Here is a 908,008-nt window from a genome sequence, read left to right as displayed (position 1 = left end):
TCGTGGTCTCGGTGATCGACCTGGATCGCTTCAAGCAACTCAACGACAACTACGGACACAGCACCGGCGACGACGCCCTGGTCTCGGTGTCCCGCGCGCTGCGCGACACCACCGACGACACCGCGGTAATCGGCCGCTCGGGCGGCGAGGAGTTCGTGATCGCCGACATCTGGCGCCCCGACGAAGTCGACCGGCGGGCGCAGCAACTCTGCGAGGAGATCGCCGCGCTACCGTTCGGCATCACCGCCAGCATCGGCACGGCCGGCATACACCCGGCGTATCGCACCGGCAGCCGCAGCGACCTACTCATCGAACTGATCGCGGCCGCGGACGCCGCGATGTATCGCGCCAAGCGTCGCGGCGGAAACCAAGCGGGACACCACGAATGGCCGCTGCCGCCGCCGCTGGCGAGCTTCGCCGAGGACGACTACCGCGACGGCGTCAGCGCCTGAACCTGACCGGCCTGTGCGTGCCGGTGCTGGCGCTCCATGGTGGCGAAGTAGAACGCGAACGCGAACGCGAAGCTGGTGAACAGGCTGGACACGAAGTACAGCCACGGCCGCTTCAGCCCACGGCGATAGCCGTCGGTAATCGTAAACAACGGCAGCAAAACAACATTGGCGATCGTGTAGTCCTGGCTCGCGGAACTGGCCGCCGGGTTGGTGAACATCAGCCGGATGTATTCCGCCCAGCTGCCGTGCTCACCCCAGAGCGGGTTCGTCGAGCCCTGCGAATACTCCTGCACGAAGCGGATGTTGAAGTACCAGCCCAGCCCGATCGAGGCGATACCGATCACGTAGTACAGCGCCTCCAGCGGGGAGAACAGCCCGCCGCCGGTGACGCCCGAGAAGACCTGCCGGTTCGAGGTGACGATCCAGGCGATCACCGCGAGGCCGAGGATTGCGTGGGTGAGAAGCGAGACCATCGCCGCAGTCTCACCCCGGCTCCGAAGTTTTGTCAATATTGACATAACAATTCTGGGGTAATTTACAACGATGATCCGGCCCGCGCAGACGGCGCGCAGCGAGCGCACCCGCGAGGCGCTGCGCCAGGCGGCGCTGGTGCGGTTTCTCGCGCAGGGCGTCGAGGACACCTCGGCCGAGCAGATCGCCGCGGACGCCGGCGTGACACTGCGAACCTTCTACCGACACTTCTCGTCCAAACACGACCTGCTGTTCGCCGACTACACCGGGCTGAACTGGTTTCGCGCCGCGCTGAACGACCGGCCGGCCGACGAACCGATCGTCGACTCGGTGCAGGCGGCGATCTTCGCGTTTCCGTATGACGTTGACGCCGTGGCGAAAATCGCCACCCTGCGTGATCACGAGATCGACCCGGGCCGCATCGTCCGGCACATCGCCGAAGTGCAGGCGGACTTCGCCGACGCGATCGCGGCGCAGTTGCAACGTCGAAGCTCGGCAGCCGATCCGACGCCCGACGAGAAGGTGCGCTGCACGGTGGTGGCGCGGTGCATCGCGGCCGGGGTGTTCGGTGCGATGGAGTCCTGGATGCTCGGGGGCGACCGGTCGCTCGGAGAGTTGGCCCGGGTCTGCCATCTGGCGCTGGAGACGCTGCGGGCCGGCATCACCGAGTCATGGTCGGGCCAAGTTTCGTCATAATTGACAAAACATCGCATCCCTGCCAGCCTGCTCAGATGAGCGACTACGACGCGATCGTGATCGGCGCCGGGCACAACGGCCTGGCCGCGGCGGTGCTCCTGCAGCAGGCCGGCCTGCGCACGCTCTGCCTGGAATCGAAGCTGTACGCCGGCGGAATGGCGTCGACGGTGGAGTTGTTCGATGGCTACCACTTCGAGATCGCCGGGTCGGTGCAGTTTCCCACCGCGCCGATCGTCCGCGAAAAGCTTGGGCTGGAAGCGATTCCGACCATCGACCTGGACGTGATGTCGGTCGCGCTGCGCGGAGTCGGCGACGACCCGATGGTCCAGTACAGCGACCCGATCAAGCTGTTCACTCATCTCAACGAGGTGCACGGGGCCGAGGCGGTCAACGGCATGGCCGGCCTGATGGCCTGGGCGATGGCGCCGACGCGGGCCCTGGGCCGATTCGAGGCCGGCGTGCCGCCGAAGACGCTCGACGAGATGTATGCCTGTGCCACCAACGAATTCGAGCGCTCGGCGATCGACGAGATGCTGTTCGGCTCGGTCACCGACATCCTGGATCGCTATCTGCCCGACCGCGAGAAGCATGCCGCGCTGCGCGGTTCGATGACCGTGCTCGCCGTCAACACGCTCTACCGCGGGCCGGCCACCCCGGGAAGCGCCGCCGCGCTCGCGTTCGGCTTGGGCGTGCCCGATGGCGACACCATGCAGATGAAGAAGCTGCGTGGCGGAATCGGCGCGCTCACCCGGCATTTGGTCGACACTCTCGAGCGCGACGGCGGTGAGGTCCGGTTGCGCACCAAGGTCACCGGGATCCTGGCCGACGACGGTCGTGTCGGCGGGGTGCGCACCGAGGCGGGTGACACCGTCACCGCGCCGATCGTCATCTCCGCACTGGCGCCCGACCTGACCGTCAACGACCTCCTCGATCCCGCGACTGTGCCGGCCGACATTCGCTCGCGCTATGCGCGAATCGACCACCGCGGCAGCTACATTCAGATGCATTTCGCCCTCGACGAGGCCCCGGAGTTCGTGGCGCCCTACGAGATGCTGAACGAGCCGAGCATGCAGGCCTCAATCGGCATCTTCTCGACGCCGGAAGAAGTGCAGCAGCAGTGGGAGGACTGCCGGCGCGGGATCGTCCCCGCCGACCCGACTGTCGTCTTCCAGGTGCCGTCGCAAAACGATCCCGACCTGGCGCCGCCGGGCAAGCACGCCGCATCGGCGTTCGCGCTGTGGTTCCCGGTAGAAGGCGACGTCGATTACGGCGCCGCGAAAGTCGAAATGGGGCAGCGGGTGATCGACAAGATCAATCGGCTGGCACCCAACTTCGAGCGCAGCATCGGCCGGCACACCACCTTCACGCCCAAGCACATGGGGGTGATGTTCGGGGCCCCCGGCGGCGACTACTGTCACGGCCTCTACCACGCCAACCAGATCGGGCCCAACCGGCCGGGCCCCAAAGGCTATATCGGACAACCGCTTCCGGTTGAAGGGCTCTATCTGGCAAGCACCGGCTGTCACGGTGGGCCGGGCATCACGTTCATCCCCGGCTACAACGCCGCGGTGCAGGCGCTGGCCGACGCGGGGCGGTAACGCCGTTACAGCCGCTGGCCGCGGTCGTCGAGTAGGCGGTCGAGCAGCGTGGTGAACGCATCTGCGTCGGTCGGCGTGAACGCCGGGCTGGGCCGGGTGCCCGGCACGTCCAGCGTGATCAGCGTCGACCGGAACGGCCGACCGATGTCCAGCGGCAGCCAGCGGCGCAGGTCCGAACTCCCCCAGATGCGGAACCGGTGCAGGACCAGGCCGAGCGACTCGCGCCTGTAGCCACGAACATGCTGCAGCGCAATGATCTTCGACGTGCCGGACGGAAAGTGGTAGCGCCGCAGGGTGATCGCCTCGCGGTCCAGCTGAACGAGGCCGTCATCGTATGAGTCGTAGGAGTCCGGGCTCATTGGCGTGCGCTCCGCAGTTGATGGCCGCGCGCCGTGAGGCAGCGCCCGTTCTCCAGGTTCCACTGCCAGCCGTGCAGGTTGCAGGTCAGCGTGCTGCCCTCGATGATGCCGAACTTCGACAGGTCCGCCTTCAGGTGCGGGCAGCGCCGCTGAATCTCCCAGCCGTCCATGGTGATCGACGCGGAATCGTCGTGGGTCTCGGCGAACCAGCCGTCGGCGTAGGCGATCCGCTCGGGGGTGAGGCACTTGAAGAACGTGTAGAGGTATTCGTTGTAGCCGCCGACCCGCCAGGCCCGGAACCGGGTGGACAGGAAGATGGTGTTGACCCAGTCCGGCTCGTCGTCGCGCAGCACCGTCCGCACCAGCTCCGCCGGGATGGCGAACCCATAACGGAACTTTTCGTCGGGAATCGGCTCGCGCACAGTGCGTTTCGGGAAGTCCAACGCGACCCGTTCGGCGCCCATCACCAGTTCGACCGGATAGCCGATGCCGTCGCAGATCTCGTCGGCGGCCAGCATGATCGGTTCGAACTTCGCGCGCAGAGCCTCGAGCATCGGATCGCCGGAGGCGGGCGCCCACTGCGCCTTCTCGGCGGCCAGCACCGGTTCCATCCGGGCGGCGTAGTCGGCGATGTAGTCCGCCTTGCCGGTGGTGAAAATCGCCTCGACCTGGCCGTCCGGTAGCGGATGCTGGAGCGAATCCAGTTGTGAACCAATAAAATTCGCCGACGACCCGGGCATCATCAGCAGGCCGTGGTCGTGACCGTTGCGGCGCAACTGGTCGAGGAACACGGCCTGATCGGGGAAGATGTTGGCCGGATCGCCGTGGTCGTCGTTGAGGTCACGCAACTCGGGATCCAGGAAGCACGGCGGGCCGGCCGACGGGATCACCCACGTCGCGCCGACCTGCGCGATGTACTGGCGCGAGCGGTCCATCTGGCGCTGCCGTTTCTGGATGCCGAATGTCTCCTTGGCCCGCGCCGGCATGTCGTAGACCATCGGGTACCAGATCGCCCCGGAGTACTGCAGCATGTGCACGTCGATGTGGCCGAATTCCGAGGCCAGCACGTCCAAGTCGACCGGGCGGGCGTCGTTCATGTTGAACGCCGTGGTGGCCCCGTCGCTGACCACCAGCCCGGAGTCGCCGATCGGGCCGTCGGCGGGCGCCCGCAGCGCGATGATCATGATGTCCAGCTCGCCCTTGGGGCCGCTGAGCCGGTGCTTCACCGAGTCGGTGGTTTCGAAGAACCGATGAAACCCGAGCAGCTGCAGCGCGTTCTTCAGGTCCGGCACGGGATAGTCCGGCAGCAGCACCACGGCGTCTTTGTTGACGTGCTCGGTGAGCAGCCTCGCGTCGAAGTGGTCCTTGTGCAGGTGCGAGACGTACAGATAATCGCAGTCGCCGAGGGCGTCCCAGTCCAGGCCGCTGTTGTCCGGGAACGGGAACCATGAGGCGAAGTACGCCGGGTTGACCCAGGGATCGCAGAGAATGCTGCCGGCCGGCGTATCGATCCGAAAGCCGGCGTGACCGACGCTTGTGACCTGCACTGACACCCTTTGGTTGCGATCCTCTACCGCCCCGAGTTTAGCGGGCGGCCAGGAATCAACCGACCCGCTAGAGGCGAGGAGGCGCGAACACTAGGCTTGAGCACCGTGGAACCGGTATACGGGACAGTGATCGCGCTGGTGCGTCTGACGTGGCGGGTGCAGGGGCTGAAGTTCACCGTCGTCGGTCAGGAGAACATTCCTGAGGGCGGCGCGGTCATCGCCATCAACCACACCAGCTACTTCGACTTCACCCTGGCCGGGCTGCCCGCCTTCAAGCAGCACCGCAAGCGCAAGGTCCGGTTCATGGCGAAGCAGGAAGTCTTCGACAACAAGATCACCGGGCCGATCATGCGGGGCTGCCGGCACATCCCGGTGGACCGGGCCAGCGGCGCCGCGTCTTACGAGGCCGCCGTCGACCGGCTCAAAGCCGGCGAGCTCGTCGCCGTCTACCCCGAGGCAACGATCAGCCGCAGCTTCGAGATCAAGGAATTCAAGTCCGGCGCAGCCCGCATGGCGATCGAGGCGGGCGTGCCGATCATTCCGCACATCGTCTGGGGCGCCCAGCGGATCTGGACCAAGGACCACCCGAAGAACATGTTCCGGCCCAAGGTGCCCATCGTGATGCTGGTCGGCGAGCCGATCCAGCCGACGTTGCCGGCGCCGGAGCTGACGGCGCTGTTGCACTCCCGCATGGAGCATCTGTTGCAGCAGGCGCAGGACCTGTACCCGGCTCATCCGGCCGGCGAATGGTGGGTGCCTCACCGGCTCGGCGGTGGCGCGCCCACCCTGGCGGAGGCCGCCCAACTGGACGCCGAGGAAGCCAGCCAGCGCGCAGCAGCGAGGGCCGCCCGCAAGGCGGATCACTCCGAGTAACCGCGATGGAGCCGGTTTACAGCGCGGTTGCCGTCACAGCCAAGGCCCTTGTCGCGGCCACCGGCACCAAGATCACCTACCAAGGCCTGGAACACATTCCGCGCGTCGGCGGCGCGGTCCTCGCGATCAACCACACCAGTTACGTCGACTGGGTGCCCGCCGGTCTGGCCGCGGTGGTCCGGGGGCGGCATGCCCGCTACATGCTCAAAGCCGAGTTGCAGCAGGTGAAGTTCGTCAACTTCCTGATCAAGCACTGCAAGCACATCCCGGTGGATCGGGGCGCCGGATCGAACTCCTACGCCGAAGCCGTGCGGCGACTGCGGGACGGCGACATCGTCGGCGTGATGCCGGAGGCGACCATCAGCCGCAGCTTCGAGCTCAAGGAGTTCAAGAACGGCGCGGCCAGGATGGCGCTGGAGGCCCAGGTACCGATAGTCCCGCTGATCGTCTGGGGCGCCCAGCGGATCTGGACCAAGGACCATCCCCGCGACATCGGTCGCCGCAAGATCCCGGTGACCGTCGCGGCCGGGCCGCCGCTACCGCCGTCGGGTGACGTCGAGCAACTCGACGCCGCGCTACGCGAGGGAATGACGTCACTGCTACATCGCGTTCAAGAGGATTATCCGCACCCCGAAGGCGCTTTCTGGGTTCCGCAGCGACTCGGCGGCGGCGCACCTACGGTAGCGGAGGCAAAAATTATTGAGGACACTGAAAAAGCCGAGCGCGCACGCAAGCGGGCGGAGCGCAGCCCCTGACGCGGCTGACAGCAAAGGGATAGAAGGAGCGACCGCCATGCCAGAGCCGTTCTACCGGTTCGGAGAGTGGGTCGTACCGCCGGTTGTCGCGATGAACGGGACGAAGTTCACCTTCCGCGGGTTGGAGAACATCCCCGAGCGCGGCGGAGCATTGCTCGCCCAGAACCACACCAGTTACCTCGACTGGCTGCCGCCGCTGTTCGCGGCCCGCGAGCGCAAGCGCCGGATGTACTTCATGATCAAGGCCGAGATGGCCGACGTGAAAGCGGTCAACTACGTCATCAAGCACGCCCGGCTGATCCCGGTGGACCGCCGCGACGGCCACGACGCGTTCGACACCGCGGTCGAGCGGTTGCGCGAGGGTGAGCTGATCGGCATGCACCCCGAGGCCACCATCAGCCGTAGCTTCGAGCTTCGCGAATTCAAGACCGGGGCGGCCCGGATGGCGCTGGCCGCGCAGGTGCCGATCATCCCGGTCATCGTCTGGGGCGCGCACCGGATCTGGCCCAAGGACCACGAAAAGAAGTTGTTCCGTAACAAGATTCCGATCACCGTCGCAGTCGGTCAACCGTTGCCGCCGCACGGGACGGCGGACGAACTCAACGTGACGCTACGCCGGGCGATGAACGAGTTGCTGTACCAGGTGCAGGAGGAGTATCCGCACCCCGAGGGCGAGTTCTGGGTGCCGCGTCGCCTCGGCGGCACCGCGCCGACGCGGGAGGATTCGCAGAAGATCCGCCTCAGCGAACTCAAGGGCCGCATGGAGAAGTTCGGCACCGACGGCGTCACCCGCCCGGGCCAGGGTCAGAGCGGTTCGCATTGACCCTGCCCGCTCTGGTTGCAAGCGATGTCGACGGCACCCTGATCAACGAGCACGAAGAGGTCACCCCCCGCACCCGGGATGCCGTGCGTGCCGCCGTTGACGCCAACGTGCTGTTCGTCCTGGCCACCGGTCGCCCGCCGCGGTGGATTCCACCGGTCGTCGACGGGCTCGGATTCGCGCCCATCGCGGTGTGCGCCAACGGCGGGGTGATCTACGACCCGGAGACCGACCGGGTGCTGTCCGCCAAGACGCTGCCCGTCGTGGCTTTGTGCGAGCTGGCCGAGATCGCCACCCGGGTCATTCCCGGCGCCGGATTGGCGGTCGAACGGGTGGGAGAGAGCGCCCACGACGCGGCAACCCCACAGTTCGTCAGCTCCCCGGGCTACGAGCATGCGTGGCTCAACCCCGACAACACCGAGGTGTCGATCGAGGACCTGCTCAGCGCGCCCGCGATCAAGCTGCTGGTACGCAAGGCCGGCGCGCGCAGCGCGGACATGGCCGCCGCGCTGCTCGCCCATGTCGGGGTGCAGGGCGACATCACCTACTCGACCAATAACGGGCTGATCGAGATCGTGCCGCTCGGGGTCAACAAGGCCAACGGCATCGCGGAAATCGCTGGACCGCTCGGCATTCCAGAGGCCGACTGGGTCACGTTCGGCGACATGCCCAACGACGTGCCGATGCTGCTGCGTGCGGGCCTCGGGGTGGCGATGGGTAACGCCCACCCGGACGCGCTGGCCGCAGCCGACGAGGTCACCACGACCAACGCCGACGACGGGGTGGCCCGGGTGCTCGAGCGCTGGTGGCTGTAAGCCGCCGGACGGCGTAACGCCACGGCGCATCTGACCGTGTCGCTGGTCCCCAACTAGACGGCCGGACCCACCGGCGAGAACCGCTCCACCTGCACGGGCGGTCCACTGGCGGTCGGGGGCGGAAGCTCCTCGACCACGCCGTCGGCCACGCGGGTGACGCGCCCGCTGACCCGGTTGAAGTTCAGCGTGCCGTGCTGGAAGTTCTGCTTGACCCATTGCGGCTCTTGGATTTCCGAGCTTGTGGGCAGTCCCAGGGCGCCGCGCTCGTAGCCGAGCGAAGCCCACGCGTCGTAGATGGCGCCGGTGACGGACTGCGGGCCGGTCTCTGGCGACCAGTACATCGCGCCGCGCTCGAAGGTGACGTAGCGGGACTCGCCATTGCCCGTCGCTTCGGGTGACGTCGGTGCGCCCAGCATGCTGCTAGCGCCGCCGATGGCCTGCCAGCGGTCGAAGATGGCACCGCCCTGCAGCGCCAGCGCGAGGTCCTCGGGCCGCGGCGGGCCGCTGAAATGCGCTGCGGTGTCGCGGATCTCGTCGAGCAGCCCGTAGGCGACGTTGCCCGGGCAGTCGGTGGCCCCGACGTCGCGGTGGGCGAAGACGGTCGGCAGGGTCGCGACGGCGGCGAAGGGGAAGTTGGTGTTCTCGCCGCCTTCCGACGCCAACGGGACCGTGCCCCGCGGGTCGACGTGGTCCATGCCGAGCCGCCAGCCGATCAGCCGACCGGTGGTGTGCAGCTGGATCGGCGTGGGTGCGATGTCGTCGAAGTTGCCGATCATCGCCACCCCCCACGCCTCCCGGTTGAACCCGCCGGTGTGGTCGCCCTGCACCGGCCCGAGCAGCGCGCCGGCCCGGCCCTCGAAGACCTGGCCGTACTTGTCCACCAGCGCGTTGTAGGCGATGTCGCACCAGCCCAGGATCTGGGTGTGATACGCCCAGATCGACTGCACGATCGCCGCCGAGTCCTGGGGCTGGTAGTCGTTGCTCTCGGCGGTGTGATGCACCACCGCGGCGCGGATGGGCTGGTCGAACGGCCGGTTGCCGCAATGCACCGCGGGGTCCGCGCCCCACTGCGGGCGGGCGATGATCGCCGGTGCCTGGCCGGGCGCGATGATCGCCGTCGGCGGGTTCCACTGCGTATCGGCGGGTGCCTGCGGCGGTGATATCAGGATGGCCGAAATGTTCTGCGCCAGTGGCTGTTCCGAGGTCGCCGGAATGTAGCCGAGATCGGGGGCCGGCGCGGTCTTCGGCGCCGACGTCGTCGGCGCGCCCGCTGGGCGGCTGACCGCGATCTGCACCGTGGTGGTGGCCCCGACGAACACCGGGTCGGTGCCCCGCGGCCGGGCCGCCGGGCCGTCGCCGCGGGCGGGCAGCGTCTCGGTCGCGTACCACTTGCCCCACGAGCCGTCGGCGCGGCGGGCGCGCACCCGGGCCGACGTCCCGGTCAGGTCGCCGCCGGTGAGCGCGACCATCGAAAACGTTGTGGCCTGGCTGATTTCGCGGACGGTGACGCCGCCGCCGAGCCCTACCAGCGGCTGCTGCGCGAGGTGAGTGTCCGCGACGCTCGCGGGATGGTCGTCGCGGTCGCCCGTCGAACCGACCGCCAACGGCAAGAGGACGACGGTCGCCGCGATCGCGGTGAACAACATCGTCGGCGCTGGGCGGCGGGACGGCACGACCCGATGTTACGTATGGGTCTAGTGGTGCAATTGGTTCGACACGCTACTTAAGTGAACAAAGTGATTAGCCCTGTGCGCCGAGATTGAACTGGCGGGGTACATCGCGGGTAACGGTGTCAGTACATGCACTCTCGCCACGCACGGCACGGCACCGCAGAGTTTGGGTTGCCCCGGCTGGGCCGGGGTCCCACTTCTACGGTGCCGTTTCGGGGGAAAATCCGAGGCCGTGCGTTCGATCAGGGAATCGGCGCCGCCGGCGGCGGAGGCACCGGGGCCGCCGCACCGTGTGCCGCGTTCTGCAACTGCGGCAGGATCATGCCCTTGAGCAGGTCGATCGCCTGACCGGCGCCCAGCTGGTTGGCCGCACCCATCATGTCGCTGACCAGGCCTCCGCTCGGGGCCGGCGCGGCGCCGAGAGACGGGTCACCCAGGATCGGGTAGGTACCGCTCGCCGGGTCCAGCCCGACCGGGTCGCTGATCGGCAACTCGCCCGGTGCGCCCAAGCCGCCGGCGCCCGTCGTCGGGTCGAAGGCGTTCGGGCTGGTCAACCCCGGAGTCAGACCGGGGCTGGTCAACCCGGGCGTGGTCAGGCCGGGGGTGGTGGCGGCACCGGGCGTGAGGCCCGGAGTCGTCAGGCCGGGAGTGGTCAACCCAGGTGACGTCAGGCCGGGGGTGGTCAACCCAGGTGACGTCAGGCCCGGCGAGGTGAGACCGGGCGAGGTCAGGCCGGGGCTGGTCAGAGCCGGTGAGCCCAGGCCGGGGCTCGCGAAGCCCGGCAGGGACGACGCGTCAGGACTGGTGGCACCCGTCAGGCTCGGAATCGGCGGCAGGCTGACCCCGAACTGGGACAGGCCCTGGGTCAGCGCGCCCATCAGCTCGCCGGGCAGGTCGGTCATGGACGCGGCCCGAACGAACTCGTGGTGCTGGGGTGCTGGCTTGGCGGTCAGGTCGCAAACAGCGATGTAAGCAAAAGGACTCGCGACCGCCAGAGCGGCGAACGCGCTCGTGGCTGTCGAGAGCCTGCGTCGACGTCGGTTCGGCACGGAAGTCTCCTCAATCTGGACTGCGGTTTCGTGATCGCCGGGGGCGCTCACGGTGTCTGACTAGTGCTTATTCGGACACAGGAGCGATGTTACTTACGTGGATGTTGTTACTGGAGTGACGAGATCAAACCGTGAACCAATCGCGACTTTCGTCACCAAAAATCGCCCAATCGTTACTCGCCACGCCGGTAATCGGGCTTGCGGTGCGCCTCGTCGCGGCCATGCCCACGCGCCAAACGGGCGACGGTCCCGCAGTCCGATACCCTAGGCAACCGATGACTGCCGCTTCTACACGCTTTGACCTCTTCGTCGTCGGCTCCGGCTTTTTCGGCCTGACGGTCGCCGAGCGCGTTGCCACCCAGCTCGGTAAGCGCGTCCTCGTCGTCGACCGGCGGCCGCACATCGGAGGGAACGCCTACTCCGAGGCCGAGCCGCAGACGGGCATCGAGGTGCACAAGTACGGTGCCCACCTCTTCCACACCTCCAACAAGCGGGTGTGGGACTACGTGCGCCAGTTCACCGAGTTCACCGGCTACCAGCACCGCGTCTTCGCCATGCACGACGGCCAGGCGTACCAGTTCCCGATGGGACTGGGCCTGGTGTCGCAGTTCTTCGGCCGCTACTTCAGCCCCGACGAGGCGCGTGCGCTGATCGCCGAACAGGCCACCGAGATCAAGACCGAGGACGCGCAGAACCTCGAGGAGAAGGCGATCTCACTGATCGGCCGTCCGCTGTACGAGGCGTTCGTCAAGCACTACACCGCCAAGCAGTGGCAGACCGATCCCAAGGAACTGCCGGCCGCCAACATCACCCGGTTGCCGGTCCGCTACACCTTCGACAACCGCTACTTCAACGACACCTACGAGGGCCTGCCGGTCGACGGCTACACCGCGTGGTTGCAAAACATGGCGGCCGACGACCGCATCGAGGTCCGGCTGGACACCGACTGGTTCGACGTGCGCGACGAGTTGCGTGCCGACAGCCCGGACGCCCCGGTCGTCTACACCGGCCCGCTGGATCGCTACTTCGACTATGCCGATGGCCACCTGGGTTGGCGCACACTGGATTTCGAGATGGACGTGCTGTCGACGGGCGATTTCCAAGGCACCCCGGTGATGAACTACAACGACGCGGACGTGCCGTACACCCGCATCCACGAGTTCCGGCACTTCCACCCCGAGCGGGACTACCCGGCAGACAAGACGGTGATCATGCGGGAGTACTCCCGTTTCGCCGAGCACGACGACGAGCCGTACTACCCGATCAACACCGAGGCTGACCGCGCGCTGCTCGCCGCCTACCGGACCCGGGCCGCCAACGAAACCGCCTCGGCCAAGGTGCTTTTCGGTGGCCGACTCGGCACCTACCAGTATCTCGACATGCACATGGCGATCGCCAGCGCACTGAACATGTACGACAACGTCCTGGCCCCGCACCTGCGCGACGGCGCGCCGCTGGACGAGAACAGCAGAGGAAGATGACCAAGCCAGCCGTCACCGACGTGAGCCCCGCCGCTTCCGACGAGCACAGCAAGGCGGTGAGCCTGCTGGCGCGTGTCATCCTGCCGCGCCCGGGCGAACCCCTCGACGTGCGCAAGCTCTATCTCGAAGAGTCGAAGACGAATTCGCGCCGCGCCCATGCCGGCGACCGCACCTCGCTGCAGATCGGCCCCGAGTCCCAGGTGTCGTTCGCGACCTACTTCAACGCGTTCCCGGCGAGCTACTGGCGGCGGTGGACCACCTGCACTTCGGTGGTGCTGCGTACCGAACTCACCGGCCAGGGCCGCGTCGACGTCTACCGCACCAAGGCCACCGGTGCCCGCATCTTCGTCGAGGGCAAGGACTTCGCCTCGACGGGCGGCGACCCGGCCGTGCTCGAATTCCAGGTCAGCCTGGCACCTTTCGAGGACGGCGGCTGGATCTGGTTCGACATCACCACCGGCTCAGAGGTGACGCTGCGCAGCGCCGGCTGGTACTCCGACCAGCCCGCGCCGGGCGTCGCTAACGTCGCGATCGGCATCCCGACCTTCAACCGGCCCAACGACTGCGTCAACGCCCTGCGCGAGCTCACCGCGGACCCGTTGGTGGACAAGGTGATCGGCGCGGTGATAGTGCCGGACCAGGGCACCTCCAAGGTCCGCGACCACCCCGACTTCGCCGCGGCCGCCGCGCCGCTGGGCGATCGGCTCGTCATCCACGACCAGCCCAACCTCGGCGGCTCCGGCGGATACAGCCGGGTGATGTACGAGGCGCTCAAAAACACTGACTGCCAACAGATCCTGTTCATGGACGACGATATCGAACTGCAGTCGGACACCGTGCTGCGAATCCTGGCGATGCACCGCTTCGCGAAGGCGCCGATGCTGGTCGGCGGGCAGATGCTCAACCTGCAGGAGCCGTCGCACCTGCACATCATGGGCGAGATCGTGGACCGGGCGAACTTCATGTGGACCGCGGCGCCGTACACCGAATACGACCACGACTTCGCCGAATTCCCGTTGAGCGACAACAACCCTCGCAGCCAGCTCCTGCACCGTCGCATCGACGTCGACTACAACGGCTGGTGGACCTGCATGATCCCGCGGCAGGTCGCGGAGGAACTCGGTCAGCCGTTGCCGCTGTTCATCAAGTGGGACGACGCCGACTACGGCCTGCGGGCGGCCGAGCACGGCTACCCGACCGCGACGCTGCCCGGCGCGGCGATCTGGCACATGGCCTGGAGCGACAAGGACGACGCCATCGACTGGCAGGCCTACTTCCACCTGCGCAACCGGCTGGTGGTGGCGGCCCTGCACTGGGACGGCGACGTCAAGGGTCTGGTCCGCAGCCACTTCAAGGCAACGCTGAAACACCTGTCCTGCCTTGAGTATTCGACGGTCGCCATCCAGAACAAGGCGATCGACGACTTCCTGTCCGGCCCGGAGCACATCTTCTCGATCCTCGAGTCCGGTCTGCCCGCGGTGCACAAGTTGCGCAAGGAATTCCCCGACGCCGTCGTCTTGCCGTCCTCGGACGCGCTGCCCGAGCCGTCGCAGCGCAACTACGAGATGAAGCCGCCGGTGCACCCGCTCTCGATCGGCTACCGGCTGATCCGCGGATCCCTGCACCAGCTGAAAAAGACTGCGCCGCAACATCATCAGCGCCCACAGCTGAACGTGCCGACCCAGGACGCGCGCTGGTTCCGGCTGGCCATGCTCGACGGCGCAACCGTGACGACGGCCGACGGCCGCGGCGCGGTCTACCGCCAGCGCGATCGGGACAAGATGTTCGCGCTGCTGTGGCAGTCGCTGCGGCGCCAGCGCAAGCTGTTGAGCCGCTTCGACGAGATGCGCCGCGTCTACCGCGCCGCGCTGCCGGAGCTCACCAGCAAGGAGAAGTGGGAGACGGTACTGCTGCCGACCCAGAGCAACGCGGCTGGCAATGGCCGACACCACGGCTGAGTCGGCGTCGCCGGGCGGCGAAGTGGCCGTCCTGGTCGCCGTTCAGTCGGCGCTGGCGGATCGCCCCGGCGCGCTGGCCATCGCGCGGGCCCTGTCCCACTTCGGCGAGCACAGCCTCGGCTGGTTGGCGGTCTCGGCGATCGGCGCCGCCGCGCAACCGGCCAACCGCCGCAACTGGATACGCGCCGGTGTCGGGGCGTTCGCCGCGCACGCCGCCGCCGTGGTGATCAAGCGGATCGTCCGGCGCCCGCGTCCGCACCACCCCGCCGTTGCCGTCAACGTCGGCACCCCGAGCAGCCTGAGCTTCCCGTCCGCGCACGCCACGTCGACCACCGCTGCCGCCATTCTGCTGGCCCGGGCCACCGGCCTGCCGCTGCCTGTCATGCTGGTCCCGCCGATGGCGCTCTCCCGGGTGCTGCTCGGCGTGCACTATCCCAGCGACGTGGCCACCGGTGTCGCAGTCGGGGCCGCCGTCGCGGCCGCCACGAGTTGGGCAGACGACAGGTGGAGCGCGAGATGAGCGAGAAGGTGGCCGGGCCCCCGGCCAACTTGGTCGTCGGCGTCATCAAGGCGATGCGCCCGCGGCAGTGGGTGAAGAACGTCCTAGTGCTGGCCGCGCCGCTGGCTGCGTGGGGCGCCGACGCCCACTACAACTACCGCGACGTGCTGCTCCAGATCACGGTGGCGTTCGTGGTGTTCAGCCTCGGCGCCTCGTCGATCTATCTCATCAACGACGTCCGCGACGTCGAGGCCGACCGGCAGCACCCGACCAAGCGCTTCCGGCCGATCGCCGCCGGCGTCGTGTCCCCGTGGCTGGCCTACACACTGGCGGTGGTGCTCGCCGTGTTGTCGCTGGGCATCGCGTACTGGCTCACCCCCAACCTGGCGCTGGTGATGGCCGTCTACATCGGCATGCAGCTGGGCTACTGCTTCGGCCTGAAGCACCAAGCGGTGATCGACATCAGCATCGTCTCGTCGGCGTATCTGATCCGCGCGATCGCCGGTGGCGCGGCCACCAATACCCATCTGTCGCAATGGTTCCTGTTGACCATGGCCTTCGGCTCGTTGTTCATGGCGGCCGGAAAGCGCTACGCGGAACTGCAGTTGGCCGAGCGCACCGGCGCGAGCATCCGCAAGTCGCTGGAGAGCTACACCAGCACGTACCTGCGATTCGTCTGGACGATGTCGGCGACCGCCGTGGTCGTCTGCTACGGGTTGTGGGCCTTCGAGCGTGACCACGGCAGGGCCGGTTGGTTCGCGGTGTCCATGGTGCCGTTCACGATCGCGATCCTGCGCTACGCGGTGGACGTCGACGGCGGTCTGGCGGGCGAACCCGAAGACATCGCGCTGCGCGACCGGGTGTTGCAGGTGCTGTTTCTCGCCTTGATCGGAACCGTTGGTGTCGCAGTCTTCTTCGGCTGAGGTCGCGCCCAGGGCCCGGATGCTGCGCTGGCCGGCGTGGTCGTCGGTCGGCCGAGTGGCATTCCCGTACGACATCACGGTCCGGGCCAGTCTGTGGGTAAGCGTCGGAGTGGTCGCGGTGCTCTTCGGCTGGGGTGCCTGGCAGCGTCGTTGGATCGCCGACGACGGCCTGATCGTGTTGCGCACCGTGCGAAACCTGTTGGCGGGCAACGGCCCGGTGTTCAATCAGGGCGAACGCGTCGAGGCCAACACATCGGTGGTGTGGACCTATTTGACCTATGCGGTCAGCGCGCTGACCAGGCCACTGCAGCTGGAGTACGTGGCGCTGGCGTTGGCGCTCGGACTGAGCCTGCTCGGGCTCGCGATGCTGATGCTGGGCACCGGGCGGCTGTTCGCGCCGAGCCTGGTGGGTCGCCGCGCGATCATGCTGCCGGCCGGTGCACTGGTCTACATCGCGGTGCCGCCGGCGCGTGACTTCGCCACCTCCGGCCTCGAAAGTGGTTTGGTGATGGCCTATCTCGGGCTGCTCTGGTGGATGATGGTCTGCTGGTCGCAGGCCAAGAAGGGCCGACTGCCGGGCCGGGTTGATTCATCCGGGCGGGTGTTCACGCTCGCGCTCGCGGTCGTCGGCGGCCTCAGCGTGCTGGTGCGCCCGGAATTGGCGCTGATCGGCGGCGGCGCGCTGATCATGATGCTGATCGCAACCCGCGACGGCCGGCGCCGGCTGGAGATCGTGGTGGCCGGCGGCCTGCTGCCGGTGGGCTACCAGATCTTCCGAATGGGCTACTACGGCTTGCTGTTTCCCGGCACCGCGCTGGCCAAGGACGCCGGTGGCGACAAGTGGTCGCAGGGCCTGGTCTACCTGACGAACTTCAACGGGCCCTACGCGCTGTGGGTGCCGCTGCTGCTGCTCGGCGCGTTGGGCCTGGTGTTGTGGGCGACCGCCCGCAGACGCTCCAGCAACAAAGCGGCCGTGCCCTCGACCCCGCCGCGGTCCCGCTCGGTGCAAAGTCCAACCGCGGTCGTGGTCTTCATCTTGGTCAGCGGATTACTGCAGGCGTTGTACTGGATCCGCCAGGGCGGCGACTTCATGCATGGCCGCGTGTTGTTGGCGCCGCTGTTCTGTCTGCTCGCACCCGTCGCGGTGGTGCCGGTGGTTTTCCCAGAAGGCACCCGGTTGACCCGCGAGGCCGGCTACTGGTTGGCCGGCGGGGTGAGCGCGTTGTGGATGTCGGTCGCGGGATGGGCGCTGTGGGCGGCCAATTCGCCGGGCCTGGGCGACGACGCCACCCGCGTCACCTACACCGGCATCGTCGACGAGCGCCGGTTCTACGCGCAGGCAACCGGTCACGCGCACCCGCTGACCGCCGCCGACTACCTCGACTACCCGCGGATGCGCGCAGTTCTGGTGGCGCTCAACAACACTCCCGAAGGCGCGCTGCTGCTGCCGTCCGGCAACTACGACCAGTGGGATCTGGTCCCGCCGATCCCGCCGAAGGACGCCCCGCTGCCGAAGGACGGCCCACACACGGTGTTCTTCACCAACCTCGGCATGGTCGGGATGAATGTCGCTCTCGATGTCCGCGTGATCGACCAGATCGGATTGGCGAATCCGCTTGCGGCACACACCGCCCGGTTGCAGCACGGCCGCATCGGCCACGACAAGAACCTGTTCCCGGACTGGGTGATCGCCGACGGGCCGTGGGTGAAGTGGTACCCGGGGGTGCCGGGCTACCTCGACCAGAAATTCGTCCAGCAGGCCGAGGCGGCGCTCAAATGCGAGGGCACCCAGCAGGTGCTGAACTCGGTGCGGGCCCCGATGGGCGTGCATCGCTTTCTGTCGAACCTGCTGCACTCGGTGCAGTTCACCCGCTACCGCATCGACCGCGTCCCGCGCTATGAACTGATCCGGTGCGGCCTGGCGGTGCCGGAGTCCGGCGCCCCGCCGTACACCGGGCTGCCCGCGACCGGTCCCTAGCCGAACGTCGAGTTGTCGGGACAATTCAGGCCGAATTCCCGCGCCAACTCCACGCTGGCCCGGAGCGGGTCGCCAGCAATCTCAGACACGCCGTCTCACCGGCGAATTAGCCCGCGCGGGCACAGGCGCCCCAGCGCGGTGGGCGGCCGGTGGGAACGGGTTCGGCGGCTACGCCGATGTCAGTCCGGGCCGCAAGTTGTGGTTGACTACGGGAGCACAGCTGCGCCGTCCGGCATCGATGCGGGTCCGAAGACTTGTTGGAAGCCGGACAACTAGGCCGGCGCGCTCAGCAACGATGCGAGCTAAAAAGCAGCTCGATAGGTGCTGCGCAATAGGGCATGCAGTCCGACCCACACCGTTGGGCCCGACAATGAATGAGGAAGCAAGAATGAGGCTTGTTGACAGGTTTCGCGGTGCGAAACAGTCGCTGACGGCACTGCCGCGTCGGCTCGCGCTAGGGGCCGCTGCCGCGGCGCTGCTGCCGGGCTTGATCGGCGCAGTGGGCCAGACCGCGGACGCCAACGCGTTCTCCCGGCCGGGTCTGCCCGTCGAGTACCTGCAGGTGCCGTCGGCCGCCATGGGCCGTGACATCAAGGTCCAGTTCCAGAGCGGTGGCGCCAACTCGCCCGCCGTCTACCTCCTCGACGGTCTGCGCGCGCAGGACGACTTCAACGGCTGGGACATCAACACCCAGGCCTTCGAGTGGTACCTGCAGTCCGGTCTGTCGCTGGTCATGCCGGTGGGTGGCCAGTCCAGCTGGTACACCGACTGGTACAAGCCGGCGTGCGGCAAGGCCGGTTGCCAGACCTACAAGTGGGAGACCTTCCTCACCAGCGAGCTCCCTGCCTTCCTCGCCTCGAAGGGTGTGAAGCAGAACGGCGGCGCGGCCGTCGGTCTGTCGATGGCCGGCGCCTCGGCGCTGAACCTGGCCAACTACCACCCCGCGCAGTTCATCGAGGTCGGTGCGTTCTCCGGTCTGATGGACCCCTCCCAGGGCATGGGGCCGACGCTGATCGGCTTCGCGATGGGTGACGCCGGCGGCTACAAGACCGCCGACATGTGGGGCCCGAAGGAAGACCCGGCGTGGGCCCGCAACGACCCGCTTCTGAACGTCGGCAAGACCGTCGCCAACAACACCCGCCTGTGGATGTACTGCGGTAACGGCAAGCCGTCCGACCTCGGTGGCGACAACATGCCGGCCAAGTTCCTCGAGGGCTTCGTGCGTACCAGCAACATCAAGTTCCAGGACGCCTACAAGGCCGCCGGCGGCAACAACGCGGTGTTCAACTTCGACGCCAACGGCACGCACGACTGGCCGTACTGGGGCGCGCAGCTGCACGCGATGCTGCCCGACCTGCAGTCGCACCTCGGTGCCACCCCGGGTGCGGGCCCGGCCGCTGGTGGGGCTCCGGCCGCCACCGCGACCGGTCAGCACACCTAAGAACAATCAGTACGGCCGACGGCGGCGATCCTGCGGGGTCGCCGCCGTTCGCCGTTTCCGGCGTCGGCGTCTGACGGGTGTGATTAGCTTTCTCCCGGAACCGGGGGCCGCTGCGCAGTTGCCCCTATCGGCGGTCGAGCGACAAGCGAGGTCTGGGATGAGAAGTCTGTCAGTGCTGTTCAGGCTGCTGTGTCTGCTGGGTGCCGCCGTATTGACGGGCGGAGGCCTCATCGGGACGCAGATGAGCGCGGCCCGCGCAGCCGGCTACGAGACGCTGATGGTCCCCTCCGGCGCGATGGGCCGCGACATCCCGGTGCAGTTCATGGCGGGCGGACCGCACGCCGTGTACCTGCTCGACGCGTTCAACGCCGCTCCCGACGTCAGCAACTGGGCGACCGCGGGCAACGCCTTCAACACGCTCGGCGGCAAGGGCATCTCGGTCGTCGCACCCGCCGGTGGCGCCTTCAGCATGTACACCAACTGGGAGCGCGACGGCAGCAAGCAGTGGGACACCTTCCTGTCCCAGGAGCTGCCGGACTGGCTGGCCGCGAACAAGGGCCTGGCGCCCGGCGGCCACGGCGTCGCCGGCGCCTCGCAGGGCGGTTACGCGGCGATGGCGCTCGCGTGCTTCCACCCCGAGCGGTTCGGCTTCGCCGGCTCGCTGTCCGGCTTCCTCTACCCGTCGAACACCACTTCCAACGGCGCGATCACCGCGGGAATGGCCCAGTTCGGTGGCGTCGACGCCAACGGCATGTGGGGTGCCCCGCAGCTGGGTCGATGGAAGTGGCACGACCCGAATGTGCACGCGATGCTGCTGGCGCAGAACAACTCCCGGATCTGGGTCTGGAGCCCGACCAACATGGGCGGGGACGCCGCGGCCATGATCGGCCAGGCCGGTGAGGCGATGGCCGGCGCCCGGTTCTTCTACCAGGAGTACCGCAACGTCGGCGGGCACAACGGCCACTTCGACTTCCCCGGCGGCGGCAGCAATGACTGGGGTTCGTGGAGCGGTCAGCTGGGCGCGATGTCCGGCGATATCGTCGGCGCGATCCGCTAGCGCACCCGCCTTTCGCGGCCGTGTCGCCGCGCCGCGACCCGGTACCGTGAATGAGGCGCGACGGCTGGAGAGTCTGTCGGCTGTGCACTCGACCGACTCTGCTAGCAGGAGATCATGGCTGTGAACTCACGGCGGAAACGCCGTCGTCGAATCCTGGCGCTGGTCGCCGCCGCCGCGGTGGGACTGGTCGTCGCGCTGGTCCTGACGGCGGTGTACGGGCTCTTCAAGTCGCGTGACAGCGTGCCCAGCGCGGTGCCGCCCAGCATCGTGCCGCCGACCAGCAGCGGCGCCGCCCGCCCGCACAAGCCCCGGCCGGCCTCGCAGGACTCCAGCTGTCCCGATGTGCAGCTGATCTCGATCCCCGGCACCTGGGAGTCGTCGCTGCAGGACGACCCGCTCAACCCGGTCCAGTTCCCAAAGGCGTTGCTACTGAACGTCACCCGTCCGATCCGCGAGCAGTTCAACTCGAGCCGGGTCGAGACGTTCACCGTCCCGTACACCGCCCAGTTCCACAATCCGCTGAGCGGCGACCCGCAGATCTCCTACAACGACAGCCGCGCCGAGGGCACCCGCGCCGCGGTCAAGGCGATGACGGACATGAACGTCAAATGCCCGCTGACCAGCTATGTCCTGGTGGGCTTCTCCCAGGGCGCGGTGATCGCCGGTGACATCGCCAGCGACGTCGGCAACGGCCGGGGACCGGTCGACGACGACCTGGTGCTCGGTGTGACGTTGATCGCCGACGGCCGCCGCCAGCAGGGGGTGGGCCAGGAGATCGGGCCGAACCCGCCGGGCGAGGGAGCGGAAATCATCCTGCACGAGGTGCCGGTGCTGTCCACCCTCGGTTTGACGATGACGGGCGCGCGGCCGGGCGGCTTCGGTGCGCTCAACGCCAAGACCAACGAGATCTGCGGCCCCGGCGATTTGATCTGCGCGGCCCCGCCGGAGGCGTTCAGCCTGGGGAATCTGCCCAGGACGCTGGACATCCTGGCCGGTGGCGCCGGCGCCCCGGTACACGCGCTGTACGGCACGACCCAGTTCTGGAGCCTCGACGGCCAGCCGTCGACGGTGTGGACGTTGAACTGGGCGCACGCGACGATCGAGAGCGCACCTCATCCAAAACACGGGTGAGTCGACGGGCGGCCCGGCGTCACAGGTCACAGTTGTGAAAAGCGGTACCTTCAGATTTGGTTGGCGGCCCACCGCCCACTAACATTAAGAAGAATTTAAGAGCAGCTGTGGTCGGCCCGTCGCTTCCCAGCGATGCGGAACGCCTGGCGCGCTTCGGTAGCCTCTGGGAGGTTTGCCGTTCGCGACACCCCGCAGGCCGAACCGAGCCCGATGACCCCCGTCGGTAAGGCTCATGCAGACCCGGCCCAGCGCCGGGTGATGAAGGAGAGATAGCGGTATGGCGTACCACAACCCGTTCGTGGTGAACGGCAGGATTACGTTCCCCGACAACGCCAACCTGGTCCGCCACGTCGAGAAGTGGGCCAAGGTACGCGGCGACAAGCTGGCCTACCGCTTCCTGGACTACGCCGTCGAGCGCGACGGCGTCACGCGTGACATCGCCTGGTCGGAATTCGCCGCGCGCAACCGCGCCGTCGGTGCCCGCCTGCAGCAGGTCACCAAGCCGGGTGACCGGATCGCCATCCTCTGCCCTCAGAATCTCGACTACGTCGTCGGCTTCTTCGGCATCCTCTACGCAGGCCGCATCGGCGTCCCGCTGTTCGACCCGGCGGAACCCGGCCACGTCGGCCGCCTGCACGCCGTTCTCGACGACTGCGAGCCGACCGCGATCCTGACCACCAGCGAATCCGCCGAGGGCGTCCGCAAGTTCTTCCGCAGCCGCCCGGCCAAGGAGCGTCCCCGCGTCATCGCCGTCGACGCGGTGCCCAAAGAGGTCGAGTCCACCTGGGACCCGGAGCAGGTCGACGCCAACGCGATCGCCTACCTGCAGTACACCTCCGGTTCCACCCGTACCCCGACCGGCGTCGAGGTGACCCAGGCCAACCTGGCCACCAACTGCGTCCAGGTGCTCGAGGCGCTCGAGGGCCGGGACGGCGACCGCGGTGTCACCTGGCTGCCGTTCTTCCACGACATGGGCCTGATCACGATCATGCTGGGCCCGATGCTGGGGCAGCACAACACGTTCATGACGCCGGCCGCGTTCGTGCGCCGGCCCAGCCGCTGGCTGCGCGCGCTGGCGGGGGTCGACGGCGACGACGGCCCCACCTATTCACTGGCCCCGAACTTCGCGTTCGAGCACGCCGCGCTGCGCGGCCTGCCCCGCGACGACGAGCCGCCACTGGACCTGTCCAACGTCAAGGCGCTGCTCAACGGCAGCGAGCCGATCTCGGTCGCGTCGATGCGCAAGTTCAACGACGCGTTCGAGAAGTACGGCATGAGCCGCGACGTCATCAAGCCCTGCTACGGCCTGGCCGAGGCGACGCTGTTCGTCTCGATCACCCCGATGACCGAGGGCCCGACCGTCGTGCACGTCGACCGGGACAAGCTGAATGGTCACACCTTCGTCGAGGTGGACGCCGACTCGCCGAGCGCGGTCACCCAGGTGTCGGCCGGCAAGGTCGGTGTCGACGAGTGGGCGGTCATCGTGGACGCCGAGACGGCGACCGAGCTGCCCGACGGCCAGATCGGCGAGATCTGGTTGCACGGCCCGAACATGGGCCAGGGTTACTGGCGCCGCGAGGCCGAGTCGACCGAGGTGTTCCGCAACATCCTCAAGTCGCGCATCGCCGAGTCGCACGCCGAGGGCGCCGCCGACGACGGCACCTGGGTCCAAACCGGTGACTACGGAACGTATTACGAGGGCAACCTCTACATCACCGGCCGTGTCAAGGACCTGGTGATCGTCGACGGTCGTAACCACTACCCGCAGGACCTGGAGTACTCCGCGCAGGAGGCCAGCCGCGCGTTGCGCACCGGTTACGTCGCCGCGTTCTCGGTGCCGTTGAACCAGTTGCCGTCGGTGGTGTTCGACAACCCGCATACCGGAGTGAAGTTCGACAAGGACGACACCTCCGAGCAGCTGGTGATCGTCGCCGAGCGGGCCCCGGGCGCGCACAAGCTGGACCAGCAACCGATCGTCGACGACATCCGGGCGGCCATCGCCGTCCGGCACGGTGTGACGGTCCGCGACGTCCTACTGGTCCAATCAGGTTCGGTGCCAAGGACTTCCAGCGGCAAGATCGGCCGCCGCGCCTGCCGCGCCGCGTACATCGACGGCAGCCTGCGCAGCGGCACCACCGGCCCGAACGCCTACCCCGACCAAGCCGACTGAGCGACAACATGACTGACGCAGACACCCAAGCCGGCACCGAGGCCCCCGCGGCCCGTACCGACATGTCCATCGCCGAGGTGCGGCAGTGGCTGCGCAGCTGGGTCGCCAAGGCCACCGGGCAGGCGCCCGAGTCGATCGACGAGGCCACCCCGATGGTGGAACTCGGCCTGTCGTCGCGCGACGCCGTGGCGATGGCCGCCGACATCGAGGACGCCACCGGCGTCACCGTCTCGATCGCGGCCGCGTTCGAGCACCCGACGATCGAGTCGTTGGCCACCTGGATCGTCGAGGGCGACCCGGAGCTCGAGTCTTCCGACGGTGACGAAATCGATTGGACCCGAGCCGGACCCGTAGAGCGCGTCGACATCGCCGTGGTGGGCCTGGCCACCCGCCTGCCCGGCGACATGAACACCCCGGACGAGACCTGGGCCGCGCTGCTGGAAGGCCGCGACGCGATCACCGACCTGCCCGAGGGCCGCTGGTCGGAGTTCATGGACGAGCCACGCTTGGCCGAGGCGATCGGTAAGGCCCGCACCCGCGGCGGATACCTCAGCGACATCAAGGGATTCGACTCCGAGTTCTTCGCGCTGTCCAAGACCGAGGCCGACAACATCGACCCCCAGCAGCGGCTGACGCTGGAACTCACCTGGGAGGCGCTCGAGCACGCCCGTATCCCGGCGTCCAGCCTGCGTGGCGAGTCCGTCGGCGTGTACGTCGGCACGTCGGTGAACGACTACAGCTTCCTGGCGATGTCCGACCCCACCGTCGCGCACCCGTATGCCATCACCGGTACCGCGAGTTCGATTGTGGCCAACCGAGTTTCGTACTTCTACGACTTCCACGGCCCGTCGGTCGCGGTGGACACGGCCTGCTCGAGTTCGCTGGTCGCCACGCACCAGGCGGTGCAGGCGCTGCGCAGCGGCGAGTGCGAGGTCGCCGTCGCCGGTGGTGTCAACGCGCTGATCACCCCCGCCGTGACCCTCGGTTTCGACGAGATCGGCCAGGTGCTCTCGCCGGACGGCCGGATCAAGTCGTTCTCGTCGGACGCCGACGGCTATACCCGCTCCGAGGGCGGGGCGATGCTGGTCCTCAAGCGGGTCGACGACGCGCGCCGCGACGGCGACCAGATCCTCGCGGTGATCGCCGGTAGCGCGGTCAACCACGACGGCCGGTCCAACGGCCTGATCGCGCCGAACCCGGACGCCCAGGCCGACGTGCTGCGCCGGGCCTACAAGGACGCCGGCATCAACCCGCGCACCATCGACTACGTCGAGGCGCACGGCACCGGAACGGTTCTCGGTGACCCGATCGAGGCGCAGGCGCTGGGCCGGGTGGTCGGCCGCGGCCGTCCCGCCGACAAGCCGCTGCTGCTTGGTGCGGTCAAAACCAATGTGGGACACATGGAGTCGGCCGCCGGTGCGGCCAGCCTGTCCAAGATGGTGCTCGCACTGCAGCACGACAAGCTGCCGCCGTCGATCAACTACGCCGGCCCCAACCCCTACATCGACTTCGATGCCTCGCACCTGAAAGTCCTTGACACCGCGAGCGACTGGCCGCGGTACGGCGGCTACGCCGTCGCCGGTGTGTCGAGCTTCGGTTTCGGTGGTGCCAACGCACACGTTGTGCTGCGCGAGGTACTGCCGCGCGACGTCGTCGAGCGGGAGCCCGAGACGGTCGTCGAGGTGACCGCGGCACCCAACGAAGAGTCCCACGTCGAGACGGTCGGCGGGATGCGCTTCGACGAGTACGGCGAGTTTATCGAGGACGATCCCAAGGCGTCCGACGATGAGTACGAGCTGCCCGGCATCACCGAGGAAGCCCTGCGTCTCAAAGAGATCGCGCTGGAAGAGCTTGCGGCCGAAGAGGTTCCGACCCCGGTTGTGCCGCTGGCCGTGTCGGCGTTCCTGACGTCACGCAAGCGGACCGCGGCCGCCGAGCTGGCCGACTGGATGGAATCGCCTGAGGGACAGGCGGCTTCGCTGGAGTCGATCGGCCGCGCGCTGTCGCGTCGCAACCACGGCCGATCCCGCGCTGTGGTGCTGGCCCACGATCACGAAGAGGCGATCAAGGGCCTATGGGCGATCGCCGAGGGCAAGCAAAAGCCCTACGTGTTCAGCACCGACGGCCCAGTCACCAACGGGCCGGTGTGGGCGATGGCCGGATTCGGCGCCCAGCACCGCAAGATGGGCAAGAACCTCTACCTGCGCAACGCGATCTTCGCCGAGTGGATCGAGAAGGTCGACGCGCTGATCCAGGACGAGCGGGGCTACTCGATTCTCGAGCTGATCCTCGACGACTCCGTCGACTACGGCATCGAGACCAGCAACGTCGTCATCTTCGCGATCCAGATCGGCCTGGGCGAGGTACTCAAGCACCACGGCGCCAAACCCGCTGCGGTGATCGGCCAGTCGCTGGGCGAGCCCGCGTCGGCGTACTTCTCCGGTGGGCTGTCGCTGGCCGACGCGACCCGGGTGATCTGTTCGCGCTCGCACCTGATGGGCGAGGGCGAGGCGATGCTGTTCGGCGAATACATCCGCTTCATGGCGCTCGTCGAATACTCAGCCGACGAGCTCAAGACGGTGTTCGCCGACTTCCCGGGCCTCGAGGTGTGCGTCTACGCCGCACCGAGTCAGACCGTCATCGGCGGCCCGCCCGAACAGATCGACGCGATCGTCGCCCGCGCCGAGACCGAGGGCCGCTTCGCCCGCAAGCTCCAGACCAAGGGCGCCGGCCACACTTCGCAGATGGACCCGCTGCTGGGCGAGTTCTCCGCTGAGCTGCAAGGGATCTCGCCGACGGCCCCGCACGTCGGGATCTTCTCTACGGTGAACGAGGGCACCTACGTCCGCCCCGGTGGCGAGCCGCTGCACGAGGTCCCCTACTGGATCAAGGGCATGCGGCACTCGGTGTACTTCACCCATGGTGTGCGCAACGCTGTCGACAACGGCTACACCACTTTCCTCGAACTCGCGCCGAACCCGGTCGCCCTGATGCAGATCGGCCTGACCACCGCGGCCGCGGGATTGCCTGACGCACAGCTGATTCCGACGCTTGCCCGCAAGCAGGACGACGTCGAGTCGATGGTCTCGGCGATGGCGCAGCTGTTCGTGTTCGGCCACGACCTCGACATCCGGACGCTGTTCAGTCGCGCGTCCGGTCCCGAAGGTTATGCGAACGTCCCGCCGACGCGCTTCAAGCGCAAGGAGCACTGGCTGGACGCGCACTTCTCCGGCGACGGTTCGGTGCTGATGCCGGGCACCCACGTCGCGATGCCCGACGGCCGACACGTCTGGGAGTACGCGCCGCGTGGCGAGACCGACCTCGCCGCACTAGTGAAAGCCGCTGCGACGCAGGTGCTTCCGGACGCGGTGTTGACGGCCTCCGAGCAACGTGCGGTCGCGGGTGAGAACGCCCGCCTGGTGACCACGCTGACCCGCCACCCCGGTGGCGCGTCGGTGCAGGTCCATGCCCGCATCGACGAGTCCTTCACGCTGGTCTACGACGCGCTGGTATCCCGTGCCGGCCAGGCGTCGGTGCTGCCGACCGCCGTCGGTGCGGGCGCGGCGATCGCGTCGACCGTCACCGCCGGCCCGGTTACCGAGCCCGCGGCCGAAGAGCCCGAAGCGGGCACCGTCACCGACAGCCTGACCGCCCGTCAGATCGGCGGCATGGCCCGCTGGTCGTCGGATTCCGGTGAGACCGTAGGGGATCGGCTGGCGTCGATCGTGTCGATGGCGATGGGCTACGAGCCCGAGGACCTGCCCTGGGAGGTCCCGCTTGTCGAACTCGGCCTGGACTCGATGATGGCCGTGCGGATCAAGAACCGCGTCGAGTACGACTTCGACATGCCGCCGATTCAGCTGCAGGCCGTCCGCGATGCGAACCTCTATCACATCGAAAAGCTGATCGAGTACGCCGTCGAGCACCGCGACGAGGTGCAGGCCATGCACGAGCACCAGAAGACGCAGACGCCCGAGGAGATCGCCGCCGAGCAGGCCGCGATGCTGTCCGGTGCGACGCCGGTTTCCGTGACCGCGCCCGCACCCGATCCGCAGGCCGAGCCGGAACCCCAACCCGAGCCGGCCGCACCGATCCCGCCGCCGCCGACGAACCCGGCCGGCCCGGCAGCCGCGCCCGAGGCCAACGTGAGCACCGCGACCGCCGCTGCCGCGGCCGCCAAGGTGCTCACCCAGGAAGCGGTGACCGAGGCGCTCGGCGCCGACGTGCCGCCGCGCGACGCCGCCGAGCGCGTCACGTTCGCCACCTGGGCGATCGTCACCGGCAAGTCGCCGGGCGGCATCTTCAACGCGCTGCCCAAGCTCGACGACGGCGTCGCCGCCAAGCTGGCGGAGCGACTGTCCGAGCGCGCCGAGGGCACCATCACCGTCGAGGACGTGACGTCGGCGACCACCATCGAGGGCCTGGCGAGTGTCGTCCGCGACCAGCTCGAAGAAGGTGTGGTCGACGGATTCGTCCGCACGCTGCGGGCGCCGGTCGAGGGTTCCACCAAGCCGCCGCTGTTCGTGTTCCACCCGGCGGGCGGGTCGACCGTGGTCTACGAGCCGCTGATGAAGCGGCTGCCCGCGGACATCCCGGTCTACGGCATCGAGCGGGTCGAGGGCTCGATCGAAGAGCGCGCCGCCGAGTACGTGCCCAAGCTGCTGGAGCTGCACAACGGCCCGTTCGTGCTGGCCGGCTGGTCGCTGGGCGGGGCGCTGGCCTACGCGTGCGCGATCGGCCTCAAGCGCGCCGGCGCCGACGTCCGCTTCGTCGGGCTGATCGACCTGGTGCTGCCCGGCGAGCCGATCGACCAGAGCCAGGCGGGCATGCGCGCCCGCTGGGACCGCTACGCGCGATTCGCCGAGCGCACCTTCAACGTCGAGGTTCCGGAGATCCCGTACGAGGAACTCGAGAAGCTTGACGACGAGGGTCAGGTCAGGTTCGTCCTCGACGTCGTCGCGCAGAGCGGCGTGCAGATCCCGGGCGGGATCATCGAGCACCAGCGCACGTCGTACCTGGACAACCGGGCGTTGGACACCATCGAGATCCAGCCCTACGACGGGCATGTCGCGCTGTACATGGCCGACCGTTACCACGACGACGCGATCGTGTTCGAGCCCGCGTATGCCACCCGCAAACCGGACGGCGGCTGGAGCGAGTACGTTGCCGACTTGGAGATCGTGCCGATCGGTGGCGAGCACATCCAGGCCATCGACGAGCCGATCATCGCCAAGGTCGGCGCGCATATGACCCAGGCGCTCAACAAGATTCACGCCCAACAGGCAAATTGACGAGCAGAAAGAGGGCTAAGTGACCACCAAGACCACCGCCGAGCTGCTGACCGAACTACGCGAGAAGCTGGAGCTGGCGAAGGACCCCGGTGATCCGAAGGCCATCGCGCGACGCGACAAGAAGAACATCCCGAGCGCCCGCGCCCGCATCCACGCGCTGCTCGACCCGGGCAGCTTCCTGGAGATCGGTGCGCTGGCGCGCACGCCCGGCGACCCCAACGCGCTCTACGGCGACGGCGTGGTCACCGGCCACGGCCGCATCAACGGCCGGCCCGTCGCGGTGTTCAGCCACGACCAGACGGTGTTTCAGGGCTCGGTCGGCGAGATGTTCGGCCGCAAGGTCGCCAAGCTGATGGACTGGGTGGCGATGGTCGGCTGCCCGATCATCGGCATCAACGACTCGGCCGGCGCCCGTATCCAGGACGCGGTGACGTCGCTGGCCTGGTACGCCGAGCTGGGCCGCCGACACGAGATGCTGCGCGGGCTGGTCCCCGAGATCTCCATCATCCTCGGCAAATGCGCTGGGGGAGCGGTGTATTCACCCATCCAGACCGACCTGCTGGTGGCGGTGCGCGACCAGGGCTACATGTTCATCACCGGTCCCGACGTGATCAAGGACGTCACCGGTGAGGACGTCACGTTCGACGAGCTGGGCGGCGCCGACGTGCAGGCCCAGCGCGGCAACATCCACAAGGTCGTCGAGGACGAGGCCGCGGCGTTCCAGTACGTGCGCGACTACCTGTCGTTCCTGCCGGACAACACCTTTGGCGACGGGCCGATCGTCAACCCGGGCCTCGAGCCGGAGATCACACCGCACGACCTCGAACTCGACACCATCGTCCCGGACGCGGACAACACCGCCTACGACATGCACGAGATCCTGCTGCGCATCTTCGACGACGGCGACGTCTTCGAGATCGCCGACCAGCGCGGGCCGGCCATCATCACCGCGTTCGCCCGCGTCGACGGTCGCTCGGTCGGCGTGATCGCCAACCAGCCGATGTTCATGTCCGGCGCGGTCGACAGCGAGGCATCGGACAAGGCGTCCGCCTTCATCCGCTTCTGCGACTCCTACAACCTGCCACTGGTTTTCGTGGTCGACACCCCGGGCGCCATGCCCGGTGTCGCCGAGGAGAAGAACGGGATCATCAAGCGTGGTGGCCGGTTCTTCAACGCGATCGTGGAAGCCGACGTGCCGAAGGTGACGATCATCGTCCGCAAGGCCTACGGCGGCGGCTACGCGGTGATGGGCTCGAAGCAGTTGTCGGCCGACCTGAACTTCGCCTGGCCCACCGCGCGCATCGCGGTGATCGGGGCGGACGGAGCGGCCCAGCTGCTGGTGAAGCGGTTCCCCGATCCGACCGCGCCTGAGGTGCAGCAGATCAAGAAGGATTTCATCGAGGGCTACAACCTCAACATGGCGATCCCGTGGATCGCCGCCGAGCGCGGGTACATCGACGGTGTGATCGAGCCGCACGAAACCCGACTGCTGCTGCGTAAATCGCTACACCTGTTGCGGGAGAAGCAGATTCACTGGCGGACCCAGCGCAAGCACGGCTTGACGCCGATTTAGACCTTCTTGATGAAGTCCGAGGTGTAGAACTCCTGCGGACTCTGCGAGTACGGGTTCGCCTGCCGGATGAAGACCCAGACGCCGGTGGTCCCGGAGTTCAGGCTGCCGCTGACGGTCGTGTTGGCGATGCCGGCACCGTCGGTGTTGAGCGAGCCGACCGCGACGCCCGGTCCGGGGCCGTCACACGGCGAGCTGGACGCCCGTGGCGCCTGGATCAATGCGACGTCGTAATGCGCGTTGGGCGCGCTCGGTTCCGCGAAGTGGACATCGGCCGTCACCGAACCGCCGTTCGAATGAATGACCGCCGAGGCCATCCCGCGGTCGGCCGACGCCCGGTCGGGAATCGGGGTGAAATCGCAGGCCCGCAGAATGCTGCGCATCGGAACGACGGTTCCGCTCTCGGCGCTCGCGGGGACGGCCGTACCGGCCAGTGCAACAACGACGGGCACCGCGCAACGGGCCAGAGTACTAAAAGACATGTGTCAAGTATCGGGGTTGATCGGTCAGACACACCACGCCAATCTGCGAGATATCGCTTACATACGAGGCGATGGTGTGATGCGGAACACGTTGAGCGGCAGTCTATTTCTGCGTGCCGGAGCCGTCTTCTTGCTTTTGCACCTTCGCGCCGGTCTCGGTGGTCTCGCGAAGCTCCTTTTTGGCCTTTGCGGCCTCCTCGGCCAGTTCGTCGACGGATTCGTCGCCTTCTTCAGCGCGCATGATGACCTCCTCGTGCAGAGGGCTACCCGGCATGGGTCGATGCGAACCACATGGGAATTTTCTACAAAAGTAGAAAAACGGCCCCGGGTCGATACCAGCACTGTTAGCGTCCGGCGAATGCGTCGCGGCGGAGCGTTGACCCTTGCTGTCCTGTTGTTCACGGTCCTGCTGGCCGGCGGGCACCCGGCCTCGGCGGACACCGGCGACGAACCGCGATACGCCGACTTCTATCTGCCGCCCGATCCGCTGCCGCCGGGCAACCCGGGTGACGTGATCCGCACGGAACCGTCGCGACTAGTGCTCGAGCCGTCCGGCCAGCTCGGCGCGATCATGGCCACCGGGACCCGAATCATGTACCGCAGCAAAGACACTCGCGGTAATCCGATAGCGGTCACCGGAACCTACTTCGAGCCGTACAACGAATGGCCGGGCAAGGGCCCGCGGCCGCTGATCAGCTACGCGCCCGGTACCCAGGGTCAGGGCAACCAGTGCGCCCCGTCGCGGCAGTTCAATCAGGGCATCCACTACTCGGGTGGCTGGGACATCATGTTCAACTACGAGGAATTGTTCGTGGCCACCATGGTGGCCCGCGGCTTCGCGATCGTGATGACCGATTACGAAGGCCTGGGCACGCCGTCCATGCACACCTATGTCGGGCGGGTCGCCGAGGGCCAGGCCGTGCTCGACGCGGCCCGCGCCGCGCAACGGCTACCCGGCACGACGCTGGATCCGCACGGGCCGGTCGCAATGTGGGGATATTCGCAGGGCGGTGGCGCCACCGCGTCGGCCGCCGAGTTGGCCTCGTCCTACGCCCCGGAACTGCATTTGGTTGGCACATATGCCGGAGCGCCGCCGGCCGACCTCAAGGAGCTCTTCCCATACGCGGACGGCAGCGTGCTCGTCGGGGTGGTCGGCTATGCGCTGAACAGCGTCATGGCGGCGTATCCGGAGGCCGCCGACGCCATCCGGTCGAAGATGACGCCGCGCGGACTGGCGATGCTCGAATCGGTCTCACGTCAGTGCGTCGGCCAGACGTTGATCGACTTCATGTTCCGGCACCTCCAGCCCTACTTCACCGAAGACATCTACCAACTGGTCGAGGAGGAGCCGTTCAAGACGCTGTTCGACGAGCAGCGGATCGGCCGCCACAAGCCCAACGCGCCCGTGCTGATCAACAGCAATCGCTACGACCCGTTGGTGCCCTGGACCGCCGCCAACCAACTCGGGCGGGATTGGTGCGCCAAGAACGCCGATGTGGAATTCCGCACCAACGAGGAACCGGCATTTCTGAACAAGCTCATCATCAACCACGCGCTCCCGATGCTGGTCGACGGCGAACCGGCGATGCAGTGGATCGCGGCCCGCTTCAATGGCGAGCCGACCGCACCCAACTGCGGCGTGTTCTGAGCCCGCACACCGTTTAATGGTGGCATCAGCACGCGCCGGAAATCGAACCCGCAACAGCGTCGCAATGACATCTGCGACGCCGCCGTCGACGTCTTGGGCAGTTTGGGTTCGCGGGGCCTGACGCACCTCGAAGTGGATCGCCGGGCCGGTCTGCCGACCGGCACCACGTCGGCCTACTACCGGACACGGGAGGCGCTGCTGCACGCAATCGCGGCGAGGATCACCGAGCTCGACCTGGCGGACCTGACCGCGATGAGCGACAAGGCCTGTGCCGACGCGGGTGCCGGCCCCGGCATCACCGAGCTGGCCAGGATCGTCATGATGGCCGCGCGCGAACCCTGGTTCACCCGCACGAAGGCTCGGTTCGAACTGGCGCTGCAGGCGAGCCGCGATCCGGTCCTCACCAAGACGCTGCAGCAGACGAGCTCATTGTTCGCCACGCTGGCCGGCCAGGCGGTCACCGGCTGGCAGGGTCCGGGCGCACCGCCCGGCGCGGCCATGATCGAGGGCCAGATCGTCGCGGTGCTGACCTTCGTGGACGGCGTCATGATGGGGTTCGTCCGCGGCGTCAACGCGTTCGACGATCACCACGAGTTGGCCCGCGTCCTGGGTGAGTTGGTCGAAGGCGTCGCCCGCCCGGCATAGTTCTGGGCGGCAAGAACCCGAAAGTCCTTGCCGCCCAGATCGTTTGCTTGGTTTAGCGCACCGACTTCTCGCGCGCCTCGGCAGCCTTCTCGGCGCCCCGCGCGGCGGCGGCCTCGGCTTCCTTCTTGGCCACGTCGCGCTGCGCGTCGGCCTTTTCCTGCTGCGCGCGGCCTGCCTTACGCAGGTCTTCGTTGTTCAGCACGATGCCGATGATTTCCTTGGCCTTGCCCACGACATCTTCGACGATGCCCCGGACGGCTGCTTCGGGTCCGCTGCTCACGACTGTTCCTCTCTGCTCGGAAATGGGGATGTCGTATCGATACCCGGGCACCGGCGGCGTCCCAACGTGATGTGACAACGCTCACCGAATAACTGTCGTGTCGTTACGGTTTGATCCGGATCTTGCCCGGCGACCACCAGCCGAAATGCGTTGCGGTGCCGAGATCCAACTCCGCCGGCGGAGCGTCGACCAGCGTGTCGAACTTGCGTAGCGAGCCCCAGTCGCGAGCCCAGTCATGCGACAGATAGGTGGCCATCACATGGGCGCGCAACAGCAGGTCGGTGATGCCGAGCAGTCCGCCGTTGACACCGTCTTCCCAGGTGTCGGTGTCCATCTTCTTCGCCGTGTAGTCCGGCGTGATGCGGAACTTCGGAATGTCGGTGACGCCGTTGGAATGCAGCATCGGCTGCTGGCACGGGAATGCCAGGCCGACTGCCCAGTCCAGCAGCACCGGCTGCGTCGACCCGACGTACTCCTGCACCGAGCGCAGTTCGGGCACCCGCGGCGGCGTGATCGCCAGGAAGTCCTCCGGCGTCAGCGACAGGTCCTCGGCGACCACCCGGACTGCGACGGCGTCGGAGGGGATCTCGGACCGCGGGTAGCGCAGGTTGCGCCACGCCTTCGGCTGCTCGCCGTAGAGGTCGTCGGGGATGAGACGACCGGCGGGCACCACATCGTCGCTGCCGTTCGGGCCGGCCTTGCCGTACTCCAGCACGACGGTCTGACCCTCGGTGTGGTGGTGCAACACGCTGTTGCCCTCGATCTTGCCCGCCGCGGTCACCACAACCAGCGGATGACCATCGTCGGCGGGCGGCAGCTGATACCACGCCGACGCCAACTTGCTCTGCTGCTGCGCCTCGGTGGTGTAGCTGCCGAGCACCGGAACCCGTTGCGGGTCAAGGCCATACGGCAGCGGCACAGTAGAGCCGTTGATGCCCGCCGCCTTCAGCTTGACCGGTGCGTCCCAGTCGTAGTCGGTGCCGGGCTGGTTCGGGTGCATCACCACGGCCTCGGCGACGGTGTGGTCCGGCACGCCATTGGGCGTGAAGCCGACCGGGTTGCTGCCACCCAACGGCCCGAGATCGCCGTAATCGCCGGGCCGGGCCTGCATGAAGCCGGCATTGCTGTCGGGCTCGACGAGCACGTCGTCGGCCAGTCCGCAGCCACCGGCGAACGCGCGGATGTTCGACGATCCGTTGGAGAAGGTCGGGTACTGCCGGACGATGCCGATCGACAGCGAGGCGACGAACACCAGAGCCATGAAGCCGGCCGCGATCGGCACCGGCGCCGCGGTCAATGCGCGGGCGACGCGGCCCTCGCCGTGGTCGCGGGACGCGAAATGCAGCCACGCGGCGTACAGCGCGACGACCACGAACAGGGCGAAGAACATTGTGCTGACACTGATTCCGGCGACCTTGGGCATCGCCGCGTTGAACGGCACCCCGTAGCTGGACACGTACCACCAGCCGTTCGTGGTGGCGAAACACAGCGCCAACACGAAGATCACGGCGGCCAGGAATGCCATCCGGTTACGCGACCAGCGCAGCACGGTCGGCGCCACCAGTGCCGTCGTCAATGCCGCCATCGCGGCGCCCACGGCGGCGAACAACCCGAAGTGGTGCACCCACTTGGTCGGGGTGAACATCAGGAAGAACATCGTGCCGAAGATGACGCCCATCAGGCGCCACGCCGGGCCGCGGGCGATGCCGCTGACCCGCTTGCGCCGCAACAGGATGAACACCGCCGTGAAGAGGCACAGCGCGGTCATCAGGAAGCCGAACCGGCGCGACAGCGAACCGTCCACGGTCGGGAGGAACAGGTAGTAGTAGCGCAGGTTCTCGGTGTACCAGGCCTGGCTGGGCCCGATCGCGGTGCGAATCCTGGTGGCTTCCAACACCGTTGACAGCGTCTGGTCGGCGAACACCACGGGCAGGATCACCGTGCCGGCCGCCAGCATCGGCGCCACCAGCGGCCAGGTGCCGACCACGCGGTGGCGTCGCACCAGGATTCGCAGGATCGGACGACCACCGGCGACCAGCGCGGCCACCGCGATCAACCCGGTCGGCTGCACACCGAGGGTGAACGCCGCGGTCACCACCGCCAGCGCGGCGGGCGTCATGCGGCTGTATCGCATCGACCGCTCGATCAGCACGTAGGTGATCAGCGAGCCGACGGCGATGATCGGCTCGGGCCGCAGGCCGTTGTCGAAGGGCATCCACGCCGTCAGCAGCACCAGGCCGGCCGCCCAGTTGGCGGCCTTGCTGCGGGTGACCGCCGGCCCCAACCGGGGCAGCACCTCACGCGACAGCAGCACCCAGCAGATCAGCCCGGCGACCAAGTCAGGCAACCGAATCCACAGGCTCGAGTCGCTGACGTGCGTCATCAGCGCCAGCAGGTTGTAGTACCAGCCGAACGGGTCCTCGGGGCTACCGAACCAGCGGAAGTAGTTCGACATGTAGCCGGCCCGGTCGGCGACCCGGGCCATGCCCAGGATGTAGCCGTCGTCCGAGGAGTTCGCGCCGATCACCCACCAGAGCACGAATCCGACGGTGATCGTTGCGTCGGCGAGAGTGAACTTTCGCCAGTTGGCCGGGATCCACCGGCGCATCCGGTGGCCGTCCAACTGGTCGAGGCGCCACAGTGCGATCAGCGCGACGATGGTTGCCAGGATCGCGCCGACCATCGCGGCGAGCTTCACAGTGGTTGGCGTGGTGGAGAATCGGGTGTCGATGGTCGCCGACATCGTCAGCCCGGGCGGCGCGGGCCCGGTCAGGTCGGTGAACACCCCGACGATCTGTGGCCGCAGGTTCGGGTCCGGGTAGCCGCTGCGCAGTTCCTTACCGCCCGCATCCTTGAGCCCGACGAAGGTGGCGTAGGTCCCTTTCAGCGTCGACGTGACGTCGATGTGCTGACAGTTCCCGGACTCCACCTGATCGCGCGGCACCGACAGGATCACCACGTTACGGTCGGTGACGTCCACCCGCTGCTTGTTGACGACCACGAACAGCGCTTGGAGGTTGGCGTCCTTGCCTTTTCGTGGCGCGGTGCCCAGCACCACGCCGCCCTCGGCCGGCAGGTCGCGCACGATCCCGCACGGCACTTCCGCGTGGAAGTCGACCGGCGTCAGCGAAATCAGCGGCGCCGTCACGCTTTTCAGCTGGCCATTCTGCGGCCAGTTCAGGTCGGCGGTGGTCTGCACGACCGGCAGCAGCGGCGTGGCCACCGACAGTAGGAAGCCGATCATGCCGGCGATGGTGGCGACCCAGCGTGTCGTCTTCACCGTGTCTGTCTGTCTGGTCATGGCAAAGCTCGAATCGGTCCTTGTCGGCTCCAGCCGTACACGGTGCTGGTGCCCTCGTCGACGGCGGCTAGTGGGGCAACGTCATCGGGGAGCCAGCGGTGGTACTGCTCGACCTGACCCCAGTCGCGGTACCAGTCGCCGCTCAGATAGGTCGGCACCGTCGACGTCCACATCAGCGCCTGGGTGAACAGGAACGGCCCACCGGACTTCGACGCCTGCCAGAGGTTCGAAGACGCCGAGGTCTGCTTGTGGTCGGGCTGAATGCGGTATTCCGGCAGCTCGGCGATGCCGAGGTGCTCCGAAAACGGCCGCTGGCAAGGGAAATTCGCGGCCGTGGCGATGTCCATCAGCACCGGCTGCTGCGACCCGATCAGCTGCTGCACGGGTTTGAGCACCGGCACCCGGGGCGGCGTGAACGCGAACCACTGGTCCTCGCTGAGGTTCGGATCGTAGGCGACGATCCGGGCGACGTTGGCCTCCGGCGGCGCCCAGCTCGTCGGGAAGCGCAGGTTGCGCCACGCCGGCTGTGGGCCGATGTCGATCGGGAACATCAGGCCGAGCGGTTGCACGCTGCCGTCGGGTTTGGTTGCGCCCCACTGCAATCGGAGCGACTGGCCGTACATGAAGTCGCCGTCCTCTTTGTAGGACCAGATGGCGCCCGAGGCGGCGACGACCACCAGCGGGCGGTCCGGTGTGCGGGGCGGCATCTGGTACCACGACGAGGTGGCGGTGGCGGCGCGGGTGTTCTCGCCGTAGCTGCCCATCACGGGGGTGCGGGCCGGGTCGAGCATGAACGGCAGCGCGGCTTCCGAGCCGTTGACGCCCTTGGGCCCCTTGCCGCCCGCGGTGCCGGCCGAGTCGGTGATCGAGGCGTTCGGCTTGTTCGGCGACGCGTCGGAGTTCACCACGCCCGGCTTGGTCACCACCGGGTCGGACTGCAGGTTGTCACCGACCCCCTGCGGCGTGAAGCCGACCGGGTTCTCGCCACCCACCGGCCCGTCGGGTCCGAACTTCTGACCCGGAACCGGTTGCAGCATACCCTCATTCGGGTCCGGCTCGGCCAGGACGTCGTCGGCCATCGCGCAGCTCGTCGACGACAGCCCCGAACGCAGAGCCGAGAAGTTGGCCTTGCCCGTCGTGTACATCGGGTAGCGCAGCACCGCGCCCTTGCCCAGCGACGCGACCTCGCCGAAGACCATGATCACCGCGACCACCAGCAGCGGCGTCGACGCCAGCACGCGGTTGCGCCGGGTGTCGGCGACCTCGGTGTGCCCGGCGTAGTCCATCCGGAAGTGCTGCCAGGCGGCGAGCAGGCCGGTCGCGATCGACAGTGCCAGGAACATCGACGTCACCGGGTGGCTCGCGATCACCGGCTGGATGTCGTACCACGGGACGCCGTAGTTGCCGACGTAGAACCAGCCGTTGATGCCCGAGGTCGCCCACGCCAGCATGAACAGCAGCGCGGTCACGTACAGCGTCAGGTTGCGGCGATTGTGCAACCCGATGCGGGACATCGCGAACGCCGTCACCGCACCCAAAGCGCCTGCGAGTCCGGCGAATTCGCCGAACTGGATCGCGTACTTCGTCGGCGTGAAGTGCAGCAGCAGCAGGCCGATCGCGGTCGTGCCGACAAGCCGCCAAGCCGGGCCATTGGCCACCCCGGGCACCTTGCCGCGGCGCAGCAGGATGATCAGCACGCCGAACAGGCACATCATCATGATCAACACGGCGAAGCGCCGCGTCATCGATCCCTCGGCGTTGCTCTCCACTGTGAGGAAGTAGTAGCGCAGGAATTCCTGGTACCAGGCGATGGTGGGGCCGACCTTGTACTTGATCCGCGCTGCCTCGGCGACGGTGGCCAGCGTCTGCGAGCGGAATATCACGACGACGATCAGCGACAGCGATGCGGCGAGCACCGCGAGTGGGGCCAACAGGCCGTCGGTTGCCTTGCGCCGCATGATGATCCGCGCAATCGGGCGGGCGGCGGCCAACAGCGCGGCCACGGCGATCAGGCCCTGCGGCGCCAGTGTCGCTGTCAGCATCGCCACGATGATCGCCACCGCCGCCGGCACCAACCGCCTTGTGGCGATGGCAGATTCGGCCAGCGCCCAGGTCGCGAGCACGCCGAGCGCGATCAGCGGCTCGGGCCGCAGGCCGTTGTTGAACGGCAGCCACGCGGCCAGGAAAACCGCGCCCGCGGTCCACACCGCGATCCGGTTGCCGCCCAGCCCGCCGCGGCCGGGGCCCAGCCGGCGCAGCATGAAACGGCTGATGATCAACCAGGTGCCGATCGCGGCAAGCGTGGCCGGCAGTCGCATCCAGACGCCGGCGGTGCTCACCGAGGCGAGGTGGCCGAGCACCGACTGGTACCAGTCGAAGGGTGCCTCGCCGGCGCCGAAGTAGCGGTAGTAGTTGGTCACGTAGCCGGCCTTGTCGGCGACGCGGGCCATGGTCAAGTTGTAGCCGTCGTCCGACGAGGTCGCGCCGATGACGTGCCAGAGCAGCAGCGTGCCGATCACCCCGGCGTCGGCCAGCCAGGTGGCGAGCCCGGCCCCGAACCACGCCTTGAGGTTGCGCGGTCTCCGCCGCGTCACCTGCCGGTCGAGCACGGTCAGCGCGACGATCGAGGCCAGCACCGAGAGCACGCCGAGGGCCATCACGCCGGTTTTCAGCAGCGTTGGCGCGACGATGAAGCGGGTGTCCACGTCGATGCGGGCCGACAGGCCGGGTTGTGGGGCGACAGTGAGGTCGGTGAACAGGCCGCCGACGGCAGGCTTCTTCTCCGGGGCCAGCGTGCCGGTCGCGCCGGGGATGCCGACGAAGTCCGCGTGAGCGCCGCCCGCGTCGGCCCAGATGTGCAGCGCGCTGCACCGTCCGTCGGCGACGGCGGAGCGGGCGGCGGCCGCGGCGACCGAGTCCCGGAACGCAACGGTGATGGTGTCCTTGTTGGCCCGGACGAACAGGCCGTTCTTGCCGGTCTCGAAGCCGGCGACGGGCAGCGTCGACACCACGAGGCCGCCGTCGGCGGGCAGCGTCGCGATCGCGGAGCACGGAATGGAGATGTCGAGGGCTCGCGGCGCCCCGGACACCAGCGGGGCGGTGATGTCGGTGACGTGGCCGTCCTTGAGGCCCTGCGGCCACAGGATCGTCGACGTCGTCTGCTTGACCGGGAGGAGCGGAACGACCGCGCACAGCAGGGCTCCGGCGATTCCCGCGACGACGGCGATCAACCGGGCGAGCCGATGCGTCGATCGCTCGTTTTCGTCGAGGGGCACGAGGGACGATGGTAGGCGACCCGCCTTGGCGACTCCGCGACCCGCGCCGCAGGCCCGTTCGCCGCGCATGGTTTGGTCGGCTCAAAGCAGGGGCATAGGAATATGTCCAGCTCGTTTCAAAAATCGTTCATAGGAAATCGGCACATGACGGTCCAGGTCAGTGCGTCGCGTCCAAAAAGCCCAGTTCGACAGACGCCATCGAACCCTCAGGGCTCGTTCGACTCCCCACCGAAAAGGTGGTTTAGTGAATCAGCGGTGGTCAATGTTACGGAGCAGAAACAGAACACCACCGGCCATTGGCGTGAGTTGTGGAGTTCCCCCTATTCGCGAACGACCGCGATGGTCGCCGGGGGCGTGGTGCTGTATTCCACCAACGAGTTCCTGACGATCAGCATGCTGCCGAGCACGATCAACGAAATCGGTGGCGAGCGGATCTATGCGTGGGTGACGACGCTGTACCTCGTCGGGTCGGTGGTTGCCGCGGCGACGGTCAACGCCTTGCTGCACCGCATCGGTGCAACGATTTCCTATGTTGGCGGCTTCGCCGTGCTGTCGGCGGGCAGCGTGGTCTGCGCCGGCGCTCCCAACATGGAAGTCCTGTTGGTGGGCCGCTTCTTCCAGGGTTTCGCGGGCGGCCTGCTGTGCGGCCTGAGCTTCGCGGTGATCAACGCCGTCTTACCCCGAAGACTCTGGAGCCGGGGTTCCGCCCTGGCCGCCTCGACGTGGGGCATCGGCGCGCTGATCGGCCCGGCGCTGGGCGGGCTGTTCGCGCAGCTCGGTATCTGGCGCTGGGCGTTCGGGCTGCTCGCGCTGCTGAGCGTGGGCATGGGTGTCCTGACCCCGGGTTTGCTGTCGACCGACGGTTCCGAGCAACCCGCCGATAGCGAGTCGGCCCGTATCCCGATTCCGTCCGTGGTACTGCTGGGCGCGGCGGCATTGGCGGTCAGCGTCGCGTCGGTGCCGCACAACACCCTGGCGACGGCCGGGCTACTGATCTTCGGCGCGTTGCTGCTCGGCGCGTTCCTCGTGGTCGACCGCCGGATGGACACCGCCGTGCTGCCGGCCAGCGTCTACGGCTTCGGCCCGCTGAAGTGGGTCTACCTGACACTCGGTCTGCTGGTCGCCGCCACCAAGGTCGACCTGTACGTACCGCTCTTCGGTCAACGGCTGGCGCACCTCGGGCCGATCGTCGCCGGGCTACTCGGCGCCGCGCTGTCGCTGGGCTGGACCATCAGCGGGCTGGGCAGTGGATCGCTGAACAAGACGCGCACCATCGTGGCGGTCGTGCTGGCCGCGCCGCTGGTGATGGCGGGCGGACTCGCGCTCGCCGGGATCACCCATGTGCAGGGCGCGACGGCGGGCATCGTCGTCATCTGCGCGTTCGCGCTGCTGGCCGTCGGGGTTGGCATCGGGGCGGCCTGGCCGCACCTGTCGGCGTGGGCGATGACCGATGTCGACGATCCCGCCGAGGGTGGCGCCGCGGCCACCGCGATCAACTCCGTGCAGCTGATTTTCGGCGCCTTCGGGGCCGGCCTGGCCGGCGTCGTGGTTAATGTCGTCGACGGCGGGGGAGCCACCGCCGCCCGGTGGGCGTTCGGCGTTTTCGCGGTCCTCGCGCTGACCGCCTGCATCACCGCCTACCGCGCCGGCCGCGGTCAGGTGGCCTACTGACTCAGCCGCGGCGCAGCGGGGCGGGACTCCACAGGCCGCTGCGGGTGGCCGAGCCGAGGTCGAGTTCCGCGGTACCGGCGTCCGGGTAGTACGGCGTCAACTGCTGCAGCGCGCCCCAGTCGCGGGACCAGTCGTCCTTCAGATACGTCGGCACCGTGCTCGCGCGCGCCAGCAGTTCCGTCACGCCCAGCGGCCCGCCGCCGTTCTTGTCCATCACCGGCGAGTTGGCCTCGGCGCCGAACCGGTCGGGCAGGATCCGCCACCTCGGCACCTCGTCCACGCCGTTCTGGTGGCCGAACGGCCGCTGGCACGGGAAGGCAAGGCCGACAAGCCAATCCAGCATCACCGGCTCCGATGAACCGACCACGTCCTGCAGCGTGCGCAGGCGTGGAATCCGCGGCGGGGTGACGGCGATCCAGTGCTGCGGCGCCAGGTCCTCGTCGCTGACCACGACACGCACCTGGGTGGCGTCGGCGGGCAGCGCCGACAGCGGCGCCCGCAGGTTGCGCCAGGCGGGCGCGGCGCCGACGTCGTCGAGGCCGGTCGAGCCGCCGGGCTTGTTGTCCGCGGCCTGCTGGTCGTTGGCCCACTGGATTTCGACTTCGCCGTAGTTGAAGCGGCCCGCGGCCGACACCACCAGCAGCGGCCCGGACTCGCTGCGGGGCGGCAGTTTGTACCAGGCCGATCGCAGTCGGGCAGGCATCTGGACGCCGGGGCGCCAGCTGCCCAGCACCGGGGTGCGGGCCGGGTCGAGGCCGTAGGGCAGCCGCGCGCGGGAGCCGTTGACGCCGGGCGCGGCGGTGGTACCGCCCTCGGTGCCGGCTTCGCTGTTGGTGACGTTGCCGTCGTCGCTGACAAAGCTGCGGTCGCCGGGGCGTTCCATCACCGGGTCGGCAGACACCGTCGACGGGATGCCGTTGCTGTCGAAGCCCTCCGCGAAACCACCTGACAGCGCGTCTTTTTCGGCACCCGATACCGGCTGCAGCAGACCGGCGTTGGGGTCCTGCTCGACGAGCACGTCGGTGGCCAGGCCGCACGTCTTCCCGGCCAGCGCCTGCAGGTTCGAGCGGCCGACCGACCACGCCGGGTACTGGTCGGTCATGCCCAACGTCAACGACAGCACCTGGAAGAAGACCAGCGCCCATGCGGCAATGGCCAACGGCGACCGGATGATTCGGCCGAACCGCGAGTCGCGCGGCGGATCCGCGTCGCTCCCGCTCTTGACGAAGTGCAGCCAGGCCGCCAGCAGCGCTGCCAGAACGCTCAGTCCCAGGAAGCCCGTCGTGAAGCCGAAGTGCCACTGCGGGAAGGCGTTTGACCACGGCACCCCGAAGTTCGAGACGTACCACCAGCCGTTCACGCTGGCGAACGACAGCGCGACCACGAAGAGCACCACGGCGGCGAACAGCGTGCGGTTGCGCCGAGACCGCATCGCCACGGCGGTCACCGCCACCGCAGCGAGTGCGCCCAGCGACCCGGCCAGCCCGGCGAACACCCCGAAGTGGTGCGTCCACTTGGTCGGCGTGAACATCATCGCGATGAACGAGATCACCGTGATGCCGATGATGCGGCGACTCGGACCGGCCGCGGTGCCCGGAATTCGTCCCTTGCGCAACGTCATTGCCACCGACACGGCGAGCGCGACCAGCAACACCAGCAGCGCGAACCGCCGCGCGACCGATCCGTCGGGGCTGGCCATGAACAGTCGCTCGTAGCGGATGTGCTCGTCGAACCAGCTCAGGCTCGGGCCCAACGCCCGCTTGAGCGACGTCGCCTGCATTTCGCCGGCCAGCGTCTGGTCGCGGAAGATCAGGATGGCGTTCACGCTCACCGCGGCGACGATCGGCGCCAGCAGCGGCAGCACCCCGAAGCGTCGCGAGCGGCGGTGAATGATGGTGCGCAGCGGCCCAATTGCCACCAGCAGGGCGCCGATCGAGGCAATCCCGGTCGGGCCGGAGAACAGCGTCAACGCGCCGATGATGCACGCCGCCGCGACCGGCAGCAGCCGACTGGTGGCCACCGCGCGTTCGACCGAGCACCAGGTCAGCAGGATGCCGACCGCGATGATCGGCTCGGGCCGCAGTCCGTTGTCCAGCGGCAGCCACACCGCCAGGAAGGTACCGGCCGCCGTCCATGCCGCCGCCCGGCTGATCTTGACCGAGTGACCCAGCCGCGGGATGACCTCCCGGCTGATCACCCACCAGCACGCCAGCGCCATCAACAGCGTCGGCAGCCGCATCCAGATGCTCGCGGTGCTGACGTGCGCCCACAGCGCCAGCAGGTCGTAGTACCAGCCGAACGGCGCCTCCGGCGTGCCCAGCCAGCGGTAGTAGTTGGCCATGTAGCCGGCGTGCTCGGAGACCCGGGCCATCGTCAGGATGTAGCCGTCGTCGGCGGTGTTGGCGCCGACGAAGTGCCACCACACCAGCACCGCCGTGACCAGGCCGTCCAGCCCGCTCAGCGACCACCACCTCGGCGGCAGGAAGCGCCGGTGCCGGGTGCCGTCGGCGGTGTCGAGGACGTGCAGGGCGATCAGCGCGGCCAGCGTCAGCGCGACGCCGAGCACCATCGCGGCCATCTTCAACGGCGTGGGCGAGCTGCTGTAGCGGGTGTCGATCGTCGCCGAGAACGTCAGCCCGGGCGGCGCGGGACCGCTGAGGTCGGTGTAGACGCCGACGATCTGCGGGCGGAAGTCGTAGCCGCTGCGCTCGCCGCGCAGCGCCGCGCCGGGGTGTTCGGCGTTGGGCCCCTGCGTGAGGCCGACGAATTCGCCGATCACCCGGTCGGCGTGCGCGGTGAAGACCAGCTTCTGGCAGTCGGGGCCCAATACCTGGCTCAGCGGCGCGACGACCAGGGGCACGTTGCGCACGACCAGCACCAGGTCGTCGTTGGCGCGCTCGATCAACAGGCCGCGGTCGACGGCCTTGGGCGCCTGCTTGGGGACCGTCGAGAGCAGCACGGTCTTGCCCTGGCCCGTGAGGCCGGCGGCGGTCTGGCAGGGGATGTTGATGGTCAGGTCGGTCGCGACGTAGCCGATCAGCGGGGCCTCGACGCTGCCGAGCGCGCCGTTCTGGGGCCAGTTCAGTTGCGCGGTGGTCTGTTTGACCGGGAGCAGCGGGGTGGCGATGGCCAGCAGGGTGCCGAGCAGTCCGGCGACGACGGCGACGAGGCGGGCAGTCCGGTAGCTCCTGGCGCCCGTGTCTGTCACAGAGCTAGATGCTAATTGCTCGGCATCCGCCGCCTCGGTAGCCATCAGGGTTTGCGGACGGCCAGCACGAAGGGGCCGATTTTCGTCACGGTGAACCGCGGGTCGTCGAAGATCTTGGCGTTGAGTTCGACGGTGTAGCGGCGCACGTTGGGCTGGTTGGGATACACGTCCTCGGCCAACCGCAGGGTGTAGGTGCTCGACGCGCCCGCCGAGCCGCCGTGCCGTAGCAGGAACACCGTCGGCGGCGCCCACGGCAGCGTGTCCAGGGCGCGCACGAACGGGTCGGCGGTCTTGAGCTTTTCCCAGTCCTTGATCGTGGCCGCGCGCCTGTCGAATTGCGCGAGCGGGTTGGCGTAGTGCGAGGTCAACCCCTGGAAGCCGTAGTAGGGGTAGTAGGACAGGAAGCTGTAGTCGGCGGTCAGCACGACGGTTTCGTCGCGCGGCCTACCGGTCGCCTTGGTGATCGCCTGGTCGATCTCGGCATAGAACTTCTCCGAGCTCGGCGGACGCCGGTCGCCGCGCTGACCGTGGCCGTCGGTGTCGGTGTAGGCGATGGTCAGGTCGGGCCGCAGCACGTCGGGGATGTCCTGGGCGAACGCGATCGCGGCTGCCAGCCCGATCGCCGCCGCGACGGGCAGCCAGGCGCGGTTGCGCGTCGTCAACGCCTTGGTCCCCTCGACGAAGCCGAACACGCCGGCCGCCGTCAGCAACACCGTCAGCGTCGGCTGTAGCCGGAACGAGAGCAGCGTGGTGCGGGCCAGCGTGGTCAGCATCGACAGCAGCGACCAGGCGTAGATGGCCAGCACGCCGATCGCCAGCCCACCGGCACGCACCGACGACCGCGCCCGCACGACCAGCCACAGCGTGCCGAGCAGGCACAGCGCGCCCAGCAGCGTGAACTTCAGCATCGGGAATGTCAGCTCGGCGCCGTCGGCCGGCAGGTAGTGGAAGGCGCTGCCGCTGTTGCTGACCGGCCCGCGCGCCGCGTGGAGCAGGAACGGCAGCCAGGTGATCGACGCGATGGTCGCCGCGATGCCACCGATCGCGGCCAGCCTGACGAGCGGGTCCAGTGCTTGTCGCAGGCCCTGCTTCCATCGGACCGCCGTCACCGCCAGCGCCATCAGCACCAGGGTGAACGCGCTCACGGCGGGCAGCAGCGTGTAGCAGGTGGCCGCGACCCCGAGGAACGCCCCGGTTCCGATCACCGCGGCCCAACCGCCGTCGCGGGTGCCGCCGCGCAGCCCGGACCAGGCCAGGACGAACACCGGCGGCAACAGCACGGTGATCATCGCCGAGTACGGCTCCGGTGAGCTGTAGGCCAGCGTCACCGCGGCCGTCGCGGTTGTGACGATCAGCGCGTACTCGAATCGAATCAGTCTCGCCCACAACACCAATGCGACCGCGATCGCGATGGTGATCGACGTGATCGCCCACGGCTTGAAGGTCTCCCAGCCCGTCGAACCGGTCAGCGCAGCCACCCGTCCGCCGACCCAGAACCAGCCCGGGGGATAGAACGGCGGCAGCCCCGCGTAGGTCATGTCGTGCAGCGTCGACGAGTCGGTCAACCGCGTCAGGTACTCGGTGCGGAACTGCTGGTCGACCGAGATGCCGAACAGGTAGAGCTTGGTGGCGCCGAGCGGCATGCCCAGCGTCACCACCGAGAAAGCCGACACGAACACCAGGGCCAGCAGCCGCGCCACGACCCGTCGGCCGCGTCGGGAAGCCCAACCGGCACAGAGCAATCCGAGAATGCAGCCGACCTGACCGACCGTGGTCAGCGCGTGCAGTTGATTCGACGACGGGAAGGCCGGCCACTGCACCCGGCCGATGGCGGCCAGCGAGATCACCGAGACCGCCGCGGCGATCACGACCGCGATCACCATGTGGCCGACGGTGGCCAGCGCGCTGCGCATCTAGAGGGGCAACTTGCGGAAGATCGGCCGCGGGATGTGCCGCAGCACGGTCATCAGGTAGCGCACCGGGCCCGGTGCCCAGACGAGTTCCTTGCCCTTGGCCGCCGAGTTCACCGCCAGCTCGGCGATGAACTCCTTGTCGACGGTGAACGGCGCCTCCTTGGCCCCGGTCGCCTTCCAGTGTTCGAGCGTGGTGGTGGTGCGAACCTGGCCCGGCCGGATCACCAAAACGCGAACTCCATACTCGCGCAGCGCTTCTCCGAGACCGAGGTAAAAGCCGTCAAGGCCTGCTTTGGTGGAGCCGTAGACGAAGTTGGACCGTCGCACCCGCTCGCCGGCGACCGAGCTCATCGCGATGATGCGGCCGAAGCCCTGCGCGCGCATCTTCTCGCCGAGCAGCACACCGACGGAAACCGCTGCCGTGTAATTGACTTGGGCGATCTGCACGGCCTTGTGCTGGTCCTGCCAGAGTTCCTCGGCGTTGCCGAGTAGACCGAACGCGACGATCGCGACGTCGATGTCGCCTTCGGCGAAAGCCGCGTCGATGACCGTCGGATGGCTCGCGGTGTCGACGCCGTCGAAGTCGATCCACTCGACCGACTTGGCCCCCGCCGCCTTCATCTGCGCGATGGCCTTAACCTTGCCCGGGTGATTGGGCAGGTCCGCCAACACGATTCGGGCGTGCGCGTTGCGCAGGTAGCGCTCGCAGATCGCCAGCCCGATCTCCGACGTGCCGCCGAGCAGCAGGATGGACTGGGGGTTACCAACGGCGTCAAGCACCATTTACAGCAGCTCCAAACGTCGGGCCATGTCCGAGACGAAAACCCCGGTGGGATCGACCTTGCGGCGCACCGCAATCCACTCGTCGATGCGGGGATACATGGCGTGGAAGTTGTCGGCGCTGACCCGCGAGTCTTTGGCCGTGTAGACCCGACCGCCGAATTCCATGACGCGGGTGTCGAGTTCGTTGAGGAATTCGTTGACGCCGGGACGGTTCGGGAAGTCCATCGCGACGTTCCAGCCGGCCATCGGGAAGCTCAGTGGCGCCTTGTTGCCCGGCCCGAAGAGCTTGAAGACGTTGAGCGCGGAGTAGTGGCCGCGGGTCTGGATCCAGCGGATGATCGCCTTGAACTCCTCCAACGCATCCGGTGGCACCAGGAACTGGTGCTGCGCGAAACCCGTTGGGCCGTAGGCGTTGTTCCATCCGCTGACCAGGTCGAGCATGTGGTAGAACTGCGACAAATTCTGGATCTTGCCGCTGTAGGTGCCGCCGAGCCGGTAGTACACCTCGCCGATCGCCATGAAGGACAGCTTGTTCATCGCGCTGATCGGAAATATATTCGGCACCGAAAGCAATTGCGGCGCATCAAATTTCAGCGGATTCTTGGCCAGCTTGGGCGGCAGCTGGTCCAGCTTGGCCAGGCTGCCGCGGCTGATCGAGGCGCGGCCGAGCTTGGGCGGCGGGCTGATCAGATCGAACCAGGCGCTGGAATAGGTGTAGTTGTCCTCGGTGCCGTCCAGGTGCACCGCGACCGTCTCGTCGAGGTCGTGGGTGGCGATGCCGTCGGCGACGAAGTAGGCGGTCTCGGTCGGCGTCATCGCGATGACCGCCCGCAGCACGATGCCGGTGAGCCCGTTGCCGCCGACGGTGGCCCAGAACAACTCGGACTCCTCACCATCCGGCTCGAGGTGGCGGATCTGCCCGTCGGCGGTCAACAGGTCCATCGACACGACGTGGTTGCCGAAGCTGCCCGCGCTGTGGTGGTTCTTGCCGTGGATGTCGCAGGCGATCGCGCCGCCGACCGTGACCTGCCGAGTGCCCGGCAGCACCGGCACCCACAGCCCGAACGGCAGCGCGGCCTTCATCAGCTGGTCGAGGCTGACGCCGGCGTCCACCTCGGCCAACCGAGTGTCGGAGTCGATCGAATGGATCTTGTTGAGCGGCGTCATGTCGATGACCAGACCGCCGCCGTTCTGGGCGTTGTCCCCGTAAGAACGGCCCAGTCCGCGCGCGATCACGCCGCGCCCGCCGGCGTCGGCGACCTGGCCGACCGCCTTGGCGATCAGCTCGGTGTCAGGGGTCGACAGCACTTCCGCTACCGACGGCGCGGTGCGGCCAAACCCCATCAGCGGGGTTTTCGTGGTGGGAATGTCGCTGCTCAACATCGTCAAAGAGGGTACCCGCTGCAGGCTGCGGCTCAGCGCAGGCAGAGCATCGGGCAGCTCTCAGCTCTCGATAGCGGCGCTGACGTCCATGACTTGACCTCCGCCGTCGAGATAGGCCGCGAGCTGAGGTGATGCAGGCTCGAGCCCTGCCTTGCGGCGCTCGACCGCCGTCGAGGCGGCCCATTCGTGAGCCCGGTCTGACTTGCCGAGCTCTCGCCGATGGGGGCGCGGGATCCGGTACCACCCTTTCCACGAATTGTGCGGGTCGGCGAGCGCATCGGGCTTGGCGAGCATCGCCTCTCGCAGGTCCTTGTCCTCGTCCGGGAGTCCTGCTGCGACGCGTGCCAGCGATGCGCGCGGGGAGGCCTCGACGAACGCCAGGCCGCATTCCTGAGCTCGGTCCATCATCCAGAGCAACGGAATGTCGCTCAATCCGTGCTGCGAATAGCCGCCGCCCACGTCCCGGTGGACCCCGGTGAACCAGACCTGCTCGACGCGCTGGTTCGCCGACGTCGTCGTCCACAACGTCGGGCAGAACGAGTTTCGTTTCTCGTCGATCGCCAGTGCGTGGAACGCGGCGTCCACCGTCGAACTCAAGCTGGTGTCGTGAAATCGAGTTCGCCTGTTGAGAACCGCGATCAGCGCCGAACCGGTGATGGGGATGCCCATCGCTCCGACGGTGTCCCAGACACCGATGAAGCGAATGCGCGGCTCGTAGGAGTACGCACTCCGAAAGAGGGTCGACTCCACACTCTTCGGGTGGTTGGTGCTGCTTCTGCTCCGGTACAGCGCGAAAGCACGATCGATCAGCCCCGCGTTCTCGCGGCGCAGAATGCCGCAGTTGCGGATGAAGCCCACCGTGCTGCGCGCGGTGAACGCGCCGCGGCTGAACCCGAAGAAGTAGAGCTGGTCGCCGGGTTCGTAATTCTCGACGAGGAAGCGGTAGGTGTCGCGGATTGCGCGCGAAACGCCGAAACCGAACCCGCCACCGCTGATTCGCTCGGGGCGACGGGTGCCGACTCCCAGGCGGTAGAACGTACGTTGCTCTCGCCCGTTGCGGTCCTCGCGGGCAACGCTCAGCGCAACCTTGGTGACGTTCGTCGGCGTGGGGCTGTGCCGGTCTCGCTCGTCCGGACTGTCCCACGTCCCGTCGCAGCACACCACCAGACGTTTCGGCATGCCTCAGCATGCACGGTCGGCCGCTACCGCAGCCGGAAAATGACCGACCGCTGGACGACGAAGTTGATCACCGTCGCGGTGCCCTGCGCGATCACGAACGCGGCCGGCACCCGCCACGACACGTTGGCGAACTGCAGATAGAAGACGTAGTTGATGCCGACCTGCACGCAGAAGGTCAGCGCGTAGAGCACGCAGACCGCGATGAAGCGGGCCCGGCTCGGCGGCGCCTGGAACGTCCAGCGGCGGTTGATCAGGTAGGCCGTCGTGGTGCCCGCGATGAAGCTCAGCGACTTGGCGATGTTGACCTGCAGGCCCAGATGTAGCAGCAGGCTGTACAGCCCGAAGTCGACGATCGCGGACAGTCCGCCGGTGACGATGAAGCGCCACGCCTGGGTTTTCAGCGGCAACGGGGTGCTCGCCGCGATCTCGGTCATCGGCGCAGAGTCTACGGCTCGCGAGACAGCCGCCAGGGCTGTGCCCAGCGGCGAATCGCGACCCTGGCTTCAGTTTCGCGAAAAAGCGCCAAGCGAACTAGACCCAGTAGGCAACCCGCGCGCGGTACTGCCGCATCGCGAACGCCGCCACCAGCCAGCCCAGCACGGTCAGCCCGATCACGACGTACCAGTGCCGCAGCTCTTGGTGCGCCCCGAGCAGCGGCGCCCGGACTAGATCCAGGTAGTGCAGCAGCGGATTGAGCTCCACGATCTTCGACCACTGCCCGGCGCCCTGCTGGCGCAACGTGTCGTCGTTCCAGATGATCGGCGTCATGAAGAACAGCAGCTGCACGACGGAGAACAGCAGCGGCCCGATATCGCGAAACCGCGTCGACAGGATGCCGAAGCACAGCGACACCCAGACGCAGTTCAGCACGATCAGCCCCAGCGCCGGGATCACCGCCAGGTCGGCCCACGACCATGGCTTGGGGTAGATCATCGCGATGATCACGTAGATGACGATGTTGTGCCCGAACAGGATCATCTGCCGCCACACCAGCCGGTAGACGTGCACGCTCAGCGGGGTCGGCAGCTGCTTGATCAGTCCCTCGTTCGCGACGAACACGTCTGCGCCCTCGAGGATCGAGGCGTTGATCAGGTTCCAGATGATCAGCCCGAGCGTGACATACGGCAGGTGTACCGAGAGCTGAAGATGGAACAGCTTCGAGTACAACCCGCCCATCGCGACGGCGGTGGTGCCGGTGGCGATGGTGATCCAGAACGGACCCAGCACCGAGCGGCGGTAGCGCTGCTTGATGTCCTGCCAGCCGAGGTGCAGCCACAGCTCGCGGCGGCGATAGCCGTCGACCAGGTCGCCCCAGGCGCGGGTCATCGTCTTCGACTGCGCCGCAACATCAACGATGGTCATAGGGTTGGCCTTTCGAACTGTTCCCGGCGGCCCAGCCGGCGCAGCCGCAGCCATTCCAGCAGACCTTTGGGGTCGCGACGAGAAATAAGGAAGAACCAGCCGAACCGAAGCCATTCCTGCACAAGGAGTTTCCGCAGACCCGGCTGCGCCATCAGGTAGCCGCGGTTCCGGTAGGTGAAGTAACGCTTTGTCTCGTCGTCGGGGTACTGCGTGTGCATCCGCCCGCCGAGGATCGGCTTGAACTCCGCGGACCCGCAGGGATGCAGGTAGGCCGTGTCCAGGCAGGTCCCGAACGCCAGTCCGGAGCGGACCAGCCGGCGGTGCATCTCCACCTCGTCGCCGCGGACGAACAGCCGCAGGTCAGGAACGCCGATCGCCTCGAAAGCCGACGCTCGGAACAGCGCGCCATTGAACAGCGATGCGATGCCCGGCAATAGGTCCTGGCCGGCCTCGGTGCGCAGTTCGCTGACCAGTCGACGCCAGACCAGGCCGCGCCGCAACGGGAAGGCCAGCTTCGTCGGCTCGTCGGCGTTGCACACCATCGGTGACACCTCGTCGAGGCGGTGCTTGTCGGCGCAGGCCAGCAGCGTCGCCAAAACCTCGCTGTCGCGTGGGTGCCCGTCGTCGTCGGCAAGCCAGACCCAGTCGGCGCCGAGCGACAGGGCGTGCAGGATTCCGAGCGCGAAACCGCCTGCGCCGCCGAGGTTTCGGCGTGACGGGAGGTATATCGTCGAAATCGGTTGGCCAGCAACCAGATCGCGGACCTGGTCGCCCGCTTCGCCGTGAAAATCATTGTCCACGACGATCAACTGGTCCACCGGCCGGCTCTGGCTGCTCAGCACGTCCAGCGACTTGGCGAGCAGATCTACCCGCCGATGAGTGACGACGACGGCCGCCACAGTCCCGCTCATACGCTGTCGCGTTCGGTCTCCGCCAGCACCTCGCGCACGTGCCGGGCGGCGTCCTCGCCCTCGTACGCCCGCACGACGTCTTCGATGCTGCCGGTCTGCCGGATGACCCCGTGGTCGATCCACATCGCGGTCTTGCACAGCCGAGCCAGGAATTCGTTGGAATGGCTTGCGAACACCAGGATTCCGGAGCGCTCGACCAGGCTCTGCAGCCGCGTCTGCGCCTTCTTCAGGAAGTCGGCGTCGACGGCGCCGATGCCCTCGTCGAGCAGCAGGATCTCGGGGTCGATGCTGGTGACCACGCCCATCGCCAACCGCACCCGCATACCGGTGGAGTAGGTACGCAGCGGCATCGACAGGTAGTCGCCGAGTTCGGTGAAGTCGGCGATCTCGTCGACCTTGGCCAGCATCTGCTTACGGGTCTGCCCCAGGAACAGCCCGCGGATCAGAATGTTCTCGTAGCCGGAGATCTCCGGGTCCATACCGACGCCGAGGTCGAACACCGGCGCCACCCGGCCGCGGACGATCGCCGATCCGCGGGTCGGCTCGTAAATGCCCGAAAGTAGCCGCAGCAGAGTCGATTTCCCGGCGCCGTTGTGGCCGACCAGCCCGACCCGATCGCCGAGTTTCAGCGACATGGTGATGTCGCGCAGCGCCTCGATCACGACGACGTTGGACGCGTTGCGCCCGATCGAACCGCCCAGGAATGTCTTCTTCAGCGATCGCGACTTGGCGTCGAAGATCGGAAACTCCACCCACGCGTCGTGGGTCTCGATGTACGGGCTCGTCACATGCACTCGTAGGTGGTCAAAGGTATTGCCCAGAGCCTGGACCGCCCGAGCCCCCGGGGCCGGCCGGCAGACCCCGCTGCTCGCGCATCTGCTCGAGTTGCGCGCGGGCCGCCATCTGCTGGGCGAACAATGCGGTCTGGATGCCGTGGAACAAGCCCTCCAGCCAACCGACCAGCTGGGCCTGCGCGATCCGCAGCTCGGCGTCCGACGGAACGCTGCCTTCGGTGAACGGCAGCGACAGCCGATTGAGCTCGTCGCGCAATTCCGGCGCCAGACCGTCTTCGAGCTCGCGGATGCTGGTGGCGTGGATTTCGCGCAGCCGGGTGCGGCTGGCGTCGTCGAGCGGAGCCGCGCGCACCTCTTCGAGAAGTTGCTTGATCATGGTGCCGATCCGCATCACCTTGGCGGGCTGCTCGACCAGGTCGGTGATCGAGCGGTCGTCGTCCGAATCGGAGTCCGGGGCCATCGCCAGCAGGCGGGGGTCGACGCCGCCGATGACCTCGATGTCGTCGTCGTTACTCAATGCTTGTCACCCTTAGGAGTTGTCGGAGGAGGTCCCTGCCATTCGTAAATCCAGGCGTCACCGCCGTCGTAGATCTTCCTCCACCACTTCGAATGGTCAATAAACAGTAGTCCGTCGGGCACCTTGAACCCTCGAACTGTCGGCGCGCTGGTCAGGACGTAGCGGATGTTGAGCGCCCGGATTGCGTCGGGCACCAGCGCGCGCTTGTCCTCGGGTACCCCGGGCAGCGCATCGGCATCGGCGTAGGCCCAGAAGATGTAGCGGTAGTAGCCCGGGCCAGTCTGCTGCGGGAAGTCGTAGTGCGTCCACAGCGGGTGCAGGTCGGCGACGGCGTACATCCACGCGGTGCCGTCGACGTTCGAGTCGCCGATCAGGGTGTCCTTCGCGCCGGGCAACGAAGCCAGGTGAGCCATCGCGTCGAGATCGTGCTGGTTGACGATCACCGAGTCGTACTTGTCGCCGAACAACACCAGATGCCGGTACAGATAATGGCGGGCGGTCACCACGGTCGTCAGCGCCAGCAGCGTGACGGCCGTCGAAACCCACACGGCGTCAGGGATTTTGACGGATGTCCGGGTCACGACCTTGCGGGCCAGCGCCACCCCGCCCACCACCAGCGCGAACACCGCGACCGCGGCCGCCGGCGTCACCAACATCGTCACCACCGCCGACAGTCGGCGGGGGTCGTTGTAGAAGAACTGGCTGAAGTGCTCGATCGCGGCGCCGAGCGGATTGTGGAACGGCGCCCCCGAGTAGATGGTCGCGACGGTCAGCATGAGCCAGACCACCGGCGGCCACCAGATCCTCTTGTACAGCAGGATCGCCATGCCGACGCCGCTGAGCACCACGATGACGTACTGGATTGGGAAGTCGTTGAGGTGGCGGGTGTGCAGCAGCAACGCGTCGATCACGCCCTGCTTGACGGTCTTGAAGCTGGGGAAGGCGTGTCCGGCGATGATGTCGGCCTGCTTGGCCACCCCGATGAACTGCGGCGCCAGGATTACCAGCGCCGGCACCCCCGATGCCGCGAGCGTTAAAGCGTCAGCAAGCCGCCCGCGCACCGGATGCCACAGGACGTCCATCAGCCACCACGCGGCGGCGAACAGAATAACGACGAAGCCGCCCGTCAGGTGCACCGAGAAGACGCCGACCAGGGCCAGCACCGCCGCCGGGATGCGGTCGCGATGCACCAGCGTCGACGCGACCAACACAAATGTCGGGATCGCGACGCCGTAGGCCGCCAGGTTCGGCATGGCCGCGGTGCCGAACTCGACGTACGGCACGGACGTGAACGACGCCGACAGTGCCGCCGCCGTCGCGGCCAGGCCTGCGGCGTACGGCGTGCGTGGGCGGGCCAGATGCCACGTCAGCATCGCGGCGCTGGACGGAAACAGCCAGATCGCGGCCGCCACCGCGTTGACCGTGTAGCCGGTCGTCGGCGCGGCGCCGGTCAGCTGGCAATAGACCGCGGCCAGCGCGTGGAACACCGACGGGTAGTACAGCGGCTGATGAGTTTCGACGTTGCGCAGTTCGCCCATGTGCGTCGAGGACGCCTGGCCGGTGTCGAGCATGAAGCGGACGGTGTTGGCGTGCCAGACCGCATCCCACGTGCTGGGGATCGACTGCCAGTGCGTGAGGCCGCGGTAGGCCGCCCACATGATCAGCAACCCGCCCAGCACCACCCCCGCCGCGACCGTCAGCGCCTGCCGGCGGTCGATCCCGCGCGCCTGTGCCTCGGCGTCGCGGTAGCCGGCGAGCAACGGCTGCAGGCAGATCATCACGACGCAGGCCGCCGCCAACGCGGCCAGCGCCGTCCAACCGTTCCACGGAATCCCGATGGCGCCGAACGGGATTATCGCCAGCGCGACCACCCCGTAGGTCAGGACCGGGCCGACGGCGATCGCGATCGGCCACGTTAGCTGGGTGATTCGTCCGACGATGGCCCCCGGCACGATCAGCAAAAACAATGCGATCAGCGTTCCGAAGCAGAGCCCCACGCGACTAGTATGGCTGGCCGGGTGACCTGGCTCAGGATGGTGGGCTGGTATCCGGGCCGCCCGCTACCGTCACGGTTCCTCTTATTGTGCATAGCTCTAAGGTGGCTGGTATGGCATACGACGTCGCCCGAGTGCGCGGGTTGCACCCGTCGCTCGGGGACGGATGGGTGCACCTCGACGCGCCGACCGGCATGCTGATCCCCGACTCGGTTGCCACCACGGTCTCGACGGCCTTCCGCGGCTCGTTCCCCAGCACCGTCGGCCCGCATCCCTCGGCCAAGCGCAGCGCAGCCGTGCTCGACGCGGCGCGCCAGGCGGCGGCCGACCTGGTCAACGCCGATCCCCGCGGCGTGGTGCTCGGCGCCGACCGCGCGGTGTTGCTGGCGTCGCTGGCCGACGCCTCCTCGACGCGCGCCGGCCTGGGCTACGAGATGGTCGTCACCCGGCTCGACGACGAGGCCAACATCGCGCCCTGGTTGCGCGCGGCGAACCGGTTCGGCGCCAAGGTCAAGTGGGCCGAGGTGGACATCGAGACCGGCGACCTGCCGTCGTGGCAGTGGGAAGGCCTGATCGGTCAGGCGACCCGGCTGGTCGCCGTGAGCTCGGCGTCAGGGACCCTCGGCACGCTCACCGATCTGCGGCCGGTGACGAAGTTGGTGCACGACGTAGGCGGGTTCGTCGTCGTCGACCACTCCGCCGCGGCGCCCTACCGGCTGATCGACATCGACGACATCGACGCCGACGTGGTGGCGATCAACGCCGTCAACTGGGGCGGCCCGCCGGTCGGCGCGTTGGTGTTCCGCGACCCGGCGATGATCAACACCTTCACCTCGGTGTCCACCAACCCCTACGCCACCGGGCCCGGCCGGCTCGAGGTCGGCGTACACCAGTTCGGCCTGCTCGGCGGCTTCGTCGCCAGCATCGAATACCTGGCCTCGCTCGACGAGTCGGCCCGCGGCACCCGGCGCGAAAGGCTGTCCACCTCACTGCAATCCGCGACGACCTACATGGACGGCATCTTCGAGTACCTGATGGGCTCGTTGCGCTCGCTGCCGCGGGTAGTGGTGATCGCGCGGCCCGATTCGCGCATCCCGGTGGTCAGCTTCGCAGTGCACGATGTGCCGGCCGAGCGGGTTGTGCAGCGGCTGGCCGACAATGGGATCCTGGCTATCTCGAACGCCAACTCGCGGGTGCTCGACGTGATCGGCGTCAACGACGTCGGCGGCGCGGTCACCGTCGGCCTCGCGCACTACTCGACGATGGCCGAGGTCGACCAACTCGTCCGCGCTCTCGCCTCGCTGGGCTGACTAGACGGTCAGTACGACCTTCCCCGTCACCTCGCCCGACTGCAGCAACCGGTGCGCCTCGCCGGCCTCCTGAATCGGCACCCGCTTGCCGATCACCGGCCGCACCCGCCCGTCGGCGATCATCGGCCACACCGACTCGGTTACGGCGGCGACGACCTCGCTCTTGCTGCCCGGTCCGTTAGTCGGACGTGCCCGCAGCGTGGTGCCGATGACGTGGGCGCGTTTGCCCATCAGCTTGCCGATGTTGAGTTCGCCTTTGACCCCGCCCTGCATGCCGATGATGACCAGGCGGCCGCCGGTGGCCAGCGCGTCGATGTTCCGGTCGAGATACGCGGCGCCCATGATGTCGAAGATGACGTCGGCACCCCTGCCGTCGGTCGCCGAGCGGATCCGCTCGACGAAGTCGTCTTCGCGGTAGTTGATCAGGATCTCGGCGCCGAGTTCGCGGCAGGACTCCAGCTTCTCCGGCGATCCCGCGGTGACGGCGACCCGGGCGCCCAACGCCGTGCCGATCTGGATCGCGTGGCTGCCGACACCGCTGGCGCCGCCGTGCATCAGCAGAGTCTGGCCCTCGCTCAGATGCGCCGTCATGACCAGGTTCGACCAGACCGTGCAGGCGACCTCGGGCACACCGGCGGAGTCCACGAGGTCGAGTCCGGCGGGGTGCGGCAGCAACTGGCCGACCGGCACCGCGACGTATTCGGCATAGCCGCCGCCTGCCAGCAGCGCGCAGACCTCCTGGCCTGGCGACCAATCCGCGACCTCGTCGCCGACCGCTTCGATGACGCCGGAGACCTCCATGCCCAGCAGTTCGCTGGCGCCCGGTGGCGGCGGATAGAGCCCGGCGGCCTGCAACAGGTCGGCCCGGTTGACTCCGGCAGCGGTGACCTTGATCAGCACCTCACCCGCGCCCACGCTGACGTCGGGGACCTGCTGCCAGACAAGTCGGTCGGCGGATTCGGCGACGATGCCATACATGCCCGCCACGCTACTAGCCCCTGTTCCAAAGGCGATGTGTCAAATAGCATGACGTGATGGCCGCCCTGATTGCCGGCCGGACAGCCAGTGAGATGCCCGGGCTGGATATCGCTGAGCAGAAATCGTGGCAGAACTTCCTGGATTCCACCCTGCGGCTGTATGCGACGCTGAACCGCCAACTCACTGAGGCGCATCAGCTGTCGCTGTTCGACGTCAGGGTTCTCGATCTGCTGGACCACGCTCCGACGGGCTGCGCCCGGATGGGCGATCTGGCCGAGGCGCTGGCGTCGTTGCCGAGCCGGCTGACGCGTCAGGTCCGCCGACTGGAGACGCAGGGATTGGTACGACGCGAGGCCAGTCAGGACGATCGGCGCGGCGTTGTCGCAGAGATCACCGACGAGGGCCGGACTGTCGCGCGGCACGCGATGACGACCTACGCCGACGCGATCCGGGTGCATTTCCTCGGCCCGCTGTCGCGCTCGCAGGTCGTCGCGGTGGGGGAGAACTGCCGCCGGATCAGCGCCGCGCTGAAGGGATCTCAGTAACCCCGGGGACGTCCAGCCCGCTACCCTTGTCGACGGTGGCGTGGCAGAGCGGCCTAATGCACTCGCCTTGAAAGCGAGAGACGGCCAAAACCGTCCGGGGGTTCAAATCCCTCCGCCACCGCTCTCACACGTGGCCGATGACCGAGTAGGCCAGATGCAGGCCAACCCCGGTCGAGACCGCGATGATCACCAGCGACGCAGCCGGCCAGAACCACATCGTCCATTTGCCGATAGCGGTGACGATGACGCCGATGACGCCGATCAGGACGGCCACCCCGACTCCGCCCCAGGTGGTCAGGTAGGCGGCCCCGAGCGCGTCGTAATCACATTTGCGCGAGCCACAAGAGTCGGTGGCCATGATGAAGAAGAACGAGAACGCCACGGCGCCGAGTGCGCCGGCGCCGGCAAGCACCGACAAGATGACGGTCAAGGTGATGTCGGTGACCGTGTGTCGCTTCGGCGGCGCGGGCGGCGGGTAGTACGGATACTGCGGTTGCACCGCTCAACTATGGCGCAGGATCCTCAAACGCGCGGGATCTCCGCGGCGATGCGGTCCATGAGCGCGGTGTACCGCTTGACCTCGGGGTCTCGGCCCGGCTTGCCGCTGCTGACCACGCCCGCTGCCAGCGCACGCTCCGGGTCATTCCAGATCGCGCAGTTGACCAGGCCCAAGTGGCCGAACGCGTGCGGCGCGCCGCGACCGAACGGGCCGAATCTCTTAGTGCCGAGCTGGAATCCGGTACCCCAGCGGGCCGGCAGCAGACCTGTCGCGACGTCCGGCCGCAGGCGCCGACACTGCTTCGCCGCGTCCTGCAGCGTCTCCGGACTCATCACCCGCACACCGTCGAGTTCGCCTCCGCGACGCCATATTTCGGCGAACCGCGACATCTCGGCGGCATTCGAGATGGTGTTCGACGACGGGACGATGGTTTTCAGGAACAGCGGCGTGTTGGTGATCGGGATGATCTCGTGGGTGGTGCCGCCGATCGCCTTACGGAAGGCCGCGGCGATCGGTGCGGGCAGCAATGGGTGCCCGGTGGGATGGCTGTGCGCGACCAGTGGAATGTCCTCTTCTGCCACTCCGAAATTCGTCCACCGGAAGTTCAGCGGGTCGAGGATGTCGGTTGCCAGAATCTCGCGAATTTCCTTACCCGTTGTGGCGTAGACGATTTCGCGCATCAGCGGACCCCAGGTCAGAGCGTGATAGATGTGCACCAGGCCCGGGCGGTAGAACGGCCGCAACTGGCCGAGCATCTCCTGCGCGTACTCGTGGTCGTCGGCCCGCTTGAGGTCCGGTTTCGGTCCGGTGGGGAACGGAACGCCGGCACTGTGCGTGAGCACATGCCGGATGGTGGTGCGGTCTTTGCCGTGGCTGGTGTACGTCGGGATGTACTCGCAGACCTTGTCGTCGAGCGAGAAGTGGCCGCGTTCGACAAGCATGTGCACGACGGTTGCGGTGATCGCCTTCGCCGAGGAGTAGACGCAGAACGGGGTGTCGGTCCGAACGGCGATCTGCTCGGCGTCGGGGGCGTCGGTGGGTGCGTTGCCCCAGCCATGCCCGATCGCCCGATTCAGCACGACTCGGCCGTTGTGCCGCAGGCAGACCTGGATCGCCGGATGCATGCCGGCCTGGTACCAGTGCTTGGCGGCGCCCCAGATTCGTTCGACGGCCCGCGGGTCGATACCGGAATGGTCTTCGTCGCCGATGTCGGTGACGGCGTCGAGGTCTGCCGGGACCCGGATTCTGCCCTGTGCGTCGTCCATGCCGCGAGGGTACGTGGAAGCCGCTTGGCCGAGTTATCCACAGTTGAACGGTTATCCACAGATGGGCGTTCAACAGGGGATTTCGTCACCGAGGCTCGTTATAATTCGAACATGCGTTCGAGTAGTCGTGATGAGGTTGTCGGGGTGCTCGACGCCCTGGAGGCCGGCTACAAAGCGGCCCTCGACCTGAGCTTCGACGCGTTGACCACTCCGGAGCGCCTCGCGGTGCTGGAACGCTTCGAGACGTTTCGGCGGATGCAGCCCGCGATCGAGCACGCACTGCTCACCGAGTTGGCCCGGGTGGAGCCTGCGGTGTTGGGCGGCAAACTCGCCCCGGTGTTGGCCGATCGGTTGCGGATCACCCGTGCCGAGGCGTCCCGCCGGATGCACGAAGCCGAGGATCTGGGCGAGCGGACCGCGCTGAACGGGGAGCCGCTACCGCCGGTATTGGAGGCCACCGCCGCCGCGCAGCGCAACGGGCACGTGGGTGCCGGTCATATCGCGGTGATCCGCTCGTTCTGGCAGCGGATCCCCGACTTCGTCGACGTCGAGACCCGCGGCATCGCCGAAGCCAAGCTGGCTGACCTGAGCCTGCAGCACTGGCCCGACGAGTTGGCCAAGCTCGCCGACAAGTTGATGGACTGTCTCAACCCCGACGGCGACTTCACCGACGTCGACCGCGCCAAACGGCGCGGCGTCACGATCGGTAAGCAAGACATCGACGGCATGAGCAAGGTGACCGGCTACCTGACGCCCGAGGCCCGGGCGACGTGGGACACGGTGTTCGCCAAGCTCGCCGCCCCCGGCATGTGCAACCCCGACGACGATGTGCCGTGCGTCAGCGGGACCCCGTCCGAAGCCCAGATCCAAGGCGACACCCGCGGCCCGGCGCAGCGCACCCACGACGCGCTCCTGGCCGCCGGCCGAGCACTGCTGGCCTCCGGCGATCTGGGTCAGCACAACGGGCTGCCCGCCAGCATCATCGTCACCACCACCCTGCAAGAACTCGAGAACGGCGCCGGCCGCGGCCTCACCAGCGGCGGCACCCTACTGCCGATGAGCGACGTGATCCGGCTCGGCTCCCACGCCCACCACTACCTGGCGATCTTCGACAACGGCAAAGCCCTGGCGCTGTATCACACCAAACGCCTGGCCACCCCGGCCCAGCGCCTCGTCCTCCACGCCAGGGATCGTGGCTGCACCTTCCCGGGCTGCCCTACGCCCGCCGACCGGTGCGAGGTCCACCACGACGACCCCTACCGAAACAACCCCGTCACCGACGTCAACACCCTCACCCTCGCCTGCCACCCCAACCATGAGATGACCGAAAAAGGCTGGAAGACCCGCAAGAACCACCGGTATGAAACCGAATGGATCCCACCACCCCACCTCGACCACGGTCAGTCGAGAATCAACACCTACCACCACCCCGAAAAACTGCTACGGGACAGCGACGACGACGAAGCGCCGTAATGCGTTGCGGCTCAGGCTCGGTCGCCTTCGGTGTCGTCGAAGAACCGCCAATTGCCGTCGGATTCGACTTCCATGCGCCAGCCGAGTTCGGAGTTGTCGGCCTTGGCGTCGACAAACCAGGCGTGCGCGTCGTCCGCGCTGGCGATCTCTTTGGAGTCGACGACGTCGCCGTGTGGATTCAGTACTCGATATTTAGCCATTCACGGCGGTTACCCGATGCTATTCGCCCTTGAACTTCGGCGGGCGCTTGGTGAAGGTCGCCTCGATGCCTTCGGACAGGTCCTTCGACGGCAGGAACGCCGCATTCCACGCCGCCACGTAGCGCAAACTCGCGGATACCTGCGAAATACGTTGCTGGTCAAGCACATCCTTGACCCCGCGCACGGTCAGCGGCGGGTTCTCGGCGATCTCCGCGGCGGTCGCGTGTGCGGCCTGCAGTGTCGCGTCGGCATCGGCGAACACGTCGTTGACCAAACCGATCTTCTCGGCGCGGGCCGCGTCGATGTCCTTGCCGGTCAACGCCAATTCGCGCAGATGCCCGTCGGACAGAATCAGCGGCAGCCGGGCCAGGCTGCCGACGTCAGCGACGATCGCGAGTTTGACCTCGCGGACGGAGAACTTCGCGTCGGCGCTGGCATAACGGATGTCGACGGCGGAGATCAGGTCGACGCCACCGCCGATGCACCAACCGTGGACTGCCGCGATCGTCGGCGTGCGGCAGTCCGCGACGGCGCTGATGGTGTTTTGCATGCGCAGCACTTCGCGGTGGAACTCGGTGCGCGGTCCGGCCATCGCGCCGTCGGCGAGTACCGGCGCCAGCGTCCCGCCCATCGCCGGCAGGTCGAGGCCGTAGCTGAAATTGCGGCCGGAACCGGTCAGCACGATGGCGCGAACATTCGGGTCGGCGTCTAGCGAGGCGAACAGCTCCGGCAGCTCCGACCAGAACGCGGGCCCCATCGCGTTGCCCTTGCCCGGCCCGATCAACGTCACCTGCGCGACGTGTTCCTTGGTCTCGACGAGGACGGATTCGTACAGCTGGCTCATCACCGGACCGTACCGTGGATCGCATGGCCTCCGATCTGCAACCCGGACCCGACTCACCACCGACCGATGAGCTGCGCGCCGCCGAGGCATCGCTGCGCGAGCTGCAGAAGATCGTCCACCCGCTCTCCCGCGACGACTCCTCGAAACCCACCGCGAGCGAGGACTTCAACGTCGACCAGTTGACCGAGCACCTCGTCGACACGATCGCCTCCGTCGGCGAAGCGCTCGGCGCCGACCTGCCGCCGCGCGACCCCGAGGAGAGCGTCGAGCGTCAACTCATCGCCGTCGGCCGGCCGACGTTGGATGCGTTCCACCTCCGACACGGGCTGGACGGGTCGGTTGCCTGGCGCGGCAACGAGACACCCGTGCGGACGTTGGCGGCCCTGCTGTCGTTCGGCCTACTCGTGCACGCATGGGACTACACCGCGGCCACCGGCACCCCGGCCGACGTTCCCGATTCGCTGGCGGCCTACGTCATGGGCATCGCGGAGAAGCTCATCACGCCAGAGCGCCGCGCCAACGGAGACTTCGGCGCGGCCGTCGAGCCGCCGGACCGGGCCAGCGCCTTCGACAAGCTGATCGCGTTCACCGGCCGCGATCCGGCCGCCGCGGGTTAGACGCGCTCGAGGAAGAAGTAGAAGTACCTACCGTTGTGGACGACGCCCTTGCCGTTCATGATGCCCATCACGGTGCGGTCGTCGACCTGCTTGAAGTGGTCGTGCACCGGCTGGCCGTCGTAGACCATCGTCGCGACGACCTCGCCGCGGAACTCCTCCAGCCACAGGCTGGCCTCGCCCTTGCCCATCTTGACGTTGGAGAAGCGGTTGCCATCGTCGTCGAGGCAGACCAGCGGCTGCACGTCGGTCACCGAGTTGAACGTCTTGCCGAACCACCGGGACTTCTCCAGCTGACCGTTCATCCGGTGGCCGGTGACGAACTCGCCACCCTTCCATTCGCCGAGCATGCCGTCGACGGTGGCCGGCTGCAGGCTTGCCCAGTAGTCGTCCAACTCGGCATCGGCAATCGAGTCCGTGCGGTCCTTGAACTCGTCGAACTTCTTGCGCGCCAACGTCTCACCCATCGCGATCTCCTTCAGATCCAGTTCTCCGCGAACTTCAACAGTGCGTCGTTCTCCTCCGGCGCGCCGATGCTCACCCGCACGCCGTCGCTCCCATACGGCCGCACCACGATGCGTGCGGCCGCGGCCTGCTCGACGAAGTCGGCCGTGCGCGGCCCCAGGGGCAGCCACACGAAATTCGTCTGCGACAACGGCAGCTCGAAGCCGGCCGCGCGCAGCGCGCCGCTCACCCGCGTTCGCTCGGCGACCACCGCGTCGGTACGAGCCAGCAACTCGTCGGCGGCATCCAGCGAAGCGATCGCCGCGACCTGCGACACGCTTGTCGCCGTGAACGGCACGTAGGCCTTGTCCAAAGCGGTGATCAGGTCCGGGTGCCCGGCCGCATAGCCGACGCGCAGGCCGGCCAGGCCGTAGGCCTTCGAAAACGTCCGCAGCACAATGACATTGGCATGGTCGCGGACCAAGGCGAGGCTGTCGGGCAGCAACCCGTCGCGGATGTACTCGACGTAGGCCTCGTCGATCGCGATGAGGATGTGCGACGGCACCGCCTCGACGAAGCGCGTCAGAGCGTCGGGATCCACCACCGTCGAGGTCGGGTTGTTGGGATTGCAGACGAAGATCAGCCGGGTCCGATCGGTGACCGCGGCCAGCATCGCGTCCAAGTCGAAGGTGTGGTCGGTCAACGGCACCTGGACCGCGGTGGCGCCGGCCAACCGCACCTGCAGCGGATAGATCTCGAAGCTGCGCCAGCCGAACAGCACCTCGTCGCCCGCGGTCGCGGTGATCTGGACCAGTTGCTGGCACAGGCTCACCGATCCGCAGCCGACCGCGATGTGTTCCGGCCCCCAGCCGCCGGCGCTGCCGACGCGGCCGGAGTTCAGATGCTTGGCCAACGCCGACTTGAGCTCGACGCAGCCGTTGTCCGGGTAGCGGTTGATGGCGTCGGTGGCGCGCTCGATCGCGGCACGGACACCGGGCAGCGGGCCGTGCACGGTTTCGTTGCTGGCCAGTTTGATCGCACCCGGAACCGTCTTGCCGGGCACGTACGCGGGCAGCTCGGCCATTTCGGGTCGAAGGCGAGCGGTCATTTCGACAGCATATGTCTGGCCCGTGTACGCTCTGCTCCGCGGCGGTTCCGGGAGTGTGGTTTGAGTCCGGTACCCTCAGACGGTCCAGGGAGGCGTGCCAGAGCGGCCGAATGGGACTCACTGCTAATGAGTTGTCCCCCTTACAGGGGACCGGAGGTTCAAATCCTCTCGCCTCCGCCAAGCTAGACAACTGAACACAGGCGCCCGTAGCTCAACGGATAGAGCATCTGACTACGGATCAGAAGGTTAGGGGTTCGAATCCCTTCGGGCGCACTCGAGCTCTACCGCGACTCAATGCGCGATCAGATCCGCGGCGAGGTCCGCCTCGTCATCCCGCAGACCGCCCTGCGACGTCGAGCGCAGTTCCCAGTGCGCGACGCCGCCGTCGGGTCCCGTCAGTCTGCCCCATCCCAGCGCCTCGCCGATCAGCCCGCGCACCCGCTCCTCGTTGTCCGGTTCGGTGGCGAAAACCACACGCAGTAAGACGGTTTCGCCCTCGGCGACATTGGTGACGAGGTGCGGTGCCAGCGGGCACGGCGGCTCGTGATCCCACCCGCCGCACAAGGCCGTAGCGATCGCGCCGCCGAGCGCGTTGGGACTATCTCCGTCGCGCATGACGACGACGGCGTCGTGAGCAAAGGCTTTGCGTGGCATGCGAATCAATCTATTGCGACACGGTCACGGGTTCATACCTATTGAAAACTCAGAGGTTTCAATCGCAACAATCGCCCCTATCGTCACATGAGCAACTGCGAAACGTCAAAGTGCACCACGGCGACGGCTCGCCCCCTGGAGAGGTGGGACATGTCGGCGACTCGTCGGATTGTTTCGGTACCCGTAGCCCTGGTGGCCGTTGTCGCACTCGTCGTGCCGATCGGCTACGCGCCGCCCGCCTTCGCGGTGCCCTGCAGCGCTCCCGAGGCCAATGTGCCGCCACCGGCGGGCATGCCGAGCATGCCGACGCCCGGCCCGGTCGCACCCCCGACCGGCCGCCGGCCCCGCGGCACCAACGACAATGCTCCGCTACCGAAGCTGGGCCCGCTGATTTCCGGCCTGCTCAAGGCGATTCCGCAACGACCGGCACAGCTACAGGCCGCTGTGACTCCCGTTCCGCCGGTCCCGGGCGCCGCGACCCCGCCGTCGCCGAGCGCGAATCAGGCTGTGCCCGAGGCGGTTCCGGTTCAACCGTCACCGCCCGCCAGCATCGCGGGCGCACCCACGGCGTTGGTGGAATACGTCACCGGGCCCAACAGCCCGAACCGCACGCTGGAGCGTTTCGGCATCTCGGGTACCGACCTCGGAATCCCCTGGGACAACGGTGATCCCGGCAACCGTCAGGTCTTGATGGCCTTCGGCGACACCTTCGGATACTGCGCCGTGCACGGTCAGCAGTGGCGCTACAACGTGCTGTTCCGCAGTAACGACCATGACCTGTCGCACGGCATCCACGTCGCCGACGGCGTGCCCAACAACCCGTATTCCGGCTCGCCGGTGTGGGCGCCGGGTCTGTCCAAGCAGGTGCTCAACAGCATTCACAAGGCCGGTCACGAGACCGGCATGATTCCGACGTCGGCGATGTCGATGGGCCGGACCCAATACATGAGCTTCATGTCGATCAAGAACTGGGGCCGCGACGGCGAATGGTCCACGAACTATTCGGGCATCGCGCGCTCGCTGGACAACGGGCAATCCTGGGGCGTCTACCCGAGCAGCATCCGGTTGGCCGCCGCCGATACCGTTCCCGGCGCGCGCTTCGTCCCCGGCAACGAGAACTTCCAGATGGCTGCGTTCATGCCCGGCAAGGACGGCTACCTCTACTCGTTCGGCACGCCCGCCGGCCGTAGCGGCGCGGCGTTCCTGTCCCGGGTCCAACCGGGCGCGCTGCCCGATGTCAGCAGGTACCAGTACTGGAACGGCGAGGGCCGCGGCTGGGTACCGGCCGACCCGGCGGCGGCGACACCGATCTTCCCGGGCCCGGTGGGCGAGATGTCGGCGCAGTACAACGACTATCTGAAGCAGTATCTGGTGCTTTACACCAACGGTGGCAGCAACGACGTCATCGCGCGCACCGCGCCGTCACCGCAGGGGCCGTGGAGCCCGGAGCAGCCGCTCGTCTCGTCGTTCCAGATGCCCGGTGGCATCTACGCGCCGATGATCCACCCGTGGTCGACCGGCAAGGACCTGTATTTCAACCTGTCGCTCTGGTCGGCGTACGACGTGATGTTGATGCACACCACGCTGCCGTAGTCAGCCGGCGAGGCCGAAGCTCATCACGACCGTCGTCCCCTTGGGCGTGCAGTCCATCTCGAGCCAGTCGCTGACCGCGCGAATCAGGAGCAGCCCGCGGCCGCGCACGCCCGGGTCGGTGGCGGCCGGCTTCCATTTGCCCTTGTCGCTGATCTTGAGATGCACTCGCGCGCCGTCGTTTTCGCCGTTGATCCGAACCTTGCCCGGCTTGCGGCCCAAGTAGCCGTGCTCGATGCTGTTGGCGACGGCCTCGTTGACCGCCAGCACGATGTCCGCGGTCCGCTCCTCGGGCACGCCGGCCCCGCGCAGCCAGTCCGCGAGCTGGTGCCGCAGATCGCCGAGCTGGTCGGCGTTGACCACCCGGTGGATCGCCAGCGGTGGGTACGGCCGGCGGTAGACGACGATTGCGATGTCGTCGTCGTAGCCGCCCGGCGGGGCCAGTTCGGTGAGCGCCGAGTCCGCGACGTCGTCGGCGGTCAGGGCCGCGCCCCGCGCCACGGTCGCACCGAGGTGGGCGATCCCGTCGTCGAGTGTCACGTCGCGCCGCTCGACCAGGCCGTCGGTGTAGAGCATCAGCGTCGAGCCGGCCGGCAGCTTGACCGTGGCCTGGGGCCGAGAAGCCTTGCGCTGCACGGCTAGTGGCACCGAGCGCGCGTCGGTGATCAGCGTGTGTTTGCCGGCCGGATTCGCCAGGATGGCGGGCAGGTGGCCGGCGCAGCTGTAGGTGAACTCCCCGGTCTCGGTGTCAAGGACGACAAGAAAGACGGTGGTGCAGAACGCATCCGGGATGAGCTCGGCCACCGCGTCGAGTTCCTCGAGCAGCCTGGCCGGTTCGGCGCCGGTGAGCAGCAACGCGCGCGCGGAGGCGCGCAATTGGCCCATCACCGCGGCGGCCGCCAGGCCGCGTCCCACGCAGTCGCCGACGATGATGCCAATTCTCTTGTCACCCAACGGCAGGACGTCGTACCAGTCGCCGCCGATCTCCAGCGGGGTCACCGCGGGCTCGTAGCGCACCGCGAAGCCCGGTGGCAGCTTGGTGGGTGCCAGCATGGCGTGCTGCAGGGTCAACGACGTCTCGCGGGCCGCCTCGAACTGACGGACGTGCTGAATCGCCAACCCGAGGTGACCGACCAGGACGGTCACGAGGAGACGGTCCTCACCGCTGATCCGTCGGGGCACCCGAAGTTCGAGCCACAACGCAACGCCGCCGCCCCCGGTGAGCACGGCGACGATGCCGCTGGATTGGCCTGGCGCATCAGGGCTTTCGATGGGCTGGACGGTGAGCGGCAACTGGCGACGGGCCTGCTCGAAGATGTCGCGCAGCGGCTGGTCGAGGTGCCGCCAGTGCGACGACAGTCGTTCGCCGGCGACCTGAATGGTGGGCTCGCCGCCGTCGGTCGGCCACACCGCGGCGACCACCCGGTGCACGTCGAGCGCGAGCCGGCACTCGTCGAGGGTGATCGTCAGAACCTCGGACATGCTCTTGGCAACGCTGACCGCCGTCGCCAACCGCAGGACCGCGCTCTCGCGGGCGGCGAATGCGCGTTCGGCGGTGATGTCGCGCAGTGTGCCGACGTAGACATCGTCGCCGGCAGACTCGCGGTTCACCCGGTTGACGTTGGCGGCCACCCACACCAGCCGGCCGTCGCGATGCCGGATCGGTGTCTCGTACTGAACCTGGGTTTCGCGTGCAAGTCTGGATTGCTGTGCCAGAGCGGCCTTTTCGTCGACCAGCCAGGGGTGGGGCCACCGGTATGGCAGGCCCTGGGCTGGGTACCCGGTCAGCTTGGCGAAGGCGTCGTTGACCTCGATCACCGAGCCGGCGCGATCGGAGACGAAGAAGCCCTCCTGCAGCGAGTTCACCACCGCGTTGCGGAACTCGTCGCGATCCTCCAGATCGTCGGCGCGGGCGCGCTGTTCCTCGGACCGACGCGTCGCGGCGTCGAGCGGGGCCAGCGTGTGCAGCAGGAAGGCCAGCGCCTCGGCGCCGTCGAAGTCCGGAATCTCCTGCACGAGTTCGCGGACGAGCCCGGAGTGCTGCTCGACGATCCGCAGCATGCTGATGTCGTTGTGCAGGGCCTGGCGCCCGAGCTCGTTGCCCACGCCGAGGCTTTGTTCACCGCTCGTCTTCACGTGAGCACGCAGCGCGGCCGCGTACTGGGTGAGGAAGTCGTCGGGTGTCATGCGATGAGCACCGGCGCGGCGATCACGAGCGCCGTCGTCATTGAACCTCCCGGTTCTCCGCGGCAGACATGAGTCTCGCGCTCAGACTAACCGAGCCTCGCGGCGCCGAACCGTGCAGTACTATTTCTGCGAATTTCCCGGTGGCTCGGGTCGGCACCGATCTGCCCGGGTCGTCACGACTTCACACGGAGGATGGCCGTTGTCAGCTGCGGATCCGATCACCACCTCGGTCGCGCTTCGGGACGGTGCCGCGGTGGTCAGCGTGGGTGGCGAAATCGATCTGAGCACCGCGCCCGTCTTCGAAGAGGCGATCGCCGAAGCCCTCGAGGAGAACCCGCCCGTCCTCGCCATCGAACTGTCCGCGGTGACGTTCATGGCCTCGGTCGGGTTGCGGATCCTCGCGGCCACCAACGAGAAGATCGGCAAGTCGACCCGCATCGCCGTGGTGGCGGACAACCCGGCGGCCAGCAGGCCGATCCAACTGACCGGCCTCGACAGCGTCGTCGCGCTGTACCCCACGCTCGACGCGGCGCTGGCCGCGGACGACTAGGGGCGCAGCACCTGCCGCGCGATCGCGTACTTGTGCACCTCGGTCGGGCCGTCGTACAGGCGGAAGGCCCGCATGTCGGAGAAGATCATGCCGACCGGCGTCTCGTCGGAAATGCCTATGCCGCCGAGGATTTGGACGCAGCGGTCGGCGACCTTGAACAACTCCTCGGACACATAGGCCTTGACCATCGAGCTTTCGTGCCGGCCGGTGCCGCGGTCGCCCATGTCCAGGGTCCAGCAGGCCCACCAGATCGCGAGTCTGCATTGCTGCAAGGCGATTTCGTTATCGGCGATCATGAAGCTGACGCCCTGGTGCTCGCCGAGCGTCTTGCCGAATGCCGTGCGCTCACGGGCGTGCTGAATAGCGATCGACTGCGCCCGCGACGCCGCTCCCAGCCACCGCATGCAATGCGTCAACCGGGCCGGTGCCAGCCGCAACTGCGCGTAGCGCAACGCCTGGCCGACCTCGCCCAGCACCGCGGACGCGGGTAGCCGCAGATCGTCGAACCGGACCACGCCATGGCCCTCGACGTAGTTGCGGTCCATCGTGTTCATCACGCGCTCGATCACAATGCCTTCGGGGCCCGAAGCGCCCGGGCCCTCGCACAGGAACAGCGTCGGGCCGTCCGGACCGTGGGGGTTCGGCGCGACGCGGGCCATGATGATCCAGGTCCCCGCGCCGTTGGCGCCGGTGATCAGCCACTTACGGCCGTTGATGACGTAGTGGCTGCCGTCGAACTCGGCCGACGTGTTCAGTTGGTTGGGATCCGAACCGGCGCCGCCGGGTTCGGTCATCGCGAACACCGAGCGCTGCCGCCCGTCAATCACCGGGACCAGGAACTGCTCGACCTGTTCGTCGTTGGCTACCTTCCCGAGCAGGAACATGTTGCCCTCGTCCGGCGCCGCACAATTCAGCGCGATCGGCCCCAGCGTCGACCACCCGGCCGCTTCGAACAACACCGCCTGCTCGCGGTGCGACGGCTCGCGGCCACCAAAACGCTTGGGCGCCTGGAACGTCAGCAGCCCGGCATCGCGGGCCAGCCCGACGAGTTCGGCGCGCAGATCGTCGTCGGGACCGTGCCGGGTGAGTCGGGAATCGGTCTCGAACGGCACGACCTTGTCGGTGACGAAGGCGCGGATCTGGTCGGCCAGCGCGGCGGTGTCGGCCGGTATGTCGAAATCGATCATCGGGTGTCCATCAGTGTCAGGGCCTGCTCGAACAATTGGACGGTGGCGCCGTGCAGCAGGTCGCCGATTTCCTTGGGGGCCTTGCCGGCGTAGGCCCGCGCGTGGGTGCCCTCCAGCACGATGCCGAGCTTGAAGCACGCGAGCACGGTGTACCAGTTGATCTGCGACAGGTCACGGGTGGTGTTGCGGGCGTACTGCTCGATGAGATCGTTGGGTGCGGCCAACCCGTCCATCGCGAAGATCGGCCCGCCGAACGCCGCGGACTGCCCCCAGGTGGCCAGCAGCCAGCCGAGATCGAGCAGGGGGTCGCCGATCGTGGACATCTCCCAGTCGACGATCGCGACCACCTCCGGGCCGGTGCGGGAGAACATCACGTTGGCGGCGTGGTAGTCGCCATGCATGATCCCCGGCGTCCAGTGCTCGGGTCGACCGTTGTCGAGCCACTTCGCGACATCGTCCACACCGGGGATGTCCGGGCCGGGATAGTTGTCGAACTCCCGATAGCCTTCCAGCTCCGAAAGCCAGCGTGGCACTTGACGTTCCAGGAAGCCGTCGGGCTTGCCGTAGTCGCTCAGCCCGACGGCGGTGTAGTCGACCGCGCCGAGCTTGGCCAGCGACTCGGCCATCGACAGGCCCATCCCGAAACGCACCGCCGGGTCGGCTCCATGCAGGTCCGGCAGCTCCTGGCCGGCGTTGAAGCCGTCGATCGGTTCCATCAGGTAGAAGACCGCGTCACCGAGCACCGTCGGGTCGGCGCAGCTGGCGATCAGCCGCGGGTGCGGCACATCGGTACCCGCCAGCGCGGCCAGCGCCTCGGTCTCGCGCATGATCACGACGTTGCTGCGCGGCCGCAGATGCTTCGGCCCGCGACGCAGCACGTACGGCCGGCCCGACCTGGTGAAGCGCAACATGATGTTCTGTGTGCCGCCGGTGATCGCCGAAACGTCGAGAAGTGGGCCGTCACCGAGCCCTTGGTCCGACATCCATTCCGCGAGGCCGTCCGGGGCGGTGAGCTCCTCCACGAACGTGAAGCTACCGCAGCCACCTCACAGCGGACACCGGTAGTGTCCGACGCTGGCTACTAGCGGGAGGAACGATGATGGCGCGCACCGACAACGATTCCTGGAAGATCACCGAGAGCGTCGGGTCGACCGCGCTCGGGGTGTGCGCCGCGCGAGCCGCCGAGACCGACAGCGAGAGCCCGCTGATCCGGGACCCGTTCGCGCGGGTCTTCCTGGACGCGGCCGGTCCGGGCATGTGGAGCCTGACGTCGGATCCGACCTTGTCGGCCGCGCTGTCCGAGCTGATTCCCGACGTGGCACTGCACCAGCGGGTGATGGTCGACTTCATGGCCGTCCGCACGAAGTGGTACGACGAGATCTTCCTCGAGGCGGTCTCCTCGGGCGTCCGCCAGGTGGTGATCCTGGCCTCCGGGCTGGACTCACGGTCGTGGCGCCTGCCGTGGCCGGACGGCACCACCATCTTCGAGCTCGACCAGGCGCAGGTGCTGGACTTCAAGAAGCAAACCCTCGAAAACCACGGCGCGCAGCCGGCGGCTCAGCTGGTGAGCGTTGCCGTGGACCTGCGTGAGGACTGGCCAACGGCCTTGCAGCGGGCCGGTTTTGACGTGTCCGCGCCGACGATGTGGTCCGCCGAAGGGCTGCTCCGCTATCTGCCCGCCGCGGCACAGGACCTGCTGTTCGAGCGCATCGACTCGCTGAGCGCCCCCGGCAGCTGGCTGGCGACCAACGGCCCGTCGGAGAACGCGGTGAACCCGGACCTGCTGGCGATTCAGCGCGAGCGGTCGACGCGTTTCCGGTCCGCTGCGGCGCAGGTGCTCGGCGCGGAGATCCCGAATGTGGAGGACCTCTGGTACCCCGAAGAGCGCACCGACATCGCCGGGTGGCTGACCGATCACGGCTGGCAGGCATCGGCGATCGGGATGGCCGATCTGCTCGCCAGGCACGGTCGCGACGTCCCGGGTGAGGACGCGCTGCCGCCCGTCGTGTACACCTCGGCCCGCCGCCCCTGATTTGCTGACGGCCTAGCTCCGGCCGCTGCGCGAGTCGGCTCGTTGTAGTACTCCGGTACCGGTTTTATCACGCCTTATCGGTAAAAGCGCTGCAAGAGCTCGTTTTCAGCAAAACCCCTGTGTGCCGGTATTTCAGATGCTGTGTCCGAAGGTTTGGACTTTCGGGGCCTTGGGTACCTTAGCTCTGCTCTACGGTTTTGCCCCAAGGACGGAGGACAGGATGCGTGGTGGAGGTTTGATCAGTTCGATCGTGGTGGTTTGGTTGGTGATCGGCGTTATAGCCGCATTCCAGCGGGACTATCTGAAAAACACCGATCAGAATTGCGCCACTTTGAGCACTATCGCGGTCACGGTATTGACGGGCCCCTTGAATTACGCCGGGGTCAACCCGAAGGTGACCGATTGTCATTTGCCGCAACCCAGCTCGATGCCCGCTCTGGACATCGACCAATGGATTGGAATCGAGGCGTCATGATCGGCTTGGGAATCATTTTGCTGATAGTGGGGTATTTCCTGAAAGTGGCTGTGCTGCAGACGATTGGCGTCGTTCTGCTGGTCATCGGTGCCGTGCTGTGGGTGCTCGGTTCCGTCGGCCGCCCGGTGGGCGGTAGGCGCTACTGGTACTGACGCCCGATAGCGCGGATTCTTCACTACTCGAAATGGAGTCATCATGATTGTGCTCGGAATTATTCTGCTCGTCGTTGGTTATTTGCTGCCGATGCCATTGGTGGCCAACATCGGTTGGTTGCTCGTCGTCATCGGTGTCGTCCTGTTCATTCTCGGGGCAGTCGGACGCCCGGTCGGCGGCCGAAAAGTCTGGTTTTAGCGGGTCCCCTCGAGGTTGGCTCACAGCTGGCGCACAGATGCGCCATAGCAACGCCTCATCGCGCTGCGCATACTGGTTAGTTGTGAGCCAACCCCAAGCCCCTGTCGAGCGCGTCGTCATGCGCCGCGCCGACGGGAACCCGATCAATGTGTTGGTGGTCGACGACGAAGCCGTCCTCGCCGAGATGGTCTCGATGGCCCTGCGCTACGAAGGCTGGAACATTGCGACCGCGGGGGACGGGGCGGCGGCCCTGGAGTCGGCCCGCTCGCAGCGGCCGGACGTCGTCGTTCTGGACGTGATGCTGCCGGACATGAGCGGCCTCGACGTTCTGCGCAAACTGCGCGAGGAAACCCCGCAACTGCCAGTGCTGTTGCTGACAGCCAAGGACGCGCTCGAGGACCGCATCGCGGGCCTCACCGCCGGCGGCGACGACTACGTCACCAAGCCATTCAGTTTGGAAGAAGTGGTGCTGCGGTTGCGCGCGCTGCTGCGACGAACCGGGGTGACGACCGAAGACAGCGGCGCCCAGCTGGTCGTCGGGGACCTGGTACTCAACGAGGACAGCCACGACGTGAGCCGCGCGGGTGAGCCGATTTCGTTGACGTCCACCGAATTCGAGCTGTTGCGCTTCATGATGCGCAACTCCAAGCGGGTGCTCAGCAAGGCGCAGATTCTGGACCGGGTGTGGAGTTACGACTTCGGAGGCCGGTCCAACATCGTCGAGCTGTACATCTCGTACCTGCGCAAGAAGATCGACAACGGGCACGAGCCCATGATTCATACGCTGCGCGGTGCCGGCTACGTCCTCAAGCCGGCTCGCTAACCATGGGCGGGGGCTCTTCCCTTCGCTTTCGGCTGCTCGCCGGACAGGTTCTGATCCTCGTCATCGTCTGCGTCGGTATCGGCGTGGCCACCGAACTGGCGTTGTACAAGTACCTTTTGGCGCAGCTCGACACTCAGTTGCACGACGCCTCGCAGCGGTCGGTGCGCATCTTCTCCGAGCCGCCGATGGCGCCGTGGCGGCATCACCCGCGCCCCTTCCCGCGGCCAGGCCCCGGGCCGATCTTCCTGGACGCCCCGGCTCAGCCGGTCGGCATGGTCGGTGCCGTGGTCCGCAAGGGCGGCGCGATCGAGGCCGGCTTCCTCACCGCGGCCGGCGGCCGGGCGGCCGTTACCGACACCGCCCGCACCGAACTCGGCGCGGTCCCCGCCGACCGGAACCCGGTGACCCGGGACATCGACGGGCTGGGCCGGTACCGGGTGGTCGCCGCGTACTCCCGGCGCAGTGGCGACATCGTCGTCACCGGGGTGTCGATGGCCGACGTCGACGCCACCAGGCTGCGGGTGCTGTTGATCTTCGGCGTCGTCACCGTGATCGCCATCGTCGCGGCCACCACCGCCGGCATCGTGATCATCCGGCGTGCGCTGGCGCCGCTGCGCCGCGTCGCGCAGACCGCCGGCGAGGTCGTCGACCTGCCGCTGGACCGCGGCGAGGTGACGCTGCCGGTGCGGGTGCTCGAGTCAGATGCCAACCCGCGCACCGAAGTCGGCCAACTCGGCTCCGCGCTGAATCAGATGCTCGACCACGTCGCGGCCGCACTGTCGGCCCGGCAGGCCAGCGAGACGCGGGTCCGGCAGTTCGTCGCCGACGCCAGTCACGAGTTGCGCACGCCGCTGGCCGCGATTCGCGGCTACGCCGAGTTGGCTCGGCGGCCGGCCAACGATCCAGATGCGGTGGCGCACGCGATGAGTCGCGTGCAGTCCGAAACCGAGCGGATGACCCATCTCGTCGAGGACCTACTGCTGCTGGCCCGCCTCGACTCCGGGCGCCCGTTGGAACGGGAGGCGGTGGACCTGTCGCGCGTCGCGGTCGACGCGGTCAGCGACGCGCACGTCGCCGGACCAGATCAGCAGTGGGAGCTGGACCTGCCGGAGGAGCCGGTGATGGTGTCCGGTGATGCCGCCCGGTTGCATCAGGTGATGACCAACCTGCTGGCCAATGCTCGTGTGCACACCCCGGCGGGCACCGTCGTCACCGCGCGGTTGGCGACGGACGATGCGCAGGCCGTATTGAGCGTCCGCGACAACGGCCCGGGCATTCCGGAGGAGTTGCAGTCGGAGGTGTTCGAGCGATTCGCCCGCGGCGACACGTCGCGCTCCCGCAAGGGCGGCAGCACGGGGCTGGGCCTGGCGATCGTCTCGGCGGTGGTCAAGGCGCACCACGGCACGATCACGCTGGAGAGCGCGCCAGGGCACACCGACTTCACGGTTCGATTGCCGTTGTCCGCTGAGTCGTGAAAGCCCTTGCCGGGCAGTAGAACTGGATTCCGCCGAACGGCAACGACGCCGGGTCGTCGTCGCCGTGTCGGCGTGCTCCGTCAGAAACGAACTACGGGCAGGTCACATCGATTTCGAAGGACTTCTCCACCGGCTGCATGGGGTTGGCCATGTCCACTCCGGTCGCGGTCCCGCTGATCTTGTACTTGTTGCCGTCCTTAGTCGCGTCGGCCTTGCCCGACGGGGTGCCCGGCGCGTAACCGAGCGAGACGCCGTTGACGTTGCCCAAGGCGACCGACTTCACCGACGGCGGTGCGGCGTCGGTCAGCACGGCGCCGATGCCGGAGGAGTTGCCACCGATGGCGATGTTGACGGTGCCGGCGGCGGTGGTGCAGGCGACGGTGCCTTCGATGTTCTGGTCCTTGCCGTCGATCGTCACCTTCGCGGTCGACGAGCCGCTCGAGACGGAGGCGCCACCACTGCTGGCCGACGTGCCGCCAGAACTGCTCGACTTCTTGTCGCTAGAACAGCCAGCCAGGCCGACGACGACAATCGCCGTCGCGGCGGCCGCGACCGTTACTGAACGCTTCACCCGGTTCTCCTTTGTTGTTGTGGCGGCCCGTCGTCCGATGACGCGCCGTTTCGGCAGTATGCAGCTTTGCTGAAACGCCGGATAGTGATTTCAGCAAAATTTGAGCTGCCTGTTGAGAGGGCATGAGGGCGCTTTACCGGACATTTGCCACGCGGTGTGCACAGGCACGTTCGGAGGCAGGTGTGCGATCTACGGCCCATCCGTGGAGCAGGGCTGAAATGATGACGCGATGGACGACTTCGCCGACGCCGACCGGGGTTTCATCGGCGCGCTGACTCCCTGTGTGGTCACGGCCGCCGACGGGCGCGTGGTGTGGGACAACGACGCCTACGCATTCATCGCCGGCGATGCGCCCCCGACGGTGCATCCGAGCCTGTGGCGACAATCGACGCTGACCGCCAAACAGGGCCTCTACGAAGTGGTCCCGGGCATCTATCAGGTTCGCGGCCTGGATCTGTCGAACATCAGCTTCGTCGAGGGCGACACCGGCCTGATCGTGATCGACCCGTTGGTCTCCACCGAGGTGGCCGCGGCGGCGCTGCAGTTGTACCGCACCCACCGGGGCGACCGGCCCGTCGTCGCGGTGATCTACACCCACAGCCATGTCGACCATTTCGGCGGCGTGCTCGGGGTGACCTCGCAAGCCGCTGTCGACGCCGGGACGGTGGCGGTGCTGGCGCCCGAGGGATTCACCGAACATGTGGTGCAGGAGAACGTGTATGCCGGTCCGGCGATGGCCCGGCGGGCCACCTACATGTACGGCACGCTGCTGGCCCGCGGTCCGGAGGGGCACGTCGGCTGCGGACTGGGTCAGGCCCCGTCGCAGGGCGAGATCGCGCTGATCGTCCCGACCGTCGACATCCGCAGCACCGGCGAAACGCACACTGTCGACGGCGTGCAGATCGAGTTCCAGATGGCGCCTGGTACCGAGGCGCCGGCCGAAATGCACTTCTACTTCCCGCAATTCCGTGCGCTGTGCATGGCCGAGAACGCAACGCACAACCTGCACAACCTGTTGACGCTGCGCGGAGCGTTGGTCCGCGACCCGCACGCGTGGGCGGGTTACCTCACCGAGGCGATCGACTCGTTCGCCGACCGCACCGACGTCGTCTTTGCGTCGCACCACTGGCCGACGTGGGGTCGCGAGGGAACAGTGGAATTCCTTGCGCTGCAGCGGGATCTGTACGCATATTTGCATGACCAGACGCTGCGGATGCTCAACCAAGGACACACCGGCGTCGAGATCGCCGAGGCCATGCAGATGCCGCCGGCGCTGGACAAGGCCTGGCACACGCACGGCTATTACGGCTCGGTCAGTCACAACGTCAAGGCGGTCTACCAGCGCTACATGGGTTGGTTCGACGGCAACCCGGCCCGGTTGTGGCCGCATCCCCCGGAGGCGCTGGGCCCGCGTTATGTCGACGCGATCGGCGGGATCGACCGGGTGGTGGAGCTCGCCCGGCGGGCGTTCGACGAGGGGGATTTACGTTGGGCGGCAACGCTGCTGGACCACGCCGTATTCACCGACAGCTCGCATGCCGGGGCCCGCGCCCTGCTGATCGAGACCTTCGAGCGGTTGGCCTTCGGCGCCGAGAATGCGACGTGGCGCAACTTCTTCCTGTCCGGGGCAACCGAGCTGCGCGACGGCAATTTCGGGACCGCGGCGCAGACGTCGTCACCGTCGCTGCTGGCCCAGTTGACCCCGGAGCAGATCTTCGACGGCCTGGCGATCAGCATCAACGGCCCGCGGGCGTGGGATCTCGACCTCGCCATCGACGTGACGCTGACCGACGTCGACGCGAACTATCGGCTGGCTCTGCGCAACGGCGTGCTGGTGCACCGGCGGATACCCGCAGATCCGGCGACCGCGGCCGCGACGCTGAAGCTGGACAACGCCTTTCGGCTGCTGATGCTGGGGATGGGTGACTTCGCTTCGCCGGGATTCGAGTTGTCCGGGGATCAGACGGCGCTGGAGCAGTTGGTCGGCGTGCTGGACCGGCCGGACCCGTCGTTCAACATCGTCACGCCGTGAAACTGAGCCCAGGGCTGTGGATCTGCTGATTTCACGACCCCAGCTTCAGTCTCGCGGGAAGTCAGGGAATCTCGACGACCACCTTGCCGATGGCCTTGCGGTCGGCCACCAAGCGGAGAGCCGCGGCCGTGTCGTCCAGTGGGAACCGCGCGCCGATGTACGGCCGGACCACGCCGGACGCGAACATCTCGGTCAGCTCGCGCATGTCGCGGGCGTTGTCGTCGGGGCGGTCGCTCATGAAGGTGCGAATCTCCATGCCCCGGACCGTGATTCCCTTGAGCAGCACCAGGTTCAGCGGTATCGACGGGATGGCACCCGCGGCGTAGCCCAGCGTGACGAACGTCCCGCCCCGGGCGAGAGCCCGCAGCGCGGGGTCGGCGTAAGCGCCGCCCACCGGGTCTAGCACCGAGCGAGCACCGTCGCCGGTGAGCTCGCGAATGCGGGTCTTGAGGTCTTCGCGGTCGTAGTCGACGGTCGCCTCGGCACCGCGCTGCCGGCACAGCTCGAGCTTCTCCGGGCTGGACGCGGCGGCCAGCACCCGCGCCTTCATCGCCACGGCGAGATCTACCGCGGCCAGGCCCACGCCGCCGGCCGCGCCGAGGACCACCACCCAATCACCTTCGCGCACTTCGGCGATGGACCGCAGTGCATGGTACGCGGTCCGGTACGTCACGCCGAACGCCGCGGCGGAGGCGAAGTCGACACCGTCGGGTATCTCGGTCAGCCCGGCGGCCGGGAGCAGCGCCTGCTCGGCGAAGCCGCCGACGAACGTCGTCGCCGAAACCCGTTGTCCCGGAGCCAAAGACACGCCCTCGCCGACCGCGATCACCTCACCGGCCAACTCGCTGCCGGGGGTGAACGGCGGCGGAATCTTGATCTGGTACTTGCCGTCGATCAGCAGCACGTCGGGAAAGTTGACCGCCGCCGCGCGCACCCGCACCACCACGTGGCCGGGGCTGGGCTCGAGGTCGGCGACCTCTGCGACGACCAGATCTTCCGGCGGCCCGTAGGACTCGCACAGCACGGCACGCATCAATCGACTCCCAATCCGCGAAGGCAGAACCGCACCAGGTGGTCGACGTCCGCGCGACGGGGCCGCTGGGCGGCATCCAGGTAACGACGCATGGCCGACACCGTACACAGGAAGACGGCATCTGCATCGCGCTGGACGCTCCTGCTGCCCGCCGCCGCAATCGGCTCGGTGAGCAGGTCGCGCATCGGGCGCATGATGGCATCGTCGGCGGCCCGCCAGTCGGTGGTCGCCGAAACCTGTCCTGCCGCAGCGCGACTCATGCTGATCAGGTGCGGGTCGGCGACCTGGGCGAGTGCGCCCTCGACCCAGCGCTTGATCTGCCCCGCCGGCGTGCGTTCCTTGGTCATCTGGTGCTGCAGGTAGGAGACGACGATCGCGACGCCACGCTCCATCACCGCGAGGATCACGTCGTCCTTACCCGCGAAATAGCGGTAGAACGCCTTATTCGACGATCCGGCTTCGGCGACGATGTCGCTGACCCGGGGCGGTTCGGGCGCAACGCGTTCCATCACCCGGACCGCGGCGGCCAGGATGCGCTCGACCTCTTCGGTGGCCTCGCGTTGTCGGGTGTCGAGGGCGCGCTCGACGGCGGCGGAGGCCCTAGTGGTCAACGAGACTGCCATACTTCGCGCGGACCGCCTCGCGGCGGACGTCGAGCATCTCGCTGGGCCACTCCGCGCTCTCGGCTTCGACGTTCTTGAGCAGCATGCGGGCCAGGTTGACCTTGTGTGCCTCGGTGGGCCCGTCGGCCAGGCCCAGCGCGATGCCACCCAACAGCACGTTGACCAGCGGCAGCTGGTCGGTCAAGCCGAGTGCGCCGTGCACCTGAATCGCCCGCAGCGCAATGGATTTCAGAACCTTCGAGGCCAGGATCTTGCACGTCGCGATCTCGGCTCGAGCACCGTGCTCGTCGCCGCTGTCGATCAGCCAGGCGGCGTGCAGAACGGTCAGCCGGAACGGCGTCAGCTCGGTGTAGGAGTCGGCGACGAACTCCTGTACCAGCTGCTTGTCGGCCAGCAATGTGCCCTGGGTGAAGCGGCTTTTCGCGCGTCGCGCCATCATCTCGACGGTGCGTTGGGCCATGCCGATCGAGCGCATCGCGTGATGCAACCGGCCGCCCGCCAGCCGCGTCTGCAGGATAAGGAAGCCCTGGCCGGGCTCACCGAGCAGCGCGGTCGACGGCACCCGGACGTCGTCGTAGTGCATCAGCGAATGGCCCGGCTCATGCGGGTCGGCGCCGACCAGATGGTGGTTGGCCTCGACCTTGAGGCCCGGGGTGTCGGCCGGAAGCAGGAACGTCGACGCGCCGTGGTGCACCGCCACGTCGGGGTTGGTGATCGCGACGACGATGAAGAAGGAGGCGACGGAAGCGTTGCTGGAGAAGTACTTTCGCCCGGTGATCACCCAGTCGTCACCGTCCTTGACGGCGCGCGTGGTGAAGACGCGCGGGTCGGCGCCGCCCTGCGGCTCGGTCATCGAGAAGCAGGAGAAGATCTCGCCGGACAGCAGGCCGGACAGGTAGCGGTCCTTCTGTTCCTGGGTGCCGAAGCGCGCGATGATCTCGGCGTTACCGGTGTCGGGCGCCTGCGTGCCGAACACGATGGGCGCCCACGGGCTGCGGCCGAGGATCTCGTTGATCAGGGTCAGCTTGACCGCGCCGAAGCCCTGTCCGCCGAGTTCCGGACCGAGGTGCGGCGCCCACAGACCCTGCTCGCGCACCCGCTGTTTGAGCGGGTCGACGATCCTGCGGCGCTCGTCGTTCAGCGGCAGGAATTCGCAGCCGGGGAACAACACCTCGAGCGGTTCGACCTCGTCGCGGACGAACTCGCGGATCCAGTCGAGCTTCTGGGCGAACTCCGGTTCGGTCGAAAAGTCCCACGCCATGCTGCCTCCTATTGCGTCTAGGGAATCCCACCGTCGGCCCGCAGGATCGAGCCGGTGGTGAAGCTGGATGCATCCGACGCCAAAAACAGTGCGGCGCCCACGATTTCGGCCGGATCGCCGGCGCGCTGCAACGACAGGCCGCCGAACGGGTTGTGCGATGCCTGTTCGATGTTCCACGACTTGCTGACGTCGGTGAGAAACGGGCCGGCCATCAAGGTGTTGACCCGGACCTTGGGTCCGAGCGCGCGAGCGAAGCCCTCGGTCATTGCGTTGAGGCCGGACTTCGACGAGGCGTACGGGATGATGTCGGGGGCCGGCCGCAGCGACCCGGAGGTGCTGACGTTGATGATCGACCCTCGCCCGGCCGCGACCATCCGCTCACCGACCAACGCGGACAACCGAAATGGGCCCTTGAGGTTCAGGTTCACCACGGCGTCGAACAACTTCTCGGTGACGTCGGTCAACTTGTCGTAGACCGGCGACATGCCGGCGTTGTTGATCAACGTGTCGACCTTGCCGAACCGGTCGTAGACCGCATCGACCAACCCGTCGAGTTGATCCCAGCGACCGACGTGCACCTGATACGGCATCGCGGTGCGGCCGGTTGCGCTCTCGATCTGCTCGGCGACCGACACGCAGTTCTCCATCTTGCGGCTGGCGATCACCACGTCGGCGCCGCAGCGGGCCACCCCAAACGCCATCTCGCGACCCAGCCCCCGGCTGCCGCCGGTGATCAGCACAACCTGCCCGGTGAGGTCGAAAAGCTTTTCAGCGTAACTCATTTCAGCGACCCAGCCATGCCGGCCGCGGTGGCGATCAACTGCGGGACCATCGCCCCGAACGCGTCCTGGATCTTCGGGTCGACCTTGCCGCTGCGCACCCCTGCAGCGTAGGTCTTTTCCAGCACGATGCCGAGCTTCCAGTTGGCCAGCACCAGGTAGTAGTCGATGTTCTCCGTGGACAACCCGCTGACCTGCTCGTAGCGCTCGAGCAGCTCGCTGCGCGTCGGCATCCCCTTCATGTCGAGGTAGAACCCGTCTTCCTTAGGGTTTTCACCGTCGTAGCCGAGCAGGCACCAGGCCAGGTCGAGCAGCGGATCGCCGACCGTTGTCATCTCCCAGTCCACGATCGCGGCCAGCCGGGCCGGCCCGCCGTGGGCGAACATGACGTTGGCGAACTGGTAGTCGCCGTGCATGATGCCCGGCTTGTAGTGCGCCGGCCGGTTGGCGCGCAACCACTCCGCGGCCGCGTCGAGGCCGGGCAATTCACGCACCTGGTAGCTGTCGAGGAAGGCCAGCCAGCGGTCGACCTGTCGCTCGTGAAAGCCGTCCGGCCGGCCGAAGCCGGCCAATCCCTGCGCCTGCCAGTCGACCCGGCCCAGCTTGGCGGCGCCCTCGACGAGTTCGAAGGCCAACAGGCGCCGGGCGTCGAGGTCGTCGTCGAACGGCGCCTCCCAGCCGCCGTCCATCGGACTCCAGCCGTCGATCGCCTGCATGACGTAGAACGGCTTGCCGAACAACTCGCCGGCTTCGTCGGCGGCGAGCAGCGCGGCGTGCGGCACGTCGGTGCTGCCCAGCGCGCGGACCAGCCGGATCTCGCGGAGCAGGCCGTCTTTGCGGGCCGCGTCGGCGCGGTCGCCGGGCATCCGCAGCACCATGCGCTCGTCGCCGCGGTGGATCAGGTACAGGTTGTTCTGCGAGCCGCCGGACAACTGCTCAATTCGCGGCCTTTCGCCGTCGCCCGGAGCATCGTTCGCGTCCAGCCAGCGTCCCAGGACTTCGTCGTCCAATATCGGCACACCCCAATCTCCACACGGAGAATAGCATTCTCCGCTGGTCGCGGGAATGGCCTCAGATAGGCCAATCCGGTTCGTGGGGGAAGTGGCCGTCGGTCAGCTGGCGCTTGACGATCTTGCCCGTCTCATTACGCGGGAGTTCGTTCACGAAGATGACGTCGCGCGGAATCGAGAACCGGCTCAGTCGATTTCGGATGTGATTCTTGACCGTCTCCTCGTCCAGCCAGCTCCGCTCGGCGCGGACGACGAATGCGGCGAGTCGCTCGCCGAACTCCCGGTCCGGCACGCCGACCACCGCGACCTCGACGACCTGCGGCAGCGCGGCGATGGCTTCCTCGACGGGCCGGGGAAACACGTTCTCACCGCCGGAGATGATCATCTCGTCGGCCCGCCCGGCGACGAAGAGGCGGCCGCTGGCATCGAAGTAGCCGAGGTCGCCGGTGTCCATCAGGCGGTCCTCGACGTCCGGCGATTCGGCGTCCGCGTAACCGTCGAACAGCATGTCGTTGCCCACGAAGATGCGGCCGACGCCGCCCGCGGGGACGGCATCGCCAGCCCGATCGAGCATGGCGATTCGGGTGCCCAGGGGCGGTCGGCCGGCGGTGGTCGGGGCGAGCCGCAGGTCGGTGGGATCGGCGACCGTCGCCCACGACACCTCGGTCGAGCCGTAGAAGTTGTACAGAATGTCGCCGAAGGTGTCCATGAACCTGCCGACCGAAGCGCCCGAGATCGGCGCTCCGCTGCTGGCAACCACCTTCAGCGACGACGTGTCGTACCGGGCGATCACGTCGTCCGGAAGTTCGAGAATGCGCTGCAGCATCACCGGAACCACCACCAGCACCGTGCAGCGCTGCCGCGCAATGGTTTTCAGGCATTCCTCGGCATCGAACCGTTCCATCAACACCACCGTCGCCAGCAGCGGCGTGCTCAGCTGCAGCGCGGCCAGGCCCCAGGCGTGGAACAGCGGCGCGGCCAGCAGCATCACCTCGTCACGCCGCAGCGGCATCCGCGACAGCATCGCGGCGATCGCGCCGAATCCGGAGGGAGTGGGCCGCAGCGCCGCCTTCGGGGTGCTGGTGGTGCCCGAGGTCAACACCACCAGTCGACCGGGGTGTTTGGGCGGTTGTATCTGCGTGCCGGCACCGGCGGCGACCAGATCTTCGATCGAGAGGCGTTGCGAGACGATCGAATTCGGATAGGTCGAGAGCCGCGCGACCTGTGCGGGCAGTTCGCGGGTCTGCGGCTCGAACTCGTCGTCGAGGAACACCGCGTCGACGCCGTTGCGGGCCACGAGTTCCCCGATCGGACGCGGCGCCAAGCCGGTGTTGAGCAGCACGAGTTCGGCGCCCAGCTTGCTCACGGCCAGCATGCACTCGACCATCGCCGAGTGGTTGCGGGCCAGCACCGCGAACTTGCTGTCCTTGTCGAAGCCCACCGCGCCGAGGCCGGAGGCGATCGCGGTGGTGCGCTCGGCCAGATCGGCGTAGCTCGACGACCCGTGCCGGTCGATCAGCGCCACCTGTTCCGGTGACCGCGCGGCCGCCGCACCCAGGCCACCCGCGAGCGTAAAGCCCCATTTGGCAAGGGAGTTGAGTTGCCGGATGCCACGATCCGGCCGGGACGCCCGCACCACGCCGCTGGCCATCAACGTCTTGAGAACGCTGAACTGCAGCGAGCGCCCGTCACCGGTGTTGACCAGTTGCGGCGCCGCCATGCCGTCTAGGTAATCCGCGAGTCGCTGCAGGCCGTCCCGAACCCAGTCGGTGACGCTGCCCTCGCTCACCTTCTCAAGATCGGGGTGCAGCAGGTTCACCCCGAAGATCCGCACCGTGATCCGGGTGCCGTCGCCGTTCGGCTGCAACCGGAGCGTCAGCAGGCACCCCTCGAGTTCCGTCGCGTCGAGCCGCATCGCCATGTCGGCCTGGCGGACCGAATGGCGCATCTCGTGGACGGCGAGGCCGCCGCGGGGCGTGGACAGGCGAACCTCGAAGTTCTGCGCGGTGCCCGACACCCGCTCGATGGCGCCGAGGCCGCTGAAGAAGCGGGGGTACCAACCGGGCCGCTGCAACAGGCCCCACACCTCGGGGCATGGGTGATCCACCGTCGTGTCGAAGGCGATCACGTCGCGTGCCACGGGGTCCTGCCACGTTCGGTCGTTATCGGACAGCCCACATTCTCATTCGGAGAGTCTCAACGCGGGCCAACTGTGTTACCGACAGTATTCGCTGGCGGCCGGGCGGTCGCAGTTCGGGCCGTGCAAGGCTGTGTGGATGCAGTTGCTACTGGTCCGGCACGCGTTGCCGCTCCGCAGCGGCCCGGCTCCCGAGGGTGGGGGCCAGGGCGCCGATCCCGACCTCTCCGACGAGGGTCGAGAGCAGATCGCCCGCCTGCCGGAGGCGCTGGCCCGCTTCCCGATCACCCGGCTGGTCAGCAGCCCGCAGCGGCGCGCGGTGCAGACCGCCGAACCTGTCGCGGCGGCCACCGGGCTGCCCATCGAGATCGACGACCGGTTCGCCGAGTACGACCGGGAACTGCCCTTCTACATCCCGATCGAGCAGATCCGCGCGGAAAACCCGCAGGAATGGGCGCGGATGGCGCAGGGGCACCTGCCGAGCACGGTCGACGAGGACGCGTTCCGGGCGCGGGTGCAGGCGGCCGTCGGCCATGTCGCCGCGACGACCGAGCACGAGGACACCGTCGTCGTCTTCAGCCACGGCGGGGTGATCAACGTCGTGTTGCACGAGATCCTGGGGACCAGGCGGATCCTGTCCTTCCCGATCGACTACGCGTCGGTGACCCGGCTGCTGTTCTCGCGGTCCGGTCAGGCCAGCGTGGTGACGGTCAACGGCACCGAACACGTATGGGACCTGCTGCCGCGCAACCGGCGGCCGGTCCCTGATAAACAAGTCCCGTGACGCTAGACGGGCTCGACCTCTCCGCGCTGGACGCCCACCTCCGATCGGCCGGCGTCGGTCGCGACGGTGAGCTGACGGCGCAGCTGATCTCCGGCGGCCGTTCCAACCTGACCTTCCTGGTCGCCGACGACTCGTCGAAGTGGGTGCTGCGACGCCCGCCCCTGCACGGCCTGACGCCCTCGGCGCACGACATGGCCCGCGAGTACACCGTGGTGGCAGGGCTCGCCGACACCGACGTCCCGGTGGCGCGTGCGGTGACGCAGTGCAACGACGACTCAGTGCTCGGGGCGCCGTTTCAGATGGTGGAATACGTTGCGGGACAGGTGGTTCGCAGTCGGACCGAGCTCGAGGCGATGGGCGATCAGCAGGTGATCGACGGCTGCGTCGACGGGCTGATCAAGGTGCTGGCCGACCTGCACGCGGTCGACCCGGCCGCGGTCGGGCTGGCCGACTTCGGCAAGCCCGGCGGATATCTGGAGCGGCAGGTCCGGCGCTGGGGGTCGCAGTGGGAGCACGTACACCTGCCCGACGACGACCGTGACGCCGACGTCGCACGCCTGCACCAGTCGCTGGCGGCCGCGGTTCCGCAGCAGACCAGGGCCTCGATCGTGCACGGCGACTACCGGATCGACAACACCATCCTCGACGCGGTCGACCCGACGCGGGTGCGCGCCGTCGTCGACTGGGAGCTCTCGACGCTGGGTGACCCGCTCAGTGACGCGGCGCTGATGTGCGTCTACCGCGACCCGACATTCGACGACGTGATCAACACTCAGGCCGCCTGGACGTCACCGCAGTTGCCGGACGCCGACGGCCTCGCGCACAAGTACTCCGAGGCCTCGGGGCAGGCCTTGTCGCACTGGAACTTCTACATGGGGCTGGCGTACTTCAAGCTGGCCATCATCGCCGCCGGTATCGACTTCCGCCGGCGGATGTCGGGTGGTGCCGACGGTGTCGACTCCTCCGACCGCGTCGGCCAGACGGTGGCGCCGTTGATCGCGGCGGGCCTCCGCGAATTGCAGAAGACCTAGCTACCGTCCCGCGGCCAGCAGGTTTTTCTTCGCAGCACGCCGCAACTGGTAGATGCGCGCGGTACCGGCGAGGAAAGTGATCAAACCGCCGCCGACGGCCGCCAGCAGAATGGCCACCCCCAGCGGGAGCGTCCAGTGCCAGCCGAGGAACGCGAAGTCTCCCGAGGCCGTGTTCTGGGTGATGAAGATCAGCAGCACGATGAGGATCAGAAATCCCATCGCCAGAAACGACCACAGACCGGCCGTGCGGGTGAATTTGACGGCCGACTCGGGCGGCGGCGCGTGGTTCGGACCCGGCGCGGGAGTGCCCAGTGGCGGTTCGGGAGATGACGTCGCATCGCTGCTCATGCAGTCATCATTACCCGTTGTCGGAGCAAAGGGAACCGAACGAGCCGGAATCGGGGGTTAGTGTCGGAGCCATGGTCTGGTGGCGGGGGGCGGTGGCGTGGTTGACGGCCGTTTGCCTGGCGGCGACGGGATGTGGCAGCGCCAATCCGCTCGGCGTCTCGTCGACCGACCCGAATTCGATCGTGGTCGGATCGGCCGGGTTTCCGGAGTCCAAGATCGTCGCAGAGATCTACGCACAGGCGTTGCAGGCCAACGGTTTCGACGTCGACCGGCAGATGGGCATCGGCAGCCGCGAGACGTATGTCCCCGCGTTGAAGGATCACTCGATCGACCTGGTGCCCGAATACGTCGGCAACCTGCTGCTCTACCTCGAGCCCAGCGCCACCGTCACGATGCTCGACGACGTCGAACGTGAACTGACGAAGCGGTTGCCGCCGGACCTGTCGATCCTGACGCCGTCACCCGCGTGCGACACCGACACCGTCACGGTCACCACTGATACCGCGACCAAGTGGAAGCTGACGACGATCGCCGATTTGGCCCCGCATTCGAGCGATGTCAAGTTCGCGGCGCCGTCGGACTTCCAGGTGCGTCCGTCCGGGCTGGCAGGCCTGCGACAGCGGTACGGGTTGAACGTCGCGCCCGGCAACTTCGTGGCAATCAGTGACGACGGCGGGGCGGTCACCGTGCGCACTTTGACCGAAGGGAAGGTCAACGCGGCCAACATCTTCAGCACCTCGCCGGCCCTCCTGGGAGGTAACCTGGTGGCGCTCGACGACCCGCTGCACAACTTCCTGGCCGGAAACATCGTCCCGTTGGTGAATTCGCGGAAGAAATCGGAGAAGTTGACCACGGTGCTGGATACGGTGTCGGCGAAGCTCACCAGTATCGAGGTCGCCCACCTCAACGCCTCGGTGGCGGGCAACGACGGCGTCGACCCCGATCAGGCGGCTCGGAAGTGGTTGCACGACAACAACTTCGACCACGCAATGGTAGCCGGCCGGTGATCCGGTTTCACGATGTCCACAAGGTCTACGACGACGGCACCGTCGCCATCGATCGGCTGGATCTCGATGTCCCGCCGGGGACGCTGACGGTGTTCGTCGGCCCCTCCGGGTGCGGCAAGACGACGTCGATGCGGATGATCAACCGGATGGCCGAGCCGTCGTCGGGGAAGGTCGTGGTCGACGGCGCCGACGTCGCCGGGGTCGATCCGGTGCGGTTGCGCCTCGGCATCGGCTACGTGATCCAGGGCGCGGGCCTGATGCCGCACCAGCGGGTGATCGACAACGTCGCCACCGTGCCGGTGCTCACTGGCCAGACCCGCCGCGCGGCGCGCAAGGCCGCCTATGCCGTCCTGGAGCGGGTCGGCCTGGACGCCAAGCTGGCCGACCGCTACCCGGCGCAGTTGTCCGGCGGCGAGCAGCAGCGCGTGGGCGTGGCGCGGGCACTGGCCGCCGATCCGCCAATCCTGTTGATGGACGAGCCCTTTTCGGCCGTCGACCCGATCGTGCGCCATGAGTTGCAGCGCGAGATCCTGCGCCTGCAGGCCGAGTTGCACAAGACCATCGTGTTCGTCACCCACGACATCGACGAGGCGATCCGGCTGGCCGACCGGGTCGCGGTGTTCGGCCGCGGTGGCGTGCTGCAGCAGTACGACGAGCCGGCCCAGCTGCTGTCCCGGCCGGCGAACGACTTCGTCGCCAGGATGATCGGGGCCGGCCGGGGCTATCGCTGGCTGCAGTTTCTGGACGCGACTGACCTTCCGCTGCACGATATCCCGACGATCACGGAGGTAGCCGGCGACGAGCAGTTGCGCGACGGCTGGGCGCTGGCGGTCAAGGCGGACGGCACGCCGTTGGGTTGGATCGACGCCGACGGGGTCCGCAAGCATCGCGGCGGCGCGGCGCTGCGCGACAGCGTGACCTCGGTCGGCGCGGTGTTCCGGCCGGGCGCCAACCTGAGTCAGGCGCTGGACGCCGCGCTGTCGTCGCCGGCGGCGATGGGAGTCGCGGTCGACGGCGCGGGCAAGGTCACCGGTGGGGTGCGGGCCGCAGACGTGTTGGCCGCCTTGGATTCCCACCGCCGGAATTAGCCGTGCACTACCTGCTGCACCATCTCCCCACGGCCTGGGCGTTGACCGTCATCCACCTGCGGCTCTCGCTGCTGCCGGTGCTGGCGGGTTTGGCGCTGGCCGTGCCATGGGGCGTGCTGACCTGGCGTCACCCGCTGCTGCGCAAATTCACCACGGTGACGGCGAGCGCGGTGTTCACCATCCCGTCGCTGGCGCTGTTCGTGGTGCTGCCGTTGATCATCCCGACCCGGATTCTCGACGAGGCGAATGTCCTTGTCGCACTGACGCTCTACACCTCGGCGCTGCTGGTGCGGGCGGTGTTCGAGGCGCTGGACGCGGTGCCCGATCAGGTGCGCGACGCCGCCAGCGCGATCGGCTACCGGCCGCTCACCCGACTACTCAAAGTCGAACTGCCGCTGTCGATTCCGGTTCTGGTGGCGGGCTTGCGAGTCGTCGTCGTGACCAACATCTCGATGGTCTCGGTCGGCGCGGTGATCGGCATCGGCGGCCTCGGCACCTGGTTCACCGAGGGCTATCAGGCCGACAAGAGCGACCAGATCGTCGCCGGCATCGTGGCGATCTTCGTGCTGGCGGTGGTGATCGACGTCGCGCTGATGCTCGCCGGGCGGCTGGCCACGCCATGGGACCGGGTGTCACGGCCGGGCCGTCGGCTGCTGACGGCACCGGTGGTGGGCGGTTCGCGATGAACTTTCTCAACCAGGCGCTGTCCTACCTGTTCACCGCCGACAATTGGTTCGGACCGGTCGGTCTGGCCCAGCGGACTCTCGAGCATCTCGAGTACACCGGCGCGGCGGTGGTGGTGTCGGCCCTGGTAGCGATCCCGATCGGGCTCGTCGTCGGACACACCCGGCGCGGCACGCTGGTGGTGGTCAGCCTGGTCAACGCGCTGCGGGCGCTGCCGACGCTCGGCGTGCTGCTGCTGGCCGTGCTGCTGTGGGGACTCGGCCCGGTTCCGCCGATCGTGGCGCTGATGCTGCTGGGCATTCCGCCGATGCTGGCCGGCACCTACGCCGGGGTGGCGGCGGTCGACCGCACGGTGGTCGACGCGGCGCGCTCAATGGGGATGAGCGAGTTGCGGGTGCTGTTCCGGGTCGAGGTGCCCAACGCGCTGCCGCTGATCCTGGGTGGGTTGCGGACCGCGACGCTGCAGGTGGTCGCCACCGCGACGGTCGCGGCGTACGCGAGCCTCGGCGGGCTCGGTCGCTACCTGATCGACGGCATCAAGGTGCGGCAATTCCACATCGCACTGGTGGGCGCGCTGATGGTCGCGGCGTTGGCGCTGGTTCTCGACGGCGTGCTCGCATTCGCGGTGTGGGCGTCGGTGCCCGGCACCGGGCGATTGCGCCGAAGGCCACACCACCGGTCGTCGATATCCGCCGAGCCGTCGCCTAACGTAGACGCGTGAGCCAAACACCGTCAGACCCGACAAGCAACGCGTGGTCGACGATGCTGACCTGGCGCTCACAGGATCACCGGCGGATGGAGTCGGTGCGGGTGCAGTTGTCCGGCAAGCGAATCAAGGCCAATGGCCGCATCGTCGCCGCGGAGACCGACCGCAATCCGGCGTTCGCCGCGTACTACGACCTGGTGACCGACGAGACCGGCGCGACCAAGCGCCTCGGCATGACCGTGACGCTGGCCGAACGGGAGCGGCAGATCGTCATCGCACGCGATGACGAGAACGTCTGGCTCATCACCGACCACCAGGGCGACTCGCGTGCGGCCTACGAGGGTGCCCTCGACGTCGACGTGGTGTACAGCCCGTTCTTCAACGCGCTGCCGATCCGGCGCATCGGCCTGCACGAACACCCCGATGCCGTCACCGTGCCCACCGTCTACGTGAGCCTGCCGGAGATGAGTGTCGCCGCGGCGACCGTCAGCTACAGCAACATCGCGGACGGCATGAAGGTGCACTCGCCGGTCTCCGACACCACGTTGAGCGTCGACGACGCGGGCTTCATCGTGGACTATCCAGGCTTGGCAGAGCGGATCTGATCACCCCGCCGGCTCGTCCGGCGGCCGCCAGTTCGCCGCGCCAGTTCTCGGCGCCGACGAACACCCCGACGATCTCCGGTCTCGAGAAGCTGTCGTAGCGCGCGCGGGCGGCATGTCCGCTTTCGACGAGTTCGGCCACGGAGTCGTTGTGCGCCAGTGACTTCCGAGCCCCGCTGAGCAGTTCGATCGCGCGGTCGACCCGGGGCAGCAGCTGCGCCGAGTTCGCCTCGCACATGGCCCGCACCAGGTCCGGTGCGCTACCGGCGACCCGGGTGCCGTCCCGAAAGGAACCGGCCGCCAGCGCGAAGGCCAGCGGCACCTCGGCGGCGGTGACGGCCAGCGCCTCGGCGAGCAGGTGCGGCAGATGCGAGATGGCCGCCGCGGCGGCGTCGTGCTCGTCGGACCGGGCTGGAACCACGACCGACCCGCAGTCCAGCGCCAGTTGCAGCACCGTCGTCCACACCACCGGGTCCACGTGGTCGTCGACGCTGATCACCCACGGCGCACCGGCGAACAAGCGCGGATTGCCGGCCTCCCAGCCGGAGTGCGCGGTGCCCGTCATCGGATGCCCGCCCACGAAGCGCTCCCGCAGGCCCGCGGCGGTGACCGCGTCGAGCACTGCACCCTTGACGCTGGTCACGTCGGTGAGTGGGCAATCGGGCGCGGTCTGGGCGATGTGGCCGAGCAGGATCGGCAGCGCCGGCATCGGCACGGCGAGCACGATCAGCGCGCCGACCTCAGCGGCGCTGCTGAGCACGGCGTTCAGGTCGGTGGACGCGTCGAACCCGTCGAAGCGGGCGGCCTGGGCGCCCTCGACCGACCGGTTGTAGCCGAACACGTCCCGCCCGGCCGCCTGGGCAGCGCGCAACAGCGAGCCGCCGATGAGTCCGAGCCCCAGCACGCACACCGGTGTCTTCGCACGGTTCTTCGAAATGGGGGGAGGAACCACGCATCAAGGGTGGCATATCGGGCCGCGGGCGCGACACCGGTTTGCTGCGCGCGTGCTGGTCAAGCGGCTTCGGCGCGACTAGCGTAGGCGCCCATGGGAGCACAGCGGGCGTCCGCGCAGGCCGACACACCGGACGGCTTCGGTGTGGCTGTCGTGCGCGAGGACGGCAAGTGGCGTTGCTCGGCGATGGGCCCCAAGGTGCTGACCAGTTTGTCCGCGGCCGAGACCGAGCTACGTGAGTTACGCAGTGCCGGTGCGGTTTTCGGCCTGATCGACATCGACGACGATTTTTTCGTGATCGTCCGGCCGGCGCCGTCCGGAACGCGTTTGCTGCTCTCGGATGCCACGGCGGCGTTGGACTACGACATCGCCGAAGAAGTGCTGGACAACCTGGACGCCGACATCGACGCCGATGATCTTGAAGACGCCGACCCCTTCGCTGAGGGCGATCTCGGGTTGCTGTCCGACATCGGCCTGCCCGAGCCGGTGCTCAGCGTCATTCTGGACGAGACCGACCTCTTCGCCGACGAACAGCTGGAGCGCATCGCCCGCGAGATGGGCTTCGCCGACGAGCTGTCGTCGGTGGTCGACAAGCTCAATCGGTGAGCTCTGACGACGACCTGATCCGCGCCGCGCTGGCGGTCGCCGCGACGGCGGACCCCCGCGACGTTCCGGTTGGCGCGGTCGTGGTCGCGGCCGACGGCACCGAGCTGGCCCGCGCGGTCAATGCCCGCGAAGCGCTCGGCGATCCGACCGCGCACGCGGAAGTGCTGGCGATCCGAGCGGCGGCCCGGGTGCACGGCGACGGCTGGCGGCTGGAGGGCGCGACGCTGGCGGTGACGCTCGAGCCATGCACGATGTGCGCCGGTGCACTGGTGATGGCGCGCGTCGGCCGGGTGGTGTTCGGCGCGTGGGAGCCCAAGACCGGTGCGGTGGGTTCGCTGTGGGACGTGGTGCGCGATCGCCGGCTCAACCACCGGCCGGACGTACGTGGCGGGGTGCTGGCGGGCGAGTGCGCCGCGGTGCTGGAGACGTTCTTCGCCCGCCAGCGATTGGGATAGCGACGCCGTCGTTGGGTAGTGTGTCCCGCGGTGGCGTGTCCGAGCGGCCTAAGGAGCACGCCTCGAAAGCGTGTGACGGGTAACCCCCGTCCGAGGGTTCAAATCCCTCCGCCACCGCCAAAGTGTTTCACCGACTGTGCCGTCGGCGCCTGGCTCTAGAGTCGATGCGGTGAAGGTCGGCGTCCAGATCCACCCGCAGAACTGCACCATGGCACAACTGAAGGCGGGCTGGCGCGGCGTCGACGCCCTCGGGGTCGACAGCCTCTGGACCTGGGACCACTTCTTCCCACCGCTCTACGGGCGGCCGGAAGAGACGCACTTCGAGGGCTGGCAGATCCTGGCCGCGATGGCCGTGACCACCTCGAATGTCACGCAGATCGGCATGCTCGTGACGGGCGGTGGCTATCGCAACCCCGACCTGCTCGCCGACATGGCCCGCACCCTCGACCACCTGTCGGGCGGGCGTGCGGTGCTGGGCATCGGCTCGGGCTGGATGGACAAGGACGAAGCCGAATACGGCTATGGCGTCCGCACACCGGGCGAGCGACTCGACGATCTCACCGAGGCGCTGCCGCGGATCAGGTCCCGGCTCAGTCTGTTGAATCCGCCGCCGCTGGGCCGGTTGCCGATCCTGATCGGCGGCCAGGGCGAACGTCGGACGCTACGTCTGGTGGCCCAGCACGCGGACATGTGGAACGGCTATGGCGACTCCGAAACGATCCGGCACAAGAACCGGGTGATCGATCAGTGGTGTGCCGAAATAGGAAGAGCGCCAACCGAAATCGAGCGCACGGTCTGGGTCGAGCGCGCCGACCCGGATCTTGTTCCGGCGTTGGTGGACGCCGGCGCGCAGCACTTGATTCTCGGCCTGCGCGCGCCGTACGACCTGAGCGAGGTGGAACGGCTGATCGAGCTAGCTGCCCGGGTGTAGGCCGTCGCTGATGCCTTGCAGGTCGCGGTTGATGCCCTGCAGATCGTTCTCGATCGTCTGCATGTTGGTCACCGACTTCTGGAAGGTCTGCTGCATCTGCGCATTGCTGGTCTGCTCGAACTGCGGGCAGTAGGTGACGACGGCGGCGGCGGTGAAGTCGGCGCTCTGCTGGTTGTCCCAGATCGTCGACCGCTGTACGAACTGGGTGGCGTCGGAGAAGCTGGGCTGCTTGCTGAGGAAGTCGCAGACCGCGTGCCCTTGTGCCGAGGCGTACTCGCGGCTGGGCACCGGCACACCCTCGTGCTGCAGGGCCTCGACCATCGCCTTCTCCGCAATGTCGGCCTGCGACGTTGCGGCGGGCGGCGGAACCAGCGGCGGCCCCGGAACGGGAGTCGACCGCTCGTCGGACACCTGCGTCGTCGAGGCCACCGGCTCGGTCGGGCGCTGATGCCGGTGCAGCATGAACATCACCGCCAGCACCGCGGCGATGGCGAGCACCGACATCGGGACCGCAGCACGCAACGCGAAACGCAACAGCCGGCCCCGGCGCCGTCGGCGCGGCCGATCGATCGACTCCTCGAACGGCGCCAGGATTTCGTCGAGAACCGCGGTATCGCACAACACCTCGACGGGATGTCCCAGGCGCTCGTCGAGCAGCGCGTCGACCTGTTGGCTGGACGGCCGTCCACCCCGCTCGCGGATCAAGCGGAGCTCGGATGCCACGCGGCGTAGTTCGGAGTCGATCGTCTCCCGATCGCGCATCCCAAGAGCTTAGGGCCAACCGGGGTTTCGGGTGCCGTTACCAGCCGATCTCAGCATCGGGAATTCCCGGCGAGTCAGCCGGCTTTGCGGCACAGTGGTCGCGATGAGGACCGCACGACATGTCGGCGCGCTGATCGGCGGCGCGCTCATGACCTTGCTGCTGTCCGCCGCCCTCGCGAACGCCGACACCGCCGACGCCGACCCGCTGATCGCATTGATGATGGGCGGCACCGGGATGCCGACGCCCAGTGAGTTCTGGCGCGACACGATCATCTCCGACTACATCAACCCGACAACCGGTCAGGACTACACCTCCGTTTTGGTGCCGACCCCGGAATCGGCTGCGAGCACGTCGATTCCGGTCGGTCTCGCGAATCTGCAAGCCATGATGGACGATCAGCCCGCCGACGTGCCCTACCTCGTCCAGGGTTATTCGCAGAGCGCCCAGATCGCCGTCCTGGAGAAGTTGCTCCTCATGCAGCAGGACCCTGACACGCGACCCGATGTCACCTTCCTGCTGCTCGGTTCCGGCAACCGGCCCGACGGCGGCTTTCTCGAGCGCTTCGCCGGCCTGGTCATCCCGGGCGCCCCGGGATTCGACTTCAACGGCGCCGAGCCGACCACCGCGGGCATCGACACCATCGACATCGCCAACCAATACGACGCCGTCGCCGATTTTCCGCGGTATCCGGTCAACCTGGTCGCCGACGCGAACGCGCTTTTGGGGTTCTTCTACTCCCACGCCGGCTACGGCAATGGCCCTCTGCCGTACGAGGTTCCGGCGATCTGGCCGCCGTCCGACCCGATCTCGGGCCCGTACGCCGACGAATATGTGCTGGGCTCCAGCGAGATCGTCAAGCAGATCGAGGGCGACACCACGTTCTACTTCATCCCGACGACCAACCTTCCGCTGCTCGAGCCGCTGCGCACACTGGGCGTGCCCGAACCGGTGCTGAAGATTTTCCAGCCGGCGCTGCAGGTGATCGTCGAGGCCGGCTACGACCGCTCCACCCCATTCGGCGATCCCACGCCGGCCGAGCTATTCCCGACCCTCGACCCGGTGACCTTCAGCCTCCAATTCGCCAACGGTGTAGTGCAGGGCGCCAACAACGGCTTCGCGCTCTTCGGGGCGGAGCTGCCCGGCTTCGACCAACTCGAGACGTTCTTCGCCGAAGCCGAGGCGTGGTCGGAGCAGACCATCGGGGTGCCGTACTACGACTTCGTCACCGATCTCAACGCCGACTTCAATCCCTTCACCGCGTTCATCGACATCGAGGGGCCGATCGGCGCGAGCATCCAGAACCTGTTGGATCTCAGCGGCATCCAACAGAATCTGCTCGATCCGGTTCTCGGACTGGTCGGATCGGTCGGCGGAATGTTCACCAGTTGAACTGATTCGCGTATTCGCTGGCCTCGATTGTCGGCAACGCCTTAGATGGGTTCATGGAACTGATGAGTCCGCTCGACTCGGTCTTTCTGTCGATCGAATCGCGTGAGCATCCGATGCACGTCGGCGGTCTACAACTGTTCGAGCCGCCGGAGGGCGCCGGCCCGGAGTTTGCCCGCGAGATTCGCGACACGCTGGTCGCCAACCGCGACTTCCAGCCCACCTTCCGCAAACACCCGGCGTGGACCTTCGGTGCGGTCCCCGCCGTCGCGTGGACCTACGACGACCCCGACGACGTCGACATCGACTATCACGTGCGGCGCTCGGCGTTGCCGACGCCGGGCCGGGTGCGCGAACTGCTTGAGTTGACCTCGCGGTGGCACAGCGGTCTGCTCGACCGGCATCGCCCGCTGTGGGAGGCGCACTTCGTCGAGGGGCTGAACGACGGCCGGTTCGCCGTCTACAGCAAGTTCCATCATTCGCTGATCGACGGCGTCTCGGCGCTGCGCCTGATGCAGCGGACCTTGTCGGCCGACCCCGACGACACTGACATGGTGGCGATCTGGGACCTGCCGCGTCGGCACCGCGACAATGCCGAGAAGCCGAGCCGGCGGGGTCTGACCGACATTGCGAAATCGGTTGCGGCATATGGCCCGTCGACGTGGTCACTGGCCAAGGCGGCGCTGGTGGAGCAGCAGCTGACGCTGCCGTTCGCGGCGCCGCGCACGATGTTCAACGTGCCGATCGGCGGGGCGCGCCGAGTCGCCGCACAGTCGTGGGCGATCGACCGGCTCAAGAGCATCAAGGTCGCCGCGGGGGTGACCTTCAACGACGTCATCCTCGGGATGTGTTCCGGCGCTTTGCGTTACTACCTGCAGGACGAGCACGCGCTGCCCGACACCCCGCTGATCGCCATGGTCCCGGTCAGCATGCGTTCGGAGGACGAGGCCGACGCCGGCGGCAACCAGGTCGGTGCGCTGCTGTGCAACCTGGCCACCGACGTCGACGACCCGGTGAAGCGGCTGGAGACCATCAGCGCGTCGATGCGCGGCAACAAGAAGGTGTTCGCGGAATTGCCCAAGCTGCAGGCGTATGCGCTGTCCGCGTCGCTCATCGGACCGCTGGGTCTGTCCGCGCTGCCCGGCTTCGTCCGGACGACGCCGCCGCCGTTCAACATCGTGATCTCCAATGTGCCGGGCCCGACCAAGCCGATGTACTGGGGCGGCGCCCGACTCGACGGCAACTACCCGCTGTCGATCGCGCTGGACGGCCAGGCCCTGAACATCACCATGGTCAACAACGCCGACAACATCGACTTCGGCCTGGTCGGCTGCCGCAAGAGTGTGCCACACCTGCAGCGGTTGCTCGGCCACCTGGAGACCTCGCTCAAGGATCTGGAACGCGCGGCGGGGGTCTGACGGCGGCGATGCCCAAGCTGAGCGCGGGGCTGCTGCTGTATCGAACAGGTTCTGGCCTTGAAGTCCTGATCGCCCACCCCGGCGGCCCGTTCTGGGCGCGCAAAGACGACGGCGCCTGGTCGATCCCGAAGGGCGAGTACGCCGACGGCGAAGACCCGTGGGCGGCTGCGCAGCGCGAGTTCGGCGAGGAGGTCGGGTTGCCGCTTCCGGTCGGCCCGCGGATTGATCTGGCACCGATCAAGCAGGCCGGCGGCAAGGTCGTCACCGCGTTCGCGGTGCGGGCCGACCTCGACCTCGCCGGCGCCCACAGCAACACCTTTGAACTCGAATGGCCAAGGGGCTCAGGGCAACTGAAGTCATTCCCGGAGGTCGACCGGATCGAGTGGTTCACTGTGGCGCAGGCCCGGGTCAAGCTGCTGAAGAGCCAGATCCCGCTGCTGGACCAGCTGGTGGCGTATCTTCACACTCATGCAGACACTGCGCACCCCTGACGACCGGTTCGCCGCGCTACCCGAATTTCCTTACGCTGCACACTATTCCGAGGTATCCGACGGCGAAGGCGGCGCCCTGCGGATGGCCTGGGTGGAGGACGGACCCGCCGACGCCGACCCGGTGCTGCTGCTGCACGGCGAGCCGTCGTGGTCGTATCTCTACCGCACGATGATCCCGGTGCTGGCCGCGGCCGGGCACCGCGTGGTCTGTCCCGACCTGGTCGGCTTCGGCCGGTCCGACAAGCCGACCCGCATCGAGGACCACAGCTACGCGCGTCACGTCGAATGGGTGCGCGAGTTGGTGTTCGACAAGCTGGACCTGCAGCGGGTGACGCTGGTAGGCCAGGACTGGGGTGGGCTGATCGGATTGCGTTTGGCCGCAGAGCATCCCGAGCGGTTCAGCCACCTGGTCGTCGCCAATACCGGCCTACCCACCGGCGATATCCCGATGCCGGAGATCTGGTGGCAGTTCCGCCAGGCGATCCAGACCGCGCCGTCGATCGACGTGGGCCGGTTCGTGCAGGGCGGTTGCCGACGGCCGATGAACGACGAGGTGCGCGCGGCCTACGACGCACCCTTCCCCGACGACTCCTACTGCGCGGGACCGCGGGCGATGCCGGGCCTGGTGCCGACGGCGCCCGACGATCCCGCTGCGTCGGCCAACCGGGCGGCGTGGGCGACGCTGTGCGCGAGTTCGACACCGATGCTCGTCGCGTTCAGCGACGGCGACCCGATCACCGGCGGGATGGCGCCGATCCTGCGGCGCGAGATGGCGGGCGCCCGGGGCATCGACCATCCGGTGGTGGCCAACGCGGGGCACTTCCTGCAGGAGGACGCCGGAGAGGAACTCGCGGGCTACGTCGTCGCCTTCTTGAAGGGCTGAGCCGCTAGCACGATACGTTGATCGTGAACGTTTCGGCTTTCAGCTTGGTCCGCTCGGCATTGTTGAAACCCAGTGCGGCACCGGTGATGTGGTACGTGGGGCCGGTCATCGTGACCGAGGCCTCGCCCTGCAGCGCGTGCTCGTAGGACCCGGTGAACCCGTCGACCGCGTCGAAGCGGACGAACTCGGCCTTCAGCTTGTCGGCTGTGGAGAGCATCGCGTGCACCTTCGACGAGTGCAGGTCGGTGTGGATCCGTGTCATCCAGTCGATCCGCTGGCAGCGCACCGCATAGCTGGTGCCCAGATCTTTACCGTCGATGGACAGCACCGCGGTGCCCGGCGGCAGCACTCCTCGCGGTGGCGTCGCAGCCTTACCGGAGCAGCCGCCGACCAGCAGCGCCGCCGCCGCGATGGCACACGCGCCCTTGTTCACAGCAGGAATCTAACCCGGCCGTAACGTGCATGCGTTGGGACTCTGGCGCGACCGTAGCTACCTGCAAGTTCTTTCGCACCTGCACAATGCAAATATGTCTGCCACGAGCGTCGCCGGCCCGCAGGAACTGTTGCTGCGACTGCTGGACCCGGCCAACCGGGCCAACCCCTACGCGGTCTACGAGCAGTTCCGCGCCGGCGGCCCGATGTACATGCCCGACGGTAGCCTGCACATCTTCTCGTCGTTCCGTGACTGCGACGACGCGCTGCGGCATTCGGCGTCGTCGGTCGATCGACAGAAATCGAAGATGGTCCAGCGCCTTGCCGAGGAAGGAACGAACACCCAACCGCAGGGCCCGCCGATGTTCCTGTTTCTCGATCCGCCGGATCACACCCGGCTGCGCAAATTGGTCAGCAAGGCGTTCGTGCCCAAGGTCGTCAACGAATTGACGCCGCACATCACCGATCTGGTCGACGGCATGCTGGACCGGGTCGCCGAGCGCGGGCGCTTCAATGCGGTCGACGACCTCGCTCATCCGCTGCCGGTCAACGTGATCTGCCGGCTACTCGGGGTGCCGGTCGAGGACGATGCCGAATTCAGCCATGCCTCGGCGTTGCTCGCGCAGGCGCTCGATCCGTTCTTCGCGGCGACCGGGGCACCGGCCGATGGGATGGACGAGCGGATCGCCGCCGGCCAGTGGCTCCGGGGCTATCTGCACGACCTGATCGATCGGCGGCGTGCGCGTCCGAGCGACGACCTGATGTCGAGGTTGATCGCAGTCAAGGAGTCCGGCGACCAGCTGGCCGAGGACGAGATCGTCTCGACCTGCATGCTGCTGCTGGTCGCCGGCCACGAGACGACGGTGAACCTGATCGCCAACGCGATGCTGGCCATGCTGCGGGAGCCCGCGCAATGGGCGGCGCTGGCCGCCGACCCGCAGCGCGCGTCGGCTGTTGTCGAAGAGACGCTGCGCTATGACCCGCCGGTACACCTGGTGGTCCGAATTGCCGCCGACGACATCACAATTGGCGACACCAGCGTGGACAAGGGCGACTCGATGTTGCTGCTGCTCGGTGCCGCGCAACATGATGCGGCCGAGTTCGACCGGCCGGCATCCTTTGATCCCGACCGAAAAGCGTTCCGGCACTTGTCCTTCGGGCGCGGCCTGCACTACTGCCTGGGCGCCCCGCTGGCCCGGCTGGAAGCCGCCGCGGCGCTGTCGGCGGTGACGGCTCGTTTCCCGGCGGCCCGGCTGGCCGCCGAACCGGTCTACAAGCCCAACGTCACGCTGCGCGGCCTGGCGTCGCTGGACGTCGCGATCTAGTCGCGCGGCCGCGAAGGACCGGTCGGGGCCAGTGCGACGACCGGAATGACCCGCGACGTCTTGGCCTCGTAATCGGCGAAGCCCGGGTAGCGCTCGGCCTGCAGCGCGTACTTCTCGTCGCGCTCTTTGCGGTCGAGTTCGGTGGCGTGCACGTCGACGATCTCGTCGCCGACCTCGATGCGGGTGTCGGGGTTGGCCTTCAGATTCCAGTACCAGGCGGGGTTCTTGTCGGCGCCGGCGGCCGAGGCGAAGACGAGATACCGTTCGCCGTCGGGCTGATACATCATGATGTTGGTCCGCGGCTCACCGCTTTTCGCGCCCACCGTGTGCAGGATGACGAGCGGGGCGCCCTCGAAGTTGCCGCCGACGCGGCCATGGTTTGCGCGGAACTCGGCGATGTTGCGTTCGTTGAAGTCGTCAGTCACCTGTGCCAGTGTCCCCGCCCGCGCCCAGCCCCGGAACGATATCGCCGAGGCTGAACGTCAAAGGGCTGTCGAGTTGCGCGTAGGTGCACGACGACGGCTCGCGATCCGGCCGCCACCGGTTGAATTGCGCGGTGTGGCGGAAGCGTTCACCCTCCATGTGGTCGTAGCGCACCTCGACGACGCGCTCGGGCCGCAGCGGCACGAACGACAGGTCCTTGCCGGCGTTCCAGCGAGAGAACTCGTTCTTGCGCGGCGTCCGCTCACCCGCCTCGTGCGCGGCCCAGTTCCAGGGATGGCCGTCGAAATCGGTGACCAGCGGCTGTAATTCGGTGAACAGCTCGCGGCGCTTGGCCATCGGGAACGCGCCGATCACGCCGACCGACGCCAGCGTGCCGTCGTCTTTGTAGAGCCCGAGCAGCAGCGAGCCGATCGCGTCGTCCCCCGACTTGTGCACCCGGTAACCCGCAACCACACAATCCGCGGTGCGCTCGTGCTTGATCTTGAACATGATGCGCTTGTCCGGCTGGTAGGTGATCGTCAACGGCTTGGCGATCACGCCGTCGAGGCCGGCGCCCTCGAACTCGTCGAACCAGCGCTGCGCGAGGTCGGCGTCCGTGGTCGCGGGCGTGACGTGAAACGACGGACCGACGCCGCTCAGTGCGTCGACCAAGGCGTCGCGTCGCTCGGAGAACGGCCGGCCGGTGTAATCCTCGTCGCCGAGAGCCAGCAGGTCGAAGGCGATGAATGACGCCGGCGTCTTCTCGGCCAGCATCCGCACCCGCGAGTCGGCCGGATGGATGCGTTGCTGCAGCGCTTCGAAATCCAGGCCGTGATCGGTGGCGATGACGATCTCGCCGTCGATCACGCAACGCTCGGGCAGCTCCGCGGTCGCCGCTTCGACCAGCTCGGGAAAGTAGCGTGTCATCGGTTTCTCGTTGCGGCTGCCGACCTCGACCTGGTCGCCGTCGCGGAAAAGGATCGACCGGAACCCGTCCCACTTGGGCTCGTACGACGCGTCCGGCGGCAACGTTTTCACCGCCTTCGACAGCATCGGCGAAACCGGCGGCATGACGGGCAAGTCCATAATCGGAGTATGGCTGCCCCCGCGGAGGAAATCGACGTCGACGGCATCGCGGTCCGGGTGACCAATCCCGACAAGGTCTACTTCCCGAAGTTGGGCTCCAAGGGCACCAAGGGCAAGCTCATCGACTACTACCGCGCCGTCGCCGCCGGGCCGATGCTCGCGTCCTTGAAGGACCGCCCGACGCATCTGCAGCGCTTCCCGGACGGTATCGACGGCGAGGAGATCTACCAGAAGCGCATCCCCAAGCACTACCCCGACTACCTCGAGACCTGCACCATCACCTTCCCGTCCGGGCGGACCGCCGACGCGCTTCGGGTGACCCACCCGGCGGCGATCGTGTGGGCCGCGCAGATGGGCACCGTGACGCTGCACCCGTGGCAGGTGCGCTGCCCGGACGCCGAGCATCCCGACGAGTTGCGGGTCGATCTGGACCCGCAGCCGGGCACCGGCTTCGACGAGGCCCGCAGCGTAGCCGTCGACGTGCTCAAGCCGCTGCTTGACGAACTCGGACTGGTCGGCTATCCCAAGACGTCGGGTGGCCGCGGCATCCACGTCTTCCTGCGCATCGCGCCCGACTGGGATTTCATCCAGGTGCGCCGCGCCGGCATCGCGCTGGCCCGCGAGGTCGAGCGCCGCGCCTCCGATTCGGTGACGACGTCGTGGTGGAAGGAAGAGCGCGGCGAGCGGATCTTCATCGACTTCAACCAGAACGCCCGCGACCGCACATTCGCATCCGCCTACTCGGTGCGGCGCACCCAGATCGCCACGGTGTCGATGCCGCTCAGCTGGGACGAACTGGCGACCGCCAACCCCGACGACTACACGATCGAGACCGCGGCCGACGTGGTCGCCAACCGCGACGATCCGTGGGCCGACATCGATTCCGAAGCCCAGTCGATCGAGCCGCTGCTGGAGATGGTCGCCGCCGACGAGGAGAACGGCCTCGGCGATCTGCCCTACCCGCCGAACTACCCGAAGATGCCCGGCGAGCCGAAACGCGTTCAGCCGAGCAAAGATACGGACCGCAAGAAATAGCTACTGCAGCCTGCCCGCTACGAACGTCGCGGCCTGGTTCGTCGCGTCGGGGACGTAACCGAGATGCGCGATGATGCTGCCGCCCTCGGCGCAGATGTTGTCGTTGGGCAGGCAGATGTCGATCGCCTTCGGGACGAAGCTCGGGTCGAGGGCCGGAATTTGGCTGTCCGACAGGCTCTTTGAGTAGCTGCTCTGTGGGTTGCCGAAAAGGGCAACGGCCGCAACGTGATTGGCGACCTGCGGGGAGAGCCGGTGGCTGGTCATGTCCGCGACACCGGCGCCCTGCGAGTAACCGCCGATCACGATCTTGGTGTTCGGGCAGGCCGCGGCGGTGGCCTGGACGTGGGCCACCTCGTCGTCGGCGCCGGCGTGCGCGCTGTTCACGTAGTCGGTGGTCGACGGGTAGTTCACCGGATACAGGTTGATCGTCTTGCCGGGCAGTTGTGCGGTCAGGGAGTCGTAGAACGCCTGGCCGGGTCCGCCGGGGCCGACGGGCTCACCGGTGCCGCGCGCGAACACCACTTCGGCGTTCGGGCAGTCGTCGGCCGCCGCCGTCGGGCCCACGGGCGGAGCGGTCTGGAAGGCGAGAACCATCAGGGGCGCACCGGCAACGATGCGAGCGATGCTGCGACGTGTCATGCGCTAGATGTTGCCATCCTCCAGCAGGCGCAGCGGGTGCAGCCCGTCGACGGCGCCGACGAACGGTGGGTGGATGCTGTAGCCGAGCATGCGGCGGATGTCGTCGGATACGTCCCGCGCGATGTCGCGGGAGATCGACAGGGTGTAGGCCTCCATCGGCCGCAGCCAGGGCTCGCAGTACTGCGCCGTGATGGCGAGCCGGTCGCTGTCGGTGGTGTTGGCCCCGCCGCCGTGCCACAGCGTGCCGACGAAGAACACGCACGAGCCGGCCGGCATCACGACCGGCACCGCCTCGTCGTCCGGCCCCGGCCGCCGCTTACCCCAGCGGTGGCTGCCGGGGTAGAGCACAGTCGCGCCGTTGTCCGCGGTGAAGTCGTCGATCGCCCAGATCGTCGCCGCCGCCAACGGTTCGCGGGGTCGGGGGATCGGGTAGAAGCCGTCGTCGTGGTGCGCCAGTTGCGCGGCCTCGCCGGGCTGGATGTTGATCGCTTGCAACGCCGACAGCAGATAGTTGGGCATCAGCAGCCGATCCAGCGCGGCCTGCACCCGGGGATGGTCGACCACCCCGTCGCAGATCCGGGTCCGGCTCAGCACGCTGTAGATGCGCTGGGTCTTTCGACCCTCGAAGGTGTTGCGCCCGGTGTGCCCCAGCCAGGGCGTCACCTCGTCGCGAATTCGATCGCACTGCTCGCGCGTCAGCAGGTTCTGCCAGATGACGTAGCCGTCGCGGTCGAGCGCCGCGGCGTCGGCGTCGGCCACGGCCGAGTCGACCGCGGTACCGCCGCTGGGCGTCCACTTGTAGCGCAGCGCCAGGTCGCCGCGTAGATCTTCCAGCGTTGTGGCGGACTCGTCATCGGGGGTCATCGGCACCAGTCCTCGGCTATGACGACACAGTAAGCCGACCCCGTGCCAACGTCACGCATTCAGCGGACCGTTCAGTTATTGGTTATAAAGATGGGCGTGGCCACTACCTTCGCGGACGTCATCAAAGCCAAATACCTGCTGCTGACCACCTTCACCAAGGACGGCCGGCCCAAGCCGACGCCCATCTGGGGAGTGCCGGAGAACGGCAAACTCCTGGTGATCACCGACGACGGGTCGTGGAAAACCAAGCGGATCAAAAACACCCCGCGGGTCACGATCGCCAAGAGCGGATCGCTGGGCAAGCCCAAGAGCGACGACGTCGAGGGTGTCGCGCGAATTCTGCCGAAATCGGAGACCCGCCGCGTCTACAACGCGGTGCTGAAGCGGTACTGGTATCACGCCCCGTGGTTCTACGTGCACTCGATCGTGCGGGGTGGCATCGACAAGGTTCACGTGGGCCTGGAGATCACGCCGCCCGTTGGTTAGTCAAGCTTTGCAGCCATTGCGCGCTGCCGTAATCGGAGCGTTATAGTGGCCGCATGCGTCTTTATCGACTGAGCCTCGCCGTCCGCGCCGGTCTCGCAGCGCTCGCGCTCGGCGCCGCCGTCTTCGCGGTGCCGACCGCGTTCCCCCGGCTTGCGTCGGCAGATCCCGGCGACCCCATTGGGCCGGGGTTCACGCCGTGCAACGGCTGCTCGCAGAACGACTCCACCGAGGACTTCCCGATTCCCCGGCGAATGATCTCGACGACCTGTGACGCCGAGCAGCTGATGGCCGCGGCCCGCGACTTCGCGCCGGTGTACTACCAGCGCTACATGATCGACTACAACAACCACCAGAACGTCGCCCAGGACGTCCAGAACAAGGTGCACTGGTTCTACTCGTTGTCGGCGGCGGACCGCAGGGCCTATTCCGCCAACTTCTACGCCCCCCAGATCAACCCGCTGAACTTGGCGTGGCCCAACCACATGAAGCTCTTCTTCAACAACAAGGGCGTCGTCGCCAAGGAGACCGAGAACTGCCAGAACTACCCCAAGGGCGACATGTCCTTGTGGCAGTGGTCCTAGCGGTCTTGGGAGCCGGCACCGGCCAGTAGGCCGACGCAGGTCGCCGTGATCAGCCGCGTCAGCGCGGCGGTGAAGTCGATCTTCCAATCGGGCGGTACGTCCGCGCGCTTGGCGTACTCGTCGGCAAGCCGCTTCGGCGGGTTCGCCATCTGCCACATCGGCGCCGCGAGCGAATACGACGCGAGCAGGACGTCGAACGCGCCCGCCCGCCCCAGCGGCGGCAGCGCCCTCTCGATCGCGTCGATCAGCGAGATCACCGCGGCATTACTGGTCTGCTTGAACTCCAGCACCCGGTGGATCTCGACCTCGTGTTCGAGGTGCAGATGCAGGTTGGCGAGCAGGTCGCAGAACAGCGGGTCGGCCGCCAGGCTGCCGGCCAGTGCCTCGGCGACCCGGGCCGGCGACATCGGGCCGGGCTCGGCCAGGCTTGCGGTGACGGTCTCCGCAAATCGCGCCCACCCCTCGACCGCCAGGTGCATGAGCACCTCTTTGTGCGAGGTGAAGTACCGGCGCACCCCGGAGTAGTGCACCCCGGCCCGGCTCGCCACGTCGGTCAGCGTCACCGACGCGACACCGGACTCCAGGGCCAGCGAACGCGCGGCCTCGACGAGCGCTGCGGCGCGCTGGCGCTTCTTGTCCTCGGTGCGGGCACGCTGGAACGTGAGCTGCGGCACCGCGCGAGGATAGCGCACCCGGACGCATTGCGGGCGGCTGTAGAACCCGGTACCGTCCGTTTACGCACATGACATGCGTTACATCTGAATAGCAGTTCCGCCGGGGTGCGGAGTCGACAACGCGGGGTGCGCGCGTGGTTTACTCGTCAGGGTCTGGCGGTGCCGCGAGGCTCACGCAAGCGCCCTGGGACGGCTCGCCGACCGGCGGGCGCACAGCTTCGAGGCGTTGAGATATTGCCGGCCGGAACGCGGCAGCGGGTGAAGGGGTTTTCGATTTTCAGGGTGCTGGAGCGGGCATGGATCCCGCTCGTCATCGCGTTTGTGGTCGGTCTCGGTGGCTTCACCGTGTTCCGGATCCACGGCATCTTCGGCTCTGAGAAGCGGCCGGCGTACTCCGACAGCGCAACCGACGACAGCAAGCCGTTCAACCCGAAGCGGATCCGCTACGAGGTGTACGGGCCGCCCGGAACAACCGCCGACATCAGCTACTTCGACACCAACGCCGACCCGCAGCATGTCGACGCCGCCAAGTTGCCCTGGAGCCTGAACTTGACCACCAAGGCCGCATCTGTCGTGGGAAACATTGTGGCGCAAGGTAACAGCAACACCCTGGGCTGCCGGATCATCGTCGACGATGTCGTCAAGGCCGAGCGGGTCTCCCATGAGGTGAACGCCTTTACTTTCTGCAATCTCAAGAGCGCATGATCAACGCCGAAGGTACGACGCCACCCCGGGGCCCGCGACTGATCCGCCGGTTCGCGGTGCCGATCATCTTGGCGTGGATCGGGCTCATCGTGCTGATGGCGGTGGCCGTCCCGCCGCTGGAGAAAGTCGCCGAAGAACGCCAGGTCTCCTTGAGTCCCAAGGACGCGCCGTCGGTGCAGGCGATGGAGGTCACCGGCAAGAAGTTCAAGGAGTCCGACTCCGACAACTTCGCGATGCTGGTCCTCGAGAGCGACGCGAAGCTCGGTGACGACGCGCACCGGTACTACGACAGCATCATCAAGCAACTGCGGGCCGACCCGGCGCACATCCAGCACGTCCAGGATTTCTGGGGCGACCCGCTCACCGCTCCCGGAGCTCAAAGCCCGGACGGCAAAGCGGTTTACGTCCAAATGAACCTGGCCGGCAACCAGGGCACGACGCTGGCCGAGCAGTCGATCGAGGCCGTCCGAAAGATCGTCGACCACACCCCTCCGCCCAAGGGCGTCGTCACGTACGTGACCGGACCGTCGGCGCTGGTGTCGGACATGCACCACAGCGGCGACAGCACGCTGGTGAAGATCACCATGGTGACGATGCTGGTCATCTTGACCATGCTGCTGTTGGTCTACCGCTCCGTCTGGACGGTCGTGCTCCTGCTGTTCACCGTCTTCATCGAATTGACCGCGGCCAGAGGCATTGTCGCGTTTCTCGGCTACCACCAGCTGATCGGACTCTCGACGTTCGCGGTGAACCTGTTGGTGTCGTTGGGAATTGCCGCGGGCACCGACTACGCGATCTTCTTCTTCGGCCGTTATCAAGAAGCCCGTCAGCACGGCGAGACCCGTGAGGAAGCGTTCTATACGACGTATCACGGGGTGGCCCACGTGGTGCTCGCGTCGGGTCTGACCATCGCCGGTGCGACGTTCTGCCTGAGCTTCTGCCGGATGCCGTACTTCCAAACCATCGGTGTCCCATGCGCTGTGGGCATGGTGGTCGCGGTCGCCGTCGCGCTGACGCTGGTGCCGGCGGTGATCGTGGTCGGCGGTCGATTCGGTCTGTTCGACCCCAAGCGGCGAATCTCGACACGTGGTTGGCGCCGGGTCGGCACGGCGATCGTGCGCTGGCCGGTGCCGATCCTGTCGGCGGCGATCGGGATCGCGCTGATCGGTCTGCTGACCCTGCCGGGATACCAGACCAGCTACAACGACCGGCTGTACATCCCGCACAACATCGCCGCCAACCAAGGCTACGACGCCGCGGAACGGCACTTCTCGCAGGCCCGGTTGATGCCCGAGGTGATGATGGTCGAGGCCGACCACGACCTGCGCGATCCGGCCGACTTCCTGGTGCTCGATCGCCTCGCCAAGCGCATCTTCGCGGTCCCCGGAGTGTCTCGCGTGCAATCGATTACGCGCCCCGAGGGCACGGCGATGGAGCACACGTCGATCCCGTTCCAGCTCAGCATGCAGAACGCCGGTCAGACGCAGACGATGAAGTTCCAGAAGGCCCGCATGGACGACATGCTCAAGCAGGCCGACGATCTCGAAGACACCATGAATCGGATGAGGCACATGTACGGCCTCATGCAGAAGCTCACCGGCATCACGCACAAGATGATCGGCGAGACACGCGAAATGCAGGCTGTCACCGAAGAATTGCGTGACGACGTCGCGAACTTCGAGGACACCTGGCGGCCGATCCGTAGCTACTTCTACTGGGAGAAGCACTGCTACGACATCCCGATCTGCTATTCGCTGCGGTCGATCTTCGACGCCGTCGACGGCATCGATGAAATCGACGACAAGTTCCAGATCCTGACCAGCGACTTCAGTCAGCTCGATGCGTTGATGCCGCAGCTGCTCACCGACTTCCCGCCGATGATCGAGACGATGGACAGCATGCGGACCATGATGCTGACGATGCACAGCACCATGTCCGGCATCTTCAACCAGATGGACGACATGAGCTCGAACGCGAACGCGATGGGTCACGCGTTCGACCAGGCGAAGAACGACGACTCGTTCTATCTGCCCCCAGAAGTGTTCCAGAACAAGGACTTCAAGCGCGCGCTGAACAACTTCTTCTCACCGGACGGCAAGGCGGTGCGGCTGATCATCTCGCACCGGGGCGACCCCGCGTCGCCCGAGGGGATCGCGCGAATCTCCTCGATCAAGGAGGCCGCCGAAGAGGCGCTCAAGGGCACGCCGCTGGAGAACGCGAAGATCTACCTCGCCGGCACCGCCGCGACGTTCAAGGACTGGAAAGACGGCTCCAAGTACGACTTGATGATCGCCGGAATCGGTTCGCTCTGCCTGATTTTCATCATCATGCTGATCATCACCCGGAGCCTGGTTGCCTCGATGGTGATCGTGGGCACGGTCGCGCTGTCGCTCGGCGCCTCGTTCGGCATGTCGGTGCTCGTCTGGCAGTACCTGCTCGGCATCAAACTGCACTGGATGGTGCTGGCGATGTCAGTGATTGTGCTGCTCGCCGTCGGGTCCGACTACAACCTGTTGCTGATATCCCGTCTGAAGGAAGAGATTCCGGCCGGCCTGAAGACCGGCATCATCCGGGCGATGGGCAGCACCGGCAAGGTAGTGACGAACGCCGGTCTGGTGTTCGCGTTCACGATGGCCTCGATGATCGTCAGCGACCTGCGCATCATCGGCCAGGTGGGTACCACCATCGGTCTCGGCCTGTTGTTCGACACGTTGGTGGTGCGCTCGTTCATGACGCCGTCGATCGCCGCGATCCTGGGTCGCTGGTTCTGGTGGCCGATCAAGGTGCGGCCGCGGCCGGCCAGCACGATGCTGCGGCCCAGCGGACCGCGCACCGCCGTGCGGTCGCTGCTCGGCACCAGCTTCAGCGAACCCAGCGACGACGCGCACACCGCTCCGCTGCCCAAATCGCCTGCATGACAACTATTTTCATCACTGGTGGGCACGCCGGCATCGGCCTGGAATGCTCCCGGCAGCTCGCCGCCCGTGGGTTCGACGTCGTTCTCGCGGGTCGCAGTCCGGCAACCATGCAGTCGGTGGCCGACGAGTTGCGGGCGGCGCACCGCGTCGAGGTGGCCGTCATCGAGCTCGACCTCTCGTCGTTGCGGTCGGTGCGCGAAGCGGCGGCCGACTACTCGGCACTGATCGAGCGTGGCGAGGCCGCGGCGCCGCAGGCATTGATCTGCAACGCGGGTGGTCGTTTCGACGGGCCGGTCAGCTACAGCCCGGAGGGATACGAGCTGACGTTCGCGACGAACTGCCTTGGCCACTTCCTGCTCGTCGATCGGCTTCTCCCGCTGGTGCCCGCCGACGGTCGTATTGTGTTCACCGCCAGCGGTACTCACGATCCCGACACCATGGACGGCAGGCTTGTCGGAAAGGCCGCCGAGCCGAACGCCGCGGCGTTGGCCAACGACGGCAAGGACGGCGCGAAGCCGCTGTCGGTGGGCAAGCGCTACTCGACGTCGAAACTCTGCACCATCATGTATGCCTACGAACTGGCGCGGCGACTCGAGCGCGCGGGCAGTTCCATCGCGTCGATCGCGTACGACCCCGGCTCCGTCCCCGAGACCGGTCTGTCGCGCGGATTGCCCAAAGTCGTTCAGGCCGTTGCAAAGTCGTCGTTCACGGACTGGGCGTCCAAGCGGATCGGCATCACCACGTCGACGCTCGCGTTCTCCGGCGCATCGCTCGCCGACGTGGCCGTCGACCCGCGCTACGCCGCCGGCTCGGGCAAGTACTTCCAGGCGCAGGAGGGTGCGCTGTCAGAGGTACGGTCGTCGATCGTCTCCTACGACGAGCAACGCGCACTCGCCCTGTGGGAGGACTCGAGGCGGCTCGTCGGCCTCGGCTGACGAGACCGCAAGCCGCGCAAGGCAACTAGACCTTCTGCACGACCCCGGCTTCGGTCTCGTCTTCGGGTTCGCGGTGGATCAGGTCACGCACCGCCGGACGCGATCCGTACGGCTGCAGCATCGTGCTGGCCGGGCGTGGGCGCACGTGCTGCGGCCACCAGAACCAGCGGCCGAGCAGGGTCGCCAGCGACGGTGTCATGAACGACCGCACGATCAGCGTGTCGAACAACAGGCCGAGCGCGATCGTCGTACCGACCTGAGCCATCACCTTGAGTGGGCTGAACGCGAACGTCGCCATCGTGGCGGCGAAGACCAGACCGGCGTTCGTCACCACGGAGCCCGAACCGGCCATCGCTCGAATCGTGCCCGTCTTGAGCCCGGCGTGGATCTCTTCTTTGAACCGGGATATCAGCAGCAGGTTGTAGTCCGAGCCGACCGCCAGCAGCAGGATGATCGCCATCGCCAACACCATCCAGTGCAGCTTCAGGCCGAGGATGTACTGCCAGAGCAGCACGGACAGCCCGAACGACGCACCGAGCGACAGCAGCACCGTCCCAACGATGACGACGGCCGCGACCACGCTTCGGGTGATCACCAGCATGATAACGAAAATCAAAGTGGCGGCGGCGATTCCGGCGATCAGCAGGTCGATGTTGGAGCCGTCGTGCATGTCCTTGTACGTCGCAGCCGTCCCACCGAGGTAGACCTTGGCGCCCTCCCATGGGGTGCCTTTGATCGCCTCGTGCACGGCCTGCTTGATCGGCGCGATGTGGCTGACACCCTCCGGGGTCGCGGGGTCGCCTTCGTGCGAGATGATCAACCGGACGGCGTGTCCGTTGGGTGAGATGAACTGCTTGAGGCCACGCGTGAAGTCCGGGCTCTTGAACGCTTCCGGCGGCAGGTAGAACGTGTCGTCGTTCTTCGACTTGTCGAATGCATCACCTTGGGCGGTTGCGTTGTCGGACTGCGCCTTTGCCTGCTCGTTCAGGCCGTTCGTCGTCGCGTAGTTCGACATGATCGTGTCCAGGTTGTGCTGCTGGCTCTCGATCTGCGGCGGAATCAGCGCCACCAGCTTCGGCTGAATCTGGTCGAGCTTGTCCAGGTTCGCGCTGAGGTTCTCGATGTTCTCGGTCACCTGGTCGAGGCCGTCCAGCGCGTTGAAGATCGACCGCAGCGACCAGCAGGCCGGAATGTCGTAGCAGTGCTTCTCCCAGTAGAAGAAGCTGCGGATCGGCCGGAAGAAGTCATCGAACACAGCGATGTCGTCGCGCAACTTCTGGGTGATCCCCACGGTCTCTTTGGTGAGCTTGGTGGTTTCGTGCGTGGTGTTGCTCAGATCCTGGGTCACCTGCATCTGCTCGTGCAGCGTCGCCATCGTCTTCTTCAGCTCGTCGGCCTGCTTCAGCAGGTTCTTCGCCTGCTCCTCCTGGTAGTGCTGGGTCTGGATGCGGCCCGCGGCTTGGGCGCCCATCTGGAAACCCAGGGTGCTGTGGTCCAGGGGCGTGCCCAGCGGCCGGGTGATGGTCTGGACGCGACCGATGCCGGGGATGTGGAAGACCGCCTTGGCGACCTTGTCCAGCACGATGAAGTCGGCCGGGTTACGCAGGTCGTGATCGGTCTCGATCATCAACAACTCGGGATTCAGCCGGGCCTGGTCGAAGTGCCGGTCGGCCGCGGCGTAGCCGACGTTGGCCGGAGTGTCCGGCGGCAGGAAGTGCCGGCTGTCGTAGTCCGTCTCGTAGCCGGGCAGGGCGAGCAGGCCGACCAGCGCGATCGCGATCGTCACCGCGAGAACCGGTGCGGGCCATCGGACAATGGCCGTGCCGATCCGCCGCCAGCCCTGGGTCTGCAGCTTGCGCTTCGGGTCCAACAGCTTGAAGAAGCTGGCGACCGTCAACACCGCCGGGCCCAACGTCAGCGCCGCGAGGACCGCGACCAACATGCCGACCGCGCAGGGCACACCCAGTGACTGGAAATACGGCAGGCGGCAGAAACTCAGGCAGTACATCGCGCCGGCGATGGTCAGGCCCGAGCCCAACACGACGTGTGCCGTGCTGTGGAACATGGTGTAGAACGCTTCTTCTCGCGTCTCGCCCAGACCGCGGGCCTCGTGATAACGGCCGACGATGAAGATCGCGTAGTCGGTTCCGGCGGCAATCGCCAACAGCACCAGCATGTTGTTCGCGAAGGTCGACAGCCCCATGATGTCGTAGTAGCCCATCGTCGCGACGACACCGCGGGCCGCGGCCAGCTCGACGAACACCATCGCCAGCATGATGAGAACGGTGCTGACCGATCGGTACACGAACAGCAGCATCACCAGGATCACCAGGATCGTGACCATGGTGACCTTCGCGACGCCCTTCTCACCCGCGTGCGACTGGTCGGCGATCAGCGGACCGGCGCCGGTGACGTAGGCCTTGATGCCCGGCGGCGCGGGCACCGAGTCCACGATCTTGCGGACGGCCTCGCTGGAGTCGGAGCCCAGACCACTGCCCATGTTGCCGGCGAGATACACCTGGACGTAGGCGGCCTTCTGGTCGTGGCTCTGCGAGCCCGCCGCGGTCAGCGGGTCGCTCCAGAAGTCCTGGATGTGCTGAACGTGCTTGGTGTCCTTCTCCAGGCGCCGGACGATCTCGTCGTAGTACTTGTGCGCATCCGCACCCAGCGGCTTGTCGCCCTCCAGCAGGACCATCGCCGAGTTGTCTGTGCTGAACTCGTCGAACGTTTTTCCGACGCGCATCTGCGACTGGAACGACACCGCGTCGCGGGGACTCTGCGACACCGAGTGGTTCTTCGAGACGACCTCGAGCTGCGGCGCGATCGTGTTGGTGACGAACACGATGGCCAGCCACACCAGCACGATCGGCACCGCAAGCCGATGGATCCATTTCGGCAGGAACGGCGGGATCAGCGGCTGGTCGACGCGCGCAGCCGTCTCGTTGGTTTCGCTCATGCGGACTTGTCCAGGCAGTAGACGAAGGCGTTGTTGGTTTCGGCGGCGTCCGAGCGATTCGGCGTCTTGATGACGTCACCGCTCCCGTCGTGCTTGTTCACCACGAACTGGCAGGCAATCCAGCTGCCGTCGCCTTGCGCGACCAGGTTGGCCGGGATGCCGGGTTTCGTCGAACTCAAAACTGTGCTCCAAGGCAAGGCGACGTTGAGGGCCTGCTGCGGATGGGAGTCCGCGTCGAGATAGTTGATCGTGGCCGTGCTGCCCGGCGGGCCCCAGACCTGAAGGGTGATCGTCTTGGCGTTGAACGAGTCGAGCACCTCGCCCGAAGTGCCGCCGCCGAAAGAACCCTTGTGGATGCCGAAGACGCCGTGCAGTCGGTGAACCATGAATCCTGACAGCGCGACGACGGCCGCGAGCGTGAGAATGAGCCAGTACCGAACAAGCAGGCCCGACAGACCTTTTCGCTCGCCATGGCCGGGCGAGATTTTCCTACCCCCGCCGCGGGCGGAGCCCTGGGTTTCCAAGGGCTCTGTCCTTGGCTCAGTCGTCGTCATGGGTGCTCAGATTCCTAACCATGGGCGAAGGCCACTTAATTAATTAGCCTGTGTGTAACCTTAGCTACTCTAATCTGAATAGGCGACCAGAAAGAAACTGGGCACGGCGGTTGTTGAACGACCGTAGCGCGAGCCCGGGACGGTGGCTCGGTGGGCCGAAGGGGAACAGAGACGATGAGCGCACGCAGACTCGACAAAGGTAGGATCCAGCCCATGAAGCTCACCGGTATTGCGGTCGCCACCATCGCCGCGGCGATCAGCCTGTCGGCCCCGGCCGTCGCCGACCCGGACACCGACTTCGACAACCAGCTCCAGCATTTCGGCATCTACGGACCGCACGACTACAACCCGTACATCGCCAAGATCGCCTGCCACCGGCTCGGTGTCGGCGTCGACAAGGACGCCGCCGCCTCCGCGCATTTCCTCTCCATCAACCTCCCCCGGGGCACCACCCAGGTTCAGGCCTATCAGTTCCTGGGCAGCGCGATCGCCCAGTACTGCCCCGACTTGCAGGGCAAGCTGCAGCACATTCCCGGTACCTGAGCCGCCTTACGTTTTGACGAAGCCGCGCGGCAACGTCAGCGGCAGGTCCGCGTACGTCGCGATGCCCGGTGCAGCGGCGACGACGGCGGGAATCGCGTTGATCGCAGGTACCGCGGTCATGATGTGGCCGAGGTCCATGAACTCCTCGATCGTGGTCGCCTCGAAATAGGGCGGTGGCAAGAACCCGACCTTCGTCGTGACGGTCGGCTGCCCGTCCACCTGGATGACCCAACCGTCGCCGTCGATCTTCCAATCCGGCTCCAGAGTCTGGCCTTTGCGCCACCGGACATTGAGGTCGATGACGGTCTTGCCGTCCAGGATGCCCTGCCAGCTGATGTAGACGCCCGCGACGTGTCCCGCCGGAATGGTCCAGGACGCCATCTCGAGATCGGCTGTGGTCTGGGCGAATTCGGCCTCGCAGCGGATGTCGTCGAGTTCGACGCCCAGCGAGTCGGCCACCAGCGCGACGGCCTCGCCGAAGATCGCGGTGCCCTTGGCAGCCATCGCCTGCAGGTCCGGGTGGTCGATGGGCTGGCCGAAGCCGACCGGCTTCTCGGTTTCCGGTGAGTCGTAGAACGTCGTGTCGGCGGCTTCGTTGACGGTGACCTTGTCCACCCGGTTGCACACCATCGCCGAGACGATGGCCAGCAACTCGGCGAAGCCGGGGCTGACGCCGGAGCCGAACATCGTCGAGCCGCCCTTTTCGCAGGCTTCGACCAGGCGGTCGCGTCCTTCGCCGAGATTCTTGCCGGTGACGAACGACGCGGTGGTCACGACGTTGACGCCGGCCGACAAGATGCGGACCAGCTCGTCGACGTTGATCCACATCGGGTTGTAGACCACGCAGTCCGGCTTGAGCTCGAGCAGCGCGTCGACGTCGTTGGTGGCCGCAATGCCCAGCGGCGCGATGCCGACCAGCTCGCCGGCATCCCGACCGGCCTTCTCGGGCGACCAGGCGAAGCAGCCGACCAGCTCGAGCAGCGGATTGTCCGCGATCGATTTGAGCGAGCTCTTGCCGACGTTTCCGGTGTTCCACTGGACTACGCGATAGGTGTTTGGCACTCGCTCAGCATAGGGAAGCGACGCGTGCGGGGAGCGGTGTTTTCTACAGTTCGCGAGCGGCGGCGCCGCGCAGCCCGAGATCGACCAGTGCCTCGGCCAGGTCGTCGGCGATCGGCTGGCCGGTGAGCAGCAGTCGACCGTGGATCGGTGCGATCAGCATCTCGAGCAGCAGCATCGGGTCGGCGTCAGCGCGCAGGTCGCCACGTTCGATCCCGCGCACCACGACCGGTGTCAGGGCGTTGATTCGTTGCGTCCAAAAGGCTTTGCGCGCATCGGAATACGCGTCATCCACCGCCAGCGCCGCGGACCGCAGGACGGCCGTACCGGCCGGCGACGCCACGTAGCCGAGGACCTCCCCGACGATGGCGAGTAGGTCGCCACGCGTCGAACCGGTGTCGGGCGCGGGAATGGCGTCGGCGCTGCGCTCCATCAGGGCGGCCATGAACAGGTTCTCTCGGGTCATCCAGCGCCGGTACACGGTCGTCTCGTGCACCCCGGAGCGCTTGGCGACTCCGGCGACCGTGGCCCCGTCGAAGCCGTTGGCCGCGATCTCATCGAACGCGGCGGCCAGCACCGCCTGGCGGACGTGCTCACCGCGTCGGTGCGTCACTTCGGAGGCCATGCGGCCCATGCTATCGCAAGTGGACTTGCAATAGCCGCGAACGAGGTGCATGCTATTGCAAGTCAACTTGCGATAGGAGCGATAATGGATGCCTCCGCCCCCCGGATGGACCTCACCACCGCGATCGGTTACCGAACGTTTCACGCCGACATCAGCATCAATTTCCAGTGCAATCGTGTAGTGCAGTGGATCGGACCGTCGGCCATCGCCGAGGTGGCCGGCTTGGCCGCGCACGCGGGGACCTATCCGGAGTTGATCGACGGCTTTCTCGCGCTGGCCGAGCGCGCGCGGGGCGAGGACCGAGAGATCGCCGGCGCCTATTACGACCGGGCGGCCGAGTTCTTCATGCCGGCGACCGATCCGCGTCGCCCGGCCGCGCGGCAACGGTTCCTGGGCGCGCTGCGAACCGGGTACGACGTGACGCCCGATCTGATCCCGTTCGGTTCCGGCTTCCTGCCGGCGTACGACCTGCGGCCCGACCGGCAGGCGGGCCCGACGATCGTGATGTTCGGCGGGTTCGACAGCTACGTCGAAGAGTTCTTGCCGATGATCGCCGCGATGGTCGACGCCGGGCGGCGCATCGTGGTGTTCGAGGGCCCGGGTCAGGGCAGCGCCCTCGAGGACTACGGCCTCACGCTGATCCCCGAATGGGAACGTCCGGTGGCTGCCGTTCTCGACCATTACGGCCTCGATGATGTTGCGGCGGTGGGGATTTCGCTGGGCGGCGGCCTCGCGATCCGTGCCGCCGCGTTCGAGCCGCGGATCACCCGTACGGTCGCCTTCGACATTCTCGACGACGAGTTCGAGGTGATCGCCCGGTCGATCGGCAAGGGTGTGCGGATTCCGTTGCGCGCGTTGCTAACTGGGCGAGCGCGCCGGTTGGTCAACGCGGTCGCCGCCTGGTCGGTCGCGCGGGAGCCGATCACCGAATGGGGACTGCAGCAGGGCATGCACATCACCGGCACCGAGACGCCGCATGACTTCCTGCGCTCGACTCTGGCGGTGAGCACGCGGAAGATCTCGCACCGCATTCGAGGCGACGTGCTGTTGCTTGCCGGGGCCGACGATCACTACGTCCCGCTCGCGCAACTGGGACGTCAGGCGGCCAACCTGACCAACGCACGGTCGGTCACCACGAGGGTGTTCACCGCCGCCGAACACGCGAGCAACCACTGCCAGATCGGCAACATCGGCGCGGTGGCCCGGTTCATCGCTGCGTGGTTGGACGGCTCACTCGTCGACCGCGACGTCGCGGCGCGAACGCCGGCGGCGGTGTGACACCTTGCCGGACGGCCGGCGATTGCGGAGTCCACCGGACTCCTCGGCCTCGGCTTCGGCCGTGTCGTCTGTGTCGTCGCTCGCTTCGGCGGCCTCGATGGTCGGCGCCTCCTCGGCCGTGGACTCGACGTCACCCGTCGTAGCTTCGGTTGCGGTCATCTCGGCCGCGTCATCGTCGGAAGCGTCCGCCTCGTCGTCTTCGGACGCTTCGGTCTCGTCGTCGGCTTCGTCGGTCGCGTCGTCGGCTTCTGCGTCGGCCTCGTCGTCCTGCTTGCCGCGCCGGCGGCGTTCGCGCCGTTCGCGACGCTCACTCTTGGGCTTGAGGGGCTTCGGTGGGGGCGGCGCCTGCTCTGCGACGAACGACAGATAGAACGCGGCAATGCCGAGCAAGGCGATCGCGGCCGCAGCGCCGTAGATGCCGAACAGCCACTGACCCACGCTGTCCAGGCTCAGCCAGATCTCGCTGATCGCCGTGCCGACGATCAGGACGCCCGCGGTGACGTGCGCGACCACCGACGCGGTGCGCAGATTCAGCGCCAGGGCAGGCGTGCCGAATTCCGGCTTGCGCAATTGCACCAGCGACAACACGACCGGCAGTCCGGCCAGGCCGATGAGCAGGCCCGCGGCGATGCGCGCCACCGTGCCCAGACTGTGTGAGGTGTCGCCCATCAGCTCCCACCACCGCGGCAGCACGAAGCAGAAGTAGAGGACGCCGGCGGCGAGCGAGAGTGCCGCGTGCCAGAACTTGGTGGCCCTGCGTCCCATGCCCCTCCTTGAGCCGGTAATCCGGAAGCGACCAGACCCTATCAATCAGGCCTGGTCACGTCCCGGACCAAGTGCGGAGGATGCGGGATTTGAACCCGCGAGGGCTATTAACCCAACCCGCGTTCCAGGCGAGCGCCATAGGCCACTAGGCGAATCCTCCGTCGGCAATGGTAGCGGGCGGGTGAATCGGACGGTCAAACCCAGGCCGGGGGAGAGGCGGGCCGCCACGCTCCGCACGGGTACTAGACTCTCGGTGGACCCCGCGCGGCGTCCATCCTGTGAACTCCCCCAGGGCCGGAAGGCAGCAAGGGTCAATGGGCTCTGGCGGGTGCGCGGGGTCCCCTTTATGCAGTCGAAGCGTCGGAAGGCGGATGGTGTCGTACGGCTCGTTCAGTTCCCTAGGCCGTGACGACCTCGAGGCAGTACACGCCCGCCATCAAGAGGATTACACCGAGCTGCAGGCCAAGAAGCTGGCGCTGGACCTCACCCGCGGCAAGCCCTGCAGCGAACAACTCGACCTGTCCAACGCGCTGCTGAGCCTGCCCGGCAGCGACTTCCGCGACGGCGACGGCACCGACACCCGCAACTACGGTGGTGGCCACGGCCTGCCCGAACTGCGGGCCATCTTCGGCGAACTGCTCGGCATCCCGGTGCAGAACCTGATCGCCGGCAACAACGCCAGCCTCGAGCTGATGCACGACGTGGTCGTCTTCTCGATGCTCCACGGCGGCGTCGACTCGCCGCGCCCCTGGGTGCAGGAGGACGGCATCAAGTTCCTGTGCCCGGTGCCCGGCTACGACCGGCACTTCGCGATCACCGAAACCCTCGGCATCGAGATGATCCCGGTCCCGATGCTCGAGGATGGCCCGGACGTCGACCTGATCGAGGAACTCGTCGCCGTCGACCCGGCCATCAAAGGGTTGTGGGCGGTGCCGGTGTTCGCCAACCCGACCGGGCTGAGCTACTCGTGGGAGACGGTTCGCCGCCTCGTCCAAATGCGTACGGCCGCAAACGATTTCCGGCTGTTCTGGGACAACGCCTACGCGGTCCACACTCTGACGCTGGACTTCCCGCAACCGATCGACGTGCTCGGTCTGGCCGCTGCGGCGGGCAACCCGAACCGGCCGTACGTCTTCGCGTCGACGTCGAAGATCACCTTCGCCGGCGCGGGCGTCAGCTTCTTCGGCAGCTCGCTGGGCAACATCGCCTGGTATCTGCAGTACGCGGGGAAGAAGTCGATCGGCCCGGACAAGGTCAACCAGCTTCGGCACCTGCGCTTCTTCGGCGACGCCGACGGTGTGCGGCTGCAGATGCTGCGCCACCAGCAGCTGCTGGCGCCGAAATTCGCTCTGGCACTGGAGATTCTGGACCAGCGACTGGGCGAGTCCAAGATCGCGTCGTGGAACGAGCCCGAGGGCGGCTACTTCATCAGCCTCGACGTGTTGCCCGGTACGGCCAAGCGCACGGTGGCGTTGGCCAAGGACGCGGGCATCGCGGTGACCGAGGCGGGGGCGTCGTTCCCGTACCGGAAAGACCCGGACGACAAGAACATCCGCATCGCACCGACGTTCCCGCCCGAGGCGGATCTGCGCGACGCGATCAACGGCCTGGCCACCTGCGCGTTGCTGTCGGCGACCGAGTCGCTGCTGAAGCAGGCCTAAGGTTCACTCTGCGGTCACGGCCCAACCCTCGCGGGTTCGCATCGTCGGTCGCGGTCGGTAGCCTCTGACCGTGGCTCTCTACCGCAAGTACCGTCCCGCGACCTTTGCCGAGGTGGTGGGCCAGGAACACGTCACCGAGCCGCTGTCGACCGCGCTGACCGCCGGCCGAATCAACCACGCCTATCTCTTCTCCGGACCGCGCGGCTGCGGCAAGACCTCGTCGGCGCGCATCCTGGCCCGCTCGCTGAACTGCGAGCAGGGACCGACCGCTACGCCCTGCGGGGTCTGCGACTCCTGCGTCGGCCTGGCGCCCAACGGCGCCGGCAGCATCGACGTCGTCGAACTCGACGCGGCCAGCCACGGTGGTGTCGATGACACCCGCGAACTGCGCGACCGGGCGTTCTACGCGCCGGCCCAGTCGCGGTATCGGGTGTTCATCGTCGACGAGGCGCACATGGTCACCACGGCAGGGTTCAACGCGTTGCTCAAGATCGTCGAGGAGCCGCCGGACCACCTGATCTTCGTGTTCGCCACCACTGAGCCGGAGAAGGTGCTGCCGACCATCCGCTCGCGCACCCATCACTACCCGTTCCGGCTGCTGGCGCCGCGGACCATGCGGGGGCTGGTCGAGAAGATCTGCGCCCAGGAGGACGTGGTCGTCGACGACGCGGTCTTCCCGCTGGTGATCCGCGCCGGTGGCGGTTCGCCGCGTGACACGTTGTCGGTGCTCGACCAGTTGCTGGCGGGCGCCGAAGGCAACCGGGTCAACTATCAGCGGGCGCTGGGTCTGCTGGGCGCCACCGACGTGGCCCTGATCGACGAGGCCGTCGACGCGCTGGGCGCCGCGGATGCTGCGGCGCTGTTCGGCGCGGTGGAGTCGGTGATCGACGCCGGTCACGACCCCCGCCGCTTCGCCACCGACCTGCTCGAGCGGTTCCGCGATCTGCTTGTGCTGCAAGCGGTTCCGGACGCGACGACGCGCGGCGTGGTCGACGCGCCCGAGGACGTGCTGGATCGGATGCGCGAACAGGCGGCCCGGCTGGGCCCGGCGACGCTGACCCGGTACGCCGAGGTGGTGCACGCCGGGCTGACGGAGATGCGCGGTGCGACGGCGCCGCGCCTACTGCTCGAGGTCATCTGCGCGCGGCTGCTGCTGCCGTCGGCCAGCGACACCGAGTCGGCGCTGCTACAACGCGTCGAGCGGATCGAGACGCGACTGGACATGTCGATCCCGCAGGCCGACCAGCCCGTGCAGCCGCAGCCCGCCTACGTGCGACCGTCGGCCGCGGCGAAGCAGCCGCCGCCCGCTGCCCCGGAACCCGCCGCCCCACCCGTCGCCGCCGAACCGGAGCCGGCGCCGGAGCCCGAGCCGATCCCCGTGGTCGAGGTCGCGGCCGAACCCGCGCCGGTCGCAGAGGTTCCCGTCGAAGCGGCCCCGCCCGCGGTGGGGTCGACCGAGCCCACCGCCGCCGCGGTCCGCACGCTGTGGCCGACCGTGCGCGACAAGGTCCGTCAGCGCAGCAGGACCACCGAGGTGATGCTGGCCGGCGCGACGGTCCGCGCGGTCGAGGGCAACACGTTGGTGCTCAGTCACGAATCGGCCCCGCTGGCCAAGCGGTTGAGTGAGCAGCGCAACGCCGACGTGATCGCCGAGGCGCTCAAGGACGCGCTAGGCGTCGACTGGCGTGTGCGCTGTGAGGTCGGCGGCCCCGGCGCCGCGGCGGTCCCGGAAGCACCGGCGGCCCCGCCACCTCCGCCGCCGATCGAACGGCCCCGCCGGATGGTCCCGCCGCCGCCCCCGCCGGTCGAGCACGCCGTCGACACCGAATCGGACCAGCGGGCCGAGGAGGAGAGCATGCTGGCCGAGGCCAACTCGGAGGACGAGTCGGCGCCGCGTCGTGATCCGGAGGAAGCGGCGCTCGAGTTGTTGCAAACCGAGCTGGGCGCGCGTCGCATCGACAACGTGTAGACCGTTCGTACGAAAATAAGGTGAGCTAGACCATAAGTAACCGCTGGTCTATTGAATCAGTCAAAAAGTATGTAATACTCCTGATATGACCATGATGGGTATGCGGGCTTCGGCAGCCTCGCTTGGCGCATCGGACAAGGCCGAGTCGCGTGACGGCGCGATCGTGGACACCTGCGACCTCCCGCACCCGCCCTACCGGGTGCCGTTCATCGGTGATGTCGTCGGCCTCAATCCCCGCACCCCGTTCCAGTCCTCGCTGCCGCAGACGAAGAAGTTGGGCCCGATCTCGGCGCGCAAGATGCTGGGCACCGAGATGGTCGCGGTCAGCGGCCTCGAGCTGGTCGCCGAGGTCCATGACGAGTCCCGCTTCGGCAAATACGTGGGCCACCACCTGGAGCCGCTGCGCTCGGTCATCGGTGACGCGCTGATCACCGTCGAGACCGAGAACCCGAATTGGAAGCTGGCGCACGACATCCTGAAGCCGGCGTTCAGCCGCGAGGCCATGCAGGGTTACCACGGGATCATGCTGCAGGCGATCCGCGAGATGCTCCGACACTGGGACGGCGCAGCCGAGGGCGGGCACCGGGTCGACGTCACCGCGGACACCACGCGGTTGGCCCTGGAATCCATCGGACGGGCCGGTTTCGGCTACCCGTTCGGCTCGTTCGACCGGCGTCGGCCGCACGCCTTCATCTCGGCGATGAACCGGATGCTGAAGTACGCCAGTTGGTCGACCTTTCCGTTGCTGACCCGTCTGCTCAAGCCCGCCATCCGGCGCAACGGCGAGGTGATGGGCGGCATCGTCGACGATGTGATCGCTGCCCGGTGCGACGGCATGAGCCCCGAGACTCCCGACCTGCTCGACCTGATGCTGAACTCCACCCATCCCGTGACCGGGCGTCAGCTGGACCCGGTCAACATTCGCCAGCAGGTCATCACGTTCATCGTCGCAGGGCACGAAACCACCTCGGGCGCTCTGTCTTTCGCGCTGTATTACCTGACGCAGAACCCCGACGTCCTGGCCAAGGCCAAGGCCGAGGTCGACGCGCTGTGGGGTGACTCGGACAACCCGGACCCCGCCTACGGCGATGTCGCCAAGCTTCGCTACGTGCGCGGTGTGCTCGACGAGGCGCTGCGGCTGTGGCCCACCGCGCCCGGCTATCTGCGCGTCGCGCGCAAGGACACCGTGCTGGGCGGGCGCTACCGGATCAAGGCGGGCCAGTGGGTGCTGGTTGTGCTGCCGCTCGTGCAGCGTGACCCGTCGGTCTGGCCCAACCCCGAGGAGTTCGACCCGGATCGCTTCGCGCCCGGTCGGATGCGCGGCCGCGCGCATGCCTACAAGCCGTTCGGGACCGGTCAGCGGGCGTGCATCGGCCGACAGTTCGCCATCCACGAGGCCGTGTTAACGCTCGCGCTGATTCTGCACCGCTACGACCTGGCCGCCGACAATGGCTACAAGTTGAAGATCGCGGAGTCAATCACGTTGAAGCCCAGCGGCTTTCGACTCGGGCTGCGCAGGCGCGCCGCGTCGTCGCGAGTGCGTCCGGCCGACGCGCAGTTCGGCCGACTCAGCGCCTAGGGCATCGGCGGGCACCTATACATTGGTTGGCATGGGAAACGTCAGTGCCGCCAGCACGATTCTGATCAACGCTGAGCCCGAGGCCGTGCTGACGGCCGTGAGTGACTACCGCGGAGTCCGGCCCAAGATCCTGTCGTCGCACTACCGCGACTATCAGGTGCTCGAGGGCGGTCAGGGTCAGGGGACCGTCGCCAGCTGGAAGTTGCAGGCCACCGAGTCGCGGGTGCGCGACGTCAAGGCCTCCGTCGACGTCGCCGGCCACGCCGTCATCGAAAAGGACGCCAACTCGACCCTGGTCACCAACTGGACGGTCGCCCCGGCCGGGCCGGGATCCAGCGTCACCGTCACCACCACATGGAAGGGCGCCGGGGGAGTGAAGGGCTTCTTCGAGAAGACGTTCGCGCCGCTCGGCCTGAAGAAGATTCAGGCCGAGGTGCTGGCCAACCTGAAGCGGGAAGTCGAAAGCTAGACCAGCTAGTGCGCGGCGGCCTGACTGCCCAGGAACGCTGCCACCCCGCGGGCCACCGCTTCGGCGTATTTCTGTCGGCCCTCGGGGCTTTCCATCAGCGCCGAGTCGGCCGCGTTCTTCATGTTTCCGCACTCGACCAGGACCGACGGGTACTGCGCCAGGTTCAGCCCGGCCAGGTCCGATCGCCCGTAGAGGCCGTCGGAGCCGATGTAGCTCGCCGGCGGGATTCCCGAGGCCTGCATCTGGTCGCGCATGACCCGGGCGAGTTGCACCGCGGGCCCGGCCTGCGCCTGATTCAGCGGCGGCGCGGAGTAGTTGACGTGGAACCCGCGGCCACCGGCAGGACCGCCGTCGGCGTGGATGCTGACGATCGCGTTCGGGTGCAGGGCATTGGCCATCGCGGCGCGCTGGTCGACGCAGGGGCCGACGGTGGAGTCGTCGCCGCGTGACATCGCGGTGCGTGCGCCCATGGCGTTGAGCGCGGCGCGCAGCCGCAGCGTGGTGTCCCAGGTGAAGGTGTGCTCGGGATAGCCGTCGTTGGTAGTGGTGCCGCTGGCCTGGCAATCCTTGGTACCGCCGCGGCCGGTGGGCACCTGCCGGCTGATCGAGCCGTCATTGGCGCCGTTGTGGCCGGGATCGAGGAAGACGATCATCCCGGCGATGCTCCCGGGGGCCGCGATTGCGGGTGGCGGTGTGACGACAGCGGCGACGGCCAGTGCCGCGGTGGCCCCGACACGCAGGCTATGAGGAATGCGCACGCCGCCACGTTAGCCCGGCGCCGTCTACGCTTGGAACTCTGAACCGCCCGCACCGCGCAGGCGAAACCAAGTCGAGACCAAGACGCAAGGGGACTGTCATGCAACCCGGAGGCCAGCCCGACATGTCGGCGTTGCTCGCCCAGGCTCAGCAAATGCAGCAACAGCTGATGGAGGCCCAGCAGCGGCTGATCGCCTCCGAGGTGATCGGCAAGGCCGGCGGCGGCCTGGTGGAGGTGACCGTCAAGGGCAGCGGCGAGGTGGTCGCGGTGAAGATCGACCCCAAGGTCGTCGACCCCGACGACGTCGAGACGCTGCAGGACCTGTTGGTCGGTGCGCTCGGTGACGCCGCCAAGCAGGTCGCGACGCTGGCGCAGGAGCAACTCGGTCCGCTGGCCGGTGGCATGGGCGGCGGCGCTCTGGGTGTTTGAGGGACCGGTCCAGGATCTGATCGACGAGCTCGGCAAGCTGCCGGGTATCGGGCCGAAGAGCGCCCAGCGCATTGCATTTCACCTGCTGTCGGTGGAGCCGCCGGACATCGACCGGCTCACCGCGGTGCTGGGCAAGGTTCGCAACGGCGTTCGGTTCTGCGCCGTGTGCGGCAATGTCTCCGACGACGAGCGCTGCCGGATCTGCGCCGACCCGCGCCGCGACGGCACCCAGGTCTGCGTCGTCGAGGAGCCCAAGGACGTGCAGGCCGTCGAGCGCACCCGCGAATTCCGCGGGCGCTACCACGTTCTGGGGGGCGCGCTGGACCCGCTGTCCGGCGTCGGACCGGACCAGTTGCGAATTCGCGAGCTGCTCAACAGGATTGGTGAGCAGGTCGACGGCGTCGACATCACCGAGGTGATCATCGCGACCGACCCGAACACCGAGGGCGAGGCGACCGCCACCTATCTGGTGCGCATGCTGCGTGACATTCCGGGCCTGACCGTCAGCCGCATCGCGTCCGGGCTGCCGATGGGTGGGGACCTGGAATTCGCCGACGAGCTGACGCTGGGTCGAGCGCTGACCGGTCGCCGGGCGATGGCCTAGTTCAGGCGCGCAGGCGTTCCCGTCGCAGCAACTCGACCTCGGGCAGATCCAACGACGCCAGCTCACCCACGACCTTGCCGAGCAGCAGGTCGGCGAACTCGGGATTGCGAGCCAGACACGGCCCGTGCATGTAGGTCGCGAACACGCTGCCCTGCACGGTGCCGTCGACCGCATCGCCCAGTCGGTTGCCCGCACCCTTCTTCACCCGACCGATCGGCGCCGCAGCGGGGCCGAGAACCGTTCCGCCGCGGTGGTTTTCGAAGCCGGTCAGCGGCGCGGTTAACCCCTCCACCAGCGGCGCGGTGACCAGCTCGCCGATCGTCCGCGTGGCCTGCGGCGAGGTGGTCAGGTCGAGCAGGCCCACGCCGTCGACCCGCTCACCCGCGGACGTTTCGTACCAATGCCCGAGCACCTGGATGGCCGCGCAGATCGCCAGCACCGGCGCGCCGCGGCCCGCGGCGCGCTGCAGGCCCGGGTAGCGGATCAGATGCTTGGTCGCCAATCGCTGCGCGTAGTCCTCGGCGCCGCCGAGGGTGTAGAGGTCCAGGCTGTCGGGCACCTCGTCGGCCAGCGTGATCTCGACGATCTCCGCGGCGATGCCCCGCAGCCGCAGCCGCTGACGCAGCACCGCCGCGTTGCCGCCGTCACCGTAGGTGCCCATCACGTCGGGCAGGACGAGGCCGATCCGCACCGCCGACTCAGTCATGGCGGGCCAATCGCCGCTGCAACTGCAGGAACGCCGTGTAGTTCGCGACGACCTCGACCGGTCCCGGCGGGCAGGACGCGATCGCGGCCAGGGTGTCGTGCACCAGCGTGTGCTCGACGTCGGCATAGCCCAACCGCACGGCCAGGTCGGTGCCCCGCTCTCCGGCAGCCACCACTGACGTTGTCTCGAAGTGCTCGAAGCGGACGTCCCAGAGCCAGGACAGGTCTTCGCCGTCGGGCACCTGCCCGTTGACCGCGATCACCACCCCGGCCGCGTCTTTGTTCACCATCGACAGCGCTTCCTGCCAGCCGGCGGGGTTCTTGGCCAACAACATTCGCACGCTGTGCGTGCCGACCTGGATGGTCCGATACCGCCCTGCGACCTCGTCGACGCCCGCGACTGCGGCGACCGCGGCCGCGGGGTCGGCGCCGAGAGCGACGGCGGCGGCCACGGCCTGCGCGGCATTGCCGCGGTTTACCGCACCGGGCAGCGCCAGCGTCATCGGCAACGCCAATCCATCTGGGCCGTAGAGCTTTTCGTCGTCGAACCACCACTGCGGGGTGGGCCGCTTGAAGTCTGCGCCGGTGGAGTGCCAGTGCCCCTGCTCGCGGACGATCACCTCGCCACTGCGTGGACAGCTCACCGAGTCGGCCGACCAGCTGCCGCCTGCCGCGACCCAGACCACGCGAGAGTGGTCGTAGGCGGCCGAGGTCATCAGTACGTCGTCGCAATTGGCCACCACGACGGCGTCGGGGTGCGCGGCCAGCCCAGCGCGCAGTTTGCGTTCGATCACGTTGATCTCGCCGACGCGGTCCAGCTGGTCGCGAGACAGGTTGAGCAGCACCAGAACACCGGGCTCGACGGCATCGGCGACGTGCGGCACGTGCATCTCGTCGACCTCGAGCACCGCGAGGCCGGCGGCACGGTCGGCGGCCAGCGCGGCGACCAGCCCGGCGTCCATGTTCGCGCCCTCGGCGTTGGTGGCCACCGCACCCAGTGTGCGCAGCGCCGCGGCGGTCATCCGGGTGGTGGTCGACTTGCCGTTGGTTCCGGTGATGACGACCGTCCGCCGCCCGGTGCCGAGCTGTCGCAGGATCGACTTGTCCAGCGTCATCGCGACCAGGCCGCCGATCATGGCCCCGGCGCCGCGCCCGGTCACCCGCGACGCCCAGCGCGCGCTGGCGCCGGCGGCCAGGGCGAGTCGTCCTCGGGCGGTGATCACCCGGGCATCTTAAGGGCGATCGCGAGTGCGGCGCTTTTCCGGGCGAAGCGGGTCGCCCGCGCGACCTAGGGTGATCGCGAGCTCGGCGCTTTTCCGAGCGCTGCGGGTCGCCCGCATCGAGATATGCCGCGCGACACGAGCGCCAGCGACCCGGCGATGTCGGCCCGGCGTGAAATCCTCGGGTCATGCGGGACAGTGCGACGGCTGCGACAGCAATGCCCTGGGGCCGGCCGGTCACCGAATCGGGCGCGGGCTGGGCCGTGGTCGATGTCGAGACCTCGGGCTTCAAGCCCGGCAGCGCCCGGGTGATCAGCCTCGCGGTACTCGCGCTCGACGCCGATGGCCGCGTCGAGCAGTCCGTGGTCAGCCTGCTCAACCCGGGCGTGGACCCCGGGCCCACCCACATTCACGGCCTGACCGCCGAGATGCTGGAAGACCAGCCGCAGTTCAGCGAGATCGTCGGCGACGTCGCGGAACTCGTCCGCGGCCGCACGCTGGTTGCCCACAACGTGGCCTTCGACTACGGCTTTCTCACCGCCGAGGCCGAGATGGCCGGTGTCGAGCTACCCATCGACAGTGTCATGTGCACGGTCGAGTTGGCCCGTCGCCTCGAACTCGGCACCGACAACCTGCGGCTGGAAACCCTGGCGGCGCACTGGGGTGTGACGCAGCGCCGCGCCCACGATGCGTTCGACGACGCGGTCGTGCTGACCGATGTGCTGGCCGCCTCGCTGCGCCGCGCCCGCGAACGCGACGCCTGGCTCCCGGTCCGGCCGGTCACCCGGCGGCGTTGGCCCAGCGGCAAGGTCACCCACGAGGAGCTGCGCCCGTTGAAGGTGCTGGCCTCCCGGATGGCCTGCCCGTACCGCAACCCGGGCCCGTACGTCCGCGGCGGGCCGCTGGTCCAAGGCATGCGGGTCGCGCTGTCCAGCGAGGTCCAGCGGACCCACGACGAACTCGTCGAGCGGATCCTGCATGCCGGGCTGGCCTACGCCGCCGATTTCGACCGGGACACCTCGCTGGTGATCTGCAACGAACGCCGGCCGGTGCACGGCAAGGGCTACCTGGCACACGAACTCGGGGTGCCGCTGCTGTCCGATGCGATGTTCATGGACTACGTCGGCGCGACGGTCGACGGTGCCGGCCCAGACGAAATCTTCGAGCCTTCCCACGCGGGTGAGCAATTCGCGCTGTTCTGACGGCGGGTGGGCGCCCGGCGTGACGGGCCGCCAAATAGGCTTGCCTTCTATGCGACTTTCAGGGGTGGGGTTGGTCGTGGCGGCCGCGGTTCTGGCGGTCGGCGGGTGTTCGCACGGCGACTCCTCGAAGTCGTCCGGCATGCACGTTCCCGAGAACTTCTGCAGCCTGCTCAGCGCGGCCGACATCAGCCGGGTGATGGGCAGCGCGTTCCCCGCGGCCGAGGGCAGCCAGTCGCCGAGCGAGGCGCAGTGCACGTCCATCCCGACGGCCGGCAACGACGTCAGCTTCAAGCTCTACTGGAACAACGAGTACTGCATCGACGGCAAGGCCGTCGACAAGAAGTGCCTCGACTCCCAGCAGAAGGGCTTCGCGGTCAACAAGCAGAGCGCCGGCAATGTGCAGAGCGTGCCGGGCCTCGGTGATCAGGCGTTCTGCTTCGTCGCGCCGCCCGCGACCGTGGACGTGCTCAAGGGCTGGGTCTACCTGATCGTGGGTGCCGACAGTTGTGTGCAGGCCCAGACCCTGGCCGGGATGCTGCTGGCCAAGGTCGGGACCTGACGCGTCAGTTTCCGGCGGCCCGGTTGACCGCCGACACCACGGCCCGCAGCGACGCGGTGGTGATGGACGGCGCGATGCCGACACCCCACACAGTTTTGCCGGCCACGGACGCCTCCACGTACGCCGCGGCCTGGGCGTCCTCGCCGCCGCTCATCGCGTGCTCGGAGTAGTCGAGCACCGCGACGTCGAAGCCGATGCCGGCCAGCGCGTCGACGAACGCGGCCAGCGGCCCATTGCCCGCCCCGTTGATCTCCTGCTCGACCCCGTCGACCTTCACCGTCGCGGAGATCCGCGTGACGCCGTGGTCTTCCTCGGAGGCGTCGACGCGCTGCTTCATCCGCTCCAGCGGCAGGATCGGCGCGATGTACTCCTGGTTGAAGGCGTCCCACATCTCCTTGGGAGTCACCTCGCCGCCTTCGCCGTCGGTGATCTTCTGGATCGCCTGCGAGAACTCGATCTGCAGCCGCCGGGGCAGGGCCAGCCCGTGGTCGGCCTTCATGATGTAGGCCACGCCGCCCTTGCCGGACTGCGAGTTGACCCGGATCACCGCCTCGTAGGTGCGGCCTACGTCACGCGGGTCGATCGGCAGGTACGGCACCTGCCACAGCATGTCGTCGACGTCCGAATCCGCCTCGTCCGCAGCGACTTTCATGCTGTCCAGGCCCTTGTTGATGGCGTCCTGGTGGCTACCCGAGAACGCGGTGTAGACCAGGTCGCCGCCGTACGGGTGCCGCTCGGGCACCGGCAACTGGTTGCAGTACTCAACCGTGCGCCGGATCTCGTCGATGTTGGAGAAGTCGATTTGCGGGTCGACGCCGCGGGAGAACTGGTTGAGCCCCAGCGTCACCAGGCAGACGTTGCCGGTGCGTTCACCGTTGCCGAACAGGCAGCCCTCGATCCGGTCGGCGCCGGCCTGGTAGCCCAATTCGGCTGCGGCGACGGCTGTTCCACGGTCGTTGTGCGGGTGCAGGCTCAGGATCACCGAGTCACGCCGCTTCAGGTTGCGGCTCATCCACTCGATCGAGTCGGCGTACACGTTCGGCGTGGCCATCTCGACGGTGGCCGGCAGGTTGATGATGATCGGGTTGTCCGGCGTCGGCGCGATGATGTCGGAGACCGCGTCGCAGACCTGCTTGGCGTACTCGAGTTCGGTGCCGGTGTAGGACTCCGGCGAGTATTCGAAACGCCACTGTGTACCAGGGTATTTGGCGGCTTCTTCGACGCACTTGCGCGCGCCGTCGGTGGCGATCGCCTGCACCGCGTCCCGGTCGGCCCGAAACACCACGCGGCGCTGCAGGATTGACGTCGAGTTGTAGAAGTGCACGATCGCCCGGTGCACACCCTCACAGGCCAGGAAGGTCCGCTCGATCAACTCGGGCCGGCACTGGGTCAGCACCTGGATCGTCACGTCCTCGGGAATGGCTCCGTCGGTGATGATTTCGCGCACGAAGTCGAAGTCGGTCTGGCTGGCCGACGGGAAGCCGACCTCGATCTCCTTGTAGCCCATGCGGACCAGCAGGTCGAACATGCGGCGCTTGCGGGCCGGGCTCATCGGATCGATCAGCGCCTGATTGCCGTCGCGCAGGTCCACCGCACACCACAGTGGCGCGGTGTCGATGACCTTGTCGGGCCAGGTGCGGTCGGCCAGCCGAATTGGCTCGACCTCGTCGGCGAACGGCCGGTACCGGTCGACCGGCATCGACGATCGGCGTTGGGTGTTCCAGGCGGGCTGGCCGGGATTGGGCGGGCCCGCGGGCTGAATGATGGTTCGTGCAGAAGTGAATGCGTCGGGGGAGTCGATCGACGGCTTGGAGAAGCTGGTCACGGTAGTTGCTCCGGATTTTGTGAAGGGCGCCCGTAAAGGGCTTAGACCGGCGCATCGCGAACACCCGCGACGGGAAGCCGGTCTGGATCAGACCCCGTCGCGGCGTCCGAGAAGGAGCACCCGCTGCACGCCTAGCACCTTACCGCGACCGGCGCGCTGGCCAAAGCTAGTTCGACGGCGGAACGATTCGGACCGGGATGTCGGTGTTCTCGTCGGTGTAGTAGCTCGCACACACCCGGTGGTAGCCGTCGGCGATCTGCATGGCCACGCCGCTGCCGAGGTCGCCGCGCACGGCGAGGATCGGCGAGAGGCGTTTGCCCTTCTTGATCTTCTTCAGGTCGCGCTGCACGTGCACGTTGGCCTTCGGCAGCAACGCCAGCTGGGACGCGCGCAGCAGATCCTTGGCCTTCTTGTGCACGACAGGCGCCAGTTTCAGCGCCGCCACGATTGCGGCGATCTGCTCCGCCGAGGCCAGCAGCGCGAGGTAGTCCGCCGCCGCCGGATAGTCGTGCTCGTCGGGTTCGTCGCCCCACAACACCGCTGGACCGCTAGCCATGGCTGTCACCCTCGCATATCCCCTGGCGCGAAACGGCGGGTGCAGGTCACAGTGTCGGTCCACGTATCCTGTTTTCCGACCAATTACTTGCCAGTACTCGAGAGACCTGAGAGAGCAACTGTGGCGCTCGTCGTGCAGAAATACGGCGGATCCTCGGTGTCGGACGCCGACCGGATTCGTCGCGTCGCCGAGCGCATCGTCGAGGCCAAGAAGCAGGGCAACGACGTCGTCGTGGTGGTCTCCGCGATGGGTGACACCACCGACAACCTGCTCGATCTCGCCCAGCAGGTGTGCCCGGCCCCGCCGGCGCGCGAGCTGGACATGCTGCTGACCGCCGGCGAGCGGATCTCCAACGCGCTGGTCGCGATGGCGATCGAGTCGCTCGGCGCGCAGGCCCGCTCGTTCACCGGGTCGCAGGCCGGCGTGATCACCACCGCCGTGCACGGCAAGGCCAAGATCATCGACGTCACGCCGACCCGCCTGCGGGCCGCGCTGGACGAGGGCCAGATCGTGTTGGTGGCGGGTTTTCAGGGCGTCAGCCAAGACACCCGCGACGTCACCACGCTGGGCCGCGGCGGCTCGGACACCACCGCGGTCGCGTTGGCCGCGGCGCTGCACGCCGACGTCTGCGAGATCTACACCGACGTGGACGGCATCTTCAGCGCCGACCCGCGGATCGTCCCCAACGCCCGCCGCCTGGACACGGTCACGTTCGAGGAGATGCTCGAAATGGCCGCCTGCGGAGCGAAGGTGCTGATGCTCCGCTGCGTCGAATACGCCCGCCGCTACAACATCCCGGTGCACGTGCGCTCGTCGTACTCCGACAAGCCCGGCACCATCGTCACCGGATCGATCGAGGACATACCCATGGAAGAGCCCATCCTGACCGGCGTCGCCCACGACCGCAGCGAGGCCAAGGTGACGGTCGTCGGCATTCCCGACTACCCCGGCTACGCCGCGAAGATCTTCCGCGCCGTCGCCGACGCCGACGTGAACATCGACATGGTGTTGCAGAACGTCTCCAAGATCGAGAACGGCAAGACCGACATCACCTTCACGTGCCCCCGCGACAACGGGCCGGCCGCGGTGGAGAAGCTGGACGCGCTCAAGGGCGAGATCGGCTTCAGCCAGGTGCTGTACGACGACCACATCGGCAAGGTGTCGCTGATCGGCGCCGGCATGCGTAGCCATCCCGGAGTCACCGCCACGTTCTGCGAGGCGCTGGCCCAGGTCGGCGTCAACATCGATCTGATCTCCACCTCGGAGATCCGTATCTCGGTGTTGTGCCGTGACACCGAACTAGACAAGGCCGTCGTCGCGTTACACGAAGCATTCGGCCTCGGCGGTGCCGAGGAAGCCACGGTGTATGCGGGGACAGGACGATAGATATGGGCGCCAATCGGCTCTCGATAGGGATAGTCGGCGCGACCGGCCAGGTCGGCCAGGTGATGCGCACGTTGCTCGACGAGCGCGACTTCCCGGCCACCGACGTGCGGTTCTTCGCGTCGGCCCGGTCGCAGGGCCGCAAGCTGCCGTTCCGCGGTCAGGAGATCGAGGTCGAGGACGCCGAGACGGCCGACCCGAGCGGCCTGGACATCGCGCTGTTCTCCGCCGGCGCGACGATGTCGCGGGTGCAGGCCCCGCGGTTCGCCGCCGCGGGTGCCACCGTGATCGACAACTCGTCCGCGTTCCGCAAGGACGACGACGTGCCGCTGGTGGTCTCCGAGGTCAATTTCGCGGACGCGGCGAACCGGCCCAAGGGCATCATCGCCAACCCGAACTGCACGACGATGGCCGCGATGCCGGTGCTCAAGGTGCTGCACGACGAGGCCCAGCTGGTTCGCCTGGTGGTGTCGAGCTACCAGGCGGTGTCCGGCAGCGGCCTGGCCGGGGTGTCGGAGCTGGCGGACCAGGCCCGCGCCGTCATCGACGACGCCGAGCAGTTGGTGCACGACGGGGGCGCGCTGCAGTTCCCGGCGCCCAAGACCTACGTTGCCCCGATCGCTTTCAACGTCGTGCCGCTGGCCGGCAAGCTGGTCGACGACGACTCCGGCGAGACCGACGAAGACCAGAAGCTGCGCTTCGAGAGCCGCAAGATCCTGGGCATTCCCGACCTGCTGGTCAGCGGGACGTGCGTGCGGGTTCCGGTGTTCACCGGCCACTCGCTGTCGATCAATGCCGAGTTCGCGCAACCACTTTCACCCGAGCGGGCGCGCGAGATCCTGAGCGCGGCGCCGGGTGTGAAGCTGGTCGACGTGCCCACGCCGCTGGCCGCCGCCGGCGTCGACGAGTCGCTCGTCGGCCGGATCCGTCGCGACCCGGGTGCGCCGGAAGGCCGCGGGTTGGCGCTCTTCGTCTCCGGTGACAATCTGCGTAAAGGCGCGGCGTTGAACACCATTCAGATCGCCGAGCTGCTCGCCGCGCAGCTGTGATCCGAGGGTGAGCCTGGCGCACCGCTCACTTCTGTTCGCGGGTCTGCTTGCCTGCCAAGGCTTTTCGACCGCTCGCGCCGACCCGCCCGCCCCGATGCCGCAGCCCGTGCTGCCCACCCTGGCGCCTGGCGAGGTGGTTCGCATCGGACCGGCCGCGGGCACCGGTACACCCACCCGCGACTACGGCATCGGCGCCACCGACCTGTGCGTGTTCATGGAATTCCCGACCCAGGTGGTCCAGGTCTGCGGTGACAGCTTCGCCGGCCAGGGCGTCGGATTCGGCGGCTACTACTCGCCGGTCGCGCTGCGGGTGGACACCTCGTCGGTGGACGACCCGGACGGGGTCAAATACACCGGGGTCACCGGCATCAACGAACCGCTGCTGGCCGATCCGACGCCGGTCGGGGCGTCGCAGTTGCCGGCCGGCGTCGTGCAGATCAACCGGGACAACTACGTGTTGATCACCACCACCAAGGACCTGGTACCGCAGAGCTCGCGGCTGGTGAAAGCCGAAGCTGCGCAAGGCCTTTGGCGGACCGTCCCGGGTACCGCGCGGGACGCCGACTATGCGGGCGGGCAGCAGTCGCAGATCAGCGGCTACTACGACCCGATCCCGACGCCCGAGTCGCAAACCGGCTGGGTGTACCTCGTCGCCGACAGCTTCGACCGCAGCCAGCCGCTCACGCTCTACCGCGTAGCGCCGGAGCACTTCGGCGATCGGTCGCGCTGGCAGGGCTGGGCGGGCGGTTGGGGTAAGCCACCAATCCCGTTGTGGGAAGACATGATCGGCGAGATCAGCATGACGCAGATCGACGGCAAGACGGTGCTGTCTTACTTCAACTCGAGCACCGGGAACATGGAGGTGCGGGTGGCCGACGACCCGGCCGCGCTGGCCACCTCGCCGGTCACCACGGTGGTCCAGCACGACGACTGGCCCGAGCCCGCCGAGAGCCTGCCCGATCCGCACGACAACCGACTGGCCCAGCCCTACGGCGGCTACATCTCGCCCGGATCGACGCTCGACGAGGTGCGGGTGTTCGTCAGCCAATGGCACAACACCGATGGCCGGGCGCGCTCGCCCTATCGGGTCATCCAGTTCGCGGTGAACCCGCTGAAACCCTGGTCGTAGCAACGCAAGTCAGTTGTTCGAGGGTGGTGGTTGGGGTTGGTAGGGGTCGTACCACCACCATTGGGCGCGTTCGCCGAGTGGTCCGGGGTATGGGGGGACGTCGGGTGGGGTGGTGGTGGGTGGTCGTGCGAGGGAGGTGTTGGTCAGTGGGTGGCCGTCGTCGTCGGTGATGGTGAGGTGGTCGGCGGGGCCGGTGATGGTGAGGTCGCCGTGGTGGTGTTGGCGGTGGTGATAGGGGCAGACCAGGATCAGGTTGGTCAGGTCGGTGGGGCCGCCGTTTTCCCAGTGGGTGAGGTGGTGGGCGTGGAGGCCGCGGGTGGCCCCGCAGCCGGGGACCACGCAGCAACGGTCGCGGTGTTCCAGGGCGCGGCGCAGCCGGCGGTTGATGGTGCGGGTGGTGCGCCCGGCGCCGATGGGGTGGCCGTCGCGCTGGAACCAGACTTCGCAGGTGGCGTCGCAGGTCAGGTAGGCGCGTTCGGCGTCGGTGAGCAGTGGGCCCAGATGCAGTGCGGCGGCGCGGGCTTCGACGTCGACGTGCACGACGACGGTGGTGTGCGCGCTGTGGGGGCGGCGGGCGGCTTCGCTGTCCCAGCCGGTCTCGACCAGGCGCAGGAACGCCTCGATGGTGCCCGGCATCGGCGGCGTAGCGGGCCCACCCTGGTCGTGGTCCTGTTTCCATTGGGCGTACAGCGCTTCCCGGTGCGCTGCCAGGGCCGCATCGAAGATGGCGGCCTCGTCGTGCGGGAGGGTGATGCGCCAGCTGGTGGACTGCTCGCTGGTGGTTTTGCGGATCGCGCGTGGCGGGGCAGGGCGTGGGTCGGGGTCGGGGCGCGGTTCCAGGCTGACCGCGGTGCGCAGCTGGGCGACGGTGGCCACCGCGGCCAGTTGGGCGTAGTGGGCATCGGAGCCGTCGCCGGCGCGGGCGGCGATGACGCCGACCTGATCCAGCGACAGCCGGCCCGCCCGCAGCGCGCCCACACAGCGGGGAAACTCCGGCAGCCGAGACGCCACCGTGGTGATGGTGTGGGCGGTGCCCGTAGAGCAGCCCATCTTCCAGGCCATCAGCGCCGCGACCGAGCGTGCCCCGGTGGCCCCCCACAACCCGTCGCGGTCGATCTCGGCGGCGATCTCCACCAGCCGCCCATCGATGGCGTTGCGCTGACCCGCCAACTCCGCCATCTCGTCGAACAACACCTCCAGACGCCCCGGCTCATTCACCAACTCCGGCAGCGACGCGGTCAACGACATGACCCCATCAAAGCAACCAGGTCCGACAACTTTCGGCCGCCGACGGTCTAATGCGCACCCGAGCCGCAGCTCATAGCGCTTTCATAAGTTGTACTCAGCGGAACCTATTCGCGGCTCCGCATCATTTCGACTATGAGCGAAACACCTGAATCCCCCACCAGGCCGACAACTGTCGCCACAGAGCCGGCGGCCGTGCCTGTCAAACCCTATTGGCTCTACCGATTCGCGGCCTGGGTCGTGATCGTCGCCGGCATCGTGTTCATCGTCTTGAGCATCTTCTTCACCGGCTTCAAGGTCGCCCACCTGGGACATCACAAGTGCCACCACCACGGCTGGCACCACCACCACCCGGGCGGCCCCGGCGGCCCCGAGGGCCCGCGGCACCACGAACAGGGCGCCGGTTTCCAGCACGGCTTCGTCGGTCCCGGACCGTCACATATGCCGGAATCGATCGCTCCGTCGTTAGCTCCGATGCACTCCTGATTCATATGTCCACGGCCCGGCGTCCCTCTAGGGGCGCCGGGCTCGTCTCTGCAGGTACCCCACCCAGGTAGCAGAGCCCTCGCGGACGCTTCTCGGCTGAGGCATTATGCGGGGTATGAGCAAGACTCCAGATCCGCCGACTCCGCCGCCACCGGCCGCGTCGGCGCCGATACTGGCGCCGTCGCCACATTCGGAGCGGCTCTACCAGGTCGCGGCCTGGGTGTCGATCGTCGCGGGAGTCACGCTGATCGCCGTGGTCCTTCTGAAATTCATCTGGGCCCTCGGCTATTAAGGCCCGTGGTTGATGGCCGGACCGCGCCTCGGCATGATCAAGGCATGACCCAAGCACCGGAACCCTCGATCCAGCCACCCCCGGGTCCGCCTGCGGCCGTTCCCGCGGGTGTGGTGTCCCCGTTGGCGGCCAGGCACGCCAGGCTCTACCAGGCCGCGGCGTGGGTGGTGATCGTGGCGGGCACCGTCTTCGTGCTGGCGGTCGTCTTCTTCGCCGGCGCCGAACTGACCGGGCATGGCCCGCAGGACGGCCGGCACCATCACGGGGTGTTCGCGCCCGATGCGCCGGCTGGACCGGACGGTCCGCCGCCGTGGGTGGTGTTCCCGGGCGGACCCTTCCCGCCGGGGTCGGGTCCCTGGGGTCCGTGGGGGCCGGGCATGGGTCCGGGTGGCCCCGGCGGTCACGGCGGCCACGGTGGTCCCGACGAGCCGCCGCCACCGCCGCCGACCTACACGCCGTAGCCCATCCGATGAGGCGGATCTGTACTGCCGCAACAACTTTCGGCTGCCTCGTGGTGATGTCCGTCCCGGTCGCATCGGCACGCCCGTCGGACCCCGGCGTGGTCAGCTACGCCGTCTTGGGCAAGGGTTCGGTGGGCAACATCGTCGGCGGACCGATGCGGGACGAGACGTTGTTCGCCCAGCCGTTTCAGGGTTTCGCCGTCGACAACCCGGTGTGCAACAACTGGGCCGACATCGGGCTGCCCGAGGTCTACGGCGACCCCGACCTCGCGTCATTCAACGGGGCCAGCACCCAAACCTCGCCGACCGACCAGACGCATTTCGTGAAGCAGGCGGTCGGGGTGTTTGCCACAGCCGCGGCGGCCGGGTCCGCTTTCCACCGGGTAGTCGACCGCACGATCGGTTGCTCGGGCCAGACCACGGCCATGCATCTGGACAACGGCACGACGCAGGTGTGGTCGTTCGACGGCGCTCCGGCGGGCGCCGCGGACGCGTCGTGGAGCAAGCAGGAGGCGGGAACCGACCGGCGATGTTTCACGCAGACCCGTCTGCGGGAAAACGTCCTGCTGCAAGCCAAAGTCTGTCAGTCCGGCAACGGTGGTCCGGCGGCGAACGTGCTGGCCGGAGCCATTCAGAACGCGCTCGGACAGTAGCCGCCAGAACTCTCGGGAATATGTCGGTGCCGTCTGGAGGATGAGTCTTGTGACTATCGTTGGATAGCCGCGCGCAACCAACGGACCCCGATCACTCGGGTCCGTTGGCCAGGGGGCCGAAGGGATTTCCGAACATGGCGTTTGCCGTCGCGTCGCAGGTTGATCCCGCGCGCCTGACCGATGGCGAGTTCGCCAGTGCCGCGGACGCGGCGCAATTCGTGTCCGACGCCTGCCTGGCCGACGGGCCGGTGGGCCGGGTCGGCCTGGAGATCGAGGCACACTGCTTCGACCCGGCCGAGCCGCGACGCCGGCCGACCTGGGACGAGATCACCCGCGTCCTGGAGGCATTGCCCGCGATGCCGGGCGAGAGTGTGGTCACCGTCGAACCGGGCGGCGCCGTCGAGTTGTCGGGCCCGCCCGCGCTGGGAGTGACGGACGCGATCGACGCGATCGCGAACGATCAGGCCGTGCTGCGCAAGGCGTTCGACGCCGCCGGACTCGGGCTGGTGCCGCTGGGGGCGGATCCGCTGCGGCCGGCCGAGCGCGTCAACCCGGGCGCACGCTACCGCGCGATGGAAGAGTTCTTCGTCGCGAGCCACACCGGCGAAGCGGGCGCGGCGATGATGACGTCGACCGCGTCGGTTCAGGTCAACCTCGATGCCGGGCCGCAGTCCGGCTGGACCGAGCGGGTCCGGCTGGCGCACGCGCTCGGACCGGTGATGGTCGCGATCTCCGCCAACTCGCCGCTGCTCAGCGGCAACTTTTCCGGTTGGCGCTCGACCCGGCAGCGGGTGTGGAGCCAGCTCGACTCGGCGCGCTGCGGGCCGATCCTGACCGCCAGCGACGAGGATCCCGGCACCGACTGGGCGCGCTACGCGCTCAAAGCGCCGGTGATGCTCGTGCACAGTCCGGAGCCGGTGCCCGTCACCCACTACCTGCCGTTCGCCGACTGGGCCGACGGACGCGAACTGCTCGGCGGCCGCCGTCCCACCCGCTATGACCTGGAGTATCACCTCACCACGCTGTTTCCGCCGGTCCGGCCGCGGCAGTGGCTGGAAATTCGCTACCTGGACAGCTTGCCCGCCGATCTCTGGCCGGCCGTGGTGTTCACCATGGTCACGCTGCTCGACGACCCGGTCGCGGCGGACCTGGCCGCCGAGGCGGTCGAACCGGTCGCCACGGCGTGGGACACCGCGGCGCGGATCGGTCTGACCGACCAGCGGATCTACACCGCCGCCAACCGCTGCGTGGCCGTCGCCGCCGACCGCGCGCCCGACAGCCTCCAGGCCGGGATGCAGCGGCTCGTCGCCGCGGTCGAGCAGGGGCGCTGTGCCGCAGACGATGTCGCCGACCGGGTGATCGAGACCGGCATCGCCGCCACCGTGACCGCTCTGGCGGTAGGGGAGCGGTGACGGCACGCGATGTGCTGGTCCGCGACATGCAGCGGGCCCGCGATAGAACCCTGCGCCTGGTCGATTTCGACGACGCCGAACTGCGGCGCCAGTACGACCCATTGATGAGCCCCCTGGTCTGGGACCTTGCGCACATCGGCCAGCAGGAAGAGCTGTGGCTGCTGCGTGGCGGGAACCCGGATCGCCCGGGCATCCTGTCCGGCGATGTCGAAGGGCTCTACGACGCGTTCGTGCATTCCCGCGCCAGCCGTGTCGACCTGCCGCTGCTCTCGCCCGAACAGGCCCGCAGCTACTGCCGGACCGTGCGGGCGGCCTCGCTCGACGCGCTCGACCGGTTGCCCGACGACCCCGAGCACAACTTCGTCTACGGCCTGGTCGTCAGCCACGAAAACCAGCACGACGAGACGATGCTGCAGGCTCTCAACCTGCGCATGGGACCGGCGCTGTTACAGGAGGCCCGCGCGTTGCCGCCCGGGCGACCCGGCCTCGCCGGAACCTCGGTGCTGGTCCCCGGCGGACCGTTCGTGCTCGGCGTCGACGGTGCCGACGAGCCGTTCTCGTTGGACAACGAGCGGCCGGCGCACGTCGTCGACGTGCCGGCATTTCGCATCGGCCGGGTCCCGGTGACCAACGGCGAATGGCAACGATTCGTCGCCGACGGCGGCTACGCGCAACCGCACTGGTGGTCGGCCCGCGGCTGGGAGCATCGTCAAGCCGCGGGACTGACCGCTCCGCAATTCTGGTGCGCCGACGGGCAGACCCGTACCCGGTTCGGTCACGTCGAGGACATTCCCGCCGACGAACCGGTGCAGCACGTCAGCTATTTCGAAGCGGAGGCCTACGCTGCGTGGGCCGGAGCGCGCCTGCCCACCGAACGCGAGTGGGAGAAGGCCTGCGCCTGGGACCCGCAACGCAACGCCCGACGCCGCTATCCCTGGGGCGCCGACGAGCCGTCGCCGGCCCGCGCGAACCTCGGTGGCGACGCCCTGCGACCGGCGCCCGTCGGCGCCTACCCGGACGGTGCGTCCGCGTACGGGGTCGAGCAGTTGCTGGGCGACGTGTGGGAGTGGACGAGTTCGGAGCTGGAACCGTGGCCGGGCTTCACACCGATGATCTACCAACGGTATTCAGCACCGTTCTTCGGCGGCGACTACCGGGTGCTGCGCGGCGGGGCATGGGCGGTCGCGGCCGGTATCGTGCGTCCCAGCTTCCGCAACTGGGACCACCCCTACCGCCGGCAGATCTTCTCCGGTGTCCGGCTGGCCTGGTCCATCGACGCCGATCCGGAGACGCGCTGATGTGCCGGCACCTCGGCTGGCTCGGGCGGGAAACCTCGGTGTCCTCGTTGATGCTGGACCCGCCGAACGGCCTTCGGGTGCAGTCGTATGCGCCGCGCCGGCAGAAGCACGGCTTGATGAACGCCGACGGTTGGGGCGTGGGCTTTTTCGACGGTCAGACGCCGCGTCGCTGGCGCAGCGCGGCACCGCTGTGGGGAGATGTTTCCTTCGATTCCATCGCGCCGGCACTTCGTAGTCACTGCGTAGTGGCTGCGGTGCGGTCGGCTACCGTGGGTATGCCGATCGAAGCCAGCGCGACCGCCCCGTTTACCGACGGGCAGTGGCTGCTGTCGCACAACGGCGTCGTCGACCGTGACGTGTTGCCTACCAGTGCCACGGCCGAATCCACCTGTGACAGTGCCGTTCTCGCCGCGTTGATCTTCACCCGCGGGCTCGGTGTGCTCGGGCAGACCATCGCCGAGGTTGGCGCCGCCGACCCGAACGCCCGGCTGAACATCATGGCCGCCAACGGTTCTCGGCTGCTGGCCACGACGTGGGGCGACACGTTGTCGATCCTGCGCCGCGACGACGGCCTGGTGCTGGCCAGCGAGCCGTACGACGACCAACCCGGCTGGGAAGACGTCCCGGACCGCCACCTTGTCGAGGTAACCGCCGAGCGGGTGACCGTGACCGCTTTGAACCCAACGAAGGGATAGTGATGACACTGACGTTGTCCAACCACCTCGCCGCGGACTCGGCATACGAGGCGCTGTGTCGCGACGTGCGTGCCGGCCTGCAGAGCACGCCGAAGTCGTTGCCGCCCAAGTGGTTCTATGACGCCGTGGGTAGCGACCTGTTCGACCAGATCACCCGGCTGCCGGAGTACTACCCGACCCGGGCGGAGGCGGAGATCCTGCGGGCCCGCGCTGCAGAGATCGCCGCCGCCAGCCGCGCCGACACGCTGGTCGAACTCGGCAGCGGAACCTCGGAGAAGACTCGCGTGCTGCTCGACGCGCTGCGCGACGCCGGCACCCTGCGCCGATTCGTCCCGTTCGACGTCGACGCCAGCATGCTGTCGATCGCCGCCAAGGCCATCCAAGAGGAATACCCTGGAGTCGAAATCGCCGCCGTGTGCGGTGATTTCGAGGAGCATCTGGCCAAAATCCCGACCGGAGGGAAGAGGCTTTTCGTGTTTCTCGGGTCGACCATCGGCAACCTGAAACCCGCTGCGCGCGAAGAGTTTCTGATCGGCCTTGCCGCGACCCTCCGACCCGGCGACAGCCTGTTGCTGGGCACCGACCTGGTCAAGGAGACCGGCCGGCTCGTCGCCGCCTATGACGATGCGGCCGGGGTCACGGCCCAGTTCAATCGCAACGTGCTGGCGGTGATCAACCGAGAACTCAACGCGGACTTCGATGTGGACGCATTCACCCACGTCGCCGCGTGGAATCCCGCCGAGGAGCGGATGGAGATGCGGCTGCGGTCCGAGCGGGCGCAGCGGGTGCGGATCGCGGCGCTGAACATGACCGTCGAATTCGACTCCGGCGAACAGGTTCTCACCGAGGTGTCGTGCAAGTTCCGCGCCGAGAAGGTCGCCGCGGAATTGGCCGACGCCGGACTGCGGCTCACCCAGTGGTGGACCGACGCCGCCGGCGATTTCGGGTTGTCGCTGTCGGTCAAGTGAGCGCAGGCCTGGCCGAGGCGTGGCGGGCCGCGCGCCCGCCGGTCGCCGGGCTACACCTGGACAGCGCCGCGTGCTCGCGGCAGAGCCTCGCTGCCCTCGAAGCGGCGGCGCGCCATGCCCGACACGAAGCGGAGGTCGGCGGCTACGTCGCGGCCGAGGCGGCGGCGCCCGTGCTCGACGCCGGCCGCAGCGCCGTGGCCGCGCTCACCGGGATCGCCGACGCGCAGGTCGTGTTCACCACGGGTTCGCAGCACGCGCTGGACCTGCTGTTGTCGAGTTGGCCGGCCGGCGGCCGGACGTTGGCCTGCCTGCCCGGCGAATACGGCCCCAATTTGGCGCTGATTGCCGTGCACGGCTTCGACCGCAGGACCCTGCCTGTCGACGCCGACGGCCGCGTTGCGCTGCATGAGGCGGCGATCGGCCTGGCTGCCGATCCGCCCGACCTGGTGCACCTGACCGTGGTCGCCAGCCACCGCGGCATCGTGCAGCCGCTGGCCGAAATAGCCCAGCTCTGTGGGGATTTGGGAATTCCCCTGATCGTGGACGCCGCCCAGGCGCTCGGGCACGTCGACTGCGCGGTGGGCGCCGACGCCGTCTACGCGTCGTCGCGCAAGTGGACTGCCGGCCCGCGGGGAGTCGGGGCGCTGGCCGTCCGGCCGACCCTGATGCAGCGACTGCACCCGCGGCTGCCGCCGAACGAATGGGTCGGGCCGCTGTCGAACGCCGAACGTCTCGAGCTCGGCGAGGCCAACATCGCCGCGCGCGTGGGGTTTTCGGTCGCACTCGGCGAGCACCTCGCGGCCGGGCCGGCAGCAGTCTGCGCTCGGCTCGCCGAGGTCGGCCGCGTCAGCCGGTCCGCGCTGGCCGGCGTCCCGGGTTGGCGGGTGGTCGAGCCCCTCGACGAGCCGAGCGCCATCACGACACTCGCACCGGTGGATGGAGCCGACCCGACGAAGGTGCGCGCCTGGCTGATTGCCGAGCGCCGGATCGTGACGACGGCCGTGGTGATCGAGCGCGCACCCTACGAGCTCCAGGCGCCGGTGCTGCGCATCTCCCCGCATGTTGACGCGAGCGCCGACGATCTGAACACCCTCGTCGCGGCGCTCGCAGACGCGACCGCCGCGGTATAAGCCCAGCTCAACCTCTGCGAAAATTCCCAAAGATAAGGGAAACCCCTGATGCGCGGCGACCCCTTTCGGGCGCAGGCTGACGAGATGAACATCACGCAACGACGGGTGCTCGGCGGAATCGCGGGAGGTTTGCTGGCCATCGCGATCTCGCCGCTGGCGGTATCCGCCGCCGACGATTACGCGTTCACCCCGGATGTCGCGACGCTGCTACCCAGCGAACCCGACGGACTGCCGCCGCTCTACAACGACCTCATCGGAACGGAGAGGTGGAGTCTTTTCGACGTGACGACGGGCAATCCGATGTTCCCCGATTCCCTCGGGGGCGTCGACCATGAACTGACGTTCGGAAACTTCACCAACGATGAATTCGTCTATACGGAGCCCGGGCTCAGCATCGGCTACCCAGGAGACCCCCACTTTCTCATCGAAACCACTTCGCAGTTCGACCTGATGAACTTCGGTGGTGGCTTCGAGAACGCCTGGATGGACATCATCGGCGGGCCGAACGCCGGCGCCTCGGACATGCTCATCACGCCGTTCGGTGATTTCGCGCTGTTCGGGAACGGATTCGCCGAGCTCACCGCGTCGCTGGCCGGCGGGCCGCTCTAGCCCTTGTGGGCGCTGAGTAGATAGGCGGGCAGTTTCTGCCGACCCTTCTCGTCGCGCTCGTGCTCGATCATCGGCACATCCGAATCTGCCGGTGCCGGTGGGATATTCGCGTGGATGAAGGCCGAGCGGATCTCGTCGACGTGCCAGTGCTCGCTGACCGCGTCGCGCAACTCGGCCTCGTCGACCTCGTTCGGCTTCTGCTCCCACTCGGCGGGAAACGCGCCCTTGGCGAACACCAGAACAAAGTAGCCCGCGCCGTCGGCGGCGGCTCGGTGCACCGCGCGCAGGTAGTCGTCGCGGCCCTCGATCGGCAGCGAGTGGAACAGCGTGCTGTCGACGACGGTGTTGAAGCGGCCGTCGTGTCCGCCGAAGGCGGTGATGTCGGCCTGTTCGAAGGTCGCGGTGCTCAGTCCGCGCTCCTGCGCGGCCTTGGTCGCGGCGGCGACGGCGGTGGGGGTGAGGTCGACGCCGTGCACCGTGTAGCCCTCGGCGGCCAGCGTCAGCGACAACTCGGCGTAACCGCAACCGGCGTCGAGTAGGTCGCTGCGGAACTTTCCGGCCGCGGCCAGCGCGGCCAGTTCCGGTTGCGGCTCACCGATGTTCCAGGGCGGCGGACCTTCGAAGCCCGCGTCGCGGTCCTGACGGTAGGCGCTATCCCAGTCCATCACATCATTTGCCATGTGCTCCAACCTACGCCGGGCACAACCGATCAGGGTTCGGCCCAGGTGTGGACCGGTTCGTTGCTGTGCATGTGCTCGCAGTACAGCCGCAACATCTCGGCCAGGGCGGCGGGCCGGTCGAGCCCGCGCTTCTCCAACGCGCGCACCGCCGACACCTGCCAGTCGGCCCCGTTGCGGCCCGCGCGGGCCCGGCCGTCGATCACACCGAGCAGTCGGCCGCGGATGTCGGGTGCAACGCCCCAACGATCGAGACCGGCGTGCGCCATCGGGAGCAGTTCGTCGAGCACCAACTCGCCGGCGCTGACCGAATCCCGACCCGGCCAATACAGCTGGGCGCCCATGCCACGGCGGCCAGCCTCGTAGAAATTGCGTTGCGCCGCAGCGAATTCCATTCGGGTCCAGACCTGACGGTCTTCCTCGGACAGCGTCCGCAGCATCCCGTAGTAGAAGGCCGCGTTGGCCAGCATGTCGATGACGGTCGGTCCGGCCGGCAGCACCCGGTTCTCCACCCGCAGGTGCGGGCGGCCGTCGACGACGTCGTACACCGGCCGATTCCACCGATACACCGTGCCGTTGTGCAGTCGCAGTTCGGCCAGGTGCGGCGTGCGTCCGGCGTCGAGTTCGGCGGCGGGGTCTTCGTCGGACACCTCGGGCAACAGCGACGGAAAGTAGCGGACGTTCTCCTCGAACAGGTCGAAGATCGACGTGATCCACCGTTCGCCGAACCACACCCGCGGGCGCACCCCCTGGGTTTTCAGCTCGTCGGGTCTGGTGTCGGTGGATTGTGCGAACAACTCGATGCGGGTCTCCGACCACAGTTGGTGGCCGAAGAAGAACGGCGAGTTCGCTCCCAGCGCCAGCTGCGGGCCGGCCAGCACCTGCGCCGCATTCCAGTTGGCGGCGAAGTCGTCCGGTGACACCTGTAGATGCAATTGCATGCTGGTGCAAGCGGATTCGGGTGCAATCGACGTCGAATTCATGCTCAGCGGTTCGGGCCCGTCGATGTCGATCTGGATGTCCTCGCCGCGGGCGTCGAAGATCGAGTCGTTGAGCGCCGCGTAGCGCATCGACTCACTCATCCATCCGCTGGCGAGGTGTTCGGGCATCAGTGTCGGAAGGATGCCGATCATCACGATGTGGGCGCCGCCCGCGCCGGCCTTTGTTTCGGCGGCGTTCAGGCTGGCCCGCACCTCGTCCTCGAGTTGCGTACCCGTGTCGCCACCCAGCGGGCGGGGTGGGACGTTGAATTCGATGTTGTATGCGCCCAATTCGGTCTGATAGGCCGGATCGGCGATGGCTGCCAGCACGTCGGAGTTCGTCATCGCAGGTTGGTAGGCGTCATCGACCAGGTTGCACTCGATCTCCATCCCGGTGAGCGGGTGGTCGAATTCGAAACTGGACTGCGCGAGCATCCGTTCGAACACGTCGAGGCACAGTTGCACCTTGCGCCGGTACTGCTGCCGGTCGACACGCGCATAGGTGGTCCGCTTGACGTCTTCGCCCACCTCGCCGATGCAACCGCTTTCCCGCCGGAGGCGCAACAGATCCGCCAAATGAACTGTCACGGCGGCGAATTGCCGACACGGGCCAACTGGGTAAATTCCGACGCAACGCTATTGACGCGTGCGTAGGTTACTTGCAACAATCTCAGCTCCGTCATACATGACTCACAGGAATGATTCGGAGGCGTCGATGGCCCGTAGGTTCCGCCGCATGTCGAGCGCTGCGATCGGCGCGCTGCTGGCGACGCCGGCCATCGCGTTGCTGGGCGCGGCGGCGGCGAGCGCCGACGCGAGCGATCTGGCCCATCTCGGGCCGATCGCCTTTGATGGCTTCACCGATACATTCACCTACGACACGAGCACAAATGCGTTCGACAACTTGCTGACTGGATCGTCCAACCTGGTCCCGTTCGAACTCGACACGTTCTATGGCGCTCCCGGATCTGGCGACTCCGGGGTGATCTTCACGATTCCCCTGCTGTACCAAGGCGGATTCGAGGAGATCGGTGGGAAGTTCACACCGATATTCACTGTGAATTCCGCCGATTTCGTCAACTTCGACCAAGGCGTGATCGAACTCGGCGGCACTCCGCCACCGGAGATCGAGACGATCAGTTTGTTCTCGGCCGGCGGATTCGACGACCTGTTCAGCGTCAACCTGACGACGTTCGCAACGGACAACTACCTCGAAGGCAGCTACAACGGGCTGACATTCGATCTCGACTTCTTCAGCGGGGCGGCGGGCCCGGACTCCTCGGAGTGGCTATTCACCATTCCGTCGGTGGTTCAGATCGGGTTCAGTGACATCGGCGGGGACATCACGCCGATCTTCCCGCTCACCGTCGCCGATTTCCTCAATCCAGACTTCGGCCTGAGTGCGATCGGCGGAGTCCCCGGACTCTGACCCGACCGCCTCCCGCGTAGTCCATGATGGACGTCGAGCGCGGGAGGAAGAGTAATTGGCCGAGTTCGTCGCCTCGATCGACCAGGGCACCACCAGTACGCGCTGCATCATCTTCGGCCACGACGGCGACGAGGTGGGGCGGCATCAGCTCGAGCACGACCAGATCCTGCCGCGCGCCGGGTGGGTCGAACACAACCCGATCGAGATCTGGGAACGCACCACGGCAGTGCTGATGTCGGCGCTCAACGCCACCGACCTATCGTCGAAAGACATTGTCGCGCTAGGCATCACCAACCAGCGTGAGACCACCCTGGTGTGGAACCGACGCACCGGCCGGCCCTATTACAACGCGATCGTCTGGCAGGACACCCGCACCGATCGCATCGCGTCGGCGCTCGACCGGGACGGCCACGGCGACGTCATCCGGCATAAGGCCGGCCTGCCGCCCGCGACGTATTTCTCCGGCGGCAAGCTGCAATGGATCCTGGAGAACGTCGACGGTGTGCGCGCGGCGGCCGAGCGCGGCGACGCGATCTTCGGCACGACCGACACCTGGCTGCTGTGGAACCTCACCGGCGGGCCGCGCGGCGGGTGCACATCACCGATGTCACCAACGCCAGCCGGACCATGCTGATGAATCTCGAGACCCTGGATTGGGACGACGAACTGTTGTCGCTCTTCGACATTCCGCGCGCGATGCTGCCGACTATCGCGGCGTCGTCACCGCGGGAGCCCTACGGCGTCACGAGCGTGGACGGCCCACTCGGCGGCGAGGTGCCGATCACCGGAATCCTCGGCGACCAACACGCGGCGATGGTCGGTCAGGTCTGCCTCGAACCCGGCGACGCCAAGAACACCTACGGCACCGGCAATTTCCTGCTGCTGAACACCGGCGAGAACATCGTCCGCTCGGACAACGGCCTGCTGACCACGGTGTGCTACCAATTCGGGGATGCGAAACCCGTTTACGCCCTTGAGGGCTCGATCGCGGTCACGGGCTCGGCGGTGCAATGGTTGCGCGATCAGTTGGGCATCATCAGCGGGGCGGCGCAGAGCGAGGCGCTGGCCCGACAGGTCGACGACAACGGCGGGGTGTACTTCGTGCCGGCGTTCTCGGGCCTGTTCGCCCCGTACTGGCGCTCGGATGCCCGCGGCGCGATCGTCGGCCTGTCGCGTTTCAACACCAACGCGCATCTGGCGCGCGCGACGCTGGAGTCGATCTGCTACCAGAGCCGCGATGTCGTCGACGCCATGCAGGCCGATTCCGGTGTGCGCCTTGGGGTTTTGAAGGTCGACGGCGGAATCACCGCGAACGACCTGTGCATGCAGATCCAGGCAGACGTGCTCGGTGTCGAGGTGGTACGTCCGGTGATCGCGGAGACGACGGCGCTGGGCGCAGCGTATGCGGCGGGCCTAGCGGTCGGCTTCTGGTCGGGCCCGGACGACTTGCGCGCCAACTGGCGCGAAGGCAGGCGCTGGGCGCCGCAGTGGGGCGAGCAGGAACGCTCGGCGGGATACGCGGGTTGGCGAAAAGCCGTGCAGCGCACGCTCGATTGGGTCGAAGTCACCTGACGTACGACGGTGGGAACCGGCGGTCGCCGGCCCCCACCGCGTGCGGAGCGATCAGTTGTCCTCGCCGAGAATCGTGTAGATCTCGCGGCGAGCGTTGTTGACGATGTCGAGGATGCGCTTCTGCTGCTCCTCGTTGGCGGCATGCGCGGATTGCGCTACGGCGCCGAACAACTGGCCGACGGCGGCGCGCAGGTTGAGATGAGCCGGGTCGATGCCGTCGGCGATCTCCTCCCACGGCGGGGTGGCGACCTTCTCGGCTGCCTCCTTGCCGGCGTCGGTCAATGCGAAGAGCTTCTTGCTGCCTTCGGATTCGGTGCTGACGATCAGCCCCTCGTCGACCAGTAGCTGCAGGGTCGGGTAGACCGAGCCGGGGCTCGGCTTCCACAGATCCTGGCTGCGCTCGGCGACCTCCTGGATGATCTCGTAGCCGTGCATCGGCCGCTCGGCGAGCAGGACCAGGATGGCGGCCCGGACATCGCCTCGACGACCGCGTCGGCCGTGACCGCCGCGGCGTCCGCCGCGAGGGCCGCCACCGAATCCGCCGCCGAAGCCGGGGCCGAAACCGCCGGGTCCGAATCCGCGGCCGAAGCCCCGTCCGAAACCGGGCCCGAACGGACCGTCCTGACCGGCGTCGTGGCCACGTAGGGCGTCGCGGAAATCGCGACGGGCCTGCTTGCGCTGTTCGTGCAGGGCGCGACGGTCCGGGGGTGCGAAGCCGAAGCCTGCTCCCCGTCCGGCGAACGGGCCGCCTGCTGCGGGCCCGCCGGCATCGAAGAATGGGTTGTTCATGAGTTGATCTCGTTTCTGGAAAGGCAGCGCCGGGTGCGCTACCGATACGACGACGATATATCGGAAACTATCGTTCGGCAAGGGCGGGTTTGGTGCGGCGGCGCCTCGCGCCGGTTTGCGGGCTGGAACCGCGGGGTAGCACCCACTGATGAGCAAGGACGTTGACGTGGACGATCAGCCGGACGTCGAGCACACGGCCCAAGCCAAGGCCGACCGTCGTGACGTGCGCCGCAGACTCTGGCTGAACTGGGCGCTCGCGCTGCTCACCGTGATCGGCGCCGGTGTCGCGATGGCAGTGGCACTGGGCGCGGTGATGAGCACGGCGGCCTGCAGTTACAAGGCGTGCCCGAACCTCGGCCCGCACGGAATCAGCTTCGACACGTTGTATTACGGCGCACCCGCGGTCGCGGTGCTGACGATCGTGTTGTCGATTTTCACCGCGCGGCGGCGATGGGGCTTCGTGGTGCCGGTGACCGCGCTGGCCTTGCTGGTCGCGGACATGGCCATTCTGGCCATCACCGTGGCGCAGTAGCTAGCGCGGCGGCCCGTACGCGACCGGTGGTCGTAGCCGCGCCAGTTCGCGGCGGTGCCGTTCGGCGAGCACGGCCGCCAGCACGAGTTGTGGCGGTGTCCCGGGCGGCGGCGGTGGCGCGACCCGCGAGAGCACCTCACCCGCGATCCGATATGCCATCTGATCACGCAGATGAGGGTCGAGTTGCATTGCCCGCGAGAGGAATTGGCGGGCCACATCGGCTTGCTCGGCACTCAGGCCGGATAGCTGCAGCGATGCCGCCCACCACGCTAGGTGCGGCGGCATGGCCGGTGGCGGTCCGAGTTTCGGCCCGCGCTCGCTGATCACGATCGTGCCGGCGAAGACGTCTCCGATTCGCTTGGCCCGCGGCGAGAGCATGCTGCAGATCACCGCGGGGCTGCCGAACAACATCCAGATCTCGACGACCGAGGCCAGCGCGCGAAACAGCGCCTGACGAAACCGTTCCGGGCCGCCGTCGTCGGAAACCACCCGCAGGCCCATCACCATCTTGCCGATCGTGCGGCCGCGCGACGCGGTCTCGAACACCAGCGGATAGCCGACGAACACCAGCACCGTGAAGATGATCATGATGGCGGCGACGACGGCGTCGTCGAACCGGCCGAGCGTGCCCGCCCACAGCGTCAGCGACATCAGGTAGCCGATGACGATCACGATGATGTCGATCAGGGCGCTAACGGCACGTACCGGCAGCTGGGCGACGCGAACATCGAGCACCACCGCATCCCCGGTCACCACCTCCGACATACTGCGCACGCTACCCAACATTTACGGCGACCCACGGCGGCTAGTCTCGGTGCGATGGACGTCGATGCGTTCGTGTACGCACATCGCGACAGCTGGGACCGGCTCGAGCACCTGATCCGCAACCGCAATCGGCTGGGTGGCGCGGAGATCGACGAGCTCGTCGAGCTCTATCAGCGGGCCTCGACGCACCTGTCGATGCTGCGGTCCGCGTCCTCCGATTCGGCGCTCGTCGGCCGGTTGTCGAGTCTGGTGGCGCGGGCCCGTGCCGCCGTCACGGGCGCACACGCGCCGCTGTCCAGCGAGTTCACCCGGTTCTGGACGGTCTCCTTCCCCGTCGTGGCCTACCGCGCCTGGCGCTGGTGGTTGGGCTCCGCGGTGGTGTTCTTCGCCGTCTCCGCGGCAATCGCGCTGTGGGTCATGGGCAGCCCGGAGGTGCAGTCGACGATCGGAACACCCAGCGAGATCGACGAATTGGTCAACCACGACTTCGCCTCCTATTACAGCGAGCATGCGGCGGCCGCGTTCGGTCTGCACGTCTGGGTGAACAACTCCTGGGTAGCGGCCAAGTGCATCGCGTTCTCGATCGTCCTTGGTGTGCCGATCCCGTTCGTGCTGTTCGCCAACGCCGCCAACCTCGGCGTGGTGGCCGGCCTGATGTTGCAGGCGGGCAAGGCCAATGTGCTGTTCGGATTGTTGTTGCCGCACAGCCTGTTAGAGCTGACGGCGGTGTTCCTGGCGGGGGCGGTCGGCATGCGATTGGGTTGGTCGGTGATCTCGCCGGGCGACCGGCCGCGCGGTCAGGTGCTGGCCGAGCAGGGTCGCGCGGTGATCTCGGCGGCGGTGGGTCTGGTTGTGGTACTTCTCGTTTCGGGTGTGATCGAGGCGTTCGTGACGCCGTCGCCGCTGCCGACGCCGCTGCGGATCGGGATCGGTGTGCTCGCCGAAGCGGGGTTCCTGGCCTACGTCGTGCATTACGGCCGACGCGCGGTGCGGGCCGGCGAGACGGGTGACATCGCCGACGCGCCGGACGTAGTCCCGACCCGGTGAGCTACAGCCGACCCGCTGCTTTCATCGCCAGATAGCGGTCGGCAAGCGCGGGCGCCAACTCGGTCGGCGGCGCGTCGATGACCTCGACACCGCTGTACCGCAGGCGGGTCGCGATCGCGGACCGCTCGCCGCGGCAGCGTTCGGCCGCCGCCGCGTCGTAGACCGCGGCCACATCGGAGCGCCCGGCCGCCAACTGGTCGACCCGCGGGTCACCGACCGCGGCGACGATCACCTGATGCTTGGTTGACAGCAGGGGCAGCACCGGCAGCAAGCCCTCGTCGAGGGCGCTCGCGTTGAGGTCGGTCATCAGCACCACCAGTGCGCGGCGCCGAGTTCGTTTGATGATCGCGGAAACCATTGCAGTGGAGTCGGATTCGATGAGCGCCGGCTTCAGCGGAGCCATCGCCTCGACGACGCGTGCCAGCAACTCGGTCCGCGAGGCGCCGAAGACGCCTGCCCTGCTGATCCGGTCGTGTGCGAGGAAGTCGACGGTGTCACCGGCCCGCGAAGCCAGCGCGGCCAACAGCAGCGCGGCATCCATCGACCAGTCCAGTCGCGGCCAGCCGCTGGGGTCGCCGGCGGTCGGGTCAACGCCTACGCGGCCAGCCGAGGTGCGTCCGGTGTCGAGCACGATCACGACGCGGCGATCGCGTTCCGGGCGCCAGGTGCGGACCACGACGTCGGCGCGACGGGCGGTCGCCCGCCAGTCGATGGAGCGGACGTCGTCGCCGACCACATACTCACGCAGCGAATCGAATTCAGTGCCCTGGCCGCGCGTCAGCGTCGGCAGCAGGCCGTCGATCTCCCGCAGTCTGGCCAGCCGCGACGGCAGGTGTTTACGCGACAGGAACGGCGGCAGCACCCGCACCTCGCTCGGCACCGGGCGCGAGCGTTGCCGGCCCGCCAACCCGAGGGGGCCGATCGAGCGTGCGGTGACCGCCGCCGACCGTTGGTCGCCGCGCCGGATCGGCCGCAGCAGGGTATCCAGCCGAACACCTTGTCCCGCAGCGATATCGACGGCGTGACTGACCGGCTCGGTCTGAGTGCTCGGCGGCCAGGCGTCGCGCACCCGGCCCCGGAGACGCCGCCGACCGGCGTTGTGGATCAGCAGCGCGATGGTCACCGTCTCGCCGAGTCGCACCGAGCCGCTCGGTAGCCGGGTGTATTGCAGCTGAAAAATATTGGCCGCCAATGCGATATCGGCTGCGACCGCGACCGCGAGCAGGCCGAGCAGCGCCGCGAAAGTCGCCTGCGGCCAGGGTGATGCCACGATCGGCACCACACTCAGCAGCGCGATCAGCCCGGTGCGCCCGGTCAGCACCACTAGCGCGGCACCGGGACCGAGGCCAGGATGCCGTCGAGCACGCCGTCGGTGTTGGCGCCCTCGAGTTCGGCCTCGGGCCGCAACATGACCCGGTGCCGCAACGTCGGCCGGGCCATCGCCTTCACGTCATCGGGGGTCACGTAGTTGCGCCCGGACAGCCACGCCCACGATCGGGCGGTGGTCAGCAAAGCGGTTGCGCCACGCGGAGATACGCCGAGCTGCAGCGCGGGCGAGTGCCGGGTCGAGCCGACGATGTCGACGATGTAGCCGAGCACCTCGTCGGCGACCAGCACCCGGCGCACCGCGTCCCGTCCGGCGGCCAGGTCTGCCGCACCGGCCACCGGCCGGATCGCCGACAGGTCGCGAGGGTCGAAGCCGCGGGCATGCCGGCCGAGGATGGCGATTTCGGCGTCCCGCGGCGGCAGTGGCACCTCGAGCTTCAGCAGGAACCGGTCGAGTTGCGCCTCCGGCAGCTGATAGGTGCCCTCGTATTCGATCGGATTCTGCGTTGCCGCAACGATGAACGGGTCGGGCAGCGCCCTGGGCTCGCCGTCCACGCTGACCTGACGCTCCTCCATCGCCTCCAGCAGCGCGGCCTGCGTTTTCGGCGGCGTCCGGTTGATCTCGTCGGCCAGCAGCAGGTTGGTGAACACCGGTCCGCTGCGGAAGGTGAACTCGGCGGTCCGGTTGTCGTAGACCAGCGATCCGGTGATGTCGCCGGGCATCAGGTCGGGGGTGAACTGGACGCGCTTGAAATCCAGCTGCAGGGCCGCGGCCAGGGATCGCACCAGCAGCGTCTTCGCCACGCCCGGAACACCTTCGAGCAGCACGTGGCCCCGGCACAGCAGCGCGATCACCAGGCCGGTGATCACCGCTTCCTGCCCGACCACGGCCTTGCCGATCTCGCCGCGCAACGCGAGCAGCGCGTTGCGCGCCGACTGATCCGGGGGTGGTTGAGTCATGACTGTGCAACCTGCCTTTCGATGTCATCGAGTGCATGGGTGAGCTGTACCAGGTCCGCGTCGGTGGCTGGCGGCGGCCCGAACAGGATGTGCCCCACCAGTTCTGGATCCGATCGAGTTCGCGCCGCGATGGCCTGCACGAGCGCCGGAGGTTGGGCTTCGGCAGCAAGGCCGAGCCGCGGCAGCACGCGCTGCAGTGTCGCGGTGCGCAAGGCCTGCGCCGCGCGGTCGCGGGCCCGGCGTGACCGGTACAGCCGGCCGCGGCCCTCGACGGTCTCCGATGCGCGCACCACCACCGGCAGTTCCTCCGCGACCAGCGGCCCGATCCGCCGGCCCTTCCACAACGCGACGAGCGCGACGGCCAGCCACAGCTGGACGACCATCCAGGACACGTTCGCCGGGATCAGGTCGAAGATCTTTCCCTTGGCCGCCGACCCGCCCTCGGCGTGCTGCGGGGCGAACCACACCAGCCGCGAATGCTGGCCGGCCAGGTTCATCGCCAGCGCGGCGTTGCCGGCGCGCAACAACCGGCCGTTCGTCATGAACTCGAGGCTGCCGACCACCGTCACGCTGCGGTCGTCGTCGCGGTAGCGCACCACCGCGCCGCCGTAGCAGCTGGTCACCGACCGGTCACCGACGGCCTCGAAGGTGTTCGCGGCGCCCAGGTCCGCTGACCCGGCCCGATTCGCTTCCCGCAGAGCGCAATCCGGTTGGTCCTTGGCCGCCGCGCCGCCGGCCGACCGGATGCCAGGTGACAGTGCGGCGCGTGCCCGCGACGTGGGCTCGACGAGCAGCAGGTCGCCGGGGGTGCCGGCGAGTCGTTTCAGCAGTGGCTCGGCGGTGATGCGCTGCGTCTGGCCGAACAGCAACAGCGACCCCGGGCGCGCCGCGGCGACCGCCTCGTCGACGGTGTTCGCGACGACGACAGTGACGCCTTGGTCCCGTAAGAGCGAAACCAGCGCATGTGCGCCGTCGGGTCCGGTCGCTTCGGGGTCCAACCGCCCGCCCGGCCGCGGGGCGGTCAGGTACGTGCCGATCGCGGCAACGGTCGAGACGGCGACCAGCGCGGCCAGCAGCCACCACCACGGCCGTCGACGCACCCGCGCGGGTGCCAGCGTCGCCGTCACCGCACCGGGGTCCACGCGTCGACTGTTCGTGGTTCGGCTGTGCCGAAGTCTCCGGCGGCAGAGCGGAGCCGGAGATGATCATCGAGGTCGACGATCATCTGGTAGGCGGCCTGGGTGCCGGGCCGCTCGCCGTAGGTGACGTCGTTGAAAGTGGTTGCCGAACGGGATAATTCGGCGGTCAGCGCGGGTAGGCGTTCGGCGGCATGGCTGGCCAGCTCGCTGGCGGTGCGGCCAGGCGCCGGGTCCAGGGTGCCGTTCTCCTCCAGGGCGCGGGCCACCGCGCGCAGCCGATGGCGAATCGCCGCGGTCCAGTTCTCCTCGGCCGCAAAGCGTTCCGCGATCGCGCGATGTTCGGCCGCGGTCAGCTGGCCGGCATCGAACAGCAGGTAGTCACCACCGGCACGGGTGCGGATCGTTCGGCGCCAGATGCGGACGGCAACCACCACTGCGGCCACCAGCAGCGCGACCAGCACGACGATGGTCAACCATCCGCCCGGCAGTGACGAGCCCTTCTCGACGAGCCGGTACAGCAGTTCGTGGATCCACTCCTGAACGCGGTCCGAGACCGAGCTCCTGGGATAGATCGGCTTGTCCAGTTCGCGCTGGGCGGCGTCGTGCGCGGCGTCGCGGTCGATGTCGATGGCGGGCATCCTCTATACGGGCCGGGTCAGCCAGAGGTCGTCGGTGCCCGCGGGGCCGCGGGCCGCGCCGGTCTGCAGTACGAGATCGAAGGCCTCACTGCGGATTCGGCGATCGGTGTAGAGCAGCACCACGACGCCGGCGTCGAACGGGGTGGTCACGATACGGCCGATCGCCGCGCCCACGGCACCGACCGTCGCGGCGACCAGCAGCGGCCCGGATCCGCCGGCCAGTTGGCCGAGAAAGTTGAACGGCACCGCGATGGCGCCCGCGATCAACGACACCACCAGCCAGGTCAGCATCCGGATGCCGAGAATCCGCCAGAAGTTGTTGCGCACCAACGCGAACGAGCGCGTCACCGCCGCTATGACCGGAAGGCGCTCGAGCACCACCAGGACCGGCGCGAAGGTCAATGCCACGTAGAGATAGATCAGCCCCGCGCCCGCGGTCAGCACCAGCGGGAAGCCGAGCATGACCGCGGCGGCCACGTTGCCCGCCGCGGCGGTGGCCCCGATTATCACGCCGACTCCACCGGCGAGCAGGACCAGCCCGCCCAGTTCCAGCGCGACCAGCCCGAGCAGGGTGGGCAGCCGCCCGCGGATCCGGGCCCACGCCTCGCCGGCCCCGATGCTGCCGCCGAACACCGCACGTCCGACTACGACCGTCAGCATGCCGGTCAGCAGGATGCCGCCGAGCCAACCGACCACACCGCTGAGGCCCGCCGACAGCGACCAGGCGCCGATGTCGCCGCCGGTGAGTTCGTCGGCCGGTTCGGTGCGCAGCTTGCTTGCCGCCGCCAACGGGCCGAGCGCCGCGGCCAACGAAATGAGCTGCGTGATCACGACGACGACCGCGGTCACGCCCAGCGTCGCCCTCGGATTGGCGCGGATGTAGACGGCCGCGCCGTTGAAGATGTCGCTGAGACTCAGCGGTCGCAGCGGGATGATGCCGGGCGCCCATACTGCGCGCGGTGGCTGGGCGTAGGTGGGTTGCGGAGTGTACGGCGGCTGCCAGCCAGAAATCGGCTGGTAGGACGGCGGCGGGTAAGCGGGCGGCGGTGGGTAGGGCTGGGCCGGATACGCAGCAGCGGGATAGCCCTGAGGTGAATACGCGGCAGGCGGATAACCCATCGGCGGATAGGACGGGTAGGGGGGAGGCCCGTAACCGCTCGGCGGGTAACCGCTGTAACGGTAGTCCGGGTAGCCCGGCGGCGGCGCGCTCACCAGGCAGTGCCGCGGACGAGGGTCATGGCTCCATATTGTCGAGCAGTCGGCTATTTCTCAACGTGCCGTGCGCCGGCGCGTAGCGTCTCCGCCATGGCCGAACTCAAGTCCCGACTGCGGACCGACCTCACCGACGCGATGAAGGCGAAGGACAAGCTGCGCACCGCGACGCTGCGAATGCTGCTGGCCGCGATCCAGACCGAAGAGGTCTCGGGCAAGGAGGCCCGCGAGCTCTCCGACGACGAGGTGCTCAAAGTGCTGGCCAAGGAGTCACGCAAGCGTGGCGAGGCGGCGGAGATCTACACCCAGAACGGCCGCGGTGAGCTCGCGGCCAACGAGCACGCCGAGGCGCGGGTCATCGACGAGTACCTGCCGACTCAGCTGACCGACGCCGAGGTGGCCGATGTCGCCGACACCGCGATCGCCCAGGTGGCCGAGGAGATCGGCGAGCGGCCGGGGATGAAGCAGATGGGACAGGTGATGAAGGCGGCCACCGCGCTCGCCGCCGGCAAGGCCGACGGTGCCCGGCTGTCCAAGGCGGTCAAAGACCGGCTGTGACGCCGTTTGCCTGAGTGAGGCTCGGGTACCCGAACTAAATGACTCGGTTCGGCTATACCCTCATGACAGAGCAGAACGGCCCCAAAGACCTTGTCCGAAATGCGATTTCGGCTGAACATCGAGGCTTCGACTTCGAAGTCGCCAGCGACCACTTCTCGCCCTGGCTGACATCGCAGGGACACGCGCCCAATGCGTGGGCCGTGTTAGGCGCGGTGGCGCAGGCCACCGAGCGAGTCGGCCTTGCCACCTACGTGACCTGCCCGACCATGCGCTATCACCCGGCGGTCGTCGCGCAGCAGGCGGCGACGGTGCAGATCCTCGCCGACGGGCGCTTCACCCTAGGCCTCGGTAGTGGCGAGAACCTCAACGAACACGTCGTCGGGAAGGGTTGGCCCGCGGTCGCGCAGCGGCAGGACATGCTGCGTGAGGCGGTCGACATCATCCGCAGCCTCTTCAGCGGCGAGCTGGTGGATTGGCGCGGGGACTACTACCAGGTGGACTCCGCCCGCCTGTGGGACCTGCCCGACGCTCAAGTCGAGATCGGCATCGCCATGGGCGGCACGAAAGCGATCGACAAGTTCGGCGTGCTGGCCGATCACCTGATTGCGACCGAGCCCAGCGGCGACCTCGTGCACGAGTGGCATACCGCTCGGCAGGCCAAGAATCTGGCCGGCGGCGGCCGGATCATCGGCCAGATTCCGATCTGCTGGGACCCAGATCGCAACGCGGCGATCGAGCGCGCGCACGATCAGTTTCGCTGGTTCGGCGGCGGTTGGAAAGTCAACGCGGACTTGCCCACCCCCGCGGGATTCGCCGGCGCGGCGCAGTTCGTCCGGCCAGAGGACGTCGCCGAGAGCATTCCCTGCGGCCCCGATCTGGACGCCATCGTCGACGCAGTGCGACCGTATTGGGAAGCCGGCTTCACCGACATCGCGCTGATTCAGATCGGCGGCGACACCCAACAGCAATTCCTGAAAGAGGCCGCCGAACCGTTGCTCGCAGCGCTCAGGTCGGCGGCATAGGGAGGCGGAGATGTCGAACACATTGCAGGGCAGGACGATAGCGATCCTGGCCGCCGATGGCGTCGAGAAGGTCGAACTGGAAACACCCCGCGCGCAGCTGGTGGAACTCGGCGCGGAGGTGCTGGTGGTGTCACTGAAAACCGGTGATATCCAAGCCCGTAACCACGATCTCGATCCGGCTGGAACGATCCGCGTCGACCGGGTCGTGTCGGATGCATCCGTGGACGACTACGACGCACTCGTATTGCCCGGCGGCACCGTCAACCCGGACAAGTTGCGACTCGACGACGCGGCGGTGGCATTCGTGCGCGACTTCGTCAACTCAGGCAAGCCGGTCGCAGCCATCTGTCACGGGCCGTGGACGCTGGTGGAGGCGGGGGTCGTCGAAGGACGCAGGCTCACCTCCTACCCGAGCATCCGCACCGATCTGCGTAACGCCGGTGCCACGGTGGTCGACGAGCAAGTCGTGGCGGACGGCAACGTGATCACCAGTCGATCACCCGACGACCTGCCGGCGTTCTGCACGACGCTCGTTGATCACATACAGGGTTCACCTGCGCGGACCTGAGTCCCGGGTTTCGAGAATGTTAATTGCGGGCATCAGTCTCGTCAGGCCGTAAGCAGCACGGCGACCAGAATTTTCGAAAGGCCGACGTGACCACTGCTTATGACACTGCCTCGGGTACCTTCGACACCGATGGCGTCTACCTTCCCCAGCACGACTCGTATCTGCTGATCGACAGCCTCAAGCGCACCCAATTAGCCCGTGGCCGCCGGGTTTTGGACCTCTGCACCGGTAGCGGCGTCGTCGCCATCGCCGCGGCGGAACTGGGTGCGGCGCGCGTGACGGCATTCGACATCTGCCCGAAAGCGGTTCGGTGTTCGCAGGGTAACGCCGTACACGCCGGAGTCGACGTCGACGTGTGCGAGGGATCATGGTCTGGCGCACTGGATTACGCGCCGTTCGACCTCATCGTCTCGAACCCGCCCTATGTACCGACCCCGCCCGCCGGCGATACCAATGTCATCCCGATCACGGCGGGTCCGGCACGGGCCTGGGACGCCGGTGTCGACGGCCGGATGGTGCTGGACCCACTCTGCGAGTCGGCTGCCGGGCTGCTGGACGCCGGGGGATCGCTGCTGATGGTGCATTCGGCGCTGTCGGGCGTGGACAAATCCCTGGACTCGCTGCGCGCAACCGGTCTCGACGCCGAAGTCGTTGCCTCGCAGACGATTCCTTTCGGTCCCGTGCTGTCGGCGCGGGTCGGTTGGCTGGAAGTCACCGGCCAGATCGAGCGAGGTTGCCGGACCGAGGAGTTGGTCGTGATCAGGGCGGACAAGCCGTGAGCGACGCCCCACGCGTGCGGGTGGTGCGCAACGGTCCGGTGCTGATTCCCGGTCCGGTGAGCATCGAGACCCCGAACGGCGAGGTCGTCGATTCGGACCGTTTTATGGTGGCCATTTGCACCTGTCGGCGAAGCAAAATCTATCCGATGTGCGACACCAGCCACCGACGTTGCCGGCCTGCGGCGCAGCAGGATTCAGTCCAGGGGTCGGCGTAGCGAGGTTTCGTCCGCTTTCCACGCCGCCATGATCACGTCGGCGAGCCGGTCTTCGACTGCGGCGTTCGCGCGGATGCCGAACACCACGTCTCGGTCCAGGTGCGGTTCGCGCGCCACCAGTTCGCCGACCACGTCACGTCTGACCACCTGCTCGTGTACCGCGTCCGCCTCGACGTGTTCGCTGTAGAACGTGACACACTGCGGCGGGGCGTCGAGTCGGCGCAGCGCACTGACCATCCGGCGCGATCCCGGCGACGAGGTGATCTCGGTCGCGGCGAAGTGACCGACCGCGGCGCCGCGGTGCTGCCGGTGTAATCCGAAGAGCGACATGAGGTTTACCACCGCGAGCGCCTCGGCCGGAACGTAGTCGAGGTAGGCCAGGTAGGTCGCGTCGAGTTCCGCCGCGGTCAGCAGGTCGGCGAAGAGCTGCTGGTGCACCCTCGCCCCGTGTCCCGCGCCGTACTCGTCGTACTCGACCGCCACGAAGGATGCTTTGGCCTGCCCGCCGAGGCGTGGAATCGCGAAGGCGTGCGGGTCACCCTCTTTGAGATGATAGAGCGAACGATGCACGAAGTACTCACGCATCTGCTGCCAGGTTCCGTTGTCCCGCAACCAATATGACGGCCCCGAGCCGTCGGCAGCCTCGATCGACAGCTCGTCCATCTCGGCTTCCGCGGTCCGGCCGGAATCGATGGGCCCGACATCGCGCCAGACCGCTGCGAGGAATGTGCGTTCCAATTGGGCTCGTAGATGGAGCAATCCGGGGTTCCACTCCCAGGTGGGGTCGACGCCGGCGAAACCCCGGTAGTGCAACTCGTAGCACATGTACAGGGCGAGTTGAAGATCCAGACCGAACGGTTCCGAGTCGCGTACCGACGCGGCGATGCGCGTCAGATGATCGCGGGGCGCCGGCTCGGTGAGGGTGCGTCGAACCGCCGCTGACAACGGCCCGTGTGCTGGCGGCAGCAGGGGTTCGACGATCGCTTCGGTCACGGGTGTGTGTACCCGCGACCGAGTCGCCGTCAAACGGTCCAGTCGCAGCCGGTCAGCTCGACGGACAGGTCCCAGAGACGACGCGCCATCGCGGTGTCACGCGCCTTGCCGCGCGGGGTGGCGACCTTCGGCCGGCCCCATTGGCTGAAGCGGGGCGCGAGGTACGTGCCGCTCGGCAGGTCGGTGGTGACCGCCTGAATGGTGGACCGGGCTCCGGTGGCGGCGCTGTGGGCGGGGAAGCCGCGAAAGGTGTGATCGCGGATCCACGGGACGATGCCGCTGGCGTCGCGGGTGATGTCGGTGTTCGTCGCGCCCGGATCCGTCATGTAGGTGCGCACGCCGCGACGGGTCAGCTCGTGGTTGAACAGCATGACCGCCAGCTTCGACTCGCCGTACGCCGACCAGGTGGAGTATTCGCGGTGGTTCCAGTTGAGGTCGTCGATGTGCAGGCGGCTCACTGCGTAAGACGAGCTGACCACTGAGATGACCCGGTCGGAGATCCGGTTGCCGAGCAGACAGGTCAAGGCGAAGTGGCCGAGGTAGTTGGTGCCCATGTGCGCCTCGAACCCGTCGGCGGTCCGGGTCAGCGGCAGGCCCAGCACCCCGGCGTTGTTGATCAGCACGTCGACGCCGTCGACCGAGTCGGCGAACTTCCGCACGCTGGCGAGGTCGGCCAGGTCCAGCTGGCCGACGGTCACGTCGCCGTCCATTGCGGCGGCGGCCCGTTCGGCTTTCGGGATGGTCCGGCAGGCGATGACAACGTTGTGCCCGGCGGCGGCGAGGCTGGCGGCGGTGGCGGCGCCGACACCACTGTTGCCGCCGGTGACGATGACTCTCACCCGGCGATCATGCAGTGTTTTCGGCAGTCGCGCAGTCGATTTGGGCGATGTATCTGATCTTGAAGGCGGTCGGTGTGCGACTGTTGCACACGGCGATACACTGCCTGAATCTCGACGATGCGCAGAGAGGGGCGTCATGAAGATCGTGGTGATAGGCGGCACGGGAAATCTCGGGGCGAAGGTCGTTCAGAGGCTGACGGATCATGGCCATGACGCGGTCGCGGCGTCGCCGCGGACCGGAGTCAACGCGCTCACCGGCGAGGGTCTGGCCGACGCCTTGGCCGGTGCCGGCGCGGTCGTCGACGTGACCAATGCGCCCAGCTTCGAAGACGATCCGGCGATGGAGTTCTTCACCACCTCGACGACGAATCTCCTTGCCGCGGCGCGCGACACCGGCGTCGAACATTACGTCGCGGTGTCGATCGTTGGATGCGATCAACTGCCCGAGAGTGGCTACATGCGGGCCAAGGTCGCCCAGGAGGCGCTCATCGAGTCGGCCGGCGTGCCTTACACGATCGTGCGCGCGACCCAGTTCGTGGAGTTCACTGACACCATCACCGCGTCGCTGATCGTCGGCGACGAGGTGCGCGTCCCGGACGCGCTGATTCAGCCGATCACCACCGCGGATCTTGCCGACACCGTCGCGCGGGTGGCCGAGGCGGCGCCGACCGACGGCATCGAGAACGTCGGTGGACCGGAGAAGATCACCTTCGAGCAGATGGCGCGCGACGTGCTCGCCAGGCAGGGCGATAGCAAAACGGTCGTCGTCGACCCGCAGGCCAGCTACTTCGGGGCGCCGCTGGCGACCGGCGCCCTCGTCGTGCCCTAGCCGCTCTTGGTGAGTTGCGCGCGGACGGTCGGTCCCGTGCAGGTGTGCGTCCAGACCAGGTGAGCGTCCACGGTATGGGTGCACGTCTCGCCGTCGAGTGACTGCGAAGTTCCCGCCCAGCCGTTGTCCTGCTGGTGCAGCTCGAATTCCCCACCCGTCGAGGCCACGTGCGCGCATCCCGCGCCGCAGCGGTTGAACTGCAGCGTCTCCGTGGCGTCAGTCGGCGTCGTCAGCCCAGACGAATCATCGATCACCGTGGCGGTGTACCGCCCGAGAGGCGGCTCCGCCGCCGCGTGAAATGCCAATCCGACGGCGACCGCGACAAACGCGGCCCCGGCGGCCAATCCCCGTGCTGCCCCCATGACCTGCTCCCCACCCAGAAAAATATGAACTGGCGATGACGATAGTGGCACCGTTATGCCGGTGATACCGGGGTTTCCCTCGTTTCGTCAGCTGAGAAAATGAGGGGGTCCGGAGCCCGTCGGCGGCCAGCAAACCACGGCCCGGCGGCAGCAAACCCGAGGCCGTCGTCGGCCGCCTGGATCGGCCTGTCGCCGAGGGTATTCGACGCCGCCGAGCGGGTGGCTGAGCAACGGGGCACGAGTACAGAAAAGGCCCCGATCCTCCGAATGGAATCAGGGCCTCGTCTGTGCTGATACGAGTCGGGGTGGCGGGATTCGAACCCACGACCTCTTCGTCCCGAACGAAGCACGCTACCAAGCTGCGCCACACCCCGTTTGAAGCTTCGACAGCGTATCGCACCGACCCGGCAGCCTCCTAAAGCGGACCGCGCCGTCGCCGGTGGTGAGCGATCTGCGCCACACACCGGCGTGGAATAAGTCGGAAGTGGGGATAGCTAAATAAACTGATCGCGCTCGCTGTGCAATGGAAGCAGGTAAATCATGACGGTCCTTGGCGCCGTGGTGTTCGGCGGAATCCTTGCCCTCGGGGTGCTGTGGTTGTTCGTTACCGCACCCGCCAGCGACGCCGACCAGCCGTGGGTCGAGTCCCCGCTGGCCGAGCACGACCTACTCGTCCCGGTGGCAGGGGACCGGCTAGCCCACTGAGTACGTGGGCTGCGACCGACCGAGGTCGTGCTGCGAATCCCGCCCACCGGTGGGAGCCGCGATCAGCGTCAGCAAGGTGGCTTCCGGCCGGCAGCAGAATCGCACCGGCGCGTAGGGCGAGGTCCCGATCCCGGCCGAGACGTGCAGCCGCATGTCGGCACCCCAGCGCGACGGCCCCTTGGCGCGCGACCGGTCCAGTCCCGAGTTGGTGACCAGCGCGCCGTAGAAGGGCAGGCATAGCTGGCCGCCGTGGGTGTGGCCCGCCATCACCAGCTGGTAGCCGTCGTTCGCGAAGCGATCCAGCACCCGAGGCTCGGGCGAATGTGTAAGTCCCAACCGCAGATTCGCGATCGGACTGGTCGGGCCCGCAATAGCGTCGTACCGGTCCCGGGCGATGTGGGGATCGTCGACGCCCGCCGCCGCAATGTGCAGTCCCGCCACCTCGAACTCGCGGCGGTTGTGCGTCAGATCGAGCCAGCCGCGCTCGGTGAATGCGGCTCGCAGATCTTGCCAGGGCAGCGGCTGGCCGTGCACCCGGTGGCCGGGGTCGGTCAGGTAATTCAAGGGGTTCTTCGGGCGAGGGCCGAAGTAGTCGTTGCTGCCGAACACGAACACGCCCGGAACAGACAACAGGTCGCCCAGGCTCTGCACGACCGCGGGCACCGCCCGCGGATGGGCCAGGTTGTCGCCGGTGTTCACCACCAGGTCCGGCTCCAAGCCGGCGAGCTCACGCAGCCAGGCCTGCTTGCGGCGCTGGCCGGGCCGCATGTGCAGGTCGCTGATATGCAGCACCCGCAGCGGCGTCGAGCCCGGGTCGAGTACCGGGATGGTCAGCTCGCGCAGCACGAAAGCATTGCGCTCGATGAGCGAGGCGTAGCCGATGCCGGCAACAGCCGATCCGAGCGCGAGCGCGCCGGAGGTTTTTAGAGCGGTGACGACCGAGGGCATGCAGGCCAGCGTACTGCCGGTTACGCGGTGGGGGCGGTCACACACCCGCCGAGCCGCTACGGAGGTGGCGGCGCGAGGATCGGAATCGTGATCGGCGGCAACCCAGGAATCTCGATCACCTGCGAGCCCACCGGCGCCGGCGGCGCGCCCTCCGGAGGCGGGGGCGGAGCCGGCGGAATGCCGTTGCTGGTTTGAATCGTGATGACCGCGCCCGGGATCGTCTGCCCGTTCGGCGTCGTCCCGACCACCTCGCCGTACTTCGCGCTGCTATTGACCGACGCCGGTTGCTCGGTGACCTGGAAGCCGGCTTCCTTGAGTCGCTGCTTGGCCAGATCGACATCCAGACCCGCGACACTCGGCACCCGCGAGCCCGGGCCGCCCTCGACGTACTCCCGGTCAGGCGGCGGCATCTTCACGTCGCCGAACAGGGTGGCGATCGGCTTCATTGCGGTGAACCAGGTGCGGGCGGGTTCGTTACCGCCGTAAAGATTCCCGTCACCGCAGCGCCTCAGCGGCGACGAGCACAGATCGGACGGCGACGTCGAGTCGTCGTAGATGTAGTTGGCCGCCGCGTACTGGTTGGTGAAGCCGACGAATGCGGACGACCGGTGCGCTTCGGTGGTTCCGGTCTTGCCCGACACCGGCAGGTTCCAACCGGCGGCCCCGGCTGAACCGGCGGCCGTCCCACCGCCGAGGGCGTCCTTGCTCATCGCATTGGCCAACGTGTTCGCCAGTCCCTCGGGCACCACTTGTTCGCACGCCTCGGTGGTGACGGCCACCTGGTTGCCGTTGCGGTCGATCAGCTTGTCGATCGGGCTGGGCGGGCACCAGGTGCCGCCGGATGCCAGCGTCGCCGCGACGTTGGACAGCTCCAGCGCATTGAGTTGGAACGGACCCAGGGTGAAGGAGCCGATGTTCTGGCGTTTGATGAAATCGGCCAGGCTTTCGTTGTTGTCCGGGTCGTAGGCGCGCGCACTGCCGGCCTCGGCGTAGGACCGCATGCCGAGCTTCACGGCCATGTCGACGGTCCGCTGCACGCCGATGAGCTGAATCAGCCGGGCGAAGGCGGTGTTGGGTGAGGTGGCCAGCGCGTCGGTGACGCTCATTGACCCGCGGTAGTTGCCGGCGTTGACCACGCACCAGTTTTCCTTGGGGCAGCCTTTGGCTCCGCCGTACCCCATCCCCTTGGTCTGGAACCGGCCCGGCACCTCGAGTTGGGTGTTGATGCCCATGCCCATCTGCATGGCCGCGGCGGTGGTGAAGATCTTGAATACGGACCCGGCCCCGTCGCCGACGAGCGAGAACGGTTCTGCGCTCATCGTTTCGCCGGCTTCACTGTTCAGGCCGTAGGTGCGGTTACCGGCCATCGCCACGACCTTGTGCGAGGTCTTCCCGGGCCGGATCACGCTCATCACGCTGGCGATGCCGTTGATTGTCGGGCTGGCGTAGGTATCGATCGCCTGCTTGACCGGCTCCTGAACGTCGGGGTCGAGGTTGGTGCGGATCAGGTAGCCGCCGCGCGCGAGCTGTTCCTTGTTGATGCCGGCTCGAGACAGGTAGGCCTGCACATAGTCGCAGAAGAAGGCGCGGTCGCCGGCGGCGATGCAGCCGCGCGGCAGCTCCTTGGGCTGCGGCAGGATGCCCAGCGGCTCCGCTTTGGCCGCGCGAATGGCGTCCGCCTCGTTCGGGACGTTCTGAATCATGGTGTCCAGCACCAGGTTTCGACGGGCCAGTGCGCCGTCCGGGTTCGTGTAGGGGTTGAGTGCGCTGGTCGACTGGACCATGCCGGCCAGCAACGCCGCCTGCTGCCAGTTCAGGTCCGCGGCGTTGATGCCGAAGTAGGTCTGCGCGGCGTCCTGCACGCCGAAGGCGTTGTTGCCGAACGACACCAGATTCAGGTAGCGGGTCAGAATCTCCGGCTTGGTGAAGGTCTTGTCCAGCGTGAGCGCCATCCGGATCTCGCGCAGCTTGCGCGCCGGCGTCGTCTCGATGGCCGCCCGCTTCTCGGCGTCGGTCTGCGCGATCACCAGCAGTTGGTAGTTCTTCACGTACTGCTGCTCGAGGGTCGAACCGCCGCGAGTGTCGGCGTCGCCCGAGGCGTAGCCGGCCAGTCCGGTGAGGGTGCCTTTCCAGTCCACGCCGTTGTGCTCGGCGAAACGCTTGTCCTCGATCGAGACGATCGCCAGCTTCATCGTGTTCGCGATCTTGTCGCTGGGCACCTCGAACCGGCGCTGAGAGTAGAGCCACGCGATGGTGTTGCCCTTCGCGTCTACCATCGTGGTCACCGCGGGCACGTCGCCCTCGAGGAGTTGCGCCGAGGCATTGCCGACGACCTCGGAGGCCCGGTTGGAGACCAGCCCGATTCCGCCGGCCACCGGGAACATCAGGGCGGCGAGAAGAACACTGGCGAGCAGGCAACAACCGGCGAGCTTGGCGATGGTGACCGCAGTCGCGGGTCGCTCCAACATGGCTACTACACTAACCGCGCCCCGAGAGAGCGCTTCGCGCGTGGTGTGTGAGAAATTTTTCCACCGGCCGTTATGACTCAGGCTTCTCTCAGTGGCAGCTCAGGACGTCGTTAGGCGTCCGATTCACCCGCTCCCGGCGCCGTTTCATGATCGGACTGCACGGTCGTCCCAAAAAAGCGTCTCCAGAATGTTGCGTAATTGGGACCTGACCACGTAGCTTATCCACACAATGAGATACAGGTAACACCGAGCACGACAGTGTGGCATAGGTCGCATCGGAGTTACCGGTGGCAAGAGCGAAGGGGAATCGCTGGTGTCAGCTATACGGACCGCGCCGCGGAAAGCAACGACCGCAGCACCGACTACTGCCGTTCTGTATGGGGCGGAGGCGGAGTCGAGAATCACTTGGGTTTCCAAGGCGTTGTGCCGGGCCGCTGATCCAGACGAGCTGTTTGTGCGGGGGGCCGCGCAACGCAAAGCTGCAGTCATCTGCCGGCACTGCCCGGTGATGCTGGAGTGCGGTGCCGACGCGTTGGACAACCGGGTGGAGTTCGGTGTCTGGGGTGGGATGACCGAGCGTCAGCGGCGTGCGCTGCTCAAGCAGCACCCCGAGGTGGTGTCCTGGGCGGAGTTCTTCAACACCCAGCGCAAGCACCGCAGCGTCGGCTAAGCCGACGTCAGCTGATCGGCGATAGCGCGTAACGCGTCCAAATCGGAAACGTCGAACGGTAGCGACGGAACCCCGACGATAGCGACGTCGGGGTTGGCACCGGTGAACCGTGACAGCAACCGGATCTCGCGCTTGGACGTCGCGGCCCGGTCGGCGTGGACCTGCAGGATCGCCTTGGTCAACACATGAGCCCCGTCGGTTTCGAGGCTCTCCGCGCCATCGATCGCCCGCTCCACCGGTAACGAGCACAGCATCGGGTGCGTCCGATTCAGGATGAGTCCGGCGAGCGGCATCTTCTCCTCGGACAACCGGTCGACGAAGAAGGACGCCTCGCGCAGCGCGTCCGGCGCCGCTGCCGAGACCACGACGAATTGTGTACCGCGCCGCTTCAGCAGCGAGTAGGTGCGGTCGGCCTTCTCGCGGAAGCCGCCGAACGTCGCGTCCAGCGACTGCACGAAGCTCGCCGCGTCGCCGAGCATTTGCGAACCGAGGACCGTCGACAGCGCCTTCATCGCCAGCCCGACCGCGCCGGTGACCAGTCGGCCGATGCCGCGCCCGGGGCCGAGTAGCAGCTTCCACAGCCGGCTGTCCATGAAGCTGCCGAGCCGCTTCGGCGCGTCCAGGAAGTCCAGCGCGTTGCGCGACGGCGGAGTGTCCACGACCACTAGGTCCCAGCGGTCCTCGGCCAGCAACTGGCCGAGCTTTTCCATCGCCATGTACTCCTGCGTACCGGCCAGCGACGTCGCGACGGTTTGGTAGAACTGGTTGTCCAAAATCGCTTGCGCGCGATCGGGGCCGGAGTACTGCACCACCATCTCGTCGAAGGTGCGGCGCATGTCGAGCATCATCGCGTAGAGCTCACCTGGCACCTCGGCGTCGAGCGGCACCCGTTGCGGAGTGTTGCCGAGATCGCTGATTCCCAGCGCCTGCGCCAGCCGCTTTGCCGGGTCGATCGTCAAGACAACGACGGTGCGTCCATACTCCGCGGCGCGCAGTGCCATCGAGGCGGCGGTGGTGGTCTTTCCGACGCCGCCGGCGCCGCAGCACACCACAACGCGGTTGGCGGTGTCGGACAGGATGCCGGCGATGTCCAGTGTCGGCGGTGTGGTGCTCATCGAACTCCCTGCTGCGCAAGCGATTCGGACAGCTCGTAGAGGCTGCCGAGGTCGACACCGTCGGCGATGGTCGGCAGTTCCAGCCGCGGCACCTTGAGCTCGTCGAGTTGCTCGGCGGTGGACGCCCGCGCGGTGATCCGGGTGGCGTGCTGGATGGTCTCGGTCAGCAGGCCGGCAAAGTCCTCGTCGCTGAGCTTGATACCGGCGGCGGCCAGGCCGGTGCGCACGGCTTCGGCGTCGACGTCGCCGTCGGCGGCCTTGGCGAGGTCACCGTTGCGCAGGTACGCCGGGATGTTGCGGTTGACGATCACCGAGCCGATCGGCAGGCCCAGTTCCTCCAACTCGTCGATGGCTTCCTTGGTCTCCTGCATCGGCAGCGCCTCGAGCAGCGTCACCAGATGGATGGCCGTCTGGTCGGAGTGCAGGATCTTCACGACGCCCTCGGCTTGGGAGTACACCGGGCCGCCCTTGGCGAGGTCCGAGACCGCGCGGGTGACGTCGAGGAAGCGGGCGATGCGGCCGGTCGGTGGGGCGTCGACGACGATCGCGTCGTAGACGGGTGCCTTGGCCTTGTCGACGCGGATCACGGCTTCCTTGATCTTGCCGGTGAGCAGCACGTCGCGTAGGCCCGGCGCTATGGTCGTCGCGAATTCGATCGCGCCGATCCGTCGCATCGCCTTACCGGCGATGCCGAGGTTGTAGAACATGTCCAGGTATTCCAGGAACGCGGCCTCGATGTCGATCGCCAGCGCGTTCACCTGACCGCCGCGCTCCGCGCTGGCGATCTTGAGCTCCTTGTAGGGCAGCGGCGGCACGTCGAAGAGTTGCGCAATGCCCTGTCGCCCTTCGACTTCGACGAGCAACACCTTGCGGCCACCGGCCGCCAGCGTCAGGGCCAGCGCCGCGGCGACGGTCGATTTGCCGGTCCCGCCCTTGCCGGTCACGAAGTGCAGACGGGCCTTCGACAATCGCGATGGCCAGCCGACGGTGCTCCCGCCGCTCGATGAGGTCGCCACCCTTGCATGCTAACCAGGTCGCCCGGCTCCTCCTCCCTTTGCTCCGCAAACCGCATCGTCGCCGGGGGCCAGCCACCGGAATCGCGCTGCCGATAAGCTCGGGATATGAGCCAACCCACAACCTGGGAGTACGCAACCGTCCCCCTGTTGACCCATGCCACCAAGCAGATCCTCGATCAGTGGGGAGCCGACGGATGGGAGCTGGTGTCTGTGCTCCCCGGCCCCACCGGCGAGCAGCACGTCGCGTATTTGAAGCGCCCGAAGTGACCGCCTCTGCCAAGCTCACCGAGCTCGGCATCGATTTGCCGGTCGTCGTCCAGCCGCTGGGCTCTTACGTGCCGGCGGTGCGCAGCGGCAACCTCGTCTACACCTCTGGACAGCTGCCGATGCGCGACGGGGTGTTGCTGCACGCTGGCAAGGTCGGCGTCGAGGTCTCGCCCGAGCGCGGCAAGCAATTGGCCCGGATCTGCGCGCTCAACGCACTGGCGGCCATCGACTCGCTGGTCGGCATCGACTCGGTGACCAAGGTGGTCAAGGTGGTCGGATTCGTCGCCTCCGCAGCGGGATTCAACGGTCAGCCCGGCGTCGTCAACGGCGCATCGGATCTACTCGCCGAGGTGTTCGGCGACGCCGGTGTGCACGCCCGGTCGGCGGTCGGCGTCGCGGAGTTGCCGTTGGACGCGCCGGTCGAGGTCGAGCTGGTGGTCGAGGTCGGCTAGCGGCCATGGCGGACGTCCTGCAGCATCCGGCCTACGGGCAGCTCCGCCCGGTGACCGAGACGGCGTCGGTGCTGTTGGCCAACAACCCGGGCAAGATGACGCTCGAGGGCACCAACACCTGGGTGCTGCGCGGCCCGGGCAGCGACGAGGTCGTGGTCGTCGACCCCGGACCCGACCACGACGAGCACATCGCGGCCGTCGCGGAAGTCGGGCGCATCGCGCTGGTGTTGATCAGCCATCGGCACGGCGACCACACCGACGCCATCGACAAGCTGGTCGATCGGACCGGTGCGCCCGTGCGGTCGGCGGGCAGCGGCTTCCTGCGCGGGCTGACCGCCGAGTTGACCGAGGGCGAGGTGATCGACGTTGCGGGACTGCGGATCACGGTCTGGGCGACGCCGGGGCACACCGCCGACTCGCTGTCCTTCGTGCTCGACGACGCGGTGCTGACCGCGGACACCGTGCTCGGCCGCGGGACCACGGTCATCGACAACGAGGACGGCAGCCTCGCCGACTACCTGGATTCACTGCAGCGGTTGCGCGGCCTTGGCGGGCGAACTGTGTTACCCGGCCACGGTCCCGATCTGCCGGCGATCGACGCGGTCGCCGAGGAGTACCTCGCGCATCGCGAGCAACGGCTCGACCAGATCCGATCGGCGCTACGCGAACTCGGCGACGATGCCACCACGCGTCAGGTCGTCGAGCACGTCTATGTCGACGTCGACAAGGAGCTGTGGGACGTCGCCGAATGGTCGGTGCAGGCGCAGCTGAACTACCTGCGGCGCTAGTTCGGGGCGCGAGACAGAAGCCAGGGTCGCGATCGACACCTTGGGCTCAGGGGGTCGTTGCAACACTTTGCGGTGAGGAGTGTTGATGGCCGGGCAGCCTCAGGTGTTGTCGGTGCAGCGTCGGTTTTGGGTGTTGATTGCTGATGGGTGGTCGTCGGAAGATGCCGGCGCTGCGGTCGGCGTGTCGGCGACGTGTGGCAGGAAGTGGTTCCGCAGATTTGGTGGTGTGAATCCACGAATGCACGAGCCGCAGGGCCGAATTCGGCCGCGGCTGTCACCAAGTGAGCGTGAGCAGATCATGATCGGTACCTCGCAGAGCGAGTCGATCCGCTCGATCGCTGGTCGGTTGGGGCGGGCGCCGTCGACGATCATGCGTGAGATCGCTATCAACGGTGCTGCGCGCAATCGCACAGGCCGCTATCGGGCCCTGCATCGGTTCGGCGCTTACCGTGGTGGCTGGGATGCTCAGTCGGGTTATTCGGCGCGGATCGCTCAGCGCCGCAGCGAAGAGCGGGCGCGTCGCCCCAAGGCTGGCAAGCTGGCCCGCTGCCCGGGGTTGCACGACAAGGTGCAAACGTTGTTGCTCAAGAAGTACAGCCCCGAACAGATCGCCGGCGAGCTAGCCACGATGTATCCCAACCGTCCGGAGATGCAGGTGTCCCACGAGACCATTTACAGGTCGCTGTACGTGCAAGGACGCGGTGAGCTGCGTCGCGAGCTGACCCAATGCCTACGCACCGGGCGTGGGCTGCGCAAACCCCGTAACAGAGTCCGCGCCGCTGACGGTCGTGGCCGTATTCCGGGCATGGTCAACATCTCTGAGCGCCCCGCTGAGGCCGCCGACCGGGCCGTGCCTGGGCATTGGGAGGGTGATCTGATCATCGGTAAAAACCAGGCCTCCCAGATCGGCACCCTTGTCGAACGCTCCACGGGCTATGTGCGCCTGCTACATCTGCCCGCCAGCCGCAGCGCTGAAATGGTCGCTGACGCCATGATCGCCGCGATCACCGAACTGCCGCCCACCCTGCGTCGCACCGTGACCTGGGACCAAGGTCACGAGATGGCCCAGCACGCCAGGATCAGCCTCGCCGCGGACATTGAGATCTATTTCTGCGACCCGCATTCACCCTGGCAGCGAGGCAGTAACGAAAACACCAATGGCCTGTTGCGGCAATACTTTCCAAAGGGAACCGACCTGTCGATCCACTCGGCTGAACACCTCAGCTTCGTCGCCGACGAACTCAACGGTCGCCCACGGAAACGATTCGGCTGGGACAACCCCACCAACCGCCTCAACGCACTACTGTCAGCCCCGACAGAAACCACTGTTGCAACCAAACCTTGAAACCGCCCACGAAACCACAGCCGTGGCTTCTGTTTCGCGACAGAGTTACCTCGCTCGGCGGGCCAGCCGCTCGGAGTCAGAAATCAGCACGCTCTTGCCCTCGAGCCGGATCCAGCCGCGGTGTGCGAAGTCGGCCAGCGCCTTGTTCACGGTCTCGCGGGAGGCCCCGACCAGCTGGGCGATCTCTTCCTGGGTCAGGTCGTGGGTCACTCGCATCGCGCCACCCTCTTGGGTGCCGAACCGCTGCGCTAGCTGCAGCAACTGCTTGGCGACGCGACCGGGCACGTCGGTGAAGATCAGGTCGGCGAGGTTGTTGTTGGTGCGCCGCAGCCGGCGGGCCAGCACGCGCAGCAACTGCTCGGCGATCTCGGGGCGGTCGGCGATCCAGGCCCGCAGCGCGTCGCGGTCCATCGACACCGCGCGTACCTCGGTGATCGTCGTTGCGCTCGACGTCCGCGGCCCGGGGTCGAAGATCGACAGCTCACCGAACATGTCGGACGGGCCCATGATGGTCAGCAGATTCTCCCGGCCGTCCGGTGATCGGCGACCGATCTTGACCTTGCCGGTGATGATGATGTACAGCCGATCGCCCGGCTCGCCCTCCGCGAAAACTGTGTGCCCGCGCGGGAAATCGACGGGTTGCAGCTGCTTGGTCAGCGCGGCGACGGCGCTCGGTTCCACCCCCTGGAAGATTCCGGCCCTCGCCAGGATCTCGTCCACGTTGCCCCTTTAGGTATTCAAATGGTTCCGATAGGCACGGTTGTGCGTGACGAGTCTAAAAGACGTGCCGTTGACTCGACGTGCCAACGCTACACACGATTGGCATGCCGACGAGGTGCAAATTGCCGATTCGCTCGCGAATGCTGGTGGCGTTGTCCGGATCTACGGGGCGGATTGGCGGCCGAGACAATGGCGGCCACGAGCAACTGGTCCGTCGGCGGATCGTCGTGACCGGGTAGGTGGGACGCCCCGTCGGTGCCGTTGCCGATCCGGCGGTGCATGCCATCCAACGCCTCGGGCATTCCCTCCCGGGCCAAAGTGCGCACATCAATAGGCTCGGCCTGCTTGAGAAATTCGGCGACATCAGTTGCCGAAACTGAGTCTTTTTCCAAGCCCGCTTCAAGCCTTTGCAGCCCGAACGTTGCCAGCATTAGCAACCCCGGGGTGAATGCAACTAGCAACCAGGACACGAGTAGTCAGTAAACACGGCTAAGGTCTCAGCGGGATCACGAATTAGTACTGAAGTCGGGGTGACAATGGGCAAACCTTCTCGGGCGGCGGCCAAGGGCGTCAAGGGCTCCGCCAAACCCGCTGCGGCCGTTGCCCGTCGCTTCGCGTCGGAGACCCGAACCGGCCTGGTTCGCCGGGCTCGACGGATGAATCGCACACTCGCAGAAGCCTTTCCGGGAGCCCACTGCGAGCTGGACTTCACCACGACGCTGGAGTTGGCGGTGGCCACCATCCTGTCGGCGCAGAGCACCGACAAGCGGGTAAACCTCACCACACCAGCGCTATTCGTCCGTTACCGGACCGCGGTGGACTATGCCCAAGCCGACCGCGAAGAACTCGAAGCGATCATTCGGCCGACGGGTTTTTTTCACAATAAAGCGACGTCGTTGATTGGCCTCGGCCAGGCATTGGTCGAGCGCTTTGACGGCGAACTACCCAGCACGATGGAACAACTCGTGACGCTGCCCGGGGTGGGCCGTAAGACGGCCAACGTGATCCTCGGGAACGCGTTCGACGTTCCGGGAATTACCGTCGACACCCATTTCGGCCGCCTGGTCCGGCGGTGGCAGTGGACCGCCGAGGAGGACCCGGTCAAGGTCGAGCACGCGATCGGCGAACTGATCGAACGCAAGGACTGGACGATGCTCAGCCATCGGGTGATCTTTCACGGCCGTCGGGTCTGCCACGCGCGCAAACCGGCATGCGGCGTGTGCGTGCTGGCCAAGGACTGCCCGTCGTTCGGAACCGGGCCCACCGAGCCGGAGATCGCCGCCGCGCTGGTGACGGGTCCCGAGACCGAGCACCTGCTGGCGATGGCCGGGCTCTAGCGACCCATGCTCACCACTCGGACCGCCCGCTGGACCCTTGTGGTCGTCGTGGCGGTCGTGGCGCTGATCGCGGCGTTGGTCGTCGCGCTGCGCGACCAGACGTCCTCGCCGACGTCCGCGCCGGACGGTTCGCCTCGCATGCATCGCGACGCCGACACCGCCGTGGCGCTGGCCGGACCGCGGCAACGGGCCGACCTGGCGCCGTGCCCGCGGCCGGGCGGGCGGCCGGGTTCCGCGGCGCTGCGCGGGGTGACGGTCGACTGCGCCGCCGACGGTTCGGCCGTCGATGTCGGGCCGGCCCTGGCCGGCCATCGCGTGCTGCTGAATCTCTGGGCGTACTGGTGTGGGCCGTGCGCGGCCGAACTCCCCGCGATGGCCGAGTACCAGCGCCGGGTCGGTGCGGACGTGACGGTGGTGACCGTGCACCAGGACGAGAACGAGACGGCGGCGCTGCTACGGCTGGCCGAACTCGGTGTCCACCTGCCGACCTTGCAGGACGGCGGCCGTCGGGTGGCGGCGGCCCTACACGCGCCCAACGTGATGCCCGCGACGATTGTGCTGGACTCGGACGGTAGCGTGGCGGAGACGCTGCCCCGCGCTTTCGCGACCGCGGACGAGATAACGGATGCGGTCGGGCGGCTGGATGCGCGAAGGGGGCGCCCGTGACCAGAGGCGGCGCTCCTCAACGCCTGGGCACGGATGCGCTGGCACCGGAATTCGCCCCGCCGTGGCTGCGGCCCCTCGTCGACAACGTCGCCGGGATCCCCGACTCGTACAAGCGGCGCCTGCCCGCCGACGTGCTGGCGATGGTGACGGCGTCGAAGGCGTTGTCCGGCAAGAAGGGTCGTGAGGCCGCGGTGCTGGCGCTGTTCTCTGGGCCGGCCGACGCCGAGTCCCTGCCCGGGGACGCCGACCTGCTACTAACCGTGCGGGCGTCCTCCCTGCGGAACCACGCCGGGCAGGCGGCGTTTCCCGGCGGCGCCGCCGATCCCGGTGACGACGGCCCAGTGGCCACCGCGCTGCGCGAGGCGCGCGAGGAAACCGGTATCGACACCACCAGGCTGCATCCACTGGCCGCCATGGAGCGAACGTTCATCCCGCCGTCCGGATTTCACGTCGTCCCCGTGCTGGCCTACTCACCGGATCCGGGGCCGGTGGCCGTGGTGGATCAGGCGGAAACCGCAATCGTGGCCCGGGTTCCGGTCCGGGCCTTCATCAATCCCGCCAACCGGCTGATGGTGTACCGCCGCACCCTCAGCCGCCGCTTCGCCGGGCCGGCATTTCTGCTCAACGAGATGCTGGTCTGGGGTTTCACCGGTCAGGTGATTTCCGCGATGTTGGATGTCGCAGGTTGGGCAAAGCCTTGGGACACCACCGACATTCGCGAACTCGACGAAGCAATGGCACGCGTCGGCGACGATGCGGGCTGTCCCGAGAAGGAGCGGCGCACATGATTCGGGTCGGCGACGAGGAAGGTGCCTGATGAGTCCCTCACAATGGTTGGACATCGCGGTGCTGGCGGTCGCGTTCATCGCGGCGGTCTCGGGTTGGCGCTCGGGTGCGCTGGGCTCGCTGCTGTCGTTCGTCGGCGTGCTGCTCGGCGCGATCGCCGGCGTGCTGCTGGCCCCGCATCTGGTCGCGCATGTCGCCGCGCCGCGGGCCAAGCTGTTCGCCGCGCTGTTCCTGATCCTGGCGCTGGTGGTGGTCGGCGAGGTCGCCGGCGTGGTGTTGGGCCGCGCGGTGCGCGGCGCGATCCAGAGCAACTCGGTTCGCTTCTTCGACTCCTTGGTCGGGGTGGCGGTCCAGCTGGTGGTGGTGCTGGTGGCCGCCTGGCTGTTGGCGACCCCATTGACGTCGTCGGCCGGCCAGCCGAGTTTGGCTGCGGCAGTGCGTGGTTCGCGGGTGCTCGGTGAAGTCAACGACTATGCGCCGGAGTGGCTCAAGACGGTGCCCAAGCGGTTGTCCGCGCTGCTCGACACTTCGGGCCTGCCGCAGGTGCTCGAGCCGTTCAGCCGCACCCCGGTCGTGGCGGTGGCGGCCCCGGATGCCGCCCTGTCCAAGAACCCCGTCGTCGCCAACACCGAGCCGAGCGTGGTGAAGATCCGGGCGATCGCTCCGACCTGCTCAAAGGTGTTGGAGGGCAGCGGATTTGTGCTCTCGCCCGATCGCGTGATGACCAACGCGCACGTGGTCGCGGGCTCAAACAGCGTCACCGTCGAGGCCAGCGGCAATCCGTACGAGGCCACCGTGGTGTCCTACGACCCGACCGTCGACATCGCGATCCTGTCGGTGCCGCACCTGCCGGTCGGGCCGCTGGCGTTCGCCAACGCCCCGGTCACCTCCGGCACCGAGGGCATCGTGATGGGCTATCCGGGCGGCGGCGGCTTCATGGCGACGCCGGCCCGCATCCGCGAGTTGATCGAGCTGAACGGACCGGACATCTACCGCAAGGCGACGATCAACCGCGAGGTCTATACCGTGAGAGCCAATGTGGAGCAAGGCAATTCGGGCGGGCCGCTGATCGACCTCGACGGGCAGGTGATCGGTGTGGTTTTCGGTGCTGCCGTCGACGACAACGACACCGGCTTCGTGCTGACGGCCAAAGAGGTGGCTGCGCAACTCGCGCATATCGGCGACACCGCGCCGGTGCCCACCGGCGAATGCGTCAGTTGAGCGGCGAGCGGTAGACCCGGTCGAGGAACCGTGACAGGTGGCCATTGACCTCGTCCGGCTGCTCCTCGTGGCTGAAATGCCCTGCGCCGGAGATTGATACGTAGCGCCCGTGGGGCGCGTAGCGCTGCGTGCGTTCGACCGGATCGGCCAGCACGTAGGGGTCTTGGTCGCCGTGGATGTGCAGCATCGGAATGCCGAACGGCCGGCTCATCGACCGCATGAAGCGGCGGCCCTCTTCGCGCAGCTGACTGCGGACCGCCCAGCGCTGATATTCGAGCGCGCAATGTGCGACCGAGCGGATCTGGATAGCCTGTCGCAGGTGGTCGATCGACTCGGAAAAGTCTTCGGAGGCAAGCCATTTGGCGCCCGCGCGGCTGCGGATCACCCGCTCGAGCCCGCTGCCGTGATGCCGGGTGAGGGCGCGCTCCGGCCAGATCGGGACCTGGTAGCGCAGCAGCGAGGGCAGCAGTGCGCGGCCCTGCTCGCGGCGGGTCAGCGCCGAACGCCGCAGCGCGGCCGGATGCGGCGAACTGACCACCGCGATCGCGCGCACCTGCCGCGAGTGCAGCACCGAGGTGGCCCAGCAGACCAGGCCGCCGTCGGCGTGACCGACCAGCGTCGCCGACGTATGACCCAGCGCGCGGATCAACCCGGCGGTGTCGCCGGCCAGCGTCCAGCCGTCGTAGCCGCGGGGCGGTTTGTCGCTGCCGCCGTAGCCGCGTAGATCCACCGCGACCGCACGGACACCGGTCAGGCCGCGCAACTGGTGGCGCCACGACCACCAGAACGAGCCGAACCCGTGCAGCATGACCACCAGCGGCAGCGACGTCGCCGGGGCGGCTTCAGCGCCGTCCGGCGTCGCTTCGACGACGTGAAACCGGATCCCGTTGGCGTGCACGTCGAGATGCCGCCATGGACCGTCGATGCGGGTGATCGACGGATCTGGTGGGGCCATCTACCAACCCGAGGGATCGGCGGGCGCAGGATTCAGCGCCGGCGCCGAGGGCTTGTCGTGGCCCGGGGTGAGCGCCGACCGCGTCTCCTTGACCGATTCGATGGTCTGCTGCGGGCCCCGGATCCGGCGGACCTTCAAGAAGCCGAACAGCGCCAGCGCGCCGGTGGTCAGCACCATGATCCCGAAGACGATCAGGAACGCCGCCCACCGCCAGATCCAGGTGTCGAGCAGTTCGGCCAGGAAGAAGAAGAGAAAGAACGTGGAGTAGAACAGCACCACCAGCGCGGCGATGAAGAAGACGCTTCCGGTCAGGCCCTTCTTGACGTCGCGGGTGATCTCGGCGCGGGCCAGCTCGACCTCGGCGCGCACCAGCGTCGACATTTGCGCGGTGGCATCCTTGACCAGCTCGCCGATCGACGGCTCGGCGGACAGCGCGTGCGGATCGGTCAGCGGGATGCTGGTCAGCGTGCCGGGAACGCCATCAGCGCGCTGGTTGCCGTTCTTACGGTCTGACTTGCTCACAGACGATCCTCCCGAGCCGGTTCTAATGGTCCCGTAGCCGCTCCTCCTCATCGCGCTTCGCGCTCTGCATCGTCGCCGGCTGGTGTCCCGGTTCATGTTGCCATGCAGTCAGACGCGATACGAGGCAAGGCGGTTTGAGGATCACCGCCGCTGGGCATTGTGAAAGCTAGACTGGCGCGGCCTTTGATGGCTCGCGCCCATTTTTGCCCGACGGGAGAAAACCGCCTTGCAGATCATCAGCCGTCGCCTACTCCACATCACGACGGCGGTGATCGTGGCCGGCGCTCTGGGTCTGCCCGCGGCTCCGGCCGACGATCGGATACCGATGGGCGGCGGCGCGGGCATTCTGGTCAACGGCGACGCATTGTGCACGCTGACCGCCATCGGCACCGATCCCAAGGGCAACCTGATGGGCTTCACCTCGGCGCACTGTGGCGGTCCCGGCGCGGTCGTGTCCGCCGAGGCGGCCAAGGATCGCGGCAACATCGGCACCATGGTCTCGGGCAACGATGGCCTCGACTATGCGGTCATCCAATTCGACAGGGCCAAGGTGTTACCGCAGGCCGACTTCGGTGGCTTCGCGATCAACGGCATCGGGCCGGATCCGGCGTCAGGTCAGATCGCCTGCAAGCAGGGCCGCACGACCGGCAACTCCTGCGGCGTCACCTGGGGCCCGGGGCAGGAGCCGGGCACGATCCTGATGCAGGTGTGCGGACAGCCCGGCGACTCCGGGGCTCCGGTGACGGTCAACGATCAACTCGTCGGCATGATCCACGGCGCCTTCAGCGACAACCTGCCGGTCTGCGTCACGAAGTACATTCCGCTGCACACTCCGGCCGTGGTGCAGTCGATCAACGCCGACCTGGCCGACCTGCAGGCGAAAAACCGTCCAGGCGCCGGCTTCACCCCGATTGCCTAGCTATCGAGCGGCGCGGATCGCGTCGAACACCCCAGGATCCAGCAGCGTCGAGGTGTCGCCGAGGTCGCGCTTCTCGGCGATGTCGCGCAGCAGGCGGCGCATGATCTTGCCGCTGCGGGTCTTCGGCAACTCCGGCACCACGTGCAGTTCCCGCGGCCGGGCGATCGGCGAGATCACCCGCGCCACCTCGGCGCGCAACTCGTCGATGATCTCCGCCCCGGTCGTCTCCGCATGCGAGGCCTGCAGCACGACGAACGCGCAGATCGCCTGGCCGGTGGTCTCATCGGTCGCGCCGACCACCGCGGCCTCGGCCACCCCGGAGTGCCCGACCAGCGCCGACTCCACCTCGGCCGTCGAAATGCGGTGCCCCGACACGTTCATCACGTCGTCGATGCGGCCCAGGATCCAGATCGCGCCGTCGGAGTCGTAGCGGGCACCGTCGCCGGCGAAGTACCAGCCCTGCTCGGCGAACTTCGACCAGTACGTCTCGCGGAAACGGTCGTCGTCGCCCCAGATGCCGCGCAGCATCGACGGCCACGGCTGGTCGAGCACCAGGTAGCCGCTGGTGTGCTCACCCTCGTCTGACGACGGCGGCTCCAACCGATTGCCCTCGTCGTCGACGATCCTCGCCGAAATGCCGGGCAGCGGGGTCATCGCCGACCCCGGCTTGGTCGCCGCGACGCCGGGCAGCGGCGAGATCATCGCCGAGCCGGTCTCGGTCTGCCACCAGGTGTCGACGATCGGAACGGCGTCGCGGCCGATCACCGTGCGGTACCAGCGCCACGCCTCGGGGTTGATCGGCTCGCCGACCGACCCGAGCAACCGCAGGCTGGACAGGTCATGGGCGTCCGGTATCTCGCGGCCCCACTTCATGAACGTTCGGATCATCGTCGGCGCCGTGTAATAGATTGTGGCCCCGTACTTTTCGATGATCTGGAAGTGCCGGTGCTGGTCCGGGGTGTCCGGCGTGCCCTCGAAGAGGATCTGCGTGACGCCGTTCGACAGCGGGCCGTAGACGCTGTACGTGTGACCGGTCACCCAGCCGATGTCCGCGGTGCACCAGAACACGTCGGACTCGGGCTTGATGTCGAAGATGTGGTGCTGGGTGTAGGACGCCTGGGTCAGGTAGCCGCCGCTGGTGTGCACGATCCCCTTGGGCCGTCCGGTGGTGCCCGAGGTGTACAGCAGGAACAGCGGATGCTCGGCGTCGAAGGCTGCCGGCCGGTGTTCCGGCGACGCGGAGTCGACGACGTCGTGCCACCAGACGTCCCGCCCCTCGGTCCATGGGATGTCGACGCCGGTCCGCTTGACCACCAGGACGTGCTCGATCGAGTCCGAATCGGCGACCGCCTGGTCGGCTGCGTCCTTCAGTGACGCGGGCTTGCCGCGGCGGAACTGCCCGTCGGCGGTGATCAGCAGCTTGGCCTTGGCGTCGTCGATCCGGGCGCCGAGCGCGGTCGCGGTAAACCCGGCGAACACCACGCTGTGCAGCACGCCGAGTCGCGCGCAGGCCAGCATCGCGACGATGGCCTCGGGGATCATCGGCAGATAGATCGCGGCGCGGTCGCCGGCCACCAGACCCAGATCGGTCAGTGCGTTGGCGGCCTTGCTCACCTCGGCCAGCAGATCGCTGTAGGTCAGCGTGCGGTCCTCGCCGATCCGCTCACCCTCCCAGTGGATCGCGACGCGGTCGCCGTTGCCGGCCTCGACGTGGCGGTCGACGCAGTTGTAAGTGACGTTCAGTTGGCCGCCGGTGAACCATTTGGCAAACGGGCGCTCGGACCAGTCCAGCACCTCCGAATACGGGGTCTCCCACGACAGCCGGTCGGCCTGTTCGGCCCAGAACGCCAGCCGGTCCCGCTCGGCCTGTTCGTACAGGTCATCGCGGGCATTGGCCTGCGCGACAAACTCTTTCGACGGCGGATACGACGACGGGGCCTGCGTGTGCGTCTCGGTCACCCGCCCGAGCCTAGTCCGGTGACGAAACGGCTGGGTGGACGTTGAGGAACCGAACGAATCGGGCCGGAGTCGGGTGGGATCAGTTTGTGAGCGGCTGTAGGCAATACAGTCGCGCGGGGTTCTTGTAGGAGATCTCCTTGGTTCCCAGCGGGCACGAGTCGCTGTCCTTGCTGTCGTCGATCCGGCTGGTGACCTTGAACCGCGGCGCCGCGCCGTCGCAGTCGGTCGCGGCGAACAACGGCGCCCTGGCCGACCCCGATGCGGTGTAGCAACGGCCCTGGACGAAGTTGAGCACGAAGCACAGCGTCGCGGACCCGTCGCGGAGAAAGGCATAGTCCGAGTCGTCGGTCTTACCGTCGGGGCATGTCGACGTCGCGCTGCCCTTGCTGACCACCTGGAAGATCGAGTCCGGTTTGGCGCAGTCCTGCGCGGCGGGGCTGCCGTCGTGCGCACGGAAGTTGTAGGCGCCGATGCAGTCGCCGACCTCCGGCGCCCTCGGCGCGCTGTGCTTCTGTTTGGCCAGATCGGCTGTGCCGTTGAGGATTACGAGCAGGCCGCCGCCGAACAACACCGATCCGACGACGATCATCACGATGCTGGATCGCGTCGGTCGCGGCGTGGGGGGCGGACTGGGGTAGTACTGAGGAGGCGGCGGAGTTCCCGGCTCGGTCGGATTCGGCGGCGGGCCGGACGGGGGCGGCCCGGGCGGGAAGTACCCCGGCGGCAAGCGCCGCGCGCGGGACTGGCGTCGAAAGCCGACGATCAGCAGGATCAGCCCCACGGCAGGCACGATCGACATCACGGCCAATTCACCGAGGTAATAGGCGAAGCTGACCTCGGCGAGTTCTCTGACAACCACGCCTGAAAGTCTATTGCTGAGCACAGGAGGACGGCTTGCAGCGTTTTCGCATCCTCGCGGCGACCGTGATGTTGGCTGCCGCCTCGTTGACCGGATGCGGCGTGGGCGTCGTGCGGACCGACGTGGTGATCGTCAACGCCGGTGAACCGCAGAATCCGCTCATCCCGACCAACACCAACGACACCAACGGCGGCCGGATCGTCGACCGGTTGTTCGCCGGGCTGATGTCGTACGACGCCAGCGGGGTGCCGACGCTGGAGGTTGCCGAGTCGATCGGGACGACCGACAACGTCAACTACCGCATCACCGTGAAGCCCGGGTGGACGTTCAGCGACGGGTCGCCGGTGACCGCGCACTCCTTCGTCGACGCCTGGAACTACGGCGCGTTGGCCACCAATGCTCAACTGCAGCAGAGCTTTTTCGCCCCGATCGCGGGCTTCGACGAGGTGGCCTCGGCGGCTCCGACCGCCGCCACGATGTCGGGACTGCGGGTCGTCAACGATCACGAGTTCACCGTGCGGCTCAAGGGTCCGACCATCGATTTCACACTGCGACTTGGCTTTTCGCCGTTCTACCCGCTGCCCGCGGCGGCATTTCGCGACATGGCGACGTTCGGCCAGCACCCGATCGGCAATGGGCCGTACCAACTGTCCGACCAGCCCCGCAACCCGGCCTGGCAGCACAACGTCAAGCTCGACCTCGTGACCAACCCCGGTTATCACGGCAACCGGATGCCGCAGAACAAGGGCCTGCGGTTCGTCTTCTACGCCAACCTCGACACCGCCTACGCCGACCTGCTGTCGAGCAATCTCGATGTGCTGGACACCATTCCGCCGAGCATGCTGCCGGTCTACCGGCGCGACCTCGGCGACCGAGCGGTCACCGCGCCCGCGGCGATAAACCTGACTCTGGACACCCCGCTGCGGCTGCCGCACTTCTCCGGTGAGGAGGGCCGGCTGCGACGGCTGGCGATCTCGGCTGCGATCAACCGCGATCAGGTCTGCCGCAAGATCTACTCCGGCGCCCGCACCCCGGCCCGCGACTTCACCGCCAGCTCGCTGCCCGGCTTCGACCCCCACATCGCCGGCAACGACGCGCTGAACTTCGACCCGGACCGGGCGCGGTCGTTGTGGGCGCAGGCCGATGCGATCTCGAAATGGTCAGGCCGGTATGCCATTTCGTACAACGCCGACGGGTCACACCAGGAGTGGGTCGACGCGGTGACCAACAGCATCAAGAACACCCTGGGCATCGACGCCGTCGGCGCCCCGCAGCCGACCTTCGCGGGGTTCCGAACCCAGATCACCAGCCACACGATCGGCACCGCGTTCCGGGCCGGGTGGCAGGGCGACTTCCCATCGCTGCTGGAGTTCCTCGAACCGCTCTTCGTCACCCATGCCGGCGCCAACGACGTTGGATATTCCAACGCGCGCTTCGACTCCGCGATCGCGGCCGCGGAGGCTGCGCCCGACCTGCCGCAGTCCTTCACACTCGCCAACGATGCGCAACGAATTCTATTGCAGGACATGGCCGTTATCCCACTGTGGTACACGGTCGCGGTGGCGGGGCGTTCGGCCGTGGTCAGCCACGTCGCGCTGACCTGGAACGGCCTGCCCGATTACGAACACATCGTGAAGGCCTGACATGGGCTGGTACATCCTCCGTCGCATCGCGGCCATGATCCCGGTGTTCCTGGGCGCCACGCTGCTGATCTACGGCATGGTGTTCCTGCTGCCGGGCGACCCGATAGCGGCGCTGGGCGGCGACCGGCCGCTGAGCCCGGCGGTGGCCGCACAACTGCGCGCCCAGTACCACCTCGACGACCCGTTCTGGCTGCAGTACCTGCATTACCTCGGCGGCATGCTGCGCGGTGACCTCGGCCGCGCCTATTCCGGCCTACCCGTCACCACCGTTCTGGCGCAGGCGTTTCCGGTCACATTCAAGTTGGCGATCGTCGCGCTGGCCGTGGAAGCCGTGTTCGGCATCGGGTTCGGGGTGATCGCCGGCCTGCGGCAGGGCGGGATCTTCGACGCCGGGGTGCTGATTGTCAGCCTGGTGATCATCGCCGTGCCCATCTTCGTGCTCGGCTTCCTCGCGCAGTTCGTCTTCGGGGTGCGACTGGGCCTGGCCGCGGTCACGGTCGGCGACCAGCCGACGTTCGCGCGATTGTTGTTGCCCGGCATCGTCCTTGGCGCGGTGTCTTTCGCCTACGTCGTGCGGTTGACCCGGTCTGCGGTCGCCGGGAACGCCCATGCCGACTATGTGCGGACCGCCACCGCGAAAGGTCTGTCCCGGCCGCGGGTGGTCGTCGTGCACATCCTGCGCAACTCGCTGATCCCGGTGGTGACGTTCCTCGGCGCCGACCTCGGCGCGCTGATGGGCGGCGCGATCGTCACCGAGGGTATCTTCAACATCCACGGCGTCGGCGGGGTGCTCTACCAGGCCGTCACGCGCCAGGAGGCGCCGACCGTGGTGTCGATCGTGACCGTGCTGGTGATCGTCTACCTGGTCACCAACCTGGCCGTGGATCTGCTGTACGCGGCGCTGGATCCCAGGATCCGTTATGGCTGAGGGCTTTTGGAGTGACACCTGGCGCATTCTGCGGCGACGGCCGCAGTTCGTCGCCGGCGCGGCGCTGATCGCGTTCATCCTCATGGTCGCGGTGTTCCCGTCGCTGTTCACCGCGCTCGATCCGAGCTACGCCAACCCCGACGAGAGCCTGCTCGACCCGTCGTCGGCACACTGGTTCGGCACCGACCTTCAGGGTCACGACATCTACGCCCGCACTATCTACGGGGCGCGCGCGTCGATCACCGTCGGATTGGGCGCCACCGCACTGGTGTTCGTCGTCGGCGGTGCGCTGGGCGCGTTGGCCGGCTTCTACGGCGGCTGGCTGGATGCGGTGGTGTCGCGCGTCGCCGACATCTTCTTCGCCATTCCGCTCCTGTTGGCCGCCATCGTGCTGATGCAGGTGATGCATCACCGCACGGTGTGGACGGTGATCGCGATCCTGGCGTTGTTCGGCTGGCCGCAGATCGCCCGGATCACCCGTGGCGCGGTGCTCGCGGTTCGGGGCAGTGACTATGTGCTGGCGGCGAAAGCTCTGGGACTGAACAGATTTGGCATTCTGGTGCGGCATGTGCTGCCCAATGCGATCGGCCCGGTGATCGCGGTCTCGACGATCGCGCTCGGCCTGTTCATCGTCACCGAGGCCACGCTGTCGTATCTCGGGGTGGGCCTACCGCCGTCGGTGGTGTCGTGGGGCGGCGACATCAATGTCGACCAGATTCGGCTGCGCGCCGGGTCGCCGATCCTGTTCTATCCCGCCGGCGCACTGGCAGTCACGGTGTTGGCCTTCATGGTCATGGGCGACGTGTTGCGTGACGCCCTCGATCCCTCGTCGCGGGCGTGGCGGCTGTGAGCGCCGATGACTAGTCCGCTGCTGACCGTCGCGGGCCTGGAGGTCCGCTTCGGCGACGATCCTGCGGTGCGCGACGTGGATTTCACGGTGCATGCGGGGCAGACGGTGGCGATCGTCGGTGAGTCGGGGTCGGGGAAGTCGACCACCGCCGCGGCGATACTCGGGCTGCTCCCGCCCGGTGGGCGAATCACGGCCGGGCGCATCGACTTCGACGGCGTCGACCTCACCGGTGCCGGACGGCGGCAGCTCCGCGCGATCCGCGGCAGCGGAATCGGTTACGTGCCCCAGGACCCGCTGACGAACCTGAACCCGGTTTGGCGGATCGGTTTTCAGGTTCGAGAAGCATTGCGCGCAAACAATGTCGGTCGCCAAGCCGCGCAGCTACTCGCGGACGCCGGGCTGCCCGATCCGGTGGCGAGCGCTCGCCATTACCCGCACCAATTGTCCGGCGGCATGTGCCAGCGCGCCCTGATCGCTATCGGGCTGGCCGGCCGGCCGCGGCTGCTGATCGCCGACGAGCCGACCTCGGCACTGGACGTCACCGTGCAGCGTCGCGTACTCGATCACCTCCAGCAACTCGCCGGCGACCTCGGCACCGCGGTGCTGCTGATCACCCATGATCTGGCGCTGGCCGCCGAACGCGCCGAGCAGCTCATCGTGATGAACCACGGCCAGGTGGTGGAAACCGGTGCGGCGCAGACACTCTTGCGTGACCCGCAACACCCCTACACGCAACGTCTGGTATCCGCCGCGCCGTCGCTGCGCAATCCACCCACCCCGAAGCGGGTGGCCGAGTCCGACGACGTGATCGTCGCGTCGGGGCTGACGAAGGTCTACTCGCGCGGCGCGCCGTGGCGCCGAACCGAGACGCGCGCCGTCGACGACGTGTCCTTTCGGCTGCGCCGCGGCACCACGATGGCGGTTGCGGGTGAGTCCGGGTCCGGCAAGTCGACGTTGGCGCACCTGGTCCTCGGATTGCTTGAACCCAGCTCGGGCACAGTGACTTTCGACGGCCAAGACATCGGCCGGCTGAGCCGGCAGGAGGCGCTGGCGTTCCGGCGGAAGATCCAGCCCGTCTTCCAGAATCCCTACGGCAGCCTGGATCCGATGTACTCGGTTGCGCGGATCATCGAGGAGCCGCTACGGATCCATCGGATCGGGGACCGCTGGGAACGCCGCGACGCGGTGCGCCGGCTGGCCGACCAGGTCGGGTTGCCGCCGTCGCTGCTCAACCGGCGCCCGCGCGAGCTGTCCGGGGGACAGCGCCAACGCGTCGCGATCGCGCGGGCCCTCGCGCTGAAGCCCGAAGTGGTGGTCTGCGATGAGGCCGTCTCCGCGCTCGACGTCGTGGTGCAGGCGCAGATCCTCGATCTACTGGCCGACCTGCAGGCCGAACTGGGCCTGACGTATCTGTTCATCAGCCACGATCTGGCGGTGATCCGGCAGATCGCCGACGAGGTGATGGTGATGCGGTCGGGCCGGGTGGTCGAGCACGCGGCCACCGAGGACGTCTTCGCCAACCCACAGCACGAGTACACCCGACAACTACTGGCCGCGATTCCGCGCGCCGGCGACGATGCAGAGCGCAGCGATGAGGAGGAGCGGCGCAGTTGACGCATGCCGGCGACGATGCAGAGCGCAGCGATGAGGAGGAGCGGCGCAGTTAACGCGCGCCGGCGACGATGCAGAGCGCAGCGATGAGGAGGAGCGGCGCAGTTGACGCATGCCGGCGACGATGCAGAGCGCAGCGATGAGGAGGAGCGGCGCAGTTGACGCGCGCCGGCGACGATGCAGAGCGCAGCGATGAGGAGGAGCGGCGCTGTTAAGGCATGCCGGCGACGGCTTATCCTGACAAGCCGTGACTGATCCGCTGGCTCCGCTGATCGAGCTGCCCGGCGTCGCCGCTGCGAGCGAGCAGGCCCGCGAGGCGCTCGGCCGGGCGCACCGGCACCGTGCCAACCTGCGGCGATGGCCGGTGACCGCCGCCGAGGCCGCGCTGCGGTCGGCACGCGCGTCGGCGGTGCTGGACGGCGGCGGCCACAAGCTCGAGGACGTCGAAGCCGTACCCGCCCTCAACGACCCGGTGTTCGCCGGGGCGCTGCGTGTCGCCCAGGCGCTGGAGGGCGGCGAGACCAACCTAGTCGCGGTCTGGCAGCGCGCGCCGTTGCAGGCGCTGGCCCGGCTGCACATGCTGGCCGCAGCCGACCGCGTCGAGGAGGGCCGCCTGGGCCGTCCGCGCACCGACCCGGACATCGGGCCCCGGTTGGAACTGCTCGCGCGGATCGTGTCGGGTGGCACCGCGGCGCCGGCACCGGTGATCGCTGCCGTCGCGCACGGCGAGCTCCTGACCCTCGCGCCGTTCGGCAGCGCGGACGGCGTGGTGGCGCGCGCTGTGTCGCGGTTGGTCACGATCGCGAGCGGACTCGACCCGCACGGGCTGGGCGTGCCGGAGGTGGCCTGGATGCGGCGGGCGGCCGACTACCGCGACGCGCTGGCCGGCTTCGGGGCCGGGACGGCCGAGGGCATGAGCAAGTGGTTGGTGCTGTCCTGTCGCGCGCTGCGTGACGGCGCGCAGGAGGCGCTGGCGATTGCTGAAACGCTCAGCGAGCAGGGCGGAAGCGGGCACTAGAACGAATAAAGCGGGCGACGCACCGAAGGACTTCGGCTCGCCGCCCGCTAGCACGGATCTCGGTTACCATGCGTGCACCTGTGGGTTGCGTGGGATGGCCTCGGCGTTCTTGCGATGCTTCCAGTTGCTGCCCCACCCAAAGGGCCGTCAATACCGGTCACTCTTCGCAATTACGCAGGCCCGCAACACTTCTGCCATTATCGCGGCTATGACTCCGCGTGGGTGCCGAGAACCGTGCTCGGACGCCGCGTTCGGGAGATCGGCCCTTCTCTTCCGGATCGACCTTGGCCTTACCGGGCTTCCGTGAGTCCTTTGTACTCCGTGACCCCGGTCACATCAAGAGCCAATTGCGACGAAAACATCAAACCGATGCGGGGCCGTGACAACAAAAGTTTGCTGAGAGCGGCTACAGCGACAGCCGGCGCAGCAGCGAGTAGGTCAAAGCGCCGGCGGCCAAGGCGCTGATCCCCACCGCCGCGGTGGTGGCCATCGCGGCCCCCGACGGCGCCGGAATGCGGTCGCGCAGCGACACCGGGCGGGAAAACTCCAGCACCGGCCAGTCGCGGGCGGTCGCCTCGCGGCGCAGCGCGCGATCGGGATTGACCACGCTCGGATGCCCGACGACCTCCAGCATCGGCATGTCGGTGATCGAGTCCGAGTATGCGTAGCAGTGCTCGAGCGGGTAGCCCTCGCGCGCGGCCAGCTCGCGAATCGCCTGCACTTTGCCCTCGCCGAAGCAGTAGAAACCGATATCGCCGGTGTACTTGCCGTCCTCGACGACCATCTTCGTGGCCATCGCGTGGGTGGCGCCGAGGGCGCGGGCGATCGGCGCGACCAGTTCCTCGCCGGAGGCCGACACCACCACCACGTCCCGGCCGCACAGCTTGTGGCTGGCGATCAGGTCGGCGGCCTCGGCGAACACCAGCGGGGTGACGATGTCGTGCAGCGTTTCGTTGACGATCGTCTTGATCTGCTCGACGTCCCAGCCGGTGCACATGTTGGTCAGATGGATTCGCATCCGGTCCATCTGGTCGTGATCGGCGCCCGACAGCAGAAAAAGAAACTGGGCGTAGCTCGATTTGAGGACGGCCCTGCGATTGATCAGCCCCTGCGCGAAAAAGGGTTTGCTGAACGCCAGCGTGCTGGACTTGGCGATGATCGTTTTGTCCAAATCGAAAAAAGCCGCTGTGCGCGGCGTAGGACCGGTAGGCGTCGGCGAAGTTTGCTGGTCAGCGGCCGAGTCGGAAACGGTCACCGCCACAGCATAGGGCGGCGCGGCGGCTGATCGCGATGGTGTCGGCAAAAGTGCCGGTCAAACGTGGTGCGGTTACGTGTGATACCAGCGATACGTTTGGTTCAGCTACTTAAAGGTCATACCTAATCTTCGCGGCCAACCCTTGCGCTGCCTCACACTCTCGTGTGTATAGTAAGTATCACTCGGCTTTGCCGAGGGTGTATCAGCCCGACCCCCCGGGGCTGATTCACGACGACCCTCGCCTCCTCCCCCCCTGGCGGGGGTCGTCCCTTTTGTCGGGCAATTCTTAGCTCGACCCTCTCGTTATCCACACGAACCCGGTGCCTGACTGGCGGCCAGTGCGGCGTCTCGGCACCGTGAGCCCATGCCGAACAGCGAGTCTCGCGGGATCCTGGCCGTGCTCGCCGACCCCGCCCTTCGTGACGACGTAGACAGGGTGGCGGCCGCAGTCGGAGTGCGCGTCGTGCACGCCGCGGATGCAGTGCCAGTGGGCAGAAAAGCATGGTCGGCAGCCGCGGCAGTGGTGCTCGACGCGGCGTCCGCCCGGGCCTGCGCGCTCACCGGCTTGCCCCGCCGCGCACACGTGATCGTGGCGACGGGCGGTGAGCCGCCGCCGGAAACGTGGGCCGCGGCGGTCGACGTCGGCGCCGGCCAGGTGCTGCAGCTGCCCGCCCAGGAACACGACTTGGTCCGTGACCTGGCCGAAGCCGCCGAAACGCTGCGCGACGACGAAGGTCGCGGCGCTGTGCTGGCGGTGATTGGCGGGTGCGGCGGCGCCGGCGCCTCGCTGCTCGCGGCGGCTCTGGCGGATGCGGCGAAGGACGCGATGCTGGTCGACCTGGACCCCTGGGCCGGCGGCATCGACCTGCTGGTCGGAGCGGAGACGACGCCCGGGGTGCGCTGGCCGGACCTCGCCCTCCAGGGCGGCCGGCTGACTTGGTCGGCGGTGCGCGATGCGCTGCCGCGGCATCGCGGCATCAGCCTGCTGTCGGGAACCCGCGCCGGACACGAATTGGGCAGCGGCGCAGTGCACGCCGTCCTCGACGCGGGCCGGCGCGGCGGAGCGACGGTGCTGTGCGACCTACCGCGTCGGATGACCGATGCCGTCGAAACCGCCTTGGAGACAGCCGATCTCGTCGTCATCGTGAGTCCCTGCAATGTGCGGGCGTGCGCGGCGACCGCGACGATCGCACCGGTGCTCGCCGCGGTCAACCCCAATGTCGGCCTGGTGGTGCGGGGTCCGTCACCGGGCGGGCTGGGCGCGGACGAATTCGCCCAGATTGCCGGGTTGCCGCTGCTGGCGTCGATGAAGTCGCAACCAAGGCTGGCGGAGCAGGTCGAACGCGGGGGTGTGCGCCTGGGTCGCCGCTCACCGCTCGTGGCGGCGGCCCGGGCCGTGCTCGCCGTCCTCCCGGGACATCCGGCCGAGGCCCGCGCGGCATGAGCGACCCGCTGATCGACCGGGTCCGAGAGCGGCTGGCCGCCGAGTCGATTCCCTTGCGACCCAACGTGGTGGCCGACGCGATCAGGGCCGAGTCCGGCGGAGTGCTCGGTGATACCGAATTGCTGAGCAACCTGCGGACGCTGCAGACCGAGTTGACCGGTGCCGGAATCCTGGAACCGCTGCTGCGCGCCGACGGTACGACGGATGTGCTCGTCACCGCGCCCGACGCGGTGTGGATCGACGATGGAAAAAGTCTGCGGCGCAGCGATATTCGCTTCCCTGACGAGGCCGCGGTACGACGACTGGCGCAGCGGCTGGCGTTGTCGGCGGGCCGTCGGCTCGACGACGCGCAACCCTGGGTGGACGGCCAGCTGACCGGACCCGGCGGTGTCTCGGTCCGGCTGCACGCCGTGCTGCCGCCGGTCGCGATCGGCGGGACCTGCCTGTCGCTGCGGGTGCTGCGGCCGGCCACCCAAAACCTCACCGCGTTGGTTGGTGCGGGCGCGATCGATTCTGCCGCAGCGGAATTGATCGATGCAACCATCGCGGCGCGGCTGGCGTTTCTGGTATCGGGCGGAACGGGTGCGGGCAAGACGACGCTGCTGTCGGCGATGCTCGCCGCGGTCGCACCCGACGAGCGAATCGTCTGTGTTGAGGACGCCGCCGAGTTGGCGCCGCCGCACCCGCATTTCGTGCGACTTGTAGCCCGGTGCGCCAACGTCGAAGGCATTGGTGAGGTCACCGTGCGCCAACTCGTTCGGCAGGCGTTGCGGATGCGGCCCGACCGGATCGTGGTCGGCGAAGTTCGCGGCGCCGAGGTGGTGGACCTGCTGGCAGCGCTCAACACCGGGCACGACGGGGGCGCCGGCACCGTGCATGCCAACAATCCCGCCGAGGTCCCGGCCCGGCTCGAGGCGCTCGGCGCGCTCGGTGGCCTGGATTGCGCTGCCCTGCACAGCCAACTGGCCGCCGCCATCCAGGTGCTCCTGCACGTCGCCCGCGACCGCGCGGGCCGGCGGCAGCTCGCCGAGATCGCGGTGCTGCGTCGCGTCGACCAACGCGTGCGCGCGATCACCGTGTGGCACGCCGGACGCGGTGTCACCGACGAGATCGCCGATTTCCGTCGGCTGCTGCACGACCGGAGGCCGGCATGACCGGGCTGGCCGTGATCTCGCTGGCGGGTGCCCTGCTGGTGGCCCCGTCCTCGCCGCGCGCCCGCCTCACCGATCCCCACCGGCGGGGGCTGCGCGTCCGCACCGTCGGATGGGCAGCGCTGGGTGTTCTCGGCGTGAGTTTTGTATTGCTGCCGTTGACAACGGTTTTCGCGGCTATTGTGCTCGCGGCGACGTTGGCTCTGCGCCACCGCCGCCGACGTCGCGGAAGCTGCGCTGCATCCGAAAGCCACCAACTGCACACCGCGATCGACGTGCTCGTGGGCGAACTGCGGGTGGGCGCCCACCCGGCGACTGCCTTCGGGGTCGCTGCACGCGAGTCGTCCGGACCGGTCGCCGAGGCCTGCCGTGCGGTGGCGGCCCGCGCCCGGCTGGGCGCCGATGTCGCGGCGGGCCTGCGCGGCGTCGGGGAAAGTACAGTGCTGCAGCCGCACTGGGATCGGCTCGCGGTGTGTTGGCGACTGGCGACCGACCATGGTCTGGCCATGTCCGCGCTGATGCACGCGGCGCAACGCGATATCGCTGAGCGTCAACGCTTCTCCGATCACGTGCGCTCCGCGATGGCGGGCGCACGCGCCACCGCGACCATCCTCGCCAGCTTGCCCGCACTCTCGGTGGTGATGGGTCAGCTGATCGGCGCGCGCCCGCTGGCGTTCCTGTTCGGCGGCCACCTCGGCGACTGGCTCCTGGTCATCGGGCTCACGTTGGTGTGCGGCGGGCTGCTGTGGGCCGACCACATCACCGAGCGGGCGTTGGCGTGACTATCGCCGCCGCAACACTTTTGGCGGCCGCACTGGTGGCCGGCGCCGGACCCACTGCCGTGCGGGCGCGGGCCGCGCCGCCGAACCCGAACGTGCTGGCGGCGATACGCAAACGCGACCGACCCGATCCGCTAGCCGTTGCATCGAGCCTGGACGTGCTGGCGGTGTGCCTGGCGGCCGGGATGGCGGTATCGAGCGCTGCGGCGGCCACGGCAGCCGCGGCGCCGCCGCGACTGGCGCAGATCCTCTGCCGGGCAGCCGATCTCCTGGCGCTGGGCGCGGACCCGGACGTGGCGTGGACGGCGGGATCCGATGTAGCCGACCCGCAGATCGTCGCCCTGCTGCGGCTGGCGCGGCGATCCTCGGCCTCGGGGGTCGCGATGGCGGAGGCGGTGGCCGGCCTCGCGGCGCAGTGCCGGCAGGACGCGGTCCACCAGGCCGCAGCGACGGCCGAACGTGCGGGCGTGTTGATCTCCGGCCCGCTAGGCCTGTGCTTCCTGCCGGCATTCGTCTGTCTCGGCATCGTCCCGGTGATCGCGGGATTGGCCGGCGACTTTCTGCAATCGGGATTGTTGTGATATCGGAAAACCAGGGAGAGCAACATGTTTCAGATGACAAAAGCCCGTCTGGCAGTTTTGGCGGCGGACGAGTCAGGCATGTCCACCGTCGAATACGCCATCGGGACGATCGCCGCCGCTGCCTTCGCGGCGGTGCTCTACAGCGTCGTCACCGGCGACTCGATCGTCTCGGCGCTGACGAACATCATCGCCCGAGCTCTCAACACCAAGGCCTAGCCGACGACGCCGGTGCGACCACCGTGGAGGCGGCGTTCGGCGTCGCTACCTTGGTCACGGTCCTCATGCTGTGTCTGGCCGGCCTTGCCGCGGTCTCGGCACAGGTCCGCTGCATCGACGCCGCGCGGGAGGCGGCCCGGCTGGCGGCGCGCGGCGACGAGCGCACGGCGAGCGTCGCCGCCCGCGGGGTCGCGCCTGCCGGAGCCGGTGTGCACGTGCGCCGCGACGGTGACTTCGTCGTTGCGACGGTCACCGCCGGGTCCACTCTGCTTCGGGCGCTGCACATCTCGGCGACCGCGGTGGCCGCGGTCGAGCCGCAGTGACGAGCGGGGCTCGGTCACCGTTGTCGCCGCGGCAATGGTGGCGGTGCTGCTGGCCGTCACCGTCGGTGGCGCTTACCTGGGCGCAGTCGTCGTGGCCCGGCACCGGGCTCAGTCCGCCGCCGACCTGGCCGCGTTGGCGGGCGCGACCCGTGTGCCGGCCGGTACACCGCAGGCGTGTGCACTGGCCGCCGACGTGGCGCGGGCGATGCGAGCCGGCACCGCCCGCTGCGTGGTCGAAGACCTGGATGTCGTGGTGACAATCGACGCAGGCGTGGGGACGTGGGGCACCGTGCACGCCGCCGCCCGCGCCGGGCCGGGCTAATCGGCCAGGCCCGCGGCGGCGATCTCGGCCCCGGTCGGCAGCCGCACCGACACCAGGCCGGCGAACGTATCATCGTCGAGTTCCACCCGGTTGACGGTCGCATGAATCGGCACCCACCCGCCTTCGTGGGCGGGCAGCCGCAGCACCGCGGAGGCGGCCCCGTCGGCGAACTGGGTGCGCATGGCCGCCCGCTTTGCCTCGTCGTCGGGATGGATCCGTGGACTGTCGGCGGCGATGCGGCGCCAGTCGTAGAACGGGCACGGCGCGTCGAGCCACTTCAGCAGCGTCCAGCTGTGCGGGTCGAACAGCGCCCGGTGCACGCCGGGCTCGGCCAGTCCACGCAGGATCTGCTGGGCGAGCCGATCCGACGGCGTCGGCCGGTCGGCGGGTTCCGCGCGCCAGTTCATGCCCCGGGCGACCAGGTGCTCGCGGCTGTCCGCGCCGTCCTCGACTCCGCTGCGCACCACGAAGCTCACCCGGATGGAATTGCCCTGCCAGTCCCGGCCGTCCCAGGTGTCGCACATCGTGTGACCCGGTTCGAATCCGACTGCCGCCGCCAGTGCCCGCCCCTCGTTGGGTTTGAGCTCTCCGGAGGGCCAGCACTCCGCGAATGCCCGCTCCTGCGGATCGTCCATCTCCACCTTGCGGCCCATGTTGGAAAGGGAGGCAGGAGTGTCGGTCGCGACCCCGAGGGTCATGTCCCACTTCAACGGGCCCGGGATCGGCCGCTCGGGTGGCTCCTGCTCCGGTGGGCCGCTCCAGACGTGCACGCCGTGGATACGGCCGTCCGACATCAGCACCGGTTCGGTCCGGATCACCCGGGCCTTCTTCGGCGTGATGCTGACCAGACCTTTGCTGGTCTGCACCGACTCGGCAATCGCGGACTGGATGGCGGCGCGGCCGGCGGTGCGCTTCAAAAATGTGGCCACCGGAATCAGATCCTGCAGCTGACGGCCTACCGCAACTACGGCCGGTTCCCTGCCCAGCGTCTCCACCAGCACCCAGTCGTCGGTCATAGGTCAGCAGTTTAGCGGCGAGACGGCGATATCCCCTTGCCTCACATCCGAATACGTGTGCGTTTCACTGTGACGAACCTGTGGGTAACCTGACGCGCCGGTGGTGGATTTGCACAGGTTGGCGAGCGAACGGTATTTTGCTGATGCGCCCACGTGCGGAACGCTTTCCGCGTATTTGTTTACCGCCGGGCGCCCGTTTCTTCAGCAGTGCGGAATGCGTTTCATCGCGGCCACTGCGAAGAAATAGCCATATGGGCGTCGACCGTTCGAGGGGTCGGTCGTCATCCGTATGACTGATGTCCACCCGCCAGCGCACCCAGTACCAGGCGCAACACCCCTATCGCTCCGGCCTTGTCCAGTGGATCGTTGCCGTTGCCACACTTGGGCGACTGCACACACGACGGGCATCCCGACGGGCACTCACACGCCTCGATGGCTTTGAGGGTGGCGGACAACCAGGTGTCGGCGCGACGGTAGCCCTGTTCGGCGAAACCGGCTCCACCCGGGTAGCCGTCGTAGACGAATACGGTTGGCAGACCATCGGATTCGGGCCCGATAGCAGTCGACAACCCGCCGATGTCACCGCGGTCGCAACTGGCCACCAGTGGCAGCAGACCGATCGCGGCATGTTCTGCGGCGTGCAGCGATCCGGGTATTTGCAGTGCCCCGATCCCGTTGTCGCCCAGCGCCTCTGGAGTGATGGTGTACATCACCGCCATGGTGTCCAGGGTGTGCGGTGGCAGCACCAACTCGACGAAGTCGATCACCTCGCCGTTGAGTCGCCGGCGGAGGTAGCCCACGATTTGGTTGGTCACGCTGACCGGAACCAGCCCGAATGTGACCGGGCCGAACGTCCGCCGTTCGCCGGGACCGTTGACCGTGATGTCGGTGAGTTCGCGTGCGAACGTGGCGTATCCGGGATCCTCGGCATGCACGAACGCCATACCCTCGTCGAAGTCCAGCGAATCGACGACGTAACTCTCGCCCTGATGTAGGTACACCGCCCCCGGGTGTACTGCAGCGGCCGCCTGGCCCGCGCTCGCGGTCCCGAGCAGTCGCCCGGTCTCACCTTCGACGATCACGATCTGGCCGCCCGTCGGCCCCCGAATGTCCACCGCCGGATGGGGATTCACTCCCAGCGCCGGATAGTACTTGCCCACCCGCCGTCGAAGCAGGCCGTCGTCGACCAGTTCGGCGGCGACGTCCTCGGCGCCCAGCATGCGCACCTCGGCATCGTCGAGCGGCAATTCAGTTGCGGCGCAGAGTAACTGAGGACCGAGGATATAGGGGTTACTCGGATCGATCACGACCCGCTCGATCGGCTTGTCCAGCAACGCCTCCGGGTTGTGCACCAGATAGGTGTCCAGCGGATCGTCGCGGGCGACCAGCACCACCAGCGCACCCTGCCCGCGCCGGCCGGATCGGCCGGCCTGTTGCCAAAACGACGTGACCGTGCCAGGAAAACCGGCCAGCACCACCGCATCCAGGCCAGCTATGTCGATGCCGAGTTCCAACGCATTGGTGGTGGCCAGGCCGCGCAGCTGTCCGTCCAGCAACGCCTGTTCGAGGGCATTGCGGTCCTCGGGCAGATAGCCGGCGCGATACGACGCCACGGTCTCGGCCAGTTGCGGCGCAATGTCTTCCAACCGCGCACGCGTTGCCAGAGCGGTCAATTCGGCACCGCGGCGCGAGCGGACGAACGTCAGCGTGCGCGCGCCCTCGGCGATCAGATCCGCCATCAGGCGCGCCGCTTCACTACCCGCGGATCGTCTAACCGGAGCGCCGTTTTCGCCCGTGAGGTCGGCACGCAGTGCGGGTTCCCACAACGCCACCGTCCGGGCACCCTGCGGTGAGCCGTCGTCGGTGACCTCCTCGACGGGTTGGCCGATGAGTTCGGCGGCGGTCGCACCCGGCGCCGACGTCGTCGCGCTGGCGAAGATCACCGTCGGCGTCAGTGCGGGGTCGGCGGAATAACGGGAGCACAACCGCAGCAGTCGGCGTAGCACCATCGCCACATTCGAGCCGAAAACCCCACGATAGTAATGGCATTCGTCGACCACCACGAAACGCAGATTGCGCAGGAACATCGCCCAGCGGGCGTGGTTGCGCAGCAGGGCCAGATGCACCATGTCGGGGTTGGAGAACACCCAGCGCGAACGCTCGCGGGCCAGGCGCCGTATCTCGGTGGGGCTGTCGCCGTCGTACGCGGTCGGCGCCACGTCGGCCAGTCGTGGGACGGCTGCGGTCAGCGAGTGGGCGGCCCGTAGTTGGTCGTGGCCAAGGGCTTTCGTCGGCGAGATGTACAGCGCGCGGGCGCGCGTATTCATTGCCAATTCATTGAGGATCGGTAACTGGTAGGCCAATGATTTCCCGGATGCGGTGCCAGTACTGATAACAACGTGATGCCCGGCGTGCGCCAGGTCGGCGGCGATGGCCTGATGCGCCCACGGCGAAACGATGCCGCGATCGGTGAACGCGCGCAGCACGTCGGGTTCGACCCATGTCGGCCAAGGCTGTTGGCGACCATGACGTGCCGGCAACTCGGCCACGTGGCGCAGCGGATGCTCGTCCGCGTCGGTGCCCGCGACCGCGGCGGCGAGCAACTCGCTGCCGAACGTCACCACGATTAAGCGCCTCCTGATCCGAACCGGTGAGCCGAAAGTGTGTCCAATAGCCCCTTTCCGACCGGGGGTTTCGGCGTCGCTCTTGAATTGTTTACCTCGTGGTAGCTCAAAAGCGATTCTGAGGCTGTTGCTGTGGCGATGAACATGGTTGACTGATTGCGGTCGCAGCTTCTGTGTTCGTGTCACACTTTCGCAGGATCGACGTTGCGCCCGCGGTTCCTGCGTTGTAGGTCGGGTGAAGTTCCGGCGACTCAGCAAGGTCTAGCGGTCGGAACGGGCCCGGAGCATCGAGGTGATGCTTCGCACCCGAGTAGTAAAGGAACAATCGAGAAATGCCACAGGGAACTGTGAAGTGGTTCAACGCGGAAAAGGGATTCGGCTTCATCGCCCCCGAAGACGGTTCGGCCGACGTGTTCGTCCACTACACGGAGATCCAGGGAAGCGGCTTCCGCACCCTCGAGGAGAACCAGCGAGTCGAGTTCGAGGTCGGCCAGAGCCCCAAGGGTCCCCAGGCCACCGGCGTCCGCGCCGTCTGAGCAACTGTTAACGACAACCCCCCGCACGATTCGGAATCACCGGACTCGGACGGGGGGTTTTCGCTGCTTGCTCCATCGCTTGCTTGTGCGGCGCCCCGCACGCGATGGCCTGTGTTGCCGTCCGGATCCGATGGACCGACTCCTCCTCACGCCGCGTCGCGGCGCGCATCGTCGTCGGTCGACCGCTTAATGTCGTTGTCGTGAGCCAGCTGTCGTTCTTCTCGGCCGAGTCGGTGCCCCCCGCGGTCACCGATCTCACCGGGGTGCTCGCGGCGGCCGGCCAGATCGTCACCGCCGGTAGCGGCGCGCGGCTGTCGGTGGTCGTCGACCAAGCCTGGCGCGCGGAAGCGCTCGGGCAGATGATCGACGACGCTGGGTTGACGGCCGAGATCACCCAGACCGACGAACACACGCCGCTGGTGCGCACCGAGGTGGACAGCCGGCTGCGGCCGATGGCCGGCGAATGGACCCGGGGGGCGGTCAAGACCGTTCCCCCGCTGTGGTTGCCCGGGCCGCGAGAATTGCGCGCCTGGATCCTTGCCGCCGGCAGCCCCGAAGCCGACCGCTACCTATTAGGACTCGACCCGCACGCGCCGGACACCCATTCGCCGCTGGCGTCGGCGCTGATGCGGGTCGGGATCGCGCCGACCCTGATCGGCACCCGCGGAGCCCGGCCCGCCCTGCGGATCAGCGGCCGTCGGCGGCTATCGCGCCTGGTAGAGAACGTTGGGGAACCGCCGGACGTCGCCGAGGCATTGCCTTTCTGGCCGCACGTCTAGCGTCAATTGGACGACCCGCACACGGGGGGTCGGTTTGCGTCGGCCCATCTCGGGTGCCACATTGTCAGGTGTCTGCAGGCCGCAAGGCACCGTAGATTGACGCTGGCTGATCGCGGAAATACCCATCCGCGGGGCCGGTGGGGGCCGAATAAGTAGTGAAAGCGAGCGTAAACAACGGTGGCAGATAGCGGCGGGAATGGCGCCACACGGCGACTCGTCATTGTCGAGTCGCCCACCAAAGCGCGCAAATTGGCCGGCTATCTGGGCGCGAACTACATCGTCGAGTCCTCCCGCGGTCACATTCGTGACCTGCCCCGGGCGGCGGCCGACGTGCCCGCGAAGTACAAGTCCGAGCCCTGGGCACGCCTCGGGGTCAACGTCGACGCCGACTTCGAGCCGCTCTACATCATCAGCCCAGACAAGAAGAGCACGGTCACCGAGCTCAAAGGCCTGCTCAAAGACGTCGACGAGCTCTACCTGGCCACGGATGGTGACCGCGAGGGCGAGGCGATCGCCTGGCACCTGCTCGAGACCCTCAAACCGCGCGTCCCGATCAAGCGGATGGTCTTCCACGAGATCACCGAGCAGGCGATCCTGGACGCCGCCGCAAATCCGCGTGACCTCGACATCGACCTCGTCGACGCCCAAGAGACCCGCCGCATCCTGGACCGGTTGTACGGCTACGAGGTCAGCCCGGTGTTGTGGAAGAAGGTGGCGCCCAAGCTGTCCGCGGGCCGGGTCCAGTCGGTGGCCACCCGCATCATCGTGCAGCGCGAACGTGACCGGATGGCGTTCCGCAGCGCGGCCTACTGGGACGTGGTTGCCGAGCTAGATGCCAGCGTCTCCGACCCGAAGGCGTCGCCGCCGCGCTTCAACGCCCGGCTGACCTCGGTCGACGGCCTGCGGGTCGCGACCGGCCGCGACTTCGACTCCCTCGGCGCGGTGCGCAAGCCCGACGAGGTGACCGTCCTCGACGAGGCCGGCGCCGTGTCGCTGGCCACCGGCCTGCGCGGGCAGCAGCTGACCGTCGGCTCGGTCGAGGAAAAGCCCTACACCCGTCGCCCGTATCCGCCGTTCATGACGTCGACGCTGCAGCAGGAGGCCGGCCGCAAGCTGCGGTTCTCCGCGGAGCGCACGATGAGCCTCGCCCAGCGGCTGTACGAGAACGGCTACATCACCTACATGCGCACCGACTCGACCACGCTGTCGCAGTCGGCGATCAACGCGGCCCGTACACAGGCCCGGCAGCTCTACGGCGAGGAGTACGTCCACCCGTCTGCTCGGCAGTACACCCGCAGGGTGAAGAACGCGCAGGAGGCCCACGAGGCCATCCGGCCGGCCGGTGAAACGTTCGCCACTCCCGACGGGTTGCGGCGCGAGCTGGACAACGACGAGTTCCGGCTCTACGAGCTGATCTGGCAGCGCACGGTCGCGTCGCAGATGGCCGACGCCCGCGGGACCACGCTGAGCCTGCGGATCAACGGCGAGTCGGGCGATCGTCAGGTGCAGTTCAGCGCCAGCGGCCGGACCATCACGTTCGCCGGATTCCTCAAGGCCTACGTCGAGACCGTCGACGAACTCGCCGGAGGCGAGGCCGACGACGCCGAGAGCCGGTTGCCGCAGCTGACCCAGGGGCAACGGGTCGACGCCAGCGAGCTGACCCCGGACGGCCACTCCACCAATCCGCCGGCCCGCTACACCGAGGCCTCCCTGATCAAGGCACTCGAAGAGCTCGGCATCGGCCGGCCGTCGACGTATTCGTCGATCATCAAGACCATCCAGGACCGCGGCTATGTCCACAAGAAGGGCAGCGCGCTGGTCCCGTCGTGGGTCGCGTTCGCCGTGATCGGTTTGCTGGAGCAGCATTTCGGCCGGCTCGTCGACTACGGCTTCACCGCCGCGATGGAAGACGAACTCGACGCGATCGCATCCGGCACCGAGCGACGCACCAACTGGCTCAACAACTTCTACTTCGGCGGCGAGCACGGTGTCGACGACTCGATCGCGCGATCGGGCGGGCTGAAGAAGCTGGTCGGCGTCAACCTCGAAGGCATTGACGCACGAGAAGTCAACTCCATCAAGCTTTTTGACGACGCCGAGGGCCGCACGGTCAACGTGCGCGTCGGACGCAACGGGCCCTATCTCGAGCGGATGGTGACGGGTGACGACGGCGAGCTCACGCCGCAGCGGGCCAATCTGCACGACTCGCTGACTCCCGACGAGCTCACGCTGGAGGTCGCCGAAGAGCTGTTCTCGACGCCGCAGGAAGGCCGCTCGCTGGGCGTCGACCCGGAGTCCGGGCACGAGATCGTCGCCAAGGACGGCCGCTACGGTCCCTACGTCACCGAGGTGCTGCCCAAGCCGGACGACGACGACGGCGCCGCGGGCCAGCCGGCGAAGAAGGGCAAGAAGCCGACCGGGCCCAAGCCGCGCACCGGGTCGCTGCTGCGCAGCATGGACCTGCAGACCGTGACGCTCGAGGACGCCCTCAAGCTGCTCTCGCTGCCGCGGGTGGTCGGCATCGACCCGGAGTCCAAGGAGGAGATCACCTCGCAGAACGGCCGCTACGGGCCGTATCTGAAGAAGGGCACCGACTCTCGGTCGCTGGCCACCGAAGATCAGATCTTCTCGGTGACGCTGGAAGAGGCGCTGAAGCTCTACGCCGAGCCGAAGCGGCGTGGCCGCCAGGGTGCGGCGGCACCGCCGCTGCGCGAACTCGGCACCGATGCTGCCTCGGGCAAGCCGATGGTGATCAAGGACGGCCGGTTCGGCCCCTACGTCACCGACGGCGAGACCAACGCGAGCCTGCGCAAGGGCGACGACGTGCTGTCGATCACCGACGCGCGGGCGTCCGAGTTGCTGGCCGATCGGCGCGCCCGTGGACCGGTGAAGAAGACCGCCAAGAAAGCCGCCGCCAAGAAGTCTCCGGCCAAGAAAGCCGCCAAGAAGACGACGGCGAAGAAGGCGGCAAAGCGCAGCTAGAGCGCATTTTCAGGTATCGATTCGATAACCTGGAAAAATAATGGGTGATTCTCAGCCAGTTCTCAGCTACAGTATCCCTACACACGTCGTGAAATCGTCAGACGTCCGCTAGGGAGAATCATGCGACCCGCCGTCCGGTATGGCATCACCGCTGGTGTTGCTATCGGTGGCATCAGCGTCCTGATCGCCGCCCCATCGTCGCCGCCGTTGCGCGATGTCGAGGTGCCGGCGATGCAACTCTCGAACAACTCCCACGACAACCCCGACGCCAATGGCCCATCGTTCGCTGACCTGCTGCAGACCATGGGCGGCGTCGAAACCCCGGTCGTCGTCCAGAACATCACCGAGTACGACGGAGTTCTGGAGGGCGGTCAGCCGGCCGACATCCCGGGCCTCAGCGACCTGCTCAACCTGGGCAACGACCCGGCCGGAGCCAACGACCCGCAGGGCAAGAATTTCATCGAGATCGGGCCGTTGCTGCCCAGCGATCTGACGCTCACTCCGCCTGCCGGACGCTAGCCGCTCAATTCGTTCGAAATCTCTTCCGCCGCCGCGAGATTCAGTGGTCGGGCCAGCTGTGTCGGCGCGGTGCGCCCGCGCAGGGCGACCACCTCGGCCACGTCCCAGCACAGCGCTTCGGCGTCCAGTGCGCCGCTGACCGCGACCGCCGAGGCCAGCACGTGGCCGTCCTCGAGCTTGGCCAACTCGGTCAGCCGCGCCGCCTCGTTGACCGGGTCGCCGATCACCGTGTACTCGAAGCGGGCCAGCGCGCCGATGTGCCCGGCGATTGCGCGGCCGGACGACACCCCGATGCCGAACTCGGCGGAGCCGATCACCGGCAGCAGTTCGTCGTGCAATTCGCGGGCCGCCGCGAGCGCCCCACCCGAGGCGTCCGGGTGCTCGATCGGCGCCCCGAAGATTGCCAGCGCCGCGTCGCCCTGGAACTTGTTGACGAAGCCGCCGTGCCGCCCGACGGTGTCGACCACCACCCGGAAGAACTCGTTGAGCATGCTGACCACCTCGGCGGGCGGCCTGGTCGACGCCAGCTTGGTCGAGCCGACCAGGTCGACGAACAGCACCGCGACGTCGCGCTCCTGGCCGCCGAGTTCGGTGCCGCGTTCCAGGGCCCGACGGGCCACATCCTCGCCGACGTAGCGGCCGAACAGGTCGCGCAACCGCTGCCGCTCGGACAGGTCGCGGACCATGTCGTTGAAGCCGGCCTGCAGCAGGCCGAGTTCGCTGGCGTCGTAGATCTGCATGTGCGCGTTGTAGTTACCCCGCTGCACTTCGCCGAGGGCCCAACGCAATTGGCGCAGCGGGTCGGCGATCGACATCGCCACCAGCAGCGTGCTGGCCAGGCCGATGCCCAGCGCGAGCAACGCCAGCAGCAGCACCGGGTTCAGCAGCTTCTCCGGCGGCCCGTGCAGAAACGCCGCTTTGTCACCGACGACGGCCAGCACGATCGCCAGCAGCGGCACCCCGGTGGACAGCGCCCAGGCCAGCATCTGGCGTCCGATCACCCCGGACGCCCGGATGTTCTCCGGCAGCCCGCCGCGCAGGGCGGCGACGGCGACCGGGCGCAGTACCCGCTCGGACTGCAGGTAGCCGATGATGGCGGTGGCGGTGGCGCCCAGGCCGGTGGCGACCGCCACTACCGGTGCGGCGTGGTGGGCTACCGGCCAACTGGCGACGATGAACACCACCCCACCGATCAGCCACGACGCCAGGTTGATGATCGTGCGGTGGAACGGCGTGCGCAGCGCGCGGCTGCGGGCCAGTTCGGTGGCCGCCGGGTCGGTGTCGGCCAGCAGCGAATCGCGGCGCTGCCAGCGAAACACGGGTATCAGGAGTCGGGCGCTGATCGCGGTGCCGATGGCGAACAGGACCACGATCGAGCCGACGAAGGTGGCAAGGTTCATGGCCGGGAGCTTCTGCAGCTCGATCCGGTCTTCCGGGGGTAGGCCGTAGCGCAGGAAGCCGAGCACCAACAACGCGCCGATGATGTCGGCCTGCAGCTGGCTCAGCGTGAACACCGGCCATGGCGTGCGCACGAACCACTGAACGAATCCCTGGATTCGTTCGGGAAGTGCCCCTGCCATCCTCACCCGCCCACCGTATCGGTCGGCGGGGACCAAGAAGTAGCCAAAACGGCAGCAAGCGCTGGCCGATCGTGTGAGCTGGTCGGCGGCGGCCACTAGTCTTGCCGGTGATGTCACGGGTATTTGCGCGGTTGGTCGGGCAGGAGTCAGTGGAGGCCGAGCTGGTGGCCGCGGCTGCCGCCGCCCGCGGTGATTCCACTCACAGCGCCGCGATGACGCACGCCTGGCTGATCACCGGCCCGCCCGGCTCAGGGCGCTCGGTGGCCGCGCTGTGTTTCGCGGCGGCCCTGCAGTGCACAACCGAGGGATTACCCGGTTGCGGCGAGTGCCGGTCCTGCACGACGACCATGGCCGGCACCCATGGCGACGTGCGCCGCGTCATCCCCGAGGGGCTGTCGATCGGCGTCGACGAGATGCGGTCGATCGTCCAGGTCGCCTCGCGCCGGCCCAGCACCGGGCGCTGGCAGATCGTGGTGGTCGAAGACGCCGACCGTCTCACCGAGGGGGCGGCGAACGCCCTGCTCAAGGTCGTCGAGGAGCCGCCGCCGTCCACGGTGTTCCTGCTGTGTGCGCCGTCGGTGGACCCCGAGGACATCGCGATCACGCTGCGGTCCCGCTGCCGGCACGTCGCGCTGGTGACGCCGCCGCCGGAGGCCATCGCGCAGGTGCTGATCGACAGCGACGGGCTGTCGGCCGAGACGGCGTCGTGGGCGGCGTCGGTCAGCGGCGGCCATGTCGGGCGGGCCCGGCGGCTGGCGACCGATCCGGACGCCCGCGAGCGCCGGCTGCGGGCGCTGGGGTTGGCTCGTGACGCGGCGACCCGCTCGAAGGCCTTCGCGGCGGCCGAGGCGCTGGTGTCGGCCGCAGAGTCGGAGGCGGCGGTGTTGACGGCCGATCGCGACGAGGCCGAGACCGAGGAGCTGCGGACCGCGCTGGGGGCGGGCGGCACCGGCAAGGGCGCAGCGGGCGCGTTGCGTGGATCCGCCGGTGCACTGAAAGACCTTGAGCGACGGCAGAAGTCGCGACAGACCCGGGCGTCTCGGGACGCGCTGGATCGGGCGCTGATGGACCTGGCGACCTACTTCCGCGACGCGCTGCTGATTGCCGCGAGTGCACCCGCGCCACGGGCCAACCACCCCGACATGGCCGAGCAGATCTCGTCGATGGCCGCCCACGTCCCGGCCGACAGGTTGCTGCGTTGCATCGAGTCGGTGCTGGAGTGCCGCGAGGCGTTGGCGATCAACGTCAAGCCGAAGTTCGCCGTCGACGCGATGGTCGCCACGATCGGTCAGGCGCTGCGCGACTAGCCGCGTCGGCCGTTTTGGGCGCGCAACTGGGCCTGCCGTAGACTCGTCCCGCCCGTCGGGGCACGCCACCTTAGCTCAGTCGGTAGAGCAGCTCACTCGTAATGAGCAGGTCAGGAGTTCGATTCTCCTAGGTGGCTCCACGATCGAAACCTCACTGCGGCAGCACATAGCCCACCGGCCCGGCCGCGATGCAGACGCTCAGCGCCGCCGTGTTGGCCCGCACCCGGACTGCGTTGCCCGCGCCGGGCAGTCGCACGAAAACCCGGTTGAGGCCGGGATGCACCGGGACCCGGGTGCTGACTCCGTCCGATAGCGTCATGGTCAGCGATCCGTCGCTGTTGGCCAGGTAGTTGACCTCGGCGGCCCAGTCGGTCGGCAGCAGCGGGCCGTCGAGGCCGATCTCGATCGGGTGGTCGGGCTGCACCAGGTAGCCGCACTGCGGCACGGGGCCCGGCCGCATCGCCCGCACCCAGGTGACCTGCGCGTCGACCAGCCGTCCGGCTCCGTCCAGCATGCGCAATTGCGTTGTCGTCGAGCCGAATTCGGGTCGATCTCGCACCAGCGCGAAAAGGTGGCTGGCCAGGTTGCTCGGCCAGGCGACGCGGCCGAGCACCAGCGGATCGACCTCCTGGTCCAGCAGCGGTGTGCTCGATGCGGCATGCGCGGCGGCCAGGTCGCGCCGGGCGTTCTGCACCCAGGGCTGCGCGGGGTTGTCGCGCCAGGACGTCAGGAACGTCGCCGTCGAGTACAGGCTGCTCGCCACGAACGCCACGGCGACCCCGGTCGTAATGACGTTGCGCGCCAACGAAATATCCAGCCAGCGCGATGACGGGCGATTGGGTGCGCACAACGCGACCGCCGTCAACAGCGCCAGAACCACCACGAGGTCGGGCAGGTAGCGCAGGGTCTGCGCCAACTCCAGCGCGGTGAACCGCGATGAACGCATCAGATAGATCGGCACCTGACAGGCGGCGACGTAGCCGATGGCGGTCAGCCACACCGGTCCGATCCGCTGCTTGCGAGCTATCGACACCGCCAGCACCGCGGCCAGCACCAGCCAACCGAGCACCATCGCCGACGCCGGCGGAGTCGCCCACGGTGAGGCCGGCGCCCACCGGCCCCACTCCCATGGACCACCGGCCAGTCCTGGGACGATGCCGTGGGTGATGCTGCGGCGCAACAGATCCCACGTCATCGTCAGATCCGAGCTCCAGCGGTGCTGGTTGACCACCGTCAGATAGACCCCGATCCACGCGGCGGTCAGGCCCAGCGACACCGTCCACAACCGCACGCCGCCGCGCCACGCCGTCGCGAGCGACGCGTGATCGCCCCGCACGTGGCAGAGCAACGCGACCACCGCGAACGCGACGAACGGAATCACCGCCGCTTTCTCGAAGAACAGCAGTCCACCCGCGTAGACGAGCGCTCCGGTGAGTGCATACCGGCGATTGCCGGTGCGAATCAACAGGATCGCGTCGGCGCACACCCAGGCCAGCGCGGCCAGCATCGGCAACGAGTTCAGCGCCGCCGCCCACCAGCCGAACCCCGGCACCCCCAGCGGAGTGAACAGCGCGAAAGTCAACGGCGGCAGCAGCACCGGCCGCCAGCCCAGGATCACCCGCAGCGCGCGCAGCAGCGCCAGCGAGGCCAGCAGTTGCAGCACCACCAGGCTGACGGCCGGCCCGATCCAGTTCAGCGGCGCCAGCCGCGTGATGGATCCGGAGATCAGAAATGCGGCGGGCATCACGTGGCCGTCGTGGTCATCGAACAGAAACTCTCGCGACAGCAGCCCATGGGTTCCCGCCCGGCTGACCAGAATGAAGTCGTCCCAGTAGAAGTAGCCGCGAAACGCGAGCACCCCCCGGACCACCAGCTGGACGGCGATGAGCGCCGCGGCCACCAGCGCCACCGTCGGGAGCCGGCCGGCCCGTCGGTATGGTGAGCCGGTGCGCGCACTGGTCACCGGGGCTGCCGGGTTCATCGGGTCGACGCTAGTCGACCGGTTGCTGAGCGACGGTCACACCGTCGCCGGCCTGGATAACTTCGCCTCCGGGCGGGCCACCAACATCGAGCACCTGGCCGACACGGCCGAGTTCAGCTTCGTCGAGGCCGACATCGTCACCGCCGACCTACGGGCTATCTTCGAGCAGCACCGCCCGGAGGTGGTGTTTCACCTCGCCGCGCAGATCGACGTGCGGCACTCGGTGGCCGACCCGCAGTTCGACTCCTCGGTGAACGTGATCGGCACCGTGCGGATCGCCGAAGCGGCGCGGCAGACCGGGGTGCGCAAGGTGGTTCACACGTCCTCGGGTGGCTCGATCTACGGGACGCCGCCGACGTACCCGACCAGCGAGGCCGTCCCGACCGACCCGGCGTCGCCGTACGCCGCGGGCAAGGTGGCCGGCGAGATCTACCTCAACACGTTCCGCCACCTGTACGGCCTGGAGTGTTCCCATATCGCGCCGGCGAATGTCTATGGGCCGCGCCAGGATCCGCACGGCGAGGCCGGCGTGGTGGCGATCTTCGCCCAGGCTTTGCTGTCCGGCAAGCCGACCAAGGTGTTCGGCGACGGCTCCAATACCCGCGATTACGTCTTCGTCGACGACGTGGTGGACGCGTTCGTCAAAGCCTCCGGCCCGGACGGTGGTGGGCAGCGCTTCAACGTCGGCACCGGCGTGGAAACCTCTGACCGCCAACTGCATTCGGCCGTGGCCAAGGCGGTCGGTGCACCCGACGAGCCGGAGTTCCACCCGCCGCGGCTCGGCGACCTCAAGCGATCCTGCCTCGATATCAGCTTGGCTGCAAGCGTTTTGGGTTGGCGCCCGCAGGTCGAGATCAACGACGGTGTGGCTCGTACGGTGGAGTACTTCCGGGACACCCACGGGGCATAGCTACGGCCGCGGTGTCGACAGCGTCGGGGCCGGGCCCCACTCCTCCGGTCCGCCGTGGTGCTTGTGCTTGTGACCGCCGACCGCGCTGATGATCACGACGAGGGCAATCAACGAGGCGACGACGGCCAGCGGTAGCCACAACCACCATTTGCGGCGGGCCGGTTGCGGCGGCGGCGGTGTCCACACGGGCGCGTTCGGGCCGCCGCCACCCTGGTAGGTGTTCCACCACACCGCGTAGTCGTGTGCCTGCTGCGCCTGTAGACGCAGATTCTTGCGGGCACTCGCGTTCTGCGACAGCGAGATTGGGTTCCACAGCAACGACCCGATGCTCCACCAGCCCACCAGTAGGCAGTACTGCTGAGCCGCGTTGATCGCGGCCTCGCACTGCGCGTAGGTGCCGGTGGTGGTGAAACGCTGATTCAGCCAGAAGATCAATGCCCCGGTGTGCTTGGTGGTGCGCACCTGAAAGATCGGCTCCGCCGGCGGCGGCGGATAGCTCGGCTGCTGCTGAGGCTGCGACAATTCTGCTCCCGAGGATTCAGTGTCGGAAAAGCCTAACTGCCGTGCCGCAGAGGGCCACGCACCAATTCTGACCGTCGATCACGGCCAGCGCTTGTAACAGCCGTCCTCGTCGCCGAGCACCCCACTGCGGAACGCGTTCACCCGCGCGAACACCGATGCCGCCGATTGACCGTTGACGTCGCCGGCGACCTGACCGTTGGTCAGGATGCCCGATACCGCCTCGTCGAGATCGCCGCCGCTCAACGCGATGCTGACGCCACTCGAAATCTTCACGGGCTTGGCGAGTTTCGTGGTGAACACCCCGGTCAGGCACGCCGTGCGCAGGCCGGTGTTGGTGTTGTCCAGTGGCAGCGTCCCGTGCTGCTTCTCCGCCGCGAGCAGGTATCGCGATGCCAGCACCGAGAACGCGCTGTAGTCACCGAACAGCGGACCCGCACCCTGGAACGGGCCGCCGCGGGCCAGACTCGTGCCCATCAGCGTCAGGGCGGGCATGTCGACGGTGATGGTGTTGGTGGCTGGGCAATACGACGCCGTCGGGTTGGGCCGGGCGTCGGGGCAGAAGGCCGGATCGAAGCTGAGCTGCGGTGGTGGGGCGAGCGGGAACAGCTTGCCCAACACCTCGACCATGGTCTTCGCCGAGTCCGGGCTGATCAGGAATTCGCCGGTCTCACCCTCTTGGACGAACTCCTTGGGCAGATTGCCGCGCCGTTGCTCGATCTCTTTCTCGTCGATCCCCGCGCATGCGGGCACCCCGCCGTCGAACCCGAACTGGAAGGCCGTCACGCGCTCGAAGGCCGAGCCGTGCACCTGCCGGCGCTTCTGTCGTTCCGAAATCGCCGATGTGACAAGCGAATCGCTGATGCCGATCATCACCGAAAGCAGTTTGGTCAGGCCGTCGCCGGTGCTCAGCGTGAAGCGCTTGGATTTGCCGTCGGCGACCCAGCGCATGTAGACCCCGGCGTAGCAATCGGCCTGCTGTTCACCCACCGTGGCGGACGCCTTGTCCTTGATGTCGAGGCCGGCCATCCGCTGGACCGCGTGCCCGTACTCGTGGGCCAGCACAACCACCACGCCCATGTCGCCGCCGGTGCGGCGCTGCTCGGGCAGCAGCACGCCGCGATCCCAGCCGATGGTGTTGTAGGAGTTGGTGCACTCACCCGGCGGGCTGGGCCGGTCGTCGGGGCAGTTGGTGCCCTTGATCGGGCAGTAGAACGCGTTCGGAACGCCATGGGTGTCGCTGGCGCAGAACATGCCGTTCTTGTAGCGGGAGTCGTAGGAGAACAGGTCGTTGACGGGAGCGAACTTGCCGTCCAACGGTTTTGCGTAGGCCCCGGTCCAGAACTGCTCGACGTCCGACACGGCCAGCGCCGCCAAGTTGTCGATCTCGCCGCCGTCTCCGTCGGTCACTGTCCGGGTCGGCGGCGGGGCGTCGGGCCGCAATCCGGAGAACCCGTTCTCGACGGGCTTGTCCGCCACCTTCGACGGGTTGGGCTGCGTCAGGGTCGGCGGGGCCACGTGCGGTGGCGGGAAAGGCTTCGAGCAAGCCAGCACCAGCGTCAGGACGCCGGCCATGACGACGGCGGTGCGTAGGACTCGGGTCACCGGGCTACCTCCACGGGGTTCGGGGAAACGGTCGCGCATCATTTCGACGGGGTGAGCCCGACCAGAATGGAGTCGGCGCTGGACAGGTGTTGCTCCGCGGTGCGCGAATGAGACCAGAAGTCGTTGAGTTTGGCGTCGTCGTCGGTGTTGAAATACTCCGTGCAGGACTCTGACGCGCTGTCGAAGTTGTCGATGGCCTGCTGAACCTCGGCCGTGAGGTTCGGGTTCGGCGTCGGCATCACTTCGCGCAGGGCCTCGTTGGCGTCATGCAGGCGGCCGCAACTCTGCTTCAGCTTGTCGTCGTCGATCCGGCCGCGGGCCGCGATGACGGCGTACGCGTCGCTTTCCGCCTTGTGGATCGCCTCGACGTGTGGCGCCGCCCGGGACAGCCAATCGGCGAGGTCGGTCTGGCTGCTCGCTGTCGCCACCGGGGCAGGGGCGAGCAGCGCCACGACTGTTGACCAAGCGGCGATCGAGAAACGTTGCATCGCAGTGCCTTTCGGGTATGAGCGGCTAGCGGGAGTCGGGTTTTTGGGCGTTGTCCAGCGCGATCGAGCGCGCCAGCCGGGTGTAGCGCACCTCGAGATCCTTGAACCGCAGATAGGTGCTCAGCGTGCTGAAACTGAACGCGACGATCAGTGCGTAGAGCATCAGGTCGGTGCCGCGGGCTACCCCCAGCCAGTGCGCCACCACCGTCGTGTCGTTGGGCCGCAGCACCGCATACACACCGGCCAGCACGAACAGCACGAAGCCGACCTTGACCCAGGCCTGCGACTGGACACTGCGTCGCGACCGCAGTAGGTAAACCAGCAACGCGATGATCGAGGCGATCAGCAGGCCCTGAATCCAGTTCATCGCGGCATCCTCCCTCGCAGAAACCCGTCGACGATGATGTTGACCCCGTTGAGCAGCGGTTGGCCTTTGGCCGAGGAGTACTCGGTGTAGAGCACCTCGACCGGTTGTTCGGCTACCCGCCAACGGTTTTCGTCGATCAGCATGACGAATTCGGTGGCGTGGCTCATGCCGTTGAGGGTGATGTCGAGCCGGTCGGCGACGGTCTTGTTGAACACCCGCAGCCCGTTGTTGGTGTCAGTCAGGCCCAGTCGGCGGCCGCGCGGGCTCAGCCGCGTGGCGGTTTGCAGCACAACGCGTTTCAGCAACGGAGGCCGGCTGACCCCGGGCCCGAAGCGGGTGCCTATGACGATGTCGGCGGACTCGGTCGCCAGCCTGTCGATCATCGCGAGCACGTCGCTGACGCGGTGCTGCCCGTCGGCGTCGAAGGTGGCGAAAATCCGCGCGTCGGGCTGACTGCGGGCGTACTCGACGCCGGTCTGGATGGCGGCACCCTGACCGAGGTTCACCGGGTGGCGCACCAGATGTGCCCCGGCCCGCAGCGCGAGGTCGCCGGTGTCGTCGGCGCTGCCGTCGTCCACGCACACCACGTTGCCGAACACCGACCGCAGTTCTGCGATCACGTCGCCGATGACGCCCGCTTCGTTGAAGGCGGGCACCACGATCCAGACGTCGCGCGTTTCTGCGGGCATATCAAGCCCACAAAATACACGCAGATCAGCGGCCCGCACGCGCAAGCGCGACGAGGTGGACTGCGATGCCGACCAGCGGACCGCACAGCAACGCGACCACCGTGCGGGTCGCCAGCGGCAGCGGTAGCAACAGCAGCAGCGCCGCCGCCACCGTCGCGCACACCCAACCGATCGCGTACGACCGGTGCAGGGCGGCCGCGACCGTGGCCGCCCCGGTGAGCGTCAGCATCGCGATGGTCAGCGCCCCAGCGGTCAGCCATGCCAGCAACGCGCCCCCCGCGTGATAGTCCGGGCCGAACCCGGCCCGCAGCAGCCACGGTCCGAGCAGGCCGGCGGCCAGCACGCCGATCGCGCCGACGACGGCGACGACGGCTGCGGGCGCCAGCAGCGCCCGCAGCCGCGCCGCGCGCTGGTCGACGAAGTGCGCGATCAAATTGCCCTGCATCGCGGTGAGCGGGACCAGTAGCGGAGCCCGGGTCAACGTCACCGCCAGGATGACCACGCCGCCCTGGGCGCCGAGTTGGCTGGATGTGACCTTCAGCAGCACCGGAAAACCCATCACCAGAATCGCGCCGGCCCCGGCCGCGGTGATGGAATGCGCGGCGCCGCGCAGGAAGGTCGTCACGCCGCCCGGGGTCACCAGGCCGGCCGCCGCCCGCGTCACCGGTGAGGCCACGATCATGATGAGCCAGGCCAGGGCGCCGGCGACGGTGGCCCAGAGGAACCCGACCAGGCCCCAGCCGATCAGCACCGTGGCCGTCGCGACCGCGACCCGGATGACGGCGTCGGTCACCATCAGCGACCCGTACTGCGTCCAGCGGTTGGTGCCGGCCAGCACGCCCAGCAGCGTGGCGTGCAGGCAGAACCCGGCCAGGCCGACGCTGAGCAACGCCACCGACAGCCAGTGCGACTGGGCAAACACCCGTCCGCTCCACAATGGCGAACTGCCCGCGATCGCGATGGCCGCGCCGATCCCGACCATCGCCGCCACCCGCAGCGGATGCGTGCGGGCGTCCGGCAGAATCTCGGCGTAGCCGGCGGAGCGGACCTCGCGGGTGGTCTCCTGCAGCAGCCCATTGGCGGCGCCGGTGACCAGCCCGAACGCACCCCAGAACACCGCGAAGACGGAGAAGCCGGCCGGCGCGAGGTCACGGGCGGCGAGATAGACCACCGCATAGCCGCAGACCGCGGTCACCGCGGTCGCGGTCGCCACCCGGGCCACGCTGCTACGGGCGATCGGGCTGGCGAAGGCTCCGACGCCAGGGCTGCCGCCCACTTCGGTCACCGTTCGAAAATACTCACAGCCGTCGGTGCCCTCCGCATGCTGCGGCTGCACCGACCTGACAGACTGCACGGCGGAGGGGAGTATTCCTCACACCGCAGAGTCGTCATCACGTCGCCCGTCATCGGGCGACCGGCTCGCGGGCCACCGCGACCGGCGGTGGTGGAAGAGACCTCCGGTTGTCAACGGCCGGAGGTATCCGCATGCACGTCCACCCGCTCGAGTGGGCCGTGACCCTGACGGTGACGATCGCAGTCCTGCTGTCGGACGTCGCGGTGATGGCTCGCCGGGCCGGTCAGGAGCCGACGATGCGCCGCTCCGCGGTGGGGCTGTCGATCTACATCGCGCTCGCCGGGGTCTTCGGCGTCTGGCTGTGGATCTTCCACGGCCACCAGTTCGCGATCCAGTTCTTCGCCGGGTGGCTCACCGAATACAGCCTCTCGGTGGACAACCTGTTCATCTTCGTCATCCTGATGGCCGGCTTCGGCGTGCCGCGGATCTATCAGCGCGAGGCCCTGTTCATCGGCATCGTGATAGCGCTGGTGTTCCGCGGCATCTTCATCGCGCTGGGCGCGGCGGCCATTCAGCGCTTCACCTGGGTGTTCTACGTGTTCGGCGCGTTCCTGGTCTACACCGCGGTGCGGCTGGCCCGCGGCGCCACGCACAACTCCGGTGGCGAGAACGCGTTGGTCAGATTTGCCCGAAACCACCTGCGCGTCACCGACGAGTGGCACGGACGCAAGTTGGTCGTGACCGGCTCCGACGCGAATGGCGTTGCGGGACGGTCGATCACGCCGATGGCGCTGGTCGTCCTCGCGCTCGGCGCCACCGACCTGGTTTTCGCGCTGGACTCGATCCCCGCGATCTACGGCCTCACCTCGGAGCCGTATCTGGTCATGGCCGCCAACGTCTTTGCGCTGATGGGGCTGCGGCAGCTGTACTTCATCGTCGAGGGTCTGCTGCAGCGCCTGGTCTACCTGTCCAAGGGACTCGCGGTCATCCTGGTGTTCATCGGCGCCAAGCTCATCCTGCACGCGATGCACGAGAACGATCTGCCATTCATCAACGGCGGCAAGCACTTCGACGTCCCGGAGATACCTACGCTGGTCAGCCTCGGCGTGATCGCGGCGACGCTGGTGGTGGCCGCGGTCGCGAGCATCGTCGCGACCCGCGGGGACGACCAGGCCTGAACGGTCTAGTGGCCCTCTGTTTTGAACCGCTCGATCGACCGCTGCACCTCGGCCTCGGCCTCCTCGCGGCCCACCCAGTCCGCGGCCTTGACGAACTTGCCCGGCTCGAGCGCCTTGTACTGGGTGAAGAAGTGCTTGATCTCGTCGAGCTCGTTCTGCGGCACGTCGTCGATGTCCTGGATGTGGTCCCAGCGATGATCCTTAGCGGGCACGCACAGCACCTTGTCGTCGCCGCCGGCCTCGTCGGTCATCCGGAACATCGCGACCGGACGCGCCTTCACCACCACGCCCGGGAACACCGACTGCGGCAGCAGCACCAGCGCGTCCAGCGGGTCGCCGTCCTCGCCGAGCGTGTCGTCGAAAAAGCCGTAGTCCGTCGGATACACCATGGACGTATAGAGGTAGCGGTCCAGGTGGACCCGGCCGGTCTCGTGGTCGACCTCGTATTTGTTGCGCTGACCCTTGGGGATCTCGACGGTCACGTCGAATTGCACCGGTCCGGCTCCTTCGCGAAGAGAATTGTTACCTGGCGTTGATCGTAGGGCTCCCGCGCGACGGTGGTCCGCCGGGGTTTCGGCACAATAGGCGCAAAGAAGGCAGGAGAGTCATGCGTCCCACTCAGTGGCGGACGTCTACCCACCTGATCGTGGGAGCGGGCGTGCTGGCGGTAGTCGCGGCCCTGGTGGCCGCCGCCGCGCTGCTCACCTCCAGCGGGAACGGCGCCAGCGCGCACGTCGCGCCCCCACCGCCGGCCGTCACCGTGAAACCCGGCGTCGTCCCGGTCGCGGCGAACGCCCCGGTCCCCAGCCATAGCGCGCTGGCCGCGGCGCTGGCTCTGGTGGCGGCGGATCCGAACCTGGGCAAGCTGGGCGCGCGGGTCACCGACGCGATGACCGGCGAGGAACTCTGGCAGCAGTCCGACGACGTGCTCCTGCAACCGGCGTCGACGAACAAGACGCTCACCAGCGCCGCAGCGCTGCTCGCGTTGGATCGCAACGCCCGGGTGACGACCCGCGTGGTGGCCGGCAGCGATTCGGGCACCGTCGTGCTGGTCGGCGGCGGCGACCCGACGCTGTCGGGCGCGGCACCCGGTCAGAGCACCTGGTACCACCACGCGCCGCGGCTCAGCGACCTCGCCGATCAGGTCCGGCGCAGCGGTGTGACGCCGACGGCCGTCGAGGTGAACACGTCGCTGTTCACCGGGCCGACGTTCGCCCCCGGCTGGGATCCGGCCGACATCGAGGGCGGCGACATCGCACCGATCGAGTCGGTGATGCTCGACGCCGGACGCATCCAGCCGGCCACCGACGAGTCGCGGCGATCCACCACACCCGCGTTGGACGCGGGCCACGCGTTGGCCGCCGCGCTGGGCGTGGACCCGCAGCGAGTGACGGTCACCAACCGGCCCGTCGACTCCAGTGCGCGCCAACTTGCCGCGGTCCAGTCGGCCCCGCTGATCGAGCGGCTCAACGAGATGATGAACGTCTCGGACAACGTGATGGCCGAGAGCATCGCCCGTGAGGTCGCCGCCGCGATGCAACGGCCGCTTAGCTTCACCGGCGCCGTGGCCGCCGTGACCAACCGGCTCGGCACCGCGCACATCGACACCGGCAGCGCGATACTGCGGGACTCCAGCGGCCTGTCCGTCGACGACCGGCTGACCGCGAAAACCCTCGACTCCGTGGTGCAGGCGGCCGCCGGCCCGGACGAGCCGACACTGCGCCCGCTGCTGGACCTGCTGCCGATCGCCGGTGGCAGCGGCACGCTGTCCGACCGCTTCATCGACGGCACCCCGGCGGGTTCCGGGCCGGCGGGCTGGCTGCGCGCCAAAACCGGTTCCCTGACTGCGATCAACGCGCTGGCCGGCGTGGTGACCGATCGCAGCGGACGGGTGCTCAGCTTCGCGCTGATCTCCAACGACGCCGGAATGTCCGGTCGCACAGCGATCGACGCGGTGGCGGCCACGTTGTGGTCGTGTGGATGCGTGACATGACCTCGGCGCCCGACCTCACCGTCGGCCGCGCGGTCGACTGGGGATTCGCGGCGACGGTCGGTCAGTGGCTGGCCCGGCCCGGACCACCGTCGACGGACTACACCCGCCGCCAGGTGATCGAAAACCTGTCCACCGCGGCGAAAGCCGCCGAACCGCCGGTGCGCGACGTGACCGGTCTGCGGGTCGACGGGGCCGTGCCCGAGGCGCGCATCGTCGACCGCCCGGGTTGGATCCAGGCCGCGTCCCAGTCGATGCGGGCGATGACCGGCGGAACCGACAAGCCGCGCGGCGCGATCAGTGGCCGCATCACCGGCGCGCAGACCGGCGCGGTGCTCGCCTTCGTCTCCACGGGGATCCTCGGCCAGTACGACCCCTTCAACGACGATGGCACGCTGCTGCTCGTATATCCGAATGTCATTGCGGTGGAACGGCAATTGCGCGTCGACCCGGCCGACTTCCGGCTCTGGGTCTGTCTGCACGAGGTCACCCACCGGGTGCAGTTCACCGCCAACCCGTGGCTGACGGGCTACATGTCGCAGGCGCTCGGCGTGCTCACCACCGACGGCAGTGAGGACCTGACCCAGGTGGTCGGCCGGCTGGTCGAAATCGTGCGCAGCAGAGGAGATTCGGGACAGGACCCGAATTCCGCCGGCATCCTCGGCTTGCTGCGCGCCGTGCAGTCCGAGCCGCAACGCGCGGCGCTCGACCAGTTGCTGGTGCTCGGTACCCTACTGGAGGGCCACGCCGACCATGTGATGGATGCCGTTGGGCCCGTTGTAGTTCCGTCGGTAGCGACCATCCGCGCCCGGTTCGACGAGCGGCGTAACCGCAAGCAGCCACCGCTGCAGCGACTGCTGCGTGCCCTGCTCGGTATCGACGCCAAGCTGAGCCAGTACACCCGGGGCAAGGCGTTCGTCGACCACGTGGTGGGCCGTGTCGGCATGGACCGGTTCAACGCCGTCTGGACGAGCCCGGACACCCTGCCCCGCCCGATCGAGATCGAATACCCGCAACGGTGGATCGACCGGGTGCTGTAGCCGAACTCCGCACGGCGGTGGCGGCGTTCGCAGCGGAACATGTCGACACCGCCGACCAGTGGTGCGTGGCGTTGTCCGGCGGCCCGGATTCGTTGGCGCTCACCGCCCTTGCCGCGTCGTTGCGGCCCACCACCGCGCTGATCGTCGACCACGGCCTGCAACCCGGCTCAGCCGAGGTCGCGGCCGCCGCGCAGCGGGCGGCCCGAGATCTGGGATGCGTTGCGGCTCAGGTGCTTTGCGTGCACGTCGGCGCTGACGGTGGTCCGGAGGCCGCGGCGCGCGCTGCCCGTTACGGGGCGCTGGACGAGGCCCGTGGCGACCGGTCGGTGCTGCTGGCCCACACGCTGGACGACCAGGCCGAGACGGTGCTGCTCGGGCTGGGCCGCGGGTCGGGTGCGCGGTCGATCGCCGGAATGCGTCCCTACGACCCGCCCTGGGGCCGGCCGCTGCTGGGCATCCGGCGCGCGACCACCCACGCCGCATGTGCGGAACTGGGCCTGAGCGCCTGGCACGACCCCCATAACGCCGATGCCAGGTTCACCCGCAGCCGACTGCGTCATGAAGTGCTGCCGCTGCTCGAAGACGTGCTCGGCGGGGGAGTGGCCGAGGCGCTCGCCCGCACCGCGACCGCCCTGCGCGGCGACACCGAGTTGATCGACTCGTTGATCGGCCAGGCGACGAGCACCGCGATGACTGCCGACGGCCCCGACGCCCGGGTGTTGGCCGCGCTCCCCGATCCGATCCGCCGCGGCGTCATCCGCAGCTGGCTGATCGACGGGGGCGCGATTGGATTGACCGACAAGCAGATTCGCGGGGTGGATGCATTGGTCACTGACTGGCGCGGCCAGGGTGGGGTGGCGGTCGGGTCCACGCTGCGCCGGCAGCGGTTGGTCGCGGGGCGCCGCGGCGGGATTTTGACGCTGCACCGGGAGCCCGTCTGGCCCTCGGCCGGGTGACGTGGCACGCTGTGGTCGTGGCAGCGGAGACACCGGAGCTGTATCCGGGGGACATCAAGTCGGTGTTGCTGCGTGAGGACCAGATCCAGACCCGCATCGCCGAACTAGGCGCCCAGATCGGCGACGAGTACCGCGACCGGGCGGGCGACGGCGGCCGCGACCTGCTGCTGGTCACCGTGCTCAAGGGCGCGGTCATGTTCGTCACCGATCTGGCGCGCGCGATTCCGCTGCCGACCCAGTTCGAGTTCATGGCGGTCAGCTCGTACGGTTCGTCAACGTCGTCGTCGGGTGTGGTGCGGATCCTCAAAGACCTCGACCGAGACATCAACGACCGCGACGTGCTGATCGTCGAGGACATCGTCGACTCCGGCCTGACGCTGTCCTGGCTGCTGCGCAACTTGGCCACCCGGCGCCCACACTCGCTGCGGGTGTGCACCCTGCTGCGCAAGCCAGACGCGTTGCGGGCCAACACCGACATCGCTTACGTGGGATTCGACATCCCCGACGAGTTCGTCGTCGGCTACGGCCTGGACTACGACGAGCGTTACCGCGACCTGCCCTATATCGGCACCCTGGACCCGCGGGTCTACCAGGACTAACGGTCGCTCAACCGAGGTTCCGAGTCCTCAGTGCTGTTTGACAACTGCTCGGGAGGCGGTCCGCCAGATCCGACTGCCGTCCGGCTGCCGGCTCGGCGGTTCCAGGAGCAGCACAGCGGCGCCGCGCAGCAGGACGGGACGCACCCAATCACCCAACTGAATCGTCTCGGCAGGGTGCGGGCGCCGATGCTCGCCGTCGCGGGCGTCGTCGATCGTCGTGCGATCGAGTAGCGCCTCGAAAGTTGTTGTGAGAGGTAGTGTCTCGATACCCGGCAGAGTGATGAACAGTCCGTCGTCACCGGAGATCTGCAAGCCGATCGCGGCGAGCGCGCCGATGACACCGCCGTCGGTGCCGCCGTGCCCGGACAGGTGTACGCCTGCCTCGGCGGCCAGGAGATGTGCCTGCTCGGCGTGGAGCACTTCGCACTTCGCACGGAGTCCGAACTGGATCACCGCATGCCGACACCGCCCCAGGTCCGTCGGAATCGCGACCGCCAGACCTGGGTCGGCGTCGGGTGGGCAGACGCGCTCGAGGAATCGTCCCGCGAGTTCAATCACGTCGTCTCGTACGGCCTCCGGGTCTCCGTTCGAGCTCTGCCAAGCGAGGCAGGCACTGGAATTGTGTGAGGTGTACGGAATTCGGTCATCGACCAGCAATTGGTGGCGCGTCGCCCCGGCCGGGGTCCCCAGGCCCGCCGTCGTCAGGTCGGCAAGCAGCGCGCGGGCGCGACGGCCGGTTCCGGGGCTCCTGTGGTCGTCGGTGTCGTCGATGCCGATGAATACGTCCGCCCGCCCCAACGCGGAAGGTCGCGTCATGGGTTCACGACCAGCGTCGAGACATCGCGTACCCACCGTTCGACGCCGAGATCGGTACCGGCGAGCTTCAGCGTCTGTCGCTTGGTGACGCACAGAATGAGCTTCTCGGTGAGCTCGGCCGCCGCGAGCGTTTGCGGGGTGTCGCGGCCCTCCACGCGGACGCTGTGTACTCGTTGGGCGCCCGCCGCTGCGAGGACCGTACGCACGGTGGGGCCGCGTTGGATCTTGGCGCCGCGCGATTGCGGAGTTGCGATGTCGGCCTGTGGAAGGTGTTGCAGCTGAACCAAAGTCAGCCGGGCGAGCTGGTGGCCATTCTGCTGCACGGCGACCTCGCCGGAGGCTGGGCCGTCCGCGGTGTGCGCCGTGTCGCAGGCGACGAGACCGATGCCGGCCGTCGCCGCGAACGATGCCACGAGCCGCCCGATGCCGGCGTGGCCGGTGCGAGCTCCTGTGGAACAGCCGATGTGCCCGCTCAGCAGGTGCCGCCGCCGGTACCGCTGCCGGGTCCGCCGGGTCCGCCTACGCCCGGGCCTCCGCCGCAGCCTCCTCCGCCGCCGGTACCTCCACCGCCGCCGGTACCTCCACCGCCGCCGGTACCTCCACCGCCGCCGCTGCCCGGCGTTGTTCCCTGAGCGCCGTTCGCACCCGACTCCCCGGAGATGCTCCCCGCGCCGCCCAGTCCGCCGGCGCCTCCCTGCCCGCCGGGACTGCCCGCGCCTCGAACTCCGGCGAATCCGCCGTTGCCGCCGTTGCCGCCGCGCCCGCCGTCGCCGGACTGGAGTGCCGCGCTGCCACCATTGCCGCCGCGCCCGCCGGCGCCACCGTGGGACGTCGCCACCCCGGCTGTCCCGTTACCTCCGGCACCCCCCGCGCCGCCGTCGCCGCCATTTCCGCCCAACTGCGCAGCACCATTGCCGCCCGCGCCGCCGTTGCCGCCCATGCCGCCGCTCGAGTTGTCAGTGCTCGCCGCTCCGGCGCCCCCGGCCCCGCCGTTGCCGCCGTTGCCGAACCACTCGCCTGCGTTTCCGCCCGCGCCGCCGGCCCCACCTGCGCCGCCGGCGAGAGTGGCCGATCCTCCCGCTCCGCCAACGCCACCGTCGCCGAACAGTGAACCTCCGGCACCACCCGCGCCGCCCGCCCCTCCGTCGACTCCCGCGCCGCCCATGCCGCCGTCGCCGAAGTAGCCCGCGTCGCCGCCGGCGAATCCGGCTCCGGCGTTGATGCCGGCCTCGCCGGGCGCCCCGGCTCCGCCGTCACCGAACAAGAAGCCGCCGTCGCCGAGATCGCCGAAAATGCCCGAGCCGCCGAACAGCGAGTCGTTGACGCCGGTGAAGTTGTCGACGCCGTTACCGATGAGCTCGCGCCCGAACAGTTCGACGTAGGGCGCATTGATCGCCTGCAACAGCGTCGCGTTGGCGGGGTCGTTGAGGAATGTCTCGCCGGCAGCGTGGATTTGGCTGAAGAAGTCCAGCATCGAGCTGAAGCCGGACTCGGCAATCGATGCGGTGGGCTCGGCTGCCGCAAGCGCCTCGGGCACAAAGCTTGAACTCACGGAACCGGCGGCCTCGGTCGCCGCCATCGAGTTGGTGAACGCGCTGTCGAGGAGCCCGTCCACGGGCAGGCTCGCGACAGCCTCGAGCGAGCCCGCCGCCGTCGCGACCGAGTCGGCCCAGGGATCGAACAACAGGTCGACGAAGTCCGCGCGCGACGTGGGCGCCATTGTCGTCGGCGCCATCCCCGACAGCAGGACCGCCGCGGACGCTGCGATCAGTGCTGGACGAAACTCGCGTCGGCATCTGCCAGCTGAACGGCCGTTGCGGCTACGCGCGCCGCGCAAGTTGTGGGGCATGTCAGGTCCTCCCAGGCGGCAGCGCCGGATTTCTCAGTTGAATTTAAGCAAACGATTACCGCAGATTCTGCTTTATGACACCCTTATCACAGGAATCTGCGGATTTCTGATGCTGATCAGTCCGAGTTTGAGGTTTGCTGTGAGCGCTGAGCCGATTATTGGTGGCGACGTCGCCGTACTGCCCAACTCGGGCGGCACGGCAGCGCGCCTAATTCGCGAGATCGGCGTGCCCGCGTTCGCGACGGTGATGGTTGTTGCCTCGGCGGATCTTCGTATTCCACTCGGACTTCCCGGTCATCGCGGGCTCGCTTGGCTGGCAGCGCTGGTGGCGACGATTCTCGCGGCGCGTCATCGGGGATCGGTAATCGTGGTCGGGGCGGCGTCGACCGTTGCGACGCAGGTGCTGCATGTCGCACCTGGCGTGCAGCCCAGCGCGCGCTACCTGGCGGCCGCGACCCTGTTGTACGCGGTCAGCTGTATTCCGCTGGTCGGACACCGTGGCTGGTTCGTCGCGTGTGCGGCGGCTCCGATTCATCTCGTCGCGCTGCTCGGCGTTGTCACCGGCGGCCTGCATCGCGGCCAGCTGAGCGCGGGACCAACGTCCGGGCTGAACGAAAAGGTGCTCTATCACCTGGCGTTCGGACTCGCCGCCGGACTACTCGGTTGGGGCGTGGCGTCGAGCGTCGACAGGTTCAGTTCTGTTGTAGCGCAACGTAATCGTCGATGGTCTGGCGGAAAGGAGTCACGATGGTGATGCGAGTTGTCCCAGAGGGGCTCGCGGCAACCAGCGCCGCGGTGGAAGCCATCGCTGCCGAGTTGGCGTCGGCGCAAGCCGCGGCTGGGTTGGTGATCGGGGCGCTCGCGCCACCGGCGGCGGACGCGGTGTCGCTGCAGGCCGCGGCGGTGTTCAGAGCCCAGGGGCAGCAACATGCAGTCGCGGTCGCGCGCGGCGTCGAAGTTCTCGGCCGTGCGGGCGCAGGCGTCGATCAAGCGGGTGGAGAATACGCCGCCGCCGACGCGGCGGCCGCGGCGACCTATCTGATGCCTGGGAGCTGAGGCTTGACCGCACCGGTGTGGATGGCGTCCCCTCCCGAGGTGCACTCGGGTTTGTTGAGCAGTGGTCCCGGAATCGGTCCACTCTTGGCCGCGGCCGGCGCGTGGTCCTCGCTGAGCGCGCAATATGACTCGGCTGCAACACAACTCAGAGCGGTATTGGCCGATGCGCAACACGTGTGGAGCGGCTCCGCGGCCGAGCAGTATCTGGCTGCGCACCAGCCCTACCTGGCCTGGCTGCAGCTGGCCGGCGTGGTCAGCGCGGAGGCCGCCACTCGGCACGAGATGGTCGCCGCCGCGTACACCACAGCGCTGGCCGCGATGCCCAGCCTGGCCGAACTCGCGACCAACCACGTCGTACACGGCGTATTAATGGCAACGAACTTTCTGGGGATCAACACGATCCCGATCACGCTGAACGAGGCCGACTATGCGCGAATGTGGTTACAAGCGGCGACCGTGATGAGCGCCTATCAGCTCACCGCCGAGGCCGCCGCCTCCGGAGGAGGCGGCGGTGGCGGGCAGGGCGCGGGCGGGGGCTCATTCCAGCTACCCACGCCGGCCGAGATCTGGCAGATGATCTTCGGCCCCGACGGCGAACAGTTCCCGAATCAGGGTCAACCCAACTGGACACCCGCGCAGTTCCTGCAAAACCTGTCGAACTTCGCCCAAGGCAATCAACAGGCAGTTCTTTGGCTGCAGCAGAACTGGCAGGGACTGACCGATCCCTCACAATTTCTGCAACTCTCCGGTTATTTCGTTGCGTGGCAGACATTTCGGGCAGTCAACTGGACCCTTCGGTCGTTGCGCTTTCTGGTCCAGGAGTTGCCGTTGCTGCTGCCGCTCGCGGTCAACATGGCTATCCCCAACCTGAGCTCGGTGGTGGGCCTGGCCGGCTTGTCGGGAATCGTCGGTGTCGCGGGATTGACGCAACCTGTGGCGATTCCCGCCGTGCCGCCAGTCGGCTCACCGGCGCCGCCGGCGATGCCAACGGCCGGTCATGTGCACGCAGCGAATCCCCTCGCCGCCCCGGTGACGAACCCCTCCCCGATGCCGACACCATCAACCATCTCGACGCCGGCCGCCGCACCCGCGCCACCCCCGCGCCCGGCAACCCTCCCCCGATCACCGACGCGCAGGGACTGGCCTACCTTGTGGGCAGGATCGCCGAAACGTCGGATGTGAACGCGCGGTCGCGCGCCACGGTGCCGCATCCGATCGTGAATGCCGACGGCGTCGTGGACCTCGCCGCCGCACCCGTCGGCCCTCCGAAGCCGCGGCGACGTGACCGGGTGGTCGCCATCGACCGCGGCTACCGCTACGAATACCTACCGGGTGACGACGACGCCGAGGATAAGTCGGACGGACTCCTCGAGCGGCCGGAGGTGACGACTGCAGGTGCGGGCCGCCTCGGGTTCACCGGGACCACCGCCGTATCCAACGCGTCAGGTCCCAAAGGCCTGATCACCATGACTACCAATGGGTTTGGTAACGGTCCGGCGATCCCGATGGCTCCAGGCAGCTGGCACAGCATCGGCTGAGCGTAGTGGGGCGATGCAGCGAAGCGTGTTCTGCCCGGTGCAGCCACCGCTAGCATTCGCTGGTGACCTCTATGCGGATCCGTGAGGCGGCCGAGTTGCTAGGCGTCAGCGACGACACTGTGCGGCGGTGGATCGACAACGGCACATTGGCGGCTAGTCAGGATCAAGCCGGCCGCAAAGTGGTGTCCGGGCGCGACCTGGCCGAGTTCTGGCGAAACAACGCGCCGCCGCTTCCGCCCGATCCGCTCGGTGTGAGTAGTTCGGCACGCAACCGCTTCGTCGGGCTGGTCACCGATGTGCTCAGCGACCGAGTGATGACCCGGGTCGAAATGCAATGTGGCCCATACACGGTGGTGTCGCTGATGAGCACCGAAGCCGCGCAGGAACTGCGGCTCGAACCCGGCAGTCTGGCTGTCGCCATCGTCAAGGCTACGACCGTCATCGTCGAAACACCCAACAAGCTCGGCGAGCCGACCGCAGAGTGAGGGGCGCTCAGCGCAGCTCCCAGACGGCGGTGACCGAGAAGCTCACCGTCTGCTGGCCCGGCTCGAGCGGCACCGCGGCCGGCATCATCCGGGGCGCGGGGGCAACCGTGGGGGTGGCGCTCCCGGACGTCTCCGAGATCGAGATGATCGCGCCGAGCCCGAGCCCGGACAGCTGGGCGTACTGGGCGGCGCGGTCCTTGGCGTCCTGAAATGCCCGCGCCCGGGCGTCTTTCACCAGTTGCGAGTCGTCGGCAATCGAGTAGCTGACCGAGTTGATCCGGGTCGCGTCACCGCCGGTGCCCACGATGACTGACAGCAGCTTCGACGCCGTCGCGGTGGGGTGGATCTTCACTCGGATCGAGTTGGCGGCGCGGTATCCGGTGATGACGGCGCCCGCGGGGTCGTACTGCGGTTGCAGGCTGACGTCGGTGGTGCTGATGTCCTTGCGGTCGACGCCGTTGGCGGCCAGGGCGTCGATCACCGCCGCCTGGCGGGTGTTGGTCTGATCCATCGCACCGGTGACGTCGCGGGCGACGAATTCGATGCCGACGTCGGCGGTGAGGGTATCGGGGACGCCCTGGACGTGGCCGGAGCCGACGACGGTCACCTGACGCGGGTGTTCGCCGACCTTTTCCGGTGCGGCGTGGTCGCAGGCTGACGCCGTCGCGGCGAGGCCGATGGCGAGCAAGATGCGGAACGGCAGTGCGGCGCGCATGCTTGGCACCCTAGTCGCAGTCGAGGTTGAGGGCGCTGTGCCGGCGGCCCCACGCCAGGTAGAACGCCAGCGCCACCGCAACCCAACCGCTGAAGGCGACCCAGGTGTACCAGTGCAAGCTGAACAGGATGTAGGCGCACGCCGCGATCGACAGGATCGGCGTCACCGGATACCCCGGCACCTTGAAGCCGCGCGGCAGGTCGGGTTCCTGGATCCGCAGCACGATCACCCCGGCTGACACCACGATGAACGCCGTCAGCGTGCCGATCGATACGATCTCGGCCAACCGATCGAGCGGGACCATCGCGGCCAGCACCGCCACCCCGAGTGCCACGATCACCGTGTTGCGCACCGGCGTCATGGTGCGGGGGTTCACCTTCGCGAAGGCCGTCGGCAACAGACCGTCACGGCCCATCGTGAACAGGATTCGGGTCTGCCCGTACAGCGTCACCAGGGTGACCGAGAAGATCGAAATCACCGCTCCCGCTGAGACAATGGTGCTACCCACGGTGTTGCCGGTGATGCGGTCCAGGATCACCGCCAGTACCGCCTCCTCGCCCTTGAAGTCCTGCCAGCGCTGCGCACCCAGGGCGGCGACCGATACGAGCACGTGGATCGCGGTGACGATCAGCAGCGCGGCGATGATCGCACGCGGCATGGTGCGCTGCGGGTCTTTCACCTCGTCACCGGCGGTCGACACCGCGTCGAGGCCGATGTAGGCGAAGAAGATCGTGCCCGATGCCAGGCTGACCCCGGACACTCCGAACGGGGTCAGGTCTTTGAAGTTGCCCGCGTGGAACGCGGTGAACGCGACCGCCGAGAACAGCACCAGGACACCGATTTTGATGATTACCATCACGGCGTTGGCCTTGGCGGAGGTGCTGGCGCCGCGGATGAGCAGCAGGGTGCACAGGGCCACCAGAGCGATTGCAGGCAGGTTGATCATGCCGTGCTCCGGATCCCAAGGTGCCGCCGAAATGGATTGTGGCAGCGCGAAGCCGAAGACGTTGTCGAGCAGCTTATTTAGGTATTGGCTCCAGCCAACCGCCACCGCGGCGGCCGACACCGCGTACTCGAGCAGCAGGCAGGCGGCCACGCCCATCGCCGCGAATTCGCCGAGAGTGGCGTAGGCATAGGAATACGCCGACCCCGACACCGGAACCGCGGAGGCCAGCTCCGCGTAACAGATCGCCGCCAGGCCCGCCGCGACACCGGCGATGATGAACGAGATGACCACGGCCGGGCCGGCCTGCGGCACCGACTGCGACAGCACGATGAAGATGCCCGACCCGACGGTCTCGCCGACCCCGAACATCGTCAAGAGGAAGACGCCGAGACTGCGTTGCAGCTCATCCGTGGCGCCCGCGGCGACCGGCGCGCCGCTGACGGGGCGGCGGCGCAGCATCTGCTGCGACAGGCTCTGCGCCGGCGCGGACATGGCGCCTCCTCGGTCGGCTCGGACCAAAGATATACCAGCTCACGACCGTATGCCCCGTGCGACATGGTCAGGCGAGAGTCAGGCGCGGAGCCGTCGGTTCTCACGCGGGGTTCCGATGTTAATCAGATAATTCAAATCATGTGCAGTGCAACATATTTGAGGTCAATAGAGTGAAAAGTATTGTGAGCCGTCTTATTTCGAGCTTCCGCCACGACTCGTGATCGGGAGACCTCCCGCGAGATATTGAACATAGCTAGCCTCAGCAAATCCTAACGGGTAATGTGGCCTCCATCGGAAAGTTCATATTGACTTCTAATCATACTGAACTCCAACAACTTTCAGGCCGATTTCCTATCTGTCAGCTCATGTCTCCAGCAAAATGAATAGTCACTGTCTCGACGGTGAACAGGCTTTACCGAGGGTGTTTTCAAGGCTCATTGCTCGCTTAACGTGTCGGATGATCCGCTTCGGTCGCGACGACGCTGACTGAAGCTGTTGAGCACAAGCACTTTTCGGAGGAACCATGTCGAACGTCATCGCGCAGCCCGAAGTACTGGCTGCGGCCGCGGGGAAATTGCAGACCATCAACGAGGCGCTCAAGGCCGGCAACGCCGCCGCCGCGGCGCCGACGGTCGGGGTGGTTCCCGCCGCGGGTGATCTGGTCTCGGCCCTGACGGCTGCCCAGTTCGCGTCGCACGCGCAGCTCTACCAAACGGTCAGCGCGCACGCCGCGGTCGTTCAGGAGTTCATGGCGACCATGCTCGGCGCCAGCTCCGGCTCGTACGCGGTCACCGAGGCCGCCAACGCCGCAGCGGTCGGATAGGTCACCGACAGTCATGTTTGATTTCGCAGCATTACCGCCCGAGGTCAACTCGGGTCTGATGTATTCGGGTCCCGGCTCGGCGCCCATGGTCGGCGCGGCCTCGGCGTGGGCGAGCCTCGCCGGCGAGCTACACACCGTGGGAGCCGCCTACGAGGCCGTGATCGCCGCGCTGACCGACGGGTCCTGGCTGGGACCCGCTGCGGCGTCGATGGCCGCGTCCTCGCAGGCGCAGGTGGAGTGGCTGAACAGCACCGCGGTGCAGGCCGAGCAGGTCGCGGCCCAGGCCTCGGCCGCCGTCAGCGCCTACGAGGCGGCCTTCATCGCGACAGTGCCGCCGCCGGAGATCGCCGCCAACCGCGCACTGTTGATGCAACTGATCGCCACCAACCTGCTGGGGCAGAACACCCCTGCGATCCTGGCCACCGAGGCGATGTATGCGGAGATGTGGGCGCAGGACGCGGCGGCCATGTACGGCTATGCGGGGGCGTCGGCCGCGGCATCGACGCTGGCGCCGTTCGCGCCCACCGCCGAGTCGGCCAACCCGGCCGGCCTCGGGGCCCAGGCGGCCGCTGTCTCCCAGGCGGTCGGATCCAGCGCCGGGACGGACGTGACCAATGCTTTGGCGGCCGCGGCCGCACCGGCGGCGCCGGGTGACCTCACTTTGGAACAGTTGCTGGCCCAGCTGGGTCTGACCGGTACCCTTCCCAACTCCAACGGCGACGGCCTCGTCCTCAATGGCGTCTGGGGCGACATCGTCGAGGGTCTGACCGGTTCGCAGACGGTGGATGGCAGTACACCCTTCGACACGTTCATCCGGTTGATCTCCCCCTTCCGACTGTCCACCACCGCTAGCAAGGACATCGAAGGGCTGGCCGAAGCGGCAACCAAATTTGGAGGTGCTGCGAAAGTATCGGCGGTCGAGGCGATCCCGGCGGCCCTTCCACCACCGAGTCTGCCGTCGGGCATTTCCGGTGCCGGGGCTCTCGGTGGCCTGGGCAAGGCGGAGCTGGTGGGCAAGTTGTCGGTGCCGCCGGCCTGGGGTGGGGTGAACCCGTCGGTGAGCCCCGCCGTCACCCCGGTCGGCAACCTCGGCACCCCGGTGTCGTCGCAACCGCTCACGCCCGTCGCCAACAGCATGGGCGCCCCGCCGGTGATGGCCGGTACCGGCGGCCGCGGCATGCAGTTCGCCGCTCCCCGTTACGGTTTCAAGCCGACCGTCGTCGCTCGTCCATTCGTCGGGGGCTAGGGAGTCACCAGGATCTTGCAGTGACGTTCGGGTTCGCCGAGATCGTCGAAGGCGGCCCCGACGTCCTCGAGACCGACGGTGCCGGTGATCATCGGGCTGACATCGATGTCGCCGTCGGCGATCGCGCGCAGTGAATGTCCGAATTCGTCTGGGCCGTAGGCGAGCACGAACTGGATGTTGAGTTCCTTGGCGATCGCGAAGAACGGGTAGACGGTGTCGGCCTGCATGCACACGCCGACCACGATCAGGCGGGTGCCGTGCCGCGCTCGGCGGATCACGTCGTCGATGATCCCCGGCACGCCGACCGCGTCGAACACCACCGAGGCCTTCGTGCCGTCGAACGGCGACCCTGCCGCGGGATCGACGGTCTGCTGAGCGGCCATCGTCGCGGCAAGCTCACGCCGCTTCGGTGAGAAATCGGCTGCCACAATGTTTTCCACACCGCGCAGGCGCAGCGCGGCGATCACCGCGATGCCGATCGGCCCGCAGCCCAGCACCAGCGCCGCCTCGCCGGGTTCGATGGCCGATTTGTTCACCGCGTGCAGGCCGACCGCCATCGGCTCCGCGAGCGAAGCATGCTGTGGGTCAAGGCCGTTGGGGATCGGCAGCAGTAGAGGCGCCGAGAGCAGCATCCGCTCGGCATAGCCGCCCACCGTGGTGTTGCTGTAGACGATCGCTTCGACGTCGGTGCCCGAGAGCAGCACCGGGATCGACGTGACCAGGCTTCCCGCCGGATGCGTGTCGGTGTCGGGACCGGGTTCGAGGATCTCGGCGCTGAATTCGTGGCCCATGAACACGTCCCGGTCCAGATCGACGCTCATTCCCCCAGCCCCGCTGGCCATCTCGCTACTCAGCGACAGCACCTCCGCGCCGTGCGAGGCGAAATGCAGGTCCGAGCCGCAGATCCCGCACGACCGCACCGCGACCAGCACCTGGCCGGGGCCGGGAACCGGTTCGGGAAGATCGTCGCGGTACACCATGCGGCCGTCCCGCAGCACCGATCCGCGCATCAGCCGCCCTCCCCGACGTGCTCGGTGATCGCCTTGACGACGGCTTGCCCTGCGCGACCGATCAATTCGTCGCGCTTGTCTTTGGCCCATTCGTGTGACGACCGGGCTGCCGCCAGTTGACCCTTGAAGTGCGGGATGACCTTGCGGGCCATCAACTCGTAGCAGTGATAGGTCGCCTCCGGGGAGGCCCAGTCGTGGCCGAGCATCAACAGCGTCCCGAATCCGCCGGAGCGGTCGAGCAGGTCTTCGATGTGGGCGATCGCGTCGTCCGGGCTGCCGATACAGCAATTGCCTTTGGCCGCATAGTCTTCGACGAACTCGTGCGGCGTCTGCGCTCCCTCGACAGAGTTGGCCAGCGGGACGAATCCGGCGGCGCCGAAGTAGTTGGCGAAATCCTGCAGGCCGTAGGTGCAGTCGTCGATGGCCTGGTCGCGGGTGTCGGCGACGTGCATGATCGACAACACCCGCCAGTCGGCGCGATCCGGTTGGACCCGGCCGGCTTTGGCGGCCTGCTCCTCGACCACGCCCCAGGTGTTCTCCAACGCCGCATAGCCGCCCGGGACCGACATCGACAGCGACAGCAGCGAGGTCCCCATCTTGCCCGCCAGGCGCGGGCCGGACGGGGAAAGCATTGCCGCCGTTGATATTTCCGGATATGGCCAGGTATAGGGGCGGATATGCAGTTGCGCTTCACGCAGGGTGAACCAGTCCGAGTGGCGACTGATCCGCTCGTCGGGATCGGCGCGGAACAGCGCCAGGATCGCCTCCAACGACTCGTCCATCATCCGGCGCTGCTCGATCGGATCGATGCCCATCATGTAGGCGTCCGACGGCAATGCGCCCGGCCCGGTGCCGAACATCACCCGCCCGCGGGTCAGATGATCCAGCAGCACCCAACGGTCGGCCACCATCAGCGGGTGGTGATACGGCAGCGACACCACGCCGGTGCCCAACCGGATGTGCTTGGTGCGTTCGGCGGCCGCGGCGATGAACACCTCTGGGCAGGCGATCAGCTCGTAGCCACCGGAGTGGTGCTCGCCGAACCAGGCCTCGTCGAAGTCGAGCCGGTCCAGCGCGACGACCCGGTCCATGTCGTATTCCAGTGCGACCGTGGGGGATTGGCCGGTCGGGTGGAACGGGGTGACGAAGACGCCGAAGTTCAGCGGGCGGTTCATGACCGCTGCGCGCCGATCGGGAGGCTCGACAGGAAGTCCAGCAGCAGCTCGTTGACCTGATCCGGCTTCTCCTGCTGCAGCCAGTGGCCCGCGCCGTCGATCAGCACCTCGCGATAGCGGCCCGTCACCACCTCTTGGGCTCGGTCGGGCCGCATGAAGCTCAGTACCGGGTCATCGGTTCCGCCGATGAACATGGCCGGCACGTCGATGGTGGCCGCCGGCGGGTCGGCCAGCAGTTCCCAGTTGCGGTCCAGGTTGCGATACCAATTCAGCCCGCCGGTGAACCCGGTGCGGGTGAACTCTTCGACGTAATGGTCGACTTCGTCCGCGGTGATCCAGTCCGGCAGGCCGTCGGCCTCCGGTAGCCGCTCGATGAAGCCCTCCGGTCCGGGCGCGATCATCCGCAGTGCCGCGGCCGGGTCGTCGGATCGTGTCAGCCCACCCAGCATGGCGGTGATCGTGCGGCGCGGGTTTCCGCCGAGTTCGGCGTCGGCCACCCCGGGCTCCTGGAAATAGAGCATGTAGAAGAAGTTGTCGCCGAAGATCGACCGGAACGCCGCGGTCGGCGGGACCTGTGACCGCGGTACCGGCGGCACGCTCATGCCGACGACGGCTTCGACCCGATCCGGGTGCAGTTGCGCCGAGCCCCACGCCACAGGCGCGCCCCAGTCGTGCCCGACGAACACTGCCGTGTCGGCGCCGACGTCGTCCAGCAGACCGATCAGGTCACCGGACAGGCTGGCGACGTTGTAGTCGGCGATGTCGTCGGGGCGGGTGGTTCGGCCATAGCCACGCTGGTCGGGCGCCAGCACGTGGTAGCCGGCGTCGGCCAAGGCCGGGATCTGGTGACGCCAGGAGTATGAGGTCTCGGGAAAGCCGTGGGCCAGCACCACTACCGGTGCGCCCGGCTCGCCGGCCTCGAGGGTGTGCAACCGCACGCCGTTGGTGTCGATGGTCCGTTCGGTGATGTGCGCAGACACCGCTTCACCAAAGCACACGCGCGGCCCGACTCGATAGGTGTCGGGAACTTCGATTCGTTGTTGAGACCGAGACGATTTATGGCTTCACCGCCGGTGCCCGGCTGCGCTCGGCCTGCGGCCGATCTGGCGATCACCGGAGCGAGGAACGTGGTGACCCGCTGCGCTCGGCCTGCGGCCGATCTGGCGATCACCGGAGCTAAGAACGTGGTGACCCGCTGCGCTCGGCCTGCGGCCGATCTGGCGATCACCATGGGGCGGTAACCTGGACTATTCCAGCTGCGTGTATCGGGAAGGACCTGGCCGACGACGGCCGATGATATGAACCGCAAAAACGTGATCCGCACGCTCACGGCCATTGCAGTCGTGCTGCTGCTTGGCTGGTCATTCTTCTATTTCAGCGACGACACCCGCGGCTTCAAGCCGGTCGACACATCGGTCGCCACGGCCCAGATCAAGACCGGGAACGTCAAGAGCGCCCAGATCGACGACCGTGAGCAGCAGGTCCGGCTCACGCTGAAGAGTGCCGCGCCCGGCACCGAGGGCTCCGACAAGGTCATCACACACTTCCCCACCGGCTACGCCGTCCCGCTGTTCGACCAGCTCAGCGGCAAGGACGCCCAGGTCAGCACCGTCGTGAACCAGGGCAGCATCATCGGGTCGATCGTCGTCTACGTGCTGCCGCTGCTGTTGCTGGTCGGCCTGTTCTTCATGTTCTCCCGCATGCAGGGCGGCGCCCGGATGGGCTTCGGCTTCGGCAAGTCGCGCGCCAAGATGCTCAACAAGGACATGCCCAAGACCACGTTCGCCGACGTGGCGGGCGCTGACGAGGCGGTCGAAGAGCTCTACGAAATCAAGGACTTCCTGCAGAACCCGACGCGCTACCAGGCACTCGGCGCCAAGATCCCCAAGGGCGTGCTGCTCTACGGTCCGCCGGGAACGGGCAAGACGCTGCTGGCCAGGGCCGTCGCGGGGGAGGCCGGTGTCCCGTTCTTCACGATCTCGGGTTCGGACTTCGTCGAGATGTTCGTCGGCGTCGGCGCCTCACGCGTGCGCGACCTGTTCGAACAGGCCAAACAGAACAGCCCCTGCATCATCTTCGTCGACGAGATCGACGCCGTCGGCCGTCAGCGCGGCGCCGGCCTCGGTGGCGGGCACGACGAGCGCGAGCAGACGCTGAACCAGTTGCTGGTCGAGATGGACGGCTTCGGCGACCGCACCGGCGTCATCCTGATCGCGGCGACCAACCGCCCCGACATCCTCGACCCGGCGCTGCTGCGGCCGGGCCGTTTCGACCGCCAGATCCCGGTGTCGAGCCCCGACCTGGCCGGCCGGCGCGCGGTGCTGCGGGTGCACTCCAAGGGCAAGCCGTTCGGCCCGGACGTCGAATTCGACGGCCTGGCCAAGCGGACCGTCGGCATGACCGGCGCCGACCTGGAGAACGTCATCAACGAGGCCGCCCTGCTGACCGCACGCGAGAACGGCACCGTCATCACCGGCGCCGCGCTCGAGGAGGCGGTCGACCGGGTGGTCGGCGGGCCACGCCGCAAGGGCCGGATCATCAGCGAGCAGGAAAAGAAGATGACCGCCTACCACGAGGCGGGGCACACGCTGGCCGGCTGGGCGATGCCGGGCATCGACACCGTCTACAAGGTGACGATCCTGGCCCGCGGCAACACCGGCGGGCACGCGCTGGCAGTGCCGGAGGACGACAAGGGCCTGCAGACCCGCTCCGAACTGGTTGCCAAGCTGGTGATGGCCCTCGGTGGTCGCGCCGCGGAGGAGTTGGTGTTCCACGAGCCCACCACGGGTGCGGTGTCCGACATCGAGAAGGCCACCAAGGTCGCCCGGGCGATGGTCACCGATCTCGGGATGAGCTCCAAGCTGGGCGCGGTGAAGTACGGCACCGAGGGCGGCGACCCGTTCCTGGGCCGGACGATGGGCACCCAGCCCGACTACTCGCACGAGGTCGCGCGCGAAATCGACGAGGAAGTCCGCAAACTCATCGAGACCGCGCACACCGAGGCCTGGGAGATCCTCACCGAGTACCGCGACGTACTCGACACGCTGGCCGGCGAGCTCCTGGAGAAGGAGACCCTGCACCGCGCCGAGTTGGAGGCGATCTTCTCCAACGTCGAAAAGCGCCCGCGCCTTACTCTTTTCGACGATTTCGGAGGGCGCATCCCGTCGGACAAGCCGCCGATCAAGACGCCGGGAGAGCTTGCGATCGAGCGCGGCGAGCCGTGGCCCAAGCCGGAGGCCGAACCGGCCTTCAAGGCGGCCATCGCGGCGGCGTCGCGGGAGGCTGAGCGGGTCGAGGCCGAGCGAACCGCCAACGGCAACAACGGATCTCACGGCGCCTCGAACGGCGGCCAGACGCAACCCGACTACGGCGCTCCCGCCGGCTGGCACGCTCCCGGCTGGCCGCCGCAGCAGCAGGGTTACTGGTACCCGCCGCAGAATCAGCCGCCGCAGCATTGGCCGGCGCCGCCACATCAGCACGCGGGACAGCCCTACCCGCCGTATCCGCCGTACCCGCCGCCGGGCGCGCCTGCGCCCGAGGCAGGCCAACCCGCCGACCCACCCGGTGGCGGCCATGGCCCGACTAACCCGTCGACACACGGCTGAACGAAACGGAGACTGCGATGGCGCAGCCAAATATTCACGCCGCGAATCGAAGCGAACGGATATTCGACCAACCCCGTGCCGAGGCGGCGATCCGCGAATTGCTGTACGCCATCGGCGAAGATCCGGAGCGGCACGGCCTGGTCGACACCCCGGCCCGCGTGGCGCGCAGTTTCCAAGAGGTGTTCGCCGGCCTTTACACCGACCCGGATGCCGTGCTGGACACCACCTTTGACGAACAGCATGACGAACTCGTGTTGATCAAAGAGATCCCGATGTACTCCACCTGCGAGCATCACCTGGTGGCGTTCCACGGTGTGGCGCACGTGGGTTACATCCCCGGCCGCGACGGCCGGGTGACCGGTCTGTCCAAGATCGCCCGATTGGTCGACCTGTACGCGAAACGGCCGCAGGTGCAGGAACGCCTCACCGCACAGATTGCCGACGCGCTGATGCGCAAACTCGATCCCCGCGGTGTGATCGTCGTGGTGGAGGCCGAGCACCTCTGCATGTCCATGCGGGGCGTCCGTAAGCCCGGCGCGGTCACCACGACGTCCGCCGTTCGCGGACAATTCAAGTCCAACAACGCATCTCGAGCCGAAGCGCTCGACCTGATCTTGCGCAGGTGAGTCCGCCGCACGTCCAGGTCATGGGGGTGGTGAACGTCACCGACGACTCGTTCTCGGATGGCGGCCGCTACCTCGACACCGAGCGAGCTGTGCAGCAGGGGTTGACGTTGGTCGCCGACGGGGCGTCGATCGTCGACGTCGGGGGCGAGTCGACCCGTCCCGGCGCTACCCGCATCGATCCGCGGGCGGAGACCTCCCGGGTAATCCCCGTCATCAAAGAGCTTGCCGCCCAGGGGATTACCGTCAGTGTCGACACGATGCACGCAGGTGTGGCACGGGCCGCGCTGGAGAACGGCGCGACGATGGTCAACGACGTCTCCGGCGGCCGCGCCGACCCGGCCATGGCGGGCCTGCTGGCCGAGGCCGACGCGCCGTGGGTGCTCATGCACTGGCGCTCGGTGTCGACCGAGCGACCGCATCAGGTACCGCCGTATCGCGACGTGGTCGGCGAGGTGCGCGACGAGTTGATGGCCTGCGTCGACAACGCCGTTGCGGCAGGGGTGAATCCGGCGAAGCTGATCGTCGACCCCGGTCTCGGCTTCGCCAAATCGGCCGACGACAACTGGGCGCTGCTGCACGCGTTGCCGGACCTGGTGGCCGGAGGCGTCCCAGTGCTTGTCGGTGCGTCCCGCAAGCGCTTTCTCGGCACACTGCTGGCCGGCCTCGACGGCGCGGTGCGGCCGCCCGATGGTCGCGAGACGGCGACCGCGGTGGTGTCGGCGCTGGCGGCGTTGCATGGCGCCTGGGGAGTTCGGGTACACGACGTGCGAGCGTCGGTCGATGCTGTCAAAGTGGTCGAAGCATGGACCCAGGCGGGGCGGTAGGAGCAGATGGCTGATCGAATCGAGTTGCGCGGCTTGAAAGTTCGCGGCAACCATGGCGTGTTCGAGCATGAGCGGGCCGACGGTCAGGACTTCGTCGTCGACGTCACCGTCTGGATCGACCTGGCGAAGGCCGCGGCCAGCGACGATCTGGCCGATACCTACGACTACGGCGTGCTGGCCGAGCGGGCCGCCGCTGTCGTCGCGGGCCCGGCACGTAATTTGATCGAGACGGTCGCCGGCGAGATCGCCGAAGACGTGATGAAGGACCATCGTGTGCACGCAGTGGAGGTGACAGTGCACAAGCCGCAAGCCCCGATTCCCCAGACCTTCGACGACGTCGCGGTGGTGGCCCGCCGATCCCGGCGCGGCGGCCGCGGTCAGGTGGTGCCCCTATGACTCGTGTCGTGCTGTCGATCGGATCCAACCTCGGCGACCGGCAGGCCAGGCTGCAGTCGGTGCTCGACCGGCTCGGCGAATCGGTCACGGCGGTGTCGCCGGTCTATGAGACGGCGGCCTGGGGTGGCGTCGAGCAGGGTCCCTTTCTGAACGCGGTGCTGATCGCCGAAGACGCGACGCTCGACGGGCACGGGTGGTTGCGCTGCGCGCAGGCGATGGAGGTCGCGGCCGATCGCGTCCGCGGCCAGAAATGGGGTCCGCGCACGCTCGATGTCGACCTGATCAGCTGTCACCTGACGGCGCTGGAGGGTGACACCGAGCTGTTCTCCTTGGAAGACGGCCTGACCCTGCCGCATCCGCTGGCCCACCTGCGGGCCTTCGTGCTGATCCCGTGGCTCGCGGTCGATCCCGACGCGACGCTGACCGTGGCCGGCGGCAAGGAGTCCGTCGCCAGGCTGATCGCCGAACTGGATCCGACGGACCGGGCCGGCGTGCGGCACACCGACTTCGTGCTCGAGCCGCGCACCGAGAGCTGATGGGTCCCACCCGCAAACGTGACCTGACGGCCGCGGTGCTCGGCACTGCGGTGGGGGGTTATCTGCTGGTGCTGACGCTGTATCGATGGTTTCCGCCGATCACGGTGTGGACCGGCCTCTCGTTGCTCGCCGTTGCGGCCGCCGAAGCGGGCTGGGGTCGCCATGTGCGGGCCAAGATCGCCGCGGGCGAGATTGGTGACGCTCCGGGGTGGATCCATCCGCTGTCGGTGGCCCGCAGCCTGGTCGTCGCGCAGGCATCGGCCTGGGTCGGTGCGCTGGCACTGGGCTGGTGGGTCGGCGTCCTGGTCTATCTCTTACCGCGTCGGGCGTGGCTTCGGGTGGCCGCCCAGGACACCACCGGAACCGCGGTCGCGGCGCTGAGCGCACTCGCTTTGGTGGCCGCCGGGCTGTGGTTGCAGCATTGCTGCCGATCGCCGGGCGATCCGACCGACAACGGCGAGGGCGCCGAAAGCTAGCCGGGCCCGCCGACCGCCGAAATCAGGCGATAAGTCCAGGTGAGAAACGCCGGAGCGCACGACACGCGCGGTGACCCAGGGCCGGTACAGTCGGGCCATGACCGATCTGTCCCGCGGCGCCCGCGTGCGGCGCAGCGGCCGCAGACCAGGTTGGGTTCTGCTGACGGCGTTGCTGGTGCTGGCAATCGGCGCCAGTTCCGCGCTGGTCTTCACCAGCCGGGTGGAGTTGCTGAAGCTCGCCGTGATCCTCGCGCTGTGGGCCGCGGTTGTCGCGGCCTTCGTGTCCGTGATCTATCGCCGGCAGAGCGATGTCGATCAGGCCCGGGCGCGTGACTTGAAGCTGGTCTACGACCTGCAGTTGGACCGGGAGATCTCCGCGCGCCGCGAATACGAGCTGACGGTGGAGTCGCAGCTGCGTCGCGAACTCGCCACCGAACTGCGTGCGCAGGCCAACGACGAGGTTTCCGAGCTGCGGGCCGAGCTGGCCGCGCTGCGCACCAACCTGGAGATCCTGTTCGACGCCGAGCTCAGCGAGCGCCCGGCCTTGGAGGGCGAACGCAAGGCCGTGCGCGGTTACAGCGAATGGGACCGCGACAACGAAAGTGCGCGCGAGCGCATCAACCGGGTGCAGTCCGTGCGCGCCGAGGAGCCCGCCCGCCGAGCCGACGACTCGATCATCGACGTGCACGAGGAGCCGCTGGTCCCGCCGCCGCGGCAGCCGGCCGCGGAGAGCTACCAGCCGAACTACGCGCCGCAGGCGCACGAGGCGTACTCACCGCCCCGGCAGAATCGACCCGCCGAACCGCCCGAGCCGGACCGCGGCTCGCATCGGCGGCCCGCTGACCAGGACGCTCCGCGCAGCGAGCCGCAGCCCGCCGCATGGATCCCACCGCAGGCGCCGCCGGCGCCGCAGCCACCCGCGAGCCCGGTCGAACGTCCCCAGGAGGGCCGCGGCTGGGGTCCGCCGCCGGGCCAGCCCAGCGCCTGGCCCGCTCCCGGCCCGGGACCCGAGCGGTTCGAACCTCCTCAACCGCCGCGGCGCTCCCACCGCCGGGCCGAAGGTCCCGCCCAGCCGGAGCCCCAGTTCGCGCCCGCGCCGCCGCCCCCGCAGCCGGAGCCGACGCCGCCACCCGCTCAGCCCGAGCCCCAGCAGCCGCCCGAGCCGCAGTTCGCGCCGGCGCAGCAGCAGCCCGAGCCGCAGCAGCCGCGCATCCCGTGGCCACCACCGGCCCAGGCGCCGCGCCAGCCCGAGCAGCCGGCGGCCTGGCAACCGGTCAGCGCCGAGGGACAGTGGCGCCCCGCCGGGTCTCCCGGCAGCAACTGGAACGCCGGCCAGACAGAAGGCCCCGCTCCGGCGTCGTGGGCCTACGACAACGGCCCGTCGCGCGACAAGCCGTCCCACCGATCGCCGAGCGCTGGTGAACCGCCCACCGACCCACCGGCCGAGCGCCGCGGTCGGCATTCCAGTGGATCGGCGGACGCAGCGCCTGGTCCGGCCGTCGAATCGGCCGCGGAATGGGGCGAATCGTCGGGTCGCCGTGCACGCTCGCGGCACGGCGCTGATCAACCCGATCCCTCCGGCGTCGGATCCGCGGCTCCGGCCCCGGCCATGTCACCGCCGCCGCCCCCGCCCCCGCCGCCAACGATTCCGGCCGCGGATCGCGGTCCGGCGATGTCGCCGCCGCCCCCGGCTGCACGTCACCGCACCACCGACCCGCTGGCGGAGGCTGAGGAGCCCCAATCGGGTGGCCAATCGGTGGCCGACCTGCTGGCACGGCTGCAGTCCTCGCCGTCTGAGGGCAGCGGAGGACGTCGCCGCCGTCGCGAAGACTGAGGCGAAGACCACAGCGTTTCGCCCTGATCGTCGCGGTACAGTCTTAACGACCGTCCGGTACCCGCTACGCGGGACTGGAACGAAACCAAAGGATTTCTCTGCGATGGTGCAGTTCGACGGATTGCGCCCCGCTCGACTCAAGGTGGGGATCATCTCCGCCGGCCGGGTGGGAACCGCACTCGGGGTGGCGCTCGAACGCGTCGACCATGTCGTGGTCGCCTGCAGCGCCGTCTCCCGCGCTTCGCGACTGCGTGCCGAACAGCGACTCACCGACACTCCGGTTGTTCCCGTGCCCGACGTCGCCGGCAGCGCCGAGTTGCTACTGCTGGCGGTGCCGGACACCGAATTACCCGGTCTGGTAACGGGTTTGGCGGCGACGTCCGCCGTACGGCCGGGAACGATCGTCGCGCACACCTCCGGCGTCAACGGCGTCGGCGTATTGGCCCCGCTCGCTGACTGCATCCCGTTGGCGATTCACCCGGCGATGACGTTCACCGGATCCGACGAGGACATCGCGCGCCTCCCCGACACCTGCTTCGGGATCACCGCCGCCGACGAGGTCGGCTACGCGATCGCGCAGTCGCTGGTCCTCGAGATCGGCGGCGAGCCGTTCCGGGTGCCCGAGCAGGCCCGCACGCTCTATCACGCGGCCCTGGCCCACGCGGGCAACCACATCGTCACCGTTCTCACCGACGCGCTCGACGCGCTGCGCGCCGCGGTGTCCGGTACCGAACTGCTGGGCCAGCAACTCGTCGACAACCAGCCCGGCGGCATCGCCGAGCGCATCCTCGGCCCGCTGGCCCGCGCGGCGCTGGAGAACACATTGCAGCGCGGCCAAGCGGCCCTGACCGGCCCCATCGCCCGCGGCGACGCCGGCGTCGTTGCCGGTCACCTGCACGCGCTGCAGACCGTCGACCCACAGCTGGCGCAGGCCTACCGCGTCAACGCGATGCGCACCGCGGAGAAAGTGCACGCCCCCGATGATGTGCTGGCGGTGTTGGCGCGATGAGCACGACTCGGCCACCCAGGTTCAGCGCCGGTGAACTCAACGTCTATGCGGCCCCCGCGGAGGTCGGCCAGGTCAGCCGCGCGCTGCGCCGCACCGGCCGCCGGGTGATGCTGGTGCCGACCATGGGTGCGTTGCACGACGGGCACCTCGCGCTGGTGCGCGCCGCGAAGCTGGTGCCCGGGTCGGTCGTGGTCGTGTCGATCTTCGTGAACCCGCTGCAGTTCGGCGCCGACGAGGATCTCGATGCCTATCCGCGGATCCTCGAAGCCGACCTCGAACTGCTGCGCGGCGAGGGAGTCGAAATCGTCTTCACACCAAGCGCTTCGGCGATGTACCCGGACGGTCCGCGGACCACGATCTACCCCGGGCCGTTGGGATCGGAGCTCGAGGGTTCGGCGCGGCCCACCCACTTCGCGGGCATGCTGACGGTTGTCTGCAAGCTGATGCAGATCGTCGCCCCGGATCGAATCTTTTTCGGCGAGAAGGACTATCAGCAGTTGGTGATGGTTCGTCAGATGGTTGCCGACCTCAACATCGACGTCCGGGTCGTCGGCGTGCCGATCGTGCGCGAGACCGACGGCCTGGCGATGTCGTCGCGCAATCGCTACCTCAGCGCCGCCGAGCGCGAATTGGCCGGCATCTTGTCGGCGGCCCTGTTGGCCGGCTCGCATGCCGCGCCCGGTGGGGCGGTTGCCGCGGTCGAGGCCGCTCGTTCGGTGCTGTCGGCGGAACCCGCGATCGACGTGGATTACCTCGAAGTGCGCGACAGCGCACTGGGTCCAGCGCCGGCCGTCGGCGCCGGCCGCCTGCTGGTGGCGGCCCGACTCGGCAAGACCAGACTGCTCGACAACGTCGCAATCGAAATCGGAACCACCGTCGGCGCCGACGGGCGGGTGCCCGCCGCATCGGCCGAGTCCCTCGAATCACCGTGGAGGAATTGATGATACGGACCATGCTCAAGTCGAAGATCCACCGCGCCACCGTCACACAGGCGGACCTGCACTACGTGGGATCGGTGACGATCGACGCCGACCTGATGGACGCGGCCGACCTGCTCGAGGGCGAACAGGTGACGATCGTCGACATCGACAACGGCGCCCGGCTGGTCACCTATGCGATCACCGGTGAGCGCGGTAGTGGCGTGATCGGAATCAACGGCGCAGCAGCGCATCTCGTGCACCCCGGCGACCTGGTGATTCTGATCGCCTACGCGCAGATGGAAGATGCCGAAGCGCGCACCTACCAGCCGAAGATCGTCTTCGTCGACGCCGACAACAACGCGATCGACCTCGGCAGCGACCCGGCGTACGTTCCCGCCGATGCCGGCGAGCTGGTGTCGCCGCGATGAAGGCCCGCTAGCCGTGCTGCTGGCCATCGACGTTCGCAACACCCACACCGTCGTCGGGCTGATCACCGGCTCCAAGGAGCACGCGAAAGTCGTGCAGCAGTGGCGGATTCGTACCGAAGCGGAGATCACCGCCGATGAGCTCGCGCTCACCATCGACGGACTGATCGGCGACGACTCGGATCAGCTGACGGGCGCGTCGGCGCTATCGACCGTGCCGTCGGTGCTGCACGAGGTGCGGGTGATGCTCGAGCAGTATTGGCCGACGGTGCCGCACGTGCTGATCGAGCCGGGTGTGCGCACCGGGATCCCGCTGCTCGTCGACAACCCGAAGGAAGTCGGCGCGGACCGAATCGTCAACTGTCTGGCCGCTTTTCAGAAGTACAACACCGCAGCGATCGTGATCGACTTCGGCTCCTCGATCTGCGTGGACGTGGTGTCGGCCAAGGGCGAATTCCTGGGCGGCGCGATCGCGCCGGGCATCCAGGTGTCCTCCGACGCCGCGGCGGCCCGCTCGGCCGCGCTGCGCCGGGTCGAGTTGGCGCGGCCCCGCTCGGTCGTCGGCAAGAACACCGTCGAGTGCATGCAGGCCGGCGCTGTGTTCGGGTTCGCCGGACTGGTGGACGGATTGGTCGGCCGGATCCGGGAAGACGTCGACGGATTCGCCGGCGACAACGTGACCGTGGTCGCCACCGGCCACACCGCGCCGCTGCTGCTGGCCGAGCTGACCTCCGTCGACCACTACGACCAGCACCTGACCCTGCAGGGATTGCGGTTGGTGTTCGAGCGCAACCGGGACAGTCAGCGCGGACGGCTCAAGACCGCACGCTGAGGCGCGCGCCGCGCCAACCCGAAGCCAGGGCTGCGGTATGGGCAGGATCACGACCATCGCTTCTGTTTCGCGGGCACAACGCCGTGTCCTTTAAGCTGGCAGGTCGTGAGCGCCGCCGACCCTAGGGACCCGCAAGACGACCTCCCGGAGCAATTCCGAATTCGCCGAGACAAACGCGAGCGGCTGGCGGCCGAGGGCCGTGATCCCTACCCCGTCGAGGTCCCGCGCACCCACACCCTGGCGCAGGTGCGCGCCGCGCATCCCGATCTGCCCGCCGACTCGACCACCGGGGACATCGTCGGCGTCGCCGGCAGGGTGGTGTTCGCCCGCAACTCGGGCAAGCTGTGCTTCGCCAGCCTCCAGGACGGCGACGGCACCCAGCTTCAGGTGATGTTGAGTTTGGCCGGCGTCGGGCAGGAAGCCCTCGACGAATGGAAGTCCGACGTCGATATCGGCGACATCGTCTTCGTGCACGGCGAGGTGATCAGCTCGCGGCGCGGGGAGCTGTCCGTCCTCGGCGACAGTTGGCTGATGGCCTCCAAGGCGTTGCGGCCGCTGCCGGTGGCCCATAAAGAGATGAGCGAGGAATCCCGCGTTCGTCAGCGCTACGTCGATCTGATCGTGCGGCCGCAGGCGCGCACGGTGGCCCGGCAGCGAATTGCGGTCATGCGCGCATTGCGCAATGCTCTCGAGCAACGCGGCTTTTTAGAAGTCGAAACGCCGATGCTGCAGACTTTGGCCGGTGGCGCCGCGGCGCGCCCGTTCGTGACGCACTCCAATGCACTCGACATCGATCTCTACCTTCGTATAGCCCCGGAACTGTTCCTCAAGCGATGTGTGGTGGGAGGTCTCGACAAGGTCTTCGAAGTAAATCGGGTGTTCCGAAACGAAGGCGCCGATTCGACGCATTCTCCCGAATTTTCCATGCTCGAGACGTATCAAGCGTATGGAACGTATGACGATTCTGCCGTGGTAACCCGCGAGCTTATTCAACAGGTGGCTGACGAGGCGATCGGTACTCGAGAACTTCCGCTACCCGATGGCAGCGTCTATGACATCGACGGAGAATGGGCGTCGATACAAATGTATCCATCGCTATCTGAGGCACTTCACGAAGAGATCACACCAGACACCAATGTCGATCGTTTGCTCGCAATCGCCGCGTCACTCGACGTTGAGGTTCCCGCCGACCGTGGCTACGGACACGGCAAGCTGGTCGAGGAACTCTGGGAGCACACCGTCGGCTCGACGCTGACCGCACCTACTTTCGTGAAGGACTTTCCGGTCGAGACAACGCCTTTGACCCGGCAACACCGCAGCATTGCCGGCGTCACCGAGAAGTGGGACCTGTATATCCGGGGCTTCGAGCTGGCCACCGGATACTCCGAGTTGATCGACCCGGTGGTGCAGCGCGAAAGATTCGCTGAGCAGGCCCGGGCCGCGGCCGCCGGCGACGACGAGGCAATGGTGCTCGACGAGGATTTTCTTGTCGCTCTCGAGCACGCTATGCCGCCGTGCACCGGAACCGGAATGGGCATCGATCGCCTGCTGATGGCCTTGACCGGCCTGTCAATTAGGGAGACAGTATTGTTTCCTATTGTGCGTCCGCATAGCAACTGAGCGTCGCTGTCACGCTGTATTGAATTACTCGTCGGGATATGGCAGATTATCGGCGGGGGCGGTCCGAGCACGTGTCTTGTATGGCAAGTGTCTAAGAAGAAAGCATGAGGCTCAGCCGATGGCGAAGAAAGTGACCGTCACTCTTGTCGACGATTTCGACGGTGAAGGCGCCGCCGATGAAACCGTCGAATTCGGTCTCGACGGCGTGACGTATGAGATTGACCTTTCGGCCAAGAATGCGACGAAACTTCGTAACGACCTGAAGCAGTGGGTGGAAGCCTCCCGCCGCGTCGGCGGCCGTCGCCGCGGGCGTTCCAGCTCCGGCCGTGGCCGGGGTGCCATCGACCGCGAGCAGAGCGCCGCGATTCGCGACTGGGCTCGCCGCAACGGACACAACGTATCGACGCGCGGCCGCATCCCGGCCGACGTGATCGACGCATTCCACGCCGCCACCTGATCCGGGGAAGCCGGCTTTCGCTGGTGGCGAACTGATCGATACGCAACGCGGGAAACGATTAACTGTTTTCCCGCGTTGCTTTGTTGCAACCGCATTGGGTTACCGACAGCAAGGTGGGAAGCCCGGGCGGTAGCCCACTACAGTGGAAGACAGGTACGCGGTGTCGGCGCTAAAGCCGACAATGACGCAGTACCGCTGGTGAGGGAAGAGCAGGTAGACGCCAATGTTCGAACGTTTTACTGACCGTGCCCGCAGGGTTGTCGTCCTGGCGCAAGAAGAGGCCCGGATGCTCAACCACAACTACATCGGCACCGAGCACATTCTGCTGGGCCTCATTCACGAGGGTGAAGGGGTCGCGGCCAAGTCGCTGGAGTCGCTGGGCATCTCGCTCGAAGGTGTCCGTAGTCAGGTCGAGGAGATCATCGGCCAGGGCCAGCAGGCGCCGTCGGGGCACATTCCGTTCACCCCGCGCGCGAAGAAGGTCCTCGAGCTGAGCCTGCGCGAGGCGCTGCAGCTCGGCCACAACTACATCGGCACCGAGCACATTCTTCTCGGCTTGATCCGTGAGGGAGAAGGCGTCGCGGCCCAGGTTCTGGTGAAACTGGGTGCCGAGCTGACCCGGGTGCGCCAACAGGTCATCCAGCTGCTGAGCGGCTACCAGGGCAAGGAGACCGCGGAGGCCGGCACCGGTGGCCGCGGCGGCGAGTCCGGCAGCCCGTCGACGTCGCTGGTGCTCGACCAGTTCGGTCGCAACCTGACCGCGGCGGCCATGGAAGGCAAGCTCGATCCGGTAATCGGCCGCGAGAAGGAAATCGAGCGGGTCATGCAGGTGCTGTCCCGGCGTACCAAGAACAACCCGGTGCTGATCGGTGAGCCCGGTGTCGGTAAGACCGCCGTCGTCGAAGGCCTCGCGCAGGCGATCGTGCACGGCGAGGTTCCCGAGACGCTGAAGGACAAGCAGCTCTACACCCTCGACCTCGGGTCGCTGGTGGCCGGCAGCCGTTACCGCGGTGACTTCGAAGAGCGGCTGAAGAAGGTGCTCAAGGAGATCAACACCCGCGGCGACATCATCCTGTTCATCGACGAGCTGCACACGTTGGTCGGTGCCGGAGCCGCCGAGGGCGCGATCGACGCGGCGTCGATCCTGAAGCCCAAGCTGGCCCGCGGTGAGCTGCAGACGATCGGCGCCACCACGCTCGACGAGTACCGCAAATACATCGAGAAGGACGCCGCCCTGGAGCGCCGGTTCCAGCCGGTCCAGGTCGGCGAGCCCACGGTGGAGCACACCATCGAGATCCTCAAGGGTCTGCGCGACCGCTACGAGGCGCACCACCGGGTGTCGATCACCGACGGCGCGGTGACCGCCGCCGCCACGCTGGCCGACCGCTACATCAACGACAGGTTCCTGCCGGACAAGGCAATCGACCTGATCGACGAGGCCGGCGCGCGGATGCGCATCCGGCGGATGACCGCTCCGCCGGACCTGCGCGAGTTCGACGAGAAGATCGCTGACGCCCGCCGCGAGAAGGAAAGCGCGATCGATGCGCAGGACTTCGAGAAGGCGGCCAGTCTGCGTGACCGCGAGAAGCAGCTCGTCGCGCAGCGTGCCGAGCGTGAAAAGCAGTGGCGCTCGGGCGATCTCGACGTGGTTGCCGAGGTCGACGAGGAGCAGATCGCCGAGGTGCTCGGCAACTGGACCGGCATCCCGGTGTTCAAACTCACCGAGGCCGAGACCACCCGGTTGCTGCGCATGGAAGACGAACTGCACAAGCGGATCATCGGCCAGGAGGACGCGGTCAAGGCCGTCTCCAAGGCGATCCGCCGTACCCGTGCCGGGTTGAAGGACCCCAAGCGCCCGTCCGGCTCGTTCATCTTCGCCGGCCCGTCCGGTGTCGGTAAGACCGAGCTGTCCAAGGCGCTGGCCAACTTCCTGTTCGGCGACGACGACGCGCTCATCCAGATCGACATGGGCGAGTTCCACGACCGGTTCACCGCGTCGCGGCTGTTCGGTGCGCCTCCGGGGTACGTCGGCTACGAAGAGGGTGGCCAGCTGACCGAGAAGGTGCGGCGCAAGCCGTTCTCGGTGGTGCTGTTCGACGAGATCGAGAAGGCCCACCAGGAGATCTACAACAGCCTGTTGCAGGTCCTCGAGGATGGTCGTCTCACCGACGGGCAGGGTCGCACGGTGGACTTCAAGAACACCGTGCTGATCTTCACCTCGAACCTCGGTACCTCCGACATCAGCAAGGCGGTGGGCCTCGGCTTCACCCAGGGTGGTGGCGAGAACAACTACGAGCGGATGAAGCAGAAGGTCAATGACGAGCTGAAGAAGCACTTCCGCCCGGAGTTCCTGAACCGTATCGACGACATCATCGTGTTCCACCAGCTGACTCAGCAGGAGATCATCGAGATGGTCGACCTGATGATCGGCCGAGTCGGCAAGCAGCTCAAGGCCAAGGACATGGCGATGGAGCTCACCGACAAGGCGAAGGCTCTGCTGGCCAAGCGGGGCTTCGACCCGGTGCTGGGTGCCCGTCCGCTGCGCCGGACCATCCAGCGGGAGATCGAGGACCAGCTGTCGGAGAAGATCCTCTTCGAAGAGGTCGGTCCGGGTCAGCTCGTCACCGTCGACGTGGACAACTGGGACGGCGAGGGTGCCGGCGAGGACGCGGTCTTCACCTTCCACGGTGCCCGCAAGCCGGCCGAGTCCGACCTGGCCAGCTCGGGCGCTCACGCCGCGGGCACGACCGACTAACCGAAACCGAAAAGCCGGCTAGCGCAAGGCGTTAGCCGGCTTTCGGCTATTCGGCCGACTCGACGGGCTGATAGCGGGCCTCGACGTCGGCCAGTTTCCAGTACGCGACCGCCCCGACCCAGGTCACGGCGAACAGCGCCAGGATCGCGAGGCCGGCGTTGTTGAGGTCGATGCCGCTGATCCAATTTGTGACCGGGTCGACCCAGTCGAGGTCGTCATGCAGGATCGACACCAGTTCGATCGAACCGATCAGCAGTGCGACCGCGATGGAAAGACCGGTCACGGTGAGGTTGTAGTAGATCTTGCGCACCGGCTGCAGGAATGCCCAGTCGTAGGCCACCGTCATCAGCAGCCCGTCAAGGGTGTCCATCAACGTCATGCCCGCGGCGAACAGCAGCGGCACCACCAGAACCGCGTACCAGGGCAGGCCGGCCGCCGCTCCGCTGCCGGCGAGCGCCAGCAGCGCGACTTCCGTGGCGGTGTCGAAGCCCAAGCCGAACAGCGCGCCGACGGGATACAGCTGAATCGGGCGGGTGATGCGGTTCATCACCGGACGCAGCAGGCGGGCGAAGAATCCCCGATCATTCAGTGCCGCTTCGATTTCGGCGTCCGAATAGGAGCCGCTGCGAAGCTTGGTGAAGGCACGGTAGATACCGATCATCGCGATCACGTTCATGATCGCGATCAGATACAGGAACATCCCCGAAGCCAGGGTCCCGGCGAAGCCGAGCGCGTGCCGGGTCGGCGACGTGTCGTCGGCCAGCGCGCCCACCGCCCGCGCGCCGAGCATGATCAGCACGGCCATCACGAGCACCAGCGTGGAATGGCCCATGGCGAACCAGAAGCCGACCGCCTTGGGGCGCCTGCCGTCGGTCATCAGCTTGCGGGTGGTGTTGTCGATCGCGGCGATGTGGTCCGCGTCGAATGCATGCCGGATGCCGAAAAGGTATGCGGTGAAGCCTAATCCGATGCTGAACAGCTGTGTGCCGGCGCGGTAGCGGTGCGGCGCGATGACGAACACCAGTACCGCGAAGCCCACGACATGCATCAGTGCGATCACGCCGAGCAGCACGCCGATCTCGACGAAGTCTCGACGGTTCCACGTCGACAGCAGTCGCCGGGCGAGGGCTGTCATCAATGCTGCGCGAGCGCCAGGGCGAAGACCTGTTTGGCTATCTGCAGCATCCAACCGGTGATTGCCGGGCCGTGGTCGCGTGGCCAGTTCAGTTGGAAGCTCACCACCCAGGGTTGATGGGTCTTGTCGACCGCATACCAGCTGAACGTCAAATCGCCGGGCAGGCCACCGGCTTTCGACGCCACGTAGGGCCAGTCGTTGCGATCCAGATTGACCCCGGTGCCGGTGTCCAGGATCTTCTTGACGGGTGCGGCCGCGCCCACTGCACCGGCCTGCAGCGCGACATGCACACGGCAGATGTCTTCGGCGCTGCCATACCATTCCGCGCCGATCTCGGAGGCCGGCACGTGGGCGAGGAACGGATCCGGTTGGTAAGTGGCGGAATTGGCCCTCCGCAGCATCTCGGCGCGGTCCGCCGGCGTGCCGTTCTTCCATTGCTCGCGCAGGTCCGGCCGGCCCCAGGCAACGGTGAACAGCTCGTACATCGTCGGGAACGGGGTCATCGCGGCGGGATCGTGATGACCCGTCTTGACGAGGGCGTCGTCGACGGCCTGCGGCCCCACCCTTTCGATCAGCATGTCGGTCGCCATGTTGTCGCTGGTGGCGATCATCTTCTCGGCGGCAGTGCGTACCGAAATCTGATCTCCGACAGCCAGATCCATGCTCGAGCCGACGGCCTTGCCCTTGTCGGTGACGGTCAGCTGGTCGTCCCACGACACGGTCCCGGCCTTGATGGCGTCCGACACGGCGTCGAGGACGTACAGCTTGAAGATCGAGGCCAGCGGCAGCGACAGGTCAGGATTGGTGCCGGCCACCCGATCGCATTGTCCGTCATTGACTTTCGTGGCCTGCCACGAATAGCGGGCATGCGTCTTGCTCAGCACCGCGTCGACGTCCCCGAACTTAGAGATCTTCGGTGGCAGCGTGGTGAGGTCGAAGCCGTCGACCAAGGTGTCGTCGTCGGTGTGAATCCGAACCTCTTGTTCCGCACCGTAAGACGTGGTCAGCTGCAGGGTGGCCGCGCCCGCCTTGATGTCGACCCCGCGCAGCGTGAACGGCCGGTCCCACCAGAGCTTTTCCATCATGGTCTGGACCTGGGTCGCCATCTTGGGTGCCGCCAGGGTGCCGATGCCGACGGGACCGATCTGCCAGTCCGAGTTCAGCATGTCCAGCGTCTGCTGGGCACGCAGACCGGCCGGGGTGCGCATGTCGATCTGCCGGCTGTTGGCGGCCGCGTTGGCCGCGGGCGGGGGTGGCGGTGCGCAACCCGGGGTCAGGGTGAAAAGTAGCGCGGCGGCTGCCAATGCCGTGACCCGGCAACGGTGGGAGCGCCGACGCGGCTTACTGGCCGGATCCGGCAACGTCTAACACAACCTCGAACTCCAGCAGCGACGCGCCGGTTGCCACCGGGTTCTGTCGCTGACCGGCGTGGGCCTCGATGGCCGGGCCGGTGGCCCACGCCTGGAAAGCCTCTTCGGATTCCCATTGGGTCACCACGAAGTAGCGGTCCTCGCCCTTGATCGGGCGGAGCAGCTGAAAGCCGAGGAAACCGGGTGAGTTCTCGACGGCGTGCGCACGGTGGGCGAACCGCTTCTCCAGTTCGGGGCCTGCCTCGGCGGGCACCTCGATTGCGTTGATCTTCACCACTGGCATTGGCAAAGGCTACCGCGCGTGCCAGCGGTGACCCAAAGCGCGCGAAGATAGGCGGATGGCCGCTGATCTGCTCACCCGTCGCGGTGGGCACGGTGAACCGGTGGTTCTGGTACACGGCCTGATGGGCCGCGGCAGCACCTGGTCGCGCCAGCTGCCGTGGCTGACCCGGCTGGGCGCTGTCTACACCTATGACGCCCCCTGGCATCGAGGCCGTGACGTCGAGGACCCGTTTCCGGTCAGCACCGAGCGCTTCGTATCCGACCTCGGTGCCGCCGTCGCCTCGCTGGGCCGCCCGGCCCGGCTGGTCGGGCATTCGATGGGCGGCCTGCACTCGTGGTGCCTCGCCGCCGAGCGACCGGAGCTCGTCTCGGCTCTGGTCGTCGAGGACATGGCGCCGGATTTCCGCGGCCGCACCACCGGGCCGTGGGAACCCTGGCTGCACAGCCTGCCGGTCGAGTTCGAGTCCGCCGAGCAGGTGCTGGCCGAATTCGGCGACATCGCGGGCCGGTATTTCCTCGAGGCCTTCGACCGGACCGAAACGGGGTGGCGGCTGCACGGGCAGATGGCCCGGTGGGTCGAGATCGCCGCACAGTGGGGCACCCGCGACTATTGGTCGCAATGGCGGGCGGTGCGGGCACCCGCGCTGCTGGTCGAGGCGGGCAACTCGGTGGCGCCCCAAGGGCAGATGGCGCAGATGAGCGAGAACGGTTACCGCACAACCTATTTGCGCGTACCCGAGGCCGGGCATCTGGTGCACGACGACGCGCCGGACGTCTACCGAGAGGCGGTCGAGAGGTTCCTGGCCTAGCCCTCTTCGCCGGCCAGTGCGTAGCGCCCGTCGCTGGTCCTGGCCACCAGGCCGTCGGCGAGCAGCGACTCCAGGGCCCGGTCACGCTGCACCGTATCGCGTAGCCAGACGATGTCGAGTTGATCCCGGGTGACCGGTAAGTCGTTGTCGCGCAACACATCCATCAGTCGCCCGCGCACCTGTCGGTCGGTGCCCGCATAACCCTGGGGCTTGCGGGCCGGGCCCTCCGATGGCGGGAAGCCGGCCGATCGCCATTGGCAAACGCTCAGCGGGCAGATCCCGCACTTGGGGCTGCGGGCTGTGCACACCGTGGCGCCCAGTTCCATCAGTGCGGCCGAAAAGACATGCGCCGTGGCGTCATTGGGCAGCAGTGCCGAGACGTCGGCGTGGTCGCGGGTCGCTGACGCCGGCCCCGCATCGGCCTTACCGTGCACCACGCGGGCCACCACCCGGCGCACGTTGGTGTCGACCACCGGCACCGACTGCTGATAGGCGAAGCACGCCATCGCTCGGGCGGTATATGCGCCTACGCCGGGCAGCGTGAGCAGGGTCTCAACGTCGTCGGGAACCTGGTCGCCGTGATCGCGCGCGATTGCGATCGCGCACTCGTGCAGTCGCTTGGCCCGCCGCGGGTAGCCGAGCTTGCCCCAGGCCCGCACCACGTCGGCCGAGGTGGCCGCGGCCGTCGCCGAGGGAGTCGGCCAACGCGCGATCCAGTCCAGCCAGATCGGCTCGACCCGCGATACCGGTGTTTGCTGCAGCATGAATTCACTAACCATGATTTGCCACGGCGTCACATCGGGCTTTCGCCACGGCAGATCGCGACCGGACCGGGCGTACCAGTCCAAGAGTTCACTATGCGTTACCACGAGCGTCACGGCCGACTACGGCACAATGAGCGCCATGCCGAATACCGATCCCGTGACTGCGTGGAAAGCACTCAAAGAGGGTAACGAGCGCTTCGTCGCCGGCCAGCCCGAACACCCGAGCCAGAGCATCCAGCACCGGGCCAGCCTGGCCAAGGGGCAGAAGCCCACGACGGCGCTGTTCGGCTGCGGCGACAGCCGGGTGGCCGCGGAGCTCATCTTCGACCAGGGTCTCGGGGACATGTTCGTGGTGCGGACGGCCGGCCACGTCATCGACTCGTCGGTGCTGGGGTCGCTGGAATTCGCGGTGGGCGCGCTGGGCGTCTCGGTGATCGTCATTCTCGGCCATGACAGCTGCGGCGCGGTCAAGGCGACGCTCGCCGCGCTCGACGACGGCGCGCTGCCCGGTGGCTACGTGCGCGACCTGGTCGAGCGCGTCGCACCGTCGATCCTGCTCGGCCGCCGCGAAGGCCTCAGCCGGGCCGACGAGTTCGAGGCGCGCCACGTGGTGGAGACCGGCACGCAACTGGTCGAGCGTTCGTCGGCCATCGCCGCCGCGGTTGCCGCCGGCGACCTGGCGATCGTCGGCGCCACCTATCACCTCGCGGACGGGCGCGTGGTGATCCGCAACATCATCGGCGACGTCGGCGACAAGGTCGACGTCTAGAACGAGTTGGTCAGGTAGAGCTCCAGGGAGTTGAACACGCTCTCCAGGAGCCCGCTGTCGGCCGCGCCGTGCTCGAACACCGCGCTGAGCCACGCCGCGGCGTCGTTGAAGGTGTCGGGGATGTCGATGTTGGTGATCATGTGGTCGAACGTCGTGACCCCGGCTGCGATCTCCTCGGGCGTCATACCCAGGTATTCGACGTGGGGGACGAACAGGCCGTACAGCGGTCCGAGTATGCCGTTTTGGTCCCAAACGTTTTGGAAGTCGGCGACCCCGTCGCCGTCCAGGGTGTAGATCGTCGTCGGGTAGATGTCGTCCGGCGTGACGTTGCCGAGGACGCCGTCGAACCCGAAGGCGGTCAGCAGGGTGTGGGTGAAACTGGTCCCGAACAGCGGTTCCAGGTCGGCGACCAGGTTGGGCCACACGCCGGTCTCGGCCAGTGACGGGTCGCCGATGAACACGAAGTGCAGATCCTCGGTGGGAATGCCGTCGGCTTGTAGTTGCGCCATCGCGATGGACTCCGCGGTGGCGCTCTGCGAGTAGCCGAAGATCGTCAGCGGATGGTCGGCATCGAAAGCGCCGACCTGGAGTTCGTGCTCCACGGCGAGAACGACGTCGTCGGCGGCGGTGAGGCTGCTCGGCCCCTGCTGGATCAGTTCCGGCGTCGTCAGCACCTGCAGCGGCGCGCTGCACGGGTCGGTCGCGATCATGTCGCAGACCGTGGAAGACATCGCGCCGCCGTCGAAGCCGAGCGGATGCAGGTACAGGTTCTCGACGGCCTGGGCGAACTCGGTCGACGGCGTCGGCTCGGTGGTTCCACCGAGGATGAGCGCGGTGTCGCTGTAGGCCAGCGGGCCGAGCAGCGTGTCGTCGGCGCGAGCGGCCTGACTGGCGAGCAGGCCGGCGACGCCGGTCAGCAGGCCGACGGCGGCGAATTTCCTGAGCTTCCGGGGCGCGTTCATAGAAACTTCTTATCTGAAGTTCAGGCGCGATTTGGGGAGTTCTACATCTTCGGTGCGACGAGGCCGTGATCGTAGGCATAGACGATCGCCGCCGAGCGATCGCGCAGCTGCAGTTTGACGAAGATCCGGCCGATGTGGCTCTTGACGGTCAGCTCCGAGATGCACAGTTCGTCGGCGATCTCAGTGTTGTTGCGGCCCAAGCCAATCAGGCGAAGCACGGCACGCTCCCTGGCGGTCACCTCGGCCACGTCGACGGTCGAGTGCTCACCGGCCACCCGGCGATAGGTGCTCAGCACCCGCGACGTGACCGCCTGGTCGAGGTAGCTGTCGCCCTCGGCGACCGCGCGCACGGCCCGGATCAACTCCTCGGCCGAGGAGTCCTTGAGCACGAACCCGGACGCGCCCGCCCGCAGCGCGCCGGACAGCAATTCGTCGTCGTTGAAGGTGGTCAGCGCCAAAACCGGGGGCGACCCCGCCGCGGTGAGCCTGCGCGTCGCCTCGATGCCGTCGACCCGCTTCATCCGCAGGTCCATCACCACCACGTCGGGCCGGTGCCGGGCAACGGCATCCGGGACCTCGTCGCCGTCGCCGCATTCGGCAACGATGACGAATCCGTCCTTGCGGCGCAGGATCCGCCGCAGCCCGGAACGGACCAGTTCCTGGTCGTCGACCAGCAGTACTGCGATGTCAGGGGTACCCATGTCAGCGGCCGCACCGCCACGAATTCGCCTCGCCCAGAGGTATTTCCGCCCGCACCGACCAGCCCTGGCGGCACGGGCCGGCGTCGAGGACGCCACCGAGCAGTTCGACCCGCTGCCGCATTCCGACCAGGCCGCGGCCATCGTGCTGGGACAGCGCCACCGGCTCGGGCGCCGGTGCCTCGTTGATCACCGTCAGTGACGCGCTCGTCGACGAAATCGACAGTCCGACATCGGTTGTGGAGGTGGCCGCGTGCTTGGCGATGTTGGCCAGCGACTCCTGTGCGATGCGGTAGAGCGCCAGGCCGACCGCGGCCGAGACCTGCTCGGTCTGCCCTTCGCTACGAAGTGTGACGGGCAGCCCGGCCGAGACGAAATCGTCTACCAGACCGGGGATGTCGGCGACGCCCGGCTCGGGCGCAAGCCTTGTCGGGCTCGCCTCGAGCAGGTCGACCGTGCGCCTGATGTCGGCCATCGCCTGGCGGCCCAGGCGTTCGGCGTCGACCAGCGCGCCGACCGCGTCGTCGATGTCACCGTCCTGTTGCAGCGCATGCCGCGCCCCGGTGACATGCAGCATGGTCACCGACAGCGAGTGCGCGATCACGTCGTGGACCTCGCGCGCGATGCGCCGCCGTTCGTCGGCAGCGGCGTGCTCGGCCAGATCGGCCTGCAGTTCGCGCTGGCTCACCAGTAGCTGGTGTTGCCGCCGCATCTGGTAGCCCATCAACCAGCCCAACGCGACAAAGCCAAGGTACAGCGCCACCCCGTCGAGCCGGTGGGTTGCCGTGGCGGCCGCGAGCAACGCCACCGCGGCCACGAAAGATGCTGCAGCCCAACGTTGTCGGGTCAGCGATGCGACGCACCCGACCATCAGCACCAGTAGCAGCGGCGCGAGGTCCACGCTGATCGGCGTCGACGTGGCGAACAGCAGCAGCGCGCTCGATGCCCACCACGTCACGCCCACCAGCGGTGGGCTGATCCTGACCGCGGCGACGACGAACAGCGCCAGTTGGACGAGTGCCAGCGACGCGGCAGCGGCGGAGACCGGCAGGTCGGCCCGGTCGCGCTGCAGGGTCGACCCGATCAACGTGAGCACCAGGCAGGCTTGGATCATCATCACGAACAGCCACGAATACTGGTCCGGAATCAGCCCCTCGCGGCTCCGGAACCAGCTGCGCGCATACTCGACTGCCCGAGTCACCGGATCATCGTAGAAGGATGTGCCGTCGCCGACATCCTGCTGTGGTCGTAAAGCGCGTGCGACTCCGGTAGGAGCGGGTAGTTCGAACCGCGGCACGATGCCGGGACCGCCGCGCGTCCCTAGCGTCATCCTGATGACGTGGCGCAGCGCCGAAAAGGCCGGAATCGGTTTTGATTTCAGCGACCCCTTCGCACGACTGGCGAGGTTCAGTAGTCGCTATGCCGTGCTGGTCGTGCTGGGCTGGATCGCGGTGGCCGCGGTGGCCAACCTGGCGGTGCCACAGCTGGAACGGGTCGTCGCCGCGCACGCCCGGTCCTTCATGCCGACCGAGGCGGCCAGCGCGGTCGCGGCGAAGCGGTCCGCGGAGCTGTTCGGCGGTGCGCCCAGCAACAACCTGGATTACGTTGTGCTGAAACGCGGTCGACCGTTGCAACCGGTCGACCGCCAGTACTACGACACATTGGTGACGGCGTTACGCGCCGACACCCAGCACGTCTACGCGGTCACCGACCTGTGGGCGGATCCGATCACCAAGTCGGCCGCCGAAAGCCGCGACGGACGGGCGGCCGACCTCATGATCCGGTTGTCCGGGATGCTGGGCACGGCGGAGGCGGCCGCCTCGGTCGACGTCGTGCGGGCCACCGTGCACCGGCTCGATCCGCCTCCGGGACTGCGCGTCTACGTCACCGGCCCGGGCGGGACTCTCACCGACGAGTTCGCCGCCATCGATCATCAGATGCTGCTGATCACCGCGGCAACCGTCCTGGTGATCATGCTGCTGCTGTTCGCCGTCTACCGCTCCACGATCACCGCCGCGATCCCGTTGATCTCGGTGGGCCTGGCGCTGGCGGTCGCCCGTCCGGTGATCGCTCTGCTCGGCAACCACGGCGCGGTCGAGGTGTCACTGTTCTCGGTGGCGCTGGTCGCCGCGATGATCCTCGGCGCCGGAACCGATTACGCGATCTTCCTGATCGGCCGCTACCAGGAGGGCCGTCGGCGCGGCACCGAGCGGGCCACCGCTCTCGTCGTCGCGTATCGCGGTGTGGCGCCGGTGGTGATCGGCTCGGCGTTGACGATGTCGACGGCGCTGGCCTGCCTGAGCCTGGCCGAGGTCGGTATGTTTCGGAGCACCGGAATACCCTGCGCGATAGGGGTTCTGGTCAGCATGACCGCGGCGCTGACGCTGACGCCGGCCTTGGTCGACCTGGCCGGTCGGCGTGGGATGCTCGAGCCGCGGCGATCGACTGCCGGCCGCCGGTGGCGGCGCATCGGCGTGGTCGTCGCGCGGTGGCCCGGCCCGGTGCTGGTGGCCAGCGGTGCGCTGATCGCGGTCCTGACCCTGCCGCTGGCCGGCATGCGGACCGGATGGAACGAGCCGGAGGCCACCCCGGCGAACGCCGAGTCGAATGCCGGCTACGCGGCTATGGCACAACACTTTCCGCAGAATCGGCTGCTACCCGACATCGTGACGGTCGAAACCGACCACGACCTGCGCAACTCCGCCGGCCTGATCGCGGTCGAGCGAATCACCCGGCAGGTCATGGCAATTCCCGGCGTCCGCATGGTGCAGTCGGCCAGCAGGCCGGCCGGTACCGTTCCCGACGAAGCCACGCTGAGCTATCAGGCCGGTGTGATCGGCCAGCGGTTCGGTGATCAGATCGACGACGTCGTGCGGCGACTCCGGCGAGTGGGTGATCTGGACGCGATCCTCGCGCAAATGACATCCGCAGTGGACCAGCTCAATCGCGGCATGCAGGGTAGCGCCGGCGGCCTTCGTGAGATCGGTTCGGGCGCAGACGATATGCGCGCGGGTATCGGCGGTATCCGAGACAACGTCGAAACCATGTCGGGCTATCTGACGCCGCTGCGCAACTTCGTCAACGCCACACCGAACTGCCCCGACAACGTGATCTGCGCGCTGGTGTCCAAAGTCGTGCAGCCCGTCGACTCCGTCATCCAGAGTTCGGGCGAACTAGCTAGCGGCGCAGACAAACTCAGGTCAGGAGCGCGTGCGACCACGACCTCGTTTGGGCAAATGCCGCTGGCCCTGCAGTCGATGCGCGATGTGCTGGGTCAAGCCAGGGCGGCGAGCACCGAACTGCGCGGTCTCACCGACTCGATCGGCCCACAGGTGCGCCAGGTGTCGGACTATCTGCGTGAACTCGACGCCGGATTCCGGGGCAGCGCCGCGGGTGGTTTCTATCTGCCGGACCGCGCGCTGTCCGATCCCCGGTTTCGGGCCGCCCTGAACGACCTGGTCTCGCGCGATGGCCGCGTGACGTATCTGGTGGTCTACGGCGACGGGGAGGAGTGGGGTGCCGACGGCGCGCAGCGTGCCCGCCAGATCCAGTCCGCGGTCGCGGAGGCGACCAAGGAGGGCACCGTGACGCCGACGTCGGTCGGCCTGGCCGGGGTCGGGCCCGCGACCCGGGATCTGCAGGGCCTGGTCCACGGCGATGTGGTGCTCCTGGTCGGTGCGACGCTGGCGCTGATCTTCCTGATCGTCGCGATGATGCTGCGCAGTCCGGTGGCCGCGCTGGCGGTGGTCGGCACGGTGATCGTGTCGTTTGCCTCGGCGCTCGGCCTCAGCGTGCTGGTCAGTCAGCAGCTGCTCGGCAAACCGCTGCACTGGGCGGTGGCGCCGATGGCCTTCATCGCGCTGGTCGCGGTCGGCGCCGACTACAACCTGCTGCTGGCGATGCGGATCCGGGAGGAGCTGGGCGCGGGTATTCGCACGGGCATCGTTCGGGCGTTTTCGGCGACCGGCGGAGTCGTGACGACCGCCGGGATCGTGTTCGGTATGACGATGTTCGCGCTGGCCGGCAGCACGGTGCTCAGCATCGAGCAGGTAGGTCTGACGGTCGGGATCGGGTTGCTGCTCGACACGTTGATCGTGCGGACGTTCCTGCTGCCGTCCATGGTGGTGCTGCTGGGGCGATGGTTCTGGTGGCCATTACTGCCTCAGTCGGCTGCTAAGTCCGCGACACGCCGCGTCAGGTCGACCGTGTCGGCGTGACCTGGCCTTACCGTGGAAACGTGCTGGATCTGGAACCGCGGGGCCCGCTACCGCCGGAGATCTACTGGCGACGCCGGGGGCTGGCGATCGGGATCGCCGTCGTCGTGGTTGCCATCGTGGTCGCGATCATCGTCGCCGTCCTGAGCGGCGGCTCGAGCGGTAACACCGCCCCCGCCAAGAAGCCGACGCAGAACGCGCAGGGCGCGAGCCCCGAAGTCAAGACGCAGATCGAGGCCCCCGCCGGTGAAGACGCCGGTCAGCCACCGGAGACGCCGACTGCCGCTGTGCAGCCGCCGCCGGTGCTGAACGCCGGTGACGACTGCCCGGACTCCACGCTGGCCGTCAAGGGCCTCACCAACCAGCCGCAGTACGCGCTCGGTGACCAGCCGAAATTCGTCATGGTCGTCACCAACATCGGGCTGGTGGCCTGCAAGCGTGACGTCGGGGCCGCGGTGCTCGCCGCCTACGTCTACTCGCTGGACAACAAGCGGCTCTGGTCCAACCTGGACTGCGCGCCGTCCAACGAGACTCTGGTCAAGACATTCGCGCCCGGCGAGCAGGTCACCACCGCCGTCACATGGACCGGGATGGGGTCGGCGCCGCACTGCCCGTTGCCGCGGCCGGCGATCGGACCAGGCACCTACAACCTTGTCGTGCAGCTGGGAAACCTTCGCTCCCTTGCTGTTCCGTTCATCATGGCTCCGGCGCCGCCTCCAGGTGCCGCGCCGCCTCCGGCGCCCGGACCGCCCGCACAGGGCCCGCTGCCCGGCCCGCCGCCCGCACCCGGGGGCTGACAACTCAGAGCGCTGGATCGCCGATCGTCGATTCGGCCAACTGCGACAAGCCTTCTCGCACATGGCGTGCCCAGATCTCGCCGATACCCTCGACCGCCTCGAGATCGCCGGCGCTGGCGGCCAGCAGGCCCTGCAGCGAGCCGAACTCGCGGACCAGTCGATCGGCGTGGGCGAACTGCAGTCGCGGGATCTCCGACATCGCCCGATAGCCACGTGAGCTGACCGCCGAGTCCTGCGCCTCGGCCGTCGACGGGTAGCCGAAAACCCTTGCCATCGTTGTGAAGTCGAGCAGTTCAGCGTCCGACATACCGTCCAGCTCGTCGAGCGTGGTGGCGACCTCGGCCTTGGACAGCGGCTCGGGGTTGGCGTGGTAATCGCGGACGATCAGCTCGCGCGACGCATCGTTGCCGCCCAGCAACTCCTCGAGCTGCAGCCGTAGTTGACGGCCGTCGGTACCCAGCTCCACGACCTCGTTGTCGAGTTCGACACCGATTCGGCGGACCAGTTCGAGCCGCTGCACCACCGTCATCACGTCGCGCAGCGTGACGAAATCCTCGATCTCCGCGCGGGACAGCTGCCGGCTGACCTCGTCGAGCCGCGCCTTATAGCGCTCCAGCGTGGCGATGGCCTGGTTGGCGCGCGACAGGATTGTCGACGAGTCGGCCAGCACGTGGCGTTCGCCGCTGAGGTAGACGGTCACGATGCTCATCGAGTGGCTCACCGAGATCACCGGGTAGCCGGTCTGGCTCGCCGCCCGTTCCGCCGAGCGGTGCCGGGTGCCGGACTCGTCGGTGGGGATCGACGGGTCGGGCACCAGCTGCACGTTGGCCCGCAGGATCTTGCTGCCGTCGGTGGACAACACCACCGCGCCGTCCATCTTGCACAGCTCGCGCAGCCGGGTCGGGGCGTAGCGAACATCCAGCGAGAAACCGCCGTCGCAGATCGCCTCGACGCTGTCGTCGTAGCCGAGGACTATCAGCGCACCGGTGCGACCGCGCAGGATGCGTTCCAGGCCATCGCGCAGCGCGGTACCCGGCGCAAGCCGTGCGACCGCCTCACGCAGGGTGGGGCGGTGCTGTGGCGCCGAGCCGTTCGAGGAGGATTTGCCGACAGTCATCACCCCTCATTGTGCGCTGTCCGTGTCGCGTCCAAGGGATAAGGGGCCGCGGGAGGCCTCTCGGGACGCTCCGCGATGTCGAGAACGTGCTGCAGCGCCTCGCCGATGTGGGGGGCCTGCAGCACCGTGATGCCCGGCGGAACGGAGACGCTGCCCGACGGGATCAGCGCGGTCGTGAAGCCCTGCCGGGCGGCTTCGGCCAGGCGGCGTTCCATGCCGCTGACCCGCCGCAGGTCGCCGGCCAGCCCGACCTCGCCGATCATCACCGCGGTCGCCGGCATCGGCAGGTTCGCGTATGCCGAAGCCAGTGCCACCGCGACCGCGAGGTCCGAGGACGGGTCGGTCAGCCGCATGCCGCCCACCGTGGACAGGTACACGTCGTTGACGGCGATCCGGAGCCGGGCATGCTTCTCCAGCACGGCGGCGATCATCGCGGCCCGGGCGTGGTCGATGCCGCTGACCGCGCGACGCGGCGAGCCGCCCGACGGGGTGGCCAGCAGCGCCTGGATCTCGCCGACCAGTGGCCGCTTGCCGTCCAACGTCACGGTGATCGCCGTTCCCGGAACCGGCTGCGGCCGCTGATCCAGGAAGAGCCCCGACGGATCCGTGACCCCTTCGATCCCGCTGTCCTGCAACAGGAAACAGCCGACCTCTTCTGCCGCGCCGAAGCGGTTCTTCACGCCGCGGACCATGCGCAGCAGCGAGTTGCGGTCGCCCTCGAAGTGCAGCACCACGTCGACCAGGTGCTCGAGCGAGCGTGGACCCGCGATGGCGCCGTCCTTGGTGACGTGGCCGATCAGAATCAACGGCACCCCAGTGGTTTTCGCCGCCGCGGTCAGCGCCGTGGTCACCGCGCGCACCTGCGTCACCCCGCCGGCGACACCGTCGGAATCGGGGCTGGCCATCGTCTGCACCGAGTCGACGACCACCAGCGAGGGCTGGACCGCGTCGATATGCCCGAGCACCGCATGCAGATCCGAGTCCGCGGCCAGATACAGCTCGTCGTGGCTGCAGCCGGTCCGGTCCGCCCGCATCCGGATCTGCCCTCGCGACTCCTCGCCGGAGATGTAGAGCGCGCGCCGCCCGGCCGCGGCCCACTGATGGGCGACCTTGAGTAGCAGCGTCGACTTGCCGACCCCAGGATCACCGGCGAGCAGGGTGACCGAGCCCGGCACCACCCCGCCACCCAGGACGCGGTCGAGCTCGTCAATTCCGGTGGGGCAGTGGCGGGTTCCGTCCGACTCGACCGAACTGATCGGAATCGCGGCCGACGCGGGACTCATCGCCGGGCGGGTGCCGCCACGGACAGCGCTGAGCACGGTGACCTCGTCGACGGAGCCCCAGGTTCCGCACTCCAGGCAGCGGCCGACCCACTTTGCGGTGACATGACGGCATTCCGAGCACCGGTATTGCGAACGTGCCTTGGCCACCCGCTGACGGTATCGGTCAGGTGTGACAGAACCGCGGAGGTTAGCGGTGTGAGCCTTCTTCCGGCGCCGAGATCGGCACGGCCACGCTCACGGTGCCGGCCTTTTCGAAGTTGAAGGTGAAGTCGTAGTTCGGGCCATTGGTGATCGGCTTGCTCAGCGCGATGGTGGCCTTGACCGTCTCCCCGTTCTCGACCGCGCGGTCCGACCGCTTGGTCTCGCCGTTCTGGCCGCCGAAGAACAGCACCCCGCTCGGGTGCAGCGTCGGGTCGCCGGTGACGGTCACCTTGCCGATGTCGGTGGTGACGCCGACCAGCTTGTCGGTGATGTCAGGCGACTGGTTGACGGCGACCAGGACCAGATCGACCGTCGCGCCCGGGCGGAGGTAGTCACCGGTCTGCAGCGCCTGGATGTGCACGTTGCGCAGTGCGACGTTCTTGACCGTCGCCTGATTGCCGTCGACGGCAGATTGCTGCATCGCGGTCTGCGAGAGCTGGCCGGCGCCGCATCCGGAGATCGCGACGGCGCCGATCACGGCTCCGGACGCCAGCACGGCAAGCTTTGCCGAGCGACGAGATCTCGAGACGCGGTTGTCGAAGCGGTTCACTCAAAGCCTCCTGCTCGGCCCTCGAACGCCCTGCGGTTCGACTATGCACAGTAGTAGGTCGGCCCGGCCGGTGGAAGCTGAGGGCGGCGAAGGTGCGCGCAGGCGGTTGGAGCAGGGCAGTAACAAGTTTCCTGAGACGAACTGCACACAGCCGAGGCCTTGCGGATACCGCCGAAAGGGTTCTGAATTGTCAGTCGCCTTGCACGAAATTGACAGTCTGTCAACCCCCTCTCCCCGCGCGCGGTGCCCCTGACCTGCACCGTTGTTCCGCACCTGTTGGCGCGGCGTGTTAGCATGGAGTCACGAAAGGGGCTCGAAACTGATGAATTTTGCGGTCGGAGACACCGTTGTCTATCCACATCACGGTGCTGCGTTGATCGAGGCGATTGAAAACCGAACCATCAAAGGTGAAGAAAAGAAGTATCTCGTCTTGAAAGTCGCGCAGGGAGACCTGACAGTTCGCGTGCCCGCTGAGAACGCGGAGTACGTCGGCGTCCGCGATGTGGTCGGCCAAGAGGGCCTCGACAAGGTGTTCCAGGTGCTTCGCGCACCGCACACCGAAGAGCCGACCAACTGGTCCCGTCGTTACAAGGCCAACCTGGAAAAGCTCGCCTCCGGCGACGTCAACAAGGTTGCTGAGGTCGTCCGCGACCTGTGGCGCCGCGACCAGGAGCGCGGCCTGTCCGCCGGCGAGAAGCGCATGCTGGCCAAGGCCCGTCAGATCTTGGTCGGCGAGCTGGCTCTCGCCGAGAGCACCGACGACGCTCGCGCGGAGACCATCCTCGACGAGGCGTTGGCCGCCGCGTCCTGATCCTCCCGACGCGCAAGGATCCGCATTGGCCGGCACGGTCGCGGTAGTCCCGGCCGCCGGCTCGGGCGAACGGCTCGCCGCCGGCGTTCCGAAGGCCTTTTTTCAGCTCGACGGCCGAACGCTGGTCGAACGCGCCATCGACGGCCTGCTGGAATCCGGTGTGGTCGACCGCGTCGTGGTGGCGGTTCCGGCGGACCGCACCGATCGCGCCAAGTTGATCCTCGGCAGCGACGCGACGGTGGTCGCGGGCGGCGCCAACCGCGGCGAGTCCGTCAGCCGCGCGCTGGCGGCCGTCGCCGACTCGAAAGCACCCGATTATGTACTGGTGCACGACGCCGCCCGGGCGCTGACGCCGCCCGACCTGGTGGTCCGCGTCGTCGAAGCGCTGCGGGCGGGGCATCCGGCGGTGGTGCCCGCGCTGCCCGTCGCCGACACCATCAAGGCCATCGACGCCAACGGTGCCGTGCTCGGTACCCCGGAGCGGGCCGGGTTGCGTGCCGTGCAGACCCCGCAGGGTTTTTCGACGGAGCTGTTGCTGCGGGCCTATCAGCAGGCCGGTACGACGGAGTTCACCGACGACGCCTCCCTCGTCGAGCACATCGGCGGTCAGGTTCAGGTGGTCGACGGCGATCCGCTGGCCTTCAAGATCACGACCAAGCTGGATCTACTGCTGGCGCAAGCGATCGTGAGCCGGTGACCGGCCGGGTCGGGCTGGGCACCGACGTCCACGTCATCGAGGCCGGCCGGCCGTGCTGGCTGCTGGGTCTGCTGTTTCCGGACGTCGACGGCTGCGCCGGGCACTCCGACGGCGACGTGGCCGTGCATGCGCTGTGTGACGCGCTGCTCTCCGCGGCGGGCCTGGGCGACATCGGCGAGGTTTTCGGCGTCGACGACCCCCGCTGGGCCGGGGCCAGTGGAATGACCATGCTGCGCCACGTCGCCGAGCTGCTCACCGCGCATCGCTTTCGAGTGGCCAACGCGGCCGTGCAGGTCATCGGCAACCGGCCCCGGGTGGGCCCCCGCCGCGCCGAGGCTCAGACGGCGCTCTCGGCGGTGCTGGGCGCCCCGGTTTCGGTGTCGGCGACCACCACCGACGGACTGGGTCTGACCGGGCGCGGCGAGGGCCGCGCCGCCATCGCAACGGCTTTGTTGCTCGCCGCCGACTAGCTGCAGTCCTTTCGCCTCGTGCTGATCGTTTCCCTTGGTCATCGATGCCCAATCCGGCCCGGTAAGCTGGCACGTCGTGACCGATAGCGCCGACCTGCGGCTACACGACACGGCGACCGGCGCCGTTCGTGATTTCGTCCCACTGCGGCCCGGGCACGTCTCCATTTACCTGTGTGGCGCCACCGTTCAGGGCCTGCCGCACATCGGCCATGTCCGCAGTGGTGTGGCATTCGACATCCTGCGGCGCTGGCTGGCGGCGCGCGGCTGCGACGTCGCGTTTGTCCGCAATGTCACCGACATCGACGACAAGATCCTGAATAAGGCCGCCGCGGCCGAACGGCCCTGGTGGGAGTGGGCGGCAACCTACGAGCGGGCGTTCTCGGCCGCCTACGACGCACTCGGCGTGCTGCCGCCGTCCGTCGAACCGCGCGCCACCGGACACATCACGCAGATGGTCGAGCTGATCGAGCGACTGATCGAGTCCGGCAACGCGTATGAGGGCGGCGGCGACGTCTACTTCAACGTGCTGAGCTACCCCGATTACGGCCGGCTGTCCGGGCACCGGATCGACGATGTGCACCAGGGCGAAGGGGTGGCGACCGGCAAGCGCGACCAACGCGACTTCACCCTGTGGAAGGCCGCCAAACCGGGCGAGCCGTCGTGGCCGACGCCCTGGGGACGCGGCCGACCCGGCTGGCACCTGGAGTGCTCGGCGATGGCCCGGACCTACCTTGGCCCTGAATTCGACATCCATTGCGGTGGAATGGATCTGGTATTCCCGCACCACGAGAACGAGATCGCGCAGAGCTGCGCCGCGGGCGACAAGTTCGCCCGGTACTGGCTGCACAACGGCTGGGTCACGCTCGGCGGCGAGAAGATGAGCAAGTCGCTTGGCAACGTGCTCGCCATCCCGGCCATGCTGCAGCGGGTCCGCGCCGCCGAGTTGCGTTACTACCTCGGCAGCGCGCACTACCGGTCAATGCTCGAATTCTCCGAGACCGCACTGAAAGACGCGGTCAACGCCTACGTGGGCATCGAAGAGTTCCTGCACCGGGTGCGGACCCGGGTCGGCGCCGTCGAGCCGACGCAGTGGACGCCGAAGTTCGCGGAAGCCCTCAACGACGACCTCGCGGTGCCGACCGCGCTGGCCGAGGTGCACCGCACCCGCGCGGAGGGCAATCGCGCGCTCGACGCGGGCGATCACGACGCGGCGCTGGCCGCCGCCGGCGTCATCCGGGCGATGATGGGCATCCTCGGCTGCGACCCGCTCGACGAGCGCTGGGAGTCGCGTGACGAGACCTCTGCGGCGCTCGGTGCCGTTGACGTCCTGGTGCGCGCCGAGTTGGAGCGCCGCCAACAGGCTCGTGCACAACGGGATTGGAAGCTCGCCGACGAAATACGGGACCGGCTGAAGGATGCCGGCATCGAGGTGACCGACACGGGCGACGGCCCGCAGTGGTCGTTGGAATCCGATGGCCGGTAACTCGCAGCGCAAGGGCGCCATCCGCAAGTCGTCCAAGAAGGGACCTACGGTCGGTTCCGGCGGCCAACGGCGCCGGGGTCTCGAGGGTCGCGGTGCGACCCCACCGGCGGAGGCACGCCCGTACCATCCGGCCGCGAAGCGGGCCAAGGCGGCAGCACGCCGGGCCGCCCCCAAGCGCAAGGACGACGGCTTCGAAAACGTACTGGGGCGCAACCCGGTGTTGGAATGCCTGCGCGCCGGGGTGCCCGCCACGGCGCTGTACGTCGCACTCGGGGCACAGGCTGACGAGCGCCTCAGCGAATCCGTCACGCTCGCAGCCGATTCCGGTATCGCAATTCTGGAGGTGCCGCGCACCGACCTGGACCGGATGACCACCAATGGGCTGCACCAGGGCATCGCGCTGCAGGTGCCGCCGTACGCCTACCTGCACCCCGACGAGCTACTCGATAAGGCTCGGAACAATCCGCCCGCGCTGCTGGTCGCGCTGGACAACATCTCCGATCCGCGAAATCTCGGCGCGATAGTGCGGTCGGTGGCGGCCTTCGGCGGGCACGGAGTGCTGATCCCCGAGCGTCGGTCCGCTTCGGTGACCGCGGTCGCCTGGCGAACCAGCGCCGGCGCCGCGGCGCGGATACCCGTCGCCCGCGCCACCAATCTCAATCGCACACTGAAGGATTGGGCCGGCAAGGGGTTGCAGCTGGTCGGGCTCGACGCCGAAGGTGACACGATCGTCGACGACGTGGACGGCGACGGTCCGATCTGCGTGGTGGTGGGATCCGAAGGCAAGGGCCTGTCGCGCCTGGTCCGGCAGGCCTGCGATGCCGTGGTCTCGATCCCGATGGCCGGCCCCACCGAATCGCTGAATGCCTCGGTCGCCGCGGGGGTGGTACTTGCCGAGATCGCGCGCCAGCGCCGGAGATGACGAGTGATGATCCGCGCGGCAACCGGTGCTTTCGTCGGCTACACCGCGGTGATGGTCGCGCTGGAAAACCGCATGCGGGCCACCGGGGGTCCGGGGATCATCGCATTCGAGTTGGCCGGCAGCGGTTTTCGCGCCGAGCAGATCATGGCCCAGTGGGGCCCCGACGGCGAGCGGGCGGCCCGGGCGTCGATATGGTTGGACTTCGGCTACATGACGACGTACGGCGTACTGACCGCGCTGCTGGTCGAGCGCGCACGAAGCCGGCGCGGGCATCCGCGGGCGCTGACCTCGGCCGCGGCCATCGCGGTCGCGGGTGACGCAGTCGAAGGCGTATCGCTGATCAGGGTGTTGAACCGCGATCGGGTCGACACTCATGCGCGTCGCGCGCGCGGCGCGGCGCTGATCAAATTCGCGGCCCTCGCCGGCGCAATCGGCTACGTCCTGGCCGAGGCGGTCGCGCCTACGTCGTCGAAGTAGCTTGTCGGCCAACGTATCCGGTGAGCATGGAAACGAGCTCGTCTTCGAGCTGCCGCGCGTCGACGGGTTCCGGAGCGGTGATCAGTCGATGCACCAGCGACTCGATGGTTGCCACCACGACCCGGGCGCTGAGCCGGCCCGTCGCCCGCGCTTCGGGGTGACTGTCCAGGAGCTCGGTGGCCGCGTCGACCATCGCATTCTCCAAATCATGCAGTCGCGCAAGGAAAGCCGGTGCTCGCGGCGCCTCCTCGAACAGCACCCGGTGCAACCGCGGGTTGTCGCGGTGATTGTCGATCGTGGCTCGCACGAAGACGCGCAGCGCGTCGTCGAGTCGTTCCGGTAGGCCGTCCGCCAGCCGTTTGCCGAGGAGGTCGGCACCAGCGTCGACGTGCGCATCCATCAGGGCGTGCAGGATTGCGTCCTTGTTCGGAAAGTATTGGTACAGCGAGCCGATCGACACCTCGGCGCCTTCGGCGATGCGGTTGGTCGTGCCGGCCCGATAGCCGTACTCGGCGAAAACGTGAGCAGCCGCGTCCAATATCCGGTTGCGGGTCTGCGTGGCACGGTCCTGTTTGGGCTGTTTGCGGGCCTTGAACCGGTCTGGCGGGGCGATGGCGTCCACCTCCCGAAATGCGAGTAGTCAATGCCTGCGTCGGCCCGCAGAATGAGCGCACACTAACACCTTCGAGGAGGTCTGAGATGCGGACCGTTCATCTGCAGACAACCCTGCCCACCAGCGCCGATCGGGTATGGCGGGCGATGCAGTCGCCGGTCACCTTCCTCTATGTCTGCAAGGGACTGTTCGGTGTCCCGGCGCTGGCCGGGCGATCCGAGCAGTTTCGCGTGGGCGATCGAGGCACCGCCTGGTTGTTCGCTTTTCACTTCATTCCCGCCTATCGGCACAGCATCGAAGTCGTCGACGTCGACGACGCCGACCACACGGTTCGGACACACGAGCACGGCGGGGTGCTGCGCGCATGGAACCACACGCTGCGGGTCGAGTCGGTCGGGCCCGACGTCTGCCGCTACTCCGACACCGTCGACATCGACGCGGGCCCGCTCACGGCCGGTGTCGCCGCCCTGGCGGTCGGCATCTACCGCTATCGACAACGCCGCTGGCACAAGCTCGTTCGGTTACAGCTGGCACCGCAGGGGCCGGCCTTCTCGCGCTAGATTCCGATCACCCGCGCCGTCGCCCACAACGCCAGCACCGACGTCACCACCGCCGCGGGTACGGTGAACAGCCCGAGCCGGGTGTACTCGCCGACGCCGGCCGAAACACCGTAACGCCGTAAAACGCTGCGCCACAACAGGTTCGACAAGGACCCGACGTACGTCAGGTTGGGGCCGACGTTCACCCCGATCAACACGGCCAGCACTGCCGCGGGGCCGGCGGCCGCCACCAGCGGCACCAAGACCAGGGTTGCGGGCAGATTGTTGACGACGTTGGCGAGCACGGCAGCCAGCGCGGCGTAACCGAGCAGGGCGGCCAGCCCGGTCCCGGAGGGCAGCAGCGCGCCCATATGGTCGGCCACCCCGTTGCGCATGACCGCCTGGACGACGACGCCGAGGGCGAGCACGAACACCAGAAACGGAATGTTGACCGCCCGAACGATTTCGCTCGCGGTGGTGTGGCGGCGGGCCAGACTGCGTACCACCATTACGCTAGACCCGGCCAACGCCGCCCACGCGGGCGCCACGCCCAGCGCCTCGGCGACGACGAAACCGACCAGCGTCAGGCCCACCACGGCCAACGCGAATACCGGTGTCGGGGGCGCGGATTCGTCCTCCAGAGGCTCGGGCGGCACGCTGAGGTCGCGGCGGAAGAACACCCGGAACACCAGGTAAACAGTGCCGACCGCGGCCAGCCACGGCAGGGTCATCATCGCGGTGAATCTGAGGAACGTCAGGTTCGACGCGTTGAAGGCCAGCAGGTTGGTCAGATTGGACACCGGCAGCAGTAGGGAGGCGGCGTTGGCGAGGTGGGCCGTCGCGTAGGCGTGCGGACGCACCGGCGCACGCAACCGGCGAACCGTCGTCAACACCACCGGGGTGAGCAGGACGACCGTCGCGTCCAGGCTCAGCGCGGCGGTGATGGTCGCCGCTACCGCGAACACCTGCCCGAGCAGCCGCCGTGAACCGACGCGGCCGCGGGCCATCGCCGCGCCGGCCGCTTCGAAGAGGCCTTCGTCGTCGCACATCTTGGCCAGCACCAGTACGGCGCCCAGGAACAGGGTCACCGGCAGCAGTCGCTCGGCCTCAACGGCAGCGTCGTGCAACGAGATTGCGCCGACACCGATCAGCAATGCGACGGCGGGCACCGCCGCGAACGCCTCCGGCCACCCGCGCGGGCGGGCGACCGCGAACGCCAGCACCGCAGCCAGCGACAGGACAGCGAGCAGCAGCGTCAAACTCGGGCCCAGGGATCTTCGCGCCGCCAGACCGTCGGCATCTCCAACGCAACCCCGTCGCGCTCGGCCAGCCCGTCCAGGATGCGCAGCGATGCGTCCAGATCGTCGGCCAGATAAGGTAAGGCCCGCAACGGTTTTGACAGCGGACGGAAGAAGTCGTCCCAGTGCACCAGCACCACCCGCCGCGCACCGACGGTCCGCACCGTTTCCGCCCAATAGTCGGCGATGTAGCTCTCCGGTTGCACGCCGAGCTGGCCCACGCCGAGGTAGACCACGTCGGCCCGCTGCCCGCCCAGCGATCCCCGCACGAATCCGGCGCTGCCCTGGATCAGCACCCGACGGTCCGAGGGTCGGTGATGGATCACCGTCGCCCAGGCCTCCCCGCACTTGTAGGCGGCGACCTTCACCGGTGGCACGACGGGCTGATCGATGGTGCCGGGAAACCGGTCGGGCGGGCTGTGCCGCGACTCGAACAGCGTGATGTCAAAGGCGCCCAATCGAATTGGCGAGCCCGATTCGGCGACCTGCAGCCGATCTTCGGACAGGCCATGGCCGCGACCGATGTTCGCGGCGGATTCGCCGCCCACCAGTGATGCGCCGGTCCGATCGGCGACCAGTGCGGAATCCAGGGCATGGTCGAAATGCGTGTGCACCGGCACGACGGCGTCGAGTCGGGAGACCCCGACGCGCGCCAGGCATCCGTCGACCCGCGCGGGCGACGGCGCCAGTTTGCCGACCCCAACCCGGGCCAGGCTCGGCCGGGAGAAGAAACCATCCGTCATCACCGCAGACGACCCGTCGTCGAGCAGCAGGGTGGACACCCCGAGCCACGTCGCGGTCAGCGGGGAGTCGGAATCGGCAACCGGAACCGTGAAGCGATGTGCCTGCTTCGCGAGGTCGGGGCGCCCGGGTCGCAGCCGCATCAGCAAAACGCTTTCAGCTCGATCTCGTCGGCGCGCAGCCGATCCCGGACGGCGGTCGCGATCCGTACCGCGCCCGGCGAATCACCGTGAACGCAGACCGATTCCACTTCCACCGCTACGGTCGAGCCGTCGACGGCGGTCACGGTGCCCGCGGTCACCATGGTCGCCACCCGGTCGGCGATGGCGGCCGGATCGGCCAGCACCGCGCCGGGTTCGCGGCGCGAAACCAGTTGCCCGTCAGGCTGATAGGCGCGATCGGCGAACGCCTCACCGACGGTTCGCAGACCACGGCGGCCGGCTTCGTCGAAGAAGACCGATCCACCCAGCCCCAGCACCGGGAGACTCGCGTCGACCAAGCGCACCGCCTCGGCCACCGCCGCAGCCTGCTCGCGGTGGGTGACAATCGTGTTGTACAGCGCACCATGGGGTTTGACGTAGGACACCGTGGACCCGGCCGCGTGCGCCAGGCCCTGCAATCCGCCGATCTGGTACACCACGTCGGCCAGCAGGTCCGCGGGTGCGACGTCGATGAAGCGGCGGCCGAATCCGGCCAGGTCGCGGTAGCTCACCTGCGCGCCGATCCGCACCCCGCGCTCGGCGGCCAGTCGGCAGACCGCCAGCAGTCCGGCCGGGTCGCCGGCGTGGAAGCCACAGGCGACGTTGGCGCTGCTGACGATGGAGAGCATCGCATCGTCGTCGCCGAGTTGCCAGACCCCGAAGCCCTCGCCGAGGTCGGTGTTCAGGTCGATGCTGGCCACGGCCGACAGCTTAGTCGCCGAAAAACGGCTCAGCGGCACGATTCCCGGTAACCTCAGGGTGCATGAGCCCCCTGCCGCGACGCCGGGCGACACTCGCATCGCTGGCGGCTGAGCTCAAGGTTTCGCGGACCACCATCTCGAACGCCTACAACCGGCCGGACCAACTTTCGGATGCGTTGCGGGAACGGGTGCTGGCCACGGCCAAACGCATCGGTTATCCCGGCCCCGATCCCGTCGCGCGTTCGCTGCGGACGCGCAAGGCCGGCGCGGTGGGATTGGTGATCACCGAGCCGCTGACCTATTCGTTCAGCGATCCCGCGGCGCTGGATTTCGTTGCGGGACTGGCCCAGTCGTGTGAAGCCCAGGGGCAGGGCCTGCTACTCGTGGCGGTCGGCCCGAGTCGCAGCGTTGCCGACGGCACGGCGTCGGTGCTCGCGGCGGGTGTCGACGGCTTCGTGGTGTACTCCGCTGCCGGTGACGATCCCTACCTGCAAGTGGTGCTGCAGCGGCGGCTGCCGCTGGTGGTGGTCGACCAACCCAAAGACGTGCCCGGCGCGTCCCAGGTGAGCATCGACGACCGTGTCGCGATGCGCGAGATGGCCGATCACGTCCTCGGTCTGGGGCATCGCGAGATCGGGCTGCTCACCATGCGCTTGATGCGCGACCGGCATCAGGGGTTGGCCGACGTCAAACGCCTGCACGCGTCCACGTTTCACGTCCAGAGCGAACGCATCCGCGGTGTCCGCGAGGCGATGACGGCGGCCGGCCTCAACCCCGATTCGTTGACTGTCGTCGAAAGCCACGAGCACACCCCGGCTTCCGGTGGCATCGCCGCGCAGATCGCGTTGAAGGCGAATCCGCGCATCACTGCGCTGATGTGCACCGCCGACGTGCTCGCCGTCTCCGCGCTCGACTACCTGCGCGCCCGCGGCAAGTTCGCCCCCGACCAGATCACCGTCACCGGATTCGACGGCGTGCCCGCGGCGATGAGCCGAGGCCTGACCACCGTCGCCCAGCCGAGCTTGCACAAGGGCCGCCGCGCAGGCGAACTCCTACTGAGTGGGGACATCACACCGACGATCGAAGTGCTCACCACCGAACTGATTCGGGGACGCACCGCGGGGCCGCCGCCCTGAGCGATCAGACGTGCGCGGTGTCGCCGTCGCCGATCAGCAGCCGGACCGCCAACTCCAGCCGCTTGGCGACGTCGGTGGCCGACGCCCGCCGGGTCAGCCAGGCCAGCAGATTGTTCGTCCACACATCGGAGATCACCCGGGCGATGTGGTACTGCTCCTCGGTCGGTTCGCCGTCGCTCATCGCGCGGGCGAACATCGAGTCGATCAGCTTCTCCACCTGATCCACCTCGCCGGCCGCCGACGCGTCGGCGAAGACGTAGGCGCGGGTCATGGCCTCGGTCAGCAGCGGGTTGCGCTGCATCGCGCGATTGAGTTTGCTGATCATGAAATTCAGCCGCTGGTTCGGCGTCCCGCCGACCAGGGTCGAGCGGTCGGTCTTGGCGTCGATGCGCTCGAACTCCCGGCCCAGCGCGGACACCAGCAGGTGCACCTTCGACGGGAAGTACCGGTACAGCGTGCCTACTGCGACGTCCGCTCGGTCGGCGACCGCACGCATCTGAACGGCCTCGTAGCCGCCCTTGGAGGCGATCGCCATCGTCGCGTCGAGGATGCGCTTACGACGCTCCCGCTGCGCTTCGGAGCCGAGTTCCGACTCGGCGAGTACCGCCACGTTCATCACCTCACGGGGTTGCGCAGAGGACGAACCCGAGGACGTGCCCGAGTTCTTGTTCGCCGGTGACGACATCTGACGGCCAGCTCCTTTTCTTGCGCGCTCGCCCGAAACGATACGCATGCCGAGCGCGAATCTCCCACCTCCGTGCGGCCGGGACACCGGGATGTCCTGCTGCGATGGCATTCGACTTGACGGTCGAACACTGGCACTATTAGAACACGTTCTAGTGCTGCGCGTAGCGTCTCGCGCTGCGCCGTTTTCCGTCGATCGAGGAGTTCAGGTGGGCACGACCATCACTGACGAACAGTTTGCGGCCCGGGAGTTGGTCCGCGACTGGGCGGCTGGCTCCGGCGCGACGGATGCGGTACGGGATATCGAGCAGGGCGAGCCGAAGGCCTGGCAGCCGGTCTTCGCCGGCCTGGCCGACCTGGGTTTGTTCGGCGTCGCGGTCCCCGAGGACTGCGGTGGCGCGGGCGGCAGCATCGAGGACCTGTCGGCGATGGTCGAGGAGGCGGCCCGGGCGCTGGTGCCCGGCCCGGTGGCCACGACGGCGTTAGCCACACTCGTAGTGTCCGACCCCGCGCTGCGTGAGGCGTTGGCGTCCGGGGAGCGCACCGCCGGCGTCGCGCTGGGCGGCGATGTCGATTTCGACGAGACGGCCTCGCAGGTTTCGGGGACCGCGCCGTGGGTGCTCGGCGGCGTCGACGGCGGCGTGATCTTGGTCCCAGCCGGCGACACCTGGCTGCTGGTCGACCCCGGCGCAGCCGATGCAGCGGGCACCGTATCGGTCGAGGCGCTGGAGGCCACCGACTTCTCCCGGCCGCTGGCGCGGGCGGTGTTCACTGCCGCTCCGGCCAGCGTGGTCGACGCCCCGGTGGCCGATCTGGCGGTGGCGCTGCTGTCCGCCGAGGCGGCGGGCATCACCCGCTGGGCGCTGGACACCGCGGTCGAATACGCAAAGGTCCGCGAGCAGTTCGGTAAGCCGATCGGCAGCTTCCAGGCGATCAAGCACCTGTGCGCCGAGATGCTCTGTCGCACCGAGCAGGTCGCGGTCGCGGCCGCCGACGCCGCCCGCGCCGCCCAGGACGGAGACCGTCGTCAGCTGTCCATCGCCGCGGCGATCGCCGCCGGTGTCGCCATCGACGCTGTGAAGGCCAACGCCAAGGATTGCATCCAGGTCCTCGGCGGCATCGGGATCACCTGGGAACACGACGCGCACCTCTACCTGCGTCGGGCCTACGGCATCGGGCAGTTCCTCGGTGGGCCCGCCCGATGGCTGCGCCGTACGGCCGAGCTGACCCAGGACGGCGTCCGTCGTGACCTCAGCATCGACCTCAGCGACGTCGAGGACCTGCGGCCCGAGATCGCCGACGCCGCTGCCGGAGTCGCCGCGCTCTCGGACGGAGAGCGGCAGGCCAAGCTGGCCGAGGCGGGCCTGCTGGCGCCGCACTGGCCGAAGCCGTACGGCCGCGGCGCGGGACCGGCCGAGCAGCTGTTGATCGACCAGGAATTGGCATCGGTCGAGGTGACCCGCCCCGACCTGGTGATCGGCTGGTGGGCCGCCCCGACCATCCTCGAACACGGCACGCCCGAGCAGATCGAGCAGTTTCTCCCGGGCACGCTGAACGGCGAAATCTACTGGTGCCAGCTGTTTTCCGAGCCCGGCGCCGGATCGGACCTGGCGTCGCTGCGCACCAAGGCCGTCAAGGTCGACGGCGGCTGGGAGCTCACCGGGCAGAAGGTGTGGACCTCGTCGGCGCACAAGGCGCAGTGGGGTGTCTGCCTGGCCCGCACCGATCCCGATGCGCCCAAGCACAAAGGCATTTCGTACTTCCTGATCGACATGGGCACGCCCGGCATTGTGATCCGGCCGCTGCGCGAGATCACCGGCGATGCGTTGTTCAATGAGGTCTTCCTGGACAACGTGTTCGTGCCCGACGAGATGGTGGTCGGCACGATCAACGACGGCTGGCGGCTGGCCCGCACCACGCTGGCCAACGAACGCGTCGCGATGGCTGCCGGCACCGCGTTGGGAAACCCGATGGAGCAACTGCTCGCTGAGGCCGCCAAGGCGGATCTCGATGTGGCGCAACAGGATCAGCTCGCTCACTTAATCATCACCGCGCAGGTCGGCTCGCTGCTCGACCAGCGCATCGCGCAGCTCGCGGTCGGCGGACAGGATCCTGGCGCTCAGTCGAGTGTCCGCAAGCTGATCGGCGTGCGCTACCGGCAGGCGCTGGCCGAATACCGGATGGACCTGTCTGAGAGCTCCGGCCTCGTCGAGGACAAGACGGTCAAGGACTTCCTCAACACCCGCTGCCTGACCATCGCCGGCGGCACCGAGCAGATTCTGCTGACGCTGGCCGCCGAACGGCTGCTCGGCCTGCCGCGCTGAGTTACCCGGCGCCCAACGTCGAGTTGTCGGGCGCGAAGCGACGGATTCCGCACAACAAGTCGACGCTCGGGGCGCCACGCTGCACGTAAGCTCGGGCCCAGCCATGGGTACCGTGCTGATCCCGATCCCCGACCGCGACTTCGACCCGACGGAAGTCGCGGTCAGCTGGCAGGTGCTGCGCACCGAAGGCCACGATGTCCTCTTTGCGACCGAGAGCGGTGCGCCCGGTGCGGCCGATGACATCATGGTCACCGGTCGCGGCCTGGATCTTTGGTCGATGCTGCCGGTGCTGGGCGCGATCACGGTCGTGGGCCGGGCGCTGCGCGCCAACGAGGACGCCCGCCGCGCGTATCGGGAAATGCTGCGCTCGCCCGAGTACCAGAATCCGTCGACGTGGGCCGACGCCACGCTCGACGGGGTCGACGGGCTGGTGTTGCCCGGTGGCCACCGCGCCCGCGGCATGCGCTCGTACATCGACAGCCCAACGCTGCACCGCCTCGTCGTCGACGCCTTCGCCCGCAAGCTGAAGGTTGCCGCGATCTGTCACGGCGTGCTGCTCGCCGCCCGCAGCGTCGATCCCGCGACCGGACATTCGGTGCTCCACGGCCGCCGCACGACGGCGCTCACCTGGGCGCTGGAACGCACCGCCTGGCGGCTGTCGCGCGTCACCCGATTCTGGGACCGCGACTACTACCGCACCTATAGCGAAGAGGCCGGCCAGCCCGCGGGTTACATGTCCGTGCAGGCGGAAGTGACTCGCGCACTTGCGAATCCGTCGGACTTCCAGGACGTCGAAAAGGGTTCACCGCACTACCGGACGAAAACCTCTGGCATGGCCAGGGATACCGCGACGGACCCGAAGCCGGCATTTGTCGTCGACGATGGCGATTATGTGTCGGCCCGCTGGCCCGGCGACACTCACACGTTCGCAAAGGTGTTGTCGGACAAGCTCTGACGCGCTAGGAGAACGTTGCCTGAGCGCAGGTGCTCGGCGAGGTGATGTTGTTTCCGCCGTAGACCACCTGCACGTGGGTGCACATGATGACGGGTGTGTTGGTGCGCGACCGGCCGGTATGCCAGTCGGTCGCATCGATCCGACCGGTGGTCTGGTACTTCTCCAACGGCCCCTCACCGGTGTAGATCGTGGTGACGTTGTCGACCCCGCCCTCTTTGAACACCCGGTCATACTGGGCCGTGGCGTGCACGTCGAGGTACAGCGTGCGATCCATCGAGCGGATGTCGGTGCTCTGCCGCGACCAGAGGTCGTGCGGGAAGCCGTCGAGGGCATCGCCGGTCCGGCGTCCCGCGGCGACGACGAAATCGCAGCTGCCATTCGCGGCGTGGCAGTCGAGCATGGCGCGGGTCTCCAGTTGGCTGCCGTCGTTGAGTGGGATCAGCGAGGTAGCCGTGTTGGTGGCCGCCGGTGCAGTCGCGGGCGGCATCAACACGAGCATCAGACCCGCGCCCGCCAGCGCCGTGACCAGCCGCATCATCTGCCTCGTCCTCCAGTCTCGTTATGCCTGAGCAGAACTTACGCTGCGACTATTCGTCGTAGGTGACTTCGACTGAATCGGTCTCGGGGTGTGCCTGGCACGCCAGGATCAGGCCCTCGTCGAGGTCCTGCTGCTCGAGAACGTCGTTGACCTCCATGGTCACCTTGCCCTTGCGCAGGCTGGTGGCGCAGGCGCCGCAGTGTCCCTCGCGGCACGAGAACGGGGCGTCCAGGCCCTTGTCCAGCAGCACGTCGAGCAGCTTCGCCTTGCGCGGCCACGACACCGTGTGGGTCTCGCCGTCGAGCTCGACGACCGCGCTCGCCGGGCCCGCTTCGGAATCGTCTTCTTCAATCTTCACAGCGGCGAACGGGTCGCTGTCCAGCGACTTGAACACCTCGAGATGTACCTGTGCCGCAGGCATTTTCAGGCTCTCGAGAGCCTCGCGGGCGGCCGTCATGAACGGTCCCGGGCCGCAGATGAAGGCCTGCCGCCCGGTGAACGGCGCGGCCAGTTGCGCCAGCGCGTTGGCCGACGGCAGCCCCTGCAGCGATTCCAGCCAGTGCACGACGGTCAGCCGGTCCGGGTACTTCGCGGCCAGCTCGCGCAGCGCGTCGGAGAAGATCACCGACTTCTCGTCTCGGTTGGCGTACACCAGCGTCACCAGCCCGCCGCCCTCGGACAGCGCGGACTTGCAGATCGACACCACCGGGGTGATGCCACTGCCGGCGGCGAACAGCAGGAAGTCGTCGTCGAGCGTTTTGGGCACGAAGGTGCCGGACGGCGCCAGCACATGGATTCGCATGCCGGCGTGCGCGTTGTCGCACAGCCAGTTCGACGCGTAGCCGTCCTTGTCGCGCTTGACCGTGACAGTCAGCGACTCGTCGGCGAACGGTGAGCTGCACAGTGAATAGCAGCGGGCCACCGAGCCGGTGCGATCGCTGGGAATCCGCAGCGTCAGGAACTGCCCGGGGGCGTAGCGCAGCCGCTCCGCCGGCACATGAGCATCGCCGGGTCCCTCCGGCACCCGGAAGACCAGCGAGCGCGCGTCGTCGGTCTCGGTGACGACGTCGGCGATCTCCAGCTCCAGAACGTGGCTGCCGAGTGGTTCGTCGCGGACGTCGTCGGGGATCAAGCCCGTCACAACCCTGCCCTTCCCTCCGTCATAACTAGAACAGGTTACAGAAAGTTGGTTAGGTATCGCTACCAGGCGCAGGAACACGCTGCTCGACACAAATCGGAACGTGTTCTAGTCTTGCTCCTACGTAAGCCACCTTTGGAGGAACCCGTGACGTCCATTCAACAACGTGACGCCCAGTCGGTCCTAGACGGCATCGACGAGCTACTGCCCAAGCTGCGCCAGCGGGCCCAGGAAACTGAGGACCTGCGGCGTTTGCCGGACGCCACGGTGAGCGAACTCCAGGAAATCGGTTTCTTCCGGCTACTGCAGCCGGAGCAGTGGGGCGGTCTGCAATGCGACCCCGCGGTCTTCTACGAGGCGGTCCGCCGCATCGCCAGCGCGTGCGGGTCCTCCGGTTGGGTCAGTTCGATCATCGGCGTGCACAACTGGCACCTGGCGCTGTTCGACCAGCAGGCTCAGGACGAGGTGTGGGGTAGCGACAGCAACGTCCGCGTCTCATCGTCCTATGCGCCGATGGGCATGGGCACGGTCGTCGACGGCGGCTACCTGGTCAGCGGTTCGTGGAACTGGTCCTCGGGCTGTGACCACGCCACCTGGGCCTTCCTCGGCGGTCCGGTCATCAAGGACGGCCGTCCGGTCGACTTCGGCAGCTTCCTGATCCCGCGCACCGAGTACCGCATCGACGACGTCTGGCATGTGGTGGGCCTCAAGGGAACCGGCAGCAACACCGTCGTCGTTGACAACGTGTTCGTGCCCCGGCACCGCTTCCTGTCCTACAAGCAGATGAACGACGGCACCGCCGGTGGGTACGAGAACAACACCGCAGCCGTGTACAAGATGCCTTGGGGCACAATGCATCCCACGACCATCTCGGCTCCGATCGTCGGGATGGCCTACGGCGCGTACGACGCGCACGTCGAGCACCAGGGCAAGCGGGTCCGCGCGGCGTTCGCCGGCGAGAAGGCCAAGGACGACCCGTTCGCCAAGGTTCGTATCGCCGAGGCGGCCAGCGACATCGATGCCGCATGGCGACAGCTGATCGGCAACGTCAGCGACGAGTACGCGCTGCTGTCGGCCGGCAAGGAGATCCCGTTCGAGTTGCGGGCCCGCGCCCGCCGCGACCAGGTTCGCGCCACCGGGCGCTCGATCGCCTCGGTGGACCGGCTGTTCGAGGCGTCGGGTGCCACCGCGTTGGCTAGTGATGCTCCAGTGCAACGCTTCTGGCGTGATGCGCACGCCGGTCGGGTGCACGCGGCCAACGACCCCGAGCGGGCCTACCAGATCTTCGGTAACCACGAGTTCGGGCTGCCGCCCGGCGACACGATGGTCTAGGCGTGACAACGACGGAAGAACTCACCTTCGAGTCCACGTCCCGTTACGTCGAGGTCGACGTCGACGGACCGCTGAAGCTGCATTACCACGAGGCCGGTGTCGGTCACGAGCAGACGATCGTGTTGCTGCACGGCGGCGGCCCGGGCGCGGCGAGCTGGACGAACTTCTCCCGCAACATCCCGGTGTTGGCCGAGCGGTTCCACGTGCTGGCCGTCGATCAGCCCGGCTACGGGCACTCCGACAAGCGGGCCGAGCACGGCCAGTTCAACCACTACGCCGCCCGGGCGCTGAAGGGTCTGTTCGACCACCTCGGCCTGGGACGCGTTCCGCTGGTGGGCAATTCGCTGGGCGGCGGCACCGCGGTGCGCTTTGCGCTGGACTATCCGGACCACGCCGGCAAGCTGGTGCTGATGGGCCCGGGCGGACTCAGCATCAATCTGTTCGCGCCCGACCCCACCGAGGGCGTCAAGCGACTGGGCAAGTTCTCTGTCGAGCCGACGCGAGAAAACCTCGAAGCCTTCCTGCGGGTGATGGTCTACAACCAGAAGCTGATCACCGACGAGCTGATCGACCAGCGCTTCGAACTCGCCTCCACACCCGAGTCGCTGATGGCGACCCGCGCGATGGGAATGTCTTTCGCCGGAGCCGATTTCGAGCTCGGCATGATGTGGCGCGAGGTGCACAAGCTTCGTCAGCCGGTGTTGTTGATCTGGGGCCGCGAGGATCGCGTGAATCCCCTGGATGGTGCGCTGGTGGCGCTCAAGACAATTCCCCGCGCGCAACTCCACGTCTTCGGCCAGTGCGGACACTGGGCGCAGGTGGAGAAGTTCGACGAATTCAACAAGCTGACCATCGACTTCCTGGGATAACTGATGAGCATTCGTTCCCTCGCGTATCTGCGCATCGAAGCCACCGACATGCAGGCCTGGCGCGACTACGGCCTGAAGGTCCTCGGCATGGTCGAGGGCAAGGGCACCGTCGAGGGTGCCCTGTATCTGCGGATGGACGACTTTCCGGCCCGCCTGGTGATCGTGCCGGGGGAGCACGACCGGCTCGCGCAGGCCGGCTGGGAGTGCGCGAACGCCGAAGGCCTGCAGGAGATTCGGAATCGGCTCGATGTCGAGGGCACCCCATACAAGGAAGCCACCGCCACCGAATTGGCCGACCGCCGGGTCGACGAGATGATCGTGTTCACCGACCCCTCGGGCAACGGGCTGGAGGTGTTCCACGGCGCCGCCCTCGAACACCGCCGGGTCGTCAGCCCCTACGGCCACAAGTTCGTCACCGGCGAGCAGGGTCTCGGTCACGTCGTGCTGACCACCCGCGACGACGCGGAGACGCTGCACTTCTATCGCGACGTGCTCGGCTTCAAGCTGCGCGACTCGATGCGACTGCCGCCGCAGGTGGTAGGCCGCCCCGCCGACGGGGCGCCGGCCTGGTTGCGGTTCCTGGGTTGCAACCCGCGCCACCACAGCCTGGCGTTCATGCCCGGTCAAACTCCAAGCGGCATCGTGCATCTTATGGTCGAGGTCGGCGAGGCCGACGACGTCGGACTGTGCCTGGATCGCGCGCTGCGTAAGAAGGTGCCGATGTCGGCCACCCTCGGCCGCCACGTCAATGACTTGATGTTGTCGTTCTACATGAAGACCCCCGGCGGATTCGATGTCGAATTCGGTTGTGAGGGAAGGCAGGTCGAAGACGACGACTGGGTCGCCCGAGAGAGCACCGCGATCAGTCTCTGGGGCCACGACTTCAGCGTCGGCTTCAAGTAATGCCCGCGCAGATCGACGCTCGCGCGTTTCGCAGCGTGCTGGGTCAGTTCTGCACCGGCATCACCATCATCACCACCGTGCACGACGACGTTCCGGTGGGCTTCGCCTGCCAGTCCTTCGCGGCGCTGTCGCTTGACCCGCCACTGGTGCTGTTCTGTCCCACCAAGGTGTCGCGGTCGTGGCAGGCCATCGAGGCCAGCGGCAAGTTCTGCGTCAACGTGCTGACCGAGAGCCAGCAGCACGTCTCGGCTCGCTTCGGCTCGAAGGAGCCGGACAAGTTCGCCGGAATCGACTGGCATGCATCAGAACTCGGCTCACCGATCATCGACAATTCGCTGGCCTTCATCGACTGCACGGTGGCGTCGGTGCACGACGGCGGCGATCATTTCGTGGTGTTCGGCGCGGTGCAATCGCTGTCCGAGGCGCCCAAGATCAAGCCGCGACCGCTGCTGTTCTACCGCGGCGACTACACCGGCATCGAGCCGGACAAGACCACACCGGCGCAGTGGCGCGACGACCTCGAGGCCTTCCTGACCACCACCACCCAGGACACCTGGCTCTAGCCCGTCGCCAGCGGCTCTGCCGCGATGATTTCTGCCCGGCCCGCGGGTCTGCCCCTAGTGAGAGAAGGGGAGAAGATGGCTATCGAGCATGTGTTGGCGGCGGTTCCGGTGACCGACCTGGACCGCAGCCGTCAGTGGTACGAGTCGCTGTTCGGGCGACCGGCGGACAACAACCCGATGAGCACACTGTGCGAGTGGCAGGTCGTGCCCGGCGGATGGGTGCAGGTATTCGTCAACGAACAATGCGCCGGGTCGTCGTTCGTGAATTTCGCGGCGCAGGACCTGGAAGCCGAGATCGAGGAGCTGAAACAGCGCGGCCTGGAAATGGGTGAAATCACCGATGCGGCCAAGGGCGTGCGACTCTCGGCGCTCACCGACCCGGACGGCAACACGGTCACGCTGATCGGCGGCTTCCGAGTCCAGTACTGATTTTTTGCTACCACTACGCTCGCCACCAAGGCTCTTTCGCTAGAGGCGGGCTGCGTTGTTCCGTTTTGTCTTTGTCGCGGTAGAGCTTTACGAATGGCTCGAATCCGGGGCTCTGCTCAACCACGCACCGCCGAGTTGGCGTGCGGACTGGGAGATCGCCGACCCGGACAGCTACCCCCCGCCGGCACCAGGGTCGGCGAGGCCAGCTCCGTCTAGTGCCAGCGGGCCTGATGCTCGGCGTGGGTGTCCAAATAGGCTCCCGGACCGAACAACTCGTCGTAAAAGTCGGTGTCGAGGTGCTGGGCTTGCAGGTACATCAGCACGTGCACGGTCGGCATCGTGCCGGGAATCTTGCCGAACGTGTCGTAGATGTAGGACGCTTCGAGGGTCACCAGTTCCTGGATGCCGTCCGGTGGCAGCGCCGATCCGCGCACCTTCGTGGTGTCCGACCAGGGTCCGGGAGTGTCGGGGTGAAAGGGCCCGCCCGAAGCGAACTTTCGCTCGACCAGCTTGTCCACACCAGCCGCGATCGACGGCACGTGCGGCGGGCTGAGCGTCTCGAAGAACCTGGGTAACCCGGTGACATTGGGGAAGGGCCAGCGGTCGTCGTGGTCGGCGACGAACCCCACGCCCGGTGCCCGCGGATCGTGCGACCCGCCCAGCACGGAAATCCGGTCGAGCCCGTCGTAGGTCCAGCCGCCGAGGCCCATCGCCTGCAACGCCAGGACGCCGTTGTTGGCGGCAATCGCGAGTTCGGCGCTGGCTTCGGTGATGGTGTACTGCTCGACGAACGACAGCGGTAGCGGGTCATCGAAATGAGTGAGCGACGAAAAGCCCTCCAGGCCGGGGATATTACGGCCGGTGATGTCGTCGACGATCGGGTAGCCGTTGGCCGCGAAGAACCACAGGTTCTCCATCAGATGTTCGGCGAGATCGGCCACCGGGAACGCCAACAGACTGCCCGGATGATTGCCGATCCAGGTGTTGTGGCCCTCCATGTACGGCTCTTCGCGAGGCAGCTCGAGGCGGGCGTCCGAGATCTTCACGTAGGAGTCGGCGGTGTGGCTGATCCACGCCTCGGCGCTGTCGAACTCTCGCGGCTTTTCGTCGCGACTGAGCAGCAGATAGGTCCCTGTGTCGTCGGTGAAGAACAGCTGGCTGGTGTGAAAACCCGCCGCCGACGGGAACGTCCGTCCCGTCGCGCTGCCCGAGTAGTTGGGGAACGACGGCGCGTAGCCGGGATGGTGGGTGATCCCGAAATTCCAACCTGTCACGCCACCGGTCACCGAAATCAGCAGCGCTCGCTCGACTTCTGACAGCGGCTGGACCGGCCGTCGGCTGGTGTAGGCCAACACGCCGTCCGGAATCTGGCCGCCCACCGGAAATCGGCGCGACCGGCGCCCGGTCATCGCGGCGAGCAGCGGAAAACGGGCAAGCTGAGCCAGTGCCGCCCGCTCGTGCTCGGAAATCTGCAAGCCCACGTCCGGATGCTAACCCGGATCGCCGGTGGGACAGAATGGCCGCTATGACGCTGGATCTGGCCGGATATTTCGCGCGGATCGGCTACGACGGTGCCGCCGACCCGACGCTCGACGTACTGCAGGAGTTGGTGACGGCGCACACCCGCAGCATCGCGTTCGAGAATCTCGATCCGCTGCTCGGCGTGCCCGTCGCCGACCTGGGCCCAGAGGCATTGGTGGACAAGCTGGTTCATCGCCGACGCGGCGGCTACTGCTACGAACAGAACGGCCTGATGGGCTATGTGCTGGAAGAGTTGGGGTTCGGTGTCCGCCGGTTTGCTGCTCGGGTGATCTGGGCGGTGCCGCCGGGGTCGCCGGTGCCACCGCAGACCCACACGTTGCTGGGGGTGGCCCCGCCCGGAGCACCGCAACTCTTGCTGGTCGACGTGGGCTTCGGTGGTCAGACTCCGACGTCGCCGCTGCGACTGGAAACCGGCACGGTCCAGCAGACGACCCACGAGCCGTACCGGCTCCAAGGCCGCGGCGACACCCTGGTGCTGCAGGCGGAGGTTCGCGGCGAATGGCAGTCGCTCTACGAGTTCGCCACCAAGACCGCGCCCCCGATCGACCTGCTGGTAGGCAGCTGGTACGTATCGACGCACCCCGAATCGCACTTCGTCACCAATCTGATGGCGTCGCTGGTCACCGCGGATGGCCGTTGCAACCTCTCGGGACGCCACGTGTCCGTCCACGGTTCCGGTGGCACCGACAAGACCGAATTGGCCGATGCCGCAGCGGTTGTCGACGAGCTGACCGACCGCTTCGGTATCAACGTCGCCGACACCGGTGACCGCGCGGCCTTGGAGGCCCGGATCGCGGCGGTTTCGCCCTAGCCGAGGTTTGGCAGCCAGGCGCCGATCCGGCGCACCGCTTCGTCGATGTCCGCGGGCGGGCCGGCGAACGACAGCCGGACGTAGGAGCCGCCGCGGTCGGGATCGAAGTCGATCCCGGGGGCGATCGCTACTCCGGTGTCGGCCAACAACTTCGAGCAGAATTGCATCGAGTCGTCGGTGAAATCTGAGACGTCGGCGTACACGTAGAACGCCCCGTCGGTGGGCGCCAGTCGCTCGATGCCGATATGCCGCAGACCGTCGAGCAGGGTCGCGCGATTCGCGGCGTAGTGCTGCAGGTGCCCCTCGGCCTCGCGGATCGACTCAGGCGTGAACGCCTGCACCGCCGCGCGCTGTGATAGCACTGGCGGGCAGATGGTGAAGTTGCCGGTCAGCCGGTCCACCGCGCGTTGCAGTTCGGCGGGTACCAGCAGCCAACCCAGCCGCCACCCCGTCATCGCGAAGTACTTGGAAAAGCTGTTGACCACGAACGCATTTCGCGATGTACTCCACGCGCAGCTGGTTTGTGGTGCGCCCTCGTAGACCAACCCGTGGTACACCTCGTCGCTGATCAGCCGCACACCCGACTCGTCGCACCACGTAGCGATCGCGGCGAGTTCTTCGGGTGGGATGACCGTGCCGGTGGGGTTGGCAGGGCTCGCCACCACGACGCCCTGTACCGGCGGGTCGATTTCGGCCAACATTTGCGCGGTCGGTTGGAAGCGGGTTTCGGGCCCGCATTCGATGACCACGACCTCGCACTCCAGCGCGGACAGGATGTTGCGATAGCAGGGGTATCCGGGGCTGCTGACGGCCACCCGGTCGCCGGCGTCGAACGCCGACAGGAACGCCAGCAGGAAGCCGCCCGATGATCCGGTCGTGATCACCACGTCGTCGATGTCGACCCGCACGTCGTACCGATCCCGATACGACGCCGCGATCTCCGCGCGCAGTTCCGGGATGCCGAGCGCCACGGTGTAGCCGAGTTGGTTGCGGTTGAGCGCGTCGACGGCGGCCGCGCGGACCGGCTCCGGGGCGCCGGCGCTCGGCTGACCCGCCGACAGGTTCACCAGATCGCCGTGAGTGCGCTGACGTTCGGCCGCCGCCAGCCACACGTCCATCACGTAGAACGGCGGCACCCCGGCGCGCAGCGCGACCCCATCGTTCATGAGGTCAACGTTAGAACAGTCCGGCTTCTCCTCATCGGGCTGCGCCCTCTGCATCGTCACCGGACGCTAGAACACTTCGGATTCGAGCTTGCGCAGGTGGTCGCGCGGCGGACCCAGCAGCTGCGAACTGCCATGTGCGCGTTTGAAATACAGCTGCATGTCGTGTTCCCACGTGATCGCGATGCCGCCGTGCAACTGGATGCCTTCGGCTGCCACCGTGCTGAACGCCTCGCTGGCCGCGACTCGGGCCAGCGCCGCCGCCGTCGGCGAGGGGTTGTCCGCGGCCTCGTTCACCACGGCGCGGGCGGCCTGCACCGCGACATAGAGGTCGGCCATCCGGTGCTTGAGTGCCTGAAAGCTGCCGATCGCTCGACCGAACTGCTGCCGCTCCTTGGTGTAGCCGACGGTCAGTTCCAGACAGCGGCTCGCGGCCCCGACCTGTTCGGCGGCCAGCAGGATCGCCGCCGTCTCGGCCAGGCCAGGGTCAGCGCCGAGCGGTGCGGTGGCCTTCGGGGTGAGTCGCGCCAGCCGACGGGTGGGATCCATCGGGGTGACGAGCTCAGTGTCGAACTCCGTCCACCGCTCGAGCGTGCCGTCCTTGGCCTCGATCACGACATCGGCGACGCCGCCGTTGATCACGTAGTCGCGGTCGAACACCACCGCGCCGATCGCGGCGCCCTCGGCCAGCGAACCGAGGGTTTCCTCGTCGGGTGCGTCGGCGGCGAGCAACGCGAGTTCGGCGAGCGTGGTGCCGAGCAGCGGGCTGGGCACCAGATTCTTGCCGAGTTCCTCGAGGACGGCCGCCGCATCGCCGAGAGTGCCTCCGGCGCCGCCGAATTCCTCGGGTACGACGAGCGCGGCCGCGCCGACCTGCTCGCACAACAGCCGCCACAGCGAATCGTCGTAGCCGCTCCTCGATTCCATCGCCTCGCGGACCGCGGCGGGGGAGGCGTGCTTGGCCACCAGCGCCGCGACGGTCTCGCGTAGCAGTCCTCTTTCGTCAGACATCAGAGCCCCTCCAGAACACGTCGCCGGTGTGCCGCCGGGTCACCCCAGGCCGGTCGCAGCGCCTGCACCCGCAGCAGCCACAGCGACAGATCGTGCTCGGCGGTGAAACCGATCGCGCCGTGGGTCTGCAGCGCTGACCGTGCCGCCAGCAAGGCGGCGTCCGACGCAGAAGCCTTGGCGGCGCTCACGTCTCGTGCGGTCTCCGGCGAGCCGTCGGCCAGCGACAGCGCGGCGCCGTAGATCAGCGGACGCGCCAACTCGAGCGCGATGTGTACGTCGGCCAGCTTGTGTTTGAGTGCCTGGTACGACCCGATGACCCGGCCGAACTGCGTGCGCTGCTTGGCATAGTCGACCGCGGTGTCCAGCAGCGCCTGCCCGGCGCCGACCAGCTGCGCCGCGGTGGCTAGTGCGCCGTATTCGTAGGCGCGCTGCACGTCGGCCTGCCACTGCGCATCAGTGACATTGACGTCGAACAGCTTTCGGCTCGGATCCACCGACTCGTGCTGTTCGCCGAAGTTGGCTTCGCGGACCGTGCCGTCGAGGTCAGCCAGCAGGGTCAGGCCTGCGGTGTCGGCGTCGACGGCGCGGGGCGTGTGCGGGGGCAGGGCTACGGTGGCGATCAGTTCACCGGAGGCGAGAGCAGCTGACCGCTCGTCGTCGGCCAGCAAAACCGGTGCGACCGCGATGGATTCGGCGACCGGCCCGGGGACACCCCAGCGGCCCAGCCGTTCCAGCGCGATGACTAGGTCGACCGGGTGGGCCTCGATGCCGTCGAACCGCTCCGGCACCGCCAGTGCGGTCACGCCGAGGTCGGCCAGTCGCGCCCAGACCTTGCGGCCGGGAGCTGTGTCGCCGTCCGCCCACGCGCGGACCGCGCCGGGTAGGTCGGCGGCCGCCAGCGCCGCGTCGATGCTGGCCGCGAAGTCGCGCTGCTGTTCGTCGAGGTCAAATCTCATTTGGACTTCTCCCGGGGCAGGCCCAGCAGCCGCTCGGCAATGATATTGCGCTGAATCTCGTTGGTGCCGGCGTAGATCGGACCGCCGAGTGCGAACAGCAGCCCGTCGGTCCAGGAATTGGCCAGCTCGCCGTCGGCGCCACGGATCTCCAGCGCGGTCTGATGGATCGCCACGTCGAGATCGGACCAGAAGACTTTCGTCACCGACGACTCGGCGCCCAGCTCACCGCCGCCCGCCAGCCGGGTCACGGTGCCGAACGTGTGCAGCCGGTAAGCCTGCGCCTTGATCCACGCGTCGGCGACCGCGTCGCCGAAGGCATTGTCGTCGCTGGCTTTCCACACGTCGGCGAGCTTCTCCGCGGACGCGAGGAAGCGGGCCGGGCTGCGCAGCGACATGCCGCGCTCGTTGCTCGACGTGCTCATCGCCGCCCGCCAGCCGTCGTTCACCGCGCCGATGACATCCGCGTCCGGGACGAAGACGTCGTCGAGGAAGATCTCGCCGAACCCGGTGTCGCCACCGAGCTGCGCGATCGGTCGGACCGTGATGCCGTCGGCCTTCAGGTCGAACATGAAATACGTCAGCCCGCTGTGCCGCTGCGCCTCGGGGTCGGAGCGGAACAGACCAAATGCCCTGTCGCCGAACGGTGCTCGCGAGCTCCAGATCTTCTGTCCGTTGAGCAGCCAACCACCGTCGGTGCGGGTCGCGGTCGAGCGCAGCGAGGCGAGGTCGCTGCCCGACTCCGGCTCCGACCAGGCCTGCGCCCAGATCTCCTCGCCGCTGGCCATCTTGGGCAGAATCCGATCGAGTTGTTCGTCGGTGCCGTGCGCGAACAGCGTCGGCGCCAGCATCGACGTGCCGTTGGCACTGGCCCGTCCGGGCGCTCCGGCGCGGAAGTACTCCTCCTCGTAGACTACCCACTGCAACAGGCTCGCGTCGCGGCCGCCGTACTTCTCCGGCCAGGTGATCACCGACAGGCCGGCATCGAAAAGCACCTTGTCCCAACGGCGGTGCTGCTCGAACCCCTCGGCCGTGTCGTAGGAGCGCGTGGGGAACGCCTCTCGGTGCGACGACAGGAACTCGCGCACCTCCCGCTGGAACTCCAGCGTCTCGTCATCGAATTGCAGATCCATTTATGCCATCTCTCGCAGTTGCGGTTTGACCACCTTGCCGCCCGCGTTGCGCGGCAGCGCGTCGACAAACCTCACCGAACGTGGGGCCTTGAAATTCGCCAGATACTCACGCGTATAAGCGATCACCGACTTCTCGTCGAGACCGGAATCGGGCCGTGTCACCAGATAGGCCCGGCCGACTTCGCCGAGGCGTTCGTCGGGTACCCCGATCACCGCGCAGTCCAGCACGCCGTCGAGCCGGGCCAGCACCTGCTCGATCTCGGCGGGATACACATTGAAGCCGCCGCAGATGTACATGTCCTTGAGCCGGTCGGTGATCTGGAGATTGCCTGCGGCATCAAGCTTTCCGATGTCGCCGGTGTGCAGCCAGCCGTCGGGGTCGATGGCGGCCGCAGTGGCCTCGGAGTCGTCGAGGTAGCCGAGCATCACGTTGGGCCCGCGCAGCAACACCTCACCTGTCTCGGAGTCGATCCGAAGCTCGAAGTCGGCGATCGGCCGCCCGCAGGTGTTCGCCACCGTCACCGCGTCGTCGTCGGCGCGGCACATGGTGCCCATGCCGTTCGACTCGGTCAGGCCGTAGGCGGTCAGCACGATGTCGAAGTCGAGTTCGTTCTGCATCCGCTCGATCAACACCACCGGAACCGTGGCCGCGCCGGTGACCGCGAACCGCAGCGAGCTGAGGTCGTACTTGCCGCGCGAGGGATGGTCGAGCAGCGTTTGATAGATCGTCGGCGGCCCGGGCAGCACGGTGATCCGGTGTTCGGCGACAGCCCGCAGCGCCTGTTCGGCGTCGAAGGTCAGCTGCGGAATCAGGGTGGCGCCGGTCTGCAGGCAGGCCAGGATGCCGGCCTTGTAGCCGAAGTTATGGAAGAACGGGTTGATGCAGAGGTAGCGGTCGTCGCTGGTGATCTTCCCGCAGGCCGCCCACGACGCCGATCCGGCCAGCGACTGCCGGTGCGCGCACCGCACGCCCTTGCTGCGGCCGGTGGTGCCGGAGGTGAACAGGACGTCGGACAGGTCGTCGGGCCGCACACCGGCGGCGCGGGCGTCGGCGGACGCCAGGTCGTCACCGTGTTGCAGAAACTCGTCCCAGGTCCCGTCGTCGGCATCGATCGGGATCCGCACGACGTGCCGCAGATCGGGCAGCGCCGAGCGGTCGAGGTCGGTGGCCCGGTCGGCCCCGAGGAATCGGCCCATCGCGAACAGCAGGGGAGCGCCGGTGCGGGCCAGGATGTCGGAGGCCTCCGCGGCGGTGTAGCGGGTGTTCAGCGGGACCACGACGGCGCCGGCGTAGTGCGTGGCCAGGCAGGCCACCACCCAGTGCCAGGTGTTCGGCGACCAGATCGCCACCTTGTCGCCCGGATTGACGCCGAGGCCGATCAGCGCGGCCGCGGCGCCGCGCACCTCGTCGCGCAACTCGTCGAAGGTGAGCGTGCGATCCTCGGTGACCAGGGCATCGTGGTCGGGGAGTTCGTCCGCGATGTGGTCCAACGCCGCAGGAATGGTCTGCGGATGGCTCGACATCGAACTCCTCATACCTTTCTGGTCCGGCTCCTCCTCATCGCCCTGCGGGCTCTGCATCGTCGCTCGGACGCGCTGCCTGCTATCGCCGCTGGCAGGCGCAGTTTGCCGCCGGGCTAACAAAGCAAGTGCTTGGTAGGTTAGCCTATTAGGGTGCAAGGCGTCGAGGAGTTCCGGGCCGAGGTCCGCGACTGGCTGGCCGAGAACCTGGTCGGCGAATTCGCTGCCCTCAAGGGGCTCGGCGGACCGGGTCGCGAGCATGAGGCGTTCGAAGAGCGCCGGGCCTGGAACCAGCATCTCGCAAAGGCCGGGCTGACCTGTCTGGGTTGGCCCGTCGAGCATGGCGGCCGCGGCCTGTCGGTGGCGCACCGGGTGGCGTTCTACGAGGAGTACGCGATCGCCAACGCGCCCGCGAAGGTCAACCATTTCGGCGAGGAGCTGCTGGGCCCCACGCTGATTGCGTACGGCACGCCCGAACAACAGAAGCGCTTCCTGCCGCGGATTCTCGACGTCACCGAACTGTGGTCGCAGGGCTACTCCGAGCCCGGCGCCGGCAGCGACCTGGCCAACGTCGCCACCACCGCGGTGCTCGACGGCGACCAATGGGTGATCAACGGCCAGAAGGTGTGGACGTCGCTGGCGCACTGGGCGCAGTGGTGCTTTGTGGTGGCCCGCTCGGAGAAGGGGTCCAAACGACACTCCGGCTTGTCGTATCTGCTTGTGCCGCTTGATCAACCGGGCGTCGACGTCCGCCCGATCGTTCAGTTGACTGGCGACTCCGAGTTCAACGAGGTGTTCTTCGACGACGCCCGCACCGAAGCCGAGCTGGTGGTCGGCGAGCCCGGTGACGGCTGGCGGGTCGCGATGGGAACACTGACCTTCGAGCGCGGAGTCTCAACGCTCGGTCAGCAGATCGTCTACGCCCGTGAGCTCAGCTCCGTGGTCGATCTCGCGAAACAGACTGGCGCTGCTGATGATCCGCTGATCCGCGAACGGCTGACCCGATCCTGGGCAGGTCTGCGGGCGATGCGGTCCTACGCGCTGGCAACCATGGACGTGGAACAGCCCGGTCAAGATAATGTGTCGAAGTTGTTGTGGGCCAACTGGCATCGCGAACTCGGTGAGATCGCGATGGACATTCAGGGCAAGGCCGGCCTGGCGCTGCCGGGCGGCGATTTCGACGAGTGGCAGCGGCTCTACCTGTTCACCCGCGCCGACACCATCTACGGCGGATCCAACGAGATCCAGCGCAACATCATCGCCGAGCGGGTGCTCGGCCTACCCAGGGAGGCTCGATGACGCTCGCCGTTGCGCCGAAAGAAGTTGCCGGACACGGACTTCTGAAGGGCAAGGTCGTCGTGGTGACGGCGGCGGCCGGCACCGGCATCGGCTCGGCCACCGCCAAACGAGCGCTCGCCGAGGGTGCCGACGTCGTCGTCTCCGACCACCACGAGCGACGGCTCAACGAGACCCGTGACGAGCTGGTGGCGCTCGGTCTCGGTCGGGTCGAGAGCGTGGTCTGCGACGTCACGTCCACCGCGCAGGTCGATGCGCTCATCGCCTCCACCACCGCGCGGCTGGGCCGACTCGACGTGCTGGTCAACAACGCCGGCCTCGGCGGTCAGACCCCAGTGGTCGACCTGACCGACGAGGAGTGGGACCGGGTCCTCAACGTCACGCTCACCTCCGTGCTGCGCACCACCCGCGCGGCGCTGCGGTACTTCCGCGACGCCGACCACGGCGGTGTCATCGTCAACAACGCCAGCGTGCTCGGTTGGCGGGCGCAGCACTCGCAGTCCCATTACGCCGCGGCCAAGGCCGGCGTCATGGCGCTGACCCGTTGCAGCGCAATCGAAGCCGTCGAGTACGGGGTGCGGATCAACGCGGTGTCGCCGAGTATCGCGCGGCACAAGTTCCTGGACAAGACCAGCTCGAGTGAACTGCTCGACCAGCTCTCCGCCGGCGAGGCGTTCGGCCGCGCCGCCGAGCCGTGGGAAGTGGCGTCCACCATCGCATTCCTGGCCAGCGACTACTCCAGTTACCTTACTGGAGAAGTCATTTCGGTATCGAGTCAGCACCCATGACCGAGGCGCCCAACAGCCGTCGTGACGAGTTGCTCGAACTCGCCGCGACGATGTTCGCCGAACGCGGGTTGCGCGCCACCACCGTGCGCGACATCGCCGACTCCGCGGGCATCTTGTCCGGCAGCCTCTATCACCACTTCGCGTCCAAAGAGGAAATGGTCGACGAAGTGCTGCGAAAGTTCATGGACTGGCTGTTCGCCCGCTACCAGGAAATCGTTGACACCCAACCAAATTCGTTGGAGCGGCTCAAGGGCCTGTTCATGGCCTCGTTCGACGCGATCGAACACCGGCACGCCCAGGTCGTCATCTACCAGGACGAGGCCAAACGTCTACTGCCGCAGCCTCGCTTCTCCTACCTCGAAGACCTGAACAAGCAGCAGCGCAAGATGTGGGTCGACGTGCTGCACCAGGGCATCGAAGAGGGTTATCTACGGCCCGATCTCGACGTCGACCTGGTCTACCGATTCATCCGTGACACCACCTGGGTGTCGGTGCGCTGGTATCAGCCCGGCGGACCGCTGACTGCGCAACAGGTGGGTCAGCAGTATCTCGCTATCGTCCTAGGTGGAATTACCAAAGAAGGGGTCCAAAATGCCTGAGGCTTACGTCATCGATGCCGTACGCACCGCGGTCGGCAAGCGCAACGGTTCGCTCGCCGAGGTGCATCCCGTCGACCTGGGTGCGCTCGGCTGGCGCGGCCTGCTCGACCGGGTCGACATCGACCCCGCCGCCGTCGACGACGTGATCGCCGGCTGCCTCGACACCATCGGTCCGCAGGCCGGCAACATCGCCCGGCTCTCGTGGCTGGCAGCGGGCTACCCCGAAGAGGTGCCCGGCGTCACCGTCGACCGGCAGTGTGGCTCCAGCCAGCAGGCGATTTCATTTGGCGCGCAAGCCATCATGGCGGGCACCGCCGACGTGATTGTGGCCGGCGGCATGCAGAACATGAGCAGGATCCCGATCTCGTCCGCGATGCTCGTCGCCGAGCAGTTCGGATTCACCTCGCCGACAAACGAGTCCAAGCAGTGGCTGCACCGCTACGGCGACCAGGAAATCTCGCAGTTCCGCGGCTCCGAGTTGATCGCCGAGAAGTGGAATCTGTCCCGCGAGGAGATGGAGCAGTATTCGCTGACCAGCCACGAGCGAGCCTTCGGCGCGATCCGTGGCGGCCACTTCGACAACGAAATCATCGCCGTCGAAACCGAGCACGGCACGTTCCGCGTCGATGAGGGTCCGCGCGAGTCGTCGCTGGAGAAGATGGCCGGACTCAAGACGCTGGTCGAGGGCGGCCGCTTGACCGCCGCGATGGCCAGCCAGATCTCCGACGGCGCCAGTGCCGTGCTGCTGGCATCCGAGCAGGCGGTCAAGGACCACGGTTTGAAGCCGCGCGCCCGCATCCACCACATCAGCGCCCGCGGTGCGGACCCGGTCTTCATGCTGACTGGTCCGATCCCGGCCACCCGCTACGCGCTGGAGAAGACCGGCCTGACCATCGACGACATCGACACCGTTGAGATCAACGAGGCCTTCGCTCCGGTGGTGTTGGCGTGGCTCAAGGAGATCAAGGCCGACCCGGAGAAGGTCAACCCCAACGGCGGCGCGATCGCCCTCGGTCACCCGCTAGGGGCAACCGGTGCGAAGCTGTTCACCACGATGCTGAACGAGTTGGAGCGCACCGGGGGCCGCTATGGCCTGCAGACGATGTGCGAGGGCGGCGGCACCGCCAACGTCACCATCATCGAACGGCTCTAGCTCAGTCGATGTGCCCGGGTGGGTCGCCCGCACCGGGTCCGATCATGTCGCAGCTCTTCTCGGGGATCAGGAATGAGCTGGCGCCCTGATAGGACAGATGACTCGTCATCACGCAACGTTGCCAGGTCCCGTCGGGTTGGACTGGCCCGTCGCACTTGTTGATCACGCCGGGCGCAGAGATGCAGCCGGCGCTTGCCGATGGCGCGGAGTGGATCGGTCCGAAGCCCAGCAGCAGGGCAGCGAGTCCTCCGACGATGCAGCGCTTCATGCCCTGACGCTACTGTCGACGAACGTGCGGTGAGTGCGAATCGAGCGCCGATTTTTCGCACTGGTTACACGTTCGGCGCGCAAAGTCCAGCGACGATGTCGTCGACCGTCCGCGCAGCCAGGGCGTCCACCTCGCGGCGGCTCGCATGACGTAGCGGGCCCCGCAGGGCGAGTTCGGCGAACCCGTGTACCGCCGACCAACAAGGCCACTCGGCGCCCGGTCGGCGATCGGGCGACAGGGTGCCGTCCTCCACCATTGCATCGAGCACGTCGACCAAGGCCAGATACGGCGGTGCGGTGGACGTCTCGTTGGGCAGGTCGGCGCTGAAGAACGCCACCGTGAACCACCCGGGTTCGTCGAGGGCGAATTTGATGTAGCCCAATCCGACGGCGCGTAGCCGTTCGGTGCCATCCGCCGCATGCCTACGGGCCATCCGCGCTGCCATCCGGTGTTGAATCTCCGTCGCGACCGCCCCAAGTAGCGCTTCGCGGTCGACGAAGTGCCGGTAGGCGGCGTTCGGCGAAACCCCAACGCGCCGAGTCGCTTCCCGGATCGTCAACGCATCCGGTCCGCCGGTCTGGGTCAAATGCAGGCCGGCGTCGATCAGTGCCGTGCGCAGATCGCCGTGGTGATAGCCGGTCTTCAAGGTGGCCAACGCTTGACCCTTCTCGGATTCAAAGTGTACGGTGTGAACATTAGCATGTGGACAGCGTGAACATATAGCCGGAGGGGATTGTTGTGAGCACCGTAGGACTGCCACCCGTCGTGGACCAGGAGACCTGGCAGCGCGAACTCGACGCTCTGCGCACCAGGGAGAAAGCGGCCACTCGCGAGCTGGATTCGATTGCTGCGCAGCGGCGCCGGCTGCCGATGGTCGCGATGCCGGACTACACGTTGGACGGTGAGGACGGCCCGGTGCGGCTGGTCGACATCTTCGAGGGCAAGCCGCAGCTGATCGTCTACAACCACATGTGGTTTCCCGGCGAGGAATGGCAGTGCCCGGGTTGCACCGGTCTGACGTCGCAGTACACCCGGCTGGGTTTCCTCGACAACTACGATGCCCGGTTCGTCATCGTGACGCAGGGCCCGATCGACGAAGCGCTGGCCTACAAGCGGCGGGTCGGTAATCAGATGACCTGGTACTCGACGGCCAACAGCCCGTTCGGCGCCGACGTCGGAGCTCCGCCCGAGGGCGGGTTCGGTGTCAATGTCTTTCTGCGCGATGGGGATAACGTCTACCGAACCTGGCACACCAACGGACGCGGCACCGAGCAACTGAGCCACACATTCCCGCTGATCGACCTGCTCCCGTACGGGCGCCAGGAAGAGTGGCAGGACTCGCCGGAGGGCTGGCCGCAATCACCGACCTACAGTCGCTGGGGCGGCTCACAAGACATCGCGGAAGCCTACGGAGAAGGAGCACGACGATGACTGGCCTGACCACGATGAGCCTGGTGTGCGTGCCGACGGTCGAGCAGGACAAGGCCGTCGCGTTCTATGAGTCGCTGGGCTTCGAGAAGCGCACCGACACACCGTTTCACGGTGACTACCGCTGGATCGAGGTGTACCTGCCCGAGGGTGCGACGGGCATCGCGCTCGCCCCGCCCCCGCCGGACAGCGGGCCGGTCGAGCCGACCAACACGGGTATCACGTTGACCACCAACGACATCGACGCCACCCATGCGGCGATGAAGGAACTCGGCGTCGACGTCGACGCGGAAGTGGCGCGACCGGGCGAACCCGTTCCGCCGCTGTTCTGGTTCCGCGACCCGACGGGCCACACGCTGATGGTGGTGGAAGGCTAGCTATATGGCGACGACCCGCTTCACCCGGCTTCGCCGCGCTCGCGATCGTCGCTAGCTATTCCACGTAGGCCGTCGCGGCCTGCAGGTGCTTGACGGCGTCGCCGACGATCGCGTCGATCAGCTCCGCGCACGACGGCAGGTCGTCGACGATGCCGGCCACCTGGCCCGACGCCAGCACGCCGGCATCGGTATTGCCTTCGACCAGACCGGCCTTCAGCAGCATCGGGGTGTTGGCCGCCATCACGATCTGCGACATGGTCATTTCCTTGCCGTGCCGCATCGCCAGGCCGTCCTGGATCATCGACTTCCAGGTCATCCCGGACATGTGCTTGAACTTCGCGGCGTTGCGCACCGCGGCGGTCAAACCCCTTATCGGCGTGCCATTCTCAAGCTTTTCCACCAGGCCCGTACGCAGCACGCGGTGCGGCATGCCGTCGACGCGAGTGGTCACCACGGTGCCGTCCAGCGCCGAGTCCAGATACCGCTGCTTGACGGCGTCGGGCACGGTCGAGTCGGAGGTGAGCAGGAATCGGGTGCCCATAGCCACCCCGGCCGCTCCGTAGGACAGCGCCGCCGCGAGGCCGCGGCCGTCGAAGAAGCCGCCCGCTGCGATCACCGGAATGCTCACGGCGTCCAGCACCGAGGGCAGCAGCAGGGTGGTGGCGATCGGGCCGGTGTGCCCGCCGCCCTCGCCGCCCTGCACGATCACCGCGTCGGCGCCCCAGGACGCCACTTTTTTCGCGTGCTTGGCCAGACCGACCGAGGGAATCACCACGGAGCCGGCCTCTTTGAGCTTGGCGATCAGTTCTTGCTTGGGGGCCAACGCGAACGACGCGACCTTCACTCCCTCGCGGATCATCAGGTCGACCCGGTCGCCCGCGTCGCCGGCGTCGGCGCGGATGTTCACGCCGAACGGCTTGTCGGTGGCGGCCTTGACCTTGCCGATCGCGACGGCCAACTCGTTGAGCGTCATGGTGGCGGAGGCCAGAATACCGAGCCCACCCGCGTTGGACGTCGCTGCGACCAGTCGCGCGCCGGCCACCCAGCCCATGCCGGTCTGCACCACCGGGTGCTCGATGCCGATCAGCTCGGTCAGCGGGGTGCGCAGCTTCATGACCTGATTTCCTTGTCCCGCAATGCCTTCGGGTCGATGACCTCGCGGATCAGCCGCAACTCGTCGTCGGTCGGTAGCCGCGATTCGTCGGCCCCGTCGAGGCCGTGGATCTCGAACGAGGTGTTCTCGCGGACTTCGTCGGCCGTCACGCCGGGGTGCAGCGTGACCGCCCGCATCGTCCGGTCCGGTCCGCCGAAGTCGAACACGCCGAGGTTGGAGATCACGCGGTAGGTGTTGGCGAATCGGAACGCCGGATTGCCGGAATCGATGTTATCCCAGCCGATCCCGCAGATCACATCGACCGTTTCGCAGAACACCCGCTTGGAGTGATTGCCGACCCAGTAGCTGGTCGCGTGGTTGATCGCGTTGCCGGGCGCGCCGCGGACCCCGAACATCTGCCGCTTGGGCTGCTGCAGCGACCCGAAGGCGGAGATGTTCTGATTGCCGTGGCGATCAACCTGATTGGCGCCCATCACCACGTGGCGCCGGCCCCAAGCTAGCGTCTCGAAGACGCGGCCGAACGGCATCCAGCCCTCGAGCGGCCCGGTCTTGCCCAGGGCCGGGGTGTCGGCGAGCAGTTGCGCCTCGCCGTCGGTCAGCAGGATGTCGGGGGAAAAGGTCAGGCGGGCCAACCGCGCGCCGACCGATGCCATGTTGGTCATCGGGCTGACCATGATCTCGCCCGCGTCGCGGAACAGGTCGGCGCACGCAACCGCGCACACCTCAGCACGAGTGCTCACTTGGCGGCCTCCTCAGCGAATTTCTGCACGGCCGCTTGGTATTCGGCCTCTCCGCCGGACAAGTAGGTCTGCACGAACGCCTGCCAGCCCTCGTCGGTGGCGGCGGCCTCGGCGTAGTGCCGCTGGAACTTCTCGTCGCGGCCGTAGTCGGGTGCGGCGGTGGTGAAGTGCGAGCCGCCCGGCGCCTCGACCACACCGTCGACCATCATCCGGTTCACCAGTAGTGCTTGCGGCGGAACGGCTTTGACTAACTCTTCGGTGGAGACGACCCGCTCCACCGACAGGTAGCGCCGTTCGGCGGCCATCAGGAACAGGTCGTCGAAGTAGGGGTCGATGCCGGTGTAAGCTGCGTTACCCCGCTCGTCGCCGAGGTTGAGATGGACGAACGCCGCATCGAGGTTGAGCGCCGGCATGGCGAGCAGCGTCTCATTGCCACCACCCGGTGCCGGGTAGGGGCTGGTGACGGTCTTGAGCTCACCCTCCCAGAAGTCGATCACCGAACTGCCCAGCCCGGCGCGAATGGGCAGGAACGGCAAGCGTTGTGCCGCAGCCTGCAGGCCGCACCGCAGCATGCCCTCGTCCATCTCGCGGGCCTCGATCGCGCCGGCGCTGCGGGCCTTCGCGAACCACGGGTCGTAAAACGGCGGTGAGTCCAGCGAGACGAAGCCGTAGTAGACCCGCTTGACCTTGCCCGCCGAGCAGAGCAGGCCAAGGTCCGGTCCGCCGTAGGTCACCACGGTCAGGTCCTTGACCTCGGTGCGCAGCAGCGCGCGGACGAACGCCATCGGCTTGCGTCGGGAGCCCCAGCCGCCGATGCCGATGGTCATGCCGCTGCGCACCTGCGCGACAGCGTCGTCGAGGGTGGTGCGTTTGTTGCTCAAGACTTCTCGCCCTTCTTGGTCCCGGCGAACGCGTCGCGGTGTTCGTCGGCCACGCCGGCCAGGTTGAGTTCGAACGTAAAGCCTTGCTCCATGCGGTAACTGGAGTTCACCCGCTGCACGTCGATCAGGTTCAGCGCCTCCTTGGCCGCGCGGATCACCCGGGTGTCCTTGGCGGCGATGTCGCGCGCAACCCGCAGCGCGGCCTCGTCGAGCTCGTCGCGCGGCACCACCTCGTGCACCGAGCCGAAGTGGTGCAGGGTCGCGGCGTCGACGGTGGCCGCGGTGAAGAACAGTCGCCGCATCATGTGCTGCGGCACCAGCCGCGACAAGTGCGTCGCCGCGCCGAGTGCGCCGCGCTCGACCTCGGGCAGGCCGAACGTCGCATCGTCGGAGGCCACGATCACGTCGGCGTTACCGACCAGACCGATGCCGCCGCCTACGCAGAAGCCGTTGACCGCGGCGATCACCGGCACCTCGCACTCGTAGACCGCGCGGAACGCGTGAAAGCAGCCGCGGTTGGCGTCGATCAGCGCGGTGAAGCCCTCGGTGTTCTGCATTTCCTTGATGTCGACGCCGGCGTTGAAGCCGCGTCCCTCGGCGCGCAGGATCACCGCGTGCGTGTCCATGTCCCGACCGGCTGCGGTGATGGCGTCGCCGAGTTCGAACCAGCCCCGCGACGGAATCGCGTTGACCTTCGGGTAGTCGACGGTGACCGAGACGATCCCCGGTTCGACGGTGCGTGACGTGATTGTCATCGAGATCCTCGACCACTTCCTTGGGGGACGATGTGGGTGCGATTACCTAAGCAAGCACTTGCTTGGTACGCTAGCACAGTGACTCACGCCGACGGAGGCCCCGCGTTCCGCTTCGGGCTCACCGGCCGGGTCGTGCTGGTGACCGGTGGCGTTCGAGGGGTAGGCGCCGGGATCAGCAGTGTTTTCGCCGAGCAGGGTGCCACCGTTGTCACCTGCGCCCGGCGTGCGGTCGACGATCTCCCCTACGAATTCCACTCCTGCGACATCCGCGACGACGACGCCGTCAAGGCGATGATCGATGAGATAGTCGCCAAGCACAGGCGTCTCGACGCGGTCGTCAACAACGCCGGCGGATCGCCGTTCGTGCTGACCGCGGAGTCCAGCGCGAAGTTCAATCGCAAAATCATCGAACTCAACCTGCTCGGTGCCCTGTCGGTGTCTCAGCATGCCAACGACGTGATGCAGACCCAGTCGGCCGGTGGGTCCATCGTCAATATCTGCAGCCTGAGTGGCCGCCGACCCTCCCCGGGCACCGGCGCTTACGGCGCGGCCAAGGCGGGCCTGGAAAGCCTCACCCAGACCCTGGCCGTCGAGTGGGGCCCGAAGGTCCGGGTCAACGCGTGCGTTGTCGGCATGGTCGAGACGGAGCAGTCGGAGTTGTTCTACGGCGACGCCGACTCGATTGCCGCGATCTCCAAAGGTGTCCCGCTCGGCCGGCTGGCCACCCCCGCCGACGTGGGTTGGGCCGCAGCATTTCTGGCCTCGGATGCGGCGTCCTACATCAGCGGCGCCTCGCTGGAGGTGCACGGCGGTGGTGAACCGCCGCCCTACCTGGCCACCACCAACGCCAGCTCGATCAAGTAAGGGAGACAGCACAAATGGGAGTAGTCGACGGCCGCGTCGTCATCGTCACCGGAGCGGGCGGCGGTATCGGGAGGGCGCACGCGTTGGCGTTCGCCGCGGAGGGCGCCCGCGTCGTCGTCAACGACATCGGTGTGGGTCTGGACGGCTCGCCGGCCGGCGGTGGTAGCGCGGCGCAGAGCGTGATCGACGAAATCACCGCTGCCGGAGGCGAAGCCGTCGCCAACGGCTCCAACATCGCCGATTGGAACCAGGCCGCCGCGCTGATCCAGACGGCCGTCGACACCTTCGGTGGACTGGATGTTCTGGTCAACAACGCAGGCATCGTGCGCGACCGGATGATGGCCAACACCAGCGAAGAAGAATTCGACGCCGTCATCGCGGTGCACCTCAAGGGGCACTTCGGCGCGATGCGGCACGCGGCCTCGTACTGGCGCGGGCTGAGCAAAGAGGGCAAGACCGTAGACGCGCGGATCATCAACACCAGTTCCGGTGCAGGCCTGCAGGGCAGTGTCGGCCAAGGCAACTACAGCGCGGCCAAAGCCGGTATCGCGGCGATGACCTTGGTCGCCGCCGCCGAGATGGGCCGCTACGGCGTCACGGTCAACGCGATCGCGCCGTCGGCCCGCACCCGGATGACCGAGACGGTGTTCGCCGACATGATGTCCACGCAGGATGACGCCTTCGACGCGATGGCGCCGGAGAACATCTCGCCGCTGGTGGTGTGGTTGGGCAGCAACGAGTCTCGCGACATCACCGGCCAGGTCTTCGAGGTCGAGGGCGGCAAGATCCGCGTCGCCGAGGGCTGGGCGCACGGGCCGCAGATCGACAAGGGTGCCCGCTGGGATCCCGCCGAACTGGGGCCGGTCGTTTCCGATCTACTTTCCCAGGCGCGTAAACCCGTCCCGGTGTACGGAGCCTGATACAACAGTCGCGTGCATTTCGACTGGGAGTCCTTGACCGACAGCGTGCATCGGTGTCGTCTGCCCTTTCTCGACGTCACCGTCGGACTGGTGCAGGGCAGCACCGGAACGATGCTCGTCGACACCGGCACCACGCTCATCGAAGCGCAGGCGATCCGTGACGACGTGCGTGAGATCGCCGCCCGCGACGTGACGCATGTGGTGTTGACGCACAAGCATTTCGATCACGTGCTGGGCTCCGGATTGTTCGCAGACGCTCAAAAGTACTGTGCCCCTGAGGTTTCGGACTGCATTACCGCGGCGACCGATCAACTTCGCGACGACGCACTGAGTTACGGCGCCAACGCGGCGGAAGTCTACTGCGCGATTGCGGCATTGCGGCCGCCGCAACATTCGGTCGACGAAGCGGTGATCGACCTCGGCAACCGTGAGGTGATCGTCGCGCGGCCGGGCCGCGGGCACACCGACGCCGATCTTGTGGTGCTGGCCGCGGGCGTGCGGGGTGAGCGATCCGTCGTCTTCACCGGCGACCTGCTCGAGGAGTCCGGCGACCCGGCGATCGATGCCGATTCCGACGTCGTGGACTGGCCGGAAACCCTGGACCGACTGCTCACGATCGGTGGACCCGATGCCATCTACGTGCCCGGACACGGCAGCGTTGTCGGCGTGGATTTCATTCGCCGACAGCAGGATTGGCTTAGATCGAACCACCCAGTGCGGTGACGAAGTCGTCGAATACCGCGACCGGGAACTGCGCCAGTGCCGCGTCGACCTGGCTGACACCGGTCTGGATGGCGGCGTCGATGGTCGCCGCGTTACCGGTCAGCAGGGCCTCGTAGATGTCGTACCCGGCCAGTTGCGGCACCTGGATGAAGTCGCGGAAGTCGACGAACAGATCGGTCAGCAGGCCCGGATCCCGAGCGACCGGCATGCCGTCCCAGCTGACCAGTGACCAGTCGCCGGGAGAGCCGTCGATCACGACTTGGCCTGTGAAGGGCAGCAATTCGCCGGTCGTGAACAACTCCTTGAGCACGAGTCCGAAGTCCGGGTTGTCGACGTTCATCAGCGCCCAGATCGCAATGGTGCCTTCGTGCGAGAACACCGCGCTGGTGTCACCGGTGGCGGTACCGGCGTAGATCGCTTCCATGGCCTGGTCGACCCGCGCGTCGAACACGATGCCGTTGGCGTCGGTGGAGCCGAGTTCTGGGACCGAGGTCAATCCGAGGGTCCAGAGCGCCGGCGCGAGCAGATAGAGGGCGCCACCCAACGGCACGTCGCCGACGCCGACCGGCGCACCCTCGAAGATCCCGGCGTCAATTTCGTTGAGACCCGCCAGTAGGTGGGTCGGATCCAGCGGGTACATGTTGAGCGATTCGGCCAGCGGCGCCGCGGTTTCCTGCGACCTGATCATTGTCGACGCCCAGATCTCGTCTACGTCGACGTGGTTGGCCTGCAGTGTCGTGACCAGGTCGGCCGCTTCGATCTTCCCGATCTCTGTGAGACCGGGACCGGGGACCGTGGTGTTGATGGCGAGGTTGTCGCCGCCTTCGGCGTGCCGGATGAAGTCGATCACGATCGACCCGTCGTCGGCGGAGGCGAGCGCCGGTGCAGTGGAAAGCATTGCCGCCGAGAGCAATCCGACGGTGAGTGCGCGGCGCATCAGATACCCCCGCCGAATGCCGCGACCAGGTGATCGAACACCTCGATGGGAAATTGGGTGAACGCGTTGTCGATCTGGGTGAATCCGGCCTGCAGCGCGGCGTCGATCGTGGTGGCGTTGCCCGTCAGCAAGGCCTCGTAGATGTCGTAGGCGGCGAACTGAGGCGCCTCGAGCAGGTCGCGGAAGTCGACGAAAAGTTGTGTTGCCAGACCGGGATCCGCCGGCACCGCAACGCCGTCATAGCTCACCAGCGTCCAGTCCCCGGGGCTGCCCTCGATGACAACCTGACCGGTGTTGGGCAAGAACTCCTGGTCGTTGACGATCTCGTTGAACAGGATCGAGAAGTCGGGGTTTTTGACGTTCATCAGCGTCCAGACCGCGATCGCACCCGCACTGGAGAACGCGACGTCGTTGGTAGTCAGGTCGCCGGTTCCGACGGTGCCGTCGTAAATGTGTTGCACCGCAAGGCCAAAGCCCTCGTCGAAGGTGATGCCGTTCATGCTCGGGTCGCCGAAGTTCGGCACCAGAGGAAAGCCGAGCGTCCAGGAGATCGGGCCCAGCAGATACAGAATCCCCGCGAGGCTGGCCGTGGGCTGGCCCTCGAAAACCCCGGCAGGAATCTCGTTGAGCCCCGACAACGCCTCGACGGGAAACGGGTTGCCGTTGTTCAGTGAGCTCAGCAACTCAGCCAGCGGCTCGGCGGTCTGCTGGGTCCGGAGCGCGTCCGAGGCGAACAGCCCGGAGATGTTGTCCTTTAAGACGCCGTAGATCGAGTCGGCCACGGCGTTCGCCTGGGCGATCCCGGCCGCGTCGAGCGGGGCTCCCGGCGGCGCGGTGTCGATGATCCCGTTGAGGTTGGACAGCGTCTCGCCGTGCCGGACCAGATCGAGCACGATCGACCCTTCGTCGGCCCGCGCGAGTGCTGAGGCCATGGACAGCATGGCGGTCGACAGCAAACCGACGATGAACGGACGCGCGCACCTCATCACGCGGGCAAATCTAACCCAGATAAACCCGCGATTTAAGGTAAATCACAGCTTTAGTTAAGCCGGTTCATACCCGGTCAGATACGGCCGACCTTCCGCAGTCCGACGACCGTGTCGGCAAGCGTCCGCGCCGGGTCCCGTTGCGTGATACCGAGGTCGCGCTCGGCCGGAGTGTCATCGGAGTTCGGCATCTGGGTGTAGTACTGCATGGCCGCAGAGTTGATCGGCGTCTCGAAGGGCAGATGATCCCCGACGACGTCGAACAACCGCCCCAGGGCGCGCAGTCCGACATCGGGAACCGGGACCGCCAGCAGGTTGCGGTCGGCGGCGGCGCCGATCAGCGCTGCTAGCCGATCGACCGGAATGCGTTGGCCACCCGCCATATAGCGGCGCGGTCCCTGGCCGGGCCGTAACAGGGCGACATGCAGGGCGGCGAGATCGCGAACGTCCACCACGATCCAGGCCGCGCTGCGCCCAGGCACGCCGCCCATTTTGATGGCGGCCTCCACGCCCTCGGCGGCCTCGCCGAACTGATCGCCGGCGGGTGGCCCCAGCACCATCCCTGGATAGCTGATGTTCACCGGTGCGCCGGCGTCCTGCAGGCCCCGCGCATAAGCCTCGACGATCGCCTTGGACTTGCCGTACCCGTCCGAACCGCCGACCACGGGCAGGTCCGCGTGCAGCTTCGGCAGGCCCGGCCGAAACAGCGCGGTGAAGCTCGAGACGTGAATGATGGGATCGATCTTCGCGGCGACCGCCCCGCCGAGCACGTTGCGTGCGCCTTCGAGGTTCGTGTGCAACATCTCGTCGGCGCGCGCTGGATCGGTGGAAACCATTGCCGCGCAATGAATGACGGCGTCACAGCCGCGTAGCACCTCGGCAGTGATCTCCGCGTCTGCGATGTCACCGACAACGTGATCGCTGACGTCGACGCCGATCTGTGCGGCGCTGGTGTTGAGGCGGTCGGGGCTTCGCACGAGAAACCTGACGTGGTGTCCCGCGTCTTGGACGGCCTTGGCTGTCCACGCACCGACAAATCCGGTGCCCCCCGTGATCAGAACCTTCATCTGTCGTTACGGGTCGCAGATGACGATCGGGATGACCCGGTCCGTCCAGGATTGGTAGTCCTCGAACGACGAGTACATCGCCACCAGCGGCGGCCAATAGTGGTCGCGTTCTTCTTGGGTGGCGTCGCGGGCGGTCAGCTTCAGCACCTCTTTCTTGACCTGCACCGTGACCTTCGGATTGGCCTTGAGGTTGAGGTACCACATCGGGTTGTTGGCACGACCGCCCTGCGAGGCGACCAGCACGATGCGGTTCCCGTCGCGCAGGAAGAGCAGCGGGCTGACGCGGGGTTGCCCGGTCTTTCGGCCGATGGTGGTCAGCAGCGCGACCGGCGCGCCCTGTAGGAACGTGCCGCCGATCCGGCCGCCCGAAGCCTTGAAGGCGATGGTGTTCAGGCGCGACATCCACTTGATCAGGACACCGGTGCCGGCGGAGTTGAGGGCGGGCGGCGGCTTGGCCATCGGGCTTCCTATCGAACGTGCTGAATGAACGGGCGCATCTGAGCGTTGATGTGGCGGATTTTGCCATCCACAATCAGGAACGTCTCGTCGACGTGCGAGCACACCCGGCGTCCGGCCAGTGTCGGCTTGGTGATCACGTCGAACTGGGCGCGCACGTGATCGCCGTCGACCTCGAACTTCGGCGGGGTGCACTCCTTGATGATCCGGAACTGTGGGCCGCGATTCAGGCTGCGCCGCAAGTGGTTTCCAGAAAATCCGGTCTTGATGCCCATCTCGAACCGCACGCAGTCCGGCGCGAACGGAACGGCGTCGCCGCGGTGATTGGCCAGGCCGTCGATGTACAACTGCGCCGCGGCGATCTGGTCTGCCTCCGAAGCCACGAGTTAGATGCGCTCGATGATCGTGCCGGTCGACAGCGCGCCGCCGGCACACATGGTGATCAGCGCAGTGGTCTGGTCGGTGCGCTCCAACTCGTGCAGCGCGGTGGTGATCAGCCGGCTACCGGTGCTGCCCACCGGGTGACCCAACGCGATCGCCCCGCCATTGACATTGACCTTGTCCATGTCCGGGTTGTGCACCCGCGCCCACGACAGGACCACCGAGGCGAAGGCCTCGTTGATCTCGGTGATGTCGATGTCGCCCATCTTCATCCCGGCCTTCTCCAGCACCTTCGCTGTCGACTGCACCGGGCCGTCGAGGTGGTAATAGGGCTCGGAGCCGACCAGTGCCTGGCTGACGATGCGGGCCCGCGGCTTGAGGCCGAGCGCCTTGGCCTTGTCTTCGTCCATCCACAGCACAGCGGCGGCACCGTCGGAGATCTGCGACGACGTTCCCGCGGTGTGGATGCCGCCGTCGAGCACAGGCTTGAGCTGGCCTAGGCCCTCGAGCGTGGTGTCGCGCAGGCCCTGGTCCTTGGTGACGATGTGGCGGTCGCTGGTCGGCTGCTTGTTCTCGTCGAGCACCGGAGCCTCGATGCCGCTGATCTCGCGGTCGAAGCGGCCCTCGGCCCAGGCTTGCTTCGCCTTGCGCTGCGAGTCGAATCCGAACTGATCGATTTCCTCGCGAGTGATGCCGCGGCGCTTGGCAATTCGCTCGGCGGCGGTGAACTGGTCGGGCAGGTCGATGTCCCACGACGCGGGCCGCAAGATGCCGCGGTCCGGGCCGGCGTTGGCGCCCAGCCCGACGCGGCTCATCGCCTCGATACCGCACGCGATGCCGACGTCGATGGCGCCCGCTGCGATCAGGCCGGCGATCAGGCCGTTGGCTTGCTGGCCGCTGCCGCACTGGCAATCCACCGTCATGGCGCCGACGTGCTCGGGCAATCCGGCGACCAGCCAGCCGACCCGGGTGATGTTGTTGGACTGCTCGCCGTACTGCGTGACGCAGCCGCCGACGATTTGCTCGACATCGCCGGCGTCGATGCCAGCCTTCTCGACGAGAGCCTTCTGCGTGGCGCCCAACAGCTCGGTCGCGTGCAGTCCTGACAGCCATCCCATGCGCTTGCCGATCGGGCTGCGGGTGGCTTCAACGATTACCGGGTTACCCATGAGGTCAGGCTAGAACACGTTTCATTACCCTGACAAGCGACGATGCCCTGACACCTTTTGGTCTGCGGTGAGAGCATGTTTTACTGGCACTAGAACACGTTGTAGTTCAGGAGAAATCTTATGGCACCCCCTAGCATTCCGGCGGACTTCGACTTCCTCGATGCCGACGTCAACCTGGCCGGCCTTCCGGTCGACGAACTCGCCGAGCTTCGCAAGTCCGAGCCCGTCCACTGGGTGAACGTGCCCGAGGGTTGCGGCGGCTTCGAAGACAACGGCTACTGGATCGTCACCAAGCATGCCGACGTGAAAGAGGTGTCGCGGCGCAGCGACGTCTTCTCCAGCTGGCAGAACGGCGCGATCCCGACGTGGCCGAAGGAGATGACGCGCGAGCAGGTCGAGTTGCAGCGCAGCGTCATGCTCAACATGGACGCCCCGCATCACACGCGGCTGCGCAAGATCATCTCCCGCGGCTTCACCCCGCGCGCGATCGGCCGGCTCGAAGAGGAACTCGCGCAGCGGGCCCAGAACATCGCCAAGGACGCGGCGGCCGCGGGCGGCGGCGACTTCGTCGAGCAGGTGTCGTGCGAGCTTCCGCTGCAGGCCATCGCCGGCCTGCTCGGGGTGCCTCAGGACGACCGCGACAAGTTGTTCCGCTGGTCCAACGAGATGACCGGCGGCACCGACCCGGAGTACGCCGACGTCGACCCGGCGCAGTCGTCGATGGAACTGATCATGTACGCGATGGCGATGGCCGCCGAGCGCAACGAGAACCCGACCGACGACATCGTCACCACGCTGATCCAGGCCGACATCGACGGCGAGAAGCTCTCCGACGACGAGTTCGGGTTCTTCGTGGTGATGCTCGCCGTGGCCGGTAACGAGACGACGCGTAACTCGATCACCCACGGCATGATCGCGTTCGCGAACAACCCCGACCAGTGGGAGCTGTTCAAGAAGGAACGTCCGGCGACCGCCGCGGACGAGATCGTCCGCTGGGCCACACCGGTTTCGGCCTTCCAACGCACCGCCAATGAAGACCTCGAACTCGGCGGGGCGCAGATCAAGAAGGGCCAGCGGCTGGTGATGTCCTACCGCTCGGCCAATTTCGACGACGAGGTGTTCGACGACCCGCACACCTTCAACATCCTGCGCGACCCGAACCCACACGTCGGTTTCGGTGGCACCGGTGCGCATTACTGCATCGGCGCAAATCTGGCCCGGATGACGATCAACTTGATCTTCAACGCCGTCGCCGACCACATGCCGGATCTCAAGCCGACCTCCGAGCCGGAGCGGCTGCGGTCCGGTTGGCTCAACGGCATCAAGCACTGGCAGGTCGACTACTCCGGTAAGAGCGCGGTCGCGAGCTGATGGATTTCACTCCAGACCAAGAACAGCAGGCCGTCGCCGATGTCGTGACATCGGTTCTGGAGCGCGATAATTCGTGGGAGGCGTTGGTCTCCGGTGGTGTGACGGCGTTGCCGGTGCCCGAGCGGGTGGGTGGCGACGGTGTCGGCCTGCCCGAGGTCTCGACGGCGTTGACCGAGATCGGTCGCCACGGCCTGATCAGTCCTGCGTTGTCCACGCTCTCCGGCGCGATCATGTTGTTGGACTTGGCTTCCGACGCGCAGCAGGACCGCTACCTGAGCGGCCTGGCCAAAGGCTCGGTGCTCACCGTGGCACTCAACGAGCCGGGCAGCGCGCTGCCGGACCGGCCTTCTTGTGCCTTCTCGGGTGGTCGGCTGTCGGGCACCAAAGTCGGTGTGGGATATGCCGACAGCGCCGAGTGGATGCTCGTTACCGCCGACAGCGCGGTGGTCGTGGTGTCATCCAATGCCGACGGTGTGCAGATCTCGAAGACGCCGACGTCCAGTGGCGCCGACGAATACGTGGTGACGTTCTCCGATGTCGCGGTGGCCGACGAGGACGTGCTGGCCGGAGCGACGGCGCAGCGGGTGAACCAGTTGGCGCTGGCGGCGATCGGCTCCTTCACGGCAGGTTTGGTGGCCGGTGCGCTGCGGCTGACCGCCGACTACGTGGCCAACAGGCAGCAGTTCGGCAAGCCGCTGTCGACCTTTCAGACGGTGGCCGCGCAACTCGCCGAGGTCTACATCGCCTCGCGCACCATTGATTTGGTGTCGACGTCGGTGATCTGGCAGCTCGGCGAAGGCCTTGACGCGGCCTCGGATCTCGACGTGCTCGGCTATTGGATCACCTCGCAGGCGCCGCGGGTGATGCAGATCTGCCATCACCTGCACGGCGGGATGGGGATGGACATCACCTACCCGATGCACCGGTACTACTCGACAATCAAGGACCTGACTCGCCTCTTGGGCGGGCCGTCTCATCGTCTCGACCTGGTGGGGATCGCAAGCGCGGCGCAGCCGGGCGCGCAGGTCGTCACCGAGATAGCCTGAGTGGGAGCGCAATGTTCATCGACCTGACCCCCGAGCAGCGTCAGCTGCAAGCCGAACTGCGGCAATACTTCTCGAACCTCATCTCGACTGACGAGATGAAGGCGATGGAGAAGGACCGGCACAACGACGCCTACCGCGCGGTGATCCGGCGGATGGGCAAGGACGGCAAGCTCGGCGTCGGTTGGCCAAAAGAGTTCGGCGGGTTGGGTTTCGGCCCCGTCGAGCAGTCGATCTTCGTCAACGAGGCGCACCGTGCCGACGTGCCGCTGCCCGCCGTCACGTTGCAAACCGTCGGCCCCGTGCTGCAGCAGTTCGGCACCGACCTGCAAAAGAAGAAGTTTCTGCCCGCGATTCTGGCGGGCGAGTTGCACTTCGCGATCGGTTACAGCGAACCCGAGGCCGGCACCGACCTGGCCTCGTTGCGCACCAGTGCGGTACGCCACGGTGACGAGTGGATCGTCAACGGACAGAAGATGTGGACGACCGGCGGGCACGACGCGGACTACATCTGGCTGGCGTGCCGCACCGACCCGGAAGCGGTCAAGCACAAAGGCATTTCGATCCTGATCGTCGACACCAAGGATCCTGGGTTCTCCTGGACGCCGGTCATCCTGTCCGACGGCGCCCACCACACCAATGCCACGTACTACAACGACGTCCGGGTTCCCGCCGACATGCTGGTCGGTGAGGAGAACGGCGGCTGGCGACTGATCACCACCCAGCTCAACAACGAGCGGGTGATGCTCGGACCGGCCGGCCGCACCGCCGGCATCTACGACCGACTGCACGACTGGGCGTCCAAGCCAGGCGGCGACGGGGTCGTCCCGATCGACCACCACGACGTCAAGCGGGCGCTCGGTGAGATCTATTCGATGTGGCGGGTCAACGAGCTGCTGAACTGGCAGGTTGCCGCCGCCGGCGAAGACATCAACGTGGCCGATGCGGCGTCGACGAAAGTCTTTGGCACCGAGAGTATTCAGTACATTGGTCGGCTTGCCGAGGAGATTGTCGGCAAGTACGGCAACCCCGCTGAGCCTGCGACCGCCGAGCTGCTCGACTGGCTCGACTCGCAGACCAAGCGCAATCTAGTGATCACCTTCGGTGGAGGCGTGAACGAAGTGATGCGAGAGATGATCGCGGCGTCGGGCCTCAAAGTGCCGAGGGTGCCTCGATGACGGATATCCACGAGGCGCTTGAGAAGATCAAGGCGGCCGGCGGCCCCAAGCCGCGCACGGGGCGCGATCCGGTGAACCAGCCGATGGTCAACAGCTGGGTCGAGGCGATCGGCGACGCCAACCCGATCTACCGCGACGAGGCCGCGGCGCGCGCCAACGGTCACCCGGGAATTGTCGCGCCCCCGGCCATGATTCAGGTCTGGACGATGTTCGGTCTAGGTGGGGAGCGTCCGACCGACGACCCCATGGGACCGATCATGCAGCTGTTCGATGAGAACGGCTACATCGGCGTCGTCGCCACCAACTGCGAGCAGACCTACCACCGTTACCTGCACGCCGGCGAAGAAGTCACGATCCATTCGGAGATGGGTGACGTCGTCGGCCCCAAGCAGACCGGGCTCGGCGAGGGCTGGTTCATCAACCAGCACATCGTCTGGAAGGTCGGCGACGAGGACGTTGCCGAAATGGAGTGGCGCATACTCAAATTCAAGCCGCGCGAGGCCGCTTCGTCGGCCGTGCCCGAGGACCTCGACGCTTCCGCGATGATGCGGCCGTCGGAATCGAAAGACACCAAGTTCTTCTGGGACGGCGTCAAGGCGCACGAACTCCGCATCCAGAAGCGGCCCGACGGCAGCCTGCAGCACCCACCGGTGCCGGCGATCTGGCAGGACAAGGAATTGGCAACCGACTATCAGGTGGCCAGCGGCAAGGGCGAGGTATTCAGCTTCGTCGTGCATCACGCGCCGAAGGTGCCCGGCCGCACGCTGCCGTTCGTCATCGCTTTGGTCGAACTCGAAGAAGGCGTCCGGATGCTGGGCGAGTTGCGCGGTGTCGACCCCGCCACTGTGGAGGTTGGAATGCCGGTTCAGGCAACGTATATCGACTTCCCGGCCAATGATGTCGGCCCGGCGTGGACGCTGTACGCGTGGGAGCCGCGCGCATGAGCGCCCCGACGGTGGAGGTCGGCACGAAGCTGCCGGAGTTGGCGCTGTACGGCGACCCCACGTTCATCATCTCGACGGCGATCGCCACCCGCGACTACCAGGACGTGCACCACGACCGGGACAAGGCGCAGGCCAAGGGATCCAAGGACATCTTCGTCAACATCCTCACCGACACCGGTCTGGTGCAGCGGTACATCACCGACTGGGCCGGGCCGTCGGCGTTCATCAAGACGATCAAGCTGCGGCTCGGTGTGCCGTGGTACGCCTACGACACGGTGACGTTCAAGGGCGAGGTGACCGCGGTCGATGACGGGTTGATCTCATTGAAAATCGTTGGCAGCAATAGCCTTGGCGATCACGTCGTCGCCACCGCGACCTTGACCTTCGGAGGCGCGTGATGTTGTCCGGTAAGGCCGCGATCGCAGGCATCGGCGCGACGGACTTCTCCAAGAACTCCGGTCGCAGCGAATTGCGCTTAGCGGCGGAAGCCGTTTTGGACGCCCTCGACGATGCGGGGCTGACTCCAGCCGACGTCGACGGCATGGTCACGTTCACGATGGACTCGAACACCGAGGTCGCCATCGCGCGGGCCACGGGCATCGGGGACCTGAAGTTCTTCTCCAAGATCCACCACGGTGGTGGCGCCGCATGCGCTACCGTCCAGCAGGCGGCCATCGCCGTGGCGACCGGGGTCGCGGATTGTGTTGTGGCATACCGGGCTTTCAACGAGCGTTCGGGTCAGCGGTTCGGCCAGGTGCAGCTGCGGCTGGTCGAGAACGCCGACTCGACCGGCGTGGACAACTCGTTCTCGTATCCGCACGGCCTGTCGACGCCGGCCGCTCAGGTCGCGATGATCGCCAAGCGTTACATGCACTTGTCGGGGGCAACCAGCCGCGACTTCGGTGCGATCTCGGTGGCCGACCGCAGGCACGCCGCCAAGAATCCGAAGGCGTACTTCTACGAGAAGCCGATAACCATTGAGGAGCACCAGAATTCGCGGTGGATCGCCGAGCCGCTGCGACTGCTGGACTGCTGCCAGGAAACCGACGGCGCCGTCGCACTCGTCATCGTCTCGGCCGAGCGGGCCAAGGACCTGAAGCATCGTCCGGCCGTCATCGAGGCGGCGGCGCAGGGTGCCAGCCCGGACCAGTACTCGATGGTCAGCTACTACCGGCCCGAGCTCGACGGCCTGCCCGAGATGGGTCTCGTCGGTAAGCAACTGTGGTCGCAGTCGGGGCTGAAGCCGACCGATATCCAGACCGCGATCCTCTACGACCACTTCACGCCGTTCACCCTGATTCAGTTGGAGGAGTTGGGATTCTGCGGTTGGGGAGAGGCCAAGGACTTCATCGCCGACGGTGCGATCGAAATCGGTGGCCGGTTGCCGATCAACACCCACGGCGGCCAGCTCGGTGAGGCTTACATCCACGGCATGAACGGCATTGCGGAGGGTGTGCGCCAATTGCGTGGCACCTCAGTCAATCCCGTGCCCGACGTCGAGCACGTCCTGGTCACCGCCGGCACCGGCGTCCCGACGAGCGGCCTCATCCTCGGCTAGTCCGCCCCCTTTGCGCCGAGCGCCCGGCTAGCCGGGCCGTCGAGACGCAACGCCCGGCCTGCCGGGCACTCGGCAGCTGAAGTGACGGCAAGGGTCGCATATGCGAGCCTGCGGCGATGGGTCGACCGTTCATCGGCAGCGAAGCCATCACGGCTGGATTGCTAACCAAGAGTCAGTTGGAAACGCGCTATACGCGCTTATTTCGAGGCATTTATATCGACCGCGATGCTGAGATCACCGCAGCGGTCCGCGCCTACGCGGGATGGTTATGGACTGGCCGTCGCGGGATCGTGGCGGGGTTCTCAGCGGCCGCGCTGCACGGAAGTAAATGGATCGACGACGGCAGAGCGGTGGAGTTGATTCATGACAACCATCACTGCGCCGCCGGACTTCAGTTTCACCGCGACATTGTCGAGGCGGATGAGATCGAGATGATTGGCGGCGTCGCGGCTACCTCGCCGACCCGAACAGCACTGGACCTTGGCTGTTGGTACCCGACAATGACCGCCGTGGCGGGGATAGATGCGCTAGCCGCAGCGACCGAAATCAAAGCCGCGGATGTCGATTTGTTGGCGCAACGCTATGTGGGACGCCGCGGCATCGGTGGGGCACGCCGGGCGGTGGAACTATTCGATGCCGGATCGCAGTCGCCAAAAGAGTCGTGGCTCCGCGTCGTGTTGATCGAGGCCGGCCTGCCGCGACCGCAGACGCAGATTCCAGTGCTCGACGAATTCGGCAGTGCCTTTGCGTATCTCGACATGGGATGGGAGCACGTGAAGGTCGCCGTGGAATACGACGGTGAGCAGCACCGCCGCGATCGTAGGCAGTACACCTGGGACGTTCGTAGATCGGAAATGCTCGAACGCCTCGGGTGGATCGTCATTCGAGTCGTAGCGGGGGACCGGCCCAATGACATAGTCAGGCGCGTTCGCGCGGCACGTACGAGTCGCTTGCCCGGCTAGCTGGGCGGTCGACAAGTCACGCCCGGCTAGCGGAGCGTTCGGCGCCGCCCTAGGCCGGGGTGAGCTCGACGCCGCTCAGGACTACGGCGTCGTCGCGCGACGGCGCGGTGACGGTGGCGAGCAACTTGCCGTCCTCTTTCCACACCGAGGCCTTCAACGTCTCGCCCGGGAAGGCAACGCCGGCGAAGCGGGCGCCATAGGAGCCGACGGCCCCGGAATCGCCGTCGAGCAACGCATCCGTCAACGCTTTACAGGTCATGCCGTAGGTGCACAGCCCGTGCAGGATCGGCCGCGGAAAGCCTGCGGCAGAGGCGAATTCGGGGTCGGAGTGCAACGGATTGCGGTCCCCGCACAACCGGTAGAGCAGCGCCTGTTGCGGCAGGATCGGGATGTCGAGCGACAGGTCGGGTGCGCGCTCCGGGGCGGCAGCCCCCGAAGACGGGCCACGGTCGCCGCCGAAACCACCCTCGCCGCGGGCGAAGATCGAACGTCGTTGCGTCCACAGCAGCGTTCCGTCGGGAGCGGTCACGGAGGTCTCCGACCAGATCACCGCGGCCTTGCCCTTGTCCCAGATATCGGTAAAGCGGGTGACCGCCTTGCCGGAGCCCGACGGCGGCAGCGGCGCGGGCGCGGTCACCTGCTCGCTGGCGTGCAGGACTTTGCTCAGCTCGATGTCGATGCCGGGGAACTGCACGGTCGGTGGCTTGGTCATGTGGAAGCTCGCCGCGACATTGCCGAAAGTCGGTAGCACTTGCGGTGTTTCGTCGATCAGGTAGCGCAACTCGCGCATGTCGAGAGGGTCGGCGCCAGCTCCCAGCCCGAGGTGATACAGCTGGATGTCGCTACTACTCCACGAGAACTCGATCGGGTCCAGCTCGGCGGCCAGGGCGACGTCGACGTCGATGGGCATGTCAGTTCTCTCCGGCGATGTGCAGGGCGGCCAGGTATCCGAAGGTCATCGCCGGCCCGATCGTGCCACCCGGCCCGGGGTAGGTATGACCCATCACCGGGGAGCTGACATTGCCTGCGGCGTAGAGACCTTCGATGATGCTGCCGTCGTCACGCAGCGCGCGGCCATGGATGTCGGTGCGAATGCCGCCCTTGGTGCCCAGGTCGCCCGGCACCATCTTGGCCGCGTAGAACGGTCCATGGCTGATCTCACCGAGGTTCGGGTTCGGCTTGTTGGTCGGGTCGCCGTAGTAGCGGTCGTAGGCGCTCTCGCCGCGGTGGTAGTCGGCGTCGACGCCGGAGCGGGCGAAGCCGTTGAACCGCTCGACCGTCGCCGCAAAGGCGTCAACAGGCAGACCGGCCTTCGAAGCCAACTCTTCGAGAGTATCCGCCTGGATGATGACGCCGGATTCCATCCACTTGCGGGGAATGCGTTGCCCTGGTTGCAGCCCCGCGAAGATGTAGCGGTCGCGATACTGCTGGTCGAACACCAGCCACGCCGGAATGTTCTCGCCCGGGCCGGGCCCCTGGCCGTATTCGCCGCCGTACATGTGGTGGCACGCCTCGACATAGGGCATCGACTCGTTCATGAACCGCTGGCCGGACATGTTGACGATGATCGAGCCGGGGGAGTTGCGTTCCGACAGCGCGAACCATGGCGCGCCGACCAGCGGAACCGTCGGGCCCCACCAGGCGTCTTCCATGATTTCCAGTGCGGCGCCCAGCTTTTCGGCGGCCAGGATGCCGTCGCCGGTATTGGCTTTCGCGCCGACGGTCCACTCGGTGGTGATCGGCGCGCGCTGGTACTTCACCCGCATCTGCTCGTTGTGCTCGAACCCGCCGCTACCGAGGATAACTGCCTTACGAGCCCGGATCAGTTGCGGCTCAGCAGCTTCCGGCTGGCCTGCCTCCCGCACATAAACGCCGCGCACCACGCCGTCTTCGACGAACAGGTCGGTCAGCGCCGTGTTGAGCTGGACCGGCACGCCTGCCTTGCGGAGCCCGACCCGCAGCGGCGCGATCAGGGCGCGCCCCATGCCGACCAGGTTCTGCCCCGTCGCCTTGGCCCACATCGTGCGGGCGCCGACCTTGAGGCTGCGGAGCACACCGCGCGGATGGCGCTTCAGCTGATTGAGCCGCACGTAATCCTGTTGCATGACAACGACGTTCAACGGCACCTTGCCGTACGGCGGCTCGAGGCCGGCCAGGTCGGGTCCAAGCTTCTTGGCGTTGAACGGCTTTGGCTCGATCGACCGACCACCGGCGCGGCCGCCCGGGGCCTCCGGGTAGTAGTCGGCGTACTGCGGCACCCAGCACATCTTCAACGGCGAGTTCTTCAGCACGAACGACAGCATTTCCGGCCCGCGCTGGAGGTAGGTGTCGATGCGCTGCGCTTCGACCACGTCCCCGACGATCCCGTGCAGGTAAGTGCGGGCCGCGTCGGCCGTATCCTTGACGCCGTCGCGCTGCAGAATTTCGTTGTTGGGAATCCACACACCGCCGCCGGAGCGAGCGGTGGAGCCGCCGAAGTGGGCGGCTTTCTCTACGATTATAGTGTTGAGACCCCGGTGGGCTGCCGCAAGGGCAGCGACCATGCCGGCGCCGCCGCTTCCGACCACGACGACGTCGAACTCCTGAGTTGTCATGTAGAACACGTTATAGAATTGCCGGGCCTGGGCGCTACCGCCCCGGTCAATCGAACGAGGGGACTTCGGCTAGATGCTTCCGTCAGCCATCCGTGACGCGCTCGCCGCCGACCTCGCGCAGGCCGAGCGGAGCCGTCAGCCGATCACCCCGCTGACCGCCGGACACCCCGAGATCGACGTTGTCGACGCCTACGAAATCCAGCTGATCAACATCCGGCAGCGGGTCGCCGAGGGCGCCCGGGTGGTGGGTCACAAAGTGGGCCTGTCGTCATTGGCGATGCAGCAGATGATGGGCGTCGACGAGCCCGACTACGGGCACCTGCTCGACGAGATGCAGGTCTTCGAGGACGTCCCGGTCAAGTCCGACAGGTACCTGTACCCACGGGTCGAGGTCGAGGTCGGCTTCATCCTGGCCCACGACCTGCCGGGCGCGAACTGCACCGAAGAGGACGTCCTGAAGGCGACCGAGGCGTTCGTGCCGTCGATCGAGTTGATCGACACCCGCATTACCGACTGGAAGATCGCGCTGTGCGACACGATCGCCGACAATGCGTCGTCCGCCGGGTTCGTCTTGGGCGAGGCGCGCGTGAAGCCGACCGACATCGACATCAAGACCATCGACGCGGTGCTGACAAACAACGGCGAGGTGGTCGCCGAGGGGCGCAGTGACGCGGTGCTGGGAAATCCAGTCACCGCAGTAGCGTGGCTGGCCCGCAAAGTGGAAAGCTTCGGAGTGCGGCTTCGGGCCGGCGATATCGTGCTGCCCGGTTCGTGCACCCGAGCTATCGATGCACCTCCCGGCAGCAATTTCGTCGCCGATTTCGCCGGACTCGGGTCCGTGCGACTGTCATTCGAGTGACCAGAAACTAAGGAGCGTCCATGCCGTCGAAGATGAGTGTGGCCATAGTCGGGTCGGGCAACATCAGCACCGACCTGCTCTACAAACTGCTCCGCTCGGAGTGGCTCGAACCGCGCTGGATGGTCGGCATCGACCCCGACAGCGAGGGCCTGGCCCGCGCCCGCAAGCTCGGGCTCGAGACCACCCATGAAGGCGTCGACTGGCTGCTGGCCCAGTCCGAAAAGCCCGACATGGTCTTCGAGGCGACCAGCGCCTACGTGCACCGCGACGCCGCGCCGAAGTACGAGGCCGCCGGAATCCGGGCCATCGACCTCACGCCCGCCGCGGTCGGTCCGGCCGTGATCCCGCCGGCCAACCTCCGCGACCACCTGGACGCCCCGAACGTCAACATGATCACCTGCGGCGGCCAGGCCACCATCCCCATCGTCTACGCGGTTTCCCGGACAGTCGACGTGCCCTACGCCGAGATCGTCGCGTCGGTGTCGTCGAGTTCGGCCGGCCCGGGCACCCGCGCCAACATCGACGAGTTCACCAAGACCACCAGCAAGGGCGTCCAGACCATCGGTGGCGCAAAGTGCGGCAAGGCGATCATCATCCTGAACCCCGCCGACCCGCCAATGATCATGCGCGACACCATCTTCTGCGCGATCCCCGAAGACGCCGACCGCGACGCGATCGCCAAGTCGATCCACGACGTCGTCGCCGAGGTGCAGACCTACGTGCCCGGCTACCGCCTGCTCAACGAGCCGCAGTTTGACGACCCGTCGGTGCACTCCGGGGGCCAGGCACTGGTCACCACCTTCGTCGAGGTCGAAGGCGCCGGCGACTACCTGCCGCCGTACGCGGGCAACCTCGACATCATGACCGCCGCGGCCACCAAGGTCGGCGAGGAAATCGCGAAGGAGTCGCTGACCGCGACGGCCGGAGGAGCGAAAGCATGAGCGACATCTTCTTCAACCCGATCTGGGACGTCCGGATGACGGACACCTCCCTACGCGACGGCTCGCACCACAAGCGTCACCAGTTCACCAAGGACGAGGTCGGCGCGATCGTGGCCGCTCTCGACAACGCCGGCGTTCCGGTGATCGAGGTGACCCACGGCGACGGCCTGGGCGGCTCGAGCTTTAATTACGGCTTCTCCAAGACGCCCGAGCAGGAATTGATCAAGCTCGCCGCGGAGACCGCCAAGGAAGCCAAGATCGCCTTCCTGATGCTGCCCGGTGTCGGCACCAAGGAAGACATCAAGGAGGCGCAGAACAACGGTGGCTCGATCTGCCGCATCGCCACCCACTGCACCGAGGCCGACGTCTCGATCCAGCACTTCGGGCTCGCTCGCGAGCTGGGCCTGGAAACCGTTGGCTTCCTGATGATGTCGCACACCATCCCGCCGGAGAAGTTGGCGGCACAGGCCCGCATCATGGCCGACGCCGGCTGCCAGTGTGTCTACGTCGTCGATTCCGCCGGAGCGTTGGTGCTCGACGGCGTGGCCGACCGGGTCTCGGCGTTGGTTGCCGAACTCGGTGACGACGCCCAGGTCGGTTTCCACGGCCACGAGAACCTCGGCCTCGGCGTCGCGAACTCCGTCGAGGCCGTCCGGGCCGGTGCCAAGCAGATCGACGGCTCCTGCCGGCGCTTCGGAGCCGGCGCCGGTAACGCGCCCGTCGAGGCGCTGATCGGGGTGTTCGACAAGATCGGCGTCAAGACCGGCATCGACTTCTTCGACATCGCCGACGCCGCCGAGGAGGTTGTCGCACCGGCGATGCCGGCCGAATGCCTGCTCGACCGTAACGCGCTGATCATGGGCTACTCCGGCGTCTACTCGAGCTTCCTCAAGCACGCCGTCCGGCAGTCCGAGCGTTACGGCGTGCCCGCTCACCAGCTACTGCACCGGGCCGGGCAGCGCAAGCTGATCGGCGGTCAGGAAGACCAGCTCATCGACATCGCGCTGGAGATCAAGCGCGAGCAGGAAGGCGCCACGACATAGTCTGGGCGAACGCACAGGCTGCGCATAGCCGCCGGGCGTAGCGTCGCGCCCATGAGCACGTCACTCGCGTGGGCCGGCCGCATCGCCGGCGGGCTGGTCGCAGCTTCGGCCGCGACGATTATTGCGCTGCCGGCGGCGAACGCCGCCTGCGATCAGACGGTGGGTCAGTCCATTGACTCGTATCTCAGCCGCCATCCGGACGTCAAAGCGCATCTCTCCTCGCAGTCGAGGGCAGAGGGTGGCGGCCCGGATGTGATCGGCTACCTGAATCGGCATCCGGACGTTCGTCAGCAACTGATCGACCTGTCGCAGAAGTGCACTGACTAGCTAATCCGCATCGTCGGCGCATGTTCGCTTGTTGACGAAAACTAGAACACGTTCTAGCGTCAGAGCGTGCCGGATTCCCTGTTCTCTCAGCCGCTGATCGATGCCATCACCGAGTCCGAGAAACTAGTCGCCGCAGCTCCGCACATCGAGACCGAAGCCGACCTGTTGGAGGGGCTGCAGTACCTGGCCGGCTGTGTGGCGGCCTGTACGCACATGGTGTTCGACTACGACCGCGACCATCCTGTGCTGCTCTCCGGCACCGGCCCGTACACCAAGATGGGCCTCGACAATCCCGACACTCTGTATTTCGGCTGTCGCGTGCAACCCAACCAGGACTACACCGTCACCGGCGTGCGCGGTAGCACTACGGACCTGAGCTTCCAACTGCTCGGCGGCGAGTACACCGACGACAACGTCCCGGTCAGTCAAGCCGCGTTCGACGACCGCGAACTCGAGATCGCCGCGGACGGTAGCTTCCAGTGGCAGGTCCGACCGAACAGTCCCGGCCAGCTGGTGATCCGCGAGGTGTACGGCGACTGGGCCGCCCAGCGCGGCACACTGTCCATCTCGCGAGCGGACACCGCCGGCACGGCGCCGCCGCCGCTGACCCGCGCCACGATCGAAAAGCGTTACAGCGCAGCCGGTAAGCAACTGGTCAACCGAATCAAGACCTGGCTGCAGTTCCCGCAGTGGTTCTATCTGGACCTGCCGGTCAACACCATGGTCGCGCCCCGGCTGACGCCCGGCGGTCTGGCGACGCAGTACTCGTCGGTCGGGCATTTCGAGTTGCGCCCCGACGAGGCGCTCGTCATCACCCTGCCGGTGACCGACGCCCCCTACCTCGGATTCCAGCTGGGGAGCCTCTGGTACATCTCGCTGGACTACATCAATCACCAGACATCGCTGAACAACGCTCAGGCGCAGTCGGATCCGGATGGCAAGGTGCGCATCGTCGTGTCCGATCAGAACCCGGGCGTCACCAATTGGGTCGAAACGCTCGGCCACCGACGCGGCTTTCTGCAGTTCCGGTGGCAGCGGGTATCGCGGCAACTCACCGAAGCCGATGGGCCGACCGTCGAGTTGGTCAGCCTGGACAAGCTCCCGGGGGTCTTGCCGCATTACGAGCACAATAAGATTTCCGACGACGACTGGCGCAGCCGAATAGCGTTGCGCCAAAAGCAAATTGCAGCAAGGATGCTGGGGTGAACATGACCGGACTGCTCGAGAAGAAAGTCATCGTGATCAGCGGTGTGGGCCCGGGGCTCGGCACCACGCTGGCCCACCGGTGCGCGAAGGACGGCGCCGAATTGGTGCTGGCCGCGCGCACGGTCGAGCGGCTGGAGGAGCTCGCCAAGCAACTCGGCGACGCCGGGCACAAGGCGCTCGCGGTTCGCGCGGACATCACCGAGGACGACGACGTCGCCGCCTTGGTCGAGTCGACCACGTCGAACTTCGGCAAAGTAGATGTGTTGATCAACAATGCGTTTCGGGTGCCGTCGATGAAACCATTGGCGGGCACCAGCTTCCAGCACATCCGTGACGCGATCGAGCTGAGCGCGCTGGGCGCGCTGCGGCTGATCCAGGCCTTCACTCCGGCGCTGGAGGAAGCGAACGGCGCGATCGTCAACGTCAACTCCATGGTGCTGCGCCACTCACAGGCCAAGTACGGCGCCTACAAGATGGCGAAGTCCGCGCTGCTGTCGATGTCACAGTCGTTGGCCACCGAGCTCGGCGAGAAGGGCATCCGCGTGAACTCCGTTGCGCCCGGCTATATCTGGGGCGAGACGCTGCAGGGCTACTTCGAGCACCAGGCTGGTAAATACGGCACCAGTGCCGACGAGATCTACAAGGCCACCGCGGCGAACTCCGACCTCAAGCGGCTGCCCACCGAGGACGAGGTGGCGGCGGCGATCATGTTCATGGCCAGCGACATGTCCAGCGGCATCAGTGGACAGACGCTCGACGTGAACTGCGGCGAGTACCACAACTGACCATGGCTGAACGCACTGACATCGCGACCGTCGACGAGTTGCATGCCTCGGCGACCAAGCTGACTGGGCTCGACGACTTCGGCGACGACAACGACAACTACCGCGAAGCACTCGGCGTTCTGCTGGACTCCTACCGGCAGGAAGCCGGCCTAACGGTGTTGGGCAGCAAGATGAATCGCTTCTTCCTGCGCGGTGCGCTGGTGGCCCGGCTGCTGTCGGAGTCGGCGTGGAAGCAGTACCCCCAGCACGCCGACGTCGAAGTGAAGCGGCCGATCTTCGTCACCGGTCTGGTGCGCACCGGCACCACGGCGTTGCATCGATTGCTCGGCGCCGACCCGGCGCACCAGGGCCTGCACATGTGGCTCGCGGAGTTCCCGCAACCGCGTCCGCCACGCGACACCTGGGACTCCCACCACCTGTACCGCCGACTCGACGATCAGTTCAACCAGCACCACGAGGACAACCCGGGCTACACCGGTCTTCACTTCATGGCCGCCTACGAACTCGAGGAATGCTGGCAGCTGCTGCGTCAATCGCTGCATTCGGTGTCCTATGAGACGCTGGCGCATCTGCCGAGTTACTCAAAGTGGTTGGCGCAGCAGAACTGGACGCCCGCCTACCAGCGGCACCGCAAGAACCTCCAGCTGATCGGGCTCAACGACGCCGACAAGCGGTGGGTGTTGAAGAACCCGAGCCACCTGTTCGCGCTCGACGCGCTGATGGAGGCCTACCCCGATGCGCTGGTGATCCAGACCCACCGGCCGGTCGAGACGATCATGGCGTCGATGTGTTCGCTGGCCCAGACCACCGCTGACGGTTGGTCGACGAAATTCACCGGCGACCAAATCGGTTCGGACGCAATGGAAACCTGGTCGCGCGGTCTGGAGCAGTTCAACGCCGCGCGCAAGAAGTACAACCCGGATCAGTTCTACGACGTCGACTACCACGAGCTCATCGCCGACCCGATCGGCACGGTGGCCGACATCTACCGCAAGTTCGACATCACGCTCACCGAGGAGGCGAGCAAGGCTATGCAGGATAGCCACGCCGAAAGCCAAAGCGGTGCAAGGGCTCCCAAACACAAATACTCGCTGGACGACTACGGGTTGACCGCAGACGAAGTCAAGGAGCGGTTCGCCGGGCTCTAACCGTCCCCCGGGGGAGTCGCGGTCGAAACCGCTTCCAGGCAGCCCTCGGCGACGGCGTGCTCGATGCTGTCGCCGAGTTTCGGGCAGGCTCGCGCCCGCGCGGTCGGCTCGCCGCCGGCGCGGATCTCGGCGAAGTAGGCACACCGCTGCGACGCGTCGCTATTCCATTGCACCGCAGTGTGTCCCGGGCCCATCCGCTTGACGTTGACCGTCGCATGGCAGAACCGGCAATCGACCGGCTGCTGCCCCGAGGTCAGGTAGCGAGTCTTGTCGGCCTGCGTGGCGGCGCGCACCGCGGCGGCGCGATCCGGGTCGTTGGCGAAATTCGGTGCCTTGGACCATGATCCGCTGCCGTTACCCGTCGGAGCTGGGTCGTCATGGTCGTGATCGCCACGGAGCATCAGCATCGATCGGGCCAGCCGATCGACGTCGGGAGACTCCTTGGACGAACTCATGTAGCCGGCTGCTCGGTCTTCTCTTCTTCGGCCTGCTTGGCGAGGTTCTCGTCGACCTCGACATGCCACTTCTCGTTGGCGATCGTGGTGTCCACCTCGATCTCGAAGCGGTCCGTCATGTCCGGCGTGACGTCGGCCGCGTCGACGTAGAACTGCTGGTACCAACGACGCATCTGGTAGACCGCGCCGTCCTCCTCGACCAACAGCGGGTTGTCGATGCGGGTCTTGTGCTTCCAGATCTCGACGTCCTGTAAGAAGCCCTTGCTGACGCCCTCGGTGAAGACGGTGGCGAGCTTGTTGGTCATCTCTTCGTCCATGCCCTTGGGCTTTTCGACGATGACGCCCCACATCAGCACGAATGAGTTCTGGTTGACCGGGTAGTGGCAATTGATCAGGATCGACTCGGCCTTGAAACCGCCGTACTGGTTGTGCAGCCAGTTGATCATGAACGACGGGCCGAAGTACGACGCCTCCGAATCCAGGTGCGCCTCACCGTAGGAGGTGCCGAGGTCGTTGACGTCCGGGCGGCCGACGTTGTGCAGGTACTGCGAGGCGATGTGGCCCTCGAAGACGTTCTTGAAATACGTCGGCAGACCGAAGTGGATGTAGAAGAAGTGCGCCATGTCGGTGACGTTGTCGATGATCTCGCGGCAGTTGGAGCCCTCGATCAGCATCGAGTTCCATCGCCAGTCGGTCCACTCGTCGCTCGCGAACTCGGGAAGCTCGGGGATACGCAGTTCCGGGGGCGGAGGATTGCCCTCGTGGTCGTGCCACACGTACAGCAGGCCGCTGCGCACGTCGGTCGTCCACGACCGGGTCCGGGCCAGTCGCGGGGTGCGCTTGGCGTAGGGAACCAGCTTGCACTTGCCGTCGCCGCCCCAGCGCCAGTCGTGGAACGGGCAGGCGACCTCGTCGCCCTTGATGGTGCCCTGCGCCAGGTTGCCGCCCATGTGCCGGCAGTAGCCGTCCAAGACGTGCAGGTCACCGTGTGAGTCGGCGAAGACGACGAGATGGGTGCCGAACGCCTCGATGCCGTGGGGTTCGCCGTCCAGGTAGTCCTTGACCGGGCCAAGGCAGTGCCAACCGCGGGCGTAGCGGTCAGGCAGGGTGCCGGCGTCGATTTCGCGAACTTCGGCGGTTTCGGTAGCCATGAGGTCTCCAGATGAATCGGGCTTCTAACTAGAACACGTTACAGTTTTGGCCCCGGATCGCGCAATGACGGGCACATCACCGCCGGTTACCCGGCCTGCGGTATATCTGAACGATGCCGCTGTTTGCCTTTGAAGGACGAGCGCCGCGGGTTGACCCCACCGCCTTCGTCGCGCCGACCGCCACCTTGATCGGTGATGTCGTTGTCGAGGCCGGAGCGTCGGTGTGGTTCAACACCGTGCTACGCGCCGACTACGGGCCGGTCATTGTGCGCGAGGGCGCCAACGTCCAGGACGGGTCCTTACTGCATTCACCGCCGGGCATCCCGGTCGACATCGGGCCCGGGGCGACGGTAGCGCACATGTGCGTCATCCACGGCGCGCACATCGGTGCCGAGGCGCTGATCGCCAACCACGCCACCGTGCTCGACGGCGCAGTGATCGGCGCGCGCAGCCTGGTTGCGGCCGGCGCGCTGGTGACCGGCGGCACCAAGATTCCCGCCGAGGTGTTGGTGGTCGGGGCGCCTGCGACGGTCAAGGGGCCGATCGCCGGCACCGGCGCCGAGATGTGGGTGAAGGTGAACCCGAAGGCGTACCAGGATCTCGCGCAGCGCTATCTGGCTGGGCTGGAGCCGATTTAGATCTTGCGGGCGCTCGCGGTGGCCTGGTCGACTTCCCAGAACGCGCGCAGCGCCAGCATCTTGCCGTCGCTGTCGACCTTGTAGGTGAAGACGCCCTCGGCGGTCACTTGATGTCCGGCTGCGGTGATCAGGATGTGGCCGATATTGGCTTCCTCGTTGCCGCATTGGTACGTCTTGTCGAAGACGAACTCGATCTTGTCGGTGGGCGCGATCGCCATGTCCCAGAACGCCGAGATGGCGTCACGGCCGCGATGGCCTTTGCCTTCGGGGTCGAAATGTGAAGGGCCGACCGGGTCTTCGACGATGCCGTTGTCGGCGAAATTCGCCACCCAGGCCTCTTTGTCGCGGGCCGCGACCGCATCGCGGGACCTCTTGCCGGCCAGGTGCGCGGCGGTGTCGTTGCCGGCCATCAGTCCTGCCAGCCCGAGTGGATGTAGGTTTCGGCCCACCGCTTCAGCGAGTCTTTCTTCTGCTCCAGCGGCGCGTCGGTCCCGAGCCCGTCCAGGATCCACGGGATGGTGATGTAGTCGGTGACCCCGATCTCGGCGAGCTCACGATGACCGTCCACGCCGAACTTGTCGATGCACACCGCCTGGTACTCGAAAGGCACGTCCGCGCGGCCGTTTTCGGCCAGGAGCGTCTTGAGCTTGCCAATCGTCTCGTCGAGTTCCGCGTGCGTCATCATCGCCGAGGTCCAACCGTCGCCGACCCGCGCCGCTCGGCGCAGCGCCACGTCGGTGTGGCCGCCCACGTAGAACGGCACCGGTTCGGTGGGAGCGGGGCTCATCTGCAGGCGGTCGAAATCATAGAAATCGCCGTGGAATTCGACCATGCCGCCGGCCAGCACCAGCTTGATGACCTCGATCATCTCGTCGACACGCTTGCCGCGCTTGGCGAAGGGGACGCCGCACCACTCGAATTCCTCCGGTGCCCAACCGATCCCGACACCGAAGCCGAAGCGGTTGTTGGTCAGGTTGGCCACCGAGCCGACCTGGCGCGCCAGCAGCAGCGGGTTGCGCGACCCCAGCTTCATCACGTTCGTGTAGAACCGTAGCTTCGAGGTGACCGCACCCATCGCGCCCGCCAGGATCAGCGGGTCGACCCAGGGCGACTCCTCGTCGAACATCCGCTTACCGTCGGCGGTGTAGGGATAGTCGACGGACTGCTTCTCGAAATAGAAGATGGAGTCCGGCAGCGCGATCGAGTCGAACCCGACCTCCTCCGCGGTCCTGGCCAATTCGGTCAGCTGGTCGATCTGCCCGAAGGCGATACTGCAGGTGTACTTCATCACTTCTTGTCAGCTCCCACGACCCACATCGAGTAATACTGCGAGCCACCGCCGTAGGCGTGGCCAAGTGCCTTGCGCGCGCCCTGAACCTGGTGATCGCCCGCCTTGCCCATCACCTGGATGGCCGCCTCGGCGAACCGGATCAAGCCGGAGGCGCCGATCGGGTTGGACGACAGCACACCACCGGAGGCGTTCAGCGGGATCTTGCCGCCGATCGCGGTCTCGCCGGCCTCGGTGAGCTTCCAGCCCTCACCCTCGGCCGCAAATCCCAGGTTCTCCAACCACATCGGCTCGAACCAGGAGAACGGCACGTAGATCTCCGCGCAGTCGATCTCGTCGATCGGGCTGGTGATGCCCGCGGCCTTCCACAGCGCCTTGGCGGCGTCGCGGCCGGCCTGCGGGTTGGCCTGGTCGCGGCCGGCATACGCCAACGGTTCGGTGCGCAGCGCGGTGGCGTGGATCCAGGCCACCGGGTTCCCGTCGGCGACGCGCTTGTCGGCGATCTCCTCGTTGCCGATCACCACGGCGCAGGCGCCGTCCGACGACGGGCAGGTCTCGTCGAATCGGATGGGGTCCCAGAGCATCTGGGACTGCATCACCTTGTCGACGGTGATGTCCGGCTGATGCAAATGTGCCAACGGGTTCTTGGCGCCATTGAGCCGGTCCTTGACCGCGACCATGGCGCCGATGTGCGTGGGCGCACCGGAGCGACGGATGTAGGTGCGGACGTGGGGTGCGAAGTAGCCGCCCGCGCCCGCTCCTACCGGCTTAGTGAATGGCACCGGAATGCTCAACGCCCACATGGCATTTGACTCGGACTGCTTCTCCCACGCCATCGCCAGCACGCGCCGGTACTTGCCCGACTGCACGAGGCTGGTCGCCACCACGCCGGTCGACCCGCCGACCGAACCGGCGGTGTGCACTCGGATCAGCGGCTTGTTGGTCGCTCCCACGGCGTCGGCCATGAACAGCTCCGGCATCATGACGCCCTCGAAGAAGTCGGGCGCCTTGCCGACGACCACCGCGTCGATGTCGTCCATCGTCGAACCGGAGTCCGCCAATGCCTTGTCGATGGCCTCGCGAACCAGGCCGTTCATCGAGACGTCCTGACGCTTGGCGACGTATTTCGTCTGCCCGGTGCCGAGCACCGCAGCCAACTGGCCTGCCATCAGACTATTTCCCTTCCAGCACGGCGACGAGATTCTGTTGCAATGCCGGCCCGCTGGTCGCATGCGCGAGCACCCGTCCGGCCGACCCGTCGAAAATGTGTTGCGCCGCAAAGCCGATGCGCTCCAGCCCAGCGGAGAACATCGGGTTGGCGGCCAGCGCGCCGCCCGACGGGTTGACCTTCGTCGACGACGGCAGACCGATCGCCTCGGTGAGGATGAGCTGCTGATGCGTGAACGGCGCATAGATCTCGGCGATCTCGATCGAACCCGCGTCGCCGCCCGTCGCCGCCCTGGCCGAAGTCTCGGTCGACGGCGAGGTGGTCAGATCGCGCGCGCCGAGGACCGGGGTTTCGATGCGGTGCTCTATGCCGGTGATCCACGCCGGGTTCTTGCGCAACTCGCGGGCCTTGTCGCCGGCGGCCAGCACGATCGCAGCCGCGCCGTCGGTGATCGGTGCAATGTCATGTCGCCGAAGCGGATCCGCGAAGTACGGCCGGGCCAGCAACTCGTCGATGCTCTTGGCCGGCTTCTCGGAGTCGGTGCGCTCGGACGCGGCGAAGGAGTCGAGTGCGACTTGGGCCATCTGCTCGGCGGTCCACTTTCCGGAGTCCAGGCCGAAGCGGGCCTGCAGGCCGGCCATCGACACCGCGTCCGGCCACAGCGGCGCGACGGTGTATGGGTCGGTTTGCAGCGCAAGGACTCTGCGCAGCGTGCCCGCCGAGGACTTGCCGAAGCCATACACCAGCGCCGTGTCGACCTCGCCGGTCAGCAGTTTGATGTAGGCCTCATACAGTGCCCATGCGGCGTCCATCTCGACGTGTGACTCGTTGATCGGCGGGACAGCTCCGATCGAGTCGATCGCGGAAATGAACGAGAAAGCCCGGCCGGCAAGGTAATCCGAGGATCCGGAACACCAGAAGCCGATGTCGGTCTGCTGCAGGCCGAGTTCTTCGTAGAGCGAGTGGAAACACGGCATCAGCATCTCGACGCCGTTGGTGGTGCCGTCGGTGCGGCGCACATGCGGCGCATGAGCGAAGCCGACGACAGCTACATCGCGAAATGTCACGTCTGTCTTCCCTTTAGAGGTGGTGTTTGTAGGTGTCGTAGTCGGCGTCGGGTTCGCCGGTCGGCTTGAAGTACTCGATGTTGTCGATGCCGAGGCCCCACTCCTCACGGGGCTTCCACACCGCCTCGACCCGCATGCCCATCCGGACCTCGGCGGCGTCGATCTCCTGAATCAGGTGCAGGAAGGCGATATCCGCGCCGTCGAGCAGCACGTAGGCCGCGACGTACGGCGGCTTGATGCGCTGGCCGGCGAACGGGATGTTGATGATCGCGAACGTCGTCACCGTGCCCTTGTCCGGTAGCTCGATGAAGTTGTCGAGCTCCAGGCCGGTCGCCGGGTCGGCTTCCTTCGGCGGGAAATAGACCTTGCCGGTCTCGCCGGTCCGGGCTCCCAGCAGCTTGCCCTCTTCGAGGCCGCGCAGGAACGCCGTCTCGGGAAGTGAAGCGGTGTGCTGGATTTCGATGCTGCTCGGCGTCACCTGAATAGTCACCGGCTCGCGGTCGTCCTTGGTGTCAGGCACCGTTTCGGCCTCGTCGCCCAACGCGAAGTGGGCGATATCGGTGATCGCACCGGCGGGCTCGTCGGCCCAGTGCACGTGCACCCTGGTGCCGCTGCTGATCGCATCGGACGATCCCGCGTCCACCGCGTGCAGCAGTGGGACGTCGGCGCCGTCGAGCTTGATCAGCGCCCAAGCGAACGGGTGGTCCAGCGGTTGTCCCTCAAGGGGTTCCGACTGCCACGTCCACGACAGCACCGTGCCGACGCTCTCGACAGGGACGATCTCGGTCAACCGTTCATAGGTGACGGGGTCGTACTCGGCGGGCGGGACGTAGACCCTGCCGTCCGATCCCCGGGCTCCGACGATGCGTCGCTCGCGCAGGGCGGTGAAGAATTCACTGAGGGTGGGGCCCACTGAACGGGTGTAGTCGAACGACAGCTTCAGAGGCGCCGAGAGAACCTTCTGATGGGTATCGATCTGCACCGGGCTGCTTTGGCTGGTGGTCACAGTGTCGAGTAGAACAGGTTCTAAGAATGGATTCAAGATAGGGTCAAGACCTCCCGCGGAAGGTGGACGCATGAAGCTTGGACTCCAGCTGGGTTACTGGGGCGCCCAGCCGCCCGACAACCACGCCGAACTCGTCGCGGCGGCCGAGAACGCCGGATTCGACGCGGTGTTCACCGCCGAGGCCTGGGGTTCGGACGCCTACACCCCGCTGGCCTGGTGGGGCTCGGCGACGCAGCGCCTGCGGCTCGGGACGTCCGTCGTGCAGTTGTCCGCGCGCACCCCGACGGCGTGCGCGATGGCGGCCTTGACGCTCGACCACCTGTCCGGCGGCCGACACATCCTCGGTCTCGGCGTCTCCGGTCCGCAGGTGGTGGAGGGCTGGTACGGCCAGGCGTTCCCCAAGCCGCTGGCCCGGACCCGCGAATACGTCGACATCATCCGTCAGGTCTGGGAACGCGAGAAGCCGGTCACCAGCGACGGCCCGCACTACCCGCTGCCGCTGAAGAGCGACCGCGCAACCGGTCTCGGCAAGCCGCTCAAGCCGATCACCCACCCGCTGCGCTCTGACATCCCGATCATGCTGGGCGCCGAGGGACCGAAGAACGTGGCTTTGGCCGCCGAGGTCTGCGACGGCTGGCTGCCGATCTTCTACACGCCGCGGATGGCTGACACCTACAACGAATGGCTGGACGAGGGCTTCGCTCGACCGGGCGCCCGCCGCAGCCGCAAGGATTTCGAGATCTGTGCGACGGCGAACATCGTCATCACCGACGACCGGCCCGCCGCGTTCGCGGCGATGAAGCCCTACATCGCGCTCTACATGGGCGGGATGGGCGCCGAGGACACCAACTTCCACGCTGACGTCTATCGCCGGATGGGCTACGCCGACGTGGTCGACGACGTGACGAAGCTGTTCCGCAGTGGACACAAGGACGGCAAAGAGCGAGCGGCCGAGATCATCCCCGACGAGGTGATCGACGACGCGGCGATCGTCGGCGACGTCGACTACGTGCGTAAGCAGATCAAGGCCTGGGAAGCGGCCGGGGTGACCATGATGGTGGTCAACGGTCGCAATACAGAGCAGGTCCAGGAGTTGGCCAGCCTGGTCTGACCCGGTCCTTGCGGTGGGCTAGAACACGTTCTAAGTTAGCGGCATGGCGCCTACGAGACGGTCAGTCTATGGCGTATGCGTCGCCGAAGGTCATCTCGACGTGGCCGACCGCGCCCGACACCATCGCGCGCTTCGGCAGGCCCAGCGACGCCAGCTCCGCGGCGTACGGGTGGTCGCCGAGGCGAAGCGTTGCCCCGCCTGGACGGCCGCGGACCTGACGGATCCGCATCTCCCACGGCACCTCACGGGTCGTGCCCTCGGCGAAGGTGTACGTCTTGAGCACCTGCGGCTTGGCGGTGAACAACGACGGCACCGGCAGCCCGCGGCCGAAGTCGATGCCGGCTATGTGCTGCCCGTCGGCGCTGAGGTCAAAGCCGAACCGGCTGCCTTCGCGAACGGTGAAGTCCGCCATGATCTTTGGGAATCCCCAAATCGTGCGTCCGGCCTCCAGCGTGAAGGCCTGGTCCACCGGCAGGTGATGGATGAACGCCGCGGCGTCGCCGAGTGCCTTGAGGCCGCGGGCATCCGAGCCCGGCGGGTTGACCATCACGGCGGTGCCGAATTCGTGGTACTTCCCGAGATCCCCGTCGATGTAGCGGGCCAGCATCAGGTTGACGACGGCACGGCCGGGGCGATGTTGGCAGACCCGCAGGCCGCTGTAGTCGATAAGTCGTTGTGCCGCAGTGGCATCGACCGAGAACATCGCGGTGTGGACGTCCGCTTTACGAATCTGCACTGGCATGGTGAGCACTGTTCCGGCGATGGTGTGCTGGGAATTCGGCATGCCGGTCACTGTAATCAGATAACTGGAGGCTAGGTATATGACTTCGACGATCCCGGAGACGATCCTCAACATCGACTTGGCGGACGGCAACTTCTACGCCGACCGCAAGACCTCCCGCGAGGCCTACAGCTGGATGCGCGCCAACCAGCCGGTGTTCCGCGACCGCAACGGACTGGCCGGAGCCACGACCTACCAGGCCATCATCGACGCCGAGCGCAATCCCGAGCTGTTCTCCAACACCGGCGGCATCCGGCCCGATCAGCCCGGCATGCCGTACATGATCGACATGGACGACCCGGCGCACCTGGTGCGGCGCAAGCTGGTCAACGCCGGCTTCACCCGCAAGCGGGTCACCGAGAAGATCCCGTCGCTGGGCCGGTTGTGTGACAGCCTGATCGACGCGGTCTGCGAGCGCGGGGAGTGCGACTTCGTCCGCGACATCGCCGCGCCGCTGCCGATGGCGGTGATCGGCGACATGCTCGGCGTGCTGCCCGAGGAGCGCAGCAAGCTGCTGCAGTGGTCGGACGATCTGGTAACCGGCCTGAGTTCGCACCTCGACCCGACCGGCCCGGAATTCCAGACCGTGATGAATGCCTTTGCGGGATATACCGAATTCACCATGGGCACGATCGCCAAGCGGCGCGCCGAGCCACTCGACGACCTGTTCTCCATCCTGGTCAACGCCGAAGTCGACGGGCAGCGGATGAGCGACGACGAGATCGTGATGGAGACGCTGCTGATCCTGATCGGTGGCGACGAGACGACCCGGCACACGTTGTCCGGAGGGACCGAGCAATTGGTGCGCCATCGAGACCAGTGGGACGCACTGCGCGCCGACCCCGATGCGCTGCTGCCCGGCGCGATCGAGGAGATGCTGCGCTGGACGTCACCGGTGAAGAACATGTGCCGAATGTTGACCGCCGACACCGAGTTTCACGGCACCGAGTTGAAGCAGGGCGAGAAGATCATGCTGCTGTTCGAGTCGGCCAACTTCGACGAGGCCATGTTCTCCAACGCCGACCAGTTCGACATGCGGCGAGACCCGAACAGCCACGTCGCATTCGGCTTCGGCACGCACTTCTGTCTGGGAAACCAGTTGGCCCGCTTGGAGTTGCGCCTGATGACCGAGCGGGTGCTGCAACGTCTGCCGGATCTGCGGCTGGCCTCCGACGACGCCGGCTTGCCGTTGCGGCCGGCCAACTTCGTCAGCGGCCTGGAGTCGATGCCGATGGTGTTCACTCCGTCCGCCCCCGTCGGGGCCTAGCCCGTACCGCCGAGCGTGCACTCAGTTCGATAATCGGCTCCCAAATTCGGTCTGAGTACACGCTCGTCGAGCCTGCGCCGCGCGAACCCTCCCGACGACGCCGCCTTCGGTGTCCTCGGCGGTGACCCGAACGACGACCCAACCCAGCTCCGTCACGTCTTCCAGTCGATGGATGTCCTTGTTGAACTGTCGACGGTCGGTTCGATGCTGGTCGCCGTCGTACTCAACCGCGAGTTTTACGTCCTCCCAACCCATGTCGAGGACCGCGATGAGTTGGCCATACTCGTCGTGGACGGGGATCTGGGTCTGCGGCCGCGGGAAGCCGGCTCGGATCAGAAGCAGTCGGAGCCAGGTCTCACGAGGAGACTCCGCACCCGCGTCGACGAGTTGCAGCGCGCGGCGAGCCTGCCGGATGCCGCGCCGTCCCTTGTAGCGCTCCGCGAGCAGATCGATGTCGGCAGGCTTGAGATTCGCCGCGCGGGCCAATGCGTCGATCGCCGCAACCGCCTTCTCGAAGGGATATCGACAGGCGATGTCGAGCGCCGTTCGAGCGGGAGTTGTAACGAGCATCCCTGCGATCGTCTGGACCTCGTCGTCGCCGAGAGAGTCCGACCAAGTCTCGATGCCGCGCGGCGGCCGCCGATAGTCGTACAACAATTCCGCCGGAGCCCGGCCGTCTATCCACCTGGTCCCATGTAACGCCGCCGCGGAGCGGCCGCCGACTATGCCGCGGCGCCGGGACCACAACCACGCAGCGCGTGCCCGGACTGTCGGGGTGATCTCGGCATCGGTCGCAAGGTAGACATCGGGATACATGCACCGAAATATGCTGTGCAGTGCGTACTTCCGGAGGTGGCCCGAGTTGACCGCCTCGCTACCGATAAATGGCGCGTCCATCGGAGCAGTGTGCGGATCAGCTCCGACAAGCCCGCCGAGCGTGCAGTCAGATCGAAAACCTGGCCCGAATTTCGTGCTGAGTGCACGTTCGGCGCAACAGCAAAAGGCGAGTCAGCGGTTTTTGAACTGCGGGGCGCGCTTCTCCTTGAACGCCAACGGGCCTTCCTTGGCGTCCTCGGAGAGGAACACCCCGATGCCCAGCTTGGTGTCGATCTTGAACGCATCGTTCTCGTGCAGACCTTCGGTCTCGCGAATGGCGCGCAGGATCGCCTGCACCGCGAGCGGTCCGTTGTTGGCAATCACGTCGGCAATCTCGAGCGCTTTGTCCAGCGCGCTGCCGTCGGGAACGACGTAGCCGATGAGGCCGTACGACAGCGCCTCGGCGGCGGTGATGTGCCGTCCGGTCAGCAGCAGATCGGCGGCGATCGTGTACGGGATCTGCCGCACGAGGCGAACCGCGGAGCCGCCCATCGGGTACAGGCTCCATTTGGCCTCGGAGATGCCGAACTTGGCACTCTCGCCGGCGATGCGAATGTCGGTGCCCTGCAGGATCTCGGTGCCGCCGGCAATCGCCGGTCCCTCGACGGCCGCGATCAGCGGCTTGGTCAGTCGCCGGCCCTTGAGTAGCGCGTCGATGCGCGACGGGTCGTAACTGCCGTCCTTGAACGAATCGCCCGGTGGTTTGGCGGTCGCGGCCTTGAGGTCCATGCCCGCACAGAAGTAGCCGCCGGCGCCGGTCAGGATGCAGCAGCGGATGTCCGGATCGTTGTCGACGCGGTCCCAGGCCTCCACCATGATCGAGAGCATCTCGGTGGAAAGTGCGTTGCGGGCCTCGGGGCGGTTCAGCGTCAGGATCAAAGTGTGTCCGCGCTGCTCAATGAGGGCGTCAGCCTTCTTTTCTACCTCGCTCACGGGTGATTGCCTTCCTGCGTTTCGGCCTGAAACTTGTCAGGAAATGTAACACGTTCTAATTTAGGGTCCGTGGCCCTGAATATTGCCGACTTGGCGGAGCACGCCATCGATGCCGTCCCTGACCGCGTAGCCCTGATCTGCGGTGGGGAACAACTGACCTACGCCCAGCTCGAGGAGAAGGCGAATCGCCTCGCGCACTACCTGCAGGAGCAGGGCGTCAAGAAGGACGACAAGGTCGGCCTGTACTGCCGCAACCGCATCGAGATAGTCATCGCGATGGTCGGCATCGTCAAGGCCGGCGCGATCCTGGTCAACATCAACTACCGCTACGTCGAGGGCGAACTGCGCTACCTGTTCGAGAACTCCGACATGGTCGCCCTGGTGCACGAGCGGCAGTACTCCGAGCGCGTCGCCAACGTGCTGCCGGACACCCCGAACGTCAAGACGGTCCTGGTCGTCGAGGACGGGAGCGACGCCGACTACTCGGGCTACGGCGGCGTCGAGTTCTACTCCGCGATCGCGAACAGCTCGTCCGAGCGCGACTTCGCTCCTCGCAGCGCCGACGACATCTACCTGCTTTACACCGGCGGCACCACCGGATTTCCAAAGGGCGTGATGTGGCGCCATGAGGACATCTACCGCGTGCTGTTCGGTGGAACCGACTTCGCCACAGGCGAATTCATCAAAGACGAGTACGACCTGGCCAAGGGCGCGGCGGCCAACCCGCCGATGGTGCGGCATCCGATTCCGCCGATGATCCACGGCGCCACCCAGTCGGCCACCTGGATGTCGATCTTCTCCGGTCAAACAACGGTTCTCGCACCGGAATTCAATGCCGACGAGGTGTGGCGCACGATCCACGACCACAAGGTGAACCTGTTGTTCTTTACCGGCGACGCGATGGCGCGGCCGCTGCTGGACGCTTTGTTGGCGCACCAGGACAAGGGGAACGAGTACGATCTGTCGTCGCTGTTCCTGCTCGCCTCGACCGCCGCGCTGTTCTCGCCGAGCATCAAAGAGAAATTCCTCGAGTTGCTGCCCAACCGAGTGATCACCGACTCAATTGGCTCCTCGGAGACCGGGTTTGGTGGCACCAGCATCGTCGCCAAGGACGCCCCGCACGCCGGCGGACCGCGGGTGACGATCGACCACAAGACCGTTGTCCTCGACGACGACGGCAACGAGGTCAAGCCGGGCTCCGGTGTCCGCGGCTTCCTCGCCAAGAAGGGCAACATTCCCGTCGGCTACTACAAGGACGAGAAGAAGACCGCCGAGACGTTCCAGACCATCAACGGCGTCCGCTACGCGATACCGGGCGACTTCGCCACAGTCGAAGAGGACGGCAGTGTCACGATGCTGGGCCGCGGTTCGGTGTCGATCAACAGCGGCGGCGAGAAGATCTACCCCGAAGAGGTCGAGGCCGCACTGAAGGGTCACCCGGACGTGTTCGACGCGCTGGTTGTCGGCGTACCCGACCCGCGCTACGGCCAGCACGTCGCGGCCGTCGTGCAGGCCCGTCCCGGTGCGCGGCCCGCGTTGTCCGACCTGGACTCGTTCGTCCGCGCCGAGATCGCGGGATACAAAGTGCCGCGCAGCCTTTGGCTGGTCGACGAGGTGAAGCGCTCGCCGGCGGGCAAGCCGGACTACCGCTGGGCCAAGGAGCAGACCGAGGCTCGGCCGGCCGACGACGTGCACGCGGCGCACGCGACCGCTTGACCGACTTCATCAAGAGTCACGCCGGAGCGCCGGAGGGCTTCTTCGCGTGTGAAGCAGCTGGGCTGCAATGGCTTTCGGCTGCCGACGGTGGGGTGCCGTGCGTGCCGGTGGTCGCGGTGGACGCGACGAGCCTCACGCTGCAGCGGCTCGAGTCGACGTCGCCGAGCGCGGACGCCGCGTTCGAATTCGGCAGTCGGTTAGCCGTCACCCACGACGCCGGGGCTGCGGGCTTCGGCGCCGGCCCCGACGGTTGGGACGGCCCCGGCTTCTTCGGACCGCTCACTCAGCCGTTGCCGATGTCGCTTCGGCCGCAGGCGGAGTGGGGCCGGTTTTACGCCGACGAACGCCTCGCTCCGATGGCCGAGATGGCCGCACCCCGTCTACCCGGTGCGACGCGTGACGCTGTCGGCGCCGTCGCGGAGCGTTGTCGCGCCGGTGATTTCGACGACGGCGATGCTCCGGCCCGGCTGCACGGCGACCTGTGGGGCGGCAACGTGATGTGGACACCCGACGGTGTCGTGCTGATCGACCCGGCGGCCCATGGCGGGCACCGCGAGAACGACCTGGCCCTGCTTGCCTTGTTCGGCTGCCCGCACTACGACGAGATCGTCGACGGCTATCAGAGCGTGCATCCGCTGCAATCGGACTGGCGCGCCCGCCTCGGGTTGCATCAGCTCTATGCGTTGCTTGCACACGTGGTGCTGTTCGGCGGTGGGCACGCGCAGCGGACTCAGATCTGTGCGAACTCTGCGTTGGCGCTGTGAGCTGCCGGGATGGTCGGTTCTCGGAAACTTTTTCCAGCTGACGAAGACCTATTTCGAATGGCCGAAACAGCAACGAATTCGCTACTCACGGCGGTTATCTTTGCGACGGCCGGGACGCCGTGGACGGGGGGTTTCGGCGCCCATGGTCCTGCCGACCCTCCATCGGCAGGAGAAGGACCCCGCACAATCCCTCCGTGCGGGGTCCTTCTTTGTCTCTAGAGTCGAGGCGTGAATGGTGCGCAGGCTCTGATCAAGACCTTGGTGGACGGTGGCGTCGACGTATGTTTCGCCAACCCGGGGACGTCGGAGATGCACTTCGTCGCCGCGCTGGACTCCGTCCCACGAATGCGCGGCGTGCTGACCCTGTTCGAGGGCATCGCGACGGGCGCCGCCGACGGCTATGCGCGCATCGCCGACCGGCCCGCCGCGGTCCTGCTGCACCTGGGCCCCGGACTGGGCAACGGGCTGGCCAACCTGCACAACGCCCGTCGTGCGCGCGTCCCGATGGTGGTCGTCGTGGGCGACCACGCGACCTACCACAAGAAATACGACGCCCCACTGGAATCCGACATCGACGCGCTCGCCGGCAGTGTCTCGGGATGGGTGCGCCGGACCGGCGACAGCGCCGACGTTGCCGCCGACGCCGCCGAGGCGATAGCGGAAACGTCTGCAAGAAAACAGATCTCGACGCTGATCTTGCCGGCCGACTCGTCTTGGAATGACGGGGCTGACATCAGACCGTCGCCGGCGCGGAATTCCGGAGCACCGGACGTCGACTCGGACGCCGTCGAATCGGCTGTGGCCGCGCTGCGGTCCGGCCAACCGGCCGTGTTGCTGATCGGAGGCGACGCGACCCGCGGGATCGGCCTCGTCGCCGGTGCGCGGATCGCCGAGGCCACCGGAAGTCGTTGGTACTGCGAGACCTTCCCGGCCCGACTGGAACGCGGCGCCGGCGTGCCGGCGGTCGAGCGGATCCCGTATTTCGCCGAAGCCGTTGTCGCCCAACTCGAGGGCACCAAGCACCTGATCCTGGCCGGCGCGCCGTCACCGGTGTCGTTCTTCGCTTATCCCGGCAAGCCCAGTGACCTGGTGCCGGAAGGTTGCCAAGTCCATGTTCTCGCCGGGCCGCAGGGGGCCGCAGCGGCATTGGCCGCAGTGGCGGACGAGGTCGCACCGGACGTCGAGGCCAGGGTCGCCGAACTGTCGCGCCCGCCGTTACCGACCGGAGATCTGACGGCGGTGACCGTCGCCGCGGTGGTGGGAGCGCTGTTGCCGGACAACGCAATTGTCGTCGACGAGTCGAACACGTCCAGTCTCCCGCTGGCAGCCGCAACCACCGGTGCGCCCGCTCACGACTGGTTGACACTGACCGGCGGCGCGATCGGCTACGGCATACCGGCGGCCGTCGGGGCCGCCGTCGCTGCGCCCGACCGTCCCGTGCTGTGCCTCGAGTCCGACGGCTCGGCGATGTACACGATTTCGGGCCTGTGGACCCAGGCGCGCGAGAACCTCGACGTCACGACCGTCGTCTACAACAACGCCGCCTACGACATTCTCCGGCTCGAACTACAACGAGTAGGCGCTGGCGTGGCGCCCGGGCCCAAGGCCAAAGACCTGCTCGACTTATCCCGGCCGACAATGGATTTCGTCAAGATGGCCGAAGGCATGGGAATTCCGGCCCGGCGTGCGACCACGGTCGACGACTTCGCCGACGCGCTGCGGGCTGCTTTCGACGAACCCGGACCGCATCTGATCGAGGCCATCGTCCCGTCACTGACGGGCTAGGCGCTCGAGAGCCCACTTCGCCATGGTGTCGATCATCTCGACCCCGATGTCGTATCCGCGGTCCAGCACGGCAGCCAGCGCAATCCCGGCAACGCCGGACCCGTGCGGCACGATGCCGAATTGACGAACCAGATAGTCTTCGCCGCGGCTCGGACCCCAACCGCCCTTGGCGGCAAAGCCTCTGGCGGCCAGGCCCCAGGTGTGCTCTTCGCAGAGCGCGCCCATCAGTTCGAGCACCCGCGCGCTCCCGGCGACGCCGCCGAGGCCCGCGGCGAACCGCGCCTGATCTAGCAAGGACCACTGTGTCTGGCCGAATGGGGTGTATCCCGGGCGGAGCCGTCGGGATTCGACGACGGTGTTGGCGTCACCGGCTTCACGGATCACGGCCTGAACTTGCAACGCCGCGTCGTCGCCCAATGCCGACCAGAGTTCCTCGGCGACGGCGTTGTCCGAATGAGTGATCGCCGCATCGATGGGCACGGAGACACCGGCACGCAACGCGGCGATCGCCAACGGCACCTTGATGGTCGACCAGGCGACGCCCGACGACCATCCTCTCGTCGAAAACGTTGTCCCGTCCGCGAATACGATCGCCATCCCCGTGTCGACGCTCACCGGGGGATCGGCACCACCCGGTCGTCGCAGTCGAGACCCTCGGCCGACAACTGTCGCTTGAGCACCTTGAAAGTCGCTGTGCGAGGCAAATTGTCGCTGATCCGCACATACGACGGCCATTGCTTGGGGCCGAGGTCGGATTGTTCGGCGAGAAACGCGCGAAACGCGCCGACGTCGAATTCGGCGTCGGACGCCAGTACCACAGCGGCCATCGCCTGGTCGCCGACTGCAGGGTCGGGAATCGCGTACACGGCAACTTCTGTGATGTCCGGATGACGGGCCAGCACCCGCTCGATCGGTGCGGTGCCGAGGTTTTCGCCGTCGACCCGCAGCCAGTCTCCCAGACGTCCGGCGAAATAGGCGTAGCCGGCCTCGTCGCGGTAGGCGAGGTCGCCGCTGTGGTACATGCCGCCGGCCATTCGCGCAGCATTGGCCTCGTCGTCGTTGTAGTAACCTTCGAAACGTCCTGCGCCGGTGACGTTTACCAGCTCACCGGCGACCCCGACCGGGCATGGTTCGCCGGTGTCGACGTCGAGAATCCGCACCTCGTCGGGCAGCGGACCCAACGCACCGGGCGGCGTGTCCGGTGTCCGTCCGATGGCGATGCCACCTTCGGTCGACCCGAAGCCGTCGACCACCCGGCAGCCGAATCTGATCGCGAACCGCTCGATGTCGGCGGGCGCGCCCTCGTTGCCGTACACCGCCCGCAGTGGGTTGTCGGCGTCGTCCGGGCCCTCGGGTGTCGCCAACACGTAAGACAGCGGCTTGCCGACGTAATTCGCATAGGTGGCGCCGTAGCGGCGGATATCCGGTAGGAAGCCCGACGCGGAGAACTTGCGCCGCAACACCATTGAGCCGCGACAGGCCAGTGCAACCGCCCAGCCCACCAGTACGGCGTTGGAGTGGAACAGCGGCATCGACGCGTAACAGACGTCAGCCGGGCCGAGGCTGAAGCGGTCGGACATCGTTGCGCCGGCGATCGCCACCTTGCCGTGGCTGCACATCACGGCTTTCGGATTGCCGCTCGTGCCCGAGGTGAAGATCAGCATGAACAGGTCGTCGGGAGACGCGTCCTGAAATCGCACCTCGGCGTTGCTGTGTGTCGACACCTCGGCCGCCCACTCCACGGAGTCGACGTTGATGTGGTCGATATCGCCCAGCGTGACAGCCGATTTCGAATCCGCCAGCACCAGTTGGCAGTCCGCGTGCGCGATGTCGCGGACCAAGGCATCCCCCCGACGCACCGGGTTGAGTCCGACCGGAATGAGTCCCGTCATCCCGGCCGCGACCAGGACTGTCGAGAAGAACGGAGTGTTCTCTAGCAGCACACCGACATGCGGCGGCTTGCTCGGATCCAGCCGAGCGCGCAGAGCCGCCGCGACCGCGGCGCCCCGCCGAAAATGGTCGCGCCAGCTGACGAACGAGTCCTCGAAGGAGATACCTCGGTCGTCGATGTCGACCAGCGGCCGAAGCAGGTCGACGACCGTAGGTAACGAGTCCACGGCTAGGCGGGGGTATCCGCCAGTTCGCGGCCGATCTTCAGTAGCTGGCCAGTCGCTCCGCCCACGGCGAACTCGGTTTGCTTGGCGGCCAGGAAATATCGGTGCACCGGATGGTCGGTGTCGATGCCGACCCCACCGTGGATGTGGACGATGCTATGCGCGACGCGGTGTCCGGCGTCGGCCGCCCAGAACGCCGCCGTCGCCACCTCGGTCTCGGCGGGCAGGTCCTCGCTGAGCCGCCACGCAGCCTGGGTCAGTGTCAGCCGCAGACCCTTGACGTCGATGTAGCCGTCCGCCAGTCGCTGGCCGACCGCCTGGAAGCTACCGATCGGACGATCGAATTGCTCACGCTCACGGGCATATTCGGCGGTCAACTGCAGGCCGCGTTCGAGCACGCCGAGTTGAAACGCGCTGTGCCCGAGCACACCCAGCGTCGTGATCCAGTTGACGACATCACCGTCACCGACCACCCGGCCGGCGGCAAGCTCGACACCGTCGAGCCTCAGGTGCCCGATACTACCCAGCCCGGTGGTGTCCAAGGCAGTCACCGTCACCCCCGGGTCGTTCGCGGCGACCAGGAAAACCGAAGTACCCGAGTCGGTTTCGGCGGGCACCAGGAAAGCGTCGGCGACCGGGCCGTAGGCGATCTGGGTGCGGGTCCCGGTCAGCTTGTGGCCATCCCCGGACGAAGTGGCCCGAACCGGCCCATCGCCCATCTCGCCGTCCAGTGCGACGGCCAGGATCTTCGAACCCGCCACCGCCGGGGCACCCCACTCCTTTTGCAGCTCGGCCGGGCCGAAGCGGGCCAGCGCGCCAGCCGCCAGCACAATCGACTCCAGGTAGGGGACCGCGGCCAATTGCCGGCCGAGGCCGACCAGCACGGCCGCCTCTTCGAGGACGCCAAACCCGCCGCCGCCCAGCGATTCCGGCGCTGCAGTGGACAGGATGTCTGCGTCGGCAAGCTTGCCCCAGAGCTCGCGGTCGAACCGCTGCTCGAGGCCGTCGAGCTTGCGCTGATGCTCGGGGGTGCACACCGCGTCGACGATGGTGGTAACCAGGCCGCCGAGATCCTGCGCGGCTTCGGTAGTCGAGAAGTCCATGGGTAGACCAGCTTTCGTTAGCGGTTGGCTCGGGGAAGGCCGAGTGCCACCATGCCGATGATGTCGCGTTGCACCTCGTTGGTACCGCCGCCGAAGGTCAGGATCAGGCACGCGCGGTGCATCCGCTCGACCCGGCCGCGCAGTAGCGCGCCCGGGGAATCCTGTCGCACGGTCGCCGCGGTGCCCAGCACCTCCATCAGCAGCCGGTAAGCCTCGGTGGCGAACTCGGTGCCGAACACCTTGGCCGCCGAGGCGTCCGCGGGTGACGGCGCGTCCGACTCCGCCGACGCCAGCTCCCAGTTGATCAACTTGAGCACTTCGACCTTGGCGTGCACGCGGGCCAGGTTGAGCTGCACCCACTCCGAGTCGATCAACCGTGCGCCGGTGTGGTCCTTGGTGTTCTGTGCCCATTCGCGAACCTGGTTGAGCGCCATGATGATCGGCATCGGCGACACCAGCGCGACGCGCTCGTGGTTGAGCTGATTGGTCACCAGCTTCCACCCGGCGTTCTCCTCGCCGACCCGGTTCGCGACCGGGATGCGGACGTCCTGGTAGTAGGTGGCGCTCGTGTCGACACCCGACATGGTGTGCACCGGCGTCCAGGAGAAACCCTCGGCGGTCGTCGGCATGATCAGCATCGAGATGCCGCGGTGCTTTTTTGCTTCCTGGTTGGTGCGGACCGCGAGCCAGACGTAGTCGGCGTAGGCGATCAGGCTGGTCCACATCTTCTGGCCGTTGACCACGTAGTCATCGCCGTCGCGCACCGCGGTCGTCCGCAGGTTCGCGAGATCGGTGCCGGCACCTGGCTCGGAGTAGCCGATCGAGAAATGCAGGTCGCCCGCCGCAATCTTGGGCAGGAAGAACTTCTTCTGCTCCTCGGACCCGAAATGCATGATCGTCGGCGCGACGCTGTTGATGGTCAGGAACGGCACGGGTGCGCCGGCGATCGCGGCCTCGTCGGTGAAGATCAGCGACTCCATCGGAGTGCGGTCCTGTCCGCCGAACTCCTTGGGCCAGTTCAGGGTGAGCCAGCCGTCCGTGCCCATTTGCTTGACGGTCTCGCGGTAGACGTTGCCCTCGCCGACCTCGCCGGAGGTCGAGCTCAGCGCCTCGCGCCGCTCCGGGGTGATCAGCTTGGTGAAATAGGAGCGCAGCTCGCGCCGCAGCTCTTCCTGCTCCGGGGTGTAACTGATGCGCATTCCGGCCGCCCTCCGATAGTCGTTGAGTTCTGCGGCAGCCTGCATCATCGGCTACCCATTCGCTTGACTGGTTGTAACACGTTCTAGTCTGAGGGTCCAGCGACCATTCCCCTGGACGCGACCGGCACGGGTCGTATGGTGGGCATACCGTTTCCAAGCCACAGTCCAGGCTTGCGTCTAAGGAGGTTCCTCGTGCGGGTGAAAGTCGACCATGACCGGTGTGAAGGCAACGCGGTGTGCTTGGGAATCGCGCCGGATATCTTCGACCTCGATGACGAGGATTACGCGGTGGTGAAGACCGACCCGGTGCCCGCGGATCTAGAGGCTGCGGCGGAGCAGTCGATCGCCGAATGCCCGCGTGCCGCCCTGCTACGAGAAGACTAGAGGTATTCGTAAATTGACTACGCCCAATAACCCGGCCAGCACGAACGCGACCGATCTGTCCGGCAAAGTCGCGGTGGTCACCGGCGCGGCCGCGGGGCTGGGGCGGGCCGAGGCCATCGGACTGGCCCGCACCGGCGCGACCATCGTCGTCAACGACATCAAGGCCGCCTTGGACGCCTCCGACGTGATCGACGAGATCACCGGCACCGGCGCCAAAGCCATCGCGGTCGCGGGCGACATCAGTCAGCGCGAGACGGCCGACGAATTGATCAGCACCGCCGACGGATTGGGCGGGCTGGGCATCGTCGTGAACAACGCGGGCATCACCCGCGACCGGATGCTGTTCAACATGTCCGACGAGGAATGGGACGCGGTGATCGCCGTGCACCTGCGCGGCCACTTCCTGCTGACCCGCAACGCGGCGACGTACTGGCGATCGAAGGCCAAAGACAACGGCGGGTCGGTCTACGGCCGCATCATCAACACGTCGTCGGAGGCGGGTCTGGTGGGGCCGGTCGGGCAGGCCAACTACGGCGCTGCGAAGGCCGGCATCTCCGCGTTGACCCTGACCGCGGCGCGTGCGCTGGGCCGGTACGGGGTGTGCGCCAACGCCATCGCGCCGCGCGCTCGCACCGCGATGACGGCCGATGTCTTCGGTGACGCACCCGAGGTGGCCGACGGCGAGATCGATCCGCTGTCGCCCGAGCACGTGGTGACCCTGGTGCGATTCCTGGCATCGCCGGCGGCCAAGGACGTCAACGGCCAGGTCTTCATCGTCTATGGACCGCAGGTGACGTTGGTCGCGGCGCCGACGGTCGAGCACCGCTTCGAGGCCGGTGCCGACGCCTGGGAACCGGCGAAGCTCAGCGACGAACTGGCGGGCTACTTTGCCGGCCGCGACCCGGAGCGCAACTTCGCGGCCACTGCCTTGATGGAGTGATCCACCGGGCCGCGGACGCCGCATATCGAATCGAAATCAACTAGAACACGTTTCAGAATGACTTGCGTCACAAACGCTCTGACCTGCTAAATTACTGACATTTGTCAAATTTTGTCGTTCTTTGACACTCCGAACGTGTTCTAGTTACGATTGGCCGGCTCACGCGGACGCCGACGGCTCGACATCAAGCTATGGCGGCGCAATCGGGGACACAAGGGCTTCGCTGTCGAATGCGGTGGAACCCCGCGCGAGAAGGGAACCAGGTTGTTCGAACAGCTTGCGGTTCCGGCTCGGGCCGTGGGCGGGTTCGTCGAGATGGCCCTGGAGACTTTTCGCAAGACCTTTGCGCGGCCGTTCCAGTTCCGCGAGTTTCTCGACCAGACTTGGATGATCGCCAGCGTCTCGCTGGTGCCCACCCTGTTGGTGGCCATCCCGTTCACCGTTCTGGTCGCCTTCACGCTCAACATCCTTCTTCGTGAGATCGGCGCCGCCGACCTGTCGGGCGCGGGCACCGCGTTCGGAACCATCACTCAGCTCGGACCCGTCGTCACGGTGTTGGTGGTGGCCGGTGCCGGTGCCACCGCGATCTGTGCCGATCTCGGAGCGCGCACCATCCGCGAGGAGATCGACGCGATGCGCGTGCTGGGCATCGACCCGATTCAGCGCCTGGTCGTGCCGAGGGTGCTGGCGTCGACGTTCGTCGCACTGCTTCTCAACGGTCTGGTCTCGGCAATCGGCATCGCCGGCGGCTACGTCTTCTCGGTGCTGCTGCAGGGCGTCAACCCGGGCGCATTCGTCAACGGCCTGACCGTGCTGACTCACCTCGGCGAGTTGATTCTCTCGGAGGTCAAGGCTCTGCTGTTCGGCGTCGTCGCGGGACTGGTCGGCTGCTACCGCGGGCTGACGGTCAAGGGTGGCCCGAAGGGCGTTGGCGTGGCGGTCAACGAGACCGTCGTCTACGCGTTCATCTGTCTGTTCGTCATCAACGTCATCATGACGGCGATCGGCGTTCGAGTGTTGGCCCGGTAACGCGATGAGTCGCGACATCGACGATGCAGAGCGCAGCGATGGGGAGGAGTGGCGCCCATGAGCTACGACGCCTCCCTACGGGTCCGCCGCTTCTTCCATCGGTTCGCCGGGCCCGTCGACAATTTCGGCGAGCAAGCATTGTTCTACGGCGAGTCGATGCGCTACATCCCGAATGCGCTCACCCGCTACCGCAAAGAGACGATCCGGTTGATCGCCGAAATGACCATGGGCACTGGCGCATTGGTCCTGATCGGTGGAACCGTCGGCGTCGCAGCGTTTTTGACCCTGGCATCGGGTGGCGTGATCGCGGTGCAGGGCTACGAGTCGCTGGGCAACATCGGTATCGAGGCGCTGACCGGATTCCTGTCGGCGTTCCTCAACGTCCGCATCGTCGCTCCAGTCGTTGCGGGAATTGCGTTGGCCGCCACCATCGGTGCCGGCACCACGGCCCAGTTGGGGGCCATGCGGGTGGCTGAGGAAATCGACGCGATCGAGTCGATGGCGGTGCACTCGGTGTCCTACTTGGTGTCGACGCGGCTGATCGCGGGGTTGATCGCGATCGTTCCGCTGTATTCCCTTGCGGTACTGGCGTCTTTCTTCGCCGCGCGCTTCACCACGGTTTTCATCAACGGGCAGTCGGCCGGTCTGTACGACCACTACTTCAGCACCTTCCTGATCCCCACCGATCTGCTCTGGTCGTTCCTGCAGGCAATCGTGATGTCGATCGGAGTGATGCTGATTCATACGTACTACGGCTACAACGCATCTGGCGGTCCGGTGGGTGTCGGCCTGGCGGTCGGTCAGGCGGTCCGCACGTCGCTGATCGTTGTCGTGGTCATTACTTTGTTCATCTCGCTGGCCGTATACGGCGCGTCCGGTAATTTCAACCTCTCCGGGTAAGGGGGACAGTGGCAGGCACCGGTGCACATCGCACTCACGTCAGGCTGGCAGCGGCGCTGCTGGCCTCTCTGTTGGTGGCGTCTGTGGTGCTGACCTACCTGTCGTACACGGCGGCTTTCACCCCAGTCGACACCGTCACACTCACGGCGCCGCGCGCCGGTCTCGAGATGGACCGCGGCAACAAGGTGAAGTATCGCGGCATCCAGATCGGCAAGGTCGACGACATCAGCTACGAGGGCGAGCATGCCCAGTTGAAACTGGCGATCGACGGCGGCGAGTTGCACTACATCCCCTCCAACGCAGCGGTCCACATCGCGAGCAGTACCGTGTTCGGCGCCAAGTCGGTGGAGTTCATCCCGCCCAAGGCGCCGTCCCCGTCGACGCTGCGGCCGGGTGCGCATCTCGCGGTCTCGGCGGTGTCGCTGGAAGTCAACACGCTGTTCCAGTCGCTGATCGGGCTGCTGCAGAAGATCGACCCCGTTGAGCTGAACGGCACGCTGAGCGCGTTGGCCGAGGGCCTGCGCGGTCACGGCAAGGATCTGGGCGGCGTGTTATCGGGCCTGAATACCCTTACACAGCAACTCAATCCGAAGCTGCCGACGTTGCAGCAGGATTTCCGCCGGACCGCCGCAGTCGCCAACATCTACGCCGACGCGGCACCCGATCTGGTCACCGTCTTCAACAACACGCCCACGATCGCCAAGACCGTGGTCGATCAGCAGACCAACCTCAACACCAGCCTGCTGTCGGCAATCGGTTTGTCCAACAACGCGTATGACACCCTTGCGCCCGCCGAGCAGAACCTGATCGACGGAATCAAGCGACTGCGCGCCCCGCTGAAGGTCGCCGCGGACTATTCGCCGGAATTCGGCTGCCTGTTCGGCGCGATAGACCGTGGTATCAAGGAGTTCGCGCCCATCCTCGGCGTCAAAAAGGCGGGCTTGTTCACCTCGTCGAGCTTCATCCTCGGCGCACCGTCGTACACGTACCCGGAGAGCCTGCCGATCGTGAACGCGTCCGGCGGCCCGAACTGCCGCGGCCTGCCGGACCTGCCGACCAAGCAGACCAGTGGCTCCTGGTACCGCGCCCCGTTCCTGGTGACCGACAACGCGAACATTCCCTACGAGCCGTTCACCGAATTGCAAGTGGATGCGCCGTCGACGCTGCAGTGGTTGTTCCACGGCGCGTTCGCAGAGCGGGACGACTTCTGATGGACAACTACGAATCGCAGCGCTCGATCATGATCAAGGTCGGGATCTTCACGGTCACAATGCTGTTGGTGGCACTCGGGCTGGTGGTGACGTTCGGCGAGTTCCGTTTCGGGCCGTCGAACACCTACCACGCCAACTTCCTGGACGCGACGCGGTTGAAGGGCAACCAGAAGGTCCGCATCGCCGGCGTGCCGGTCGGCGCGGTGAAGGAAGTCAAGCTCAACCCGAACAACACCGTCGACGTGGCGTTCACCGTCGACAAGCGCTACACGCTCTACACCTCGACGCGTGCGCTGATCCGCTACGACAACCTGGTGGGTGACCGGTTCCTCGAAATTACTTCCGGCCCTGGGGAATTGCGCAAGCTGGCGCCCGGCAGCACGATCGACCAGCGGCACACCCAACCGGCGTTGGATCTCGATGCGCTGCTCGGTGGGCTGCGCCCGGTACTGAAGGGGCTCGACGCCGACAAGATCAACACGGTCAGCGGCTACGTGATCGACCTGCTGCAGGGCCAGGGCGGCGCGCTGTCCAGCCTGCTGTCCAACACCAACACATTCGGTTCGACGCTCGGTGCGCGCGACCGTGCGATCGGCAGTGTCATCAGCAATCTCAACGCCGTGCTGGAGACCGTGGACGCCAAAGGCGCCCAGTTCTCGGATTCCGTCGACCAGTTGCAGAAGCTGATCACCGGCCTGGCCGAGGGACGCGACTCGATCGCCGGCGCCATCCAGCCGTTGGCGACCACGACCACGGATCTGACGGATCTGCTGAAGAACTCGCGCCGACCGCTGCAGGGCGTGCTGGAGAACACGCGGCCGCTCGCTGGTGAAATCGTCGATCGTCTGCCCGAGGTGAACAACGACATCGAGCAACTCGGCGAGGACTACCTCCGGCTGTCCGCACTCGGCGCCTACGGCGCATATTTCAACATCTACTTCTGCACGGTCAGCCTGAAGATCAACGGTCCGGCGGGCAGCGACATCATCATTCCCTTTGGTGGCCAGGTGGATCCGAGCAAGGGCAGGTGTGCTTTTGTCAAGTAACAGCACCCACCGCCGCGACCGCGACCCGCTGCGCACAGGAATCTTCGGCGTGGTCCTCGTCGTCTGCGTGGTCCTGGTCGCCTTCGGTTACACGTCGCTGCCGTTCTGGCCGCAGGGACGGCCCTACACCGCCTACTTCGCAGACGCCGGGGGGATCGACCCCGGCAACGATGTCTACGTCTCGGGTATCAAAGTCGGAAAGGTGCAGGAGGTTTCGCTCGCGGGGGATACCGCGCGAGTTGACTTCACCGTCGACCGCCACGTCAACGTCGGCAACGGTTCGCTGGCCGCGATCCGCACCGAGACCATCCTCGGACAGCGCGCGATCGCGGTCACCCCGTCCGGGGCCGGGACCGCCACCACGATCCCGCTGAGCCGAACGACGACGCCCTATGCGCTGGGCTCGGCGCTGGAAGACCTCGGCCATAACGCCGGCGACCTCGACAAGGCGCAGTTCGAGAAGTCGCTGAAGGTCCTCACCGACGCCCTGCACGACGCCACCCCACAACTGCGCGGCGCGCTCGACGGCATCACCTCGTTGTCGCGCACCCTGAACACTCGTGACGAGGCACTGGAACACCTTCTGGCCCATGCGAAATCGGTCACAGGTGTGCTCGCCGAACGAGCCGGGCAGGTCAACAAGCTGATCGTCGACGGCAACCAACTCTTCGGTGCGCTCGATGCCCGCCGCGCCGCGCTGGGCGAGCTGATCGCCGGCATCGACGACGTCTCGGCACAACTCTCCGGATTCGTCGCGGACAACCGGAAGGAATTCGGCCCGGCTCTGGAGAAGCTCAACACCGTGCTCGACGATCTCAATGAACGCCGCGACTACATCAGCGAGGCGCTGAAACGCCTGCCTTCCTATGCCACCACGCTCGGTGAGGTCGTCGGCTCCGGGCCCGGCTTCAACGTCAACGTCTACGGTGTGCTACCCGCGCCGATCGTCGGGATGCTGTTCGACACCGTCTTCCAACCGGGCAAGCTGCCGGCCAGCTTCGCGGACTACCTGCGCGGAATGATCCAGGACCGCTGGAAGTTGAGGCCGCAGTCGCCATGACCCTTTCCTCGGCTATTCGGGAACGTCGCCGCGGCGTGCGGTTGACCCTTGCTGTGCTGCTTGCCCTTTCGATTGCGACGGGCGCCTACCTGGTCTGGCCGACCCATGGCGGCAACAAGATCACCGGCTACTTCACCTCCGCCGTCGGGCTGTACCCGGGCGATCAGATTCGCATCGTCGGAGTGCCGGTCGGCAAGATCGAGTCGATCGAGCCTCGCGCCGACGACGTCAAGATCACCATGACGGTGAAACACGGTGTGAAGGTGCCGGCCGATGCCCGCGCCATCATCATGTCGCCGAATCTGGTTGCGGCACGGTTCATTCAGCTCGCTCCCGCGTACACCAACGGTCCGGCGCTGTCCGATGGCGCCAGCATTCCGCTGGCCAAGACCGCGGTGCCGGTCGAGTGGGATGAGGTCAAGGAGTCGCTGACCGACCTGGCCAAGCAGCTCAGTCCCGCGGCCGGACAGCTGCAGGGCCCGCTCGGCAAAGCGATCAACCAGGCCGCCGACACGTTCAACGGCAACGGCGACTCGTTCCGCTCATCGCTGCGCGAACTCTCGCAGGCGGCCGGCCGGCTGGGCGATTCGCGCACCGACATCTTCGGCACGGTCAAGAACCTGCAGGTGCTCGTCGACGCGCTGTCGCAGAGCAACGAGCAGATCGTTTCGTTTGCCGGTCACGTGGCCTCGGTGTCTCAGGTGCTCGCGAAGAGCTCGACGCATCTCGACCACACCCTGGGTTCGCTGAACCAGGCGCTCATCGACGTCAAAGGCTTCCTGCAGCAGAACAATTCGACGCTGATCGGAACGGTCAACAAACTCACCGACTTGACTCAGGTGCTCAGCGACCAGAGCGAAGACATCGAGCAGGTGCTCCACGTCGCCGGGCCCGGCATCGCCAACTTCTACAACATCTACGACCCGGCCCAGGGAACGCTGAACGGGTTGATCTCGGTCCCCGAGTTCGCCAACCCGGTGCAATTCATCTGCGGTGGTTCTTTCGACACCGCGGCCGGCATTTCCGGGCCGGAGTACTACAAGCGCGCCGAGATCTGCCGTGAGCGGCTCGGCCCGCCGCTGCGCCGGCTCACGTTCAACTACCCGCCGATCATGTTCCACCCGCTCAACTCGATCACCGCGTACAAGGGCCAGATCATCTACGACTCCCCGGCCACTCAGACCAAGTCGCAGACACCAATCCCGGACCTGCACTGGATTCCGGCTCCGGGCGCGCACCCGCCCAGCTCGACCGACCTCCAGGCGCTGATGATCCCGCAGTCGGCGCCCAACGGCGCCGCCTCGGTGCCCGGTGCACCAGCCCAGGCGAACAGCCCGTTCGGCCCACGGCCCGGGCCCGGCCCGGCCGCCCCGGTCGCTCCGGCGCGGCCTGGCCCGTTGCCGGCCGAGCAGGGGGCCGGCCGATGAAGCGAGTATTGTTGCGCGGCAGCGCATTAGCAGCGGGCAGCGCGCTGCTGGCCGGCTGCCAGTTCGGTGGGCTGAATTCGGTCGCACTACCCGGCACCAGCGGTCACGGCTCGGGGTCGTACTCGATCACGGTCGACCTGGCCGACGTGGCGACGCTGCCGCAGAATTCGCCGGTGATGGTCGACGACGTCACGGTCGGCAGCGTGTCCGGCATCGACGCGATGCAGCGCCGTGACGGAACCTTCTACGCGGCGGTCAAGCTGGCGCTCGACAAGAACGTGGTGTTGCCGGCCAATTCGATTGCGCGCGTGGCACAGACGTCGCTGCTGGGATCGCAGCATGTCGAGCTGGCCGCGCCGCCGAATCAGGCGCCGGTGGGCAGGCTCGTCGACGGGTCGGCCATCCAGGAGGCGCGGACCAGTCGCTTCCCGACCACCGAGGAAGTGTTCTCTGCGCTGGGGGTGGTGGTCAACAAGGGCAATCTGGGCGCGCTGCAAGAGATTACCGATGAGACCTACCAGGCGGTGGCGGGCCGGGAGGGTCAATTCAACAACTTGGTGCCGCGACTGGCCGAACTCACCGCCGGGCTGACCAACCAGGTCAACGACATCGTGGCCGCCATCGACGGGCTGGATCGGTTCTCGACGATCCTGGCCGCCAACAAGGACAGCCTGGGTCACACGCTGGAAGCACTTCCCGAAGCGGTCCGGGTGCTCAACAAGAACCGGGACAAGATCGTCGAGGCGTTCGGCGCCCTGAAGAAGGTCGCAACGGTTGCCGCGCATGTGCTTTCGCAGACCAAAGTGGACTTCGCCGCGGACCTCAAGGACATCTACTCCAACGTCAAGACGCTGGCGGACAATCGGCGAAACTTCGTGACGTCGATGCAGCTGCTGCTGACGTTCCCGTTCCCGAACTTCGGCATCAAGCAGGCGGTGCGTGGCGACTACCTCAACGTGTTCACCACCTTCGACCTCACCGTCCGACGGCTCGGTGAAACGTTCTTCACCACCTCGTGGCCGCTCGACCCGAACATGCTGCACATGAAGGACATCCTGAACCCGCCCGACTTCCTGCTCGGCGAGATGGCCAACCTGTCCGGCCAGGCCGCGGACCCGTTCAAGATCCCGCCCGGCACACCCGCAGGGGACCACTGATGATCGACCGGCTCACGCGCGTCCAACTGGCCATCTTCGCGGTGGTCACGGTGATCACCGTTGTCATCATGGCGATCTTCTACCTGCGGCTGCCCGCCGCACTGGGCATCGGAACCTACCGGGTGACAGCGAATTTCGTCGCCGGTGGTGGGTTGTACAAGAACGCCAACGTGACCTACCGCGGCGTGGCCGTGGGGCGGGTCGACTCGGTCGGCCTCACCCCCGACGGCGTCGACGCGGTGATGCGACTGAACAGCGGCACCGTCGTCCCATCCAACGTCACCGCGTCAGTGAAGAGTGTGTCGGCCATCGGTGAGCAGTACATCGACCTGGTGCCGCCGCAGCATGCGGCGACCACCAAGCTGCGCAACGGATCTCGCATCGACCGCGCGAACACGGTGATCGGTGTGGACATCGCCACCCTGCTGCACCAGTCCGAGACGTTGGTCAACAGCGTTGCCGACACCCGGCTGAAGGAGCTACTGCACGAGACGTTCAAGGCGTTCAACGGGTCCGGACCCGAGCTCGCCCGCCTGTTCGAGTCTTCGCGTCAGCTGGTCGAGATGGCCAACGCGGACTTCCCGCAGACGTCCCAACTGATCGACCAGGTCGGGCCGTTCCTGCAGGCGCAGATTCGCTCCGGCAACGACATCAGGTCATTGTCGGACGGCCTGGCGCGCTTCACTTCCGAAGTGCGACAAGCAGATCCGCAGCTGCGGACGCTGCTGACCGTCGTGCCCCCGGCGGTCGACCAGGCCAACGCGACGTTCGCCGGAATTCGCCCCTCGTTCCCGATGTTGGCCGCCAACCTGGCCAACCTGGGCAGGGTAGGCGTGATCTACCACAAGTCGATCGAACAACTCCTGGTCGTGCTGCCGGCGCTGTTCGCCGCGATCATCACCGCGGCCAACGGCGAACCCCAGGACGAGGGCGCCAAGCTCGACTTCAAGGTCAACATCGATCCGCCGCCGTGCACCACCGGCTTCATCCCGCCGCCGATGATTCGTACACCCGCGGACGAGACGTTGCGGGAACTCCCGACCGACATGTACTGCAAGACGGCCCATAACGATCCGTCGACCGTGCGCGGCGCTCGCAACTACCCGTGCCAGGAGTTCCCCGGCAAGCGCGCGCCGACGGTGGCGCTGTGCCGCGATCCCAAGGGCTACGTGCCGATCGGTACAAACCCGTGGCGCGGTCCGCCCATCCCGTATGACACACCGATGACCAATGGGTTGAACGTCTTGCCGCCCAACAAGTTTCCGTTCATCCCGCCGGAGAACGACCCGGATCCCGGGACGCCGATCGCCGGGGCACTGCCGCCCGGCGTGATAGAGGGCCCGGGTCCGGCGCCACACCAGCCGTTCCCTACACCGCCGCCGCCCAACACCGGCGGGACCGACGGCCGGCAGGCGTGGATCCCGCCGGCGCCGTACCCGCCGCAGAACCCGGCGATCCCGTTCCCGAAGGCGGTCCCCGCGCCGCCCCCGCCGGTGGGTCTGCCGGGCGCGCCGTATCCGCCCGCCGAGAAGCCGTGGGGCCCGCCACCTGGACCGGCCGCGCAGGCCAACGGCACCGCCTACACCACGTACGACGGCACTACCGGCGAGTTCCAGGACCCCTCAGGAGGCACTGGTATCTTCGCGGCCGGAAAGACGTCGAGCGCGGAGAATTGGGTGGATCTGATGCGTGACCCGAGGCCGTTGTGACCGATGGCGAACCGGAGACGCGCGCCCCGCGGAGGCGGGCTTCCCGGCCGGCGGGCCCGCACGGCGGTGAGGCGGCCACCGCAGCCGTCCCGGTAGCTTCCCCGCCCACTCCGGCGAAGCGGCAGAACAGGCCCCTCGGCCCGCCGCCGCGACGGCCGGCGAACGGCACGCGAGTCGGGTTGATTGCATTGGTGGCCGGCCTGATTGGGATCGCGCTACTGGCGGTGGGCGTGGGCTTCGAGATCCACGGTCAGCGACAGGCAGACGACAAGCTGGCGAGGAGTCAGCGCTTCGTCGACACCGCCACCCAGTTGATCGTCAACATGTTCAGCTACAACCAGGACAACATCGACCAGAGCGTGGCCCGGTTCGTCGACGGCACCAGCGGTCCGCTGCGCAGCATGCTGAATCCGAACGCCGAGAACCTGAAAGCCATTTTCCGCCATACCGATGCGACGTCCGAGGCGGTGCTCAACGGCGCCGCGCTGGAAAGCGTCGACGACGTCAGCGACAACGCATCGGTGTTGGTGGCCTTCCGGGTCACCGTCACCACCAGAGACGGCGTCAACAAACCCTCAGAGGCCTACCGGATGCGGGTCATCGTGCACGAAGACGAGAACGGCCGGATGACTGTCGACGATCTGAAGTACCCAAACGGGGGCAATTGATGCGGTGGGTGATTGCCGCCGCGGTGAGCCTACTGACCACCGTCTTCGTCGGCTTGGCCGCGCTCGGCGGCTTTTTCTACTGGCAACGCGTCGAGACTCGCGGCGCACAGGCGGCGCGCGCGGCGCTTCCGTCGTTGGCGGCCAAGGAGATTCCGCAGGTACTCGGGTACGACTATCAGACCGTCGAGCGCAGCATGGACGAGGTCTATCCGCGGCTCACTCCTGCCTACCGCGAGGTATTCAAGAAGCAGGTCAACAAGGACATCATCCCGGAAGCGCGCAAACGGCACGTGGTCAGTCAGGTCGACATCGCCGGCGTGGGAGTCATGACGGCGCAACGGGACTCGGCCTCGCTGCTGGTGTATGTCAACTCCACCTGGACTGACAACACGAATCCCAATCCCAATCCGGATACCAATCCAGCCGTGTACACCGGTAGCCGGGTGCGTGTCGACTATCAACGCATCGACGGCGAGTGGCTGATCAACTACATCCAGCCGATCTAGCGCCGCGGTGCGATCAGCGGCACTGCCCGATCTCGTTGCAGTCCAAGGGATAACGGTCCACCGGATTGGGCAGTGGCCCCCGGAGGGCGAGGGTGAACGGGGTCTTGGTCATTCCGGCCTGCAATCCGCAGATGTCGCTGTGAATGCTGGTGTGCGTGCCGGTGAGCGAAACATCGTCGAACGCATAGGTATCCGTGGTCTCGGCGGTGCTGCCGTCCGGGCAGATCACACCGTTCGACTTGCCGACCTGAAAGGTCCACCGGTCGCTGGTCAGCCGGGCCCGGCCGACGAAGTTGGCCAGCTTCTCCGCGCGACTGATGGACCGGTCGGTGTAGCTACTGACGTTGAGGGAACACAGGTCGGCGGCGATGACGGGGTCGGAGAAGTCAGGGATGGCCCGCTGCCGGGACGGTGCGTCGCACAGCGCCGAAATGCGCCACGACGTCGTGGGCACACCGGCTTCGGTGAAGGAGTACACGCCATCGGGTGGCGGGCCGAGTGCCTGGGCGGGTACCGCGGTGCCGACGGCGACGAGGGTCATGGCTGCGGCGGCGGTGAGGCCGCGGGGAAGGATTGCCATGCACGTCAGTATCGCAGTGCGCCAACTGCCGCACCAAGGAATCAGCTGTTTGCCGGACGCCCCGCGGCCAGCGCGTCGAGGAAGGACCGCGCCCACTTGTCGACGTCGTGAGCCAGCACCTGGCGCCGCAGGGCGCGCATCCGGCGCCGACCCTCGTCGTCGGGTTGGTTGACCGCCGCCTCGATCGCGTCCTTGACCCCTTCGAGGTCGTGCGGGTTGACCAGGTAGGCCTGCGTGAGTTCGGCTGCGGCACCGGTGAATTCGCTGAGCACCAGCGCGCCCCCGAGGTCGCTGCGGCAGGCCACGTACTCCTTGGCCACCAGGTTCATGCCGTCCCGCAGCGGGGTCACCAGCATGACGTCGGCGGCCACGAAGAAGGAGATTAGTTCGTCGCGCGGCACCGGGCGGTGCAGGTAATGCACCACCGGGCGGCCGACCTCACCGTATTCGCCGTTGATGTGCCCCACCTGGCGCTCGATGTCCTCACGTAGCTTCTGGTAGCTCTCGACCCGCTCACGGCTGGGGGTGGCGAGCTGGACCAGCGCGGTGTCGTCGCCCTTGATTCGGCCCTCGGCGAGCAGTTCGGCGAGCGCTTTGAGCCGCACGTCGATGCCCTTGGTGTAGTCCAACCGGTCGACGCCCAACATGATCTTGCGTGGGTCGCCGATCTCGGAACGGATCTCCTTGGCCCGCTTCCGGATATTGCGGTCGCGGCCCTTCTGGTCGAGGTCGGCCGAGTCGATGGAGATCGGGAAGGCCCCCACCCGAACCGTGCGGTCGTCGAGGTGTACCTCGCCGAATTTCGACCGCACCCCGACCGAACCGCGGGAGGTGTTCGCCCCCAGCAGCCGTCGGGCCAGAAACAGGAAGTTCTGCGCCCCGCCGGCGAGGTGGAAGCCCACCAGGTCCGCGCCCAGTAGGCCCTTGACGATCTCGCTGCGCCACGGCATCTGCATGAACAGCTCGACCGGCGGGAACGGGATGTGCAGAAAAAACCCGATGGTCAGATCGGGTCGAAGTTCGCGCAGCATCGCGGGAACCAGTTGCAGCTGATAGTCCTGCACCCAGACGATCGCGCCGTTCGCGGCGGCGCGGGCGGCTGCGGCGGCGAACCGGCGATTCACGTCGACGTAGCGGTCCCACCACTCCCGGTGATAGATCGGCTTGACGATGACGTCGTGATACAGCGGCCACAGCGCAGCGTTGGAGAAGCCCTCGTAATACTCCTCGACGTCCTCCGCGGACAGCCGCACGGTGTGGAGTTCGAGATCCTCCTCGACGATGGGCTCGTCCACGACATCGACGTCGTCATCAACAACTCCGGGCCAGCCGATCCAGGCCCCGCGGCGCCGCCGCAACAACGGCTCCAGCGCGGTGACCAGGCCGCCGGGGCTGCGCTTCCAGCGTGTCGTGCCGTCGGCCAGGCGCTCCATGTCGATCGGCAGCCGGTTGGCGACTACGACGAAGTCGGACACACCGGAGGTAGGGGCTTTCGCACCCTTGCCTCCTGCGCGCGGCACTTACACCTCGAGTTTCGCGGGCCCGATACCAAGCATGGACAGGAACACCCGACACTCGTCGGCGTCGTTGGCGTAGGCCGCTACGACACGCCGGGCCTGGCTGGCCGTGTCATCGGCCAAGGGCTCCACGTCTTCGATTTCGCTGGTGTCAGATTTGGCGGGCATGACATAACTGTAGGCGAAGTGCGTAAGCAGCTGCAGAGGCGCCGCAACCCCGCGGCAAAAGCGTTACGGCCTGGCCGTAATGTGTAAATCTCCTACTCAGTGTGAACGAGGTGGCCGATGTCAGACTCCAGCGAGTTGGTGGCTTACGAAACTCTCGACGAGGGCCGCATCGCGCGGATCTGGCTGAACCGTCCGGAAGCGCATAACGCGCAGAGCCGTGGTTTGCTGGTTCAACTCGACGAAGCCTTCCTGCGGGCCGAGGCCGACGACGCCGTGCGGGTGGTGATCCTGGCTGCCCGCGGCAAGAACTTCTCCGCCGGCCACGACCTCGGCTCGGAGTTGGCGCTCGCGGAGCGGGCTCCGGGACCGCAGCAACTGCCCAGCTTCACCAACAACGGCGGTACCCGCGAGGCCGTCATGGAAAAGGTCTACCTGCAGGAGTGGCACTACTTCTTCCAGAACACCTGCCGCTGGCGCGACCTGCGCAAGATCACCATCGCCCAAGTGCAGGGCAACGCCATCTCCGCGGCTCTGATGCTGATCTGGGCATGCGATCTGATCGTCGCCGCCGACAACGCGAAGTTCAGCGACGTCGTCGGCGTACGGATGGGCATGCCGGGCGTCGAATATTACGCTCACCCTTGGGAATTCGGCCCACGCAAGGCCAAAGAGCTACTGCTGACCGGTGATTCGCTGGACGCCGACGAGGCCTACCGGCTGGGCATGGTGTCCAAGGTCTTCCCGGCCGACGACTTGGCCGACAAGACGCTGGAATTCGCCCGCCGGATCGCCGAACGGCCGACCATGGCGGCGCTGCTGATCAAGGACTCGGTGAACGCCGCATCCGATGCGATGGGTTTCACCGAAGCGCTGCGGCACGCGTTCCACATCCACGAGTTGGGTCACGCGCACTGGGCCGCGCACAACGAGAATCGCTACCCCGTCGGCTTGCCGCCCGATGTCGACGACTGGCGCAACCCGACGCCGACGAAGGTTGCCCGCAAGGACACCCCGTAGCTCCGCCCCGCCGCGAAACAGAAGCCAGGGCTGCGCCTGGGCTCCGATCACGACCGTGGCTTCAGGCTCGCGCGTGGTATGACTAGAACCTGTTTCAGTTGCGGTGCGAAGGGGTCGGCATGCAGCTTTCGTTCGAAGACCGGACGTACCTGGTCACCGGTGGTGGCAGTGGGATCGGCAAGGGTGTAGCCGCTGGTCTCGTCGCGTCCGGCGCCTCGGTGATGATCGTTGGCCGTAACGCCGACCGTCTTGCCGCCACTGTCGAAGAGCTCACGCCCCTCGGCGGGGAGATCCGCTACGAACCCGCCGACGTCACCGACGAGGACGAGGTGACCCGCGCCGTCGAGGCCGCGACCGCCTGGCACGGCCGGCTCAACGGCGCCGTGCACTGTGCCGGCGGATCCCTGACGATCGGCCCGCTCACCCAGATGGACTCCGACGCCTGGCGGCGCACAGTCGACCTCAACATCAACGGCACCATGTACGTGCTCAAGCACTGCGCGCGCGAGATGGTGCGCGCTGGCGGCGGCTCGTTCGTCGGCATCTCGTCGATCGCGTCCAGCAACACCCACCGCTGGTTCGGCGCTTACGGCGTCACCAAGGCCGGTCTCGACCACCTCATGCAGTTGGCCGCCGACGAACTCGGCCCATCCTGGGTGCGGGTCAACAGCATCCGGCCGGGCCTGATCCGCACCGACATGGTCGCTCCGATCACCGATTCGCCTGAGCTGTCGCAGGACTACGCGGCGTGCACGCCGCTGCCCCGGATCGGTGAGGCCGAGGACATCGCGAACATGGCGATGTTCCTGCTCAGCGACGCCGCGAGCTGGGTCACCGGGCAGGTCATCAACGTCGACGGCGGTCACCTGCTGCGCCGCGGCCCGGACTTCACCGCGATGCTGGAGCCGGCATTCGGCGCCGACGGCCTGCGCGGCGTGGTCTGACGCAGGTCCCGCAAAACCTGTCCACTGACTGAGATGGTGATCTTGCGCTCAGGGTGCCATGCGGGAGGCTAGCGTCGAGAACGACAACCGGAGGATGCGATGACCGCGACATGGGATTCAATCGACCGCTACGTCGTCATCTCGACGGACACTCACGCCGGCGCCGATCTTCTCGACTACAGACAGTACCTGCCGGAGCGGTTCTACGACGAGTTCGACGCCTGGGCCAAGACCTACGTGAGTCCGTTTGACGACCTGATCATCGCGACCGCCAACCGGAACTGGGAGCACAAGCTTCGGCTCGACGAGATGGACGCCGACGGTGTGGCCGCGGAAGTGTTGCTGCCCAATACTGTTCCGCCGTTCTTCCCGACGACGCCGAACATCACGATAAGCCTGCCGCGTACCCGCGAGGAGTTCGAGCGGCGCTGGGCCGGGGTACAGGCGCACAACCGGTGGCAGGTCGACTTCTGCTCGCTGGCCCCGACGCGGCGTCGCGGACTGATCCAGGTCTTTCCTAACGACATCGAGCTGGCGATGCGGGAGATCCGGTGGGGCGCGGAAATGGAATGCTTTGGCGGCGTGCTCATCCCGCCGGTGTCGCCCGGCGACCCACAAGTCGCTCCGCTGTTCCACACCCGCTACGAGCCGCTCTGGGAGCTGTGCACCGAGCTGGACCTGACCGTGGTCCAGCACGCCGGGGCCGGTAGCCCGGAGATGCCGATGGACCAGCCGGCGTCGAACGCGGTGCTGATCACCGAAATGGCCCTGTGGGCGCAGCGGACGCTGGGTCACCTGATCCTTGCGGGCGTCTTCGAGCGCCATCCCACGCTGCGTTTCGTCCCGACCGAGCAGGGCACGATGTGGGTGCAGCCGCAAGTCGCGATGCTCGACGCCATGGTGCCGACGATGAAATCCGAGGCTGGCAATCGCACCTATGGAATGTTCGGCGGATCGTCGGTCGATGCGCTGACACTGACGCCGAGCGAATACGCCAAGCGAAACTGTTATCTGGCGAGCGAACTGATGCCGTTCGAGTCGGCGATGATCGACTTCATGGGGGCCGATCACATCATGTGGGGTAGCGACTACCCGCACGAGGAGGGCTTCACGCCGCATTCCAAGCTAGCCATCCGCTGGGCACTGCACGATCGGTCCGAGGACGCTTGTCGAAAGATATTGGGTGGCAACGCAGCTCGGCTGTACGGCTTCGACCTGGATGCGTTGACGCCGATTGCCGCGCAGATCGGGCCGACCGTCGCGGAAGTGGCCACCCCGCTCGGCGACACGGGATATCTGGCTCCGGCCGCGTTCGGCTACCGACCCTTCGAGGGCGGGCTGGCCCTCAAACGCCTGGCTCCGGCCCGGAGCTAAACCTGCCGCGGGTGGATGAACACCCCCTCGGCCTCGACAGTGATCCCGTCGGCGTCGGCCAGATGTCCCACGGCGAAGGTCTTCACACCCTCGACGCGGTCGACGTGAGCGTGGGTGCGCAACTGCCCAAGTGGCGTGCCGCGCAAAAAACGAACTCGTAAGGTCCCAGTGACCGCGGGCCGTCCCGGCTGGTGCGCGGTGGCGCCCAGGACATGATCCAGCACCATCGCACACACCCCGCCGTGCACCATCCCGGGTGGACCCTCGTACGCCGCGCCTAGTGTGAATTCGCTCGACACCGAGCCGTCAGACCCATGATCGACCACCAGCGGCGGTGCCACCGCGTTGCGCAGACCGATCATCACATTGCCCCACGGCATCAGGCGGCCGCCGTCATCGACCTGTACACCGAATGAGCCTGGCATCAGCGATGCGCTTAATTCTTCGGTGAGACAGTCGATTCGTTGGCTGATCTCGCCGATCGCTGCGGCGCTGATCTGCGTCCGGATCGCCGCGTCGACGAGTCGACGGACTGAATCGGCGAGTCGTCGCGACATTGCTTCCAATTCAGCCATGATCAACCATCGTCGAGCGGGGCTCCGTACCGGGCAACACCGTCTCCCGGCCAGTGGTCAGCCACCCAGGTGGCACCGCGCGGGTTGTTAGCCTGGCACGGTGGAGGACGAGAAGCCGACCGGCAACCAGAGTCTGGCAGCGACCAGCTATGCGTTGCTCGGCGTGCTGTCCTACGAGCACGAGCTGTCCGGGTACGACATTCGCAAGTGGATCGACTGGAGCATGCGGTTCTTCTACGGCAGCCCGGCCTACAGCCAAATCTATTCCGAGCTCAAGAAATTGGAGAAGCTCGGCCTGGTGACGTCCCGCGTCGAGAACCCGGGGTCCACGCGTAATCGGCGGCTCTACAAGATCACTACGCAGGGTCTCGATACTGTGACCAGGTGGGCGAGTGAGGCGCCGGTTGACCCGCCGGCACTCAAACACGGCCCCCTGCTCCGGATCACTCTGGGCCATTTGACGAATCCGGCACGGCTACGGGAGATGTTGCAACAGCATGTGGCCTACGCCGACGAGATGCATCGCAACGCGGCCAAGGATGCGCGGTGGGCAGGAGCCGACGACGCTTGGGCCTACGCCCGGGTCGCACTGCAGTGGGCCGAACGGTACTACGCGAACGAGCGAGAGCTCGCCCTGAAGATGATCAAGGAACTCGACGAGGCCGAGGCGGCCTTCCCGCAGTTGGACAAGGGCGGCATGGCCCAAATTGCCTGGCCTACACCAGATTTCTGGTACGAGATCGAAAAAAAGGCCGACGCCGAGGACTGATCAATACCCGGCGGCGTGCCGGGCCGCGACGTATCCGTAGACGAGTCCCTGCGCGATCGTCGCGCCCGCACCCGGGTATGTGTTGCCGAATGCGTTTGCCGCGGTGTTGCCGATCGCGTACAAACCGTCGATGACAGTGCCGTCTTCACGCAATACCCGGGCCCGGTCGTCGGCACGTAGTCCGCCGCACGTGCCGAGGTCGCTGAGGACCATCTTCACCGCATAGAACGGGCCTTCGTCGAGCGCGCGAAGGTTGGGATTCGGACCTATGGTGGGATCGCCGTAGTAGCGGTCATAGGCGCTGTCCCCGCGGCCGAATTCCGTGTCGTGTCCTGTCTTGGCGATCTCGTCGAACCGTTTCGTGGTGTCCAGGAACGGTGCTGTGGGAACGCCGATCAGCTCGGCGAGCTTGCCCAGGTCGTCTGACTGGTACGCGATTCCGTTGGCGTACCACGATTGCGGTAACGGCATGCGCGGAAACAGCGCGCCGGCGAAGACGTAGCTGTTGCGGTACTGCTGATCGAAGATGATCCACATCGAATCGATAGGGCGGCCGCTGCGTTCGCGCTCCAGAACAAGCTGCCCAAACGACATGTAATCCATTGCCTCGTTGGCAAATCGGGTGCCGGTCTGGTCGACGATCAAGCACCCGGGTAGGGAACGTTCGGCCAGCATGACCGACGGGCTCGATCCGGGCAGCGGCGCAACGGCAGGAAACCACCACGCTTGATCCATCAAATCGGTTGCAGCGCCGACCTCTTGGGCGGCGTGTATCGCGTCACCGGTGTTGGTGTCCGCACCGAGGCTGAAATGTTCACCGAGCGACTCGGACTGGAACTTGCTGCGCATGGCCATGTCGTGGTCGAAGCCGCCGGCGGCAAGCACGATGCCACACCGCGCGGTCACCGCGACCTCGCGTCCCGCGTGGTCGAGCACTGCGGCGCTGACCCGTCCGTCGTCGACGGTCAGTCGCTTCAGTTCGGTGTCGGTCCAAATAGGAATGTCGCTGCGCAACACCCCCGCGAACAGGCCGGCCGCCAGCGCCTGTCCGCCCGCGACGTAGCGCCGGCCAAGCGCAAGTCCGCCGACCCCTTGCAGGAGCCGCTTGGCAATGGTCGGTAGGCCCTTTCCTGGCATGCGCGCCATCAGGTTCATCCACCGGTAGTCGGCCGTGGTGGTCGGCATGGGGATCTTGACCTCCATGACGCCGGGGCGTAGCCGCGATCTGTGCTTGCCCAGGACAGACGAGTTCAACGGCCGGCATTCACAGGTGCGCCCACTCGGCGCTCCACCGGGTAGCTCGGGGTGGTAGTCGGAATAGTCCTTGGCCCAGCTCAATCGAATCGGTGTGGTCCGCCGCAGCATGTCCACCGTGGCGACGACGTTGCGCAGGTACCCATCGGACCGCTCGGCGGGAGCGCTGCCGGCGACGACCGCACGGAGGTAGTTCGCGGCGCGGCCGGCGCTGTCACCCGCGTTCTTCTCGTCCAGGATCTGGCTGGCCGGCAGCCAGAGAGCTCCACCCGAACGTGCGGTCGATCCGCCGACATACGACGACTTCTCGACGATCAACACGGACAAGCCCGCCTCGTGAGCGGTCAATGCGGCGGCGATACCTGTCCCGGAACCCACCACCAGGAGGTCGACCGTCATGTCGTCGACCGGCAGGCCGGCAGGGATCGTCGTGGGCTGCGCTGGACTCACGCAGACGACACTAGGTCGCGGGATGGACGCTATGACGGCTTTTCCCTGCCAGCGGGACATCGGCTGCCGGACGGCGATCGCCGGCGGTACAACCAGGGGCATGACGTCGCAGTCGAATACCGAGGAGATCCGTCAGATTCACGCCGCAGAGGCGCCGTCCCGATTCGCCCGGGGCTGGCACTGTCTGGGTCTGGTCAAGGATTTCGATGACGGTAAACCGCACGCCGTCAACGCTTTCGGGAAGAAGCTGGTGGTCTTCCGCGGCGGCGACGGCAAGATCAACATTCTCGACGGCTACTGCCGCCACATGGGCGGCGATCTCACCCGGGGCGAGGTCAAGGGCGACGAGATCGCTTGCCCGTTCCACGATTGGCGGTGGGGCGGCGACGGTCGCTGCAAACGCGTGCCCTACAGCAAGCGGGCACCCCGGTTGGCCCGAACCGCGCGCTGGACCACCCTTCAGCAGGACGGAATGTTGTTCGTGTGGAACGACCCGGAGGGTAAACCACCGCCCGCCGCGGTGACAATTCCGCGCATTGAGGGTGCGACCAGCAAGGAGTGGACCGACTGGCATTGGTACACCACGACCGTCCACACCAACTGCCGGGAGGTCGTCGACAACGTTGTCGACATGGCGCACTTTTTCTACGTCCACGGCTCGCTGCCCACCCACTTCAAGAACATTTTCGAGGGGCATGTGGCGACCCAATACATGAACAGCCAGGGTCGCCCCGACCTCGGTGACAGCGAGGGTGCCCGCATGCTGGGGACCACGTCGGTGGCCTCCTATTACGGGCCATCATTCATGATCGACGACCTGACCTATCATTACGATGAGGCCGATCACCAGACGGTGTTGATCAACTGTCATTATCCCATCGACGCCAATTCCTTTGTGCTGCATTACGGCATCATCGTGAAGAAGTCGGCTGCCCTGCCCGAGGACTTGGCTGTGCAGACCGCTGTGGCCCTCGGCGACTTTGTCAAGATGGGGTTCGAGCAGGACGTTGAGATCTGGAAGAGCAAGGCGCGCATCGACAATCCGCTGCTGTGTGAAGAGGACGGACCGGTGTACCAGTTGCGGCGCTGGTACGAGCAGTTTTACGTCGACATTGCCGACGTGACGCCGGACATGGTCGACCGGTTCGAGCACGAACTCGACACCACGAGCCCTCGGGAGGAATGGATGAAGGTGGTCGAGGCGAATATGGCTACCCGATGAGCGATTTGGGTGACGATCGGCTTGTCGACTGCCCTCTGGAATCGGTTGCCTGCGAGCGTTGCGGGAGCGAGGTTCTCGTCCGCAAGAGCAGTTGGAATCAAACCAGTGTGCAGTGGAATGCGGACGCGGTGGCACGGTGTCTCGAGCGTCGGCCAGCGAACTCTGCCGCGTTTTCACAACGCGGGGTGTTCCTGGCCTGCGGAGCCCTCAACGAGTCAATCGTCGATGGTGTCCGGCGGGGTGCAGTGGCGGTCGTCGACCACGACATAGCCAAACCAGTAGAAGACGTTGCAACCTAGGCGAGTTGGAACGCGCTGATCGGCGCTTCTTCGGGGTAGATCGACGGACCGCCGATGTCGTAAGCGGAGTTGAGCGCTGCGATAAAGGCCGGATCGTGCAGAGGCTCGTTAGGGATATCGAGTGTTGTTCCTTTGGAACGGATGTCATCGACCATGATGTCGATCGCCTTCTCGACGGTCAGATCGTCAGTACCCTCCATGTTCTTCTTCAACTCGTCGAGGTCGGAGAACACCTCGGCAGACCAGTGCACCAGAAACCGAAGCTCGTCCGTGTGGTGACGGGCGATCACGTCGTTACCGTTCTTCAGTAACCAATGATCGTTGTCGCCGGGTTCGCCAGCAAACACCGTATCGAAGTCGAGTCGAGGCGGAATCTGTTGTTCGAGAGGGCCATTGGCCTCACCTCGGTGCACCATCATCTCGTTCTGCACGACAACGCCGCGGTTGTTGATCGGCGGTAGGACTCGCTGGGGAGCTTTCAGCGGTCCGTCCGGCCAGAATGTGAACCCGCTGCCGCCGTCCAGTGAGAACCATGTGATGACCTGGGCCATCTTGATCAAATAATCCCCGAACAGCCCAGACTTGCCCATCACACTGGTCAGCCAGGTCGGTGCGTTCTCATGACGTACACCGCGGAAGCTCGGCGAATCAAGGTGTCCCGGGTCGCGATTCGCGCACGGGCCGTTGATGTTGAAGAGCATCAGTTGCGGCTTTGCGTACTCCGCGCTCCAGTAGTCCTTGGCCATCTGCAGGAAGCGCTCGTTATAGAAGCAGTCGTGTAATTGCGGGTAGAGCACCGCGCCGTAATTGGCCAGGTAGCCGCGGAATGTGGGCGTCAGGAACATGTCCAGCGATGGTTCGAATCCTTCGGGGAACACGCCGCTCATCGTCGCCATCAACTCGTCGGCCGACGCGAAGTGCTGGGCGATGATCAGCTTCCAGGGCCCCTCCGCGTGTACCACCTCGAGTAGCCGTTGACGTTGGTCGTCGGAGTAGACCTGGTCGATCTCGCGCGGGGGCGCGGCCGGCCGGAGCACATCCGAAAGCTGCATTCTCCGCTCGTCGGTCAGCATCGCAGTCTCCCTCTGGCAGTTCAGCGTTGGTGTGATTGTCCGCAACCTCATCGAGTGATGGCTCCGGGGTGTCCGCTGGCCGGGACACCCGATTGGTGAGTGAACCGTGCCCGCAGCAACGCGCCGACGTCGGCCAAGGCGAGTCTGCCGCGCGCAGTCGCATCGGATCGCATCAAGAACCCGTGATACATCCCCGGATAACGGGTGACGGTGGTCAGCACACCGGCATCGCGGAGCCGGGTCGCGTAACGTTCGCCCCAATCGCGGATCGGATCGCACTCCGCGCTCACCACGATCGCGGGCGGTAGATCCGATAGGTCGACGGCGTACGCCGGAACCAGATACGGGTCGTGCGGAGGGCTGCCGCTGCCGTCGACGAGCCCGTGCATGTACTCGATATCGTCGCGAGCGAGCATGGGCGCGTTAGGCATTGCGGCGATTGACGGAGCGGTCATGTCGCGATCCAGCCCGGGGTACAGCAACACTTGAGCGCACAGCGCCGGCCCTCCGCGATCGCGGGCAGCCAGCGCGACGCCGGCGGCGAGCGCGCCTCCCGCGCTGTCCCCGGCGACCGTCAGTCGTGTCAGGTCCAGGTCCAGCGAACTCGCGTTCTGCGACACCCAGGTCGTCGCGGCGAAGGCGTCGTCGAATTGCGCAGGGGGCGGAAACTCCGGCGCCAACCGGTAATCCACGGCAACGACGGTCGCACCCGAGGCCGAGGCCAAACCCCGGGCAAGCGGCTCGAACGAGTGGTTGGACCCCATTACGAGGCCCCCGCCGTGGAAGTAGACCAGTCCCGGCTGGGCTGGTTCGTCTGTCGGACGGTAGATCCGTAGGTCGAGTGCGCCGTCAGGCCCGGGTATCGAGATGTCGGCGATGCCTGCCATCGCAGGCATGCCGTCGGGCAATGGCGCCGACTCGATGGCGGACCGGATCGACGTCAACCCGCGCTGGCGCATCGGCGGGATCTTGCCGAAGGACGCCACCCGGGCGGCGGCGTCCGCGTCCAGCAGTGGCATGCTCACCGGAGTCTCGGGGGACGTTGTACAGCAAGGGTATTGGCGCGCTCAGTCATCGCCGTGCGCACCGACTCCTGCGTCAAGAGGTAGAACTGGCCCGCCGCGGACTGGTCGAACAGCGTCGCGGCCGCAGCGAGCGGATCCATCGCCCCGGCCTTGACGCACAGCATCGCCGTGCGCTGTGCGTCAGCCGCAGCGACGTCACCGCCGTCGACTCCGCCGGCCGACTCGAAGATGTCGGATACCACGGCCCCGGGTAGCACGGCTTGGACGTGAATGTGCTCGCCGTGGCCTGCGGACTGAACATCCAGATGCAAACACTCGGTCAGCGCCAGCACCGCGTGCTTGCTCATGATGTAGGGGGCCTGCAACGGGATGGCGACCACACCGCCGACCGACGACAGGTTCCACACCCAAGCGTGTTCGCGGGTGGCCATCATTCTCGGCAAGAACGCGCGCACCCCGTTGAACACACCAGTGACGTTTATGTCCAGCACGCGTTGCCAATTGGCGATCGGCGTATCCCAGAGGTAGCCAAACTGTTCGATCCCCGCGTTGTTGACGAGCAGACGCACCGGGCCGAGTTCGTGGTAAGTGCGCTCCGCCAGGTCCTGCATCGCGTCCGCGTCGCGCACGTCGCAGGTCGCGAGATGCACGGCGCCGCCCTCGGCGGACAACTCGTCACGAACGGAGGCGATTGCCTCACCATCGATATCGACCAGCACCACCGTCATGCCAAGCCCGCTCGCGTACCGCGCGATGCCGGCGCCGACGCCGGCCCCAGCCCCGGTGACGACGGCAATGCCGCCCAAAAAATTGTCCCGCGCGTTCACGACCCCGCGGCGCTGTCGGCGGTGAATTCAGATAACAGCACCGAATTCTGAGTATCCAGAACAACTTCCATGTCGGTGAACATCAAACCTGAGCTCCCGCGTCGAACACTGACGTCGACCACACCACTCGACACCGCAAACGGCACGAAATTGGCGATCTGGTTGACCAGGATGTAGAACCGGGCTGTGGTGGCCGGGCCGTCCCGGCCGGTGCGGTGAATGTTGGTGGCGTGGTGCCGCAGCGGGTAAGGGCTCTGCCGGCGGTGCTCGGTCATCCATTCCATCACGGCCGCGCGACCGTGCATCTCGGGTGACATCAATTCCTCGAATGGACTTGCGCCGCTGTCGCTTCGCGTGACGTAATGCACGTCCTCGGCAAGGTTCGCGGTGAGTTCCTCGAAGTGCGCCTCGTCGTAGGCGTACCAGAAGGCGGCGATGAACTCTTGAAGGTCCGACAGTGTGATGTCGTTCGTCATGTCGGTCAGTCAACCCTTGTGCGAACGTGCCGGCGATCGAGGTGTCCGGTGAGTGGAACAGTCTCTGTCCCCGGCAGCTTCGGGTTTCGATACTCGACGCCATGGGTCCGACCAATGTCGACGAACTGCGGGACAACCTGCGGCAGGCCGACCCGGGTGTGCTTGTTGCGGTGCTGGCGCAGTTGACCGGTGACGTGGGCGTGCTCGAGCGCTACGCCGACAAGATTTCACACGTCCCTGACCCGCCCGAGCGGGCCGGCGTCGCCGATGCCGACACGACCGCTGCGCTGGTCGCGCAAATCGTCGACGCGCTGGGGCAGGTGTCGCACACTGGCCCCGGCCAGGCCTGCGACCGCGAGTTCTTCACGCGGCTGCTACCGATCGCGCTGGGCTCGGCGGTCGACGACGAGCAGGTGGATCTGCTCCTCGAACAGGGTGGCTTTCAGCTTTCGCAGCCTGTCCTTCCACGTACGGCTCCGATCACTGTCGACCTCGCGATCGTCGGTGCAGGTATCGCCGGCATCAGCGTCGCGCTAACCGCGGCCGACGCGGGGGTGCGGTACACGATCTTCGACCGCAACCCAGAGGTGGGCGGAACGTGGTACAGCACGGTCTATCCCGGTATCGGTGTCGACACCCCATCGGCGTACTACTCGCTGTCGCGTGAGGTGAACGCGGATTGGTCCAGCTACTACCCGCAGGGTGCGGAGTACCAGGCCTACCTGGTGGCGCTCGCTGACAAACATCGGCTGCGCGAACACATTCGGTTTCAGACCGAGGTCGAGGCACTGTGGTGGGACGAGGACGGCAAGCGGTGGGAGATTCGCTCGGTCGACGCCGACGGCCGGCGCGTCACCGATTACGCAGCCGCTGTCGTGACCGCAGCCGGCTACTTGAATCGTCCACGCTGGCCGGCAGTCAAGGGACGAGACACGTTCGAGGGCATCAGTATTCACTCGGCACGGTGGGACACTTCGCTCGATCTCGCCGGGAAGAGGGTCGGCATCATCGGAGCGGGATGCACGGCGGTGCAGATCGTCGACGCCTGCGTCGACCAGGTGGGTCATCTGACGGTGTTTCAGCGCCAGCCGCATTGGGTCGCGCCGCGCAAGCGCCTCACCGACGTCGTCCCTGCGCACAAGCGCTATCTCGGGAGACATCTGCCCCACTACGCGAACTGGAATCGGCTGAAGTCCTACTGGGGCACGGCGGACAACAACTATCCGATCATCCTGCAGGACCCGGAGTGGGCCAAGGACCACCTGTCCATTTCGCCTGCGAACGATGTACTGCTGCAGATGTGCCTGGACTACATCGACCGGGTATTCGGCAAGGATTCCGAGTTGGCGAGGAAGGTGACGCCGGACTTCGCGCCCTATGGCAAGCGGATCATCCGGGATCCCGGCGGCTACTATGCGGCACTTGCCCGCGATCATGTCGACGTCGAAGCCGCCGAGCCGGCCGAGGTCAACGCGAAAGGCATTGTCACGCAGGATGGTCGGGAGGTCGACCTCGACGTGATCGTCTACGCGACCGGTTACCACTTGGACTTCCTGTCCACCATCGACATTCGTGGCCGTGATGGGAAGAAGCTGACGGACGAGTGGGGCGACAGCCCGCGGGCCTACCGCGGGGGCACGGTCCCTGGCTTCCCCAACCTGTTCACCATGTCGGCGCCGAACTACAGCCCGGGACACGGTGCGGGAGCTAATTTTTCGATGGAGGTGCTGGCGCACTACATCGTCGAATGCCTGCAGTTGATGGCGTTGCGCGGTGCGGCCACCATCGAGGTGACGCGACGGGCATACCAGGACTACGTGGCGGCGATCGACACGGCGATGGCCCGGACCGTGTGGTGCCACACGCCGACCGCGCACACCTATTACCGGTCGGGGTCGGGCAGAGTGGTGGTGGCGACACCGTATCGACTGGTCGACATCTGGCAGCAGCATCGTGCACCGATCGAAGAAGACTTCGTCCTGCGATGAGCAAGTTGCTGCACGGCAGAACAGCTTTGGTGACCGGCAGCAGCCGGGGCATCGGGCGGGCAATCGCCCAGCGACTCGGGGCGGAAGGTGCGACGGTCGCCGTGACGGCGCGCGCCCTCCAGCCTACACCGTCGATCCGGGCCGGCGCACCCACGGCATTGCCCGGAACGATCGACGAGACCGTCACCCTGATCGACGCCGCCGGCGGTTCAGCATTCGGGCTCGCCGCCGACCTGGAGGACGCCGAGGCCCGTCAAAGGCTGATAGACGCGGTGCTGGATCGAACGGGCCGTATCGACATCCTCGTCAACAACGCCGGTTTCGCCGACTACGCGCGGGTGGCGGAGATGCCGATGGAGACCTTCGACCGGACCGTGGAGCACTACCTGCGGGCACCGTTCGCGCTCACCCAAGCCGCGATACCGCACATGCAACGACAGGGCGGCGGCTGGATCGTCAACATCGGATCGGTCACCGGGGTGGCCCCGGTGCGGCCCTACCGTGACTACAACAAGGTCGCGGGCGACGTGGTCTATGCGTCCTGCAAAGCCGGACTGCACCGCTTCACCCAAGGGGTCGCCGCCGAATTGGTCGACGACAACATCGCGGTCAACTGTGTCGGCCCTTCGACCGCTGTCCGTACACCCGGTGCGGCGCAACTGATTCCGGATGATTTTCCGACTGAGCCGGTGGAGTACCTGGCGGAGACGGTGTTGGCGATGTGCCATCGTCCGGCCCGCGATCGCACCGGCCTGGTGGCGTTCAGCCTGCACTATCCGTGGTCACAGCAGTTACCGGTGCGCACTCTCGACGGCGTCACCGTACTGGAGCCGATGCCGCCGCCGGCGAATGCGAATCCCCATGTGCTGGCCGCTGGCGTGTGACTCAGAACAGTCCGGTCGACGGCACCGCTGCACAGAAGCTGTGGCACAACCGGTCTCGGACGATCACCTCGGGACACTCCGGGTCGAACCAGCGGTCCACCACCGCCCAGTGGATTGGGTGCATCAGGTAGGCCCTGTTGAGGCCGCGGGCGTCGCTGAACTCCTGCTCGAACACGTGCGTCCACTGTGCATCGCCCATCGCGTGATCGACTCGGCTCAGTTGCCACGCCGTGATCGCGGGTACGTAGCGGGTCATCGACAGGAGGTCGTCTTCGAAACGTGCCACGACGTCGGCGTGGACATTCGGCTGCACCCGCAGCAGCAGCGTCCGGTAGATGGTGCCGCCATCACGGTTCGTCGCAGTCCCTGGATAGCTTGCCCCGTTGATGCGCGTGACGTCTCGGTCACGTAACACTGCGTCGAAAGATGCTGCACTGCTGTGCCATCCGTCAACCGTGCCGAATCTCAGGTGTACGAGTATGTCGCCACCATTGCGAGACCCTGGAAGCGTCGGCTCAACCAGGCGTAGCCGCGCGCCGGTGTCCGCGGCGGCCGAACGTGCCGTGGCCAGGACGCGATCGCGCGCACCGGCGCCGACGTCGAGCAGGCGAGTGACGCTATACATCGCAGAGTTCGTCGACGTCGTCCGGGGCCGCTGCGAATTGCCGCGTCCGCTCGACGAGCAATTCGCCGATCCGCGACCACCATTCGCCCAACGCGGGGTCGGGACGCCCCTTCCATGTCATCTCCCACCAGGCCTCCGCGCTGGGCAACGTCCAGGTGATCGTGACCGTGTTGGACAATCCCGTTGACCAGATCGGCGGGCTGACCAACACCTCACGCAATGTCATGCCCCGCTCGCGGGCGCCAGGCGCATACTGCGAAAGATAGCTGTCCACAAGTGTTCTGGCGCACCCGGGTTTGGTGACCATTCGGTCGATGACAAATACTCGGTGATCGGTCACGGCTCAGCCCAGTAACCGGGACAACTCACGGCAGGACTCCTGCCGGGCCTGCTGCGCGATGCCCAGCGTCGGCATCGTCACGAAGCCGTGGATACCACCCTCGAACACGCATCGCGCTGTGCTGACGCCCGCGGCGTCGAGTGCGTCAGCGAACATGAGACCTTCGTCGCGCAAAGGATCGTGCCCGGCGATGACGACGACCGCCGGCGGCAGCCCGGCCAGGTCGGCCTGCAACGGCGAGGCGTACGGGTGCTTTCGATCGGCTACGGCTGGCACGTACTGGTCCCAGTACCAACGCATCGCCGGCTCCGGGTTGTAGAAACCCTTGCCGTACAACCGGTATGACTCGGTAGCGAAGTTCGCGGCGATCACCGGGTAGATCAGCAGCTGAGCGGCGATCGGGTGCCCGCCGCGGTCGCGCGTCATCACCGCGGTGACGGCAGCGAGGTTCCCACCGGCGCTGTCGCCGCCCAGCACGATGCGCTGCGCGTCACCCCCGAGATCCGCGGCATTGTCTGCCGCCCATTGGGCGGCCGCGTAAAAATCCTCGGCGGCGGCGGGCCACGGATGCTCGGGAGCCAGCCGGTAGTCGACCGAGATGATCACGGCCGGAGTGCGATTCGCGATGTCGCGGCACAGTCCATCGTGGCTGTCCAGATCGCAGAACACGAACCCGCCGCCATGCCCGTAGATCAGGATCGGAAGGCTCGCGTCGTGGGAGGGGCGGTAGATCCGCACCGGTATGTCGCCGCCCGGGCCGGGCACGACGACGTCGCGCACCTCGGCCACTGGCTCGGGATCGAGCGGGCGCGCGAATCGTGACTTGATCGTGGCGCGGGCTTGCGCCCCGGTCATCGTGTGCACCGGCGGGAATCCGGCGTCGAGAGCCTCGATCAGCGGCTCGAGCTGTGGGTCGAGTGTCACGCGTACTGCAGCATCGGTGCGTGACGGCGAGGCGCCAGTGGCCGCAACGGCTGCAGTGTCGGCGCGACCCGCTGCGGGCCACCCTCGACATTGCGCCAAATGCCCATTGCCGTCATCCGGACCGGCGCGGCCAGCCGTTGGTCGAACGCCATGCGGTTCATCGGGCCGCAGACCGAGACCGCGGCTACGGCCTCGCCGGGGTTGCCGATAGGTGCTGCCACGCAACCGAATTCGAGCTGTGACTCCTCGCGCTCGTAAGCGACGCCCTGTGCCCGGACCTTGGACAGTTCGGCGGCAAGCTGGGATCTGGCGGATATCGAATAGCGTGTCTTGCGGGCATCGAGGTCAGGGGTCGGGTCGTCGCAGAACGCCATAAGGGCCTTGCCGACGGCGGTGCAATGCGCGGGCTGGCGACCGCCGACCCGGGTGGGGATCGCGGCCGCCAACCGGTCGCCGACCTTCTCCAGGTAGACCACATCGGCTCCATCGAGGATCGCCAGATGCGCGACAAGGCCGGTCGCCCTGTGCAGTTCACCCATCAGCGGACGCGCGGCACGCACCAGCCGGTCTTGATGAACGGCGAGCGAACCCAACTCGACCAATCGCGTGCCGAGTTCGTAATCACGTCCGCTGCGACGCAGCCAGCGCAGTTCCACGAGGCGCTCAAGCATGCGATGCGCCGACGAGCGGGGCAGGCCGGTGCGGCGCACAAGTTGGGCGAGAGTCAGGCGCCCCGGACCATCGAAGGCGTCGAGCACCAGCGAGATGCGGTCGATCATGGCGCTCGGGGTGGCTGATTCAGCGGCGGCGTTGCTGCTGACGATCTCGGGCATCGCTTCTCCAACCCTCGTATAGCTGGGAGATATATGACTAATAGTCATATAGACTTAGCACACGGGTGTGGCCGCTGTCACTAGGGTTTACAAAAGATGCAGCTCAGCCCTTGGCGGCAGACCGGCCGGCGCGCCGCCCGTAAAAACTGCCGTCGCCCAGCGAGATGCCGCTGGCGTAGCCCCACGCCGCCAGACCGGCGGTCGAACGTCCTGCGGCGAACAGTCCCGGAATGGGTTCGCCGCTGACGTGCAGCACCTCGGCGTCCAGCGTGGTCGCCAGTCCACCCAGAGTGAACCCGCCGGTGTTCTCGCGCAGGTCGATCGCGCCGACCGGCGAGCCGATCGGCTTGAGCCATTGAGACTTCTTGTGCAGCAACGGATCCTCGCCACGGGCGGCGGCGTCGTTGTAGGCCGCGACAGTTGCCTGCAGCGACCCGGTCGGCAGGCCGATTTCGCCCTCCAGGTCGGCGATGGTGTCGGCCACCCAGGTCGCCTCGCGCAGCATCAATTTCGGCGACCAGGAGGCGTTCGCCTCGTCGTTCGCGTCGCTGTCGATGATCAGGTACGCGGTGTTGTCCTGGTGGTACAGCGTGAGCTGCCCGACCCGGCCGGGGTAGGTGTCCTCGGCGACGTAGCGCTGGCCCCGGCCGTTGACCAGGATGCCGCGAACCAGTTGCTGTGGGTCGATGAAGATCGCGACCTCGGTGGCATCCATGTGGGCCAGATCGGCGCCCAGCGCCTGCGCCATCCGGATGGCCTGCCCGTCGTGCTGCTCGATCGATGCGGCCGGACGGCCGGCGATGCGCGGGGCGAAGCGTGCCACCATCTCGTCGTTGTAGGCGAAGCTGCCGGTGGCGAGGACAACCCCGGTGCGGGCCTTGATCGTCATCACGGCGCCGTACTGGCGGGCGCGCAAACCGACCACCCTGCCGTTGGATTCGACGATCAGGGCCTGTACGCGAACGTCGTACAGCGCCCGCGCCCCGGCCGCCGTCGCGGTTTCGACCAGAGGCTTCATCAGCATGAACCCCGCACTGGCCTCGCCCTGCTTTTTGTTCTGCATCTGCGGCACGTGCCCGCGCGGGGCCGGGGTCGCAATCGTATTGAACGGGTAGGAGTTTTCGCCCCCGCTGTACATCAGTCCCTGATCGCCCATCGGCTCCCAGCCGGGCTCGGCGAAGAACTCGGCTTTGAACGGCACCCCGCAGCCGACCAGCCAGTCGAAGTGCGCGACGCTGCCGGCGCAGTAATCGGCGATCCGGTTCTCGTCGGCGCCCGGCCCCATCGCGACGTTGAGGAACGCCGTCATGTTATCGACGGAATCGTGGAATCCACAGGCGGTTTGGAGCGCGGTGCCGCCGCCGAGATAGATGAAGCCACCCGCCATCGAGGCCGCACCACCCCAGGAGCCGGTGCGCTCCAGCACTAGGACGTCGGCGCCGGACCGGGCCGCCTCGACCGCTGCTGCCGCGCCCGCGACACCGTAGCCGGCGACCACCACGTCGGCCTCGTGGTCCCAGGATGTGATCGACGACGCCGCGATCGGCGTGACGTCCGGATTGCTCACCGCGTCACATCCGCATGGCTGCGGGCATCTCGCCGACCCACTGATGGCCCCAGTAACTGTCGGCGGTGATTTCCTCTGCGGTGTAGAAGGTTTCGTCGACCCGCATGCCCTCGGTGCCGAACTCGATGTCCCAGTCGCCGGGCGCGCGGACGTAGAACGACACCATCTTGTCGTTGGTGTGCCGCCCGAGCGTGGACGACAGTTGGAAGCCCTCGGCGTTGACGCGATCCAGCGCACGGCCGACCGCGTCGAGGGTGTCTACCTCGACCATGATGTGGACCAGGCGGGGATCGCGTTGATGGGCGGCGGGCACGATGGCCATGCTGTGGTGGCGCTCGTTGATGCCGAGGAAGCGGACCCGCACCGGCCCGAACTCCTTCGGCAGCGGCACCCGGAAGGCGCCTCGGGAGCGGAAACCCAGCACCTCGGTGTAGAAGTCGAACAAGCCGTTGGGATCTGTCGCGGGGAGAACGACGTGGCCCATGCCCTGATCGCCGGTCACGAACGTGGCCCCGAACGGAGTGACCACCGGACTGTGGTCGAGCACCGCGCCGTGGAACACCTCGAGCGTCGTTCCGGCCGGGTCTTCGAAGGCGATGACCTCTTCGACCCGACGGGCCTCGGCGTCCTCGGTCGACAGCTGCTTGAACGGGACGCCCGCGCCGTCCAGGGCCGCCTTGACCCGTTGCAGCGCAGGATGATCGCGGACTTCCCAGCCGACGGTCAGCACCCGGTCGCTGTCGCCGGGCACGATGATCATGCGCGCGGCGCGCTCGTCCATCCGCAGATACAGCGCCGACGGATCGGGGCCCTTTCCTTCGGCGAAGCCGAGCACGCCGAAGGCGAACTGCCGCCAGCGGGCGATGTCGTTGGTCGAAATGGTGATGTAGCCAAGGCTTTTCAGATCGCTCACGGCTCGCCTTCCTAGATCAGCGCCCGCAGCGGGCCTTCCGGCGGTTCCACGCCCAGCGAACTGAGCGCCGCCGCGTGATACGTGGTGCCCGGGACATGAATGGCGTGCATCTGCGCGACGTGGACATCGCGCCAGTAGCGCTGCAACGGCTTGTCCATCCGGGCCGCGTTGCCGCCGGACCGGGCGAAGATCTCGTCGACGGCTGAGACGGCACGCCACACGGCGCGGACCTGAGTGCGGCGGCCCGCCGCCCGGTCGGCGAACGACACCTCTTTGCCGGCGGCGACCATGTCGTAGATGCGGTCGGCGTTGGCGAGCAACTCCTGACGGGCGGCGTTGATGTCGGCCGCGGCCTCGCCAACCGCGTACATGACGTACGGGTCATCCTTGATCGCGGTTCCGGTCGCGCCGACTCGTGCCCGCTGGTAGTCCAGGTGCGCGGCGAGCGCACCCTCGGCGATGCCGATCGCCGCCGCGGAGATTCCGAGGGGGAACATCGTCGACCACGGCATCAGGTAGAGCGGCTCGGTCATACCGGCCTCGCGCTGCGCGGTGCCGTCCATCACCTTGGCCGCGTCCATGGTCCGGTAGGTCGGCACGAACGCGTCTTTGACGATGACGTCCTTGGAGCCGGTTCCGCGCAGCCCCACCACATTCCACGAGTCCTCGACGATCTCGTAGTCCTTGCGCGGCAGGATCATGTGCACCATCTGCGGCGGCATGATCGGGATGCCCTTCTCGTCGCCGAGCATCGCGCCGAGGATGATCCAGTCGCAATGGTCGGTGCCGGAGCTGAATTGCCAGCGCCCGTTGAAGATGTAGCCGCCGTCGACCGGCCGGGCCACTCCCTGCGGGGCGTACGGCGACGCCATCCAGGTGTCGACGTCGTCGGCCCAGATCTCGGCAGCGACCTTCGGGTCGGCATAGGCGAGCTGGTAGGGGTGCACGCCCACCACGCCGGTGATCCAGCCGGCGGCCGGATCCAGCGCCGCGGTAGCCATCGTGGTTTCCGCGAACTCGCGGGGGTGGGCTTCGAAGCCCTGATACTGCTTGGTCTGCAGCAGCCGGATGTGACCGGCCGACTTCATCATCTTGACGGTGTCGTCGGTGAGTCTGCCGATCTGCTCGGCCTGGTCGGCCTGATCGCGCATCTGGTCGGCCAAGTCCATCACTCGGTCGAGTACACGTTCGCTCATGATGTCGTCCTCCGGTTCTAGGCCTAGTCATGGTCTACCGCAGCACAGGGCGCATCCGTGGCCGATCCCGATGAGCGGGCGGAAAACCTAGACGATCAGTCGCGGTGTCCGATCACCGGGAAATCCCCGTGGCCATCACATCGCCTTCCCTACAGTGAGTTCTCATGACCACTGATGCGCCACTGGACGCCGTCGTCGTCGGCGCCGGGTTCGCCGGTCTGTACGCGCTGCACAAGCTCCGCGGTCAAGGGCTCACAGTCCAGGTGCTGGAGGCCGCCCCGGACCTCGGCGGCACGTGGTACTACAACCGCTACCCGGGCGCCCGTTGCGACGTGGAGAGCGTCGACTACTCGTACTCATTCTCCGAGGAGCTCCAGCAGGAGTGGGACTGGACGGAGAAATACGCCACCCAGGCCGAGATCCTGCGTTACCTGAATTGGGTCGCCGACAGGCTCGATCTGCGCCGCGACATCGCGTTCGAGGCACGGGTGGTGTCAGCGGTGTTCGACGAATCGGCCGGGCGCTGGACGCTGACCACCACGGCGGGCGACGTGCTGACCGCGCGTTTCTGCGTAATGGCGACCGGATCGCTGTCGGCGGCGCTGACCCCGAACTTCCCGGGCCTGGCGGAGTTCACCGGCGAGATTTTCCACACGGCGCACTGGCCGCACGAGCCCGTCGACTTCACCGGCAAGCGAGTCGCGGTCATCGGCACCGGATCGTCTGGCATTCAATCGATTCCGATCATCGCCGAGCAGGCCGCACAGCTCTACGTATTCCAACGCACCGCCAACTTCAGCGTCCCGGCCGGCAACCGGCCGCTGTCCGCGGACGACCTGGACGAGATCAAGGCGACCTACGAGCAGCGGCGACGGCTGTCGTGGCGCAGCGGCGGTGGTTCGCCGCACATCCCCGCCAGCCGACCGACTCTCGAGTACGAGCCGCAGGAACGCCGCGCTGCCTTCGAAAAGCGTTGGCAGCTCGGCGGTGTGCTGTATTCCAAGACCTTCCCCGACCAACTGACCGATCTGGCGGCCAACGACGAGGCGCGAAAATTCTACGAAGAGAAGATCCGCGCCGTCGTCGACGACCCGACACTCGCCGATCTACTCATCCCCACCGATCATCCGATCGGCACCAAGCGAATCTGCACCGACAGCAACTACTTTCAAACCTTCAACCGGCCCAACGTTTGTCTCGTCAGCGTGCGCGCTACCCCAATCGAGTCGGTTGACGCCACCGGCATCCGCACCTCCAAGGCCCACTACGACCTCGATTCCATTGTCTTCGCAACGGGTTTCGACGCGATGACCGGGGCGCTGGCACAGATCGACGTCATCGGCCGCGGGGGAGCCGCCCTGCGCAACGATTGGGCGCACGGGCCGCGCACATACCTCGGGCTGGGCGTTGACGAATTCCCCAACCTGTTCATGATCTCCGGGCCCGGCGCACCAGCGGTGCTGGCCAACATGGTGCTCCATGCCGAGGCGCAGGTGAACTGGATCGCGCGAGCGATCGGCTACCTCGACGACCACGGCTACGCCACGATCGAACCGACCGCCGACGCGGTGGACGGTTGGGCTGTGGAATTGGCCCGCCGTGCCGACGAGTCGCTGTTCACCAAAGCCGACTCCTGGTACGTGGGCGCGAACGTCCCCGGCAAGCCACGAGTATTCATGCTGTTCATCGGCGGATTTGCCGCCTACAACGATATCTGCGCCGAGGTCGCCGACGCCGGTTACAAGGGATTCACCCTGTCGAAGTCCGGTGCCGGCTCGGCAGAAAGTGATTGTGATGCAGAGTGATTCAGGCCCCCTCGCCGGCAAGGTGGTCCTCGTCAGTGGCGGTGCGGGCGGACTCGGCACGGCGTTCGGGCGGCTGGTGGTCGACCGCGGCGGCAGCGTGGTGCTGGCCGATCTGCTCGACGCCGAGGGGGACAAGCTCGTCGGGGAACTCGGTGATCACGCCCGCTATATCCACTTGGACGTCACCGATCCCGAGCAATGGTCGGCGGCAGTGCAATTCACCCTCGACGAGTTCGGTTCGCTGACCGGTTTGGTCAACAACGCCGGTGTCTCGACCGGGCAGTTGCTCGAATACGAACCGCTGGAACACTTCCGGAAGGTGGTGGACATCAACCTCGCGGGCGTGTTCAACGGCCTGCAGGCGGCGATCAAGCCGATGCGCGCGGCCGGTGGGGGGTCCGTCGTCAACATCTCCTCCGCCGCGGGCATGTTCGGCCTCGCGTTCACCGCCGGTTACGGCGCGTCGAAATGGGGCGTGCGCGGGTTGTCGAAGATCGCCGCGGTCGAATTGGCGCCGGACCGCATCCGGGTCAACTCCGTGCACCCCGGCATGGTGTACACCCCGATGACCGTTGACATCGGAGTCCAGCCCGGCGAAGGCAATTATCCCAACACCCCGATGGGGCGAATCGCCGAACCGGGCGACATCGCCGGCGCCATCGGCTACCTGCTGTCCGACGACGCCGCCTACGTCACCGGCGCGGAGATCGCGGTAGACGGGGGATGGACGACCGGGCCGACCATGAAATACGTTATGGGACAGTGAGTCAGACAGGAGCGCGCAGATGAAACGTCTCGATGGCAACCGGATTCTGGTGACCGGCGCGGCTTCGGGAATCGGGCAGGCAACCGCGCTACGCCTGCTCGACGAGGGTGCCAAGGTCGTCGGCGCCGATGTCGCGGCCGACGGCCTGGAGAAAACCCGGGCTATGGCCGCGGAGGCCGGCAACGGCGAGCGGCTGACGGCGCTGGAGATGAACATCAGCGACGAACGCTCTGTCATCGACGGTGTGCATTCGGCAGTCGAGACACTGGACGGTCTGGATTCGGTGGTCAACGCCGCGGGCATTCTGCGGGCCGTCCACACCGAGCAGATGGACCTGGCATTGTGGAACCAGATCATCGGAATCAACCTGACCGGAACGTTTCTCGTCGTCCGCGAAGCCCTGCCGAGCCTGCTGGAGAAGCCGCGCAGCGCGATCGTCAACTTCAGCTCGACGTCGGCCCAGTTCGCGCACCCTTATATGGCGGCCTACGCCGCGAGTAAGGGTGGCGTCCAATCATTCACGCACGCTTTGGCATTGGAGTATGCGAGCAAAGGGCTGCGAGCGGTTTGCGTGTGTCCTGGAAGCATCAAGTCCGGAATCACCGATGCCACTGGCGGATACATCCCGCAGGATGCCGATTGGAATCTGTTCACCAGGCTGATGCCGATCCTGCCGACCACGGAGCTGTCCAGCGGCGCCGGGATGGCGGCTCCTTCCGCGGTCGCGGGCGTCATCGCGATGCTGGTGTCCGATGACGGTGCGTTCATCACCGGCACCGAGATCCGGATCGATGGCGGAACCCACGCGTGACGCGCGGCGGCGACGATGCAGAGCGCAGCGATGAGGAGGAGCGCCGCCGGTGAGCACTGACTACGAGGGCACCCTGCGCGAAATCGCCACGGAGCCAGGCGTTCTGCGCTATCACGAAGCCGGTCCAGCCGACGGTCCGGTGCTGTTGCTGCTGCACGGATCCGGCCCCGGTGTGACGGGCTGGCGGAACTTTCGCGGCGTCCTCGGCACCTTCGCCGAGTTCTTCCGCTGTCTGGTGCTGGAATTTCCCGGCTTCGGCGTCAGCGACGACTTCGGTGGCCACCCGATGATCACCGCGTTGGACGCGGTGGTGCGCTTCGTCGACGAACTCGGCCTGAAAACCGTTGACATCCTTGGTAACTCGATGGGTGGCGGCGTGGGCATCAACTACGCGATCGCGCACCCCGATCGGGTGCGCCGGCTGGTGACGATCGGCGGTATCGGGCGCAACCTGCTGAGCCCCGGTCCCGCTGAAGGCATCCGGCTGCTGCAGGACTTCACCGATGATCCGAGCCGCGAAGGCCTTGTGCGGTGGCTGCATTCGATGGTCTACGACCCGGCCGTCGTGACCGAGGAACTGATCGAGGAGCGGTGGACTCACGCCACCGACCCGGCGACGCTGGCCGGCGCACGGCGGATGTACGGCAAGGAAGCCTTCGCTCAGATGATGAAGGCCGTGGAGGCGTCCAAGGGGCCGCAGCCGTGGGCGGTGATGCATCGGGTGCAGGCGCCCACGCTGATCACCTGGGGTCGTGACGACCGGGTCAGTCCGCTGGACATGGCACTACTGCCGATGCGGACCATCCCCAACGCGGAACTGCACGTCTTCCCGAATTGCGGTCACTGGGCGATGATCGAGGCGAAAGAGGCCTTCGAGAGCGCGGTGTTGGCGTTCCTGCTGCGGAAGTAGGTCAGTTGACGCAGGGCACGCCGCCGCCGTCAATCGGCGCACCGCGATCGGGGATCGGATCGGCACTGGTCGTCACGCTGGATCGCCACTTGAAATTGCCGTAAAGATCTGGCGTCGTGGTGGTTTCACTCGTCGAGTCCGACAACGCCTCGTCCTGTGCGGGGACGGAGAAGCTGTCGTCGACCACCACCTCGACGTGACCGAACTGCAAACTGCGATTCGGTTTGTCGGGCGCGTCGATGCCGAGCAGGCTGGCCACTTCCTTCGCATCGTTATCGGCACCGGGGGCGTATTCGATTGTGGTGGAGGTGGGTTCGCCCTTGACCCGGTCGCGGACCGAGCCGGTGGTGTAGCCGTCGTGCTTGAGCGTGCGGGCCACCTTGCTCGCGAGACCACTGGTGCTGCTGGCATTCACGACGTCGACCACGGTCGACGGGCTGGGCGCATCGAGTGTCGTGCTCGAGGTCGTCGACGAGCCGAAGGCCGCCGCCACTTCGGTCTTGATCGCCGCGGGGTCGACGATGTTCACGTCCTGGCCGTTGATGTTGTCGTAGCGCACCACGGGCAGGGTGCGGTATTCCATGGAACCGCCGGCGAGTGCGCCCATCTTGCGGAACATGCCTTCGTCCCAGCCGGCTGACAGCACGACGTCCTTGCGGGCGACCGCCATCAGGTCTTTGAGCTTGCCGATGTTGGTGAACGTGCCGCTGTCCTGGAGTTGTCGCATGACCGAGGACAGGAAGGCCTGCTGGCGGTGCGTGCGGTCCAGATCGCCGTTGTCCAGGCCGTGGCGCTGGCGGACGAACGCCAGTGCCTGTGCGGCATCCAGCGTCTGACGACCGGCGGGGAAGTCGGCCCCGGAGTAGTCGTCATACACCGCGTGCTTGAGGCAGACCTCGATACCGCCGAGGCTGTTGGCCAGGTCGTAGAAACCGGCGAGGTTGACCTCGGCGAAGTAGTCGATCGGCGCCCCGGTCAGCTTGCGTACCGCCTTCAGCGTGGCGGCGCGGGCGGCCTCGCGGCCCTTGGTTTCCAGCTGCTTCTGGTCGCTGACGCCCTTGTCGATCATCTTCTGCTCGACGTACTGCTTGGTGAGCCCGTACGCCTCTTTGATCTTGATGTGGTTGTAGCCGGGCACGCCGTTCCAGGAGACCCAGTCGTCGCGGGGTATCGAGAACGCGGACACTTTGTCGTCGGGGCCGATGTGCGCCAGGATCAACGTGTTGGTGTTGTAGCCGCCGTCGTCGGAGTCACCGGCATGCAGATGCTTCAGCACACTCCACGGCAGATCGTCGCCGTTCTGGTCTTTACGGGAGTCGAGGCCGATCAGCAGGATGTTCATGCCGTCGCCGGTGGATTTGGGGTCCTCGGGGCTCAACGCCTGCGAGACGGTGATGCCGCTGAGTACGCCATGAGCCATCCAGTAACCCGACCCGGTCATCAGCAGGGCCCCCACCGCGACGATCGCGCCGATCGCATGCGCCAGTGAGTGGCGCCGCGGCTGAGGCGGCGTCGCGTGCAGGCGATGCTTCGGGTTGGATTGCTGCAGGGTTCCCATCACAATCTCGGCTGTGTTCGAGGGTCTGCGCCAGACCGGGGTGACTGTGCTCGGGCGCTGATTGGTACTTGCCGTCTAGTATGCGGCAGCTTGTTCGGCCGCGTTCTGTGACCCAGTTAACCGCATCTATTTGTCAGCTTCGTCAAAAAGGTCCTGAACAGCGGCGATAGCTCCTGGCAGCGTTCCTGTGCGGGCGTACCAATTGTGGCCAAATCGTGCCGCTAGAGCTCGAGAATCGTCCCGTCGGCGGCGGGCAGTGCGGCGTCGAAGCGGGTTTGGGCCGCCTGCGCGGTGCGTTCGGCCACGCCCGGGAGCGGGTGGAGGTGGGTGATCAGCAGGCGCGACACCCCGGCCTCGATGGCGATAGCGCCGGCTTCATCACCCGAGGTGTGGCCCCGCTCGGCGTCCTGCGGCTCCCACGCCTCGTGGAGCAGGGTCCCCACACCGGCCACCTTGCGGATGGTGTTCGGGTCGAATTCCGTGTCGGTGCAGTAGGCGACGCGATCGCCGATCCGCAATCCCGCCGACGGCAGGGGGTGGCGGATCTGCTCCCAGGTCCGGATCTCGAGACCGGCGAAGCCCAGGCTGTCCCAGCCCAGCTCCGCCCAGCGCGCCGATGCCAGCGGGGACGACGTCTGGAAGGGGACCGCGAGGAGTTGCTCCTCGACGATCGAGCGAGTGGGTCGGCCGTACGCCATCGAGCCCGGGCCGGCGATGGTCAGTTCCCTGCCGCCCAGTGCGCGTGCGCTGACGAACCCGAGGCCGGTGACATGGTCGAGGTGAAAGTGGCTGAGCGCCACGGTCACCGACTCGATGCCGTCGAGCAGGGACGGGTTGATGTGCAGCGCACCGAAACCCGTTCCCGCGTCGAGTATTAAAGCCTCGGTCCCAGAGGTGATCAGGTAGCAGCTGGTCTGGCGGGAGCTGGTGGGAATCCATCCACCGCTGCCGAGCACCGTCAGTCGCATGGGTAAAGAATCTACGACCCCAAGGATAGCCGGAGTGCGGCGACGGTCTCCAGATCGTTCAGCGCGGCCACACCGCGTCGAACCCCTTCCAGCGCAATGCCTTCGTCCTGCATGCCACCCATGCCCGCGGTGATCAGCGGTGCCACATAGGCGTACAGCGCACCCTGCCGGTAGCGCAGCAGGAGGTCGTCGGCGTTCAGCTCCGGACCACCGGCGGCGGCCAGGGCGTGCCGGTAGGTGCCCAGCAGCTCGCGTTCGCTGGACCGGCGGTCGGCGGTGGTCATGCCGGTGACGAGCGTGTAGGACAGCTCCCGACCCGGGTGCCCCCGCCGCACGGCCTGCCAGTCGAGCAGCCCGGCCTCGCCGTTGCGGAAATAGACGTTGCCGGGATGGGCGTCGCCGTGCATCACCGTGTTCGGTTGCGCATCAATGAGTTTCGCGACGGTGCGATAGTTGTCGATGATGAACCGGCCGTCCTCGACAGGAATATCTGTTCGCTCTCCAAGCCGACGGGCCGAGGTATTGAGCAGCGGGCCGGTCAGCAGCGAGGTGTCGTCGCCGGAGGCGGAGTACACCCACCGGGTTGTCTTGCCCCAGAACGTCGCATGCAGCGTGGCCAGCAACTCGACGATCGTGGCCGCCTGGTCTTGGTCGAGTGGATGCAACGTGTCCGGAAATACGCAGGGGTCGACCGCGAGGTCTTCGAGGACCAGCACGAAGCGACCGGTCAGCGAGTCGAAGGCCGACCCGTATGACGTGGGCAGGCCGGTCAGCTGCGGCGCGAGTTCGCGGTAGAACATCACCTCGGTGTGGGCCAGTCGGCCCAGTTCGCCCATCAGCCGGGTCGCGACCGTCTCGGCGGGCATCTTGACGAACACCGAGGCGGGGACGCCGTCCCCGGTCAGTGCCAATCGAGCGCGCGACGATGTGCCGGCGTCGCCGCCGATCACCGACACCGATGCGACGCGGCGGCCCATGATCGTCGAGAGTGCTTGCGCGTCAAGCTCATTGATCGAGCGCGGGAGCGAGCGAAATCGGCCGAGCGCGGCATCGGTCACTACCCGCTGGATGCCGCGGCTCACGTGTGCGGCCAAGCCGAATCCCGCGGCGACGTTGCTCACCGATGCAGCATTACAAAAGTCGGGCCTTCTGTAAAGGCACCTGCTGACGGCGAGCTCGAATTCTATCCGGCAAATTCCGCACCGTCTCGGGGGAGATCCAAGCGATGTACATGACGTAGGTCGCGTAGCTGAAGATGCCGATTTGGATGTGGAGGTCGATGAGCGCGTGCATCACGACGCCGGCGGTCAGCACAAACGGTCGAAAACGTGGCGACCACACCAGGATCGCGATTGATACCTCGATCGCGATGGCGCCCCAGGTCGCGACGTTCATGATCATGGGGTTTTCCACCAACCATCGCGGTACCGGCACGCGTTGCATGTCCTCGACCCGTAGCGCGTACGAGACGGCGGTGCCGTCCAGCCAGGTCTCCCCAGCCAATTTCGAGCGAGCCGCTGCGAGATAGATGAGCGACAGCTGAACCTGCATCAGGCGAATCGGCCAGTGTGCTCGTGTCTGCGCCGACCAGAACGACCCCGTACGCCGTCGTTGGTCGAGCGATAGTGCGGCCCCACAGGGCGATACGGCGAGCAGCAACGCTTCGATCCGAACCAGAACGTCGCCCGCGTTGAAGGCCGACGGCACCCGTCGCTCGAAGGACAAAATGAGAATAAACGCGACGATGGCCGCCGGTCTGCTGTGCCAGCCGACCAGCAATGCGACTGCCGCCAGCGCAAGCACGATCATTCCGATGACCATGGCGAGGTCGCTGTTCCACAGCTGAAAAACGCCCCAGGTGTACGCGATCGAGGGCGGTGCGGGCGTCGTTCCGTGCGGGTCCAGCAATCCGTGGCGCATCGGCCACAGCCACAGGCTCCACAGCAGCGCGAGCCCGCCGAACGCCATTCGGATCAGGCCAAGCGTGTACATCGGCTGGGGCTCGAACCAAAACGATTGCCACGCTTGGCCAATGGATGACAGCTGCGTGCGCGTCGAGTGTGCGATCGCCGTCATCGGTCGTTGGCCAACGATTCGATGTACAACGATTCGGCACCCGTGTGTCGGGGCTCGTTCGTGCCGGGTGGTGAAATCGACTCCGTCCGCAGGATCATCTCGACGCGGCGGGGGTGGTCACCGGGGCGGCTCAGTTCGCGGACGACCCAGTGGGCGAAGTCCGCGCGCGACTGCCGGTCGGTCACCAGCGTCTCTTTGACTTTGCGCCAGCGGTGCGAAAGTTCTACTCCTAGAACGGGATTGAGCTGAGGAAGCGTCCACGCCCGGTCGGAACCGTCCGCCATCGTGACATGCACTTCGATATTCTCTTGCTGCCGTGGTGGATTCGGCGCATACATCGACCAACTCTGGTCGAGCCCGAGGGGTAGCGCAATGGGCCGAAGGATTGGGGCTATCGCCCGTGTTATTGCGGCGTCGGGCAGATTCCACGCCACGCCCGTTAGCAGGAAGACAATGATCAGCGCACTGGTCGCCGCATTGCGGATGCGACGAGGATTGGGCGCTACCTCCGATTCGGGTGTCTGCTGCATTTCACCTACATTTCCATGCCCTGGCGCGGCCACGGAGCAAATACATTTTAATCGTCGCCGGGCGGCTGTTGCGCAAATAGCGCGGCGCTAGACCTGCCGCTGTCCGGCACCGGCTTGAATCTCAATTCTCTGTAAGAGACGCCGTGATTGGTACCGCCCGAATTGTTGGTAATCCATTCACCAAAGCCTTGTGCAGGAGCGGCGATCAAGCGGTGTCGGCAAATATTGCAGAAATGCTCCGGCTTGCCCCGGGGCGGTGTTTCATGGCGGCAGGGTGGGAGTTATTCGCCACGTCGTGAAGGACGCGACTATGAACGCCAGACGAAACACACCGGCAACCTCCGATGCCGGTTCGCGCCTGCCGACCTACTTGTTCGCAGCCTCGGTGGTTGCGGTGGCCCTTGCCGGCGGCGGACTCGCCTACACGCTCACCAATTCCAGTCAGGTGACGGGGCCGCCTCCACCGGCAGCGCCGCCCGGGCCGGCGCCGGCGGCAGTCGTTCCGGCGCCCGCCGCCCCGATCGCGCCGGCTCCGGCCGCGATCGTGCCCGCCCCGGCCGCACCCCTCGTGCCGGCACCTGCTGCCATTGCACCCGCGCCTGCCGCGCCGTATGTCCCAGCGCCGGCCGCGCCCGGTGTTCCGCAGCCGGCGGAGCCGCCACCGCCGGCATTTGCTCCCGCCCCGCCTCCGATCTTCGTCCCGATCCCCGTCCCGATCCCGGTCGGGCCGCCCGGCCACGGCAATTCGAACGGGCCGGGCAACACCAACGGTCCGGAGAATACGAACGGCAAAGGGTCGTCGGGATCGACGACGGCGTCGACGACGGGCTCGACGACCGGGAGCACCACGGCGTCGACGACGGGCTCGACGACCGGGAGCACCACGGGGTCGACAAATGGCACCACCACCGGTTCAACGACAGGCAGCACCACGGGTTCGACCACTGCGTCGACAACTGGTTCTACTACCGGGACGACGACCGGCTCGACCACTGGGACGACGACCGGCTCGACCACTGCAAGCACAACCGGTTCGACCACCGGCTCCAGCACGGGTTCGACAACTGGCTCGTCGACTGGGACAACTACCGGCAGCGGTCAGAAATGTAAGCAACTGGGCACCTGCTGAGCGAACCTTAGCGGGCGTGAAGCCAGACGCCCTTAGCGTGTGCCGCCCGAACTCGGTGACGGAGACGGGCTGGGCGTGGACCCCGAACTTGGTGATGGGCTCGGGCTCGCCGGCTTGGTCGGGGACGTGGGGCTCGTCGGAGACGTCGGGGACGTCGGACTGGTTGGAGACGTCGGGCTCGTCGGCGATGTGGGGCTGGTCGGACCTGCCGGAACCGCAGGGCCCGGGGGCGTGACCCCCAGACCGGGCCCCACGCCACACCAACCCTGCACATCCTCTGTGTACTGCTCGAGCGGCGGCGGGCACCGGTACCCCGGCGGGAAGTTGGCGCCCGCGTTGAGCAGATCGCAGGGAACCAGAACCTGCTTTTTGGGACTGTTGGTCAAGCACTTCACCGGCTGCCCCGGCGGCACCGGCGGATCGGCGTGAGCCTGCAGCGGGACGACGGCAGCCGCCAACACAGCGCCCAGCGCACACGCGAGACGGAGATAGTTCATGAGAAATCCTCTGCTGTCGAGACCTCGGCCTTATCGACAGTATTTCGCGACTAGCAACGCCCAGTTGGCTCGCCCCCATCGCCGGCGTCAGCCGGCACATGCGATGAGGACACCCATCCGTCGTAGAATCGCCGTGGCTCATCCAGCCAAGCCCGGCCGCGTTAGCTCAGTTGGTAGAGCATCGCTCTTGTAAAGCGAGGGTCGAGAGTTCGAGTCTCTCACGCGGCTCCAGTCGTGTCGGTGTCGAGGAATAGCGTCCTTCCCATGTCGACTTGCTGTCTCGGAAGCGGGGCCGATTTTGTAGGTCGCCGACCAAAAGTCTTCTGCACCAACGCATGTCAACAGTCGCACCGCCGACGCCTGCTCCTGCAGGCGTGGCTCGACAGCGGAGTTTGCGGCCGGATGTCGTATCAAGGCCATAACCGCCGCGAAAATCTGCGTCTCATTTGTCCCAATTGCGACAGCCAGTTGCCGACATATAAGGCGAGAAACCGCGGCAGCGGTCGCCACTACCGGCGACAGCGTTACGCCAACGGTCAGTCGTACTGACGCCGTGCTTACCTCGCCGATCTGATGGTCAGTCGTCCTGACCCGAGCTCTCGTGGTCGATGACCCGTTGCGACCGCACGGTCCGGGTGGGTGAGCGCCGGCCCGGCCGACGGCCCGGCAACGGGATCCGGTCGGCGATGTTGCTCAAGGGGTTGACCACCATGGTCAAGCCGTTGACGGCATCCTGCAGCGTGGCGATGGCCGGCTCGAGGGCTTCCATGCCGGGGGCCAATCGACTCAGGGTGTCTGCCACGGCGGCGAGCTGCTCGAGTGGCCCGTTGCGGGCGGTGAGCTTGTCCACCAGGCCGCCCTCGGACAGCAGCCGATCGACCAACCCGTCCTCGGCGAGGACGCGTTCGATCAGCCCGTCGTCCGCGGTCAACTGGTCGACCATGCCGCCCGGCTTCAGCGCGCGTTCCAGCCCGCCGCCCTCCGCGGTCAGCCGGTCGAGCAGGCCGCCGTCGGCGGTCAGCATGTCGACGACCCCGCCCGGGCGTAGTAGCCGGTCGATCGGGCCGTCGGTGGCAATCGCCCGTCCGAGCGGAGCGTCGTCATCCAGCAGCCGGGCCAGCCGGTTGGCGCGGGCCATCGCGTCGTCGATGCCGAGCATGTGCGCGACCGGGTTACCCGCGGCCGTCGTGCCGGTCTCGCCGAGGCTGCGGTGGGCCATGCCGAGCGCGGTGGTCGCGATTCCCACCCCCGCGTCGGCCGCAGCGAGCCCGACCCGCACCGGCGCGGTGGCGAGGCTCACCAAACTCTTGCCCAGACTCATTCCACGAGTGTATTCAGCCCGGCCCACATCCCGTGGTGGTTGACCGTGATCGGTCTTACAACGAACTCTCAGCTCGGTCACAGCCAGCTCGGAGCCATTCTTCAGCTACGTAGGAGGGAATTGACGACATGTCAGCAGCGATGCCAGAAGCAGCCCCCGAAGCACGTGTCCTCGTCGTCGACGACGAGGACAACATCGTCGAACTGTTGTCGGTCAGCCTCAAGTTCCAGGGCTTCGAGGTGTACACCGCGACCAACGGCGCGACGGCGCTCGATCTGGCTCGCGACGTCAAGCCGGACGCCGTGATCCTCGACGTGATGATGCCCGGCATGGACGGCTTCGGAGTGCTGCGCCGGCTTCGCGCCGACGGCATCGACGCCCCCGCCCTGTTCCTCACTGCCCGGGATTCGTTGCAGGACAAGATCGCCGGCCTCACGCTCGGCGGCGACGACTACGTGACCAAGCCGTTCAGCTTGGAGGAGGTCGTCGCCCGGCTGCGGGTTATCCTGCGGCGCACCGGAAAAGGCGTCGCTGAGAGTCGCAATGCGCGACTCACGTTCGCCGACATCGAAATCGACGAGGACACCCACGAGGTGTGGAAGGCCGGCGAGGCGGTCTCGCTGTCGCCCACCGAGTTCACTTTGTTGCGCTACTTCGTCATCAACGCGGGAACCGTGTTGAGCAAGCCGAAGATCCTGGATCACGTGTGGCGCTACGACTTCGGCGGTGATGTCAACGTCGTCGAGTCGTACGTGTCGTACCTGCGCCGCAAGATCGACACCGGTGAGAAGCGGCTATTGCACACCCTGCGCGGCGTCGGCTACGTGCTGCGGGAGCCTCGCTAACCCGTTATGCCGCGCCACATTCGGATCGAACTGCCGCTGCGCGTCGCGCTGGTCGCCGCCACCCTGCTACTCGTGGCGATGGGATTGACGGCGTCGGGCATCGCGGTGACCTCGATCCTGCGTCAACACCTGATCCAACGCGCCGACCAGACGCTGGAAGAGGCGTCGCGTGGGTGGGCGCAGGCCCCCCGGGGCGCGCTAAAGATCCCGCACGGCGCCAACCTCGATCGGCCGCCGTCGAATTTCTACGTGCGCAGCCTCGCCGCGGACGGTCGGGGCCGAACCGTCATCAACGACCGGCACGCAGAACCCGTCCTGCCTTCCAATAGTGACGTCGGTCCCGAGCCGATCACCGTCGGCTCGGTGGACAACTCCGGCGTGCAGTGGCGGGTCGTGTCGATGCGTGGGCCCAACCGGCTCGTCACCGTCGCCTACGACCTGTCCGAGATTCAACACATCGTGCGGTCGCTGGCCTGGCTGCAACTCGGCATCGGTGCGGCGGTGCTATTGGTTCTCGGGCTCGCCGGGTCGTGGGTGGTGCACCGGAGCCTACAGCCGTTGATGGAAGTCGAAGAGACGGCTGCCGCAATCGCTGCCGGGCAGTTGGATCGCCGTGTGCCTGAACGCGATTCGCGCACCGAGGTCGGCAGGCTCTCGGCGGCGCTGAACGGAATGCTCGCGCAGATTCAACAGGCGTTGGCCTCGTCGGAGGCCTCAGCGCAGAAGGCCGTCAACTCCGAGGACCGGATGCGCCGGTTCATCACCGACGCCAGTCACGAATTGCGCACCCCGCTGACCACCATGCGCGGGTTCGCCGAGCTGTACCGCCAGGGTGCGGCGCGCGACATGGAGATGGTGATGTCGCGCATCGAGAGCGAATCGCGCCGCATGGGCCTGCTGATCGACGATCTCCTGCTGCTGGCCCGCCTGGACGCGCAACGCCCGATCGAGCGCAAGCGGGTCGATCTGCTCGCGCTTGCCACCGACGCCGTGCACGACGCAAAGGCGGTGTCGCCCAGCCGGTCCATTGCCATCGAGGTGGTGGACGGCCCCGGTACTCCGCAGGTACTCGGTGACGAGGCGCGACTACGCCAGGTGCTCGGCAACCTGATGACCAACGCGATGCAGCACACCCCGGAATCCGCCGACATCATCGTGCGGGTCGGCACCACCGCCGAGGACGCGATTCTCGAAGTCGTGGACGAGGGGCCCGGCATGACCAAGGAGGATGCGCTGCGAATCTTCGAGCGGTTCTACCGCACCGACTCGTCGCGCACTCGCAGCAGTGGCGGCAGCGGTCTGGGCCTGTCGATCGTCGACTCGCTGGTGCAGGCGCACGGCGGAACGGTCAACGTGACGACGGCACCGGGGCAGGGCTGCCGCTTCTACGTGAGCCTGCCGCGGATCAGCGACATTCCCGCGCACGCCTTGACGGCACGGGCGTAGATGACGACGCCCGACGGCGAGGATTCGGTCCCTGCGATCGCAGCGCTGTTCGAGGCGGAACGCACCGAGGTGCAGAGCATTCTGGGGCACGCGCTGTCCCTGATCAGCATTCTGGTGGCCTACTCCACGGTCGTCGGCGCGGCGTGGGCGACCCGGCCCGACACCGTCCCGCACGCGCTGGTCCCCGTGGTTCCGATACCGGTGTGGCTGGTCATCGCGTGGCATTCGCAGCTGAACAGCCGGCTGTTCGCGCACAACCAGGCGGTGGTGATCCTCGAACAGAAGCTGCTCGATCACATCCCCAGCATCACCTACCCGACCCGGCTCTGGCTCGGCCACACCAGCGGGCGGTTGGTCAACGAGATCCCGATCCTGTTGCGCGAGAAGCGTTATGCCATGGCCGCGGCGTCCATCATCACCTACGGCGGACTGCTCGCGATCGTGCTCGCCCTCACCGTCGCCAGCGTGGTGGTGCCGATCTTCGTCAACCACGACTGGCAGGAGTTGGCCACGGTCATGGCGATCGTCTACGCGGTCGTCATCGTCCTGCTCGGCGCCTCGTACAAGGCGACGTTCGGCATCGACATCGACTCGATGGACGAGTGGGCGAAATCCGCCCACCTGACATTCCCCGGTCAGTTCAGGACCCAGCACCGCCACCGCGACGGTGGCTGATCAGCCCGTCGTCAGGTCGACCAACGCCGCCGTGATTTTCGACTGAGCCTCGTCGAGGGATTCCGCGGACGGACTGCGGTCGACGTTCGCGAAGCCGAAGTCGCTGAGGCTCTTGGCCGGAAAGACGTGCACGTGTAGGTGTGGCACCTCGAGGCCGGCGATGATGAGGCCGGCACGGTCTGCGTCGAACGCGTGGGTGACGGCCTTACCGATCAACTGGGCGACCGACATGACCTTGGCGAACACCCCGCGGTCGATGCTCTGCCACTGATCGATCTCGGCGCGCGGCACCACCAGCGTGTGCCCCTGCGTCATCGGCTCGATCGTCAGAAAGGCGACGACCTCGTCGTCCTCGTAGACGAACCGGCCCGGCAGTTCCCCGTTGATGATCTTGCTGAATATGGTCGACATGGCTCCAGCATATGAGCCGCTTATTGGAACATCGCGGCAATCTCGGCGACGGTCCACGGCGGTGCGTCATGGTGGCCTCGGTAGCCGATCAGGTCGGGGGCGGCTCGCGGGAAGCGGCCGACGAAACCGCCTGAGGCTGCGAAGATTTCGCCGGTGTGCCGGGAGAGGTCGCTGGCCAGATAGACGTAGGTGGGCGCCGCGTAGTCCGGCGTGGCCACGTCGAGCGAGCCCTGCATCGAGACGTCGTCGAGCAGGCCGCGGCGGTTCAGCTCGGTGATGTGCGCGACGTAGTCCGGTCCGGTCGACAATCGGGTCCGCGCCCCGGGGCACACTACGTTGGCCCGCACGCCGTGCTCCTTCAGTTCTGCCGCGATCGCCAGCGTCAGGCTGTTGACTGCGCCCTTGCCGGCGGGATAGCCGGTGCCGCCGTAGTCGCCGAGGAACGCGAACGAACTGCTGTTGACGATGCTGCCACCGCCCTGCGCGATCATCATCGGCGCCGCCGCGCGGCACGTCGCGAACACCGTGCCGAGATGGGCGTCCATCAATTCGGCGAACTGCGCAGCGCTGATGTCGAGGATCGACGAGCCGGGCGGTTCGGCGATGCCTGCGCAGTTGATCAGGATGTGGATGCCGCCGAATTCGCCAATGCAGTTGTCCACCAATGACTCTGCGGTCTGCTGGTCGGACGGCGCACCGGGATGGGCGATGGCCCGCCCGCCCGCGGCGGAAATCGCCTGGGCGGTCGAGTGGGCGGCGTCGGCGTCGCGACCGTTGACCACCACGCCGGCGCCGTGCTGCGCAAGCAACGCCGCGACGGCGGCGCCGATGCCTCGTGACCCGCCGACCACGACCGCGCCGCGGCCGGCGAGCAGAGAGGTCACTCCTGTTGGCCGAACTTCATCATGTCGAGGTTCCAGTAGCCGCGCATGTTCGCGATCAGCCCCGCGGCATTGGTTCGATAGGTGAACACGCCCCGCACGCTGCTGGTGATTCCGTTGTCGAACTTGCTGTCCAACACCAAGATATGCGCGACCTCGTTCGGATCACTCGACGGAAACGTCTCCTCGCACGTGATCGTGAGGTTGTTGGCCGCGATGTTGGTGTCGTAGAACTCCGCGACGCCGTCCTTGCCGCGCACGCCGGTGCCCTCGGGGTTGGTGATCGACTTGCCGATCGGGTCTTCGACCACCACGTCGTCGGCCATCAGGGCCAGCCAGCCCTCCCGGTCGTGGGCCTGGACGCAGCGCCACGACGACTGGGAAGCGGCCAGTGCGGGGGACTTTTCGGCGGTTTCGGCGGACATGGCGATTACCGGTCGGCGTCGGTGAAGCGGATGACGCCGCGAATGTTCTTGCCCTCCAACATGTCTTTGTACCCGTCGTTGATCTGCTCCAGCTTGTACTGGCGGGTGATCATGTCGTCGAGATTCAGCTTGCCGGCCTTGTACATCGACAGCAGCTGCGGGATGTCGAACTGCGGGTTACCGCCACCAAAGATGGTGCCCTGCAGGTTCTTCTGCATCAGGGTCAGCATGGCCAGGTTCAGCTGGACGTTGTTGTCCACCAGGCTGCCGATGGCGGTCAGCACGCAGGTGCCGCCCTTCTGGGTGAGGACCAGGTAATTGTCGATGTCGGCACCGTGCAGTTCGCCCACCGTGACGATCACCTTGTGGGCCATCAGGCCGTAGGTCACTTCCATCATCCCGCCCATCGCGGCGAAGATGTCGGGGTAGACGTGGGTGGCGCCGAACTTCAGGGCCTGGTCGCGCTTCCACTCGACCGGGTCGATCGCGAAGATGTAGCGCGCGCCGGCCGCGACGGCGCCCTGCAGGGCCGCCATGCCGACGCCACCGACACCGACGATCGCGACGTCCTGGCCCGGACGGATGTCGGCGGTGCGGACCGCCGAGCCGTAACCGGTGGTGACACCGCAGCCAACGAGGGCGGCAACCTCGAACGGCACCGACGGGTCGATCTTCACGACCGAGCTCTTGTGCACAACCATCCAGGGCGAGAAGGTCCCCAGCAGGGTCATCGGGAAGACGTCTTTGCCCTTGGCCTGGATGCGGAACGTGCCGTCGGAGACTGCCGCGCCGTTGAGCAGTCCGGCGCCCAGGTCGCAGAGGTTGCGCATGCCGGCCTGACAGGTCGGACAGTGCCCGCAGGAGGGGATGAAGGACAGCACCACGTGGTCGCCGACGGCGATGTCCTCGACGCCCGGGCCTACCTCGGTGACGATGCCGGCGCCCTCGTGACCACCAAGAACCGGGAAGCCGCCCATCGGGATTCCGCCGGTGACCAGGTGGTGGTCGGAGTGGCACATGCCCGCCGCTTCCATCTGGATCTTGACTTCATCCTTCTGCGGGTCGCCGATCTCAATTTCCTCGATCGACCAGGGCTGATTGAACTCCCAGATCAGCGCGCCTTTGGTCTTCATCGTGAACCTGCTTTCGTCGTTGAAACGTCGGTTGAGAACGGCTTAGCTCCACGCAAGCAACCGCTTGGTTGAGTGTAGGTCAGCGCGTGACCCGGGTCACGGGCACGTCACCAGATGGGGACCGGCGCCTGGCCGAGCGGGTAATAGCCGGGCAGCTTCTCACCCGCGATGCTGCGCTGGATGCGGTTCTGCATTCCCTCGCTCAGGTCGCCGGACTCGACGAGCTTGCCGAACATGTAGGCGACATGACCGAAGTCGAAGAAGTCGCGCTGCCATTCGATGAGCGCGTTGTCGTTCAGCCGGAACCAACTGCCGCCGATGCCGTAGATCTCGTCCTGGCTGCCGTCGGACTTGTTGACGATCTGCTTCCAGAAGCCGACGACCTCGCCCTGCTTCTCGTCGATGAGCACCTTCTGGTACTCATAGACCCAGTTCTCCAGGCCCTCCATCTCCATGCCGAGCGCCACGTCGCGGATCTCGTCGACCCCGACGCACATCACGTCTTCCTTGGGTCCGATGTTCCAGCCGTAGGTGGCCTCGGGGGCGTAGAAGTCACCGAGCGGCCGCCAGTCGCCGGCCTGCTCGCAGTCCCTGTTTGCCTGCAGCCAGCGGTCGACCCAGTTCTCCAGGTCCGCGCGCGAGTGTGACGCCATTGTCAATCCTCCTTGATGAGTAATGCTTGGGTTGGGCACATGTCGACCGCCCGCTCGACTTCGTCGCGGGCCTCGTCTCCGGGTTCGGCATCCAGAATCTCGACTTTTCCGCGCTTGGGCACCCGAAAGTAGTCGGGCGCCTCCAGCTCGCACATCGCATGGCCCTGACACAGGTCCAGGTCGACTTCTACGCGAAAACCCATGGGCTGCCTTATACCTGGCGCTTGCGGTAGCGCACCTTGGCCGGGCTGGCCAACTGGACGACCATCTTCGAGTGGTCGTTGTGATAGCTGTCGGCCGGCTGGGCCATCTCGAAGTCGTACTCGCGCAACAGGACCGAGAAAATCGCCTTGATCTGCATCTGTGCGAAAGCGGCTCCGACGCAACGGTGTCGGCCGGCGCCGAACGGAATCCAGGTCCACCGGTTGACGGTGTCGGCCTGCTCGGGCTTGTTGTAGCGGTCCGGCTTGAACGCGTCCGGGTCCGGGAAGTCCTCGGGGATGCGGTTGGAGATCGCCGGGGACGCGGCCACGTAGTCGCCGTCGTGGATCGGGAAGCCGGCCACCTCGAACTCGCCTTGAGCGACCCGCATCAGGATGATCAGCGGCGGGTGCAGCCGTAGCGTCTCCTTGACGACGTTGTCCAGCTTCGGAATCGACCGCAGCGCATGAAAACTCACTTCCTGGCCATCGGCGTACAACTCTTCGAGTTCGGCGAGCACTTCGGCGTACACGTCGGTGTGCCTGATCAATTCGATCAGCGTCCAGGCCGACGTACCTGAGCTGGTGTGGTGCCCGGCGAACATCAGCGAGATGAACATCCCGGTGACCTCGTCGGCGGAGAACCGCGGCTCGCCCTGCTCGTCCTTGATCGACACCAGCACGTCGAGCATGTCGCGGTCGGCCTTGTCGGTCGGCGGATTGGCGATCCGCTGGTTCATGATTTCCTGAACCAGCGCAACCAGTTTCACGCGCGCCTCGTCACGACGCTGGAAGCTCTCGATCGGTAGGTGCGGGTCGACGTAGCACAGCGGGTCGGTGCCGCGCTCCAACTCGTGGTAGTACTCGGCGAACCGATGGTCGAGCTGGTTGCGGAATTTCACGCCGATCAGGCAGGCCGTCGAGGTGTAGATGGTCAACTCGGAGAAGAAGTCGAGCAGTTCGATCTCCCCCTCGTCGCCCCAGTCGGCGATCATGCCGCGGACCTGATCCTCGATGGTGGCGGCGTGGCCCTTCATCTGCTCGCCGCGCAGCGCAGAGTTGTGCAGCATCTCCTTGCGCCGCTCGGGGCTGGCGTCGAACACCACGCCCTGCCCGAAGATGGGCGCCATGAAGGGATATGCCGCGGCCTGGTCGAGGTCCTCGTCGGCGGAGCGGAAGAAGAATTCGTTCGCCTCGGCACCCGACAGCAGGATCACGTGTTTGTCGACGAGTTGGAACCAGCCGACGTCGCCGCATTCGTCGCGGACGCGCTTCATCAAGCCGATGGGGTCGGTGCGGAACTCCTCGAGGTGACCGTGTTCTTCCTCGCCGCCCGATACCCGCGGGACCGCTGTTGATGTCGTCATTGACCTGGCATCCCTTCTTCGCCGAGCGCGAGCTTCTGGCGGTCCTTGGTGTCGGCCAGCGGGGCCTCGGGTTGCAGCTCCATGTTCGCGATGAAGCCGCCGCGCGGGGTCTCGGCGACGAATGTGATGGCCCGCCCGAGGTCGGCCGCACGCAGGAAGTAGTCGTGCCGGGCCTGGCCCCACTTCGCCCAATCTTCAAGTGCCGGGCCGATTTTCTCGGCCGGCAGGCTCCAGCCCATCCCGGTCTTGGTCGGGCCGGGGTGCACGATCGAGGCCCGCACGCCGGTGCCCTCGAGTTCCATCTGCAGGTTGTTGACCATCGCCGTCAGCGCGGCCTTGGCCGCGCCGTAGGCGCCCATGTGCGGCCGCTGACGCAGGGCGACGTCAGAGCCGACGAAGATCAGGTCGCCGCGTTGGCGCTCGATCATCCCGGGCAACAGCGCTTCTGCCAATCGGAAGGCGCCGATCAGGTGGATCTGCAGTTGCGAGTTGAATTCGTCGCCCGCGATTTCGGCCAGCTTGCCGAAGTAGGTGTCACCGGCGCCGGCCACCAGCACCTCGATCTCGCCGAGCGCGTCGACCGATTGCGCAACAAAGGATTTGACGGAGTTCGGGTCGGTTACGTCGAGGTGAAAGCCGACCGCTTCGCCGCCGTCGGCGTTGATCTTGCCGACGATGTCTTCCAGCTTCTCGACGCGGCGAGCTCCCAGGGCAACCGGAAAGCCGTGTGCGGCCAGCTCGATGGCTGTGGCCTCACCGATGCCGGACGATGCCCCCGCGACGATGGCCGGACGGCGTTCGGGCAGTGGTGCAAAGCGGGGCATTTAGCGGACCTCCACGGTCATCGGTAGGTGGGCGAATCCGCGGACGTTGCTGGAGTGGACGCGAACCGAGTTGGCCTCGTCGACCTCGTAACCGCGGATGCGGGTGAACAATTCGGTGAGTGCGACGCGCGCCTCCATCCGGGCCAGGTGCGCGCCCAGGCAGAAGTGCGCGCCGCTGCCGAAACTCAAGAGCTTGGAACCGATGTCGCGCCCGATGATGAAGTCGTCGGGCTTGTCGAAGGCGCGCTCGTCGCGGTGGCCCGAGCCCGGTAGCAGTAGCAGGACGTCGCCGCTGGGAATCGTGGTGTCGTAGAGGGTGAGTTCGCTGGCGACTGAGCGCGCCAGGATCTGGCTCGACGTGTCGTAACGCAGCGTCTCCTCCACCCAGAGCGGCACCCGGGACAGGTCGTCGTACACCGGCGTCAGCTGATCCGGGCTGCGATGACCCCAAAAAGCGGCATTGGCAAGCAGTTTGGTGGTCGTCTCGTTGCCGGCGATCACCATCAGGAACATGAAGCCCAGCACTTCTTCGTCGGTGAGTCGGTCGCCGTCGATCTCGGCTTCCAGTAGCGCGGACGTCAGATCGTCGGTGAGCTTCGTGCGCCGCTCGGCGACCATTTCCTGGTAGTAGACGATCAGATTGAGCGAGGCCTCGATGGCCTCCGGCGGCACGTCGGTGACACCTTCTTCGCGGTGCATCACGCCATCGGCCCAGGCCCGCACCTGGACCCGGTCCGGCTCGGGAACCCCCATCAGCTCGGAGATGACATCCATCGGCAGCTTGCCGGCGAACTCGTCGACATAGTCGACGGCGACACCGGAGGCCGCCTTCTCCAGCATCACGTCGAGGTGCTGGGTCGCGATTTCGGTGACACGCGGCTCGAGCTCGCGAATTCGCCTGGGCGTGAAGCCCTTTGACACCAGGGTCCGCAGCCGCAGGTGGCCCGGGTCGTCCATCGCCAGAAACGACATGGTCTTGGCGGCATGCGGCCCGCGGGATGCCGGGTCCAGCGAGACGCCGTACTTGTTGGACAGCGTCGTGCTGTTGCGAAACCCCTGGTGCACGTCCTGATGTCGGGACAATGCCCAGAAGCCCAGTTCCTCGTTGTGATACAGCGGCGCCTCGTCGCGCAGCTTCTTGTAGTACGGGTACGGGTCCTCGTGGAAGTCGTAGTCGTACGGATCCAACATTGGCTTCTCGATTTGAGCGGTCATCAGGCTTCCGTCTTGAGGATGAGGCCGACTGCGTAGGCGAGATGGTCGGCGATCTGGTGGTAGGTGTACGCGCCGCTGGCGGCGTTGACGAGGGCGCCGAAGAACGTCATCTCGAGCACCGACACGATGCGGGGTTCCGCGTCGGGTCCGATGGCGGAGGTGATGCGTTTGTGGATCTCGGCCCCGATCCGGTCGCGCACCGCGCGGACCGCCGGATCGCCGCTGCCGCCGAGCAGCGCCGTGGTGCACGCCGCAGCGACTTCGGGTTCGTCGGCGACGACGAGGGCGAGCGCACGAAGTGCCTTGTCCACGCGCGTCGGCATCGACTCGTTCACGTCGGTGAAGAACGGCACCTGGCGAACCATGTCGAGGTACACCTCGGCGATCAGATGGTTCTTGGAGGAGAAGTAGGTGTAGGCCGTCGCCGGGGCGACCTTGGCGCGGGCGGCCACCGCGCGCACTGTCAGGTCGGCGTAGGACGTTTCGCGTAGTACCTCGATCCCGGCCGCCAGCACTTTGCGGAACGTCTCTTCTTGCCGACGGTTGCGTGGCGCGGCACCGACTGAGTCGCCGGTCGCGGGCGTGATGGTGGCCACGGGGTCACTGGACACTTGTCCAAGCTATCCGACGTGACGGGCGACCGGCAAGCCCATTCGGTGAAATACCAGCTAACGAGCGGTAGAAGAGTCGCAGTCGTTGGCCGCTCTTGCCTTTCGCGCGGCGCTGCGGCTATCTTCGACGGGACTATTCCGGACAACTGTCCATCGACGAACAGCTGCGGAGGCGACTATGGCACTGCTGGCCGACGGGGTGAGCTCGCTGCTCATCGACGGCAAGCTGACGGGCGGCAACCAAGGCACGTTTGCGACGGTCAACCCGGCCACCGAAGAGGTGCTGGGTGCTGCGGCCGATGCCGACGCCGAGGACATGGGCCGGGCCATCGAGTCGGCCCGGCGGGCCTTCGACGACACCGACTGGTCGCGCAACACCGAGTTGCGGGTGCGCTGCATCCGTCAGCTCCGCGAGGCGATGCAGGCCCACGTCGAGGAACTGCGCGAGATCACCATCGCCGAGGTGGGCGCACCCCGGATGCTCACCGCCGCAGCGCAATTGGAAGGTCCGGTCGACGACCTGAACTTCGCCGCCGACACCGCGGAGTCCTACCAGTGGAGCGTCGATCTGGGTGAGGCTTCGCCGATGGGGATTCCCACCCGGCGCACCATCGCCCGCGAAGCCGTCGGCGTCGTCGGCGCGATCACCCCCTGGAACTTCCCGCACCAGATCAACCTCGCCAAGCTCGGTCCGGCGCTGGCGGCCGGCAACACGATCGTGCTCAAACCAGCCCCGGACACCCCGTGGTGCGCGGCAGTGCTCGGCGAAATCATCACCGAGCACACCGATTTCCCGCCCGGCGTCGTCAACATCGTCACCTCCAGCGACCACAGCGTTGGCGCGCTACTGGCGAAAGACCCCCGGGTCGACATGGTGTCGTTCACCGGGTCGACGGCCACCGGCCGCGCCGTGATGGGCGACGCCGCGGCGACTTTGAAGAAGGTGTTCCTGGAACTCGGCGGCAAGTCGGCGTTCGTCGTGCTCGACGACGCGGATCTGAACGGCGCGTGCTCGGTGTCGGCGTTCACCGCGTCCATGCACGCCGGTCAGGGTTGCGCGATCACGACCCGTCTCGTAGTGCCGCGCGCCAGGTACGACGAGGCCGTCGCGATCGCCGCAGGCACGATGGGCTCGATCAAGCCGGGCGACCCGAACAAGCCCGGAACCGTCTGCGGCCCGGTCATTTCCGCGCGGCAGCGCGACCGGGTGCAGAGCTACCTCGACCTGGCGATCGCCGAGGGTGGCACCTTCGCATGCGGTGGCGGCCGCCCGGCCGACCGCGACACCGGTTTCTTCATCGAGCCCACCGTGATCGCCGGATTGACCAACGACGCGCGTCCGGCCCGCGAGGAGATCTTCGGCCCGGTGCTCACCGTGATCGCCCACGACGGCGACGAGGACGCGCTGCGCATCGCCAATGATTCGCCATATGGCTTGTCCGGCACCGTATTCAGCGCTGACCCGGAGCGCGCGGCGGGCTTCGCGGCGCGGTTGCGGGTAGGCACCGTCAACGTCAACGGCGGTGTCTGGTACTCGGCCGACGCTCCCTTCGGCGGCTACAAGCAGTCCGGCACCGGACGCGAGATGGGCCTGGCGGGCTTCGAGGAATACCTGGAAATCAAAACCATCGCCACGGCTGTGTCCTGACAGCTGGAGAGGAAAACATGCGGTTTGAGAACAAGGTCGCGATCGTCACCGGATCCGGCGGCGGTATCGGCCAGGCCTACGCCGAAGCGCTGGCCCGCGAGGGTGCTGCCGTCATTGTCGCCGACATCAATGCCGAAGCGGCACAAGGTGTTGCCAAGCAGATCGTCGCCGACGGTGGCACGGCGCTCAGCATTCCGGTGGACGTCTCGGACCCGGCCTCGGCCAAGGCGATGGCGGACCAGACGCTCGCGGAGTTCGGCGGCATCGACTACCTGGTGAACAACGCCGCGATCTTCGGCGGCATGAAGCTCGACTTCCTGCTCACCGTCGACCCCGAGTACTACAAGAAGTTCATGAGCGTGAACCTCGACGGCGCGCTGTGGTGCACCCGCGCGGTGTACAAGAAGATGGCCAAGCGCGGCGGAGGCGTGATCGTCAACCAATCCTCAACGGCCGCATGGCTGTATTCGAACTTCTATGGACTGGCCAAGGTCGGTATCAACGGCCTGACTCAGCAGTTGGCCACCGAACTCGCGGGCCAGAACATCCGGATCAACGCGATCGCCCCGGGCCCCATCGACACCGAGGCCAACCGGACCACCACACCGCAGGAGATGGTCGCGGACATCGTCAAGGGTATCCCGCTCTCCCGGATGGGAACTCCGGAGGATCTGGTCGGCATGTGTCTTTTCCTGCTCTCTGACGAGGCGTCCTGGATCACCGGCCAGATCTTCAACGTCGACGGCGGACAGATCTTCCGCTCATGACCCACATGACGCTGGGCTACATCGGTCTGGGCAACATGGGTGCGCCGATGGCCACCAAGATGACCGAATGGGCCGGTGGCATCACGGTTTACGACATCCGGTCTGATGCGATGGCACCCCTGGCCGAAAAGGGCGCACGGCTGGCCGACAGTGTGGCCGACGTCGCCGACGCAGACATCATCCACGTGACCGTGCTCGATGACGACCAGGTGCGTGAGGTAGTCGGCGATCTTGCCAAGCACGCCAAGCCCGGAACGGTGATCGCAATTCACTCGACGATTCGCGAGACCACGGCGGCGGAACTCGCGAATGAGCTGAAGCCGCAGGGCATTTACATCGTCGACGCCCCGGTGAGCGGCGGCGCGACGGCCGCGGCCGAAGGCAAGCTGGCCACCATGGTGGGTGCCGACCGCGAGGTCTACGAGAAGATCAAGCCGGCGTTCAAGCACTGGGCGGCGATGGTGGTGCATGCCGGGGAGCCGGGCGCGGGCACCCGAATGAAGTTGGCCCGCAACATGTTGACCTTCACCTCATACGTCGCGGCCTGCGAAGCGATGAAGCTTGCCGAGGCCGCGGGGCTGGACCTGCAGGCGCTGGGCCGCGTCGTCCGGCACACCGATGCGCTCACCAGTGGGCCGGGCGCGATCATGGTGCGCGACGACATGAAAGACATTGAGCCGGAGAACTTCTTGTACAACTCCTTCGTGCACGCCCGCGGGCTGGGGGAGAAGGATCTGAGCCTCGCTCTGGAATTGGGCGAGTCGGTGTCCGTCGATCTGCCGTTGGCGCAGTTGGCCTATAAAGGGTTGGCCGCCGGACTCGGGGTGCCACACACAGAGAAAGAGGCGTGATGGACGAGTTGCGCAGCAAGGGCCTCGCCAAGATGAACGAGGTCTACGGCTGGGAGATGCCCAACATCGAGGGCGACGCGTATTTCGACCTGACCGTCGACCACCTCTTCGGCAGCATCTGGACCCGGCCCGGATTGTCGATGCGCGACAAGCGGATCATGACGCTGACCGCGGTGACCGCGATCGGTAACCGCGACTTGGCCGAGATTCAGATCAACGCCGCGCTCCTCAACGATGAGATGACCGAGACCGAACTCAAGGAGATGGCGGTCTTCCTCACGCACTATCTCGGCTTCCCGTTGGGCTCGGCTCTCAACGGTGCCGTCGACAGCGTCGTCGCCAAGCGGAAGAAAGCCGCGGCCAAGGGGGCCGCCGAGGACAAGAAGGCGAACGTCGAGGGCGCACTGAAGATGCATTCGGGCGAATAGCCCGCCAATCTCAGTACGGCTGAACGCCTTCGGGGATCAACACGTACTCCGACGGCTGTGCGGTGACACCGTTGACGGTAGCCCCGCCGTTGAGGATGCCCGGGGCCATCTCCAGCATGTTGTTCGGGAATCCGAACTTGGGCTTGGTGAGCGTGTTGAGCCGCTCGAGTTCTTCGGCGGTGAGGTGCACGTCGACAGCCTCAATGTTGTCGTCGAGTTGCGACAGCCTGCGCGCGCCGATGATCACCGACGAAACTCCGGGCTGTTCGTGCACCCAGGCCAGCGCGACGCCGGCGACGGTGGTGTTGTGCGCCTCGGCGATGATTTCCAATTCATCGACCAGCGCGTAGGTCTTCTCGTTGAGGAACGCGTTGACCATCACGCCGCGACCGGAGTCGTTCGCGCTGCTGTTGGCCCGGGTGTACTTTCCACTGAGCGCGCCGCCCTTGAGCGGTGACCACGGCGTGATGCCGAGGCCGAATTCATCGGCCATCGGAACCAACTCCTGCTCGATGGAGCGCTCCAACAGTGAGTACTCAACCTGCAGGCCGATGAAGCTGGACCACCCGCGGAAGTTCGCAATCAGGTTGGCTTGCGCGATCTTCCAGGCCGGGGTGTCCGAGACGCCGATGTAGCGCACCTTGCCCGCCGTGACGAGATCGTCGAGCGCCGCCATCGTCTCCTCGATGGGAGTGTTGGCATCCCAGATGTGCAACCAGTACAGGTCGATGTAGTCGGTCTGCAGCCTGCGTAGGGAGTGCTCGCAGGCGCTGATCAACGACTTGCGGCCCGAGCCGCCGCCGTTCGGGTCGCCCGGATACAGGTTGCCGCTGAATTTCGTGGCGAGCACCAGACGGTCGCGGCGGGCGGCGTTGCGGCCGATGTGGTCGCCGAGGATCTTTTCGGAGTGGCTGCGAGTGTAGAAGTTCGCGGTGTCGATGAAATTGCCGCCGAGTTCGATGTAACGGTCGATGATCTGTTGCGACTCCTCGACGCTGGTGCCCCAGCCGAGGTCTTCGCCGAAGGTCATGGCGCCCAGACAGAGCGGGCTGACGCGCAGGCCGGATCGTCCGAGTGTCACGTATTGATCCAGAGGCATGATGACGTCCTTCTGATAGATTGTTCGGCTATGCGGTTGTTCATAACTAAACTAGTTCAGATCTGAACGATCTGGCAAGTCGATGTCTGATGCCGCGAAAATCTGGTCGCTGAATTACCGGGTGCTGCTGTCGGTAATCTCCTGTGCCGAGAACGACATCTGCGCGCTGGGTCTGGACTCCAAAGAGCTCTTTCTGCTCGCCGAGATTGACGAGCATCCCTATCCGGCGGAATTGGCCTCGACGCTGCATATGCCGAAGGCGACGGTGACCGCGTATCTCAAGCGGCTGGAGTCGGCGGGTTTCGTGCGCCGTGAGATCGATCCCTCGGATCTGCGACGCCACCGGCTGTTGCTCACCGCGTCCGGCCGGAAGGCGTCGGCGGGCGGCATGTCAGCGCTGTCCGGAGAGTTCGACAAGCGGCTAGAGCGGCTCACCGCCGCTCAACGCAAAGAGCTGACCAACCTGCTCGAGAAAATCATCTGACTGCCGCTCCGCGTGGTGCCGCATCGCTTCGCTAGAGTGACCTCCCGTGCGCGTTCTGGTGATCGGCTCCGGTGCCCGCGAACATGCCCTGCTGCTGGCGCTGCGCGCCGATCCGCAGGTCGAGGCGCTGGCCATCGCACCCGGCAACGCCGGCACCGCCTCGGTCGCTGACCAGCACGACGTAGACGTCTCCTCGAGTGACGACGTCGTGGCCTTGGCGCGTGAGGTCCATGCCGACCTGGTGGTGATCGGGCCTGAAGTCCCCTTGGTGCTTGGCGTTGCCGACGCCGTGCGCGCCGCCGGCATCGCCTGCTTCGGACCCAGCAAGGACGCGGCGCAGATCGAGGGATCGAAGGCCTTCGCCAAAGATGTGATGGCGGCTGCGGGGGTGCGCACCGCGTCCAGCGAGATCGTCGACAGCCCAGCCGATGTGGATGCGGCGTTGGATAGGTTCGGCCCGGGCGCCGGCGATCCCGCCTGGGTGGTGAAGGACGACCGGTTGGCCGCCGGCAAGGGTGTGGTGGTCACCCCCGACCGCGACGTCGCGCGCGCCCACGCCGCAAGCCTGCTCGAATCCGGACATCCGGTGCTGCTGGAGTCTTTCCTCGACGGGCCCGAGGTGTCGCTGTTCTGCATCGTCGACGGCGAGACCGTGGTGCCGTTGCTGGCGGCGCAGGACTTCAAGCGGGTCGGCGACGGCGACGCGGGTCCGAACACCGGGGGGATGGGGGCCTACGCCCCGTTGCCGTGGCTCCCCGACGACGTGTATCGCTCGATCGTCGGCTTGATCGTGGAACCCGTTGCGGCTGAGCTTGTCCGGCGCGGTAGTTCGTTCTCGGGTCTGCTGTATGCCGGGCTGGCGATCACCTCGAACGGGCCGGCGGTGATCGAATTCAATTGCCGCTTCGGTGATCCCGAGACGCAGTCGGTGCTTGCGCTGCTCGAGTCGCCGCTCGGCCAGCTGCTGAATGCGGCCGCCACCGGCACGCTGGCGAGCTTCGGCGAGTTGCGGTGGCGCGACGGTGCCGCCGTGACGGTGGTGGTCGCAGCGGAGAACTATCCGGGCAAGCCCCGCGTCGGCGATGCGATCTCCGGATCGGAGGCCGCCGGTGTCCTGCACGCCGGAACCATACGACGCGACGACGGCGCGATCGTGTCGACAGGCGGGCGTGTGCTCTCGGTAGTGGGCACCGGTGCCGATCTGACCGCTGCCCGCTCGGCGGCGTACGACATTATCGGCTCGATTCGGTTGCCTGGCAGCCACTTTCGCACCGACATCGGCCTGGCCGCGGCCGAAGGCAGGATCAGCCTCTAGAAGCCGGCCGCCTGGCCGTCCCGGCGCGGGTCGCTGACTGCGAGGTAGCCGTCGTCGAGTCGCCAGATTGCCTGGCAACTGCCGAACTGGTTGTAGTCGTCGGTGGTCGCAAGTTCATGACCCCGTTGCCGCAGCCCGTCAAGCGTCGTCGCCGGAAATCCTGCCTCGCAGTACACCTGGCGATCGTGCGCCCAGCGGAACCGTGGCCCGTCGCAGGCGGCCTGCGGATTCTGACCATGGTCGGCGATACGCGCCACCACCTGAACGTGGCCCTGCGGCTGCATCGGTCCGCCCATCACCCCGAAGCTCATCACCGGGGCGCCGTCCTTTGTCAGGAAGCCCGGGATGATGGTGTGGTACGGCCGCTTGTTGGGCCCGACCTGATTCGGATGTCCTTGTTGCGCAGTAAAATCCGCACCACGGTTCTGTAGGGCGATGCCGGTGCCGGGCACCACTACGCCCGAGCCGAAGCCCATGTAGTTCGACTGGATCATCGAGACCATCACACCCGACGAATCGGCGGCGGTGAGATACACGGTGCCACCGCGGGGCGTACCGGCCGTCGCCGCTCGGGCGTGGTGCGGGTCGATGAGCGCGGCGCGCTCGCGCAGATAGCCGGGGTCGAGCAGGTCGTCCGGGCGCAGCGGCATGGTGTCGATGTCGGACACGTAGGCCTGCGCGTCGGCGAACGCCAGCTTCACCGCTTCGATCTGCAGGTGCACGCTCTCAGCGGAATCGACTGGGAGCGAATCCATCTCGAAGTGCTCCAGGATGCCGAGCGCGATCAGCGCGACGATGCCCTGGCCATTAGGCGGGATCTCGTGCACTGTGTAGCCGCGGTATTGGCCGGATATGACATCGACCCAGTCGGCGTGATGCGCGCTCAGATCGGCCACCCGCATCGCCCCGCCGTTCGCGGTCGAGTGCGCCTCGAGTTTCTCGGCGAGTTCTCCGCGGTAGAACGTCTCGCCTCGGGTGTCGGCGATCGACTCGAGGGTGGCGGCATGGCCCGGCAGCTTTACCAGTTCGCCGGCGTGCGGCGCGCGTCCGCCTGGCAGGAAGCTCTCCGCGAAGCCGGGTTGCCCCTCGAACAGCGGAACCTGCGCCGCCCACTGCTGCGCGATCGTCGGCGACAGCAGAAAACCGTTGCGCGCGTAGGAGACCGCCGGATCGAAGAGTCGCTCGAATGGCAGCTTGCCGAACTTCGCGTGCAGTTCCACCCACGCCGACACCGCCCCGGGAACCGTTACCGAATTCCACCCGAACGGGGGAACACCTGCGGCGCCGAAGTACTCCGGCGTCCACGCCGCGGGCGAGCGACCGGAAGCGTTGAGCCCGTGCAGTTTCCGTCCGTCCCACACAATCGCGAACGCGTCGGACCCGATCCCGTTGGACACCGGTTCGACGACAGCCAGCGCGATTGCGGTGGCGATCGCCGCGTCGACCGCGCCGCCGCCGTCGGCGAGCATCCTCAAGCCCGCCTGCGCGGCGAGTGGTTGCGAAGTACACACCACGTTGCCCGCCAGGACCGGCTTGCGCGGCCATGCATAGGGCAGGTCCCATCCGAAGGGTTGCACCCCGACAGCCTACGGAGGCGTAGGTCGACGGCCGATATCGTCGGTCCAACGGTAGCTGCTACGATTTACGCTTTGAGCCGAATTTGTAACCCCGCACGCGGCCGAACCGAAGGTAGATCACATGCCCAAGCCCGTCATCGTCAGCGCAGTCCGAACCGCCATCGCGACGTCGTTCAAGGGATCACTGGTCAACACCACACCGGAGTTCCTGGCGACCTCGATCCTGCAGGAAGCGGTCCGTCGCTCGGGCGTCGAGGTCGCCGACATCGACGACGTGATCTTCGCCGAATCGCACTATGGCGGAGGCGATATGGCCCGCTACGCCGCGTCGGCCTCCGGGATGACGTCGGTGCCCGGGCAGGCCGTCAACCGCCACTGCGCGGGCAGCCTGACCGCAGTCGGAAACGCCGCGGCACAGATCAGTTCCGGTATGGAGAAGGTCGTCGTCGGCGGTGGCGTGCAGTCGTTGTCGATGACGCCGCTGATGAACTGGCGCATTCCCGGCCCGACGCTGGAGTTCGAGGAGCGCTGGATTCCACCGACCCACGTCGAGACCCCGGATGCCCCCGGTCGCGACATGTCGATCACCGTCGGGTGGAACACCGCGCAGGCCGTCGGGATCAGCCGCGAGGAGATGGACGCCTGGGCGTACCGCTCCCACCAGCGTGCGGTCGGGGCGATCGACGGCGGCAAGTTCGTCGACGAGATCCTTCCGCTGAAAATCAAGGGTCGCGAGGACGCACTGATCGAATTCGCCGTCGACGAGCACCCGCGCCGTGAGACCAGCCCGGAGAAGCTGGCCTCGCTGAAGGTGCTGCACCCCGAGATCGAGGGCTTCTCGATCACCGCAGGCAACAGCAGTGGCACCAACGATGCCGCCGCCGCGCTGACGCTGGCCGACGATGGCTATGCCTCCGCCCACGGGTTGAAGGTGCTTGGGACGGTCCGGGCCTGGGCCGCGGCCGCCGTCGAACCGAAGGACACCGGCCTGGGCGCGGTGAAGGTGATCGGCAAGGTGCTCGACCGCGCCGGTCTGGCACCGGGTGACGTCGCGCTGTGGGAGATCAACGAGGCCTTCGCGTCGGTGCCGATCGCCGCGTGCCGCGAGTACGGACTCGACGAAGAGCGGGTCAACTTCTTCGGTAGTGGCTGCAGCCTCGGCCACCCCATCGCGGCCAGCGGTGCGCGGATGCTGACCACGCTGGTGCACGAATTGGGCCGTCGCGGTGGCGGAATCGGTGTGGCGGCGATGTGCGCCGGCGGCGGCCAGGGCGGCGCCGTGGTGATCGAGGTCTAGTCGGCAACCTCACTCGAGGCTGCCAGCTAGTTGCGAAAGTGTCTGCGCTGCCGAATATTTCGGTTGCCACCGCAGTTTTTCCTTGGCCTTGCTGATGTCCATTACGACCGACGTCCGTCCTGCGTGCAGCCATTCCAGTGCCGACGGCACAAAGGGCAGTCGCGAGATCACCTCCGACGTTGCCGCCGCCGCAGCTTGCGGTATTTTGACCGGCCGTGCGCCGAGCGCCTCGGCGACGTCCGAAATCGACAGCACGCCGTCGCCCGCGAGGTTGTACGCCCCGGCTGGAGCGGACGCCGTGGTGACCGCCAACGCGATCGCGCCGGCGACGTCGTCGTGGTGAACCAACTGCATCGGGATTCCCGGGTCGGGTAACAAGGGTTTGGGTAGTGGCAGCGAACGGGTGATTCGACGGACCGGGCCAGGAAGTTGGTTCCAGGGCATTGCGTCAGCGAGCAGGGGCGCCTTCGGCCCGGCGACGATGCACGGCCGGAGCACGAATACCTCGAGTGGCGAGCCGACGGTGATCTCGCTCAATGCGGACTCGCACGCCGCCTTCTGTTCTGAGTAGTAGTGCTCGGACGAGCCTCGCGGGGGCACCTCCTCGGTGATCGGCAACGGGTTGTCATCGTGGTAGCCATAGGCGGCAACCGATGACGCGTACACGAGTCGCCGAGGGCGATCCGCCGCTGCCGTTGCCTCGAAAACATTGCGCGTGCCTGCCAGGTTCACTCGCGCGCTCTCTTCCCGCGAGCCCATAATGATGAACGCGAGATGCACCACCACGTCAGCCTCCGCGACCAGTGCTTCGACGGCGTCGCGATCGAGGATGTCGCCCTGCCGGTATTCGGTCTTCGACCACCCCTGACCGTCCGGGTCGAATGGGCGCCGCGCCATCCCGACGATGCGTTCGACATCGGGATGGCTTTCGAGAGCATCGATTGTCGAGATACCGATCTCTCCAGTTGGCCCGGTGATGGCGACGCGCAATGACATGATTGCCTGCCTTCCCGGCCCGCGACTGGGCGAAACGCAAGCGGGCCATCGTCTGACAATTGGCGACGCTGGGTATGCCGCACAGATGAGTGAAAAGAAACTGAGTAAGGGCGACAAGGTCGAATGGCAGAGTCACGGCAGCACCGCCGAAGGCACCGTCGAGGAGAAGATCACGTCGGACCGAACCGCGGCGGGGCGTAAGGTTCGAGCGTCCACGGATGAGCCGCAGTATCGAGTTCGATCTGACAAGAGTGGCAACGATGCCGTTCACAAGCCGGATGCGTTGAAGAAAAAGTCTGCTTCATGACCACCAAAAATGGTGAGCAGCAAGAGATCTGGCAAGACTTCGGCGATGCCGTCAACATGACGACTGCAGAGATTCGTCATTGGCCGGATGACGACAAGTCGACATCGGCGGGCCAAAAATAAAGCGGCGGCGGGGAATCGACCGGTCACGTCAGCGGACGCCACATCGTGAAGATCCTCGACACGAAGAAATCGGCCCTGTCTGGCAGCGCGGTATTCATTGATGAACTGGGGCCCCGACCCCACGAAGACGAAGTGAGCTAGGACCTTGCGTCCTCGATCAACCGGCTGGCGTGATCGAGGATGCAGTTCAGGCCGTACTCGAAGTTGATGTCGTTGGTGGCCCCCATGTGGTGGCCCTTCTGAGTCAACTGCGCGATCAGCGGCATGGTTTCCGGATTGATCGCGAGATCCCTTCTGCGCTGGTCACTTTCGGCTCCGCCCGACTTTGCGTGTAGCCGCTCCAACACTGCCGCCCCCTGGGTGTGCACCGAGATACTGGCGTAGGTGTCGAACGCGTCCTCCGGCGACAGGCCGGCCTCGACCATCGTGGCGATGACCTTCTCCAGCTTCTCGTAGGCCGCCAGGGTGGCCTCGCGGCCGAACGTGCCTCGGATCAGGATCAGGTCGCACAGGATCGGGTTGTCGCGGAAGGTCTGGCGCACCTTGCGTGCGTGCTCGCGCAACGAGTCGCGCCAGTTCCGGCTCTCCACGAAGGGGGTGGCGAAGTCGTACTGGCCCATCGCGCGATCGGTCATCGCATCCAGTAAGTCGTCCTTCTTCCGGAAGTACCAGTAGATGCTGGTCACGCCGACGTCGAGATGCTTCGCCAGCAATGGCATGCTCAAGCCGTCGACCGAGGCCTCACCGGCCACCTTGAACGCACCTCTGATGATCTCGTCGACGCTGATCGATCCGCGTTCACGCCGTTGCCGCTTGTCCGCGACGGCCTGCCTCGCCAATTCGGGTTACCTCCGTGTGCTGCTGTGACTATGCATGATGGCGGGTTATCGTAACAAATATCGTAAGGCTTTTGGTAGGGCTCGTTGCTGCCCCCGAAAGGGCCGCTAACCAGTGAGCAGCGGGGCCATCCAGGTCAGTTCCGCGGGCAGCTGAGAACTCCAGAACGACCCGTCATGGCCACCGGGGGAGAATCCCCCGGCAGGTGGATGGGGCAACTGTGCGACGAACTGTTTGGTCGCGTCGTAGAACGGGTCGCTGTTGCCGCAGTCCACCCGGATCGGGATCGACGCCAGGGCGGGCATCCCGAAGACCGAGTTGGCCGCGAAGTCGTCGGGTCCGTCGAATGCGCCCGGGGCCGCCGCGCCCGACGACATCCACAGCGCGGGGCTCACCGCGCAGATCGCCGCGGTCCGGCCGGGTCCGAGTCGGCCGCCGAGCAGCAGGGCGCCGTAGCCGCCCATCGACCAGCCGAGAAATCCCACCCGGGAAGTGTCCAGCCCCTGGCCGGCCAGCAGCGGGATCAGCTCGTTGACCACCATCGCGCCGCTGTCCTCACCGGAAGCCCTTCTGTGCCAATAGCTTCCACCGCCGTCGACTGCGACGACCGCGAACGGTGGCAAGCCCGCGGCCACCGCCTGGGCCAACCCCTGTTCGACGCCGCCCTCCATCACGGTGGCTGCGCTACTGCCCTTGCCGTGCAGCGCGATCACCGGTCGCAGCGGTTTGGTCTGGCCCGGCGGGCGGGCGATCGCCCAGTTGGTCGATACGCCACCGCGCGCAGCCGAGACGAACGAACCGGTGACCATCGTCGGCGCCGGCGGCGTGTCGAGGGGCGCGGGAGGCGCCAGCGGCACACCCGTCCCGGTCATCACCACGGGCGGCGCCGCCGGGGGCCGGCCGGGCAGCAGGCGGTCCACCGCGAACGCGCCGAGCGCGCCGGCCGCCGCGCCCGTGCCCAGGCGCAGCACGGCGCGACGACTCATCTCCGGCATGCGGGTCATCATAAAGTGCCCGGCGTGTCACCGGCCTGCCGCGCGACTGTGAGTGGATTGTCCGAAAGCCCGATGCGAGGCCATTGTGGCTGGCACCATGTCCTAGGTGACAGCAGCAGTGGCTCCCGAGGGGGCCTTCGCTCCCGAGGTGGCGCTCGCCGCTACCGGGATTGTCGCCGCACCCGCCCCGGTCTCGCCGACGGCGGTGGCGTCGACTCCGGTTGTCGCGCCCAAGGCGGTGATCGTCCCCAAGGGGGCCGTCACGCCCAAGGGTGAACGCCGGCGCTACGCGTTGGTCAGCGCCGCGGCCGAGTTGCTGTGCGAAGGCGGGTTCGAGGCGGTCCGGCATCGCGCCGTCGCGCGCCGCGCAGGCCTGCCGTTGGCCTCGACCACCTACTACTTCTCCAGCCTCGACGACCTCATCGCCAGCGCCGTCGCACACATCGGAATGCTCGAAGTCGCGCAGTTGCGGGCCCAGGTGGCGACGCTGTCGCGGCGGCGTCGCAGCGCCGACAAGACGGCGGACCTGCTGGTCGAATTGCTGGTCGGCAGCAAGTCCGAACCGCACCTCACCGAGAATCTGATCTCCCGCTACGAACGGCACATCGCCTGCGCGCGACTGCCCGGGTTGCGGGAAATCCAGCGCCGCAACATGCGTCAGCGCGTCGACGCCGTCGCCGACGTGATCGAACGTTCCGGTCGTTCGGTGCGCACCGAACTCGTCTCCGCGTTGATCTGCACGATCGATGGCGCCGTGGTGTCGGCGTTGGTCGACGAACTGCAGGACCCACGGGCCGTCGCGCGCGCGACTGTGATTGATGTCATCGACGCGGTGGCGCCGATCGACCGAGGACCTGTGCGCTTTTGAGTTCCCGGCACGCGAAATAGCTTGCCGCACTGATCTTTACCGCACCTCCGCGCTCGCCGGCCACTCGATGTCGAGCTAGCCGTCCAGCTGCCGGCGAATCTCCGCCAGACCCCGCTGAGCTTCGTCTAGTAGCGCGGCCACCTGCGCGACGCGGGCGCTGAGGTCCTCGCGATCCACAGCGGGGGCGGGCCGTCGGCGGCGCGTCGGCGCCGCGTCGGGCGGCAGTGTCGGGGTGACGATGTAGCCGGTGGGGTAGTCGCCGTAGACGGTCACATCCTCGGGGCGATGGTAGGAATACAGCGCGACGTACGCGCACAGCACCGCGTCGACCGGATCCTCGTCGCGGTCGAGTTGCACCGGCCGGGTCGCGGCCTCGACCCGTTTGCGCAGTTCGACCCAGGACATATTGTGGTTCACCCGCAGCCGGGGCGTCTCGTTGTCCAGCGCCTCGATGAGCGTCATCAACCGCAGTAGTTCGGGACGACGTGTTTCGACGGAACCCCTCTTGTATTTCAGGGTTTTGTCCAGACCGAACAACACGATGCTCGCCGGGTGGGGATAGACCTCGATCGCCCGCCGCGATGAACTGGATGTCGGGTCCATGTCGAGCGTCAGCGCGGCTGCGATCCGGGCACCGCGAGGATGTTTGAACGCGGGGTTGTTCGCGAAGGCCGGGCGCGCCCCCGCATCGAATGTGTGGAAGTCACGATTGAGCGCTGTTTCGCAGGGGCGAGCACCGGTCAGGTTGGGGACGATCAGCGGTGCGTCGATGGCGACCAGGCAGTCGCCGCTGACGTAGGGCTCGATCGCCGCCTCGATGCTCTCGTCGTCGTGGGCGGAGCCGACGTGCAGCAACCGGCCGTCCGCGTCGACGACGGCGACGCCGGTGTTGTTCTTCTCGCCCCAGGCGAGGTCGAGCCCGACAAAGTGCATGAGGTCACTGTGCCTGATCCGCGCTGAATGAGACGCCATTAAGCTGTGTGTTCGTGACAATCCCGAACGTCCTGGCCAATCGCTACGCCAGCGCCGAGATGGTGGCGATCTGGTCGCCGGAGGCCAAGATCGTGGCCGAGCGACGACTGTGGCTGGCGGTGTTGCGTGCCCAGTCAGAGCTGGGCGTCGAGGTGCCGGCCGGCGCGATCACCGACTATGAGCGGGTGCTCGACGACGTCGACCTGCCCTCGATCGCCGCCCGCGAGCGCGTGACGCGGCACGACGTGAAGGCCCGCATCGAAGAGTTCAACGCCCTCGCCGGCCACGAGCACGTACACAAGGGCATGACCAGCCGCGACCTGACCGAGAACGTCGAGCAGCTGCAGGTGCGCCGGTCGCTGGAGTTGGTGTTCGCGCACGGGGTGGCCGTCGTGGCCCGGATGGCCGAGCGCGCCGCGAGCTACCGCGATCTGGTGATGGCAGGCCGCAGCCACAACGTTGCCGCGCAGGCGACCACCCTTGGTAAGCGGTTCGCTTCGGCCGCGCAGGAGACGCTGGTCGCGCTGACCCGGCTGCGTGAACTGATCGACCGTTACCCGCTGCGCGGCATCAAGGGCCCGATGGGCACCGCGCAGGACATGCTCGATCTGCTCGGTGGCGACGCGGCCAAACTCGCCCAATTGGAACGTCTGATCGCTGATTTCTTGGGCTTTACAACAGTTTTGACCAGCGTCGGCCAGGTCTACCCGCGCTCGCTGGACCACGACGTGGTGTCGGCCCTGGTGCAGTTGGGCGCCGGACCGTCGTCGCTGGCGCACACCATCCGGCTGATGGCCGGCCACGACCTCGTCACCGAGGGCTTCGCCCAGGGCCAGGTCGGCTCGTCGGCCATGCCGCACAAGATGAACACCCGCAGCTGCGAGCGGGTCAACGGGCTGCAGGTGATACTGCGCGGTTACGGGTCGATGGCCGCCGAACTGGCCGGCGCGCAGTGGAACGAGGGCGATGTCTTCTGCTCGGTGGTGCGTCGAGTCACGTTGCCGGACAGCTTCTTTGCCGTTGACGGTCAGATCGAGACGATGCTGACCGTGCTCGACGAGTTCGGCGCCTACCCTGCGGTGATCCAGCGCGAGTTGGACCGCTACCTGCCGTTCCTGGCCACCACCAAGGTGTTGATGGCCGCGGTGCGGGCCGGGGTGGGCCGCGAGACGGCGCACGAGGTGATCAAGGAGCATGCGGTCGCCGCGGCGCTGGCCATGCGCGAGCAGGGCGTCGAGCCGGATCTGCCGGGCCGGCTGGCCGGCGATTCGCGATTGCCGTTGGACCGCAACGCGATCGACGCCGCACTGGCCGATCGTGAATCGTTCATCGGCGCGGCCGGGGACCAGGTGGATGCCGTGATCGCGGAGGTCGACGCGCTGGTCGCCCGTTACCCCGATGCAGCGAAGTACACGCCGGGCGCCATCCTGTGACGCTCGCGGAGGTCGACTTCACCGATCTGGACAACTTCGCCAGCGGCTTCCCCCACGACCTCTTCGCGATCCACCGCCGTGACGCACCGGTGTACTGGCACCACCCGACCGAGCACACCCCCGACGGGGAGGGCTTCTGGTCGGTCGCCTCATACGCGGAAACACTTGCGGTGCTGAAGGATCCGGTGACGTTCTCGTCGGTCACCGGCGGCGGCCGGGCCTTCGGCGGGACGCTGTTGCAGGACCTGTCGATCGCCGGCCAGGTGCTCAACATGATGGACGACCCGCGGCATTCGCAGATCCGGCGGCTGGTCAGCTCGGGGCTGACACCGCGGATGATCGGCCTCGTCGAAGACGATCTGCGGGCCCGGACCCGGCGCTTGCTGGACGCGGTGGTGCCCGGCGAGCCGTTCGACTTCCTGGTCGACATCGCCGCCGAATTGCCGATGCAGATGATCTGCATACTGCTGGGAGTGCCTGAATCCGAACGTCATTGGCTGTTCGAGGCAATCGAGCCGCAGTTCGACTTCGGCGGATCGCGCACGGCCTCACTGTCGGAGTTGACGGCCGAAGAGGCCGGGTCGCGGATGTACACCTACGGGCAGGAGCTGATCGCCGCGAAGCGCGCGCAGCCGACCGACGACATGTTGTCGGTGGTCGCCAACGCCGATACCGCCGACGGACCGGAGATGTCCGACCTCGAGCTGTACCTGTTCTTCAGCCTGCTGTTCAGCGCCGGCGCCGAGACCACCCGCAACGCTGTCGCGGGCGGGTTGCTGGCATTGGCCCAGCATCCAGACCAATTAGGTTCTCTGCGTGGCGATTTGGACGCGCTGCCGGTCGCGGTCGAGGAGATGGTCCGGTGGACATCGCCGTCACCGTCGAAGCGGCGCACCGCCACCCGCGACGTCACGCTCGGCGGCGTGCCCATCGAGGCGGGCCAGAAGGTGCAGATCTGGGAGGGGTCGGCCAATCGTGACGCGACGGTGTTCGACGGCGCCGACGAATTCGATGTCACGCGAAAACCGAATCCGCACTTGGGTTTCGGTCAGGGTGTGCACTACTGCCTGGGCGCCAACCTGGCCCGGCTGGAACTGCGGGTGCTGTTCGAGGAACTGCTGGCCCGTTTCGCCGACGTCCGGGTGGTGCGCGACGTCGAATGGACCCGCAGCAACCGGCACACGGGCATCCGCCACCTCGTTGTCGAGCTGCGCTAGCGCGTCCTGACGGCCATTCCGGCCGAACGCAATTCGATCGCGGCCAGCCCGTGGATCGCGTGCGGGTCGCCTGCGCGCCACGCCCCGACCGGGTCGGGGGTGATGGCGGTGAGCCGGGCGAGCGGCCGGTTGGCCAACGCCCGCAATGCCAGCAACTGCGCCCCGGCTGGGGTGGCGGCCAGCGCGCCGACGGTGAGCTTGCGACGGACGAAGCGGATCCTCAGTACCAGCCACGGCACCACGAGTCCGAGGGTCGGTGGCGCCGCGACCGCCAGCGCCAGCACCACGGCCAGCCAGCTAGCAGTGCTGTCCAGGTTGTGGCCGGCGCCCGCGATGTCGAGCGCGGCCTTGCTGGCCGCCTTGAGCGGCTCGCTGACCGCGCCCCCGACCAGCGGGATGTGGCTGGCGCTGTGGCCCGCGGACTCGAGGCTGTCGGCGACACCGTCGGCGCCGCCCTGGACCTGCCGGCCCACCTCGGCGATCGTCGCCACCGCGCTGTAGACGGCCAGGCCGACGAGCACCCACACGAAACTCCAGATGACGACGAGGGCGTCGATCAACAACTGCGCCGCCAGCCGGCCCGGGGTATTGGCGTAGGGGACATACCGCGATTTCATACCCCGATCCCAGCACAGGGTCGGCTCTGCGGGCACGGTTCGGCTGACAGTTAGGCTGTCCCGATGCGTCCCGCTCTGTCCGACTACCAGCACTTGGCCAGTGGCAAAGTCCGCGAGCTGTACCGCATCGACGACGACCACCTGTTGTTCGTCGCGACGGACCGGATCTCCGCATTCGATTACGTGCTCGACAGCCTGATTCCCGACAAGGGCCGCATCCTGACCGCGATGAGCGTGTTCTTCTTCGGCCTCGTCGACGCGCCCAACCACCTCGCCGGCCCACCGGACGACGAGCGCATCCCCGACGAGGTCCTGGGCCGCGCGCTGGTGGTGAAGCAACTGGAGATGGTGCCGGTCGAATGCGTCGCCCGCGGCTATTTGACCGGCTCGGGCCTGCTGGACTATCAGGCGAGCGGCAAGGTCTGCGGCATCACGTTGCCGCCCGGTCTCGTCGAGGCCAGCAGATTCGCGACGCCGCTCTTCACCCCGGCCACGAAAGCCGAACTGGGAGAACACGATGAGAACATCGCGTTCCCACAGGTCATCGGACTGGTCGGCGGAGTGCGGGCCAACCAGCTGCGCGACCGGACATTACAGACCTACGTGCAGGCCGCAGATCACGCGCTGACCAAGGGAATCATCATCGCCGACACCAAATTCGAGTTCGGGGTGGACGCCAACGGCAACCTCATCCTGGCCGACGAGGTCTTCACCCCGGACTCGTCCCGGTACTGGCCCGCCGCCGAATACCGGGCCGGCGAGGTGCAGAACAGCTTCGACAAGCAGTTCGTCCGCAACTGGCTACTCGGCGCCGAGTCGGGCTGGGACCGACACGGTTCGGAGCCGCCGCCCGCGTTGCCGGACGCCATCGTCGACGCCACCAGAGCGCGTTATATTGAGGCCTACGAACGTATTTCCGGTCTCAGCTTCGACGACTGGATCGGTTCGGCCGCATGACCGCCAGCGTTGAGCCGCCAGTCGCCAAGAGAGTCGACTCGCGGCGAGAGTTTCACGGTGACGTCTTCGTCGACCCGTACGAGTGGCTGCGAGACAAGTCCAGCCCCGAAGTGCTCAGTTACCTGGAAGCGGAGAACGAGTACGCCGATGAGGCCACCGCTGCGCTAGAGCCGTTGCGGCAGAAGATCTTCGATGAGATCAAGGCCCGCACGAAGGAAACGGATCTTTCTGTTCCGGTCCGGCGCGGCGACTGGTGGTACTACGCCCGCAGCTTCGAGGGTAAACAGTACGGCGTCCAATGCCGTTGCGCGGTGGCCGATCCGAACGACTGGAATCCGCCCGTCCTCGACGAGCACACGGAGATCCCGGGCGAACAGGTGCTGCTGGACGAGAACGTCGAGGCCGAGGGACACGACTTCTTCTCACTGGGAGCGGCCAGCATCAGTCCGGACGGCAACGTGCTCGCGTACTCCGTCGACGTGGTCGGCGACGAGCGATACACGTTGCGGTTCAGGAACCTTCGCACCGGCGAGCAGTACCCCGACGAAATCGTCGGCATCGGCGCGGGCGCGACGTGGGGCACCGACAACCGGACCGTCTACTACATCACCGTCGACGCGGCGTGGCGCCCCGACACCGTGTGGCGACACCGGCTGGCATCCGGTCTGCCGGCCGAGAAGGTCTATCACGAGGCGGACGAGAAGTACTGGCTGGGCGTCGGCCGGACCCGTAGCGACAAGTACGTGCTGATCGCGTCGGGTTCGGCGATCACCTCCGAGGTCCGCTACGCCGACGCCGCCGACCCGACCGCCGAGTTCGTCACCGTGCTACCGCGCCGCGACGGGATCGAATACTCGGTGGAGCACGCGGTCGTCGGCGGGCGGGACCGATTCCTGATCCTGCACAACGAGAATGCGGTCAACTTCACGCTGGTCGACGCCCCGGTCGGCGACCCGACCGACCAACGCACGCTGATCGAGCATCGCGACGACGTGCGACTCGACGGCGTCGACGCGTTCGCCGGACATCTGGTGGTCAGCTACCGTGGCGAGGCGCTACCGCGAATTCAGCTGTGGCCCATCGCCGATGACGGCTACGGGCAACCCGAGGAGATCTCGTTCGACTCCGAACTGATGTCGGCCGGGCTGGGCGGCAACCCCAACTGGGACTCGCCGAAGCTGCGGGTCGGCGCGGGATCGTTCGTCATCCCGGTGCGCATCTACGACCTCGATCTCGAGACCGGCGAGCGCACGCTGCTGCGTGAGCAACCGGTGCTCGGCGACTATCGCCCCGAGGACTACGTCGAACGCCGCGAATGGGCGCTGGCCGCCGACGGAACCAAGATCCCGATCTCGATCGTGCACCGCGCCGGTATCGAATTACCGGCTCCTGCACTGGTGTACGGCTACGGCGCCTACGAGATCTGCGAGGACCCCCGGTTCTCGATCGCTCGCCTGTCGCTGCTCGACCGCGGCATGGTCTTCGCTGTCGCCCACGTTCGGGGCGGTGGCGAGATGGGCCGGCTCTGGTACGAGCACGGCAAGCTGCTTGACAAGAAGAACTCCTTCACCGACTTCATCGCCGTCGGGCAGCATCTCGTCGACACCGGGCAGACGCGCCCGGATCGGTTGGTGGCGTTGGGCGGTAGCGCCGGCGGATTGCTGATGGGTGCGGTGGCCAATATGGCTCCGGACCTGTTCGCGGGCATCCTCGCGCAGGTGCCGTTCGTCGATCCGCTGACGACGATCCTGGACCCGTCGCTGCCGCTGACCGTCACCGAATGGGACGAGTGGGGAAACCCGTTGAGCGACAGCGACGTCTACCACTACATGAAGTCGTATTCGCCGTACGAGAACGTTGCCGAGCGCAGCTATCCGGCCATCCTGGCGATGACGTCGCTGCACGACACCCGGGTCTATTACGTAGAGCCCGCCAAATGGGTTGCGGCGCTTCGGTATAGCAACACTAACGGTAGCCCGGTGTTGCTGAAGACTCAGATGACGGCGGGCCACGGCGGTATCAGCGGGCGGTACGAGCGTTGGAAAGAGACGGCCTACCAGTACGCCTGGCTGCTGGCGGCCGCCGACCGCGAGCATTACGGTGGCGGTCAGGTCTAGCGGCTATACCGGGACATTCGCTTCGGCCCGCCCGGCCGGCGGCGGCTTGTTGGGCAGGAACGCCACGGGTATGAGTGTCAGCGCGACGATGACGATAGACACCATCAGCACGAGTGTGTAGGACTGGGTCAGGTCGTGCATGAGCCGGGCGGTGAAGTCCGCGGACACGTCGTGATGTGCCGGGGCCGGTGCGCCGTGCTTGGTGAACTTGCCACGCAGGATGCCGAGTTTCTCTGCGACGCCGATGGTTTCGCTGCGGTTGAACTGACTGGTCAGGATCACCGACATCAGGGCGGTGCCGACCGCGATCGCGACGTGCTGGTTGACGCTCAGCAACGTCGACCCACGCGCCACTTCGTTCGGCCGCAACGTCTGCACCGCAGCTCCGGACAACGGCGTGAGCGTGCACCCCAGACCGATCCCCATTGTCACCAGCCCCACCATCAGGACCGGCAGGTACTCCGCCTGTTGCCATGCGCCATAGGTGAATACGGCCAACCCCGCCGCGATCAGCGCGATGCCGACCAGCAGGACATTGCGGGGCCCGCGGCGATCCATCAATGTGCCGGCCAGCGGCATGGTGAGCATCGCGCCCAGCCCCTGCGGAATCAGCTGCAAGCCGGACTGCAGCGGCGTCTCGTGGAACAGCTGCTGCAGGTAACTGGGGACCACCAGGAATGCACCGAAGAATCCGACTGAGAAGGCGAACATCGCGATGTTGGACAACGTCACCGCGCGGTTCTGGAACAGCGCCAGGTCGATCAGCGGATGGTCGGCACGGTGCAGCGCATGGAGCACGAACGCCGCAATCAACGCGATGCCGATCAACCCGGGTATCCAGACCCGGTTGTCGGTGAAGCTGTCGTGCCGGGGCACCGACGAGATCCCGAACAGCAAAGAGGCCAATCCCGGTGACAGCAACAACATTCCGACGAAGTCGAACGCCTCCGACGGGTGCGGCTGGTCCTTCGGGAAGACCGAGGCGGCCAGAACCAGCAGGATCGCGCCGACCGGCAGGTTGATCCGGAAGATCCACTCCCAGCCGTATGCACTGATCAGCCAGCCGCCCAGGACCGGGCCGCACATCGGCGCGAGCAGCATCGGAATTCCGAGCACCGCCATCAGCCTGCCGAGCCGCCTCGGACCGGCCTCGCGGGTCAGAATGATCAGCGTCAGCGGCACCAGCATGCCGCCGCCGATGCCTTGAATGACGCGAAAGGCGATGAGCTGGCTGATGTTTGACGCCAGCGAGCACATCAAGGACGCCAGGGTGAACCACAGGGCCGCGCCCATGAACAGCCTTTTGGTGCCGAACCGGTCGGATGCCCAGCCGGCCAACGGAATAACGGTGGCCTGCCCCAGCGTGTACCCGGTGATCGTCCACGCGACCATGGCCTGGGTCGACCCGAACTCCGCGACGAACGTGCGTTGCGCGACGCTGACGACGGTGCCGTCCAGGATCGCCATCACCGAGGCGAGAATGCAGACCCCGGCGATTCGCAGCAGTCCGGCGTCGAGCGAGTCGGGATAGTCGGCGCCTGATGCAGTGTCCGTCGGCGATGCCGCGCTCGAAACCATATGGGCCAGCGTAACGACAAACTAACTAGCTGATCAATCTAAGTTGCCGCGGGTGCGATGCAGGTAGCCTCCGGACCATGACTGTGACCGAGATCCCTCTGACCGGCCTCGACGGCGGTGCCCTGTCGCTGGCCGACTACAACGACCGTGCCGTCCTGGTCGTCAACGTGGCGTCCAAATGCGGCCTGACACCGCAGTACGCGGCACTGGAACAGTTGGCGCGCGACTACGGCGAGCGCGGACTGACCGTTCTCGGGGTCCCATGCAACCAGTTCATGGGGCAGGAACCCGGCACCGCTGAGGAGATTCAGACCTTCTGCTCCACCACCTATGGGGTGACGTTCCCGTTGCTGGAGAAGACCGAGGTCAACGGCCCGGATCGGCATCCGCTCTACGCCGAGCTGACCAAGACGCCCGATGCCGCCGGCGAGGCGGGCGATGTGCAGTGGAATTTCGAGAAGTTCCTGATCGCCCCGGGTGGGCAGGTGGTCAATCGATTTCGGCCGCAGACCGTCCCCGACGCGCCGGAGGTCATCGCCGCCGTCGAGGCCGCTTTGCCGAATTAGCTGGTAGCCGGGGCGAACTGACGCCTGCTGTCCGCGTGTACGTCACTATCTGGACACCTGAGATGGTCACCATTGACGTGTGTCTGGGAAGTTGATCGTCTCGGTATCCGGGATCCGCGACCGCACGCTGGACGACGTTGCCGAGTTCTGCGAGAAGATGGACGCCCGCTCGGTGCCGGTGTCACTGCTGGTCGCGCCGCGCCTCAAGGGCGGCTACCGACTGGACCGCGACCCGACGACCGTCGAGTGGCTGACCGACCGCCGCGCCTCCGGCGCCGCCGTCCTGCTCAACGGATACGACGACGCCGCCACCAAGAAGCGCCGCGGCGAATTCGCGACGCTGCCCGCGCACGAGGCCAACCTTCGGCTGATGGCCGCCGACCGGGTGCTCGAACACCTCGGCCTGCGCACCCGGCTCTTCGCGGCGCCGCGCTGGACCGCATCGCCCGGAACCGTGACAGCATTGCCGCGCAACGGATTCCGGCTACTTGCCGACCTGCATGAGATCACCGACCTGGTTCGGCGGTCCACCGTGCGGGCACGGGTGCTGGGCATCGGCGAGGGGTTCCTGTCCGAGCCGTGGTGGTGCCGGATGCTGGTGCTCTCGGCCGAGCGGGTGGCACGCCGCGACGGCGTCGTCCGGGTTGCGGTGGCGGCCAGCCATCTGCGCAAGCCGGGGCCGTTGCAGGCGATGCTGGACGCGGTTGATATTGCCCGGCTGCAGGGCTGCGAAGCCACCGTGTACCAGTGGCGGGCGGATCAGGCGATTCTCGACGCGGCCTGACCATTCCGGTCGCTACTGTGTAGCGCCATGAGCGATACCCAAGCTGATGTCGTCGTCGTCGGGGCGGGCCTGGCCGGCCTGGTAGCGGCCTGCGAGGTGGCGGAGCGTGGCAAGCGGGTATTGATCGTCGACCAGGAGAACAGCGCCAACCTGGGTGGGCAGGCATTCTGGTCGTTCGGCGGCCTGTTCTTCGTCGACAGTCCCGAACAGCGTCGGCTCGGCGTCCGCGACAGTCACGAACTCGCCCTGCAGGACTGGCTCGGCACCGCGGCGTTCGATCGGCAGGAGGACTACTGGCCCAGGCAATGGGCGCACGCCTACGTGGATTTCGCGGCCGGGGAGAAGCGCAGCTGGCTGCGCGACCGCGGGCTGAAGATCTTCCCGTTGGTCGGTTGGGCCGAGCGCGGCGGCTACGGCGCTCAGGGACACGGCAATTCGGTGCCGCGATTCCACATCACCTGGGGCACCGGGCCGGGGATTGTCGAGATCTTCGCGCGCCGGCTGGTCGACAACCCGCACGTGCAGTTCGCCTACCGGCACCAGGTCGATGAGTTGATCGTCGAGGGTGGGGCGGTGGTCGGAGTTCGGGGCAGCGTGCTGGAACCGTCGTCCGAGCCGCGTGGCGTCACCTCGTCGCGAAATTCGATCGGCGAGTTCGAGTTTCGTGCCCAAGCGGTGATCGTCACCAGCGGCGGCATCGGCGGCAACCACGACATGGTGCGGGCGAACTGGCCCACCCGAATGGGCCGCGTTCCGGAGAAGATGCTCGCCGGGGTGCCCGCGCACGTCGACGGCCGGATGATCGCGATCGCCGAGAAGACCGGTGCGCGGGTGATCAACCGGGATCGCATGTGGCACTACACCGAAGGCATCACCAACTACGACCCGATCTGGCCGATGCACGGCATCCGGATCATTCCGGGCCCTTCGTCGCTGTGGCTGGACGGCAACGGCAAGCGGTTGCCGGTTCCGCTGTATCCCGGCTTCGACACGCTGGGAACGCTGGAGTACATCGCGAAGTCGGGCCACGACTACACCTGGTTTGTGTTGAACAGCAAGATCATTGGCAAAGAGTTCGGACTTTCAGGACAGGAGCAGAATCCCGACCTGACCAGTCGCAGCGTGCGGCAGCTACTCGCGTCACGGGCCGGGTCGGGTGCGCCGGGTCCGGTACGGGCCTTCGTCGACCGGGGCGTCGACTTCGTCACCGGAAACTCGTTGCGCGAGTTGGTGTCCGCGATGAACACGCTGCCCGACGTAACGCCGCTGGACTACGCGACGGTCGCCGACGAGGTCACCGCCCGCGATCGGGAAGTGGTCAACAAATTCACCAAGGACGGTCAGGTCACGGCGATTCGCGCAGCCCGCGAGTTCCTCGGCGACAAGCTGGGCCGGGTCGTCGCGCCGCATCCCATCCTCGACCCCAAGGCCGGGCCGCTGGTCGCGGTCAAGTTGCACATCCTGACCCGAAAGACGTTGGGCGGCTTGGAGACCGACCTCGATTCGCGGGCACTCGGTGCCGACGGCACGCCACTGGACGGGCTGTATGCCGCCGGCGAGGTGGCCGGCTTCGGTGGGGGCGGTGTGCACGGCTATCGGGCGCTGGAGGGCACCTTCCTCGGCGGCTGCATCTTTTCCGGGCGCGCGGCGGGCCGCGGCGCGGCCAACGACATCGGCTGAGTTCGCCGAGGATCTAGAAGGTGACGCCGGTTTCTTCGGGCAGCACCTGGAAGTCGGTGTCGGTCATTTCGGTGAGCCGGCCGTAGTAGATGCCGCGCGCTTCCGGCGCGACGACCGCCTGGTGGATCGGCACCGCGCGGGCCGGCGCTACCGCCCGCAGATAGTCGACCGCCTCGGAGATCTTCATCCAGGGCGCGGCGGCCGGAGTGGCCAGCACATCGATCGGCTCGTCGGGCACGAACAGCGCATCGCCGGGATGCATAAAGCTGCCGGCGTGCTGGCCGTCATCGATGACATACGAAATGTTGTCTATCACAGGAATTTCCGGGTGGATGACGGCGTGCTTGCCGCCGAGCGCGCGGATCGTCAATTGGCCGACCGACAGCGCATCACCGACGTGTACAACCTGGCACGGCACCGAAAGTTGCCCGGTGGTCTGCGGATCGGCGTACAGCGCGGCATCCGGATTGCCGTCCAGCAGCGCCGGCAACCGCGCCTCGTCCACGTGGTCGGGGTGCTGGTGGGTGATCACGATCGCGGACAGGCCGGTGATGCCCTCGAACCCGTGCGAGAAGTTGCCCGGATCAAACAAAACCTTCGTGTGGCCGAAATCCGCAAGAACGCAGGAATGACCGAAATGCGTGAGTTGCATGTCTACGATTGTGCGCTCATGGGGTGCAGGGGCATGCGCCTAGTCTTGGCGACGGCGCTGATCGCGGGAGGCCTGCTGGTCACCTGCGTGGTGGCGCCGGCCGCGCGCGCCGATCCGGAGACCTGCCCGCCCACCTGCGATCAGATTCCGGCCACCGCCTGGATCCCGCGGGAGGCGATACCGCTCAGCGCGACCTACCGCTGGCCGTCGCCGGCCGCCTCGGCGGTGGTGATGACCGGCGGTGCTACGCCCCGATTCCGGTTCGAGGAAGCGTGCGCCACGCCGCCGTTCCCGCAGGACACCCGCAACTCCGCCGTCGCCGCGCGGGCATCGGTCGACAAGCCCGTGGGCCAATGGCAGCTACGGGCCGAGATCATGCATTGGCGGGGCGACACCGCACACGGCGGTCCGGTCGCGAGGTCGGTGTTCGACCTCGTCGCGCCGTCGCTGCGCGCCTGCCAGCTGGGCGCGCCCGCGGAGTCGCCGTCGGTAACCGTGGACGAGCCCAACCGACTTGCCGCGGTGATCAGCGGGCCGACCATCCTGCACACCTACTTCGTCGCGCACCCGGAGAGCAGCACGATCAGCGAGCTCACGCTGTGGGGGGCCGACCCGGTGCAGCCGCCCTGGCCGATCATTTCGGACGCCCAAGTGCTGGACGCCATGACGGGTTCGGTCTGCGCGGCATACGTCGGCTCCTGCTAGAGCGCCGGCCGGGAGCCCGACCGGTACAGTTGGCGCCGAGCAGCCAAGACAGTAGTGAGGAGTGCGGGTGGCCCGGGTGGTTGTGCACGTAATGCCCAAGGGCGAGATTCTCGACCCGCAGGGCCAGGCGATCGTCGGTGCGCTGGGCCGGCTCGGCCACGGCGGCATCTCGGATGTCCGACAGGGCAAGCGGTTTGAGCTCGAGGTAGACGACAGCGTCGACGACGCGGCGTTGGCCGAGATCGCCGAGTCGCTTCTGGCCAACACGGTGATCGAAGACTGGACCGTCAGCCGAGAGCCGCAGTGACGCCCCGCATCGGCGTCATCACCTTCCCCGGGACGCTGGACGATGTCGACGCCGCGCGCGCGGCGCGGCTCGCCGGCGCCGAGGCCGTCAGTCTGTGGCACGCGGACGCCGACCTGAAGGGCGTCGACGCCGTGGTGGTGCCCGGTGGGTTCTCCTACGGCGACTACCTGCGCTGCGGCGCCATCGCGAAGTTCGCCCCGGTGATGGGCGAGGTGGTCGCCGCCGCGGGGCGTGGATTGCCGGTTCTGGGTATCTGCAACGGTTTTCAGGTGCTTTGCGAGGCAGGTCTGCTGCCCGGGGCGCTGACCCGAAACCTCGGCCTGCACTTCGTCTGCCGTGACGTCTGGCTGCGGGTGGAATCGACGTCGACGGCCTGGACGTCGCGTTACGAGCAGGGCGCGGACCTGCTGATCCCGTTGAAGTCCGGCGAGGGCCGGTACGTGGCCTCCGACGCGGTGCTCGACGAGCTGGAAGGCGAGGGCCGGGTGGTCTTCCGCTACCACGACAACGCCAACGGCTCGCTGCGTGGCATCGCGGGTGTCAGCTCGGCCAACGGCCGCGTCGTCGGCCTGATGCCCCACCCCGAGCACGCCACCGAGGCGTTGACGGGGCCGTCCGACGACGGTCTGGGCCTGTTCTACTCGGCGCTCGACGCAGTTCTGACGGCCTAGCGCAGTGCGTGCTCGGCCATCAGGTCGACCGGACTATCTTGCGCGGAAAGTCCAGCGGTGCAACGTAGTTCACCGAATGCCGCACTGAGTGCTTCGGTGGCCTCGTGCGGGTCGTCGAAGGTCTCGTCGTCGGTGAGCACCGCGACGCCGAGCTTGTCGACATAACTCCAGACGGTGATGTTCACCGGGGCACCAGGTGACAGCACCCCCGTCGAGTAGATCTCGCTGACCGGCGCACCCGCGAAGTGGCCGCGTTCGCGCGGCCCGGGCACGCTGGACACCGCCACGTTCATCATCTTGTTCGGCGCATCGCGCCGGCCGAGCCAGCGGAACGCCGCGGGGGCAATCGCCGTCGGTAGGTAACCCATCAACTGTCCGTACAGCTTCGGGCCGAGGATCTCATGGTCCTCCTTGGCGATCTTGGTGGCCAGCGCGACGAGCTGGGCCCGTTCGGCCGGATCGGCGACATGCACGGGCAGTGAAATCGACAGCCCGCTGATCTCGTTGCCGGTGACGCGGTCCGATTTGTCGGTGGCCGTGGGGACCGACGCGATGATCGGCCGGTCGGCTTTGCCGTCGTAGTGCAGCAACAGCCGGCGCAGCGCACCCGCAGCCGTCGCGAGCACCACGTCGTTGACGGTGATACCGAGTGCCTTCGAGGTGGCCTTGACGTCGGCCAGGCGCAGCGCCGTGGTGGCGAACCGGCGCTGCGGTGACACCACGTGGTTGAGGAACGTCGGCGGGGCATCGAAGGCGTCGGCGAGGTCGGGATGATCTCCGCGCTCTTTCGTGCGCCGGCGCACCCGGGTGAAGCCTTTCGCCGCATCGCCGACCAGACCGGGAAGATCGGTGATTTGCCGGATGTGATCGCGCCCGGCGGCGACCAGCAGACCTGCCGTCGTCGGGCTGACGCCCGCCTCATCGTTGTCGCGTTCGTCGGTCGGCGCGCCCCTGAGGTCCATCGCGCGGGCGAGCAGGTTCACCGAGGCGACGCCGTCGGCGAGGGCGTGATGGATCTTCCCGATGAGCGCGAACCGTCCGCCCGCCAATCCCTCGGCGATGTGGAACTCCCACAACGGGCGGCTGCGATCCAGCGGCGTCGACGCCACCTCCCCGATGATCGCGTCGAGTTCGCGGCGACCGCCGGGCGCGGGCACCTGGACCCGGTGCAGGTGGTAGTCGAGGTCGACGTCGCAGTTCTCCAGCCACATCGGGTGGTGTAACCGCCATGGGATGTCAACGAGCTTGTAGCGCAACGGTTCCAGGAGATGCAGCCGCCGCAGCAGATGGTGCCGGAACGCCTCGAAGCTGAATTCCGTGTCGGCGGCCTCAGGGTCGACGATCGCCACCTTGAGCGTGTGGGTGTGCAGGTTGGGCGTCTCGCTGTAGAGCAGCATGGCGTCCATGCCGTTGAGTCGTTTCATCGGCCCACCTCCGTGCGCTCATGCAAGCACTTCGGAGCTGGCGAAACCGCGAAATGGCGCATTCAGCCCAGGATCGGGAAGCGGCGCTGCTTGGCCAACCGGTCCAGCGCGGCTTGCATCACCGAACGGACGTACTCGTCGACCGTGTCGACGTCGGGGTCCTTCCCGAAGCGCTTGGTGATGTCGATCGGTTCGAGCACCTCGGTGACCACCTTCGACGGCAATGGCAGGTTCGGCGGAAAGATCATGCTCAGCCCGAACGGGAAGCCGACGCTGATCGGCAGAATGTCCATGCGCGCCTTGGTGATTCCCAGTTTCTTGGCCAGCCAGTGGCCGCGGGTCAGGAACAGCTGGGTCTCCTGGGCGCCGATCGAGACCGTCGGCACGATCGGAACGCCGGCCTCTATCGCGGTACGCACGTAGCCGGTGCGACCGTTGAAGTCGATGGTGTTGGCGAACGTCGGCCGGTAGGAGTCGTAGTCCCCGCCGGGGAACACCAACACCACGGCGCCGGAATGCAGTGCTGTGGAGGCATTTTCGCGACTGGCCTCGATGACGCCCAGTCGTCGTAGGATGCCGTCCAACGGTCCCATGAAGATGCCGTAATGGCCGAGTGTGTAGACGGGACGGTCGTAGCCGAACTTCTTGTAGAACGCCGGCGAAAAGATGAACACGTCCGGCGTGAGCATCCCGCCGGAGTGGTTGGACACCACCAGTGCCCCGCCGGTGGCCGGAACGTTTTCGATGTTGCGCACCTCGGCGCGGTGATACTGCTTGATCACCGGGCCGACGGTGTTGGCGACCTGCTTGGTGAACTCGGGATCCCACTTAGCCGTCTCGCGGTTCTCCGCGTTGCTGCCCGCCATGCTGGAGCCCTCGAATCGTCGTCGATCGTCGTCGTGAGCATGATACTCTCCATTTTTGAGAACGTCATATCCGCTGCGTAGGCAAGGGAAAATGACCGAAAAGGTACTGGTCACGGGTGGATTCGGCCTAGTCGGGTCGCAGACCGTGCGCCGACTGGCCGCGGACGGGCATCGAGTGGTCGTCACCGACCTCGGTACCCCGGATCAGCGCACCGCGGCGGCGTTGTTGCCGTCCGGGGTGACCACTCGGTGGGCCGACCTCACCAAGCCCGACGAGGTCGATTGCCTGCTCGCCGAGGAGTCGCCGACGGCGATCGTCCACCTCGCCGCGCTAATCATCCCGGCGATTTTCCGCAACCGCGAACTGGGTCGACGTGTCAACGTCGACGCTACCGCCGCGCTCGTGCGCGCCGCGCAGTCGCATCCACGACCGCCGCGCTTCATCCTGGCCTCGAGTAACGCCGTGTACGGGTCGCGCAACCCGCATCGCCATCCCGAGCGGCTGACCGCCGATTCCCCGGTGCGTGCGTCGGATCTCTACGGCGCCCACAAGATCGAGGCCGAAAATCTAGTACGCGCTTCGAATTTGGAGTGGGTGATCCTGCGACTCGGCGGGGTGATGAGCGTCGTACCGGGCGCGATCCCGTTCAGCCGGGACGCACTGTACTTCGAGAGCACGCTGCCGACCGACGGCCGGATCCACACCGTCGACGTCCGCGACGTGGCGACGGCTTTCGCCGCGGCGACCACGGCTGACGTTGTCGGCGAGACGCTGTTGATTGCGGGCGACGACTCGCATCTGCTCCGGCAACGGGACGTCGGGCCGGCGTTGGCGGCGGCGCGCGCTCTCGAACGTGCTGCCGGTCGGTAGACCGGGCGACCCGGACAGCGAGGATGACTGGTTCGTAACGGACTGGTTGGACACCACGCGCGCGCAACAGGCGCTGTCGTTCCAACACCATTCATGGCCAGCGATGCTGGCCGAGATGCGCGACCACCGGGTGGCGGCGCTACCCGATCGCGTTGATCGCACCGCTGGCCCGGGCGTTTCTCAAACGCCAGGCCGCGTATCGCGATACGCCGGGCCGCTACGCCGACCCGTGGGGCGCGATGCGTGCGCGACTCGGCGACCCCAGGCCGGAATAGCCGGACGCTTCAAGGCTGCGTATCTCGGTAGGCCTCGAGAAGCCTCAGCCACACCTCGCTGATCGTGGGAAAACACGGCACGGCGTGCCACAGTCGGTTGATCGGCACTTGGCCGGCGACGGCGATGGTTGCGGAGTGCAGGAGTTCCGAGACACCGGGACCGACGAACGTCACGCCGAGCAGGTACTTGTGATCGGCATCCACCACCATCCGAGCCCGGCCGGTGTACCCGTCCGCGTAAATCGCGTCGAGCTTGTCCAGGCTGGTCGTCAGGTCGCCGAACTTCTCGGTGAGCTCGTCGATGCTGTCGATCGACTCGAAGGTATTGCGCAGCGCGAAGCAGATCGGGATGTCGTAGCAGTGCTTCTCCCAGTAGAAGTAGCTGTGCAACGGCCGAAAGAAGTCGTCGAAGTTCGCGAGCTTGTCCCGGACCTCGTTGATGATCGCCAGCGTCTCGTGGAACTTCTGCGTCTCGTCGTGGGTAGCGGTGGCGAGTTGCTGCTGCAGCGTGTACTGCTGCTGCAGGATTCCGATGGTCTTGTCGAGTTCCTGTGACTGCGTGAGCAAGTCGCGCGCGCGGTCCGCCTGATACTTCAGGTTCTGCACCTGACCGACACTCTGCTGGCTGATCTGGAACGCGATCGAACTGTGGTCCAGCGGTGCGCCCAGCGGACGCGTAATCGACTGCACCTGAGCGATTCCGGGAATGTGGAAGATGCCTTTGGCGATCTTCTCCAGCACCAGCATGTCGGCCGGGTTGCGCAGGTCGTGGTCGGCCTCGACCATCAGCAGCTCGGGCTCTAACCGAGCGCGGGAGAAATGCCGCTCGGCGGCGGTGTACCCCACGTTGGCCGGCGCGTCCGACGGAATGTAGGGACGGATGTCGTAGCTGGTTTTGTAGCCGGGCAGGGCGAGCAGTCCAATGAGGGCAACTGCGATGGACACCACCAGAATTGGGCCCGGCCACCGGACGATCGCGGTCCCGATGCGGCGCCAGCCGCGAGTCTGTAGCGCGCGTTTGGGATCGAACAGCCCGAAGCGGCTGGCGATCACGAGGATGGCCGGACCCAGCGTCAGCGAAGCGACGAGCGCGATGACGATGCCGATCGCGGCGGGGATGCCCAGGCTCTGGAAGTAGGGCAGTCGGGTGAAGGCGAGGCAGGCCACCGCGCTGGCGACGGTCAGGCCCGAGCCCAGCACGACATGCGACGTGCCCTCGTACATTTTGTAGTACGCGTCTTCACGCTCGTCGCCGGCCGACCGGGCCTCCTGGTAGCGGCCGACGAAGAATATGGCGTAGTCGGTGCCGGCCGCGATCACCAGCAGCGTGAGCAGATTCGTCGCGTAGGTCGACAGCGGCAGAACTCCCGCGTTGCCCAAAAATGCGACAAACCCACGCGCGGCGGCCATTTCGATCAGCACGGTGGCAAGAACCAGTCCGGTGGTGGCGAACGACCGGTAGACGAAGAACAGCATCACCGCAATCACGGCAACGGTGAGCCCGGTGACTTTGTTGTTGCCCTTGTTGCCCGCGGTGAACTGGTCGGCGATCGCCGGCGCGGCGCCGGTCAGGTAGACCTTGACGCCGGGCGGCGCCTGCATGTGGTCGATGGTGTTGCGGATGGCGTCGACGGAATCGTTGGCCTTCGCGTCGCCCTGGGCCCCGGCGAGGAACAGCTGGACGTAGGCGGCCTTACCGTCGGTGCTCTGTGACCCGGCCGCGGTCAGGGTGTCACCCCAGAAGTCCTGGATGTGCTCGACGTGCGCGGTGTCGCGCTCCAGCTTGTGGACCATCTGGTCGTAGAACTTGTGCGCGTCCGGGCCGAGGGGCTTGTCGCCCTCGAGCACGATCATCGCCGAACTGTCGGAGTCGAACTCGTGGAACACCTTTCCGATGTGCTTGATCGACTGGTACGACGGCGCATCGGGGGAACTGATGCCGACGTTGTGCAGCCGCCCGACCTCTTCCAGTTGGGGGATGACGATGTTCGGGATCATCGCCGCCGCCACCCAGAACAGCAGGATCGGCAATGCAAGCCGGTGAATGAGATGCGGGACGCGGGGCCGCCGCGCGCTGTGGTCGCTCATCCGGACTTGTCCAGACAGAAGGTGTAGGCGCTCAATTCGTTGACGGTCCTCTCGTCCTTGACGACGCCGTTGACGGTGATTCGGCACCCGAGTGTGTTGCCGTTGCCCTGGGCGACGACGTTGGCGATCACCGCGGGGTCGGTGGTGGTGATGGTGTACGACCATGGCAGCGGGGCGTTGTCGATCCGTTGCGGAGCGGCGTGCACGTCCTGGTAGTTGATGGTCGCGGTGGCCCCGGGTGTGCCGAAGACCTCGTACACCACGTGCTTGGGGTTGAACGGGACGATCTCGTCGGAGGCGCTGGCGCCGTGTGCGGCGTTCTTGCCCGAGTCGAAGGCGCCGTGCAGTCGGTCGACTCCGAAAGCGGCGAGGACGATCACGACGACCGCGACGATGAGCATCCATCGTCGCCGGACGAATGCCGTCGGCGAAAAGCTTTTCACCGGTTCACCTTTCGGCTGAGGCTCGGGAGCAGAACCTCGTCGACGAGGGCCGCCACCGTTGCCTTGGTCGGCGGGTTGTTCGGCATGATGATCCGGAAGATCAGGTAGCCGGGCAGCAGATCCCAGAGTTCGTCGCTGATCGCCGCGGCGTCGATCTCGCCGCGCTTGACTGCGTCGTGCAACACCTCGTCGATCAGCGCCTTGCGTTGGTCGAGGAACTGATGCTGCAGCGCCTCGTTTAGGGCGGGGTGGCGCGAGGTCTCGACGAGCACCGCGCGGATGGTGCCGCCTGGGCGGAGGCCTGCTCGCGGCACGCCTCCCCGAATGCGATGAGGTCGCCGCGCAGGCTGCCGGTGTGCGGATGCACCGCGACCTGCCGGACACCCTCGATAAAGGCGGCCAACACCAGTTCGGCCTTCGACGGCCAGCGCCGGTACACGGTGGCCTTGCTGGCCCGGGCCCGGGCGGCCACGGCGTCCAGGGTGAGACGGTCGTACCCGTGCTCCTGCAGTAGCTGCAGAGTCACGTCGAGCAACTCGGTTTCGCGCGGCGACCAGGGCGAAGCAGTCACGCCGTGCTGAACCGTCCCGGTCACAGCGGATAACCCTAGAGGGCAGGGGTAGTACTGTCCAGTACCGTACCGAACGGATGAATTCGCTACGTCAGTAGCTGAAGTCCTTGATCCCGTCCCACTCGACCAATGTCCAGCCCAGCACCGGGCTGCCGGTGATCACCACGCGGCCGAGGTTGGGCAGCGGATGGCTGGTCGCGAGGCTGTCCTTGGGGTTCTTCACGTTCATCAGCGTCCAGTACATGATCGACTCGGCGTGCGCGAACGCCACCGGCCTGCTGTTGCCGCTGTCGTAGATCTTCTGCACCGCCGCGCTGAACTGGTCGTTGAACTCAACACCGCTGATCGAGCCGGGGACCGCGTCCTTGACGTCGCCCTTCAACCACAGCGACGGGGCGATCAGGTAAGTGAGGTCGGCCCGCTTGGATGGGGAGTTGTTGTAGCGGCCCGCATCGATTTCCCGTAAGCCAGGCAGGATTTCGACGTGCTTGCCCAACGCGTGGGCCAGCGGTTCCGCCGTCTCCGAGGTGCGGACCATGTTGGACGCGTAGACGCCGTCGAAGTTGTTGCGCGACAGCTGATGCGCGAGTTGCTCGGCCTGCCCCTTGCCGTCCGCGGTGAGTCCCGGGCCGGGAACGTCGGTGTTGATGACGTGCTCGGCGTTGCTGGTCGACTCGGCGTGCCGGATGAACGTCAGCGTGATGCTGCGCACCTTCGGCGAACTCGAGCAGGCGGCGACGGTGATCACGGCGGCGAGGACGGCAGCCACCTTCCAGGCGACAGTGCGATTGCGCATGCGGACAGCCTGCCTTGCCGGGGCCCTCGGCGGGGCACGTTTGCCAGGGTTGGCTGAATAAATCACACCGGTGGGCGGGTGATGAAATGGCGTTGCCAAATCAATGAGACCCGGCCGACCGAAGAGGAGACCCGCATGGCGATCGACCCGAATGCCGTCGGCGCGACCACCGAGCCCCAGTTGTTCGAGTGGACCGACCGCGACACCCTGCTCTACGCGCTCGGGGTGGGGGCCGGTCTCGACGATCTCAAATTCACCACCGAGAACAGCCACGACATCGACCAGCAGGTGCTGCCGACGTACGCGGTGATCTGCTGCCCGGCATTCGGGGCGGCCGGCAAGGTCGGGTCGTTCAACTGGGCGATGCTGCTGCACGGTTCGCAGGGCATCCGGGCATGCGCCGCTGCCACCCGCGGGCAACTTTCGGTGACCACCGAGGTGGCCGACATCCAGGACAAGGGGAGGGCAAGAACGCGATCCTGATGCTGCGCGGTCGCGGCACCGATCCCGACACCGGCGCGCTGGTCGCCGAGACGCTGACCACGCTGGTGATCCGCGGCGAGGGCGGGTTCGGCGGACAGCCGGGCGAGCGTCCCGTCGCGCCGGAGGTGCCCGACCGCGAGCCCGACGCCCGGGTCGCGCTGCCCACCCGCAAGGACCAGCCGCTGATCTACCGGCTCTCCGGCGACCGCAATCCGCTGCACAGCGACCCGTGGTTCGCCAAGGAGCTGGCCGGCTTTCCCGAGCCGATCATGCACGGACTATGCACCTACGGGTTCTCCGGTCGCGCGCTGATCGCCGAGCTCGGCAAGGGCAACGCCGACGCGATCACCGCGATCGACGCCCGGTTCACCAAGCCCGTGTTTCCCGGCGAGACGCTGACGACGCTGATCTGGCGCACCGAGCCCGGCAGGGCGGTGTTCCGCACCGAAGCGGCCGGGCCCGACGGCAGCAATGCCCGACTGGTGCTCGAAGACGGCGCGGTGGAATACACCGAGGTTTAGCCCGGTCGTCCAGCGTAACGACAAACTAACTAGCTGATCAATCTGCTGCCGCGGGTGCGATGCAGGTAGCCTCCGGACCATGACTGTGACCGAGATCCCTCTGACCGGCCTCGACGGCGGTGCCCTGTCGCTGGCCGACTACAACGACCGTGCCGTCCTGGTCGTCAACGTGGCGTCCAAATGCGGCCTGACACCGCAGTACGCGGCACTGGAACAGTTGGCGCGCGACTACGGCGAGCGCGGACTGACCGTTCTCGGGGTCCCATGCAACCAGTTCATGGGGCAGGAACCCGGCACCGCTGAGGAGATTCAGACCTTCTGCTCCACCACCTATGGGGTGACGTTCCCGTTGCTGGAGAAGACCGAGGTCAACGGCCCGGATCGGCATCCGCTCTACGCCGAGCTGACCAAGACGCCCGATGCCGCCGGCGAGGCGGGCGATGTGCAGTGGAATTTCGAGAAGTTCCTGATCGCCCCGGGTGGGCAGGTGGTCAATCGATTTCGGCCGCAGACCGTCCCCGACGCGCCGGAGGTCATCGCCGCCGTCGAGGCCGCTTTGCCGAATTAGCTGGTAGCCGGGGCGAACTGACGCCTGCTGTCCGCGTGTACGTCACTATCTGGACACCTGAGATGGTCACCATTGACGTGTGTCTGGGAAGTTGATCGTCTCGGTATCCGGGATCCGCGACCGCACGCTGGACGACGTTGCCGAGTTCTGCGAGAAGATGGACGCCCGCTCGGTGCCGGTGTCACTGCTGGTCGCGCCGCGCCTCAAGGGCGGCTACCGACTGGACCGCGACCCGACGACCGTCGAGTGGCTGACCGACCGCCGCGCCTCCGGCGCCGCCGTCCTGCTCAACGGATACGACGACGCCGCCACCAAGAAGCGCCGCGGCGAATTCGCGACGCTGCCCGCGCACGAGGCCAACCTTCGGCTGATGGCCGCCGACCGGGTGCTCGAACACCTCGGCCTGCGCACCCGGCTCTTCGCGGCGCCGCGCTGGACCGCATCGCCCGGAACCGTGACAGCATTGCCGCGCAACGGATTCCGGCTACTTGCCGACCTGCATGAGATCACCGACCTGGTTCGGCGGTCCACCGTGCGGGCACGGGTGCTGGGCATCGGCGAGGGTTCCTGTCCGAGCCGTGGTGGTGCCGGATGCTGGTGCTCTCGGCCGAGCGGGTGGCACGCCGCGACGGCGTCGTCCGGGTTGCGGTGGCGGCCAGCCATCTGCGCAAGCCGGGGCCGTTGCAGGCGATGCTGGACGCGGTTGATATTGCCCGGCTGCAGGGCTGCGAAGCCACCGTGTACCAGTGGCGGGCGGATCAGGCGATTCTCGACGCGGCCTGACCATTCCGGTCGCTACTGTGTAGCGCCATGAGCGATACCCAAGCTGATGTCGTCGTCGTCGGGGCGGGCCTGGCCGGCCTGGTAGCGGCCTGCGAGGTGGCGGAGCGTGGCAAGCGGGTATTGATCGTCGACCAGGAGAACAGCGCCAACCTGGGTGGGCAGGCATTCTGGTCGTTCGGCGGCCTGTTCTTCGTCGACAGTCCCGAACAGCGTCGGCTCGGCGTCCGCGACAGTCACGAACTCGCCCTGCAGGACTGGCTCGGCACCGCGGCGTTCGATCGGCAGGAGGACTACTGGCCCAGGCAATGGGCGCACGCCTACGTGGATTTCGCGGCCGGGGAGAAGCGCAGCTGGCTGCGCGACCGCGGGCTGAAGATCTTCCCGTTGGTCGGTTGGGCCGAGCGCGGCGGCTACGGCGCTCAGGGACACGGCAATTCGGTGCCGCGATTCCACATCACCTGGGGCACCGGGCCGGGGATTGTCGAGATCTTCGCGCGCCGGCTGGTCGACAACCCGCACGTGCAGTTCGCCTACCGGCACCAGGTCGATGAGTTGATCGTCGAGGGTGGGGCGGTGGTCGGAGTTCGGGGCAGCGTGCTGGAACCGTCGTCCGAGCCGCGTGGCGTCACCTCGTCGCGAAATTCGATCGGCGAGTTCGAGTTTCGTGCCCAAGCGGTGATCGTCACCAGCGGCGGCATCGGCGGCAACCACGACATGGTGCGGGCGAACTGGCCCACCCGAATGGGCCGCGTTCCGGAGAAGATGCTCGCCGGGGTGCCCGCGCACGTCGACGGCCGGATGATCGCGATCGCCGAGAAGACCGGTGCGCGGGTGATCAACCGGGATCGCATGTGGCACTACACCGAAGGCATCACCAACTACGACCCGATCTGGCCGATGCACGGCATCCGGATCATTCCGGGCCCTTCGTCGCTGTGGCTGGACGGCAACGGCAAGCGGTTGCCGGTTCCGCTGTATCCCGGCTTCGACACGCTGGGAACGCTGGAGTACATCGCGAAGTCGGGCCACGACTACACCTGGTTTGTGTTGAACAGCAAGATCATTGGCAAAGAGTTCGGACTTTCAGGACAGGAGCAGAATCCCGACCTGACCAGTCGCAGCGTGCGGCAGCTACTCGCGTCACGGGCCGGGTCGGGTGCGCCGGGTCCGGTACGGGCCTTCGTCGACCGGGGCGTCGACTTCGTCACCGGAAACTCGTTGCGCGAGTTGGTGTCCGCGATGAACACGCTGCCCGACGTAACGCCGCTGGACTACGCGACGGTCGCCGACGAGGTCACCGCCCGCGATCGGGAAGTGGTCAACAAATTCACCAAGGACGGTCAGGTCACGGCGATTCGCGCAGCCCGCGAGTTCCTCGGCGACAAGCTGGGCCGGGTCGTCGCGCCGCATCCCATCCTCGACCCCAAGGCCGGGCCGCTGGTCGCGGTCAAGTTGCACATCCTGACCCGAAAGACGTTGGGCGGCTTGGAGACCGACCTCGATTCGCGGGCACTCGGTGCCGACGGCACGCCACTGGACGGGCTGTATGCCGCCGGCGAGGTGGCCGGCTTCGGTGGGGGCGGTGTGCACGGCTATCGGGCGCTGGAGGGCACCTTCCTCGGCGGCTGCATCTTTTCCGGGCGCGCGGCGGGCCGCGGCGCGGCCAACGACATCGGCTGAGTTCGCCGAGGATCTAGAAGGTGACGCCGGTTTCTTCGGGCAGCACCTGGAAGTCGGTGTCGGTCATTTCGGTGAGCCGGCCGTAGTAGATGCCGCGCGCTTCCGGCGCGACGACCGCCTGGTGGATCGGCACCGCGCGGGCCGGCGCTACCGCCCGCAGATAGTCGACCGCCTCGGAGATCTTCATCCAGGGCGCGGCGGCCGGAGTGGCCAGCACATCGATCGGCTCGTCGGGCACGAACAGCGCATCGCCGGGATGCATAAAGCTGCCGGCGTGCTGGCCGTCATCGATGACATACGAAATGTTGTCTATCACAGGAATTTCCGGGTGGATGACGGCGTGCTTGCCGCCGAGCGCGCGGATCGTCAATTGGCCGACCGACAGCGCATCACCGACGTGTACAACCTGGCACGGCACCGAAAGTTGCCCGGTGGTCTGCGGATCGGCGTACAGCGCGGCATCCGGATTGCCGTCCAGCAGCGCCGGCAACCGCGCCTCGTCCACGTGGTCGGGGTGCTGGTGGGTGATCACGATCGCGGACAGGCCGGTGATGCCCTCGAACCCGTGCGAGAAGTTGCCCGGATCAAACAAAACCTTCGTGTGGCCGAAATCCGCAAGAACGCAGGAATGACCGAAATGCGTGAGTTGCATGTCTACGATTGTGCGCTCATGGGGTGCAGGGGCATGCGCCTAGTCTTGGCGACGGCGCTGATCGCGGGAGGCCTGCTGGTCACCTGCGTGGTGGCGCCGGCCGCGCGCGCCGATCCGGAGACCTGCCCGCCCACCTGCGATCAGATTCCGGCCACCGCCTGGATCCCGCGGGAGGCGATACCGCTCAGCGCGACCTACCGCTGGCCGTCGCCGGCCGCCTCGGCGGTGGTGATGACCGGCGGTGCTACGCCCCGATTCCGGTTCGAGGAAGCGTGCGCCACGCCGCCGTTCCCGCAGGACACCCGCAACTCCGCCGTCGCCGCGCGGGCATCGGTCGACAAGCCCGTGGGCCAATGGCAGCTACGGGCCGAGATCATGCATTGGCGGGGCGACACCGCACACGGCGGTCCGGTCGCGAGGTCGGTGTTCGACCTCGTCGCGCCGTCGCTGCGCGCCTGCCAGCTGGGCGCGCCCGCGGAGTCGCCGTCGGTAACCGTGGACGAGCCCAACCGACTTGCCGCGGTGATCAGCGGGCCGACCATCCTGCACACCTACTTCGTCGCGCACCCGGAGAGCAGCACGATCAGCGAGCTCACGCTGTGGGGGGCCGACCCGGTGCAGCCGCCCTGGCCGATCATTTCGGACGCCCAAGTGCTGGACGCCATGACGGGTTCGGTCTGCGCGGCATACGTCGGCTCCTGCTAGAGCGCCGGCCGGGAGCCCGACCGGTACAGTTGGCGCCGAGCAGCCAAGACAGTAGTGAGGAGTGCGGGTGGCCCGGGTGGTTGTGCACGTAATGCCCAAGGGCGAGATTCTCGACCCGCAGGGCCAGGCGATCGTCGGTGCGCTGGGCCGGCTCGGCCACGGCGGCATCTCGGATGTCCGACAGGGCAAGCGGTTTGAGCTCGAGGTAGACGACAGCGTCGACGACGCGGCGTTGGCCGAGATCGCCGAGTCGCTTCTGGCCAACACGGTGATCGAAGACTGGACCGTCAGCCGAGAGCCGCAGTGACGCCCCGCATCGGCGTCATCACCTTCCCCGGGACGCTGGACGATGTCGACGCCGCGCGCGCGCGCGGCTCGCCGGCGCCGAGGCCGTCAGTCTGTGGCACGCGGACGCCGACCTGAAGGGCGTCGACGCCGTGGTGGTGCCCGGTGGGTTCTCCTACGGCGACTACCTGCGCTGCGGCGCCATCGCGAAGTTCGCCCCGGTGATGGGCGAGGTGGTCGCCGCCGCGGGGCGTGGATTGCCGGTTCTGGGTATCTGCAACGGTTTTCAGGTGCTTTGCGAGGCAGGTCTGCTGCCCGGGGCGCTGACCCGAAACCTCGGCCTGCACTTCGTCTGCCGTGACGTCTGGCTGCGGGTGGAATCGACGTCGACGGCCTGGACGTCGCGTTACGAGCAGGGCGCGGACCTGCTGATCCCGTTGAAGTCCGGCGAGGGCCGGTACGTGGCCTCCGACGCGGTGCTCGACGAGCTGGAAGGCGAGGGCCGGGTGGTCTTCCGCTACCACGACAACGCCAACGGCTCGCTGCGTGGCATCGCGGGTGTCAGCTCGGCCAACGGCCGCGTCGTCGGCCTGATGCCCCACCCCGAGCACGCCACCGAGGCGTTGACGGGGCCGTCCGACGACGGTCTGGGCCTGTTCTACTCGGCGCTCGACGCAGTTCTGACGGCCTAGCGCAGTGCGTGCTCGGCCATCAGGTCGACCGGACTATCTTGCGCGGAAAGTCCAGCGGTGCAACGTAGTTCACCGAATGCCGCACTGAGTGCTTCGGTGGCCTCGTGCGGGTCGTCGAAGGTCTCGTCGTCGGTGAGCACCGCGACGCCGAGCTTGTCGACATAACTCCAGACGGTGATGTTCACCGGGGCACCAGGTGACAGCACCCCCGTCGAGTAGATCTCGCTGACCGGCGCACCCGCGAAGTGGCCGCGTTCGCGCGGCCCGGGCACGCTGGACACCGCCACGTTCATCATCTTGTTCGGCGCATCGCGCCGGCCGAGCCAGCGGAACGCCGCGGGGGCAATCGCCGTCGGTAGGTAACCCATCAACTGTCCGTACAGCTTCGGGCCGAGGATCTCATGGTCCTCCTTGGCGATCTTGGTGGCCAGCGCGACGAGCTGGGCCCGTTCGGCCGGATCGGCGACATGCACGGGCAGTGAAATCGACAGCCCGCTGATCTCGTTGCCGGTGACGCGGTCCGATTTGTCGGTGGCCGTGGGGACCGACGCGATGATCGGCCGGTCGGCTTTGCCGTCGTAGTGCAGCAACAGCCGGCGCAGCGCACCCGCAGCCGTCGCGAGCACCACGTCGTTGACGGTGATACCGAGTGCCTTCGAGGTGGCCTTGACGTCGGCCAGGCGCAGCGCCGTGGTGGCGAACCGGCGCTGCGGTGACACCACGTGGTTGAGGAACGTCGGCGGGGCATCGAAGGCGTCGGCGAGGTCGGGATGATCTCCGCGCTCTTTCGTGCGCCGGCGCACCCGGGTGAAGCCTTTCGCCGCATCGCCGACCAGACCGGGAAGATCGGTGATTTGCCGGATGTGATCGCGCCCGGCGGCGACCAGCAGACCTGCCGTCGTCGGGCTGACGCCCGCCTCATCGTTGTCGCGTTCGTCGGTCGGCGCGCCCCTGAGGTCCATCGCGCGGGCGAGCAGGTTCACCGAGGCGACGCCGTCGGCGAGGGCGTGATGGATCTTCCCGATGAGCGCGAACCGTCCGCCCGCCAATCCCTCGGCGATGTGGAACTCCCACAACGGGCGGCTGCGATCCAGCGGCGTCGACGCCACCTCCCCGATGATCGCGTCGAGTTCGCGGCGACCGCCGGGCGCGGGCACCTGGACCCGGTGCAGGTGGTAGTCGAGGTCGACGTCGCAGTTCTCCAGCCACATCGGGTGGTGTAACCGCCATGGGATGTCAACGAGCTTGTAGCGCAACGGTTCCAGGAGATGCAGCCGCCGCAGCAGATGGTGCCGGAACGCCTCGAAGCTGAATTCCGTGTCGGCGGCCTCAGGGTCGACGATCGCCACCTTGAGCGTGTGGGTGTGCAGGTTGGGCGTCTCGCTGTAGAGCAGCATGGCGTCCATGCCGTTGAGTCGTTTCATCGGCCCACCTCCGTGCGCTCATGCAAGCACTTCGGAGCTGGCGAAACCGCGAAATGGCGCATTCAGCCCAGGATCGGGAAGCGGCGCTGCTTGGCCAACCGGTCCAGCGCGGCTTGCATCACCGAACGGACGTACTCGTCGACCGTGTCGACGTCGGGGTCCTTCCCGAAGCGCTTGGTGATGTCGATCGGTTCGAGCACCTCGGTGACCACCTTCGACGGCAATGGCAGGTTCGGCGGAAAGATCATGCTCAGCCCGAACGGGAAGCCGACGCTGATCGGCAGAATGTCCATGCGCGCCTTGGTGATTCCCAGTTTCTTGGCCAGCCAGTGGCCGCGGGTCAGGAACAGCTGGGTCTCCTGGGCGCCGATCGAGACCGTCGGCACGATCGGAACGCCGGCCTCTATCGCGGTACGCACGTAGCCGGTGCGACCGTTGAAGTCGATGGTGTTGGCGAACGTCGGCCGGTAGGAGTCGTAGTCCCCGCCGGGGAACACCAACACCACGGCGCCGGAATGCAGTGCTGTGGAGGCATTTTCGCGACTGGCCTCGATGACGCCCAGTCGTCGTAGGATGCCGTCCAACGGTCCCATGAAGATGCCGTAATGGCCGAGTGTGTAGACGGGACGGTCGTAGCCGAACTTCTTGTAGAACGCCGGCGAAAAGATGAACACGTCCGGCGTGAGCATCCCGCCGGAGTGGTTGGACACCACCAGTGCCCCGCCGGTGGCCGGAACGTTTTCGATGTTGCGCACCTCGGCGCGGTGATACTGCTTGATCACCGGGCCGACGGTGTTGGCGACCTGCTTGGTGAACTCGGGATCCCACTTAGCCGTCTCGCGGTTCTCCGCGTTGCTGCCCGCCATGCTGGAGCCCTCGAATCGTCGTCGATCGTCGTCGTGAGCATGATACTCTCCATTTTTGAGAACGTCATATCCGCTGCGTAGGCAAGGGAAAATGACCGAAAAGGTACTGGTCACGGGTGGATTCGGCCTAGTCGGGTCGCAGACCGTGCGCCGACTGGCCGCGGACGGGCATCGAGTGGTCGTCACCGACCTCGGTACCCCGGATCAGCGCACCGCGGCGGCGTTGTTGCCGTCCGGGGTGACCACTCGGTGGGCCGACCTCACCAAGCCCGACGAGGTCGATTGCCTGCTCGCCGAGGAGTCGCCGACGGCGATCGTCCACCTCGCCGCGCTAATCATCCCGGCGATTTTCCGCAACCGCGAACTGGGTCGACGTGTCAACGTCGACGCTACCGCCGCGCTCGTGCGCGCCGCGCAGTCGCATCCACGACCGCCGCGCTTCATCCTGGCCTCGAGTAACGCCGTGTACGGGTCGCGCAACCCGCATCGCCATCCCGAGCGGCTGACCGCCGATTCCCCGGTGCGTGCGTCGGATCTCTACGGCGCCCACAAGATCGAGGCCGAAAATCTAGTACGCGCTTCGAATTTGGAGTGGGTGATCCTGCGACTCGGCGGGGTGATGAGCGTCGTACCGGGCGCGATCCCGTTCAGCCGGGACGCACTGTACTTCGAGAGCACGCTGCCGACCGACGGCCGGATCCACACCGTCGACGTCCGCGACGTGGCGACGGCTTTCGCCGCGGCGACCACGGCTGACGTTGTCGGCGAGACGCTGTTGATTGCGGGCGACGACTCGCATCTGCTCCGGCAACGGGACGTCGGGCCGGCGTTGGCGGCGGCGCGCGGGCTCTCGAACGTGCTGCCGGTCGGTAGACCGGGCGACCCGGACAGCGAGGATGACTGGTTCGTAACGGACTGGTTGGACACCACGCGCGCGCAACAGGCGCTGTCGTTCCAACACCATTCATGGCCAGCGATGCTGGCCGAGATGCGCGCGACCACCGGGTGGCGGCGCTACCCGATCGCGTTGATCGCACCGCTGGCCCGGGCGTTTCTCAAACGCCAGGCCGCGTATCGCGATACGCCGGGCCGCTACGCCGACCCGTGGGGCGCGATGCGTGCGCGACTCGGCGACCCCAGGCCGGAATAGCCGGACGCTTCAAGGCTGCGTATCTCGGTAGGCCTCGAGAAGCCTCAGCCACACCTCGCTGATCGTGGGAAAACACGGCACGGCGTGCCACAGTCGGTTGATCGGCACTTGGCCGGCGACGGCGATGGTTGCGGAGTGCAGGAGTTCCGAGACACCGGGACCGACGAACGTCACGCCGAGCAGGTACTTGTGATCGGCATCCACCACCATCCGAGCCCGGCCGGTGTACCCGTCCGCGTAAAGTTTCGCGCCCATAACGACATCGCCGATGTCGACGTCGACGATGTGCACGCGGTAACCAGCCCGTTCCGCTTCATCGCCTGACAGGCCGACCGCCGCCGCCTCGGGGTCGGTGAAGAAGACCTGCGGCACCGCATGGCGGTCTGCCGTGGCGGCGTGCGCACCCCACGGCGCATCGTCCACTGCCTGTCCAGTCGCGCGTGCCGCGATCGCCGCGCCGGCGATTCGTGCTTGGTACTTGCCTTCGTGCGTCAAAAGGGCGCGGTGGTTGGCGTCGCCCGCCGCGTACAGCCAGCCGTCGTCGATCGCGGCGACGCGACAGGTGTCGTCGACGTCGAGCCAGCTGCCGGGCGTGAGTCCCACTGTCTCCAAGCCGATGTCGTCACTCAGTGGAGCGCGGCCGGTCGCGAACAGCACTTCGTCGACCTCGAGAGTGTCGCCGTCACTCAGCTCCAGCGTCAGTGAACCGTCTGGGCGTGCGCGGCGCAGGCCGACCACCGAAACGTTCGTCCGCACATCGACCCCGCGGTCTTGCAAGCCGTCTGCCACCAACTCTCCGACGAATGGTTCCAAGCGGGAAAGCAGGACTGGTCCGCGGGCGAGCAGAGTGACCGAAGCGCCGAGACCTTGCCACGCGGTTGCGAGTTCGACGCCGACTCCGCCCGCGCCGACCACGGCAAGGCGATCGGGTACCGCACTGCTGTCGGTGCCGCTGCGATTGGTCCACGGTCGAGCCTCGGCGATACCCGGCAGATCGGGCAGCACCGCACGGCTTCCAGTGCAGATCACGACGGCGTGACGCGCGAGGAGCGTCACCCGATCGGCTTCCGTGGTCGTCACCGCTACCCGGCGAGGCCCGGCCAGGCGTCCGTGGCCTCGGAAAAGGGTCGCACCGATGTTCGCCACCCATGCGGCTTGGCCGGTATCGTCCCAGTTGCTCACATATCGGTCGCGGCGGCCGAAGACGCCGGACACGTCGACCGACCCGGCAATGGCTTCGCGGGCGCCGTCTATACGACCCGCGTCGGCTAGCGCGATAACCGGGCGTAGTAGGGCCTTGCTGGGGACGCACCCCCAATAGGAACACTCACCGCCCACCAATTCACGCTCGATGACCGCGACGCTGAGACCAGCGGAGCGAGCTCGCTCCGCTGCGCTCTGGCCGACCGGGCCCGCTCCGAGCACGATGACGTCGTAGGTGTCCTGGTCTGCAACCATGTCGCCCCTCCGTTGGATTCCGGGCCAGCATAGTGCGATTCCAGCTAAGTGGGTCATACGACCCATAAATCAGGCTATGTCGATCTGCGGCTGATAGCCCGCGCTCAGAACCGCGACGTTCGATGCCGGAGTGATCACGGTCACCGAATCCGTTGCCGGCTCCGCTAGTCGATGGCCGTACGTATAGGTATCGGCATTGAAGACCGTCAGGTGATCCTGGATGACGACGGCCGGACCGTCATCGGTTTCGACAAAAGTTCCTTCAGGCAACGATCGCCACAGCGCCTTTTGTGATGGTCCCGTACGCTCGCAGTGCAGGACGACGTCCATCTCCTTGGCGTAAGGCATTGCGCCACCGTGGCTTTGCTGCCAGGCGTGCCGGTAGGTGTGGTAAGCGCCGCGACGGCATTCGGCACAGGGCCGGTGGCCGGCCGCCAGAGCGACGGCCTCATCGAGAAAGAACAACTGGGTGTAGTGCGTCGGGTCCCACTGCCGCGTGTAGCGGCCGCGGAATTCGAGCAGGCAGGTGATCCAGGCTCTACTCCGGTGGTTACGCACGACATCGCGGGTGCCGGCGCCCTCGTGCAATCTTCCCCGGTTTCCCATCCATCGACCGCGGCCAGGGGCGGCAATGATGTTGCCGCGCGGCGAGACTCGGTTGCGGGCCGGCGTCACGCGGCACCCTCCAGGTCGAGAAGCACCCGCTTGGCGACCGGGCCGCCGCGGTAGTTGCCCAGGCGGCCATCCGAGCGAACGACCCGATGGCAGGGCACCACGACCGGGATGGGATTAGTCGCGCAGGTCGTCCCGACGGCACGAACCGCTCTGGGAGAACCCGAGAGTCGGGCCAACGTGCCGTAGCTCGCCGTGCTGCCGTAGTGGATGTCGTGCGCCAAGTGTTCGAGGACCACCCGGCGAAAACCCTTGGAGAGCTGCCAATCCAGCGGTACGTCGAAGGTGTGCCGACGTCCGTCGAAGTACTCGTCGAGTTGCCGGGCAACGACGTCGAGTCGTCCGGGAGCATACAGCAGGCGGGAGCTGATCCGGTCGGACAGGTTTTGTAGCACGGAGTCGTGGCCTTCGTTGCTGAAGGCGACGCGCACCAGCCCGGCCGGGGTCGCGGCGATCAACAGCGCACCGACCGGTGAATCGACTGTGCGGTAGGCGATGTCGAGAAGGTCGTCACGCGCGGCTGCGGTCGCGAGTTTGATGCGTAACCGGGCAAGGTCGCCGTCGCCGACCGGGTAGTGCGAGGCCAGGTCGATGTCATTCATGGTCAGACTCCAAAGGGTAAGTGCGCCGCAGCGCCGCGATGCCGTCCGCGGCGGCACGGCGGGCAGCCGCGGGTGTGCCGCCGAGGATCGTGGCGATCTCGGCGTAGGGCAGTCCAGCCAGGTAGTGGTAGGCCACCGCCTGGCGTTGTTTCGGCGGCAGCGCCGCGACGGCTTCGGTGAGGTCCGTGTGGTCGTCACCGGCGTGCTTAGGCCGGTCCGGTGTCTCGGGCACCGGGGTGGCGCGTCGTGCGGTGGCGCGCGCAATGTCGATCGCCTTGCGGTGGGCAATGGTGACCAGCCACGCTTCGACGTTCGCGTCGGCGGGCAGGTCGGGGTAGGCCTTCAACGCCGCCAGGAACGTCTCCGACCACGCGTCGTCGGCGTCGGCAACGCACAGCACCGCGTGCACTACGCGCAGCACCGTGGCGCCGTGGGCCGTAACGACGCTCTCGAACGGCGGTTTCACCGTCGCACTACCAAAGTGCCTGCGGTGCAACGGGAATAGCCTTCTCCAGCTCGAGCAGGTATTGCTTGCGGTCCAGGCCGCCGGCATAACCGGTGAGCTTGCCGGTGGACCCGACGACTCGATGGCAGGGGATGAAGATCGACAGCGGGTTGTGGCCGACGAAGCCGCCGATGGCCCGCGGGCTGATGCCGTCGCCGATGCCGCGGGCCAGCGCGCCGTAGGTGGTGGTCTGACCGTATGGAATCTGGGTCAGCAGTTGCCACAACGTGCGGGCCCGTTTGCTGCCGAGGGGATTGAGCGGCAGGTCGAAGTCGTGGCGCTCGCCCGCGAAATACTCGGCCAACTGATTGACCGCCTCGTCGAAGCCGTCGTCCTCAGTCGTGGCGACGCGTGGCCCAAAACCGTTCTGATCCGGGTTGGTCCAGTGCCCGGGGTAGTAGAGCCCGGTGACGCCCTCATCGTCTCGCACCAGCGTCAGTGCTCCGATGGGCGAGTCGACGACGGTGTGACGCGTAGTGGACATGATGACCTCCGGTAGTTGTTGTCTATCAGGTAGACGACTGGCACGCCCGCAATGTGAGGTCGCTATCGGCCGAGTTGGGCGGCCAGCGCGCGCAGGTCGGTGACGACGATCGTCGGGCGCGGCAGGCCCGCGACCGGCAGTTCCGCGTTACCCGGGCGGGTGATCAATGCGCCGCCGAACCCGGCGGACTGGGCGCCGATGGTGTCCCACACGTGGGCGGCGACCATCATGCATTCGGCCGGATCGACGCCGAGCTGCTCACTGACGTAGCGATATCCCGCCGGAGCGGGTTTGAAAGAGCGTACTTCGTCGATACTGAATTGCCGCTCGAACAAATGACTCAGCCCAGCGTGTTCCAACGGGGTGGGCCCGTCCAGGTTGGGCGGCGAGTTGGACAGTGTAACCAGTCGCAAACCGCTGTCTCGCAACACTTCCAAGCTGTCTTTGGCATCGGGGTGCGCGGGCATGGTGAGCAGCAAGTGCTTGAGTGTCAGCGCATCGTCATCGGTCACGTGCACGCCGGCAGTGGTTGCAAGCATCCGCAACACGGCCTGGCCGAGAGTGAAGAAGTCGACGTAACGGCCCGACAACGTCGCCGACATCGAATACATGACCAATTGGCCGAACCAGATCCTCATCGCCGAGGAGTCACCGAAAAGGCGCTCGAAGAACGGCGCCATCGACTCGATGTCGATCAGCGTCTCGTTGACGTCGAACACCAGGACGGACGGCGCGGGGGTCATGGTGCCATCATTCGGTTCTCATTCGATGACGACAACCATCTTTCCGCCGGCCCCGCCTGACTCCATCGTGCGGTGCGCTTCGTGGATTTCATCGAAGGTGAAGACGCGCGACGGCGCAGCCTCCAACTGTCCCGAAGCCACCTGCGCGGCAATGTCCTGCAGCGGCACGTCGGACAACGGGAACCCCGGGTTACCGAAGACGAAGCTGCCAAAGAACGACCAGTTGACACCGCTGGCCATCCGCAATAGCGGATTGAAGTCAGCGATCGGATCGAGTCCGCCGAGCCAGCCGGCCAGACAGGCGGTGCCGTCGCGGCGCAGCATGTCCAGCGAGTCCAGGATGGTGCTGTTGCCCACGAGATCGAGTACCGCGTCGATCTGTTTGGCCTCCGCGATTCCCGAGGCTAACGTTCGCGACTCCACCTCGACCCGGGTAGCTCCGAGTTCCTCGAGCAGCGCGAAACGACTTTGGCTGCGAGCGGTCGCGATGACACGCGCGCCCGCGGCAACTGCCATCTTCACCGCCGCCTGCCCGAATGACGATGTTGCGCCGCGGATTACCAGAGTCTGACCGGCGGACAGCTTGAGATTGCGGAACAGGCATGTCCAGGCGGTGGCGTACGTCTCTGGCAGTGCCGCAAGTTGTGACCACGGCAATTCGGACTCGATGAGGGCGACATTCGCCGCGCGAACCCTGGTGTATTCGGCATAGCTGCCATTGATGGTCCGGCCGAGACCGCCCATCAGGGCCGCGACTTTGGCCCCGATGGGGAACTCGCCGCCGGGGCACGAATCGACGACGCCGACGCATTCGATCCCACTGACTTCCGCTGCTTCGGCCCATTCGCCGCGACGCATGTGGAGTTCGGCGTGGTTGATGCCGAAACCGCGGACTTCGATGACGACTTCACCGTGCCTGGGTGCCGGCTTCGGTATCTCGGAGTACACCAGGCGATCGAGTCCGCCGAACCCATTGAGGATGATCGCCCGCATCGTCTCCCCGCCCGAGGCTTCCCGTACCACCGCGGGTGCCGGCGGCGTGTTGGTGGAGTCGGTAACTGTCACAGCGCGATCCTTCACAAATAATGGGTTATATAGCCCATTATTATGAGCGCGGCCATCCAGGGTGTCCAGTCTCAGATGGCATTGGACACGCCGAACAGAACTCCCGGCTGCCGGGAGTCCGTCGAGTCGACGCCGAAAACACTGTGCGCAGGCACTATTCGCGTGCCTCGCGCCGAGTCTTCGACGCTCGCGCGGACCGGGGTGCGACCGCATACGATTCGACGTACGCGAGCGCAGCGCCGACGGCCGCTCGGAGCGGCGCCGCCTCACCCAAGACGTGCGTGAGCATCGCCCCGCCCTGGTGCGAGGCGACGAGCGATGCCGCCAGATGGCGTGGATCTGCCTCTGGGTGGAGGTCTCCCCGTCGCCGCATCGCGCCAAGTCCGGCTTCGAACAATTCGAGCCATTCGTCATAGCCGACGGCGAGATCACCCCGGACCTCGTCGTCGGAGTCGATCAACTCCCCGGCCAGCGACCCGTATACGCATCCGCCTTTCCGGTAGACCGTGTCCACTTCATCGAAGCAAGCCGCGGCCCATGCTTGGAGGTCTGCAAGAGTCGCCAACCCACCTAGCTTCGGCTGGGTATGGAACGCGACCACGTCGGCGCGCCTGGCCGCGACGACATGCCGGACGAGGTCTCGCTTGTCGCGGAAGTAATGCGATATCTGTGACCCGCTCACGCCTGCGGCGGTGCGCACATCTTCGACACTGGTGTTGGGCGCGCCGCGCTCGAACATCAACGCGGCGGCGGCGGACACGATGCGTGATTGAGTGGCTAACCCTTTGCGCGTCAATGGAAATGCATCATCAACACCATCGCTGTGTGCGGCTCGGCGACGCCGCCGGCCGGTCCGCGGGCCACGACGCTCGGCCGGCTCGACAGCAAAGAGTCGCAAGTAGTTGACGGCGAATCGAGTGGCTTCGGCGTGCGGCCATTGCGCGCCGTAGGTGAAGCTGAGCGTCCCTCCACCTTGATGTGCGCCGACGATTGCCATTGCAATTTGCCGCGGATTAGCTTGGCTTACAAGAACATTCCGCTTCTTCAACCGCTGTACGGCCGACCGCAACACGTCGATCCAGCTTTGGTACGCGTCCGCCAGCGTCGCGCGGACGGCATCGTCTGATTTGGCCAACTGTGCTGCCAGAGCATGGAATGTCGGTGTGCCGCCCGACGTGCCGATCTGGCGCAGATAGCGCATGTTCAGGTCGATCCAGCGTTCGAAGTCGGCGATCGATCCCAGGTCGTTCAGTGCCGGCTGTCGATGAAAGTCGAGCACGATGTCGCTCTGCCGCCTGATCACGGCACGGATCAGCGCGTTCTTGTCGGTGAAGTAGTGGGAAAGCTGAGAACCACTGACAGCGGCGGTGTTTCGAACTCGCTCCATGCTTGTCGCCGCGAGACCGTCAGCGACGATGAGCTCGGCGGCGGCCTGCACGATGCGGTCCCGGGTGGCCCGGCCTTTAGGGGTGAGACGCGACTCGTCGCTGGCCTTCCGCTGCGCCATCGAGTCAGATTACCTGGGCGGCAAACCTTTAGTCTCGATTGCGATGTCCGTCTCGATCCTGGTATCGCGCAGTGCGGCCAGGGCGCGGCGCTCACTGGCGCGGGCCGCATCGGACAGCGGCTTGTCTTCCGCCTCCGGATCGGCGGTTAGCGGACTGCCCTCAATCCGGGCGATCCCCAGTTCAAGTTTGTTGAGCCGCTTGGGGATCGACGTGCCTTGATATGGCAGCTCCACCGGGTGACAGTCGCGATCGCGCTGCAGCAGCTTGACCGTGAAGATCAGCATCACGCGCGAGCCTGCGGCGAACCTTGCATAGGTATGTCGACCCGCTTCGAGGGTGAACGCCGGTGTACGTCACTCCGTCGATCGGGTTGAAGAACAACGTCAGATAACCACCACTAAGCAGCACCTCGGAGGTGATAGCGATTTTCAATCGGGCGCATCAGGCCGCCTTGGGAAAATAAACACCCCTAACTTCTTAACTAAAATTGCTCATCAGCGGGTAGTCAAGCGAAGTCGAAACGCAGTCGATACGTATGGGAGAAGACATGACTAACGGAGGCGTCGCCACCGTGTGGATGCCGGTGGACGACATGGACCGTGCAGTCCGGTTCTACGGCGACATCCTTGGGCTCACGGTGAAGTCGACCGGAGATGACTGGTCGGAACTAAGCGCCGACGGCCTGACGATCGGGCTGAATGCTCGCGAAGCGACCCACCGGGACGGCACCGGCGGGGCGGTCGTCACCTTCCATCCGGACGGCGACCTGTTCAACGAGGTCGTGCGGCTCACCGAGGCCGGCGTCGAGTTCGTCGACGACGTCGCCTCGCACCCGTGGGGGCGTATCGCCTCGTTCAAGGACTCGGAAGGCAATGACCTCCAGCTCTTCGAGCCACCGCCGGAGTGAGCCTGTTACTCGCTCAGCGCGACCGAGGCCTCGGCGGTGTAGTTCAGGAAAGTCAGGGTCTCCTGTAGGTACAGGTCCACGGTGTCGGCATTGTGTGAGAGATAGCCGATCGACACGTCCGTTCCGAGCTGCAGATCGAAATCTCCACCGCGCGTGGTCAATACGAACGCACCGTCGATAGCGGGCGCCCAGATGATGTCACCGTTCACGAGGCGGTTGATGTGCTCGAGAATCGGATACCCGTGCTCGGTCGTCTCGCTCACCTTGGTGTAGACGTCCGCGGACAGCAGCACCGAATAGGGCCCGTCGACGCCGGCCAGTCGGAGTTCGGACAGCGCCTGGGTGATGATGTCCGGAATGGCGCGCGGATCCTCGGGGAGCTTCAAGGGCGGGTTGCTGCTTCCGGTGCGAATGCCCTCGATCGACGCCGCCGGGTAGCCCTCGAAGATCGCCCGGTCCTCGGCGAAGGCAAGCTTCTTGGCGGCGTCCTTCACCGGGTCCCAGTCGGAGTCCCGCGATCCACGTTCTACGTCGTCGATCTCCGAGCGCGACAGCGAAAACGGAACGCGAAGTCGCACAAGCGGTTTACTCGCCCGCAGGTGGGTGATCACGCCATCGGAGGGTGGCGTGACATCGAGCAGCCGCCCGGTGCTGACCGCGGCGGCCGCCGGTCCGGCCGGATCGCTCACGTCGACGACCCGACGGCCCGCGATGTGACGCTTGAAGGTGCGCCTGGCCTCGACTTCGATTTCGTCCCAGGCTTCTTCGGCGATCGGGGCGAGATCGCGATACAGGTTGTTCATTGCAGGATTCCTTTCAAACTGCCGATCGCCAACGAGCCATCCGCTGATGTCTTGAGTACCGCCGGCGTCGGCGCCGCGGAGATCGGCAGCGGCGGCGGGTCGTCGAGGAAGTCGACGGTGGGGGAGAAGAACAAACCGCCGGTGACGGCGGTGGAGAAGTCGAGGATCCGGTCGGTGTTGCCGGGTGGGTCGCCGAGAAACATGTTGTGCAGCATCCGTTCGGTCACTCGTGGCGTGCGGGAGTAGCCGATGAAATACGTCCCGAACTCACTCTTGCCTAGTTCGCCGAAAGGCATGTTGTGCCGCAGGATTTGGAGCTGGGTGCCGTCGTCGTCGGTAACGACGTTGAGCGCAATGTGTGCGTCGGCCGGCTTCTCGTCGTCGCCGAACTCGATGTCCTCCAACTTGGTCCGGCCGATCACCCGCTCCTGCTGGTTGACCGTGAGCGAATCCCAAGCCGCCATGTCGTGCAGATACTTCTGTACGTGCACGTAGCTCCCGCCGGCGAATTCGGGGTTTTCAGAACCGATTTGGGTGGCCGCCACCGCCGGCGCGTCCTGGGGGTTCTCGGTGCCGTCGACGAAGCCCAGCAGATCGCGGTTGTCGAAGAAGCGGAACCCGTGCACCTCGTCGACCACGGTCACCGCACCCGCCATCGACCGAAGAATGTTGTTGGCCAGCTCGAAGCACACGTCCAACGTCTCGGCCCGGACATGGAACAACAGGTCGCCGGGTGTCGCCGGAGCCTTGTGCCGGGGCCCGTCCAACTCGACGAACGGATGCAGCTCGGCCGGGCGCGGTCCATCGAACAGCCGGTCCCAGGCGTGCGAGCCGATCGAGGCGACCACCGAAAGATTCTTGGCGGGATCACGGAAGCCGGTGGACCGCACCAAACCCGATATACCCGACAGCGCGTCGTGCACGACCTCTTCGCCGCCCTCGTCGACGGTGACCACCAGGAAGATCGCGGCGGGCGTCAGCGGCGCAACGACCTGCTGCGGCTGCGGGGTGGGCACGTCGTCGACCCTATCGGCTCGACTGACCCCGTGATGAAAAGATGGGTCCCATGGCGGCCACCGCACAAGGGCTCTGCGCATTCATCGACGCGTCCCCGTCGCCGTTTCACGTCTGCGACACCGTCGCGGCCCGGTTGCGTGCGGCGGGGTTCGCCGAACTCGCCGAGGGCGATGAGTGGCCGGCGTCGGGCCAATTCTTCACCGTGCGGGCCGGGTCGTTGGTGGCTTGGGACAGCACGGTCGCCGGGGGCAGGCCGTTCCGCGTGATCGGCGGTCACACCGACAGCCCGAACCTGCGGGTCAAACAGCATCCGGATCGCGAGGTCGCGGGCTGGCAGGTGGTGGCGCTGCAGCCCTACGGCGGCGCCTGGCTGAACTCCTGGCTCGACCGCGACCTCGGCATCAGCGGCCGCCTGTCGGTCCGCGACCGCGGCGGCATCATCGACCGTCTGGTCCGCATCGACGACCCGATCCTGCGAGTGCCGCAACTGGCGATCCACCTGGCCGAGGACCGCAAGGCGCTCACCCTGGACCCGCAGCGCCACGTCAACGCCGTGTGGGCGGCGGGATTCGGGACCCGGTCATTTCTCGGCTACGTCTCCGAGCGGGCCGGTGTCGACCCGGGCGATGTGCTCGGTGCCGACCTGATGACCCACGACCTGACGCCCTCGCGGGTGACCGGCGCCGAGAATGACTTCGTCAGCGCCCCGCGGCTGGACAACCAGGCCTCCTGCTATGCCGGGCTCGAGGCCCTCCTCGACGCGGAGTCGACCGAATACCTGCCGGTACTCGCCCTGTTCGACCATGAAGAGGTCGGTTCGACGTCGGACCACGGCGCCGACTCCGAACTGCTGCTGACCACGCTGGAGCGGATCGTGCTGGCCGCCGGCGGTGGTCGCGAGGACTTCCTGCGGCGGGCGTCCGGGTCAATGGTCGCGTCGGCAGATATGGCTCATGCCACGCATCCGAACTACCCCGAGCGGCACGAGCCGGGCCACCTCATCGCGATCAACGGCGGGCCGGTGCTCAAGGTGCACCCCAATCTGCGCTACGCCACCAACGGCCGGACCGCCGCGGCGTTCGCGCTGGCCTGCCGCCAAGCCGGGGTACCGCTGCAGCGCTACGAGCACCGTGCCGATCTGCCGTGTGGTTCGACGATCGGCCCGATGACCGCGGCGCGGACCGGGATTGCAACGGTCGACGTCGGCGCCCCCCAACTCGCGATGCACTCAGCGCGAGAGTTGATGGGCGCCAACGACGTTCCGGCTTATGCGGCAGCGCTGCGCGCGTTCCTGTCGCCGGGCTAGACGAAGACCGGCTCGTAGCGGATCACGTTCTCCACGACGACGCCGTCGCGGGTCCGGACCCGGTCCAGGCCTCTGATCTCGATAGGCCCGTTCGGCCCGGTAGCGTGCCCGACGTAGTGCAGGAAGAACAGTTCCTCACCGTCGGCCGGGCCGGGAGCGGTTGCGCTGTCGACGAGTTGGAGCTTCAGATCCGGCGCGACGGCCAGGATGTCGGCGATCTTCTGCGTGTACGCGGCGTATCCCCGCACCGGCTCGATGTCGCCGGGCCAGTAGCCGACGATGTCCTCGGCCAGGATCTCCATCCCGTGCGACATGCTGGGCGCGGCCCAGAACGCCGCGAACACCTCGGCGCTGAATCGTGCTGTGGGAGCGGCGGTTTGAGTGTCGGTCATGATTCCCTCCAGGTTGTGAATGGTTCGGAGGAAAGTCTGTTCCGTCGCGATGAGGCTGCACAATTACCTCCGCGGTCATCGACGGCACGCTTAGAGTCAGCGGTATGGCACTCAACGTGGAGATGATCACCTTCGACTGCGCGGATCCCGCGCGCCTCGCGCAGTGGTGGGCCGAGCAGTTCGACGGCACGACGCAGGAACTGATACCGGGTGAGTTCATCGCGGTCGCCCGGCCGGACGGGCCGAAGCTGGGCTTTCAGAAGGTCGACGACCCGACACCGGGCAAGAATCGGGTGCACCTCGACTTCGGTGCCGCCGACGTCGACGCCGAAGTGGACCGGTTGAAGTCCGCCGGCGCGACGGAGGTGGACCGGCACAGCATCGGCGACAACTTCCGCTGGGTGGTGCTGAACGACCCGGCCGGCAACGCCTTCTGCATCGCGGGCGCGGGCTAGCCGTCGCGCCACCTAGACTGTGTCCGTGACGTCTGGGCTCACTCACGCGACCGACACCGTCGAGCGGGCCGCGGCCACCCCTGACCAGCCGCAACCATTCCGCGAGCTCGGTCTCGAGGACGACGAATACCAGCGCATCCGCGACATCCTGGGCCGTCGGCCCACCGATGCCGAGTTGGCGATGTACTCGGTGATGTGGAGCGAGCACTGCTCCTACAAGTCGTCCAAGGTGCACCTGCGGTACTTCGGCGAGACCACCACCGACGAGATGCGGGCCGGCATGCTGGCCGGCATCGGCGAGAACGCCGGCGTCGTCGACATCGGCGACGGCTGGGCCGTCACCTTCAAAGTCGAGTCGCACAACCACCCGTCCTACGTCGAGCCGTACCAGGGCGCGGCGACCGGCGTAGGAGGCATCGTCCGCGACATCATGGCGATGGGCGCCCGCCCGGTCGCGGTGATGGACCAGCTGCGCTTCGGGGCTGCCGACGCGCCTGACACCCGCCGCGTGCTCGACGGCGTGGTGCGCGGCATCGGTGGCTACGGCAACTCGCTCGGCCTGCCGAACATCGGCGGCGAGACCGTTTTCGACGCTTGCTACGCCGGCAACCCGTTGGTCAACGCGCTCTGCGTCGGCGTGCTGCGCAAGGAAGACCTGCACCTTGCGTTCGCCTCGGGGGCGGGCAACAAGATCATCCTGTTCGGCGCGCGGACCGGGCTCGACGGCATCGGCGGTGTGTCGGTGCTGGCGTCGGAGACCTTCGGCGGCGACGAATCGGGTTCCGGCCGAAAAAAGTTGCCCTCGGTGCAGGTCGGTGACCCGTTCACCGAGAAGGTGCTCATCGAGTGCTGCCTCGAGCTGTATTCGGCTGGGTTGGTGATCGGCATCCAGGACCTTGGTGGAGCCGGGTTGTCCTGTGCCACATCCGAACTCGCCTCCGCGGGCGACGGCGGCATGGCCATCGAACTGGAGACCGTGCCGCTGCGGGCCAAGGACATGACGCCCGCCGAGATCCTCTCCAGCGAGTCGCAGGAGCGGATGTGCGCGGTGGTCGCGCCGGAGAACGTGGATGCGTTCATGGCGGTCTGCCGCAAGTGGGAGGTGCTGGCCACCACCATCGGCGAAGTCACCGACGGCGATCGCCTGCAGATCACCTGGCACGGCGAGACGGTGGTCGACGTGCCGCCCCGCACCGTTGCCCACGAGGGCCCGGTCTACGAGCGTCCGGTCGCCCGCCCCGACTCGCAGGACGCGCTGATCGCCGACACGTCGGCCGGCCTGAAGCGGCCCGTCTCCGGTGCGGAAATGCGCGCGACTTTGCTTGCGCTGCTGGGCAGTCCGCATCTGTGCAGTCGCGCGTTCATCACCGAGCAGTACGACCGCTACGTGCGCGGCAACACGGTGCTCGCCGAGCATGCCGACGGCGGGGTGTTGCGCATCGACGAGGCGACCGGCCGCGGTATCGCGCTGTCGACCGACGCGTCCGGCCGCTACACGCTGCTCGACCCCTACGTCGGCGCGCAGTTGGCGTTGGCCGAGGCCTACCGCAACGTCGCGGTCACCGGTGCCACGCCGGTCGCGGTGACCAACTGTCTGAACTTCGGCTCGCCGGAAGACCCGGGTGTCATGTGGCAGTTCTCGCAGGCGGTCCGCGGCCTGGCGGATGGCTGTGCGGCACTGGGTATTCCGATCACCGGCGGTAATGTCAGCTTCTACAACCAGACCGGGACGACGGCGATCATGCCGACCCCCGTCGTCGGTGTTCTCGGCGTGATCGACGACGTCACCCGTCGCATCCCGACAGCGATGGGCACCGAACCCGGCGAGACGCTCATCCTGCTCGGAGACACCCGCGACGAGTTCGACGGGTCGATCTGGGCGCAGGTCACCGCCGACCACCTCGGGGGGCGGCCACCCGCGGTCGACCTGGCCCGCGAGCGACTGCTGGCCGACGTGTTGAGCGCGGCCTCCCGCGACGGTCTGGTGTCCGCGGCCCACGACCTGTCCGAGGGTGGGCTGGCCCAGGCGGTCGTCGAATCGGCGATGGCCGGTGAAACCGGTTGTTGCATCGTGCTTCCCGAGGGCGCCGACCCCTTCGTCACGCTGTTCTCCGAATCCTCCGGCCGCGTGCTGGTGGCGGTCCCGCGCACCGAGGAGAGCCGCTTCACGGCGATGTGTGAGGCGCGCGGCCTGCCCGCCGCCCGGGTCGGCGTCGTCGACCAGGGCTCGGATTCCGTTGAGGTGCAAGGCTTGTTCACCGTGTCATTGGCCGAGTTGCGCAGCACGTCCGAAGGGGTGCTGGCCGCTCTACTGCGATGAGCGACGAACCCGGCGGACGCCACCCGTTGTTGGCGTGGGCGTGGAGCCTGCTCCGGCTGAAGTTCGTCGGGGTGGCATTCGGGGCGTTGTTCTTCTGTCTTTCCATGACACCGTCGCTGGTGCCACGAGACTGGTTGTTCGAGGGGCTGATTGGCGGGGTGAACGCCGCATTCGGCTACGGCCTCGGGGTGTTGATCGCCTACGCCGTGTACCGCGTTGTGCTGCGCGGGGCTCGCTGGTGGCCACCGTCGCCGCGGCTGCTGTGGTGGCTGAAGGCAGCGGTCGTGGTGCTCGCACCGACGGCCTGCGTGCTGATGCTGATCCCGGCCGCGGCCTGGCAGCGGCAACTGGCGGCGGTGATGGGCATCGAAGGCCCGACCAACCCGGGCTACCTGCGCACGCTCGCCGTCGCGGTTGTTGTCGCCGCGCTGTTGGTGTCGGTGTTCCGGGTGCTGATCGACGTCGTGAAATCGTTGGCGCGCATCTTGATTCGGCGCTGGCACCTGCACGACGAGGTGGCGCTGTTCATCGGCACGGCGGTCGTGGTGGTGCTGCTCGCGATGCTGTTCGACGGCGTGTTGGTGCGCGGGTTCTTCGCCGGCGCCAACGCCGTCTTCCAACCGCAGGACAGTGCAACCCCGGCCGGCGTTTCGCAGCCGCGGCTATCGGAAAAGTCCGGCAGCCCAACGTCATTGGCGGCGTGGGACACGCTGGGGTTCCAGGGACGCGAGTTCGTCGGCACCGGGCCGCATGCCGCGGAACTGACCACGATCAACGGCTCACCCGCCAAGGAACCGATCCGGGTGTACGCCGGGCTGCACACCGCCCCCGACGACCCGGGCCGCCTCGACGTCCTCGTTCACGAACTCGAGCGAACCGGCGCGTTTACCCGCAAGGTGCTGGTGATCGCCCCGACCACCGGCACCGGCTGGATCGATCCGGTGGCGGCGAGTTCGATCGAGACGATGTACAACGGCGACACCGCGATCGTCGGCCTGCAGTATTCCTATCTGCCCAGCTGGATTTCGTTCCTGGCGGACAAGCAGAAGTCGAGGGACTCCGGGCGAATGCTGATCAACGGCGTCCACCAGCGGTGGGCGCAACTGCCGGCCGACCACCGGCCGAAGCTGATGCTCTACGGCGAGAGCCTGGGCTCGATGGCCGGCCAGGCCGCGTTCGACTGGCTGCCCGACATCCGGCGGATGGGCTTCGATGCGGTGCTCTGGGTCGGCCCGCCGCACGAGAGCACGCTCTGGCACGCGCTGATCGCCCGCCGCGACCCCGGCAGCACCGAGGTGCAGCCGCGCTACGACAACGGGCGGACCGTGCGGTTCTCCGAAGCCAACGACCCGGCCGACGTCGCCCGGGTCAACGGTCCGCCGTGGGATGGCACGCGGGTGCTGTTCCTGCAGCATCCGTCCGACCCGGTCGTCTGGTGGTCGCCCGACCTGTTGTTCGGCAGGCCTGACTGGCTCACCGAACCGCGCGGCAGCGACCGCAGCCCGGCCATGCAGTGGAGCCCGGTCGTCACGTTCTGGCAGGTCAGCGCCGACCTGACGAACGCCGAAGGGGTTCCCGGCGGGCACGGCCACAACTACAGCAACGACATCCTGGACGGCTGGGCCGCCGTCGCCCCGCCGGACGGCTGGACCGCGGCCGACACCGAGCGCGTCCGCGCCGCGCTGAAGCTGTAGCGCCATGCCGCCCCGTCAGCAGGCCGATCCGGCCCAGACCCGCGCCGCCGTCCACGCCGTCGAAGGCTGGCTGCGCGACGACACCCTTCCGGCACCGGGGCGAGTCGACCTCGGGGCCGCGGTCCGGCTCACCGCGCGCACCCTGGCCGCCGAAGCCCCGGGCGCCAGCGTCGAGGTCCGGATCCCGCCGTTCGTTGCGGTGCAATGCATTACGGGGCCGCGACATACCCGCGGCACCCCGCCCAACGTCGTCGAGACCGATCCCCGGACCTGGCTGCTGCTCGCCACCGGTCTGCTGCGGCTGTCCGACGCGGCGAGCACCGGGGCGCTGCGCCTCTCGGGATCGCGCGCGGGGGAGGTCGAAACCTGGCTGCCGGTGGTGCGGCTGAGCGATTCCGATCACATATGAGCGTGGCCGGTGTGGCGTATGCGACATCTGCACGCGCATGGGGCTGTTGAGCTGGGAAAAATGGCGGCAACACGCCGCAACACGCCCGGCGAATTCTTGGCCACGCCGAACGTTTCCGTAGACTTCACCGAGTCACCATCCGTTCCCCGGGGAGCCGCCGCACTGTGACCGTTCAGACAGCCGACATCTCTGAAGGCTTAGAGAACCCGCCCGGCGAAGAATGTGGTGTATTCGGGGTCTGGGCCCCCGGCGAAGAAGTCGCCAAGATGACCTACTACGGCCTCTACGCTCTGCAGCACCGCGGTCAGGAAGCCGCCGGTATCGCGGTCGCGGACGGCTCGCAGGTGCTGGTGTTCAAGGATCTCGGCCTGGTCAGTCAGGTCTTCGATGAGCAGACGCTGGCAGCCATGGAAGGCCATGTCGCCGTCGGGCACTGCCGGTACTCCACCAGCGGCTCGCCGACCTGGGAAAACGCGCAACCGGTCTTCCGTAACACCGCGGCAGGAACCGGAGTTGCGTTGGGGCACAACGGCAATCTGGTCAACAGCGCCGAGCTGGTCGCCCGTTGCCGCGACGCCGGCCTGCTGAACTCCCGGGTTCCGGGCGCGGCCACCACCGACTCCGACATGCTGGGCGCGCTGCTGGCCCACGGCGCCGCCGACTCCAGCCTCGAGCAGGCCGCGCTGGAATTGCTGCCCACCGTGCGCGGTGCGTTCTGCCTGACCTTCATGGACGAGAACACCCTCTACGCCGCCCGCGACCCGTACGGCGTGCGCCCGCTCTGCCTGGGTCGGCTGGACCGCGGGTGGGTGGTCGCCTCCGAGACCGCGGCCCTCGACATCGTCGGCGCCTCGTTCGTCCGCGAGATCGAGCCCGGCGAACTGCTGGCGATCGACGCCGACGGCGTGCGCTCGACCCGGTTCGCCAACCCCGAGCCCAAGGGCTGCATCTTCGAATACGTCTACCTGGCCCGCCCGGACAGCACCATCTCCGGCCGTTCGGTGCACGGCGCCCGCCTCGAGATCGGCCGTCGCCTGGCTCGCGAGCACCCGATCGACGCCGACCTGGTGATCGGCGTGCCGGAATCCGGCACCCCCGCCGCCGTGGGGTACGCGCAGGAGTCCGGCATTCCCTATGGCCAGGGCCTGATGAAGAACGCCTACGTCGGGCGCACCTTCATCCAGCCGTCGCAGACCATCCGCCAGCTCGGAATCCGGCTGAAGTTGAACCCGCTCAAGGAAGTCATCCGCGGCAAGCGGCTGATCGTCGTCGACGACTCCATCGTGCGCGGCAATACCCAGCGGGCGCTGGTCCGGATGTTGCGCGAGGCCGGAGCCGTCGAGGTGCACGTGCGGATCGCGTCGCCGCCGGTGAAGTGGCCGTGCTTCTACGGCATCGACTTCCCGTCACCGGCCGAGCTGATCGCCAACGCCGTCGAGGACGAAGACGAGATGCTCGAGGCGGTCCGGCACGCCATCAACGCCGACACGCTGGGCTACATCTCGCTGCGGGGCCTGGTCGCCGCGACCGAGCAGCCCACCTCGCGGCTCTGCTCGGCCTGCTTCGACGGCAAGTACCCGATCGAATTGCCAAGCGAGACAGCGCTTGGCAAGAACGTGATCGAGCAGATGCTCGCCAACGCCGCGCGCGGCGCCGGCCAGCCGGACATCAGCCACGAGTTGTCGCCAGAGGCCGAGCAGGCCGCGGTGCTACGGCATCCGTAGCTCAAGTGAGTGGGAGATACCAGCGCCGGGCCTCGCCCGGTAGCCTTTAGCGCGATGACCGCCCGCGGAAAAGACCCGGCTTCGAAATCAGAGCCGGGCGCCACCTATGCATCGGCCGGAGTCGATATCGAGGCCGGTGACCGCGCCGTCGAATTGTTCAAGCCGCTGGCCTCCAAGGCGACCCGGCCGGAGGTGATCGGCAAGCTCGGCGGCTTCGCCGGACTTTTCGCGCTACGCGGTGATTACCGTGAGCCGCTGCTCGCCGCGTCCACCGACGGCGTCGGCACCAAGCTGGCCGTCGCCCAGGCGATGGACAAGCACGACACCGTCGGCCTGGACCTGGTGGCGATGGTCGTGGACGACCTGGTGGTCTGCGGGGCCGAGCCCCTCTTCCTGCTCGACTACATCGCGCTCGGCCGCATCGTTCCCGAACGCCTCAACGCGATCGTCGGCGGCATCGCCGAAGGCTGCCTGCGGGCGGGTTGCGCGTTGCTCGGCGGCGAGACCGCGGAGCACCCCGGCCTGATCGAGCCCGACCACTACGACATCTCGGCCACCGGCGTCGGCGTCGTCGAGGCCGAGGCCGTCCTGGGACCCGAGCGGGTCCGGCCCGGCGATGTGCTGATCGCGATGGGGTCGTCGGGTCTGCATTCCAACGGCTACTCGCTGGCCCGCAAGGTGCTGCTCGAGATCGACCGCGGCAACCTGGAAGGCTACGTGGAGGAGTTCGGCCGCACCCTCGGCGAGGAGATGCTGGAGCCGACCATCATCTACGCCAAGGACTGCCTGGCGTTGGCGGCCGAGACTCAGGTCCGCACTTTCTGCCACGTCACCGGTGGCGGGTTGGCGGGCAACCTGGAGCGGGTGATCCCGAATGGCCTCATGGCAGAAGTGGATCGCGGTACCTGGACGCCGGCGCCGGTGTTCGCGATGATCGCTCAGCGGGGTCGCGTGTCACGCGCCGAGATGGAGAAGACATTCAATATGGGCGTCGGCATGATCGCCGTCGTAGCGCCGGAAGACACCGACCGTGCGCTGGCGATCCTGACCGCCCGGCACCTGAACTGCTGGGTCCTGGGCACGATCACTAAGGGTGGAAAAGGCGGTCCGCGAGCCAAGCTCGTCGGGCAGCACCCGAGGTTTTAGGCTCGCCGATCGGACGAACCAGGTGGCGCGTCAGCGGTGCTGATCGCTCCAGGGGTCGTCGCCCTCCGACTGGTCGCCATCGTCGGAGTCGGAACCGGACAACTCCTGCTGAAGCCGATTGAAATCGGTCTGCGGAGAGCTGTATTTAAGGTCTCGTGCGACCTTGGTCTGCTTCGCCTTCGCCCGGCCACGGCCCATGGGGGGACCCCCTCGCGCAATAACGGAGCGGCCCAACGAGTAGGCGGCTCCGATCGTTTTGTGTTTATTGTCCTGTCGACAGTTTAGCGTGCCCGGTGGCCGCGTGCTGTTGCGCCCCGCACCCGCTGAAGAACGTCATCGGACCGTTCCGCGCAGCCGGTCCACGGCCATCCGACCGGCACCCGGCCCACCGGCCGTCGGTAGCGATTCGGCGTCGATGGTCGCGGCAACACCGGCATCGCCGCCGGTGCTCAGGGCGGTGTCGGCGGGGATGCCGCGCTTGAGCAGCGCCAGCGCGACCGGGCCCAGATCGACATGCTCGACGACGGTTCCCAGCCGACCGACCGCGCGCCCCCCGGCCAGCACCGGGTCGCCGGTCGCGGGCCGATCGACCGACCCGTCCAGGTGCAGCAACGCCAGCATCCGGGGTGGTTTGCCCAGGTTGTGGACCCGGGCCACGGTCTCCTGACCGCGATAGCAGCCCTTGTCGAGGTGGACCGCGCCACCGATCCAGCCGACTTCGTGCGGGATGGTGCGCTCGTCAGTGTCGACGCCGAGCCTCGGGCGGACGGCCGCGACGCGGTGAGCCTCGTAGGCCCACACTCCCGCCGGGCGTACCCCCGCGTCGATCATCCGCTGTCGCACATCCGCGAGATGGGCGCGGTCGACCAGGACGTCGAGTTCGATCTGGCCCGGGTTCGCCTCCGGCATCCGGCGCACGAACCCACCGCCGCTCAGCGGTGTCGCGAATGACGTGTCAGGCAGCGCGTCCACCCCGAGTGCGTCGAGCACGGCCGCGTCGCCGAGTCGCGGTCCGAGCAGCGAGAGCACCGCCAGATCCGCCGCGGCCGGAGTCACCTTCGACCAGAACACCATCTTGGTGAGAAACGCGAGCAGCGGTTCGGCCCGCCACGGCTCGGTGTCGAGATAGGTGACGCCGTCGAGTTCGGTCTGGACCCAGTGATCCTCGACGCGGCCCTGCCCGTCGAGGCTCAGGTTCTGAGTGGTCGCGCCGTCGGGCAGGTCGCTGACGTGCTGGGTCGAGATGGTGTGCAGCCAGGTCTGCCGGTCGGCGCCGGACAGCGTGAGCACGCCGCGGTGCGACCGATCGACCAGGGCGGCACCGGTCTCGCCGGCGCGCTGCTCGCCGAGCGGATCGCCGTAGTGCCAGATGGCGCCGGCGTCGGGGCCCGTTTCGGGTGCGGGAACTGCGGACACACACCAACTCTACGGAACCCGGCGATAGGCTCTTCCTCCATGACCGGCGTCATCGTCACCCTCGACGGCAAGGTACATCCGCCGGACGCTCCGCTGCTGTTCGCCGACGACCTCGCGGCGGTCCGCGGCGACGGCGTCTTCGAGACGCTGCTGGTCCGCGACGGCCGGGCCTGCCTGATCGAGGCCCATCTGGGCCGGCTCGGCCACTCGGCGAAACTGCTCGACCTACCGGAGCCGGACCTGCCGGCGTGGCGGCGCGCCATCGACATCGCAACGCGGCAGTGGACCGGCGGCACCACCGACGAGGCCGCGATGCGGTTGGTCTACAGCCGCGGGCGGGAAAGCGGCTCGGGGCCCACCGCCTACGTGATGGTGAATCCGGTCGCCGAGCGGATTAGTGCCGTCCGCTCCGACGGACTTGCCGCGATCACGCTGCCCCGCGAACTGCCGTCGGCCGGGGTCGAGCACATGCCGTGGCTGGTGGCCGGCGCCAAGACGCTGTCGTACGCGATCAACATGGCGGCGCTGCGGCACGCCGACCGCCACGGCGCCGGCGACGTCGTCTTCGTCAGCTCCGACGGCTACATCCTGGAAGGGCCGCGGTCCACGGTCGTCATCGCCGCCACCGGCGACGACGGCAATGTGTGCCTGTTGACCCCGCCCCCCTGGTATCCGATTCTGCGTGGCACCACCCAGCAGGCGTTGTTCGGCGTCGCGCGGGCCAAGGGCTACGACTGCGACTACCGGGCCCTGCGGGTCGCCGATTTACATGCCGCACAAGGCATCTGGCTGGTGTCGAGCATGACTCTGGCCGCCCGGGTGCACACCCTCGATGGCAAACAATTGCCGCGCACTCCGCTGTCAGCTGAATTCGCCGAGTTGGTCGACGCCGCCATCGTCAGCGATCGCTGAAATCGGTTGTCGGCGTGGTTTGCGCCTGATCGAAGGCAATTGGGCTAAATCCCCGTGGTAGAGAGCTTCTTTCAGCGCGGCCTTGGCGTAGGTAACCCGTCATCGCCGCGCTGTGGCGGTCGTTCAGGTCAAGGCGTCGGGTAGCTACACCGTCTCAGCGATCAACCTGTAGGCGCACGATGGCGCACACAACGCTTGATGACTGGCCGTTCCACTACGACGAACCGCGAAGCTGCGGCAGGCCGTCCGAATACAGTCACGGTGCAGGGTTGACCCCTCGCGGGCTAGAGCACGTCGAACCTGACGACGGCGGTGCCTACAGTGGCAAGTCAGCGGGCGTTGCACCCGACTACCGCACGCAACGGTGTGCAGCACGACAGGTGCGCAGATGAAGTTTCCCGGCGCTGGCTGTCCTCGCTGGTGCCGGGTCAAGCGGGGTGACTTTTAGTGACTGGCGTCACCCGTCGGTGGTGGGGCCGTAGGTACAGCCAACTCACCAAGCCACACCTGCGGTCCTCCACCGACACCCGTTGCAGCGCTTGCATTTCTGGGGGTTAAGCAGGTTTCGCGGGTGCCTGTTCTGGAACGCTCAGCCTGAGTAGCTCGTGTTCTATCGTCTCGCCGAACGCCCCTCGAAGGCTGTTCAGTTGGTCTATGTCCCGTTCGAACCGCGCACGCATCATTCGCACGGCGTCCGTGAGTTCCGCATCGTGTGCGCTGCTGGGTTCAAGGGATCGCCGGTAGTGCTGGTTGAACTCAAGCATTCCGTTCAACATGTCGCGACTACCGATGAACGTTCGGAGATCGCGACAACGGTCGCCCGCTTTATGTGCGCCTAAAAGGCGCAACTGCAATCCGCAGACACCGATCTTTCTGCCCGACTGCTCGATAATGTCTGGTACATCTCTGGTCAGTGGCATGATTGCAATTCGGTTTAGGTCGTCTTGCACATTAAGCGCGACTTCGATTGCCCTGGAGCCGATTTGCAACAGCGAATCGCGTCGCCAAGTGTGAAAGTCTCTATCGCATAACTCAATACGGTCGTCAGCCGCTCGCTTGTCAGCAGCGGCAGTGGCGTCACGGGTCGTCTTGTTGCTCTTCAGGATGCCGAAGAACGTGACACCTGTCGCCACGATTGATGCACCAAATAGGAGCATCGGACCTAAGTATGTCCAAACCGATACCGCTTGGCTGCCGAAGTTGAAGATCATTGTTCAGTTCCCCAAAGTTATTTGCGCCGTTTGCGTTTGGTTGTCCGCTTTGGCTGCTTCCGCTGGCTACGCCGCTGTGACCTATTTCCTTCTCCGGGCGGGGGACCAAACAGCTTGCGATAGTTCTCGGTGTTCATCCCCATTTCTTCCCTGTACCACTTGTTGTAGTCATCTACGGCCTTGCTGTACTGAGCAATGTCGTCGGCGTTACGCTCCCTGATCTCGTTCACGAACCAGTCGTAGAACTCCGCTGCGGTAGTGACGTAGCTGTAGAGAATCGGTAGAAGGTCGAACCTTTCGTCTTGGGCTCGCAGATACCCTTTCGCGGGCGCAGTCCAACTGTCCCAATCAAGCAGCTTGTCGCGGTCCAGTGTCAGCTTGTTCTCCATGATCGTCGGTCCACCTTGAACCCAGGAGAAATTAGTGCTGATGCCTGGCAAGGGAATTGAGCGATGCGTGCAGTAGCTCCGGAGATCCTTCATGAACTCGGCTTCACCGGTACTGAATGACGTCTTGACGTGTTCTCGGTACGCGCCCGTCTCGAAATCCGAACGGTTACCCCAGCAGTGCCGCATCACAACCCGCTGCGAGTCGATCAGCGACGTAACTGACGTGAGGTAGTTGTGCAGGTACCGAACCAGTTCGTCTGCGTATTCGTCGGTGGTGTCGCGAGCCATCTTTCGCCGTTGCAGGAACTTCGCGGCGTGCCTATTCAGCTCCTCGGCGTTCTTGGACATAACGTGCCCAGCGCGCCTCAGAGAGTCGATGTCATCGTGCAGTCGGAACCCAGGCATCGCCTGCAATTCGGCCTTGCGTTTGGCGTACTCGGTGCCGAATGGGGTCTGAAAGGTCTCGGTCACTTCGGTTGCCGTTTCATCGGCTTTAGTGCCGGGGTCGGCGTCCTCATCGTTCACGCGGCAATCGTCCCAGCGGGCACCGACACCTTCGGGCGTGCCGCGCCGCGCTATCCGCCCCTGATACCTATGGGGCGTATGGGGTTTGGTCAGTTATAGGACCGTTGGTAGATCTTCTTAAGGTCTTCGCCAAGGCGGCGCGGGGGCGAACCGAGCGCCAGCAGGTATCCGGCGACAAATCGGTAGGAGTACCCAGCTTCGCGCAAGATGGTGACCGGCTCTCCGCACTTCGCGAGCAGGAAGGCCCCTGGCGAGTGGTAACCGTTGTATCCGGCGTCCTCGAGGTCAACAAGGGCTTCGTGATTGTCGTCAGGCACGCCGGGGTGGCGTTCGCCGGTCAACACGTTGAGTGCCTTCGTCGCCGCGACCCACCCCGCAATTTCTTCGTCGGCATGAGCCGCGACGGCGAGTAGAACCCCATCAGCGGCCTGCAGCGCGTAGCCGAGCAACTGAATATCGGGCGCGAAGGCGAACACCGGGCCGCCGCGTGTAACGCCGGGACTCTTGTTCGTGCCGATGTTGCCGTTGCCGCCGTACACCTTCACCGCGTCGTCACGAGCGTCGAAGTGGTTCGTGCTCGGGACGAAAAGCACGCGCCGGGTGTAGTCGCCGTCGCTGACGTTCTGCCCGATCCACCGCACGATCACAGCGGGATCCCCGCCAGCGGGCAGGTAGACGTTCTCGGCGGGTGTGGGAGGTTCCATACCTTCGAGTATCCCAGCGTGCGCCGACATGTGCCGCAGCCGACGTTCAGCTATCAGCAAACCCGCTCACCTCGGCGTCACCCCGGCCGCCGGGGGTGTTTCGGGGCGTACGGGCACGTACCGCCGCCCTACTTGAAATGGCCTGAAATATATCCCTAGCAGCCCCTTCAGGGTCAGTGGTAACTTCGCCAGTACACAGGAGAGGAGGTGGTCCGAGAAATTGATAGCTTATTGGACTTGTGAGGTGGCTGCCCGCTAGCAGCACCAGGGGAAGAGTCACCTGCGTGCGCTGGCGAATTCCCCGCAGTCACCCGGCCCCCGAGCCTCCGGTCTGTCCAACCAGGAACTACGGCTCGGGGGCTGCCCCATTTCTGGACAGCCCGAATTACCTTGTCAGCCCACGAATCTCGACAGCCGCGCCGACAGATGCGGAATGAGTCCGCCGTCGGCGTCCACCCGCTCCTCGACGTAGGCCAAATCGCCGCCCTCGACGATCCCGTACAGCCGCTTGGCCCCGCCGACCAGCACACCGGATCGGCTGCGGGCCAGCGCGTCGGTGGCCAGCTCCCACGATGACTGATTGAGTGGGCGTCCGTAGAACAGTTCGACATAGCCGGCGGAGTGCGCCAGCAGTAGTTCGATGGCCTGCGACTCGGACGGGTCGTCGGGTTCGTCGACGAAGCGCCAGTACCCGGTCTCGCGCAGATCGGGCGCTTCGTACTCACCGGTCTCGCCGATCCGCCAGGACCGGGAGTCCCAATTCAGGTAGTCGCTGCCGTCGTGCGACACGATGATCTGCTGGCCGAACCGGTAGTCGCCGTCGGCGCCGCGGCCTTCACCTTCCCCGCGCCACACCCCGACCAGCGGCAGCAGTGCCAGCAGGGCGTCGTTGAGGTTGGCGCCTTCGCGCAGGTTGGCGGTGTCCGCGGGGCCCGGCAGGTCGTCGAAGACCGGGATGTTGCGGCTCGCAGTGGCCTTGGCGCGCTCCGCCGCGGCGGCCACCGCACGGTCGCCCGACCCGGGGATGCGACCCACCGCGTCGTCGGCGTCGTCGGAACCCTCGCTGCCCGTCACGACTCGTCGGTGATCAGCCGATACAGCGTGTACAGCGCGAACCAGGAAATGAACACCACGGCCGCGATGAGCAAGATCTCGAAGAACAGAACCACGTCGACGAGTCTAGTTCGACAACGCGCTCAGGCGATCTTGACGTCGACCTCGTGGATGCCGGCGCCCTTGGGCTCGACGATCGCGTCGCCGTTGCCGGCGGCGGACAGCGCACGCAGCGTCCACGAACCGGGGGCCGCGAAGAACCGGAAGTCACCGGTCGCCGACGCGACCACCTCGGCGGTGAACTCGCCCGAGGAGTCCAGCAGCCGCACGAATGAACCGCCCACGGTCTGACCCGAGCCATCCACCACGCGTCCGGTGATGACGGTTTCCTTCTCCAGGTCGACGCTGGCCGGCAGGGTCTGTCCTTGCTTCGGCGCAGAGCACATAATCAGCTTCCCAACTCGATCGGGGCCCCAACCAGGGAGCCGTATTCAGTCCAACTGCCGTCGTAGTTCTTGACGTTCTGGTGTCCGAGGAGTTCCTGCAGGACGAACCAGGTGTGCGACGAACGTTCCCCGATCCGACAGTAAGCAATCGTTTCCTTCGAACCGTCCAGACCGGCGTCGGCGTAGATCTTGGCCAACTCGTCGTCGGACTTGAAGGTGCCGTCGTCGTTCGCGGCCCTGCTCCAGGGCACGTTGATCGCGCTGGTGATGTGTCCGGGCCGCTGGCTCTGCTCCTGCGGCAGATGGGCCGGGGCCAGGATCTTGCCGGAGAACTCATCCGGCGAGCGGACGTCGACCAGGTTCTTGGCGCCGATGGCGGCGATCACCTCGTCGCGGAAGGCACGGATCGAGTTGTCGGCGGGCTTGGCGGTGTAACTGGTGGCGGGACGCTCCACCGCGTCGGTGGAGAACGCGCGGCCGTCCAGCTGCCACTTCTTGCGGCCACCGTCGAGCAGCTTGACGTCCTCGTGGCCGTACAGCTTGAAGTACCAGTAGGCGTACGCGGCGAACCAGTTGTTGTTGCCGCCGTAGAGGACGACGGTGTCGCCGTTGGCAATGCCTCGATCGCTGAGCAGCTTGGAGAACTGCTGGGCGTCGACGAAGTCGCGGCGGATCGGGTCTTGCAGATCGGTACGCCAATCCAGCTTCACCGCGCCGGCGATGTGGCCGTCGTCGTAGGCGCTGGTGTCTTCGTCAACCTCGACGAACACCACGTGATCGGCATCGAGATTGCTCTGGGCCCAGTCTGCGGAGACCAGGACGTCGGAGCGTGCCATAGGGGAGATCCTTTCGATCGCTAGGAAGTGCTGTGGGCCGGCTTCAGGCGCGCCACGAGCGGGTAAAGCTGGCAGCCCAGGCAGATGCCGAAGGCCGCGTTGAGGAAGGCGGCGACCAGCGCCGCCCCGGTGAGCACGACGCCGAACAGTAAAGCGCCCGTAGCAAATCCGATCGACGCCGGGGCCGCAAAGAGCAGGCCGACCAGCTGAGCGAACTTCAGGGGGGCGACGGGCTCGCGCTCGCTGACCGGGCTCAATCGCGGCGCGACGAGCTTGGCGAACACCAAGCCGTAGGGGTGACGGCGCGGTCCGGCGGCGGCGCCGATCGCGAAGACGACGCTCTGCGCGGCGAGGATGACCGCGGCGGCCTGCGGGTTGACACCGGACACCAGCAGCGCGACGACCAGGACCGCGGTGGTGATCCAGGCCGCGAAGCGCGGGCCACGGACGTCCACCTGATCGGGGGCCTTGGTGTCCGACATGTTGCTGCTCCTGATTTGCCTTGTGCACGAGATTCGTGGCGGCGCGCCACGGGGTTTGGTTGCTCCGAGCGCGGCGCGAAAGGCGCGGCTACTCAGCAGCTACAACAACAGCAGCCCGCGATGCGGCACAGATCGACTGCGCGGCGAGTGGTGAGCATGAGCTCTACGCGGGCGGACACGTCACGGAGCTTACCTAATGTCGACGTCATCGGGCCAATAGCGGTGTCAGGGCCGATCGCAGGTCATCGGCTTTCGGTACCCCGGAGGTGCGATAGCGCTGCCGGCCGTCGGCATCGAAGATGAACGTGGTCGGCAGCGACAACACCGAAAGACGGCGCGCTGCGGCCGGATTCGCGTCCATGTCGATCTCGACGTGCGCGACCCGGTCGAGGCCGTCGCATACCTGATCGACCACGCGTCGCACCTGGGTACACGGTCCGCACCACGATGCGCTGAAGTGCACGACGGTCGGTCCGTCCGTGGACAGGCCGAGATCGGAAGTGTCGACGGCGTCCGAGGCCGCCGGATCCGTCGCCTGCACGTCGCCGGAGCGACGGGTCATCAGCCAGCCGATCAGCCCTGCAACCGCCAGCGCCGCGACGACGGCGGCGATGGAAGCAATCATGCTCGGTTGAACCCGTCGAGGGTGATCGTTAATCCCGAGGTGATGCCCTCGATGATGACGTCCGAACCGCGGGCCCCCTCGGTCGTCGGCATCAGCCCGAACGGCAGTTTCTGGTCGGGTAATCGTCCCGCGAAGGCATTCAGCACCTCGTCGCGCTTGTCGTCGGGCACTGGCTCGTCGGCGGTGCCCGGTCCGGTGAGCACGCGGGTAGGGGTGAACACCAGCGTGGTCTGGTCGTCGCCGGCCATCGACAGATCGACGGCGACGCTGACCCGCTTGTAGAAGTGGGCCGCCCGCGGGGTGCCGGTGAAAACCAGGTCGTGGCTGCCGGAGATGCCTGACTCGGTGGTGCCGCCGGTCGCGTTGTTGGTGTCCTTGGTCGGCGCCTCGACGATCAGGTCGCGCACGCCGAGGAATTGGCCGACGTACCGGGAGCCAATGATGATGCGGCTCTCCAGCTTGCCGACGGGCAGCCTGGCATCCGGCCTGATCAGCCACGACGACTCGGTCAGGTCGACCGCATGCATGGTGGCCTCGAGGGTGGCCTTCCCGACCGCCGGTCGATCGACGGCGGTGGCCTTGATCTCCACGTCGTCGTAGCGGTGCCGCAGCGCCTGGGGGATGAGCGGGAAGGCGATGATCGCGACGAACGGGTCGAAGCCCAGGTGCGCCTTCTCGCGCACCACACGAGCCAGCCGATACTCGGCATAGATGCTGGTCCCGAAGTCGGCGCCGACGGCCGCGAGCAGCACGACCACGATGGACAGCAGTACTGCCGCCGCACCGGTCAGGGCCTTACGCATCCGCATATTGTGGCGCATCGCCGCGGTTCAAGTGTGCTCGGTCACCCCTGTCGGCGCGCGAAAGACCTGGTTGCAAGCTATCGTTTAATGACCTGGCCGTTAAACTTCGTATCTCGCCAATGAATATTGGGAGACGCCTTTCCCACGAAAGCTGGAGGGGCTTGCTTGGACCTGCTGCTGCTAACCCCTGAGCCGAATCCGGATGTGGTTCTGCCGTCCTTGTCGCTGCTCGCCCACACCCTGCGCACCGCGCCCCCTGATGTCTCGTCGCTGCTGGAGGCCGGCAGCGCCGACATCTTGATCGTCGACGCGCGGCAGGACCTGCCCGCGGCCCGTGGCCTGTGCCGCCTGCTGGGCTCCACGGGTCGGTCGATTCCGGTGGTGGTTGTGGTGAACGAGGGCGGGCTGGTGGCGGTCAACGCCGACTGGGGGTTGGACGAAATACTGCTGCCCGGGACGGGGCCCGCGGAGATCGACGCGCGGCTGCGACTGTTGATCGGCCGGCGCGGCAACCTGGAGGACCAGGAGGGCGTCGGCAAGATCAGCCTCGGCGAACTCGTCATCGACGAGGGCACCTACACCGCGCGCCTGCGGGGCCGCCCGCTCGACCTCACTTACAAGGAATTCGAGCTGCTGAAGTATCTGGCCCAGCACGCCGGCCGGGTGTTCACCCGGGCCCAGCTGCTGCATGAGGTCTGGGGATACGACTTCTTCGGTGGCACCCGCACGGTCGACGTGCACGTGCGACGGCTACGCGCCAAGCTCGGCCCGGAGTACGAGGCGCTGATCGGCACCGTCCGCAACGTCGGCTACAAGGCGGTGCGCCCGACCAGGGGCCGTCCGCCGAACCCCGAGGCCGCGTCCGACGACGACGAACCCGATGCGGACAGCCAGGCGGAGCCGCTCGCCGATCCGCTGCACAGCCAGTGACGGCGCCGCGATGGCGGACGGCGCTGACTGTCGAAGAACAGCAGCACATTCGTGAACTGATCACGGCAGCAACAGAATTCGATGGGGTTGCACCCGTCGGCGAGCAGGTACTGCGCGAACTGCCCCACGACCGCACCGGGCACCTGCTGGCCGTCGAGCATGGCAACGTGGTCGGCTACCTCAACCTGTCGGCAATAGCGGAACTCGTGGTGCACCCCGACGCCCGCCGCAACGGCATCGGCACGGCACTCATCCACGCGGCGCTCTCGAAAACCGATGGTGGAAGCCAGTTTTGGGCACACGGCACGCTGGCGGCAGCACGCGCGACCGCGTCGGCGTTGGACCTGTCCACGGTTCGTGAGCTCGTCCAGATGCGCCGCGACCTCAACCACATCGCCGAACCGGCGGTGCCCGACGGCGTCCACATTCGCACGTACGAAGCCCCGGCCGATGACGCGGAATTGTTGCGGGTCAACAACTCCGCGTTTGCGACGCATCCCGAGCAGGGTGGCTGGACCGCCGCCGATCTCGACGAGCGACGCGCCGACTCCTGGTTCGACCCGGCGGGACTGTTCCTGGCATTCAGCGAACAGACCGGCGCGCTGCTCGGCTTCCATTGGACGAAAGTGCATTCCGAGGCCGACGGCCTCGGTGAGGTCTACGTTGTCGGCGTCGACCCGGCCGCGCAGGGCAGCGGACTGGGCGGGGTGCTGACCGCCGTCGGAATCGCGCACCTGGCGCGACGGTTGAACAGCGGCGCCGACCCGACGGTGCTGCTGTACGTCGAGTCTGACAACACGGCAGCGCTGAAGACCTATCGGCGCCTGGGTTTCACCCAGTACAGCGTGGACACCGCGTACGCGCGCAGCTGACCTGTTCACCTTGAGTTCACGCCCAACGCATACTTTCGCGGCGTCCGCCATCCGCAGAGTGGATGGCACGCTCAACATTGTCGAGGAGACCGGTGACGGTGCATGCGTTGCGCGCGGCCCTGGCGGCGGCCGTGATCGCCGGTGCGGTGTCGACCGGCTGCGGCAGCGACAGCAACCTGCACGGCATGAAGGCTCCGACGGGCCCGGTGAACTGCGACGGCAAACCGGATCTGACCGCCGAGGGATCGACCGCGCAGCAGAACGCGATCGCCCTGTTCAACATGGACTGGTCGCAGCTGTGTCCCGGTAAGCAGCTGGCCTACAACCCGACCGGCTCGGGTGCCGGCCGCGAGCAGTTCATCGCGCGGCACGTCGACTTCGCCGGCTCGGACTCACCACTGAGCAGCGACCAGCTCGACGAGGCCGCCGCGCGCTGCAACGGCAACCCACCCTGGCACCTGCCGATGGTCTTCGGGCCCATCGCGATCGTCTATCACCTCGACGGCGTCCAGAACCTCGTCGTCAATGCCGACGTGCTGGCCAAGATCTTCAGCGGCTGGATCACCAACTGGGACGACCCCGTTATCGCGAAACTCAACCCGGGCACCTCGCTGCCGAACACCCGGATCTCGCCGATCTACCGGTCGGACTCCTCGGGCACCACCGACAACTTTCAGAAGTATCTGGCCGCGGCCGCCGCGGGCAGCTGGAACCGCGGCGCCGGTAGCGAGTTCCAGGGCGGGGTGGGCGAAGGCGCGCAGAAGTCGGCCGGCGTCATCCAGGCCGTGCATTCCGCTGTCGGCGCGATCGGCTACGTCGAAAAGGGTTTCGCCGACCAGAGCGGCGTGCCCTACGTGCAGATCAACGACGGCAGCGGACCGGTCAAGCTCACCGACGATGCGGCCCGCAAGGCCATCGACGGAGCCACTTTCGTCGGAACCGGCGACGACTTGCAGCTCAACCTGAAATCGATCTACCGGACCCGCGAATCCGGCGCGTACCCGCTGGTGCTGGCCACCTACGAAATCGTCTGCTCCAAGGGCTACGACCCGGCCACCACCGCCGCGATCAAATCGCTGCTGACCGTGGCCGCCGACAATGCTCAAGACGGCCTGTCGACCGCCGGCTACATCCCGCTGCCGGAGAAATTCAAGAAACGGCTGCTCACGGCGATCAACGCGATCCGGTGAGCCGACGAATTACCCTGTTGCTCAGAACAGCCGAGTGATGGGGACCCAGTGACGACGCCGAATCCAGCCGAGACCGGTTCGGGTGAGGTCGTCGCTACGTCGCCATCGCGCGCGCTGACCGGCATGCCCTTGAGCTGGGGTGCTGTGCGGCCCAGCCGGGGCGACCGGCTGTTCCGCAACCTGTCCGAGGGGTCCGGCGTCCTGATCGTCGCGCTGATCGCCGCGATCGGGCTGTTCCTGCTGGCCCGCGCGATCCCGGCGCTGACCCGCAACCAGGTCAACTTCTTCACCTACGGCGGCAACTGGAACACCACGAACCCCGAGGCGATGCGGTTCGGCGTCTTCGACTTGCTGCAGGTGACGGTGCTGATCGCGGTGTTCGCCCTGGTGCTGGCCATGCCGGTGGCGCTGGGCATTGCGATCTTTCTCGCGCAGTACTCGCCGCGGCGCGTGACCGGACCGCTGGCCTACGTGGTCGACCTGCTCGCCGCGGTCCCGTCGATCATCTACGGCGTCTGGGGTCTATATGTGCTGGCGCCGCGACTGCGGCCGGTGGCGGCGTGGCTCAACGACCATCTGGGCGGGGTGTTCCTGTTTGCGACCGGCAACGCGTCGGTATCCGGCGGCGGAACGATCTTCACCGCAGGGATCGTGCTGGCGGTGATGATCCTGCCGATCATCACCGCGGTCACCCGTGAGGTGTTCATGAAGACGCCGCAGGGCCACATCGAGGCGGCGCTGGCGCTCGGGGCGACCCGCTGGGAGGTCGTCAAGACGGCGGTGTTGCCGTTCGGGCGGTCCGGCTACATCAGCGGCGCGATCCTGGGGCTCGGCCGCGCGCTGGGCGAGACGGTTGCGCTGCTGGTCATATTGCGGGGCACTCAGGCGGCATTCGGATGGTCGCTGTTCGACGGCGGCTACACCTTCGCCACCAAAATCGCTGCCACCGCATACGAATTCAACAACCAGTACAAGGCAGGGGCCTACATCGCCGCGGGCCTGGTGCTGTTCGTGCTCACGTTCATGGTGAATGCGGTTGCGCGCGAGTCTGTTTCGGGCAAGCGAGTCCGATGACGTCGATCCTGGACCGCCCCCTCAAGGCTCGCACCTTCACCGGTGTGAGCCTGCGCCGGCGAGCCTCCAACGGGGTGGCCTCGGTCCTGGTGACGCTGTCGGTCGGGGTGGCGCTGATCCCGCTGGCGTGGGTGCTGTACTCGGTGGTGGCCAAAGGCTTCGGCGCAGTGAAATCGACTGTGTGGTGGACACATTCGCAGGCCGACATGACCGCGTTTCTGGCCGGCGGCGGCGCATACCACGCCATCGTCGGCACGGTGTTGCAGGGCGTTGTCTGTGCCGCCATCTCCATCCCGATCGGCGTCTTCGTCGCCATCTACCTCGTCGAGTACGGCCGCGGCAGCACGATGAGCAAGGTCACCACCTTCATGGTCGACATCCTGACCGGGGTGCCGTCCATCGTTGCGGCCCTGTTCGTCTACGCGCTGTGCATCGCGACGCTCGGGTTTCCGCGATCCGGGTTCGCGGTATCACTGGCGCTGGTGTTGCTGATGATCCCGGTGATCGTGCGCACCACCGAGGAGATGCTGCACATCGTCCCGGTCGAATTGCGCGAGGCGAGCTACGCGTTGGGCGTGCCGAACTGGCGGACCATCACCAAGATCGTCCTGCCCGCGGGGATGTCCGGCATCATCACCGGCATCCTTCTGGCACTGGCGCGGGTGATGGGCGAGACGGCGCCGCTGCTGATCCTGGTCGGCTACTCGCAGGCGATGAACTTCAACATCTTCAGTGGATTCATGGGCTCACTGCCCGGCATGATGTACGACCAGACGTCGGCGGGAGCCGGCACCAGTCCGATTCCTACGGATCGGCTGTGGGGTTCCGCCCTGACGCTGATAGTGGTGATTGCCGTCATTAATCTGGTGGCCAGGGTCGTCTCGCATGTCTTCGCATCCGAAAGGTCAGGTAGGAGTTCCGGTGGCTAAGCGGTTGGACCTCAAGGACGTCAACATCTTCTACGGCGCGTTCCAGGCCGTCGCCGACGTTTCGCTCTCGGTGCTGCCGCGCAGTGTGACGGCCTTCATCGGACCGTCGGGTTGCGGCAAGACCACGGTGCTGCGGACGCTGAACCGGATGCACGAGGTGACGCCCGGCGCGCGCATGCAGGGCACCGTGCTGCTCGACGACGACGACATCTACGGCTCGGGCATCGACCCGGTGGGCGTCCGCCGCGCGATCGGCATGGTTTTTCAGCGGCCAAACCCGTTCCCCACCATGTCAATTCGCGACAACGTCGTGGCGGGCCTGAAGTTGCAGGGCGTGCGCAACAAGAAACTGCTGGACGACACCGCCGAGTACGCGCTGCGCGGCGCCAACCTGTGGGACGAGGTCAAGGATCGGCTGGACCGGCCCGGCGGCGGGCTCTCCGGCGGTCAGCAACAGCGGCTCTGTATCGCGCGGGCCATCGCCGTCCAGCCCGACGTGCTGCTGATGGACGAGCCGTGTTCGTCGCTGGACCCGATCTCGACCATGGCGATCGAGGACCTGATCGCCGAGTTGAAGCAGGACTACACCATCGTGATCGTCACCCACAACATGCAGCAGGCGGCCCGGGTAAGCGACCACACCGCCTTCTTCAACCTCGAGGCCGTCGGCAAACCGGGCCGGCTGATCGAGATCGACGACACCGAGAAGATCTTCTCCAACCCGACGCAGAAAGCCACCGAGGACTACATCTCGGGCCGCTTCGGCTGACCCGCGCAGCGCCTAGCCGGACTGCGCGACCTGCTCCTCTTCGGGGAAGCGGCCGGTGGCCTGAAAGATGACCCGGCGCGCAACCTCGACGGCGTGGTCGGCGAAGCGCTCGTAGAAACGGCCGAGCAGCGTCACGTCGACCGCGGCGGCCACGCCGTACTTCCATTCCCGGTCCATCAGCACGGTGAACAGGTGGCGGTGCAGGTCGTCCATCGCGTCGTCTTCTTCGCGGATGCGGGCGGCTTTCTCCGGGTCCCGCGACCGGAGCACCTCTTCGGCACTGTTGCCCAAATCGACTGCGAGCCTGCCCATTTCGGCGAAGTAGCCGTTGACTTCTTCGGGCAGCGTGTGCTGCGGGTGGCGCCGGCGGGCGATCTTGGCGACGTGCAGCGCGAGTGCGCCCATCCGGTCGATGTCGGCGACCATCTGGATTGCGCTGACGATCGAGCGCAGATCGCCGGCGACCGGCGCTTGCAGGGCGAGCAGCACGAAAGCGCTCTCCTCGGCCTGTGCGCTCAGTTCGGCGATCTTCTCGTGGTCGGAGATGACTTGCTCGGCGAGGACCAGGTCGGCCTGCAGCAGCGATTGGGTGGCCCGCTCCATCGCGGCCCCGGCCAGCCCGCACATCGCGCCGAGCTGTTCCGAGAGCTCAGAGAGCTGCTCGTGATAGGCGGTGCGCATGAAGACCAGCGTACGTTCCGAAGATCCGAACGGGCATGAACCCGCGCGAAGCGAAGCTGAACTCGCGGTGAATGCCCGTTGAGCTGCCGATTCGCGGCTGCGCTACTCGCAGTGGGTGTCGGCGGCGTTGGTGACGGTCAGGTCGTCCGGCAGCTTGGTCTGTGCGCTGCTGGTGGTGCTGTTGCGCTCGAACTGGAGGCTGACCGGGGAACCCGCCGGCGGTGGAGCGCCCACGGTCGAGAAGTCCGAGCCGAGCACCACCTGGATGACGTGCCCGGTCCCGGTGATCCGCTCGACCTTCGAGTTCGCGAAGGCCCCCGCGACGGTGGCGGCCGCTTCCTCGTTGCCCGGCGAGAACAGCACCTTGGTGGACTTCAACGGGTTCGGGTAGTCGTCCGGCGACTTGACCCGGAATCCCTTGCGCTTCAACTGATTGCTCGCGGTGGTGGCCAATCCGGATTTCGAGGTCGAGTTCGACACCTGAACGGTGACGTCCTGCGGCGAGGCGGCGACGGCCTGTAGATGCTCGGGGTGCGGGTTGGCGGGCTGGCTGGTCTGAGAACCGTTGGGGGACTGCGCTTTCGACGACGAGGTCGGCGGACTCGACGTGGCGTTCATGTCGTTTTCGCCGGGCAGCGGGTCGTCGTTGATGATGGAGTCGAACAGTGCCCGCATGTCTGAGGTGCGCGGCGGCTCGTCGCCGTTCTCGTCGGTGATGCCGGTGGGCACCGTCACGAACGAGACGTGGCCGGCGTTCATGCCCTGCACCGACTGGCCCAGCTGGACGAGATCGCGGGTCTTGATGTTGTCGACATAGCTGTTGCTGATGAACATGTTGACGACGCCGTTGAGCTTGCTCAGCGAGAAGAAGGTCTCCTTGGAGATCAACGAACGCAGCAGCGAGGACAGGAACAGCTGCTGACGCTTGATGCGGCCGTAGTCGCCGTTGTTCTCGGTCGTGATGTTGCGGGCCCGCACGTAGTTCAGCGCGGTCTTCGAGTCGATCAGCTGGCGGCCGGCGTGCGCCAGCACGGTGCCCAACTCGTAGTCCTTCAGTGCGGTCGTGCTGCATACCTCGACGCCGCCGAGCGCGTCGACCATCTTGGCGAAGCCGGCGAAGTCGACGGCGATGAACCGGTTGATGCTCAGCCCGGACAGCTTCTGGATCTCCTTCACCAGGCACTTGGGGCCACCGAAGGAGAACGTCGAGTTCAACTTTGTCTCGGTGTAGACGTTCTTGGGGCCCCACTTCTTGGTGTCGGAGTCGTAGAGCGGTCCGTACTCGAAGGTGTCGGGATTCCACGATTCGCACTGGATCGGCGTGATGGCCAGGTCACGCGGAAACGACACGGCGACAACACGTTTGCGGTTGGCCGGGATGTTGACCAGCATGATGGTGTCCGAGCGCGCACCGCCGGCATCATCGGTCGTCCCGACGTCCATCGTGCTGTTGGCGCCGGCCCGCGAGTCCATGCCGACGATCAGGAAGTTCTCGTCGCCGAACTGCGCGTTCGGGTCGACGATGTCGCGCGAGCCCATGTCCAGCGCGCTGATCGTGTTGAGCTTGTGGTTCTTCGAGGTGCTCCATTGATACGCGCCACCGGTCATGGCCAGCGCCCCCGCCGCGACCGTGGCCACCACCAGGCGGCCGAACACCATCAGGCCGCCGTGCTTGCGGCGCTTGGCCTTCGGCTTCGATGCCGGTCTCCGCTTCGGCTTCGGCGCGACCTCGGGTAGGTCCTCGTCGAGATCGAGCTCGGGGGCGTCGAGCAGGCCGACCGCGGTCTTGGGTAGCACGGTGGTCGGCTCGGCGTAGTTGTCTCCGAGCACCGACTTGCGTCGGATGGCGTCGAGGTCGGGAAGTTCGTCGGCGTAGTCCGCCGGGCTCAGCAGTTCGTAGGCGTCGTAGTCCTGGGGGGCCGGTGGTGTGGGTTCCGGTGCGACGGGGTCGTTCTCCGGGGCGGCGTGATGGCGGCGGGGCCGCTCGGCCGTCGTGCCACCGATCTTGGCGATCAGATCCGCGACGCTGAGTCCGCCCTCGGCGTGGTGTCCCGCGTAGTCGTGTTGCTCGACCCGCGCCGGCTCATCCCGCGCCGCGGGTTCGTCGTGCTCGACCGGATCCGGCGTGGCCGACGGTCCGACCCAGCGGTGGGCGATGGTCGCTGTCTGGGCGACACCGAACCGCTCCCACGGCGCGGCGGCTCGCGATCCCGGCGGAATTCCGGTAAGCCCTAAGTCATCGCCGTCAGGGCCGTGAGTGGCTGAATCGCCGTCACTCATGTCCTAGCGGCCTCCGAATCACCGGTGATGCTTCCAGCGCGCGCTTCGGCGCGGCGCGGATGATGGCACGTGGCTCGGCCATCTGCGCATGATGCAACAAGATTCACATCGTATAGAGACCGCACCATAAACGCGATCTCGGGACGATCTCGACGGTGTAACTGGGCGTTAGCCGCCGGAGTGCATGACGTCGGCCCCGGCCGGGACCGTGCAGTCGTCGCGGTCGGCGAGCCAGCCTTCGGGCAGCGCCACCTTCGCCGGTGATCCCTGGCGGCCTCGCGGCCCGTTGGCCGCCGTCGGGAACGGCGTCTCCCCGTCGAGACCGTCCAGCAGTCGGTCCAGCTCGTCGAGGGTCTTGACCAGGGCGAGTGCGCGCCGCAGATCCGACCCGGCCGGAAAGCCGTGCAGGTACCACGCGATGTGCTTGCGCATGTCGCGCATGCCTTTGTCCTCACCGAAGTGTTCGCTGAGCAGCGCGCCGTGTCGGCGGATGATGTCGGCGACCTCGCCCAGGTTCGGTGGTGTGGGCGCCGGAGTTCCGGTGAACGCCGCGGACAGCTCGGCGAACAGCCACGGGCGTCCCAGGCAGCCACGCCCGATCACCACGCCGTCGCAGCCGGTCACGGCCATCATCGTCAGCGCGTCATTGGCTTCGAAGATATCGCCGTTGCCCAGCACTGGGATGGTCTGGACGTGCTCCTTGAGCCGGGCGATCTGCTCCCAGTCCGCGGTGCCCGAATACCGCTGGGCCGCGGTCCGGGCGTGCAGCGCGACGGCCGCCGCGCCTTCGGACTCGGCGATCTTGCCGGCCTCGAGGTGGGTGTGGTGCTCGTCGTCAATGCCGATCCGGTACTTGACCGTCACCGGGATGTCGGTCCCCTCGGTGCCGCGCACGGCCGCCGCAACGATCTGACGGAACAGCTGCCTCTTGTAAGGCAGCGCCGCTCCGCCGCCGCGACGGGTGACCTTGGGTACCGGGCAGCCGAAGTTCATGTCGATGTGGTCGGCGAGACCCTCGTCGGCGATCATCTTCGCCGCGGCATAGGTGGTAGCCGGGTCGACGGTGTACAGCTGCAGCGACCGCGGGGTCTCGTCAGCCGAGAACGTCGTCATGTGCATCGTGACGGGATGCCGCTCGACGAGGGCGCGCGCGGTCACCATCTCGCAGACATACAGTCCGCTGACCGTGCCGACGCGCTCCTGCTCGAGCTCGCGGCACAGCGTTCGGAAGGCGACGTTGGTGACGCCGGCCATGGGGGCCAGCACCACCGGGCTGGCCAGCTCGATGGGTCCGATCCGCACGGCGGGCTACCGCCGGCTGAGGGTCAGCGTGCCCGCGGTGTGGTGCAGCTCCTCGGCGGTGACCCGCTTGCCCGTGCGGGCCTCGCGGTCCAGCTGGCGCTGCTTGGATATCTCGAACTTGTCGCAGGACACTTCGAGTTCCTTGATCAGCACGGCTAGGTCGTCACGCATCATCGCGGCTTCACCGGTGAAGTCCTCACGCTCGAAGATGCGCCACTTGCGCAGCACCGGCATGACGACCTCGTCGAGGTGGATGCGCGGGTCGTAGACGCCGCCGACGGCGATCATCACGGCCTTACGCCGGAATTCAGGCACCTGGTAGCCGGGCATCTGGAAGTTGCGCAGCACCTTGTGAAGTGACCTCATCGCCTGGTTCGGCTCGATCTCGAAGCCAGCCTCGGAGACATCGCGGTAGAAGATCATGTGCAGGTTCTCGTCGGCCGAGATCTTGCCCAGCAGCTTGTCTGCGATCGTCTCGTTGCAGGCCTTGCCGGTGTTGCGGTGCGAGATCCGGGTGGCCAGTTCCTGGAACGTCACGTAGATGACGGAGTCGAACAGACTCGCTGCGAACAGGTCCTCCCGGACCTGCTGGTTCTGGCCCGGGCTGAAGCCGCGGTTGACCACTTCCAGGCGCAGCCGCTCCAGCTCGACGGGGTCGATGGCGCGAGTGACGACCAGGTAGTCGCGCAACGCGATACCGTGCCGGTTCTCCTCGGCGGTCCAGCGGTTGATCCACTGGCCCCAGGCGCCATCCATGCCGAAATTCATGGCGATCTCGCGGTGGTAGGACGGCAGGTTGTCCTCGGTCATCAGGTTCTGCACCATGGCAACCTGGGCGACGTCGCTGAGCTTCGACTGTCCGGGTTCCCAGTCCTGCCCGCCGAGCGCGTAGTAGTTCTTGCCATCCGACCACGGGATGTAGTCGTGCGGGTTCCAGGGCTTGTGCATGCTCAGATGACGGTTCATGCCCTTTTCGACAACCGGCTCGAGTTCGTGCAGTAGGGCCAGGTCTGTCAGCTCCGGCACAACGCCTCCCAGTTATCTGTGTCTGTCGGTTTCAGTCAATATATCTGTGTACGTCGGTGACATCAAGTTTCTCGGACTAGCCTGTCGCGGCCCTGCTGAGCAGCATGTCGACGCAGTAATCGATGAACTGCTCGCGGGTGGCCACCAGCCGTCCGTCCAGGTAGGCGGTGAACAACGCGGTAAGGCCCCCGATCAGACTGGTGGCGATCATCTTCTGTCGAATCGGGTCGCTGATCTGGGTCAGCTTGGCCTGTAGCAGGTCGATGAAGTTGGGCATCCACTCCGCACCCGAGCGGACCAACACCGGCTCGACCGCCGGGGCCAGCAGCAGCACGCGGCCTCGGACCGGATCGTCGACCATCAGCGCCACAAACCGCTCGACGGCCTCGCGCGGCGTTTTCGCCGACATCAGAGCCGACATCGCCTTGGCGCACACGTCGTCGTAGACGGCACGGACGAACTCATCGCGGTCGGCGAAGCTCTCGTAGAAGTAGCGCTCGGTCAGCTCCGCCTGCCGGCAGACCGCCCGGACGGTCACCGAAGGGCCGCTGGCCTCGCCGAGCAGGCGCACGCCGGCGGCGACGAGTTCGTCACGCCGCAGGGCCTGGCGATCCCCGAGGGGTACACCGGACCAGCGGCGGGCACGTTGACCGGACGGCACGACACTCCTAAGCTGGTACTGACAACGCGTGTAGTCAGTCGGGCAAATTTGTACAGGAAACTTAACTAGTGACTCAAGATACGTCTGAGGTGTTCCCAGTTGCGCAGGGTTGCCCGGTTTCGCCGACGGGATATGAGGCGCCCCCGGCGCCACTCGGTCCCGACTCGCTGACCTGGCGGTACTTCGGTGACTGGCGCGGCATGCTGCAGGGGCCGTGGGCCGGGTCGATGCAGAACATGCACCCGCAACTGGGCGCGGCCGTCGAGGACCATTCGTCGTTCTTCCGTGAGCGCTGGCCGAGGTTGCTGCGGTCGCTGTATCCGATCGGCGGGGTGGTGTTCGACGGCGACCGCGCGCCGACCACCGGGGCCGAGGTGCGCGACTACCACCTGGAGATCAAGGGCACCGACAGCCAGGGCCGGCGCTATCACGCGATGAACCCTGACGTCTTCTACTGGGCGCACTCGACGTTCTTCGTCGGCACAATCCATGTGGCAGAACGATTTTGCGGTGGTCTCACCGAAGCGCAGAAGCGGCAACTATTCGACGAACATGTCGAGTGGTACCGGATGTACGGCATGAGCATGCGACCGGTTCCCAAGACCTGGGAAGACTTTCAGGCCTACTGGGATCACATGTGCAGCGAGGTGCTGGAGAACAACTACGCCGCACGCGAGGTCCTGAACCTAGCCGAGTTGCCGAAACCGCCCTTCGCGGAATGGATTCCGAATCCACTCTGGGCGCTGCAGCGCAAGCTGCTCCACCCGTTCTTCGTCTGGGTGACGGTCGGCCTGTACGACCCGCCGGTGCGCGCGCTGATGGGCTACAGCTGGTCCCGTCGCGACGAGTGGCTGCACCGCCGCTTCGGCGACCTGGTCCGTCTCGTATTCACCGCCGTGCCGTCGCGCTACCGCAAGCACCCGCGGGCCCGGGCCGGCCTCGACCGGGTCAACGGCCGGATTCCCGTCGACACCCCGCTGGTGCAGACGCCGGCACGTAACCTGCCGCCGCTGGACGAGCGCGACGACCCAAAGCACTACTGCCCCAACGTCTGACGTTTCTCCCATTCGCGATAGACGTCGATCGCGTCGTCGCGCGGGTCGTGGCGCATGGGCAGGCGCCGCTGCTGCCAGTCCTTGCTGAACTCGTCGTAGAAGGTAGACAGTTCGAAGTATTTGCGGTCGTCGACGTAGTACTGCTCGTACTGGTCGCGCTGGGTCAGGAACACGACCTCGTCGGGGGAGCAGTAGTACAGCGAGCCCAGGCACATCGGGCACGGGTGAGCCAGTACGTAGATCGTTGCGCCCGACAGGTTTTCGGTGCCCAGCTTCATGCACGCGTCACGAATCGCAAGAATCTCGGCGTGGGCCGTCGGATCATGGCTCTGCGCAACCCTGTTGGCGCTCTCGGCGAGCACCTCGCCGTCTTTGACGATCACCGTGGCGAACGGTCGGCCGCCCTCCTCGACGTTGCGTCGAGCCAAGTCGATGGTTCGTTGCGCGAAGTCCATCACGGGTCCTCCGTCCGCGAGCCGGGCAAATAAGTAGCTGCTCTATATTAATTTGATGTCTCAACGTAGCGAAAGCGACAGCTGGGATCTGGCGACCAGTGTGGGCGCAACCGCCACTATGGTGGCCGCTCAGCGGGCCCTGGCGTCAGATGCCGGACTGATCGACGACCCGTTCGCGGCCCCGTTGGTGCGCGCGGTCGGCATCGACGTCTACACCCGGTTGGTCAACGGCGAGATTCCGGTTACCGACGGCGTCGACTTCGACCCGGCCCGGATGGGGCGCGGAATGGCCGTGCGGACGCGCTTTTACGACGACTACTTCGTCAACGCCACCCGCGACGACGGCATCCGGCAGGCGGTGATCCTGGCGGCCGGGTTGGACGTCCGGGCGTACCGCTTGCCGTGGCCGGACGGCACCGTCGTCTACGAGGTCGACCTGCCGGAGGTGATCGAGTTCAAGACGTCGACGCTGCGGGGCCTCGGGGCCGAGCCAACCGCCGAGCGCCGCACCGTCGCCGTCGATCTGCGTGACGACTGGCCCGCCGCACTGCGGGCCGCCGGCTTCGATCCGCAGGCCCCGTCGGCGTGGAGCGCCGAGGGACTGGTCGTATATCTGCCACCGGAGGCGCAGGATGCGTTGTTCGGCAACGTCACCGCGCTGAGCGCCGCCGGCAGTCAGGTCGCTTCCGAATTCGTGCCGGACACAACGATTTTCGCCGACCCGCGGTGGCGCGCCCATCACGACCGGATGAGCGAGTTGGGCTTCGAGGTCGACTTCAACGACCTCGTCTACCACTACGAGCGCAGCCACATCATCGAAGACCTGACCACGCGCGGCTGGCAGGTGTCGCATCGCAGCGTCGCCGAGATGCACGCGGCGAACGGCTTCCAGTACGCCGAGGACGAGCTGGCCCAGGCGTTCTCTGACATCACCTATCTGAACGCGGTGAAGGGCTGATCGGACGTGGTGCCCCCACCAGGGCTCGAACCTGGGACCTGCGGATTAAAAGTCCGTAGCTCTACCAACTGAGCTATAGGGGCGGCGACGCATCAGGATAACGGGTGGCCGTTTGAGGATTCGGCCCCCGGTGCCCTAAGCTAGCGAGGCTCCAACGAACCACGTTGTGAGTACCCCCGAAGAAATTCGGTTCTGGCCCCCATCGTCTAGTGGCCTAGGACGCCGCCCTTTCACGGCGGTAGCACGGGTTCGAATCCCGTTGGGGGTACGCGCAGCGGCGGTATCGCCGGAGCGAGCAGTAGAGCAAGGCCCTGTGGCGCAGTTGGTTAGCGCGCCGCCCTGTCACGGCGGAGGTCGCGGGTTCGAGTCCCGTCAGGGTCGCCACCGTTGTGGTGAGGCACTTGGATTGGTCACAGTGCCTTCCGGCCAGGTAGCTCAGTTGGTACGAGCGTCCGCCTGAAAAGCGGAAGGTCGCCGGTTCGATCCCGGCCCTGGCCACCGTCTAGTCGAATTCGATGGGCAGGCTCTTCGGGCCGCTCAGGCTCACGATCGGTTTCCACGGCACCGGCCCGACGATCCGCGGGTTGCGCAGTCGCGCGGTCAACACGTTCAGCGCCTCGGCGATCTCACGCCGCGCCAGGTTGGCGCCCAGGCAGTAGTGCACGCCCGCGCCGAAGGTCAAAATCGCCGGCGCCCCCTCGCGGGTGATGTCGACGCGATCGGGTTCGTCGTAGACGCTCGGATCACGGTTGGCGGCAAAGGTATTCACCAGCACCATCGACCCGGCCGGAAAGATGTAGCCGTCCAGTTCGGCGTCCTCGGCCACCAGGCGCAGCGCGCCGCCCGCGACCGGGGAGTGGCGCATGGTCTCCTCGACCGCCTGCATCGCAAGATCGGGGCTGTCGCGCAGCAGATTCCACTGATCGGGGTGCTCGCACAGCACCTGAACCGAGGCGGCCACCTGGTTGCGGGTGGTGTCGGTGCCCGCCAGCAGCAGGCCGCCGGCGAGCATCTGCAGTTCGGTCGCATCGAGGCGACCCTCGTCGTCCTCGGCGTGAATCAGGTCGGAGATCAGATCGTCGGACAGGCTGTGCCGGCGCTGCTCGATCATGTTGTCGACGTAGTCGTCGAGTTCGCCCCAGGCCTGCATCACCGACGACTCGAGGACGCCGATGTCGGCGGTGAAGCTGAACGCTTGGAAGATGATGTCTGCCCAGGACGCGAAGCGCTGCCAGTCCTCCGGTGGCGCGCCCAGCAGCGCGCAGATGATCGGCACCGGGTAGGGACGGGCGAGGTCGGCGACGACATCGCAGTGGCCCCGCTCGGCGATGTCGGAGACGAGGCCGTCGAGCACGCCGACCATCGTGTCGTGCAGCCTCGCGACCGTTCGCGGGGTGAACGCCTTGGACACCAGCCCGCGTAGTCGTCGATGCTCGTCGCCCTCCAGGCACAGCAGGCTGGTGATCACCTTGTCCCATAAGGGACCCGACGTGACGCCCTGCGCCTGCAGCACGATGCCCTGCGGAACCTCGAAGCGCTTGTCCCGCAACACGGTTCGCACCATCTGGTAGGAAAGCACTTCGGGTCCGAAAGGACCGAGCGCGATGGGCGCCTGCTCCTGCGCCTCGCGCAATCGCGGATAGACCTGCGCCGGATTCTCGTCGGCGCTGTAGTCCAGCGTCGGCAGGTCGGCGTCGGAAAGTCGCCGTGCGGTGGTGCTGACGGTCATGACGGTCTCCTTTGACGCGTCGAGAGTTGCCAGCCTAAGTCCGGCTTTTCCGCCTGCCCGAAAACGTCGCTAAACTACAGACATGTAATTCGAGAGGGCCGCGCGTCGCGCCCTCGCCGGCACAAGGGACAGCGATGGACCAGCTCAAGATCTGCAACGTCGAGTTCGACGACCGGGATCCGTTTCTGGCGACCTTCAACGTCCATTTGTCGCGCGACATGACGGCCTTCGAGCGTCAACTGCTGCCGCCGCTACTTACCAGCGGCTTCTCACCGTCGGAGGCGCGGGGCTCCGCCGTGGTGGCGATCCGGAATGCGACCATCACGATGATCGAGGACCATCGCGACCTGCTCAAACAGATCGTCGCGGAGGCCGAAACCTTGGCCGGCACACTGGAACACGAGCAGCGTGCCGTCGCCGCGCAGTCCGCGGCCCGCATCGAGGGCGTCCGGGAGCGAGCCGCGGCGATCGACTGGAGCTGACTGCCGCGGCCGCATACTGAGCGCATGCGTCGCTTTTTGCTCGCCGTCCTGCTGGCCGCCGTGACGTGCGCCGCGCCCGCCCATGCCGACGTGCCACCGCTGAGTCCCGAGGCACGGGCGGCGGGATTCGTGGACGTCCGCTCGGTGGTCGCCAACGCGGTGCTCGATCTGCGCTACGCGACCCCGAACAACTTCACACATACCCAGCTGTATCCAAGAAATGCGCGCTGCCTGGTGCACGAGTCACTGGCTCCCGGCCTGGCGTCGGCCGCGAAGGCGCTGGCGGCGACGGGCGACTTTCTCGTCTTCTGGGACTGCTACCGCCCGCACGACGTGCAGGTCAAGATGTTCGACATCGTGCCGAACCCGGCGTGGGTGGCCAAGCCCGGCAACTTTGCGAAGAGCCACGAGTCGGGCCGCTCGGTCGACGTGACGCTGGGCAACATGACCGAGAAGTGTCCGCAGTGCCTCGTCGACATGGGCACTGACTTCGACGACTTCTCGCCGCGAGCAACGGCTTTCGCTACCCAAGGGGTCAGTATCGGACAGCAGGCCAATCGGCGACGGCTGCGCGACGCGATGGCCGCCGCCGGGCTGTCGGTGTACTCCGGTGAGTGGTGGCACTTCGACGGCGCCGGTGCCGGCGCGCAGCGCCCTATCCTCGACGTGCCCGTGAACTAGCCGTTCCATAATTTGAGATAGCTGTTTCGTATTTTGAAACAGTCGGCGGTACCGTGGCGTTATGGCCGACAACTATCAAGCCGTCTACACCCACGGGCACCACGAGTCGGTGCTGCGGAGTCATCGCGTTCGCACCGCGGAGAATTCCGCGGCCTACCTGCTGCCACATCTGCAACCCGGCATGTCTCTGCTCGACGTCGGCTGCGGCCCGGGCACGATCACCGTCGACCTCGCCGCCCGAATCGCGCCCGGTCACGTCACTGCCGTCGAAATGACCAAGAATGCTTTGGATTTGGCTCGCGCCGAAGCACAGGAGCGCGGCCAGTCCAACATCGAGTTCGTAGCGTCGGACGTCCACGCATTGGTCTTTGCCGACGACACCTTCGACGTCGTGCACGCGCACCAGGTGCTGCAGCACGTCGCGGACCCGGTGCATGCGCTGCGTGAGATGCGACGGGTGTGCAAGCCGGGCGGCATCGTCGCCGTCCGCGACTCCGACTACGGCGGCTTCATATGGTTCCCGCAGTTGCCGGCGCTGGATCGCTGGATGACCCTCTACGTGACGGCGGCCCGCGCCAACGGCGGCGAGCCCGATGCCGGGCGACGGCTCTTATCGTGGGCCAGGCAGGCTGGGTTCGAGGACATCACCCCCACCGGCACGTTGCAGGCCTACGCGACACCGGCGACCCGCGATTGGTGGGGCGGCATGTGGGCGGACCGCATTCTCGAGTCGGATCTGACGAGGCAGTTGATCGACTCGGGCCTGGCCACCCGCGCGGAGCTCGAAGAGATCTCGGCGGCATGGCGGGAGTGGACCGCCACCCCCGATGGCTGGTTCTCCATCCCGACGGGTCAGCTCATCTGTCGCGCCTGACTCATTTTCGCTGCTCAGCGGCACGGTATTGGCATTCTCTTTTTTGGCAAGTACGTTATCGGTGACAGATAACGACACTTTGGAGGAGCCGTGCGTCTCGGAGTAATGATCGGCGCCGAGCGTGGTGATTCCGCGCGTAAGGTCGGCAAGCTGCTTGCCGACATCGAATGGGCCGAAGCTGTAGGCATGGACACTGCCTGGATTCCGCAGGTGCCCAACGACTTTGACGCTTTGCTGGCCGTCGCGCTGATGGGTACCAGGACCACCCGCATCGAGCTCGGCACCGCCGTCGTCCCGTTGCAGGCCCAGCATCCGATTGCGTTGGCGCGTCAGGCTTTATCGACGCACGCCGCGACCGGAGGCCGGTTGGCGCTGGGTGTCGGGCCGTCGCACCACTGGATCATCCAGGACATGCTTGGCCTGCCCTACGAGAAGCCGGCCGCGTACACCCGTGACTACCTCGAGGTGCTACGTGCGGCCTTCGCCGGCCCGGGCCAAATCGACGTGGAGAACGACCACTTCACCGTGCACAACCCGAACGACCTGGCCCCGGTGGCGCCGTTGCAAGTGTTCGTCGCCGCGCTCGGCCCGGTGATGCTGGCGCTGGCCGGTGAGCACGCCGACGGCACCGTGCTGTGGATGGCCGACGAGCGATCCGTCGCCGAGCATGTGGTCCCGCGCATCACCAAGGCGGCCGACAACGCCGGCCGCCCTGCACCACGCATCGTCGCGGGAATCCCGGTATGCCTCTGCGCGACAAACGAAGTGGATGCGGCCAAGGAGCGGGCGAACAAGATCCTCGGCGAGGCCGAGGTATCGCCGAACTACCAGCGGCTGCTCGACTACGGCGACGCCCGCGACGTCGGCGACATCTGCGCGGCCGGCGACGAAGAGGCCATCCTCGCGCGGATGCGCCGATTCGCCGACGCCGGCGTGACCGACCTGTCGGTGCGACTGCTGCCCATCGGTGACAACCGAGACGAACTCATCGCGTCCAAGCGGCGTACCCGCGAGGTCATCGCGGAACTGGGCAAGCAGCTGCGCTGACTAGGGCGCCGTGAGGTGTTGCTCGGCCAGCCTGCGAAAGGCCGCGACGAGCCGGCTGCGGTCGTCGGCGCGGCAGGCGACCACGACGTGGCTGGGTTCGACGCCCTCCAGCGGAATCGTGGTCAGATCCGGGCGCAGAGCGCCGATGTGTGGGCCGCTGGCCGTGATTGCCACCGCCTGACCGGCCGCGATCACCTCGAACTTATCCTCGAGCGCCTCGATGAACGGCCCGTCGGGCGCGCGTCGTCCATCCGGGCGCGGATCGACGCGCCAGAAGGCGCTCCACGCCGGATCCGAGTCGCGGATGCGCGGCATCGGCTCGTCGGCGATGTCGTCGATCGTGATCGACTCCTTGCCCGCGAGCCGATGATTCCGCGGCACGACCACCACTCGGGGCTCGTCGTACAGGATCGTGACGTGCAGTTGGTCGGTCGGAAACGGCAGCCGGGTCACCACCGCGTCCACTCGGTGATCGAGCAACGACTGGCGAGCGACATTCCAGTCCAGATGGATGGCCCTGACATCCGCGTCCGGATGAAGGCGCCGCATCTCGAGCACAGCCGGCGTGACGATCAGCCCCATCGTGTAGCCGACGGTGATTCGGCTGGGCTGAGCGGCGGCGCGGGTCTCCGCGGCCGCTCGGATCGCCGAGCGCAGCAAGGCCTTGGCCGCCGGTAGAAAGACCTCGCCGGCTTCGGTCAGTTGGGTGCCCTGCGGAGTGCGGTCCAGCAGGCGGGCGCCCAATTGCTGTTCTAGACGGCGGATTTGGCGACTCAGCGACGGTTGCGCCACCCGCAACGCGGACGCCGCGCGGCCGAAGTGTCGATGCTCGGCCACCACGACGAAGTAGCGCACCAGCCGCAGGTCGAGATCGACCGACGCATCTTCCATACCTGAAGCGTAACTGCCTGACCGGCCCCGACGCCCCCACAGAGCAGCGTCCAGCTGTGGTGATGCCTGATCGGTATTGAGCTATTCGAAACGAGCCTTGGACGCATCCGATGCCGCGACGCAGGGTGGGGTTACCGCTTCAACATCGTCTCAGGGAGTTCATCATGCGAGTTTTCGTCACCGGCGCGACGGGCCACATCGGGTCGGCGGTCGTACCCGAACTGCTTCAGGCCGGCCACCAAGTCGTCGGCCTGTCGCGCTCGGACCAGGGGGCCGCGACGCTGCGCAAGTGGGGTGCCGAGGTACACCGCGGCGATCTCGACGACCTCGACGGCCTACGTCAGGCCGCCGCCGCATCTGACGGCGTCATCCACCTCGCGTTCAAGCACGACTTCGACGACTTCCTCGGCTCGGTCGAATCAGACCGGATCGCCGTCGAAACGCTCGGCGAGGCACTAGTCGGATCCGACAAGCCCCTTGTCACCACCGGGGGAACCCTGATGGTCGCGTTCGTCGAAGGTCGCCACGCCACGGAAAGCGACACCCTGCCGGCCGGGCCCCGGATCGATGCGGAGAACGCCACAATCGCATTGGCGGACAAGGGTGTTCGGTCGTCGGTCATCCGATTGTCGCCACTGGTGCACAGCGACCTGGACCATCACGGGTTCGCCCACCACATCATCGACTGCGCCCGCAAGGCCGGTGTCTCCGCCTACATCGGCGATGGCGCCAACCGCTGGCCCGGAGTGCACACCTTCGACGCGGCCCGTCTCTACCGGTTGGCCCTGGAAAAGGCCCCGGCCGGAACGCGTTTGCACGGCGTCGCCGACGAAGGTGTGGCGTTCCGCGACATCGCTGAATTGGTCGGCCGGCGTTTGGATCTGCCGACCAAGAGCATCGCCCTCGAAGAGGCTCCGGAACACTTCGGATTTCTGGCCGGGTTCGCCGGATTGGACGACGCGACGTCCAGCGAGCTGACCCAGAAGCTGCTGGACTGGAAGCCAAAACACCCAGGGCTGCTTGAGGATCTGGAGTCTGGTCATTATTTCGACAGCGACCGTTGACTCTGCGGTGACGGCGTTGCTCACTCGCCCTTTTGCGCCGTAGGCGCAGAGTCAACGTGCTAATCGCGCGACGGGTTGGTGTAGACGCGGGTCGGCGAGATCAACACCGCGGTGCGACGCTGCTCGCGCATCGTCTGGTCGTAGGTGTCCCAGTCGTCGTGGGTTCCGCCGGCCGCGGTGAATATCTCGCGAAGCAGCACCCGCAGCCGCTCGTCGTCCACGTCGGGATGCGGGTCGTCGGGTCCGATCAGCTGAGCGAGCCCCTCGACGGTGGCCCACTGCCAGCCGCTGCGGGCGGTGACGGTCGTGCGGGGATCGGCCCGTAGATGCGCGAGCTTGCGGGCACCGCCGATGGCGACCAGCCCGACGACCGGCTCGCCGGTCAGCGGGTGGGGGAGCACTCCGGCGTTGACGACGGACGCCTGGGCGCTGCCGTCGCGGCGCAGCGTGGTGAAGACGACGAGGCCTTGATCGGCGGAGGCGACATCGGTGAAGGCGGGTAGGTCGGCCATGTGTGCTTCAGCCCACAACGGCCGCGATTCATTCCCTACTCGTACTCGACCGTGATCGACGCGGTGTCCGGCACGGCCTGACAGGTCAGGGTGTAGCCATCCTCGATCTCGTCTTCCTCGAGCACATCGTTGGTGCGCATGGTGGCCTCGCCCTCGATCAGCTTGGCCATGCATGTCCCGCAGTTGCCGGCCTCGCAACTGAACGGCGGTGACAGTCCGGCCCGTCGCGCGCTCTCCAGCAGCGTCTCGCCGGGCACCCGCGGCACCGACACCTTCTTGCGGTCCAGCCGGATGTTCACCGTGCCGCCGGTATCGACGTCGCCGGCAGCCTCGGACACCTCGGGCGCGGGTGCCTTGACCGGCGGCGACGCATCGAAATCCTCGACCAGGACGGTCGCGGTGTCCGGCAGCGCCGCCCGCACCACGGCCATGAATCCTTCCGGCCCGCAGACATAACAATCGGCCCCGGTGTCCGCGCCGACGAAAGCCGTGACGCCTGCGGAATCGAGCAGCCCGTCGGCGTCGTCGAGGTGGCGCTGCACCGTCAGTCGACCCGGGTACCGCGCGACCAGGTCGTCGAGCACCGCATCGAAGATCACCGAATCCCGGTCCCGGTCGGCGCACAGAATGCGCACCGCCCGGTCGGTGCCGGACAGCGCGCTCTTGGCCAGCGACAGTATCGGCGTGACACCGCTGCCGCCTGCGAATGCGAGCAGCGGCGCCGACGACCCACCCAGCACGAAGGTCCCCGCTGCGCGGGTCATGGTCAGCTCGTCGCCCTCAGACACATTGTCCACCAACCAGTTCGACACCGCGCCGCCGGCGACCCGCTTGACCGTGGTCATCAGCTCGGCATCGGTCTCCGGCGCGCTCGACATCGAGTACGACCGGTAGAGGTCCTCGCCGTCGACGGTGACCTTGAAGGTGCTGAACTGCCCGGCCTTATAGGTGAACGGCTGTTCGGCCGGGGCGAGCACGTAGGTACGGCTGTCCGCGGACTCCTTGACGATCCGGGTCACCCTGGCCTGCTGGAACACGTGGCGTTCCGCCATCCGCACACCTTCCACACTTTGCGTTCTTCGCCTGAGAGAATACTATTCTCTCAAAACGATAGGATCTTCTCAATGCCTTCGACGTCGCCGACCGCGCTGGTCTTCGAGGAGCGGCACTACACGTTGCCGCAGCTCGAGGCGTTGTCGGAAGGCCTGGCCCACACACTGCGCGGTCGGGGCGTGACGGCCGGTGCGCGGGTTGTGTTGATGGCATCGAACCGCCCCGAGTTCGTCGTCGCGCTGCTCGCGATCTGGCGACTGGGGGCGGTGGTCGTACTGATCAGCCCGGCGTGGAAGCGGCACGAGGTCGAGCACGCGCTGGCACTGACGCACCCCTCGCACGCCGTCGGCGACCATGAGGTGCTGGCCGAGTTGATGCCGATGCTGCATCTCGACGAGCCGATCAGCCCCGCTGAACCGGTGCCGGCCCCGGCTGCTGTGCCCGATGCCGACGCGGTGCTCGCGTTCAGCTCGGGGACGACGGGTTTGCCGAAAGCCGTTCGCCACACGCATCATTCGTTGCAGGTCGCTGTGGAGCACTGGCGCACCGCGCTGGGTCTGACCGATCGCGATCGCATCCAGATCGCCACGCCGCCGTCGCACATTCTCGGTCTGCTGAACATCGTGACGGCATTGCAGACGGGGGTGTGGATGCGGCTGCACCGCCGGTTCGATATCGATCGGGTGCTGCAGCACATCGAGGATGATCGAATCACGATCGAAATGGCCGTCGCACCAATCGCTTTGGCCATTGCGTCACACCCGCGGCTGGAGACCTACGACCTGTCCTCGCTGCGGTTCATCATGTGGGGCGCGACGCCGGTCAACGCCAGTGTCGCCGAGACGGTGACCCGCCGTACCGGCGTCGAATGGGTGCCCGCCTACGGCGCCACCGAGTTACCGGTGATCGCCTGCAACCCGATCGACGGCGCCCGCCTCGACTCAGTGGGTCGCGCGGTTCCCGGTGTGGACCTGCGGGTGGTGTCGATGCAGACCGGTGCGCCGGTCGGTCCGGGAGAGATCGGCGAGATACAGGCGCGAGCGGACTCGCTGATGGCCGGCTACCTGCCAGCCGAGGCGACTCGAGATGTGTTGTGCGAGAGCTGGTATCGAACCGGTGACGTCGGCTACCTGGGCGGCGACGGATGGCTGCGGATCACCGACCGGTCCAAAGAAATGATCAAGGTCCGCGGTTTCCAGGTCGCCCCAGCGGAGATCGAGGCCGTGCTGCACGAACATCCCGCCGTCGACGACTGCGCGGTGTTCGGCATCGCGGACGGTCTCGACGGCGAGGTGGTGGTGGCCGCCGTCGCCGCCCGCGAAACGGTCGACGCCGACGAGTTGGCTGCCCGGGTAGCCGAGCGTCTGGCGTCCTACAAACGTGTGAGTCGTGTTGTGTTCGTGCCCGAAATTCCTCGGCTGCCTTCCGGGAAGGTGCTGCGCCGAGTCCTCAAGGAGCGCTATGGATGTACGTCTGACCGCTGAACAGCAGCAGTTGCGTGACGCGGCCGCAAAACTGGCCGACGACCTCGGACCTGGGTCCGTGCAGGACCTAGGCGATGCCGAGCGAATCGCCCGGCTCGACAAGCAGATTCAGATCACCGGCTGGCGGTCGCTGCGCTCTGACGAAGCCTCTGCCGTCGAGGTGGCCATCGTCGCCGAGGAGTTCGGCCGCGGGCTGGTCGACGCCCCCTTCCTGGGCCCGGTTCTCGCCGACGACCTGGCCCGGCGGCTGGGCGAGGACGGCGCGGGTTCGACTGTCGCGGTAGACGGGCACGCGATCGACGCGCGAGGCTACGGCCGTGCGCTGAGGCTGGACGGCGCGACGGTGTCGGCCGTCGACGTGGGCGTTCCTCTGGACACCGTCGACCTGACCCGCTCCCGCGCCGATCTCGGCGGAAATGCTTCCACGGTAGGCGATCTCGATGATGATGCCGCGCAGCGCTGGCACGCTCTGGCACTGGCCACCACGTCGGCCGACCTGGTCGGCGCGGCGCGCGGGGCGCATTCACTGGCGGTCGAGTACGCGAAAATCCGTGAGCAGTATGGCAATTCGATCGGCTCGTACCAGGCCGTCGCGCACCTGCTCGCTGAGAGTCTGGCCCTGATCGAGGGCTCGGTGAGCATTTCGCGGCATGCCGCCTGGGCGGTCGACGCACTCGACCCGGCGGAGGCAATCCGAGCCGGCCAATTCGCCAAGGTCTACTGTGCGCGCGCCGCGCGGACCGTCTGCGAGACGGCGATCCAGGTGCACGGCGGCATCGGCAACACCTGGGAATGCCTGGCGCACGTCTTCCTGCGCCGCGCGCTCACCTCGACCCAACTGTGGCCCGTCAAGCTGGAGGAGATCAGCGTTGGACTTCCGTGACTCGACCGACGAAGCGGCTTTCCGCGATCGGCTGCGCACCTGGCTTTCCCGGCACGCCAAGGAGTTTCCCACCTCCGGTGACGAGTATTGGGCCCGCCAGGGCGACTGGCATCGTGCCCTGTACGAGGGCGGTTTTTTCGGGCTGTCCTGGCCGCGCGAGTACGGCGGTCAGGAGTTGCCGCCGGTGTACGACGTCATCCTCGACGAGGAGTTGGCCCGCGCCGAGGCCCCGGCCCGGCCCAGCCTCGGCTACCTGGTCGCGGGCTTCAGCCGACACGCCAGCAAGGAGCTGTGTGACCGCTTCCTGCCGGCAATGATCAACGGTAGTGAGCGGTGGTGCCAGGGCTTCAGCGAACCGGGCTCCGGATCCGACCTCGCGTCGCTGACCACCACCGCCGTCCGCGAGGGCGAGCACTACGTGATCAACGGGCACAAGATTTGGACCAGCTACTCCGATGTCGCCGACTGGTGTCTACTGCTGGCGCGCACCGATCCGGAAGTCAAGCGCCACCGCGGTATCTCGGCGTTCATCGTTCCGATGAAACAGCCTGGCGTGCAACAGCGTCCGCTACAGATGATCAGCGGCGTGACCAAGGAATTCGGTCAGGTGCACTTCGACGGCGCGACGGTTCCGGCCGAGAACATGGTCGGGGCGCCGGGGGAGGGATGGCCACTCGCCATGACCGTGGTGGGCCACGAGCGGGAACCCTCGACCCTGGGGTTCGCGGCACGTTACGGCAAGCTGGTCCGCCAGCTGGCTGCCCGAAGCAACGGCTCGCCCAACGAGGAACTCGGCTGGGCCGCAGTGCAAGTCGAGATGCTGACCCACCACGTGCGACGACGGTTGTCCGAGCAACTCGACGGGGTGACACACACTTCGGACGGGTCGCTGGACAAGCTGCTGATGACGTGGGTCGAGCAATCGGTCGGGCATGCCGCCCTCGCGGTGTGCGGCATTGACGATCCCAACCTGCTCGAAGCCTATTTCTACAGCCGCGCGCAAAGCGTCATGGGCGGCACATCGCAGATCCAGAAGAACATCATCGCCTCGCGAATCTTGGGATTGTAGGAGTGATCGCGAGCGCGGGCGGAGCCCGGGTGAAGCGGGTCACGAACATAGAAGGAGCCTGACTTGTACGACATGCCAAAGGAAATCGACGTCCAGGCCGATGGCCCACTGCGGATCATCACGCTGAACCGGCCAGATTCACTCAACTCGGTCAACGACGACCTACACCATGGATTGGCCAAGCTCTGGCAACGGCTGAGCGATGACCTCAGCGCGCGCGTCGCAGTGATAACCGGTGCAGGACGGGCTTTTTCAGCCGGCGGCGACTTCGTCTACCTCAATGAGCTCGCCGGTGATGCGCAGCTACGCGCCAAGACCATCATCGACGGACGCGAGATCGTGCTCGGCATGGCCCGTTGTCGCATCCCGGTGCTGGCCGCGGTGAACGGCCCGGCCGTCGGATTGGGTTGCAGTCTGGTCGCTTTGAGCGACATCGTCTACATCGCCGAGAACGCCTACCTGGCCGACCCGCACGTCCAAGTCGGGCTGGTCGCCGCCGACGGTGGACCGCTGACCTGGCCCCTGCACATCAGCCTGCTGCTGGCCAAGGAGTACGCGCTGACCGGCGCCCGGATCCCCGCCGCCAAGGCGGTCGAGCTGGGGCTGGCCAACCACGTGGTGGAAGACCCGGTCGCCGAGGCGATCAAGGCGGCGAAGAAGATCCTCGAATTGCCGCAGCAGGCCGTCGAGAGCACCAAACGCGTCCTCAACCTGCATCTCGAACGCGCGGTGCTCGACACCATCGACTACGCGCTGTCGGCAGAAAGCCAGTCCATGCAGACCGAGGACTTCCGGGCGATCGTCGCCAAGCTCTCGGCCGGCAAAAACTAACCTCACTCACACCTGCCCCTGCGGGATGGGCACACCCGAGTTGCCCGCCTTCGAGCGAATTCAGATTCAAATTCGCTCAGAGGCGGGCAGATCAGTGTCCGCCGCGGCTGGAGACGCGTGTGGCAGGTGTGACCACCACACTGTCACTCCTATTTCGGCGGGAAGCGCAGCGCGCCGTCCAGCCGAATGACTTCGCCGTTCAGGTAGTCGTTTTCGACGATGCTCTGCACAAAGGCGCCGTACTCCGGCGAGCGGCCCATCCGCTTCGGGAACGGAACCTGCGGGCCCCAGTACGCCTCGAGTTGGTCGCCCGCCTTGCCGTAGGCCGGCGTCAGGAACGTGCCGGGCGCAATGGTGACCACCCGAATGCCCAGCGGAGACAGGTCCCGCGCCGCGACCAGCGTCATCCCGACCACACCGCCCTTGGCCGCCGCATACGGCAACTGGCCGATCTGACCCTCGTAGGCGGCGATCGACGCGGTATTGATGATGACGCCGCGGGCGCCCTCGTCGAGCGGCTCTTGGCGGGCAATGGCCGCAGCGGCCAGGCGCAAGACGTTGAACACTCCGGTCAGGTAGACGTCGATGGTCGTCTTGAAACCGTCCAGGTCCAGCGGCGACCCGTCCTTGCCGATCAGCCGTCCGCCGCTGGCGGGTCCGCCGTGGGCGTCCACCGAGATACGCAGCGGGGCAAGCGATTCCGCCTCCGCCAACGCGGCGTTGACGTCCTCGGTCTTGGTTGCATCGGTGCGGACGTAGCGGGCGTCCAGCTCCTTGGCCAGAGCCGCGCCCTTCTCGTCCGCCAGATCGGCGATCACCACCTTGGCGCCGGCGGCGTGCAGCCGGCGGACCGTAGCCTCGCCCAAGCCGCCCGCGCCCCCGACGACAACGGCCGAACTCCCGCTGATCTGCATCGGTGTTTCCCTTCTTGCAATCGATACTCTCGGTCAATGAGAATAATATTCTCATACGGCCGCAGTAGCCTGGGGTCCCCGTCAGCTGGAGTGGAGACAAGCCGTGAACAACGACGTTCTGGTCATCATCGGAGTGGGTGGCATGGGGTTGGCGGTGGCACGCCGCAGTGGCGCGGGCCGGACCATCGTGTTGGCCGACATCGACGCCGAAGGACTCGAGACCGGCGCCGCAGCTCTGACCGAAGACGGCCACCATGTCTTGACCCAGCAGGTCGACGTGACCTCGCGCGGCTCGGTGGCGGCGGTCGCCGACGCGGCCACGGCGGCCGGCCGGGTGACCGCGGTCGTCCACACGGCAGGGCTCTCCCCGCAACAGGCATCCGCGGACGCCGTACTGGCCGTCGACCTACTCGGCGTCGCCCTGAGCGTCGAGGAGTTCGGCCGGGTGATCGAACCCGGCGGCGCCGGCGTCGTCATCGCCAGCATGGCCGGCCACATGCTGCCGCCGCTCGATCCGGACCTCGAGAAGCAGTTCGCGACCCTGCCGGCCGAGGAGCTGCTCGGCCTCGAAGCCTGTGCCGCGGTCACCAGCAGCCAGATGGCTTACCCATTGGCCAAGCGGGCCAACCAGATTCGAGTGGCCGCCGCTGCGGGAATCTGGGGCGAGCGTGGCGCCCGGATCAACTCGATCAGCCCCGGCGTGATCTCGACGGCGATGGGTCGGCTGGAACTCGAGAGCGAATCGGGCGCGCTGATGCGGGCGATGGTCGAGAATTCCGGCGTCCGGCGATACGGCACCCCGGAAGACATCGCCGCGGCCGCCGAGTTCCTGCTCGGACCGTCGGCGTCGTTCATCACCGGCACCGATCTACTGGTCGATGGCGGGGTGGTGGGCGCGATTCGCACCGGCACAATCGATTTGGCGAAAGCGCTCGCCGAACGCTAGCAGCTGGTGTTGCATGAATCCATGACGCGCACCGCCGACGAATTGGTCACCGAATTCTGCTCGCTCTGGTCCTCACCGGATCCGGAACAGTTGGCCGGCTTCTTCACCGAGGACGCCGTGTATCACAACATTCCGATGGAGCCCGTCCACGGACGTGAGGCGATCGCGCAGTTCATCGCGGGCTTCCTCACCGCATTCGACGGTATCGACTTCAACGTGCACCGTCAGGTCAGCGACGGCACAGTCGTGATGAACGAGCGCACTGATGTCATGCGGCGCAAGGGCGGAGGCGAGATCCCGCTGCCGGTCATGGGCGTCTTCGAAGTGCACGACGACCGGATCGTCGCATGGCGCGATTACTTCGACGCGGCGACCATCACCCAGGCCTTCAGCTAGTCAAGCGACGTGCCGGTCGCGGCGGTGTGCCCGGCACGGTAGCCGAAAACCATTGCCGGGCCGATGGTTCCGCCTGCACCGCCATACGCGCGGCCGGTCACCCCGCCCATCGCGTTGCCGGCCGCGAACAGGCCGGGAATCGGCTCGCCGCTGACGTGCAGCACGCGGCCGTCGCGGTCGGTGCGCGGCCCGCCCTTGGTACCCATCGCCCCGACTGAGATCGGGACCGCGTAGAACGGCGCAGTGTCGACCGGGCCGAGTGTCTTGCCGGCCGGCGTCGTCGCATGCTCGTCACCCCAGTAGCCGTCGTAAGCGCTTGAGCCACGGCCGAAATCGGGATCAACACCGTCGCCGGCATTGTGGTTCCACGCCTCGATCGTGCGATTGAGCCCGTCGAGGGCGATACCGGTCTTGGCGGACAACTCGCTCAGATCCGACGATTCGCAGAACCAGTCCGGCACGGGGCCGTCGGCGTCGATGCCGAGGAATCCGTAGCGCTTGAGGTGCTGTGAATCGAACACCATCCAGGCCGGGTCGTTGACGTAGCCCTCGCGCGGGTCGAGGTAGTGGAAGGCGCCGGCCATCGAGTTGTAATCGCAGGCCTCGTTGACGAAGCGCTTGCCCAGCCTGTTGACGATGATGCTGCGCGGTCGGGTGCGTTCTAACCGGACACTGCGGCTGCGCTGATGCCCGTCGATGGTGTCGCCCGGAATCTGCACGATCGGGACCCACCACGCCTCGCCCATGTTGGCCAGGTCGGCGCCGTGGGCCATCACCATTCGCAGGCCGTCGCCGGTGTTGTTCGGGGGCGAGACGGCGCCGTGCATCGGTCCGCGCAGAAAAGCGTTGACCAGACCGGGATCCCACTCGAATCCACCGGTCCCGAGGATCACGCCGCGGCGGGCGTGCACGTCCAGGTGTGTGCCGTCGGCGTTCACCCGCACGCCGACGATACGGCCGTCGTCGGCGATCAGTTCCTCGGCGCGGGCATTGGTCTGTGGTGTGACGCCGGCGTCCAGCAGGCCCTTGAGCAACCCTGCGATCAGCGCGGTGCCGGCCACGCACAGGTCGGCGTTCGGGTCGGCGCCGGCGTACAACCGGGCGCGTGTTTCGGCGTCGAATCCGACGTTGGACCAGTCCTGTGGGAAGGCGGTGATCCGGTCGCTCCAGTCGCCGAGCTGGTTCAGGTCGAACGGCGCGGCGCTGTGCGATCGGCCGCCGCCGGGCTGGCCCCCGGGCAGTTCGGGCTTGTAATCGGGGAACCCCGAGGCGATTTCGAAGCGCAGGCTGCTGTGCGCCTCGATGAAGTCGAGCATGGCCGGGCCGGTCCGCACGAACGTCTCGACCAGAGCGTCGTCCATCGAACCCAGCGACTGGGCATGCAGGTAGCTCAGCGCGTCCTCGACCGAGAGTTCGCCGTCGGGGGAGCGGTTGTGCGCGGGGATCCAAACGACGCCCCCCGAAACCGCAGTGGTACCACCGACTGTCGCGGCTTTCTCGTACACCGCGACCGAGGCGCCACTGGCGGCCGCGGTCAGCGCAGCGGCGAGTGCGGCCCCGCCGCTGCCCAGCACGACGACGTCGCCCTCATGGTCCCAAGACGGCATCAGTTCTGAATTCCTTTCGGTCAGTTGAGGATCGTCGACAATTCCTTGGCTGCCTGGACAACCGCGTCCTTGCCCTGCATCACCACGTCCTCGCGGTGCGAGATCAGGTTGATGCACGCCGGCGGCGATGGCGCGTCACGATGCACCGGCACCGCCAAACCGTAAGTGTTGGGCTCGATTTCGCCGTGGGTGATCACCCATCCCTGCGCGCGGGCGCTGACCACCAGGTCGCGCTCGTCCGGCCTTGGCGGCAGGCTGGCCAGCAGCGCGATGCCCGCGGCACCCCGGTCGAGCGGGTAGCGGCTGCCCTCATGGAACGCCAACTGATACGGCACCTGGGTGGGCACGATCACCGCGATGGCCACCTGCTGATCCCCCTCAGCGACCAGCAGCGAGACCGTCGTCCCCAGGTCGTCGGCCAGGCCGCGCAGGATCGGCACGCTGAGCTGACGGACGTTGCGGTCGAACGACGAACCGAGCAACGCCAGGCCCGCGGCCGGCCGGTAGCGACCGTCCTCGCCCTTGGCGACGAATCGGAACTGGGCCAACGTGGCCAGCAGGCGGTACGCGATGGTCCGGTGCACGCCGACGGCGTCGGCCACCTGCTGCACGGTCAGACCCGCGGGAGCGTCGGCCACGTGCTGCAACGCGTTGAGTCCCCGCGCCAATGTCTGCGACCCGGGCGCGGTGGTGGTGGGGACCTCGCCCATGTCAGCGCCCCGCAATCTTGCTTGACAGACACCCCGTCGAGAGTGATGCTCTATACATAGTGCACATTAGTGTGCGATTTTAGCACACATGATTCACCCGGTACGAGAACAGAATTTCCGCCAGGACGGCAAGAGAGGAACCGGTGGCCGAGCACGAAAGCGTGTGGAGTGACCTACAGGGGGTCCCGTTTGCGCAGGGCTACCTCGATGCCGGCGGCGTGCGGACCCGCTTCCTGCATGCCGGCGACAAGACTCAGCCGACGCTGATCCTGTTGCACGGTTCCGGCGGTCATGCCGAGGCGTACGTCCGCAATATCGAGGCGCATGCCGAGCACTTCTCCACCTGGTCGATCGACATGCTGGGCCACGGCTACACCGATAAACCCGGTCACCCGTTGGAGATTCAGCACTACGTCGACCACCTCCTCGCCTTCATGGACGCGATCGGTGTCGAGCGCGCACACCTGTCCGGCGAATCGCTGGGCGGCTGGGTGGTGTCGCGCGCGGCCGCCGACCATCCCGACAAGGTCGACCGCCTCGTGCTCAACACCGCCGGTGGCTCGCAGGCCGACCCGGAGGTGATGAAGCGGATCATCACGCTGTCGATGGCCGCCGCCGAGAACCCCACCTGGGACACCGTGCAGGCACGCATCAAGTGGCTGATGGCCGACAAGTCCAAGGACTACGACGACCTGGTGGCCAGCCGCCAGCGGGTGTATCGCCAACCCGGATTCGTCAACGCCATGCGCGACATCATGGCCCTGCAGGACCCCGACATCCGGGCCCGTAACCTGCTGGGCGCCAACGACTATGGCGCAATCAAGGCACCCACGCTGGTGCTGTGGACCAGTGACGACCCGACCGCCGACGTCACCGAGGGCCGCCGCATCGCGTCGATGATTCCGGGCGCGCGCTTCGAGGTGATGTCCGGCTGCGGGCACTGGCCGCAGTACGAGGACACCAAGACATTCGACCGCCTGCACATCGATTTCCTGCTGGGCCGCTGATGACCGACAGCAACCAGGAAGTCGACGTCGACGTTGTTGTCGTCGGCGCCGGTCCGGTCGGCCTGACCCTGGCCAATATCCTTGGGCTGCAGGGTGTCAGCACGTTGGTGGTCGAAGAGCGAGACACACTGATCGACTACCCGCGCGGGGTTGGTCTGGACGACGAGTCACTGCGCACTTTCCAGGCGATCGGTGTCGTCGAGCAGGTCCTGCCGCACACCGTGCCCAACCAGATCCTGCGGTTCGTCGACGCCAAGCGGCGAATCCTGGCCGAAATGGCACCGCCCGACGCGCGATTCGGCTGGCCCAAGCGCAACGGCTTTGTCCAGCCGCTCGTCGACGCCGAATTGCTGCGCGGGCTCGAGCGTTTCGAGCACGTCGAGGTGCAATGGGGCCGGGGTATGGCGTCCTACACCGAGGCGACCGACGCGGTGACGGTCGAATTCGACGGCGCCGGCGGCCGCACGAACGTGCGGGCGAGCTACGTCGTCGGCTGCGACGGCGGCCGCAGCGCCACCCGACGCCTGATGGGTGTTTCGTTCGACGGCACCACCTCGCCGACCCGCTGGCTGGTCGTCGACATCGCCAACGACCCGCTCGGGCATCCCAACAGCGAGGTCGGCGCCGACCCGGCCCGCCCCTACGCGTCTATCTCGATCGCACACGGAATTCGCCGCTTCGAGTTCATGATTCACGCGGACGAAACCGACGAGCAGGCCGAGGACCCCGCGTTTCTCACCCGGATGCTGGCGTCGATGGTGCCGCACCCCGACCGGGTTGACGTGATCCGGCACCGCCTCTACACCCACCACAGCCGGATCGCCGGAGCGTTCCGCAAGGGCCGTGTCCTGCTGGCCGGCGATGCTGCGCACCTCATGCCGGTGTGGCAGGGCCAGGGCTACAACAGCGGTATCCGCGATTCGACGAACCTGGGCTGGAAACTCGCCGCGGTGGTGAACGGGTACGCGGGGGACGCGTTGCTCGACACCTACGACGTCGAGCGCCGCAAGCACGCCCGCGCCATGATCGACCTGTCGACCATGGTGGGCCGGGTCATCTCGCCGACCAATCGCCGGGTCGCCGCCGCCCGCGATCTGCTGGTCCGGTCGGCGTCAATTGTGCCCTCGCTCAAGCGATACGTGCTCGAAATGCGGTTCAAGCCGATGCCACGCTATGAGCAGGGCGCGGTGGTGCACCCCGAGCCGCGCCGGCCGGACTCCCCGGTCGGAACGTTGTTCGTCCAGCCCCGGGTCGACACCCGCGAACAGCAGAATGTCCTGCTCGACGATGTCCTCGGCAACGGGTTCGCGGTCATGTGCTGGAACAACAGCCCGCGGGAGATCCTCGGCGCCAAGGCGTTTACGGATTGGCAGGCGCTCGGGGCGAAGCTCGTAGCGGCGCGGCCGCTGACCCAGCTGCACTGGGACGGCGACGACGATCCCGACGTGGTCGTGGTCGGCGACCGGACCGGTCAGCTCAAATCCTGGTTCGACGCCCACTCCGAATCGGTGTTGTTCCTGCGTCCCGATCGCTGCATCGCGGGCGCGTGCATCGCGCAACTCGCTCCCGAAACGAGTACCTCCCTGTTCGATGTCCTCACCCTGACACCGGGGGGCGGTGATCCTCAACGTGCCTCTCGCCCTGTGCTGTATGTCCCACAGCCCACTGCTCAATCTGCCCGGGCCGTCCCAGGACCTGCTTGACGACATTGATCACGCACTCACGCGGGCAAAGGATTTCGTCATCGACTTCGATCCGGAGATCGTCGTCATCTTCGCGCCCGATCATTACAACGGCTTCTTCTACCGGACGATGCCGCCGTTCTGCATCGGCACCGACGCCCAGGGGGTCGGTGACTACGGCACCCACAAAGGGCCACTCGACGTACCCGAAGCCACGGCGGTCGCGTGCGCGAAAGCGGTCTTGTCGGCCGGTGTCGACATCGCGATCTCGGCCAGCATGGATGTCGACCACGGCACCGTCCAGCCACTGGAGAAGCTGTTCGGCAACGCGAAGGCGAAGCCGGTGATCCCGATCTTCATCAATTCGGTCGCCACCCCGCTGGGTCCGCTGCATCGCTGCCGCACCCTCGGCGCGGCGGTCGGCAGTTACCTGGCCACGCTGAACAAGCGCGTGCTCGTCATGGGATCCGGTGGGCTGTCCCATGATCCGCCGGTGCCGACGCTGGCGACCGCCACGCCGCAGATCGTCGGCCGTATCGTCCACGGCGAGCCGATGACCACCGAACAGCGGTCCGCGCGACAGAGCGCGGTGATGGAGGCGGCCAAGAACTTCGCCGCCGGCGACAGCCCGCTGCAAAAGCTCAACCCCGACTTCGACCAGAGGTTCCTCAGCATCGTCGACAGTGGTCAACTCGACGACCTCGATAACTGGTCGAACGCGTCGATTGCCGCTCAGGGAGGCAACTCCGCGCACGAAATCCGCACCTGGGTAGCGGCTTTCGCGGCGCTGGCTGCCGCCGGCGCCTACGAGACCGGTGTGCGTTACTACCGGCCGGTGCCCGAGTTGATCGCCGGCTTCGCGATCCGGACGGCGGTGCCGGCATGACCTCCTTCGACCACGTCGTCGACGTCCTGGTGATCGGCTCCGGTGGCGGCGGCATGACCGCAGCGCTGGCCGCGAACGCTTCGGGTCTGTCGACACTGATCGTCGAGAAGTCCAGCCAATTCGGTGGTTCCACGGCGCTGTCCGGCGGCGGCATCTGGGTGCCCGGAGCGCCGTCACAGCGCCGGGCCGGGTACTCACCCGAGCCGGAAGAGGTCGTCGGCTACCTCAAGCGCATCACCGACGGTCTGGTGAGCGAGGCGCGCATCCGGCAGTACGTCGAGTCGGCACCGTCCATGATGGAGTTCCTCGAAAAGCTCAGCCCCTGGTTGGAATTCGTCTGGAAGCCGGGCTACGCCGACTATTACCCGGAACTGCCCGGCGGGTCCGAGCTCGGCAGCACCATCAACGTCCCGCCGATCGATCTGCGCACCCTCGCCGACGAGGAGCAGAATCTGCTGACCCCGTTGGCGCTGGCCCCACGCGGAATCTGGTTGGGCCCTAAAGATCTTCGCAAGTTCTACCAGGTTCGCCAGTCGTGGGCCGGCAAAGGCGTATTGCTCAAGCTGATCTGGCGGATGGTGCGGGCCCGCGTATTCGGCGACCGGATGGCGGCGATCGGTCAGTCGCTGTCCGCGCGGCTACGACTGGCCCTCAAAGACCAGGGCATCCCGCTGTGGCTGGACGCGCCGATGACGCAACTGCTCACCGACGACGATGGGGTGGTGATCGGCGCCGTCGTGGAGAAGAACGGCACGGCGCAACGCATCGGGGCCAACCGTGGTGTGATCGTGGCCAGCGGCGGCTTCGACCACGACCTGGCGTGGCGCAAAGAGCATCAGCCCACGGTGGACCAGGACTGGAGCTTCGGCAATCCCGCGGCCACCGGCGACGGCATTCGGGCCGGCCAACAGATCGGCGCCGCCGCCGACATGCTCGACGAGGCCTGGTGGTTCCCTGCCATCCAATGGCCCGACGGCCGACTGCAATTCATGCTCAACGAGCGCATGATGCCGGCACAGTTCATCGTCAACGGCGCGGGCGAGCGTTTCATCAACGAGGCCGCGCCCTACATGGACTTCGGCCACGCGATGATCGCCGGCCAGGAATCGGGCATCACCCACATTCCGTGCTGGCTCGTCACCGACCACCGGTCGTTCTTGAAATATGTTGTCGCGGGTCATCTTCCGATTCCGAAAATCCCCTTCGCCCCAGTGCCGACCGGTCGCAAGATCCCCAAGGCGTGGCTCGAATCCGGCGTGGTCAAATCGGCCACGACCTGGGACGAGCTCGCCGCCAAGATCGACGTCCCGGCCGACCAACTCAACGCCACCGCAACACGTTTCAACGAACTCGCGCTCCAGGGCCATGACGACGACTTCAACCGAGGTGACAGCGTTTACGACAATTACTACGGAGACCCGACCCTGCCCAACCCGAATCTGCACCCGCTGGGCAAGCCGCCCTACTACGCATTCCGGATGGTTCTCGGCGACCTGGGCACCTCGGGTGGCCTGCGCACCGACGAGTTCGCGCGCGTGCTGCGGTCCGACGACAGCGTCGTCCGCGGCCTGTACGCGGTGGGCAACGCCTCGGCGGCGGTCATGGGGCGCAGTTACGCCGGCGCCGGGGCGACGATCGGACCCGCCATGACCTTCGGCTACGTCGCGGCCAAACATCTTGTCAGCCAAAGCTCGACTCACTCAATTGTTCCGGGAGGCACAACGTGAAAATCTCACTGTTCTACGAGTTCGCTCTGCCGCGTCCGTGGTCGGACGACGACGAGCACGTCCTGCTCAAGGACGCCATGGACGAGGTCGAGGCCGCCGACAAGGCCGGCTTCTCCACTGTCTGGCTGACCGAGCATCACTTCCTCGAGGAGTACTGCCACTCGACCGCGCCGGAGATGTTTCTGGCCGGAGCGAGCCAGCGCACCAAGGATATTCGGCTGGGATTCGGCATCATGCACCTGCCGCCCGCGGTCAACCATCCCGCGCGGGTCGCCGAGCGGATCGCCACCCTCGACCTGATCTCCGACGGCCGGGTGGAGTTCGGCACCGGCGAATCCTCGTCGATCGGCGAGCTCGGCGGTTTCAACATCGACCCCGCCGACAAGCGCGCGCAGTGGGAAGAGGCGCTCGAGGTGTCGATCCGCTGTATGACCGAGGAGCCGTTCACCGGATTCAAGGGCGAGCACATCGAGATGCCAGCCCGTAACGTAGTTCCCAAGCCGTTGCAGAAGCCGCACCCTCCCGTATGGGTTGCCTGTACGCGTCCGGCTTCGGTACAAATGGCCGCCCAGAAGTGCCTCGGCGCACTGAGTTTCGCCTACACCGGCCCGGGTCCGCTGACCGAGCGGGTGAACGGTTATTACAAGGAACTCGAAGAGAGCGGGGTGCCATGCACGCCGGCGATCAATCCGAACATTCTCGCGATCGGCGGCGACCTGTCCATGATGGTGGCCAAGACCGACGAGCAGGCCGTGCAGCGCCTCGGCATGGGCGGCGGATTCTTCTCGTTCGGAATCATGCACTACTACATGACCGGCGTGCACACCCCCGGCCGTACCGGGGTCTGGGAGCGTTATCTCGAAGAGTGCGAAAAGGATCCGACGTTGGCCTACGGTCCGGGCCGTGGCGCGATCGGCTCGCCCTCCACCGTTCGTGAATTCCTCCGGGGGTATGAGGAGAGCGGTGTCGACGAGATCATCCTGCTGCTCAACCCGCGCAGCCACGAGGGCACCATGGAGTCCATCGAGCTGATGGGCAAAGAGGTGCTGCCGGAGTTCATCGAGCGCGACCAGAAGGCGGTGGCCGAGAAGGCCAAGCGACTCGAGCCGATCATCGAGAAGGTCGAGGCACGCCGTCCGCAGTCCACCGCACCGAAGTTCGACGAGGCCTACTCCTTCGGTGGCCTGCCCACTGGCCGCGGCGGAAACTTCACCGCGAGTGAGATTCCCGAGGCGATGGCCGAAATCAACGAGGGCCGCGTGCAGGCGGCCCAGCGGCTCAAAGACGAGTCGAAGAAGTAGTCGTTGGGGCAGATCGACGAGCTGTGGCGCTACGACGGGCGACGCGCGGTCGTCACCGGGTGCTCGTCGGGCATCGGGGCGCACGTTGTCCGGCAGCTCACCGAACTGGGCGCGCACGTCGTGGGGCTGGACAAGCAGCCGCCCCGCGATGAGATCGCCGAATTCCACCCCGTCGACCTGATCGATCCCGAGTCGATCGAGAATTCCGTGGCCTCGCTCGGCGACCGGGTCGACGTGCTGTTCAACGTCGCCGGCGTGTCCTCCGGGATCGGCGACCCGCTGCTCGTCGTGACGATCAACTTCCTCGGCCTGCGGTATGCCACCGAACTCATCACCCCGAAGATGCCCGCTGGGTCGTCCGTCGTGAGTGTTTCCTCGTTGGCGGCCAAGGCTTATCGGGACAACCAACAGGTCACGGCCGGGTTGCTGGCCACCCGCACCGTGGCTGACGGCATCGACTGGTGCAAACGCCATCCCGAAGCGTTGGCCGACGGCGGTTACCGGCTGTCCAAAGAGGCGATCATCCTCTACACGATGAGCAAGACCAGCGAACTCGGCGGCCGCGGCATCCGGATCAACTGCACCGGGCCGGGTGTCACCGAGACGCCGATTCTCGACCAGCTACGCGGCGCCTACGGCCCGAGCTTTCTCGACGACATCCCCAAGCCGCTGGGCCGGGCCTCCGACCCCGAGGAACAGGCCGCCGCGCTGGTGTTCCTGAATAGCAAAGCCGCCAGCTATATTTCGGGTCAAATACTGTGGGTCGACGGCGGCAACATCGGTGCCGCGGTGGCGCGCGAACTAGAGGAAGGGCAAGCAACGTGGCCAGCCTGACCGATTTTCGCCGGGTGTCCGGCGAGGTGTCCAACTGGGGTCGCTGGGGCGACGACGACGAACTCGGCACCCTGAACTTCATCACCCCGGAGAAGATTGCCGCAGCGGCCGGTCTGGTCAAGCACGGCAAGGTGTTTCCGCTCGGCGTCGACTTCGGGTCCTCCGGTCCGCAGGGCGCATTCAAGTTCCGGCACAACCCTATTCACACCATGACCGTCGACGGTGGCGACGCGTATTCGCTGCCGCAGTTCGGCCCCGACTGGGTGGGCAACCCGAGCGCCCAGGACATGGGCAGGTACTTCCAGGACGACCTGTTCCGCTTCAACGACGACATGATCGTCATGCCGCTGCAGTGCGCCACCCAATGGGACGCGCTGTCGCATGTCTACTACGAGGACAAGCTCTACAACGGCTTTCCCGCCGACTCGGTCACCAGCTTCGGCGCGCGGCACTGCGGCATCGACAAGGTCGACGGCAAGGGCATCACCTCGCGCGGCGTGCTCCTCGACGTCGCGAAACACCGCGGCGTGGACACCTTCATCGAGCTGGGCAATCCGATCACCGCAGAGGAGCTGGACGAAGTCGCCCGCGCGCAGGGCGTGACGATCGGCAGCGGCGATATCGTGCTCATCCGAACCGGTTGGTGGGCAAGATTTTTGGAGACCGGCAACGGCGGCGAACCGGGTTCCGGTTTGGACTGGCTGTGCGCGCCGTGGCTGCACGACCACGAGGTCGCCGCGGTTGCGGCCGACAACCTGATGGTCGAAGACCCGGTCTCCGGTGTCAAGGGCACCTTCATGCCGATGCACATGCTGTGCCTGCGCGACATGGGGTTGATGCTCGGCGAGTACTGGGACCTCAACGCATTGGCGGCCGACTGCGCGGCGGACGGGGTCTACGAGTTCCAACTCATCGCGCCGCCGCTGCGATTCACCGGCGCGGTGGGCTCCCCGGTGAATCCGATCGCGATCAAATAGTGGACACCCACAGCCGAACGACGCTCATCGACGGTCTGACCACCCACTACCTGGAGGCCGGCGACGGCGACCCGGTGATCCTGCTGCATGGCGGCGAGTTCGGGGTCAGCGCCGAAATCGGCTGGGAGAAAACGATACCCGCGCTCGCTGAGCGGTACCGCGTGCTGGCGCCGGACATGTTGGGATTCGGTGCCTCGGCCAAGGTGCTCGACTTCAACGACGGTCGCGGAATGCGGATCCGGCACATCGCGCGGTTCTGCGCCGAACTCGGCATTGGCGCAGCGCATTTCGTCGGCAACTCGATGGGCGCCATCAATCTGCTCGTCGACGCGACCTCCGAGTCACCGGTGCTGCCGTTGCGCAGCCTGGTGGCCATCTGCGGCGGTGGCGAGATCCAGCGCAACCGACACATGGAAGCGCTCTACGACTACGACGCCACGCTGCCGGCGATGCGTCGGATCGTCGACGCCCTCTTCCACGACCCGAAATATTCCGCCGATGAGGCGTACGTCCAACGGAGATACGAGTCGAGCACCGCTCCCGGTGCCTGGGAGACCTTGGCGGCGGCCCGGTTCCGTCGCCCGGGTGCGCCCCCGCCGCCCCCGCCGTCGAGCACCCGCGCCTACCAGCGGGTGGCGGTGCCCGCATTGGTGATCGAAGGGGCGTGCGACAAGCTGTTGCCGACCGGCTGGGCCAAGGACATCGCCGACCGGCTTCCGCTGGGCAGGTCGGCCGTCATCGAGGACGCCGGCCATTGCCCTCAACTGGAGCAACCGGAGGCCCTCAACGCCGTCTTGCTGGAATTTCTGGCGACCGTGCGAGGCTGAACCGGGCCCTGTGCCCCCGCTTGGAATGCGCCATTCATCTGCTATTAAGCCCCACGCCGTCTCTCGTTAACGGTAGGCTCGGCGTCCAGTTGCCGATCATGTAGAGGACGTGGCAGTGAAGGTCAGCCGATGTATCGCGGCGTTGAGCACGCTGTTGATGGGTGCATCGATCCTTTCGGCGTGCGGCGGGGGCGGGAGTAACACGTCGTCGAGCACAGGGTCCGGGCCGCCGCCGGTGCCCGTCGACTGCGGTGGCAAGAAGAAGCTCATGGCGAGCGGATCGACCGCCCAAACCAACGCGATCGAACAGTTCGTCTACGCCTACATCCGCGCCTGCCCCGGCTACACGTTGGACTACAAGGCCAACGGCTCGGGCGCGGGCGTCGACCAGTTCCTGACGAACGTGACCGATTTGGGTGGATCGGACAAGCCGCTCGATCCGGCGAAGGGCGAACCGGATAAGGCGCAGCAGCGATGTGGTTCTCCCGCTTGGGATTTGCCGGCGGTGTTCGGCCCGATCGCCGTGACCTACAACCTCGAGGGAATCTCGACGCTGAACCTCGACGGCCCGACCACCGGGAAAATCTTCAACGGGGCGATCACTACGTGGAACGACCCGGCGATCAAGGCACTCAACTCCGGAACCAACCTGCCGGCAGCGCCGATCAACGTCGTGTTCCGGGCCGATAAATCCGGCACCACCTACAACTTTCAGAAGTATCTGGATGCCGCTTCGGACGGCTCCTGGGGCAAAGGCTCCGGTGACACCTTCGCCGGCGGCGTGGGCCAGGGTGCGGCCGGAAACGAGGGCACCTCGGCCGCGCTGAAAGCGACCAACGGGTCGATCACCTACAACGAGTGGTCCTTCGCGGTCGGCCACCAGTTGGGGATGGCTCAGATCGTGACATCGGCCGGACCAGACCCGGTGACGATCACACCCGAGTCCGTGGGCAAGACGATCGCCGGGGCCAAGTTCGCCGGCCAGGGCAACGATCTGGTCGTGGACACGTCGTCGTTTTACAAGCCGTCGCAGCCCGGCGCGTATCCAATTGTTCTCGCCACGTACGAGATTGTGTGCTCGAAGTATCCGGACTCCTCGACCGGTGCGGCGGTGAAAGCGTTCATGCAAGCCACGATTGGCGCCGGCCAGAGCGGCCTCGACCAATACGGCTACATCCCGATGCCGAGCTCGTTTCAGTCGAAGCTCTCGGCCGCGGTGAACGGCATCTCGTGATGGAGCAACGATAATGACTACTGGCCAACAGAATTCACGGGTGGGGTCGTGGTTCGGTCCGTACCGGCTGAACCGGTTGCTCGGTCGTGGCGGAATGGGTGAGGTCTACGAGGCGGAGGACACCCGCAAGGGCCGGGTCGTAGCGCTCAAGCTGATATCGCCGGACTTCTCCAACGACCCGATGTATCGCGAGCGGATGCAGCGCGAGGCCGGTGCTGCCGGACGACTGACCGAGCCGCACGTGGTGCCCATCCACGACTACGGCGAGATCAACGGCCAGCTGTACCTGGACATGCGCCTCATCGACGGCGAGAGCTTGGCGGCGGCGTTGAGCCGTACCGGACCCATGAGCGCGCCCCGCGCGGTCGCGATCGTGCGTCAGGTCGCGGCGGCCCTGGATGCCGCGCACGCCAACGGCATCATCCATCGAGATGTGAAGCCGGAAAACATCTTGATCACCGGCGATGACTTTGCCTACCTGGTGGACTTCGGCATCGCCCGCGCCGGCGAGGACGCCGGTGTGACCCAGGCCGGGATGGCGATCGGTACGTACCGCTACATGGCGCCGGAGCGATTCAGCGACAGCGAGGTCACGTACCGGTCCGACATCTACTCGCTGGCTTGTGTTCTCGGCGAGTGTCTCATCGGGGCACCGCCGTTCCGCGGCGAAAGTGTCGAGCGATTGGTCGCCGCCCACTTGATGGAGCCGGTGCCGCGCCCCAGCCAGCTTTTACCCGGACGGGTACCGCCGGCGCTCGACGAAGTGCTTGCGAAGGGGATGGCCAAGAACCCGGCCGATCGTTACCGCAGCGCCGGTGAACTGGCGCAGGCCGCCTTGCATGCGCTGACGAACACCGAGCAGCACCAGGCGAAAAGCATCATCCAGCAGACCGAAGCCGCCGCCGGCGAGCACACCTCAATGCGTCCCGCGCCGTCCGATCCCGGCAACGGCGGGTGGCGCTCACCACCCACCGCGATGAGCGGCGGCGGTTACCCGGCGCCACCCACCACGGGTTTCAGCACCGGCGGTCACCCGGCGCCACCCACCACGGGTTTCAGCACCGGCGGTCACCCGGCACCGCCCACCACGGGTTTCAGAACCGGAGAGCACTCGGCGCCGCCCACCGGCATCGCCCCCGCCCGCCGAACCCCGCCGCCCGCGGACACCGGGGGATGGGCGGGCCCGCCCACCGGCATCGCCCCCGCGGCGCGCACGCCGGCGCCGGCGCCGCGGGCACCCGATTTTCACCCGCAATCGCAGGAGCAGCCCAACAAGCGGAAGCTCTGGTTGATCCTGGGCGCCGCGGCGGCCGCGGTACTCCTCGCCGTCGTGGCCGTGTTCGTCTTCAAGCCCGACAAGGGTCCGGCGGCCGAGGCGTGCGGCCAGAATGTGTTGCCGTTCAACGGGCTGACGTTCCGGCTGTCTCCCGGCGCGGTGGCGGTGGACTCGGCCGGCGCGATCTACGTGACCAACCAGGGGATGTACGGCCGAGTGGTGAAGCTGAGCCCCGGTTCCGACACGCCCGCTGTGCTTCCGTTCACCGGCCTGTATCAGCCGCAGGGAGTGGCCGTCGACTCGTCCGGCGCGGTGTACGTCACCGACTTCAACCATCGCGTCGTCATGATGGCATCCGGGTCCAACAGCCAGACGGAGTTGCCCTTCACCGGTCTGAGTTTCCCGGAAGGCGTCACCGTCGACAAGGCCGGCAACGTCTACGTCGCCGATCGCGGCAACGATCGGGTGATGAAGTTGCCGGCCGGCAGCAAGACTCCAGAGGTGCTGCCGTTCGACGGGCTTGACAATCCCGATGGCGTGGCCGTCAACGATGCCGGCGACGTGTTCGTCACCGACACCGACAACAACCGGGTGCTCAAGCTGGCGTCCGGGTCGACTGAGCAGACCGTGCTCCCCTTCACCGGGGTCAGCGTGCCCTGGGGGATCGCGGTCAACGCAGCCGGGGATGTCTACGTCAGCGAGCACGACGACAACCAGGTCGTGAAACTGCCGGCCAACGCGACCGCCCCAACTCCGTTGACGCTCAACGGGCTCAACACGCCGCTACAACTGGCGGTGGACAAGGACGGCAATCTCTACATCGCCGACCGCGGCAACGACCGGGTGGTCAAGCTGCACGTCGCCGGCTGCTCGAGCTAGCGCCGCGCCCGCGAAGCAGGAGTCACGACTGCGGGTTCGGCCGAGTCGCGAGCTTGGTCGCCGTCTCGCGAACTCAGCGGCGGCGGACGGTGATCAGCCAGTTGGCCACGGCGGCCGCGAGATACACCACCGTGACGACGATGATCAGCGTCAGCGCCGAGCCCCACACCCGCAGGAAGCCGGCGTGCTCGGGGTTGTTGAGCTCCGAATAGATCAGCAGCGGCAGCGAGGCCATGTTGCCGTTGAAGATGTCGAAGTTGATCGATCGGCTGTAGCCGACCAGCACCAGCACCGGCGCCGTTTCGCCCATCACACGCGCGATGGCCAGCAGGACGCCGGTGACGATCCCCGGTAACGCGACCGGAACCACGATCCGCAGAATGGTCTTCCATTGTGGAATTCCCAACGCGTAGCTGGCTTCTCGCAAGTCCTGCGGTACCAGTCGGAGCATCTCCTCGGTGGACCGCACCACGACCGGCAACATCAGCAGGACCAATGCCAGCGACACCGCGAACGCGCTCTGCTGGAACCCCATGGTGGCGATCCACAGGCTGAACACGAAGAGGGCCGCGACGATCGACGGCAGGCCTGCCAGCACGTCGACCATGAACGTGGTGAACTTCGCGAGCCGCCCGGAACGATATTCGGCCAGGTATACCGCCGTCATGAAGCCCAAGGGCACGGCGATAGCGGCAGCCACCGCGGCCTGCACCACAGTCCCGTAGAGCGCGTGATAGACACCGCCGGTGAACTGCTCGGGCAGCACGCCGCGCAGCGAGTGGCTCCACCACCCCTGCCGGGTGATCGCGTACCAGCCGCGCTGAACGACGACCCACAACACCCAGACCAGCGGCACCAGCGCAACCGCGAAAGACGCGACGAAGAACGTTGCCGCCGCGTTGTTTTCTATCCGCCGCCTGAGGCTGATCGACTGCACCGCGGGGCTTTTGACCGGCAGCGCAAGATCCGGAGCGCTCATACCTTGACCGCCCTACCGACGACCGCGCGTGCGACGGCGTTGACGACGAAGGTCAGCACGAACAGGACGAAACCCGCCGAGATGTAGGCGCCGGTGGGTAACGGCGCACTGAATTCGCTTGCCGCAGAAGCAATTTTGGAGGCAAAGGTATAGCCGCCGTCGAACAGCGACCAGCGGCCCGCCGAGGCGGATGCGCGCAGGATGATCAGCACCGCGACGGTTTCACCGAGCGCACGGCCCAAACCCAGCATCGAGGCCGCTACCGCGCCGCTGCGGCCGTACGGCAGCACGGTCATCCGGATGACCTCCCACTTGGTCGCGCCCAGCGCCTGAGCGGCTTCGGTGTGACTGGCCGGCGTTTGCCGGAACACTTCCCGCGACACCGAGGTGATGATCGGTAGCACCATCACCGCGAGCACGACTCCCGCGGTGAAGATGTTGCCGCCGCCGGCGAGCGACACGTTGCCGGCCTTGAACAGGAACAACCATCCCAATTTCTCGTTGAGGATGGATTCGACCGGCGCGAGTTGCGGTGCGAGCACGAAGATTCCCCAGAGGCCGAAGACGATCGAGGGGACGGCGGCCAGCAGGTCGACTATGGCGGCGAACGGACGCGACAGCCGCGGGGGCGCGTATTGGGTCAGGAACACCGCAATGCCGATGGCGATCGGCACCGCGAGCACCATGCCCCACACGGAGCTCAGCAACGTCACCATGAACAGGTCACGGATGCCGAATGCCAGGTTCGCGCCGTCGCTGGTGTTGAACTGCGTGCTGGTGAAGAAATGCGCGTGGTTGGCGCGCAATGCCGGCAGCGCCTTGACGAACAGGAAGACAGCGATCAGGGCGATCACGATCGTGATGGTGGAACTGGCCAGGGCGGCGACCGACTTGAACAGCCGGTCGCCGACCCGTGCCTTGTTTTCAGTTGTGGCGCTGCGCGCGGGCGCTGTCGTCACTGTCTACTTTCGATCAGGCGATGGCGTCCACCGCGGACGACAACCTCGATTTGAAGGACTCGGGGATCGGGATGTAGCCGTTGTCGGCCAGGCCGTCCTGGCCCGCTCCGATGGTGCTCTGCAGGAACGCCTTCACCGCCGTGCCGACCTGGCCATCCGAGTACTTCGAGCAGACGACCTCGTACGTCGCCAGCACGATCGGGTAGGCCCCGGCCTGCGTCGGCTTGTAGAAGGACAGCGTGTCGAGGATCAGGTCGTTGCCCTGCCCCTTGACCTTCGCACCGGCGATGGTCTTACCCACCGAGTCCGAGCTGATCGCGACCGGATCGGGCCCCGCCGACGTCACGATCTTCGCGACGTTCAGCTTCTGCGCCTGCGCGAACGACCACTCGTTGTAGGTGATCGAGCCGGGCGTGTTCTTGATGGCGGCCGACGTTCCGTCGTTGCCCTTGGCGCCCTCGCCGACGCCGCCGGCGAAGGATTTGCCGCTGCCCTTGCCCCAGGCGCCGTCGGACGCGCCGTCGAGGTACTTCTGGAAGTTGTCCGTCGTCCCCGATTGGTCGCTGCGGAAGACCACGTGAATCGGCAGATCAGGCAGGTTGGTCCCGGCGTTGAGCGCCGCGATGGCCGGATCGTTCCACGTCTTGATCGTGCCGTTGAAGATTTTGGCCGCGGTGGGTCCGTCCAAGTTCAACGTGGTCACGCCGTTGACGTTGTAGGTCACCGCGATCGGACCGAACACCACCGGCAGGTCCCACGCCGGCGAACCGCAGCGCTGCTGGGCCTTGCCGTGCTCGTCGTCGCTGAGCGCGGAATCCGAACCGCCGAAATCGGTTTGGTTGCCGACGAATTCGTTGATACCGGCGCCCGAGCCGTTGGCTGTGTAGTTCAACGTCTGACCCGAGCATGCCTGCTCGAAGGCCTTGACGAAGCGCGCCATCGCGTTGGCCTGAGCGGTCGATCCGCTCGCCTTCAGTGTCTGCTTTCCGCCGCAGTGCACGTTCGCGGCAGGGGCGCCGGAACTCGCACTGCCTTCGCTACCGGTGTTGTTGTTGCCACATCCGGACAGGACGAGCGCGCCGGAGGCCACGATGCCTACCGCGGCGCCAAATCGATTGAATCTCAATTCATTTCCTTCGAACGGTCGGGTTGACGGCCAAATTCACTCGGTCATGTGGCCGGGACGGGTCACGGCGTAGCCCCGACATACGGCAGCGTGGCTGCCCACGGCAAACGCCAGGTGAATCCGACGTTAACGAACCGGCTCACCAAGCCGAAGTTAGCATCGCGATCTAGGAGCCAACTGTGTTCGCCGTAAATCAATCGCTTGACTTAAGTAACGCCGCGCCGATTAACTCGACGACATGGTCAACGAACTAACCGGCAAGGTTGCGATCGTCACCGGCGGTGCCTCGGGCATCGGCGCAGGGATCGCCGAGAAGTTCTTGACCGAGGGCGCACGGGTGGTGATCGCGGACGTCGAGGAAGACCGTGGCGAGCGGTTCGCCGAGAGCCTGGGTGGCGACGTGGTCTTCCGCCGCACCGATGTCTCCGACCAGGCGCAGGTCACGGCCCTCGTGGACAGCACGGTGGAAAGCTTCGGGCGCCTCGATGTGATGGTCAACAACGCCGGGGTCTCCAGCAAGATGCACCGCAGCTTCCTCGATGACGATCTCGCCGACTTCCAGCGCGTCATGTCAGTCAATGTGCTGGGCGTGATGGCCGGTACCCGCGATGCCGCCCGGCAGATGGCCTCGACCGGCGGCGGCTCGATCATCAACCTCTCCTCGATCGGCGGTATCCAGGCCGGCGGGGGAGTGATGAGCTACCGCGCCTCCAAGGCCGCGGTCATCATGTTCACCCAGTCGTCGGCAATTGAGTTGGCGCACTTCGATGTTCGGGTCAACGCCATCGCGCCGGGCAGCATACCCACTCCGATTCTGGCTTCGTCGAACTCGGGAAAGTCGCGGGAGGAACTCGAGATCTTCGAGCAGAAGATTCGAGCCCAGATGCGTGCCGACCGACCGCTGCAGCGGGAAGGTACGCCCGAAGACGTCGCCGAGGCGGCGCTGTATCTGGCCGGTGACAGATCGCGGTATGTGACCGGCACGGTGATGCGCGTCGACGGCGGGACGGCGGCCGGCAAGGTCGTCCGGCGCCGCAGCCAACCATCCAATTAAATCAATCGCTTGACTTAATCAAGGTCAGCGCGTTGACTTGCTCGGGTGACCACTGCCAGGGCCGCGCGCAGCGATCGGGCCAGCACCACACAGGATGCGATCCTCACCGCCGCCGAGCGATTGTTCGCCGAGCACGGCGTCTTCGCGGTCTCCAATCGGCAGGTCAGCGAGGCCGCCGGGCAGGGCAACAACGCCGCGGTCGGCTACCACTTCGGCACCAAGACCGACCTCGTGCGCGCCATCGAGCAACGGCACCGCGAGCCCATCGAGCGGTTGCGCGAAGACATGGTCGCCCGGATGCGGGAGTCGAACGACCCACGGAAATGGGTCGCCTGCCTGGTGCGCCCGCTCACCGAGCACCTCGCGGCCCTGGGCAACCCCAGTTGGTATGCCCGTTTCGCCGCGCAGGTGATGACCGACCCCGCGTACTACAACATCGTCGTCAAGGACGCACTCACCTCGGAATCCCTGGTCCAAGTCATCGACGGGATCAACCGGTGCCTCCCCGAACTTCCAATCGACGTCCGCGTGGAACGCAACCTGATGGCGCGCAATCTGCTGGTGCACACCTGCGCTGATCGTGAACGGGCCTTGGCCGCAGGCGCATCCGCGCCGTGGACCTCCTGGGCGGCGGCCGGCACCCGCCTCATCGACGCGGTGGTGGGACTGTGGCTTGCGCCCGTCACGCCACACGAGTGAAGAGTAGAAGATGAAAGTTTCTGTGGAACAGGACAAATGCGCATCATCGGGAAACTGCGTGATGCATGCGCCGGAAGTCTTCGATCAGCGCGACGACGACGGCGTCGTCATCGTGCTCGACGAGAACCCGCCCACCGAGCAGGCGGACAACGTCCGCAAGGCCGAGGCTGGTTGCCCGGCCCTGGCCATTCACATCGAGGAGTGAGACGTGTCGGAGACACTCACCGAAACCACCACTGACGCACCCGAATACCCGATGGCTCGAGCCGCCGGATGCCCGTTCGCGCCGCCGCCGCAGGTGATGGAATTGGCCGCGGGCCGGCCGCTGTCCCGGGTCAAGATCTGGGACGGCAGCATGCCCTGGCTGGTCACCGGCTACGAAGAGGCGCGCACGCTGTTCTCCGACTCCCGGGTCAGCGTCGACGACCGGCGCGACGGCTTCCCGCACTGGAACGAGGGCATGCTGTCCACCGTGCACAAGCGGCCGAGGTCGGTCTTCACCTCCGATGCCGAGGAGCACACGCGCTTTCGGCGGATGCTGTCAAAACCGTTCACGTTCAAGCGGGTTGAGGGTCTGCGCCCGGCGATCCAGCAGATCACCGACGAGGCCATCGACGCCCTGCTCGCGGGCCCGAAGCCGGGCGAGGTCGTCAGCACCATTGCGCTACCGGTGCCCTCGCTGGTGATCAGCCAGCTGCTGGGCGTGCCGTATGAAGACGCCGAAATGTTCCAGCACCACGCCAACGTCGGCCTCGCGCGGTATGCCGCCGCCGAGGACACGATGAAGGGCGCGATGAGCCTGCACAAGTATCTCGCGCAGCTGGTTGAAGCCAAGATGGAGAACCCGGCCGAAGACGCGGTGTCGGACCTGGCCGAGCGCGTCAAGGCCGGCGAGCTCAGCGTCAAGGAGGCCGCGCAGCTGGGCACCGGCCTGTTGATTGCGGGCCACGAAACCACCGCCAACATGATCGGGCTGGGCGTGCTGGCCCTGCTGGAGCACCCCGATCAGGCGGCGATCCTGCGGGAGACCGACGACGCGAAAGTCATTGCGAACGCTGTCGAGGAGCTGCTGCGCTACCTGTCGATCATCCAGAACGGCCAGCGTCGGATCGCCGCCGAGGACATCGACATCGCGGGGGTGACGATCCAGGCCGGCGAGGGCATCATCATCGACAACGCGCCGGCCAACTGGGACGCAAAGGAATTCAGCGAGCCCGACCGGCTGTACCTGCACCGCTCGGGTGCCGGCCAGCACGTGGCCTTCGGCTACGGCCGGCATCAGTGCGTCGGGCAGCAACTCGCCCGCGCCGAGCTTCAGATCGTCTTCCACACGCTGTTCAAGCGGATCCCCACGCTGGAACTCGCGGTGCCATTCGAGGACGTCCCGCTCAAGCACGACCGCCTCGCCTATGGCGTCTACGAACTGCCGGTGACCTGGTGAATACCCTCGCCAGCCGACCCGGGATAACCGATTTCGATTACTCAATTCGATTGGAGGGCCACTGATGTCGCCTCAAACCAGCACGCTGTATCCGCCCGGGGGCTTCGGCGCTCCCAAGGATCGCCACGGCCATGCCGACGGCACCAAGACCGGTCTGCCCGAGGGCACCGTGGTGTTCTCGGCGGACAACCACATCTCGATCGCCGACGACATCTTCTACAACCGATTCCCGGACGAGCTCAAAGACAAAGCACCACGAATTTGGTATGAGGACGGCGCGTATCAGGTTGGGCGCAAGGGACAATCGTTCCTGCCCGGTGACTTCAGCGCCGTGCTGATGCAGTACGACGACCTGCCCGGAGCGGCCAGCACCAACATCGCGGCGCGGATCCAGGAACTACGTGAGGACGGCGTCGAGAAGGAACTCGCCTTCCCCAACGCGATTTTGGCGCTGTTCCACTATCCGGACAAGCAACTGCGCGAACTCGCATTCCGCATCTACAACGAATACATCGCCGAATTGCAGGAGCAGTCCCACGGCCACTTCTACGGTGCCGGCCTGATCAACTGGTGGGACCCGACGGGTGCGAAAAAGACACTGGCCGAGCTGAAGTCGCTCGGCCTGAAGACCTTCCTGCTGCCGCTGAACCCGGGCAAGGACGACGACGGCAACGTCATCGACTACGGCAGCGACGCCATGCGGCCGGTGTGGGACGAGATCGAGGCGGCCGGGCTGCCCATCACCCACCACATCGGTGAGACGCCGCCGAAGACGCCCTGTCAGTTCAACAGCGTCGTCGTCGGCATGATGATCAACATCGACGGCTTCCGTGAGCAGTTCGCCAAATACCTATTCACCGGGATTCTCGATGATCACCCGAGCCTGCGAATCGGCTGGTTCGAGGGCGGGATCTCCTGGGTGCCTTGGGCTTTGCAGGATGCCGAGCACCTGGTGGCGTCGTACCAGCACATGTTCAACCGCCCGCTGCAGCACGATGTGCGCTACTACTGGGACACCCACATGAGCGCCTCGTTCATGGTGGACCCGCTGGGCCTGCAGTTGATCGACCAGATCGGCGTCGACAAGGTGATGTGGTCCAGCGACTACCCGCACAACGAAAGCACATTCGGCTATTCGGAGAAGTCCCTTGCGTCCGTCGTCGACGCGGTGGGCGCCGATGACGCGGTCAAGATAGTCAGCGGCAACGTCACAAAGTTCTTGGGGCTGTAGGCCATTCGATGACGACAATATTACCGTCGCCGTCGTCTGCCCTCGACATTCCGGAGACGCCGGACCTCGAGCGGATGCGCCGCGAGACCGGCACGCGGCTGCGCTCGGCGATGGCCGACCGTGGCGTGGACGCACTGATCCTGTTGGGGAACAACAGCGTCGTATACGCGGCCGGAGTGAGTTGGCCGCTTGGCGATGCGGGGCTGTCGTACGTCGAGCGCCCGGTGGCGCTGGTGCTGGCGGACGACCCGTACCCGCACCTGTTCCTCCCGTTCCGCGAAGGCGCGTCGTCGGAATCCGGGTTGCCGGCCGACCATCTGCACGGGCCGGTCTATCTCGAATTCGACGAGGGCGTCGAGCATTTCGCGCGAATGGTGCATGAACTCGTTCCGGCGACCGCGGTGATCGCGGTCGACGAGCTCACCGGGGCGATGCGGCGCGCGCAGTCGCAGCTGTTCCGGTCCGGTCCGCCTACCGACGCCGCCCAGATCGTGGGGGCGGCCAAGCTCATCAAGACTCGGGACGAGATCGCGTGCATCCAGACCGCGGTGAAGATCACCGACGCGGCCATGGTCGACGTGCAGGCGGCGCTTGCACCCGGAATTCGGCAGATCGACCTATCCGCCGAATTCACCCGCCGCACTTTCGAACTCGGTGCGATGGCCAGCATGCTGGAGCCGATCTGGCAGGTGATGCCCAAGTTCAAGGCGGACGGGGTGTGGACCACACACGGGGATTTGGCGTTGCCGCTGTTGACAACCGAGCGCGAACTCGCCGCCGGCGACGTGCTGTGGACCGACGTCAGCATCACCTATCAGGGTTACTGCTCCGACTTCGGCCGCACCTGGGTGGTCGGTGAGGAGCCGACACCCCGACAGCATGCGCAGTACTACAGGTGGCAGGACATCATGGACGCCGTGCTCGGCGTGGTGCGCGCCGGTGCCACCGTCGCGGACCTCGGCAGAGCGGGCACGAACGCCAACGGCGGTACCAAGCCGTGGCTGCCGCACTTCTACCTGGGGCACAGCATCGGCGTCAACGCTGCCGAAACACCCATGATCGGAACGGATCTCGGTGACGAGTTCGACGAAAACTTCGTCCTCGAGCCGGGCATGGTGATGGTGCTCGAGCCGGTGGTGTGGGAGGAAGGCACCGGTGGCTACCGCAGCGAGGAGATCATCGTGATCACCGACGACGGACATATCCGGTTGACGAACTACCCCTATGACCCGTACGGAGAACGATGAGCACCGAAGTTCTTGCCGACGACCGCGCTTTGCGCACGGGTCGTCGCGACCGCGCATTGGCGCAGATGGAGAAGCACGACCTCGACGTGCTGGTACTCGGCCGGCAGGCCAACGTCCGTTATGTGTCGGGTGCGCCGCAGTTGTGGGTCGCGGGGACCCGGCCGTTCGGTCCGACCTGTGTGGTCGTGCGGGAGACCGGTGCGATCCACCTGCTGAGCACCTGGGACGAGGGCGTGCCGGAGGACATCCCCCACGAAAATCTGTACGGCATCGCCTGGAATCCGATGAACACCATCGCAAATCTGCAGCGTATCGACGGTGCTGCTACGGCGAAACGCGTTGGCACCGATGCGCTTTCACCGGGCTTCGAGCAGCTGCTGCCGATGGCCTTCCCGAACGCGAAATTGGTCGACGGTGAGCTGGCGATGCGTGCCGCGCGGCGAATCAAGACACCCGAAGAGGTGGTCGCGCTCCGCGAGGCCATCCGGGTGGCCGAACTTGGTCTGGCTGCGGCGGTGGCCGAACTGCGGCCCGGCATCAGTGAAAAGGCCTTGGCCGGTGTGCTGTTGGAGGCGATGGCGGCGGGCGGTGTCAGCACCCCATCCACCCAGGACGCCGCATGGGTGACCGCGCGTGACCACCCGTGGCGCCGGGCCAACCCGGACGGGCTGGTGCACGAGGGCGACCTGGTGGCATTCTCGTCCGGGGTCCTCGACGGCGGCTACACCGGCGAGGTCGGCCGCACCTGGCCGGCCGGCGACATCGACGGCTCCTCCGATCTGTACCGGCGTTGGGATGCTTTGTGGGACAGGTTGTATGAAGCCTGTCGACCCGGTGCGCCGGCGATCGATCTGGTGTCCGCGTATCAGGCGGCCGGCGAAGAACTGCCGCCGATGCCCATCGCGCGTGGCCTGGGTCTCGGATTCGACCCGCCGGTGGTGTCGCAGCACCTGCCGGCGACCGCCGCCGAGGAGCGACTGGAGCCGGGCATGGTGCTCGCTGTCACCGGCTACGTCTGGCAATCCGGCGTCGGCGCGGTCTTCGGGCGCGAGGCGGTGTTGATCACCTCCGACGGTCCCGAGGTTCTCACGTCGAGCCCGTCGGCGAACGTCGCGGTCGGCGCCTGATCATGTCGGCAGGCGAACGTCCGTCGGCCGAAGAGATCATCCTCTACGCCAAGGACCCGACGACCAAGATCGCCACGATCACCTTCAACCGCCCCGAGTTCCTCAACGCGCCCACCACCGCGGCCCGGCTGCGCTACGCCGAACTGCTGCACGGCGCGAACGTCGACGACGATGTCCGGGTCGTGGTCATCCGTGGCGTGGGCGACGACTTCGGCAGTGGGGCAGACCTTCCCGAGGTGATGGAGAGTGCTGACTCACCCGCGTTCCGGCTGGCTGAGCTGAAAATCGCCGACGAGGACGTCAGGTATCCGCCGAAGGGATCGTTCCGGCACGGCGCGACCATCGGCTCCTGGTATGCGAATTCGCAAGCGGGCAACCGTTCGCTTCAGGAATTCAAGAAGATCAGCATCGTCGAGGCCAAGGGCTACTGCTACGGCTGGCACTTCTATCAGGCCGCCGACGCCGACCTGGTGATCGCGAGTGAGGATACGCTTTTCGGCCACCCCTCATTTCGGTACTACGGCTGGGGCCCGCGGATGTGGACCTGGGTGCAGACGATGGGATTGCGCAAATTCCAGGAGATGGTCTTCACCGGACGACCGTTCACCGCCGAAGAGATGTTCCAGTGCAATTTCTTGAACAAGGTCGTGCCGCGCGAGCGTCTCGAGGCCGAGGTCGACAAGTACGCGAACTCGTGTGCCCGTAATCGCCCGACCGACACCATCTTCATGCAGAAGGCCTTCTTCGAGATGGTGAAGCAGCACCAGGGGGAGTACATGGGCAGCATGCTCACTGCGCTCTTCGAGTCGATGGGCAGCGCGGTACGGCCCGACGGCGACGACATGATGCTCGGCGACGCCATCGACAGCGGTCTTGCCGACTCGGTGCGCGACAACGACGCCAAGTTTCCGCCCGACTTCCGGTTGAGCAAGTCCGGCCGGGCGAAGAAGGACTGAGCCGTGGCGGCGCTGGATGGCTACACCGTCGTCGAACTCTCCACCGGGATAGCGGGCGCATACTGCACCAAGTTGCTGGCCGATGGCGGCGCGCGCGTGATCAAAGTCGAGTCGCCCCAGGGTGATCCGCTGCGGAGATGGTCGGCCTCTGGCGCACGCGTCGACGGGGACGGAGCGTTGTTCCAGTTCCTCGCCGGCGGCAAGCACAGTGTGGTGGCCGATGCCGACTTGATCCACGAGTTGCTGGCCGCCGCGGACGCGGCGGTGTGGTCCCACGGGCCGACGGCGGCCGAAACCTTCACACCGGCAGTACTGCGCGAGTCGCATCCGCACCTCGTGGTCACGTCGATCACCCCGTTCGGGCTGACAGGCCCGTGGAGCGATCGGCCCGCGACTGAGTTCACCCTGCAGGCCTGGTCCGGCGGCATCGTCGGACTGGGGCGTGGATCCGCGGATCGCGCACCGGTATTCGTCGGTGGACAGGTCGGCGACTACCTCGCCGGCGCTTACGCCAGCGCCGCCACGCTCGCCTCTCGGATGCGGCAACTGCGGACGGGTGCGGGCGAACTGCTGGATCTGTCGATGCTCGAGGCGCACATTCTGGGGCTCACCTACTATCCGGTGACGTTCTTCGAGATGCTCGGCCGTCCGTGGCGCGACGCCCGCAAGCTCACCATCCCCGGAATCGCCTGCACCAAGGACGGTTTGGTCGACGTCGGTTGCGGCACCGCCCAGCAGTGGTTCGATCTCTGCGCGATGATCGGCCGGCAGGACTGGATCGATGAGGACTCGCCACTGTCGATCACCGAGATGGCCAACCAGAAGGCCGCCGAGATCTACGCCTGGTTCGAGGGCGAGAACTCCGACGACATCCGCGACCTCGCCACCGCCTTCCGGATCCCCAACGCGCCGGTTGCCAACGGCGCCAACATCACCGGGTTGGAACAGTTCCAGCATCGCGGATCGTTCGTCGCCAATCCCCGCGACGGGTTCAGCCAACCTGGCCCGCCCTACCGCACGCATCCGGCGACCCTGGTCGCCCCGAAACCCGCCCCGGGCCTCGGTGAGCACACCGAGCGGTACCGGCAGGCACCGGTGACCGTCCCCGAGCGTCGGTCGGTCACGCCAACAGAGAGTCTGCCGCTCAGCGGAATTCGCATTCTCGACCTGACGACCTTCTGGGCCGGACCGAGTTGCACACATTTCCTGGCGATGCTCGGCGCCGAGGTGATCCACGTCGAGTCCACCCGCAAGCCGGACGGCACCCGGTTGATCGCCGGTATCCCGGTCACCGAGGATCGCTGGTGGGAGAAGTCGCCGATCTTCTCCGCGCTGAACACCAACAAGAAGGGCATCACTCTCGACCTGCAAACCGATGCGGGCCGAGAGCTGTTGCGCCGCTTGATCGCAACCGCCGATGTGATTGCCGAGAACTTCACGCCACGGGTGCTCGACCAGATCGGCCTCGACTTCGACGCGATACAGCAGATTCGGCAGGACGCGATCCTGCTGCGCATGCCCGGGTTCGGGCTGGACGGACCCTGGCGCGACAACCCGGCATTCGCCTACGTGATCGAGGCCGCGTCCGGGGTGAGCTGGCTGACCGGTTACCCCGATCGCAACCCCTACGAGCCATATTCGATCGGCGACCCCAACGCGGGTATCCATGCCGCCAACGCCTTGCTGCTGGCGCTGGAGCATCGGCGTACCACCGGGCAGGGCGTGATGATCGAGGCCGCGATGATCGACGCGGCGCTCAACATCGCCGCCGAACAGGTCATCGAATACTCCGCATACGGAGCACTGCTGCAACGCGCGGGCAACCGCGGACCATCCGCGGCACCCCAAAATATCTACCGCAGTGCGGATATCGACGAATTCGGTCGCCTCGACAGCTGGGTCGCGATCGCGGTCGCCGACGATCGACAGTGGGCCGGACTCAGCGCGGCATTGGGCTCGCCCCCGTGGACGCGGGATGCCGCGCTGTCGACGGCGGACGGCCGCCGCGGCGCACACGACCTGATCGACGAGCACCTCAGCGAGTGGTGCGCGGACAAGAGCAGCGACGAGATCGTGGCGCTGCTCTGGGATGCCGGTGTGCCCGTCGCCAAGGTGATGCAGCCACACCGCCAGACCGAGATCCCGCAACTGCACGCCCGCGGATTCTTCGAGGACGTCGGCCACCCCGTCAACGACACCGCGCCGCACAGCACCATGCCCGTGCGATTCTCGGCCGGGCCGGACCGGTTCCACGCCCACCCGGCGCCTTTGCTGGGCCAGCACAATCACGAGTTGCTGGCCGAAATCGGGCTCAGCCCAGCCGAAATCGCCGACCTGGAGGCCGACGGTGTGATCGGCCACGCGCCCGGCGGTGCACGAAAGGCCGCGACCAAATAGTCAGTGGCTCCAGCCGTCGTTGACCTGCTCGTCGAATGTCTGGTCGATGCGGTCGAACCGCTTGCGGATCGATCTGCGTGCCGCCGAATGCGGCAGTACGTAAAGGCGGTTGGCCGCGATCGCGTCGACCGTCAGGCGGGCCACATCGTCGACGTTCAACGTGTCCGGTTGTGCCGGGGCGCTCGACGACGCCAATCCGTAGTCGGCGCCCATGATGCGTTCCGAGTTCGACACCAGCTTGGTCTCGACGACCATCGGGCACAGCACCGATACCCCGATGCCGTTGTCTTTGACCTCACGGGCCAGGTTCTCGGCCAGGCCGACGACGCCGTACTTGGCGACGCTGTACGCGCCGAGGCCGACGTTCGGCATCAGGCCGGCGAACGATGCGGTGAAGGCGATGTGGCCGCCCTTGTCCTGCTCGATCAGCCGGGGCAGGAACGCCTCGACGGCGTGGATCGAGCCCCACAGGTCGATGTCGATCACCCAGTGCCAGTCCTCGTGGGTCATCTGTGCGATCGGGCCGGCCACCACGATGCCGGCGTTGCTGAACACCACATCGACCTGACCGAGTAGCCGGAAAGCCTCGTCGGCCAGGTGGTTCACCTCGTCGAGTGAGCGCACATCGCACATCACCCCGTGCGCGTCGAACCCCTGGCCCTGCAGATGCGTGACGGCCTGCTCCAGCGCCGGCTTGTCGACGTCGGCCAGCACGAGACGTGCGCCGCGCGTTGCCAATTCAGTTGCAGTCGCTAGCCCGATGCCGCTCGCTCCGCCGGTGATGACGGCACTTTTCCCCTTGAAATGCCCTTGAATCCCAGTCATGGCGCGACGGTAGCACCCGGCTAGTCGGCGATGGCGTCCAGCGCCGCGCGGGTGTCCAGGTCGACGAACGCTGCGGCGTAGCGCTGCGTCAATGCGAGACAGATGTCCGCGCCCTGCCAGGCGTCGCCGCCGCTGAGCGTCGCGACCCAGATCGCCAGGCCGTGCGCGACCGACGCGCGATAGCGCAGCCACACCTCGTCGGCGCTCGGCTTCTCGTCGGCCGGCAGGTCCAGCGCACCCCGGTACTCCTCGACCAGGTCACGTTCACCCGCACGGCGGTCCTCGATGGTCAACGCGCCCTGCAGGAAGTAGCCGAGGTCGAGAGAGAAGTTGCCCCGGCGTGCCATCTGCCAGTCGAGAAATCCGACGGTGTCGTCCGGCAGCACGTAGGTATTGCCGATGTGTGGATCGCCGTGCAGCAGTGTCTGCGGCGACTCGGTCAGCGTTCGGATATAGCGGGCCCAGATGTCAACGAACAACTCGGCGCCCGTCATCGCCGGGATCTCGGCGGGGACCGAATCACCCATTCGTTCGTGGGCGATTTCCAACGGCGCGTACTGCAGACCCTCGAAGGCGACGAACGGCTCGAGCCAGTCGAGCGCCGCGTTACCCGAGGTCCGTTCGCCCCAGAACGCGCTGTGCAGTTTCGCCAGACCACGGGCGCCGCTGGCCGCCTGGTCGATCGTCAACGGCCGGGTGGAGTCGCGGGGGTCGGCGCCGCGGGCCACCACGTCCTCCATGATCATCAGGAAGTCGGAGTGCCCTTCGTCGATGATTGCGGTGTATACGGCCGGATGATCAAGTGGCAGAACGACTCCCGAGTTGAAGAGCCTCGGCTCGTGATACAGCCCACTGGTCAGTGCGACCAGTTCGGCGTGGGCCGGATCGACGGCCTTCGCGAACACCGTCGCCGGTCCGGTACCGGCCGAATACGTGAGGCCGAGCCGGGCGCGCCGGTTGGTGCCGTCGTCGCGCAGCACCACCTCGACGCCGCTGACCACGGCATCGGGGTGCTCACCCCGCAGGGCATCGGTCATCCACGCCGGGGTGATCTCGTCCCACCCACCGGGGATCGACAACTCCGAAAGTGTCACGGTGGACGGCTATTTCAGGCAGCTACCGCCATCGATCGGCAGCGTGACACCGGTGACGTAACGCGACTCGTCGGATGCCAGGAACAGCACCGCGTTGGCGATGTCCTCGGGCTCGACCCAGCCGATCGGCAGGGTGTGCATCAGCTGGCCGACGACCTTCATGTCTTCGGGGCCCGGATTCTCCAGGTCGGGGCGGAACAGTCGCATGGTGCCGTCGTTCATGAACAGCGGGGTGTTGACGTTGGTGGGGTGCACCGAGTTGACCCGGATGTTCTGCGCGCCGAGCTCGACGGCGAAGGTCCGCATCAGGCCGACCACACCGTGTTTGGCCGCAACGTAGTGACCGGTGTGCGGGTAGGCCTTGAGTCCACCGACCGAGCTGGTGAGGATGATCGAGCCACCGTTACCGCCCGCAAGAAGGTGTGGCACACCGGCTTTCACGGTCTTCCACACGCCGCCTAGGTTGATGTCGATCATCTCGGTCCAGTCAGTCTCGCTGGTCTTGTCCAGCGTCTGGCCGCCGTTGCCGATGCCGGCGTTGGCGACGATGATGTCGAGCTTGCCGAGTTGTTCGACACCGGCGTCGACGGCCTTCTTGAGCGCGTCGTAGTCACGGACGTCGACCTCGGCGGTGTAGATCCGCCGGTTGTGCCCCTTGACCAGGTCCGCGGTCTCGGCCAGGTCCTCCGGCGTCGAGGCGGCGATCAGATCCACGGTGTCGAGCTTCTTACAGACGTCGACCGCGATGATGTCGGCGCCCTCCTGCGCCAACCGCACCGCGTGCGCACGGCCCTGACCGCGCGCCGCGCCAGTGATGAACGCGACCTTGCCTTCGACGCGACCCGCCATCGTTACCCTCGTTTCCTTACTTGTGATTGCTCAACCGATGACCGCGGGCATCGTGTCCCAGCCACGCACGGTGGACGTCGGAGACAATGCGGCACGGCTGAGGTCGACCTGCCATTCGGGGAAGCGCTTCAATATCTCCTCGAGCGCGATGCGTCCCTCCAGCCGGGCAAGAGCCGAGCCCAGGCAGTAGTGGGTGCCGACGCTGAAGGACAGGTGCTGGCGAGGTTCCCGGTGGATGTCGAAAACGTCGCCGTCCGGCGGGAATTGGCGGTGGTCGCGGTTGGCTGCGCCGATGAGCATCATCATCGCGCTGCCCTCGGGCACGGTCTGCCCGTAGTAGGTGATGTCGCGCGTCACGTACCGGGCCACGTGTGGGGCCGGCGGCTCGAAGCGCAGCAGCTCCTCGATGGCCGCGGGGACCAGGGCGGGGTTCTCGACCAGTTCCCGTCGCTGATCGGGATGCTCGGCCAAAACCTTTCCGGCCCAACCGATCAGCCTGGTGGTAGTCTCGTTGCCCGCGCCGGATACCACTGCGATGTAGGTCAGCAGTTCCTCGCGGGTCAGCTTCCGCGTGACGCCCTGCTCGTCGACGAACTCGACGTTCAACAGGTCGGTCATGATGTCGTCGGAGGGGTGTTCGGCACGCCAGTCGATGAACTCGGCGAAGAAGTCGCCGCTGTCCATCGCGGTGGAGGCGTCCATGGGTTTGCCTGCCTCGGTGCGCATTTGGTCGTTCGTTCGGTCGCGCGCGGCTTCCTGATACTCGTCGGGAACGCCGAGCAGCATGCCGATCACCTTCATCGGCATCTGCGCGCCGAGATCACCGACGAAGTCGAAGCCGTCGCCCTTGCCGATGGGATCCAAACTGTGCGCGCAGAATTCGCGGATCTTGGGCTCCAGCGCGTTGATCTTGCGCGGGGTGAACATGCGGGCCAACAGCTTGCGGTGGACGTCGTGGATCGGCGGGTCTTCGAAGATGATGACGCCCGGCGGAATGTCGATGTTGGCCTTGATCAACTCGATGATCGCGCCGCGGGACGAGCTGAAGGTCGAGTGGTCGACAAGCGCGTCGTCGACGTCGGAAAATCGGCTCAGCGCGTAGAAGTCGTGTTGCTCGTTGTAGTACAGCGGCGCCTCTTCGCGAATCGCCTTGAATGCAAGGTAGGGGTCGGCATTGATCTCCACGTCGTACGGGTCGTAATAGACGCCGTCGGGTGCAGTCACTGTCACAGGGATTCGCCTCTCGCCGGGCGCGCATGGGTGATGGCGCTCAGAATCTGCGGCAACTCTGTCATCAGGCGGCTACGGGTGTCAACGTGGGATCCGTTTTCGCTACCTACCATTCTTTGATAGCGAGAATGAGCTTCTCCGAATTGGCCTCGTGGTGCGATATGCGAACACTTTCGGGTCATGGGCCGACCTTTTCGGGGTCGCCGCGAAAGCGCAGCAAAGCCTCCTGTGCGTACGAGGCGACCAGCACGCCGTCGGCGGTCAGCACGTCGCCGCGGCCGAAGCAGCGGCCGTGGGCGAGCACCGGGCTGTGCTGGCGTAGCAGCAGCCAGCGATCGGTGCGGAACTGCCGGTGGAACCACACGGTGTGCGAGGTGACGGCGGAGGTGAACTGCGTCCCGTTGCCGCGATGGCTGAAGCCATCGAAGGGGCGCAGGGCAGTGCCGATCAGCGTGAGGTCGGTGGCGTAGGCGGTCAGGGCCGGCGCTAAGTCGGCATCGGCAGCCGGCGTGCGCATCCACACCTCGAAGTTCGGTGGGCCGGTGGTGGTCGCCGTGAGGTCGTCGGCGCTCCGGGTCTCCCACGGGATCAGGTCGAGGTCGATCCGATGCTTCTCGTCCAGCAATGCCGAAACCGGTTCGCAGGCTTGGTTTTCCGGGCCGTCTTCACTCGCGTGGAGCGAGACCGAGGTACTGGCCAGCACGGCATGCGGCTGCCGCGCGGTGATGCTCAGCGAGGCGAACGACCTGCCCTCGTGCTGGCGGGTCGACTGGTAGTGAACCGGTTCGGCGGCGCGTCCTTCTCGGGCGAAGACCGTGTGAAAGGACTTGACCGACTTCCCCGGGCAAGCCAGCGTCGCGACCCGGACGAATTGCGCGAGCAACTGCCCGCCGAACACTCGGTGGTAATCCAATTCTTGGCTGACGGCATCGAATTCCAGGACGTCGTCGGCGCCGTCGGAAGGGCCCGCACGATTCAGATCCAGGCAGCCGAGCAGGTCGGCCCAGAGGTCGAGCACGCGGTCAGTGTAAGTCAAATTCTCGCTGGCCGGTAAGCGGATTCTCGAAGGCTAGGCGCCGACAAATCCTTGCGAGCAGAAGTCCCATACTTCGTCCGCGGTGATGGGGTGAACGGTCGCCTCGTCGGGCCCGCCGCTGGACTGTGCGATGAACATGACGGTCTGCATGGTCATCGCGGCCATCCGCTTCGGGTTGACGCCCGAACGCAGTTGACCCGCGTCGCACGCGGCCTCCATCAGTTCGGTCAGCAAAGTCACCAGCGGCGCGTGTGCCACCTTGACTTCCTCTGGATGCGACACCAGCAGGCGCGGAGCAAAGTCGGTGAACAGCGGGCGCTTGGCGGTCGGGTCGGGTCGCGAGGCCTCGAACAGCAGCTCGACGGCGACTTTCAGCCGCTCTATCGGGTCGGTGTGGTTGGCCGTCGCGGCGCGGATCTGGTCCGATGAGCGACTCAGCGCGTCCTCGAAGAGTGCCAGCAGGAGTTCGTGTTTGCCGTCGAACTGCAGGTAGAAGCTGCGCAGCGACTGCCGAGAGCGATCGACGACCTCTTGGACGGTAAAGTCCGTGCTGCCCTTCTCGATGATGATCGACTGCGCGGCGTCGAGGAAGCGCTGGACGCGCTGCGCGGCCCGCAGCTTTGCTGTTTTGATCGACCTCTCGACGGCGCGCTGCTTCCAGGCCGGCTCTTCGCTGGGGCTGGTCACGGGCGGCTCAGAAGATTGCCGCGAGGGGAGAACATGGTTGGACTGTACCGGAGAACGCCGTGTCATTGGTGTGCTCTCCCCCTCGCGGGACGACGTGTCTGAGATTGTAACTTTCTCTTGGCGAGAATAGTATTCTCTCACTGCTCGGCAGGGAAGTGGAATGCGAATTACGGAGCGCCCATGCAACTGACGTTCGACGCCGACGTCGAGGCATTCCGGGCCGAATTCGTGGCATTTCTCGACGAGCACTTGCCGGACGAGGCCGAGGCTGTGCAGCGTTCGCGATCGTCGTCGGACGTGCCGCCCTGGGCCCGGCGATGGCAGCGACTCTTGTTCGACAGCGGGTGGCTGCTACCCGGCCAGCCGCCGGAGTTCGGCGGTCGCAACGCCACGGTGCTGCAGCAGTACGTGCATGCCGAAGAGTTGTCGCGACGGCGTATCTATCAGAGTTTCAATCCGCAGGGAGTCGGCATCATCGCGGCATCGCTGCTGTCGTTCGGGACGCCGGAGCAGAAGCGGAAATGGGCGGTGCCGATCCTGCGGGCCGAGATCACCGCGTCGCTGGGGATGAGCGAACCCGGTGCGGGTTCGGACCTGGCTTCGCTGCGGACGGCCGCGGTGCGCGACGGCGATCACTTCGTGGTCAACGGACAGAAGGTATGGACGTCGGGCGCGCATGACGCCGACGTGTTGCTGACCTTCGTGCGCACCGACCCGGATGCGCCAAAGCACAAGGGGATCAGCGTGCTGCTGATCTCGACCGACAGTCTCGGGTTGTCCCGCCGGCCGTTCGCGTCGGCGGCGGGTCGCGATGACGAGGACTTCAACGAGGTGTTCTTCACCGATGTGCGGGTGCCGGTCGAGAACCTGGTCGGCCCGCTCAACGAGGGATGGCGGGTGGCCAACGGCTCGCTCGGCCACGAGCGCAACATGCTCTGGATGGGCTACGCGGACCAATTGCAAGAGATGACAGCCGATTTCGAGCCGGTAGGCGACCTGGAGCGTGACCGGTACGCGACCTTGGTGATGGACTACCAGGCGCTACGGCTGCTCGGCTCGGTGACCTTGTCGCGGGCCGCCCGCGGCGAAGAGGACGTGGCGGGCCAGTCGGTGCTCAAGCTGCTCGGGTCCGAGGCGGTGCAGTCCGCGACCGAACACGTGCTGGGCGCCGACGGAGTCGACGGCCTCGTCCATCCCGCGCTCACCGGTCCCTATGCGCCGCTGAATCTGGATTCCCACTTCGGCAGCTGGTTCGACCGTTACCTGCGAACCTTCGCGGCGACGATCGCCGGCGGCACGTCCGAGATCCAGCGCAACATCATCGCCCAGCGGATTCTGGGCCTGCCGCGAAACTAGAGCTGGGCCAGCCGCGGCGCAAAACCCTTGTCGCGCAGCGCCGCTCCGGCCTCCCGGGTCAGCTCGCGAGAGCTTCCGAGCAGCCCGTCCAGCACCAGCGCCCGCTTGACGTGCGTGTGCAGGGCATGCTCGGCGGTGAAGCCGATACCGCCCAGCACCTGCTGGCAGTGCCGCGCCGCGGTCATCGCCGCCTGACCCGCGGCCGCCTTGGCGAGTAAATAGCTCAGATCGTCGGGCTCTGCCGCGGCCGCCACCAGCGTCGCCTCCGCGCCTTCGATGGCAACCAGCGTCTCGGCCAGTCGATGCCGAATCGCCTGGAACGATGCGACCGGTCGACCGAACTGCGTCCGGTCCAGGGCGTGCTGGCGGGCCAGCGTCAACATCGCGCGGCCCGTACCAACCAGCCACCAGCCGACCGCCTGCCGCCCCGGCCCGACCGGCGCCGAATCACCTTCGTCGACAGGATGTATCGGCAGATCATCTCCCAGTACCGAACTCGGGTCGTCGGATCGCGCCCAGACCACCCAGGACCCACCGGTGTACCGCATCGGTACCGTTCCACCACCGTCGCGACCTGCCGAACGGAGTATCACGTCGTTGAGAACGGGGGCGTGCGCACCGGTCTCGCCGAGCAGCCGGAACACCAATGGCACTGCGGCGTGCGGCATTTCGTCGAGCATTTCGAGCCAGCCAAGCTCGGCCAGCGCGGCGTCGAGTTGTTCGCCCGACGCGCCCGCCATGGTCTTGCGCAGGCCGTCTTCCAGGAGTTGCAAGGATTCGCTGTCCACGCTCACTCCTTGCCCAGATCCAGCAGTCGGCGCGCGATGATGTTGCGCTGGATCTCTGCAGTGCCGCCGTAGATCGTCGACGCGCGGGAGTAGAGGTACTCGGACCGCCACGGGGAGTCACCCAGTTCGAGGGTTCCCGGCAGCAGGTCGCGCACGGTGTCGTAGAGCCGTTGCTCGGCCTCGGCGAGCAGCACCTTGTCGATCGATGTCTGCGGTCCCAACGGCTCGCTGTTGGCCAGCCGATGCTGGGTGCTGCGCGACCGGCACCGCAGGGTGTGTAGTGCGAGATAGGCTGCGCCGAGCTCGTATTCGTCCGGGTCGTTGGCCTCCGCGATCAATTCGTCGAACCGGGAGTAGAGGTACGCGATGCGCTGCCAGAAGCAGGTCGAGCGCTCGTAGGGCAGCAGATCCATCGCGAGGCGCCAGCCGTCGCCGGGCTGGCCGAGCATGCGGCTGCCCGGCACCACCACGTCGTCGTAGTAGACCTCGCAGAACTCGTCGACCCCGTGCATCGTCTGCAACGGACGCACGCTGATCCCCGGGGTGTCCAGGTCGACAAAAAAAGCGGTGATGCCGTCATACCCGGGCGCGGTGCGGGTGAGCAGGATGCAGCGGGTGGAGAACTGCGCGTAGCTGGTCCACACCTTCTGCCCGTTGACGATCCAGTTGTCGCCGTCCTGAACGGCGCGGGTCGTCAGCGAGGCGAGGTCGCTACCCGAGCCCGGTTCGGAAAAGCCTTGACACCATTGCTCTTCGCCGCGCAGCAGCCGCGGCACCATCTCCGCGGCGAGCCCATCGGGCGCGTAGTCGATCATGGTCGGCGTGAGCACTTCGAGCATCGAATAAGGACCCGGCTCGGCCAGTCGGCGGCCCACGACCTCCTCGCCGACCACCGCGCGCAGAATTGCGGGACCGCCCAGCCCGCCGACCTCTTCGGGCCAGCCGTAGCGCATCCAGTCGGCGTCGTAGAGCGCCCGGCTGACGCGGGCCATCTGGCGCATGTGGCCTTCGAGCGAATGATCGTCGGGCCCCGGCGTCAGGTCGTGCTCGTCGAGCCAAACCCGAAGATCTGCCCGGAACTCGTCGACCTTCATGCAGGCGGTCGGCCTATGGCGTGCGGGCGGCCCGAGTCATGCACGCCGCTACGCCGAATGAACGTCATGGCACGGGTTTTCAGCCGCCAGCCTTCGGCGGTCCGCACGTAGTTGTCCTTGTAGTAGCCAATCCTCATGTCATGGGTGGCGTTGTCGATGAAGCACAGCGGCTGGGTGCCGGTCGCGGTGTCGCCGTCGAGGTCGATCACCGGTGTCGCCGTCAGGAACAGGCCCTTCGGCGCGGCATCGACCAACACCGGAAACCGGTCCAGCGAATAGGTTTCGCCGAAGGCGCTGTACGTGCCGTCCGGGGTGAAGACCTTGACCAGGCCGTCGATGTCTTCCTGTGTGATGGTCACCGCGTACCGGGCCAGCAGTTGCTGGATCTCGACGAGGTCCTCAATTCGGTCCGACATAGACTTTGCCGCCTTTCATCACAAAGTTCACGTGCTGGGTAACGGTGATGTCGTTCAAGGGATTTCCCGGCACCGCGATGATGTCGGCGAGTTGACCCTCGGCCAGCCGGCCGCGGTCGGTGACGTTGATCAGGTCGGCCGCGACCGTGGTGGCGGCGCGCAGCACCGCGATCGGCGGCATACCCCACTCCACCAGCGTGACGAGCTCGTCGGCGTTCTTGCCGTGCGGAATCGCGGGCGCGTCGGTGCCGACCGCGATCTTGACGCCTGCCTCGTAGGCCGCTTTGATCGACGTCTCGGCCTTCGGGAACATCTCGGCCGCCTTGTCCTGCAATGCTTTCGGGGCGCGGGACACGTCCATCGCCTGCGCCAGCCGACGGGTCGTCACCAGGAAGCGGTCGTTGTCGACCAGCATCTTGATGGCCTCGTCGTCCATCAGGAACCCGTGCTCGATGCAGTCGATGCCGCAGGCGACGGCGTGCTTGACGGCTTCCGCCCCGTGCGTGTGGGCGGCGACCCGCAGCCCGCGACGGTGCGCCTCGTCGACGATCGCGCGGAGCTCCTCGTCCGAATAGTGTTGTGCGCCAGCCTCACCGGTCAGCGACATGACGCCGCCGGACACGCAGACCTTGATCAGCTGGGCGCCGTGCTTGATCTGGTAGCGCACCGCCTTGCGGATCTCGTCGACCCCGTTCGCGATGCCCTCCTCGATCGTGAGCTCGAGCGCGCCCGGCATGAACGCGGCGAACATCGTCGGGTCCAGATGCCCGCCGGTGGGCGTGATCGCGTGCCCGGCCGGCACAATGCGGGGTCCGTCGATCCAGCCCGCGTCGATGGCCTTGCCCAGCGCGACGTCGAGCAGATACCCACCGGTCTTGACGAACAGACCCAGGTTGCGCACCGTCGTGAAGCCCGCCCGCAACGTGCGGCGGGAATTGCCCACCGCACGAAGTACGCGCGTTGGGGGATCGTCCTGCACCTGGGACAGCCCGGGGGTCTCGCCCCGCCCGCCCATCAGCAGGTTGACTTCCATGTCCATCAGGCCGGGCAGCAGAATCGAGTCGCCCACATCGATGATGTCGCCCTCGGGTTCGCCACCGACACCGACGATCCGGTCGTCCTCGACGCGGACGATGCCGGGCGAGACGATCTTGCCGGCGTCGACGTCGAGCAGCCCGGCGGCCTTGAGCGTGAGCACCGGCTAGATCACCGGCTCCCGCAACACCTCGACCCAGGCCGCCCCGCTGTCGGGGACTCGCGGCTGCTTCCACGCTTCGATCGGGAACGACACCATGACCAAGGATTGCATGATGTGCATCAGCGTCTTGGCGTCATCGGGCAAGTCGTCGAGCGGAAACTTGTCGCAGTACTCGATGACCTCGTTGAGCTTGGGAAACGCCACGTCGTAGAACGCCTGCATCTCGGGCATCGTGGACGCCAGCCGTTTGGCGTAACGCTCGGGCTCGGTGGCCAGATCCCAGTCGAGATATGGCTCGAGAGCGGCGAATTCAGACGGTAACGCCATTGTTCTGGTACTCCTTCACGTAGTTGGCCGTCGTCTTGTGCAGGTGCCGGATCAGGATTTCCTGGTCGCAGAGCAGGAACTCCTTGACGGCGCGGGTGCCGATCATCGTCTGGGTCGCCTCCAGGGTGTTGGCATCCTGCAGCGCGTACTCCTTGAACGTCACCGCGGCCAGTTCCTGCGCCAAGCGTTCACGCGCGTTGCGCGGCGGAACGAAGTAGAGCGTCGACTCGAAGATGTGCTTGTCGACCGCGGTCGGCCAGTAGTGGTAGGTCAGGAACCAGCCCGGCTCCCAGATCAGCAACATGAAGTTCGGGTAGAACAGCCACGAGTCGATGCCCCACTGCGGGACGCGCTTGACGTTGACACCCGGTGGCAATTCCAGGTTTTCGATGATCTCGGGCTTGTCCCAGGGGCCGAACAACCCGCTGCGCAGCACCTGATCCAACGGCTTGACCATGGACATGTCCGGCGGCGGCGCCTGACCGCCCCACGTCGACTGCAGGTTGTGCGGACCGGCCAACTCGTAGTGCAGCGCCTCGTAGCCGAACTTCTGGATCTTGGCGGCCTCTTCCTTGGTGTACTGACCCTGATGCAGGATCGGCGCGTGGTAGAACTCGACGAAGGCGTCGATGAACAGTTTCCAGTTGCTGCCGACTTCGCTTCGGTACGAGTAGGTTTCGGTCATCTCACCGAACGGGTAGCCCTCGATGCTCTTGGCCAACGGGCCGAGGTAGTCGACCAGGGGTGCGGCGTTGTCGTCGAAGTTGATGAAGATGAAGCCTTCCCACACCTCGCAGCGGACCGGCGCCAGGCCGTAGTTGCCCTTGTCGAGGCCGAAGAACTCCTCCTCCTGCTGGACGAATGTCAAATCACCGTCCAGGCTGTAGCGCCAGGCGTGGTACTTGCAGGTGAACTGCCGGCAGGTGCCTGACGTCTCCTCATTCGGAAAGTCGTTCCACACCAACTTGTTTCCGCGGTGCCGGCAGACGTTGTGGTACGCCTTGACCGAGCCGTCCTTGGTCTTGCAGATGATGACGGACATGCCCTTGCCGGCCGACGGCATCTCCTTGGTGAAGTAGCTGCCGGTGCGGGGGAGACGGTCGATGCGTCCCACATTGAGCCACTGCTTCTTGAAGACCGCCTCGCGTTCGGCCTCGAAGAAGGCCGGGTCGATCGAGTCGGTGTAGTCCACCGGCTCGGTGCCGAGCTCGGGGTAGTTCTCGGTCCAGCTGCCGGCAGCCGGTTTCGGGAAGTGTGCCAATGTCCTTACCTCTCTTGTGTTTCGAGCTCGACGCCGAAAGTGTTCAGTGCCATTGCCAGTGCGATGTAGTTGCCGGTGGTGAAGACCAGGTCCATCCGCTGCTGCTCGTCGAGGCGTTCACCGAGCGCTTCCCAGGTCTGATCCGAGATGGCGCTCTGTTCGTCGAGTTCGTCGACGGCGCGAAGCAGCGCACTGTCGAAGGCGTCCGCAGCCTTGCCGGCCCGCGCGGCCTCGATGTCCGCGTCGGTCAACCCTTCTCGCTTGCCCATGTCGACATGGTGCGACCACTCGTAGGTGCAGGCGCGGCGGTGCGCGACACGCAAGATGACCAGCTCGCGGATCCGTGGCGGCAGCGTCGACCCGTACAGCAGGTAGGTGCTGAACTTCAGGTAGGCACGGGTCAGCTTGGGGTGCCGCACCAGCGTCGACAGCAGCGTGCCGGCGTCGGCGGCGTTGCGGCGCTCTTCGGGAAGCATGACCGACAGCGCATCCCGGGCAGCGTCGTCCCACTGATCCGCCGGTAGCGGGGGCAGGCGCATGTGGGCTCCTCGAGTAAGAGAATCATATTCTCATATTTGATCAATAGGTTTTCACGAACTTCTGGATTGGTCAATATTCGGGCTTCACCTGGGACGACGGGGCCGGTCTCCGACGCCCTGTGATACGAGGCAACACGACCCGCACCGTGGTCGGGATAGCCTTGGCATGTTGATTCTCGTGAATCGAGAAGATAGTTTCCATAAGTACGGGAGAAGTCAGCGGCGACAGCGATTCGACGACGGGCCGAGCAGAGGTTCGCCACAATCACGAGATAACCGCGAGCCACAGACCAGGTGGGCCCCGAACGCCCCCGATGGAGAGGACCGGGCAGTGAACAAAGACGACATGATTTTGATCAGCGTCGACGACCACACCGTCGAACCGCCCGACATGTTCAAGAACCACCTGTCGAAGAAGTACATCGACGACGCTCCGCGTCTGGTGCACAACGAAGACGGTTCGGACACCTGGCAGTTCCGTGACACGATCATCCCGAACGTCGCGCTCAACGCCGTCGCCGGTCGTCCGAAAGAGGAGTACGGCCTGGAGCCGCAGGGCCTCGACGAGATCCGCCCCGGCTGTTACAACGTCGACGAGCGGATCAAGGACATGAACGCCGGCGGGATCCTGGCGTCGATCTGCTTCCCGTCGTTCCCCGGTTTCGCCGGCCGACTCTTCGCGACCGAGGACCACGACTTCTCCGTCGCGCTGGTGCAGGCCTACAACGACTGGCACATCGACGAGTGGTGCGGTGCCTATCCGGCCCGCTTCATCCCGATGGCGATCCCGGTGATCTGGGATGCCGAGGAGTGCGCCAAGGAGGTGCGACGCGTTTCCAAGAAGGGCGTGCACGCGCTGACCTTCACCGAGAACCCGGCCGCGATGGGCTACCCCAGCTTCCACGACGACTACTGGAAGCCGCTGTGGGATGCGCTGTGCGACACCAACACCGTGATGAACGTGCACATCGGCTCCTCGGGCCGGTTGGCCATCACGGCCCCCGACGCACCGATGGACGTGATGATCACGCTGCAGCCGATGAACATCGTGCAGGCCGCGGCGGATCTGTTGTGGTCCAAGCCGATCAAGCAGTACCCCGACCTGAAGATCGCCCTGTCCGAAGGGGGCACCGGGTGGATTCCCTACTTCCTCGAGCGCGCCGACCGCACCTACGAGATGCACTCGACGTGGACGCACCAGGACTTCAAGGGCAAGCTGCCCAGTGAAGTCTTCCGTGAGCACTTCCTGACCTGCTTCATCAGCGACAAGGTCGGAGTGGCGCTGCGCAACGAGATCGGCATCGACAACATCTGCTGGGAAGCCGACTACCCGCACAGCGACTCGATGTGGCCGGGCGCTCCCGAAGAGCTGTGGGATGTGTTGTCGCTCAACAATGTTCCGGACGACGAGATCAAGAAGATGTCGTACCAGAACGCGATGCGGTGGTACTCCTTCGACCCGTTCAGCCACATCTCGGAGGCGCAGGCCACGGTCGGCTCGCTGCGTGAGGCGGCCAAGGGGCACGACGTGTCGATCCAGGCGTTGTCGAAGCACGCACACGGTGGGGCCAGTTTCGCTGACTTCGCCGCCAACGCCAAGGAATTGACCGGCAACAAGGACTGACACGCCACCGGATTTCGTGTGCCGGTGGACTGATTCAAAGGAGATTTTGCAGTGGCCGGCGGTGGGATGAGCTTCGAGCTGACCGATGACCAGGAGCTGATCCGCAAGTCGGTCGCCGAGCTGGCGTCGAAATTCGACGACCAGTACTGGATGGAAAAAGACCTCGCGCACGAGTTCCCACAGGAGTTCTACGACGCGATCGCCTCTGGTGGCTGGCTCGGCATGACCATCCCCGAGGAATACGGCGGCCACGGCCTCGGCATCACCGAGGCCACGCTGCTGCTCGAAGAGGTGTCACGCTCCGGTGCCGCGATGAACGGCGCCAGCGCCATTCACCTGACGATCTTCGGCATGCAGCCCGTCGTCAAGCACGGTTCCGACGAGCTGAAGGCCAGGACGTTGCCGCGCATCGTCAACGGCGATCTGCATGTGTGCTTCGGAGTCACCGAACCCGGCGCGGGACTGGACACCTCGCGCATCACGACGTTCGCCAAACGCGAGGGCGACAACTACCGGATCAACGGCCGCAAGGTCTGGATCTCCAAGGCGCTGGAGTCCGAGAAGATCCTGCTGCTGACCCGCACCGAGACGCCGGCCGACCTGGAGAAGCGCGGCGCCAAGAAGACCGACGGCATGACGTTGTTCCTCACCGACCTCGATCGCGACCATGTCGACATCCGGCCGATCAAGAAGATGGGCCGCAACGCCGTCAGCTCCAACGAGGTGTTCATCGACGACCTGATCGTTCCGGTCGAGGATCGCGTCGGCGATGAGGGCAAGGGCTTCAAGTACATCCTCGACGGCCTCAACCCGGAACGGATGCTGATCGCCGCCGAAGCCCTGGGCATCGGTCGAGTGGCGCTGGAAAAGGCCGTCAAGTACGGCAACGAGCGCGTGGTGTTCAATCGCCCGATCGGGATGAACCAGGGCCTGCAGTTCCCGTTGGCCGACTCGCTGGCGCGCCTGGACGCCGCGGAACTGGTGCTACGCAAGGCCACCTGGCTTTATGACAACGGGAAACCCTGTGGGCGCGAAGCGAATACCGCCAAGTACCTGTGCGCCGATGCTGGATTCGGCGCAGCCGACCGGGCCCTGCAGCTGCACGGCGGGATGGGTTATTCCGAGGAGTACCACGTCTCGCGCTACTTCCGCGAGTCGCGCCTGATGAAGATCGCGCCCGTCAGCCAGGAGATGATTCTCAACTTCCTCGGCGAGCACGTGCTCGGATTGCCGAGGAGCTACTGATGCCAGCACTGTTCGACCTCACCGGCCGTTCAGCATTGGTCACCGGGTCGGGTACCGGAATCGGTGCGGCGGTCGCCGAGGCCTTGGGCGCGGCGGGTGCAGCGGTCCTCGTCAGCGACGTCGACGCAAACGCCGCTTCGGCTGTGGCCGAACGCATTCGCACCAGTGGCGGCACAGCCGAAAGCACCGTCCTCGACGTCCGTGACCGATCGGCCGCCGAAGCCGCCGCGGCGCAGGCCGCCGGGCTGTCGGGCGGCGTGCTGAACATCCTGATCAACAACGCCGGAGTGACCGCGCCCGGAATGTTCGCCGACCTCACCGACGACAGCTTCTACAAGGTGCTCGACATCCACTTGATGGGCGCGGTGCACTGCGCGCAGGCCGCGCTGAAATTCTTGCCCACCGACGGCAAGGGCCGCATCATCAACGTCGTCTCCTCGGCCGGCATCACCGGCACGCTGGGCCAGGTGAACTACTCGGCGGCCAAGGCCAGCATCATCGGCTTCACCAAGTCCTTGGCCCGCGAGCAGGCGCGCAACAATATTCTCGTCAATGCCCTTGCGCCGCTTGCCGCTACGAAGATGACCGAGACCATCCGCACCAACGAGAAGTTCGCGGCCAACATGATGAACCGCATTCCGCTGAGGCGCTGGGCCGAACCCGAGGAGGTCGCCGGCGCCTTCGTGTTCCTCGCCTCCGACGCCGCCTCCTACATCACCGGTCAGGTGTTGCCGGTGGACGGCGGCATGGTGATGTGATGCCACGCCGGCCCCTGACGGGCATCACGGTGGTGGCTCTCGAGCAGGCGGTCTCTGCGCCGATGTGCACGCGGGTGCTCGCCGATTTCGGCGCCCGGGTTATCAAGGTCGAAAACCCCAAGGGCGGCGATTTCGCCCGCTACTACGACGAGGTCGTCAACGGCCTTGCCGCGCACTTTGTCTGGGCGAACCGCGGCAAGGAGTCGGTGACACTCGACCTGAAAACCGAATCCGGCCGCGCCATCCTGCACCAGTTGCTCGATCGCGCCGACGTGCTGGTGTCCAATCTCGCGCCGGGTGCGGCGTCGCGCATCGGCATCGGGGCCGCCGAGATGAAGCAGCGGCACCCGAACGTCGTCGCGGTCGAGATCGACGGTTACGGACCGGGAGGGCCGTTGTCGCACAAGCGCGCCTACGACCTGCTGGTGCAGGCCGAGTCCGGCGCCTGCGCGATCACCGGCTACCCGGACATGCCGGCCAAGCCGGGTCCGCCGATGGCCGACATCAGCACCGGGTTGTACTCGGCGCTGTCGATCGTGGCGCTGCTGTACTCGCGCGACGCCCAGTCGACACCGGCGCCGCATGGCAACACAGTCGGGCTCAGCCTCTTCGACACCATGATGGAGTACATGGGCTACCCGCTGACCTACACCCAGCACTCGGGCATCGACCAGCAACCGCTGGGCGTGGGCTCGCCCGCTGTGGCGCCCTACGGCTCCTATCCCACCGCGGACGGTCACACGGTCGTGCTGGGGACCACGAATGATGCTGAATGGCAACGGCTTTCCCGGCAGATCATCCAGCGTGAGGATCTGGCCGACGACCCGAGGCTGGCCCGCAACTCGGGCCGGTGTGCGCACCGCGCAATTCTGGACGAGGCCATCGGCGCGTGGTGCGCCCGGCACGACCTCGATCACATCCAGAAGACGGCGGATGCGGCCAACATCGGTAATTCGCGGTACAACGTCCCGAGCGAAGTCGTGGTGCATCCGCAACTCAAGGCCCGCGATCGCTGGCGGCAGGTCGAGACACCGGCCGGGCCCATCCAGGCGCTGCTGCCGCCGCCCGTCATCGCCGAGTACGCGGTGCCGATGGGCGCGGTGCCGGGACTGGGGCAGCACACGGATGCGGTGCTCACCGAATTCGGCATCGCCGACATCGACGGTCTGCGAGAACAGGGCGCCATCGGACCGGCGTACTCCGTTGACTGACCAGCCCGTACTGCTGTGCAGCGACCGTGACGGCGTCCGGACGCTCACGCTGAACCGGCCGCACCGCAAGAACGCGATCAACCGCGAGCTCTGGATCACGTTGGCGCAGGCGTTGATTGACGCCGACAAGGATGCCCAGGTGCGGGCGGTGGTGCTGACCGGCGCCGCGGGGGCCTTCTGCTCCGGTGCGGACATCGGAACGCCCGACGACAGCCACCCCGTCCAGAAGCTGCAACGCCTGACCGACGTCGCGCTGGCCTTGCACGAGCTGTCGAAGCCGACCATCGCGAAGGTCAACGGCGTGGCCGTCGGCGCGGGCTGGAACCTCGCGCTGGGCTGCGATCTGGTGGCCGCCACCCCGGAATCGACCTTCTCGCAGATCTTCTCCAAGCGCGGGCTATCGGTGGACCTCGGCGGCTCATGGCTGCTGCCGAAAATCGCGGGTCTGCAACAGGCCAAGCGGCTGGTGCTACTGGCCGAGACCATCGACGCCGCCGAGGCGCACGCCCTCGGGCTCGTCACCTGGACAGTTGCCGCCGACGAGATCGACGCCTTCGTCGACGGCATCGCCGACCGGTTGGCCGCGGGCCCGCCGATTGCGTTGGCGTACAGCAAGAAACTATTGAACGAGGGCGCCGACCGGACCCTGCGTGACGCCCTGGCCAACGAGGCCCGCGCGCAGGTCGGTAACTTCGCGACAGTCGACTCAGCCGAGGCGTATGCGGCCTTTGCGGAGAAACGTGACGCATCGTTCACGGGTCAGTGGGCGGTCAAGAGATCGGAGCAGAAGGATGCGTGAAACAGTCATCGTCGAGGCGGTCCGGACCCCCGTCGGCAAACGCAACGGCGGCCTGTCGGCCATGCACGCCGCCGACTTGTCAGCGGTCGTCCTCAACGAACTCGTGGAGCGCACCGGGATCAACCCGAACCTCGTCGACGATGTGGTGTGGGGCTGCGTTTCGCAGGTCGGCGACCAATCCAGCAACATCGGCCGGTGGGCTGTGCTGGCGGCCGGATGGCCCGAGCACATTCCGGGAACGACGATCAACCGGGCGTGCGGATCCAGTCAGCAGGCTCTTGATTTCGCCGCCCAGGCCGTGATGTCAGGTCAACAGGACATCGTGGTGGCCGGTGGCGTGGAGGTGATGAGTCGGGTGCCGCTCGGCTCGGCTCGGGCCACCGGGCAGCCGTATGGCCCCAAAGTGCTTGCCCGCTATGATGATTTCTCGTTCAACCAGGGCATCTCGGCCGAGATGATCGCCAAGAAGTGGGAACTGTCCCGCACCCAGCTCGACGAATACTCAGCCCTGTCGCACGAACGCGCCGCCGCCGCGCAGGACAACGGCGCGTTCACCGGACAGATCGCCCCGGTCTTCGTCGACGACACCGCCGTCACCCAGGACGAAGGAATCCGGCGCGGAACGTCGGTGGAGAAGCTGGCCGGTCTCAAGCCCGCGTTCGACGAGGCGGGTGTGATCCATGCCGGCAATTCGTCGCAAATCTCAGATGGCGCAGCGGCTTTGCTGATCACGACCTCCGACATTGCGGTGGAGCTCGGACTGACTCCGTTGGTGCGCTACACGGCCGGCGCGGTCACCGGCTCGGACCCGATCCTGATGCTGACCGGACCGATCCCCGCGACTCAGAAGGTGCTGGCCAAAGCCGGTGTGTCGATCTCCGAGATCGGTGCTTTCGAAGTCAACGAGGCGTTCGCACCGGTTCCGTTGGCGTGGCTCGCCGAAACGGGCGCGGACCCCAAGGCGATGAACCCGCTCGGCGGCGCCATCGCGCTCGGCCACCCACTGGGTGCGTCGGGCGCAGTGCTGATGACCCGCCTGGCGCATCACATGCGCGACAACGGAATCCGCTACGGATTACAGACCATGTGCGAGGGCGGCGGCACCGCCAATGCCACCATCGTCGAACTTGCTGCCTGACAGGAAGACTCATGCGTAGAGATCTCTTCACCGAGGACCACGAGGCGTTTCGCGAACTGGCTCGCGACTTCATCGAGAAGGAGGTCGTGCCCGCCTATCCCGAGTGGGAGAAGGGCGGGCGGATGCCACGCGACGTCTTCAAGAAGATGGGCGCGCTCGGGATGCTCGGGATGGCGATTCCCGAAGAGCACGGCGGCGGCGGAATGCCCGACTACCGCTACAACGTCGTCCTGCAGGAGGAGGCCGCCAAAGCCCTGGTGACGCTGTCGACGGTCCGGACCCAACTCGAGGTGATCCTGCCGTACTTCCTGCACTACGCGAACGAGGAGCAACGCAAGCGCTGGTTCCCGGGTCTCGCCGACGGCACACTGCTGACGGCGGTCGCGATGACCGAGCCGGGCACCGGGTCGGACCTGGCCGGTATGCGGACCAACGCCGTCCGGGACGGCGACCAGTGGATCATCAACGGCGCCAAGACATTCATCACCGGCGGGATGCAGGCCGATCTGGTCATCGTGGTGGCCCGCACGGCGACCGACCCCGACAATCGGCGTAAAGGCCTGACGCTGTTCGTCGTCGAGGACGGAATGGCGGGCTTCACCCGCGGCCGCGAACTGGAGAAGATGGGCTGCAAGGTGCAGGACACCGCGGAACTCTCCTTCGTCGACGTACGGGTTCCCGCCGAGAACGTGCTGGGCGAGGAGGGCGAGGCGTTCGGCTATCTGGGGCACAACCTGCCGCAGGAGCGGCTCACCGTCGCGGTGGGATCGGTGGCGCAGGCCCGCTCGGCAATTGCCGCGGCGATCGATTACACCAAGGACCGCAAGGCATTCGGCCAACCGGTCGCATCGTTCCAGAACACCAAGTTCGAAATGGCCGCGTGCTCAACCGAAGTGGAAGCCGGTCAGGCGATGCTGGATCGCGCCGTCGCGTTACACGTCGAGGGTGAGTTGTCGGCCGCCGACGCCGCCCGGGTGAAGTTGTTCTGCACCGAGATGCAGGCCAGGGTGGTGGATCGCTGCCTGCAGCTGTTCGGCGGCTACGGCTACATGATGGAGTATCCGATCGCCCGGCTGTACACCGACGCCAGGGTGGCACGCATCTACGCCGGCACCAGCGAAGTGATGAAGGTGATCATCGCGAAGTCACTCGGGCTGTAGGAGCGGACTGTGTTCAGCGGCCCGGTCGAAGATCGCCTCGGCATCCGCGAACGCTTCGATGCCTACAGCGATGCGGTCACCCGTCAAGATCTCGACGACTACCTGGCCTGCTGGACTGACGACGGCACCCGCCTCGGCGAAGGCGGCGAGTGCCAGGGCATCGAAGCGCTGCGCGCGCATTGGCACGGAATCTGGAAAGTGTTGTCGCAGATGGTGTTCATTACGCAAGTTGGCGCCATTGAGGTGGACGGTGCGGCCGCGACGGCGCGATCGTACTGCCTGGAGACGTTGCGATTCCGCGATAGCGCCACCCATCAGCTTGTCGGCGCGTACGACGACGAACTGCGACGCGTCGACGGCGCGTGGAGATTCAGTGTGCGCCGCTACCGAGTGCTGGAGGCAGGCGCAGCGCACAGATCGTGATCGGTCAGCGCTGCATGCTGCGTAGCGTGCTCTTCACGAATTTCGCCATCACTTCGTCGCGTCCGGCGCCGGTTTCCAGCGCGCTGTTCAGCAGTGCGTACACACCTACGAGAAAGAACGCGGCGCTGTGGTACGCGTCGACATCGTCGTAGAGGTCGCCGCGCACGCGTGAGCGTTCGATCTCTGCCGCGAGCAGGACGAAGGTGGGATGTCTGGACCATTTTTCGTCCTCACGGCGCATCGGCGAGAAATAGAGGCTGATCACGTCGCGGAAAAGTGCTGCACCCCATTGTTTTTCAAGAGCGACAACCAGCCGAATGATCTCCTCGAGGACCGCTCCCAGTTCGCGACGGGAATCCAGAAACCGGCTCAGCTTCTCGGCCAAGAAGTCCTCGTCGCGGGCGATCAACTCCAGCAACACGTGTTCTTTGGTTGGAAAATGGAAGTAAAAGGTGCTGCGCGCCACCCCGGCGGCCGCAACGATCGCGTTGATGTCGGCGGCGCTGGTGCCGACCCGTTGGAACTCCACGATCGCCGCATCGAGCACCCGCGCCCGTGTTTGGCGGCGCTGGGCCTCGCGACTGGTCACCACATTCGGCACCCGTCCATTGTGCAGTACTCGACCCACTCGCCGACAGGTGTCATTCATATCCGGTGGGATTGAAGATTACGGCTGGCCACGATCGGGTTGAATCGGCTACGGAAATGGCAGATTGAGGCCATCGTCGGTCACGACCGTCTGGAGCGAAGCCGAGAGAAGCGGCAGATTTCGTTGTCATCTGTCAGCGAACGTGCTAGACCTGATGCGATGAACACTCGAGGTCAGCGCATCCTGCTGTGGACCGCGCCGCCGGCGATGGCGCTGTTCGTCCTGGCCTACTTTCTCTTCCCGGTGTTCTCGCCACCGTTGTCGCCGACGCTGACTCCCGAGCAGGTCGCGGCCTTCTTCCAGCACAACACGACGGGGATCCTGGGAGTGTCGATCCTGTGCAACCTGATCGCGTGCTCGCTCGTGCCACTGTTCGCGGTGACGGCGGTGCAGATCTCTCGGGTGTCGACCTCCAGCACGGTCCTGACCTATGCCTACATCATCTGCGTCGGGGTCGGCACCACAGCCTTCATCCTGGCCGACTATTGCTGGGGCATGGCCGCTTTCAGACCCGACCGCGACCCCCAGCTCATCAGCCTGCTCAACGACATGGCGTGGTTCTTCTTCATCGCGCCGGTGGGCACAATCATGGTTCAGAATCTTTGTTTCGCGCTCAGCGTCTACCTCGACGGTCGTGCGGACCCGGTGTTCCCACGCTGGGTGGCGCACTTCAATGTCGCGACGGTGGCGCTGCTGGCTCCGAGTGCGTTCTCGATTCTGAACAAGACCGGACCCTTGGCGTGGAACGGCAGCCTGTCATTCACGTTGCGTCTGACCACTTTTGCGGTCTACATCGTGGTGATGTTCGCGGTGCTGCTGCGGGCGGTGCGGAGCCAGGGTGACGAGCGGGTGGCACTCGCGTGAGCAGCGACCTGACGACGGCTCCCGCCCCGCTTGCGGAACAACGCCTGCGGTGGCGCCGGAGTCCGAAACTCGACCAGTGGATCACCTTTTGGACCGTGCCGTTCTTCTTCAATGTGTTCGGGCTGGTGTTCGTGCCGCTGAGTTGGATGATGCCGCCGCGATCACCGAGCGCGCCGATGCCGAAGATCCTCGACTTCATGCACTCCCACAACTTGCTCGTCGCGTGCACGATCCTCACGCTGGCTTACGGACTCGCTCCCGTGTCGAACGCGGTGTACTTGATGCAGATCAAGCGAATGTCGGTCAGCCCCGCGTTCCGTTACTCGATGATGATGGGTGCGATCACCGGCGCCATCGTCGGCATGCTCTTTCCGATGTTCTGCTTCGGCCTGGGCGCATTCCGACTGGGGTACCGGCCGGCGGTACTGGCGATGCTCTACGACTTCGGCTACCTGGCCTTCATCGGTTCGCTCGGATGTTTCTGCGTGATGTGGATGGCGTTCGGGCTGGCGATCATTCTCGACGAAAACAATGTGCTGCCAAAGTGGTTGGGCTACTACACGGTGTGGCAGTACGTGACGGAACTGATGGCCGCGCCGGTGTGGGTCGCCAAGTCCGGGCCCTTCGCGTGGAACGGCATCATGACCTTCTGGTTCGCGATGGCGCTCTACGTCTCCTGGCAGATGATCGTCTACGTCTGCATTTTCCGCTCGATCAAGAACCAGCCCGAGGCCGAACTCGACAACGTGGGAGCCGACGCGTGACTGACGTCGCCGAAGAACCGGCAACCGATGTCGAGCGTCCTCAGCCTGGTGCCGCCGCGCGCGGACATGTCCCGGGCGACGCGAGCATGTGGTTCTTCGTCGTCGGCGATCTCATCATCTTCGGCGTGTACTTCGTCGTGTACATGTACTACCGCGGCGTGAATCACGACCTCTTCCTGCGCAGCCAGGCCCGACTGAACCTCGACATCGGCGCCGTCAATACCGTTGTCCTGCTGACCAGTTCGCTCTTCGTCGTGCTCGGCGTCACGGCGGCCCGTGCCGGCGACTCCGGCGGCGCGCTCCGCCGGTTTTGCGTCGCCTTCGCGTTCGGTCTGGCCTTTCCGCTGCTCAAGATGTTCGAGTGGATCCCGGAAATCAGCGACGGAGTGACGCCGGGCGCCAACCTGTTCTTCATGTACTACTTCGTGATGACGGGAATGCACCTGTGCCACGTGCTGCTCGGCCTGGTCATCATGTCGTTCATCATCCGCAACCTGAAAACGCCGGGGCCCCCAAAGATTTCGTTCATCGAGACCGGCGCAACCTACTGGCACATGGTCGACGTGTTGTGGTTGGTCCTGTTCGCTCTGCTCTATTCGATGAGGTAAACCATGACCGCGCTGATTCGCAACCGGCTGACGATGGTCTGGGCACTGCTCACCTGCGTCACCGTGGTGTCCTGGCTGATGGCCCGCGACGGCGGCGCGGCGCACCAACTCAACGCGACCGTGACGGTGGTCGTACTGCTGATCGCGGCGGTCAAGGCCCAGCTCGTGGTCTCGCAGTTCATGGAGGTGCGCAGCGCACCCCGGTGGCTCAAGGCGACCACCAGCGGGTGGGTTCTTGCGCTCTTCGCCCTGCTGCTGGGCGTGTATTTCGGCGGCCACTGACGAGCTTCACCTATCCGTGCAGCACACCTGAGTGATGAAGGTGGTCATCGCCAAGTCGCTCGGCTTCTAGCGTGCGCCTAAAACCCCGCGACGAACGCGTTGTACAGCGCTTCGAGCAGCCCGTCGATGCCGAGCGTCGGCATGGCCATGATGGTTGTCATGCCATCGACAATCGGTATGGCCGAGTCGATTTCGGCCGGTGTTGTCCAGAGGTATGCGAGATGGAGCAGCAATTCGTACTCGATGTCTTGCAGATTCGTACCGAGTAGGCCGGGAAAGCTGAAGAAGTCACCGTAGATGTCGAACACCTCGGTTGGGTACAGGCTGTCGGGGACGACGAGGGGGTCGGCGCCAGTCAGCACGAAACGTAAAGCGTCGCTGGGGATTCCGTCGGCGGAGAGCTGCTGTTCGGCCAAAGCCGCGACAAGGCTGCTCTGCGAGTAGGCGAAAATGGTCAACGGGTCGTTGCACAAGCCGAGCGAGTTGCAGTCCATGGCCCCGGAGCTGTAGTCGGCGAGAACGGCGTTGATGAGGTCTTGTTCACCCTGCGGCACGCTCGAGGTGAAGTCGAAGGTCTCCGGAGTGGTCAGTGCCAGCGTCGTCGCGGTGGTGCCGTCGTAGCCGCTCGGGTCGAGATACAGGTTTTCCGCACCGGCGATGTAGGCGGCGTCCGGTGTCGGGATACCGGTCGAGCCCAGGACGAGCGCGTGGGTCGAGCCGAACAAAAAGTCCTCGTCGTCGGCGTTGGCGGCACCGGCCGACATCACCGCGGCGCTGCATAGCGCGGCGCCGAGCACGATCTTCTTCATTTATCCCCCTCGCCGAGACGACGAGACGTCTCCGCGCCAATAGACAGCCCTGACGAACCCATTACTCCCGCGGACATGCCTAGGTGCCGCTTAATTGACGCCCAGGAAACGAATATAGGTCACGCAAGCATTCGGCGAAGACCACATCGGAATTCTCGATGAGACCCTTGTCACAGCGCCTACAACCAACCTACTGTGTATTCAGTTGGTTGGTTGGTTGACGTCGGTAAAGGAGTCAGGTGCCCGAGACACGGCCGTACGAGTCGCTGCGGGCCAAGGGCGAGGATCGCAAGCAGCGGATCCTCGCCGTCGCGCAGCGGTTGCTGACCCGAAACGGGTGGCGCAACACCACGCTCGCTCAGATCGCCGGCGAGGCCGGCGTGAGCCCGGCCGGCCTACTGCACCACTTCGAGTCCAAGGAGCAGTTGCTGCACGCGGTGCTCGACATTCGCGATGCCGACGATGACGCGCACGGCGACCGCGCGGGCGACCTGATCTCCGAGATCGCCGCCGTCGCCGAGCGGTACTACCGGTCGCCGGAACTGATTGGCACCTACAGCGTGCTACTGGCGGAGAACGTCGACCCGGAGGCTCCGCTGCACGACCGGCTCACCGCCCGTTACCAGGCCGCGATCGACATCATCACCGAGCTCATCCGGAAGGGCCAGCGAGCCGGCCAGTTCCGCATGGATATGGACGTGACCGTCAAGGCAGTGCAGATCCTTGCCTTCATCACCGGAATGGAGACGACATGGCTGATCAATCCCTCGATACCGCTGACCGAGGTGTTCAAGGAGTATTCGGAATCGTTGGCGCGGGATATGGCACCGCCGAACCCGGCGTGAGGTATCGCCTCGACGTCGTCGCCGCAAATGTCGCCGACGTCGTGCGATTCGCCGGCGGCTGGCTGTTCGATCGGACGATGGCCGGTTGGGACGTGACGGTGCTGGTCGCCGACCACGCCGACGAGCGCCCGCTGCAGATCCTGGGCGCCCGGATTCTCGATCTCGAGTACGCGCTGGCCACCGTGGGTCACCGCCCGCCACCGCAGACCCTCGCCGCGGCGGCCGACCTGTTCGACTGCGATCCGCGCGTCCGCGAGGGGGTCCTGCAGGCCCTCGACCAGGGTGCGACCGAGGTCACGCTGTGGGGGCAAACCTGGCCGGTGGAACTGGACGCCACGGTCGGGCTCGTCGAGCACCGGCTCAGTGCGGCCGCCCTGGCATTCAAGGCGCAGGCCCTCGCGGCCGCCGGGATGGGCGCCGCGCCGATCGGCCCGATCGAGACGTTCCGCAGCCGGGTGACGACCAGCCCCTCGGTCCAGGCCGATCTCATCCCCGCGGGCTGACACGCGACTCAGCGGCGCGTTGACGTTGCGCCATGCTCTATGGAAATCTAATACTCATCTCTGAGAGGCACATTCTCACTGATCGAGATTGGAACGGTGCGAGACCATGAGTGACCCCGCCGAGCTGGACTTTTTCCGTGGCACGGACCTCATCGCGGACCCTTACCCCTACTACGAGTCGCTGCGTGGACAGTGCCCCGTGGCTAAGGAGAAGCATCACGACGTCACGATGGTGACCGGCTGGGAGGAGGCCTGCGCCGTCCTCAACGACGCCGAGACATGGTCGTCGTGCAACTCGGTGACCGGGCCGTTCCCCGGATTCCCGGTGAGCCTCGAGGACAAGGGCGACAGCGACATCACCGAGTTGATCGTGCAGCACCGCGACGAGCTGCCCTTCAGCGACCAGTTGCCCACCCTCGATCCGCCGACGCACACCAACCACCGCTCGCTGCTGATGCGGCTGATCACCCCGAAGCGTCTCAAGGAGAACGAAGACGCCATGTGGGATCTGGCCGATCAGGCCCTCGACGATTTCCTGGCGCCCGGTCACGGCGAGTTCATCAAAGGCTTCGCCAGCCCCTTCACGCTGCTGGTGATCGCCGACCTGCTGGGCGTTCCGATGGAGGACCGGGACAAGTTCGTCCAGGGCATCCGCGAACACTCCGGTGGCGGTGTCGGCGGCACCGGCAAGGAGTCGCTGGCGCACAGCCCGCTGGAGTTCCTCTACGGGTTGTTCTCCGATTACGTCAACGACCGCCGCGCGAATCCGCGCGACGACGTGCTGACCGGGCTGGCGACCGCCACCTACCCGGACGGTTCAACACCGGACGTCGGCGACGTGGCTCGCGTTGCGGCGAACGTCTTTTCGGCCGGCCAGGAAACCACCGTGCGACTGCTGGGCGCCTCGCTGCAGACGCTGGGAGAGCGGCCGGACATCCAGGCCCAGTTGCGCAAGGACCGCAGCCTGCTGCCGAACTTCATCGAGGAATCGCTGCGCCACGAGAGCCCTGTTAAAGGCGACTTCCGGATGAACCGGAGGCCGGTCAACGTCGGCGGGGTCGACCTGCCGGCGGGCAGCACGGTGATGATCGTGCAGGCCGCGGCCAACCGTGATCCGCGCCGATTCGAGGACCCCACCGCGTTCGACCCAGCCAGAAAGAATGCGCGCCAACACATTGCGTTCGGCCGCGGCATCCACAGCTGCCCAGGCGCGCCGCTGGCGCGGGCCGAGACGCGGGTGGCGCTGGAGCGACTGCTCGACCGGACCTCCGACATCCGGATCAGCGAACAGCATCACGGGCCGGCGAATGACCGCCGCTACCAATATGTTCCGACCTACATACTGCGTGGGCTCATCGATCTGCACCTGGAGTTCACGCCGGCATGAAGGTTTGGGTAGACGATCAGCGTTGTCGCGGCCACGGGATGTGCCTGACCCTGTGCTCCGACGTGTTCAGCCTGACCGATGACGGTTACGCGGTGGCGATCGACTCCGAGGTTCCGACCGATCTGGAATCGGCCGCTCAGGAGGCCATCGAATGCTGTCCCGAGCAGGCCATCAGCGAAAGGTAAGGAGCGGCAACGACTATGCCCAAAGGCTATGTCATTCTCACCGAAGCCATCAAAGACCCGGAAGGCATGAAGGCCTACGGCAAGGCCGCCGGCGCTGCGATGGGTGGTGTCAACATCCTCGCCGTCGACACGAAGGCCGAGACGATCGAAGGCACCTGGCACGGTGACCAGACCGTCGTGCTGGAATTCGAATCGGTGGAGGCCGCGCGCGCGTGGTATGAGTCCGACGCTTATCAGGCGGCGGCCAAACTGCGTCAGGCCGCGGCCGACTGCAACGCGGTGATACTTTCCGGGTTCTGACACCCTCCGCCGCGAAACAGAGGCCACGGCTGTGGAATTGGCCGACGCGCGACCCTGAGGTCGGTTTCGCGACAGGCGTTAGGGGGCCGGCTCGGTCTTGGCCGGACCGGGCACAGGGCCCCCGTGCAGGCACTGCTGATACTCGGGGGTGCCCGGGTGATTGTCGGAGCCGCAATTGCAGTCGTGGATCTGCGCGGGGTTGCCGAGCGAATCACAGAAGTCGCTGGCCGAGGCCGATGGAGCGGTAAACACAAAGGCACCAGCGGCCAAGGCTGCCGCTGAGAGCAACACTCTCGTTTTCATGCTCGAATAGTAGGGCCTCTCGGCCGTCGCCGCGAAACAGAAGCCACGGCTGTGGAATTGGCCGAGCCGCGACCCTGCCGTCAGTATCGCGGCTATTCGTTGATCGCGATGGCCTGCCTGGGGCACTGCCGGACGGCGTCGAGCACCACGTCTTCGTTGTCGGGGGTGACCTCGTCCTGCAAGACGGTCAGGGTGTCGTCGTCCTCGAGCCGAAAGATGTCCGGGGCGACGCCCATGCAGACCCCGTTGCTCTCGCACAGACCCCAGTCGACGTCGATCTTCTTTGTCACGCAACCCACCTCATCGCAGTACCTTCACCGGGACGTTCAGCCAGCCCGCGACGTTCTGCATGGTCACTCGCTTGCAGCCATCCCAATTCACCTCGTAGCGGGGCATGAAGTCGAGCAGTTTCTCCAGTGCGATCCGGCTCTCCATCCGGGCCAGCGCGGCGCCGAGGCAGCTGTGAATGCCGTACCCCAGACCCATGTGCTGTGCCTCGGTCTGATCGCGATCGATGTCGAAGGTGTCGGCGTCGGTGAACGCGTCCGGGTCGCGGTTGGCCGCGGCGTTCATCACGAACACCGGCTTGCCGGCCGGTATGGAGCCGCCGCTGGTGTGCGCTTCCTTGAGCGTCCAGCGGACGTTGTACTGCACCGGACCCTCGTAACGCAGGAGTTCTTCGATGGCGCCCGGAATCTTGCTGCGGTCGTCTTGCAGCTTCTGCCATTCGCCCGGGTTGCGCGCGAAAAGCACTGCGGCACTGCCGATCAGCTTGGTCACCGTCTCCGCACCCGCACCACCGAGCAGCGTGGCGAAGCTGGTGATCTCGATGTCGTCGAGGCGGCGCATCTCGCCGTCCTCGCCGGGGATCTCGGCGGCGATCAGCCGGCTGATCATGTCGTCCTGCGGCGTCTCCCGGCGTTCCCCGATCAGGCCGAAGTAGTACATCGCGGTGTCGATGTTGGCCTGCATGCCGGCTTCGCTGACCTCGATCTGGCCGGGTTCGCGGCTCAGGCTGATGTCGATCCAGTGCCGCACCTGCTGGCGATACTCTTCGGGCACCCCGGCCATCCGGGTGATGACCTCGACCGGGAACGGACCCGAGAAGTCCTGCACCACATCGAAGTTGTCGGGATCGACCGCACCCAGGTACTTGTCGGTCACCTCGTGCACGTCATCGAGTTGCGCCTGCACGGCGCGCGGGGTGAAGGCCTTGTTGAGCAGGCTGCGCATGGCGCGATGATCCGGCGGATCCATGAAGATGATCGATCGCATGTCAGGGGAGATGCCCTTGCGGACCATCGCCAGGTCGCAGCCCCGACTCGACGAATAGGTCTCGTGGTCCTTCAGCGCCGTCGACACGTCTTCGTGGCGCGTGATCGCGTAGAAGTCCTCCCGCTCGTCGTAATACAGCGGGGCGTCCTCGCGCATTCGTCGATAGATGTCGAAGGGGTTCGTGAAGAACTCCTCGGAGAACGGATCGAAGACGACCTTTGGCTTGGTCATGACACCCTCCTGACCGCCCAGTGAGCGGCGTACACCGTTACGACGGAATGCTCGACTGTAACGCTAACGGTAGACGCTTCGTCGCGGGTCGAAAAGGCCCTATCCGACGCCGGGAATTACCGCCGTGACGATGTCGTCGAGGCCGCCGAGGTCGCTGCCCAGTTCAGCGGCGATCTGCCGGACCACCGCGACGTCCTTGCCGACGAATTCGCCTGCGGTTTCGATGAAAGACGCCACCGAACCGCCCGCCGCGACGATGTCCACCACGCGACTCGCCGCGCTGCCGTGTGGAAGGGCGGTGAGCAGCGCCGACTCCGTCACGCCGAGTCGAGAGGCCAGGTCGACGGCGTTGGCGAGCAGACCGATCTGCGCCGCGAACAGGGTGTTGTTGATCAGCTTCACCTTCTGGCCCGCTCCAAGGGGGCCGACATGCAGAATCGGATCCCCGTAGCAGGACAACGCCGGGCGTGCCTTCGCCACCGCGTCGTCGGAGCCACCGACGAACAGCGTCAGCGCACCGGCGGCCGCGTCGTGCGGGCCGCCGCTCACCGGCGCGTCCACGACGTCGACCCCTCGCGCGGCGATCGCCTCTGCGGTGCGCGGGCTTCCGGTGGTGTGCAGCACCAGCGTGCCGGTGTCCGCCATCGCGCCGGCCAGGCCGTCGGTCAGGCAGACCTGCCGTACCTGTTCGTCGGTGAACACGCAGAGCACCACCAACTCCGCGTCTGCGCAGACGGCCGCGATGTCGCCGACCGCGTCGGCGCCCAATTCCGCTATCGCGGAGCGCTTCTCGTCCGATCTACCCAGGACCCGCACGATATGTCCCGCGCCGACGAGCCGGCACACCATCGGGCGGCCCATTCGTCCGGCGCCGATGAATCCGATTCTCACCGTGGATGTTCCATGAGGGCCAGCGTCGCGTCGGCCGCGTCGAGCACCGCTCCGCCGCCGGCGGTCGCGGCATCCGCGACGTCGGCCAACAACCGGACATCCTTTTGCAGTAGGGGCCCGGCCATTCCGGCGAGCCGGGCCAGGCCGGCGGTATCGCCACCGAGTACGTTGAGCGCGAAACTGTTTCCGCTTCCGCGGGCGATCACCTCGGCGAGTCGGTCGGGCAGCACGCCGAGCGCCTCACCGAGTGACAGCGCCGTGGCCGCCGTGCCCAGATTGGCGGTGAACAGCAAGTTGTTGAGCAGCTTGGTGGTCTGGCCGGAGCCCAGTGCGCCCAGATGCACGATCGGATCGGCGTAGCTGGCGAACACCGGGCGGCACCGTTCGACCACATCGTCGTCACCGCCGACCATCACCAGCAGCTTGCCCTCCGCGACGGCCGGGGCCCCGCCGCTCACCGGCGCGTCGATGATCGAGACGTCCTGTGCGGCAGCTTTTTCCGCCAGTCGAAGACAGCTGTTTGGATGCACCGTGCTGTGGATGGCGATCACGCCACCCGGTTCGAGCCCGGCCAGCACCCCGTTGTCGCCGGTGACGACCTCGTCGACATCGGCGTCGCCGACCACGCACAGGCACACCAAGTCGCTGGCGGCGGCCAGTGCCGCGGGCGTCTCGGCGACCGCGGCCGCGGTGTCGGCGTACGGTTCGAGCGACGCGGGCCGTCGCGCCCACAAGGTCGTGGGAAAACCGGCGTCGACGATGCGCCCCGCCATGGGACCGCCCTGGCTACCCAGACCGATGAATCCGACGCGCATCACCGGGTCTCCGCGCACTGGTCGACGAAGGCGAACACCGTGGCGTGATAGGCCGCTGCCGTGTGGCCCACGCTGATATTGTGCCCGGCGCCGGCCTGCTCGTTGATCTGGAACTTGGTCGCGTTGCTGAACATCGAGGTGAGCTCCGTCTGGGCCGCCGCGTCGCACTGCCAGACCTTCTCGTGCTCGGCGATGCTGAATTGGACGGGTATTCGCACATTCGGGGCCAACGCCGGAAAGTCCTGGCGTGCCCAGTCGGACACCATCTTGTCCTCATACGGGGGAGCGCCCGGGTAAACGGTTGCCCCGCCGAGCATTTCAGGCGGATAGAGCTCCGGCGGGTGCCACAGCAATTCGCGCATCCCGGACGGGCGATGCTCCCGGGTGGCGGTCTTGAGGATCTCCCGCGCGGCCGGATGGTAACGCCGACCGGTGCCGGCCAGTTCGATCCCGATCAGGTCGACGCGCCGCCCGTCGGATGCTTCCACGGCCATTCGTATCGCGAGCTCGCAGCCGCCGGAATGCCCCATCAGGAAAAGGCCGGCACCGCGCGGCTTTTCGCCCAGCACCTTGTCGACCAGTCCGTACGCGAGCCGCACCCGCTGCTCGGGTTCGGCGACCGCGTCGGGATAGGCCGCCGAGCTGCCATAGCCGGGCCGGTCGATCGCCACCACCGTGTAGCCGCGCTCGGCGCCGCACCGCAGCAGCGACAGGTCCGGATGGCCGGGGCAGTCGAAATACAGTGCGGTAGTACCGCCGCCGTGGATGGCGACGATGACCGCCTTCGGCTCGGGTGCCTCGGCCACCAACGCCGACATCGGCACGCCGTCGACGATGACGAGCCGGGGCTGCACCGAAATCGGTGTCACCGGTCGGCCCGCAACAACAAGACTCCACTGGGCGTGAGGCCACCGCTGCTGACCACGCCGACCCGCGCGTCGGCGACCTGGCGATCGCCGCCCTCCCCGCGCAACTGGGTGATCGCCTCGTGCAGCAGACCCATGCCATGCGTCCGCCCGTGTGACAGCTGTCCGCCGTGGGTGTTCAGCGGCAATTGCCCGTCACGGGCGATGTTCTTGCCACCGTCCAGAAAGTCGCGCGCCTCGCCGATGCCACAGAATCCGAGCGCCTCGATCCACGACAGGCAGTTCATCGTGAACCCGTCGTACAACTCGGCGACGTCGACATCCTGTGGCGTCAGCGACGTTCGGGTCCACAGGTGCGCGGCCTGGCCCAGCACCTGCGGCTCGTGCGTCAATGTGCTTTGGTCCCAGTCGATTCGCTCGATGATCTGGGTGCCGACGGCATCGACATACACCGGTGGCTTCGCCGTGTCCTGCGCCGCGTCGACGGCGGACACGATCACTGCGACGGCACCGTCGCACGGCACATCGCAGTCGTAGAGCCCGAACGGCGAGGTGATCGGGCGCGCGGTCAGGTAGTCGTCCATCGTCATAGGGGTCCGGTACACCGCGGTCGGGTTGAGTTCGGCGTTGGCGCGCTGATTCAGCGCGATCCAGCCCAGCGTCTCCTTGGTGGTGCCGTAGCGGTGAAAATGGCGCTGGGCGTTCTGCGCCAACGTGTGTGCCGCGGAAGTCGCGCCAAACGGCAGCAGCCAGTCGGCGCGGCGTCCGCCCGACGGGACGATCTTGCCCAGCTTCATGTGCTCGTTGAAGGTCGCCTCCCACAGCGTTCGGAAGCACAGCACATGGCGGGCCAGCCCACCCGCGACCGCAAGCATCGCCGCGATCACCGAACCGCCGGGACCGAAGGTCTCGATGCCGCCGTTGTGCCACGTGGGCCGGATACCCATGGCGGCCTCCAGCGCGGTGACCCCGCCCTCGCCGAACCCGCCCATGTTCCCGCCACCGGGATACGTTGAGAGACCGTCGATGTCGTCGATGGACAGCCCGGCATCGGCGATCGCCGCCTCGCACGCATCGATGGTCAGCGACAGCGCCGGCACCATCAACCGGCGACCGATCTGCGACATGCCGATTCCGGTCAGCGCCACCTTGTCTTCGAACTTCTCCGTCGTCAGCATCGGCCGGACGAACTCACCGAAGCGCTCCGGTTCGATCTCGTCGATCGGCAACTTCGCGGGTTCGGCGCCGTCGACCAGACGAAACAGCGGCAGCCACACGTCGTCGTCCTGCTCGAAGACCACCTCGACGTGCTGACCCAGTTCCAGCAGTTCGGGCTCGCAGTCGATGATGTTGGTGGTCAGCCGCACTCGCGGATCTTCGGCGATCGCAACCTGGGCGACGACGTAGGGCGCGGGAAGACCTGGCAGGCTGAATCTTTCGTTGATTGTGAACCCGGCGAGCGTGGCACGGCCCGACACCGCCCGCACCCCGAGGTTCCGGGAGCGGCAGTATCGGCACACGGGCGCGGGCGGGTGGATCAGCGCGTTGCAGTCGGTGCACTCCTGCAGACGTAGCGTGCCGTCGGCGCCCGACTTCCAGAAGAACTCGTTGTCGTCGGTGAGCAACGGCAGCGGACGTCCGGTCAACGGGTGAACCCCCACTCCGCTTCGTTCGCTTCGGTTTTCAGGTGTTCGGCCGGATCGTCGACACCGATCGACCGGTCGTGCGGTTCGGCCTCGCGGCGTTCACCCCACTCGGTGATCGCGTGCACGGGACAGTCCAGCAGCGCCCGCATCACCGCGTCACGGTCACCCTCGGCGACCTCGCCATCGCCTTCCAGCGACGCATACCCCCAGTCGTCGAGGGAGAAGTGCTTCGGCGCGTGCTTGGCGCACAAACCAAAGCCGTCGCAGATGGTGCGGTCCAGCCGGATCTTCACAGCGCCTCCACCTGGTAGGGGCGGTCACCGGTGAAAGCGCCCGATTGGCATGTCTGGCAACTGTTGTCGAGGTGACTCTGGACCAGGTCGGGGAAGTGGCTCAGCAGGCTCGCGGCGATGTTGGTCGCGGCGTCCAGCGTGGCGCAGGCCCCGCGACCGCGCAGCACCACCGACCAGCGGCGCAACCGGGCCACGTCGTCCTCGGTGGCGGCGCCGTCGCGCAGGGCCCCGGCGACCGCGGCCATCGCCGCCGTTCCGTTGAAGCACGACCCGCACTGTCCGGCATTCTCGCGGTCGAAGTACGCCAACACCGAGGCGGCCACGGCGAGCGGGCAGTCGTCGGTGATCACGCTGATCGCACCGTTACCCAGCCCACTGCCGAGTGCGCGGAGCGCTTCGTGGTCGAGCGTGGCGTCGAGCACGGCACGGTCGAGCAGTCCGGCGAAGTAGCCACCCATCAGTACCGCTTGCACCTGATCTGGCGAAATGCCACGCAGTGCAAGCAGATCGGTGAACGACAGGCCGTGGGGAAGCTCGTAGAGTGCGGGTGCGTGGCCGGCCCCGGTAAGCGTCACCAGGAAGCTGCCCGGCGAGTCCGAGGTGCCGAGCGAGCGGAACTCTGCCGCTCCGTGCTGCTGCACGAACGGAAGGCCGGCCAGCGTTTCCACGTTGCTCACCAGTGTCGGCAGACCGTCGACGCCCTCCTGGAATGGCCGCGGTGGCTTGTCCGTCGGTTTGACGGGTCCACCGTTGAGCGCGCGCACCGCCGCGGTCTCCTCTCCGGCCACGTAGCCCGCCTCGACGGTGTAGACCTCGACGGCGACCCCGCCGAGGGCATCCGTCCCGAGTTCGGCCAGGGCGGATTCCACGCTGCGTGCCGAATCCGCGTCGGACACATAGACGTACGCGCGGTCGGCGCCGACCATCGCGGCGGCCAGCCGGAGGCCGTCGAGGATCAGATGCGGCCGGTTGCGCAGCAGCCAGCGGTCCTTGATCGACGCCGGTTCGCCCTCCTCGCCGTTGGCGACGACGACCGCGCCACCGGCGACTCGTCCGTTATCGCGGACCGCGCGCGCCTTCACCGCGAACGGAAAGCCGGCCCCGCCCCGCCCGAGCAAGCCACTGGCCTCGACCTCGTCGAGCAGGTCGATGGTCAGCGGTTGGTAGCCGCCGTAGGCCGCGAGGTCTTCGCGGCCGGCCTGAGTCAGCAGTCGGGGGGTCAGGCCGGGCGAGGTGCCGAGCGTGATCGGCGTCGCGGCGGTGGTCGCCATCAGCTGAGCTCCGCCGTCGCGGTTAGGCTTACGTGCATGCGAACCGCAGTCGTGCGCATCAACGTCGACCCCGAGAACGTGCTGACGCCCGCGCGGCTAAACGATGGCATGGCGGCTCTCCTCGACAGCGTGGGCAGTGGCGGCGTGATCGCCAAAGACCTCGGGGCGATGCCCGTGGGCCGTCGCGAGGTGGAGCTGTTGATCAGTAGTGAGGATGCCGACGCCGCCACGCACGCGGCGATCAAGCTGTGCGCCAACGCTTTTGCGACCACCCCGGTGCCCGGTGTCATCACTTTCGTCAGCCGGGGGACCGATGACGATGCGCACGGCGTGCTGGCCGGATTCGGGCTCACCGGCGAGATCCTCCGCACCCCTGGCGACGACGGCTTCGACATCGTCGACGTGACGCTGCGAGAAGTCGACCTCGACCGCGTCCCCGAGAGCCGGGTCCACACTGCGCTGGAGGCCTCGCTCAACTGCGAGGTCCGCATCCACACGGTATAGCCCCATCACGACCCCAGGAACTCCAGGATGGCCGGGGCGGCCTGCACCCAGGTGTCGAACATGTTGAAGCGCTTGACTTTTCCCTGCGCGCGCTCCTCGGAGGCGCGCTCCCAGGCGTCTTCCGGCCACGGTGGGTCGATCAGCTTGGATCCCTTGATGAGGCAGCTGACCTCCAACGAGGTCCGCTTCGGATGATCCATGTCGTTCTCGCCGCCCCGAATAATCAAGGTGGGGACCCTGATTCGGTCGAACATCTCGTCGTCGACACCCGGAATCGTCTGGCCAGGCTTCGAGACGAAGGCGTTGAGCCAGCGCAGCATCAGCTTGAGGAATTCGTCGGCGTCGAAGTCGAGGATCCGCTGCTCGTTGGCCGAATTCTCGGCGATGCGCTCCTGCCACTCCTGGACTTTGGCCACGCCCGCCATGCCGCTGCCGCGCACCGCGAGGATGTTCGGCACGATGTAGTACGAGCCGAGCACGAACGTGCCGTAGATGCCGCCGACGATGTTCCACACCACGAGCTTCTCCACCATCTCGGGGTAGAGCATGGTGGTCAGCATGGAATCCCGTGCGCCGCCGGACCCGCCGGCCAGGATGCACCGTTCGAACCCCAGCCCGGTCACCAGCTTGTGCAGCGTCTCAGCGCGCATGTGTGACTCGCTCTGCCCGTAGAACTGCACGTCGGAAGCGCCGCAGTTGGGCCGGTCCCACAGCAGTACGCGGTAGCCCCCGGCGGCCAGCGCCTCGGCCAGCGGGCGCAACCCGGGGATCTCCTTGCTGAACCGACCACCAGGCGTCAGCGCGATGAGATCACCTGACTCACCGAGGATTTCGTAGACGACCTTGCCGCCGTTCACCTCAAGCGAAGACACAGATTCCCCTTCTCGATCAGGCCTGCACCAAGACGTCGTTACCGACGACTCGCACCGGATAGGTGCGGATGCTCCACTCCGGCTTGACCGCGGTGGTGCCGGTCGCCAACTCGAAGCCCCACTGATGCCAGGGGCAGTAGATGTACTCCTTGTCGCGCACCATCACCGCGTCACCCGGTGCCGTCTCATCTACGATCGTGCGCCCGCGGGCACGCCCGGAGCACAGCGGACCACCTTGATGTGGGCAGTAATTCGCGATTGCGTAGAAGGTCCCGTTGACGTTGTACACGCCGACGCCATGCCGGCCGATCGGCACCAATTTGTGCTTCCCCGAAGGAATCTCGTCGACGGTCGCGACAATGTGCTCGCGTCCCTGCGCGAGACGCGGCTCGACTTCGTCTGGCAACTCAGAGCACCCGGACTTGACCCTCGAGGACGGGGACCGTCTCCGGAAGGTGGTACGTCGCAATGCCGTTCTTGTACATGACGGCGTCCCGGGCGTGCTTGGGCAGGTGCTTGACCAGCCAGCGCGGGTCGTCGAACGTCCAGTGCGGGTAATCGGAGGAGAACAGCAGGATCTTCTCGCACTCCATCCACTCCAGCGCGCGCGTCAACTCGGTCTTGTCCTCCGGGTAGTCGAGCGGCTGCGTGGTGAACTTGATGTGCTCCTTGACGTACTCCGACGGCTTGCGCTTGATGTCCAGCCAGGACTTGCGCGCTTCGTAGATCGCGTCCATTCGCCACATCAGCGGCAGGATCCAACTGAACGCGTGCTCCACGAACACGATGTGCAGCGTCGGGAAGCGGTCGAAGACGCCGTCGAAGATCAGGCTCATCACCTGGTTCGCGGCCAGCAGCGAGTACGTGACCATGAAGTCGTGGTTGTAGCTCGGGTAGCCGACCGGCGGGGCGGGCAGCTCGTCGAACTGGCTGCGCGACAGGTGGCAGCTCACCGGCATGTCGGCCTTTGTGGCGGCGGCCCAGATCGGGTCGTACTTCGGGTTGCCCCACGACGGCCGCGGCTCGGCCTTGATCAGGATCTGCGCCATGAAGGGGTGTCCGGCCCACTTCTCGATCTCGCGGACCGATTCCTCCGGCTCCTCGATGGCCGCGCAGATCGAGCCGCGCCACCGCTCGTGCCAGTTGTTGTGGCTGTCGAGCCAGTGATGTGCCTGCCATTCGTTGAGCGCCGCCGACATGGCGTGCTGCGCCTCGGGAAGACGGGCCGGGTAGGCCGCGGGTTCCAGGATCGCGATGTCCGAACCCGCCTCCATGATCAGCTGCCGGAACGCCATGTCCGGGTCACTGCAGGCGAATTCACCGTCTTTGGGGAAGGCGTCGATGCGCATCGCATAGCTGTGCGCGTAATCGGGGGCGTCGTAATAGATCTGCTCGCCGACGTCCCGGTTGAGGAAGTACTTGCTGCGCCACGGCTCCGGGATATACGGGGTGAGCTCGCCGCGTTTGGGCGCCGGGTGGACGTCCGAGTCGACGCAGCGGACGGCGATGCGCTCCGCAGCCGGTACACGCTCTTGCGAATGGGTCAGCGTCATCTCGATCTCCTCGCTCTCCCTGGGTTGCTTCTATTCTGCGACTAGCCGGCCGCGAGATCGGCCGAAATGTCGATCCCGTAGAGGTTGGCTGCATTGCGCCAGCACAGCTTCTCCCGCTGCTCGGGGGACAGTGCCTTGGGCAGTTTGGTCATGTCGCCGAGCTGCCAGTGCGGGTAGCTCGAGCCGAACATCACCATGTCTTCCTTACCGGTGAAGCCGAACCACTCGCCCGCGAAATCCGCGTCGCCGGGCCCGTCGAGGCTGCCCTGGACGAAGTAGATGTGCCCCGGTAGATAGTCGCTGGGGATCTTGGGTGCCCACGGCGTTTGCTCGAGGTGCGGCCGGCCGAAGGTGTCCATCCGCCACATGAACGGCGTGATGAAGTCTGCGGCGCCGTCGCCCCAGACGAACTTCAGCCCCGGAAAGCGCTCGAAGACGCCCTCGGCGATCATGTTCATCTGGTGGTACAGGAAGTTCAGCGCCATGAAGCTCACGTAATGCTCGTAGACGCGGGTATTGCCGTTCGGGGTGGGCGGATTGGCGATGCCCGAGCCGACCTCGATGTGCGCGGCAACCGGCAGGCCCGCGTCGACGGCGGCCTCCCACAGCGGCCAGAACTGCGGCTTCCCGTACAACTCCCGGGACTGCAGCGGCACCCCGATCTGCACCACCCGGGGGTGCGAACGCCATTTCTCGATTTCTTTCAGCGCGCCGGCGATGTCGTCGGGGTTCACCCGGATCGTGCCGCGGAAACGGTCGCCGAAGTGGCTGTGCTCCAACCACTTCGACACCATCATCTCGTTGTGCGCGGCGTGCAGGGCGCTGCCGAGGTGGCGGTCAGGCATGATGCCACGCGCCATCGGATGTAGCACCGCGACATCCACGCCACGATTCGAAAAAAGCTCATTGCCAACGAAATCCGGGTCCGAGCCGGGGTACTGACGTTCGGGTCCGCGGGTCTTGGGCGCGTACTCTCCGCCCGGCGCGCCGTACCAGTCCATCTCGTAGTCGGGGAACCCGCGACTCTTGAACGGCTCGCGCAGTACCGAGCGCAGCTCCTTGTTGGACGAGAAGAAGATGTGCACGCTCGCGTCGATCAGCGGCGTGCGTGTCCCGTCCGGGTGCTCGATCACCTACACCATCCTTCGCGAGCAGGGAAGACTGCGTCGAGGGCGCGAGCAGTCTGCTAGCGAAACTAACATCTCGGCGCGCCGCTAATCAACAGGGTTCCCGTAAGCATTTCGATTATTCATCGCGCCTGCTAGTGACCACAATCGAAGCAACCAGCTGAAAGTGCTGTTCTACGCACGCGATAATATCATTCTCCCGGTTTGCGGAGCCCGAAGGTGACTCCGGCGGCCCGTTCGAGCGGCTTGATCGCGGAGGTGAAATCGGAGTCGGCACCCTCGTCCTCGAGGGTGGTCTCCCAGAGGCCCGCGACGGCCTCGGCGATCGCGACCGGGGCCTCGAGCGCCCGCGCCTCCTCGAGATACAGCCGGACGTCCTTGACCATCAGCCCGGTGGCGAAGCCGTAGTCGAATGTGCGCGGCAGAATCGACCGGGGGAATTTGTCCCGGCTGGCGCTCGTCGCGCCCGACCCCGCGTTCAGCACATCGATCATCACCTGCGGGTCGAGGCCCGACTTCGCGCCCATCACAACGACTTCCGATGTCGCGACCATAACGGTGGCGGCCAGGATGTTGTTCATCAGTTTCATCGTCTGTGCCGAGCCGGGTTGCTCGCCGACGTGCATCGGTCGGCCCAGCGTTTCCAGCACCGGGCGCAGTATCTCGAATTCCGGGTGAGGTCCCGACACCATCAGTGCGAGGGTTCCAGCCTCGGCGCCGCCGACTCCGCCGCTGACCGGGCAGTCGATCGCGGCGATGTCGTGCGCGGCCAGCAGTTCGTGGATGCGCGCCGCGGTGGCACTGCCGATCGTCGACAGGTCGACGTAACGCACGACCCGGTCACCGGCGGCGACGCCCGCGGCCACCTCGAGTGCTACCTGCGGGGACGGCAGGCTGGCCAGCACGGTCTCGGCGCGGGTTGCGACCTGCGGCGGGGAGGCGGCCGCTCGAGCGCCGAGGGCGACCAGACGATCGACGGCCTCCGCACGGGTGTCGTAGGCCACGACGTCGTGGCCCGCCTCGAGCAGCCGCCGCGCCATTGGAAAACCCATGTGGCCCAACCCGATAAACCCGATGTCCATGATCGCTGCCTGCCTCCTCGGGCCGTGCGCGCGCAAGTGGCGCAGTCGGAGCGAGATTGTCACTGTGCTATTAAGAGAATAGTATTCTCACGGCACGTTGAACGAGCGAAGGAGCTGGCCGGAATGCTGCTGGAATTCGACGCCGATCAGCGGCTCTGGCAAGAAACCGTGCGCGACGCGGTCGGTAAGCAATGCCCTCCGTCACTGGTCAGGGCCATAGCCGAGGACGGCACCGACCCCGCACCGGTCTGGAAGGCCTACCGCGAGCACGGCTGGACCGAGATGAGCGACGCCGAGAACGCCGTCGAACTGGCCATTGTCCTCGAAGAGCTGGGGCGCGCCACGGACCCGACCCCGTTCCTGGCGACTATGACCCAGTACGCGCCGCTGGTCGGGGAGCGTTTCGACCCGCAGGCGTCCGGCACCGCCGTCTACGGCGGGATCAGCGCGCACCGAGACGGCGACGAGTGGGTGCTGGACGGCACCGCACGGCACGTGCTGGACGGCGATCGTGCGGAGCGGTTGGCCGTCGTCACCGACGCCGCGGTGTTCGTCGTCGACACCGGCGATGCGGGCGGGCAGTTGTCCACGCGCCGCAGCGCGGTGCTCGACCCGGTGCTGCACGTCGCCGACCTGACCTTCGACGGGCTGCGTCTGCCCGACGCCGCCCGTGTGCGGGTCGACACCGAGGCCGCGCATCACGTCGCGCTGATGGGGATGGCGATCACCATGGTCGGAGCGTGCCAACGCATTCTGGACCTGGTGCTCGACCATGTCCGTAGTCGGCAACAGTTCGGGGTGGCGATCGGGTCGTTCCAGGCGGTCCAGCACAAGGCGGCCGATATGCACGTCGCCATCGAGCGGGCCCGGGCGCTGGCCTACTACTCCGCGCTGACGATCGCCGGTAACGACCCGCGCCGCCGACTGGCTGCCGCGATGGCGAAAGCCGGTGCGGGCGAATGCCAGTCGTTGGTTTTCCGGCACGGCCTGCAGCTCTTCGGCGCGATGGGCTTCACCTGGGAGAACGATCTGCAGTTCGCCCTCAAACGAGCGAAGGCCGGCGAGCTGATGCTCGGCGGAACCGCCGAGCACCGCGCGAGGGTTACCGAGGAGTACCGTGCAACTCACCTTTGAGCCCGACGTCGAGGCCTTCCGCGACGAGTTCGTCGCGTTCCTCGACCAGCACGTGCCGACCGCCGCCGCCGAGGCGGTGGAGCGACCGAAATCGGTGTCGCACATGCCTGATTGGGCCCGTCGCTGGCAGCGGTTGCTCTTCGACAACGGCTGGCTGCTGCCCACTCAGCCGCCGGAATTCGGCGGCCGAAATGCCACCGTCCTGCAGCAGTACGTGTACCTGGAGGAGTTGTGCAAGCGGCGGATTTATCACAGCTTCAATCCCCAGGGTGTCAATATCATTGCCGCGTCGCTGATTTCGTTCGGCAGCGACGAGCAGAAGCAGCGCTGGGCGGTCCCTATCCTGCGCGCTGAGATCACCGCGTCGCTGGGCATGAGCGAGCCCAGCGCCGGATCGGACCTGGCGTCGCTGCGTACCAAGGCGGTGCTCGACGGCGATCACTTCGTGGTCAACGGACAGAAGGTGTGGACGTCGGGCGCGCACGACGCCGACGTGTTGCTGACCTTCGTGCGCACCGATCCAGATGCGCCGAAGCACAAGGGAATCAGCGCGCTCGTCATCCCCACGGACACCCCGGGTGTGACGCGTCGGCCCTTCCCGGACATCTGCGGTCAGGACAACCTCGACTTCAACGAGGTGTTCTTCGAGGACGTGAAGGTGCCGGCGGAAAACCTGGTCGGTCCGCTCAACGGCGGCTGGGGCGTCGCCAACGGCTCACTGGGACACGAGCGGACGATGATGTGGCTCGGATTCGCCGACCGGCTCGACAACGTCATCACCGACTTCCACCCGTCGAGTGCCCTCGAGCGCGACCATTTCGCGACAGCGATCATGGACCGCCAGGCGCTGCGACTGCTCGGTTCGGTCGCGCTGGCCCGCGCCTCTCGCGGAGAGGAAGACGTGCCCGCCCTGTCGGTGCTCAAGCTGCTCGGCTCTGAAGCCGAGCGGCAGGCGTGCGAAAACGCTTTGTCCGCAGCGGGTTCCGACGGATTGTTGCACCCGGCGATGTCCGGACCCTACGAGCCGATGAACCTCGATCACTACTTCGGCAGTTGGTTCGAGCGCTACGCCCGCAGCTTCTCCGGCACCATCGCCGGGGGTACGTCGGAGATACAGCGCAACATCATCGCCCAGCGGGTGTTGGGGCTGCCCGCCCGCTGAGAGTCACTCCCGGACGAGATTGAACGGCCAGCTGGCGGTGCCGCCTGGGCCGTCGCCGCAGCTCTTGTCGAAGGTGGACGTCACCGACCCGTTCAGCGAAGTCGCGTCCCAGGTGTAGACGTCGTGCGAGGGCAGGAAGTAGACCAGGCATCGCACGCCATCCGGCACGTCGACGACCATCGTGTATTGGTTGTTGGCCAGATGCGCGACCGAGTACCACGGCTGCGCTTGCCCGTTGGGCCTGGGTTGGGCCTGGTCCTGAAGGCAGTCGTCGGGGTGACCGGGCTCGCATGGCCGGAGGGCCCATATCCACGAGTGACCCGGATCGCGGGGCGACTCCACCCGGTAATTTCCGTAGGTCATGTGGGCGTCGGCCCCCGGCGCCCACGTCACTGCGGCCGCCACCAATGTAGAGCTGATCGCCAACGACTTCACGTCCCGCACCTTCCGTTACTCGGCTGAATATAAGCCGATTGTCAGTCGATGACGGCGGTTTCTTTGCGTTCGGTGATGGGCAGTGCGAGTTCCTGCTCGTCGCAGATCTTCTGCAGCTTCTCCAACGTCTCGTCCAGTCCGGCGCCCACCCGCTTGCCGGGTGTGAAGGTGGCCGGCAGGTTCCGCATGCCCTGAATGACACCGATGGTTTCGTAGTGCACAGTGCCCTCCGGGTCGCACACATAGTCCGGCATCCGGTCGAGCACCGCGGTGAGCATCGACTTGAACACCGTGCGTGCCACGTTCGATCCGATGCAACGGTGCACCCCGAGGCCAAAGCTGAAGTGCCGGTTCCCTTTTCGGTCCATTAGAATCTTGTTCGGCTCGTTGAACACCGACGGGTCACGGTTGGCCATCGCCCACGAGATCCACAGCCGTTCACCTTCTTTGAACTGGGTGCCCTCGAGTTCGACGTCGTCGGAGAAGGTGCGGCCGTCGCCGGGAGCCGGCGTGTAGTAGCGCAGGAACTCCTCGGTGGCGGAGTCCAGCAGCGTGGCCCGGTCACGGCTCAATCGTTCGCGCTCGTCGGGATGCTGCGACAGCCACTCCATCGAGTGCGCGGTCAGCGCGGTGGTGGTGTCGAAGCCGCCGCCGATCACCAGGCCCAGGTTGCCCATGATCTCGAGGTCGGGGGCGGGCTCGCCGTCGATGCGTAGTTGCAAGAGGCCGTTGACGATTCCCGGTCGCGGGTTCTCCTTGATCTCGACCATGTTGGTCAGCAAGTCCAGGCCCATCTGGCGGTGCATGGCGACGATCTTGTCGATGTCGGGCGAGTGCTCGGGGGTGTACACCGAGGCATGCACCGGCTCGCTGTAAATCGCCCAGTTCTTCAACGGGATGCCGAGCATCGCCAGCGTCAGAACCGCCGGCACGATGTTGGCCAGGTCGTCGACGAAGTCGATGCGGCCTTGTTCGATCTTCTCGTCGAGGCAGGCGCGGGTCACGTCGTCGATGAACGGCACCCAGCGCTTGACCGCCGCCGGCGACAGATATGGGTTCAGAACGGTGCGATAGATGCGGTGCTCGGGCTCGTCCATCTCCAGGATGCCGCCGCGGACACCGCTGGCGCGTTTGGCCTTCGGTATCGAAATGCCTTGGTAGCCCTTGCGCTCACCGTTGATGTCGTGGTCGTTGGAGACGACCGGGCAGCGGGCGAGTTCGAACACAGCGTTGCTGCCGCCGGCCACCCAGTGACCGTCGTAGGTGTCGGTCCACGCGACCGGGCACTTCTCGTGGATCTCTTCGGTGATCTTCTCGAACTGGCCGCGGTACTCGGGGGTGTGCCGGTCGAAGTGGTAGCGGTTCTTCTTGCGGTCGGTGTCGTCCTCGATGCTCATGAGCTCTCCGTCAGCAGAATCGCTTGCTCGGGGCAGGAATGCGCCGCCTCGCGGACGGCGTCTTCCTGTTCTGCCGGAACATCTTCCGACACGGCCGACGCGTGGCCCTCGATGTCATCGAGTTCGAAGGACTCCGGCGCGATCATCGAGCACAGCGTGTGTCCCTGGCAGCGATCTGAATCAACTCGAACTTTCATGGCTTCCCTTACGTGCGGTAGTCGTACCACTTGAGGTATCCGCCGGCATCGACGCGCAGTTGCGTACCGGTGACGTACCTGGCCTCGTCGGAGGCCAGCCACAGCACGGCATTGCTGATGTCCTCCGGTTCGACGAATGGAACCCTCATCGCTTGCTGCACACCGAAAACCGGCTCGGCGTCCGCGCGCGTCGGGTTCTCGAGATCCGGCCGGAACGAACGGTACATCGGTTCGCTCTGCAGCATGGGGGTATTGGTGTTGGTCGGGTGCACCACGTTGGCGCGGATGCCCAGCACCGAGAGCTCGGTGGCAAGGTCGTGCACGTAGCTGGACAGCGCGCGCTTGGAGTGCACGTACGCCATGCCGCCCGGGTCCTTACCCGGGTTGTCCTTCTTCGACGTGTCCATCAGCGCGGCGGTGGATCCGGTGGCGATGATCGACGCCCCCTCGGTGAGGTGCGGCAGCGCAACCTGAATCGCGTTGATCGTCCCGATCAGGTTGGTGTTGATCACGTCGGTCCAGGCCTGCAGCGGAGGCTGTCCCTTCATGCCGGCGACGCCGGCCGCGGTCACGACGATGTCGAGCTTGCCGAACTCCGCCAGGCCGTTCTCCAACGCCGCCTGCAGCGCGGAAGCGTCACGAACATCGGCCTCCGCGAACGAGATTCGCTGACCGGTCTTCTCGACCAGCCGAGCGGTTTCCTCGAGGTCTTCCAGGCTGGACATCGGATAGCCGATGGTGTCGATGTCGTGACACACGTCGACAGCGATGATGTCGGCACCCTCTTCGGCCAGACGCACCGCGTGACTGCGGCCCTGCCCGCGGCCCGCGCCCGTCACGAAGGCGACCTTGCCGGCTACCCGACCCTGCTGTTCTCCCACTAGTTCTCCTCTTGAGTACGAAATGTTCTCGCGTGCTAGGTGTTTCGGCCGCCGTTGACTCCCAGGATCTGACCGGTGATGTAACCGGCCTCCTCGGAGATCAGAAAGGCGCAGGCGGCTGCGATGTCTTCGGGTTTGCCGATGCGGCGCACCGGCGTTGCGGCGATGGTCTTTTCGATGTCACCGAGGTTGCCGCGCCGCTCCGCGCTGCGCAGCATCGGAGTGTCGATGAAGCCCGGCGGCACCGCGTTGACCGTGATGCCGTTGGGTCCGTACTCCAGAGCCAGCGACTTGGTCAGCCCGTTGACGGCGGACTTGGCCGCAACGTAGTGCGACATGAACGGCGCACCCGAGTGCGTGCTGGACGAGGAGATGTTGACAATGCGTCCCCAGCCGGCTTCGAGCATGTCGGGCAGCACCGCCTGGATCATGTGGAAGACGCCGTTGAGGTTGACATCGATCAGACGCCGCCAGTCGCTGAATTCGATGTGGGCGAAGCGCTTGAAGCCGTCCAGGCCGGCAGCGTTGACCAGCACGGTGATCGGTCCGGCCTGCTCGCGGATGCCGGCGAGCGCGCTGTCGATCTGGCCGCGGTCAGTGACGTCGGCGGTAAACGCCAACTCGGTGTCGGACGGGTTCAGGTCGAGGGTCGCGACCCGGTAGCCGTCCTTGCGGAGTCGCTCCACGATCGCCAGGCCGATTCCGGAGCTGCCGCCGGTGACAACCGCCGTTCTCATAGGGTCACCGGGACAGGAACCGTATCGCTCACCAAGAATCTCCCTTCCGAATACGAGAACCTTACTCTCGCGTTGCGGCGGCTCGCAAGACGGCTCAAAAACCTGCTCCGGCCTGCGGCGACTCCGTAATCACGATGTGCGCATATCGCCCACAAGTATGGCAGTCTCGTTTCTTCCGTTTGGTTGAATTCTCGTAGTCGGAATGTAAGATTCGCCCCGGATGAGAATGCAATTATCCACGTGTTGAGGAGCCTGAATGCCACCGCAGCAAGCCGCCACCGCCACCGTGGGCCACGGCCCATCGACGGACGGTAACTCCGACCGGCGGCTGCTGATCGACGGTCAGCTCGTCGCAACCGAGCGCGTCTTCGCTTCGGTCAACCCCGCCACCGGTGACGTCATCGGCTACGCCCCTGACGCGGGCATCGGCGAAGCGCTGGAGGCCATCGCGGCCGCGCGCCGGGCTTTCGACACCACGACATGGTCGACCGACGCCGCGTTCCGCGTCCGGTGCCTCGAGCAGTTGCATCAGGCGCTGCTGGACCACGCGGAGGAACTGCGCGAGCTCACCATCGCCGAAGTCGGTGCCACTCGCGCCCTGACCCAGGGCGCCCAACTGGACGAGCCGATCAAGATCGTTCGCTACTACGCGGACCTGTTGCGCGACTACTCGATGACCGAAGACCTCGGTGAAATCGAGTCGCGCGGCATGCGGCACAAGCGGTGGGTAGAGAAGGAAGGCGCCGGGGTGGTCGGCGCGATCATCGCCTACAACTACCCGAACCAGTTGGCGCTGGCGAAGCTGCCGCCGGCGCTCGCCGCCGGATGCACAGTCATTCTCAAGGGCGCGCCGGACACCCCGCTCGTCACGCTGGCGCTGGGCGAGATCATCGCGAACCACACCGACATCCCGCCCGGCGTCGTCAACGTGCTGAGCTCGTCGGATGCCGCTGTCGGCGAGGCCTTGACCACCAGCCCCGATGTCGACGTCATCACGTTCACCGGCTCCACTCCGGTCGGGCGCCGGATCATGGCCGCGGCCAGCGAGACCGTCAAGAAGGTCTTCCTCGAACTCGGTGGCAAGTCCGCGGCGATTCTGCTCGACGACGCCGACTTCGCCGGCGCCAGCATGTTCGCCGCGTTCTCCATGGTCACCCATGCCGGCCAGGGCTGCGCGCTGACCTCGCGGCTGCTGGTGCCGCGCACCCACCACGACGAGATCGTCGACCTGATTGCGCAGAACTTCGCCAAGGTCCGCCACGGCGACCCGGCCGACCCCAAGACCTACATGGGCCCGCTGATCAACGAGCGCCAGCGCGAGAAGGTCGACGGCATGGTGCAGCGCGCCGTGGCCGACGGCGCGACGCTGGTCACCGGCGGCACGAAGCTCGACCCGGGTTACTTCTATGCGCCCACACTGCTGACCAACGTCGACCCCGACAGCGAGATCGCGCAGCAGGAGATCTTCGGTCCGGTGCTCGCGGTGATCGCGTTCGACGATGACGACGACGCGGTTCGCATCGCCAACAACTCCATCTACGGACTGGCCGGAGCGGTGTTCAGTGCCGATCAGGACCGCGCGCTGGCCGTCGCGCGGCGTATCCGCGCCGGATCGTTCTCGGTCAACGGCGGCAATTACTTCAGCGCCGACGCGCCCTTCGGTGGGTTCAAGCAGTCGGGCGTGGGTCGTGAGATGGGCGTCGCGGGTCTCGAGGAGTTCTTGGAGCGCAAGACGATCGCCGTCCCGGCGGTATCGGCTGCCGGGGGTGCGGCGTGAGCGGGCCGCTGGAGGGCATCCGCGTCCTCGAGGTCGCGATGTACGGGTTCGTTCCGTCTGCCGGTGCGGTGCTCGCCGAGTGGGGCGCCGACGTCGTCAAGGTGGAGCATGCCGTGACCGGCGATCCGCAGCGCGGTCTGCGGCAGACCGGCATGCTCAAGGTCGAAGGCGATCCCAACCCCAACATCGAGCACGCCAATCGCTGCAAACGCAGCGTCGGGCTGGACATTTCGGTGCCCGAGGGCCGAGAAGTGCTGTACGAGTTGGCCCGCCGCTCGGACGTGTTCCTGACCAGCTTCCTGCCCGGCCACCGTGAGAAGTTCGGCATCGACGTCGACGACATCCGCGCGATCAATCCGACGATCGTCTATGCCCGCGGCAGCGCGTTGGGTCCGCGCGGCGCGGAGGCGGAAAAGGGCGGCTACGACATGACCGCGTTCTGGTGCCGGGCCGGCACCGCGGCCACGATGACCCCGCCCGGAACCGAGGGCATGGTGGGGCCGCCCGGACCCGCCTACGGCGACACCATTTCCGGTACCAACCTGGCGGGTGGCATCGCCGCCGCCCTGCTCAAGCGGGAGCGCACCGGCGAGCCGTCGATCGTTGACGTCTCGCTGCTGGGTAGCGGCCTGTGGTCGCTTGGGCACACCGTGGCGCTGACCGTGCACCTGAACCAGCGCATGGAAGCCTTCCCGCCCGGCGCCCACGGCTCGCCGATCAATCCGTTGGTGGGGCTGTATCGGACATCGGACGACCGCTACATCTCGTTCGTGATGATGCAGGCGAGCAAGTTCTGGGCCGACGTGTGCCGGCACATCGACCAGCCCGACCTGGCCGACGATCCGCGCTTCGACAGCGGCGAGAAGATCGCCGCCAACACCGCGGAGGCCGTGCAGATTCTGAGCAAGGCGATGGCCACCCGCACGCTCGCGGAGTGGAGCGAACGCTTCGCCACCCTCGCCGGGCCGTGGGCGCCGGTGCAGGACACCCTCCAGGCGGCGGGCGACGCTCAGATCCGCGCCAACGAATATGTAGTGCAGGCCGGTGAACTCGAACTGGTTGCCAACCCGGTGCAGTTCGACGTGGCCGCGCCCGTCTCGGGACCCGCCCCCGGGTTCGCCGAGCAAACCGACGAAATCCTGCAGGAGCTCGGCCTCGATTGGGACCGCATCATCGAGCTCAAAACTATCGGTGCCGTCACTTAATTCGGAGGTCCCTCGGTTGTCAATTTTCACTCCCGGCGCATCCGGCGTGGGTAATAATCGCCGGACGCTTCTAGAAGTGGGGGTCGTCCGGCCCGCCCCGCTCGAGAGCGTGGTTTCACGCGAACGACGCGGAGGGACGGTGGTTGTCGATGGCGACCAAAGGCGCTGAGCGCTGGTCCACGGGGATCACGCTGCCCAATGGTGTCGCGGGTGCGATGCAGGCCGTGGGCGGTCTTTTCGCGATGGGTGCCGACGCCATCAAGTTCATGTTTCGCCGGCCGTTCCAGGGACGGGAATTCCTCGAGCAGTCGTGGTTCATCGCGAGAGTGGCCCTCGCTCCGACGTTCTTGGTGGCGATCCCCTTCACCGTTCTGATCAGCTTCATCCTCAACATCCTGTTGCGCGAGCTCGGCGCGGCCGACCTCAGCGGTGCGGGCGCGGCGTTCGGTGCGGTCACCCAGGTCGGCCCGCTGGTCACGGTGCTGATCGTGGCGGGCGCCGGCGCAACGGCGATGTGTGCCGACCTCGGCTCACGAACGATCCGCGAAGAGATCGACGCGATGGAAGTGCTCGGCATCAATCCCGTACAGCGGTTGGTTACTCCGCGGATGCTCGCCGCCGGCTTGGTCGCCCTGCTGCTCAACAGCCTGGTGGTGATCATCGGAATCGTTGGCGGCTACGTGTTTTCAGTCTTCGTGCAGGACGTGAACCCCGGCGCCTTCGCCGCCGGAATCACCTTGCTCACCGGTGTGCCCGAGGTGGTCATCTCGTGCGTCAAGGCCTCGCTGTTCGGATTTATCGCCGGGCTGGTGGCGTGCTACCGCGGATTGACGGTATCCGGCGGTGGTGCCAAGGCTGTGGGCAACGCAGTGAACGAGACTGTGGTCTACGCCTTCATGGCTCTGTTCGTTGTCAACGTGGTCGTCACGGCGATCGGCATCCGATTCACGACGAAGTGATAGTAGGAGACATGCCGTGTCGGTGAAGACGCTGAAAGCCGCGTATCCGCGGGCCTTCCGGGCCTTCGGTTACTGGCGCAGGCCCGTCGGCGCCCTGACCTCGGTCGGTGACCACACCGCGTTCTACGGTAAGGCGTTGGCCGGCATTCCCTTCGCGGTTACCCGATACGGCCGGGAGATCATTCGGCTCATCGCCGAAATCAGCATGGGCGCAGGAACACTGGCGATGATCGGTGGAACGGTGGTCATCGTCGGCTTCCTGACCCTGGCCGCCGGCGGCACTCTCGCCGTACAGGGTTACAGCTCGCTGGGCAACATCGGCATTGAAGCCCTCACTGGATTCCTGGCCGCCTTCATCAACGTCCGCATCGCGGCGCCAGTCGTCGCGGGGATCGGGTTGGCGGCAACATTCGGTGCCGGTGTCACCGCGCAACTCGGCGCCATGCGGATCGCCGAAGAGATCGATGCGCTGGAAGCGATGGCGATCCGGCCGATCTCGTATCTGGTCAGCACCAGGATCATCGCGGGCATGCTTGCCATCACACCGCTGTATAGCATCGCGGTCATATTGTCTTTCCTGGCAAGCCAATTCACCACGGTGGTGCTGTTCGGCCAGTCCGGGGGTCTCTACAACCATTACTTCGACACCTTCCTGAACCCGATCGACCTGCTGTGGTCTTTCCTGCAGGCGGTGTTGATGGCGCTCGCCGTCCTGCTCTTGCATACCTACTACGGATATTTCGCGTCCGGCGGGCCGGAAGGCGTTGGCGTCGCCACCGGCAATGCGGTACGCACCTCGCTGATCGTGGTGGTGTCGGTGACGCTGCTGGTCTCGCTCGCGATCTACGGCTCCAACGGCAACTTCAACCTCTCGGGATAGGGAAAACGCCATGCCCCACAACGGGATACGCGCGCTGACGGGACTGGTGACCGTCGCGGTCCTCGTCGCGATCGTCGCCGTCGCCGTGGGCCTGTTTCAGGGCAGCTTCACTGAGAGCGTGCCGGTGACCGTGCTATCGCCGCGCGCCGGTCTGGTGATGAACCCGGACGCGAAAGTGAAGATGCACGGTGTCCAGGTCGGCAAGGTCGCTTCGATCGAGTCGCGGCCCGACGGTGAGGCGGTACTGCACCTGGCGATGTATCCCTCCGAGATGCACCTGATTCCGTCCAATGTGCTCGTCGACCTCACCTCGCCGACGGTTTTCGGCGCCAAGTTCGTCGAGCTGGTGCCCCCGGCTGAACCGGCGGCGTCGGCATTGCACGCCGGTCAGGTGCTCGACAGCCAGCACGTCACGGTCGAGGTCAACACGGTGTTCAAGCAGCTGACGGCGGTGCTGGGCAAGCTCGACCCCGCCAAGCTCAACGAGACGCTGGGAGCGGTCTCGCAGGCACTCAGCGGCCGTGGCGAGAAGATCGGCCAGGCATTCAGTGACCTCGATTCGTTCCTGGCGAAGTTTCAGCCGGAACTTCCCGCGCTGAGTCACGACATCGCGATGTCGGCGCCGGTGTTCCGCGCCTACGGCGACGCGTCCGCGAATCTGGTCAAGGCACTGGACAATTCGGTCAAGATCAGCAAGTCGATCGTCGACGAGCAACGCAATCTCGACGCGTTTCTACTCAGTGCGATAGGGCTCGCCGACGTCGGCAATGACGTCCTGGGCGCCAACCGCAAGGATCTGACGAACGTCTTCCATCTACTCGCGCCGACGACCGATCTGCTCAACGAGTACGCTCCGGCGTTGACCTGCACCATGCGGGGCGACGCGGAGCTGTCCAGAACGCCACCGTTGCCGGAACCAAGCATCGCGATCTCCGCCAGCCTCACGTTCGGCGCCGAACGCTATCGCTATCCGGCGAACCTGCCCAAGGTTGCGGCCACGGGCGGCCCACACTGCATGAATCTGCCCAAGATCCCTTTCAACAGCAAGGCCAAGGTTCTCATCGCAGACACCGGCTCGAACCCGGTGGTGTACGGGAACCCGCAACTGCTGCTCAACTTCGACGGCCTCAAACAGCTGTTGTACGGCCCGATCGACGGCCCACCTCGCAACCCCGCCCAGATTGGACAGCAGGGATGAGGGGCTCACTGCGCGGCCCGCTGATCAAGTTCGGTGTCTTCGCCGTCGTGATGTCGGTGCTGACCGCGTTCCTGTTCTTCACCTTCGGCCAGTACCGCACCGGTGCGGTCACCGGCTATTCGGCGATCTTCAACGATGCCTCGCGGTTGAAGGCGGGCGATTCGGTGCGGGTCGCCGGCGTCCGGGTGGGCACCGTCAATGACGTTGCGCTGCAGGCGGACAAGAAGGTCGTGGTCAAATTCGACGCGGACAACACGGTCGCGCTCACCGATGGCACCAAGGCGGCGGTGCGTTATCTCAATCTTGTCGGCGATCGTTACCTGGAACTCGTCGACGGACCGGGTTCGGCCAAGCGACTGCCCGGCGGAGGGCAAATCAATGTGAGTCACACCGCGCCCGCGCTCGACCTCGACCTGTTGCTCGGTGGGCTGAAACCCCTTATTCACGGGCTCAATCCACGTGACGTGAACGCGCTGTCGTCGGCGCTGCTGGAAGTGTTCCAGGGTGAGGGCGATTCCCTGCAGTCGCTGTTCAACAAGTCGACTTCCTTTACGAACACGTTGGCCGACCACGACCAGACGATCGAGCACCTGATCGAGAACCTCAACACCGTCGCGGCAACCCTGAACAAGGATGGTGGCCAATTCTCCGGGGCAATCGACCGTCTGGAGAAGCTCGTGACGGGGCTGGCGGATGACCGCGACACCTTCGGCCCGGCCATCGACTCGCTCAGCACCGGCACCGTCACTCTCGCAGACCTGCTGGGCAAATCGCGAAAGCCACTGTCGGCGACCGTGGATCAGCTCAGCCGATTGGCTCCGAACCTCGACGACGACAAGGACCGCCTCGACGCCGCGTTCCAGAAGGCACCGAGGAATTACCGAAAGCTGGTCCGGCTCGGCGTCTTCGGCGCCACCATCCCCTACTTTCTGTGCGAGATTACGATCCGGGGCACCGACCTACAGGGCAAGACCGTCTTGGCGCCCTTTTTCAGGTCCGATGCTCAACGGTGCGAGGAACCGGAACCGGAGGATCCCTGATGCTGAAATACCGCGGAGCCGGGTTGATCAAGGCCGGGTTCATCGGCGCCGTCCTGATCGCGATGGTGATCTTGGTCGGCTTGTCGCCCGATCGGCTGGTGTCGCTGGCGAGCGACGTCCGTTACCAGGCGCTGTTCTCCGAGGCCGGCGGCCTTGCCGTCGGCAACGCGGTGACGGTGTCGGGAATCAAAGTCGGCACGGTGCAGGACGTTTCGTTGCACGAAGGCGACGCCATGGTGACCTTCATGATGCGGGGCAGCGTTCCGCTCGGCAAGGACACCAGCGCCCACATCCGCACCGGCACACTGCTGGGTGAACGCGTGCTGACCATCGAGTCGGCCGGCAGCGGAACGATGCATCCCCTCGACGTCATTCCGATCACGCGCACCTCGTCGCCGTATTCGTTGACCGAAGCGGTGAGCGACTTCACCGCCTACGCGGAGCAGACGAACACCGCGACCCTCAACCAGTCACTCGATACATTGACGACGACGCTGAATCAGATCGCCCCGCAACTGGGACCGACCTTCGACGCGGTCACCCGGTTGACGCAGAGCCTCAATGCTCGCAACACCAGCCTCGCCGACCTGTTCAAAAGCGCCAGCGCCGTCACCGGCATCCTGTCCGAACGCAGCCAGCAGGTGAACAAGCTGATCCTCAACTCCGATGATCTGCTGCAGGTCCTGGCCGCGCGCCGAAACGAGATCGTGCAGTTGTTGTCGGCCACATCGAATGTGTCCAAGCAGTTGTCCGGGTTGGTGCATGACAACGAGAGCAAGCTGGCGCCCGCGTTGCAAAAGCTGAACTCGGTGACCGCGGTGCTGGAGAAGAATCGCGACAACTTCGAGAAGGCGCTGCCCGGTCTCGCGAAGTTCGAGATCACCGTGGGTGAGGCCATCTCGAGCATGTACGCCTACTCCGCCTTCGTGCCGAACTTCCTTGTCCCGCAGCTGTTCCAGCCATTCTTGGACTACCTCTGGGGATTCCGCACCTTCGACACCAACAAGGGCCCGGGCTTCCCGTCCCCGGTGCCGCGGGCGCTGCTTCCGTTCCCGTACAACGGCGCTCCGCAGTGCCCGGGCTGTACCTTGGGCGGCCGGATCGGGGGCAGTCAATGAGCCCCCGGATTCCTCGCGGCAAGCTGACGAAGATTGCCGCAGTGGCGCTGGCGGTCCTCCTTCTCGGCGGTGCAACCTTTGCGATCCAGCAGTTCTTCTTCGGCCCCAAGACCATCACCGCCTACTTCTCCTCGGCCACCGCGATCTATCCCGGCGACGAGGTGCGGGTTTCGGGCGTCAAGGTCGGCACGATCAAATCCATTGATCCGCAAGGCACTAAAGCGAAGATGACTTTGCACATCGACCACGACGTGCCCGTTCCGGCGGACGCGAAAGCGGTCATCATCACCCAGAACCTGGTGGCGGCCCGCTACGTCGAACTCACGCCCTCGTATCGGACCAGTGGCCCGAAGATGGCCGACGGTGCGGTGATCCCGATCGAGCGCACCGCGGTTCCGGTGGAGTGGGACGAGGTCAAGTCCCAATTGATGCGGCTGGCAACGGACTTGGGTCCCAACGCGAAGGTTACGACGCCCTCGATATCGCGTTTCATCGACAGCGCCGCCAACGCGCTGGACGGGAACAACGGCGAGAAGTTGCGCCAAACGCTGACTCAGCTGTCCGGGGTGGCGCGGACCATCGCGAACGGCAGCGGCAATATCGTCGACATCATCAAGAACCTGCAGACTTTCGTCACCGCGTTGCGCGACAGCAACATTCAGATGGTGCAGTTCAACAATCGGCTGGCCAGCCTCACCAGTGTGGTCGACGACAACAAATCCGATCTGGACGCGGCGCTGACCGATCTGTCGAGCGCGGTGGGCGAGGTGCAACGCTTTATCGCCGGGACCCGCGACGAGGCGAGCGAGCAGATCGACCGACTGGGCAAGGCAATTCAGCCGCTGGTCGATCAGCACATGGCCTTGGAGAACATCCTGCATGGCGCGCCGACCGCGCTGAGCAACTTCTTCAACGACTACAACGCCGACACCGGAACCATCGTGGGCGGGTTCGGCATCATGGACTTCGCCAACCCCACCCAATCCGGACTGCTGCTGCCGGTTCCCATCCCCGGTTGCGCGCAGGTCCAGGCGATCGAGAACGTCACCGCGACCGAGTCGGGCAAGCTGTGCTCGCTGTTCCTCGGCCCCGGTCTGCGGACACTGAACTTCAACAGCTTGCCGATCCCGATCAACCCGTTCATCGCGAAGTCGGTCGACCCGGGCAACGTCGAATACAGCGAAGCGCGTCTGGCACCCGGCGGTGCCGGACCGAAACCCGGACCGCCTGAAATCCCGCCCGCGATTTCGGCGTGGACCGGTATCAACGGAGACTCGCTGGTGCCCGGTCCGGCGCCGTCGGTGCCGCTACCCCGGATACCGGGCGCGGCGATGCCGGAACCGCCGCCACCCTCCGTCGCCGAGGCGCCGCCGCCCGGGCCGAGTCTGCCGGGCATGCTGCTGCCGGCCGAAGCGGGCCACCCGTGATCGCCGCCCGGACAACGCTGCGGGCCTTTGGCCCGGGAAGGAGTCGGGCGATGAGCCGGGGTGCCGTGCGGCGCGTGTTCGCGATCGCGTGTTGCGTGCTGTTGATGAGCACCGGTTGTGCGTTCCACGGCCTCAACTCGCTGCCATTGCCCGGAGCCGTCGGGCGCGGCCCGGACGCCGACGTCTACCATGTCGAACTGGCGAATGTCGTTACCATGGAGTCGAATTCGCCGGTGCTCATGGACGACGTGACGGTCGGCAGCGTCGGCCCGATGACGGTGAAGGACTGGCACGCCGTCGTCCAGATCTCGGTCAAGCACGGCCTTGTCATCCCCGCCAATGTGGAAGCCAGCATCGGCCAGACCAGCCTCCTGGGGTCGATGCACCTGGAACTCAATCCGCCGCTCGGTAAGCCCGGCGTCGGTCGGCTCCGCCCGGGCGCCACCATCCCGCTGAATCGGTCGTCGACCTTCCCCTCGACCGAGCAGACCCTGTCGTCGCTGGCGCTCGTCGTCAACGGGGGCGGACTCGGTCAGATTGGCGAGATCATCCACAACTTCAGCGCCGCGCTCGCCGGTCGCGGTGGCGCGGTCCGCGACTTGATCAACCGCTTCGACACGTTCGTCGGGACGCTCGACGAACAACGCGACAACATCGTCGCGTCCATTGAGGCGCTGGATCAGATCGGCGGCACCTTCGCTGCGCAGCGCGAGGTTCTCACGCAGGCATTGCGCAAGGTACCGCCCGCGCTTGATGTGCTGATCAAGGAGCGACCACGGCTGACGACCGCGCTGGCCGAGTTGCGCAAGTTCAGCAACACCGCCACCGGGCTGATCAACGACACCGAGGCCGACCTCGTCCGAAATCTGAACAATCTCGGGCCGACAGTCAAGGGTCTCGCGGACGTGGGCGGGGACATCGACACCGCGATCGCGGCGTTGACGGTCTTCCCGTTCACCCAGAACTTCGTCGACCGTGCCGTTCGCGGTGACTACTTCAACTTGCATGTGCAGCTGGACCTTTCGATTCCACGGCTGAAGCAGGGCCTGTTTCTCGGAACGCACTTCGGACAGCTCGGCGAACAGCAGATTCCCGCCCCCGGGGACCCGCCGTACCTGCAGTACACCCGCGACCCGTTACACGAGGGCTTCGGTCCGCCCCCGGGTAGGCCGAGCACGACGCTGCCGGGTCCGGCAGTCCAGCCGGGCCCGCAGGCGCCGCCGCCGTCCGGTCCCGGGCAGCCGAATCTCCAATTCACCGGTCCCGCCGTTCCGGCACCCGCATTCGGTCCGCCACCCGGGCCCGCGCCGACGGACGGGGGTAGATAGATGCTGACGCGCTTTGTCCGTATTCAGTTGCTGATTTTCGCGATCGTCGGCATCGTCGGCGTGATCGCGATGGCCCTCTTCTATGTCCAGGCGCCCATGCTGCTCGGCATCGGTCGGATGACCGTCACGCTCGAGTTACCGGCGACCGGGGGTCTGTATCGATTCTCCAACGTCACCTATCGCGGAGTGCAGGTCGGCAAGGTCACCGCGGTATCGCTGACCGCGAGGGGCGCCAAAGCAACGCTCTCACTTGATAGTTCGCAGAAGATCCCGGCGAACCTGCAGGCCGATGTGCTGAGCGTCTCGGCGGTGGGTGAACAGTATGTCGACCTGCGACCGCGCACGGACGCGGGGCCGTATCTACGCGACGGCTCCGTTATCGCGGCGCACGACACCGCGATTCCGCAAGCGGTAGGGCCGATGCTCGATCAACTGAACGCCTTGGTGAAAAGCCTGCCGAAAAACAAGATCGGTCAGCTGCTCGACGAGTCGTTCAAGGCGTTCAACGGGGCCGGCTATGACCTCGGTTCGCTGAGCGATGCGGCGTCGCGGATCTCGGCCGACTCCAACGCCATCGTCGACCGGACCCGCGCCCTCGCCGAGGATTCACAGTCGTTGTTGAACGCCCAGGCGCAGACAACCGACTCGATTCGGACGTGGGCCCGCAGCCTGGCCGGGGTATCGGATGTGCTGGCCAACGACGACTCCAAGGTCCGCACGGTGCTGCAACAGGGACCCGGCGCGTTGGACGAGGCGTCGCGGCTCTTCCAGCAGATCAAGCCGACATTGCCTGTGCTGCTTGCGAATTTGACCACGATCGGTCAGATCGGCGTCACCTACCACCCCTCGCTCGAGCAACTGCTGGTGCTGCTGCCTGCGTCCGTCGCCTACGAACAGACGGCGGGCAGCACGAACTGGCCCGACGGTCAGGCCCGGGGCGACTTCTCGCTCACGGTCGACGATCCGCCGATCTGCACGGTCGGCTTTCTGCCGCAGAACCAGTGGCGATCCCCGGCCGACACGACCGTGATCGATACGCCGGACGGCTTGTACTGCAAACTGCCACAGGATTCACCACTCGCCGTGCGCGGCGCCCGCAACTATCCGTGCATGGGGCATCCGGGAAAGCGCGCGCCCACCGTCGAAATCTGCAACAGCGACAAGCCGTACATGCCGCTGGCCATGCGCCAGCATGTGCTCGGCCCGTCGCCGTTGGATCCCAACCTGCTCGCCCAGGGCATCCCGCCCGACGACCGGGTGACCTCGGACAAGCGGATCTTCGGTCCGCTGGAGGGGACGCCGCTGCCGCTGGGGGCCGTCCCGCGCGGCACACCCCCGGGACCGCGCGGAGCAACGCCCCCACCGGGCACGATGGGCGCGGCGACGCCCCCCGTCCCGTCGGGAGCGAACATGTCGACTCAGGCTCACGACTTTCCCTCGATAGCGCCACTCGACGTGCCGTCCCCCCCGGCCGCCATTCATCGACCGGCAACGCCCCCGCGGCCACCCGCCGTGATCGACGGCGGCGGCCAACCGAAGGCTCACCCAAGTTCGTTTGACGGCAAGGCAACTCAGGCCGTCCCGCCGGTTGCGGTCGCCACCTACGACCCCAGAGACGGGCGTTACATCACGCCGGACGGGAAGTTCTACGAGCAGTCGGACCTGGGCGGGTCGGCGCACAAGAAGTGGCAGGACATGTTCCCGGTATAGAGCGGACGTCGACTGTCAGGTCAGCTGATCTTGTCGATACGCAGCGGCATATCGATGGTCAGCCACTGGTTCTGCCCGCACGCGCCGCTCGGGCCGACGGTCTTGTTGCGGCCCGCCATGACCGGTGACCCGAGCTCGAAATAGCCGCTACCGTCGGCGCTTGCGGGATAGAAGGAGAAGGTCTGCTTACCGGTGAACGCGGTGCCGTCTTGGCACCGCTCCCAATCCGGAACCTCGCGTTTGACGTACCAGGAAGTCCCGTCCAGCATGTACATCCGGGCGCTCCAGCCCTCGTCGCTCTTCATCGAGCCGTCGCACGCCAGGAACGTGCTGCAGGTCGAGTGCACCGTCCAGGTCTGCACAGTCGTCGGCTCGCCGTTGTACTGGTCGTTGATCTTGGCCCAGTTGCCAATTGAGGTAACTCGATAGGTTCCATTGATCGCCACGTCCTCCTTCGTCGTGGCATGAGCAGTGGTCGTCGCGGAACCTACAAGGCCAATTGCACTGGCAGTCAACAGCATCGCGGTGGCAACAGCTCCAGGTGGTCGCATCGTCTACTCCTCGACGGCACCGGTAGTGGCGTTCTCGTCCGACGAGAATAACACCGCCGAGTTTTCCCTGGCACGGGTTCGAACGAGACGGTGACAGCGGTCAGACGACTGGGTCCAGCTTGGAGATGAGCCAGCTCCCGCGCACTTTTGTGAGCGTTATCCGCACACCGCTCGGCGTCATCAGCGGTTGCGGTTTGTCTTTGCTGAGCGTGGTCTCGTTGAGGAAGATCAGCACCACGGCCGAGCCCGCGTCCAGCTCCGAGACGGCGGCCCTGACCACCGCGGCGGTCTGCGAGAGATGCTTGTCCTTGACCGCGGGCACCACGTAGTCCTTGGTGAACTTGTCGTAATAGGCCAGGAAGTCTCCGGTGAGATGCGAGCGCGCCCTGGTGAAGTCGCGATCCAACGAATCGGACGAATACGACAGCGCCGCAACGGCACCCTCGGAGGCCGCAGCGATGACCGTCCGGGCCGCGGCCTCGTCGATTTGCCGATCCGGCAGGTATTCAGCCAGGAACAGGAACACCGCAAGTCCCACCGAGGCGAGTACCGATGCCGCCAACGCGACCGGGCGCCAGTGGGCCACCACGCTCGACACGAAACGGTCGATCGCTCCGGTGCTCTCCGGGTCGTTCGAGACGGCCGCATCGCCCTCGATCGACAGCTCTGATTTGGAAATCATTGGACGAAGTCCAGTTTCGACATCTTGAGCCGATCTCCATCACGATCGATATTGACACTGATCCGCCAAAACGCTGAGGGCCGTTGGGATTTGTCCGCGTTGGTGGTGTCGGACTTCGCCACCACGAGCAGGACCGCGGAGTTGTCGGTCATCGACTCGACGGCGACTTCCTGCACCGTGGCTTTGGTCGTGACCTGCGCCTCTTGGGCGTTTTTGACCATGTACCCGGACGTCGCTTCGAGCTGGCTCTTGAGTGCACCCGTGGTGCTGTCGATGGTGTGCTGAATGCTCTCCTGGGCGTGCGCTGGATCGATGGACATCAGCGTCGCGACGTCTTCCCGCGCCGCTTCGGTGAATTCCGCGACATGCTGCCGGCGCTGTTCGAGCGCGCGATGCTGCCAGACGATGTAGCCGCTGGCGGCCAGCGATGCGCCGACGAGCACGATCGCGGCGCCGATCCCCACCGTCTTTCCGCTGGGCCGGTGGAACCGCCAGGGCAACCGGGGGCGCTTCCGCCACCGTGTGGGCGTGAGGTCTTCGGGCTCATCGCCAGGATCGGACTCGTCGCCCGGATCGGACTCCGCCTCGCGCCGCAATTCGACCGCACGCGCACGGGCGGCCTCGGCGCGTTCCTCGGCGCGCGCGAGCTCCCGTTCGGCTTCCGCGAGCGGGTCCGGGGCTTCGGTGCTGGATGGATCGCGGTCGGAGTCCGTCACTGGTCCTGGGCTCGTTCCGGGCTACACACGGATAGTCACGTTATCACCCAAACCTGCAGGCCCGATGCGGTGAGACAGCGCTCGACCTTCTTCTCCGAATAGGAGAATTTTCTTATCGCGCGTGCAAAACTAACGACGTGCGTTGCTTTATCGCGTTGGTTGCTGCGCTGATCGGAGTCAGTGCGTTGGTGCAGCCGTTGGCTGCGGCAGGGCCGACCGTGTGCGACTATCCGGCGTGTACGCCCGGCATCGCCTCGAACATGGTCCTCGGCGCACCGTGCGACAACACCACCTACTACGCGTTCGGCGTCTCCGGCGGCTATACGCCGGCGACGCAGCCCGGACGACTGATGTTCTGCGGCTCGCCTCGGCGATACCAGGCGAGGTGGTTCCGCTCACCTCCGATGGCAGGCATCAAAGAAGAGAACGCCGATTGCCACACGTTCATGAACTACGTCGCGCAGGCGCCCGACGGACTCTTCCTGATCTGTATCGCGCAGGCCGGCCACACCTTCTGGACCCGCGCCGACACGTAAGTCACCGCGCGACAAGGGCGTTGTGCGGGATGGTCAGCGGCAGATCCACCGAGCTGAGCAACCCGGCCGGCGCGTCGACGACATAGGGCACGGCGTTGACGACGCGCATCGCAGTGGCCACCATTGCGCCGGCGCCGGACGTCATTCCGGCGATGCCGGCCCGCTTCGGATCCCGCAGCGTGGCCGCCAGGGTGCAGTCGATATCGGGGTCGCCGGTGATCATCACCCGGTAGGACAGATCCCCGATCCCGACCGGCCAGTCCGGCGCGACGTCGTGCGCCAGCCGGGTGACGTGCTCGATGACGATCGCCTCCCTGCCGTCCACCACCCCGATGGCCTGCATCCTGATCGCACCGCAGGTGCCGGCCTCCACGGTGCCCATCGCGACGTTGAGCGTTCGGTTGGTCACCGCGCGGTCGAAACCCTCACGCAATTCCTGTAATTCGGCGCCCAGTGCGTCGGCGATCAGTCGGATCTGGCCCTGCCACTCGCCGGCGATCGCGCCCGGAAAGCTGATCCACGGTTGGTAGTCGAGGGGCTGGCCGAAGCCCAGCCCGTTGATCATGATGTCGGGTACGCCGTAGTCGTCGTACAGCCCCATCTCGAATGCGTGGATCTTCTCGATGGACGACGACTGGGTCGCGAGCACCAGCGGCAGGTAGTCGGCGGCGAAACCGGGTTCGATGCCCGACGCGTATAGCGACACCTGCCCCTGCTTGGCCGCGGTGACCAACTGGTCGCGCCACTCCGCCGGCTCGTACAGGTGCGGGTTGACCAGTCTGGTGGTGCTCGTCGTGACAACGTTGATGCCGGCCTCGAGCAGCTTGACGTAATCCGGGATGGCGAGTGCGTCTCGCTCGGGCCCGCTCGCGGCGTAGACGACGCAGTCGGGCTGGAGCGCGATCAGCGCGTCCGCATCGGTCGTCGCCGCCAGTCCGATCGGCTCACCGTTGGCGAGCTCACCGACGTCCTTGCCGTCCTTCTCCGGCGAATGCACCCACACCCCAACAAGTTCGAGCTCGGGTCGCCGGTCAATCGCGCGGATCGCTATCGAACCGATGCCGCCGGTAGCCCAGACGACGACTCGATAGGGGCGTTGCGCCATGTGTATCCTCCTTGATGTGACCAAATGTTAGGTTCGAACAATGTTCACGCTCAGGTTCGATATGCGTGCCTCGGACTGGGGCGCGCCCGCGGCCGATCTCTACGGTGCCGCGATCGACATGTGCGCGTGGGCCGAGACGCGCGGCGCGATCATCGCGGTGCTGTCCGAACACCACGGCACCGACGACGGCCACCTGCCGACCCCGTTGATATTGGCGTCGGCGATTGCGGCGCGGACCACTCATTTGGCGATACTGCTTGCGGCCGTGCCGATTCCGCTGTGGGATCCGGTGCGGCTGGCCGAGGAGATGTGCGTGCTCGACCTGGTCAGCAGGGGTCGGGTGTCCTATGCGCTGGGCGTCGGCCACCGGATCGAGGAGTACGAGCACTTCGGCGTCGACATCGGCACCCGCGGCCGGGCAGCCGATGAGATCGTCACCCTGCTCGACGGACTCCTGCACGGCGAAACCGTTGAGTACCAGGGTCGTCGGGTGCGCGTGACGCCCGCGTGCGGGTCGGCTTCCGGGCCGATGGTGCTGATCGCCGGTGGCAGTAGGGCCGCCGCCCGCCGTGCCGCGACGCACGGTCTCGGATTCATCTCGCAGACCGACTCGCCGGACCTGCGGGACTTCTACGAGGCGCAGTGCCGGGCCGCGGGGCACGATCCCGGTGTCGTGCAGTTCCCGGTACCCGGTTCTCCAACAACGGTTTTCGTCGCCGAAGACATCGACGAGGCATGGCGGCTGCTGGGGCCGCACCTGCTGCACGATGCGGTGACCGCAGCTTCCTATCGGCCGCAGGACAATTCGGTGGCCAGTATCACCCGGGCCGACACCGTCGATGCGCTGCGCGACGCGGATGGGCCGTACCGGATCTTCACCCCCGACGAGGCGGTCGACTACGTCCGCAGCGGACGTCCGCTCCCGTTGCACCCACTGTGCGGCGGCATCGCGCCCGATGTGGCGTGGCGCTATCTCGAACTCGCCGGCGCCGTGAGCGCGCGGGCGCAGTCCAACTGAAGGAGAGTTCCGATGCCCAGCACCCGCGTCGTCGCTTGGTCCACCGGAGGCGTGGGGGCCGCCGCCATCGAGGCGATCATCCGTCGCCCCGATCTGGAACTGGTTGGCGTATGGGTTCATTCGCCGGACAAAGTCGGCAGGGATGTCGGCGAGCTGGCCGGTGGTGAGCCGATCGGGCTGGCGGCCACCAACGATGCCGACGTGCTGATCGCGCTGAAGCCCGACTGCGTGGTGTACTCGGCCAGTGGCCCCGAGCGCGACGCCGCCGCGGTCCGCGATTATCTGCGACTGCTGAAGGCCGGTGTCAACGTGGTCTCGACCTCGTCGACCAGTTTGGTCTACCCGCCCGCATACTTCGCGCCCGACTGGTACCAGCAGCTCGACGCCGCCGCCACCTCCGGGGGCGCGTCGTTCTACGGCTCCGGCATCTTTCCCGGCTTCGCCTCCGACCAGCTCGCGCTGTTGATGAGCACCCAGTCGAGGAACATCCGTTGCATCACGGCCAGCGAGGTCGCGCTCAACGATCACTACCCTGTCGCCGACGTGATGATGGACGGCATGGGCTTCGGCCGTCCACTCGACTTCGAGCCGATGCTCAAGACACCGGGATTCATCGAAATGGCCTGGAAGGCACCGATACACCTGATGGCTTCGGGCCTCGGTGTCGAGATAGAGGAGATCCGCGGCACGCTCGACCGGGAATTGACCGATCGCGACATCGAAGTCGCGTTCGGCACGATCCCGGCGGGGACCTGCGGGGCGGTCCGGACCCGGGCAGCGGGCTTCGTCAACGGCCGCGAGGCCATCGTGATCGAGCACATCATCCGGATGGCACGCGACGTCGCGCCCGACTGGCCGAGCTCGGAGAGCGACGCGACCTACCGGGTCGACATTGCCGGCGATCCCGACGTGCACTGCGAGATGACGCTCGGCGAGGCCGAGGGCCACGGCGCCGGCCGGGCCGCGATGACGTCCACCGCGATGCGTGTCGTCAACGCGATTCCCTACGTCGTCGCTGCCGCGCCCGGACTGCTCAGCTCGCTGGACATCCCGATGACGTTGCCGCGGCACGCTTTCGACTGAGCGGGGCACGACGTGTCCTATTTGGGCTGATTCGGCACGCCCGGGAACAGTTGGCCGGGAGGCTCCGCGGTGACCCAGCCCCCGAGCTTGGTGATCAGGTGTGGCGCGAAAACAGCGCCGTACAAGACGTTTCCGACGACGATCACCCCGACGACCGAGAGTAGCGAGGCCTGCAGCGGAGTCTTCGCCCGCCTGGCGGCGACCATCTCGATGACGTTGCGGCCTTCGGCGTCGGTACGACCCAGCAGGTAGGTGAAGACCATCATCTGGATGGCCATCGCCAGTGAGTCATACAGCGGGTACTGGTGCAGGGTGCCCTCGCGGATCGCGAGGCCGGGAATCACCCTGCCGTAGTAGAAGACACCGAGTTTGGCGCCGAGGAAGCCGTTGAAGAACAGTGCCCAGGCGAAGCCGACCACCAGGCCGACGATCAAAAGCGTTGGGGGCCTGCGCCAGCCGAAGCGCGCGATCAGCCAACGCCCGAGTGCGGTGGCGGTGAAGGCCGGCAGCACGAAGTACGAGATGTAGCCGATCGGCACGAACAGCGGCAGCCCGCCCCACGTCATGTTCAGCGGCCACCAGGACGGCATGCGCGGGATGGCGGCGGGAAACTGCGCGTACATCGCCCAGTCGTATGGAGCCTCGATCCATGAGAAAGAGATCGCCGAAATGCACAGCAACAGTAGGGGATGCACACGTCCCTGGCGAACGCTAAGGACGACTGCCAACACGACGAAGGAGATGCCGCCGATGAGCGCGAACCCACTGGCCGCCTGCATGACCGGTGTCATCTGATCGTTCCTCGGTCGCGGGCCTCCGGGTCGAACCGGAACACCAGGCCGAATATCAACACGACCAGTCCGAACAGCGTGCCGAGCATGATCAGGGCGCCCACGTCGACCATCCTTCCGAGACAGCTTTGGCTCTTTGGGTAGTGAATACTATCCTAATTGAATAGCACATACTATCCTCAATTTGTGCCCCAACGATCAACCGCCAAGCGGACCACCGTTGCCGCGCCCACTCCGATCCGCCGGCCCCGTGGTGAGCCCCGCAGGCTGCTGCTCGACGCCGCCCGGCGGCTGTTCGGCCGCCAGGACTACCGGAGTACGACCACCCGTGAAATCGCCACGGCGGCAGGCGTTACCGAGCACCTGCTGTTCCGCAACTTCGGCTCGAAGGCCGCGTTGTTCCGTGAGGCACTGGTCGAGCCGTTCACCAGCTTCATCGACCAATTCGGCGAGACCTGGCAATCGGTCGATCACGAGGAGGCCGTCGAGGAGGAGCTGACGGGCCACTTCGTCAGCCAGCTCTACGACCTGTTCGTCGAACACCAGGGTCTGCTGCTGACCCTCATGGCGGCCGACGCGCTGAGCGCGGACGAGCTCGCCGAGACCGGCGTCGACGACGTCAAGCGGGCCTTTCAGGTGCTCGGCCGGATCAGCGGCGAGGGAATGAATCTGCGCGGCATGCATTCGGATCATCCCGACCTGCCGGCGCACTCCACGGTCGCGATGATCGCCGGGATGGCGGCGCTGCGGTCGACTTACTTCGGCGCCGCGCCGCCGTCGAGAGAAGTGATCGTCGACGAACTCGTCCAGGCGATTCTGCACGGCTTCCTGCACCGCAACGACTGAAGGGCTCCGGCGAACATGTCAGACATCAACACCGTCGAGTTATATTACGACCCATACGATTCCGACATCGATGACAATCCGTATCCGGTATGGAAACGGATGCGCGAGGAAGCTCCGTTGTACTACAACGAGAAGTACAACTTCTACGCGCTCAGCCGGTATGAGGACGTCGCACGGGAGCTGCACAACTGGCAGACCTACCGCTCCGGCCGCGGCACCACCGCCGACATCTTGTTCAACAACATCGAAGTGCCGCCGGGCATCCTGCTGTTCGAGGATCCGCCGCTGCACGACCTGCATCGCAAACTGTTGTCGAAGGTTTTTACCCCGCGGCGCATGCTCGCGGTCGAGTCACTGGTCCGCGACTTCTGTACCGGCGAACTGGATCCGCTGGTCGGCAGCGACGGATTCGACTTCATCGCCGATCTGGGCTCCGTGCTGCCGATGCGGACCATCGGCTACCTGCTGGGCATTCCCGAAGAACACCAGGCCCGCATCCGGGATCGCAACGGCGCGTTCATCGACGTCGCCAAAGGGGCCGGCCCGGAAGCCGTCAGCCAGAAGATCTTCGAAGAGACCATCACGATGTTCGCCGAGTTCATCGAATACCGGGCGGAGCACCCTTCCGACGACTTGATGACCGAGTTGCTCGCGGCCGAGATCGAGGAGGCCGACGGAGTCAAACGGCCGCTGACGCGCACCGAGGTGCTGTCCTACACCGCGATGATCGCCGGCGCCGGCAACGAGACCACCACCCGCCTGATCGGTTTCATGGCGCAGCTACTTTCCGACCACCCGGAGCAACGCCGCGAACTGGTTGCCGACCACTCGCTGATACCGGGCGCGATCGAGGAGTCGCTGCGCTTCGAACCGCCGTCGCCGGTCCAGGCCCGCTACGTCGCGCAGGACGCCGACCTGTACGGTCGCACAGTGCCGGCGGGCTCGTTCATGTTGCTGCTCAACGCTTCTGCCAATCGCGACGAAAGTCAGTTTCCCGACCCGGATCGTTTCGACATCCACCGTCGCGGCGCCCATCTCAGTTTCGGCCAAGGCCTGCACTTCTGCCTCGGCTCCGCGCTGGCCCGCCTCGAGGCCCGGGTGGCCTTCGAAGAGGTGCTCAAGCGCTGGCCTGACTGGCAGGTCGACTACGCCAACGCCGAACGCGCCCACACCGCCAGCGTCCGCGGCTGGGCGCGGCTGCCCGTGGTCACCGGATAAGGGTCGCCGTGTCCGGGACGCCCACTGTGTTGGTTACGTCTGGAAAGTCGTCCCGGGAACGCTCACAACCTGCACACTCGGGGCTTTGCTCAGCTCACCGGTGCGAGCGCGGGACGCGGTGTGAACGTCAGGTGTAGATCACTGAGCCCGCGCAGGATGTAGGTCGGCTCGAAGGTGTAGCGCCGCTCGTCGATCGGACCGTGCTGCGGCTCGCTGATCGAGATGTCCGACATCCGGTCCAGGATGCGCTCGATCGAGACGCGGCCCTCGACGCGGGCCAGCGGCGCGCCCGGGCAGGAGTGCACGCCGCGCGCGAAAGCCATGTGCTCGCGGACGTTCTTGCGGTCGATCTGGAACTCGTGCGGGTTCTCGAACCGGCGTGGGTCGCGGTTGGCGGCGCCGGGCAGGATCATCACCACGGTGCCGACCGGGATGTCGACGCCACCGATGGTGGTCGAGCGCACCGCGAGCCGGGAGTCGCTCTTGACCGGGCTCTCGAAGCGCAGCGACTCCTCGATGAAGCCGGGAATCAAGCTGCGGTCCTCGCGCAGCCGCTGCTGTATCTCGGGCCGGTCGCCCAACGCCTGTAGTGCCGCGGAGAGCAGCTTTGCGGTGGTCTCTTGGCCGGCGGCGAAAAGGAATGTCGCGGAACGACTTACGTCGATCACCTCGGGAGTGGTTCCGTCGGGGTACAGCGCCGTCGCCAACGACGTCAACACGTCGTCGCGCGGGTTGGCGCGCCGGTCCTCGATGTAGGAGCAGAACTTCTCGTCCAACCACTCCAGCGGGTTGATGCCCACCGACCCGCCGTCGATAGCACCTACTCGCGTCTCAGGACGGTCCGCGCCCAGTACCGTGCGGAACTGCTTGTGGTCGTCTTCCGGCACGCCGAGCAGGTCGGCAATCACCAACGTGGCGAAGGGCTTCGAGTACTCCGCGATGAACTCACACTCGGCGTTGCCGAGGAATTCGTCGAGCTGACGGTCGGCGAGCCGCCACATGAATTCCTCGTTCTCCTTCAGCCGGCTCGGGGTGAGCAACCGGCTCAGGATCGAGCGCGCCTTGGTGTGGTCCGGCGGATCCATGGTGACCATGTGCTCGAACATCGGGAACTGGCTGCGGTTGGCCTCGATCAGCGGGGTGAGGTCGTCGCAGTCGACCTCGAAGGGCAGCGGCGGGAACGGACCACCGAGCGCGACGCAGTTGGAGAAGGTCTCGGGGTCCTTGTAGACCGCGTTGGCCTCTTCCCACCCCGTCACCGCCACGACGTTGTAGACCGGCAGCCGCAGCACCGGGTTCTGGCTCCGCAGGTAGTCGAAGTAGGGGTGCGGGTCGGGAACCAGCGACGGGTCGGTGAAGAAATCGATCGAGTCGTAGGTGCTCATGGTGTTACGCGCCTCCCGAGGCTGTCTTACCCGTGGTGTGTGAGCGGCCAGATGTGATGCCGCCCAGGACTGAATCCGGCGAATGTGCGGAACTTGCTGAGCACCTGCTTAGCATGACGCTAATGTCGTGGTCAAGGCGAGAACCTGGGCCGACGCTACGATCACCCATGTTCAGCAAATTTTCGGCGAGAGCGTGGAACCTCAGCATGACTTCGGCCCGCAGGATCGGGGCACCGGACGCCAAGAACCGGACGGTGCTGCTCGACGCCGCCGAGCAGTTGATGCTCGAAGAGGGTTACGCCGCAGTGACTTCGCGCCGCGTGGCGGAACGGGCGGCGCTCAAGCCGCAGTTGGTGCACTACTACTTCCGCACGATGGACGAATTGTTCCTGGCCGCGTTCCGCCGTCGCGCCGAGGAAGGACTCGAGGTCCAGGCGCAGATGCTGCAGGCGCCGCAGCCGCTGTGGGCGCTGTGGCGGTTCAGCACCGATCCCGCGGCGACCACGATCACCATGGAGTTCATCGCGCTGGCCAACCATCGCAAAGCGCTGAAGGCCGAGATCGCCTATTACGCCGAGCGCTTCCGCGAGGAACAGCGCAAGGCGCTGACCACGATCCTCGAGGGCTACGGTGTCGACCCGGTGAAATTTCCCCCGCTGGTGTGGTCGGTGCTGATGACCAGCGTGTCTCGCGTCCTGGTCATCGAGCGGGCGCTCGACATGTCCGCAGGCCACCGCGAGACCGTCGAGATCGTCGAGGAGTACCTCCGCCATCTCGAGGGCGACCCCGAGATCTGACCCACTCACCAGGTGCGCAGCGAACAGAGCGTGCCTTTGGGGCCGTCGTTGGATACGACCACCGCTCCGTCGACGACCAGCGCGCAATGGAACATCGGCGTGCCAGGCTCGGTGCCCGTGCTGACCACGACCATCGCGTAGTTGTTGGGGTCGGTCAGCATCACCGGTGGCGACGTCCACGGATGGCCGGGCGCGATGTCGGCCTGGACGTTGGGGGTGTACTGGTACGGGTTGTGGCTGTAGTCGGAGTACTTCTGGGGCTGCTGGTCCAGGTAGTAGATGTCGGCCCAGATCGGGCTGGCCGCCGTGATCACGTAGCGAACCTGGTGCATCGGCGGGTCGTCGGCCCGCGACGGCGCGGCGGTTCCGGTCCCCACCACGGCTGCCAAGGCGACCCCCAGCGCGGCTCTACCGATGGTTGTCATGCGCACCTCCGGCCGCACTGGAGCACAGTGCGATATTGGCATTCTCCTGAGCGGAGAATAGCATCACCGCTCCCTTTCCTCAGACCCTAACCTCTGCAGGTCGGAGGCCTGAGCCGATTCGACAAAAGGCTGTCAGCGGTCCGTCGTAGCGTGACGGCATGGACTGGACCACCGAGCTTGTCGACCAGCTTCGCTTTCACTGGGAGACCGCGCTGCGGCCGCGGTTCGAGTCCCTGTCCGACGCCGAATATCACTGGGAACCCGTGCCGGGCTGTTGGGGTGTTCGCGCGCGCGGGCAGCAGCGCAGCGAGGGCGCCGCGGGCGGGGGCGAGACGGTGATCGACTTCGCCTTCCCCCAGCCCGAACCCCCACCGGTGACGACGATCGCCTGGCGGCTCGGCCACATCATCGTGGGCGTATTCGGAATGCGCGCCGCATCGTACTTCGGCGGCCCGGCGATGGATTACGGCTCATTCCGGTACGCGGCGACCGCTGCGGAGGGGCTCGCTCAACTCGATGCCGGCTATGCGCGCTGGACGGCCGGGGTCGCCGCGCTGGACGCCGACGAATTGGCGAGGCCGTGCGGGCCCGCCGAGGGGCCGTATGCGGACAAGCCGATGGCGACCCTCATCCTGCACATTCACCGCGAAGCGATACACCACGGCGCGGAGATTGCACTGCTGCGTGACCTCTACGCCGGCACGCAAACGGGGGGTGGAGGCATTGCCATAAGCTCCGCGTGAGAATATCATTCTCACAAATTGTGAAGGAGGATTTCATGGGGCAGTTGTCGCACAAGGTGGACGTGCCGTTTCCGATTTTCGACGCAGACAACCATCTCTACGAGCCGCCGGAGGCGCTGACCAAGTTCCTGCCCAAGGAGTACAAGGACTACGTCCAGTACGTGCAGATCAACGGGCGCACCAAAATCGCCATTCGCGGCCAGATCAGCAACTACATCCCCAACCCGACCTTCGAGGTCGTCGCCCGGCCGGGCGCGTGGGAGGAGTACTTCAAGTACGGCAACCCGGACGGCAAGAGCAAGCGCGAGCTGTTCGGTGAGCCGATGCGCGCGATTCCGGCGTTCTTTGAGCCCGGCCCGCGCCTGGAGACGATGAACGAGCTGGGCCTGGACAAGACGCTGATGTTCCCGACCCTGGCCAGCCTGCTGGAGGAGCGGCTGCGTGACGACCCGCTGGCCATCCACGTGCTGGTCCACGCGCTGAACGAGTGGTTGGACGAGGTCTGGGGCTTCAACTACCAGAACCGGATCTTCACCACGCCGGTCATCACCCTGCCGATCGTCGAGAAGGCCATCGAGGAACTGGAGTGGGCGGTCAAGCGCGGTGCCCGCGCCATCCTGGTTCGCCCGGCACCCGTGCCGGGTTTCCGGGGCCCACGGTCATTCGCGGTGCCCGAGTTCGACCCGTTCTGGGAGCGTGTCGTCGAGCACGACGTGCTGGTCGGCATGCACTCCAGCGACAGCGGCTACTCCCGGTACACCTCGGAGTGGGACGGTGCCGACCAGGAGATGCTGCCGTTCCAGACCAATGCGATGGGCATCCTTAACGAGTGGCGGCCGATTCAGGACTCGGTCGGCTCGTGGGTGATTCACGGCGCGCTGTACCGGCACCCGAAGCTGAAGGTCGCCATCGTCGAGGCCGGCTCGAAGTGGATGACCCCGCTGCTCGACGGTCTGGCCGAGGTCTTCCGGAAGGCCCCTGAGGCATTCCCGAGCGACCCGGTCGAGATGGTCAAGAACCGGATCCACGTAAGCCCGTTCTTCGAGGACGGTATCGACGACCTGGTCAAGCTCGTCGGTGTGGACCAGGTGCTGTACGGATCGGACTGGCCGCACCCGGAGGGGCTGGCGGAGCCGACCTTCTACATCGAAGCGCTCTCCCACCTGAAGCCGGAAGACCAGGCAAAGATCATGGGCGGCAACCTCGGTCGGCTTGTCACGGTCTGACACTTAAATGTGGCAGACCATCCCCGAGATGGTCGTCAGCGCGGCGGACCGGTTCGGCGACGCGGAAGCGGTTGTCGACGGTCCGCTGCGCTTGACCTTCCGCGACCTGGTCCATCGGATTCGCTGCGCCGCAGGCGCTTTCCGCGACCTCGGCATCGGTAAGGGCGAGCGAGTAGCCGTCTGGGCGCCCAACTCGGCCGACTGGATCGTCGCCGCGTTCGGCGTGCTCACCGCCGGCGGCGTGCTGGTGCCGGTCAACACCCGGTTCAAGCCCGACGAGGCCGGGGACATCATCGTCCGCAGTCGTGCGAAGGCCGTCCTGGTGCAGAAGGGCTTCCTCGACCAGGACTTCACGGCCCCGGCGGGCGTTCCGGTGATCGACCTGAAGTCTGACTTCTTGTCCAGCGGTGCACCTTTCGAATGCCCGGTGAACGGCGGCGACATCGCCGACATCATCTTCACCTCAGGCACAACCGGCCGCCCCAAGGGCGCGATGATGAACCATCGGCAGACGTTGCGGATGTACGAGGAGTGGGCGACGCTCGCCGATCTGCGCGAGGGCGACCGCTACCTGATGATCAACCCGTACTTCCACACGTTCGGCCTCAAAGCGGGCCTGATCGCCTCGTTCCTGCGCGGCGCGACCATGCTCCCACTGCCGGTGTTCGACGTCGACACGGTAATCGATCTGATTGAGCGTGAACGCATTTCGATGCTTCCCGGGCCTCCGACGCTCTACCACTCGTTACTGACGATCCCGGACAAAGCCAAGCTGTCGTCGCTGCGTGCCGGCGTCACCGGCGCCGCCGACATACCGGTGGAACTGGTCCGCCGCATCCACGACGAACTGCCGTTCCAGACGTTGATGACCGGTTACGGGCTCACCGAGGCCGGCAACGTAACGCTGTCGCGTCCCGGGGACTCGTTCGAAGAGGTGGCCACCACCGCCGGCCTGCCCTGCGAGGACGTCGACGTGCGCATCGCCGAGGACGGCGAGGTGTTGGTGCGGGGCTACGGCGTCATGCAGGGGTACCTGGACGACCCGGAGGCGACCGCGCTCGCCATCGACGACGACGGCTGGCTGCACACCGGCGATCTCGGCAATTTCGACAAGTCCGGCCGGTTGAGGATCGACGGGCGTAAAAAGGACATGTTCATCGTTGGTGGGTTCAATGCGTACCCGGCCGAGATCGAAGGCTTCATGCTGGAGCACCCGGCGGTTGCCCAGGTCGCCGTGATTGGGGTGCCCGACGAGCGGCTCGGCCAGGTAGGGAAGGCCTTTGTGGTGCTGAAAAGACCTGTGTCAGAAGACGATCTGATCGGATGGTGCCGGGACCGGATGGCCGGGTTCAAGGCGCCGCGCTACGTCGAGTTCCTCGGCGAACTACCTCTGAACGCCACCGGGAAGGTGATGAAGGACCAGCTCCGGTGAGCAATGGCGACGCGCATTCGCATTCGCTGGTGATCGCGTCCGACTATCGGGTGGCCGACCCGGAACAGGTATGGCCGTTGCTCACCCGCCGCAGATCGGCACTCGCCGACATCGGCGCCCATCATGTTCTGCTGTATGCCTCGACCCACGATCCCGGTCGCGTGCTGGTGACCATCGGCGTGCGCAGTCGGGAGCCGATCGTCGAACTGCTGCGCTCGCGCGTCTTCTTCGAGTGGTTCGACGCCGTCGGCGTCGACGACATTCCCGCCGTGTTCGCCGGGGAGATCGTCGAACGGTACGGATCGGGGGCGCGGTCCGCGAACTCCGCGCCGGGCGTCGTGGTCGCGGCGATCTCGTCGGTCGACAGCGTTCCGGTGCTGACCCACGAAATCCGCGATGCGCAAGCCAGATTCGAGTCAGCCGGTATCCGGGAGACCCGCCTGTTCCAGGCTTTTGACGACAGTCACGAAGTGATGATCCTGCAGGAACTCGACGACGAGGACCGCGCGCGGCGCTGGATCGAGCACCCCGACACCGCGGCCCCGTGGATCGACGGCGCCGGTGTGGGTGCCTATCCGCCGGTATTCGTCGGCACGTTCTGCGACATGATGCGGATCGACGAGTAGGCGGGCCCGCCGGTGTTCGTCTGCCTGTGTAACGGGATCACCAGCCAGGTGGTGGCCGACGTCATTGCCGGCGGGGCATCGACGACGAATCAGATCGCCGCGGCGTGCGGAGCGGGAGCCGATTGCGGGCGATGTCGCCGGACCCTACGCAAACTGCTCGCCATGCCCGGTGCGGAGCACGGGGTCTGATCAGCCGAGGTCGGAGACGAGATCGGTGAGCAAATCAGGAATGTCGAGGCGACCGACCACCGCCTCGATGAGCACGAATCGATTCCGGTGCTCGGCGGCCGCGACGAACGCGTCGTCGAGTTCGCCATACGTCTCGGCCCGGAACGTCAGGTGGTCGGTGACGCCGAGCGCGGTCGGAATGTCAGCCCAGCTCCATCGCACAATGTCGTTGTAGGGCGCGGTGTTTCCGTGGATCATCCGTTCGATGGTGTAGCCGTCGTTGTTCACCACGACGACGACCGGGGACAGGCCCTCGCGGGAAAACGCGCCCAGCTCCTGCACCGTCAGCTGCGCGGCGCCGTCACCGATCAGCAGCACCGGGCGCCGATCACGCTCCGCCAGGCCTGCGCCGAGCGTGGCGGGCAGCGTGTAGCCGATTGAGCCCCAAAGTGGTTGGCCAATAAACGTCACGCCCTGCGGGAGCCGGTGGGTGGCCATCCCGTAGAACGAGGTGCCCTGATCGGCGAGCACGATGTTGCCGGGCGTCAGTGCGTCACAGAACCTGTCCCACAACACTTTCTGGGTCAACGACTCGTCCCGGTTCGGCGGCTGCACCGGGGCGTCCTCGGCGGCTGTCGTCACAGCGGGGGATCGAACGCCGCGTTCGGTGAGGATCGCGGTCAGCGCGTCGAGCGCCGCCCCCATTTCCAGTGGCGCGAACACTTCGTTGCCGACGGTGCTCTGCTGTGGCCCCACGTCGATGGTCCGGGCCGGATCGACGCGCTGACTGAAAAATCCACTGACCATGTCGGTGAACACCACGCCTGCGGTGACGAGCGCCGGGGCCTCCTCGATCGCCCGCCGCACGGGCTCTGCGCTCGCGGATCCCGCGTAGATGCCGAGGAATTCCGGAGCGCTCTCATCGACGAGGCTCTTGCCCCACATCAGCGTGGCGTGTGGCACGACGTCGGCAGCCAGTAGTGCCTCGAGCTTGTCGACGGCATTCAACCGATGGACCAGCAGGTCGGCCAGCACGGTCAGCTGGTGGTCGCCGATGAGTTGGCTTGCGGCCTCGGTGAATAACGCCAGTGACCGCGGGCTGGTACCGCCGGTGTAGTGCGGCAGCGGCGCGCCCGGCGGCTCGGTCTCGAAGCGGGCCACGTCGGTGGACAGCAGCAGATAACCCGGCCGCCGCTGCTCGCGGACCTCGCAGAGCACCCGGTCGATTTCCCGAGTCGCAGTGGCAGGCATGAGATTGGCTTGCGCACAAGTGAACTCGCGGCTCACCCGCAAGAAGTGCTCGAAGTCGCCGTCGCCCAGCGAGTGGTGCAGGGCGCGGCGGGTGCCCTGGGCGTCCTTCGACGGTCCGCCGACGATGTGTACCACCGGGACATGTTCGGCGTAGCTACCCGCGATCGCATTGGCCGCTGACAGCTCGCCGACTCCGAATGTGGTTACCACGGCTGACATTCCGCGCAGGCGGCCGTATCCGTCGGCCGCGTATCCGGCATTGAGCTCGTTGGCGTTGCCGACCCAGCGCAGCTGTGGATGCGCGACGATGTGATCCAGGAATTCAAGGTTGTAGTCGCCGGGCACACCGAACACCTCGGTGACCCCTAGCTCTGCGAGCCGGTCGAGCAGGTAGTCGCCGACGGTGTACGAAGCAGCAGCGTTCACCGCATCGACGCTACGCGTCTGCGTGCGAAATCGCCCTCAGCGCGGCGCCGTCTCGCTATCGTCCGCTCATGGCAATCAAAGAAACCCGCGAAATCGTGATCGAGGCGTCTCCCGAGGAGATCCTCGACGTGATCGGCGACATGGACTCGGTCACCAGCTGGTCGCCGCCGCATCAGAGCGCCGAGGTTCTGGAGAAGGACAAGAACGGGCGGCCGCTGAAGGTGAAGATGAAGGTGAAGGCCGCAGGCATCACCGACGAACAGGTGGTTGCCTACACGTGGGCCGAAGACAAGGTCAGCTGGACGCTGGTCAGCTCCGGCCAGCAACGCTCGCAGGACGCGTCGTACACGTTGACCCCGAACGGCGACAAGACCAAGGTCGTCTTCGAGATCAGTGTCGATCCCGTTGTCCCGTTGCCCGGCTTTGTCATCAAGCGGGCCATCAAAGGAACCGTCGACACCGGTACCAAAGGGTTGCGCGACCAGGTGCTGAAGGTGAAGAAGGGACAGTAGCGACCGTGACCACCCGTGGACCCCTCGATGGGGTACGAGTGATCGAACTCGGCGGCATCGGACCGGGCCCACACGCGGCGATGGTGCTCGCGGATCTGGGCGCCGACGTGGTGCGGGTGCGCCGCCCCGGCGGGCTGGTCCTGCCCGCCGAGAATGTCGACCTGTTGCACCGCGGCAAGCGGATCGTGGACCTCGACGTCAAGGCCGACCCGCAGAAATTGCTGGATCTCGCGGCCAAGGCCGACGTGCTGCTGGACTGCTTCCGGCCGGGCACCTGCGAGCGTCTCGGTATCGGCCCGGACGATTGCGCGGCGGTCAACCCGCGGCTGATCTTCGCGCGCATCACCGGCTGGGGCCAGGACGGGCCGCGGGCCAGCACCGCCGGACACGACATCAACTACCTGTCGCAGACCGGCGCGCTGTCGGCGCTCGGCTACCGCGACCGGCCGCCGATGCCGCCGCTGAATCTGGTGGCCGACTTCGGCGGCGGCTCGATGTTCGTGCTGCTCGGCATCGTCTCCGCGCTCTACGAGCGGGAGCGGTCCGACAAGGGGCAGGTAATCGACGCGGCGATGGTCGACGGCGTCAGCGTGCTGGCGCAGATGATGTGGACGATGAAGTCGACCGGCGCGATGCGCGACGAACGTGAGTCGTTTCTGCTCGACGGCGGCGCCCCGTTCTATCGCTGCTACGAAACCTCCGATGGCGGATACATGGCGGTCGGCGCGATCGAGCCGCAGTTCTTCGCCGCGCTGTTGGCCGGCCTGGGACTCTCGGCCGACGATGTGCCGGGTCAGTTCGAAATCGGGGAATTCCCAACGATGTTCGACGTCTTCACGGAGCGGTTCGCCGCCAAGACCCGCGACGAGTGGTCGACGATCTTCGACGGCACCGATGCTTGCGTCACCCCGGTGCTGACGTGGAGCGAAGCCGCCGCCGACCCGCACCTGAATGCGCGCGCGACGCTGGTGAACGCACACGGTGCCGATCAGGCCGCACCCGCGCCGCGGTTCTCCCGGACACCTCCCGCGCAGGTCGGTCCGATTCCGCAATCGACCACTCCGCTCGACGAAATCGACTGGTAATCGGCCCAATTCCGCTGCGAAATTGCTAGCTTGGTCGTTAGTGGCCGTACGAGCATCGCGAGAGATCGTCATCGACGCGCCGCCGGGGGTGATCCTGGAGGCGTTGGCTGACGTCGGGTCGTTGTCCTCATGGTCGCCGGTGCACAAGCGGATTCAGGTGATCGACTGGTATTCCGACGGGCGGCCACATCACGTCAAGGCCACCATCAAGATCTTCGGGCTCGTCGACAACGAGATCCTGGAATACCACTGGGGTCCGAACTGGGTGGTGTGGGACGCGAGCGACACTTTTCAGCAGCGCGGCCAACACGTCGAGTACAACCTCCATCCCGTCGGGGAAGACCGGACGCGGGTGCGTTTCGACATCACCGTCGAACCCGCCGGACCGGTACCCGCCTTCGTGGTTCGGCGGGCGAGCGAGATCGTGCTCGACGCGGCGACCAAGGGCCTGCGCGACCAGGTGATGGCCGTCGTCGAATCGGAACGCTCGCAATAGCGATCCCGCCGAGTCAAACCGTGGCCCGCCGGCGGCGCTGCTGGCACGGTAGTCCCTCATGCGGGTGTGGCTGAGCGGCTAGGCAGCGGCCTGCAAAGCCGTACACACGGGTTCGAATCCCGTCACTCGCTCTCACTGCGCGATGGAGAGCAACTCATCGAAGGCGTGCTGCATGCACTCGGCGTAGTTGCCGGGGTCGGGCAGCGAGTCGCGGTCGGCGGTGGCGCTGATCGACAACGTGCCGTTGTAGCTGGCGACGACATGGATGAGGTTCATCCCGCCGATCAGCGGCCCGAGGCCGGCAGCCCGTAGTAGTTGCGCCCCACAGAAATACAGCGGCACGGGCGGGCCCGGGACGTTGGTGACGGTCGTGTTGGCGACATTCGGGCCGGAGAACGGCAGCACGCTGGCGGCCTTGGCTGCGATGCCCAGCAGTGCGGTCGGCACCGTCCCGATGACGTCGATCAGCTGGCTGTGAGACGAGCGGTCCGGGCCGTTCCGGCTGCCCGATGTCGACTCGGTGATCGTGGCGAGCCGCACCAGCGGGTCGGCGATGTCGGTGCCGAGTGACTGCAACCGGCCGAACAGCGCGTTGCCCTGGCTGGTCGTGTCGTCGGCCTGCCGCAGTGTCATCGGGCAGGCCGCCACCAGTGATTCGTCGGGAAGCTCGCCGTGCCCGTCCAGGTAACACCGCAGCGCGCCGCCCACGTAGGCGAGCGCGACGTCGTTGACGGTCGCGCCGGGCACCCGCGCCTTGATCCGCTTGAAGTCGTCGAGTGAGTGGAAGCGGGCCTCGAAAACCCGGTGGGGCGAGACGGTTTGGTTGAACCGGGTCTTCGGCGGCAGCGAAGGCGCGCTGAGCTCGGTCATCTTGGACACGCTGTTGACCAGCTTGATGGGCAGGCCGGCCAGTCCGAGTACCGCCTTGGGTGCATGTGTGGCGAACACCGCGCTCGCCCGCACCGGGTAGGTCATCGCCTTGATAGCCGTGCGCGACAACAGGTTTGCGGTCGAGGGCAGTTCCGCGGGCTGCCACGGATGGTCGGGCGGCGCGGGCCGTGGGCTGTCCGCGGCGAGGTTGTGCAACGCCGCGATCATCTGCACGCTCGCCATGCCGTCGACCGCGCAGTGGTGGAGTTTCAGCGCCATCGCGAACGAGCCTTTCGGCACTCCCGGAACGGCGTTCAGTCCCTCGATGACGGTGATCTCCCAGGGCGGCCGGCGCAGGTCGATCTGCCGGCCCATCAGTCGCGCGACCTGGATGCACAGCTGTCGCCAGTCGCCTGGCTGCGGCAGACCGATGTGCCGAACGTGGTACTCGAGGTCGAAGTTCGGGTCGTCCACCCAGTACGCCCGATCGAGGCCGACCGGTGTCTCGGTGATGCGGCGACGGAAGATCTCCGCGAGGTGCAGGCGCGCGTCGAGTTCTTCGAGAATTCCTTTGAAGGTGACCTTGCCGCCCGGGGCGGTCGACGGGTCGTAGATCAGCAGCAGCTGGATCTGTTGCGGTGTCGCCGGCCGCTCGGCCCGCAGCAACATGTCGTCGGTCCAACTCAGTTGCTGCATTTCGCCAACAGTAGGCCGCGCCGCAGGTTGCGTTGCTAGTTTGCTCGTAGTGGCCGTACAAGCATCGCGAGAGGTTGTCATCGATGCGCCGCCGGAGGTGATCCTGGGGGTGCTGGCCGACATTGGCTCGGTGCCGACCTGGTCGTCGGTGCACAAGCGGGCAGAGGTCATCGATCGCTACCCCGATGGCCGGCCGCATCACGTGAAGGTCGGCATCCGCGTCTCCGGCATCGTCGACAACGAGGTGCTCGAATACCACTGGGGCCCGGACTGGGTGGTGTGGGACGCCCGGAAAACCATGCAGCAGCACGCGCAGCACGTCGAGTACACGATGCAGCGCGAGACCGAGGACCGGACGCGGGTGCGCTTCGAGATCACCCTCGAGCCGTCGACTCCCATTCCCGAGTTCCTCGTCAACCGGGCGCGCAAGAAGATCCTCTATGCCGCGACCGAGGGTCTGCGCCGCAAAGTGACGGCGATCGTCGCCGCGAAGGGCCTAACCGCGTAGCTGCCGCAGTCGGCTGATGGCCTCGTCCAGGGTGTCGTCACGTTTGCAGAACGTGAAGCGCACCAGGTGATTCCACGAAGCCCGGTCGTCGGCGCCGGGATCGCAGAACGCCGTCATCGGTATTGCGGCCACGCCGACCTGTTCGGGTAGCGCCGCGCAGAACGCGGTGCTGTCGTCGTAGCCGAGCGGGCGCGGATCGGCGCAGAGGAAGTAGGTGCCGGCGCTGTCGAGCACATCGAAGCCGATCTCCGTCAGTCCGCGGCTGAGGCGATCGCGTCTGTGCTGCAACGAGTTTCGAAGCTCGTCCACCCAGGCGTCCTGGGTATCGAGGGCTTCGGCCACCGCCGGCTGGAAGGGGGCGCCGCCGACATAGGTCAGGTACTGCTTGGCGGCCCGCACGCCCTGGATGAGTTCGGTCGGCCCGCAGGCCCAGCCGATCTTCCAGCCGGTGCAGTTGAACATCTTCGCCGCGCTGGAGATGGTGATTGTGCGCTTGGCCATCCCGTCCAACCCGGCCAGGGGGAGGTGCCGGTGCCCGTCAAAGACGAGATGCTCGTAGACCTCGTCGGTGATGACCAGTAGGTCGGCGGCGACGGCGATCTCGGCGATCGCGGACAATTCGTCGGCGCTCAGCACGGTCCCGGTGGGGTTGTGCGGGGAGTTGAGTATCAGCGCCCGGGTCCGCGGCGTCACCGCGTGGCGTAGGGCGTCGGTGTCGAGTGCGAAACGACGCCCGTCCGGCACCATCGGCACGACGACCCGTTTGGTGCCGGCCATCGCCACCACCGGGGAGTAGGAGTCGTAGAACGGCTGGATCAGGATCACCTCGGAGCCGGGTTCGACCAGTCCGAACACCGCGGCGGCGATCGCCTCGGTGGCGCCGACGGTGATCAGCACCTCGGTCGCGGGGTCGTAGTCGATGCCGTACTTACGCTTGCGCTGCGCGGCGACTGCCTCCCGCAGTGCGGGGATGCCGATCCCCGGCGGGTACTGGTTGATGCCGTCGGCGATGGCGTCCCGGGCGAGCGCGAGCATGGCCGGCGGCCCGTCCTCGTCGGGGAAACCCTGGCCGAGGTTGACTGCGCCGACGCGCGCCGCCAGTGCGGACATCTCGGCGAACACCGTGGTTGCGTACGGCTGGAGTCCCTGCACCGTCATGGCTGTCGAGCCTAGGAGAGCGACGATGCGGGCCGCATGCGGCCCGGTGAGGAGCCCGACCATATGCCTAGCCGCGAACCTCCCAACCAACAGGTTGGCCGGGCCTTTTGTTAGGGTGGCGTCCAGAGGACTAGCGTCGCCCTCGGCCGATCCGTCGCACGGATCGAAAAATCAATCGTGAAGAGGAATCAGTCATGTCCGAAGAAGCCTTCATCTACGAGGCCATCCGCACGCCGCGCGGGAAGCAGAAGAATGGATCGCTGACCGAGGTCAAGCCGCTCGACCTGGTGACTGGTCTGGTCGGCGAACTGCGTCGGCGCCACCCCGATCTCGACGAGAGCCTGATCAGCGACATCGTGCTGGGCGTGGTGTCCCCGGTGGGCGACCAGGGCGGCGACATCGCCCGCACGGTGGTGCTCGCGGCAGGTATGCCCGACACGGTCGGTGGCGTCCAGCTCAACCGGTTCTGCGCCTCCGGTCTGGAAGCAGTGAACACCGCCGCGCAGAAGGTGCGCTCCGGTTGGGACGACCTGGTGCTGGCCGGCGGTGTCGAGTCGATGAGCCGCGTGCCGATGGGCTCCGACGGTGGCGCGATGATGGCCGACCCGGTCACCAGCTACGACGCCTACATCGTCCCGCAGGGCATCAGCGCCGACCTGATCGCCACGATCGAAGGCTTCACCCGCGACGACGTGGACGCCTACGCGTTGCGCTCGCAGGCGAAGGCGGCAGAAGCCTGGTCGGGCGGTTACTTCGCCAAATCCGTCGTCCCGGTTCGGGATCAGAACGGCTTGACGATCCTCGACCACGACGAGCACATGCGTCCCGACACCACCGCCGAGGGCCTGGGCAAGCTCAAGCCCGCCTTCGAGGGGTTGGCCGCGATGACCGGCTTCGACGACGTCGCCCGCCAGCGCTACCACTGGGTCGAGAAGATCAACCACGTGCACACCGGCGGCAACAGCTCCGGCATCGTCGACGGTGCCGCGCTGGTGCTCGTCGGCTCCGAGGCCGCCGGCAAGTCACAGGGCTTGACCCCGCGGGCGCGCATCGTCGCGACCGCCACCACCGGCGCCGACCCGACGATCATGCTGACCGGCCCGACGCCGGCCACCCAGAAGGCGCTGGACCGCGCCGGTCTGACCGTGGACGACATCGACCTGTTCGAACTCAATGAGGCATTCGCCTCGGTGGTCCTGAAGTTCCAGAAGGACCTGCACATCCCGGACGAGAAGCTGAACGTCAACGGTGGCGCCATCGCAATGGGCCACCCACTTGGCGCCACCGGCGCGATGATCACCGGAACCATGGTGGACGAGCTCGAGCGCCGCAACGCGCGTCGTGCGGTGATCACACTGTGCGTCGGCGGTGGCATGGGCGTCGCGACCATCATCGAGCGGGTTTAGGGGTTAAGGCAATGGCAGAGAACACTATTCACTGGGACAAGGATGCCGACGGCATCGTCACGCTGACGCTGGACGATCCCACCGGGTCGGCCAACGTGATGAACGAGCACTACGCCGAGTCGATGCATAACGCGGTGGAAAAGCTTGTCGCGGAGAAGGATTCGATTACCGGAGTGGTGATCGCCAGCGCAAAGAAGACCTTCTTCGCCGGTGGTGACCTCAAGGGCATGATCAAGCTCGGCCCGGAGGACGCCGGCGAGGCGTTCGACACCGTCGAGAACGTCAAGCGTGACCTGCGTGCGCTGGAGACCCTGGGCAAGCCGGTGGTGGCCGCCATCAACGGCGCCGCGCTCGGCGGTGGTCTGGAGATCGCGCTGGCGTGTCACCACCGCATCGCCGCAGACGTCAAGGGTCTGGTCGTCGGTCTGCCCGAGGTGACGCTGGGCCTGCTGCCCGGCGGTGGCGGTGTCACCCGCACCGTTCGCATGTTCGGCATCCAGAACGCGTTCATGAACGTGTTGAGCCAGGGCACCCGGTTTAACCCGACCAAGGCCAAGGAGGCCGGCCTGGTCGACGAGTTGGTCGGCAGCGTCGACGAACTGGTTCCCAAAGCCAAGGCGTGGATCAAGGCGAACCCCGAGTCGCACACGCAGCCGTGGGACGTCAAGGGTCACAAGATTCCGGGCGGCACTCCGTCGTCGCCGGCGCTGGCGGCGATCCTGCCGTCGTTCCCTTCGCTGCTGCGTTCGCAGCTCAAGGGCGCGAACATGCCTGCGCCGCGGGCGATCCTGGCCGCGGCCGTCGAGGGCGCGCAGGTCGACTTCGACACCGCCAGCCGGATCGAGAGCCGCTACTTCACGTCGCTGGTCACCGGTCAGGTTGCCAAGAACATGATCCAGGCGTTCTTCATGGACCTGCAGACCATCAACGGCGGCGGGTCCCGCCCCGACGGCATCGAAAAGGTCAAGATCCACAAGATCGGTGTGCTGGGCGCGGGCATGATGGGCGCCGGAATCGCCTACGTGTCGGCCAAGGCCGGTTACGAGGTCGTGCTGAAGGACGTCAGCATCGAGGCCGCGGAGAAGGGCAAGGGTTACTCGGAAAAGCTCGAGGCCAAGGCGCTCGAGCGGGGCAAGACCACCGAGGAGAAGTCTAAGGCGTTGCTGGCCCGCATCACCCCGGCCGCCGACCCCGAGGCACTCAAGGGTGTCGACTTCGTGGTCGAGGCCGTCTTCGAGAACCAGGACCTCAAGCACAAGGTATTCCAGGAGATCGAGGACATCGTCGAGCCCAACGCGCTGCTCGGGTCCAACACCTCGACGCTGCCGATCACCGGTCTGGCGACCGGCGTGAAGCGCCAGGAGGACTTCGTCGGAATCCACTTCTTCTCGCCGGTCGACAAGATGCCACTGGTCGAAATCATCAGGGGCGAAAAGACTTCCGACGAGGCGCTGGCCCGGGTGTTCGATTACACCCTGGCCATCGGCAAGACCCCGATCGTGGTCAACGACAGCCGCGGCTTTTTCACCTCCCGCGTCATCGGCACCTTCGTCAACGAGGCGCTGGCGATGCTCGGCGAGGGCGTGGAGCCCTACAGCATCGAGCAGGCCGGTTCGCAGGCCGGCTACCCGGCGCCGCCGCTGCAGCTCTCCGACGAGCTCAACCTCGAGCTGATGCACAAGATCGCGACCGCTTCGCGTAAGGGCATCGAGGATGCCGGTGGCACGTACGAGCCGCACCCGGCAGAAGCCGTGGTGGAGAAGATGATCGAGCTCGGTCGTCCGTCCCGGCTGTCCGGCGCCGGCTTCTACGAGTACGTCGACGGCAAGCGGACCAACCTGTGGCCGGGCCTGCGTGAGACGTTCAAGTCCGGCTCGTCGCAGCCGCCGCTGCAGGACATGATCGACCGGATGCTGTTCGCCGAGGCGCTGGAAACCCAGAAGTGCCTCGACGAAGGCGTGTTGACGTCGACCGCCGACGCCAACATCGGGTCGATCATGGGCATCGGGTTCCCGCCGTGGACCGGCGGCAGCGCGCAGTTCATCGTCGGCTACGAGGGGCCGCTGGGCCGTGGCAAGGATGCTTTCATCGCCCGGGCCAAGGAGCTGGCCGCTAAATACGGCGACCGTTTCCTGCCGCCGGCATCGCTGACCTAACTCACCACCCGCGAAAGCCCCTGGGACTCAACGGTTTCAGGGGCTTTTGCGTTCGTAGAGATAGAACTTCGCCGGGGTCTGCTCCTCGTCAAGTTGACGTTCGGTGCCGCTGGACAGCAGCGTCCAGGTGTCCGTGAACCGTCGTTCCATCTCGGTGGGCTGCGCGCCGCGTACACCGAAGCGGCCGCCGGGGAGGAACGCGACGATGAGCAGTCGCGCTTGTGGGGCCGCGACGGCGCTGACCTCGCGGACGTAGTGGTCGCGATCGCCGTCGCTCAAGTTGTGCAGGCAGCCGTTGTCGACGATCAGTTGGAAGTTGCTGCCGATGCCTTCGCGGCTGAGCTTGGTGACGTCGGCCTTGACGAAGTTGACGTTGGCTTTGGCCGCGGCGGCCTTGGCGCGAGCGGCTTCGAGTGGTTGGTCGACGTAGTCGACGCCGGTGGCCGTCCACCCGTGTTGCGCCAGGTAGATGGACGCGTCTCCGGTGCCGCAACCGAGGTCGAGCGAGTTGCCCGCGGGTAGGTCCGCGACCAGGTCCTGCAGGTTTTTCGCGATCGGGTGGCCGTCCCACGGCGTGAACCCGAAGCGGTACAGAAGCCGAAATAGCGTCCGCTTGAAACCCATGGCTTCAATGTAGGCCGCGTTGGTTTCATATGGGCCACACGTGTATCCCGTCGGATGCACCACTCAAAGTGCCCGCCTCTCAGCGACAACGGCCGCGCGCAGTGAGAGGACGCGTTGATGGATGCGATATTCGGTCGAGCGCGGCGTGTATCCCGGGCCGTATCGTCCGCGACCGATGCGGTGAACCCGGCCGTGTTCGATCTCCCAACGCAGCGCATCGGACACGACTTTCGACGGCCGGCCGCGGACACGAAAGCCATGGTGCTCGAGTGCTTCCAGAAGTTGGGTGATGGTTGCCGGGCCGTGGACCGCGAGATTCTGGGTGAGCACGTATCGCAATGCGATGCCTCGGAGTTCCATCGCCGAACCGTCGCACGCCGGTGCGACACATTCGCGATTGTCGCTGTGAGGCGGACACATCGGGTGCCGCCTCGGCGAGGCGCAGGTGTTACTTCAGCGCCGCGGCGATGCGCCGCCACTCCTCGCGCGGGTAGGCCTTCGGGTCGCTCAGCAGTACCTGGATGCAGACATGGTCGGCGCCCGCCGAGCGGTGCTCGGAGACCCTGCGCAGGATGGCGTCCTCGTCGCCCCACGCGATGATCGCGTTGAGCAGTCGATCGCTCACCTGGCTCACGTCCTCCTCCGAGAAGCCGGAACGCAACAAGTTGTTGGCGTAGTTGGGCAATGCCAAATACGAACGCAACCAATCGGTTCCGATGGCACGTGCTTCGTCGGCGCTGTCGGTCAGGATCACCGTCTGCTCGGGCAGCAGCAGCGGGCCGTCGCCGAGCGTCGCGCGGGCGGTCGCGGTGTGGTCCGGGGTGACCAGGTAGGGATGCGCGCCGGCGCTGCGGCGTGCCGACAATGCGAGCATCTTCGGACCCAGGGCGGCCAGCGCCCGCCGCTCCACCGGAACCGGCTGCGGCGTCGCGTCCAACTCGTCGAGGAACGACTCGGTTGCCGCCAGCGGCTTGCGGTACCGGCCGGGCGATCCGGCGTCGATCAACGGTGCGTGACTGACCCCGATGCCCAGCAGGAAGCGATCGCCGTGTTCAGCGGTCAGCGACGCGAAGTTTGCCGCGACGTCACCGGGCGTATGCATCCAAAGGTTCAGGATGCCGGTGGCGATCGTGGTCTGCTTGGTCGCGCCCAGCAGGTTGCCCACCGCGTCGAAAACATTGCCACCCACGTCGGGTATCCACAGCGCCCGGAAACCTAATTCGTCCAATTCCGCTGCCGCGTCCGCAGATTCGGCGGCGTTGCCGTAGCGAAGTTGACTGCTCCAGATACCGATACCGGTGAGGTCCATCGGGCCAGCCTACGGCGCGCGCTAGGCTCCAGGCTATGCGCTTCGGATTCTTCATCCCGCAAGGTTGGCGATTGGATCTGGTCGGCATCGATGCCGACAAGCATTGGGCGGTGATGCGCGACCTGGCCGCCTACGCCGACGGCAGCGCCTGGGACTCGGTCTGGGTGTACGACCACTTCCACACCGTGCCGATGCCCACCGACGAGGCCACCCACGAGGCTTGGTCGCTGATGTCGGCCTACGCCGCGACCACATCGCGAATCAAGCTCGGCCAGATGTGCACCGCGATGAGCTACCGCAATCCCGCCTATCTCGCCAAAGTTGCTGCGACGACGGACATCATCTCCGGTGGCCGCGTCCAGATGGGCATCGGCGGCGGCTGGTACGAGCACGAGTGGCGGGCGTACGGCTATGGCTTCCCGTCGGCGGGAGTGCGACTGGGTCGCCTCGACGAGGGTGTGCAGATCATGCGCGATGCCTGGCGGGACGGCAAGGTCTCGTTCGACGGCAAGCACTATCGGGTCGATGGCGCAATCGTGCAGCCCAAGCCGTTGCAGGACAACGGTATTCCGCTGTGGATCGCCGGCGGTGGTGAGCAGAAGACGCTGCGCATCGCGGCGAAGTACGCGCAATACACCAACTTCACCGGCGAACCGGAGGGCTTCACGCACAAGTCCGAGGTGCTGGCCGGCCACTGCCGCGACTTAGGCACCGATTTCGACGCGATCGTCCGGTCGGTCAACGTCAACGCGATACTCGACCCGACCGAGCAAGGCGTCAAGGACCGCATCGAGCGCGTCCGCGACCGTCTGACCGGCTACGTCCCCGAATCGGCGGCGGACTCGATGGTCGGCAACACCAGCGGGCCCGACTCGGCGGCCGGCACTCCCGAGCAGGTGATCGAGCGGTTGCAGAAGCTGCGCGATCTCGGATGTGAGTACGTGATCTGCTACTTCCCCGAGGCCGCGTACGACCGCTCCGGCGTCGAACTCTTTGAGCGCCAGGTGATTCCGGCGCTGACCTAGATGTCGCTGTCGTTGTAGCGGATCTTGACCGGGGGAGCGGCCAGCAGCGGCGGAAGCTGCGTCACCTTGCCCTCACCGGCGCGGAATGCGCGGTAGGCCTCGTCGGCCTCGACGCTCTCCCAGATCTCGTAGATCAGCCAGTGCGCCTCGTCATCGGCGTCGATGAGCGTGTAGGTCTTCACGTTGCCTTCGAAGGCCCGGGTGACGGCCAGCGTCCGGCCCATCAGCTCGCGCCCGGCGGCGACCTCTTCGGGTTTGAAGCGCAGTTCAAGTGTCACCGTGACCGTCATCGTCGTCTCCTCGTGGTCGTCAGCTCGCGCCGCTCGCTCGCAGCACAGTGTTGAACCTACGGTCGACCCATTTGACGAAGTCGGGCGCCTCCGGAATTTGGTCCGCGGCCGCGAACACCTCGGCCAGTCGCTGCTCGGCGGTCACCACCTTGTCGTCCAGCGGCACCGGCATCCGGCGCAGCCTGCTCTGGGCCAGCGTGGCGACCGGGACGCTCATTCCCACGGCGGCGGAATACTTCCTGGCCCACTGGTCGGGATGGTCGCGGGCCCACTGCGCCGCCCGGTCGAAGCGGACCAACAGATCGGCCAGCGCGGCGTTGCGTTGCGGGTCACTGAGCGCCTTCGCCGATGCGCTGGCGAACTGGTAACCGTTGGCGGCCGAGCCGATGCTGCGCACCTTGAGCGTCAGATTCGCTTGCGCCGTATAGGGATCCCAGATCGCCCACGCGTCGCCCTGCCCATTCGCGAATGCCGACAGCGCATCGGCCGGCTGCAGGTAGATCAGTTTGACGTCCTTCGGTTTGAGACCCGCGTCGGCGAGATGCTCGAGCAGGTCTCCGTGCGCCGCGCTGCCCTTGGCCACCAGGACCGTCTTGCCGCGAAGGGCCCCGACGTTCGTGATCGGCGACGCGGTGCGTACCAGGATCTGCTCACCCGTTCCCGCGCCGTCCCACACCGCGACCACCCGGGTCTTCGAGTTGGCCGCCGCGCCGAATATCGGCGGGGTGTTTCCCGTGACCGCGATGTCGATTCGGCCGGCGTTCAGCGCCTCGATCTGCGGCGGCCCGAAGGTGAACGTCGAGAAGGCAACGCGATACGGCAGACCGTCGAGGGCGCCCGCGGCGCGCAGCAGCGCCTCGGTGCCGCCCTTCTGATCCCCGACGCGCAGGGTCAGCCCGGACAGTTCCGCCGTCGGCACCGGCGGCGGTACCGCGATCGGCCGCGGCCCGAGTTCCCGCGACACGCAGCCCGTGACGAGCAGCATCGCGACGCTGATGTGAAAGACTATGCGCCACTTGGCGTTCAATGGCGAACGCCAAGCTTGTCCAACAGTTCGGCGCGATACCCATCGTGGCGGGCGGTGCGCTCCGCCGGCCGCGGCGACTCGATCACCAACGAGTGGGCCACCCGGCCGCGCTCGAGAACCAGCACCCGGTCGGCCAATTCGACGGCCTCGTCCACGTCGTGCGTGACGAGCAAGACCCCGAAGCCATGCGTGCGCCACAGGTCGAGCAGCAGCGCCCGCATCGACAGTCGCGTGAGCGCGTCCAGCGCGCCGAACGGCTCGTCGAGTAACAGCAGCTGAGGCTCGGCCACCAGTGCCCGGGCCAGCGAAACCCGTTGTGCCTGACCGCCGGACAGTGTCAGCGGCCATGATCGGGCATGGTCGCTGAGCCCGATCTCGGCCAGCGCCCGCTCGCTGCGATCGCGCGCCGCGTCCTGAGACAGCGGGATGCGGTTGAGCCCGTATCGCACATTGGTGAGCACGTCTCGCCAGGGAAACAGCCGTGGCTCCTGAAACGCGACCGCGGGTGCGCCGGTGACCTCGCGCTGCCCGGTGTGGTCGTCGGAAAGCCCTGCGAGAACCCGCAATACCGTCGACTTGCCGCATCCGCTGCGACCGACGAGCGCGACGATCTCGCCTGCGCGGACTTCCAATGAGATGCCGTCGAGAATCTGCTTGCCGCCGTAGAACTTATCGATGTCGCTGAGCCTGCCAACGACGGTGGTCTGCCGTTCGGATGTGACCGTCATGTGCGATACCTCGAGGCTCGGTGTTCCAGCGCGCGGACGCCCGCGTCGGTGAGGATGCCCAGCAGTCCATAGACCGCCAGGCAGAAGATGATGATGTCGATGCGCAGGAAGTCGCGTGCGTTGTTGATCAGGAAGCCGATCCCCTTGTCGGCGTTGATCTGCTCGGCCACGATCAACGTCATCCACGCGATCGCCAGTGACTGCCGCAGGCCGACCAGCACCTGTGGCGCTGCGCTCGGCAGCAGGATGATGCGCAGTCGCTGCCACAGCGAAAAGCCAAGAATTTCAGCTGTTTCCAGTAGTTTCGGGTCCACCTGCCGAATCGCGGAGAAGGTGTTGAGGTACAGCGGAAATGCGACCCCGAGCGCGACCAGGTTCACCTTGGCCAACTCGCCGATGCCGAACCAGAGGATGAACAGGGGGATCAGTCCCAGGTGCGGCAGGGCGCGCAACATCTGCAGTGGTGGGTCGACGGTGGCCTCGACCCATGGCGACAATCCGACGGCCACTCCCAGCGCGACGCCCACGACACCGCCGAGCAGCAGGCCCTCTGCGACGCGCAGGGTGGACACTTCGAGCGCATCGAACAGCTTCCCGTTCTGGATCAACTGCCATCCGGCGTCGAAGATCAGCTGCGGGGCGGGTAATACGTCGGCGCGCAGGATCCCGCTGGCACTCAGGAGTTGCCACAGCACCAGCAGTGCGACCGGCGACGACCATCGCAGAATGCTCCATCGATGGGTGTCCCAGATGTGGGTGACTCTCGGTGCCGTCGCGTCGGTGACGGTCATTGCATCGACGGTCGCAGGCGGGCGCCGTGAGCTGAAGGGTTTGGCTCCGGGTGAAGGGAACCACGTGCGCCGAGCAAGAATGAGAATGCGGTTTCCACTTTCGTGGAATGCTGTTGTACCGTTCGGTGAGCGCGTTACCAGTTCGGCGGCTGACGGAGGATCCCTCGATGCAGAAGGCAATCGATCCCAGCATCTCTACCTGGCCCGAGGACAACCCTCAGCTGCTCGGGAGCAAGTGCGGCGACTGCAGCGCCACCACGTTTCCCGCGCAGGATCTGTGCCCGCGGTGCAGCGGGTCGGCGATGTCGGAGGTGAAGCTGCCACGCAGCGGGACCCTGATCGCCTGGACCACTCAGGGCTTTCCGCCCGGTGCGCCCTATGCCGGCCCGACCGGCGACGACTTCGTGCCGTTCGGGGTTGGCCTGGTGCAACTCGACGACGTGATCCGCGTCGAGGGCCGGCTGACCGAGAACGACCCGGCGAAGCTCAAGTTCGGTCAGGCGGTCGAGCTGACCATGATTCCGTTCACCACCGACGCTGACGGCAACGAGATCGTCACCTTCGCGTTCCAGCCGGTCTGACAAGGAGCTGCAATGACCAGTGATGTCGCCATCATCGGCGTCGGCCTGCACCCGTTCGGCAGGTTCGACAAGACCGCGATTCAGATGGGCGCCGAGGCAATCCAGTCCGCGCTGGCCGATGCCCGGGTGGACTGGAAGGACATTCAATTCGGCTTCGGCGGCAGCCACGAGGTGTCCAATCCGGACGCGGTGACGCGTCTCGTCGGGCTCACCGGCATCACGTTCACCAACGTCTTCAACGCCTGCGCGACGGCGGCCAGCGCGATCCAGCAGACCGCCGACACCATCCGGCTGGGTAAGTACGACATCGGCATCGCGATCGGCCTGGACAAGCACCCGCGCGGCGCGTTCACCGACGACCCGGCCAAGCTGGCGCTGCCGCAGTGGTACGCCAACAACGGTCAGTTCGTCACCACCAAGTTCTTCGGCATCAAGGCCAACAAGTACCTGCACGACCACAACATCTCGCAGGCCACGCTGGCCAAGGTCGCCGCGAAGAACTTCCGCAACGGCGCGATCAACCCGAATGCGTTCCGCCGCAAGCCGATGTCGGAAGAGGCGATTCTCAACTCGACCGTGCTGAACTATCCGCTGACGCAGTACATGTTCTGTGCGCCGGACGAGGGCGCCGCCGCGGTGATCATGTGTCGTGCCGACATCGCGCACAAGTACACCGACAAGCCGGTGTATGTGAAGGCCAGTGAAATTCGCACTCGGACCTTCGGCGCCTACGAGGTGCACGCGACGTTCGCTCCGCTCGACGAGGACGTCTCTCCGACGGTGTACGCCGCCAAGGCCGCCTATGAGGCCGCGGGCATCGGGCCCGAGGACGTCGACGTCGCTCAGCTGCAGGACACCGACGCCGGCGCCGAGGTGATCCACATGGCCGAGACCGGTCTGTGTGCTGACGGCGAGCAGGAGAAGCTGCTGGCCGACGGGGCCACCGAGATCCATGGCTCGATCCCGGTCAACACCGACGGCGGGCTGATCGCCAACGGCGAGCCGATCGGCGCGTCCGGTCTGCGTCAGGTGCACGAGTTGGTCCGCCAGTTGCGCGGCGAGGCAGGGGAGCGTCAGGTGCCGGGCAACCCGCGCGTCGGGCTGGCCCAGGTCTACGGCGCACCCGGTACCGCATCAGCAACCATCCTGTCGCTGTAAAGCTTTTCGAGGAGTCAGATCGCCGGACCGAGCAGGTCGTCGGCGTCGCGAATGACGTAGCCGTAGCCCTGCTCTGCCAGAAAGCGCTGCCGGTGTGCGGCGTACTCCGCGTCGAGGCTGTCGCGGGCGACCACCGAGTAGAACACCGCCCCGCCGCCGTCGGCCTTGGGGCGCAGCAGCCGGCCCAGTCGCTGCGCCTCTTCCTGCCGCGATCCGAAGGTTCCCGAAACCTGTACTGCCACAGACGCTTCCGGTAGGTCGATGGAGAAGTTCGCCACCTTCGACACCACCAAGGTGCTCACCTCGCCGCGGCGGAAGGCATCGAACAAGGCCTCGCGTTCGGCGTTCTTGGTCGACCCCTGAATCACCGGGGCCTCCAGCAGCGTTCCGAGTTCTTCGAGTTGGTCGAGGTAGGCGCCGATCACCAGGGTCGGCTCACCCGGGTGCTTGTTCAGAATCGACTTCACCACAGCGACTTTCGAGTGCGCGGTCGAGCAGAGCTTGTAGCGCTCCTCGGGTTCGGCGGTGGCGTAGATCATCCGCTCGTTGTCGGTCATCGTGACGCGGACCTCGATGCACTCCGCCGGCGCAATCCAGCCCTGGGCCTCGATGTCTTTCCACGGCGCGTCGTAGCGCTTCGGGCCGATCAGCGAGAAGACGTCACCCTCGCGGCCGTCCTCGCGGATCAGCGTCGCGGTGAGCCCGAGCCGACGACGGGACTGCAGGTCGGCGGTCATCCGGAACACCGGCGCCGGCAACAGGTGCACCTCGTCGTAGACGATGAGCCCCCAGTCGCGGCTGTCGAACAACTCCAGGTGGCGGTACTCGCCCTTGGTGCGGCGGGTGATCACCTGGTACGTCGCGATGGTGACGGGGCGAATTTCCTTGCGCTCACCGGAGTACTCGCCGATCTCCTCTTCCGTCAACGACGTTCGCGCGATCAACTCACGCTTCCACTGCCGGCCCGCGACGGTGTTGGTGACCAGGATCAGCGTCGTCGCGCTGGCCTTCGCCATTGCCGCGGCGCCGACGAGCGTCTTACCCGCACCGCAGGGCAGCACGACCACGCCCGAGCCGCCGGCCCAGAACGAGTCGGCCGCCATCTCCTGATAGTCGCGTAACTCCCAGCCGTCCTGCTGCAGGCTGATCGGATGGGCCTCGCCGTCGACGTAACCGGCGAGATCCTCAGCGGGCCAACCGATCTTGAGCAGCATCTGCTTGACCCGGCCGCGCTCGCTGGGATGCACCGCCACTGTGTCGTCGTCGATGCGCGCGCCCAGCATCGGCGCGATCTTCTTGTGCCGCAACACTTCTTCGAGCACCGCGCGGTCGAAGCTGACCAGAGTGAGGCCGTGCACCGGGCTTTTGACCAGCTGCAGCCGGCCGTAACGCGCCATCGTGTCGACGATGTCGACCAGCAGCGGTTGCGGGACCGCGTACCGCGAGAAGCTGACCAGCGCGTCGACCACCTGCTCGGCGTCGTGGCCGGCGGCGCGGGCGTTCCACAGCGCCAACGGGGTGACCCGATAGGTGTGCACGTGCTCGGGTGCCCGCTCCAGTTCGGCGAACGGCGCGATGGCGGCACGCGCCGCGCCGGCGAGCTCGTGGTCGACTTCCAGTAGCACTGTCTTGTCGGACTGCACGATCAGGGGTCCGTCGGTCATGACTCCATTATCCAGAGAGCGCCGACACCGTCAGGCCTCGTCGGCGGGCATCACCGAGGTGATGCGGTGAATCGCGAAGTCACGGGCGCTGCTGGACGCCGAATCGAACGCGAGCAGCTGACCGCCTCGCACCGCGATCGGCGAGACCACCCGCTGGGTGGCGACCCCGGCGGCGTCGACGTATTTGATCAGCACCGTGTCCTGATCGCGGGCGGCCCGCTGCAGCAGAGACATGGCCACCGCGGGGTCGATCCGCACGCTGTCGAACGGGGCGGTGGTCACCTTGCGCAGCACCGCGACGACGGCGCTGAGCGTGTCGCTGCTGGGCTGGGTAGTCGGTCGGCGGGTGCGGTGCCGTTGCGGCGCGGGCACCCGCGCGCCGCGCGCCCGGATGTCGACGATGGTGCCGGTCGAGTCCTCCGCCGCGGGGGCGAAGCCGGCGTCCTGCAGGGCGGCCAGCACCTCGCCGATCGGTGCCTGTGAGATCGCCACCGTCGGGGCCAGCACGCGCAGACCGAGATGCTCGGCGCCGGCCGCGGCCTGGGCCAACAGCGTCGGGTCCTCGCACCGCACGAATGACGCGGCCATCCCGATTCGGAGCTGACCGTGACGGCGGGCCACATCGTCGATCAGATACGTCAAACCTTGTGGCACAGGCGTTTTGGAATGCTTGCGAAACAGCGTGTGCAACTCGTCGGCGGTCTTGCCGATGTCGAGGGCATGCCGGATCGATGGCTCGCTGACCCGGTAGACCATGGCGGTACCCGCTGACTCGACGGCGGCCACGGTCGAGAGTTCCTCGGCGAGATGGCGTTCCAGCGGGCCGGGCACCACCACCGTCAGGTCGGCCTGGACCAGGAAATGGTCGATCGGAGTGGGCAGGACGCGGTCCATCGCGGCGACCACGACGCGGTCCTCGGCGCCGTCGAGGAATACCCGGCCGGGGGTGCTGAGCGCGCCGCGGCCGACCAGGCCGAGTTGTTGCGCCTCGTCCAGCAGATAGCTGATCGGTGCGGGCTGGAGTCGTCGCGCCCAGCGCGGGCGCCGCCAGATCAACGCCGCCGACGCGGTGTTCTTGTCGACCCCCGCGCCCGGCGGCAGGCCGGAAAGCATGTCGAGCAGCAGCCGGCGGTCCAACGGGGCTGCCGTCGAGTACAGCGAATCCGACAGCGCAGCATAGGGTTTGGCGTCCGGACCGCGACTGCCGATCAGCGCCGGCCGGGCCGCCAGATCGAGCCAGGTGGTGGCCAGCAGATGCCAGCGCTCGGCGGTGGTCGCCTCGCTGAACCGGTCGGCAGCCACCGTCGGCGCCCAGTACGGCGGATCGCCGGCGGTCGGCAGCGGGTCCGGCAGGCCGCTGGCGATCAGACCCGCGGCGGCGGCGAGTTCGAGGACCAGCCCCAGCCTGCTCTCGTCGATGCCGGTGATCTTGGCCAGGCGCCGGACCTCACGCACCCCGAGGCCGCCGCTGCGGAGCTCGGAAATCGGTGCGGTGCTGAGTGTTTCGATCAGGACGTCGAATTCGCGCAGCAGATCGATGATCGCGCCGGCCGCTGCGGCATCCGCGTCCGCCGGCGTGGTGGTCGACACCACCGGATCGGGTGCCGCGAGGCGAACCGGCCCGGGCTCCTCGCCGCGCATCACCTGTCCGACGTGCCGGGGTAGGATCACCGTGTCGGCGTCGATCCGGCGCAGCAAGCCGACCGCAATCAGTTGCGGCACAGGGCGATCCGCCGGCGCGCCGGGCGCGGCGTCGCGCGTCCGTCCCAGCGGGGAGCCCTCCAGTAGGCGGTCCAGCAACTCGCGCTGCGGCTCGTCGAGTCCGTCGATGAGCTCGGCGATGTGCTCGGGGCTCTGAGCGGCATCCTCCAGCGTGACCTGCCCGATGTACCAGGGCAGCCCGGCTCCGGCGTCGGTGGTCACCCGCACGTCGACGTCACCCCAGGCGAGCGCGCGTGCCCTCAGGTCGTCGAGCGCGTCGAGCACGTCCGCCTCGGGCGCCCGGTCGCCGATCAGCGTCAGTAACTTGGCGACCGGGACCGGGGCCGAATCCGCCTGCAGCACCAGAAGCGCATCGATCACGGCCAGCCGCAGGAAATCCAGCTCGTCGGTGGCGGCCTTCAGCGACTGGCGGGCCTGCGCGCGGGCGGCCAGCGCGGCGATGCTGCCCGGCGGTGGCTGAGCGAGGTCGGGCCGCAGCTCCAACAATCGGATCAACCGGTCGTCGGGCAGCTCGGCCAGCCAGGACCCCAGCGGGACGCCCGGGGTGTGTTCGGTCATTGCTGACCAGCGTAAAGCAGTCGCGCGATTGGGCCATCCCGGCGGACGGAGGGTATTGCGGGCACCGCCGCACCGGACCTGTCAGAATGGAGCGCGTGGCTGACAAGAAGGCGCAGAAGACTCGTTACGTCGACAACGGCTGGCCGACGACCAACCCTGACGACCACGCCGTGAGTGAACTGGCATCCGACCGAGTGGGCGCGCTGTCGCCGTTCGGCGACCTGGTCTTCCCGCTGCCCGCCGACGAACTGCCCTACGTTCATCCGGTCACCGACGTCAACCGCTAGGCGGGTCGACCGCCTTTAGCGAATCCCTCGCCGATCAGGCGAGGGACTGCAATGCCGGGTTGCTGCTGACGCCCTGCGACTGAGCCGCGTGCAGCAGGTCGTTGACGTAACCAACGGCGTTGGCCTCGTGTACTTCCTGACCGTCGTCGCCGCTGTTCATGGCGACCGATTCGGCCTGCACCGGCGCAGCGGGCTCAGGCGCGGGATCGGCCGGCGGAGCCTCGGGTGCCGGCGCCTGGGCGGCGACGGCCTCGGCCTGCACCGGAGCCTCGGGAGCGGGGGCCTCGGGGGCTGGAGCTTCCGGAGCGGGCGCTTCGGGCGCCGGCGCCTCGAATGCGACCGGCTGAACCGGCTGGGGCTCGGGCTGTGGCTCCGGCGCGGGCGGCGGAAGTTCGGCCGGCGGCGGGGGCGCCGGAAGTTCGAATGCAGGCGGCGGAGCGTCCGGAGCGGGGGCGTCGGCGACCACGTTGCGCGGAGTCGCGGCCGACAGGCCACGTCCACACACCGGCCAGGCGCCCTTGCCCTGCGTGGCCAGCACCCGCTCGGCAACGGCGATCTGCTGGTCACGGCTGGCCTGATTGGCCGACGAGGCGTATTCGCCGCCACCGTGAGAGGCCCAGGTGCTCTGCGAGAACTGCAGGCCGCCGTGGTAGCCATTGCCGGTGTTGATGGCCCAGTTGCCGCCCGACTCGCAGGACGCGACGCGGTCCCACTCGTTATCGGGGGCCGCGGCCGCGTGGCCGGCGAGTGCGACGCCGCCGCCGCCGATCACTGCGCCGGTGAAGGCGAGTTTGGCGACGCTGACGGTGGACGTGGTGGGTTTACGGTGACGGCCGCTCATAGCCCTAGGGGATTCCTCTCGTATGCGCCTACGAGGTCAGCTGTCGGGTTCGGGCGGAAGAGGTCGCCCGGCCGTCGGTTTCCTGACGGAAACGTTCCGGCTTCACCCCAAGGAGCCGCGGACGGCTCCGGGTCGATTTCGGTGGACCGTTGGGTCCCCCGCCTCCATCCACGGGATTGGCTTGGCTCGCCTATTGGATGGAGCTCGGCGCTATAGGCGAGAAGGCCTGCCAGGCAGGGAGTCTCGGCGGGCCCGCGAACGACGCTAGCTGCTGTTAGCAGCGGAGTCATTTTCTGCGGAAAGTCGCGTTTCGCGTGTCGCGAACTGGGGAAATGCAAAGGGTCAGCGGCGTTTTCGCAGGTTGAGAGCGTCGCAATCGAGTCGTTGCCGGGCCGTGATCAAACCGTTATGTGACTGATTTCACACCCCGGTCCGGGACTAATCCCAGGTCACGCCGCGGCGTTTTCGACGCGAATTTTCAGACCCGCGCTGCCGGAGCGCCGGACCACGCCGCGGACTGACGGACCGTAACGATCTCCTTGCCGAGCGGCACCAGGGACACCGGGATCAGCTTCAGGTTGGCCAGCGCCAGCGGAATGCCGACGACCGTCAGCGCCATCGCAACCGCGCTCACCAGATGCCCGATCGCGAGCCAGACGCCGCACAGCAGGATCCAGATGACGTTGCCGATCAGGGCGCCGGTGCGGATGCCGGGCCTGTCGACGATCGTCCGCCCGAACGGCCACAGCGCATACGACGCGATCCGCAGCGAGGCGAAGCCGAACGGAATGGTCACGATCAGCAGGAAGCAGATCAGGGCGGCCAGCAGATATCCCAGGGCCAACCACAGACCGCCGAAAATCAACCAGATGACGTTCAGGATCAGGCGCATGGTCTCCTCCAGCAACGACATCAGCGTACCGAGAAACTCCCGTGCTCAGCCGTCGTCGACCCGAGTAGGATCGGTCGGCATCGCGTCCTGCGCAGGCGGGGCGCTTCGTTGTGTGAACCCAGTGATCGATCCGTTAGACAAGCAGGTGAGACCGGTGCCGACTGGCAAGGTGAAGTGGTACGACGCTGAGAAGGGTTTCGGCTTCCTCTCCCAGGAGGAAGGCGAGGACGTCTACGTCCGCTCGTCGGCGTTACCCGCCGGCGTCGAAGGCCTCAAGGCCGGGCAGAAGGTCGAGTTCGGCCTGGCATCCGGACGACGAGGGCCGCAGGCGCTGAGCCTCAAGCTGATCGACCCGCCGCCCACGCTGAGTAGCCGTCCCCGTCGTGAGGGTCCGGCCGAACACAAGCACAGTCCCGACGAACTGCACGGCATGGTCGAGGACATGATCACGCTGCTCGAGGGCACTGTGCAGCCCGAGCTGCGCAAGGGTCGCTACCCGGACCGCAAGATCGCCCGCAAGGTCTCCGAGGTCGTCAAGGCCGTGGCCCGCGAATTGGACGCCTGACAGTTCGCGCGTGTACTGCGCCGTGTGACGGGGAACACTCCGACCGAAGCTCCGCAGGGAGTCGGTTCCGAGTGGGAGAAATCCGATGGCACAGCAGGCGCAGGTCAGTGAAGAGCAAGCGAGAGCCGTAGCGGAGGAGTCCCGCGAAAGCGGCTGGGACAAGCCATCATTGGCCAAAGAGCTGTTCCTCGGCCGATTTCCGCTGGACCTGATCCATCCCTTCCCCCGGCCGGCCGACGACGAGGCGGCCCGGACCGAAGAGTTCCTGGGCAGGCTGCGCGAGTTCCTGGGGACCGTCGACGGCAGCGTGATCGAGCGCGACGCGAAGATCCCCGATGAGTATGTGAAGGGCCTCGCCGACCTGGGCTGCTTCGGCATGAAGATCCCCGCGGAGTACGGCGGGCTGAATCTGTCGCAGGTCGCCTACAACCGGGCGTTGATGCTGGTGTCGAGCGTGCACGCCAGCCTTGGCGCGCTGCTGTCGGCGCATCAGTCGATCGGTGTACCCGAGCCGCTCAAGCTGGCCGGCAGCGAAGAACAGAAGCGAAAGTTCTTGCCGCGCTGTGCGGCCGGGGCGATCTCGGCGTTCCTGCTGACGGAGCCGGACGTCGGCTCTGACCCGGCGCGGCTGGCGTCGACGGCAACCCCGGTCGACGGCGGCTACGAGCTGGACGGCGTGAAGCTCTGGACCACCAACGGCGTGGTCGCCGAATTGCTCGTGGTGATGGCGGCCGTGCCGAAGGGCGACGGGCACCGCGGCGGCATCAGCGCGTTCGTCGTCGAAGCCGACTCGCCGGGCATCACCGTCGAGCGGCGCAACTCGTTCATGGGACTGCGCGGCATCGAGAACGGCCTCACCCGCATGCACAAAGTTCAGGTGCCCGCCGAGAACTTGATCGGCAAGGAGGGCGACGGGCTGAAGATCGCGCTGACGACGCTGAATGCCGGCCGGCTCTCGATTCCCGCCATCTGCGCGGGCTCGGCCAAGTGGTCGCTGAAGATCGCCCGCGAGTGGTCCGGCGAGCGCGTGCAGTGGGGCAAGCCGGTGGGCGAGCATGGCGCGGTCGTCGAGAAGATCTCGTTCATCGCGGCGACGAGCTACGCGCTGGAATCGGTATTGGAGTTGTCCGGCCAGATGGCCGACGAAGGCCGCAACGACATCCGCATCGAGGCGGCGCTGGCGAAGCTGTGGTCGAGTGAGATGGCGTGCCGCATCGGCGACGAACTGCTGCAGATCCGTGGCGGCCGCGGCTATGAAACCGCCGAGTCGCTGGCCGCGCGCGGCGAGCGGGCGGTGCCCGTCGAGCAGGTGGTGCGCGACCTGCGGATCAACCGCATCTTCGAGGGGTCGAGCGAGATCATGCGTCTGCTGATCGCCCGCGAGGCTGTCGACGCGCACCTCAGCGCGGCCGGCGATCTCGCCAACGCGAAGGCCGACCTGAAGCGGAAGGCAAAAGCAGCCGTCGGCGCGAGCGGGTTCTATGCAAAGTGGTTGCCGCAGTTGGTGTTCGGAGAGGGACTACGACCTACGGCGTATCACGAATTCGGCAACCTGGCTAAGCATCTGCGCTTCGTCGAGCGCTCGGCGCGCAAGCTGGCCCGCAACACGTTCTACGGGATGGCGCGCTGGCAGGCCGCGATGGAGCAGAAGCAGGGCTTCCTGGGGCGGGTGGTCGATATCGGCGCCGAACTGTTCGCGATCGCGGCGACCTGCGTGCGGGCCGAGTCGCAGCGCGAGGCCGACCGGGCCCGCGGCGACCTGTCCTATGAGCTGGCCGAGGCGTTCTGCCAGCAGGCCACGCTGCGGGTGGAGGCGTTGTTCGAGGCGCTGTGGACCAACACCGACGACGTCGACGCGAAGCTGGCCGCCAATGTGCTCAAGGGTCGCTACACCTGGGCCGAGGAGGGGATAATCGACCAGTCCGAGGGGACCGGGCCGTGGATCGCGCATTGGGAAGAGGGCGCATCGACCGAGTCCGACCTGGCCCGCCGATTCCTGTCGGTGGCGAACACCTGACGGAGGTCGAGATCGCTTCCTACCTCGCCGAGAACGGCGACTTCACCCGCGACACCAAATACATCGAAACCCGGATTACCGCCGACGGCCGAGACGGCTATCCCGTGGAGGCCGGCCGTTACCGACTGGTCGTCGCGCGGGCGTGTCCGTGGGCCAACCGGGCGATCATCGTCCGGCGGCTGCTGGGCCTGGAAGACGTTCTGTCCATTGGGTTTTGCGGCCCGACGCACGACGAGCGCAGCTGGACCTTCGACCTCGACCCCGGCGGCGTCGACCCGGTGCTGAAGATTCCGCGGCTCCAGGATGCGTACTTCGCTCGATTCCCGGACTACCCGAAGGGCATCACGGTGCCCGCGATCGTCGACGTGCCGACCGGCGCCGTCGTCACCAACGACTTTCCGCAGATGACGCTGGACCTCTCGACCGAGTGGACGGCGTATCACCGCGACGGCGCCCCGCAGCTGTACCCCGAACCGCTGCGCGACGAGATCGACGAGATTGATCGCCGGGTGTATTCCGAGATCAACAACGGGGTCTATCGCTGCGGGTTCGCCGGCTCGCAGGAGGCATACGAGAGCGCCTACGACCGGTTGTTCGCGGCGCTCGACTGGGTCAGCGAGCGGCTTGCAGGACAACGCTTTCTGGTCGGTGAGACCATCACCGAGGCCGACGTCCGGTTGTTCACCACGCTGGCCCGCTTTGACGCGGTCTACCACGGCCACTTCAAGTGCAACCGGAGCAAGCTCGCCGAGATGCCGGTGTTGTGGGCCTACGCGCGAGACCTGTTCCAGACGCCGGGTTTTGGCGACACCACCGACTTCGTGCAGATCAAGCAGCACTACTACCTGGTGCACAAGGACATCAATCCCAGCGGCATCGTGCCCAAAGGTCCCGACCTGTCCAACTGGTTGATACCGCATGGCCGGGAGTCGTTGGGCGGCAATCCCTTCGGCGATGGCACACCGCCGGGTCCGACGCGCGACGGCGAGCGAGTGCCCGCCGGCCACGGCGCCTAGCGGCTCTCGCCGAGCGTCGACTTGTTGGGCTGGAACCCCTACTTTTAGCCCGACAACTCGACGTTCGCGGTGGGGGCGGCTAGCCCCAGACCGTCCGGACCGACCACTCGGCGTGCGGGACACCCTGCACCTCGCCGTTGGGGTCGACATAGGCGGTCATCAACTGCACGGCAATGCCGGTCAGTCGCCCGTGGTGCGGGTCGACGGTCGGAATGGTGACCGCCAGCCGCGTGCCCGGCCGGTAGAACGTCGTCGTGGGAATCGGCGAATCCTCGTAGACCGTCAGCAACCACCACGGTGCGTCGCCGATCGCCGTCGCCACCGAAAGTTGAACGGGCCCAGCAGAAGTGACCCGGAGTTCGCCCTGGGTCTGGGCATTCTGGCAGTCGGTCAGGTCTAAGACGTTGCAGTAGCGGTATGGGCCGACCCGGGTCGAATGGCCGCTGGAGTAAGCGCTGATCTCGGGTCGCTGCGGGCCGGGTTTGCGCGTCAGCGCCCATGCGCCGACACCGGCGCCCACCGTCAAGACGGCCACAATCGCCAGCAGTGCAAGCCTTTTCAGCGACGTCACGAGCGCGGCACCGCGGCGGCCCGGCGCGCGCTCTGCTCGCCCTCCTGCTCGACCATCACCGGCCGGTTGCCGCCCAGGCCCGGGATCAGCGAGTCGCCGTGAAAGCTGACCACCGTCTGCGCCAGGCTCAGGATCAGCACCGACGTGACGACGCTGAAGCCGACCCACAGGTCGGTGTAGAGCAGTACGCCCATCGCGCCCCCGAGCACCCAGGCCAACTGCAGCGTCGATTCCGAGCGTCCGAACGCCGACGCGCGTGATTCCTCGGGCAGATCGTCCTGCAACGATGCGTCCAAGGCCGCCTTGGCAATTGCGCTCGCACACGACGTCACCAACGTGGCGATCGCCACCATCGTCAGCGTGCCGGCCACCGCGGCGGCGAGGGCGATTCCGGTCACGGCCAGTGCGCAGCGCAGTACGAGCACCGCGGGCCGGCCGAGGCGCAGCCGGGCGCTGGCGAAGTTGCCACCGAAGTTGCCGATCGCGGCGGCAGCGCCGATCATGCCGAGCATCGCGAGCTGGCGCCAGCCGTTGGCGTGATGTGCCTTGGCCACGAATGCCGGATACAAGAACAGGAAGCCGACCATCACCTTGATCGTGCAGTTGCCCCACAGCGAGGTGATGATGTTGCGGCCCAACGGTTGTCGCAGCGCGCCACTCGCCCGCCGGACTTCTTCGGGCCAGCTGCGGCGCGACGGGCCCTGCCGGTAGCTCAGCGTGGCGGGGACCTCACCCGCGGTCACCTCGACCCAGCGCGGAATCCGCATGGACAGCGCGGCGCCGGCCACGGTGGCCGCGATGACCACGAACAGCGCGCCGGGCAGTTGCAGCAGCCGGTCGCAGGCGTACTCGATGCCGCCCGCGATACCACCGCCGACGATGGTGCCGCCCAGCAAGCCGAACATCGTCAGCCGCGAATTCACCCGGACGAGGTCGATCGTCGGCGGCATCACCCGCGGCGTCACCGCGCTGCGCAAGACGCTGAACGATTTCGAGAGCACCATCATCATCAGCGCGCACGGGTACAACACCCAGGACTGATACCCGCCGGTCGCGGCGTCGTAGTTGGCGACCAGCACCACCGCGAGCGCAGTACGTAGCGCGAACGACGCGGCCAGCGCCGCGCGGCGGCCGTGTTGCAGCCGATCGAGCGCCGGGCCGATCAGCGGTGCGATCACCGCGAACGGCGCGATCGTGATCAGCAGGTACAACGCGACCCGGTCCTTGCTCTCGCCGGTGGCCGCGGCGAAGAACAGCGTGTTGGCCAGGGCGACGGCCATTGCGGCGTCGGTGGCGAAGTTCGCGACCACCGGCCAGGTGAGCGCCGTCAGCCCGGACTTGTCGGCGCCGTCGGCGGTGGCGGCCCGCTGCACCAGGTCGTACATCCGCGAACCCATCTCGCGGCTGCGCTGGGCGGCGGCCCGGGTCACGGTCACGCGCTCGCCGGAGGGCACGCGGCGCGGCCGATCGGTGCCGCGCCGGGGGTCGTCGTCGCGGTTCAAAGGCGGCAGGTAGCGGTTGGAACTGGGCATCGCCGGACCGCGCTGCGAGCGGCGGTGATCGTGCTCGTCGGCGGGGTAGTTGGCCATCCCGGGATGTTCGGCGCCGGGCCTGGGGCGCGCACGCCGGCCGGGTGCCGAGCCTCGGCCCGCATCCGGGTGATCACCGCGCCGTGCCGCCATACGTCGATTCTCACCCATGCCGGCGACGCCGGGGCGCAGGCGACCGGTGTGGCCATGTGTCGCATCTGTGCGGCAGAATCGAAGGCCCATGGAAACAACGGACGATGTGACGGGCTCGACCACGACGGAGTGGTCGCCTGAATTGGCGACGGTTCTCACCGATGCCGCCGACTTGGCGCGCGCCGCCATCGTCGAGGGCAGCGGCGACGACACCGTGGGCGAGTACCTCGGCGTCGGCTACGAAGACCCGACCAGTGCAACCCATCGTTTCCTGGCCCACCTGCCCGGCTACCAGGGCTGGCAGTGGGCGGTCGTCGTGGCCGCCTATCCCGGTGCCGACCACGCCACGGTCAGCGAGGTGGTGCTGGTGCCGGGGCCGGAGTCCCTGCTGGCCCCCGAGTGGCTGCCCTGGGACCAGCGGATCCGGCCCGGCGACCTAGGCCCGGGTGACCTGCTGGCCCCGGCATCGGGCGACCCTCGGTTGGTACCGGGCTTCATGTCCTCCGGCGACCCGCAGGTCGACGAGACCGCGGCCGAAATCGGGCTGGGGCGTCGCCAGGTGATGGGCCCGTGGGGTCGCGCCGACGCCGCCGAGCGCTGGCACGAGGGCGACTACGGCCCCCGTGCGCAGATGGCGCAGTCCACCAAGCGGGTCTGCCGCGACTGCGGCTTCTTCCTGCCGCTGGCCGGCTCGCTGGGCGCGATGTTCGGGGTCTGCGGCAACGAGATGTCGGCCGACGGGCACGTCGTCGACTTCGAGTACGGCTGCGGTGCGCATTCCGACACTCCGGCCCCCGCCGGCGGCGGTTCGCCGATGAACGACCCCTACGACGACGGCGTGCTCGAGGTCAGCGAGAAGCCCGCGGAGCCCGAGGCCCCGACGGAACCCGAAACTCCGACGGAGCCGGACGTCGCTGAAACCCCGGCCGAGCCGGAAGCCCCCGAAACCCCGGCGGAGCCCAGCTAGCCGTTCTCGGCTGCGGCCTTGATCTTGGCCAGGGACTGATTCATACCCGCGACGAGTTCGCGTTCGAAGCTGTCGGTGCCGCCCATGAAGTTGTTGACGGCCAAACTGGAGATGGGCTTGACGCCGTTCTCCGCATGCCGGCTCTCGATCAGCCTGGTGCCGTTCGGAATCGGCTGCAGCTCATAGCTCCAGATGGTGTTGTTCAGGTTCACCCGGAACGCGAGCTTCTGCTCCGGAACCAGCTCGACGACCGTGGAGGTGGTCGGCCAGACCAGCAGGTTGCGGCGGTTGAGGTTCAGCGTCCTGGTGCCGGGTCGCAACGCGCCGAGCGGGCGCATCCACCGGCACTGCGGGCTCCACTGTGGCATCCGGCGCAGGTCGCTGATCAACGCCCACACCGCCGACACCGGGGCGTCCACGTCGACCTGGGCCTGCAGAAGCGGTGCTGCCATGACCAACCTCCTAGTTCGTGAGTCCGGTTTGGGCGCCGCGCGCGCCTCGGCGGGCAGCCGCGCGCTGCCACAGGAAGATCGAGGTGCCCAGGACGCCGACCGCGAGGCCGGCCAGGGTCAACGGGCGCCAGGAAATCAGGGCTGGGACGACGAAGGCAACCACCGTGGCAACCAGCCAGGCCAGCGCGCCGATCGCGATAACCGGCCATGGGTCCAGCAAGACAGCAGGTAGCGGTGGCGGCTCAACGATCTCGCCGGGCTGGTCGGACATCGTGATCAAGATAGCTTGACGACGATGCCGGCCGCGAGCGGCCGGAGGAGAAGTCGAGCAGTGGACATAGCGGGTGTGGGCCGGTCTCGGTGATTCGATGTTGACGTTCCGGCGTTCTGTCGTAACCTTCGCGCTGTGATCGATGGCGATAGCCGGTTGGCCAGCGACTTGTCGTTGGCGGTGATGCGGCTGTCCCGGCAGCTGCGCTTTCGCCGTCCACAGTCCCCGGTGTCACTGTCGCAGCTGTCGGCGTTGGCGACGTTGGCCAACTTCGGGCCGATGACGCCTGGCGCCCTGGCGATCCGGGAGCGGGTGCGCCCGCCGTCGATGACCCGGGTGATCGCCTCGCTCGCCGAACTCGGCTTCGTGGACCGGGTCGCACACCCGGACGACGGGCGGCAGGTCCTGGTGTCGGTATCCGAGGCGGGCGCGGAGCTGATGGAGGCCGAACGTCAGGCCAGCCAGGAGTGGCTCGCTCAGCGGCTGGAGAACCTCGGCGTCTCCGAGCGCGACACGCTGCGGGTGGCTGCTGACCTGATTCTCGCGTTGGTCGACGAAAGCCCTTGACTGCCAATGTCGTTGACATCGACGATCCCAGTGATGAGCGGCTGGACAACTTCCGCGACCTGAACAGCATCGACCGCCGCCCGGATCTGCCCAGCGGGAAGGGCCTGGTGATCGCCGAGGGCGTGCTCGTCGTGCAGCGCATGCTGGCCTCCCCGTTCCGGCCGTTGGCATTCCTCGGCACCGACCGCCGGCTCGTCGAACTCGGCGCCGACCTGGATGGCAATCCTGCTCCCTACTACCGGGTTTCGGCCAATGTGATGGCCGAGGCGGTCGGCTTTCACCTGAACCGGGGAGTACTCGCCGCGGCGCGCCGCGAACCCGACCGCAGCGTCGCCGACGTCGTCGACGGCGCCCGGACGGTCGCGGTACTCGAGGGCGTCAACGACCACGAGAACCTCGGGTCGATCTTCCGCAACGCGGCCGGGTTGGACGTCGACGCAGTCGTGTTCGGCAGCGGCTGCGCCGACCCGTTGTACCGCCGCGCGGTTCGCGTCTCGATGGGCCATGCACTGCTGGTGCCGTTCGCCCGCGCCACTGAGTGGCCAGGCGAGCTGAAGATGTTGCAGCAGAACGGCTTTCGTCTGCTGGCGATGACTCCCGGAGACGGCGCGAAGGCGTTGCCGGAGGCGATGGCGACGGTCCACGGCGAACGGGCCGCGATCCTGGTCGGCGCCGAGGGGCCGGGCCTGAGTCATGCCGCACTGAAGGCGAGCGACCTGCGGGTGCGGATCCCGATGTCGCGCGGCACCGACTCGCTCAACGTGGCCACGGCCGCGGCACTGGCGTTCTACGAGCGGGCTAGAGTCTGACCATGACCGACGAATCCACGCCCTGGGCAACGGGTTTGACCGTCGCGGGGTTCGTCGCCACGATCACCGCGGTCGCCGTTCTGGTGTTGAGCATGGGCCTGATCCGCGTGCATCCGTTGCTGGCGGTCGGGCTGAATGTCGTTGCCGCAGGCGGTCTCGCGCCCACGCTGTGGGGATGGCGGCGCACACCGGTGGTGCGCTGGATGGTGCTCGGCGGCGCGGTCGGAGTCGCCGTCGCCTGGCTGACCCTGGTGGGGATGGCCTTCTAGCGCTGACCGCTGGAGCGAACGCCCAGCAGCACGTCTTCCCACGCGGGTACGGCCGGCTTGCCCTTGCCGCGGCGGGCCCGGGTCTGCTCGACCTTGGGCTCGGGCTCCGGGGTCTCGACGACGACCGGCGCGGGGGCGGGCGTCTCCTCGGCCTCCTCGAAGTCGAGCTGGGCCAGCGGGGCGACCGGGCGCAGCAGCGGACGGTCGAAGTCGGGATCGATCAGCTCACTGGCGGCGTCGTCCACCGCCGTAACGGTGCCGCCGTGCGAGCCGGGGCAGAACCGGAAGTGTGCGAGGTTGTCGGAGCGGCCGGCCTTCCAGCCCAGCTGGACGGTCCAGCGGCCGTCCTCGTTGCGCCAGGCGTCCCAGGTGGTGCTGTCGGGGTTCAGGCCCCGCGCCACCAGCGCCGAGGTGACCGTCTCCAGCAACGTCAGCACCGCGGGGCCGTCGGCCAGCACCGGGTGGGCGGCGGTTGCCAGCTCGGCGGCGCGGGCGCGCTCCAGCAGCACCGGGTGGGCGAAGCGCTCGACCCTGGCGACATCCACTCCGGCGGACTCGGCGAGCTGCTCGACCGACGCGCCGGCGCGGATGCGGGCCTGAATATCCTTGGGACGCAACATGGTGCTCGCCTCGATGTCGATGTGGGTCTGATTCACCCGGGCTCCGTCGCCGCGGACCGCCGCACGCAATCGGTCGTCGATGCGGATCTTGTACTTGTCTCCCGCGTTGTCACCCTCGCAGATGATGTGTTTGCCGTCGAGATCGAGTCCGACGATCTTGAGTTCCCGCATGGTGTCTCCTCGCAGGTTCCTCGCAGACCAGCGCGCCAGGCCTGTCAGGGCGCACTGTAACTCAGTGAGCGTTCTCGACCCGGGTGGACACGCGGTAACACCTGGGGTTTTTCGAGATGAACGCTAGATTCGCTCGACCACCCAGTCGATGCACTCGGTGAGCGCGCTGACGTCATCCGGCTCGACGGCCGGGAACATCGCGACCCGCAGCTGGTTGCGGCCGAGTTTGCGGTACGGCTCGACGTCGACGATGCCGTTGGCGCGCAGCACCTTGGCCACCGCCGCGGCGTCCACATCGTCGTTGAAGTCGATGGTGCCGACCACCTGCGAGCGATGCTTGGGGTCCGTGACGAACGGAGTGGTGTACGCCCGGTCGGCCGCCCAGCTGTATAGCCGGCCCGACGAGTCGGCGGTCCGCTTGACCGCCCAGTCCAGCCCGCCGTTGCCGTTCAGCCAGTCGAGCTGCTCGGCCAGCAGCACCAGCGTCGCGATGGCCGGCGTGTTGTAAGTCTGGTTCTTCAGGCTGTTCTCCACCGCGATCGGCAGCGAGAGGAAGTCGGGCACCCACCGGTTCGAGGCATGGATGGCCTCGACGCGGCTCAGCGCCGCCGGGCTCATGATCGCCAGCCAGAGGCCGCCGTCGGCGGCGAAGTTCTTCTGCGGCGCGAAGTAGTAGGCGTCGGTGTCGGCGATGTCGACCGGCAGTCCGCCGGCACCGGACGTGGCGTCGATGACCACCAACGCGTCGCCGGCGTCACGCGGACGGACGACGGGCACCGCGACACCGGTCGAAGTTTCGTTGTGCGCCCAGGCGATCACGTCGACGGACGGGTCGCCCTGAGGCTCGGGAGCACTGCCGGGGTCGGCCTTGACGATGATCGGGTCGCCGACGAACGGGTTCTTGGCGACCGAGGAGGCGAACTTGGAGCTGAACTCGCCGTAGCTGAGATGTAGTGAACGCTTGTCGATCAGCCCGAACGCCGCGGCATCCCAGAACGCCGTCGCCCCGCCGTTGCCCAGGATGACTTCGTAGCCGTCGGGTATCGAGAAGAACTCCCGCAGCCCGGTGCGGACCCGGCCGACCAGATCCTTGACCGGCGCCTGGCGATGTGACGTGCCGAAAAGCGGAGCGGCGGTGGTGGAGAGGGCCTGCAGCTGTTCGGGGCGGACCTTCGACGGGCCGGATCCGAAGCGTCCATCGCCGGGTTTGAGGTTGTCGGGGATTGTGAGCTGGTCAGCCATGTTCATCAGGTTAGTGACCCGTCCGGGGCCGACTTCCAGCCGGTCGACGATCCGAGCGGGATGTGATGGCGGTCACAGTGCACACATGTTCACCGGATCCGGCACAATTGGCGATTCGGGTCTGGTTAAGTGCCCATTACCTTGGGTACTGTGTTGGACATAGCACGTCCAAATGTAAACCTCATTGGGGAGGCCCGGGCATGACTCAGACAGTGACCGCGCAAAAGCCGGCCAGGACGAAGATGATCCGCCGGTGGCGCCGCAATATGGACGTCTTCGACGACGCCAAGTACGTCGACATGCTGAACACCCTGTCCGAGGGGTCAGTGCGTCGTAACTTCAACCCCTACACCGACATCGACTGGAAGTCGCCGGAGTTCGCGGTCATCCCTGACGACCCGCGCTGGATTCTTCCCAAGACCGACCCGCTGGGCATGCATCCCTGGTATCAGGCGCAGTCGCGGGAGCGTCAGATCCAGATCGGCATGTGGCGCCAGGCCAACGTCGCCAAGGTCGGACTGCACTTCGAGTCGATCCTCATCCGCGGCCTGATGGAGTACGCGTTCTGGGTGCCCAACGGATCGCCGGAGTACCGCTACTGCCTGCACGAGGCGGTCGAAGAGTGCAACCACACGATGATGTTCCAGGAGATGGTCAACCACATCGGCGCCGATGTCCCCGGCATGCCGCGCATGCTCAAGTGGATCCAGCCGGTCATCCCGCTGGTCGCCGGGCCGCTGCCGATTCCGTTCTGGTTCGGCATCCTGGCCGGCGAGGAGCCGATCGACCACACCCAGAAGAACGTGCTGCGCGAGGGCAAGGAACTGCACCCGATCATGGAGCGGGTGATGGCGATCCACGTGGCGGAGGAAGCCCGGCACATCTCGTTCGCCCACGAGTACCTGCGCAAGCGGATTCCAGACTTGCCGCGACGCAAGCGTTTCTGGCTCTCGCTCTACGTGCCCATCGTCATGCGGGTGCTGTGTTCCGCGATCATCGTGCCGCCCAAGGCGTTCTGGCAGGAATTCGACATTCCGCGCGACGTTCGCAAGCAGGTGTTCTTCAAGTCCCCCGAGTCACGCCAGATGTTGCGCGACATGTTCGGCGACGTCCGGATGCTGTGCACGGACACCGGTTTGATGAACCCGCTGGCCAAGTTGATCTGGCGAATCTGCAAGATCAACGGCAAGGCGTCGCGCTACCGCAGTGAGCCGCAGCGCGAGCACCTCACGGTCGCCGCGTAGAGCCTATGCCGCACGTCATCACCCAGTCGTGTTGTAGCGACGGGTCCTGTGTCTACGCCTGCCCGGTGAACTGCATTCACCCGTCGCCGGACGAGCCGGAATTCGCTTCCGCCGAAATGCTGTACATCGATCCGGTGGCGTGTGTGGACTGCGGCGCCTGCGTCAGCGCGTGCCCGGTGGGCGCGATCGCGCCCGACTCGAAACTGACGACGGAGCAACTGCCGTTCATCGAACTCAACTCGCTGTTCTATGAGCCGGTCCACTCTGCCCGACCGGCCGACACGAAGCTGCCGCCGACGTCGAAGCTGGCGCCGGTGATCCCTGCACCCGAGGTGCACGGCAGGCACGGTGGGCCGTTGACGGTCGCGATCGTGGGATCGGGTCCGGCCGCGATGTATGCCGCCGACGAGTTGCTGACCCAGCAGGGCGTGCGGGTCAACGTCTTCGAAAAGCTGCCCACCCCTTACGGATTGGTGCGGGCCGGCGTGGCGCCCGACCATCAGACCACCAAGCGGGTCACCAAGCTGTTCGACCGGATCGCGCGGCGTCGCGAGTTCCGGTTCTACCTCAACGTCGAGGTGGGTAACCAGCTGAGCCACGAGGATGTGCTCGCGCACCACCACGCCGTGATCTACGCGGTGGGCGCGCCGAACGACAAGCGGCTGGACATCGGCGGGATGGATCTGCCCGGCACCGGCACCGCGACCGAATTGGTGGCCTGGATCAACGGCCACCCCGACTTCGTTGATCTGCCAGTCGATCTCAGTCACGAGCGGGTCATCGTCATCGGCAACGGAAACGTCGCGCTCGACGTCGCACGGGTGCTGACCGCAGACCCGGACGAGCTGGCGCACACCGACATTGCCGACCACGCGTTGGCCGCATTGCGCGAGTCGCGGGTCCGTGAAGTCGTGATCGCCGCCCGGCGCGGACCCGAGCATTCGGCGTTCACGCTGCCAGAGCTGATCGGTCTGACCGCAACCTCGGAAGTCGTTCTCGCTCAAGAGGATCGAGATGCCGTACTGCGTGACCTGGAGACCACCACCGACACCCTGACGCGGCAGAAGCTGGAGGTCTTGAGCAGGCTCGAGACCTCGTCGGGCGACACGTCCAAGCCGCGAATTCGGTTCGCCTACAACCTGACTCCAAAGCGGGTGCTGGGCGATCGGCGCGCCGCCGGAATGGAGTTCGGCGTCACCGATTCGGATGCCGTCCAGACCATCGACGCCGGTCTCGTCCTGACGTCCATCGGGTACCACGGCAAGGCCATCAAGGGCCTGCCGTTCGACGACAAGGCGGGCGTGGTGCCCAACGACGGCGGTCGCGTTGAGCAGGCCGACGGCGCGTACGTCGCGGGCTGGATCAAACGCGGGCCGACCGGCTTCATCGGCACCAACAAGTCATGCGCGGCGCAGACCGTGCAGCGACTGGTCGATGACTACAACGCCGGCCTGCTGCGCGACCCGGTCGGAAAGCCGGCGGCTCTGGACAAGCTGGTCCGCCAGCGTCAGCCCGACATGGTCGACGCCGGCGGCTGGCGGGCGATCGACGCAGCCGAGGTGGCGCGCGGCGAGGCCGCCGAGCGACCGCGGACCAAGTTCACCTCGGTCACCGACATGCTCGCCGCCGCGGCCGACGCGCCGACACCGTCGCTGCGCAGCCGGGTCACCGGCCGGCTGCGTGAGCTCGCCGACCTGACCTAGCCGTTCATGGCCGCGGCGAGGTCGTCGTAGTTGACCTCTTTGACGGGCTGACCCAATGACCAGTGGTGGCCGAACGGGTCCGCGACCATGCCGTAGCGATCGCCCCAGAACTGCTCCTCGAGCGGAACGACCACGGTCGCGCCGGCGTCCAGCGCCCGCTGGAACCAGGTGTCGACGTCGGTCACGGTCAAATGAATGCCCACCGGAGTACCGCCCAGGGCGACCGGGGTGAGTGACTTACCGTCGGCCATCTCGGGGAAGTCGTCGTTGAGCATGACCATGAAACCGTTGATCCGCACCGAGGCGTGCACGATCTTGCCGTCTGGCCGGGGTAACCGCACGAGCTCTTCCGCGCCAAAAGCCTTGACGTAGAAATCGATCGCCGCGGCGGCATCGCCGACGGTCAGGTGCGGGGACAGGGCGGGTTCAACGGCGATTGCCATCGGGGACTCCTTGCTCACGGGTTGTGTCGCAAGTATTGACTCCCGGTGTGACAGAAAGTCGTCGCGACGGAATCAATCCGTGTGAACGCTGTCCCAACCCTCGACCGACTCGGGGCTGCGCGGTCCCGGGCCGACGTAGATCGCCGCCGGGCGGACCAGCTTGCCCAACCGCTTCTGCTCGAGGATGTGCGCACACCAGCCGGCGGTCCGGCCGCAGGTGAACATCGCCGGCATCATGTTCGGCGGAACCTCGGCGAAGTCGAGGATCACCGCCGCCCAGAACTCGACGTTGGTCTCGATCGCCCGGTCCGGTCGCCGCTCTCGCAGCTCGGCCAGCGCGGCCTGCTCGACGGCCATGGCGACCTCGTAGCGGGGCGCGCCCAGGCGCTTGGCGGTGGCCCGCAGGACGCGGGCGCGGGGGTCTTCGGCCCGGTACACCCGGTGGCCGAAGCCCATCAGCTTCTCTTTGCGGTCCAGGATGCCCTTGATCAGGCCACGTGCGTCACCGGTCTTCTCCGCCTCTTCGAGCATCGGCAGCACCCGGGCGGGCGCGCCGCCGTGCAGCGGGCCGCTCATCGCGCCCACCGCGCCGGACAGCGACGCCGCGACGTCGGCACCGGTCGAGGCGATCACCCGCGCGGTGAACGTCGAGGCGTTCATGCCGTGCTCGGCGGCCGACACCCAGTAGGCGTCGACGGCCTCGACGTGCTTGGGGTCCGGCTCGCCTTGCCAGCGGGTCATGAAACGTGCTGTCACGGTTGAGCATTCGTCGATCAGGCGCTGCGGCACGGCCGGCTGGTAGATGCCGCGCGCGGACTGCGCGACATACGACAGCGCCATCACCGAGGCGCGGGCCAGCTGGTCGCGGGCGGTCTCGTCGTCGATGTCGAGCAGCGGCTGGTAGCCCCAGATCGGGGCCAGCATCGCCAGTCCGGCCTGGACGTCGACGCGGACGTCGCCGCTGTGGATCGGCAGCGGGAAGGGCTCGGCGGGCGGCAGCCCGTTGCCGAATTTTCCGTCCACCAGCAAAGCCCAGACGTCACCGAAAGTGACGTGCTGGCTCACGAGGTCTTCGATGTCGACACCGCGGTAGCGCAGGGCGCCACCATCCTTGTCAGGCTCGGCGATCTCGGTGGTAAATGCCACCACGCCCTCGAGTCCGGCAACGAAATTCTCCGGGATCTTGTCCGAGATGACAGTCATGCCGGAATTCTCCCACGGGTCCGGGTGTGACTTGCTACCGGTCGGTAACTAACGCTGCGGGTAGCGTTGGCGCGATGGCGGGCCCCGACAACGAACACCTGGCGAAGATGCGCAAGGAGTACGGCTCCAAGGAGCGCGACGGCAGCCCTGACCTCGACGTCGACTGGCTCGACGACGGCTGGCTTGCGCTGCTGCGCAACTGGATTGGCGACGCGGAGCGCGGCGGCGTGGCCGAGCCGAACGCGATGGTGCTGTGCACGATCGACGCGGGCCGGCCGGTCAGCCGGTCGGTGCTGTGCAAGGGTGTCGACGAGGATGGGATCGTGTTCTTCAGCAACTACGACTCGGCCAAGGGCGAGCAGCTGGCGGAGACGCCGTACGCGTCGGCGACCTTCCCGTGGTACCTGCTGAACAGGCAGTTCCACATCCGTGGGCCGGTCACCAAGGTCGAGCCGGAGGCCACCGAGGCCTACTGGAACAACCGGCCCCGCGGCTCACAGCTGGGCGCCTGGGCGTCGCACCAGTCCCGACCGATCGCGTCTCGTGCCGCGCTGGTCGACCAACTGACGGAGGTGACGGAACGCTTCGCCGACCGCGACACGGTGCCGGTGCCGCCGAATTGGGGCGGCTACCGCATCGCGCCCGCCGAGATCGAATTCTGGCAGGGCCGAGAAGACCGGCTGCACAACCGGATTCGCGTCGTGGACGGCCGCGTCGAACGGCTTCAGCCCTGAGCAAACTGTTCGCCGACACCGCGCCACTGCGGAACGCCGATTTTCGGCGGCTGTGGACGTCGGGAATCGTCACCGTCATCGGCGCCAACCTGACCGTCTTCGCCGTTCCTGTCCAGATCTACGCGCTCACCCAGAACTCCGCCTATGTCGGCCTGTCCGGGCTGTTCGCGCTGATCCCGCTGGTCGTGTTCGGCCTGCTCGGCGGCGCCTGGGCCGACGCAATGGACCGCCGGTTGCTGCTGATCATCGCCTCCTGCGGGCTGGCGGTGGCCTCGGCGCTGCTGTGGGCGCAGTCGGCACTCGCGCTGAACAACGTCTGGCTGGTGTTGATCCTGCTGGGCGTGCAGCAGATCTTCTTCGCGATCAACGCGCCCGCCCGGTCGGCGGCCATCCCGCGGATGCTGCCCGGCGAGCAGCTGGCGGCGGCCAACTCGCTGAACATGACCGTCACGCAGTTCGGGGCGATCGTCGGCCCGCTGCTGGCCGGTCTGCTGCTCAACTGGGTCGACCTGTCCACGCTCTACCTGATCGACACCGTCACCACGGTCGCGCCGATCTGGGCGACGTTCCGGCTGGCGCCGATGCCGGTGCTGGAGTCGCGCGACGGCTCCGGCCAGTGGGGGCCGGCCGCGGTGCTCGACGGCTTTCGCTACCTGGCCGGCAACACCGTCGTGCTGATGTCGTTCGTGGTCGACCTGATCGCGATGATCGCGGGCATGCCGCGAGCGTTGTTCCCGCAGATGGCGCACCAGAGCTTCGGTGGGCCGGTCGCGGGCGGCACCACGATGGCGCTGTTGGCCGCGGCCATGTCGGCGGGGGCGGTGGCCGGTGGGGTGTTCTCGGGATGGCTGCCGCGGGTGCGGCGCCAAGGCCTGGCCGTGGTCGTCGCGATCGTGCTGTGGGGTCTGTCGATGGTCGGTTTCGGACTGGCCGCCGGGGCGGCCCATGGCCGAGCCGGGCCGCTGCTGTGGGTGGCGCTGGCGTTTCTGGCCCTCGGCGGCGCGGCCGACCTGGTCTCGGCGGCGTTCCGGTCGACGATGCTGCAGGAGGCCGCCTCCGACGACGTCCGCGGGCGGCTGCAGGGCGTCTTCGTCGTGGTGGTCGGCGGCGGGCCCCGGCTGGCCGACACCGCGCACGGGGCCGCGGCCGCTGTGGTCGGGACCACCGCCGCCACCGCCGGGGGAGGGGCGCTTGTCGTCGTCGGCGTGCTGGTGGCGGCGCTGGCCGCGCCCGCCTTCATCCGTTATCGCGCAGCGCAATTGGCGGCCGACTGAGGCCCACGGCGGGCCGCCCGCACACCGACGTGATCTGCGTCGCACCCTGAGCTCACCCCCGGGCAGGCACGCCGTCTCGATAACGACTACCTTTGCGCTATAGGCAACCAGCCGGGCCAGCATTCACACGCAAGCGCAAAGGGGTTCCCGTGGCCGCAACCGACGACTCCGCCACCCTCAAATACCCGGGTGGAGAGTTGGACCTGGAAATCGTCCACGCCACCGAAGGGGCCGACGGCATCGCGCTGGGCCCACTGTTGTCCAAGACCGGTTACACGACCTTCGACAACGGCTTCGTCAACACGGCGTCCACCAAGAGCGCCATCACTTACATCGACGGTGACGCCGGCATCCTGCGCTACCGGGGCTACCCGATCGAGCAGCTCGCCGAGAAGTCGACCTTCATCGAGGTCAGCTATTTGCTAATCAACGGCGAACTGCCGAACAAGCAACAGCTCGCCGAGTTCACCGAGCAGATCCAGCGGCACACGATGCTGCACGAGGACCTGAAGCGGTTCTACGACGGCTTCCCGCGCAACGCGCACCCGATGCCGGTGCTGTCCAGCGTGGTCAACGCGCTCAGCGCCTACTACCCGGACTCGCTGGACCCGGCCGACACCGAAGAGATCGACCTGTCGACCATCCGGCTGCTGGCCAAGCTGCCGACGATCGCGGCCTACGCGTACAAGAAGTCGGTGGGTCAGCCGTTCCTCTACCCGGACAACAAGCTGAACCTCGTGGAGAACTTCCTGCGGATGACGTTCGGCCTGCCGGCCGAGCCCTACGAGCCCGACCCGGAGATCGTCCGCGCGCTGGACATGCTGTTCATCCTGCACGCCGACCACGAGCAGAACTGTTCGACGTCGACGGTCCGGCTGGTCGGCTCGTCGCAGGCCAACCTGTTCACCTCGATCTCCGGCGGTATCAACGCGCTGTGGGGCCCGCTGCACGGCGGGGCCAACCAGGCCGTGCTCGAGATGCTCGAGCAGATCCGCGAGAGCGGCGACGGCGTCAGCGAGTTCGTCCGCAAGGTGAAGAACAAAGAAGAGGGCGTGAAGCTGATGGGCTTCGGGCACCGGGTCTACAAGAACTACGACCCGCGCGCCCGCATCGTCAAGGAACAGGCCGACAAGATCCTGAAGAAGCTCGGCGGCGACGACGACTTGCTGAACATCGCCAAGGAACTCGAAGAGGCGGCACTCACCGACGACTACTTCGTCGAGCGCAAGCTGTACCCGAACGTCGACTTCTACACCGGCCTGATCTACCGCGCCCTGGGCTTCCCGACCCGCATGTTCACCGTGCTGTTCGCCCTCGGCCGGCTGCCCGGCTGGATCGCGCACTGGCGCGAGATGAACGGCGAGCCCAGCAAGATCGGCCGTCCGCGCCAGATCTACACCGGCTACACCGAGCGCAACTACCCGACGATCGACTCGCGCTAACCAGCTAGCGAGTTTCGAGCAGCGCCATCGCGGCGTTGTGGCCGCCGATCCCGGAGACCGCCCCGCCGCGGCGTGCGCCCGCGCCGCACAACAGGATTCGCTCGTGCGCGGTGGCGACACCCCAGCGCCGTGCCGGAGTGTCCAGCGGCTCGTCGTCCTCGGCGAATGGCCACGCCAGCCCGCCGTGGAAGATGTTGCCCCCTGTCATGCCGAGGCGCTGCTCCAGGTCCGCCGTCGTGGTGGTCTCGATGCAGGGCGTTCCGTGCGCATCAGCTAATAGCACGTCCTCAATCGGCTCGGCCAGAACCGAATTGAGCGACGCCAGCACGGCCTCGGTCAGCGCGTCTTTATCGAACACCGCGTGCGGGGTGTGCAGGCCGAACACCGTCAGTGTCGCCGCGCCCGAGTCGCGCAGCGCCGGTGACAGGATGCTCGGGTCGGCCAGCGAATGGCAGTAGATCTCACACGGAAGCGGCTGGGGCAGAACGCTTTTAGCCGCCTGCTGGTATGCGGCATCGAGTTGCGTCCAGGTCTCGTTGACGTGGAACGTGCCGCCGAATGCCTGCTCGGGGGAGACGTTCGGGTCGCGCAGGCGGGGTAGCCGCGAGAGCACCATGTTGACCTTCACCTGCGCGCCCGGCGCGGACGGCGGTGCGGGCTCGCCGAGTAGTCCGGCCAGTGTCGTCGGGGTGACGCCGGACAGCACGAAACGGCCCCGCGCGACGCTCTCGCCGTCCCGGTGCCGGTAGCGCACCTCGCCGCTCGGATCGATGGCGTAAACCTCTGCGCCGGTGACGATCTCGGCCCCCGACGCAGCCTCCGCCAGTGCCGTGCTGACCGCGCCCATGCCGCCGACCGGGACGTGCCAGCCGCCGTCGCCGCCTCCAAGCAAGTGGTAGAGAAAGCAGACGTTCTGGTGCAACGACGGGTCGTCCAGTCGGGCGAAGGTACCGATCAGCGCATCAGTCGCCACGACGCCCCGCACCACGTCGTTGCCGAAAGCCGTTGTGATAGCGGCACTTATCGGCCACTCGATCATCTCCCGCCAGAAGTCACCGATCAGGGCGCGGGCCTGCGAGCGGGTGCGCAGTGGCTCCAGCAGCGTCGGCCACAGCGGCTGCGTGACCCGCTGGCAGCGGCGGTAGAACTCGGCGAAGGCCCGCTCGTCTGCCGAGGCGCCGATCGCGCCGAAGGTCGACTCCCGTCCGACCAACAGGCCGGTGCGCCCGGCCGTGGCGGGGTCGGGGGTGTACGAGGAGTACGCCCGCGGCGCCAGTCGCACCGACGCGCCGAGGTCGGCGAGGATGCGCGGCGGCAGCAGGCTCACTAGATAGGCGTACCGGGACAGCCTCGCGTCGACACCGTCGAACAGCCGTGCCGACACCGCGGCCCCGCCGACCTGCCCCAGCCGTTCCAGCAGCAGCACCCGCCGGCCAGCCCGGGACAGGTAGGCCGCGGCGACCAGGCCGTTGTGTCCGCCGCCGACGATGACCGCGTCGAACTCCCGCGCTGCCATCGCTCAGCCCAGGTAGCCCTCGACCTCGCCCTCGGGGCGCACCGCGGCGTCGGCCGGATTGCCGCCGGTCTCGCGCAACGCACGGCGCTGCCGCAGCAGATCCCAACACTGGTCGAGTTGGATCTCGAGATGGCGCAGGCGCTTGTGCTCCTCGGACTCGCTGATCTCGCCGTGCTGCAACTGCTCGCGCAGAGCCTTTTCCTCGGCGACGAGTTCGTTGATGCGCGACAGAGCGTCATTGTCGGTTGTCACGCCTTGAGTCTGCCCGACTAGGGTCACCCTTGTGTCAAGCAAACCTGAGATTCAGTTTCCCGACGGCCCCGCGCCGGCCCAACTCGTGATCGAAGACCTGACGGTCGGCGACGGCGCCGAAGCCAAGCCGGGCGGCACCGTCGAGGTGCACTACGTCGGCGTCGACTACGAGTCCGGCGAGGAGTTCGACAGCTCCTGGGGCCGTGGCCAATCCATCTCGTTCCCGCTGCAGGGCCTGATCCAGGGCTGGCAGGACGGGATCCCGGGCATGAAGGTCGGCGGACGCCGTCAACTGATCGTCCCGCCGGAGCAGGCCTACGGCCCAGCGGGCGGCGGGCACCAGCTGTCGGGCAAGACGCTGATCTTCGTCATCGACCTGCTCGGCACCCGCTAGGACGTCAGCTCGGCGGAGGCAACTGCAGCTGCAGGCGGGCGCCGCCGAGCGGGCTCTCCTGCAGCGATGCCACGCCGCCGTGCAGGTGCGCCTGCTGGGCCACCAGGGCCAGGCCGAGCCCGGAGCCGGAGTGCGACGCGGTCGAGCCGCGGGAGAACCGCTCGAACACCACCTGGCGTTCGGACTCGGGTAGACCGCTGCCGTTGTCGTCGACGCAGATCTCCACGCCGGCCCGCGAGCTGACCGCCGATAACTGGACCCTCGTCGCGCCACCGTGTTTGACGGCGTTGGCGATCGCGTTGTCGACCGCGAGGCGCAGGCCCGCCGGCAGCCCGACGATGATGCACGTCGGCGACGGCACCAGGGACACGTCGAGGTCCGGGTAGATCCGCATGGCGTCATGGGCCGCCCGGTCGAGTAGCTCGGTGATGTCGACGGGGACGTGGTCCTCCGACGTCGACAGCTCACCCTGGGCCAGCCGTTCCAGCGCGGAAAGCGTTGCCTCGATTCGTGATTGGGTGCGGATGACGTCGCTGAGCACCTCTTTGCGCTGCTCGTCGGGGAGGTCCAGGGTGGCCAGTACCTCGAGGTTGGTGCGCATCGCGGTCAGCGGCGTGCGCAACTCGTGCGACGACACCGCCGCGAAGTCGCGCGCCGACGCCAGCGCCTCGAGCGTGCGGTTCTGCTCGTCCCAGATCCGCTGCAGCATGCCGCGCATGGCCTCGGCGATCTCGACGGCCTCGCTGGCGCCGCGTACCCGCACTTGCGGATTCTCGTCACCCGCGTTGATCGAGCGGGTCTGCTGCGCCAGCCGCTTGAACGGTCGCACCGCGAAAGTGGCCAGCAGCCAAGCGAATACGGCCGCGGCCGCGATCGAGAACAGACAGATCAACAGCACCCGGCGATGCAGGTTGTTGGTGTCGGCGACGGTCGCGTCGTAGGTGGCGCCGACCTCTACCAGCATCGGGTGCGGCTCGGGGATGTTCACCGTGCGGATCCGGTACCGCACTCCGTTGATGTAGGTGTCGGCGTAACCGGCCGGCAGCTGCGGCAGCGTCACGGTGGTGTTCGACGTGACCGTGCCGTTGACGTGGCGGACGGTGATGACCGCGTCCTGGTCGCTGGGTGACTTCGGAATCTGACCCAACCCGCGGGGCAGGAACGGGATCGCGAAACCAGCCGCCTCGTCGAGACGACGGTCGAGGCGCTCCTTGCGGTCGTTGGTGATGCCGAACCACACGACGACGCCGACGATCAGTACCGGGATGGCCGCACCGATGACCGTGGCCACCACGACGCGGGCGCGCAGCGAGGGCGTGCGGGTCAGGATTCTCGACAGAAAATTCATGGTCTGTCCCTCACTGCATGCGCAGTACGAATCCCACGCCGCGGACCGTGTGCAGCAGGCGCGGACCGCCGCCGGCTTCCAGTTTGCGGCGCAGGTAGCCGATGAACACGTCGACGACGTTGGTGTCGGCGGCGAAGTCGTAGCCCCACACCAGCTCCAGCAGCTGGGCACGCGACAACACCGCCGTCTTGTGCTCGGCCAGCACGGCCAGCAGGTCGAACTCGCGCTTGGTCAGGTCGACGTCGACGCCGTTGACCCGGGCCCGGCGGCCGGGGATGTCGACCTCGAGCGGACCGACGGCGATGGTCTCCGATGACGTCGACGGGGTCGAGCCCTTGCGGCGCAACAGCGCCCGCACTCGGGCCACCAGCTCGGCCAGCACGAACGGCTTGACCAGATAGTCGTCGGCGCCCGCTTCCAGGCCCGCCACCCGGTCGTCGACGGAGCTGCGCGCGGAGAGCACGCAGACCGGAACGTCGTTGTCCATCGCGCGCAGCGCGGTCACCACGCTCACCCCGTCGAGCACCGGCATGTTGATGTCGAGCACGATCGCGTCCGGCCGGGTTTCGGTGGCGCTGCGCAGCGCTTCGGCGCCGTCGACCGCGGTCGATACTTCGAAGCCGGACAACCGCAGGCCGCGCTCCAACGAGGCGAGCACGTCAGAGTCGTCGTCGACAACCAAAACACGGGGCGAGGTCCCACCAGCGTCCATGCCGCCCATGATGCCTGATCGACGCCCGTACCTGTGGGAACCCCCGCCGGGCCATGCCCAAAGAGCTCAGGGCAAGCCGATGTCGCGGTAACGCCGCAGCCGGGTGGCCAGCCGGTCGGCGTCGGGGATGCCGCGCAAGCCGTCGAGTTCGACGGCGATGGCCGCCGACAGCCGGGTGGCGAACTCGACCGGCTCGTCGGCGGCGTCGGGATGCTCGGGCACGACGGCGTCGACGATGCCCGAGGCAAGCAGGTCGGTGGACCGGACGCCCTGCGCCGCGGACAGTTCCGGGGCGTGGTCGGTGTCGCGGAAAACGATCGCGCTGGCCCCCTCCGGCGGCAACGGGGCGAGCCAGCCGTGCAGCGCGGCCAGCACCCGGTCGGCGGGCACCATCGCCAGTGCCGGCCCACCGCTGCCTTGGCCGAGTAGCACGGAAACCGTCGGGGTGTCGAGGGTGACCAGCTCGGACAGGCAGTGGGCGATCTCGCCGGCCAACCCGCCCTCCTCGGCCTCGGCCGACAGCGCCGGACCGGCCGTGTCGATTACCAGCACCAGCGGCAACTTCAGCCCGGCGGCCAGCGTCATGCCGCGGCGGGCCTCGCGCAGCGCGGCGGGCCCGACCAGCCCGCCTGTCACCCGTTGCTGGCCCAGCAGCACCGCGGGCTGGCCGCCGAAGCGGGCCAGCGCCAGCAGCATCGTCGCCGCCTCGCCCTGCCCGGTGCCAGACAGCAGCACCTGGTCGGTGCAGCCGTGCCGCAGCAGGTGCGCGACCCCCGGGCGGTCCGGCCGCCGCGACGCCAGCACCGAGTCCCAGGCCGCGATGTCGGGCAGCGACTCCCGCGCCGGCCTGTCGGGCGCCGGCCCGGCCTCGTCGGCGACGACGGTCAGCGTCCGGTCCAGGATGACGCGCAGTTCCTCGATCGGCACGACCGCGTCGATCACCCCGTGCCGCTGCAGGTTCTCCGCGGTCTGTACGCCGGACGGAAACGGCTCGCCGTAGAGCTGTTCGTAGACCCGCGGCCCGAGGAAGCCGATCAGCGCGCCCGGCTGGGCGATTGTCACGTGGCCGAGCGACCCCCACGACGCGAACACCCCGCCGGTGGTCGGATGGCGCAGGTAGACGAGGTAGGGCAGGTGGGCCCGCTTGTGCAGGGTCACCGCCGCGGCGATCTTGACCATTTGCAGGAACGCGACGGTGCCCTCCTGCATGCGGGTGCCGCCGGAACTCGGGGAGGCCAGCAGCGGCAGCCGCTCGGCGGTGGCGCGCTGGATCGCGGCGGTGATCCGTTCGGCCGCCGCGACGCCGATCGAGCCGGCCAGGAAATCGAACTCGCAGACCACCACGGCGACCCGGCGGCCGAGCACCCGGCCTTCGCCGGTCAGCACCGACTCGTCGTAGCCGCTGGACGCGCGGGCCTCGGCCAGCTCGCGGGTGTAGGACTCGCTCATCGGGATCGCCAGCGGTTCGGTGTCCCAGCTGACGAACGAGCCCTCGTCGAGCACGGCCTCGCGCAGTTGGGCGGTCCCGATCCGCTTCACTCGGCCGGTGCCTCGAAGAACGACAGGGGGTCCAGGACGACTCCGGTGTCCTCCACATAGCGGTCCCACTGCTGCAGCAATTCGGCGAGCTTGTCGGGATGCGTGGCGGCGAGGTCGTTGATCTCGCCGCGGTCGGCGGACAGGTCGTAGAGCTGCCAGTCACCCGGTCCGTATGGCTCGGGCAGGTGTACGGCCTTCCAGTCGCCTTGGCGAATAGCCCGGCGGCCGAACAACTCCCATCCGGTCCCGGTGGTGTCGTCGTGCACGGCCTCGGACTCGCCCGACAGGTAGGGCAGCAGCGACCGGCCGCGCATCGGCGCGATCTCGCGGCCCCGGTACTCGGTACCCGGGTGCGTGACTCCGGCGAGTTCGAGGAATGTCGGGGCGATGTCCATGACGGTGCTGAATGCGGTGCCGATCTGCTGTTGCCGATCGAAGCCCGGCCAGGTGGCGAACCCGACGACGCGGATGCCGCCCTCGGTGGTGAACGCCTTGTGCAGTCGCGACGGCGCCGTCGCGGCTTGGGCCCAGCGCGGTCCGTACCAGATGAACGAATTGGGGTTACCGATGTTGTCGAGGCTGTTGTCCAGGTTCCGTTCGATCTCGGCGGCGATCATGCCCCCGAGGATCGGCATGGCCTCGACGATCGCGCCCTCGGCGCCGTTGTCGGACATGAAGACCACGACGGTGTTGTCGAGTTCGCCTGTCTCCGTGAGGTAGTCGAGCACCTTGCCGATGTTGTGGTCCATCCGGTCGACCATCGCGGCGTAGATCTCCATGGTCCGGGCCGAGAACGCGCGCTGCTCGTCGGTCATCTCGGACCACTCCGGCTCGCCGTCGGGGACCACCGGGTGCGGGACGACGTCCTCGGCGCACAGCCCGAGCCGCTTGAGCGCGGCCAGCCGCTCGTCGCGCAGCGCGTCTGGGCCGGCGTCGTAGCGGCCGCGGTACTTGGCGATCGTCTCCGCGGGCGCCTGCAGCGGCCAGTGCGGCGCCTGGAAGGGCAGGTACGCGAAGAAGGGCCGGTCGTCGTCGGCCGGACGCTCGCGGAGGTAGCGCAGCATGGTGTCGGCGTAGAAGTCCGACGAGTAGAAGTCGTCGTCGACCGAGACGAACCGGCCGTCCTCGGCGTACAGCGACATGGCCGGCAACAGGTCGCCGGGCACGACCCCGTAATGGCTTGCGCCACCGGGCAATAGCGCGAAAGACCGGTCGAAGCCGCGGGCCGACGGCGTCCGGTCGAGGGTTCTGCCGAGATGCCACTTGCCCGCCATCAGCGTGTGGTAGCCGGCGTCGCGGAGCAGTTCGGGCAGCGCCACGACGCGGTCGTTCAGGTAGCCCTCGTAGCCCGGCGGGGGTGTGAACCCTGGGGGCGTGACCTCCAGCATGGTGCCGATGCCGGCGATGTGGTGATCGGTTCCCGTCAGCAGCATCGACCGGGTGGGGGAGCAGGCCGGCGCCGAATGGAAGTCGGTGAACCGGATGCCGGCGTGGGCCAACCGGTCCAGATTCGGCGTCTCGATTTCGCTGCCGAATGCGCCGATGTCGGAGAAGCCGAGGTCGTCCGCCACGATAACCAAAAAGTTAGGTCGTCTCACGATTGACCATCTTGCCACCGCGGATCTACCGGCCGCCGGCTCCCTTACTAGGCTTACCCGCATGATCGGTGTGACCCGCGTCGGCGACGTGTTGACCATTGAGTTGCAGCGTCCTGAACGGCGCAACGCGCTCAATTCCCAACTCGCCGAGGAGTTGCGGCAGGCCATTGAGCAGGCCGCAGGCGAGGACGTCAAGGTCGTTGTGCTGACCGGGCAGGGCACGGTGTTCTGCGCCGGCGCCGACCTCAGCGGCGACGCGTTCGCCGCCGACTACCCCGACCGGTTGATCGCGATGAACCTGGCGATCGACGCAACGCCGGTCCCGGTCATCGCCGCGATCAACGGCCCGGCGATCGGCGCCGGCCTGCAACTCGCGATGATCTGCGACCTTCGGGTCGTGGCACCTGAGGCATTCTTTCAGTTTCCGACCTCGAAATATGGCCTGGCGCTGGACAATTGGAGCATCCGCAGATTGTCTTCACTGGTGGGGCACGGGCGTGCCAGGGCGATGCTGCTGACGGCCGACAAGCTGACCGCACAGGACGCTCTCATCACCGGGATGGCCAACCGGATCGGGACACTGGCCGACGCGCAGACGTGGGGCGCGGAAATCGCCGGACTCGCCCCGCTGGCGCTGCAGCACGCCAAACGGGTGCTGAACGACGACGGCGCCTACGAGGACCAGTGGCCGGTGCACAAGGAACTGTTCGACAAGGCGTGGGGCAGTCAGGACGTGATCGAAGCGCAGGTCGCCCGGGTGGAGAAGCGACCGCCGAAATTCCAGGGGGCCTAGTCGGATGCTGCGCGGTGCGCTGCGGTTTGCAGTCGGCACGGTCTCGCTCGCAACGGGCGGGTGGGTGTTGCGCGCGCTGCACGGCGCCCCCGCCGCGCTCGGCGCCCAGCCGGGCGACATTCGCGGGGTCGCCGAACGCTCACCGAATTTCCACGACGGCGTTTTCGTCAACCTCGAGCCGGCCTCGTTCAACCTCGACACCGAGGAACAGCGCAACATCTTCTGGGAGCTGATCACCGGCCGGGCCGCGGCCAAACCCGTCGCCGACATCCCGTTGATCACCCCCGAGCCGCGGACGTTCGACGCCCCCGCCGGCCGGATCGCGGTCAGCTGGTTCGGACATGCGACGGCGTTGCTGGAGATCGACGGCTACCGCGTGCTCACCGACCCGGTCTGGAGCGAGCGCTGTTCGCCGTCGGACGTGATCGGTCCCGGTCGGCTGCATCCGCCGCCGGTGTCGCTGGAGTCGTTGCCGGCACTGGACGCGATCGTCATTAGCCACGACCATTACGACCACCTCGACATCGACACGATCATCGGGTTGGCCCGCACGCAGTGGGCTCCGTTTGTGGTTCCGCTCGGGGTGGGTTCACATCTGCGCGAGTGGGGCATTCCCGACGAGCGCATCGTCGAACTCGACTGGAACGAGCGCACCCAGATCGACGAGCTGACACTGATCTGCACACCGGCGCGGCACTTTTCGGGCCGGTTCCTCAACCGCAATGCGACGCTGTGGGCGTCGTGGGCGATCATCGGCCCGGCGCACCGCGCATACTTCGGCGGCGACACCGGCTACACCAAGAGCTTCGGCGACATCGGTTCCGAGCATGGACCTTTCGACGTGACGCTGCTGCCGGTCGGGGCCTACAACAAGCAGTGGCCGGACATCCACATGAACCCCGAGGACGCGGTGCAGGCACACCTGGACGTCCACGGCGGACTGCTGGTGCCGATCCACTGGTGCACCTTCCGGCTGGCACCGCATCCGTGGGCCGAACCGATCGAGCGGTTGCTGGCCGCCGCGGACGCCGCGGGTGTCACGGTCGCCGTGCCCAAACCGGGCGGACGGGTAGACCCCACGGCGCCAACGGAATTGGAGCCGTGGTGGCGGCTCGACGCATCCCCGCAGTAGAAGGGCTAGAAGCACGCCATGGCAAAGCTTTCCGGATCCATCGACGTTCCGCTGTCGCCCGAGCAGGCGTGGGAGGCCGCGTCCGACTTGTCCCGCTACAAGGAGTGGCTGACCATCCACCGGGTGTGGCGCAGCAAGCTGCCCGACACCCTGGAAAAGGGCACGGTGATCGAGTCGATCCTCGAGGTCAAGGGCATGGCCAACCGGATCACATGGACGATCGTGCACTACAAGCCGCCGGAGTCCATGACGCTCAACGGGGTTGGAGTCGGCGGCGTCAAGGTCAAACTGCTGGCCAAGGTCAAGCCCAAGGGCGACCAGTCGGTGGTCAGCTTCGATGTGCACCTCGGCGGCCCGGCGCTGTTCGGCCCGATCGGAATGATCGTCGCCGCTGCGCTGAAGGGCGACATCAACGAGTCCCTGCGCAAGTTCGTGACGGTGTTCGCACCCGCGCGATGAGTTTTAGCACCGGCGCCGGTCTCTATCGCTGAACCCCGCATCGGGGCCTGTCATCTCAGGAGGTCATTGTGCCCACCCGTAACGACGCGCCGCTCGGCGCTCCCTGCTGGCTCGACCTGTTGACGTCGGATTTGGAACGCGCGCAAGACTTCTACGGCACCGTGTTCGGGTGGACGTTCGAATCGGCCGGACCCGAGTACGGCGGATACGTCAACGCATCCAAGGATGGCCACCAGGTGGCCGGGCTGATGGCCAACTTCCCGGAGTCGCAGAGCCCCGATCGGTGGTCGACGTACTTTCGCACCGGTGACATCGGCGCAACCACGTCCGCGGTGGCCGAGGCCGGCGGAGCCACTTTCATGGGCCCGCACGAGGTGCCGGCCAAGGGTTTCATGAGTCTGGCCACTGATCCGTCGGGCGCGGTATTCGGGGGTTGGCAGCCGCTGGAACACCACGGTTTCGAGGTGATCGGCGAGGCCGGGTCGCCGGTGTGGCATCAGCTGACCACTCGAAACTTCTCCCGCGCGCTCGAGTTCTACCGCCGGGTCTTCGGCTGGCGGACCGAGGTCGAATCCGACACCGACGAATTCCGCTACAGCACAGCCTGGTTCGGCGATCAGCAGTTGCTCGGCGTGATGGACGGTGACAATTTCCTGCCCGAGGGCACGCCGGCGACCTGGACCACCTTCTTCGGCGCCGAGGATGTCGACGCAACCCTGCGGGTGATCGTCGAGCACGGCGGTGCCGTGGTGCGCGACGCCGAGGACACCCCCTACGGCCGGCTGGCCGCAGTGACCGACCCGACCGGCACGGGGTTCAATCTGTCGTCGCTGGAGGGCTAGCGGCTACTGTCGCAGTATGTCCCGTCTGCGCCCCGGTTGGATGGTCGCGCTGGCCGCGGTTGCGGTGGGCGTGAGCGCCTGGCTGCCCTGGTTGTCGACGGGCGCCGATGGGGGCCGGTGGGCCGCCGCGATCGGCGGTCAGCACGTCCAGCATCGATTCGGCACGGCGCAGCTGGTCGTCGTGTTGTCCTCGGCGCTGTTGGTGACGGGCGCGGTGGTCGGCCGTGGGCTGTCGACGCGCGCGGCATCGATTGCGGCGCTTATTATTTCGGCCGTTGTGCTGGCGCTGATGGTCCGGTACTACTCGGTCAACGTCAAGGCGCCGGTATCGGCGGCCTACGGTCTGTACGTCGCCGCGGCGGCGGCGGTTGCCGCTTTGGTGTGCTCGTTGTGGGCGCTGGCGGCCGCGCTGCGTCGCTAGTCGACGTCGACGTGCGCACCTTTCAGTGGTCGCGCGCACTGATCGCAGGTGAGTTGCCCGACAAAGGGTTTGCCGCACCCGACGTGGGTGAGCAACACGGCCGGGCCCTCGGGTGCGTGGAACCAGTGCTGTCCGCATTGCAGAGCGGCGATGATGACCGGGAAGAACGCCCGGCCCTTCTCGGTGAGCCGGTAGTTGGCCTCCCGCGACGTGCACAGCACGCCGTTTGCGCAGAACGTCTGCAACCGGTCCGACAGCAGCGACGGCGGGGCCCCGAGCTGGGTCTGGAAGTCGGAGAAGCGGCTGGTGCCGAGGAATGCGCACACCAACAACGCAGCGGCCCAACGGTTTCCGAAGACGCTCATAGTCTCCGGAAACAGGCCGGCCTGGCCGGCGCCCGACCGGCGACGGGTCGACCCGTCCGGTACCGAGCGCGGCCACGATCCGCTCGGGCCCCAGCGTGCCGACACCTCCTTCTCGGTCACCGCTTCGCCGCAGGCCCGGCAGGTCAACGTCGGCGCGAAGGCGCCGCCGCACTCCGTGTGCCGCATCCCCGGTAGCCGGTGGGCATGCTCGGGCACCCAGCGTCGTTCCCACTCCCAGATCGACAGCAGCACCGGCCAGAACGCCCGGCCGCGCTGGGTGATCAGGTATTCGGCCCGCACCGGACGGGTCTGATACTCGACCCGGTCCAGCAGGCCGTTGTCGACCAACACGCGTAACCGGTTGGCCAGCACGGTATTCGAGATCGGTAGGCGCTGCATGAATTCGCCGTAGCGGGTCGCGCCGAGCAGGGCCTGCTGGACGATCAGCAGCGTCCACTCGTCGCCGAGCAGTCCCATGATGCGGCCGACCGCATTGGTGCCGCCGGACGCCAGGGTGGTCGGCTCAGACGTCATGCCAGCGGCGCAACTGCGAACCGGGCGCCCAGGTGGCGTGCGTCCCGCTGGAAATCCGTTCCGGCAGAGCAACTTTGCACACCGGCCCGTCGCTGAACCGGGCGGCATCGAAGATCACGCAGTAGGAGGCGTCGGCATCCATGTCGGTGGTCAGCGTGATCAGGTACCCGTCGTCCTCGGCGGTGGCGTTGGGCCGCGGTGCCATCGCGGCCTCGCTGCCGAAGACCCCGTCGGCGAACTGGTAGTGCTGCTCGCCGCCGGTGCGCAGGTCGTGCTTGACCAGTCCGTCGAATAGGAACCAGCCCGGCTTGCCGGTCGCGGCGTAGGTGTAGCGGTAGCTGCTCGCGGCGTAGTCCGGGTTGATCGTGCCGAACTCGGTGATCGACTCCGACAACTGCTCTTCCTTGACCTCGCCGGTAACCAGGTTGAACCGCCACCGGTGCAGGCGGGCCTGCATCCGGTCGAGCGCGAGAAAGCGAAACAGCTTGTCCCACTTGTTGCCACCGGTGTCGGCGGGCTGCGGATCACCTTCGTAGAATCCGTCCAGCACGATCCAGTCACCGTCTTCGTAGGCATTCGTGAAATGCAGCACGAACGTCGGGTCGGCCTCGAACCAGCGAATCTCGCCGCTGCTGCCGTGTCGCGGCACCACAGCGAAGCGCGAGGGCATGTCCGGGTAGAACCGCGGCACATGGACGTCGTGCTGGAGTAGCTCCGGATCCCAGAACAGCGGGAAATCGTTGAGGATCGCGTAGTTTTCGGTGAATGCCATGTCGTGCGGCAGTCGCGGGCCGGGCAGCGGAATGTCGACGTAGTGCGCCAAGTCGTTGTTCTCGTCGACGACGCCGTAGTGCATGTACGGTGCCTGCTTGCTGTAGTTGAAGAACAGCAGCTCACCGGTTTTCGGGTCGACCTTCGGATGCGCGGACACCCCCCACTCGACCGGGAAGCCTCCGTTCCAGCTCTCCTTGCCCAGCGTGTTGGCCGAGAACGGGTCGACGCGGTACAGGTCGCCGCACTGGTAGAAGCTGGTCAGCGCGATACCCCGGTGCACGATCACGTCGGTGCTCGACGCGTCCTTCATCCGGGTGCGAGCGCCGCAGCCGCCGTCGCGCTTGGCCAGTTGCACCGGCTCGGCGAGGCCGGGCCACAGCGGCTCACCGGCGTCGTTCTCGGCGAGAAACCCGTCGGTGCGGACAAAGCGGTTGCGGTAGAACGCTTTTCCATCGCGGAAGCCGACGATGTGCAGCATGCCGTCGCCGTCGAACGGATGATATGTCTTGAGCGCCGGGTGTAACGGATTCTCGGTGTTGCGCAGGTAGACGCCGTCGAGGTCGCGGGGGATCTCTCCTTCGACGGCGACCAGGTCGTCGGCATCCCACTCATTGGTCTGCGGCCGCCACGGGCCGGTCCGGTACGGGTGGTCGTCGTCCTCGGGCAGGGTGGACAGATACTTGGCGACAACCTCGACATCCATCAGTTCACCTCGTTGACGACGAAGCTGACCGTGGTCGCGGTGCTGCCGCCGAAGTTCAGCGTGCCAAAGGTTTTCGCATTTTCGACCTGGTAGTCGCCGGCCGCGCCGCTGACCTGTTTGGCGGCGTCGACGAGCATCCGGATGCCCGACGCGCCGACCGGGTGGCCGCCGCCGATCAGGCCGCCGCTGGGGTTGACCGGCAGCCGTCCGCCGATCTCGATCTCGCCGTTCTCGATCGCCTTCCACGACTCGCCCGGCCCGGTGAGGCCGATGTGGTCGATCGCCAAATACTCACTGGGAGTGAAGCAGTCGTGCACCTCGATGCCGTGCAGGTCGTCGAGGTTGGCCTCGGCACGGCGCAACGCGTCGAGCACCGCCGCGCGTACATGCGGCATCACGTACGGATCGTCCGCCGCGCGGTCGAGCTTCTGCTGCAGCCCGAGTCCAACGGTGCGGTGACCCCAGCCCGCGATGCGGGCAATCGGCCGCGCGGTCGGATGCTCGCGCAGGTACTTGTCGGTGACCAGGACGACTCCGGCGCCGCCGTCGGTCATCTGGCTGCAGTCGAATCGCCGTAGCCGGCCCTCGATGGGCGGGTTGGTCTCGGCGTCATCGGTGATCGGGTCGGGGACTTTCCATTCTCTGGTCTGTGCGTTGGGGTTTCGCCGGGCGTTGCCGAAGTTGAGCTGGGCGACGGCCCGCAGGTGGGTCTCGTCGATGCCGTAGCGGCGGTCGTATTCGTCGGCGACGGTGGCGAACATCGACGGCCAGAGGAACTTCGCGTCGGCGCCTTCGTGCCCGGTCCACGCCGCGGCGCCGAGGTGCCGCGCGGCGGTGTCGCCGGGCACCGTCTTCTCCAGTTCGACGCCGAGCACCAGGGCGGTGTCGTAGTTGCCGGCCCGCAGGTCGGCCATTGCGGCGAGGGTGGCGATGCTGCCCGAGGCGCAAGCCGCCTCGTGTCGCGATGCGGGGGTGTCCCACAGCCCGTCGCAGACGGTCGCGGGCATCGCGCCGAGGTGGCCCTGCTCGGCGAACATCTCACCGAATGCGTTGGCGACGTGGATGACGACGATGTCGGCGGCGTCGACCTTGGCCGCGGTGAGGGTGGCGTCGACGATCTCGCGGGTCAGATCCGCGAAGTCGAGTCCTTCTTTGGTGAGGTTTCGGGCGAAGTCGCTTTGATAGCCGCCGAGGATCCAGACGTCAGTGTCCATGGATCGCACGTTACTACAACTAAAAGAGTGACACACCGCTGGAATATTTAGAGCGGCCTCACCAGCTCTCGGCTGAACCGGCGAGACCTGAGTAGGCGCGATGGTCGACCATCGTGCCTACCTCCCGAAGCGCATTGCCGTCGACGCCGAGAGGCAAACCTCATTCCGCGGAACCGGATTACTCGTCGCCGCGCGCCACCGGATTGGCCGGGTCCGAACTCCACTGCGACCACGAGCCGGGAAACATCGCCGCGTCGTAGCCCGCCGAGGCCAACGCCGCCACTGTGATCGCCGCCGTCACACCTGAACCGCAATACGCACCGATCCGGCTGTCGTCGACGCCGCGCTCGGCGAGCAGTCCGGCGATCGCGTCGCGCCCGAGGAAGGCGCCGTCGCCGTCGAGAACCGTGCCGCTCGGCAGATTCTTGGCGCCGGGAATATGGCCCGCGACCGAATCTATCGGCTCGACGTCGCCCCGGAAGCGTTCCGGCGCACGGGCGTCGAGCAGATCGACGTCGCCGACCTGCTGCGCGGTCAGGGTCGGTAGCGCGCCGCGGTAGAGGTCGTCGTGCCGTGCGGTGACGTCGCCGGGTGGCGGGTCGACCGGACCCGTCGACAGTCCACCAGTCCACGCCGGCAGGCCGCCGTCGAGGATGCGGACATCGGCGATGCCGGCCGCGGTGAGCACCCACCACGCCCGCGCCGAACCGGCACGATTCCAGTCGTCGTAGACGACGGTCGGCACGCCCTGGCGCAGACCCCAGCGCCGCGCCGCGGCCGCGAGATTGTGACCGGACGGCAGCGGGTGCCGGCCCCGACCCGCGACGGCATGGTCGCTGAGGTCGTCTTCGAGCGAGACGTAGACCGCGCCGGGCAAGTGGCCCTGCAGGTAGGCGGCGTGACCGTCGGGCTGGTCGAGGCGCCAGCGGACGTCGAGAATTGTCACAGGACCCCCGGCGTCGACCAGCGCAGCCAACTCCGCGGCCGTGATCAGCACGGTTATGGCTTGAACCCCAGATCATGCAGCGCGGCGACGCAGCCGGCCACCCAATCCGTCGCGCTCGCCGGCGCGGGGCCGCCGCCCATTTCGAGCTGGCAGACCGTCGCGGCGGTGTAGCCGGTCTTCATCTCGCTGGCCAGGTACGCGTGGTTCTGGGGGGTGGCGAAATAGTCGTGCTCGCTCTTGTAGCCGTCCTTGTACGACGGGCTGTTGACGTTGGCCGGGGGCGGGCCGTTGGTCGGACCGTGCGGACAGCCGTCGGCCGTGCAGGGCGGATCCGCGTGGGCCAGGGGAGCAGGCGCTAGGACAGCGGCCGCGACGGCTACGGCAACGATGGCGCGGTCGAGCATGTCTCGCATGATTCCACGGGCGCCGGACGCCGCACCGCGGAACTCCCGGGAAATCGCGGTATCTAACTAAATGCAAAGCACTTGGCGACGTCAGCCGAACACCGGCAACGCGCGCTTGCGTGCCAGCGCGTCCATCCCCCGCTGAATGCTGTCCTCGACTTCGTAGTACTTGCGATTCACGTAATCGTCGTCGTCGGCGCGGGCAGGATCATGGTCGAGGTTGATCGCAGGCATGAAGCGGGTCCGGATCTTGGCCGGGAGTGGGAGTTGCGGCAGCGCGGCGGGCGCGATGCCCCACGGCAGTGACAGTGCTAATGGAAAAACCTTGAGGCGCAGCAACTTATCGAGCCGCAGGGCCCGTGACAGCCGGTCGCCGCGGATCAGGACGGGCATGGCGTCGGCGCCACCGACCGTCGCGATCGGCACGATGGGGACTCCCGCGCAAATCGCCATCTTCACAAAACCTGTTCGGCCGGCGAGATTCGCCTGGTCGCGCTCGCGCCACGGGCGCAGCGAATCGACCTCGCCGCCGGGCCACAACGCGACGTCGTGCCCCTCGGCCAATGCCGTGGCGATCGCGTCCGGCGCCGCGGGTAAGACTCCCATCGAACGGAAGAATCTGCCGAACCCCGGAATCGCCATCAACGCGTCGTGTGCGGTGCCGTGCAATGTGCGCTCGGTTCCGAACCGCCTCCACCACTGCACTCCGACCGTCCAGGCATCCCAAACGAATGGCGCCCCCGAGTGGATGCCGATGAGCAGAGCCGGCGGATCGCCGACGTTCTCCCAGCCGTCGATCTCCATCCGGAACCAGTAGTCCATCAGCGCGTTCCAGAAGAACTTCTGCACATGCAGCGCGGATTCGTCCGGGCCGCTCAGGTCCCACTCGCCGGCGCGATCGGCGATCCAGCCACCGACCCCGCCGGATTGTTTCTCACGCCTGCCCTCTAACCGGGCACGCGTTTGCTCGGCGTGCTCATACGCCTGCTGCCGAAGGTCCGCTGACCTGTGATCGGTGTCACTCACAAGCCGCCGAGTACCCAAGCCTCAGGAATTGGAATCTGGGAGCGGGCCCGCTGGCGTGTTGTCGTTGGGTCCCTCTGGGTCTCGCTCGGACCCCTGCTCGAGGTCCTCCGCGGTGCGGCGCAGCTCGTTCTCTACCTCGTCCGCGCCCTCTGCTGGTGTGCTAATGGTGCCCGCCCCTCACGATGTTGCCGTTGATTGCTGTCCGACTGCGAGTACCCGCCCCCGCTCCGAATCTCGCGCGATGTTGCGTGTCAAGGCGTCAGGTTTGAAATCGGCCCCGCGCGGTATCCGTGACTGCCGCCAACCGACGGCAGGTCACGCGCCCGGGCCGCCATCCGCTGTCAGAGGAGACTCGTCGTGGTACTGCACATCATCTGGTTGATCATTCTCGGACTCGTCGTCGGTCTGATCGCCCGCGCCGTCGTTCCCGGCCGCCAACCCATGGGCTGGATCGCTACGGCCGTGTTGGGCATCGTCGGCTCCTACGTCGGTGGCACCCTGGGCAGCGTCGTCTTTCCGCCGCATAAGTTCGACATCCACCCGCCGATTCAGCACGCATTCCTTGGCGCGTTGGTCGGCGCGGTGCTGCTGTTGGTGCTGTTCAAAGCGGTCACGTCACGGACGCGCACCCTGTAAGAGCACCGGCCATCGACGAAACAGAGTTGTCATGAGTCAAGCATCGAAGGCGCTGTACTTGCCGCTTTCGGCAGCCACCAGCGTCGCTGGCGGCCTACTGGCCAGCGCACTGTTCGGCGTTATCTGGAAACGTCTCAGCGATGAGGAGCCGGCTCCACCAAACCCGAAAGACCTCAACCGTTCAGGCAGCACCGTCCTGCTGGGCGCGGGGCTGCAAGGCTTGGTGTTCGGCGTTGTAAAAGCGGCTGTCGATCGGGTGGGTGCTCGCAGCTACCAAGCGATCACGGATGAGCCAGCACCACAGAACGCACCGCTGGGTGTCGGCTGACCCGGCGCGAACTCCTTGCGTGATAGACGACCTGTGCCCCCGGCAGGATTCGAACCTGCGACACCGGCTTTAGGAGAGCCTGCAAGCTCAACCGGTCGAGGACTTGAAAGGTACTCCACACTGGCGATACGACGCCATCTGGTACCACCCGAGACCACGGTGTGTCGCGGATTTACCGACCAGGCACCGACCACAGATCAGCGTTCGATTCCGGGCTCATAAAAGAGCGAAGCCCCCAGCTGCAACCAGGGGCTTCATCACGGAGGCGAATATGGAAACCATCGCTTACACGCGCGCCGCGATTCTATCGCGGGCGGCCGACCGCATCACCGATCTCGATGGCGGGGGTGATGCGAAATGAATCCCTGGCGGGCCTCGACCCCAGACGAGATCGTAATCAAAACCGAGACTTATTCAATCGAGCAGCTGAGCAACGAGCTGGGCCCGCAGTACGTCCAGCTCTGGTCGCACGCATTGTCTAGAACGTTGGCCTTCGCCGCGCCTACAGATTGGGAGTTGGTGGATTGTCTCTGGCGAGTCGACATCCTCTCGCCACTTCGTTCACACGCCGTTGGTAGTGAACTTCCGGAGACAGAGCTGCACGATGATGTCGACAGCGCGCTCAAACGGCTGAAAAAACTGGGGCGCCTAGCGACGAAGCTAGGGAAGCAGTGACTCGGGACGTTCATGGTGAATGCGGGGGCGGTGCGACGAGCCGTAGCGCCGAAGGCGCGGAGGGCCGGAGCGTCGGCAGCGCGAGCGCAGCGAGCGCTCTTGGTAGTACTCAGAGTTATTGCTTCACAACCGGTCTGAGCGGCAAGGACGGCGGGCCGGCGAAAGCGCCCGATGTCAGCGAACGTCGACGTGAGCGGTGGGGTGCTCGCGCAATGCTCTGGCAGGCGTCCTCGCTCAAGGCGGTGCGCTGCTGCGGTCGGATGCTGCATAACGACGGCATCGGAGATCCCGATGATGGGCAAGGCGTGCTGGTGCGCCGCCGTAAGGTTGACGGCCGGATGGTGGCCAGCTTTCAGGGCTTGATGACGTGCGGGTCGGTGTGGGCGTGCCCGCGCTGCTCCGCGGTGATCGCTCACACTCGGGCGGAAGAAATCGGTGCGGCGGTGCGGGAATGCTACCGACGTGGCGGCACGGCGTACTTGTTGACACTGACGCTCCGGCATGCCAATCGCGACAAGCTCGCTGACCTTTGGGACGCGTTGAGTGCAGGCTGGCGGTCGGCATTTGGAACACGTGCCTGGACTGGTCAGAAGCCGCGGGAAACGCAGCGTCGCGGGCGAGTGGTCCAGATCGGCGAGATTATCGGCGATGCAGAATGTTTCGATGTCGCGGGGCTGGCTAGGGTCGTCGAGACGACTTACGGATTACCAGTTGATGGCGGACATGGATGGCACCTCCATATCCATGCGCTTGTGTTTTGCGCTTCGTCACTTGCTAGCGGCTTGGCGTCCGAACTGCCGGCTTGGCTGCCGCGAATCGATAATCGAGATTGGCTGGCCCGCAACGTCTTCGCATCTCGAATCCATGCTCGGTGGTCGACCGGTGTGAAGCGGATTGGCTACCGAATGCCGGGTGCGGTCGCGGTCGATCTGCGCGAGATCAACGACGACGGCGCTGAGTACCTAGGCAAGTACCTCGCGAAGGCGACGTACGATGCTGCCTCCAGGATCGGCATGGAAGTCTGTGGCGGTCAACTATCAAAGACCGCCCGCATCAACAGGAATCGCACGCCGTTCGAGGTATTGGCCGACTTGGCGTCGTCGGTCGACGCACGAGGATTTGGGGTCCGCACGCCGCGTCGGTGGTCGGTCGTGGAGGCTGGAGACGGCGACTGGGCCGTGATCGACGCCGAGACGGGGGAGGTGCAGTCAGTCACGGCACCCGGCGAATGGAAGATCTGGCACGAATGGGAGCAAGCCTCGAAGGGCCGTCGTCAGATCATGTGGTCACGACGTCGGAAAGACCCAACAACGGAGCGCGAGCATCTCTGGAATTTGCTACTTGCGGCCCGCGGGGCAACGGCTAACGAATCGGACGAGGCTCTCGCGGCAGTTGATACCTGCGATCAGGTCGTAGGAGAGATCAGCCGTGCTGACTGGTATCGAATCGTCATGTGGCGACCCGAACTGATCGTAGAAATTCTTGAGGCAGCGGAAAACGGCGGCACGCATGCTGTTTCAACGGCCTTGTCTGCCGGCGGAGCAACTAACTTGTATGAGCATCCGCCGCCAACGCTACAAGTGATTTCTGTTCGGAGATAAGCGCTGCTAGGGGGAGCCGGCTCAGGTTGCGGTTCCGCGAAATCATTCTGGGCGGGCTGCAGGGGCGGATCGTCAAGGATTTGGTGGCAGCAGGACGAGGTCATAGACGGAAGAGTGTCGGTCCCAGTCGCTAGCGTGAGCTCAGTGTGAGATGACCAAGGGCTCGAAAGGTGGGGTTTGTTGACTGGAAGGGATTTTCGGGTCGGGTATGCGCCGCCAGCTGTGAGCACGAGCCTTGGCGGAGTGGAAAGCGCCCGCGACGCTGTAGCCGTGCGTGCGATACGTGCGGAGCCATTGGACGGACTATGAGACTTCGGAGCTTGTCGCTAACGAATTTCCGCAGCTGTGAGCACGTCCAGGTGGAATTCGCCGACGACCTCACAGTGATTGCCGGAGAAAACGCGGCAGGCAAGAGCGCCTTGATCGATGCGCTCAGACTTGCGACGACCTCGGCAATTGAGGGAAGCGGCCTCGGTTTCCTCGCCGATTCGGATCCGACTCGCGGCACCGACGAGGCCACCGAAGTCAAGATTTCGGCCTCCTACGATGGACTGACCAGCAGCGAAAAAGCGATTTATCTAGCTGAATTGGTCGACGACGATGACGTGTTGACGTACAGCACCTCATATTCTCGGGACCCTGATCTTCCATATTGGCGCTCTGCCCGGCACTCTGTCGGGCGTCTCGGCGTCGACGATCCAGAGCCCCTTAATCGCAAACGGATCGCGCACGTCTATTTACCGCCGCTACGCGACGCGATCCGCGAGCTCGACACCCGCGGGGAACGCATAGCCGAGGTCTTGAAGGTCTTGACCTCAAGCGCGGAAGAAAAGCCAAAACGCGAGGAATTTGCGCTCGAAGCCAACGAAGCGCTCAGCTCAATTGCGTCGATGGATCTGCCGAGGGCCGCGCGTGACCGCATCGCCGACCATATGGACCGGATCACCCCTCCATCGCGGCACCATGATGTGCAGCTCGTCGGTAAAGACCAAGACCTCCGCCGGCTTGCCGGGCTGCTACGCGTACAGCTGGCCGACGAGGATATCGATCCAATCCGGTTGGCATCGTCCGGCCTTGGTTACGCCAACCTGGCTTTCATCGCCACCATCATCGTGCAGCTCGTCAACGCAAAAGATTACGACTTGACGTTGCTACTGGTCGAAGAGCCGGAGGCGCATCTGCATCCGCAGTTGCAGGCAGTGTTGTTGAGGTACCTCGAGGATCAAGCGGCGCAGTCGCGCCTCCGGGCTGAAGCTGACGCCACACTTGAACCGGCTGGACGTGTGCAGGTGGTGGTTTCAACGCACTCACCGAACATCGCCAGCGCCGTCTCAGTGGCGAAACTCGTTGTCACATCTCGCGCCAGACCCGGTGGACCGACACTGAGCAGTGGGTGGAGAACCGAGGTCACTGCGTTAACGAAGCTCGGTCTGTCACCTTCAGAGGTGCGCAAGCTCGATCGTTATCTGTCCGTGACGCGGTCGGCCTTATTATTTGCCAGACACGTTGTGCTGGTTGAGGGCATCGCCGAAGCAATCATCATTCCCGAGCTTGCCCGACTCGCGTGCGCTGGCGACGAGGTGAAGTTGCGCCACCTGGCCGCCACGTCGTTCATCGCCATCGACGGGGTGGACTTCGAGCCTTACCTGAACCTCCTGCTGAAGGGTTCTGCGCACCGTGTCGACCAGGTCATCGTTGTCACCGACGGTGATCCGGTCGACAAGCCGACTCCGCGAAAGTTAGGTGAACAGCGCCGCGAGCGGTACCTGGCAGCATTTCCCGAGGTGCCTCGTCTCGAAATATTAGTCGGCGGAACAACTCTGGAGGCGGAATTGTTCGCGATGGTCGACAATGAGGCACTCCTTAAGCAGGCTTACCTCGCGATGCATCCGCTATCGGAGGACAAATGGGAGCAGCTGTTCAGTCAACTCGGCGATGATCCCGAGGTTCGGGCGAAGGCCTTCGCCGAGGCGATCAAGACTAAGACAGGCGAGATCGACTTGGGCAAAGGCGATTTCGCTCAATTGGTATGCGAAGCCATCGCTCAAAGCCGCACGGAGGAACCGCAAGCAGCCTTCACCCCGCCTGCCTATCTAGCGAGCGCCATCAGCGCATTGATGAACGGCATCACCGACTCGCTCGACGCTGAGGACGCGGATGCCGACGGAGCTTAGCGATGCGCAGCAGGCGGTCCTAAAGCCTGAGATCCGTCTTGTGGAAGCATGCCCCGGTGCGGGCAAAACACGAGCGATCGTGGCGCGATACATCGCGACAGCAACGTCGAGAAACACAGCCGCCGCGCTACTGTCGTTTACTAACGCCGCAGTCGATGAAGCGGCGCGGCGTTGCGCAAACACTCCGCAAGCGACTCAAGCGCCAAACTTCATGGGAACCTTCGACAGCTTCCTTCGACGATACCTCCTAACGCCGGTCATCACCCGGCAGAACGGGAAGCCGCCTCGGTACGTCGACACGTGGAATGACCTGCCTGCCAACGTGTTCAGCACCGATCTTCGATTCGTAGGCGTGAATGGAAAGGGGCTCTCGCTGGCACACTTCCATGCGGACATCAGCGGCAGCCTGCATTATCCAGCTGACGCTGCCGACGCCGCACCCGCGGACGATCGCCCGTACGTAATAGAGCTGGCGAAAGCTGGCTACATGCCGTCGGATCTGCGCGAACTCGCCGAAGCGAGGGTCGGGCATCTCACCTCGGCGGGCATCTTCGACTGCGAGCAGACGCGCTTAAAGGCCCTCAGCGTGCTGCGTGAGTCAGACATGACCTGGCTACATGAGCGGTTGGCTCACCGCTTCAGTGAAATCATCGTCGATGAGTTTCAAGACTGCTCAGCGATCGAACACGAGATCTTGCGATCACTGGTTTTGTTGGGTATCAGTGTAATCACTGTCGCCGACCCCGACCAGGCCATCTACGAGTTCCGCCAAGCCGAGCCAAGCAGCTACGTCGACTATCGGGACGCTCTGCCCGCCGACCAAGTTGTCTACTTGGACGAAAATTGGCGATCATCACCAGCGATTTGCGCCCTCGCCTCAAGCCTGCGGTCCATCAGCAACCGTCCGATCGTGTCTCGCCGCGACGCAGCCCAATCGCCGCACGCTCCGACGATCTACGTGACGGTAGGAAAGCCGAAATTCGCTCGTGCTCAATTCATTAGGCTCGCGAACGAGCTAGACGTCGAGAGCGGGCAGAGGCTGATCCTGGCGGCTACCCGTAAAGCGGCAGCCACCTTGTCGGGGCGGATCGACAATGCTAGTACCGCGACTACGAAGACGGGCCGAGTCATCAGAAATGTCGCCACGTTGCGGTACTCAGGCAGCGCTCGGGAGCGCCTCTCTGCTATGTCCGCGATCGAAGACGATCTGCTGAAGCTCATCAAAATACCGGATGATCTCCAAGGGGCCACCCGTGAAGAGCAACTCGATGCCGCCGCGCTGAGCAAATCGCAGTTGCGCGCCATGGTCTCGCGACTCGTGGACGCTTCCGCCACGTGGACCGACGCCGACACCGCAACGGAATCGATCCGTGTAACAGCCAAGGAGTTAATGGCTGACATTGAACTCGGTCATAAGTCGGTCAAGCAGCAGTTCAAATCCGCGAAATCCGCCGACTTCAAGGCCTACGCCAAGGCGGCATCGGTCGGCGGCCCGCAGACTGAAGTGGCTGGGGCGCATATCCATTCAGTCAAGGGGGGCGAGCGCGATGCCGTAATGCTCCACATAGAGGACGAGCCAGTCGGCGCCCGCCCGCATATCCTCGCGCTGTGGGCGTCCGGCAACACTCACGAGGCGCGACGTGTTCTCTATGTCGGAGCGAGCCGTGCCAGTAGGCTACTGGTCCTGGCGGTGAGTCCACAGCATCTGGATGCTCTACGAGCGATACTGAAAAACGCTGGAGTCGACGCGACGTACCTGGTCGAGAACTAAACCGCGCCTGCCGATGTTGCGGCGGTGCCTTTCGGCGAGTCAACGCCCCCCGCTTGTCGGTGCCGGCGCAGATACTGTCGTCGTGTACTCGCCCTACCGACCCTTGGCCTCCGGCGAGGTGCTGCCCCGCCACCACACTGATTTGCCCGAAGATAGCTTCAAGCTTCTGGTGTGGAATCAGATGGAGCACAGGACGATGCCGGAGATCGAGTGGGAGTCGCTTGTTCACGCTCAAAGTCAGTGTCCGCTCCTGAATTCAGGCACGAAACGCATCGACAACCATCATGGCCGCAAAGCTGTGCTGGGAAGCGATGGCGCGTATCACCTTGTCGGCGTTGACGGTTTAATGTGCGGAACCCCTGATGAGTCGGGGGTAGTGCATCATTCGCGGAGCTACTCCACGATGCGCAAAGACGGCGTTTACAAGGCTCGGCCGCGCATCACGACGGTCGATGAATTGACGGATTGGGAGAGTGTCTGCCGAGAATACGATTGGAATTTCACGCTCACTTCGGAGTCGCGCGACCCAGCCAGTGTTCATACGCGGCAACGTTGCGATGGAGGCCACTGTCCAGGTTTCAGGAATCCGGCGAGCGGCGTCGGGAGGATTCGGGTAGCGCTAGCGGACAAGTTGGGTAGCGAATGTCATTGTTGTTACCGGTGTCCCAGCCAATACGTGGACCATGACCACCTGGCCGGAACCGTTCGCGGATTGCTGTGCGCCGACTGCAACGGTCAGGTTGACCAATGCACCCATCTGTCCGGGTGCATGTATGCCGACTACCTCAATGCTCCGCCCGCTGCTCCGTTTGGGCTGCGGTATCCAAAATATCGAAAGACTGCGTCCGACTTGAGGCGCGAAGCCGCGCTCGGCGTCCCGATGACTGAGACCCCACCAGTTTCTCAATGGCGTTGGACCCCAACGCTTAACGCCGGTTTCTACCCCGCAAGCTACAGCGTCGATCACTCGATGATGCTCGTTCAGAATGTAGTCAGGTCGGCACGTAGATGTCTTTGTTCAAGCAGCGCGCGGGCGCACTGCACAGAGATTTATTCGGGAGTCGCAACGGTGACGCGCCACGATATTTGCGGTGGCGTCATCAGTATCTCGTACCGGTGCTCGGAGGGCTGCCGGCGTGCGCGCGGCACACGGACGGCGTTGGGACACGGGTTGTTTCGGTGTGTCACCTGCCAAATGCCACTATGTGGCAGCTGCACGCGAGTTCCCCGTCGCGTAGATCCAGGGCAGCGTTACTGTGACGGATGCACCGCTGGCAAGCCATGAGCTGTCGCGCTCGCGTCCCCCTCACCAGTGTTAGCGACGCGGCCGAAGACTTACCCGAATACGCGAAAGCCGGGCGACCGAACAAAACGTGCTGGCTCCCGGCTCCACTTCCTTGGCTCTTCGCCAAAGCGCTTCTAACGCTACACCAGAGTCTTGCCGTAGAGACTCTCGGTCGACCAGAGATTTCGAGCATCCTTAGAAATATGGAAGAGACCTCAGTGTCGCGATTGCCTTAACTAGCAGCGAGACTGCTCAAGGACCGTCACTGTCAGTGATGAATGCCTTCGCGGCGCGGTGGACGGGCGGGTAGTCATCTCTGCGGATGAGCGCGACGGGCGTTTCGCTATCGAGGCGTGAATTCGCCGATAGCAGCCAGCTACGGGCCACTTGATCCCCATCGAAGTCCTCGATCGAGCGGAAGATTTCGTAGGCGATTTTAAGGCGTCGGGCTTCTTCGCTCGAAGGTTTGGCATGAGCGCTATCGCCTGGAGGTGCCGCCCAGCGGTTCGGCAGTGTTCGGCTTCTCGACCGAGCGATGTAGGCAACAGCGGTGCGGCCAAGCCGGTCCAGCAGATAGGCGCTCATTTCATTGGTACTAGTTGTGAGCCAGAACATTTCGATTCCCAACTACTTCGGCTCATAGCGAAGCGTCTCTGCGCACGTCGCGCACAGAGTCTTCACCCGATAGGTGGTTCCATGAAGCAGGCCCGGCTCAGCGCAGCATTCGCATGTACTGGCCGATAGACGTTCCGCTTCAATCACAAGGCTTTCAAACGCATTCCACACTTCTTCCGAAGCTTTATCGCTCGGTCTGCAGTAGTAGCGCAGCGTGCCGAACTTCTCTTTGACCTGGTGTACCTCGTAGTCGGAGTCGAGGGCTGACAGACGCTCATCGAGAGTCGCAATAATCGCGTACCAGCCGGCATCATGACTGATCCAGCGTCCCCAGTCATCCGGGATTCTGCGCAGGATCTGTTCCAGCACAGCGGAGTACGGTCCTGCATCCGGCGGGACATGTAGCGCGTTAGTTAGCTTCTGTTGGTCGATGTCGATAGACATCAGGCGGTTCAACGCTCCCTGTATGTCATCGCGGGTGGTGGTGCCATCCTGCAGCCCGGAAGACATCTCTTGCATATCCGAATGCGCCGCTGCCCAACGCGCCTTCTCGGCATCCGTCAGGTCTGGAAAGTGCTTCTCGTCGGATGTCATAGGTACAAGCCCTCGGGAGTAGCAGTGCGATAGCGACCGCTCCCTACTTCGGCGAGAAGCCTTGCGGTGGAGACATATCCGTCTTCATTCGCTAGCAGCGCGCGACGTACGATTTCCCGGATGTCGCTGCCGCTGGTTTGTTCGGGCATCGCGGCCGCTACCGCTGCAGAGTCGACAGTCCCGCCGCCCGGTAGACCTCGGCTGAACGCCGCCACGATTCTTGCGGCATCACCGCGATCCGGGTAGCCAACGGCGACAATGGAATCAAACCGACCTGTGCGAATCGCCGCCGCGTCCAATGTTGCAGGGTCATTGGTTGAAGCCAGCGTCAAGATGCGCGCCTCCGGTTGAATATCCATGGCTTGCAGCAACTCTGACAGGCCGGCTCCGCCCCCCACGCCGCGGCGTTGGCACCACAAGTCGACGTCTTCTACTACCAATAAAACCGGACCGCCGAGCCGCTGAGCTTCTTCGACAACGACTGTCAGCAATGCTGCGCCGGCCTGGGCCTCGACATAGATAACACTGAATTCGCCAACCAGCTCGTTGGCGATGACGGCGCTGACCGCTGACTTGCCGGTACCGGGTGGGCCGCACAGCAGCACTCCACGTCGGGTTCCTAGCCCGTGCGCGTTGAGGACAGCATGACGATCGCGAACCGCGGTAACCGAAAGGTCGACTTCGGCCCACACATCGGCGGGCACGATCACGGTGCGGCGACTAGCCGTACTAGGCAGGTCGATGATTGTCAGACTGAGGCCGTCTGTGTAGGTAGCTCGTAGTGCTCGTCCCCGGTAAGGATTGAGTTCGCGGCCACGCTCGGCCAGGCGGTCAAGCACATCGCGGGCCTGCTTCTGCACGTGTGGCCGCACATAGACGCTCAGTTGCGCTTGATGCATCATCCCTTCGGCAATGCCAATGACGCAGCCCGCATCGTCGAGGAGCGTGCCCGGGGGAAAATGCACGCGCAGACAAGACGGGTAACGATAGAGCCGTCCTCCAACCTCCGTTTGAGTCCACCTGGGCGGGCTGCCGTTGAAGTGACCGGAACCGATTTCGCAGCTCTCGGAATATTCGTCAATCCACTCCGCGAGTGCTATCGCGTCGGTCAGCCGCGATACCCCGTTCAGCGGTCGGCTCTCGTCTAGCAGGTGTCCACAGTCGGCCACATCCAGGCAGCGCGCTGTGAACCGCTCGGCGTTTTCGCCGCTGGCCTGAGTCTCGAAGACTCCGGTCAGCAGCTCCCCAAGGGCATGCAAGGTCTGCAGAATGGCCGAATCGAGGCCAGCGAGCCAGGCGTCGACGTCCGTGATGTTGCGGCGCCGCAGTCGGGGACCGTCAGCTACATCATCCATCGGCTCAATCAGTTCGTCATCAGACAGTGTCATGGCCCCATCGGTTTCTTCGGTAAAAGATCAGCCGTCCAGAATTGCATTCGCGCCAACCAAGGTCAAGGCCTATCTAGCCGGCTAGCGCATCGAATTACGTTGTACCACAACATTAAAAGAAATACATCGTCTCCAAATGGAGGTGCTCATTAGCCGCCATTCGGGGCCGCGCTTAGTCAAGCAGTGCTGACTAGCGGTAAAGATCGTCCTGCTATGAACAAGACTCGATAGCTGCCAGTCGCAGCGCAGTGCAGTGCAGTGCTTGCTGAAAACGGCTGTATAGCAGTGATTGTGGTGCAAGTCCGGCAATGATGTAAAGGAGTGGTGTCATCGCTCTCGTTGCAAGCGCTGCCAGCGAGCTCGTGGCGCGAGGCCAAGCATTCCGAGTTCGCCTCATTGTCGTACCGCTGCAATATCCTGGCACCAGGGAGGCGGAATGATCAAGACAGATAGCGCAATTGCGCGGAGCGATGAGTCTGCGTGGAGGAGTAAAAACGTATGAACCTTCGAAGACTTATGACGAAGCTAAACTTTCGCGAAATCGATGATTACTTCGAACCAACGAAGACTCGGTCCGTTTTGGACGACTTCGGGGATGAGACGAGCGGGATTCAAGGCATCGTGCTCGGGGCTCGAATGGTCGGCGTCTCCTGGGATGCTATCCGGGCGCGTACCGGCGAGGACCTGTACTCGGCTGTGGCGAAGACCGCGTTGCCCAAGACGTCGGAATTGGGAAGAGACCAACTACGCGACCAACTCGTGGTTTCGACCTTGATGTTCAAGTCGATGCTGACAATCCGGATGGTTGCTTCGGCGATCCTGGAGATCGAAGCCATGCTGGCACGATACGGCGCCACCGAGTCTGATATCCGAAGCACCACAGCGTATTTGCGCACCGAGGACATGCGTCGGCGCGAACTGACAGGTGTGCGATCAGTCAGACCCGATGGCCTGCGATACGCCGCGGAAGTGCGTAAAGCGGAAGAATCGCGACGTGCCACGAAGCGCCTCGAGTCGACCGTGCCCGCGATCCGGCGCGAGTGCATCAGTGCCTTGGCAATGCTCGGAGCAGATTCGTCGGTAATCGCGGAAGCTGTTGGCATATCGCGAAGATCAGGTAGCCGGGCTTGTGCGCAGTGGGCCAGTCTGAAGCCAGCGAGCGTCGACGCGTGGCCGGTGGACCATGAACTCATTCAAGGCTGGGACGTCTACCGACGTGAGCTCTTAGACATCGCGTACGCCAGGGTTCGGAACGACCTACCTTGGGCTGAACGACTGATTGCCAGTGCAAAGTCCTCCTACCGAGAGATTTCGGCTAGGGGGCCACGCTGAAATGCGTCGCTGAGGCAGGCCGGCGCTAGATAGAAAAAGGAGCCCAGGTCGGTCGCAAGGACTGAATACCGGGCTCCTCGTTCTTCAACCGGACTACGCCAACGTTAAACCGGCCTTTGTCGTTCGATCTTACTTCGACACGGACTTACCTGTCCAAGCGCGACTCTGGCGGTCTCGCGACCGGCGTCGATCACTCATCGTCAAAGCCGACCTCGTCTCATCCGGCGTTCTTGAGCGATCGCGCTCCCTGACGAGACATGTTGGGAGATAGGTGTGATGCTGCTCACCGGCTGACCTTAAGCAGTCTGGGAATTGCCTTTGGGAAGGGATGTCGTCTTGGCGCAGCTCACCCTCGAAGGGAGAGACGCCATCACTCCGCTGCTCAGGTGCCTCGCGGGGCAAAGAGACGCGGCCGCGCATAGCGGGAACGCCTGTGCGGGGACCGGTAATGTGTGGAGTGCGACTGGCGTTGGCCGGGGTTTACCGGCATGGAGCGCGATGACTGGCATCGACCGCCTGGGTGCCACACAGTGCGAACTAGGAGCCGTCGTATGCGCTATGGAATGAATCCTCATCAGTCCGCGACGGTGGTGTCCGCCGGCGGACCAAAGGTCGTGAACGGCGAACCGTCGATGATCAATCTGCTTGACGGACTCAATGCTTTCGAGCTCGTCCGCGAAGCAGACGCTGTGAGCGGGTCTGCGGCGGCAGCATCGTTTAGCATGTCTCGCCGGCAGGAGCGGCGATCGCCGGCAGCGTCGACGAGACCGCAGCTCGAGTATGGCGCGTCGAGGGTGATGACTGTCCACCTTCGATATCCGCGTATGTGCGGGCGCGCGACGCTGATCCCAAGTCCTCGTTTGGCGACGTGGTCGCTCTGTCGAGGACTGTTGACGTGCCGACCGCTGAATTCTTGAAGACCGTCATCTGCGACGCGGTCATCGCCCCAGGTTTCGAACACCGTGCAGCGGCCATCTTGTCAGCGAAACGCAACGGACGATTTCTGGTCCTCGAGGCCAACGTGAACAGGTCAATGCCAGCCACCGAACGCCCCGACGTATGTGGAGTGACAATCGAGCAGGCACGCGACCATGCGTCTGTGGCCGCGGCGCTGCCTGACGATGGCCGTCTGGATCAGGCCCGCCGTAGGGATGCGCTTGTCGGGATGATCACGGCGCGCTACACCCAATCGAACTCCGTCGCATTCGTGCGGGACGGCGCGGCGATCGGCATTGGCGCCGGTCAGCAGAATCGTGTGGACTGCGTTCGATTGGCCGGCGGCAAGGCGCAGACCTGGTGGCTTCGACGACACACCTTCGTCGAGGAGCTCGCAGCCGTGGAAACGATGAGCCGCCAAGACCTCCTCAACTGGCAAATCCGCTTCGCCGCAAAGGAAATGACCGCCACTCAACTCGTCGACTTCACCGAATTATTCGGTCAGGAGGCCGGCCACCGCTACACCGACTCGACGTGGCGCAACGAGTGGCTCACTGGACTCACCGGCCTCACGATGGTCTCTGACGGGTATCTACCGTTCCGGGACAACGTCGAACACGCAGCGGCTGCAGGAGTCTCGACAATCGTTGAGCCGGGCGGCTCGGCACCATCCGCGGAGGTCGCCGAATGCGCCCAGAAACTCGGGATAACGCACGTGCAAACCCGACTGCGACTATTCCGCCACTAGGGACGTCGCTATTGCGCTGGTGACGGGGTACCAGATGCAGGTTCACAGCGAATGCACCGCCACCCGTTGTCTTATTGTTACCACATAATTCCCTTAAGAATCTTATTTTTGGGATAACATGGGCCGGGTCGATGGAACCTGCACCGAGCGCCTACCCGGTAATCGTTGCCCAACTGCGTAGGTTCCTCGGCTCGATCTAACCCGCACGAAAGGACCGCCACCCTGTGCCTGACCACTCACTCGACCAGCTACTCGCCACGATTACTGCGACCGCGTTACGTGCTGAGCCCGTCGGTCGTGACGAGCTCCTGGCGGTGCTGGGCAGCAGCGACGACCAACTCCTGGACGTGATTGCCGCCGCTGCGCGGGTGCGCCGGAAGTATTTCGGCAACCGCATCAAACTCAACTACCTGGTCAACGTGAAATCCGGTCTGTGCCCGGAGGATTGCAGTTACTGCTCTCAGCGCCTCGGGTCGACCTCGGACGTTCTGAAGTACTCCTGGATCGCCGAAGCCGAGGCCGTCCGCCACGCTCGCTGCGCGATCGAAGCAGCTGGGCGAAGGGATTGCCCTAACCCATGGTCCGGAATGGTCACCGACGAAAGTGGTGGTTTGTCGCTCGCGGTTCGGCGCCACTCCTTGAAATCAAGTCAGCACTGCATCTCCGAACCAGTCACACATGAGCAAGGCGACTTCGAGATCCAAGCGACTGGCGGCGACCGGCTGACCACGACGCGCGACTGCCCGACTGACGCGGTATTTAACCGTGTTGGTGTGTATTTGGAGCTCTTCTGCTGCTGCCTTGTAGCTCGATCCGGCACGCAAAAACACTCTGAGGGTCTCGCGCAGGCGGTGGTCGGTATCGTTGGACTGGGCCAGCGTGCCGAGCACGGTGTGAATCCAGTACTTCAGTGTCGGGATGTCGACGACCAGCATCGAGGCGAGCGCGAGGCCGGGGTCTTGGGTTGCGACGAATCGGTGCTTGGGGCTTTCGCCGGCCATGGTGACCGCGCGTGCCTGCGCAGCCTGCTGGTACGAACGGCGGAAGCCTTCAACCCCACAGAGGTGTTCTCCGACAGTGACTTTCGGGCTGTCAGTTTGTGCTAGAACAAAGGAACGCAGCTTCGCTATGGCGTCTGACCCCTCGGGCATCGTCATCCATACGCATGCGACGAGGCGGTCGATGGAATGGTAGATCAACCGGGTGGCTCCGGCTGCGGCAACCGCTTGGCGGGCGAACCGCTCCAGCACGATAACTGCATCAGCATCGCTGCTGGTGTCTTGGGTCAACCAGACCAACAGCGCCAGATGTGTTGCGTCCAGGGGGTAGTCCATGGTTTTCGAGGTTTGGCTCACGTCTACGTCGCGTCCGTCGAGAATGTCTCGAATGGCTTGTGTGCGCAGGCTTCGCCGGTTCTCGTCCCACTGCTGGCGTTCAGCCTGATATGTCGCCAGGACTTGCTCGGACATCCAGTCGATGTAGCGAAACGAGACATGGGTGATGTGTTCGTAAAGTTCAAGTTTCTGATCAGGGGCCAGGTCGGCGCGCCGCAACTCGGAGATAATTAGATTCAGTCCGTGCTGATGCCCCAACCTGTACGCGCGCAGTAGCGCGTTGACTGGGATGTCTCGTTGTGCCATTCGCCGCGCGTGTTCGAGCGCCGCGGTCGGAGGTTCGACGTTGTCGATGGGGATCGAATAGCGGATAGCGGAGAACCAAGTATCGACGTTCGCGGCGACAGTGTCGTTCAACAATTCTGTGAGTTGCTGATCGGCCGTGAGCTCAGGAACCTCATCGACCAGCAACCGGTGTATCGATTCGGGCAGTTCTCGGACGAGGCCGCCGAGCCCGCCGAGCATGTCGGCGACATCGTCGGCGGCGCCGCCCCGACCTGACAGAGGATCGGTCATATCCGGTGACGATACGCGGGTCTTTGTCCCCGTGAGACAAATAACCGTGAAAAATTGAACGCTCGGGGACGTAGCGGGCCCGACTAAAAGAGGCCTAAATTTTATTTGGAAGCTCTTCAGGCCAGGGTCTTCGGGGACACCAATCGGGTTGGTGCCAGGCAGAGAGTGTTGGTGGACGGCGAACGCGGCGATGGAGTGGTGAAATGGTGTTCTGTCTCCTGGCGCTAACTATGTTGGCGATTGTCGCATGGTCGGCGATCTCAGTGAAGGGCCATGGCGCCGACATAAGCGCCCCCATCACGCGACTTCTCGACAATTACGGCCATGATGCTTGCGCGTTGGCTCGGGCGAGCGAATGCCCGCCGCTGTAACTTCTAGTCGCTAGCGTGCGAGTCACACCTTGCGCTCAAGGAATTCGGCGACAGCGAGGGTGAACGCGTCATTGTCGTCGCCGGCGATCATGTGGCCGGCTCCGGTGATGTCGACGGTTTCAGCGTGCGGGACCAGGTCGATGAACTCGTCGACGGTCTGTTGCGAGACGACGTCGGATAACAGGCCGCGGACTAGCAGTGTCGGCGCCGATATGCATCGTGCACCATCGATGAGTAGTTCGCCCATTGCCGCGAACTCGTCGGCGCCGCTTTCTGAATCTCCCTGTAAGAACTGAAAATTCGACTTGATGAACGAGGGGTCCCATCGCCAGACCCATCGGTTATCTTCGCGCTGGCGCAGTACCTTGCGTAACCCCTGGAGGTTCTCCGGACGTTCCCGGTGCGGGTTATGGGCGGCGATAACGTCGGCGGCATGATCGATGGTGTCAAAGCCATCGGGGTGCGCGGCCATGAACGCCACGACACGACGCGCCCCGTGTAATTCCATCCTGGGTGTGATGTCGACCAGGACGACAGCTGCCCAGAGATCCGGTGGTGCAACAAGGTGAGTGCCCATAATTGTCAACCCGCCCAGCGAAGCTCCTACAGCGACGACTGGGTGGCCGGCGCACGCGTGTGCACGCACTGCCAGCAGATCGGAGGCGAGCCGCTCCAGGTCGTAGAGCCCGTCGGGATCCCAGTCGCTGTCACCATGGCCGCGCGCGTCGTAGGCGACCACCGTGTAACCGCGTGCATGCAATCGACGTGCCGTCGTCTCCCACGCGTGCCGATTTTGCCCGCCGCCGTGTAAGAGCACGACGACCGCGCGGGGGCCGTTGCAAGGGTATACGTCCGCCGCCAGCGACAGCGAGGGGCCGATCGGTATCCGCTCGAGGATCGGAGTCACGGTCGCCAGGCGTAGCTTGACACGGCGATCAACCGGCCTTCGGGGCCACGATGGTTACTGTGCCTTGCGCCGCGCACACGGCATTGTCGCCGTTGGTGATGTCGATGCGAGCCACGCCGCTGCGCCGACCGAGCGCGATGATCTCGGTAGTCGCGACGCAGGTTCCGCTGGACACCGGCTTGAGCAAATTGAGCTTGAATTCGGTTGTGGCGACCCATGTCCCAGTCGGTATGACGGGGTAGAACACCACGCCGAGGCAGTGATCGACCATGGCCGACAGGCAGCCGCCGTGCAGGTTGCCGAACGGGGTCAACAGATCGGGGCGCGCATCCATCTCCGCGATGAGACGCCCGGCGACGAACTCGGTGTGCCGAAACCCGAGATAGCCGGACAAGCCCTCCGACAGCATCGGCGCGTTTCGCAGTTCTTCGGCGATCTGCTCGTCGAAACTGGCGAACGTCATGTGCATCGATCACGCCTCCTTCAGGATCATCAGTCGAGACAGTACGCTCATTCTGTCGCATCCAGAACCTTTCGGTCGTGCCTGACGATGGTGGGAACCAGGAACCGCGCCAGATAAGCCGCTAGGCCGTCTCTGCTGCGCTCCCGCGGCCCGCGGACGGTCAGCAGGCTCAAGATCGTGCGCACCACCCACTCCGAAGCGTCATCGACAGACACTCCTGGCTCGACGTCGGACCAGTGCGCCACGAACACCGGGCGCAAGAACTCGGTGACAAGTTCAAACAACGACGCTGACGTGGCTTCGCCCAGACCCACGACGGCAAGCTCAAGGTCACTGCCGAACAACAACCCGATGATCGGTTCCCGGCGAGCGGCTCGTAGCGTAATTCCTACGAAATCCACGAGAGCGGAACCTAAATCGGTGTGTGCGGCGATCCTGGGTGCGATTCGACCCAGGTAACGCTCGGTGGCTCTCAAGATGACGCCGGAGATCACCGCCTCACGACTCGAGAAGTACCGGTAGACGGTGGCTCGTGACACGCCGGCCCGCCGGCCGATGTCGTCCATCGTGGTGCCACCGAGGCCTTGGTGTTCGAGGCAGCGCTCGGCCGCATCGAGGAGTCGGTCGCGCGCGGAGTCACGGTCGGCGGGAATGGAGGCGCCCCACCGCGAGAGCCTGGTTGCCATCGCGCCAGTATGACCGGTCCTGAAGTCTGGTGTTGTGAGCGCCTCTCCGACGTGACAGTATCGTTTACATGTCTCATCGCGGTCAGCTGCACTGAATGTCAGCGGCCGCGTCGTTACACCCGCGAACACCGGTCGTCGTCGGTGTCGGCGAGATCACCTATCGCGGCAGCGATGCCGTGGACCCGATCGCTTTGGCGGTCCAAGCAGCACAGCGGGCTGTTGCCGATACCGGTCGGGCGATCTCCGCGCGGATTGACACGGTCGCGACACCCGGCATCCTGATGGTTGCGCGCGACAACCCGGCCACCAGGATCGCCGACGTTATGGGGCTGACGCCGCATCGCCGCATCAGCTGCCCCGTCGGGGGTAACACCCCGCAATATCTGGTAGAGGTATTCGCCGCCGAGATCGCCAGCGGCGCAACGGATGCCGTCCTGGTCGTGGGGGCCGAAAGCGGGCGCTGGGCGGGCAAGACACCTCCCGGGTTCCAGGTCAAGGCGCAACCCGGCAGCGGCCGCCCCGACGAGTCGCTCGGTGATTCACGGCCCGGCTTGAGTTCGGTCGAGTTGTCCGCGGGCCTGCAGTGGCCGCACGAGGTGTATCCGATGTTCGAGTCCGCGATCGCCGCTCGGCACGGCCGCGACTTCGACGCCCAGCGTGCATGGCTCGGCACGCTGATGGCGCCGTTCACCGAAGAGGCGGCGCGTCATCCAGATCAGGCGTGGTTTCCGCAGTCACGCACCGCGCAGCAACTAAGCGATGTCTCGGCCGCAAATCGCATGGTGTGCCAGCCGTACACCAAGTTGCTCAACAGCATCATCACCGTCGACATGGCGGCCGCGTTCATTCTGGTGGCGGCCGAGGTCGCCGATGAGCTCGGTATTCCGCGCGATCGGTGGGTCTTTCCTTGGTCGGCGGCGAGTTGCAACGACGTGTACTTCCCGGTGCAGCGGCCAGACCTCACTCGCTCAACCGGGATACGCGCCGCCGCCGGCCACGCCTTTGACGCGTGCGGTGTCACGGTCGACGACATCCGTTGGCTCGACTTCTACTCCTGCTTCCCCTCGGCCGTGCAGATGGCCATCGACGCACTCGGGCTTGATGCCGCCGACTCCCGTGGGTTCACCATCACCGGCGGCCTGCCCTACCACGGCGGGCCGGGCAACAACTACGTCAGCCACTCGATCGTCGAAATGGTGCGGCGCTGCCGGGACGATCCGGGCGGCGTCGGACTGACGTCCGGCCTAGGCTGGTACGTCACCAAGCATTCGATCGGCTTATGGTCCGCCTCGCCGCCGCCCAATCGCTGGCGACGCATCGATACACGCTCCGCCCAGGCCGCGATCGACGCGTCGGCACTCGCTGTGGCAGCCCCCGACGAGGCGCGGGGCACGGCGACGATCGACTGCTACACCGTGATCTATGACCGAGCCAACACACCGATGTCGACGCCGATATTCGCCCATCTGCCTGACGGTCGTAGGGTCGCGGCACGCAGCAACGATCCGCTGACGGCCAAGGTCATGGCCGAAGCGATGTTCGTCGGACAGAACGTCGAGCTCCGTCCCGCGGTGACCTCGTTCGAATTCGAGCTGCCGTGACCGCGCAAGCGCTGGTGTTGACACGGCCGCTGACCTTGCAGCGTCGCACCCTGGCCCTGCCCGAGGTGCGTGAGGACACCGCGCTGCTGAGGATCGAAGCCTGCGGCCTGTGCGGGACAGATCACGAACAGTTCAGCGGACTCATCCCAGCGGACTTTGCGTTCATCCCGGGCCACGAAATCGTCGGCGTCATCGACCGTATCGGCGAAAGAGCCAGCGCGCGATGGGGTGTCACGAACGGGCAGCGGGTCGCCGTCGAGGTGTTCCGCTCGTGCCGCGAATGCGCGCAGTGCCGCAGCGGTGAGTACAAGCGATGCGTGAAAAACGGCCTGGCCACCATGTTCGGTTTCGTCAACGCCGATACCGGCTCGGGGCTGTGGGGTGGCTACGCGACGCACCTCGAGCTGCCTGCCGACGCGATGTTGCTGCCGATTCCTGATGGGATGGAGCCTGTAACGGCCACGCTGTTCAATCCGCTCGGCGCCGGCATCAAATGGGCCGCAACGCTTCCCGGTACCGCCGAGGGCGCGGTCGTCGCCGTCCTCGGCCCCGGCATCCGCGGCATCGCCGCGGCGGTGGCGGCCAAGGAAGCCGGCGCGTCGCTCGTGGTAATGACAGGCCTCGGAGCCCGCGACGAAGCGAGGCTGAATCAGGCACGCTCGTTCGGTGTGGATGTGATCGTCGACGCCGCCCACCAGGACCCTGTCGATGCGCTACTGCGGGCTACGGGCGGCCGGTTGGCCGACGTCGTCGTCGACGTCACCGCCAAGGCGCCGGCCGCAATCGCCGACGCGGTCAACCTCGCCGCGCACGGCGCCACGGTGGTCATCGCCGGTACCCGGGGTGTCGGCGGCGGACCCGGCATCGAGCCAGATCTCGTCGTCTACAAAGAACTGCACATCATCGGTGCCCTGGGCGTCGACTACCCCGCCTACCAGCAAGCGATCAGCCTGCTCACCTCCGGGCGGTGGCCGTTCGACGAAATAAGCCGCCAGACAGCGGGATTCGACGATCTCCCCGTCCTGCTCCAAACGTTGGCCAGCCCGGATGCCGGGGCGCCGCCGGCGTTGCACAACGTCTTCATCCCCACTGCGTGAGCAGCATGAGAGACCGAGAGAGGCAATGCGCATGACTGCCGGCCAGCGTGTGACGATGCTCGACCTTGATGCGGCGCGGGCACGTGCGGTGCAACACGGTATCCCCGAGTCGATGGCGGAGCTATCGGTTTTTCGCATCGCGCTGCACCAACCCGTAGTGGCCGCCGCTCTATACGGGATGCTCGATGCATTGCTGTTGAACGGAATTCTCGATGCACGTCTGCGCGAGCTGATCATCATGCGAATCGGGTGGGTCACCGGATCGGAATATGAATGGACTCAACATTGGCGTGTCGCCCTGCTCCTCGGAGTAGCTGAACACGACCTGCTCGCCGTGCGTGATTGGCAGCACGCAGATCAATTCGGGGAGATCGAACACGCGGTGCTCGCAGCCACCGACGAGACACTGCAACACGGCAGCATCTCAGACGCGACCTGGGGCCGCTGCCGGGAAGCACTCGGTCATGATCCAGCGACCATGGTCGAACTCGTTGCGGCGATAGGGAATTGGCGGATGTTCTCCATCCTGCTACGCGCACTTGACGTTCCGCTCGAGGACGGTGTTGAGGGCTGGCCACCAGATGGAGCAGTACCGAGCTGAGTGCGTCGCGCAACGCATTTGTAGGGCGGATGTCAGGCGAAAAGGTCAGAGCGGGGCGGCGGTTGCTCGATGAAATTCCCGTAGTGTGCACGCAGCGCTACCAGGATCTCGGTGAGTGGCAGGTCGTCGAAGGCCCCGCGATCGCGGAGGTACTCCATGTGCTGCGCGCCGTCGGCGGTGAAGCTGTGCAGTAGTGCGTCGTTGCGGCCGTCGAATTCAATAGGCGCAACACCGAAGCGTGCACACAGTTCGTGGTTGAAGGCCGGTGTCGCCTTGACCCAGGCGCCGTCGAGCAACATCAGGCTGTAACCGTGGTAGACGAAGACGTCAGAGCCGCGCATCCGCTCGCGCAACGTATCGGTCTGCAGGCGTATGCAAATGGTATCGCTGAGGGTGCTGCGGTGGCGGTTCTCGTCAGGTGCGCCGGTTGTGGCGTGTGGTTCGCATGGCCACTGGCCCGGAACTGAGTTCAACTCAGGATCAGTTCGATTTCAATGGTTTTCGGTCTGCTTTGGGATCGCGATACTGGACGAGTTTTGTAACTGGATCTGACGGAGGGGATCGAGTGGGCGAGCCTCGGCAGTTGCATCTTGCGGGGTTTTTCTCGGCTGGCAATGTGACGCATGCGCATGGGGCGTGGCGCCATATTGGGGCCACCAACGGTTTTTTGACCGGTGATTATTACAAGCGGATCGCGCGAACCCTTGAGCGCGGAAAGTTCGATCTGTTGTTTCTTCCTGATGCGCTGGCGGTTGAGGACAGCTACGGCGAGAATCTAGATATCGGTGTGGGGCTGGGCGGGCAGGGTGCGATTGCCCTGGAGCCGAAGAGCGTCGTTGCCACGATGGCGGCGGTCACCGAGCGGCTTGGGCTCGGTGCCACCGTTTCTACCACTTACTACCCGCCCTACCATGTGGCCCGCATCTTTGCCACGCTCGATCATCTCTCGGGCGGCCGGGTGTCGTGGAATGTGGTTACCTCGCTGAATGATTCGGAGGCCCGCAACTTCGGCGTCGATGAGCACTTGGAGCACGACACTCGTTACGACAGAGCCGACGAATTCTTGGAAGTGGTTCGCAAGCTGTGGAGTTCCTGGGACGACGACGCACTGCTGCTCGACAAGGCGGGCGGGCGTTTCGCCGGCCCGAAGAAGGTTCAGTACCTAGACCATCGCGGCAAGTATCTGTCGGTGCGCGGCCCGTTGCAGGTGCCCCGCTCGAGGCAGGGCGAGCCGGTGATTCTGCAGGCGGGATTGTCGCCGCGGGGCCGCAAGTTCGCAGGCCGGTGGGCGGAGGCTGTGTTCAGCATTTCGCCGAACCTCGACGTCATGCGTGCGACGTACCAGGACATCAAGGCCAATGTCGCGGCGGCGGGCCGCGACCCGGATAAGACCAAAGTGTTTACCGCGGTCATGCCCGTGCTCGGGGACACCGAGTCTGCGGCGAAAGACCGTTTGCAGTATGCAAATTCGCTCGTGCACCCGCAGGTCGGATTGTCGACCTTGTCCAGTCACAGCGGCATCGACTTGTCGATCTACCCGCTGGACACGAGATACTCCGAGATCGTTGGCGACTTGCGAAACCGTCAGGTTCCGACGATGTTGCAGATGTTCTCCGCGACGGCCGGCGGTGACAATCTGACGCTCGCCGAGTTGGGAAGCCGCTATGGCACCAACGTTGGCTTCGTCCCCCAGTGGGCAGGAACAGCTGAGCAGATCGCTGATCGACTGACTGAATATTTCCAGGCCGGTGCCGCCGACGGCTTAATCATCTCGGCGGCCTATTTGCCCGGCACCTACGACGAGTTCGTCGATCAAGTGGTGCCGTTGCTGCAAGAGCGCGGCGTCTTCCGCGAGGAATACTCGGGCTCAACGCTGCGCGAACATCTAGGTATCGATGTGCCCGGATTCGGCGGGATCGCATGACGACAAGCCTGGATCACGAAGTGTTGACGTACAGCAATTGCCCCGTCCCGAACGCACTGTTGACCGCGCTGGAGTCCAGACGCCTCGCTGAGGCCGGCATCACGCTGGAGGTGCTGACAGGAACGCTGGGAGCGTTGCATTTCACCTACGACCACCCTCGATACACTCGTTTCGGCGGTGAAATCCCACCGTTGATTAGCGAGGGGCTGCGGGCCCCAGGGCGCACGCGTCTTCTGGGCATCACCAGGTTCGCCGGTCGGCAGGGCTTCTACGCAGCTGCCGACAGTGCGTTGACTGCGCCAAGTGATCTTCGAGGAACGCGAATAGGAGTGTCCTCGGCGGCGATTCGCATCCTACGACGAGACCTTGGTATCTACCGCGAACTGGACCCGTGGGCGCAAACCCTCACAGCTTTGGGCACCTGGGAGGCTCGAGGTTTGCTGTCTACCCTTCAAAGCGGCGGTGTCGAGCTCGATGAGGTCAGGCTTGTTGCGATCGAGACTCCTGGAGTGGACTTGTCGCCAAATCAGCTGCACGCGTCCCCAAGTGTGAGGGGCGCCGACTTGTTTCCAGCTGTTGCCGTGCACCAGGCCGCGATTTTGGACAGCGAGCGTGTCGATGCGCTATTCAGTCGGTTGCCCTGGGCCGCGGAGCTCGAGGACCTCTGCGGCGCAAGGTTGCTCACAAACCTCAGTGATAACGACCGCAATATCTACGCTAGCGTCTGGACGGTCAGTGCCGTGCTGGTGGAGGCCCATCCCGATCTGGTGCAGCGCATGGTGGACGCGGTGGTCGATGCCGGTGTCTGGGCGCGCGATCACGATGACGAGGTCGTGGGCATCCATGCCGAAAACCTCGGCGTCGCACCGGCAGCGATCGGGCGGGGCTTCGGTTCCGAGTTCGCCCAGAACCTGATCCCTCGACTCGACGACTACACCTTCAATCTTGTGGAGCAAACCCAACGGTTTTTGTACGACCGCAACCTGATCGACCGTCTCACGGATCTGAGCCGGTGGGCGGCGCCCGCCTTTCTCGTCGAAAGCCGCAGACAACTCGTCAAAGGAGCATGAACGATGACATTGACCACCGAAGCGCAGCAATCCGAGCGGCAGGATCGGCGCGATCCGATTGCCGTGGCCCGCGAGTTGGCCCAGACCTGGTCTGAAGGGCTTCTCGAGCGGGATCGTGCGGGCGGCTCCGCTACCGCCGAACGAGAAGCATTGCGTAACAGCGGATTACTATCCCTTGGTGTGCCCGAGCAATTCGGTGGTTGGGGCGCCGACTGGCCCACCGTATTCGATGTGGTCCGCGAGATTGCGCGAGTGGACGGCTCGCTGGGGCACTTGTTCGGGTATCACATCGTTGATATCGCGTTTGTCGAACTGCTCGGATCGGCCGAGCAGAAAGACGCGACCTATCGGGCTGTAGCTGAACGTAATTGGTGGGCAGGTAACGCCTCAAGCGAGAACAACAGCCACGTTCTGGACTGGAAGGTCCGCGCCACGCCGACCGGCGACGGCGGCTACCGGTTCAGCGGAACCAAGCATTTCAGCAGCGGCGCGAAAGGTTCGGATCTACTGTTGGTATTCGCGGTAATCCAGGAAGAATCGGAGCAGCAGGGCGCGATCATCACCGCGGTGATCCCGACCGATCGGGCCGGAGTGAAGGTCAATGATGACTGGGACGCGTTGGGTATGCGTAGAACAGACAGTGGCACAACGGATTTCGATGATGTCGTAGTGCGCCCTGACGAGGTCCTCGGCGGGCCGAACGCGGTTCTGAATGCGTTTTTCCAATTTCAGCGCGGAAGCTTATTCGCACCTCTGGTTCAGCTCATCTTCGTCAACGTCTATCTCGGCATTGCACAAGGGGCACTAGATGCCGCGCGAGATTACACGCGCACCCAGGCTAGACCGTGGACACCAGCAGGCGTCACGCAAGCCGTCGAGGATCCCTATGTCATATGCACCTACGGCGAATTGGGGATCGCCCACGGTTCTGGCGAAACATTCGGACACATACCTTGCACGATCCGGTCGCCTACAAGATCGCTGAGGTCGGTAACTATGTGCTGAACGGCCGCTATCCGTTGCCTGGTTTCACCTCGTGATGGCTACCGCCCGAAGTTAGAGCTTGCAGCTACTCACACATCGCCCAATCGGCGCGACGCATTGTGCGTCGGCGTTATAGCTTTGGTGTTGTGCGCTGCGGCCACCAGCTTGCTTCGCGGAGCAGGGTGGCGATGGCGGGAACAGTGAGGGTACGGACCAGGAATGTGTACAGCAGTAGTCCGCAGCCGATGATGAACCCGACTTGGATCATAATGGCGATGGAGCCGACCATACGGCCGAACATGCTGGCGGCAAAAATTAGTCCGGCTGAGGTGATGACGGAGCCTGTGCTGGAGACGGTGCGCAGGACGCCGACGCGGATGTTGCGGTCGGATTCTTCGCGCAGTCGTGAGACGAGCAGCATGTTGTAGTCAGCGCCGACCGCGACGAGGATGATGAACGCGAGTAGCGGCACTGGCCAAGCGATTTGGTAGCCGAGCCACGTTTGGAACACGAGAACGCCGATGCCGAGAGAGGCCAGGTAGTTCAGGACGCCCATCAGCCATCAGGCGATCTGCCAATCGCTGTTCATCGAGGGGCGTAGGGCGCTCTGGTCTCCAGCCGCTAGGAACCACGCCTGGCTGATCTTGACCTCGAACCCTGCCCTCCGCCAGAGCCGATAACACGGCTTAATGACCACGACGACATGGCCTACTTTTACCGTCGCTTCTGGCCCAATTTTCGACCGTCGTCAACACGAAGGAAGCGTCCCGCTCGATGAATCGCGTCTCGGGCTTCGGGAAGAATCCGGAACATAGCCTGGAATACATGGATCTGTCCCCGGTATACCTGGATCTCGACGTGGGATCCAGCTGATTGAAGTCGCTCGGCGAGACGGCGCGAGTCATCGATCAACATTTCTCTCCCGCCCACCTGAATGAGGATCGGCGGCATCGAGGTCAGGTCCGCGTCAAGCACGCTGAGGCGCGGATCTCCGCGATCTGCGCCACCTACGTAGAGGTCAAGAGCGCGCGCCGCTGATTGAGCGGAGGCAAAAGGATCCCGGCGGCGAATTTCACGCGCTCTGGCAAGTTCGCACCTGAGATCCAGGACGGGAGACATCAGCAGCATCGCATCAGGGAGCGGCAATCCACCTGCACGTGCGCCCAAGGCCGTGGCCATCGTGAGCTGACCGCCCGCTGAATCTCCGGCAACCGCGACGGTGCGCTGGCAAGAACCCGGGGACCCTCCGCTGGTAAGCCAGCGATACGCATTCAGCGCATCGTCCGCGGCTGCGGGATAGGGATACCGCGGGGCAAGACGATACTTCACTGCGAAGATGGGGCGCCCGCTCGCCGAGGCGAGTTCACCAAGAAGACCGCGGTGCGTCTCCGGCGAGCACATAGAATAGGCGCCGCCGTGGATGTACAGCAAAGGGTTGGCATGCGGATTAATGGCAGGCGTGGTGATCCAGTCCCCACGAACGGGGCCTCCGGCGAATACAGTGTCAACCTTGCGCACTGTGACGCCGCGCCGAGGCCGTGAGGCTACGAGCGCTGTTCGAAGCACGCGATCCATCACCGCAAGTCCGTAGGCGTTTGATGGCATCAGCTGCGCCAGTGGCCGCAGCGTGGTTCGCGAGGACATCGCGACGAGATGACTGGCAAGACTGGGCTGCCAGTCAGGGGCATCCATTCTGGTCACCGGGGACACACCTCTTCGGGCCGATTCTCGAATCGGTAGTCCGAGAGGCGAAAGGTGCGGCTCCGCCAATAGGTCTCCAGAGTCGTTGATGGACGGAGTGGAACGTCACCGTGCCTGTCGAAGTAGTAGCTGTTGGCATTGGAACAGCTCGGCTGCCAGAAAACCTGTCTGTGACGCCGCCTTAGCACTTCGGCGAAATAACGGTCGTTCGCCTCCTTCTTGACCTCCACGCAGTTAGCACCCAGCGCCCGCGCGCGACGAAGACACCGGACGATGTGCCGACTCTGCGCCTCGATGAGCGTGAAGTACGAGGAACCGTTGTAGCCGTACGGGCCGAAGATGTTGAAATGATTCGGAAATCCCGGGACGCTCACCCCTTCGAAGGCCTGCAGTCGATGCTCGTCCCACCATGTAGCCTGCTCCAGCCCGCCGCGTCCCTTCAATACGTAAGTTGGCATGTTGCCCGACTCCATCACTTTGAAGCCGGTGGCCAGGATCAAGACGTCAATGGGATGAGCTTTGCCGTCTCGAGTATGGACGGATGCATGGTCGATATGGGTTATGCCGCTCGTCTCGAGCGAAACGTTGGACCGGTTGTACGTTGCGAGATAGGAATTGTGGAAGCTGGGTCGTTTACAGCCCAACGAGTAGCGCGGAATGAGTTGTTCTCTCGTCGTCGGGTCATGGACCTCACGCCGCATGTACCGCTTTGCGGCGCTCTCCATGACATCGGCGAACGGTATCACCGTATGAAAGTGAGCGGCGATTGGGAAAGTGATTTCCACGAACGCCTGGCTGGCGGTCCGGGTCGCCAATTGTGCCCCCGGCAGGAAATGTAGAAGCCTTCCACCCCACGTCGGTATGGGGAAGTCTGGCTTCGGCAGACAATAAATTGGAGTTCGCTGAAATACCGTCAGACTCTCTGCTTTCTTTGCGACTTCGGGTATCAGTTGCACCGCCGATGCACCGGTACCGATTACTGCAACCCTCTTCCCGCTGAGATCTTTGGCATTGTCCCATCTAGCCGTGTGGAGCGTGACGCCGGCGAAATCTCGCACCCCCTTGATTTCAGGCCACTTTGGCCGACTGAGAACGCCGGAGCAATTTATCACGAAGCGTGCCGTGAACTCCTCACCATTGGCACTGGTCAAATGCCACCGTGTTGCGTTCTCGTCGAAACAAGCCTCGGTAATGGTTGTGTTGAAACGAATATGGTCCCAGAGCCGATACTTTTCAACACATCGCTCGGCATAGGCTTTGAGCTCATTGCCGTGGGCGTACGTGCGCGACCAAGAGGGCCGCATTTCGTATGAGAATTGATAACTGAACGACGGTATATCGACAGCGATACCCGGGTAGGTGTTCCAGTGCCACGTACCACCTACGCCATCGGCGTCATCAACCATCAAGAAGTCGGTAAATCCCGCCTTCATCAAGCTAATGCCAGACCCGATGCCGGAAAATCCAGCTCCTATGATAATTATCTCGTAATTACGGTCGGACTTGCGATCCATTCCTGTATTTCACCGTTCTGACGGTCAGCCTTGCAAACTTGTATTCAGAGTGATTGCGTCAGCTCGACGTGTGTATCGTCGCGCCGGGTTATCACGTAATCATGAGGATCCAAGCGGGATAGTTCTCTCATAAACTGGGTCGCGAAACCTGGGTACATCGTGCCGTTGTAGCCGTCCTCGGTCAAATACCAACTGCTGCACCCCGAATTCCAAGTCGTTCGTCGAAGGCGGCGCTGAATTTCGAAGTGATAGCGGTCCTGACGATCCTCCCTCACATCCAAAGTGCCGATGTCATTTTGCTGAAGGAGCTTGATCGCCTTGACTATATAGTCAATTGCAGCCTCCATATATACGAGCGCCGAGTTGTGGCCTGGCCCGGAATTCGGTCCGAAAGTGAAGAACAAATTCGGATACCCGGCCACGCTCACGCTCTTGAAGGCAAATGTCCCCTGAGACCATTCATCGCCGAGCTTCCGACCGCCGAGGCCGCTAATCGGGAACGGGGTGCCACGTTTGGCCACGTCGAAGCCAGTGGCAAATACGATACAGTCCACTTCGTGTTCGACACCGTCGGCGGTCCGAACACCGTTGGGTGACAATGTGGCGATCGGCCAGCTGATCAGCTTGCAGTTATCCGCCTGTAGCGCAGGGTAATAATCACTGGTCATGAGCATGCGCTTGCATCCAGGCCTGAAATGGGGCGTCAACTGACGTCTCAACCAGGAGTCTTTCACCTGCCGACGGAGATGAGCCCTGGCCGCCAGCTGTATCGCGGACGTCGCGGCGGTGTTCCAGACCATACCCACTGCCATCACTTCGTGGGCCCAAAACCAGGCGTCGCGGAGCGCTTGTTCGCTCATCGGCAGTCGTTTGAAGGTCGAACGCGCCCAAGCCGGATGCTTGAAGTTCACCCTGGGCAACACCCAACCGGGCGTTCTCTGGAAGACTTTGACCGAGGCAGCCGACTTCACGAGCTCAGGAATGATCTGAACCGCGCTCGCGCCTGTCCCGATGACTGCAACCCTCTTACCGCCGAGATCGTAGCCATGGTCCCATCGAGCGCTGTGGATCTTCATTCCACCGTACGAGTCGATACCCCGAATATCGGGAAAGCTGGCGTTGGCAAGTGGTCCACTGGCCATTACAACTGACCGGGCTTGATACCGCTTTCCATCTGCCGTGTCGGCCACCCAGATGCCGGCACCCTCATCGAATTCCAAGCAAGTCACGTCGGTATCGAACTGGATGAACCGGGCAAGATCGTACTTGGCGACCATATCGTCGATGTACCCGAGGATCTCAGCGCTCCCCGAGTAGGTACGAGTCCAGCCCGGATTCGGCTCGAACGAGTAGGAGTAGAGAAGCGAGGGAATATCGCAGGCCGCACCGGGATAAGTATTATCTCGCCAGGTGCCTCCGACGCGATCTGACCGTTCCAGGATGACGAAGTCATCCGTGCCCTCCTGAAGCAGTCTGATCGCCGCACCGATACCGGCGAACCCGGCGCCGACGATCAACGTCGTCGTGGTGCCTGTCATTTGGCAACCGGTTCGTAGGTCAGTTCGTCCGTCCACGATGGCGGCCGACCGAAAATCTGAACAGGGAAAACATCGATCGCATTGCCAAGGCGTTGAGACACGAAGTGCAGAGGCTGGGACCGCTTGATGGAAGACGACATGTGCGCCTTCAAGATGTGATAGCCGGGCACCCTACGCGTATGTTCACTGCGATCGCCGACATTGGCATACCGCGTCACTGCGTTGTATAACTTCTCCTCGGACAGACCCATAGCGTTGAGATTCATCAACATGCGTGTCAGGAGCGGGATATACAGCAACGCGCCGGTGAGAATGCGCGGGTCGACCAGAGCACCCGCAGTTTGAATGGCGTGGATTCGCATCGGGCTGGCGCCCAGGTCATTCAAGACCTGGAAGCCAACCGCGAGATGCCGCGATTCGTCGCTGTTGACCTTGTTGAACACCTCCCCGCACACAGGGTCGTCAACCTCATCGAGGAGAAACTTCAGCAGCGCTCCGTCGAGCGCAGTCTCCAGTGCCGGAATCGCGGCCCCGATGACGGTCAGGGGAAGGGCTTCGGCATAACGGTCCAGCCATTCGATGACCAGCCGAATATTCTTGTTCGGGACCGGTTTCTCGCCTTCCTCGAGCATGCCCCAGCGACGCATCAGGGCAAGTTCGGCATTGGCGTGACGCTGCTCCTCGGCGTGAAAGTAACGGTAAATGTCTCCGAGCGCTTCGAATGGCGCCTTCGGAGCCATCGCGGCGAAGGCACGTGCTCCAACATGCTCAATCCACACCACGTCGGACATGAATTGCTTGAGTGTGGGACGCTGTTCATCGGTGATCAGTTCCGCGCCAGGGGCGTCCCAATCGATATCGGCGAGAGCCCATTGCTTGTTTTTGATTGTCTCGAGCATGTCGCTGTATGCGAAAGCCATTTTCCCTGCTCCTCTACTCGGCTGAATCGTTCCATGAGACCATGCGCTCTGCGAGGCCCAGCGTGCGTGTAAAGAGACCGGGTAGGGCTCTCTTGAGTTGCCACAAGACTTTGGCATCGAGTTGGGGTACTACATAAATTTGTCCGCGATCGTGCGCGTTCAACGTCGTTCGAGCAACGTGCTGTGGCGAAATGCCGGTCCATTTCATCAGGTTGGTCGCGAGTCGTGCAGCCGCCTCGTCGATTTGAGGATTATTGGCGATGTTCGTCTTCACGAAGGTGGGGCAAAGCACTGTGACGTTGACGTCAGTACCGCTCAGTTCGGCCGCCAGTGTCTCCGACAGAGCGAGCACTCCGGCCTTGCTCACGTTGTAAGCCGCCATCCGAGGGGCCGAGCCGAAGCTCGCTGCGGACGCCACATTGATGACTCCGCCATGCCCATTGCTCCGGAGCCGAGGCACGAAAGTCTCGCAGCCGTAGATAACGCCCCAGAGGTTGACAGAAATCGCCGCGTTCCAGTCCTCGATCGACGTCGCGCCGATGCGGTTGCCGCCCGCACCGATTCCGGCGTTGTTGATGACGAGGCTCGCAGCCTTCCCGAACCAGTCTTCGCTCACATCAGCGAGGTTGCGGATCTGCTGAAGATCGGTGACGTCGCATGCGATGTCGAAGCCCTCGCCGCCAGCCTGCCTCACCAACTCTGCCGACTCTTTTGCAGTGACGGGATCTCTGTCGGCGCACACCACGCGTCCGCCTCGGCGTGCAAGCTCCACGGCGAATGCGCGGCCGATACCGCTTCCTGCGCCCGTGACGACTGCATCGGCTCGGTGCGTTCTGCCTGGTGCGCCGCCGAATGGCAGCAATCTCATTCGTCTGCCTTTCGGGTCGCGCCATTGACGTCTGCTGTGGGGGAACTCTCATCTGGGGGCACCAGCCACCATTGGTGTCGCATGCCACCAGTTTTGTCGTGGACCGAGGGCTTTGTCAAGATGGAGAGGTGCGGTCGAGAAACAAGCGCTGGGGTGGTCGGACCGGCGCCGAGCGTCGTGCAGAACGACGGCAGCAATTGATCGAGGCCGCAACCGAGATTTGGAGTGAGAGCGGTTGGGCCGCTGTCACTATGCGCGGCGTATGCGCCCGCACGAGGCTGAACGATCGATACTTCTACGAGGATTTCAAGACGCGCGATGAGCTGCTCGTCGCAGCGTGGGATGGCGTCCGCAATGACATGCTCGGCGAGGTCGCTGCGCTCTTCGACGAGCGTGTGAATCGGCCGCCGATCGAAACCATCACTGCGGTGATCGCCATCGTGGTCGACCGGATCGCATGCGATCCCGGTCGAGCGCACATCCTCCTCGCTCAGCATGTTGGTAGCTCACCGCTACAAGACCGCCGCGCCGTGGCCCTACAGGAAGCAACGCAGTTGGTCGTTGAGGCAAGCCGGCCACACCTCCGACAAGATGCCGACGAGATAGCCCTTCGCATGGACACTCTGATCGCTGTCGGCGGGTTCGTCGAAGTCATGACGGCCTGGCACTCGGGTCTGCTTGCGGTGACCGAGAAGGAAATGGTCGCGCACACGAGCAGACTGGCTGAAACCCTGGCTCAACGCTATGTCGTCAGCGACTGATCCAGGCTCACAGGCCAGCCAGCTCCGTGGCGATCGCTGCCGAACCGCATTCTTGGCCCGACCGCCGCCTTGATCGGCTACCAGAACCGCACCCATGAGTCGACCGGCGCGCACCCTGTTCGGAAGGAGCGACGCAGGAAAGGTGCTCCTGCGTCGCCAAACTTCCACACCTTTGCTATCCGAGCTGAGCGATTACGGTCTGTGAACCGTCTTGGTCGAACAGTTCCTTGCTCCAACGCTCCAGGACCGCAGCACTGTCCCAATCATCAGGGTGGAAACCCGGGCGGTTGTAGGAACGGAAACGCCGCAGCGCATCAGCGGTGAACATCGGGGTGCGACTGAAGCGGTACAAGCTGCGCACCAACGTGACCGGGTTATACGAGGCCTTGTCAGACGCCATGGACAAGGCGGTCTGCAGAATGAGTTCGCCGAACAAAATTACTGAAGCGATCCGCATGCCCAGTACACGGGTGCGCTCGGTTCCTCCAATCAGCCGATAGACGTCGAAGGCGACCGCTTTGTGCTCCGACTCCTCGAACGCATGCCACAGCAGAATCGGTCGAACCTCTGTCTGTCCAATGAGCGTCTGGGCGTCTTCGCTGGTAAGAATGATTTCCGCCAGCGTAGCGGTGTAGTGCTCCAATGCGGAAGTCATGGACAGCCGCATTTCCGGCGAAAAGCGCCGTTCCAATCGCTTGATCAAGCGTGCGACGTGACGATCGATTCGCGCGGTCGGATAACCCATGGCCTGGAGTCGTTCGTTGAGGAGCCGATGCTGGTGTCGGTGCGTGGCCTCTTGTCCGATGAAACCCTTGACCGCTGTCTCCAATTGGGGATCGTCGATGGAACTCTGGAAGTTCCTGACCGAGCGGATGAAGAAATCCTCGCCTTCCGGGAACGTCGCGGAGAGCGTCGAGATGAAATGGCTCATCACCAAGTCGCCGTCTACGAAGTGTTGCCGCTTCGTGGAGGTCGGCATCGGAAACCGAACACGCCGGGGTTTTGGCAGCACCCGGGTCCTGGTCGGGGCTTGATCGTCCGACATTTGAGGTCCTTCCTCGAAGTTTGATCTGACTTTATGCCTTGTCAGATAAGACTGCCAGACTGTAGGACATGAGTCCAGCACGTGTTTATGGCGGGCTGTCCGCAACTCAACGCGATGCGCAGCGCCGCGTGAGGTTGATTGATGCCGCGGTCTCAATCATGGGCACCCACGGAGCTACCGCGTGCACCGTGACTGCCGTGTGTGCGAAGTCAGGATTGACGAGCCGCTACTTCTACCAGCAGTTTCGCGACCGAGACGCGCTCTTGCGCGCAGTCTTTGCCAAGATCTCCGCCACCTTCCAAGCGGTGATAACCAGCGCCATTCCGGACGACACGGTTGCGCCTCAAGAACTCGCTCACGCTCCAATCAAGGCCCTGGTTCAGGTAATCGAGAACGATCCCAGCATGGCCCGCATACTGTTTGTCGAATCTGGCGCCGAACCCCTCCTTCGGCAACTGCGAAGTGAACTGATGACCGATTTTGCGGAGCTGGTCCTCAGAGAGGCCCGTTTGCACCTCGATATACCCAGCGATGTGCTTCAAGTCGCAAATCTCGCCGCTACCTACGGTGTCGGGGGCCTGTTCGAGATACTCCGTCGCTGGATAGACGGACAACTACACCTGTCGACGGAAGTGCTCATCGAGCACTGTGCGGGTTTTCTGGGAATTCTCGGCCTGTACACCCTTGGGCTAGTGCCAGGTCAGGCCGCTCCACCGCTGGCCGCGGTTGAAGAAACCCGATAGCTTCTGATCGGCTTGATGCGCGACTGAACTGGCTGACGGACACGGCGCGACGTAGGCGAACACTCCAGGCGTTTACCCACGGTCGCGACGGTGGAGTCTCAAAGCCAAGATTGGGGAACTCGATACGAACTCGCAAGTAGCTGGCTGCTGGCGTGTTCCCGTTGAACAAGTCCATCTGATCTGTACCCGTGTAGTAGGTCCACCGTTGTGAGAGTCCAGGGCAGAGTGACCAGCAGGAGTTCACATGCCCCGTCGGCACTAGTGGTCGGTGCGCCGGCAAATAGTTGCGCGGCTACGCTCAGGTGAACCGTGGCCGTGCCGTGGCGCCCGAGACCGGGTTCTGCCAGGCCACCCTGTTCGGTTGAAAACGTCAGGCATACATCGATGCCGGAGTCATTGAGGGCACCCCTAGTGTCGAAGCCGACGAGCTGGCCGCCGCCCACAAGCGCATCGCCGCGCTGGAATTCGAACTGGCGTTGACTCGGGATGCCTGCGAGTTGTTCGATGAGCAGGCGGGGTGCACCCAAAACGCAAAATGCCGACGCGCGATAACTCAAGGGCTGATCGCGCGATGGCATTCAGCCCGATCTGCCTGTCGGATAACGGGATTAGCGCGTTTCCTTTGCAATACCACCGTCGTCGCCCAGTCCCGGACCGCAAGGTGAGCGGCTCATCGTGACCGACACGATCACCGAGATCTACCAGCGATCTCGCGGCACCTACGGGCGCCGCCGAGTCCGTGCGGCGTTGCGGCCGAATACGAGATGAACGTAAAACTCAAGTTGGTCCACTCGATCAGACCGAACACGGCCTGTGCGGACTATTGCGGCCGGGAGGACGAAAACCCCGCGGCGACATACCTGTTGACCTGATCCAACGAACAGTTCAGCTCCACTCGGCTCAACGAACTGTGGTGCACCGACATCGCCGAGCACCCAGCACACCTTGGATTTCAGCAGTCGCCGCAACGGTCAGGGTCAATAGGCGTCTACTAAAGCAGCCAGCCGTTCGGCGGGGGTGTCCAGTTGAGTATTTGCGGGGTCGTCCGTTGAGCTCTTCGGCGACCGCCGTAGTTCCTGGCATTGTGGTGTGACGGGTCGGTCCCGCATGGGCAGTACCGGCGCAGTGGCCCGTTGGTGTTTTCATTGCTGCCGCGCTCCCGCGGCGATCCGGGATCTGCGAAGTAGACCTCCATATTCGTAGCCATACTGAACGCACTAAGTTCGACCATCTCTGCGCCTTGGTCTCAGGTCAAGCTCGCTCGCAGCGCCTCGGGCAGCTCAGCTGACGGTGGTGATCAGGCTGTCGCGCACCGCGTCAGCGTTTTGCTCACGATCGAGGTGTCCAAGCATCATGTAGCGGCTGGACCGCTCTACCAGAGTTGCGATCGCTGAGCCGCCGGCGGTGCTCGTGATAGCTACCGTCCGGAGTAAGTGCTTGCTGTTACTCACAAATCGCCCGATCGGCGCGCAATGTGCGACCAGGCCCTGGTCGGTCTTAATTTGCGAGCCCCGTCCTCCGACCGAACACCATCGCCTCGGTGATCCGGTCGAACCGGTAGTCGATGGCGTCGGCGTAGTAATTTTGCCGGACGTTCCAGGGCCGCTTGATTCCGGACTTGGGCAACGCGTGCGGGGCGCGCAGCACATAGCCGGCTTGGATGTCCCACGCCGGCTTCTCCGGCATCGGCTCGCCGGACAGATGCGGATAGGCGTGGGTGTAGCCGTGAGAGGCCATGTGCGCCAGCAGTTTTGCCGTCGCCCGGGCGGTCATGTCGGCGCGCAGCGTCCACGATGCGTTGGTGTAGCCGACGCACCAGAACAGGTTCGGCACTTCCTCCAGCATGTGGGCCTTGTAGACGAAGCGGTCCTGCGGCTTGACCTCGCCGCCGTCCATTGACACCGTCACCCCGCCCAGCGCCTGCAGTTGCAGCCCGGTCGCGGTGACTATCACGTCGGCATCCAAGTGCGCACCGGACTTCAAAGCGATTCCGGTGGAATCGAAGTGGTCGATGTGATCGGTCACCACCTCGGCTCGCCCGTCACCAATCGCGACGTAGAGGTCGGCATCGGGAATCAGGCACAGCCGCTGATCCCACGGGTTGTAGCGAGGCTTGAAATGGGTGTCGACGTCGTAACCCTTGGGCAGGTAGTGCACGGCGATCGAGCGGATCCACCACTTCACCAAGCCTGGTGCCGTGCGGGCCAGAAACCAGATCACGCCTTCCAGCAGCGCGTTGCTCTGCCGCGCGTAGGAATAGGCCAGCTTGCGCGGCAGGAACTTTTGTATGAAGTTCAGCCCTCCACTGCTACGCGCCGCGGAGAACAGGTACGTCGGCGACCGCTGCAGCATCGTCACCTTGGACGCCTTCTCGGCCAGCGACGGGATCAGCGACATCGCGGTCGCCCCACTGCCGATCACCACGACCTTCTTGCCCCGGTAGTCGAGGTCCTCGGGCCAGTACTGCGGATGCACGACGGCGCCCGCGAACTCGGTGAAGCCGGGGAAGTCCGGGGTGTAGCCCTCGTCGTAGTTGTAGTAACCGGAGCCGAAGAACACGAAGCGGCCGCGAAACACCTTCTCGTCGCCGTCCTGCGTGGCGGTGACCGTCCAGGTGTCTGACGAGGAATCCCAGTCCGCAGAGCGGACGTGGGTGTTGAACTCGATGTGCTCGTCGAGGCCGTACTTGTGCGCCGTCGCGGTCAGGTAGGCGCGGATATCCCCGCCGTCGGCAACCCGTTGCTCTTTCGTCCACGGCTCCCACGGGAAGCACAGCGTGAAGATGCTGCTGTCAGAACGCACCCCGGGATAGCGGAACAAGTCCCAGGTGCCGCCGATCTGCTCACGGCGCTCCAGGATGACGTAGGTCGTCCCGGGATTGCGCTCGGTGATGCGATAGGCCGCGCCCAGCCCCGAGATGCCCGCGCCGATAACGACGACATCAACGTCGGTTACGTCCATCGCGATCCTCGTTTCTCGGCCGGCACCGTGAGGCCGCCTTAGTCGGGTGATGTCGAGATTCCATGTGGAACGGCGCAACGAAATTCTGGGCCGCGGTGGTTCCGCTGACTTCGGTGAGAATGCTCCTTCGGCAACCCGACAGTGCGCTGCGTCGGGCTGATCTTGGCTGGCGGGCGGCCGGTGGACTCCCAATTACGAAGAGCCGTCATAAAGAGCGCGAAATGATTTCTTTCATCACTTCGTTTGTGCCGGCATAAATCTTTTGCACGCGCTGATCGACCCACAGCCGAGAGATTGGGTATTCCATCATGTAGCCGTAGCCGCCGTGCATTTGCATGCAGTCATCGAGAACCTTCATCGCACGTTCCGTGGTCCACCATTTCGCCATGGCTACTGTTGGAACATCGAGTTGGCCAGCCAAGTGCAGCTCAATGCAGTGATCGAGAAAAACGCGAGCAATCCGCGTTTCCGTCGCCGCTTCCGCAAGGGTAAACTTTGTGTTCTGGAAACCAAACACCGGTCGCCCGAAAGCTTCGCGCTCACGTGTGTACTTCAGTGTAAGCTCCACCGCGAGTTCCATTGCGGCCACCGCTCCAATCGCCACGATCAAGCGTTCCTGCGGCAACTGCGTCATCAGCTGGACGAAGCCTTGACCTTCGTCCTCGCCAAGTAAGTGAGTACGCGGGACCCGGACACCATCAAAAAATAGCTCGGATGTGTCTTGGCCGCGCTGCCCAATCTTGTTCAGTACTTTTCCTCGCCGAAAACCGGGGCTGTTGGCTTCGACGACAAACAGGGAGACTCCAGCCGCACCCTTAGTCGAATCGGTCTTGGCCACTACCACGATCAGGTCGGCCTGTTGGCCGTTCGTAATGAAGGTCTTCGAGCCCGTGATCACGTATTCGTCGCCGTCCAGAACGGCTTTGGTCTTTACACTCTGCAGATCCGAGCCGGTTCCGGGCTCTGTCATGGCGATGGCGCCCACAAGATCGCCAGATGCCATCCCGGGCAACCACTTTCGCTTCAAATCCTCGGTGGCATAGTGCAGAATGTAGTGCGCAACGATCCCGCTGTGCAGTCCCGCGCCCCATGAGCTGTCACCCACTCGAGCCTGCTCCTCGAGCACGACTGCTTCATGGGCGAACGTACCCCCGCCGCCGCCGTATTCCACGGGTATCGACATACAAAGCAAGCCCAAATCTCCCGCCCTGTTCCATAGGTCACGATCGACATGATGCTGTTCGGCGAATCTTTCGGCGTGGGGCGATAACTCAGCAGCGAAAAATTTTGCGGCTAGATTGCGTAACTCGTGAAGTTCAGAGTTCATCCAAGGTGAAGTAGGGGTAGACATTAGATCCTTTCAATTTCAACGTCGACCAACTTTGGCAGTCGATCAAAAAGTTTAACGATATATTCGCCTAGCGAATGCAAGGTCGGATTGGTTTGCACCGCACTTGTTTCCAACGCTAGACCATGGCATCTCAGAGCCGCCACCTCCGTTCCGGGGCGACCATTACGCAATCTTGGCGATCAAGTAATTCGTCACGGCTAAATCTAGCTCCGTCAAAAATCATAGCCTGCGTATCACCGTGAAATTCCGAGAAGATGCTCGTTAATGCGGTGATCGCTAGTGAATCGTCCCGCGTCCTACCCAGCATGCTGATGTGGGCTCGCTTCCCTGGCGAAGAGGTCTACACAGCTGCGCGGTTGCTCGATGAAATTCCCGTAGTGTGCACGCAGCGCTACCAGGATCTCGGTGAGTGGCAGGTCGTCGAAGGCTCCGCGGTCGCGAAGGTACTCCATGTGCTGCGCGCCGTCGGCGGTGAAGCTGTGCAGTAGTGCGTCGTTGTGGCCGTCGAATTCAATCGGCGCAACACCGAAGCGTGCGCACAGTTCGTGGTTGAAGGCCGGTGTCGCCTTGACCCATGCGCCGTCGAGCAACATCAGGCTGTAGCCGTGGTAGACGAAGACGTCAGATCCGCCCATCCGCTCGCGCAACGTATCGGTCTGCAGGTGGTTTCGCACGTCGGCGAAGCCGAGGAGCGCTGGGATGCCGACCGCTCGGCACGCGGCGGTCAACAGCACGGCCTTCGGGATGCAGTACGCGCGCTCGGAACTAGCTACCGTGCTCGCGCGGTAGCTAGTCGGGTCCGCGCTGACCGTGTAGGGGTCGTACCAGATGGAGTCACGCACGCTGGTGAAAAGGGCGATGGCCCTGTCGGTTTCGCTGTGCGCGCCGCGGGTGGCGGTGGCGGCGAAGTCTTGAACCGCCTCGTGTTGCCAATCGAGGAATTCTGTCGGTTGGAGATTGCGGGTGTGGCCGGCGCTCATCGGCGCCGCAAATTCAGCGGTAGCCCATCGACGGGAATGGGCAACGAGGTGTTGTCCCAACGTATGTCGTAGCCCGACGGGACCGTCCAGGTGTAGGTGCGCAGCATGCGGTGCAGGATGGCCTTCACTTCGAGCGTGCCGAACTGCATGCCGATGCATTTGTGCGCTCCGCCGCCGAACGGCACCCATCCGAATCGGTGTGCTTGATCCTCACGTCGTGGTTCGTCGAAGCGGGATGGGTCGAAGCGGTCAGGGTTGCGCCAGATTGCGCGATCAAAATGATTCACCGCTGGGGTCACTGCACACATGGTGTCGGCAGGAATGTGATAGCCGTCGATGGCTGCGTCGCGGACGGTTTTGCGCATCACCAGCGGTACGGGCGCGAGCAGCCGCAACGACTCTTTAAGGACAAGATCGATAACTTCCATGCGATCGAGAGCTTCGATATCGGGAAGCCCGTCACCTATGGCGTCAGCTTCGGCCGCTGCAGCCTCCTGCCACTCGGGGTGTTTGGCGAGAAAATATGCGACAGCGGTCGTGGTGATCGTCGACGTGTCGTGGGCGGCCATCATCAGAAAAATCATGTGATTGATGACATCGTCGTCGGAGAAGCGCTCGCCTTCCGGGGTGCTCGCTTGGCACAGTGCGGCGAACAAATCGTCGGTGTCCCCGCCGCGCGCGTCCGGTAGATGCCGCGCGAAGTAGTCTTCGAGCAGGCGCCGGCCACGCACCCCCGCGCGGAATCTGGTGCCGGGAAGCGGCACGCGCACAATGGAACTGGCTGCGCGAACTGTAGCGACAAAGGCCTCGTTGATTGCGTCACTCTCACTCTTTCCGCGACCGCCCATGAAGACGTCCGTCGCAATGTCTAGGGTGAGGTTCTTCAGCAACGGGTAGATCCTTACCTCTGATCCTGTCGGCCACAGGGGTATTGCCTCGCTGACGCACGGCGTCACCTGATCGACGTAGCGGGTGAGCCGGGGGCGGGTGAAAGCCTCCTGCATGATCCGTCGATGCATGAGATGTTCATCGAAGCTCATGAGCATCAGTCCGCGGTGAAAGAATGCGTCGATCAAAAAGGACCAACCGTCTTGCGAGAATGCTTTCGCCTCGCTGGTCAGCGCCTCTCGAGTGGCATCGGGACCCGCGATGACCACCATCTTCGTGCCGAACGCCCCCATCCATGACACTGAGCCGAGCCGTTCGTAGCGCTCCCGAGTGAAGTCCGCCCCGAAGCGGATGTAGTCCAACGTGTGCCCCAGCAGGGGAACGCCCGGGTCGCCCAGCACCGCTTTCAAACTGCTGCCGGGTGGTGGGGGAGCGAGTTCACTGGCCCTCCAGTCGCGGCTGAATCGACGCCAGCGTTCCTCTACGGCCTGTGGTGCCGGCGTGAGCACGACCGAAGACAGTCGCTCTCGGAGGTGCTCCACCGGCGACTTAACACGACTGGGCATGTTCGCTCCTGCACGGGTAGGGATCCAACGCGTCGATCTATTTACATTTATAGCAAGTTTGTCAATACATGAACATTAATGCGAAATCCGTAAAGGTCACTGTGGGGCGCTGGTGGCCTCTCGGGTCGTCCGGAAGCACCCCGAAATCATGGGAATGACACAGCGTGATCCTGGATTCCGATCGAGGGTTCACGATCGAATGTGTTGTGGCGATGGGAAATCGGCGGGATTCGGTAACGGGGGACTCGTGGTGCGTTGGGGCCACCAGCTTGCTTCGCGGAGCAGGGTGGCGATGGCGGGGACGGTGAGAGTGCGGACTAGAAAGGTGTCGAGCAGCAGTCCGCAGCCGATGATGAGCCCGACTTGGATCATGATGGCGATGGAGCCGACCATGAGGCCGAACATGCTGGCGGCGAAGATCAGTCCTGCTGAGGTGATGACGGAGCCGGTGCTGGCGACGGTGCGCAGGACGCCGACGCGGATGTTGCGGTTGGATTCTTCGCGCAGTCGTGAGACGAGCAGCATGTTGTAGTCGGCACCGACCGCGACAAGGATGATGAATGCGAGTAGCGGTACGGGCCAGGCGATTTGGTAACCGAGCCACGTTTGGAACACAAGAACGCCGATGCCGAGGGAGGCCAGGTAGTTCAGGACGACGGTGCCGAGCAGATACAGCGGGGCCAGGACCGCTCGGAGTAGTACGACCAGGATCAGGCCGACAATGAGCAGGGTGGCTGTGGCCAGTAGTGCGAAGTCTGACCAGAGCAGTCGTTGGATGTCGGCGTTGAGGGCGGGGAAGCCGGCGACGGAGATGGTGGCGTTGGCCAGTGAGGTGTTGGGCCGGGCCGCGTTGCCGACGGCGACCATCTGGGTGGCGAGGTGTGTGGCTTGGCTGCTGTAGGGGTCGTAGCTGGATTCGATGGCGAATCGTGCTGTTTTGCCGTCGGCCGACAGGAATAGCTTTGCTACGTCGGCGAATTGGCGGTTCTCGAAGGCGTTGACGGGTAGGTAGAAGCCGCTGGCGGAGTCGGCGATGGTGCTGGCGCGAGCGGAGTTTTGCAGTTGGGCGGCGATCTGACTCATCCCGGACAGTAGTTGCAGGTTGCTGTCAACGAGGGTGTGCACGCCGGTGGCGAGTGCTTGCGCGCCGGAGGCGAGTTGGTTGATGCCGTCTTTGAGGCGGCCGATGTTGGCGGCCATGTCATCGGAGTTGCCGAGCGCGCCGAAGGCGTGGTCGAGTGCGGCGACGGCGGCTTGTACGTCGTTGAGGGTGCCGGCGACGGTGGCGTTGGCGGAGGGGTTGTAGTGGTCACCGAGGTCGGCGACCTGGTTGAAGAAGCCGTTGTTGTTCAGGGTGGTCAGAATCTGGACTTGGTCGCGGATTTGGGCGCACTGTGGTGTGGTGGCGCACCACGGTGAGGTGTTGAGCGCGCCGACGAGTGGGTCGATGGTGGTGATGGCGTTGTGTGCTTGGTCGGCCAGCGGGCGGATGCCTGGGCCGGCTTGGATCGCGCCGTCGATGTTGGGTGCTGTTGCTGAAAGTTGTTGCAACAGTGGCTTTAATTGCTCGACGCGGACGCCGGCTGCCGATGCCTGACGTAGAACGCCGGTCAATGGTGTGAGAGCGGTGCGCACGGTCGTGTCGAGTTGGGCGAGCCCCCCGGCGAGCAGGTCTGCGCCGTTGGTGAGTTTGGCGAGGTCGTTTTTGCGGGCGTTTCCTTCGTCGAGTGCGCCGGCCATCTTGTCGCCGATTTGCCCGTTCTGCCAGGCAAGTTTGGCTTGGTCAAGACGCGCTCCGGCTGGGCGGGTGACGCCAGAAACTTTTGTGACACCGGGGATTTGGGCGATGCGGGATGCCATCTCATCGAGGTCGGCGAGACCGCGACCGCTGCGCATGTCGGTCGGGTTTTCCACGACGACGAATTCGCTGATGACGACGTCTTTGCGGAAGTGGCGGTCTAGCAGTCGGTAGCCCTGGTTGCTGGCGGTGGTGGCGGGTTGGCCTTTGCGGTCGTCGTAGCTGATTTTGATGGTGGTCGCGACCGCGGACAGCGCGAGCAAGATGATGAGGCTGATCGCTAGCAGGGGGACGGGGCGTCGGACGACGGCGACGGCGACACTGTTCCAGTAGCGGCGGGTGCGGTCGGGTTTGGGGTCGCCGATCCCGCGGCGACCGGCAAGGCTCAGTACGGGGGGTAACAGGGTGACGGTGGCCAGGAAGCCGACGAGGACCGACAGTGCGCAGGCAGGGCCAAGGGCGGCGAAGACACTGAGTTTGGCGAACACCATGGATAGGAACGCGAAAGCGACGGTGGCGGCTGAGGCGAGGATGACGCGCCCAATGCTGGCGGTGGCGTAGATGGCTGCTTCGTCGGGGGATACACCGGCGCGGCGTTGTTCGTGATAGCGGCTGATCAGAAACACCGAGTAGTCGGTGCCAGCTCCGAGCAGGATAGCTCCCATGAACGCGATGGTGAATTCCGATACGGGCATGCCGAATTCGCCGAGCGCGGACAGCACGCCGCGGCCAAGACCAAGGCTCAGGGCAATGACCAGCAGCGGCAGCAGAGCAGTGACCACGGAGCGGTAGACGACCATCAGGATCAACGCGATCAGCGCGGCGGTCGCCATCGAAATGAACAGCAGCGCGTGCTCAGCACTGGCGATCTGATCGCTGAAAGTCGATGGCGGACCAGTCACATACACAGTGGTTGTTGTGCCGGCGAATTCGCGTGCCGCGATGGCGCGCACCACGCCGACGGATTCAGCGGCTTCGGGACCGCCCAGGGTGCCGGCCACACCGACCGGCAGATACCACGCCTTGCGGTCTTGACTGACGGCCTGGGTTGCGGTGACCGGGTCGGCGAGTAGGTCCTGCACCAGCAGCACGTGGCTGGTGTCGGCGCGCAGTCGGGCGACCAGGTCGCCGTAGTGGCGGCGGGCGTCCGGCGTCAGGCCGGCGGGATCTTCCATCGCAACGAACAGCATGGTTTTGGAGCCTTGCTCGCCAAACGCCTTACTCATCCGGTCGATGGTTTGCAACGCGGGCGCATCCCGAGGTAACAGGTCGACCGACTGCTGGCGCACCACGGTCTCCAGTTGCGGAAACAGTATCGCCAGGGCAACAGCAGCGCCGATCCACACCGCGAACACCACGGCCTTGTGACGGACGGCGAAAGAGCCGACCCGCGCCAACCGCGGGCTGTATTCACTTGCGCCGCCCGGTCGGTCAGCGCGGCGTTGGGCTGGGCGTGTGGTGTTGGGCGTGAGGGTGGTGTCGGTCATGTTGTCCTGGAGGCGATTTCGGCTGGTACGTCCTCGTCGTCGGGTAGGTCGTGGCGCACAGTGCGGACCCGACCGCCCGGCAGGCACGCCATGTAGCCGTGGTGTTTGCCATAGAGTTCCCAGGCCGCGATCTGGGTGTCGGCGGCGACCTCGATGGCGTGGCCGCGGGAAAACCGCACGTGCAGCGTGCCGTTCTCGGTGCACCACGCTTCGGTGCACACTGAACCGGCCAGGTCGAATAAGGGCCGCTCGCACTCCGAAAGGTTTGTCGGGTCGATCTCCACGACTTCGGCCGGATGCGGCCCTGTTGGGGGGAGCGTGAGGTGCAGACGCCCCGAGATGACCAGTTCGTTGTAATCATCCATATTCAGCACCAGGCCGTCTTTGAGGGACATCCGCTGTACTGTGCAACACTCGATCCACTGGTTGATCATCACATGCTCCTTTGACTCAGTCGCCGGATCAGACCACCAACGGTACTACTAGTATCGCTACGATACTAGTAGTACCTAAATGCCGTTGAACTGGCCATTCAGTAATAGGGTCACGCCGCGGTTGATGCGGTCGTAGGCATCGGACGCGGAGATACGATCACCGCTATAGGCGCTCAGATTGGCCAACCACACGTCGGTGATCAGGCGGGCGATCTCGTAATGGTGCTCGGTGGCAGTCGCACCGCCGAGTGCGTTGGCGAAAAGCTGCTGAACCACCGCGACGGTCTCGGCCGTCACAGTCGCTGCGGCGCTGTCGGCCACGACCATCGCGCGCGTCGTGGCCTCGGTCAGTTTCGGGTCGCGCTGCCACTCGGCGTGCAATCGGGATGTGAGCAGCGCCAGCCGCTGGCCGGCGGTGGTCGCGCAGGCCGCCCAGTCACGGTCGGCGGCGACCCGTTCGAACTCCCGCTTGAGCACCGCGATCAGCAAATGGGTTTTCGATGGGAAACGCTGGTACAGCGTGCCGACGGCGATACCGGCAGCGCTGGCTACCGAGCGCATCTGCACCGCATCAAAGCCACCCGTAGCAGCGGCACGCAGTGCCGCATCCAGAACCGGCTCGTATCGAGCCGGATCATCAACGGTTTTGCGTGACAGACGCTGGCCCCCAGCGTCTTTACGTGCGCGTGGTGTGCCGGTCCGGGGTGTCGCTGATGCGGTCACGGCGTGGGGTCGCCCGATCCTGGCGACTCGGAGATGGCCGCGAGCCTCTGGAACACGTCGCTGAACGCCGTCAGGTCACCGTGGGCGCCGAAATGCTCGGCCGTCACGATGATGAATAACGCTTTCGCCGTGAACCTGACCATTCCGTCGCTGCTGCTTCCCGCGCCCGTGACATGCAGGGCGCGGCCATCGCGTGACTCGACGTGCGCGGTGATGCGGTGGGGTTGGTATAACGGCACGGGCTGCAGGTAGTCCACGGTTAGACTTCGGGTGACCGCCGGGGTGCCCGCCACCCACAAGGTGAAGCCAAACAGGTCATCGCATACGGCGGCGACTGCACCACCATGCGCCAAACCCGGTGCGCCGCTGTGGCGTTCATCGAAGGTGATGTCGCTGAATACGCTGTCACCATCGCGAAAGACGGTCAGCTGGAAGCCATGCGGATTGTCGGGTCCGCACCCCATACACGTCGGCGTGTGAAACGGTAGACGGCTAGGCGGCAGCGTTTCCTCGCTCAATTCGCACTCCCCGGTACTTTCGGTGTCGCTACGCTACTCTTAGTACCACAACGAGAAGGACCGCGTAATGTCATCACCCGAACACTGCGCAGCGACCAAGGTGGTGACATGACCCGCGAACAGGCGAGCACAGAGCCGGACTATGACTCCGACGACATCGATCCGCGCCGGATTCGTTCGCGCACAAGGCTGCTCGACGCCGCAGCCAACCTGCTCAGCACCGGAGGCGTCGAAGCCGTCACCATCGACGCCGTCACCAAAGCCTCCAAAGTCGCACGCACCACCCTCTATCGCCACTTCACCAGCTCATCGCACCTCCTCGCAGCCACCTTCGAGCGGCTACTACCGCACGTCACACCCCCGACCCCAACCAGCGGCACGCTGCGCGAACTCCTCGTCGAACTACTCAGCCGGCAAGCAACGCTGTTCAGCGACGCCCCGCTACATGTCACCACCCTGGCCTGGCTCGCCCTCGGCCCCAGCGGCGCCGCCGACAGCGAACGCCAACGCGCATCCGGGGCGTTGCGTGCCCGCGTCATCGACCAATACCGCAAGCCATTCGACGCCCTGCTCCAAAGCCCCGACGCACAAACCCAACTCGGCGACTTCAACCTCGAACTCGTCCTCTGCCAACTTGTCGGACCCCTCGCGTTCGCGCGAATGACCGGCTTCCACACCATCACCCACGACGACTGCGCCCAGATCGTCGACGACTTCCTTACGGCCCACCGGCGCGCGCCGCAGATTGCTGCACCGACGACAAACGCGGCCAGCGCCTCGTAAGCTCAACACCAGGTCGCGATCGATTTCGTTAGCGGCAATAGCCTTGACTACCAACACATATCGAACTGGCTAGGTCTGCGGCTCAGTCGGGACTATCGCGTTAACGGTGTTTCCGGCGGTTTCCATTAGTAGGTTTCGGCCGCCGGGAAACGGTCGCTGAAGGTGATCGCGAACGCGTTGAGCGCTGGCTTCCACCGCATCGTCCATCGTGCCCTGCCGGTACCCGTCGGGTCTAGGGAACGCGTCACCAAGTAGAGGCATTTCATCGCGGCCTGCTCGGAGGGGAAGTGGCCGCGGGCCTTGATCGCTCGCCGGTAGCGGGCGTTGAGGGACTCAATGGAATTCGTCGAACAGATGACTCGGCGGATCTCGACGTCGTAGTCCAGGAACGGGATGAACTCGCTCCAGGCGTTGTCCCAAAGCCTTATCACCGCTGGGTAGCGCTGCCCCCATTTCTCGGTCATCTCGTCGAACGCTGAGCGGGCTGCTGCGGCGTTGACCGCGGTGTAGATCGGGTTCACGTCGCGTTTGATCTCGTCCCAGTATTTGCGCGAGGTAAGCCGAAATGTGTTGCGGATCAGATGGATAATGCAGGTCTGCACAATGGCTGGGGCCAGACGTTGCTGACCACCTCGGGCAACCCTTTGAGTCCATCGCACACGACGAAGAAGACGTCCTTGACACCGCGGTTGCGTAAGTCGGTCAACACGCTCATCCAGAACTTCGCGCCCTCACCACCGCTGCCGGCCCACAGGCCAAGGATGTCGCGTTCCCCGGCCAGGCTCACCCCGATCGCGGCATAGAACGGCCGGTTGGCGACCTGCCCATCACGGACTTTGACCACGATGGCGTCGATGAAGATTGCCGCGTAGATCTCATCCAGGGGCCGCACCGCCCAGTCGTTCATCTCCTCGATCACCTTGTCGGTGATCCGGCTGATCGTCTCCTTGGACACCGACGCCCCGTAGATTTCGGCGAAGTGCGCCGAGATCTCGCCAGTAGTCAGGCCTTTGGCATACAGCGACAGCACCACCTCATCGACGCCCGATAGCCGCCGCTGGCGTTTCTTGACGATCTGCGGTTCAAACGTGGCGGCGCGGTCGCGTGGCACGTCGAGCTCGACAGCTCCGGTGGTCTCGGTCAGCACCGTCTTGGCCCGGGTGCCGTTGCGGATATTGCCACTACCGGCACCGGCGGGGTCATGCTTCTCATAGCCCAGGTGCTCGGTCATCTCCTCATTGAGGGCAGTCTCGAGCACCACCTTGGTTAGCTGCTTGAGCAGCCCATCAGGCCCGGTCAACGACAGGCCTTGTTCTTGCGCCAGCCGCACCAGCTCGGCCGCGGCCTGCTGCTCGGCGGACTGCTCCACCGGCTTTTTCTTTGTCACGCCATCCAGTGTCGTCATCACGGCACCTTCCTCGCCGAGGATCCCTCAGCGCATCAGGCCGGAAACACCGTTAAATCCACAGTCCCGCTCAGTCGGCTGCAAAGAAGTCGCGCCGTACCAGTCGTGAAAGAGTAAGAGCTATTTCCGCGCCCAGCCCCAGTTACTGCAAATTCACACGGCCGAGTTGGCTCGTGTGGTCGAGGCGGTCTGCTCAGTCATGTCGTGAGATGCTGTGGGGTGGTGGCCTGGACAGTTAGGACCTTCGCGGCGATGCGGCAGGTTTTGGCACCGGAAGGATGTCGACGTGGTGGATACCGTTGCTCGCAGCCGACGGCGCGGAGAGGACCGTCGGGCGCAGATCATTGCGGCAGCGACACAACTGATCGCCGATCGCGGTTATCACGCTGTCTCGATGGCTGATATCGGCCTGGCGGCCGGGGTGGTCGGTCCGGCTATCTACCGGCATTTCGATAGCAAGGCCGGGTTGCTGTCGGCGTTGTTCGAGCAAGTTATCGACGCTTTACACCAGCGCGCGTCGGCAATCGTTGAGCAATCCAGGGCCGGAACCGAAGGACAGGCTTTGACGGCGCTGGTGGCTGACCATGTGGCGCTGGTGATGAATCAGCGCGAGCTCGCCATTGTCTACTACCGGGAGGTCCACAATCTCGCCGACCATCAACGCAGTCGGCTACGCCGGAAGCAGCGCCTGTACCTGCAGGAATGGGTGCACGTCCTCGGCGAGTTGCGTCCTGAACTCGACGAAGCCGAGTTGCGCGCCTTAGTGCACGCCACAATCGGCGCGATCCAGTCAACCCTTCACTACCGCGATACAGGACTACCACCGGAGCGGGTTTCTGCATTGCTCGCCCAAGTTGCTCACGGCGTCCTGGGCGTGCACCCCGCGCGTTCTCAGAAGCAATCCAGACGCGCGCAGGGTATCGACGCCACCGCTTAGCGCCTCCACAGGATGCTTGTGGGGCCGTGCGTGAAACGCCTAGAGTTAATCCTCGATAACATAGGCTCCGGTTGTCCATAGAGCTTATGCCGGCGTGACACGAGAAACGGGGGCGCATCGATGTACCTCACTCAGGGCCTGCACAGAGCTGTGCAGCATCACCCGAACCGACCGGCCACGATCCACGGGGATCGCATCAGGACCTACGCGGAATCGGCGCAGCGAGTAGCGAAGCTGGCCGGCGCTCTGCGCAGTATTGGTGTGCAGCGAGGCGACCGGGTGGCGATGCTTGCACTGAACTCGGACCGCTATCACGAATACCTACTCGCGGTCCCATGGGCGGACGCGGTGCTCAATCCGCTCAACATTCGGTGGAGCGCCGCCGAGATCGGCTACGCGCTGACCGACTCGCAGACCGATGTGTTGTTCGTCGACGACGCCTTCAGCGCGCTGGTTCCGGCGCTCCGTTCGTCGTGCCCGCACCTGCGTTACGTCATTCATTGCGGTGACGGGCCGACCCCGGCAGGCATGCTGCCGTATGAGGAACTGGTAGCTAGCGGCTCCCCGGGCGACGATATACGGCGTAGCGGCGATCAGATTGCTGGGATCTTTTATACCGGCGGCACGACCGGCCTGCCCAAGGGTGTCATGCTCAGCCACGCGAACCTGGTTACTTCGTCGCTTGGAATGCTCAGTGTCGGAAGCTTTTTAGGCGACGGAGCGCGCCTGCTTCACGTCGCACCACTGTTCCATCTGGCCGACTTGGCGACGTGGGCCGCTCAGACCGCGCTGGGGGGAACTCATGTCATGCTCTCGACCTTCAATCCAGAAGATATTCTGACTGCTGTTGAACAGCAACGAATTACGGATGTGCTTCTCGTACCCACGATGCTACAGTTGGTCGTCGATCACCCGCGCGTCGACCAATTCGACCTCTCCAGCCTGACAAACGTGATGTACGGTGCTTCGCCGATCTCGGAAGCGGTCCTTACGCGCGCGATGAGGGCGCTCCCTGGAGTGCGGTTCATGCAGGGCTACGGCATGACGGAGTTATCACCGCTGGCGACCGTTTTGCGCCCTGAAGATCACGCCGACCCTGAGCTGCTGCGTTCCGCCGGACGCGCCGCTCCGTGTGTTGAGGTAAAGATCGTGGGTCCTGACGACCGGGAGCTCCCACGCGGCGATACCGGCGAAGTCGCGGTGCGCGGGGGCAATGTAATGCTGGGCTACTGGAACAAGCCCGAAGAGACGTCGGCAGCTCTACGCGGCGGATGGATGCATACCGGAGATGCCGGTTACATGGACGAACAGGGTTACGTCTTCGTCGTGGACCGACTCAAGGACATGATCATCTCAGGCGGCGAAAATGTCTATTCGACCGAAGTCGAGAACGTGTTGGCCGATCATCCGGCAGTCGCGGCATGCGCGGTCATCGGTCTGCCCGACGAGAATTGGGGCGAACGCGTACACGCGGTTGTCGTCTTGGCCAACGATCACACCACCACAGCACAGGACCTCCGACAGTTCTGCAGAGACCGAATTGCCGGCTACAAAGCACCTCGAACCGCATCCTTCGTCGACGCGTTACCACTCTCGGGCGCCGGCAAAGTTCTCAAACGGGAACTAAGGAACCAACTGCAAAGTCAAAGCGCCGCCCAGGCTTGACCGTGATGACCTCGGGAAGTGCGCGAGTTACGCAGATGCACTCGGGTGATCGAGGCGGTGCCGGGGCGGCGCCCAGGTTACGACTTGCACGGTGATTTTTGCACGGATATCACAGGCCGATCTGCTTGGCGATGATCTCCTTCATGATTTCAGTCGTGCCACCGCCTATGCCGAGGATGCGCGAGTCGCGATAATGGCGTTCGACCTCGGTCTCCCGCAGATAGCCCATGCCTCCGTGTAATTGCACAGCGCTGTCGACCGCAAGATCGCACGCGGCGACCGCCGCGTTCTTGGCCATCGACACCATGGTCACGTTGGTGTCGCCCGCGACGATGCGGTCGACGGCGGCGCGGGTGTAGGTCCGCGCTACATCGACGGCCGTTGCGATGTCGACGATCTTGTGGCGGACGACCTGGCGGGTCGACAGCGCGCGGCCGAATGTCTCGCGTTGCTTGACCCACTGCAGGGTTAGATCAAGGCAGCGTTGCGCGGTGGCGTAGCACTGGACGGCGATGAAGGCGCGCTCGACCTGGAACTGTTGCATGATCTGGACGAAGCCGCTGTTCTCCGCGCCGACGAGGTTGGCGACGGGAACCCGCACGTCGGCGTAGCCCAGTTCGGCGGTGTCCGAGCACCACCAGCCCATCTTTTTCAGCGCGCGTGACACGCTGAATCCGGGCGTGCCGCGCTCGACGACGAGCAACGAGATTCCGCCCGCGCCGGGGCCGCCGGTCCGTACGGCCGTGGTGACGAAGTCGGCACGCACCGCCGACGTGATGAACATTTTGGCTCCGTTAACGACGTAGTGGTCGCCGTCGCGCACGGCGGTGGTGCGGATCCCGGCTACGTCGGAGCCGGTGTCGGGCTCTGTGACACCGAGGCTGCCGATCTTCTCGCCCGAGAGCGTCGGCGCGACGAACCGCTGAATATGGTCCGGGTCACCCTGAGCGACCATGTGCGGCAGGGCGATGTTGTGCGTCAGCAGGCTCGCCAGCACCCCTGATGAGCCGCCGGCCGCCATCACGCCCTCGGTGAGCAAGACGAGGTCGCGCAGGTCGCCACCGGCGCCGCCGACCTCCTCGGCGAAGCCGATACCGAGCAGTCCGGCCCGCGCTGCGCTGCGGTGCAATTCGCGCGGCAGCTCCCCGGCCTCCTCCCATTCGGTGATGTGCGGGGCGATTTCCTTGCGGGTGAACGACTGCGCCAGATCGCTCAAGGCGAGCCGCTCCGGGGTCTTCCAGGGGTTGGCCGTCGCTGTTTCGGCGTGCTCGTCCAGTTGGGTCATGTTGACTCTCTCCTGATCGACCGCGACTCCACCTAGCCACGGTTGTCTCCTGATGTTAATTGCGGCTAACATTAGCGCGTCACCAGGTCGACGTCGATGCTCGTTGGGAGGGAAGCGTTGGTTCACGTCTTGCCCGATCAGGTTGATGACACTGCGCCGGCTTATCTCGAGAACCGCCAAGGATTGAGCGAGCATCTCGACACGATCGCAGAGCAGCTGGCGATGGCCAACGGGGGTGGCGGCGCGAAATACGTTGCGCGGCATCGCAAGCGAGGCAAGTTGCTCGTCCGCGAGCGCATCGAGCTCCTTCTCGACCTCGACACGGCGTTTCTCGAGCTGTGTCCTTTCGCGGCCTGGGGTACGAAGTTTCCCGTCGGGGGCAGTGTGGTGGTCGGCATCGGCATAGTCGAAGGCATCGAGTCGATGATCATCGCCCACGACCCGACAGTCCGCGGCGGCGCATCGAACCCTTACACCTTTCGTAAGGTGTTTCGCGGCATGGCCGTGGCGCGGGAGAACCGCCTGCCCATCATCAATATCGTCGAGTCCGGCGGGGCCGACCTGCCCACACAGGCCGAGATCTTTGTGCCCGGCGGGCAGCTGTTCCACGACTTGACTCAGCACAGCGCCGCGGGACTCCCGACGCTGGCGTTGGTGTTCGGCAACTCGACCGCGGGAGGTGCGTACATCCCGGGCATGTGCGACTACGTCGTGATGGTGCGTAATCGTTCGAAGGTGTTCCTCGGCGGTCCGCCGCTGGTCAAAATGGCCACCGGCGAGGTGTCCGACGACGAGTCGCTCGGCGGCGCCGACATGCATGCGCGCACATCAGGGCTGGCCGACTATATGGCCGAAGACGAGCAGGACGCGATCCGCATCGGCCGGCGCATCATGGCGCGGCTCAACTGGCGTAAGGATGGCGTGGGGCCCACTATGCCCCCACTTCCGCCCGTTCATGACCCCGACCAATTGCTCGGCATCGCGTCGGTCGATCCGAAGGTGCCGTTCGATCCCCGCGACGTCATTGCTCGAGTGGTCGACGGATCGGCTTTCGATGAGTTCAAACCGCTCTACGGCACGTCACTGGTCACTGGCTGGGCCTCGATTCATGGTTTTCCGGTCGGCATCCTCGCCAACGCCCGCGGCATCTTGTTCAGTGAGGAGGCCGAGAAGGGATCGCAGTTCATCCAGCTGGCGAATCAGATCGACACTCCACTCATCTTCTTGCAGAACACTACGGGTTTCATGGTCGGCGCCGAGTACGAGCAGGGCGGCATCATCAAGGACGGCGCCAAAATGATCAACGCCGTGTCCAACAGCACGGTCCCGCACGTGACAATCACGATGGGTGCGTCCTACGGAGCCGGGAATTACGGCATGTGCGGGCGGTCGTACTCGCCGCGCTTTTTGTTTGCCTGGCCGAACTCGAAGTCGGCTGTGATGGGTCCGGCGCAACTGGCCGGCGTGCTGTCCATCGTGGCGCGCGAGTCCGCCGCCGACCGCGGGCTGCCGTTCGACGAGGAGGCCGACGCGCAGATGCGTGCCGCTGTTGAAGGGCAGATCGAGCGCGAGTCCGTCGCGTTGGCCAACAGCGGACGCCTCTACGACGACGGGATCATCGATCCCCGGGATACGCGGACCGTTCTTGGGTTCTGCCTTTCTGTGATCCATAACGGCGAAATCCGTGGCCAGCGCGGCTACGGCGTGTTCAGGATGTGATGGCGGTGCCTGTGATTCGCAAGGTCCTGGTCGCCAACCGTGGCGAGATTGCGCGGCGGGTGTTTCGCACCTGCCGCGACCTCGGCATCGTGACGGTGGCGGTTTATTCCGACGCCGATGCCGACGCGTGGCATGTCGCTGACGCTGACGAGGCGGTGCATTTTCCCGGTTCGTCTCCCGCCGAGACGTATCTCGACATTCAACGGCTGATCGCTGCGGCTTCGCTGACTGGCGCGGATGCTGTCCACCCCGGCTACGGCTTCCTGTCCGAGAACGCTGCGTTCGCGCGTGCCTGCGCCGCCACCGGCCTCGTCTTCATCGGTCCGCCGCCCGAGGCGATCGACGCTATGGGCTCGAAGCTGCAGGCCAAGAAGATGATGTCTGACGCGGGGGTGCCAGTGTTGCCGGGCGGCGACACCACGGGCCTGTCGACCGAGCAGCTGGCGAAGTTGGCCGCCGACGTCGGCTACCCGGTCCTGGTCAAGGCCAGCGCTGGTGGTGGCGGCCGGGGCATGCGCGTGGTTACCTCGCCGGGCGAACTCGACGGGGCGGTCGCAGCGGCCTCGCGCGAGGCCGCTGCCGCGTTCGGCGACGGCACCGTTTTCCTCGAGCGCTACCTCCAGCGCCCGCGCCACATCGAGATTCAGGTTATGGCCGACACGCACGGCAACGTCGTCGCGCTGTTCGAGCGGGAGTGCTCCGTGCAGCGTCGGCACCAGAAGGTCATCGAGGAGGCGCCGTCCCCGGTCGTCGACGAGGCGTTGCGCGCACGGATGAGCGAGGCCGCCGTCGCCGCTGCGCGCGCGGTCGGTTACGTGGGGGCGGGCACGGTTGAATTCGTCTACGACGCCGGCCAGGACGGCCAGGGCGGCACCTTTGCGTTCTTAGAGATGAACACCCGGTTGCAGGTCGAGCACCCCGTTACCGAGCTGATCACCGGTCTCGACCTGGTACGTGCCCAACTGCTGGTAGCCATGGGCCGCCCGTTGCCTGCGGAGATGCACAACCTGCGAATAAACGGCCATGCGGTCGAGGCCCGTCTGTGCGCCGAAGATCCGGCGGACGAATACCGGCCTTGCACGGGGACCCTGCGCACCATGGACATCCCGGCGCTCGCCGGCGTGCGCGTTGACTCGGGGTTTCGCGCCGGTTCGGTGATCGGTCACCACTACGATTCGCTGCTGGCCAAGGTCATCGCGTGGGCGCCCACCCGCGACGAGGCCCTCGCCGGCCTGTCGGCCGCGCTAGCCCGCGCTCGTATCCACGGCGTGACCACCAATCGCGACCTGCTCGTGCGCGTTCTGCGCCACGACGAGTTTGCCGGGTGGGGCACCGACACGGGCTTCCTTCAACGACACGACGTCGCCGAACTCGGCGCGGCCCTGGTTGACGCGCAGGCCGAGCGCTTGCACGCCGTCGCGGCGACCGTGGCCGGCGTTTCGGCACGGCGTGCTGTAGCGACGCTGCAGTCCACGCTGCCCGCCGGGTGGCGCAACAATCCTTCTCAGCCTCAGACCACGACCTGGCAGACGAGAGACGGGCGCGAAGTGCGTGTCGGATACACGCTACGTCCGACGGGAACTTGCTTGTGGGTTGACGACGATCTGCTCACCGACATCGAGATCGCCGAAAGCAGCAGTGAGCGCGTCGTGCTGTGTGTCGGCGGCGTGAGGCGCGCCTACGATGTCGTCCTCGATGACGATCTTGCCCATGTCGACTCGGTCGCGGGGTACTCGTCACTACGCATAGTGCCGCGCTTCGTCGATCCGAGCACATTGGCTCCGCCCGGATCGCTCACCGCGCCAATGCCGGGCTCGGTGATTCGACTGCCGGTCGCCGAGGGCGAGAAGGTGTCGGCGGGCCAGAAGCTCGTCGTCCTCGAGGCGATGAAGATGGAGCACACCGTCGCCAGCCCGATTGACGGGGTGCTCAGCACACTTCCGGTCCAGGTCGGCCATCAGGTCTCCACCGGTGACGTGCTCGCCGTCGTCGAGGCGGTGGACGGCAGTGAGGTGGCGTCGGACGCGACCGAGCCCTAGGAAAACCGACGGCGCTGCCGACCGGGCAGCGTGCCACCACAGACGTTAGGAGCGTCATGGAATTGCACGAGACAGAGGAACGCCAAGACCTGCGCAAGGCGGTCGCTGAGATTGCCAAGGACTTCGGACACGAGTACTACCTGGAGAAATCGCAAGCTGGCGAGAAGAGCACTGAGCTCTGGCAGGCAGTGGGCAAGCAGGGCTTTCTCGGCGTGAACATTTCGGAGCAGTACGGCGGTGGCGGTGGCGGAATATACGACATGCAGATCGTCGGAGAGGAACTCGCCGCGGCCGGCTGTCCGCTGCTGATGACCGTCGTCTCGCCGACCATCTGTGGCACGATTATCGAGGCCTTCGGAAGTGAGGAACTCAAGCAGCAGTGGCTGCCGGGCATCGCCAGCGGAGAGACGATCATGTCTTTCGCTATCACCGAGCCGGACGCGGGGTCGAACTCTCATAACATCTCCACGACCGCCAGACGCGACGGCGACGACTGGGTCCTCAACGGCACCAAGTACTACATCTCTGGTGTCGACGAAGCCGAGGCGATCCTCGTCGTTACCCGCACATCCACTAACGACAAAGGTCGCGGGCTACTCAGCCTCGTAGTCGTGCCCACCGACGCTCCTGGGTTGACCAAGTCGCTGATCCCGGTCCAGGCGGTCACCCCGGAGAAGCAATTCACTTTGTTCTTCGACGATGTCCGTGTGCCTGCCGCGAACCTCATCGGCGCTGAGAACGAGGGCCTGCGCCAGGTGTTCATGGGCCTGAACCCTGAGCGGATCATGGGCGCAGCGCTCGGCAACGGCATCGGCCGCTACGCGCTCGACAAGGCCGCCAACTACGCGCGCGAGCGCCACGTGTGGGGCGCGCCGATCGGCTCGCACCAGGGGGTGTCGCACCCGCTCGCCCATGCCAAGATCCAGGTCGAGTTGGCCCGGTTGATGACCCAGCGCGCCGCCGCTCTGCACGATGCCGGCGACCCCGGGTCGGGTGAGGCGTCGAACATGGCGAAATACGCCGCGGCTGAGGCAGGGATACTAGCGCTCGACCAGGCGATCCAGACCCACGGCGGCAACGGTATGGCCACCGAATACGGCCTGGCCACGCTGTGGGGCCCGGCCCGACTCATGCGCACCGCGCCGATCAGCCGCGAGATGATCCTCAACTTTGTGGCGCAACACAGCCTGCACCTTCCGGCGTCCTACTGAGTCGGGGCTGGCGGGAGAAGGGCCACATGCAACGCGGAATCAGTCATTGGATCACCCGACGTTCCTTGCTCAACGGTGGGCGCGCCGCGTTGGTCAGCGACGGTGAGCACATAACTTATGCCGACCTCGACCGGCGCACGAACCAGGTCGCCGCCGCGTTGCTCGCGCTCGGGGTGCGAAAGGGTGATCGGGTCGCGGCACTGCTGGTCAATTCAGCCGAGTTCATCCAGGTGCTGATGGGCTGCGCCAAGATCGGCGCTGTCACAGTGCCGATCAACGTACGGCTCGCCGGACCGGAGATCGGTTACATCCTGGCTGACTCTGGCGCTGATGTTCTCATCTTCCATGATCCGTTGGCCGCGCAGGCCACACGGGCCGTCACCGAACCCGGGGTCCGCGTGCGCCACCTCGTGCGCGCCGGCGGAGTACCGGCGCCGGGTGAGTTCGGCTACGGAGACCTCGTCTCGGGCGCGGAGCCCGAACCAGTCGACGGTGACGTCGACGGCCGCGACCCCGCGTTCGTCATGTACACATCGGGGACGACAGGCCGTCCCAAGGGAGCCATCCTCACCCACGACAACCTGCTGTGGAACGCGATCAACGTCCTCGGCACAGACATGGGCCTGCGCGCCGAGGACGTCACGGTCGCGGTAGCGCCGATGTTTCACATCGGCGGGCTGGGAGCACACACGCTGCCGTTGCTCTACGTGGGCGGCACCAGCGTCATCATGCCGTCCTTCGACCCGAGGGCGACATTGCAAGCAATGGCTGATCACCGCGTGACCGTCCAGTTCATGGTGCCGGCCATGTGGACCGCGCTCACACAGGTGCCCGATTTCGATTCGTTCGATCTGTCCGCGCTCCGTTTCGCGATGGGCGGCGGGTCGCCCGTCCCATTGACGGTGATCGATTTCATGCGCGAGCGAGGAGTGCCCTTCACCGAGGGCTTCGGCATGACCGAGACCGCTCCGCTGGTGACCATTCTCGACGCCGACAACATTACCAAGCGGGCAGGTTCGATCGGCCGCGTCGCAATGCACGTCGATGCCCGTATCGTCGACGACGACGACCGCGACGTTGCGACCGACACCGTAGGCGAACTGATCGTGCGTGGCCCGAACGTATTCGCCGGCTACTGGATGAAGGCCGAGGCGAGCGCCGAGGCCTTCCGCGGTGGCTGGTTCCACACCGGCGATCTCGGGCGCATGGATGCTGAGGGCTACATCACTCTCGTCGACCGCAAGAAGGACATGATCATCTCCGGTGGCGAGAACGTCTACCCAATCGAGGTCGAGCAGGTCCTCTTCCGCCACCCGGCGCTGCTCGACGCCGCAGTGATCGGCGGCAAGGACCCGAAGTGGGGCGAACGCGTGGTGGCGGTCGTCGTCGCCGACCCCGCAACACAGGCTCCGTGTGCCGAGGAGATAGTGGCCTGGTGCCGGGAACGGTTGGCGCACTTCAAGTGCCCACGCGACGTGCACTTCGTCGCCGAACTGCCGCGCAACGCCACCGGCAAGCTGCTCAAAACCGCACTGCGCGAGCAGTTTACGGGTATCAAGGGCGGAGTCGTCCTGCGCTGAGTTTGCACCCGTTACGGCTCGCCTGCGCGCCCACAATTGGCGGCCGGCGAGACCGCTCACGCGTTGAAGCCGCCCCCGCAGATCACGACCTGGCCGCTGATGTAGTCCGACTCAGGGATACACAGTAGGTAGACGGCACCAGCGCCGTCCGCTGGCGTTCCGGCTCGGCCGAGGGGGATGGCACGCTCCATCGTGGCGAGCAGGTCGGGGTTGACGCCGACCGCCAGTTCGCGACCCTGGATGTCGATCGTGCCGTCGCCTCCGGCGGGAGTCTCGGTGAGGCGGGTGCGGATGAGCCCGAACGCGACAGCATTGACCGTCACGTTGTAGCGGCCCCACTCCTTCGACATGGCCTTTGTGAGCCCGAGGATGCCGGCCTTACCAGAGGAGTAGTTCGCTTGGCCGGCGTTGCCGCCAGTACCGGCGATCGAGGAGATGTTGACGACTTTGCGGCACGTTACGTGACCGGCCTCGCGCTCCCTTTTCACCGCCGCGCTGATCACCGGTTGGGCAGCGCGCAGGATCCGGAACGGCGCTTTGAGATGCACGTCGAGGATCGCATCCCACTGCTCGTCGGTCATCTTCTGCACCACCGAGTCCCAGGTGTAGCCGGCATTGTTAACGATGATGTCCAGTCCGCCGAACTCATCGACGGCCGTCTGTACGAAGCGTTCGGCGAAGCCATCCTCGGTGACGCTGCCGGGGCACCCGACAGCGGTGCCGCCGGCAGCTTCGATCGCGGCAATCGTCTCCTCAGCTGGAGTGGCGTCGAGGTCGTTCACGACCACCTTGGCGCCGTCCCCAGCAAGCTTCTCGGCGATGGCACGTCCGATGCCGCGCCCCGACCCGGAGACGAGCGCGATCTTGCCCTCCAGTTTGCCCATGTGCATTTCACCTTCTCTTCGGGGTGCCGCCGGTGCCGCACCGGACGGTTCAGTGTGCGTTCAGCAGCGATTCGGGGATGTCCACCACGCGGGACCGCACGCACTCACCTAGCCCCTTGGCCTGCGCGTCCGGCCGGGTCGAGGACGCTACCCCGTCGCCGAGCAAGCCATGCGCGACGAAGTTCAGTGCGCGCAGGTTCGCCAGTTCGAAGCGCTCGATTCGCAAGTGCGCCGCCTCCGGCCCCAGCAGCGCGCGCACGCGCTCGACGCTGAGGAATGCACGCGCCCACGTGTAGCTGGCATTGTCGCGCGCCCACAGGCCGAGGTTGACGTTGCCGCCCTTGTCTCCGGACCGCGCGCCGAGTACCGATCCGAGTGGCGCACGTCGCGTCGGCCCGGATGACGCGGGCAGATTCGCAGGCGGAGCGGCGGCAGCGGGGACGGCGGCACCCGATGGCGGATCGGGGATCGCCTGCCGGGTGCCGTCTGCGTCGACGAGTATCTGAGTAACCGCCGAGCGCGGCACGTAGGCCGGCCGGTAGATACCGAAAGCAGTCTCCGAGGACGGCGGCGTGGTGGTGTGGAAGCCGGCGAAACCGGCCAGCGCGATCTCCATGATCCCGCCGGAGAAGGCCCGCCCCACCTTGCGCGGGTCGGCGTCCTTGACCGTTACCCGCAGGTGCGCGCAGGCCTGTTCGTTCGTCGGCGCATCGGACACGTCGAAACGCAGCAGTCTCACATCGACCTCATCGAAAGCGTCGCGTCCGCCGAGTACATCGAAGAGCTGCTGCTCGGCGAAGGCCGCCTTGTCCTCAATGTCGAGGCCGGTGAGCACCATCGTCATCGTGTTTCGGAACCCGCCCACCTCGTTCAGCGCAACCTTGAGTGTGTCGGGTGGCGAACTACCTTTGGTGCCGCTGATCGCAACACGATGCTCACCCTGTTGGCTCAGGCGGATGGTGTCGAAGTGGGTCACGACGTCGGGGCCGAGATAGGCGGGTTCTGCGATCTCGTAGAGCAGTTGGGCGGTGACCGTCCCGACCGAGACCAGTCCCCCGGTGTCCGGATGTTTCGTGATCACCGAAGAGCCGTCCTCGGCGACCTCGGCGATCGGGAACCCGGGGTAGCGGCGGTCGGTGACCTCATCGAGGAATGCGTAGTTGCCGCCCGTCGCCTGCGGGCCGCATTCGATCACATGTCCGGCGACCACGGCACCCGCGAGTCGATCCCAGTCTTCAAGCGCCCAGCCATGCCACCACGCGGCAGGGCCGACCACCAGTGAGGCATCGGTGACCCGGCCGGTCACAACCACGTCGGCGCCGGATCGCAGCGCCTCCGTGATGCCCCAGGCGCCGAGGTAGGCGTTCGCCGACACCGGTTTGGTCTCGCCGACGGGCGGCGTGATTGCGGCGAGATGGCCGCGCAGGTCGTCGCCCTCAACGTGCGCGACGGTCGCTGTGAGGCCGAGGCGCCCGGCCAGCTCACGCAACGCGGTCGCCAGGCCGGCGGGATTCAGTCCGCCCGCGTTAGCGACGATCTTGATGCGACGGTCCAGACAGGTGCCCAGCACCTGCTCCATCTGGGTGAGGAACGTGCGAGCGTATCCGCTGGTCGGGTCCTTGGCCTGGGCCTTGGCCAGGATGAGCATGGTCAGTTCAGCCAGGTAGTCGCCGCTCAGGACGTCGATCGGGCCACCCTCAACCATCTCGCGGGCCGCGGCGATGCGGTCGCCGTAAAACCCGGAACAGTTGCCGATGCGAATTGGGACGCTCACCGCGGTAACCCCGCAAACTGGCCCGCGGCGCGCCCCCCGCCGGGTGGCCCGGCGAATGCCTGGGCGATCGAGAGCCATTGGTCGGCAACCGGGCCGTCGGCGACCAAAGTCGTGTCGTCGCGGTGGCGGCGCTGAGTCACCAACAGGCAGAAGTCCAGTGCGGGCCCCCGCACACGATCGCCGGCATCAGCTGGGCCCCACGCCCACATGGTGCCGTCAGGGGCGTCCAGCTCGACGCGTACCGGGTCGGTGAGCGGCTCGAGACCGTTGGCCAGGTAGCTGAATGCGCGTGCACCCACACCGATGTGGGCCACGTGCCGCAGCCGTGAAGTCGGCTCGCTGGTCGCGCCGAGCGCATCGACGACGTCTTGACCGTGTGCCCAGGTCTCCATGAGCCGCGCGGTGAGCGACGAGACCGCGCTCATCGGCGGCCCGAACCACGGGAGGCGCGTCGCCGGTTCGATGCCCGCGAATGTGGTGACGAGGACCGCCCGCGACGTGTCGAACCACGCGAGGACGTCGGCACCCGGCATGAGACGGTAGCGGTCGGCGATGACGTCGGGTGAGATGCTGTCGTCGGCCATCATCGGGAGGTACTCGCTGCTGAACCCCTCGGGGTCGGTGGCCGATCGCACCGCCACGTCGTCGAAGAAGGCCAGATGGCTGATCTGGTCTTGGATTGACCAGCCCACCGCCGGAGTAGGCGTGTCCCAGCCGTGCGGACCTTCGGGTAGCGGCGCGACCAGTTCGCGTAAGGCGGCCGTCTCCGCTTCGATGTCGGTGATAACCGACTGCATGGTCACCGCCATGTCACCGTCCTTTCCACTGCGGTGCGCGCTTCTCGCGGAACGCGGCCGGGCCTTCCTGCGCGTCGTCGCTCAGATAGACCGGCTCCCATATCTCGTCGGCCATGTCGTAAGCGGCGGCCAGGTGATGCTGCGCCGACAGATAAACGGTGCGCTTGGATGCGAGCACCGATAGCGGAGCGTTTGCGGCGATCCGAAGTGCCAATTGTTGGGTGCGCTCACGCAACTGCTCCGCCCGCACCACCTCGTTGACCAAGCCGACCTGGTGGGCGCGTTCAGCGGTGATCGGGTCGCCAGTCAGCAGGATTTGCATAGCGATGCGAGGCGGTACCAGCCAGGACAGGGGTGCCGCCCAGGGCGACCCGCGGCCCACTTTGACCTCACTGACGGCGAAGGTCGCATGCTGGGCGGCCACGACCAGGTCGCATTGCTGCGCGAGAAGGAACCCCCCGGCGAACGCGACACCGTTGACCGCGGCGATCGTCGGCTTCTCGACCTCGATATTGCGGCCGAACTGCGGAGCGAAGTCCTTCGGCGGCACTTTGAGCGCATTCTGCGCCATCTCCTTCAGATCACCGCCCGCGCAGAACGCCTTATCGCCTGCGCCGGTGAGGACGAGCACCTTCGCCGCGTCGTCGTCGTTGAAGCGGCGCACTGCGTCGAAAAGCCCCAAGCGCACGGAGTCGTTGAGCGCGTTACGCGCCTCGGGGCGGTTGATCGTCAGCCAGGCCACGCCGTCGACGACCTCGTAGCGAATCGGTTGCTCGCGCACTGGTCTCCGTCTCTTAGCGTCGCTGCGGGCGTGCTCGGTGGTTCACGCAGGCGCCCCGCCGGATTCGGCGGCCAGGTCGACCGTGGCTTCGCTCGGTACGCACGGACCGTCCTCGCTAGAGACGAGTAATTCGAAGTCGACCAGGCCCCGCCCGCCGTCGCGGCGTTTGGCGACGACCTTGCCGCTGAGAGTCGCCGTCTGGCCCGGATAAATCGACCGGATCATCGCGATCTTGCGGCGACGGATCAGCGCGTCGGGGCCGGCCCATTCGTTGAGGCCACGGTCAATGAAGCCGTGAAAGAACAGGGTCGACAGGTAGATCGTGCGCTGGCCCTGACTCCGCGCGTACTCAGGGTTGTGGTGACCGGGGAACCAGTCCCACGTCGAGGCCGCGTTCATGCAGATGCGCTTGTAGGTGACCTCGATCGAGACCGGTCTCAGCGCGTCGCCGACAACGACGTCCGCGAACCGTACGGCTGGCCGCGCGTCGCTCGAATTCACGATGGCTCCTGGTCAGCGTCGGTGTCGTAGCGGAACAGCACGTTGGTGTTGCGTCCGATGACCTCGCCGTACTGATCGGAAAATGTGCTGACCGTCGTGATGAACACGCCGGTGCCCACCCGCGTCGTCTTCGGCGCGGAGATCGAGGCGACCTCCTCCACAATCGACACGAGATCGCCTACCCGTGGGCGGCGTTCGAACTCCGTTGTCGTTGAGGCGTTGATGATGTGGTGGCCGGGCAGTGGCACGCTCACCGCGAGCATCATGTCCGCACGCGCCAGATGCTCGGGCGCCCACTGCGGCGCGAAGCCGAGTGTCATCAGTAACCCGGGCGGGCAGTCCTCACCCTCCCAGTAGTTGGGGTTCGAGTCCTCGACGAGCGAGCAGTAGTACAACACCATCGATCGGTCGATCGGGAACCATGCGCGCCGCGGTTCGGAGCGATGACCGACCCACGCCCGGCCCTCTTCGAAGGTCCCGAAGGTCATGCCGAGGCCGGTGACGTCGCTCGTCGGCGCGCTCACGGAGCCACCTGCACGACGGCGCTCGCCTTTATCGCGGTGTCGCCGGTCTGCCGCGTGACTTCGAGTTCGAGATCCGCTACCTGTTGGCCTCCGGCCTCGCGGACGCCGGTGACCCTGCCGGCGAAGCTGAGCACGTCGCCGGGCCATACCTGGCCGGTGAAACGGACCCGGAACGACCGGATATTGGCCAGTCCCACCCAGCCGGCCAGCCGCTGCGCCAGGACGCCGCCGTGCAGCAACCCCATGCCGAACACGCCGGGCATACCAGCCGAGCGGGCGAACTCCTCGTCGTGATGTATCGGATTGAAGTCGCCGCCAGAACCCGCGTAGCGCACGATGTGTGAGCGCGTCAGCGGGCCGAACCAGGAGGTCGGCATCTCGTCGCCATCGGCCAGTACCACCGGTGTCGCGGTCGTCATGCGGGGCCTCCCGTCTCGATCAGAATGTCGGTCTGGCGCACAACGAGTTCGTCGCGCTGATTGGTGAAGTCGGTCTCGATCGTCACCATCGTCATGGTGCCGCCGCGTTTGCCTTGGCGACTGGTCACGTTCGAGACTCGACGCGTCTCGGTGAGTTCGTCCCCGACGAGCACCGGTGCGAAGTATTCCCAGCCGCACTCGCCGTGCAGTACGCGCCGAAGGTCGAGGCCGAGAGCGCCCGCCACATCGTCGTCGTCGCGCCAGTGCGCCGCGGCGACGACGAAGGTCGGGGGAGCGGGGATTGCTCCGAAGCCGGCGGCGCGAGCGGCGGCGGCGTCCTGGTACACGGAGTCGTCATCGTCGAGCGAAAGCGCGAACTCTCGCACTTTGGAACGGTCGACGGGGAACGTGGTAGTGCCCAGGTGCGTCCCGATGAGCGAGGCGTCAGCCATTATGGACTCCTTTCGCGCTGGCGATGGTCGGCGCACAGTCTCGGATGAGGCTGCCCAGATTCTCGGCGATGCGTTCGGGTGCGAGCCCGATCGATGGCGAATACAGAACGATGTGGTCCAACACGCCTTCGTACCGGCGCAACCCAGCGCGAACCTCAGCCGCGGTGCCAGCCACGGCCATCGTGTCGATCATGTCGTCGGTGACGGCGGCGAACATGGCCGGCAGGTCGCGCCGAGCGAACGCCTCCCGAATCACGGCCCCCTGGCTGGCGAAGCCACTCACATCGAGCACGTGCTCATACGATTTCACCGAGGAGTAGAACGCAATCTGCTGCGCGGCCTCACGACGTGCGATCTGCGGATCATCGTGCACCGAGCAGATCACCATGGAGACGATCTCTACGTCGGCGGGATTGCGCCCAGCCCGTTCGGCGCCGCGGATGACGGCCGGGCGGGCAACCTCCTCGACGTAGGCCGTGGTGAACAGCGGATGACCGGCCAAGCCGTCGGCGACGCGCCCAGCCACCTCGCACATCCGCGGACGCACCCCGGCGGTGATGATCGGGATTGTCCGCGTCGGCGGCGCGACCTCCCCCGTCGGAACGAGGTTCAGCCGGTAGAAACGCCCCTCGTGGCGTACCGGGCCCTCGTGCAGGTTCCAGATCCGTCGCACGAGCGGGACCAGTTCCTCCATGCGCAGGGCGGGTGCGGAGGTGTCCTCGACACCGTGCCAGTCGCTCATCATGCGGCGTGTGCCGTTGCCGAGGCCGAGCACCAGGCGGCCGCCGGAGAGCTCGTCGAGGTCGCGCGCTTCGGTGGCCAACACGAGTGGGCTACGCCCCACCCCGTACAGGATCGACGATCCGAGGCGACAGTGGTGTGTGCGGGCGGCCATGGCGGCCATCGAGATCGAGCCGGAGCGCGAGTAGAACTCCGACGCCCAGGCGGCGTCGAATCCGGCGCGGTCGGCGGCCTCGGCGGTCTCGACGAGGGTGGCCAGGTCCGCACCGAGTACCGAGACACCGTAGGTGCTCACGATGCCGGCCCGAATCGGACCAGCCCGAGGTCCTCGCTCACCCGCTCGAACACCGCGCGCACCCGGGCGCCCATGCCGACGTCGTCGGGTGCCACGCCCTCGAGGCTGGCCAGCAGCTGCGGCCCCTCGTCGAGCCGGACGAGCACCACGATGTAGGGCTCACTGCGCGGGAAGGAATCCCACGGAGGGCGATACACCGGCGCGAAACTGAGGATTTCTCCCGTACCCGCTGCGGTCTCCCAGGCCAGCTCGGCGTCATGGCAGACGGGACACACCAGCCGCGGGTAGAGGAACGGGTGGCCGTTGGCGCACCGCTGGAAGACGAGTGCGCCGCGGGCCGCGGCCGCGAAGTAGGGGCGGTTGACGTCGGTCAGGGGCGGCAACGCCTGACGATCGTGCAGACCGTCGAGAGAACTCGAAGCTGCGGTCATGACGCCCCCTCCATCACCATGCTGACGTGACTGCACAGCATCGAGCCGTAGCTGTGCACGAACGCGGTGTCCGCGCCGGGTACCTGGCGACCCTCGGCGCGACCGGACAACTGCCAGTAGCCCTCGAGGATCTGCGAGATGCCAGAGGAGGTTCCGGTGTGGCCGAACCGGATCAGGCCGCCGTCGGTGTTCACCGGAAGGTCGCCGCCAGGGTCGGCGCGGCCGTCGCGGTAGAAATCGCCTGCGCCGCCGGGCTTCACGAAGCCCGCCTCCTCGAGGATCATCGCCGGGTTGGAGGCGAAGGCGTCGTACAGCAGGGCGACATCGACGTCGGCCGGGGTGCGCCCAGAGCGCTCGAAGGCCATCGGACCTGACCGGGCGGCCCCGGTGCGACCCGGCCGGGCCAGCGAGGTCAGAAAGCCGTGCGTGTGGCCCTCTCCGAAGCCCAGCAGGTGCACCGGCCGGTGCTCACCCTCGCGGGCCCTGCGGGCGGAGCGCAGTACGAGCGCGCCACCGCCCTCGCACGGGATGGAGCAATGGTAGAAGTGGAACGGTCCGGCGATAGGTCGGGACGTCAGCACGTCCTCGACGCTCAGGCGTTGCGCACCGTGGGCGATGGCCGCGGGATTCAGGGCCGCCCAGCGATCCTGCGACACGGTGACCTCGGCGATGTCCGCCTTACCCTGGCCGGTTTCGTGCATCCAGGCCTGCGCGATCAAGCCGTAAAGCGCCGGAACTGATGGCCCGTAGGGCATCTCGAACGCGTGATCACACACCAGCGACATCAGTTCGCGCCCGCCGTCACGGATTGGCGGGAATTTGCCGGCTGAAACAACCAGCACCGTTTCGGCCTCGCCCCGGGCGATGATGTTAGTCGCCATTCGCGTCATGGCGAGATGGGTCCCGCCGCCGAGTTGGCAGGTCATCTGAAGTTTCAGGTTGTGCAGTCCGAGGTAGTCCATGAGGTCCTCGGACAAAAAGATCGAGCCCTCGTTCGTCATCGGGCCGGCGCACACGAGACCGTCGACTTCGTCCGGGGCCACCCCTGCATCCGCGAGCGCCGCGACCGCGGCGCGCACGTGCATTTCGGTGGAGGTGCACGCCGATTTCCTACCCGGAGTGAGTTCGGCGGCACCGATGATGGCCGGCGCGTCGTGTGGCATCCGCGCTCCTCTCGACCCGCGCGTTCAACGCCGGCTTAATGTGAACGGCCATTAGCATAACGTTCTCAAGCCATCCGGGTAACCCCCGACCCGTCCCCAGCTATGGATTGACTCGGAATCCGTTGTGCGCCTTGCCAAGAGGGGCCATGATCGGTAAAGCCGCGCCCGTCACGTCGTTACTGGACACCGCGTTCGCGGAACCTTACGGGTGGATGCGATCCGAATCATGCTCTCTGAAGTAACTCGGAGAACGACCGGTCCATCGTTTGAAGGCGTGGGTGAAGTTGGTGATATCCGTGTAGCCGAGTTCTGCCGCGATCTCGCTGACGGACGCGGATCGGTCGAGAAGTCGCACAATCGCGTGCTCCCGCATGAATGTCTGACGCAACTCGCGGAAGCTGGTCCCCTCGTCCGAGAGGCGGCGCTTCAAGGTGCTCGTGGACATCGAAAGCTCGCCCGCAGCACGGCTGCTACTCGTTTGCGCGGGGTTTGTCTCCAGGAGTTCCCGCACCCGCTCGGAGACCGACGTGTCGCGTTGTTGATCGAGAGTTCGCTGTAGATCGGCGACGGCAATCCGATAAGCAACAGGATCAGAGAATCGACAGACCTCGTCGAGCGTATCCGCGGGGACGTGGATGAACGAGGTAGGGGCGTTGAAGAAAAGCCGCCCGGACAGAAGATTCTGATCCAGTGCCCACCCCGCCGGTGCTGAATGACCCAGGTGCAGTTCAACACTCGGTACGACTCCTGCGAGCATATCGAGCAGGCGCAGCAGCGCGAGGCCGCCGTAGGTGACGGCCAAGCAATTCAGGCCAGCGTCACCCGTGCGACCTGCGAGCCCGATTGTGAGGCCACATTCAGTCGAGTGGAACGACGGGCTGAGAGCGGTTGTGATGACCGGCAGATAAGCGAGCAATTCGACGACCTCGGCTACGGAGCCCGCACTGACCAGCGGAACGCTGAGTGCCCCGAATGACGTCAGCTTGGCGTGTTCAGCGAGAGCGAAACCTAGACGGGTGCCCTGATCACGGTCGAAATCGGGATAGATCTCCCTGAACCACCGCAACGGAACCTGGGCGTCGCGTCCGACCAGCATCGGCTCGGTAACGCGCTCTCGAGCCATGATGTCGCGAAGCGCATCGACCTCGCAGCGCCCCAGCGCCTCACTATCGAGCATCTGCAGGAATGCCAGCGCCGGCATACCCGCGTCCTCGGGCTCCACGTACCCCCCGCGTGAGCTAAAAACACAACTCTTTGACTTCTGCGAGCCTAGCGATGTCAGCTCGGGCCGACAACAGTGAGATGTGAATCACTACGAGGAGAGCACCTAATGGCAGTCGTAACCTTCATCAGCCACGACGGCGAGAAGTATGAGGCGCCCCTAGTCGAGGGCCAACCGCTGATGCGGATCGCGGTCGACAACCTAGTACCGGGCATCGACGGTGATTGCGGCGGGGAGGCCGCTTGCGGGACATGCCACGTGATCGTGCACCCCGAGTGGTCGGACACGGTAGGTAGGTCCGGCCCTAACGAAGAAGAGATGCTGTCGATGCATCCCGAACGTCAGCCCACGTCCCGATTGTCATGCCAGATGTTGGCCTCCGACGCGTGGGATGGTTTGACACTCGAATTGCCCGAATTTCAGCTCTGAGATAGGTAGTGGAGTAGAAGATGAGCATTTCTGCGGCAGTCACCGCCAAAGTCCAGTCCGCTGTGCCGCTTGATATGCAAATTCGCGGCGCGCACCTTTACGATAAAACGCGCCGTTGGATTACCCGAACCAACGGCCAGAAGATTTTCATTGAAACTCCGGTCCCGCCCGTCGAGGATGTCGATATTGCCGACATCGACCTGAGCAACCCGTTTCTGTATCGCCAAGGGCGCTGGAAGTCATACTTCGAGCGGGTCCGGAACGAGGCGCCTGTCCACTATCAGGCCAAGAGCCCATTCGGTCCATTCTGGTCGGTGACGCGACACGCGGATATCATCGCCGTCGACAAAAATCACGGCGCCTTTTCCGCGGAGCCATTCATTATCATCGGCAAGCCGCCTCGGTTTTTAGACATCGCAATGTTCATCGCCATGGACCCGCCACGCCACGATGCGCAGCGCGCCACCGTCCAAGGCGTCGTGGCGCCGAAGAATCTGCGCGAGATGGAGGGACTCATCCGCTCGCGTGTCCAAGAAGTGCTCGACAATCTACCGGTCAACGAACCGTTCGAGTGGGTGCAGAACGTTTCTGTCGAGCTGACCGCTCGGATGCTCGCGACACTGTTGGATTTCCCGTATGAGCAGCGGCGCAAGCTGGTGGAGTGGTCAGATCTCGCCACGTCCATGGAGCAAGCCAACGGCGGACCTTCCGACAACGATCAAATTTTCCCCGGCATGGTCGACATGGCACAGGGGCTCAGCGCTCTCTGGCGAAATAAGGCGGCCCGACTGGCCAACGGTGAGGAGCCCGGCTTTGATCTGATCACGATGTTGCAAAGCAACGAGGCAACGAAGGATCTTATCGACCGGCCTATGGAGTTCCTGGGCAACTTGGTATTGCTTATCGTCGGGGGAAACGACACCACCCGCAATTCGATGAGCGGGGGAGTCCTCGCACTTAACAAATTCCCCGATCAGTTCGACAAGTTGAAGGCGAACCCCGATCTCATCCCCGGCATGGTTTCCGAGATCATCCGGTGGCAGACTCCGCTCGCCTACATGCGGCGAATCGCGAAAAAAGACACCATGCTGAACGGGCAGTTCATCCGCAAGGGTGACAAGGTCGTCATGTGGTACGCCTCAGGCAACCGCGACGAGCGTGTTTTTGAACGGCCTGATGAGCTGATCATCGATCGGAGTAACGCGCGCAATCACATCGCATTCGGGTTCGGCGTACACCGATGCATGGGCAACCGGCTCGCCGAGTTGCAGCTTCGAATTCTTTGGGAGGAACTGCTTCCGCGCTTCGAGAACATTGAGGTGATAGGCGAACCTGAATACGTACAGTCGAATTTCGTGAGGGGCATCAGCAAGTTGATGGTCCGCCTCACACCAAAGCAGAGTGCATGACGTGCGAGCGGGTGGTGGTCGTCGGCGCCAGCCACGCCGGCGCGCAGCTGGCAGGTAATCTTCGCCGCGAAGGCTGGGCTGGCGAGGTCGTGCTGATCGGCGATGAGGGGAAACTGCCGTATCACCGACCTCCGATGTCGAAGGCCTATCTGGCCGGCAAGAGCTGCCTCGACGAGATCTTGATCCGCGGCGCATATTTCTACGCCAAGCAGAACATCCAGCTCGTCGATGCGACCGTGGATTCGATCGATCGGAACGCCGGACGGGTGTGTTTGAGCACCGGCGACACCGTGGACTACACCAAGCTCGCATTGTGCATCGGTGCGAGGGCCAGGCGACTGCCGACCCCAGGGGCGGAGCTGCTCGGAATTCACTACCTGCGCACCGCCGCGGACGTCGAATTGATCCGAGCGGCCGCCGTACCCGGCCGTCGGGTGGTGATCGTGGGCGGCGGCTACATCGGGCTGGAGACTGCGGCCTCGTTGTGTTCGCTGGGCATGCAGGTCACTGTGCTGGAGGCGACGGATCGGGTCCTCGAACGGGTCACCGCGCCGGTGGTGTCGGATTTCTTCACGCGGATCCACCGCGACGCGGGCGTGGACATCAGGACACAGGCCATTGTCGAAGCCTTCACCGGCAACGGCATGGTGCAGGAGGTGGTGCTGGCGGACGGCGAGTCGCTCCCCGCCGATGTGGTGATCGTAGGCGTCGGCGTGGTACCGAATACCGAACTCGCTTCTGCCGCAGGCTTATCCGTGGACAACGGCATAGTGATCGATGATCAGGCTCGAACCAGTGACCCCGGTATAGTGGCCGCTGGCGACTGCACCAGCCACGTCATGGCCAGGTACGGTTCGCGTATTCGCCTGGAATCCGTGGCGAGCGCCGGCGAGCAGGCCAAGATCGCGGCGGCGACCGTCTGTGGGAAGCACAGCGCCATTGCTGCGCTACCGTGGTTTTGGTCCGACCAGTACGATCTCAAACTTCAGATCGCCGGTCTGAACACCGGATACGACGAGGTGGTGCTCAGCGGTGACCCCTCGCGCGACCGGGAATTCAGCTGCTTTTACTTCCGTGGTGGCGAACTCATCGCCGCCGACTCCGTCAATCGTCCTCGCGATTTCATGTTCAGTAAGCGGGCGATCACCAATTGCCTTCCTATCGACCGGGCCGAACTGCTTGCTGCTTCGACCTGAGTTCGAACCGAAGCAGCGACTAACTCGACAGGCTTGCATGCGCCTGGCGCCCGGGACGGATGCGGATCCCATCAAAGGACGAAGTAGTTTCGAGACAGATTAAGCCAGGAATTAGATAGTTGACGCAATACAACAGACTCACTGAGTATTGGTCGCTTGATAGACGACAAGGTCGAGCAATGCGTCGCGCCTGGCACGGCACAGTGACCAGATACTCTGAGGGTGAACGCTGTTGAATGCACATACCTCAGCCGTTATTGGCCGTTTGAGATCAATCGCGCGTCGATTGAATCGCGACATACAGCTCGCTGGTACATAGTTGTGATGATATAAACAGGCGCATGGCACCGCAGGTCAGTGAACGCGAAATGCGTGAGGACGTCGTGGACTTTCTCGATGGCGCGGCAGACCTGATAATCCGATTCCTGGCCCAACGCGAACCCCTGTCGATCCCCGCGGCGTTCGTGCTGAACCGCATAGGCCGCGAGGGCCCGATGCGACTGACCACGCTCGCCGCCCGTGAAGGCGTCACGCAGCCGTCGATGACTCAGCTGGTGCAGCGCCTGGAACGTCATGGATTGCTCCTGAGGTGCTCCGATCCCAGCGACGGCCGAGCGACGCTCGTGGCGATCACCCCTGCGGGCCGAGACGTTATGGCGCACCGCAGGAACGTCCGCGAGGAACGCCTGACACAGCTGATGGAAACGCTGACCGACAAGCAGCAGCGCCTGTTATGGCTGTCTGCGACGTCTGCGGGCTCGGTCATTCACCAGCTCGTCGAGAGCGCCGAACAGTGCGCGGCTCCCGCTCCGGCGCCCGCCGATCGGGAGGTGTGTGGATGAAGTCGATTCCGGTGGGCCGCTGGGTGGCCCGCGGGGTTTCGAGACTCGGGAAGGTCTGGATCGCTCTCGTCTTCGTCGTCGTGCTCGGGGTCTCGGGTCTCGTCGTCTCGCGACTGCACAAGGTGTTCGCATCGCAGGACCTAAACCCCGACGCAGGGGCGGGGATTGAGATCGTCCAGTTCAACCCCAAGGTTGTGGTCTACGACGTGTGGGGCCCGCCGGGAGCAACCGCACAGATCGGCTACTTCGACCCCGACGCGAAGGTGTACGAGGTCACCGCCTCGCTCCCGTGGACGGTGACGTTGTCTACGACGTTGCCGACCGTTAGTGCCAGCCTCATGGCCCGGGCCGACGGCTATCACATTGGATGCCGCGTCACCGTAAATGGAGTCGTCCGTGAGCAGCGGTCTGCTGACGGTGTACAGGCCCAGACGTACTGCCTGGTGAAGTCCGCGTGACTCACACCGGCGTCCCGGAGGTTGCACGCGGCCAGCGGCCATACTTCCCGCGCCTGCTGCGCATCTTCTCGGTGCCAGTCGTCATCTTCTGGGTCTTCGTCGCGGTGGTCGTCAACACGGTCGCTCCGCCGCTCGAGGTAGTGGGCGAATTGCACGCGGCGCCAATGGCTCCGGAGGACGCTCCGTCGATGAAGGCCATGAAGTTGATGGGTGGCAACTTCCACGAGTTCAATTCCAACAGCACGATCATGGTCGTGCTCGAAGGTAAGAGGCCGCTCGGCCCGGATGCCCACCAGTACTACGACCAGATCATCGCCAAGCTGCGCCGGGATCCCCAGCACATCCAGCACATCCAGGACTTCTGGGGTGACACCCTCACCGCGGCGGGCGCCCAAAGCGCCGACGGCAAGGCGTCTTACGTGATGATCAATCTCGCCGGCGAGCAAGGCATGACGCTGGCCAACGAGGGCGTCGAAGCCGTCCGCAAGGCGATCGAGGAAACGAAGGCCCCGCCTGGGGTGCAGGCCTACGTCGCCGGCCCTGCCGCGCTGACCCGCGATGAGCACGTCGTCGGCAATGCCAGCCTCGGCGTCATCACGCTCATCACCCTCGCCGCCATCGCGGTCATGCTGCTGATCGTCTACCGATCAATCGTCACGACGCTGATCCAGCTCTTCCTGACGTTTCTCGGGCTGCTCACGGCTCGTGGCGTGGTCTCCGTGCTGGCTTTGCACGGCGCGTTTGGACTCACCACCTTCGCGGGCAGCATCCTCACGATGCTGGCGATCGCGGCGGCGACCGACTACGGCATCTTCCTGTTCGGCAGGTATCGCGAAGACCGCGGTATGGGACTTGATCGCGACGATTCCTACTACGCCACCTTCAAATCCGTCGCACCTGTCATCGTGGGCTCGGGTCTGACGATCGCCGGCGCCACCTATTGTCTGAGCTTTTGCCGACTGCCGTACTTCGCCACGATGGGCGCTCCGGTCGCGATCGGCATGATCGTGGTGGTCCTCATCGCGGTGACGCTCGGCCCGGCCGTGCTGTTCCTCGGCAGCAAGGTAGGTCTCTACGAATCGAAACGTCCGCCCAAGAGTGTCTTCTGGCGCAAGGTCGGGACCGCCGTAGTCCGTTGGCCCGCACCGATCTTCGTGGCCAGCCTAGCTGTGGTGTTGATTGGCCTGGTGGCCATCCCGGGGTTCAAGCCGGCCTACAACGACCGTTACTACCTACCCGACGACGCCCCGGTCAATGTCGGCTTTGCCGCCGCCGATCGACACTTCTCGCAGGCCCGGATGAACCCCGACATCCTGATGGTCGTGGCCGAGCACGACATGCGAAATCCTGCCGACATGCTGGTCTTGAACGCGATCGCGCGCAACGTGATGCACACCGAGGGCATCGCGATGGTGCAGAGCATTACGCGCCCGTTAGGCATTCCGATCCAGCACAGCTCGATCCCATTCCAGACGAGTATCTCCGGGCAGACGAGCAACATGAATCTGCCGTTTCAGCGGGATCAGCTGGCTAACCAGCTCAAAACGGTCGATTCGATGAATAAGTCCATCGCGATCATGGAGAAGCAGTACCGACTGTCGGTCGAGCAGACCAACCTCACGGTGAAGTCCGACAAGGTATCGCAGGAACTGCTCGCGGTCACCAAGGAAATCCGTGACCACATCGCGGATTTCGACGACGAATTCCGGCCGTTACGCTCCTACTTCTACTGGGAAAAACACTGCTTCGACATCCCGTTGTGCTACGCGCTGCGGTCGCTCTACGACGCCCTCGACGGGATCGACGAGACCACCAGCCTGACCGAGGCGAGCCAGGTTTACACCGACAAGTTAGCGGACCTCGCTCCTCGGTTGACGGCATTGTTGCCGCAGTCGATTGCCGAGATGAAGACCAGTCGGGACCTCGCGCTGGCGTCGTACAACTCGCAGAAGGCGCTGATTGATCAGATGCAAGCGACCAACGACACAGCGCTGGCGATGGGCACGGCGTTCGACGACTCCAAGAACGACGACCTGTTCTTCCTGCCTCCAGAGGCATTCCAGAACCCGGATTTCAAGCGCGGTCTGGAAATGTTCCTCTCACCGGACGGCAAGTCCGCCCGTATGTTCATCACCCACGAGTCGGACCCCGCCACCGTCGAAGGCATCGCGCGGGTCGCCTCGGAGCGCAAGGCCGCCCAAGAGGCGCTGAAGATGTCGTCGCTGTCGAGCGCCAGGATTTATTTAGGTGGCGTCGCGGCGACGTATAAGGACATGGCGGACGGCGCCAGGTACGACTTGATGATCGCTGTGGTGTCGTCGCTGACGCTGATCTTCTTGATCATGCTGATCCTGACGCGCAGCGCCATAGCGGCGCTGACAATCGTTGGTACAGCAGGTAGTTCGATCGCCGCGTCGTTCGGCATATCGGTCCTGTTGTGGCAGGACCTGTTCGGCAAACCGATCGAGTGGCTGGTCATGTTGATGTCGGTCATCATCCTGTTGGCGGTCGGATCGGACTACAACCTGCTACTGGTGTCGCGGTTCAAGGACGAAATCCATGCCGGCCTGCATACCGGCACCATCCGGTCCATGGCTGGCACCGGCGGCGTGGTCACCTCGGCCGGGTTGGTGTTCGCAGCCACCATGGCCGGCATGGTGTACAGCGACCTCATCGTGCTAGCGCAGATGGGCTCGACCATCGCTATCGGTCTGCTCGTGGACACCTTCATCGTGCGCTCGCTGCTGATGCCGTCAATCGCCACCATGCTCGGCCGGTGGTTCTGGTGGCCGCAGGTGGTCTATCCGCGCGGCGATCACCAGCGGCCGCAACCGCGCAGCGCGCCGGATGACCGCAATGCAGATACCGCGGCGCTGCCGGTGATGTAGGCGTAGTCGGTCGCGGCTGCGTAATTGAGTGCCTTCCCGCCAGGTTGGAGTTCACTCGGCGCGATGAGTCGCCGACGGATTGCTGCCGCACTCGGGTCGTCGCGACGACGATCAGTAGCCCAACGGCCCGGATCTCAGAGCCTGCGTCGTCGTCAGATGACGCGGAACCCCAGCGTCTGGCCGCTTATCCTGCTCACCATGCCCACCGACTCCGTCCGCCTGTCTTTTCGCCGGCATATGCGCGAACAGGTTTTGCGAGCGGCACGAACCCTCACCATCGAAAAAGGGTGGGAGCGTGTTCGCATCAGTGAAGTCGCCCAACTCGTGGGTGTGTCCCGTCCGACGCTCTACAAAGAGTTCACCGACAAGCAAGGTCTGGGCGATGCGCTTGTCGTCGCGGAGGGTGAGCGCTTTTTGGAGGGCATCTTTGCCGTGCTGGCGCGTCACGGTGGAGACGTCGAAGGCGGCATCACGGCCGCCGTTTCCTACACACTTCACGAGGCCGAGGCGAGCCCCCTGCTCAAAGCGGTACTGACCTCAAACCGGTCAAATGGTGGCGCCACATCCGAGTCGACGGGTGTGTTGCCGCTACTACCAACGTCGGCGTCGCTGCTGGAACTGTCTTCAGCCGCGCTCGTCACCTGGTTCAATGAGCAGTTTCCCGGCCTCGATCGCGATGACGTCAACGATGTTGCTGACGCGCTTGTGCGGTTGACCGTAAGCCACGTCGTTCTGCCGACCGCCGACTCCGAGGCGACCGGGAGACGGATTTCGCGTATTGCCTTGCGTTATCTAGGGGTCCGGTCTGGTCCGGCAGGCTCCGAGGACAGATCACCATGATATGTCCAGATATTGACTAAATCTCTATCATTGTAAACATTGAGGAGGCTTGGGTCATCGGACGGACCCATGAGCGTCGGCACGCCGCATTGCTCGACTCCGCGATCAAGCGGACCTGTCCTCGGCGGCCGACAAATCTGTAGGCGTCATTGTGTGGCGGCAGTATGGCCGCGTAAAAGTTTGGAGTAGCAGCTATGAGCACGTACGGCCTTTCCGTACTCGCCCCGGGCATGAAGGCAATGCAGGCCACCGCCGCTGCCGCTGATCAGGCCGGCTTCGACGCCGTGTGGGCCTCGGAGTTCTACACGAGGTCGGGATCAATCTCGATGGCGGCAATAGCCGCGGCTACCAACACATGTCGCATTGGCTCGTCGATCCTCTACGGCATCGGGCGCAGCCCACTCGTTCTCGCGACCGAAGCTCGCGACCTCGACGAGTTGTCCGGAGGGCGCGTCGTGCTCGGCATCGGCAACGGCACCAAGCGGATGATGAGCGACTGGCACAGCGTCGCCGACGTCAGCGCACCCGCTCTGCGCATTGAAGAACTCATACCTTTGATCAGGCGGATCTGGAATTTGCATGAAGGACCAGTCCACCATGACGGTCGCTTCTACAATATGAACCTCATACCCACCGGTCCGGTCGAGCCACCGCGACGTCGCATCCCAGTCATCACCGCCGCCGTACGCCCGCGGATGTGTGAAGCGGCTGGCCGCGTTGCCGACGGCCTGGCCGGGCATCCGCTGTTTACAACCGACTACGTCGAGGAGGTCGTGCGGCCCCGCAGTGACCAAAGGCGCGCAACACGCAGGCCGCGGCCCTCGCGAGATCGAAATCGTTTCCATGGTCATGTGCTCAATCCACGACGATCCCACAATCGCCCGCCGCAAAGTCGCCCAACAAATCGCGTTCTACGCCGCAGTCAGAACCTACGAACCACTACTGGACTTCTGCGGATTCGCCAAGCAGGGCAACGTCATTCGCGAGGCTTTCACGCGCGGCGACTTCGCGGCCATGTTCGACGCGGTGACCGACGACATGATTGATGTCATGGGTGTGGCCGGCACCGCACCCGAAGTTCGAGCCGGGCTACGCCGCTACGAGGGCGTACTCGACCACATCATGCTCTACCCGCCATCCGTGGGCATCGAGGACCACCGAGTGAGCCAAAATCTTCACGATCTGATCGCATACTGCTCCCCCGAGTTCGTAAGCGACCGTGGAGGCACTTCACCTGCCGCGCACTGCGGTTATTCGGTGATGTCATTGACCGCTGCCGATCGCGCGCCGGTGCTGAAGCTTTTAAGTTGCTGCCGTCTCGATGGATGATGGTGCACCAATGCTGTTGCGGTGAGGAACGGGGGAAAGCCATGCCGGCGCAGCCAAGCAATGTCAGTCCGCGCCCGCCCGACGGCGACTGGATGGGGTCGCCGTATTTGAGGTTCGAGCGCGATAACGGTTTCGCGGTGCTCACGCTGGACCGGCCAGCTGCGCGCAACGCAATGACGGGCGCTATGTACTTCGGGATCCGCTACGCGATTTCACGAGTGAACGCCGATGACGACCTCAGCGGCTTGCTGATCACAGGCGTCGGTGATGTCTTCGCACCGGGCGGCGACCTGAGTCAAAATGCGGAAGACAGTTGGATGGACTTCGGCTCGACGATGGGGATGCACGTGACGCCCTTCGACAGTCTGCGCCAGTCTGTGAAACCAGTGGTCGCTGCGGTGAACGGTCTGGCGCAAGGCGGCGGATTTCAGATTGCCCTATGCAGCGACATCGCGGTGGTCAGCGAGCGCGCCACCTTCCGAGTGCCAGAGTTGTTCCGCGGAATTGCAGACACCTACTACAGCCACATCTTGGCGCACGTGATCGGGCCGGTTCGAACGCGTGACTTGATGCTGACCGGCCGCGTGCTGTCGGCCCAGGAAGCACTCGAGTGGGGCTTGGTCGCGCGAGTGTTAGCTCACCACGAACTCGTTTCGGCCGCGCGGGATGTGCTGGCTCAATGTTGCCGCACTGCACCGAGAGCGCGCGCTCTGGTGAAGTCAAGCCTGGACAACTACCTGGGTCTATACGACCGGATCGGTATGACGTCGAGTTTGGACAGCCCCGAGGCGCGCGGAGGTTTTCTCGCGTTCAAAGACCGGCGATCGCCAAACTGGGTGCACCCCGACCTGCGGGTCAACGGTCGACTATAGGTGCGTATTCGCAAGCGCGATAACCGATTTCCCGCTTGGCCGACTGTCACTTTGCTTGCGAATCGCGGTTGCTGAGAGCCATGCTGGCGGCCGATTTCTGCGAACATGGCGGCCCGAATTCTTCCTGTCGCAAGTCTCCGGTGGGGTAGCGCGGTGTACTATTCGGTGTAGCTTGCGGATGTGTTGCGGGGTGTTGATAAGGTAACGTCGTAGATAGAATTACTGTGGAGGTGCGATATGCCGGTCTTGACCGTGTCCGCGGCGCAGCGGCTTGATGATGAGTCAGCGACACTTTCGCTCCGCGAGATCGCCGCATATCTGCAAAAAACTGTCGGCCAGCGCGTCGCGGCGGCGATGGCGGGCCTAGCTGACGCCAAACAGATCGGTCGGTACGCGCGCAATGGCGGCCCGCAACCGCACGGCGCGACCGAGCGCCGGTTACGCGAGGGCTACAAAGTCGTCAGGATGCTCGTCGACGCCTACGACGACAAGACAGCACGGGCGTGGCTGTTTGGCACCAATACGCGCTTGGACGATCGCGCGCCGATTGAGGTGCTCGGCGCGGCGATCGACACCGCAGAGTTCGCGATGGTCGTACGGGCCGCACGGCAGGTCGCCAGCTTCCAGTCGTGATTGCGGCGCCCCAGCAAGGGCGAACCTTATGGCGGGTCGGCTACTACGCAGACCCTTTGGATTTCACTCCACGCGAGCTGTATCAGTTCAGCCATCGCTTCGACGATGTCCACCACCGCTTCCGCACGCTCTATTGCGCTGACTCGGCCGAGACATCGCTACGCGAAGTGCTCGCCGACTTCCGGCCTAACCTGGGCGCGCTGCAACGCCATGTCGAGCGCTACGGACCCGAGGCCGCAGAAGACTTCATCGAAAAGCCGGTCACTGCGCAATGGCGAAGACAGCACGTCCTCGTTCCTACCGTCCTCGAGCTCGATGGCCCCTTGATCGACCTGACCGACGTCCCTACCCGCCAGGAGATCGAGCACCGCCACGTCCAATTGCTGCTCGAGCACGACCTGCAGCACCTCGATCTGCACGAGATCACCACCAGCCGCCGAGCCATCACCCAGACGATCGCCGCGGACCTCTTTGACCGAGGCGCCAGCGCCGTCCGGTTCCCGTCCCGACTGGACGGCAACGCGTGCATCGCGCTCTTCGAAGGCCGAGGCGCCGCGAGCTCGGCCGGGGAACTCATCGCGCTCACCGACCCGCCGCCCACACCGCTCATCAGCGTTGTCACGCCATGGGGCCTGACGCTTGAGCCGGCGCTGTGAAACGGCTCGCAGCTCGGGAAAGTCAGTGCGATGCCTACCGAATAACACGCAGGAAAATAGGACGGCACCCGGCCCGTCAGCCGCGACTCATGCGGGCCATCTCATGGGGCCAAAATGGGGCCAACCCGCCAGACCGACTGGTCCAACACGTCCAGATGCCAGCTGCGCCACCAGCCTGAGCAGCTGAAACACATTCGTGTAAGCCGCAACTCCGTCTGAAAAGCGGAAGCTCGTCTAGGTCAATTCGTAATCCAGCTCGGCAGCATACGGATTTCCCGCGTTGTGGCGATGTGAGACCGTGGAGCCGTGGCTTTTTCATGGCTCGTCGCGATTCAGGGCCGCGGTCTCGTTGCCCTGCCGGCCGAGGTGTGTCGGCGGCTGCGCCTCGACGAATCGGGCGCTCAAGTCGAGATCACGGAGCGCGAGGACGGGGTGCTCGAGCTTCGGCCAGCGCTACCGATTGCCGCCGACCAGCGTTGGTTCTGGGAGGATCGCTGGCAGCAGCGGGAAATCGAAGTCGACGAGCACGCGGCGGCGGGAAGGGTCACCGCGCACGACGACGGCGATGCCTTCCGCGATCATCTGGATCTCCTCGACGCCCAGGCCCAGGCCGACGACGATAGGGGACCAGAGTAGGGAATGCAGACTTAACGAAAGCTGGAGGAACTTATGGAGCATTCGGCAGCTGCACGGCCTCACGTGATCTTGTACCGATCGCAGCTCGAGGAATGGGCCGGCAGGACTTTGACGGACGAAGAGGTTAGCTGGATCGCAGCGGCGATCCCGCGCTCCTCGATCCCTGGCGCTATCGACACGATCGCCAACGAGGGCATTTTCTTTAACCCGAGGGGACTGTGACGCACCCCAATTTCGGCGAAGTTGGTTGCGTTGGTAGCGAGATGGCCCGGCGATATCCGATGATCCGAACTAATCGGATATCGCAAAGGAAACACGGTGGCTGCATCTCGCTCAACGGCAACGGTGTCCGCGGTTTTGAAACCTTCGAAGCCGCAGGCTGATACGCCTCAACTTGGCACATTACTGACCATCCAAGAGCTCGCGGAGCGGCTGACGGTGAGCGTCGGGTGTATCCGTGCCTGGCGCCTGCGTGGCGACGGCCCGCCGGCGATTCGTGTCGGAACCGCGCTCCGGTGGGACTCCCGAGAGGTCGATGAGTGGCTCGATACCCGGCGTGAATCACGCTGGCAAGCAGGGTGATTGAACCGCGCGTCGGTCCAAACGGCGCGCGAGTCTACCGCGCTCGCATCTACTACCGCGGCCGATACGTCGCTTCGCGCACATTTCAGCGGAAACGTGATGCGCAGGAATGGGAACGGCGCCAAACGGATAGCCTCCGATCCGGCGTGTGGTCGGATCCCGCGGCAGGGGACAGGCCGGTCGGAGAGTGGTGTCAGATCTGGCTGGATGCCCAGCCACTCAGGCAGCCGGCAACTACCCGCAAGATTCGTGGGGTGATCGCGAAACAGATTGCGGGGACTTTCGGGCGTCGGCCGCTCGTATCGGTTCGACCATCCGAGGTGCAAGCCTGGGCCGCCGACTTGTCGCGCACGCAATCAGTCGCAACAGCCCGCCATTCGTTGGGCGTTTTGCGCAGGGTGTTCGACTACGCCGTGCGCGACGGCGCCATTCAGCGCAATCCCGCTGCAGGTATCCGATTGTCGAAGGTGCAGGGCAACGACCCCCGGCCACTGACTAATGATCAGCTCTGGCGTCTTGCCGGAGAGGTCGATCAACCGAGGGACCGCTTGCTGGTGCTCGTCGCCGGTTATTGCGGATTGAGGTGGGGTGAACTCGCCGCCCTGCGATGGGCCGATGTCGACAAACAATCCCGGACCATACGCGTCGCTCGGGCGTATTCGGAGGAGGCGCCGCGGGGAGAGTTATCGCCGGTCAAAAACCATCAGGCACGTACAGTGCCTGTCCCTGAGATCGTGTCGGACGAGCTGGCTGGGTACAAAGCTGGCCAGCCTCAAGGTGAATTGGTCTTTCCGTCTGCCTCGGGCACGCCGCTGCGCAATCGCAACTGGCGACGCGACGTGTTCGATCCCGCAGTCGAGGCGCTGAGCTTGAACATCACTCCACACAATCTTCGCGACACCGCCACATCGCTTGCTATCGACGCGGGTGCGTCGGTCGTCGCTGTGGCCCGCTTGTTAGGTCACGAATCGCCGGCGACCACGCTTAACCACTACGCGGCTCTGTTCCCGAGTGATCTTGACGACATCGCTTCACGGCTCGACGCTGCGGCTCGTGTGGCTATCGGCAACCAGAGCAAGTCATCTGATGCCAAATAATGTCGAATAATCACCGACCAAGCACCGACCAGACGAACCCGAGTAGCGGGTCGAGAAGCAGCCAACAACCCTCTGACCTGGAAAAACTCTAGCGCCCCCGGCAGGATTCGAACCTGCGACACCGGCTTTAGGAGAGCCGTGCTCTATCCCCTGAGCTACGGGGGCGGAAAACCTCGTCAAATCTACCTCCGGATCGGCGCGCGGCGTCACAGGCTGTGGCGACGGTACCGACGCAGGCGGTGCGCGTCGGCCAGGGTCGCCGGTTCGGCCGACGGGCGCAGCGCCGTATCGAGGCGGGCGCGTACCTCGTCGGTATGTAGGTGCATCCCGATCGCGACCAGAAAATTGCCGACGGCCCCGGCCGGTGCGCTGGCGATGTGAATCGTCGGCCCGACCAGGTTGACCGCGAAGGTCGGCGCGCCTCGTCCGTAGCGCATCTTCACCGCTCCCTTGAGCCGGTACACCCCGGTCGGCGGGTCTTCCAGCAGGTCGATCAGCGCGCCGGGGTCGACCTCGCCGTCGGTGGTCACGGTCACCGAGTCGGCGTGCACGTGGTCGTGGTGGTCGTGGGCGTGCGGGGCCTCGTCGACGAGCAGTTCGCGCAGCGAGAGTTGGCCCGGTTCGTCATCGGAGCCGGCGACGTCGTAGAGCAGTCGCGGGTCGATCTGCCCGCCGATCGCTCCTACCACGGTAGCCCGGGCATTCTGGCTGCGCACCCGCTGCTGCACCCGTTCGACCAAAGCGGTGCGGTCGCCCTCGGGGAGTTGGTCGAGCTTGTTGACGACGACGAGTGACGCCGCCCGATAGCGCGCGGGCAACACCCCACCGGTGTCGACGACGTCGAAATGAGTTGCGGCATCGATGACGTCGACCAGTCCGCCGTAACGCAGCCCGCAAACCTTGCTGAAGCCGATGATGCGGGCGACGCTCAGCGGGTCGGCCAGACCACTGGCCTCGACGATCACGGCGTCGAGATGCAGCCGCGGGTCGGCGAGCTTGGCCAGCGCCTCGTCGATGCCGCCGTCGTCGGGCAGGCAGCAGATGCAACCGCCGGCAATCGATACGGGCTCGTCCACCTGGCCGGCCACCAGCATGGCGTCGACGTTGAGCTCGCCGAAGTCGTTGATTATCACACCGATCCGCGCGCCCGGGCTGCGCAGGACGTGATTGAGCAGTGTCGTCTTGCCCGCGCCGAGATAGCCGGTCAGGCAGATGACGGGGATGGCCGTCGCCAGGGGTCTTACATCCAGACCAGGAGCTTCGGGCTGCCCGGCGTCTCCCGCGGAAACGCGATCGGCCCGTCGATGCCGTCCAGCTTCAGCCGCACCTCGGCCGCGTCGGCCGAGACCGCGAGGATCGTGCCGATCGCGTACTGCTTCTCGTCAGCCCATTTGACCGTCGCGTACTGGCCAAGGTGTTGCACCGCAAGATCTTCGGGCGCCACCTCGGTGGGGTGCGGCGGCAACTCGGTGATCGCCCTGTCGAGCCGATCGTCGTCGGACGGCGCGGGCCCGGAGTCGTCGGCCCACGCGTTCTCGTCGCCGAAGTATTCGCTGTCGTCGCCGGCGTGCCGGAGCCGGCCCAGCGCCGACGGGGGCTCCGGACCCTCCTCGTCTTCCTCGACCCACAACCGCCAGCCCTGCGGTGGCGGCGGCCAGGACGGATCCGGCGACCAGTCCGCATGCGGCGCCCAGCCCTTCGGGGGCTTCGGCCAGTTCGGAGGCGGGTTGTAGCGCATCAACCCAGAATACGGAACCCGGCGGTCAACGGAGTGCGGCGATGACTTTCGCGATCGTGTCGACGTGGTTCTCCTGGAACGTGAACGATGTCAGCCCGTACTTCTCGCGGTAGCCGAGCAGCGTCTCGACGAGGCCGCTGGTCGAGCCGCTGAGCACCGACGGCAAGGCCAGCAGTTCCTCGTCGGATACGCCGGGAAGAAATCGTCGGGTCAGCGCCAGGTCGGCCTGATCGGAATCGCCGGACGGCACGGCGGTGATCGCCAGGTTCAGCTCGAGATCGGCGAATCGATCGCCGGCGGCGTTGCGGACGAACTCGACGCGCTCGGCCAGCGGGTCGGCGGCGTCGGAGCTGGCACCGGTGAAACCGATGATGTCGGCGTGCTTGGCGGCGACGGTGAGTAATCGATTTCCGTTGCCCGCGATGAGGATTGGCACCTTCGGGAGGTGCTTCTTGAGATAGACGGTGACGTGCTCGAGGTAGTCGACCCGTTGCCGCGCAGTGGGATACGGCAGCTCGGCCGCTTCGAATTCCTCTTTCACGTAGCCGGCACCGAGGCCGAGGTCGAGCCGGCCGTCGCTGATCTGGTCGACTTCGGCGGCGTCGCGCGCCAGCAGGGCCGGCTTGTAGAAACCCGCGTTCAGCACGTAGGTGCCGAGCCGGACCCGCGACGTCGCCGTCGCGATCGCGGTCAGCCCCGGAAATGGCGCGGGCGCGCCCAGGTGGTCGGGTAGGTGCAGCGCATCGAATCCGCTGTCCTCGATCCGTTTCACCTTGTCTCGCAGGGCTTTCAGCGATTTGACGGCGTGAATGCCCACCGAGAAGCTTAGGGCGCGTTCGGCCATTGGCCACCTCCGATTGTGTCGTTACTTCCAGGTACGAGCGGCTGCTGCGAGACCTTCGATCAATGCCGCGGTCACGGGCGACAGTCCGTCGTCGCCGGGGAGCGGGCTGCGTGGGCTGATCCCCCGGACCCGGGTCGGTAGTTCCAATTGCGTTCCACCACCGCGGGTTTGGTTCACTGGATTCTGCGGATGTTGCCCACGTAGTTCCGGCGGAATCTCGTCGAGGTCGGTGACGACCCGATAGCCCGGCAGGTCGAGGTGTGTGGCGACGTGCGCGGCCAGTGCGCGGTTGCGTCCTCCGGCGAGCAGTTGGGTGGCGCGGCCGATCCGTCCGTAGCCGTGCAGTGACACGGTCACGTCGACGTGGGCGAGGAACTCCGTCAACCGCGCCGACTCGGCCGCCAGGAAATGCGCCGACGACAGGTGATGCGGATACCGGTCGGGATGGCGGATCAGATACACCGATGCGCCGGCTGCGTCGGCGGCACGCTCGGCGATCACGTCGGTCATCTCCTCCAACCCACCGCCATGGATGGCCAGGAAGCCGAACCGCGACCGCAACTGGCTTGACTCGACAACGCCGGGCTCGGCCAGCAACTCGGAAAGCGATTGTGGCGCAGGCGTTGTGGGCCGCGGACGCGGCTTGGGCCAGCGCGATGGGTCCCATCGTCGCAAGAAGTCGATCCAGCTCTGCGGCAGCTTGTGATGCTCCGCGCCGTCGATGATGCGTTCCAGGTAGCCGGGCCGCGGCGGGCCCGGATGCACGCGGTGGTCGATGTAGACCCACGCGTCCGCCGGCCCGTCCTCGGTCTGCACGAGCATCTGGTTGCGGCTGTAGTGCGCCGGCACGCTCTCGGCGCGGTCCAGCGTGTCCAGATCGTGGTCGGTGAGATCCCAGACGATGCCGTGCACCTGCGTCCCGTCGAATGGCTCGACGGTTGCAACCCCCCGCTGGTTGATCAACCAGTCATGGTCGGCGAGGACGGCGCGGCGTGGGTTGACCGCGTCGGGGCAGCGCTGCGCCATTTGCTGCACGCACAGGTTGGACCCGTACGCGAAGTAGGAATGACGGCGGCGCTGCGTCACGGATCGATGTTAGCCGAGCGAAGTATTTGCCGGACGGTCGCAGCGTTCGAACGACTTCTGAGCGAAAGGTTAATTCCACGCGTCGCGGTGATGGGCTGCGGCACAAGGTGACAGGATTGACCGATGAGCGGCGCGCACTTTGACGGCACCCGGGATCGCCAGAGTATCGAGCGCGAATTGCGGCTACTGGCCACTGTTCGCGACGCCTACCGCGAGAGCGGTAAGGAGATGCCGTCGCTCGCCCAGATGGACGCGCTGCTCGACGAACTCAACCAGGTCGAGGGCACCGGAAAACACCGCTGGGAGAACGAGAATTCCGACGCGCGACCTAGCCTCTGGCGGTGACCGTCAGGTAGATCAGGACCACGTTCAGGCCGCTGATCAACGTGCCGATCACCCAGCCGGCAGCGGTCGTGACGCGGTGGTTGGCGTCGTCGCCCATCAACGTGCGATCACCGGTGAGCCGAACCAGGGGCAGCAGCGCGAACGGAATTCCGAACGACAACACCACCTGCGACAGCACTAACGTGCGGGTCGGATTGAAACCCAGTGCCAGGATCAGCAGCGCGGGCGCCAACGTTGCGAGTCGGCGCCACACCATCGGCACCGAGCGGTGCAGCAGGCCCTGCATGATCATCGCGCCGGCGTAGGCGCCCACCGATGCCGACGCCAGTCCCGAGGCGAGCAGGCCGATCGCGAACAGCGCGGCGATCACCGGGCTGACGGTGTCGTGCACGGCGTTGTAGGCGACCTCGATGGAGCTGATGTCGCCGCGGTTGCGCATGTTGAGCGCGGCGACCAGCAGCATGGCCGCGTTCACCCCGCCCGCGACCACCATCGCCAGGCCCACGTCCAGTCGGGTGATGCGCAGCAGCCGTCGCCGCTGTGCGCCGGGCTCCGGATGACCGTGCCGGTCGCGGGCCAGCCCGGAATGCAGGTACACCGCGTGCGGCATCACGGTCGCACCGAGGATGGCCGCTGCCAACAGAACGCTTTCCTTGCCGAGGAAGCGTGGCACCAGACCGCCGATCACGTCGCCGGGCGGCGGTGTCGCGACGAAGAAGCTCGCGGTGAAGCCGATCGCGATGACCAGTAGTAGACCGGTGATGACGCGTTCGAAGATGCGCTGGCCGCGCTGATCCTGAACCCGCAGCAGAAGCAGCGACACCACCCCGGTGATGACGCCGCCGAGCAGCAGCGGCAGCCCGAACAGGATGTGCAGCGCGATCGCCCCGCCGATCACCTCGGCCACGTCGGTGGCCATCGCGACAATCTCGGCCTGCAACCAAAACGCCAGCCGGGCAGGACGATTGAGCTTCGTGCCGATCGCCTCGGGCAGCGTGCGCCCGGTCACCAGGCCAAGTTTTGCGGACAGGTACTGCACCAGCCCGGCCATCACGTTCGCCAGGACGATGACCCAGAGCAGCGCGAAGCCGAACTGCGCGCCCGCGCTGATGTTCGCGGCGACGTTGCCCGGGTCGACGTAGGCGATGGCGGCGACGAACGCGGGCCCGAGCAGGTACCACCCAGTCTTCAACCGGGCACGGGTGTCCTGGGCCACCTAACTCACTTTCCGACGGCGAATAAGAAAGTTAGGTTAGCCGAAACCGCTAGGCGGGCGCGTACAGGCCGCGACCGGTGACCAGCGGAAGATCCAACGTGGTGCGGATTCCCGCGGGCGCCGCGACGACGGCCGGGATGGCGTTGACGACGCGCATCGCGGTCGCGACCAGACCGGCGTGGTTGTGGTCGCCGTTGGGGCTGCTCAGGCACACGTCGATGGCGTAGGACGGTTCACCGGTGATCTCGATCCGGTAGCAGCCGCCGGGCTGCGCCGGTTGCGGCCAATCCGGGCACAGGTCTTCGCGCAGCCGGGTGACGTGTTCGAGGACGACGACGGGGTGACCGTCCTTGTTGCCCTGCACCTCGAACCGCAGCGCCGCGGCACTGCCCTTCGGGATGTGTCCGGAGGCGATGTCGAAGTCCTCGGGCGCCGGGATGCGCTCCTGCTTCTCGGTCACCGAATCGAGTTCGACACCCAGGCCGGCGGCGAGTTGGCGCACCACCGACCCCCAGGCCAGGCTCAGCACGCCGGGCTGCAACAGCATCGGAACCTCGTCGAGCGGCTTACCGAAGCCCATCACGTCGAACATCACCGTCGCACTGTCGTAGGTGGCGTAGTCGACGATCTCCATGCAGCGGATCTGCGTGACGCTCTGGCAGGTGCCGGCCAGCGCCAGCGGAATCAGGTCGTTGGCGAATCCGGGGTCGATGCCGTTGACGAACAGGCTCGAATTGCCCTCGCGGGCAGCATCTTCGATGGGCTTGAGCATGTTGTCGGGCAGCGTTGCCCAGGGGTACTGCAGGAACACGGCGCTGCTGCCGACGACGTTGACGCCGGCGGCCAGGATCCGTCGGTAGTCCTCCAGGGCGTCGGGGAGCCGGTTGTCGGCCATCGCGGTGTAGACCGCGCACTGCGGTCCGGTGGCCAGCACCGCGTCGAGGTCCGTGGACGCCTTGATCCCGGTCGAAACATCAAGGCCGGCAAGCTCTCCGGCGTCTTTGCCGGATTTGGCTTCCGACGAGACCCAGACCCCGGTGAGTTCATAGTCGGGGTTGGTGATCAGCGCCTTCAGCGCGTGGATGCCGACATTGCCGGTGCCGATTGCGGCGACTTTGATTGTCATGGTCACAGGTCCGGGATCGGGAGGTCGAGGTTCGGGAAGGTGATGCCGCCATCGACTTCGATCACCTTGCCGGTCAGGTAGGCGCCCGCAGGAGAGGCCAAATAGACCGCGGCGGCGGCGATTTCGTCGGGCTGCCCCAACCGTCTGAGCGGGGTCGCCTGCTCCATCGGCTCGCGGAGTTGGTCGTTGGAGGCCACCACATCCAGCGCGGAAGTGGCGATCGATCCGGGTGCGATCGCGTTGACCCGAACCCGCGGGCACAGGTCGAGCGCGGCCAGGCGGGTGTAGTGCGCGAGGGCCGCTTTGGCGGTGCCGTAGGCGGCGAAACCGCGGCCGGCGACCCGTCCCATTGTCGAGGTGATGTTGATGACGCTGCCGCCGCCGGAGTGCTCGAGCATCAGCGGAACCGCCGCGGTGGTCAGCGCGTGAGCGGTCGCGACGTTGAACGTGAAGGCGGCCTTGAGGTCCTTGGTCGACGTGGTCAGCAGACCGTTGGGCATCGTGCCGCCGACATTGTTGACGACGATGTCCAGCCGGCCGAAGGCCTCGACGGCCTTATGCGCCAACTCGGCGGTGACCTCTGGCTGGGCCAGGTCCGCGGTGACGATGTGGGCCCGGCGGCCGGCCGCTTCGACCTTTTCGGCGACGGACTCTAGTTCGGATTGGGTGCGGGAGGCGATGACGACGTCCGCGCCGACGTCGGCGAACGCCAGCGCGATGGCCGCGCCTAGACCGCGTCCGCCGCCGGTGACGACGGCGACCTGGTCGTCGAGTCTGAATTTGTCGAGGATCACGGCGCCACCGTAACAAGGTGCCGGCGGCCGGGGAACCCTATTTCTGAAACACGTTCTAGTTTGTCGTCGTTAAGAATCTGACAAGCGGCCGCACCTACTTTTTCGGTCATGAACACTTCGCTGAAGAACATCGTGGGCGCCGGACTGCTGTCGGCGGTCGTGGCGGTAGGGATGGTCGCGACCGCCGGAACTGCCGAAGCGGACGCCTGGCCTGGCTGTCCGAACGACCATCCGGCAGGGCCGTGCCGCTGGTGCCCCGGAGATCCCCCAGTGCAGACCGGCAACCTTCGGGTGAACCCGGTCCGCTGGGACGTCAACGTCTGCCACACCTACTGGTACGTCGACCACGGCCAAGGCAATGTCGCCCAGAACATCTTCGAGGGGGAGGTACCGCCTGAGCCGGTGCCGTACAACCCGGGACCGTTCGTGATCGATCGGAGCAACTGCCAGCAGATCCTCGGCATGTTCTGTCCGCGGGCGTGAAGTTGTCGGCCACGTCCGTATAATCGAATGTATGTTCGAATCGACGTCGCCGATCGACCCGATCTGCGAGGCGGCGCGCGCGGAGTCGCAAGCCACCGCCCGGCGGCTGAACGCGGTCGCCGATCTGATGGAACTGCGCTTCCGTCAGCACGGGGACCGCGCGGATTGGGTCGCCGATGTGTGGGACGAGGTCTCGGCGGAATTGGCTGCGGCCCTTCGGATCAGCCGTGCTCAGGCGTCGAGGTACATGAGCGATGCGGAGATCATGCGCGAGCGCCTACCTAAAGTCGGGGAGTGTCTGGCCGCTGGCGACATCAACTACGTCGCATTCTCGGTCATCGCGTTGCGCACCGCGCTGATCACTGACGAGGCGGCCCTGGCCACCGTCGACGAACAGGTGGCCTTGCGCGCACCCCGCTGGCCGTCGTCGGCCCGCGGCAGGCTCGCGATGCGGGTCGACGCCATCGTGGCACGGGTCGATCGCGACGCCATTCGCCGGGCCAACAAGGAGATCAAGGACCGCTACCTGAATGTGTCGCGGTCGATGTCGGGCGTTTCCGAGATCTACGGCAACGTATTCGCCAGTGCGGCCAAGGCTTTCGATCGACGACTAAACGAACTTGCGAGCTCGGTGTGTGAAGCCGATCCTCGCACCAAGGCGCAGCGGCGGGCCGACGCGCTGACCGCGTTGGTCGCGGGTGTCGACCGGATGGCATGCACCTGCGAGGGTTCGGCATGCGTCGGTGCGCGCGGCCGGCTGCGCGATCGCAACGTGATCATTCACGTGGTCGCCGATCAGTCCGCTGTCGACGGCAGCGGCGGGGCGCCCGGATACATGGCCGGGGTGGACGAGTTGATCCCGCCGCAGGTGGTTGCCGAGCTGGCGAAGACGGCGACGTTGCGGCCATTGGCATTTCCGTCCGAGGCCGAGCCGCGCTACACGCCGTCGGCGAAGCTTGCCGAGTTCGTCCGTTGCCGCGACCTGACCTGTCGCGCGCCCGGCTGCGATGTGCCGGCGGTGCGGTGCGACATCGACCACACGAAGCCCTTCGCCGACGGCGGCGCGACACATCCGTCGAACCTCAAGGCATTGTGCCGAAAACACCATCTACTCAAGACTTTCTGGGGCTGGCAAGACCGGCAGCTGGCCGACGGCACGGTGATCTGGACGCTGCCGTCGGGGCGGGTGTACGTGACCAGTCCGGGTAGCGCGCTGCTGTTTCCCGCGCTTGCGGTGTCGACGGGTGACGTGCCCCAGGTGCCGCCGGCCTACGACCTCCGTTGTGGCGACCGCACCGCGATGATGCCGACCCGGAGCCGGACTCGTTCGCAGCATCGCGCGCAGCGAATCGCCGCTGAGCGCAGGCACAATCACGACGCCCGGATGGCCCGGGGGCGCGCCTTGGGCTACACCTATTCGTCCGCCGACGACCCGCCCTTCTAATCGCGTCAGGAGTCGGGCCGACCCTTGTACTCGGGGCAGTAGGCCGACACCGCGAGCCCGACCAGGAAGCTGGCCTGGCTGACGTTGAGGTCGGTGTCCCCGACGATCTTCATCGCCAAAGCGCTTGTCGTGTAGTGCTTGTCGAAACCGTCGCACACCATGTGAGCCTCGGCGAGTAGCACGTCGCGATTGTCGTCGTTGACGGGAATGTTGCGCTTGGCGAGGGCATTGATCACCGCGTCATCGGTGGCGTCGGCGGAAGCGGGGGCGGCGCAGACCACAGTGGCGATGGCCAGCAGCGCCGCCCAGCCGGTACATCGAACCTTCATGCAACAACGCTAGACGAGATCGACGCACTTCGCCCGTCTCGGCCGAACCGGCTCAGCCCCAGCTGCCCGGAGTGCCCTGTGGCACCTGCTGGCCCTGCCAGTTGCAGGGCATCATCGTGCGCCAGGCGGTGTATGCGCACTGCTGCTCCGGCGTCAACGGACTGCCGCCGGCGCAGGGTGGTGTGCCCTGGGTGCCGCAGATGGGTGGATCGGCGTGCGCGGCGGCCGCGCCGAGAAGTCCGTACATCGCGGCGGCTGCGGTGATTGCGAGCCCCGCTGTTGATTTGTGGATACGAGCCATGTCGAACTCTTCTGTGAACGCGGCCTGCATCCGGCCGCACTAGTCCGGACGATACCGTCGTATTACGGGCGCACGCTGTGGAAATGAAGAAATCTAGCTCTTGGAGCCGGCCTTCTTGGCGGCCGCTTTTTTGGCTGGGGCCTTCTTCGCCGCGGCTTTTTTGGCGGGAGCTTTTTTGGCGGCCGCCTTCTTTGCTGGCGACTTCTTGGCCGGCGCCTTTTCCGAGCGCGCCTTGACGCTGGCCTCGAGCTTGGCTAGCAGATCGGAGACATCCTCGGTCTCGTCGAGCTCCTTCGGCTGCTCCTCGGTGGTAAAGGCCTCTCCGCCTTCGAGTTTGGCGGTCACCAACTCCTGCAGCTGTTCCTGGTAGTCGTCGTGATAGCGGTCGGGGTTGAACTCGTCGGCCATCGACTCGACCACTTGGCCGGCCATCTTGAGCTCGGTTGGCTTGACCTCGACCTTCTTGTCGAGCACCGGAAAGTCCGGGTCGCGGATCTCGTCGGGCCACAGCAGGGTGTGGATAACCATCACGTCGCGCTTGCTGAAGTCCTTGACCCGCAACGCAGCCAGCCGGGTCTTGTTGCGCAGCGCGAAGTGCACGATCGCCACCCGGTCCGTCTCGGCGAGCGTCTTCGCCAGCAGTACATAGGATTTCGTCGACTTGCCGTCGGGTTCGAGGAAGTAACTTTTGTCGTACATCATCGGGTCGAGGTCGCTGGCAGGCACGAACTCCAGCACCTCGATCTCGCGGCTGCGCTCCTCGGGCAGCGTGGCGATGTCGTCGTCGGTGATGATCACCGTCTGACCGTCGTCGGACTCGTAGGCCCGGGCGATGTCGCGATACTCGACGACTTCGCCGTCGACCTCGCAGACCCGCTTGTACCGGATGCGGCCGTTGTCCTTGGCGTGCACCTGGTGGAACTTGATGTCGTGGTCCTCGGTCGCGCTGTAGACCTTCACCGGCACATTGACCAGCCCGAAGGAGATCGAGCCCTTCCAGATCGAACGCATGCTGCCAGTATGCCCACACAACTGGGCGGATACGCGTCTATCGCTGCTGCGCCGCGGCGCTCAGTGCCTCGCGATCCGGCAGGTCAGCGCCCGCCCGGCCGACCGTCACCGCCGCGACGGCGCTGCCCGCCTCCAAGGCGGCGGTCAGCGTCTCCAGGTCGAGCGCGGCCAGTGCGGCACGCCGGTCGGCCCCGAGCAGGTCGCGCTCCCACAGCGCGTCCAGCAGGCCGACCATGAAGGAGTCACCCGCGCCGACGGTGTCGACCACCCGCGCCGTCCGCGCCGGCACCCGCACCACGCCGGCGGCACAGACCGCCTCGGCGCCCTGATCGGCCATCGTCACCGCGACGATCGCCGGACCCAGCGACTGCCAGGTCTGCGCGATGTCCTCGGGCTTGCGGTTGGGGTCTAGCCAGCGCAGATCCTCGTCGCTGACCTTCACGATGTCGCTGCGCTCGACCAGGTGCTCGATCCTGGTGCGGGCCAACTCCCGATCCGCGATCAGCGAGGGCCGTACGTTCGGGTCGAAGCTGACGGTGCCCGACACCCGGTAGGCGTCGATCAGCGCGGCGACGGCCAGCGCGCCCGGATCGTGCACCGCAGCAATCGATCCGGTGTGCACAAACAGCGGCGGCGGCACCGGCGGCGTGCCGGACAGCTGCCAGTCCAAGTCGAATTGGTAAGTGGCCGAACCATCTTGGGCCACCGTCGCCCGCGCGGTGGTCGTTCGCTCGGCGCTGTCGCTACCCGGCACCAGGTGCGCCCCGGACGCGGAGACGTAGTCGGCGATGCGGCGGCCGTATGCGTCGTCGCCGATGTGGGTGAGGAAGTCGACGTCGCGCCCCAGCCGGGCCAGTCCGACCGCGACGTTGAGTGGACTCCCGCCGACATGTTCCCCGATGACCTGGTGGCCGTCCTGGACGATGTCGATGAGTGCTTCGCCGATCACCAGACCGCGGCTCATTGCACCAATGCCTCCAGTGTCGCGCGAGCGCCCTTGCTGTGCAACGAATCCAGCGCCCACCGGTAGGCCTCGACGAACCGGTGCTGGTGGGCGAGGTCGTTGAACACCGCGGTGATCTCGATGAAGGCGTTCGGGTTCTCGTGCTGCGAGCGGGCTATCGGGATCAGCGCATCGGCCAGCCGGTCGAGCACCTCGTAGGGCTCGCCCCACTCGTCGACACCCTCGGCGTAGCGGGCCCAACTGGCCACCGCGGCCGACGCCATCGCCACCGGGCCGTCGTTGGCCAGATTGTCGCAGATGACCGGAAACAAGAACTTGGGAATGCGGTCCGACGAATAGGCGCAGATTCGCGAAACTGTGTCGCGCACAGCCGGATTGGCGAATCGCTCGACCAGTGTGCGGGCGAACTCGTGCAGGTCGATCCCGGGCACCGGCGGCAGGGTCGGGATGGCCTCGTCCTCGAGGTAGGACAGCAGGAACTTGGCGAACACCGGGTCCTGCGCCGCATCGTGCACGAACTCGAACCCGCACAGATGCGCGAAGTAGCACAGGCACTGGTGGCCCGCGTTCAGCATCCGCAGCTTCATCAACTCGTAGGGCCGGACGTCGTCGACGACCAGCACACCCGCCTTCTCCAGCGGCGGCCGCCCGTCGGCGAAGTCGTCCTCGATGACCCACGCGCTGAACGGCTCGGCCACCACCGGCCATCTGTCGTCGACGCCGAAATCGCGGCGCACTTCCGCGGCCATCTCCAAAGTCGTTGCGGGAGTGATGCGGTCGACCATGGAGTTGGGGAATCGGGCGTGCTCGCCCACCCACTCGGCCAGTTCGGGGTCGACGCGTTCGGCACTGGCCAGCACGGTCCGCTTGGCGACCTCGCCGTTGTTCTCGATGTTGTCGCACGAGACGATCGTCGGTGCGGGGATGCCCCTGCTGCGACGGCGGTCCAGCGCCTGAGTGATCAGCGTGAACGCCGGCCCGTCCGGATCGAGGTATCCGCCCTCGGTGATGGTCAGCGAGATGATCTTGGTCGTCGGCGCGGCGAGCACCTCGAGAGCCGATTCCGGATCGTCCGGGGCGAAGCGGTAGTCGATGATCGAACCGATCACCTGAGCGCTGCGGGTACCACCGGGATGCTCCAGTATCAGCGTGTAGAGGCCGTCCTGGCCGTCCATGACTTCGCGCATGGTCCAGTCACCCGGCATCACGCCGATACCGCAGATGCCCCACTCGTGCGCGAGGCCCTGCTGCAGCAACAGGTTGATGTAGGCGGCCTGGTGCGCGCGGTGAAAGTGGCCGGTGCCAATGTGTGCGATGCCGACGCTGACGCTGCCACGGTCGTACTTCGGTGCGTCGATCGGCAGATCTGCCAGGGCCGAATTGTTCAGGGGTATTGCGTTAGGCACGACAAGACTCCTTCCGGGATGGCGGTGCCTAGCTGAGCGCGGAACCTCCAGTCGTCACTGCCGCCAAGATAAGCGAGTCGGCGAGCGCGCGCCACGAGTCGGTGACGGCGACCGCACCGGCGTCCAGTAACTCCTTTGTGCGGCTTCGCTTTTCGTCGGCAGGCACAAACATCACGTTACCGACGGCGTAGTACCCGGCCGCGACCGCCGAGCTCACGCCGGGCACCGAGTCCTCGACGGCCAGCCCGCGCGGGCCGTCGACGCCCAGGATCCGGCCGGCCTGCAGGTACACCGCGGGATCGGGCTTGCTGACGGGCACTGCCAGCGAGTCCTCCGCGCTGAAGCGCACCGCTTCCGGGATCAGTTCGTCCAAGCCCGCGGCGGTGAACGACGCCTTCAGCCGGACGAGGGCACTGGAGCTGACCGCGGCCATCGCGAACCGCGGCGCCAGGTCCTGCAGCGGGCCGAGTACCTCGGGGTCCGGCCGCAGCGTCACGGCGAGATGAGCGGTCACCTGCTCGCGCTCCTTGCGCACCCACTGCTCGAGTTCGTCGGCGGTGAGCGCACGACCTTCGGCGAGGTCGGCCTCGGTGGCGACCACCGCGTCGGGGCGCTTGTCGGCGAGCGACGTCTCGAACGGAACCCCGCTCAGCACGGCAAGGTCGGTGGCGGTGCTACGGAAGTTCTTGCCCACCGCCTTCTTTCGCAACTCGTCGCCGCTCAGCGGGGAATTGACGCCGAAGCGCGCCAGGAACTGGGTGGTCACGTCGGCCGACGCGTCGAAAGCCGGCGCCTCCGAGGGGAACAGGTTGTCGTCGGCATCCAGCAGCAACGTCGTGATCGATGCCGGGTCGAACGGTCGGACGAATTCCAGGGGCTGGTTCATCAGGACACCAGCTCCCGCGCCTCGGCCCGCAGCGCCCTGCGCAGCGTCGGGACCACACCGTGCTCGTCGATGTCGACGATCATCTCGCGTAGACGGTCGGTGAATCCAGGGACCATCCGCAGTTCGGCGAAGATCTCGTGGCGCAGCACCGGCTCGGGGTTGGTGCCGCCCATCTTCGCGAGCTTGGTCAGCAACTCCTTCTCCGGGTCGTCGACCTGGATGTTGCAACCCTTCAGGTCGGTGCCCTGGAGGTACCGGATCCAGCCCGCGAGCGCCAGCATCAACAGGGTGTGCGGGCGGTTCTGCTCGATCGAGTCGTGCAGCGACGGCAGCAGGAAGGACGCGATCTTCTCCGAACCGCGGCGCGCCAATCGCGACAACTGGTCGCTCATCTGCGGGTTACTAAGGCGCAACAGCAGCGAGTGCCGGTACTCGGGCGTGTTCATCCCGGGCACGGCCGGCAGCAGCGGCTGCACCTCGTCGCGCATCAGCTGCTCGACGAAGCCGTAAATGGCCTCGTTGCGCATGGCCTCGTCGGTGCGCCGGTAACCGGCCAGCGTGGCCAGCGTCGACATCGCGATGTGCGTGCCGTTGAGCATCCGGGTCTTGACCAGCTTGTGGTCGCTGACGTTCGACACGAACTGCGCGCCGACCTCGTCCAGCGGCGGACGACCGGCACAAAAGTTGTCCTCGATCACCCACTGGCTGTACGGCTCGGTGAGCACCGGCCACTTGTCGGAGATCCCGAAGGTCTGCCGGACGAACTCGACCTCGTCTTCGGAGGTCTGCGGCGTGATCCGGTCGACCATGGTCGATGGGAACGCGACATGGGTGTCGATCCAGCGGGCGAGGTCGGGATCCTTCAGCGCGGCGAAGGACACCAGCGCGGTGCGCGCCGCCTGCGTGTTGTCGGGGATGTTGTCGCAGCAGAGCACCGTGAACGGAGCGGTACCGGCGCGGCGGCGCAACTCCAGCGCATCGGTGAGGTAGCCCCACGCGGTGTTGTAGGTACCGGTCTGGACCAGATCCGCCTGCACATCGGGATGGCCGGCGTTGAACTCGCGGGTGGCCGGGTCGAGGAAGTAGCCGTTACCTGTGATGGTCAGGCTGACGACGCGGGTGCGAGGGTCGGCCAGCGCGGCGCGAACCGCGGCGCCGTCGTTGGGCGCGTAGTGGACCGAGCCGATCGAACCGACGACGCGGGCGGTCTCGCCCTCGTGACCCCGTTCCACGACCGTGTAGAGACCATCCTGGGCCGACAGCACGTCCTTGACGTCGCGGGACCGTAGGCTGACGCCGGTCACGCCCCACTGGTTCGAGACGCCCGAGCCGGCCAGGTCGTCGAAGTAGACGGCTTGGTGCGCACGGTGGAAGTTGCCGGCGCCGATGTGGACCACGCCGCGCTGCAACGTCGAACGGTCGTAGGCCGGCACCTCGATGCCCTGGGCTCGCATCGGGATGGTGTCGAGAGTGTCGTTACTGAGCGGAACTCCGGCGCTTGGCCGCCAAGGAATCACTTTTCGCATGTGGGTCTGTATCCACTGGTCAGGAGCACTTAAACGGTTTAGTGGGTTATGTCACGTTTATCTGACACAGAGCTATTCGGGAAACGCGGAATCGCCCGTGGTGAGCAGGGTGGCGGGCGGCGTAGGTTGACAAACATGCCGCCGCGGGTCAAGTTGACGAACGCCGACAAGGTGTTATACCCCGCAGCCGGAACAACCAAGGCCGACGTATTCGATTATTACGTGCGGGTTTCCGAGTTCATGGTGCCCCATATCGCGGGCCGGCCGGCTACCCGGAAACGCTGGCCTAACGGCGTTAACCAACCTTCTTTCTTCGAAAAGCAGCTTGCCGCTTCGGCTCCCGAGTGGTTGCCGCGCGGCAGCATCGCGCACAAGTCCGGCACGACCACCTATCCCATCATCGACAGCGTCGACGGTCTGGCCTGGATCGCGCAGCAAGCGGCGCTGGAAGTGCATGTGCCGCAATGGCGTTTCGGTGCGCGCGACCCCGGACCGGCCACCCGGCTGGTGTTCGACCTCGACCCGGGCGACGGGGCGACGATGGCGCAACTCGCCACCGTCGCCCGCGCGGTCCGCGATTTGATCGCCGACATCGGGCTGACGACGTTTCCGTTGACCAGCGGCAGCAAGGGGATGCACCTCTACTGCCCGCTGGACAAGCCGGTGAGCAGCCGCGGTGCATCGGTGTTGGCGAAACGGGTTGCGCAGCAACTGGAAACGGCGATGCCGAAATTGGTCACCTCGACGATGACCAAGAGCGTGCGCGCCGGCAAGATCTTCGTGGACTGGAGCCAGAACAATGGCTCGAAGACCACGATCGCGCCGTACTCGTTACGGGGCCGGGAGTATCCGACCGTCGCGGCCCCGCGTGACTGGGATGAGTTGGACGACAAGAAGTTACGCCAGCTGCGCTACGACGAGGTGCTCGAGCGGGTCGAGCGCGACGGAGATCTGTTGGCGGGCTTGGATGCCGACGTGCCGGATCGACTGACCAAGTATCGAAGCATGCGCGATGCGGGCAAGACACCGGAGCCGGTCCCTTCCGCCAAACCCGGTTCCGGACAGGGCAACACGTTCGTCATCCAGGAGCATCACGCCCGCCGGCTGCACTACGACTTCCGGCTCGAGCGCGACGGCGTGCTGGTTTCGTGGGCGGTACCGAAGAATCTGCCGGAGACCACGGCCGTCAATCACCTAGCCGTGCACACCGAAGACCACCCGCTGGAGTACGGCAGCTTCGAGGGAACGATTCCCAAGGGGGAGTACGGCGGCGGGACGGTGACCATCTGGGATGCCGGCACCTACGACACGGAGAAGTTCCTGGAGAACGAGGTGATCGTCACGCTGCACGGACAGCGAATCTCGGGCCGCTACGCGCTGATTCAGACCGACGGCAACCAGTGGCTCGCTCACCGGATGAAAGACCAGCACGTCTTCGACTTCGACGACCTTGCGCCGATGCTGGCCACCCACGGTTCGGTGGCGAAGCTGACCGCGGCGCAGTGGGCGTTCGAAGCGAAGTGGGACGGGTACCGGCTGCTGGTAGACGCGGACCACGGCGAGGTCCGGCTGCGTTCGCGCAGTGGGCGGGACCTCACCAGCGAATTCCCTCAATTGCAGTCACTGGCAAGCGATCTCGCCGATCACCACGTCGTGCTCGACGGGGAGGTTGTCGCGTTGAATGAATCCGGGGTGCCCAGCTTCTCGGAGATGCAGAACCGGGCCCGCGCCACCCGCATCGAGTTCCGCGCGTTCGACCTGCTGTACCTGGACGGGCGGTCACTGCTGCGGGCGAAGTACCGCGATCGGCGAAAGATGTTGGAAACACTCGCATCTGCCGGGGGCCTCAACGTCCCGGAACTGCTGCTCGGCGACGGCGCCGAGGCGCTGGAGTATTCGCGCAAGCAGAAGTGGGAAGGCGTGATCGCCAAGAAACGGGACTCCACCTATCAGCCGGGTCGCCGCTCGGCATCGTGGGTCAAGGACAAGTACTGGAACACCCAGGAGGTCGTCATCGGCGGCTGGCGTGCCGGTGAGGGCGGGCGCAGCAGCGGTATCGGCTCACTGCTGATGGGCATCCCGGGCGACGACGGCCTGCAGTTCGCCGGCCGGGTCGGCACCGGTTTCACCGAACGCGACCTGGACAACCTGAAAAAGACCCTCAAGCCGCTGCACACCGCCAACTCGCCCTTTGCTGCAAAGCTTTCCACCCAGGACGCCAGGGGCGTTACGTTCGTTCGGCCGACGTTGGTCGGCGAGGTCCGCTACAGCGAGTGGACGTCGGACGGGCGGCTGCGTCAGCCCAGCTGGAGGGGGCTGCGTCCGGACAAGGCGCCCGACGAGGTGGTCCGGGAATAGGAGTCGACCGCTTCCTGTAGCCCGCGCGTCGCCAACTCGTCGGCCAGCTCGTTGTCGGCGACGCCGGAATGTCCCTTCACCCAGAACCATTCGACGCGGTGGCGTGCGCACGCGGCCTGCAGCCGCTGCCAGAGGTCGACGTTCTTCACCGGCTGCTTCGCGGCGGTCAGCCAGCCGTTGCGCTCCCAGCCGAGCACCCACTTGGTGATGCCGTTACGGACGTAGGTGCTGTCGGTGTACAGGTGCACGGTCACGGGCCGGGTGAGCGCCTCCAGCGCCATGATCGGCGCCGTCAACTCCATGCGGTTGTTGCTGGTGTCGCCGGGCTCACCGCCACACATCTCGCGGACGTGTTGGCGCTGGCGCAGCACAGCTCCCCAGCCGCCGGGGCCGGGATTCGGCCGGCAGCCACCGTCGGTGTGGATGATCACGGGATCGTCGACGGAGTCGGTCACCCGCCGAGAATAGGTGCTGAGATGAGCGCCGTGCGGACCGACATTCCAAAGGCGCGGTGATGCAGTGTAGTGATCCGCCGTCCGGGCTGAACGGCTGGCTTCACCGGGGTGGTGCGGTCGCCAAGTAGGGCGGCGGTCGCGTCGATGTCGGCGACGGTGTAGGTGATGCCCCACAGCGTCGCCGGGCCCGCACCGGTGGTGTCCGGTGCGCCGACAACCTCGACGATCACCGCGCCGAGGCGAAAGAAGACCTGCCGGATCGGTCGTCCGCCGAGTTCGCCGTCGCGCTCGCGGCGCGGTTCGACGCCGATGGCGGTCAGGGCCCGGACCGTGCGGTTCAGGTCGGGGGACAGCACCACGACGTGGTCGATCTCGGTGACGCCGTTCGGGTGTCGCGCGGGTTCGGGCGGGTCGGCCTCGGACCGGGTGGTCGGGATGCCGTCGAGCGGGTCGTCCGCGGTCAGGCCCCTCAGCGACCAGCCGGCGATGCCGTCCTTGCCGCCGACCAGGCGGACCCGGACGGTGCCGATCCGGCAGACGTCGTCGGCGTCGACGGTGAACCCGGCCTGTGACCACGCCTGGGGTGGGTCGGCGACCTCGATCTCGTCGACGGTGATGCTCATCGGTGCCACGGTAGCGCGGGGCATTTGTATGTTGGAGCCCATGCGGTTCGTGACATTTCGCAATGGCGGCGACGAGCGGGCCGGAGTTCTCGACGGCGAGGCGATTCACGAGTTCGCACCCGGTGTGACGCTGCTCGAGCTGATCGGCGATGGCGGTCTGGCGACGGCGGGGCAGCGGGCGCTGCGGTCGGCCAAGACGGCGCTGCTGAGCGAAGTGACACTGCTGGCACCGATCCCGCGGCCGCCGTCGATTCGGGACAGCCTCTGCTTCCTGGACCACATGCGCAACTGCCAGGCCGCGATGGGCGGTGGGCGGGTGCTCAAGGACACCTGGTACCGCATCCCGGCGTTCTACTTCGCCTGCCCGACAACCGTTCTCGGCCCCTACGACGATGCGCCGATGGCGCCCGGCAGCGTCTGGCAGGACTTCGAACTGGAGATCGCGGCGGTGATCGGGACTGCGGGTCAAGACCTGTCGGTCGAGGAGGCCGAGCGGGCGATCGTCGGCTACATGATCTTCAACGACTGGTCGGCACGCGACCTGCAACAGCTCGAAGGTCAACTGGCGATCGGTCAGGCCAAGGGCAAGGACAGCGGCGTCACCCTGGGGCCGTACCTGGTCACCCCCGACGAACTCGAGCCGTACCGCAGGGACGGCAAGCTGGCCCTCGACGTCGTTGCGATGGTCAACGACGACGTCGTCGGATCAGGGTCGACCGGGCAGATGGACTGGAGCTTCGCCGAGGTCATCTCGTACGCCTCGCGCGGGGTGCGACTCACGCCCGGCGACGTGATCGGGTCCGGTACGGTGCCCACCTGCACGCTGGTGGAGCATCTCGATCCGCAGGCCCCGGAGTCCTTCCGCGGCTGGCTGCACGACGGCGACGTCGTGACGCTGCGCGTCGAGGGGCTGGGCGAAACCCGGCAGATCGTGCGCAAAACGCCTGCGCCGCAACCACTGTCGTCGCGGCCCAATCCGGATGTCCGGGCGGAGAAGCCGCGGGTCAACCGGGCGCCGACGAAGATCCCCTACACTCGTGGCCTGCACTCCGTCGGTGACCGGGTGTGGGCCTGGCTGCTGCCCGACGGCGGATTCGGTTGGAGCAACGCGGGTCTGGTGGTGGGCGACGGGGCGTCCCTGCTGGTGGACACGCTGTTTGACCTACCGCTGACCCGCGAGATGCTGGACGCGATGGCGCCCCTGACCGACGTCGCGCCGATCACCGATGCACTGATCACCCATTCCAACGGCGACCACACGCACGGCAACCAGTTGCTGGATCCGTCGGTCCGGGTGATCGCCGCGACCGGCACCGCCGAGGAGATCGCGCACGGCATGGCGCCCGAGATGCTGGTGATGGCGAAGAACACCGACCTGGGCCCGGTCGCGACGCCATACCTGCGAGAACGATTCGGCCCCTTCGACTTCGGCGGCATCACCCTGCGCAACGCCGACCTAACCTTCGACGATCGGCTCACCGTCGACGTCGGCGGTCGCGCGGTCGAGTTACTGAATCTGGGCCCGGCGCACACCGCCGCGGACTCGGTGGTGCACATACCCGACGCCGGGGTGCTGTTCGCCGGGGACCTGCTGTTCATCGGCTGCACCCCGATCGTCTGGGCCGGACCGCTGGCCAACTGGGTCGCGGCGTGCGACGCGATGATCGCGCTCGATGCCCCGACGGTGGTGCCGGGACACGGACCGGTGACCGACCCGGACGGAATACGAGCGGTACGTGGATATCTCGTGCACGTCGCCGAACAGGCCGAAGCCGCGCACCGGGCGGGCTTGTCGTTCCTCGAGGCCGCGGACACCATCGACCTCGGTGAGTACGCGACCTGGCTGGACGCCGAACGCGTGCTGATCAACATTTACACGCACTATCGACACCTCGACCCCGACACACCACAGATACCGGCGATGGGATTGATTGCCATGCAAGCAGATTGGCTGGCGAAGCGATGAGGGAGTGGCGCCGATGACTTCCGTTGAGTTTGCAACGCTCGAGGAAGGCATCGCCGGGGTGACGTTGAATCGGCCCGACCGGCTGAACGCCATCGACGGCTCGCTGATCAACGAATTCGACCGGGCCCTCGACGCGCTGAGCAGTGGGGAGTTCCGGGCCGCGGTGCTGACCGGGGCCGGGCGCGGCTTCTGCGCGGGTGCCGACCTCAGCGGCACGGGCGAGGCGTGGACCGAGAACGCGCCGACCGCCCCGGCGTACAAGGTGAACTACGACGCGCAGGTGCGACTGGCCGAGCTGTACCTGCGCCTGTACGAGCTGCCGATACCGGTGATCGCCGCGGTCAACGGCGTCGCGGTCGGCGGCGGGCTGGCGTTCGCGCTGCACTCCGACATCCGGATCGCCTCGGAGCACGCTCAATTCGGCTCGGTGTTCATCAAGGCCGGCTTCTCATCGATGGACATGGGCACCAGCTACCTGCTGCCCAAGATCGTCGGCGCCGGCGTCGCCCGGGAACTGATGCTGACCGGACGCATCATCGACGCCGACGAGGCCTACCGGATCACGTTGGTGCACAAGGTGGTTCCGCACGACCAGCTGATGACGGCGGCGCTCGACAAGGCTCGCGAGATCGCTGCGAACAACGCGTTCGGCGTGTGGCAGACCAAGATCGGACTCAACGCCGCTTTGGATGCGCCCAGCCTGCGGCACGCAATCGAGATCGAGAACCGCACCCAGATTCTGACCGGGTTCACCAACAACCCGACCGAAGCGGCCCGCGCGCACATGGAGAAGCGCCCGCCGGTGTGGGATCCGATGTAGGAGTCGACGTCAGGTTTTCGCGGCGGCCCGCTGCACGCGGCTTCGCCGCGTTGCGACCGCCGACGTCAGGCCTTCGCGATCACGTTCTCCGCAAACATCTCCAAGTTGCGGATCTTGGTGTCCAGCGGTTCGGTGTCCTGACCCATGATGTAGGGGATCCGGAAGCCGACGATCACATCGGTGACGCCCTTGTCCTCCAGACGTTTCACGCCGTCGAGGGTGAAGCCGTCCACCGAGATCACGTGAATCTCGAACGGGCCGGTCTTGCCTTCCGCCTCGCGAAGTTGCTTGACCCGCGCGATGAGTCGGTCGAGTTCCTCCGGGTCGCCGCCGCCGTGCATCCAGCCGTCGGCGCGGGCCGCGCGGCGCAGCGCGGCGTCGGCGTGGCCGCCGATCAGGATCGGAATCGGTTGCGTCGGAGCGGGAGTCATCTTGGTCTTGGGAATGTCGTAGAACTCGCCGTGGAACTCGAAGTAGTCGCCGGTGGTCAGGCCGCGAATGATCTCGATGCATTCGTCAATCCGCTTGCCGCGCTTGGCGAATGGAACACCCATCAGTTCGTAGTCCTCTGGCCACGGGCTGGTGCCCACGCCGAGGCCCACCCGGTTGCCTATCAGCGCCGCCAGCGAGCCGGCCTGCTTGGCGACCAACGCGGGCGGACGGATCGGGAGCTTGAGGACGAAGAAGTTGAACCGCAGCGTCGATGTGACCGCGCCCAACGCGGCGGTCAGCACGAATGTCTCGATGAAAGCCTTACCGTCGAGGAATTCACGGTTGCCATCGGGCGTGTAGGGATACTTCGAGTCCGATTCGAACGGGTAGGCCACGCTGTCCGGGATCGTCATGCTGGCGTAGCCGGCCGCCTCGGCGGCCTTCGCCAGCGGAATGTAGAACGCCGGATCCGTCATGGCTTCCGCGTAGCTGAACCGCACACCGTCTCCCTACCTCGATGAACTCCGAATATCGGACAAATACTAGGGATGCCTGATAATCGACGGGTTCGATTCGCACGTTGCCGGGTAACTCAGAAGGTTGGACAATCGGACGTGCGATCGAAGCAGACGATCGGAGAAGGCCCCTGATGACCCATCAGTCAGGCGGGCTGATCCGCGAAGTCGCGGACCTGGTCCAGGACCTGCAACACAAGAAGCACGTCGAACTCGATGACGTGCTCGCGGAGTTGACGAACACCGCCGTCGAGGTCATGCCCGGCGCCCAGTATGCGGGCATCACGCTGACATCCCGGGACGGGAAGGTGCAGTCGGCATCGGCCACGGACCGCTACCCCGAGTTGCTCGACGAGATCCAGCAACGTCACGCGCAGGGGCCGTGCCTGTCGGCAGCGTGGGAGCACCACACCGTCCGGATCGACGACATGACCCGAGAGGAGCGCTGGCCGCTCTACTGCAAAGAGGCCGTCGCGGAGACGCCCATCCGCTCGATAATTGCCTTCCAGTTGTTCGCTGACCACAACCACATGGGCGCGCTCAACTTCTATGCCCAGACACCCGGGGCCTTCGACGACGACGCCGCCGAGACGGGTTACCTGCTGGCCACACATGCCGCAGTGGCGTGGAACATCGTGCGACGCGACGAACAGTTCCGCAGCGCGTTGGCCTCCCGCGACATCATCGGCCAAGCTAAGGGCATGATCATGGAGCGTTTCACGATCGACGCGATACAAGCCTTCGAGTTGCTCAAGCGACTGTCGCAGAGTTCGAACACTCCGTTGACCGAGGTCGCGCGCAAGCTTGTCGAGTCCGAGCGGTCGTGACCACTGCTGAGTCGGGATCGGCCGGCCGTAGAGCCGCCGCGGCACGCGGAGAGGCTGCTCGGCGCCGGATCGGTGAGTTGCAGCAGCGCAGGGCCGAACTGGCCGCGGGCATTCCTGCCACGCTGGAGAGCGTCCAACAGGCGCGGCAGCACGCGGTCGAGTCGCTGGAACGCGTCAAACAGGCACACCGGGACGCGGCCGCCCGGCACCTCGACGCGAGTGCGGCGCATCGCCGAGCCGCGGCCTCGCACGAGCAGGCTGCGCTGCGAGCGAGCGGCAAAACCGTTGAAGGCCACCAGGATGCGTCAGCCGTCCACCGCGCAGCGGCCGCGGTTCACGACGCCGCCGCGATAGTGGAGGACGAAGCGGGGGAGGCCGCCGGTCAGGGCTGGGCGTCCATCAACAGCAATGCTCCGGAGACACCGCCCTCGGGGCTCTGAAAACTGGTGCACACGACCCGCACCTGAGTCTTCCGGCCGCGGCGATTGACCGCCTCGACCGTGGCTTCGCCGGGGTTCTCCGGGTCGACGAATGCGTGGCCGATCAGCGGACGCACGTTGTCCATCGGCAGGCCGATGTCCAGGCCGGTCAGGATCTCTCCGGTGGTCTCGTCGGCGCGCAGACCCCACAGCTCCTCGCAGCCCTTGTTCCAGACGACGACGCGCATCTCGCGGTCGACGACGACCATGCCGAAGCGCACGGAGTCGACCAACGAGTCGAGGAAGGTGCGGGCATCATCGAGTTCGACGCTGCGTTCGCGCAGGGTGTCGTTGATGGTGTGGAGTTCGTCGTTGGTCGACTGCAACTCCTCGTTCATCGTCTCGAGTTCTTCGTTGGTGGACTGCAGTTCCTCGTTGGTGGTTTCGAGTTCCTCGACCGTGGACTGCAGTTCTTCGTTGGTGGTCTCGAGTTCTTCGTTGGTGGACTGCAGTTCCTCGTACGCCGCCTCGAGCTGGTGATTGGTGGAGACGACCTTGTCCAGCAGCGCCCGCGTGGCGGTGACGTCGAAGAAGACGATCGAAACGCCCAGCAATCCGTTCTCGCCGTCGATCAAGGGGTTGACGTGGATCTCGAACCAGACGGTCTCGGCGCCGGCGCGCTGCCATTTGACATCCGGGATGCGCGCCGAGCGGCGGTCCACCTTGGCCTGCTCCAGGTAGGCGCGCAGCTCGACTGGCCGATAGGACACTTCCAGGTCGCGCAGCAGCCGGCCGATGTCCCGGGCGGAGAGACCGAACATGGTCTCGGCCTGGTGGTTGATCATTGCCACGGTGTCGTCGCCCGTCACCACGATCTGGGCGACCGGGTTGGCGCGAAATGCCAAGTCGCGCACGGTCGTCAGGCCGGGTAAGTCGCCTTGTCTTTCGTACATGGTCGCCGCCGGGTCGTAACGCTCCAGGCCGCCGTGCGAGCCCGGAGTCTTGCGGAAGATACGGTGTTTCAGGTTCAACGGTGTGAAACGGTCGCTGTGGCTGAGCAACATCTCGGCGTGCCCCAAGAAGAGGGTGCCTTGCGCGCCGAGCGCAAAGTGCAAGCGACCCAGCACATTTCGCTGGGTCTCGGCATTCATGTACATCAGGGTGTTGCGGCACACCAGCAGGTCCACCCGGGAGATCGGGGCGTCTTTGACCAGGTCGTTGCGCCCGAAGATCACCGCCCGCCGCAGGTCCTTGTGGAAGGTGTAGCGCCCGTTCTGCTGCTCGAAGTACTTGGACAGCATTGCCGCCGGCGCCGATTCCACGGCCTTGGCGTCGTAATTCGCTGCTCGGGCCTCGGTGAGCGCGTCCTCGTCGACGTCGGTCGCGTAGATCTTCACCCGCTGCCGGAAAGCCTCGGGACCCAGCGCCTCCGCCAGCATCATGGCCAGCGTGTACGCCTCCTGGCCGGACGCGCAGCCCGCGCTCCAGACGCGGATCGGCGCGTCGGGGCCGCGCTCGGCCAGCAGGCGCGGGATCACGTCCGTGCCGATGTACTCCCAGGCCTCCGGGTCGCGGTAGAACGCGGTGACGTTGATCAGGATCGTGTTGAACAGCGCCGCGAACTCGTCGCTGCTGGCCTGTAGAACGTCGAGGTACTCCTCGAAGGTCTCGTAGCCGGCGTGGGTCATGCGGTGCCGAACCCGCCGCATCAGGCTGGTGCGCTTATAGCCGGTGAAGTCGAATCCTCGTGAGTCGCGCATGTAGCGCAGCAGCGCCTCGAACGATTCGTCCGTCTCGGTGTCCATGAGGTCCTGTTCGCCGGGTACAGGTCGTTCGGTGAACACTACTCGGGGTCAGAGCCGGTTTTCCGGACCGATGACGGCCCAGACGGTCTTGCCTGATGGTGTCGGCGCGCTGCCCCAGACCCGGCACACCGACGCGACGATCGCGAGGCCGGAGATTTGTTCGCCACTGTGGACCGGGTCTTCATGTCGCGCGGCGGCGGTCGGGCTGTCGTCAGCGACCGAGACGCTGACTGAGGTGCCGTCGGTTTCCAGCACCAGAGCCACCCCGCTGATGGTGTGCTGCAGGACGTTTTCCACGAACACGTTGGCCACCACCGTCGCGACCGGGGCGAGAGCCTCGAAAGACCATTCCGCGAGGCGCTCCGTTACGAACTCGCGCGCCGCGCGCAGGCTGGCCAGTGCTGCGGGCAATTCCGTTTTGGCCCGCAATCGTGGGCACTGGGTGTCGCTGAGGGTGTCCAAGGCCGCGCCGACGGTCGGATGAACTGCGACATAGCGCGTTATTCCGTTGCGCGCAATGCTGTCTCGCTGAGCGGCACTATCGGATACCAGATGGATGGGAATCGCCGGCCAGGTGTCGACCAGCCAGCGTGCACTGGTGAATACCGCCCAGGCCGACGGAGCCGGAACCGCTAGCTTGTTGACGTCGATCAGCACGGCCTGCGGCTCGTCGAGCGCGGCCTTGACGATGGTGTCGCGCAACTGCAGGTAGGTGCTGCTGTCGAGAAGGCCGTCGGCGGTGAGCAGGCACGCCAGGCCGGCAGAGGTGGCGGATATCGCCAATGGGCTTACGGCGCTACCCATCGGAAGGTCTTGTTCCGGAGTACATGTCTGACAGCCGCTCGCTCAGTACCGCGGTCGCGTGCTCGGCCTCGTTGGCGATGGCGTCGTACCGTTCACTGAGCATGCCTTGCGCTACCCGGCCGGCGAGCCTGCGCGACAACTTGGCCTTCTCCTGCAGGCTGCGGATCGCGATCCATAACGCGTTGTCCACCTCGTCGTCGCGAGCGCTGAGCAGCGCCTCCGAGGTCCAGGCATGGCCGACCCGGCAGCGATAGTTGCCTTCGCTGATCGACATCAGCGATCCGTTGCAGTCCGGACAGGTATATCCAGACGGTGGACCGAGAGATTCCGAATCGATTTCGGTGGAGAACCGTCGTGCCATCGCGATGCGGTTCTCGAGCTCCATTCTGAGATCTGGCTCCATTTCGCGTACCTCGAACTCTCGTGCGGCCAATTCGGCAAGCAGGCTGCCGACCGCGGCGGCGGTCGCTTGGTGGTCGATGACTCCGGCGTGAATGGCGTTCAGGGGCATCGCGGAAAACAATGCGTCGTCAGGCTTTTGGGCTATCGTTGTGCCCCCTCGCGACCGAATGGCCGCCGCGCCGAGCGTGCCGTCGTCGAGCACACCGGATAGCACTACGCCGGTAGCGCGTTGGCCGAAAGTCAACGCTACCGAGCGAAACAGCGTATTGATGGCCGGTCGGTGGCCGTTCTCCGTCGGGCCCTGAGTGAGGGCGATCCGGTCGTCGTCGACGACGAGATGCCAATTCGGTACCGAGACGCGAATGGTGCCAGCCTGCAGCACCTCGCCATCAACTGCTTCTTTCGTGGGAAGCGATGCGTTGCGGCTCAGAATGCGGGCCAGCACGCTAGGCGCGCCGGCCGGCATATGCAGAACCACAAGAACTGCGTACGGCAGGTGAGCCGGCAGACCCGCGACGAAGTCCTTCAGCGCCTCGACCCCGCCGGCCGAGGCGCCCACTGCGACTACGTTGAGCGTGGTGCTGTTTGGCATTGCAAATCCCCGCTCATCGCATACCCAACGGGTGATCGGCGCAACCCGCGATCGTGGACCGTATTGGCGGCTAGGTGAGTTGCAGTTCCGGAAGGGGGAAGGGCGGGTCGCCTGCACCGGAGATGGAATAGGTGCCCTGGGCTGTCTGCTCGGTGATGCGGGCCGGCGCGGAGCGCTCGCCGACAGTGATGGTGATGGACCGCGCCTTGATCAAGTCATTCGATATCGGCCCGAAAACTGTTCCCTGCCAGTGGTATTGGCCGTCGTAGGGTTCGACACGGCCAGTCAGCGCAACTCGCAGTTGATCGGCGGTGTCGTTCGCCGTCAGGGTCGCCGGACCTTCGTAGCCGTCGTCATGCACGCCGCCGGTTGAAGACACATCGAACGCAGAGCTGTCCAGGTGCCACGAGGGTTTTTGCAGGTGGACCCGTTCGTTGAACACGCCCTGGGCGCTGCGACGTACCTCGATGCGGGTGTTGCGGCCCAGCAGGCGCAGGCAGTCGACGATGTAGCGCATCGCCGCGGTGAAATCCGGTCCGGCGGCGGTGAAGTAATTCGGGAAGCCATGCATCGCGAGGCCGAGGTAGGGCTCGCCGCCGTCGACCCACACGTCGTGAATGCTGCGGCCGTGCGCGCCCACCAGGGTGTCGGCCGGCAGCCCGGCGCGTACGGCGAAGCCGGTGCCGTACACGATCGCGTCGGCATCGTGGTGGACGCCGTCGACGGTCCGGACCCCGACCGCGGTGACTTCCTCGATGGCCTGCGGAATGACCTCGACGCGGCGCCGGCGCAAGGTGCGTTTCGGGCGTCCCACGGCGCGACGCGGCGCGAGCGGGAAGACCTGGACGCGTGCGCCCGCGGCGACCATCCGCTCGATCAGCGCGCCGGCGCTGGAGTCGGCGCCGACGACGGCCACCCGCTTGCCGGCCGGGTCGAAGAAAGTGCAGGGAATCGCTGCGTGCATGGCGGTAGCGCGAAAATCCCTGCGCCCCATCAGGTCTGGAACCAGCGGAATGAGCGGCGACTCGCAGGCGATCACGACCCGGCCGCGGCAGGTCTCGCCGTCGTCGCCGGTGAGTGTCCAGGTGTCGGTGTCGTCGTCGAAGACCGCGCTGACCACATCGCGGTCGACGATCAGAAAGTCATGGACGCCCGCCGTCAGCAACTCGGTGGCAGCGTCGCCGTCGCCGATCAGGACGACGTCGTGGGCGCGGTCGTTCACAGGAACCTGGTACGCGTCCAAGCGCGACGCGCGAGCGGTCCCATCAACCCCACCTCGGACAGGAATTCGCCCAGCGGTGCAAATCCGTCGACCTGCACCTCGCGGCGGTGCGCGCTGGTGCGCGCGATCCGGCGTGCCTCCCGCGCGTTCATGCCCGCGCGCGCGTACTGCACCTTGTTGGTGAACAGGTAGCGGAAGAACCAGCCGCCCAGGCCGTTGACGTTGCCAACGAACCACCGCTCCGGTCGGCGCATCTGTGGCGCGCGCTTACGCAATCCGTCCCGGGCGAACTGGATGTGGCGCGCCTCCTCGGTGACGTGAATGCGCATGAGCCGCTGGACGATTGGTTGCAGCTCCGGGTCGTCCATCATCTGCCGCTGTAGCGAGTCGAAGATCTCCTCACCGATCAGCGCCGCGACCCAGAGCACCGAGCCGCGGAAGAAGAGCGGGAGCGTGTTGATGATCATCCGGTGGTAGAGCCGCGGTCGCACCGGCCTTGCGCCCACGCGCTCGATGGCCTTGCCGAACATCACCATGTGGCGGGTCTCGTCGCCGAGTTCGGTCAGCGCGTAGTGGGTCGCTCGGCTGGTGGGATCGGTGTGCATGATCTTGCGCAGCAGAGCCTGGTTGAGGATGTTCTCGAACCAGATGCCGGCGGAGAGGGTGTTCACCAGCTCTTGGCGGGACAGCTCAATCTGTTGGGAACGAGTCATGTTGTCCCACAGCGGTGTTCCGTACAGCGACACCACCCGAGGTGGCAGGTAGAACTTGTCCGGGTCCAAGGGCGCGTCCCAGTCGATGTCGACGATGGGCGCGTAGGACTTCTTCACCGAACCCTTGAGCAGCCGGTCGGAGAAGTCTTCGCGACCGCGTCCTGCCGGCTTCACCGCACTCGTCATGCTGCCGCTCCTCCTCGGCGCGCTGCGCCGCATCGTCGCCGGCGGGCGTCATCATCGACATCCCTTCGCAGGCGTTACTGAAACGGTAAGGAGCGTCCGTGGAGATGTCAATACCAGCGGTACCGGGTACTTGCGGTATCTGTCCGGCGCCCGGTTGCCCACCTGGGTCGTCATTGGCTGCGCAGTTAACTCCGCGCGGCTCATAGCGGATTCAAATGATGTTTAAAAGACAAAAGGCCCTGTGAGTCCCCTGTAGGTTATCTGCCAGATTCCGGATGGCGATCTTGAGGGGGATTGCTGGTGCGGCAGGCGGACGTGCATGCGGTGCATGAATTCCTGGACCGTACTTTGTCCGGACCAGCGGGGATGGTCATCGAGGGCGAAGCGGGCATCGGCAAGACCACCTACCTATTGCGCGTTGCCGAGGCCGCCACAGCACAGGGTTTTCGGGTGCTCTCGACGGCGGGTGCGCTGACTGAGGCGCGGTACGCCTATGCCGCAGTCGCCGACCTGCTCGAGACCGTCGATCCCGCCGTCATCGCAAACCTGCCGGCGGTGCAGCGCACGGCACTGGAGCGGGTCCTGTTGTTGACCGGCGACGGGCCGCCGACCAACGAGCGGACCGTCGCCGCCGCGTTCCTGTCGGTGCTGCAGCACCGCGGCTCGGGGGCGCCGATCTTGGTCACCATCGACGACGCGCAGTGGCTGGATGTCTCAAGCCAGGTGGTGTTCGGCTACGCGGCGCGGCGCCTCACCGGCCGGATCGGGGTGGCGGTCAGCGTTCGGATCGGCGAGCCGCGCCGCAACGAGACGCCGGGCTGGTTGCGATTCGCGCGGCCCGATTCGGTGGCGCGGATCAGGTTGCAGCCCCTGCCGCTCGGTGGCGTGCACGCGCTGATCTCGCAGCGGCTGGGGCGAACGCTGCCGCGCCCGGTCATCACCCGTATCCACGAAATATCAGGTGGTAATCCGTTTTTCGCGCTCGAGATGGCTCGTGCGGTTGCCGACGAGCCGTCGCGCGGCGTGGTAGGTCTGCCGGATTCCCTTGCCGCACTAGTGCGTCAGCGGATCGGCCGGCCCGACGATGAGCTCAGCGCAGTGCTGCTGGCCGCGTCGTGCGCCGTCTTTCCGACCGTCGAGCGGTTGAGCCGCGCCATCGAATTGAGCGTCGATCGCGTGGTTGAGGTGGTCGAATCGGTCGGGGCGTCCGGTGTCGTCGAGTTGGACGGCAACAAGGTCCGCTTCTGCCACCCGTTGTTCGCCCGCGGTGTGTACAGCGGCGCCAGCCCGCCGCAGCGCCGGGCGATGCACCGCAGGTTCGCCGACACCGTCGAGGAACCGGAGTTGCGGGCGCGGCATCTCGCGCTGTCGGCCACCACCGGTGACCCGGCGATGTTGGAGGCGCTCGACAAGGCCGCTGAGGTGACGATGGCGCAGGGTGCCCCGGCGGCCGCAGCCGAGTTGCTGGATCTGGCAATCAAACTCGGGGGAGACACGTCGCTGCGTCGCATCCGCGCCGCCGAGCACCACTTTCGGTCCGGCGCGCTGGATCAGGCGGGCGTGCGCCTGCAGTCGACGATCGACCGTCTGACACCCGGCAGCAGTTTGCGCTGCGTCGGACTGATGCTGGTTGCCGCCATCACCGGTCACGACGACAGCATGCTTAACGCGGTCGCCGCGCTGACGCAGGCGGTCGCCGAGGTCGACGACCCGGTGCTGGCTCTGCAGGGTCGACTATTGCTGGCGCCGGCCACCGGACTGATCGGAGAGATGCAGGAATCCGTCGAGCACGCGCAGGCGGCCGTCGTCGAAGCCGAGCGGCTGGGTCTCGACGGCCTGGTCAGCCAGGCGTTGACGATGTGGGTCACCGTCACCTTCATCCACGGTCTGGGATTCGACCGGTCGGCGTTACAACGAGCGCTGGAGCTGGAAGACCCAAACGGTTGGGCCGGAGCCACTTTTCAGGCGACCGCGGTGGCGGCGGTGGCCGCCGGCTGGGCCGGCGAACTGGTCGACGCCCGCGAACAGATGAGAAAGGTGCAGCGTCGTTACCTGCAGGAAGGCACCGAGATCGACATCCTGTGGGCCGACCATCACGCGACGATGATGGACATCTGGCTGGGTCGGTACGGCGACGCCACGGCCGGCGCCGAGGACGCCGTGCAGCGTGCCGAGCAGTTGGGCGGCAAGCACATGCTGACCACATCGTGGACGTGTCAGGCCGCCGCCGCCGCGTACACAGGTCGTGAGGACGAGACGCGGCAGGCCGCGCGGTCGGCGATCGATGCGGCGCAGTCCATGGGCACCTTCCATTTGCTCGCGCCGGCGATGACGGCGCTCGGATTTCTCGAGGTGTCGCTGAGCAACTATGCGGCCGCGCTCGCCGTGCTGGAGCCGGTGCTGGCGTCTTTCGACCCGGCCCACGACACCGAAATCATGGTCGGCGCTTACCTTCCCGATGCGATCGAGGCGCTGACCGCGCTGGGGCGGCACGACGAGGCCGAGCCGCTCGTTGAGGCATTGGAAAGTGCTGGGGTGCAGCATGATCGGCCGTGGCTATTGGCCGTCGGCGCACGCGGCCGAGGCCACGTGCTCGCCGCGCGAGGCGATCTCGAGTCGGCGGAGAGTGCCGCGCAGAACGCGCTGAGCCATCACCAGCGACTGCCGATGCCGTTCGAGTTGGCACGCACCCAGTTGCTGCTCGGTCAGATCCAGCGCCGGCGGCGGCGCCGGCAGGCGGCGGAGACCACGCTCCAGGAGTGTCTGGAGATGTTCGAGCGACTCGGTGCGCCGCTGTGGGCCCAGCGGGCCCGGGGCGAGTTGGAGCGGCTGAACATTCCGGTCGCCGATGGTCACGGACTGACCGCCGCCGAACGACGCGTCGCCGAACTCGCGGCGTCCGGAATGTCTAATAAGCAGATCGCCGCCGAGTTGTTCATCGCGCCGAAGACCGTCGAAATGAATCTGAGCAATGTGTATCGGAAGCTGGGCATTCGGTCCCGCGGCGGGCTCGCGGGTGCGTTAAATCCAGGGAACTCCCAGGGAAAGCCCTGATTCGCGGCGGCCGATTGCAAGGTAACGTCGTACACGTGTTCAGTAGCGAGCAGACCGAACCGTGTTACCTGGTCGAGTGGTACCAACCCGACCTGGTTGCGATGTCTTTCAATAAGGCCGTCGAGCGGTTGCAAAGGGTGGCCGACGCCGCGCGCGTCCGGTTATTGGGCGCGCTGACTGCCCCCAGCGATGACACGATCTACGGCGTGATTGCCGCCGACTCCGCCGAGGCAGCCATCGAGGCATGCCACCAGGCCGGGTGGCACGCCGACCGCGTCACCGCCGTCGTGCGGGCTCAGCTTCCCGCCTGACCCTCCTGCTGACTACCAGGGAAATCCCTGTATCGCGTATGTGGCGCGCGGGCATAGCGTCGGTGCCATGGTGAAGAAGACTGTCGCGTCGCCGCTTATTGTCGGTGCTTCTGCTCTGCTGCTGTGGATGCCGGTAGCCAACGCCGACGAGCCCGACTGCGATCAGGTGCCCGCCGATCAGGTGCAGCAATGCCAGCAGGACAAGGCAGCGGCAGCCGCGAACAAGGCCATTGGCGAGACGAAGCAGGGCGTCGACCAGGCCAAGCAAGCCGCGGATCAAGCAAAGCAAGCCGCGGACCAGGCGAAGCAGGGCGCGGATCAGGCGAAGCAGGCGCCGGAGCAGGGCAACAAAGCCATCGACCTGGCCGACAAGCACTGCTGGCTCATCAACGGCGTCCCCACCATGTGGTCGCCCGGACTCTTCACCACCGTCGGCCAGACCGCCGAGCCGTGTTATTCGCATTTCGGGCTCACACCGCACTGAGACTGCGCTCAGATTCAGGCCGAATGCCAGGGAAATCCCGGTATCGCGGCGCCGCCGCCACGCCTAGCGTCTGCCTCATGATTAAGAAATCCGTTGGCATCACGGTGTTTTCGTTGTTGGCCGCCGCTTCCATGGCGTGGCTGCCGGTCGCGGCTGCTGACAACCCGAACGACTGCGACCAGCAGCCCCCGGAACAGGTGCAGCAGTGCAAGGAGAAGCAGGCCAAGGGGATCGTCGACGACGTCCTCAACAACGCCAACCGCGGGAACAATCAGCAGCCCAACAGCGGCCAGGATCGCAACAAGCCTCTCACCGGTGGCGCGTGGATGTACGTCAACGGCGTACTGACGTGCGTGCCGAACGGAGCCGTGTTCCGCAACAACGAGCGGCTCGACTCCTACATCCCGCCCAACGGTGATCCGCGCTGCTAACGCGCCCCACTAACGTCGCCCACATCGATTGCAAGGGAAATCCCTGTATCGACGCGCGCGCGATCGGCCTAGCCTTCGGCTGAGCGGCTACCTGAGATTTTCCAAAGACTAGACAAAGGAAAACCTGAGCCGCCCGAGTTGAAGGGTGCGGGATGGCTGGTCGGCGGGGTAGCAAGCGCAATCGTCAATCGCGAGGGGCCGTCGCGCGCCGCGTGCGCGCGGTCGGCCTGGGGGCGAGTGCCGGCGCGCTGTTAACGCTTGGAATGAGCTCGCTTGCCGCGGCGCCGGTGGCGCGCGCCGACGTCTTCGACCTCGACTGGATCACCGATGTGCTCGGGCCGAGCCTGGCAGGCGCTATGGAGAATCTGGCCGATCCGGCCGCGCTGCAGGTGTTCCTGGACCCCGCCGCATGGGACACCTTCCTGGCCAACCTCGCGGATCCGACGACCTGGGCGCCCAGCGCAGACCTGGCCGGTCTCGCGCCCGCGGCCGGTAGCGATCCCTTCGTCGACCTGCTCGCGAACAGTTATGCGTCGTGGCATCAGGCCGGCCAGGACTGGATCGAGAGTCCCTTCGGCATGTGGGTGGACAACAACCTGATCAACCCGTTCGGCGAGGCGGTGTACGGCCACATCCTGATCGGCAACGGCGCTGAGGGCATCGATGGTGGGTCGCTCGCCGATGCCGCGGGCGGGGACGGCGGCCTGTGGTTCGGCGACGGCGGAATGGGCGGGACCTCGCTCGAGGGTATCGGTGGTGACGGCGGGGACGCCTTCTTCTTCGGCGACGGCGGCCAGGGTGGTCTGGGGATCGACGGCGGCGCGGGCGGTGACGGCGGTGCCGGCGGCCTCTTCATGGGCCTGGGCGGCGGCGGCGGTGCGGGCGGTGACGGTGGCTCCGGTCTGGCTGCCGGCTCCGGCGGCGACGGTGGGAATGCCGTCGCCTACTTGTTCGGCAACGGTGGCGATGGTGGGCTCGGTGGCACCGGCATCGGGGCCGGGCAGCTCGGCGGCGACGGCGGCAACGGCGGGGCGGGCGCGGCGTACGGCGACGGTGGTGACGGCGGCAACGGCGGCGTAGGGGCGTTGGGAGACAACAGCATTGGCGCTGCCGGTGGCCACGGTGGTGACGGCGGCATCGGTGGCTCGCAGTCAGGTGATGGCGGTGACGGAGGGTTCGGCGGCGTCGGTGGGGCCGGCGCGTCGGGCATCGTGGGCAAGGACGGCGACGCCGGGGTCGCCGGGATCAACAACGGGGTTGGCGGCAACGGAGGCGACGGCTACGGGAACGGCTACGACGGCGGTCAGGGCGGCACCGGCGGCAGCGGCGGCGCGGCGGCGCACGGCAGCGCGGGGCTCAACGGCGACGGCGGTAAGGGCGGCGACGGTGGTGCCGCCGGTACGCCCGGCAACGGCGGCACCGGGGCGACCGGGGTCTGGGGTGAACACGGCTCGGGCGATCTGGACGGTGCCGGCGGCGACGGCGGCAACGCCGGCGACGGGTCGATCGGGACGGCCGGGCACGGCGGTCTGGGTGGCTTGGCCGGCGGGGCCGGAGCGAGCAACGGCGAGTCCGGAGGCGATGGTGCCGCCCCCACGTCGACAGACATTCACGGCGGTGCCGGTGGCGCCGGTGCACACGGCGACGCGGCTCATCCGAATGGCGGGCACGGCGGCGACGGTGGTGACGGCGGCTCGATCGGCTCCGGTGGCGCCGGCGGTGCGGGCGGGGCGGGCGCGAATGGGGCCGCCCCACCGTCGACCGGTTTCGCCCGGTTCGCGACGCTCGAAGAAGCCGACCCGTACACCGGTGGAGTTGGCGGCAACGGTGGTGTCGGAGGTGACGGCGGAGCGGGTGTCACCGGCGGCGCGGGCGGTGTCGGCGGCGCGGGAGGTATCGGAGCGCCCGGCACCGACGGGGCCGACGGTCCAGACGGCGTGACTCCCGGCAGCGCCGGAGGCAATGGCGAGGACGGTGGCGACGGGTTCGCTGGAGGGCACGGTGGCGCCGGCGGCAGCGCCGGCCTGTCCAGTGACGGATCCCTCGGTGCAGCCGGCGATGGCGGGGCCGGTGGCGCGGGAGGTGCGGCGGGCGCGGCCGGCGCCGGCGGCGTGGGTGCAGCGGGCGCCTTCGGCTACCCCGGCTCCGGTGGTGTGGACGGTGCTGGCGGTGACGCGGGCGCTCCCGGCCAGGCCGGCGCGGCGGGTGCCGGTGGTGCCGGCGGCCAGGCGGGTGCCGGTGCTGGCGGCGAAAGTGGAGCTGCCGGCACTGCGGGCAGCGCTACGCCGAGCGACGGTGGCCCGGTCAATCAGGCGGCAAACGGTGGTGACGGCGCCAACGGCGACGCCACGCATCACGACGGCGCGCCCGGCGGCAGGGGCAGCGACGGCGTCGACGGCACCGGTCAGGCCGGTGGCGACGGCGGCCGCGGCGGTAACGGCTATGACGACGGCCGAGGGGGTGACGGTGGTGCCGGAGGCCGGGGCGGTAGCGGTATCGCGGGCGATGCCGACAACGTCGACGGTGGTGTCGGCGGACTGGGCGGCAGCGGCGGCGCCGGCGGAGACGGCGGCACCGGAGGCGGCAGTGGCGGCAACGCCGGCGCCGGTGGGTCCGGCGGCGCGGGTGGCGACGGCTTCAGTCTCAACTCTGACGGGCTGGCCGGTGGCAATGGCGGCGCGGGCGGTGCCGGCGGGGCAGCGGGCGTGGGCGGCCTGGGCGCCGGCGGCGGAGCCGACGGGAGTGGCAATGCCGGGGGCTGGGCGGCAATGGGGGTAACGGCGGGTCCGGTGGCGCCGGGGTGTCCGGTCCGACGCCGACAGACGGTGGCGTCGGCGGTCAGGGCGGCGATGGCGGAGCGGGCGGTCTCGGCAACGGCAACTTCCCGTCGGGTGCCGGCGGTAACGCCGGATTCGGTGGTGACGGCGGTCGAGGTGGCGACAACACCGGTTCTGTCGCCGGCGCCGGCGGCGGCGGCGGAGCGGGCGGCGACGCGGGAGCGCCCGGCCTCGGAGGTGCGGGTTCTCTCGACGGCTTGGGTGCCGCCGGCGGTGCCGGCGGTGCCGGCGGCGCGGGTAGCTCTCCGCTGATCGGCGACGGCGGGGCAGGCGGCGCGGGCGGTCATGGCGGCGACGGCCTCGCGGGCGGCAGTGGTGGCCTCGGGGGTGTGGGCGGCAACGGCGCGGCGACCGGCGGGCCGAACGGTGGCCCCGGCACTGGTGGCGTGGGCGGCGCGGGCGGTGACGGTGGCGCCGGTGCGGCCGGGCACACCGGAGCGGCCGGTGTGCTCGGGGTCGAGCAGGGCAAGGGTGGTGTTGGCGGCGACGGTGGGCCCGGTGGGGCGGCCGGTCACGGTGGCAACGGTGGCAACGCCGGGGTGGCCGGCGACGGAACCGTCGGCACGGCCGGTTGGGGTGGCGCCGGCGGTCAGGGTGGAGCAGCAGGAGCGCCAGGTGCCGGCGGTGACGGTGCCGATGGCCAGTTCGGGTTCCTCGGCTCCGGCGGCCAGGACGGCGCCGGCGGTGATGGCGGCGCTGCAGGAAACTTCGGCCAGCCCGGCGCCGGCGCGTTGGGCGGATCGCCTGGCGTCGGCAACGATGCCTATCAAGGGGCGACCGGTGGCGAGGGTGCGGGCGGCCCCTACAGCGGAGTCCAGCTCGACCAGCAGGCGGGCAGTGGCGGTAACGGCGCCGACGGTACGGTGGCGCACCCCGACGGCGCCAACGGTGGCAACGGCGCTGACGGCGCGGACCGGACCGGCCAGGCCGGCGGTGACGGCGGCGCCGGCGGCAAGGGCTACGTCGACGGCAACGGCGGCAATGGCGGCGCCGGCGGCCACGGCGGCAGCGCTGCCACACCCCCTTACTCGCCAGTCAACGGCGCCTACGGCGGTGACGGCGGAGCCGGTGGCCACGGCGGGGCCGGTGGTGACGCGGGCAGCAATTCCGGTAACGGCGGCACGGGCGGTGCCGGCGGTTACGGCGGCATTGGCGGTCAGGGCGACCAGGGCGGTTCCATGGGCCAAATCCCCGGCGGCGACGGCGGATCCGGCGGTGCTGGCGGCGGTGGTGGCGACGGTGGGGCCGCCGGTGCGAACGCCGGCTACGGCGGTGCTGGTGGCGATGGCGGTTACGGCGGCAACGGGTCCGGCGGCGGCTTAGGCGGGCCGAGCGGAGATGCCGGTGATGGTGGTGACGGTGGTGCCGGGGGTAATGGCGGCGCGGGCGGCATCGACGGCCTTCGCGGAGGTGCCGGCGGTTACGGCGGCGACGGCGGCAACGGCGGACAAAGCCTGTTAGCCCTTGGCAACGGCGGAGACGGCGGCAGCGGCGGCGACGGTGGCGATGCGGGGCGCGGCGTCGACGGGGGCGCCAGCGGCCACGGAGGCGACGGCGGAAACGGGGGCGGCGGTCTTCAGGGCATGACGTCCAACGTCGGTGGCGGAGATGGATCCGATGGCGGCGCCGGCGGCAACGGCGGGGCCGGCGTTGACGGTGTCGGCGGAGGCAATGGCGGCAACGGCGGCAACGGAGGCGGCGGTGCCAGCGAGTCCAGCGGCGGCCTGAGCGGCCACAACGGTGGAAACGGTGGCGACGCCGGCCGCGGTGCCGACGGCGGCAGCAACGGTTACGGCGGCAACGGCGGGTTCGGCGGGCACGGGAGCGCCGGCGGCAACGGCGTCGCCGGGACCGCAAGCCAGGTGGACGGCGGCGCCGGCCAAGCCGGTGCGCCCGGCGGCAACGGTGGAAACGGCGGCGCCGGAGTCGACGGCTCGCACGGCGGCAACGGCGGCGACGGGGGCGGCGGTGGAACTGGCGGCGCCGGCGGCGATGGGTACAGCTCCACTACGGCTGGCGTGGCCGGTGGTAATGGCGGCGATGGTGGGGCCGGCGGGATGTCGGGAACCTCTGGTCAACCGGGCGCTGGAGGCTCCGACGGAACGGTCAACGGCGGCTCGGGCGGCCGCGGCGGCGACGGTGGGGCCGGCGGGCCGGGTTCGGCCGGTGGTAACGGCGGCGACGGCGGCAGGGGTCTGGATGGAGCGAGCGGCGCTTTCGGCGGCGCCGGCGGTAACGGCGGCGCCGGTGGCGACGGACTGTCGGGATCGTCACCAGCCGATGGCGGCGCGGGTGGTCATGGCGGATCCGGCGGAGCCGGTGGCAACGCCTTGGACCACCTCTTCACAGGCGGCTTCGGTGGCGGTGGCGGTGACGCCGGTAATGGCGGCGCTGGTGGCTTCGGCGGCGATAACACCGGCGACCTCACCGGTGCCGGTGGCAACGGCGGCGCCGGCGGCGACGCGGGGATCGCGGGCGCTGGTGGCTCTGGTGATTTGGCGGGTTCCGACGGTTTCGGTGGCGTCGGCGGTGCCGGCGGCGACGGCGGTGCGGGCAGCTCTCCGTCGATCGGCGACGGCGGCCTCGGTGGTTCCGGTGGTCACGGCGGCGACGGTTACGTCGCCGGTAGCGGCGGTGCCGGCGGACAGGGTGGAAACGGCGCCGCGGGAAGCGCCAGCAATGGCGGCGACGGCGGTCAAGGTGGCGCGGGCGGCGACGGGGCCGCAGGGGGCGACGGCAGACCGGGACTGATATTGGCGGACAACGGCACTGGCGGCCAGGGCAGCGACGGTGGCGCGGGCGGCGCCGGAGGCCAAGGTGGGCAGGGCGGCGACGCTGGGACTGCGGGCGACGGAAGTGTCGGCGTGGCCGGCGACGGCGGGGCCGGCGGCCAAGGCGGCGCGGCCGGTGCGCCCGGCGCGGGTGGTGACGGTGCTCAGGGGCAGTTCGGCTTGATCGGGTCCGGCGGGCAGGACGGTGCCGGCGGTGACGGCGGGGCTACCGGAAACTTCGGTCAGGCCGGGGCGGGTGGCCAAGGTGGGCTGGGGGCTACGTCGGATCCGGCGGCCTGCAAGGCGCGGCCGGCAGTCCCGGGACCAGCAGCGCCTCGATCAGCGGCACCGCCGGCAGCGGTGGCGCCGGCGCAGACGGCACGGTCGCGCACCCCGACGGGGGCGCTGGCGGCAACGGGGCCAGCGGCCTGGCGGGTACCGGGCAGGCCGGTGGTAACGGCGGTCACGGCGGCGCGGGCTATGTCGACGGCAACGGTGGGGCAGGCGGTGCCGGCGGCAACGGAGGTAGCGGCTATACACCGCCCTACGCGCCGCTCAACGGCGCGGACGGTGGTGCTGGCGGTGCCGGCGGCAATGGCGGAATCGGCGGCGATGCCGGGATTCACTCTGGCAACGGCGGGGCGGGCGGCGTCGGGGGTAATGGCGGCGTCGGCGGCCAGGGCGATCAGGGCGGCGGCAGCCAGCTGGACAACATCCCAGGCGGAAACGGCGGAGCCGGCGGTGCCGGTGGCAACGGCGGCGGAGGTGGAGCAGCCGGTGCGACCGCCGGAACCGGCGGCGCGGGCGGCGCCGGCGGGAACGGGGCTACTGGCAACGTCGGCGGTCCGGGGTCCGTGACCGGCAGCGCCGGTGACGGCGGGAACGGTGGGGCTGGCGGCGACGGGGGTGCCGGCGTCGCTGGGGTGCGTGGTGGTGCAGGAGGAGATGGCGGAGCGGGCGGCAATGGGACCAGCAACTTCGTTCCCAACATCGGCAATGGCGGTGCCGGCGGCGACGGCGGTGACGGCGGCGCGGCCGGCCATGGGCTCGATGGCGGCAGCAACGGCGTCGGTGGCGACGGTGGCCGCGGTGGCGACGGCAGCTTCGGAGTCCTCGACAGCAACGGTGGGAACGGGGGTGCCGGTGGCGACGGCGGTGCTGGCGTAGGCAATGCCGGCGGAGGCGACGGTGCGAATGGCGGCCACGGCGGCACGGCCAGCAACGGCGCTCCGGGCAGCTCGGGTGTGCCGGGTAGTCCCGCTAGTGGCGGATCCGGTGGTGCGGGCGGCGCCGGTGGTGCCGGCGGATTGAATAGCTGAACGGAGCCGTTGACACCTGACATAAATTAGGTAAGCCTAACCTTAACTGAGGTTAGGGGCTCAATGGATTCACTTTTCGCGGCGCCAGTAGCGGACGTACTGACGCGACTGTTCGACGAGGCGCAGGCGCAGGACGGGCCGCTCCATGAGCGGTTCGCCGAGGTCGCGGCCGACCCGGTGGCGCTCGCCGATTTTCTGGCCTTCGAGGCGAACGACTACAAGGGCACGTATCAGCAGCTCGCGGGTTACTACCTGAACGTCAGCGCCGAGTTTGGCGAGTTCCTGTATGTCTGTGCGCGGGCGCGGCGGGCCCGCCACGTCGTGGAATTCGGCACGTCGTTCGGCGTCTCGACGATCTATCTCGCGGCCGCTCTGCGTGACGGTGGCGGCGGACGGCTGATCGGAACTGATCTCGAGCCCTCGAAGGCCGATCGGGCCCGCGAAAACCTCTCGGCCGCAGGACTTTCCGATCTGGTTGAGATTCGCGTTGGTGACGCGTTGGAGACCTTGCGCGACGATGTGGACGACGGCATCGACCTGGTTTTACTCGACGGGGCGTTCAGCCTGTACCTGCCGGTGCTCAAACTCCTCGAACCGCGACTGGCCCCGGGGGCCTTGGTGATCGCCGAGAACGCCGTCGAGGAATCGGGTGAGTACCTCACCTATGTGCGCAATCAGCGACATGGCTATCGCACCGTAGCGCTGCCCTTCGGGGGCGAGCGCGGCAACCAAATGTCAGTCAGAACAATCTGATTCGGAGACCACAGTGCCAACCCTCATCGACGCGTTCCCGCTGATCAAATCCTTGCGCGACGCCGTGTTCCTGTCCGCAACCGTCAGCGACACCGAACAGCTCACGCCGACGCTGCGGCGTATTCGATTCAGCGGCAAGCGATTACAGGGCTTGACGTGGGCACCTGGGCAGCACGTCCGACTACAGGTGGCGGGGCTGGGCGAGTCGCTGCTACGCCTGCAACTGCACGACGCGCTGCGCACCTACTCGATATACGACGTAGATCCGGAGCTTGGCACTCTCGATATCGTCATGTTCGATCACCGGGAGACCGGCACGCCCGCAAAACGCTGGGCAAGCGCCGTCGCTGTTGGTGACAATGTCCAATTCACAAAGCCGCAGGGCAATCTCGTGATCCGCGGCGATGCTCCCTATCACCTGTTCGTGGGAGACGAGACCGCATCGGTCGCGTTCGCCGCGATGCTGCGCGCCCTGCCTGCGAGCGCCGATGTCTACGGCGTAGTGGAAGCTGCGGCCCAACCCGATCACCTGCCGCTTGCCCGTCCGCTGCAACAGGTGCAGCGCGGGGAGGCGTCGGCGAAAGACTCGGTCGTGCTCGCCGAAGCCGTGCGCGAGCTCACGCTGCCCGACGATCCTGGGGTGGCCTATCTGGCCGGTGAAGCACGCACGATTCAAACCGTCCGCAAGATCCTCGTCGCCGAACGTGGTTGGGACCGGCGGAACATTCGCACCTCACCCTTCTGGACGCCGGGCCGTAGCGGATTAGAGTGAAACGGCGCGCGCCCGTCGTTTCTATGAGTTTGCCGAGGATGCGGATGCCAGGGTTTTCCCTGTATCTATAACCGCCTGTCCCCTTTAGCGTCGGGCGCGCGGCTTCGCTGAGAATTTCCCAAGACAATGCGAAGGAAAGGCTTAGCCGCAGGACTGGGGAAAGCGTCTGATGGCTGGCCGGCGGGGTTGCAAGCGGAATCTTCAGGGACGAGGGGTCGCATCCCGCAGCAGCCGAGCCATAGCCGTAAGTGCAAGTCTCGGTGCAGCTTTGGCGTTTGGTATGAGCCCCCTAGGTGCGGCGCCTGTCGCGCGAGCCGACGTGCTGACCGACTGGATCGAGTTGATCATCGACCCGATGGTTGAAGCGGCGCCGCCGGTCGAGGCGTTCGACATGTCGGCCTGGCTGGACCCGTCGGCGTGGAACCTGGATTGGGCCGGCACCGACTGGATGAGTCTGTTTGCTGGGTCGGCCGTTCCTTCGCCCGAGGTGGTGTCATTCGACGACTGGTTCAACGAGGCCGTCTACTCGCCGCTGCACACCAGCATCCAGGACTGGATCACCAGCCCCGAGGGGCTGCAGTTCGGTGAATTCGTCAACACCTGGTCCGGTCAATTCCTGATCGGCAACGGAGTCGACGGGACAGAGCTGACCCCCGACGGTGGGGACGGCGGTCTGTGGTTGGGCGACGGCGGCGACGGATGGTTCGGCGGCGACGGCGGCGACGCGGGGTGGTTCCTCGGTGACGGTGGCGACGCCGGCGGCCTCGAACCCCAGTCCGAGCTGAGCCTCCTCGCTGTCGGGGATTCGCCGGTCAATGGCACCCCGGGTGAGGCCGGTAACGCCGCGTTCCTGTTCGGCAATGGCGGCAACGGGGCCGACGGAACCGACGGTCTCTACGGCGGCGACGGCGGCGCGGGTGGCGCTGGTGGGGCAGGCGGCTACTTCTTCGGACTCGGCGGCAATGGCGGCAACGGTGGCGACGGCGGTGCGGGCACCGAACTGAACCCTGACGGCGGCAGCGGCGGTGCCGGCGGCGCCGGCGGTGTTGGTGGCCTGTACTTCAGCAATGGCGGCAACGGTGGTCTCGGCGGGAACGGTGGAGAGGGCTACACGTCCCTGGAAACCGCCTTCGGCGCCAACGGCCTCAACGGGGGTATCGGCGGCAACGGCGGGGCCGGGGGTGCGGGCGGTGCTGGCGGCTTCTTCTTCGGCGCCGGGGGCAACGGCGGCGACGCCGGCTTCGGTGGCGCCGGGGGCGACGGCGGTAACGGCGGAGCCGGCGAATTGGGCAGCTTCATGAACGGCGGCACCGGCGATGGCGGTAATGCAGGTGACGGCGGTACCGGTGGAGCCGGCGGGCTCGGCGGTGTCGGTGGGGACGCCGGTAAGGGCTCGTTCGCCAGCGACGGCACGACCGGTAATGGCGGCGCCGGTGGTGCGGGCGGCGACGCCGGGGCTGGCGGAACGGGTGGCGCAGGCGCGCTGGGGACGTTCGATCATCCCGACGGCGGCGACGGCGGCGACGGTGGCGACCCGGGGACGTTCGGGCTCGGTGGCACCGGGGGTGCCGCCGGAACCGGCGGGCTCGGCGGCGGAACTGTGGGTGGCGACGGCGCCGACGGCAGCGCCTCCACCGAGCTCGCCAACGGCGGCAACGGCGGTAACGGCTACTTCAACCTGACCACGGGCGGGACGGCGGGCAGCGGCGGTGACGGCGGTGACGGCGGCGCGATCGGTAACGGTGGTGACGGCGGTAGTGGCGCCAATGGGATCCGCACGATCGGCGACGGCACCCCGGGCGGTCACGGCGGCGACGGTGGGAACGGCGGCCTTGGCGGTTCGACGTCGGGCAACGGCGGCGCGGGAGGCGTTGCCGGCAACGGCGGCGACGGTTACTCGGGGTCCGCCAGCCATGTCGACGGCGGTGCGGGTGGTAACGGCGGCAACGCCGGCATCGGCGGCACGGCCGTGAACGGAACGGCGGGGTCGACGCCGACCAGCGGTGGCGACGGCGGCAACGGTGGCGCGGGTTACAACGCCTCGACCGCGGGGGCATCGGGCGGTAATGGCGGTGCCGGTGGCAACGGCGGTTCGGTCGGTAGTGGCGGCGACGGGGGCAAGGGCGGCAACGGGTTTGCCGGCACGGCGGGCACCAACGGCCCAGCGGCGACGACCGCGGGCACCAACGGTGGTAGCGGCACGATCGGTCAGGCCGGCGGCTCTGGCGGTAATGGCGGCGCGGGTGGCCTCGGCGGGTCGACATCCGGCGACGGCGGTAACGGCGGCGCGGGCGGTGCCGGCGCAAACGGGGGCGCCGGCGGGTCCGGTATGAACGGCGCAGCAGGCTCGGCAGGCTCGAACGGTGGCGCGGGTGGTAGCGGCGCCAACGGTGGAGCGGGCGGCAACGGCGGTAACGGCGGAGCAGGCGGGACTGCTGCGAACGGTACGGCGGGCCAGGCCGGGGTCGGCGGCAACGCCGGCAGCGGCGGCAACGGCGGTACTGCGGGCAACGGCGCGACAGGCGGCGCCGGCAATTCCGCCAACCCCAACGGTGGAGCGGGCGGTAACGGCGGCAACGTCGGGACGGGTGGTTCGGCCGGTACCGGAGGCAGCGGTCTGACACCCGGATCGACGGGAACCGCCGGGTCGACGCCCGTCAGCGGCGGCAACGGCGGCAACGGCGGCAACGGCTTCAACGCCACGACGGCTGGCGCCAGCGGCGGCAACGGTGGCGCCGGCGGAAACGGCGGCAACGTCGGCAACGGCGGCACAGGTGGCAACGGCGGCAACGGGTTTGCCGGCGCGAACGGCACGAACGGCCCGTTCGCGACGACCGCAGGGGCCAACGGCGGCAGCGGCACCATTGGTCAGGCCGGTGGGTCGGGCGGCAACGGCGGCGCCGGTGGCCTGGGCGGTTCGAACGCCGGCAACGGCGGTAACGGTGGTGCCGGCGGCGCGGGCGCCAAGGGTGGTCTCGGCGGCTCGGGCGTCAACGGCGCAGCGGGAGCCGTCGCTTCGAACGGTGGTGCCGGCGGTAGCGGCGCCGACGGCGGCGCGGGCGGCAATGGCGGCAACGGCGGAATCGGTGGGACTGCGGCGAACGGCACTGCAGGCCAGGCCGGGGCCGGCGGCAACGCCGGCAACGGTGGTAACGGCGGCAGTGCGGGCAACGGCGCCCTGGGTGGCAGCGGCAACGCCGCCAGTCCCAACGGCGGCGCCGGGGGTAACGGCGGCAACGTCGGCAACGGTGGCGCGGCCGGCAACGGCGGCACCGGGTCGACTCCCGGCTCGAACGGCACAGCCGGGTCGACCCCGACCAGCGGTGGCAACGGCGGTAACGGCGGAGTCGGCTACAACGCCACCACTCCGGGTGCGCCTGGCGGCAACGGTGGTGCCGGTGGCAACGGCGGCAACGTCGGAAACGGCGGAAACGGCGGAATCGGCGGCTATGGAGCGGCCGGCGGAAACGGCGCCAGCGGCAGCACGCCGGGCACTCCCGGCGCTGCGGGTGGAAACGGTGACAACGGTCAGGCGGGCGGAGCCGGCGGCAGCGGCGGTGCGGGCGGTAAGGGTGGCTCGACCTCCGGCAACGGCGGCATCGGTGGAGGCGGCGGCAAGGGCGCGAACGGCGGCACCGGCGGAAACGGGGCTACCGGTGCGGTCGGTGCAGCAGGCTCGAACGGTGGCGCCGGCGGGCTGGGCGGTACCGGCGGTGCCGGCGGCAATGGTGGCAACGCCGGCATCGGCGGCACGGCCGCTAACGGCACTGCGGGCGGATCCGGCGGCGGCGGTAGCGCCGGCAACGGCGGTCAGGGTGGTAGCGGCGGTAGCGGCGGTAGGGGCGGCGACGGCTATGCCGGCCAACCCAACGGCGGCAACGGCGGAAACGGAGCGAATGTCGGCTCCGGCGGAACCCGCGGTCTGGGTGGTACCGGGTCCGTGCCCGGCGCAAATGGAAACCCCGGTGCGAGCGGGTCCTTCGGCGGTAGCGGTGGCAGCGGCGGCGATGGATACGACCCGCTGAACGGCGACGGCGGCAATGGCGGGTCGGGCGCCTACGGCGCGGTGCGCGGCGGGTACGGCGGCAATGGTGGCGAAGGCGGCTATCCGGCTGGTTCCACAGTCGGACACCCCGGTGGTGACGGCGGTGACGGTGGCGCGGGTGGCTCGAGCGCGGTGACTGGCGGCAACGGGGGTTACGGCGGTTACGGAGGATTCGGTAACGGCGGTAACGGCGGTAATGGCGGCAACGGCCTGCAAACCGGCGGGACGGGCGGATCCGGAGCTGCGGGTGACCTCGGAGGACGCGGTGGTAACGGCGGCTTCGGGGGTAGCACTTCCGGCGGCCAAGGTGGTGCCGGCGGCATCCAAGGCAATGGCGGCACCGGTGGCGGCAACGGCGGTGGTGGTGGCGGCGGTGGCGGCGGCAGCTACCTGGGCGGCGTCGGAGGAGACGGCGGTGCCGGCGGAACCGGCGGCAGCGTCGTGGGCGCCAGTACCGGCAGCGGACCTGCCTACTTCTACTCCGCGGGCACCGGCGGTGACGGCGGAACCGGGAGCGTGGGCGACGGCGGCGACGGCGGCGCGGGCGGCATGGGTGGAAACGACAGCTATGGGTCTGACACCTTGGCCGGCGGCGCCGGCGGCAACGGTGGCGACGGCGGTAACGGAGGCACGGATCCTGGACCGCTCGGTAACGGCGGTAACGGCGGTGCCGGCGGTCCGGGAGGCTACGGCGGACCTGGTGGCACGGGTGCCTTCGGAACGCAGGGAGCGGCCGGCACGCCGGGGCGCAACCTGCCGTAGGTCGCCCGTTTGACCCACTTGACGAATGCGAGGGTTTTCCCTGTATCGAATGTGAGGGACATCGACATACCGGCGACGGCGGTCCCGGCACGCCGGGCACTCCTGGGCAGAACTAGTGACGCGCCCGCGTCGTTGACACTTAACGACGCGGTTAGCCGAGTACGTTCAGCCCCATGACAGCTTTCGTCATCCGGGCCGGGCTCACGGGGCTAGCGCTGTGGGTGGTTACCAAGCTCGTCCCCGGGCTGTACTTCGTCGGCGGTGACACCCGCCTGCAGCGGATCGGCATCATCTTCGCCGTCGCGGTCGTCTTCGGCTTGGTCAACGCCTTCATCAAGCCGATCGTGCAGATCCTGTCGATCCCGCTCTACATCCTGACCCTGGGCCTGTTCCACATCGTCATCAACGCGCTGATGCTCTGGATCACCGCGCGCATCACCGCGAACACCACCCACTGGGGTCTGGCCATCGACTCCTTCTGGTGGACGGCGATCAAGGCCGCGATCGTCTTGTCGATCGTCAGCTGGATGCTGTCGCTCGTGACACCCCGCGCCCGGCGCTGACCGGCACACTGGACTCATGCCCGAACTGCCCGAAGTCGAGGCGCTGGCCGACTACCTCCGCCAGCACGCCGTCGGCAAGACCGTTGGTCGCGTCGACGTCTCCGCGTTGTCGGTGCTAAAGACCTTCGATCCGCGGATCGACGCGCTGCACGGCCTGACCGTCAGCGGCGCCGACCGCTGGGGCAAGTACCTCGGCATGCGCGTCGGCGAGCTGATCCTGATCACCCACCTGTCGCGGGCCGGTTGGCTGCGCTGGTCGGAGAAACTGTCTCCGATGCCGCTGAAACCCGGCAAGGGTCCGATCGCATTGAGGGTTCACCTCGGCCCGCCCGGTGAATCGCCGGGCTTCGACCTCACCGAGGCCGGCACCCAGAAGCGGCTGGCCGTGTGGCTCGTCGACGACCCGCAGAAGGTTCCCGGCATCGCCGCACTTGGCCCAGATGCCTTGCAGCTCAGCCAAACTGACCTCGCCACCCTGCTGGCAAAGAACACCGGCCGGATCAAAGGCGTCATCACCGACCAGAAAGTCATCGCCGGCATCGGCAACGCGTACAGCGACGAGATCCTGCACGTCGCCAGGCTGTCGCCGTTCGCCACCGCGGCCAAACTCACCGAGGCCCAACTCGCAGCCCTGTACGACGCGATGGTGTCGGTCCTGTCCGACGCGGTCGGCAGATCGGTCGGCCAGCAGGCCGCCGAGCTGAAGGGCGAGAAGCGTTCGGGAATGCGGGTGCACGCGCGCACCGGCCTGCCGTGCCCGGTCTGCGGCGACACCGTCCGCGAAGTGTCGTTCGCCGACAAGTCGTTTCAGTACTGCCCGACCTGCCAGACCGGCGGCAAAGTTCTTGCCGATCGGCGGATGTCACGCCTGCTGAAATAGGTGAATACCAGGGAAATCCCTGTATCGCCGACGGCGCCGCGCGGCTTACGTTCTTGCCATGATTCGACGTCAAGCACGCAACGGGATAAGGGTGGCCGCCGCGGCGGGACTTTTCGTGGCCGTCATGATCGGCGCCGGACCCGCCAGAGCCGACCAAGCGCAGGACGACCAGTACTTCGCCGCCCTGCAGCAGATCTACCAGGGTCGAAGCCTCGACCCCGCGGCGAACATCGGCAATGCGCACCGCATCTGTAGCCACCTGGCCAACGGAGACAGTTTCGACAAGGTGGTCAACGACGTCCGCCAAGCCGACGACAACCAGGAATCCGTAGAGCAGACACAGCGCGAAGTGCAGCTGGCGAAGTCGACCTACTGCCCCTAAGGAGACAACATGCTTTCTCGTAAACGAGGCCGGGTCGCCGTCGGCGTGGCCGGGCTGCTCGTCGCCGGCATCCTCGGCGCAGGGCCGGCTGTCGCGGATCAGGCCCAGGACGACGCTTACCTGCAGGGCGTCAGAGACATTTTCCCGGACCGGACAAACTGGCACCCGGACAAGGTGATCGCCAACGCGCACAAGGTCTGCGAACTCCTGGGTGGCGGCGAGCCCTTCGACAGCGTGGTCAGCGACCTGGCCCAGGCCAATCATGGGGCCAGCCTGGACCAGGTTCGGCGTGAAGTGCAGCTGGCGAAGTCGACCTACTGCCCGTAAATCGGAGCCGGCAACGCGTCTGCTGAAATGGGCGGATGACTCGGCAGAAGATCCTCATCACCGGTGCGAGTTCCGGTCTCGGCGCCGGAATGGCCCGCGCGTTCGCCGCCAAGGGCCGGGACCTCGCCCTGTGCGCCCGTCGCACCGATAAGCTCGAGGAACTGAAAGACGAACTCGCGCAACGATATCCAGACTCGAAAGTGGCCATCGCCGCGCTGGACGTCAACGACCACGACCAGGTGCCCAAGGTCTTCGCCGAATTGTCGGATGCCCTCGGCGGCATCGACCGGGTGATCGTCAACGCCGGCATCGGCAAGGGCGCCAAGCTGGGCTCGGGAAAACTGTGGGCCAACAAGGCGACCATCGAGACCAATCTGGTCGCCGCCCTGGTGCAGATCGAGACCGCGCTGGAGATGTTCAAGGCCCAGGGCTCCGGGCATCTGGTGCTGATCTCCTCGGTTCTGGGATCGAAAGGTGTGCCCGGCGTGAAGGCGGCCTACGCCGCAAGCAAAGCGGGCCTCAGCTCGCTGGGGCAGTCGCTGCGCGCCGAATACGCCAAGGGTCCGATCACGGTGTCGGTGATGGAGCCCGGCTACATCGAATCGGAGATGACGGCGAAGTCGCAGAGCACAATGCTGATGGTGGACAACGACACCGGGGTCAAGGCGCTCGTCGCGGCCATCGAGCGTGAGCCGGGGCGGGCCGCCATCCCGTGGTGGCCGTGGGGCCCACTGGTGGCACTGCTCAAGGTGGCGCCGCTGTCGCTGGCCAAACGGTTCGCTTAGTCCGCCCGACCCCTCTGGGCTCGATAACGGCGCACCAGGGCATCCGTTGAGCTATCGGATTGTGCTGCGGGAGAAGCGTCTTCGGTCAGCACCGGCAGGAGCGCCTTGGCCTGCGTCTTACCGAGCTCGACGCCCCACTGGTCGAACGAGTCGATGCCCCAGACGACGCCCTCGGTGAACACCTGGTGTTCGTACAGCGCGACCAGCTGGCCCAGCACCGACGGGGTGAGCCGGGTCGCCAGGATCGAGGTGGACGGACGGTTTCCCGGCATCACCTTGTGCGGCACCACATCTGACGCCGTGCCCTCGGCGGCGATCTCCTCGGCGGTCTTGCCGAACGCCAGCACCTGCGTCTGCGCGAAGAAGTTGCTCATCAGCAGGTCGTGCATGCTGCCGGTGCCGTCCATGGTGGGCAGGTCGTCGGTGGGCTGGCTGAAGCCGAGGAAATCGGCCGGCACCAGCCGCGTGCCCTGGTGCAGCAGTTGGTAGAAGGCGTGCTGGCCGTTGGTTCCCGGCTCGCCCCAGAAGATTTCGCCGGTGTCGGTGGTGACGGGCGTGCCGTCGGCGCGAACGGACTTGCCGTTGGACTCCATCGTCAACTGCTGCAGATACGCGGCGAAGCGGGCCATGTCGTTGGAGTATGGCAACACCGCGCGGGCCTGCGCGTCGAAGAAGTCCGAGTACCACAGCCCGATCAGGCCGAGCAGAGCCGGCGCATTCGACTCCAGCGGAGCGGTGCGGAAATGCTCGTCGACGATGTGGAAGCCTGACAGGAAGTCCGCGAACGCTTCTCGGCCGATCACGGCCATCACCGACAGGCCGATTGCGGAGTCGACGGAGTACCGGCCGCCGACCCAGTCCCAGAAGCCGAACATGTTGTCGGTGTCGATGCCGAAATCGGCCACCAACTCGGCGTTGGTGGAGACGGCCACGAAGTGCTTGGCCACCGCGTCGTCGCCGAGCGCGTCGGTCAGCCAACGCCGCGCGGCCGTAGCGTTGGTCAGCGTCTCGAGCGTCGTGAAGGTCTTGGAGGCGATGATGAAAAGCGTTGTGGCCGGGTCCAAGTCGGCGAGCTTCGCGATCAGGTCGGCCGGGTCGACGTTGGACACGAAGCGCGCCGAGACGCCGGCGTCGGCGTAGTGCCGCAGCGCCTGATAGACCATCACCGGGCCGAGATCAGAGCCGCCGATCCCGATGTTGACGACGGTGGTGATCCGCTTGCCGGTGGCGCCGGTCCAGTCGCCACTGCGCAGCCGGTCGGTGAAATCGCCCATCCTGTCGAGGACTTCGTGGACGTCGGCGACCACATCCTGCCCGTCGACCGTCAGCGATGCGTCGCGCGGCAGCCGCAGCGCGGTGTGCAGCACGGCGCGGTCCTCGGACACGTTGATGTGCGTCCCCTCGAACATCGCATCGCGATGCCGCTCGAGCTGGGCCGCGTGGGCCAGGTCGATCAGCAGTCGCAGCGTGTCGCGGTTGATGCGGTGCTTGCTGTAGTCGATGTACAGGTCGCCGACGGTCAGGGTGAATTCGCGGCCGCGGTCGGGGTCGGCGTCGAAAAACTCCCGCAGGTGGGTGTCACCGATCTGCCGGTGGTGCTGCTGCAGCGCGCTCCACTCCGGGGTCGCTGAGATGTCGGGGATCTGGTCAACCGCAGTCATCCCTCGACCCTAGTCAGGTCGATGGGAGCATTGCTGACGCGCAGGTGAACAGCGGGCTAGTGACCGAGCCGGCCGCGGCCGAGCCGCAGCAGCAGCATCGCCAGGTCTTTGCCCTCGGGCCCGAGTTCGCTGTAACGCTCGATGACCTGCATCTCGCGGCTGTGCACCAGCCGGGTGCCGCCGGACGCCATCCGTGCCTTGCCGATTTCCCTGGACACCTCGGCGCGGCGTTTGACCGCGGCCAGAATCTCGGCGTCGAGCCGGTCGATCTCCACCCGAAGGGCGGCGATATCGATGGGGTGTTCGGTGTCGATTGTCATTGGTAACTCCGAATTCTCGTGTGGGTTCTGCGGTGTCATCCGGTTTCGGGCCTCACACAAGAGACGAGCCCCGGATCCGGAAGCGGACCGCGGGGCTCTGGGAAGCAGCTAAACCACGGGCACCGCTGGCCGGTACCCGTAGAAAAATCGCCACTGCGCGTTGAGCACGAATCGAGTCTGCCACTTGCAGGCGTTCCAGCGCAAAGGTGTCGGCGAACGGCGGTAGGTTGGACGGGTTATGAGTCTGCAGCACGTGACCGAATCCGAAACCGAACAGCTTCTCGACGGACTGAATCCCCAGCAGCGTCAGGCGGTGCTGCACGAGGGCTCGCCGCTGCTGATCGTCGCCGGTGCCGGGTCCGGCAAGACGGCCGTGCTGACCCGCCGGATCGCCTACCTGCTGGCCGCCCGCGACGTCTCACCCGGCCAGGTCCTCGCGATCACCTTCACCAACAAGGCCGCCGCGGAGATGCGCGAGCGGGTCGCCGCGCTGGTCGGTCCGCGGGCGCGCTCGATGTGGGTGTCGACGTTCCACTCGACCTGCGTGCGGATTCTGCGCAACCAGGCCTCGCTGATCTCCGGCCTCAACTCCAACTTCTCGATCTACGACGCCGACGACTCGCGCCGGCTGCTGCAGATGATCGGCAAGGACATGGGCCTCGACCTCAAGCGGTACTCGCCGCGACTGCTGGCCAACAACATCTCCAACCTGAAGAACGAACTCATCGACCCGCAGCAGGCCATCGCCAACCTGTCCGACGACGACCTGTCCGACGATCTGGCCCGCACGGTCGCCGCGGTCTACTCCGAATATCAGCAGCGGCTGCGGGTGGCCAACGCCCTCGACTTCGACGACCTGATCGGCGAGACGGTCGCGGTGCTGCAGGCCTTCCCGCAGATCGCCGACCATTACCGTCGGCGCTTCCGCCACATCCTGGTCGACGAGTACCAGGACACCAACCACGCGCAGTACGTGTTGGTCCGCGAACTCGTCGGCCCCGAACTCGAGGACGGCGAAGACGGCACTCCGCCCGGCGAGTTGTGCGTGGTCGGTGACGCCGACCAGTCGATCTACGCGTTCCGCGGAGCGACGATCCGCAACATCGAGGACTTCGAGCGCGACTATCCGAACGCGAAAACGATTCTGCTGGAACAGAATTACCGCTCCACCCAGAACATCCTGTCGGCGGCCAACTCGGTGATCGCGCGCAACCCCGCCCGCCGCGACAAGCGGCTGTGGACCGACGCCGGCGAGGGCGACCTGATCGTCGGCTATGTCGCCGACAACGAGCACGACGAGGCCCGGTTCATCGCCGAGGAGATCGACGCGCTCGCCGGTAAAGACGACATCACCTACAACGACTTCGCCGTCTTCTACCGCACCAACAACTCGTCGCGATCGCTGGAAGAGGTGTTCATCCGCGCTGGAATTCCCTACAAAGTCGTTGGGGGAGTGCGCTTTTACGAGCGTAGGGAGATCCGCGACATCGTGGCCTACCTGCGGGTGCTGGACAACCCCGGCGACGCGGTGAGTCTGCGGCGCATCCTGAACACGCCGCGGCGCGGCATCGGCGACCGCGCGGAGGCTTGCGTCGCGGTCTACGCCGAGAACACCGGGTCCAGTTTCGCCGACGCCTTGGAGGCCGCCGCCGAAGGCAAGGTGCCGCTGCTGAATACCCGCTCCGCCAAGGCAATTGCGGGTTTCGTCGAGATGATGGACGAACTGCGCGTCAAACTGGCCGCGTCGGAGGGCGATCTCGGCGAACTGGTCGAGGCGGTCCTGGAGCGCACCGGATATCGCACCGAGCTGGAGTCGTCGTCGGATCCGCAGGACCTGGCCCGGCTGGACAATCTGAACGAACTCGTCAGCGTCGCACACGAATTCGCGATCGACCTGGCCAATGCCGAAGCTCTGGGCGCCGACCTGGACGACGAGGACGTGCCGGACACCGGGGTGCTGGCGCAGTTCCTGGAGCGGGTGTCGCTGGTCGCGGACACTGATGAAATTCCGGAGCAGACAGCCGGTTTGGTGACGTTGATGACGTTGCACACCGCCAAGGGCCTGGAGTTCCCGGTGGTGTTCGTCACCGGCTGGGAGGACGGCATGTTCCCGCACATGCGGGCGCTGGGCGATCCGACCGAACTGTCCGAGGAACGCCGGCTGGCCTACGTCGGGATCACGCGGGCGCGGCAGCGGCTCTTCCTCAGCCGCGCAAAGGTCCGCTCGTCGTGGGGTCAGCCGATGCTGAACCCGGAATCCCGCTTCCTGCGCGAGATTCCGCAGGAGTTGATCGACTGGCGGCGCACCGACCCGACGCCGTCGTACAGCGCGCCGGTCAGCGGTGCCGGACGGTTCGGCACCCCGCGGCCGTCGCCGGCCGCACGCGGCGGAGGCGGCAGCAAGCGTCCGCTGCTGGTGCTGGAACCCGGCGACCGGGTCACCCACGACAAGTACGGCCTCGGCCGGGTGGAAGAGGTCTCCGGGATGGGCGAGTCGGCGATGTCGCTGATCGACTTCGGCAGCTCAGGCCGGGTCAAGCTGATGCACAACCACGCCCCAGTGGCGAAGCTTTAGATCTAGTCCTCGAGCAGCCACTCTCGGGTGCGCGGCAGCAACGTCAACACGGCGCTGGCGATCGGCAGGATCGGCAGGGTGTGCACCACCCAGGCCACCCGCGCCCCGGCAATGAAGACGCCGAGATAGGTCAGGATTGCCACCACGGCGCCGGCCACGATCAGGTAGCGGCTCAACGACTGGCGCAGCAGCAACAGGATCACGCCGGAGATCGTGGCGACGGCGAAGATCAGCGCCAGGAAAGCCACTGCGACGCAGAACAATTGGTCGGAGTGCCACCAGCCCGCGATCAGGTCGGTCGCCACCACCGAGGTGGCCCAGCCGCTGACGATGCTGACGGCCGCGGCGGCCACCGCGGTGGTCCGGCTGGGTTCACCGAACGACGCACCCGTGGGCGTCGGCGCGAACTGCGGCTGCGGTGGCGGAGGCGGACTCTGAGGTCGGGGAATGTGCGTGGTGCGGGCGTCGTCCAACTGGGGAAGCGGCCCGGTAGGCGCGCGCCGAATGATGCGTGTCTCGGGGTTGCTTGGGCGCTCGGGGTTGACGGGGCCGGTCACCGGCTCAACCGGCGAAAGTACCGACGGACAGCCCGCGCTTGGCCAGCCACGGCACCGGGTCGACGCGCTGGGTGCCGCCGAGCAGCACCTCGAAGTGCAGGTGCGGGCCGGTGGAGTTGCCGCGGTTGCCGACGGTGGCAATCTGGTCGCCGGCGAACACCCGCTCGCCGAGCGAGACGCTCGCGGTGTTGATGTGTCCGTAGAGCGTGACGGTGCCGTCGGCGTGCCGCAGCTTGACCCACATGCCGTAGCCCGCGGTCGGGCCGACGGCGATCACGACGCCGTCGGAAACGGCGTGAATCGGGGTGCCGATCGAGTTGGCGATGTCGATGCCGGCGTGCAGCACGCCCCACCGGTAGCCGAAGTTGGAGGTGAAGACGCCCTTGACCGGCATCACGTAGAGCGGCGCCTGCAGCCGAGCCTCGCGCTGGGCGCGCTCCGCGGCGAAGGCGACGCCGTGGGCCAGCTCGGCGTTGTGCACTGCGACATTCGTGGACGGCTGGACGGTGACCATCTGCATGCCACCGTCAGACGTGCTGATCGGCCCGGTCGCCGCGGACTGCGCGGCGAGCACGGTCTCTGACTTGTGCTGCGGGGGCTCGGAGGCCGAGTGAGCGGCGGCCGCGGCCGCGCCGGCGGCCAGCGATCCGATCAAAACCCGGCCCCGCGTAGCGCCGCTGAGCTGTTTGCGGTGCGCGCCGCGACCGGCGGCCGAATCGGCGTCGCCGCGGGCCCGGTTGAGGCCGCGCTCGAGTGCGCTGAGCTGACGCTCGGACGCGCTCGGCCCGAGAAGATCGAGGACGGTCAGGTTGTCGGTGGCGTCCAGGTCATCAAGTTCGGGCGCGCCCAGGACCTGCGCTTCTTTGTCGAAAGCGGAGTTCGCGCTGAATTCCGAATCGGCCAGTTTGCCAAACTCGTTGAACGGGATGATGTCCGTGACTTCGTTGCGGTGAAGGGTCGACCTGCGCTCGCGGGACGCCGAAAGATCTCCCTGTCCAGGAGAAAGCGCCGGAGTTTGCTGGGTCAACCTGATTGTCCTTCGAGCCGTAACCATAACGTTATCTGGACTCTGAGACGTTAACCGTCGGGCGCGAAGCATCGCAAGTTAAGCCAGAAATCCGCCCGCGTTTGTGACTTGTATCACTCACCGTGCTCCGGTGAGTTCTGCCACATCCGTCCATGCCCATGGCGGAACACTCTGACCGTCTCGATACAGTTCCCGCAAGCGGACAACTGAAAACTTAGTCCGCTCACAAAATGGCCGACACACAGAAGTGAGCCCATGGATCTTTTCGAGTACCAGGCGAAAGAGCTGTTCGCCAAGCACAACGTCCCAACGACTCCCGGCCGGGTGACTGACACCGCCGAAGGGGCCAAAGCGATCGCCGAAGAGATCGGGCACCCGGTCATGGTCAAGGCGCAGGTCAAGGTTGGTGGACGAGGCAAGGCCGGTGGCGTGAAGTACGCCGCGACCCCCGACGACGCGTTCGAGCACGCGAACAACATTCTCGGCCTGGACATCAAGGGCCACGTCGTGAAGAAGCTGCTGGTTGCCGAGGCGAGCGACATCGCCGAGGAGTACTACATCTCCTTCCTGCTGGACCGCTCCAACCGCACCTACCTGGCCATGTGCTCGGTCGAGGGTGGCATGGAGATCGAAGAGGTCGCCGCCACCAAGCCCGAGCGGCTCGCCAAGGTCCCGGTGGACGCCGTCAAGGGTGTCGACGAGGCCTTCGCCCGCTCGATCGCCGAGCAGGGTCACCTGCCCGCCGAGGTGCTCGACGCCGCCGCCGTGACCATCGCCAAGCTGTGGGAGGTGTTCATCGGCGAGGACGCCACCCTGGTCGAAGTCAACCCGTTGGTCCGCACCCCCGACGACCGGATTCTGGCGCTGGACGGCAAGGTCACGCTGGACGGCAACGCCGACTTCCGTCAGCCGGGCCACGTCGAGTTCGAGGACCGCGACGCCACCGACCCGCTCGAGCTCAAGGCCAAGGAGCACGACCTCAACTACGTCAAGCTCGACGGCGCCGTCGGCATCATCGGCAACGGCGCGGGTCTGGTCATGTCGACGCTCGACGTCGTCGCCTACGCCGGCGAGAAGCACGGCGGCGTCAAGCCGGCCAACTTCCTCGACATCGGCGGTGGCGCCTCGGCCGAGGTGATGGCCGCGGGCCTGGATGTCATCCTGGGCGACGCACAGGTCAAGAGCGTGTTCGTCAATGTCTTCGGTGGCATCACCTCGTGTGACGCCGTCGCGACCGGCATCGTCAAGGCCCTGGAGATCCTGGGCGACGACGCCAACAAGCCGCTCGTCGTGCGCCTCGACGGCAACAACGTCGACGAGGGCCGCCGGATCCTGACCGAGGCCAACCACCCGTTGGTGACGTTGGTGCCCACGATGGACGAGGCCGCCGACAAGGCCGCCGAGCTGGCGAACGCCTGAGCAAAGGACTGACTGACATGGCTATTTTCGTGAACAAGGACAGCAAGGTCGTCGTCCAGGGCATCACCGGTTCCGAGGCGACCAAGCACACCGCCCGGATGCTCAAGGCCGGCACCCACATCGTCGGCGGAGTCAACGCCCGCAAGGCCGGAACGACGGTGGCGCACAAGAACGTTGACGACCAGCCGGTCGAGTTGCCGGTGTTCGGCAGCGTCAAGGAAGCCATCGAGAAGACCGGCGCCGACGTGTCGATCATCTTCGTGCCGCCGGTGTTCGCCAAGGACGCGATCATCGAGGCGATCGACGCCGAGATCCCGCTGCTCGTCGTGATCACCGAGGGAATTCCGGTGCAGGACAGCGCTTATGCGTGGGCATACAACGAGTCGAAGGGCAACAAGACCCGGATCATCGGCCCGAACTGCCCCGGCATCATCACCCCGGGGCAGGCGTTGGTCGGCATCACCCCGGCCAACATCTCCGGCTCCGGCCCGGTCGGCCTGGTGTCGAAGTCGGGCACGCTGACCTACCAAATGATGTACGAGCTGCGCGATTTCGGTTTCTCCACGTCGATCGGCATCGGCGGCGACCCGGTCATCGGCACCACCCACATCGACGCGATCGAGGCGTTCGAGCAGGACCCGGAGACCAAGGTCATCGTGATGATCGGCGAGATCGGCGGCGACGCCGAGGAGCGGGCGGCCGACTACATCAAGGCCAACGTCACCAAGCCGGTTGTCGGCTACGTCGCGGGATTCACTGCGCCGGAAGGCAAGACGATGGGCCACGCCGGCGCCATTGTGTCCGGCTCGTCGGGTACCGCGCAGGCCAAGAAGGAAGCCCTGGAGGCTGCGGGCGTCAAGGTCGGCAAGACTCCGTCGGAGACCGCCGCGCTGGCCCGGAAGATCCTGCAGAGCCTGTAGGTAGCCCGACGGAATTGGAACACGTTACAGGTTTCGGTTAGCCTGACGAATTAACACTTGTCAGGAGGCCTGTAATGCCGGCTAGTCCGCATACTCCCGTCGTCGTCGGCGTAGGCCAGTTCACCGAGCGGATCGACGATCCGGGCTACCGCGGCATGTCCTCGGTGGATCTGGCGACCGAGGCCGTCCGCGCCGCAATCGCTGACACCGGCGCAGACGTGGCCGCGGTGACGCAGGCCATCGAGGTGTTCGCCGGGCTGCGGCAGTTCGAGATCAGCACGCCGTTCAACACGCAGCCGTTCGGCTGCTCGGACAACTACGTGCGTTCGGTGGCGCAGCGCGTCGGCGCGAATCCGGCGCGTGCGGTGCTCGAGCCGATCGGCGGCAGCGGCCCACAGAAGCTGATGACGGAGTTCGCCGGGGCGATCGCCGCCGGCGACACCGAGGTCGCGTTGCTGCTCGGCTCGGAGGCCGGGTCGACGGTGAAGTACTTCGCCGGCCGCGACGACAAGCCGGACTTCACCGAGCACGTCGGCGGTCAACTCGAGGACCGCGGTTACGGCTTCGAGCAGTACATGAACGAGTACACCGCCAAGCACGGACTCACCGGAGCGCCGGTGCAGTACGGGCTGCTCGACAACGCCCGGCGCGGCAGGCTCGGGCTCAGCGTCGCCGACTACCGGCACGCGATGGCCGAGCTGTTCGCCCCGTTCTCGAAAGTTGCTGCCAAAAACCCGTTTTCGTCGTCTCCGGTGGAGCGGTCGGTCGGGGAGATCGAAACCGTCACCGACGAGAACCGGATGATCTGCGACCCGTATCCGCGCTACCTGGTGGCGCGGGACACGGTCAACCAGGGCGCCGCCGTGCTGGTGATGTCGGTAGCGGCCGCCCAGCGCCTGAACGTGCCCGAGGACAAGTGGGTGTACCTGCGCGGGCACGCCGACCAGACCGAGCAGGACCTGCTCGACCGCGAAGACGTCAGCATCAGCTACTCCGCCAAACAGGCTGTGGCCGAGGCACTTCGGGGTGCGGGGATCGGTATCGATGATGTGGCCACGTTCGACCTGTACAGCTGCTTCCCGTTCCCGGTCTTCGCGGTCTGCGACGAATTCGGGCTCGCCCCGGACGACCCCCGCGGCCTGACACTCACCGGTGGCCTGCCCTACTTCGGCGGTCCCGGCAACAGCTACTCGCTGCACGGCATCGCCGAGACCGTCGCCGCGATGCGCGACAAGCCGGGCGCCTACGGTCTCGTCGGCGCCAACGGCGGCGTGATGAGCAAGTACTCGGTGGGCGTCTACTCCACCGAACCCGGCGACTGGGAGCCGGATCGCAGCAAGGAGCTGCAGCAGGACATCGCGAAGCTGCCCAGGGTATCGGTGACGCGAGACCCCAACGGCGCGGCCACGATTGAGACGTACTCCGTGCGCTACGACTGGCCGACGACGACGGGCGTCATCATCGGCCGGCTCGATGCCGACGGCTCGCGATTCATGGCGCTGACCGAGGACCCGGAGCTGGTTGCGCTGCTCACCGACGGCGATCCATTAGGCGCCGCGATCACGGTGAAGTCGACCGACGAGGGCGTCAACCAGGCTCGCCTCTAGCGCGCGTCAGAACAGCGTCGTCGTCTTTGGCGCCAGGATGAAACCGTGCTCGCCAACGTGGCACGCCACGATCGAGTCCTGGGTTACCAGGCATAGCGTGTCGCCGGAATCGACGACGAAGTGGCGCGGCGGCAACACCTTCGCGTGGTGGCCCCGCGGAGTCCGGTTGGGATCGCGCCTCGATTCCCTCGTGATGGTGGTCTCGCCGAAGCGTTCCGCGGTGACGGTCCAGACGCCGGGTCCCTTGTCCCGCCGCCGCCCCGTGCAGAACGCACGCGCGGCCCGCCAGATCGGGAACGAGCCCATGCCGCAGCGCAATCCGTTCGGTGCTCGAAACCCGAAGCCGTACTCGGGATTTCCGTCGCGAATGTAGAACGATGCGGCGTCCACTTCGGTGAACCCGCGGGTGTCGGGGAAATTGGCGACGGGCAGCGTGAATCGTGCGGCGGCGGTGCCGTCGACGGCGTGGGTGCAACCGGCGAGCACGGCGGCCGCCAGCAGAATGCTCAGTCGACCCGCCCTCACGCTGCTCCCGTCAACGCGGCGACCAGACCCTCGCAGTCCTCGACGGTGACGTTGAGGGCCGAGTGGTCACGCAAACCGATCACGCGATGGATCCGTGGCTCGAAGTGAATGCAGACGCCCTCGCTGGCGTTGGTGCCGAACGTCAGGCCGTCGTCGGCCAGCGACAGTCGCGCGCCGACGGCCGTCCACCACCGGTACGGACCGGTGATATGCGCATCCTGAATCTGAGTCACCGGCACGTCGACGCGGAACGGTCCGTAGCGGGCGACGAACCGGCCGTCGTCGGTCACCGTGACGCCCTGCGTGCTCGGCCACGCCCGGAATGCCAGCCACAACGGCGCCAGCCGGGCCTCGTAGCGGTACGGGAAGTGCCGACCCTGCTCCGCCACGATGCAACTCCCGTCAGCTAGACCGCCGCGGCTAGTTTGCCTGCCAATCGCTCGACGTATGCGGCCACCTCATCTTCGGACTTGTCGGGCAGTCCGAACAACACCTCGGTGACCCCGATCTCGGCCCAGTGCGCCAGCTTCTCCGGAACCGGCTTGAAATCCAGCGCGACGATCTGCGGGGCGCCGTCGCGGCCGGCGGCGGCCCAGGTGTCCTGCAGCACCTTCACCGGCTCGTCGATGTCGAAGTCGCGCGGCGTGGTGATCCAGCCGTCCGCGCTGCGGGCGATCCACTTGAAGTTCTTCTCGGTGCCCGCCGCCCCGACCAGCACTGGGATGTGCGACTGGACCGGCTTCGGCCACGCCCAGCTCGGTCCGAAGTTGACGAATTCGCCCTCGTAGGAGGCCTCTTCCTCGGTCCACAGCGCCCGCATCGCCTCGAGGTATTCGCGCAGCATCGTGCGGCGACGGCCCGGCGGCACGTTGTGGTCGGTGAGTTCGTCGGTGTTCCAGCCGAACCCGACGCCCAGGCTGACGCGCCCGCCGGACAGGTGGTCCAGCGTCGCGATCGACTTGGCCAGGGTGATCGGGTCGTGCTCGACCGGCAAAGCCACCGCGGTGGACAGCCGGACCCGCGACGTGACCGCGCACGCCGCGCCCAGGCTCACCCACGGATCGAGCGTGCGCATGTAGCGGTCGTCGGGCAGCGTCTCGTCGCCGGTGGTTGGATGTGCGGCCTGACGCTTGATCGGAATGTGCGTGTGCTCCGGGACGTAGAACGTCGTGAAACCGTGGTTATCGGCAAGAGTCGCGGCCGCCGCCGGGGAGATTCCGCGATCACTGGTGAACAGCACAAGCCCGTAGTCCATGGATGAATTAGAACGTGTTCCAATCTGGCGGGCAACCACCGGGGTCGGTACCGGTGGCCAAAGTGTGTGCGGACGGGGTGCCCGCGGTGCGCTAGCGTGGTTGATCGGCTCGCGTCGCACCGCTGCCGGGTAGCCTCGCGAGGAGCGGCGCGCGGGAGTAACCAGCGCCGCACGACAATGGCGCCGCACACGCATCGGAAGGCACAGGAGAAGCCATGACCTACCCGCCCGGCAATCCCGGATATCCGCCCGCGCAGTCGCCCGGTTCCTACGGGGCTCCCGCCGCGTCCTCGTTCGCGAAGTCCGAGGACGCCGACAACAACCTCAAGCACTACCTGACCATTGCCGCGGTCGTGCTCGGCGTGGCGGCGTACGTCCTGAGTTTCGGCGACCTGCTGTCGGTCCCGTCGGACGACGCCAAGGAATTCCTCGGCCTGCTCAACGGCCAGGTGAAGGGCATCGCCCCGGTGCTGCTGGCCGGCCTGCTGGCCGGTGTCAGCCTGCTGCCGTCCAAGAACTACCTCGGTGTCGTCGCCGCGGTGTCGGTGTTCGGCGCGCTGCAGGTGCTGCTGTCGATCGCGCACACCCCGGACGGTATCTCCGTCACCTGGGAGCTCTGGCTGATCATCGCCGCCGCCGTGATCCAGGCCGCTGTCGCCATCGGTGCGCTCCTGCTGGACGTCGGCGTGATCACCGCCCCGGCCCCGCGCCCCAAGTACGACCAGTACTACGGGCAGCAGTACGGCGGCTACTACGGCCAGCAGCAGCAGGCGCCCTACCAGCAGTCCGGCTATGGCACGCAGTACGGCGGCTACCCGTCGGGCCCGAACACCGGCGGCTTCCCGGCCCAGCAGGGCCCGCAGCCGAGCTCGGCGTCGCACCAGCAGGGATCGCCCACTCCGCCAACCGGTTTCCCGAGCTTCAGCCCGCCGCCGTCGTCCGGTTCCGGCGCGCCGAGCCCGGGCAGCACCGGTCCGCAGCCGCAGTCGCCGTCGTCGCCGTCGGGTCCGTCACAGTCCTAATTGGGCGCGGCGGGTCGCCGACGAGCTGATTCGCTAGGTAACGTCCTCAGACCGTGAGGCCGGACAGTCGAACGCCGGGCGCGCATCAGGCGCGCGACCTGCTTCGCGTCGCGTTCGGTCCGGCCGTGGTGGCCCTGGTTGTCATCGCCGCAGTCACCTTGCTGCAGTTGGTGATTGCCAACAGCGACATGACCGGCGCGCTTGGCGCGATCGCCAGCATGTGGCTTGGCGTGCACCAGGTCCCGATCTCGATCGGCGGCCGCGAACTCGGTGCGCTGCCGCTGCTGCCGGTATTGGCAATGGTCTGGGGGACCGCACGGACCACCGCGCGCGCCACCACGCCGACCGCTTCGTGGTTCGTCATCCGCTGGATCGTGGCGTCGGCGCTGGGCGGCCCGCTACTGATCGCGGCCGTCGCGCTGGCGGTCATCCACGACGCGGCGTCGGTGATCACCGAGTTGCAGACTCCCAGCGCGCTGCGGGCCTTTTCGAGCGTGCTGCTGGTTCACCTGATCGGCGCATTGATCGGCGTCGGCTCCCGGGTCGGCCGCCGCGCGTTGGCGATGTCGCCCCTGCCGGACTGGGTGGCCGACTCGCTTCGCGCCGCGGTCGCCGGGGTGCTGGCGCTGTTCGGGCTGTCCGGCATGGTGGCGGCCTGCTCGCTCGTCGTGCACTGGTCGACGATGCAGGACCTGTACGAGGTCACCGGCTCGATCTTCGGTCAGTTCAGCCTGACCCTGCTGTCGGTGTTGTACGTCCCCAACGTGATCGTGGCGACGACGGCGATGGCCGTGGGCTCCAGCGCCCACCTCGGCTTTGCGACGTTCAGTTCGTTCACGGTGTTCGGCGGCGACGTTCCGGCGCTGCCGATCTTGGCCGCGGCCCCGCACCCGCCGCTGGGTCCGGTGTGGGTGGCGCTGCTCATCGTCGGCGCATCCTCGGGCGTCGCGCTGGGTCAGCAGTGTGCGCGACGGCCACTGCCGTGGTCCGACGCGATGGCGAAGGTGGGCATTGCCGCGTTGCTGGCCGCGCTGATGCTGGCGCTGCTGGGCCATGCCGGCAGCGGGCAGCTCGGCAACTTCGGTGGCGTCGGAATCGACCAGGGCACTTTCGGTTTCGCGATCTTCCTGTGGTTCACCGCGATCGGCTCGCTCACCGTCGTGATGGCCGGCGGCATCCGGCGTCGCCCGCGCGCTCCGAGGCCGGCCCCCGTCGCCGAGCCTCCGCCCGAGCTTGTGGAGGACGTCGCCGACGACTTCGGTGACGAGGACACCACGGGCCTCGATCTGCCCCCCGACGAGTTCCGATAGGCTTTGACCTGTGCAGCAATCGTTCCGGGTGCCTCCCAGTGCACCGGCACGATTGGTGGTGCTGGCATCGGGTACCGGATCGATCCTGCAGTCCCTGCTGGACGCCGCCGTCGGCGACTATCCGGCCCGCGTGGTCGCCGTCGGAGTCGACCGCGAGTGCCCTGCGATCGACATCGCGGCCGCCGCATCCCTGCCGACCTTCACCGTCCGGTTGGGCGACTACCCGAACCGCGCCGAGTGGGACGTTGCGCTTACCGCGGCCACCGCCGAGCACACGCCGGACCTCGTCGTGTCGGCGGGCTTCATGAAAATCCTTGGCTCACAGTTCCTTTCGGAATACGTTGGCCGCACCCTCAACACCCATCCCGCGCTGCTGCCGGCCTTCCCCGGCGCGCACGGGGTGGCCGACGCCCTGGCGCACGGCGTCAAGGTCACCGGATGCACCGTGCACCTGGTCGACGCCGGCACCGACACCGGCCCGATCCTGGCCCAGCAGGCCATTCCGGTGTTAGACGACGACGACGAACAGACCCTGCACGAACGCATCAAGGTCACCGAACGGCGACTCCTGGCGGACGTGATCGCCGCGGTCGCGACCGGCGGCGTGACCTGGACCGGAAGAAAGGCAACCATCGGATGAACAGCACAAGCGACGGCAAGCGGCCGATCCGCCGCGCCCTGATCAGCGTCTACGACAAGACCGGACTGGTCGAACTCGCCCAGGGCCTGGCCGGTGCCGGCGTCGAGATCGTATCGACCGGCTCGACGGCGAAAACCATTGCTGACAAAGGCATTCCGGTGACCCCGGTGGAGCAGTTGACCGGCTTCCCCGAGGTGCTGGACGGCCGGGTGAAGACCCTGCACCCGCGGGTGCACGCCGGCCTGCTGGCCGACCTGCGCAAGCCCGAGCACGCCGCCGCCCTCGAGGAACTCGGCATCGCCGCGTTCGAGTTGGTGGTGGTCAACCTGTACCCGTTCAGCGCGACCGTCGAATCCGGTGCCGGCGTCGACGAGTGCGTCGAGCAGATCGACATCGGCGGGCCGTCGATGGTGCGCGCGTCGGCCAAGAACCACCCGAGCGTGGCCGTGGTGACCGACCCGCTCGGCTACGACGGGGTGCTGGCCGCGGTGCGCGGTGGCGGCTTCACGTTGGCCGAACGAAAGAAGTTGGCGTCGTTGGCGTTCCGCCATACCGCCGAGTACGACGTCGCGGTGGCCGGGTGGATGGAGTCGACACTTGCGCCCGAGGAACCGGCCACCGCCTTCGCGGAGTGGATCGCGGGCAACTGGCGCCGCTCGGCCCAGCTGCGCTACGGCGAGAACCCGCACCAGCAGGCCGCGCTGTACGTCGATGACGGCGGCTGGCCCGGCCTCGCGCAGGCCGAGCAGCTGCACGGAAAAGAGATGTCCTACAACAACTTCACCGACGCCGACGCGGCGTGGCGGGCGGCGTTCGACCACGAGGAGACCTGCGTGGCGATCATCAAGCACGCCAACCCCTGTGGCATCGCCGTCTCGTCGGACTCGGTCGCCGATGCGCACCGCAAGGCCCACGAGTGCGACCCGCTCAGCGCTTTCGGCGGCGTGATCGCCGCCAACACCGAGGTCAGTGTCGAGATGGCCGAATACGTCAGCACGATCTTCACCGAGGTGATCGTCGCGCCCGCGTACGCGCCAGGCGCTGTCGACGTCCTCGCGAAGAAGAAGAACGTCCGGGTGTTGCTGGCCGGCGAGCCGGTCGATGACGGGGTCGAGCGCCGACAGATCAGCGGCGGACTGCTGGTCCAGCAGCGCGACAAGATCGACGCGCCCGGTGACGACCCGAACAACTGGACGCTGGCCACCGGCGACCCGGCCGACCCGGAGACGCTGGCGGACTTGGTATTTGCCTGGCGCACCTGCCGCGCGGTGAAGTCCAACGCGATCGTGGTCGCCGGCGGCGGCGCCACCATCGGCATCGGCATGGGTCAGGTGAACCGCGTCGACGCGGCCCGCCTGGCGGTCGAGCGCGGCGGCGATCGGGTCAGCGGCGCCGTTGCGGCCTCAGATGCGTTCTTCCCGTTCCCGGACGGGCTCGAGACGCTGACCGCCGCGGGCGTGAAAGCGATTGTGCACCCCGGTGGTTCGGTGCGCGACGATGAAGTCACCGCCGCCGCGGCCAAGGCCGGTGTGACCGTGTACCTGACCGGCGCGCGGCACTTCGCGCACTAGCAGCGCGCTAGGCGCTGACTTCGGAGTCCTGCTCCGCGGTCGCGTAGCGGATGAACGCCGCCACCTCGTCGACGGCGCGCCGGGCGTCGGGGTTGACGTCGAAGCTGAGCTGGAACATGTGCATTGCCTTGTGCCACTGCTGAACCCAGACCTCGACGTGCTGCGCGCGCAACCGCTCGGCGAACACGATGGTGTCATTGAGCAGCATCTCGTGGGTGCCCACCTGCAGCAGGAACGGGCCCAACCCGTGCAGGTCGGCCTCCGGTGGCATCAACGGCGGCGGACGGGTGCCGTTCACGGTCGCGAACACGTCGTAGATGAACTTGACCGTCATGAACGGGAACATCACGTCGCGGTGCGCCTTGAGTGCCCGGTACTTCAGATCCATGTCCGACGACGTCAGCGGTGACATCAGCGCCTGGCCGGCGGGCACCGGTAGCCCCGCGTCACGGGCCGCCAGTGCGACGTCGGCGGCCATCAGCCCGCCCGCCGAGTCACCGGCCAGCACAATCCGCTCGGGCGCGAAGCCCTGGGCGAGCGCGAAGCGGTAGCCGTCCAGGCCGTCCTCGACGGCTTCCTCGATGGTGGCCTGTGGCGCCAACCGGTAGCCGACGTTGAGCACCCTGGCGCCGGTCGCCGCCGACAGTCGGCTGACGAAGCGCCGGTGCGAGTTGAGCCCGAGGGTCACCAGCGCCGAGCCGTGGAAGTAGACGATCAGCGACGTCGACTCGCGCGCCTCCGGGGCGACGACCCATTCGGCCGGGCAGTGCGGCAGATCGATGCGGGTGACGTCGGTGCCGGGCAACGGCCGGATCAATCCCAGCGGACCGTCGATGCCGTCGAGGCGGACCCGCTGCAACGTGGCGGGGCTGACGCGATTGACGATCATGCCGACTAGCGTGAGCGCGCCCAGCACCGGTCGGACGAAGATTGCGGTGAGCAGAGCCAGCACGCTGGACTGCCACGACGCGGGACCGAAGTGGGCGGTCTGGGGCCGGGTACGCCAATCGGAGGAATTCACGGTACTGAGGGTATCGGTTAGCTGGGCGCGGACGAGTATGAGCTTCATAGAGAACGCTCGCGTGAGTTGCCTAGGTCACTTGCTGACGCGCGGCTTAACGGCCGTCGACCATTGAGCAAACCGGCGCCGTGCGCTGACCGGGTCGTCAGAAACCTCTTCCGCACAAGATCAGATCGGCCTAGAGTCCGAAATTGGGCTTGTCTACCGGGGCGGGTCCGGTGCGAATCGAAATGTATTCGAGAGGAAATAATGCGCGCGATAACTAGAAGAACAGCGTCGTTCTCGGTCGCTTTGGCAGCTTTCGCTCTGCTCGGTGCAGGATGCCACCAGTCGGACAACTCGAAGAGCTCCACCAGCTCAGCGTCTTCCGGGATGTCGTCTGCAGCGTCGTCGGCGTCGTCGGCCGTCGCGGAACCGTCGTCGAGCGCGGCGGCAGCCACGCCCAGCCCGACGCAGATCGCCGGCAAGAACGGCACGCTGTACACCGTCGAGGGGCCGATCCTGGCCAAGTGGGAGACCCTCAACGACGAGCAGAAGAAGGACCTCGGCGCGCCCTACGACAACCAGAAGAACACCGCTGACAACAGCGGCGTCTACCAGCAGTACGACGGCGGCGTTCTGATCTACAAGAACGGCGGCCCCGTCTACTTCGTCTGGGGCAAGATCCGTGACGCGTGGAACGACGTCCAGGCCTCGCAGGGCAAGCTGGGCTACCCCACCGCCGATGAGATGAAGGAGCCGGACGGCAGCTACAAGTCGACGTTCGAGCACGGCACCGTCACCTGGAAAGAAGGCGACGAGCACGCGACTGTGACCACCAACTAGTCACTCGCATTTTCACCTCGGAGGGCCGGGCAATCGAGATGATTGCCCGGCTTTTCGATTTGTCAGTAGCGTGGAGTGGTGACCGCTGCGAATAACCTGCCCCGAACCGTTGGTGAACTCCGTGCCGCCGGGCACCGCGAACGGGGCGTCAAGCAAGAACTCCGGGAAAATCTGCTCACCGCGCTCGCCGAAGGAGCCGACGTCTGGCCCGGCATCCTGGGGTTCGAGGACACCGTGCTGCCGCAGTTGGAACGGGCGTTGATCGCCGGCCACGACTTCGTCCTGCTGGGTGAGCGCGGCCAGGGCAAGACCCGGTTGCTGCGCGCGCTGATCGGTTTGCTCGACGAGTGGACGCCGGTGATCGCCGGCGCCGAACTCGGCGAGCACCCCTTCAGCCCGATCACCCCGGAGTCGATCCGCAAGGCCGCCACCTCCGGCGACGACCTGCCGATCGAGTGGCGACACCGCAGCGAGCGCTACACCGAGAAGCTGGCCACCCCCGACACCAGCGTCGCCGACCTCGTCGGAGACATCGACCCGATCAAGGTCGCCGAGGGCCGCAGCCTGGGGGACCCGGAAACCATTGCCTACGGCCTGATCCCGCGCGCCCACCGCGGCATCGTCGCCGTCAACGAGCTGCCCGACCTGGCCGAGCGCATCCAGGTGTCGATGCTCAACGTGATGGAGGAGCGCGACATCCAGGTCCGTGGCTACACCCTGCGACTGCCGCTGGACGTGCTGGTCGTCGCCAGCGCCAACCCCGAGGACTACACCAACCGCGGGCGCATCATCACCCCGCTGAAAGACCGCTTCGGCGCCGAGATCCGCACGCATTACCCGCTCGAACTCGACGCCGAGGTCGCGGTGATCACCCAGGAGGCGCATCTGAGCGCGCAGGTGCCCGAGTACCTGACCCAGGTGATCGCCCGCTTCGCCCGCTATCTGCGCGAGTCCAACTCCGTCGACCAGCGGTCCGGGGTGTCGGCGCGCTTCGCGATCGCCGCGGCCGAAACCGTCGCGGCGTCGGCCCGGCACCGTGGCGCGGTGCTGGGGGAGACCGACCCGGTGGCCCGCGTGGTCGATCTGAGCACGATCATCGACGTGCTGCGCGGCAAGCTGGAATTCGAGTCCGGCGAGGAGGGTCGCGAGCAGGCGGTGCTGGAACACCTGTTGCGCCGCGCGACCGCCGACACGGCGTCGCGGGCGCTCGGCGGCATCGATGTGGCGCCGCTGGTCTCCGCGGTCGAGGGCGGATCGGCGGTGACGACGGGTGAGCGGGTCGCGGCGAAGGACGTGCTGGCGGCGCTGCCGGACCTGCCGGTGATCGAGGCGATCGCCGAACGGCTCGGCGCGACCTCCGAGGGCGAACGCGCTGCCGCCCTCGAATTGGCTTTGGAGGCATTGTATTTGGCCAAGCGCATCGATAAGGCGTCCGGCGAGGGTGAAACCGTCTATGGCTAGAAGCCATTCCTCGCGTTATTCGGCGTACACCGGCGGTCCGGATCCACTGGCGCCGCCGGTGGATCTGCGCGAGGCGCTGGAACAGATCGGGCAGGACGTCATGGGCGGCACGTCGCCGCGCCGGGCGCTCTCGGAGTTGCTGCGCCGAGGCACCAAGAGTACGACCGGCGCCGACCGGCTGGCCGCCGAGGCCAACCGGAAGCGTCGGGAGTTGTTGCGCGAGAACAACTTGGACGGCACCCTGCAGGACATCAAGAAGCTGCTCGACGAGGCGGTGCTGGCCGAGCGCAAGGAGCTGGCCCGCGCGCTGGACGACGACGCGCGCTTCGGCGAACTGCAATTGGAGTCGCTGTCGCCCTCGCCGGCCAAGGCCGTGCAGGAGCTGGCCGAGTACGACTGGCGCAGCGCCGAGGCCCGCGAAAAGTACGGCCAGATCAAGGATCTGCTTGGGCGCGAGATGCTCGACCAGCGCTTCGCCGGCATGAAGGAGGCCCTCGAAGGGGCCACCGACGAAGACCGGCAGCGGGTCACCGACATGGTCAACGACCTGAACGAGCTGTTGGACAAGCATGCGCAGGGCAAGGATTCGCCCCAAGACTTCCAAGACTTCATGGACAAGCACGGCGAGTTCTTTCCGGAGAACCCGCAGAACGTCGAGGAGCTGCTCGACTCGCTGGCCAAGCGTGCCGCCGCGGCGCAGCGCTTCCGCAACAGCCTGAGCCCGGACCAGCGTGCCGAGCTGGATGCGTTGGCGCAGCAGGCATTCGGTTCGCCGGCGTTGATGCAGGCGCTCGACCGGCTCGATGGCCACCTGCAGGCGGCCCGGCCCGGCGAAGACTGGGACGGCTCGTCGGAGTTCAGCGGCGACAACCCGCTCGGCATGGGTGAGGGCGCGCAGGCGCTGTCGGACATCGCCGAGTTGGAGCAGCTCGCCGAGCAGCTCTCGCAGAGCTATCCGGGCGCGACCATGGACGACGTCGACCTCGACGCGCTGGCCCGTCAGCTCGGCGACCAGGCCGCGATCGATGCCAAGACGCTGTCCGACCTCGAGAAGGCACTGGTCAATCAGGGCTTCCTGGACCGCAATTCGGACGGTTCCTGGCGGCTGTCGCCCAAGGCGATGCGGCGCCTCGGCGAGACGGCTTTACGCGATGTGGCCCAACAACTTTCGAGCCGACACGGCGAACGTGAGCTGCGCCGGGCCGGTGCCGCGGGCGAGCTCACCGGCGCTACCCGGCCCTGGCAGTTCGGCGACACCGAACCGTGGAACGTCACCCGGACGCTGACCAATGCGGTGCTGCGGCAGGCCGGCACGCGCACGCTGAACGGCCCGCTCGACATCACCGTCGACGACGTCGAGGTGTCGGAGACCGAGACACGCACCCAGGCCGCGGTCGCGTTGCTGGTGGACACGTCGTTCTCGATGGTGATGGAGAACCGGTGGCTGCCGATGAAGCAGACCGCGCTGGCGCTCGACCATCTGGTGCGCACCCGGTTCCGCTCGGATGCGTTGCAGATCATCGCCTTTGGCCGCTATGCACGGACCATGACCAGCGCGGAGTTGATGGGCCTGGAGGGCGTCTACGAGCAGGGCACCAACCTGCACCACGCGCTCGCGCTGGCCGGCCGGCATCTGCGCCGGCATCCCAATGCGCAGCCGGTGCTGCTGGTCGTCACCGATGGCGAGCCGACGGCACACCTCGAGGACTACGGAGACGGCCGCGATTCGTCGGTCTTCTTCGACTACCCGCCGCATCCGCGGACGATCGCCAACACCGTGCGCGGCTTTGACGAGATGGCGCGCCTGGGTGCGCAGGTGACGATCTTCCGGCTTGGCAACGACCCCGGCCTGGCCCGGTTCATCGACCAGGTCGCGCGCCGGGTCGAGGGCCGGGTGGTCGACCCGGATCTCGACGGGCTGGGCGCCGCGGTGGTCGGCGACTATCTGCGCGCGCGCCGTCGGCGGTAACACGGCGCAGCCCAATTACTTTGGGCAGGTATCGAACTGCTTGCGCATCCGCTGCTGCAGCGCCAGGGCGTCGGGGGTGAGGTACTTCTCGGGATGCAGTTCGCCCTCGCTGTTCCGGACGTACCGGCAGGCGCCGACGTCGACCGAGCCGCTGAACTGTGGGGTTTGCGTCGCACCGTCTAAGCGCCAGTTGATGTTGAGCGGGTGCGCGGGTCCGGCACCGGTAATCCCGATGACCGAGACCAGGTCCTGGTAGGCGGAGTCCTGGTTGTGCACCCGCACGCCGAGAGCGCTGATCGTCCCATCGGATCCCACCGCGACCCTGAAGACCTCGACCGGCATCGCGGCCAGTTGCTGATTCACCCGCTGCTGGTCTGCAATGGAGAACGGGAAGGCGGCCCGCCACGACGGCCGGTCGCTGCCAAGCGAGAGCAGGTCGACGTCCAGGCGGGCGGTGTCGCCGAATCCCGCTCGCACGGCAGCGAATACGTCGTCGGCCGGTCCGGCAACCTTTCGGAGGTCGAGATCAGCGGTGGACTTGTTGCGGAAGAGGGTCGCCTCGCCGGCGCCGACGGCCGCCGTCACCTTTCGAAGCCCCTCCGCGTCGGAGGCTACGCCGGGCGGGTCGAGATCGGCGCCGCGCTTGACCACGATGGTCCGGGTCGGGGTCACGGCGAACTCCGCTGTCTGGTCGAACTTCGTGAAGGAGTCGCCGCGCACCTCGTTGATGCGGGCGACGACATCCTCGATCTGTTTGGCGGATGCGTCGGGCACGAACACATTGATGTGGACGGTGGCGCCCCGCTCGAAATCGTTGGTGTAGCTCACCATTGCGTCGTGGACGCCGGGCATGCCCTTGATCGCCTGCTCCAGCTTGTCGGCATCGGGCTTTCGATCGGGTGCGCCGCACCCGCTGAGCGCGAGGCACAGCGCGAGCGCAATCGCCATGAGTGAGCCGATGATTCGCGTCATGGGTGATAGTCCGGGTTGGGGATGGGCAGCCCGAACGGTCCGGGGCCGCTCGGAATGGTGGGCGGTGGCAATACGGGCGGCGTCACCAGGTCCGTGCTCGGCAGACCGCCGAGAACCGCCGCCATGTTGTATCCGCTCATCCGAAGCTGCCTGTTGTCCCCGTCGCGCGCATATTCCGAGTGACCATAGGCGCGCTCGTGCCACTGATTGTCACCGGGTCCCATTCCACTGTTCACCGACAACTCGGTGAAGCCGGGCACGTCCTGCGGCGCGCGACCGAAGGCCCCGAACTCCGGAATGATCTCTGAGACACCGTCATTGACGCCGATCATGTAGTACGCGTGGCCCGGCTGCACACCCAATTGCGACGCGTTGGTCAGCTCGGTGCCGGGCGATCCGTAGAGCACGACGTCGCTGACGGGTGCGCCCTGCTGGAGCGCGAGGCTGGTGACCAGCGACCCGTAGGAGTGCCCGAACGCCGTGATGTGCTGGTCGGAGACGTTGCTGGTGGCGGCGATGCCCTTGTAGAAGCTGTTGAGCGGACCGGCGGCGTCGCGCGCCATGTAGTCGTGCGTGACGCCGACCAGATTGCTCGGCGCGTCATAGCCGAGGTAGGCGATGGAGGCGACGGCGTCTGGGTTGCTGATGCCCGCCTCGGTGCGCATCTTGGAGGCCGAGGCGCGCTGCGTCTCCGCCTCCCGAACCATCGAGTCGACGCTGGAGCTCACCCGCGTGTTCAACCCGCCCGTCGTGACTCCGACGCGTTCGGCGTTGTCGACGTCGCCGATGCCCACCGCGGCCAGCACCTTGAAGGGGTTACTCGTCGTGTCCAGCTCGATCAGGCGGGCGTCCGGACGAGTGGCCAGGGTCTGACTCAGCGAGGTGAGGTCCGCCAGCTTCGCCGGATCGGTGTGCCAGACACCGTTGCGGTCCAGCCAGCCGTTCTGCAGCCGGAGGATCTCGCTCTGCAGCACAGGCTTGTTCAGTGCGCTGCGGATGTCGGTGGGGATGCCCTCGAGGTTACGAATCGAGTCGGGCGACGCAGCCCTGACCAGGTCCTGCTGCGACGGGGTCAGCGAGTGCCACCACTTGGTGACGTCGGTGGGTTCGGTGCCCTTCGGCGGCACCCGCGGCATTGTCGTTGGCGCGCCGCTGGTTTCGGCGTTGACCTGATCGGGCGACAGGTCGCCGTCGGCGCCGCGAATGGCCGCGGCGAGGTCGTCGTCGGCCGCCTGGGCGTCGCTCAGCAACTGCGCGATCGCCAGCATCACCCGGATCTGGGCGTCCCTGATCTCGCGCTGGTCGGCCGCGGAGAACGACGACAGGTTGGCCGGCAGGCTCACCATTCCGGTGCTGTTGTCGATGCTCAGGCGATAGTGGTTGGCGGTCTCGCGAATCTGCGCCAGGCGGTCCTTGATGCCCTGCACCTCGCCGGCGGCCTTCTCCGCGGCCCGGCCGACGGCCTCGCACGCGGCGGCGTGGTCGTCGAGGGTGAGCATCGTGCGATGGGTCGCGGCCTTGGCCGCGTCGGCGGCGTCACCGCCCCAGTCCAGGAATCCCATTGTCTGGCCGATCGCGTTGGATGCGGTGCGGGTGCCGCGGGCTCGGCTGATGGCGGCCTGGAAGACGGTGGTGATGGCTTGCGGATTCCACCGGTCGATATCGGCCAGCGAGATCGTCATTGCATGGGTGGGGTCTCGCCGTGGGTGGCGTTGAGCCGTTCCAATCGCTGCGTGCTGTGCTGGTCCAGGAGGGTGAACTCCGCGACGGTGACGTGCATGTCGCAGGAATGGTTGCCGATGCGATGGAAGTGCTCGGTGCCGGCCGTCTGCCAATCGTCGAGCAGTCCGGCTAGGGCACCGGCCGACGACCCGACCCATCCCGCGTGCGCACCGCTGGCCTCGCTGTGCGAGGACTGATGCGACGACATCAGGGTTTCGCCGTGATCCGCCATGTCGTTGGCCGCCTGGGATACCTCATGGGGCTTGAGCCACACATTGTCGGCCATCGTCACGCTCGCTTTCGCCAGAGCTGTAAATATTACCGTCGGGCGGAGAGCGGTGACGTCGCCTTTTGCCGGGCCGGACTAGCCCTGGGTTTTGCGGTTCTTTCGGCGTACCCCGACGCCGCCCCACAGCGAGAAGCCGTGAATCCGGACGGTCGGCGCGCCGGGCGTACCCTCGCCGGTCACTTCGTGGTCGAAGCCGCCCATCACGCCGTGGCCCTTGATCTCGACGTTGACCTCGGGTGGCAGCAGGATGGTCTGCCCACCCATGATCGAGGTGGCGCGGATCTCGACGTCGGTGGACGTGAAGTCGGCGTAGCGCAGGTCGATCACGCCGCCGCCCCACAGCGCGAACGTCGTCAGCTTCTTGGGCACGTTCCATCGCCCGCGCCGTTCGAACGCGCTCATGATCGCCAACAACAACATCGACGGCGCGGGCTTGGTGGCGCCGCCACGCTGCGGGTTCACCGATGACCCGAGCAGGTCCGATCGCAGCTGGTCGAGTTCGTCGTAGGTGCGCGCCGCGTAGGCCTTGGTAAGTCGATCTTCGTAATCGCTCATCTGCAACTTGCCCTGCGCGGCGGCATCGGTGAGCAGCTGCGCGACCTGAATGCGATCGGTCTCCGCAGCACGCGTCTCGACGTTCTGCTGGTCGCGCGCGCCTCGCTGCGCTGACTTGCTCATCAGTGACGAGCGTACGACGTTGAGATTTTGCTGCAAGGGATGTTCGCCAAACTGATGCGGCGCCCTCAGATTGCGCTCAGGTGTGGTCGGACGCGTTTGCCCGCGCCGCCCGGTGGGCGAGACGGTCATAGATCGGCTCGGAACGCACCGCGACGGCGACGAGCATCGCAACCGCGCATGCGCCCAGCATCGGTGGCAATTGATTGGTGTTGCCGGTCATCTCGGTCGCCAGAATGAGCCCGGTCACCGGGGCATGGACCGATGCGGTGAAGAAGGCGGCCATACCGATCAGCGCGCACGCTCCCAGACTCGGCATGGCGTGCGGCGTGAAGTGCGCGGCGACGAGGCCCACCAACAATCCCGCCTCCGAGCCCAGGACCAGCATCGGCGCGAACAGACCGCCAGGGGTGGCGGCGGCGTAGGAGACGACGCCGAGGGCGAATCGCACCGCGAATATCCCGGCGATCGCCAGCAGGGTGCCGTGACCCAGCAGTGCGCTCTGGGTGAGGTTGTCTCCGCTGCCGGCGAGATCCGGTGCGGCCCAAACGATCAGCCCGACGAGTGCGCCGGTCGCGGCGGCCCGCACCTCCCTTGGCAGTCGGCTGGCGTCGGCGTGCCGCAGCGCCCCCATGACCGCCTCGTTGTAGAGCACCCCGAGCACCCCTGTGACGATGCCGATCGCGAACACCCAGCCAGACTCGAGCAGCCGCGGATCGCCCAGCGGCGGCATGTAGAACTCGTTGTCCGGGGAGACCAGCAGCCGGGCCGCGGCGAAACCGGACCCGGACGCCACCAGGGTGGCGATGGTGGTGCGCGGGTCGAACCGCTTCAGCAGCTCTTCGAGCACGAACACGCCGCCGGCGATCGGCGCGTTGAAGGCGGTGGCCAGCCCGGCCGCGGCCCCACCGGCGACCAGCACCCGCAGGTCCGCCATGTTGCGTCGAGTGAGCGTGGCGACGATGACAGCCGCGCTCCCGCCCATCTGCACCGACGGCCCTTCGCGGCCCAGCGCCATCCCACTGCTGATGGCCAGCAGACCGCCGATGTATTTGATCGGCAGGATGCGGAAGCGGTCGGGCCGCACCCGCCCGTCGGCGACCGCTTCGACTCGCGGGATCCCGCTGCCCTCGGCATGCGGCTCGATGCGGTGCACCAGGGCCGCGGCGATCGCGGCGGCGGCCATACAGACGAGGACTACGACCGCCAATCCCCACCCGCTGCCGTGCGCCCAGTGGGCCAGGTCGGCGCGCAGCCGCGCGCCCCGGTGCAGCAAGAGTTTGAATGTCGCCGCGCTGAGACCGGTGAGGACGCCGACCAACGCGGCGGCGATGACGAAGCCGATGAGGCTCTCGGCGCCCTCGCCTTCGCTGTCGACCGGATGGACGGTGGGTCGCTGCCATCCGGTGAACAAGCTGCGCAGGACGCTTTGCCAGCTGTCGGTCTCGTCGCTCACCCGTCCTGCATAGCGGAGAAACCTGGGCGCGTTTCAGGTGGCCCAGTTGGGCGGGCGCTTCTCGAGGAACGCCATCATGCCCTCGCGTGCCTCGTCCGAGACGAACAGCCGGGCCGACTCGGCGCCCAGCCGTTCGGCGTCACGGTCGAAGCCGTCCAGCACCGCGGCCGTCGTCAACGCCTTCGACGCCGCCAGGCCTTGCGGCGAGCCTTTCCCGATGTCGGCGACCAGCGACCCGACCGCGGCGTCGATGTCGTCGGCTGCCTCGGTGATCAGCCCGATCGAGGCGGCCGTCGCGGCGTCGAACTTCTCGCCGGTCAGGTAGTAGCGGGCGGCCGCGCGGGCCGACAGCTTCGGCAGCAGCGTCAGCGAGATGATCGCCGGCGCCACCCCGATGCGGGCCTCGGTCAACGCGAACGTGCTCTTCGGCCCCGCGACGGCGATGTCGGCCGCGGCCACCAGTCCCATGCCGCCGGCCCGGACGTGGCCGTCCACCGCGACGATCACCGGCAGCGGCGCCTCGACGATCGCCCGCAGCAGCGCCGCCATCTCCCGGGACCGTTGCGCGGTCGCCTCGGCGGGATCGCTGCTCGAGGTTCCCTCGGATGCCGGTTGTGGCGACCCGCTTCGCCCGGCTTCGCCGCCCTCGCGATCGCCACGGAGATCAGCGCCCGCGCAGAAGGTGTTGCCGGTGTGCCCGAGCACCACCACCCGCACCGCGTAATCGGCGGCGGCGTCGCGCAGACCCTCGTGGAGTTGGGTGACCAACGCCGTCGACAGCGCGTTGCGGTTATGCGGCGAATTCAGCGTCAGCCGCGCGGTGTGACCGTCGACGGCGTAGTCGACTACCCGGTCCATCAGTAGCTGCGCGGCAGGCCGAGCGAGGTCTGCGCGACGAAGTTCAGCACCATCTCCCGGCTGACCGGCGCGATCCGGGCCAGTCGTGCCGCGGCCATCATCGCGGCGACGCCGTACTCCTTGGTCAGGCCGTTGCCCCCGAGTGACTGTACGGCCTGGTCCACCGAGCGGTTAGCCGCCTCGGCCGCAGCGTATTTCGCCATGTTGGCGGCGGTGGCCGCGCCACCGTCGTCGCCGGCGTCGTACAGCGACGCGGCCTTCTGCATCATCAGCTTGGCCAGCTCGACCTCGATGTGGCACTGCGCCAACGGATGTGACAGACCCTGGTGTGAGCCGATCGGGGTGCCCCACACCTGCCGGGTCTTCACGTAGTCGGCGGCCCGGTCCAGCGCGAAGCGGCCCATGCCGACGGCGCTGGCGGCTCCCATGATGCGCTCGGGGTTCAGGCCCGCGAAAAGCTGTGCGATGGCGGCATCTTCGGCGCCGACGAGCGCGTCGCTGGGCAGCCGCACGTCGTCCAGGAACACCTGGAACTGCCGCTCGGGGCTGATGATCTCCATGTCGATCGGGGTGTAGGTGAAGCCGGGCGAGTCGGTGGGCACCACGAACAGCGCCGGGCGCAGCTTGCCGGTCTTGGCTTCCTCGGAGCGGGCGACGACGAGCACCGCCTGCGCCTGGTCGACGCCGGAGATGTAGACCTTCTGCCCCTTGAGGATCCAGTCGCTGCCGTCGCGGCGGGCGGTGGTGGTGATCTTGTGTGAGTTGGAGCCGGCGTCGGGTTCGGTGATCGCGAACGCCATCGTCAGCGTGCCGTCGGCGATCCCCGGGATCCAGCGCTTCTTCTGCTCGTCGGTGCCGAACTTCGAGATGATCGTCCCGTTGATGGCGGGGGAGACCACCATCAGCAGCAGCGCGCTACCGGCGGCCGCCATCTCCTCCATCACCAGCGACAGCTCGTACATGCCGGCGCCACCGCCGCCGTACTCCTCGGGCAGGTTGACCCCGAGGAAGCCGAGTTGTCCGGCCTCGGACCACAATTCGTCGGTGTGCTCCTGGGCCCGGGCCTTCTTCAGGTAGTACTCGCTGCCGTACTTCGATGCCCAGTCGGACACCGCCTTACGCAGCGCCCTGCGGTCCTCGTTCTCGATGAAGCTGCTGTCGGTCATGGGGTTTCTCCTTCTGCTTCGGGTGCATCGACGCGTGCCAGCACGGCGCCGACCTCAACTTGTTGGCCGGTATCGACATTGAGTTCTGCGAGCACGCCGTCGGACGGGGCGGTGATGGTGTGCTCCATCTTCATCGCCTCCAGCCAGATCAGCGGCTGCCCGGCGGTGACGGTGTCGCCCACCGCGGCGCCGAGCCGAATCACGTTGCCGGGCATGGGCGCGACCAGCGAGCCCTTCTCGACGGCCGACCCCGGCTCGGGGAAGCGCGGCTGGGCGACCAGGTGCACCGGGCCCTGCGCGGAGTCGACGAAGACGTCGTGTCCGTACCGGGCGACGGTGAAGTGTCGCTCGACTCCGTGGTCGTCGGCTAGCACGACCTCGTGCGGCGTCGCCGACACCAGGTGCACCGATGCGTCGCCGGACACCGTCACACTCGTTCTGCTGAAACGATATTCGACGCGATGTTCCTCGCCTGCAACGTCGACGAAGGTCTTGGCCTGGTAGCCCGACGCCAGGTTGCGCCAGCCGCTGGGCAGCGAGCCCAGCACGGTGGCCGTGGCCCGGTTGTGCGCCGCGTCGGCCAGCGCCGCTGCCACCGCCGACAACCGGACGACGGCGTCGTCGGCCAGCGGGGCGGACAGCTTCGCCAGGTCGTGGGTGTCGAAGAACGCCGTGTCGGTGTCTCCGGCCAGGAAAGCCTTGTGCCGCAACACGTTCACCAGCAGGTCGCGGTTGGTCCGCAGCCCGTGCACCTGCGCCCGGGCCAGCGCGTCGGCGAGCACCAGCGCCGCTTGCCGCCGAGTCGGGGCGTAGGAAATGACCTTGGCCAGCATCGGGTCGTAGTGGATCGACACCACCGAGCCGTCGACGATGCCGGAGTCCAGCCGGATGCCGGTGCGCGCGCCGAGCGAGGCGAACTCGGTGCGGGCCGAGGGCACGTCGATGCGGTGCACCGGGCCGGCCTGCGGCTGCCAGTTCTGCGCCGGGTCCTCGGCGTAGAGTCGCGCCTCGATCGACGAGCCGTGTGCGGCAGGCGGTTCGGCGCCTAGGTGGCCGCCGTCGGCGACCTCGATCTGCAACTCGACGAGGTCCAGGCCGGTGGTCTCCTCGGTGACCGGGTGCTCGACCTGCAGCCGGGTGTTCATCTCCAGGAAGAAGAACTCGCCGTTGTCGTCGGCGAGGAACTCCACCGTGCCCGCGCCGGTGTAGCCGATCGCGCTTGCGGCCAGGCGCGCCGCCTCGAACAGCCTGTCCCGCATCCCCGGTATGCGCTCCACCAATGGTGACGGCGCCTCTTCGATGATCTTCTGATGGCGGCGCTGGATCGAGCACTCGCGCTCGCCGACCGCCCACACCGTGCCGTGCGAGTCGGCCATCACCTGCACCTCGACGTGGTGTCCGGTGGGCAGGTAGCGCTCGCAGAACACCGTCGGGTCACCGAACGCCGACTGCGCCTCGCGCTGGGCGGCGGCGACTTCGCTTGGCAGCGCGTCCAATTGGTCGACCACCCGCATGCCGCGGCCACCGCCACCGGAGGAGGCCTTGACCAGCACCGGCAATTGCGCGGCGGTGACGGTGTCGGGGTCGAGTTCCTCGAGCACCGGGACACCGGCCGCGGACATCATCTTCTTGGACTCGATCTTGGAGCCCATCGCCCGCACCGCGTCGACCGGCGGACCGATCCACGCCAGGCCGGCGGCCTGCACCGCGGCGGCGAAATCGGCATTCTCCGAAAGGAACCCGTAGCCGGGGTGCACGGCATCGGCGCCGGACGCCTTGGCGGCCGCGATGATCGCCTCGGCATCGAGGTAGCTGTTCGTCTGCGGCAGCCGCACCCGGGCGTCGGCCTCCGCGACGTGCGGGGCATCGGCGTCCGGGTCGGTGTACACCGCGACGGTGCCGATGCCGAGGTTGCGGCAGGTGGCGAACACCCGTCGGGCGATCTCGCCGCGGTTGGCCACCAGAACTCGAGTGATTCCCATTTGCGTCACATCCGGAAGACGCCGAAGCTCGACGTCCCCTTGATCGGGCCATTCGCGATGGCGGACAAACACATTCCCAACACGGTGCGGGTATCCCGCGGGTCGATGATGCCGTCGTCGTAGAGCATGCCGGACATCACCATCGGCAGCGACTCGGCCTCGATCTGACCTTCGACCGCGGCCCGCATCGCCGCATCGGCGTCCTCGTCGACCTGTTGCCCACGCGCCTCGGCGGCCGCGCGGCTGACGATCGACAGCACACCGGCCAGTTGCGCGCCGCCCATCACGGCGGACTTGGCGCTCGGCCAGGCGAACAGGAAGCGTGGGTCGTAGGCGCGGCCGCACATGCCGTAGTGCCCGGCCCCGTAGGACGCGCCGATCAGCAGCGAAATATGCGGGACGGTCGAGTTGGAGACGGCGTTGATCATCATCGAGCCGTGCTTGATCATCCCGCCTTCCTCGTAGTCCTTGCCGACCATGTAACCGGTTGTGTTGTGCAGGAACAACAGTGGCGTGTTCGAGCGGTTGGCCAGCTGGATGAACTGGGTGGCCTTCTGTGACTCCTCGCTGAACAGCACGCCGCGGGCGTTGGCGAGGATGCCCAGCGGGTAGCCGTTCAGCCGGGCCCAGCCGGTGACCAGCGACGAGCCGTACATCGCCTTGAACTCGTCGAATTCGGAGCCGTCGACGATGCGGGCGATCACCTCGCGCGGGTCGAACGGGATGCGGAGATCCGCCGGCGCGATGCCGATCAGCTCCTCGGCATCGAACAGCGGCTCGACCACCGGTGCGGGCGTCGGGCCCTGCTTGGTCCAGTTCAGCCGCGCGACGATGCGCCGCCCGATCCGGATCGCGTCCAGTTCGTCGACGGCGAAGTAGTCCCCCAAACCCGATACCCGGGAATGCATTTCGGCGCCGCCGAGGGATTCATCGTCGGACTCCTCGCCGGTGGCCATCTTCACCAGCGGGGGACCGGCGAGGAACACCTTGGAGCGTTCCTTGATCATCACCACGTGATCCGACATGCCGGGGATGTACGCGCCGCCGGCGGTCGAGTTGCCGAACACCAGCGCGATGGTCGGAATGCCGGCCGCCGACAGCCGGGTCAGGTCGCGGAACATCCGTCCGCCCGGGACGAAGATCTCCTTCTGGGTGGGCAGGTCGGCGCCGCCGGATTCCACCAAAGAGATGACGGGAAGCCGGTTTTCGAAGGCGATCTGGTTGGCCCGCAGGATTTTCTTCAGCGTCCACGGGTTGCTGGTTCCGCCCTTGACGGTCGGGTCGTTCGCGACCACCAGACACTCGACGCCCTCGACCACGCCGATGCCGACGACCGTGCTCGCGCCGACGGTGAAGGCGCTGCCGTAGGCGGCCAGTGGGCTGAGTTCCAGGAACGGCGAGTCCTCGTCGAGCAGCAACTCGATCCGCTCGCGGGCGGTCAGCTTGCCGCGGGCATGGTGGCGCTCAACGTATTTCGCGCCACCACCGGCCAGCGCCTTGTCGAGTTCGGCGCCGATCTCCTCGAGCCGCGACTCCGCGGCCGATGCGGCAGCCGCAAAAGCGTCACCCTGGGCATCTAGCAGCGACTTCAGGGCCGTCATGACTGGAATCCCAGCAGCTTGGCGGCCAGCGAGGTGAGGATTTCGGTGGTTCCGCCGCCGATTCCGATGATGCGCATGTCGCGGTATTGGCGTTCGATCTCCGACTCGCGCATGTATCCCATTCCGCCGAACAACTGGACGCCCTGGTTGGCCACCCATTCGCCGGCCTCGACCGCGGTGTTCTTGGCGAAGCACACCTCGGCGATCAGGTTGGTCTCGCCGGCCAGTTGCCGCTCGACCACGTGATGCGAGTAGACGCGGGCGACGTCGATCCGGCGGGCCATCTCGGCCAGCGTGTTCTGCACCGACTGCCGCGAGATCAGCGGCCGGCCGAACGTCTCGCGGTCGCGGCACCACTGCACGGTGATGTCCAGGCAGCGCTGCGCGCTCGAATAAGCCTGCGCGGCAAGGCCGATGCGCTCGGAAACGAAGGCCTCGGCGATTTGGGCGAACCCGGTGTTCTCGACACCGACCAGGTTGGCCACCGGCACCGCGGCGTCGACGTAGGACAGCTCCGCGGTGTCGGAGGACCGCCAACCCATCTTGTCCAACTTGCGGCTCACCTCGAACCCCGGCGTGCCCTTCTCGACGAGCAACAGCGAAACCCCCGCCGCGCCAGGGCCGCCCGTGCGCACCGCGGTCACGACGAAGTCGGCGCGCACCGCCGAGGTGATGTAGGTCTTGGCGCCGTTGACGATGTACTGGTCACCGGACCGGGTCGCGGTGGTGCGTAGGTGCCCGACGTCGGAGCCGCCGCCGGGCTCGGTGATGGCCAGCGAGCCGATCTTCTCCCCGGCCAGCGTCGGGCGGACGAACTCCTCGATCAGCCGCTCGTCGCCGGAGGCGATCATGTGCGGCACCGCGATGCCACAGGTGAACAGCGACGCGAACACCCCACCCGGCACCCCGGCCTGGTGCAGTTCCTCGCAGACGATCACCGCGTCGGCGCCATCACCGCCCCCGCCGCCGACCGACTCGGGGAAGTTGGCCCCCAGCAGGCCGGCTTCGCCTGCGGCACGGTGCAATTCGCGCGGCAACTCGCCGCTGGCCTCCCACTCGTCGATGTGCGGCAGGATCTCGCGTTCGGCGAACGAGCGCACGGTCTTGCGGAGCGCATCGCGCTCCGGCGTGGTCCAGATGTTCACAACAACCCTTCTGGAATGTCGACATGACGGCTACGCAGCCACTCGCCGAGCCCCTTGGCCTGCGGGTCGAACCGCGCCTGATACGCAACGCCCTGACCGAGTATTTCCTCGATGACGAAGTTGATCGCGCGCAGTCTCGGCAGCAGATGCCGGGTCACCGGCAGATCCGCTGTCTCCGGCAACAATTCGCGCAGCAGCTCGACCGTGAGATTGTGGGCCAGCCAGCGCCACTGCTCGTCGGTGCGTACCCAGACACCGACGTTGGCCGAGCCGCCCTTGTCGCCGCTGCGGGCGGCCGCGATAGTGCCCAGCGGCACTCGCCGCGTCGGCCCGTCGGGAAATGGCTCGGGCAGAGCCGGAACCGGGGCCGGCTCGAGCACGAGAGTGTCGGTGGCGCAGGGGATCTCGACCCGGGTCCCGTCGGCGTGCACCGCGGTGTGCGCCACCTGGGCCGCGTCGACGTAGCCGGGGGTGTAGACCCCGTACACCTGGCCGTCGCCCGGCGGCGCGGTGACGGTGAATCCCGGATAGCTGGCCAGCGCCAATTCGACTGCGGCCGAGGAGAACTGGCGGCCCACATTGGCCGGGTCGGGGTCGCGGACCACGCAGCTCAGCAGCGCGCTGGCGCCCTGCTCGGTGTCGGCGTCGACGTGGTCGGTGCGGGCCAGGCTCCACTCCAGCTCGGCGGGCTTCACGCTCAGCGCCGACTCGAGCTGGCGACGGACCAGGTCGGCCTTGGCCTCGATGTCCAGGCCGGTCAGCACGAACGTCGTCGCGTTGCGGAACCCGCCGATGCTGTTCAGCGACACCTTCAGCGTGGGCGGCGGGGCTTCGCCGGTGACGCCGCTGATCCGCACCCGGTCGACGCCGTCGGCGCTCAACTCGATGCTGTCCATCCGGGCCGTCGCGTCGGGGTTCGCGTAGCGCGCGCCGGTGATCTCGTAGAGCAGTTGCGCGGTGACGGTGTCGACGCTGACCAGTCCGCCGGTGCCGGGATGCTTGGTGATCACCGAGGAGCCGTCGGCGTGGATCTCGGCCAGCGGGAAGCCGGCGTAGGTCAGGTCTGGAATTTCGGTGAAGAACGAGTAGTTGCCGCCGGTGGCCTGGACGCCGCATTCGATGACGTGTCCCGCGACGACGGCGCCGGCCAGGCGGTCGTAGTCGGTGCGCTGCCAGCCGAAGTGCGCGGCCGCGGGGCCGACGGTCACCGAGGCGTCGGTGACCCGGCCGGTGACAACGATGTCCGCGCCACTGTTGAGGCAGTCGACGATGCCCCATGCGCCAAGGTATGCGTTCGCAGTCAGGGGCTTACCCAGGCCAAGTTCCTCGGTGCGGCCGGACAGGTCGTCGCCGTCGACGTGGGCCACCCGGACCGGCACGCCCAGGCGCTCGGCCAGCGCGCGCACCGCGTCGGCGAGCCCGGCGGGGTTCAGGCCGCCGGCGTTGGCGACGATGCGCACGCCGCGCTCGTGGGCCAGGCCGAGGCATTCCTCGAGCTGGGTCAGGAAGGTCTTGGCATAGCCGCGCTCGGGATGCTTCATCTTGTCGCGGCCGAGAATCAGCATGGTCAGCTCGGCGAGGTAGTCGCCGGTCAGGTAGTCCAGCTCGCCGCCGGTGAGCATGTCGCGCATGGCGGAATGCCGGTCTCCGTAGAAACCCGAGCAGTTTCCGATGCGCACCGGGGGTGAACCCACCCGTGCCTCCCTCCATTGGGACGTGCCAACCAACCGGTAGGTTAGCCGGTACCCGAGGTGTCGCGTCAAGGCTGCCCGCCGCTGATTTTTGCCCCTAGCTGGTCAGCCATTACTATTGGGCTAATCGTTGCTGCCGGGACATCTTGCGCGGCGACCCACCTACCAGGAGTAAGGCCTGATCATGGCTGTGCCAAAGCGGCGGATGTCGCGCTCGAACACCCGTAGCCGACGCGCGCAGTGGAAGGCTGAGAAGCCCGAACTGGTCGGTGTGACGGTCGCTGGTAAGCAGCACAAGGTGCCTCGTCGTCTGCTCAAGGCGGCGCGCCTCGGTCTGATCGACCTCGACCGCCGCTAACTTTTTAGCCGTGAGCATTGTCTCCGGCGTAATTGCCAGCAATTTGCGGCAGACCGGTTTTGTCGACCTCTCAGCAGGTTCTCAGGGGATTGGATAAAACTGGTGGCTGTGCGAATTCTTGTTGTCGACGACGACCGTGCGGTGCGTGAGTCACTGCGCCGGTCGCTTTCCTTCAATGGTTACTCGGTAGCCCTCGCCGAAGACGGTGTCGAGGCGCTCGAGATGATCTCCGCCGACCGGCCCGACGGGCTCGTGCTCGACGTGATGATGCCGCGGCTCGACGGGCTCGAGGTCTGCCGTCAGCTGCGCAGCACCGGCGACGATCTGCCGATCCTGGTGCTGACCGCCCGCGACACCATCTCCGAGCGCGTCGCAGGACTCGACGCCGGGGCCGACGACTACCTGCCCAAGCCTTTCGCCCTCGAGGAGCTGCTGGCGCGGATGCGCGCATTGCTGCGGCGCACGAGAATCGAAGACGCGTCGGAATCCGTGGCGATGTCCTTCGGTGACCTCACTCTCGATTCGGTGACTCGCGAAGTCACCCGCGGTAGTCGGCAGATCAGCCTGACCCGCACCGAATTCGCTTTGCTGGAAATGCTGATTGCCAATCCGCGACGGGTATTGACGCGTAGCCGCATTCTCGAAGAGGTGTGGGGTTTCGACTTCCCCACGTCGGGTAATGCGCTCGAGGTGTATGTCGGCTACCTGCGTCGCAAGACCGAGGCCAACGGCGAGCCGCGACTGATCCACACCGTGCGTGGGGTCGGTTACGTGCTTCGCGAAACCCCTCCCTGATGCCACTGAAGTCCCTGAAGACACTGTTCCGACGGCGAAGCACAGGTTCGTTGCGAACCAGCACGTCGCTGTCGCTGCGGTGGCGGGTGATGCTGCTGGCGATGTCGATGGTGGCGATGGTGGTCATCCTGATGGCCGTCGCGGTGTACGCGGTGATCTCCGCCGCGCTCTACAAGGACATCGACAACCAGCTGCAGAGCAGGGCCCAGTTGCTGATCGCCAGCGGGTCGCTGGCCGCCGACCCGGCGAAAGCCATTGAGGGAACGGCATATTCGGACGTCAACGCGATGCTGGTGACGCCCGGTCGGTCGATCTTCACCGCCAACCAGGAGGGCCAGACGCTCCCGGTCGGCCAGCAGGAGAAGGCCGTCATCCGCGGTGACCTGTTCATGTCCCGCCGCACCGCCGCCAACCAACGGGTGCTGGCCGTGCATCTACCCAACGGCAGCTCGCTGCTGATTTCCAAGAGCCTCGGTCCAACCGATGCGGTGATGACGAAACTGCGCTGGGTGTTGCTGATCGTCGGTGGCGTCGGCATGGCCGTCGCGGCGGTGGCCGGTGCGCTGGTCACCCAGGCCGGGTTGAGACCGGTGGGCCGCCTGACCGGGGCGGCCGAGCGCGTCGCCCGCACCGACGACCTGCGACCAATCCCGGTCTACGGTAGCGACGAATTGGCAAGGCTCACACAGGCTTTCAACATGATGCTGCGCGCGCTGGCCGAGTCGCGGGATCGGCAGACCCGGCTAGTCGCCGACGCCGGCCACGAGCTGAAGACCCCGCTGACCTCGCTGCGCACCAACATCGAACTGCTGATGGCGTCCAGTGCCCCGGGCGCGCCGCCGATTCCCGAGCAGGAGATGACCGACCTGCGCACCGATGTGATCGCCCAGATCGAGGAATTGTCCACGCTGGTAGGCGATTTGGTCGACCTGACCCGTGGCGATGCCGGCGAGGTGGTGCACGAGCCGGTCGACATGACCGAGGTCATCGACCGGTCGCTGGAACGAGTGCGGCGGCGCCGCATCGATGTCGAGTTCGACGTCGAGGTGGCTCCGTGGGAGGTCTTCGGCGACTCGGCGGGCCTGTCGCGGGCGGTGCTGAACCTGATGGACAACGCGGCCAAGTGGAGCCCGTCCGGTGAGCACGTCGGGGTGCGGCTGCGTCAACTCAACGCAACGCATGCCGAGTTGGTGGTGTCCGACCACGGACCCGGCATCCCGGAGCACGAGCGCGAATTGGTCTTCGAGCGGTTCTTCCGGTCGATCACCGCGCGCGCCGTGCCCGGCTCGGGCCTCGGCCTGGCGATCGTCAAACAGGTGGTGCTCAAGCACGGCGGGGCGCTGCGGGTCGAGGAGACGGTCCCGGGCGGCGAACCGCCGGGCACGTCCATCTATGTGCTGCTTCCCGGCCAGCCGATCGCGGCGGTGGACTACCCGTCCGACGTGGACGCGGCGTCGAATGCCGGGGAACCGGCCACCCCGGGGAACTCTGCAGGAGCGACACACGTTGTCTCAGTCGAATCTCAGACCACGCAGGCAAGGTAGTTGTCCAGTTACTGTTTGGATCTGCACGACGGCACAAGAGAGAGTGACCTAGCGACATGACGAATCACCCGAGGTATTCGCCACCGCCGCAGCAGCCCGGATACCGTCCGGTGTCCGATCAGCGTGGGGCCACAAGCCATTCGGCTTATGGACAGCAGCAAACCTACCCGCAGGGTTACGAGTGGCGGCAGGGCGCGCACCAGCCCCAGCAGCCGCAGTTCCGGCAGCCGTACGGTCCGTTCGCCGGTCAGGGCGGACACTCCGCCGGTGGCCCGCCGCCGCAGCTCCCCGCACCCCGAAAGCGTTCTCGCGCAGGCGCTTTGACGGTCGGTGCCATCGCGGTTGCCGTCGTCTCCGCCGGCATCGGCGGGGCCGCCGCGTCGGTCGTCGCGCACCACGGCACGCTCGCCTCCGTCGCCGACGGCGCGATGCCCGGCGGTGCCACCCCCGGCATGCCGGCCTCCAACGCGCCGCTCGGCAGCGTCGAGCAGGTCGCCGCCAAGGTGGTGCCCAGCGTCGTCATGCTCGAGACGAACATCGGCCGGGCGTCCGAAGAGGGCTCCGGCATCATCCTGTCCTCGGACGGCTTGATCCTGACCAACAATCACGTCGTCGCCACCGCGGCCGGGAAGGCGCCGCCCCCCGGCGGCGGTCCGCACCAGCGCCCGAACCCCGAGCACCAGGGTCCCGGCCCCGACGACGACCCGGGCGCCCCGGGCCTGGACCCCGACCAGCCCGCCCCCGACCCGGGCCCGCGCGGCGGCAAGCCGAAGACCACGGTGACGTTCTCCGACGGCCGCACCGCGGAATTCACCGTCGTCGGCGCCGACCCCACCACCGACATCGCGGTGGTGCGCGTTCAGGGCATGTCCAACCTGACCCCGATCAGCATCGGCTCGTCGGCCAACCTGCACGTCGGCCAGCCGGTCATGGCGGTCGGTTCGCCGCTCGGCCTGTCCGGCACGGTCACCACCGGCATCGTCAGCGCGCTCAACCGCCCGGTGTCGACCACCGGCGAGACCGGCAACCAGAACACCGTGCTGGACGCCATCCAGACCGACGCCGCGATCAACCCGGGCAACTCCGGCGGCGCGCTGGTCAACATGAGCGGCCAGCTGGTCGGCGTCAACTCCGCGATCGCCACCCTCGGTGGTGACTCGCCGGACGCGCAGAGCGGCTCGATCGGACTCGGGTTCGCGATCCCGGTCGACCAGGCCAAGCGCATCGCCGACGAGCTGATCAGCTCGGGCACCGCGTCGCACGCCTCGCTGGGCGTGCAGGTGACCAACGACAAGGAGACCCCCGGCGCCAAGGTCGTCGAGGTGGTGCCCAACGGCGCCGCCGCAGCCGCCGGCCTGCCCGGCGGGGTGGTCGTGACCAAGGTCGACGACCGCACGGTCAACAGCGCCGACGCGCTGGTCGCCGCCGTCCGCTCGAAGGCACCCGGCGACAAGGTGATGCTGACGATCAAGGATCCGTCCGGCGAGACCAAGAAGATCCAGGTCACGCTCGGCAAGGCGCAACAGTGACCAGAGCCGCCGCGCCACGGTCGGACGCCAGATATACGGTTGCAGCCATGGAACAGGGCGCCGAAATGATCGGCCGGGCACTCGTCGTCGTTGTCGATGATCACGGCGACGAGGACCACAGCGGTCCGTTGGTCACCGAACTGCTGAGCGAAGCGGGATTCGTGGTGGACGGCGTGATCGCCGTCGCCGCCGACGAGGTGGAAATCCGCAACGCGCTCAACACCGCGGTCATCGGGGGAGTGGACCTGGTCGTGTCGGTGGGCGGCACCGGGGTGACGCCCCGGGACGTCACCCCCGAGGCGACGCTGGACATCCTCGACCGCCTGGTGGCCGGCATCGCCGAGGCCATCCGCGGCTCCGGTCTGTCCGCGGGCATCATCGAGGCGGGCCTGTCCCGCGGGCTGGCCGGCATCTCGGGCAGCACGCTGGTGGTCAACCTCGCCGGTTCGCGGCAGGCGGTCCGCGATGGAATGGCGACGCTCAACCCACTGGCGGCCCAGATCATCGGGCAGCTTTCCAGCCTGGAGATCTGACGCCCGGCATGTCCGGCCCCATCGGCGACGACCACGAATGGCAGTCGTCGTCCGACGAGCGTGACCCGGACGCCAGCCGGGAGGACGCAGAGCGCGACCAGTGGCTGCGCGACAACGTGCCGCCACATCACGGCTGACTAATTCGCCGCAAATGGCGCGAATGTCGTTGAGCAGTCTTAACGTCAATTCAGGGTGATCTTGAGTTGCCCTGTCGATTCCTGCTCACGAAAGGTTGGCTCGGGTGTTAAAGGGTTTCAAGAATTTCGTCATGCGTGAGGACGTCATTACCGTTGCGGTCGGTTTGGTTGTGGCCTTGGCCTTTTCGGATCTGGTCAAGGTGTTCACCGCAAGCATCATCAACCCGTTGGTGGCGGCCGCCCAGCCGGATACCGCGCTCGGGCTCGGCGTGCAGCTGGGTAAGGAAGGCAATGAGAAGACCTTCCTCGACTTCGGCACCCTGATCGGCGGGTTCATCTACTTCCTGGTATTCATGGCCACCGTCTATTTCGCGATCGTGGTGCCCTATCGGCAGATCCAGAAGCGCCGCGGCGTAACGGTTTTCGGCGAGGCGCCGGCGACCAAGGCGTGCGGGGAATGCTGTTCGGACATCCCCGAGGCCGCACACAAGTGCAAGTTCTGCGCCAGCGAGCAGTCCGCGCCGGCCGCCTGACCGCGGCGCTCAGTGCAGGGTGAGGGTGACGGTCGCGACCAGTGCCGCGCCGGCCACCGCGGTGGCTGACACGGCCGGCAGCGCGACCAACACCACCCGGTCGTTGCCCGCGCTCTGAGCCTTCGGTTTCGCCGACACCGAGACGACGATCGCGTTGGTCGCGACCACGTGCGGACTCGCCTGGGTGCTGCCCTCGGCGGCCGCGACGATGTCGACGACGTCGCCCGGTCGCACCAGATCGATCAGCGCGCCGTCGGACGGATGCACCGGCACGATGCGCGCGTCGGGGCCGGCGGCGGATTCCGCGAGGCGACGGCCGAGCAGTCGCACGTCGGTGAGTACCTCCCCGCGTCGGGCCGGACCAGCCAGCGTGCCACCGATGACCGCGCCCACATCCGTTGCTGAACCGTCCGGAACCGTTAGCGCCGAATGGGTTTCGAGCCGCACGTCGTCGGCGGTCAACTCGGCGCCGGGGCCCAGGTCCCGCGCGGCCACCACCACCTGCATACGGCCGTCGTCGGGATCGGGTCGCCACGCGGCGACAGCGGCCAGCAACACCAGACCGGCCGCGGCGAGCCGCCGGGCCCGGATGGTGCGTGACCAGTCGGGCCGCAGCCACTGCGAAAAGCGGTCCGGCAGCGAAGGATTCAGCGGGTGACTGCCCACGCGCCCACCGTAGGCGCCGCGAGACGAGGCATGCGACCGCCGATGGGCCGCCTGTGGATAACCGGCTAGCTGGACGTGGTGGCCGGTGACTTCGAGGACGATGACGAGGACGAAGAGCCGGAGGACGACTTCGACGAATCGCCCGACGAGCTCGACTTCTCGGACGCGGAGGAGCTGGAGCTCTCGGAGCTCGAGCCGGAACTATCAGAGCTGGACTTGGAACCCTCGGAGCTAGCGCTCGAAGACGAGCCCCCGCCGGTGTTCTTGGACGCCTCGCGGCTGTCGTTGCGGTAGAAGCCGCTGCCCTTGAAGACGACGCCGACGTTGCCGAACAGCTTGCGTAACCGGCCCGAGCACTTCTCGCACGTGGTCAGCGCGTCGTCGCTGAAAGCCTGGACCACATCGAAGCGATCACCGCACTCGGTACACGCGTAGCTGTAAGTCGGCACCCATACCTCCAAGATGGTCTAAACGCTTAGCACTCTACAGTCTTAAGTGCTAAAACCGCCACGTGGCGTGTGTCATTCCCGCTGCCGTCCGAGAATCAATTCGCGCACCGCGACGCGGGTTCCGTACGGCTGCAGCATCGTGCTGGCCGGGCGCAGACGCACCCGTTGCGGCCACCAGAACCACCGGCCCAGCAGCGTCGCCACCGAGGGCGTCATGAACGACCGCACGATCAGGGTGTCGAACAGCAGGCCCAGCGCGATCGTCGTCCCCACCTGGGACATGACGCGCAGCGGGCTGAACGCGAAGCTCGCCATGGTCGCTGCGAAGACCAGGCCGGCTGACGTCACCACTGAGCCCGAACCGGCCATGGCGCGGATCGTCCCCGTCTTCAGACCGGCGTGGATCTCCTCCTTGAACCGGGATATCAGCAGCAGGTTGTAGTCCGACCCGACGGCCATGAGCAGGATGACCGCCATCGCCAGCACCATCCAGTGCAATTTGATGCCCAAGATGTACTGCCACAAGAGCACCGAGAGGCCGAACGAGGCGCCCAGCGAGAGCAGTACCGTGCCGACGATGACGACGGCCGCGACCACGCTTCGGGTGATGATCAGCATGATGACGAAAATCAATGCGGCGGCGGCGATTCCGGCGATCAGCAGGTCGATGTTGGATCCGTCGTGCATGTCCTTGTACGTGGCCGCGGTGCCACCGAGGTAGATTTTGGATCCTTCCCACGGGGTGCCCTTGATCGCCTCGTGCACGGCCTGCTTGATCGGCGCGATGTGGCTGATGCCCTCCGGGGTGGCCGGGTTGCCCTCGTGGGAGATGATCAATCGAACCGCATGCCCGTTCGGTGAGATGAACTGCTCGAGACCGCGCGCGAAATCCGGGCTCTGAAACGCTTCGGGCGGCAGGTAGAACGTGTCGTCGTTCTTGGCCTTGTCGAATGCGTCGCTCTGGGCGGTGGCGTTGTCGGACTGCGCTTTGGCCTGGTCGTTGAGACCCTTGGTGGTCGCGTAGGTCGACATGATCGTGTCGAGGTTGCGCTGTTGGCTCTCGAGCTGCGGCGGGATCAGTGCTACGAGCTCGGGCTGGATGCGGTCCAATTGATCGAGGTTTGCGCTGAGGTCTTGAATATCTTCGGCCAGCTGATCGGTGCCGTCTAGTGCGTTGAAGATCGATCGCAAGGTCCAGCAGAGCGGGATGTCGTAGCAGTGCTTCTCGAAGTAGAAGTAGCTACGGATCGGCCGGTAGAAGTCATCGAAGTTGGCGATGTCATCGCGCAGCGCCGCGGTGATTTCGACCGTCTCCCTGGTGAGCTTGGTCGTTTCGTGCGTGATGTCGCTGGTCTGCTGCTGGAGTGCCATCTGCTGCCGCAAATTGTCGATGCCGGTGCGAATTTCCGCTACCTGGTTCAGCAGGTATTTGGCCTGCTCCTCCTGGTAGTGCTGGGTCTGGATGCGGCCTGCGGCTTGGGCGCCCATCTGGAAGCCGAGCGTGCTGTGGTCCAGCGGGGTGCCCAGCGGCCGGGTGATGGTCTGTACCCGGCCGATGCCGGGGATGTGGAAGACCGCCTTGGCGACCTTGTCCAGCACGATGAAGTCGGCCGGGTTACGCAGGTCGTGATCGGTCTCGATCATCAACAACTCGGGATTGAGCCGGGCCTGGTCGAAGTGCCGGTCGGCCGCGGCGTAGCCGACGTTGGCCGGAGTGTCCGGCGGCAGGAAGTGCCGGCTGTCGTAGTCCGTCTCGTAGCCAGGCAGGGCGAGCAGACCGACCAGCGCGATCGCGATCGTCACCGCGAAAACCGGTGCGGGCCAGCGCACGATGGCGGTGCCGATCCGCCGCCAGCCCTGGGTCTGCAGCTTGCGCTTGGGGTCCATCAGTTTGAAGAATGAGGCGATCGTCAGTACGGCGGGACCCAAGGTCAGCGCCGCGAAGACCGCGACCAACATGCCGACCGCACAGGGCACACCCAGTGACTGGAAATAGGGCAGGCGGCAGAAACTCAGGCAGTACATCGCGCCGGCGATGGTCAGGCCCGAGCCCAGCACGACGTGGGCCGTGCTGTGGAACATCGTGTAGAACGCTTCTTCGCGCGTCTCGCCCAGACCGCGGGCCTCGTGGTAGCGGCCGACGATGAAGATCGCGTAGTCGGTTCCGGCGGCAATCGCCAACAGCACCAGCATGTTAACGGCGAAGGTTGTGAGTCCCATGACGCCGTAGTTGCCCAGCGTTGCGACCATGCCCCGGGCCGCGGCCAGCTCGATGAAGACCGTCACCAACATGATGAGAACGGTGCTGACCGATCGGTATACGAACAGCAGCATGATCAGGATGACAAGGACGGTGACGGCGGTGACCTGTGCGACGCCCTTGTCACCCGCGTTGTTCTCGTCGGCGAACAACGGACCTTCACCGGTGACGTAGGCCTTGATCCCGGGCGGCTGGGGCACCGATGCCACGATCTCGCGGACGGCCTCGGTGGATTCCCCGGATAGGCCGCTGCCCAGGTCTCCGGCGAGGTACACCTGGACGTAGGCGGCCTTCTGATCGTGGCTCTGCGAGCCCGCCGCAGTCAGCGGATCGCTCCAGAAATCCTGGATGTGCTGGACGTGCTTCGTGTCGCGCTCGAGGCGCCGGACGATCTCGTCGTAGTACTCGTGGGCGGCCGCGCCCAGTGGCTTGTCGCCCTCGAGCAGCACCATCGCCGAGCTGTCGGAGTCGAACTCTTTGAATGTCTTCCCAATCCGCATCATCGATTGGTACGAGACCGCGTCCTCCGGACTTTCCGAGACAGCGTGAATCTTGGACACAACCTCCAGCTGCGGGGCAACGGTATTGGTGACGAACACTATTCCCAGCCACACCAGCACAATTGGCAGCGCCAATCGGTGGATCATCCGCGGTAAGAACGGTGGGATCAGCGGTTGATCGACAGTCGGCGGAGCCTGAGTGGCCTCATTCAGGCGGTCGGATTCAGACAATGGACCGAGCACTCATGTCGTCGCCACCATCACTGTTGGTCACCAGTCCACCTCGAAGATGAGCGTCCGCAAGCCAAATCTCGCGCGTCGCTAGCAAGAAATATCGTTTTCAGATGACGCGAGGACCCTACAGCCGCACGCTCTGGCTTGAGGCCAATACATGGTCTTCATACCAACCGCACCGCTACCTGTGGGCACCTCGCTCGCTGTCGCGAGCGACAAGTCAATCAGGTTCGCGCGCTGGCGCGTGGGACGGCTTCACAAGCGTCTCAACAACATTAGCGCCGGCCGAATCGCGGAGAAGCTCGAGTAAGGCGATTTGGCCGTCAATCCGACGGCAGCGCCTCGGCGAGCATCACGAGGATGCCACTCGGGCCACGGATGTACGTCAGCTTGAAGGCGTCCTCGTAGGTCGCGACGCCACGCAGCGGGTGGCAGCCGTGCCGCGCGGCGATAGCCAGGGCTTCGTCGATGTCGTCGACGGCGAACGCGATCCGGTGCATCCCAATGTGGTTGGGGGCGGTGGGTTCCGACTCGATCGCCGCCGGATGGATGTACTCGAAGAGTTCGATGCGGCCTTGGCCGTCGGGGGTCTCGAGCATCGCGATGTTGGCGTGGTTGCCGTCGAGCCCGACAGCGGTGTCGGTCCACTCACCGCGGACGGTGTCGCGGCCGACGACCGTGAGGCCGAGGTCGGTGAAGAAGGCGATGGTGGCATCCAAGTCGCGCACCGCGATGCCGACGTTCTCCAGTCTGATGGCCACCGACCGGATGCTACCGAGTCGAGTGTCAGGGGCACATGAACTGCCACGGCTGGCACACGAAGGTGCCCGGGGGCAGTGGTCCCTCGGCGTAACCGCCGTTTTCGCTTCCGGAGATCTGGTGAAACTCGTGACACACGTTCATGTCCCACGACTTCGCCAGTTCTCGCGCCTGCGAGTACACCGGATCGCCTGGGCACCAGTTGCCGTGGCACACCGGATCGCAGCGCACGTCGGCGTGCGCCTCACCGGTGGCCAGGCCGAAAATCCATAAGGAGGCGACCGCGCCGAAGATCGGCAGCAAAGCCCAAGCCGCGGCGCGCCTCACGTTTTCGATACCAACCATGATTGCCAGTGAAGTCCCGGTGAGTTCTCTGCGACCGGGATTTCACTAGCTCATAGGGTTTTCATGTGTTAGCTCAGAACGCGTACGGACCGAACCGCTGCACCGCGACGAACACCGCGACAGCAAGCAGCACAGCGGGCGCGACGAGCCCGGACCATTCTTTGCGTTGCACGTGAACGACGATCGCCCCGACCATGACGAGGGCGAGGCATGCGGCGGCGACCGGAACGAGCACCGGCGCGATGTGCACCAGTCCCGGCACGACCACCCCGATAGCGCCGGCCACCTCGGCCGCGCCGAGTGACTTCAGAAAGGCCGGCGAGACCTCCGAGGCAAAGCCCATGCCCTTCTCGGCCAGGGTCTTGCCGTCGAACGACAGCTTCATCAGGCCGGCCCCCGCGAAGGCCAGCGCGAGCACACCTTGGCAAATCCACAACGCGAGATTCATGACGAGCCTTTCGTTCCACCATTGAGTTGACGCTTCAACCGAAGCTAACAGCGGTGACTTGAAGCGTCAAGTGAGCTAGGGTGACGTCGTGCCCGACCAACCGCGGTGGCTGAACGATGCCGAACGCCACACCTGGATGGAGTTGGTACGCGTCATGACCCGCCTGCCGGCCGCGCTGGACACGCAGTTGCGGCGCGATTCGAAACTGACGCAGTACGAATACCTCGTGCTGGGAGTGCTCGCCGAGCAGCCGGACCACCGGCTGGGCATGAAAGCGCTTGCGGCAGTGACGAATGGCTCGCTGTCGCGTCTCTCGCATGTGGTGAAGCGTCTCGAGGCGGCCGGCTGCTTGCGCCGCGACACCGATCCTTGCGACGGGCGACTCACCCGAGCGGAGTTGACCCCCAAAGGTTTACGGATCGTCCGCGCGGCCGCCCCGGGCCACGTTGCTGCGGTGCGCCAACACGTCTTCGGCAACCTGTCGAAGAAGGAAGTGTCGCAGCTGGGGGACCTCCTTGGGCGGATCGCTCAGGAGTGCAACGTCGACGCGGACGGCTGATCCGCAGTGGGAGGCCGATTCAGGAATGCGGTGGCGGTCGGCATCCTCGCCGCGGTCGCCGGGGCAGTCCTCTGGCAGTACCACCGGGGCTCGCATCCGGATGCCGGCCCGTCGCCGACGGCCACTCCGGACTATGACGTGGCGCGCGCGCAACTGGAAGCGCTGCCCGTGCACGGCTGGGACCGGGTGAGCGACTTTCAGCGCTTCCGGTTCGGCGAGGCGTGGAGCGACGACGTGAACGTCGAATTCGGCCACAACGGCTGCAACACCCGCGACGACATCCTGCGTCGTGATTTGGCCGACCTGCAGGTGCGGCCGGGCACCTGCTTTGCCCAGAGCGGTGTGCTGCACGACCCGTACGCCGGGGCGACCATTGACTTCGTCCGCGGTCCCGACACCTCGTCGGCTGTGCAGATCGACCACGTCGTCTCGCTGTCGGACGCCTGGTACAAGGGGGCGCGGGTGTGGGACGACCAGCGCCGCCGCGACTTCGCCAACGATCCGCGCAACCTGCTGGCGGTCGGGGGAAACATCAACTTCGACAAGGCTTTTCGCGATATCGGGTCCTGGCTGCCACCCAACGCCGCGTTCCGCTGCGCGTTTGTGGCCCGCGCCGTCGAGGTGAAGACGGTCTACCGGCTCTGGGTGTCCGCCAACGAGAAGGACGCCATGCGACGGGTGCTGCGGGACTGCTAGCCCGGGTCTAGTAGAAATCGGGGTCGAAGAGGGCTGCGATCGTCCCCAGCAGCGCGGTGAAGACCCCGCTGTCGGCATTCCCATTCGTGAACAGGCTCAGCAGCGCATCTGGACTGTCGGCGAGGGTGATGGTCGTGATGGTGCCATCGACCGTCGGCACGCCCGCAGCAATATCCTCCGGCGTCAGTCCGAGGTATTCGACGTGATTGGTGAAGAAGGCGATCAGGCCATTGCCGAGCGCGCCGAGGTAATTGCCGGGCTGGCTGATGAGGGTCTCGTCCCAGACGTCCTGCCAGGCGGCGACGCCGTCGCCCTCGATCGTGTAAATGGTGGTGTCGTACAGATCGTTGGGGGTCAGACCGACGAGCTCGCCACCGGGGAGGAACTGAGTCTGGCCGGTGATCGTGAAGAGGGAGGTGGTGAACTCTTCGCCGCTCGACCCGCCACCGAAAAGCTGCACGAGGTCGGCGTAGATGTTCGGGGCTATCCCCGCTTCGGTGCTTGGGTTGCCGATGAAGACGAATTTCAGTGCGTCCAACGGTATTCCGTTGCCCTCGTCGTAGAGCGTCTCGTACGCCGCGGACAGCGCCATGGCGCTCTGCGAGTACGCGAAGACCGTCAGCGGATTGTCGGAGTCGAACCCGCCCTCGGCGTAGGAGTTCTCCACCGCATCGATGAAGATGTCCCGGCCCATCAGGGCGCTCGGGCCGAATTGGAGCAAGTTGGGAGTGGTCAGCACCTGCAGCGCTGTGTCACACGGCGCGTCGACTCCTGCGATGTTGCAGATGGTCAACGAGTTCGCCGCGGGGCCGGCGAAATCGAGTGGGTTCAGAAAGAGTCGCTCCGCGTTTCCGACGAAGGCGAGCGACGGCGTCGGCTGAAAAGTGCCGCCGAGGAACATCGCGGTCGTGCTCTCTGCCAGAGCCCCGGCGGACGGGACTATCAGCGCGTCCGCGGTGTCGGCGTGGGCCGGTGCGGGAATTAGCAGAGCGGATGCACCCAGCACGCCGGCGGCGACACCAACGCCTGCAAAGAATCGTTGCTTCATTCGGACTGCGCTCCACTCATTCGCGTGCGTTTATGTTGCGCTCAGGTTTACCTCAGTCAAAATTCAAGATGCAAGGGTAAGCCGCGCAGAAATGTGCAGGCGCAAAGTGCGGCATGCGCAATAAATGAGCAGAGTTTGCCAGTACCACCGCTCCTAACAGCCAAAATGGCCTCACGCAGCGGCATTCTTCCGATCTTTTTGAGATGAGCGACGACCAACTGTTACTCAGTTTAAAAGCAGGCAAAGTTCATGTTGAAAACATATTTGTCGTGCGAAAGTGCGCAGCGACTGTCGGGAATGCGCCGTGAATTCGATGCAAGCGAGCATTGGTCAGCTCGGAAGCCCGACCAGACCCAACCCGGGCGTCAGCGCGTGGGTCACCGGCACGTCGTGTGGCTCGTGCGGCACCTCGTCGAGCAGTTCCTCGTCACGGATTACCGCTATCAGCCGGGACGACGGATCTCGTAACGCCAGCGTTCGGTCGTAGAAGCCGCGGCCACGGCCCAGTCGAGCGCCCGAATGGTCGACGGCCAACGCCGGCAACACCACGACCGCCGCATCGGCGATCGTCGACGCCGGCAGATGCGGCCCGGGTGGCTCGAGCAGCCCGAACCTTGCCGTCACCAGCTCCCCGGGTCGGTACTCACCCCACTGCAACGCCACGGAGTCGTCGGCGGCGGTGGTGCGGGCGACCGGCAGCAGCACCCGGTCGGCGCGGCCCAGCAGCGCGTCGAGCATTGCCATCGACCCCGGTTCCGCGCCGACGGGCACGTAGGCACAGACCGTACCGCCGCGAATGTCCAGTCCGGCAACGTGATCGAGCAACGCGGTGGCCTGCCGCGCCCGGTCGTCGTCGGGCACCGCTCGACGGGCTGCGAGCAGCCGTTCCCGCAACGCGGCCTTGCCCTCGGTCGCCACGTGGTCAACGATATGGTTTCAACGATGGCAACCTCACCCAATTCGGTTCCGCGCACCGCGATCGTGCCCGCGGCCGGTTTGGGCACCCGGTTCCTGCCCGCCACCAAAACCGTGCCCAAGGAGCTGTTGCCGGTCGTCGACACCCCCGGCATCGAGCTGGTGGCGGCCGAGGCGGCCGGGGCCGGCGCCGAGCGGCTGGTGATCATCACCTCCGAGGGCAAGGACGGCGTCGTCGCGCATTTCGTCGAAGACCTCGTGCTGGAGAGCACCCTGGAGGCCCGCGGCAAGAAGGCCATGCTGGCCAAGGTGCGCCGCGCGCCCGGCCTGATCAAGGTCGAATCGGTCGTGCAGACCGAGCCACTGGGCCTGGGCCACGCCATCAGCTGCGTGGAGCCGGTGCTGTGGGAGGACGAGGACGCGGTCGCGATCCTGCTGCCCGACGATCTGGTGCTGCCGACCGGCGTGCTGGAGACCATGTCGAAGGTGCGCGCCGACTACGGCGGTTCGGTGCTGTGCGCGATCGAGGTGTCGCCCGAGGAAATCAGTGCCTACGGCGTGTTCGACGTCGAGCCGGTGGCCGGGGCCGGCAAGGACGTGCTCAAGGTCAAGGGCATGGTGGAGAAGCCGCGGACCGAGGACGCGCCCTCGCTCTACGCCGCGGCCGGTCGCTACGTGCTGGATCGCGCCATTTTCGAAGCGCTGCAACGCATTCAGCGCGGCGTCGGCGGCGAGATGCAGCTGACCGACGCCATCGACCTGCTGATCGCCGAGGGCCACCCCGTGCATGTCGTCGTGCACCGCGGCTCCCGACACGACTTGGGAAATCCCGGCGGCTACCTCAAGGCTGCGGTTGACTTTGCCTTGGACCGTGACGACTACGGGCCAGATCTACGGCGTTGGCTGGTGACTCGATTGGGTCTGGCCGGGGACTAGGCGCCGACCAACGGAAGAGGCGCTGTGCGTTCGGTAGAAGAGCAACAAGCCCGGGTGACGGCCGCCGCGGTGGCGCCGCGGCCGGTGCGGGTCGCGATCGCCGAAGCCCAGGGCCTGCTGTGCGCCGAAGAGGTCGTCACCGAACGCCCGCTGCCCGGCTTCGACCAGGCCGCCATCGACGGCTACGCCGTGCGCAGCGTCGACGTGCTCGGGGTGGGGGAGCCAGACCCGACTGATGAGCACGACGGCGACGAGGCGGAGGTGCCGACTCAGGGGGGCGTGACGCTGCCGGTGATGGGCAGTGTCCAGGCCGGCGCTCGGACGCCCAGCCGACTGCAACCCGGCCAGGCGGCGCGCGTTCAGACTGGGGCGCCGCTGCCGACACTGGCCGACGCGGTGCTGCCGCTGCGCTGGACCGACGGCGGGCAGGCTCGGGTCAGGGTGCTGCGCGGTGTGCGGTCGGGCGCCTACGTCCGACGGACCGGTGACGACGTGCAACCCGGCGACGTGGCCGTGCGGTCCGGAACGATCATCGGCGCGGCCCAGGTCGGGCTGCTGGCCGCGGTGGGACGCGAACGGGTGCTCGTGCATCCGCGCCCGCGGGTGTCGATCCTGGCGGTCGGCGGCGAGCTGGTCGACATCTCCCGCACGCCGGGCAACGGCCAGGTGTACGACGTCAATTCCTACGCGCTGGCCGCAGCGGCGCGCGATGCCGGCGCCGAGGTCAATCGTGTCGGCATCGTCGGCAACGACGCCCGCGATCTCGGGGAAGTCGTTGAGGGGCAAGTGAATCGGGCCGAGATCGTGGTGATCGCCGGCGCGGTCGGCGGCGCGGCGGCCGAGTCGGTGCGGTCGGTGCTCGCCAAGCTCGGCGAGATGGAGGTCACCCGGGTCGCGATGCATCCCGGTTCGGTGCAGGGTTTCGGCCAGCTGGGCCGCGACGGGGTGCCGACGTTCCTGTTGCCAGCCAACCCGGTCAGCGCGCTGGTGGTGTTCGAGGTGATGGTCCGGCCGCTGATCCGGTTGTCGCTGGGCAAGCGGCAGCCGATGCGCCGGGCGGTGCAGGCTCGCACGCTGTCGCCGATCACCTCGGTGGCCGGCCGCAAGGGCTTCCTGCGCGGCCAGCTGATGCGCGACCAGGACACCGGCGAATACCTCGTGCAGGCGCTCGGCGGGGCGCCGGGCGCCTCGTCGCATTTGCTGGCGACGCTGGCGGAGGCAAACTGTCTGGTCGTGGTTCCCCGTGAGGCTGAGCAGATCCGCACCGGCGAGATCGTCGAAGTCGCGTTCCTGGCGCAGCGTGGCTGAGCGAACCGGCTCGTGAATATCTGGGGTAGTGATTCCCAGCACCCCGGCTGGCCGGGCTCGGTGGGCCCGCTGCGGGTGGACGCCGGGGTGGTCCGGCTGCGTCCGGTGCGGCTCCGCGATGCCGGGCAGTGGAGCCGGGCCAGGCTGGCCGACCGTACCCAGCTGGAGCCGTACGAGCCCGGCACCGAGTCAGATTGGATTGCGCGACACTCGATGTCGGCGTGGCCGACGGTGTGCGCGAGCCTCAGGTCCGAGGCCCGCAAGGGTCGCATGCTGCCGTATGTGATCGAGGTCGACGGCCAGTTCGCCGGGCAGCTGACGATCGGCAACGTCACCCACGGCGCGCTGCGGTCGGCGTGGATCGGCTACTGGGTATGCAGTTCGATGACCGGCCGCGGCGTCGCGACCGGTGCCCTGGCGCTGGGCCTCGATCACTGTTTCGGCCCGGTCCGGCTACACCGGGTCGAGGCCACCGTCCGGCCGGAGAATGCGGCCAGCAGGGCGGTGTTGGCAAAGGTCGGGTTCCGCGACGAGGGACTGCTCAAGCGCTACCTCCACGTCGACGGCGACTGGCGCGACCACCTGCTGGTCGGCCTCACGATCGAAGAGGTCTACGGGTCGGTGGTGTCGGCCCTGGTGCGCGAGGGTCATGCCCGCTGGGCCTGACTGATTTAGTCCGTCAATAACTCGCGGCGTGTCGTGTTACAAACGTGACTTTTGTGACTAATGATGCTTTGCAGAGGCGTCGTCAACTGATCGCGCCAGGCGGGGAAAGGAGCGGGTCGCATGCCAAGCATCCCGCAATCGTTGCTGTGGATCTCACTCGTAGTGCTCTGGCTCTTCGTGCTGGTCCCCATGCTGGTCAGCAAGCGCGACGCGGTGCGACGCACCAGCGATGTCGCGCTGGCGACCCGCGTGCTCAACAACAGCACCGCTGCCCGGCTCATCCGGCGCGGCAAGCCGGCCGCCGGACACCGCAGCGACCCCGACTGGCAGCCCGCACCGGACGAGGCCGAATACGACGACGACCTGGACGACGACGAGGATGAGGCCGACGACTCTCCGCCGTCGCGCGTCATGGCCACCGTCGCCGCCCCGCTTCCGGTCGAGGAGGCCGACCCCGACTCGGCGGCGCTCCCGGTCGCGAACGCCGACGACCAACCTGGCGACGACGCCGACACCGATGTGAACCTCGCCGTCGAGTACGACGACGAGGGCGAGGCCTTCGACGACGAGAACACCTACGAGTACATCGACGACACCTCCGGCATCCCGATCGCCGACGACACCCCGATGGTCGCGTCCCCATCCTTCGACCGGCGGCACCGCTTCGACGTCGACAAGGCCGCCGCCGTCAGCGCCCGTAAATACGCGGCCCGCAAGCGGGTGCTGCTGCTGATGGCCGCGACGCTGGTGGCCTCGGCGACGACGGCCTTCCTGTTGACCACGGCCGCGTGGGGCTTCTTCGGCGTGATCGCCACGGCGACCGTGGTGTACCTGGGTTACTTGCGCAAGCAGACCCGCATCGAGGAGCAGGTGCGCCGGCGCCGGACGCAGCGGATGGCCCGCTCGCAACTCGGCGTGGAGAACACCTACGACCGCGAGTACGACGTGGTCCCGTCGCGGCTGCGTCGGCCCGGATCGGTCGTCCTGGAGATCGACGACGAAGACCCGATCTTCGAACACCTCGACTACGCGCCGTACGCGCGGGAGTACACCTGGGACCGCGACCTGCCCCGGGCGGTCGGGCAGTAGCTGGTTCGGCGACGCCCACCGCGGCTGGTAGCCTGATCTACCGGTCAGGGGCTATAGCGCAGTTGGTAGCGCGTCTCGTTCGCATCGAGAAGGTCAGGGGTTCGATTCCCCTTAGCTCCACAGAGTTTGAGCAGGTCAGGGCCGTCACTTTGGGTGATGGCTGAGATCAGCGGTATCCGCAGCCCGACGATGTTGCAGACGGATACGTCAGCGGCAGCAATTCGGATCAAGCACCGAACACAGCGCGACCAGCGATTCACTATGGGCGCGGTGATAGACGTTCATACCGCGCCGTTCTGACACGACAAACCCCGCACGGCGCAACTGCGACAGGTGATGGCTGACCGTTGATTCGCTGAGCTCGACCGCCCTCGCGAGGTCGCAACTGCACTCCTCGCCCGCGCTGCTGCCGAACAGGAGCGACATCAGCTTGACGCGGACCGGATCAGCTAAAGCCTTGAGGCGCAACGCGATTTCCAACGCTGCGTCATCATCGACGGGACCAGCTGCCACCGGTGAGCAGCACACCGGGGCGGTGACGTCGACTTCGGGCAGTGTCTTGGGCACCCACCCATCGTGCCACACCTTATTGACAAATATCGAAGAGGTGGCAGGATCGGCGCGGTAAGTAGTTCGACATATGCCGTAGAGGTACGGAGGACAGGTGTTCCGAGCTCAACTCGCGCTCAACGTCGACGACCTTGACGAAGCAATCACGTTCTACTCCAAGCTGTTCAACACGACACCGGCCAAAGTGAAACCCGGCTACGCCAACTTCGCCGTCACCGAACCGCCCCTCAAGTTGGTACTCATCGAAAACCCCGGCCGCGGCGGCAGTCTCAACCACTTGGGCATCGAGGTCGAGTCCAGCGACACCGTCCACCGGGAGATCGCCCGCCTATCCGGAGAGGGCATGTTCACCGACGAAGAGATCGGCACCACCTGCTGCTTCGCCACCCAGGACAAGGTGTGGGTCACCGGCCCCGCAGGGGAACGATGGGAGGTCTACACGGTGCTGGCCGACGCCGACACCTTCGGCACCGAACCCCCTACCGCCGACGCCGACGGCTGCCGCTGCCGCGGAACCGGCGAAGCAGGAGGCACACAGTGACGCAGACGGCGCAGCATGAAGACTCCGGTGTCGTACAACAGCTTTCACCGCTCGACCGCTTCCTACCAGTCTGGATCGGATCGGCCATGGTCGCCGGACTACTCCTGGGCCGATTCGTTCCGGGACTGAATACCGACATCAATCACGTTCAGGTGGACGGAATTTCACTGCCGATCGCGCTGGGGCTGCTGGTCATGATGTACCCGGTCTTGGCCAAAGTCCGCTACGACCGCCTCGACACCGTCACCGGCGACCGCCGACTGCTGCTGAGTTCCCTACTGCTGAACTGGATACTCGGCCCCGCCCTGATGTTCACCCTGGCATGGCTCTTACTGCCCGACCTGCCTGAGTACCGCACCGGCCTCATCATCGTCGGCCTGGCCCGCTGCATCGCCATGGTCGTCATCTGGAATGACCTCGCCTGCGGCGACCGCGAAGCCGCTGCGGTCCTGGTCGTGCTGAACTCGGTCTTTCAAGTCGTCATGTTCGCCGTACTTGGTTGGTTCTATCTATCCGTCCTCCCCCGCTGGATAGGTTTGCCGCAGACCACCATCAGCACCTCGCCGTGGCAGATCGCCAAGTCCGTGCTGATCTTTCTGGGCATCCCACTTATCGCCGGATACCTGTCACGACGGCTCGGCGAAAGAGCAAAGGGCCGAAGCTGGTACGAGAACACGCTGCTACCCAAAATCGGCCCATGGGCGCTCTACGGGCTGCTGTTCACCATCGTCATCCTGTTCGCCCTTCAAGGCGGCCAGATCATGAGCCGGCCACTCGACGTTGCCCGTATCGCCCTGCCCTTGCTGGCGTACTTCGCGATCATGTGGGGTGGTGGCTACGCCCTGGGCGCAACTCTCGGCCTGGGATATCCACGCACGACCACGCTGGCATTTACCGCTGCTGGCAACAACTTCGAACTCGCCATCGCCGTCGCCATCGCCACTTACGGGGCCACCTCCGGCCAAGCACTCGCGGGTGTTGTCGGCCCACTCATCGAAGTTCCGGTACTCGTCGCTCTGGTCTACGTGTCTCTGTTCCTACGCAACCGATTTCGCACCTCACCCCGCGACCACACGACAGAAAGCATCAAGCGATGAGTGACGCGAGACCCGCCGTTCTTTCCTCTGCACCCGCCGATCTCACATGGACATGGGCTTCTTCAGCACTTTGCCGCTGGCCGAGCGAATCGCAGTTTCACGCCGATTCGCGAGCGCTACGAGCGAACAGTGATGCGTCCCGCAAGCGTCGCGACGCCGGCGCCGGACAATTGGGCAACCGCATCGGGCCGGCCCGTCATCGCCATCAGCAACGCCTCGGCCGGCCCGGTGACTTCCGGGCCGTCGCCGTGCTGCCAGTCGATGTCGTTGGCCGCCACGCGAAGTCCCCTGATTCGACGGCCGGCACCAAGGCGGGGGTTACCCGGCACCAGCGGTAGTACCCGCTCCAGGCGCTCCGCGGGCACGGCTCGCGAACGGCCGAGCGCCCGCCGGATGTCCTGATGATGGACCGTGCCATCGACCAAACCGATCATGCCGCCGAACGCGGCCGTCAGGCCCCGCGGATGTAGATGCTCGCGCAAGAAGTTCACCAACTCGTAGGGGGACAACGGCGCGAACTCGCGTACACCCACCTCGTTGGCGCGCACGACCCGCCCTTTCGCGAAACGCTTAGCCAGCCCAAACGCCGACAATTCCTCGTAGCTGACTACATGTGCGACAACGTCTTTCACGGTCCATCTCGCGCAGAGGCTCGGCGCTTGCCACTCCTGCGGGGTCAGCGTCGCGAGAAAGTCGGCGAGGTCGACGCGCTCCTCGTAGGCCAGGGTCATCAACGCCTTCTCGTCGGCGCTCACCGCGCGACCGCCAGTTCGGAGAAGCGGGAGAGGTATAGCTGCCACCCGCGTTCGCCGCCAATCCCGTCGGCGACGGACCGCCAGCCGTCACCGTGGCGCTCGAGATGCCGGTGCTCCAGAGCGACCCGTGTTCGGGCGTCGGACTCGGCGGTGAACCGCACCTCCACCTCGCTGGTCTTGGCCGGGTCGGGTTCCAACTGCCAGGTCGGTCCGATGTCCCAGGAGAAGACCAGCCGGTCCGGTGGCTCATAGGCGAGCACACGCGACCACCTGCACTCGCTGCCGTCGACACCGACGTCGTAAATGTGGCCGCCCACATGCTGCTCGAAGATGGTGCGGGCGATCGGGACTGCGAGCAGGTTGTGTTCGCGCGGTTTGATCGCGTCGAAGCGTTCGACGAAGAGCGCGAAAGCCCGCTCGATGCCGAGGTTGACGACGAGCGTGTGCCGGACCGGTTCGATCATGGATGCTGCCCTTCTTCTTCGGCCAGGGTCTGGTATGCCGTTAATGCCCTGCCCCAGAACACATCTAGCTCGGATCGCAAAGCTTCGAGGCCGCTCGGGTTCACGTGGTAAAGCCGCCGAGTGCCGGCGGCGCGGTCTGAGACGAGACCCGCGCGTTTCAGGACGCCGAGGTGTTGGGAGACGGCGGGCCGACTCACCGGTAGGTCACGGGCGAGGTCGCCCACCGCCTTAGGGCCGTCGGCCAGGCGTTTGAAGATCGTTCGTCGGGTGCCGTCGGCCAGCGCGGCCCACGGATCGACAGTGTCGGTCGGCATTGCATCGGTAAGTCTACACTTACGGATGACTATTGTTCGACGGTTCCGCCCGTCGTCTCGAAGACCACGCGGCGGCCGATCTCGACGGCGTGGTCGGCGAAGCGTTCGTAGAACCGGCCGAGCAGGGTGATGTCGACGGCGGCGGCTACGCCGTGCTTCCACTCGGTGTCCATCAACACGTTGAACAACTGCTGGTGCAGCCGATCCATCGCGTCGTCCTCGCTACTGATGTCGGCCGCTCGCTGCGAATCCTTGGACACCACAACGGCTTTGGCACTTTCACCGAGTTCGACCGCCACGCGTCCCATCTCCTCGAAGTGGCTCCGTACCTCTTCGGGCAGCACGTGGTTGGGGTGGCGGCGGCGCGCAATCTTCGCCACGTGCAGTGCGAGACCGCCCATCCGCTCGGCGTCGGCCACGTTCTGCAGCGAGCCGACCACCAAGCGCAGGTCGCCGGCCACCGGCGACTGCAGCGCGAGCAGCACGAAAGCAGTCTCCTCGGCCTTCCTCTGCAGCTCCACGATGCGCTCGTGCTCGCCGATCACCTGCTCGGCGATCGCCAGATCCGCTTCCAGGAGCGCGCGGGTGGCAAGATCCATCGCCACCCCGGCGAGACCGCACATGTTGCTGAGCGTGTCCGTCAGCGCGTCGAGTTGCTCGTGAAACGCCGTCCGCATCGCCTGACCCTTACCGAGACGCGTCCAAGCGCATCCACGTCGATGAACTTGGCATGAATCCTATCTTTACTGATCATCATCGTCGTTGCCTCGGGAACCGTCGAGGGTCAGTGTTGAGCCAGGACGACGAACGTCAGGGGGTCGACCATGCCGCTGTCGAGGTTGCTCGCGCGGATCGTCGCCTACCTGCGAGCGGGCTACCCCGACGGCGTCCCGTCCAACGATTACGTGCCGCTGTTGGCTCTGCTGCGCCGGCGACTGTCCGACGACGAGGTGCTCGAGGTCGCCACGGAGTTGATGGCTACCGCACCCACCCCGATCGAGGGCGCCGACGTGCGCGTTGCCATCACCAAATTGATCGACGACCTGCCGTCGTCGGAGGACACCGAGCGGGTCGAGCGGCGATTGGTGGCGGCCGGCTGGCCGGTCACCGACGCCCAGGGCTTTCTGGGGTGAGTGGCGGTGGCGGCGACGAATTCGAGCGACGATCCATTGGCGGGCAACGTGATTCCGCTGACCCGTCGTTCTGAGGGGGCGCAGGCTCAGCTGTTCGCGAAGCTACTGCGCCGCGACATCGAGACGATGAAGCGGAAGGTTGCCAAGGCCGAGTCGGCGTGGGAACGGCGCTGCGAAGCCGATGGGTATGTCGATCCGCCGAAGCGCCTGGTGGTGGTGCGCGAACGTCTGACCGAAGCGCGACGGATGCTCAGCGCGCTCAACGCCCGATTTCCACGCAGTGGCGGCGGTTGAACCGATTCCGGCGCCCATATCCAAGACACATGGGTTGCAGATTTCGACAGATTTCGCTGATTGAGATCAAGCGCACCTTTCGCGGGTCCGAATGCACCATAATCAGCGCGTGGAGCGACGACGCAATGGCCAGACGGGCCTTTCGCCGATGGCAACCCTGAAACAGTTGCCCGCCCTGGTCGTGCTGGAGCGCATTCCGATTCCGGTGCTGGCGATCGCCAATGACGGAGCACTGGTCTTCGCCAATTCGGCGTTCTCCGAAATGGTCGGTCGCTCCCGCGACGACGTTCTACTGCTGAAATTCGATGAGATTTTCCATCTGCCGCTCACGACCGGATCGGCCGTGGCGATGGTGCAATCGCTGGCCAATGAGGTCGTCGAATTGGCACATCAGGACGGGTCGAGCGTGCACGCATTGATGAGCAAGTCGGCGCTGATTCGTGCCGACGATGATATCGCGCTCGCGACATTCCACGATTTGACCGAGCAGCTGTGGCTCGACGAGCGCTAGCCGCCCTCAGGGCGTTGGCGAAACGGCCTTGATCGCCAGCGCCGTGCGGCGCTTCAGGAATTGCCCGAAGTAATCGATCTTGTCCGGTTGCACGATTCCCCGCAGAACCGTCGACAGCGCCTTCTCGTAGTCGCCGAGCAGCACGACCGGGTCGTCGAGGTGGCTGGCCTGACGCATCCCCATGTAGATCGAGACCAGCAGCCGGCCGATGTCCTCGGGGTCGCCGCGGTCGATGATGTCGCCCTCACGGACCCCGCGCCCGGCAATCTCCCCGAGCAGCTGAATCCAGCCCCCCAGCAGCCGCTCCTGGAGCTTTTCCGTGCGGCCGACGGACTCGAGCAGGTTGAACGCCGCACGTGTCACGTTTTCGGTGATGTCGGCCATGGCGATCAGATACGAGACGTCGATCAACGTCTCCAGGCCCGACAACTTACGAGTGAGCAATTCCTTCACCGCGACGCCCGACTTCGCGGTCTGCTCGTCGACGATCGCGAGCGCCAACGCGTGTTTGGAGCGGAAGTGGAAATACATCGCGCCCTTGGTCAACTGCGCCTCGGCCAGAATGTCGTCGAGGCCGACGGCGTAATAGGGGCGCTGGGCGAATTGGTGCGCCGCGGCACGCAGAATCTGCTCGCGGGTCGTGTCCGAGCGCTTGTCGCTTACTTCGTTCATGTTGTCAGATCGTTTTTCTCAGATCGTGGTCGAAGACAGAGCCTGGCTGTCCGCCAGGAATGGCATCGGCATCCAACGTGTCGAGAGTAGCGATTCCATGGCCTGACCGGGGAGAGGACGCGATAATAAGTATCCTTGGGCTCGATGGCACCCATGCCGCATCAGCGTCAGAGCGGCCGCTGGAGTCTCCACCCCTTCGGCCACTAACTGCAGGTCAAAGGCCTCGGCGAGGCCGATAATCGCCCTTACGATGGCCAAATCCCGGCTGCTGGTGCCTAAATCTCGAACAAAAGATGTGTCAATCTTGAGAATGTCGACCGGCAGCGACTTGAGGTGCGACAGCACTGCGTAGCCGGTTCCGAAGTCGTCGATGGCGATTTGGACCCCGACTTCTTTGAGCGCTTCCAGGGTCTTGCGGGTGGTGTCGATGTCGCGAACCACCGCCCGCTCAGTGATTTCCAGGCACACCGAGCCGCCGTCGATGCCGAATTCGTCGATGGTCTCGGCGACGCTGCTGACGAAGCCCCGGTTGACCAGCTGTGCCGGCGACACATTCAGCCGCAGGGTGGTGTCTCGCCCGACGCCGCGCGAACGCCAGCGACTGAATTCCGCCATCGCGGTGCGCATCACCCATAGACCCAGATCGCCGCCCAGGTTGGCGGACTCGACGATGCCGATGAACGACTCCGGCAGCAGCAGCCCCCAGGTCGGATGCCGCCATCGGACCAGCGCCTCGACGGCCACGATTGCGCCGGTCCACAGGTCGACCTCGGGCAGGTAGTGCAGGAGCAGCGCGTCGCTGTCGATATCGCCGCGCAGGTGCATCTCGATGTCGTTGCGGAACAGGCGCTGCAGCGACATGTCGTCATTGGAGGTCGCGACGTTGTTGCCGCCGGCCCGTTTGGCGCTCAACACGGCCTCGTCCGCGCGGTGCAACAGGTCGCTGGTGTTGTCGCGGCCCGGTGTGCCGACCGCGACGCCGATGCTGACCGTCCGGGTGATCATGTGGCCGCCCAGGGCCATCCGATCGCGCAGTGCCGCGCAGAGTTCGTCGGCCGTCTTCTCCGCCGCCTCCAACGACATCGAGCGGTCGGGGACGACGACGAACTCGTCGCCGCCGAGGCGGGCGGTCATGCTCTTGACGCCGGCCTTCATCCGAAGCTGCTCGGCGAACGTGCGGATGTACCAATCGCCGGCCGTGTGGCCGAGATAGTCGTTGATCGACTTCAGCCGGTCGAGGTCCAGGTACAACACCGGGACCGGGCCCGGCTGGCCGGCGGCGAGGCGCTCGGACAGATGGGCCATCAGCGCGCGGCGGTTGTGCAGACCGGTCAGATCGTCGCGCTCGGCGAGGTTGCGCAGCTTCGCCTCGGCGGTGATGCGGGCCTGCAGCTGGGCCAACAGCGATGCGACCGTCTGAATTGCGTTGAGCTCCTCGGTTTTCCACTTCTTCTTCTTGAACCGCACGCAGGTGAGCTGCCCGGTGGTGACGCCGCCGGAGATGAGTGGTGCCGCGACGACCGACGGCGAGGTGATCTTCGATGCGTCGAGACCCCAGCGCTCCTGAGCCGCCGCCACCCAGCGCTCGGCGGTGGCCTCGGAAGGCTCCGGCCGGACGATCGTCAACTTCTTGCCGTGCTCGCACAGCGCCAGGACCGGGTCGGCACTGCTGAAGTGGGCGATGGCCGACGGGTCGGGCACCGACCGGTCGCGCCGCGGCGGCCACAGCGCCACCAGCTTGGACACCCTGACCTTGTGGTCGTTGTGCCGCAGGAACGCGCAATCGATGTCGAGATGCTCGACGAGTTCGGCAAGGACCTGCTCGTTGACTTCCGCAACCGTCGACGCCGTCGTCTCCATCAGTCGCGTGGCGACCCGGGTGACGAGATTGCGCGGCAACGTCTCCTCCGATGTGATGCGAAGCTCGGGGTGCCGCGTCGGTTATCCGCGATAGGTTATTGGACGTCTATCAAGTTCGGTATCGAAGTCGGAGCGCAGCAGTTCGCTTGACTATATACGCCGAGCATTCCCGGTGCCGACCAAACGTTTAGTTGGTCTACTGACTGTTAAATAAATTGCTTGATTTAACTCTGGGGCGGGTGTTCACTGGGTCGGTGACCGCCGCCCGAGTCCTGCGTAACGATCGATCCACGGGAACCCGGGAAGTGATCCTCGCGGCGGCCGAGCGATTGTTTGCCGAGCGCGGCATGTACGCGGTATCCAACCGGCAGATCAGCGAGGCGGCCGGCCAAGGCAACAACGCCGCGGCGTGTTACCACTTCGGCACGCGGACCGACCTGTTGCGCGCGATCGAGAGCAAGCACCGCGTGCCGATCGAGGAACTGCGTGCGCAGATGCTCGCCGACGTCTCGAGGTCGAACGAGTTGCGGGACTGGGTGGGCACCCTCGTCCGTCCGCTCACCGATCACCTCGCCGCACTGGGCAATCCGAGTTGGTATGCGCGCTTCGCCGCGCAGGCGATGGCCGATCCGACCTACCGGCAGGTGGTCACCAAAGATGCTCTCGGGTCCGAGGTGCTGGTGCGGGCGATCGACGGCATCAACCGCTGCCTACCCGACCTGCCCAAGCGGGTGCGGTTCGAGCGCATGGTGATGGCCCGAAACCTGTTGATGCACACCTGCGCCGAGCACGAGGGCGAACTCGCCGAACACGGGCCGCGGGCGCGGTCCAGCTGGCCGACCGCGGCCGAGGGGCTGACCGATGCGATCGTCGGCCTGTGGCGCGCGCCGGTGACCGACTTGGGTTCGTCACGTGAGAAGGAGCGGCATGTCTGACACTTTGATCCCGGACTATCCGATGGCCCGCGAGGCGCGCTGCCCGTTGGCCCCCGCGCCAATTGCATTGCAGCTCAACGCCACCAAGCAACTGAGCAGGGTCCGGATCTGGGACGGCAGCACGCCGTGGCTGATCACCGGCTACGAGGCTATCCGCTCGTTGTTCACCGATGCGCGCGCCAGCGTCGACGACCGCAAGCCCGGCTACCCGCACTGGAACGAGGGCATGCAGGCCACCGTCGACAAGCGGCCGCGCTCGGTGTTCACCGCGGATGCCGAGGAGCACACCAGGTTTCGGCGCATGCTGTCCAAGCCGTTCACCTTCAAGCGGGTCGAGGGTCTACGCCCGGCCGTCCAGAAGATCACCGACGACCACGTCGACGCGATCCTGGCCGGCCCGCAGCCCGCCGAGCTGGTCGAGACCTTGGCGCTGCCGGTCCCGTCGCTGGTGATCAGTCAGCTTCTGGGCGTGCCGTATTCGGACGCTGAGTTCTTTCAGCAGCAGGCCAGCCGAGGGATGGGTCGTTACGCCAGCGCCGAGGAGTCGGCCGAAGGCGCCACCGAGCTGGCGCGCTACATCGCCAAGTTGGTGCGCACCCGGATGGAGAACCCGACCGAGGACCTGGTCGGCGATCTCGCCGAGCGGGTCAACGCCGAGGAGCTCAGTGTGCGGGAGGCGGCGCAGCTGGCCACCGGGGTGCTGATTGCCGGGCACGAGACCACGGCCAACATGATCAGCCTGGCGATCGTCGCCCTGCTGGAGCACCCCGACCAGCTGAAGCTGTTGCGTGACACCGACGATCCGAAGGTCGTCGCCACCGCCGTCGAAGAATTGATGCGCTACCTCAGCATCATCCAGACCGGCCAGCGGCGGATCGCGACCGAGGACATCGAACTCGACGGTGAGCTGATCCGGGCCGGCGAGGGCATCATCCTCGACGTCCCGCCGGCGAACTGGGACGCGCGGCGCTACCCCAACCCGGATCAGCTGGATCTGCTGCGCGAGGACAACCCGCACGTCGGCTTCGGTTACGGCCGGCACCAGTGCGTCGGGCAGCAGCTGGCCCGGATGGAGCTGCAGATCGTGCTGCACACGCTGTTTCGCCGCATCCCGACGCTGCGGCTGGCGGCACCGATCGACGAGCTGCCGTTCAAGCACGACGCGCTGGCGTATGGAATTTACGAGCTGCCTGTCACATGGTGAACCGCGGTGCTCTCGCGCTGTCCGTACCCGACCTGTCGGGCCGCCAGGCCGTGGTCACCGGCGCCAACAGCGGCCTGGGTTTCGGCCTGGCGAAGCGGCTCGCGGAGGCGGGCGCCGACGTCGTGCTCGCGATCCGCACCCGGTCCAAGGGCGAAGCCGCCGTGGCCGCGATCCGCGCCGACGTCCCGCACGCCAAGCTGACCATCAGGACGCTGGACCTCGCATCGCTGAAAAGCGTTGCCGCACTGGGCCGTGAGCTGGTCGCCGAAGGCCGGCCGGTCGACATCCTGATCAACAACGCCGGGGTGATGACACCGCCGAAGCGGGAGCAGACCGACGACGGCTTCGAACTGCAGTTCGGTGCCAACCACCTCGGGCACTTCGCCTTGACGGGCCATCTGCTGCCGCTGCTGCGTGCCGCACGGGTCGTGACGGTCAGCAGCCTGGCCGCCGGCCAGCGCAAGGTCGACTTCACCGACGCCAACGCACGCAGCGGGTACCAGCCGATGGGCTCATACGGTATCGCGAAACTCGCGCAGTTGATCTTCGCGCTCGAACTGAATCGTCGTAGCAGTGAGGGCAATTGGGGCGTGCTGTCCAACGCCGCCCACCCCGGGCTGAGCAAGACGAACCTGCTCAGTGGGGCGTCGTACGGCGCGGGAAAGCCGACGCTGTCGGCGCGCCTGGCCCGGCTGTCCTGGCGGCTGATCCCGTTCATGTGGCTCGACGTCGACGAGGGCATCAAGCCCACGCTGTATGCCGCGGCATCACCGGACGCGGAGGGCGGCGCCTACTACGGGCCGCGCGGGCTGTACGAAACCTCCGGCGGTGGAGTCACTTTCGCACGCCTGCCGGCGTTGGCGCGCGACCAAGACGTCGTCGACCGGGTGTGGCGGATGTCCGAAGAGCTCACCGGCGTCACCTATCCGCCCGTAACCGCCAGGCACCGGTACTGATGGTCGTCGAAGAGTTAATCCCCGATCGCCTGACGGATCTGACGCAGTGTGGTGCGCTGGAACAATGACCCAAGCCAACACGCTTTATCCACCCGGAGGCTTCGGCGCGCCGAAGAACCGGCACGGCCGGGCGCAGGGGAGCGTCGGTCTGCCCGCCGGCACCGAGGTGTTTTCCGCCGACACGCACATCTCGCTGGCCGCCGACATCTTCTACGAGCGTCTGCCAGACGACCTCAAGGACGCCGCGCCGCGGATCTGGTACGAGGACGGTGCCTATCAGATCGGCCACCAGGGCCAGTCGTTCCTGCCCGACGTGTTCAGTGCGGTGCTCATGCAGTACGACGACCTGGCCGGGGCCGCCACCAACAACATCGACGCGCGCATCCGCGAATTGCGCGAGGACGGCGTCGACCGCGAACTCGCCTTCCCGAACGCACTGCTGGCCATGTTCGGCTTCCCCGACAAGCCGATGCGCGAGCGGGTGTTTCGGATCTACAACGCCTACATCGCCGATCTGCAGGAGCGCTCCGACGGCCACTTCCTAGGCGTCGGCCTGATCAACTGGTGGGACGCCGACGGCGCGAAACGCACGCTGGCCGAGCTGAAGTCGCTGGGACTGAAGACGTTTCTGTTGCCGCTCAACCCGGGCAACGGCGACGACGGCGTCATGATGGACTACGCGTGCAGCGCAATGAGACCGGTCTGGGAAGCCATCGAAGAGTCCGGCCTGCCGATCACCCACCACATCGGCGAGACGCCGCCGAAGGCGCCGTGCGAGGTCAACAACGTCGCGGTCGCGATGATGGTGAACATCGACGGGTTTCGAGAGATGTTCTCCAAGTACATCTTCGGCGGCATCCTGGACCGGCACCCGAGCTTGCGGATCGGCTGGTTCGAAGGTGGCATCGCCTGGATCCCGCCGGCCCTGCAGGATGCCGAGCATGTGCTGGCCTCCTACCAGCACATGCTTGATCACCCGCTGCAGCACGACATTCGGTACTACTGGGACACCCACATGAGCGCGTCGTTCATCGTCGACCCGCTCGGACTGAAGCTGATCGACCAGATCGGCGTCGACAGGGTGATGTGGTCGTCGGACTACCCGCACAACGAGAGCAGCTACGGCTACTCGGAGAAGTCGCTGGCCGCCGTCGTCGACGCGGTCGGTCCCGAGAACGCCGCGAAGATCGTCAGCGGCAACATCAAGAAGTTCCTGGGCATCTGATGACGGCTTCCGTCCAGAGCTTCGTCATTCCCGACGAGCCCGACTTCGCGCGGATGCACCGCGACATCAGCGCCCGATTGCGCGCCGCAATGGGCGAGCACGGCGTCGACGCGATGATCCTGCTGATGAACGACAACGTCGTTTACTCCACCGGTGCCAGCTGGCCGGTGCTCGACGCCGGGCTGTCGCACGTCGAGCGTCCGGTCGCCATCGTGTTGGCCGACGACCCGCACCCGCACCTCTTTCTGCCGTTCCGCGGCGGTGCCGCGTCGGAAACCCAAGTGCCGCACGATCATCTGCACGATGCGCTGTATCTCGAACTCGACGAGGGCGTGGACCAGTTCGCCCGGGTGCTCGCCGATCTGATTCCGCCCGGGGCCCACGTCGCGGTCGACGAGATGACCGGCGCGATGCGGCGCGCCGCCAACCGGATCTTCCCCGGCGGGCCACCCTCGGAGGCCGCACTGGTGATCGGGGCATCGAACCTCGTCAAGACGCCAGACCAGGTGGCCTGCCTGCGCGCGGCCATGCGGATCACCGAGACCGCGATGGTCGATGTCCAGCAACAACTCAAACCCGGTGTGCGGCAGACAGATCTGTCGGCGAAGCTGGTGCGCCGGGTGTTCGAACTCGGTGCGACCGCCAACATGCTGGAGGCGATCTGGCAGGTGATGCCGCGCTCGCGGGCCGAGGGTGTGTGGACCACGCACGGTGATCTCGCGCTGCCGTTGCTGACCAACGAGCGCGAACTCGAAAGGGGCGACGTGCTGTGGACCGACATCAGCATCAGCTATGCGGGTTACTGTTCGGACTTCGGGCGTACCTGGATCGTCGGTGAGCAGCCGACGGCCCGCCAGCAGGCCCAGTACCAGCAGTGGCAGCACATCCTCGACGCGGTACTCGGCGTCACCAAAGCCGGTGCCACGTCGGGTGATCTGGCCCGCGCGGCGATCGCGGCCAACGGCGGCAAGAAGCCGTGGCTGCCGCACTTCTACCTCGGGCACGGCATCGGCATCTATCCGGCCGAGGCGCCGATGATCGGCACGGACCTCGGCGAGGAGTTCGACGACAACTTCGTCTTCCCGGTCGGGATGACTCTGGTGCTGGAACCCGTGGTGTGGGAGGACGGCACCGGCGGCTATCGCAGCGAGGAGATCGTGGTCATCACCGAAGAGGGCTGCACGCGGATCACCGACTACCCGTATACGCCCTACGGTCCGCGCTGATGGCCGTGGATGTTCTTCCCGACGGCCGCGAACTCCGGTTCGGCCGTCGGCAACGCGCGCTGGAGCAGATGGACGCGCACGACATCGACGTGCTGGTGCTGGGCCGTCAGGCCAATGTCCGCTATGTGACCGGGGCCCCGCAGTTGTGGATCGGCGGCACAAGGCCTTTCGGGCCGGTCTGTGTGATGCTGCGCGGCAGCGGCGAGATCTTCATGATGAGCACCGACGACGAGGGCGTCCCCGAGGAGATCGGCCGCGATCGACTCTACGGCCTGGCCTGGAATCCGATGACGTTCATCGACGTGCTGAAGAACATCGACGGGTCGTCGACTGCGAAGCGGGTCGGAACCGATGCGATCACACCGACTTTCGCCACACTGCTGCCGTTGGCGTTCCCGAACGCGGAGTTCGTCGACGGCGAACTGCCGATGCTGGCGGCACGCAGGACAAAGACGGCTGACGAGGTCGCGGCGATGTCGGCGGCGGTGCGGGTCGCCGAGGCCGGGGTCGCCGCAGCCGTCGCCGAGTTGCGGGCGGGCGTGACCGAGCAGTCGCTGGCGGGTGCGGTGCTGGAAGCCATGGCGGCCGGCGGAGTGAGCACCCCGGCGACCCAGGACGCCGCCTGGGTGACGTCGCGCGAGCGCCCCTGGCAACGCGCCCACGGCGACGTGCGCGACGGCGACCTGGTCGTGTTCAGCGCCGGTGCGCTGGCCGACGGCTACGTCGCGGAGGTGGCCCGCACCTGGCCGGTGGGGGAGACTACGGACGCGACGCGCGACCTCTACCGGCGTTCGAACCATCTGTGGGACAAGCTGATTGCCGTCTGCCGACCCGGCGCGCGAGCCGGCGACCTGCTCGCCGCCTACGAGGCCGCAGGTGAGCCGGCACCACCGATGGCGGTTGCGCACGGCCTGGGTCTCGGCTTCGACCCGCCGGTGATCTCGCGGCAACTGCCGCTGACCGCCGATGCCGAACGACTCGACCCCGGCATGGTGCTGGCGCTCACCGGCTACGTGTGGCAGCAGGGCGTGGGCGGGGTGTTGCGGCGTGACAGCGTGGCCGTCACCGACGACGGGCCGCGGGTGCTGACCGCCAGCCCGCTATGGCAGTAGGTCGCCGAATCGCTGTGTCTCCCAGAGATTCAGCGCATTGGTGAGCATCTGCAGCGGGGCGCGCACGCCCTCGTCGTCCTGGATGCCCGGGTCCGTGCGGGTCATCGTCGCGGCAGCGGCGCCGAAACGCTTGCGGATCAGCGCGGGAATGTCGAGCAGCCACGCGACCGTCATGATCCCGACGTAGAGCATCACCTGTCGCTTGAGCTCGGGTAGGCCGAGTTCGGGCCCGCCACAACGACGTACTTCCGTGGCGAATACGTCCAGCAGTTCGTCGAGGTGGTCGTCCCACATCCGCGTCTCGGCGCCGGACATCGCGCCCCACAGCGCCATCGCGACATTCATCTGCCCGACGCAACCCCAGTCCATCAGCCCGCAGCGCAGTACGTCGTCCGCGCCTCGCCAGAACCAGGCGTTGTCGACGTTGGCGTTCCAGTGGCACAACGCGATGAAGTCGGGGTGGTCGGTCAGGTGGTCCCAGACGGCGGGTTCCTGATCGAGGAATCGCGGGGCATCCTGGCGGAGACGCGAAAGAAACTGTTGTGAGCAAATATTGGCGGGTAAAAGCCCCGGGCAGGTGTCCGCGAACTCGGCGAGCCGGTCCAGCCGTCGGCCCAGCTGTTCGGGGCTCATCGGCGCGCGTTCGCCGACCTGCGCGGCCTGCATGTCGACCGGAAATTGATCGCCGACCGGGATCCGCCCGGACCGGTGGCCGCCGACCACGCGGCCCAGCGCGGTCATCAGCGCTCGATAGTGCTCGAGCGGCACCGGCATCTGGTAGTCCAGACACTTGTGATACTGCGGCTCGATACCGTTGCTGCCGAACGGGATTCGCTGCGAGATCAGCAGGCCTGTGCCGGTCGCGCGGTGATAGTCGGCGAACTGGGTGGCCGGGACGGTGACGGGAAAGCCCGGTTCACGGGAGAGGAGGGCAAACAACACCTCCGACTCCATCTGCGTCTTGCCGCGGTCGCGAATCGGGTCGTCGAAGTCGCGGGAGAACTTCACGAACAACTCGGTCGGGGACCCGGGCTGTTCGTATTCGACGTCCAGGCTGACCTTGCGGCCAGTGCTGCCACCGGGAACGTCGACGAAGTGGCTGATCCGCGCGACCGGGCTGTCGAGCGCGCCGTAGGCACGAAAAGCGTGGGTGAGAAAGGTTGTGCCACTGGCACGTAACGCGTCCGGATCGGCGGGTATCGGCAGACCGAGGTGGTCGCCGGTCACCCATCGGTCGGCCGGCATCACCACGTCTGTTCGGCGGCGCGCACCAGCATGTGGTTGATGGCGACGCGGCGGTTGCGGGTGACGACGTACAGCACCGCGTCGGCGATGTCCTCCGACGCCAGCTTCACCATGCCGGCGGTCTGCCGGTCGAAGGCGGCGCGACGCTCCGGGGGCAGGTGCTCGCTGATCTCGGTGTCGACGGTGCCGGGGCCCACCACGCCGACCCGGACCCGGCTGCCGATCAGCTCCTGCCGGATTCCCTCGCTGAAGGCGTTGACGCCGAACTTGGTGAGCGAGTAGACGGCGGTGCCCGGCCGGGCCACCCAGCCGGCGGTGGAACTGATCGTGACGATATCTGCGACGCCGCGCGGCGAATCGGCGGCGGCACCGATCAGGTGCGGGATCGCGGCGCGGGTGACGTAGAGGACGCCTTGGATGTTGACCCGGACCAGGTCGTCCCAATCCTGCAGTGGTGCTTCGGAAGCCGGCGACATCCGCATCAGTCCGGCGTTGTTGACGACGGTGTCCAGCCGGCCCAGTCCGTCGACGGTGCGCTGCACCGCGGCGGCGACCTGGTCGGAGTCGGTGACGTCGGCGGGCACCGCGAGCGCCGTGCCGCCGGCGGCCTCGATCTCGGCTTTCAGTTGGTCGAGTCGGTCGGCACGGCGAGCCAGCAGCGCGACGGCGGCGCCCTCGGCGGCCAGTGCCCGTGCGGTCGCGGCGCCGATGCCGCTGCTGGCGCCGGTGACCAACGCGGCGGTGCCGGCAAGGGTGGTGGTCATCTGCCCTCCCTCAGGATCTCGTTACGAACATAGTCGTCGTGCTCACCCAGGTCGGGGGCGCCGCGGGCGATCTCGGCCTCACGAACCGACATCCGCCACGGCGCGGCGAGCACCGGTCGCTGCCCTTCCCGGTGATCGCTGACGAAGCGGTAGAGTTCGCGATCCCACAGCAGCGGGTGGCTGATGACGTCGAGGGTGGTGGCGCTCTTGCTCGCGGGCACGCCGGCGGCCCGAAGCCGTTGTGCCAGTGCGTCCGCGTCATGGGTTCGGGTCACCGCCGCTAGGTCTCGGTCGAGTTCGTCGGTGTGGGCGAGCCGTCCGGCCGATGTTGCGTAGCGGGGGTCGGCCACGCCAAGCGCGTCGCACAGGTGCTGCCATTGCGTGTCATCGGCCACGGCGATGCTGATCCAGTCGCCGTCGGTGCACGGGTAGCAGCCGTGTGGAGCCATGTCGGCGTGCCGGTTTCCGTCGGGCAGTAAAGGGATTCCGGTGAGTTCCTGTGCGAGTAGACAATCGCCGATCATCGACGAGAGGGTTTCGACGGCGGACACGTCCACGAATTGGCCCTCGCCGGTGAGGTCCCGATGAAGCAATGCCGCGACCGCAGCGAACGCGGCGGCGGCCCCGACGGTCGAATCGCCATAGCGCATGCTGGTGCCCAGCGGTGCTCCGCCCGAGTAGCCGACCAATGACGCGACCCCGGCGAGCGCGGCGAAGCACGGCGCGTAGCCGGTCTGATAGCCCAGCGGGCCGTCGTTTCCCCACATCTTGATCGACACCGAAATGATGTCCTGCTTCACGCTTTTGAGATCCGGGTAGCCCAGGCCCATCCGCTCCATCGCGCCGGGGCGCAGGTTGTTGAGCACGATATCGCTCTGCGCGATCAGGGCGCGAAGACGCCCGATGTCGTCGGGTGACTTCAGATCCAGTTCGACGCTGAGCACCTCGGGGTTGATGCTGAGAAAGAACGGCGCGTGGTTGATGTCGGTACCGCCGTAGGCCCGCATCTCGTCGGGGTGGGTCGAGCTCTCGACCTTGATCACCTCGGCGCCCAGGAAGGCCAGCAGTTTGCCCGCGTACGGGCCGGCCCATACCTTGGTGAGCTCGACAACTCGCACCCCCTGCAGCGGCCCGCCACGCGCGAATTTCGATGGTTTCAGTTGCTGGGAAACGGCTTTCGGAGCACGATGCACGGCGACTTTGTCTTGCCCGAGCGCGGGCGCCGGACCGGTGATCCGCGCCGGCGATGCGCTCAACAGGTAGGGCACGCCGGGATACGCCGCGTCGCCTAGGACCGGATGGGTGACGTCCTGAAAGAAGCCGCGGTGCCGGTACTGTGGTGCGGTTCTCAGATCGGTGGCCCCGGTGACGGGCACCAGCGGAACGTTGAGGCGCTGGGCCCGCTCGGAGGCCGAATCCTTGTCCAGCCCGCTGACCCATTCCGCGAAGCCCTGTCGAAACCTCGCCACCTTGTCCGGGGTGACCGAGAACTCCAGCCAGTCGTCTTCGAACTCGTCGAGCCAATCCGGCCGACCCATCAACTCTTTCACCCCGGCCCAGTGACTGCCGCTGGTCATGTAAAGGTAGACGAAGCCGTCCGCGCACTCGAAGAACGAGGCGGGTCCTTGCTGGTCGTAGTCGTCGCGGGTGTTCTCCGGCGAGATCTCTCCGGTGATGTAGCGGCCCAACACGCAGTCGGCGCGCGACGCCAGCACGGCATGCATCGACACATCGACGAATTGTCCTGCGCCGCTGTGCAACCGGGAGAACAGCGACGACACCACACACAGCGCAGCGTCCAGGCCCGCCTCGTAGTCGGCCAGGAAACGGCCCGGTCCCTTCAGCGGCGGTTTGGCTGGATCGGCATGGCTGGGGTGTGAAAGCCCCAGCCGCTGGCGTGAAAGACGTTGAGGCTGGCGGCATTGTGCAACTCGGCAGGCGCCTGCACGCCGTACGGAGTGACCGCGCAGAACACCGTGTCGGGATGGTCGCCGGCAATCTCGGCGACCGACTGCTCTCCGATCACGGCGTCGGCCGACGCGATCAGAGCGTTCATCCCGTCGCCGTCGATCACGACCGAGCGCTTGTTGGTGTTCAGGTAGGCGAACACCGCGCTGCACTCCGGGCCGCCCTCGCCGACGATCGGCGCCATCGCCCGGGTGGGGCTACCACCCGGGCGTTCGACCTTGATCACTTCGGCGCCGAAGTCCGCCAGCAGTTTCCCGCAGTACTCCCCGGCAACGGACTCCGCCAGCTCGACGACCCGAAAACCGGTCAGCGCCGACATAACTCAGGGCTTGGCGCGTCCCGAGCGGCTCAGCCGCCACTCGGGCGGGAAGTTCAGGTCGTTGTCCTTGACCACATTGTTGAGGCCCTTTTCGAAGGTGCCACCGGTGAGGTCGACGGTGTTGTCGACGTCGTTCTGGATGAGCGGCAACATGCCTTCGACCATGCCGGTCAGCAGGCTGCCGAAGTACTCACCCTTGTGCTGCTTGTACAGCTCGAGGAAGGTCTTCTGCACTGCAACGGTATCGGTCGGACGGGACTTCGAGCAGGCCAGCGCGTACTTTTTGGTCTCGTCCTCGAGCTTGTCGCGCGGCACCACGCTGTTGACGAAGCCGCAGTCGTACATCTCCTTGGCGCTGAACGGCCTTCCGGTGAACAGCATTTCGGAGAACTTGCGCAGGCCCATCGTCTCGGCCCACCACCACAGCCGCGGTCCCCAGCCGACGTAACGGAAGGCCGGATGGCCGAACAACGCGTCGTCGGAGGAGATCACCAGGTCCGCGTCGCCGGCCTGGTAGAAGTGCCAGCCGTAACAGTAACCCTTGGCCTCGATGATGCTGATCTTCCGAAGCTCTTGCAGCGGACGGTTTCCGGCCTTCGCCTTGGCGTAGAAGTCGGTGACCGTGGACAGGTAGCGGTACGAACCCCCGGGCGGGTACTTTACGTCGTCGTCGTTGATCGCCAGCTCGTGATGCAGGGGCAGGCCCGGATTTTCCAGCATCGGTCGCTGCTCGGGAAGGTCTCCACCACTGCCGAAATCGTCGCCCTCGCCGCGGATCACGACGACCTTCACGTCGTCGTCGACGTTGCACTTGTGGATCAGGTCGGCGTAGTTCTGCCGCATGCCCAGGCTGGTGGCGTTCTGCGCCTCGGGCCGGTCGAACGTGATGTAGGCGATCCGGTTCTCCCGGTCCTTCTCGAACTTGATGTACTGCTCGGCTTCCTTCTTCATCTTTTCGTAGTCGAACTCGACCATGAGCCATCTCCCAATCGGTTGTTGATTATTTGAGCAAGCTGCCCGCGTCGACGGGAAGCGAAACGCCTGTGATGTAACGGGATTCATCGGAGGCGAGGAACAACACGGCGTTGCTGATGTCGACCGCGTCGACCCAGGGCACCGGAAGCGTGTGCATCATCTGCGAGATCGGGGCGAAGTCGTCGGGGCCGGGATTCTCCAGGTCCGGCCGGAACAGCCGATAGGTTTGCTCGTTCATCACCATCGTGGTGCTTACCTGGGTGGGCAGCACCGAGTTGACCCGGATCATGTGCTGGCCGAGTTCGACGGCGAAGGCGCGCATCAGGCCGATCACGCCGTGCTTGGCCGCGATGTAGTGTCCGGTGTGCGGGTAGGCCTTGTGGCCGCCCACCGAGCTGGTCAGCACGATCGAGCCACCGTGGCCGCCCGAAAGAAGATGCGGCACCGCGGCTTTGACGGTGTGCCAGACGCCGCTGAGGTTGATGTCGATCATGTCCTGCCACACGTTCTCGCGGATCTTGTGCAGCATCCGGCCGTCGGTGCCGACGCCGGCGTTGGCGACGACGATGTCGAGGCGGCCGAGTTGCTCGACCCCGCTGTCCACCGCCGCCCTCAGTGCGTCGTAATCACGGACGTCGACCTGCTCGGTCACGATGCGGCGGCCCAGCCCCTTCACCAAATCGACTGTCTCGTCGAGGTCTTCGGGCACGGCATGCGGGTAGCTGAGATTGTCGATCGGCCCGCAGACGTCGATCGCGATGATGTCGGCGCCCTCCTGCGCCAATCGGACGGCGTGGCTGCGGCCCTGCCCGCGGGCCGCCCCGCTGATGAAGGCGACCTTGCCCTCGACGCGACCGGTCATGACGTGGAAGCCGGCATGGTCTCCCATCCCCGCACCGTCGAGGTCGGGCTGAGCCTTGCTTTCGTCAGATCGACGTCCCACACCGGGAAGCGGGCGAGGATCTCCTCGAGCGCGATGCGTCCCTCCAGTCGCGCAAGCGCCGAGCCCAGGCAGAAGTGGGTGCCCACGCTGAAGGCCAGGTGCTGGCGGGGAGTGCGATGAATGTTGAATTCCTCGCTGTCCGAACCGAATTGGCGTGGATCGCGGTTGGCGGCGCCGATCAGTGTCATCATCACCGAGCCCTGCGGAACGGTCTGGCCGTGCAGGGTCACGTCGCGGGTCACGTAACGCGCCGCATGCGGGGCCGGCGGCTCGAATCGCAGCAGTTCCTCGACGGCCTGCGGAATCAGTCCCGGGTTCTCCACCAGTTGGCGGCGCTGGTCCGGATGTTCGGCGAGAACTTTTCCGGCCCAGCCGATCAGCCGCGTGGTGGTCTCGTTGCCCGCGCCGGCGACGACGTTGAGGTAGATCAGCAACTCGTCGCGGGTCAGCCGGCGGGTCTGGCCGGTCTCGTCCACGAATTCGACGTTGAGCAACTCCGTCATGATGTCGTCAGACGGATGTTCGGCCCGCCAGTCGATGTAGGCGGCGAAGATCTCGCCGGTGACCAGGCCGCCGTCGGCGTTCATCGGCTTGCCGGCTTCGGTGCGCATCTGCGCGTTGGTGTGGTCGCGGATGAATTCCTGGTCGTTCTCCGGTATTCCGAGCAGCATGCTGATGACCTTCATCGGCATCTGCGCGCCCAGGTCGCCGACGAAGTCGATACCGCCCGTGCCGATCAGCGGATCCAGTGACTGAGCGCAGAAGTCGCGGATCTGCTGTTCGAGCGCGGCGATCTTGCGCGGGGTGAACATCCGCGAGAGCAGCTTGCGGTGGATGTCGTGGATCGGCGGGTCTTCCATGATCAGCAATCCCGGTGGAATGTCGAGATTGGCCTTGATCAATTCGATGATGATGCCGCGCGCCGAACTGAAGGTGGCGTGATCGACCAGCGCCTTGTCGACATCCTCGAAGCGGCTGACGGCGTAGAAGTCGTGCTCGGTGTTGTAGTACAGCGGCGCCTCTTCGCGCAGCCGCGCGAAAGTGGGGTAGGGGTCGGCGTTGACGACCACGTCGTAGGGGTCGTAATGAACGTCTGAGCCGGTGCTGATCGTCACGAAATCTTGCCTTTCGCCACAACTTCGGTGATCCGGATGGGCCGTACGCCGAGTCGATGCCGCCAGTGTGTCAGCGTCCCGGACAGTTAGGGCGATTTGTACTTTTCGCTTAATGAAACCGTGCGCGGACGCGTACTCGCGACCCGTCAACTCTATTGCCGTAGAGAGCTATGCGGGCCGGATTCGGCGGGCTATTTTGCGGGCTTTGCAGACGGTCGCAGGGCGCCGCCGTCATGCGTGAGTTGGCCCTGCTGCTCGCTGGCGAGCACCCCGGCGACGATCGCCGACAGGACGCCGTCGAGTTGTTCGGGGGTGTCGATGATCCGATCGCCGTGGACGAACCGCAGCATCAGCCCGTTGATGAATGTCAGCGTCACGTTGCTGAGATCGTCGACGACGTCGGGGTCGAGATCGGCGCCGTGCGGCAGCAGTTGAACCAGGATGTCGTGGTGCAGCTTGGTGAAGGCGTCGGTGGCGCGCTGCAGCGTCGCCGCGATCGCCGGATCCCGGGTGGCCTGGATGGTCAGCTCGTAGCGGGCGCGGGTGCGGCTCAGCTGCGGTTCTTCGCCCGATTGGATGACCACCTTGGCCAGCGTGGACGCCGAGGCGCCGTCCTCGACGGCGGCGCTGTCGGCGACCGTCTGCAACGTCGCCAGGTCGAGTTCGGCCATCCGTTCGGCGATCGCGAGCAGTAGCGCCGAGCGGGTGCGGAAGTAGAACGAGGTGGTGCCGTCGGGAACCCCGGCGCGGCCGTCGACCTTGAGGTGGCTCAGGCCTTTGGCGCCGTCGTCGGCAAGCAGCTGTATCGCCGCGTCGCAGAGTTCGCGGCGGCGTTGGTCGGGATTGGGCTTGCGTCTGTTCGGTATCCCGGCAGTGTAGCGGGCTGGGCTTTCACCGGGAGCGCCGCTACTCTATATTCGTAGTGTTAGCTCAGAATTGCGCACACCGTCGAACGGACCACACGTGACCGCTGCCGCCAGCACGCTCAAGCCCCTGCACTGCCCGACATCGGGATCGTCGTCGCGGCGCGAGGTCCGCGAAGGACCCGGTCGTTACCAGTTTCAGGTGGTGGCCCCGAGCGTCGCCGACGCGGTGATGTCGATCGGCGGGCTGATCTTCGACCGAGCGATGGCCGGCTGGGACGTCGGCGTGGTGATCGACGGCGACACCGAACGCACGGTCGACGACCGGCCGTTGCGCATCCTCGGCGCACACGTGGCCAAGCGCTTGTCGGACCCGAATTACGCACGGGCACTTCCCCGTCCGCACCAGCTCGCGGTCGCGGCCGACGTGCTGGTCCGCAGTGACTCAGTGTGCCGGCACGTGCTCGAGATGGGCAGTGTCGATGAGACAGAGGTGCTGCTGTGGGGCCGGCACCACCCGACGAATTTGAGCCGCACCTTCGTCGCCGCCCGGCACCAGCCGAGCGCCGCCGCCCACATCTTCAAGGCGCAGGCCCTGGCCGCCGGCGGCGCGCAGGCGATCGGCCGCGCCGACGAGGCCTTCTATTCAATGGCTTGAGCTACTCGATGGCCTGAGCCTCAGGCGGGCTTGTCCGCGGCGACGAACTGCAGGTTGCGCTGGATTTCCTGCTCGATGCCCGTCAGGCCGGCCTCGCGGAACAGGTCGACGAAGGTTTCGCGGTCGAACAAGCGAAGCCCGATCACCTTCGCACTGGCTTCGCTGACCTGGCGGAGTCCCGGTACCCGGCTGACGTAGCTGGTCAGGATCGCCACCCGGCCACCGGGTTTGAGCACCCGCAGCATTTCGCGCGCGACCTGGAACGGCTCGGGCATCAGGTACAGCGCGCCGAAACAGCAGACGGCGTCGAAGGTTTCGTCGTCGAACGGCAGCGTTCCCGCATCGCCGCGCACGTAGCAGGTGCGCGGCCCGCTGTTGTCCTGCACGGCACGGGTCAGCATCGGCACCGAGATGTCGAAGCCGATCGCGAGCCCGTCCTCCGGCAGCTGCTCAGCCAACTTTCCAGTGAAATTGCCCGGGCCGCAAGCAATGTCGAGCAATCGGGAGGTGCCGGGCAGGTTCAGCGCCTCCGCTGCGCGGCGCTGCTCGGCGCCGGTCGTGACGCCGCTCGCGACGTAGAACGCCACCGGCCGCCAGAGTCGCTCGTACACCGTCGCGACCACCGGGCTGTTCATCGCCACCTGAGCCAGTGTCGGGGTGTCGCTGGCCACCGACGCGCCGAGCACGTCCAGGAAGCCGTGCCGCAGGGTCGCGTCGCGGTCGAGCAGGTCACGGGTCGTCTGCAGCGGATCGTCGGTGCGGGTCACGGGAGTGAGTCTGCCGGTGGGCGCGTCCTTGCTGCAACACGCGCCCAGCCCCTAGCCTTGGCACCATCTTCAATGGTGACGGGGGCGGCAGTTGACCGAACTGACCACGTTGCGCGCCGCCGAACTCGCGACGCTGGACATCTTCAAGGGCTGCCCCGCCGAGGACCTGATGCCGTTGGCGGCCAGCCTGGAACCGCTGCAGGCCGCGCCCGGGCAGGTGCTGATGCGCCAGGGTGAGCGGGCGGTGTCCTTCCTGCTCATCGCATCGGGGGCCGCGGAGATCCAGCACGTGGCGGACGACGACGTGGTGACCGTCGAGCAGGTCTCGGCCGGCATGATCGTCGGCGAGATCGCCCTGCTGCGAAACATCCCGCGGACCGCGACCGTGACCACCACCGAGTTGCTGACCGGGTGGTGCGGCGACAGTGACGCGTTCGCGCGCCTGGTGCACATTCCCGGGATCATGACGAGGCTGGTCCGCACGATCCGTCAGCGACTTGCCGCGTTTCTGACGCCGATCCCGGTGCGGACCCGCGACGGCACCGAGGTGCTGCTGCGTCCGGTGCTGCCCGGCGACAGCGCCCGCACCCTGCAGGGTCACGTCCGGTTCTCCGCCGACACGCTGTATCGGCGGTTCATGTCGGCACGGGTGCCCAGTCCGGCGCTGATGGACTATCTGGCCGAGGTCGACTACGTCGACCACTTCGTGTGGGTGATGACCGATCGCGAAGGCAATCCGGTGGCTGACGCGCGATTCGTCCGCGAAGACCACGACCCGAACGTCGCCGAGATAGCCTTCACCGTCGCCGACGCCTACCAGGGGCACGGCATCGGGACGTTCTTGATCGATGCGCTGTCGGTGGCGGCAGGGATCGCCGGCGTGCACAAGTTCTCCGGGCGGATGCTCGCCGACAATGTGGCGATGCGCGCGATCATGGACCGCTACGGCGCCTTCTGGCAGCGCGACGACGTGGGGGTGGTCACCACCGTTGTCGACGTGCCCGACGCCAATCATCTGTCGCTGAGCAGGGACACCGTGACTCAGCTCAAACACACTGCACGTCAAGTCATTCGGGCCGTCAGCTAAATGCGTATCGCGGCGGCCGCTCCGATACTGCTGCTGCTCGCCGGGTGTGTGCATCCGGCCGAACACCGGCCGGCGCCGTCCACAACGGTGTCGGCGGGTCGCGTCGACCCGGGCAACATCAGGCGGGTGCGGCGCGACCTGCCGCCCGGCTACGAGGTCGCGCCGGTCGCGGATGTGGTTGCGCCGCCCGGCGTTTGGGGCCTGGGTGGTGTCGGAGCCGCCACCCCCGCACGTTGCGGTCCGCTGGCCGACCCGACGGGCGGCCGGGGTCAACGTGCGCAAGGCATTTCGGGATCGGGCCCGGGCGGCACGGTGTACGCGGTGGTCGTCGCCGCGCCGACCGGCCCAGTGGCGCTGGATCACTCCGCGCTCGCCGGGTGTCGGCAGTGGAGCATGACCGGCCGGCGGGCCAGAGCCCACGTTCACGTCATCGACGCGCCACACGTCGACGCCGCCGACACCCTGGGGATGGCCGCCGACATCGTCACGTCTGTCGAGGGCGGCAACGAAATCGCTTCGCGGGCAAGCACCTTCACCGCGTACCTGGGTGATTACTATGCGTTCACTGTGCTGGTCAGCGATCCCGGTTCGCCCAATCCGGCGCTGACGCCGCAATTCGCCGCCGACTTGCTGGTGAAAACGGTATCAGCCGTACGTGGCTGACGGTGGTGCGTTAGATTGGCCGGAATGATGCGGATTGCGGTGGCGATCGGGAGTGTCTGCCTGTTGACGGCATGCTCCCACGGATCGTCTCAGGAGGCCCCTTCTGCGGATATCACCAAGATTTCTCAGGTGAAGTCCGATTTCGGGCCGGGTTTCAAGGTCAAGGAGCAGGCCAAAACCGGGATCGACCCGAAGATGCTGCAATCCCATAAGCTGCCGCCAGGCCTGACGTTCGATCCGCCGGACTGCGCGTCGTTCGTGGTCGGCGAAGACATGCCGTCGGGATTGGAAGGCAACATGGCCGCGGTGGCCGCCGAGGGCGCCGGCGAGCGCTTCATCGCGATGGCGGTGCAGACCTCCGTGCCGGTGCCCTTCGCGGAGCCGGGCCGAAACTGCCACAAGGTGGCCTTCCAGGGCGGCCGCATGCGCGGCCTCTTCGAGGTCATCGACACCCCACAGATCGACGGCACCAAGACGCTGGGCGTGCACCGCATCCTGCAGACGGTGGTGCAGGGCAAGCCGCACAGCGGCGAGTTGTACAACTACACCGCGCATTTCGGCGATTACCAGGTGATCATCACCGCGAACCCGGTGCTCGTGCCGGGGCAGCCGCCGAAGCCCGTCGACACCAAGAAGGCCCAGGATCTACTCGTGAAGTCGGTCGCCGCGATCAGGAACTGATCGCTAACGGACGTCGCGCGGCCGGAACTGGATACTGACCCGCGGCCCGGTATGGGCCGACGTCTTCGGCACCGCATGCTCCCAGGTGCGCTGACACGATCCGCCCATCACCAGCAGATCGCCGTGCGCCTGCGGCAGGCGCAGCGACGTGCCGCCGCCGCGCGGTCGCAACGCGAAGGTGCGGGTGGCGCCGAGGCTGACGATCGCGACCATGGTGTCGTCCGTCCTGCCGCGACCGATGGTGTCGCCGTGCCACGCCACGCTGTCAGACCCATCGCGGTACCAGCACAGGCCGGCGGAGGTGAACGGCTCGCCGAGTTCGCCGGCGTAGATGTCGTTGAGCCGCCGCCTAATCCGGGCCAACTGCGGGTGGGGCGCCTCGTCGACGGTGAGGTCGTGGAAGCTGACCAGTCGGGGGACGTCGAGAATCCGGTCGTACATCTGGCGGCGCTCGGCGCGCCAGGGGATGGTGTCGAGCAATTCGCCGAGCAGGTCCTCGGCATCGGTCAGCCAGCCAGAGCGGACGTCGATCCACGCTCCGTCGCCCAGCGACCGTCGGTCGTTGCACTCGAACAACGACTGCTGGACCTCGATCGCCATGGCCACGATCTTATCGCACAATTGTTCGATTCACAGGAGGGCGGCACCGGGTCCTTCGGCGCCGAGCGCGTCGTCGGGATTGAACAGCGCGCACGCTTTCAGGCTGAGGCAGCCGCAGCCGATGCAGTCGGCGAGGTTGTCGCGCAGTCGCTGCAGATGCAGGATCCGGTCGTCGAGGTCGGCGCGCCAGCCGGCCGACAGTCGGGCCCAATCCCGGCTCGTGGGAACGCGATTGGCGGGCAGCGTGGTCAGCGCGTCGCGGACACGTGCCAGCGGAATGCCCAGCCGCTGTGACATCTTGACGAATGCGACGCGGCGCAGTGTGTCGCGCGCGTAGCGGCGCTGGTTGCCCGACGTGCGGGTGCTGGTGATCAGCCCCTGTCGTTCGTAGAAGTGCAGCGCCGAGACCGCGACGCCGGCGCGGGCTGCGAGTTCGCCGGGAAGAATGAGGTCCTGGCCGTGCACAACCGCAACAATACTTGAGGTTTTGGGTAGGTCACCGACACGCGCGGGCTTGGACACCGAACGATCACGATCCGGCTCCGCCCCTGCCGATGGTGCGCGGAACCTGTCACTGTCGAGGGCGTGACTATGGATGTTGACGACGAACTCGTCTTGTATACGGATAAACGTCCGTATCGCTGCGCGAATGGCCACTGGCTGCTGCCGGGCCACATGATCGTGGGGAGCCGGTCGTGCTCCTGCGGTCGCGGCCGGCACACCACGTGGGAGTGCGAGTGCGGCGACGTGACGTATTCGCCGAAGGTGCGCGACGCCTGCTCGCTGGGCGGAAGTTAGCGCCGCCGCGAAACAGACGCTAGGGCAGTGAATTACGCCGCACCGCGACCGTGGCTTCGGTTTCGCGGCGCCGGTGCGTAGCCGCGCTGGGCGAGCGCTCGTGAGACGCGTCCCACGATTTGCCGTGGATGGTCCTCCTTGATCACCCGCACGACGAGCCAACCGAGGCCGTCGAGCAGCTCGGCCCGTCGCACGTCCTTCACGTACTGCTGACGATCTAGGCGATGATGATCGCCGTCGTATTCCACTGCCACCATGGGATCTTCCCAACCCATGTCGAGGTAGGCGACCTGCTGACCGTCGCTCACGCGAATCTGCGTGACGGGCCGGGGCAACCCGGCCTGCGTCAGTATCAGCCGCAACCACGATTCCTTCGGCGATTCCGCACCGGCGTCCATCGCCCTCGATGGATGACCGCGCGAGCTTGTTGCCACGCGCCCCGGGATACCGCTCGAGCAGAGTTATCAACTCCTGCTTCGTAATACGCGTCCGTCGAGCGAGCGCGTCGAGATGCGCGACGGCTGTTGCCCCGATCAGGTGGCGGGCGAGGTCGACACCCACGCGCGCAGGCGTCGCGACCCGGACACCGCCGACAACGGCGACCTCATCGCGAGCGAACCGCTCGTCGCGCGCGATGATGCCGGGCGGGCAGTGTGCGTTGCGCCAAAGCATCTCGATCGGTGCGGTGTCGCTGACCCATCTCGCGCCGTGCCACGCCGCCGCGGCGCGCCCGGTGATCGTTGCCCGGTGGCCGGACCACAGGTAGGCGCCGACGGTCAGCGCCGCCAGCGTTCGATCGCTCGTCTTCGGCAGGTAGACATCCGGGAAAATGGGCCGGTAATTCGAGCGCAGTTGTCCGCGGGTGAGCGCGCCGCGGGCCAACGCCTCGCTGCCGACGATCGGTGCATCCATGCGGGCGATGATGCGGGGTCACGCGACAATGCTGCGCCAACCTGAAGCCAGGGTTGTGGATAACCGGAATTCGCGACCGTGGCTTCTGTTTCGCGGCGGCGGCGGCGGCGGGCGAGCTCAGCGCCAGCTGGGCAGCCAGATCTCCATGTTCCAGGTGTTCTGCGAGATCGGCTGGCCGGTGAGAATCGGGAACAACCAGGCAAAGTTTGTCAAAACCAATGCGACGTAACAGGATACGACGATGAGCCCGAGGCTGCGCCGCTCCGCGCCTTGAACGGGTTTGTAAAGGATGTCGCCGAGGATCAGCGCGATGCCCATCGCCAGGAACGGCGCCATGGTCGCCGCGTAGAAGAAGTACATCTGACGGTCGATGTCGGCGAACCACGGCAGCCATCCCGCGCAGTAGCCGACGAGGACGGCGGCGTAGCGCCAGTCGCGGCGCACCGACATCCGCCATACGGCGTACAGCAGCATGGGCACCGAAATCCACCACATCGCCGGGGTGCCCACCAGCATCACCGCTTTGACGCACGACTGCGCGCCGCAACCCGGCACGTTCTGCTGGTCGATCGCATAGAGCACCGGCCGTAACGACATCGGCCAGGCCCACGGCTTGGACTCCCACGGGTGATAGTTTCCCGCGGAGTTCGTCAGGCCGGCGTGGAAGTGATACGCGTTGTAGGTGTAGTGCCACAACGAGCGAATCGCGTCGGGCAGTGGAACATTCGAGTGCCATCCGACCGACTGGCCGACCTCGTGGCGATCGATGGCCGTCTCAGAGGCGAACCAGGGCGCATAGCTGGCCAGGTAGACCCCGAACGGAATCAGCAACAGCGCGTAGGCCGTTGGGAACAGGTCGCGGCGCACGGTGCCCAGCCACGGCCGCAGCACCCGGTACTGCCGGCGCGCCGCGACGTCGAAACCGAGTGACATCAACCCGAAGAAGACCACGAAGTAGAGGCCGGACCATTTTGTCCCACAAGCCAATCCGAGTAGTACGCCGGCGCCGAACCGCCACCACCGCACGCCCAGCCGCGGGCCCCACACGGTGTCGCCGATGCGGCCCTCGGTGTACGCGACGTGTAGTCGTTCGCGGACCTGATCGCGGTCGACGATCAGCGCGCCGAACGCGGCCAGTACCAGGAACGCGAGGTATCCGTCGAGCAGCGCGGTGCGGGCCACCACGAAGCTGACGCCGTCGGCGATCACCAGCAATCCCGCGATGGCGCCGACGAGTGTCGAGCGGCTGATCCGTCGCACGATCCGCACCACCAGCGCCACCATGATCGTGCCGAGGATCGCGCCGGTGAACCGCCAGCCCAGCCCGGTGTAGCCGAACAGCGCCTCGCCCATCGCGATCAGTTGCTTGCCCACCGGCGGATGCACGACGAGGCCGTAGCCAGGGTTGTCCTCGACGCCGTGGTTGTGCAGCAGCTGCCAGGCCTGCGGCGCGTAGTGCTTCTCGTCGAAGATCGGGGTGCCGGCGTCGGTGGGGGACCCGAGGTTGATCGTTCGGGTCAGTGCCGCCAGTGCGGTGACGACGGCGGTGACCACCCAGCCCTCGAGCCGGTCGACCGGGCCGAAATCGGGTGCCGGGGCGAGCGGCCCGGGGCTGATCACCGGAACAGCGTCCTGCGCGACGAGGTCGTCGGGCTCGGTGATGGTCATCGGGTCCGATCGTAGGCTGTGGCTCATGACGACCGGCCGACTGCTGCTGGGTGCCACGCCGCTTGGTCAACCGGCCGACGCGTCGGCGCGGCTGATTGCGGCGCTGGCTACGGCAGACATCGTCGCCGCCGAGGACACCCGTCGGCTGCGGATCCTGGCCAAGGCGCTCGACGTGGAGATCGGCGGCAAGGTGATCAGCCTCTTCGACCACAACGAGGCCGCTCGGGTGCCGCAACTGGTCGAGCAGCTCACCGCCGGCGCGACGGCGTTGGTGGTCAGCGATGCCGGGATGCCGTTGATCAGCGACCCGGGGCACCGGCTGGTGGCGGCGTGCGTGGATGCGGGCATCGCGGTGCAGTGTCTGCCCGGACCGTCGGCGGTGACTACCGCGCTGGCGGTGTCCGGCCTGCCGTCGGAGCGGTTCTGCTTCGAGGGGTTCGCACCGCGCAAACAGGGCGCGCGCCGCAGCTGGCTGGCGTCGCTGGCGACTGAGCAGCGCACGACGGTGTTCTTCGAGTCGCCGCGGCGCTTGCAGGCGTGCCTCGAGGACGCGGTCGCCGAACTCGGCGGCGACCGCCGCGCCGCGGTATGCCGCGAGCTGACCAAGGTGCACGAGGAGGTGCTGCGCGGGTCGCTGCACGAGCTGGCGGAGTGGGCCGCCGGTGAGGTGCTCGGCGAGATCACCGTGGTGCTGGCCGGCGCGGTGCTGAAGACGGACCTGCCGACACTGGTGGCCCAGGCGGTGGCATTGATCGACGACGGGATGGGCGTCAAAGACGCTTGCGCGCAGGTTATTTCGGCTACACCGGGAGCGGTGTCACGGCGTGAGCTCTACGACGCGGTGCTGCGCGCCCGCGACTGAGGCGCCGATGATCGGGGCGGCCTTGTGCAGGCACTCCTCCCACTCGGCGTCGGGGTCGGAGTCGGCGGTGATCCCGCCGCCGGAACCCAGCACCGCGTTGCCGGTGGCGTCGAACTCCACCGTTCGGATCGCGACGTTCAGCTCGCAGCCCGCCACCGGTGACGCCAAACCGACTGTGCCGCAATAGACGCCGCGCCTGGACCGCTCCCACTGCCAGATGAGCTGGCGGGCACGAATTTTCGGGGTGCCGGTGATGGACGCCGGCGGGAAGGTCGCGTCCAGCAGTGCGGTGGTGGCCAGCCCGATCGGCACCTGCGCCGCGACCGTCGACACCAGGTGCCACACCCCGGGCGCGGGACGCACCACCAGCAACTCGGGCACGGTGACCGATCCGGTCACCGCGACCCGGCCCAGGTCGTTGCGCACCAGGTCGACGATCATCACGTTCTCCGCGACGTCCTTGGTCGACGCGCGTAGGGCCGACGGGGGAGCAGACAGCGGCAGCGTGCCCTTGATCGGGCTCGAGGTCACCAAATCCCCACGGCGACTGAGGAACAGCTCCGGCGACAGCGAGGCCACCGCGCCCCAACCACCGGCCAGATAGGCCGCGCGGGCCGGCGCCGTGCGGGCGACGCCGTCGAGGAAGAAGTCCAGCGGGTCGCCGGCGAGGGTGCCGGTGAATTGCGTGCACACGCAGGCCTGGTAGACCTCGCCGGCGCGAATGGCCTCCAGGCAGGCCAAGACTCCGGCTCGATGGGCAGCGCGGTCGGCGGCGTCCCAGTCGATCCGGTACGCGCGGGCCGGCGTCGGTGACGTCAGCGCCTCGGCGAGCCAACCGGGCACCGGCGCCCCGGACAGGCTCTCGAACCACCACTGCCGATCACGGTCGCAGCGCAGCACGCAATCGGTCCAGCCGCCGGCGGCCTCGGGAATTCGCGCGGGCTGTCCGTCGACACCCGGATCGGGGTAGGACAGATAGCCGATCCAGCCGCCGCCGATCGTGGTGCTGTGCGAGCCGGGCCGCACATCGAAGGCCTCCGTGGCGTCGACGGGCTGTACCGACAGGCTCGGCGCGATCACTGCCAGGGCACCGAACCACTGGCCGGTCAGAGCCGCCGGTGGCGGCAGATCCAGCCGTTTCGTGGCATCGGCGACGGCACGCAGCACTTCGTGGGGGCTGCCCAGATCGCCGAGCCGGTCGATTCGCACGCCCCTAGCTTGGCAGAAATCTCAGCCGCGGCTGATTTTGCGTGCGGTGGTGACCGCCGCCAGCTTGTCGGGATTGCGCATCGCGTAGAAGTTGGCGATCTTGCCGTCGACTATCTCGACGGTGAAAACGCCTTCCAACTTGTCGGCGGCGTACAGCAGGACCGCAGGGGCAGCGTTGCAGACCACCATCTCGGCCCGCACGTCTGGCATCTGCAGGCCACGGCCGATCAACCCGACGATCGCGCGGGCGACCTTGTCGGCGCCGACCACCGGCCGCCGCGCCGCGCTGGCCTTGCCGTTGCTGTCGGCGGTCCACACCACGTCGGGGGCCAGCATCGACATCACCGCCGCGACGTCGCCGCCGGCCGCTGCGGCCATGAACTCCGCGGCGATCCGGGTGTTCTGCTCGGGGTCGGCGGGCGCGAAGCGCTTGCGCCGGGCCTGCACGTGTTCCCGGGCCCGATGGGCGACCTGGCGCACGGCCGGCTCGGATTTGCCGACCGCAGAGGCGATTTCGCCGTAGTCGAAGCCGAAGGTCTCGCGCAGCACGAACACCGCACGCTCGTCGGGGCTGAGCGTCTCCAGTAGGACGAGCATCGCCATCGAAACCGATTCGGCCAGCACGACATCGGCCGACGGGTCCTGCTCGTCGAGCAGCAGCGGTTCGGGCAGCCACGGGCCGACGTAGTCCTCCCGGCGCCGGGCACCTGCCCGGAGCGCGTTGAGCGCCTGGCGGGTGACCAGCCGGGCCAGATAGGCCTTGGTGTCCTGCACGCTGTCGAGATCGACGTCGGCCCAGCGCAGGTAGCTGTCCTGCAGCACATCGTCGGATTCGGTTGTCGAGCCGAGGATTTCGTACGCGATGGTGAACAGCAGCGGGCGCAGCAGCATGAACCGTTCGGCGTGCTCGTCGGTGGCGGTCACGACACCGGCACCGCCTCGTCGGCCAGTCGCTGCGCCCGCTTGCCGCCCTTGAGCCAGCGGTACCAACCCGGCTTGGCGGCCTCCTTGCGGATGCCCCACACCGTGCCCTTGCAGACCATTTCCTTGATCGAGGCGGCGACCCGGCCGCCGATGAACAGGTTCAGTGGGGTGTCGTCGGAGCGGGCCAATTGCACGGTCGCGTACTTGCGTCCGATGCTGATGCACTGGCCGGTGAAGGCTTGGTTGATGCCCGCGGCCGGGGTGCCGGCAATCCGGCTGAGCACCGTGTTGGCGGCCTGCGCGCCCAGCGGGATCGCGGCCTGGCAGCTCATCCGCAGCGGCTGGCCCGACGGCGCGGCGGCGTCACCGGCCGCGACGATGCGTGGGTTGTCCACGCAGGTCAGTGTCTCATCGGTGAGCAATCGGCCCAGCGCATCGGTGGGCAGTCCGCTGCGGGCGGCCAACTCCGGCACCCCGAAGCCCGCAGTCCACACGGTGGCCGCGCTGCGCAACACGGCGCCGTCGTCCAACAGCACCCCGTCGCGATGGACCTCGGCGACCCGCGCGGCCTCCAGCACGTCGACGCCCAGGCGGCGCAACCATTTCGCCACCGAGCGGCGGCCGGGCGCACTCAGCGAAGGGCCCAACGTTCCGCCGCAGACCAGATGCACCCGCCGGCCCTGCTCGGCCAGTTCGGATGCGGTCTCGATGCCGGTCAGCCCGGCACCGACGACGATGATGGGCGCGTCGGGGTGTAGTTCGTCGAGCGCAGCGTGCAGTCGCTCGGCCTGTTCGAATTCAGCGATCGGATAGGCGTATTCGACCGCCCCGGGCACCGCGGCCGGGACCACGCCGGTGCTGCCGACCGCATAGATGAGGTAGTCGTAGTCCAGGTTTTCGCCGGAAGCCAGCTCAACCGTTCCGAGGGCGGTGTCGATCCGGTCGGCGTTGTCGACCACCAACCGGACGCCCTCGCCGAGCAGCGTGCCGTAGTCGACAGCGGCGCTGCCGCTGCCGGCGACCATCTGGTGCAGCCGGATGCGCTCGACGAATTTCGGCCGCGGGTTGACCACGGTGATGTCTACGGCATCGGCGTTGAGGCGCAGGTGGTTGGCGGCCAGCGTGCCGGCGTAGCCGCCGCCGATCACGACGATGTGAGTGCGCTGGGCGGTCATGGGTGTCTCCTGTCTCGCGGGTGTGATGCCCTCAAGACACCGCCGGGAGCGTCGCTGTGACAGCTTGTGACCAGGCTCACAGGCTCCCGCAGATGTCGGCGACCAGAGTCTCGATGCGATCGTCATGAAAGTCCGGGCGTAGGCGCCCGCTGCGATCGAGGGTGATGAGCCCGTGCAGGGCGGCCCAGACCACTTCGGCGAGGGTGTCGGGGTCGCGATTCCCGGCGATTTGTTCGACCGCCGCGCGCAGCTCGTCGAACGCGTTGTTGAGCTCGGGTGGGGTGTCGTCGGCGGCGAACGCCAGGGTGGTCGCCCGGGTGAACATCGCGTCGAACAGCGCGGGGTTGTCGCGGGCAAAACCGATGAACGCGTGGGCAACTCGGGACAGCGCGTCGTGGCCGTCGGTGGCCGGGGCGCGCGCCGCGGCCAGCGCGTCGCCGAGCTCGGCGAAGCCCTGAACGGCGACCGACGCGACGATGCCCTCCATGCCGGCGAAGTGCTTGTAGAGCACGGGCTGGCTGTACTCGATCTCGGCAGACAGCCGCCGGGTGGTCACCGCGTCCCAACCCTCCGCTTCGGCGATCGTGCGCGCGGTGGCGGTGATCAGGTCGCGGCGGGCGGCGCGCTCGCGCGTCCGGCGGTCGTCGATGGCCATATCGATGATGTTAGCGGCGATACGAATGCTAGCGCCGCTATTGACACGCTCGGGATGCGGGGTTAGCGTCGCTAACACCCGGATGGAGGAGGACGCGATGGTCGCGAAGTTGTTCGCGTTGACCGCGGTGCTCGGCACCGCGGTGGTCTACGGCACCGACGTATTCTGCGCGATGGTGCAACGGCCCGCACTGGCCCGTGTCGACGACCGGGCCCTGCTGTCGGTGATGGGCAACATCCACCGGTACGGCGACCGGCGGATGCCGGTGCCCGGGGTGCTCGGCCTGTTGGCCGCGGCGATCAGTGCGGGGGTGGCCGCGGCGTCGGGCCACTGGGTGCAGGCCGGTGCGGCGGGCGTCGCGTTCGTGCTACTGGTGGGGTGGCTGGTGATCTACCTCCGGGTGAGCGCGCCGATCAACCGTGAACTCACCGCCGCGGCCGACGGCTCGGGGGTGACCATCGATGCGCCTGCGCTGCAACGAAAGTGGGACGCGGTCATCACGGCACGCGCGACCCTCCAGGGACTAGCGGTCGCGGCGCTCGGCGCGGCCATGGTGATGTGAAAGGTTAGTCAAAATGGTCAACATCGCTCGGCTCGTCATGAAGGCCGCTCCGCTGTTCAACGCTCCGGTCACGGCGATCACCGCCTCGCCGCGGTTCGGAAAGCTGTTGCGGCGCAGCGTCACGACGATCAGCTACACCGGGCGGCGATCCGGAAAGACGTTCAGCATCCCAGTCGCCTACCGCCGTCGCGGCGACGAAATCGAGGTCGGCGCGAACCTGCCCGACGCCAAGACGTGGTGGCGCAACTTCCTCGGTGAGGGTGGACCGGTCACGCTGACGCTCGATGACACCGAGCGCGCTGGACATGCTGTCGCGCAACGGGATTCGAACGGCCGGGTGACCGTCAAGATTCGCCTGGCCTAGTCGACCTGGTAGCGCGGAAAGACGCCGGTGGGCGCCGGGAGCGCAGTGCCGGGCAACACCCGAGTCCCGATGGACGTGAAGTTCCGTGCTTCCGGCGACTGGCCGAGTAGGTCGAGCAGCGTGCCCGCCGACTCCGGCATCACCGGCTGCACCAGCAGTGCAGCGATGCGCACCGCTTCGATCGTCACGTACAACACGGTGGCGAAGCGCACCTGATCGGCCTCGGTGTCGCTCTTGCGCAGCACCCACGGTTCCTGTGCCGAGAAGTACCGGTTGGCCGCGCCGAGCATCAGCCAGATCGCCTCGAGTCCGAGATGCATTGCCTGATTGTCGAATTCGGCCCGCACCCGCTCGAGAAGGCCGTCGGCCAATGAAAGCAGCTCGGTGTCCTCGGCGCTGAACTCACCGGGCGTCGGCACCACCCCATCGAGATTCTTGCCGATCATCGACAGCGACCGCTGCGCCAGGTTGCCGAGTTCGTTGGCCAGGTCGGCATTGATCCGGCTGATGATCGCATCTTCGCTGTAGCTGCCGTCCTGGCCGAACGGCACCTCGCGCAGCAGGAAATACCGCACCTGGTCGACGCCGAACGTGTCGACCAGCGTGTTCGGGTCGACGATGTTTCCCACCGACTTGCTCATCTTCTCGCCCTTGTTGAGCAGGAATCCGTGCGCGAAAACCCGTTTGGGCAGGGCGATTCCAGCCGACATCAAAAAGGCCGGCCAGTAGACGGTGTGAAACCGGATGATGTCCTTGCCGATCATGTGTAGATCGGCCGGCCAATACCGTTGGAACAGTTCGGATTCGTTGTCCGGGTAGCCGACGCCGGTGAGGTAGTTGGTCAGCGCGTCGACCCAGACGTACATCACATGGTCGGGATGCTCGGGCACCTTCACGCCCCAGTCGAACGACGTGCGGGATATCGACAGGTCGCGCAGACCGCCGGAGACGAAGCTGACCACCTCGTTGCGGCGCACCTCGGGCGCGATGAACTCCGGGTGGGAGTCGTAGTGCACCAACAACTTCTCGGCGTAGGCGGACAGCCGGAAGAAGTACGTCTGCTCCTCGGTCCAGGTGACCGGGGTGCCGGTCTCGACCGCGATCCGCGTTCCGTCGACCTCCGCGGTCTCGGATTCGACGAAGAACCGCTCGTCGCGCACCGAGTACCAGCCCGAGTAGCTGTCCAGGTAGATGTCACCGGCGTCGTGCATCCGCCGCCAGATCTCCTTGGACGCCTCGTGGTGGTCGGCGTCGGTGGTGCGGATGAACCGGTCGAAGGAGATGTTCAGCTTCTGTTGCAGACGCTGGAACACGTCGGAGTTCCGCTTGGCCAACTCGGCGGTCGGAATGCCTTCCGCGGCCGCGGTCTCCACCATCTTCAGGCCGTGCTCGTCGGTGCCGGTGAGGAAGCGGACGTCGAAGCCGTCAAGCCGCTTGAACCGGGCGATCGCGTCGGTGGCGATGTACTCGTAGGCGTGCCCGACGTGCGGGTTGCCATTCGGGTACGTGATCGCCGTGGTGACGTAGTACGGGTTCATCAAGATGCACCTTATGGTGTGCGCGTGAGTTCCAAGCGTCCGCCGCCGCCCGCTCCGGAGCGGCTGAGCCCGCTGATCGACGCGCACACCCACCTCGACGCGTGCGGCGCAACCGACGCCGACGGCGTGCACGCGATTCTCGACCGTGCGGCCGCCGTCGGCGTCGTGGCGGTGGTCACGATCGCCGATGACCTGGCGTCGGCGCACTGGGCGACCCAGGCCGCCGACTGGGATCCGCGCGTCTACGCCGCGGTGGCCCTGCATCCGACCCGTGCCGACGCGCTGACCTCCGACGCCCGCGCCGAGATCGAGCGGCTGGCCGACCACCCGCGGGTGGTGGCGGTCGGCGAGACCGGCATGGACCTGTACTGGCCGGGCAAGCTCGACGGCTGCGCCGGACCGGCGGTGCAGCGGGAGGCCTTCGCGTGGCATATCGACCTGGCCAAGCGCACCGGTAAGCCGCTGATGATCCACAACCGCGACGCCGACGCCGACGTGCTCGACGTACTGCGGGCCGAGGGTGCCCCGGAAACCGTGATCTTCCACTGTTTTTCGTCCGGCCCAGAGCTGGCGCGCGCCTGCGCCGACGCCGGCTGGCTGGTCAGCCTGTCCGGCACGGTGAGCTTCAAGAACGCCCGCGAACTGCGCGAGGCCGTCCCGCTGGTGCCGCCCGATCAGCTGCTGGTGGAAACCGACGCGCCGTTCCTGACACCGCATCCGTACCGCGGCGCACCCAACGAGCCGTACTGCCTGCCCTACACCGTGCGCTCGCTGGCCGACCTGCTCGAGCGACCCGCCGCGGAACTCGCCGAGCTGACCTCGGGCAACGCGCGGCGGGTCTATCGGTTGCCGGCGGAGGGTTAAAAGTCGGTTAATGTGGCCGGGGCCGAGTTGCTCTCGCCAGGGCTTTTCGTTACCGTCCTGTTATCGAAAAGGTGGGGGCCCTCGAGGGCCCCTTTTGTTTGTTAAGCATGTGGTTGTTGAGGTCGGGGATACACGCGCGTTGAACATAATTACGAAACTCCATCAGGCTCCTTCTCCCGCTCTGCGCTTTCTGGTCGCAGGCCTTCTGCTGGTCTTGGCCTTCGCCGGCGCCTTCGCGGTAGCCGACTACAAGACCGTGACGCTGAGCGTCGACGGCAACGCGATGACCGTCACCACGATGAAGTCGCGGGTCATCGACATCATCAAGGAAAACGGGTTCTCGGTCAGCGACCGTGACGACCTGTACCCCGCCGCGGGCGAGAAGGTGCACGGCGACGCCAGCATCGTGCTGCGCCGTAGCCGGCCGCTACAGATCTCGCTCGACGGCCAGAACACCAAGCAGGTGTGGACCACGGCGTCCACGGTCGACGAGGCGCTGGCCCAGCTGGCGATGACCGACACCGCGCCGGCGGCGGCGTCGCGCGGCAGCCGCGTCCCGCTGGCCGGCATGGCCCTGCCCGTCGTCAGCGCCAAGACCGTCGAACTCGACGACGGTGGTGTCGTGCACAACGTCCACCGGGCCGCCGCCCGCGTCGGCGACCTGCTCGCCACCCTGGGGGTGCCGCTGGAGCAGAGCGACCAGGTCACCCCCGGCGCGGTTGCGCCGGTGATCGACGGCATGCACATCCAGGTGATCCGCAACCGGATCGAAAAGGTCACCGAGCGGGTGCCGCTGGACCCGCCGAAGCGCCGGATCGAAGACCCGCAGCTGAACATGAGCAAAGAGATCGTCGAGGACAAGGGCGCCGCCGGCAGCCAGGACATGACCTTCGCGGTGTCCAAGGTCAACGGCGTCGAGACCGGCCGACTGCCGGTCGCCAGTCACGTCATCAACCCTGCTCGCGAGGCGATCGTGCGGGTCGGCACCAAGCCGGGCACCGAGGTGCCCGCTGTCGCCAACGGCGAGATCTGGGATGCCATCTCGCGTTGTGAGGCCGGTGGCAACTGGGCGATCAACACCGGAAACGGCTACTACGGCGGTGTCCAGTTCGACCAGAACACCTGGGTGCGCAACGGCGGCTTGCGATTTGCGCCGCGCGCCGACCTGGCCAGCCGTGAAGAGCAGATCGCCGTGGCTTCGGTGACGCAGGCCCGTCAGGGCTGGGGAGCGTGGCCCGTCTGCAGCGGAAGAGCGGGTGCCCGCTGACCGTCCAGTTACTTGGGCGAACCGAAATCCGCCGGTTGGCCAAAGAACTCGAATTCCGTCCGCGTAAATCGTTGGGGCAGAACTTTGTCCACGACGCCAACACCGTGCGCCGGATCGTCACCGCGTCCGGAGTCAACCGCGACGACCACGTCCTGGAAGTCGGCCCCGGCCTGGGCTCGCTGACGCTGGCGCTGCTCGACCGCGGCTGCACCGTCAGCGCCGTCGAGATCGACCCGGTCCTAGCCGAACGCCTGCCCCAGACGGTGTCCGAGCACTCCAACAGCGAGGCCCAGCGGCTGAACGTCGTCAACCGCGACGTCCTCACCATCGGCCCCGACGACCTGCAGACGCCGCCGACCGCGGTGGTGGCGAATCTGCCGTACAACGTCGCAGTGCCGGCGATCCTGCACCTGCTGGCCGAATTCCCCACGCTCCGAACGGTGATGGTGATGGTGCAGGCCGAGGTCGCCGAGCGGCTCGCCGCTGAACCGGGCGGCAAGGAGTACGGCGTGCCGAGCGTCAAGGTGCGCTTTCACGGGGAAGTGCGCCGGCATGGCACGGTCTCGCCGACCGTCTTCTGGCCGATCCCGCGGGTCTACTCCGGGCTGGTCCGCATCGACCGCTACGCCGCAGCGCCCTGGCCGACCGACGCCACCTTCCGGCAGCACGTGTTCAAGCTCGTGGATACCGCATTTGCTCAGCGCCGCAAGACATCTCGCAATGCATTCGTTGACTGGGCGGGTTCGGGCAACGAGTCGGCGAGCCGGTTGCTGGCCGCGAGTATCGACCCGTCGCGGCGCGGTGAAACGCTGACCGTCGAGGAGTTCGTCCGGCTCTACCAACGATCCGGCACGACCGGGGAGGCCCCACCGCGGGGGCAGGCGCCGCGGCACGCGTCCGCGAGCTGAGCTCGGGCGATAGTCTCGTTCGGTGCCGATGGACGGAAGCACCGCAGCTCAGTGGGCGCCCATTGGGGCGGTGACGGTCCGCACGCCCGGCAAGATCAACCTCTACCTGGCCGTCGGAGACCTGCTGGACAGCGGATATCACGAGCTGACGACGGTGTTTCACGCCGTCTCGCTGGTGGACGAGGTCACCGTCCGCAACGCCGACGTGCTGTCGCTGGAGATCACCGGCGAGGGCGCCGGCGAATTGCCTCTCGACGAGCGCAACCTGGCCTGGCAGGCCGCCGAGCTGATGGGTGAGCACGTCGGCCGCGCGCCCGACGTGTCGATCACGATCGACAAGAGCATTCCGGTGGCCGGCGGCATGGGCGGCGGCAGCGCGGACGCGGCCGGTGTGCTGGTCGCGCTGAACTCGCTCTGGGAACTCGGCGTACCCCGCCGCGATCTGCACACCCTGGCGGCCAAACTCGGCAGCGACGTGCCGTTCGCTCTGCACGGCGGTACCGCGCTGGGCACCGGCCGCGGCGAGGAGCTCGCTACGGTGTTGGCCCGCAACAACTTTCACTGGGTGCTCGCGTTCGCCGACGGTGGTCTGTCCACGCCGAAGGTGTTCCGTGAGCTGGACCGCCTGCGCGAGGCCGGCGATCCGCCGCGCCTTGGCGAGGCCGGCCCGGTGCTCGCCGCGCTGGCGGCCGGTGATCCGGAGGAGTTGGCGCCGCTGTTGGGCAACGAACTGCAGGCCGCCGCCCTGAGCATGAACGCGCGCCTGCGCCGCGTCCTGCGGGCCGGCGTCGAGGCTGGCGCGCTGGCGGGGCTGGTGTCGGGTTCCGGGCCTACCTGCGCGTTCCTGTGCCGGTCGGCGTCCGCGGCGGTCGATGTCGGCATCGAACTGACCGGGGCCGGGGTGTGTCGGACGGTGCGCGTCGCCAGTGGGCCGGTGCACGGCGCGCGGGTGGTGCCCACGCCCGCGTCGGGCGACTGACGCGGCGGCGATTTCGCCACACAGTTTGGCACTTCTTTAAGAGGAGTTTAAGATGTTCGACGGTGATGATTTCCGGTCGAGCAACGAGCCTGGCTTTTTCGCCCGCCATCTCCGTCGGCGGGCTTGCCAGCAACGATGCGACCACAGTGCGGCCGGTTACCGCTTCGCAGGCGATTCGAGACCAAATCGCTGCCCAATTGTGGGCGCGCGGCTATCCCAAAGTGTGCTTGAGCAGGAGCAACATTAAGGGTCGGGCGATGGCGCCGGAACCGAGGAGGCAATCGTGAGCAGGTTTACCGAGAACATGTTCCGCAACGCTCATCAGAGTTCGCGGGGCATGGTCACCGGCGAGCCCCACGAGCCGGTCCGGCACACCTGGCTCGAAGTGCACGAGCGTGCCCGACGCATCGCCGGCGGCCTGGCCGCCGCGGGAGTCGGACACGGTGACGCCGTTGGCGTGCTGGCCGGATTCCCGGTCGAGATCGCGCCGACCGCGCAGGCCCTGTGGATGCGCGGCGCCAGCCTGACGATGCTGCACCAGCCGACCCCACGCACCGACCTCGCCGTCTGGGCCGAGGACACCATGAACGTCATCGCGATGATCGAGGCCAGCGCGGTCATCGTCTCCGAGCCGTTCCTCGTCGCCGTCCCGGTGCTCGAAGAGAAGGGCATCAAGGTCCTCAAGATCGGCGACCTGCTCGAGTGCGAGCCGATCGACCCGATCGAGACCGGCGAAGACGACCTGGCGCTGATGCAGCTGACGTCCGGATCCACCGGTTCCCCGAAGGCCGTGCAGATCACGCACCGCAACATCTACTCCAACGCCGAAGCGATGTTCATCGGCGCCGAGTACGACGTCGACAAGGACGTCATGGTCAGCTGGTTGCCCTGCTTCCACGACATGGGCATGGTCGGCTTCCTGACGATCCCGATGTACTTCGGCGCGGAGCTGGTCAAGGTCACGCCGATGGACTTCCTGCGCGACACCCTGCTGTGGGCCAAGCTGATCGACAAGTACAAGGGCACCATGACCGCGGCGCCCAACTTCGCCTACGCGCTGTTCGCCAAGCGGTTGCGCAAGCAGGCCGAGCCCGGCCAGTACGACCTGTCGACGCTGCGTTTCGCGCTGTCGGGCGCCGAGCCCGTCGACCCCGCCGACGTCGAGGACCTGCTGGACGCCGGCAAGCCGTTCGGCCTCAAGCCGTCGGCGATCCTGCCCGCCTACGGCATGGCCGAGACCACGCTGGCGGTGTCGTTCTCCGAGTGCAATGCCGGCCTGGTGGTCGACGAGGTCGACGCCGACCTGCTGGCCGCGCTGCGTCGCGCCGTGCCCGCCGCCAAGGGCAACACCCGGCGGCTGGCGTCGCTGGGCCCGCTGCTCAAAGACCTCGAGGCGCGCGTCGTCGACGAGAACGGCAACGTTATGCCCCCGCGCGGTGTCGGCGTCATCGAACTGCGCGGCGAATGCGTCACGCCCGGCTACATCACCATGGGCGGTTTCCTGCCGGCCCAGGACGAGCACGGCTGGTACGACACCGGTGACCTCGGCTACCTGATGGAGAACGGCCACGTCGTGGTCTGCGGCCGCGTCAAGGACGTCATCATCATGGCGGGCCGCAACATCTACCCGACCGACATCGAGCGGGCCGCCGGCCGCGTCGAGGGAGTCCGCACCGGCTGCGCCGTCGCGGTTCGACTGGACGCCGGCCACTCACGCGAAACCTTCGCCGTCGCAGTCGAATCCAACCATCACGACGACCCGGCCGAGGTGCGGCGCATCGAGCACCAGGTGGCCCACGAGGTCGTCACCGAGGTGGACGTGCGGCCGCGCAACGTGGTCGTGCTCGGCCCCGGCAGCATCCCGAAGACGTCGTCCGGCAAGCTGCGCCGGGCGAACTCGGTCACGCTGGTTACTTAACCGCCGGCGACGATGCGCGCGTAGTTTGCGCGAGGAGGAGCCGGTTAAATCGACTGCGCCGGCTGCTTGGCCTCGTAGAGTCGCGCCCATTCCTTGCGCGGCCGGATCGACACGTCGACGTCGGCGCCCTTGGCGCGCAACGCTTTCACCGTCGCCTGCGTACGCGGCGTGCGGGCGAACGGGTCCCAGCCGAAAAAGCCACAGGCGTTCTGCCAGGTGATCTTGTTGATGTCGGTGTCGTCGGCGCCGGCCGCGTTGAGTTCGGCCAGCACCTGCTCGGGCGCGTCCGGCCAGAAGCAGTCCGAGTGCGGGTAGTCGCATTCCCAGGCGATGATGTCGATGCCGATCTCATGGCGAAGCTTCAGCGAGGTCTTGTCGGTGACGTAGCAGGCCAGCGAGTGCTCGCGGAACACGTCGCTGGGCAACTTGTCGCCGAAGTCGCGGCGCAGCCATTTCTGGTTGGTGTAATGCCGATCGCTGCGATCCAAATAGAAAGGGATCCAACCGATTCCGCCTTCGGAGAAGGCGAATTTCAGGTCCGGGTACTTGCGCATAGCCGGGCCCCACAGCAGGTCCTGCGCGCACATCGCCGACACCTGGGTGGCCAGGATGATCATGTTGTCGATCGGCGCGTTGGGCGCCATGCTGATCGCCCCGAAGCCGGTGCCGATGTGCAGGCACATCACCACGTTCTCCTCGGACAGGGTGCGGAACACCGGGCCCCAGTAGTCGTCGTCGTGGTAGCTCGGAAGTCCCTCCAGATGTGGCAGTTCCGGCATCGTCACCGCGTGACAGCCCTTCGCGGCGACGCGGCGGATCTCGTCGCACATGCCCTCGGGGGTCCAGGTCGGCAGGATCGCGATCGGGATGAAGCGGTCCGGGTAGGAGCCGGCCCACTCGTCGATGTGCCAGTCGTTGTAGGCCGACACCATCACCAGGGTGACGTCCTCGCGGGTCATGTTGAGGTGTCGGGCGGAGAAGCCGGTGAACGTCGGGAAGCACATCGAGGCGAGGATGCCGTTGCGGTTCATGTCGCGGACCCGCTCGTGCACGTCGTAGACGCCGGGCCGCATTTCCGCGAAGCCCGCCGGGTCGCGGCCCCACTCTTCGGCCGGCCAGGACACCACGGCGTTGAGGCCACTGACGCCCTGCGGGCGGCCCTGGTACATCCACTGATCGACGCCCTTGTCATCGGTGACGACGACCGGCGCCTCGTCCTTGAACTTGGCCGGCACGTGGCGCAGGAACATGTCCGGTGGCTCCACGACGTGGTCGTCGATGCTGACCAGGATCAGGTCGTCAGTGTTCATCCCTCAACTACTACCCTGGACACCGATGACCGTCTCCGCATCTTCGGCCAGACATTTGCCGCAATCGGCCAATGTCGTCGAACTTCGCCGCGGTGGCCGGGCGCGCGGTGGCAGCTATCTGTACGAGGGCAGCCAGCTGGTGACCGGTTGGCATTCTCATGACCTGCACCAGATCCAGTACGCGATCGGCGGCGTCGTCGAGGTCGAGACGGCTAGCGCGCACTATCTATTGCCGCCGCAGCAGGCCGCGTGGATTCCGGTCGGGTTGGAACACCAAGCGACCATGACGCCGGACGTTCGCAGCGTCGCGGTGATGTTCGACCCGGGGTTGCTGCCCGCAGTGGATCAGCGCGCCCGCATCGTGATGGTGTCGCCGCTGATCCGCCAGATGATGATCTACGCGCTGCGCTGGCCGATCGGCCGCCCGGACAGTGATCCGGTGTCCGACGGCTTCTTTCAGACCCTCGGCCACCTGGTGTTCGAGGCGCTCGACCACGAGGCGCCGCTGAGCCTGCCCACCGCCGACAACGCGATGGTCGCTGCCGCAATGGAATACACGAAGGCGAACCTGGCGTCGGTGACCGCCGCCGAGGTGTGCCGCGCGGTCGCGGTGTCGGAGCGGACGCTGCGGCGCCAGTTCGATGCCGCCGTCGGCATGTCGTGGCGGACCTATCTGCTGCACGCGCGCATGCTGCGGGCAATGGCGCTACTCGTCAGCCCGGGTGAATCGGTGCAAAAGACCGCCAGCGCAGTCGGTTTCGACAGTCTGAGCGCTTTCACCCGGGCGTTCACCAAGTTCTGCGGCGAGACCCCGTCCAGCTATCGGCAGCGGATCGGGGAGACCGACTAGGCCTTCGAAAGATGATGCGGACAATAGAATTTCGCCGAGATCATGGCGAAGTCGGACGCGTCTTCCAGGTTGAACCCGGGATTGCGAATCTTGAGGTCATGGACGAGCTCCAACCCTGACTCGCCGTTGTTCAGCAGGCCGCACACCGCCCTGCCGGCCCCGAGGGCGCGTGCCGGGTCGGCGAAGCGGATCCCGACCTGGTTGAGCGCGGACAGGAACCCCACGTCGTCGCCGTCCGGTGGCTCGGCAGACGCCGGAACGGCCAAAGCCACTGTGATGCAAACACATAACGTTGCAGCGAATGTTCTCATCGGTGTGCCTTTCGGAGATGAACGGCGTGGATGCCGGGTTTCTTGGCGAGCTGTTCGAGCAGGCTGTCCAGCCCGTCCTGGTCGACGGTGTGGTGCTGGACGCTCTCGGGCTTGTCCGAGATCTGCGCGACCAACTGCTTGAGCTGCTCCGGTGACTGCTTGACCTTGAGGTCCTTCAGCCGCTTGATGCTGCCGCGAACACCGTTGCCGGACATCGGGGTTGGCGTGCCGGCGCCGATCGCGCTACCGAGCATCCCGGCGGCGGACATCGAGTTGAACAGTCCGGCTTCACCCAGCGCCGCCGCGGGCACCGCCGTCTCCGCGCCTGCCGACAGCGCGGCGGCGACGGTCCGGACCGCCGGGGTGGCCACCGCCCAACTCGGTGGGACGGAGAGCTTTCCGGCGAGCGTGCCGGACCCGCCCATGTCGGCCGAGACCGAACTGGTCAGCCAGCCGCGGCCGTACCACGGGCCCAGAAGTCCGCCGCCCAGCGCCTCCTTCGGCGGCAAGGCGAAGCCGGGCGCCGGTGCGAACTTGAGGAATTGCGACACCGGGAAGTTGGTCAACAGGCCGATGTCGTTGAACTGCGTGCTGAAGCTGGCCGGCACCTTGACCGCGGTGAACAGCGCCGCGAACGTCGATGCCCCGTTCGGGCCGAACAGGCTGTTGATCATGCCGTTGAGGGTGGTGGTGTAGTCGGTGCTCAGGTCCGCCAGCCACTGCAGCAGTGGTGAACCTTCGACCGGGTTGGTGGTCTGCGGTGGCTCGGCGTAGGGGGTCAGCTTCGTCGCGGCCGCCGAGGAGGCCGCGTAGGAGTCCATCGCCAGCGCGTCCTGGGCCCACATCTCGCCGTAGGCGATCTCGGTGGCCGCGATCGCGGCGTTGTTCTGCCCGACGATGTTGGTCGCCGCCAACTGCGCCAATTGCGCTCGGTTGGCTGCGATTTCGGTGGGCGGCACGTGCGCGGAGAACGCCGCCTCGTACGCGCCGACCGCCGCGGTGGCCTGGCTGGCGGTCTCGGCGGCCTGCGTGGCGGTGCCCTGCATCCAGGCGAGGTAGGGGCCGACCGCAGCCGCCATGCTCAGCGCCGACGGTCCGAGCCAGGGTCCGTTGGTCAGCGAGGCGATCACGGTCGCGTAAGAGTCAGCGGTGGAATGTAATTCGGTCGCCAGCTCGCTCCAGGCCGACGCGGCGGCCAGCAACGGCTGCGCGCCTGCGCCGCTGTACATCCGGCCCGAGTTGATCTCCGGTGGAAACGCCGCGTAGAACATGTCGACTCCCTCAGTCGTCGAAGGCCGGGATGACGATGATGGTGGCCGCGGCGGGGTCGGCCTCGGCTTCGCCGACGAGGCCGCCCAGCGGGGCTGTCGCCGGCCCGCCGCCGACCGAGCCGTTCGCCGTCGCCGCGACCGCCCGCCCGGCCAGGCTCGACAACGCCATCTGACCGAAGATGCCGCCCTCGCCCGCCGACGCCGCGGCCGGAACGGCCGCCAGATTGGCCGGCAACGCGTTGGCGAGCATCCGGATCTCCGGCGCGGCCTGGGTCCAGCCCTGCGGCACCGACATGCTGCCCACCACGGCGGCGCGGCCCATCGCCGCGGACACCGGCGCCGCCCGGACGCCGGCCGACGTCAGGTGCGGTCCCACTCCGCCGGCCAGCGGCGCCAGGGCCCCGCTGATCGGCTTCGGGCCCGCCATGAAGGCCGCGGCGGCCTGCCCGTTCTGTGCCCACGAGTAGACCTGGCCGAACGACAGGAACGGGCCACCGGGGATCGCCGTCCAACCCTGCAGCGAATACGGGCCGGTGAGGGCCGCGAAGATGGTGTTCCAATTGGCCAGGTCGGTGGCGAGTGCCGGTGGCAGCAAAGAGGCCGTTGCCGTGCCGGCCGCGTTCGATGCGCCCGCCTGGACGGCTGCCGCTGGTTGTTGTGCCGCGGCAACAGGATTGGTCGTGCGCGGCGGCTCGGTGAACGGCGTCAACACCGACGCGCTGGCCGCGGAACCGGCGTAGCCGTACATCGCGGTGGCGTCCTGGGCCCACATCTCCATGTAGTGCGCCTCGGTGGCGGCGATCGCCGGGGTGTTCTGGCCGAGGATGTTGGTGGCGACCAGCGCCGCCAGTAGCGCGCGGTTGGCCTCGATCACCGGCGGCGGCACGGTCGCGGCGAACGCGGCCTCGTACGCCGCGATCGCCGCCTTGGCCTGGCCCGCAGTCTCGTCGGCTTGGGCGGCGGTGGCATTCATCCAGCCGACGTACGTGCCGGCCGCGGCGGCCATCGACTCCGATGAGGGGCCCCGCCATGCGGCGCCGGTCAAGCCGGTTGTCTCCGAGGAGTAAGACGCTGCCAACGAACTGAGTTCGGCGGCCAGGTCGTCCCACGCCGTCGCCGCGGCCAGCATCGGTGCGGAACCTGGGCCGGTGTACATCCGACCGGAGTTGACCTCCGGCGGTAGGAATGCGAAATCCATGGTTCGCCCACCTCCGACGGCGCGGCTGATCGCGTTCTGAGTATTTCGGCGACGTTGCCGCACATGACTTTTCGAGCATCAGCTCGTCAGTCGCATGGCAGCGATCGTGCGGGCGCCGTGTTCGCAATAGGTTCCCGCGACGTAACGGGGGAGAAAATTGGCATTCACTCCAGGGTTAAAACCGCTGTGAGCGTATTTGCGTGAAAACGCCATGACTGTGGCGTCGAGACGACCGGTCCTGAATCAGATTCAGCCGCAGTATATTTCGCGCTCGACTTGACGCCAGGACGATCGATCGCACAGCACGCGCCGGGCGCGGGTGAGGCCGGCTTAATGCGGGCGTTACGCGCCCGACGTCAGGCGATCGGGAACCACTTCTCCACGACGTGCGCGATCTCGATGTAGAGCGGAAGCCCGATGGTGACGTTGTAGGAGAACGTCAATCCCAGTGAGGCGGCGAGCGGCAGCGTCGGACTCGCCTCGGGGATGGCCAACCGCTGCACCGCGGGCACCGCGATGTAGGAGGCCGCACCGCAGAGCACCGCGAACAATACGTAGGTGCCCGGCTCGAAGTCCTGATGGATCAGGTACGCGTAGGCATGCGCGACGATGATGCCCAGCGGCGCAAAGAGGTTCGGTGCAACCAGGCCGAAGATGATGAAGCCCTTGCCGGCGGATCGCAGGTCGCGCAGCTTGCGGGCCGCCGTCATGCCCATCTCGAGCAGGAACAGGCACAGCGCACCCTGGAACGCCGAGATGAAGAACACGTCGTCGTCGTGGGTGACCTTGTGCCCCTGCAAGCCGCTGATGAACCCGATCGCGATGCCGCCGAACAACAGCAGCAGGCCCGGGTTGAGGAACACCTCCCGCAGCAGTTGCAGGGAGAGCACGGCCGGCTTGCGCTCGGGGTCGGCGGCGGCCTGCGTCTGCAGCGAGAAGTCAAGCGGCTGAGCGCTTCCGGGGTCGTTCTCGAGGTGCTGCCCGTGCGAAGGCAGCGTCGCCGCGCCCGGTGCGAACTTCGGTGCGATGTAGCCGGGTTCGCCGGGCATGGCGCCGTCGGCGTCCATGCCGCGGTCGCGCAGCCTGGCCACCAGATAGAGCGCCACCAGACAGCCCGGGACCTCCATGACCGCGAGCATCACCGGCATGTACGCGTCGAAGGCGACATCGGCGGCGACCAGAATGCCCACCGCGGTGGCGAAGGTGCCGGCCGAGTCTGAGCCGTAATAGCCTGCGACGGTGGCCTTGTCGACCTTACGCAGCGACGTCAGGCGGGTCAGCAACGCGTAGGCGAGCATGCCGATCACGAAATTCAGCACG

General features: G+C 66.6%; 893 protein-coding genes, 15 tRNA genes, 1 other RNA gene, 21 pseudogenes and 2 riboswitches (2 of these 932 cut by a window edge). Of the genes and pseudogenes, 491 read left to right on the top strand and 439 right to left on the bottom strand.

The features are described from left to right. Window positions 1-452: the 3' end of a GGDEF domain-containing protein gene (locus tag PT015_RS16980; protein WP_285185992.1), read on the top strand. It extends 676 nt beyond the left edge of the window; the window shows 452 of its 1,128 coding nt (coding positions 677-1,128); the start codon falls outside the window, past its left edge; it ends in the stop codon at window positions 450-452. On the opposite strand, the gene PT015_RS16975 is transcribed toward PT015_RS16980, so the two are convergent. Continuing rightward, window positions 428-925 (bottom strand): DUF2834 domain-containing protein, encoded by a 498-nt coding sequence (locus PT015_RS16975; protein WP_285185991.1) that lies wholly within the window; start codon window positions 923-925, stop codon window positions 428-430. The two genes, PT015_RS16980 and PT015_RS16975, sit on opposite strands and share 25 nt — an antisense overlap. A gap of 70 nt (window positions 926-995) precedes the next feature. Between PT015_RS16975 and PT015_RS16970 the strand changes: the two genes are divergently transcribed. Both PT015_RS16970 and PT015_RS16965 read left to right on the top strand, forming a co-directional pair. Further along, window positions 996-1,619, top strand: coding sequence for a TetR/AcrR family transcriptional regulator (locus PT015_RS16970; RefSeq protein WP_285185988.1), 624 nt, complete (start codon window positions 996-998; stop codon window positions 1,617-1,619). 35 nt (window positions 1,620-1,654) lie between these two features. Beyond that, complete coding sequence (locus PT015_RS16965; RefSeq protein ID WP_285185987.1) at window positions 1,655-3,217, top strand: phytoene desaturase family protein; 1,563 nt, start codon at window positions 1,655-1,657, stop codon at window positions 3,215-3,217. Window positions 3,218-3,222: 5 nt separating this feature from the next. Here the strand turns inward: PT015_RS16965 and PT015_RS16960 are convergent, their stop codons facing one another. Next, window positions 3,223-3,576: a hypothetical protein gene (locus PT015_RS16960; protein ID WP_285185986.1), complete on the bottom strand. Its 354-nt coding sequence runs from the start codon at window positions 3,574-3,576 to the stop codon at window positions 3,223-3,225. Continuing rightward, the gene (locus PT015_RS16955; protein WP_285185985.1) at window positions 3,573-5,123 is read right to left on the bottom strand and encodes an MBL fold metallo-hydrolase; all 1,551 of its coding nucleotides are present in this window, start codon (window positions 5,121-5,123) and stop codon (window positions 3,573-3,575) included. The genes PT015_RS16960 and PT015_RS16955 overlap by 4 nt, the downstream gene beginning before the upstream one ends. Before the next feature lie 105 nt (window positions 5,124-5,228). Here PT015_RS16955 and PT015_RS16950 point away from each other — a divergent pair, with 105 nt between their 5' ends. Genes PT015_RS16950 through PT015_RS16935 form a run of 4 tightly spaced genes read left to right on the top strand, consistent with a single transcriptional unit; the run spans window position 5,229 to window position 8,386 of the window. Beyond that, window positions 5,229-5,996 carry a lysophospholipid acyltransferase family protein gene (locus tag PT015_RS16950; protein ID WP_285185984.1) on the top strand — a complete coding sequence of 256 codons (768 nt, stop codon included), beginning with the start codon at window positions 5,229-5,231 and terminating at the stop codon, window positions 5,994-5,996. 5 nt (window positions 5,997-6,001) lie between these two features. Further along, window positions 6,002-6,751: a lysophospholipid acyltransferase family protein gene (locus PT015_RS16945; RefSeq protein WP_285185983.1), complete on the top strand. Its 750-nt coding sequence runs from the start codon at window positions 6,002-6,004 to the stop codon at window positions 6,749-6,751. A gap of 37 nt (window positions 6,752-6,788) precedes the next feature. Beyond that, a complete protein-coding gene (locus tag PT015_RS16940) occupies window positions 6,789-7,574 on the top strand; it encodes a lysophospholipid acyltransferase family protein (RefSeq protein ID WP_285185982.1) in 786 nt (261 codons plus the stop codon). Next, window positions 7,571-8,386, top strand: a complete 816-nt coding sequence (locus tag PT015_RS16935) for an HAD family hydrolase (RefSeq protein ID WP_285185981.1) — start codon at window positions 7,571-7,573, stop codon at window positions 8,384-8,386. Before PT015_RS16940 ends, PT015_RS16935 begins: the two co-directional genes overlap by 4 nt. A 53-nt stretch (window positions 8,387-8,439) precedes the next feature. On the opposite strand, the gene PT015_RS16930 is transcribed toward PT015_RS16935, so the two are convergent. Both PT015_RS16930 and PT015_RS16925 read right to left on the bottom strand, forming a co-directional pair. Continuing rightward, the gene (locus PT015_RS16930) at window positions 8,440-10,032 is read right to left on the bottom strand and encodes an N-acetylmuramoyl-L-alanine amidase (RefSeq protein ID WP_390888033.1); all 1,593 of its coding nucleotides are present in this window, start codon (window positions 10,030-10,032) and stop codon (window positions 8,440-8,442) included. 266 nt (window positions 10,033-10,298) lie between these two features. Next, window positions 10,299-11,105 carry a hypothetical protein gene (locus PT015_RS16925; protein ID WP_285185978.1) on the bottom strand — a complete coding sequence of 269 codons (807 nt, stop codon included), beginning with the start codon at window positions 11,103-11,105 and terminating at the stop codon, window positions 10,299-10,301. A gap of 221 nt (window positions 11,106-11,326) precedes the next feature. Here PT015_RS16925 and glf point away from each other — a divergent pair, with 221 nt between their 5' ends. The 11 genes from glf to PT015_RS16870 all read left to right on the top strand — a co-directional run bounded on the left by glf (window position 11,327) and on the right by PT015_RS16870 (window position 30,607). Then, entirely contained in the window at window positions 11,327-12,586 is a 1,260-nt protein-coding gene (gene glf, locus PT015_RS16920; RefSeq protein ID WP_390887839.1) for a UDP-galactopyranose mutase, read from the top strand. Then, complete coding sequence (locus PT015_RS16915) at window positions 12,583-14,544, top strand: glycosyltransferase (protein WP_285185974.1); 1,962 nt, start codon at window positions 12,583-12,585, stop codon at window positions 14,542-14,544. The genes glf and PT015_RS16915 overlap by 4 nt, the downstream gene beginning before the upstream one ends. Further along, window positions 14,525-15,064 carry a phosphatase PAP2 family protein gene (locus tag PT015_RS16910; RefSeq protein WP_285185973.1) on the top strand — a complete coding sequence of 180 codons (540 nt, stop codon included), beginning with the start codon at window positions 14,525-14,527 and terminating at the stop codon, window positions 15,062-15,064. Before PT015_RS16915 ends, PT015_RS16910 begins: the two co-directional genes overlap by 20 nt. Further along, the gene (locus PT015_RS16905; RefSeq protein ID WP_285185972.1) at window positions 15,061-15,966 is read left to right on the top strand and encodes a decaprenyl-phosphate phosphoribosyltransferase; all 906 of its coding nucleotides are present in this window, start codon (window positions 15,061-15,063) and stop codon (window positions 15,964-15,966) included. Before PT015_RS16910 ends, PT015_RS16905 begins: the two co-directional genes overlap by 4 nt. Window positions 15,967-15,985: 19 nt before the next feature. Continuing rightward, a complete protein-coding gene (zomB, locus tag PT015_RS16900; RefSeq protein ID WP_285191148.1) occupies window positions 15,986-17,944 on the top strand; it encodes a flagellar motor control protein ZomB in 1,959 nt (652 codons plus the stop codon). A gap of 388 nt (window positions 17,945-18,332) precedes the next feature. Continuing rightward, the gene (locus tag PT015_RS16895) at window positions 18,333-19,385 is read left to right on the top strand and encodes an esterase family protein (protein ID WP_285185970.1); all 1,053 of its coding nucleotides are present in this window, start codon (window positions 18,333-18,335) and stop codon (window positions 19,383-19,385) included. 157 nt (window positions 19,386-19,542) lie between these two features. Then, entirely contained in the window at window positions 19,543-20,442 is a 900-nt protein-coding gene (locus tag PT015_RS16890; protein ID WP_285185969.1) for an esterase family protein, read from the top strand. Window positions 20,443-20,556: 114 nt separating this feature from the next. Further along, the gene (gene culp6 / locus PT015_RS16885) at window positions 20,557-21,573 is read left to right on the top strand and encodes a carboxylesterase Culp6 (RefSeq protein ID WP_285185967.1); all 1,017 of its coding nucleotides are present in this window, start codon (window positions 20,557-20,559) and stop codon (window positions 21,571-21,573) included. Between the two features lie 277 nt (window positions 21,574-21,850). Further along, the gene (gene fadD32, locus PT015_RS16880; RefSeq protein WP_285185966.1) at window positions 21,851-23,743 is read left to right on the top strand and encodes a long-chain-fatty-acid--AMP ligase FadD32; all 1,893 of its coding nucleotides are present in this window, start codon (window positions 21,851-21,853) and stop codon (window positions 23,741-23,743) included. An 8-nt stretch (window positions 23,744-23,751) separates the two neighbouring features. After that, complete coding sequence (pks13, locus tag PT015_RS16875) at window positions 23,752-29,034, top strand: polyketide synthase Pks13 (RefSeq protein ID WP_285185965.1); 5,283 nt, start codon at window positions 23,752-23,754, stop codon at window positions 29,032-29,034. 19 nt (window positions 29,035-29,053) lie between these two features. Next, window positions 29,054-30,607: an acyl-CoA carboxylase subunit beta gene (locus PT015_RS16870; RefSeq protein WP_285185964.1), complete on the top strand. Its 1,554-nt coding sequence runs from the start codon at window positions 29,054-29,056 to the stop codon at window positions 30,605-30,607. On the opposite strand, the gene PT015_RS16865 is transcribed toward PT015_RS16870, so the two are convergent. Continuing rightward, window positions 30,604-31,086: a hypothetical protein gene (locus tag PT015_RS16865; protein ID WP_285185963.1), complete on the bottom strand. Its 483-nt coding sequence runs from the start codon at window positions 31,084-31,086 to the stop codon at window positions 30,604-30,606. The genes PT015_RS16870 and PT015_RS16865 overlap by 4 nt on opposite strands. A gap of 103 nt (window positions 31,087-31,189) precedes the next feature. Further along, the gene (locus PT015_RS16860) at window positions 31,190-31,327 is read right to left on the bottom strand and encodes a hypothetical protein (RefSeq protein ID WP_285185961.1); all 138 of its coding nucleotides are present in this window, start codon (window positions 31,325-31,327) and stop codon (window positions 31,190-31,192) included. Between the two features lie 117 nt (window positions 31,328-31,444). Here PT015_RS16860 and PT015_RS16855 point away from each other — a divergent pair, with 117 nt between their 5' ends. Continuing rightward, window positions 31,445-32,734: a lipase family protein gene (locus PT015_RS16855; RefSeq protein ID WP_285185960.1), complete on the top strand. Its 1,290-nt coding sequence runs from the start codon at window positions 31,445-31,447 to the stop codon at window positions 32,732-32,734. Between the two features lie 132 nt (window positions 32,735-32,866). Continuing rightward, window positions 32,867-33,379: a TetR/AcrR family transcriptional regulator gene (locus PT015_RS16850; RefSeq protein WP_285185959.1), complete on the top strand. Its 513-nt coding sequence runs from the start codon at window positions 32,867-32,869 to the stop codon at window positions 33,377-33,379. Between the two features lie 52 nt (window positions 33,380-33,431). Here the strand turns inward: PT015_RS16850 and mbp1 are convergent, their stop codons facing one another. From mbp1 to PT015_RS16835, 3 genes are all read right to left on the bottom strand, one after another. Continuing rightward, window positions 33,432-33,659 (bottom strand): microaggregate-binding protein 1, encoded by a 228-nt coding sequence (mbp1, locus tag PT015_RS16845; RefSeq protein WP_285185957.1) that lies wholly within the window; start codon window positions 33,657-33,659, stop codon window positions 33,432-33,434. Window positions 33,660-33,762: 103 nt separating this feature from the next. Next, window positions 33,763-36,960 carry an arabinosyltransferase domain-containing protein gene (locus PT015_RS16840; RefSeq protein ID WP_285185955.1) on the bottom strand — a complete coding sequence of 1,066 codons (3,198 nt, stop codon included), beginning with the start codon at window positions 36,958-36,960 and terminating at the stop codon, window positions 33,763-33,765. Then, window positions 36,957-40,235 carry an arabinosyltransferase domain-containing protein gene (locus tag PT015_RS16835; protein WP_285185953.1) on the bottom strand — a complete coding sequence of 1,093 codons (3,279 nt, stop codon included), beginning with the start codon at window positions 40,233-40,235 and terminating at the stop codon, window positions 36,957-36,959. Before PT015_RS16835 ends, PT015_RS16840 begins: the two co-directional genes overlap by 4 nt. A 255-nt stretch (window positions 40,236-40,490) precedes the next feature. On the opposite strand from PT015_RS16835, the gene PT015_RS16830 reads away from it, so the two are divergent. Beyond that, window positions 40,491-41,906, top strand: coding sequence for an MFS transporter (locus PT015_RS16830; RefSeq protein ID WP_285185952.1), 1,416 nt, complete (start codon window positions 40,491-40,493; stop codon window positions 41,904-41,906). A 1-nt stretch (window position 41,907) separates the two neighbouring features. Here the strand turns inward: PT015_RS16830 and PT015_RS16825 are convergent, their stop codons facing one another. The 11 genes from PT015_RS16825 to PT015_RS16775 all read right to left on the bottom strand — a co-directional run bounded on the left by PT015_RS16825 (window position 41,908) and on the right by PT015_RS16775 (window position 55,953). Beyond that, complete coding sequence (locus tag PT015_RS16825; RefSeq protein ID WP_285185951.1) at window positions 41,908-45,159, bottom strand: arabinosyltransferase domain-containing protein; 3,252 nt, start codon at window positions 45,157-45,159, stop codon at window positions 41,908-41,910. Further along, window positions 45,159-47,027, bottom strand: a complete 1,869-nt coding sequence (locus tag PT015_RS16820) for a galactan 5-O-arabinofuranosyltransferase (protein ID WP_285185950.1) — start codon at window positions 47,025-47,027, stop codon at window positions 45,159-45,161. The genes PT015_RS16825 and PT015_RS16820 overlap by 1 nt, the downstream gene beginning before the upstream one ends. Next, window positions 47,028-47,810, bottom strand: a complete 783-nt coding sequence (locus tag PT015_RS16815) for a decaprenylphospho-beta-D-erythro-pentofuranosid-2-ulose 2-reductase (RefSeq protein WP_285185947.1) — start codon at window positions 47,808-47,810, stop codon at window positions 47,028-47,030. After that, window positions 47,811-49,193 carry an FAD-binding oxidoreductase gene (locus PT015_RS16810; RefSeq protein WP_285185945.1) on the bottom strand — a complete coding sequence of 461 codons (1,383 nt, stop codon included), beginning with the start codon at window positions 49,191-49,193 and terminating at the stop codon, window positions 47,811-47,813. Between the two features lie 60 nt (window positions 49,194-49,253). Further along, a complete protein-coding gene (locus PT015_RS16805; RefSeq protein WP_285185944.1) occupies window positions 49,254-50,372 on the bottom strand; it encodes a DUF2235 domain-containing protein in 1,119 nt (372 codons plus the stop codon). A 23-nt stretch (window positions 50,373-50,395) separates the two neighbouring features. Beyond that, window positions 50,396-50,806: a GtrA family protein gene (locus tag PT015_RS16800; protein ID WP_285185941.1), complete on the bottom strand. Its 411-nt coding sequence runs from the start codon at window positions 50,804-50,806 to the stop codon at window positions 50,396-50,398. A 97-nt stretch (window positions 50,807-50,903) separates the two neighbouring features. Then, the gene (gene wzm / locus PT015_RS16795; RefSeq protein WP_285185940.1) at window positions 50,904-51,734 is read right to left on the bottom strand and encodes a galactan export ABC transporter permease subunit Wzm/RfbD; all 831 of its coding nucleotides are present in this window, start codon (window positions 51,732-51,734) and stop codon (window positions 50,904-50,906) included. Then, entirely contained in the window at window positions 51,731-52,645 is a 915-nt protein-coding gene (glfT1, locus tag PT015_RS16790; protein WP_285185938.1) for a galactofuranosyltransferase GlfT1, read from the bottom strand. The genes wzm and glfT1 overlap by 4 nt, the downstream gene beginning before the upstream one ends. Further along, window positions 52,642-53,433 (bottom strand): galactan export ABC transporter ATP-binding subunit Wzt/RfbE, encoded by a 792-nt coding sequence (gene wzt, locus PT015_RS16785; protein WP_285185936.1) that lies wholly within the window; start codon window positions 53,431-53,433, stop codon window positions 52,642-52,644. The genes glfT1 and wzt overlap by 4 nt, the downstream gene beginning before the upstream one ends. A 16-nt stretch (window positions 53,434-53,449) precedes the next feature. Continuing rightward, window positions 53,450-53,956 (bottom strand): bacterial proteasome activator family protein, encoded by a 507-nt coding sequence (locus tag PT015_RS16780; RefSeq protein WP_285185934.1) that lies wholly within the window; start codon window positions 53,954-53,956, stop codon window positions 53,450-53,452. Then, window positions 53,953-55,953 carry a DUF6541 family protein gene (locus tag PT015_RS16775; RefSeq protein WP_285185932.1) on the bottom strand — a complete coding sequence of 667 codons (2,001 nt, stop codon included), beginning with the start codon at window positions 55,951-55,953 and terminating at the stop codon, window positions 53,953-53,955. Before PT015_RS16775 ends, PT015_RS16780 begins: the two co-directional genes overlap by 4 nt. Window positions 55,954-56,063: 110 nt before the next feature. Here PT015_RS16775 and PT015_RS16770 point away from each other — a divergent pair, with 110 nt between their 5' ends. Then, window positions 56,064-57,260, top strand: a complete 1,197-nt coding sequence (locus tag PT015_RS16770) for a cysteine desulfurase-like protein (RefSeq protein WP_285185931.1) — start codon at window positions 56,064-56,066, stop codon at window positions 57,258-57,260. Here PT015_RS16770 and PT015_RS16765 read toward each other — a convergent pair whose 3' ends face one another. Continuing rightward, window positions 57,261-58,238, bottom strand: a complete 978-nt coding sequence (locus tag PT015_RS16765) for an NAD(P)H-quinone oxidoreductase (RefSeq protein WP_285185928.1) — start codon at window positions 58,236-58,238, stop codon at window positions 57,261-57,263. It lies immediately after the preceding gene. 56 nt (window positions 58,239-58,294) lie between these two features. On the opposite strand from PT015_RS16765, the gene PT015_RS16760 reads away from it, so the two are divergent. Together PT015_RS16760 and PT015_RS16755 are read left to right on the top strand one after the other, a co-directional pair. Then, window positions 58,295-58,783: a MarR family winged helix-turn-helix transcriptional regulator gene (locus PT015_RS16760; RefSeq protein ID WP_285185925.1), complete on the top strand. Its 489-nt coding sequence runs from the start codon at window positions 58,295-58,297 to the stop codon at window positions 58,781-58,783. A gap of 34 nt (window positions 58,784-58,817) precedes the next feature. Next, window positions 58,818-58,904 (top strand) — tRNA-Ser (locus PT015_RS16755). 3 nt (window positions 58,905-58,907) lie between these two features. On the opposite strand, the gene PT015_RS16750 is transcribed toward PT015_RS16755, so the two are convergent. Next, window positions 58,908-59,282, bottom strand: a complete 375-nt coding sequence (locus tag PT015_RS16750; RefSeq protein ID WP_285185923.1) for a hypothetical protein — start codon at window positions 59,280-59,282, stop codon at window positions 58,908-58,910. A gap of 23 nt (window positions 59,283-59,305) precedes the next feature. Further along, on the bottom strand, window positions 59,306-60,547 hold the full coding sequence (gene lipE, locus PT015_RS16745) for a lipase LipE (RefSeq protein ID WP_285185920.1): 1,242 nt from the start codon (window positions 60,545-60,547) through the stop codon (window positions 59,306-59,308). A 111-nt stretch (window positions 60,548-60,658) separates the two neighbouring features. On the opposite strand from lipE, the gene PT015_RS16740 reads away from it, so the two are divergent. After that, window positions 60,659-62,020, top strand: a complete 1,362-nt coding sequence (locus PT015_RS16740; RefSeq protein ID WP_285185919.1) for an HNH endonuclease signature motif containing protein — start codon at window positions 60,659-60,661, stop codon at window positions 62,018-62,020. Window positions 62,021-62,031: 11 nt separating this feature from the next. Here the strand turns inward: PT015_RS16740 and PT015_RS16735 are convergent, their stop codons facing one another. Both PT015_RS16735 and PT015_RS16730 read right to left on the bottom strand, forming a co-directional pair. After that, complete coding sequence (locus PT015_RS16735; RefSeq protein WP_285185917.1) at window positions 62,032-62,220, bottom strand: hypothetical protein; 189 nt, start codon at window positions 62,218-62,220, stop codon at window positions 62,032-62,034. 19 nt (window positions 62,221-62,239) lie between these two features. After that, a complete protein-coding gene (locus tag PT015_RS16730) occupies window positions 62,240-63,064 on the bottom strand; it encodes a crotonase/enoyl-CoA hydratase family protein (RefSeq protein WP_285185915.1) in 825 nt (274 codons plus the stop codon). Window positions 63,065-63,087: 23 nt separating this feature from the next. Between PT015_RS16730 and PT015_RS16725 the strand changes: the two genes are divergently transcribed. Beyond that, a complete protein-coding gene (locus PT015_RS16725) occupies window positions 63,088-63,681 on the top strand; it encodes a TIGR03086 family metal-binding protein (RefSeq protein WP_285185914.1) in 594 nt (197 codons plus the stop codon). On the opposite strand, the gene PT015_RS16720 is transcribed toward PT015_RS16725, so the two are convergent. Next, window positions 63,678-64,145, bottom strand: a complete 468-nt coding sequence (locus tag PT015_RS16720) for a DUF4334 domain-containing protein (protein ID WP_285185912.1) — start codon at window positions 64,143-64,145, stop codon at window positions 63,678-63,680. The genes PT015_RS16725 and PT015_RS16720 overlap by 4 nt on opposite strands. An 11-nt stretch (window positions 64,146-64,156) precedes the next feature. Beyond that, a complete protein-coding gene (locus PT015_RS16715; protein ID WP_285185911.1) occupies window positions 64,157-65,230 on the bottom strand; it encodes a pyridoxal phosphate-dependent aminotransferase in 1,074 nt (357 codons plus the stop codon). An 88-nt stretch (window positions 65,231-65,318) separates the two neighbouring features. On the opposite strand from PT015_RS16715, the gene PT015_RS16710 reads away from it, so the two are divergent. Both PT015_RS16710 and PT015_RS16705 read left to right on the top strand, forming a co-directional pair. After that, a tRNA-Ser gene (locus PT015_RS16710) sits at window positions 65,319-65,410 on the top strand. A 20-nt stretch (window positions 65,411-65,430) separates the two neighbouring features. Further along, window positions 65,431-65,503 (top strand) — tRNA-Arg (locus tag PT015_RS16705). An 18-nt stretch (window positions 65,504-65,521) separates the two neighbouring features. Here PT015_RS16705 and PT015_RS16700 read toward each other — a convergent pair. After that, the gene (locus PT015_RS16700) at window positions 65,522-65,884 is read right to left on the bottom strand and encodes a hypothetical protein (protein ID WP_285185909.1); all 363 of its coding nucleotides are present in this window, start codon (window positions 65,882-65,884) and stop codon (window positions 65,522-65,524) included. A 150-nt stretch (window positions 65,885-66,034) separates the two neighbouring features. On the opposite strand from PT015_RS16700, the gene PT015_RS16695 reads away from it, so the two are divergent. Further along, complete coding sequence (locus PT015_RS16695) at window positions 66,035-67,477, top strand: DUF4185 domain-containing protein (protein ID WP_285185907.1); 1,443 nt, start codon at window positions 66,035-66,037, stop codon at window positions 67,475-67,477. Here the strand turns inward: PT015_RS16695 and PT015_RS16690 are convergent, their stop codons facing one another. Next, window positions 67,478-69,661 (bottom strand): SpoIIE family protein phosphatase, encoded by a 2,184-nt coding sequence (locus PT015_RS16690; protein WP_285185905.1) that lies wholly within the window; start codon window positions 69,659-69,661, stop codon window positions 67,478-67,480. It lies immediately after the preceding gene. Window positions 69,662-69,860: 199 nt separating this feature from the next. Between PT015_RS16690 and PT015_RS16685 the strand changes: the two genes are divergently transcribed. Further along, window positions 69,861-70,211: an STAS domain-containing protein gene (locus PT015_RS16685; RefSeq protein ID WP_285185903.1), complete on the top strand. Its 351-nt coding sequence runs from the start codon at window positions 69,861-69,863 to the stop codon at window positions 70,209-70,211. Here PT015_RS16685 and PT015_RS16680 read toward each other — a convergent pair. After that, complete coding sequence (locus tag PT015_RS16680; protein ID WP_285185901.1) at window positions 70,208-71,398, bottom strand: acyl-CoA dehydrogenase family protein; 1,191 nt, start codon at window positions 71,396-71,398, stop codon at window positions 70,208-70,210. The two genes, PT015_RS16685 and PT015_RS16680, sit on opposite strands and share 4 nt — an antisense overlap. Beyond that, complete coding sequence (locus PT015_RS16675) at window positions 71,395-72,381, bottom strand: phosphotransferase family protein (RefSeq protein WP_285191147.1); 987 nt, start codon at window positions 72,379-72,381, stop codon at window positions 71,395-71,397. Before PT015_RS16675 ends, PT015_RS16680 begins: the two co-directional genes overlap by 4 nt. Before the next feature lie 116 nt (window positions 72,382-72,497). On the opposite strand from PT015_RS16675, the gene PT015_RS16670 reads away from it, so the two are divergent. The 6 genes from PT015_RS16670 (at window position 72,498) to PT015_RS16645 (ending at window position 76,554) form a co-directional block, all read left to right on the top strand. Next, window positions 72,498-73,430, top strand: coding sequence for a class I SAM-dependent methyltransferase (locus PT015_RS16670; protein ID WP_285185899.1), 933 nt, complete (start codon window positions 72,498-72,500; stop codon window positions 73,428-73,430). A gap of 220 nt (window positions 73,431-73,650) precedes the next feature. Further along, a complete protein-coding gene (locus PT015_RS16665) occupies window positions 73,651-73,905 on the top strand; it encodes a hypothetical protein (protein ID WP_285185898.1) in 255 nt (84 codons plus the stop codon). Then, complete coding sequence (locus PT015_RS16660; RefSeq protein ID WP_285185896.1) at window positions 73,902-74,057, top strand: DUF6131 family protein; 156 nt, start codon at window positions 73,902-73,904, stop codon at window positions 74,055-74,057. The genes PT015_RS16665 and PT015_RS16660 overlap by 4 nt, the downstream gene beginning before the upstream one ends. Window positions 74,058-74,100: 43 nt before the next feature. Beyond that, window positions 74,101-74,256 (top strand): hypothetical protein, encoded by a 156-nt coding sequence (locus tag PT015_RS16655; protein ID WP_285185894.1) that lies wholly within the window; start codon window positions 74,101-74,103, stop codon window positions 74,254-74,256. Window positions 74,257-74,374: 118 nt separating this feature from the next. Next, entirely contained in the window at window positions 74,375-75,079 is a 705-nt protein-coding gene (locus PT015_RS16650; RefSeq protein WP_285191146.1) for a response regulator transcription factor, read from the top strand. A gap of 2 nt (window positions 75,080-75,081) precedes the next feature. After that, window positions 75,082-76,554 (top strand): sensor histidine kinase, encoded by a 1,473-nt coding sequence (locus PT015_RS16645; protein WP_285185892.1) that lies wholly within the window; start codon window positions 75,082-75,084, stop codon window positions 76,552-76,554. A 91-nt stretch (window positions 76,555-76,645) separates the two neighbouring features. On the opposite strand, the gene PT015_RS16640 is transcribed toward PT015_RS16645, so the two are convergent. After that, window positions 76,646-77,125, bottom strand: coding sequence for a lipoprotein LpqH (locus PT015_RS16640; protein WP_285185891.1), 480 nt, complete (start codon window positions 77,123-77,125; stop codon window positions 76,646-76,648). Between the two features lie 235 nt (window positions 77,126-77,360). Here PT015_RS16640 and PT015_RS16635 point away from each other — a divergent pair. Then, window positions 77,361-79,157, top strand: a pseudogene (locus PT015_RS16635) (alkyl/aryl-sulfatase); the annotation flags it as partial. Between the two features lie 61 nt (window positions 79,158-79,218). Here PT015_RS16635 and PT015_RS16630 read toward each other — a convergent pair. The 6 genes from PT015_RS16630 to PT015_RS16605 are packed head-to-tail and all read right to left on the bottom strand — an operon-like array spanning window position 79,219 to window position 86,003. After that, window positions 79,219-80,190 carry an NADPH:quinone oxidoreductase family protein gene (locus PT015_RS16630; RefSeq protein ID WP_285185890.1) on the bottom strand — a complete coding sequence of 324 codons (972 nt, stop codon included), beginning with the start codon at window positions 80,188-80,190 and terminating at the stop codon, window positions 79,219-79,221. Beyond that, entirely contained in the window at window positions 80,190-80,813 is a 624-nt protein-coding gene (locus PT015_RS16625; RefSeq protein ID WP_285185889.1) for a TetR/AcrR family transcriptional regulator, read from the bottom strand. Before PT015_RS16625 ends, PT015_RS16630 begins: the two co-directional genes overlap by 1 nt. Next, entirely contained in the window at window positions 80,791-82,074 is a 1,284-nt protein-coding gene (locus PT015_RS16620; RefSeq protein WP_285185888.1) for an acyl-CoA dehydrogenase family protein, read from the bottom strand. Before PT015_RS16620 ends, PT015_RS16625 begins: the two co-directional genes overlap by 23 nt. A gap of 17 nt (window positions 82,075-82,091) precedes the next feature. Then, complete coding sequence (locus tag PT015_RS16615) at window positions 82,092-82,856, bottom strand: SDR family NAD(P)-dependent oxidoreductase (protein ID WP_285185887.1); 765 nt, start codon at window positions 82,854-82,856, stop codon at window positions 82,092-82,094. After that, window positions 82,853-83,872, bottom strand: a complete 1,020-nt coding sequence (locus tag PT015_RS16610; protein ID WP_285185885.1) for a phosphotransferase family protein — start codon at window positions 83,870-83,872, stop codon at window positions 82,853-82,855. Before PT015_RS16610 ends, PT015_RS16615 begins: the two co-directional genes overlap by 4 nt. Before the next feature lie 52 nt (window positions 83,873-83,924). Continuing rightward, window positions 83,925-86,003: an AMP-binding protein gene (locus tag PT015_RS16605; protein ID WP_285185883.1), complete on the bottom strand. Its 2,079-nt coding sequence runs from the start codon at window positions 86,001-86,003 to the stop codon at window positions 83,925-83,927. A 136-nt stretch (window positions 86,004-86,139) separates the two neighbouring features. On the opposite strand from PT015_RS16605, the gene PT015_RS16600 reads away from it, so the two are divergent. Beyond that, entirely contained in the window at window positions 86,140-86,784 is a 645-nt protein-coding gene (locus tag PT015_RS16600; RefSeq protein WP_285185881.1) for a histidine phosphatase family protein, read from the top strand. Further along, window positions 86,781-87,815, top strand: coding sequence for a phosphotransferase family protein (locus PT015_RS16595; protein WP_285185880.1), 1,035 nt, complete (start codon window positions 86,781-86,783; stop codon window positions 87,813-87,815). The genes PT015_RS16600 and PT015_RS16595 overlap by 4 nt, the downstream gene beginning before the upstream one ends. On the opposite strand, the gene PT015_RS16590 is transcribed toward PT015_RS16595, so the two are convergent. Then, entirely contained in the window at window positions 87,816-88,163 is a 348-nt protein-coding gene (locus PT015_RS16590; protein ID WP_285185878.1) for a LapA family protein, read from the bottom strand. It lies immediately after the preceding gene. Between the two features lie 71 nt (window positions 88,164-88,234). Between PT015_RS16590 and PT015_RS16585 the strand changes: the two genes are divergently transcribed. The 5 genes from PT015_RS16585 to PT015_RS16565 are packed head-to-tail and all read left to right on the top strand — an operon-like array spanning window position 88,235 to window position 92,253. Continuing rightward, on the top strand, window positions 88,235-89,170 hold the full coding sequence (locus PT015_RS16585) for an ABC transporter substrate-binding protein (protein ID WP_285185876.1): 936 nt from the start codon (window positions 88,235-88,237) through the stop codon (window positions 89,168-89,170). After that, a complete protein-coding gene (locus PT015_RS16580) occupies window positions 89,167-90,258 on the top strand; it encodes an ABC transporter ATP-binding protein (protein WP_285185874.1) in 1,092 nt (363 codons plus the stop codon). Before PT015_RS16585 ends, PT015_RS16580 begins: the two co-directional genes overlap by 4 nt. A gap of 2 nt (window positions 90,259-90,260) precedes the next feature. Continuing rightward, window positions 90,261-90,944, top strand: a complete 684-nt coding sequence (locus PT015_RS16575) for an ABC transporter permease (RefSeq protein ID WP_285185872.1) — start codon at window positions 90,261-90,263, stop codon at window positions 90,942-90,944. Beyond that, window positions 90,941-91,663, top strand: coding sequence for an ABC transporter permease (locus tag PT015_RS16570; RefSeq protein WP_285185870.1), 723 nt, complete (start codon window positions 90,941-90,943; stop codon window positions 91,661-91,663). The genes PT015_RS16575 and PT015_RS16570 overlap by 4 nt, the downstream gene beginning before the upstream one ends. A 41-nt stretch (window positions 91,664-91,704) precedes the next feature. Next, window positions 91,705-92,253 carry a putative glycolipid-binding domain-containing protein gene (locus PT015_RS16565; protein WP_285191145.1) on the top strand — a complete coding sequence of 183 codons (549 nt, stop codon included), beginning with the start codon at window positions 91,705-91,707 and terminating at the stop codon, window positions 92,251-92,253. On the opposite strand, the gene PT015_RS16560 is transcribed toward PT015_RS16565, so the two are convergent. After that, complete coding sequence (locus PT015_RS16560; RefSeq protein ID WP_285191144.1) at window positions 92,216-93,160, bottom strand: prephenate dehydrogenase; 945 nt, start codon at window positions 93,158-93,160, stop codon at window positions 92,216-92,218. The two genes, PT015_RS16565 and PT015_RS16560, sit on opposite strands and share 38 nt — an antisense overlap. 135 nt (window positions 93,161-93,295) lie before the next feature. On the opposite strand from PT015_RS16560, the gene PT015_RS16555 reads away from it, so the two are divergent. The 4 genes from PT015_RS16555 (at window position 93,296) to PT015_RS16540 (ending at window position 95,194) form a co-directional block, all read left to right on the top strand. Beyond that, the gene (locus PT015_RS16555; RefSeq protein WP_285185868.1) at window positions 93,296-93,808 is read left to right on the top strand and encodes a tRNA adenosine deaminase-associated protein; all 513 of its coding nucleotides are present in this window, start codon (window positions 93,296-93,298) and stop codon (window positions 93,806-93,808) included. Beyond that, entirely contained in the window at window positions 93,805-94,263 is a 459-nt protein-coding gene (locus PT015_RS16550) for a nucleoside deaminase (RefSeq protein WP_285185867.1), read from the top strand. Before PT015_RS16555 ends, PT015_RS16550 begins: the two co-directional genes overlap by 4 nt. Before the next feature lie 29 nt (window positions 94,264-94,292). Then, window positions 94,293-94,383 (top strand) — tRNA-Ser (locus PT015_RS16545). Between the two features lie 88 nt (window positions 94,384-94,471). Beyond that, window positions 94,472-95,194 carry an LLM class F420-dependent oxidoreductase gene (locus tag PT015_RS16540; RefSeq protein WP_285191143.1) on the top strand — a complete coding sequence of 241 codons (723 nt, stop codon included), beginning with the start codon at window positions 94,472-94,474 and terminating at the stop codon, window positions 95,192-95,194. Here the strand turns inward: PT015_RS16540 and PT015_RS16535 are convergent. After that, window positions 95,177-95,956 (bottom strand): DUF732 domain-containing protein, encoded by a 780-nt coding sequence (locus PT015_RS16535; protein ID WP_285185866.1) that lies wholly within the window; start codon window positions 95,954-95,956, stop codon window positions 95,177-95,179. The two genes, PT015_RS16540 and PT015_RS16535, sit on opposite strands and share 18 nt — an antisense overlap. A gap of 103 nt (window positions 95,957-96,059) precedes the next feature. On the opposite strand from PT015_RS16535, the gene PT015_RS16530 reads away from it, so the two are divergent. From PT015_RS16530 to PT015_RS16515, 4 genes are read left to right on the top strand one after another with little or no spacing between them, the layout of a single operon-like run. Further along, the gene (locus PT015_RS16530; protein WP_285185864.1) at window positions 96,060-97,346 is read left to right on the top strand and encodes a PE-PPE domain-containing protein; all 1,287 of its coding nucleotides are present in this window, start codon (window positions 96,060-96,062) and stop codon (window positions 97,344-97,346) included. 53 nt (window positions 97,347-97,399) lie between these two features. Further along, the gene (locus PT015_RS16525) at window positions 97,400-98,761 is read left to right on the top strand and encodes a WS/DGAT/MGAT family O-acyltransferase (RefSeq protein ID WP_285185861.1); all 1,362 of its coding nucleotides are present in this window, start codon (window positions 97,400-97,402) and stop codon (window positions 98,759-98,761) included. 8 nt (window positions 98,762-98,769) lie between these two features. Further along, window positions 98,770-99,252, top strand: a complete 483-nt coding sequence (locus PT015_RS16520; RefSeq protein ID WP_285185860.1) for an NUDIX domain-containing protein — start codon at window positions 98,770-98,772, stop codon at window positions 99,250-99,252. Further along, a complete protein-coding gene (locus PT015_RS16515; protein WP_285185859.1) occupies window positions 99,230-100,135 on the top strand; it encodes a haloalkane dehalogenase in 906 nt (301 codons plus the stop codon). Before PT015_RS16520 ends, PT015_RS16515 begins: the two co-directional genes overlap by 23 nt. 4 nt (window positions 100,136-100,139) lie before the next feature. On the opposite strand, the gene PT015_RS16510 is transcribed toward PT015_RS16515, so the two are convergent. Beyond that, window positions 100,140-100,568, bottom strand: a complete 429-nt coding sequence (locus tag PT015_RS16510; protein ID WP_285185858.1) for a lipoprotein LpqH — start codon at window positions 100,566-100,568, stop codon at window positions 100,140-100,142. Window positions 100,569-100,662: 94 nt separating this feature from the next. Between PT015_RS16510 and PT015_RS16505 the strand changes: the two genes are divergently transcribed. Further along, on the top strand, window positions 100,663-101,892 hold the full coding sequence (locus tag PT015_RS16505; RefSeq protein ID WP_285185857.1) for a cytochrome P450: 1,230 nt from the start codon (window positions 100,663-100,665) through the stop codon (window positions 101,890-101,892). On the opposite strand, the gene PT015_RS16500 is transcribed toward PT015_RS16505, so the two are convergent. Both PT015_RS16500 and PT015_RS16495 read right to left on the bottom strand, forming a co-directional pair. Beyond that, window positions 101,889-102,317 carry a nitroreductase family deazaflavin-dependent oxidoreductase gene (locus PT015_RS16500; protein WP_285185855.1) on the bottom strand — a complete coding sequence of 143 codons (429 nt, stop codon included), beginning with the start codon at window positions 102,315-102,317 and terminating at the stop codon, window positions 101,889-101,891. The two genes, PT015_RS16505 and PT015_RS16500, sit on opposite strands and share 4 nt — an antisense overlap. After that, the gene (locus tag PT015_RS16495; RefSeq protein WP_285185854.1) at window positions 102,310-103,401 is read right to left on the bottom strand and encodes an ATP-dependent DNA ligase; all 1,092 of its coding nucleotides are present in this window, start codon (window positions 103,399-103,401) and stop codon (window positions 102,310-102,312) included. The genes PT015_RS16500 and PT015_RS16495 overlap by 8 nt, the downstream gene beginning before the upstream one ends. Before the next feature lie 9 nt (window positions 103,402-103,410). Between PT015_RS16495 and ligD the strand changes: the two genes are divergently transcribed. Then, window positions 103,411-104,436 (top strand): non-homologous end-joining DNA ligase, encoded by a 1,026-nt coding sequence (gene ligD / locus PT015_RS16490; protein ID WP_285185853.1) that lies wholly within the window; start codon window positions 103,411-103,413, stop codon window positions 104,434-104,436. Here the strand turns inward: ligD and PT015_RS16485 are convergent, their stop codons facing one another. Together PT015_RS16485 and PT015_RS16480 are read right to left on the bottom strand one after the other, a co-directional pair. Next, window positions 104,437-105,075 carry a cutinase family protein gene (locus tag PT015_RS16485; protein WP_285185851.1) on the bottom strand — a complete coding sequence of 213 codons (639 nt, stop codon included), beginning with the start codon at window positions 105,073-105,075 and terminating at the stop codon, window positions 104,437-104,439. A gap of 3 nt (window positions 105,076-105,078) precedes the next feature. Further along, complete coding sequence (locus PT015_RS16480) at window positions 105,079-105,939, bottom strand: phytanoyl-CoA dioxygenase family protein (RefSeq protein ID WP_285185849.1); 861 nt, start codon at window positions 105,937-105,939, stop codon at window positions 105,079-105,081. Between the two features lie 96 nt (window positions 105,940-106,035). On the opposite strand from PT015_RS16480, the gene PT015_RS16475 reads away from it, so the two are divergent. Beyond that, window positions 106,036-106,425, top strand: a complete 390-nt coding sequence (locus PT015_RS16475) for a PPOX class F420-dependent oxidoreductase (protein WP_285185847.1) — start codon at window positions 106,036-106,038, stop codon at window positions 106,423-106,425. A gap of 53 nt (window positions 106,426-106,478) precedes the next feature. After that, window positions 106,479-107,006, top strand: coding sequence for a DUF5078 domain-containing protein (locus PT015_RS16470; RefSeq protein WP_285185845.1), 528 nt, complete (start codon window positions 106,479-106,481; stop codon window positions 107,004-107,006). Here the strand turns inward: PT015_RS16470 and PT015_RS16465 are convergent. After that, a complete protein-coding gene (locus tag PT015_RS16465) occupies window positions 107,003-107,698 on the bottom strand; it encodes a TetR family transcriptional regulator (protein WP_285185844.1) in 696 nt (231 codons plus the stop codon). The two genes, PT015_RS16470 and PT015_RS16465, sit on opposite strands and share 4 nt — an antisense overlap. Before the next feature lie 264 nt (window positions 107,699-107,962). Between PT015_RS16465 and PT015_RS16460 the strand changes: the two genes are divergently transcribed. Genes PT015_RS16460 through PT015_RS16450 form a run of 3 tightly spaced genes read left to right on the top strand, consistent with a single transcriptional unit; the run spans window position 107,963 to window position 112,238 of the window. After that, on the top strand, window positions 107,963-108,385 hold the full coding sequence (locus tag PT015_RS16460; RefSeq protein WP_285185843.1) for an MmpS family protein: 423 nt from the start codon (window positions 107,963-107,965) through the stop codon (window positions 108,383-108,385). After that, window positions 108,382-111,303 (top strand): MMPL/RND family transporter, encoded by a 2,922-nt coding sequence (locus tag PT015_RS16455; protein ID WP_285185840.1) that lies wholly within the window; start codon window positions 108,382-108,384, stop codon window positions 111,301-111,303. The genes PT015_RS16460 and PT015_RS16455 overlap by 4 nt, the downstream gene beginning before the upstream one ends. Next, window positions 111,300-112,238: an SDR family NAD(P)-dependent oxidoreductase gene (locus PT015_RS16450; protein ID WP_285185839.1), complete on the top strand. Its 939-nt coding sequence runs from the start codon at window positions 111,300-111,302 to the stop codon at window positions 112,236-112,238. Before PT015_RS16455 ends, PT015_RS16450 begins: the two co-directional genes overlap by 4 nt. Before the next feature lie 25 nt (window positions 112,239-112,263). Here PT015_RS16450 and PT015_RS16445 read toward each other — a convergent pair whose 3' ends face one another. Both PT015_RS16445 and PT015_RS16440 read right to left on the bottom strand, forming a co-directional pair. Next, window positions 112,264-115,194, bottom strand: coding sequence for an MMPL/RND family transporter (locus PT015_RS16445; protein ID WP_285185838.1), 2,931 nt, complete (start codon window positions 115,192-115,194; stop codon window positions 112,264-112,266). Then, window positions 115,191-115,748 (bottom strand): MmpS family transport accessory protein, encoded by a 558-nt coding sequence (locus PT015_RS16440; RefSeq protein WP_285185836.1) that lies wholly within the window; start codon window positions 115,746-115,748, stop codon window positions 115,191-115,193. The genes PT015_RS16445 and PT015_RS16440 overlap by 4 nt, the downstream gene beginning before the upstream one ends. A gap of 213 nt (window positions 115,749-115,961) precedes the next feature. On the opposite strand from PT015_RS16440, the gene PT015_RS16435 reads away from it, so the two are divergent. Continuing rightward, complete coding sequence (locus tag PT015_RS16435) at window positions 115,962-116,291, top strand: DUF732 domain-containing protein (RefSeq protein WP_285185835.1); 330 nt, start codon at window positions 115,962-115,964, stop codon at window positions 116,289-116,291. Window positions 116,292-116,297: 6 nt separating this feature from the next. Here the strand turns inward: PT015_RS16435 and PT015_RS16430 are convergent, their stop codons facing one another. Beyond that, a complete protein-coding gene (locus PT015_RS16430) occupies window positions 116,298-117,353 on the bottom strand; it encodes an NAD(P)H-dependent amine dehydrogenase family protein (RefSeq protein ID WP_285185834.1) in 1,056 nt (351 codons plus the stop codon). Window positions 117,354-117,396: 43 nt separating this feature from the next. Then, a complete protein-coding gene (locus PT015_RS16425) occupies window positions 117,397-117,975 on the bottom strand; it encodes a TetR/AcrR family transcriptional regulator (protein WP_285185832.1) in 579 nt (192 codons plus the stop codon). An 84-nt stretch (window positions 117,976-118,059) separates the two neighbouring features. On the opposite strand from PT015_RS16425, the gene PT015_RS16420 reads away from it, so the two are divergent. Then, on the top strand, window positions 118,060-119,253 hold the full coding sequence (locus PT015_RS16420) for an alpha/beta fold hydrolase (RefSeq protein ID WP_285185831.1): 1,194 nt from the start codon (window positions 118,060-118,062) through the stop codon (window positions 119,251-119,253). On the opposite strand, the gene PT015_RS16415 is transcribed toward PT015_RS16420, so the two are convergent. Together PT015_RS16415 and PT015_RS16410 are read right to left on the bottom strand one after the other, a co-directional pair. Continuing rightward, complete coding sequence (locus tag PT015_RS16415; RefSeq protein WP_285185829.1) at window positions 119,206-120,018, bottom strand: hypothetical protein; 813 nt, start codon at window positions 120,016-120,018, stop codon at window positions 119,206-119,208. The genes PT015_RS16420 and PT015_RS16415 overlap by 48 nt on opposite strands. Before the next feature lie 74 nt (window positions 120,019-120,092). After that, a tRNA-Ser gene (locus PT015_RS16410) sits at window positions 120,093-120,178 on the bottom strand. A gap of 92 nt (window positions 120,179-120,270) precedes the next feature. On the opposite strand from PT015_RS16410, the gene ffs reads away from it, so the two are divergent. The 5 genes from ffs (at window position 120,271) to PT015_RS16385 (ending at window position 125,696) form a co-directional block, all read left to right on the top strand. Continuing rightward, window positions 120,271-120,365: signal recognition particle sRNA small type (ffs, locus tag PT015_RS16405), an RNA gene on the top strand. Between the two features lie 24 nt (window positions 120,366-120,389). Next, a complete protein-coding gene (locus PT015_RS16400; protein WP_285185827.1) occupies window positions 120,390-121,679 on the top strand; it encodes a PLP-dependent aminotransferase family protein in 1,290 nt (429 codons plus the stop codon). 70 nt (window positions 121,680-121,749) lie between these two features. Next, the gene (locus PT015_RS16395) at window positions 121,750-123,648 is read left to right on the top strand and encodes a DNA polymerase III subunits gamma/tau (RefSeq protein ID WP_285185826.1); all 1,899 of its coding nucleotides are present in this window, start codon (window positions 121,750-121,752) and stop codon (window positions 123,646-123,648) included. A gap of 85 nt (window positions 123,649-123,733) precedes the next feature. Then, complete coding sequence (locus PT015_RS16390) at window positions 123,734-125,227, top strand: cytochrome P450 (RefSeq protein WP_285185825.1); 1,494 nt, start codon at window positions 123,734-123,736, stop codon at window positions 125,225-125,227. 31 nt (window positions 125,228-125,258) lie between these two features. After that, the gene (locus PT015_RS16385) at window positions 125,259-125,696 is read left to right on the top strand and encodes an SRPBCC family protein (protein WP_285185822.1); all 438 of its coding nucleotides are present in this window, start codon (window positions 125,259-125,261) and stop codon (window positions 125,694-125,696) included. A gap of 5 nt (window positions 125,697-125,701) precedes the next feature. Here the strand turns inward: PT015_RS16385 and PT015_RS16380 are convergent, their stop codons facing one another. Further along, a complete protein-coding gene (locus PT015_RS16380; RefSeq protein WP_390888032.1) occupies window positions 125,702-126,436 on the bottom strand; it encodes an Rv3717 family N-acetylmuramoyl-L-alanine amidase in 735 nt (244 codons plus the stop codon). Window positions 126,437-126,552: 116 nt separating this feature from the next. On the opposite strand from PT015_RS16380, the gene PT015_RS16375 reads away from it, so the two are divergent. Beyond that, entirely contained in the window at window positions 126,553-126,882 is a 330-nt protein-coding gene (locus PT015_RS16375; protein ID WP_285185820.1) for a YbaB/EbfC family nucleoid-associated protein, read from the top strand. Then, window positions 126,875-127,486: a recombination mediator RecR gene (recR, locus tag PT015_RS16370; RefSeq protein WP_285185817.1), complete on the top strand. Its 612-nt coding sequence runs from the start codon at window positions 126,875-126,877 to the stop codon at window positions 127,484-127,486. Before PT015_RS16375 ends, recR begins: the two co-directional genes overlap by 8 nt. Before the next feature lies 1 nt (window position 127,487). Here the strand turns inward: recR and PT015_RS16365 are convergent, their stop codons facing one another. After that, window positions 127,488-128,192 carry a type 1 glutamine amidotransferase gene (locus tag PT015_RS16365; protein ID WP_285185815.1) on the bottom strand — a complete coding sequence of 235 codons (705 nt, stop codon included), beginning with the start codon at window positions 128,190-128,192 and terminating at the stop codon, window positions 127,488-127,490. Then, the gene (locus PT015_RS16360) at window positions 128,185-129,414 is read right to left on the bottom strand and encodes a Mur ligase family protein (protein ID WP_285185813.1); all 1,230 of its coding nucleotides are present in this window, start codon (window positions 129,412-129,414) and stop codon (window positions 128,185-128,187) included. The genes PT015_RS16365 and PT015_RS16360 overlap by 8 nt, the downstream gene beginning before the upstream one ends. Window positions 129,415-129,599: 185 nt before the next feature. Between PT015_RS16360 and PT015_RS16355 the strand changes: the two genes are divergently transcribed. Both PT015_RS16355 and PT015_RS16350 read left to right on the top strand, forming a co-directional pair. After that, window positions 129,600-130,613 carry a DEDDh family exonuclease gene (locus PT015_RS16355; RefSeq protein ID WP_390887836.1) on the top strand — a complete coding sequence of 338 codons (1,014 nt, stop codon included), beginning with the start codon at window positions 129,600-129,602 and terminating at the stop codon, window positions 130,611-130,613. A 49-nt stretch (window positions 130,614-130,662) separates the two neighbouring features. After that, window positions 130,663-131,172 (top strand): hypothetical protein, encoded by a 510-nt coding sequence (locus PT015_RS16350; RefSeq protein ID WP_285185811.1) that lies wholly within the window; start codon window positions 130,663-130,665, stop codon window positions 131,170-131,172. A gap of 4 nt (window positions 131,173-131,176) precedes the next feature. Here the strand turns inward: PT015_RS16350 and leuA are convergent, their stop codons facing one another. Then, window positions 131,177-132,973 (bottom strand): 2-isopropylmalate synthase, encoded by a 1,797-nt coding sequence (gene leuA, locus PT015_RS16345; protein ID WP_390888031.1) that lies wholly within the window; start codon window positions 132,971-132,973, stop codon window positions 131,177-131,179. A gap of 190 nt (window positions 132,974-133,163) precedes the next feature. After that, complete coding sequence (locus PT015_RS16340; protein ID WP_285185808.1) at window positions 133,164-133,553, bottom strand: hypothetical protein; 390 nt, start codon at window positions 133,551-133,553, stop codon at window positions 133,164-133,166. Between the two features lie 120 nt (window positions 133,554-133,673). Here PT015_RS16340 and PT015_RS16335 point away from each other — a divergent pair, with 120 nt between their 5' ends. The 3 genes from PT015_RS16335 (at window position 133,674) to PT015_RS16325 (ending at window position 137,114) form a co-directional block, all read left to right on the top strand. After that, on the top strand, window positions 133,674-134,939 hold the full coding sequence (locus PT015_RS16335; protein WP_285185807.1) for an aspartate kinase: 1,266 nt from the start codon (window positions 133,674-133,676) through the stop codon (window positions 134,937-134,939). Window positions 134,940-134,941: 2 nt separating this feature from the next. Then, a complete protein-coding gene (locus PT015_RS16330; RefSeq protein WP_285185805.1) occupies window positions 134,942-135,985 on the top strand; it encodes an aspartate-semialdehyde dehydrogenase in 1,044 nt (347 codons plus the stop codon). A 94-nt stretch (window positions 135,986-136,079) separates the two neighbouring features. Next, window positions 136,080-137,114, top strand: coding sequence for a DUF4185 domain-containing protein (locus PT015_RS16325; RefSeq protein WP_285191140.1), 1,035 nt, complete (start codon window positions 136,080-136,082; stop codon window positions 137,112-137,114). 9 nt (window positions 137,115-137,123) lie between these two features. Here PT015_RS16325 and PT015_RS16320 read toward each other — a convergent pair whose 3' ends face one another. Continuing rightward, window positions 137,124-138,362: an HNH endonuclease signature motif containing protein gene (locus tag PT015_RS16320; protein WP_285185803.1), complete on the bottom strand. Its 1,239-nt coding sequence runs from the start codon at window positions 138,360-138,362 to the stop codon at window positions 137,124-137,126. 192 nt (window positions 138,363-138,554) lie between these two features. Between PT015_RS16320 and PT015_RS24745 the strand changes: the two genes are divergently transcribed. From PT015_RS24745 to PT015_RS16270, 10 genes are all read left to right on the top strand, one after another. Next, window positions 138,555-138,845: a hypothetical protein gene (locus tag PT015_RS24745; RefSeq protein ID WP_390887835.1), complete on the top strand. Its 291-nt coding sequence runs from the start codon at window positions 138,555-138,557 to the stop codon at window positions 138,843-138,845. A 115-nt stretch (window positions 138,846-138,960) separates the two neighbouring features. Continuing rightward, window positions 138,961-139,137 (top strand): hypothetical protein, encoded by a 177-nt coding sequence (locus PT015_RS16310; protein WP_285185801.1) that lies wholly within the window; start codon window positions 138,961-138,963, stop codon window positions 139,135-139,137. A gap of 44 nt (window positions 139,138-139,181) precedes the next feature. Beyond that, a complete protein-coding gene (locus PT015_RS16305) occupies window positions 139,182-139,598 on the top strand; it encodes a hypothetical protein (RefSeq protein WP_285185798.1) in 417 nt (138 codons plus the stop codon). Between the two features lie 8 nt (window positions 139,599-139,606). Beyond that, window positions 139,607-140,251 (top strand): sensor domain-containing protein, encoded by a 645-nt coding sequence (locus tag PT015_RS16300; protein WP_285185796.1) that lies wholly within the window; start codon window positions 139,607-139,609, stop codon window positions 140,249-140,251. A 134-nt stretch (window positions 140,252-140,385) separates the two neighbouring features. Beyond that, window positions 140,386-141,663, top strand: coding sequence for an ergothioneine biosynthesis glutamate--cysteine ligase EgtA (egtA, locus tag PT015_RS16295; protein WP_285185795.1), 1,278 nt, complete (start codon window positions 140,386-140,388; stop codon window positions 141,661-141,663). Window positions 141,664-141,689: 26 nt separating this feature from the next. Beyond that, entirely contained in the window at window positions 141,690-142,961 is a 1,272-nt protein-coding gene (gene egtB / locus PT015_RS16290; RefSeq protein WP_390888030.1) for an ergothioneine biosynthesis protein EgtB, read from the top strand. Next, window positions 142,961-143,656, top strand: coding sequence for an ergothioneine biosynthesis protein EgtC (egtC, locus tag PT015_RS16285; RefSeq protein ID WP_285185793.1), 696 nt, complete (start codon window positions 142,961-142,963; stop codon window positions 143,654-143,656). Before egtB ends, egtC begins: the two co-directional genes overlap by 1 nt. 2 nt (window positions 143,657-143,658) lie before the next feature. Beyond that, the gene (gene egtD, locus PT015_RS16280; RefSeq protein WP_285185792.1) at window positions 143,659-144,624 is read left to right on the top strand and encodes an L-histidine N(alpha)-methyltransferase; all 966 of its coding nucleotides are present in this window, start codon (window positions 143,659-143,661) and stop codon (window positions 144,622-144,624) included. Continuing rightward, the gene (gene egtE, locus PT015_RS16275) at window positions 144,621-145,754 is read left to right on the top strand and encodes an ergothioneine biosynthesis PLP-dependent enzyme EgtE (RefSeq protein WP_285185790.1); all 1,134 of its coding nucleotides are present in this window, start codon (window positions 144,621-144,623) and stop codon (window positions 145,752-145,754) included. The genes egtD and egtE overlap by 4 nt, the downstream gene beginning before the upstream one ends. A 48-nt stretch (window positions 145,755-145,802) precedes the next feature. After that, the gene (locus PT015_RS16270; RefSeq protein ID WP_285185789.1) at window positions 145,803-146,363 is read left to right on the top strand and encodes a hypothetical protein; all 561 of its coding nucleotides are present in this window, start codon (window positions 145,803-145,805) and stop codon (window positions 146,361-146,363) included. Here PT015_RS16270 and PT015_RS16265 read toward each other — a convergent pair. Together PT015_RS16265 and PT015_RS16260 are read right to left on the bottom strand one after the other, a co-directional pair. Beyond that, complete coding sequence (locus PT015_RS16265) at window positions 146,360-147,043, bottom strand: SAM-dependent methyltransferase (RefSeq protein WP_285185787.1); 684 nt, start codon at window positions 147,041-147,043, stop codon at window positions 146,360-146,362. The two genes, PT015_RS16270 and PT015_RS16265, sit on opposite strands and share 4 nt — an antisense overlap. A 29-nt stretch (window positions 147,044-147,072) precedes the next feature. Next, window positions 147,073-148,548, bottom strand: a complete 1,476-nt coding sequence (locus PT015_RS16260) for a glutamate--cysteine ligase (RefSeq protein ID WP_285185786.1) — start codon at window positions 148,546-148,548, stop codon at window positions 147,073-147,075. Window positions 148,549-148,756: 208 nt separating this feature from the next. On the opposite strand from PT015_RS16260, the gene PT015_RS16255 reads away from it, so the two are divergent. Both PT015_RS16255 and glpK read left to right on the top strand, forming a co-directional pair. Further along, a complete protein-coding gene (locus PT015_RS16255; protein ID WP_285185784.1) occupies window positions 148,757-149,449 on the top strand; it encodes a hypothetical protein in 693 nt (230 codons plus the stop codon). Between the two features lie 55 nt (window positions 149,450-149,504). Beyond that, window positions 149,505-151,021, top strand: a pseudogene (glpK, locus tag PT015_RS16250) (glycerol kinase GlpK). A gap of 51 nt (window positions 151,022-151,072) precedes the next feature. Here the strand turns inward: glpK and PT015_RS16245 are convergent. After that, window positions 151,073-151,810 (bottom strand): PadR family transcriptional regulator, encoded by a 738-nt coding sequence (locus PT015_RS16245; RefSeq protein ID WP_285185783.1) that lies wholly within the window; start codon window positions 151,808-151,810, stop codon window positions 151,073-151,075. Between the two features lie 148 nt (window positions 151,811-151,958). Here PT015_RS16245 and PT015_RS16240 point away from each other — a divergent pair, with 148 nt between their 5' ends. Continuing rightward, on the top strand, window positions 151,959-152,342 hold the full coding sequence (locus tag PT015_RS16240; protein ID WP_285185781.1) for a hypothetical protein: 384 nt from the start codon (window positions 151,959-151,961) through the stop codon (window positions 152,340-152,342). Here the strand turns inward: PT015_RS16240 and PT015_RS16235 are convergent, their stop codons facing one another. Continuing rightward, entirely contained in the window at window positions 152,343-153,107 is a 765-nt protein-coding gene (locus PT015_RS16235) for an RDD family protein (protein ID WP_390887833.1), read from the bottom strand. A 54-nt stretch (window positions 153,108-153,161) separates the two neighbouring features. Between PT015_RS16235 and PT015_RS16230 the strand changes: the two genes are divergently transcribed. Further along, entirely contained in the window at window positions 153,162-154,154 is a 993-nt protein-coding gene (locus PT015_RS16230) for a stage II sporulation protein M (RefSeq protein WP_285185779.1), read from the top strand. A gap of 1 nt (window position 154,155) precedes the next feature. Here the strand turns inward: PT015_RS16230 and PT015_RS16225 are convergent, their stop codons facing one another. From PT015_RS16225 to PT015_RS16205, 5 genes are read right to left on the bottom strand one after another with little or no spacing between them, the layout of a single operon-like run. Then, window positions 154,156-155,478, bottom strand: a complete 1,323-nt coding sequence (locus PT015_RS16225; protein WP_285185778.1) for a DUF58 domain-containing protein — start codon at window positions 155,476-155,478, stop codon at window positions 154,156-154,158. Continuing rightward, on the bottom strand, window positions 155,478-156,440 hold the full coding sequence (locus PT015_RS16220) for an AAA family ATPase (protein ID WP_285185777.1): 963 nt from the start codon (window positions 156,438-156,440) through the stop codon (window positions 155,478-155,480). The genes PT015_RS16225 and PT015_RS16220 overlap by 1 nt, the downstream gene beginning before the upstream one ends. Next, entirely contained in the window at window positions 156,437-157,582 is a 1,146-nt protein-coding gene (locus PT015_RS16215; protein WP_285185776.1) for a DUF4350 domain-containing protein, read from the bottom strand. Before PT015_RS16215 ends, PT015_RS16220 begins: the two co-directional genes overlap by 4 nt. Continuing rightward, window positions 157,564-158,217: a DUF4129 domain-containing protein gene (locus tag PT015_RS16210; RefSeq protein ID WP_285185775.1), complete on the bottom strand. Its 654-nt coding sequence runs from the start codon at window positions 158,215-158,217 to the stop codon at window positions 157,564-157,566. The genes PT015_RS16215 and PT015_RS16210 overlap by 19 nt, the downstream gene beginning before the upstream one ends. Before the next feature lie 3 nt (window positions 158,218-158,220). Next, window positions 158,221-159,432 carry a hypothetical protein gene (locus PT015_RS16205; protein WP_390888029.1) on the bottom strand — a complete coding sequence of 404 codons (1,212 nt, stop codon included), beginning with the start codon at window positions 159,430-159,432 and terminating at the stop codon, window positions 158,221-158,223. A 90-nt stretch (window positions 159,433-159,522) separates the two neighbouring features. Between PT015_RS16205 and PT015_RS16200 the strand changes: the two genes are divergently transcribed. The 5 genes from PT015_RS16200 (at window position 159,523) to PT015_RS16180 (ending at window position 162,571) form a co-directional block, all read left to right on the top strand. After that, a complete protein-coding gene (locus PT015_RS16200; protein ID WP_285185773.1) occupies window positions 159,523-159,987 on the top strand; it encodes a GatB/YqeY domain-containing protein in 465 nt (154 codons plus the stop codon). Between the two features lie 38 nt (window positions 159,988-160,025). Next, entirely contained in the window at window positions 160,026-161,009 is a 984-nt protein-coding gene (locus PT015_RS16195; RefSeq protein WP_285185771.1) for an LLM class F420-dependent oxidoreductase, read from the top strand. Between the two features lie 10 nt (window positions 161,010-161,019). Beyond that, complete coding sequence (locus PT015_RS16190; protein ID WP_285185769.1) at window positions 161,020-161,577, top strand: type 1 glutamine amidotransferase domain-containing protein; 558 nt, start codon at window positions 161,020-161,022, stop codon at window positions 161,575-161,577. Window positions 161,578-161,663: 86 nt separating this feature from the next. Further along, window positions 161,664-162,356: a HemK2/MTQ2 family protein methyltransferase gene (locus PT015_RS16185; RefSeq protein ID WP_285185768.1), complete on the top strand. Its 693-nt coding sequence runs from the start codon at window positions 161,664-161,666 to the stop codon at window positions 162,354-162,356. Further along, window positions 162,353-162,571, top strand: a complete 219-nt coding sequence (locus tag PT015_RS16180) for a CDGSH iron-sulfur domain-containing protein (protein WP_285185766.1) — start codon at window positions 162,353-162,355, stop codon at window positions 162,569-162,571. The genes PT015_RS16185 and PT015_RS16180 overlap by 4 nt, the downstream gene beginning before the upstream one ends. Here PT015_RS16180 and PT015_RS16175 read toward each other — a convergent pair. Together PT015_RS16175 and PT015_RS16170 are read right to left on the bottom strand one after the other, a co-directional pair. Further along, window positions 162,551-163,552, bottom strand: a complete 1,002-nt coding sequence (locus tag PT015_RS16175) for an iron-containing redox enzyme family protein (RefSeq protein WP_390888028.1) — start codon at window positions 163,550-163,552, stop codon at window positions 162,551-162,553. The genes PT015_RS16180 and PT015_RS16175 overlap by 21 nt on opposite strands. Before the next feature lie 41 nt (window positions 163,553-163,593). Beyond that, window positions 163,594-164,403, bottom strand: a complete 810-nt coding sequence (locus PT015_RS16170; RefSeq protein WP_285185763.1) for an SDR family NAD(P)-dependent oxidoreductase — start codon at window positions 164,401-164,403, stop codon at window positions 163,594-163,596. A 136-nt stretch (window positions 164,404-164,539) separates the two neighbouring features. Between PT015_RS16170 and PT015_RS16165 the strand changes: the two genes are divergently transcribed. Next, window positions 164,540-165,232 (top strand): SDR family oxidoreductase, encoded by a 693-nt coding sequence (locus PT015_RS16165; protein WP_285185761.1) that lies wholly within the window; start codon window positions 164,540-164,542, stop codon window positions 165,230-165,232. Here PT015_RS16165 and PT015_RS16160 read toward each other — a convergent pair. Together PT015_RS16160 and PT015_RS16155 are read right to left on the bottom strand one after the other, a co-directional pair. Further along, entirely contained in the window at window positions 165,229-165,594 is a 366-nt protein-coding gene (locus PT015_RS16160; RefSeq protein WP_285185759.1) for a hypothetical protein, read from the bottom strand. The two genes, PT015_RS16165 and PT015_RS16160, sit on opposite strands and share 4 nt — an antisense overlap. Before the next feature lie 300 nt (window positions 165,595-165,894). After that, window positions 165,895-165,968 (bottom strand) — tRNA-Pro (locus tag PT015_RS16155). Between the two features lie 166 nt (window positions 165,969-166,134). On the opposite strand from PT015_RS16155, the gene PT015_RS16150 reads away from it, so the two are divergent. Then, on the top strand, window positions 166,135-166,299 hold the full coding sequence (locus PT015_RS16150) for a hypothetical protein (RefSeq protein ID WP_285185758.1): 165 nt from the start codon (window positions 166,135-166,137) through the stop codon (window positions 166,297-166,299). Here the strand turns inward: PT015_RS16150 and PT015_RS16145 are convergent. Beyond that, the gene (locus tag PT015_RS16145) at window positions 166,288-167,247 is read right to left on the bottom strand and encodes a metallophosphoesterase (RefSeq protein WP_285185756.1); all 960 of its coding nucleotides are present in this window, start codon (window positions 167,245-167,247) and stop codon (window positions 166,288-166,290) included. The two genes, PT015_RS16150 and PT015_RS16145, sit on opposite strands and share 12 nt — an antisense overlap. A gap of 56 nt (window positions 167,248-167,303) precedes the next feature. Further along, window positions 167,304-169,715 carry a transglycosylase/D,D-transpeptidase PonA2 gene (ponA2, locus tag PT015_RS16140; protein WP_285185754.1) on the bottom strand — a complete coding sequence of 804 codons (2,412 nt, stop codon included), beginning with the start codon at window positions 169,713-169,715 and terminating at the stop codon, window positions 167,304-167,306. A 313-nt stretch (window positions 169,716-170,028) separates the two neighbouring features. On the opposite strand from ponA2, the gene PT015_RS16135 reads away from it, so the two are divergent. After that, the gene (locus PT015_RS16135; protein WP_390887832.1) at window positions 170,029-170,385 is read left to right on the top strand and encodes a WhiB family transcriptional regulator; all 357 of its coding nucleotides are present in this window, start codon (window positions 170,029-170,031) and stop codon (window positions 170,383-170,385) included. Here the strand turns inward: PT015_RS16135 and PT015_RS16130 are convergent. Continuing rightward, window positions 170,382-171,500, bottom strand: coding sequence for an ArsA family ATPase (locus PT015_RS16130; protein ID WP_285185753.1), 1,119 nt, complete (start codon window positions 171,498-171,500; stop codon window positions 170,382-170,384). The two genes, PT015_RS16135 and PT015_RS16130, sit on opposite strands and share 4 nt — an antisense overlap. After that, entirely contained in the window at window positions 171,497-172,516 is a 1,020-nt protein-coding gene (locus tag PT015_RS16125) for an ArsA family ATPase (RefSeq protein ID WP_285185752.1), read from the bottom strand. The genes PT015_RS16130 and PT015_RS16125 overlap by 4 nt, the downstream gene beginning before the upstream one ends. A gap of 105 nt (window positions 172,517-172,621) precedes the next feature. Here PT015_RS16125 and PT015_RS16120 point away from each other — a divergent pair, with 105 nt between their 5' ends. The 4 genes from PT015_RS16120 to PT015_RS16105 all read left to right on the top strand — a co-directional run bounded on the left by PT015_RS16120 (window position 172,622) and on the right by PT015_RS16105 (window position 175,368). Beyond that, window positions 172,622-172,783, top strand: a complete 162-nt coding sequence (locus PT015_RS16120; protein ID WP_156751501.1) for a DUF4177 domain-containing protein — start codon at window positions 172,622-172,624, stop codon at window positions 172,781-172,783. Continuing rightward, window positions 172,780-173,235, top strand: a complete 456-nt coding sequence (locus tag PT015_RS16115; RefSeq protein WP_285185750.1) for a RidA family protein — start codon at window positions 172,780-172,782, stop codon at window positions 173,233-173,235. Before PT015_RS16120 ends, PT015_RS16115 begins: the two co-directional genes overlap by 4 nt. Before the next feature lie 5 nt (window positions 173,236-173,240). Then, complete coding sequence (locus PT015_RS16110; RefSeq protein WP_285185749.1) at window positions 173,241-174,023, top strand: MBL fold metallo-hydrolase; 783 nt, start codon at window positions 173,241-173,243, stop codon at window positions 174,021-174,023. A gap of 85 nt (window positions 174,024-174,108) precedes the next feature. Further along, a complete protein-coding gene (locus PT015_RS16105) occupies window positions 174,109-175,368 on the top strand; it encodes an IS30 family transposase (protein ID WP_285185748.1) in 1,260 nt (419 codons plus the stop codon). A gap of 45 nt (window positions 175,369-175,413) precedes the next feature. On the opposite strand, the gene crp is transcribed toward PT015_RS16105, so the two are convergent. Both crp and PT015_RS16095 read right to left on the bottom strand, forming a co-directional pair. Then, window positions 175,414-176,088 (bottom strand): cAMP-activated global transcriptional regulator CRP, encoded by a 675-nt coding sequence (crp, locus tag PT015_RS16100; RefSeq protein WP_285185747.1) that lies wholly within the window; start codon window positions 176,086-176,088, stop codon window positions 175,414-175,416. Window positions 176,089-176,177: 89 nt separating this feature from the next. Then, window positions 176,178-176,519, bottom strand: a complete 342-nt coding sequence (locus tag PT015_RS16095; RefSeq protein WP_390887831.1) for a hypothetical protein — start codon at window positions 176,517-176,519, stop codon at window positions 176,178-176,180. 225 nt (window positions 176,520-176,744) lie between these two features. Here PT015_RS16095 and nth point away from each other — a divergent pair, with 225 nt between their 5' ends. From nth to marP, 4 genes are read left to right on the top strand one after another with little or no spacing between them, the layout of a single operon-like run. Continuing rightward, window positions 176,745-177,425 (top strand): endonuclease III, encoded by a 681-nt coding sequence (gene nth, locus PT015_RS16090; RefSeq protein ID WP_285191139.1) that lies wholly within the window; start codon window positions 176,745-176,747, stop codon window positions 177,423-177,425. A 6-nt stretch (window positions 177,426-177,431) separates the two neighbouring features. Next, window positions 177,432-178,091 (top strand): TlpA family protein disulfide reductase, encoded by a 660-nt coding sequence (locus PT015_RS16085; protein ID WP_285185743.1) that lies wholly within the window; start codon window positions 177,432-177,434, stop codon window positions 178,089-178,091. Further along, window positions 178,088-178,879 carry an NUDIX hydrolase gene (locus PT015_RS16080; protein ID WP_285185742.1) on the top strand — a complete coding sequence of 264 codons (792 nt, stop codon included), beginning with the start codon at window positions 178,088-178,090 and terminating at the stop codon, window positions 178,877-178,879. Before PT015_RS16085 ends, PT015_RS16080 begins: the two co-directional genes overlap by 4 nt. A 28-nt stretch (window positions 178,880-178,907) precedes the next feature. After that, window positions 178,908-180,098 (top strand): acid resistance serine protease MarP, encoded by a 1,191-nt coding sequence (marP, locus tag PT015_RS16075; RefSeq protein WP_285185741.1) that lies wholly within the window; start codon window positions 178,908-178,910, stop codon window positions 180,096-180,098. On the opposite strand, the gene PT015_RS16070 is transcribed toward marP, so the two are convergent. Both PT015_RS16070 and PT015_RS16065 read right to left on the bottom strand, forming a co-directional pair. Beyond that, window positions 180,091-181,053: an alpha/beta fold hydrolase gene (locus PT015_RS16070; protein WP_285185739.1), complete on the bottom strand. Its 963-nt coding sequence runs from the start codon at window positions 181,051-181,053 to the stop codon at window positions 180,091-180,093. The two genes, marP and PT015_RS16070, sit on opposite strands and share 8 nt — an antisense overlap. Continuing rightward, entirely contained in the window at window positions 181,054-181,575 is a 522-nt protein-coding gene (locus PT015_RS16065; RefSeq protein WP_285185738.1) for a phage holin family protein, read from the bottom strand. Between the two features lie 232 nt (window positions 181,576-181,807). Here PT015_RS16065 and PT015_RS16060 point away from each other — a divergent pair, with 232 nt between their 5' ends. Then, a complete protein-coding gene (locus tag PT015_RS16060) occupies window positions 181,808-182,494 on the top strand; it encodes a S1 family peptidase (RefSeq protein WP_390888027.1) in 687 nt (228 codons plus the stop codon). Here the strand turns inward: PT015_RS16060 and acs are convergent, their stop codons facing one another. Next, window positions 182,495-184,453, bottom strand: coding sequence for an acetate--CoA ligase (gene acs / locus PT015_RS16055; RefSeq protein ID WP_285185736.1), 1,959 nt, complete (start codon window positions 184,451-184,453; stop codon window positions 182,495-182,497). Between the two features lie 79 nt (window positions 184,454-184,532). Next, window positions 184,533-185,312, bottom strand: coding sequence for an LppU/SCO3897 family protein (locus PT015_RS16050; RefSeq protein ID WP_285185735.1), 780 nt, complete (start codon window positions 185,310-185,312; stop codon window positions 184,533-184,535). 68 nt (window positions 185,313-185,380) lie between these two features. Between PT015_RS16050 and PT015_RS16045 the strand changes: the two genes are divergently transcribed. The 6 genes and pseudogenes from PT015_RS16045 to PT015_RS16025 all read left to right on the top strand — a co-directional run bounded on the left by PT015_RS16045 (window position 185,381) and on the right by PT015_RS16025 (window position 191,362). Beyond that, a complete protein-coding gene (locus tag PT015_RS16045; protein ID WP_285191138.1) occupies window positions 185,381-186,955 on the top strand; it encodes a peptide ABC transporter substrate-binding protein in 1,575 nt (524 codons plus the stop codon). 1 nt (window position 186,956) lies between these two features. Continuing rightward, window positions 186,957-187,883, top strand: a complete 927-nt coding sequence (locus PT015_RS16040) for an ABC transporter permease (RefSeq protein ID WP_285185734.1) — start codon at window positions 186,957-186,959, stop codon at window positions 187,881-187,883. Continuing rightward, the gene (locus PT015_RS16035) at window positions 187,876-188,733 is read left to right on the top strand and encodes an ABC transporter permease (RefSeq protein WP_285185717.1); all 858 of its coding nucleotides are present in this window, start codon (window positions 187,876-187,878) and stop codon (window positions 188,731-188,733) included. The genes PT015_RS16040 and PT015_RS16035 overlap by 8 nt, the downstream gene beginning before the upstream one ends. Window positions 188,734-188,739: 6 nt before the next feature. Beyond that, window positions 188,740-190,347 carry a dipeptide ABC transporter ATP-binding protein gene (locus PT015_RS16030; RefSeq protein WP_285185716.1) on the top strand — a complete coding sequence of 536 codons (1,608 nt, stop codon included), beginning with the start codon at window positions 188,740-188,742 and terminating at the stop codon, window positions 190,345-190,347. A 109-nt stretch (window positions 190,348-190,456) separates the two neighbouring features. Then, window positions 190,457-190,542, top strand: a pseudogene (locus tag PT015_RS24740) (hypothetical protein); the annotation flags it as partial. 49 nt (window positions 190,543-190,591) lie between these two features. Then, complete coding sequence (locus PT015_RS16025; RefSeq protein WP_285185714.1) at window positions 190,592-191,362, top strand: oxidoreductase; 771 nt, start codon at window positions 190,592-190,594, stop codon at window positions 191,360-191,362. A gap of 406 nt (window positions 191,363-191,768) precedes the next feature. Here PT015_RS16025 and PT015_RS16020 read toward each other — a convergent pair whose 3' ends face one another. Then, complete coding sequence (locus PT015_RS16020; protein WP_285185713.1) at window positions 191,769-192,617, bottom strand: HAD-IB family hydrolase; 849 nt, start codon at window positions 192,615-192,617, stop codon at window positions 191,769-191,771. Between the two features lie 364 nt (window positions 192,618-192,981). Here PT015_RS16020 and ssd point away from each other — a divergent pair, with 364 nt between their 5' ends. From ssd to PT015_RS15985, 7 genes are read left to right on the top strand one after another with little or no spacing between them, the layout of a single operon-like run. Then, window positions 192,982-194,061, top strand: coding sequence for a septum site-determining protein Ssd (gene ssd, locus PT015_RS16015; protein ID WP_285185711.1), 1,080 nt, complete (start codon window positions 192,982-192,984; stop codon window positions 194,059-194,061). Further along, a complete protein-coding gene (locus PT015_RS16010) occupies window positions 194,058-195,215 on the top strand; it encodes a TadA family conjugal transfer-associated ATPase (RefSeq protein WP_285185710.1) in 1,158 nt (385 codons plus the stop codon). Before ssd ends, PT015_RS16010 begins: the two co-directional genes overlap by 4 nt. Beyond that, window positions 195,212-195,994: a type II secretion system F family protein gene (locus PT015_RS16005; RefSeq protein ID WP_285185709.1), complete on the top strand. Its 783-nt coding sequence runs from the start codon at window positions 195,212-195,214 to the stop codon at window positions 195,992-195,994. The genes PT015_RS16010 and PT015_RS16005 overlap by 4 nt, the downstream gene beginning before the upstream one ends. Further along, window positions 195,991-196,572: a type II secretion system F family protein gene (locus PT015_RS16000; RefSeq protein WP_285185708.1), complete on the top strand. Its 582-nt coding sequence runs from the start codon at window positions 195,991-195,993 to the stop codon at window positions 196,570-196,572. Before PT015_RS16005 ends, PT015_RS16000 begins: the two co-directional genes overlap by 4 nt. Window positions 196,573-196,596: 24 nt before the next feature. Further along, window positions 196,597-196,788, top strand: coding sequence for a DUF4244 domain-containing protein (locus tag PT015_RS15995; protein ID WP_285185706.1), 192 nt, complete (start codon window positions 196,597-196,599; stop codon window positions 196,786-196,788). A 23-nt stretch (window positions 196,789-196,811) separates the two neighbouring features. After that, window positions 196,812-197,111: a TadE family type IV pilus minor pilin gene (locus PT015_RS15990; protein WP_285185703.1), complete on the top strand. Its 300-nt coding sequence runs from the start codon at window positions 196,812-196,814 to the stop codon at window positions 197,109-197,111. Window positions 197,112-197,145: 34 nt separating this feature from the next. Further along, the gene (locus PT015_RS15985) at window positions 197,146-197,433 is read left to right on the top strand and encodes an Rv3654c family TadE-like protein (protein ID WP_285185702.1); all 288 of its coding nucleotides are present in this window, start codon (window positions 197,146-197,148) and stop codon (window positions 197,431-197,433) included. Here PT015_RS15985 and PT015_RS15980 read toward each other — a convergent pair. Next, a complete protein-coding gene (locus PT015_RS15980) occupies window positions 197,430-198,449 on the bottom strand; it encodes a PAS domain-containing protein (RefSeq protein ID WP_285185701.1) in 1,020 nt (339 codons plus the stop codon). The genes PT015_RS15985 and PT015_RS15980 overlap by 4 nt on opposite strands. Window positions 198,450-198,730: 281 nt before the next feature. Beyond that, window positions 198,731-201,073 carry a DEAD/DEAH box helicase gene (locus tag PT015_RS15975; protein ID WP_285185699.1) on the bottom strand — a complete coding sequence of 781 codons (2,343 nt, stop codon included), beginning with the start codon at window positions 201,071-201,073 and terminating at the stop codon, window positions 198,731-198,733. 332 nt (window positions 201,074-201,405) lie between these two features. Between PT015_RS15975 and PT015_RS15970 the strand changes: the two genes are divergently transcribed. The 4 genes from PT015_RS15970 to PT015_RS15955 all read left to right on the top strand — a co-directional run bounded on the left by PT015_RS15970 (window position 201,406) and on the right by PT015_RS15955 (window position 205,889). Next, on the top strand, window positions 201,406-201,609 hold the full coding sequence (locus PT015_RS15970) for a cold-shock protein (protein ID WP_005138711.1): 204 nt from the start codon (window positions 201,406-201,408) through the stop codon (window positions 201,607-201,609). 200 nt (window positions 201,610-201,809) lie between these two features. Further along, window positions 201,810-202,388 (top strand): hypothetical protein, encoded by a 579-nt coding sequence (locus PT015_RS15965; protein ID WP_285185675.1) that lies wholly within the window; start codon window positions 201,810-201,812, stop codon window positions 202,386-202,388. Window positions 202,389-202,565: 177 nt separating this feature from the next. Continuing rightward, window positions 202,566-205,370, top strand: a complete 2,805-nt coding sequence (gene topA / locus PT015_RS15960) for a type I DNA topoisomerase (protein WP_285185674.1) — start codon at window positions 202,566-202,568, stop codon at window positions 205,368-205,370. Window positions 205,371-205,490: 120 nt separating this feature from the next. Then, window positions 205,491-205,889 (top strand): hypothetical protein, encoded by a 399-nt coding sequence (locus PT015_RS15955; RefSeq protein ID WP_285185672.1) that lies wholly within the window; start codon window positions 205,491-205,493, stop codon window positions 205,887-205,889. On the opposite strand, the gene PT015_RS15950 is transcribed toward PT015_RS15955, so the two are convergent. Beyond that, window positions 205,886-207,469, bottom strand: a complete 1,584-nt coding sequence (locus PT015_RS15950) for an adenylate/guanylate cyclase domain-containing protein (RefSeq protein WP_285191137.1) — start codon at window positions 207,467-207,469, stop codon at window positions 205,886-205,888. The two genes, PT015_RS15955 and PT015_RS15950, sit on opposite strands and share 4 nt — an antisense overlap. A 110-nt stretch (window positions 207,470-207,579) precedes the next feature. Between PT015_RS15950 and PT015_RS15945 the strand changes: the two genes are divergently transcribed. Both PT015_RS15945 and PT015_RS15940 read left to right on the top strand, forming a co-directional pair. Then, window positions 207,580-208,776, top strand: a complete 1,197-nt coding sequence (locus tag PT015_RS15945; RefSeq protein WP_285185671.1) for a DNA polymerase III subunit delta' — start codon at window positions 207,580-207,582, stop codon at window positions 208,774-208,776. Between the two features lie 64 nt (window positions 208,777-208,840). Continuing rightward, a tRNA-Thr gene (locus PT015_RS15940) sits at window positions 208,841-208,916 on the top strand. Between the two features lie 11 nt (window positions 208,917-208,927). On the opposite strand, the gene PT015_RS15935 is transcribed toward PT015_RS15940, so the two are convergent. Next, entirely contained in the window at window positions 208,928-210,757 is a 1,830-nt protein-coding gene (locus tag PT015_RS15935; protein WP_285185670.1) for a hypothetical protein, read from the bottom strand. Here PT015_RS15935 and PT015_RS15930 point away from each other — a divergent pair. Next, window positions 210,723-211,667 carry an NAD-dependent epimerase/dehydratase family protein gene (locus tag PT015_RS15930; protein ID WP_285185669.1) on the top strand — a complete coding sequence of 315 codons (945 nt, stop codon included), beginning with the start codon at window positions 210,723-210,725 and terminating at the stop codon, window positions 211,665-211,667. The two genes, PT015_RS15935 and PT015_RS15930, sit on opposite strands and share 35 nt — an antisense overlap. Here PT015_RS15930 and PT015_RS15925 read toward each other — a convergent pair whose 3' ends face one another. From PT015_RS15925 to PT015_RS15900, 6 genes are all read right to left on the bottom strand, one after another. Then, on the bottom strand, window positions 211,668-212,189 hold the full coding sequence (locus PT015_RS15925; RefSeq protein ID WP_285185668.1) for a hypothetical protein: 522 nt from the start codon (window positions 212,187-212,189) through the stop codon (window positions 211,668-211,670). It abuts the gene before it with no gap. Window positions 212,190-212,267: 78 nt separating this feature from the next. Then, window positions 212,268-213,791 (bottom strand): neutral zinc metallopeptidase, encoded by a 1,524-nt coding sequence (locus PT015_RS15920; RefSeq protein ID WP_285185667.1) that lies wholly within the window; start codon window positions 213,789-213,791, stop codon window positions 212,268-212,270. A 38-nt stretch (window positions 213,792-213,829) separates the two neighbouring features. Next, window positions 213,830-214,279: a hypothetical protein gene (locus PT015_RS15915; protein WP_285185666.1), complete on the bottom strand. Its 450-nt coding sequence runs from the start codon at window positions 214,277-214,279 to the stop codon at window positions 213,830-213,832. A gap of 25 nt (window positions 214,280-214,304) precedes the next feature. Further along, window positions 214,305-214,646: a DUF2304 domain-containing protein gene (locus PT015_RS15910; RefSeq protein WP_285185665.1), complete on the bottom strand. Its 342-nt coding sequence runs from the start codon at window positions 214,644-214,646 to the stop codon at window positions 214,305-214,307. Next, window positions 214,643-215,335: a glycosyltransferase family 2 protein gene (locus PT015_RS15905; protein WP_285185663.1), complete on the bottom strand. Its 693-nt coding sequence runs from the start codon at window positions 215,333-215,335 to the stop codon at window positions 214,643-214,645. Before PT015_RS15905 ends, PT015_RS15910 begins: the two co-directional genes overlap by 4 nt. Before the next feature lie 25 nt (window positions 215,336-215,360). Beyond that, the gene (locus tag PT015_RS15900; protein WP_285185662.1) at window positions 215,361-216,620 is read right to left on the bottom strand and encodes a hypothetical protein; all 1,260 of its coding nucleotides are present in this window, start codon (window positions 216,618-216,620) and stop codon (window positions 215,361-215,363) included. A 200-nt stretch (window positions 216,621-216,820) separates the two neighbouring features. On the opposite strand from PT015_RS15900, the gene PT015_RS15895 reads away from it, so the two are divergent. Beyond that, window positions 216,821-217,807, top strand: a complete 987-nt coding sequence (locus PT015_RS15895; RefSeq protein WP_285185660.1) for a TerC/Alx family metal homeostasis membrane protein — start codon at window positions 216,821-216,823, stop codon at window positions 217,805-217,807. A gap of 5 nt (window positions 217,808-217,812) precedes the next feature. On the opposite strand, the gene PT015_RS15890 is transcribed toward PT015_RS15895, so the two are convergent. Then, a complete protein-coding gene (locus PT015_RS15890; RefSeq protein WP_285185659.1) occupies window positions 217,813-218,301 on the bottom strand; it encodes an inorganic diphosphatase in 489 nt (162 codons plus the stop codon). Between the two features lie 113 nt (window positions 218,302-218,414). Between PT015_RS15890 and dacB the strand changes: the two genes are divergently transcribed. From dacB to hpt, 4 genes are read left to right on the top strand one after another with little or no spacing between them, the layout of a single operon-like run. Then, window positions 218,415-219,800 carry a D-alanyl-D-alanine carboxypeptidase/D-alanyl-D-alanine endopeptidase gene (dacB, locus tag PT015_RS15885; protein ID WP_285185658.1) on the top strand — a complete coding sequence of 462 codons (1,386 nt, stop codon included), beginning with the start codon at window positions 218,415-218,417 and terminating at the stop codon, window positions 219,798-219,800. Beyond that, window positions 219,797-220,837 carry a zinc-dependent metalloprotease gene (locus PT015_RS15880; RefSeq protein WP_285185656.1) on the top strand — a complete coding sequence of 347 codons (1,041 nt, stop codon included), beginning with the start codon at window positions 219,797-219,799 and terminating at the stop codon, window positions 220,835-220,837. Before dacB ends, PT015_RS15880 begins: the two co-directional genes overlap by 4 nt. Next, window positions 220,816-221,793, top strand: a complete 978-nt coding sequence (gene tilS / locus PT015_RS15875; protein WP_285185655.1) for a tRNA lysidine(34) synthetase TilS — start codon at window positions 220,816-220,818, stop codon at window positions 221,791-221,793. The genes PT015_RS15880 and tilS overlap by 22 nt, the downstream gene beginning before the upstream one ends. Continuing rightward, the gene (gene hpt / locus PT015_RS15870; protein WP_285185653.1) at window positions 221,790-222,392 is read left to right on the top strand and encodes a hypoxanthine phosphoribosyltransferase; all 603 of its coding nucleotides are present in this window, start codon (window positions 221,790-221,792) and stop codon (window positions 222,390-222,392) included. The genes tilS and hpt overlap by 4 nt, the downstream gene beginning before the upstream one ends. 27 nt (window positions 222,393-222,419) lie before the next feature. Here the strand turns inward: hpt and PT015_RS15865 are convergent, their stop codons facing one another. From PT015_RS15865 to PT015_RS24820, 3 genes and pseudogenes are all read right to left on the bottom strand, one after another. Beyond that, complete coding sequence (locus tag PT015_RS15865; RefSeq protein WP_285185652.1) at window positions 222,420-223,208, bottom strand: hypothetical protein; 789 nt, start codon at window positions 223,206-223,208, stop codon at window positions 222,420-222,422. Continuing rightward, window positions 223,205-223,621 carry a hypothetical protein gene (locus tag PT015_RS15860; RefSeq protein ID WP_285185651.1) on the bottom strand — a complete coding sequence of 139 codons (417 nt, stop codon included), beginning with the start codon at window positions 223,619-223,621 and terminating at the stop codon, window positions 223,205-223,207. Before PT015_RS15860 ends, PT015_RS15865 begins: the two co-directional genes overlap by 4 nt. Before the next feature lie 59 nt (window positions 223,622-223,680). Then, window positions 223,681-224,346 (bottom strand): annotated as a pseudogene (locus PT015_RS24820) (hypothetical protein); the annotation flags it as partial. Window positions 224,347-224,917: 571 nt separating this feature from the next. Here PT015_RS24820 and PT015_RS15850 point away from each other — a divergent pair. From PT015_RS15850 to PT015_RS15835, 5 genes and pseudogenes are all read left to right on the top strand, one after another. Then, window positions 224,918-225,811 (top strand): hypothetical protein, encoded by an 894-nt coding sequence (locus tag PT015_RS15850; RefSeq protein ID WP_285185648.1) that lies wholly within the window; start codon window positions 224,918-224,920, stop codon window positions 225,809-225,811. Beyond that, window positions 225,805-226,113 (top strand): PE family protein, encoded by a 309-nt coding sequence (locus PT015_RS15845; protein ID WP_285185647.1) that lies wholly within the window; start codon window positions 225,805-225,807, stop codon window positions 226,111-226,113. Before PT015_RS15850 ends, PT015_RS15845 begins: the two co-directional genes overlap by 7 nt. A gap of 3 nt (window positions 226,114-226,116) precedes the next feature. Continuing rightward, window positions 226,117-226,611 (top strand): annotated as a pseudogene (locus PT015_RS24815) (PPE family protein); the annotation flags it as partial. A gap of 680 nt (window positions 226,612-227,291) precedes the next feature. Continuing rightward, window positions 227,292-227,651, top strand: coding sequence for a PPW family C-terminal domain-containing PPE protein (locus PT015_RS24810; protein WP_313824543.1), 360 nt, complete (start codon window positions 227,292-227,294; stop codon window positions 227,649-227,651). 62 nt (window positions 227,652-227,713) lie between these two features. Beyond that, window positions 227,714-228,136 (top strand): TOBE domain-containing protein, encoded by a 423-nt coding sequence (locus PT015_RS15835; RefSeq protein ID WP_285185646.1) that lies wholly within the window; start codon window positions 227,714-227,716, stop codon window positions 228,134-228,136. 7 nt (window positions 228,137-228,143) lie between these two features. Here the strand turns inward: PT015_RS15835 and PT015_RS15830 are convergent, their stop codons facing one another. Beyond that, window positions 228,144-228,851: an SIMPL domain-containing protein gene (locus PT015_RS15830; RefSeq protein WP_285185644.1), complete on the bottom strand. Its 708-nt coding sequence runs from the start codon at window positions 228,849-228,851 to the stop codon at window positions 228,144-228,146. A gap of 10 nt (window positions 228,852-228,861) precedes the next feature. After that, window positions 228,862-230,256: an APC family permease gene (locus tag PT015_RS15825; RefSeq protein ID WP_390888026.1), complete on the bottom strand. Its 1,395-nt coding sequence runs from the start codon at window positions 230,254-230,256 to the stop codon at window positions 228,862-228,864. A gap of 556 nt (window positions 230,257-230,812) precedes the next feature. Between PT015_RS15825 and PT015_RS15820 the strand changes: the two genes are divergently transcribed. Next, window positions 230,813-231,112 (top strand): PE family protein, encoded by a 300-nt coding sequence (locus PT015_RS15820; RefSeq protein WP_285185641.1) that lies wholly within the window; start codon window positions 230,813-230,815, stop codon window positions 231,110-231,112. Window positions 231,113-231,125: 13 nt separating this feature from the next. Further along, entirely contained in the window at window positions 231,126-232,358 is a 1,233-nt protein-coding gene (locus tag PT015_RS15815) for a PPE family protein (RefSeq protein WP_285185640.1), read from the top strand. On the opposite strand, the gene PT015_RS15810 is transcribed toward PT015_RS15815, so the two are convergent. The 3 genes from PT015_RS15810 to PT015_RS15800 are packed head-to-tail and all read right to left on the bottom strand — an operon-like array spanning window position 232,355 to window position 235,523. Then, window positions 232,355-233,368: a zinc-binding dehydrogenase gene (locus PT015_RS15810; protein ID WP_285185639.1), complete on the bottom strand. Its 1,014-nt coding sequence runs from the start codon at window positions 233,366-233,368 to the stop codon at window positions 232,355-232,357. The genes PT015_RS15815 and PT015_RS15810 overlap by 4 nt on opposite strands. Next, entirely contained in the window at window positions 233,368-234,543 is a 1,176-nt protein-coding gene (locus PT015_RS15805) for an LLM class flavin-dependent oxidoreductase (protein ID WP_285185638.1), read from the bottom strand. The genes PT015_RS15810 and PT015_RS15805 overlap by 1 nt, the downstream gene beginning before the upstream one ends. Further along, complete coding sequence (locus PT015_RS15800) at window positions 234,540-235,523, bottom strand: alpha/beta fold hydrolase (protein WP_285185637.1); 984 nt, start codon at window positions 235,521-235,523, stop codon at window positions 234,540-234,542. Before PT015_RS15800 ends, PT015_RS15805 begins: the two co-directional genes overlap by 4 nt. Window positions 235,524-235,841: 318 nt before the next feature. Between PT015_RS15800 and ftsH the strand changes: the two genes are divergently transcribed. From ftsH to clpC1, 14 genes and pseudogenes are all read left to right on the top strand, one after another. After that, window positions 235,842-238,148: an ATP-dependent zinc metalloprotease FtsH gene (ftsH, locus tag PT015_RS15795; RefSeq protein ID WP_285185636.1), complete on the top strand. Its 2,307-nt coding sequence runs from the start codon at window positions 235,842-235,844 to the stop codon at window positions 238,146-238,148. A gap of 17 nt (window positions 238,149-238,165) precedes the next feature. Continuing rightward, window positions 238,166-238,774, top strand: a complete 609-nt coding sequence (gene folE / locus PT015_RS15790) for a GTP cyclohydrolase I FolE (RefSeq protein WP_285185635.1) — start codon at window positions 238,166-238,168, stop codon at window positions 238,772-238,774. Next, window positions 238,771-239,598 (top strand): dihydropteroate synthase, encoded by an 828-nt coding sequence (gene folP / locus PT015_RS15785; protein ID WP_285185634.1) that lies wholly within the window; start codon window positions 238,771-238,773, stop codon window positions 239,596-239,598. Before folE ends, folP begins: the two co-directional genes overlap by 4 nt. Window positions 239,599-239,604: 6 nt before the next feature. Beyond that, the gene (gene folB / locus PT015_RS15780; protein WP_285185633.1) at window positions 239,605-239,994 is read left to right on the top strand and encodes a dihydroneopterin aldolase; all 390 of its coding nucleotides are present in this window, start codon (window positions 239,605-239,607) and stop codon (window positions 239,992-239,994) included. After that, complete coding sequence (gene folK / locus PT015_RS15775; RefSeq protein ID WP_285185632.1) at window positions 239,991-240,530, top strand: 2-amino-4-hydroxy-6-hydroxymethyldihydropteridine diphosphokinase; 540 nt, start codon at window positions 239,991-239,993, stop codon at window positions 240,528-240,530. The genes folB and folK overlap by 4 nt, the downstream gene beginning before the upstream one ends. Next, window positions 240,530-241,006: a DUF3180 domain-containing protein gene (locus PT015_RS15770; RefSeq protein WP_285185631.1), complete on the top strand. Its 477-nt coding sequence runs from the start codon at window positions 240,530-240,532 to the stop codon at window positions 241,004-241,006. Before folK ends, PT015_RS15770 begins: the two co-directional genes overlap by 1 nt. Before the next feature lie 97 nt (window positions 241,007-241,103). Then, a pseudogene (locus PT015_RS24735) lies at window positions 241,104-241,560 on the top strand (DUF6779 domain-containing protein); the annotation flags it as partial. A 1,383-nt stretch (window positions 241,561-242,943) separates the two neighbouring features. Then, the gene (locus PT015_RS15760; RefSeq protein ID WP_285185628.1) at window positions 242,944-243,849 is read left to right on the top strand and encodes a Rossmann-like and DUF2520 domain-containing protein; all 906 of its coding nucleotides are present in this window, start codon (window positions 242,944-242,946) and stop codon (window positions 243,847-243,849) included. Then, a complete protein-coding gene (gene panC / locus PT015_RS15755) occupies window positions 243,846-244,790 on the top strand; it encodes a pantoate--beta-alanine ligase (RefSeq protein WP_285185626.1) in 945 nt (314 codons plus the stop codon). The genes PT015_RS15760 and panC overlap by 4 nt, the downstream gene beginning before the upstream one ends. Beyond that, complete coding sequence (gene panD, locus PT015_RS15750; RefSeq protein ID WP_285185625.1) at window positions 244,790-245,197, top strand: aspartate 1-decarboxylase; 408 nt, start codon at window positions 244,790-244,792, stop codon at window positions 245,195-245,197. The genes panC and panD overlap by 1 nt, the downstream gene beginning before the upstream one ends. Before the next feature lie 13 nt (window positions 245,198-245,210). Next, on the top strand, window positions 245,211-246,026 hold the full coding sequence (locus tag PT015_RS15745) for a type III pantothenate kinase (protein ID WP_285191135.1): 816 nt from the start codon (window positions 245,211-245,213) through the stop codon (window positions 246,024-246,026). 105 nt (window positions 246,027-246,131) lie between these two features. Further along, window positions 246,132-247,646 carry a lysine--tRNA ligase gene (gene lysS / locus PT015_RS15740; RefSeq protein ID WP_285185624.1) on the top strand — a complete coding sequence of 505 codons (1,515 nt, stop codon included), beginning with the start codon at window positions 246,132-246,134 and terminating at the stop codon, window positions 247,644-247,646. A gap of 118 nt (window positions 247,647-247,764) precedes the next feature. After that, window positions 247,765-248,103: a histone-like nucleoid-structuring protein Lsr2 gene (gene lsr2 / locus PT015_RS15735; RefSeq protein WP_285185623.1), complete on the top strand. Its 339-nt coding sequence runs from the start codon at window positions 247,765-247,767 to the stop codon at window positions 248,101-248,103. Window positions 248,104-248,326: 223 nt separating this feature from the next. Beyond that, on the top strand, window positions 248,327-250,858 hold the full coding sequence (gene clpC1, locus PT015_RS15730; protein ID WP_285185622.1) for an ATP-dependent protease ATP-binding subunit ClpC: 2,532 nt from the start codon (window positions 248,327-248,329) through the stop codon (window positions 250,856-250,858). 46 nt (window positions 250,859-250,904) lie between these two features. Here the strand turns inward: clpC1 and PT015_RS15725 are convergent, their stop codons facing one another. From PT015_RS15725 to mhuD, 3 genes are read right to left on the bottom strand one after another with little or no spacing between them, the layout of a single operon-like run. Next, window positions 250,905-251,993 (bottom strand): Nickel transporter NicT, encoded by a 1,089-nt coding sequence (locus tag PT015_RS15725; protein ID WP_285185621.1) that lies wholly within the window; start codon window positions 251,991-251,993, stop codon window positions 250,905-250,907. Next, window positions 251,993-253,354 (bottom strand): serine hydrolase, encoded by a 1,362-nt coding sequence (locus PT015_RS15720; RefSeq protein ID WP_285185620.1) that lies wholly within the window; start codon window positions 253,352-253,354, stop codon window positions 251,993-251,995. The genes PT015_RS15725 and PT015_RS15720 overlap by 1 nt, the downstream gene beginning before the upstream one ends. Then, window positions 253,335-253,646, bottom strand: coding sequence for a mycobilin-forming heme oxygenase MhuD (gene mhuD / locus PT015_RS15715; RefSeq protein ID WP_285185619.1), 312 nt, complete (start codon window positions 253,644-253,646; stop codon window positions 253,335-253,337). Before mhuD ends, PT015_RS15720 begins: the two co-directional genes overlap by 20 nt. A 55-nt stretch (window positions 253,647-253,701) precedes the next feature. On the opposite strand from mhuD, the gene PT015_RS15710 reads away from it, so the two are divergent. Next, window positions 253,702-254,454 (top strand): alpha/beta fold hydrolase, encoded by a 753-nt coding sequence (locus PT015_RS15710; RefSeq protein ID WP_285185617.1) that lies wholly within the window; start codon window positions 253,702-253,704, stop codon window positions 254,452-254,454. Here the strand turns inward: PT015_RS15710 and PT015_RS15705 are convergent. After that, window positions 254,451-255,302, bottom strand: coding sequence for an HhH-GPD family protein (locus PT015_RS15705; RefSeq protein WP_285191134.1), 852 nt, complete (start codon window positions 255,300-255,302; stop codon window positions 254,451-254,453). The two genes, PT015_RS15710 and PT015_RS15705, sit on opposite strands and share 4 nt — an antisense overlap. A gap of 55 nt (window positions 255,303-255,357) precedes the next feature. Between PT015_RS15705 and PT015_RS15700 the strand changes: the two genes are divergently transcribed. Next, the gene (locus tag PT015_RS15700) at window positions 255,358-255,987 is read left to right on the top strand and encodes a carbonic anhydrase (protein WP_285185615.1); all 630 of its coding nucleotides are present in this window, start codon (window positions 255,358-255,360) and stop codon (window positions 255,985-255,987) included. Here the strand turns inward: PT015_RS15700 and PT015_RS15695 are convergent. Genes PT015_RS15695 through PT015_RS15685 form a run of 3 tightly spaced genes read right to left on the bottom strand, consistent with a single transcriptional unit; the run spans window position 255,984 to window position 258,764 of the window. Continuing rightward, window positions 255,984-256,949, bottom strand: coding sequence for a PE-PPE domain-containing protein (locus PT015_RS15695; protein ID WP_285185614.1), 966 nt, complete (start codon window positions 256,947-256,949; stop codon window positions 255,984-255,986). The two genes, PT015_RS15700 and PT015_RS15695, sit on opposite strands and share 4 nt — an antisense overlap. Window positions 256,950-256,990: 41 nt before the next feature. Next, a complete protein-coding gene (locus PT015_RS15690; RefSeq protein ID WP_285185613.1) occupies window positions 256,991-257,650 on the bottom strand; it encodes a response regulator transcription factor in 660 nt (219 codons plus the stop codon). A 1-nt stretch (window position 257,651) separates the two neighbouring features. Beyond that, window positions 257,652-258,764: a sensor histidine kinase gene (locus tag PT015_RS15685; protein ID WP_313825895.1), complete on the bottom strand. Its 1,113-nt coding sequence runs from the start codon at window positions 258,762-258,764 to the stop codon at window positions 257,652-257,654. Between the two features lie 217 nt (window positions 258,765-258,981). On the opposite strand from PT015_RS15685, the gene PT015_RS15680 reads away from it, so the two are divergent. Together PT015_RS15680 and PT015_RS15675 are read left to right on the top strand one after the other, a co-directional pair. Further along, window positions 258,982-261,864 carry an MMPL/RND family transporter gene (locus PT015_RS15680; RefSeq protein ID WP_285185611.1) on the top strand — a complete coding sequence of 961 codons (2,883 nt, stop codon included), beginning with the start codon at window positions 258,982-258,984 and terminating at the stop codon, window positions 261,862-261,864. 20 nt (window positions 261,865-261,884) lie between these two features. Then, window positions 261,885-262,658 (top strand): hypothetical protein, encoded by a 774-nt coding sequence (locus tag PT015_RS15675; protein ID WP_285185610.1) that lies wholly within the window; start codon window positions 261,885-261,887, stop codon window positions 262,656-262,658. A 4-nt stretch (window positions 262,659-262,662) separates the two neighbouring features. On the opposite strand, the gene disA is transcribed toward PT015_RS15675, so the two are convergent. From disA to PT015_RS15660, 3 genes are read right to left on the bottom strand one after another with little or no spacing between them, the layout of a single operon-like run. Beyond that, window positions 262,663-263,775, bottom strand: coding sequence for a DNA integrity scanning diadenylate cyclase DisA (gene disA, locus PT015_RS15670; RefSeq protein WP_285185608.1), 1,113 nt, complete (start codon window positions 263,773-263,775; stop codon window positions 262,663-262,665). Then, complete coding sequence (gene radA, locus PT015_RS15665; protein WP_285185606.1) at window positions 263,775-265,205, bottom strand: DNA repair protein RadA; 1,431 nt, start codon at window positions 265,203-265,205, stop codon at window positions 263,775-263,777. The genes disA and radA overlap by 1 nt, the downstream gene beginning before the upstream one ends. A gap of 40 nt (window positions 265,206-265,245) precedes the next feature. Then, window positions 265,246-265,809, bottom strand: coding sequence for a hypothetical protein (locus tag PT015_RS15660; protein WP_285185605.1), 564 nt, complete (start codon window positions 265,807-265,809; stop codon window positions 265,246-265,248). A gap of 322 nt (window positions 265,810-266,131) precedes the next feature. On the opposite strand from PT015_RS15660, the gene carD reads away from it, so the two are divergent. The 6 genes from carD (at window position 266,132) to PT015_RS15630 (ending at window position 270,669) form a co-directional block, all read left to right on the top strand. Further along, window positions 266,132-266,620, top strand: a complete 489-nt coding sequence (carD, locus tag PT015_RS15655) for an RNA polymerase-binding transcription factor CarD (RefSeq protein ID WP_285185604.1) — start codon at window positions 266,132-266,134, stop codon at window positions 266,618-266,620. A 25-nt stretch (window positions 266,621-266,645) separates the two neighbouring features. Beyond that, a complete protein-coding gene (ispD, locus tag PT015_RS15650) occupies window positions 266,646-267,317 on the top strand; it encodes a 2-C-methyl-D-erythritol 4-phosphate cytidylyltransferase (RefSeq protein ID WP_285185603.1) in 672 nt (223 codons plus the stop codon). After that, window positions 267,314-267,787: a 2-C-methyl-D-erythritol 2,4-cyclodiphosphate synthase gene (gene ispF / locus PT015_RS15645; RefSeq protein ID WP_285185602.1), complete on the top strand. Its 474-nt coding sequence runs from the start codon at window positions 267,314-267,316 to the stop codon at window positions 267,785-267,787. The genes ispD and ispF overlap by 4 nt, the downstream gene beginning before the upstream one ends. 76 nt (window positions 267,788-267,863) lie before the next feature. After that, on the top strand, window positions 267,864-269,270 hold the full coding sequence (cysS, locus tag PT015_RS15640) for a cysteine--tRNA ligase (RefSeq protein ID WP_285185600.1): 1,407 nt from the start codon (window positions 267,864-267,866) through the stop codon (window positions 269,268-269,270). Next, entirely contained in the window at window positions 269,260-270,192 is a 933-nt protein-coding gene (gene rlmB / locus PT015_RS15635; protein ID WP_285185598.1) for a 23S rRNA (guanosine(2251)-2'-O)-methyltransferase RlmB, read from the top strand. Before cysS ends, rlmB begins: the two co-directional genes overlap by 11 nt. Window positions 270,193-270,198: 6 nt before the next feature. After that, window positions 270,199-270,669, top strand: coding sequence for a hypothetical protein (locus PT015_RS15630; RefSeq protein WP_285185596.1), 471 nt, complete (start codon window positions 270,199-270,201; stop codon window positions 270,667-270,669). Here PT015_RS15630 and PT015_RS15625 read toward each other — a convergent pair. Then, complete coding sequence (locus PT015_RS15625; RefSeq protein ID WP_285185595.1) at window positions 270,653-271,291, bottom strand: TetR/AcrR family transcriptional regulator; 639 nt, start codon at window positions 271,289-271,291, stop codon at window positions 270,653-270,655. The genes PT015_RS15630 and PT015_RS15625 overlap by 17 nt on opposite strands. 77 nt (window positions 271,292-271,368) lie before the next feature. Here PT015_RS15625 and PT015_RS15620 point away from each other — a divergent pair, with 77 nt between their 5' ends. Further along, window positions 271,369-271,842 carry a hypothetical protein gene (locus tag PT015_RS15620; protein WP_285185594.1) on the top strand — a complete coding sequence of 158 codons (474 nt, stop codon included), beginning with the start codon at window positions 271,369-271,371 and terminating at the stop codon, window positions 271,840-271,842. Here PT015_RS15620 and PT015_RS15615 read toward each other — a convergent pair. From PT015_RS15615 to PT015_RS15605, 3 genes are read right to left on the bottom strand one after another with little or no spacing between them, the layout of a single operon-like run. Further along, entirely contained in the window at window positions 271,839-273,080 is a 1,242-nt protein-coding gene (locus tag PT015_RS15615) for an SLC13 family permease (RefSeq protein WP_285185592.1), read from the bottom strand. The two genes, PT015_RS15620 and PT015_RS15615, sit on opposite strands and share 4 nt — an antisense overlap. Continuing rightward, window positions 273,077-274,003: an MBL fold metallo-hydrolase gene (locus PT015_RS15610; protein ID WP_285185590.1), complete on the bottom strand. Its 927-nt coding sequence runs from the start codon at window positions 274,001-274,003 to the stop codon at window positions 273,077-273,079. The genes PT015_RS15615 and PT015_RS15610 overlap by 4 nt, the downstream gene beginning before the upstream one ends. Further along, on the bottom strand, window positions 274,003-274,761 hold the full coding sequence (locus tag PT015_RS15605) for a LamB/YcsF family protein (RefSeq protein ID WP_285185589.1): 759 nt from the start codon (window positions 274,759-274,761) through the stop codon (window positions 274,003-274,005). The genes PT015_RS15610 and PT015_RS15605 overlap by 1 nt, the downstream gene beginning before the upstream one ends. Window positions 274,762-274,823: 62 nt before the next feature. Between PT015_RS15605 and PT015_RS15600 the strand changes: the two genes are divergently transcribed. Next, window positions 274,824-275,897 (top strand): LacI family DNA-binding transcriptional regulator, encoded by a 1,074-nt coding sequence (locus tag PT015_RS15600; protein WP_285185587.1) that lies wholly within the window; start codon window positions 274,824-274,826, stop codon window positions 275,895-275,897. 4 nt (window positions 275,898-275,901) lie between these two features. Here the strand turns inward: PT015_RS15600 and kstR are convergent, their stop codons facing one another. After that, window positions 275,902-276,507, bottom strand: coding sequence for a cholesterol catabolism transcriptional regulator KstR (gene kstR / locus PT015_RS15595; protein WP_285191133.1), 606 nt, complete (start codon window positions 276,505-276,507; stop codon window positions 275,902-275,904). 283 nt (window positions 276,508-276,790) lie between these two features. Between kstR and PT015_RS15590 the strand changes: the two genes are divergently transcribed. After that, on the top strand, window positions 276,791-278,905 hold the full coding sequence (locus PT015_RS15590) for an acyl-CoA dehydrogenase (protein WP_285185586.1): 2,115 nt from the start codon (window positions 276,791-276,793) through the stop codon (window positions 278,903-278,905). Window positions 278,906-279,008: 103 nt separating this feature from the next. Next, window positions 279,009-279,860: a type 1 glutamine amidotransferase domain-containing protein gene (locus PT015_RS15585; RefSeq protein ID WP_285185584.1), complete on the top strand. Its 852-nt coding sequence runs from the start codon at window positions 279,009-279,011 to the stop codon at window positions 279,858-279,860. A 4-nt stretch (window positions 279,861-279,864) separates the two neighbouring features. Here PT015_RS15585 and PT015_RS15580 read toward each other — a convergent pair whose 3' ends face one another. Continuing rightward, complete coding sequence (locus PT015_RS15580) at window positions 279,865-280,398, bottom strand: hypothetical protein (protein ID WP_285185582.1); 534 nt, start codon at window positions 280,396-280,398, stop codon at window positions 279,865-279,867. A gap of 49 nt (window positions 280,399-280,447) precedes the next feature. Further along, on the bottom strand, window positions 280,448-281,527 hold the full coding sequence (locus tag PT015_RS15575; RefSeq protein WP_285191132.1) for a ferredoxin--NADP reductase: 1,080 nt from the start codon (window positions 281,525-281,527) through the stop codon (window positions 280,448-280,450). Between the two features lie 156 nt (window positions 281,528-281,683). Here PT015_RS15575 and hsaA point away from each other — a divergent pair, with 156 nt between their 5' ends. From hsaA to PT015_RS15550, 5 genes are all read left to right on the top strand, one after another. Further along, on the top strand, window positions 281,684-282,868 hold the full coding sequence (gene hsaA / locus PT015_RS15570) for a 3-hydroxy-9,10-secoandrosta-1,3,5(10)-triene-9,17-dione monooxygenase oxygenase subunit (RefSeq protein ID WP_285185581.1): 1,185 nt from the start codon (window positions 281,684-281,686) through the stop codon (window positions 282,866-282,868). A 2-nt stretch (window positions 282,869-282,870) separates the two neighbouring features. Beyond that, window positions 282,871-283,737: a 4,5:9,10-diseco-3-hydroxy-5,9,17-trioxoandrosta-1(10),2-diene-4-oate hydrolase gene (gene hsaD, locus PT015_RS15565; RefSeq protein WP_285185580.1), complete on the top strand. Its 867-nt coding sequence runs from the start codon at window positions 282,871-282,873 to the stop codon at window positions 283,735-283,737. Window positions 283,738-283,740: 3 nt separating this feature from the next. After that, window positions 283,741-284,640 (top strand): iron-dependent extradiol dioxygenase HsaC, encoded by a 900-nt coding sequence (gene hsaC, locus PT015_RS15560; protein WP_285185579.1) that lies wholly within the window; start codon window positions 283,741-283,743, stop codon window positions 284,638-284,640. Continuing rightward, window positions 284,640-285,203: a 3-hydroxy-9,10-secoandrosta-1,3,5(10)-triene-9,17-dione monooxygenase reductase subunit gene (gene hsaB / locus PT015_RS15555; protein WP_285185578.1), complete on the top strand. Its 564-nt coding sequence runs from the start codon at window positions 284,640-284,642 to the stop codon at window positions 285,201-285,203. Before hsaC ends, hsaB begins: the two co-directional genes overlap by 1 nt. Before the next feature lie 75 nt (window positions 285,204-285,278). Then, window positions 285,279-285,632 carry a VOC family protein gene (locus tag PT015_RS15550; protein WP_285185577.1) on the top strand — a complete coding sequence of 118 codons (354 nt, stop codon included), beginning with the start codon at window positions 285,279-285,281 and terminating at the stop codon, window positions 285,630-285,632. Window positions 285,633-285,844: 212 nt separating this feature from the next. Here PT015_RS15550 and PT015_RS15545 read toward each other — a convergent pair whose 3' ends face one another. Continuing rightward, window positions 285,845-287,113, bottom strand: coding sequence for a hypothetical protein (locus PT015_RS15545; RefSeq protein ID WP_285185576.1), 1,269 nt, complete (start codon window positions 287,111-287,113; stop codon window positions 285,845-285,847). Window positions 287,114-287,157: 44 nt separating this feature from the next. Between PT015_RS15545 and PT015_RS15540 the strand changes: the two genes are divergently transcribed. Continuing rightward, on the top strand, window positions 287,158-287,985 hold the full coding sequence (locus tag PT015_RS15540) for an arylamine N-acetyltransferase family protein (RefSeq protein ID WP_285185575.1): 828 nt from the start codon (window positions 287,158-287,160) through the stop codon (window positions 287,983-287,985). Here PT015_RS15540 and PT015_RS15535 read toward each other — a convergent pair. The 5 genes from PT015_RS15535 to fadD3 form a co-directional block, all read right to left on the bottom strand. Continuing rightward, window positions 287,982-289,151, bottom strand: coding sequence for a pyridoxal phosphate-dependent aminotransferase (locus PT015_RS15535; RefSeq protein WP_285185574.1), 1,170 nt, complete (start codon window positions 289,149-289,151; stop codon window positions 287,982-287,984). The genes PT015_RS15540 and PT015_RS15535 overlap by 4 nt on opposite strands. Before the next feature lie 66 nt (window positions 289,152-289,217). Continuing rightward, a complete protein-coding gene (ipdE2, locus tag PT015_RS15530; RefSeq protein ID WP_285185573.1) occupies window positions 289,218-290,159 on the bottom strand; it encodes an acyl-CoA dehydrogenase IpdE2 in 942 nt (313 codons plus the stop codon). Continuing rightward, window positions 290,159-291,115, bottom strand: coding sequence for an acyl-CoA dehydrogenase family protein (locus PT015_RS15525; protein WP_285185572.1), 957 nt, complete (start codon window positions 291,113-291,115; stop codon window positions 290,159-290,161). The genes ipdE2 and PT015_RS15525 overlap by 1 nt, the downstream gene beginning before the upstream one ends. Next, a complete protein-coding gene (locus tag PT015_RS15520; protein ID WP_285185571.1) occupies window positions 291,112-292,245 on the bottom strand; it encodes an acyl-CoA dehydrogenase family protein in 1,134 nt (377 codons plus the stop codon). Before PT015_RS15520 ends, PT015_RS15525 begins: the two co-directional genes overlap by 4 nt. Then, window positions 292,246-293,769: a 3-((3aS,4S,7aS)-7a-methyl-1,5-dioxo-octahydro-1H-inden-4-yl)propanoate--CoA ligase FadD3 gene (gene fadD3 / locus PT015_RS15515; RefSeq protein WP_285185570.1), complete on the bottom strand. Its 1,524-nt coding sequence runs from the start codon at window positions 293,767-293,769 to the stop codon at window positions 292,246-292,248. 150 nt (window positions 293,770-293,919) lie between these two features. Here fadD3 and ipdE1 point away from each other — a divergent pair, with 150 nt between their 5' ends. From ipdE1 to fadA6, 4 genes are read left to right on the top strand one after another with little or no spacing between them, the layout of a single operon-like run. Further along, the gene (ipdE1, locus tag PT015_RS15510; protein WP_285185568.1) at window positions 293,920-295,065 is read left to right on the top strand and encodes an acyl-CoA dehydrogenase IpdE1; all 1,146 of its coding nucleotides are present in this window, start codon (window positions 293,920-293,922) and stop codon (window positions 295,063-295,065) included. Further along, window positions 295,062-295,850, top strand: a complete 789-nt coding sequence (gene ipdF, locus PT015_RS15505; protein WP_285185566.1) for a (5R,7aS)-5-hydroxy-7a-methyl-1-oxo-2,3,5,6,7,7a-hexahydro-1H-indene-carboxyl-CoA reductase — start codon at window positions 295,062-295,064, stop codon at window positions 295,848-295,850. Before ipdE1 ends, ipdF begins: the two co-directional genes overlap by 4 nt. Continuing rightward, on the top strand, window positions 295,847-296,449 hold the full coding sequence (gene kstR2 / locus PT015_RS15500; RefSeq protein WP_285185564.1) for a TetR family transcriptional regulator KstR2: 603 nt from the start codon (window positions 295,847-295,849) through the stop codon (window positions 296,447-296,449). Before ipdF ends, kstR2 begins: the two co-directional genes overlap by 4 nt. Further along, window positions 296,442-297,602, top strand: coding sequence for a steroid 3-ketoacyl-CoA thiolase FadA6 (gene fadA6, locus PT015_RS15495; protein ID WP_285185562.1), 1,161 nt, complete (start codon window positions 296,442-296,444; stop codon window positions 297,600-297,602). The genes kstR2 and fadA6 overlap by 8 nt, the downstream gene beginning before the upstream one ends. Window position 297,603: 1 nt before the next feature. On the opposite strand, the gene PT015_RS15490 is transcribed toward fadA6, so the two are convergent. Further along, on the bottom strand, window positions 297,604-297,870 hold the full coding sequence (locus PT015_RS15490) for a CDGP domain-containing protein (protein ID WP_285185561.1): 267 nt from the start codon (window positions 297,868-297,870) through the stop codon (window positions 297,604-297,606). Window positions 297,871-297,934: 64 nt separating this feature from the next. Further along, entirely contained in the window at window positions 297,935-298,525 is a 591-nt protein-coding gene (locus PT015_RS15485; protein WP_285185559.1) for a TetR/AcrR family transcriptional regulator, read from the bottom strand. A gap of 83 nt (window positions 298,526-298,608) precedes the next feature. On the opposite strand from PT015_RS15485, the gene PT015_RS15480 reads away from it, so the two are divergent. Continuing rightward, window positions 298,609-299,301 carry a DUF899 domain-containing protein gene (locus PT015_RS15480; protein WP_285185558.1) on the top strand — a complete coding sequence of 231 codons (693 nt, stop codon included), beginning with the start codon at window positions 298,609-298,611 and terminating at the stop codon, window positions 299,299-299,301. Further along, window positions 299,298-299,675, top strand: a complete 378-nt coding sequence (locus PT015_RS15475; RefSeq protein ID WP_285185556.1) for a VOC family protein — start codon at window positions 299,298-299,300, stop codon at window positions 299,673-299,675. The genes PT015_RS15480 and PT015_RS15475 overlap by 4 nt, the downstream gene beginning before the upstream one ends. A gap of 55 nt (window positions 299,676-299,730) precedes the next feature. On the opposite strand, the gene ipdC is transcribed toward PT015_RS15475, so the two are convergent. Genes ipdC through echA20 form a run of 4 tightly spaced genes read right to left on the bottom strand, consistent with a single transcriptional unit; the run spans window position 299,731 to window position 303,165 of the window. Beyond that, a complete protein-coding gene (gene ipdC, locus PT015_RS15470; RefSeq protein WP_285185554.1) occupies window positions 299,731-300,789 on the bottom strand; it encodes a (3aS,4S,5R,7aS)-5-hydroxy-7a-methyl-1-oxo-octahydro-1H-indene-4-carboxyl-CoA dehydrogenase in 1,059 nt (352 codons plus the stop codon). Continuing rightward, complete coding sequence (gene ipdB, locus PT015_RS15465) at window positions 300,786-301,529, bottom strand: cholesterol ring-cleaving hydrolase subunit IpdB (RefSeq protein WP_285185552.1); 744 nt, start codon at window positions 301,527-301,529, stop codon at window positions 300,786-300,788. Before ipdB ends, ipdC begins: the two co-directional genes overlap by 4 nt. Beyond that, on the bottom strand, window positions 301,526-302,410 hold the full coding sequence (gene ipdA / locus PT015_RS15460) for a cholesterol ring-cleaving hydrolase subunit IpdA (RefSeq protein WP_285185551.1): 885 nt from the start codon (window positions 302,408-302,410) through the stop codon (window positions 301,526-301,528). The genes ipdB and ipdA overlap by 4 nt, the downstream gene beginning before the upstream one ends. Continuing rightward, the gene (gene echA20, locus PT015_RS15455) at window positions 302,407-303,165 is read right to left on the bottom strand and encodes a (7aS)-7a-methyl-1,5-dioxo-2,3,5,6,7,7a-hexahydro-1H-indene-carboxyl-CoA hydrolase (RefSeq protein WP_285185550.1); all 759 of its coding nucleotides are present in this window, start codon (window positions 303,163-303,165) and stop codon (window positions 302,407-302,409) included. Before echA20 ends, ipdA begins: the two co-directional genes overlap by 4 nt. 78 nt (window positions 303,166-303,243) lie before the next feature. Here echA20 and PT015_RS15450 point away from each other — a divergent pair, with 78 nt between their 5' ends. From PT015_RS15450 to PT015_RS15440, 3 genes are read left to right on the top strand one after another with little or no spacing between them, the layout of a single operon-like run. After that, window positions 303,244-304,029 (top strand): SDR family oxidoreductase, encoded by a 786-nt coding sequence (locus PT015_RS15450; protein ID WP_285185549.1) that lies wholly within the window; start codon window positions 303,244-303,246, stop codon window positions 304,027-304,029. Window positions 304,030-304,043: 14 nt separating this feature from the next. Continuing rightward, window positions 304,044-304,949: an SDR family oxidoreductase gene (locus tag PT015_RS15445; RefSeq protein WP_285185547.1), complete on the top strand. Its 906-nt coding sequence runs from the start codon at window positions 304,044-304,046 to the stop codon at window positions 304,947-304,949. 12 nt (window positions 304,950-304,961) lie between these two features. Then, entirely contained in the window at window positions 304,962-305,672 is a 711-nt protein-coding gene (locus PT015_RS15440) for an MBL fold metallo-hydrolase (protein WP_285185546.1), read from the top strand. On the opposite strand, the gene PT015_RS15435 is transcribed toward PT015_RS15440, so the two are convergent. From PT015_RS15435 to PT015_RS15410, 6 genes are all read right to left on the bottom strand, one after another. Further along, window positions 305,647-306,609 carry a histidine phosphatase family protein gene (locus tag PT015_RS15435; protein ID WP_285185544.1) on the bottom strand — a complete coding sequence of 321 codons (963 nt, stop codon included), beginning with the start codon at window positions 306,607-306,609 and terminating at the stop codon, window positions 305,647-305,649. The two genes, PT015_RS15440 and PT015_RS15435, sit on opposite strands and share 26 nt — an antisense overlap. Further along, the gene (locus tag PT015_RS15430; RefSeq protein ID WP_285185542.1) at window positions 306,609-307,595 is read right to left on the bottom strand and encodes a histidine phosphatase family protein; all 987 of its coding nucleotides are present in this window, start codon (window positions 307,593-307,595) and stop codon (window positions 306,609-306,611) included. Before PT015_RS15430 ends, PT015_RS15435 begins: the two co-directional genes overlap by 1 nt. 77 nt (window positions 307,596-307,672) lie before the next feature. Next, window positions 307,673-308,662 carry an NAD-dependent epimerase/dehydratase family protein gene (locus PT015_RS15425; RefSeq protein WP_285185541.1) on the bottom strand — a complete coding sequence of 330 codons (990 nt, stop codon included), beginning with the start codon at window positions 308,660-308,662 and terminating at the stop codon, window positions 307,673-307,675. 6 nt (window positions 308,663-308,668) lie between these two features. Beyond that, entirely contained in the window at window positions 308,669-309,121 is a 453-nt protein-coding gene (locus PT015_RS15420; protein WP_285185540.1) for a nitroreductase family deazaflavin-dependent oxidoreductase, read from the bottom strand. A gap of 8 nt (window positions 309,122-309,129) precedes the next feature. Continuing rightward, on the bottom strand, window positions 309,130-309,501 hold the full coding sequence (locus PT015_RS15415) for a nuclear transport factor 2 family protein (RefSeq protein WP_285185539.1): 372 nt from the start codon (window positions 309,499-309,501) through the stop codon (window positions 309,130-309,132). Window positions 309,502-309,504: 3 nt separating this feature from the next. Next, complete coding sequence (locus PT015_RS15410) at window positions 309,505-310,668, bottom strand: steroid 3-ketoacyl-CoA thiolase (protein ID WP_285185538.1); 1,164 nt, start codon at window positions 310,666-310,668, stop codon at window positions 309,505-309,507. A gap of 120 nt (window positions 310,669-310,788) precedes the next feature. Here PT015_RS15410 and PT015_RS15405 point away from each other — a divergent pair, with 120 nt between their 5' ends. From PT015_RS15405 to PT015_RS15375, 7 genes are all read left to right on the top strand, one after another. Then, on the top strand, window positions 310,789-312,039 hold the full coding sequence (locus PT015_RS15405) for a cytochrome P450 (RefSeq protein WP_285185536.1): 1,251 nt from the start codon (window positions 310,789-310,791) through the stop codon (window positions 312,037-312,039). Beyond that, complete coding sequence (locus PT015_RS15400) at window positions 312,039-313,085, top strand: acyl-CoA dehydrogenase family protein (protein WP_285185535.1); 1,047 nt, start codon at window positions 312,039-312,041, stop codon at window positions 313,083-313,085. Before PT015_RS15405 ends, PT015_RS15400 begins: the two co-directional genes overlap by 1 nt. An 11-nt stretch (window positions 313,086-313,096) precedes the next feature. Further along, entirely contained in the window at window positions 313,097-314,260 is a 1,164-nt protein-coding gene (gene fadE29 / locus PT015_RS15395; protein ID WP_285185534.1) for an acyl-CoA dehydrogenase FadE29, read from the top strand. Continuing rightward, window positions 314,257-315,204 carry a bifunctional MaoC family dehydratase N-terminal/OB-fold nucleic acid binding domain-containing protein gene (locus PT015_RS15390; protein WP_285185533.1) on the top strand — a complete coding sequence of 316 codons (948 nt, stop codon included), beginning with the start codon at window positions 314,257-314,259 and terminating at the stop codon, window positions 315,202-315,204. The genes fadE29 and PT015_RS15390 overlap by 4 nt, the downstream gene beginning before the upstream one ends. Next, window positions 315,201-315,602, top strand: a complete 402-nt coding sequence (locus PT015_RS15385; protein ID WP_285185532.1) for a MaoC family dehydratase — start codon at window positions 315,201-315,203, stop codon at window positions 315,600-315,602. The genes PT015_RS15390 and PT015_RS15385 overlap by 4 nt, the downstream gene beginning before the upstream one ends. After that, the gene (locus tag PT015_RS15380; RefSeq protein ID WP_285185531.1) at window positions 315,602-316,762 is read left to right on the top strand and encodes a lipid-transfer protein; all 1,161 of its coding nucleotides are present in this window, start codon (window positions 315,602-315,604) and stop codon (window positions 316,760-316,762) included. Before PT015_RS15385 ends, PT015_RS15380 begins: the two co-directional genes overlap by 1 nt. Window positions 316,763-316,878: 116 nt before the next feature. Further along, window positions 316,879-317,724 carry a DUF559 domain-containing protein gene (locus PT015_RS15375; RefSeq protein WP_285185530.1) on the top strand — a complete coding sequence of 282 codons (846 nt, stop codon included), beginning with the start codon at window positions 316,879-316,881 and terminating at the stop codon, window positions 317,722-317,724. A gap of 49 nt (window positions 317,725-317,773) precedes the next feature. On the opposite strand, the gene PT015_RS15370 is transcribed toward PT015_RS15375, so the two are convergent. Beyond that, complete coding sequence (locus PT015_RS15370; protein WP_285185529.1) at window positions 317,774-318,634, bottom strand: MaoC family dehydratase; 861 nt, start codon at window positions 318,632-318,634, stop codon at window positions 317,774-317,776. 1 nt (window position 318,635) lies between these two features. After that, window positions 318,636-320,318 (bottom strand): 3-oxosteroid 1-dehydrogenase, encoded by a 1,683-nt coding sequence (kstD, locus tag PT015_RS15365; RefSeq protein WP_285185527.1) that lies wholly within the window; start codon window positions 320,316-320,318, stop codon window positions 318,636-318,638. Window positions 320,319-320,391: 73 nt separating this feature from the next. Between kstD and PT015_RS15360 the strand changes: the two genes are divergently transcribed. The 7 genes from PT015_RS15360 to PT015_RS15330 all read left to right on the top strand — a co-directional run bounded on the left by PT015_RS15360 (window position 320,392) and on the right by PT015_RS15330 (window position 326,627). Then, the gene (locus PT015_RS15360; RefSeq protein WP_285185525.1) at window positions 320,392-321,177 is read left to right on the top strand and encodes a 2-keto-4-pentenoate hydratase; all 786 of its coding nucleotides are present in this window, start codon (window positions 320,392-320,394) and stop codon (window positions 321,175-321,177) included. Window positions 321,178-321,197: 20 nt separating this feature from the next. Next, complete coding sequence (locus PT015_RS15355) at window positions 321,198-322,118, top strand: acetaldehyde dehydrogenase (acetylating) (protein ID WP_285185523.1); 921 nt, start codon at window positions 321,198-321,200, stop codon at window positions 322,116-322,118. Beyond that, window positions 322,115-323,161, top strand: coding sequence for a 4-hydroxy-2-oxovalerate aldolase (gene dmpG / locus PT015_RS15350; protein ID WP_285185522.1), 1,047 nt, complete (start codon window positions 322,115-322,117; stop codon window positions 323,159-323,161). The genes PT015_RS15355 and dmpG overlap by 4 nt, the downstream gene beginning before the upstream one ends. Before the next feature lie 51 nt (window positions 323,162-323,212). After that, the gene (locus PT015_RS15345; protein WP_285185520.1) at window positions 323,213-323,488 is read left to right on the top strand and encodes a hypothetical protein; all 276 of its coding nucleotides are present in this window, start codon (window positions 323,213-323,215) and stop codon (window positions 323,486-323,488) included. 78 nt (window positions 323,489-323,566) lie between these two features. Beyond that, window positions 323,567-324,694, top strand: a complete 1,128-nt coding sequence (locus tag PT015_RS15340; protein ID WP_285191131.1) for a hypothetical protein — start codon at window positions 323,567-323,569, stop codon at window positions 324,692-324,694. 2 nt (window positions 324,695-324,696) lie between these two features. Continuing rightward, window positions 324,697-325,479: an SDR family oxidoreductase gene (locus tag PT015_RS15335; protein ID WP_285191130.1), complete on the top strand. Its 783-nt coding sequence runs from the start codon at window positions 324,697-324,699 to the stop codon at window positions 325,477-325,479. Between the two features lie 2 nt (window positions 325,480-325,481). Next, the gene (locus PT015_RS15330) at window positions 325,482-326,627 is read left to right on the top strand and encodes a sulfotransferase family protein (RefSeq protein ID WP_285185519.1); all 1,146 of its coding nucleotides are present in this window, start codon (window positions 325,482-325,484) and stop codon (window positions 326,625-326,627) included. Here the strand turns inward: PT015_RS15330 and PT015_RS15325 are convergent. Further along, window positions 326,624-327,082: a hypothetical protein gene (locus PT015_RS15325; RefSeq protein ID WP_285185518.1), complete on the bottom strand. Its 459-nt coding sequence runs from the start codon at window positions 327,080-327,082 to the stop codon at window positions 326,624-326,626. The genes PT015_RS15330 and PT015_RS15325 overlap by 4 nt on opposite strands. Next, window positions 327,079-328,233: a Rieske 2Fe-2S domain-containing protein gene (locus PT015_RS15320; protein ID WP_285185517.1), complete on the bottom strand. Its 1,155-nt coding sequence runs from the start codon at window positions 328,231-328,233 to the stop codon at window positions 327,079-327,081. The genes PT015_RS15325 and PT015_RS15320 overlap by 4 nt, the downstream gene beginning before the upstream one ends. Window positions 328,234-328,346: 113 nt before the next feature. Here PT015_RS15320 and PT015_RS15315 point away from each other — a divergent pair, with 113 nt between their 5' ends. Next, window positions 328,347-328,871, top strand: coding sequence for a gamma carbonic anhydrase family protein (locus PT015_RS15315; protein WP_285185516.1), 525 nt, complete (start codon window positions 328,347-328,349; stop codon window positions 328,869-328,871). On the opposite strand, the gene PT015_RS15310 is transcribed toward PT015_RS15315, so the two are convergent. From PT015_RS15310 to PT015_RS15290, 5 genes are read right to left on the bottom strand one after another with little or no spacing between them, the layout of a single operon-like run. Further along, the gene (locus PT015_RS15310) at window positions 328,868-329,281 is read right to left on the bottom strand and encodes a nuclear transport factor 2 family protein (RefSeq protein WP_285185515.1); all 414 of its coding nucleotides are present in this window, start codon (window positions 329,279-329,281) and stop codon (window positions 328,868-328,870) included. The genes PT015_RS15315 and PT015_RS15310 overlap by 4 nt on opposite strands. Beyond that, window positions 329,281-330,159 carry a TIGR03619 family F420-dependent LLM class oxidoreductase gene (locus tag PT015_RS15305; RefSeq protein WP_285191129.1) on the bottom strand — a complete coding sequence of 293 codons (879 nt, stop codon included), beginning with the start codon at window positions 330,157-330,159 and terminating at the stop codon, window positions 329,281-329,283. The genes PT015_RS15310 and PT015_RS15305 overlap by 1 nt, the downstream gene beginning before the upstream one ends. Continuing rightward, on the bottom strand, window positions 330,159-331,328 hold the full coding sequence (locus PT015_RS15300) for a thiolase domain-containing protein (RefSeq protein WP_285185514.1): 1,170 nt from the start codon (window positions 331,326-331,328) through the stop codon (window positions 330,159-330,161). The genes PT015_RS15305 and PT015_RS15300 overlap by 1 nt, the downstream gene beginning before the upstream one ends. 4 nt (window positions 331,329-331,332) lie before the next feature. Next, window positions 331,333-332,394 (bottom strand): thiolase domain-containing protein, encoded by a 1,062-nt coding sequence (locus PT015_RS15295; protein ID WP_285185513.1) that lies wholly within the window; start codon window positions 332,392-332,394, stop codon window positions 331,333-331,335. Between the two features lie 13 nt (window positions 332,395-332,407). After that, window positions 332,408-333,400, bottom strand: coding sequence for a Zn-ribbon domain-containing OB-fold protein (locus PT015_RS15290; protein WP_285185512.1), 993 nt, complete (start codon window positions 333,398-333,400; stop codon window positions 332,408-332,410). A 70-nt stretch (window positions 333,401-333,470) separates the two neighbouring features. Between PT015_RS15290 and PT015_RS15285 the strand changes: the two genes are divergently transcribed. Then, window positions 333,471-334,511 carry an LLM class F420-dependent oxidoreductase gene (locus PT015_RS15285; protein ID WP_285185510.1) on the top strand — a complete coding sequence of 347 codons (1,041 nt, stop codon included), beginning with the start codon at window positions 333,471-333,473 and terminating at the stop codon, window positions 334,509-334,511. 61 nt (window positions 334,512-334,572) lie between these two features. On the opposite strand, the gene PT015_RS15280 is transcribed toward PT015_RS15285, so the two are convergent. Next, window positions 334,573-335,295 (bottom strand): acetoacetate decarboxylase family protein, encoded by a 723-nt coding sequence (locus PT015_RS15280; protein ID WP_285185509.1) that lies wholly within the window; start codon window positions 335,293-335,295, stop codon window positions 334,573-334,575. A gap of 37 nt (window positions 335,296-335,332) precedes the next feature. Here PT015_RS15280 and PT015_RS15275 point away from each other — a divergent pair, with 37 nt between their 5' ends. Next, the gene (locus PT015_RS15275; RefSeq protein WP_285185507.1) at window positions 335,333-336,559 is read left to right on the top strand and encodes a cytochrome P450; all 1,227 of its coding nucleotides are present in this window, start codon (window positions 335,333-335,335) and stop codon (window positions 336,557-336,559) included. A 21-nt stretch (window positions 336,560-336,580) separates the two neighbouring features. Here PT015_RS15275 and PT015_RS15270 read toward each other — a convergent pair whose 3' ends face one another. Both PT015_RS15270 and PT015_RS15265 read right to left on the bottom strand, forming a co-directional pair. Continuing rightward, window positions 336,581-337,456 (bottom strand): hypothetical protein, encoded by an 876-nt coding sequence (locus PT015_RS15270; RefSeq protein WP_285185506.1) that lies wholly within the window; start codon window positions 337,454-337,456, stop codon window positions 336,581-336,583. Between the two features lie 111 nt (window positions 337,457-337,567). After that, window positions 337,568-338,368 carry a crotonase/enoyl-CoA hydratase family protein gene (locus PT015_RS15265; RefSeq protein ID WP_285185505.1) on the bottom strand — a complete coding sequence of 267 codons (801 nt, stop codon included), beginning with the start codon at window positions 338,366-338,368 and terminating at the stop codon, window positions 337,568-337,570. Between the two features lie 33 nt (window positions 338,369-338,401). On the opposite strand from PT015_RS15265, the gene PT015_RS15260 reads away from it, so the two are divergent. From PT015_RS15260 to PT015_RS15250, 3 genes are all read left to right on the top strand, one after another. Next, a complete protein-coding gene (locus PT015_RS15260) occupies window positions 338,402-340,084 on the top strand; it encodes an acyl-CoA synthetase (RefSeq protein WP_285185504.1) in 1,683 nt (560 codons plus the stop codon). Next, window positions 340,081-340,848, top strand: coding sequence for a fructosamine kinase family protein (locus PT015_RS15255; RefSeq protein WP_285185503.1), 768 nt, complete (start codon window positions 340,081-340,083; stop codon window positions 340,846-340,848). The genes PT015_RS15260 and PT015_RS15255 overlap by 4 nt, the downstream gene beginning before the upstream one ends. Window positions 340,849-341,076: 228 nt before the next feature. Continuing rightward, entirely contained in the window at window positions 341,077-342,633 is a 1,557-nt protein-coding gene (locus tag PT015_RS15250) for an acetolactate synthase large subunit (RefSeq protein ID WP_285185501.1), read from the top strand. Here PT015_RS15250 and PT015_RS15245 read toward each other — a convergent pair. From PT015_RS15245 to PT015_RS15230, 4 genes are read right to left on the bottom strand one after another with little or no spacing between them, the layout of a single operon-like run. Further along, window positions 342,619-343,230: a hypothetical protein gene (locus PT015_RS15245; RefSeq protein WP_390888025.1), complete on the bottom strand. Its 612-nt coding sequence runs from the start codon at window positions 343,228-343,230 to the stop codon at window positions 342,619-342,621. The two genes, PT015_RS15250 and PT015_RS15245, sit on opposite strands and share 15 nt — an antisense overlap. Window positions 343,231-343,244: 14 nt before the next feature. Beyond that, complete coding sequence (gene fadD17, locus PT015_RS15240) at window positions 343,245-344,750, bottom strand: long-chain-fatty-acid--CoA ligase FadD17 (RefSeq protein WP_285185499.1); 1,506 nt, start codon at window positions 344,748-344,750, stop codon at window positions 343,245-343,247. Window positions 344,751-344,752: 2 nt separating this feature from the next. Continuing rightward, a complete protein-coding gene (locus tag PT015_RS15235; protein ID WP_285185498.1) occupies window positions 344,753-345,850 on the bottom strand; it encodes an acyl-CoA dehydrogenase family protein in 1,098 nt (365 codons plus the stop codon). A 17-nt stretch (window positions 345,851-345,867) separates the two neighbouring features. After that, window positions 345,868-347,049 carry an acyl-CoA dehydrogenase family protein gene (locus tag PT015_RS15230; RefSeq protein WP_285191128.1) on the bottom strand — a complete coding sequence of 394 codons (1,182 nt, stop codon included), beginning with the start codon at window positions 347,047-347,049 and terminating at the stop codon, window positions 345,868-345,870. Window positions 347,050-347,241: 192 nt separating this feature from the next. Here PT015_RS15230 and PT015_RS15225 point away from each other — a divergent pair, with 192 nt between their 5' ends. The 12 genes from PT015_RS15225 (at window position 347,242) to PT015_RS15170 (ending at window position 359,086) form a co-directional block, all read left to right on the top strand. Next, window positions 347,242-347,433, top strand: a complete 192-nt coding sequence (locus tag PT015_RS15225) for a ferredoxin (protein WP_285185497.1) — start codon at window positions 347,242-347,244, stop codon at window positions 347,431-347,433. Between the two features lie 4 nt (window positions 347,434-347,437). Beyond that, window positions 347,438-348,373 carry a 3-oxoacyl-ACP reductase gene (locus PT015_RS15220; RefSeq protein ID WP_285191127.1) on the top strand — a complete coding sequence of 312 codons (936 nt, stop codon included), beginning with the start codon at window positions 347,438-347,440 and terminating at the stop codon, window positions 348,371-348,373. A gap of 264 nt (window positions 348,374-348,637) precedes the next feature. Beyond that, window positions 348,638-349,402: an MlaE family ABC transporter permease gene (locus PT015_RS15215; RefSeq protein ID WP_285185496.1), complete on the top strand. Its 765-nt coding sequence runs from the start codon at window positions 348,638-348,640 to the stop codon at window positions 349,400-349,402. 57 nt (window positions 349,403-349,459) lie between these two features. Continuing rightward, window positions 349,460-350,302: an MlaE family ABC transporter permease gene (locus PT015_RS15210; protein ID WP_285185495.1), complete on the top strand. Its 843-nt coding sequence runs from the start codon at window positions 349,460-349,462 to the stop codon at window positions 350,300-350,302. An 8-nt stretch (window positions 350,303-350,310) separates the two neighbouring features. Continuing rightward, the gene (locus PT015_RS15205) at window positions 350,311-351,513 is read left to right on the top strand and encodes an MCE family protein (protein WP_285185494.1); all 1,203 of its coding nucleotides are present in this window, start codon (window positions 350,311-350,313) and stop codon (window positions 351,511-351,513) included. Beyond that, entirely contained in the window at window positions 351,513-352,559 is a 1,047-nt protein-coding gene (locus PT015_RS15200) for an MCE family protein (RefSeq protein ID WP_285185493.1), read from the top strand. The genes PT015_RS15205 and PT015_RS15200 overlap by 1 nt, the downstream gene beginning before the upstream one ends. Next, complete coding sequence (locus tag PT015_RS15195; protein ID WP_285185492.1) at window positions 352,549-353,619, top strand: MCE family protein; 1,071 nt, start codon at window positions 352,549-352,551, stop codon at window positions 353,617-353,619. Before PT015_RS15200 ends, PT015_RS15195 begins: the two co-directional genes overlap by 11 nt. Further along, window positions 353,616-355,046 carry a virulence factor Mce family protein gene (locus tag PT015_RS15190; protein ID WP_285185491.1) on the top strand — a complete coding sequence of 477 codons (1,431 nt, stop codon included), beginning with the start codon at window positions 353,616-353,618 and terminating at the stop codon, window positions 355,044-355,046. Before PT015_RS15195 ends, PT015_RS15190 begins: the two co-directional genes overlap by 4 nt. Further along, complete coding sequence (locus PT015_RS15185) at window positions 355,043-356,203, top strand: MCE family protein (protein ID WP_285185490.1); 1,161 nt, start codon at window positions 355,043-355,045, stop codon at window positions 356,201-356,203. Before PT015_RS15190 ends, PT015_RS15185 begins: the two co-directional genes overlap by 4 nt. Further along, window positions 356,203-357,912: an MCE family protein gene (locus tag PT015_RS15180; protein ID WP_285185489.1), complete on the top strand. Its 1,710-nt coding sequence runs from the start codon at window positions 356,203-356,205 to the stop codon at window positions 357,910-357,912. The genes PT015_RS15185 and PT015_RS15180 overlap by 1 nt, the downstream gene beginning before the upstream one ends. Beyond that, window positions 357,909-358,580 (top strand): mammalian cell entry protein, encoded by a 672-nt coding sequence (locus tag PT015_RS15175; RefSeq protein ID WP_285185488.1) that lies wholly within the window; start codon window positions 357,909-357,911, stop codon window positions 358,578-358,580. Before PT015_RS15180 ends, PT015_RS15175 begins: the two co-directional genes overlap by 4 nt. Further along, a complete protein-coding gene (locus tag PT015_RS15170) occupies window positions 358,580-359,086 on the top strand; it encodes a mammalian cell entry protein (protein ID WP_285185487.1) in 507 nt (168 codons plus the stop codon). Before PT015_RS15175 ends, PT015_RS15170 begins: the two co-directional genes overlap by 1 nt. Before the next feature lie 13 nt (window positions 359,087-359,099). On the opposite strand, the gene PT015_RS15165 is transcribed toward PT015_RS15170, so the two are convergent. From PT015_RS15165 to PT015_RS15155, 3 genes are read right to left on the bottom strand one after another with little or no spacing between them, the layout of a single operon-like run. Continuing rightward, on the bottom strand, window positions 359,100-359,666 hold the full coding sequence (locus tag PT015_RS15165) for a hypothetical protein (RefSeq protein WP_285185485.1): 567 nt from the start codon (window positions 359,664-359,666) through the stop codon (window positions 359,100-359,102). A gap of 41 nt (window positions 359,667-359,707) precedes the next feature. Further along, entirely contained in the window at window positions 359,708-361,186 is a 1,479-nt protein-coding gene (locus PT015_RS15160; RefSeq protein WP_285185484.1) for an alpha,alpha-trehalose-phosphate synthase (UDP-forming), read from the bottom strand. Then, the gene (locus tag PT015_RS15155; protein WP_285185483.1) at window positions 361,187-361,351 is read right to left on the bottom strand and encodes a hypothetical protein; all 165 of its coding nucleotides are present in this window, start codon (window positions 361,349-361,351) and stop codon (window positions 361,187-361,189) included. It abuts the gene before it with no gap. Between the two features lie 117 nt (window positions 361,352-361,468). On the opposite strand from PT015_RS15155, the gene PT015_RS15150 reads away from it, so the two are divergent. The 3 genes from PT015_RS15150 (at window position 361,469) to PT015_RS15140 (ending at window position 364,686) form a co-directional block, all read left to right on the top strand. Beyond that, window positions 361,469-362,368, top strand: coding sequence for an enoyl-CoA hydratase (locus tag PT015_RS15150; RefSeq protein WP_285185481.1), 900 nt, complete (start codon window positions 361,469-361,471; stop codon window positions 362,366-362,368). 119 nt (window positions 362,369-362,487) lie between these two features. After that, window positions 362,488-363,312, top strand: a complete 825-nt coding sequence (locus PT015_RS15145) for an SDR family oxidoreductase (RefSeq protein ID WP_285185480.1) — start codon at window positions 362,488-362,490, stop codon at window positions 363,310-363,312. Window positions 363,313-363,411: 99 nt separating this feature from the next. Then, complete coding sequence (locus PT015_RS15140) at window positions 363,412-364,686, top strand: amidohydrolase family protein (RefSeq protein ID WP_285185479.1); 1,275 nt, start codon at window positions 363,412-363,414, stop codon at window positions 364,684-364,686. Here the strand turns inward: PT015_RS15140 and PT015_RS15135 are convergent. Further along, window positions 364,683-365,261 carry a PaaI family thioesterase gene (locus tag PT015_RS15135; RefSeq protein ID WP_285185478.1) on the bottom strand — a complete coding sequence of 193 codons (579 nt, stop codon included), beginning with the start codon at window positions 365,259-365,261 and terminating at the stop codon, window positions 364,683-364,685. The two genes, PT015_RS15140 and PT015_RS15135, sit on opposite strands and share 4 nt — an antisense overlap. A gap of 100 nt (window positions 365,262-365,361) precedes the next feature. On the opposite strand from PT015_RS15135, the gene PT015_RS15130 reads away from it, so the two are divergent. Then, entirely contained in the window at window positions 365,362-366,030 is a 669-nt protein-coding gene (locus PT015_RS15130; RefSeq protein ID WP_285185477.1) for a PadR family transcriptional regulator, read from the top strand. Here the strand turns inward: PT015_RS15130 and PT015_RS15125 are convergent, their stop codons facing one another. After that, entirely contained in the window at window positions 366,031-367,683 is a 1,653-nt protein-coding gene (locus PT015_RS15125; RefSeq protein WP_285191126.1) for a 3-ketosteroid-delta-1-dehydrogenase, read from the bottom strand. It abuts the gene before it with no gap. A gap of 151 nt (window positions 367,684-367,834) precedes the next feature. On the opposite strand from PT015_RS15125, the gene PT015_RS15120 reads away from it, so the two are divergent. Together PT015_RS15120 and PT015_RS15115 are read left to right on the top strand one after the other, a co-directional pair. Then, window positions 367,835-368,956: a Rieske 2Fe-2S domain-containing protein gene (locus PT015_RS15120; protein WP_285185475.1), complete on the top strand. Its 1,122-nt coding sequence runs from the start codon at window positions 367,835-367,837 to the stop codon at window positions 368,954-368,956. Further along, entirely contained in the window at window positions 368,953-369,255 is a 303-nt protein-coding gene (locus PT015_RS15115) for a ferredoxin (protein WP_285185474.1), read from the top strand. Before PT015_RS15120 ends, PT015_RS15115 begins: the two co-directional genes overlap by 4 nt. On the opposite strand, the gene PT015_RS15110 is transcribed toward PT015_RS15115, so the two are convergent. Genes PT015_RS15110 through PT015_RS15095 form a run of 4 tightly spaced genes read right to left on the bottom strand, consistent with a single transcriptional unit; the run spans window position 369,252 to window position 372,656 of the window. Next, entirely contained in the window at window positions 369,252-370,328 is a 1,077-nt protein-coding gene (locus PT015_RS15110) for a hypothetical protein (protein WP_285185472.1), read from the bottom strand. The genes PT015_RS15115 and PT015_RS15110 overlap by 4 nt on opposite strands. Window positions 370,329-370,375: 47 nt before the next feature. Next, window positions 370,376-371,353: an alpha/beta hydrolase gene (locus PT015_RS15105; protein ID WP_285185470.1), complete on the bottom strand. Its 978-nt coding sequence runs from the start codon at window positions 371,351-371,353 to the stop codon at window positions 370,376-370,378. Next, the gene (locus tag PT015_RS15100) at window positions 371,350-372,180 is read right to left on the bottom strand and encodes an SDR family NAD(P)-dependent oxidoreductase (RefSeq protein WP_285185468.1); all 831 of its coding nucleotides are present in this window, start codon (window positions 372,178-372,180) and stop codon (window positions 371,350-371,352) included. Before PT015_RS15100 ends, PT015_RS15105 begins: the two co-directional genes overlap by 4 nt. Continuing rightward, the gene (locus PT015_RS15095; protein WP_285185467.1) at window positions 372,177-372,656 is read right to left on the bottom strand and encodes a nuclear transport factor 2 family protein; all 480 of its coding nucleotides are present in this window, start codon (window positions 372,654-372,656) and stop codon (window positions 372,177-372,179) included. The genes PT015_RS15100 and PT015_RS15095 overlap by 4 nt, the downstream gene beginning before the upstream one ends. Before the next feature lie 101 nt (window positions 372,657-372,757). Here PT015_RS15095 and PT015_RS15090 point away from each other — a divergent pair, with 101 nt between their 5' ends. Further along, window positions 372,758-374,644, top strand: a complete 1,887-nt coding sequence (locus PT015_RS15090; protein ID WP_285185466.1) for a flavin-containing monooxygenase — start codon at window positions 372,758-372,760, stop codon at window positions 374,642-374,644. After that, window positions 374,641-375,528: an SDR family NAD(P)-dependent oxidoreductase gene (locus PT015_RS15085; RefSeq protein WP_285185465.1), complete on the top strand. Its 888-nt coding sequence runs from the start codon at window positions 374,641-374,643 to the stop codon at window positions 375,526-375,528. The genes PT015_RS15090 and PT015_RS15085 overlap by 4 nt, the downstream gene beginning before the upstream one ends. A 1-nt stretch (window position 375,529) precedes the next feature. Here PT015_RS15085 and PT015_RS15080 read toward each other — a convergent pair whose 3' ends face one another. The 7 genes from PT015_RS15080 to PT015_RS15050 form a co-directional block, all read right to left on the bottom strand. Beyond that, a complete protein-coding gene (locus PT015_RS15080) occupies window positions 375,530-376,153 on the bottom strand; it encodes a Dabb family protein (RefSeq protein ID WP_285185464.1) in 624 nt (207 codons plus the stop codon). Further along, entirely contained in the window at window positions 376,146-376,493 is a 348-nt protein-coding gene (locus PT015_RS15075; RefSeq protein ID WP_285185463.1) for a hypothetical protein, read from the bottom strand. Before PT015_RS15075 ends, PT015_RS15080 begins: the two co-directional genes overlap by 8 nt. A 3-nt stretch (window positions 376,494-376,496) precedes the next feature. Then, entirely contained in the window at window positions 376,497-377,417 is a 921-nt protein-coding gene (locus PT015_RS15070) for an alpha/beta hydrolase (protein ID WP_285185462.1), read from the bottom strand. Next, entirely contained in the window at window positions 377,414-378,250 is an 837-nt protein-coding gene (locus PT015_RS15065; RefSeq protein WP_285185461.1) for an IclR family transcriptional regulator, read from the bottom strand. The genes PT015_RS15070 and PT015_RS15065 overlap by 4 nt, the downstream gene beginning before the upstream one ends. 103 nt (window positions 378,251-378,353) lie before the next feature. Next, window positions 378,354-379,817 carry an FAD-dependent oxidoreductase gene (locus PT015_RS15060; protein WP_285185460.1) on the bottom strand — a complete coding sequence of 488 codons (1,464 nt, stop codon included), beginning with the start codon at window positions 379,815-379,817 and terminating at the stop codon, window positions 378,354-378,356. 4 nt (window positions 379,818-379,821) lie between these two features. After that, the gene (gene bphC, locus PT015_RS15055) at window positions 379,822-380,730 is read right to left on the bottom strand and encodes a biphenyl-2,3-diol 1,2-dioxygenase (RefSeq protein WP_285185459.1); all 909 of its coding nucleotides are present in this window, start codon (window positions 380,728-380,730) and stop codon (window positions 379,822-379,824) included. Between the two features lie 11 nt (window positions 380,731-380,741). Then, complete coding sequence (locus PT015_RS15050) at window positions 380,742-381,926, bottom strand: acyl-CoA dehydrogenase family protein (RefSeq protein WP_285185457.1); 1,185 nt, start codon at window positions 381,924-381,926, stop codon at window positions 380,742-380,744. Window positions 381,927-382,090: 164 nt separating this feature from the next. Here PT015_RS15050 and PT015_RS15045 point away from each other — a divergent pair, with 164 nt between their 5' ends. The 4 genes from PT015_RS15045 to PT015_RS15030 are packed head-to-tail and all read left to right on the top strand — an operon-like array spanning window position 382,091 to window position 386,218. Beyond that, window positions 382,091-383,731, top strand: coding sequence for a flavin-containing monooxygenase (locus PT015_RS15045; protein WP_285185456.1), 1,641 nt, complete (start codon window positions 382,091-382,093; stop codon window positions 383,729-383,731). After that, a complete protein-coding gene (locus PT015_RS15040; RefSeq protein ID WP_285185455.1) occupies window positions 383,721-384,497 on the top strand; it encodes a glucose 1-dehydrogenase in 777 nt (258 codons plus the stop codon). Before PT015_RS15045 ends, PT015_RS15040 begins: the two co-directional genes overlap by 11 nt. Before the next feature lie 19 nt (window positions 384,498-384,516). Then, window positions 384,517-385,308 (top strand): SDR family NAD(P)-dependent oxidoreductase, encoded by a 792-nt coding sequence (locus tag PT015_RS15035; RefSeq protein WP_285185454.1) that lies wholly within the window; start codon window positions 384,517-384,519, stop codon window positions 385,306-385,308. Between the two features lie 49 nt (window positions 385,309-385,357). Further along, on the top strand, window positions 385,358-386,218 hold the full coding sequence (locus PT015_RS15030) for an alpha/beta fold hydrolase (protein WP_285185452.1): 861 nt from the start codon (window positions 385,358-385,360) through the stop codon (window positions 386,216-386,218). A gap of 1 nt (window position 386,219) precedes the next feature. Here PT015_RS15030 and PT015_RS15025 read toward each other — a convergent pair whose 3' ends face one another. From PT015_RS15025 to PT015_RS15000, 6 genes are all read right to left on the bottom strand, one after another. Continuing rightward, window positions 386,220-387,776 (bottom strand): LCP family protein, encoded by a 1,557-nt coding sequence (locus PT015_RS15025; protein WP_285185450.1) that lies wholly within the window; start codon window positions 387,774-387,776, stop codon window positions 386,220-386,222. 221 nt (window positions 387,777-387,997) lie between these two features. Beyond that, window positions 387,998-388,744: an MBL fold metallo-hydrolase gene (locus PT015_RS15020; protein ID WP_285185449.1), complete on the bottom strand. Its 747-nt coding sequence runs from the start codon at window positions 388,742-388,744 to the stop codon at window positions 387,998-388,000. A gap of 11 nt (window positions 388,745-388,755) precedes the next feature. Beyond that, complete coding sequence (locus PT015_RS15015) at window positions 388,756-389,865, bottom strand: phosphotransferase (protein ID WP_285185448.1); 1,110 nt, start codon at window positions 389,863-389,865, stop codon at window positions 388,756-388,758. Between the two features lie 10 nt (window positions 389,866-389,875). Next, the gene (locus PT015_RS15010; protein ID WP_285185446.1) at window positions 389,876-390,736 is read right to left on the bottom strand and encodes an HTTM domain-containing protein; all 861 of its coding nucleotides are present in this window, start codon (window positions 390,734-390,736) and stop codon (window positions 389,876-389,878) included. An 80-nt stretch (window positions 390,737-390,816) separates the two neighbouring features. Next, window positions 390,817-391,350 carry a hypothetical protein gene (locus tag PT015_RS15005; protein WP_285185444.1) on the bottom strand — a complete coding sequence of 178 codons (534 nt, stop codon included), beginning with the start codon at window positions 391,348-391,350 and terminating at the stop codon, window positions 390,817-390,819. A 441-nt stretch (window positions 391,351-391,791) separates the two neighbouring features. After that, window positions 391,792-392,403 (bottom strand): hypothetical protein, encoded by a 612-nt coding sequence (locus PT015_RS15000; protein WP_285185442.1) that lies wholly within the window; start codon window positions 392,401-392,403, stop codon window positions 391,792-391,794. Between the two features lie 131 nt (window positions 392,404-392,534). Between PT015_RS15000 and PT015_RS14995 the strand changes: the two genes are divergently transcribed. The 3 genes from PT015_RS14995 (at window position 392,535) to PT015_RS14985 (ending at window position 393,525) form a co-directional block, all read left to right on the top strand. After that, complete coding sequence (locus PT015_RS14995) at window positions 392,535-392,714, top strand: hypothetical protein (protein WP_285185441.1); 180 nt, start codon at window positions 392,535-392,537, stop codon at window positions 392,712-392,714. Between the two features lie 417 nt (window positions 392,715-393,131). After that, window positions 393,132-393,207 (top strand) — tRNA-Thr (locus PT015_RS14990). Between the two features lie 33 nt (window positions 393,208-393,240). Beyond that, complete coding sequence (locus PT015_RS14985) at window positions 393,241-393,525, top strand: hypothetical protein (RefSeq protein WP_285185439.1); 285 nt, start codon at window positions 393,241-393,243, stop codon at window positions 393,523-393,525. Window positions 393,526-393,553: 28 nt separating this feature from the next. Here PT015_RS14985 and PT015_RS14980 read toward each other — a convergent pair whose 3' ends face one another. Continuing rightward, a complete protein-coding gene (locus PT015_RS14980; RefSeq protein WP_285185438.1) occupies window positions 393,554-394,297 on the bottom strand; it encodes a hypothetical protein in 744 nt (247 codons plus the stop codon). Between the two features lie 128 nt (window positions 394,298-394,425). On the opposite strand from PT015_RS14980, the gene PT015_RS14975 reads away from it, so the two are divergent. The 3 genes from PT015_RS14975 to PT015_RS14965 are packed head-to-tail and all read left to right on the top strand — an operon-like array spanning window position 394,426 to window position 397,263. Further along, window positions 394,426-395,142, top strand: coding sequence for a response regulator transcription factor (locus PT015_RS14975; protein WP_285185436.1), 717 nt, complete (start codon window positions 394,426-394,428; stop codon window positions 395,140-395,142). Window positions 395,143-395,148: 6 nt separating this feature from the next. Beyond that, a complete protein-coding gene (locus tag PT015_RS14970; protein ID WP_285185435.1) occupies window positions 395,149-396,588 on the top strand; it encodes a sensor histidine kinase in 1,440 nt (479 codons plus the stop codon). Further along, complete coding sequence (locus PT015_RS14965) at window positions 396,589-397,263, top strand: hypothetical protein (RefSeq protein ID WP_285185434.1); 675 nt, start codon at window positions 396,589-396,591, stop codon at window positions 397,261-397,263. Here PT015_RS14965 and PT015_RS14960 read toward each other — a convergent pair whose 3' ends face one another. The 10 genes from PT015_RS14960 to PT015_RS14915 all read right to left on the bottom strand — a co-directional run bounded on the left by PT015_RS14960 (window position 397,264) and on the right by PT015_RS14915 (window position 404,983). Continuing rightward, on the bottom strand, window positions 397,264-397,674 hold the full coding sequence (locus PT015_RS14960) for an HIT family protein (protein ID WP_285185432.1): 411 nt from the start codon (window positions 397,672-397,674) through the stop codon (window positions 397,264-397,266). Window positions 397,675-397,694: 20 nt separating this feature from the next. Beyond that, on the bottom strand, window positions 397,695-398,558 hold the full coding sequence (locus PT015_RS14955; protein ID WP_285185430.1) for an SDR family NAD(P)-dependent oxidoreductase: 864 nt from the start codon (window positions 398,556-398,558) through the stop codon (window positions 397,695-397,697). Continuing rightward, window positions 398,555-398,980, bottom strand: coding sequence for a ketosteroid isomerase family protein (locus tag PT015_RS14950; RefSeq protein WP_285185428.1), 426 nt, complete (start codon window positions 398,978-398,980; stop codon window positions 398,555-398,557). Before PT015_RS14950 ends, PT015_RS14955 begins: the two co-directional genes overlap by 4 nt. 5 nt (window positions 398,981-398,985) lie before the next feature. Then, complete coding sequence (locus tag PT015_RS14945) at window positions 398,986-400,113, bottom strand: NDMA-dependent alcohol dehydrogenase (protein WP_285185427.1); 1,128 nt, start codon at window positions 400,111-400,113, stop codon at window positions 398,986-398,988. 107 nt (window positions 400,114-400,220) lie between these two features. Next, window positions 400,221-400,766, bottom strand: coding sequence for a nuclear transport factor 2-like protein (locus PT015_RS14940; protein WP_285185426.1), 546 nt, complete (start codon window positions 400,764-400,766; stop codon window positions 400,221-400,223). A gap of 2 nt (window positions 400,767-400,768) precedes the next feature. Further along, the gene (locus PT015_RS14935; protein ID WP_285185425.1) at window positions 400,769-400,969 is read right to left on the bottom strand and encodes a ferredoxin; all 201 of its coding nucleotides are present in this window, start codon (window positions 400,967-400,969) and stop codon (window positions 400,769-400,771) included. A gap of 8 nt (window positions 400,970-400,977) precedes the next feature. After that, window positions 400,978-402,333 (bottom strand): cytochrome P450, encoded by a 1,356-nt coding sequence (locus tag PT015_RS14930; protein WP_285185423.1) that lies wholly within the window; start codon window positions 402,331-402,333, stop codon window positions 400,978-400,980. Next, window positions 402,330-403,157, bottom strand: a complete 828-nt coding sequence (locus PT015_RS14925) for an SDR family oxidoreductase (protein ID WP_285185422.1) — start codon at window positions 403,155-403,157, stop codon at window positions 402,330-402,332. The genes PT015_RS14930 and PT015_RS14925 overlap by 4 nt, the downstream gene beginning before the upstream one ends. Beyond that, a complete protein-coding gene (locus tag PT015_RS14920) occupies window positions 403,158-404,372 on the bottom strand; it encodes a cytochrome P450 (protein WP_285185420.1) in 1,215 nt (404 codons plus the stop codon). After that, on the bottom strand, window positions 404,372-404,983 hold the full coding sequence (locus PT015_RS14915; RefSeq protein WP_285185419.1) for a TetR/AcrR family transcriptional regulator: 612 nt from the start codon (window positions 404,981-404,983) through the stop codon (window positions 404,372-404,374). The genes PT015_RS14920 and PT015_RS14915 overlap by 1 nt, the downstream gene beginning before the upstream one ends. Before the next feature lie 178 nt (window positions 404,984-405,161). Here PT015_RS14915 and PT015_RS14910 point away from each other — a divergent pair, with 178 nt between their 5' ends. From PT015_RS14910 to PT015_RS14895, 4 genes are read left to right on the top strand one after another with little or no spacing between them, the layout of a single operon-like run. Next, window positions 405,162-406,631, top strand: a complete 1,470-nt coding sequence (locus PT015_RS14910) for an aldehyde dehydrogenase (protein ID WP_285185418.1) — start codon at window positions 405,162-405,164, stop codon at window positions 406,629-406,631. A gap of 17 nt (window positions 406,632-406,648) precedes the next feature. Next, a complete protein-coding gene (locus PT015_RS14905) occupies window positions 406,649-407,398 on the top strand; it encodes an SDR family oxidoreductase (RefSeq protein WP_285185417.1) in 750 nt (249 codons plus the stop codon). Continuing rightward, the gene (locus PT015_RS14900; protein WP_285185416.1) at window positions 407,395-408,249 is read left to right on the top strand and encodes an NAD(P)-dependent oxidoreductase; all 855 of its coding nucleotides are present in this window, start codon (window positions 407,395-407,397) and stop codon (window positions 408,247-408,249) included. Before PT015_RS14905 ends, PT015_RS14900 begins: the two co-directional genes overlap by 4 nt. After that, on the top strand, window positions 408,249-408,677 hold the full coding sequence (locus PT015_RS14895; RefSeq protein ID WP_285185415.1) for a carboxymuconolactone decarboxylase family protein: 429 nt from the start codon (window positions 408,249-408,251) through the stop codon (window positions 408,675-408,677). Before PT015_RS14900 ends, PT015_RS14895 begins: the two co-directional genes overlap by 1 nt. A 10-nt stretch (window positions 408,678-408,687) precedes the next feature. Here the strand turns inward: PT015_RS14895 and PT015_RS14890 are convergent, their stop codons facing one another. Further along, complete coding sequence (locus PT015_RS14890) at window positions 408,688-409,776, bottom strand: aldo/keto reductase (RefSeq protein WP_285185414.1); 1,089 nt, start codon at window positions 409,774-409,776, stop codon at window positions 408,688-408,690. A gap of 82 nt (window positions 409,777-409,858) precedes the next feature. Here PT015_RS14890 and PT015_RS14885 point away from each other — a divergent pair, with 82 nt between their 5' ends. Together PT015_RS14885 and purD are read left to right on the top strand one after the other, a co-directional pair. Continuing rightward, window positions 409,859-410,260, top strand: a complete 402-nt coding sequence (locus PT015_RS14885; RefSeq protein WP_285185413.1) for a MarR family winged helix-turn-helix transcriptional regulator — start codon at window positions 409,859-409,861, stop codon at window positions 410,258-410,260. 46 nt (window positions 410,261-410,306) lie between these two features. Continuing rightward, a complete protein-coding gene (purD, locus tag PT015_RS14880; RefSeq protein ID WP_285185412.1) occupies window positions 410,307-411,575 on the top strand; it encodes a phosphoribosylamine--glycine ligase in 1,269 nt (422 codons plus the stop codon). On the opposite strand, the gene PT015_RS14875 is transcribed toward purD, so the two are convergent. After that, the gene (locus tag PT015_RS14875; protein WP_285185411.1) at window positions 411,572-413,152 is read right to left on the bottom strand and encodes a gamma-glutamyltransferase family protein; all 1,581 of its coding nucleotides are present in this window, start codon (window positions 413,150-413,152) and stop codon (window positions 411,572-411,574) included. The genes purD and PT015_RS14875 overlap by 4 nt on opposite strands. A gap of 121 nt (window positions 413,153-413,273) precedes the next feature. On the opposite strand from PT015_RS14875, the gene PT015_RS14870 reads away from it, so the two are divergent. Further along, complete coding sequence (locus PT015_RS14870; protein ID WP_285185410.1) at window positions 413,274-414,449, top strand: thiolase family protein; 1,176 nt, start codon at window positions 413,274-413,276, stop codon at window positions 414,447-414,449. A gap of 9 nt (window positions 414,450-414,458) precedes the next feature. Here the strand turns inward: PT015_RS14870 and PT015_RS14865 are convergent, their stop codons facing one another. Next, window positions 414,459-415,445: an NAD-dependent epimerase/dehydratase family protein gene (locus tag PT015_RS14865; RefSeq protein WP_285185408.1), complete on the bottom strand. Its 987-nt coding sequence runs from the start codon at window positions 415,443-415,445 to the stop codon at window positions 414,459-414,461. 85 nt (window positions 415,446-415,530) lie between these two features. Between PT015_RS14865 and PT015_RS14860 the strand changes: the two genes are divergently transcribed. Together PT015_RS14860 and PT015_RS14855 are read left to right on the top strand one after the other, a co-directional pair. Further along, a complete protein-coding gene (locus PT015_RS14860; protein WP_285191125.1) occupies window positions 415,531-415,752 on the top strand; it encodes a hypervirulence associated TUDOR domain-containing protein in 222 nt (73 codons plus the stop codon). Continuing rightward, window positions 415,749-415,874, top strand: coding sequence for a hypothetical protein (locus tag PT015_RS14855; RefSeq protein ID WP_285185406.1), 126 nt, complete (start codon window positions 415,749-415,751; stop codon window positions 415,872-415,874). Before PT015_RS14860 ends, PT015_RS14855 begins: the two co-directional genes overlap by 4 nt. A gap of 137 nt (window positions 415,875-416,011) precedes the next feature. Here PT015_RS14855 and PT015_RS14850 read toward each other — a convergent pair whose 3' ends face one another. Together PT015_RS14850 and PT015_RS14845 are read right to left on the bottom strand one after the other, a co-directional pair. Then, entirely contained in the window at window positions 416,012-416,713 is a 702-nt protein-coding gene (locus tag PT015_RS14850; RefSeq protein ID WP_285185405.1) for a TetR/AcrR family transcriptional regulator, read from the bottom strand. A 105-nt stretch (window positions 416,714-416,818) separates the two neighbouring features. Beyond that, the gene (locus PT015_RS14845) at window positions 416,819-417,718 is read right to left on the bottom strand and encodes an alpha/beta hydrolase-fold protein (protein ID WP_285185404.1); all 900 of its coding nucleotides are present in this window, start codon (window positions 417,716-417,718) and stop codon (window positions 416,819-416,821) included. Between the two features lie 229 nt (window positions 417,719-417,947). On the opposite strand from PT015_RS14845, the gene PT015_RS14840 reads away from it, so the two are divergent. Continuing rightward, window positions 417,948-418,574, top strand: coding sequence for a TetR/AcrR family transcriptional regulator (locus tag PT015_RS14840; protein WP_285191124.1), 627 nt, complete (start codon window positions 417,948-417,950; stop codon window positions 418,572-418,574). A gap of 75 nt (window positions 418,575-418,649) precedes the next feature. Here the strand turns inward: PT015_RS14840 and PT015_RS14835 are convergent, their stop codons facing one another. After that, a complete protein-coding gene (locus tag PT015_RS14835; protein WP_285185403.1) occupies window positions 418,650-419,507 on the bottom strand; it encodes a DUF429 domain-containing protein in 858 nt (285 codons plus the stop codon). A gap of 53 nt (window positions 419,508-419,560) precedes the next feature. Here PT015_RS14835 and purB point away from each other — a divergent pair, with 53 nt between their 5' ends. Then, window positions 419,561-420,979, top strand: coding sequence for an adenylosuccinate lyase (purB, locus tag PT015_RS14830; RefSeq protein ID WP_285185401.1), 1,419 nt, complete (start codon window positions 419,561-419,563; stop codon window positions 420,977-420,979). Continuing rightward, complete coding sequence (locus tag PT015_RS14825; protein ID WP_285185400.1) at window positions 420,976-422,196, top strand: cytochrome P450; 1,221 nt, start codon at window positions 420,976-420,978, stop codon at window positions 422,194-422,196. The genes purB and PT015_RS14825 overlap by 4 nt, the downstream gene beginning before the upstream one ends. On the opposite strand, the gene PT015_RS14820 is transcribed toward PT015_RS14825, so the two are convergent. Then, the gene (locus PT015_RS14820; RefSeq protein WP_285185399.1) at window positions 422,193-422,813 is read right to left on the bottom strand and encodes a hypothetical protein; all 621 of its coding nucleotides are present in this window, start codon (window positions 422,811-422,813) and stop codon (window positions 422,193-422,195) included. The genes PT015_RS14825 and PT015_RS14820 overlap by 4 nt on opposite strands. 63 nt (window positions 422,814-422,876) lie before the next feature. Here PT015_RS14820 and PT015_RS14815 point away from each other — a divergent pair, with 63 nt between their 5' ends. Both PT015_RS14815 and PT015_RS14810 read left to right on the top strand, forming a co-directional pair. Next, window positions 422,877-423,770 carry a phosphoribosylaminoimidazolesuccinocarboxamide synthase gene (locus PT015_RS14815; RefSeq protein WP_285185397.1) on the top strand — a complete coding sequence of 298 codons (894 nt, stop codon included), beginning with the start codon at window positions 422,877-422,879 and terminating at the stop codon, window positions 423,768-423,770. After that, window positions 423,767-425,887 carry a S9 family peptidase gene (locus tag PT015_RS14810; RefSeq protein WP_285185395.1) on the top strand — a complete coding sequence of 707 codons (2,121 nt, stop codon included), beginning with the start codon at window positions 423,767-423,769 and terminating at the stop codon, window positions 425,885-425,887. Before PT015_RS14815 ends, PT015_RS14810 begins: the two co-directional genes overlap by 4 nt. 3 nt (window positions 425,888-425,890) lie before the next feature. Here the strand turns inward: PT015_RS14810 and PT015_RS14805 are convergent, their stop codons facing one another. After that, the gene (locus tag PT015_RS14805) at window positions 425,891-427,465 is read right to left on the bottom strand and encodes a DHA2 family efflux MFS transporter permease subunit (RefSeq protein WP_285185394.1); all 1,575 of its coding nucleotides are present in this window, start codon (window positions 427,463-427,465) and stop codon (window positions 425,891-425,893) included. Between the two features lie 77 nt (window positions 427,466-427,542). On the opposite strand from PT015_RS14805, the gene PT015_RS14800 reads away from it, so the two are divergent. From PT015_RS14800 to PT015_RS14790, 3 genes are all read left to right on the top strand, one after another. After that, window positions 427,543-428,031, top strand: a complete 489-nt coding sequence (locus PT015_RS14800) for a glutathione peroxidase (RefSeq protein ID WP_285185388.1) — start codon at window positions 427,543-427,545, stop codon at window positions 428,029-428,031. Between the two features lie 79 nt (window positions 428,032-428,110). Continuing rightward, window positions 428,111-428,815 carry a DUF2334 domain-containing protein gene (locus PT015_RS14795; RefSeq protein WP_285185392.1) on the top strand — a complete coding sequence of 235 codons (705 nt, stop codon included), beginning with the start codon at window positions 428,111-428,113 and terminating at the stop codon, window positions 428,813-428,815. 27 nt (window positions 428,816-428,842) lie between these two features. Continuing rightward, the gene (locus PT015_RS14790) at window positions 428,843-430,495 is read left to right on the top strand and encodes an FAD-binding dehydrogenase (RefSeq protein WP_285185387.1); all 1,653 of its coding nucleotides are present in this window, start codon (window positions 428,843-428,845) and stop codon (window positions 430,493-430,495) included. 13 nt (window positions 430,496-430,508) lie between these two features. Here PT015_RS14790 and PT015_RS14785 read toward each other — a convergent pair whose 3' ends face one another. Further along, window positions 430,509-431,147 carry an MBL fold metallo-hydrolase gene (locus PT015_RS14785; protein WP_285185386.1) on the bottom strand — a complete coding sequence of 213 codons (639 nt, stop codon included), beginning with the start codon at window positions 431,145-431,147 and terminating at the stop codon, window positions 430,509-430,511. Between PT015_RS14785 and PT015_RS14780 the strand changes: the two genes are divergently transcribed. The 3 genes from PT015_RS14780 to purQ (PT015_RS14770) all read left to right on the top strand — a co-directional run bounded on the left by PT015_RS14780 (window position 431,124) and on the right by purQ (PT015_RS14770) (window position 432,830). Next, window positions 431,124-431,852 carry an ATPase gene (locus PT015_RS14780; RefSeq protein WP_285185385.1) on the top strand — a complete coding sequence of 243 codons (729 nt, stop codon included), beginning with the start codon at window positions 431,124-431,126 and terminating at the stop codon, window positions 431,850-431,852. The two genes, PT015_RS14785 and PT015_RS14780, sit on opposite strands and share 24 nt — an antisense overlap. A gap of 67 nt (window positions 431,853-431,919) precedes the next feature. Further along, complete coding sequence (gene purS, locus PT015_RS14775) at window positions 431,920-432,159, top strand: phosphoribosylformylglycinamidine synthase subunit PurS (RefSeq protein ID WP_285185384.1); 240 nt, start codon at window positions 431,920-431,922, stop codon at window positions 432,157-432,159. Beyond that, window positions 432,156-432,830, top strand: coding sequence for a phosphoribosylformylglycinamidine synthase subunit PurQ (gene purQ, locus PT015_RS14770; protein ID WP_285185391.1), 675 nt, complete (start codon window positions 432,156-432,158; stop codon window positions 432,828-432,830). The genes purS (PT015_RS14775) and purQ (PT015_RS14770) overlap by 4 nt, the downstream gene beginning before the upstream one ends. On the opposite strand, the gene PT015_RS14765 is transcribed toward purQ (PT015_RS14770), so the two are convergent. Both PT015_RS14765 and PT015_RS14760 read right to left on the bottom strand, forming a co-directional pair. Beyond that, entirely contained in the window at window positions 432,827-434,254 is a 1,428-nt protein-coding gene (locus PT015_RS14765) for a WS/DGAT/MGAT family O-acyltransferase (protein WP_285185383.1), read from the bottom strand. The genes purQ (PT015_RS14770) and PT015_RS14765 overlap by 4 nt on opposite strands. A 62-nt stretch (window positions 434,255-434,316) precedes the next feature. After that, entirely contained in the window at window positions 434,317-435,120 is an 804-nt protein-coding gene (locus tag PT015_RS14760) for a lysophospholipid acyltransferase family protein (RefSeq protein ID WP_285185382.1), read from the bottom strand. 91 nt (window positions 435,121-435,211) lie between these two features. On the opposite strand from PT015_RS14760, the pseudogene PT015_RS14755 reads away from it, so the two are divergent. Beyond that, a pseudogene (locus PT015_RS14755) lies at window positions 435,212-436,266 on the top strand (NAD-dependent epimerase/dehydratase family protein). 9 nt (window positions 436,267-436,275) lie between these two features. Here PT015_RS14755 and PT015_RS14750 read toward each other — a convergent pair. The 5 genes and pseudogenes from PT015_RS14750 to PT015_RS14730 form a co-directional block, all read right to left on the bottom strand. Next, a pseudogene (locus PT015_RS14750) lies at window positions 436,276-436,509 on the bottom strand (pyridine nucleotide-disulfide oxidoreductase); the annotation flags it as partial. Continuing rightward, window positions 436,507-438,354, bottom strand: a pseudogene (locus tag PT015_RS14745) (MMPL family transporter); the annotation flags it as partial. The pseudogenes PT015_RS14745 and PT015_RS14750, both read right to left, overlap by 3 nt. Then, a complete protein-coding gene (locus tag PT015_RS14740) occupies window positions 438,351-438,797 on the bottom strand; it encodes an MmpS family transport accessory protein (protein WP_285187548.1) in 447 nt (148 codons plus the stop codon). The pseudogene PT015_RS14745 and the gene PT015_RS14740, both read right to left, overlap by 4 nt. After that, window positions 438,794-439,392 (bottom strand): annotated as a pseudogene (locus PT015_RS14735) (TetR/AcrR family transcriptional regulator). Before PT015_RS14735 ends, PT015_RS14740 begins: the two are co-directional and overlap by 4 nt. A gap of 67 nt (window positions 439,393-439,459) precedes the next feature. Then, window positions 439,460-440,164, bottom strand: coding sequence for a histidine phosphatase family protein (locus PT015_RS14730; protein WP_285185389.1), 705 nt, complete (start codon window positions 440,162-440,164; stop codon window positions 439,460-439,462). A 135-nt stretch (window positions 440,165-440,299) separates the two neighbouring features. On the opposite strand from PT015_RS14730, the gene PT015_RS24730 reads away from it, so the two are divergent. The 5 genes and pseudogenes from PT015_RS24730 (at window position 440,300) to PT015_RS14710 (ending at window position 444,199) form a co-directional block, all read left to right on the top strand. Next, window positions 440,300-440,647: a MaoC family protein gene (locus PT015_RS24730; protein WP_390887822.1), complete on the top strand. Its 348-nt coding sequence runs from the start codon at window positions 440,300-440,302 to the stop codon at window positions 440,645-440,647. Continuing rightward, on the top strand, window positions 440,647-441,168 hold the full coding sequence (locus PT015_RS24725) for a MaoC family dehydratase (protein ID WP_390887821.1): 522 nt from the start codon (window positions 440,647-440,649) through the stop codon (window positions 441,166-441,168). Before PT015_RS24730 ends, PT015_RS24725 begins: the two co-directional genes overlap by 1 nt. Window positions 441,169-441,247: 79 nt before the next feature. Continuing rightward, complete coding sequence (locus tag PT015_RS14720; RefSeq protein WP_285185388.1) at window positions 441,248-441,736, top strand: glutathione peroxidase; 489 nt, start codon at window positions 441,248-441,250, stop codon at window positions 441,734-441,736. 79 nt (window positions 441,737-441,815) lie between these two features. Beyond that, window positions 441,816-442,519, top strand: a pseudogene (locus PT015_RS14715) (DUF2334 domain-containing protein). 27 nt (window positions 442,520-442,546) lie between these two features. Further along, entirely contained in the window at window positions 442,547-444,199 is a 1,653-nt protein-coding gene (locus PT015_RS14710) for an FAD-binding dehydrogenase (RefSeq protein WP_285185387.1), read from the top strand. Window positions 444,200-444,212: 13 nt separating this feature from the next. Here the strand turns inward: PT015_RS14710 and PT015_RS14705 are convergent, their stop codons facing one another. Next, the gene (locus PT015_RS14705; RefSeq protein ID WP_285185386.1) at window positions 444,213-444,851 is read right to left on the bottom strand and encodes an MBL fold metallo-hydrolase; all 639 of its coding nucleotides are present in this window, start codon (window positions 444,849-444,851) and stop codon (window positions 444,213-444,215) included. Here PT015_RS14705 and PT015_RS14700 point away from each other — a divergent pair. The 3 genes and pseudogenes from PT015_RS14700 (at window position 444,828) to purQ (PT015_RS14690) (ending at window position 446,533) form a co-directional block, all read left to right on the top strand. Beyond that, the gene (locus PT015_RS14700) at window positions 444,828-445,556 is read left to right on the top strand and encodes an ATPase (RefSeq protein WP_285185385.1); all 729 of its coding nucleotides are present in this window, start codon (window positions 444,828-444,830) and stop codon (window positions 445,554-445,556) included. The genes PT015_RS14705 and PT015_RS14700 overlap by 24 nt on opposite strands. 67 nt (window positions 445,557-445,623) lie before the next feature. Next, the gene (gene purS, locus PT015_RS14695) at window positions 445,624-445,863 is read left to right on the top strand and encodes a phosphoribosylformylglycinamidine synthase subunit PurS (protein ID WP_285185384.1); all 240 of its coding nucleotides are present in this window, start codon (window positions 445,624-445,626) and stop codon (window positions 445,861-445,863) included. Then, window positions 445,860-446,533: pseudogene (gene purQ / locus PT015_RS14690) on the top strand (phosphoribosylformylglycinamidine synthase subunit PurQ). Before purS (PT015_RS14695) ends, purQ (PT015_RS14690) begins: the two are co-directional and overlap by 4 nt. Here purQ (PT015_RS14690) and PT015_RS14685 read toward each other — a convergent pair. Further along, window positions 446,530-447,957: a WS/DGAT/MGAT family O-acyltransferase gene (locus PT015_RS14685; protein ID WP_285185383.1), complete on the bottom strand. Its 1,428-nt coding sequence runs from the start codon at window positions 447,955-447,957 to the stop codon at window positions 446,530-446,532. The pseudogene purQ (PT015_RS14690) and the gene PT015_RS14685 overlap by 4 nt on opposite strands. A 62-nt stretch (window positions 447,958-448,019) precedes the next feature. Beyond that, window positions 448,020-448,823: a lysophospholipid acyltransferase family protein gene (locus PT015_RS14680; protein WP_285185382.1), complete on the bottom strand. Its 804-nt coding sequence runs from the start codon at window positions 448,821-448,823 to the stop codon at window positions 448,020-448,022. Window positions 448,824-448,914: 91 nt separating this feature from the next. Here PT015_RS14680 and PT015_RS14675 point away from each other — a divergent pair, with 91 nt between their 5' ends. After that, window positions 448,915-449,973 carry an NAD-dependent epimerase/dehydratase family protein gene (locus PT015_RS14675; RefSeq protein ID WP_285185381.1) on the top strand — a complete coding sequence of 353 codons (1,059 nt, stop codon included), beginning with the start codon at window positions 448,915-448,917 and terminating at the stop codon, window positions 449,971-449,973. A gap of 9 nt (window positions 449,974-449,982) precedes the next feature. Here the strand turns inward: PT015_RS14675 and PT015_RS14670 are convergent, their stop codons facing one another. From PT015_RS14670 to PT015_RS14630, 9 genes are all read right to left on the bottom strand, one after another. Beyond that, window positions 449,983-451,431: a dihydrolipoyl dehydrogenase family protein gene (locus PT015_RS14670; protein WP_285185380.1), complete on the bottom strand. Its 1,449-nt coding sequence runs from the start codon at window positions 451,429-451,431 to the stop codon at window positions 449,983-449,985. A gap of 69 nt (window positions 451,432-451,500) precedes the next feature. Next, window positions 451,501-452,106, bottom strand: a complete 606-nt coding sequence (locus PT015_RS14665) for a hypothetical protein (RefSeq protein ID WP_285185379.1) — start codon at window positions 452,104-452,106, stop codon at window positions 451,501-451,503. Continuing rightward, window positions 452,103-452,705 (bottom strand): methylated-DNA--[protein]-cysteine S-methyltransferase, encoded by a 603-nt coding sequence (locus PT015_RS14660; protein ID WP_285185378.1) that lies wholly within the window; start codon window positions 452,703-452,705, stop codon window positions 452,103-452,105. The genes PT015_RS14665 and PT015_RS14660 overlap by 4 nt, the downstream gene beginning before the upstream one ends. Next, window positions 452,698-453,171, bottom strand: coding sequence for an RNA polymerase sigma factor (locus PT015_RS14655; RefSeq protein ID WP_285185377.1), 474 nt, complete (start codon window positions 453,169-453,171; stop codon window positions 452,698-452,700). The genes PT015_RS14660 and PT015_RS14655 overlap by 8 nt, the downstream gene beginning before the upstream one ends. Window positions 453,172-453,178: 7 nt before the next feature. Next, window positions 453,179-453,694, bottom strand: coding sequence for a methylated-DNA--[protein]-cysteine S-methyltransferase (locus PT015_RS14650; RefSeq protein WP_285185376.1), 516 nt, complete (start codon window positions 453,692-453,694; stop codon window positions 453,179-453,181). Window positions 453,695-453,756: 62 nt separating this feature from the next. After that, on the bottom strand, window positions 453,757-454,437 hold the full coding sequence (locus tag PT015_RS14645; protein ID WP_285185375.1) for a haloacid dehalogenase type II: 681 nt from the start codon (window positions 454,435-454,437) through the stop codon (window positions 453,757-453,759). Window positions 454,438-454,455: 18 nt separating this feature from the next. Then, window positions 454,456-455,502 carry a zinc-binding alcohol dehydrogenase family protein gene (locus tag PT015_RS14640; RefSeq protein WP_285185374.1) on the bottom strand — a complete coding sequence of 349 codons (1,047 nt, stop codon included), beginning with the start codon at window positions 455,500-455,502 and terminating at the stop codon, window positions 454,456-454,458. 154 nt (window positions 455,503-455,656) lie between these two features. Then, on the bottom strand, window positions 455,657-457,009 hold the full coding sequence (locus PT015_RS14635; RefSeq protein WP_285185373.1) for a TetR/AcrR family transcriptional regulator: 1,353 nt from the start codon (window positions 457,007-457,009) through the stop codon (window positions 455,657-455,659). 9 nt (window positions 457,010-457,018) lie between these two features. Beyond that, window positions 457,019-457,294 carry a hypothetical protein gene (locus tag PT015_RS14630; RefSeq protein ID WP_285185372.1) on the bottom strand — a complete coding sequence of 92 codons (276 nt, stop codon included), beginning with the start codon at window positions 457,292-457,294 and terminating at the stop codon, window positions 457,019-457,021. 263 nt (window positions 457,295-457,557) lie between these two features. Here PT015_RS14630 and PT015_RS14625 point away from each other — a divergent pair, with 263 nt between their 5' ends. Then, complete coding sequence (locus PT015_RS14625) at window positions 457,558-457,917, top strand: VOC family protein (protein WP_285185371.1); 360 nt, start codon at window positions 457,558-457,560, stop codon at window positions 457,915-457,917. 5 nt (window positions 457,918-457,922) lie between these two features. On the opposite strand, the gene PT015_RS14620 is transcribed toward PT015_RS14625, so the two are convergent. Together PT015_RS14620 and PT015_RS14615 are read right to left on the bottom strand one after the other, a co-directional pair. Further along, window positions 457,923-458,720 carry a family 1 encapsulin nanocompartment shell protein gene (locus PT015_RS14620; protein ID WP_285185370.1) on the bottom strand — a complete coding sequence of 266 codons (798 nt, stop codon included), beginning with the start codon at window positions 458,718-458,720 and terminating at the stop codon, window positions 457,923-457,925. Then, a complete protein-coding gene (locus PT015_RS14615; protein WP_285185369.1) occupies window positions 458,717-459,736 on the bottom strand; it encodes a Dyp-type peroxidase in 1,020 nt (339 codons plus the stop codon). The genes PT015_RS14620 and PT015_RS14615 overlap by 4 nt, the downstream gene beginning before the upstream one ends. A gap of 50 nt (window positions 459,737-459,786) precedes the next feature. Between PT015_RS14615 and PT015_RS14610 the strand changes: the two genes are divergently transcribed. After that, on the top strand, window positions 459,787-461,043 hold the full coding sequence (locus PT015_RS14610; RefSeq protein WP_285185368.1) for a M18 family aminopeptidase: 1,257 nt from the start codon (window positions 459,787-459,789) through the stop codon (window positions 461,041-461,043). On the opposite strand, the gene PT015_RS14605 is transcribed toward PT015_RS14610, so the two are convergent. Then, window positions 461,040-461,435: a nuclear transport factor 2 family protein gene (locus tag PT015_RS14605; protein ID WP_285185366.1), complete on the bottom strand. Its 396-nt coding sequence runs from the start codon at window positions 461,433-461,435 to the stop codon at window positions 461,040-461,042. The two genes, PT015_RS14610 and PT015_RS14605, sit on opposite strands and share 4 nt — an antisense overlap. Window positions 461,436-461,539: 104 nt before the next feature. Here PT015_RS14605 and PT015_RS14600 point away from each other — a divergent pair, with 104 nt between their 5' ends. The 6 genes from PT015_RS14600 (at window position 461,540) to purM (ending at window position 469,183) form a co-directional block, all read left to right on the top strand. Then, entirely contained in the window at window positions 461,540-461,890 is a 351-nt protein-coding gene (locus PT015_RS14600) for a VOC family protein (protein ID WP_285185365.1), read from the top strand. A gap of 25 nt (window positions 461,891-461,915) precedes the next feature. Further along, entirely contained in the window at window positions 461,916-464,210 is a 2,295-nt protein-coding gene (gene purL, locus PT015_RS14595; protein WP_285185364.1) for a phosphoribosylformylglycinamidine synthase subunit PurL, read from the top strand. Next, on the top strand, window positions 464,207-465,904 hold the full coding sequence (locus PT015_RS14590; RefSeq protein WP_285185363.1) for an alpha/beta hydrolase: 1,698 nt from the start codon (window positions 464,207-464,209) through the stop codon (window positions 465,902-465,904). The genes purL and PT015_RS14590 overlap by 4 nt, the downstream gene beginning before the upstream one ends. Before the next feature lie 4 nt (window positions 465,905-465,908). Continuing rightward, the gene (locus PT015_RS14585) at window positions 465,909-466,313 is read left to right on the top strand and encodes a sterol carrier family protein (RefSeq protein WP_285185362.1); all 405 of its coding nucleotides are present in this window, start codon (window positions 465,909-465,911) and stop codon (window positions 466,311-466,313) included. Window positions 466,314-466,477: 164 nt separating this feature from the next. After that, window positions 466,478-468,037, top strand: a complete 1,560-nt coding sequence (gene purF, locus PT015_RS14580; RefSeq protein ID WP_390887819.1) for an amidophosphoribosyltransferase — start codon at window positions 466,478-466,480, stop codon at window positions 468,035-468,037. Window positions 468,038-468,091: 54 nt separating this feature from the next. Next, on the top strand, window positions 468,092-469,183 hold the full coding sequence (gene purM / locus PT015_RS14575) for a phosphoribosylformylglycinamidine cyclo-ligase (protein ID WP_285185361.1): 1,092 nt from the start codon (window positions 468,092-468,094) through the stop codon (window positions 469,181-469,183). Window positions 469,184-469,213: 30 nt separating this feature from the next. Here the strand turns inward: purM and PT015_RS14570 are convergent, their stop codons facing one another. Both PT015_RS14570 and ygfZ read right to left on the bottom strand, forming a co-directional pair. Then, complete coding sequence (locus PT015_RS14570; protein WP_285185360.1) at window positions 469,214-469,381, bottom strand: DUF3073 domain-containing protein; 168 nt, start codon at window positions 469,379-469,381, stop codon at window positions 469,214-469,216. Window positions 469,382-469,516: 135 nt separating this feature from the next. Then, window positions 469,517-470,599 (bottom strand): CAF17-like 4Fe-4S cluster assembly/insertion protein YgfZ, encoded by a 1,083-nt coding sequence (gene ygfZ / locus PT015_RS14565; protein WP_285185359.1) that lies wholly within the window; start codon window positions 470,597-470,599, stop codon window positions 469,517-469,519. 39 nt (window positions 470,600-470,638) lie between these two features. Here ygfZ and PT015_RS14560 point away from each other — a divergent pair, with 39 nt between their 5' ends. Next, on the top strand, window positions 470,639-471,511 hold the full coding sequence (locus PT015_RS14560; protein ID WP_285185358.1) for an aminodeoxychorismate lyase: 873 nt from the start codon (window positions 470,639-470,641) through the stop codon (window positions 471,509-471,511). Window positions 471,512-472,065: 554 nt separating this feature from the next. Here the strand turns inward: PT015_RS14560 and PT015_RS14555 are convergent. The 10 genes from PT015_RS14555 to lmeA all read right to left on the bottom strand — a co-directional run bounded on the left by PT015_RS14555 (window position 472,066) and on the right by lmeA (window position 478,591). Then, window positions 472,066-472,722 carry a hypothetical protein gene (locus PT015_RS14555; RefSeq protein ID WP_285185357.1) on the bottom strand — a complete coding sequence of 219 codons (657 nt, stop codon included), beginning with the start codon at window positions 472,720-472,722 and terminating at the stop codon, window positions 472,066-472,068. A gap of 17 nt (window positions 472,723-472,739) precedes the next feature. Beyond that, window positions 472,740-473,636, bottom strand: a complete 897-nt coding sequence (locus PT015_RS14550) for a hypothetical protein (protein ID WP_285185356.1) — start codon at window positions 473,634-473,636, stop codon at window positions 472,740-472,742. Window positions 473,637-473,725: 89 nt separating this feature from the next. Then, window positions 473,726-474,340, bottom strand: a complete 615-nt coding sequence (locus PT015_RS14545; protein ID WP_285185355.1) for a hypothetical protein — start codon at window positions 474,338-474,340, stop codon at window positions 473,726-473,728. A gap of 393 nt (window positions 474,341-474,733) precedes the next feature. Beyond that, the gene (locus PT015_RS14540) at window positions 474,734-475,414 is read right to left on the bottom strand and encodes an FABP family protein (RefSeq protein ID WP_285185354.1); all 681 of its coding nucleotides are present in this window, start codon (window positions 475,412-475,414) and stop codon (window positions 474,734-474,736) included. A 122-nt stretch (window positions 475,415-475,536) separates the two neighbouring features. Next, window positions 475,537-475,839, bottom strand: coding sequence for a DUF1416 domain-containing protein (locus PT015_RS14535; RefSeq protein WP_163776639.1), 303 nt, complete (start codon window positions 475,837-475,839; stop codon window positions 475,537-475,539). 2 nt (window positions 475,840-475,841) lie between these two features. Continuing rightward, window positions 475,842-476,675, bottom strand: coding sequence for a sulfurtransferase (locus PT015_RS14530; RefSeq protein WP_285185353.1), 834 nt, complete (start codon window positions 476,673-476,675; stop codon window positions 475,842-475,844). A gap of 20 nt (window positions 476,676-476,695) precedes the next feature. Beyond that, window positions 476,696-477,157: a DUF4395 domain-containing protein gene (locus PT015_RS14525; protein ID WP_285185352.1), complete on the bottom strand. Its 462-nt coding sequence runs from the start codon at window positions 477,155-477,157 to the stop codon at window positions 476,696-476,698. 92 nt (window positions 477,158-477,249) lie between these two features. Further along, a complete protein-coding gene (locus PT015_RS24720) occupies window positions 477,250-477,315 on the bottom strand; it encodes a putative leader peptide (protein WP_390888024.1) in 66 nt (21 codons plus the stop codon). A gap of 47 nt (window positions 477,316-477,362) precedes the next feature. Continuing rightward, on the bottom strand, window positions 477,363-477,782 hold the full coding sequence (locus tag PT015_RS14520; RefSeq protein WP_285185351.1) for a thioredoxin family protein: 420 nt from the start codon (window positions 477,780-477,782) through the stop codon (window positions 477,363-477,365). Then, entirely contained in the window at window positions 477,779-478,591 is an 813-nt protein-coding gene (gene lmeA / locus PT015_RS14515; RefSeq protein WP_285185350.1) for a mannan chain length control protein LmeA, read from the bottom strand. The genes PT015_RS14520 and lmeA overlap by 4 nt, the downstream gene beginning before the upstream one ends. Before the next feature lie 159 nt (window positions 478,592-478,750). Between lmeA and PT015_RS14510 the strand changes: the two genes are divergently transcribed. From PT015_RS14510 to pstB, 6 genes are all read left to right on the top strand, one after another. Continuing rightward, entirely contained in the window at window positions 478,751-479,515 is a 765-nt protein-coding gene (locus PT015_RS14510; RefSeq protein ID WP_285185349.1) for a winged helix-turn-helix transcriptional regulator, read from the top strand. Further along, a complete protein-coding gene (mshD, locus tag PT015_RS14505) occupies window positions 479,512-480,387 on the top strand; it encodes a mycothiol synthase (protein WP_285185348.1) in 876 nt (291 codons plus the stop codon). Before PT015_RS14510 ends, mshD begins: the two co-directional genes overlap by 4 nt. Before the next feature lie 107 nt (window positions 480,388-480,494). Continuing rightward, complete coding sequence (gene pstS / locus PT015_RS14500) at window positions 480,495-481,577, top strand: phosphate ABC transporter substrate-binding protein PstS (RefSeq protein ID WP_390888023.1); 1,083 nt, start codon at window positions 480,495-480,497, stop codon at window positions 481,575-481,577. 48 nt (window positions 481,578-481,625) lie between these two features. Then, window positions 481,626-482,651 (top strand): phosphate ABC transporter permease subunit PstC, encoded by a 1,026-nt coding sequence (pstC, locus tag PT015_RS14495; RefSeq protein ID WP_285185345.1) that lies wholly within the window; start codon window positions 481,626-481,628, stop codon window positions 482,649-482,651. Beyond that, a complete protein-coding gene (gene pstA / locus PT015_RS14490) occupies window positions 482,648-483,580 on the top strand; it encodes a phosphate ABC transporter permease PstA (RefSeq protein ID WP_285185343.1) in 933 nt (310 codons plus the stop codon). Before pstC (PT015_RS14495) ends, pstA (PT015_RS14490) begins: the two co-directional genes overlap by 4 nt. Beyond that, window positions 483,573-484,349, top strand: a complete 777-nt coding sequence (pstB, locus tag PT015_RS14485) for a phosphate ABC transporter ATP-binding protein PstB (protein ID WP_285185342.1) — start codon at window positions 483,573-483,575, stop codon at window positions 484,347-484,349. The genes pstA (PT015_RS14490) and pstB overlap by 8 nt, the downstream gene beginning before the upstream one ends. Window positions 484,350-484,361: 12 nt before the next feature. Here the strand turns inward: pstB and phoU (PT015_RS14480) are convergent, their stop codons facing one another. The 5 genes from phoU (PT015_RS14480) to PT015_RS14460 form a co-directional block, all read right to left on the bottom strand. Next, window positions 484,362-485,030, bottom strand: coding sequence for a phosphate signaling complex protein PhoU (phoU, locus tag PT015_RS14480; RefSeq protein ID WP_285185341.1), 669 nt, complete (start codon window positions 485,028-485,030; stop codon window positions 484,362-484,364). A 102-nt stretch (window positions 485,031-485,132) separates the two neighbouring features. Beyond that, window positions 485,133-487,310 (bottom strand): LCP family protein, encoded by a 2,178-nt coding sequence (locus PT015_RS14475; RefSeq protein ID WP_285185340.1) that lies wholly within the window; start codon window positions 487,308-487,310, stop codon window positions 485,133-485,135. A 168-nt stretch (window positions 487,311-487,478) separates the two neighbouring features. Beyond that, entirely contained in the window at window positions 487,479-488,564 is a 1,086-nt protein-coding gene (gene dusB, locus PT015_RS14470) for a tRNA dihydrouridine synthase DusB (RefSeq protein WP_285191121.1), read from the bottom strand. A gap of 54 nt (window positions 488,565-488,618) precedes the next feature. After that, window positions 488,619-489,638, bottom strand: coding sequence for an acyl-ACP desaturase (locus PT015_RS14465; protein ID WP_390887817.1), 1,020 nt, complete (start codon window positions 489,636-489,638; stop codon window positions 488,619-488,621). Between the two features lie 76 nt (window positions 489,639-489,714). Further along, window positions 489,715-490,299, bottom strand: a complete 585-nt coding sequence (locus PT015_RS14460) for a TetR/AcrR family transcriptional regulator (protein WP_285185338.1) — start codon at window positions 490,297-490,299, stop codon at window positions 489,715-489,717. Between the two features lie 68 nt (window positions 490,300-490,367). On the opposite strand from PT015_RS14460, the gene PT015_RS14455 reads away from it, so the two are divergent. Continuing rightward, window positions 490,368-491,354, top strand: a complete 987-nt coding sequence (locus PT015_RS14455; RefSeq protein WP_285185336.1) for an oxygenase MpaB family protein — start codon at window positions 490,368-490,370, stop codon at window positions 491,352-491,354. Here PT015_RS14455 and PT015_RS14450 read toward each other — a convergent pair. Further along, window positions 491,336-491,809, bottom strand: a complete 474-nt coding sequence (locus PT015_RS14450; protein WP_285185335.1) for a nucleoside deaminase — start codon at window positions 491,807-491,809, stop codon at window positions 491,336-491,338. The two genes, PT015_RS14455 and PT015_RS14450, sit on opposite strands and share 19 nt — an antisense overlap. A gap of 55 nt (window positions 491,810-491,864) precedes the next feature. Here PT015_RS14450 and PT015_RS14445 point away from each other — a divergent pair, with 55 nt between their 5' ends. Beyond that, a complete protein-coding gene (locus tag PT015_RS14445) occupies window positions 491,865-492,767 on the top strand; it encodes a class I SAM-dependent methyltransferase (protein ID WP_285185334.1) in 903 nt (300 codons plus the stop codon). Window positions 492,768-492,774: 7 nt separating this feature from the next. Here PT015_RS14445 and PT015_RS14440 read toward each other — a convergent pair. Further along, window positions 492,775-492,850 (bottom strand) — tRNA-Lys (locus PT015_RS14440). Window positions 492,851-492,962: 112 nt separating this feature from the next. Between PT015_RS14440 and PT015_RS14435 the strand changes: the two genes are divergently transcribed. The 3 genes from PT015_RS14435 to PT015_RS14425 all read left to right on the top strand — a co-directional run bounded on the left by PT015_RS14435 (window position 492,963) and on the right by PT015_RS14425 (window position 493,265). After that, window positions 492,963-493,035: transfer RNA gene (locus PT015_RS14435), tRNA-Glu, on the top strand. A gap of 39 nt (window positions 493,036-493,074) precedes the next feature. Next, window positions 493,075-493,151 (top strand) — tRNA-Asp (locus tag PT015_RS14430). Window positions 493,152-493,191: 40 nt separating this feature from the next. Further along, window positions 493,192-493,265: transfer RNA gene (locus PT015_RS14425), tRNA-Phe, on the top strand. Between the two features lie 4 nt (window positions 493,266-493,269). On the opposite strand, the gene PT015_RS14420 is transcribed toward PT015_RS14425, so the two are convergent. Beyond that, window positions 493,270-494,496, bottom strand: a complete 1,227-nt coding sequence (locus tag PT015_RS14420; RefSeq protein ID WP_285185333.1) for a cytochrome P450 — start codon at window positions 494,494-494,496, stop codon at window positions 493,270-493,272. Between the two features lie 134 nt (window positions 494,497-494,630). Here PT015_RS14420 and PT015_RS14415 point away from each other — a divergent pair, with 134 nt between their 5' ends. The 4 genes from PT015_RS14415 (at window position 494,631) to PT015_RS14400 (ending at window position 497,580) form a co-directional block, all read left to right on the top strand. Continuing rightward, on the top strand, window positions 494,631-494,978 hold the full coding sequence (locus PT015_RS14415) for a hypothetical protein (protein ID WP_285185331.1): 348 nt from the start codon (window positions 494,631-494,633) through the stop codon (window positions 494,976-494,978). Between the two features lie 24 nt (window positions 494,979-495,002). Then, the gene (locus tag PT015_RS14410; protein WP_285185330.1) at window positions 495,003-495,659 is read left to right on the top strand and encodes a M15 family metallopeptidase; all 657 of its coding nucleotides are present in this window, start codon (window positions 495,003-495,005) and stop codon (window positions 495,657-495,659) included. Window positions 495,660-495,720: 61 nt separating this feature from the next. Further along, complete coding sequence (locus PT015_RS14405) at window positions 495,721-496,533, top strand: methyltransferase domain-containing protein (RefSeq protein ID WP_285185329.1); 813 nt, start codon at window positions 495,721-495,723, stop codon at window positions 496,531-496,533. A gap of 90 nt (window positions 496,534-496,623) precedes the next feature. Further along, window positions 496,624-497,580, top strand: coding sequence for an LLM class F420-dependent oxidoreductase (locus PT015_RS14400; RefSeq protein ID WP_285185328.1), 957 nt, complete (start codon window positions 496,624-496,626; stop codon window positions 497,578-497,580). Here PT015_RS14400 and PT015_RS14395 read toward each other — a convergent pair whose 3' ends face one another. Further along, the gene (locus PT015_RS14395; protein ID WP_285185326.1) at window positions 497,581-498,471 is read right to left on the bottom strand and encodes a LysR family transcriptional regulator; all 891 of its coding nucleotides are present in this window, start codon (window positions 498,469-498,471) and stop codon (window positions 497,581-497,583) included. Between the two features lie 164 nt (window positions 498,472-498,635). Here PT015_RS14395 and PT015_RS14390 point away from each other — a divergent pair, with 164 nt between their 5' ends. Next, window positions 498,636-499,535: an SDR family oxidoreductase gene (locus PT015_RS14390; RefSeq protein ID WP_285185324.1), complete on the top strand. Its 900-nt coding sequence runs from the start codon at window positions 498,636-498,638 to the stop codon at window positions 499,533-499,535. A gap of 59 nt (window positions 499,536-499,594) precedes the next feature. On the opposite strand, the gene PT015_RS14385 is transcribed toward PT015_RS14390, so the two are convergent. Together PT015_RS14385 and PT015_RS14380 are read right to left on the bottom strand one after the other, a co-directional pair. Then, on the bottom strand, window positions 499,595-500,047 hold the full coding sequence (locus PT015_RS14385; protein ID WP_285185323.1) for a TIGR03618 family F420-dependent PPOX class oxidoreductase: 453 nt from the start codon (window positions 500,045-500,047) through the stop codon (window positions 499,595-499,597). 35 nt (window positions 500,048-500,082) lie between these two features. Continuing rightward, window positions 500,083-501,099 (bottom strand): ferredoxin--NADP reductase, encoded by a 1,017-nt coding sequence (locus PT015_RS14380; RefSeq protein WP_285185322.1) that lies wholly within the window; start codon window positions 501,097-501,099, stop codon window positions 500,083-500,085. 72 nt (window positions 501,100-501,171) lie between these two features. On the opposite strand from PT015_RS14380, the gene PT015_RS14375 reads away from it, so the two are divergent. The 4 genes from PT015_RS14375 (at window position 501,172) to PT015_RS14360 (ending at window position 505,367) form a co-directional block, all read left to right on the top strand. Next, window positions 501,172-502,584 (top strand): class I adenylate-forming enzyme family protein, encoded by a 1,413-nt coding sequence (locus PT015_RS14375; RefSeq protein ID WP_285185320.1) that lies wholly within the window; start codon window positions 501,172-501,174, stop codon window positions 502,582-502,584. Further along, entirely contained in the window at window positions 502,562-503,467 is a 906-nt protein-coding gene (locus PT015_RS14370; protein WP_285185318.1) for an acyl-CoA dehydrogenase family protein, read from the top strand. Before PT015_RS14375 ends, PT015_RS14370 begins: the two co-directional genes overlap by 23 nt. After that, window positions 503,454-504,536, top strand: a complete 1,083-nt coding sequence (locus tag PT015_RS14365; RefSeq protein ID WP_285185317.1) for an acyl-CoA dehydrogenase family protein — start codon at window positions 503,454-503,456, stop codon at window positions 504,534-504,536. Before PT015_RS14370 ends, PT015_RS14365 begins: the two co-directional genes overlap by 14 nt. A gap of 63 nt (window positions 504,537-504,599) precedes the next feature. Then, on the top strand, window positions 504,600-505,367 hold the full coding sequence (locus tag PT015_RS14360) for an enoyl-CoA hydratase/isomerase family protein (RefSeq protein ID WP_285185316.1): 768 nt from the start codon (window positions 504,600-504,602) through the stop codon (window positions 505,365-505,367). Between the two features lie 149 nt (window positions 505,368-505,516). Here PT015_RS14360 and PT015_RS14355 read toward each other — a convergent pair whose 3' ends face one another. After that, a complete protein-coding gene (locus PT015_RS14355) occupies window positions 505,517-506,281 on the bottom strand; it encodes an SDR family NAD(P)-dependent oxidoreductase (RefSeq protein WP_285185315.1) in 765 nt (254 codons plus the stop codon). Window positions 506,282-506,384: 103 nt separating this feature from the next. Here PT015_RS14355 and PT015_RS14350 point away from each other — a divergent pair, with 103 nt between their 5' ends. Further along, window positions 506,385-507,227, top strand: coding sequence for an SDR family oxidoreductase (locus tag PT015_RS14350; protein ID WP_285185313.1), 843 nt, complete (start codon window positions 506,385-506,387; stop codon window positions 507,225-507,227). A gap of 21 nt (window positions 507,228-507,248) precedes the next feature. Beyond that, window positions 507,249-507,623: a limonene-1,2-epoxide hydrolase family protein gene (locus PT015_RS14345; RefSeq protein ID WP_285185311.1), complete on the top strand. Its 375-nt coding sequence runs from the start codon at window positions 507,249-507,251 to the stop codon at window positions 507,621-507,623. Here the strand turns inward: PT015_RS14345 and PT015_RS14340 are convergent. Then, window positions 507,620-509,230: an FAD-dependent oxidoreductase gene (locus PT015_RS14340; protein WP_285185309.1), complete on the bottom strand. Its 1,611-nt coding sequence runs from the start codon at window positions 509,228-509,230 to the stop codon at window positions 507,620-507,622. The genes PT015_RS14345 and PT015_RS14340 overlap by 4 nt on opposite strands. Before the next feature lie 20 nt (window positions 509,231-509,250). After that, a complete protein-coding gene (locus PT015_RS14335) occupies window positions 509,251-509,940 on the bottom strand; it encodes an IclR family transcriptional regulator (protein ID WP_285185307.1) in 690 nt (229 codons plus the stop codon). A gap of 143 nt (window positions 509,941-510,083) precedes the next feature. Between PT015_RS14335 and PT015_RS14330 the strand changes: the two genes are divergently transcribed. The 10 genes from PT015_RS14330 (at window position 510,084) to PT015_RS14285 (ending at window position 522,570) form a co-directional block, all read left to right on the top strand. Beyond that, entirely contained in the window at window positions 510,084-510,947 is an 864-nt protein-coding gene (locus PT015_RS14330; protein ID WP_285185304.1) for an alpha/beta fold hydrolase, read from the top strand. Further along, window positions 510,947-512,650: a bifunctional 3-(3-hydroxy-phenyl)propionate/3-hydroxycinnamic acid hydroxylase gene (locus PT015_RS14325; protein ID WP_285185301.1), complete on the top strand. Its 1,704-nt coding sequence runs from the start codon at window positions 510,947-510,949 to the stop codon at window positions 512,648-512,650. The genes PT015_RS14330 and PT015_RS14325 overlap by 1 nt, the downstream gene beginning before the upstream one ends. Next, the gene (locus tag PT015_RS14320; protein WP_285185299.1) at window positions 512,598-513,515 is read left to right on the top strand and encodes a 3-carboxyethylcatechol 2,3-dioxygenase; all 918 of its coding nucleotides are present in this window, start codon (window positions 512,598-512,600) and stop codon (window positions 513,513-513,515) included. Before PT015_RS14325 ends, PT015_RS14320 begins: the two co-directional genes overlap by 53 nt. Beyond that, window positions 513,512-515,242, top strand: a complete 1,731-nt coding sequence (locus tag PT015_RS14315) for an FAD-binding protein (RefSeq protein ID WP_285185298.1) — start codon at window positions 513,512-513,514, stop codon at window positions 515,240-515,242. The genes PT015_RS14320 and PT015_RS14315 overlap by 4 nt, the downstream gene beginning before the upstream one ends. Then, window positions 515,239-516,543, top strand: coding sequence for an LLM class flavin-dependent oxidoreductase (locus PT015_RS14310; protein ID WP_285185297.1), 1,305 nt, complete (start codon window positions 515,239-515,241; stop codon window positions 516,541-516,543). The genes PT015_RS14315 and PT015_RS14310 overlap by 4 nt, the downstream gene beginning before the upstream one ends. Window positions 516,544-516,546: 3 nt before the next feature. Next, the gene (locus tag PT015_RS14305) at window positions 516,547-517,377 is read left to right on the top strand and encodes a coniferyl-alcohol dehydrogenase (protein ID WP_285185296.1); all 831 of its coding nucleotides are present in this window, start codon (window positions 516,547-516,549) and stop codon (window positions 517,375-517,377) included. Beyond that, window positions 517,365-518,354 carry a cyclase family protein gene (locus PT015_RS14300; protein WP_285185295.1) on the top strand — a complete coding sequence of 330 codons (990 nt, stop codon included), beginning with the start codon at window positions 517,365-517,367 and terminating at the stop codon, window positions 518,352-518,354. The genes PT015_RS14305 and PT015_RS14300 overlap by 13 nt, the downstream gene beginning before the upstream one ends. After that, window positions 518,354-519,181 (top strand): alpha/beta fold hydrolase, encoded by an 828-nt coding sequence (locus PT015_RS14295; RefSeq protein WP_285185294.1) that lies wholly within the window; start codon window positions 518,354-518,356, stop codon window positions 519,179-519,181. Before PT015_RS14300 ends, PT015_RS14295 begins: the two co-directional genes overlap by 1 nt. A gap of 157 nt (window positions 519,182-519,338) precedes the next feature. Beyond that, window positions 519,339-520,415, top strand: coding sequence for a phosphate ABC transporter substrate-binding protein PstS (gene pstS, locus PT015_RS14290; protein WP_390888022.1), 1,077 nt, complete (start codon window positions 519,339-519,341; stop codon window positions 520,413-520,415). 13 nt (window positions 520,416-520,428) lie between these two features. Continuing rightward, entirely contained in the window at window positions 520,429-522,570 is a 2,142-nt protein-coding gene (locus PT015_RS14285) for a serine/threonine-protein kinase PknD (RefSeq protein WP_285185293.1), read from the top strand. Between the two features lie 73 nt (window positions 522,571-522,643). Here the strand turns inward: PT015_RS14285 and pstA (PT015_RS14280) are convergent, their stop codons facing one another. From pstA (PT015_RS14280) to pstS (PT015_RS14270), 3 genes are read right to left on the bottom strand one after another with little or no spacing between them, the layout of a single operon-like run. Beyond that, window positions 522,644-523,549 (bottom strand): phosphate ABC transporter permease PstA, encoded by a 906-nt coding sequence (gene pstA / locus PT015_RS14280; RefSeq protein ID WP_285185292.1) that lies wholly within the window; start codon window positions 523,547-523,549, stop codon window positions 522,644-522,646. Next, window positions 523,546-524,508: a phosphate ABC transporter permease subunit PstC gene (gene pstC / locus PT015_RS14275; protein WP_285185291.1), complete on the bottom strand. Its 963-nt coding sequence runs from the start codon at window positions 524,506-524,508 to the stop codon at window positions 523,546-523,548. The genes pstA (PT015_RS14280) and pstC (PT015_RS14275) overlap by 4 nt, the downstream gene beginning before the upstream one ends. Before the next feature lie 13 nt (window positions 524,509-524,521). Beyond that, window positions 524,522-525,634 carry a phosphate ABC transporter substrate-binding protein PstS gene (gene pstS / locus PT015_RS14270; protein ID WP_285185290.1) on the bottom strand — a complete coding sequence of 371 codons (1,113 nt, stop codon included), beginning with the start codon at window positions 525,632-525,634 and terminating at the stop codon, window positions 524,522-524,524. Window positions 525,635-525,872: 238 nt separating this feature from the next. Here pstS (PT015_RS14270) and PT015_RS14265 point away from each other — a divergent pair, with 238 nt between their 5' ends. The 9 genes from PT015_RS14265 to PT015_RS14225 all read left to right on the top strand — a co-directional run bounded on the left by PT015_RS14265 (window position 525,873) and on the right by PT015_RS14225 (window position 535,786). Then, window positions 525,873-526,688 (top strand): SDR family NAD(P)-dependent oxidoreductase, encoded by an 816-nt coding sequence (locus tag PT015_RS14265; RefSeq protein ID WP_285185289.1) that lies wholly within the window; start codon window positions 525,873-525,875, stop codon window positions 526,686-526,688. 45 nt (window positions 526,689-526,733) lie between these two features. Next, window positions 526,734-527,387 (top strand): TetR/AcrR family transcriptional regulator, encoded by a 654-nt coding sequence (locus tag PT015_RS14260; protein WP_285185287.1) that lies wholly within the window; start codon window positions 526,734-526,736, stop codon window positions 527,385-527,387. Between the two features lie 10 nt (window positions 527,388-527,397). Next, the gene (locus tag PT015_RS14255) at window positions 527,398-527,592 is read left to right on the top strand and encodes a ferredoxin (RefSeq protein ID WP_285185286.1); all 195 of its coding nucleotides are present in this window, start codon (window positions 527,398-527,400) and stop codon (window positions 527,590-527,592) included. A gap of 51 nt (window positions 527,593-527,643) precedes the next feature. Then, on the top strand, window positions 527,644-528,828 hold the full coding sequence (locus PT015_RS14250) for a cytochrome P450 (RefSeq protein WP_390888021.1): 1,185 nt from the start codon (window positions 527,644-527,646) through the stop codon (window positions 528,826-528,828). Window positions 528,829-528,997: 169 nt separating this feature from the next. After that, window positions 528,998-530,059: an amidohydrolase family protein gene (locus tag PT015_RS14245; RefSeq protein WP_285191117.1), complete on the top strand. Its 1,062-nt coding sequence runs from the start codon at window positions 528,998-529,000 to the stop codon at window positions 530,057-530,059. An 8-nt stretch (window positions 530,060-530,067) separates the two neighbouring features. Further along, a complete protein-coding gene (locus PT015_RS14240) occupies window positions 530,068-531,306 on the top strand; it encodes a M24 family metallopeptidase (RefSeq protein WP_285185283.1) in 1,239 nt (412 codons plus the stop codon). Next, complete coding sequence (locus PT015_RS14235; RefSeq protein ID WP_285185282.1) at window positions 531,303-532,433, top strand: M24 family metallopeptidase; 1,131 nt, start codon at window positions 531,303-531,305, stop codon at window positions 532,431-532,433. The genes PT015_RS14240 and PT015_RS14235 overlap by 4 nt, the downstream gene beginning before the upstream one ends. 2 nt (window positions 532,434-532,435) lie before the next feature. Beyond that, the gene (locus PT015_RS14230; RefSeq protein ID WP_285185281.1) at window positions 532,436-533,389 is read left to right on the top strand and encodes an enoyl-CoA hydratase/isomerase family protein; all 954 of its coding nucleotides are present in this window, start codon (window positions 532,436-532,438) and stop codon (window positions 533,387-533,389) included. Window positions 533,390-533,392: 3 nt separating this feature from the next. Further along, on the top strand, window positions 533,393-535,786 hold the full coding sequence (locus PT015_RS14225) for a CaiB/BaiF CoA transferase family protein (protein WP_285185279.1): 2,394 nt from the start codon (window positions 533,393-533,395) through the stop codon (window positions 535,784-535,786). On the opposite strand, the gene PT015_RS14220 is transcribed toward PT015_RS14225, so the two are convergent. From PT015_RS14220 to PT015_RS14195, 6 genes are all read right to left on the bottom strand, one after another. Then, entirely contained in the window at window positions 535,787-536,611 is an 825-nt protein-coding gene (locus tag PT015_RS14220; RefSeq protein ID WP_285185277.1) for an SDR family NAD(P)-dependent oxidoreductase, read from the bottom strand. 20 nt (window positions 536,612-536,631) lie between these two features. Further along, window positions 536,632-537,705 carry a phosphotransferase gene (locus tag PT015_RS14215; protein ID WP_285185276.1) on the bottom strand — a complete coding sequence of 358 codons (1,074 nt, stop codon included), beginning with the start codon at window positions 537,703-537,705 and terminating at the stop codon, window positions 536,632-536,634. 9 nt (window positions 537,706-537,714) lie between these two features. After that, a complete protein-coding gene (locus PT015_RS14210) occupies window positions 537,715-538,554 on the bottom strand; it encodes a mycofactocin-coupled SDR family oxidoreductase (protein WP_285185275.1) in 840 nt (279 codons plus the stop codon). A 30-nt stretch (window positions 538,555-538,584) separates the two neighbouring features. Further along, a complete protein-coding gene (locus tag PT015_RS14205; protein ID WP_285185274.1) occupies window positions 538,585-539,784 on the bottom strand; it encodes a cytochrome P450 in 1,200 nt (399 codons plus the stop codon). Window positions 539,785-539,962: 178 nt separating this feature from the next. Beyond that, window positions 539,963-540,802: an acyl-CoA thioesterase gene (locus tag PT015_RS14200; RefSeq protein ID WP_285185273.1), complete on the bottom strand. Its 840-nt coding sequence runs from the start codon at window positions 540,800-540,802 to the stop codon at window positions 539,963-539,965. Window positions 540,803-540,853: 51 nt separating this feature from the next. Next, entirely contained in the window at window positions 540,854-541,507 is a 654-nt protein-coding gene (locus tag PT015_RS14195; RefSeq protein ID WP_285185272.1) for a TetR/AcrR family transcriptional regulator, read from the bottom strand. 180 nt (window positions 541,508-541,687) lie between these two features. Between PT015_RS14195 and PT015_RS14190 the strand changes: the two genes are divergently transcribed. Continuing rightward, a complete protein-coding gene (locus tag PT015_RS14190; protein ID WP_285185271.1) occupies window positions 541,688-542,863 on the top strand; it encodes an acyl-CoA dehydrogenase family protein in 1,176 nt (391 codons plus the stop codon). Here the strand turns inward: PT015_RS14190 and PT015_RS14185 are convergent. From PT015_RS14185 to PT015_RS14155, 7 genes are read right to left on the bottom strand one after another with little or no spacing between them, the layout of a single operon-like run. After that, window positions 542,860-543,603, bottom strand: a complete 744-nt coding sequence (locus PT015_RS14185) for an acyl-CoA dehydrogenase family protein (protein ID WP_285191116.1) — start codon at window positions 543,601-543,603, stop codon at window positions 542,860-542,862. The two genes, PT015_RS14190 and PT015_RS14185, sit on opposite strands and share 4 nt — an antisense overlap. 50 nt (window positions 543,604-543,653) lie before the next feature. Continuing rightward, window positions 543,654-544,745 carry an acyl-CoA dehydrogenase family protein gene (locus tag PT015_RS14180; RefSeq protein ID WP_285185270.1) on the bottom strand — a complete coding sequence of 364 codons (1,092 nt, stop codon included), beginning with the start codon at window positions 544,743-544,745 and terminating at the stop codon, window positions 543,654-543,656. Continuing rightward, window positions 544,742-545,161 carry a nuclear transport factor 2 family protein gene (locus PT015_RS14175; RefSeq protein WP_285185269.1) on the bottom strand — a complete coding sequence of 140 codons (420 nt, stop codon included), beginning with the start codon at window positions 545,159-545,161 and terminating at the stop codon, window positions 544,742-544,744. The genes PT015_RS14180 and PT015_RS14175 overlap by 4 nt, the downstream gene beginning before the upstream one ends. Next, window positions 545,145-546,359 (bottom strand): metal-dependent hydrolase family protein, encoded by a 1,215-nt coding sequence (locus PT015_RS14170; RefSeq protein WP_285185268.1) that lies wholly within the window; start codon window positions 546,357-546,359, stop codon window positions 545,145-545,147. Before PT015_RS14170 ends, PT015_RS14175 begins: the two co-directional genes overlap by 17 nt. A gap of 3 nt (window positions 546,360-546,362) precedes the next feature. Then, window positions 546,363-546,686 (bottom strand): hypothetical protein, encoded by a 324-nt coding sequence (locus PT015_RS14165; RefSeq protein WP_285185267.1) that lies wholly within the window; start codon window positions 546,684-546,686, stop codon window positions 546,363-546,365. Then, complete coding sequence (locus tag PT015_RS14160) at window positions 546,670-547,947, bottom strand: aromatic ring-hydroxylating oxygenase subunit alpha (RefSeq protein WP_285185266.1); 1,278 nt, start codon at window positions 547,945-547,947, stop codon at window positions 546,670-546,672. The genes PT015_RS14165 and PT015_RS14160 overlap by 17 nt, the downstream gene beginning before the upstream one ends. A 5-nt stretch (window positions 547,948-547,952) precedes the next feature. After that, entirely contained in the window at window positions 547,953-548,486 is a 534-nt protein-coding gene (locus tag PT015_RS14155; protein ID WP_285185265.1) for a carboxymuconolactone decarboxylase family protein, read from the bottom strand. 331 nt (window positions 548,487-548,817) lie between these two features. Between PT015_RS14155 and PT015_RS14150 the strand changes: the two genes are divergently transcribed. The 8 genes from PT015_RS14150 to PT015_RS14115 all read left to right on the top strand — a co-directional run bounded on the left by PT015_RS14150 (window position 548,818) and on the right by PT015_RS14115 (window position 556,844). Next, window positions 548,818-550,110 (top strand): amidohydrolase family protein, encoded by a 1,293-nt coding sequence (locus PT015_RS14150; RefSeq protein WP_285185264.1) that lies wholly within the window; start codon window positions 548,818-548,820, stop codon window positions 550,108-550,110. A 66-nt stretch (window positions 550,111-550,176) separates the two neighbouring features. Then, entirely contained in the window at window positions 550,177-551,355 is a 1,179-nt protein-coding gene (locus PT015_RS14145; RefSeq protein ID WP_285191115.1) for an acyl-CoA dehydrogenase family protein, read from the top strand. After that, complete coding sequence (locus PT015_RS14140; RefSeq protein ID WP_285185263.1) at window positions 551,355-552,113, top strand: SDR family NAD(P)-dependent oxidoreductase; 759 nt, start codon at window positions 551,355-551,357, stop codon at window positions 552,111-552,113. The genes PT015_RS14145 and PT015_RS14140 overlap by 1 nt, the downstream gene beginning before the upstream one ends. After that, a complete protein-coding gene (locus PT015_RS14135; RefSeq protein ID WP_285185262.1) occupies window positions 552,113-553,324 on the top strand; it encodes a CaiB/BaiF CoA transferase family protein in 1,212 nt (403 codons plus the stop codon). Before PT015_RS14140 ends, PT015_RS14135 begins: the two co-directional genes overlap by 1 nt. Then, window positions 553,317-554,123 carry an enoyl-CoA hydratase/isomerase family protein gene (locus tag PT015_RS14130; protein WP_285185261.1) on the top strand — a complete coding sequence of 269 codons (807 nt, stop codon included), beginning with the start codon at window positions 553,317-553,319 and terminating at the stop codon, window positions 554,121-554,123. Before PT015_RS14135 ends, PT015_RS14130 begins: the two co-directional genes overlap by 8 nt. Continuing rightward, a complete protein-coding gene (locus PT015_RS14125) occupies window positions 554,116-555,261 on the top strand; it encodes a thiolase family protein (RefSeq protein WP_285185260.1) in 1,146 nt (381 codons plus the stop codon). Before PT015_RS14130 ends, PT015_RS14125 begins: the two co-directional genes overlap by 8 nt. An 11-nt stretch (window positions 555,262-555,272) precedes the next feature. Then, the gene (locus tag PT015_RS14120; RefSeq protein ID WP_285185259.1) at window positions 555,273-556,421 is read left to right on the top strand and encodes an acyl-CoA dehydrogenase family protein; all 1,149 of its coding nucleotides are present in this window, start codon (window positions 555,273-555,275) and stop codon (window positions 556,419-556,421) included. Window positions 556,422-556,430: 9 nt separating this feature from the next. After that, complete coding sequence (locus PT015_RS14115) at window positions 556,431-556,844, top strand: nuclear transport factor 2 family protein (protein WP_285185258.1); 414 nt, start codon at window positions 556,431-556,433, stop codon at window positions 556,842-556,844. Between the two features lie 4 nt (window positions 556,845-556,848). Here PT015_RS14115 and PT015_RS14110 read toward each other — a convergent pair whose 3' ends face one another. Continuing rightward, the gene (locus tag PT015_RS14110; RefSeq protein WP_285185257.1) at window positions 556,849-557,445 is read right to left on the bottom strand and encodes a TetR/AcrR family transcriptional regulator; all 597 of its coding nucleotides are present in this window, start codon (window positions 557,443-557,445) and stop codon (window positions 556,849-556,851) included. Between the two features lie 207 nt (window positions 557,446-557,652). On the opposite strand from PT015_RS14110, the gene PT015_RS14105 reads away from it, so the two are divergent. The 4 genes from PT015_RS14105 to PT015_RS14090 are packed head-to-tail and all read left to right on the top strand — an operon-like array spanning window position 557,653 to window position 560,011. Continuing rightward, window positions 557,653-558,357 (top strand): hypothetical protein, encoded by a 705-nt coding sequence (locus PT015_RS14105; protein WP_285185256.1) that lies wholly within the window; start codon window positions 557,653-557,655, stop codon window positions 558,355-558,357. Then, window positions 558,354-559,121 (top strand): hypothetical protein, encoded by a 768-nt coding sequence (locus PT015_RS14100; RefSeq protein ID WP_285185255.1) that lies wholly within the window; start codon window positions 558,354-558,356, stop codon window positions 559,119-559,121. Before PT015_RS14105 ends, PT015_RS14100 begins: the two co-directional genes overlap by 4 nt. Continuing rightward, a complete protein-coding gene (locus tag PT015_RS14095; RefSeq protein ID WP_285185254.1) occupies window positions 559,118-559,729 on the top strand; it encodes a cytochrome c oxidase subunit 3 family protein in 612 nt (203 codons plus the stop codon). Before PT015_RS14100 ends, PT015_RS14095 begins: the two co-directional genes overlap by 4 nt. Before the next feature lie 3 nt (window positions 559,730-559,732). Beyond that, window positions 559,733-560,011, top strand: coding sequence for a cytochrome C oxidase subunit IV family protein (locus tag PT015_RS14090; protein ID WP_285185253.1), 279 nt, complete (start codon window positions 559,733-559,735; stop codon window positions 560,009-560,011). A gap of 77 nt (window positions 560,012-560,088) precedes the next feature. Here the strand turns inward: PT015_RS14090 and PT015_RS14085 are convergent, their stop codons facing one another. Continuing rightward, entirely contained in the window at window positions 560,089-560,820 is a 732-nt protein-coding gene (locus PT015_RS14085; protein ID WP_285185251.1) for a PE-PPE domain-containing protein, read from the bottom strand. 239 nt (window positions 560,821-561,059) lie between these two features. On the opposite strand from PT015_RS14085, the gene PT015_RS14080 reads away from it, so the two are divergent. The 5 genes from PT015_RS14080 (at window position 561,060) to PT015_RS14060 (ending at window position 564,040) form a co-directional block, all read left to right on the top strand. Then, window positions 561,060-561,665: a TetR/AcrR family transcriptional regulator gene (locus PT015_RS14080; protein WP_285185250.1), complete on the top strand. Its 606-nt coding sequence runs from the start codon at window positions 561,060-561,062 to the stop codon at window positions 561,663-561,665. Next, window positions 561,662-562,168 (top strand): hypothetical protein, encoded by a 507-nt coding sequence (locus PT015_RS14075; protein WP_285185249.1) that lies wholly within the window; start codon window positions 561,662-561,664, stop codon window positions 562,166-562,168. Before PT015_RS14080 ends, PT015_RS14075 begins: the two co-directional genes overlap by 4 nt. Before the next feature lie 106 nt (window positions 562,169-562,274). Then, entirely contained in the window at window positions 562,275-563,555 is a 1,281-nt protein-coding gene (locus PT015_RS14070) for a cytochrome P450 (RefSeq protein WP_285185248.1), read from the top strand. Continuing rightward, a complete protein-coding gene (locus tag PT015_RS14065; protein ID WP_285185247.1) occupies window positions 563,552-563,740 on the top strand; it encodes a ferredoxin in 189 nt (62 codons plus the stop codon). The genes PT015_RS14070 and PT015_RS14065 overlap by 4 nt, the downstream gene beginning before the upstream one ends. Window positions 563,741-563,755: 15 nt before the next feature. Beyond that, window positions 563,756-564,040, top strand: coding sequence for a DUF1330 domain-containing protein (locus tag PT015_RS14060; protein WP_285185246.1), 285 nt, complete (start codon window positions 563,756-563,758; stop codon window positions 564,038-564,040). Window positions 564,041-564,118: 78 nt separating this feature from the next. Here PT015_RS14060 and PT015_RS14055 read toward each other — a convergent pair whose 3' ends face one another. The 9 genes from PT015_RS14055 to PT015_RS14015 all read right to left on the bottom strand — a co-directional run bounded on the left by PT015_RS14055 (window position 564,119) and on the right by PT015_RS14015 (window position 571,631). Beyond that, entirely contained in the window at window positions 564,119-564,343 is a 225-nt protein-coding gene (locus tag PT015_RS14055) for a hypothetical protein (RefSeq protein WP_285185245.1), read from the bottom strand. Window positions 564,344-564,435: 92 nt separating this feature from the next. Continuing rightward, the gene (locus PT015_RS14050; RefSeq protein WP_285185244.1) at window positions 564,436-564,633 is read right to left on the bottom strand and encodes a ferredoxin; all 198 of its coding nucleotides are present in this window, start codon (window positions 564,631-564,633) and stop codon (window positions 564,436-564,438) included. A 10-nt stretch (window positions 564,634-564,643) separates the two neighbouring features. Next, window positions 564,644-565,849: a cytochrome P450 gene (locus tag PT015_RS14045; protein WP_285185243.1), complete on the bottom strand. Its 1,206-nt coding sequence runs from the start codon at window positions 565,847-565,849 to the stop codon at window positions 564,644-564,646. A gap of 99 nt (window positions 565,850-565,948) precedes the next feature. Beyond that, on the bottom strand, window positions 565,949-566,698 hold the full coding sequence (locus PT015_RS14040; RefSeq protein ID WP_285191114.1) for an NAD(P)-dependent oxidoreductase: 750 nt from the start codon (window positions 566,696-566,698) through the stop codon (window positions 565,949-565,951). A 38-nt stretch (window positions 566,699-566,736) separates the two neighbouring features. Next, on the bottom strand, window positions 566,737-567,555 hold the full coding sequence (locus PT015_RS14035) for an NAD(P)-dependent oxidoreductase (protein ID WP_285185242.1): 819 nt from the start codon (window positions 567,553-567,555) through the stop codon (window positions 566,737-566,739). Further along, complete coding sequence (locus tag PT015_RS14030) at window positions 567,555-568,424, bottom strand: alpha/beta hydrolase (RefSeq protein ID WP_390887815.1); 870 nt, start codon at window positions 568,422-568,424, stop codon at window positions 567,555-567,557. The genes PT015_RS14035 and PT015_RS14030 overlap by 1 nt, the downstream gene beginning before the upstream one ends. Continuing rightward, on the bottom strand, window positions 568,421-570,067 hold the full coding sequence (locus PT015_RS14025; RefSeq protein WP_285185241.1) for a thiolase C-terminal domain-containing protein: 1,647 nt from the start codon (window positions 570,065-570,067) through the stop codon (window positions 568,421-568,423). The genes PT015_RS14030 and PT015_RS14025 overlap by 4 nt, the downstream gene beginning before the upstream one ends. Continuing rightward, a complete protein-coding gene (locus tag PT015_RS14020; RefSeq protein WP_285185240.1) occupies window positions 570,064-570,360 on the bottom strand; it encodes a ferredoxin in 297 nt (98 codons plus the stop codon). Before PT015_RS14020 ends, PT015_RS14025 begins: the two co-directional genes overlap by 4 nt. Further along, window positions 570,357-571,631, bottom strand: coding sequence for an NADH-ubiquinone oxidoreductase-F iron-sulfur binding region domain-containing protein (locus PT015_RS14015; protein ID WP_285185239.1), 1,275 nt, complete (start codon window positions 571,629-571,631; stop codon window positions 570,357-570,359). The genes PT015_RS14020 and PT015_RS14015 overlap by 4 nt, the downstream gene beginning before the upstream one ends. Window positions 571,632-571,667: 36 nt before the next feature. On the opposite strand from PT015_RS14015, the gene PT015_RS14010 reads away from it, so the two are divergent. Further along, window positions 571,668-572,135, top strand: a complete 468-nt coding sequence (locus PT015_RS14010) for a hypothetical protein (RefSeq protein ID WP_285185238.1) — start codon at window positions 571,668-571,670, stop codon at window positions 572,133-572,135. Window positions 572,136-572,140: 5 nt separating this feature from the next. Here PT015_RS14010 and PT015_RS14005 read toward each other — a convergent pair whose 3' ends face one another. From PT015_RS14005 to PT015_RS13985, 5 genes are all read right to left on the bottom strand, one after another. Then, the gene (locus PT015_RS14005) at window positions 572,141-573,007 is read right to left on the bottom strand and encodes an alpha/beta fold hydrolase (protein ID WP_285185236.1); all 867 of its coding nucleotides are present in this window, start codon (window positions 573,005-573,007) and stop codon (window positions 572,141-572,143) included. A gap of 16 nt (window positions 573,008-573,023) precedes the next feature. Further along, window positions 573,024-573,413: a Rieske (2Fe-2S) protein gene (locus PT015_RS14000; protein ID WP_285185235.1), complete on the bottom strand. Its 390-nt coding sequence runs from the start codon at window positions 573,411-573,413 to the stop codon at window positions 573,024-573,026. Between the two features lies 1 nt (window position 573,414). After that, the gene (locus PT015_RS13995; protein WP_285185233.1) at window positions 573,415-574,560 is read right to left on the bottom strand and encodes an amidohydrolase family protein; all 1,146 of its coding nucleotides are present in this window, start codon (window positions 574,558-574,560) and stop codon (window positions 573,415-573,417) included. A 41-nt stretch (window positions 574,561-574,601) separates the two neighbouring features. After that, window positions 574,602-575,693, bottom strand: coding sequence for an amidohydrolase family protein (locus tag PT015_RS13990; RefSeq protein WP_285185232.1), 1,092 nt, complete (start codon window positions 575,691-575,693; stop codon window positions 574,602-574,604). A 185-nt stretch (window positions 575,694-575,878) separates the two neighbouring features. Next, entirely contained in the window at window positions 575,879-576,769 is an 891-nt protein-coding gene (locus tag PT015_RS13985; protein ID WP_285185231.1) for an NAD(P)-dependent oxidoreductase, read from the bottom strand. 123 nt (window positions 576,770-576,892) lie between these two features. Here PT015_RS13985 and PT015_RS13980 point away from each other — a divergent pair, with 123 nt between their 5' ends. Both PT015_RS13980 and PT015_RS13975 read left to right on the top strand, forming a co-directional pair. Continuing rightward, entirely contained in the window at window positions 576,893-577,903 is a 1,011-nt protein-coding gene (locus PT015_RS13980) for an acyl-CoA dehydrogenase family protein (protein WP_285185230.1), read from the top strand. Continuing rightward, window positions 577,887-579,065, top strand: a complete 1,179-nt coding sequence (locus PT015_RS13975) for an acyl-CoA dehydrogenase family protein (protein ID WP_285185229.1) — start codon at window positions 577,887-577,889, stop codon at window positions 579,063-579,065. Before PT015_RS13980 ends, PT015_RS13975 begins: the two co-directional genes overlap by 17 nt. A 3-nt stretch (window positions 579,066-579,068) precedes the next feature. Here PT015_RS13975 and PT015_RS13970 read toward each other — a convergent pair whose 3' ends face one another. The 5 genes from PT015_RS13970 to PT015_RS13950 form a co-directional block, all read right to left on the bottom strand. Then, window positions 579,069-579,428, bottom strand: a complete 360-nt coding sequence (locus PT015_RS13970; protein ID WP_285191112.1) for a ubiquitin family protein — start codon at window positions 579,426-579,428, stop codon at window positions 579,069-579,071. A gap of 113 nt (window positions 579,429-579,541) precedes the next feature. Next, complete coding sequence (locus PT015_RS13965; RefSeq protein ID WP_285185228.1) at window positions 579,542-580,897, bottom strand: cytochrome P450; 1,356 nt, start codon at window positions 580,895-580,897, stop codon at window positions 579,542-579,544. Next, window positions 580,894-581,094: a ferredoxin gene (locus PT015_RS13960; protein ID WP_285185227.1), complete on the bottom strand. Its 201-nt coding sequence runs from the start codon at window positions 581,092-581,094 to the stop codon at window positions 580,894-580,896. Before PT015_RS13960 ends, PT015_RS13965 begins: the two co-directional genes overlap by 4 nt. Before the next feature lie 8 nt (window positions 581,095-581,102). Beyond that, entirely contained in the window at window positions 581,103-581,975 is an 873-nt protein-coding gene (locus PT015_RS13955) for a mycofactocin-coupled SDR family oxidoreductase (protein WP_285185226.1), read from the bottom strand. A 35-nt stretch (window positions 581,976-582,010) separates the two neighbouring features. Beyond that, complete coding sequence (locus tag PT015_RS13950) at window positions 582,011-582,712, bottom strand: SDR family NAD(P)-dependent oxidoreductase (protein WP_285185225.1); 702 nt, start codon at window positions 582,710-582,712, stop codon at window positions 582,011-582,013. A 256-nt stretch (window positions 582,713-582,968) separates the two neighbouring features. Between PT015_RS13950 and PT015_RS13945 the strand changes: the two genes are divergently transcribed. The 10 genes from PT015_RS13945 to PT015_RS13900 all read left to right on the top strand — a co-directional run bounded on the left by PT015_RS13945 (window position 582,969) and on the right by PT015_RS13900 (window position 595,354). After that, the gene (locus tag PT015_RS13945) at window positions 582,969-584,489 is read left to right on the top strand and encodes an aldehyde dehydrogenase family protein (protein WP_285185222.1); all 1,521 of its coding nucleotides are present in this window, start codon (window positions 582,969-582,971) and stop codon (window positions 584,487-584,489) included. Window positions 584,490-584,527: 38 nt separating this feature from the next. Further along, a complete protein-coding gene (locus tag PT015_RS13940; protein ID WP_285191111.1) occupies window positions 584,528-585,694 on the top strand; it encodes a CaiB/BaiF CoA transferase family protein in 1,167 nt (388 codons plus the stop codon). A gap of 149 nt (window positions 585,695-585,843) precedes the next feature. After that, the gene (locus tag PT015_RS13935; RefSeq protein ID WP_285185221.1) at window positions 585,844-586,653 is read left to right on the top strand and encodes an MlaE family ABC transporter permease; all 810 of its coding nucleotides are present in this window, start codon (window positions 585,844-585,846) and stop codon (window positions 586,651-586,653) included. Window positions 586,654-586,669: 16 nt separating this feature from the next. Next, window positions 586,670-587,533, top strand: coding sequence for an MlaE family ABC transporter permease (locus tag PT015_RS13930; RefSeq protein ID WP_390887813.1), 864 nt, complete (start codon window positions 586,670-586,672; stop codon window positions 587,531-587,533). A gap of 10 nt (window positions 587,534-587,543) precedes the next feature. After that, on the top strand, window positions 587,544-588,731 hold the full coding sequence (locus PT015_RS13925; protein WP_285185220.1) for an MCE family protein: 1,188 nt from the start codon (window positions 587,544-587,546) through the stop codon (window positions 588,729-588,731). Beyond that, the gene (locus PT015_RS13920) at window positions 588,728-589,771 is read left to right on the top strand and encodes an MCE family protein (RefSeq protein WP_285185218.1); all 1,044 of its coding nucleotides are present in this window, start codon (window positions 588,728-588,730) and stop codon (window positions 589,769-589,771) included. The genes PT015_RS13925 and PT015_RS13920 overlap by 4 nt, the downstream gene beginning before the upstream one ends. After that, window positions 589,771-590,889 (top strand): MCE family protein, encoded by a 1,119-nt coding sequence (locus PT015_RS13915; RefSeq protein WP_285185216.1) that lies wholly within the window; start codon window positions 589,771-589,773, stop codon window positions 590,887-590,889. The genes PT015_RS13920 and PT015_RS13915 overlap by 1 nt, the downstream gene beginning before the upstream one ends. Then, window positions 590,886-592,316, top strand: a complete 1,431-nt coding sequence (locus PT015_RS13910; protein ID WP_285185214.1) for an MCE family protein — start codon at window positions 590,886-590,888, stop codon at window positions 592,314-592,316. Before PT015_RS13915 ends, PT015_RS13910 begins: the two co-directional genes overlap by 4 nt. Before the next feature lie 50 nt (window positions 592,317-592,366). Next, the gene (locus PT015_RS13905; RefSeq protein WP_285185212.1) at window positions 592,367-593,644 is read left to right on the top strand and encodes an MCE family protein; all 1,278 of its coding nucleotides are present in this window, start codon (window positions 592,367-592,369) and stop codon (window positions 593,642-593,644) included. Further along, a complete protein-coding gene (locus PT015_RS13900; RefSeq protein ID WP_285185210.1) occupies window positions 593,645-595,354 on the top strand; it encodes an MCE family protein in 1,710 nt (569 codons plus the stop codon). 20 nt (window positions 595,355-595,374) lie between these two features. Here PT015_RS13900 and PT015_RS13895 read toward each other — a convergent pair whose 3' ends face one another. The 3 genes from PT015_RS13895 to PT015_RS13885 form a co-directional block, all read right to left on the bottom strand. Continuing rightward, window positions 595,375-595,905, bottom strand: coding sequence for an Rv2253/PknI dimerization domain-containing protein (locus PT015_RS13895; protein WP_285185208.1), 531 nt, complete (start codon window positions 595,903-595,905; stop codon window positions 595,375-595,377). A 100-nt stretch (window positions 595,906-596,005) separates the two neighbouring features. Next, on the bottom strand, window positions 596,006-596,587 hold the full coding sequence (locus tag PT015_RS13890; RefSeq protein WP_285185206.1) for a twin-arginine translocation pathway signal: 582 nt from the start codon (window positions 596,585-596,587) through the stop codon (window positions 596,006-596,008). After that, on the bottom strand, window positions 596,584-597,303 hold the full coding sequence (locus PT015_RS13885; RefSeq protein WP_285185204.1) for a hypothetical protein: 720 nt from the start codon (window positions 597,301-597,303) through the stop codon (window positions 596,584-596,586). Before PT015_RS13885 ends, PT015_RS13890 begins: the two co-directional genes overlap by 4 nt. A 137-nt stretch (window positions 597,304-597,440) precedes the next feature. Between PT015_RS13885 and PT015_RS13880 the strand changes: the two genes are divergently transcribed. Next, on the top strand, window positions 597,441-597,839 hold the full coding sequence (locus tag PT015_RS13880) for a hypothetical protein (RefSeq protein ID WP_285185202.1): 399 nt from the start codon (window positions 597,441-597,443) through the stop codon (window positions 597,837-597,839). 1 nt (window position 597,840) lies between these two features. Here the strand turns inward: PT015_RS13880 and PT015_RS13875 are convergent, their stop codons facing one another. Continuing rightward, window positions 597,841-598,944 (bottom strand): NAD(P)H-dependent amine dehydrogenase family protein, encoded by a 1,104-nt coding sequence (locus PT015_RS13875; protein ID WP_285185201.1) that lies wholly within the window; start codon window positions 598,942-598,944, stop codon window positions 597,841-597,843. A 40-nt stretch (window positions 598,945-598,984) separates the two neighbouring features. On the opposite strand from PT015_RS13875, the gene PT015_RS13870 reads away from it, so the two are divergent. Together PT015_RS13870 and PT015_RS13865 are read left to right on the top strand one after the other, a co-directional pair. Further along, a complete protein-coding gene (locus PT015_RS13870) occupies window positions 598,985-599,962 on the top strand; it encodes an LLM class flavin-dependent oxidoreductase (protein WP_285185200.1) in 978 nt (325 codons plus the stop codon). A gap of 12 nt (window positions 599,963-599,974) precedes the next feature. Then, the gene (locus tag PT015_RS13865; RefSeq protein WP_285185199.1) at window positions 599,975-601,045 is read left to right on the top strand and encodes an NAD(P)H-dependent amine dehydrogenase family protein; all 1,071 of its coding nucleotides are present in this window, start codon (window positions 599,975-599,977) and stop codon (window positions 601,043-601,045) included. Window positions 601,046-601,062: 17 nt separating this feature from the next. On the opposite strand, the gene PT015_RS13860 is transcribed toward PT015_RS13865, so the two are convergent. Further along, a complete protein-coding gene (locus PT015_RS13860; protein ID WP_285185196.1) occupies window positions 601,063-601,836 on the bottom strand; it encodes a spirocyclase AveC family protein in 774 nt (257 codons plus the stop codon). A 186-nt stretch (window positions 601,837-602,022) separates the two neighbouring features. Here PT015_RS13860 and PT015_RS13855 point away from each other — a divergent pair, with 186 nt between their 5' ends. Both PT015_RS13855 and PT015_RS13850 read left to right on the top strand, forming a co-directional pair. Further along, entirely contained in the window at window positions 602,023-602,682 is a 660-nt protein-coding gene (locus tag PT015_RS13855; RefSeq protein ID WP_285185195.1) for a TetR/AcrR family transcriptional regulator, read from the top strand. Between the two features lie 15 nt (window positions 602,683-602,697). Further along, the gene (locus PT015_RS13850) at window positions 602,698-603,900 is read left to right on the top strand and encodes a cytochrome P450 (RefSeq protein ID WP_285185193.1); all 1,203 of its coding nucleotides are present in this window, start codon (window positions 602,698-602,700) and stop codon (window positions 603,898-603,900) included. 89 nt (window positions 603,901-603,989) lie between these two features. On the opposite strand, the gene PT015_RS13845 is transcribed toward PT015_RS13850, so the two are convergent. Beyond that, window positions 603,990-605,285: a cytochrome P450 gene (locus tag PT015_RS13845; protein WP_285185192.1), complete on the bottom strand. Its 1,296-nt coding sequence runs from the start codon at window positions 605,283-605,285 to the stop codon at window positions 603,990-603,992. Between the two features lie 206 nt (window positions 605,286-605,491). Between PT015_RS13845 and PT015_RS13840 the strand changes: the two genes are divergently transcribed. After that, window positions 605,492-606,082, top strand: coding sequence for a TetR/AcrR family transcriptional regulator (locus tag PT015_RS13840; RefSeq protein WP_313824453.1), 591 nt, complete (start codon window positions 605,492-605,494; stop codon window positions 606,080-606,082). 5 nt (window positions 606,083-606,087) lie between these two features. Here PT015_RS13840 and PT015_RS13835 read toward each other — a convergent pair whose 3' ends face one another. After that, on the bottom strand, window positions 606,088-606,507 hold the full coding sequence (locus PT015_RS13835; protein ID WP_390887811.1) for a hypothetical protein: 420 nt from the start codon (window positions 606,505-606,507) through the stop codon (window positions 606,088-606,090). A 158-nt stretch (window positions 606,508-606,665) separates the two neighbouring features. Here PT015_RS13835 and PT015_RS13830 point away from each other — a divergent pair, with 158 nt between their 5' ends. From PT015_RS13830 to PT015_RS13810, 5 genes are read left to right on the top strand one after another with little or no spacing between them, the layout of a single operon-like run. Continuing rightward, window positions 606,666-607,250: a DinB family protein gene (locus tag PT015_RS13830; protein ID WP_285185191.1), complete on the top strand. Its 585-nt coding sequence runs from the start codon at window positions 606,666-606,668 to the stop codon at window positions 607,248-607,250. 35 nt (window positions 607,251-607,285) lie between these two features. Next, a complete protein-coding gene (locus tag PT015_RS13825; protein ID WP_285185190.1) occupies window positions 607,286-608,476 on the top strand; it encodes an amidohydrolase family protein in 1,191 nt (396 codons plus the stop codon). A 7-nt stretch (window positions 608,477-608,483) separates the two neighbouring features. Then, the gene (locus PT015_RS13820; RefSeq protein WP_285185189.1) at window positions 608,484-609,908 is read left to right on the top strand and encodes a FadD3 family acyl-CoA ligase; all 1,425 of its coding nucleotides are present in this window, start codon (window positions 608,484-608,486) and stop codon (window positions 609,906-609,908) included. Beyond that, complete coding sequence (locus PT015_RS13815; RefSeq protein WP_285185188.1) at window positions 609,905-610,534, top strand: fatty-acid--CoA ligase; 630 nt, start codon at window positions 609,905-609,907, stop codon at window positions 610,532-610,534. Before PT015_RS13820 ends, PT015_RS13815 begins: the two co-directional genes overlap by 4 nt. Window positions 610,535-610,546: 12 nt before the next feature. Beyond that, complete coding sequence (locus tag PT015_RS13810) at window positions 610,547-610,723, top strand: (2Fe-2S)-binding protein (protein WP_285185187.1); 177 nt, start codon at window positions 610,547-610,549, stop codon at window positions 610,721-610,723. Here PT015_RS13810 and PT015_RS13805 read toward each other — a convergent pair whose 3' ends face one another. Further along, complete coding sequence (locus tag PT015_RS13805) at window positions 610,724-612,379, bottom strand: alpha-keto acid decarboxylase family protein (protein WP_285185185.1); 1,656 nt, start codon at window positions 612,377-612,379, stop codon at window positions 610,724-610,726. Window positions 612,380-612,447: 68 nt separating this feature from the next. On the opposite strand from PT015_RS13805, the gene PT015_RS13800 reads away from it, so the two are divergent. The 4 genes from PT015_RS13800 (at window position 612,448) to PT015_RS13785 (ending at window position 614,603) form a co-directional block, all read left to right on the top strand. After that, window positions 612,448-612,891 (top strand): SRPBCC family protein, encoded by a 444-nt coding sequence (locus PT015_RS13800; RefSeq protein WP_285185184.1) that lies wholly within the window; start codon window positions 612,448-612,450, stop codon window positions 612,889-612,891. Window positions 612,892-612,896: 5 nt separating this feature from the next. Then, window positions 612,897-613,976: a CaiB/BaiF CoA transferase family protein gene (locus PT015_RS13795; RefSeq protein ID WP_285185183.1), complete on the top strand. Its 1,080-nt coding sequence runs from the start codon at window positions 612,897-612,899 to the stop codon at window positions 613,974-613,976. A 40-nt stretch (window positions 613,977-614,016) separates the two neighbouring features. Next, window positions 614,017-614,472 carry an SRPBCC family protein gene (locus PT015_RS13790; RefSeq protein ID WP_285185181.1) on the top strand — a complete coding sequence of 152 codons (456 nt, stop codon included), beginning with the start codon at window positions 614,017-614,019 and terminating at the stop codon, window positions 614,470-614,472. 60 nt (window positions 614,473-614,532) lie between these two features. Continuing rightward, a tRNA-Cys gene (locus PT015_RS13785) sits at window positions 614,533-614,603 on the top strand. A 1-nt stretch (window position 614,604) separates the two neighbouring features. Here PT015_RS13785 and PT015_RS13780 read toward each other — a convergent pair. Beyond that, the gene (locus PT015_RS13780) at window positions 614,605-616,038 is read right to left on the bottom strand and encodes a WS/DGAT/MGAT family O-acyltransferase (protein WP_285185180.1); all 1,434 of its coding nucleotides are present in this window, start codon (window positions 616,036-616,038) and stop codon (window positions 614,605-614,607) included. 49 nt (window positions 616,039-616,087) lie between these two features. Between PT015_RS13780 and PT015_RS13775 the strand changes: the two genes are divergently transcribed. After that, the gene (locus tag PT015_RS13775; RefSeq protein WP_285185179.1) at window positions 616,088-616,546 is read left to right on the top strand and encodes an SRPBCC family protein; all 459 of its coding nucleotides are present in this window, start codon (window positions 616,088-616,090) and stop codon (window positions 616,544-616,546) included. On the opposite strand, the gene PT015_RS13770 is transcribed toward PT015_RS13775, so the two are convergent. Next, window positions 616,535-617,704 carry a pyridoxal phosphate-dependent aminotransferase gene (locus PT015_RS13770; RefSeq protein WP_285185177.1) on the bottom strand — a complete coding sequence of 390 codons (1,170 nt, stop codon included), beginning with the start codon at window positions 617,702-617,704 and terminating at the stop codon, window positions 616,535-616,537. The genes PT015_RS13775 and PT015_RS13770 overlap by 12 nt on opposite strands. Window positions 617,705-617,898: 194 nt before the next feature. Here PT015_RS13770 and PT015_RS13765 point away from each other — a divergent pair, with 194 nt between their 5' ends. Together PT015_RS13765 and PT015_RS13760 are read left to right on the top strand one after the other, a co-directional pair. Beyond that, complete coding sequence (locus PT015_RS13765) at window positions 617,899-619,110, top strand: acetyl-CoA C-acetyltransferase (protein ID WP_285185176.1); 1,212 nt, start codon at window positions 617,899-617,901, stop codon at window positions 619,108-619,110. An 11-nt stretch (window positions 619,111-619,121) separates the two neighbouring features. Further along, a complete protein-coding gene (locus PT015_RS13760) occupies window positions 619,122-621,266 on the top strand; it encodes a 3-hydroxyacyl-CoA dehydrogenase NAD-binding domain-containing protein (RefSeq protein WP_285185175.1) in 2,145 nt (714 codons plus the stop codon). Window positions 621,267-621,302: 36 nt separating this feature from the next. Here the strand turns inward: PT015_RS13760 and PT015_RS13755 are convergent, their stop codons facing one another. The 3 genes from PT015_RS13755 to PT015_RS13745 all read right to left on the bottom strand — a co-directional run bounded on the left by PT015_RS13755 (window position 621,303) and on the right by PT015_RS13745 (window position 623,199). Then, window positions 621,303-621,890, bottom strand: coding sequence for a class I SAM-dependent methyltransferase (locus PT015_RS13755; RefSeq protein WP_285185174.1), 588 nt, complete (start codon window positions 621,888-621,890; stop codon window positions 621,303-621,305). A gap of 63 nt (window positions 621,891-621,953) precedes the next feature. Continuing rightward, a complete protein-coding gene (locus PT015_RS13750; RefSeq protein WP_285185172.1) occupies window positions 621,954-622,250 on the bottom strand; it encodes a hypothetical protein in 297 nt (98 codons plus the stop codon). Window positions 622,251-622,338: 88 nt separating this feature from the next. Then, the gene (locus PT015_RS13745; protein ID WP_285185171.1) at window positions 622,339-623,199 is read right to left on the bottom strand and encodes an LLM class F420-dependent oxidoreductase; all 861 of its coding nucleotides are present in this window, start codon (window positions 623,197-623,199) and stop codon (window positions 622,339-622,341) included. A 35-nt stretch (window positions 623,200-623,234) separates the two neighbouring features. Between PT015_RS13745 and PT015_RS13740 the strand changes: the two genes are divergently transcribed. Beyond that, window positions 623,235-624,224, top strand: coding sequence for an LLM class F420-dependent oxidoreductase (locus tag PT015_RS13740; protein WP_285185170.1), 990 nt, complete (start codon window positions 623,235-623,237; stop codon window positions 624,222-624,224). Here PT015_RS13740 and PT015_RS13735 read toward each other — a convergent pair. The 4 genes from PT015_RS13735 to PT015_RS13720 are packed head-to-tail and all read right to left on the bottom strand — an operon-like array spanning window position 624,221 to window position 627,060. After that, window positions 624,221-624,514 carry a putative quinol monooxygenase gene (locus PT015_RS13735; RefSeq protein ID WP_285185169.1) on the bottom strand — a complete coding sequence of 98 codons (294 nt, stop codon included), beginning with the start codon at window positions 624,512-624,514 and terminating at the stop codon, window positions 624,221-624,223. The two genes, PT015_RS13740 and PT015_RS13735, sit on opposite strands and share 4 nt — an antisense overlap. 19 nt (window positions 624,515-624,533) lie before the next feature. Continuing rightward, on the bottom strand, window positions 624,534-625,499 hold the full coding sequence (locus PT015_RS13730; RefSeq protein WP_285191105.1) for an ABC transporter substrate-binding protein: 966 nt from the start codon (window positions 625,497-625,499) through the stop codon (window positions 624,534-624,536). A 38-nt stretch (window positions 625,500-625,537) separates the two neighbouring features. Next, entirely contained in the window at window positions 625,538-626,269 is a 732-nt protein-coding gene (locus PT015_RS13725; RefSeq protein WP_285185168.1) for an ABC transporter ATP-binding protein, read from the bottom strand. Next, window positions 626,266-627,060, bottom strand: coding sequence for an ABC transporter permease (locus PT015_RS13720; protein ID WP_285185167.1), 795 nt, complete (start codon window positions 627,058-627,060; stop codon window positions 626,266-626,268). The genes PT015_RS13725 and PT015_RS13720 overlap by 4 nt, the downstream gene beginning before the upstream one ends. A gap of 167 nt (window positions 627,061-627,227) precedes the next feature. Between PT015_RS13720 and PT015_RS13715 the strand changes: the two genes are divergently transcribed. Continuing rightward, window positions 627,228-627,641: a Zn-ribbon domain-containing OB-fold protein gene (locus PT015_RS13715; protein ID WP_285185166.1), complete on the top strand. Its 414-nt coding sequence runs from the start codon at window positions 627,228-627,230 to the stop codon at window positions 627,639-627,641. Window positions 627,642-627,653: 12 nt separating this feature from the next. Next, window positions 627,654-628,799 (top strand): thiolase family protein, encoded by a 1,146-nt coding sequence (locus PT015_RS13710; protein WP_285185165.1) that lies wholly within the window; start codon window positions 627,654-627,656, stop codon window positions 628,797-628,799. Window positions 628,800-628,813: 14 nt separating this feature from the next. Here the strand turns inward: PT015_RS13710 and PT015_RS13705 are convergent, their stop codons facing one another. Beyond that, a complete protein-coding gene (locus PT015_RS13705) occupies window positions 628,814-630,463 on the bottom strand; it encodes a DNA repair helicase XPB (protein WP_285185164.1) in 1,650 nt (549 codons plus the stop codon). Between the two features lie 30 nt (window positions 630,464-630,493). Then, the gene (locus PT015_RS13700) at window positions 630,494-632,743 is read right to left on the bottom strand and encodes a helicase-associated domain-containing protein (RefSeq protein WP_285185162.1); all 2,250 of its coding nucleotides are present in this window, start codon (window positions 632,741-632,743) and stop codon (window positions 630,494-630,496) included. Window positions 632,744-632,829: 86 nt separating this feature from the next. On the opposite strand from PT015_RS13700, the gene PT015_RS13695 reads away from it, so the two are divergent. After that, window positions 632,830-633,030, top strand: a complete 201-nt coding sequence (locus tag PT015_RS13695; protein ID WP_285185160.1) for a hypothetical protein — start codon at window positions 632,830-632,832, stop codon at window positions 633,028-633,030. Window positions 633,031-633,064: 34 nt separating this feature from the next. Here the strand turns inward: PT015_RS13695 and PT015_RS13690 are convergent, their stop codons facing one another. Both PT015_RS13690 and PT015_RS13685 read right to left on the bottom strand, forming a co-directional pair. Continuing rightward, window positions 633,065-633,871, bottom strand: a complete 807-nt coding sequence (locus PT015_RS13690; RefSeq protein WP_285185159.1) for a transglycosylase family protein — start codon at window positions 633,869-633,871, stop codon at window positions 633,065-633,067. A 10-nt stretch (window positions 633,872-633,881) separates the two neighbouring features. After that, a riboswitch (cyclic di-AMP (ydaO/yuaA leader) is annotated at window positions 633,882-634,063 on the bottom strand. A gap of 286 nt (window positions 634,064-634,349) precedes the next feature. Next, the gene (locus PT015_RS13685; protein WP_285191104.1) at window positions 634,350-634,763 is read right to left on the bottom strand and encodes a YccF domain-containing protein; all 414 of its coding nucleotides are present in this window, start codon (window positions 634,761-634,763) and stop codon (window positions 634,350-634,352) included. Window positions 634,764-634,917: 154 nt separating this feature from the next. On the opposite strand from PT015_RS13685, the gene PT015_RS13680 reads away from it, so the two are divergent. The 3 genes from PT015_RS13680 to PT015_RS13670 all read left to right on the top strand — a co-directional run bounded on the left by PT015_RS13680 (window position 634,918) and on the right by PT015_RS13670 (window position 638,361). After that, complete coding sequence (locus PT015_RS13680) at window positions 634,918-635,328, top strand: cold-shock protein (protein ID WP_285185157.1); 411 nt, start codon at window positions 634,918-634,920, stop codon at window positions 635,326-635,328. Between the two features lie 85 nt (window positions 635,329-635,413). After that, window positions 635,414-637,345, top strand: a complete 1,932-nt coding sequence (locus PT015_RS13675) for an acyl-CoA dehydrogenase family protein (RefSeq protein ID WP_285185156.1) — start codon at window positions 635,414-635,416, stop codon at window positions 637,343-637,345. A gap of 11 nt (window positions 637,346-637,356) precedes the next feature. After that, window positions 637,357-638,361, top strand: coding sequence for a glutathione S-transferase family protein (locus tag PT015_RS13670; protein WP_285191103.1), 1,005 nt, complete (start codon window positions 637,357-637,359; stop codon window positions 638,359-638,361). A 79-nt stretch (window positions 638,362-638,440) separates the two neighbouring features. On the opposite strand, the gene PT015_RS13665 is transcribed toward PT015_RS13670, so the two are convergent. Both PT015_RS13665 and PT015_RS13660 read right to left on the bottom strand, forming a co-directional pair. Continuing rightward, the gene (locus PT015_RS13665) at window positions 638,441-638,923 is read right to left on the bottom strand and encodes a DUF2771 domain-containing protein (RefSeq protein ID WP_285191102.1); all 483 of its coding nucleotides are present in this window, start codon (window positions 638,921-638,923) and stop codon (window positions 638,441-638,443) included. Window positions 638,924-638,928: 5 nt separating this feature from the next. Next, complete coding sequence (locus PT015_RS13660) at window positions 638,929-640,614, bottom strand: MFS transporter (RefSeq protein WP_390887810.1); 1,686 nt, start codon at window positions 640,612-640,614, stop codon at window positions 638,929-638,931. An 88-nt stretch (window positions 640,615-640,702) separates the two neighbouring features. On the opposite strand from PT015_RS13660, the gene PT015_RS13655 reads away from it, so the two are divergent. Beyond that, the gene (locus tag PT015_RS13655; protein ID WP_285185154.1) at window positions 640,703-641,581 is read left to right on the top strand and encodes a DUF3027 domain-containing protein; all 879 of its coding nucleotides are present in this window, start codon (window positions 640,703-640,705) and stop codon (window positions 641,579-641,581) included. On the opposite strand, the gene PT015_RS13650 is transcribed toward PT015_RS13655, so the two are convergent. Continuing rightward, the gene (locus PT015_RS13650; RefSeq protein WP_285185153.1) at window positions 641,578-642,033 is read right to left on the bottom strand and encodes an SRPBCC family protein; all 456 of its coding nucleotides are present in this window, start codon (window positions 642,031-642,033) and stop codon (window positions 641,578-641,580) included. The two genes, PT015_RS13655 and PT015_RS13650, sit on opposite strands and share 4 nt — an antisense overlap. Before the next feature lie 10 nt (window positions 642,034-642,043). After that, window positions 642,044-642,304 (bottom strand): DUF2530 domain-containing protein, encoded by a 261-nt coding sequence (locus tag PT015_RS13645; protein WP_285185152.1) that lies wholly within the window; start codon window positions 642,302-642,304, stop codon window positions 642,044-642,046. Window positions 642,305-642,439: 135 nt separating this feature from the next. On the opposite strand from PT015_RS13645, the gene PT015_RS13640 reads away from it, so the two are divergent. From PT015_RS13640 to PT015_RS13630, 3 genes are read left to right on the top strand one after another with little or no spacing between them, the layout of a single operon-like run. Then, the gene (locus PT015_RS13640; RefSeq protein WP_285185151.1) at window positions 642,440-642,871 is read left to right on the top strand and encodes an Rv0880 family HTH-type transcriptional regulator; all 432 of its coding nucleotides are present in this window, start codon (window positions 642,440-642,442) and stop codon (window positions 642,869-642,871) included. Beyond that, entirely contained in the window at window positions 642,868-643,680 is an 813-nt protein-coding gene (locus PT015_RS13635; protein WP_285185150.1) for a TrmH family RNA methyltransferase, read from the top strand. Before PT015_RS13640 ends, PT015_RS13635 begins: the two co-directional genes overlap by 4 nt. Window positions 643,681-643,682: 2 nt before the next feature. Continuing rightward, window positions 643,683-643,949: a DUF2537 domain-containing protein gene (locus tag PT015_RS13630; protein WP_285185149.1), complete on the top strand. Its 267-nt coding sequence runs from the start codon at window positions 643,683-643,685 to the stop codon at window positions 643,947-643,949. Here PT015_RS13630 and sepH read toward each other — a convergent pair. Together sepH and serC are read right to left on the bottom strand one after the other, a co-directional pair. Then, window positions 643,946-644,740 (bottom strand): septation protein SepH, encoded by a 795-nt coding sequence (sepH, locus tag PT015_RS13625; protein ID WP_285185148.1) that lies wholly within the window; start codon window positions 644,738-644,740, stop codon window positions 643,946-643,948. The genes PT015_RS13630 and sepH overlap by 4 nt on opposite strands. A 123-nt stretch (window positions 644,741-644,863) precedes the next feature. Next, a complete protein-coding gene (gene serC, locus PT015_RS13620; protein WP_285185147.1) occupies window positions 644,864-645,982 on the bottom strand; it encodes a phosphoserine transaminase in 1,119 nt (372 codons plus the stop codon). A gap of 200 nt (window positions 645,983-646,182) precedes the next feature. Between serC and PT015_RS13615 the strand changes: the two genes are divergently transcribed. Beyond that, window positions 646,183-647,226, top strand: a complete 1,044-nt coding sequence (locus tag PT015_RS13615) for an AurF N-oxygenase family protein (RefSeq protein WP_285185146.1) — start codon at window positions 646,183-646,185, stop codon at window positions 647,224-647,226. Between the two features lie 5 nt (window positions 647,227-647,231). After that, on the top strand, window positions 647,232-648,929 hold the full coding sequence (locus PT015_RS13610; protein WP_285185145.1) for an FAD-dependent oxidoreductase: 1,698 nt from the start codon (window positions 647,232-647,234) through the stop codon (window positions 648,927-648,929). On the opposite strand, the gene PT015_RS13605 is transcribed toward PT015_RS13610, so the two are convergent. Both PT015_RS13605 and PT015_RS13600 read right to left on the bottom strand, forming a co-directional pair. Then, on the bottom strand, window positions 648,926-649,372 hold the full coding sequence (locus PT015_RS13605) for a VOC family protein (RefSeq protein ID WP_285185144.1): 447 nt from the start codon (window positions 649,370-649,372) through the stop codon (window positions 648,926-648,928). The two genes, PT015_RS13610 and PT015_RS13605, sit on opposite strands and share 4 nt — an antisense overlap. Before the next feature lie 72 nt (window positions 649,373-649,444). Next, window positions 649,445-650,575, bottom strand: coding sequence for a citrate synthase 2 (locus tag PT015_RS13600; protein ID WP_285185142.1), 1,131 nt, complete (start codon window positions 650,573-650,575; stop codon window positions 649,445-649,447). A gap of 74 nt (window positions 650,576-650,649) precedes the next feature. Here PT015_RS13600 and pdxH point away from each other — a divergent pair, with 74 nt between their 5' ends. The 3 genes from pdxH (at window position 650,650) to PT015_RS13585 (ending at window position 654,025) form a co-directional block, all read left to right on the top strand. After that, a complete protein-coding gene (gene pdxH, locus PT015_RS13595; protein ID WP_285185141.1) occupies window positions 650,650-651,309 on the top strand; it encodes a pyridoxamine 5'-phosphate oxidase in 660 nt (219 codons plus the stop codon). Continuing rightward, window positions 651,306-652,583 carry an MFS transporter gene (locus PT015_RS13590; protein ID WP_285191101.1) on the top strand — a complete coding sequence of 426 codons (1,278 nt, stop codon included), beginning with the start codon at window positions 651,306-651,308 and terminating at the stop codon, window positions 652,581-652,583. The genes pdxH and PT015_RS13590 overlap by 4 nt, the downstream gene beginning before the upstream one ends. A gap of 149 nt (window positions 652,584-652,732) precedes the next feature. Continuing rightward, window positions 652,733-654,025 (top strand): citrate synthase, encoded by a 1,293-nt coding sequence (locus PT015_RS13585; protein WP_285185139.1) that lies wholly within the window; start codon window positions 652,733-652,735, stop codon window positions 654,023-654,025. A gap of 4 nt (window positions 654,026-654,029) precedes the next feature. Here the strand turns inward: PT015_RS13585 and PT015_RS13580 are convergent, their stop codons facing one another. Next, window positions 654,030-655,541 carry a phytoene desaturase family protein gene (locus PT015_RS13580; protein ID WP_285185137.1) on the bottom strand — a complete coding sequence of 504 codons (1,512 nt, stop codon included), beginning with the start codon at window positions 655,539-655,541 and terminating at the stop codon, window positions 654,030-654,032. Window positions 655,542-655,544: 3 nt separating this feature from the next. Further along, on the bottom strand, window positions 655,545-655,793 hold the full coding sequence (locus PT015_RS13575; RefSeq protein ID WP_285185135.1) for a DUF2630 family protein: 249 nt from the start codon (window positions 655,791-655,793) through the stop codon (window positions 655,545-655,547). 31 nt (window positions 655,794-655,824) lie between these two features. Between PT015_RS13575 and PT015_RS13570 the strand changes: the two genes are divergently transcribed. After that, the gene (locus PT015_RS13570) at window positions 655,825-656,187 is read left to right on the top strand and encodes an FKBP-type peptidyl-prolyl cis-trans isomerase (RefSeq protein ID WP_285185133.1); all 363 of its coding nucleotides are present in this window, start codon (window positions 655,825-655,827) and stop codon (window positions 656,185-656,187) included. A gap of 4 nt (window positions 656,188-656,191) precedes the next feature. Here PT015_RS13570 and PT015_RS13565 read toward each other — a convergent pair whose 3' ends face one another. The 4 genes from PT015_RS13565 to PT015_RS13550 are packed head-to-tail and all read right to left on the bottom strand — an operon-like array spanning window position 656,192 to window position 661,384. Further along, complete coding sequence (locus tag PT015_RS13565) at window positions 656,192-657,535, bottom strand: HAMP domain-containing sensor histidine kinase (RefSeq protein ID WP_285185132.1); 1,344 nt, start codon at window positions 657,533-657,535, stop codon at window positions 656,192-656,194. Window positions 657,536-657,545: 10 nt separating this feature from the next. Next, window positions 657,546-658,256, bottom strand: coding sequence for a two-component system response regulator PrrA (prrA, locus tag PT015_RS13560; RefSeq protein ID WP_285185131.1), 711 nt, complete (start codon window positions 658,254-658,256; stop codon window positions 657,546-657,548). A gap of 57 nt (window positions 658,257-658,313) precedes the next feature. After that, on the bottom strand, window positions 658,314-659,786 hold the full coding sequence (locus PT015_RS13555) for an acetyl-coenzyme A carboxylase carboxyl transferase subunits beta/alpha (protein WP_285185130.1): 1,473 nt from the start codon (window positions 659,784-659,786) through the stop codon (window positions 658,314-658,316). Then, a complete protein-coding gene (locus PT015_RS13550) occupies window positions 659,783-661,384 on the bottom strand; it encodes an arylsulfatase (RefSeq protein WP_285185129.1) in 1,602 nt (533 codons plus the stop codon). The genes PT015_RS13555 and PT015_RS13550 overlap by 4 nt, the downstream gene beginning before the upstream one ends. 61 nt (window positions 661,385-661,445) lie before the next feature. On the opposite strand from PT015_RS13550, the gene PT015_RS13545 reads away from it, so the two are divergent. The 5 genes from PT015_RS13545 to PT015_RS13525 all read left to right on the top strand — a co-directional run bounded on the left by PT015_RS13545 (window position 661,446) and on the right by PT015_RS13525 (window position 665,031). Continuing rightward, on the top strand, window positions 661,446-662,177 hold the full coding sequence (locus tag PT015_RS13545) for an enoyl-CoA hydratase (protein ID WP_285185128.1): 732 nt from the start codon (window positions 661,446-661,448) through the stop codon (window positions 662,175-662,177). A gap of 4 nt (window positions 662,178-662,181) precedes the next feature. Continuing rightward, window positions 662,182-663,309: an MBL fold metallo-hydrolase gene (locus tag PT015_RS13540; RefSeq protein ID WP_285185127.1), complete on the top strand. Its 1,128-nt coding sequence runs from the start codon at window positions 662,182-662,184 to the stop codon at window positions 663,307-663,309. Between the two features lie 18 nt (window positions 663,310-663,327). Continuing rightward, window positions 663,328-663,768, top strand: a complete 441-nt coding sequence (locus PT015_RS13535) for a type II toxin-antitoxin system Rv0910 family toxin (protein ID WP_285185126.1) — start codon at window positions 663,328-663,330, stop codon at window positions 663,766-663,768. A 68-nt stretch (window positions 663,769-663,836) separates the two neighbouring features. Continuing rightward, window positions 663,837-664,610, top strand: a complete 774-nt coding sequence (locus tag PT015_RS13530) for a VOC family protein (protein ID WP_285185125.1) — start codon at window positions 663,837-663,839, stop codon at window positions 664,608-664,610. Between the two features lie 16 nt (window positions 664,611-664,626). Beyond that, complete coding sequence (locus PT015_RS13525; protein ID WP_285185123.1) at window positions 664,627-665,031, top strand: hypothetical protein; 405 nt, start codon at window positions 664,627-664,629, stop codon at window positions 665,029-665,031. Here PT015_RS13525 and PT015_RS13520 read toward each other — a convergent pair. The 6 genes from PT015_RS13520 to PT015_RS13495 all read right to left on the bottom strand — a co-directional run bounded on the left by PT015_RS13520 (window position 665,028) and on the right by PT015_RS13495 (window position 670,997). Continuing rightward, on the bottom strand, window positions 665,028-665,930 hold the full coding sequence (locus tag PT015_RS13520) for a winged helix-turn-helix transcriptional regulator (protein WP_285185122.1): 903 nt from the start codon (window positions 665,928-665,930) through the stop codon (window positions 665,028-665,030). The genes PT015_RS13525 and PT015_RS13520 overlap by 4 nt on opposite strands. Then, the gene (locus PT015_RS13515; RefSeq protein ID WP_285185120.1) at window positions 665,920-667,407 is read right to left on the bottom strand and encodes a carotenoid oxygenase family protein; all 1,488 of its coding nucleotides are present in this window, start codon (window positions 667,405-667,407) and stop codon (window positions 665,920-665,922) included. The genes PT015_RS13520 and PT015_RS13515 overlap by 11 nt, the downstream gene beginning before the upstream one ends. Then, complete coding sequence (locus PT015_RS13510; RefSeq protein WP_285185119.1) at window positions 667,407-668,621, bottom strand: acetyl-CoA acetyltransferase; 1,215 nt, start codon at window positions 668,619-668,621, stop codon at window positions 667,407-667,409. The genes PT015_RS13515 and PT015_RS13510 overlap by 1 nt, the downstream gene beginning before the upstream one ends. Before the next feature lie 178 nt (window positions 668,622-668,799). After that, entirely contained in the window at window positions 668,800-669,624 is an 825-nt protein-coding gene (locus tag PT015_RS13505) for a sulfurtransferase (RefSeq protein WP_285191100.1), read from the bottom strand. After that, window positions 669,621-669,980, bottom strand: a complete 360-nt coding sequence (locus tag PT015_RS13500; RefSeq protein ID WP_285185118.1) for a hypothetical protein — start codon at window positions 669,978-669,980, stop codon at window positions 669,621-669,623. The genes PT015_RS13505 and PT015_RS13500 overlap by 4 nt, the downstream gene beginning before the upstream one ends. An 81-nt stretch (window positions 669,981-670,061) precedes the next feature. Continuing rightward, complete coding sequence (locus PT015_RS13495; RefSeq protein WP_285185117.1) at window positions 670,062-670,997, bottom strand: lysophospholipid acyltransferase family protein; 936 nt, start codon at window positions 670,995-670,997, stop codon at window positions 670,062-670,064. Between the two features lie 357 nt (window positions 670,998-671,354). Here PT015_RS13495 and PT015_RS13490 point away from each other — a divergent pair, with 357 nt between their 5' ends. The 6 genes from PT015_RS13490 (at window position 671,355) to PT015_RS24715 (ending at window position 679,467) form a co-directional block, all read left to right on the top strand. Beyond that, the gene (locus PT015_RS13490) at window positions 671,355-671,633 is read left to right on the top strand and encodes a GlsB/YeaQ/YmgE family stress response membrane protein (protein ID WP_285185116.1); all 279 of its coding nucleotides are present in this window, start codon (window positions 671,355-671,357) and stop codon (window positions 671,631-671,633) included. Between the two features lie 31 nt (window positions 671,634-671,664). Then, window positions 671,665-671,961, top strand: coding sequence for a DUF4235 domain-containing protein (locus tag PT015_RS13485; protein WP_285185114.1), 297 nt, complete (start codon window positions 671,665-671,667; stop codon window positions 671,959-671,961). Between the two features lie 887 nt (window positions 671,962-672,848). Beyond that, entirely contained in the window at window positions 672,849-674,237 is a 1,389-nt protein-coding gene (locus PT015_RS13480; protein WP_285185113.1) for a hypothetical protein, read from the top strand. Between the two features lie 359 nt (window positions 674,238-674,596). Continuing rightward, window positions 674,597-676,411, top strand: coding sequence for an ATP-dependent nuclease (locus PT015_RS13475; RefSeq protein WP_285185110.1), 1,815 nt, complete (start codon window positions 674,597-674,599; stop codon window positions 676,409-676,411). Beyond that, window positions 676,395-678,182, top strand: a complete 1,788-nt coding sequence (locus PT015_RS13470) for a UvrD-helicase domain-containing protein (RefSeq protein WP_285185109.1) — start codon at window positions 676,395-676,397, stop codon at window positions 678,180-678,182. Before PT015_RS13475 ends, PT015_RS13470 begins: the two co-directional genes overlap by 17 nt. A 13-nt stretch (window positions 678,183-678,195) precedes the next feature. Then, window positions 678,196-679,467, top strand: coding sequence for an endonuclease domain-containing protein (locus PT015_RS24715; RefSeq protein ID WP_390887809.1), 1,272 nt, complete (start codon window positions 678,196-678,198; stop codon window positions 679,465-679,467). A gap of 252 nt (window positions 679,468-679,719) precedes the next feature. Here the strand turns inward: PT015_RS24715 and PT015_RS13465 are convergent, their stop codons facing one another. Genes PT015_RS13465 through PT015_RS13455 form a run of 3 tightly spaced genes read right to left on the bottom strand, consistent with a single transcriptional unit; the run spans window position 679,720 to window position 682,064 of the window. Continuing rightward, the gene (locus PT015_RS13465) at window positions 679,720-680,094 is read right to left on the bottom strand and encodes a hypothetical protein (RefSeq protein ID WP_285185108.1); all 375 of its coding nucleotides are present in this window, start codon (window positions 680,092-680,094) and stop codon (window positions 679,720-679,722) included. Further along, window positions 680,095-680,676 carry a hypothetical protein gene (locus PT015_RS13460; RefSeq protein WP_285185107.1) on the bottom strand — a complete coding sequence of 194 codons (582 nt, stop codon included), beginning with the start codon at window positions 680,674-680,676 and terminating at the stop codon, window positions 680,095-680,097. Continuing rightward, complete coding sequence (locus PT015_RS13455) at window positions 680,673-682,064, bottom strand: AAA family ATPase (protein WP_285185106.1); 1,392 nt, start codon at window positions 682,062-682,064, stop codon at window positions 680,673-680,675. Before PT015_RS13455 ends, PT015_RS13460 begins: the two co-directional genes overlap by 4 nt. 516 nt (window positions 682,065-682,580) lie before the next feature. Here PT015_RS13455 and PT015_RS13450 point away from each other — a divergent pair. The 3 genes and pseudogenes from PT015_RS13450 (at window position 682,581) to PT015_RS13445 (ending at window position 685,080) form a co-directional block, all read left to right on the top strand. Continuing rightward, window positions 682,581-683,396: a hypothetical protein gene (locus PT015_RS13450; protein ID WP_285185105.1), complete on the top strand. Its 816-nt coding sequence runs from the start codon at window positions 682,581-682,583 to the stop codon at window positions 683,394-683,396. 449 nt (window positions 683,397-683,845) lie between these two features. After that, window positions 683,846-683,925, top strand: a riboswitch (ZMP/ZTP riboswitch). After that, window positions 683,885-684,022, top strand: a pseudogene (locus PT015_RS24710) (hypothetical protein); the annotation flags it as partial. (Overlaps the previous riboswitch by 41 nt.) 119 nt (window positions 684,023-684,141) lie before the next feature. Continuing rightward, window positions 684,142-685,080: a hypothetical protein gene (locus PT015_RS13445; protein WP_285191099.1), complete on the top strand. Its 939-nt coding sequence runs from the start codon at window positions 684,142-684,144 to the stop codon at window positions 685,078-685,080. A gap of 644 nt (window positions 685,081-685,724) precedes the next feature. Here PT015_RS13445 and PT015_RS13440 read toward each other — a convergent pair. From PT015_RS13440 to PT015_RS13425, 4 genes are all read right to left on the bottom strand, one after another. Next, complete coding sequence (locus PT015_RS13440; RefSeq protein ID WP_285185103.1) at window positions 685,725-686,990, bottom strand: PucR family transcriptional regulator; 1,266 nt, start codon at window positions 686,988-686,990, stop codon at window positions 685,725-685,727. Between the two features lie 393 nt (window positions 686,991-687,383). Then, the gene (locus tag PT015_RS13435; RefSeq protein WP_285191098.1) at window positions 687,384-688,259 is read right to left on the bottom strand and encodes an alpha/beta fold hydrolase; all 876 of its coding nucleotides are present in this window, start codon (window positions 688,257-688,259) and stop codon (window positions 687,384-687,386) included. 37 nt (window positions 688,260-688,296) lie between these two features. Beyond that, complete coding sequence (locus PT015_RS13430) at window positions 688,297-688,731, bottom strand: PaaI family thioesterase (protein WP_285191097.1); 435 nt, start codon at window positions 688,729-688,731, stop codon at window positions 688,297-688,299. Window positions 688,732-688,778: 47 nt separating this feature from the next. After that, on the bottom strand, window positions 688,779-689,417 hold the full coding sequence (locus PT015_RS13425; protein WP_285185102.1) for a TetR/AcrR family transcriptional regulator: 639 nt from the start codon (window positions 689,415-689,417) through the stop codon (window positions 688,779-688,781). Window positions 689,418-689,512: 95 nt separating this feature from the next. On the opposite strand from PT015_RS13425, the gene PT015_RS13420 reads away from it, so the two are divergent. Genes PT015_RS13420 through PT015_RS13410 form a run of 3 tightly spaced genes read left to right on the top strand, consistent with a single transcriptional unit; the run spans window position 689,513 to window position 692,716 of the window. Next, window positions 689,513-691,018: an acetyl-CoA acetyltransferase gene (locus tag PT015_RS13420; protein WP_285185101.1), complete on the top strand. Its 1,506-nt coding sequence runs from the start codon at window positions 689,513-689,515 to the stop codon at window positions 691,016-691,018. Beyond that, window positions 691,015-692,115 carry a zinc-dependent alcohol dehydrogenase gene (locus PT015_RS13415; RefSeq protein ID WP_285185100.1) on the top strand — a complete coding sequence of 367 codons (1,101 nt, stop codon included), beginning with the start codon at window positions 691,015-691,017 and terminating at the stop codon, window positions 692,113-692,115. Before PT015_RS13420 ends, PT015_RS13415 begins: the two co-directional genes overlap by 4 nt. 31 nt (window positions 692,116-692,146) lie before the next feature. After that, window positions 692,147-692,716: a carboxymuconolactone decarboxylase family protein gene (locus tag PT015_RS13410; protein WP_285185099.1), complete on the top strand. Its 570-nt coding sequence runs from the start codon at window positions 692,147-692,149 to the stop codon at window positions 692,714-692,716. 32 nt (window positions 692,717-692,748) lie between these two features. Here the strand turns inward: PT015_RS13410 and PT015_RS13405 are convergent. Then, window positions 692,749-693,084, bottom strand: a pseudogene (locus PT015_RS13405) (transglutaminase); the annotation flags it as partial. A 197-nt stretch (window positions 693,085-693,281) separates the two neighbouring features. On the opposite strand from PT015_RS13405, the gene PT015_RS13400 reads away from it, so the two are divergent. The 3 genes from PT015_RS13400 to PT015_RS13390 are packed head-to-tail and all read left to right on the top strand — an operon-like array spanning window position 693,282 to window position 696,715. Beyond that, window positions 693,282-694,640: an LLM class flavin-dependent oxidoreductase gene (locus PT015_RS13400; protein WP_285185098.1), complete on the top strand. Its 1,359-nt coding sequence runs from the start codon at window positions 693,282-693,284 to the stop codon at window positions 694,638-694,640. Continuing rightward, window positions 694,637-695,710, top strand: coding sequence for a type 2 periplasmic-binding domain-containing protein (locus PT015_RS13395; protein ID WP_285185096.1), 1,074 nt, complete (start codon window positions 694,637-694,639; stop codon window positions 695,708-695,710). The genes PT015_RS13400 and PT015_RS13395 overlap by 4 nt, the downstream gene beginning before the upstream one ends. Window positions 695,711-695,713: 3 nt before the next feature. After that, a complete protein-coding gene (locus PT015_RS13390) occupies window positions 695,714-696,715 on the top strand; it encodes an acyl-CoA dehydrogenase family protein (protein WP_285185095.1) in 1,002 nt (333 codons plus the stop codon). Between the two features lie 109 nt (window positions 696,716-696,824). Here the strand turns inward: PT015_RS13390 and PT015_RS13385 are convergent. The 6 genes and pseudogenes from PT015_RS13385 to PT015_RS13360 all read right to left on the bottom strand — a co-directional run. After that, window positions 696,825-697,256 (bottom strand): annotated as a pseudogene (locus PT015_RS13385) (MMPL family transporter); the annotation flags it as partial. 152 nt (window positions 697,257-697,408) lie between these two features. Further along, window positions 697,409-698,395, bottom strand: coding sequence for an alpha/beta hydrolase (locus PT015_RS13380; protein ID WP_285185094.1), 987 nt, complete (start codon window positions 698,393-698,395; stop codon window positions 697,409-697,411). Next, complete coding sequence (locus PT015_RS13375) at window positions 698,392-699,909, bottom strand: flavin-containing monooxygenase (RefSeq protein WP_011560579.1); 1,518 nt, start codon at window positions 699,907-699,909, stop codon at window positions 698,392-698,394. The genes PT015_RS13380 and PT015_RS13375 overlap by 4 nt, the downstream gene beginning before the upstream one ends. A gap of 44 nt (window positions 699,910-699,953) precedes the next feature. Beyond that, window positions 699,954-701,447: a flavin-containing monooxygenase gene (locus tag PT015_RS13370; protein WP_285185015.1), complete on the bottom strand. Its 1,494-nt coding sequence runs from the start codon at window positions 701,445-701,447 to the stop codon at window positions 699,954-699,956. Beyond that, window positions 701,444-702,367 carry a hypothetical protein gene (locus PT015_RS13365; protein ID WP_014805696.1) on the bottom strand — a complete coding sequence of 308 codons (924 nt, stop codon included), beginning with the start codon at window positions 702,365-702,367 and terminating at the stop codon, window positions 701,444-701,446. Before PT015_RS13365 ends, PT015_RS13370 begins: the two co-directional genes overlap by 4 nt. Before the next feature lie 13 nt (window positions 702,368-702,380). Continuing rightward, window positions 702,381-703,235, bottom strand: a complete 855-nt coding sequence (locus tag PT015_RS13360) for an SDR family NAD(P)-dependent oxidoreductase (RefSeq protein ID WP_285185014.1) — start codon at window positions 703,233-703,235, stop codon at window positions 702,381-702,383. Between the two features lie 197 nt (window positions 703,236-703,432). Between PT015_RS13360 and PT015_RS13355 the strand changes: the two genes are divergently transcribed. Further along, a complete protein-coding gene (locus tag PT015_RS13355) occupies window positions 703,433-703,996 on the top strand; it encodes a TetR/AcrR family transcriptional regulator (RefSeq protein WP_285191096.1) in 564 nt (187 codons plus the stop codon). Window positions 703,997-704,171: 175 nt separating this feature from the next. On the opposite strand, the gene PT015_RS13350 is transcribed toward PT015_RS13355, so the two are convergent. Beyond that, the gene (locus tag PT015_RS13350; RefSeq protein ID WP_285185013.1) at window positions 704,172-705,041 is read right to left on the bottom strand and encodes a metal-dependent hydrolase; all 870 of its coding nucleotides are present in this window, start codon (window positions 705,039-705,041) and stop codon (window positions 704,172-704,174) included. A gap of 68 nt (window positions 705,042-705,109) precedes the next feature. On the opposite strand from PT015_RS13350, the gene PT015_RS13345 reads away from it, so the two are divergent. Together PT015_RS13345 and PT015_RS24705 are read left to right on the top strand one after the other, a co-directional pair. Next, entirely contained in the window at window positions 705,110-705,784 is a 675-nt protein-coding gene (locus PT015_RS13345) for a TetR/AcrR family transcriptional regulator (RefSeq protein WP_285185011.1), read from the top strand. A gap of 675 nt (window positions 705,785-706,459) precedes the next feature. Then, window positions 706,460-706,552 (top strand): IS3 family transposase, encoded by a 93-nt coding sequence (locus tag PT015_RS24705; RefSeq protein ID WP_390887806.1) that lies wholly within the window; start codon window positions 706,460-706,462, stop codon window positions 706,550-706,552. A gap of 209 nt (window positions 706,553-706,761) precedes the next feature. On the opposite strand, the pseudogene PT015_RS24805 reads toward PT015_RS24705, so the two are convergent. The 9 genes and pseudogenes from PT015_RS24805 to PT015_RS13305 form a co-directional block, all read right to left on the bottom strand. Beyond that, window positions 706,762-707,178, bottom strand: a pseudogene (locus PT015_RS24805) (IS30 family transposase); the annotation flags it as partial. Window positions 707,179-707,281: 103 nt separating this feature from the next. Continuing rightward, window positions 707,282-708,745, bottom strand: a complete 1,464-nt coding sequence (locus PT015_RS13340; protein WP_285185009.1) for a flavin-containing monooxygenase — start codon at window positions 708,743-708,745, stop codon at window positions 707,282-707,284. A gap of 205 nt (window positions 708,746-708,950) precedes the next feature. Beyond that, window positions 708,951-710,096, bottom strand: a complete 1,146-nt coding sequence (locus PT015_RS13335) for an acyl-CoA dehydrogenase family protein (RefSeq protein WP_285185008.1) — start codon at window positions 710,094-710,096, stop codon at window positions 708,951-708,953. Window positions 710,097-710,392: 296 nt separating this feature from the next. Beyond that, entirely contained in the window at window positions 710,393-711,076 is a 684-nt protein-coding gene (locus PT015_RS13330) for a transglutaminase-like domain-containing protein (RefSeq protein WP_285185007.1), read from the bottom strand. Then, a complete protein-coding gene (locus tag PT015_RS13325) occupies window positions 711,073-712,530 on the bottom strand; it encodes a cytochrome P450 (RefSeq protein ID WP_285185006.1) in 1,458 nt (485 codons plus the stop codon). The genes PT015_RS13330 and PT015_RS13325 overlap by 4 nt, the downstream gene beginning before the upstream one ends. 189 nt (window positions 712,531-712,719) lie before the next feature. Next, window positions 712,720-715,815, bottom strand: a complete 3,096-nt coding sequence (locus PT015_RS13320; protein WP_285185004.1) for an MMPL/RND family transporter — start codon at window positions 715,813-715,815, stop codon at window positions 712,720-712,722. Next, entirely contained in the window at window positions 715,812-716,249 is a 438-nt protein-coding gene (locus PT015_RS13315; RefSeq protein ID WP_285185003.1) for a DUF6188 family protein, read from the bottom strand. Before PT015_RS13315 ends, PT015_RS13320 begins: the two co-directional genes overlap by 4 nt. Window positions 716,250-716,324: 75 nt before the next feature. Next, window positions 716,325-716,972, bottom strand: coding sequence for a TetR family transcriptional regulator (locus tag PT015_RS13310; protein WP_285185002.1), 648 nt, complete (start codon window positions 716,970-716,972; stop codon window positions 716,325-716,327). Then, complete coding sequence (locus PT015_RS13305) at window positions 716,969-717,490, bottom strand: PaaI family thioesterase (protein ID WP_285185001.1); 522 nt, start codon at window positions 717,488-717,490, stop codon at window positions 716,969-716,971. The genes PT015_RS13310 and PT015_RS13305 overlap by 4 nt, the downstream gene beginning before the upstream one ends. A 108-nt stretch (window positions 717,491-717,598) precedes the next feature. Between PT015_RS13305 and PT015_RS13300 the strand changes: the two genes are divergently transcribed. Beyond that, on the top strand, window positions 717,599-718,273 hold the full coding sequence (locus PT015_RS13300; protein ID WP_285185000.1) for a TetR/AcrR family transcriptional regulator: 675 nt from the start codon (window positions 717,599-717,601) through the stop codon (window positions 718,271-718,273). 125 nt (window positions 718,274-718,398) lie between these two features. Here PT015_RS13300 and PT015_RS13295 read toward each other — a convergent pair. Beyond that, a pseudogene (locus PT015_RS13295) lies at window positions 718,399-719,678 on the bottom strand (IS256 family transposase). A 286-nt stretch (window positions 719,679-719,964) separates the two neighbouring features. Here PT015_RS13295 and PT015_RS13290 point away from each other — a divergent pair. Together PT015_RS13290 and PT015_RS13285 are read left to right on the top strand one after the other, a co-directional pair. Further along, complete coding sequence (locus PT015_RS13290) at window positions 719,965-720,615, top strand: TetR/AcrR family transcriptional regulator (RefSeq protein ID WP_285184999.1); 651 nt, start codon at window positions 719,965-719,967, stop codon at window positions 720,613-720,615. A 120-nt stretch (window positions 720,616-720,735) separates the two neighbouring features. Beyond that, window positions 720,736-722,280, top strand: coding sequence for a long-chain-fatty-acid--CoA ligase (locus PT015_RS13285; RefSeq protein WP_285184998.1), 1,545 nt, complete (start codon window positions 720,736-720,738; stop codon window positions 722,278-722,280). A 109-nt stretch (window positions 722,281-722,389) separates the two neighbouring features. Here PT015_RS13285 and PT015_RS13280 read toward each other — a convergent pair whose 3' ends face one another. Next, entirely contained in the window at window positions 722,390-723,565 is a 1,176-nt protein-coding gene (locus PT015_RS13280) for an acyl-CoA dehydrogenase family protein (protein WP_285184997.1), read from the bottom strand. A gap of 117 nt (window positions 723,566-723,682) precedes the next feature. On the opposite strand from PT015_RS13280, the gene PT015_RS13275 reads away from it, so the two are divergent. From PT015_RS13275 to PT015_RS13260, 4 genes are read left to right on the top strand one after another with little or no spacing between them, the layout of a single operon-like run. After that, window positions 723,683-725,284 carry an acyl-CoA carboxylase subunit beta gene (locus tag PT015_RS13275; protein ID WP_285184995.1) on the top strand — a complete coding sequence of 534 codons (1,602 nt, stop codon included), beginning with the start codon at window positions 723,683-723,685 and terminating at the stop codon, window positions 725,282-725,284. Next, window positions 725,284-727,323, top strand: a complete 2,040-nt coding sequence (locus PT015_RS13270; protein ID WP_285184994.1) for an acetyl/propionyl/methylcrotonyl-CoA carboxylase subunit alpha — start codon at window positions 725,284-725,286, stop codon at window positions 727,321-727,323. Before PT015_RS13275 ends, PT015_RS13270 begins: the two co-directional genes overlap by 1 nt. A gap of 56 nt (window positions 727,324-727,379) precedes the next feature. Continuing rightward, window positions 727,380-728,534, top strand: coding sequence for an acyl-CoA dehydrogenase family protein (locus PT015_RS13265; protein ID WP_285184993.1), 1,155 nt, complete (start codon window positions 727,380-727,382; stop codon window positions 728,532-728,534). A 26-nt stretch (window positions 728,535-728,560) separates the two neighbouring features. Continuing rightward, the gene (locus PT015_RS13260) at window positions 728,561-730,114 is read left to right on the top strand and encodes an acyl-CoA synthetase (protein WP_285184992.1); all 1,554 of its coding nucleotides are present in this window, start codon (window positions 728,561-728,563) and stop codon (window positions 730,112-730,114) included. A 56-nt stretch (window positions 730,115-730,170) separates the two neighbouring features. Here the strand turns inward: PT015_RS13260 and PT015_RS13255 are convergent, their stop codons facing one another. The 12 genes from PT015_RS13255 to PT015_RS13200 all read right to left on the bottom strand — a co-directional run bounded on the left by PT015_RS13255 (window position 730,171) and on the right by PT015_RS13200 (window position 740,077). Continuing rightward, the gene (locus PT015_RS13255; RefSeq protein WP_285184991.1) at window positions 730,171-730,998 is read right to left on the bottom strand and encodes an SDR family NAD(P)-dependent oxidoreductase; all 828 of its coding nucleotides are present in this window, start codon (window positions 730,996-730,998) and stop codon (window positions 730,171-730,173) included. A 49-nt stretch (window positions 730,999-731,047) separates the two neighbouring features. Further along, a complete protein-coding gene (locus PT015_RS13250) occupies window positions 731,048-732,772 on the bottom strand; it encodes an acyclic terpene utilization AtuA family protein (protein ID WP_285184989.1) in 1,725 nt (574 codons plus the stop codon). Then, entirely contained in the window at window positions 732,769-733,581 is an 813-nt protein-coding gene (locus tag PT015_RS13245) for a TIGR03084 family metal-binding protein (protein ID WP_285184988.1), read from the bottom strand. Before PT015_RS13245 ends, PT015_RS13250 begins: the two co-directional genes overlap by 4 nt. A 1-nt stretch (window position 733,582) precedes the next feature. After that, window positions 733,583-734,350, bottom strand: a complete 768-nt coding sequence (locus PT015_RS13240; RefSeq protein ID WP_285184987.1) for an enoyl-CoA hydratase/isomerase family protein — start codon at window positions 734,348-734,350, stop codon at window positions 733,583-733,585. Window positions 734,351-734,392: 42 nt separating this feature from the next. After that, a complete protein-coding gene (locus PT015_RS13235) occupies window positions 734,393-734,851 on the bottom strand; it encodes a hotdog family protein (RefSeq protein ID WP_285184985.1) in 459 nt (152 codons plus the stop codon). Beyond that, window positions 734,848-735,339 (bottom strand): FAS1-like dehydratase domain-containing protein, encoded by a 492-nt coding sequence (locus PT015_RS13230; RefSeq protein WP_285191095.1) that lies wholly within the window; start codon window positions 735,337-735,339, stop codon window positions 734,848-734,850. The genes PT015_RS13235 and PT015_RS13230 overlap by 4 nt, the downstream gene beginning before the upstream one ends. A gap of 32 nt (window positions 735,340-735,371) precedes the next feature. Continuing rightward, window positions 735,372-735,794 (bottom strand): MaoC/PaaZ C-terminal domain-containing protein, encoded by a 423-nt coding sequence (locus PT015_RS13225; RefSeq protein WP_285184984.1) that lies wholly within the window; start codon window positions 735,792-735,794, stop codon window positions 735,372-735,374. Further along, entirely contained in the window at window positions 735,791-736,246 is a 456-nt protein-coding gene (locus PT015_RS13220; RefSeq protein ID WP_285184983.1) for an FAS1-like dehydratase domain-containing protein, read from the bottom strand. The genes PT015_RS13225 and PT015_RS13220 overlap by 4 nt, the downstream gene beginning before the upstream one ends. Then, window positions 736,239-737,282 (bottom strand): LLM class flavin-dependent oxidoreductase, encoded by a 1,044-nt coding sequence (locus PT015_RS13215; protein ID WP_285184982.1) that lies wholly within the window; start codon window positions 737,280-737,282, stop codon window positions 736,239-736,241. Before PT015_RS13215 ends, PT015_RS13220 begins: the two co-directional genes overlap by 8 nt. After that, window positions 737,279-737,713 (bottom strand): Zn-ribbon domain-containing OB-fold protein, encoded by a 435-nt coding sequence (locus tag PT015_RS13210; RefSeq protein ID WP_285184981.1) that lies wholly within the window; start codon window positions 737,711-737,713, stop codon window positions 737,279-737,281. Before PT015_RS13210 ends, PT015_RS13215 begins: the two co-directional genes overlap by 4 nt. After that, a complete protein-coding gene (locus PT015_RS13205) occupies window positions 737,710-738,876 on the bottom strand; it encodes a thiolase family protein (protein WP_285184979.1) in 1,167 nt (388 codons plus the stop codon). Before PT015_RS13205 ends, PT015_RS13210 begins: the two co-directional genes overlap by 4 nt. A gap of 202 nt (window positions 738,877-739,078) precedes the next feature. Continuing rightward, window positions 739,079-740,077, bottom strand: a complete 999-nt coding sequence (locus PT015_RS13200) for an AraC family transcriptional regulator (protein WP_390887804.1) — start codon at window positions 740,075-740,077, stop codon at window positions 739,079-739,081. A 129-nt stretch (window positions 740,078-740,206) separates the two neighbouring features. Between PT015_RS13200 and PT015_RS13195 the strand changes: the two genes are divergently transcribed. From PT015_RS13195 to PT015_RS13135, 14 genes and pseudogenes are all read left to right on the top strand, one after another. After that, window positions 740,207-740,527: a 2Fe-2S iron-sulfur cluster-binding protein gene (locus PT015_RS13195; RefSeq protein WP_285184976.1), complete on the top strand. Its 321-nt coding sequence runs from the start codon at window positions 740,207-740,209 to the stop codon at window positions 740,525-740,527. Between the two features lie 20 nt (window positions 740,528-740,547). Beyond that, window positions 740,548-741,936: a cytochrome P450 gene (locus PT015_RS13190; protein WP_285184974.1), complete on the top strand. Its 1,389-nt coding sequence runs from the start codon at window positions 740,548-740,550 to the stop codon at window positions 741,934-741,936. Continuing rightward, window positions 741,933-743,132 (top strand): NAD(P)/FAD-dependent oxidoreductase, encoded by a 1,200-nt coding sequence (locus PT015_RS13185; RefSeq protein WP_285184973.1) that lies wholly within the window; start codon window positions 741,933-741,935, stop codon window positions 743,130-743,132. Before PT015_RS13190 ends, PT015_RS13185 begins: the two co-directional genes overlap by 4 nt. Window positions 743,133-743,473: 341 nt before the next feature. After that, on the top strand, window positions 743,474-743,974 hold the full coding sequence (locus PT015_RS13180; protein WP_285184972.1) for a MarR family winged helix-turn-helix transcriptional regulator: 501 nt from the start codon (window positions 743,474-743,476) through the stop codon (window positions 743,972-743,974). Then, window positions 743,971-744,432, top strand: coding sequence for an MmpS family transport accessory protein (locus tag PT015_RS13175; RefSeq protein WP_285184970.1), 462 nt, complete (start codon window positions 743,971-743,973; stop codon window positions 744,430-744,432). The genes PT015_RS13180 and PT015_RS13175 overlap by 4 nt, the downstream gene beginning before the upstream one ends. Continuing rightward, the gene (locus PT015_RS13170; RefSeq protein WP_285184968.1) at window positions 744,429-747,320 is read left to right on the top strand and encodes an MMPL/RND family transporter; all 2,892 of its coding nucleotides are present in this window, start codon (window positions 744,429-744,431) and stop codon (window positions 747,318-747,320) included. Before PT015_RS13175 ends, PT015_RS13170 begins: the two co-directional genes overlap by 4 nt. Before the next feature lie 237 nt (window positions 747,321-747,557). Next, the gene (locus PT015_RS13165; protein ID WP_285191094.1) at window positions 747,558-748,160 is read left to right on the top strand and encodes a TetR/AcrR family transcriptional regulator; all 603 of its coding nucleotides are present in this window, start codon (window positions 747,558-747,560) and stop codon (window positions 748,158-748,160) included. A gap of 194 nt (window positions 748,161-748,354) precedes the next feature. After that, window positions 748,355-749,393 (top strand): annotated as a pseudogene (locus PT015_RS13160) (LLM class flavin-dependent oxidoreductase); the annotation flags it as partial. A 137-nt stretch (window positions 749,394-749,530) separates the two neighbouring features. Then, a complete protein-coding gene (locus tag PT015_RS13155) occupies window positions 749,531-750,361 on the top strand; it encodes an enoyl-CoA hydratase/isomerase family protein (RefSeq protein WP_285184967.1) in 831 nt (276 codons plus the stop codon). Window positions 750,362-750,598: 237 nt separating this feature from the next. After that, the gene (locus tag PT015_RS13150) at window positions 750,599-750,994 is read left to right on the top strand and encodes an XRE family transcriptional regulator (protein ID WP_285184966.1); all 396 of its coding nucleotides are present in this window, start codon (window positions 750,599-750,601) and stop codon (window positions 750,992-750,994) included. Window positions 750,995-751,050: 56 nt separating this feature from the next. Beyond that, window positions 751,051-751,650, top strand: coding sequence for an RES family NAD+ phosphorylase (locus PT015_RS13145; protein ID WP_285184965.1), 600 nt, complete (start codon window positions 751,051-751,053; stop codon window positions 751,648-751,650). 306 nt (window positions 751,651-751,956) lie between these two features. Beyond that, entirely contained in the window at window positions 751,957-752,286 is a 330-nt protein-coding gene (locus tag PT015_RS13140; protein WP_285184964.1) for an AbrB/MazE/SpoVT family DNA-binding domain-containing protein, read from the top strand. A gap of 318 nt (window positions 752,287-752,604) precedes the next feature. Further along, window positions 752,605-752,868, top strand: a complete 264-nt coding sequence (locus PT015_RS24700; RefSeq protein ID WP_390887803.1) for a helix-turn-helix transcriptional regulator — start codon at window positions 752,605-752,607, stop codon at window positions 752,866-752,868. Then, a complete protein-coding gene (locus tag PT015_RS13135; RefSeq protein WP_390887802.1) occupies window positions 752,865-753,965 on the top strand; it encodes a tyrosine-type recombinase/integrase in 1,101 nt (366 codons plus the stop codon). The genes PT015_RS24700 and PT015_RS13135 overlap by 4 nt, the downstream gene beginning before the upstream one ends. Before the next feature lie 92 nt (window positions 753,966-754,057). Here PT015_RS13135 and PT015_RS13130 read toward each other — a convergent pair. The 5 genes from PT015_RS13130 to PT015_RS13110 all read right to left on the bottom strand — a co-directional run bounded on the left by PT015_RS13130 (window position 754,058) and on the right by PT015_RS13110 (window position 757,573). Beyond that, window positions 754,058-754,130: transfer RNA gene (locus PT015_RS13130), tRNA-Arg, on the bottom strand. Between the two features lie 41 nt (window positions 754,131-754,171). After that, window positions 754,172-755,200: a CobW family GTP-binding protein gene (locus PT015_RS13125; RefSeq protein ID WP_285191093.1), complete on the bottom strand. Its 1,029-nt coding sequence runs from the start codon at window positions 755,198-755,200 to the stop codon at window positions 754,172-754,174. A 5-nt stretch (window positions 755,201-755,205) separates the two neighbouring features. Then, window positions 755,206-755,703, bottom strand: coding sequence for a hypothetical protein (locus PT015_RS13120; RefSeq protein ID WP_285184961.1), 498 nt, complete (start codon window positions 755,701-755,703; stop codon window positions 755,206-755,208). Between the two features lie 25 nt (window positions 755,704-755,728). Further along, window positions 755,729-756,547 carry a TIGR03621 family F420-dependent LLM class oxidoreductase gene (locus PT015_RS13115; RefSeq protein ID WP_285184960.1) on the bottom strand — a complete coding sequence of 273 codons (819 nt, stop codon included), beginning with the start codon at window positions 756,545-756,547 and terminating at the stop codon, window positions 755,729-755,731. A 21-nt stretch (window positions 756,548-756,568) separates the two neighbouring features. Then, window positions 756,569-757,573 carry a poly-gamma-glutamate hydrolase family protein gene (locus PT015_RS13110; protein WP_285191092.1) on the bottom strand — a complete coding sequence of 335 codons (1,005 nt, stop codon included), beginning with the start codon at window positions 757,571-757,573 and terminating at the stop codon, window positions 756,569-756,571. Between the two features lie 183 nt (window positions 757,574-757,756). On the opposite strand from PT015_RS13110, the gene PT015_RS13105 reads away from it, so the two are divergent. After that, a complete protein-coding gene (locus tag PT015_RS13105) occupies window positions 757,757-757,978 on the top strand; it encodes a hypothetical protein (RefSeq protein WP_285184959.1) in 222 nt (73 codons plus the stop codon). On the opposite strand, the gene PT015_RS13100 is transcribed toward PT015_RS13105, so the two are convergent. From PT015_RS13100 to PT015_RS13090, 3 genes are read right to left on the bottom strand one after another with little or no spacing between them, the layout of a single operon-like run. Beyond that, window positions 757,962-759,194 carry an Nramp family divalent metal transporter gene (locus PT015_RS13100; protein WP_285184958.1) on the bottom strand — a complete coding sequence of 411 codons (1,233 nt, stop codon included), beginning with the start codon at window positions 759,192-759,194 and terminating at the stop codon, window positions 757,962-757,964. The genes PT015_RS13105 and PT015_RS13100 overlap by 17 nt on opposite strands. A gap of 49 nt (window positions 759,195-759,243) precedes the next feature. Further along, window positions 759,244-760,320: an NAD(P)H-dependent amine dehydrogenase family protein gene (locus PT015_RS13095; RefSeq protein ID WP_285184957.1), complete on the bottom strand. Its 1,077-nt coding sequence runs from the start codon at window positions 760,318-760,320 to the stop codon at window positions 759,244-759,246. A 2-nt stretch (window positions 760,321-760,322) separates the two neighbouring features. Continuing rightward, the gene (locus PT015_RS13090) at window positions 760,323-761,114 is read right to left on the bottom strand and encodes an SDR family oxidoreductase (protein ID WP_285184956.1); all 792 of its coding nucleotides are present in this window, start codon (window positions 761,112-761,114) and stop codon (window positions 760,323-760,325) included. Window positions 761,115-761,222: 108 nt separating this feature from the next. Between PT015_RS13090 and PT015_RS13085 the strand changes: the two genes are divergently transcribed. Both PT015_RS13085 and PT015_RS13080 read left to right on the top strand, forming a co-directional pair. Further along, complete coding sequence (locus PT015_RS13085; protein WP_285184955.1) at window positions 761,223-761,597, top strand: hypothetical protein; 375 nt, start codon at window positions 761,223-761,225, stop codon at window positions 761,595-761,597. 31 nt (window positions 761,598-761,628) lie between these two features. Further along, entirely contained in the window at window positions 761,629-763,041 is a 1,413-nt protein-coding gene (locus PT015_RS13080) for an HNH endonuclease signature motif containing protein (RefSeq protein WP_285184954.1), read from the top strand. A gap of 5 nt (window positions 763,042-763,046) precedes the next feature. On the opposite strand, the gene PT015_RS13075 is transcribed toward PT015_RS13080, so the two are convergent. From PT015_RS13075 to PT015_RS13045, 7 genes are all read right to left on the bottom strand, one after another. Continuing rightward, the gene (locus PT015_RS13075) at window positions 763,047-763,370 is read right to left on the bottom strand and encodes a DUF732 domain-containing protein (RefSeq protein ID WP_285184953.1); all 324 of its coding nucleotides are present in this window, start codon (window positions 763,368-763,370) and stop codon (window positions 763,047-763,049) included. Window positions 763,371-763,422: 52 nt separating this feature from the next. Next, complete coding sequence (locus PT015_RS13070; protein WP_285184952.1) at window positions 763,423-763,671, bottom strand: hypothetical protein; 249 nt, start codon at window positions 763,669-763,671, stop codon at window positions 763,423-763,425. Window positions 763,672-763,764: 93 nt separating this feature from the next. Beyond that, window positions 763,765-764,682 (bottom strand): non-homologous end joining protein Ku, encoded by a 918-nt coding sequence (gene ku / locus PT015_RS13065; RefSeq protein ID WP_285184951.1) that lies wholly within the window; start codon window positions 764,680-764,682, stop codon window positions 763,765-763,767. Window positions 764,683-764,719: 37 nt separating this feature from the next. Beyond that, entirely contained in the window at window positions 764,720-765,646 is a 927-nt protein-coding gene (locus PT015_RS13060; RefSeq protein WP_285184949.1) for a carbohydrate kinase family protein, read from the bottom strand. Next, on the bottom strand, window positions 765,643-767,052 hold the full coding sequence (locus tag PT015_RS13055; RefSeq protein ID WP_285184947.1) for a mannitol dehydrogenase family protein: 1,410 nt from the start codon (window positions 767,050-767,052) through the stop codon (window positions 765,643-765,645). The genes PT015_RS13060 and PT015_RS13055 overlap by 4 nt, the downstream gene beginning before the upstream one ends. A 28-nt stretch (window positions 767,053-767,080) precedes the next feature. Next, window positions 767,081-767,938, bottom strand: coding sequence for an HAD family hydrolase (locus PT015_RS13050; RefSeq protein ID WP_285184946.1), 858 nt, complete (start codon window positions 767,936-767,938; stop codon window positions 767,081-767,083). Beyond that, entirely contained in the window at window positions 767,938-769,464 is a 1,527-nt protein-coding gene (locus PT015_RS13045) for a mannitol dehydrogenase family protein (protein ID WP_285184945.1), read from the bottom strand. The genes PT015_RS13050 and PT015_RS13045 overlap by 1 nt, the downstream gene beginning before the upstream one ends. Window positions 769,465-769,599: 135 nt before the next feature. Here PT015_RS13045 and PT015_RS13040 point away from each other — a divergent pair, with 135 nt between their 5' ends. After that, on the top strand, window positions 769,600-771,822 hold the full coding sequence (locus PT015_RS13040; RefSeq protein WP_285184944.1) for an ATP-dependent DNA ligase: 2,223 nt from the start codon (window positions 769,600-769,602) through the stop codon (window positions 771,820-771,822). On the opposite strand, the gene rnhA is transcribed toward PT015_RS13040, so the two are convergent. Next, window positions 771,762-772,277: a ribonuclease HI gene (gene rnhA, locus PT015_RS13035; RefSeq protein ID WP_285184943.1), complete on the bottom strand. Its 516-nt coding sequence runs from the start codon at window positions 772,275-772,277 to the stop codon at window positions 771,762-771,764. The two genes, PT015_RS13040 and rnhA, sit on opposite strands and share 61 nt — an antisense overlap. Continuing rightward, the gene (locus tag PT015_RS13030; RefSeq protein WP_285184941.1) at window positions 772,274-772,900 is read right to left on the bottom strand and encodes a VOC family protein; all 627 of its coding nucleotides are present in this window, start codon (window positions 772,898-772,900) and stop codon (window positions 772,274-772,276) included. Before PT015_RS13030 ends, rnhA begins: the two co-directional genes overlap by 4 nt. Before the next feature lie 40 nt (window positions 772,901-772,940). Here PT015_RS13030 and PT015_RS13025 point away from each other — a divergent pair, with 40 nt between their 5' ends. Together PT015_RS13025 and PT015_RS13020 are read left to right on the top strand one after the other, a co-directional pair. Next, window positions 772,941-774,866 (top strand): fumarylacetoacetate hydrolase family protein, encoded by a 1,926-nt coding sequence (locus PT015_RS13025; protein WP_285184940.1) that lies wholly within the window; start codon window positions 772,941-772,943, stop codon window positions 774,864-774,866. A gap of 13 nt (window positions 774,867-774,879) precedes the next feature. Beyond that, a complete protein-coding gene (locus PT015_RS13020) occupies window positions 774,880-775,686 on the top strand; it encodes an enoyl-CoA hydratase/isomerase family protein (protein WP_285184939.1) in 807 nt (268 codons plus the stop codon). Between the two features lie 65 nt (window positions 775,687-775,751). Here the strand turns inward: PT015_RS13020 and PT015_RS13015 are convergent, their stop codons facing one another. Continuing rightward, entirely contained in the window at window positions 775,752-776,618 is an 867-nt protein-coding gene (locus tag PT015_RS13015) for a TIGR03619 family F420-dependent LLM class oxidoreductase (protein ID WP_285184937.1), read from the bottom strand. Between the two features lie 149 nt (window positions 776,619-776,767). On the opposite strand from PT015_RS13015, the gene PT015_RS13010 reads away from it, so the two are divergent. Both PT015_RS13010 and PT015_RS13005 read left to right on the top strand, forming a co-directional pair. After that, window positions 776,768-777,460 carry a GAF and ANTAR domain-containing protein gene (locus PT015_RS13010; RefSeq protein WP_285184935.1) on the top strand — a complete coding sequence of 231 codons (693 nt, stop codon included), beginning with the start codon at window positions 776,768-776,770 and terminating at the stop codon, window positions 777,458-777,460. Beyond that, window positions 777,457-777,900 carry a hypothetical protein gene (locus tag PT015_RS13005; RefSeq protein WP_285184934.1) on the top strand — a complete coding sequence of 148 codons (444 nt, stop codon included), beginning with the start codon at window positions 777,457-777,459 and terminating at the stop codon, window positions 777,898-777,900. The genes PT015_RS13010 and PT015_RS13005 overlap by 4 nt, the downstream gene beginning before the upstream one ends. Here the strand turns inward: PT015_RS13005 and PT015_RS13000 are convergent. From PT015_RS13000 to PT015_RS12980, 5 genes are all read right to left on the bottom strand, one after another. After that, window positions 777,843-779,684: a CheR family methyltransferase gene (locus PT015_RS13000; protein WP_285184933.1), complete on the bottom strand. Its 1,842-nt coding sequence runs from the start codon at window positions 779,682-779,684 to the stop codon at window positions 777,843-777,845. The genes PT015_RS13005 and PT015_RS13000 overlap by 58 nt on opposite strands. A 48-nt stretch (window positions 779,685-779,732) precedes the next feature. Continuing rightward, window positions 779,733-780,488 (bottom strand): ATP-binding protein, encoded by a 756-nt coding sequence (locus tag PT015_RS12995; protein ID WP_285184932.1) that lies wholly within the window; start codon window positions 780,486-780,488, stop codon window positions 779,733-779,735. Continuing rightward, window positions 780,481-781,482: a chemotaxis protein CheB gene (locus PT015_RS12990; RefSeq protein ID WP_285191090.1), complete on the bottom strand. Its 1,002-nt coding sequence runs from the start codon at window positions 781,480-781,482 to the stop codon at window positions 780,481-780,483. The genes PT015_RS12995 and PT015_RS12990 overlap by 8 nt, the downstream gene beginning before the upstream one ends. A 70-nt stretch (window positions 781,483-781,552) precedes the next feature. Beyond that, window positions 781,553-782,704: a DUF4873 domain-containing protein gene (locus PT015_RS12985; RefSeq protein ID WP_285184931.1), complete on the bottom strand. Its 1,152-nt coding sequence runs from the start codon at window positions 782,702-782,704 to the stop codon at window positions 781,553-781,555. Next, window positions 782,701-783,603, bottom strand: a complete 903-nt coding sequence (locus PT015_RS12980) for an AurF N-oxygenase family protein (RefSeq protein WP_285184930.1) — start codon at window positions 783,601-783,603, stop codon at window positions 782,701-782,703. Before PT015_RS12980 ends, PT015_RS12985 begins: the two co-directional genes overlap by 4 nt. A 300-nt stretch (window positions 783,604-783,903) precedes the next feature. On the opposite strand from PT015_RS12980, the gene PT015_RS12975 reads away from it, so the two are divergent. From PT015_RS12975 to PT015_RS12905, 15 genes and pseudogenes are all read left to right on the top strand, one after another. After that, complete coding sequence (locus tag PT015_RS12975) at window positions 783,904-786,657, top strand: helix-turn-helix transcriptional regulator (protein ID WP_285184929.1); 2,754 nt, start codon at window positions 783,904-783,906, stop codon at window positions 786,655-786,657. A 35-nt stretch (window positions 786,658-786,692) separates the two neighbouring features. After that, the gene (locus PT015_RS12970) at window positions 786,693-786,968 is read left to right on the top strand and encodes a hypothetical protein (protein WP_285184928.1); all 276 of its coding nucleotides are present in this window, start codon (window positions 786,693-786,695) and stop codon (window positions 786,966-786,968) included. A 67-nt stretch (window positions 786,969-787,035) separates the two neighbouring features. Further along, window positions 787,036-787,452: a hypothetical protein gene (locus PT015_RS12965; RefSeq protein ID WP_285184927.1), complete on the top strand. Its 417-nt coding sequence runs from the start codon at window positions 787,036-787,038 to the stop codon at window positions 787,450-787,452. Between the two features lie 77 nt (window positions 787,453-787,529). Further along, window positions 787,530-787,883 (top strand): hypothetical protein, encoded by a 354-nt coding sequence (locus PT015_RS12960; protein WP_285184926.1) that lies wholly within the window; start codon window positions 787,530-787,532, stop codon window positions 787,881-787,883. A gap of 2,800 nt (window positions 787,884-790,683) precedes the next feature. Beyond that, window positions 790,684-794,349: a hypothetical protein gene (locus PT015_RS12955; RefSeq protein WP_285184925.1), complete on the top strand. Its 3,666-nt coding sequence runs from the start codon at window positions 790,684-790,686 to the stop codon at window positions 794,347-794,349. Between the two features lie 12 nt (window positions 794,350-794,361). Next, window positions 794,362-794,658 (top strand): hypothetical protein, encoded by a 297-nt coding sequence (locus tag PT015_RS24800; protein ID WP_285184924.1) that lies wholly within the window; start codon window positions 794,362-794,364, stop codon window positions 794,656-794,658. 215 nt (window positions 794,659-794,873) lie between these two features. Continuing rightward, window positions 794,874-795,563: an O-methyltransferase gene (locus PT015_RS12945; RefSeq protein ID WP_285184923.1), complete on the top strand. Its 690-nt coding sequence runs from the start codon at window positions 794,874-794,876 to the stop codon at window positions 795,561-795,563. 13 nt (window positions 795,564-795,576) lie between these two features. Continuing rightward, window positions 795,577-796,335, top strand: a complete 759-nt coding sequence (locus PT015_RS12940) for a siderophore-interacting protein (RefSeq protein WP_313824327.1) — start codon at window positions 795,577-795,579, stop codon at window positions 796,333-796,335. A 280-nt stretch (window positions 796,336-796,615) separates the two neighbouring features. After that, the gene (locus tag PT015_RS12935; RefSeq protein ID WP_285184921.1) at window positions 796,616-801,142 is read left to right on the top strand and encodes a cytochrome; all 4,527 of its coding nucleotides are present in this window, start codon (window positions 796,616-796,618) and stop codon (window positions 801,140-801,142) included. A 173-nt stretch (window positions 801,143-801,315) separates the two neighbouring features. Next, window positions 801,316-801,705, top strand: coding sequence for a phage holin family protein (locus PT015_RS12930; protein ID WP_285184920.1), 390 nt, complete (start codon window positions 801,316-801,318; stop codon window positions 801,703-801,705). A 16-nt stretch (window positions 801,706-801,721) separates the two neighbouring features. After that, window positions 801,722-801,919 (top strand): annotated as a pseudogene (locus PT015_RS12925) (DNA-formamidopyrimidine glycosylase family protein); the annotation flags it as partial. Between the two features lie 171 nt (window positions 801,920-802,090). Beyond that, window positions 802,091-802,585, top strand: a complete 495-nt coding sequence (locus PT015_RS12920) for a zinc finger domain-containing protein (RefSeq protein ID WP_390888020.1) — start codon at window positions 802,091-802,093, stop codon at window positions 802,583-802,585. A gap of 58 nt (window positions 802,586-802,643) precedes the next feature. Then, window positions 802,644-802,967 (top strand): DUF732 domain-containing protein, encoded by a 324-nt coding sequence (locus PT015_RS12915; protein ID WP_285184919.1) that lies wholly within the window; start codon window positions 802,644-802,646, stop codon window positions 802,965-802,967. A gap of 9 nt (window positions 802,968-802,976) precedes the next feature. After that, complete coding sequence (locus PT015_RS12910) at window positions 802,977-803,294, top strand: DUF732 domain-containing protein (RefSeq protein ID WP_285184917.1); 318 nt, start codon at window positions 802,977-802,979, stop codon at window positions 803,292-803,294. A 35-nt stretch (window positions 803,295-803,329) separates the two neighbouring features. Continuing rightward, window positions 803,330-804,079 (top strand): SDR family oxidoreductase, encoded by a 750-nt coding sequence (locus PT015_RS12905; protein ID WP_285184916.1) that lies wholly within the window; start codon window positions 803,330-803,332, stop codon window positions 804,077-804,079. Here PT015_RS12905 and pgi read toward each other — a convergent pair. Then, window positions 804,076-805,740: a glucose-6-phosphate isomerase gene (gene pgi, locus PT015_RS12900; RefSeq protein WP_285184915.1), complete on the bottom strand. Its 1,665-nt coding sequence runs from the start codon at window positions 805,738-805,740 to the stop codon at window positions 804,076-804,078. The two genes, PT015_RS12905 and pgi, sit on opposite strands and share 4 nt — an antisense overlap. 56 nt (window positions 805,741-805,796) lie before the next feature. Further along, on the bottom strand, window positions 805,797-806,099 hold the full coding sequence (locus tag PT015_RS12895; RefSeq protein ID WP_285184913.1) for a chorismate mutase: 303 nt from the start codon (window positions 806,097-806,099) through the stop codon (window positions 805,797-805,799). A 214-nt stretch (window positions 806,100-806,313) separates the two neighbouring features. Here PT015_RS12895 and pcrA point away from each other — a divergent pair, with 214 nt between their 5' ends. Beyond that, a complete protein-coding gene (pcrA, locus tag PT015_RS12890; RefSeq protein WP_390887800.1) occupies window positions 806,314-808,635 on the top strand; it encodes a DNA helicase PcrA in 2,322 nt (773 codons plus the stop codon). Between the two features lie 2 nt (window positions 808,636-808,637). On the opposite strand, the gene PT015_RS12885 is transcribed toward pcrA, so the two are convergent. Further along, on the bottom strand, window positions 808,638-809,192 hold the full coding sequence (locus tag PT015_RS12885; protein WP_285184910.1) for a hypothetical protein: 555 nt from the start codon (window positions 809,190-809,192) through the stop codon (window positions 808,638-808,640). 4 nt (window positions 809,193-809,196) lie between these two features. After that, window positions 809,197-810,219: a M23 family metallopeptidase gene (locus tag PT015_RS12880; protein ID WP_285184908.1), complete on the bottom strand. Its 1,023-nt coding sequence runs from the start codon at window positions 810,217-810,219 to the stop codon at window positions 809,197-809,199. A 255-nt stretch (window positions 810,220-810,474) separates the two neighbouring features. Between PT015_RS12880 and sucC the strand changes: the two genes are divergently transcribed. From sucC to PT015_RS12865, 3 genes are all read left to right on the top strand, one after another. Beyond that, a complete protein-coding gene (sucC, locus tag PT015_RS12875; RefSeq protein ID WP_285184907.1) occupies window positions 810,475-811,638 on the top strand; it encodes an ADP-forming succinate--CoA ligase subunit beta in 1,164 nt (387 codons plus the stop codon). 17 nt (window positions 811,639-811,655) lie between these two features. Further along, a complete protein-coding gene (gene sucD, locus PT015_RS12870; protein WP_285184906.1) occupies window positions 811,656-812,558 on the top strand; it encodes a succinate--CoA ligase subunit alpha in 903 nt (300 codons plus the stop codon). A 74-nt stretch (window positions 812,559-812,632) separates the two neighbouring features. Next, window positions 812,633-814,165 (top strand): acetyl-CoA acetyltransferase, encoded by a 1,533-nt coding sequence (locus PT015_RS12865; RefSeq protein WP_285184904.1) that lies wholly within the window; start codon window positions 812,633-812,635, stop codon window positions 814,163-814,165. A gap of 6 nt (window positions 814,166-814,171) precedes the next feature. Here PT015_RS12865 and PT015_RS12860 read toward each other — a convergent pair whose 3' ends face one another. From PT015_RS12860 to PT015_RS12850, 3 genes are read right to left on the bottom strand one after another with little or no spacing between them, the layout of a single operon-like run. After that, window positions 814,172-814,690, bottom strand: coding sequence for a hypothetical protein (locus PT015_RS12860; protein WP_285184902.1), 519 nt, complete (start codon window positions 814,688-814,690; stop codon window positions 814,172-814,174). Continuing rightward, complete coding sequence (locus PT015_RS12855; protein ID WP_285184899.1) at window positions 814,687-815,079, bottom strand: hypothetical protein; 393 nt, start codon at window positions 815,077-815,079, stop codon at window positions 814,687-814,689. The genes PT015_RS12860 and PT015_RS12855 overlap by 4 nt, the downstream gene beginning before the upstream one ends. 17 nt (window positions 815,080-815,096) lie before the next feature. Further along, window positions 815,097-815,945 carry an LLM class F420-dependent oxidoreductase gene (locus tag PT015_RS12850; RefSeq protein WP_285184898.1) on the bottom strand — a complete coding sequence of 283 codons (849 nt, stop codon included), beginning with the start codon at window positions 815,943-815,945 and terminating at the stop codon, window positions 815,097-815,099. A 215-nt stretch (window positions 815,946-816,160) separates the two neighbouring features. Between PT015_RS12850 and PT015_RS12845 the strand changes: the two genes are divergently transcribed. Genes PT015_RS12845 through purH form a run of 4 tightly spaced genes read left to right on the top strand, consistent with a single transcriptional unit; the run spans window position 816,161 to window position 820,488 of the window. Then, window positions 816,161-816,967: a DUF5336 domain-containing protein gene (locus PT015_RS12845; protein ID WP_285184896.1), complete on the top strand. Its 807-nt coding sequence runs from the start codon at window positions 816,161-816,163 to the stop codon at window positions 816,965-816,967. 53 nt (window positions 816,968-817,020) lie between these two features. Next, window positions 817,021-818,277, top strand: coding sequence for a cell division protein PerM (locus PT015_RS12840; RefSeq protein WP_285184895.1), 1,257 nt, complete (start codon window positions 817,021-817,023; stop codon window positions 818,275-818,277). A 10-nt stretch (window positions 818,278-818,287) separates the two neighbouring features. Next, window positions 818,288-818,917, top strand: a complete 630-nt coding sequence (gene purN, locus PT015_RS12835; RefSeq protein ID WP_285184894.1) for a phosphoribosylglycinamide formyltransferase — start codon at window positions 818,288-818,290, stop codon at window positions 818,915-818,917. Continuing rightward, window positions 818,914-820,488, top strand: a complete 1,575-nt coding sequence (purH, locus tag PT015_RS12830; protein ID WP_285184892.1) for a bifunctional phosphoribosylaminoimidazolecarboxamide formyltransferase/IMP cyclohydrolase — start codon at window positions 818,914-818,916, stop codon at window positions 820,486-820,488. The genes purN and purH overlap by 4 nt, the downstream gene beginning before the upstream one ends. Window positions 820,489-820,495: 7 nt before the next feature. On the opposite strand, the gene PT015_RS12825 is transcribed toward purH, so the two are convergent. Continuing rightward, window positions 820,496-821,509, bottom strand: a complete 1,014-nt coding sequence (locus PT015_RS12825; protein WP_285184891.1) for an alpha/beta hydrolase — start codon at window positions 821,507-821,509, stop codon at window positions 820,496-820,498. Between the two features lie 372 nt (window positions 821,510-821,881). Between PT015_RS12825 and PT015_RS12820 the strand changes: the two genes are divergently transcribed. From PT015_RS12820 to PT015_RS12810, 3 genes are all read left to right on the top strand, one after another. After that, window positions 821,882-822,334 carry an LGFP repeat-containing protein gene (locus PT015_RS12820; protein WP_285184890.1) on the top strand — a complete coding sequence of 151 codons (453 nt, stop codon included), beginning with the start codon at window positions 821,882-821,884 and terminating at the stop codon, window positions 822,332-822,334. A gap of 75 nt (window positions 822,335-822,409) precedes the next feature. Then, window positions 822,410-823,795, top strand: coding sequence for an ATP-binding protein (locus PT015_RS12815; protein WP_285184889.1), 1,386 nt, complete (start codon window positions 822,410-822,412; stop codon window positions 823,793-823,795). After that, window positions 823,788-825,764: a vWA domain-containing protein gene (locus PT015_RS12810; protein ID WP_285184887.1), complete on the top strand. Its 1,977-nt coding sequence runs from the start codon at window positions 823,788-823,790 to the stop codon at window positions 825,762-825,764. The genes PT015_RS12815 and PT015_RS12810 overlap by 8 nt, the downstream gene beginning before the upstream one ends. Before the next feature lie 15 nt (window positions 825,765-825,779). Here the strand turns inward: PT015_RS12810 and PT015_RS12805 are convergent, their stop codons facing one another. The 11 genes from PT015_RS12805 to PT015_RS12755 all read right to left on the bottom strand — a co-directional run bounded on the left by PT015_RS12805 (window position 825,780) and on the right by PT015_RS12755 (window position 839,309). After that, window positions 825,780-826,736, bottom strand: coding sequence for a hypothetical protein (locus tag PT015_RS12805; protein ID WP_285184886.1), 957 nt, complete (start codon window positions 826,734-826,736; stop codon window positions 825,780-825,782). Then, entirely contained in the window at window positions 826,733-828,418 is a 1,686-nt protein-coding gene (locus tag PT015_RS12800) for an alpha/beta hydrolase (protein ID WP_285184885.1), read from the bottom strand. The genes PT015_RS12805 and PT015_RS12800 overlap by 4 nt, the downstream gene beginning before the upstream one ends. Beyond that, the gene (locus tag PT015_RS12795) at window positions 828,415-828,744 is read right to left on the bottom strand and encodes a WXG100 family type VII secretion target (RefSeq protein ID WP_285184884.1); all 330 of its coding nucleotides are present in this window, start codon (window positions 828,742-828,744) and stop codon (window positions 828,415-828,417) included. The genes PT015_RS12800 and PT015_RS12795 overlap by 4 nt, the downstream gene beginning before the upstream one ends. 78 nt (window positions 828,745-828,822) lie before the next feature. Beyond that, window positions 828,823-829,425, bottom strand: coding sequence for a DUF1707 SHOCT-like domain-containing protein (locus tag PT015_RS12790; protein ID WP_285184882.1), 603 nt, complete (start codon window positions 829,423-829,425; stop codon window positions 828,823-828,825). A 76-nt stretch (window positions 829,426-829,501) separates the two neighbouring features. Continuing rightward, window positions 829,502-830,878, bottom strand: a complete 1,377-nt coding sequence (locus tag PT015_RS12785; protein WP_285184881.1) for a ClC family H(+)/Cl(-) exchange transporter — start codon at window positions 830,876-830,878, stop codon at window positions 829,502-829,504. Between the two features lie 33 nt (window positions 830,879-830,911). Beyond that, entirely contained in the window at window positions 830,912-831,736 is an 825-nt protein-coding gene (locus PT015_RS12780) for an enoyl-CoA hydratase family protein (protein WP_285184880.1), read from the bottom strand. Further along, window positions 831,736-832,902 carry an acyl-CoA dehydrogenase family protein gene (locus PT015_RS12775; protein ID WP_285184879.1) on the bottom strand — a complete coding sequence of 389 codons (1,167 nt, stop codon included), beginning with the start codon at window positions 832,900-832,902 and terminating at the stop codon, window positions 831,736-831,738. Before PT015_RS12775 ends, PT015_RS12780 begins: the two co-directional genes overlap by 1 nt. Next, window positions 832,899-834,884, bottom strand: coding sequence for an acetyl/propionyl/methylcrotonyl-CoA carboxylase subunit alpha (locus PT015_RS12770; protein WP_285184878.1), 1,986 nt, complete (start codon window positions 834,882-834,884; stop codon window positions 832,899-832,901). The genes PT015_RS12775 and PT015_RS12770 overlap by 4 nt, the downstream gene beginning before the upstream one ends. A 5-nt stretch (window positions 834,885-834,889) precedes the next feature. Continuing rightward, a complete protein-coding gene (locus tag PT015_RS12765; RefSeq protein WP_285184877.1) occupies window positions 834,890-836,485 on the bottom strand; it encodes an acyl-CoA carboxylase subunit beta in 1,596 nt (531 codons plus the stop codon). Next, window positions 836,482-837,630, bottom strand: a complete 1,149-nt coding sequence (locus PT015_RS12760; RefSeq protein WP_285184876.1) for an acyl-CoA dehydrogenase family protein — start codon at window positions 837,628-837,630, stop codon at window positions 836,482-836,484. Before PT015_RS12760 ends, PT015_RS12765 begins: the two co-directional genes overlap by 4 nt. Further along, complete coding sequence (locus PT015_RS12755) at window positions 837,627-839,309, bottom strand: acyclic terpene utilization AtuA family protein (protein WP_285191088.1); 1,683 nt, start codon at window positions 839,307-839,309, stop codon at window positions 837,627-837,629. Before PT015_RS12755 ends, PT015_RS12760 begins: the two co-directional genes overlap by 4 nt. A 196-nt stretch (window positions 839,310-839,505) precedes the next feature. Between PT015_RS12755 and rpmF the strand changes: the two genes are divergently transcribed. The 7 genes from rpmF to PT015_RS12720 all read left to right on the top strand — a co-directional run bounded on the left by rpmF (window position 839,506) and on the right by PT015_RS12720 (window position 844,750). Continuing rightward, window positions 839,506-839,679: a 50S ribosomal protein L32 gene (gene rpmF / locus PT015_RS12750; RefSeq protein ID WP_285184875.1), complete on the top strand. Its 174-nt coding sequence runs from the start codon at window positions 839,506-839,508 to the stop codon at window positions 839,677-839,679. A gap of 108 nt (window positions 839,680-839,787) precedes the next feature. After that, window positions 839,788-840,474 carry a response regulator transcription factor gene (locus PT015_RS12745; RefSeq protein WP_285184874.1) on the top strand — a complete coding sequence of 229 codons (687 nt, stop codon included), beginning with the start codon at window positions 839,788-839,790 and terminating at the stop codon, window positions 840,472-840,474. Next, window positions 840,474-842,018, top strand: coding sequence for a HAMP domain-containing sensor histidine kinase (locus PT015_RS12740; protein WP_285184873.1), 1,545 nt, complete (start codon window positions 840,474-840,476; stop codon window positions 842,016-842,018). The genes PT015_RS12745 and PT015_RS12740 overlap by 1 nt, the downstream gene beginning before the upstream one ends. A gap of 56 nt (window positions 842,019-842,074) precedes the next feature. After that, window positions 842,075-843,547, top strand: coding sequence for a S1C family serine protease (locus PT015_RS12735; RefSeq protein ID WP_285184872.1), 1,473 nt, complete (start codon window positions 842,075-842,077; stop codon window positions 843,545-843,547). Between the two features lie 47 nt (window positions 843,548-843,594). Then, window positions 843,595-844,080 carry a MogA/MoaB family molybdenum cofactor biosynthesis protein gene (locus PT015_RS12730; RefSeq protein WP_285184870.1) on the top strand — a complete coding sequence of 162 codons (486 nt, stop codon included), beginning with the start codon at window positions 843,595-843,597 and terminating at the stop codon, window positions 844,078-844,080. 8 nt (window positions 844,081-844,088) lie between these two features. Next, window positions 844,089-844,217, top strand: a complete 129-nt coding sequence (locus PT015_RS12725; protein ID WP_285184868.1) for a hypothetical protein — start codon at window positions 844,089-844,091, stop codon at window positions 844,215-844,217. Between the two features lie 131 nt (window positions 844,218-844,348). Next, window positions 844,349-844,750, top strand: a complete 402-nt coding sequence (locus PT015_RS12720; protein ID WP_285184866.1) for an MscL family protein — start codon at window positions 844,349-844,351, stop codon at window positions 844,748-844,750. 9 nt (window positions 844,751-844,759) lie between these two features. Here the strand turns inward: PT015_RS12720 and PT015_RS12715 are convergent, their stop codons facing one another. From PT015_RS12715 to PT015_RS12690, 6 genes are all read right to left on the bottom strand, one after another. Further along, window positions 844,760-845,416 (bottom strand): SAF domain-containing protein, encoded by a 657-nt coding sequence (locus tag PT015_RS12715; protein ID WP_285184865.1) that lies wholly within the window; start codon window positions 845,414-845,416, stop codon window positions 844,760-844,762. A gap of 65 nt (window positions 845,417-845,481) precedes the next feature. Further along, a complete protein-coding gene (locus PT015_RS12710) occupies window positions 845,482-845,865 on the bottom strand; it encodes an FmdB family zinc ribbon protein (RefSeq protein WP_285184864.1) in 384 nt (127 codons plus the stop codon). A 72-nt stretch (window positions 845,866-845,937) separates the two neighbouring features. Further along, the gene (locus PT015_RS12705) at window positions 845,938-848,772 is read right to left on the bottom strand and encodes an MMPL/RND family transporter (RefSeq protein ID WP_390887798.1); all 2,835 of its coding nucleotides are present in this window, start codon (window positions 848,770-848,772) and stop codon (window positions 845,938-845,940) included. 410 nt (window positions 848,773-849,182) lie between these two features. Continuing rightward, window positions 849,183-849,620, bottom strand: coding sequence for a VOC family protein (locus PT015_RS12700; RefSeq protein WP_285184862.1), 438 nt, complete (start codon window positions 849,618-849,620; stop codon window positions 849,183-849,185). 25 nt (window positions 849,621-849,645) lie between these two features. Next, on the bottom strand, window positions 849,646-849,963 hold the full coding sequence (locus PT015_RS12695) for a hypothetical protein (RefSeq protein WP_285184861.1): 318 nt from the start codon (window positions 849,961-849,963) through the stop codon (window positions 849,646-849,648). 73 nt (window positions 849,964-850,036) lie between these two features. Then, window positions 850,037-850,411, bottom strand: coding sequence for a DoxX family protein (locus tag PT015_RS12690; RefSeq protein WP_285184859.1), 375 nt, complete (start codon window positions 850,409-850,411; stop codon window positions 850,037-850,039). An 88-nt stretch (window positions 850,412-850,499) separates the two neighbouring features. On the opposite strand from PT015_RS12690, the gene PT015_RS12685 reads away from it, so the two are divergent. Both PT015_RS12685 and PT015_RS12680 read left to right on the top strand, forming a co-directional pair. Continuing rightward, a complete protein-coding gene (locus PT015_RS12685) occupies window positions 850,500-850,970 on the top strand; it encodes a MarR family winged helix-turn-helix transcriptional regulator (protein ID WP_285184858.1) in 471 nt (156 codons plus the stop codon). Window positions 850,971-851,000: 30 nt separating this feature from the next. Beyond that, entirely contained in the window at window positions 851,001-851,666 is a 666-nt protein-coding gene (locus PT015_RS12680) for an HNH endonuclease family protein (RefSeq protein ID WP_285184857.1), read from the top strand. A 7-nt stretch (window positions 851,667-851,673) separates the two neighbouring features. Here PT015_RS12680 and PT015_RS12675 read toward each other — a convergent pair whose 3' ends face one another. Continuing rightward, on the bottom strand, window positions 851,674-852,714 hold the full coding sequence (locus tag PT015_RS12675; RefSeq protein WP_285184856.1) for a PE-PPE domain-containing protein: 1,041 nt from the start codon (window positions 852,712-852,714) through the stop codon (window positions 851,674-851,676). A 330-nt stretch (window positions 852,715-853,044) separates the two neighbouring features. Continuing rightward, window positions 853,045-853,632, bottom strand: a complete 588-nt coding sequence (locus tag PT015_RS12670) for a 5-formyltetrahydrofolate cyclo-ligase (protein ID WP_285184855.1) — start codon at window positions 853,630-853,632, stop codon at window positions 853,045-853,047. A 24-nt stretch (window positions 853,633-853,656) separates the two neighbouring features. On the opposite strand from PT015_RS12670, the gene PT015_RS12665 reads away from it, so the two are divergent. The 5 genes from PT015_RS12665 to PT015_RS12645 all read left to right on the top strand — a co-directional run bounded on the left by PT015_RS12665 (window position 853,657) and on the right by PT015_RS12645 (window position 857,748). Further along, a complete protein-coding gene (locus PT015_RS12665; protein ID WP_285184853.1) occupies window positions 853,657-854,565 on the top strand; it encodes a UTP--glucose-1-phosphate uridylyltransferase in 909 nt (302 codons plus the stop codon). Between the two features lie 24 nt (window positions 854,566-854,589). Then, on the top strand, window positions 854,590-855,873 hold the full coding sequence (gene glp / locus PT015_RS12660; RefSeq protein ID WP_285184852.1) for a molybdotransferase-like divisome protein Glp: 1,284 nt from the start codon (window positions 854,590-854,592) through the stop codon (window positions 855,871-855,873). Between the two features lie 12 nt (window positions 855,874-855,885). Then, the gene (locus PT015_RS12655; protein WP_285184851.1) at window positions 855,886-856,539 is read left to right on the top strand and encodes a GNAT family N-acetyltransferase; all 654 of its coding nucleotides are present in this window, start codon (window positions 855,886-855,888) and stop codon (window positions 856,537-856,539) included. A gap of 120 nt (window positions 856,540-856,659) precedes the next feature. After that, window positions 856,660-857,628: a divisome protein SepX/GlpR gene (sepX, locus tag PT015_RS12650; RefSeq protein WP_285184850.1), complete on the top strand. Its 969-nt coding sequence runs from the start codon at window positions 856,660-856,662 to the stop codon at window positions 857,626-857,628. A 47-nt stretch (window positions 857,629-857,675) separates the two neighbouring features. Further along, window positions 857,676-857,748, top strand: a tRNA-Ala gene (locus PT015_RS12645). A gap of 87 nt (window positions 857,749-857,835) precedes the next feature. Here PT015_RS12645 and PT015_RS12640 read toward each other — a convergent pair. Beyond that, window positions 857,836-858,195: an Rv2640c family ArsR-like transcriptional regulator gene (locus PT015_RS12640; protein WP_285184848.1), complete on the bottom strand. Its 360-nt coding sequence runs from the start codon at window positions 858,193-858,195 to the stop codon at window positions 857,836-857,838. A 97-nt stretch (window positions 858,196-858,292) separates the two neighbouring features. On the opposite strand from PT015_RS12640, the gene PT015_RS12635 reads away from it, so the two are divergent. Both PT015_RS12635 and arsB read left to right on the top strand, forming a co-directional pair. Beyond that, a complete protein-coding gene (locus tag PT015_RS12635) occupies window positions 858,293-858,739 on the top strand; it encodes an ArsI/CadI family heavy metal resistance metalloenzyme (RefSeq protein WP_285184846.1) in 447 nt (148 codons plus the stop codon). Further along, window positions 858,703-859,821: pseudogene (gene arsB, locus PT015_RS12630) on the top strand (ACR3 family arsenite efflux transporter); the annotation flags it as partial. The gene PT015_RS12635 and the pseudogene arsB, both read left to right, overlap by 37 nt. Before the next feature lie 131 nt (window positions 859,822-859,952). Here the strand turns inward: arsB and PT015_RS12625 are convergent. The 4 genes from PT015_RS12625 to phoU (PT015_RS12610) are packed head-to-tail and all read right to left on the bottom strand — an operon-like array spanning window position 859,953 to window position 862,046. Further along, window positions 859,953-860,567: a maleylpyruvate isomerase family mycothiol-dependent enzyme gene (locus tag PT015_RS12625; RefSeq protein ID WP_285191086.1), complete on the bottom strand. Its 615-nt coding sequence runs from the start codon at window positions 860,565-860,567 to the stop codon at window positions 859,953-859,955. Between the two features lie 20 nt (window positions 860,568-860,587). Beyond that, window positions 860,588-861,055 carry an SRPBCC family protein gene (locus PT015_RS12620; protein WP_285184845.1) on the bottom strand — a complete coding sequence of 156 codons (468 nt, stop codon included), beginning with the start codon at window positions 861,053-861,055 and terminating at the stop codon, window positions 860,588-860,590. Then, complete coding sequence (locus tag PT015_RS12615) at window positions 861,052-861,369, bottom strand: ArsR/SmtB family transcription factor (protein WP_285184844.1); 318 nt, start codon at window positions 861,367-861,369, stop codon at window positions 861,052-861,054. The genes PT015_RS12620 and PT015_RS12615 overlap by 4 nt, the downstream gene beginning before the upstream one ends. Before the next feature lie 29 nt (window positions 861,370-861,398). Then, window positions 861,399-862,046, bottom strand: a complete 648-nt coding sequence (gene phoU / locus PT015_RS12610) for a phosphate signaling complex protein PhoU (RefSeq protein WP_285184842.1) — start codon at window positions 862,044-862,046, stop codon at window positions 861,399-861,401. 147 nt (window positions 862,047-862,193) lie between these two features. Here phoU (PT015_RS12610) and PT015_RS12605 point away from each other — a divergent pair, with 147 nt between their 5' ends. From PT015_RS12605 to PT015_RS12595, 3 genes are all read left to right on the top strand, one after another. Then, a complete protein-coding gene (locus PT015_RS12605; protein WP_285184841.1) occupies window positions 862,194-862,502 on the top strand; it encodes a DUF3349 domain-containing protein in 309 nt (102 codons plus the stop codon). Window positions 862,503-862,508: 6 nt separating this feature from the next. Then, window positions 862,509-862,796: a hypothetical protein gene (locus PT015_RS12600; protein WP_285184840.1), complete on the top strand. Its 288-nt coding sequence runs from the start codon at window positions 862,509-862,511 to the stop codon at window positions 862,794-862,796. A gap of 148 nt (window positions 862,797-862,944) precedes the next feature. Next, window positions 862,945-863,307: a PAS domain-containing protein gene (locus PT015_RS12595; RefSeq protein WP_285184839.1), complete on the top strand. Its 363-nt coding sequence runs from the start codon at window positions 862,945-862,947 to the stop codon at window positions 863,305-863,307. A gap of 6 nt (window positions 863,308-863,313) precedes the next feature. Here PT015_RS12595 and PT015_RS12590 read toward each other — a convergent pair whose 3' ends face one another. Both PT015_RS12590 and PT015_RS12585 read right to left on the bottom strand, forming a co-directional pair. Next, on the bottom strand, window positions 863,314-863,979 hold the full coding sequence (locus PT015_RS12590; RefSeq protein WP_285184838.1) for a TetR family transcriptional regulator: 666 nt from the start codon (window positions 863,977-863,979) through the stop codon (window positions 863,314-863,316). Between the two features lie 18 nt (window positions 863,980-863,997). After that, on the bottom strand, window positions 863,998-865,878 hold the full coding sequence (locus tag PT015_RS12585) for a bifunctional diguanylate cyclase/phosphodiesterase (RefSeq protein WP_285184836.1): 1,881 nt from the start codon (window positions 865,876-865,878) through the stop codon (window positions 863,998-864,000). 200 nt (window positions 865,879-866,078) lie between these two features. On the opposite strand from PT015_RS12585, the gene PT015_RS12580 reads away from it, so the two are divergent. The 6 genes from PT015_RS12580 (at window position 866,079) to PT015_RS12555 (ending at window position 872,497) form a co-directional block, all read left to right on the top strand. After that, entirely contained in the window at window positions 866,079-866,774 is a 696-nt protein-coding gene (locus tag PT015_RS12580) for a TetR/AcrR family transcriptional regulator (RefSeq protein ID WP_285184834.1), read from the top strand. Further along, complete coding sequence (locus PT015_RS12575) at window positions 866,767-867,978, top strand: cytochrome P450 (protein ID WP_285184832.1); 1,212 nt, start codon at window positions 866,767-866,769, stop codon at window positions 867,976-867,978. Before PT015_RS12580 ends, PT015_RS12575 begins: the two co-directional genes overlap by 8 nt. After that, window positions 867,972-868,934: an SDR family oxidoreductase gene (locus PT015_RS12570; protein ID WP_390887797.1), complete on the top strand. Its 963-nt coding sequence runs from the start codon at window positions 867,972-867,974 to the stop codon at window positions 868,932-868,934. The genes PT015_RS12575 and PT015_RS12570 overlap by 7 nt, the downstream gene beginning before the upstream one ends. A 64-nt stretch (window positions 868,935-868,998) precedes the next feature. Then, window positions 868,999-870,159 (top strand): amidohydrolase family protein, encoded by a 1,161-nt coding sequence (locus tag PT015_RS12565; protein ID WP_285184830.1) that lies wholly within the window; start codon window positions 868,999-869,001, stop codon window positions 870,157-870,159. Continuing rightward, entirely contained in the window at window positions 870,159-871,385 is a 1,227-nt protein-coding gene (locus PT015_RS12560) for a M24 family metallopeptidase (protein ID WP_285184828.1), read from the top strand. Before PT015_RS12565 ends, PT015_RS12560 begins: the two co-directional genes overlap by 1 nt. Continuing rightward, window positions 871,385-872,497, top strand: a complete 1,113-nt coding sequence (locus PT015_RS12555) for a M24 family metallopeptidase (protein WP_285184827.1) — start codon at window positions 871,385-871,387, stop codon at window positions 872,495-872,497. The genes PT015_RS12560 and PT015_RS12555 overlap by 1 nt, the downstream gene beginning before the upstream one ends. Here PT015_RS12555 and PT015_RS12550 read toward each other — a convergent pair. The 7 genes and pseudogenes from PT015_RS12550 to PT015_RS12515 form a co-directional block, all read right to left on the bottom strand. Continuing rightward, on the bottom strand, window positions 872,486-873,742 hold the full coding sequence (locus PT015_RS12550) for a hypothetical protein (RefSeq protein ID WP_285184826.1): 1,257 nt from the start codon (window positions 873,740-873,742) through the stop codon (window positions 872,486-872,488). The two genes, PT015_RS12555 and PT015_RS12550, sit on opposite strands and share 12 nt — an antisense overlap. Further along, window positions 873,742-874,506, bottom strand: a complete 765-nt coding sequence (locus tag PT015_RS12545) for an SDR family NAD(P)-dependent oxidoreductase (RefSeq protein WP_285184825.1) — start codon at window positions 874,504-874,506, stop codon at window positions 873,742-873,744. Before PT015_RS12545 ends, PT015_RS12550 begins: the two co-directional genes overlap by 1 nt. Next, window positions 874,503-876,793 (bottom strand): annotated as a pseudogene (locus PT015_RS12540) (CaiB/BaiF CoA transferase family protein). The gene PT015_RS12545 and the pseudogene PT015_RS12540 overlap by 4 nt, the downstream one beginning before the upstream one ends. A 3-nt stretch (window positions 876,794-876,796) precedes the next feature. Then, a complete protein-coding gene (locus PT015_RS12530; protein WP_285184821.1) occupies window positions 876,797-877,768 on the bottom strand; it encodes an enoyl-CoA hydratase/isomerase family protein in 972 nt (323 codons plus the stop codon). A 25-nt stretch (window positions 877,769-877,793) separates the two neighbouring features. Continuing rightward, the gene (locus PT015_RS12525) at window positions 877,794-878,630 is read right to left on the bottom strand and encodes a mycofactocin-coupled SDR family oxidoreductase (protein WP_285191083.1); all 837 of its coding nucleotides are present in this window, start codon (window positions 878,628-878,630) and stop codon (window positions 877,794-877,796) included. Continuing rightward, window positions 878,627-879,826, bottom strand: coding sequence for a cytochrome P450 (locus PT015_RS12520; RefSeq protein ID WP_285184820.1), 1,200 nt, complete (start codon window positions 879,824-879,826; stop codon window positions 878,627-878,629). Before PT015_RS12520 ends, PT015_RS12525 begins: the two co-directional genes overlap by 4 nt. Window positions 879,827-880,017: 191 nt before the next feature. Further along, complete coding sequence (locus PT015_RS12515; RefSeq protein WP_285191082.1) at window positions 880,018-880,692, bottom strand: TetR/AcrR family transcriptional regulator; 675 nt, start codon at window positions 880,690-880,692, stop codon at window positions 880,018-880,020. 97 nt (window positions 880,693-880,789) lie between these two features. Between PT015_RS12515 and PT015_RS12510 the strand changes: the two genes are divergently transcribed. Further along, window positions 880,790-881,347, top strand: a complete 558-nt coding sequence (locus tag PT015_RS12510; protein ID WP_285184819.1) for a hypothetical protein — start codon at window positions 880,790-880,792, stop codon at window positions 881,345-881,347. Window positions 881,348-881,367: 20 nt separating this feature from the next. Here the strand turns inward: PT015_RS12510 and PT015_RS12505 are convergent, their stop codons facing one another. Continuing rightward, window positions 881,368-882,114, bottom strand: a complete 747-nt coding sequence (locus PT015_RS12505) for a methyltransferase domain-containing protein (RefSeq protein WP_285184818.1) — start codon at window positions 882,112-882,114, stop codon at window positions 881,368-881,370. Between the two features lie 91 nt (window positions 882,115-882,205). Between PT015_RS12505 and PT015_RS12500 the strand changes: the two genes are divergently transcribed. The 3 genes from PT015_RS12500 to PT015_RS12490 are packed head-to-tail and all read left to right on the top strand — an operon-like array spanning window position 882,206 to window position 884,545. Beyond that, a complete protein-coding gene (locus PT015_RS12500; RefSeq protein WP_285184816.1) occupies window positions 882,206-883,201 on the top strand; it encodes a GNAT family N-acetyltransferase in 996 nt (331 codons plus the stop codon). Further along, the gene (locus PT015_RS12495) at window positions 883,202-883,864 is read left to right on the top strand and encodes a DUF5642 family protein (protein ID WP_285184814.1); all 663 of its coding nucleotides are present in this window, start codon (window positions 883,202-883,204) and stop codon (window positions 883,862-883,864) included. Window positions 883,865-883,888: 24 nt separating this feature from the next. Continuing rightward, entirely contained in the window at window positions 883,889-884,545 is a 657-nt protein-coding gene (locus tag PT015_RS12490; RefSeq protein ID WP_285184813.1) for a DUF5642 family protein, read from the top strand. A gap of 3 nt (window positions 884,546-884,548) precedes the next feature. Here the strand turns inward: PT015_RS12490 and PT015_RS12485 are convergent, their stop codons facing one another. The 4 genes from PT015_RS12485 to PT015_RS12470 all read right to left on the bottom strand — a co-directional run bounded on the left by PT015_RS12485 (window position 884,549) and on the right by PT015_RS12470 (window position 888,523). Then, window positions 884,549-885,145, bottom strand: a complete 597-nt coding sequence (locus PT015_RS12485; protein ID WP_285184812.1) for an alpha-ketoglutarate-dependent dioxygenase AlkB — start codon at window positions 885,143-885,145, stop codon at window positions 884,549-884,551. Between the two features lie 30 nt (window positions 885,146-885,175). Continuing rightward, complete coding sequence (gene soxR / locus PT015_RS12480; protein WP_285184811.1) at window positions 885,176-885,610, bottom strand: redox-sensitive transcriptional activator SoxR; 435 nt, start codon at window positions 885,608-885,610, stop codon at window positions 885,176-885,178. 365 nt (window positions 885,611-885,975) lie between these two features. After that, window positions 885,976-886,377: a DUF559 domain-containing protein gene (locus PT015_RS24630; RefSeq protein ID WP_313824308.1), complete on the bottom strand. Its 402-nt coding sequence runs from the start codon at window positions 886,375-886,377 to the stop codon at window positions 885,976-885,978. A 595-nt stretch (window positions 886,378-886,972) separates the two neighbouring features. Then, the gene (locus tag PT015_RS12470; RefSeq protein ID WP_285184810.1) at window positions 886,973-888,523 is read right to left on the bottom strand and encodes a dolichyl-phosphate-mannose--protein mannosyltransferase; all 1,551 of its coding nucleotides are present in this window, start codon (window positions 888,521-888,523) and stop codon (window positions 886,973-886,975) included. 25 nt (window positions 888,524-888,548) lie between these two features. Here PT015_RS12470 and rsmI point away from each other — a divergent pair, with 25 nt between their 5' ends. After that, the gene (gene rsmI / locus PT015_RS12465) at window positions 888,549-889,385 is read left to right on the top strand and encodes a 16S rRNA (cytidine(1402)-2'-O)-methyltransferase (RefSeq protein WP_285184809.1); all 837 of its coding nucleotides are present in this window, start codon (window positions 888,549-888,551) and stop codon (window positions 889,383-889,385) included. On the opposite strand, the gene PT015_RS12460 is transcribed toward rsmI, so the two are convergent. The 4 genes from PT015_RS12460 to PT015_RS12445 all read right to left on the bottom strand — a co-directional run bounded on the left by PT015_RS12460 (window position 889,341) and on the right by PT015_RS12445 (window position 893,348). Beyond that, window positions 889,341-890,594 carry an aminodeoxychorismate synthase component I gene (locus PT015_RS12460; RefSeq protein WP_285184808.1) on the bottom strand — a complete coding sequence of 418 codons (1,254 nt, stop codon included), beginning with the start codon at window positions 890,592-890,594 and terminating at the stop codon, window positions 889,341-889,343. The genes rsmI and PT015_RS12460 overlap by 45 nt on opposite strands. Window positions 890,595-890,615: 21 nt before the next feature. Beyond that, the gene (locus PT015_RS12455; protein ID WP_285191081.1) at window positions 890,616-891,485 is read right to left on the bottom strand and encodes an RNA polymerase sigma-70 factor; all 870 of its coding nucleotides are present in this window, start codon (window positions 891,483-891,485) and stop codon (window positions 890,616-890,618) included. 29 nt (window positions 891,486-891,514) lie between these two features. Further along, the gene (locus PT015_RS12450; RefSeq protein WP_285184806.1) at window positions 891,515-892,693 is read right to left on the bottom strand and encodes an NAD(P)/FAD-dependent oxidoreductase; all 1,179 of its coding nucleotides are present in this window, start codon (window positions 892,691-892,693) and stop codon (window positions 891,515-891,517) included. Between the two features lie 76 nt (window positions 892,694-892,769). Further along, complete coding sequence (locus PT015_RS12445; protein ID WP_285184804.1) at window positions 892,770-893,348, bottom strand: TetR/AcrR family transcriptional regulator; 579 nt, start codon at window positions 893,346-893,348, stop codon at window positions 892,770-892,772. 97 nt (window positions 893,349-893,445) lie between these two features. Here PT015_RS12445 and PT015_RS12440 point away from each other — a divergent pair, with 97 nt between their 5' ends. Beyond that, window positions 893,446-893,910, top strand: coding sequence for a DUF1772 domain-containing protein (locus PT015_RS12440; protein WP_285184802.1), 465 nt, complete (start codon window positions 893,446-893,448; stop codon window positions 893,908-893,910). 13 nt (window positions 893,911-893,923) lie between these two features. Beyond that, window positions 893,924-894,274, top strand: a complete 351-nt coding sequence (locus PT015_RS12435; RefSeq protein ID WP_285184801.1) for a hypothetical protein — start codon at window positions 893,924-893,926, stop codon at window positions 894,272-894,274. On the opposite strand, the gene metG is transcribed toward PT015_RS12435, so the two are convergent. Then, entirely contained in the window at window positions 894,271-895,812 is a 1,542-nt protein-coding gene (gene metG, locus PT015_RS12430; RefSeq protein ID WP_285184800.1) for a methionine--tRNA ligase, read from the bottom strand. The two genes, PT015_RS12435 and metG, sit on opposite strands and share 4 nt — an antisense overlap. Before the next feature lie 18 nt (window positions 895,813-895,830). Between metG and PT015_RS12425 the strand changes: the two genes are divergently transcribed. The 5 genes from PT015_RS12425 (at window position 895,831) to PT015_RS12405 (ending at window position 901,748) form a co-directional block, all read left to right on the top strand. After that, window positions 895,831-896,676, top strand: a complete 846-nt coding sequence (locus PT015_RS12425) for a TatD family hydrolase (protein WP_285184798.1) — start codon at window positions 895,831-895,833, stop codon at window positions 896,674-896,676. 139 nt (window positions 896,677-896,815) lie between these two features. Continuing rightward, on the top strand, window positions 896,816-897,943 hold the full coding sequence (locus PT015_RS12420; protein WP_285184797.1) for a resuscitation-promoting factor: 1,128 nt from the start codon (window positions 896,816-896,818) through the stop codon (window positions 897,941-897,943). Beyond that, a complete protein-coding gene (gene rsmA, locus PT015_RS12415; RefSeq protein WP_285191080.1) occupies window positions 897,916-898,851 on the top strand; it encodes a 16S rRNA (adenine(1518)-N(6)/adenine(1519)-N(6))-dimethyltransferase RsmA in 936 nt (311 codons plus the stop codon). The genes PT015_RS12420 and rsmA overlap by 28 nt, the downstream gene beginning before the upstream one ends. A 28-nt stretch (window positions 898,852-898,879) precedes the next feature. Further along, window positions 898,880-899,830, top strand: a complete 951-nt coding sequence (locus PT015_RS12410) for a 4-(cytidine 5'-diphospho)-2-C-methyl-D-erythritol kinase (protein ID WP_285191078.1) — start codon at window positions 898,880-898,882, stop codon at window positions 899,828-899,830. A 283-nt stretch (window positions 899,831-900,113) separates the two neighbouring features. Beyond that, complete coding sequence (locus tag PT015_RS12405) at window positions 900,114-901,748, top strand: fatty acyl-AMP ligase (protein ID WP_285184795.1); 1,635 nt, start codon at window positions 900,114-900,116, stop codon at window positions 901,746-901,748. Window positions 901,749-901,792: 44 nt separating this feature from the next. Here the strand turns inward: PT015_RS12405 and PT015_RS12400 are convergent, their stop codons facing one another. Continuing rightward, complete coding sequence (locus tag PT015_RS12400) at window positions 901,793-903,058, bottom strand: amidohydrolase family protein (RefSeq protein ID WP_285184794.1); 1,266 nt, start codon at window positions 903,056-903,058, stop codon at window positions 901,793-901,795. 25 nt (window positions 903,059-903,083) lie between these two features. Here PT015_RS12400 and PT015_RS12395 point away from each other — a divergent pair, with 25 nt between their 5' ends. Further along, the gene (locus tag PT015_RS12395) at window positions 903,084-903,908 is read left to right on the top strand and encodes an AraC family transcriptional regulator (RefSeq protein ID WP_285184793.1); all 825 of its coding nucleotides are present in this window, start codon (window positions 903,084-903,086) and stop codon (window positions 903,906-903,908) included. On the opposite strand, the gene PT015_RS12390 is transcribed toward PT015_RS12395, so the two are convergent. The 4 genes from PT015_RS12390 to PT015_RS12375 all read right to left on the bottom strand — a co-directional run. After that, complete coding sequence (locus PT015_RS12390) at window positions 903,905-904,219, bottom strand: DUF732 domain-containing protein (protein WP_285184791.1); 315 nt, start codon at window positions 904,217-904,219, stop codon at window positions 903,905-903,907. The two genes, PT015_RS12395 and PT015_RS12390, sit on opposite strands and share 4 nt — an antisense overlap. Then, complete coding sequence (locus tag PT015_RS12385) at window positions 904,216-905,490, bottom strand: PPE family protein (RefSeq protein ID WP_285184790.1); 1,275 nt, start codon at window positions 905,488-905,490, stop codon at window positions 904,216-904,218. Before PT015_RS12385 ends, PT015_RS12390 begins: the two co-directional genes overlap by 4 nt. 10 nt (window positions 905,491-905,500) lie before the next feature. Continuing rightward, window positions 905,501-906,688, bottom strand: a complete 1,188-nt coding sequence (locus tag PT015_RS12380) for a PPE family protein (RefSeq protein WP_285184789.1) — start codon at window positions 906,686-906,688, stop codon at window positions 905,501-905,503. A gap of 356 nt (window positions 906,689-907,044) precedes the next feature. Beyond that, window positions 907,045-908,008: the 3' portion of a sodium-dependent bicarbonate transport family permease gene (locus tag PT015_RS12375; protein WP_285191077.1), read on the bottom strand. The gene runs 236 nt beyond the window's last position; only the last 964 of its 1,200 coding nucleotides appear in the window; its start codon lies beyond the right edge, outside the window; its stop codon occupies window positions 907,045-907,047.

Origin of the sequence: Candidatus Mycobacterium wuenschmannii (assembly GCF_030252325.1) — a bacterium.
Taxonomy (GTDB): Bacteria; Actinomycetota; Actinomycetes; order Mycobacteriales; family Mycobacteriaceae; genus Mycobacterium; species Mycobacterium wuenschmannii.
This window is presented reverse-complemented; position numbering and strand designations above follow the sequence as displayed.

Excerpts from the sequence above, each read along its gene's own strand:
- PT015_RS13345 (WP_285185011.1), top strand. The coding sequence starts at position 705,110 with ATGAGTCCAGCACGTGTTTATGGCGGGCTGTCCGCAACTCAACGCGAT.
- PT015_RS15305 (WP_285191129.1), bottom strand. The coding sequence starts at position 330,159 with ATGAAGTACACCTGCAGTATCGCCTTCGGGCAGATCGACCAGCTGACC.
- PT015_RS16120 (WP_156751501.1), top strand. The coding sequence starts at position 172,622 with ATGAGCCAACCCACAACCTGGGAGTACGCAACCGTCCCCCTGTTGACC.
- PT015_RS16700 (WP_285185909.1), bottom strand. The coding sequence starts at position 65,884 with ATGCCACGCAAAGCCTTTGCTCACGACGCCGTCGTCGTCATGCGCGAC.
- PT015_RS15880 (WP_285185656.1), top strand. The coding sequence starts at position 219,797 with ATGACCTCGGCGCCCGACCTCACCGTCGGCCGCGCGGTCGACTGGGGA.
- PT015_RS14815 (WP_285185397.1), top strand. The coding sequence starts at position 422,877 with ATGCGTCCCGCTCTGTCCGACTACCAGCACTTGGCCAGTGGCAAAGTC.
- PT015_RS14905 (WP_285185417.1), top strand. The coding sequence starts at position 406,649 with ATGCGGTTTGAGAACAAGGTCGCGATCGTCACCGGATCCGGCGGCGGT.
- PT015_RS14155 (WP_285185265.1), bottom strand. The coding sequence starts at position 548,486 with ATGCGCCTGCCCCCGCTACCGGCGGATCAGTGGGACGACGCTGCCCGG.
- PT015_RS16965 (WP_285185987.1), top strand. The coding sequence starts at position 1,655 with ATGAGCGACTACGACGCGATCGTGATCGGCGCCGGGCACAACGGCCTG.
- PT015_RS13420 (WP_285185101.1), top strand. The coding sequence starts at position 689,513 with ATGTCAGCGGCCGCGTCGTTACACCCGCGAACACCGGTCGTCGTCGGT.
- PT015_RS16555 (WP_285185868.1), top strand. The coding sequence starts at position 93,296 with ATGGGAGCACAGCGGGCGTCCGCGCAGGCCGACACACCGGACGGCTTC.
- PT015_RS16570 (WP_285185870.1), top strand. The coding sequence starts at position 90,941 with ATGAACTTTCTCAACCAGGCGCTGTCCTACCTGTTCACCGCCGACAAT.
- PT015_RS12775 (WP_285184879.1), bottom strand. The coding sequence starts at position 832,902 with ATGACCGACAGCAGCTTCATCGAGAACGAGGACCGCAGGGCGCTGCGT.
- PT015_RS15825 (WP_390888026.1), bottom strand. The coding sequence starts at position 230,256 with ATGCTGCGCCGCCGCCCCGTCAGCGGCGCGCCGGTCGCCGCGGGCGCC.
- PT015_RS16530 (WP_285185864.1), top strand. The coding sequence starts at position 96,060 with ATGAGGACCGCACGACATGTCGGCGCGCTGATCGGCGGCGCGCTCATG.
- PT015_RS16480 (WP_285185849.1), bottom strand. The coding sequence starts at position 105,939 with ATGACCCCCGATGACGAGTCCGCCACAACGCTGGAAGATCTACGCGGC.
- PT015_RS15110 (WP_285185472.1), bottom strand. The coding sequence starts at position 370,328 with ATGCTGACCGACGAGCGGAGAATGCAGCTTTCGGATGTGCTCCGGCCG.
- PT015_RS14865 (WP_285185408.1), bottom strand. The coding sequence starts at position 415,445 with ATGTCATTGCGCGTCGCCATCACCGGGCCAACTGGAGAGATCGGTATC.
- PT015_RS14255 (WP_285185286.1), top strand. The coding sequence starts at position 527,398 with ATGAAAGTTTCTGTGGAACAGGACAAATGCGCATCATCGGGAAACTGC.
- PT015_RS16230 (WP_285185779.1), top strand. The coding sequence starts at position 153,162 with ATGGACGTCGATGCGTTCGTGTACGCACATCGCGACAGCTGGGACCGG.
- PT015_RS16085 (WP_285185743.1), top strand. The coding sequence starts at position 177,432 with ATGCTCACCACTCGGACCGCCCGCTGGACCCTTGTGGTCGTCGTGGCG.
- sucD (WP_285184906.1), top strand. The coding sequence starts at position 811,656 with ATGGCTATTTTCGTGAACAAGGACAGCAAGGTCGTCGTCCAGGGCATC.
- PT015_RS16470 (WP_285185845.1), top strand. The coding sequence starts at position 106,479 with ATGCGTCTTTATCGACTGAGCCTCGCCGTCCGCGCCGGTCTCGCAGCG.
- PT015_RS16035 (WP_285185717.1), top strand. The coding sequence starts at position 187,876 with ATGGCTGAGGGCTTTTGGAGTGACACCTGGCGCATTCTGCGGCGACGG.
- PT015_RS15005 (WP_285185444.1), bottom strand. The coding sequence starts at position 391,350 with ATGCAGCAGACACCCGAATCGGAGGTAGCGCCCAATCCTCGTCGCATC.
- PT015_RS13210 (WP_285184981.1), bottom strand. The coding sequence starts at position 737,713 with ATGACCGCAGCTTCGAGTTCTCTCGACGGTCTGCACGATCGTCAGGCG.
- PT015_RS13740 (WP_285185170.1), top strand. The coding sequence starts at position 623,235 with ATGCGCTTCGGATTCTTCATCCCGCAAGGTTGGCGATTGGATCTGGTC.
- PT015_RS14980 (WP_285185438.1), bottom strand. The coding sequence starts at position 394,297 with ATGAGTCTGGGCAAGAGTTTGGTGAGCCTCGCCACCGCGCCGGTGCGG.
- PT015_RS14070 (WP_285185248.1), top strand. The coding sequence starts at position 562,275 with ATGAGTGACCCCGCCGAGCTGGACTTTTTCCGTGGCACGGACCTCATC.
- PT015_RS13425 (WP_285185102.1), bottom strand. The coding sequence starts at position 689,417 with ATGGCAACCAGGCTCTCGCGGTGGGGCGCCTCCATTCCCGCCGACCGT.
- PT015_RS13845 (WP_285185192.1), bottom strand. The coding sequence starts at position 605,285 with ATGAGCACCTACGACTCGATCGATTTCTTCACCGACCCGTCGCTGGTT.
- PT015_RS14660 (WP_285185378.1), bottom strand. The coding sequence starts at position 452,705 with ATGAATGACATCGACCTGGCCTCGCACTACCCGGTCGGCGACGGCGAC.
- PT015_RS14645 (WP_285185375.1), bottom strand. The coding sequence starts at position 454,437 with ATGACCCCCGCGCCGTCCGTCCTGGTGTTCGACGTCAACGAGACGCTG.
- PT015_RS13685 (WP_285191104.1), bottom strand. The coding sequence starts at position 634,763 with ATGCGCCTGATCCTGAACGTCATCTGGTTGATTTTCGGCGGTCTGTGG.
- PT015_RS12595 (WP_285184839.1), top strand. The coding sequence starts at position 862,945 with ATGGCAACCCTGAAACAGTTGCCCGCCCTGGTCGTGCTGGAGCGCATT.
- PT015_RS15805 (WP_285185638.1), bottom strand. The coding sequence starts at position 234,543 with ATGAACCGCCCGCTGAACTTCGGCGTCTTCGTCACCCCGTTCCACCCG.
- PT015_RS13970 (WP_285191112.1), bottom strand. The coding sequence starts at position 579,428 with ATGACCTACGGAAATTACCGGGTGGAGTCGCCCCGCGATCCGGGTCAC.
- PT015_RS15475 (WP_285185556.1), top strand. The coding sequence starts at position 299,298 with ATGACTGGCCTGACCACGATGAGCCTGGTGTGCGTGCCGACGGTCGAG.
- PT015_RS13230 (WP_285191095.1), bottom strand. The coding sequence starts at position 735,339 with ATGACCTTCGGGACCTTCGAAGAGGGCCGGGCGTGGGTCGGTCATCGC.
- PT015_RS15165 (WP_285185485.1), bottom strand. The coding sequence starts at position 359,666 with ATGGCAATCCTTCCCCGCGGCCTCACCGCCGCCGCAGCCATGACCCTC.
- PT015_RS15810 (WP_285185639.1), bottom strand. The coding sequence starts at position 233,368 with ATGCGCGGATCGGTGCTGCGGGACGGCCGCATGGTGTACCGCGACGAT.
- PT015_RS14585 (WP_285185362.1), top strand. The coding sequence starts at position 465,909 with ATGCCGCCCCGTCAGCAGGCCGATCCGGCCCAGACCCGCGCCGCCGTC.
- PT015_RS14975 (WP_285185436.1), top strand. The coding sequence starts at position 394,426 with ATGTCAGCAGCGATGCCAGAAGCAGCCCCCGAAGCACGTGTCCTCGTC.
- purM (WP_285185361.1), top strand. The coding sequence starts at position 468,092 with ATGACCGCCCGCGGAAAAGACCCGGCTTCGAAATCAGAGCCGGGCGCC.
- PT015_RS15905 (WP_285185663.1), bottom strand. The coding sequence starts at position 215,335 with ATGCCCGCAGAAACGCGCGACGTCTGGATCGTGGTGCCCGCCTTCAAC.
- PT015_RS13395 (WP_285185096.1), top strand. The coding sequence starts at position 694,637 with ATGACGACAAGCCTGGATCACGAAGTGTTGACGTACAGCAATTGCCCC.
- PT015_RS13320 (WP_285185004.1), bottom strand. The coding sequence starts at position 715,815 with ATGACCGACACCACCCTCACGCCCAACACCACACGCCCAGCCCAACGC.
- PT015_RS15270 (WP_285185506.1), bottom strand. The coding sequence starts at position 337,456 with ATGGACGCGCCATTTATCGGTAGCGAGGCGGTCAACTCGGGCCACCTC.
- PT015_RS16355 (WP_390887836.1), top strand. The coding sequence starts at position 129,600 with ATGCGGGACAGTGCGACGGCTGCGACAGCAATGCCCTGGGGCCGGCCG.
- PT015_RS15695 (WP_285185614.1), bottom strand. The coding sequence starts at position 256,949 with ATGAACGCGCCCCGGAAGCTCAGGAAATTCGCCGCCGTCGGCCTGCTG.
- PT015_RS15820 (WP_285185641.1), top strand. The coding sequence starts at position 230,813 with ATGTCGAACGTCATCGCGCAGCCCGAAGTACTGGCTGCGGCCGCGGGG.
- PT015_RS13915 (WP_285185216.1), top strand. The coding sequence starts at position 589,771 with ATGCTGAAATACCGCGGAGCCGGGTTGATCAAGGCCGGGTTCATCGGC.
- folK (WP_285185632.1), top strand. The coding sequence starts at position 239,991 with ATGACTCGTGTCGTGCTGTCGATCGGATCCAACCTCGGCGACCGGCAG.
- PT015_RS15865 (WP_285185652.1), bottom strand. The coding sequence starts at position 223,208 with ATGACGCGACCTTCCGCGTTGGGGCGGGCGGACGTATTCATCGGCATC.
- rlmB (WP_285185598.1), top strand. The coding sequence starts at position 269,260 with ATGGCCGGTAACTCGCAGCGCAAGGGCGCCATCCGCAAGTCGTCCAAG.
- PT015_RS15945 (WP_285185671.1), top strand. The coding sequence starts at position 207,580 with ATGTCACGGGTATTTGCGCGGTTGGTCGGGCAGGAGTCAGTGGAGGCC.
- PT015_RS14105 (WP_285185256.1), top strand. The coding sequence starts at position 557,653 with ATGAACACTCGAGGTCAGCGCATCCTGCTGTGGACCGCGCCGCCGGCG.
- PT015_RS16005 (WP_285185709.1), top strand. The coding sequence starts at position 195,212 with ATGACCGGGCTGGCCGTGATCTCGCTGGCGGGTGCCCTGCTGGTGGCC.
- PT015_RS12915 (WP_285184919.1), top strand. The coding sequence starts at position 802,644 with ATGATTCGACGTCAAGCACGCAACGGGATAAGGGTGGCCGCCGCGGCG.
- PT015_RS14285 (WP_285185293.1), top strand. The coding sequence starts at position 520,429 with ATGACTACTGGCCAACAGAATTCACGGGTGGGGTCGTGGTTCGGTCCG.
- PT015_RS15770 (WP_285185631.1), top strand. The coding sequence starts at position 240,530 with ATGGGTCCCACCCGCAAACGTGACCTGACGGCCGCGGTGCTCGGCACT.
- PT015_RS12625 (WP_285191086.1), bottom strand. The coding sequence starts at position 860,567 with ATGACCCTGGCCTACGAGGAGCGCGTCGACCTCGCCGACTTTCTCGCG.
- PT015_RS15610 (WP_285185590.1), bottom strand. The coding sequence starts at position 274,003 with ATGCGGCTGCGACCCGGGCGCCCCGACCTCGCGAAGCAGGCACATCGC.
- sepH (WP_285185148.1), bottom strand. The coding sequence starts at position 644,740 with ATGCGGGAACTCAAGATCGTCGGACTCGATCTCGACGGCAAACACATC.
- PT015_RS12730 (WP_285184870.1), top strand. The coding sequence starts at position 843,595 with ATGGAACAGGGCGCCGAAATGATCGGCCGGGCACTCGTCGTCGTTGTC.
- PT015_RS13260 (WP_285184992.1), top strand. The coding sequence starts at position 728,561 with ATGCAACGCGGAATCAGTCATTGGATCACCCGACGTTCCTTGCTCAAC.
- PT015_RS14240 (WP_285185283.1), top strand. The coding sequence starts at position 530,068 with ATGACGACAATATTACCGTCGCCGTCGTCTGCCCTCGACATTCCGGAG.
- PT015_RS16235 (WP_390887833.1), bottom strand. The coding sequence starts at position 153,107 with ATGTCGGAGGTGGTGACCGGGGATGCGGTGGTGCTCGATGTTCGCGTC.
- PT015_RS13340 (WP_285185009.1), bottom strand. The coding sequence starts at position 708,745 with ATGGACGTAACCGACGTTGATGTCGTCGTTATCGGCGCGGGCATCTCG.
- PT015_RS13735 (WP_285185169.1), bottom strand. The coding sequence starts at position 624,514 with ATGACGGTCACGGTGACACTTGAACTGCGCTTCAAACCCGAAGAGGTC.
- PT015_RS13615 (WP_285185146.1), top strand. The coding sequence starts at position 646,183 with ATGACTCAGACAGTGACCGCGCAAAAGCCGGCCAGGACGAAGATGATC.
- PT015_RS13650 (WP_285185153.1), bottom strand. The coding sequence starts at position 642,033 with ATGGCAGCACCGCTTCTGCAGGCCCAGGTCGACGTGGACGCCCCGGTG.
- PT015_RS13180 (WP_285184972.1), top strand. The coding sequence starts at position 743,474 with ATGGCACCGCAGGTCAGTGAACGCGAAATGCGTGAGGACGTCGTGGAC.
- pks13 (WP_285185965.1), top strand. The coding sequence starts at position 23,752 with ATGACTGACGCAGACACCCAAGCCGGCACCGAGGCCCCCGCGGCCCGT.
- PT015_RS12565 (WP_285184830.1), top strand. The coding sequence starts at position 868,999 with ATGACCCAAGCCAACACGCTTTATCCACCCGGAGGCTTCGGCGCGCCG.
- PT015_RS12495 (WP_285184814.1), top strand. The coding sequence starts at position 883,202 with ATGCGTATCGCGGCGGCCGCTCCGATACTGCTGCTGCTCGCCGGGTGT.
- PT015_RS14810 (WP_285185395.1), top strand. The coding sequence starts at position 423,767 with ATGACCGCCAGCGTTGAGCCGCCAGTCGCCAAGAGAGTCGACTCGCGG.
- PT015_RS15405 (WP_285185536.1), top strand. The coding sequence starts at position 310,789 with ATGGCACCCCCTAGCATTCCGGCGGACTTCGACTTCCTCGATGCCGAC.
- PT015_RS13660 (WP_390887810.1), bottom strand. The coding sequence starts at position 640,614 with ATGGCGGCACGGCGCGGTGATCACCCGGATGCGGGCCGAGGCTCGGCA.
- PT015_RS16255 (WP_285185784.1), top strand. The coding sequence starts at position 148,757 with ATGTCGAGCGCTGCGATCGGCGCGCTGCTGGCGACGCCGGCCATCGCG.
- phoU (WP_285185341.1), bottom strand. The coding sequence starts at position 485,030 with ATGCGCACCGCCTATCACGAGCAGCTCTCTGAGCTCTCGGAACAGCTC.
- PT015_RS15330 (WP_285185519.1), top strand. The coding sequence starts at position 325,482 with ATGGCTGAACGCACTGACATCGCGACCGTCGACGAGTTGCATGCCTCG.
- PT015_RS16810 (WP_285185945.1), bottom strand. The coding sequence starts at position 49,193 with ATGTTGAGCAGCGACATTCCCACCACGAAAACCCCGCTGATGGGGTTT.
- PT015_RS13900 (WP_285185210.1), top strand. The coding sequence starts at position 593,645 with ATGCTGACGCGCTTTGTCCGTATTCAGTTGCTGATTTTCGCGATCGTC.
- dacB (WP_285185658.1), top strand. The coding sequence starts at position 218,415 with ATGCGTCCCACTCAGTGGCGGACGTCTACCCACCTGATCGTGGGAGCG.
- PT015_RS14320 (WP_285185299.1), top strand. The coding sequence starts at position 512,598 with ATGTCCCACAGCCCACTGCTCAATCTGCCCGGGCCGTCCCAGGACCTG.
- PT015_RS16265 (WP_285185787.1), bottom strand. The coding sequence starts at position 147,043 with ATGGCAAATGATGTGATGGACTGGGATAGCGCCTACCGTCAGGACCGC.
- PT015_RS16330 (WP_285185805.1), top strand. The coding sequence starts at position 134,942 with ATGGGCGCCAATCGGCTCTCGATAGGGATAGTCGGCGCGACCGGCCAG.
- PT015_RS14545 (WP_285185355.1), bottom strand. The coding sequence starts at position 474,340 with ATGGAACCTCCCACACCCGCCGAGAACGTCTACCTGCCCGCTGGCGGG.
- PT015_RS13755 (WP_285185174.1), bottom strand. The coding sequence starts at position 621,890 with ATGGGTTTCAAGCGGACGCTATTTCGGCTTCTGTACCGCTTCGGGTTC.
- PT015_RS16915 (WP_285185974.1), top strand. The coding sequence starts at position 12,583 with ATGACCAAGCCAGCCGTCACCGACGTGAGCCCCGCCGCTTCCGACGAG.
- clpC1 (WP_285185622.1), top strand. The coding sequence starts at position 248,327 with ATGTTCGAACGTTTTACTGACCGTGCCCGCAGGGTTGTCGTCCTGGCG.
- PT015_RS15535 (WP_285185574.1), bottom strand. The coding sequence starts at position 289,151 with ATGAACGATGGGGTCGCGCTGCGCGCCGGGGTGCCGCCGTTCTACGTG.
- PT015_RS16860 (WP_285185961.1), bottom strand. The coding sequence starts at position 31,327 with ATGCGCGCTGAAGAAGGCGACGAATCCGTCGACGAACTGGCCGAGGAG.
- PT015_RS16445 (WP_285185838.1), bottom strand. The coding sequence starts at position 115,194 with ATGAGCGAAACCAACGAGACGGCTGCGCGCGTCGACCAGCCGCTGATC.
- PT015_RS16675 (WP_285191147.1), bottom strand. The coding sequence starts at position 72,381 with ATGTCGGACCAAGGGCTCGGTGACGGCCCACTTCTCGACGTTTCGGCG.
- PT015_RS16010 (WP_285185710.1), top strand. The coding sequence starts at position 194,058 with ATGAGCGACCCGCTGATCGACCGGGTCCGAGAGCGGCTGGCCGCCGAG.
- PT015_RS14635 (WP_285185373.1), bottom strand. The coding sequence starts at position 457,009 with ATGGCGCAGCGGAAGGCCAGCGACGAGTCGCGTCTCACCCCTAAAGGC.
- PT015_RS15210 (WP_285185495.1), top strand. The coding sequence starts at position 349,460 with ATGAGCTACGACGCCTCCCTACGGGTCCGCCGCTTCTTCCATCGGTTC.
- PT015_RS16045 (WP_285191138.1), top strand. The coding sequence starts at position 185,381 with ATGTTGGCTGCCGCCTCGTTGACCGGATGCGGCGTGGGCGTCGTGCGG.
- PT015_RS14235 (WP_285185282.1), top strand. The coding sequence starts at position 531,303 with ATGAGCACCGAAGTTCTTGCCGACGACCGCGCTTTGCGCACGGGTCGT.
- PT015_RS13695 (WP_285185160.1), top strand. The coding sequence starts at position 632,830 with ATGGAGCGCGTGGCTGACAAGAAGGCGCAGAAGACTCGTTACGTCGAC.
- PT015_RS15600 (WP_285185587.1), top strand. The coding sequence starts at position 274,824 with ATGAGCCCCCTGCCGCGACGCCGGGCGACACTCGCATCGCTGGCGGCT.
- PT015_RS14555 (WP_285185357.1), bottom strand. The coding sequence starts at position 472,722 with ATGATCTTCAACTTCGGCAGCCAAGCGGTATCGGTTTGGACATACTTA.
- PT015_RS14910 (WP_285185418.1), top strand. The coding sequence starts at position 405,162 with ATGGCACTGCTGGCCGACGGGGTGAGCTCGCTGCTCATCGACGGCAAG.
- PT015_RS14140 (WP_285185263.1), top strand. The coding sequence starts at position 551,355 with ATGCCAGCACTGTTCGACCTCACCGGCCGTTCAGCATTGGTCACCGGG.
- PT015_RS13985 (WP_285185231.1), bottom strand. The coding sequence starts at position 576,769 with ATGGACATCGGGTTTATCGGGTTGGGCCACATGGGTTTTCCAATGGCG.
- zomB (WP_285191148.1), top strand. The coding sequence starts at position 15,986 with ATGCTGCGCTGGCCGGCGTGGTCGTCGGTCGGCCGAGTGGCATTCCCG.
- PT015_RS12725 (WP_285184868.1), top strand. The coding sequence starts at position 844,089 with ATGTCCGGCCCCATCGGCGACGACCACGAATGGCAGTCGTCGTCCGAC.
- panC (WP_285185626.1), top strand. The coding sequence starts at position 243,846 with ATGAGCACGACTCGGCCACCCAGGTTCAGCGCCGGTGAACTCAACGTC.
- PT015_RS14600 (WP_285185365.1), top strand. The coding sequence starts at position 461,540 with ATGGCACTCAACGTGGAGATGATCACCTTCGACTGCGCGGATCCCGCG.
- PT015_RS14605 (WP_285185366.1), bottom strand. The coding sequence starts at position 461,435 with ATGACCGACACTCAAACCGCCGCTCCCACAGCACGATTCAGCGCCGAG.
- PT015_RS13285 (WP_285184998.1), top strand. The coding sequence starts at position 720,736 with ATGTACCTCACTCAGGGCCTGCACAGAGCTGTGCAGCATCACCCGAAC.
- PT015_RS14650 (WP_285185376.1), bottom strand. The coding sequence starts at position 453,694 with ATGTCCACTACGCGTCACACCGTCGTCGACTCGCCCATCGGAGCACTG.
- PT015_RS14730 (WP_285185389.1), bottom strand. The coding sequence starts at position 440,164 with ATGCGCAATCGCACTGTCGCCTGGAAGGTGGCTGCCGTCCTCGCCGCC.
- egtC (WP_285185793.1), top strand. The coding sequence starts at position 142,961 with ATGTGCCGGCACCTCGGCTGGCTCGGGCGGGAAACCTCGGTGTCCTCG.
- PT015_RS15090 (WP_285185466.1), top strand. The coding sequence starts at position 372,758 with ATGGGTCCGACCAATGTCGACGAACTGCGGGACAACCTGCGGCAGGCC.
- PT015_RS13895 (WP_285185208.1), bottom strand. The coding sequence starts at position 595,905 with ATGCGACCACCTGGAGCTGTTGCCACCGCGATGCTGTTGACTGCCAGT.
- PT015_RS14560 (WP_285185358.1), top strand. The coding sequence starts at position 470,639 with ATGACCGGCGTCATCGTCACCCTCGACGGCAAGGTACATCCGCCGGAC.
- PT015_RS12690 (WP_285184859.1), bottom strand. The coding sequence starts at position 850,411 with ATGAATCTCGCGTTGTGGATTTGCCAAGGTGTGCTCGCGCTGGCCTTC.
- PT015_RS13655 (WP_285185154.1), top strand. The coding sequence starts at position 640,703 with ATGGAAACAACGGACGATGTGACGGGCTCGACCACGACGGAGTGGTCG.
- kstD (WP_285185527.1), bottom strand. The coding sequence starts at position 320,318 with ATGACAACTCAGGAGTTCGACGTCGTCGTGGTCGGAAGCGGCGGCGCC.
- PT015_RS14960 (WP_285185432.1), bottom strand. The coding sequence starts at position 397,674 with ATGTCGACCATATTCAGCAAGATCATCAACGGGGAACTGCCGGGCCGG.
- fadD3 (WP_285185570.1), bottom strand. The coding sequence starts at position 293,769 with ATGTCGAGCCATCCGCAGACCATTCCTGCGGCGTTGGACCACATCGCG.
- PT015_RS15095 (WP_285185467.1), bottom strand. The coding sequence starts at position 372,656 with ATGACGAACGACATCACACTGTCGGACCTTCAAGAGTTCATCGCCGCC.
- PT015_RS13360 (WP_285185014.1), bottom strand. The coding sequence starts at position 703,235 with ATGAGATTGCTGCCATTCGGCGGCGCACCAGGCAGAACGCACCGAGCC.
- PT015_RS13450 (WP_285185105.1), top strand. The coding sequence starts at position 682,581 with ATGACGAAGCTAAACTTTCGCGAAATCGATGATTACTTCGAACCAACG.
- PT015_RS13800 (WP_285185184.1), top strand. The coding sequence starts at position 612,448 with ATGGCAATCAAAGAAACCCGCGAAATCGTGATCGAGGCGTCTCCCGAG.
- folE (WP_285185635.1), top strand. The coding sequence starts at position 238,166 with ATGGCGCAGCCAAATATTCACGCCGCGAATCGAAGCGAACGGATATTC.
- PT015_RS15355 (WP_285185523.1), top strand. The coding sequence starts at position 321,198 with ATGCCGTCGAAGATGAGTGTGGCCATAGTCGGGTCGGGCAACATCAGC.
- PT015_RS15935 (WP_285185670.1), bottom strand. The coding sequence starts at position 210,757 with ATGAACCCGGCAGCCCCGGTGACCAGTGCGCGCACCGGCTCACCATAC.
- PT015_RS13610 (WP_285185145.1), top strand. The coding sequence starts at position 647,232 with ATGCCGCACGTCATCACCCAGTCGTGTTGTAGCGACGGGTCCTGTGTC.
- PT015_RS15025 (WP_285185450.1), bottom strand. The coding sequence starts at position 387,776 with ATGGGAACCCTGCAGCAATCCAACCCGAAGCATCGCCTGCACGCGACG.
- PT015_RS13565 (WP_285185132.1), bottom strand. The coding sequence starts at position 657,535 with ATGAATTTTCTGTCGAGAATCCTGACCCGCACGCCCTCGCTGCGCGCC.
- PT015_RS13165 (WP_285191094.1), top strand. The coding sequence starts at position 747,558 with ATGCGCGAACAGGTTTTGCGAGCGGCACGAACCCTCACCATCGAAAAA.
- PT015_RS14185 (WP_285191116.1), bottom strand. The coding sequence starts at position 543,603 with ATGGCGGGCGCGTCGGGCGAACAACTCGACGCCGCGCTGGCCGAGCTT.
- PT015_RS16770 (WP_285185931.1), top strand. The coding sequence starts at position 56,064 with ATGGCATACGACGTCGCCCGAGTGCGCGGGTTGCACCCGTCGCTCGGG.
- PT015_RS15690 (WP_285185613.1), bottom strand. The coding sequence starts at position 257,650 with ATGGGTACCCCTGACATCGCAGTACTGCTGGTCGACGACCAGGAACTG.
- dmpG (WP_285185522.1), top strand. The coding sequence starts at position 322,115 with ATGAGCGACATCTTCTTCAACCCGATCTGGGACGTCCGGATGACGGAC.
- PT015_RS12980 (WP_285184930.1), bottom strand. The coding sequence starts at position 783,603 with ATGACGAGTGCGGTGAAGCCGGCAGGACGCGGTCGCGAAGACTTCTCC.
- PT015_RS13710 (WP_285185165.1), top strand. The coding sequence starts at position 627,654 with ATGACCAGTGATGTCGCCATCATCGGCGTCGGCCTGCACCCGTTCGGC.
- PT015_RS15445 (WP_285185547.1), top strand. The coding sequence starts at position 304,044 with ATGGGAGTAGTCGACGGCCGCGTCGTCATCGTCACCGGAGCGGGCGGC.
- PT015_RS16815 (WP_285185947.1), bottom strand. The coding sequence starts at position 47,810 with ATGGTGCTTGACGCCGTTGGTAACCCCCAGTCCATCCTGCTGCTCGGC.
- PT015_RS15145 (WP_285185480.1), top strand. The coding sequence starts at position 362,488 with ATGCAGCTTTCGTTCGAAGACCGGACGTACCTGGTCACCGGTGGTGGC.
- PT015_RS16240 (WP_285185781.1), top strand. The coding sequence starts at position 151,959 with ATGAGCAAGGACGTTGACGTGGACGATCAGCCGGACGTCGAGCACACG.
- PT015_RS15380 (WP_285185531.1), top strand. The coding sequence starts at position 315,602 with ATGTTGTCCGGTAAGGCCGCGATCGCAGGCATCGGCGCGACGGACTTC.
- PT015_RS16520 (WP_285185860.1), top strand. The coding sequence starts at position 98,770 with ATGCCCAAGCTGAGCGCGGGGCTGCTGCTGTATCGAACAGGTTCTGGC.
- PT015_RS16970 (WP_285185988.1), top strand. The coding sequence starts at position 996 with ATGATCCGGCCCGCGCAGACGGCGCGCAGCGAGCGCACCCGCGAGGCG.
- PT015_RS16375 (WP_285185820.1), top strand. The coding sequence starts at position 126,553 with ATGCAACCCGGAGGCCAGCCCGACATGTCGGCGTTGCTCGCCCAGGCT.
- PT015_RS13600 (WP_285185142.1), bottom strand. The coding sequence starts at position 650,575 with ATGACTGTCATCTCGGACAAGATCCCGGAGAATTTCGTTGCCGGACTC.
- PT015_RS14685 (WP_285185383.1), bottom strand. The coding sequence starts at position 447,957 with ATGAAACGACTCAACGGCATGGACGCCATGCTGCTCTACAGCGAGACG.
- PT015_RS15320 (WP_285185517.1), bottom strand. The coding sequence starts at position 328,233 with ATGGCTACCGAAACCGCCGAAGTTCGCGAAATCGACGCCGGCACCCTG.
- PT015_RS12380 (WP_285184789.1), bottom strand. The coding sequence starts at position 906,688 with ATGGATTTCGCATTCCTACCGCCGGAGGTCAACTCCGGTCGGATGTAC.
- PT015_RS12905 (WP_285184916.1), top strand. The coding sequence starts at position 803,330 with ATGACTCGGCAGAAGATCCTCATCACCGGTGCGAGTTCCGGTCTCGGC.
- PT015_RS16340 (WP_285185808.1), bottom strand. The coding sequence starts at position 133,553 with ATGGCTAGCGGTCCAGCGGTGTTGTGGGGCGACGAACCCGACGAGCAC.
- PT015_RS14120 (WP_285185259.1), top strand. The coding sequence starts at position 555,273 with ATGCGTAGAGATCTCTTCACCGAGGACCACGAGGCGTTTCGCGAACTG.
- PT015_RS16195 (WP_285185771.1), top strand. The coding sequence starts at position 160,026 with ATGACTCGGTTCGGCTATACCCTCATGACAGAGCAGAACGGCCCCAAA.
- PT015_RS14145 (WP_285191115.1), top strand. The coding sequence starts at position 550,177 with ATGAGCTTCGAGCTGACCGATGACCAGGAGCTGATCCGCAAGTCGGTC.
- PT015_RS14230 (WP_285185281.1), top strand. The coding sequence starts at position 532,436 with ATGTCGGCAGGCGAACGTCCGTCGGCCGAAGAGATCATCCTCTACGCC.
- PT015_RS13265 (WP_285184993.1), top strand. The coding sequence starts at position 727,380 with ATGGAATTGCACGAGACAGAGGAACGCCAAGACCTGCGCAAGGCGGTC.
- PT015_RS14610 (WP_285185368.1), top strand. The coding sequence starts at position 459,787 with ATGGCGGCCACCGCACAAGGGCTCTGCGCATTCATCGACGCGTCCCCG.
- PT015_RS16385 (WP_285185822.1), top strand. The coding sequence starts at position 125,259 with ATGGGAAACGTCAGTGCCGCCAGCACGATTCTGATCAACGCTGAGCCC.
- PT015_RS16030 (WP_285185716.1), top strand. The coding sequence starts at position 188,740 with ATGACTAGTCCGCTGCTGACCGTCGCGGGCCTGGAGGTCCGCTTCGGC.
- PT015_RS16300 (WP_285185796.1), top strand. The coding sequence starts at position 139,607 with ATGAGGCGGATCTGTACTGCCGCAACAACTTTCGGCTGCCTCGTGGTG.
- PT015_RS15520 (WP_285185571.1), bottom strand. The coding sequence starts at position 292,245 with ATGGATCTGCAATTCGATGACGAGACGCTGGAGTTCCAGCGGGAGGTG.
- PT015_RS12990 (WP_285191090.1), bottom strand. The coding sequence starts at position 781,482 with ATGCCAAACAGCACCACGCTCAACGTAGTCGCAGTGGGCGCCTCGGCC.
- PT015_RS13070 (WP_285184952.1), bottom strand. The coding sequence starts at position 763,671 with ATGGCTCGTATCCACAAATCAACAGCGGGGCTCGCAATCACCGCAGCC.
- PT015_RS12385 (WP_285184790.1), bottom strand. The coding sequence starts at position 905,490 with ATGTTCTACGCGGCGTTTCCACCGGAGATCAACTCGGGCCGGATGTAC.
- PT015_RS12620 (WP_285184845.1), bottom strand. The coding sequence starts at position 861,055 with ATGATCGAACCGGTCCGGCACACGCTCGTCGTCAACCTCGGCATCGAG.
- PT015_RS15725 (WP_285185621.1), bottom strand. The coding sequence starts at position 251,993 with ATGACAGCCCTCGCCCGGCGACTGCTGTCGACGTGGAACCGTCGAGAC.
- PT015_RS14790 (WP_285185387.1), top strand. The coding sequence starts at position 428,843 with ATGAGCGATACCCAAGCTGATGTCGTCGTCGTCGGGGCGGGCCTGGCC.
- PT015_RS12570 (WP_390887797.1), top strand. The coding sequence starts at position 867,972 with ATGGTGAACCGCGGTGCTCTCGCGCTGTCCGTACCCGACCTGTCGGGC.
- PT015_RS14475 (WP_285185340.1), bottom strand. The coding sequence starts at position 487,310 with ATGAGTGACGGCGATTCAGCCACTCACGGCCCTGACGGCGATGACTTA.
- PT015_RS16680 (WP_285185901.1), bottom strand. The coding sequence starts at position 71,398 with ATGATCGATTTCGACATACCGGCCGACACCGCCGCGCTGGCCGACCAG.
- PT015_RS16590 (WP_285185878.1), bottom strand. The coding sequence starts at position 88,163 with ATGAGCAGCGATGCGACGTCATCTCCCGAACCGCCACTGGGCACTCCC.
- PT015_RS15275 (WP_285185507.1), top strand. The coding sequence starts at position 335,333 with ATGACTTCGACGATCCCGGAGACGATCCTCAACATCGACTTGGCGGAC.
- PT015_RS16625 (WP_285185889.1), bottom strand. The coding sequence starts at position 80,813 with ATGGCAGTCTCGTTGACCACTAGGGCCTCCGCCGCCGTCGAGCGCGCC.
- PT015_RS15125 (WP_285191126.1), bottom strand. The coding sequence starts at position 367,683 with ATGACGGTCGACCTCCTGGTGGTGGGTTCCGGGACAGGTATCGCCGCC.
- rsmI (WP_285184809.1), top strand. The coding sequence starts at position 888,549 with ATGACGACCGGCCGACTGCTGCTGGGTGCCACGCCGCTTGGTCAACCG.
- PT015_RS16825 (WP_285185951.1), bottom strand. The coding sequence starts at position 45,159 with ATGGCTACCGAGGCGGCGGATGCCGAGCAATTAGCATCTAGCTCTGTG.
- PT015_RS13390 (WP_285185095.1), top strand. The coding sequence starts at position 695,714 with ATGACATTGACCACCGAAGCGCAGCAATCCGAGCGGCAGGATCGGCGC.
- PT015_RS16720 (WP_285185912.1), bottom strand. The coding sequence starts at position 64,145 with ATGGGTGAGACGTTGGCGCGCAAGAAGTTCGACGAGTTCAAGGACCGC.
- PT015_RS16940 (WP_285185982.1), top strand. The coding sequence starts at position 6,789 with ATGCCAGAGCCGTTCTACCGGTTCGGAGAGTGGGTCGTACCGCCGGTT.
- PT015_RS12550 (WP_285184826.1), bottom strand. The coding sequence starts at position 873,742 with ATGCCGGCCGACCGATGGGTGACCGGCGACCACCTCGGTCTGCCGATA.
- PT015_RS14720 (WP_285185388.1), top strand. The coding sequence starts at position 441,248 with ATGACTGTGACCGAGATCCCTCTGACCGGCCTCGACGGCGGTGCCCTG.
- echA20 (WP_285185550.1), bottom strand. The coding sequence starts at position 303,165 with ATGACAATCACGTCACGCACCGTCGAACCGGGGATCGTCTCGGTCACC.
- PT015_RS14950 (WP_285185428.1), bottom strand. The coding sequence starts at position 398,980 with ATGTCCGCCGAAACCGCCGAAAAGTCCCCCGCACTGGCCGCTTCCCAG.
- PT015_RS14520 (WP_285185351.1), bottom strand. The coding sequence starts at position 477,782 with ATGATTGCTTCCATCGCCGCCGTCGTCGCGGCGCTGGCGGTTGCAGGG.
- PT015_RS12720 (WP_285184866.1), top strand. The coding sequence starts at position 844,349 with ATGCGTGAGGACGTCATTACCGTTGCGGTCGGTTTGGTTGTGGCCTTG.
- PT015_RS13010 (WP_285184935.1), top strand. The coding sequence starts at position 776,768 with ATGACCCATCAGTCAGGCGGGCTGATCCGCGAAGTCGCGGACCTGGTC.
- PT015_RS14785 (WP_285185386.1), bottom strand. The coding sequence starts at position 431,147 with ATGCAACTCACGCATTTCGGTCATTCCTGCGTTCTTGCGGATTTCGGC.
- PT015_RS15685 (WP_313825895.1), bottom strand. The coding sequence starts at position 258,764 with ATGATGATCCAAGCCTGCCTGGTGCTCACGTTGATCGGGTCGACCCTG.
- PT015_RS13410 (WP_285185099.1), top strand. The coding sequence starts at position 692,147 with ATGACTGCCGGCCAGCGTGTGACGATGCTCGACCTTGATGCGGCGCGG.
- PT015_RS14935 (WP_285185425.1), bottom strand. The coding sequence starts at position 400,969 with ATGGGTTTTCGCGTAGAAGTCGACCTGGACCTGTGTCAGGGCCATGCG.
- PT015_RS15830 (WP_285185644.1), bottom strand. The coding sequence starts at position 228,851 with ATGCGCGCCGCACTGCCGTTCCGCATCTTGCTCGCCATCGGCCTCGCC.
- PT015_RS12765 (WP_285184877.1), bottom strand. The coding sequence starts at position 836,485 with ATGACGGCCCTGAAGTCGCTGCTAGATGCCCAGGGTGACGCTTTTGCG.
- PT015_RS15845 (WP_285185647.1), top strand. The coding sequence starts at position 225,805 with ATGGTGATGCGAGTTGTCCCAGAGGGGCTCGCGGCAACCAGCGCCGCG.
- PT015_RS14835 (WP_285185403.1), bottom strand. The coding sequence starts at position 419,507 with ATGCACTTTGTCGGGCTCGACCTCGCCTGGGGCGAGAAGAACAACACC.
- PT015_RS14055 (WP_285185245.1), bottom strand. The coding sequence starts at position 564,343 with ATGAAAACGAGAGTGTTGCTCTCAGCGGCAGCCTTGGCCGCTGGTGCC.
- PT015_RS13675 (WP_285185156.1), top strand. The coding sequence starts at position 635,414 with ATGGCACAGCAGGCGCAGGTCAGTGAAGAGCAAGCGAGAGCCGTAGCG.
- PT015_RS15425 (WP_285185541.1), bottom strand. The coding sequence starts at position 308,662 with ATGAAGGTTCTGATCACGGGGGGCACCGGATTTGTCGGTGCGTGGACA.
- PT015_RS15115 (WP_285185474.1), top strand. The coding sequence starts at position 368,953 with ATGAGCGATTTGGGTGACGATCGGCTTGTCGACTGCCCTCTGGAATCG.
- PT015_RS15435 (WP_285185544.1), bottom strand. The coding sequence starts at position 306,609 with ATGCGCCGCGCACTCACCGTCGGATTGCTCTCGGCGGCAATGCTTTCC.
- PT015_RS13580 (WP_285185137.1), bottom strand. The coding sequence starts at position 655,541 with ATGGCAGCGCGGGAGTTCGACGCGGTCATCGTCGGCGGCGGACACAAC.
- PT015_RS15150 (WP_285185481.1), top strand. The coding sequence starts at position 361,469 with ATGTCAGACTCCAGCGAGTTGGTGGCTTACGAAACTCTCGACGAGGGC.
- PT015_RS13300 (WP_285185000.1), top strand. The coding sequence starts at position 717,599 with ATGACCCGCGAACAGGCGAGCACAGAGCCGGACTATGACTCCGACGAC.
- PT015_RS15420 (WP_285185540.1), bottom strand. The coding sequence starts at position 309,121 with ATGGCCAAGCCGCCGCCCGCCCTCAACTCCGCCGGCACCGGTGTCCTG.
- PT015_RS13830 (WP_285185191.1), top strand. The coding sequence starts at position 606,666 with ATGGACTGGACCACCGAGCTTGTCGACCAGCTTCGCTTTCACTGGGAG.
- nth (WP_285191139.1), top strand. The coding sequence starts at position 176,745 with ATGAATCGCACACTCGCAGAAGCCTTTCCGGGAGCCCACTGCGAGCTG.
- PT015_RS16620 (WP_285185888.1), bottom strand. The coding sequence starts at position 82,074 with ATGGCGTGGGACTTTTCGACCGAACCGGAGTTCGCCCAGAAGCTCGAC.
- PT015_RS12895 (WP_285184913.1), bottom strand. The coding sequence starts at position 806,099 with ATGACACCGCAGAACCCACACGAGAATTCGGAGTTACCAATGACAATC.
- PT015_RS13455 (WP_285185106.1), bottom strand. The coding sequence starts at position 682,064 with ATGACACTGTCTGATGACGAACTGATTGAGCCGATGGATGATGTAGCT.
- PT015_RS13280 (WP_285184997.1), bottom strand. The coding sequence starts at position 723,565 with ATGACCCAACTGGACGAGCACGCCGAAACAGCGACGGCCAACCCCTGG.
- PT015_RS16765 (WP_285185928.1), bottom strand. The coding sequence starts at position 58,238 with ATGTATGGCATCGTCGCCGAATCCGCCGACCGACTTGTCTGGCAGCAG.
- PT015_RS16655 (WP_285185894.1), top strand. The coding sequence starts at position 74,101 with ATGATTGTGCTCGGAATTATTCTGCTCGTCGTTGGTTATTTGCTGCCG.
- PT015_RS14060 (WP_285185246.1), top strand. The coding sequence starts at position 563,756 with ATGCCCAAAGGCTATGTCATTCTCACCGAAGCCATCAAAGACCCGGAA.
- PT015_RS13545 (WP_285185128.1), top strand. The coding sequence starts at position 661,446 with ATGATCGGTGTGACCCGCGTCGGCGACGTGTTGACCATTGAGTTGCAG.
- PT015_RS12930 (WP_285184920.1), top strand. The coding sequence starts at position 801,316 with ATGACAGCTTTCGTCATCCGGGCCGGGCTCACGGGGCTAGCGCTGTGG.
- PT015_RS15980 (WP_285185701.1), bottom strand. The coding sequence starts at position 198,449 with ATGACCGACGACTGGGTGCTGGTGGAGACGCTGGGCAGGGAACCGGCC.
- PT015_RS15040 (WP_285185455.1), top strand. The coding sequence starts at position 383,721 with ATGCAGAGTGATTCAGGCCCCCTCGCCGGCAAGGTGGTCCTCGTCAGT.
- PT015_RS14265 (WP_285185289.1), top strand. The coding sequence starts at position 525,873 with ATGGTCAACGAACTAACCGGCAAGGTTGCGATCGTCACCGGCGGTGCC.
- PT015_RS13780 (WP_285185180.1), bottom strand. The coding sequence starts at position 616,038 with ATGCAGCAACTGAGTTGGACCGACGACATGTTGCTGCGGGCCGAGCGG.
- PT015_RS13095 (WP_285184957.1), bottom strand. The coding sequence starts at position 760,320 with ATGACAATCAAAGTCGCCGCAATCGGCACCGGCAATGTCGGCATCCAC.
- PT015_RS14135 (WP_285185262.1), top strand. The coding sequence starts at position 552,113 with ATGCCACGCCGGCCCCTGACGGGCATCACGGTGGTGGCTCTCGAGCAG.
- PT015_RS12740 (WP_285184873.1), top strand. The coding sequence starts at position 840,474 with ATGCCACTGAAGTCCCTGAAGACACTGTTCCGACGGCGAAGCACAGGT.
- PT015_RS14625 (WP_285185371.1), top strand. The coding sequence starts at position 457,558 with ATGACTAACGGAGGCGTCGCCACCGTGTGGATGCCGGTGGACGACATG.
- PT015_RS16400 (WP_285185827.1), top strand. The coding sequence starts at position 120,390 with ATGGTGTCGTACGGCTCGTTCAGTTCCCTAGGCCGTGACGACCTCGAG.
- ponA2 (WP_285185754.1), bottom strand. The coding sequence starts at position 169,715 with ATGTTGGAGCGACCCGCGACTGCGGTCACCATCGCCAAGCTCGCCGGT.
- PT015_RS16110 (WP_285185749.1), top strand. The coding sequence starts at position 173,241 with ATGGCGGACGTCCTGCAGCATCCGGCCTACGGGCAGCTCCGCCCGGTG.
- PT015_RS16910 (WP_285185973.1), top strand. The coding sequence starts at position 14,525 with ATGGCCGACACCACGGCTGAGTCGGCGTCGCCGGGCGGCGAAGTGGCC.
- PT015_RS13520 (WP_285185122.1), bottom strand. The coding sequence starts at position 665,930 with ATGACGTCTGAGCCGACCACCCTGGCGTCCGGCGGCACCAATGCGGTC.
- PT015_RS16320 (WP_285185803.1), bottom strand. The coding sequence starts at position 138,362 with ATGTCGTTGACCGCGTCGCTGCCGGAGTTGGTGAATGAGCCGGGGCGT.
- carD (WP_285185604.1), top strand. The coding sequence starts at position 266,132 with ATGAATTTTGCGGTCGGAGACACCGTTGTCTATCCACATCACGGTGCT.
- PT015_RS14355 (WP_285185315.1), bottom strand. The coding sequence starts at position 506,281 with ATGCAGATCAGCGGGAGTTCGGCCGTTGTCGTCGGGGGCGCGGGCGGC.
- PT015_RS14930 (WP_285185423.1), bottom strand. The coding sequence starts at position 402,333 with ATGACGACATCAACAGCGGTCCCGCGGGTATCGGGCGGCGAGGAAGAA.
- PT015_RS12395 (WP_285184793.1), top strand. The coding sequence starts at position 903,084 with ATGACCGTCTCCGCATCTTCGGCCAGACATTTGCCGCAATCGGCCAAT.
- rpmF (WP_285184875.1), top strand. The coding sequence starts at position 839,506 with ATGGCTGTGCCAAAGCGGCGGATGTCGCGCTCGAACACCCGTAGCCGA.
- pdxH (WP_285185141.1), top strand. The coding sequence starts at position 650,650 with ATGGCGGGCCCCGACAACGAACACCTGGCGAAGATGCGCAAGGAGTAC.
- PT015_RS12845 (WP_285184896.1), top strand. The coding sequence starts at position 816,161 with ATGACCTACCCGCCCGGCAATCCCGGATATCCGCCCGCGCAGTCGCCC.
- PT015_RS14250 (WP_390888021.1), top strand. The coding sequence starts at position 527,644 with ATGGCTCGAGCCGCCGGATGCCCGTTCGCGCCGCCGCCGCAGGTGATG.
- PT015_RS13870 (WP_285185200.1), top strand. The coding sequence starts at position 598,985 with ATGTTCACGCTCAGGTTCGATATGCGTGCCTCGGACTGGGGCGCGCCC.
- PT015_RS16630 (WP_285185890.1), bottom strand. The coding sequence starts at position 80,190 with ATGCGTGCCGTGCTGTGCGAGTCCTACGGGCCGCCGGAAGATCTGGTC.
- PT015_RS13335 (WP_285185008.1), bottom strand. The coding sequence starts at position 710,096 with ATGTCTACCCCTACTTCACCTTGGATGAACTCTGAACTTCACGAGTTA.
- ku (WP_285184951.1), bottom strand. The coding sequence starts at position 764,682 with ATGCGTTCGATCTGGAAGGGCTCGATCTCCTTCGGGCTGGTCAATGTG.
- PT015_RS12590 (WP_285184838.1), bottom strand. The coding sequence starts at position 863,979 with ATGAACGAAGTAAGCGACAAGCGCTCGGACACGACCCGCGAGCAGATT.
- PT015_RS16855 (WP_285185960.1), top strand. The coding sequence starts at position 31,445 with ATGCGTCGCGGCGGAGCGTTGACCCTTGCTGTCCTGTTGTTCACGGTC.
- pstS (WP_390888022.1), top strand. The coding sequence starts at position 519,339 with ATGGGTGCATCGATCCTTTCGGCGTGCGGCGGGGGCGGGAGTAACACG.
- PT015_RS16070 (WP_285185739.1), bottom strand. The coding sequence starts at position 181,053 with ATGGCCCCACCAGATCCGTCGATCACCCGCATCGACGGTCCATGGCGG.
- PT015_RS12665 (WP_285184853.1), top strand. The coding sequence starts at position 853,657 with ATGGCAACCTCACCCAATTCGGTTCCGCGCACCGCGATCGTGCCCGCG.
- PT015_RS24730 (WP_390887822.1), top strand. The coding sequence starts at position 440,300 with ATGGCGATCGACCCGAATGCCGTCGGCGCGACCACCGAGCCCCAGTTG.
- PT015_RS13270 (WP_285184994.1), top strand. The coding sequence starts at position 725,284 with ATGGCGGTGCCTGTGATTCGCAAGGTCCTGGTCGCCAACCGTGGCGAG.
- PT015_RS14940 (WP_285185426.1), bottom strand. The coding sequence starts at position 400,766 with ATGGCGTCACACTCGCGCGCGGACCTGGAGAACTGGGTCGACCGCTGG.
- PT015_RS16390 (WP_285185825.1), top strand. The coding sequence starts at position 123,734 with ATGACCATGATGGGTATGCGGGCTTCGGCAGCCTCGCTTGGCGCATCG.
- PT015_RS14085 (WP_285185251.1), bottom strand. The coding sequence starts at position 560,820 with ATGAAGAAGATCGTGCTCGGCGCCGCGCTATGCAGCGCCGCGGTGATG.
- PT015_RS16415 (WP_285185829.1), bottom strand. The coding sequence starts at position 120,018 with ATGGGACGCAGGGCCACCAAGTTCTGGCACGCGGCACTCTCGCTCGCC.
- PT015_RS12865 (WP_285184904.1), top strand. The coding sequence starts at position 812,633 with ATGCCGGCTAGTCCGCATACTCCCGTCGTCGTCGGCGTAGGCCAGTTC.
- PT015_RS14765 (WP_285185383.1), bottom strand. The coding sequence starts at position 434,254 with ATGAAACGACTCAACGGCATGGACGCCATGCTGCTCTACAGCGAGACG.
- PT015_RS16930 (WP_390888033.1), bottom strand. The coding sequence starts at position 10,032 with ATGTTGTTCACCGCGATCGCGGCGACCGTCGTCCTCTTGCCGTTGGCG.
- PT015_RS16890 (WP_285185969.1), top strand. The coding sequence starts at position 19,543 with ATGAGAAGTCTGTCAGTGCTGTTCAGGCTGCTGTGTCTGCTGGGTGCC.
- PT015_RS16425 (WP_285185832.1), bottom strand. The coding sequence starts at position 117,975 with ATGGCCTCCGAAGTGACGCACCGACGCGGTGAGCACGTCCGCCAGGCG.
- PT015_RS13375 (WP_011560579.1), bottom strand. The coding sequence starts at position 699,909 with ATGGATCGCAAGTCCGACCGTAATTACGAGATAATTATCATAGGAGCT.
- PT015_RS14190 (WP_285185271.1), top strand. The coding sequence starts at position 541,688 with ATGCAACTGACGTTCGACGCCGACGTCGAGGCATTCCGGGCCGAATTC.
- PT015_RS16495 (WP_285185854.1), bottom strand. The coding sequence starts at position 103,401 with ATGGACTTGCCCGTCATGCCGCCGGTTTCGCCGATGCTGTCGAAGGCG.
- PT015_RS16455 (WP_285185840.1), top strand. The coding sequence starts at position 108,382 with ATGATCAACGCCGAAGGTACGACGCCACCCCGGGGCCCGCGACTGATC.
- PT015_RS12800 (WP_285184885.1), bottom strand. The coding sequence starts at position 828,418 with ATGACGATCTCGCTGGCCGATATCGACCGGTGGAATCCGCAAGCCATC.
- PT015_RS13185 (WP_285184973.1), top strand. The coding sequence starts at position 741,933 with ATGACGTGCGAGCGGGTGGTGGTCGTCGGCGCCAGCCACGCCGGCGCG.
- PT015_RS16585 (WP_285185876.1), top strand. The coding sequence starts at position 88,235 with ATGGTCTGGTGGCGGGGGGCGGTGGCGTGGTTGACGGCCGTTTGCCTG.
- PT015_RS13630 (WP_285185149.1), top strand. The coding sequence starts at position 643,683 with ATGACCGACGAATCCACGCCCTGGGCAACGGGTTTGACCGTCGCGGGG.
- PT015_RS14675 (WP_285185381.1), top strand. The coding sequence starts at position 448,915 with ATGACCGAAAAGGTACTGGTCACGGGTGGATTCGGCCTAGTCGGGTCG.
- PT015_RS15065 (WP_285185461.1), bottom strand. The coding sequence starts at position 378,250 with ATGCCCGAGATCGTCAGCAGCAACGCCGCCGCTGAATCAGCCACCCCG.
- PT015_RS16095 (WP_390887831.1), bottom strand. The coding sequence starts at position 176,519 with ATGCTGGCAACGTTCGGGCTGCAAAGGCTTGAAGCGGGCTTGGAAAAA.
- sucC (WP_285184907.1), top strand. The coding sequence starts at position 810,475 with ATGGATCTTTTCGAGTACCAGGCGAAAGAGCTGTTCGCCAAGCACAAC.
- PT015_RS14180 (WP_285185270.1), bottom strand. The coding sequence starts at position 544,745 with ATGAAGGTCGACGAGTTCCGGGCAGATCTTCGGGTTTGGCTCGACGAG.
- PT015_RS15620 (WP_285185594.1), top strand. The coding sequence starts at position 271,369 with ATGCGGACCGTTCATCTGCAGACAACCCTGCCCACCAGCGCCGATCGG.
- PT015_RS13925 (WP_285185220.1), top strand. The coding sequence starts at position 587,544 with ATGCCCCACAACGGGATACGCGCGCTGACGGGACTGGTGACCGTCGCG.
- PT015_RS16270 (WP_285185789.1), top strand. The coding sequence starts at position 145,803 with ATGCGCGGCGACCCCTTTCGGGCGCAGGCTGACGAGATGAACATCACG.
- PT015_RS13890 (WP_285185206.1), bottom strand. The coding sequence starts at position 596,587 with ATGATTTCCAAATCAGAGCTGTCGATCGAGGGCGATGCGGCCGTCTCG.
- PT015_RS12945 (WP_285184923.1), top strand. The coding sequence starts at position 794,874 with ATGGATTCACTTTTCGCGGCGCCAGTAGCGGACGTACTGACGCGACTG.
- PT015_RS14165 (WP_285185267.1), bottom strand. The coding sequence starts at position 546,686 with ATGGCGTTACCGTCTGAATTCGCCGCTCTCGAGCCATATCTCGACTGG.
- hsaC (WP_285185579.1), top strand. The coding sequence starts at position 283,741 with ATGAGCATTCGTTCCCTCGCGTATCTGCGCATCGAAGCCACCGACATG.
- PT015_RS16615 (WP_285185887.1), bottom strand. The coding sequence starts at position 82,856 with ATGAGTTACGCTGAAAAGCTTTTCGACCTCACCGGGCAGGTTGTGCTG.
- PT015_RS14125 (WP_285185260.1), top strand. The coding sequence starts at position 554,116 with ATGCGTGAAACAGTCATCGTCGAGGCGGTCCGGACCCCCGTCGGCAAA.
- glf (WP_390887839.1), top strand. The coding sequence starts at position 11,327 with ATGCCCACGCGCCAAACGGGCGACGGTCCCGCAGTCCGATACCCTAGG.
- PT015_RS14405 (WP_285185329.1), top strand. The coding sequence starts at position 495,721 with ATGGCCGACAACTATCAAGCCGTCTACACCCACGGGCACCACGAGTCG.
- PT015_RS13840 (WP_313824453.1), top strand. The coding sequence starts at position 605,492 with ATGACTTCGGCCCGCAGGATCGGGGCACCGGACGCCAAGAACCGGACG.
- PT015_RS14680 (WP_285185382.1), bottom strand. The coding sequence starts at position 448,823 with ATGGCGGGCAGCAACGCGGAGAACCGCGAGACGGCTAAGTGGGATCCC.
- PT015_RS14710 (WP_285185387.1), top strand. The coding sequence starts at position 442,547 with ATGAGCGATACCCAAGCTGATGTCGTCGTCGTCGGGGCGGGCCTGGCC.
- PT015_RS15085 (WP_285185465.1), top strand. The coding sequence starts at position 374,641 with ATGAGCAAGTTGCTGCACGGCAGAACAGCTTTGGTGACCGGCAGCAGC.
- prrA (WP_285185131.1), bottom strand. The coding sequence starts at position 658,256 with ATGGGCGGCATGGACGCTGGTGGGACCTCGCCCCGTGTTTTGGTTGTC.
- PT015_RS13965 (WP_285185228.1), bottom strand. The coding sequence starts at position 580,897 with ATGAGCATCGAGGACGACACCGACCGCAAGAAGAACCGCTACCACTTC.
- PT015_RS15430 (WP_285185542.1), bottom strand. The coding sequence starts at position 307,595 with ATGAGGTGCGCGCGTCCGTTCATCGTCGGTTTGCTGTCGACCGCCATG.
- PT015_RS15245 (WP_390888025.1), bottom strand. The coding sequence starts at position 343,230 with ATGGCGATCGTATTCGCGGACGGGACAACGTTTTCGACGAGAGGATGG.
- PT015_RS16540 (WP_285191143.1), top strand. The coding sequence starts at position 94,472 with ATGGCACAACTGAAGGCGGGCTGGCGCGGCGTCGACGCCCTCGGGGTC.
- PT015_RS12615 (WP_285184844.1), bottom strand. The coding sequence starts at position 861,369 with ATGCCGACCGACACTGTCGATCCGTGGGCCGCGCTGGCCGACGGCACC.
- PT015_RS12560 (WP_285184828.1), top strand. The coding sequence starts at position 870,159 with ATGACGGCTTCCGTCCAGAGCTTCGTCATTCCCGACGAGCCCGACTTC.
- PT015_RS13515 (WP_285185120.1), bottom strand. The coding sequence starts at position 667,407 with ATGGATGTCGAGGTTGTCGCCAAGTATCTGTCCACCCTGCCCGAGGAC.
- PT015_RS16150 (WP_285185758.1), top strand. The coding sequence starts at position 166,135 with ATGACGGTCCTTGGCGCCGTGGTGTTCGGCGGAATCCTTGCCCTCGGG.
- lsr2 (WP_285185623.1), top strand. The coding sequence starts at position 247,765 with ATGGCGAAGAAAGTGACCGTCACTCTTGTCGACGATTTCGACGGTGAA.
- PT015_RS15190 (WP_285185491.1), top strand. The coding sequence starts at position 353,616 with ATGACCCTTTCCTCGGCTATTCGGGAACGTCGCCGCGGCGTGCGGTTG.
- PT015_RS15180 (WP_285185489.1), top strand. The coding sequence starts at position 356,203 with ATGATCGACCGGCTCACGCGCGTCCAACTGGCCATCTTCGCGGTGGTC.
- PT015_RS13875 (WP_285185201.1), bottom strand. The coding sequence starts at position 598,944 with ATGGCGCAACGCCCCTATCGAGTCGTCGTCTGGGCTACCGGCGGCATC.
- PT015_RS16730 (WP_285185915.1), bottom strand. The coding sequence starts at position 63,064 with ATGAGCCAGCTGTACGAATCCGTCCTCGTCGAGACCAAGGAACACGTC.
- PT015_RS15680 (WP_285185611.1), top strand. The coding sequence starts at position 258,982 with ATGACGTGGCGCAGCGCCGAAAAGGCCGGAATCGGTTTTGATTTCAGC.
- PT015_RS16105 (WP_285185748.1), top strand. The coding sequence starts at position 174,109 with ATGGCCGGGCAGCCTCAGGTGTTGTCGGTGCAGCGTCGGTTTTGGGTG.
- fadE29 (WP_285185534.1), top strand. The coding sequence starts at position 313,097 with ATGTTCATCGACCTGACCCCCGAGCAGCGTCAGCTGCAAGCCGAACTG.
- PT015_RS16515 (WP_285185859.1), top strand. The coding sequence starts at position 99,230 with ATGCAGACACTGCGCACCCCTGACGACCGGTTCGCCGCGCTACCCGAA.
- PT015_RS12440 (WP_285184802.1), top strand. The coding sequence starts at position 893,446 with ATGGTCGCGAAGTTGTTCGCGTTGACCGCGGTGCTCGGCACCGCGGTG.
- PT015_RS13760 (WP_285185175.1), top strand. The coding sequence starts at position 619,122 with ATGGCAGAGAACACTATTCACTGGGACAAGGATGCCGACGGCATCGTC.
- sepX (WP_285184850.1), top strand. The coding sequence starts at position 856,660 with ATGCCAAGCATCCCGCAATCGTTGCTGTGGATCTCACTCGTAGTGCTC.
- PT015_RS12795 (WP_285184884.1), bottom strand. The coding sequence starts at position 828,744 with ATGGCCGACAATGTGTGGCTCAAGCCCCATGAGGTATCCCAGGCGGCC.
- PT015_RS16210 (WP_285185775.1), bottom strand. The coding sequence starts at position 158,217 with ATGCCCGCCATCGACATCGACCGCGACGCCGCGCACGACGCCGCCCAG.
- PT015_RS13960 (WP_285185227.1), bottom strand. The coding sequence starts at position 581,094 with ATGAAAGTTCGAGTTGATTCAGATCGCTGCCAGGGACACACGCTGTGC.
- PT015_RS14325 (WP_285185301.1), top strand. The coding sequence starts at position 510,947 with ATGACCGACAGCAACCAGGAAGTCGACGTCGACGTTGTTGTCGTCGGC.
- PT015_RS13440 (WP_285185103.1), bottom strand. The coding sequence starts at position 686,990 with ATGACCGATCCTCTGTCAGGTCGGGGCGGCGCCGCCGACGATGTCGCC.
- PT015_RS12525 (WP_285191083.1), bottom strand. The coding sequence starts at position 878,630 with ATGACCGGTCGCGTCGAGGGCAAGGTCGCCTTCATCAGCGGGGCGGCC.
- PT015_RS16600 (WP_285185881.1), top strand. The coding sequence starts at position 86,140 with ATGCAGTTGCTACTGGTCCGGCACGCGTTGCCGCTCCGCAGCGGCCCG.
- PT015_RS14925 (WP_285185422.1), bottom strand. The coding sequence starts at position 403,157 with ATGCCCCGCTTTGCACCACTGCCCGAACGCCGTCCGGCCATCGTCGCG.
- PT015_RS13175 (WP_285184970.1), top strand. The coding sequence starts at position 743,971 with ATGAAGTCGATTCCGGTGGGCCGCTGGGTGGCCCGCGGGGTTTCGAGA.
- PT015_RS13705 (WP_285185164.1), bottom strand. The coding sequence starts at position 630,463 with ATGACCGACGGACCCCTGATCGTGCAGTCCGACAAGACAGTGCTACTG.
- lipE (WP_285185920.1), bottom strand. The coding sequence starts at position 60,547 with ATGGACGACGCACAGGGCAGAATCCGGGTCCCGGCAGACCTCGACGCC.
- PT015_RS15525 (WP_285185572.1), bottom strand. The coding sequence starts at position 291,115 with ATGAGATTTGACCTCGACGAACAGCAGCGCGACTTCGCGGCCAGCATC.
- PT015_RS13865 (WP_285185199.1), top strand. The coding sequence starts at position 599,975 with ATGCCCAGCACCCGCGTCGTCGCTTGGTCCACCGGAGGCGTGGGGGCC.
- PT015_RS12410 (WP_285191078.1), top strand. The coding sequence starts at position 898,880 with ATGGACGGAAGCACCGCAGCTCAGTGGGCGCCCATTGGGGCGGTGACG.
- PT015_RS14780 (WP_285185385.1), top strand. The coding sequence starts at position 431,124 with ATGACCGAAATGCGTGAGTTGCATGTCTACGATTGTGCGCTCATGGGG.
- PT015_RS14415 (WP_285185331.1), top strand. The coding sequence starts at position 494,631 with ATGGACCAGCTCAAGATCTGCAACGTCGAGTTCGACGACCGGGATCCG.
- PT015_RS16305 (WP_285185798.1), top strand. The coding sequence starts at position 139,182 with ATGACCCAAGCACCGGAACCCTCGATCCAGCCACCCCCGGGTCCGCCT.
- PT015_RS16165 (WP_285185761.1), top strand. The coding sequence starts at position 164,540 with ATGAAGATCGTGGTGATAGGCGGCACGGGAAATCTCGGGGCGAAGGTC.
- PT015_RS16645 (WP_285185892.1), top strand. The coding sequence starts at position 75,082 with ATGGGCGGGGGCTCTTCCCTTCGCTTTCGGCTGCTCGCCGGACAGGTT.
- PT015_RS15135 (WP_285185478.1), bottom strand. The coding sequence starts at position 365,261 with ATGGCTGAATTGGAAGCAATGTCGCGACGACTCGCCGATTCAGTCCGT.
- PT015_RS14985 (WP_285185439.1), top strand. The coding sequence starts at position 393,241 with ATGTCGACTTGCTGTCTCGGAAGCGGGGCCGATTTTGTAGGTCGCCGA.
- PT015_RS14845 (WP_285185404.1), bottom strand. The coding sequence starts at position 417,718 with ATGATGACCCGCATGCCGGAGATGAGTCGTCGCGCCGTGCTGCGCCTG.
- PT015_RS16725 (WP_285185914.1), top strand. The coding sequence starts at position 63,088 with ATGGCCTCCGATCTGCAACCCGGACCCGACTCACCACCGACCGATGAG.
- PT015_RS12960 (WP_285184926.1), top strand. The coding sequence starts at position 787,530 with ATGATTAAGAAATCCGTTGGCATCACGGTGTTTTCGTTGTTGGCCGCC.
- PT015_RS12850 (WP_285184898.1), bottom strand. The coding sequence starts at position 815,945 with ATGGACTACGGGCTTGTGCTGTTCACCAGTGATCGCGGAATCTCCCCG.
- PT015_RS13510 (WP_285185119.1), bottom strand. The coding sequence starts at position 668,621 with ATGGACACTGACGTCTGGATCCTCGGCGGCTATCAAAGCGACTTCGCC.
- PT015_RS14345 (WP_285185311.1), top strand. The coding sequence starts at position 507,249 with ATGACGCGCACCGCCGACGAATTGGTCACCGAATTCTGCTCGCTCTGG.
- PT015_RS13370 (WP_285185015.1), bottom strand. The coding sequence starts at position 701,447 with ATGACAGGCACCACGACGACGTTGATCGTCGGCGCCGGGTTCGCCGGT.
- PT015_RS15910 (WP_285185665.1), bottom strand. The coding sequence starts at position 214,646 with ATGAACTGGATTCAGGGCCTGCTGATCGCCTCGATCATCGCGTTGCTG.
- PT015_RS12810 (WP_285184887.1), top strand. The coding sequence starts at position 823,788 with ATGGCTAGAAGCCATTCCTCGCGTTATTCGGCGTACACCGGCGGTCCG.
- PT015_RS15080 (WP_285185464.1), bottom strand. The coding sequence starts at position 376,153 with ATGTATAGCGTCACTCGCCTGCTCGACGTCGGCGCCGGTGCGCGCGAT.
- PT015_RS16485 (WP_285185851.1), bottom strand. The coding sequence starts at position 105,075 with ATGACACGTCGCAGCATCGCTCGCATCGTTGCCGGTGCGCCCCTGATG.
- PT015_RS15410 (WP_285185538.1), bottom strand. The coding sequence starts at position 310,668 with ATGGGTAACCCGGTAATCGTTGAAGCCACCCGCAGCCCGATCGGCAAG.
- PT015_RS12965 (WP_285184927.1), top strand. The coding sequence starts at position 787,036 with ATGGTGAAGAAGACTGTCGCGTCGCCGCTTATTGTCGGTGCTTCTGCT.
- PT015_RS13995 (WP_285185233.1), bottom strand. The coding sequence starts at position 574,560 with ATGACGCTGACCCATTCGCAAGAGCGTGTACCGGCTGCGGAGCGCATC.
- PT015_RS15170 (WP_285185487.1), top strand. The coding sequence starts at position 358,580 with ATGCGGTGGGTGATTGCCGCCGCGGTGAGCCTACTGACCACCGTCTTC.
- PT015_RS15995 (WP_285185706.1), top strand. The coding sequence starts at position 196,597 with ATGTTTCAGATGACAAAAGCCCGTCTGGCAGTTTTGGCGGCGGACGAG.
- PT015_RS24725 (WP_390887821.1), top strand. The coding sequence starts at position 440,647 with ATGCTGCGCGGTCGCGGCACCGATCCCGACACCGGCGCGCTGGTCGCC.
- ipdE2 (WP_285185573.1), bottom strand. The coding sequence starts at position 290,159 with ATGTCTGACGAAAGAGGACTGCTACGCGAGACCGTCGCGGCGCTGGTG.
- PT015_RS14700 (WP_285185385.1), top strand. The coding sequence starts at position 444,828 with ATGACCGAAATGCGTGAGTTGCATGTCTACGATTGTGCGCTCATGGGG.
- PT015_RS13110 (WP_285191092.1), bottom strand. The coding sequence starts at position 757,573 with ATGGCGCAGCGCTGCCCCGACGCGGTCAACCCACGCCGCGCCGTCCTC.
- PT015_RS16325 (WP_285191140.1), top strand. The coding sequence starts at position 136,080 with ATGCCGCAGCCCGTGCTGCCCACCCTGGCGCCTGGCGAGGTGGTTCGC.
- ipdF (WP_285185566.1), top strand. The coding sequence starts at position 295,062 with ATGACGCTCGCCGTTGCGCCGAAAGAAGTTGCCGGACACGGACTTCTG.
- serC (WP_285185147.1), bottom strand. The coding sequence starts at position 645,982 with ATGGCTGACCAGCTCACAATCCCCGACAACCTCAAACCCGGCGATGGA.
- PT015_RS14335 (WP_285185307.1), bottom strand. The coding sequence starts at position 509,940 with ATGGGCGAGGTCCCCACCACCACCGCGCCCGGGTCGCAGACATTGGCG.
- PT015_RS12695 (WP_285184861.1), bottom strand. The coding sequence starts at position 849,963 with ATGGTTGGTATCGAAAACGTGAGGCGCGCCGCGGCTTGGGCTTTGCTG.
- PT015_RS15700 (WP_285185615.1), top strand. The coding sequence starts at position 255,358 with ATGCCGAATACCGATCCCGTGACTGCGTGGAAAGCACTCAAAGAGGGT.
- PT015_RS15585 (WP_285185584.1), top strand. The coding sequence starts at position 279,009 with ATGGGTACCGTGCTGATCCCGATCCCCGACCGCGACTTCGACCCGACG.
- culp6 (WP_285185967.1), top strand. The coding sequence starts at position 20,557 with ATGGCTGTGAACTCACGGCGGAAACGCCGTCGTCGAATCCTGGCGCTG.
- PT015_RS16650 (WP_285191146.1), top strand. The coding sequence starts at position 74,375 with ATGCGCCGCGCCGACGGGAACCCGATCAATGTGTTGGTGGTCGACGAC.
- PT015_RS16450 (WP_285185839.1), top strand. The coding sequence starts at position 111,300 with ATGACAACTATTTTCATCACTGGTGGGCACGCCGGCATCGGCCTGGAA.
- PT015_RS13940 (WP_285191111.1), top strand. The coding sequence starts at position 584,528 with ATGTACGGGTTCGTTCCGTCTGCCGGTGCGGTGCTCGCCGAGTGGGGC.
- PT015_RS13950 (WP_285185225.1), bottom strand. The coding sequence starts at position 582,712 with ATGAGAACGGCGGTTGTCACCGGCGGCAGCTCCGGAATCGGCCTGGCG.
- PT015_RS15335 (WP_285191130.1), top strand. The coding sequence starts at position 324,697 with ATGACCGGACTGCTCGAGAAGAAAGTCATCGTGATCAGCGGTGTGGGC.
- PT015_RS16905 (WP_285185972.1), top strand. The coding sequence starts at position 15,061 with ATGAGCGAGAAGGTGGCCGGGCCCCCGGCCAACTTGGTCGTCGGCGTC.
- PT015_RS16690 (WP_285185905.1), bottom strand. The coding sequence starts at position 69,661 with ATGACACCCGACGACTTCCTCACCCAGTACGCGGCCGCGCTGCGTGCT.
- PT015_RS13060 (WP_285184949.1), bottom strand. The coding sequence starts at position 765,646 with ATGAGCCGCGGTCTGGTGATCGGCGAAGCACTCATCGACATCGTCCAG.
- PT015_RS13105 (WP_285184959.1), top strand. The coding sequence starts at position 757,757 with ATGAGCGGCGCGCACTTTGACGGCACCCGGGATCGCCAGAGTATCGAG.
- PT015_RS13120 (WP_285184961.1), bottom strand. The coding sequence starts at position 755,703 with ATGCGCTACAACCCGCCTCCGAACTGGCCGAAGCCCCCGAAGGGCTGG.
- marP (WP_285185741.1), top strand. The coding sequence starts at position 178,908 with ATGAGTCCCTCACAATGGTTGGACATCGCGGTGCTGGCGGTCGCGTTC.
- PT015_RS13200 (WP_390887804.1), bottom strand. The coding sequence starts at position 740,077 with ATGCCGGCGCTGGCATTCCTGCAGATGCTCGATAGTGAGGCGCTGGGG.
- PT015_RS14620 (WP_285185370.1), bottom strand. The coding sequence starts at position 458,720 with ATGAACAACCTGTATCGCGATCTCGCCCCGATCGCCGAAGAAGCCTGG.
- PT015_RS16945 (WP_285185983.1), top strand. The coding sequence starts at position 6,002 with ATGGAGCCGGTTTACAGCGCGGTTGCCGTCACAGCCAAGGCCCTTGTC.
- PT015_RS14860 (WP_285191125.1), top strand. The coding sequence starts at position 415,531 with ATGAGTGAAAAGAAACTGAGTAAGGGCGACAAGGTCGAATGGCAGAGT.
- PT015_RS14010 (WP_285185238.1), top strand. The coding sequence starts at position 571,668 with ATGCGAACCGCAGTCGTGCGCATCAACGTCGACCCCGAGAACGTGCTG.
- PT015_RS16145 (WP_285185756.1), bottom strand. The coding sequence starts at position 167,247 with ATGCCCTCGGTCGTCACCGCTCTAAAAACCTCCGGCGCGCTCGCGCTC.
- PT015_RS14630 (WP_285185372.1), bottom strand. The coding sequence starts at position 457,294 with ATGCTGATCTTCACGGTCAAGCTGCTGCAGCGCGATCGCGACTGTCAC.
- ftsH (WP_285185636.1), top strand. The coding sequence starts at position 235,842 with ATGAACCGCAAAAACGTGATCCGCACGCTCACGGCCATTGCAGTCGTG.
- PT015_RS13770 (WP_285185177.1), bottom strand. The coding sequence starts at position 617,704 with ATGACGGTGCAGGGACTCCAGCCGTACGCAACCACGGTGTTCGCCGAG.
- PT015_RS16310 (WP_285185801.1), top strand. The coding sequence starts at position 138,961 with ATGAGCAAGACTCCAGATCCGCCGACTCCGCCGCCACCGGCCGCGTCG.
- PT015_RS14175 (WP_285185269.1), bottom strand. The coding sequence starts at position 545,161 with ATGTCGGACCGAATTGAGGACCTCGTCGAGATCCAGCAACTGCTGGCC.
- PT015_RS14885 (WP_285185413.1), top strand. The coding sequence starts at position 409,859 with ATGTCTGATGCCGCGAAAATCTGGTCGCTGAATTACCGGGTGCTGCTG.
- PT015_RS15985 (WP_285185702.1), top strand. The coding sequence starts at position 197,146 with ATGGTGGCGGTGCTGCTGGCCGTCACCGTCGGTGGCGCTTACCTGGGC.
- PT015_RS15815 (WP_285185640.1), top strand. The coding sequence starts at position 231,126 with ATGTTTGATTTCGCAGCATTACCGCCCGAGGTCAACTCGGGTCTGATG.
- PT015_RS14045 (WP_285185243.1), bottom strand. The coding sequence starts at position 565,849 with ATGACCAAGCCAAAGGTCGTCTTCGATCCGTTCTCCGAGGAGTTCTTC.
- PT015_RS12935 (WP_285184921.1), top strand. The coding sequence starts at position 796,616 with ATGAGCCCCCTAGGTGCGGCGCCTGTCGCGCGAGCCGACGTGCTGACC.
- PT015_RS15020 (WP_285185449.1), bottom strand. The coding sequence starts at position 388,744 with ATGCGACTGACGGTGCTCGGCAGCGGTGGATGGATTCCCACCAGCTCC.
- PT015_RS14090 (WP_285185253.1), top strand. The coding sequence starts at position 559,733 with ATGACCGCGCTGATTCGCAACCGGCTGACGATGGTCTGGGCACTGCTC.
- PT015_RS15235 (WP_285185498.1), bottom strand. The coding sequence starts at position 345,850 with ATGGACTTCTCGACTACCGAAGCCGCGCAGGATCTCGGCGGCCTGGTT.
- egtA (WP_285185795.1), top strand. The coding sequence starts at position 140,386 with ATGGCGTTTGCCGTCGCGTCGCAGGTTGATCCCGCGCGCCTGACCGAT.
- PT015_RS16960 (WP_285185986.1), bottom strand. The coding sequence starts at position 3,576 with ATGAGCCCGGACTCCTACGACTCATACGATGACGGCCTCGTTCAGCTG.
- pgi (WP_285184915.1), bottom strand. The coding sequence starts at position 805,740 with ATGACTGCGGTTGACCAGATCCCCGACATCTCAGCGACCCCGGAGTGG.
- PT015_RS13525 (WP_285185123.1), top strand. The coding sequence starts at position 664,627 with ATGTCCCGTCTGCGCCCCGGTTGGATGGTCGCGCTGGCCGCGGTTGCG.
- PT015_RS14535 (WP_163776639.1), bottom strand. The coding sequence starts at position 475,839 with ATGTGCTCTGCGCCGAAGCAAGGACAGACCCTGCCGGCCAGCGTCGAC.
- pstA (WP_285185292.1), bottom strand. The coding sequence starts at position 523,549 with ATGAGCGCTCCGGATCTTGCGCTGCCGGTCAAAAGCCCCGCGGTGCAG.
- PT015_RS13190 (WP_285184974.1), top strand. The coding sequence starts at position 740,548 with ATGAGCATTTCTGCGGCAGTCACCGCCAAAGTCCAGTCCGCTGTGCCG.
- PT015_RS15280 (WP_285185509.1), bottom strand. The coding sequence starts at position 335,295 with ATGCCGAATTCCCAGCACACCATCGCCGGAACAGTGCTCACCATGCCA.
- fadD32 (WP_285185966.1), top strand. The coding sequence starts at position 21,851 with ATGGCGTACCACAACCCGTTCGTGGTGAACGGCAGGATTACGTTCCCC.
- purH (WP_285184892.1), top strand. The coding sequence starts at position 818,914 with ATGAACAGCACAAGCGACGGCAAGCGGCCGATCCGCCGCGCCCTGATC.
- PT015_RS15370 (WP_285185529.1), bottom strand. The coding sequence starts at position 318,634 with ATGCCCATCGACGTCGACGTCGCCCTGGCCGCCGAGCTGGACCCGATC.
- phoU (WP_285184842.1), bottom strand. The coding sequence starts at position 862,046 with ATGCGGACGGCGTTTCACGAGCAACTCGACGCGCTGACGGACACGCTC.
- PT015_RS16200 (WP_285185773.1), top strand. The coding sequence starts at position 159,523 with ATGGCCGAACTCAAGTCCCGACTGCGGACCGACCTCACCGACGCGATG.
- PT015_RS12790 (WP_285184882.1), bottom strand. The coding sequence starts at position 829,425 with ATGAGCAAGTCAGCGCAGCGAGGCGCGCGCGACCAGCAGAACGTCGAG.
- PT015_RS16365 (WP_285185815.1), bottom strand. The coding sequence starts at position 128,192 with ATGACTGAGTCGGCGGTGCGGATCGGCCTCGTCCTGCCCGACGTGATG.
- PT015_RS14805 (WP_285185394.1), bottom strand. The coding sequence starts at position 427,465 with ATGGTTTCGAGCGCGGCATCGCCGACGGACACTGCATCAGGCGCCGAC.
- PT015_RS13645 (WP_285185152.1), bottom strand. The coding sequence starts at position 642,304 with ATGTCCGACCAGCCCGGCGAGATCGTTGAGCCGCCACCGCTACCTGCT.
- PT015_RS14590 (WP_285185363.1), top strand. The coding sequence starts at position 464,207 with ATGAGCGACGAACCCGGCGGACGCCACCCGTTGTTGGCGTGGGCGTGG.
- PT015_RS14210 (WP_285185275.1), bottom strand. The coding sequence starts at position 538,554 with ATGGCGGGTCGCGTCGAAGGCAAGGTCGCGTTCATCACTGGCGCGGCG.
- PT015_RS13050 (WP_285184946.1), bottom strand. The coding sequence starts at position 767,938 with ATGAACCAGCCCCTGGAATTCGTCCGACCGTTCGACCCGGCATCGATC.
- PT015_RS16040 (WP_285185734.1), top strand. The coding sequence starts at position 186,957 with ATGGGCTGGTACATCCTCCGTCGCATCGCGGCCATGATCCCGGTGTTC.
- PT015_RS13910 (WP_285185214.1), top strand. The coding sequence starts at position 590,886 with ATGAGCCCCCGGATTCCTCGCGGCAAGCTGACGAAGATTGCCGCAGTG.
- PT015_RS14945 (WP_285185427.1), bottom strand. The coding sequence starts at position 400,113 with ATGAAGACCAAAGGCGCGCTGATCTGGGAGTTCAATCAGCCCTGGTCG.
- PT015_RS14890 (WP_285185414.1), bottom strand. The coding sequence starts at position 409,776 with ATGCCTCTGGATCAATACGTGACACTCGGACGATCCGGCCTGCGCGTC.
- PT015_RS15390 (WP_285185533.1), top strand. The coding sequence starts at position 314,257 with ATGACGGATATCCACGAGGCGCTTGAGAAGATCAAGGCGGCCGGCGGC.
- PT015_RS12910 (WP_285184917.1), top strand. The coding sequence starts at position 802,977 with ATGCTTTCTCGTAAACGAGGCCGGGTCGCCGTCGGCGTGGCCGGGCTG.
- PT015_RS16800 (WP_285185941.1), bottom strand. The coding sequence starts at position 50,806 with ATGACCGAGATCGCGGCGAGCACCCCGTTGCCGCTGAAAACCCAGGCG.
- PT015_RS13850 (WP_285185193.1), top strand. The coding sequence starts at position 602,698 with ATGTCAGACATCAACACCGTCGAGTTATATTACGACCCATACGATTCC.
- PT015_RS12485 (WP_285184812.1), bottom strand. The coding sequence starts at position 885,145 with ATGGCGATCGAGGTCCAGCAGTCGTTGTTCGAGTGCAACGACCGACGG.
- PT015_RS13725 (WP_285185168.1), bottom strand. The coding sequence starts at position 626,269 with ATGACGGTCACATCCGAACGGCAGACCACCGTCGTTGGCAGGCTCAGC.
- egtB (WP_390888030.1), top strand. The coding sequence starts at position 141,690 with ATGCAGCGGGCCCGCGATAGAACCCTGCGCCTGGTCGATTTCGACGAC.
- PT015_RS13905 (WP_285185212.1), top strand. The coding sequence starts at position 592,367 with ATGAGCCGGGGTGCCGTGCGGCGCGTGTTCGCGATCGCGTGTTGCGTG.
- PT015_RS12605 (WP_285184841.1), top strand. The coding sequence starts at position 862,194 with ATGCCGCTGTCGAGGTTGCTCGCGCGGATCGTCGCCTACCTGCGAGCG.
- PT015_RS15300 (WP_285185514.1), bottom strand. The coding sequence starts at position 331,328 with ATGGCAGGCCAGTTGGCTGCGGTGCTCGGCACCGGGCAGACGAAATAC.
- egtD (WP_285185792.1), top strand. The coding sequence starts at position 143,659 with ATGACACTGACGTTGTCCAACCACCTCGCCGCGGACTCGGCATACGAG.
- PT015_RS15490 (WP_285185561.1), bottom strand. The coding sequence starts at position 297,870 with ATGAAGCGCTGCATCGTCGGAGGACTCGCTGCCCTGCTGCTGGGCTTC.
- PT015_RS13715 (WP_285185166.1), top strand. The coding sequence starts at position 627,228 with ATGCAGAAGGCAATCGATCCCAGCATCTCTACCTGGCCCGAGGACAAC.
- PT015_RS13485 (WP_285185114.1), top strand. The coding sequence starts at position 671,665 with ATGAGTCAAGCATCGAAGGCGCTGTACTTGCCGCTTTCGGCAGCCACC.
- PT015_RS13350 (WP_285185013.1), bottom strand. The coding sequence starts at position 705,041 with ATGTCGGACGATCAAGCCCCGACCAGGACCCGGGTGCTGCCAAAACCC.
- PT015_RS13825 (WP_285185190.1), top strand. The coding sequence starts at position 607,286 with ATGGGGCAGTTGTCGCACAAGGTGGACGTGCCGTTTCCGATTTTCGAC.
- PT015_RS14035 (WP_285185242.1), bottom strand. The coding sequence starts at position 567,555 with ATGCGCGTCGGATTCATCGGTCTGGGTAGCCAGGGCGGTCCCATGGCG.
- PT015_RS13860 (WP_285185196.1), bottom strand. The coding sequence starts at position 601,836 with ATGACACCGGTCATGCAGGCGGCCAGTGGGTTCGCGCTCATCGGCGGC.
- PT015_RS16805 (WP_285185944.1), bottom strand. The coding sequence starts at position 50,372 with ATGCCGAAACGTCTGGTGGTGTGCTGCGACGGGACGTGGGACAGTCCG.
- PT015_RS12450 (WP_285184806.1), bottom strand. The coding sequence starts at position 892,693 with ATGACCGCCCAGCGCACTCACATCGTCGTGATCGGCGGCGGCTACGCC.
- PT015_RS14965 (WP_285185434.1), top strand. The coding sequence starts at position 396,589 with ATGACGACGCCCGACGGCGAGGATTCGGTCCCTGCGATCGCAGCGCTG.
- PT015_RS13980 (WP_285185230.1), top strand. The coding sequence starts at position 576,893 with ATGCTGCTGGAATTCGACGCCGATCAGCGGCTCTGGCAAGAAACCGTG.
- PT015_RS13470 (WP_285185109.1), top strand. The coding sequence starts at position 676,395 with ATGCCGACGGAGCTTAGCGATGCGCAGCAGGCGGTCCTAAAGCCTGAG.
- PT015_RS13920 (WP_285185218.1), top strand. The coding sequence starts at position 588,728 with ATGAGGGGCTCACTGCGCGGCCCGCTGATCAAGTTCGGTGTCTTCGCC.
- PT015_RS15375 (WP_285185530.1), top strand. The coding sequence starts at position 316,879 with ATGGGTCGACCGTTCATCGGCAGCGAAGCCATCACGGCTGGATTGCTA.
- PT015_RS16130 (WP_285185753.1), bottom strand. The coding sequence starts at position 171,500 with ATGAGCACCACACCGCCGACACTGGACATCGCCGGCATCCTGTCCGAC.
- glfT1 (WP_285185938.1), bottom strand. The coding sequence starts at position 52,645 with ATGAGCGGGACTGTGGCGGCCGTCGTCGTCACTCATCGGCGGGTAGAT.
- PT015_RS13155 (WP_285184967.1), top strand. The coding sequence starts at position 749,531 with ATGCCGGCGCAGCCAAGCAATGTCAGTCCGCGCCCGCCCGACGGCGAC.
- PT015_RS14395 (WP_285185326.1), bottom strand. The coding sequence starts at position 498,471 with ATGGAAGATGCGTCGGTCGATCTCGACCTGCGGCTGGTGCGCTACTTC.
- PT015_RS16420 (WP_285185831.1), top strand. The coding sequence starts at position 118,060 with ATGGATGCCTCCGCCCCCCGGATGGACCTCACCACCGCGATCGGTTAC.
- PT015_RS16820 (WP_285185950.1), bottom strand. The coding sequence starts at position 47,027 with ATGCGCAGCGCGCTGGCCACCGTCGGCCACATGGTGATCGCGGTCGTG.
- PT015_RS13195 (WP_285184976.1), top strand. The coding sequence starts at position 740,207 with ATGGCAGTCGTAACCTTCATCAGCCACGACGGCGAGAAGTATGAGGCG.
- PT015_RS13750 (WP_285185172.1), bottom strand. The coding sequence starts at position 622,250 with ATGGAACTCCGAGGCATCGCATTGCGATACGTGCTCACCCAGAATCTC.
- PT015_RS15285 (WP_285185510.1), top strand. The coding sequence starts at position 333,471 with ATGAAGCTTGGACTCCAGCTGGGTTACTGGGGCGCCCAGCCGCCCGAC.
- PT015_RS13045 (WP_285184945.1), bottom strand. The coding sequence starts at position 769,464 with ATGCGAAAAGTGATTCCTTGGCGGCCAAGCGCCGGAGTTCCGCTCAGT.
- PT015_RS14040 (WP_285191114.1), bottom strand. The coding sequence starts at position 566,698 with ATGGTGTGCCGGCTCGTCGGCGCGGGACATATCGTGCGGGTCCTGGGT.
- PT015_RS14390 (WP_285185324.1), top strand. The coding sequence starts at position 498,636 with ATGCGAGTTTTCGTCACCGGCGCGACGGGCCACATCGGGTCGGCGGTC.
- PT015_RS12820 (WP_285184890.1), top strand. The coding sequence starts at position 821,882 with ATGTCGTCTGCAGCGTCGTCGGCGTCGTCGGCCGTCGCGGAACCGTCG.
- folB (WP_285185633.1), top strand. The coding sequence starts at position 239,605 with ATGGCTGATCGAATCGAGTTGCGCGGCTTGAAAGTTCGCGGCAACCAT.
- PT015_RS15045 (WP_285185456.1), top strand. The coding sequence starts at position 382,091 with ATGACCACTGATGCGCCACTGGACGCCGTCGTCGTCGGCGCCGGGTTC.
- PT015_RS16435 (WP_285185835.1), top strand. The coding sequence starts at position 115,962 with ATGAAGCTCACCGGTATTGCGGTCGCCACCATCGCCGCGGCGATCAGC.
- PT015_RS16840 (WP_285185955.1), bottom strand. The coding sequence starts at position 36,960 with ATGACCAGACAGACAGACACGGTGAAGACGACACGCTGGGTCGCCACC.
- PT015_RS13085 (WP_285184955.1), top strand. The coding sequence starts at position 761,223 with ATGAACACTTCGCTGAAGAACATCGTGGGCGCCGGACTGCTGTCGGCG.
- PT015_RS13325 (WP_285185006.1), bottom strand. The coding sequence starts at position 712,530 with ATGCCCAGTCGTGTTAAGTCGCCGGTGGAGCACCTCCGAGAGCGACTG.
- PT015_RS14220 (WP_285185277.1), bottom strand. The coding sequence starts at position 536,611 with ATGACTGGGATTCAAGGGCATTTCAAGGGGAAAAGTGCCGTCATCACC.
- PT015_RS13835 (WP_390887811.1), bottom strand. The coding sequence starts at position 606,507 with ATGACAACCATCGGTAGAGCCGCGCTGGGGGTCGCCTTGGCAGCCGTG.
- PT015_RS13500 (WP_285185118.1), bottom strand. The coding sequence starts at position 669,980 with ATGCGAGACATGCTCGACCGCGCCATCGTTGCCGTAGCCGTCGCGGCC.
- PT015_RS13225 (WP_285184984.1), bottom strand. The coding sequence starts at position 735,794 with ATGACGACCGCGACACCGGTGGTACTGGCCGATGGCGACGAGATGCCG.
- PT015_RS13700 (WP_285185162.1), bottom strand. The coding sequence starts at position 632,743 with ATGACCGAACACACCCCGGGCGTCCCGCTGGGGTCCTGGCTGGCCGAG.
- PT015_RS15955 (WP_285185672.1), top strand. The coding sequence starts at position 205,491 with ATGCGACCCGCCGTCCGGTATGGCATCACCGCTGGTGTTGCTATCGGT.
- PT015_RS13535 (WP_285185126.1), top strand. The coding sequence starts at position 663,328 with ATGGCAAAGCTTTCCGGATCCATCGACGTTCCGCTGTCGCCCGAGCAG.
- PT015_RS15760 (WP_285185628.1), top strand. The coding sequence starts at position 242,944 with ATGGTGCAGTTCGACGGATTGCGCCCCGCTCGACTCAAGGTGGGGATC.
- PT015_RS24715 (WP_390887809.1), top strand. The coding sequence starts at position 678,196 with ATGTTGCGGCGGTGCCTTTCGGCGAGTCAACGCCCCCCGCTTGTCGGT.
- PT015_RS16665 (WP_285185898.1), top strand. The coding sequence starts at position 73,651 with ATGCGTGGTGGAGGTTTGATCAGTTCGATCGTGGTGGTTTGGTTGGTG.
- PT015_RS15550 (WP_285185577.1), top strand. The coding sequence starts at position 285,279 with ATGGCTATCGAGCATGTGTTGGCGGCGGTTCCGGTGACCGACCTGGAC.
- lmeA (WP_285185350.1), bottom strand. The coding sequence starts at position 478,591 with ATGCGGATGCGTAAGGCCCTGACCGGTGCGGCGGCAGTACTGCTGTCC.
- PT015_RS15950 (WP_285191137.1), bottom strand. The coding sequence starts at position 207,469 with ATGGCAGGGGCACTTCCCGAACGAATCCAGGGATTCGTTCAGTGGTTC.
- PT015_RS13020 (WP_285184939.1), top strand. The coding sequence starts at position 774,880 with ATGACTTCCGTTGAGTTTGCAACGCTCGAGGAAGGCATCGCCGGGGTG.
- PT015_RS14370 (WP_285185318.1), top strand. The coding sequence starts at position 502,562 with ATGGATGTACGTCTGACCGCTGAACAGCAGCAGTTGCGTGACGCGGCC.
- wzm (WP_285185940.1), bottom strand. The coding sequence starts at position 51,734 with ATGACCATCGTTGATGTTGCGGCGCAGTCGAAGACGATGACCCGCGCC.
- hsaB (WP_285185578.1), top strand. The coding sequence starts at position 284,640 with ATGCCCGCGCAGATCGACGCTCGCGCGTTTCGCAGCGTGCTGGGTCAG.
- PT015_RS16190 (WP_285185769.1), top strand. The coding sequence starts at position 161,020 with ATGTCGAACACATTGCAGGGCAGGACGATAGCGATCCTGGCCGCCGAT.
- PT015_RS13220 (WP_285184983.1), bottom strand. The coding sequence starts at position 736,246 with ATGGCTGACGCCTCGCTCATCGGGACGCACCTGGGCACTACCACGTTC.
- mhuD (WP_285185619.1), bottom strand. The coding sequence starts at position 253,646 with ATGCCAGTGGTGAAGATCAACGCAATCGAGGTGCCCGCCGAGGCAGGC.
- PT015_RS12455 (WP_285191081.1), bottom strand. The coding sequence starts at position 891,485 with ATGCTGCTGCGCCCGCTGCTGTTCACCATCGCGTACGAAATCCTCGGC.
- PT015_RS16865 (WP_285185963.1), bottom strand. The coding sequence starts at position 31,086 with ATGTCTTTTAGTACTCTGGCCCGTTGCGCGGTGCCCGTCGTTGTTGCA.
- PT015_RS13115 (WP_285184960.1), bottom strand. The coding sequence starts at position 756,547 with ATGGCCGAACGCGCCCTAAGCTTCTCGGTGGGCATTCACGCCGTCAAA.
- PT015_RS15230 (WP_285191128.1), bottom strand. The coding sequence starts at position 347,049 with ATGCGCATCAGTTACACCCCGGAGCAGGAAGAGCTGCGGCGCGAGCTG.
- PT015_RS15315 (WP_285185516.1), top strand. The coding sequence starts at position 328,347 with ATGCCGCTGTTTGCCTTTGAAGGACGAGCGCCGCGGGTTGACCCCACC.
- PT015_RS15035 (WP_285185454.1), top strand. The coding sequence starts at position 384,517 with ATGAAACGTCTCGATGGCAACCGGATTCTGGTGACCGGCGCGGCTTCG.
- metG (WP_285184800.1), bottom strand. The coding sequence starts at position 895,812 with ATGAACCCGTACTACGTCACCACGGCGATCACGTACCCGAATGGCAAC.
- PT015_RS13245 (WP_285184988.1), bottom strand. The coding sequence starts at position 733,581 with ATGGCGGTGACCATGCAGTCGGTTATCACCGACATCGAAGCGGAGACG.
- PT015_RS13820 (WP_285185189.1), top strand. The coding sequence starts at position 608,484 with ATGTGGCAGACCATCCCCGAGATGGTCGTCAGCGCGGCGGACCGGTTC.
- PT015_RS14375 (WP_285185320.1), top strand. The coding sequence starts at position 501,172 with ATGCCTTCGACGTCGCCGACCGCGCTGGTCTTCGAGGAGCGGCACTAC.
- PT015_RS14450 (WP_285185335.1), bottom strand. The coding sequence starts at position 491,809 with ATGGACTTCGCGCAACGAACCATCGACTTGGCTCGACGCAACGTCGAG.
- PT015_RS14385 (WP_285185323.1), bottom strand. The coding sequence starts at position 500,047 with ATGGCCGACCTACCCGCCTTCACCGATGTCGCCTCCGCCGATCAAGGC.
- PT015_RS12780 (WP_285184880.1), bottom strand. The coding sequence starts at position 831,736 with ATGGACCGGGTAGTCGACTACGCCGTCGACGGTCACACCGCGCGGCTG.
- PT015_RS14895 (WP_285185415.1), top strand. The coding sequence starts at position 408,249 with ATGGACGAGTTGCGCAGCAAGGGCCTCGCCAAGATGAACGAGGTCTAC.
- PT015_RS14820 (WP_285185399.1), bottom strand. The coding sequence starts at position 422,813 with ATGAAATCGCGGTATGTCCCCTACGCCAATACCCCGGGCCGGCTGGCG.
- kstR2 (WP_285185564.1), top strand. The coding sequence starts at position 295,847 with ATGACCGAGGCGCCCAACAGCCGTCGTGACGAGTTGCTCGAACTCGCC.
- PT015_RS14420 (WP_285185333.1), bottom strand. The coding sequence starts at position 494,496 with ATGACCGTCAGCACCACCGCACGGCGACTTTCCGACGCCGACCTGCCG.
- PT015_RS15580 (WP_285185582.1), bottom strand. The coding sequence starts at position 280,398 with ATGATGCGGCTGGTCACGGCGCTGGCGGGCGCGGGTCTGATGCTCGTG.
- PT015_RS13255 (WP_285184991.1), bottom strand. The coding sequence starts at position 730,998 with ATGGGCAAACTGGAGGGCAAGATCGCGCTCGTCTCCGGGTCGGGGCGC.
- PT015_RS12530 (WP_285184821.1), bottom strand. The coding sequence starts at position 877,768 with ATGGTCGAGTTCGACTACGAAAAGATGAAGAAGGAAGCCGAGCAGTAC.
- PT015_RS14670 (WP_285185380.1), bottom strand. The coding sequence starts at position 451,431 with ATGGTTGCAGACCAGGACACCTACGACGTCATCGTGCTCGGAGCGGGC.
- PT015_RS12735 (WP_285184872.1), top strand. The coding sequence starts at position 842,075 with ATGACGAATCACCCGAGGTATTCGCCACCGCCGCAGCAGCCCGGATAC.
- PT015_RS14380 (WP_285185322.1), bottom strand. The coding sequence starts at position 501,099 with ATGGCGGAACGCCACGTGTTCCAGCAGGCCAGGGTGACCCGGATCGTC.
- PT015_RS14800 (WP_285185388.1), top strand. The coding sequence starts at position 427,543 with ATGACTGTGACCGAGATCCCTCTGACCGGCCTCGACGGCGGTGCCCTG.
- PT015_RS15010 (WP_285185446.1), bottom strand. The coding sequence starts at position 390,736 with ATGTACACGCTTGGCCTGATCCGAATGGCGTTCGGCGGGCTCGCGCTG.
- PT015_RS14015 (WP_285185239.1), bottom strand. The coding sequence starts at position 571,631 with ATGGCGACCACCGCCGCGACGCCGATCACGCTCGGCACCTCGCCCGGC.
- PT015_RS12470 (WP_285184810.1), bottom strand. The coding sequence starts at position 888,523 with ATGACCATCACCGAGCCCGACGACCTCGTCGCGCAGGACGCTGTTCCG.
- PT015_RS13000 (WP_285184933.1), bottom strand. The coding sequence starts at position 779,684 with ATGGACACCGAGACGGACGAATCGTTCGAGGCGCTGCTGCGCTACATG.
- PT015_RS16525 (WP_285185861.1), top strand. The coding sequence starts at position 97,400 with ATGGAACTGATGAGTCCGCTCGACTCGGTCTTTCTGTCGATCGAATCG.
- PT015_RS12555 (WP_285184827.1), top strand. The coding sequence starts at position 871,385 with ATGGCCGTGGATGTTCTTCCCGACGGCCGCGAACTCCGGTTCGGCCGT.
- panD (WP_285185625.1), top strand. The coding sequence starts at position 244,790 with ATGATACGGACCATGCTCAAGTCGAAGATCCACCGCGCCACCGTCACA.
- PT015_RS15400 (WP_285185535.1), top strand. The coding sequence starts at position 312,039 with ATGGATTTCACTCCAGACCAAGAACAGCAGGCCGTCGCCGATGTCGTG.
- PT015_RS13315 (WP_285185003.1), bottom strand. The coding sequence starts at position 716,249 with ATGATCAACCAGTGGATCGAGTGTTGCACAGTACAGCGGATGTCCCTC.
- PT015_RS15970 (WP_005138711.1), top strand. The coding sequence starts at position 201,406 with ATGCCACAGGGAACTGTGAAGTGGTTCAACGCGGAAAAGGGATTCGGC.
- PT015_RS15360 (WP_285185525.1), top strand. The coding sequence starts at position 320,392 with ATGCTTCCGTCAGCCATCCGTGACGCGCTCGCCGCCGACCTCGCGCAG.
- PT015_RS13030 (WP_285184941.1), bottom strand. The coding sequence starts at position 772,900 with ATGAGCATCACCGTCGACGAGATCGAGGTCGCCGACCCACCCCAGGCG.
- PT015_RS13080 (WP_285184954.1), top strand. The coding sequence starts at position 761,629 with ATGTTCGAATCGACGTCGCCGATCGACCCGATCTGCGAGGCGGCGCGC.
- PT015_RS12400 (WP_285184794.1), bottom strand. The coding sequence starts at position 903,058 with ATGAACACTGACGACCTGATCCTGGTCAGCATCGACGACCACGTCGTG.
- PT015_RS12445 (WP_285184804.1), bottom strand. The coding sequence starts at position 893,348 with ATGGCCATCGACGACCGCCGGACGCGCGAGCGCGCCGCCCGCCGCGAC.
- fadA6 (WP_285185562.1), top strand. The coding sequence starts at position 296,442 with ATGCCTGAGGCTTACGTCATCGATGCCGTACGCACCGCGGTCGGCAAG.
- PT015_RS13945 (WP_285185222.1), top strand. The coding sequence starts at position 582,969 with ATGCCACCGCAGCAAGCCGCCACCGCCACCGTGGGCCACGGCCCATCG.
- PT015_RS14570 (WP_285185360.1), bottom strand. The coding sequence starts at position 469,381 with ATGGGCCGTGGCCGGGCGAAGGCGAAGCAGACCAAGGTCGCACGAGAC.
- PT015_RS15120 (WP_285185475.1), top strand. The coding sequence starts at position 367,835 with ATGACGTCGCAGTCGAATACCGAGGAGATCCGTCAGATTCACGCCGCA.
- PT015_RS16160 (WP_285185759.1), bottom strand. The coding sequence starts at position 165,594 with ATGGGGGCAGCACGGGGATTGGCCGCCGGGGCCGCGTTTGTCGCGGTC.
- PT015_RS12770 (WP_285184878.1), bottom strand. The coding sequence starts at position 834,884 with ATGGGAATCACTCGAGTTCTGGTGGCCAACCGCGGCGAGATCGCCCGA.
- PT015_RS16715 (WP_285185911.1), bottom strand. The coding sequence starts at position 65,230 with ATGACCGCTCGCCTTCGACCCGAAATGGCCGAGCTGCCCGCGTACGTG.
- PT015_RS15710 (WP_285185617.1), top strand. The coding sequence starts at position 253,702 with ATGGCCGCTGATCTGCTCACCCGTCGCGGTGGGCACGGTGAACCGGTG.
- ligD (WP_285185853.1), top strand. The coding sequence starts at position 103,411 with ATGGCTGCCCCCGCGGAGGAAATCGACGTCGACGGCATCGCGGTCCGG.
- ssd (WP_285185711.1), top strand. The coding sequence starts at position 192,982 with ATGCCGAACAGCGAGTCTCGCGGGATCCTGGCCGTGCTCGCCGACCCC.
- PT015_RS13765 (WP_285185176.1), top strand. The coding sequence starts at position 617,899 with ATGTCCGAAGAAGCCTTCATCTACGAGGCCATCCGCACGCCGCGCGGG.
- PT015_RS16245 (WP_285185783.1), bottom strand. The coding sequence starts at position 151,810 with ATGAACAACCCATTCTTCGATGCCGGCGGGCCCGCAGCAGGCGGCCCG.
- PT015_RS15345 (WP_285185520.1), top strand. The coding sequence starts at position 323,213 with ATGAGCACGTCACTCGCGTGGGCCGGCCGCATCGCCGGCGGGCTGGTC.
- PT015_RS12705 (WP_390887798.1), bottom strand. The coding sequence starts at position 848,772 with ATGATCCACCGATTGGCGCTGCCAATTGTGCTGGTGTGGCTGGGAATA.
- PT015_RS13430 (WP_285191097.1), bottom strand. The coding sequence starts at position 688,731 with ATGACGTTCGCCAGTTTCGACGAGCAGATCGCCGAAGAACTGCGAAAC.
- PT015_RS15540 (WP_285185575.1), top strand. The coding sequence starts at position 287,158 with ATGACGCTGGATCTGGCCGGATATTTCGCGCGGATCGGCTACGACGGT.
- PT015_RS15050 (WP_285185457.1), bottom strand. The coding sequence starts at position 381,926 with ATGAGCGAACGTGTACTCGACCGAGTGATGGACTTGGCCGACCAGATG.
- PT015_RS14870 (WP_285185410.1), top strand. The coding sequence starts at position 413,274 with ATGCCCAAGCCCGTCATCGTCAGCGCAGTCCGAACCGCCATCGCGACG.
- PT015_RS16350 (WP_285185811.1), top strand. The coding sequence starts at position 130,663 with ATGCGACTTTCAGGGGTGGGGTTGGTCGTGGCGGCCGCGGTTCTGGCG.
- PT015_RS16660 (WP_285185896.1), top strand. The coding sequence starts at position 73,902 with ATGATCGGCTTGGGAATCATTTTGCTGATAGTGGGGTATTTCCTGAAA.
- PT015_RS12575 (WP_285184832.1), top strand. The coding sequence starts at position 866,767 with ATGTCTGACACTTTGATCCCGGACTATCCGATGGCCCGCGAGGCGCGC.
- PT015_RS13365 (WP_014805696.1), bottom strand. The coding sequence starts at position 702,367 with ATGGCTTTCGCATACAGCGACATGCTCGAGACAATCAAAAACAAGCAA.
- disA (WP_285185608.1), bottom strand. The coding sequence starts at position 263,775 with ATGACTGTCGGCAAATCCTCCTCGAACGGCTCGGCGCCACAGCACCGC.
- PT015_RS13605 (WP_285185144.1), bottom strand. The coding sequence starts at position 649,372 with ATGGCAATCGCCGTTGAACCCGCCCTGTCCCCGCACCTGACCGTCGGC.
- dusB (WP_285191121.1), bottom strand. The coding sequence starts at position 488,564 with ATGGCCGGCGTCACCAACGTCGCCTTCCGAACGCTGTGCCGCGAGCTC.
- PT015_RS13540 (WP_285185127.1), top strand. The coding sequence starts at position 662,182 with ATGCTGCGCGGTGCGCTGCGGTTTGCAGTCGGCACGGTCTCGCTCGCA.
- PT015_RS12490 (WP_285184813.1), top strand. The coding sequence starts at position 883,889 with ATGATGCGGATTGCGGTGGCGATCGGGAGTGTCTGCCTGTTGACGGCA.
- PT015_RS15200 (WP_285185493.1), top strand. The coding sequence starts at position 351,513 with ATGGACAACTACGAATCGCAGCGCTCGATCATGATCAAGGTCGGGATC.
- PT015_RS14855 (WP_285185406.1), top strand. The coding sequence starts at position 415,749 with ATGACCACCAAAAATGGTGAGCAGCAAGAGATCTGGCAAGACTTCGGC.
- PT015_RS15185 (WP_285185490.1), top strand. The coding sequence starts at position 355,043 with ATGAAGCGAGTATTGTTGCGCGGCAGCGCATTAGCAGCGGGCAGCGCG.
- PT015_RS13745 (WP_285185171.1), bottom strand. The coding sequence starts at position 623,199 with ATGGACCTCACCGGTATCGGTATCTGGAGCAGTCAACTTCGCTACGGC.
- PT015_RS14445 (WP_285185334.1), top strand. The coding sequence starts at position 491,865 with ATGTCTCAACGTAGCGAAAGCGACAGCTGGGATCTGGCGACCAGTGTG.
- PT015_RS16220 (WP_285185777.1), bottom strand. The coding sequence starts at position 156,440 with ATGACTCAACCACCCCCGGATCAGTCGGCGCGCAACGCGCTGCTCGCG.
- PT015_RS16505 (WP_285185857.1), top strand. The coding sequence starts at position 100,663 with ATGTCTGCCACGAGCGTCGCCGGCCCGCAGGAACTGTTGCTGCGACTG.
- PT015_RS13025 (WP_285184940.1), top strand. The coding sequence starts at position 772,941 with ATGCGGTTCGTGACATTTCGCAATGGCGGCGACGAGCGGGCCGGAGTT.
- PT015_RS14900 (WP_285185416.1), top strand. The coding sequence starts at position 407,395 with ATGACCCACATGACGCTGGGCTACATCGGTCTGGGCAACATGGGTGCG.
- PT015_RS13480 (WP_285185113.1), top strand. The coding sequence starts at position 672,849 with ATGCTCTGGCAGGCGTCCTCGCTCAAGGCGGTGCGCTGCTGCGGTCGG.
- PT015_RS14065 (WP_285185247.1), top strand. The coding sequence starts at position 563,552 with ATGAAGGTTTGGGTAGACGATCAGCGTTGTCGCGGCCACGGGATGTGC.
- PT015_RS15630 (WP_285185596.1), top strand. The coding sequence starts at position 270,199 with ATGATCCGCGCGGCAACCGGTGCTTTCGTCGGCTACACCGCGGTGATG.
- PT015_RS14530 (WP_285185353.1), bottom strand. The coding sequence starts at position 476,675 with ATGGCACGCTCCGACGTCCTGGTCTCCGCAGACTGGGCCCAGAGCAAT.
- PT015_RS15915 (WP_285185666.1), bottom strand. The coding sequence starts at position 214,279 with ATGCAACGTTTCTCGATCGCCGCTTGGTCAACAGTCGTGGCGCTGCTC.
- PT015_RS15155 (WP_285185483.1), bottom strand. The coding sequence starts at position 361,351 with ATGCCCGCCAAATCTGACACCAGCGAAATCGAAGACGTGGAGCCCTTG.
- PT015_RS14970 (WP_285185435.1), top strand. The coding sequence starts at position 395,149 with ATGCCGCGCCACATTCGGATCGAACTGCCGCTGCGCGTCGCGCTGGTC.
- PT015_RS16740 (WP_285185919.1), top strand. The coding sequence starts at position 60,659 with ATGCGTTCGAGTAGTCGTGATGAGGTTGTCGGGGTGCTCGACGCCCTG.
- PT015_RS14760 (WP_285185382.1), bottom strand. The coding sequence starts at position 435,120 with ATGGCGGGCAGCAACGCGGAGAACCGCGAGACGGCTAAGTGGGATCCC.
- PT015_RS16670 (WP_285185899.1), top strand. The coding sequence starts at position 72,498 with ATGGCGCGCACCGACAACGATTCCTGGAAGATCACCGAGAGCGTCGGG.
- PT015_RS14920 (WP_285185420.1), bottom strand. The coding sequence starts at position 404,372 with ATGACCGCTCAAATCGAGAAGCCAATGTTGGATCCGTACGACTACGAC.
- PT015_RS14410 (WP_285185330.1), top strand. The coding sequence starts at position 495,003 with ATGCGTCGCTTTTTGCTCGCCGTCCTGCTGGCCGCCGTGACGTGCGCC.
- PT015_RS12435 (WP_285184801.1), top strand. The coding sequence starts at position 893,924 with ATGGTCAACATCGCTCGGCTCGTCATGAAGGCCGCTCCGCTGTTCAAC.
- pstA (WP_285185343.1), top strand. The coding sequence starts at position 482,648 with ATGACGTCGATCCTGGACCGCCCCCTCAAGGCTCGCACCTTCACCGGT.
- PT015_RS16535 (WP_285185866.1), bottom strand. The coding sequence starts at position 95,956 with ATGCGCGATCGGGAGACGATCGACTCCGAACTACGCCGCGTGGCATCC.
- PT015_RS13690 (WP_285185159.1), bottom strand. The coding sequence starts at position 633,871 with ATGAGCGGCCGTCACCGTAAACCCACCACGTCCACCGTCAGCGTCGCC.
- PT015_RS13730 (WP_285191105.1), bottom strand. The coding sequence starts at position 625,499 with ATGCTGCTCGTCACGGGCTGCGTGTCGCGGGAACTCGGGCCGCGGCCG.
- PT015_RS16760 (WP_285185925.1), top strand. The coding sequence starts at position 58,295 with ATGGCCGCCCTGATTGCCGGCCGGACAGCCAGTGAGATGCCCGGGCTG.
- PT015_RS13935 (WP_285185221.1), top strand. The coding sequence starts at position 585,844 with ATGGCGACCAAAGGCGCTGAGCGCTGGTCCACGGGGATCACGCTGCCC.
- PT015_RS13205 (WP_285184979.1), bottom strand. The coding sequence starts at position 738,876 with ATGCCACACGACGCGCCGGCCATCATCGGTGCCGCCGAACTCACTCCG.
- PT015_RS13075 (WP_285184953.1), bottom strand. The coding sequence starts at position 763,370 with ATGAAGGTTCGATGTACCGGCTGGGCGGCGCTGCTGGCCATCGCCACT.
- PT015_RS15325 (WP_285185518.1), bottom strand. The coding sequence starts at position 327,082 with ATGAGTTCGTCCAAGGAGTCTCCCGACGTCGATCGGCTGGCCCGATCG.
- PT015_RS14315 (WP_285185298.1), top strand. The coding sequence starts at position 513,512 with ATGACCTCCTTCGACCACGTCGTCGACGTCCTGGTGATCGGCTCCGGT.
- PT015_RS13460 (WP_285185107.1), bottom strand. The coding sequence starts at position 680,676 with ATGACATCCGACGAGAAGCACTTTCCAGACCTGACGGATGCCGAGAAG.
- PT015_RS15310 (WP_285185515.1), bottom strand. The coding sequence starts at position 329,281 with ATGGCCGGCAACGACACCGCCGCGCACCTGGCCGGCAAGAGGTCCCGC.
- PT015_RS16975 (WP_285185991.1), bottom strand. The coding sequence starts at position 925 with ATGGTCTCGCTTCTCACCCACGCAATCCTCGGCCTCGCGGTGATCGCC.
- PT015_RS12995 (WP_285184932.1), bottom strand. The coding sequence starts at position 780,488 with ATGGGTAGCGCCGTAAGCCCATTGGCGATATCCGCCACCTCTGCCGGC.
- PT015_RS12390 (WP_285184791.1), bottom strand. The coding sequence starts at position 904,219 with ATGAGAACATTCGCTGCAACGTTATGTGTTTGCATCACAGTGGCTTTG.
- PT015_RS14705 (WP_285185386.1), bottom strand. The coding sequence starts at position 444,851 with ATGCAACTCACGCATTTCGGTCATTCCTGCGTTCTTGCGGATTTCGGC.
- PT015_RS14340 (WP_285185309.1), bottom strand. The coding sequence starts at position 509,230 with ATGCCGTCTTGGGACCATGAGGGCGACGTCGTCGTGCTGGGCAGCGGC.
- PT015_RS12805 (WP_285184886.1), bottom strand. The coding sequence starts at position 826,736 with ATGACGCGAATCATCGGCTCACTCATGGCGATTGCGCTCGCGCTGTGC.
- PT015_RS15385 (WP_285185532.1), top strand. The coding sequence starts at position 315,201 with ATGAGCGCCCCGACGGTGGAGGTCGGCACGAAGCTGCCGGAGTTGGCG.
- PT015_RS13150 (WP_285184966.1), top strand. The coding sequence starts at position 750,599 with ATGCCGGTCTTGACCGTGTCCGCGGCGCAGCGGCTTGATGATGAGTCA.
- PT015_RS16735 (WP_285185917.1), bottom strand. The coding sequence starts at position 62,220 with ATGGCTAAATATCGAGTACTGAATCCACACGGCGACGTCGTCGACTCC.
- PT015_RS13040 (WP_285184944.1), top strand. The coding sequence starts at position 769,600 with ATGCCGCCGCGGGTCAAGTTGACGAACGCCGACAAGGTGTTATACCCC.
- PT015_RS16895 (WP_285185970.1), top strand. The coding sequence starts at position 18,333 with ATGAGGCTTGTTGACAGGTTTCGCGGTGCGAAACAGTCGCTGACGGCA.
- PT015_RS15895 (WP_285185660.1), top strand. The coding sequence starts at position 216,821 with ATGCACGTCCACCCGCTCGAGTGGGCCGTGACCCTGACGGTGACGATC.
- PT015_RS12675 (WP_285184856.1), bottom strand. The coding sequence starts at position 852,714 with ATGAAGCAACGATTCTTTGCAGGCGTTGGTGTCGCCGCCGGCGTGCTG.
- PT015_RS13720 (WP_285185167.1), bottom strand. The coding sequence starts at position 627,060 with ATGACCGTCACCGACGCGACGGCACCGAGAGTCACCCACATCTGGGAC.
- PT015_RS16565 (WP_285191145.1), top strand. The coding sequence starts at position 91,705 with ATGCTGACCTGGCGCTCACAGGATCACCGGCGGATGGAGTCGGTGCGG.
- PT015_RS15140 (WP_285185479.1), top strand. The coding sequence starts at position 363,412 with ATGACCGCGACATGGGATTCAATCGACCGCTACGTCGTCATCTCGACG.
- PT015_RS16695 (WP_285185907.1), top strand. The coding sequence starts at position 66,035 with ATGTCGGCGACTCGTCGGATTGTTTCGGTACCCGTAGCCCTGGTGGCC.
- PT015_RS13330 (WP_285185007.1), bottom strand. The coding sequence starts at position 711,076 with ATGAGCGCCGGCCACACCCGCAATCTCCAACCGACAGAATTCCTCGAT.
- PT015_RS16440 (WP_285185836.1), bottom strand. The coding sequence starts at position 115,748 with ATGACGACGACTGAGCCAAGGACAGAGCCCTTGGAAACCCAGGGCTCC.
- ipdC (WP_285185554.1), bottom strand. The coding sequence starts at position 300,789 with ATGAAGCTGCGCACCCCGCTGACCGAGCTGATCGGCATCGAGCACCCG.
- PT015_RS14525 (WP_285185352.1), bottom strand. The coding sequence starts at position 477,157 with ATGTCGGACACCAAGGCCCCCGATCAGGTGGACGTCCGTGGCCCGCGC.
- PT015_RS12545 (WP_285184825.1), bottom strand. The coding sequence starts at position 874,506 with ATGACCACCACCCTTGCCGGCACCGCCGCGTTGGTCACCGGCGCCAGC.